Here is a 922,746-nt window from a genome sequence, read left to right as displayed (position 1 = left end):
GCCGGCCGCGTTCACCGGCACTGTCGGCATCAAGCCGACTTATGGCCGTTGTTCCCGCTGGGGCGTTGTTGCCTTTGCTTCCTCGCTCGACCAGGCCGGCCCGATTGCTCACACCGTTCGGGACAGCGCGATCATGCTGAAATCCATGGCCTCCGTCGACGCCAAGGACACCACCTCGGTCGATCTGCCTGTGCCGGACTATGAAGCGGCCATCGGCAAATCCGTGAAGGGCCTCAAGATCGGCATTCCGGCGGAATACCGCCTGGACGGCATGCCCGCGGATATCGAAGCACTCTGGCAGAAGGGTATCGACTGGCTGAAGGATGCCGGCGCGGAAATCGTCGACATTGCGATGCCGCACACCAAATACGCCCTGCCGGCCTATTACATCGTAGCACCGGCGGAAGCTTCCTCGAACCTCGCCCGTTACGACGGTGTGCGCTACGGCCTGCGCGTTCCGGGCAAGGACATCGTAGAGATGTACGAGAACACCCGTGCAGCAGGCTTCGGGGAAGAGGTCAAGCGCCGTATCCTGATCGGCACCTATGTGCTGTCCGCCGGTTACTACGATGCCTACTACCTGAAAGCCCAGAAGGTTCGCACACTCATCAAGCGCGACTTCGACCTGGCCTGGGAAAACGGCGTCGACGCAATCCTGACCCCGGCTACCCCGTCCGCCGCCTTCGGTGTTGCCGACCAGGACCTTCATTCCGACCCGGTGAAAATGTACCTCAACGACATTTTCACCGTGACCGTCAACATGGCCGGTCTTCCGGGCATTTCCGTCCCTGCCGGCCTCGACAACAATGGCCTGCCGCTCGGTCTTCAGCTGATCGGCAAACCCTTTGAGGAAAGCACCCTGTTCCAGGTCGGTCAGGTCATCGAAGATGCCGCCGGCTCGTTCTCACCGGAAGCCTGGTGGAGCTGATCCCGTTTGTTGATATGCGCCCCGGACCTTTCATCGGCCCGGGGCTGCACACCTGATTTTCTCCGGTCCGTCGCAGCCTGACCATGAAATCGCCGCTGCCTTGTGCCGGCAGTCCCCTCAAGAGCATGTTCCTGGCGTGAACTGGGTTGGAGCAAACATCCCTCCACCGTCATGCCATGGCTCAACCGTGGCATTTGTGCCGTACCCTTTCATCATTATTCGCTGATGCTTGCGGCTTCTCATACGAACGGCACGGATTTCCGGGTCGAGCCCGGCAATAACGGAGCGTGGATTATGGGTTTCAATCCAAGGCAGAGCGCAGTTCGTTGATTTGACTGCCAGGCCCGTGTGTCCGTCCGCAATTCCGGCATCGACGTCTGGAGCAAGCCGTGGCATGACGGGCTGACAAGGAAAAGAACGCGCGACCAGGATTGCCGGCGACACCATGCATGACATTGAAACCCTCGTTATCGGTGCCGGTGCCGTTGGACTTGCGATTGCACGTGAGCTGGCGCTGACCGGTCGCGAGGTCATGGTGCTGGAACAGCATGACCTGATCGGATCGGAAACCAGCGCCCGCAATTCGGAAGTCATCCACGCGGGCATCTACTATCCCACGGGCAGCCTGAAGGCTCGTTTTTGTGTGGAGGGCAAAGAACGGCTTTACCGGTTTTGTGCCGAGAATGGCGTCGGTTTCGAGCAGATTGGCAAACTGATCGTTGCGTCCAATAACGATCAGTTGGAGCAACTGCAGTCAATCCGTCGCAAAGCGGCGGAAAACGGCGTTTCTGATCTCGTATTCCTGGACCAGGACAGCCTGAACGAAGCCGAACCGGAGCTTGCCTGCACCGGCGCACTGCATTCCCCCTCCACAGGCATCGTCGACAGTCACGGTTTCATGCTGGCTCTCCAGGGAGAGCTCGAGGCAAACGGCGGTCAGGTTGTGCTGAACACGAGAGTTGCGCGCCTCGAGCGCCTGGCTGATGGCGGTTACCGGGTGCATGCGGAAACGGAGGGAACGGAAACCTATGCCCTCACCTGCAAGGAGTTGATCCTTTCCGCAGGCCACGGCGCACCTGCCCTGGCTGCCGGGCTTGAGGGTGCCAACCCACCGGCCGCCTACCTCGCAAAAGGCAGTTATTTCAAGTTTCAGGGCAAGGCCCCTTTTTCCAAGCTCATCTACCCCGTGCCAGAACCCGGCGGGCTCGGTGTTCACCTGACACTCGACCTGCAGCACCAGGCACGCTTCGGTCCGGATGTCGAATGGGTGGAGGTTGCCGACTACAGGGTGGATCCCGCCCGGGGCGACAGGTTCTATGCCGCCATCCGCAGCTACTGGCCCGGCCTGCCGGACGATGCACTCCTGCCCGACTACTCCGGCATCCGGCCCAAGATCGCCGGTCCGGGTGACCCCGCGGCCGATTTCCGAATTGACGGGCCGTCAGATCATGGCCTTGCGGGTCTGGTCACGCTCTACGGAATCGAATCCCCCGGCCTCACATCGGCAATGGCAATCGGAAGTTACGTCGCCCAGCTGGTTACAATCGGTCTCTGAGCGGAACTTTTTTCAAAAAAATATGAAACCAACCGGCTGTTTGGACGTTTGAAAGTCGAACGAACAAGCGTACGATGTTGCATTGCACAGGAATGCCATTTTTTGGACCGGTTTTCTCCATAAAATTGCTGCAGTGCGCGTGCTCATTCAAAAGTGAACCAAAAAGAACACTTTAATTTCAACAAGGTGGCCAATCGTCGTGATCAATCGGCGCACGTTTTTATCGGCAACGGCCCTGGCGGCCGGTGCCTTGGCAGGCGCGGACCTCCGCACTGCACTCGCAGCAGAGAATACCGCACCTGCACAAGCAGGCGGAGCCTTTGCGGCAGGCGAAGAGTTTAACTTTTCCGCGCTCGTCGAGCGCATGAAGGAAAAGGCCGGGAACGCATTTGCGCCCGATGTACCGGCTCTTCCCGAAATCCTCGCCAATCTCGATTATGACCAGCATCGTGCAATCCGGTTCAATCCCGACAAGTCCGTCTGGAAGGACACCGGCAGCAACTATCAACTGCAGGCGTTCCACCCGGGCTGGCTCTACAAGGAGCCGGTGGAACTTTATGAGATCGTCGACGGAAATATCAGCGAACTGCATTTTACCGGCGCGGACTTCGAATATCGCGAGCCGCTGGATCCGGAAAAATTCAAGGACGTGGATCTGCCGGGTATCGCCGGCTTCCGCCTGCACCATCCGCTGAACACTCCGGAGTATTTCGACGAGTTGGTGGTGTTCCTTGGGGCAAGCTATTTTCGTGCGCTCGGCAAGGGCAACGTCTATGGCCTGTCCGCACGCGGACTTGCGATCGATACGGCCATCGCCGGACCGGAAGAGTTTCCGCGTTTCACGAAGTTCTATCTGGAGCGGCCGACGGACGGCGCTGCAGAAATGCGGCTCTATGCCGAACTGGAGAGCGAGCGCGTTGCCGGTGCCTACCAGTTCACGATCAAGCCGGGCATCAACACGGTTGTGGAAGTGGATGCGCACATTTTCCTGCGCGACGATGTCGAACGCCTCGGAATTGCGCCACTGACTTCGATGTATCTGTTCGGCGAGAACGACCGCACCAACTTCGACGACTATCGCCCGGAAGTTCATGACAATGACGGTCTCCTGATCCTGCGCCAGAATGGCCAGCGTCTGTGGCGGCCGGCCCGCAATCCGGAAAAGCTTGCCCTGTCCTTCTTCAACGAGGAGAACCCGGCAGGCTTTGGCCTGCTGCAGCGGGACCGGAATTTCGATCATTACCAGGACACGGAAGCCAAGTATCAGCGCCGCCCGTCGCTGTGGATCGAGCCGATCAACGATTGGGGCAACGGCCAGGTCATGCTGGCGGAAATCCCGGCCGAAAAAGAGATCTACGACAACCTCGTTGCTTGCTGGGTGCCGGAAAACGGCACCAAGGCAGGCTCCGAACATCGCTTTGCCTATCGGATGATCTGGGGCCGGGAACCGGAACCGGGTACCGAGCTGGCACAGGTAATCGCGACCAGCACAGGGCATGGTGGCGCGGCTGCCTCAGATCCAGACCCGAAACTGCGCAAATTCGTCGTGGAATTTGCCGGCGGAAATCTGGGTGACATGGGTGCGGAAGCTCCTCTGACACCGAGACTGACCCTGCAGAACGGCAAGGTGGAGCATCAGTTCGTCCAGCGGCTGGAAAGCGGCAGCTGGCGTGCCGTGCTCGATATCGCACGGGACGACGAGGAAATACCGGTCGAGTTCATTCTCGCCCTGCAACTCGACGGCAACGATGTAACGGAAACCTGGATGTATCAGTGGAGTGGGAACAGATGACATCGCATGTGAGTATCGATCAGACGACCAGTCCGACCCTTTTTGCCGACAGTATGCTGCTTGAAGAAATCCGGACTGTCCTGAAGCGGCCCGACCTTGGCGACGACGTCCTCTTGTCCGTTCTGTCCGGTTCTGCCGCCACTCGCCGTGGCATCGACCATTTTAGCGGCACGCCGCAAGACCGGGCAGCCTTCATCAGGACCTTGCCGGTGCCTGCCCCCCGTCACGGGCTGGAAATGCCCCATCACGACCTCAATCCGCCGCTGGCCGTGCGCTTTGCCCCGCTTGTCGCCCTGTGGCAACGGGCTGTGCAGCCGCTTGCTCCGCAGTTGAAGCGCGTTCCGGTTCCAGCCAAGGACCGCTGACATGAAGAAGGCCAGCTCCGAAGCCTGGTCGACGGCCTTCCGGCGGCTGGCCATGGCAGTGATCGCCCTGTGCCTGACCACGGGTGCTTCGTACATGTTTGCCATTGTTGTCCAGTCGGACGGTTTCGACTGGCTGGACATCGTCCGCATCGCGCTGATGGCGGTAGCAAGCTTCTGGCTGGCCTGGGGCGGATGTATCGCTCTCTTCGGCATCCTGTTTCCGCCTGAGGAAAGGGCAACGGCAGAAGCTCTGCCCGAAGGTCGCACCGCCGTTCTGCTGCCGATCTACAACGAAGCAACCGGTCCGGTGTTCGCCCGCCTGGAAGCCATCATGAAATCGGTTGCCGCCCTGCCCGCGGCGGACCGATTCGATTTCTTTGTCCTGTCCGACACCACCAAGGCGGATGTCGGCGAGGAAGAACAACGTGCCTATGAGCGACTGCTTGTTCGCCAGAACGCCGGTGGCCGCCTGTTCTATCGGCGGCGCGAAAAGAACATCGGCCGCAAGGCAGGCAACATTGCCGACTTCCTGACGACATCAGGCGGTGCCTACGACTACATGCTGGTGCTTGATGCCGACAGTCTCATGGATGGCAAGACCATCCTGGAAATGGTCCGGCGCATGGAGGCCGATCCGCGCCTGGGGCTGCTGCAGTCGCTGCCGCAGATCATCGGGCTCTCGACGCTTTTCGGACGCCTCTTGCAGTTCGCAACCGGTCTCTACGGGCCTTACTTCGCGCGCGGCCTTGCCGCCGTTCAGGGCGAGGAAGGCACATTCTGGGGACACAATGCGCTGATCCGCACCCGCGCGTTTGCAGCTGCCTGCGGCATGGCTCCGCTTACCGGCAAACCGCCCTTTGGTGGTCACATCCTCAGCCATGACACCGTTGAAGCTGCCCTTCTGGCGCGCGACGGCTGGAAGGTACGTCTCGACCCGGACCTGACGGGCTCCTACGAGGAAGCCCCCGCCAACATGGTCGACTACGCCAAGCGTGACCGGCGCTGGTGCCAGGGCAACCTGCAGCACAGCCGCATTCTGGCGGCCCCGCGCTTCCGCTTCTGGAGCCGGATTTCGATCCTGCAAGGCGTCTTTGCCTACCTGGCTTCTCCGATCTGGTGCATCTTCCTGCTGGCAAGCCTTGCCGCCCCGCTGGTTGCTCCGCCCCCGGTCTACTTCGACGGTCATTCGCCATTCCCGGTCTTTCCGCATCCGGAAACGACCACGGCGCTTGCCCTGCTGTTCGGTCTGGTAGCTCTGCTGATCCTGCCCAAGCTGCTGCTCGTTGCCCGGGCGCTCTTTGGCGGCAACTCGGCGGACTTCGGCGGTCCGGTCCGGCTTCTGATCAGCTTTCTCCTTGAAATCCTGCTGACCTCGATCCTTGCACCGATCCACATGATGTTCCACTGCCGCTCGGTGTTTCAGGTGCTGACGGGCGCCGACAGCGGCTGGCCGACAGCCGATCGGGACGACGGTTCGCTGCCGATCACCGCGGCGTTTTCCGCCACCTGGTGGATGAGCATTGCAGGTGCCGGCGCGATCGCCTTCTCGCACACCTATGCGCCGGAGATGTTCTACTGGCTGCTGCCTGTTGCCCTGCCACTGGTTGTCGCTCCGCTCCTGGTCTGGATGACCGCATCGGTGCTGCTGGGCAAGGTCACGAAAAAACTGGGGCTGTTCCAGGTACCGACCGAGGCAGGCCCGGTTGCGGTCGCCGAAGACATGCGTCTGGCGCTTTCGCAAAAAGCGGCTGCCTGACAAGGCGCTGTGTCACCAGCACATGATCAGCCATCCCACGTCATCCTGGCAGCGTTGTGCTCGGCCGGGATGACGAGGGAGAGCTCCTGCACTCATTCCGGAGCATGTCTCAATGCATACGGCCGGTTTCGGCTTCCAGAATGCCGTCCGCATCCAGGCCCGCGATGGGCAGGCGCTTGTCGGTCGGCACATCGCCAGACAGCTGCAAGGCCAGGTACCGGCCGCAGCAAACGCGCAGGAAGCTCGTGAAATTTCCGAGATCATGGCCCGCGTCGATGCTCTCGTGGTGAAGCTTGGTGATCAGTTGCACCACATTCATGCCGTCCCGTCCGGCGATCTCGTCCAGAACCTTCCAGAAGAAGGTTTCCAGCCGCACCGATGTCACCATGCCGTCAATGCGCAGCGACTTTGTCGTGCTTTCCCAAAGCGTGGAATCTGCCTCGATGAAGAGCTTGCACATGATGTTTCCTTCGTGACGGACTGGCGAGCTGAAATCGCGGAGCTGTCTCGGTATATCAACGCCTGTTATTTGAACTCAGCCTAGTCCGCTTCCCGCGTGCGGGAAAGAGGTCAGGTAGCGTGTAAGTGGCGGGCCCGGGACTTGTCTCCCCCCCTTCGGGGCACCACTCTTGCGCTTTCTCGGACCTGGCAAACGGAGTTGATGGTGCGGGCAATTTGTTGGCCCGCACCGTTTGCCTCAGGCAGCCAGGGAACCCTCGGCCGTACCGCTCAGAACCGCATGGAACTGCGACAGCCATGCCGGATGCGCCGGCCATGCAGGGGCGGTAACAAGGTTGCCGTCGGTCACGGCGCCGTCGATTGCGATCTCGGCATAGGTGGCGCCTGCAAGCTCCACTTCCGGACGGCAGGCCGGATAAGCCGAAACGGTGCGGCCCTCGATCACCTTGGCAGCAGTCAGGATCTGCGCGCCGTGACAGATTGCGGCAACGGGCTTGGCCGCGTCCATGAAATGCTTCACGGCATCGATGACAGCTGCATCAAGACGCAGATATTCCGGAGCCCGTCCACCCGGGATTACCAGGGCATCGTAACCGGCAACGTCGACATCGGCGAAGGTCGCGTTCAGCGTGAAGTTATGGCCGCGCTTTTCCGAATAGGTCTGGTCGCCTTCGAAATCGTGGATACAGGTGGCGACCGTCTCACCGGCCTTCTTGCCGGGGCATACCGCATCGACCGTGTAACCCATGGCAAGCAGCGTCTGAAACGGCACCATGGTCTCATAATCTTCGGTGAAATCACCCGTGATCATCAGGATCTTCTTCGCGCTCATGCTCTGTCCTCCAGCTTGGCAAATTGCGATGGAGAAAGGCTAGCAGTCCGCGGGTTTGAACGGGTATTAGGTCGCTACTACAGGTGATATTTCTGCAGTTTTGGCGGTTTATTGCGGGAACATTCGCCCATCCCTCAGTCCGGACAGGTGAGGCGGAGAACGAACGCCGGTCCGAACGCAGACATGTTTTTCGGCAAAGCCGCTCCTGCTCAAGATTGAATGATGATCAATGATCAGGAGCTCTCTGAAGCTCGCGCTGACATCTGATTTCCAGCTCACGCGATGCCGCTATGTGCGTTGCGAAAAAGCCCCGGCTCTGCGCTGCGCTAGTTCGGAGTGACACCAAGAAGGATTGCCATGCTTTGCCCAAATGCATTTCGCCTCCCCGCATTGGAGAGGCGAAGGCAAGTCGGCATCGATGGATCTCAGTCGCGGTAATCCGGCTCGCTCCGGTCAAGATCACGCTTCCAATAGTCGAAATGGGCATAGCCCATGCCGACATAGGGCTCCCATTCGGCAGCCGTCTTGGCGGCCAGGTTGTCCGACATGATGGCCAGCGGCTGACCGGTCCCATAGGCTTTCAAAAGCGTTTCAGCAGCCCGTTCGAAGAAATAGAGATGCTCGAAGGCTTCAGCGACAGTGACGGCGGAAATCGACACCCCGTGATTGCCCATTACAAGAACCGGCTTATCGCCGAGTGTTTCGGCAATCCGCCTGCCCTCCTCCGCCTCGTCAGCCATGCCGCCGAAGCCGAGATCAACCGCAACCTTGCCGAAGAAACGGGCGGTGTTCAGGTCGATCGGTTTCATCGACGGATCCTGCAGCGTCGCCAGCGCGGTCGCATTGGGCGGGTGACAGTGGAACAGCACCCGCGCCTTGGGGTTTTCCCGATGAACCGTGCCGTGAATGCACCAGGCGGATGGGTCCGGGGCATTTTCGCCCGCCATCACGGTGTCATCATTGGCATCGAGCAGCAACAGGTCGCTGGCCCTGATTTCCCCGAAATGTCGCCATTTGGGGTTCATCAGGAATTTAGAACCATCATCGGAAACCGCGGCGCTGAAATGATTGCCGACGGATTCGCTCCAGCCGAATTTTACCGCCAGACGAAAGGCAGCTGCGAGGTCTTCCCGCAAGGCCTGTTCGCTTTGCCGGTTCGGGTCAGCCCCGAAGCGTACATCCGTAACGACACTCATTTGAAACGTCCTTCCCCGGACAGGATCCGGTAAGTGGAGCGCAGCTCGCCCCTGTCGGTATAGCAGCCACGCAGGTGCCGATTGCCGCTGGTTGCCGAATAGGCAGCGCGACCGTGCACAATGCGGTGATTATCGAAGACAATACATTCGCCCGCATTCAGACGGAACCGCATCAGGTATTTGTCGTCCCGCATCATCCGTCCGAAGCGGCAGAAGGCCGGGTAGTAACGGTCGAGTTCATGTTGCGGCATATCGAAGATATCGGCATGGTGCTGGCTGATCGTGACACCCGAAATATTGCCGTGCTCATCCAGCTCGATCACCCGCTGGCGAGACCGCATGTCGAACGTGTCATGCTCGCAGAAATAAGGCACATCCACGGTGATCAGAAGTTCGAAATCTTCCGGATAGGCCTTGCGGAAGTCTTCGGCGACAGCCAGTCCGTCCACAAAGATGCTGTTGCCGCCCTCGACCGAATTGGCCCGGCAATGCAGGAACTGCACGCCCGGCGCAAGATCTTCGTCCGGCAAATCCGTGTGAAGCGGCAGGGCCTTGGCAGTGAAGGCAAGGTTGGTCGGCTTGATGTGGGTTTTTACTTCAAACGTCAGGCCGAAGTAGCTCGGACGCACATAGCCGATCAGGCCGGCCGTGTCGGTGAGCGCTTCATCCGTATCCGGCAAGCCGGTCAAGAGCGCGACACCATCCGTCAGCATCGCCTTGGCCCAGTCGCGCCGACGCGCGGTGTCGTTGGTAACCTCGTCATAGGAAAAACGGGCCATCTTCGGATAGTGGTCAGCGTACCAGGGCACTCTTTGAAGGTTGGCGATATCGGGGCGCTTTTCGCCATTGGAATAGGCATTGAGCAGGGACAGCGGCAGTCGGGAGACGTCGTTTGTGCCCGCCCAGGCGATTTCCAGATCGCCCCCTACGATAGCGGCGGAGGCTGCTTTTGGCGCTTCGTCCAGGGCAAAGATGTCGTTGACGCGTTCGCGGGTTTCCGGGTCGAAGGAACTCGGGCAATTGTCGCGCAGCCAGTAGTAATTGAAATAGGCGGTTTGCCCGTTGCTCAGCGGCACATCGAGGCCTTTTTCCTGCAGCAACACACCTGCATCACCAGTTCCAAGCATCAGTTCCGTCCTTAAGTTTAGCTCATCAGCCTTGCAGACACTTCGCACAAGTCACCGCAAAGCGCTGCGTTCCAGTTACTTTCTGTGAAGTTGCTCTTGCACTGGCGATTTGGAAAGGCGATAAAATCGAAACTTAACTTAAGCATTCACTTAACTTGGACAGACAAATGCTCCGCCTCCCCCCGCTCAGGCTGCTCACCGTCTTCGAGACGGTTCAACGCGCGGGAGGCACCAAGGCGGCGGCGGGCGAATTGAATGTATCCATGTCGGCGATCAGCCAGTCCTTGCGACAGTTGGAAGAACACGTCGGCACCGCCCTGATCGATCGCAGCACAAGGCCGGCCGGCCTCACTGCCGCTGGCGAGATCCTGCTGAAAGCGGTGATCGAAAACCGCGAACGGCTCAGCGAAGCCCTGAACGACATTCAGGCTCTTGCCGATCCCGCCAGCGCCTCTGTCACTGTTGCCTGCACCGTCGGCTTCGCCACCTACTGGCTCATGCCCCGGCTTGAGGCGTTTTATCTGGACCACCCGGAAATCCCGGTGAACGTTCACACCACGCAGCAGGAGGTCCCCCGGCTTGGCCAGGGGACCGATATCGCCATGCGCTATGGGGACGGCCGCTGGGACGACGGCACGGTCGAACAAATGTTCCGCGAGCGGGTTGAGCCCGTGTGCGCCCCTTCCCTTGCCGAGCGTATCCGCGCCGATGGCGGCAGCCTGGGATCAGCCTTTCTGATCCATGTGGACACCAGCGATCGCCGCTGGATTTCCTGGCAGGAGTATCTTGCCCGCACGGGGCAGAAGGCTGCCGGTTCGGCCAAAGGCCTCCGGTTTTCCAACTATGTCCAGGCCACCCAGGCGGCCTTGTCGGGTCACGGGGTCATGCTCGGCTGGCGCTCGATCACCGGTGACCACGTACAAAACGGCCTGCTGGTCCCTGCTGGTCTGCCGCCGCTGCAGCCAAACAACGCCTATCATGCCGTGCTGTCGCACCGCAGCCGGAACCGGGAAACGGCCGCCATTGTCGTTGACTGGTTGAGGGCTGCCGCGCAGCCACAGCTCTAGGGAATGGCTCCTAGCGCTCGTCCCCGAAGTAGCGCACGCGCAGTTGCTCGATCATGTCCGTCTCATGCGCCGTCAGCAATTCCAGCGTCAACGGCCGTGTCCACGGACTGCCGTGCGCAAGGGCAAAGCCGTATTTGTCCGGTTCGAAGATCGGACCGATCACCTCGACATTCGCCCGCGGGTGACTGTGAGCGTAATACTCAAGGACAGGCGCATCGCCCACAACGGCGTCAATCTCATCATTGCGCAGAGCAGCGACAGCTCCTTCGATGTCGTCAAATGACCGGTGCGACCAACCGGATGCTTCTGCAAACTCCTCGGCCACGCTGCCGGCGAAGACGCCGATACTCTTGCCCGGCAAATCGGCAACACTGTTGATCTGGTTGGTGAGTGAAAGGGTTGTCATGACGCTGGTCACCGACGAGGTCACATAGGCCATCACCGCAATGCCGCAGACCAGCCAGAGCGCCTGCCAGATGCGGCCTGGCCAACCAAACAGGTTCTTGCGCGAGGGCGCCTTGCCGGATGTCACCACGGACATGACCGCATAAAAGCTCTCCGACACGCCTTCCGGCCAGCCCCGGGGGAAGTTCTTGTCGAAACGCCGGTCGAACAGCGTCATTAGAGCCGTTGCAAACACGATCACAAGTGCCAACCAGCCATAGGCTCTGAGGTAACCGGATTCCTGCAGGCCCGTTATCACCTCGCTGAAACTCGCTCCCTGACTGTCAGGCACGAGAATGCGCAGGCCCGCATCGAACCAGGGCTGGGTAAAGTCGATCCTGTCGGCGCGCTTGCGGGTGATCGTCAGGTTGGTGACGGCAATACCGATGGATTTGTCCGCCGCTGCATCCACCAGCTCCCGGATGGTCGGGAAGAGCCGATATTCGTAGAGAATTCCGTTTTTCTGCGCCAGTGCTTCCCAAAGGTCCACCGCCATGCCGGTATAGACACCCGGCTCTTCCTCCATGACAAAGGGCGGGCTGATATAGAGGCCGACGCTGACCGGCGAGCCCGGCAGCGGTGGATTGTCGTCCCCCTCCGCCGTCTGCCCCAATGCCGGCAGCGCGAGAAAAATCGACAGGCAGAGCACAAGGGCAGCTGACAGGCATCGACAGAAATTCGAGCAGGCGGTCACGATGGCCTCCGCTTGGCAGAAGGGGAATCACCCAGAAGGTTCCTTAAGGGTAAGCCGCCGCGCCAAAACCATGCAACCTGTGCCCACACAGGCTGTTCATGAATACGGCCGGTGGTAGCAACGGATGAATTGCTCCCTCAACTCACCGCGTGATCACGATCCTCGTGTCGGCACGGCCGACCTTTCGCACAAGATTGAAAAGCTGAGCGGCGTTCCTGGGATGGAGCCGGATGCATCCGTGCGAGGCAGGACGGCCCAGCCGCTTGAGGTCGTTGGTGCCGTGTATGGCGTATCCGCCGAGAAAGAAGACCGAATAGGGCATGGGTGCCCAGTTGTACTTGCGCGAGTGCCAGTTGCGTTCCAGCCGGGTCGGGCGCCAGCTTCCCGTTGGTGTGCGATATCCCTTGCGCGCAGTCGAAACCGGCCATTTGTTTCGCAAACGCCCGTCGACGTACAAATAAAGCCGCTGTTCGGAAAGATCGATCTTTGCGGTTACTCGAGGTGCGGCGCTTGCGCTGGTGGCAGCCAAGACAAGAAAGGCCAGCAACAAAGGTCCGGAAATGAGTTTTTTGATGGTCAACATCTCAAAGACACCCAACAAAAATCAAGACAACAAAATTGAATACGAAAATCTAATCCGCACTTTCTTCGAGACGCAAGCCAAACTTGAAGTAAGCGTAAACGTCTACTCCGATCACGCTTTGAAGCGCACGTTCCAGAGTGCTTGCCCAGATGCGCACGTTCGCCGAACAGGTGCAAAATTACCCTTGACCTGCCCAGCCGCCGGTGCCATAACCTCATCCGAACCGTACCGTACGGTTCCCTACTGACAATCAACGATCCGACCTGAGACATGACAGCGACCGCTTACGATATTGCCACCTCCCGCCCGGATGCAGCGCCCGAATTTTCGCCGCGCCAGCAGGTGGTGTTGCAACATGCGCTGACGCTGCTGGTCGAAGGTGGAGAGAAGGCGCTGACGACGGCAGGCTTAGCCCGCACGGCAAGCTGCTCGAAGGAAAGCCTCTACAAGTGGTTCGGCGATCGTGACGGACTTCTGGCTGCGGTTGTCGCCTTCCAGGCCAGCCAGGTTCAGTTTCCTTCCGAGGCCGGTGCCACTGCCGATGCGGCGACGTTCCGGGCACATGTGACCGCCTTTGTCGAAGCCCTGCTGGGTGTCCTGTTTTCAGAAACCTCGCTGGCGTTGAACCGACTGTCGATCGGCCAGTCCAACACCAATTCGAACCGCCTCGGCCAGCTTCTACTGGTGCGCGGCAAACACATGATTTCCGCCCGCGCGCGCGCCATGCTGGACAGCGGCCGCCGCCACGGCCTTCTGAAATTCGACGAATCCGAAGACGCCTACCAGGTGCTTTACGGCCTTGCCATTCGGGACGTTCATATCCGCCTCCTTCTGGGTGAGACCGCCGGTCCTGCCGAGAAGGACCTGAAATCGCAGGCCGAAGCGGCCGTCGATCGCTTTTACCGTCTGTTCGGGGCCTGATCGCCGCGAACCTTCGGAACCACTGGGAAACACCAGAACCAATCAAGACCGGAAAACCGGCCTTCCAACGACAGAATGCAGACGGGAGAAAGGAACCCATGCGCGTTTATTACGATCGTGATGCTGATCTTAACCTGATCAAGTCCAAAAAAGTCGCCATCATCGGCTACGGCTCGCAGGGCCGCGCCCATGCCATGAACCTCAAGGACAGCGGCTGCACGGAGATCGCCGTTGCCCTGCGCGAGGGCTCCACGACCGCTCTGAAGGCAGAAGCTGACGGCTTCAAGGTCATGAACGTGGCTGACGCTGCTGCCTGGGCCGACCTGATGATGATGGCAACCCCGGACGAACTGCAGGCCGACATCTACAAGGACCACATCGCAGCCAACATCCGTGACGGCGCTGCAATCGCCTTCGCACATGGCCTCAACGTTCACTTCGGCCTGATCGAGGCAAAGTCGACCGTTGACGTTCTGATGGTTGCACCGAAGGGCCCGGGCCACACCGTGCGCGGCGAATACATGAAGGGTGGCGGCGTGCCGTGCCTGATCGCTGTTCACCAGGACGCTTCCGGCAATGCCCATGACCTCGGCCTGTCCTACGCCTGTGGCGTTGGCGGCGGCCGTTCGGGCATCATCGAAACCACCTTCAAGGAAGAGTGCGAAACCGACCTCTTCGGCGAACAGGCTGTTCTGTGCGGCGGTCTCGTCGAACTGATCCGCGCCGGTTTCGAAACCCTGGTTGAAGCCGGTTACGCTCCGGAAATGGCCTACTTCGAGTGCCTGCACGAAGTGAAGCTGATCGTCGACCTGATCTACGAAGGCGGCATCGCCAACATGAACTACTCCATCTCCAACACTGCAGAGTGGGGTGAGTACGTGACTGGTCCGCGCATCGTGACGCCGGAAACCAAGGCGGAAATGAAGCGCGTCCTGACCGACATCCAGACCGGCAAGTTCACGTCCGATTGGATGCAGGAATACCGTGCAGGCGCTGCCAAGTTCAAGGCAACCCGCCGCCTGAACGACGCACACCAGATCGAGGAAGTTGGTGAAAAACTCCGCGGCATGATGCCGTGGATCAAGTCCAACGCGCTCGTCGACAAGACCAAGAACTAACAAGGTTCGCCCCATCGACCCGAAACGAGACCCCGCTGGCAACAGCGGGGTTTCTTTTTGCCGGTTCCTGCAGGTTGTCAAATAGATATCCGGGTGCAGGCGTTATAAATAAGCGGCCCTCGACCACCACCGCCCTGCCGCCCCAAAGATGCCGTATTTCCTCCGCAAATTTCACAGGTATCGTAAACGGGACCAAAGCGTTGAATTCCCTATTTGATAAAAGTTTTTTTATCGCGGCTAACCGGATTGCAAGACCCTATCCCGTAACGTAATCACTATCCTTTGTGAGATTGAGGGACCGGTTCCGGAGACTGCCTTGATGGATCTATCGACACTCTTTTCGGCAAATGTGCTTCTGCTGTCGATTTTTGCCATCTGCTTCCTGGCCATTTCCCTGCAGACCAGTCCGCGTTCTCACTGGTTGAGCTGGGCCGCTGCGAATGCCCTGTTGGCGTCGTCTCTGATCTGCTTTGCGCTCAGCAGCATGCTGCCGCCCCTGGTCGCCTATCTGCTCCCCAACACCCTGTTGCTGCTCGGTTTTGGCTGTCACTGGCACGCGGCACGCCTTCTGGCGGATATGCCGAGCAAGCTCAGCAATGTTGTCGCGCCCGCCTTTGCCTACGGCATCGTCGCAGGCTGCGCGTATTTGCTTTCCAACTACGCCCTTGCGTACATGGCCTCCAACGTGGTGTTCACGCTGCTGTCCGTCGCAACCATTACCGTCTACGCATCAAGGCCGTTCCGGGGTCTGATTTCCAATATCGGCCTCATCCTGGCGTTCTTCTTTCTGGCTGCCGAAGGTGTGCTGCGCACAGTGCACGGACTTGTTTCCGGCGGCCCGCAAGGGCCCGGCATGATCGATGACCTGATTGTCGACATTCACCTGATGTGCGCACTCGTCTTCGTCAGTCTGACCGGCGCTTTCTCCCTTGCGCTGTCGTTCGAGCTCGTGGCGAACCGGAACCGGGAAGCGGCACGGCGCGATCCCCTGACCGGCGCCTTCAACCGCAGGGAGTTTCAGACACGTCTGGAAAGCCTCCTGCAGGAAACGCAGAAGGACGACTTCGGCCTGGTCCACTTCGACCTCGATCACTTCAAGCAGGTGAACGACAGGTTCGGACACGTTGCAGGCGACGAAGCGCTTGTGAAGGTCTGTTCGGAAGTGAAGGCGCATCTGCGCCAGAACGACTGCTTTGCCCGCCTCGGCGGCGAGGAATTCGCGGTGCTTCTGCCGTCCATCTCGCGCGAGAACGCATTCCGGGTTGCCGATCGCCTGCGCGAGCGCATTTCCGACCTGCGGTTCGAATTCGCACCGCAGGACTTCAACCTGACGGCGTCGGCAGGTGTCTATCACGGCGACGGCAGCCAGCTGCCGTCAGCCGAATTGCTCAAGACAGTCGATGAGAGCCTCTACCTGTCCAAACGGACCGGACGCAATCGGGTCTCGGTTGTCGAGAAGGTTTCCGGAGTAATACCAGCCGAACCTTTGCGGGCCGCTCAGGAATAGGCTTCGATCAGCCGCGTCACTTCCTTGTCCCGCGCAGCCTCGCTCGCCCCACCCATGACGACGACGATCAGTCGCTTGCCGCCACGGTTGGCGGTCGCGACCAGATTGTAGCCGGACATGCGGATATAGCCCGTCTTCAGACCATCCACACCGGCAACCTTGCCGACCAGGTTGTTAGTGGCCCGGAAGGTGCGGCCGTTGTAGTCGAACGACTTGGCCCGGTAATAGCTGCCGTATTGTGGGAACCGCCGCTTCAGGGCAAGGCCAAGCACTGCCATGTCACGCGCCGACGACACCTGCGCGGGATCAGGCAGGCCCGTGGCATTGACGAAACGGGTACGCGACAGGCCAAGAGCCCGCGCCTGGGACGTCATCTGCCGGGCGAAGGCCGCCTCGCTTCCGGCCAGGTTTTCGGCAACGGCAATGGCGACGTCATTGGCCGACTTGACCGCAAGCGCCCTTGCCGCCTGCTCGACCGTGATGGTCGATCCTGCCTTGATGCCGATCTTTGCCGGCGGCTGCGATGCTGCCTTGGCCGAAACGCTCAAAGGGGTGGAAAGTGTGTAACGCCCTTGCGAAACTGCATCAAAGAGCAGGTAGAGCGTCATCATCTTGCTTAGCGAAGCGGGATACCGCGCTGCATCCGCATCGACCGCATAAAGCTCTTCGCCGGTCGACGCGTTCAGCACCAGCGCGGAGAACCCGCGCTCGACCGCCGTTTCCGGCGCATAGGCAACGGCAGGAAGAGGCGCCGTCTGAACGGCAGGCGCTGCACTTGTAACGGGCGTCGGGGCTGGCCCCTGCCCCGTCTGACAGGCGGCCAGAAACCCGGCCAGAACGAAGATCGAAGCCTTCTTCAAAAGGACAGACGCACGCATTCCCGCTCTCTTAAACTCGCGTTTCGGCCGGATACCTCAAGCCTTCAGGCGGTATCCGGTCTTGAAAATCCAATGTATGACGGCCAGTGAACCGCCGAGGAAAATCATCGTTGCCAGCAGCGACAGCCAAAGGCTGACGTCCGCCTGACCATAGAAGCTCCAGCGGAACCCGGAAATCAGGTAGACTACCGGGTTGATCAGCGTGATCTTCTGCCAGATATCCGGCAACATGTTGATGGAATAGAAGCTGCCGCCCAGAAAAGCCAGAGGCGTGACAATCAACAGCGGTACAAACTGCAGTTTTTCGAAATTGTCGGCCCAGATGCCGATGATGAAGCCGAGCAGGGCGAATGTAACGGCCGTCAAGAGGAAGAACGCGGCCATCCAGACCGGGTGCTGGATTTCCAGCGGAACGAAGAAACTCGCCGTGATCAGGATGATCAACCCGACCAGGATCGACTTCGTAGCCGCCGCCCCGACATAGGCAACGGTGATTTCCAGGAAGGACACGGGCGCCGACAGCACCTCGAAGATCGTGCCCGTAAACCGCGGGAAATAGATGCCGAAGGAGGCGTTGGAGAGGCTCTGTGTCATTAGGGACAGCATGATCAGCCCGGGCACGATGAAGGCGCCGTAGCTGACACCGTCGACCTCGGAGATCCGAGAGCCGATGGCTGCCCCGAAGACAACGAAATAAAGCACCGTGGAAATCACCGGCGAGATGATGCTCTGCATGATCGTGCGGCGGGTGCGGGCCATTTCGGCCAGGTAGATGACTTTGATCGCTTCGAAATTCATGTGCCCTGCTGCCCCGAAATCAGAATGAGTTCCATTCGGGGCAACGTGCGCCCCGGGATCGAGCCGGATGGAGACCGGCCAATGGTCTTGAAGCCCATGCGGGCATAGAAAGGTTCTGCAAAAGGATCCGCATCGAGACCGATCCTCACCAGACCAAGGCTCCGCGCTCTTTCGTGAAGCACATCGAACAGCGCCCGGCCGACGCGGCGTCCCTGCCAGGCAGGGTCGACAAAACAGGTCTCCAGTTCCCCTGTTTCGCCGTCGTCTTCCATGGACAGCCGGATACAGCCGACCGGCTCACCGCCTGCGTCCTGCGCCAGCCAGAAATCGTGCTCCTCGATCCAGCTGTCGCGAACCTTGAGTTCTTCGGCGCACATGGCCATGAAAACATCGTCATAGCCGTTCGACTGCTTGGAGCGCATGCACAGATCCGTCAGTGCCGTGCAGTCGTCCAGTGTCGCCTTGCGAATGGTGAAACCGGTGTCCATCGCCGCCTCATCCCTGACTGACCAGACCGACGAAGATGTCCTCGAGTGACGACTGATCCGTCTGCAGATCGTGAAAACGCACGCCGGCCTGGGAGAGATCGGTCAGAAGCGATGTGATGCCAGTCCGGTCAGCCTGGGTATCGTAGGTATAGACCAGGCTGCGGCCGTCATCCTCGAGCTTCAGATCGTAGCGGGCAAGACTGCCCGGGATCTCGACGAGCGGCTCCGTCAAGCTGAGCGACAGCAACTTGCGCCCGAGCTTGCGCATGAGCTCTGCCTTTTCTTCCACGAGAATGATCTCACCCTTGTTGATCACCCCGACACGATCGGCCATCTCCTCGGCCTCCTCGATATAGTGGGTGGTCAGGATGATGGTGACGCCCTTCTGCTTCAGCTCCCCAACGATGCGCCACATGTCGTGCCTGAGTTCCACATCCACGCCGGCTGTCGGCTCGTCCAGGAACAGGATCTTCGGCTCATGCGCCAGCGCCTTGGCGACCAGCAGGCGGCGCTTCATGCCCCCGGACAGGGCCATGATGGGGTTGTTGCGCTTTTCCCAGAGCGTCAGGTCCTTGAGGATGCTCTCGATCCGTGCCGGATCGGGTTTCATGCCGAACAGGCCGCGGCTGAAGGCGACCGTATCACCGACCATTTCGAAGGGAGCCGTGGGCATCTCCTGAGGCACCAGACCGATCATCTGCCGGGCAGCGCGGTACTCGTTCAAGGCGTCATGGCCGCACACGTGAATACTGCCGGAGGTCGGCCGCACCAGGCCGCAAATCGTGCTGATCAATGTCGTCTTGCCGGCGCCATTCGGCCCGAGCAACGCAAACACCTCTCCTTGCTGGATATCCAGAGACACGGATTTGAGAGCCTGGAAGCCACCGTCATAGGTTTTTTCCAGGTCGCGTACGGAAAGTATCGGGGCCATCGTTTCAACCGGTTCGGAATTGGGGATTTGACCAGACGGCCAAACTGGCGTGCACACTTGCATGTGGGCGGACCGTCCGCAAGATGCAACCCTTTGGCCGTAAGCCACCGTCCGGTCGGAGCCTATCCGGATGGCGGGATCACTGTTTCGTCTTTCGAAACACTGCGTCTGCAGAGCCAAGACTAGGTTTTGCCCTGCGAGCCGCTATCTTTCCCTCAAAGTCAATCCGCATCAGGAACCAAGTCATGTCCATCCGCCCCGTAACCCACATCGGCAGCACACAATCAACCATGGAAGGCGCCGGCGTCCGGCTGGAGAGAGCTTTCGGATTTCAGGATCCGGAAATGCTGGATCCGTTCCTGCTGCTGGACGATTTCCGCAACGAGCGACCCGAGGACTATCTGAAGGGCTTTCCCTGGCATCCCCATCGCGGCATCGAAACCATTACCTACGTGCTGGCCGGCACCGTTGAACACGGCGACAGCCTGGGCAACAGCGGCAACCTGGGTGCGGGCGACGTCCAGTGGATGACAGCCGGGCGCGGGATCATGCATCAGGAGATGCCAAAGGGCGACGCCAATGGCCGCATGCACGGGTTCCAGCTCTGGGCGAACCTGCCGTCCTCGCTGAAGATGACCGCTCCGCGCTACCAGGATGTCGCGTCGAAAGAGATCCCGGTTGTGACCGATGACGACGGCACTTCCGCACGGATCATCTGTGGCGAGTTCTGGGGCAAGCGCGGCCCGGTCGACGGCATCGCCGCCGATCCGCAGTATCTCGACATCCATGTGCCGGCTGGTCACAAGAAACGCTTCAAGGTCGACACCTACAAGCAGACCTTTGCCTACATTTTCGAAGGCTCCGGCACGTTCGAAGGAGCATCCGACCCGTTCGGGGTTCTGACGGAAAAGGAATTCGGCGGCGAGGAACTTAAGATCCGTGACGAGACCGGCAACCGTTCTCTGGTGATCTTCGGCTCCGGCGACGAGATCGTCGTTCACGCAGGCGAGGAAGGCATCCGTTTCCTTCTGGTCTCCGGCGCACCGATCAAGGAACCCGTAGCCTGGCACGGCCCCATCGTGATGAACACCCGTCAGGAGCTGATCCAAGCGGTAACCGAACTGCAGAACGGCACATTTATCCGGTAGGGCTGAAAAGAACCTGCTGCCTTGTAACTTTCACAAAGTCTGGCTAGGGCTGTCCGGGATACAATCGATCTGGACAGCCCATGCCATTGAAACTCCGCCCGGCCACAGAGGCCGACGCCCCTGCCCTCACCGATATCCTCCATCGCGCCAAGGCCTCCTGGGGCTATCCGGAGGAAAAAATGGCAGAGTTTCGCGACTACTGGCGAATTTCCGAGGCAACCATCCAGTCCCTGACGCTCACCGTTGCAGAGCGGGACGGTCGGCCCATAGCCTTTTCCGGTCTCTCTCCCCAAAGCGAAGATACCCTGCTTGTCGATTTCCTGTTTGTTGCCCCTGAAGCCCAGCGTCAGGGCATTGGCGACCTTCTGCTGAAGCGCGCGGAGGATCATGCCCACCGACAGGGATTGAGCCGGCTTTATCTGGAAAGCGACGCCAACGCGGGCCCCTTTTACGAAAAACGCGGGTTTCGGACGATGGCGACGCGACCAAGTGAGATGTCGCCCGACAAGGAAATCCCACTGATGGAAAAACCGCTGGCACCTGCGGTCTACCGGGTGGAAGCGTTGAACATCGAGGTTTCGGACGAACCCTGGGCTTTTGAAACGAAGCATGCAAACGCCATCGATGCGTATTTCGAGGAAGCCAGGAAGCGCATTCCCATGCTTTGGAATGGCCGAACCATGAAGTTGACCGGGTTCGAGTTCAAGGATGGCACCTTTAACGGCACCTGCGCGGAATGTTCCTTTGCCGCTTTCCTGGCGTGGCGCGACTGGGGTGCGCCCGATGCAAGCTCGTTCAATCTCTTCGGCTCCGCCATCCTGAGGTCCGCCGAGGGCGCATTGCTTTATGGTGTCATGTCCCGAAAGACCGCCACAGCGGGCATGATCTACCCTCCCGGTGGCAATCTCGACCCGACCGACCTGACCGAAGATGGCAAGGTCGACGTTGTCGGGGCGATCTACCGGGAACTTGAAGAGGAAACAGGCCTCAAACGAGACGACGTCAAGCCTGCCGGGCTGCTGGTGACATTCGACGGCTGGCGAATTTCCATCGGCCAGCTGATGGATGTCCCCCGCCTCGCGGAAGAGTTGCGCACGGAGATCCTGCGTTTTTCAGAGGCGTCGGAAGAACAGGAGCTTGCCGATATGCGTATCATTCGCACGCGCGCGGACCTTGAGGACAGCGCCATCGTGCCTTACGCCCGTTCGCTCGGCAAATATCTGCTGCCATGAAGAGCACTCGGCGAGACGGCCGGGAACGGCAATATTTTGTTCACCAAGAATGCGCACTAAGCACTGGCAGGACTTGCCTGAAAATGCAAAAGTCCGCTCACCTTTGAAGCCGGCACCGTGGTTTGCACGGGCCGACCGATGCGGACAGGTTGGTTGTTTTACAACGTTTGAGCCCCTCGCCTGACTTCGTTTGAAGGTCGGCAGGCGGCGAAAGGGAGAAGAGAAGTATGAGCCGCCGCTACGCGATCCTGGATGTCTTCACGAACACGAGCCTTGCCGGGAACCCCCTGGCGGTGGTTCTGGACTCCGAGGGGCTGAGCGACGAGCAGATGCAGAAGATCGCCGGTGAGTTCAATCTTTCCGAAACGGTCTTCGTCTTCCCGCCGGAAAAGCCCGGGCATTCTGCCACCATGCGGATCTTCACACCCAAGATGGAATTGCCGTTCGCCGGCCACCCGACCGTCGGTACGGCCATCCTTCTGGCAACGGAACGCTTCGGCGATATTTCGGGCGAGCAGGATGCCGTTGTTGTTCTGAAGCAGCAGATCGGCACCGTGCGCTGCGCGGTTATCCTGCGCGAGCACGCAGCCGCCTTTGCCGAGTTCGACGTTCCCAGCCTGCCGGAGCCCGCCGGACCGACCCACAACGTCGAGCTGATCGCAGCCGCGCTCAACCTGGAGCCGAGTGACATCGGGTTCGAGAACCATGGCCCCTCCCGCTTCCGCGTAGGCCCTCCCTTCACCTTCGTGCCGGTGCGCGATCTGGATGCCTTGGCGCGCGCCAAACCGGTGCCGGCCATGTGGAACGCGGGCTTCGGCAAGAACGGCAATACGGACGCTTATGTCTATTGCCGCGAAACCCGCTCCCATGACAGCGCTTTCCACGCCCGTCTTTTTGCGCCCGACATGGGCATTCCCGAAGATCCCGCGACAGGTTCTGCCGCGGCGGCATTCGCAGGTGTAGTCGACTATTATGACGACCTTCCCAACGGCACCCACCATATCCGCATCGAACAGGGTTTCGAGATGGGACGGCCATCCCTGATCGACCTGGAAATCGACATCGAGGGCGGCAAGATGCATGCGGTCAGGATCGGCGGTCAGGCGACGCTTGTCGCTCGGGGCGAACTGTTCCTCTAATCAAATCAGACGCTGCCCGGACGGTCAGAAGGCCGCCTGGGCAGGTTCGTTCGCCTTGTCAGCGCGCGGCGGCAGACCGAAATGCCGGGCGTACTCTCGGCTGAACTGGGTCGCGCTTTCGTAACCCACCTGGAACGCCGCGCGCGAGACGGACAGTTTTTTCCGCCTGCAGCAGCCGGCGCGCCTCCATCAGCCGCAACTGCTTTTGAAACTGCAGCGGACTGGTGCCGGTAATATCCTTGAAGTGCGCATGGAAGGCTGACACGCTCATGCCTGCCTCACCAGCAAGATCGTCCACCCGCAAGGACGCTGTAATGTCCCGGCGAATGCCGGCAATGACCTTGGCGATGCGGGCCGCGTGACTGTCCTGCTCTGAAATCTGACGCAGGATCGCGCCATGTTCGGCCGTCAGCAGCCAGTAGTGGATCTCTCGCAGGATCAACGGCAGCAACACCTTGCCGGCCTCCGGCATCTCCGCAAGCTCGAACAGGCGCCGCATGGCATCGACGATTGCCGCATCTGCCCTGCCGCTTGCAACGGCGCGTGCAGCCATAGATGTTTTACCCGGCCGATCCAGCTCCGGAGCAAGTTCGCGGATCAGTGCCATGTCCAGTGGAATGGCGAGCGCGACATAGGGCTCGGCCTGGCTCGCACGCACGACCCGTGCCTGCGCGGGCAGATCCAGCCCGACAATCAGTGACTGCATGGCACCGAACCGGACGGTGTTCGATCCGAGATATGTCTGCTTCTCCCCTTGGAGAACCAGGCAGAAAATCGGTTGGTAGACGATCGGATAGATCAGGGTTGGCCGGCGCTGACGCACCAGCGTCATGCCACCAGCACCAACAGGAAAAGGATCGCCACCCGCGCCATGATCATCAGCAAATGCAACAACTTTCCGGATAAGCTCGTCTGCCTGCATGGTTCCCTCCGTCAAGAACCCAGCGATACGCCCGCCGGTTGGTGATGGCAAGCATGCAGGTTGCCTGATTTGTAGGATCAGGCAAGTCTTCTGGAGAAACCGGCACACAACACGTCTCGCTACGGACTATCTCATGGTCATCGACATCACGCCCCACAACACTGGAGCCAATAACATGACCACCTCCCCCAAGATCGCCCTCATCACCGGCGGCAGCCGCGGCCTTGGCCGCAACACTGTTCTTCATCTTGCCAAGAACGGTATCGACACGGTCCTGACATACAGGACCAGCAAGGAAGAGGCCGCACAGGTCGTTGCCGAAGTGGAAGCGCTGGGTGCCAGGGCTGTTGCCTTGCAGCTAGATACTGCCGACACATCCGGCTTCCCCGCATTCACGGACGCATTGAAAACCGTGCTACAGCAGACTTGGCAGCGTGACAGTTTCGATTTCCTGGTCAACAACGCCGGCACGGGCATTCACAAGCCCTTCGCCGAGACGACTGAGACCGATTTCGACCAGTTGATGAATGTTCACGTGAAGGGAGTCTTTTTCCTGACGCAGCAGTTGCTGCCGCTGATCGCGGATGGCGGACGCATTCTGAACGTATCGTCCGGCCTTGCCCGGTTCTCCCTGCCCGGCTACGCGGCATATGCGACCATGAAAGGCGCGATTGAAGTTCTGACCCGCTATCTGGCCAAGGAATTGGGACCTCGTCACATCGCCGTCAACACGCTGGCGCCTGGTGCCATCGAAACGGATTTCGGTGGCGGTGCCGTGCGTGACAATCCGGAACTCAACAAGGTGGTCGCCTCCATGACAGCCATGGGCCGTGCCGGCCTTCCGGATGACATCGGCGGAGCCATCACCGCGCTTTTGAGCGGCAATACCGGCTGGATGACCGGCCAGCGCATTGAAGTCTCGGGCGGTCAGAACCTCTGACACCCCAAGTCAGCAGTGTGCCGCGGCGGCCGGGTCCCGGCCGCCGCTTGCATTGGCCTATTCGGCAGCTTCCATCAGGCGTGCAGGTGCCGTCATGGCCCAGCTTGGCACTGCTTCCAGCCGCTGATACCAGGCAATGATGTTGGCATGGCCTTCCAACGGCATACGCGACTGCGGGTTCAACGCCAACGCAGACAAGGCACCGACCGCAAAATCGGTTACGGTGACCCTGTCCCCAAGCATGTAGGCCCGCTCCTCCAGGTGGATATCGAAAAACGCGGACGTACCCGCCATTGCCGGCTGCGCGGTACACGTGGGTGGCTGTTTGCCCAAAGTCAGCGGTTCGACGAAATCCCGTTGAAACGCTGCCCGGATCGTCGCATCGTGAGCGCCATTTCCTCGCTTCCGAATGAGGCCCAAACGCTTAAACGCGCATTGCCTTCGGATAGTAAAAAATCGCAATACTTTACCTGCTTGCAGCGAGCCATCACTGCGTCATTTCCTCGTGCTCGAATTAAATAATTTCATCACAGCGCAACCTTTTAAAGCATTGATTTAAAACGAATAAATGATAAAAATATTTATTTTACCTGATGAAGTTAACCAGATGTTTGCCCATTTAATTTGCATTTGATTAAAGGCTCCCGGTGTACCCAAGTTCCGCAGAGGAACTAACGAGAACAAGTTTACTGTCAAAAATTACAGTAACGCGCAAGTAAACAGGGAAACGCCATGAAAACCTTACTGAGCCTCCTGGCCGGGGCGCTGATGATCAGCTCTGCCGTTCAGGCAGCCAACCTTCCGGCACCAACAGGTGATGTCGTCCTCGTTGTGACGGGAAACATCAAGAACACCAACAAAGGCGACAGCGCCGAATTTGATATGGAGATGCTGGAAGGCCTTACAGAAATCTCCAAGACGCTCGAGACTCCCTGGACCGAAGGCACCACCGCCTTTTCCGGCCCTCAGCTGCGCGCAGTGCTGGAGGAAGTTGGCGCACGCGGTTCCAAACTGATCGTCAAGGCTCTCAACGACTACAGTGCAGAAGTGCCGGTAGAAGATGCCGAGAACTTCGACACCATGCTGGCGACTAAAATGAACGGTGACTACATGTCCGTTCGCGACAAGGGCCCCCTGTTCCTGATCTACCCTTTCGACACGAACCCGGAACTCTTCAACGAGAAATACTTTTCCCGTTCGGTCTGGCAAATCCGTGAAGTTGAAGTAGTCGAGTGAAAAATCAGCTCGAAATAGGCGGCAAGGCCGTTGAACAGGCTGCAAGGGCGACGAAATCCGTTTTCGTCGTCCAGATCTTTCTTGTCTGTACGGTCCTTGCCATCTTTTCAATGCTGGTCAAACGTGAAGGCCAGTTGCATGACGCTATCCGTGAAGACGCAATCTGGGCTGTCTATCAGCTCGACCGCGAAACACGTGCCGTCTACGAGCTGGTACAACACGTCAAATATCGTATCGGCGAGGCAGGTGTCGAAGCGGCGCAGGAAGCCGTAGCACCGCGAGATCTCGTAACGCGTTATGACATCCTCTATTCGCGTCTCTCGGTTCTCGCCAACTCCAAATACAACGTCTTCTTCGAGCAAAGTCCGAACTTCAGATCCAGGATCACGACCATTCAGTCCAAGATCCTGGCCATCGAACCTGTCTTCAACGAAATCGCAGCGAAAAAGAATTACACCGACATCGACTTTGCGCCTGTCGAAGAAACGCTCGAAAAAATTCGTAGCGCCACGAACGAATTTCTTGTCCGCACGAACGCGACGATTTCAGAAGCACGCGCCGAAGCCCGCAACGACGTCTTCCATGTGCAGATGCTGGCCTTCCTCTTCATGTTCGCGATTGTCGTCGCCGCACTCTTTCTCGCGCTGCATATGCTTCTGCAAGTTCGCATCGTGAAACAGACGCGGGAAGGCATGAACAAGGCGGCAGCGGAATTCGAGAAAGCCTATGAGGCAGCAGAAGCCGGCAACAAGGCCAAGTCGGAGTTTCTGGCCACGATCGGACACGAAATCCGCACCCCGCTGAACGGCATTCTCGGCATGGCCGAACTTCTGGCACAAAAGCAGCTTCCGGAAGAAGAAACCGGCTACGTCCGCACCATCACGAGTTCCGGCAATGCACTGCTGGAGATGATCAACGAGATCCTCGACTTTGCGAAGATCGAATACGGATCCGTTGAGACCGAACAGATTGTCTTCCGGCTCGACGAACTGGTGCAAGAGGCGGCAGCTGTCGTGGAAGGCAAGGCGCTCGAGCAGAATGACGAGCTCAAGCTAAATATCGACCCGACACTTGAAAAAGCTTTCATCAAGAGCGACCCCACCCGGCTGAAGCGCGTCCTGCTCAATCTGTTGTCCAATGCCGTGAAATTCACCGAAAACGGTTCAATCCACGTCGATGTGGTTGCCGGAAAAGTTGTCGCCGAGACCCTGGAACTGAAGATCAGTGTCAAGGATTCCGGTATCGGCATTGCCGAAGAGGCACAAAAGCAGCTCTTTACCGCATTCCACCAGGTCGATTCCTCGATCAGCCGACGCTTTGGCGGCACAGGCCTCGGCCTTGCCATCTGCAAACAGATCGTCGAGGCGATGGGTGGATCGATAGGTGTGTTCAGTGTTCCTGGTGAAGGCGCGACCTTCAGCTTCACCTTGCCGGTTCAACTGGCACACGCCCCTGCTGCAAATCTCACCGGTTTGGAGAGTGGTTCGACCCCAACTGCATTGATCCCCCGTCTGCGTGTCCTGCTCGTGGAAGACAACGTCATAAACCAGCGCGTCGCAACGAAGTTGCTGGAGAGACTGGGTCAGGAGGTCATCGTTGCCAGCGACGGCAGGGAGGCAATCAAACGTGTGCAGGACGCCACTTTCGATCTCGTGCTGATGGACGTGCAGATGCCTGATCTCGACGGGATCGCGGCAACACGGCTGATACGGAACATCGGCGCTCCATTCGACAAGCTGCCAATCGTTGCAATGACGGCAAATGCTTCCGACCGGCACCGCCAGGACTGCCTGGACGCGGGCATGAATGCCTTCGAGTCCAAGCCCGTCACCTTCCAGAGGCTTGCGACTATCCTGCGTGAATACGGTCCTTCGGACAATTCAGCAGAAGGCACCACCGACCTGCCGGCATCCCCCGGTTCTCCGGAACCGACGGAACCAATGCATGCGGCTCAATCCGACGCCGCGACACCAAACGCCAATGTGGTTCGCCTTGCCGGAGAAGAGAAAGGGGATGCCCGACGAACTGAACTGCGGGAGGAACTTGGCGAGGAGGTCTTCCATTCTCTGGTGAAGGACTTCTTTGAAAACGCCGACACTCTCGTTGCGCAAATCACCGAGGCAGCAAGCTCGGGTGATGCGGAAAGCTACGACCGGCTGCTGCACGCACTGAAAGGTGCGGCGGACAATCTCGGATTTACGACCCTCTCAAAAACTGCGGACGCACTTCGCACCAGCATCGAAACCTCCAACCAGGTGACACTCCTGACGGTGGAGCTGGAAAAAGCAAAAAACAGATACCGGAAGATTGCGATATGACCGACACACCGCTTGCCGACACCGAATTCCGCATCCTTCTGGTCGAAGACGATCCCACCAACCGCATGATCATGGAACGGCTTGTGGAGCGCATCCCCGGATGCCACGCAGTCAGTTTTGCCCATCCCATTGACCTGATCGCGGCGCTCGACATGGTCGAATTCGATGTGGCGATCGTCGACTATCAATTGCCGGGCCTCAACGGCATCGAGCTCATCAAGGAAATTCATCAGCACCCCGCCCATACTGACAAGCCGATGGTGATCGTCACGGCGGACAAGGACCGGGACACGCGCATCGAGGCCCTGACGTCCGGTGCTGTCGATTTTCTGAACAAGCCGCTGGAGATCGTGGAGTTCAAGGCCCGCGTCCGGAACCTCACCAAACTGGCCGAGGCGCAGCGCAAGCTGTCGATGCGGGCGGAATGGCTGAAAGAGGAAGTCGACAGGGCAACGACCGAACTCAGGAAGCGCGGCGAGGAAATCGTTCACCGGCTGATCCTTGCTTCCGAATACAAGGACCTCGACACGGCCATGCATACCCTTCGCATGGCGAACTTCTGCGAGTTGATTGCCGAAGAACTCGGCATGAGCATGGAGTTCCGGCGAGACCTCAAGATGGCTGCACCGATGCACGACATCGGCAAGGTTGGCATTCCGGACAGGATCATGCTGAAACGCGGCCCCCTCACCCCGGAAGAACGCGAGGAAATCAACCGGCACACGGAAATCGGAGCCGGCATCCTCAAGGGCTCCAGCTGCCGGCTGCTGCAGGTCGCGACCCAGATTGCCGCGACACACCACGAACGCTGGGACGGCAGCGGCTACCCCAATGGCCTGCGCGGAGAAGAAATACCTCTTGTCGGCCGAATAGCGGCCGTTGCCGACGTCTTCGACGCGCTGACGACGGAGCGCCCCTACAAGTCCGCGTGGACCAACGAACGGGCCTTCAGCTTTCTGGAAGAAAAATCAGGCAGCGACTTCGACCCGGAGTGCATTGCCGCCTTTCTGAGCAAGAAGAAGGAAGTGGAGGAGATCCAGGCCAGGTTTGCCGACGAGCCCATTCCTCTGGCCAAAAACGGCTGAGGCGGTCAGTCCGCAAGGCCCCCACCAGAGACACCGGCAATCGCCCTGGCTTCGTCGTGATCAACGCCGCGGGAGAGGGCCGGCTTTGGGCAGAATGCCATTGCCTCGTGCCTTTGCAGCGGCTCAGATCTCGTCTGCGCAAGCTATCGCCGATCCCTGAAATGCCAGGCAAAGGGGTCTCCAAATCTGCAAGCTTCGGAAAAGCTGGTTGCATCATGGTTCATCCTGACTTATGAACAGTCCCCATTAACCGTCAGGTCACGCTTTTGCGCCACGCTTGGCGGACCAGTTGAAAAGACGACCAAAGGCCAAGACAGACCCATGATCGCGGTTCGCGACATTTCTGGATCTTCTCGCAACGCGCTGGCTCAGCGCGGCGGCCTCATTCTACTTGGCGATCTCCTCCTTCTTAGATGCCCCTGAGCGTCGGCTGCTTCGCTTGTCTTTAGGCGGAACGGGCACTTAGGGGAGAGTTTTCAAAAAACCGCATCACGACCATCGGATCGCGCCACGCCTTTCCTTACCCGAGCGACCTAAGGCCCGATCCAAGCCAGGGACGAAACAACATGACTGCCACTTCCGAGAAGGACCAGGTCCGGATCTTCGACACCACATTGCGCGACGGCGAACAATCGCCCGGCGCCTCCATGACGTTGGAAGAAAAGCTGCAGATCGCGGAAATTCTCGACGACATGGGTGTCGACATCATCGAAGCCGGTTTCCCGATTGCCTCGAACGGCGATTTTGAAGCCGTCAGCGAAATTGCCAAGCGCTCGAAAAACTCGGTCATTGCCGGTCTGGCCCGCGCCATCCACGCTGATATCGACCGCTGCGGCGAAGCCGTGAAACACGCCGGCAAGGGCCGCATCCACACCTTCGTTTCCACTTCGCCGATCCATCTGAAATTCCAGATGAACAAGACCGAAGAACAGGTGCTGGAAATCATCACCGACACGGTGACACGGTCGCGCAACCTGATCGACGATGTCGAATGGTCCGCAATGGACGCAACGCGCACGCCGATCGAATACCTGTGCCGCTGCGTGGAAGCCGCAATCAAGTGCGGTGCCACCACCATCAACCTGCCGGATACGGTCGGCTACGCCACCCCGGACGAATACAAGTCCATGTTCGAGCAGATCCGTGAGCGCGTGCCGAATGCCGACCAGGCGATCTTCTCGGTCCACTGCCACAACGACCTGGGCCTGGCCGTTGCCAACTCGCTGGCCGGTGTCGCCGGCGGTGCCCGCCAGATCGAATGCACCATTAACGGCCTGGGCGAACGCGCCGGCAATGCTGCCCTGGAAGAGATCGTCATGGCGATCCGTACCCGCAGCGACGTCCTGCCCTACATGACCCAGATCGACCCGAAATTCATGGTTCGCGCTTCCAAGATGGTGGCGGGCGCCTCCGGGTTCGCGGTTCAGTACAACAAGGCCATCGTCGGCAAGAACGCCTTTGCGCACGAGAGCGGCATCCACCAGGACGGCATGCTGAAAAATGCCGAAACCTATGAAATCATGCGCCCGGAAGACGTTGGCGTGAAAGCCACCTCGCTGGTCATGGGCAAGCATTCCGGCCGCCACGCATTCCGCGACAAGCTGAAAGAACTGGGCTTCGAACTGGGCGACAATGCCCTGCAGGATGCCTTCCGCCGTTTCAAGGACCTCGCCGACCGCAAGAAACACGTCTACGACGAGGATATCGAAGCCCTGGTCGAGGACGAAATCAGCATCCTGGGCGAAAGCACCAAGGTGATTGCGCTGACGGTAATTGCCGGTACGGGTGGCCCGCAGAAGGCGATCCTGACCATGGACGTCAACGGCCAGCACGTCACCAAGGAAGCCACGGGCGACGGTCCTGTCGACGCCACGTTCAACGCCATCAAGGCAATCGTGCCGCATGAAGCCAAGCTGTCGCTGTACCAGGTGCATGCGGTGACCGAAGGCACCGACGCACAGGCCGAAGTGTCCGTGCGCCTGGAAGCCGGCGGCCGCATTGCCACGGGCAAGGGAGCGGACACCGACACACTGGTCGCTTCCGCCCGTGCCTATGTTTCGGCCATGAACAAGCTGGCCCTGCGCCAGCAGACCGGCAACCCGGGCGCGCTTGCTGCCGTCTAACGCCGGAACCACCAAAAGTTCCGGATCAAGGTGACTGTATTGTCGCCCGATTTCGGACCTGACACGAAAAGCCTCCTGCACCACCGATTTTCCGGTAAGGTTCAGGAGGCTTTGTTTTGTCGGGGAGGACAAACGGGTGGAAAGCCTTGGCACAGACGGAGAGATGAAGCGCGTGGTGATCGCCGGACGCCCGGGGGCCGGCAAGTCCCGTGCGGCCCGAACCTTGAGCGACCTGACCGGCCTGCCCGTCATTCATCTGGACAGTCATTACTGGCAACCGGGTTGGCAGCGCCCTTCCCCCGAAGTCTGGAGCGCCACCATGAAAGAGCTGATCGCTCGCCCGCGCTGGATCATGGACGGCAATTACGGCAGCACCCTGGACCTTCGCCTGAAAGCGGCTGATACGCTCATCTATCTCGATTTTAAGACGTTTCTCTGTGCGACGAGAGTGCTGAAGCGCTCCATTCTCGGCCGCGGTGGAACCCGCAGCGGCGAATTGCCGGATGGCTGCCTGGAGCGCTTCGACTGGCCGTTTTTCAAGTTCGTTCTGAACTACAGGCGGACGCGGAGGGAACGTGATCTGGAAAGCATCAGGGTGTTCTCCGGAGTGAGCCATGTCTTCATCCGTCCACGCCAGTTGAAGCGTTTTCTCGGCTCACTAAAGAGCGGACAGGTTTCCTGAATTTTGCCGTAGCCTGCCGGCAAAAAGCCCCTGGATCCGCAAAAAGGGCCGCAGAAGCGGCCCCTTTTTAATCCGTGTTGTGACCTCAACCCTGTGAAATCCGTTCGGAAAGCTGGCTGTTGGTCATGGCTTCGCCGTCCAGGTTCCAGGTCCCGTCCACAGTGTGCACCACGTTTGAATAGATGCGGTCCCGTGGCAAACGACCTTCTGCCGCCGCGGCGATGATGTCTGTTGCTTCCTTGAAGAACCCGACCTGAACGTCCCGCGCAGCCAGGGCAAAACTTGGCGTCTTGCATTCCAGCCACGCCCCTTCCACCGGCTCACCGCCGGACAGCGCCCCGTTCTTCGGCAGTGCCTGTATCTGCATGGTCACGTTCGGGGTCATGACCTTGTTGCCGCCAAGCCCGTGCCATTTCAGGAAGGCTTCGGTGATTTTCCTGCCTGCTTTCAAACCGGCATCTTCGCTCATCACGCCTTGAGTGTAATTGAGTGCAAGTGGCATTTCCGTTCCTCTCGATTAAATATAACGTTCGTTATATTTTCTGACGCACCCTATTTATGTAACGATCGTTATGAAGTCAACATAATATATAACGACCGCTCTTTAATTGAGAGAACCGCATGGCAACACAACAACTTCGCAAGGCAGAAACCCAAAAAGCCTTGCTCAGCGCATCAAGCAGGGCCTTCCGAAGCGAAGGATATTCCGGGGTTGGTGTCGACGCGATCGCAAAGGCGGCGGGCGCTACCTCGGGTGCATTCTACGCGCACCTCGGATCAAAGGACGGGGCCTTTCACGCCGCGCTGGAACAGGGACTGGACGAAGTAATCACCACCATTCCTGACTACCGGGAACGTTTCGGCGACAAATGGGTCGAGGCATTTGCACGGTATTATCTCGGCACGGCACATCGGCAGGACCGCGCCTGCGGCTGTGCGATGACCGCGCTATCGCCCGATGTCGCACGGGCCAAGCCTGAGACCCGCAAACTCTATGATGACAAGATGCAGGAAATAGCGTCACTCGTTGCCGAGGGGCTCAAGGAAGGCACCCCGTCTGAACGGCGGAACCGCGCCTGGGTTTTTCTCAGTCTCCTGATTGGAGGACTGACCACGGCACGGGCCATGTCTGATGAGGCCCTTGCCGAAACCGTGACAGCGGCCGCCCTGCCCGCCGCCTTGCAGGCTGCCGGCGTTTGATGGCGCCCAATTACTCAAGCGATCAACCGCCCGTGCCAGGCTCCAGAGATTGAAGATATTGCTGGCGCGTGATCCGGTAAAACCGGCAATGCAATCCGTGCTTTCGTATTTCCCGCCAGAAACGCAGTCCTGCCTTCTGCATCACCCGCTGCGAAGCCTTATGTTCCGCGACTGCATAGGCGAGCATGTGATCGTTCTGTGTTGTGTCGAAGAACCAACCGACAAGAGCCCGCGCGATCTCGCTCGCATAGCCCTTCCCCCAGGCTGACCGCTTCAGGCTGTAGCCGAGTTCATAACCTTCCGGGTTCCTTTCGAACGAGAACCCCGCCCGGCCGATAAAGGCTCCCTCAACCGTCTCCAGTTTCCATTTGGACATCCCGGTGCCCCGGTGATCATCGACGTAATTCGCGAGCCGCCGGCGCACTTCCTCCGGACCCATGATCGCCGGTCCCGGAGACAGATAGCGATTGACCTCCGGGTCTGAATGAAGGTCCTGCAACAATGGGAAGTCATCTTCGGAAAAAGGCAACAGGCGCAGCCTGCCTGTAGTCAGAATGGGTGTGTTCAAATGGGTTACTCTCAAAAAAAGGGACCGTGGCAGACACGGTCCCGACGCATTTCCCGAGGTCCCGTAAGCCCCGAAAATGCCTAAGCACTCATGAGATAGGATTGCATGGACGGGCTCAGGAGCTGAAACACATCCGCCTGCATGCCTTCGATCACTTTGCTCTCGCGGTGATAGAAACCGTTGCCCTTGACCACTTCTCGCATGGTCCGGTTGTCGGTGCGCACGACAGCGACCAGATGGGAAAAATAGGTGTTTTCGAAGAACCAGTCTGACAAGGCGGCACAAAGGCGCTTGGGCAGATCCGGGTCCTGATCCAGCACGTCGAGACGCAGGCAATAGTTCAGACTGATCTCGGAAGTTTCGCTGACAGGCGTAAACCCGGCCCAGCCGAGAAATGCCCCATCGGAAGACACCGCCTTCCACTTGGCAAACCCGAGGTCGTCCTGGTTCTGCTGAGCAGACCGCACCAGTTCTTCCGCATCAACGACAGTGCAATTGGTGGAATATTCTGTACATCGGTTGCCGTAAGGATCGGAGTGAAGATCTTTGACGAGATGAATATCGGTTGGCTTGAAAGGGACGAGCCGCACTGAACCGCATTCGAGTATGATCGTCTGCACCGTGACCTCCCAGTCTAGGATTTCTTCAGGCCTTACAAGCGGCGGCGAATCCCGCCACCGAACGCATGTTAGCCATGTAACCCTGAATTGTGCCATTGCCATGGCAGACAAAAGTATAAGATCAATTTTGACAAAAATATATTCGCAATACCAAAGAGTTACGCTCGCACCACTGCTGCAGCGCACACATCAGAAGTTGACGCTGAGCCGTCAAACCGTTCGGAGAAAGGCCTCCATCTCAATTAGGTTTGAAGGATCAACCCGTTGCCAATCCGACATCTGGTTGCGAAACCAGGTTTCCTGACGCTTTGCGTATTGACGCGTTGCAACAGTCAGCCTGTGGATGGTTTCTGCATAATCGGCTTTTCCAGCAAGATAGGCGCCAAGTTCCGGCACGCCGATTGCCCTCATCGCTGGCAACTTATCCGATAGGCCTTGTTCAAGCAGCGCCCGCACTTCATTGAAGCCTTCTTCGCAAACCATCAACCTGGCCCGTTGCTCGATACGTTCATGCAGCCAGGGCCGCGGCGGTGCCAGAACGATCCGGTGACACGCCTGCGGCTTGAGAAGAGGCGATGACTGGGCGTGCTGTTGCCATGCCTTCAGAGGGCGGCCGGTTGCCAGCAGAACCTCCAGTGCACGGGCAAGACGTTGCGGATCAACCAGCGCCTCGGCAGACTCAGGATCCCCCTCGGCAATCAGGTGCTGCCTCAAGCCTTCCACACCCTGCGTGTCGGCAACGGATCTCGCCCTGGCACGGATCTCTTCCGGAATGCCAGGCATTTCCGCAAAGCCTTCCGTCAGCCCCTTGAAGTAGAGGCCGGTGCCACCGACGAGGATAGGCATCTGGCCGTTTCTCCAGGCATCTTGCAATTCCCGTTCCGCCAGGCGCAGCCAGTCGCCGGTCGAAAAGGCCGTCGATGCAGGCAACACGCCGTATAGCCTGTGAGGCGCTTCAACTTCCTCCACCGAGCTGGGGCGTGCGCTCACCAGTCGCAAGTCTTCGTAAAGCTGCATGGAATCTGCATTCACGATGACACCATTCAGCCTTTTGGCCAGCGTCAACGCCAAAGCGGACTTGCCGCTGGCTGTCGGCCCGGCTATCAGGATGGCGCGCCTGGCAGTTGCGGGCGTGCCGTCATCGTCGTCCAGGGAACCGTCCATGTCTTTTGTTGCCACTTTGGTGTCCACTCCTGCTGCGCCTGCAGTCGACGAGGATCTGGTTCGGCGGGCATCCGATGCACTCGGCGTTACCGGAACCTCGACCCGTCTTTCTGCAGGTGTGGCAGCGGATATCCGCTTTGAGGGTCTGGATGCAAGTACCGCGGACGGTATCTTGCGCGAAGTGATTGGTCGTGCCCCCGTCGACGTCTTTGTGCAGAAGGAAGCCGGCCGCCGCAAGCACCTGCTGATCGCCGACATGGATTCCACCATGATCCGCCAGGAATGCATCGACGAACTGGCGGCTGAACTTGGCCTCAAGGATCGCATATCGGAAATTACCGAGCGGGCGATGCGCGGCGAGATCGATTTTGAACCGGCCCTGCGCGAACGTGTTGGCCTTCTCGCCGGATTGCCGGTGTCTGCCATTGAAACGGTGCTCAGCAAGCGGATCCAGCTGATGCCGGGCGGCCGTACGCTGGTACAGACGATGAAGGCGAACGGCGCCTACTGCGCCCTTGTTTCCGGTGGTTTCACCCATTTCACATCTGCAGTCGCGACGCTGATCGGGTTTGACGAGAACCAGGCCAACACCCTGCTGGAAGTGGACGGAAAACTGTCAGGCAAGGTCGGAGAGCCAATTCTCGGCCGCGAAGCCAAACGCACCCGCCTGGAATATCTCGTCGCGGAGCGTGGCCTGGAATTCGCAGATACGCTTGCGGTCGGAGATGGCGCGAACGACCTCGCCATGATCGAACGCGCTGGAGCCGGTGTCGCTTACAGGGCCAAACCGGCAGTCGCCGCCGCCGCCGACTTCCGCATCGACCACGGCGACCTCACAGCCCTGCTCTACCTGCAAGGCTACGCGGAAAGCGATTTCGTTCTGAGTTAAGGCGCGGGCCTGCGGCAATCCTGATTTGAGCGGTTTAGAATCCTCGCCTCGCGCGGGCGGTCCTTCTTGTCTTTCAAGGAATGAACCTTTCGACGGAGTATGCAGCCCATCCTTCGAGACAGGCCTCCGGCCTTCCTCAGGATGAGGGAGAGTGTGTGGGGATACCGAACACAAAACTCTTCGAAGTGGTTAGGCCACAAACCGTCAATTCGCCCCACGGCACATCCAGCTCGCCAAGGCCACCAGCATCCTCCAAGCCCCCAACTCCGCCCCACTACCAACCTCATCCTGAGGAAGCGTGGGGGCCTGTCTCGAAGGATGGGCCCCTTGCTCCAAAGCATCCCCCTTCCCGTTCCAGACAGACTTTCAGCCGTCTTCAGGAAGAGCGTGCAGGAGATTGAAAGCAGAAAAAAGGGCGCCATTTGGCGCCCTTCTGCATTCAGCTTCCGAAGTCCGGAAGGATTACTCGTCTTCGATCCGCACCGGAACGAAGCGGACATCACCCGTCGGATTGGCCAGCAGAAGCAGGGCTGAGCGGCGGTTGTCCTTTTTCAGCTTGTCGATCTCGGCCATGACGTCTTCCGGCGTCTCGACCGTTTCCTGAGCGACTTCCTTGATGACGTCGCCGGCCATCACGCGCTTTTCCTCCGCAGAGGTGCCTGGCTTCACTTCCGTGACCACAACACCGCTGACGTCTTCATCGATGGAAAACTGCTTGCGCAAGGCGTCGTCCAGAACGGCAAGCGACATGCCGAGCACTTCGCTCTTTTCGACCGGCTTTTCCGCAGGCTCTTCTTCCTCGGTTGCGCTGGCTTCGGTCACCTCGGTTTCAACAAGCTGCTCGAGGATCACGCTGATGGCGACTTCCTCGCCCTTGCGCAGAACCGTGACTTCGACTTCCTTGCCGATTTCGGTTTCCGCCACCATGCGCGGAAGTTCGCGCATCGTGTCGACATCCTTGCCGTCGAACTTGATGATCACGTCACCCGGTTCGATTTTCGCCTTGGCCGCCGGACCATCGTCGGTCACACCGGCAACCAGCGCGCCCATGGCCTTGTCCATTGCCAGGCTGTCGGCAATCTCGTCCGTGACTTCCTGAATGCGAACACCCAGCCAGCCGCGGCGGGTTTCGCCGAACTTGCGCAGCTGATCGATCACGTTCATGGCGGTGTTGGCCGGGATCGCAAATCCGATGCCGATGGAGCCGCCGGACGGCGAGATGATGGCCGTGTTGATGCCGATCACGTTGCCTTCCATGTCGAACAGCGGTCCGCCCGAGTTCCCCCGGTTGATGGAGGCATCCGTCTGGATGAAGTTGTCGTAGGGACCGGAGTTGATGTCGCGGTTTCGTGCCGACACGATACCGACGGTCACGGTGCCGCCCAGACCAAACGGGTTGCCGATCGCCATCACCCAGTCGCCGACGCGAATGGCGTCGCTATCGCCGAAACTGACCGCCTTCAGCGGCGTGGTCGGCTCCACCTGCAGCACTGCGAGATCGGTTTTCTCGTCGGTGCCGAGGAGCGTCGCCTTCAGCTTGGTGCCGTCGTTGAAGTTGGCGGTGATTTCGTCCGCGCCTTCGATAACGTGATTGTTGGTGATAATGATGCCGGCTTCCCCGTCGATGACGAAGCCCGAACCCAGCGACTGAACCCGCCGCGGCTGGTCGTCGTCCCGGTTCTGCCGGTTGAAGAATTCTTCAAAAAACTCCTGGAAGGGCGAACCTTCCGGAACCTGCGGCATCGGCACCGAACGGCGGCCCTGCACGGTTTGAGCGGTGGAAATATTCACCACTGCATCCGCGAGGCCTTCCGCCAGATCCGCGACGGACACAGGTCCTTGTGCGTATGCTGCCTGGATAGGCTGAAAAGCTGCCATTCCACCGATTACGATGCCCGCCGCGACTGCGGCGATCCTGGTCATCCGACGGCGAATACTTAGTGGAGCCATAGGGCTTTCTCCTCATCCCAGCCGGTTGGACTGCAGTCAGAATGCTGACAGTCGATGGGTTTGTTCCGGTCCTTGGTTCAGAATATAGAACGGGCGGGAAGATTTTGCGCCTCCCGCCCGAAAACTTTTCGTTATCCGCGAATGATCCACACAAGAAATACGCCGATAACCGCCACGATCAGGCCAGTTGCCCGCAAGGTCTGGTCCGGTGTCTCCAGCGCGCTGCGCATGATGGACTTCATGCCACCGGGCACAAGCGCGTAGAGAACACCTTCAAGCACCAGGACCAGGCCGAGCGCCGTTACCAGTTCGCTCATTGTGCAGCGAGCGACGGATTCCGGTCGGATACGCCCTGGCTACCGTTTCCATCAGTACCCGGAGCCGGCAAGATACCGGTCGGGTCCTTGAAGAAGCGGAAGAAGCTTGAATCAGGCGACAGCACCAGGCTGGTATCGCCGGACCGCAATCCCGCCTCATAGGCCTGCATGGACCGGTAGAAGGCGAAGAATTCCGGATCGGCACCGAATGCCTCGGCAAAGATCCTGTTTCTTTCAGCATCACCGGTACCACGCATGATTTCCGAGTCACGGCGTGCTTCAGCAACAAGAACGGTCGCGTCGCGATCCGCACGGGACCGGATCCTGCGCGCAGCTTCTTCACCCTGTGCCCGGATTTCCGTGGCTTCCTGCTGACGCTCGGTCTGCATGCGGGCGTAAATTGCCTGCGAGTTGGCGTCCGGCAGATCCGCACGGCGGATCTTCACGTCGATCACCTCGATGCCGAGCTGTTCGGCATTGGCATCGATATCGCGACGAATGTTTTCCATCACGCCGGTACGGTCGTCGCGAACAAGTGCCACGAAGCTGGTGCGGCCGACTTCGGAACGCAGCGAGGACTGCAGGAACGTCGACAGACGCCGGTTGGCGGTCTGGATATTCTGGACACGCTGATAGAACAGCACCGGATTGGAGATCTGGTACCGCGCGAAAGCATCCACGATCAGACGCTTCTTGTCCGAGGTGATCGGCTCAAGCGGCGGCATGTTCAGGTTCAGGATGCGCTTGTCGAAGTAGACGACGTTCTGAACGAACGGGATCTTGAAGTAGAGACCCGGTTCCTTCTTCGGCTGTTCGACGATCTTACCGAACTGCAGGACAAGCGCCTGCTGGGTCGGATTGACGATGAAGACCGAAAGGTAGGCGACGACCGCTGCGATCAGCAGGACGATTGCAAGAATACCACTACGCATGATCAGTTGCCTCCCGCGCGCTGTGCAGGGGCGGTCTGACGCCCGTTAAGGTCATTCAGCGGCAGGTACGGCAACACGCCGGAGCCTGTCGAGTCGCTGTCGATGATGATCTTGTTGTTCGAGCCCAAAACTTTTTCCAGGGTTTCGAGATACAGACGCTCACGGGTCACGTCCGGTGCTTTTCTGTATTCTTCGTAGATCTTGGTGAAACGCTGGGACTGACCGGTTGCCTCGGCAATGGTCTGGTCCTTGTAGGCGTTTGCCGCTTCCAGAACGCGTGCTGCTTCACCGCGCGCTTCCGGGACCACCCGGTTGGCGTAGGCCTTGGCCTCGTTGCTGATGCGCTCTTCGTCGGCACGTGCGGCCTGCACGTCGCGGAAGGCGTCGATAACCTGCGCAGGCGGGTCAACGCGCTGCATCTGGACTTCGCCGATCTCGATACCCGACTGATAGCTGTCGAGTGTCTTCTGCATCAGGCTGGCAACGTCGTTCTGGATGGAAACACGATTTTCCGTCAGGATGGAGTCGATCTTCGATCCGCCGACTACCTCACGCATCGCGCTTTCGGCCACGGCTTTCACGGTCGCTTCCGGATCCTGGATATTGAACAGGAAGTCGGCAATACCCTCGTTGGTATTCCGGATACGCCACAGGACCTTGAAACCGACGTCGACGATGTTTTCGTCGCCGGTCAGCATCAGGCTTTCTTCCTGAACATCGCGTGCGCGCACAACGCCGGAGCTGCTGACGTTTTCTTCGGTGCCAACAGTGGTTTCGCGCTGCAGTTCGACTTTCGGGGTGTAAACTTCACCGATCGGATAAGGCCAGTTGTAGTTCAGGCCAGGAGGGGTCTGATCCTCGACCTTGCCGAGTACCAACTCGACACCGACCTCGCCTTCATCAACAACATAGAAGCCGAAAGCCAGCCAGACGATAAGCGCCACGCCGACCACGATCCCGCCGCCGATGAAACCCAGGCCGCCGCCGCCACCGCCCGGAAGGACGTTGCGCATGCGGTCTTGGGTACGTTTCAGGAGCTCTTCAAGATCGGGTGGGTTTCCGCCTCCACGGTTGGAGCCTCCACCCCACGGGCCGTTGCCGTTACCGCCGCCGCCACCGCCGCTGCCCCAAGGGCCGCCGTTGTTTCCGCCACCTTTCCAGGGGCCACCGCCACCTGACTGATTGCTCCAAGGCATCAAAACTTCCTTCTTTGTCGTCCGGCACGTTATCCCGGACAGGGATTTTCACCCGTTCTGACTCACCGTTGGTTATAGGGAGGTTACCGTATGCTTTCAACGGAAAGCCCCACGTAAAAACCTCCCAAAACCCGCGTGTTCCCGTGCCGCAGGTGGTGGTAAATGGAGAGACTGTCAAGACCGACGGAACATTTGGCCGCACCCCGCCGGAATTTGCCCCGAAAAGACGGGCTCAGTTCACGTTGGCGGAACGGATCATGTCGACATGCAGAATACCGTCCTCAATGTATTCTTCAGACACCGTCGCAAAGCCCAGGGAACCGTAGAAAGCCTCCAGGTAAGCCTGTGCGGAAACGTGGATCTCGCACCCCGGAACCAGGGCCTCCGCCTTGTCGATGCCGGCCTGCATCATGAGACGCCCGAGCCCGCTCCCCCTGCCTGCCTTGGCAAGGACCACCCTGCCGATGCGGGCACGGCCATGCTGCGGTTCTGTGAACAGGCGGATTGCGCCCAGAAGCGCTCCGGCCTCCTCGTCTTTGATGAGGTAATGCAGCGCCGTCTGGTCCTTGCCGTCGATGTCGGCGTAAAAAGACGCCTGCTCCAGAATGAATATATCCTGGCGCAGTTTGAGCACTTGATAGAGGTCGTTGAGGCTTAGCTCATCGAAAGTGGCCCATCTGGCCGTTAGATTGGCGGGTAAACTCATGACAACGGATCCGATAGGTATTCAAGCCTTGCGGCGGTAGGAGACGAAGGTGAAATCTGCGCTGTCGCGTTCGGTGCGCTGGCCCGGCTCGCGACCGACTTCCTGCCACACCGCCGGATCGATGTCCGGAAAGCGGGTGTCTCCCGCCGGCTGCGCGTCCACTTCGGTGATCTCGAGGCGGTCGGCTTTGCCGATCGCCTGGGCGTAAAGCTGCCCCCCGCCGATGCACAAGACCTGGTCGACACCAAGATCCGCTGCAAGTTCCGCTCCCCGTCGCAGCGCCTCTTCAAGGGACGTCGCAGCTTCCGCACCTTCCGGCGCATATTCCGGATCCCTGGAAACAATCACATGCGGACGTCCCGGCAAGGGCTTGCCGCCGAACGACAGAAACGTCTTGCGCCCCATGATCACTGGCTTTCCAAGCGTCAGCCGCTTGAAATACTTCAGATCCGACGGCAACCGCCAGGGCATGTCGTTATCGGACCCGATAATCCCGTTTCGTGCCACCGCGGCAATCAAGACAAGTTCCGGCAAAGCCATCTCCGAATCCGGTTTTCAATTCCTCAAACGCCTCCTAGCATGGAAACGTGAGCCAGGAAAAATCGCAGACATTTTTCTTGCCAGGCTGTCGGATAAGCGCCCCTTGGCACGTCCTTGAAACTGGACCGCCACGACCAGGAGACTTTCGGAATGTCCGACCTGATGGAAACCGTCTTGATCGAACGCACCCGCGCGTTGATCCCGGATGAAAATGTCGAGCAAAAGCGCATGTTCGGCTCCACCTGTTTCATGATCGACGGCAACATGCTGGTCTGCGCCTCCAAACGCGGGCTGATGGCACGTGTGGGAACCGCACAGCAGGAAGAGGCGGTAGCAAGGCCCTTTGCCTCTGTCTGCAAGATGGGTGGCCGACCCATGCCCGGCTTTATCCGGGTCGAGCCGGACGGGATCGAAAGCGACGAAGACCTGAAGAGCTGGATCGATATGGCCAGATCCTATGTCAGCGCACTGCCGCCCAAGGCTGCCAAGGCCAAAAAGCCGAAGGCCGGAAAGACGGCAAAATGACAGGTGTCGGTTTTCAGCCAGAAACCTTCCGCTTTCTGGAAGAGCTTGCCGCCAACAACACCAGGGACTGGTTTGAAGGGCACAAGGCCGACTACCAGCGCTTCGTCAGGGATCCTGCCGACGCGGTTCGCCGTAGGCTTGCCGAAACGCTCTCGCGGCTTTGCGGCCACAACCTCACCTCGAAGCAGTTTCGCATCAACAGGGACCTGCGCTTTTCCAGGGACAAGACACCCTACAACACCCACGTCCGCATGGCCTTCTGGCCGCAGGACACCGCTTTCCAGGGCAAGGACGCGCAACCGCCCAGCTTCTTCCTGTCCGTGGAAGCCGACCATGTGCGCACCGGCGCAGGGTGCATGCGGTTTTCAAAACCGGTGCTCGGATCGTTTCTCCAGACACTCGAGACGGACAACGGCGAGGACATCGGAGATCTGATCGCCCATATGACGGCTGCCGGGTTTGAAATGTCCGCCCCAGATCTTGCCAAGGTTCCTCGCGGCTTTCCCGCGGACCACCCGCGCAGTGGTCTCGCCCGGCACAAGGGCCTCGCCGTTTGGCGAGACGTCAGCGATATCGGGTCGCTTCAGGGGGCAAACGGCCACGAAGCGATTGCAAGGCTCTTTGAACCTGCACTCCCCTTCTGGCGCTGGCTGATGACACTTCACGCGCACCGGACCTGACACATTGGCTGCGGAGAATGCCCAGAACGCAAGACGAAATCACTTGATCCAAAGCGCTTTGGAAACTATGACCATCGCATTCGCGTTTCCACTCCAGATGAGTTTCCATGGCACTTCCCAAAGACCTTGCGCTCCGTTTTCCCGGCGATTTTCTGTTCGGTGTTGCAACCGCGGCCTATCAGATCGAGGGCGCAACCAGCGAAGATGGCCGCAAACCCAGCATCTGGGATGCCTTTTCGAAGATGCCCGGCCGCGTTTACCAGAGGCATTCCGGAGACATGGCTTGCGACCATTATCATCTTTGGGAAAGCGATCTGGATCTGATCAAGTCACTCGGCGTCGACGCCTACCGATTTTCCATCGCCTGGCCGCGCATTCTTCCCGATGGCCGAGGCCCGGTGAACGAGAAGGGTCTCGACTTCTACGACCGGCTGATCGATGGCGTGGTTGCCCGTGGTCTGAAGGTCTATCCGACGCTGTACCACTGGGATCTGCCGCTGACCCTGGCGGGCGACGGCGGCTGGACCGCCCGCAGCACGGCGGAAGCGTTTGCGGACTATGCAGAGATTGTCGTCAAACGGCTCGGCGACCGGATGGACGCACTGGCGACCATCAACGAGCCCTGGTGCATCTGTCATCTCAGCCATCTCTACGGCATCCATGCTCCCGGTGAAAAAAGCATCGAGGCGTTCGCAGCCAGTGTGCACACGCTGAACCTGGCACATGGCCTGGGCGTTCAGGCTGCCCGGGCCGTAAAGCCGGACCTGCCGATGGGCATCGTCATCAACGCCCATTCCGTCTATCCGGTCAGCGACACACCGCAGGACAGGCAAGCGGTAGACCGGGCCTTCCAGTTCAACAACGGCATTTTCTTCGAACCGATGTTCGAGGGCAGTTATCCGGCGGATGTGCTCAGCGCCTTTGGCGACCACATGGACATTCGCGACGGTGACCTTGAAACCATTCACCAGCCTCTCGACTGGTGGGGGCTGAACTACTACACGCCGCTACGCGTGAAAGCAGACACCAATGCCAGCGCGGTCTATCCAATGGCCGAGACGGTTCCCCCAACTCCAGGGCCGGAGCTGACCGATATCGGCTGGGAAGTCTATGAAAAGGGCCTGTCGGATCTCCTGAAGGATCTCGACACCCGTTACACGCTTCCGGACTGCTACATCACTGAAAACGGTGCCTGTTACAATGACGAGCCGCAGGACGGTGTCGTCAACGACCAGCGCCGGATCGACTATCTGGAAAAACATTTCGGTGCCATTGCCGATGCACGCGAGGCAGGCGTTCCGGTGAAGGGCTATTTCCTCTGGAGCCTGATGGACAATTTCGAGTGGGCCGAAGGCTACAAGATGCGCTTCGGCATTGTTCACGTGGATTATGGCACCCAGGTCCGTACGCTGAAGAACAGTGCCCTGTGGTACCGGGACTTCTTGGAAGCGCATCGGCAGGGGTAAAAACGCTTCGAGCTTTCGCCCTGCATTGCGGATCAGTGCAACCAGCACGCACGCTTAACTTAACCTAGCCTCCTCTCCCCTCATCCTGAGGAGCGAGCCTGCTCGCGTCTCGAAGGATGGGCGGCATATTCAGCGTGTGGAGCCCATCCTTCGAGACAGCGCTGCGCGCTTCCTCAGGATGAGGATGTATTGGTGTCAGGATCAGGCGTTCAATGGCGAGGCTACGCTTCCCGTAAATTCGCCAGAATGATCTCGCTCCAGACCCGGGTCGGCGGGATCCAGGCCGACCAGTCGTTGTAATTGCCGGAATAGATGACGGCCGCAACATCGGCCTTGGGGCACAGCCAGAGCCGCTGGCCACCATTACCGAAGCCGGCAAACCAGCGTGTCGGGCCGCCAAGAGCCGGAACAGGAACCTGGCCGCAAAACCAGAAATAGCCGTATCCCGGTCCTTCGCTGGTTTCGATGATTGGCTGCAGTGAAGCCCGGATCCAGGCTTCGGGAACAATCTCCCGGCCCTGCCAGATACCGTTGTCAAGAACGAGACGTCCGATCTTGAGCAGATCCGGCGCAGCCAACCTCAGCCCGGATGCCGGCGAATAGGCCCCATCCCGGCCGATAGACCAATCGAATTGCGTTATGCCAAGTGGAGAAAACAGACGTTCCCTTGCATAATCGGCCAGCTTCTGCCCCGTTCCCCGTTGCAGGATTTCGCCCACCAGCGCGGTGGCTCCGCCGCTGTAGATCCATCGGGTGCCGGGGTCTCCCACCAGCGGCCGCTCCAGAATGTAGCGGTACCTGTCCGGGGCCATTTCCATGGCGATTTCGCTGTTTTCCGGATCGGTATAGGGGCGGGTCTCGTCCCACTCCATGCCGAGCGACATGGTCAAGGCGTGCTCCACGGTCCGCTCCATGCGTTTCGGATCCGCGGCAAGGTCGGCATATTCGGGAAAAAGCTCCAGGACCGGCGTATCGAGCGTCGGCACCTCGCCCCGCTCCAGTGCAATGCCATAGAGCAAGCTGACGATGGATTTGGTGATAGAACGCAGGTCGTGAAGGGTCTCGGGGCCGAAGGTTACCTCACCGATCGGACGGCCCCAGTTTTCGTCCTCTCCCTTGCCATAACTTTCCAGAACCGTCTCACCGCCGCGTTCTGCAATCACGACATGAAGATGCGGCAACAGACCTGCCTCGGCACCGGCGCAGAGCTTGCGGCCAAGGGACGTATCGAACCCGCGACGCTCGGCAGCCGCCGCGTGGGGTGAGAGCGAAAGACCGTCGGGTGACTTCATGGAGAGCTCCCTTGCGTGAAACCTGAAGGAAGTGTCGGCAGTTTCATCGCCAAATGCGAGCGTTATTTGAAAGGTTTATTCCCGTGCGAGGAGCTTGACCTTCCACCAACTGGAACCACCATAGTGAAGGGGAGAAGCAACTTGCGTCAGGAAGGTGGGAGAGTGGATCGGCGTTCGTTCTTGAAAGCATCTGTGGCAGGAGGTCTTGCCGCCTTGTCACCAGCCTTTGCTCTGGCAAAAACCGAAGAAGGTTTCTTCGACCTTGCGGCGGTCAAGGGACAGGCCCGACTTTATGGCAAGGACGGCGGCCTCTCGGATCTCTGGCTCTACAACGACCGGCTGCCCGGTCCGCAGATACAGGTCAAGCGCGGCGAACGCGTCAGAGTGCGCTTCACCAACAACCTCGACGAACCCACCTCGGTCCATTGGCACGGCATCCGCATCGACAATGCCATGGATGGTGTTGCCGGCCTCACCCAGCCCCCCGTCGCCCCCGGTGAAAGCTTCGACTACGACTTTGTCGTGCCGGACGCAGGCACCTTCTGGTACCACGCCCACAACATGAGCTGGAACCAGGTGCCGCGCGGCCTCGCGGGCGCACTGATTGTCGAGGACGACGAGCAGTCCTTCGACCCGGATTGCGACATCACGCTGATCCTCAACGATTGGCGTCTGGACGAAAACGGTATCCTGGAAACCGCAAGCTTCGGCGCCATGCACGACTTTGCCCATGCCGGACGTCTGGGCAACTGGCTCACCATCAACGGCGCTTCGATGCCCGACATTGCGTTGAAGAAGGACCGCTGGCACCGGCTGCGCCTGATCAACGCCTCCACGGCGCGTATCCTTGATCTGGCTCCGGCGCGGTTTGGTGCGAAGATAATCGGGCTCGATGGGCAGGCCTTTGACACCGCGCGGGAGATCGAGGGCACTGTGCAACTGGCGCCGGCACAGCGCATGGATCTGGTGCTGCGACCTCAGGAAACCGGCAAGCTGCCATTCGAGATGATGACCGGCAAGCCATTCACCTTCGCCAACTTCGTCGTCTCGGAAACCGAAAGCGAAGACCTGCCACTCGTGCTGCCACCGCCGAACCGGTTGCCTGAACCCGATCTGAGCTCTCCCTGGGAACTGCCATTAGTGATGGCGGGTGGAGCCATGGGCGGCATGCAGTCGATGATGAGACACGGCGTCGAGATGGACATGCGCCAGATGATGTCCGAGGGACTCTTCTGGGCTTTCAACGGTGTGGCCGGTATGGAAGATGATCCGATGTTTTCCGCCAAGCGCGGCGACACGATCGTTCTGGAAAGCCGGAACGACACGGCTTTCCCGCATGCGATCCACCTGCATGGCCATCATTTCCGCGTCATCGAGCGCGATGGCACGAAACTGGAGAACCCCGACTGGCGCGACACCTTCACAAGCCAGCCGCGCGAGACCGTCAAGATCGCCTTTGTTGCGGACAATCCCGGGAAATGGCTGATCCATTGCCACATGCTCGGTCATGCGGCATCGGGCATGATGACCTGGTTCGAAGTGAGCTGAAACAGCCGGTGGCTAGACCGCGATCGGTGCGGCAATGTGCGGGAGCGGATCGTAGCCGGTCAGTTCGAAGTCTTCGAACTTGAACGCAAAGAGATCCGTGACATCCGGATTGATCTTCATTTCCGGCAAGGGCCGCGGCGAACGTGTGAGCTGCTCACGGGCCTGGTCGAAGTGGTTGGCATAAAGATGCGCATCACCGAACGTGTGCACAAAGTCGCCGGGCTTCAGGCCGGTCACCTGGGCCACCATCATGGTCAGCAGCGCATAGGAGGCGATGTTGAAAGGCACGCCCAGGAAGACATCCGCCGACCGCTGGTAAAGCTGGCAGGAAAGCTTGCCGTCAGCCACGTAGAACTGGAACAGCGAATGGCACGGCGGCAGCGCCATCTCGTCGACCAGAGCCGGGTTCCACGCCGAGACGATCAGCCGCCGGCTTTCCGGGTTGGTCCGGATCATCTTCAGCAGATTGGCGATCTGGTCGATGGACCTGCCGTCCGGCGCCGGCCATGACCGCCACTGGTAGCCATAGACCGGCCCGAGATTGCCGTTCTCGTCCGCCCAGTCGTCCCAGATCTTCACCCCGTTTTCTTTCAGATACCGAATGTTGGTATCGCCAGCGAGGAACCACAGCAGCTCGTGAATGATCGACTTCAGGTGCAGCTTCTTTGTCGTGACACAGGGAAAGCCTAGCGAGAGATCGAAGCGCATCTGGTGGCCGAAGATAGAGCGCGTGCCCGTTCCGGTCCTGTCGCCCCGATCAACGCCTTCGTCCAGGATTTTCGACAAGAGATCGAGATATTGCTGCACGGCGGAAGCCTTCGCGGTCAGGAGATCTGGAGTTTGTGGTTAACTTGGCAGATTTTTCCGAAAAGACAGCCCCTCCCCCGCACTTTCCCCAACTTGGCACGTGCTGTGGAAGAATGGCCATGAGCCAAGCCGGCAAACGACATGCTTTGCCAGAAGCCTCTTTCATTTCAGGGCCGAAGACCTTATATCAGGGCTGCTGGTTCGCCAGCTATGGCAATAAATGGTCAGTGCAATAAACCTATCGGACCCGGGGGCGGTACCCGGCGCCTCCACCCAAGCCCATGGGGCTAAGCTATGGAAACTCCATGGGTTTCGGCGGGGGCGAAATAGGATCGACGAGGGCGTAAAGACTGTGCTTTTGCTCGGCATTGTACCACCGTTATCGGGCTTTCTTAATAGTTGCAAATGACAACTATGCTATGGACAACGCTGTCGCAGCGTAACGCTGCGCCGGTAGTCCACTAAGTCCTTTGAGGTAGCACTCACGGGCGGGGTTCGGAGGCACCTGGCAACAGAAGCCTCCACTTGATCTTCCCATGTATTTGCAGCGTCCTACATAGGTTGCATGACCAATGAGCGATGATTGCCGGGTTGCACACATTAATCTGGGTTCACTTGGAAAAGAGCCTTTTCTTTTTGATCTCGGCCCGTCAATGTGCTCCTGATAGTGGACTTTTCCAGCGAGATTCGACGAAAACCGATGTCTGAAGACCTTCTGCGATACGATATTCTGATCCAGGACGCGCTGCGTGGAGCGGTGAAGAAAATACTTGCCGAAGTCGGTCGTACCGGGCTGCCCGGAGACCATCACTTCTACATCGCGTTCGACACCAATGCCCCTGGCGTGCGCATTTCCCAGCGGCTCAAGGAGCGCTATCCGCAGGAAATGACCATCGTGCTGCAGCACCAGTTCTGGGATCTTGCCATCGGCGAACATGCGTTCGAGGTTGGTCTGTCCTTTGGCGGCGTGCCGGAAAAGCTGCTGGTGCCTTTTTCTGCCATCAAGGGTTTCTTCGATCCGTCCGTACAGTTCGCGCTGGAGTTCGATCCCGGCAAGACGGCGGAAGAACTGCCGGAAGAGCTGCTGGAAGCCGTGGAAGAACTCGCCAGGGCCGAGCAGGAACATGCCGACAACGAAGCCAGACAGGACGACGGCGCGGGCGACAAGGAAGCTGCAACGGCAGACACCAAGGCGAAACCTGCCGTGCAAGCTGCCGAAAGCAGTGACGGTGGCGGCGAAGTCGTTTCCCTGGATGCATTCCGCAAGAAGACCTGAGATCGGGAGCCTTTCCCATGAGCGCGGAGATCATCAATCTGCGCATGGTGCGCAAGCAGAAGAACCGTCAGGACAAGGAAAAGACGGCCGAGGACAACCGGCGCAAGTATGGCCGGTCCAAAGCCGAACGTGAGGCGGCCCGTCAGCGGCGGGAAACGCTGGATGCCCACGTCGACGGGCATCTTCTGGAAAAACCTGACGGCCCGGATGCCGAACAATCCGATAAAGCAACAACAGACGCAGACAAAATCGAAGCCGATCCTTCTGGCCCGGGCTCTTCCGACGATCGCAGCTGACCGCCAATGGCTCTGTTAAAGCGCTCCCTCTCCCTTCATGGCCACCGCACCAGCCTGGCGCTGGAACCGGAATTCTGGGACGTCGTCGACGCCTACGCCGACGCCGCGAACAAGTCCCTCGCCGGACTGATTGCCGAAATCGACGACAACCGCGACCCGGAAGACCCGTTGTCTTCGGCAGTCAGGGTCTGGGCCTTGAAACGGGTCCAAATGGAAGCTGGTCTGATTTCGGAGGGATGAACGGCTGACAATCTGATTTCCGGTCCCCTGCTTTTCGCCTGCCCACAGCGCTGCTAGAAGTGCCCGAACTGCCTCTGAGCTTCAGCCCTCTTGCCGCCTCTGCAACATACATCTCCCTCATCCTGAGGAGCGCGCTTGCGCGCGTCTCGAAGGATGGGCCACTTGCTCAAGAGTGTGCCGCCCATCCTTCGAGACAGCGCTGCGCACTTCCTCAGGATGAGGAGAGATTGCTGAAACTTTGAGTGAAAAGGACTGGCGGCTTCTTTTCCGATCGCCGTTCAATGGGCTTCAGGCAACACCTGCCCAATATCGACGAGCGAAGGCCCGTCGTACCAGCCTGTCACTGCGCGCCGGGCAGGACCAGCGGCGAGCCGACGTCGCGTGTCAGAAGGTCTTCAATGGAAACCGGCGGGTCCAGGGGTGGCAGGCTGTTCGAAGGATTGGTGACCGGGGCAGTATCTGGCGCTGCGGTCAGGTCTTCCAGATCCGGCGTCTCCAACACGGCCCGAATGCGCGCTGCAAAGGGAGCCGCGGCAACAGCCGGGGCCGGTGCCGGGGCTGGCGCAGGCACTGGCGGCGGCGCGGCGCGGGTTTCCCTGCGCGGCGCATCGTCGGTCTTTTGCGGAAGGGCTGAATTTTCCTGCTTGTCCGGATCAGGCTGAGGCTGAATGTCTTCTCCGGACTGCTCTTGCTCAAGACGAAGCTGCTCTTCTTCGGCCGCCCGGGCTGCCTGACGTTCCCGGCGGGCTTCGCCTTCCCGCTGGTTTTTCAGTTCCCGCACAAGCCGGTCACGTTCCAGAATTTCCGCCTGTAGCTTCTCGACGCGTTCAACCTCCCGCTCAAAGGCACGCAGGGTGAGATAGGCGGTAAACGGCGCGATGTCGATGCGGCGTTCCGGAGCCTCGACCGCCCCTTCGAACAACAGTCCGACCTGTGGTTCAGCACCGGTGACCGCGTCCTCGCCCGGATCGACTTTCAACGAGAAATCCGCATCGAGATCGTAACTGGCGAGATTGACTTCGGCACTGCCGAAGATCTCCGCCTTTTCGGCATCGACAACAACGTTGCGGGCGCTCAGTCGTCCGCCCACCATTGTCAGCGTGCCGTCAACGCGCTTGAACGGAAGACTTCCCGCCGCCATGTGGCTGACGAAAACGTCACGGATCTTGTTCTCCTGAAGATCCAGTCCCGCATCCACCGCGCGTGTCACCAGCGGGAAGGCCTGCGGATTTAGACCGCGGAAGTCGCCGTTTTCCATCGAGAACGTGCCGCCGCCGTTGAGGCCTGACACGATTGCCGAGATCGAGCGTCCCGCCCCTTCGAATTCCAGATAAAGGTCGAGCGTGCCGGAAGCGACCGCCCTGTTGTCCGGCCGCCAGGACACCTGCCTCAGATCGGCATTGTCCAGTTTCACCCGGCCGGAAGCCGCGGCCTCCGCCTCGGTCCGGCGTATCGAGAGGCTGCCGTCAAGCTGACCACCGGCGAAGGCTCCCTGCAGTCCATCGAGGCGGAACAGGCTGGGAGACAGACGAATTTCGGCACTCGGACCGGTAATGGCGGTGTCCTCGTCCAGCAGCATTCTGTCTGCCTTGAACTGCATGGTCAGGTCGAGGCCATCCAGAAGCGGCGACCCGAACGGGGTTGTCGGCCAGATGCTTGAACCGTCCCCCGCCGAAAACCACTGATCGGGACCAAGGACCAGTTCCGTCATTGTGCGCAGATCGGCCTCGGACACCGTTATCTCACCGGAGAAACGTCTGTTACGTTCGCCCGGTGCCGGTTCAAGGTCGCCTTCCAGACGACCTTCGAACGTCGTCGTTCCGAGCGAGCCTTCGGCCCTGCTGACAGCCATCGAGCTGCCAATCCCTTCGACATCGACCGAAAGCGCTGCAGGGATCGTGCCGCTCATGACCGGCAGGACCCGGCCGGCCATCAACGCCAGTGGGCCAAGGTCCGCTGTCTCTGCGGTCACCGAAACAAGGTATTCCGGCGCCTCATCCTTTTTCAGGGTCAAGGTTCCGTTGGCTTCAACGCTGGATCCGCCGATCTCCGTGGAAAGGTCGGTGGCCAGCCCCGTTGCCGGGATGCCGGAAACATTCAGCGCCAGATGGCCTGTTCCGGCAGCTTCCAGAGGAATGACATCAAACCCGAGCTGCTGCAGAAGCCGGCCGCCATCCGGGCCCTTCAGTTCCACACCGACAGCAACTTCGGCATCGTGCCACTGGTCGACCCGGCCCTTGAGCTCGGCATTGATCGCAGCGTCGGCGCCGCCCGCGCTCCCATCCAGGCGCAGTGTCATGTCCGTTGCTTCGCCAACCGCAGCCGCCTTCAACTCGGCATCGAACTTGGCAGGCACCAGACTTGCGGCTGCGCGCTCCAGCCGTTCAACAAAGACGGTTTCGGGAAACAACCCGCCTGCCAGCGCAACAAGACCGGACAGGTCCCGGGCGTCCAGCGTTCCGGACACAGCTCCCTCGGGCGCCGAAAAGAGATTGCGGATATCGCCGGAGACATCGAGCCGGGCGCCTGCAAGGTCATTTGCAAACAGCCTGTCGATCCTGACACCGCCGTCCGAATATTCTGCCTCCAGCGCCAGACCTTCGCCCTCGACACCGCGTGCCACCACCTGTTTGGCACGAAGGCGCAAGGAAACATCGAGCCCCTTTGGATCTGCCGGTTCCCCCGCTTCGACAGCCTGAGGGTGAAGCAGGGCAGCCAGGTTTTCGATCTGGTCCAGATCGAGCCGGTCTGCTTCCAGAGAGAGCGAGAATTCCGAATTGCCGCTGCGTGGAATGCGGTAAGCCAGGCCGCCGCGGGCTTCGGAACCGGCAATGGTCAGACGCAGATTGTCCAGCGCCGCTCCTTCGGGCACCAGGTTCAAGCGCCCTTCCAAGGAAACCGGTTCGATAGTACCGACGCCGGCTTCCTTCTGCCGCCACCAGCTGAGAAGCGACCCCGGCTGGTCCGAGCTGATAGACACCGCACCGCGATAGGTCAAAGACGGCTCGAGGCCGAGGTCGCCCTGGGTGGCAACCGTCGTGCGGCCCGGCAGGCGTCCGGCAAGGCGTGCGACGCGCCAGCCGCCCAGCATGGTTTCAAGATCCAGGCGAACATTCTGGATGATGCCACCACCGGCCACCAGCGCCGGAACATCCATGGATACAGCACCGTCGATGGACGGCAGCGGCACGACACGCAGGGCAGCAATCAGCCGTGTCGCCGCCTCGTTGATGTCGACGGGTGATTGAGGTCCGCCGCCCAGCAACCTGTCCAGATCGACCTGCTTCGACTTCGCACGGATTTCAAAACGCTTTTCACCGGCATAGATCAGATCCGCATTGCCGGTCATGCTCAGGCGCCGGTCTTCGGGACCATAGCGGAACTCGAATTCGGGAACCGCCACCTCGGCGATATCGGCAGTGAACTGCCCTTCCGCTTGCCAGATATTCGGATCGTTTTCTTCCAGCGCAACAGAGGCGATGGTGAAGCGGCCGTCGAATTCGGGCGCGGCGTCGGCCACCTGAAGCTGACCGTCGAAAGCAAAGTTCACCGGCCTGTTGGTGGGCGTGACTTCGCCTTTGACGCGCAGTCCGGCGTTTTCCTGTGCGCGGCCAGTTGCAAGACTGACCGTATAGGGCGCACCATTCAGCGTGAGACTGCCGGCGCCCCGGAACGGGCCTTCCAGCGAGCGTGCGGACACGACCAGATTTCCGTCATCGATCCGGTTGATTTCGCCGGACCGCGCATCGACGATCGTCAATGCGCCGTCACGGATCGTCACCTTTTCGAAGGACAGGTCATCCGGTGCCAGTTTGGCTATGGCGCCGCTCGACGTCATCGCCGTCAGCCAGTCCAGTCGACCAGCCTCATCAAGTGAAAGTGACAGGTGCGGACGATCGAGCTCCATGTCGAGAACCCGAATCTCGCCCTTCAGCAGCGACGGAAGCTCGATGCGCATGTCGAAGCGCGACACCACCAGCAGCGGATCTTCGGCACCACCGACACGCACGTCGGAAAAACTGATGGAGGGCGCAGGCAGAAGCCGCAGGTCCGCCTCCCCCAGCACAGTCACCCTGTGCCCGAGCGCGCGCTCCGCATAGCTTTCGAAAGTCGACCGATAGACGGTCCAGTCGATAAAGAACGGCCCGACCAGCGCTGCCACCAGCACCAGAATGACTGTTACACCCAACGTGATGTAGACGGAGTTCAGGCCTTGTCTCCTTGTTCTCCAAAGTCACCGGATATCGTACCGGATAGATGTAGCCGATCCCTGCTGCAGTGCAAACACAGGATTTCCGGCGCTGGCCGGATCGCCGCCTTGCGGCGTCCGGCGGAGCAAAACGAGCTTATTGAACTGATTCGATACAATATCATGACTGCGGCAGGATCTTGCCGGGATTCATCAAATTGTCAGGATCGAGCGCCTGTTTGACAGCGCGCATCACGTCAAGCGCCTCGCCATGTTCCTTGGCCATGTATTTCTGCTTGCCCTGGCCGACACCATGTTCGCCGGTGCAGGTGCCGCCCATGGCGATCGCCCTGAGCGCAAGCCGTCCGACAAAGTCTTCCGTCCGTTGCTTTTCTTCCGGATCGTCCAGGTTGACCAGGATCTGAACGTGGAAGTTACCGTCACCCACGTGCCCGACGATCGGCGCCAGGAAACCTTCGTTGCGGATATCCTCGGCCGTGGCGGCAACGCAGTCCGCAAGCCGCGAGATCGGCACGCACACGTCCGTCACCATGATGCTGGCTTCAGGCTTCAGCGACTTGCCCGCCCAATAGGCGTCATGCCGGGCTGCCCAAAGTTTCGTCCGGTCTTCGGCCGCTGTCGCCCATTTGAACGGCCCGCCGCCAAACTCCTCGGCAATCGCCGAAAAAGTTTCCGACTGCTCTTGCACCCCGGCTTCAGAGCCGTGGAACTCAAGGAAAAGCGTCGGAGTTTCAGGCAGATCCAGCTTGGAATAGATGTTGCAGCCGCGCACCTGAACTTCATCCAGAAGCTCGATACGCGCTACAGGCAGACCCATCTGGATGGTGGTGATCACAGCATTACAGGCGGACGCCACATCCGGGAACGGGCAGACGCCACCGGAAATCGCTTCCGGCTGACCGTTCAGGCGCAAGGTCAACTCGGTGATGATGCCGAGCGTGCCTTCCGAGCCGACAAAAAGCCGGGTCAGATCATAACCCGCCGAGGACTTCTTCGCCCGACCACCCGTCTTGATGATCCGTCCGTCCGCGGTCACCACGGTGAGGCCGAGGACTGCGTCTTTCATCGTGCCGTATCGAACGGCGTTGGTGCCCGATGCACGGGTCGCCGCCATGCCGCCGATGCTGGCATCCGCCCCCGGGTCGATCGGAAAGAACAGGCCGGTGTCGCGAATAAAGCTGTTGAGCTGCTTGCGTGTTACCCCGGCCTCGACCCGGCAATCCAGATCCTGCGCGTTGACCTCCAGAATGTTGTTCATGCGGGACAGGTCTATGGAAACGCCGCCGAACGGTGCATTCACATGCCCTTCAAGCGAAGACCCCGTGCCGAATGCGATCACGGGAACCTTGTGAGCCGCGCAAATCTTGACGGCTTCGGCGACTTCCTCGGTCGTCTCCGCAAAGACAACGGCATCGGGCGGCTGATTCTTCAACCAGGTGGTGGTGTGGCCATGCTGTTCCCGCAGAGCCATGGACGTGGAGCAACGGTCCTTGAACAGGCCCGTCAGCATTTCGATGGCAGCGCCGATCGCGCCATTCTTTTCAAGGACTTGCGCTCCGTCGGACGCGGTTGCCAATTCCGGCATTCTCTTTCCTCCTGGGGCCGCGCTTTTGTCTGCGCGGTAAAAAACCGAATATGTTAGTCCCGGCCCGAAAGGTCAAAGCCTAATGGGCATTTCCCGCAAGGTTGGACACAATGGCGCAAGGAGGATTGTGAAGGTGACTTGGGACGCAAAGCCGGTGGAAAGCGAAATCATGACGGTCAGGGACGACTGGATCGATTACAACGGCCATCTGAACATGGCCTATTACAACGTCCTGTTCGATACGGCTGTCGATGAGGTCTTTCACCGTCTCGGCATGGGTCCCGACTATGTGAAGACCCGTGGCGGCTCGTTCTTCACCGCAGAGGTACATGTGTGCTACCTGCGCGAACTCAGCGCCGGCATGAAGGTGATCGCGACGCTTCAGCTTGTCGATTTCGACGCCAAGCGTGCGCATTTCTATCAGGAACTGCGCCACGCCGAGGAAGGCTGGCTGTCGGCGACATCAGAACAACTGAGCCTTCATGTCGACATGAACGCCCGCAAGGTCGCTCCCTGGCCGGAGGACATTGCGGCCAACCTGACGGCCCTGTCGCAAGCTCATGCCAGTCTGCCGCGCCCGGAACGGGCGGGACGCCATATCGAGATCCGCAAGAAGCCCTGAGCAACTGATCGACGCGAAAACAAAAGCCCGTGGAGCAGCAAACCACTCCACGGGCTGACATCCGAACCGATGGCCTCAGCCGTAGTGGTTGGAGACGACGACGCCGGCGATTTCCTTGGAATCGACCACCCCGACCACATCATCCGGACGCGGAATACGGCCATCGCCCGACACGATGATCGCGCAACTGCGGTTGCGGTTGTTCATGCGCGTGATCACCGAATTCATGATGTTGGTTGCCGGTGCAATCACGAAATCGCTTGAGAGGATCGCGCGCAGCGTTTGCCCGGCGAAGCGGTCGGCCTGGTAAGGAATGGTGCCGAGGCGCACAAAACCGGCAATCCGGGGCCCGTCGGACGCGATGATGTGGGATCCGCCATCGGCACTCACGGCGGAAATCGCTTCCTGGACAGGTGTATCGAGCGGCAGAATCACGAAGTTCTTTGCCATCACTTCCTTGATCGGCTGCACCAGATACATGTTGGTGTGCCGGTTGAGCGGAATCGGTTTGCCGCGATGGCGCAGCTTGACCGTGTAGATGTTGTCCTTGATCAGCCAGCGCCGGACACCGACCGCAATCGCGACCGCCAGGACCAGCGGCACGATGACGTTATAGTCCCGGGTCATCTCGAAGATCATCACGATGGCAGTCATCGATGCGCCGGTTGCACCGCCCACAAGCGCTCCCATGCCAACAAGGGCGAATTCCACCGCCGTAAATCCGCTGTCCGGGAACAGATAGGAACACAGGACACCGACCATTCCGCCAAGCGTCGCACCAATAAACAGCGACGGCGAGAAGACACCGCCGGAGGCCCCCGCACCAAGGCTGATTGATGTCGCGATGATTTTCGCAATGAAGAGAACAGCCAGCAGTATGAACGTATAAGGGGTCGAGTTCAGGATATCCTGGATCGTGGCATAGCCAACGCCTGCGGTGTGGTAATGCCCGGTGGTGAGCATCAGGACATAGCTGAGCGTGCCGATGATCAGCATGCCGATGATGTTCTGGGTGTAATCATTGCCCGGGAGCTTGGGGAACAGGTCCTCGCACCAGGCGAGCGTGCGAATGAAAGCCCAGGAGGCAATGCCGGCCAGGACGCCGAGCAGTGCATAGGCGCCCAGCTGGATCGGCGCGATGGCTTCGATAGCCTCTTCCGCGGAAATCGGCACGATAAAGGCCGGGTCGAGACCAAAGGCAATCCGGCCAACGTATGTGGCTGTCGCCGTGGCAACGACCACGGGCAGGAATGTCCGGTTGCTGACCTCGGGCAACAGCATCTCGACAGCAAAGAGCACCCCGCCAAGCGGCGTGTTGAAGGTGGCGGCAATCCCCGCCCCGGCCCCTGCAGAAAGCAGCGTGATCTTTTGCCAGCGCGGCAAATGCAGCGCCCGGGCGATCGTTGAACCGAAGGAGGCGCCGATCTGGATGATCGGCCCCTCGCGGCCGACGGATGCACCGGTTCCGATGGAAATCGCCGAGGCAAAGGATTTCACCAGCGCCACCACGCCGCGAACGTCGCCCTTCTTGTGGTAGACCGCGAACATCACCTCCGGCACGCCGTGCCCCTTGGCCTCCGGAGCGAAGGTCTTCACCAGAAACACCACGATCAAACCGCCGACGACGGGTACGAGAATGACCAGAGCGCCAAGAGGACTGGCATCGGCAAACTGGTTGGCGTCGTAAACGGTCGAAAATTTTCCGTAGTAGAAAAGATTATGAACGACCGAGATCAGATATCGGAAGAAAACCGCGCCAATGGCTGCGACGATCCCGATAAAGAACGCCACAAGACACAACATGGGCACAGAAAATACGCGTTCTTCGCGCGCGTCTGGGGGGCCGTCACCGGACAGTGACGGTGTATCGGACGGTTCAACAACGGACATGGCAGGCCAACACTTCTTGGCTGAGAGGGCTACTTCTGGCGATTTGCCGGAGCCCAAAACAGCCGGTCTAGGCGACCGGGATGGCGACATGGCCTGAAGGCTTCGACCCCCCCTCCTTAAACCTGAACACATGAAAATCAAGGGACAAGCCGGATTTTTTCAATTTTGACGGTGAAGTGACGCGGTTCCTCCGTAAAATGGGGCCGTAATCCAGATTGGCTTTTAATCTCAGTTGAGTCACGCCGACCAAATGCCAGACCGATTGAACTTTCTTTACAGGCTCGCCCCTTCCATTCGTTCCGGCATCGCCGGACTTCTCGCTGGCATCGGGTTCAACTTCAGGGAATTTCTGCGTCAGAAAAGCCATATCGTCTGGCTGCTGGCCCTTCTGATCGGCTCTTTCGTCTCCTGGGCGGCCATTATCTTCCGTGAGATCATCAGCCTGGTGCAGCTGCCCTGGCTTGGCACGGCGACGGAACGTGTCGTCAGCGCCGCCGCGACACTTCCGTGGTACATGATCGTTGCCGGGCCCACCATTGGCGGATTGCTGGTTGGCCTGCTGCTTCAGTACATACAACCGATGCAGAGAACGTTCAGCGTGGCGGACGTGATCGAGGCTCGTGTCAAAGGCGGACGCGGGCTGCCGTTCTGGCCAGGCATATCATCAGCTCTTATCACGGCGTTATCGCTCGGTTCCGGCGCCAGTGCCGGGCGTGAAGGCCCCGTCGTGCACCTGGGAGCAACCATCGGTGCATCCGTCGGGCGCCTGTTTCACCTGCCGGATTCCGCGCATCGCATTCTGCTGGCCTGCGGCGTTGCCAGTGCGGTATCCGCCTCTTTCAACGCGCCTATCGCAGGCGTTCTGTTCGCACACGAGGTCATTCTCGGGCACTATGCGATGTCGGCCATTTCGCCCATCGCGATCGCCGCCGTCACGGGAACCGTTTTCTCCCGGCTCTGGTTCGGCGACGTTGCCGCCTTCGTGATCCCGGGACACCAGATCACCTCCTATTGGGAGTTTCCGGCCTTTGCGCTTCTGGGCCTGATTTCCGCCCTCGTGGCAATCCTGTTCCAGTTTGCATTGATCGGAACGGATTGGGTTGCCCGGAACATTTCGATGCCGGTCTGGCTGCGGCCCGTTATCGGCGGTTTCGCGGTCGGGCTCATTGCTCTGGTCTTTCCCGACGTGCTTGGCGTCGGCTACGAGACCACGGACGCCGCCCTCAAGGACCAGTTGCCCCTTGCGATGCTGTTCGCTCTGCTGTTTGCGAAAACGGCCGCGACCGCGATCACGCTGGCGTCCCGTTTTGGTGGCGGCATCTTTTCTCCATCGCTCTATCTGGGGGCAATGACCGGAGGCGCCTTCGGGCTGATTGCCGCCTCCGTCTTTCCCGAACTGGCTTCAAGCGAGGGGCTTTACGCGATCCTGGGAATGGGGGCCGTTGCAGCAGCAGTTCTCGGCGCGCCCTTTTCAACAACCATGATCGTTTTCGAATTGACCGGCGGCTACACGCTCTCGATCGCCCTGCTGCTGACCGTGTCGATTGCAACGGGCCTGACGCAGGCCGTTCATGGCAAATCCTATTTCCACTGGCTTCTTGGCTTGCGCGGCTATTTCGTGAATGACGGCATCCACCGCTTTCTGGGAGAAACGGTCAAGGTGAAGGATTTCATGGACCCTCCCCCGGCCAATGAGGAGGATTGCATTTTCCGACCCGGTCAGGACGGCAGCTACCTTCATGATACAGACTCGCTTGAAAGCGCACTGAAAAGCTTCGATTCCTGCGGAGAAGCATTGCTTCCCGTCGTCAGCACCAAAGATGCAACCAGGATCGTCGGACAGGCGCGCCACGTAAAGGCGCTCAATCACTTCAACTCGGAGCTGATCAAGGCCAACGAGGAAGAGCACCACTAACGGACACCTGCAGGAATTCCGCCTAGAGGATTGTCCGCAAGGTCAGAATTTGGAAGGTTCCGTCACCAGGATCTTGCCCGCATAGCGATGCGATGCCTTGCCCTTCAGGCGGAATTGCAGATCCTTCTGGGCCATGTAGAACCGGGCCTGGCGCCCCCTGATGCCTGGCAGATCGAACGGGTCAAGCCCCGCCCACGGCAGGAATGGATTTCGGCGCAACGAGCCATAAATGCCCACGCGAACCGACGGTCGCTTGCTGGCGGCACGGGCGTGGAAGCCATGGGTATCGGCAACGACCAGCGTGTTGCCGGGAACCGCAAACCTCACCGGCTCGGGATACTTCAGCCGACCCAGTTCTTCCGGAGCAAGGCGGAAGGAACCGCGAGCATGCAGCGTGTTCTTGTCGCCACAGGCCGACAGGCTCTGTTCACGTTCCCATTCCAGCCGTTCCGGCGTCAGCCGGTGCGATCCGGGAATATACGTGAAAGGTCCCTCGGCATCATCGATGTCATAGAGGAAGAACCACGATTTCGCGGTCTGGTGGAAGGTGTCGGAATGGAACGCCGTTTGCGGGTCGGCCTTCCGCTTGGTGTCCGGATTGGTCATGACGATATGCAGGTAGACCAGTGGATCACCATTGGTCGAACCGACATAACGCAGACCGTTCTGGAACGGCTTGCTCCAGACGAAGGCCTTCAGATGCGGCAAATCTGCAAGCACACTGGGCGGCAGGGGAACGAACCGCGTGACGGCATTGCCCTGGCGCATGTCCCAGGCATCGAAGCGCGTTGTTTCGACTTCCTTACGCAGCGCCGCCAGTTCATCTTCCGGCAGAAGATTGCGGGTGGCGATAAATCCGTCTTTTGCATAAGCTGCGCGATCAGCTTCCGGCAGCAGGTGCTCCAACCTGCGGCGGCGCGAATCCGCCATGGATTCCGCCAGCTTGATGCGCTTGGCGTGCAACCCGGCCTCGTTCAGCCGGCGGCTGCCAATCAGCGGGTTGTCCCGAAACGACTTGGCTCCGGTTGCCAGCTCGGCAGCGTAGAGCGGCATCTTGAGAACATCCGCGGCGCGCATTGAAAAACCTCAGCTCGATAAACAAGAATTCAAAATAGGAAGGCCGGTCGAAACCGGCCTCCAGGATCTTTTAGATCGCTTTTGTCGCCTGTTCCAGCCAGATCCGCTCTTTCGCGCCCACAAGGGGGCCGATCTCGGCACGGACCCTCTCATGATACCGGTTCAACCAGTCGCGCTCGGCCACCGTCAACAGAGCAGGCTCAATCAACCGAAGATCCATGGGCACAAGCGTAATCGTTTCGAAGCCGAGCATCGGGCGTTCCCCACCCGGCAAATCACGCGCAGGCGTGACGACTTCCAGGTTTTCGATCCGGATGCCGTAGTCGCCCGCCGGATAGTAGCCCGGCTCATTCGACAGGATCATGCCCGGTTTCAGCGGCACCGTGCCGGTTTTGGCAATGCGCTGTGGTCCTTCGTGAACGCTAAGGTAGGCACCGACGCCGTGACCGGTGCCATGGTCAAAATCAAGACCGGCCTTCCACAGGTCGATCCGGGCAAGCGTATCGAGCTGCGCACCCGTGGTGCCTTCCGGGAACTTTGCCGTCGAGATCGCAATATGTCCCTTCAGCACCAGCGTGTAGTGCTTTTTCATCTCCGTGCCGACTTCCCCGACCGCAAGTGTGCGGGTGATGTCGGTGGTACCGTCTTCGTACTGGGCCCCCGAATCAATCAGGAACGGTTTGCCGACCGGGATCTTGAGATTGCTGGACCGGCTGACCCTGTAATGGCAAATCGCCCCGTTCGGGCCCGCACCGGAAATCGTGTCGAAGGAAATATCTTTTAGAACACCGGTTTCCCGGCGGAACTGTTCAAGCTTTTCCGCAGCGGTGATCTCATCGAGATCGCCCTTGGGGGCAACTTCGTCAAACCAGCACAGAAAATTGACGAAAGCAGCTGCATCGCGGACATGTGCGGTGCGCGCGCCTTTCAGTTCCGTCTCGTTCTTGATCGCCTTCGGCAGCAGGATCGGGTCTTGCGCTTCCAGCAAGGTTCCACCTGCCTTGGTGATGGCGTCGGCGATGCCGACCCCCGCCAGGCCCGGATCAATCATCACCCTGGCACCAGCCTTGCCGAGACCCTCCAGCCCCGGCTTGAAATCAGCCGGTTCACTGAGGTCCGTCAGATCGGCGAGTGCATCGCGAACGGAATTGGACAACTTGCGGCCATCAATGAACAGGGACGGCTTGCCTTCTGCCGGAACCGTGGCAAAGGAGAGCGGCAACGGCGTATGGTTGACGTCAGACCCACGGATGTTGAACAGCCAGGCAATCGAGTCGGGCTGCGTCAGCACGCAGGCATCCGCCTTCTTGTCTGCGAGGGCCGACTGGATTTCGGCAATCTTGTCCTTTGCACCGCGTCCGGCAAGCTCAACCGGATAGAGAAAAACCTGACCAAGCGGCGGCTCCGGACGGTCCTTCCAGACACTGTCAACCGGGTTGTCGTTCAGCTTGACCAAAGTGGCGCCGGCCGACTCACAAATCTCCTCGAGACGGCGAACCTCTCGCACCGTGTGCAGCATGGCATCGATGCCCAGCTTCTGCCCTGGCTGCAGTCGTTCGGCCAGCCAGTCGGTCACGGGCTCATTGACAAGATGGCGCGCCGGAAAGACCGCCATGTCGACCTGGTCACGCACCTGGATGGTGTATCGGCCATCGACGAAAATTGCAGCTTCTTCCCCCAGAACCCCCGCCATGCCGGCAGATCCCGTAAAGCCTGTCAGCCACTGGAGGCGGCAATCATGCGGCGGAACATATTCGCCCTGATGCGCATCGGCACGCGGCACGAGAAAGCCGTCAAGACCACGGCGGGAGAGTTCGGCTCTGAGAAGCGCCGCATGCGGCGCACCACAGGAAGGATCACTGAGATCGTCAAAGGTCTGGAACATGGCCGCAAGATAATTTCGCGACCCCATCCGATCAAGCTGGATAATTATTCCGCTTGAATTGGTTCAGCAGCATAATCTTCCCTATATTTCGCACTGCAGCAAAATCTTTCGCATATGCGAAGAGCGCAAGGCTGGCATGCGTTTCGAGGCCTACCTGAGGTCCCGGCAAAAGCGCATATATAGGTCACACAAGAAAAAGACGTTCTCCCTAGGGAAGCTCTTAACCTTCAAATGGGATTGATCACGATGACCATGAAAACGACCACTTCGACCCGCGCTGGCGGCAGCTTCATGCGCCGCGCATTCGACCGCATGATTGAAGCCCGCTCCATCCAGGCACGCCGCTATGTCAACGGCTACCTGCTGTCACTGGACGACGCGACCCTGGCCTCCCACGGCTATGACCGCGCCCAGCTCGAGCGCGAAGGCACCTCTACCAGCGCGTTCTAAGGGGCTCAGGACGGTTTAAGTAAAGACCACTGTGCACAAGAAAAGACCCGCCGAAAATTTCGGCGGGTCTTTTTGTATCTGCAGTCAAAATTTGCCAGCACCAGAATAATAGAAACGGCTCTCCCCTTCCCTCATCCTGCGGAGCCTGGCGTCGACAAGCGTCTTGCGGGCGAGGACATGATCATTGCTGCTTCCTGGCAGGTGGCGGACGCAGTCAGGCCTGTTTACGTCCCCGCACAAGAGTAAGCGTCAACCAGCCGTCCTTTTCACCGCGCCTGTCCAGAATGAAACCCTGACAGCCGTAGGCGAACAGGATCCGGGGGCCGTCTTCCACCCTAAGGCCGGACAGCACGAGGGTTGCGGTCGGCGTCATGCGTTCACCGATGGACTTCGCCATCTTCATCAGCGGCCGCGCCAGGATGTTGGCGATCACCAGATCGAACGGACCAAAGAGACGAAAGCGGCGGTCTTCAATTCCGTTGGCGGTAAAGCCACGAACAAGATGCCCCGCACCGTTGAGCCGGGCGTTTTCCAGCGCCGTTTTCGTCGCAACAGGGTCGATATCGGTTGCAAGAACCAACTGGCGGGATTGAAGCGCAGCGGCGATTGCCAGCACGCCTGTTCCCGTTCCAAGATCGAGAATGCTGTCATACGCGCGCATGGACAAAAGCCTGTCGATTTCCTCCAGGCAACCCGCGGTCGTGCCATGGTGGCCGGTTCCGAAGGCAAGCGCTGCTTCGATCTCTATGCCGATAGCCCCACCTGGAACCTTGTCCCTATCGTGGCTGCCGTGAACAACGAAACGACCGGCCTTTACCGGCTTCAGCCCTTCCAGGCTCTTCTCGACCCAATTGATATCCGGCAGTTCTTCTGCTTCCAGCGGCGCGGCAAATGCATCGGCGCCGACACGGTCGCGCACCATCGCAGCCGCCTCTTCCGGCTCCATGTCGAACAGAAGAATTTCAGCCGCCCACAGGCGTCCGTCCGGCGTTGCTTCGTAGATGGTCACCGGATTGCCGTCGTCCTCAAACGCCCGTTCAAGGATCTCGGAGATCCGCTTGGCTTCCAGTTCTTCAGCCGTGATCCGCACCCGGATGGTTTTCATCGCCGCTCGCGCCTGTGGTTATTGGGGTCAAGGCGTGCGGTATAGCGGGAAGCGGCCAGCGATGCCAGCTTGAAACGGTCCCGGGACTGGGCAAACCGGGCCTCTGCCCCATTTCTTTGGGAAATGCGAGGAAACACCCATGACTTGCCCCCGTTCGCGCCTAAACTGGCTGCAAGTGACCGGATGTCTGGTTGCTGCCCTTCTTTGCCTCCAGCTTCTCATCCTACCCGCCTGGGCAACGTCCGAGCAGGATCAACTGTTTGAAGCCTTGAAGAACGCTCCGAATGAAGAGGCGGCCAGCAAGATCGAAGATAGCATCTGGCACACCTGGCTGGATGCCGCCCCCACGCCGGAGATCCGGCAGAAGGTGGACGAAGCCATGCGTAAACGAGGATCCTATGACTTTCAGGGTGCGAAGGATCTGCTCGACACGGTCGTGGAAGAAGCACCGGATTACTCGGAAGGCTGGAACCAGCGTGCCTTCATCCTCTTCCTGCAGGGTAATTACGAAGGCAGCCTTAAAGATATCGAACGCGCCCTTGCTCTGGAACCACGGCACTTTGGCGCCTTGTCCGGCAAGGCAATCATCTTCATGACGCTCGGCAGGGTGCAATTGGGCCAGGAAGTGCTGCGTGAGGCCGTCGGTATACATCCCTACCTGAAGGAACGCGACATGCTGATCGAACCGCAAGGTGTCGATCTCTAGAACACCCCCAAGCTTAAAGTGTCTTAGGCTTTGGGGCCACCCCAAGGATACATCAGGTGCGAGACCAAATTCCCGGTTCTATCGGAGCGTAGACGTCAGAAGCAGTGCACCGGACAAGTTCTTGCAACCAGCCGGTCAGTGCCGTTCGACGAAACTGTCGATGACCTTCTTCACCCCTGCCTTTTCAAAGTCGATGGTCAGCTTGTTTCCCTCGATCGACTTGATGGCGCCATAGCCGAACTTGATGTGGAACACGCGCTCGCCCAGAGAGAATTGCGATGGCGTGTCACTGACGGATTTCGCCACCAGCTCTCCTTCGATGGTCAACGGCCCCTGACGCTTTTGCCGCGCGGACTGATACCCACGGCCACCGCCATCGGAAAATCCGCTGGAGGACTGCTTGGCACGCTGCGCACGTTGCCAGCCCGGCGTGGAGTAGCTGCCCTTGTCGAAGGGATCATGACTGTCGAACCGGGACGGTCCGTAACCGCCACCGCCATAGCCGCCATAGCTGGACGAAGCTTCGGCAATCTCGACATGGTCCGGCGGCAGCTCATCCAGAAACCGTGAGGGAACGGTGGACTGCCAGAGGCCGTGAATGCGCCGGTTGGACGCGAAATAGAGCTTTGCGCGTTTCTTCGCCCGGGTGATGCCGACATAGGCCAGCCGGCGCTCTTCTTCCAGACCGGCGCGACCGGATTCATCCAGCGCGCGCTGGTGGGGAAACAACCCCTCTTCCCAGCCGGGCAGGAAAACCGTGTCGAATTCCAGCCCCTTGGCCGAGTGCAGCGTCATGATGGATACGGCGTCGGTCGCATCCGCGCTGTCCCGGTCCATGACGAGGGAAATGTGCTCCAGGAAACCGGCCATGGATTCAAATTCGTCCATCGACCGGATCAGTTCCTTCAGGTTGTCGAGCCGTCCGGGCGCTTCCGCCGAGCGGTCCTGCCGCCACATCTCGGTGTAGCCGCTCTCATCGAGGATGATTTCCGCCAGTTCGGTGTGTTTCATCTGGTCGAGCTGACGCCGCCAGCGCTCGAAGTTGTCGAGCACGGACTTCAGCGCGTTGCGTGGCTTTGGCTTCAGTTCTTCGGTATCGATAAGCTGGCTTGCCGCCTGCATCAGTGGAATACGCTCTGCCCGGGCAACGCCATGGACCAGTTTCAGCGTCGCATCGCCAAGACCGCGCTTCGGCGTGTTGACAATGCGCTCAAACGCCAGATCGTCCGCGGGTTGCGCGACACAGCGGAAATAGGCCATGGCATCGCGAATTTCCATGCGCTCATAAAAGCGCGGACCGCCGATGACCCTGTAGTTAAGCCCCAGCGTGACAAACCGGTCTTCGAACTCACGCATCTGGAAGGATGCCCGCACCAGAACCGCCATTTCATTGAGCGAATGACCTCGCGACTGAAGCGTCTCAATCTCGTCGCCGATGGTGCGCGCTTCTTCTTCGCTGTCCCAGACAGAGGCCACCGACACCAGGTCGTGGTCGGGTTCCTCGAAATCGGTGAACAGCGTCTTGCCGAGCCGGCCTTCGTTAAAGGCAATCAGGTGGGAAGCGGCAGCCAGGATATGGCTGGTCGAGCGGTAATTGCGCTCCAGGCGAATGACGGTGGCGCCCTTGAAGTCATGTTCGAAGCGCAGGATGTTATCGACTTCCGCGCCGCGCCAGCCGTAGATCGACTGGTCATCATCACCGACACAGCAGACATTCGGGTTGCCCTGGGCCAGCAGGCGCAGCCACAGGTATTGCGCGATGTTGGTGTCCTGATATTCGTCCACCAGCATGTAGCGGAAGCGGCGCTGATATTCCTTGAGGACATCCGGCTGCGTCTTAAACAGCGTGATGACATGCAAAAGCAGATCACCGAAATCGGCCGCGTTCAGGATCGACAGACGCTCCTGATATTCCTCGTAGAGCTTTCGGCCCTTGCCGTTGGCAAACGCCCGCGCCTCGCCTTCCGGGATATCCTTTGGTCCCAGAGCCCGGTTTTTCCAACCATCCAGCATCCCGGCAAAGGCCTTGGCCGTCCAGCGCTTGTCGTCCAGCCCCTCGGCCTGGATGATCTGCTTGATAAGGCGGATCTGATCATCGGTGTCGAGGATCGAGAAGGACGATTTCAAGCCGACAAGTTCGGCATGCTTGCGCAGGATCTTCACACAGATGGAGTGGAACGTGCCGAGCCACGCCATGCCTTCCACATTGCCGCCGACAAAACCGGCAATGCGTTCCTTCATCTCGCGCGAAGCCTTGTTAGTGAACGTGACAGCCAGAATTTCGGACGGCCGCGCCAAGCCGGTTGCCAGGATATGGGCGATGCGTGTTGTCAGCACGCGGGTCTTGCCCGTACCGGCACCAGCCAGCACCAGAACCGGCCCTTCGGTCGTTTCCACCGCCAGCCGCTGCTCCGGGTTCAGCCCCGTCAGATAGTCCGGTGCCCGCCGTGCCGCCATCGCCCTGGCCGCGATCCCTCCTTGCGGCCGCACGGGTGCAGGCGCGGACTCCGCCCGCGTGCCGATAGGCTGGAATGGATCGTCAAAGGAATCGTCGTACCCGTCCGGGTCGGTCATGGTTTACTGGTCCGGTTTCAAGCGCTTGTTTTGAGAACAATATAGCAACATACCTGCGCTGGCGAGGCAGGAATGACCGATTTGGTGGGGACAAGAAGCGGGCTTTTCTTATTTGAACCGGCAACTGCGTGAGGCCGCCTCCTTTGACAAAGCCGCGACAGATTTCAGGAACCCCAGAGGTTTGCGGTTCCAGCGAGCACAGGGGTTGCTGGATCCCGGTCTTGCCGCTGCGCGTCAAACCGGGATGACAACGGGCAAAGGCATGTCTTGAAGCCTCTCTTGTCATCCCCGCGAAGGCGGGGATCCAGTAAACAAGGGAGCCTGTTGCTTGACCAAGCGGCGGGAGAACTGGCAATGCCCAGAAAACGATCGAAGCAACGCAAAAGTATCAAACCAGTTTAGCAAACAGGTCGTCCCAGTTTGGATTCCGTTCTTCGATCAAACGGATCTTCCAGGCACGATTCCAGCGTTTGAGCTGTTTTTCCCGCTTGATCGCCCACTCGATTTCCTCGTGAACTTCGTAATACACCAACCAATGCACGCCATACTTCGCGGTAAACTGGCTTCCGATGCTTTCACGGTGCTGCGAAACCCTGCCCAACAGGTCATTCGTCACCCCGACATAGAGCGTGCCGCCCAGTCCGCTTGCAAGAATGTAGACATAGTATTGCTGATCGAGGTGCAACGTGGAACCTTTGTTGAAATTCTTCCCGGATAAACGTTAGTCCTGCTGATTTGGCAATGCCGATAGCGGTTTCAGGAACCCCAGAGGTTTGTGGTTCCAGCGAGCACAGGGGGTACTGGATCCCGGTCTTGCTGCCACGCGTCAAACCGGGATGACAAGAAGCAAAGCCATGTCCTGAAGCCTCTCTCTTGTCATCCCCGCGCAGGCGGGGATCCAGTAAACGCAGGCACCGGTGGAGCAAAATGCCTCTGCCTCGGTCCTAACCCGGATGACAAAACACGAAGGGAATACCCGCTCAGGCCCCCACCAGATCGAACCAGTCATCCTCGGAGATGACTTCGATCTCCAGCTCCTGTGCCTTTTTCAGCTTTGAACCAGCACCAGGACCGGCCACCACCAGGTCGGTCTTTTTCGACACGGAACCTGCCGTCTTGGCACCAAAGCGTTCGGCCATGGCCTTGGCTTCGTCGCGGGTCATTCGTTCCAGCGAGCCGGTGAAAACCACTGTCTTGCCGGCGACCGGCGAGCCGGAGGCGTTGATCTTTTCAGCGTCCTTGGGTGATACCTCGACCAGAAGTGCGTCGAGTTGGTCGAGATTGTGTTGCTCGGCAAAGAACTCCGCCAGCGCCTCGGCAACGATATGGCCGATGCCGTCGATGTCATTGAGCTCTGTCCAGGCTTCGCCCGCCGTGTCATGCGCCGCCTTCATGGCTGCATAGAACACCGCCCAGGAGCCATAGGCACGTGCCAGAAGCTTGGCGTTGCCCTCGCCCACGTGACGGATGCCAAGGGCGAAGATGAAACGATGAAGGTCAATCTCTCGCCGCGCGTTGATTGCCTCGAAAAGGTTCTTCGCCGAAACGGCCCCCCAGCCTTCCCGGTTGCGCAACTTGGTGAGAGAGCGCTTGTCCCGCTCCTCCAGCGTGAAGATGTCCGCCGGGGCCATCACAAGGCCTTCCTTGTAGAAGGCGTCGACCTGCTTGTCGCCGAAGCCTTCGATGTCGAAGGCATTGCGCGAGACGAAATGCTTGAGCTTTTCCGTTGCCTGGGCCGGGCAAATCAGACCGCCGGTGCAGCGGCGCACGGCATCGCGGCGGCCGGTCTTTTCCTTTTCCTCGCGCACCGCGTGGCTGCCACAGGCGGGGCAGATCGTTGGAAACTCGAAGGCTTCCGCCCCATCGGGTCGTTTGTCCAGATCGATATCGACAATCTGCGGAATGACGTCGCCGGCACGCTGGATCTTCACCGTGTCACCGATGCGAAGATCCTTGCCGCCGCGGATCGACTCTCCGTCCTGGCCAATTCCCTTGATATGGTCTTCGTTGTGAAGGGTCGCGTTTGAAACGACGACACCGCCCACCGTGATCGGCTCCAGCTTGGCAACCGGCGTCAGGGCACCTGTTCGGCCAACCTGGATCTCGATGTCGTTGAGAATGGTGTAGGCCTGTTCGGCCGGGAACTTGTGAGCAATCGCCCACCGGGGAGACCGCGAGACAAAGCCGAGGCGCTCCTGCAGGTCCAGCCGGTCGACCTTGTAGACCACACCATCGATATCATAATCGAGCTGGGCACGGCTTTCCTCGATGCCGTGATAGACTCCGAGAAGCTCTTCCACGGTTTCACAGCGTTTCATCAGCGGATTGACCTGAAAGCCCCAGGCTTCCAGCTGCTTGACCATGCCGAACTGGGTGTCTTCCGGCAGCTCGCTCATCTCGCCCCAGGCATAAGCGAAGAACCGCAGTGGGCGGGAGGCCGTGATTTCGGATTTCAGCTGGCGCAACGAGCCCGCCGCCGCGTTGCGCGGGTTGGCGAAAACCTTGCCGCCATTGGCTGCCATGCGCTCGTTCAGCGCCTGAAAATCCTTGTGCGCCATATAGACTTCGCCGCGCACTTCAACGACGCCCGGCACCGTGCCGGACAGCTTTACCGGAATATCCTTGATTGTCTTCGCGTTCTCGGTGACGTTTTCACCTGTGGTGCCGTCACCTCGCGTTGCGGCGTAAACCAGAGTGCCGTTTTCATACCGAAGAGACAGCGACAGACCGTCGATCTTCGGCTCCGCGGTAACTGCCAGAGCCCCCATCAGCGGATCGAATTTCAGAAACCGGCGCACGCGGCCGACGAAATCCCGGACGTCGTCATCGTTGAAGGCATTGTCCAGCGACAGCATCGGCACCCGGTGAGTAATCTTGCCGAAACCGGACGCCGGGGCCGCCCCTACCTGGGCAGAGGGACCGTCTTCAAGAATGAGGTTGGGAAACCGGGCCTCGATGGCCGCGTTCCGCCGGCGCAGGGCGTCATAGTCCGCATCCGAGATCACCGGGGCATCTTCCTGGTGATAGCGGCGGTCGTGCTCGGCGATTTCCGCCGCCAGCCGTTTCAGCTCGACCTGTGCTTCCTCCTGCGTCAGGGCGTCGATGTCGGTTTGGGCGAAGGAAGTGTCAGTCATGATGTCTTCACGAAATGTGTCAGCGGGACAGGCCGAGTTGATGACCGGATTAAATCGGATACCGGAACCGAATGGCGGGCTCAAGCGTTGATAGCACATCGAACCGGCAAAACTCGATGCTGGTCAATGTTGGAATGAGGAGACACGAATGGCTTATCAGGACCGTGAAACGCATTATGTCGAGAAGACGAACGGCAACAGCGCTGGCTGGTTTATGGCCGGAGCGCTTGTCGTCGCGCTGATCGCAGGCGGCCTGCTCTATGCCAATGGCTTTTTCACGAACGACGAAGAGCTGAGCATCGAGCTGAATGTCCCCAATCTGGGAGAAGGTGAACTGAAGCTGCCTGACATGAAGGAAGCACCGCTCGTCAAGGAGCCGTAAGACCATTTCTCATTTGAAAACTGCACCACAGGGCGGGAGCTTCGGCTAACCCGCCCTCTTTTTGTCCACTGCGACGGATCCTATTTCCTATTCCGCAGCCGTCAGCAGCCTGCGCGCTGCGGCACGGGCTTCTTCCGTGATAACGCTGCCGGCAAGCATCCGGGCGATTTCCTCGCTGCGGTGGTCTTCATCAATACGCTGAACGCGTGTTGCCACCCGGTCCTTCTTGGTCGCTTCCTTGGCGATCAGGAAATGCCCTGCAGCGCGAGCTGCCACCTGCGGGGCGTGGGTAACCGTCAGAACCTGAACGCTGCCGGCAAGTCGTGCCAGACGCAGGCCGATGGCCTCGGCCACGGCACCGCCCACACCTGTGTCGATCTCGTCAAAAACCAGCGTCGGGGCAGAGCCCTTGTCGGCGAGAGACACCTTCAGTGCCAAGAGGAAACGGGAAAGCTCGCCACCGGACGCAACCTTCATCATCGGTCCCGGCTTCGTGCCTGGGTTCGTCTGGACATGGAACTCCAGCAGATCGATCCCCGAACGGCTGCGGCTTTCCGGATTGCTTTCCACTTCGACGATGAATTTTGCCCGCTCCAACTTGAGGTCGGGCAACTCCATTTCAACAGCCTTTTCCAGTGCCTTGGCTGTCTTTCGCCGCTTGTCCGAGAGGCTGGCTGCCTTCTTGTCGTATTCGGCCCGGGCCTTTCCAGCAGCACTCACTAGCGCCGCCAACTTGTCTTCCCCCGCATCGAGATCGGCCAGATCGCCGCTCATGCGGGCACACAGGGCGGACAGTTCGTCAACCGGCACCGAGAACTTGCGGGAGGCAGCACGAAGCGCAAACAGCCGCTCTTCGACAGCTTCCAGTTCGCGTGGATCATATTCGGTCTCGCGCAGCGCGCTTTCCAGTCCGCCGCGGGTTTCTTCCAGAAGATCCATCGCCTCGGCAAGCGTGCGGACGGGCTGGCCAAGAAGATTGGGCACCTGGTCGGCCTTGCGTTCCAGACGCCGCAGCAGGCTGGCCAGTTCCGGGATTGGCGACGCAGTGCCGTTCAAGGTTTCAAAGGCTTCGTTCAGATCACCGGCGATCTTCTCGACCGCCATCATGTCCGTCCGCCGGGTAGCCAGTTGCTCCTCTTCGCCGGTTTCCGGCTTGAGGGCTGACAGTTCATCGACGGCAGCACGCAGGAAATCAGCCTCGTTGCGCGCGGCTTCTATACGTTTCTCGTGATCGGTCACTGCCTTGTCGGCAGCGCGATAGGTGGCAAAGGCCTGTGTCACGGCCTCGGCTTCGGCCGTCAGCCCTCCGAAAACATCAATGAGGGCCCGGTGGCTTTCCGGGTCAACCAGGGCACGGTCATCGTGCTGTCCGTGGATTTCCACCAGGAGCGCACCCGCCTGGCGCAGCAGTCCTGCACTGACGGGCTGATCGTTGACGAAGGCCCGGGTGCGGCCATCGGAGGTCTGGATACGGCGCAGGATGATGTCGCCATCGTCATCGACATCGTTCTCGCGCAGGAACATGCGAACGGGATGATCCGCCGCCACATCAAAGACAGCCGTCACCTGCCCTTGCGCCTCGCCATGACGCACGAGATCGGCATCACCACGCGCGCCGAGTGCCAGCGACAAGGAGTCAAGAAGGATGGATTTGCCCGCACCGGTTTCGCCGGTGAGAACCGACATGCCGGCGGCAAATTCGAGGTCAAGACGGTCGATCAGAACGATGTCACGGATAGACAGCGCGACCAGCATGAAGGGATGCTCCTTAAAGTTCGGCCCACCATATAGGAGGACCGAAGCGTCTTGAAAGAGCCTGTTTGGGCCTTTTCAACCTCATTTGCGAGGCTGAAGCCATTTCGGGATTAAACCAGGCGTCAGATGCTCTTGAAGGCGCGACTGATCCAGCTGCCGCTGTCTTCGGAAGGCTCGTACCCACCCTTGTTGAGCAGCGAATAGGCGTCCTTGTACCACTGGCTGTCCGGGTAGTTGTGCCCGAGCACGGCTGCGGCCGTCTGCGCTTCGTTGACGACACCGAGCGCGTAGTAGGCTTCGGTCAGGCGGAACAGGGCTTCTTCCACGTGCCGCGTGGTCTGGTAATCGACGACAACCGTCTTGAAGCGGTTGATCCCCGCGATGTAGTTGCGCTTCTTCAGGTAGAAGCGACCGACCTGCATTTCCTTGCCACCAAGCTGGTCATGAACGATGCGCAGCTTGCTTTCGGCATCCGGCACATATTCCGATTCCGGGAAGCGCTGGATCAGCTCGTTGAACGCACCAGCTGCCTTCCGGGTCACGGCCTGGTCGCGGGTAATGTCCGGCATCTGGCGGAAATAGGCCTGACCGGCGAGATACAGCATGTAGGCTGAATCCTCGTCCCCCGGATAGAGCGTCACGAACCGCTTCGCCGCAGTTACGGTTTCCGTGTACTTGCCGCGCGAGTAGTTTAGGAACGCCAGGTTCACGAGCGACTTCTTGGAGTATTCAGAATAGGGATAGAGCTTGTCGAGCTCTTCGAATTTCTGGGTCGAATCGCGCAGTTTGCCTTGCGCGCGCAGGGACAGGCCTTCGTTGAACAGAACTTCCGGCGGCGTATCGTTGAGTGCCAGCTCATCGAGATCGTCCTTGCCACCGCATGCGGCAAGCGCAAGCGGTACAGCCAGAACGGCCAATCTCAGGAAGGTTTTCATGTGTTTGGCTCTGTTCACTTCAGAACCAGTATCCATTCCGTTCACGCCTATACTCCCGGACCTTTCCGGCCCCTAAGGCCCATGTCATGCGGCCTTGCAAATTTATCGACAGGAGTGTTTAGCGGAAATCACCGGTCCCCGTCACGTCCTCATCGGCCATCTGACGGTTTTTTTGAGCAATTTTATGGCAACCGGTCCAAATAGGTTCCGAATTCCGCCGAAAAGAAAACGGCCGCTTCATCAAAGCGGCCGATCAAAATTATATCAGGAGACGTCAGGCCCGAAAGCAGCAGCGGCTGCGATACCGCCCTTGTCGACCTGGCCGACCTTGCGGAACGCAGGCGACTCGACGATTTCGAACGCGCTCGGATCTTCAAACAGCTTGACCAGGATCGCGTGGTTCATCTTGTGCCCGCCCTTGTAGGAGCGGTAGAGACCCAGGATCGGCAGACCGGCAAGAGCCAGGTCGCCAACCGCGTCCAGCGCCTTGTGACGTGCGAACTCGTCCGGCCAGCGGGTGCCTTCCGGATTGAGAACCTTGTCCTCGGCAATCGCCACGGAATTTTCCAGCGACGATCCCAAGGCAAAGCCCATCTTCCAAAGCTGCTCGACATCCTTCACGTAGCCGAAGGTGCGCGCACGGGAAAGCTCGTCACGGAACACGTCCGGGGTGATGTCGGAAGAGAACTGCTGGCGACCGATCAGCGGCGTGTCGAAGTCGATGGTGATATCGAACTTGGTGCCGTTGTAGGGGTGCAGCTCGCACCATGCCGTGCCGTTGTCGACGCGAACGGTCTTCTTCACCTTCAGGTACCGGCGTCCCCGGTCCAGGCGTTTCAGGCCGATCTGCTCGATTGCTTCGACAAACGCAACGCTGCTGCCGTCCATGACCGGCATTTCCGGACCGTCGATTTCCACGATCAGGTTGTCGACACCCATGCCGAAAAGAGCAGCCATGAGATGTTCAACGGTCGCGACACCTTCACTGGAAGGATCGCCGAGAACGGTGCAAAGTGCTGTTGCGGATACCTTGTTCCAGAGTGCCGGAACTTCGGTGGAGTTTTCCTGGTCGGTGCGGGTGAACACAATCCCCACACCAGCTTCGGCCGGTACGAGAGTGATCGACGCGGGTTTGCCCGAATGAACGCCAATCCCGGTCAGGGTCACCTGATCGGCTAGCGTCGTCTGTCGGTCAACATATGCGGTCATAAAACCCTGCCCTTCCGGTTTGCGGCGGAAACAAGCCCTCTATTTGCCCTTAAAGGGTTACGGACTTTTAACGATCCCGCGTTGGCTGGGAACATAGTCCCGAACCCCAATTGGGCGAAATAAAGCTTTATTACGATTTGTAACGATTCACAGGCTTTCAAATCACTGAATTAAAACGGGAATTTGTTCCGTTACGGAAACAGCCCGGAGCGTGAACTCCGGGCTGTAACGATCAGGGAAGATGATCGGGTCTCGAATCAGTTGGCCTGGCGGCGAAGAAACGCCGGAATTTCCAATTGTTCGTCTTCTGTTGCAGTTACCGGCTTCGGCGTTGCCCGCCCGGTGTTGTCCAGCTGGCCTGCAGCGCCATGAGCTGCGGGACGTTGCTGGGGCGCACGCGGGGCGGCCTGCTGGGCCGGCTGCATCTGCGGAGCAGGACGGGCAACCGGTGCGGCAGCCATGTCATGTTCCTGATCTTCTTCGTGATGACGGCCAAGGCCGCTTGCAAGGCGACGCAGCAGCCCCATCGGGCGGCGGTCGTCTTCGACGTGCTCTTCATAGCTCGGTGCCGGAGCAGGCTGCTGAGGACGCTGCTGGGCAACGGCCTGCTGAGGCTGGGCTACATTTGCAGTCTGCTGCTTTGCCTGAATTTCACGCTGAGCGATCGGCGGGAAATCCTCCACCCGCGGCATGCGCGGTGCAGGGTTATGCTCGGCGGCAACCGGCGGAATGTAAGGCTGGCTGACCGGCATGTCTTCTGCGACAGGTGCCCGGGCTTCGTCTTCGATGTCGAGCATCTGCGGCTTGGCTGCAAGCGAACCTGCTGCCGGCTGCACCTTCTTGATCTCGACAGCCGGATCGCTTGCGACGGCGACCGGCTGCGGATCCGGAATGGCAAGTTCCCGTTCCAGATTGGCAACGGCCTTGGCAGCGGCATTTTCGGCGTGAGCCTTTTCAGCCAGAGCGGCCGGGCGCTGAGTGTTGATTTCCGGTGTCCGGCTTACCGCCGGAGCTTCGGCCTTTACAGGCTGAGATGCTGTTCCGGGAAACGTGTTGGCCGCAAGGCCTTCCTCCCTGTCAATGCCGGTTGCAACGACGGACACGCGGATGAGACCATCCAGCGTCTCGTCGAAGGTCGCGCCCAGAATGATGTTGGCGTCGGCGTCAACTTCCTCGCGGATGCGGGTAGCCGCTTCATCCACTTCGAACAGCGTCAGGTCGTTGCCGCCCGTAATGGAGATGAGCAGGCCTCTTGCGCCCTTCATCGAGGATTCGTCGAGCAGCGGGTTGGCAATGGCCGCTTCCGCCGCCTGCTGTGCACGCTTTTCGCCACTAGCTTCGCCGGTGCCCATCATGGCCTTGCCCATGCCGCGCATCACGGAGCGAACGTCGGCGAAGTCGAGGTTGATGAGACCTTCCTTCACCATCAGGTCGGTGATGCAGGCAACACCAGAGTAGAGCACCTGGTCGGCCATCGCGAATGCGTCGGCGAAGGTGGTCTGGGCATTGGCAATCCGGAACAGGTTCTGGTTCGGAATGACGATCAGTGTGTCGACACTCCGCTGCAGTTCCTCGATACCGGAATCGGCGATCCGCATACGGCGAGCGCCTTCGAACTGGAACGGTTTGGTCACCACACCTACCGTCAGTATACCCTGCTCGCGTGCCGCCCGTGCGATAACGGGTGCGGCACCGGTGCCGGTTCCACCGCCCATGCCGGCGGTGATGAACACCATGTGCGATCCGGACAGGTGATCGTTGATTTCGTCGATCACTTCCTCGGCAGCTGCGCAGCCGACTTCCGGCTGGGAGCCTGCGCCAAGACCTTCAGTCACGGCCACGCCCATCTGGACGAGCCTGTCTGAATGGTTCATGGCCAGTGCCTGGGCATCCGTGTTGGCAACGACGAAGTCGCAGCCCTGGAGACCTGCAGTGATCATGTTATTGACGGCGTTTCCGCCCGCGCCGCCGACGCCGAAGACCGTAATGCGTGGCTTCAGCTCCTGAATGTCGGGCATCTTCAGGTTGATGGTCATATTATCCTCGCGACCCACTGGCGCCCCCGGTACGGGAGTAGCCTCTTCTTCCCTAATCTCCTCTGCCATTTCTGGCAGCTCAACTTCCTGGATGTCGTCTTCTTGGCTCATGTCGTCAGAAGCTTTCCCTGATCCATTGGCCCACGCGGGCCAGGTAACCAGATTGCCCGCCCCACCCTGATCTCCGGTTCTTGTGTTCGAACTGTTCGATCTGAGCGACCTGCGGATAAATCAAGAGACCGACAGCGGCGGCAAAAGCCGGACCTTTGGCAGCCTCGGGAAGACCGGCGACGCCTAGAGGCCGGCCAAGACGGACGTTGCGCCCCAGGATGTGACGCGCAACTTCTCCAAGACCCGTGAGCTGACTTGCGCCCCCGGTCAGAACGATCTGCTTACCGACACGCCCGGCAAAGCCGGACGCCGTAAGCCGATCCCTCACGAGTTCAAGGATTTCTTCCACGCGCGGCCGGATAACCCGGGTCAACGCCGAGCGTGGGATCTGGTTCGGCAGGTCGCTGTCACTTTCCAGCGGCGGCACCGTGAGCATGTCACGATCGTCCGAGCTGGACGCCAGCGGCGAGCCGTAAAGGGTTTTCAAACGCTCCGCATCCTGCAGACGGGTTGCAAAAGCGCGGGCGATATCGGTGGTGACGTGATTGCCACCAACGGCAATCGCATCCAGGTGCACCATGTGGCCATCGACAAAGACCGACAATGTCGTCGTGCCGCCGCCCATGTCGATGCAGGCGACGCCAAGCTCGGCTTCGTCATCCACGATGGTGGACAGGCCACTGGCAAACGGCGTCGCCACCATGGTTTCCACATGAAGGTGACCGCGGTTGATGCACAGTTCCAGATTGCGCACAGGCGGAACTTCCGCCGTCACGACCTGCATGTCGACGCCCAGCTTGTGGCCCATCATGCCACGCGGATCGCGGATGCCGCGGCTGCCGTCCAGCGAATAGGAGATCGGCAAGGCGTGTGTGACGGCCCGGCCGTCGGTCACCGAGTGGCTGGAGCCGGCGGAAAGCACCCGCTGGATATCGGCTTCAGACACGCTGTCGCCTGCCAGCGGAACGTTGGCGCTGTAGATCTCGCTCTGCAGGCGTCCGCAGCTGATGTTTGCGATCAGCGACTCGACCGTCACGCCGGCCATGCGCTCGGCACTGTCGACTGCCAGACGGATGGCCTGTTCGGCAGCATCCATGTCGACAACGACGCCGGACTTGATCCCGCGCGAGCGCTGATAACCGTACCCCAGCACTTCCACTTTGTGGGAGCGGCTGGAAAGAATTGCCTTTTCTTCCTGCGGCACCAGTTTGGCGATCAGGCAGCAGACCTTCGTGGAGCCCACGTCCAGAACCGACATGATGACGGCACGACGGCTCGGCAGCGGCCGCATCTTCGGCAGGTAGAGGTTGTTGTCGGAGCGGCTCACGTGTCACGCTCCTTTTTGCCTGAGCGGCCCTTGCCGCCCGTCATGACCTTGCGCTGTTCGGCAGCCTCGTCGGAGAGGCGCACGGTCACGCGGTCTGCCAGACGCATGTCGATGGCAACGATATCCCGGGACAGAAGCCCGCTTTCTTCATCCATTTTCACCAGATCTGCCAAGGCGGCGTCGATGTTGTCTTGGGGCAAGCGGATCGAAATCCCGTTCTCAAGCTGCAGGTCCCAGCGGCGATCGCTGATCAGGAACGCCGCGCGCACGCGCGGACGCAGGCCCGGGACCTTCTCCAGCGAGGTGTTGATCTCGGATGCCCGGCGCTGAGCACCGTGGTTCACGACAAGCAGCAGATTGGCATAACGCCCGTCCACCTCGTCGGTGATCACGTCACCTGATTCGTTTACGATCGAGACCATGTCGCCGCGCTGCCACAGCGCATAGGGCACGCGTTCCTCGATGTTGATCTGCAGCGTGCTCGGATAGAGCTTCATCACCGAAGCGCTCTTCACCCAGGCCATCTCGTTAAGACGCTCGCGAGCGCTATTGGCGTCAAACAGGGCGAGCGAGGAACCCTCGTGAATTTCCAGCGCTTCCAGGATCTGGAACTCGTTGATTTCACGCTGGCCGGACAGCTTGACGGCCTCGATGCCGAAACCAGCAGCGGACAGGAGACTGTCGGCAACAAGCCGGCCGTGCCCCCCTATGACTATTCCATAACCAATTGTTAAGGTTAAGAAAGTCAGCGCAGCAGCAGATCCCGACCAGCGTGGCAGATCTGCCAGGCGCCCGGCCGAACGCCACACCGGCTGGCGGTGCAAACGCGGCACACCGCGCCCGCGCGGAGCCAGTTCAGCCTCCAGCGGGGTCATAGCGTCCCGGTAATGTTTGCGCCTTATCGACAGCAACTCGCGTCCTCAACCATCCAGCTGACCAGGTCCTTGAAACTCATCCCCTTGTGGGCCGCCATTTCGGGTACAAGAGAAGTCGGCGTCATGCCTGGCTGCGTGTTCACTTCTAGGCAAATCAGCTCTCCGGATCCGTCTTCCTTTTCATCGAATCGGAAGTCGGCGCGGGAAACACCGCGGCAACCCAGAGCCTGATGCGCCTTAACTGCTAGTGTCTCTATGGTTTGGTAAACAATCGGTGAAATTTTTGCAGGAAGAATGTGTTTTGAACCGCCTTGTGCATATTTTGCGTCGTAATCGTAGAAGCCGTGACCTAACGGCACTATGTCGATGACGCCCAGGGCCGTATCATCCATGACGGCACAGGTCAGCTCCCGCCCGCTGATGAACTTTTCGCACATCAGAACGTCAGGGTAAGGCCAGTCCTCCCGCCCCAGTTCCTGTGGCGGAAACTCTTGATCTTCCTTGACAATCAGCACTCCGAAGCTCGATCCCTCGTTGATGGGTTTCAGCACATATGGCGGCTTCATCGGATGCTCGCGGGTGATCTCCCGGCGGTTGACAACAAGGTGTTCCGTGACCGGAATTCCGGCTGCATTCATCACCGCTTTTGCCTTCACCTTGTTCATTGCAAGGCTTGAGGCGAGCACACCGGAATGTGTGTACGGGATGTTAAGAACTTCTAATATTCCCTGAACGCAGCCATCCTCGCCGAAGGGACCGTGAAGAGCGTTAAAGACCACATCGGGCTTCAAATCTTTGAGAACAGCGGAAATATTGCGGTCAACATCGACCTTGGTGACCCGGTAGCCGGCTTCTTCCAGCGCATCGGCGCAGCCCTTGCCGCTGGCGAGGCTTACAGGACGCTCGTTAACCCAGCCCCCCATCAGAACAGCGACATGTTTGCTTGCCATCAGGCAGCCTCCCCTTCCTTGCCCAGAAATGGCTCGATAGCCCCCTCTGAACCGAATTCACCCAGGCGCTTGATCTCCCACTCCAGGCGGATGCCGCTGTGCGCCAACACGCGCGAGCGCACGGTTTCCCCCAGCAGTTCGAGATCATGTCCGGTGGCCGTTCCGGTATTGATCATGAAGTTGCAATGCATTTCGGACATTTGCGCTCCACCGACGGTCAGGCCACGGCATCCGGCCGCGTCGACCTCTTTCCATGCCGATGTACCGGGCGGGTTCTTGAAGGTGGATCCGCCGGTCTTTTCACGGATCGGCTGCGCCCGTTCGCGGTGGGCGACAACGTCGGCCATTTCCTGTCGGATCGAGGCTTCGTCCTGCGGCACGCCTTCAAAGACGGCGGAGGTAAAGATCAGGTCTTTCGAAGCTTCCGAGTGGCGATAGGCATAGCCCATGTCCTCATTCGTCAGAACGTGGCGGTTGCCGTCCCGGTCGACAGCGGTCAGCTCCACCATGCGCTCGCGGGTTTCCGTGCCGTGAGCGCCCGCATTCATGCGCAGCGCACCGCCCAGACCACCAGGAATACCTGTGTAAAACGCAAAACCGCCGAGACCGGCCTTGGCCGCAGCTTCCGCCAGACGCTTGTCCGGCACGGCCGCCCCTGCCTTCAACCTGTTACCGCCGACTTCCTCAATGGAACCGAAGCCCTTTGCACTCAGGCGAATGACAACGCCCTTCAGGCCGCCGTCACGGATCAGCAGGTTGGAACCCAGCCCTACCGGCAGCACCGGAACATCTTTCGGAAGCTTTTTCAGGAAGGCAGCAAGGTCGTCTTCATCCGCCGGCTGGAACATCAACTGCGCGGGACCACCAGTGCGGAACCACGTGACCGCAGACAGTGGCTGGTTGGCCGTCAGCTTGCCGCCGATACCTTCGGCAAGCTCCGGATACTGCTCCAGCAGATCGGGAAACGCCATGTGACGTCCTCCTTAAAGCTCTTCCAGCTGTTTCGGCAGCGCGTACGCCCACTGGGTGATGTTGCCGGCCCCGAGGCAAACCACGAAGTCGCCCGGCTCGGTCAGTTCCTTGACAAGCGCCGGCAGCTCTTCCGGGCCCTCGATCGCCCGAACGTTTCTGTGACCGCGGGTCTTCATGCCCGAGACGAGATCGGTATGTGCCGCTCCCTCGATCGGCTGCTCCCCCGCGGCGTAGACAGGAGCGATAATCACCGCATCCGCATCGTTGAAGCAGTTCGAGAAATCATCGAACAGGCTGTGCAGGCGCGAATAGCGATGCGGCTGCATCACCGCGATTACCTTGCCTTTTGTCGACTCGCGCGCCGCATGGAGCACGGCCTTGATTTCAACAGGGTGGTGGCCGTAATCGTCGAATATCTGAACGCCGCCCACCGTACCGGTGTGCGTGAAGCGCCGCTTGACCCCGCCGAAGGCGGCAATGCCTTTTCTGAGATCGTCCGCCTCGACACCCAGCTGCGAGGCAACCGCGATAGCCGCGGTGGCATTCGAAACGTTGTGAAGGCCCGGCATCGGCAGCGTCAGGTCGTTCAGTTCGATCACCTGCCCGCTGCGGCGGTCACGAAGGGTCACGGAGAAGATCGACTTGCCACCATCCATCGACACATCGGTGTAGCGAACGTCGGCCTGCGGATTGGCGCCATAGGTGACGACACGCCGGTCCTCGATGGTCCCGATCATCGTCTGGACTTCGGGATGGTCGAGACACATGACGGCAAAGCCGTAGAAGGGCACATTTTCAACGAACTGCCGGAAGGCAGCGCGCACGCCGGCGAAGTCGCCGTAGTGATCCAGATGCTCCGGATCGATGTTTGTGACGATGGCGACATCAGCCGGCAGCTTGACGAAGGTGCCGTCGCTCTCGTCTGCCTCGACTACCATCCAGTCACCCTCGCCCATGCGGGCATTGGTGCCATAGGCATTGATGATACCGCCATTGATCACCGTCGGATCCAGACCGCCAGCATCGAGAAGAGCGGCCACCATCGATGTGGTCGTGGTCTTGCCATGTGTCCCGCCAACGGCGATCGCCTGCTTGAAGCGCATCAACTCGGCCAGCATTTCCGCCCGTCGCACCACAGGGATCAGCTTTTCACGGGCCGCGACCAGTTCCGGGTTGTCCTTCTTTATGGCGGAAGACACGACCAGCACCTCGGCATCGCCCAGGTTTTCTGCGGCATGGCCAATGGAAACCTTGATGCCGTTGTCACGCAGGCGCTGAACATTGGCGTTTTCCGCCATGTCCGAGCCTTGCACCGTGTAGCCGAGGGTCTTCAGCACTTCGGCAATCCCGCTCATGCCGATACCGCCGATGCCGACAAAATGAACCGGTCCGATGTCCTGCGGCATCTTCATGGCCGTTCTCCTTGTTTTGCTGCGACCTTCTCGACGAGGTCGGCAAGTCTTTTCACCGCGTCAGGCCTGGCGACGCTGCGCGCCTTTAGCGCTGCTTCGCCCAGCATTTCGGGTGCATTCATGAATCGGGTGATTTCCTGGGCCAGCCGCTCCGGATAGAGGTCGACCTGACGGATCGGCCAGGCCCCACCTGCCTTTTCAAGCACCTTGGCATTGGCAGCCTGGTCCTGATCAATGGCTCCGGGCAACGGTACCAGGATGGAGGGACGGCCAAGAACGCTGAGCTCGCTGACCGACGACGCACCGGACCGGCAGATCACCAGATGCGCCTGGGCAATCCGCTGTGGCATGTCCTGGAAGAATGGCGCGCATTCGGCCTGAACGCCCAGACTGTCGTAAACCGCCTGTACCCGCTCCATGTCCTCCGGACGGCACTGCTGCACGATCCGCAAACGGGCGCGGATGTCGGCAGGCAGTTTTTCAAGCGCCAGCGGCAACAGGTCGGAAAAGAAGCGCGCGCCCTGGGATCCGCCGAAGACCAGCAGGTTGAACGTTCCCCCAGTGAGCGGTGCCGAGTAGGGCAACTCCGCAGCCGCTAGGACGGCGTCCCGAACAGGGTTGCCCGTTTCAGTCAGCTTGGCCTTGAAATCCGCCGGCAGATCTTCGATCGGAACGCTTGTGGCAATGGCGGTCACGCCCTTCGCCAACAGGCGGTTGGCCCGCCCCATGACGCCGTTTGCTTCGTGCAGGATGGAGGGCGTGCCCGTGAGCCGGGCAGCATACATTGGCGGAAACGTCGGATAACCACCAAACCCGGCCACGACATCCGGTTTCAAGGCCTTGATCACCTTGCGTGCCTGCAGCGTTCCAAGAAACAGTTTCACTGCGGTCTTCGCCAGCAGGAAGGGATTGCGCCCCCGGATGGTCTCCGAAGCGATGATGTGAACCTTGCGAGCGGGAAAGGCGCTGCCGTATTTGTCGGCCCGTTCGTCGGTTGCTAGTTCCACGGTCCAGCCGCGCCGGATCAACTCGCTGGCCAGCGCCTGTGCGGGGAAGAGGTGGCCGCCCGTTCCGCCGGCCGTCAGTAAAACAGTTTTGCTCATGAGTGCGGCATGGGGCCTTACATCAGGGAAGAGGGTGAAAGCCGGCTCACCGTGACGACATCACCGCGCGACGGCTGCGGCCGCCTGCGCGTGAGCGCCAGAATGGCACCAGCGGTCATGGCGGACGACAAGAGCGACGACCCGCCGTAGGAAACGAAAGGCAGGGTCATGCCCTTGGACGGAATGAGGTGAAGGTTCACCGCGAGATTGATCGTGGCCTGCAGACCGAACAGCACGGTCAGGCCTGCTGTGGCAAGACGACTGAAGGCATCCTGATCACGGCTGGCGTGACGCAGGCCTCTCAAGACGATGAATGCAAAGACGGAGACAAGCAGCAGACAGGCGATTACGCCGAACTCCTCGCCAACAACGGCGAAGATGAAGTCTGTGTGGCTGTCCGGCAGGATCCGCTTGACGGTGCCCTCCCCCGGACCACGGCCCAGCCACCCACCTGCAAGAAATGAATCCTTGGCCGTATCGATCTGGAAGGTGTCGCCGGAGCTCGGGTCGAGGAACCGGTCCACGCGGTTGGTCACGTGCGGCAGGAAGGCATAGGCGGCAAACAGGCCAACGATCCCGATGACGCCAAGCGCCATGATGATGAGCCAGGAAATCCCGTTCAGAAAGAACAGCCCTGCCCAGACCAGGCCGAGCAGCATGGTCTGACCGAAGTCCGGCTGGGCGATCAGGAGAGCCGCGCAAACCGCAAAGAGTACAAAGGCGAAGAGCACTCCAGGCACCTCGCGCCGGCGGCCGCTTTCCGACAGAAGGAAAGCGATCAGGATCACGAAGGCAGGCTTCAGGAATTCGGACGGCTGTATCGACAAGCCGGCGATATAGATCCAGCGCCGCGCACCCTTGGCCTCAAACCCCAGGAACAGCGTCGCGACCATCATCAGTAGTGACACGATGAACAGGATGAGTGCCGCTCGCCGGACCATGCGCGGCGTCATCAGCGAGCCGGCGAGCATGATCGTCAGGGCCGGGATCAGGAACATGGCCTGTCGCTTGACGAAATAGAAGGTTTCAACGCCGATGCGTTCGGCAACCGGCGGACTGGCTGCAAACGAAAGCACCACACCGCCAACCATCAGCAGGCTGAAGGCGGCAAGCAGATAGTGGTCCACTGTCCAGAGCCATTCCGCAAAGCGGCTGCGATCGGCGCGCGAAACCATATCAGGCGACCTCCTGGGTATTGCCGGAATTGGGCAAGGCACGCACCGCATCTACAAAAGCAGCGCCCCGCAGTTCAAAATTCGGGAATTGGTCGAAGCTCGCACAGGCGGGCGACAAAAGTATGGCGATTTCCGCCGCACCGTCCTCTGCCGCCTCGGCAGCGGCGTCCTGCACTGCCTGGGTCAGCGTTCCGCTGATCTTGAAGGGCACGCGGCCATCCAGCGTCTTGGCGAAATCCTGAGCCGCCTCTCCGATCAGAAAGGTCTTGGCGATCTTCGGGAAATATTCGTCCAGCGAGGAGATACCGCCCGCCTTGGCCCGGCCGCCCGCGATCCAGTAGATCCGATCGAAACTTGCCAATGCTCTGGCCGCAGCGTCAGCGTTGGTAGCCTTGGAATCGTTGATATAGAGAACCCGGCCCTTCTTCTCCACCACTTCCATGCGGTGATGAAGTCCCGGGAAGGTCTTGAGGGCTTCTGCGATCTGCCCTGCCGGAATTTCCAGCGCACGCAGAGCCGCGAAGGCAGCCGCCGCATTCTGGCCGTTGTGGTCACCCCGGAGGCTGTCGATCCCGCCTAACAGCGCAACTTCGATCTGGCTACCGTCATGCGCCTCGATCAGTCGCCCGTGGCGAGCGTAGATACCGTTGGTAAGTTCCTTTTCACCAGCGATCCGGCACACGGGCTTGCGTGCAAGTTCAAGCCTGTCGGCAATTGCTGAGGACAACCGGTCGTCAACTCCCACAACCGCGACCTTGGCACCGGCAACAAGCCGCTCCTTGATAGCGGCGTAGTTTTCCATGGACCCGTGACGATCGAGATGATCCGGTGACAGGTTCATGTGAATGCCGACCGTTGCATCCAGGGTCGGCGCCAGATCGATCTGGTAGGAAGAGCACTCCACCACATAGTGCCGACCGGGTTGCGGAGGATCCAGTTCGAGGACCGGCGTCCCGATGTTACCGCCGAGTTGCACGTCCCGGCCGAGGGCCTTCAGGAGATGCGCGATCAGGGCGGTGGTCGTCGACTTGCCATTGGTACCGGTAATCGCAATCAGCGGCGCGGACGGGCATTGTTTGCGCCGCTCACGGCAGAAAAGCTCGACATCCCCGACAATCTCGACGCCAGCATCACGCGCCAGCTCCACCGACCAGTGCGGCACCGGATGGGTCAGCGGCACACCGGGTGCAAGAACCAGTGCGGCAACGTCCGACCAGTCAAGGTTTCGAAGGTCTTGCGTTGCAAGCCCCTCGCCGGCAGCTTGTGCGACCCGAGCTTCGTTGTCGTCGAAACAGACCACATCCGCACCGCCCGCCTTCAGCGCGCGCGCCGTTGCAAGCCCGGACCCGCCGAGCCCGAACAGGGCAACCTTTCTGCCGTCGAATGTGGTGACCGGGATCATGCGTCTACCTCAGCTTCAAGGTTGCGAGGCCGAGCAGGGCAAGCACGACGGAAATGATCCAGAAGCGGATCACCACCTGGCTTTCGGTCCAGCCCATGATCTCGAAATGATGGTGGATCGGCGCCATTCGGAAGACCCGCTTGCCGGTCAGTTTGAAGGAAAACACCTGCACGATGACCGACACGGCTTCGAGCACGAAGAGGCCTCCAATGATGGCCAGAACAATCTCGTGCTTGGTGGCAACCGCGATCGCGCCGATCATGCCGCCGAGAGCAAGTGATCCGGTGTCACCCATGAAGATGGCGGCCGGAGGAGCGTTGAACCACAGGAAGCCTAGACCCGCGCCGATCACGGCACCACAGATGACGGCAAGTTCACCGGTGCCGGCAACGTGGTGGATCTGGAGATAGCTGGCAAAAACCGCATTACCGGAAAGATAGGCAATCAGGCCGAAGGAAGCGCAGGCGATCATCACCGGTACGATTGCCAGACCATCGAGACCGTCGGTCAGGTTGACCGCGTTCCCCGCGCCAACCATCACGAAGGCCGCGAAGGGAATGAAGAAAAGACCGAGATTGAGCGTCAGATCCTTGATGAAGGGAAAAGTGATCGCTTCCGAGTATTCGGACACATCCAGAAGGGTAACCGCGAAGGCCGCGCCGCCCGCGATCAGGAACTCCAGGCCCAACCGGGCCTTGCCGCCAAATCCCTTGTGCGAGGACTTGGTGACCTTCAGGTAGTCATCATAAAAACCGATGCCGCCGAACCCGAGGGTGACGCCGATGACCACCCAGACGTAAGGGTTGGAAAGATCCGACCAAAGCAATGCCGCGACCAGGGCCCCTGACAGGATCATCAACCCGCCCATGGTGGGCGTGCCTTTCTTGGTCAGGAGATGACTTTCAGGTCCGTCGGCGCGGATCGGCTGCCCATGCCCTTGCCGGATCCGAAGACTGGCGATGATTTTCGGTCCGAACAGGAAAACGAAAAACAGCGCGGTCATGATCGCGCCACCGGTTCGGAAAGTGATGTAACGGAACACGTTCAGCGCTGAAATCTGATCCGCGAATTGCCCCAAGAAATAAAACATCCAATGCCCCTTACGCCGCTGCGGTGTCGTCCGCAGGCGGATATTCTTTTTTCAAGGCCTCGACAAGCGGGCCCATCCGGGTTCCGAGCGATCCCTTGATCATAACAACATCACCGGAACGGACGTCGCCCAAAAGCACGTCTTCCAGATCTTTTGCTTCTTCGCAGTAGTGTCCGCGCAGGTCATGCGGCAGCAGCTTCCAGAGCGCATGCATGTGCGGGCCCGCGCAATAGACCGCGTCGATATCGGCGTCGGTAATCGGCTGGAGCAACTCCGCGTGCAAACGGTCGGCATCGGTCCCCAGTTCGCGCATATCTCCAATGACGGCAATACGGCGACCCGGCCTTGTGACAGGCGCCTCGCCCAGCACGGCAAGTGCTGCCTTCATAGAGGCGGGATTGGCGTTGTAGCTCTCGTCGATCAGGTTGAACTCGCCCTTCTGCATGGGCAGACGGGTCACCTCGCCGCGACCCTTGGGTGCGCGCATGGAATCGAGTGCCAGTCCTGCTTTTGCAAGATCCGCCCCCAGATCCACGACCGCGGTCAAGACTGCCAGGCTATTCTTGACGTGGTGTTTGCCCGACGCCCCGATCTTGTACGTGATTTCCTGGCCCAGAATGCTGGCGTCGACACTCGATCCGGCCGGATAGGAGACTGCCTTCTGGAGATGGCTGTCTGCCGAAGGGTCTTCGCCAAATGTTTGGATTTTGGAAACACCGGCAGCAGCAGCCAGAAACTTCAGCAGGTCGAATTGCAGATTGTCCTTGTTCAGGATCGCAATTCCACCAGGCTCCAGTCCGTCGAAAATTTCGGCCTTTGCCTTGGCTATCTGCTCGACGCTGTCGAAAAATTCCAGGTGTACCGGCTGAACGGTGGTGATGATCACCACGTGCGGGCGCACCATCTTTACCAGCGGCGAGATTTCGCCCGCATGGTTCATGCCGATCTCGAAGACACCGAAATCCGTGTCGGCGGGCATGCGTGCCAATGTCAGCGGTACGCCCCAATGGTTGTTGAAAGAGGCAACCGAGGCATGAACCTTGCCGGATTCTGTCAGTGTCAGGCGCAGCGCTTCCTTCGTGCCGGTCTTTCCGACAGAACCGGTAACCGCGACAATGCGGGCACTACTGCGGGCCCGCGCTGCAACACCGAGATTGCGCATGGCTTCAAGCGGATCGTCCACCACCACGTAGCGGCCATCTTCGGGCAGATTGGACAAACGATCCTCGCCAACCAGCGCCACCGATGCGCCGGCTTCCAGTGCGGCGGCAACATAATCATGCCCGTCCAGACGGTCGCCGGTGATCGCGACGAATGCATCACCCGGCTCCAGCGTCCGGCTGTCTATGGATATACCGGTAATTTCAGCGCCAGCATCACCCTGAAGGCGGCCACCGGCGGCTTCAACAAAGGCATCAAGGGTCCAAAGCGGGTCGCTCATGTGTTTCCTTCAAGACTGATGGCGCGCTTTACGGCTTCGTGATCGGAAAAGGGAATCACTGTGTCGCCAACAATCTGGCCCGTTTCGTGACCTTTTCCGGCCACACACAGGATATCGCCATCCTTTAGGCGGCGAACTCCCTCTGCGATCGCTTCATACCGGTCGCCAATCTCCATTGCATCGGGTGCGCCACCCAACACCGCCTTGCGAATGGTCGCCGGGTCTTCCGAGCGCGGGTTGTCGTCGGTGACGATAACCAGATCGGCCCTGCGAGCCGCGACTTCCCCCATCAGCTCGCGTTTTCCGGGGTCCCTGTCGCCACCGGCGCCGATAATCACGGACAGCTTGCCACGGGCAAATGGCTTCAAGGCCGCAAGGGCGTTATCAAGCGCGTCCGGCTTGTGGGCGTAATCGACAAAAACCAGCCCGCCTGCTGGCGTCTTGCCGGCAAGTTCAAGACGGCCCGGAGCCCCCTTCAGGTTTTCAAGGGCCCGCAAGGCAGTTCCCGTGTCGATGCCAGCGGCAATCGCGAGACCGGCAGCAATGAGTGCGTTGGAAACCTGGAAGCGACCGATCAGGGGCAGCGTCACCTTGTATTCGCCGCGCGCACTCTGGATCGTCAGTTCCTGCCCTGCCCCCATCGGTTTCAGGCCGGTAAGGGTGAGGTTCCGGCCGGTTTCTCCGACCGTGAAGAGCGGCAGTCCTCGCTCCTGCGCGACCGCCATGACCCGGTCAGCATATTTCTCACCCGGATCGCAGACCACTGTGCCGCCTGACGGAAGCAACTCTTTGAACAGGCGAAGCTTTGCATTCAGGTAATGCTCGATCGTCGGATGATAGTCCATGTGATCGCGGCCAAGATTGGTGAAGGCGGCCGCCGTCAGCCGAACACCGTCCAGCCGGTACTGATCGAGACCGTGCGAAGAGGCCTCAAGCGCCGCGTGATTGACACCTTCTTCTTCCAGCTCTGCCAACTGCTTGTGCAAGGCAACCGGGTCCGGCGTTGTCAGGCCGCCGTAGCTTTCTCCATCCGGCTTGATAACGCCCAGTGTACCAAGACTTGCGGCAGGATGGCCTGCAGACTGGAAAATCTGACGGGCGAAATGAGCAACGGATGTCTTGCCTGCAGTTCCGGTGACGGCAACTATTGTGTCGGGTTGAGCTCCGTAGAAACGGGCCGCCATTCTCGCAAAAACCTGACGAGGCTCTGCGGCACTGACAACGGCAACCGTGTTCGGCACCTGTGCACGCACTGCATCTGCGGCCTCTTCAGCACACAGAATGGCAATTGCCCCGGCCGCTGCTGCGTCCGGGGCGAATTTTGTCCCGTCGACGGAAGCCCCCTTGAAGGCGGCAAACAAGAAGCCCGGCTGAACTTTGCGGCTATCAGCCGTCAGCCCCGTAATTTTCCGAGCTTCTGCCGCTTCGGGCAAGGTCAGCCCGGCAGCTAAATACTCAAGATCCATCTCACCCGATCATCCGGTTTGTGCGTCGTCATTAATGAGCTTTTTCGGAAAACCGGATTTCGGCTGCGACCCCGCCGGTTTTCAAAGCTCAGCTCGTCTCCTTAATAGGAAATCTCGATTGGTTCATCCCCTTTGCTGAACCGTGGCATCACACCAAGCATGGGAGCCGAGCGGCGAACGATTGCGCCAACCATTGGCGCGGCGTTCAGACCAGCCGTCGCGCCAATGCCGTCGCGTTCCGGTTTCGGCTCGTCGATAACGACCAGAACCACGTAGCGCGGGTCGTCCATCGGGAAGGCCGACAGGAACGAGTTGCGGCGCTTGTTGTTGACATATCGACCGTTCTCGATCTTCTCCGCAGTGCCAGTCTTGCCACCGACCGTGTAGCCCGGGACATCGGCCCGGCGGCCCGAACCGGAGAGCACGTTCAGCCTGAAGAGATAACGCATCATGCGGCTCGTTTCCGGAGAAACGACTTGTTTGCCAAGCTTTTGCACGTCTTCGGGGCTTCTCGGCAGGAAGGTTGGCGGAAGCAGGACGCCACCATTCACCAGCGCCGCGGCGGCAACGGCGGTCTGCATCGGCGTTACCGAGATACCGTGCCCGAACGAGATGGTCATCGCCGCCAGTTCGTTCCATTTCGGCGGCAGCAGCGGCGCTGCATTTTCCGGCAACTCGGTCTGCAGACGATCAGTCAGGTGCAGGCGCTTCAGGAAGTCCTGCTGGCGCGCAATACCGGTCGCCAGCATCATTTTTGCGGTGCCGATGTTGGATGAATAGATAAAGATTTCAGGCACCGACAGGATGCGGTGTTTCCCGTGGAAATCCGAAATCGTGCGCCCGCCTGCCCTGATCGGACGGGTCGCATCGAAGCTGTCATTGATCGAAACAGCCCCCGAATCCAGTGCCATCGCGGTGGTGAAGGTCTTGAAGACCGATCCCATTTCAAAGACACCACCGGTTGCCCGGTTCAGGCGGTCTTTTTCCAGGGCCTGCGCCCGGTCGTTCGGGTCGTAGTCCGGCAGGGAGGACATGGCGACCACTTCGCCGGTCTTCACATCCAGAACGATACCGGCCGCGGCGATCGCCTTGTAGCGTTCCATCGCCTTCACGAGCTCATCGCGCACGACATGCTGGACGCGCAGATCGACGGACAGCTTCACCGGCTCCATCGTACGGTCCGACGTAAAGCCAAGCGACTGAAGGTCCCTCAACCAGGAGTCATCGATGTATTTTTCGATCCCGGCGAGGCCCTGATTGTCGACGTTGACGGAACCAACGATATGGCCCGCGGTCGGCCCACCCGGATAGAAACGCTGGTTTTCCGAAAGGAAGCCGATACCCGGCAGGCCGAGATTGTGTACTCTTTCGGCCTGCTGCGGGGTCATTTCACGTTTCAGCCAGACGAAGCCGGCGCCACTTTCCAGACGGCGACGCACCAGACCCTCGTTCAGATCCGGCACGATACGGATCAACCCCTCGACCGCCTCGTCCACATCCATGATACGGCGCGGTTCAGCGTAAAGCGAAGCCGTCTTGATGTCGGTAGCAAGGATCTCGCCGTTCCTGTCGATCAGGTCCGGACGGGAGGCGGCAACGGAATCCTGCGCCGAAATCCAGGCATGGGACGGCGCCTCTTCCATTTGCGCCAGCATTACCAGCCGGCCCGCGATCGCAACATAGACGCAGGCAAAGGCAAGCATGGCCACATAGACACGGGATTTGACCGCACTGGCGGAGACGGAGTCCCTTGTCGCCCGCGGATGAGCCCGTCTTACCTGAAGGAAGCTGGCCGGTTCACTAACCATCGTCATGACCGCGCCCTCACTGGATCACAGCAGACGAGCCGGCATAGCCGCCCATCTGACTGCCACCGATTGGCTCCAGCATAACAGGACGCGCCGGAAGATCTTCCGTTGTCACGATCTGCTTCACATCAAGCGGTTCAAGAAGAAGATAATCGTTATAGCGCTCGACAAGGGACTGCAGCCGGTCCGGCTTGTTGAGAAGGCTCCACTCCGCCTTCAGATGACGGATGGAGTCGCGCTCCTCGTCGATCTGCCGCTTCAGATCGGCAACCTTTTCCGCAGACTTCGTCGCTGCGAGCTTCATGTCATAGACCGTCGCCGCGCCGATCACGACCGCCAGTATGAACACGATGTTCAGCGTTCGAACCATATTAGCCCCCTAGCCCATGGAAGGCTGCGAGACGTGGGACACCCGCCTGATGGATGTCCAGCTCTCGCGCCTCAGCTTCGGTCCGCCGCCCGGCCCGAAGCTTCGCGGATCTTGCCCGCGGATTGATGTCCGTTTCAGCGTCGGCAGCTTCCACCGCCTTGCGCGTCAACAATTCGAATGTCGCCGGAGGCACGTCTTCCTCCGGCATATGTCGGGATCCGCCACCGCGGGTCCGGGTCCGATCCTGGAAGAACCGCTTGACGATACGGTCTTCGAGGGAATGGAAACTCACCAGCACAAGGCGTCCGCCCGGCTTCAGAATCCGCTCGGCCGCGCCCAGCGCTTCAGCCGCCTGATGCAACTCGCCGTTCACGTAGATCCGCAGCGCCTGGAAGGTTCGCGTTGCCGGATGGATCTGTGCCTTCTTGGGCGACCGGCCAAGCACCTTTTCGATCAGGTTCGCCAGCTCCAGGGTCCGGGTGAATGGCTTTTCCTTGCGGGCCCTGTCGATGGCGTGCGCAACTGTCGTCGCCCGCTTTTCCTCGCCCAACAGACCGATGACGCGGATCAGACCCTTCACTGGCAGCTCATTGACGACATCCGCAGCCGATGGCCCGGCCTGCTCCATACGCATGTCCAACGGCCCATCGCGCAGGAATGAAAAGCCGCGATCAGCCTCATCAAGCTGCATGGAAGATACGCCGAGATCGAGAACCACACCGTCGACACCATCGAAACCGCAACCGCGGGCATGCGTTTCAAGACCCGCAAATTGACCCGGCACGAGCATCAGCCGGCCTTCGGAAGCTTTCACAAGCTCCTGCCCGCCGGCAATCGCGTCCGGATCCCGGTCGATACCGATCACATGGGCACCACGTTCCAGAATTGCGCGGGAATAACCTCCGGCACCGAAAGTACCGTCGACAATCACCTCGCCGGGCTGCGGTGCAAGCCACTCCAGAACCTCTTTCAGGAGAACCGGCACATGGCGCTCGGGTCCGCCAGCGTCAGGAGCAACGTCTCTGTCGCCGAGCGCCATCATACCGGCTCTCCCTGAGAGGATGCGGAGCTTTGCCCCGACAGCATCGCGAGCGCACGCCGTTGGGCCTCTGCGCGGTACTCGCGAAACTTTTCAGGTTCCCAGATCTGGAACTTGTAATTCATGCCGACGAAGGTGACCTGGTCGGTAATTCCGGTGTGTTCGCGGATCATGTCGGAAATGGTCATGCGGCCATCCCCATCGATCCTCGGGTTTTCGCTGGCGCCGAACAGGGCGATCGCCAGTGCATCATGATCGGGAGAGAGCTTTGCGAAGGCTTCCGAGCGCTTGTTGATTTCAGCAAGCAGATCGTTTCCGCCCGCGTCGACAGCCGCGCAGTGTGAAGAAGCAATGCAATAAAGGCCTTCAAATCCATCTCTCGCCAATACCGTACGGAAGGGCGCCGGGATCGACACGCGACCCTTGGCATCCAGCCGGTTGGTAAAGTGAGAAACAAAGCCGGCCATTCATCCCCTCGAAACGGGTCCCCACCCGTTCAAATCCCAAGTTCACCCGTAAATGAGAGGAAGGCCGGCAACTTGCCCGGACACGCAATTTGCAAAAACGGCACTTTCAGAACCGTTAAATCGATGTCCATGACCCTACTGAGATGGGCCCGCGCTCCCCATTCTGGGTATTTATGGGATACCATGGGAAATCATGGGCGGTCAATGGAATCTCATGGATTCCGGCTCGATTTGATCGCACACGACCCCGTCGAGAGACCTTAAGGCAAACATGCTTAATGAAGCCTTGACACAATTGGAGAATCGGATTCGCAGGAATACGGAGGTTTTCCGCATCGAGGCCCGGAAAACCGGCAATTTCTGCCTATCTGGAAAGACTTGTGGAGAAAGAAAACCGCCTTCGTGGCGAGTGTCTCAACCGAACCTGAGCGCCCGCCCCGTGGCCCCTGGTGTCTCGCCGAACCGCTCCCGGTAGGCAACCGAGAACCGACCCAGGTGCCGGTGGCCGGACCGGTAGGCCACCTCTGCCACGGGCAGATTGTGCCCCTCCGACAACAACAGGTGCCGTGCGTAACTCAACCGGACGTCGTGAAGGTACTGAAGTGGAGTACAGCCGTATTCCTGCCGGAACTGCAATTGAAGGTTCCGGGGCGAGGTTCCTGCGTGGGTACTGATATCCAGAAGACTGATGTCGTCGGCAAAACGCTCGCCGATCAGGCTGACCGCACGCTTCAGGATGGCCGGTGACCTGCCGGTCTCCCGCCGTTCCAGCAGCGGCGACGCGGTGTTCGGCTGAAATTCCAGCAGCGCTCCGACAAGGGCTTCTTCCAGGTGACGTTGTTCCGGACTCCCTTCCCCCTGAAAAACCCGCCCTTCCTCGACTGCGCCCAGAACACCGCGCAAGCGACGGCGCCAGGCAGCACCAGCGCGAGACAGAAGATTGAATGCGGGTTCGAAGCGAACCTGACCAACACTCACACCGGCCATTCTGCTTGCAACTTCCTGCAGGAAACCGGTCTCGATCTGAAGAAGGATCTGCTGGCAGCCGGCATGCCAGCGCATGGCTGTGTGCCGGTCCGGATTGAGAATGGAGGCAACCCTCGGCGTGGACACCATGGAACGACAACCATTGCGGACCTCAGCCGTGCCGGCAATTGGAAGCTGGATCAGGTAGAACTCGGCAAGTTCTCCTGGCTCGATCGCCACATCAGCGCCATACCGCAGGTAGTTGAGAGAAAGATGCTGTCCACGCGCCCGGTTCTGGCAGGCATCAAACCTGTCGGATGCCGAAAAACGTCCCAGGCGATGATTGCAGAAGTGACGGGCAACGATTTCCCTGGCTTCGTCCACATCCGCGGTTTCGAAGCATTTGAAGCGATCGAGCGGCGTTTTGCTTTCTGCCTGAGACAACATTGTGGAAGCATGCCGCTGCTGCGAGGCCCTTTCAAGCGCCACCTTGTGTGCCATGCGTCATTTTACTGCATCCGGCCAAGTAATTTCGCTTTCTGGATAAAGAAATCCATCGAGCCGCGCTTAGCCTTTCACCTGTCGAAAGACCAAAGCGCACCAAATGAGCGATGAGGGGAACAATCATGCAAGATGGCGCAGGCATTACCGCAGCTAACGCGGGACTGGACAATATCAGCTGGAATGTGGTCGGGCACACCTATACGCCGAAACTCCTGAGCGGCAATGCCTTCATCTGGCATGCGCTCATTCCGGCGGAGACCTTTGTCCCACCTCACATACATCCGACCCAGGACGAATGGATCGTGATGCTGGAAGGGGAGCTGGAAGTCGAAATGGGTGGTCAGACCCACAAGGCAAAGGCGGGCGACACGATCCGCATGCCGATGGGTGAAGCCCACGGCATCTTCAACAGGTCCGGCAAGACGGCCACCTGTGTCTTCGGTGTTGCGCCGTCCCGTAAACTCTTCGAACTCTTCGGCGCGCTCGACGGCGTGACAGATCCGGCTGAACTGGTCCGGCTTTCCGCCTTGCACGAGGTCGACTTTCTGCCGCCTCCCGATCAGGCCTGAGCAAACACGGCCAGATCCAGCTTTTGAAGTGACGGGGTGGATTGCCGGCAGATACCACACTGCCGGCGCCCCCTGAGGCGAGAGGACATCGAGAATGACGAAACGCAAGACTGTCGCCGTAATCGGCGGCGGCGTGAGCGGGCTTGCGGCTGCAAAAGCCTTCGACGAACGCGGGCACCGGGTGATGGGCTTCGAGCGAAGCCACGATTTCGGTGGTGTCTGGGAACTGTCGCGGTCCTATCCGGACGTGCAGACCCAGTCGCCCAAGGACCTTTACCGCTTCACCGACCTGCCCATGCCGGACGACTATCCTGAATGGCCCAAGGGGCCTCAGGTACATGCCTATTTGCATGCCTATGCGACAAAACACAAACTCGGCCGCCTGTTCCGGCTGAACACCAATGTCCTTTCCATGGATCGCCGCAAGGATGGCAATCCGGGCTGGACACTGACACTTGAGGCGGCCGGCAGAACCTGGTGCGAAGACTTCGACTTCGTCGCCATCTGCACCGGCCAGTTTTCGGACAAGAACGTCATTTCCCACCCTGGGCAAGAAGCCTTCGAGGCCGCCGGCGGCCAGGTGCTGCACAGCTCGGACTATACCGACAGCAGCATGGCGCGGGGCAAACATGTGATCGTCCTCGGCGGCTCCAAATCCGCGACCGACCTGGTGGTCAACGCCGCCAGAAACGGTGCGAAATCGGTTACGCTGGTTTACAGGGAACCGGTCTGGCGCGTGCCTTATTTTGTAGGTGGCATCAATTTCAAACGCCTGCTCTACATGCGCGCCCAGGAACAGCAGTTCAACGGCTGGGGCCGGACCGGCCTTGCAAAAGCGGTCTCTGTTGCCTTCAAGCCATTGATCTGGGCAAATTTCAGAGGGCTGGAAACCCTGCTCAAGTTTCAGCTCAAGTTGAAGAAATGGGACATGGTTCCGGATATCCCGATCGAAAAGGACGCCTCCTGTTCGTTGCCGATCGTGACACCGGGACTTTTCGAAGGTTTTGAAGCGGGCAGCATCCGCCCGGTGCGGGGAACCTTCGCGCGCTATGAGAATGGCCAGGTCATCCTGTCCACGGGAGAAGCACTGCCCTGTGATCTGGCTGTGCTGGCCGTCGGCTGGAAACTCGGCATTCCATATCTGGCGAAGGAATACCGGGACAAACTGATTGAGCCCGACGGGCAATACAGGGTCTACCGTCTGTCGGTGAACCCGGACCTGCCCGACTTGGGCTTTGTCGGCTTCAACTCCAGTTTTTGCACCGTGCTGTCGGCGGAAATGATTGCCAACTGGCTGGTTCGCTATGCCGACGGGCAACTGGCCCATCAGCCGACGGATAGGGAAATGCGAACCAACATCGACCAGATGCTCCACTGGCGGCGGCAGGAACGGCCGGCTGCCCAGGTCTATGGCGGTCTTTGCTCTGCCCCCTTCCACTTCCGGCACTTCGACGAACTGCTGGCGGATATGGGGGCTGCCAAGCGAAAACGCACGAACCCGTTGGCGGAGCAGTTCTCCTACCCGAACGCAGAAGCTTACGGGACATTTCTTGGCAGCACGCCGCAATATGCAGCGGGCTGAACAGGGAAAGTAAGAGCCAGCCGGCCTGTAAGCCGGGTTCTGTATGGCCCGGCCAGATACGAGACCTGACGCGGACGTGACAGCCATTCATCTGTGACGTCTGTTGCCAGACGCCTATCGCAACCAACCCGGACAACTGGCCTGGAAACCGGCCTGAACCGGATCGCTCCGGTTCGCGCTGTCCCTATTCGGTTTTGCTCCCGGTGGGGTTTACCATGCCGCCGCTGTTGCCAGTTGCGCGGTGGGCTCTTACCCCACCCTTTCACCCTTACCCCGGGAAAATCTCTCGATCTGTCCGGGGCGGTTTGCTTTCTGTGGCACTTTCCCTAAGGTCGCCCTCGCCGGGCGTTACCCGGCACCGTGTTTCCATGGAGCCCGGACTTTCCTCCCCCGCGGCCTTTCGGCACTTGCGGCAGCGGCTGTCCGACCGACTGGCGCATGGGACTTAGGAGGCTTTGCGGGCGAGGTCAAGCGACAGTCGATGCCGTGCTGCGCGAATTCCCGGGATAGCGTCCCGGTCCTGTGTCATTCCGCCAACCTGCCGTCCACTGGCGGTTGCGACTTCGCGCCTCGCCTCACCCGTTCGCACGCTTCACAATCCTCACGCAAGCTAGCTCTTGCAGGGCTATAGGCTGGCAAAACTGTCAAGGTGCCATCGGGCCAGGCACCCAAGAGCCTGCGGCAAAACCCGCCAACCCCGGAACGGAAAAAGAGGAAAGTAATTCTAATTACTGTAAAAAATATCAATATAAGTTTTTACAAGCCTCTCGAAAGATAAAAACTTTTTCCCACCGTTGCCCAAATATTAAGCAATAAGAAACCCATGTGACGGAAGGTAATGGGAACAAACATGGAGCTAAAAATGCGTCAACTGTGCGTCTTCCTGCCAGCGATCATGCTGGCAACTGCAGCCCAGGCTGCGGAAACACCGCCCGATGCGAAAGCGTTGATCCAGCCGGAGATCGTGGAAGCCGTTGCCGAATGGCTTTCCAACCCGATCGTGGCCTTGTCGATCAACGCACAAAACAATTTGCGCGGGTCACTTTCACAGGCAGACATCGACGCACTGGACACCCAATGGCGACAGGAACGCGAAGCAGCGGACAAGCCTCTGATTTCCGCGACCTTGTCCGCCCCCTTGTCGATCTATCTCCTGCGCGTTCAGGCAGGGTCCCTCGGCCTCTATCCAGAAATCTTCGTCATGGACGCGAACGGTCTGAACGTCGGGCAAAGTGCGATTACCAGCGACTACTGGCAGGGAGACGAGGCCAAGTTCCAGAAGACCTTCCCGAACGGCCCTGAAACCGTTTTCATCGACGAACCGGAATGGGACGACGGCAGCAAGATCTGGCGTGCCCAGCTCAACATGACGATCACCGACCCCGAAACCAAGAAAGCCATCGGGGCCGCCACAGTCGAATTCAACCTGACCGAACTGATGCGTCGTCAGGGTACGGGATCTTAAGCGGGAAATACCATGTTCAAAAATCTATCCGTCAGCAAAAAGATCGCCGCAGGGTTCCTGACACTCGCATTGGTCGGCGCAGTGGCCGGTGGCATGAGTGCCTATCAGACGCATTCGGCTCTGGATGAAGTCAAGACAGCAAACAACCTGTCGGATCTCAACGTGGAAACGGCCGAACTCACGGAAAAGATCGCAGCGCAGGCTTTGTCGGTGAAATCCTTCCTGCTAACTGGCAACCGTGATCTTCTCACCCGGTCCCAGGCTCTGAACGATGAAATTCAGACAGGTTTTTCGGAAGTCGGCTCACTTGTCGACGCGAGCCTGCCTGAGTTTCAAAGCCATCTCTCCGAACTGAAATCAAGCTGGGAAACCTGGTACAGCCAGATTGCCGCGCGCCAGATCGAACTGATGCGCACACCGGAGACGGTCGACATGGCGCGTGCGATTGACCTGACACCGGAAAGCTCGGGTCTTTTGACAGCTGTACAGCAGCAAAGCCGACAGCTTGCCCACGCAGTTGATGCGGAACGGCAGAAATCGGTTATTGCCCAGAACACGTCACTGAACACGGTTCAGATCGTCTCGCTTTCCAGCACACTGATCCTCACCGTGCTTGCGATGATCCTCGGCTTCCTCAATCACATCGCGATTTCAGCGCCGCTATCGAGACTGTCCGTCATAACCGACAAGCTGTCGGCCGGAGACACGTCTCAGACGGTTGATATCAGCGACCGTAAGGACGAAATCGGTCTTCTCGGCCGCGCGCTCGGTGTCTTCCGCGAAAACCTGATCCGCACACGCGAACTTGAGCAACAGGCTGAAGCGGAACGCATCAACGCCGAACGCATCAAGCGCGAGGAAATGGAGAAGGTTGCCAGCGACTTCGAAGCAACAGTCCTAAACATCTGCGACGGGATGATTACACGACTGGATGCGCTGACCAGTTCCGCCGGATCACTGTCAACGATTGCCAACAACACCACGGACCAGGCCCTGGCCGTTTCGGCAGCCGCCGAACAGGCAACCACCAACGTGAATACCGTTGCCAGTGCGACAGAGGAACTTTCAGCTTCCATCCGTGCAATCACGGAACAGGTGCGATCATCTTCGGAAATCGCACAGGAAGCGGAACATGAAGTCGGGCGATCCAACGAAGCCGTGGCAACGGTACAGCAGGTGGTTTCGCGCATCGGCGACGTTACGAAGCTGATCACCGATATTGCCGAACAGACCAACCTGCTCGCCCTCAACGCGACCATTGAAGCTGCCCGTGCCGGCGAGGCCGGAAAGGGCTTTGCCGTTGTTGCATCCGAGGTCAAGGCACTCGCGGAACAGACATCCAAGGCGACGGAGGAAATCGACCGGCAGATCACGGAAATGCGCCAGGCCGCGGATGCTTCGACAGAAGCAACCGAGTCTGTTGCCGGTCTCGTCCAGAAGATTTCGGAAAACACGCACGCCATGTCCGGTGCAGCGGAAGAACAGAACCTGGCAACGACCGAAATCGCCAGCAGCGTCTCCGAAGCCGCACAGGGTACCGAAAGCGTTTCGAGATCCATTTCCGAGGTCAGTGGCGCTGCCAGCGAAACGGCAAACCTGAGCTCGGACATGAATGCGGCTGTCGGCGAATTGCATGAACAGTCCAATACACTGCGCCACGCCATGCAGGACTTCCTGGGCAAGGTGCGGGCAGCGTAACCAGCCTTGATCGAGCCCTGTAATGGGTTTCACGGTCTCGGTAAAAATACTGCGTCGCACAAACTTCATTTCTCTTGTGCGACGCCAGCGGCTAACGTCCCCTTAGGATTTCATTCCGGGGGACGTTTTCGTGAAACACGCGATCAAGACGCAGGAAGCTGCGGACCTCATTCCAGACGGAGCCACCCTGCTGGTGGGAGGTTTCATGGGGGTGGGTTCGCCCCACCGGTTGATTGACGCCATCGTGGCGAAAGGCACCAGAAACCTGACGATTGTCGCCAATGACACGGCCATGCCGGGTCGTGGCATCGGCAAGCTCGTCAGCGCAGGTTCGGTTTCAAGGGTGATCGCTTCTCACATCGGCCTCAACCCGGAAACCCAGCAGAAGATGATATCCGGCGAGATTGATGTCGAACTGGTTCCCCAGGGGACCCTGGTCGAACGCATCCGGGCGGCCGGCGTCGGTCTGGGTGGCATCCTGACCCCGACCGGCATCGGCACGCTCGTCGAGGAAGGCAAGCAGAAGATCACCGTCGACGGCAAGGACTATCTTCTGGAAACGCCCATCCATGGCGATTTTGCCCTTCTGGCCGCCTACCGGGCGGACTACGTCGGCAATCTGGAGTATTCCCTCACCGCCCACAATTTCAACCCGATCATGGCACTGGCGGGCAAGACCGTTATCGCGGAACCGCACACGATCGTACCCGTGGGTGTGATTTCGCCAGACAGCGTGAAAACACCCGGCATTCTCGTCGATCATCTTCTGGAAAGGGCCGCCTGATGGACGACAAGGAAATCATCGCCCGCCGCGTGGCACAGGAAATCAAAGCCGGTACGCTGGTCAATCTCGGCATCGGCCTGCCATCACTGGTGGCCAACTACCTGCCGAAGGAAGTGCATGTCTTCTTTCAGGCCGAAAACGGTGTGATCGGCCTGGGTGCCCGCCCGCCCGAAGGGATGGAAGACCCCGACCTCACCGATGCCGGCGGCGGTTTCGTGACCGCCGTTCCGGGAGCTGCCTCCATCGACAGCGCCATGAGCTTCGGCCTGATCCGCGGCGGCCATCTGGACATGACCGTTCTCGGCGGCTTGCAGGTGGACGAACGTGGCTATCTCGCGAACTGGATGATCCCGGGCAAGATGGTTCCGGGCATGGGCGGTGCAATGGATCTTGTGGCCGGCGCCAAACAGGTGATCGTCGCAATGGTTCACACGGCCAAGGGCCACCCCAAGATCCTGAAGGAATGCACACTTCCCCTGACAGCTCGCCGTCGTGTCAGCCTGATCGTGACGGAAATGGCCGTGATCGAACCGACGGACGACGGCCTCGTCCTGCGAGAAACCGGCCCCGGCCTGAGTGTCGATGATGTCATCTCCGCAACAGAAGCCTCGCTGATCGTTCACGGGGACGTCCCGACCATGCGGCTTTGAAGGAAGACTGGTCAATACGCGTGTCCAGTACCAAGCAAACCGGCAAGGGTGTCCACGCCCTCCTCGATCTGCCGTGCATTTGCACCGGCAAAGCCGACAATAAGTCCTGGCCGCCCTCCTTCGCCTAGATAACAATTGCTGAGCGGTGAAACGGCAAAGCCACGGTCCTGCATGGCGACTGCAAGGGCAATATCGTTGACGGGCTCCCGGAACATGACCGTCAACTGCACATTGCCTGTAAGAGGCGCAACTTCGACACGATTGCCCAGCCTCTGCCGTAACGCGCCGGCGAGCATCGTCCCCCGCTCCAGATAGACTGGCCGGATCTGTTTCAGGTGCTTCTGATAGGCCCCGCAATCCATGAAGTATGCGAGTGCAGCCTGGGCCTGAACATTGGCAGAACAGCCGATATTGCGCATGGTTTGGGTGAGCGGGGCCACAAGAACGTCAGGCACGACGCAATAGGCAATCCGGAGCCCGGGGAGCAGGCTCTTCGCGAACGTGCCCATGTAGACCACCTGTCCCTCATCCGCCAGACCGTGCAGCGCAGCCACAGGCCGGCCCTCGAACAGGAACTCGCTGTCATAGTCGTCTTCCAGGATCACCGCGCCGCAGGTGCGCGCAACATCAAGAAGCATCAGACGCCTCGCCAAGGGCATACGTGCCCCAAGGGGATAGTGGTGGGACGGTGTGACATAGATGAGCTTCGGCGGCTGATCCAGATGAGCCATCTTCGACGCGTCCGCACCCTCGCCGTCGGTCGGCAGCGGCCGGATCGTCAGACCTGCCCCGGAAAAGGCCGTCCGCGCACCGAGGTAGCCTGGTTCTTCCAGCCAGACGTCGTCGCCCGGATCAGTGAGCACCTGGCTGAGCATCGTCAGGCTGGCCTGTGTTGAGCTGGTGACAAGAATCCGATGAGGGTCAGCCCGAACCCCGCGTTCGGCCGCAAGGTGCCGGGCGATCTGCCGCTTGAGCACCTCAAGACCGGCAAAATTCTGATAGTGGAGATCCGCGCTGCGCTCGAGCCGGGCAGCCCTGCGCAGTGATCTCGCCCATTCCTCGTAGGGAAACAGATCAAGCGCTGGCGCGCCCGGTTGCAAGCCTCCCTGGCGATAGGCCCACCCCTCGCCGCGCAAGTTGGCACTCAATGTCCTGCCCCGTTGCGACAGCTTCAGCCCGAATGCTTCCACCTTGCGCTGCGCCTGCACACCTTCCAGCACCAGCCCTTCGGTAATGCGGGGAGCAGCGCCGGTGCGCACGGTGATGACGCCTTCGGCTTGCAGAAGGTCATAAGCCGTGTTGACGGTGTTGCGTCCAACGTTGAGCGACGCTGCCAACCGCCGCGTGGATGGCAACTTCGTTCCCGAGCGCAGCAAGCCTGTGCGCACGGCGTCACGAAAGCCGCGATAGATCTGTTCCGCCAATGGCACGTCTGCCGACCGCTCAAGAGACAGGATGCCTTCAGGAAAAACTGGTTCTGTCATTTTCCAAAAACCGGACCTTCTTTGGAGCCAATTTATCGGACAAACAGCACAACACAAGACAAACAGTCAATTGGAGACGAGACCATGTCCACTCTGGAAAAACGCCAGGCAGCGGATCTGCCCCGTTATGCCAAGATCCGCCAGATGAACCGCGGCGGGTACGACAGGACCGTTGCCTACGACATCCTGGATGCGGGCCTTGTCGCCCATTGCGGCTTCATTCACGAAGACCGACCGATGGTGATCCCGATGGCATATGCCCGGATCGACGACCGCATCTATATTCATGGAGCGAGCACCACCCGCATCATCAAGTCAAACGCGGAAGGCGTACCGGCGAGCCTTACCGTGACACTTGTGGATGGTCTGGTGGTCGCGCGCTCGGCTTTTCATCATTCCATGAACTATCGCTGCGCGATCGTGCATGGCACGGCGAGGCTTGTCGAAAGCGAACAGGAACAGATCGAGGCTCTGGCCGCTATCACCGACCATCTTCTGCCTGGCCGCTGGGATGAATGCCGCGAAATGATGCCGAAGGAACACAAGGCAACCGGTGTGCTTGTCATGGATATCGACCATGTCAGCACGAAGGTCCGCACGGGCGGACCTGTGGACGACAAGGAAGATCTTGGGACGGATATATGGGCTGGTGTGGTGCCTGTGGTGACCGCACTCGGCCACCCCCTATCGGCACCTGATGTGCCTGCCGAAACGCCTGTTCCCGCCTCGGTTCCAGCCGCTCGCAGGAAGTTCGCATAAGCTGACAGCCTTCAGCGCACAAAAAGAAAACCCCGCCGGAAATCCCGGCGGGGTTTTCAGTTTGCCCACGGCTGACCGCCCTGCTGCTTTTAGCTGGAGGCCAGGATCTGCTTGACCTTGGAACAGTAGCGCTTGCTGACCGGGTTCATCCGCTTAGCGAAATGGCCGGCATTGTAGCGCAAGATGGTGCCACAAACGTCGCCGCCAGCCTTCTTGTGCGCGCCGGCAAGGTATTTCATGCCCCATTCCAGATTGGTTTCGGGGTCATAGAGCGCCTTGGTCGACCCGCGGTAGCCGATGCCACGTGCGGTTGCCGGCTTGATCTGCATCAGACCGACTTCACCGGCGCTGCCGCGTGCACGCGGATTGAAGTTGCTCTCCACCTGGACCACTGCCTTGGCGATCTTGACCGGCACACCATGTTTGGCGGCGGCCTTACGGATGAGCTTGGCGTATTTGTCGTTGCTGACAACAGCCGTCCGCTTCGGGGACACCTTGCGCGTCAGGCTTGCAGTTCTTGTCTTCTTGGCAGGTTTTTCCTGCGTTTCCTGCTTGCTCGATTCAATGATGTGCAGGATCGGTTTGGAACCAGAGCCGACCGACGGCTTGGCTTCGGCAGGTTCGCTCTTCTTGTCCGGGTCGATGATATGGAGGATCGGCTCCGACCCGGAACCCGTACCTTTAGCCATTGCAGCCGGTGCTGCAAGAGTGGTTGCATAGGCGAAAAGGCACAGCGCCCCAGTAAGTGTCTTGAATGACCGTAACATTCAGTCCAGCCCTTTTGGTTTTCGTTGCGTTGAAATCAGGCGGGAGAAATGCCGGAGCTATTGGACGAAAATGGGCGCTAATACATCACGAATTATTTCAAATTATTACATAAAATTACAGGAATTTAATGCTGTTCTTAGTCATTTTCTGTAGTTTGTGGCCAAAATTAGCAAGCAATTCGGCAATGGATGGGCCATCAGAAGAAATTCTGTGACCACTCGTGGCGCAGAGCCGTCTAAAAATGCTGCGTTGCGGGAACTAATTTTGTTGACTGCGCGTTTATTTCGTTGGCCCGAACTCGTAACCGCACAAAAAAACCAAACCGACCGTTCCTTCAGGCTGACAGGGAAGGCAGCTTGCGCAGCAACGCATGCAACGTTTCGATTGTCGATTGATCGACGACACCGTCAACCTTCTCTGGTCGGAAATGGCGTTGAAACGCGGCAACCACCTGGCGTGTCTTCAAGTCGAAGTCCCCGGTGATGTCCAACTCGTAGCCATAGAGTGCGAGCATTGACTGCACCGCTTCAACAGGCTGGCCGCTATCGCCTTCCTGCATCAGCAGACCCGCCCCGAGTGGAAACGGTTTTACATATAAACCGATGCCGGCTTCTGACAGGCGATCCCATGGGAACAGTTCACCCGGGTCTTCCTTCCGGGCAGGAGCAATATCCGAATGCGCCAGGACCATCCACGGATGGATCCCGTGACGGGCACAGATATCGCCAACAAGCGCGACAACGGCTTCGATCTGTGGCTCCGGAAACGGTTGATAGCCGTGCTCATGCCCCGGATTGACGATCTCGACGCCGATCGATCGGGAATTGATATCGGTCTCGCCTTTCCAGAAGCTACGCCCCGCATGCCAGGCCCTGCGGGATTCCGGCACGCATTGCAGGATGCTGCCATCCTCGTTGACGACATAGTGGGCGGAGACTTCCGAGCGAGGATCACACAGGCGCTGCAAGGCTTCTTCGCCGGTCGGCATGCCGGTGTAATGGAGCACGACCATATCCACAGGGGCTCCCTGCGCCCGCTGTCCGTGGTTGGGAGACGGATGGACCCTGGCCTTCACACCGGTATCAGTCGCAACGCTCATATGCCTCTTTCCGCGCAGATCTTCGCCCAGGCTTCGTTCAGCGCCGCAAGACGATCATTCGCAATCCTGACGAACTCCTCCGGAACGCCTCTTGCGATCAGCCGGTCGGGATGCGTTTCCTGGACCTCGCGGCGGTAATGGGACTTGAGTTCCCCGTCACTTGCCTCCGGCCCCAAACCCAGCACCTCGTAGGGGTTGCCATCATTGCGCACATGTCTGGCGAGTATCCTGGAAAACTCCCGGTCATCGATCCCGAAGACCTCCGCCACTCTGGAAAGGTAGCCTATTTCGCTTTCGTGGACGACGCCGTCAGCTTTCGCAATGTGAAAAAGCCCATCCAGAATGTCGAGCAGCGTCTTGCGGTCGTAAGGGAACAGATCCGCCAGTTTCTTGGCATAGACCTCGAAGCCGGCAATGTCTTCCTGCGCCAGATTGAACAGGCGGGCGACATTGCGTTCTTCGTTGGGCGGTACATCGAAAAGTTCGCGGAAAGCGATAATTTCATCGGTGGTCACCACACCATCGGCCTTGGCCATCTTGGCCGACAGCGCAATCATCGCAACGGTGAAGCCGACACTGTTGGTCCCCTCCGGCCGCGCAAGCACGAGCTGGACCAGGCGGTCGACGATCTGCGCCCCTCCTGTTCCGATCGAACTTACAATAGCGCCGAGGCTACTCCAGACACTCACACTTCAGCTCCCGCTGGGCCGGTGGGAAAAGGCAGGCAGGAAAGCTTGCCGTGAACCGCATGAATCGATGCGTTGCAGACTCTTATCGGCATGGGCCGGATTTGACCAGATCAACGCTCGCCTGTCCCCATTGGTGCTTCAGCTGGTCGCGCCCCTGGACGAGCGAAAACCGAGTTCCCGAGCGCTAATGTTTTGGACCTTCGAATGGACCACTGCAACGCAGCTCCGCAGATTGCGGACAGCCAGGCCTACCCCGCCATTTTCCGCGGGTTTACCATGGGTTTGAGCAACCTTGCGATTCATGATGGTTAAAGGAATTACGCTTAGCCTTTCGCGACTCGTGTTCGCAAGATGGTTCCTCGCCGGATGGCAGTCCCCCTGGGAAGAAGCAACATTGTCATTTTTTTCATTTCCATGTCGCTGGTGCTGACGCTGGCGCTGGGTGTCTACGCGAGCAATCGTCTTCTAACGCACTGGCTGGTCGTCCGGGGTCTTGAGCAAGCTTTCCTGCCGCAGGAAAAGACTTTCAACTCGATCCTGCAGGCATTGGCGAGCCGGATCGAAACCGAACCGGCAGCCGACATGTCCGCATTGCGGCTGACCGAAGAGGCTTCTGCCGACAGCCGGGAGCCGAACGACCTGGTTGGCGAATTGCAACGCAATGCCGGCCAGGCTCCGGACACATCCAAGGTACTGGACGCGGTCGCGATCTTCCCTGCGCCAACCGGATCCAGCCTCCAGCGCCCCTCACCGGTGCAAATTCACTGGCATAGTGAAGGGCGGCTTCGTACCAGCAATACGATCTCACAGGCCAAGGCCGCTCTGAACGGCAACAGCCCGCTCGTTGCCATTCCAGACATGTCGTGGCACGGAACGTTTGGGGCGAATGCACTGATTGCCTACCGTCCCGCAGGAGCCTCCCCGGACTTTCCGGGGCTCTTGCTGTTGGTGACCCAGTCGGGAATCCTGAACGGCCTCACGCCGCTGATCTGGTTGATCAGTGCCGCGATTGGCGGTCTTTGCCTGGCCTCTTTCATGTTTGCTGGCATTCTCCTCTGGTTGCGCTTCTATGACCAGCTCCAGACCAGCAGAGACATTCAGTATCTGGCGCATCACGACACGCTGACAGGTTTGCCGAACCGCGCCGTCTTCAACGCGCGCCTGACCGAAGCGCTGCGCCTTGCACAGGCCAAGGCCTCCAATATCGGTGTCATGCTTATCGACGTCGACAAGTTCAAGGAAATCAACGACACCTATGGTCATGGCATCGGCGACGTTTTTCTTCAGATCGTGGGGGAGCGACTGAAGGCGGTTTTCGGAAACCACCTGGTCGCCCGCCTTTCAGGCGATGAATTTGCTGTCATGCTGACATCCTTGTCCGACCCCGCCCGCATGACCCGACTTGCAACGGACATGATTGCCGCCACTGAAGCTCCCTGCACGATCGACGGCAAGGACATCAGGATTTCGCTGTCCATTGGTCTGGCAAGGGCAACCGACGGCTCCTGGCGCTCCTCTCGTTTGCTTCATTGCGCGGACCTTGCTCTATATCGGGCCAAACACAGTGGGCGTTCCACCTTCTCGTGGTACACACAAAGCCTTGATGCAGAGGCGCAGAAACGCAAGGAAGTGGAAGAAGGACTCGCCAAAGCGCTCAAGTTCAACCAGTTCAAGTTGCTCTATCAGCCGCAATATGCGCTGAAGGACGGAACACTGAAAGGCTATGAGGCCCTGATCCGCTGGGACCATCCCACCAAGGGTATCATCCGGCCGGACGATTTCATCCCGATTGCAGAAGACACGGGCCTCATCGAGGAAATCGGAACATGGGTCCTCAACCACGCCTGCCGCGAAGCAGCGTTATGGCAGGACCGCTCGCGTAAGGTCGCAGTCAATGTTTCTCCCGCTCAGTTCATTGCCGGCGAAACCCAGAAACGCGTTGCCCAGGCGCTTCAGAATTCCCGTCTAGACCCCAAGCGGCTTGAAATTGAAATCACCGAGAGCCTGCTGATTTCGAACACGGACGCCGTCATCGAGACACTTCAGCAGATACGCGACATGGGTGTTTCTATCGCCATGGACGATTTCGGAACCGGCTATTCATCTCTGAGCTACCTGAGCCTGTTTCCCTTCGACAAGATCAAGATCGACAAGGCCTTTATCCAGAACCTCGGCAAGGATGCCAGTACCGACGCCATCGTGACGTCGATCGTGGGCCTCGGCCGCTCGCTGGATGTTACGATTACCGCGGAAGGTGTCGAAACCGAGGAACAGGCCATTCTGCTGAGCGCGGCCGGATGCGATCTCGTCCAGGGTTTCCTGTTTGGCAAGCCTGATACAGTTGCAAAACATGAGGCCGCGTATCCGGTGTTTCCACTCAGCCCAGCCGGTAGACGCTGGTTCCCCCGAATGCAGCAACAAACGACGTCGGCCCAGGTGCCGCCGCGCATTCGCCTTGCCCCCAAACTTGCCAAGAGCGTGAGGCCCGCTGCCCCGCCACCGGCAACTGGTGGGAACAGCGAAGACCCGACGCCGCAGATTGAGCAGGTCCCCTTGCAGACTGCAGGCTGAAAACCGCGATTGCAGGTTTTCAGAGGTTGACCCCGGCCGCGGCATCCTGAGCGGCCGACTGCCGTTCGCGGTCTGCCTTGCGTTCGGAGTAACGATCGACGAGATAGTCCGATCGGCCACGAACCAGCAGCGTGAACTTGACGAGTTCTTCCATGACATCGACCACCCGGTCGTAAAGGGCCGATGGTTTCATCCGGCCATCGTCGTCAAATTCCTGGTAGGCCTTGGGCACCGACGACTGATTGGGGATGGTAACCATCCGCATCCAGCGGCCGAGGACACGCATCTGGTTGACCGCATTGAAAGACTGCGAACCTCCCGAAACCTGCATCAAGGCCAGTGTCTTGCCCTGTGTCGGCCGGATTGCGCCAAAACTCAGCGGGATCCAGTCAATCTGCGACTTGAGTACACCAGTCATTGCGCCATGGCGTTCGGGAGAGCACCAGACCTGTCCTTCGGACCAGGCACATAGATTTCTCAGTTCGGTGACTTTGGGATGATCGGCACCGCTGTCATCGGGAAGCGGCAGACCTGATGGATCGTAGATCCGGGTCTCCGCACCATAAGCCTGCAGCAGTCTTTGTGCTTCGTGCACGAGGAAGCGGCTGTAGGACCGCTCGCGCAGGGAACCATAGAGCAGCAATATCCGCGGTGGATGCGACGGCCCCGTTGGAACCTGCAACTTCTCCCGGTCGATTTCCTGAAAGTCTGCCGCCGTCACGTTCTTCAAGTCTGCATGCGAACTTTTCGGCTCAGGCATCTGGCGCTCCGGACGAAACCACTTCGCCGTCTTCCTTGGTGAAAGACCCGATATCCTTTGGCAACAGGTCCAGCACCTTCTCGGACGGACGGCACAGGTGGACGCCTTTTTCCGACACCACGATCGGCCTGTTGATCAGGATCGGATGTTCCATCATGAAATCGATCAGTTGGTCGTCCGTCCACCTGTCCTCACCGAGACCCAATTCATCATAGGGCGTTCCCTTCTGGCGAAGGATGTCCCGCACCGGAAGACCGGTGCGCTTGATGAGGTCAACGAGTTCTTCGCGGCTCGGCGGTGTTTTCAGATATTCGATAACCTGCGGCTCAACGCCGGATTCACGGATCATTTCCAGCGTGTTGCGGGACGTGCCGCATTTCGGGTTGTGATAAATCGTCATGCTCATGTGAGGTATCGTCCTGTCAAAGTCCCGAAGGTTTCTTAAAATCTGCTGCCGGAAAACAGCAGACAGCGGGATCGTTGCCGCAGCAGTCTTCCATCAGAAAACCCAGAAGGTTCCGCATGCGGTCATAGTCGACCGCATAAAGAATATGCCTGCCCTCCCGGCGGGTCGTCAGCAGCCCGGCCCGTTCCAACGTGGTCAGATGAAACGACATCCTGGTTGGCTGTATGTCCAGTCGCTCGGCAACCGAGCCGGACGGCAACCCATCTGGCCCGACCGTCATCAGCAACCGGAACGCCGCCAGCCGGTCTTCCTGTGCCAGGGCACCCAATGCAGAGACTGCTTCCTGATCTTCCATAATTCGATACTACAAGAAATTTTGGAATATTCAACAAATGAACGCGAACATTCCCCTGTGTGCATATCACATGGCTGCAGCGGCGCGAGCGGCCTGATCGTAGTTGCCGGACACCAGTCGCAATGTAGCGGCAAGTTTGGAGAGTTCGTTTTCGTCGAGGCCCAGCGCCTTCATTGGCTTGACCAGGAGAGCCTCGCGCAGACGCCGGTACTCAAGGCAGGCAGTTTCGCCTGATTTCGTGATTTCGGCGGTCTTTTCCTTGCCCCGACGGCCAGATGAAATGAGGCCAGCCTTTTCAAGCTTCTTCAGCGCATAGGTAACCGTGTGAGTGTCTTCGATGTTCAGCACAAGACAGATGTCTGACAGTGTCTTTGCTCGGCCGCGGTGATTGACCGAATGAAGCACAAGCACATCAAGGGGACCAAGCCCCTGCGACCCGCTGGCCGCCATGCAGCGTACCATCCATCGGTGATAGGCATTGACCATCATGGTCACCGCGAATTCGATCTCCGAAAGCGCAGGCATTGCACCGGAGGCAAGATGCGCTGCAGAGACAACAGGCCCGATGGGGGCATCGCTTCTGGAGTCGGGATTATCCGTCACATCTGATCTCCGGCACAGTTTGGTTTTTCAGCGGGCCTCCGACCGGAACCGGTCGAAGGCCCTTTTCTGATCGTTTCAAAGGTGTGCGTACATCCGCCCCTGTTCGTTCACGGGAAGGAATGCACTAGTTGCTCAACATCGTCTGCGGCAACCAAAGAGCCAAGCCCGGAAAGGCCACAATCAAGACGATTGCCAGGATCATCAACAGGAAGAACGGCAAGGCCATGCGGGCAACCTTGAAGATGTTGTACCCGGTCATGCCTTGCAGCACGAACAGATTGAATCCGACAGGTGGCGTGATCTGGCTCATTTCGACCACCAGCACCAGGTAAATACCGAACCAGATGAGATCGAGGCCGGCCTGCTCCACCATAGGAAGGATAACGGAGGTCGTCAGAACCACCACCGAAATGCCATCCAGAAAACACCCGAGCACCACGAAGAACAGCGTCAGGGCAATCAGGAGCGCGTAGGGTGACAGGTTCAGCGAGCCGATCCAGGCAGCCAACTCACGCGGGATGCCGGTGTACCCCATGGCAACGGTCAGGAATGCTGCGCCGGCCAGAATGAACGCGATCATGCAGGATGTCCGCGTTGCGCCCATCAACGCTTCAGCGAAGCTCTTGCGGTTCAACGTTCCGCTTACCCAGGACAGAAGCAAGGCCAGCATGACACCGATGGCCGCCGCCTCTGTGGGCGAAGCAAGACCCGCATAGATCGAGCCGATCACACCCACGATCAGACCGATCACCGGAAACAGCCTGCGCGTTGCAAGAAGTCGCTCGATGAAGGGAATGACTTCCTCCTTCGCAGGCATCTTGTCCTTGTTCAGCAGTGCCCAGATCGCGACATAGCCCATGAACAGGAGGCAAAGCATTGCGCCTGGCAGAACGCCTGCCATGAACAACCGGGCAATCGACTGCTCGGTCGCAGCGCCATAAACAATCAGGATGATCGATGGCGGAATGAGCAGGCCCAGCGTACCCGATCCTGCCAGTGTGCCGATCGCCATGCGTTCGTCATACCCGCGCTGCTTCAATTCAGGCAGAGACATACGACCGATGGTGGCGGTGGTAGCGGCTGAAGAACCCGACACGGCGGCAAAGATACCGCACCCGAGAATGTTCACATGCAGCAGCCGGCCCGGCAGATTGCGCATCCAGGGCGAAAGACCGGCGAACATGTCCTCCGACAGACGAGATCGGAACAGGATTTCACCCATCCATATGAACATGGGCAGCGCCGTCAGATCCCAGGAGTTCGATGCCCCCCAAACCGTCGTTGCCAGAACGGGACCGGCAGGCGCAGATACAAGAATCATCATTGCAGCAAGCGCGACGGCAAACAGCGCAACGGCTACCCAGATACCGGTTGCAAGCGCCGCCAGCATCCCAATGCCGAGCAGGAGGGCGACAAGGGAGAGATCCATTATTCTTTCCCCTCTATCGGATCGGCCTTCACGACCGATTCAAAACTCGGCGCCTTGCCAGTGAGCGCCATGATCAGGTCGTCCAGCAAAGCGATTGAGAACACCAGCAGTCCGAAAGTCATCACCGACTGCGGAAAGACGAGCGGGATCGGAATGACGCCGTAGGAGGTTTCGTTGAATTTGAAGCTGTCGAGCGCAAGCTGTCCGGCGTTCCATGTAAAGAATGCCGCCAGCGCAAGAGCGACCGCAACCGCCCAAACATTCAGGATACGCGCCCCAGCTTTGGGCACGGACTGCAGCAGGATCGCGACCCTGATGTGATCACCGTTGCGCAGCGTCCCGGATAGGGCAAGAAAGGATGCCCCTACCAGCAGAAAACCTGCAATTTCAGCAAGTGAAGGAACCTGCAGCCCAAGTGGCTCAAGACCAAAGACCGTTCGAGACCAGTCGAATATGCGTCCAAACACCTGAAGAACAACGAGACTGGCAATGACAACGAGACAACACGCAGCCATAGCCGTTGACGCTTGATAAAGCGTATTCAAAGCCTTTCGCATCGGCTTCCCCTACCGGATGTGCAGCTGATATTAAAAAAACGCCGGACTTGTTAGGTCCGGCGCTTATTTAGCTGTTTAGTTTTTATAGGCTTCGAGAACGGCTTGGCCGGTTTCACCGGCTTCCTCTTGCCATTCGGCAGCCATCGTCTCGCCAATTGCTGCGAGATCCTGGATCAGCTCGCTGCTCGGCTGAACGACAGTGATGCCGTTGTCGACCAGAACCTGGGTCTGCGTCTTGGTTTCTACCTTGGAAGCTTCCCAGCCGCGCTTCTCAGCAACATCGGCGGCTTCAAGGACAGCTGCCTTTTCGTCGTCGCTCAGGGCGTCGAAAGCACCCTTGTTGACGAACACCATGTTCTTCGGCAACCAGGCCTGGGTGTCATGATAGTGGCTCAGGAAGTCCCAGGCCTTGGAATTCGCACCGGTGGACGGTGACGTGATCATGGCTTCGACACGACCGGTGGAAAAGGCGGTCGGAATATCGGGCACTTCAACCTGCGTCGGCACGGCGCCAGCCAACTGGGCCAGGCGTTCAGTCGCTGTGTTGTAGGCACGGAATTTCAGACCCTTGAGATCATCACCCTTGGTGATTTCCTTCTTAGCGTAGATACCCTGTGGCGGCCACGGCACGGCATAAAGCAGCTGCAGTCCCTGCTCGCCGAGCTTTTCTTCCAGTGCAGGCTTCGACGCCTGGTAAAGCTTCCAGGCCTGATCATAGGACGGAGCCAGGAAAGGTACGGAATCCACTCCGAAGACCGCGTCTTCGTTGGAAAGGCGGGACACCAGAATTTCGCCGATCGGGGCAAGCCCCTTGCGGACCGAGTTCTTGATTTCCGGATGCTTGAACAGCGATCCCGCAGAGTGGATCTGAATGACCAGCGAGCCGTCAGTCTTTTCCTTCACTTCTTCAGCGAAGGCGGCAATGTTCTGTGTGTGAAAGTTGCTGTCACCATAAGGTGTCGGCATGTCCCACTTGGTTTCAGCGGAAGCAGCGGTGAAACCCGCAAGGCCAAATGCGGCGGCAGCAGCCAGATGGATTCCGGCACGTGTCAGGGAACGAGATTGCAGCATGATTTTCTCCTCTAGGAAGCGGGGATTACCCGTCGGGATGCTGCTCGAGGTGCATTCTTCGAACACCTTGTGGAGCACATCTTCACAAACACTAGACTCAAAAACCGTCAACATCAACAATTTATCGATAAATTGTGATTGTCATCTTCAAAACCAAAGCGTCCTTCCCTCCGCGAAAAGGATTGGCTAGCGTTCCGGCCAGACAACCTGGAAACCTGAATTCGTGCCAAACACCAACCACCCCCTATTGAATGGCAACAGCGCCAACCGCCTGATTTTGGCGCTCATTTTGGTAGTGGCGGCCTTGCTACGCTTTCAGAACCTGGACAGGACGAGCCTTTGGTACGATGAAGCCGTCAGCTGGAGCCAGTCCAAGGGAACCATCGCCGAGCTGTTGACCGCCGTTGCAGCTGACAATTATCCGCCGCTGCATAATATTTTGCTCTGGCTGACGATGCCCTTGGCAGGTGACAGTGAAACAGCATTGCGCTTGCCATCCGTGCTGTTGGGTGTTCTTGCCGTCTGGCTAATCTATCTGACTGGCAAGACGCTGGCCGGAAACACCACTGGCCTGCTTGCTGCCGCTCTCCTGACCGTCTCTCCGTTCCACATCTGGTATTCGACAGAAGCCCGCATGTATGCCCTGCTGGCAACATGCGGGCTCGCCTTTCTGCTCCTGGTTCTGAAAAACCTTGAAAGGCCATCGGCCTGGCGGCTGGTGGCGCTTGGAGTGGCTGGAGCCCTGTTCCTCTACAGTCACATCTACGCCCTTCTGGGCTTCGCATCCGTTGGTGTGGTCTGCGGCATCCTGGCATTGACCGGCATTTTGAAATCCGGCCGCATCAGTCTCACCAATGCGGTTCTTGTCTGCCTTGCAATGGCAGCGAGCGCGCTTGCCTTTTTACCTTGGTTGATCATCCTGGCGATGCGAGCAAGGTCGGTGGCCGAAGAAGGCTTCTGGATTGCTTATCCTGATCCGACGTTTCTCATCAACATCGCTTTCAGCATAGCCGGGTCGCTGCCATTGTTCTGGGTGCTGGCAGGTTTGGCTGTCGCCAGTCTCCTGACCGTCGTTCACATGCCAGGCAGGTACTTCGGCAAACCGCAAAGTGCGGACGCAATCCTCGTTTGCTTTGCCTACACCGTTGGGCCACCGCTTTTGGCCTATCTCTATTCCATAAGCGTGCAACCGATCCTTTTTGATCGATACCTGATCGCGGCATGGCCAGGGCTTGTCCTGCTCGCCTCGGTAACAGCCCAGCGCCTGGCGCCGCAGGTTGCACCGATCGCATTGTTTGCTGCCGCGATATGGTTGAGTTTCCCCGAATTGAAATTCACGCTGCTGGAGAGAATACGCCCCGAATGGCGCTTGATCGCACGGGACTATCTGGAACAGAAAGCCGATGGCGATCATCTCTTGCTGTTCAAGGGATTTGCCGCACCGGCCCTGTCTTATTACCTGCGCGACCCCAACACCTTCACGCCAGTTGATACAATTGCCGAAATAAACAAGGGCACCGCTGATGCCCGATGGCTATTGATCGTCCACACAAGCAGTGAGGAACTAAGCAAAGCGCAAGAAGCCTTTGCCCCCCGGGAAGGCACTCCGGCAGCCAGGCGCTTTGGCTGGGGAGCCAGTGGCCTGACACTTTTGGAGCGAAGCCCTGTCGAATAATCTCACTCGCCTGGATGCAAGTCGCAAAACAACCAGAAACAGACAGCAACAGTCGCAAGTACCCCTGCACCAATTGCAACTTCCAGCAAAAGCCCAAGCAGGGAAACGCCGAGAAGCAGGGCGACAAGCAGGAAGACGCCAACGAACCAGAGGTCTGCTGTCAGTATACTGATTGTGAAGTCGACAGCCTCCGCCAGACGCAGCAGAAACGGATCCCGTTCTTCTGATTTATCGTTTTCCGACATCGCCAGCTTTTAGTTTTCCCTTTTACCACAAGGTCATATGGGGGTACCGCAGGCGATAAAAAGATCAAATAACAACCCATTCAGATTTTTTCATCGACATTTTATCGATAAAATGTCAGCATAAATTCACTTGCTATCAAAACGCTAATTATCGGCATGGAATCGCGTGTTCCTTAAAGCCGGCAGCATCAGAGGGAAGATCATGACAGCCAAGTGGGATTTCTGGATCGACCGTGGCGGCACCTTTACCGACATCGTCGGCAGGTCACCGGACGGCACGCTGCATCCGCACAAGGTACTCTCCGAAAATCCGGAAGCCTATCGCGATGCCGCCATTCAAGGCATCCGGGAATTGCTTGGTGTGGAAAAAGGCGCGACTATTCCCTCGGACAAGATCGCGACCGTAAAGATGGGCACGACCGTTGCCACCAATGCACTTCTGGAGCGCAAGGGTGAGCGAACAGCTCTGTTCATCACGAAAGGCTTTCGGGATGCGCTCGAGATCGGCTACCAGGCGCGACCGCATATTTTTGCCAAGGAAATCATAAAGCCTGAGCTGCTCTATGAGAGCGTCCACGAGATCGTCGAACGTGTCCGCGCCGATGGCGAACTGGAACTCGCTCTGGACGAAGGACAGGCCTGTAGTGCAATGCAGGCCGCATGGGATGACGGCATTCGCTCCATCGCAATCGTGCTGATGCACGCTTACGCCTATCCGGCCCATGAACAACTTCTGAAAAAGATTGCTGAAGACATAGGCTTCCCGCAGATCTCTGTGTCCCATGAAGTGTCACCGCTGATGAAGCTGGTGGGACGCGGCGACACCACTGTGGTCGACGCCTATCTGTCACCCATCCTGCGCCGCTATGTGAACCAGGTACAGGAAGAACTAGGCGAAGGTCCGCGGCTGATGTTCATGCAGTCTTCCGGAGGTCTCACCGCTGCAGACCTCTTCCAGGGCAAGGACGCAATCCTGTCCGGCCCGGCCGGAGGTGTTGTCGGAGCAGTCGAAACCTCACGCATGGCCGGTTTCGAAAAGATCATCGGTTTTGACATGGGCGGCACGTCTACAGACGTCTGTCACTACGACGGCGACTACGAACGCGCATTCGAAACGGAAGTCGCCGGTGTGCGCATGCGCGCTCCGATGATGATGATCCATACGGTTGCAGCTGGCGGCGGTTCGATCCTTCATTATGCCGACGGCCGCTTTCAGGTGGGCCCCGATTCAGCCGGGGCAAATCCGGGTCCGGCCTGTTACCGACGCGGCGGGCCTCTCACCGTTACAGACGCCAACCTGATGACAGGCAAACTGGCACCGGAATTCTTTCCGAAGATCTTTGGCCCGGACCAGGATCAGCCGCTTGACGGCGATGTAGTTCGCAAACGTTTCACGGATCTGGCTGTGCGCATTGGCGATGGACGCACCCCGGAAGATGTTGCAGACGGCTTTTTGAAAATCGCCGTCGAGAACATGGCCAATGCCATCAAGAAGATTTCGGTCCAACGCGGCTACGACGTGACCGAATACGCGTTGACCTGCTTCGGTGGCGCAGGTGGCCAGACCGGCTGCCGCGTTGCCGACAGTCTCGGCATGAAGACCGTCATTCTGCACCCGTTCTCGGGCATCCTGTCGGCATACGGCATGGGACTGGCCGATATCCGCGCAGACCGGCAACAGGCCGTCGTCAAGACACTTACGGACGATTTGATCCCTGAACTGCAGGCTCTTCGTGATCAGCTTGCCAGCCAGACGGAAGCGGAACTCGACAGGCAATCGATCGCTGCCGCCGCGCGCCGCACAACCGCAACCGCACACTTGCGTTACGACGGCACGGACACGCCGCTACCGGTCCCCCTCGGGTCCGTCTCTGAAATGCGGGCAGCCTTTGAGGATGCACACAAGAAACAGTTCGGCTTTGCCTATGAGAAAAAGCCGGTCGTCGTGGAAGCACTGGAAGTCGAAACGGCCGGTGGCGGCGCCGGTCTCACCGAGCCGGATCTGACATTGGCCACAGGGGCGCCCTCCCCGGCAACCTCCACAAGCATTTACTCCGAAGGCACCTGGCACAAGGCCGGTATTTTCAAACGCGAAGTGCTGAAACCGGGCATGAAGGTGACCGGACCTGCGGTGATCATCGAACCGCATGCCACGATCGCGGTTGAAGACGGCTGGCAGGCAGAGATCAATTCAAAGGATCACGTGATCCTGAAGCGTATCGTGCCGTTGAAACGCGCAGAAGCGATTGGAACGCACGCCGACCCCGTCATGCTCGAAGTGTTCAACAACCTGTTCATGTCTATCGCGGAACAGATGGGGGTCACCCTTCAGAACACCGCATACTCGGTCAACATCAAGGAACGTCTTGATTTCTCTTGTGCCGTCTTCGACGCAGACGGTGCTCTGGTTGCCAACGCACCACACATGCCGGTTCATCTGGGATCCATGGACCGTTCGGTGGAAACGGTCATCAAGCTCAACAAGGGCAAGATCAAGCCGGGCGACGTGTTTGCATTGAACGCCCCGTACAACGGTGGCACGCACTTACCGGATATCACAGTTGTGTCGCCGGTCTTCGATGACGAAGGCAAGGAGATCCTTTTCTGGTCGGCGTCCCGTGGCCACCATGCTGATGTCGGCGGCTCTGCCCCAGGCTCCATGACGCCGCGCGCGACCAACGTGGACGAGGAAGGTGTTCTGTTCGACAACTTCAAGATCGTCGACGAAGGACGTTTCTGCGAACAGGAACTGGTTGAGCTTCTGACCAACCATCCCTACCCCGCCCGCAACCCGCATCAGAACGTCGCCGATTTGTCTGCACAGATCGCCGCAAACGAAAAGGGTATCCAGGAACTTCGGAAGATGGTCACCCACTTCGGACTGGACGTGGTCCAGGCCTATATGGGGCACGTCCAGGACAACGCGGAAGAAAGCGTTCGCCGCGTGATCGAAGCGCTGAAGGACTCCGAATACGAGTATCCGACTGACCAGGGCTCCGTGATCAAGGTCAAGATTACCGTCGACAAATCAAAGCGCGAGGCAACGGTCGACTTTACCGGGACCTCCGGCGTCAAGCCGAACAACTTCAATGCGCCGGAACCTGTGACCCGTGCGGCAATCCTTTATTGCTTCCGGGTGATGGTAGACGGCGACATTCCGATGAACGCCGGCTGTCTCAAACCGATCAACATCATCATTCCGGATGACTGCATGTTGCGGCCTTCCTATCCGGCTGCGGTCGTGGCGGGTAACGTGGAAACGTCCCAGCATGTCACCAATGCCGTCTTCGCAGCTCTTGGTGCCATGGCCAATGCTCAGGGAACGATGAACAACCTGACATTTGGCAACAACACGTATCAGTACTATGAAACCATCTGTTCCGGCTCGCCGGCAGGGCCTGGCTTCAATGGTACGGATGGTGTCCATACCCACATGACCAACTCCCGGCTAACCGACCCAGAAGTATTGGAGTTCCGTTTCCCGGTTCTCCTGGAGGATTTCCATATCCGCAAGGGGTCCGGTGGCAAAGGCAAGTGGTCAGCGGGTGACGGCACCAGGCGAACCTTGCGTTTCCTTGAGAAAATGGACTGTGCGATCCTGGCGTCACACCGTACTGTTCCGCCGAAAGGATTGGACGGTGGCAGCGACGGCGAACTCGGCCGCACCGAAGTTCGGCGGCTGAATGGCGAGATCCAACAACTGGAGGGCTGTGATCAGACGGTTCTCGAGGCAGGAGAAGCGGTCACCGTTATCACGCCCACAGCGGGCGGTTGGGGCCACGCCTGATCCAAATTCCAATAGATCGAAGAAAAAGAACGGCCACCTGATTGGGTGGCCGTTTTTTTTGTTATCTCGCTGCAGATATGCACATCGTCAATTCTACCTATACGAGAATTATTCTTTCTCTCAGGGATAAAGTTTACCGTTTTTTCAATCTGAGTCCGCCTAAACTGACACAACCTCAACTCTGGCGCTGCCTATGGCGCTGAGAAACTCGGGCTTTTGAGAAATGTTTGCATCAAATCCCATTGCAACTTCAGTTGCCGCAAAAATTCTAGCATTGGTTGCCTTCCTCAGTCTTGGCCTGCTTGTTGTGGCCGCAGTTGCCATCATTCAGATGGGAATGATCGGGAAGGAACTTCAGAACATTGCGGAAAAGGATATTCCACTCACGCAAGCAATCAGTCAGGTTGCCAATCATCAACTACAGCAGGCAGCGGTGATTGAACGGATCATGCGCGTATCCGGCCTGACCTCCGGCGAAGATGCTGAATCAACCGCTGCATTGAAATCCACTTTGGCCGCTCTGAACGAGCAGGTTTCCGATGAAATTCTGAAAGCGGAAGCACTCGCCCTTTCGGCACTGGAAAAGTCGGCATCCGATACGCAAAGGGACGAGTTTTCCCAAACGCTCGAACAGCTCAAACGCATCGAGAACGAGTACCAAACCTATTCTGCAGAAATAGCTGGTATCTTGGCGAAGATCGAACAGAACAACCTCTCCGATGCGAGCACCCTTCTCGTTGAGTTGGAAAAGGAACAGACTCGCCTCGACCATGAACTGGTGTCGCTACTCACCGAGATCGAGCGGTTTACGCAAACAGCGGCGTCATCTGCAGAAGAACACGAGAAACAGGCCTTTCAGCAAATCGCGATCACCGCGGCGCTGACTTTAATTTTGTGCCTTGTCGGCTCAGTCCTTTTCGCCAGATATCTGATTTCCCGTCCCTTGCACCAGGTCACCGCAGGCCTTCTGGAACTCGCTAGAGGCAACACGGATGTGGAAGTCAATGTACGCACGAATGACGAAATCGGTCAGGTGGCAAGCGCATTCGAAACCTTCCGTGAAAACACGATCGAGATGAAGCGCCTGCAGGAACAGGCTCGCGAAGAAGAAATGCAGGCAGAAGCGGATCGTCGCGATACAAGATTGCGGTTGGCCGACGAGCTTGAAAGGCTCCTGATGACCAGCTGCGACACAGCGGTTTCTGCATTGAGTGAACTTGCGTCCGGTGCCGACGAATTGGCGCGCAACAGTCATGAGACCATTGAAAGGTCCAACACGGTTGCCGCTGCAGCCGAACAGGCCACAGCATCGGTCCAATCTGTTGCATCCGCGTCTGAGGAACTGGCGAGTTCAATTCACGAAATCAGCCGCCAGATTACACTCGCGAATTCCTCCACCTCTCGTACATCTGAACAGGCCGAAGTTTCCGGAGAGACAGTTGGAAAACTGTCTACATCGGCAGAGGAGATCACGGATGTCCTGAAACTGATCAGCGACATTGCTGCCCAGACCAATCTGCTGGCCTTGAACGCAACTATCGAAGCAGCGAGAGCTGGTGAAGCAGGCAAGGGATTTGCCGTCGTGGCTTCTGAAGTAAAGGCGCTTGCCACGCAAACCGGACAGGCAACCGATCAGATTGGTTCACAGCTGAGCGGTGTCCAGTCCGGGGCGGCAACCTGTTCTGATGCAATTACCACGGTTGTCAAAGCCATGATGGAAATTCGCGAACAGATTTCCGGAATTGCCTCTGCGATTGAAGAGCAAAACGCAGTTACGTCAGAAATAGCCAAAAACGCGCATCAGGTCGCGCAAGGCAGTGCCGACATTACCTTCAATATCTCCGAAGTGAACCAGGCAGCGCAGGTATCCGGCGACAGGGTGCAGGAAGTCGTGGGAGGCATTCAGAACATTTCCTCCCAGATAACGACAATTCGCGACGGGTTAGGCGATTTTCTCGGTCACCTGCGCGCAGCTTGACAACTGCTTGCCACGCTCTCCGAAACACTAGCCAAAACGACTGACCGCTGCCCCGTGTCCGCAACGCGGACACGGGGATCTGGAGCCATCCGGTTTCTAACTCTCGCTCTTGCGGTTAATCCGTGCAGACCAGATTATTCCAAAAGACCGATCTGTCGCTTGCCGGACCAAGGTAAAGCTCGATACAGATCTTGTCGGGAACCTGTCTCTTCAAGATCTTCACATTGTTCATGGGAAATCTCAGCGACCCTTGCTCCACCAGAAGCAGAACGCGGTTGCGCGAGAGACCAAGCCCTTTTGCAAGGACCTTATCCAGACGAACCTGGACGTGATCCGAATTCAGGATTGTCAGCGCCACTTTGCAGGCATCTGCACTATCGCCGGCAACCATTCGTCGTTTCAGGCTGAAATCAGTGCCCCCTTTGCCTCCGCCTCTCCCTTTGGTGTTGCAGGCGAAGGTGCTCGCCACTCCCTCATCGTTCCGTTGCAAGGCTTCGATGAGTTCTGCCGAAAGGCTGCTCACGGCTCGACGTTCAAAAATGGCCCTGTTCCATCTGCTTCCACAGACATCGCAACGATAGATCAGCCAGGCGTCAAGCTGGCTTCCATTTGCGTTCAACCGGAATTTGCCCGTCGAACCAAAAGGTTTCACAAATCCGCATCGTTGGCAGGGACGCTTTATTCTAGGTGTCTGAGAACGGACAACGGACCATTCCATGTTCAAAATAGACGACATTCCGTGGGTCTTCCTCGCACGGGAAGTCCGTCACAGGCAGTCGGGACGGCCGGACAGCGTCAGCTATCGGCACTCAGTCTGGCTGGAAGCTTTTTCGAAATGTATGCAGTGAACCGAAACAGGATCAGATGCGCATGGCCAAGCCACACCGGCCCCGATCCGCCGCCAGGACGAACAAAGTTCTTGACGCATTCGAGCGAATGCATGGCGGGATCGATGACCGGTCAGAGTGTTGGCAAAACAAACGTCCAAATTGAAATAGATGAGCCTCGATAGCGCTTACGAAAATCACAAGCAAGCTCAACTTGGAGTTTCGACGAGACGTCGTTTGAATTGTGTTCAGGTGTTGCGCGCCTGCAAAGCCAGAGCGACCAATGCAGGCCTCAGTTCAGACGGATCTTCCAATGGATCTGCAAACCAGAGACGTTCAACCTTATCTCCAGCCACAAGATCAACGCCTTCGGGATCCAGACAGGCAAGCCGCCAATTGGCCTCTCCGGCCTTCAGCAAATTCTGCGCATAAAGTTTCACCGCATCCCTATGGTCTGCGTTCATATGCGCAACCGCTCCGGCTTCCATTGAAGACCAGTCACCAGGCGAACTAACTTTTGCCAACAAGTCCTCTGTCTCCAATTCAAAAGCCTTGCCAAAGCCTCCATTCAGGCTTGCCCTGGAGAGCTCCAACCTGAAAAAGGAAAAGTCTCCGAAATCGACATAAAGTTCGGCTTTGGGATGACGAGCAAGGTAACGGTTGCGCAACCGCTCATGATCCGAACTTCCTCTCGATATCTTCACTGCCTTGCAGAAAAGAGAAATTCTCGGATGAGCGAGCGGATCACCTTTTCCAGGTTCGCCCAACAACAGCGAACATGAAGGGTTCTCCAGAATCGCCGCCGTGTGACCGGACAATGTACTTGTGAGGATGACAGGTGCACCATCCAAATCGGTCGCCACCGCAACCCGACTGGCAAGTGGATGCCGCGTTTCGGCTTCGAGCACCGCCAAAGCACCAAACCTCGCGGTTCTGATCAACTCCTTGGCCAATCTTCTGGCTTGATCATCGGTCGGCCGGATTACTGATTTCGGTTCTTTTTCCAGGCTCACGGCCCCTCCAAGTTCTGTTTTCTGTCGGCGCAGACAAGTTGCATTCCACGGTTTTCGCCTTCACCCGAATTCTGAACGTCAGATGAACAGACATCTCAGAACCGGTTCAGGGCGCCTATGCGATTGTCTCACCATCAGATACGGCGCCAATCGAGAACAGCGCCTGCCTTTGGAGAAAACCAATGAAGACCATGAGCAAACGTCTTGTTGCCGCCGCCCTCACGGGCGCCCTTCTTTTGCCGACCTTCGCGGCTGCTGAAGCCGGCTCGCGCAACGGTTGGCGTGACCACCGTGGCGGCCACCACCATAACCAGAGACACAATAATCGAAATCATAACCGACACAAAAACAATGATAATCTTGGCGCGGCTGTCGCGGCAGGTGTCATCGGCCTCGCTGCAGGAGCAATTCTGCTGGGTGCGACCCGCCAGCCGAGCTACGCAGGCCCGCCGCCGGTAAATCACTACCCGCCGGCTCCCTATCCCGGCCGCGTCAACACGGCCATCGGTTATCAGCCGTGGAGCCCAGCCTGGTACCAGTACTGCTCTTCGAAATACCGGTCGTTCAACCCGTCGACCGGTACCTATACCACCTACCAGGGTGAACAGCGTTTCTGCCAATAAGCTTGCGCCCGCCTGGTGGTACTGAAGAACTCGTGGCAACAAACGACCGACCGGCCGAACCGGTCACCCGTTTGTTGTCATTATTTTCAGAAGACTCGTGTTCCAAGGGAACTGAACAGCCTCGGTAGGCAAGTGCAACCAGGTTGTTTCGTTCAATCAGCCTGTTTGCATCAATCCGCCATGGTTTCTATTGAAGCGAAACCTTCCGGCGCAGCACCGAAATCGAACGGCGTGTCGACTTCAATGACCTTGTCGGGATAAAAACCATTGAACCTTGTTCGAAGCGACAAGCTGTAGGCACCTATATGGCCAATCTCGATCCAGTCTCCCGTGTCGACTGTCTCCGGCAGCCAGAAAGGCCTGGAAAGAATATCAACGCTGTCGCAGGTTGCGCCGCAGACCTTGAAGGGAACAATCTTGTCGGGCTGACCAGCCCGTGTTTTGCGAGCCGGGTCCGGAATGAAACGAGCCGGCAGCGTGATCTTTCCGGTCCAACTGTCGGAAAGAGACGCCCAGATGCCATCATTGATGTAAAGGCGCCGCCCCTTCTTCAACAGCACTCTGACAATGAGAGAGATCGATCGGGCCACGATCACTCTGCCTGGCTCGGCGACAAGAGGCAGATCATCAAATTGCCAATCAGCGATATCGGCTTTCAACTGCCCCATCAATTCCACGAGCGAGGGCATCTCAGGTGCTTTGCGGCGCGGATCGTGACCATAAACGGCGGGAAACCCTCCCCCGACATCAAGCTCCACAACCGGAACGCCAGCACGTGACCTGATCCAATCGGCTGAAGCCAGCGCTCGCTCATAGGTTTCCGGTTCTTCGATCTGGCTTCCAACGTGAAAACACAATCCGCATTTGAACCCGATACGGTCGATCCGTTGCAGCAACTCAACGGCGTGACCTGGAGCCGCGCCAAACTTCTTCGACAACTCGTAAGCAGCATGCCCCTTGGTGGCGATACGAACGAAGAGCGTGATCGTTCCAGGATCTATATCAAGAGCCCTAACCACTCGCAGGATCTTTGCGACCTCGTCTTCGTGGTCGAGCGAAAGGGTTCGAATACCGTAGGTTTCCAACGCCAACCGTATGTCCGACTGTGCCTTGATAGGATGCATGTAAAGCATCTCAGCCTTCGGCGCTGCCTCTTTCACCGCGGCGAACTCTGCAGGCGATGCGACATCGAAACAACTGATCCCGGCCTTTGCCAGTGCCTCAAGGACAAATGGCTCACCATTCGTCTTGACCGCGTAAGCCGTCTTGCCGGGGAAGAGCGACTGGAATTGCTGTGCGTCATGCCTGAGCACGTCCGGCCGGAAACAATACACAGGCTGATCGGGACGAAGATCCAAGGCGGCGTCAATAGCTGTTTTATAACGTTCCATCAGTCCTTCCGGCGTTAGAAGTCATCGAATAGAAAGGAACAAGCTTGAGACTGATTTGCAAGCCGGGATTGGGTTATTGGCAGATAATGTAATTACAGCTCTTGCCGTGGCATCCGACATCGAGATGGAAATGAGACTTATGATTTGGGTCTGCATCGGGGCCGAGAACGGTGGTGAACCTTTTACAGGCAGCCTTGTGTATGGCGGACAGGAAGTTTCCGCTCTGCGTGTTGCGCGCCCAATCCTTTTCAACTGAAATCTCAGTACCGTCACTTAATCGGAAGGCCACAATATCAATGGCTTTGCCAAGCGCATGTTCGGAGAGCTTTCCATCTGGAAGATTGTTTCGTCGGCGACACTGATAACCAGGGCCTGTGAGAAACTCGGACACTGGTTTCCCGAACTGTGCTTGTGCAATGGGCAAGACATCTTCAATCACCCACGCTGTAAGTGACGTCGCAAAACCGCATGATAGCGTGGCTTTCATCGGGAAGGTAACTTCGGCATCCTCGCCACGTAACCCAGAAAGGTTGACAGGTACGGTGATCCCGCAGTCCTCATCAGCTTGATCCCCTTGCATGGGAGCAAGTTGTTCAAATGTAGCCCCCGGAATATCGCAAGTTGCCGGTGTGGAGGATTCGCCCGCAGAAGCTTTTCTGCCACCGTCGTCAGGTCCTGCCAAAAGCTCTTCCGGAAGAGTAGCTGGTTTGATCGCCGGCACATCAACCCCCTCGATGAATCGCGAACTACCGAGGCCTGGAAGCGGCTTTTCCTGTGGCAATGGAGGATTTGCGTAAACATCTAAAGGCAGCAGGCAACACAACGCGAGAGCAGTACAAATCGACACGACGTTTAAGTGCATTCCCAACTCCGCACATTGTACTTGGCAGCGCCCCTCATGATTGATCAACACTTGTCCTGCGTCTATGGTTGCATGACCCAAAAAGTGGATGGCTCCCCATGACTTTAGAACTCTTTTTCGCCTATGTGATTGCCACACTGATCGTCCTCGCCATCCCAGGTCCGACGATCATGCTTGTTGTCAGCTATGCTTTGACCCAGGGACGCAAGTCTGCGGTTGCCAGCGTATTGGGTGTTGGCTTGGGGGACGCGACAGCAGCAGCTGCGTCGCTGATGGGTCTCGGTGCCATTCTAGCGACGTCTGCAACAGCATTCACCGTGCTCAAATGGGTAGGGGCGATCTACCTGGTCTGGCTTGGTCTGAAAATGTGGAGAAGCCGGCCAACTGCACTTGGGCCGCATCAGGTTGCCGATGTTCCCCCCAGAAAAATATTCTGGCATGCATATGTGGTCACAGCGCTCAATCCAAAAGGCATTGTTTTCTTTATGGCTTTCCTGCCACACTTCATCGCACCTCACGCCCCAGTTGTCCCGCAGCTCGCACTTCTGGGAACGACCTTCGTCGCATTGGGTGTTTTGAATGCAGCTGTTTACGCCTATGCAGCAGCAGCCCTCGGTCAAAAACTGAGAAGTCCTTCCCTGCTTAGACTGGTAAACAAGGTGGGCGGCGCATTCCTGATCTCCGCTGCGGCGATGACAGCAACATTGCAGAGATCTGCGAACTGAAAAAATCAGCGACTTGATGCGAAGGGAATGTTCTTTTTTGACCGTACGGCTTCCGCTTCGGTTTTTTCCTCTTCGGTTTTCAAACCGAAATTAGCACCGGATTGCTTCAAGGTTTCAAGTGATCTGCGGGCACCATCTTCACTAAGCGCTGCATAACGCTGGATGGCAGCATTCAGCTCCAATCCGCCAATGCGCAACCGCCTGGCCCTCATCGTGAGGATATCCTTGTAGGCTTCGGCCGTAACGCCGTTCGCCTTGCAAAGAATTATCAATGGCTTGTCGCTTGCGCTGAACAAGAGCTGGGATACCGCACTGGGCGGCAGATTGCTTACCTTAGCAAGCAACATCCCCAGCTCCGCTGTTCGATCCGAACGGGCGAACAAGATCACGGCATCATCGATTTTGGTCTTCTTGCTCACCACGTCACGGATCAATGCGTTGGATTGTTCACGAGCCTCTTCAAGCTTGTGCGCACGAGCGGCCACTTCGGTAGCGGCACGTTCAGCCAGGAGCTGAACAAGCGTGCTGTCGGCACCGAGTGCACTGACCCTTTCTTTCAACTCTTCTGTCAAGAAAGGCAGCAAGGCATGAGCAGCTGCGTCCGGCAAGTCGGTGCGGTTGATCAAGGCAGCCTGGATTGCTTCACTCGATCGGGCTTTTTCCACCAATTTCAGGAAGGATGCATCAGCAAACTCTGCACCCTGGTTTTCAGCGACTTTACTTAAAACCGCCGTATCCCCCCGATCCACCAATACAGTGGTAACTGCCTTGTCGACGGTTTCACGCCCGGCAATTGCCCCCAGATGCTCCATCGACGCAGAACATGCGATCTCAACCAGGTCTTCTGAGGTGAGCGCAGGTGAGTTTTCCAGAACCGGGCCGGCAACCGGAAATTCATCCTGTGCCAGCTTCACCATCAGTTCACGAGGAGCATCTTTCTCCTTGCAAACTCGTTTGGACAGAATGATCCTGGTTTCTTCCTCCAGCTGCCCGAGAACTTTGAGAACAATGTCGCCAAATAGCAGGCTGATCTGCTCGTCACGGTCGTCACCGGAGTTCACGAACAGGTCCGTCAGCATGCTGACCAGGCTTTTGCGCCCTCCAGCACTTGTGTCCCTCGCCAGATCAGCAAGTTTTGCAAGATTGATCATCGACACTCCGGCGCGACAGTCGCGTAAGCCTCGACATTATCAGCAGGCCCTTAACATTAAGCTACCGTTGATTGCCGCATAACCTGGAGAAACGGCCAGCAGCAGGAAAGCCTCCCCACAAATAATTCGACGCGCCAAATAATTAAATGCAACCCTCGATCGCACCACCAGGACAAATTAGTTCTGTTCTTTCGCAAAAGGCAGTGAACGTTTCCAATCAAGGCTTTACTTAATGCTTCCTCAACAAACACAACCCTGGAATGCAATTCTCCGCTGCGCTGCAGCATCTTTTTTGCTTCGCTTCGGCATTATGCTGACTTAGTATCACCCCGTCAGAAAGAGGTAATCGGGAGCGGACATATGACCCTTGTACGGAACCTGAACATGATTGCCTTCCTAGCAGCCTTTGCGTTTTTGGCTGCAATTGTAGTTGGTGCAATCTGAACCAAACGGCAAGAAATCAAAGAAAACGAGCTGCGCCGAGCAGACAGCAGGACAATTCAACAAACAATTTTAGATTCCCGGCGTAGTCGGCTGCACCAGAAGGTGCAGCCGCCGAAGACACTGTGCTGATTCCAGAATTGATCGCTCGTACGGGTGTCGAGGGTGAGAAATAGCACCCGAACGTACTGGAGACTGGGCAATTGCCGCAGCTGCCCAGACACAACCAAAAATTTCACTTCACAGGAAGCCTGTTGCATTCCGCAATTTCAAACACTGGTATATCAGGTCTGAACACAGGTTCCGCTCATGCGGCCAACTCTATCGTTTGAGCCAGTGCTGCGTCACGGTTTTCCGGTTCGATCATCAATTGATCTGCCGCGATCATTGTCACATCGGAGATGCCGATAAAGCCAAGAATATGCTTCAGGTAATTTCCGGCAAAGTCGATCTCTGATCCTATTTTGGTTCCACCAGAGGCAATGATGACGTACGCCTTTTTACCCTGAAGCAGACCGACAGGTCCGTTCTCAGTGTACTGAAACGTCTCTCTTGCTCGCGCGATCATATCAACCCAGGCTTTTAGCGTAGCCGGAATAGAAAAGTTGTAAACAGGCGTCCCAATTACGATGGTGTCTGCCTCCTTCAATTCTCCAACAAGCGTGTCGGACAGAGCAAGCACCATTTTTTGTTCTGCACTCCGTGCAGCAGGATCTGTAAAAGTCGCGCCAATCCACTCTTCGCTCAGGAACGGTACCCCTTGGGAAACATCGCGAGTAAGGACTTTTGCATCTGGTGATTTTGCCAGCAAACGTGTCACGAAGGTCTGCCCGAGGTCACGCGTCACTGAACCGGCGGTACGTGCTGAGGCATTGACATGCAGAATTGATTTCAACGGTGAGGACATCTTGATCTCCAAAGTTTCAAAACCGGCATCGGCGTTTGTTCGTTAATTGGAGATAGTTTTGATATTTTCGAATAACTAGCATTAAAATGGTGAACAGTATGTCAAGTTAACGAACAATGCCTTTTTGAGAATTCAAGCCCCCCATCTAATTCCCGACAGAAGCTTGTAGAGGCCAGCCAGCGCCAACGCCCCCACAACGGTATTGATCACCTTGCCTTTGACGCTGGACGTTCCTTTTCGCAGATCACGCAGAAAGTGCATGTCCTTCTGCGCTTCGATTGTGTTCTCGATGTCAACACCGAGCGCCTTGAGCACTTCTTGAGCAGCCTCCCGGCCGCCTTCTTTGCCACCTTCGCGGGCAATTTCCCGCATCTGATCTTCGTTCACTGCACGCCCCCTGCGTAACCCTGTTTGATTTCGTCGTACCACCGGCTGCACCGCATCACGCGGGCATTGGCACGGCCAAGCGCCTGGTCTGTCCGGATCAGGGCAACGTCCAGCGGCTCCCCGATCCGAACGCCGGACGCTTCTTTCCGTCTGCAGTCCTCCGGATAGCCCGGCAACTCTTTCGAGGCTTCCACCTGCGCCGAGAGTGCGGCGGCCCGTCGCAACCGCTCGTCATTGGTTGCGCAAGCGCTCAAAAAGATCAGGCTGCAAAGTGCAGCCATCCCCAACGGTCGAAACATAGTGTTCCAACTCCTGTGTTGCGGCTTCCGCTTCCGCGTTGGCCTGATCGATAAGGGAGAGGAAACGCCGGTTTGCCCGTTCCGTGACAACCTTCCGGCGTTTCAGCTCATCAAGCTGCACCCGGGCTGCGGTCAATTCCGCGTCGGCCACATACTCGACAACGGCCCGGCGAACCGCGCTCGACTTGTCGACCTTGTGCCAAACAAAAAAGCCGCCCAGAACGGCGGCAATGGCAAGGGCAGCACATGCGGTGCGGCTTTAGAGTATCCAGGCGATCACCGGCATTACCTCAGCCCTTCCAGGCAAAGCGCATGCTCGGCGGCGCGGCGGGTCACAAGTCCCCGGATCGTCCGGCCGCCTGCCTTGTTGAACCACTTGGCTGCATTGCAAGCCCCACGCACGTCCCCAGCATCAAGACGCTTGCGCGCTGTCGACCGGCAAAAGCCCCCGACCCCAATGTTGTAGGTGAGGCTGACAAACGCGACATAGGACTTTGCGGGAATGGCATCCGGCCGCTTGAGGCACTTTCTCATTCCGGCTTCATGCCGCTGCAACGAGGCCAACAGCATTGCGTCACACTCGGCCTTTGTGTGCTTGTCCCCAAGCTTCACCCCGAGCGTTTCGCCGTAACAGACGGTTGGAACGCCGACAACATCCCGGTATGCCGTCAGGCGCAGACCTTCCCAGGCACCGACCAGCGAAATCGCAGCCGCGCCAATGCCGCCGACAAGGCGGATTTTACGTCCCATCGTTCATGTCCCTTTGTGCGAGAAGCCGAGCCACGAACGCGGCCGACACCGTGAGCGCCGACAGGGCAGAGAGTAAGCCCGGCGCAATGAAGTCACCCAGAAAGGGCAACGCCACTTCCGCACCAGAGAGCAGCGCAGCAAGCAGCATAAGGCGCACGCTCCAAGCCCTTTGCAGGACCGCGCGCCAATCTGAAACCAATTTCATTGGACTGCCTTTCAGGCATAAAAAAACCGCCTCAAAGGCGGTGCGAGTTTCGGTCGGTTTGGTCGAGTTTATTCAGACGCAGGCGGAACCCATTCTGGAATGATACCTCCGGCATTTCGCCAAGCCTGAGCAGCCTGGATTACTTTGATGTTCCACCCGAAGTTCTCGCCTGGCCGCAAGCCGGTTTCAAGTGTTTCCGTATTCCCATTTGCGTGTTGCACATCATAGGAGCACGCACCGAAAATCTTGGACATGTCGCTGACTGTGTGGTCAGTTTCGTAGCTTGGAAAGAAGCCATGGAAATTGGTGATGATAGTTGTCTTGACGTTGATTTCGGTCATGCTTTTTCCTTACGCAACACGCTGATAGATGGCGACGGCACCAGCCTGGCCTCTGCATCGCCACGTGCCCGACAGGCCCGAAGATCTGTTACCGTCCGAACTGTCAGCGTAGCCCGTGGATGCTGTGTGCAAGTAGCAGGCTCGTGAAGCGTTTCTGTTGATCCCGGCGGGAGCAGATGCCCAAATGATGTGCCCAATTGGAAAGTTCGTTTCGTTTACACTTGAGCCATCATAGACCAATCCAACCTTGTGAATGCCGCCGTCATTCTCTTCAGCAACAAGTGCGTTCGCACTGTCGTCCCATCCCAAAAGACGATCCGCTCCACCGCTGTTCGCATCTTTGAAAACGATCCAGGCGTCGCCGCTATTGTCCGTGTTCACGTAAACGTAGCCGGTGGCGTAGACGTGACCGTTGACTGTCAGACTACCGCTGATCGTGCCTCCGATATCGGACCGCAACAACTGGCCCGACGTCAGACCGCCGACGGTCCCGGCGTCGTAGCTGGTTGAACCTTGCGGCCCTTCTGGCCCCGTTGCACCAATCGGCCCGACGTCACCCTTTGCCGCCAGCAGGCCCCAATCATCCGGCGATACACTCGGGTTCTGACCGATATTCACCCGCGACGAGATATACGAAGATCCATTGTAGGTGACCGTTTCGTCAGAATTGTAAGTGTCGCCCGAAGTCCAGACCCCACGATAGCTCAACCCGGGGTCGCCCTGCGGGCCTTGAGGACCTTCCGCGCCCGTCGGCCCCTGCGCGCCGGTATCGCCTTTCGAGCCCTGGATGCCTTCCGGGCCTTGCACACCCTGCGGCCCTTCCGGACCCTGAATGCCCTGCAAGCCCTGCAGGCCGCGTTCTCCTTTGGCGGTGACAATGTCCCACTCGGCCGCAGCATCTTCCGGGGTAATGCCGGTATGAGCCGCCACGCAGATGAAGTAAGACCCGTCATGGCTGACCGTATCCCGCTCAACGTAAGCGGTTGCCACGTTCCGCGGTGGTTCAGCCCGACAGGACCGGCAGGGCCTTGAATGCCCTGTGGCCCTTGCAAGCCCTGCGGTCCGCGCCCGAAGTTCACGCCCGTCGACCAGGCACCGACCGCGTTGGAGAGCTTCCAATAAACAATCCCGGCCTCCGTATCGAGAAAGGACGTGTCTTTGGGTTCAGCGTCATAGGCCGCACGGTCGGCCGTCAGGCCGGTGTAATCCGGGTCAAATGACTTGCCAATCGGCCCTTCTGGGCCCTGCGGGCCTTGCGGTCCAATCGGACCTTGTGAGCCAGTCGGACCGGATGGCCCTTCGGGACCGCGCGGGCCTTCCGGACCTTGATAGCCGGTTGGGCCTCGCGGACCTTCATAGCCGAGCGGGCCGCGTTCCCCCTGTGGTCCCTGCGGACCGGCAGGGCCTTGCGGACCAGCCGGACCCGTGGGGCCTTGGTTGCCGACCGGGCCTTTCGGCCCTTGCGCGCCTGGAAGAGACGCGATTTCAAGAACCTGCTGCAGCGTCGGCAAGTCCTGATTGTCGGCCGCATCAAGCGCGTTGATCATCCGCCGGCCTTTCAGGTCAAAGCCGCCGTTGACCTCGATCAGCGCCCGGGTGGCGACCGACTGCATGTTGATCGCCGTCCGGTCCATGGCGCGTTCCATGACCGCCGGGTCAATCTCTCCGCCTGCCAGGCTGTAAGGCTGATCGTATTTGCTCACCAGCAGAACCGTCAGCGTTTCCCCTGCCTGCAAGGCGCTGGCGTCAAAGAGCACGGTACCGGTGCCGAAGTTGCCGCCGGTAAAGTGCCAGTTGCCCGGGCTTTGCTGATACTGCCAAACGGTAATCACGCCGGTTGCAGTCCGGTGCGATACCTGCAGGTTGTTTTGGTCGACAAACTGGAATGGCAAGTCGACACGATCCGTCACGCCGTCGCCCGTGATCTGGGCGCGGCCTTCCGTCAAGGCTGCTACTGTCATGGAGTTCCCTGGTAAAATTTGAGATCAGAAATTGAGCCACGGTCACATTGGCGGCTCGAAAAGGCTCTCGCCGGATTGAACCTGTTGCGTTTATCCGCCAGATCCTTCTGGAATTCTTGTAACTGCAGGTGTCAGCAACTCTCTCAAGGTCTGGCTGCCGAGGTCTTTCCTTTCCCAATCAGGAAACTGCCGGTCAAAAGCCGCTTCCAGACTATGCCCTGAACGAGGGTCATTGCCTTTCGCCAGCGTCTCCGCGGCTTCCTCCGGACTCAGCCCATAGCCTTTTGTCAAAAGGGTCCACTTTTCAAACCTGTCGACAAGATTGCGTTCTCTTTTTGCCAACACCGCCGACTGCGGTGCCAACGCCAGTACCTTTGCGAGGTTTTCGTATGCTCGTAAAATGACCTCGGGTTCGTTGCTCCGAGTTCCCTTGCTCAAGGCGGCGGCATAACTCTCCGGAACAACGCCCTTCGTTTCCACAATCTTGAGTGCAAGTGTGTCCCGGTCGATTTCGCCATTTTCCAGAAAGGTGAACGCCCGGTCCGCGTTCTTCTGGCGCTGCGGTCCCCGATCCCCTTCTTCAGAAGACAAGAGCCAGCTCGCAGCTTCAATGTTCGCGATATGCTCCTTTTTTGCGACTTCAAGCTGGCCGATCAGTCGTGTTTTCTGCCTTGGGTCGAGCAAACTGTTTGCTTCGATCTCGGATTTGTCGAACTGGCCAAAACTCGCCTCGATGCGGCGTTCGATCTTGCCGGCTTCCCCAGCAGCAATCGCCGCTCTGCTTTTAACGGCATTTACCTGCATTCGGCCCAGTGTTGCACCAGGCAGCAGTTTCAGCCGCGCTGCCAGAACCTGGCTTTCGTCCGCAACCGCCTCCGGCCCGTCGGGGCCATTGACGGTCTTACCCACCTGTTCGAGGTCATTTCCTAAACCTTCCGGTCCTGCAAACTCTCGCCTTGCAAGTTCGTCGCCGATTGCTGGTAGCAGTTCTTCAAGTGGTCTTGTCTCAGCCCACGCCTCTGCCAGTGTCTCGCTTATTTTCGCATAGGCTGCCTTTTTGCCTTCGGCCGGCAAGGGAGCAGCCGACAGCAACGTTCTTGCCTGTTCGAATGCTTCTTCGAGTCCATCCGGGTTCTCGCGCACCTCTGATGCCAGCCGGATGCCTTCTTCTTCCAAACCCTGCTGGAAATAGCGTTCGTTTTCCCCCGCCTCAATTGCAGCAAAGCCGTTGATATAGCGGTCGCGCTGCGCCTCCACGTGGCGGTTGAACGCATCTCTTGAACCTGCAGGCAGTTCCTTGAGAGCCTGTTCTCTAGACTTTTCAAGATGAGCCATCATGGCCTCGGTGAAGCCGAAGCCGCCTGGTTGCGCTTGCCGCTGTTCCTCCGCAGCCCTTTCCTTCAACCTGGCGTCAAATTCCCGTTGAGCCACTTGAACTTGAAAGTCCTCAATTCGCCTTCGTCTTTGAGCAGCGGTCTCGGCAAGATCACCGAAAGCCCCTGCCGAACGGCGGATTTGTTGTCCCAGTCCTGCCGCAGCTTCTCCAACCTCGGTGTCAGCGACAACTTGCGGACTGCCAACGCCCGGAAGGCTGTCGGCACCATTGAATTTCTGCAATCTCGCCATTGTCAGAACCGTTTTGTCTCTAGAATTTGAAAGCACCGTTGTAGGCGGCATTGCCAAGCGTCGTGAAAGCCTGGGTAACACCACCCAGCATGGCACCGGTGGCGTTGATACGCCCCGCGCGGCGGCTCGAATGTGCCCGCTCCCGGGCCGTTTTCGCCTCGAAGGTCAGATTGTCCCGCTTGCCTTCCGCGCCATACCGAATTGCCTCGATGCTTTGTGCCGCTTCAAAGGCATTGTCGTCCGCGACGTCATTCAGCGAACCGGTTTGCGATAGCCCGCGTTCGGCTCCGGCAGCCCGGTTGAAGCCGAGTGCCCTTTCGTATTTGTCCAGGGTTCGTTTTCGCTCAAAAGAAGCCTGGGTCTGGTTGACCGCCTTCTGGCGGTCGGCCAGTTCTGCACGGCGCTCTTCCGCCTTTGCCTGGGCATCTGCCTGCTGGCGCGCGCCCTGCGCTTGCACGGCGCCGCCGGCCAGCGATCCCGCAACGGAGACCGCAGCCAATATTGCTGGGTGACACATGAATTAAGGCTCCGCGTCTCGGCCGAAATTGACGGCCAGGATGGTGCAGGGTTTGCCGCCGCTGGCTGCCAGCGTAAGCTGCCCCCCGTCTTCCCATCGCGTTTCGATTGGCTGGTCGAGCACGCCAGTGCGCAAGGGCGCCGGCTCTCCGGCGGTGTCACCCGCACGGTAGTAGATCAGCTCGTCCAGAAAGGTTTCGTCTGACCCGGCCTTCAGGGTTCCGGTGTTCAGAACCGCGATGCTGCAATTGTCCACGCGCATCTTGCGGCCCATGGCCGAACCATCCTGCGCATTAACGGGAAACGGCAAGGTCTTCGCCCTCGCCGAAACATTCAGCCCAACCAGGATCTTTTCCGCTGTCTGGCCATTCGGCAGGCTCGCTTCTCCGGCGGTCACAGTTGCCGGATAGTCGGTTCCATCGGCATAAAGGATCACTTCTTCGCCTTCCAGATGCTGAAGTCCCGAGACCGAGTTTGCCGGCAGGCCTTCGTAGCGCGCGCCACAATCGAGATGCCATGCATCCTCGATCAATCCACCTGGAAACGGCCGCTGTATGATTTCGATGTACCGCCTTGTCTGTCCTTCGATGGTCCGTTTCACGATCATCCAGACGGTGTCCGCTCCAGCGCCCGAAAGGTCCGCCATACATTCCACCACACCACCGAAATCGTGGCGCTGCATGCCATAGACCTGCTGCTGGCGTTCATAGGTGAAACCGATCCCACGGCCTTTCTGGTCCCACTGCCAGATGACGCTATCGGGATATTGCTGGTAGCAGGCCCCGGAAATACCGCTTTGAAACAGATGCGACTGCACCTCGCTCACCGCCTGAGACACCCGGCCATCTGAGCCGAAGTCATAAGCCATTTCGCGCATGTCGGTTCCATATGGGCCGTAGTAGATCAGCACCGATCCCACCTTGATCGGGCTGACATCATTGGCTCCGAAATTCGTCTCAGGCTTCTGGTCGACATTCTCCGGCCCGTAAGGGTCCTGATCGGTCGCCTTGCCGACGGCACGCACCGCCCGCGTCGTGCCGACAATCAGGTCGTTATCGTCGACCAGCCACTGGATGCGGTTCACCTGTCCGGAAAGAATGCCCGCGGTCACCGCGTCGGATGCCTTCAGGACATGGGACACGGAAAAATTGGTGAAGTCCTCCGTCTGGCTTTCCCAGATCTTCTGCGGTTCCTCGCTGGTCCCGGCAAAGGCGAGCCTGTTCTTGTGCCAGCCGATCGTTTCCGGCCACCCCGTCGTGCCGGACCACGCCCCCAACCGCCAGATGCTTTGTGCCTTGGTGTCCGGCAGCGCCTGGCCGAAAAGCTGCACCTTGACAGAGGTTGCCGACTGGCGGCTGTGGATCCGGAACCAGCGCCAGAACCCGTCCGACCCGCGAAACCGGATATGCCGCCCCACGTCAGACGCCTGAAAGCCGGCACCGCCATTGATGCCACCTGTCCCTGAAGCCGTCAGCGTGAACGGGCTCTGATCGCCACCTGCCTGGTGAAACACCAGTTGCCCGATTGCGGAATTGTCCGAAGCAGATCCGCCTCCTTGCGTGAAGCTCAGCCGGTAATGGGTAAAGGCGGTTTCGTTGTGAAAATCATATTCCCGCCATTCGTTGGAGGCCCAGGTATCCTGACCGTCCTGCGTATCCAGAATTGTCCAGTCGGAGCCATTGTTCGACGCCTCGATGTTCCACTGCCAGGGCATGTCGTCGTTCTGGCTGTTGTCGTTTGGCGCCTGCAGCATGTAGGCATCGATCACGACGCTGCTGGGAAACTGATATTGCACCCAACCCGTTGCGCCGGATGAAAGCACCGTTTTGCCCTCCGACCGGCTGAACACCTGCCACGCCGAAGCGCTGCCGTTGGAGGCCGACACCACCCCGCTCGGGGCTGTGTTCGATGTCATTTTCGGAACAGCATTGCCCGTGCCGGCCGGTTTCAGGTTCGTCGGCGAGATATTGACATCCAGATAGGGCCCGTCCCTGAACGACATCGGTTCGATCGCCCAGGAAAGTTCCGACAACCGCTTGAGCGCCTGCGGGGCAACGCCGCCACCAGCGATGAACAGCGTGTCGGTCGACTGTACGAATTTCAGCCGTGGCAAAACCTCGGAGGAATAGGGTGTCGCAACCTCCACGGTGCCGACCCGCCCCTCGCTGGTGAATATTCGAAACATGTGGTCGCCGAACTCAAGCATGTAATATTGACCGTTTCCGAACTCGAACGGGATCAACCAGCCTTGCCGACTGCTGTCCTTGAGTTCCGCAATGAATTTGGTGCCGCCGCGCCGGCGCAGGCCGCCGCGTTTCAGTGTCAGAAAATTCCGGCATTCGGCCAGGGAGGACCGGAACAGCTCCAGGTCCGAACGGTAGATCAGCTCCGGGTCGAGTTCGCCCCGGCTGAATGTGGCTTGAAGGTGATAGCTCATCTGTTTGCAATGATATCCAGGTCAATCATGGGCAGCGGCGTGCCCTGCAGGGCGTCGGATGTTCCGGCCTGGTCGAAGGCTTCCCGCGCCGCCTGGCGCAAGGCTTCCGCACGGCTGTTCTTTCCGGTGATCGAATGGGCGCAGCCCGCCGCCAGAAACAGGGCGAACCCGTTCACGAACAGCGGAGCGAATTCGGCCTCCCGCACCACCCGGCGCACATGGCGGAGCGGAAACGGCGGCGGATGATCCGACATGATGCGCTGACCCACCACTTCGAAGGGAATTATCCCACCTCCCGGCGATCCGCCAACACTCTGCTGTGGAATGCGAAGCGTGTCGGCCGGCAGCTTGTACTGGTAGGCCCAGCGAAACGGCGGTTTTTCGGTTTCCGCAGGCAGGTTCACCAGCTCGATGGCAAAGTCCCAGTCGTGCATGGCCAAATAGGCATCCCGGTGCGCTGCATAATGGTTCCTGAACCAGCGCGACGCCACGGAGGAAAAATCGAAGTCGCGGATGGGCGCTTCCTTCAGATGCGCAAGCGCAAGGTTCGCCATCTCAACGGCTGTGTTGACGGTTCCCGACATGAAATAGTTTCCTTGAAAGGGTCAGGCGGCGGCAAGGTCGCCGGCTTTGGCCTCATAGGCAGCAAGCGCCTGAACAGCCTCGTATTTGTTGGCGGCTTTTACGCCGGCATAATCCGCGGCCATGGCCTGCTGGGTCTTCCAGTGCTCCTTGCGCCAGCCTTTGGGCAGCGGCTTTTCGGCCTGTGGCTGCCTTGCTGCCCTTTGCTTGCGGTTCCAGTCCGCGGCCAGCGCATCCGCCAGGTGTTCCTGCCGCTTTTCGGCCTCGGTTTTGGGTGGGGCGCACCGGGCCAGAAAATCGGCTTCGTGTTGTTCTTCCAGGCGCTGGAGATGCCGCAAGCGGCGCATGATGATCTCGTCCATGTCTGGCCTCTTTTTCGAGAAAATGAAAAAGGGCGGCAAACGCCGCCCGAAGAAGTTTGGCAGGCCCTGACCTGGTCAGGCCCATGAGGGGTCGAACCGACCAAACAAAAAGCCCGCAGGAAAGGCTACGGGCAGAAACGTCGATCGGTCCAAAAACGTAGGGGTGGATGTCTGCGGTCGCTCGCCTCCAGACTGCCCGCTGGGTACGCTGTCAGATGTTCACCTTCAGGCAGGCCAGCTTCACGTTCTTGCGGTTGTATTTCCGGTCCCAGTTGGCCGCGTTGCGCAGTTCGGCCAGGCTCGCTCCCTGGGATTTGGCAAGAGAAGACGCCGTGAAATCCATTCCGGCCGGATGGATCAGCTCGAAACGGCGGGTGGTCAGATAGTCGGCACCGCCGCCGTCGCCAATTTCCGGATCACGAGTGATTTCGGTGCCTTCGTTGCCGTAGATCGTCGAGCGGCTCGGCACTTCGTCGATATGCATGAAAGCGCCCGGTGCAAACAGGAAGCAGGAGTATTCGTCCGAATTGGCCCCGGCCGTCACCGGCATCATTTCCGAATGCACCACCATCATCCCGGCATAATAAGGCACCTCGAACGGCGCTTCGGACGGTTTCTTGAACTCGATCTTTTCGTCGTCCAGAAGCGTGCCGTAAACGAAGCTGTGCATGGCGATCACGCGCAGGTCGTCCAGGTTTTCACCCATGGTCAGGCGCGCACGGTTGATCGCCTGATAGCTGATGCGGTTGGCAGCCGTCGGCGAACCGACATCGGAATAGATGGAATAGACCATGTCGCCGCTGTCATTGGCGACATTGTCGGCGATCACGCCTTCAGCCGTCGCAATGATGCGCTCTTCCTTGCGGCGTCCCCAGTAAGCGCTGATCCGCTCCGCCACCCGGTTCATGGCGCTGTCGCCCCGGCCCGTTGCGGCATAGCTTGCCACCGTCTTGGCACCGTATTTCTTGGCCAGGCGGTGCTTGTAGGCCTTCATGTCGCTGGCGGTGATCTTGCTGACACCGATCTTGTTATCACTGTCATCGATCACCGTCGGCTCGGCATCATCGAGGTCTTCCCAGTACGGCACTTCAATCTGGTTGCCACCGGCCTTGAAGCGCTTGCCGATTTCCGGTGCCGGACCGGCCAGAATGCCGGATTTTTCCAGCATGATCAGCTTGGCCGGCTTGTTCTCCGCCATATAGGGGGTGAACACACGCGGGACGACGATGTCTGAAATTTGAGATGTCATTGAATTTCCTTTGATTTTGACAATTTTCCGGCTCTAACGGACTGCTGTCGATGGCGCACGTTTCCTCGCCATGGCCGCAGGCAATTTGCCAAAAAGTCGCCCCTTCCAATTTTGAAGTAGCTGAAGCAACGTTCCGGTTGAAAAAAGAAATACGCAGTTTTGGAGGACTTCCGTTTCCTCGATTAACGGGGCAGAAATCGCTCAAAGCGGGTAAGATCGCTCAGCCGAGGTGGCAATATCGCGATGACAGTCACAGGCCTGCGTTGCTTTGACGGCAAAGCGCACAAAGGACTTCGCAAGTGAGCAAGGATCTGGCGTCTGATGGATCCGATTTGTGAGGTAATGCATCGGACCACGTAAATTTGAGGGGTCGTTCAGTTAAACGACAACACCCTTGAACCCGAACAACTCCGGGTTTCGTCCAGCAGAAAGGATAAGCTGCTTCGCCTTCGTCGGCTGATGGTCCAAAAGGAAGGCCTGCTGTTTGAGGTCGGGTTTTCTCACGTCGAATGGATTTGCATTCTTCAGATTATCAGGCTGGAGCATAGAGCGAGCTCTACTCGGTTTGGCGCTCGGAATGGGACCGTTCTCAAAAGCCTCACCGCTCTTCGGTTCGCTCAAGGATGGCGGCGGAATATCACTTTCGCCACGCAACGCGGGCTGACTATCCCTCGAACGGTTGTCATCCGCTGCCAAATGAGGTCTCGGCATCGGAAACGGAGCAGAAACATGGTTTCGTAATCTGTTGCCATGCGCCGACTGACCATCCAATTCAGGATCTGACTGCGCCGATCCTGCAGGTAAGACATCTTTGTTGCCGATCAGATCTTCGGTAAAGCCTGGGACTGGTTTTTCAAATTGATGCCTTGTTGAATTCAGCAATTCCTGTGGCGAAATCCCGAAAGACTTCAGGACCGTCCCCGCCACGCTGTTGCTATTTTGGTTGTCGATTCTGTAATCAAGGTTTTGAGCATTGATCCGATCAATAGCCCTGCGAGCTCTTATCCTGTATGCCTCGATTTCAGCCGGCGTCCCCGCGATAATTGTTGTCTGGTTGTCGACGAGATGCCCCATCCTTGAAAAATTATCCAAGTGACCTTTGATCGTATCGCTTCCGTCCCAGGGTTTTCCTATTGGAATTATATTATTTTGCCTGTCATGTGAAAGTCCGTTGACTTCCCAGATCTGCTTGCCGGTTTCATCATGAGCTGTGATGACAATATGTGAGGCAACACCAAACAGCTTGTACTCACCGATACGTATCGTTTGCTGTCCGTGATTATCCATTACTTGGCCCTTATCTAAATGTTGTCAGACCAACCGCCCTTTTCGCAATACCATTTCGGTGCGGAAATCAACGAACTTTCCGAGCCCTCCCGACTGAGGCAAAGCTCACCTTTTCGGGATTTTTTTTTGCGTATAAATATACGGGGGAGGCGGTGGAAAACCGAGAAATGCGGCGGTTCTTTTGTCGGCATATTCTTGCTTCACGACATAAGTCATATCTTGAGTTTTGTCGCAAATTCTCACTATTCGAAAATATTCGTTGTATACGCGAGAAATCCTCTCCTGATCCGCGCCAGCAAGACCGGTTTTCATTTCTTTCTCAAGCCGTTCGAAAATCGGTCCGGGATCACAGGCCGAAACCACCGTTTTCCCGTTTGCACCTGATAAATTTCTCTCTTCATCTGACGCGCAGGCAACGAGAAACAGGCCCAACAAAATGCCCGATAGTCTTGATAGTTTCACAATCGAACTCTCCGATTTTGATCTTTTGATACCGGCATATTGTTCATGATATGCTCCAAAAAAAACCTTTAATTGCATCCGGTTAGAGAACCAGGCCTTCGCACCGGAGACTGAAAAGATCGCCAGATTTTTCTGCCGGGGTGTCTGACCTGCTCCACAGACGGATTGCTGGCATCAGTTGGCACGATTGCTCATGGCACAGCACGACTTTGCAGGCAGGTGTCAGCTTGTGCAGGTTTATGGAAATGCGCAGTAAACCGACACCTGCCAGCGAGTTTCATCTCTCTTCGAGCGCTGTGGAAAGTGGTAGGCTCGCAGGCCGCAGGAAGACCAAAGACTGCATCTCCAGGCACTGAAGTTGATCGGTGGAGCCGGGTTCGGCGCCGGAATAAACAACCATGGTGTTTTCCTGTGTGCCGTCGTCAGTTCCTGCAAACTCAAAAACCGATGTGCAAGGCGTCTCTAGAATCTTGTCCCGATAGGAAAACTCGAAATCGTCGAACACTGACATTGGCGGGCCGAACTCAACGAGAGTGCCCCGACCATCCTTGACCCTCATCAAATCAAAAATGGATAACCCGAGCGATTGAAAGAATTCTCCTTGTGGCGCAAGAATTTCAGTCAATTCCGTACTCTTCTCGCCACTGCCACCTTCCGAACCCGGTCTCTTGTCCAGATCGAGATTGAGCACGGTAATCGTATTGGAAAGCTGGTAATCCAACGCATCCACCGGAGTGCTGTAATACTCGTTCCGTCCATAGGGCAGATGCGAGATGCCATGGCCTGGAATATCCGGAAACTGCTCCGCATTCTGTTCGATTTCCTCGGGCGAAAAGCCCAGATAGACCACACGGACATCCTCCGCGACCTGCACCTTGAACATTGCGGGATCGAGGCTTGAATTGACATAGCCCTCTATTTCAGACCGAAGAACTTCAGGTTGCTGTTCCCACGGGATGACAGCACCGTCCGCGGCCAGGCAAACCGACGGCAGAGCAATAACCCCCGACACTTTCAGAATTGCCCCAAAGCCCTTGATAAAGCGAAAGGTGTTCAATTTCATTCCGGATCCCTTTATATATCAGCGCTCTCGAAGAAAGGCATCGAGACGCTGAACAATCAGAATATGTTCATTATTTGTTCCTGATCAACCCTTAATTGAAATTGGCACGAAAACCTCTTCCGAAACCGGCGGACACGATCATCTGGGGTACCCGCAAAGGGTTGTTTTCCAGAAGATTCGATTGTTGCCTGTGGGCCGGATTACCGATCTTGACAGATTTGCCATATGCAGTCTCAAGTGATGCTTGTGTTGCCGCAAGGCGCGCCTGGGGATCAGGCAACCCAAGGTTTTTAGCTGCGATATAGACATTGCGAGTGAATTCGTTGACGAGATTTTTCATTAAGTTTATCGCCTTAAATATACTAGTAGTTCTTCCTGCGAACGAATTAAAAGCGCAGGAAAATTTCTGCACAGAAGAATGGATACCTTACGATTTCACGATGATCGACGACCTACTCTTGATAAAACACGCTTATCACAGCGCGAGATGCCAAAAATTAGAGGGAAAAACCTTTGTCTGCCGCGAGAAATGGCCTGGCTCTGACGATGTCAGTGTTTATCAGGTACACGCAGAAGTACTGGAAACCGGCGACCTAGCCTTCTGGTCTACAGATATTGATCCATCCAGCGAACCGTGGATCATTCCCAGGTGCGAGGAACTCACCAACTAACAGGGTTTCGCTCCCCACTGGCTTTCTTCGCGTGTACCGACATTCGGGTTAAGCACATGATCTGCCAGATCAACAATCGAAAACCGGAACCAAACGCGATTTGCACTCATCCCCGCCGCGGCAACTTGAAAAGACTGCTTGTTACAGCCCGAACAACCGTGGATCCCGCCCCGCCGCGACGATCATCTGCCGTGCCCGCAAGGGGCTGTTTTCCAGAAGATCCGACTGCTGCCTGAGGTCCGGATTGCCGGTCTCGAAGGGATTGCCCCCCTCCCCACCCGCGCCGAAACCGTTCAGGCCGTCTTCCGAAAAGGCGCTGTCGTGGATGAAGGCGAGCAGCTTCACCGCCACGGGGTCTGTCACCTGCTGCAAACCGTCGCTGCCTGCCGTGGTCAAGGCGCCTTTTTCCGCAAACCATCCTGTCAGGTCCACCCCGGCCGTCTTCAGGGTGCTCAGCGCCCGGTCGGCCTTGGCAATGGCGTTCTGATAGCCGTCGCTGTCCGGTTCGCCATATTCCCTGACCAGGGACAGGTGCGCTGCCTCGGCCGCCTGGCCCTGTTTCTGCGCGGCGTCAAAAGCCGCTTCCTCATGGGCGGAAAACTGCTCTGCCATCTTGCCCACCCACCGGTCGTGCAGCTTTTGCGCTGCCTCCGGGTGAAGCCCCGCCTCCTTGAACCAGTCTCCGGCTTCCTGCGCAAAGGCCTGGTCGTAGGGAAAGTTTTCCGGCAGCGCCTCGGGCATCTTGAAGCGATAGCCGTCCTTCGGTGTCCAGCGGCTGGAAACATCGGCATAAAAGGCCGCCTGCTCCTCGCTGCCGGCCTCCTCGCCCGGAACCTGAAGCGCCCCGGACAGTCTGTCTTCCAGCGAGCGATAGCCTTCCAGAATGCCGGCGGTATCGCGCCAGCCATAGCTGGCGGCCATGTCCCGGTCGGCATCGCTCAGGCCGTCGATGAAACCTCCCCCCTCCGAAGGGTGATGCCCCATACCATCGTGTCCAGAACCGTCGTGCCCGCCGGCCTCCGGTCCTGCTGCCGGCTCAATCGCGTCGTACATCGTCAATATTCCTCGTCAGTTTCGAACTCGGGCAGCATTTCCAGCCGGGCGGCTTCCTGCAGCGCGGCGTGCTCTTCCGGCGGAATGCGGATCATCGACAGGATGCGGGCATAAAGTGCCTTGCGTCCGTCCAGATAACCGCCGGCCCTCGGCTCCAGGTTCACCGGCGGCGCCTGGTAGATGCCGCATTCGGCGGCCAGGTCCGCCAGCACGATTTCGCCGTCCGGGCACAAAAAAACGGACCGATAGGCCCGTTCCAGCACTCCAGCCCGCTCCCGGCGCCGCCGGGCGGCTCGTTTGAGGCTACGCCAGACCATCCAGCCCTCCTTCGCCGCCCAGGGCCTGCAGAAGCGGCGCCCCGTCGCGGGCGATCCGCGCCATGCTTTCGCCTGTCGCAAGCTGCTGCTGTTGCTGCTGCTCGGCCGCCCGTTCCTGCCGAAGCGCCTCCACCTCTTCCGGCCGCCGCCTCAGCTTGGCGGGCAGCCCCAACGCGCGGCGGGTCAGGTCGTATTCGGCTTCCCGGTCGTGCAGATCCAGAATGGAAGGATCGGCCCCCGCTGCGATGCCGAGATACTCCTGGAAGCCCATGATCGCCTCGAAATGCCTGGCCTCGCGCATCTGGTCGATGGGCGCCGTCGGCGTCAGGGTCACATCGCCCTCCAGCACGCTTTGCGGCGGGGCAAGGGGCGAACCGGGGGCAAAAGCGCCCCTTCGTCCCAGAATGCCGATCTCCCGTTCGAACAAGGCCTCGTTTCCGGCCATGATGTTGGTGGAGAACGGCCCGATCATGTCGGCCATTTCCTTGCGGCGGATATTGGCTTCCGTTGCCGTGCGGCCATTGCCTTCCAGCAGCGTCTGCCACAGGTCGCCATAAAGCCCCACCCGCAGCTTTTCGCGGATGGTCTCGATCTGCGCATCCGCCGCGCCCGGGTTCACCGTGTCGATCATCGGCCGGAACAGCGGCCGGCCCTGCTCGTCGATCAGCCCGGGGTTGATCCGGCCGGGGTTGAGGTCAAGCTGGCGCTCCTGCGCATGGGTGGCGATCGGCGGGCGCACCGCCTGCGAACTGGCAATCAGCCCGTCGCGCGCCAGGCTCTGCAGGCTCTTGATGTCGCTCATCAGCTTTGCCTGCGGCGGCGAGCCATAGGGCGACAGCCCGTCCCGGTCCCACCGGCTGATCACCAGCGGATATTCGAAGAAGCCGCCCCGCCGGCAGATATGCCCGCTGTCTTCCTCGAAGTGGATGCTCTCGAACCGGGATTTCCTGGTGTCGGTTGCCTGGGCGTGGCCGCCTTCGCGCACAAAGCAGGCATGTACGAAAGTGTAGTCAGTGTTCTTGCGCTTCGCGTCGGCCGCGTCTTCCTTCACCTTGGGCGACACCTTGCCGGCATATTCCTTCACCGCCTGCCACGCCTTCAGCGTGCGCACCCGAAAGAACCCGCAATCGTTGCCCTGGGCATCGATGACCAGGTAAATCTCGTAAAGTGGCACATAGCGGTAGTGAACCGGTGTGCGGATATCGGCCAGGCTGTCCTCGTTTTCGACCGGAAACAGTACACCCGTCCCCAGTTTCACGGTGGACAGCAGGCGCGAGCGGTTGGCCAGCGCAAAGCCGGATCGCCCCGAATACCGCACACGGAACAGGTGATCGCGCACCAGTTCGAAAAACTCCTCGTCCGCCTGGCTGGGCGCTGGCGCAAACGGATCGCCGAAACCGACCCCATGCCAGGGAAAGCCTTCGGGCATGGTCAGCGAGCCGATGCCGGAGGCAAGCCTGTCCAGCAGCCAGACAGCGGTCGGGTCGTACAGCTTGCGCGACCGGTCCCGGGCGGCAGACCCGCGCAGGGCGCTCATGCCATCCCGGGCACTCACGCCGCCGGGCCGGTTGAAGGCCCGCTCCATGTCCGGCGCCGTATAGGTGACATAGTCCTGCCAGTCCGCCTCCACCCATTGGCGTTCCGCCCGGGCCGATTGCAGCTCGGTTTTCAGATCGTCGACAACTCCCATCACGCACGCCCCAAAAGTGTGACACCGGGCCGCGAGGCACTGCCGTAATCGGCAACGCCCAGCGGGCCGGTCAGGTTGGTGGCCCGGGTGTTATAGGCGGCGGCCCGGCGCCGGCGCCCGTTTTCCTGCAGGTTGCGCGCCTGCCGCTGCGGGTCGGGTTCGCGCGGCGGCGGCGGTGTCGGTTCCGGGTCCGGCTGCTTGGAGCCTCCCCCACCAAACATGCACATGGGTGGTCCCTTTCTCTCAATGTCTTGAAAACGTGTAATCAGCGCCGCCTGCCGGCACGGCGGCAGCGCCTCAAGGCCGGTCCGCGCAGGCGGCCGGAAAAAAATCGAACGGACGTATCCGGCAGCGCCAAAGCGTTCCTGCCGGCCAAGCCGCAATTTTCCAAAGTACCGGTATGAGGTCTGTTTTAGCCCTGTTTTGACGAAGCGTCCAGCAAGGCCAGATGTCTGAACCTGTTGTTCAGACACGCATTTCCGGAAAGCTCTTGCCACTCAAAGGCTTTTGAAGCTTCCCGGTTGTGCGCCCGAGGCGGTGTTTTTTCACCGCGCCCCGGTGGAAGCTCCCTCCAGCGGCGCAGCTTTACCGGGCGGTGCGGCAGCCAGCGCCGCCGGAACGTTTCCAGCCGGTGCGGCAGGGGCCTGCCGCGTGGCCCGCCTGCTGTTGTTTGGGATGTGCGCCTGCCACGCCCTATCCCGAACCCGGCCGACATTTGCCTGAAAGTCTTCCGTCAGCAAATGGCGCTGTCCGGTCTCGTCGTCATAGGTCAATGTCATGCGCGGGCCGTAGCCGTCCTCGTCCGCCGGGGCCTGCTGCCTGTCCCGGCCGGTCTTGTCATTTGGCATCAGATGCCATTTCGCGGCGCGCACACCCTGTGCTTTCAGCAGGTCCTCAACGTCCTTGCGCACGTAACCATGGCCGTCTTTTTCAAGATCCGGATAGGCTGTCTCGACCGGATATTTCAATACGGTCCCTTCCGCCTCCGGCGCGAAGGCCGAAAGACCCCACATCTGCTTGAACCGGTAAATCGCATAGTCCCGAGCAGCCTCCTTGTGGCCACCCAGTTCGACATAGCTTTGCCTGAACAGCCTTTCGTAATCCGCAAGCGCTTCCGCCTCTTCCGCGGCAGTTCTGCCGATCTGCCGATATCGGTCATAGGAACTTTTCCGGGCCAGATCAGCAGATGCAGCCAAACCGGCTGAGGCGTCAGCAACATCGGCCGCCGTTGTGGCACTCACGCCGTCCAGCTTGCCGGTGCCCACTTCGGCCCCAACTCCGCCGGCTCCAGACACGCTGCCCTCAGACACGCCGTTTTGGCGCGCCTCCTCAAAACCAGGGGCCAGAATGGCGGCAGAGCCTGGCAGAACCGGCTTCTCGCCCAATGGCACTTGCCCGCCATCCATCAGGATGGTTTCAGAAGAAAGACTGCCGTCCTCCAGCCGCGGTGCCGTAAGCGGCGCATCTGTCGCCGCCACCGGGGTCGCCGCCATCGGGGCCGCCGACAACAGTTGCCTGACCTGTCCCCGGCGCAGCTCTGCGTCTCTCGTCAGGGTGTCAGTCAATTCTTCGCGTGTTGCGCCGCGGTTTGCGGCCTGCTCCACGGCTCCGCCGGCCTCAAGCGCGTTCTGTATCCCCTGCAGCGCCTGCAAGGCCTCGTCCTCATCCTCGCTGCCGGCAAACGCCCAGTCGATTGCGCTGCCAACCGCGCCTGTCAGCGCGTCCCGGCCATAAACGTAGGCCCCAAATGCCTCCGAACCTTCCACGGTTGTCGCAATTTCCGCCATTTTCCGGATCACCAGATTGTCCGGATAGGCTTCGCCATAAAGCTGGGTCAAGGCGATAATGTCGTCCAGATTGCCCAGGACCTCCCAGGCCTTTTTCAACGGCCCGACAGGCGTCAACGAAACGGCCAGGTCGAGGCCCGCCTCCGCCGCCATGGACTTCAGATCGTCCTCTGTAAACTCCAGCCCCAGCTCTCTTGCCGCCTGCGCAAACGGTATGTTCCGCTCGTCCGCACGTGCCTGAACTATTGAAAAGACCGGAACGGTTGCAAGACCATGAACGAAAACCGGCGCGCCTCTACGCGCAAGCTTCATGAACCGCCGACCAATGGTGGCCTCGTCCCACAGCGTGCCGGTGGCCTTGCTGCTGATCCCCGAGTTTTGACCAAGTTGTGCTCCGGACAAGTCATCAACCGGCATTCCGGAAGAAAGCATCGGAACTGGCCTTGCAGCCTCGTCCGGTAGCACGCTCATGCGGCCACCAAGCTGTCCCGTTACTTCGGGCAGCGGTGCCCCTTTGGGCTTTGCGCGCATCGCACGTTGCCGCAACACCTCTTCATAGGTCTCTGGGAAAAAAAATTGCCCCTGGTCGCGGCCCTTCACCTCGCCAAACCTCGTGTCTTTAAACCTGTAAATGTTCTCGTATTGTTCTCTCGACAAATTCAAAGACGGATCCACAACCAATTCTGAAGCCAATTTTTTGGTGGATGTATAACGGAACGGGACATCCACAATCTTCGCATGTTTTTTGGTGACTGGATCGTAGATATTCTTGTTCTTGTTTTCGAAAAAGTCCTTTTCTCTGGAAATGATCTCATAGTCGAAATCAGGATGTTTCTTCATCCGCTTGCGGATCGACATATCCCAGGTTTCAAATCCTCCCTTTTTGGTCAACCTTTTCCGGTTGGGGTCATAATCGTTTTTTTCCTCATCTAATACGTCGTCAATTTCAACGATTCTGACGTCAGGAGTGTAACCCGGAGGCGGGTTCCTCTGGTCTCGAATCCAATCTCGGAAAAGCGTGCCGTTCTTTGTTTCAAAAAACCCTGCGCGCCTCAACTCCAGCTCAAAATCATTGCTGTAAAAAAAAAGATCGCCCCGTTTTGCGGTGGCGATCAATCCTTCCAGCCCGAAGTTTTTCATGATCGGGCTGATTTCATTGGCATCTATTGCAACAATCTTCTCCATCACGCCTCCTCCCCCGGAAAGGAGATATAGCGCACATAGTTTTCCTTGATGAAGTCTCGAGCCTGTTCAGTTCTGAGTGATGTCAGCCTGCCCTCCTCCAAATCGATGGCCAGCCATGTCGCAACGATCATGTCCCTTTTGTCAAAGCGAACCGGAGCTTTCATCAGGTACCACCGTTCAAATGCGATAAAGGTGTCATGAGCCTCGAGCGGGTTCAGCTCTACAAACTCATCATCGTGAACTTCCAGATCATGCTTTTCGGCATAGGCCGCAAACCAGATTTTCTTCCGTAAAGCCTCGTGCAGCTCTTCATCCCCGCGGATCAGTTCAACCATCTGCACGACGTTCTCATATGGAACTTTGATGCCACCGTAGCGCTTGTTGCCGGCAAAGAAGGCCCTGCCTTCTTCCGTTTTCTCAAATGCGGCCAGCTCTTCCCGCCAGCCGGTAATGTCGTCAAAATCAGCCATGGGTCCTGTTTCCAAACTCGTCTCAAATGTTCACTAATTGTTCCGGAGCTCTTTCAACCCCGTTTTGCGGTGGCGATCAATCCTTCCAGCCCGAAGTTTTTCATGATCGGGCTGATTTCACTGGCATCTATCGCAACAATCTTCTCCATCAAGCCTCCTCTCCCGGAAAGGAGACATAAAGCGTATAATTTTCCTTGATGAAGTTTCGAGCCTGCTCAGTTCTGAGTGATGTCAGCCTGCCTTCCTCAAGGTCGATGGCCAGCCTTGTTGCAACAAAAATGCGGTTATTGTCTACTTGAATCCGGGATTTCATCAGGTACCAACGTCCGAAGAAAATAATGGTATCGTAAGCATCGATAGGATGGAGTTCCTGGTATTCCTCGTCATAGGCCTCAAGGTCATGTTCCTCGACGTATTGAGCAAACCAGAGTGTCTTCTTCAATGCCGCATGAAGTTCCTCGTCGGCATGGATGAGCTCCACTACCTGAACCAGGTTTTCATAAGGAACTTTGCGGCAGCGGTAGCGCTTGTTGCCGGCAAAGAAGGCCTTGCCTTCTTCCGTTTTCTCAAATGCGGCCAGCTCTTCCCGCCAGCCGGTAATGTCGTCAAAATCCGCCATGGGTCCTGTGTCCAAACTCATCTCAAATGTTCACTAATTGTTCCAAAGCTCTTTCAGCCCCGTTTTGCGGTGGCGATCAATCCTTCCAGCCCGAAGTTTTTCATGATCGGGCTGATTTCATTGGCATCTATCGCAACAATCTTCTCCATCAAACCTCCTCGCCCGGAAAGGAGATATAGCGCGTATAATTTTCCTTGATGAAGTCTCGGGCCTGTTCAGTTCTGAGTGATGTCAGCCTGCCCTCCTCCAAATCGATGGCCAGCCATGTCGCAACGATCATGTCCCTTTTGTCAAAGCGAACCGGAGCTTTCATCAGGTACCATTTCCTGAAATCGATAATGGTGTCATGAGCCTCGAGCGGGTTCAGCTCTACAAACTCATCATCGTGAACCTCCAGATCATGCTTTTCGGCATAGGCCGCAAACCAGATTTTCTTCCGTAAAGCCTCGTGCAGCTCTTCATCACCACGGATCAGTTCAACCATCTGCACGACATTCTCATATGGAACTTTGCGGCCGCGGTAGCGCTTGTTGCCGGCAAAGAAGGCCCTGCCTTCTTCCGTTTTCTCAAATGCGGCCAGCTCTTCCCGCCAGCCGGTAATGTCGTTAAAATCCGCCATGGGTCCTGTTTCCAAACTCGTCTCAAATGTTCATCAATTGTTCCCAAGCTCTTTCAGCCCCGTTTTGCGGTGGCGATCAATCCTTCCAGCCCGAAGTTTTTCATGATCGGGCTGATTTCATTGGCATCTATCGCAACAATCTTCTCCATCAAGCCTCCTCTCCCGGAAAGGAGACATAAAGCGCATAATTTTCCTTGATGAAGTCTCGGGCCTGTTCCGTTCTGAGTGATGTCAGCCTGCCCTCCTCCAAATCGATGGCCAGCCATGTCACAGCTAACATATGGCTTTTATCAAAGCGAACCGGAGCTTTCATCAGGTACCACCGTTCAAATGCGATAATGATGTCATGAGCCTCGAGCGGGTTCAGCTCTACAAACTCATCATCGTGAACTTCAAGATCATGCTTTTCGGCATAGGCCGCAAACCAGATTTTCTTCCGTAAAGCCTCGTGCAGCTCTTCATCCCCGCGGATCAGTTCAACCATCTGCACGACGTTCTCATATGGAACTTTGCGGCCGCGGTAGCGCTTGTTGCCGGCAAAGAAGGCCCTGCCTTCTTCCGTTTTCTCAAATGCGGCCAGCTCTTCCCGCCAGCCAGTAATGTCGTCAAAATCCGCCATGGGTCCTATGTCCAAATCCATACCAAATGTTCATCAATTGTTCCGAAACACTCTTGCACACGACAGAAGCACTGCGTCTGCTTACGTCCGGAAAAATAACCTTCTCTTTCATTTCGCCCCCTTGTCTGCAAAGGCGATATCCGTCGAATGCTCTCTTTCAGCGTAAGCCCGGGTCTCCGGAGCCGCCAGGGATGGAAGCTCTCCGGTCGCAACCCTGTAGGCTAAGCGCCGGCCGGGATCGAGGTTACCGTCATAGGGGATCTGCGTTTTCATCGCATACCAGCGTTCGAAGTCGTACACGGTTTCGTTGTCCGCCCACGGGCAAAGCTCATCGAACCCCTCATCATCCCGTCCGAAATCCGGATTGGCAGTCAGATAATCGCGCCAAGCACCTGATTTCTTCAGCGCCTCAAGAACTTCCGGATGCCTGAGGAATAACTCTGCGAAATGGAGGATTGTTTCATATGGCAATTTGGGTGCCCGGGGTCTTGTTGGGCTCCACGAACTGTATCTGTCGAAAAAGGCCCGGCCCTCTTCCGTCGCTTCATAGGCCGCCAGCTCTTCCCGCCAGCCGGTAATGTCTTCAAAATCAGCCATGGGTCTCGCTTCCAAATCCCTCTCAAACGTTCACTAATTGTTCCAAAGCTGTTTCAGCCCGTTTTGCGGTGGCGATCAATCCTTCCAGCCCGAAGTTTTTCATGATCGGGCTGATTTCACTGGCATCTATCGCAACAACCTTCTCCATCACGTCTCCTCCCCCGGAAAGGAGACGAACGGAGAATATTTTTTCTTCGTGAAATCCATCGCTTCCTCTGTTCGGAGATCGGTCACATTCCCGGCCTCGACGTCATCCGCCAAATTTGCAGCAATCAGTAGGTTGCTTTTGTCTGCGTGAATCCGGGATTTCATCAGGTACCAACGTCCGAAGAAAATAATGGTATCGTAAGCGTCAATAGGATGAAGCTCCTGATACTGCTCGTCATAGGCCTCAAGGTCATGTTCCTCGACGTATTGAGCAAACCAGAGTGTCTTCTTCAAAGCCTCGTGCAGCTCTTCATCACCACGGATCAGTTCAACCATCTGCACGACGTTCTCATATGGAACTTTGCGGCCACCGTAGCGCTTGTTGCCGGCAAAGAAGGCCCTGCCTTCTTCCGTCTTCTCAAATGCGGCCAGCTCTTCCCGCCAGCCGGTAATATCTTCAAAATCCGCCATGGGTCCTGCGTCCAAATCCCCTAAAAAATGTTCATTCTTTGTTCCTGAGAGGATTGTGGTTGATCCAGTGAATTTTTGCAACCTGCCGCTGGAGCTTTCCTGAAGGCTTCCCTTGCCGCGGCCCTGGCTATCGTTTCTCTTCGACCGATGCTGCTGGTAATTCCCCCGCCTGACCGGCCAAAGCAGGCAGGGTCAGGCAGGCAGGGGCTCTTGCTGCGGCTCAGCTCATGAATTACCGGTTGCCAGCTCAAAACCTTCGTCGATCCAGCCGGTAACGCCACCTGCCATGATCTTCACCGGGCGGCCCAGTTCCGCAAGCCGCAACGCCCCCCGTGCGGCACCGTTGCAATGCGGGCCGGCGCAATAGGTCACGAACAGCGTCTCCTCCGGCCACCTGGCCATCTTGGAACGGATGATCTTGCCGTGGGGAAGGTTGATCGCGCCGGGCACATGGCCTTTTTCGAACAGCGCCGGACTGCGCACATCCAGCAACACAAAGCCAGGCTCGCCCTGAAGGGCGTCGTGCACATCCCAGCAATCGGCCTCGAAGGTAAATTCAGCGGCAAAATGTTCCCTGGCGAGATCGCTCGGTGCGGCCGGAACAGCGGTGACATTGTTGGTCATGAAGGTCTCCTTTCCCGCTGTTTGTCGCCGTATGAACGCCGATTGGCAATTGGCGCGATTGACTATATACGTAAATATCATGACAAAAGATCCAGTCCCTCAAACCGCGGCCCCCTCAGCTCTGGAAGGGCCGCTTGTTGTCGCCCTGCTGTACGATGGGCTCTGCACGTTCGAGTTCGGTATCGTCGCCGAGATATTCGGTCTGGCCCGCCCCGAATTCGGCACCGACTGGTACCGCTTCGCCAGTTGCCCGGTCGAGGAAGGCCCCTTACGCGCCCATGGCGGTTTGACACTCGTGCCAGACCAAGGCCCGGAACGCATAGCCGAGGCGGACATCATCGTCGTACCCGGTTGGAAAGGGGCGGATTGCCCGGTTCCCCAAGCGCTTGCCGACCGGCTTTGCGAGGCCCACAGCCGGGGCGCGCGGCTCGTGTCCATCTGTTCCGGTGCGTTCGTACTAGCAGCCACCGGTCTGCTCGACGGTCGCTCCGCCACCACCCATTGGCGCTACGCGGAAAAGCTGCGCGAGCGGCACCCCGCCGTCACCGTCGACGAGGCCTCGCTCTATCGTCAGGAAAACCGGATCTACACGTCTGCGGGCAGCGCCGCCGGCATCGATCTGATGATCGAAATCATTCGCCAGGATTACGGAGCCGACAAGGCCAACTCCGTTGCGCGCCGCCTCGTCGTTCCCGCACACCGCACCGGTGACCAGGCTCAGTTCCTGGAGCGCCCGGTTGCTCATCGCGAGGGCAGCGAAATCGCACCGGTTCTGGAGCGGGTCAGGCAGGCGCTGCAGACAGCCTGGACCATTGAATCCATGGCGGCCCACTGCCGCCTCAGCCCGCGCACCTTCCAGCGCCGCTTCACCGAAGCAACGGGTCTGACACCGGGCGAGTGGCTGGTTCAGGAACGGCTGGAGGCCGCCAAGGAGATCCTCAGCCGGGGCGACGACGACATGGAAACAATCGCGGCCCGCGTCGGCTTCGGCAGCGCCCACGCGCTCCGCCACCACTTCCGCAAGAAACTCGGCCTGCGTCCGACCGACTACCGCATCCGCTTCGCTGCCCGCACTGTCTAAATGTGGTATGAAATCTAGACTGTCTGCAGATACTTCTGCAGCTTCTCGCGCTGCGGATAATCGGCCAGAAAGTTGTCCGAGTTCACCTGAAACATGCCGTCCACGGTCACTACCGTGCCGCCCGGTTTGAAATGCGCCGCGCAGAAAAACGGCAAGCCGGGCTTCTTCAGGTCCCACTGCAGAAAACCGCCGCCCATCGGATATTGATCGCGCGGGGCCATATGCTCGTCATGCCGGATCGTGGGCATGACCTTCACCAGACGCTTCGGCCCGGTCACGGTTGCAAGGCTCAGGGCGCGGGTCTGCAGATCGCGGTATCCCGCAGCGCCGCGGTCCGCCAGAATGCCGTCATGCACGGTTGCGCGCCGCCTGTCCGCCTCCTGCGTTTCCTCCGGCAGGCCATACCGCCCGCCTGATCGCAAGGTCGTGCCCTGAAACTCGAACACTTCCGGCAGCGGCAAGTGCTTGAGGACCAGCAGCTTGAACCCCTGGTCCAGGCGGCCCTTGTGATAACCGATGTTTTCCTCGGTCCTGCGATAGTCGGACAGAACGATGGCATTCAGTTGAGAGATATTGCCCGCAAAATGTTTCGTCATCTGCCCGACAGGCAGATCGTCCTTGGATGAAGACAAGGCTGAGCCTCCAGATAAAAACGTCAAAATAGCAATGGCCGGACGCTACCAGCCTTCCCGGTTTCGAACAACGCTCATGGCCGCTTGTCCCCCCTTACCCAGGCGTAGACAAAAAAGTCCTCGCCGTCCCGGCCATAGGCTCTCAGCCGCCCTTCGCGCGTTGCGCCCAGCGCCTCGATCCAGCCATGGGCAATGTCATGATTTTCCAGCGTAATCACCTGCAGCCGCCGGCAATCCCGTTCCACAATCTGCCGGATATCCAGCAAGTGCCGTGTGATTGCCGGCACACATCGGCGGAATCGATCCGTGCCGAAGGCCCAGGCCTGCCAGTGGTCCGGATCGAAGGCGGACGCCCGGCTGAAGCCATAGGCCGCCGCCGGCTGGCCGTCGTACCAGAGCGACCACACCATGCCCGGCACGGCCGTCTGCAACGCGCAGGCCGCCAGCGCGCGCGTGTCCCATTCCTTCCACAGACAGGCGATCTCGCGCAGGTCCTGATCGCGCATGTTGGCCGCGATGAAGCTGGCGTCCCGCAGGCAAAGGTCGCGGATCAAAAACCGTCCAGCGGGTCGCCCAGTGGCGCCATCCGGCTTTCGGCCCCGGGTTTCAGAACCTTCTTCAGCTCCGCTTTCTGCTTCCATCCCAATGCCTCGACAATCGCATCCGCCTCGTCCGGGGAAGAGCCCAGCCGTTCCTTGATCTCTTCCTTGCTCTCAATCAGGATTTTTCCGTTTCGCATCTTCCAGCGATGCGCGGTCAACTGCGCCTTCACCGTCGCCGACCGCCGGATTGCCAGCCCAAGTCCACTCTTGGGGTGCAAGGCCTCGCGCAATCGCCAGTAAAGTTCGGCGCGTAAATTGTAGAACGGGATCCTGCTGTCCTTCGCACTCTCGCCCGACTGGGCGGAGAAGACGCATTTTTCCGCCGGAATGTTGTTTTCCCGCTTCAGGAATCCAAGCGTGTCCCCGCCCCAGCCGCCCGTGCAGTCCACCACGATCATCGCATTGTCGCGCCGCTCGCGGATGATCAGCGAACCGACATCGGCGCCGTCTTTCGTGTCGGTGCCCTTGCGCACGATGTTGGTTTCAAAGCGCCGGCCATGCAGCGGCTGCAGCACCGTCCGGTCCTTGCCGCCCTGGGCAACATCCACCGCCAGCACTGTCATCGGTTCGTCCCGATCGATGCCCTGGTCGTATCGCTCGAAGGCAAGGTCCACCCAGTCGGACGGGATCACCTGCCACTCGTGGTCCTGCCGGGCCGCCAGAAAGTCTCCGGTCTTCAGCGCCGTGCGCATCGGCTCGGGCATCTGGTCGAGCTGGGCATCGTAGTCCGTTCCCAGAAAGCGGTTGTCCTGCCGCCGTGCGGGAATGAAGGTCCGGCTCTTTGGGGTGCGGACTTCGCCTTCGATCTCCACCGGCTCCGGCCCGTCCACCCACACCGTGCGAATGGCATCGCCGTCGTCAATGAACACCGCCCACAGGATCTCGCCCGGCTGCACCTTGCCGTAAAGCGGATGCAGCGGATCGAGCCAGGGCGCGAACCAGTCGCTCAGGTAGTCCCCCTGCCCGCCCAGCGGCGGATTGGTGGCGATCAAACCGCGGCAACGCTGGCCCTTCCGTGTCGTGCGCAGCCAGCCGAGCACGAAGATGATCTTGCGCGGGTCCATCTGCGCGCCCTCGTCGAAGGCCTTCAGGTCATGGTCGCGCCCCTGCCAGTCCTCTTCCGCCCCCGGCAGCCCCAGGTGGCCAAATTCGATCAGCCGCTCGTCGGGCCCGGTCCACCTTGGCGGATTGCCGGAAATCTTGCCCATGCCCGCCTGGCGCATCAGCGTGTTCATGCGTTCGCTCAAGCCCTTCAGGGACTTGAGCGACTGGCGGAAGATCGCCGCCTTGTGGTGGGCAAACAGCGCCAGCCCGGCAATCAGGTCCGTCTTGCCGCCGCCCGCCGCGCCGCCGTAAAGCGTCAGATCGGCTTTTGAGAAATAGCCTTCCGTCTGCGGTCCGGCCTGAGGCCGCCAGACGGAAAACTGGTCCAGCACCCCCGCCTCATCCAGTTGTTTCTGCAAGGCAACCCGCTCGTCCGCAGGCATCCGGTCGATGTGGTCAATCAGCGTTTCGAGGGCCGTCGCCATCCTTCGGCATATCCTTTCCGGTCAGCAATGCCATCACGCCCAGAGCGATTTCCTCCGAGCTGCGCGGTTTCAATGTCTCGAGTGTCTGGCTGTCTTCCGGCCCGGCCCAGGTCGGCCAGGCATCTGGCTCCGTCCGCTCCCGCCAGCCGGAGCGGTTCTTCATGGCAAAGGTCCAGGCACTGGCGTTGAATTTCGCCAGTTCTCCCCTGGCGCCGTCCTTGCCGATCCGCTCCCATTCCAGAAGGCCGCGCCGCGCTGCCTCTTCCAGCTTTGCGGGCGGAAAGTCCTCGGGAAATTGTTCAGCGTAATAGCGGATCGTCCTTCGGTCGGCGTCCGGGAAACTGTCGATCGAATATCCGGCGGCAATATGCGCGCAAAACTCCGCGCACACCTTCCGGCGCGCTCTGGCTGTCGGCCACTTCAGCGCGCTGCCGCCCCCTTCTGGCAAAGTCATGGGTCGCACTTTCCTGCAAGTCGTCTGGAGGTCAGTTCAAGACACGGTCCGCAGCTTCCCCATCGCCGGTCCTTGGCCCCGGCGCTCGAAGCACCAGATGCAAAAGCCTGCGCCTTGCTGAAATTGTCTTTGGTTTTGGGAAGAAGCGTAAAACCGGTACCAGGCCTCTTGGGCACACTGATCCACGGTAAAATAAGGAAGCCCCTTTTTGCCCGGTTTTGTCGAAGCTGTCCACGTCGTCCTAATGTCTGAAGCCACTGTTTAGACCGCATTTTTCAAAAGCACCCTTGCAAACAGGAACTTGGTGACTGCCTCCGTTGTGCGCATCGGATCATTTTTTTCGGCTCTTGCCGCCCCACCCGCAACTGCCTTCACTCGCTTGTCTTTTCGATTGCTCAGACATCGTTTTTCTCTCGCCGCCCCCCTCAACCTGCTTTCAATCTCTCCCGATTTTTCAATGCACCGCTTGACTCGTGTCTCAAAATCTAATTAGTTCGGTGACAGAACGAACTAATGGAGCGTAGCCTTGGCAGACCCCTCGAACATCTCCAGACGCATGTCCTTGAGTGCCATCGTCCAGGCGATTGCCAGCTACAGCCCGATCTCCCGGGCGAGCGTCTCCAAGATCACCGGCCTGTCGAAACAGACGGTTTCGGAAATCGTCGGCAATCTGGAAGAAGAAGGCTGGGTGCGCACGGTTGGACAGACCGAAGGCCATATCGGCCGCCGTGCCGTGGTTTATGAAATCGTGCCGGATGCGGCATCCGTTGCCAGCGTCGATCTCGGCGGCACCAAGATCCGTGTTGCCATCTGCAACCTGACCGGGGCCGTCGTCTCGGAGCTGGTGGAGCCGACCGACAGGCAGGGCGGCATTGCCGTCGTCAATCAGGTCGCGGACCTCATCCGCCGGGCAGCGACCGAAGCCAGCCCCTCGCTCAAGCTGCCTCGTGTCGCCGTCATTGGCGTACCAGGCGCTCCAGACCCGGCTACCGGCCACATCCGCATGGCCCCGAACATCCCCGGCATCGGCGACATCGACGCCCCTGGTCTTTGGCGCGAGATCCTCGGCATCGAGGTCTTTATCGAAAACGACGTCAACCTTGCTGCCCTGGGAGAACACTGGCTCACCAAACGCGGCGACAAGGACGACCTGATCTACGTCTCCATCGGAACCGGTATCGGTGCGGGCATCGTCATCGGCGGCCAGCTCCACCGGGGCATGAACGGCGCCGCCGGCGAAATCGGCTACCTGCCTTTCGGTGCCGATCCGTTCGAGCCGGAAAGCCTGGAAGTCGGCGCGCTGGAACGCGTCGCCGCCACCCACGCCATCACCGATCTCTATCAAAGCAAGACCGGCCGGACGCTCGATGTGCCGGACATTTTCGACGCAGCCAACACCGGCGACACTGCCGCCACTGAAACACTGGAAGAAATCGCACGCCAGGTCGCCCGCGTCATGGCGGCGCTGGCAGCGGTCATGGACCCGTCCTGCATCGTCATCGGCGGCTCCATTGGCACGCGGGACGAGCTCTTCGGCAATGTCCGCAAATTCATTTCCAGATGCTTCCCCCGCCCGGTGCTCATCGAGAAGTCGACCCTCGGCAATCACGCAGCCCTTGCCGGCGGTGCCTCCGTCGCCCTCTCCCGCCTGCACCTGTCGCTTTTCACCGAAGGCCTCAAGGGCGTTGAAATCGCCGTTCCGCCGCCGTCCATCGAAACCTTCAAGAAGGGAGCGGCCTGATGGTTTCCTCAAACCTGCATGAAAAGCTGCTGGCCACGCAGGACCGGGACGCCGACATCGACCTGCTTCGCGGCGCCCTGTCGATTGACAGCGTCACCGGCAACGAAACCGGCTTTGCCACCTTCCTGAAATCGCAAATGGAAACGCTCGGTCTTGAAACCGGCTCCGGCGAATTCCTGCCCGGCCGCCTCAACGTCTGGGGTCAGCACCAGCCGGTCACCGGTGACGATGCCCCCCGCCTCCTCTTCGTCGGCCACACCGACACCGTGCATGTGCGCGGCTGGCAGGAAGCCTGGCAGGGCAAGCCGCAGGAAAGTCCCTTCGGCGGCGCCTTGATAGACGGTGAGATCTGGGGCCGCGGCGCCTGCGATCTCAAGGGCGGCATCTGCGCCGCACTTGGCGGCCTCAGGCTCTTGCGGAAGGCAGGCTACCGTCCCGCCGGCGGCCTCTCCTTCGCTTTCATCGGCGATGAGGAAAGCGGCGAACCGGGCACCGGCGTCAGCGCCGGCGCTCACGATCTCGTCAAAAGGGTCGAGGACGGCACCATCGCAAAGCCGGATTTCGCGGTCTATGTCGAACCGACCAGGCTGGATGTCTATACGGCCCAGATCGGTTTCTTCATTGCCGACATCACCATAACCGGCAAATCCGCCTATTTCGGCACGCCGGAGCTCGGCGTAGATGCCCTGAAGGCAACCCACGCAATTCTGGGCAACCTCTGGCAACATGAGGCGGAACTGGCAGCAGGACCGAAGCACGATCTGGTCGGCGCTTCCTCCATCCTCGTCACGCATATCAATGGCGGCGGCTATATTGCCGTTCCGGGCGAGTGCAAGCTCTCCCTGATCCGCAAGCTCCGCCCCGGCGAGAACCTGGATGAAGCGGTCGCCGCCTTTGAAGCGGTCGTCCGTTCGGCGCCGGTCGCGGACGGCATCGGCATCGGGATTGCGTACCCCGCCGGCCGTGATCACCGCTTCGGCGGCTCACCTGTCGAGATTTCCCGCGAAACCCCCGCCGCCCTGCAGCTGTCCCGCTGCGTCGAGGTTGCCACGAATGGCCAGAACCTTTCCGGCGGCGCCATCGGCGGTGCGCCTTACTGGTCGGAATCTCCCTTTCTTGTCAACGAGATCGGTTGTCCCGCGGTCTACTGCGCACCTGGGGACATCAGCGTCGCACACACATTCGAAGAGCGCATCGAGGTGGAAAGCTATCTGGCAGCCGTCAGGGCTTTCGCGCTGTTCGTGGCCGACTATTGCGGCCTGGAAGAAGAAGCAGACTGAACCAAACATAACAGAGGGTTAGAAATGAAACTGCTAGTCAAACATCTGGCGACATCCGCCCTTCTCGGGCTGATGTCCGTCTCCGCCATGGCCCAGACAGTCGGTCCCAAGGGCGAAGCGGCAACGCTTTCCGCCGAAGTGACGGTTCCCGACGATGCCGTCGCCGCCATCAAGGACGCAAAATACAAGGCCGCCCTGCTCTGGCACGACCAGTCCGATTTCGTGAACGCGGTCTCAGCCGGTGCAACGGACGAGTTCAAGCGCCTGGGCATTGAGGTTGTCGCAACCACCAGCGCCGGCTTTGACGCCGCCAAGCAGCGCAGCGACGTTGAAACAGCCATGGCCAAGGAACCCAACATCATCCTGTCGCTACCGCTCGACCCGGTCACATCCGCCGCCGCCTTCAAGGAAGCCCGCGATGCCGGTGTTTCCCTGGTGTTCCTGTCCAACCTGCCCGCCGATTATGAGCACCCGCGCGATTATGCGGCCATCGTGACCGACGATCTCTACCAGATGGGCAAACAGGCTGCCGACGCGCTCGCCGGCGCCATGGGCGGCAAGGGCACTGTCGGCTGGATTTTCCACGACGCCGACTATTACGTGACCAACCAGCGTGACAACGCCTTCAAGTCAACCATCGAAAACGACTATCCGGACATCAAGATCGTTGCGGAACAAGGCATCAGCGACCCGGCTCGCGCCGAGGAAATCGCCAACGCCATGCTGCTCAAGAACCCGGATCTCGGCGGCATCTATGTGACCTGGGCCGGCCCGGCCGAAGGTGTGCTCGCAGCCCTGCGTGCCAACGGCAACAAGGACACCAAGATCGTCACGCTCGATCTGTCCGAGCCGGTAGCTCTCGACATGGTCCGCGGCGGCAACGTCGCAGCCATTGTTGCGGACGAAGCCTATGAACTCGGCCGCGCCATGGCAGCTGCCGCAGCCCTGCGCCTCGTCGACAAGGACGTTCCGCCCTTCATCGCGGCACCGGCCATCACCGTGACTGCAGACAACGTTGCCGAGGGCTGGAAGAAGTCCCTCAACATCGCCCCGCCGGCAAGCGTTACCTCCGCGAATTGACCCGGCATCCCGGCAGGCTGCCCCATCACAGCCTGCCGGCCAACAGGTCCTCACAACAATTCTAAAAACCCGCACGGACCTCCGAGAAGCAACACCGTCTTTCCGACGGTTAATACCGAACCTTACGGAGAAGTCGCATGTTCAAGTTACAGACACTCCTGGCGTCGACACTGCTGGTCGGCATGACCGCCTTGGCCTCGGCTGCTGACCGCCCGCAAACGGTTGGCCCGAAGGGCGAAGCCCCGACCCCGGTCGCAACGCTCGAACTGACCGATGCCGAAGTCGCGAAAGTGGCCGAAGGCAACTACACGGCCGCCTTTGCCTGGCACGAGCTCTACGACTGGTCCAACGCGGTCGCGCGCGGCGCCAAGGACGAGTTCGAACGGCTCGGCATCAAGGTCGTTGCCGAGACCGACGCCGGCTTTGACTCTGCCCGCCAGAAGTCCGACGTCGAGACGATCATGGCCAACCAGCCGTCGATCATCGTATCCCTGCCAATCGACCCGACTACAGCACAGACCGTCTATGGCATTGCCCGCGATGCCGGCGTGAAGCTTGTCTTCGTCGACAACGCCGTCGACGGCTTCACCCATGGCAAGGACTATGTCACCGTCGTCTCCGCCGACCTGGTGCAGATCGGCGAAAAGGCCGCCCGGGCACTCGCTGCGTCCATGGGCGAGACGGGTACGGTCGGCTACATGTTCCACGATGCGGATTTCCCGGTCACCAACCAGCGTGACCAGGCGTTCAAATGGACCATCGAAAACGAGTTTCCGAACATGGAAATCGCCATCGAGTCCGGCATGACCGATCCCGCAAACGCCGAAGACATCGCCCGGGCGATGTTGTCACGGAACCCGGATCTCGGCGGCATCTATACGCCGTGGGCAGAACCAGCCCTTGGTGTCCTCTCGGTTCTGCGCCAGCAGGGCAACGACGCCACCAGGGTGGTCACCATCGACCTCAACGAGCCGGTTGCCCTCGACATGCTGAAGGGTGGCAACACCGCGGCGATCATCGCGGACGAAGCCTACAGCATCGGCGTCTACGCCGCCCGGTCCGCTGCGGCCAGCCTTCTCGGCAAGTCCGTCGATCCGTTTCTGGTGGTCGACGCCATCACGGTTGGCACGGATAATGTCACCGAAGGCTGGAACAAGTCCATGAAGATGGATCCGCCCGAAAGCGTTGCCGAAGCAGCCAAGTAAATCCCTTTCCGTGCAGGCCGCGCCTTGCGGCCTGCCGTCACCTACCTCTTCGAACTTGAGGCAATCCATGACCCAGGCGGTTTCGAGACTAAGACAACTCGATTACAAGCAAGGCGTGATCTATTTCGGGTTTCTCGGAATCTTTCTTTTCTTTGCTCTCACCCTTCACGACGTCGGCTTCCTGTCGCCCCGCAACCTGACCAACATCGTTCTGCAGACCGCACCGGCAACGATCATGGCCATCGGTCTGGTCTTCGCGCTGTCCGCCGGGGAAATCGACCTCAGCTTCGGCTCAGTCGTTGCTGTCTCGGCTCTCGCCGCAGCGCTTGCCCTGCAAAGCTATCCGATGGTCGTCGGCATCATCGCCGGCATCGGCGCCGGTGCCTTGATCGGCGCCATGAACGGCGTCCTTGTCGCCTATCTGCGCCTGCCGTCCTTCCTGGTGACGCTGGCCACCATGGGCCTCTTCGCCGGTATCGCCCGCTCCATGACGGACCTGCGCTCGATCCCGGTCCTCAACGACACCTTCGCAGGCATCTTCGGCTCCGGCAGCCTGTTCTCCCTCCCCTCGCTGGTCATCTGGACCATCGCAGCCGTCGTCATCGGCCACATCGTCTATCGCAACACCCGCTTTGGCGCCCATGTGGTGGCAACGGGCGACAATCCCCGGGCCGCCCAGGTTTCCGGCATCAAGGTTCCGCGCATCCGCCTCAGCGTGCTGACGCTGTGCGGCGCCATGGCCGGGCTTGCCGGCCTGCTCTACGCCGGCCGCCTTCAGGCTGCCAAATACACGCTCGGCGAAAGCGACCTGATGACGGTGATCGCAGCCGTCATCGTCGGGGGCACCGCCCTCAACGGCGGCAAGGGCTCCGTCATTGGCGCCCTGCTCGGCTCTCTGCTCATGGGCATGCTCAACAACGGACTGATCCTGATGGGGCTCGATGTCTCCGACCAGATGATCGTCCGCGGTCTCATCATTCTCGTCGCTGTCGCCGTCTCCCTGCGCGACACCAGCCGGTAACCTGGAGGACCACGATGTTTCTCGACGTTCTCATGCGCCGCAATCCGGCCTTCATCGAAGCGGCCATGGCGCTGCATCAGGCCGGCAAGATCCCTGCCAATGCCTATGTTCTCGATCTGGACGCGGTCGAACGAAACGCTCGCCTTTTCAAGGGCGAGGCCGACAAGCACGGCCTGAAAACCTTCGCCATGACCAAACAGGTCGGACGCCATTCCGGTTTCTGCCAGGCGGTCATGCGCGGCGGCATCGAAAGATCCGTTGCTGTCGACATGGCCTGCGCTCTCGCCTGCGACCGTGCCGGCCTCAAGACCGGGCATCTCGGCCACCTGGTCCAGGTTCCGAGGCAGGAAGCAGCTTTTGCCGCTGCGAAACTGCAACCGGATTACTGGACGGTCTTCTCGTCCGAGAAAGCACAGGAAGCTGCCGCTGCCGCCGAGGCCGCCGGCAGGACACAGAACCTGCTCGCCCGGATCCAGACCGAAGGCGACACGTTCTATCGCGGTCACGAAGGCGGCTTCGACGCGGAAGACATCGTCTCCGTAGCAGCCGAACTCGATGCCCTGGAAGGTGGAGCCTTTGCCGGCATCACGACCTTCCCCGCGCTGCTTTTCGATCTGGAAACGCGCAAGGTCAAGCCGACGCCGAACCTGTCGACCCTCGCCCGCGCCGCCGAAGCACTGGCAGCTGCAGGTCGCGGCCGTATCGAGATCAACGCTCCTGGCACCACGTCCTCCGCAGTGCTCGGCGCCCTTGCCGAAGCCGGTGCCACCCAGTGCGAACCGGGCAACGGTCTCCACGGCACGACACCTCTTCATGCTGTGGAAGACCTGCCGGAAGATCCTGCCGTGCTCTATCTCTCGGAAGTCTCTCACCACCACGGTGGCAAGGCCTACTGCTTCGGTGGTGGCCTGTACATCGATCCGGTCTTCCCGAAGTACCCGGTCAAGGCCCTCGTCTCCTCGGAGCCGACTTCCCGCCAGTCTGATCTGCTTGAGGTCGAAATACCCGACTATTCCGCCATCGACTATTACGCGATGATCGACGCCACCTCGCCCAAACCCGTGCGCGCCGGTGACACGGTGGTCTTCGGCTTCCGCGGTCAGGCCTTCGTCACACGGGCGCTTGTCGTCGGCATTTCCGGCGTCAGCACAGGCACGCCTGCCGTCACCACAATCGAAAATGGCTTCGGAGATGCCGTCTCCTGGCCGGGAGCGTTCCAGCAATGACCGCCGACAATCCCGTTCTGTCCCTGAAGAACATCCACAAGGCGTTCGGTGGCGTGGTCGCCATCGAGAACTTCTCACTCGACCTTCACGCGGGAGAGATCGTTGCTCTTGTCGGCGACAACGGCGCCGGCAAGTCGACTCTGGTCAAGATCATCTCCGGCGTCCATAAGCCAACCTCGGGTGACATCCTGCTGGACGGCACGCCGGCATCTTTCTCAGACGCCAGCTCGGCCCGCAGTCTCGGCATCGAGGTCGTCTACCAGGACCTCGCCCTTGCCGACCAGCAGCCGGTCTACATGAACATGTTCCTCGGCCGCGAACTGACCAAGCCGCCCTTCGGGCTGCTCGACAAGAAGCGCATGCGCCGGGAATGCCAGGAGCTGGTCGACGAACTCGATGTCCGCATCCCCTCCGCCGGCTCTGTCATTCGAGACCTCAGTGGCGGCCAGCGGCAGGGCATTGCCATCGCGCGAGCCACCCACTGGGCCAGCAAGCTGGTTCTGCTGGACGAACCGACGGCCGCCCTCGGCGTCGCGGAAACGGCCAAGGTCGAACAGCTGGTCGCATCGCTGAAGGAAAAGAACCTCGCCATCCTGATCATCAGCCACAGTCTGGATCAGGTCTTCCGCCTCTCCGACCGCATCTGCGTCCTGCGCCGTGGTCAGCAGATCGGCGTTCGCAAGACCAGCGAGACAGACAAGAACGAAATCGTCTCCATGATCACCGGCGTTTCCGGCCAGGCAGCCTGAACCTTCAACCAGAACAGACCAGCCTCCGGCAACTGCCGGAGGCTGGTCTGTTCTCATCAGAACGGAATGGTGACGTTAAGCGTTGCACCATACGAGCGGAAGTCGGACGTCCCGATCCCGTCGTAAAAGCCCTCCCCGGAAATCTGGATGTTACGGCCAGGCACCAGCAGACCCGCGCCAGCTTCCACACGTGCCCGCAGATCTTCATCGGAAGAGGCAAGCGTCGCATCCGTCGGGGTATCGTCCTGCAACTTGTTGAAGTCGTAGATCCCGGAGAGCGACAGGAACGGCGAGAACAGCAGCTCGTTCAACTGCAGGTCCCAGGAGACCTTTGGTCCGAACTCGAGCCGCCCCAGATCGAAATCCTGCGACGGGATCAGCCGCCCCAATGTGTCCGTGTAGCTTTCCTGTTCTTCGTAGTAATAGGTGATGCGGGCAAATGGACTGACCCTGGTCGTTTCACTGAGCTTGAAGTCGCCAGTCAAACCGCCCTGCAACAGAAACCGCTGGGTTCTGAAATCATCTTCGAAAAGTCCAAGCGCGTTCACGGTGTTGTAGGACTGGCCATACGTCGCCAGACCATCCAGGTAGAAATTCTGATGAACCCGGAGAACAGCATAAGGGCCAGCCATCCAGCCGACGCCGTCGGCGGAGGTATCGGCGGCACCGTTTCTTTCCTCGGTCAGGTCGAGCTGCCCCAACAAGCCCAGGACGGCCCGGTCCTTGTAGCGATAGTCGACCCCGGCAAAAAACAGCCCGGTCTTGCTGTTGCTGCTGTTGTTGTCGGTAATTGCATACGTTCCCTGGGCCCAGAAGTCCCATCCCGACTGCCACTCGGCACTGCCCTCGCCGCCTGAAGATGCATCTCCGTTGGTGCCGCTCAGGATCGCGAGGGTATCATCCTGCATCACCTGCGGACCAACGGCCGTGTAACTCATCGTGCCGGAGGAGGTGAAATTGTCAAAGACCGCGTACCGTTCCGGCTCGGCATTCGCCGCGCGAACGCCGCTCCCGGCTCCTGCCATTGCCGCATTGTTTCCAGTGCCACCACCTTGTTGAAGAGAATTGGCAAAGGCGCGCAGGGAGAACTGGAAGTTTCCGGACTGCGAGGTGGGCGTAACGTCGAAATTGAACCCGTTGCGGCCACGCTGCCGCCCAAAGGGGCCGCTGGTCAGGCGCGAGACGATATCAGGCTGTCCGGACACGATCGCATTGGCCCGGCTTGTCACGAAGGAGGCAATCACTTCCTTCGTTTTCTGGATATCGGCCGATGCATCCCGGTCATTGGTGAGAGAGAAGCTGACGCTGCTCAGCCCCGTGGCACTCGCCGTCACCGAATATGGCGTGAGAGCACCACCGCCGTTATAGGACGAGGCAACCGCGTTTGCGGTCATGACGGAACTGGTCGCCGTTCCGTCCGCAGCCGTGGTCACCGTTTCCGTGTTGGTTCCCGTGCTCGCAAATGTCAGTGACGCGCCACCGGCCGGTGCAGTGAATGTTACACTGACACCTGCAGCAGCGTTGTTGTTGACATCTGTCGCTCTCGCGACGAGAACTGCCTCGAACCGGGTTCCGACTTCGGAACTTTGCCCGGATCCCGACACGACCGACAGCGCCGCCGCCGCCCCGCTTGCCGTCCCGCTCACCGATACGTTGAAGGGGTTTTCGTCCGCATCGTCATTGGCGAAGTTGAAGTCGAACCCAAACGCTCCAGGCGCTGTTGGCGTATAGGCCACAGCCAGCGTCGCCGTTCCACCACCGCTGCTTACGGTGTTGGAACTCAATGTGAAGCTGTTGACTGTGACGTTGCTTGTGCCGGTAACATTCGCACCAACCGTTGGAGTTGTGAGGTTGAGCACGGCCGACCCGGTGTTCGTGATCGTGTAAGTGATGGTCGATGTTGTTCCCGGCATGACAATTCCGGGAACGGTGTCTGTCCCCCCGTCCGATACAGCATTGCCTGTCGACGATGAAACCTCGATTTCCGGACTGCCAATCGCAGTACCGCTCACCAGGATGTCATACGTGGGTTCGTCGGCGTCATCGCTGAGAATATCGAGTTCGAACGAAAAATTGCCAATTGCAGTAGGCGTGTAGAGAACAGTGAAGGTGGTCGATGCACCACCCGCGAGCGTTGTGAGCCCCGGCGCGGAGATTGAATCGACCGAAACATTGCCTGCCGAGGCACTGGTTGGCGTTCCGGTCAGGGTGAGCGTCGCGGTACCCGTGTTTTCGATCGTGTAGACCAGTGTTTGCTGGTCTCCCACGTTTACTGTTCCCTGAGCATCCGTTCCGTTATCCGCAATAGAGTTTCCTGCGGGACGCTGCACGTCGATTTCAGGAGTAGCAACCGTCAGAGTGCTTGAAGACGTTCCGGAGTTTCCAAGGCTGGAGGTCAGATCTCCAGTTGTGTTCGCGAAGGAACCATCTGTGGAGCCGGTAACGTCCGCGCTCAAGGAACAGCTGCCCCCGGGCGCAACGGTGCCTCCCGTGTAGGAAATCACACCAGAACCTGTCGTCGCCGTTATCGTTCCCCCGGTACAGGTCGTTGAGGCGTTTGCAGGCGAGGCAACCGTCAATCCTGCGGGGAGATTGTCGGTGAAATCCAGCGAGGTCGCGGCGACCGCGTTGGCGGAGTTGTTGATGACGAAGGAAACCGTCGAGGTTCCACCTGACAGAATGGTCGCTGGAGCAAAGGACTGCGTGAAACTCGGCGTGGACGTTCCCGTGCCCTGTACCCTGAATGTGTAGGTTCCCTCGTCGGCATCGTTGGAGTCAATCGTGATCGTCGACGTTTGGGTTCCAAGCGCATTGGGATCAAAAGTGACCGTGAAGGTCACCGACCCCATGGCGGCGATCGAACCGCTCGTCGTGCCGGACACCGCAAATTGCGTATTGTCCGAGGATGTCACGCTCGTCAGCGTCAGCGTGTCCGTACCCGTGTTCTGGATCGTGAAGACATTCGCATTGGTTCCGCTGGACACTGAAACACTACCGAAGTCGGTGTCGTCCGCAGCCGACGGCGTCGTATCACCACTGGCGATAGTAGTGCCGTTCCCCTGGACGTTGATCTCCGGTGCCACACCCGTGCCTTGAACAGTAAAGGTGTATGTTCCTTCGTCGGGATCGTTAGATTCAATCGTGATTGTCGACGTCTGCGTTCCCAAGGCATTGGGATCAAAAGTGACCGTGAACGTTGCAGACCCCAAGGCGGCGATCGAGCCGCTGGTCGTGCCGGATAATGCGAATTGCGTGTTGTCGGAAGATGTCACGCTCGTCAGCGTCAGTGCATCTGTTCCGGTGTTCTGGATCGTGAACGTATTTGCGTTGGATCCGCTCGCAACCGAAACGTTGCCGAAGTCGGTATCATCCGCTGCGGACGGCGTCGTATCGCCACTGACGATACTTGTCCCGTTTCCCTGAACGTTGATCTCTGGTGCGATACCAGTCCCCTGTACCGTGAACGTGTAAGTCCCTTCATCGATGTCATCGGAAACGATGGTGATCGTCGCAGTCTGGTTGCCACCGGCGTTGGGATCAAAAGTGACGGTAAAGGTCGAAGACCCCAAAGATGCGATCGAACCGCTTGTCGTACCGGAAATGGCGAACTGCGAGTTGTCCGACGACGTTACACTTGTAAGCGTCAGCGTGTCGGTTCCTGTGTTCTCGATGGTGAACGTATTCGCCACAGATCCGCTCGAAACCGCAACACTCCCGAAGTCGGTATCATCCGCCGCACTCGGAGACGTATCCCCGTTGGCAATACTGACACCGTTTCCCTGGACGTCGATCTCGGGTGCAATGCCTGTTCCTTGAACCCTAAATGTATAGGGACTCTCGTCCGCGTCGCTCGAAACGATCGTAATCGTTGACGTTTGCAAGCCCGTCGCGGACGGATCGAAGGTGACCGTGAAGGTTACAGATCCCAAAGACGGTATCGAACCGGCCGTTGTCCCCGACACAGCGAATTGTGCATTATCAGAGGACGTCACACTGGTCAGTGAGAGCGTTCCATTACCCGTGTTCTGGATTGTGAAGGTATTCGGATTTGTACCGCTCGAAACAGAGACGCTGCCGAATTCGGTATCATCTGCCGCCGAAGGGGTCGTGTCCCCACTGGCAATGCTTACCCCGTTGCCCTGAACGTTGATCTCAGGAGAGGCAACCGTCAGCGTGGCAGATGACGTCCCGGAATTTCCCAGCGATGATGTCAGATCACCTGTGGTGTTGACGTAACTTCCGTCACTTGCAGACGTCACATCGGCACTGACGGTACAAGTCGCACCCGCCGCAGCGGTTCCGCCAGTGTAACTGATTACACCCGATCCGCTGGTCGCCGTAAGTGTGCCACCGGTACACGTCGTGGCAGCGTTCGACGGAGAGGCGACGGTCACTCCCGAAGGCAAGTTGTCGCTGAAATCGAGAGATGTCGCGTCCACACCGTTCGCAGAGTTGTTGATGGTGAATGTGACGGTTGAGGTGCCGTTTGCCACGATCGTACTGGGGGCGAATGACTGGGTGAATGTTGGAGGCGTCGTCGGTGGAGTAACTTCGCCGCTGGAACCGGCATCAAGATAGGTGAAATTAATGCCTGTAGCACCGTAGGATCCGGTGATTGTGCATGTCGTGGTACAATCGATCGTCTGAATACCAGGCGACGTTACGTTGATGATATCCGTTCCATTGGTAACGGAATACGAGAGTATATTCCCCGGGTCGTTTGGACCGTTGTTGATATCGAAATTGGTGAGACTGCTTCCAGAACCCTGATCCTGGATCAATATCCAGTCGTCATTCAGTGTTGTTGGACCGATACCACTCTCCAGCGTGCATTCATCCAGCGTTAGGTTCAGCACGAGAGGATCAAACGGGTCGGAATTGCTTGGACAGTCTGTGTAGGCCGCGTTCGCGTCGTCAGGCACGGCTCCCAGAAAAAGCATCAGAAACGCCAGCTGCACAAAGCGCAACAAGACGCCTGCGCGCGCGGCTTTGCTGAGCCTGGCTCCCCATACGTCACAAATCATCAAATCACCACAGAGCGAACCACGGTCGCTGCACCCCAAAAAGAAAGAGCCAAGGCTCGAAGGCCCGGTTTTTGTTAGCTGTCAAACACAACTATAACGTGATTTTTATCAAAACAATCTTTGGTTTAAATTCTACTACGCTCAAACTTAAATAGAATTCAAGCGCAAATCCGATCACATTTTTGACTGACCACATCTGCGTCAGGAAAAAGGATTCAATTCTGACAAATTCTAACTATGGTTGAAAGATTTGGTCTGAATTGGTTTTCATCCTCTTTAAGGCGAATAATTCCCTTAAAAATTGCAGAATTTGGCAATCTTCAACACTATTTCCAGTAATGAACACTCAACAAATCAGGAACTGATTTCGGAATTTTCTAATTGCATTTTGAAATATATGTATGTGAAGGTTGCAATGTAATTTGAGTCCAATTTCTCTTTCATACAACCTGTGATTCGCAAGAGCAGGAAATCCAGACAACATCTGCAAGACCGAAACTTCCTTCGGAAGCAACGGGAGGAAACATGTCAGAACCATTTCTCGCCGAAATACGGATTGTCGGCTTCAATTTCGCGCCACGCGGCTGGGCTTTTACCGACGGACAGATTTTGCCGATCAATCAGAACCAGTCGCTCTATTCGCTGCTGGGCACGACCTATGGCGGAGATGGGCGGACGACATTCGCCCTGCCCGACCTGCGCAGCCGGACGCCGATCCACGAGGGCGCCGGATATCAGCTCGGCCAGAAGGGGGGAGCGGAAACCGTCACACTTACGGCAGCTGAAATCCCGGAACATTCCCACCCGGTGAAAGCGGTCTCCACCGCAGGAAACAGCAGAACGCCCAACATGGCCCTGTTTGGATCCGAAATCGCACCGGACAAGGCCTATCGGCCTTACGAAGTCGGCACGATGACGCAGATGAGATCAGGGACCGTGACCAACGCAGGTGGCGGGCAGGCGCACAACAACATGCAGCCCTACCTGACGCTCAATTTCTGCATCGCCCTTCAAGGCCTGTTTCCGTCCCGCAACTAATCTCCGAAAGGACATAGAATGTCTGAACCTTTCGTCGGTGAAATCCGCATGTTTGCGGGTAATTTCGCACCGCGCGGCTGGGCCTACTGCGACGGTCAGCTGCTGGCAGTTTCCCAAAACGATGCCCTGTTTTCACTCCTTGGAACCATCTACGGCGGAGATGGCCGAACCACATTCGGTCTGCCGGACATGCGCGGACGAATTCCGCTGCACGCGGGCACCGGCCCCGGCCTCAGCCCGCGGCGGCTCGGCTCCAAAAGCGGGTCGGAAAACGAAACGCTCACGGTTAACCAACTTGCCAGTCACTCGCACGGCTTCAATGCCAACACCGGCCTGGCCGACCAGACGTCGCCGGCGATGCATGTTCCGGCAGCCGGTGCAGGCGTGAGCTTCTACGCCGATGCCAGTCAGGACATTTCCATGGCGCAAGACATGATTTCAAACTCTGGCGGCTCCCGGTCGCACACCAACCTGATGCCGACAATATGCGTGCATTTCATCATCGCGCTCTACGGCGTTTACCCCAGCAGGCATTAGGAGGCGAACCATGTCGGAACCCTTTATCGCTGAAATCCGAATTTTCGCAGGCAATTTCGCCCCTCGAAGCTGGGCTTTTTGTGACGGCCAGCTCCTTCCCATCTCCCAGAACACGGCGTTGTTCTCGCTTATTGGAACGACCTACGGCGGGGATGGACGCAACACCATGGGTCTGCCGGATCTGCAGGGCCGTGCCCCGATGCATCCAGGCAGAGGCCCTGGCCTCACATCCCGCAGACTGGGGGAAAAGGTTGGTGTTACGACCGTCACCCTGACGGAAGCGCAGATCCCCTCACATTCTCATACGGCACGAGCAACCAGTGGCAGCGGCGGCGTTCCCGGCCCCTCGTCATCGACGTCCTTTTCCAGCTCCGGCCTGGATTCGCTTTACCACACGGACACTCAGACGAACCAGGTCGACATGGCCATGGAAACGCTGTCCGCCACCGGCGGTAGCCAGTCACACGACAATGTTCAGCCGTATCTGACGCTGAACTTCATTATTGCGCTCCAGGGGCTTTACCCCTCCCGCGGCTAACCAATGCAGGACGTTGCCGGACAGGCCAGGCCGCCGGCTTCAGATCAGCAAGAGGAAACGCATCATGTCAGTCGAAGAAGCAGTTCCCGAGGAATTTGAAGGGAACGTGACGGCCGATCCGGTCTATTTCCGGATTTTCTTTGCCGCAGTCACACCGAACGGAGCACTTGAGTACAAGGATCAGACGTCCGAGAACGGCGCTTTCAGTGCCTCCTTTACCCAACTTACCAATGCAAGCTTTGCCACGGAACGGCTCAACGCATCCGTGACCCAGGAAGGCTACGTTGCCCTGCTTGCGCAAGACAGCGGGTCCGGAAACCTGGCCTATATCCGGGAAAACCGGGACGAAAACGCACCACAGCGTTTTGCTGACCCGCTTGATCTCGGCAAACCGGCCGGCGTTCCAGGTTTCAATGATACGTTGCTGATCAACGGCGTCACCGGTCGGCAGAACATTTTCGTCACAAGTTCGGCGCCGGACAACGCCATCTGGTGGCGCTTCCAGAACAACAACACCGTACAGATGGAAACCATCACGGTAGTGCCACCGGGCACGACGACACCAATTGAAGTTACGGTGCCGGTCGAAATTCCACCGAGCCAGCCCTGGGCGGACTGGCAACAAATGGCCGGGGCACTGCGGAGCCTCGCTGCAACCCAGAATGCCGATGGCCGCATCATTCTCACCGGCATCAATTCGGACAGCGTGCCTTATCTGAACTTCCAGTCCACCGACAGGCCGCTTCTGCCGGAGGGCTGGGAAGGTTGGCAAGATATCAGTGGCGGCCTGACCGGCTTCGAACAGCTTGTCCTTTGCATCGACGGCAATGCGCTCGTTCACATCTTTGCCCGCATCGGAAACAAGATTTACATGAAAGCTCAGGACGAAGTCAGTTCACTCGACTTCTCCGACTGGGCACTGTTTGCAACGTTTGATGCGCCTGTCGGCAGCATGGCCGCTTCCAACTCCTCCAACGGAGGAATTTATCTGGTTGCGCTGACTGTCTCAGGATCCGACAGTCCGGTCTACGCAAGCTACCAGACCAGTTCCGTGGAAACCTCCTGGACGGCTCCACGGGTCATTGCCCATGCGGATGGCGGCAGCACGCTCAAACTTCAGCCGAACGCCAATACGCTCCTGAGCCTTTTCGCCCTCGATCCGGCGTCAAACACGGCTTCCTACCTGCCTCAGATATCGCTTGATCACTGGTCGGCAACCTGGACTTCCCTGGGCGGACCGCTTTCCGTAAGCGCGCTGACCCGGGACGTCACGCCGAACACCGAATGACGACCGCGCTTGCGATCGATCTGCCGATGCCGCAGACAGACATGTCCCTGGCCCCGCGCGCACGCGCGGCGGCCCGGGGCATCACCTACCGGGCCTTGCATTCGGGCGATCTTCCGTTCCTGGCAAGCCTATACCGTTCGACGCGCGAGGCAGAGCTTGCGCGCACTCCATGGACGGAAGCCGATAAGCAGGCCTTTATCGCGATGCAATTCGAGGCCCAGCACAGACATTATCAGGAGCATTATCCTGATGCCCTCTGGCTGGTGATAGAACGAGACGCCAGACCTGTTGGCAGGCTTTATCTGGAACGCTGGACCCGCGAACACCGGATTATCGACATCGCCTTGATACCCGAAGTACAAGGACAAGGCCTTGGCAGCGCCGTTTTGCAGGACCTGATGGAAGAGGCGCGAGACGCTGGAAAAGCGCTTTCCATTCATGTCGAAAAGGAAAATCCTGCCATGCGACTCTATCACCGCCTCGGCTTCGAAAAGCGGGAAAACAAGGGCGTCTATGACCTCATGGAACACCCCTGCCGAACCTGAAGCAGCGAGCCCGGCCACCAGACTGCGGCGGCCACCAGCCTGTCAGACAGTATGCGATCAGGTGAACACGGCTTCATACTGAATGCCGGCTTCCTTCTGCGCAACCGGAACCAGAAACACGTCCTGCTCGCCGAAATCCGGCCGATAGAGCCTGTAGATGGATTGCTCCAGCAATGGCTCCTGCGGACCTTGCCACAACGTGGAAAAAGCCCCTCCCTGCCGCTCGCCGGAGCCCATCAATTTGACCTCCACGAGGGACAACTGGATATCAGCCGGAACCGACCTGACCTCGAACACCTGATCCAGCAGCTTTTCAAAGTCGTGAAGGGTCAGTGTTTTCAAGTCGGTCATCAATTTCTCCAAACCATCTATCCAAATGTCCCGGCGTCGACGCGGGGACGAGCAATTAAAAAGTTGTAGTTCAAACTTCCAACAACCGTAAAGGGGCGATTGCAAAACCTGTTGCATACCTTTTGAGAACAAGGGCGAAGCCCGTCATTCAAGCCGTGCATTCCTCCTGCATTGGCGCAACGCAGGAGGAATGACTTCTTCTTTCAAAAGCCAATTCCCGGATCAGCAAGGCACCAGCCCGCCTCCGGTCCGACGTCGTAGCGTTCAGTGATCGACGGGGCTTTCCTCACCAAGCCTTTTCGCCAGCCGGCGCAGAACAGCCTTGTTCCGACTGGTAACCGTTGAGCGTTTCCAGCCGTATTTTTCGCAGATCCGGGAAAACTTGCCGCCGCCCGCCTTGCACATCACTTCGAACTGCAGGGCGCGGCGCGCATCCGGGTCCTCGATCAGGGAGAACCAGGTGATCGCCTCTTCAGCCCGGCTGATCGCCCGGGGCGGGTAGGTGCGACGACGCCGGGCGATCTTGCCCTGGCATTCGGGCCAGCTTGCCAGAACCGCCCGCGGTCCGTCACCCTTTCCGGTTACCGCAATCACTTCGACAGCCTCCGTCAACCGGGCCAGGATCTGGTCAGGTACGCTTGTTTCCATATCGTCTCTCTTGAAACTGTAGTGGGCACAGAACCGCGCGGCCGCTCAAACGGCCCCGCGGCAGCAAAGATGCAGGCCTGAGGCGGTTATTTGCCCTGGCCCTCACGCTCTTTCTGGTAGCCCTCTTCCCACAAACCGAAATAATCGGCCTTCGGCGGATAAGGATTGTCCTCACGGGACTTGCCTTCCCGGCACGCGGTCGCTCCGCGTTCGAAGGCAAAAATCTGTGCCTTCGTCAGGTAACCGTTCATGTTCAAAACCCCCTCTCTCAAAATACCGGTGAAAGATCCGTCCGGCGCCGCCTCCCCCCGAGCGCGGCAAGCCAAGCGTGCAACCCCTGAGCGACTCAATACAGCCGAAGATTGACGGCCGCAGTGTAATCAACCGACACCAACTGACAATAGTGCTCATGCAGCGATCCCCTCCCGACCCGTTTCCAGGAGTTTGTCAAGTTCGTAGGAGAGCAGAACGGCGAGCGTAAGGGTCGGAGCGGACGGGTTTATATGCCTTGCACTGCCAAGCAACGCCTCCAGATCGATCCTGTCGAACTGGTCCAGAAAACCTCGCCGTTCCACCCAGTCCGGCTTGTTCAAGACAAGCCAGGAAACCGCAGTAAAGCATGGCGCTGACCAGTTCCCCCGGTTCTCCGCGGTGTTGATCAGACCGAAGACGAGGCGCAGATGTTCCGCCCCGTGTTTCGTCAGCAGGGTCTGGCAAGTTCTGCGGGCCTTCGACTGGTGCCGCCCATGCACCCGTCTGGTGTGGCTGATGAAATGAACGCCATACTCGGCAGCGATCCTGTCGACCAGTCCTCCCGAAGCCATCAGACCCGACCTTTCTTTTCCGCCGCGATACCTTGCACCGCTGCAAAAGCCGCCTCTGCCTTTTCCCTGGCCGCACGCGGCAAATGTTCGCTATTTGTTCTTTTTGCGAAGGACGCTTGCCTCATGTGCTGTCTGCTCCCGACAACACCCGGATTGCCCTTCGGGCTGGAACTGCCGCGCACTTCCCTGCCTTGCTTCAGGTTCCGCAACTCCAGAGTCAGCAACCTGTTGCGCGCCTTTTCCAGCGCGAACTCGTCTTCCAGCCGGGCACTCGGTCGTTCAGCCCTGATCCTCAGATGCGCAACCTTTGCCTGCGCTTCCTCAATTTCGTCCTTCAGGTCCCTCATCGGCCGGTCTCCTCTGCCATTTGTCGAAGGATTGTCTGAGCTTCCATCGTCACTCCCACGCATTCACTTGATGACTCAAATTTCGTACGCTTATTGCGTACGCATGTCAACTGGACTCCGTACGTTTTTACTGCTAACACGTATGCATCTTACGTGACCTGGTGACCGAATTATGGATATGGACGAACAATCTGCAGTCTCCCGCCAGCTTGTGGATCTGAAGGACCGCAGCGGCCTGTCGATCCGCGCCATCGCACGGGCCATGGGCTATCAGAATGCCTCTTCCATCCAGCGCTACTTCAGCGCCGACTACCTGAAACCTGCACTGCCGTCGGATTTCGTGGCGAAGCTTCTTCCTGTCCTCCTGGGCAAGGGCGAGCAACCGATCACCCGGGAAGACATTCTTGCGCTCGCCCCCGACTCCATCACCGATCTGGATGCCTCCAGCGCACCTTCAAGAGCGGCCACACCTCTGGAGATCAAGGGCCAGGTGGCTGCCGGCCTCTGGATGGAGTCCGGATTGTTCGAGACGGATGCCACCAAGAAAACCAGTTTCGCGGGAGACCTTCGCTTTCCGAGCGAAAGCCAATATCTGTTGCAAATCAACGGTGAAAGCCTCAACCGTATTGCCTGGAATGGCGATTTGATCCTGTGCGTCGACTATCTGGAAGCCGGCATCGAGATCAAGTCGGGAGACCTTGCCGTCGTGGAGCGGACCAGAGACGGCGGCCATACCATCGAACGCACCGCCAAGCGGATCATTCGCCGGAACGGCCAGATAGAACTGCAACCGGAATCCAATGATCCGCGCTTTCAGGAGCCGGTCATCTTCAACGAGCACGATGAAGAGGCAACTGAAGTCCGCATCATAGCCAAGGTATTGAGCGTCATCCGGCAGGTCGTCTAGCGCCGCCACCCCCGCCTCCACTTCTTCTCAGGCCGAAACTCGGCCCGCCTTCGCGCATTTCGCGCAACCGGTCTACTGCGACCGATCACGTCTTGACGCGGCACCAACGCTTCAGGGCGGTCATACGCTTTTGTCATATAGCCGATTAACGAAGATTTGACATGTACGCAATTTGCGTATACGCTTTCAACGTATTTTAGATGGAGGCTTTTTTGGCTTTGAATCTCGACATGTCGTTCTATTCAGTGATTTGCGAACTCGGAAACTGCTTCTATACGCCGGAAACCGATCTGGCAGACATGAGCCTGCACAGGATCATCGAGGATCTTCAGGCCGGGCAACTCGAGAAGGTTCGGGCGGTTCTGGAATTCAATCCCGCAGAAGGCTGGTGCAACGACATCACCAGCACGGTCCTGTCCGCCGCCTTCCCCGAGATCGGGGAAGACGATGAGGAAACCGCGGAAAACTGGTCAGACTATCTAACCGAACGTCTGACCGCCCGGCTTGCCGGTGTCACCGCCAGGGTCGCGGCCTGACGCAGAAAGACAAGGCGAAGCGCCTGCCGGTGGTCAGACGGCAGCAAGCAGGTGCCGCGCCCTGGAGAGCCGGCTTTTCACCGTTCCGACGGCCACACCCGTCTGCTTGGCAATTTGCCCGGTGGACAGGCCCGAAAACACCCGCAATTCGAGAGCATCCCTGTCTTCCGGCCGAAGTCCGGCGATGCCCCTGGCAACGTCTTCCAGCTCCAGATGCTTTTCCTGAGCGGGCGCTGCCTGGGTTTCCTGAAGCCAGTCCTCGATGGGCAGGTGGTCACCGCGCCGGGCAAGCCATTTGCGTTCGTCGCGATAGGCATTGCGGGCAATCGTGAACAGCCAGCGGCGCAGTTGCGTACCGCAGTGGAAGCTGGCGTGATGCCGCAGCGCCTTTTCCAGCGACGTCTGCATCAGATCATCACCGGCTTCAGGGTTTCGCGTAAGTGAGCGGGCGTATCTGCGCAAATGCGGGATTTCGCTCTGAAGGTCTCTGGTGAAGTCGTCCTTGGTGCAGGCCATCGTGACATTCCTGTTCTGCTGTTTCTGGACGAGATGTAAGACGTGACGGTGTTGGCAGAAGCGGGCTCAAGACCTTGTCATCGCGGTTTGAAAAACAGATGCAAAACGGCCTCTCCAGCTCCCGCGCCTTTCACGGGTCGGTGACCCGGGCACCGCTTGCCGAATGACCATTATGAACGCGTGCGTGGTGTGAAAACACGCGCAACACAAGGCCTGGTCTCTCTCACAGGGCCTCATGTTTTTGTGTTGATGTTATTACCGCCACCGCCGCAACCGATCAGCATTCGCGTCGTTGTTCCCGGCATGAACAGCCTGCGGGGCAAACAGCACTCTGCAGTCATTCATGAGTTTAAACAGGCACAAGGAGCAAGATCATGCGTACCTCTAACAAAATTCTGTCGACCCTGCTGACCGCAGCCTTTGTATCCGGCGCGCTGGCCGGCAACGCCTTCGCCATCGACCCGGACGACACCCGCGGCGATCTCAATGGCGACAAGCCTGTTTCCGTCCGCATCCAGCAGGCCGTCAACGCAAAGGCTCTGGCTGAAGCGCGCAGTGGCAATCTGCTGATCCTGCCGGTTGTCGGCAGTTACAATGGCGAAGAACGGCTGACGATTGCCCAGCAGCAGGTCGCCGATGCAAGGGCACATGGTGCCAGGGCGAAGAAGCCGCTGCATATCCTGCCTTTCCAGGGCGACTGGAACGGTACCGCAAAAGCCGGTTTCCCGCACAAGTAAGGTCTTTTCAAACCTTCCAAGAAAGGGCCGCGCGTTTAGCGCGGCCTTTCTCGTTTATCAGCCGGGACTATCTGCTTCGCCGGTGCTCGCGTGGCGACCGGCCGAATTCCTGCCGGTAGGCTCGGGTCATTGCACTCGCGTTGCGATAGCCGCAACGCTCTGCAATTTCCGCAATCCCCAGCATGGTCAATTCCACAAGCCGGCGCGCCTCGCGCAGGCGGATCGCCTTGTAGACCCCCAGTGGCGTCATCGACATTTCCCGCTGGAACCGGTGCTCAAGGGTACGCTGGTCCACCTTCAGCTGCCGGGCAAGATCTTCAATCGGCATCGGTGCCTCGATGGTTCGCCGCATCAGCGCAGTCGCGCTGCGCACCAGGGCATCCGCCGACAAACGCTTGTACGGATCGTGCATGTCCAGCTTGTCGCCATACATGAACAGGGCTGCCACCTCGAGCGCGAACATCGGGCTGTGATGCCGCTTGATCAGCTCCAGTGCCAGTTCGAAAGTTGTCGACGCCCCGCCGCAGGTACAGATGTTGCCATCAAGCACAAAACGGTCCTCCACTGCATCGACATCCGGAAATCTTTCGGCAAATCTCGTCAGTTCATCCCAGTGGATCGTTGCCTTGCGTCCCTCCAGCAATCCGGCGGCCGCCAACAGCCATGCGCCGGTATCCATGCCGACCAACGTGCCGAACCGTTGCCTTGCGGCCTTCAAGGCGCGCACGGTTGACTGCCCTGCAAAGGCCTCGAAACCGTAACTCGGCATGATGAAAAGATAATCGCCACCAGGCTTTGCCTCCGACCAGGCAGACGTCGCCACCGGCAGACCGCTGGATGACGTGACGGTCCCTCCGGCAAGGCTCACGTGCTGCCAGGAATAGAGCTGCTTTCGGGCAATCGTGTTTGCTGCCCGGAACGGCTCGATCGCATTCGCCAGGCAGTGGTTCGAAAAGCTTTCGAACAACAGCACGCAGATTTTTCGAACCGAATTCGATTTTTGTGAAATCGGCATGATTTCAAACCAAAATTGCACAATGGAGCAAGCCCGTTTGTCTCACTCTCGTCGGCCTGAGGCAAGAGGAGATTCCGATGCATTTTGGGCTGAGCGAAGAACAGGAGATGATCGTCTCCACGGTCCGGTCCTTCGTTGAAAACGAGATTTACCCGCATGAAGAACTGGTCGAGAAGACGGGCCAGGTGCCCGCCGAACTCGGCGAGGAGATCAAGCGCAAATGTATCGATCTCGGCTTCTACGCCTGTAACTTCCCGGAAGAAGTGGGCGGCGCGGGCCTCAGCCATCTTGATTTCACCCTGGTGGAACGGGAACTGGGGCGCGGATCGATGGCGCTGAACCACTTTTTCGGCCGTCCCCAGAACATCCTGATGGCCTGCAAGGGCGAGCAGATCGAGCGCTACCTTCTGCCGGCCGTGCGCGGCGAGAAGATGGATGCGCTGGCCATGACCGAACCCGACGCCGGCTCGGATGTGCGTGGCATGAAATGCCAGGCAGTGCGCGACGGCGGCGACTGGGTGGTCTCCGGCTCCAAGCATTTCATCTCCGGCGCCGAACACGCGGATTTCTTCATCGTGTTTGTTGCGACTGGCGTGGACGAAACACCAAAAGGCCCCAAGAAGCGCATCACCTGTTTTCTGGTCGACCGGGGCACACCCGGCTTCGAGGTGCGTGACGGCTATCGCTCCGTCAGCCACCGGGGCTACAAGAACTGTATTCTTTACTTCGACAATTGCCGCCTGCCGGACAGCCAGGTGCTCGGCGAAGTCGACGGTGGTTTCGAGGTGATGAACGAATGGCTTTATGCCACCCGTCTGACGGTTGCCACCATGAGCGTTGGCCGCGCCCGCCGCTGTTTCGACTATGCGGTGAACTATGCCGCCGAGCGCAAGCAGTTCGGCCAGGCGATCGCCAAGTTCCAGGGCGTCAGCTTCCAGGTCGCCGACATGATCACCGAGATCGATGCTGCCGACTGGCTGACGCTTGCCGGAGCCTGGCGTCTCGACCAGGGTTTGCCCGCCAACCGCGAGATTGCGAGTGCCAAGGTTTACGCGACCGAAATGCTGGCGCGCGTCACCGACACGACGCTGCAGATCTTCGGCGGCATGGGTCTGATGGACGACTTCCCCATCGAACGTTTCTGGCGCGACGCCCGCGTGGAACGGATCTGGGATGGCACCAGCGAGATTCAGCGCCACATCATCAGCCGCGACATCTTCCGCCCGCTCGGAGCCTGATCCATGCGCTCACTCGAACGCCTGCTCCGGCCACGCACGGTCGCTGTTATCGGTGGCGGTTCCTGGTGCCGGAACGTGCTCCGGGAATGCCGCAAGGCCGGTTTTGAGGGCGATCTCTGGCCGATCCACCCGAGCCGTGAAGAGATCGACGGCTGCAGGGCCTATGCCACCGTGGAAGATCTTCCCGCCGCCCCCGACGCGGTCTTTATCGGCGTCAACCGGCACGTGACGGTCGAGATTGTCCGCTCGCTTTCACGCCTCGGTGCCGGTGGTGCCATCTGCTTTGCCTCCGGTTTCAGCGAAGCAATCCGGGAGCTTGCCGACGGCGCGGATCTTCAGGCCGCCCTGATCGAGGCGGCAGGCGAGATGCCGATCCTCGGTCCCAACTGCTATGGCTTTCTCAATGCGCTCGACGGCGCGGCCCTGTGGCCGGATCAGCATGGCCTGACCCCGGTCGACCGCGGAGTTGCGATCATCGCGCAATCGTCCAACATCGCGCTGAACCTGACCATGCAGACACGCGGCCTGCCGATTGCCTATCTGATGACCGCCGGCAACCAGGCCCAGACGGGCCTGTCCGCCATTGGCAGCGCCCTCCTGGACGATGACCGAGTCACCGCCATCGGTCTGCACATCGAAGGGCTTGACGATCTTGCTGCCTTTGAGGCTTTCGCACGCAAGGCGCACGCACTCGGCAAACCGGTTGTGGCCGTCAAGGTCGGCAGATCCGAGGCCGCCCAGGCCGCAACAGTCTCCCATACGGCCGCCCTTGCCGGTAGCACGGCTGGTTCCGACGCGCTCTTCAACCGGCTTGGCATTGCCCGGGTCGGCAGCCTGACAGCCCTTCTGGAAACCCTGAAGCTGGTCCACGTCGCAGGTCCTTTGCCGAGCACCAACATCGTGTCCATGTCCTGCTCGGGCGGTGAAGCCAGCCTGATTGCCGACACCGCCGTCGGCCGTCAGATCACTTTCCCGCCGCTCGTTCCCGCGCAAAGAACCGCGCTGTCAGAGGCCCTCGGCCCCAAGGTCGCTCTCGCCAATCCACTCGACTACCACACCTACATCTGGGGTGACGGCGAGGCCATGACGCGGTGCTACACTGCCATGATGCAGGCGGACATCGCCCTCGGCATCGTCATTCTCGATATTCCGAGAATGGATCGCTGTGACCCGGAAGACTGGTTGAAGGTAATCGAGCCGGTGGAAGCGGCGATGAAAGCTTCCGGCAAACCGATGGCGATCCTGAGTTCGCTCCCCGAAACCATGCCGGAAACCTTTGCAGCCGATCTGATGAAGCGTGGTCTCCTGCCTCTCTGCGGGCTGGACGATGCACTGACGGCCATTGAGGCGGCTGCCTTTCTGGCAAGACCACTTTCGCCGGAACCGATCCGGGTTCCTCAACCTGTCGCTGATCCCCGCCTTCTTTCCGAGCACGAGGCAAAAGCCTTGCTGCAAAAGCATGGCCTCAAGGTTCCCGCGAGCGCTTTTGCAGAAGGTCCGGAAGCGGCAGCCCGGGCTGCCGAAGATATCGGATACCCGGTGGTGCTGAAGGGCACCGGCATTGCCCACAAGACCGAAGCCGGAGCAGTCGCCCTCAATCTGCAATCGGCTTGCGAGGTCCACTCCGCCGCAAGCGGGATGCCGGCCTCGTCGTTTCTGGTGGAAGAGATGATCACCGCCAGCCTTGGCGAACTGCTGGTCGGCATTGTGCGGGATCCGGCGCACGGCTACGTCCTGACGCTCGCAGCAGGCGGCATCCTGACCGAACTTCTGGAAGACAGCACCTCGCTGATCGTTCCAGCAGGCGGGGACGAGATCACGAAGGCCCTTGAAAATCTGAAGATCGGCCGTGTCCTGACCGGATATCGCGGCAAGCCGCCTTGCGATCTGGGAGCGATTGTTGAAGCTGTGCATGCAGTGCAGGCCTTTGTTCTGTCGGCACCGGTCGAAGAAGTAGAAATCAACCCGTTGCTCTGCGGTGCGGACTTTGCCGTCGCCGCCGATGCACTGGTAAGAATGGGAGGGAACTGATGGAAAACCCCATCAAGACCGAAAGACGCGGCCACATACTGGCTGTCACGCTCGACCGGCCAAAGGCCAATGCCATTGACCTGATGACCAGCCGGATCATGGGAGACGTCTTCACCGACTTCCGGGACGATCCGGACCTGCGCGTTGCCATCGTGACCGGTGCCGGGGAAAAATTCTTCTGCCCCGGCTGGGACCTGAAGGCGGCCGCCGGAGGCGATGCCGTCGACGGAGATTACGGCAAGGGTGGCTTCGGCGGCCTGCAGGAACTGCGCGGCCTGAACAAACCGGTCATAGCTGCCGTCAACGGCATCTGCTGTGGCGGCGGGCTCGAGCTTGCCCTGTCTGCCGATATTATCCTGGCGGCGGAGCACGCCTCCTTCGCCCTGCCGGAAATTCGCTCAGGCACCGTGGCCGATGCCGCCAGCATCAAGCTGCCGAAGCGCATTCCCTATCACATCGCCATGGAAATGCTGCTGACCGGCCGCTGGATCGAAGCAGAGGAAGCCGCTCGCTGGGGCCTGATCAACCACATCTATCCTGGAAAGGACCTGATGGCGGAAGCCTGGAAACTGGCCGAGCTGCTCGCTTCCGGTCCCCCGCTTGTCTATGCGGCGCTGAAGGAAATCGTGCGCGAGGCAGAAGACATGAAATTCCAGGACGCGCTCAACCGCATCACCGGAAGCCAGTTCGAAACGGTCGAAAAGCTCTATCGCTCTGAAGACCAGAAGGAAGGCGCCCGCGCCTTTGCCGAAAAACGAGACCCGGTCTGGAAGGGCCGCTAGATCATCCTGCTTCGGCATGAACGCCAACAAGATGACCTGACACGCTAAAAACAATCAGTTTCCGGCAGTTCAATCATTCGGTTGAACTGTCGCTGATCCAGGAGAACCAAATGCCATTGACCATGAACCGCGAAGTCTTCATCACCTGCGCCGTCACCGGGTCGGGCGGTACCCAGGACAAGTCTCCACATGTGCCGCGCAGCCCGAAGCAGATCGCCGACAGCGCCATCGACGCCGCCAAGGCGGGGGCCGCCGTCGTCCATTGCCATGTGCGCGATCCGGAAACCGGCACCCCATCCCGCCGGCTTGACCTCTACCGGGAAGTCACGGATCTCATCCGCGCCGCCGATGTGGATGTGGTCCTGAACCTCACCGCTGGCATGGGCGGCGACATCGTGTTCGGGTCTACAGAAAGCCCGTTGCCGCTGGTTGAAAAGGGAACCGACATGGTCGGCGCAACGGAGCGCATGGCCCATATTCGCGAGTGCCTTCCGGAAATCTGCACACTCGACTGCGGCACCATGAATTTCGCCGAAGCCGACTATGTCATGACCAACACCCCCGGCATGCTGCGTGCCATGGGGGCCATGATGACCGAACTTGGCGTGAAGCCGGAAATCGAAGCCTTCGACACCGGCCACCTCTGGTTTGCCAAGCAGCTTGTCAAGGAAGGCACGCTTGCCTCTCCGGCATTGGTGCAGCTCTGCATGGGTGTGCCCTGGGGCGCGCCGAACGACCTCAACACCTTCATGGCCATGGTCAACGCCATTCCGGATGACTGGGCCTGGTCGGCCTTCAGTCTCGGCCGCGATCAGATGCCCTATGTGGCGGCCTCCATCCTGGCCGGTGGCAACGTTCGTGTTGGCCTCGAGGACAACATCTTCCTCGAAAAAGGCGTGCTTGCCACCAATGCACAGCTGGTCGAGAAGGCCGTTGGTGTTGTCGAAGGCATGGGCGCCAAGATCATCGGCCCGCAGGCCGTTCGTGAAAAGCTTGGCCTGACCAAACGTGCGCCGGTGAGCGCCTGACATGAGCCGCAGGATCCTCGTCACGGCCGGTGCGTCCGGGATCGGCCGCGCCATTGCGGAACGCTTCCTGGCAGACGGAGACGAAGTCGCGATCTGTGATGCGGATCCTGTAGCCGTTTCCGCATTCTCGGAAGCAAATGGCAACGCAATCGCTGCTGTTGCCGATGTCACCAGCGAAGCGGAAATGTCCGCGTTCCTGAACGACCTAGAACACCGCTGGAAAGGCATCGACGTGGTTTGCGCCAATGCCGGCACCGGCGGTCCCGCAGGGGCGATCGAGACGCTGGACTACGCGGAATGGCAACGCTGCGTCGCGACCAATCTCCACGGAGCCTTCCTGACCTGCCGCTGGGCGGCCAGAGTGCTGAAAGCTCAGGGGCACGGTCTGATCACGCTCACCTCGTCGACCGCCGGACTTTACGGCTACCCGTTCCGCTCGCCCTACGCCTCCGCCAAATGGGCGGTTGTCGGCCTCACCAAGACGCTCGCAATGGAGCTCGGCCCCCACGGCATTCGCGTCAACGCGGTTTGCCCGGGCGCGGTGGAAGGGGAGCGGATGGATCGGGTCGTCGCGATGGAAGCCAGGGCGCGCGGCGAGACCGAAGAGGCCATTCGAGAGAGCTACGTCAAGGGTGTTTCACTCAAGACCTGGGTCACTGCCCAGGATGTAGCAAACACCATTCACTTTCTGGCGTCCGAAGCAGGCGCCCGCATTTCAGGACAGATCCTGGCCATCGACGGCCACACGGAGACACTTGCACCATGACCCAAAAAGCATGCATCGTCGGCGGCGGCGTGATCGGTGGCGGCTGGGCCGCCCGTTTCCTTTTGAACGGTTGGGACGTTGCCGTCTTCGACCCCGACCCGGAAGCCGAACGCAAGATCGGCGAAGTCATCGACAATGCGCGCCGCAGCCTGCCCGCGCTCTATGACAAGCGCCTGCCGGACGAAGGCAAACTGTCGTTCCATTCAGATCTTGCCGAGGCAGCCGCTGGTGCTGACTGGGTGCAGGAAAGCGTTCCCGAACGCCTCGACCTCAAGCACAAGGTCCTGGGCAGCCTGACGGAGCTCGCGCCCAAGACCGCCGTCATCGGCTCGTCGACATCCGGCTTCAAGCCGTCCGAACTGACCAGCGAAGGCGCGCGCGCCGTCGTCGCCCACCCGTTCAACCCGGTCTATCTGCTTCCGCTGGTGGAACTTGTCGGTGATGCGGCCGAAACCGCTCGCGCAGCCGAGGTCCTGCGCAGCATCGGCATGTTCCCGCTTCATGTCCGCAAGGAGATCGACGCCCACATTGCCGACCGGTTCCTGGAAGCTGTCTGGCGCGAGGCGCTCTGGCTGGTGAAGGACGGCATTGCCACGACCGAAGAAATTGACGAGGCAATCCGCATGGGCTTCGGTCTGCGCTGGGCACAGATGGGCCTTTTTGAGACCTATCGTATCGCCGGCGGGGAAGCCGGCATGAAGCACTTCATGGCCCAGTTCGGTCCATGCCTCTCCTGGCCCTGGACCAAATTGATGGACGTGCCGGAGTTCACCGACGAGCTGGTCGACCTGATCGCCGGTCAGTCCGATGCCCAGTCCGGCCATCGCTCCATTCGCGAGCTGGAACGCCTGCGCGACGACAATCTCGTCGGCATGATGCGAGCGCTAAAGAAAAGCGGCAGCGGTGCAGGCGGCGTTCTCAACACCCATGAACGGGCTTTGGCGGCACCGGCGGAGGCTGAACTGCCGATCACGGGAGACCGCCAGATCCCGCAGAGCTGGACCGACTACAACGGCCACATGAACGAGGCGCACTACCTGGAAGCAGGTGCTGCCGCAACCGACCGGTTCATGGAGCTAATCGGTGCGGATGCCGACTATATCGCATCCGGCAAGAGCTACTTCACCGTTGAAAATCACCTGCGCTACCTGGACGAGCTTCTGGCGGGCGAACGCCTGACGGTCACGACCCAGGTGCTCCAGGGGGAAGGCAAGAAGATGCAGCTGTTCCACTTCCTGAAAAACGCTGATGGCAAACTTGCCGCGACCATGGAGACCCTTCTGCTCCATGTCGATCTCAACACCCGTGCCAGTTCCCTGCCGGGAGCGGAAGTCGGCGAGAAGCTCAAGGCCTTCGCCGATGCCCACAAGGCCCTGCCTTTTCCGGAAGGTGCCGGCCGCTTCGTCGGACAGAAGGCAGTCTGATCAGACACCGTCCGCGGTCAACTGAACCGCGGACGGGCCTGTTTTGTTGGTCGGTCCTACTGGGCGGTCTTATTGGGCCGGCTGAACCATGAACCCGGCCACGATACCTTCGGCGTCGGAATAGACACCCGGCCGCGCGAACAGATCGCATCTTCCAGACCCGGCAGACCAGTTGAACCCGAGGCAGGTGCGTTCCGTGCAGAGCGTCTCGCACTGGCCGGCCGATCCCGCCTGCAGGCTTTCATCCGGCTGTCCGGGAAAGCCCTTGTTCTGTTTGGTGAACGTCTGGACAGGCACGCTCAGATTGGGTTTGAGAGACCCGGCGGCAGCCCGCTGCACATAGGTGTCGGCCTTGGAAAGAAGATAGAGCCTGCCATTGCTGTCACCGACGGACTTTTGAATGCAGATCCGGTTCCATCGGTCATGGGTCACGGCATCGCAGCCGCTTCTGGCGCTACAGGACGAGATACAGTCCTCCGCGCTCATGTTGCGGAGCACGCCATCCGGCAGATCTCCGCCGTAAAGATCATAGCCGCTCAGGCGAACGAAACCGCCCTCGCCTGACGCAGCAGGCGCAGACGCGGGTGCACTTGCATTCTGTCCGGCAACGTTTCTTTCTGCCTGCTGGTCAAGCTTCAGGGAAGCCGGCAGCAGATACCAGTAAGGCGCGGAAAATTCCTCGGCCTCCCCGTCACCGAAATCGTCACCAACGGAATACTGCTCGAAACGGACGCTGAGCGGGCTGTAATCGGTATCCCAGAACCGTTTCCAGTCGTCGGATATCCGGACCGAACAGCCAAGCGCCGAAAATTTGCTCGGAGTATCATAATTGAAGACCTTGCCGACCAGGTCCTCTCCTTGCCTTGTCAGCACCACATTCCGGTCTCCATCCGGATCGCCGATCAGGATTTCGTCGTAGTATTGTGAACTGGTCGTATATCCCGGCCGACCATCCATCAGATTGGCCGCATAGGCGTTGTCGCAGATATTTGCGATTTCACGTTCCGTAATCGAGGCTGGCGGTGTCAGTCCGGTGACGGTGATATTGGCCAGCACCGCATCGCCGATGCTCTCTATGTGGAACATGTTTTCGGGGCGCGTGCCGAGGATCCGCTGATAGAGGAAATCCGTCATGGCCTCGACGTCGTGCTCTTCGCTCAGCTTGATATCGAAAAAGGACTCGGCGGCCTTCAGTGCAATCGCAAAGGCAGTCTGGACTTCGCTGGCAGGGTAACTGTTCTCGTTGGGCAGGTTGAGGCTGGGCGAATGGAAACCGAGCTTGCCCCCTGGACGCAGAGAGCGCATCTGAAAACGGATCACGGCTGTCCCGATCCGCATGCTGCCACCAAGGAAAGCCAGCGAGCAGGCGGATTCGCACCGTTCTCCCGAACGCACCATGGTTGCGATATCCTGGTCCCAGATCGTGTCGAACAGCCGCTTTCCTTCGGCAAAGCTGCCCCCGGGGCTATCGAGGCACAGCGTGATGCCTTGCGAGTTGATCGGCAGAACCTTGAGCTTTTCCGCATCCCCCGAGACGATCTGACCCCGCAAATGATAGTCGCAACCTTCCGCGTTCGACGGAAACACGTCGGCCGCTTTCGCCACCGTTGCGGCAAGACAGAACAGGATAAACACCAGGCATCTCGAAATCATGGGCACTCCTTCTCCAGGCAGTCCGTTTTAATAGTTTTGGCAGGGCTGATCGGGCACCCGAAAAAACCGGGGCCTCAGGTCGACCGGTACGGCCGGTCCGGGAATGAAATCGTCATCTCGAAATCGTTTTTCAAAACAGGCGACGAAGCAGCAATAGACCAAATATCGAAGCGTGTCTTCAACCCGCCGGTTGCGGTGACCGGCCCGCTTTCAGGTGCCTCACCAGAAGTGCGATTGGGGTATCGACCCCATACTGACACCCCGCTCGTTCTGGCACCTTTCTCTCATCGAAAGATCGATACCCCCTCCGAAAGGAGATTATTCAAGAGAAAGGAATTGACCAATGAAAGCCCTCGCCAAAACCGCAACAGCCGCCACCGTTCTTGCCATTGCAGGCGTTGCCTCCCTCGGTGCCGTGACCCCGGCCGCCGCCCTGTTCGACATCTGCAAGAAGGTCAACATCACGGTGAAGAACAACACCGGCCAGCCGATCCAGCTTTACGATCTCGATTACCGTGACCTCGGTTCCAACCGCTGGCGCTCGGAAAACATTTCCAACCGCGTCATCGCCCACGGTGGCACCTACAAGGTCACCCGGAACCTGGAAGGCGTGAACAACGCCAGCACCTTTGTCCGGGTCCAGTTCCGCAAGCTGAAGTCCAACGGCCGCTGGAACCTGCTGAAAACCTGGTACGCGGACTCCAGCACCTCGGTCTGCCGCAAGGGCGCAAGCTACCGCATCGTGTTCCGGTAACACCCGGCAAACACACCAAGGCCGCGCCGCAAGGGCGCGGCTCTTGCCCGGCACATTACCCAACCTTTCCCCATCACCCCGACACCCGGACCTTTCCTCCGGGCGACGAAAAGGATTTGTCTCATGTTTGGCAAACACATGCCCAGAACCTTGCTGATCAGCTCCGCTTCGCTGATGACAATCGCCTTCGCCGGCATCGCCTCGCAAACCATCGATTGGCAGGAGCTCGGGAAAAAGCTCACAAGCCCGGCGGAAGAAGCCAGCCGGATGAACATTGCAGGTGAGCGAGACGATGATGCCTCGGTTTCGACAACCCAGCGCAGGAAACAGGAGGAAAGCCACTCCGTCATCGCGGACATCTCCCGTCCGGCCGTAGCCCCCCAGCCCGCCCCGGCCCCGGCCCCGGCTTTTCAGGACAGACTAATGATTGGCTCGGAGGCAGCCACTGGCGGCCTGATGTCGCTTTCCTCCGGCAGTGGCGGCTCTGCCCCGAGAAAGGTGGCTCAGTCCGAACCACCGGCAATGCCAGCCGTTCAGCCTGCAGACCGGGAGCGATTTGCATCCGCAAAAGTCAATCCGCTGAAACGCACGAGGGCGGAACCGGTATCGACCTTCTCCGTCGATGTCGACACCGCTTCTTATTCCTATGTCCGCAGCACGCTGTCCGGCGGCCGATTGCCGAACCCGGATGCCGTGCGCGTGGAAGAAATGGTCAACTACTTCGATTACAGTTACCCCGTGCCCGAAAAGGGCGGTCACCCCTTCTCCACCAATGTTTCCGTGGTCGACACCCCGTGGAACGAACACACAAGGCTGATGCAGGTCGGCATCCAGGGCTACAAGGTGCCGCTCGATGACCTTCCCCCGCAGAACCTCGTGTTCCTGATCGACACGTCCGGCTCCATGGCAGACGCCAACAAGTTGCCGCTGTTGCAGCAATCCTTCCGCCTGCTGTTGTCCACGCTGCGCGACGAGGACGAAGTGGCGATCGTCACATACGCCGGCAGCTCCGGTGTTCTGCTCGAGCCGACCAAGGTTACCGACAAGAGCCGGATCCTGGAAAAGATCAACGCGTTGACCTCCGGTGGCTCAACAGCAGGTCATGAAGGTCTGAAAGGAGCCTACGCCCTGGCCGAAACAATGACCGGCGACGGCGAGCAGACCAGGATCATCCTGGCCACCGACGGCGACTTCAACGTCGGCCTGTCCGATCCGGACAGCCTGAAACGCTATGTCACTGAACAGCGGGAAAACGGCACGGCGCTTTCCGTGCTCGGCTTCGGCCGCGGCAACTACAACGATGAACTGATGCAGACCCTTGCGCAGAACGGACAGGGCGTTGCCGCCTACATCGACACGCTGTCCGAAGCCCGCAAGGTACTGGTGGATCAGGTGGTCAGCTCCATCTCAATGATCGCCCAGGACGTCAAGATCCAGGTCGAGTTCAACCCGGAGACTGTCGCCGAATACCGCCTGATCGGTTATGAGACCCGGGCGCTCAGAACAGAAGATTTCAGGAACGACAAGGTAGATGCCGGCGACATCGGCGCGGGCCACAACGTCACGGCCCTTTATGAAATCACCCCTGTCGGCTCGCCGGCGGAAAAGATCTCGGACCTGCGCTACGGCCCCAAGGAGAAGATCGAGCCCGTTCGCGCTTCCTATTCGGGTGAACTCGCCTTCGTGAAGCTGCGCTACAAGCTGCCCGGAGACAAGGAAAGTACCCTGATCGAGACACCGGTCATGGCAGATACAAGCGGTATTCCGATGTCGGAAACCCTCTTTGCCGCGTCAGTTGCCGCCTTCGGGCAGAAGCTGAAAGGCACCGATCACCTGGGAGATTGGGATTTCAAGGCGATTGAAAAACTCGCCAGTGAAAACAAGGGCGCTGATCGCTTCGGCTACCGGTCTGAATTCCTGACCCTCGTCCGTCTCGCGGACGTCGCCGAGCGCTAGGCTCCCCCACCACCCGCACAGAAACCGGCAGGCCCGCCTGCCGGTTTCTATTTTGAATTCTCCGCTCAATTGCCCATCGCATCATGCGCCGTCACTTCATGCACCATCCCTCCATTCGTCATCCCTCCCATGATCACCCCTCCATTCGTCATCCCGGACGCAGCGCAGCGAAGATCCGGGACCGGGGAGCCGAGGGCCAGCGAAATAGGCACCCGAAAAACAAAAGAAGCCTGTGCCTCCCCGGTCCCGGGTCTCGCGCTGCTCGCCCGGGATGACGAATGGAGAAGTTCCCCGAATATCACCCGGGCGAGTAACACAAGACCCGGGATACACTCATTCCCAGAGCCCTGCGGACGACTGACAAATTCGAGAATAAATCCGGTGGCTGCGCGTTTGCTCTGTCGGGCCGGTTATCGGTCCCGCAACCAGTCCAGGGACACTTGCGTCCCATCTGCCTCGACCAGATCAAGACGGCTGGAGAGGATCAGCGACAGGGCGCCCAGGTCGTTGGTCTTCCAGAGATAGATCGTATGGCGCGTCGGCTCGAAGCGGGCACAGGCCGTCGCGCCGACATCGGCAACATAGCGCGGCGGACCATCTCGCCGGATATCAAAGCCCTTGGCACCACTGGCGTCGTCCGGATTGGTCAGGCAGACCGTCACCAGCCGCGCGGAAATCGCATCATCGGCATCTGCGGCTTCCTCCAGTGGCGCAGGTTCCTGCGCACGCCTTGCGGCGGACTTTTTTATGGCAGAGTTCAAGCCTTGAGTGTCCGCACCAGTGGCTTCCCGTTTTTGCGAATTTTGTTTCGGCGCTGCAGCCGGCGCAACCCGTTCCCTCTGGGGGGCAGTCCGGTCGATGGCCCGATCTAACTCCGGACTCATGCGGTCCGTCCAGGATGCGGCATCGGAGGGTGCAGGTGCATGCGCCGGCGGTCGTGGCCGTGGCTGCGCTGGCGGTGGAGGGGCAATCTCGGCGGCAGCCCCCTCGCTGTCCATCAGCCGGTGCTCGGGCGCATGCATCTCGGCAGGTTCTACCGGTTCCGGAGCAGCTGAAGGGGCGGCCTCCAGCGTAACCGGCGGTGCAGGCACCTCACCTTTCTGAAACCGGATCAGGTCGTTGCTGCCGCTTTCCAGGAATGTCGGCTCCGGCAAGCTGCTGGCCAGAACCGCGACAGTTGCGCAAGACATCAGCAAGCCTCCGATGAAAAGGCTTTTGGCAGATCTGCGCTGATGCTGATTTCTGACCGGCATGGGGCTCGTCGATATGTCTTTCAATTGGCGGGCTCAAGGTAACGGGTATTCACCCATCCGGACACCGCGCCCGAACGGATTTCACACCAGCTTCCCTCACAGCTTTCGGAAAGTTCCACATTACAGGTTCCCGCCGCAAGAGCGCCGGTAACGGCATGCCGTGTTCCGGGGCCCTGCCGTACATTCAGAACATCGTCCTGCGCAATGCTGACGCACATCAACCGGCCGTCAGCGGCACCGGAAGACCGGAACATGGCAGGTGGTGCTGCGGATGCGGTGCATGTCCCGCCGATATTCACACCACGCGCGCACAAGGGTTTGACCTTCATCTCCAGAAGCTCCCATTCGCCCGTCGCCGTGTGAATAACAGTGCCCCTGTAATGCTCACCGGAAAGGCTGTCATCAAGATATCCCGTCATGACGATATCGACACTGTAGCCGTTGTCGGCCTTGCGCACCTTCAGGTCGAGCGCTGCATTGCCTTCGTCACTCTCCGGATGGCCTTGCAAAAACGGCATCAGCACATCCATGAAATTGGCGGCGACCGCTGTGCCGGGAGCAACACGGATCTCGCGAAAACCATCATCCTGCGCCTGGACCGAGCCCGTGATTAGCATGCTGGCAACGGGTATCGCGGCAAGCGAGGTGGCTGAAAGTCTGAAACAGGGGCGCATGGCACAATCCTTTTACGGGTCACTTGCAGCAGTAACGCATGGCGGCTGACTGCCGGCCATGGGGCCGATCCCCCATTCCGGCCAGAACATGCATTCTCCGGTCAAAGTTCCCGCGATGGATCAATCATGCCTTCCTTCAGCGCCTTGGCCATCAGCTGCGGCACCGAATGCACGTTCAGCTTCTGCATCAGGCTGGTGCGGTGCTTGTCGACGGTCTTGACGCTGATGCCAAGTCCTTCGGCAATTTCCTTATTGGACCGCCCGGCGAGGATCAGGTTCAGCGTCTGCCGCTCCCGGTCAGTCAGAACCGGCGGCGCAGGTGTCTCTTCCAGGATCTTCAGAAACACGTCCGAAATATGCCGCTGTCCGCGCAGGATACCCGGCAGTTTCTGGTAGAACTCGGCATTGTCCGACGCCTTCGAGAACAGGCCATCGACCCCGGCCTCGATGAGATCCGATATCAGCCCGACAGCGGAAATGCCTGTCAGCACGACCACCCTCGTTTCCTTCGACCAGCGCCTTGCCTCGATCAGCACTTCCACGCCGCCTGCCATCGGCATGGAGACATCCAGCAACAGGAGGTCTGGCCGCTGCTTGCGCACTTCGGCTATCGCGCTGAGGCCGTCGCCGGCTTCCGCCAGCACGTTGATCCCCTCCGGTTCGATCAGGCCCGGTTTTTCCAGAGCGTCGCGCAAGCCCGAGCGAACGATTGCGTGATCGTCAGCAATGATGGCACTATATCTTTGATCTTCCACGGCTCTCGATCCAGCAGCTGCAGTCCTTCTATCTGACATGCCTTTGGGGAAATGACCAGAATTCTGCACCTGTGGGCCCTTCTGTTTTTCAGCCTTCTCGTGACCGGCATCGCCCGGGCAGAAACTGTGCGCCTCGAGCCCGGCCAGGGGATTGGCGACCTGAAGCCGCATCTGGTCTATGAGAGCGATCCGTCAGCGTCTCTTGCCGACATTCTGAACCGGTTCCGCTCCGGCAAATTCTCCCCTACCCTCAAGGCCTCTCTTCTGGAAACCAACTATGCGCCGGAAGCCTGGGCCGCTGTCGAGATCGTCAACGCAACACTGAACGATGGCCGTGCGCCGGATCCTTTCGTGCTGACAATCGACCTGCCGCTGGTCAGCGAACTGGATGCCTATGTCATCCGCGAAAGCGGCTTTACCGAAAGCCTGATCAGCTATTCGATTTTCGAACCCTTCGCACCGGAAGACCATTCGGTCACGAGGTTGCGCACGCCCGTCTTCGACATCGCGCCGCAAGAGCGGGTCACCCTCCTGGTCAATTTCAAGTTCGGGCCTTTCCAGTCCTTCAAGATGGCGCTGGAAACACCGGTGGAGCTTGAAGCCTCAGCCTTTGCGTCCGGCATCACCCATACGGCGTTCTACGCCTTCACGATCTCCTGCCTGATTTTCTTCTTCGGCTTTCATCTGGCCATGAAAAACTGGATCGGCATGCTCTACGCCGTCCAGTTCGGGCTCGGGCTTGCTTTCATCGCTTATATTGACGGCCTCTGGTTCCGGTTCTTCTTTCCCGACAGACCTGAACTCCAGTCTCCGACAGGCTTCTTCCTGCTGTTCTCCCTATCCGGCCTCGGCTTCGTGATTTCCGGCCGCTCTGTCGCCACCGCGGGCCGCGAGACAAGACTTTCCATCGGCCTGACAGCCCTTTCCGCTCTATCGATCGCCGGTTTCGGGTTGTCTTTCTTTTCGCCCGGCACCTATGTCGCGTTTTTCGGCTATCTGCTGCTGGCGCTGATGTTCATTTCCGTTTTCATGGCAGGCCGCAGCTGGCGACGCAGCGAAGGCGCGGCACATGTCAGCTCGGAACTGGTTTCAGCCTTTGGCACCGTGCTGGTCGTTGGGCTGATTGCCTTGATGGTCGTTGGCCTCGAGACTGAAATCCTGCCAGTTGCGAGCACGGTCAAGGGTATTTTCTCCTGCCTGCTGATTGCCACCATGACCGGTTTGACCGCCCATATCGTTGCCTTGCGCCACAAACACGCAAATGCCGTTCAGGCCGAAATCGCTGCCCTTGAAGCGGAAGCAAAGCGCAGTCGGGAGCTGCTCGTGGCCGAGCGCAATTACACGCGTGCCCGCGATCTGGCCAGCCTGCGTCAGCGGCAATTGGCGACTGCTTCCCATGATCTGAAACAGCCGATCACTTCACTGAGGCTCAGCTTCGACCATCTTGCCGACCATATGGAACCGCCGGTTCGCCAACGTCTTGCAGAGGCATTCGACTACATGGAGGCCCTGTCGAATTCCTACCTGGCGGAAACGGCACCGCGGAACGATGGCACAGAGACAGCCGAAAACTCAGATCCAACCGGCGAAGAAGACCACGCCCAGAACGACATCACCATCACCCTCGCAGAACCGGTGGAAATCGAGAGCTACGAACTTTCGCTTGTTCTCGACACGGTCCAGCAGATGTTTGGCGAGGAAGCGATCTCAAAAGGCCTGAAGCTGCGACGGGTTACATCAACCCGCAAGACAGCTGTACCGCCCATGGTCCTGATGCGCATCGCCAGCAATCTGGTCTCCAACGCGGTCAAATACACCGAAAAAGGCAAGGTCCTGATTGGCGTCCGTAACCGTGGACAGGCCCTGGAGCTTTGTGTGCTCGATACGGGACCAGGCCTGACCGAGACCGAACAGCGAACCTTCCTGAAAGCTTACGAAAAAGGCAGCACGTCCAGCGGACATGGTCTCGGTCTTTCGGTCTGTCACGACCTTGCGCATGAACACGGCCTTGCGTTCACCTGCCAGTCTGCAAAAGGCAGGGGAACGCAATTCAGGCTGTCCTTGCCGGCCTCAAGCTGAGCAAAGCCAGCAGGGTCTCACGTCAGGCGGTCGCCCCGCGCGTGCCTGTTTCGTGGATTTCGATCAGGCTTGGTCCGGACAGGTCTGAAAACCGCTGAAGAGCGGCCCCGAGCTCCGACACGTCATCAAGACGCACGGACGGCAAACCATAGGCTTCGGCGATCTTGCCAAAATCGGGTGCTGATGGCGTGACGCCTTCCGGCTCAATCCCGCAATCCAGCATGTAGGTGCGGATTTCGCCATAACCGTCGTTATTCCAGACCAGGAAAATCACCCTGGCTCCGCAATCCCTGGCAGAGCCGATTTCGGCAAGCGAGAACTGCAGCCCGCCATCACCCACAAGGCAGATCACAGGCGTTTCAGGCTCGCCGATGCTGGCACCTATCGCGGCCGGAGGGCCATATCCAAGTGCGCCGAAACCTGTTGCCGCGTTGAACCAGCCGTGCGGCCGGCCTGCTTCAAAGGACAAGTTGCCGGAATAGATGGCCTGCGTGCTGTCGCCGACGATGATGCAGCCGGGCAACGTCTCGCGGATCGTCTCCAGAACGCCGATTTCCGCCTGCATCTTGGGGCTCAACCAGGTTGAAACCGCCTCTCGGCAAGTCTTGGCCCGTGCAGCACCGTCTGCCTCCGTACTGGGACCTTCAAGCAGCGGCAGAAGGTCGTCCAGCAACTGGTCGACACTGGAGAGGACCGGCAGCGCAGCCTCGGGACCCCGGGCAAGCTGGTCTGCATCGATGTCCACCCGCACCAGATCGGCAAGCTCCGGAAAGCCGCCATCGGCATACATGTCGTAATCCGTCTGTCCCATCTGCGTGCCGAGCGCAATCACCAGATCGGAGGCTGCAAGCAGGTCGCGGACGGCGGCAAGGCTCGGGCTGGCAGGAACGGAGAGTGGATGTCCCGCAAACATGCCCCGCGCGTTGACCGTCGTGATCAGCGGCGCATCAATTCGCTCCGCCAGCAAACGGATCTTGTCTGCGGCAGCAACGGAACCGCCGCCGCACAGGATCGCCGGGCGCTGGGCCTTGCGGCATTTCTCGGCAAGCTCCAGCACCTGTGCCTGAGCCGCCCGCGGGCCGCGGGCCTTTGAGGGGCGCAGGTCGCCAACGGCAATCTTTTCAACCATCACATCGGTTGGAATTTCGATATGGACCGGCCCCGGACGCCGCGACTGCAGGATCGCGAAGGCACGGTCCATGACAGCCGGAAGGTCCGAGGGCTCCAGCAACGTGTGTGTCATCAGCGCAAGCGGTGCCATCATGGCGCGCTGGTCCGGCAGCTCGTGCAGCTTGCCCCTGCCATGGCCAAGGCTTGCACGTGCATTGACCCCCGAGATCACCAGCATCGGCACGGAATCCTGATAGGCCTGCGCCATCGCGGTGATCGTATTGGTCAGGCCCGGGCCGGTGATCACCAGTGCGACACCGGGTTTCCCGGTTACGCGGGCGTATCCGTCCGCCATGAACCCGGCACCCTGCTCGTGGCGCGGGGTGATGTGGCGTATTTCGGACGCAGCCAGCCCCCGATAAAGCTCGACCGTGTGCACGCCGGGAATGCCGAAGACGGCTTCCACGCCATTGGCCTCAAGAATATCGATCAGGGCCTCACCGACCGTTTTGGTCACTACGCCCATTTACGGTTCTCCTCGTCCTTGCCGAGACTGTCCGCAAAGGCCGCGATGCGGTCTGTTGCTTCGGAAAGCGTTTCATCGGCCACCGTCAACGACAACCGGATGAAATTTGTCGCCTGATCGCCGAAGGAGGCCCCAGGCATGACCGCGACCTGCTTTTCCTCCAGCAGCCTTTCGGCAAAGGTGGCACCATCCAGTCCCGTTGCACTGACATCCACCAGCAGGAACATGCCGGCTTCCGGCATCATGGGCTTCAGGGCACCGTGTCCGGACAGATGCCCGATGATGAGCTTCGCCCGACGCAGATAACTCTCCCGCATGCGCTCGGCGGTGTCGAAATCCCCGGCAATCGCCATGGCTGTCATGTCCGCGATAAACGGCTGTCCGCCGAAAAGCATGGTTTCGGACACCGCCAGCAACCGCGTGCAGAATTCTTCCGGACCGATTGCCCAGCCGGACCGGAAGCCGGGGGCAGCGTGAGACTTGGAGATAGAGGACACCACGATGGTCCGGTCCGCCAGCGCCGGCTGGTCGAAGGGGGAAGCGAAACTTCCCTCAAAGATCAGCTTTTCATACACCTCGTCGCAGACGATCCAGAGGTCGTGCTTGATGCAGACCTCACCGATGGCGGCAATTTCCTCAGCCGTCAGCGTTGCCCCGGTCGGATTGTGCGGCGTATTGAGCAGGAGCACCCGGCTGTCCGGAGTGACTGCCTTTTCAAGATCTTCCGCCTGAAGGTGGAAACCTTTTTCAGGGCGGAGCGGCACCGGCACCATGTGCGCACCGGTCGCGGCAATAACGCCTTCGTAGGTGGCATAGAGCGGATCACCTGCCAGAACGGCGTCGCCGGCCTCCACAAGGCCCAGCATCACCGCAAAAAGGGCAGTCTGTGTACCCGGGAAACACAGGACGTTCTGCTCGTTCACGTCAGGCCGGCGCTTGCGATATTTTTCCGTCAATGCAGCAACGATACCCGGCTCGCCCCGGCCGTTGGAATAACGGATACGGCCGGCCCTCATCGCCCGGTTGGCTTCCTCGAACAAGGCTTCGTCGGGCAGTATGTCCGGCTCGCCGATCGTCAGCTCGATAACGGGAACGCCCGCAGCCGCCATTTCGCGCGCCTTGATGTGGACAGTCCATTTTCCCGAACCCAGGTGGGCAAGGCGGTCGGTGATCGACGCATAACGCATAGTCGGTCTCTCAGTTTGAGTGTGGTTTGGCGGCAAGGCTTATTCCGCCAAGCAATGCCTCGACGGACCGGATGGCAACGCCCGGAAGGGGCGTTTCGGAAAAGAGGTGACCCACCAGCGTGCCTTCGATCCACAGACCGTCGATCACGCCGTTGATCGCAATTGCCAGCTCCCGGCACCGCTTTGCATCGGGTGGCTCACCCGATTCGGCCAGCACCTCGGCGACAAGGGTTTCCAGCACGGACCGAAACGCGAGATAGCTCTCAAGGTGGATTTCGGCAAAGGCCGGATCGACGCGCACATGACTGATGAAAGCAGCCCAGAGCGACAACGTCCGTGGGTTGGCAACCGGCGGCGTCAGGTTGGCCACGATGAAATCGTGCAGGCGTGCCCTGGGGCTCTGCTGATCACCATCGGCAGCTGCCGCCACAGTGGATGTCATTCCGGTCATGACTTCCCGATAGGCATCCTGCAGCATCTGGTCCTTGCTGGAAAAATAATGGCGGATCAGGCCGGGCGTGACACCGGCGCGTGCCGCGATTTCACGAACGGTTGCACCGCGCAGACCAAATTCGGAAATGCAATCCAGCGTCGCCCGGATAAGATCCTGACGCCGCTCGGCCTCACTTGCGCGATGGAACGGACGACGGCTCATGACAGGCTCCGGACCGGCAGAAACCCGCGCACCGCCGGGTTCGCAGGCGAAGTCAGGCACCATGCTGCAGCCATCGCTTTCGCCTCCCGCGCCATTCTTGTGTCCTCCGCCATGATCTCCGGTCGCCTGACGCACCGGCATCGATTTTTTCGTTATTATACGGTTGAATAATTACGAGACAAGTGCAAAGCTGACAACACTTACCGGGCGGAGAGCTGACGCCGCACCGGCAAAAAAGACGAGGTCAGCGGGGAACAGAAACAACAGTGCACCGGCTCAGGCCGGGCAATGGCGGTAGGATGGAACCAGCGGCGCCAGCCATCGAGGTATGCGACCTCTTTAAACGTTTCGGAGCTCTTGAGGTGCTAAAGGGTGTCTCGCTCACGGCCCGGCAGGGCGACGTGATTGCGATCATAGGCGGATCGGGCTCCGGCAAATCAACCTTTCTGCGCTGCATCAACATGCTTGAGATGCCCAGCGCCGGGTCGGTCACCATCCATGGTGAGACAATCGACCTGAAAAACGACGGCCACCATGGCCTGCGCCCTGCCAACCGCAGGCAGATCGAGCGCATTCGCAGCCAGCTTGCGATGGTTTTCCAGAGCTTCAATCTGTGGCAGCACATGACAGTGCTTCAAAATGTGATTGAAGTGCCTATCCACGTTCTGGGCATGAAACGCGACGAGGCCGTCGGCATCGCCGAAACCTTGCTGCGCCGTGTCGGACTGCACGAGAAGCAGGATGCCTATCCGGCCTTCCTGTCCGGTGGTCAGCAGCAGCGTGCAGCCATCGCCCGCGCCCTTGCCGTCCAGCCGCTCGCCATGTTGTTCGACGAGCCGACATCCGCTCTCGATCCGGAACTGGTCGGAGAGGTCCTGAGCGTCATCGGCGATCTGGCCCGTGAACAGCGGACAATGATCCTGGTTACCCACGAGATGAAATTCGCACGGGAAGTCGCCAGTCACGTCATCTTTCTGCACAACGGCATCATTGAGGAACAGGGCCCGCCGGACCAGGTGTTCGGTGACCCGAAATCGGAGCGGCTGAAGAAATTCATCAGCTCGATCAACTAGACCCTCCCGCAGACGTTTCGCGGGGAGGTCCTGCCGGAAGGTCCGGCATGAGAAGTCTAAAAAACAGGGGAACAGCATGAAACATATTCTGAAGACAGCATTCGCAGCCGCCGCACTGGCCACCACCGCGTTCACCGGTGCCATGGCTGAGGAAGTAAAGGTCGGCGTCGCAGCCGAGCCCTACCCGCCGTTCACCTCTCCCGATTCCAGCGGCAAGTGGATCGGTTGGGAAATCGAATTCATGGACGCGATCTGCGCGGAAGCCAAACTCGACTGCGTCGTCACGCCAGTTGCCTGGGACGGCATCATCCCGGCCCTGACATCCGGCAAGATCGACATGATCATCGGCTCCATGTCCATCACCGAAGAGCGCCTGAAGACCATCGATTTCTCCGACAAGTACTACAACACTCCGACCGGCATCATCGGTGCCAAGGGTGACGATTTCGACGCGACTCCGGAAGGCCTGTCCGGCAAGATCATCGGCGTTCAGGTTTCGACCATTCATGCCGACTATGCCGAAAAGTATTTCGGCGAAGGCGCTGCCGAGATCAAGCAATACCAGACCCAGGATGAAGCCAACCAGGATCTCGCCGCAGGCCGCCTCGACGCCGTCCAGGCGGACGCCATCGCGCTCGACGCCTTCCTGAAGTCCGATGCGGGCGCCTGCTGCGAACTGAAGGGCAACGTCCAGGACGATCCGGCGATCCTCGGTGCCGGCGTTGGCGTCGGCCTGCGCAAGGGCGACACGGAACTGAAGGACAAGGTCAACGCCGCGATCAAGGCGATCCGCGAGAACGGGACCTATGAAACGTTCTCCAAGAACTGGTTCGACTTCGACATCTACGGCGGCTAAGCGGCCGGATCACCCTTAGGAAACCGTCCCGCGCCCTCGGGCGCGGGCGGACACTTTCAAAGCAAGGTTGACCGCTGCCGATGGCTGCCCCTTCCGGATTTCTCAATCTCGATCTGCTCGCCCTGTCGCCACCGGGCTGGGGCGGAGTTCTACTCGCCGGCTTCGCAGCCTCGCTGCAGCTCGCCGTCGGCGGTTTTGGCCTGGGTCTGCTGATCGGTATCGGCGGCGCCTTCGGAAAGCTTTACGGCGGCCCGATCCTGCGCGACCTGCTTGAGGTCTACACCACCGTCATCCGAGCCGTTCCCGAGCTTGTCCTCATCCTGTTGCTTTATTACGCCGGAACAGACGCGGTGAATTCGCTGCTGATGCTGGTCGGTCTGCCAAGGGTCGACATCAGCGGCCTAGCCGCCGGCATCTTCGTCATCGGCGTCGTCCAGGGCGCTTACTCGACCGAAGTCCTGCGTGGTGCCATCAAGGCAGTACCGCCCGGACAGATAGAGGCAGCCCGTGCCTACGGCATGTCGCCCTTCAAGACACTGCGCCGCATCACATTGCCGGCCATGCTGCCCTATGCCATTCCGGGTCTTTCAAATCTCTGGCTCATCGCCACCAAGGATACTGCCCTTCTGGCCGTGGTCGGCTTCTCGGAACTGACGCTTGTGACCCGCCAGGCAGCCGGCAGCACCAAGGCCTACATGCTGTTCTATTGCGCCGCAGGCGTGATGTATCTCACGCTGACGCTGGTCTCGAACCGCGTCATCGCCCATATCGAAAAACGCGCAAGGCGCGGCATTGCGGGGCCTGTGTGAGATGAGCGAAACCAAGATCACAATGCCCGCCTATGTTCCGCCGCCGCCACGCCGACTGCTGGAACCGCACAGGATCTTCCTGCTTGCCGTCTTCGCAGGCATCGTCTTCTGCGCGATCTGGTTCCTGCGGTGGGACTGGTTGCCGAAATACCAATGGAAGCTGCTCCACGGCATCTGGGAAACACTGTTTCTGCTGTTTTCGACGGCTGCCGTCGGCTTTCTCCTTGCCATAGGCCTGGGCCTTGTCCAGGTCACCGGACCAAGACCGCTCGCCTGGCTGGCCCGTGGTTTCTGCACATTGATCCGCGGCACACCGCTGCTTCTGCAACTCTGGTTGCTCTACTATGGCCTCGGCTCGGTGTTCGCGCAGTATCCGGAAATCCGGCAGTCGATGTTCTGGCCCTATCTGCGCCAGGCCTGGCCGTATGGCTTCACGGCCTTGATGCTGTCATTTGCCGCCTATGAGGGGGAAGTGATGCGCGGAGCGTTTGCGGGTGTGCCAAGGGGCGAACTGGAAGCCGCGCGTGCCTTTGGCATGGGCCGCTTCACCATGTTCCGCCGCATCTGGCTACCGCGCGCCATCTACCGTGCCTTGCCAACTTTGAGCGGCGAAACCGTGCTGCAGCTGAAATCGACACCGCTTGTCGCGACCATTACGGTGGTCGATGTCTATGCGATCATTTCAAGAGTTCGGCAGGATACATATCTCACATATGAGCCTCTGCTGCTGCTTGCACTGATCTATATGTGTCTCACCGGGATTCTGGTATTGCTGTTCCGCTTCCTGGAAAACCGTATCCCCAGCCGTGGTGCGTAAATGACCGTTCAGTCGTCCAACTTCCTTCCCGAAATCGTCGCCACAAGGCGCCATCTGCATACGATCCCCGAGATCGGCCTGTCGGAATTCAAGACCTCGGACTACGTCGCCAGTGAACTGGCTGCTATGGGCTACGAGGTTACGCGTGGCCTGGCAAAAACCGGCATTGTCGCAACCCTGCGCAATGGCACGTCTTCGAAAAGCATCGGCATTCGTGCGGATTTCGACGCCCTGCCGATCCTGGAGGAAACCGGGGCGGACTATGCCAGCACCCATCCCGGTGTCATGCACGCCTGCGGCCATGACGGCCACACGGCCATGCTGCTCGGCGCCGCGAAAATCCTCTCGGAACGCAAGCAGTTCGACGGAACGGTGCACCTGATCTTCCAGCCAGCGGAAGAAAACTTCGGCGGCGCAAGGCTGATGATGGACGACGGGCTGTTCGAGCGGTTCCCGTGCGATGCCGTATTCGGCCTTCACAATGACCCGAGCATGCCCTTCGGACAATTTGCCTTCCGGGACGGCCCGATGATGGCAGCTGCCGACGAGTGCAAGATTACCGTTGTCGGCCACGGAGGCCATGGCGCAGAACCGCAGGCAGCATCCGACCCGATCGTATGCGGCGCCAGCATCATCATGGCGCTACAGACTATCGCCGCGCGCAACATCCACCCGCTGCAGTCCGCCGTGATCACGGTCGGTGCCTTCAACAGCGGTATCGCCAGCAACGTGATCCCCGAGCGGGCGGAAATGAGCCTGACGGTTCGAGCTTTGGAACCGGATGTGCGCGACGAGCTGGAACGGCGTATCCGCATGATCGCCGAAGGACAGGCAGCCAGCTACGGCATGCGGGCCGAGGTCGATTATGAGCGCGGTTATCCGCCGATGATCAACCACACGGCCGAGACCGGCTACCTGCGTGACCTTGCCAGGCGCTTTGCCGGCGAGGAAAAAGTCACAGACCTCACCCGTCCCTTCATGGGCAGCGAGGACTTTGCCTATTTCCTGGAAGAACGGCCTGGCTGTTACTTCATGCTCGGCACTGCCAGAACCGATCGCGACCCGCCCCTGCATCACCCCAAGTACGACTTCAATGACGACATCCTGCCTATCGGCACGAGTTTTTGGGTGGAGCTGGCGGAAGATTTCCTGTCGAGCAAGTAACGCACGGGAACTCACCACAATTTGAACCAGCCTGCAAACGGAGCGTCTGGTGAAATTTCACCGGCCATACGCCTTCATATTGCAACTGGACGACGTTTCCCGAAATAGTGGGCAGGCCACCTGGCCTGCCCTATCCTGTTGTTTTGCGGCAGGAAACCCCTTCTCGGCCGGAGCATTTCGCTTCACCCGCGAAATTCAATCGCACACACGTCGGGTCACCACCGCTTCAAAGCTCTCACAGCAGACCATTGGAAGGGAAGCCCGATCGCCGGGCAGGCGGTGGCGCGAATTTTTGCTTCACTAAACCTCTGCACTTGATAGGATGTAGTGTGGCGCCGACAATGCAAATTTTATCAATTATCTGATGAAAGTGTCATAGAACGCTAAGTCAGTTTTAAAAATTCGGTGAAGTATGGCAGAGATTACCAAGCGTAAAATGCTCGGTTTCCTATCATTTATTGCGTCAATTTTGGTGGCCTGGCTAACAGGCGCGACAAGTTCGGCCAAGGCCAGCACCCAGGTCCTGAACGATCCTGTCAAGAATACGTCCTGGCAGCTTTCGAACGCACAGCAGATTTTTTCAAGGAGCACGATGCTGCCCTTTGATGAGTCATTTGACCCGTCAGCCGCAGGCAGCAAGCTGGAAAATCCAAACGGCAAGCCGATCACCATCGCCGCTTACGAAAGCGAATCCCCAAGCGTCAAGGCAGGCTCCGGCAAGGAAGCGGTCAGACCGTTTTTCTTCATTCCGAAAGGCGATGGAGAACCGACAACCGTGGCCCGGGAACGAGCCATTCTCGAGCGGTTCCTGAACAACCGTGTTCGGGTCAACAACGCCTGTGAACGCTGCAAGCAGAAGGTATTGCGCGGTATCGAACCCGTTCGATGCATTACCGAAGTCCTGCAGGATCTGGAAAATCGGCTGGCGCGCGAAGCGGAAAACGGAAGCGCCGTTGCACAGTCTGCCCTGCCGATTGTTCGCGAAATGGTCGTCAAAGTCGAGCAGGCCGAAAGTGGCGAAGCAGCTCTTGAAGCGGTTCGCGAAGGCATCAGCAAGGTTCAGCGCATTCAGATCGTCCGGTCCCAGGACACTGTCATCACGAACCTGCAGCAGCAACAGCGAGCTGTCCTGACCGAGACCATCGCGGCGGTCGAAGTCAATCTGGCGTCCATGATTTCAATTTGAGCGGAATGCGGTTCCAAACCATGAAATTGCATTTGGTCCGGCAACTTCTCGAGAAGGTCCTGCTTCTGTCAGGTCTGATACTCGTTGTCTCGGTTTCCTTACCTGAAACCTCACGAGCCCAGCAGCTTGTACCCGACACGCGTATGGCGCTGATCGTCGGCAATTCCAACTACAATGGCGAGAAACTCCCCAATGCACGCAATGATGCGGAGAGTATCGCTGCAACCCTGCAGACCCTTCGCTTCGACGTCACCTTGATCCTGGATGCAACGCAGGAGGACTTCTTGAAGAAGGCCGAAGAGTTCTCCCAGGCAACCATTCGGCGCAACGCGAACGTCGTGCTGGTCTATTACGCCGGGCATGGCGTGCAACTGGCGGGCAAGAACTATCTCATTCCGGTTGATTCACGGATCAGTGACATCGATACGCTTGTCAGCGACAGCATCCATTTCGATGAGCTTCTCAAGCTTGTCGGGCGCAGCAGCGCCTTCAAGATGGTCTTCCTGGACGCCTGCCAGAACAACCCGTTTCAGGATCGCATCAAGAGCCTGGAAGTGGGCCTGGCACCACCGCCGGATGTCAGCGGATTTCTGATCGGCTACGCCACACAACCGGGCAAGGTTGCCTATGATGGCGCGGGTGACAACAGTCCCTACGCGACGGCGCTCCTGTCCTACATGCACTCCTCCGGCCGGGAGGTCCTGTCCGTGCTGGCGGACGTGAACCAGAACGTACGCAAGGAAACCGGTGGCGCCCAGGTGCCTTACGTGCAGTTCTCGGTCAAACCCGATTTCTATTTCAAGCCAGGCCCGGAGTCGGACGGCGACCTTGAAGCGGGCCTGTGGAAGCTGTCGGTGCAGCAGGAAGATCCAAGGCTGATCCAGCTGTACCTGCAGCGCTATCCGGAAGGCAGGTTTGTTGATGAAGCGCAAACGATCCTCGAAAGAGCGCTGAAGGACACGAACGGCGTCCTGCCGACGCCATCGGTCGGCCTCGCAAGTCTGGAAGAGGAAATCTGGTCCAACGCCCTTGCCTCCCGTAACCGGGCCCTGCTGCAATATTACATCGAGCGATTTCCGGACGGGCAGTATCTGGAGCAGGCCAAAACGCTTGTTACCCAGATGATGCCCGACAATCCGAACAATCTGACGCAATCCGAACTGTGCAGGCGGTTCGCCACACACCCGAACGATTCAACCGTCATCTACCGGGGCGTCTCTCTCAACCTTCTGGCAAAGAACTCCGGGGCGGCCATTCATTCCTGCGAGCAGGCCGTCAAGGACTATCAGGATGTGCCGCACTACAAGGCCCTGCTTGCGCGGGCGCGGGCAGCCGCCGGCGATACCAAGATTGCCGTCGATCTCTATCAGCAGGCAGCAGCTGCAGGCGACACAAGGGCGCTCGTCAGCCTTGGCCTCCTCTACGAACTCGGCCAGGGGCTGCCCAAGGACCTGTTGAAAGCCCGCGAATTGTTCGAACGCGCCTATGCCAACGGCAGCGCCGACGGGGCCATCAATCTTGCAGTTTCCCTCTATAACGGCACAGGTGGCGCGCGCGACGTTCCGCGTGCAATTACCCTTCTGGAATATGCCTCATCGGAAGGCGCCGCCAGAGCGACCTACAATCTGGGCGTCTTTGCCAAGGAAGGCATTTACAAGACCCCCGAAGACGCAGTGGCCTATTTCGAACTGGCCGCGCAGCAGGGATACGCGGAAGGCGCCCTTGCCGCCGCGGCGATTTACGACGAAGGATTCCACACCGACAAATCACCACAAAAGGCATCGGAACTGTTGTTGTCCGCATTGACGGTGGACAGCGGCGAAACACTTGCGAAGATTTCCTCCGACGCCCGCAGCTGGTCGCGCGATACCATCCTTGAGATCCAGACCAGATTGCAGTCTGCCGGATACTACGAGGGCACGCTGGATGGTGTTCCGGGCCCTCTGTTCAACCGCGGACTGGAGTCCTGGCGGCTCTATGGTGGCTCCCCATCGTGATTTCCGGCAAGATCGATTGATGGATTTCCTGGGGGGCCGACCGGCACATGGAATTTGACGTCCTTTACCTGGCCGACCTGCGCTTTCCCGGCGGGACGTCCACATCGCTCAAATATGATCTTCGCGCCTGCAAGCAAGCCGGGCTGAGAGCCGGTATCATACCGCTGTGTTCCCCCTTTTTTTCCCGAAACCGGACCTTGAACGCATCCGTGCTCGCCGAGATCAGGGCTACCGGCACCGTCATTGTTCCGCAGAACGAAAGACCGCGGTCCAGGGTCGCGCTTTTGTATCACCCGACCTTGCTGGACAAACGGGTGCAATGCCGCACCCGTTTCGATGCGGATGCCTGCTACCTTGTCGTGCACCAGACGATACGAAACCGGGACGGACAACGTGCCTTTCCGGCAGATCACTGGTCGACGCTCATCTCCGACTGGTATGGCCACTCGCTCAAACTCCTGCCGGTGAGCGAGATCGTGCGCGAAGACCTTGTGATGAACGGCCTGTCCCATGCCGTTGACCAGGGCAACTGGGCCAATCTGATCGATCTGGCCGACTATCCGGAGAAACAATCCCGGGAACCGAAATCCCCTCTGGTCATCGGCCGCCACAGTCGCCCCAGCGCCGACAAATGGCCGTCTCTATCGGTTGCCACGACCTGCTATCCGCAATCCACAGACTTTGCCTTCCGCATGATGGGCGTGCCGCAGAGCTTCGTGGACCAGTTCGAGGACCTGCCGTCCAACTGGCAGGTTCTGCCGTTCTCGAAGGGACCGATTTCCGGATTTCTTCAAGGGCTCGACATCTACAGCTATTTCCATTCCAAAGCGCTGATCGAGGCGTTCGGATATTGTGTGCTCGAAGCCCTTGCCACCGGACTGCCCTGCGTCGTTCCGCGCTATATGGAAACCAGTTTTTCCGATGCCTGCCTTTATGCCGAGCCGGACGAAGCACCACTGGTCTATGAGCAGCTTCGAACGGATCCTAAGCTCTATGAAACAACCTCCCGAAAGGCACGCACATTTGTGGAGGAGCGGTTTGGCCTGGACCAGTTCACCGCGAAATTCAAAAAAATTGCCGACCCCTCCGTCGCCACCCTGCCCGCCCCGAAAACACGCAGACCTGCCCCTGCCCCGTTCGTGCTCACGATCACTTCCAACGGCGTCGGCCTCGGGCATCTCTCCCGGCAGCTTGCCATCGCCAGGGCGATCGGCCCGCGTGCGAATGTCGTTTTCTTCTCGCTTTCAGAAGCAATCGAATTTGCAAGATCCATGGGATACCTCGCCGAATTCCGGCCTTTCCGGCAGAGACTGGACTTGGATTTCAAAGCCTGGAACAGCTATTTCTTTCAGGAAATGCGCGAGGCGCTCAGCCACTACCAGCCTTGCCTCACACTGTTTGACGGCAACTTGCCGTACGCAGGTTTCGTGGACGCGGTTGAAAGCTACGGCCGCGCCACCAGCGTCTGGATCCGGCGCGGACTCTGGCGCACGCCCCAGCCCAACAGCATCTCCCGGGAAGGCTTTTTCGACGCGATCATCGAACCCGGGGAACTCTGCGCGCCTCTGGACGAAGGCTATTCACGCCCCAACCCCAACAGCGTCACCCTGGTCGACCCGGTGTTGATGACGCCAAGAGATCAGCTCTTTGACAGAACCACCGCAAGACGGGCGCTGAACCTGCCGGACGACGCGATCCTTTGTCTCGTGCAACTTGGCTCGGAAGCAAATTTCGACATGTCCCTTCCCCGGGCACGTCTGCTGGAGTTTCTGGACAGGCATCCGCAGGTGATCGCGGTCGACGTCAGGTCCCCGCTTCATTTCGAGGAGCACGCGGATTTCCATGAGCGCCTAGTGATGCGGAAGGTCTATCCGCTCGGGCAGTATCTGAAAGCCTTCGACTTTGCCGTCTGCGCGGCCGGATACAATACCTTTCACGAAAACATTGCCGCCGCGCTGCCGTCGATCTTCATTCCGAACAGCAACCCGATCATGGATGTGCAAGAAGCCCGCGCGGAATATGGCGCGCGCGCAGGGTGGAACCTCACCTCACCTGCCGAGGATCCATACGCAATCGGAGACCATCTTGTGCAGATGCTCGATCCCGATTTCCGCCAATCGCTGGCTCGGTCGTGCCTCAGAAAGTCCGGCTGGTGGAACGGTGCGCAGCAGACTGCACATCTGTTGCAGGCGGTCGCTCAGCTTCCCGCAAATCCCCTGGAGGAGCGTTGAACCGTGTCTTTCAAACGCAGCCTTCGCAAGATCGGACTACGGGTTGCCCTCGGCAGCATCCGGAAACTTGAAACCAACACCAAGCACAGCGCAGCCCTTTTGTCGGAACACCGCAGACAAGGAACAGTCGCGCTTGTCTGGGCGCTCGATGAGGCAGGCGATCACCTGTCCAGCGCGCTGAAAGACCAGTTGGAGAAGCTCGCGGAGTTCGAAACGATCGTCGTCGTGTGCCCGCCCAGGTACTTCTCCGCACTCAGAAGCAGAGGCCTCTTTTTCGAAACCCTGCCGATGTCTTCGGATCTTCCCCGATGTGGTGCCTCGGCCAACTGTGACCTCTATCTCGAACGCCGGATAGCCCGCATCCGGGAGAGCTGGTCGCCGGATTTCGAGTTCACCATCGGTACGTCGCCGGAAGGCTATGTTCAATCGCTGCCGAGCGGGGATCAGACATAACCATCCGCTGAAAAGACGGCGGGCTCGGCAAAGGCATAATCGAGCAAGGAAGCTTGATGAAGAGCGTCCCGCATATGCTCGCCGTTGCCAATCGACCGGAAAGGATCGGCCTCCCGTTCCTGCTTGAAATCCGGGATCAGGCTGAAATCGAAGGCGGACAGCTCGCAGATGCCTTCATACTTCCGCTGCAGGCTGTAAAAGGCGGTCCGGGCCAGTTGGTTGAGATCAGCGCCATAGGAAAGATGGCGAACGTCCAGCCCCGCAGTCAGCGCCCTTTCCGACAGGAACTGAAACCAGTCGTCAGTGGAACGGGCGTCTTCCAGGAACCCTTCCATCGTTATTTCCGGTTTCAGGGACGTGGTATCGACCCACTTCCAGGCCCCGAGCCGCCGCGCCTTTACGAGAGAGACATATCTGGCAAACCTCTGCCTTGTGAGAAAGGTGCAGGAGCAGTCAAACCGGAACAAAATGTCTTCGATCGGCCTGCCGGCCAATTGCTTCGGCAGGATCGAATAGCACAGATAGTCATGCCCAAGGCGGTCGCAAACCCTGGCGAGGGCACTCAGCATGAAGACCGGATCGTCCCTGAAAAAGTTGGCCAGCGCTCTCGCCTTGTCCAGGTCGACTTCAATGCCGCTTTCTTCTTCCAGCATTGCGATGAAGTCCGGCGTCTGGGCTTCAAGACCAAACGGGAACGACGGGTTGAACAGCTCGCCAAGAACGACAGCCTTTTCAAGTCCGTTCCGCATCATGGTCTGGTGCAGATGCGTGCCGCTTCTTCCCGATGAAAGCAGGATGATATGATGCACCATGGACTTCAGCCTTGCCGAACCTGATCAGGCGTTGCGCCTGAGAACGCCGGCCCGGAAACGTCCCTGTTCCGTGGGGCAAATTCCAGATCAGCCAATTCGACGTCCTGCGCGTTCAGAACCGGGTCTTCGAGGATCAACTGCAACGCTTCATGATCAGAATGGCGAGGGTCCGCAACGTCGACCGCAGGACCTCCACCTTCCTCCCGAACCTGTTGATCGCGAACCCGTTGGAACAAAACACCTGTTGCCCCGACCCCGCGCGCAAGACGGACAAAGTCCGGCATCTCTGTGTAGTTTTCCTGCCGGACGACAAACTCCATTTGGAAGATGTCTAGCGCTTTCAGCCTGCGCAAATGGCCGAGAAATGACAGATTGGGCATGAGCTGAAGCAACTGCCTGCCTGGCCGCAGTTCATTATAGGTTTCCGGTGTCGCAGCATCGACGGACACATGAACGCCGCCGACATGCCCCCAAAGATCGAGCCGGTTCCAGACAGCTTCCGTCAGCAGCAGGCCATTGGTGTGGAGGTCCAGCGCCTTTCTCGGCTCTATCTCCGCGCAATAGGTCTTCAGAAAGTTCAGGAAATGCCTGCTTGCAAAAGGTTCGCCTTCACGGCCGATGGTTATTCGGTCGGCTTTGGACAGAAAGCGCGCGTACGGTTCGTTGAAAATCCAGTCGAGCCGGTCGGCATCGTATTTTTTCAGTTGAACCGGTTTTGTCCCTCGCGAAGGACAGGCCGTGTTGCTGCTCAAGTCGTGACCGAGGCCGGCGCACGCTGGAGGCTTGTCCAGCCGGGTCCTGCCAGTCTTGATGATCTCCCGATAGTAAGCCACCGCAGGAGACGGGTCTTTTTCCGACAGGATCTCCTCGCGCGCCGGAAGATCGCGCCCTGTGATACGCGGGCATTTCAAATGGCAGCAATGCGAGAAGTCACCCGCAAGGATCGACCGTCGTATGTCCTGGGCCTTGGGCGAGTTCCAGGCGGTTTCAGGATCGTCAGACAGACTGCCGATTGCAGCCGGTTGCCAGGTTGCGGGACAGAAGTGAATGTCCTGGTTCGGCTGGGTTTCGATCCGCTCGAACGGATTGGAACAGAAGCGCTGGCTCAGCCAGGTGTCGTCAGGCCTATCCATGCAGTTTGCCCGGAAAGGTCTTGAACGCGCTCCCGCGTGCGAACGGTGCTTTCATTGACAATTCAGACAGCATCCGCCTTCTCAACCTCCTTGAAGGCGACGGCAACCCGGTCCTTGTCTATCCCCTTGAACGCAAGATACCTGTCCGAAAGCTGAAGCTTCTCCACCTTCTGCAACCGCTGCCGGTCGTCTCCGGCATAGTCGTGACGCATCACTGCGCCGGGCTGATACAGGAACTGCTTCGCATCCGTCTCGCCCAGCATCCGGCAACAAAGATCCATGCCTTCGTGCCCTGCCAGAAGCGGATCAAATCCGCCGTATTTTTCGAAGGCTGACGCCTGCCAGGCGGAAAACCCCTCCGTTGTCGGCGGTGCCGGTTTCAGACTGTCACCGAGATTGTAGTGGTTGCCCGTCAATCCGGCACCGGACTTCGGCGCAATGCGTCCGCGCACAGCCATGGCCCCGCGCTCGATACAGGTGCCGGCAAGCAGATCAAGATCTGCCGCGTCCGTCGATGCATCATCGTCCAGAAACAGAAGGCAGCACCCCCGCGCGACATAGGCACCGACGTTTCGCGCCGCCGAACAGCCGATATTTTCCGGCAAGCCGAATATCCGCGCCTTGTCCGCATACGGGCTTGATGCCCCCTCGGCGGCTCCTGGCCCATTGCCGACGAAAATCAATTCAACGTCCGGACGGCGGATGAACTCTTCGATACCTCGGCCAATCTCGCAGGCCTCAAGGCCGCTCCGATGGGAAACGACAATCACCGAAACCTTCGTGCCATATATGTTTTGAAGGTTTTCCGTCAGGACGAAGCGATGAATATTCGCGTAAGTCTCCTGCAGGCAGGCGGAAACGGCTTGCTGCGCCTTTGCAAATTCGCCGTTCTCGAAATGCCCCGTTGCCTGCGTGTAGGAAGCCAAACTCACGTTCCCGTTCATGCCCGATCATGAAGCCCGTCGAGTGTGTACACATCCGTTCATCGTTGCAGCACGTGGCTGACTTGATCGACGATGTGGCCCACGTGGGGCTCCCTCAGGCCGTCCGAATAAAGCTAAGCGCCTAACATGGCCTCGTCCAGCATCGCGGGGCATCTTTCGTTCCCGTCAGCCATTTCTGACGGGATCGACAAGACCGCATAAACCCATGCCTGCCTCCTTGGAACCTTGCCCTGAGTTTCGCAGCAAAAGTGTGGTCCTGCAGGCGCTCACCGAAGGAGCCGGTGTAGTCGGCAGTGATTTTGAGGTTGTCAGTCACGCTGAAATTCAGCCCCGCATCGACAAGCGCCACATCCTGGTCCAGCGCCGCGCCGGTGATCGTGAACGGCGAGCTGCCGGTCCTCCCCAATGTCGCAACAGCGCCAGGCAGACGCCGGCGATTGAGCAATTCCGGCACTGCACGTCAACAGAAGAAGACCAGCTTTCTTTGGCCCGCAAATCGAATAAGAGAAAAGAAAAATGGTGGGCCCGGAGGGCCTAGCCAAACTGAAGAAAATCAATAGCTTAGCAGAAGGTGGGACAAAACACCTACCTGAAGGATTTCAATGGCTTACAATGGCCGTTGTCCCACCTTTTTGCTGCTTTGCCTCACTCGAAATTGCTTTCCAGGCAGGTCTCTGGAGGCACGCATGAGCGAGCGCCGTCCATTCCGGGAAGTGAAGCTTCAGTGGCTGAGACTGCTGAGCTGTGATGCCAATATCAACGACAATGCCAAGTGCGTCGCACTATATATCGTGACCGCACATGTGAACGGCCACACCGAGAAGGCGTGGCCGTCCTACAAGACCATTGCCGAAGCAACCGGCAAGAGTATCAAGTCCATCCAACGCGCCATCCGAGATCTGGAAATCGGTGAATGGCTTTGCGTTCAACGCGGGAATGGCGTCGGGCACAATACGGAGTATTGCCCTACCGACGCCTCGATCTTAAAGGCCTGCGAGCTTCGAGAAAAGACGGACAAATCTGTCCCCCTTACATCTTCCGAAGGCAGACAAATCTGTCCCGGAAGGCGGTCAGATGTGTCTGGCGAAGGTGGTCAAATCTGTCCACCAAACTTAGAGAAAGAAAAAAATAAAAAACCTAACGCGCGCGAGCCGCACGCGAAGGCCGTCATACGCCGCTCCATTCCCGTCGTCGTCCTGCCAACGGCTCAGACCCGGCAGGTCGATGAGTGGAACGCCTGGCTCGCCGAAAAGACCCTGCCGGACCTGGCGCGGTTCAAACTCGCAACCAGCGTCAACGGATCATCCGGATATCAACTTCCAGGCAGATGGCCACCGGAAGATGGCTCAGACAAGGAGCAGGATTGCCTTTCCTATTTTCTGAACAGACTGCCGGCAATCGCGCACCAATCGGTTTCACACTCAGCGTACCTCGACGCGGCATGACTTTGGCAGATCCAACAAGCGCAAGGCGCCATTTCGTTGGGGCACAAAACCTCGCAAGGGTCGCAAGTTTCTGCAACTTGGCGCAGGCAGGCGGGAACTCGAATTGCTCAGCCATCTTCTTTTTGGTGAATTGTTGAAAAATGCACTTAAAAGTAGCAGTTCGTTTTCATAAGTCCGGAATACTCATGTTAAAAATCATCACAAGGATTGCAGCTATTGAACTAGTCCGTTCCGTCGCTCTGATCGCCGCAGCAGCCTCGGCATTCTGCCTGGTTATGCTCTCTTTCAACATACTGTCGTTGCCGTACTCGATCTTAGTTGGCGACATCCCTCTTCAGGACTGGCAGGTTTTTGTCCTGGCGCTTGGACTAGCGCTTCTGCCGGCAGTCTTTGTTGCCAAAGTACCGTCAGTCGGTGCAGGCGCTTTCGATATCACCTTCGCTACAAGGCGCCCTTCTCAAAGGGAAATGGACCTGATCAGCAAAGTTGAGGCAGTCCTGCAGGAAAGATCGTCTGTCTCCGAGATCAAATTTCCCAGGATCGTTTGGCGAGTACAGGATTGCGGTGAACTCAATGCCTTTGCCTACGCCCATAATCGGATCTGCTTTACGAAGGGGCTGCTGCTGAAATACGGAGACACACCATCTGGCATCGAGCGCCTTGCCGGAATAGCCGCTCACGAAATTGGACACCTGTGTAATTGGGATACCCGGATCCTGATGTTCCTCCATTATCTCAATCTGCCGGTCAACCTTGGTATTGGTTTGGCAAACGGCACGCTCAACCGAATTCCTTTCATCGGGTTCCTCTTCACCGCCATCACGGCGATTTTGCGCATTCCGGCCAACGCTGCCCAAATGCTCAACAGCTCGGTATCCAGGCTAACCGAATACGAAGCCGACCGCTTTGCGGCCCGGCTTATGGATGGCGTTGGGATTTCTGAGATCCTGGATGACTTCTCGGAATTGGGCGAAAGAAAGAACGACACATTCAGTACGTGGCTAATGCGTTCCCACCCTCCGGCGGAACTTCGCCATGAAGAGGTCTCAAAACGGGTGTCCTGAAGATGCGCAACCAGTCAGCTCTCACGTGACGCGGCTACAGCCCGAAGGACCAAAGCCCCATCAGGCTCATGTCTGGATGAGCATGGTGGAGAGCGATGGAAAGCGGCTGAGTAGGATCAAAACCACCGCGACCGCCAGCAGGAATGGCCAGAGTGCGCGCAGGATACGACCCGGTGAGGTGCCACTCATCGTCGATGCAATATATAGGCCCACACCAACAGGAGGCGTCAGCAGCCCGAGGACGAGGTTCAGGCAGATCACGACACCGAACTGGTAAGGGCTGATCTCATAGTTGTTCATCGCAATGGGCAGCAGGATCGGGGTAATCAGAATAACCGCGGCGATGCCGTCGATCACCATGCCAACGCCTAGCAGGACCACGTTGACGATCAATAGGAACACAAACGGATCGGCAGTGAGCGAAGTAATAAGGCTGGCAAGTTTCTGCGGCAGTGCTTCGTAGATAATCACCCAACCGAACACGTTGGCGGCGGCGATCATGAAAATGATCATCGAGGCACTGACCGCGGTACGCCTGAACATTGCAAAGAGAGTGGACGGCTTCAATTCGCGGTAGACGAGCCAGCCGACCAAAAACGCAATGAGTGAGGCAATGGCCGCGGATTCCGTAGGTGTCGCAATGCCGAAAAGAATGCCGCCAATAATCGCAAGCGGAATGAAGGCTGCCGGCAGACAAAAGAGCAGAGCGGATACGGCCTCGCGGCCCGTGTACCAGGCTCCTCTTGGAAAGCCACGCAGGAAACCGACTGCCGCGATAACCAACGCGAAGGAAACCGCCAGCATCAGTCCCGGCACGACACCTGCCAGAAACATGTCGCCGATGGGGATCTGTGCCAGAACGCCGAAGATTACGAACATCATCGACGGCGGAATGACGGGGGCAAGCAGACCGCCTGCCGCCGTGGTGGCTGCGGCAAAACCCTTGTCGTAGCCCTCTTTTTCCATTTCCGGCGTCATGGCGCGCGCCATCACCGCGATCTGTGCAGTGGCCGAACCGATGATCGCTGCCATGAACATGTTGGCCAGCAGGTTGATATAGGCAAGCCCACCGCGAAAACCGCCGACAAAGATCCGGGCTGCATTGATCAGGCGCCGCGTCATACCGCCTTCGTTCATCATTTCGCCGGTTAGCATGAAAAGCGGGATGGCGAGAAGCCCGTAGTTCTCAATTCCTGAGAACATCTTCTGAGCGAAGCTGTCGTAAAGAATGGTGTTACCGGATTCCCAGATGTACCAGATCGCCGTCAGCGCAAGGACCAGGGCGACCGGAACCGCGAGTAGCAGATTGACGATGAAGATGAGCGGCGTCATTGCGCAGGTTCCGTTACAGCTCCAGGGCGGGAGAACAAATTGGCCAGGCCGTGGAGTGTCGCGCCGAAGGCAAACAGCCACATCACGCTCCAGACCCACACCTTGCCAATACCAAGGGTGGTCGTCGGTTCTGCATAGATGAAATTGAAGGTTTTTGCCTGAAAGGCCAGCACATCAAACCCTTGCTGCCCCAGCATATAAAGGCCGAACCAGCGCCAGCAGAACCAGAGCATGAAAAGCGCGAACACCAGAACGATGACATCGACAAGGATTGCCACGACCCGCCTGGCTCCGGCCGGTAAAGCGTCGGTCAGAACGGTGATGGCAACGGAATGGCCGAAATGGATCGCAGCCGAAGCGCCCAGGAAGGTCATCCATGCCATCGCGTAGATCGCCAGCTCATCGACCCAGTACAGGGCCGAGCCGAGGCTGCGGGTAACAACATTGAGAAGGATGAGCAGCGTCACGGAAACGGCCAGACATGCAGCAAGGGCAATTTCAATCCGCGCCCAGACCGACGAGATACGCATCAACATGAAGCCCTCCAATAAGAAACCGCGGCACGGGATCTCGCGCGCCACGGTTTCCTGTTCGAACAGGTCAGTTCGCCGTTTCCGCAGAAACGGTACGCAGGTCATTCAGTGCAGAGGATTTTTCGACCCAGATTGCATTCCACTGGTCCACCGCATCGCCGAAAAACTCCGGACCAACCTTGGTGTAGGTCTTGCCGGTACCAGCGATCTGGTCCAGCCACCCTTGTTCCTTGCCGATGTAACTGTCGATGGTGCTGTCCACGTGCTGCGACATGAGCTGCCCGATCAGCGCCCGGTCATCTTCCGGCAGACCTGCCCAGACCTTGGCCGAAACAAGACCGACCATCGGGAACATCATGTGATCCGATTGCACGATTGTGTCGGCATTCTCGTAGTATTTCAGGACCCAGATCAGTTCCGCGTCCATATCGATCGCGTCCACCTGACCATTGGCGAGCGCATCATAGACCGAAGGCAGCGGCATGGGCGTCGGCGCCGAGCCCAAGGCATTGTAGAAATCGAGTATCGGTTCGAACGGTGTGATCCGGAGTTTTAGCCCAGCAAGATCGGCCGCGGAGGTCACTTTGCCCCGACTGACAATCTGGCGCAGACCGGCCATGCCGTAACCGGTCCCGACCACGCCAACGGTGGCGGGAAGCTGGTCAAGCAGACTCCTTGCCGTATCCGATCGCAGGATGCGCCCGGCATGAGCCACGTCGTTTGCCAGATAAGGCGCATAGAATGCCCCTAGGTCCGGCGCGCGATTGGAGACTTCGGCCACGGTCATAAAGGCCATGTCGAGAGCACCGGTCTGCAACTGCTGCAGCATCTCCGCCTCGTTTCCAAGCTGACGGGCTGGAAAGACCGTCAGACTGTGGGTTCCGCCGCTTTTCTCCGCCAGTTCCGCGCCGAAGGCTTCAGCGGCCTTGGTCCAGATATGCGGCGGCGGTGTTATCAGGCCGATGCGGAAGTCTTTTGCAGTGGCGGGCATAACAAAGGCCGACGCAATCGCGGCACCTGCAAGCATCTTGGCGATAAGTTTCATGTTTTCCTCCCTTTACACTGAGAACGCTCAGAGCTGCACCCAGCCCTCGGGCGGTTCCTTACCCGGATGCACCGTTCCGCAGTTCGGGCACGTGCGTGCTTCCTCGGACGCATAAAAACTCTCGTAAACCGGAGGCAGGTCTCTCACGATCGATTCCAGCTGCATCTCTGCGCGATGCACGCGCGTTCCGCAGTCGAAGCAATACCATTCGATGGCGTCGAGCTCTCCGGTTTGGCGTTTGGGCTCGACCACGAGGCCAATCGAGCCTTCCTGTGGCCTTTGCGGTGAATGGCGAACGTGCGGTGGCAACAGGAAGATCTCGCCTTCGCGGATCGGCACATCGTAGAATTCCTTGCCATCGTAGATCTTCAGCACCATGTCGCCTTCGAGCTGATAGAAGAACTCTTCCACTGGATCGTCGTGATAGTCAGTGCGCTTGTTGGGTCCGCCGACGACGGTCACCATCAGGTCTGCATTTTCCCAGATCTGCTGGTTTCCAACTGGCGGTTTCAGCAGATGGCGATGCTCGTCGATCCATTGCTTGAAGTTGAATGCACTCAATCTGGACATAGCCACCTCTTGAATAAACCTCACCTCGGCATGGCTCAGCCTAGGTGACATTGAAGCAAAGAAACATTTGTTTCCGGGAAATTGGATATCCGGATTCGTGATACCCGGACGCCCTGAACCTGACCGACTTTCCGGCCGCTGGCCGCATCACAGATGCAGGCCACAATCCTCAAACGCGGCGCAGACCGAGGCCTTCTCTGTCTCCGTCAGTTCCAGCATGGGATGGCGGACCCGGCCGCCGACCTGGCCGAGAAGCTCTTGCCAGTATTTGCCGTGCGCAGTTGGTTTGCCACCTGGCTTCGTCTTGCGGATTGCCTCGCGCACCGGCGCCAGGCTGTCGCGCACCCGCCGGGCCGCGTCGAATTTTCCGGCAAAGGCTAGTTCGGTGTATTCGTGCATCCGGCGATCGTTCCGGGTCTGGATCTGGTAGGGGGGAGACGAGCAGAGGTAAAGTTGCCATCCCAGCTCCTCGATATTGTCGAGCCAGTCTTCTTCAGCGGATGTCGAAACCAGTATCCTGTCGCCGACCATCCGGGTCAGTCGTGCATACATCTCACGCGGGACGGAATATTTAATTGCCATGATATTGGGCAGTTCGGCGATCCGCGCGCAGGTTTCCGGCTCCATCAGGTAGCCGCTGTCAGGGTGGCTCCACATGGCGATGCCGATATCGAGCCTGTCGCACAGATACTTGTAGTAATTGTACAGAACCTCGTCCCGGTCGTGGCAGAAGCTGAGCATCGGCGCGTGAACCACAACGTAATCGGCACCGCAAGCTTCGGCATGACGTCCAAGCTCCAGCACAGTGCCGACGTTCTGGTCGGAGATCGACATGATTGTTCCGGCCTTGCCGGCACATTCGTCCACCGCAACGCACATGTTGTGCTTGCGCTCTTCCAGCGACATCGACCAGAACTCGCCTTGCTTGCCGGCGATGAAAAGGCCCCTGATGCCCAGGTCGTCGATCCAGTGGCGGATGTTGCGGCGCAGCCCGGCCTCATCGAATGCCAGGTCTTTGTCGAAAGGATTCAAAGCAGCCGCCCAGATGCCGCGCATCGTCTCGCGGGCATGTGCCTTTGCTTCGTGTTTTGCATAGTCCACTGGGTGTGCTCCCGTTAATCTTCGGCCGTATAAAGGCCCGGGACAAAACGGAAGCGCCAACAGATTGCACGGATATGGCTATCAAAAAATTGTATATCAAACCTCCCTGAAATTCGGATAACTAAGCCCGCATGAAGGGAACCATGAAAATCGGGATCATTGGCGAAGGCGCTATCGCGCGCTACGTCTGCACCAGTCTGAATGCGACCCATGCGGTACTTGTCAGGTCCGAACTGCCTGTCGGCAAGGACAACGACGGCCTCTTGCGTGTCCTGCACGTGAACGAATTGCCCGGTGATGTCGATGTGATGATCGATTGCGCGGGTCACGCGGCCCTGGCAGAACACGGACCGGCCATTCTCGAGCGGGGCATCGACCTCGTCACGGTTTCCCTTGGAGCGCTGGCCGACACCGATCTTTACAGCCGATTGAATTCGGCGGCCGAGCGGGGCGGTGCCCGGCTTCGTCTGGCAAGTGGATCGATAGGAGCTCTCGACTGCCTGCGGGCTGCGCAGGTTGGCGGGCTGTCAGAGGTTACCTATACAGGCCGAAAACCTCCACAGAGTTGGAAGGGTTCGCCGGCAGAAGACCGGCTGGACCTGGACACGCTCGACCAGGCAGCTACACATTTCGAGGGCAGCGCACGGCAGGCAGCAACCCTTTACCCGAAGAACGCCAATGTCGCCGCCGCCGTGGCGCTGGCCGGGGCAGGTTTTGAAGCGACGAAAGTTCGGCTGATCGCCGATCCCGGCATAGCGGCAAACATCCACGAGGTTAAGGCCTCTGGTGCATTCGGCAGTTTCACGTTCCACATTGAGGGACGTGCGCTCCCGGACAATCCGCGCAGCTCCGCCCTTGCTGCAATGAGCGTCGTTGCCGCCATCGAGCGCCAACAATCCGCTATCGTGATATGAGGTATCGCATTTGGTTACCCGGCATACCCGCATCGTCGACCGTGCGCTGACCCGCCTGAAACTGCGTCAGCTCAGGCTTCTGATCGCTGTCGGCCAGCAGGGTAGCATCCAGAATGCCGCGCAGGATCTCGGCATTTCGCAACCTGCCGCCACAAAGATGATCCAGGATCTGGAACTCGACTTCGAGGTCAAGCTGTTCGAACGCACCAATCGCGGTGTGGTGCCTACGGTCTTCGGCGCGACTCTGATCCGCCACGGCAAGCTGATCTTTGCGCAGGTGTCGAACGCCGCGCAGGAACTGGACGACCTGAACGAGGGCAACAGCGGCCGGGTTGTTGTGGGCACGTTGCTTGCCGCGTCCCCGGCCCTGCTGCCTGCGGCGATCGAGACACTTCTGAAAGACCGTCCGAAGGTTGCGATCAAGATCGTGGAAGGCACCAACGAGGTCCTGATGCCGGCTCTTTTGTCCGGCGAGATCGATATGGTTGTCGGGCGTCTTCCCAGCCGGCGGCACCGTGCAAAAATCGTCCAGGAGAAGTTTTTCGATGAACGCGTTCTGGCAATTGTTGGCCCCCAACACCCGCTGACGAAGGCACGGTCGGTGACATTCGAACAGCTCACGCCTTTCGGCTGGATCCTGCCGCCGGTCGAAACAACGCTTCGCCGCCAGACCGACCAGTATTTCGTCAAGCAGGACCAATTTGTGCCGTCGGTCGCCATCGAGTCCGTTTCCTATCTGGCCAATCGCTCGCTACTGCGCAGCCATGACTTCGTCGGGCTGATGCCTGCGCATGTCGCCTCGCTCGATATTGAACGCGGGCTCCTCGCGCAGGTCGACTGGACCGTACCCTTCGGGGCGGGACCCGTGGGTGTGTCGCACCGCGGCGAGCAGAGCCTGTCACCCGCTGGGGCCGCATTCCTGACCGCGCTGCGGCAAGCCGCAGCGCAGATGAGATATGGTCAGACCCTAATCTGATATCAGGCAAACGGATATCAGTATCAGTTCAATTCACTTGAGAGCCGGAGCTGGCGCGTGACACGTTGACCGCAACACACTGATTGCGAGGACAACATGAGCATCTACCCGGACCTGCGCCTTTATATCGGCGGAGAGTGGCGGAAAACGCGTGACGATCTGGCGGTTGTAAACCCGGCGACCGAAGAGGAAATCGGTCGTCTTCCGCATGCGCGCATTTCCGATCTCGACGATGCGCTTGAAGCGGCGGAAACCGGGTTCCGAGTCTGGTGCCGCACGGCCCCGCGTGAGCGTGCCGACATCATTTTGAAAGCTTCGGCCCTGTTGCGCGAACGACAGGAAGAGATCGCCCGGGCCATCACCGCCGAACACGGCAAACCGCTGGCTCAGGCGCGTCTGGAGGTCATTCGGGGCTGTGAGTTCTTCGAATGGGACGCCGGAGAAGCCGTCCGTAGCTACGGCCGTGTCATCCCTTCGGCGCCCGGCGTGCGTTACCTGGTGCATCACCAGCCGATCGGCGTGACGCTCGGGCTGGCTCCCTGGAACTTTCCCATGAGCCAACCAGCGCGCAAGGTGGCCGGCGCGCTCGCTGCCGGCTGTTCGATCATCCTAAAGGCAGCCGAGGAAACCCCGGCCGGCGCCCTCCATATTGCCCGCGCCTTTCACGACGCAGGACTGCCCAAGGGCGTGCTGAACCTGGTCTTCGGGACACCTGCCGAGATTTCCGGTCACCTCATCCGGCAAGAAGTGGTGCGGCTTGTTGCCTTTACCGGTTCCACTACCGTTGGGCGGCATCTGTCCGGGTTGGCCGCACAAAACGACACGCGCGCGTTAATGGAATTGGGCGGTCATGCACCGGTCATCGTCTGCGAGGATACGGATGTTGAAAGAGCCGCAATCAGTGGCGCGATCCGCAAGTACCGCAACGCCGGGCAGGTCTGCACCTCCCCAACGCGGTTCTTTGTGCATGAAAGCATTTTCGCGCCCTTCCTGGAAACCTTCAGTGGGCGCGCTGCGGCGACCAAGGTCGGCAACGGCATGGCTCCGGACAATGAAATGGGACCCCTGGCCAACGAACGCCGGGTACCCGCGCTCATGGACCTGATCGAAGACGCCTGCGCCAAGGGCGCCGAACTTTGCGTGGGCGGCTCGCCTATTAAAGGTGCCGGCTACTTCCTGAAGCCGACGGTGCTTGCCAATGTGCCCGACGATGCCCGGGTCATGCAGGAAGAGCCCTTTGGTCCCCTGGCGGTGATCAACCCTGTCGGCTCTCTCGACGAAGCGATCGCCCGGGCAAACTCGGTACCTTACGGTCTTGCCGCTTACGGCTTCACCAACCGGGCCGACTATATCGATCGGATGACGGATGAGGTGGAAGCTGGCAACCTGTCGATCAACACACTGGAGGCCTCCCTTCCGGAAACCCCTTTCGGCGGCGTGAAGTCCAGCGGAAGCGGCCGCGAAGGCGGCACCGAGGGACTGGAGAACTACATGATCGTCAAAACCGTGTCTCACAGCATGTCGATCGTTTGACGGTAAGTTCTACCGGCACCGAATGTTGCCTCTTTTTGGCTTCGAATATTGATGCCATGTCTTTGAAGAACTGGCCCGATGCTGCGTAGACTCGATCTAACGCAGCATCGGGCCAGCAGTGATTTAGCTTTCAGGTCCTTTGAATCGCCAGTTCTCGTCTCCGGTCTCGACGACTTCACAGTGATGGGTGAGCCAGTCGGGAAGAGCAGTCGTCATCTTTGCAGCCCCTTTTTTAGACATTCGCAGGATTTCGGACTGGTTTGCAAAGTGCCGTTAGATAGGGGACGAGCGTAGGTCTATTGAGGGCGGGGAGCGGTAGTTCTCTGCGGGGTGAACGAAGCCGTGATGTAGATTACAAAAGCTGACATCCGATAGATGTGGCAATACTCGACATTTTGAGGGGTATGAAGTTCCAGAATGTCCACTATTCCAGCACAACTCCATCGCGCTGGTTTTTGCGACGGCCCAACGAAATCAGTTGCTGAATTGCAGCGGATACCTCAGCGACCCTGCAGCCGAGCTTCTCTGCAACCTCGTAATGAACACCTGTCTGCCAAGGTTGATGCGGCAAGAGCATATCCACTTGATCCAAAAACTCGCTCGACAACGAGACCGCGAGCTTTTGCTTTCCTTGCGTGTTAGATGGACTGCGACGTCCGATAACTTCGGGGTTTGAGATGGCTTGAAGCGTCGCAAACTCGTCACAGATGTCACGCATATGCGTGCTACTGGGTTTGCTAGGCCCGCTAGACTTACTTTCACAGAAGTTCCAACAATACAGGAGTTCTTCCCGAAACCTTTCATCGAGCGTGATATTCGCGAGCTGTGCTGCAGAGAACGCGAACGTTCCAAATCGTTTCGCAACTGCTAAAAGCGATATCAGGCCGCGCCACGTTCGTAAGAAACGCTCACCCCTAGGAGACGAGGATTTTCTTGCCTCATTCAGTACCGCCTCGGCCTCCTTGTGTATCGAAACTAGAACTGGCCAGACCTCTATCGGAAAAGCGCTGGAGAACACGGCACTGTAATTGTTGTCGGAACGCATGAACCTTGAACGGAGGCGTGAAGCTGAAAATGGGTTCTTCATGATGAGCGCAGTGACCGCTCCTGCCACGTACATTGGATTGACGATCCGTTCCGCAGCCCTTCCAACGTTCAGGTAGTAGTTCTTGCGTCTTTCGTAGTACCAGCCCGCACGCTCTAGAACGTCTTCGATGTCTCGCTGAATTTTGTCAGTAGCTCGAAGCGCACTTTGTTCAACAGTGCTCTGATTGTTGGATGCTACAATAATTTGATCCCTTAGCTCGGTATCCTCAGAAACTACCACCTTAATAAAAATGCTCTTGTCCGCTGAGACTTCCGACCCGCTCGAGAAGTGATTAAAAATTGTTTCTGAGGTTTGAAGGCCGTTGATAATTTGAATGTCCTGCATCACCATCGACTTTCCCGTGATCGTGGCCTTGGTAGCAAGAATAGTAACTCCGTTGTTGAGCCACCAGAAGTCGGGTCCTTGGTTGTTGGTAAGCGTGTTTGTTATGTCGAGGTTGACTTTGTTTTCACCTAAATAATCGCGGACATTTGAATCCAGCAAATACCTGCGTAGATTTCCGTTTTCATCAGTAATGAAGTTGAAGTAGTCTTTTAGCTTGCAGAGAATTATGTGGCCATCGACATCGCCTGACACCTGACCTGAGAAAGGGATTTCGAGAGTGAATGTTTTGGTCTGGCGAAAGAGCTCAACCAGCTCCGGCGCTCCCATAAAATCAAAATCGCATTTTGCTTCGCTAAACAGTTCAAGAAGTATCCGCTCAATCTGATCTGCTCTGGCACTTACACTTTCTCCAAGTTGATCAGTGTTTCCGCGTGATGCGTATACTACTCTGAACGAAAGCACCGGCCTTTGAATGGCCAACTTCCGATAGGATTTCGAAAACAGCCTTCTAAACTCGAGGATTTTTTTGTTGTAGCTGCCAGCAAGCTGTTCTTCCGAAAGGCTTAAGTCAAATAATTCTTGTAGAGTGGCGACAATAGTATTGAGAGTAGCTTCCTTGAAAGTATTGTGGTGCTTACAATTGATCAAGAACACTTCCATCCGAGCGCCAGATTTAGGTAGAGAACCTTCGTCACCGCCGCACAAGTGGCCATTGATGAAAAGATAGCATCCGTCGATCCCGCCGTCGTCTCTACCATCAGTGTGACCGCTCTTTAGCTCGTCTCCGCTAAGGTCGTAACTCTTTAAGATTTGTTCTAGACAGAACAATTCAAATCGCTCGCCAATATCCAAATTAACAGAGCCTTCAATCGGATACTGTTCAATTATCCCATTCAAAAGGTATTCGTCGTTACGCGGCACCGCTTTGCCCCTATGTTATCGAGACTTGTTTCACTAATTGCGCTGATCGAGCCTGCATGTCGACAAGTGTGCCCAGGTAAGCTCGGTTCTTGCGGTGTTCTCTTTGGATACACAAGCGTCGGCCACTCTTCATTACACCACCCAAGTTCCTTCAATCTGGTTATGCGCGCAAGTCGCCTAGCCTGAGCGCCGTGACTGAAGGGGCATGAGCTGTCGCAAATAACCAGCGAATGACTGCAAAGTGGGCTGCAACCGCAGCATCGAAACAGATTGTCGAAAGTCCGCAAAGGGCCGAAAGTTACCACAGAAATTGTCCTAACGAATTTCGGACTAAGGACGCAAAATTCCAAAACCCGACCGTCGGCTCTCGGCTCCAAACCAGTCTTGTCGCCATACGAAAAATGGTACAGCAGAGTGCGGGAAAGTTAGCGAGCGCCCCCTTAAAAATCCTCATTTCTCCGACGTCTTCAAAATGGTGTACTCTTATATTTTTTGATAAATCTCGAATAATATTGACCTGAATGTTTCGTTTTTACTGATTGGCGCAAAATTAAACGCTTCTCCTGAAACCTCTTTGCACAACCAGAAAATTAGAAAATTCTCGATATCTCTTGTCAAAACTCATTCAATTCAATGACTTGTTTGGATGAGTGACTACAAGTTCGTACAATACCCAACGTATTTTGATATGTGGCGACAACTTCGGATATTCTTTAGGACAACTACTGAGCTGCTCGTGATCCGTCGAGTAGCAGAAACCTGGGAGGAATTGCACGAGGGTTTTGCGCTCTACGGCGTTGAACTTCGCCGGCGTGGGGCTGGGTTCGTGTTCCGCGACATCGGCACCGGCACCATGGAAAAAGCCAGCGCCGTTGATCGGCTGTTTTCGAAAAAGAACCTTGAAGACAAGTACGGCCCTTATCGCAAACAGGACCGGCTCGTTGATCCGACAAAATCCAGATCCAAATACCGCCGCCGTCCGCTCGATCCGCGCCTCGAACGACATCCCGCCTGGAAACGCATGACCGGAGGTCACACCGGCAAGCGGGTGTCCTGGCGCCGGTTTCTGGAGCAACAGGCCGGTGTCGATGCCGAGGCCCGCGAAGCGCTCGAGCTACAGAAATCATACTTCCAGATCATCAGCGGAAAGACCCCGCAAAAGATCCGCACACGTCAGATTAGGCCCCGGAAATCGAAAGGGATGTCCCGATAAACTTATGGCGCTTCAATTTGAGCTGAACTTCCGATTGATCGAAGCAGTTTTCCTAGCCGGGTGCAGTCACATAGAAATTTTATCACCGGAGCTGCAGCAGTTACGCGCCTTGATTTCGCTGTTCAAAGTCTGAAACAAAAATAGCGGTTCACTCCACGTTGTATGTGGTTCTCAACCAATCCGCCGGTTAAGCTTACCTGCATCCGCGCAGATCTGCGGATACTCATTTGGCGGAACGGGAGCCTAGTGACTATGAAGTGTCTTCTCGCGGTTCTGACAAGTCTTCTTCTGTCCTTCATGGCGTTACCGTCTGCCGAGGCTGCACAGAAGGTGGCACTGATCATCGGCAACTCGCACTACTTAAATGTTAGTCCTCTCGACAATCCGGTCCGCGATGCTGATTTGGCGGGCCGAACGTTCTCAGCCCTCGGTTTCGAGAGTCAGGTAGTTCTGGATGCCGACACGGAGAGTCTGCGACATGCCCTTCGAAATTTCCAAACAGCTTCGAAAGGGGCGGAAGTCGCGGCCATCTTCTTTGCGGGCCACGGGGTACAGGCGGGCAACGTAAACTACCTGCTGGCAACAGACACGGGCGCCGAAAACAAGGCAACTTTCGAGAACACTGCCGTACGAATGGAAGAATTTTTGGCCGCTTATGCGCAGAGCGCAAAGGTCAAGCTGCTCATTGTCGATGCTTGTCGCGACAACCCGTTTGCTTCCACTCGTTCGCTCGAAAAGATCTTTGATCCCAGCGCGAAGGGGTTGTCCCGGGTCAACCATCAGCTTCAGGATCTGATGGTGATCTACTCTGCTCAGCCGAACCACCGGGCATATGACGGCGAGGGCAATAACAGCCCGTTTATGGAAGCTTTCTCTTCTGTTTTGACAGCCAAAGAAAACGTGCAGTTGAGCGATGCACTTATCGACATTACCAATTTTGTGCGCACCAAAACGGCGAACAAGCAGCTGCCCTATACCGAAGGCACGCTGTCCGTTCACGTGCAACTTACCCTGGAGCAACCTCTGGAAAGGGCCTCGGAAGAGGATGTGTGCCCGGCAACAGGAAAGGTGATCGCTCTAGAACTTGTCGATGACTATCTGGAGTTCGACACTGGGCCAGAAAGCCTGATCATCAACGATGCGGGTAAGCCGGTATTGGAAGTCTGCCTTCGCGAAGGGGCAATCCTGGTTCACGGAAGTTACAACGAGATCTTCCCTGCCGCGGACCTCCGCAACTCGGAAAACGAGGGCTCCGGCTATTACTTCAAGACACAGGACGGCAAAGACGCCCACCTGTGGTTTTACGCCGATCCGGACGACCCAAATGCCGCGGCTCAGGTCGGGGTGTATGTAGGTGACCAGGAGGTCACCTGGATCACTACCGGCTGGGTGTTCTGATCAGTTACTCGCAATAGATGGCGACGCGGGGACGTACGCCCTAGCTCATATCGACCTGGTCGGATATCGAAAGACACCCGGCCAGGTCATTTTGTTGCAATGAATGCACGGAACCATCGACCGCTATTAATGTCTTAGCAATATGTAAATATTAACAACTAACCCTACGGAAATGAACTGACTGACAGTTGAGATATCCAAGTGCTCACGCGCTCCTTGAATTATCAATAAGCCATTATTAAAAATAACAAATCTGACATTTCTATCATTTTGAGATTTTAATCCTGGAATTGCAACGCGTTTAATATTCAAAAATGATTTAGATAAAATGTTTTACATATTATATTAATAATAAATAGAAATATAAATATTTCGACCATCATTCACATTTAGAAATAAAATTTGTAATTTTGACAAATTTATACTTTCGAAAAGTTACGGTAATATTTCTGAGCACCTTTGATAAGGTGCACTAGAACTGCAGCGTGCTCTTAAGATATTCGCCTGACAATCGAGCACGTTGCTTTTTCATTCTGAAACAGTTTCTGAACAATACCCCACAAAAAATAGTTTGTGGGGTACCAAAGATGGTACACTTACCCCACAGAAAAAATTATGTGGGGTAAATATGTCCGTGAGCTATCATAGCGCAATCGGTATTGCAGCTTGGACTGACCTGCGACGATCTTTGATTGACCGTGCTGTTTCGGACCTCCGAGGAGTGCCTCGATGCAAAACGGTCGGCACAAAAACCTATTGGTATGATCACTACCGACTTGGGAACAAAACGGTCGATCGTTACATCGGAGAAGACACCTCCGAGCTGCGCAACCGATTGAATCGGCAAACTGAAATCGCAGATGCCGCCAAGCAGGCAGATCTCGAGCGAGCCAGGTTGATGCGTGTGCTGCGGGCCGAAGGGTATCTGTTCGCGGATGTAGGCTCCGGTCAGGTTGTCTCGGCAATGGCGAAAGCCGGTGTCTTTCGGCTGGGAGGTACGATCGTCGGCACGCATGCCTTTCGCTGTTATGAAGGAGAGCTTGGCGTCCGGATTGGTTTCGATCAATCGGCAACAACAGACGATATCGACATCGCGAGTTTTGAGCGCTTGTCCCTGGCTCTCGCTGATACAGTCGAACCGCCATTGCAAGAGGTCTTTTCCGAACTCCACTTCGATCCGTTGCCAACGCTTGAGAGCGGCAAGACCTGGCGTTGGCGGCAGTCAAATCGCCAGACGTTGGTGGAATTTCTGACGCCTTCATTTGAAGAAGACGAAGGCATCCGCGATCTTCCAGCCCTTGGGGTCAACGCTCAAAGTCTGCATTTTCTCAATTACCTGATTGCCGACCCAATTCGAGTACCCTTTCTGTATAGATCCGGAGTGTTGGTGCAAATTCCGAAGCCAGAACGCTTTGCAGTTCACAAGCTGATTGTCGCTGACCGAAGACAAGGCGGACCGGACGCACTCAAAGCACACAAGGACCGCGCACAGGCGGCATTCCTGATTGAAGCCTTGAGCGAAAACAGACCCTACGATCTGGTAGAAGCGTACCAGCTGGCGATTGAGTCCGGTTCAGCGTGGCGAACGAGGATCTTAGCGAGTTTGCAACGAATGCCGACCACAGCCAAATTGCTTCAGTCAATTCAATGAGTCGTACACTTGCAGGTTCGATCCCGGAACGCCGGTAATCACGTGGCCGAAGGCAGTTGTGCCAACGAACGAATTGCCGACGTTTCTTTGACGGATTTGGCACGGCACCTCCTTGTGCAGGTAGGATCAGAAGACCCGAGCATCAGATCGATGGCGTATGGTGGAGCTTCAGTTGTTTGCCGGATCCGTTTCGGCCTCGAACGCCAGAATACCAACCCGTGCACAGGCCCAGGCTGTCGGTATCAAGATCAACGCATTGAGGATGGCAAAAGGGACCAACGAAAGCCTGAAATACCCAGCCAACGCCCATAGAATTAGGAACGCGAAGGTGAGGAGTAGCGTGTCTACCAGAACGACTGCAGACACAAAGCCAAACATAGTGCCAAAGGTGATCAACCGTTTCGGTTGCTCACCTTCATTGTCTTCAATTTGAGAGGACATGATTACCATCCAGGAGATATCTGAAATCTAGCGAGAAGGATTTCCTACTTCGCTAAAGTTCAGCATTCGAACAGTCACTGACCGTCTGAGCTTTCAGATAATTCGCTCCAGGCCACGCTTCCATTAGACTAAAAAAATAGTTTCAGCATCATCTGCGGTCAAACATTTGACTTTATTTGGGAGAGCAAGTTTTTCTCTGTTTATTTGTTTTTTACGAAAGTAGATTAGCGCCCAGTGCAGAGGTTTTTCTCAATTAGCCACTTGCAAAGCCGTATTATCCGTCCCACGTCCTTTCAGCGCGATTTGAGCGCACCCTGCACGACTATCCAGCCCTTTTCCGTGCTCGGTGTCAGTTATTGGCGCTGGTGGAACTAAAATCATGAACCTGTTGCTGACGGAAGTGATGGGTGAACCGATATGGATGTGGGGAACATTCCTTGCACTCATGCTTGGGCTGCTCGTTTTCGATTTGGGCGTTCTACACCGCCGTCCACATGAGATTGGTCTTAGAGAAAGCCTGCTTCTTTCCGCGTTGTACATCAGCTTGGGACTGCTGTTCAGCCTTTGGATCTGGCAGATGCTCGGCGCTCACGCCGCGATGCTCTACCTGACAGGCTATGTCGTCGAAAAGAGCCTGTCATTGGACAATGTGTTCGTCATTGCCCTTATCTTCAGCTACTTCTCGATACCAAGAGCTTATCAGCACAAGGTCCTGATCTGGGGGATTGTGGGGGTAATTGTCTTGCGCGGTGTGATGATTGGCGCAGGTACGGTAATCGTCTCCCACTTCGAGTGGGTTTTGTACGTCTTCGCAGTGTTTCTCATATTCACTGGCGTCAAGATGCTCTTGAATGGCGATCATCAATTTGAAGTCGCCGACAACCCAGTTCTCCGGTTGTTACGTAGATGGTTGCCACTTTCGTCCGATCTCCACGGACACCGGTTTTTCATCCGCTCCGGATCGAGACTTCTTGCAACACCATTGCTGTTGACGCTCTTCATGGTCGAAACCGCCGACCTCATTTTCGCAATTGACTCTATTCCGGCGATTTTCTCGATTACGACTGATCCTTACATTGTCTACACGTCCAACATTTTCGCAGTCCTTGGGCTTCGAGCGCTGTATTTCGTACTTGTGGTTCTCATCGCTCGGTTCACCTATCTAAAATATGCGCTATCGCTGGTTCTGGTGTTCATCGGCAGCAAGATTTTCCTCGCTGATTTATTCCCTCTGGAGAAATTTCCACCAGCTTTGTCGCTGGTGATCACGGTGCTGCTAATCACCGGTGGGATTTTGCTTTCGTTGTTTTCACAGCGACCACCGGAATGTTCTCCAATGAGCGCTACAAATCCGCGCCCCACGAGACCGAGCAAGTAAGCCCCAAAGGTATCCGCCTGGCTGCGCCAGTCATTGACTTTTTTGAAGGGGCTCCGCCCCCGACCGGTCAAGGATGAACCGCAAAGCGGCCGGAAAAGCGGCTTCCCCATGCTCCGCGGCTGCGCCTTGTGCGCACGGGGATACCCCTCCTCTTTCCGGTCCCTGACCGTCCTCCCCCGTTTCCGGCGACGCGGAAAATGAAACGAGCCATATCGGCGAAGTTTCGGGAAACAGGAGCAGACCCAATGACCAAGACCAAAGCCACCACCAACGAAATCAAAGTCGCTTTCAAAAAGCTCGCGCTCGACCCGAAGAACGTCCGTAAGAAAGCAGATCAGAACGGCATTCAATCACTTGCAGCCAACATTGCGGTCAATGGCGTGTTGCAGAACCTGATTGTCCGCCCGGATGTGAAACGGGGCCACTATTTGGTGACCGGTGGGGGCCGCCGCTTTCGAGCCGTGGAATATCTGATCAAGGAAGGTGTACTGACGATTGACTATGAACTCTCCTGCCAGGTCAGAACCGAGGAGGAAGCAACCGAACTCAGCCTTGCCGAGAATGTCATGCGCGAAGCCATGGACCCGGCAGACCAGTTCCGCGCCTTCAAAGTTTTTGCCGATGAGGGAACGGCGGTGGAAGAAATCGCAAAGCGCTTTGGCACTACCGCGTTGATCGTCACCAAGCGCCTGAAACTCGCCCGTGTCTCTCCGGTTCTGTTTGAGCTTTTCGAGAAAGGTGAAATGGAACTGTCCCAGCTTCAAGCGTTCACCGTCAGTGACGATCACGAGGCACAGGAACAGGTCTGGAACTCACTGCCACGGCATTACCGCAACGGTTATGACATTCGCCGGGCTTTGACCGATGGCAAGATCCCCGCATCCGATAAGAGGATCCAATTCATCGGTGGTCTGGACGCTGTGCGCAACGCAGGTGGCATCGTGATCTGCGATCTCTTTTCGAAGCGTGACGGCGGTTATGTCGAAGACGTTGCTGTGGTCGAAAAACTGGTGAGCGAAAAGATCGAATTGGTGACTCAGGAAATCGCTGCCGAGGGCTGGAAATGGGTTCGGTACCATGCTGAGCTTGATTACACTGCTATGCAGGCATTTGGGCGGGAGTATCCGAAGCAGCCGCAGTTTTCCGACGAAGATCAGACAGAGCTTGGGCGCTTGCAGGCAGAAAGTGACGACGCGGCCACTCGCTACAACGAAACAGGCAACGAGGAAGACCGGGTGGCCTTCGAGGTTGCTGACGAGGCAATTGAGAACCTGCAGGCAAAATACGTGGCTGAGTTTTCCGGTGACCAAAAAGCGACTTGCGGCACCATCATTTCAATTGGCTATCATGGCGACCTGCGCGTTGAGCGCGGGCTGATCGACCCGGCAGATGCAAAGGCTAAGCCGGCCGCCAGCGACGAGGCTGAAGAGAAAGAATTGGATACCGCGTCCCATTCCAAGGCATTGATTGCCGAATTGACAGCCCGCAAGACCTCCGTGCTGCGCATGGAGTTGGCAAAGAACCCTGATGTTGCACTCGCCGTTGCAGTTCATTCCATGGCGATCAAGACGCTCTATAACCACAGCGCGGCCCGGGACAACGGCACGATTGAAATCAGCCTCGACAGCGCGTGCCTGGAAAGCCAGATCAAGGACGCCGGACGGTGCAAGGTTCTGGATGCGATTGAGCGCCAGCGTGAAAGCTGGAAATCGGTTCTGCCTCTTGATCCGGCTGAACTCTGGAACTGGTGTCTGAACGTCTCGCAAATGACCCTGCTGGAGTTGCAGGCCTTCTGTGTCGCCCAGACCATCAATGCAATTGAGTATGGCGAGGGTTACAACAAAACTGGCGTCGATCACGGCAACCAGATCGGATTGGCCCTTGGCACAGATGTCACCGAGCACTTCCATCCAACTGCCGAAAACTACTTCTCCCGAGTGAAGCTCGAAATCATTCACCAAAGCCTTGTTGAGGCTTGCGGAGAGGAAACAGCGGCTCCTGTTCGCAAGATGAAGAAGAAGGAAGCCGCAGCCTATGCCTACGACAAGGTAGCAGGGACCGGCTGGGTGCCAAGTCTGATGACATTCTCTTACGGCACTCCTGTGCCTGAGGAAATTATCGAAGCGGCAGCGTAACGCTGCCCGGTGCGGCCAGCCCTGTGATAATCCCCGTGTGGCTGGCCGCTTCCATCAGGAAACAGTCCCGCAAATTTCATTCTTGTTTTCTGGGAGAATGGACCGGCCCTGACGGGCCGGGCAGATTATCAGCTGAGGGGCGTTGCCCCGGTGGGGAGCGGTCCAGGTCTTCCAAAAAACAGGATCGTGCCGGTAAACCGTCCCGATCGCGTTCCTCTCCCGAACCTGACCCGCTCCCCTATCGAATAATGTCCGGCTATCCACCGGTCACATCTCTTTTAAGGGGCTCCGCCCCCGGCCGATCAAGGATGAACCGCTAGGCGGCCTTGAGCCGGGTTTCCCCACGCTCCGCGGCTTCGCCTTGTGCGCGCGGGTGATGCCCCTCCCCGCTTCCGGTCCTTGACCCGCCCCCCCCGTTTCCGGCGACGCGGAAAATGAAACGAGCCAAACGGCCAAGTTCAAGGAAACGGAGCAACCTCATGAGCCAAGACAACTACACCGCAACCTATAGCCCGGAAGACAACAAGCTACGTCTTTACGCAGATCGCAGGCTAGACGCCGAAACATACGCAAACGTCAAAGAGATGGGGTTCAAGTGGGCACCGAAACAGGAGTTGTTTGTTGCTCCCAAATGGACCCCGGCACGCGAAGACTTCCTAATAGAACTGGCTGATGACATCGAACCGGAGATGACCACGCTGGCGGAGCGGGCCGAGGCAAAGGCCGAACGCCTCGACGCCCTTGCTGATAAACGGGACCGTGAATCAAACGCCTTCATGCGGGCCGCCGACGATCTTTCCCAGGCATTCTACATGGGCCAACCAATTCTTGTCGGGCATCACTCCGAACGCAAGGCACGGAAAACCCAGGAACGCATGCACAATGCCATGGACAAGTCGGTTAGGGCTGCAAAATCGGTTCAGTACTGGCAATGGAAAGCTGCGGGCGTTGAACGTTTCGCCAACATGAAAAACAACCTACGTGTCCGTGCCAACCGCATCAAAACCCTGCTGGCCGAATTGCGCGACCATCAGCGCGCGCTTAATCACGCCGCCCTTTGCGTGAAGGTTTGGGAGAAAGCCACAAGCGACGAAACAATCGCCAAACTCTCCGGCATGCGTCTCAAAACTGGTGATCTCTGTTACTGGGACCATCAACGCGCCTTCCGTGATGGCTCCATGACTGCTCAGGACCTGCGGGAAACGTCGATGCGCAATGCTCAAAAGATCCTGGATAGCGAGACTCGTCGCCGCTGGATCGATCACATCTTGAACCGGCTGGCATACGAACGTGATTTGCTGGGACCGGTTGAGCGATACGAAGGAGAGATAACGTCCGTAATTCTGCAAGGTTTTGCCCGCGAGCACGGCGCGCACAAGCCGAATGCCGAGGTCAACGAGACCGGCTTCAAACTAACGAGCTCGGCACCCTTGCCGCTGCATATTGCCAATGCGGAATCGCTCGACCTTAGCGCGGACGATTGGCGCGACCTGATGCAAGCAGTCGGTTATGTCGTTCCGAATAAGAAACCGACACTTCCGCCTATCCTCAATTTCAGGGCCGGGAACCGGGAAATCGTCGCGGCGACAGGCAATATCTACGGTCGGAAGGACGCCTTCCGCCAGATCGAACTCACCAAAGACCAATATTCCAAGATCTGGCAGGACCTGCGAGGCACCCGAACCAGCGCGTGCGGTTTGTTCCGGTTCAAGATCTGTAAGGATCCGACCAGCACAGAAGCCTATTACATGCGCCCTTGGGTGGCAGTGTTCCTGACAGACTCAAAGGAACATCCGGCACCGGATGGCTTCAAGGATCGATCCGACAGCGTTTGACAAAAGGACTGCCGAGGGGGCCTACCCCCTCGGCTTTGACCAGACGCCAATTCTCCAACAGGCTTGCAATGAAAAAATCCGTCTATTCGCGACCGAACAAACCCTTCTTTGTCTCCGTTCAGCACCGATCCAGCCGCGATATTCCCAAGGCTCTGGACCACAAAAAACCTCTTGTCATCGACAAAGCGAGCGAGTGCCACGTGACACCCTGCAGCGTTGCCCACCGCATGGTCGAATACCTGGGACCGCCAGGGGATTTCTGTACCCTGGAACCGAGTGCAGGCACTGGCGCGCTGGTATGGACACTGCTGGCAAACGGATACCCTTCTGAGAAAATTTGCGCTATCGAGCGCCACCACAAGCTTGCCGCCCACGTGGAAACGCTTGGTGTCCCGGTCATTCAAACCTGTTTTCTGACCTATGCCGAGGAGGTCAAAGGCAGGGCTGAGTTTCAGAGAATTGTCATGAACCCGCCATTTTCGAAGGTTCTTAGACATATCGAGGCCGCCATGTCGCTCCTCGGGCAGAACGGCGACAGCTTGCCAGCTACGCTTGTCGCCTTGGTTCCGGTCACATTCGATCATGATGAAGCTGAAACGCTTGAAACTTTACCGGAAGATACGTTCTCGACGTGTCGGGTGCGGACCAAAGTTATCCGTTTCATTCAAGATGTTGACGAAGGCAACAGACGTGAACGCAACAGGTGATGTATTTTGGCAGCCATAGTGCCAATCTGCAGCACTGAACTTTCAACTGTAACGCGATGCTTAAAAAGTTGAAACGGGGCCAGGAACGGATTGTCGGCTTACGTGGCGCGTACGGGGTCTAACTGACATTCGTTGATCCAGCCTTCGTTGGCAATTTCGGCCCACTGCTGCCGTTCGTCAGTTAAGCAGAAGTTGCACTGCGGCTTCGCATAGCAGCCATTCGCTGCGGCTGCGTTGTCTGCCTCGCTGCCAAGGCCCACTAAGCGGACAAAGTTGCCATTGGCCGAAGGTCAGCTATGAACTGCTTTATCCAACGGGCCTACAGCCTTAAACACACACTTCATCAACTGTCCATAGTCCATCAAGTTCAAAATATATGAATTAGATGATTGCAATGCATTTGCTCCAGAAGTGAAGGTAGATGTAGTCACCAAGGTAGCGCCATTGCACAAATCCTTGGTCACGGTTCCAAGCAAACTTCTCACAATTTCCACTCCAACTGGTCTATCAGGACCAAACCTTTTGCACTCGAAAATCTGAGCCTGTGTCCCTAACACTCCCTTCGCTCGTACAAATACATCAAAGCCACCATCTGATGAAGACGCCGTAAGTTCGCAGTCACAGCCAAGTTCTGAGAAGACAGAATAGACAAGTTTCTCGAAGTTTCTTGAAGACATTTTGAACAGAGACGTCGGATCTAAAGCAGCGCTTTCCAATATTTTTTTCTGAGCCGACCTGCATAATTCTGCTGACTTCTCGTCATTTACAAGTGCTGCAATCGAGTACTGGTCAACACAAGCATCCAGCGTCTCGTATGCGTCAGAAACATCAGTATTTGATAGGCTTTCCAAAGTCTCATTATTAACTTCACCGAAGTTACCGACAAGCTCACTGGGGTCAAAATCGTCGGGTAAGTTCTGTGCGCAAATTTCGCTTAGGGCTTCGTGTCTCAATTGAGACGTGGTCTTATCGGTCGCTTCAAAAAAATCTCCACGTGCCGTCAAATGCACCTCGTTCTCTATGTTGAAAAATGCAGCCAAGAATTTCATAAACGCCTGCGGAAAAGTAAACGAATTCTCGTTGAGAAGAACCTCCGCAGGCAGGCGAGATAGCAAACGCTGAAGCCGCGAATTATTCAGCCCGGTTTCTTCCATGAGTTTCGCCAAGAGGTCGTGATTAACTACGTCCTTGCGTAAGAATCTCACGGAAAAATTGCGGAAGCTCGGATGAACCACCAAAGGTTTATTATCAATCACTCGTCGAAAAGCGTCGGGAACCGGAAGGGTATTTTTCTCTCCGAGTTTCTCCAGATGATTACCCTGAAATCTACGGGTCATGCCCACCACCCACTCGCTACCTTAACCGGACTTTAGCCGCACTTGATCTAACTAGCAAAATGGGCTCCATGCAGCCGTTGTCCGCTTCACCAGGAATGGACATATCATAGCTTGCTCGAATGTCGCGAGTGTTGCGTTGGGTAGGAGTGGTTCGGAGGAACCGCTATGTCTACTTTCAACCTGCCGATGGTGGTGCCCGCCAAGAAGGCATGGAACCACGGTCGCATTATCGGTCAGAAAAGGCCACTGCTCCCAAAACATGTCTGGGCGATCCGCGTTCGCCTCGAACTGGCCGGCGCCGTCCGTGATCTGGCGCTTTTCAATATGGCAGTCGATAGCAAACTGCGCGGCTGCGATCTGGTCCGACTGAAAATCGCGGACGTCTTCTCGGCTGGCGCAGTCAAGGAACGAACCTCGATTTTGCAGAGCAAGACAAAATCGCCGGTGCGGTTCGAAATCACCGATGGCACCCGAAAGGCCCTCATGGAGTGGATCAGCAATCCGGTGATGACCGGTCACGAGTACCTCTGGCCTGGCCGTTTCCATGACCGCCCGCATATATCGACGCGGCAATACGCTCGTCTCTTGAAGGACTGGGTGCGCTCGATCGGCTTGGAACCGAGCGCGTATGGCACGCATTCCCTGAGACGGACGAAGGTCGCCCAAATCTATAAAAAGACCGGCAACCTGCGAGCGGTTCAGCTTCTTCTCGGCCACACGAAGATGGACAGCACCGTCCGATACCTCGGCGTAGAACTCGAAGACTCGCTAACGATCTCTGAAGGCGTAGAGATCTGACGAAAGGGCCGGTGGTAGCACCGGCCCGTTGCGGTCATTCAACACCAATTGGTCCAAGGGCAGCTTCGGCCCCCATTCGGGTTTACAATGACTCGCGCTCAGATTCGAAAACCGGATTTTCGTTGCGTGGAGAACAAAAGAGCGAAATGCGCCGCCAATTCAGCCATCGCACGCGTTCGCCCGCTACGTCGAAGCGGCCGACTGTTGAATGGATCCAGATCCATATTTTCTCTCGGCTGAGGTCTGCGACCGCCCAGATGGTCTGACATAGGTCGGATAATCACCCAGGCGACTGAACTTGACGCAGGCGTCAGCCGGCCGTCGTGGACAAGGTGCTTCCGTTTGCGCACACGGCGGACGCCCTGGCCTGTGTCGAGACCGGACTAGCTGAGGACTAGGTTGCGGTCATTCTCAATAGGCAGCAGCACGACCATGCGTCATGACAACTTCAGGCCTGACGTGCCTTTCGATTTGCGTAGCGCCGGTCACGTTCAGCTTTACGAGCTGCGTCGTCCTGCAGGACCCGCTCGATACGGGTTTTGTCAGCCAGCTCGCGCGCATCGATTTCAGCTCTGGCTGCGGCAGCAACGGCGGCATCTCTTGCTGCTGCTTCAGCGGCAACGCGATTTTGTTCTTCAAGTTTCGCCTGCTCGCGCTCGGCTCGGCGCTGTTCACGAGCTTCGGCGATCATACGCCGCTCCGCCTGTTTGGCTTCGCGGGTCGGTTCGGCAGCCTCCTTGGCGGCACGAAAGGCCTCAACAAGGGCTGCCTTGGCGTCCTTCGCAGCGCCGCGGCGGTCGGTGTGTTCGCTATTTGTAATTCTTTTCAAATCTCAATTCCATTTGACGGGATACGTATAGCGGCTTCAGGACTTTCGTGCCCGTTTCGAAGCCGGCTTGGTTCCTGAGGCCAGACTGTCTCGCAATTCCTTGGCGAGCCGGGCCTCCCGCAATCTCTGAGTCTTTTCGTTGCGGGCAATTACGATCGAGTTCAGGTCTTCAATCGCACGTTGGCGTTCGAAGAGTTGCGACTGGGCTTTACCAAAAGCGGATTCGGCGTGCTGGCGAAGTTTGCTGTAGTTCTCGGACATGGCTTTCCTCGTAGAGGCCGCTCACCAGTGAGCAGTTACGAAAAAGGCCAGGCAACTTGCCTGGCCTTGCTTGGTCTCATGCTTTCGACAGTGCCAGTACATCCGTGGTCAAGGGAAAGCAGATTCCGGATCTATCAGGCGGCCTGCAGATTGCAGGCAGACATCTTGCCCGACTTGGTGTCGCGCTCCATGTCGTAGCCGATTTTCTGGCCTTCAACGATTTCGTGCATGCCAGCACGCTCGACAGCGGTGATATGGACGAATGCGTCCGGGCCGCCGTTGTCAGGCTGGATAAAGCCGAAGCCTTTGGTAGAATTGAACCATTTTACTGTGCCAGTGGTCATGATGAACCCTTTCATAGCATAGAGAGAGGAACCGGCAAGCAAAGGGCTCGCAGGTGGTGATAACGATGCTTTAAAGGGAGGGTTCGTTAAGAACGCGGTGCCAATCGCGTTGTAACCAAAGCTCGGCAAGAAAATATCGATGCCGCATTTCTATGGGTTTTAAATGAGAATGTCAACTACTGGTTTTGGTCTTCTAACGCTGAAAATATGGACTGTTTCACTACGAAAAGCAAAAGTGAGCCATACGGCGCAATAAAACCACATGATAATTGTCGCGTTATTTTATCATGTTTTTTTGAAAATAAAGAGGGAAAGAGATTTATTGAATTTATGCTTGCGGACACTTTGCCCCTGAGTGGCACCGTGTTGCACGGATTCAACAATATCAGCATCAAGCAATGTCCAGTTGTACTCGCGAAAATTCACGAGCGACCGCTGCCCTCCTCAGAGCTGTCTGCTAACAACGCGGAGTGGATCGGCTGCCTGCGATTGAACTCGCTCCAGTCGCGCGATCCGATGAAAGGCTGGCGCCCGCGCACGCTCTTCAACCTGTACCCGTGCGACCACACTAGTGTGGCGATTGGCGCAGCTTTCGAGGAAATGGACGAGGGCGAACCAGACATCACTACCACGCGCAAAGTGGAGCTGGCCGAGTCTTTCCGGTTCATGGTCCCATTTTACCCCTGAGAAGACGCACATCCGAACTGACATGCGTCGGTGTGCAGGCGAAGCGGACGCGGGAATTCTAACTCTGTTCGCCATCCCGTCTCTGTAAGCAAAGAGCTTCAGCTTGCTCAAGCACGAAAAATTTAGCGGTATTTTGCAGGCCAGCATCTTTCCTCGATCACGCCAAAGTCACTTTTTCTTGTTACCTGCGACAGTTGCCGAAACACCCCTGGTCAGGGCTGGTGTCGCTGGTTGTGGCGTTTCTGTTTTCGTTTGCACCTTCTTAGGTTTCCTTATTTCGCGATTTCCGCGTTTTTGCCCTTTGGCCATATAATCTTCTCCTGTTGAGTGAGCCGAGTTTGTTCGAACCATTCGATGGGTATGGCTCTTTCCCACTGAAATTGGCGGAATGTTGTAGTGCGAGATTTCCGGTTGCGTCTGACGACCTGTGCCGGATCCCGGGCAAAGGGACGCCTACTTGATATCGGCTTTCGTGAGCACGACCGTGGCCCTGCGTCTGCGCGAATAAGTCTTGCTGGTATGCCGCTCGATTGCAGCTCGCAGGCCATCGAATGCTGCCAGATAGTGTATCTCTTCGGAAAGCCGCTCTTTTGTCATCGCCTGGAGAATAGCGACCTCAACAAAAACCGAGATTTCGAATACACCATCGTATCCTGTGAAGCGTATGGATTGCTTCCCTGGATCGTAACTTCGGCTATGATTGGGAAATGTCAATGCCATTGGTGCAGCTCCTCCGATGACTGTGGCGTGTGAACTATCCAGGTCGCAAATGCTCCGTGTTTTGTGGGCAAGGTGTGGGTCTTCACGATGAATGGAGACGTCATGGCGCGCAGCAATGCACTGTAGTTGAGCCTGAAGGTTATCTCGGAACCCACGGTCGCCCCATGCTTTCCGGTGTCCAGTATCAGATGGTCGCCGCTTGCCCCAAGAACCTTAATTTCCGGCGCAGCAGTCAAACCACAAGAGTCGATGTCCTGACGACCCAAGGCCAGTATAGTCCGCAACGCTTTTCCGTCACGTTCATCGGCCGGCGGTGTGCCGAATGCCGACTGAACGATCTCTCCACAGAGCGTGAATTGCTTTGTCTTAGCCTCGATGACTTCCGCAACCAGAGAAATGGCATTTGTATAGAGGCCTTCGATCGGCTTTCGATTGAGAGGGGCCAAGCCAAGCAGGATTGATTCTCCGAGGCGACCCGAAAGCCCTGTTGGTGGGATTGAATGAAATCCAGCCTGCTCCTGGCACGAAAATCTCAACCCACCCATAGGCCCGAACCGGGAGTGCCGTTGTTTTCCAGTGCCATGGCAATTCTTTCCTGAGAATTGCATACGCGCCAGCTGACCGGGACGAAATGCTCTCGTTCTGTAAGGTGGATTATCAGAAGTTCGTATCGCCCGCCTGACCCCGAGAAACGCTTTCTCCCTAGTTATTTGATCAATTTCAGCCAAGATAAGCCGCAGGGCTTCGTTGTTATTCCGGTTCGTCCAACATGATCTGCATGCCTTCATTTTCCGCTGCCTGGATCGCAAAAGTCTCCCTTCGGCTATTTCGCGATTTGTGACGAAAAAAGTCCCTGAGTGTCGGGCCTTCCTTCACATAGAAAGCAACGGTATCCACTGCGGCATGATTGTGAAGTTGGAGATCCTCTGCGGACGCCGAACCAGGTTTGTTTTCTGACATGATGTGCTCTCCCGATCATGACTTGTCGAGTTCGAGTGCATCCAGGCAGGCTTTCGCCAAATCTCGGTCTGAGCTGTCCGAACCAGGAACTATCGCCCACCCAGTTTCCATGAGTGCATTCCAGCGCTGGTACGCAGCGGTTTCACGGATCTTTTCCAGCTTTGCTACACGTTCTGCGTCGGTGTGGGATAGGTCGATGCAAACCGGTACCAGCGCTGCAATCACTTCGTCTCGTGACTGCGTGTTCGCCATTTTTGTTGCATTTCCACCCGTTACCCAACCACCCCAGGAAAATCCTACCGCGCTCACTGCGACGGCTCCGATCAATACGCCAAGCGTTACAGGTTTCAGCCATTCGGGAGTATTCATTTCAGGTCCTCCTGCGGAGAAACGTCCGCTTCGCTTCGTTAATTGTCTTGAAATGCAAGTTGATCCAGACTGAGTACGGCTGCCAAATCTTCGCCGGAGATTTCACGCATCTCGGTCTTGCCCCGTCTCATGACGATCAGATAAGTTGCCGTCTTTCTGTAGGCCAGAAAGCTCACTCCTTGCAGTTCCTCCTCCTCGACCAGCACCTCGTAGGCGCCGGCTGGTAGAATTTCTGAACGGCCCTTTAGTGTGAAAGGATGGCAGAAAGTCACCGTCGACCTTGTCGATCGCATGTTCATCTTGGTTGCTGCCGATCTGTTTGATAACTGCATTGCAAAATCGAAATCGTAGTCTTTTCAGGGGGGATGTACCCTTAGACCCGATCTTGCTGATAACTTTACACGGCGCTTCGATGACGCGCGCTGATCCAAGTTAGCCTGAAACCTTTTATGCCTTCGTGTCCGCTAGCTGTTAGCGCTGCTTTTTTCGGCAATTTTTGCTTGCCGGTCTGTTATGCGCGTGAACCAACTGTTTGCAGTCAGGTTCCCGTCGGTTTGGCAGATCTCGATTTTCAGCCGAAAGCTGGGCTAAAGGGGAGATTTAGCAAAATCACAAGCAACGCGCGACAGATTGGAAGAGATCAAGTAGCTGCCGGTTTTGTTTTATCTCGTAGCTATTTTAACAATGGACCTTCGTGGTCGAGATATGCCTCGTCGAACTCTGCTATTTCGACGAGACGAAGCCGATTATCGAACGTCACGTGACCGTTTCTAAATGTGAGCAATCTATCTTCGCGCAATTGTCGTAGGACACGATTGACATGGATTGCGCTTAGTCCCAGTGCGTCGGCAAGATGATACTGCGTCAAAGGTCAGTCGAAACCTGCCCTGCTCCCCATGCCGACCAGAGCCAATCTGGCGCCGAGTTCAAGCAGAAAATGCGCAAGGCGTGCGCCTGCGTCGCGACGACCGATATTCACCAGATGCTCAACCACCATTGCCTCGTCTCGCGACGCAGCCCACAGGATAGCGTTTGCCAGGCGAGGCGTTTGCGAGAATGCTTGAAACAAATCGCCTGCCAGAACCTCGACAGCCTGGATGTTGGTTACCGGTTCAAAGCTATGGTCGGAAGTGCGCAAGAGCACACTGCGCAAGCCTAGAAAATCACCTGGGATCTGGAAGTCTATGATCTGGCGCGTCCCATCCTGCTGAATCTTATAGGAGCAGACCCAACCCTCTGAAAGAATGTAGGCTGCCTGTTCCGATTGCCCTTGCTGCACGAGGTCTCGCCCCGCTGCAAAAGACCGGCGGCGTTTATGCAATTGTTCCAAAACCTCGAGCTCAACCGGTGACAACGTGACGTATCCGGCCAACTTGCGGGTAAAGGGACTATCTTGGATGTCGTTCAAGTGGCACCTACCGGACCGGTAGTGATTTCTTGCAATGGTCTGTGCTGAGACTGCTTTCGATCAGTCCAGCTTAGGGCACTTCCTGCGACAATGGTAATTTCATGAGGCCTCAAGCCTATTTTGGAATTCAATTCCGACAAAGGAAAACTGCAATGTCTGACCACGCAGACTATTCGGGAATGGCCGCTCTTTCGATCTGCGAAGCACTTCTGCTTGCCTTGAGCGATCATAAACTTCTCCCCGAACACGAGATTGTAGGCGTCCTGCATGATGCCGCAGCCGCTCACGAGAATGCCCTGGGTACAGAAGCCGAAAGAAAAGCGCACCAGGCGGTTGTGAGCTTGATAAGGCGTATCATCGCCGGAGGAAACTCGGTTCGGAGCGTCTAGCAGAGGGCAAACTTTGTGGGACCTTCCATGCTTGTCGTCAACGAATGTCACCCTCTATGTAGCACTTTTTGAATTTAGAGAATGCAATTGCATTGTTATGCATTGAGCTTGAATTACCAAAATTTAGAAGGTTTTATATGAAATAAAAATCAACATCGTTATGTTATGTCAGTATTTTTCTTAAAAAATGCAATACTTAATATTGAAAATCCATAATGTAATTCAATTTCATTCAAAATAAAATTAGCAAATACAAAAAATATTCCTATATAATACAGCAGCGGCAGCAATTTTTAGGGCATTGCCGACCGAAGCCATCATACTTCGCCCCAACATCGAGGGCAGAATGACGTTCAACAGATCTACTTTCCAAAAACGCTTGGGACCCGACGTCGCCACGACGTGTTTGGCATTTTTGAGCTTTGCGATGATCATTTACGTGTCGGTGGAGGGTTATTTTTAATGAACCATGATTGCCCTGGGTGCTGGCTTTGCGGTCAGAAGACTATTCGTCGGCAACTTTCAGCTTGTGCTTCCTATATATTTGCAGGTCTTGTGATGTAGATTAGGCGATGCCGAGGAGAGGAACAGGCTGTCTCACTAAGCGTAAGATCTGCTTTTCTTGATCAGCTGTGTCCTAGTCGGAATTCCTTGGATCATAGGGCTCGATACTCGTCTTGACCTCAACATCCATTCCATAAAAGACCGCTCCGGGACGCGGGTCGTATGTTCCGCTGATAGGGATTGCCTGTCGAGGTGTCCGGGTAACGGCAACCCGGATGAGGTTTGGGCTGCCGATGATGCGATTGGTGGGATCGAACTCGACCCAGCCTTCGCTAGGCAGATATACCTCCGCCCATGCATGGGTTGCCCCGCCGCCAGAGTGCACGTGTCCGTCATCCAGGACATCGTTTAGATAACCCGTGACAAAGCGGGCTGCGAAGCCAGAACGGCGCGCCGCTTCCATAAATAGGAAAGCAAAATCGCGGCAACTGCCGGTTCCTTTCTTCAGAGTTGTTCCTGCACTCTGCGTGCCGCTACGTTCCCGTCGAACATAAGTCACATTGTGGTTGACCGTTTCTGACAACAAACGCAAAAAGTCGAGGACCTCATCCGGACCGGAACCGATTTCAGCCGCCAGCCACGCATCTAGTACCGGACACTCTTCCGGGTTCTCAAGCGATATGAACGGCGCGAGGTCTATAAGATCTTCCGTTGGGTACGTGAATGGATAGGCGCTTCTACTTCGCCCCGGAGAGGCAACGAAATCATCGTGGGAAAACCGCCGGATCAGCAATTCACTGCGGAATTCAAGTCTGCTAGAGGCCTCGGAAAACTCCGCGGTAGCGACCGAATTGCCAAACGTGTCGAAGTGCCAACTCAGCTTGGGTGCGGGAGAAATTGCAATTGCAGACGAGAGCAGTCGCAAATCATGGCCGTCTCTGGGGCGCAGCAAAAGCCTGTGAACACCAAACTTTACCGGCCGGCTATAGCGATATCGTGTAGTGTGAAGGATGCGAATAGCGGTTGTCATCTAAACCTTGTCGCCACCGCATGCCGTTGTTGGTTGTTCCTGGCTCGGAAAGCGCTGCAGCCTGGACCTTATTTCACTCGCGCACAAGGAAGAACGACATGCTCATCCGAATAGGGTTTGAGATTACCGTCACGTGCCCGGCGCCTGTACCAATGCTTTTGGCCTTGAGTGTTCATAGCGATTTTGCCAGCAGAATGATCGGCTCCGATCGCGTACGGAACATCGACATTCCCGATATCCGGGAATACACCGACGGCTATGGCAATCGCATTACCCGCCTGACCGCGCCTGCAGGAATCTCCACATTCTGGTCCGACTGCATCGTCGAAGTGGACGGTCAGCCGGATGAAGTTCAACTTGCCGCATCGCAAATCGCCCTGCAGGACCTGCCCAACGAAACATTGACCTACCTTTTCGCAAGCCGTTACTGCGACTCAGACCTGATGGGGGATTTTGCCTGGAAGAAATTCGGGCGGACGAAGGAGGGATGGTCGAGGGTTCAGGCGATCTGTGATTTCGTTCACAGCCATGTTTCCTTTGGCTACGAATATGGCCGGCCGGATAAAACAGCCGCGAACGTATTGAAAGAAAAAACCGGCGTTTGCCGGGATTTTGCCCAACTGGCGATAAGCCTGTGCCGGGCAATGGGAATTCCGGCTCGCTATGTCAGTGGTTATCTGGGGGACATAGGCGTCGCCGACACGGGCTTCGATGATTTCTGCGCGTGGTTCGAAGTTTATCTGGACGGCAAATGGTACACATTCGATGCTCGCTACAATGTGCCAAGAGCCGGACGAGTTCTGATGGTCAGGGGGCACGATGCGGCAGACGTCGCAATGATAACGTCTTTCGGTGCCTATGAGCTTACCGGCTTTCGTGTCTGGAGCCTGGAGCTGGCCGACAATGAGGACGAGGCCGCTTTGCTGCAATCCCTTGAAACCAGGCCTCATCCCCGGCAACGTGGATTGGGAAGTCAGCCGGGATTGACCGCATGGCAGATCGACACCTGACTTCTTCGGTAATCAGCGTGTCAACATTGACGACCAAAACAGGTGGGCGTTCCTGTCAAAACGGAATCTGTGGCGGACGCACTCGACAGACGTCTCCCCTGGATGGAACCTTCTGGAGGCTCGATCAAGGACCATGTTGCTCCACGCCGATGCGTACAGGACAGTTTTCAAGACTGGCTGGTGGGCGTGATTCCGCAATAAGGTCGACACAAGAAGAATATGGCAAGTGGTCGTTGCATCGGATAAATCGTCGGTCATTTTCATTGCAGACGCAGCATTCGAGCAGTGCAAATTTTTGTTGGGTATACGAATATAGAGAATCCGATCAACCATATTGGCGCCACCCAAAGACGGGTACATTTCGCCTGACGGTAATAAATAAATGTCTGGGCTCTTTCTGAAGTGGCTAAGACATTTCAAGCTCAAACCATCGCTGGTTTTGAAAATAAAACCCTAGAGCCTGCAGACGATCCCATTGGCTCACCATGCTCGCATATCTTCCGGACGGCCAATATTGGCCTAAGGAGTATGGAATGCTGGTCGAATGGTTGGAGTCAAGAAGCCTCTCAGGCAACGCCAGATCTGGGCGATCCGCTTTTTCCTCGATCGGGAAGGACGGACGCGCAACCGGGTGCTGTTCGATCTTACAATCGACAGCAAACTGCGAGGTTTCGATCTAGTAACGTTGAAGATCGGAACGGCGGTCGGTGGAGCTGCGATCCGTATAAGCACAGTGGTGGTTCGAAAGAAGACGGGCCGCCCCAGTTCGAGATATCTGCTGACGTCAGAGCAAGCCTGTTAGCATGGCTCGATCAGTCTGCGGCGGGAGGACTATGGCACCCATTCGCTGAGCAGGACAAAGGCAGCACTGCCGCCACCCAGAAATGCGCCTCCATCCCAATCTTTCGAGGACAGGCGCTATGAATCTGGAAGCCGCAGTTAATCAGATACCGTGCGAACCGCAGCTATCCCACTATTTTGGCCTCTTAACCGACAGTCTCCTGTCGGCCCGGAACTACCGTTCAACACCTATTGGTTCAATGGCTGCTTGGCGTCCCATTCCAGTCGTTCGGACTGAAATGTCGCGGCCTGGAAGCCGACAAAATCCGCAAACTTTGGATCGACGTGGGTGCGCCCCAAAAACGACCCTTAGATCAATTTCGCGATATTCTTAAAGTCGCCGTTAGGTCATGCGCCTTGTGAGCTGTCGACATTGGCCGAACTCAGCGATGCATTGGTTAACTACTCAGGACGCCCGACCGTGCTAGAATATCCTGCCGGAAGTATTCAGGGCAACAATCGAGCCGCTGCAGTTGGCCAGCCGTAAACCGGGGTGGTTTTCGTCGATCTCTACTTAAACGCGCGGTCAAAAGTTTGCATCACCACCGCCGATACGGTTCAGAGACCCTCAACCGAATATCTGGCTGCGGATTAGCCGTAAATGTGACGACACGCTAACCTACATCAGCATGCATCGCCACCACTGCTGCTATGTTGTCACACAGCTTCAATGATGGGCGACGCCGTTAAACCCGGCACCAAACAGCTGCTGACAAGTCACTTTTGCCTGTCTGGCAATCCTGATCGGGCCTACCGCCTGTCGCGCACTCCAGCCACACCCAGGAGGTCCCATGGACCATTCATCACATAAGCCCCTTCAGGCCGGCGAGATCATTGCCGCTAATGTCAAGGGCGCCGATATCTTCGGACCCGATGACAAAGTGATCGGTAATGTCTCCGAAATGCTCGGCACCGGACAGTACGCAAGGGCAGTCATTGAAGTTGGCGGCTTTTTCGGGATCGGAGTCAAGCAAGTTGCCCTTGATGTGTCACGCATCGCCTTCATGCGCGATGGAAACGGAAAAATCCTTGCTTACACCAAGATGACCAAGGTCGAATTGAAAAACTTGCCGGAGCATCGAGGCGGAGCTGTCAAAGGCCAAAGCAACTGATCGGAACACTATCCGGAGCGCGGATACACGCCGGAAAATGGCCTTCCGACGCGAGAACAGGAGAAAGAAATGGCAAAGGGCAAAAGCCGCCGCGGTAGAGAAGACAGAAAACCAAAGCAGAAAAAGACCAAGCCTGTCCCGTCACCCTCGTTCAGCAAGGGTTTGAGCATCGAGACATCGCCGAAGGCCAAAAAAGCCTGAACCGGATTTGTGGCAGGGCGATTGCCGATCCAAGCGGAAATTAAACACTGCTCCCAATACTGCCCGCGTGAATTGGCGATAGGTTGTGAACCGGCTCTGATGGTGCCCGCAGATATCCTGTGGCGTCGCCTCACATTCAGCACCTGCATACCGCCGCTTGATATTCGGCCGAATTTGGCATCGGAGGTTCCTGATGATCGTCGGGTGTCGCGGTTGGTTGCCACTTCGACGGGCAAACAAAGTACCTTGGAACGATATCAATCCTGTACGTGCGGAGTTGTTGTTTGGGGTCTAACGTCTGGAGCAGCATGCGACCAGTCTGGCAGCACAACAATACGTCACCCGTAAGCCACCGCGTGTGTTGCCATTGCAGCGCCGACCGGAAGAAAATGCAATTGCCTTCCCGGTCACGCGCGAGGCCTGCAATCTTGATTTCCAGCCGGTCACACGATCGTACCTGCTGCTCGGTGGTTTCTCGTTAGCTATCATCAGGTCGTGGCGCAAATTGGCGAAAGCGGAACCGATCTGCCGGCCAGTTACTAACGAACGCTGCCAAAGCTCGCAGATGGCGCGTTTCGGGGTACGCCCATGGGGCTTCGGTCTGGTTTTGGCCTTTATTGCAATACAGACAACCGCCTGGATGCACCGGGCGGCGATTGAGTGGATCCTCGGCATTACCCGTGAGGGCAATCGCCTGCGCGTGGCACCCAATATCCCAGAGGACTGGTCAGGCTTTTCGGCACGTCTGAAAGTAGCGGATACATTGTGCGAATTTGTGTGGCCCATACTGAAGATGCTATGGCGCGGCTTGACGGGCAGGCGATCGCCACCGCCGGGCCGGAGGCCTTCATGCCGCTCGATGGTGTACCGCACGATCTGGTGCTTGGCCTCAGTCATGTCGAGCCAAAGACGCCTGCCGTGTGACAGAGCCGGGTTATAAGGCGGCTGCGGAAAGAGAACGCCCCCTCCTCTCTGGCTCACGTCGTGTCGACATCAGTTTGCCGGCTGAGCACTGTGAGCGTGCGCCCTTCTTGCTTCAAAAATATCAGAGAGCCCCTGATGACAACGCTGAGCACATATCACGCAACGGTATACCGTTATCTGCAACCGGTCTTACTTGGACCTCACCGGATGATGTTGCGGCCGCGTGAAGCGCGCGACCTGCGGCTCATTTCGCATGAATTGATGGTGTCGCCAGAGGCAGAAATCACCTGGGCCCATGATGTCGCGGGCAATGCTGTCGCGACTGCCCGGTTCAGCGCGCCGACGGATCAATTGCTCGTCGAAAGTCGCGCAACTGTTGAACTCACCGCGTCGGCCTGGCCGGTATTCACAATTGCTACCGAGGCCATCAATTACCCATTTTTCTATTCCGATGACGACGTGATCGACCTAGGAGCGCTTTCAACACCTCAATATCCTGACCTTGACGGCCAACTATCCAGATGGGCCGAGGGTTTCGTCCTTGGACGTCCGACCGATACATTGTCACTCCTGAGGGACATCGCGGCCGGCGTCTCGACCAGCATTGCCTATCTAAGCCGCGAGATGGAGGGAACGCAGACGCCTCTGGACACACTATCGCGCGGATCAGGGGCATGTCGCGACATCGCAGTCCTGTTCGCGGAGGCTGTGCGAAGCCTTGGTTTCGGAGCGCGCGTCGTCTCCGGCTATCTGTTTGATCCTAATAAGCGCCTTGTGGGGCATGAAGGTAAGGGTTCCACCCATGCCTGAACGGAAGTCTTTCTACCAGGTGCAGGATGGGTCGCTTTCGATCCCACGAACCAAAGCGTTGGATCCAAAAATCTTGTCCCCGTTGCCGTCGCTCGCGGAATTCATCAGGTCGTCCCGGTTGCTGGCAGTTTTACGGGACCCGCGAACGCTCTTGGAGAAATGTCAGTCGAAGTGCATCACACAGTGATTGATGATTGAAGTTGGAATACCGACCGGGAATTCAATGGACGCCACGGTATAGGGAAACGTCTAACGGAGCACGGCACATATCGCGACAAGGGCCGGCTCAACCCATGACACGCCAAATCCGCTCCGGTCCCTAGCTGTTCCTGTTGATGCTTGTGCGTGGCTCGTCCGGGTTCAGCGTCCGGTCGAACACGGCGCTGGCACTTGCCAACGTCAGTCTTGCGGTCACGCCGCTCTCACTTGATGAATAATCGATCGAGCTACCGATTTGAGCAGACAACGCCTTTACCAGTCGTGTTCCCAATCCTACGTCGGTCTTGCCGGTGCCGGCACTCCCAAGACCTGGTCCGTTGTCGCTGACCGTAATCAGGATCGATCCGCTGAAATCTTTTCGACAGGCAATCCCGATCCGCCTGACAGAACCGGCGCGATGACCATACTTGAGAGCATTGGTGACGATCTCGGTAAAGATCTGCGCAACGGGGAGCACATGGTCGAATTGCAAGGCACAGTCAGGCGCGTAGGTTTCGGTGAAATTGACGTCGTCCGCAATGCCCGACCAGAGGGTTGTGCAAATCTGGCCCAGAAGATCCCCCAACTGAACTTCGTCTTCGGAACCGCTGCCGGCAAGTATCCGGTGCAGGTCCGACACGGCCTGGATATGTGCACTGATCGCGTTCAACAACAACGCAACTTCCATGGCATCCAATGGACCTTCCTGTCTCGTGAGACCGATCCCCTTGAGGCGTACGTAACTGGACAGCAAGGCCAGGTGATTGGCGATCCGGTGGTCGGCCTCGAGGGAGCCGGTGGAGCGGGCTTTGTTTCTGAAATTTCGCATTTTGGGACTCGTTGGTTCCTTTCTTTCACAGGACCGGGCGCAATTGCAGAACCCTTGCCGGGACGCGTCCACCGAACCCTGCGCACTGCTCTTCAACCAGTGAATGTGCGTCTTTCACCGACCTTACGCTCTCAGGTATTCAAACGGCACTGATACAGATCAGGCCAGTGGGCTCAAAGACACGCAGGGAGCCCGCACAGCTATTGATGAATCGCTTCCGATGCGCGACTTCACTGAACCCAATCCTGTTGTCTGCCACTCGCCAGCGGCTGCGTGGATACCAGTCATTCATTGAACGGTCAGGATGACGGCATGTGGTTTCCATCAACGTCGCAATGCAGAGTGCTGTCACTGTAGCTTCAGTCAGCGTAGACAGCAGTTCTGCTGCAAGTGGTTATCACGCGACGCTATTCCGTCAGATACCGCACCGTTGGCTTTCTTGAGAAATAACCGAATTCCCTGAGCTGCATAGTCAACCGTATGCGCGACCGTGCCGACTATTCAGACTTCCCCGGTTGTTCCGCTTCGGCGGAGGTCAGGCCGCGTCACCAGCCACAAGAGCGCAAGCAAACCAATTACTGCTGAGACTGCGGATCCCATAAGAATTCCGAGCTTTGCGGCTCCTAGTAGATCCGGATCAAAAGCCAGGTTCGCGATAAACAGCGACATGGTGAAGCCGATGCCCGCAAGAAAGGCTCCGGCTGTCAAGAATGGCCATGACAAATGAGGGGGCCTGGTTGCCAGGCCCAGACGGACGGCTCCCCAGCTGAACGCGAGAACACCGAGTGGCTTGCCAAACACAAGTCCGGCAACAATGGCGATGGAAACCTTCTGACTGACGTCGCTCAATTCGATCGTTACGCCCGCATTCGCGAAAGCGAAAAGCGGCATCACGACAAACCCCACCCAAGGATGCAGCGTCAATCCGAGCCGCTCGACCGGGGAAAGAGACTCTGAAACCGCCCGCCCGGCCTCGCGAAGATCACGGCGGTCCGGGGTGTCACCGCTCCAGTGCTCTCCTCCCGGATAGGCAAGCACCCGTCCGAGGATTGCACGCAGACGTGTATCGCTCACCCAGACTTGTGTCGGTGTCATCAAACCGAGAACAACCCCGGCAATCGTCGCATGGATACCCGATGCGTCGAAGCACAACCAGATGGCGCCGCCAATCAAAAAATATACCGGAACGCTCCTTACTCCGAGCCGTGCAAATCCCGCGACCAACCCAAGGCCGAGAATTGCAAGCCCAGTGACGGCCCAGTTCAACGGCACACCGTAAAAGACAGCCACCACCAATATTGCGCCCACATCGTCGAAAATCGCCAGCGACAACAAGAACAACCGAAGTATGGTGGGAATTCGCTGTCCGAAGAGCGCAAGACACCCGATCGCCAACGCCGTGTCTGTCGCCATGACTGTTCCCCAACCATGCGTCCCGGACTGTCCTGCGATTAAAACCAAATAGATTGCGACTGGAACGACCATCCCGCCGAGAGCTGCTGCTAGGGGCAGAGCCGCTTGTCTCGGTTTCCTCAATTCGCCCAGGACAAGTTCCCGCTTGAGTTCGAGAGATATCACGAAGAAAAAGAATGTCATCAACCCGTCGTTGATCCAGTGCCGCAACGAGCGGGTGAAGTCCAACGGCCCGAAATTCAGACCAACCGGTGTCTCCCAGAATGCAAGGAAGGTCGATGCCCAGTTTGAATTGGCCAGCAAAAGAGCCACCAACACAGCCACGAGCAACAGTCCGCCAGCCGCGGACTCGATCTTGAGAAACCTCGCGACGGGTATAGTGAACCTGTCGGCAATTTCGTGTGGCAGATTTGTATTGTTCTGGACAGTCATGGCAAATGTGGCACCGATTTACTGCGGAGTGGATTGAACCCTGATTGAGGGAATAGAACCAAAATTGCTTTCCACAAGGATCAATCGGACTGTGGCCGCCGAACCGAGTTTCCTCCCGCAATGATCCGTTTGATCAGGTCCGCGACCCCCCGGTGCATTTCCATGTCGGTTTGGGGACCGATTGCATTTTCGTGTGTTGTGGCGGCGTCGCGCAATACCCCCACGATCTCGTGCTCGGGAAGAATTTTATGGTCGTTCAATGCGAGCAAAAGCGCTTCGCAGATCGAGAGCGCCGCCAGTCCGGAATATTCGTTCTGATCAGGCATCTTGGCTACCCCTTTCAAGAATTAGAGCCCAAAGTCGGGTGCCAGTCCGATAAACTTCACCATACTGACAGAAAATCAGTATGCTGGACTGATCGAAAGCAGTGTTGGCCCAGACATTTCGGATAATGGATTGTTGCTTGGGAGAAACGCCTTTGAAACCTATCGAGAAAAGTCCGCTTGCCCGCAAGCTTTCAAGCTTCGTGGCCTTGTCCACGAACGAACTTGAAGTATTGCATCATCTGCACCGGCGCCGCCGCTCATTCGTTGCAGGGCGTGATCTCGTTCAACAGGGACAGTCGGAACAGGCCGCCTATATTCTTTCCGAAGGTTGGGTTTGCTCCTACAAGCTCCAGCCGGACGGTTCACGGCAGATCATCGATTTCCAAATCCCGGGGGATTTCCTGGGATTGCGAAGTGTTTTATTGCGCACCTCGGACCACAGCTTCGAACCTGTCACCGATATTCAAGCAGCTGAAGTTCCGTCCGATGATCTGCTTGCAGCCTTCGCACAAACTACCCGCCTGGCGACTGCCATTCTGTGGGCCGCGTCCCGGGACGAGGCGATGGTCGTCGAACATCTCGTAAACCTGGGCCGCCGCGATGCCGACGTCCGTATGGCCCATTTTCTGCTCGAACTTGGTTCCAGGCTGGCGCTGGTCGGCATGGGTAGCCAAACCGGCTATGACTGTCCGCTGACACAGTATCACCTCGCCGATGCACTTGGATTGAGCGCCGTGCACGTCAACCGCGTTTTGCGGCAACTGCGTGAAAATGGGTTAGTCACGTTTCGAAACGGCAAGGTGATATTCGACGATCGTGACCGCCTGGTCAAAATTGCAGAGTTCGATCCCGAATATCTCGACCAGACCGGGCCATTGCTGACATAGGCCCCACGCTCGCGCCTACGCGATTTTCAGACAACTTCGTTTCTTCGAAATGCGACCGGAAAGAATAAGAAGTTACAAGCGCCGGCGCGCTTGTCCACATTCTACTTATGCTTGAGGGTCGCAAGATAGAAGCTGTTCGCGAGACAGTATGTTCGTAGGTCATGATCTTGACTGCAACGGAACGAAATAACACCGAGGACTAACCTCGATCAGGATGCGCACCCAGGGCAGCATGTAAGATCAGCAGAACGGTCGGAGTCTCGATCAATTCCTGGGTAGTCGTTTCAAAGCTTCGACAAAGACAGAAAATAGCGAAGCAGCGTTTCCCTTGCACAAGGGGACCTGCGATGGCCGGCTCTTCAAGAGAAAACATCTCGGGACAGTCTTTCTAGTGAACCCGGCTTTGAAAATGCCGGCTACCGGTATCCGTCTGCATGCCAAAGCGTGTGATCGCGGGCTTTGAACGATCCATGCGCATTTTGCGAGGGAGTAATTTGGCTATGGAAACACAATCAAAGAGAGATTGCCCCAAGCCAGATTCCACAGATCTGGAGAGGAGGGTTCTAGCGCATGAGAGAATTCTGCAATCTCTCATCGCATACATGTCCCATTCGGAGCCGCGGTTTGTCGAGCATCTCAAGACACGCTTTGTCGACACCATGTTGATGGCACGCCGGGAACAGGACTACAGAGACGTTGACGACTATACTGAAGAATTCATACGGGCGGTAATGAACCTTGAGGAATCATGCGCAGTTACAACATCGAACGTTTCAAAATCTAAAACGGTTGCCAAGCGACCGGTGATAAAACGGGTGCTTGCTACCATGGACATGCTTCCGCCGGAGGGGAAACCGGACCGCGTCCAGGTCAGAGAAAAAAATGGAATATGGGAGGTAACGGTAGATGGCGCCTTCTTAGGCAACTATCATCAATTTGAACACGCCAAGACAGCCGCGGCGCTGGCCAGGTATTCACTCAAATGAAACAGGGCCGTCCATCGCTTGTCCGTTTGGGGCATTTAGATCGGAAAAGAAAAGCAGATCTCCGGATCAGTCTGGGATGCCGTCTTGAGTTCGAGTTTCCGAAATCCACTCCGCTAATTGCAATGCTTAATGTCGATAGCGCACGATATCGTGACCTCGAGCGACTGGATTATTTGACGACGTCTCCGTGCGTACCGATCGAGAGCTATCGGGATTCCTTCGGGAATTGGTGTTCCAGGATGACGACATCTCCGGGCACCTTCACATTGGCGACGCATGGCATCTTCCTGGACAGCGGCAATAAGGATCCGGTTTTTTCTGATGCCTATCAGCATGCCGTGGAAGACCTCCCGTCCGATACGTTTGTGTTTCTTTTAGGAAGCCGGTATTGCGACACGGATCTCTTGTCGGAAGAAGCTTGGCGGCTGTTTGGAAATTCAAAGACTGGCTGGGCCAGGGTACAGGCCATTTGTGACTACGTGCACCAACATGTGGTCTTCAGCTATGAGCATGCGAGAGCGACCCGCACAGCGACCCAGACACTAGCTGAAGGACGAGGTGTCTGCCGTGACTTCGCCCACCTTGCGATCAGTTTCTGCCGCTGTGTGAACATCCCGGCCCGCTATTGCACGGGATATCTGAGTGATATCGGCGAGCCGGAACCGCATCCTCCAGGTGACTTCGCAGCCTGGATGGAAGTCTTCCTGGCCAATCGATGGTGGGTCTTCGATCCGCGCAACAATCAACGCCGCATCGCACGATTTCTGATTGGTCGCGGGCGGGATGCAGCCGATGTTCCCCTGACACAGACCTTTGGCGAAAATATTTTAAGAAAATTCGAAGTTTGGACTAAGATTTCTGATTGAGACTAACTTCGATCAGTACACGATCGTTAGGGTTTATCTATAGTTGTTTAAACATTCTAGCTTCAAAGAAAATTCTTGACCGAAGATAACTTCGGAGACTTGCTTGCAAGACAACCAACAGACGCGGCGGACATAACCATGAACACCCGCTCTACCAGGTCGACAGTGAAGTTCTTCCATCCGTTCACTTTGAAAGGGCAATCGGAAGTACTGCCTGCCGGAGATTATGAAATTCTTGTCGAAGAAGAACTTCTTCGGGACATGAATTTCCTCGGATACCGAAAGACGGCAACGTATCTGATCGTTGCCGACAAGGGCAAGACTGTGATGCGGGAAATCTCCGGAAAGGACTTGGAAGCGGTGCTCAACCGAGACCGGGCCGCCAACGATGACGGACTAAACAACGAGGCGGCGCTTTGTCCGCCGGAGAACTTGTAATGAATACACCCGAATGGCTAAAACCTGTCGCGCTCGGCGTTGTGATCGGCGCGGCTGCCGCTAGCACGCTCGGGTTTTCGTGGGGCGGCTGGGTGACTGGCGGAAGTGCGGCGAAGATGGCGAATGCGCTTTCACATGACAAAGTGATTGCGGCGCTTGTCCCGGTTTGCGTCGACTTGTCACGCACCGACACGGAGCGCGCGGCAAAGCTGGCGAAATTCGCGAAACTTCAGCATACCAGCGCAGAAACGCCCTGATGGGAACTGGATGGGCGACGATACCTGGATCCGACACCGCGGATCGGGATTTGGCCCAAGCCTGCCTTGCGGCACTTGAGCCTGACTTATCTTGACGAAAACTCGTTCAAATGCCTGCAACCGGGGTAGTAATCATGCCTGATGAGACACTTCCTTATCTCGAGTCAGAATTAGCGGACACTGTTGCGTACTACGTGAAACAAGACTTGAGACATCAGGGCTTCTTCCGCCGAAAGATGCGAAATCGATGGGAGAGTACATTCTCTATCCATACGGCGGAAAACCAAGGCATGCCGGTTGGTACGCACAAGACCAGTTGAAAGCAGCCCCTCGTGAGGTATCTCTGCGGACGGCCTGTATTCACAACCGGACCATTTTGCAATCTGGCCTGATAACCAGATGCGGAATATCCCTCAAACTCAAGCTGGGAAGGCCTCCGCCCAAGCTCATGGCTCTTCCGGAGAGGAATAGCTATGAACTCTGATAACACTGGTCCTCCCAACTCAGGGCCGTGGGGAACAGGTCCAGAAGACCGATCAGCGGACATAGATGCCTTTCTGCGACAGGGGCGGCGGCAATTTGGCGGAATGTTACCGCAAGGCCCACCATCGTTGCGCGGACTGCTCATCGCTGGCGCGATTGCCGTCACCGCATTAGGGATCTGGTCTTCCTACTACACTGTGCCCAGTGATTCCGTCGCGGTGATTCAGCGTTTCGGCAAGTTTGTTGCTGAAGTGCCACCTGGACTGCATTTCAAGTTACCGATGGGCATCGACACCGCCACGATCGTACCGGTAAAGCGCCAACTGAAACAGGAATTCGGTTTCACCACACCAGGTGGCAACGATCCCTACCAGAGCCCGACCGACGGACGCCGTGAAACCGAAATGGTGACCGGTGATCTGAACGCCGCCCTTGTCGAATGGGTCGTTCAGTACCGTATCTCCGATCCGGTCAAATTTCTGTTCGAGGTGCGCGAACCGGCCGCCACGCTTCGCTACGTCTCGGAATCCGTAATGCGTGAGGTCGTCGGTGACCGCACTGTCGACGAGGTCATCACGATTGGCCGGCAGGAAATCGAAAGTGAAGCGCTGCTAAAGATGCAAGCCCTGGCCACAAAATACGCCATGGGTATCAGCATCGATCAGGTGCAGCTCAAGAATATCAACCCACCTGAACCCGTTCAGGCCTCGTTCAACGAGGTCAATCAGGCCCAACAGGAAAAGGAGCGCCTGATCAACGAAGCCCGCCGGGAATACAACAAGATCATCCCGCTAGCCGAAGGCGAAAAGGACCAGCGTATCCGCGAAGCCGACGGCTATCGGCTGAAACGGATCAACGAGGCCGAAGGTGACACCGCCCGCTTCACCGCGCTCCTGACGGAATATCTGAAAGCACCGGATGTGACCCGGCGGCGGATCTACATCGAAACCCTTCAGGATGTGATGCCCGGTATAGGGTCGAAAATCATCGTTGACGGATCAACCGGCAGCATCCTGCCGCTACTCAATCTCGATCGCCAAAGGGAAATCAAGCCATGAAAGTCGTATGGGGCATTCTTTCGGGGATTGCCGCAGTTGCGGTTGTGTCCGCTTCCACCGCCGTCTACACGATCAGCGAAGTCGAACAGGCGATCATCACCCAGTTCGGTAAGCCCGTTGGCGCGCCGGTCACGACATCGGGTCTCAAATTGAAACTGCCATTCATCCAGGAGGTCAACAGGATCGACCGTCGGGTTCTGGAGTGGGACGGCAATCCCTCGGATATGCCGACAAAAGACAAGCTGTATATTTCCGTCGACCTGTTTGCCCGTTGGAAGATCACGGATCCCTTGCAGTACTTTCTTCGTCTGCGTGACGAGCGAAGCGCTCAATCGCGGCTCGACGACATCCTTGGCAGCGAAACACGTAACGCGGTTGCCAAGCACGAGCTGATCGAGATCATCCGGACGACAAGAGGGCGCACCCCCTTAAGGGATTCTCTCCTCACAGATGAGGAACTGGCACAGGACATCGGATCCCTAGTCCCCATTCAAAAGGGCCGGGCACTTGTGGAGCAGGAAATTTTCCAAGCTGCCGCCGAGAAGGTCCGCGTTTTCGGCATTGCACTGCTCGACATCCGGTTCAAGCGCATCAACTACAACGAAAGCGTCCGCCCTAAGATCTACGACCGGATGGTCTCGGAGCGGCGGCAAATCGCCGAACGCTTCCTGTCCGAAGGCAATGGCGAGGCCGCACGTATTCGTGGCAATCGTGTGCGAGATCTGAACAAGATTCAGTCCGAGGCCTATCGTGAGGTGGAGGAAATCCGCGGAGTGGCCGATGCCGCCGCTGCCGAAATTTACGCCCGGGCTTACAACACCACCGCGCAAGCCGTGGAATTCTACGAGTTCACGCGCACCATGCAGGCCTACAAGGACATGATCTCCACTGGAACGACCCTTGTCTTGTCGACAGACAGCGATCTCTTCAAGTTCCTTGAAGGGATGCACTCCAGTGCATCAAACTCGGGCGACCATCCGCCAGACCTCAACGTCGAATTCTTGAATCAGGCGACCACACGCATTCGATGAACCGATCGCAACTGAATACTAGCTGCTGCACTAGACCCAACGATACGCAAAATCCTGACCAACGGGAACTGCAATTCGCTGCTGAAAACAGATACTGAACATTCGCACGCCAGCTCATCTATCAGTCACCGTTAAACCGCAATCACAGTGTTATATGCATCTGCAGAGGCTGCCCCAAACCAAAGACTTTAGCCGCTGGCATAAACCCGGTTTCAGCCTACCATCCAAATCCTACGTGTTTGAATTTATAAAGCGGACAGTGCCAGTTTCACCAGTCGTGTGCACGGCTGCCGCGTGCTTGTTTGTGAACGGATACGATCCCTCCTGAGGGTGGCGCCATTTGAGAGAACGATTAAATGCGGAACGAAATCAGAAACCGGCGCACCCGTTCACAAAGGCGAGACTCCCATCCTGTTCCCCGTAAATTCGTTCTGCGGAGATATCAAAAAGCCTCTCAGGACGAAGAAACGCTCATCACAGTGCCTGGTGTCGCACCATATGGCAGTTGCTGGCCGGTACCTGACGGTGCACCTCCCGCAGCAAGCCCGAAACTGGTGCGAACCCGTTTGCCGGATCCCTTTGATTTCATGGTTCGGGCGCATGCAGTCTGGGACGATGAGGGCGGTGCCCCCAGACAAGACTCAATGCATAGTGAGTATGGAAAACGGATCGAAGCAGATGGCTCTTGGACGATCTATCATGTCTTTAGTGGCGTTCCTGCAACGATCGGTGGAGACTTGATGCGGGGAATGAATTCGAATGACGCTCTGGATCAAATGACAAAAACGAACTTAGACAATTCCAGGCGGCGGGCGGTTCCCACAGGCACATTGAAAGGTCGGTTCCTGGCTGCCTGGTGGGTCAGATTATGCAAACACTTCTAATTTGCCGTATTTATTTGCAAGTGAGATCAAGCCCTTTTTCACCACTCCGTCATGGCAGAGACCGCAAATTTCGTGAATTGATTATAGTTGCGTTTCGAGTTGAAACTTGATTGTGACTTCTAATTCTTCCGCAAGCGCGAGCGAAGACTGAAGAACTTTCGTTTCGTTCAAGGCATTAGATCCTTGTTCAGTGATGGCAATAGGCAATTCAACCTTTCCCAACGCCGTGTTTACTCGGACATAATACAGAAGTTGGCCGCCGGGCCTTACTTCAACTTTTGTCAACTTGATTTCCGACATTGTCAGTCTCCTGTGTAGACATTCACGCACCGCTAAAACTGGCTGGGCCCTGGGCTTTCTGCCTTGCAGTGCGCAAACCCTTATCTAAGGTCAGACGTTTTCGTGATTAGTAGCGCGTTGTCCTGGGTTGTTTCGGAAATTCCCACGGGTTCGAGCTCGTCCCGGATGACCATACATTCGTGCAACTCCAGATCATTGCGGGTCCGGTATTGCGGTATGTCACCGGTGCGGGGCATCAACGCGGTAATGTGGAAGGATCCGCCTCGACTCGTGGAAACCATTGGCGGGTCGTTCCTCATTCTGACAAATTGTCCGACCGCGAAACGATGTTCTGAAAAAGTTGGTGGCTTTCGGGTGCGCCAAGTTTGAAGGTGAAATTCGTTGATCATGACCCTTCTCCTTCTCTGGCTCGATCTTCTTCATCTCGGAAAAGCTATCATTCGACACTTGTCCATGTTGTTAAGCGGTCAGGGCCACAGAACCATGAGCAGCGAGAGACACTGGGCCAAGCATTCGATGAAAGCTTGAGATTGTTGCATGAATCGCGTCGATCGAAACTGATGCATGTTGGTCAGCGCGGAAAAAGCTGAAATCTCTTTGTTACGGTCCCCTGAGCTAGCGTGAAAGGGTAAGCGTGACCATCGGCGAGAAGGACTGGGTCGGGGTATCAAAATGTGTATTCGCTACTGCGTTGACGATTAACAGTTCCGAAACTCCGTAGTACGGGCTGTCAGCGACAAATGTTCATGTTTCGTTTGAGTTTCGCGTATCGACGGAAACAGCTCTTGCTCTACCCCCGCCTGATCGGCGCTAGGCGAATGGCAAGTTTCGTCAATCGACAGCCAAAACCAGACTGCCTCCTCTCGGCCAGGAGTTGCCGATCAACACCTATTGGTTTAATGGCGGCTTCGCGGCCCCATATCGGACACCCGGATCCCTCAAACAAACTGCCAGAACCGGACGCTAGTTATTTGCGAGCCTGTGCCTTTGCTTGCCATCTCACAACAAATCGATAGAGCCCCTTCGCTTGGTGAGTTCACCCATGTCGCCTGTAACGTCCTTAGGGAAGCACAACTGCCATGGCAGCGCTGATCGTGACGAAGGAGAGAACCGTCATTGCGAACATCGCCAGGGCGGCTTCCCGTTCCTCGCCGAAACGCTGTGCGAGGATCGGGTAGATGCCCATAGCCGGCATTGATGCCATCAGGATGGCGGCGGCTGCCAGACCTTCATTGCCGGCGCCAAGCCCGAGAGTGGACAGCGCCACCAGACTTGCCCCGACAGCTATCGGGTGCAGAAGGAGTTTCCCTGCAACGACGGGGATGACCGATCCATCTAGACTGGTCAGGGGCAGCGATGCGAGTGTGCCGCCGATCACGACAAGCGACAAGGCAGCGCTCGCATTTGCGACAACGTCAATAGGTAGCGCGATGAGTTGTGGCACGGGTAGGGCAAAGAGGGAAACACACATGCCGAGCGCCAAAGCGATCAAAATGGGATTGCGCGCCAGTTTCCAAGCTATTCCGGTAATCATTCGGCGACCATCGGCGGAGCTTTCGACGGAGCGTTCGGCCATGATCAGTACGAGTGGTATCATGACCAGGTTCTCGACGATCATGTTCATTGCCAAGGCCGTCGACGCAAACTCGGGCAATGCCATCAACAAGACCGGATAACCGACGAACCCACTGTTGGAGCAGCTCATTCCCATCGCCCGGAAAGTACTTGCCGTCGCCCCGGAACCGGAAACTTGCCGCGACCAGATATATCCAAGGACGAAAACGGCAAGCGAGCCAATGAGCACTGCCGCTAGGTAGCCGAAGTTTGCGATCTCCGCGACAGGCCTGGAGGAAACGGCCCTGAAGATCAGGGCAGGCAAAGCGAATGTGACGACAAATCTTCCAAAAGGTGCCATCTCGGCTGATGAAAACACGCCGTACCGGACGGATAGAAATCCCAGGCCGATAAGTACAAAAATAACTCCCGTGATTGAAAAAATGTCCAGCATGCTGACCTTCTTGGGGGGGCGGTGACCGTGTGGTTCAACTTCGGCCCCTCCGTCGGGGCTGTTGGAGATAGCCTGTCGGGATCAGTTCCGGGTTTCGCTCGCGACTGCAAGCAGGCTCTGCGTTGCTGCCATGATGCTCCGAAGCTTCTGGACAGGGTCCTGGATCGGCACATCGTCAGACATCGGCACCTCTAGTGCCAGCGGAATGTCTTCAGGCAAGGCCTTCAGAAAGCGGACGAGATCGATGTCGCCGAGCCCGGGCGGCAGCCTTTTTTCTCTGGCAGTGACCAACAATTCTTCGGTCGAATAGGAGGGCTTTACGGGTGCATCGCAAAGATGGGCAAAGGTAAGGCGCTCAGTGGGCAGGCTTTCCAAGAGTGTGTAATCCGCTCCGGATCTGTCGAAATGAAGACTGTCGACCAGTATGCCTACCTGTGTAGAGGCCATTTGCGCCACCTTCCAGCAGGTCGCCAGGTCGGGAACACAGGTCCAGGGAAAAAACTCAAGCACGGTGCCAAGTCCGCGTTCGCCTGCAGCCTCAGAAAACGCATCCAGTGTTTCGGCCAGCCGGTTCAGGTCCTGATCGTAGGGAGCGGTAATCACATGGCCTGCACCAAGTTCAGCCCCCACATCGAGAAAGCGGAGCAGGGCCTCGATGCGGGTATCGGGCGTGATCTTGACGAACTCGATGTCAGAGACTTTCAGACCGGTGTCCCTCAGGATGGTCCTGGTCTCGCGCAAGTCCTGCGGCTGGTCCATGAGGGGATAGCCGGGCGTGTCGTCGGTTACGCGGATGAGGCGCAAGCCAACCCCTTCGAAACCGCTTTTCGCGGCTGCGTCGACAAAGGCGGGGGGAGCCAGATCGATTGCTGTGAGGTGGGCAACGGTGAGCTTATGAGGCATGCAAGGCCTCGTATTTCGCTGCAACGTGCCGCCCGGCAACAAATCCAAACGTCAGCGCCGGTCCGAGATTGATCCCACCAGCAGGGTAAAACCCGCCAAAGACGCTCACGCTATCGGTGCCGACCGCGTAAAGGCCGTCAATCACGCTTCGGTCCTCTCGCAATACACGAGCATGTTCGTCCGTCGCCAAACCTGCGAAAGTTCCGAAACTGCCAGGCACCACTTTGACGGCATAAAAGGGTGCTTTCGCGATCGGCGCCACGCAAGGGTTCGGACGCTGTTCCGGATCTCCCTGCAGGCGCATGTAGGGTGTCGTTCCGCGGTGAAACTGCGGGTCCATTCCCCTTCCCGCGCCTGCGTTCCATGCCTTCACCGTGTCGGCAAGCCCCTCAGCGTTGATCCCGCAAGCACGCGCGAGTTCTTCGATGTTTTGTCCGGTCTTCAGGTATCCCCGCCTGATCCAGTGCCGGTAAGGCACCGGCGCGGGGCGGACGACACCAAGCCCGAAACGCCGCAAGAAGCGATGATCGCAGATCAGCCATGAAACAGCTGCTGCCTCGCCCGGAATCGAACGCAGCAAGGCTTCGACATAATCATGGTAGCCAAGCCCCTCGTTGCAAAAGCGTCGGCCATCTGCAAGAACGCCGATCAGTCCTGGCTTGCCCCGATCGATGATATGCGGAAACTGACCTTCATCGCCATCGGACCAGGGGACGGCCGAAACGGGACAGAAGGCAGCCGGGCGCGCGGTCGTTGTATCGACGCGCGCTCCGATATCCTCCGCGAGCCGCAGTCCGTCTCCCGTTGCACTGGGAACTGCCAGCGTTTTGTGGTCCCGATCCCGGGGAAATGTTTCTTGGCGGCGAGCAGCATCATGAGGGTATCCACCACAGGCCAAAACGACACCCGAACGCGCGTGCAGGACTTTCCCATCCGATAACTGTACACCCGTGACCCGATTGTTTTCGACAATCAAAGAAGCAACGTTGACCTTCGTTTGAACATCGACAGAAAGATCCAGGGCGGATCGCAGAAGGCGTGCGGCGAGCGCATTCCCGTTTCGAAGGTTCATGCCACATCCGTGAACGGCAAGATCCAAGAAATGACGAAGTGTTCGCCGGCCTACATGGACAAATGATCTTACGGATCTCGTCACAGTCATGAACGCCCGCAAATCCGGTCCTGACTGGATTGTCATGCCGAAGAAGGTGGTCTCTTTCGGCGGCCTTCGCAGAAGTGAAATCTTCTTGCCGAGTTTCCGCCCGTCAAACGGTTTCGCAATGACCGAACGACCACCGGTTCCTGCGCCGGGCAGATGACCGTAAGTGTCCGGAATGGCCAATCCCGGCTCAAATTGCAGTGCTGTTCTCTTCTCGAAAAAAGCGACCATCTCCGGAGCAGCCATAAGGAACGATTTCACCCGCTTCTCATCGAAATGATTGCCCATGAGTGACTTCAGATAGGCAAACGGAGCATCTTCCGGTTCGATCTTGCCTGCCCGAATAACAACCGGATTGCGCGGCGCCCAGATCCACCCCCCGGACCAGGCTGTTGTCCCCCCGATCACATCGGCTTTTTCAAGAAGAGCGACGCGCAAACCATAAGAAGCTGCGGTGACGGCACAAGCCATTCCTGCAGCCCCTGAACCGATCACGATCAAGTCAGGGTCGGAGCTTTCCCGAGGAATACCTGCGTGGGTCATATTTCTTCTCGCCTGCGATGAGACGAAGAAAAAATCAAATAACTCCTGTTAACGTCAATTACCGATATTACTCCGTAGATAACATCATGTTAGATTTGGCCTCGAGAGGGGAGATGTGACATGAGGGAAATTACTCTCAGGCAGATCGAAGTCATCCGGGCGGTCATGCTGCGTGGAACGATAAATGGCGCCGCGGAGCACCTTGGCGTGTCTGCGCCCGGCATAAGCCGTCTAATCAAGCACACGGAAGAGTCTCTGGGGATCCGGTTGTTCGAGCGCCAGGCTGGTCTGTTCGTCCCTTCTCTCGAGGCTGGTGCCGTCTTTGATCAAATCGGCCAGGTCTACAGGGGGGTGGAAAATCTCCAGTCCGCGCTGGAGTCGCTCCAGAAAGGCGTCGACGTGCGGCTGTCCTTCGCCTCAGCCCCCTCGGTAGCGCAATTCATCGCTGCCCGAGCCATACGCACCATGCGCAAGCGATATCCGGATCTATTCATCGACCTCAACATCCTCAAGATCGAGGAAACACTCGACTACCTTCTGCTTGACCGCGGTGAATTCGTCATCATGAGCTCACCTGCACGCAATCCGGGCGTCGAAAGCGAAGAGATCGCACGTGGGCGGATCGTAGCTATCCTGCCTGAGGGGCATCCTCTTTCCGACAGGGACCGGATATCGGTCCACGATATCAAGGACGAACCGCTCATTGGCGTGGATCCGAGCGACCCCTACGGTGCAATTGTTGCCAAACCCTTTGTCGATGCGGGTATTCAGCTCAAACACAGTATGCGTGGACGTTTTGCGCAGACCGTAGTGAGCCTGGTTCGGCATGGGCTTGGCGTTGCGCTGATTGACGAGTTTTCCGTCGCCGAGGTCTACATGCCTGGACTGATCCGCAAGCCGCTCGTCGAAGACATCAGCGTCACCATCTACGTCGTTCGAAAGAAGGGTCGAGTGCTGTCCAATTTCGCCGAATTCGGGATAAAGCAGTTTCGCAAGGAGTTGGCGGAGGCGCATCTGCACTGGAATGACCGCACCGTTCAAAAATAACATTATGTTATTCTATTCGAGAATTTGATATTTGACGTTAGTCTATATCTCCCGCAAGGTAAGTTCAGCAAACGGCAATTGAAACCGAACCGTTTGAAAGTCTCACCTTGGGAGGAGCCTAATGAGAAAGCTTGTTATCAGCGCGGTTTCTGCGCTTGTTTTTGCGACGACATCCACCTTTGCTGCCGATTTTCCGTCGAAGGAAATCCAAGGGGTTATCCAGTGGGGCGCCGGCGGATCGACGGACACCGTCATGCGCTCTGTTACGCCGCACGCCGAGGAGGCGCTCGGCGGTACCGTTGTCATGCAGAACATGACCGGTGGCGTCGGTGCCATTGCCCTGAACTACGTCGCAGGTCAGGCGGCTGATGGCTACACCCTGCTCATGGGTGCCGAAAACCCGCTGCTCTACAAAGTGATGGGTCTCGGTGACAAGGACTATTCGGATTTCGTTCCGATCAACTTGCTGGCGCGCGGAACACCAATTCTTGTTGCCAACAAGGACGCGCCCTTCGACGATTATGCCGGGATGATGGCCTACATCAAGGAAAACCCGGGCGAATTGCGAGTTGGGGCGACCGGTCCCGGCGGTCTGCCATCCGTTGTGACGGCCATGATGAATACGGTCGAGGGCAAGCTGGACGTGATTTCCGTCCCCTATGACGGTGACGGACCGGCACTGACAGCCCTTCAGGGTGGTGCGATCGACGTTATGCCCGCGGTGCTTGGCGCCGCCATTGAAGGCATTCGCGCCGGCAACATGAAGCCGCTTGCGATCTTCGATGTCGCCCAGAATGAAAAATTGCCGGAAGTGCCGATCGTGACTTCCTTTAACGCAGGCTACGAAACCTACCTGCCCTGGGGACCGTTCTTCGGCGTTTTCGTTGCTAACGGTACGCCGGACGATGTGGTTGCAAAGCTTTCCGCGGCATATGCAGAGGGCGCAAAGAACCCGGAATTCGTTGAGCTGATGGATAATCGCGGCTTCAAGATGATGGGGATCTCCGGCGCGGAAGCCGAGGAGTTTCTCGCAAAGTGGCAGCAGGGTACGACCTGGCTTCTTCAGGATGCAGGTCTGACCAAGGCTTCCCCGGAAGAGTTTGGCATCAAGCGCCCCGGTCAATAAGGCCTGACGGCGGTTGAACTGACCGTCCCAAGACAGTCGGCGCCGCACTTCAGATGAGAAGCGCGGCGCCTTTTCTTTTCCGCAGGGCTCTAGGGAGGATGCCATGCAACATATCGACCCGGAACATCACGATGGTACATCCGACGCGACACCAGGCGGCTATGAGGTCTGCCGTCGACCCGGCGAACTGGCGTTCGGCGCAGTGATGTTGCTTGCCAGTCTCACCTTGTTGTGGAGCGCCTACGGAATATCTGGTTTCGAGGCCTTGTCCTCTCCCGGCACTGTTCCCATGGCAACAACTTTCGTCATGGTCGTCGCCGCATTGATTGTGGTTCTCAAGACAGCAAGACTGCCCGTCGAGCCTCACGAAAGCCTCTCCAAAGACATCTTGCCGGGTGTTGTGGTGATTTTCGCCGGGTTGCTCGTTGCCTACGGCCTGCTCTTGAAGCCTCTGGGCTTCATCCCAACGTCAGCCCTCTTCCTTATCGCAGCGATAAAGATCCTTTCGAGGAGAAGCTGGGGTTGGACGCTTCTGGTTTCCATCGGAAGCCTCGTCATGATCTGGCTGGTCTTCCGGATTGTCTTTACCGTTCTGATGCCGGCCGGGATCGTCCCGGAAGCCGAGTTCATCCAGATCTTTCGAAATCTTTTCAATGGTGGAGGTGCGTGATGCAAGCTCTGATGGACTTTCTGACCGTCTTCACGCAGCCCGAACTGTTGCTTCTTGTCGGCCTCGGCACCTTCGCGGGTGTCTATGTCGGCGCAATTCCGGGCCTGTCCGTTACTATGGCGGTCTCCATCCTGATTTCGTTCACCTTCTCCTGGGATGTCTATCCGGCGATATCTTTGATGATCGGCATCTATATGGGTGGAGTTTACGGGGGATCGCGCACGGCAATCCTTCTGAACATTCCGGGAGCACCGTCAGCAATCGCAACGGCACTGGACGGTTATCCCATGGCCCAACGTGGAGAAGCCGGGACAGCAATCGGCGTTACAACGGTCATGTCGTTTATCGGCGGTTTCGTCGGCATCGCGGTTCTCGCGCTCGGAGCTCCCCTGGTTTCCGACTTTGCGCTCAAATTCCAGCCGCGGGATTACATGCTTCTGGCTGTCCTCGGAATCCTGCTGGTCGGTTCCTTGTCTCAAGGAAGTCTCGTCAAGGGCATTTTCGCAGGCGCTCTTGGCATCGCAATTGGTGCCGTCGGACGTGATCCGCTGACCTTCACGGAGCGCTTCACCTTCGATTTTGGTCTGCTGGAAGGCGGCATATCCTTCATCGCGGTGATGATCGGCATGTTTGGTGTCTCCGAAGCCCTGCTGCAACTGCACCACGTTGACAAGGATTCCGTGCGTCAGAAAATTAGCCGGATCGTTCCTTCCCTCAGTACCGTCAAAAAACATCTGCCGCTGTCGCTACAGACTTCCGCAATCGGGGTTGTCATCGGCGCCCTGCCTGGAACAGGTGGTGATATCGCTGCGCTTATGGCCTACGACCATGCCAAGCGGGTTACCAAGAATCCCGATCATCCGTTTGGTGAAGGCGCCATGGAAGGTCTTGTTGCACCAGAGACTGCGAACAATGCCGCCGTCGGCGGAGCCTTCATCCCCATGATGACGCTTGGTATCCCCGGGGATGCAGTGACCGCGATCATGATCGGCGCGTTGTTCATCCACGGCCTCAACCCGGGTCCCATGCTGATGATCGATAAGCCAGACATGTTCTGGTTCATCGTCGGAGCACTCGTGACGGCAAACTTCTTCATGCTGCTTTTCGGGCTAACCGGCATCAGGCTTTTCACGAAGATCGTGGAAATGCCCCGTTCGGTGCTGATCCCGCTAATCATGCTCTTGTCGATCGTAGGCGCCTATGCAGTCAACAACTCGATCACGGACGTCTACTGGATGCTCGGCTTCGGTCTGTTCGGCTATTTCATGCGCCATTACGGTTACCCGCTCGGTCCGGTCATCCTCGGTGTGATCCTGTCGCGACTGCTGGATGACAACTGGCGCCGGGCCATCATCTCGGAACGCGAAGACCTCTGGCGCTTCTTTGAAGGCGTGCTGACAAGCCCGCTCTCGCTCGTCCTCTTCGTCTCCGTGATCCTCATTTTCGTTTCGCAGACGCCACTGTGGGCGAGAGGGAAGGCTCTTCTCTTCGCTCCGAAAGCAAAGGATGCCCGGCAATGACAAGCAAACCGGATACACCTGATCGGCTGAAGCTCGGTTTGATCGGAGACAACATTGTCCGCTCCAAATCTCCGTTGCTTCATCGTCTTGCCGGCGAACAGAACGGTGTCGAAGTAACCTATGACCGGCTTGTGCCAATCGATCTCGGCCTTGAGTTCGAAGAGGTGTTCGACCGATGCACACACGAAAATTATCGCGGTATCAACGTCACCTATCCTTACAAGGAGCGTGCCGCATCACTCGTAAGGATCGATAATCCGCTTGTCAGGGCCATTGGCGCGGTCAACACGGTGATCTTTGAAGGAGAAATGCCCCACGGCCACAATACGGACTATTCCGGCTTCATGGAGGCCTACGGGCAGATGCGCGGACCAAAGGCGACCGGTTCAGTCCTGATGATAGGAACCGGTGGAGTCGGGCGGGCGGTCGCCTTCGCTCTGGTGGCGCTTGGGGCGCTGGAATTGCGGCTGGTCGATCGCGACCCTGCGAAGGCCGAAGCCCTAGCGGAGGCGTTGGAAGCCGTCGCACCCGATATGAACGTTTCGATCTGGGTCGATCCAAGCAAAGCCGCCGCAGGTGCCAAAGGCCTCATCAACTGCACGCCTGTCGGAATGGTCGGTCACGATGGAACGCCCCTGCAGCGAGAGTTCATGCAAGGCGCCGAGTGGGCTTTCGATGCGGTTTATACGCCAACGGAAACGCAATTCCTGACTGATGCGGCAACTGCGGGATTGTCGATCATTTCCGGCTGGGAGCTGTTCTTCTACCAGGGCGTTCATGCGTGGAAGCACTTCTCAAATCTTCCGGTGGATGAAGCCGCGCTCCGGCGCGGCTTGCTTGACATCGGAGAGGCCGCATGAAAACCGCGATTGCCACCGTTTCCATTTCCGGAGACCTCAAAGAGAAACTCGCAGCCATCGCCGCCGCCGGCTTCGACGGTGTCGAGATCTTCGAGAATGATTTCCTGGCCTATGATGCCAGTCCGCGCGAAGTCGGCCGGATGGTGCGCGATCACGGACTGGAAATCTCCCTGTTTCAGCCGTTCCGCGATTTCGAGGGAATGCCGGAACCGCAGCGCAAGCGGGCCTTCGACCGTGCAGAACGCAAATTCGACCTTATGCAGGAACTGGGAACAGACCTGGTCCTCATTTGTTCGAACGTATCGCCGATTTCGCTTGGTGGCATAGATCGGGCTGCGGATGATTTCCGGGTGCTAGGAGAACGGGCCGCTAGGCGGGGCATTCGCATCGGCTATGAGGCTCTTGCCTGGGGCAGGCATGTCAGCGACCACCGGGATGCCTGGGAGATTGTTCGCCGCGCCGATCATCCGAATGTCGGCCTGATCCTGGACAGTTTTCATACGCTCGCAAGAAAGGTCGATCCGGAGACAATACGAAGGATCCCGGGAGACAAGATTTTCTTCGTCCAGCTGGCGGATGCGCCGCGTTTCGATATGGACCTGCTCTACTGGAGCCGGCACTTCAGGAATATGCCGGGCGAAGGAGAGCTTGACGTCACCGGTTTCATGCGAGCCGTTTCGGCGACAGGTTATGATGGGGTCCTGTCGCTCGAGATCTTCAACGACCAGTTCAGAAGCGGTTCGGCGAGATCGATCTCGGTAGACGGGCACAGGTCCCTTGTCTTCCTGATGGATCAGGTAAAAAGGATCGAACCTGAAGTCAGGATTGAAGTTCCTGAAATGCCCGACCGTATCGCCGTGGACGGGATCGAGTTCATCGAATTCGCGGCCAATGCAACAGAGGCGAAAGCTCTTGGCAGCGTGTTGCATACGCTCGGGTTCAGACGCGCCGGGCGCCATATTTCGAAGAAGGTCGAGTTATGGCGCCAGGGCGCCATCAATATCGTCATCAACACCGAGCAGGAGGGGTTCGCACATTCCTCATATCTCATGCATGGCACGAATGTCTGCGACATCGGCCTAAAGGTTGAAGACGCCCAGGCCACCGTCGAGCGTGCCCGGGCCCTGGGAGCGGAGCCGTTCGAACAACCTGTCGGGCCGGGAGAACTGAACATCCCCGCAATCCGGGGCCTCGGCGGCGGCGTCATGCATTTCATTGACCGCAAGAGCGAACTCGCCAAGGTCTGGGAGATTGAGTTTCGCGCGGATGTAGACGAACTCAGCCCTGAAGATGCAGGCCTGACGCGGATCGACCATGTCGCCGAAACCATGGCGTATGACGAGATGCTGACCTGGTTGCTCTTCTACACGTCGATCTTCAAGACCGGCAAAACGCCAATGGTCGATGTGATAGATCCCGCGGGTCTGGTGCGCAGTCAGGCGGTAGAAAACCAGGAAGGAACCTTCCGCATCACGCTCAACGGTGCTGAAAACTACAAGACCCTGGCTGGCCACTTCCTGATGGAGAATTTCGGATCTGCAGTTCAGCATCTTGCTTTCGAGAGCAGCGACATTTTCGCTTCAGCGGCAACGCTCTTCAGAAACGGCTTCAAACCTCTGACCATTTCACCGAATTATTACGACGATCTCGATGCCAGGTTCGGATTGGAGGAAGACTTTCTCGAGGCTCTGATAACCTACGGCATTCTTTACGATCGGGATGACAGGGGCGGAGAATATTTCCAGCTCTACAGCCCGTTTTTTGGTGAAGGCTTTTTCTTCGAGATCGTCGAAAGGCGTGGAGACTACAGGGGTTACGGCGCCGCCAATGCCCAGTTCCGCATCGCCGCCCAGAAACGTCACATCCGGGCAAAGGGAATGCCGAAGCGATAAGCTCCCGTTGAAGGGAAACCGGTCGCCGCTTAGCGTTCTGGCTTGTCATTAGGAAACCTCGGTTTCTTCTCCGGATTCAAACGACTATTTAATGTCGTGACTCGCAGTATCGATCACTGGAAGCAGACCGTCCGCAACCGGCCCCATTTTGATCGTTCGTTTCGGCCGCAGCGAACGACCGCTTCCCGCCCATACGGACTTTTATGAGTCACACAATGAACGGCAGATCTAAAGATCATGCCGAAGGTTTGTGATTGCGCGCATGTTGCCGGTCGCAAGATCAAACAATGCACGATCTCTCAGGCATCCCTCCCGATCGAGAAAGAAGCGGATTGCCCAGATCTGGCGTTGTTTCAACGGCTTGTGACGCCGTCCTTTCGACCGGCATTCCAAGCTGAGCGCCCCATTGCATGCGGATCAAATTGTGCAGTACCCATCTCCATTCTCCCTTAACCACCGTTGGTCATCTGGAGAACACTTGAGTTCAACGTGGGGACCGATAGCGAAATCCCTGCGATCGCGCCCGGTGCAGTGAAGCCTGTCTTTCTGCATCTTCAAACTTAACCGATGCTCAACATTATTTTTCTTTCACACCAGTGATTTAGCCTTGCAGGCAGGAAACACGCGACCGTCAAAGAGCTTTCTCGCGGTTCGCATGACGCCGGCTCCGGTGACGCCACCGGAGGCATTCTGTTCGATCAGCACTTCCGCGGCACCGCTCGGATGCTCAACCTTGAAAACGCCGTCGTTCGGCAGCCTGGCACAGTCTGCGGCCGGGCCGGTTGCAAGCGTGCAGGCAGTGGCTGCCGTCACGGCACCAAAAACGCCGATGGAGGCATGGCATCGATGCGGAATGAGGCTGCGGGTCGAGATCGTCCCTCCCCCCATCGGAGGTGAGACCAAAGTCATTTTCGGCACGGATTTATCGGTGACATCGTCGAGGTTCATCAAGGGTCCGGCCTTCAGGCGGATTGCCTCGATGCGGGCCTTCAGCGCCTCGTTGCCGTCGATATCCTCACGGCTTTCAGTTCCCGTCAGGCCGAAATCGGAGGCGCGGAGGATTACGCAAGGCATGCCGTTGTCGATCAGCGTGACTTCGACCCCATCGATAGTGTCGGTCTCGTTTCCTGTCGGCAGCAGAGCGCCGCACAGGGCGCCGGCAATGTTCTGGAAAAACATTGGTACCGGCGCGTGATGGCCGGGGACACCGGCAATCGACGTTGACCCTGCATAGCTGACGCGGCCGCCAGGCGTTGTCACTCGGGCAACCGCCGTCTCGCCAGAATTCACCATATGGATACGGACCGGCGTTTCACCGTCTTCCGCCTTTACCAAGCCGCGTTCGATCGCGAAGGGGGCAACGGCTGCCAGGATGTTACCGCACGCTTGCGCATCGGTGACGACTGCCCGGTCCACGAAAACCTGTAGAAACAGATAGTCGATATCCGCATCATCGCGTGTCGGCGCACTGACAATGGCCGCCTTCGAGGTCAGCGGATCGGCACCGCCTATGCCGTCGATCTGGACCGGGTCGGGCGAGCCCATGATACGAAGCAGAAGTGCATCGCGTTCCTGAGGGTCGGAGGGCAGGTCGGACGCCAGAAAAAAGGCCCCCTTCGAAGTGCCACCACGCATCCAGAGACAGGGAATGCCGTCGATTTCGAAAGCTTCAGACATATTTCAGGCCCTTCTCCGCAAGCCGGGGACGCATGTCATAGATATCTAGCCCAAGTTCCCCTGCCGCAAGCCGCTTTCGCTTGGCTTCTTCGGCTGCAAGACGCTTTTCGGCGGCGGCGAGAACGATTTCCGAGTCCTCTCGGCGCACAACACAGACGCCGTCCTCATCGGCGACGATGACATCGCCGGCATCGATCGCCTGTCCGGCACAAACGATGGGCACGTTCACTGAACCTAGAGTTTCCTTGACCGTTCCTTGCGCCGAGATCGACTTCGACCAGACGGGAAAGCCCATCTCCGCCAGATCGGCTACATCGCGTACGCCGGCATCGATCACCAGCCCTCGGCAGCCCCGTGCCATGGCCGAGGTTGCCAGGAGATCACCGAAATAGCCGTTATCGCAAGGACTGGTTGGAGCCAGCACCAGGATGTCACCCTCGCTCAGCTGTTCGATGGCGACGTGCAGCATCCAGTTGTCGCCCGGAGGCGCGGAAATGGTAACGGCAGAGCCTGCAATTCGGGCACCCCGGTAAATGGGGCGCATGTAACTGGCAAGACACCCGATGCGTCCCTGGGCCTCGTGCACGGTCGCAACGCCTGCCGCACCGAGAGCCTTGATCACCGCGCCATCGGCACGTTGGATATTGGTTCGGACGATACCCATGACGAAATCCTATTTCCTGGTCGGCGGTGTGCCGTGGGTGTGGAAGGTTTCGATGGTCTTCAGACCCCAAGCCTGTCCTTTTTTACGGTCCGCCTCTGTCCAGCAGACCGGTTCCCAGTCGGGTGCGAGGATCAGCCGAGCGCCAGCATTGGCAAGCTCGACCCGATTGCCGGCCGGTTCCCAGACATAGAGGAAGAAGGTGCCCTGGATCGCATGTTTGTGCGGCCCGGTTTCGATATGAACGCCGTTCTGAAGGAAGATATCGGCGGCCCGCAGAATGTCTTCACGCTGGTCGGTCGCATATGTAACGTGATGCAGCCGCCCGGCACCGCCGCCATGTTCTTCCGTGCAAGCAAGGTCGTAAGTCTTGTTGTTGACCGTGAACCAGCAGCCGCCGATCCGGCCATTGTCGAGCTGGATATATTCCGTCACCCGGCTGCCAAGGCAGGTTTCCATGAACTGGCGGAACTCGCTGACGTCTTCGGACAGCAGGTTGAGGTGATCAAGTCGTCGCGGCGCTGCGCCGGTAAAGGCGGAGGCAGTGTTCTTGAGTGCCGCCTTCTCTGTATCCTGTTGTGGCTTGAACCATTTGGTTTCGTAGTAGATTTCGAACACGTGGCCAAACGGGTCCTCGAAGCGGAAAGCGCGGCCATGGCCAAGATCACCGGGCACCCAGCCGTGCACCTTGTAGCCAGAGCCCTCGATAGCACGGACACGCCGGTTGAGCGCCTCCGGTGAGGCAGCACGATAAGCCACGTGACCGATGCCCGTGGTCGTGTGACGCGTCAGCTTCAGCGAATGGAATTCGTAGTCGTCCCAGGCCCTCAAGTAAGCGGATGTCTCGTCCTCACCGGAAAGCGTCAGGCCGTAGACATCGGTGAAGAAGGCTAGGCTTTCCTCATAGCGGTCGGTGTACATCTCGAGATGGCCCAGATGGGCGACATCATTGCAATGATCCGGCATTGGAGACCTCAGAGTTCGTCTACGGTGCGCGGAAAGATCGACTGAAAGCCTTCCGCATATTTGCAGTCCCGGCCACCTGACTGGCCGCCGGAATTGCGTTTGAAATGGTTGGCTCGGTTGATCGCGACGCGGGTGTAATAGTCCCAGAGATGTTCCTGGCCAGCCATGCTTTCGATGGCCGCACGCTTCTTTTCCCAGACGGATGTGATGTCCAGGAACGTGTCCGGCTTCCAGCCCATCTGCTCCGTCTGGTGCGGTTCAAAGAGGTAAAGCTGCGGCGCACCGAGCACTTTTTCACCCGGGTTGTGGCCCCAGGCCTGTGCGATCATCCGGCATTCAAGTGCGACCTGGGTCGCGTACATGTGATCGGTGTTGTAGGGGTCATATTGCGAGTGGCTCAGCATGAAGCTCGGTTGAACCTTGCGGATAACATCGACAACGCAGGCCTTGTCTTCCCGTGTCAGTTCGAGCGGGTAGTCACCTAGATCAAGGCAAACGAGATCATGCACGCCGAGTTTTTCGGCTGCGGTTTCCGCCTCCTTGCGGCGCACGTCCTTGACGCGGTCGAGTGTCATTCCTTCCTGCTTCCAGAGCTTTGCGCTTTCCCCGCGCTCACCGAATGACAGGCAGAGCACGGTGACGTCGTAGCCGAGCTCGCCATGCAGCGCGATGGCGCCGCCACAACGCCAGACGAAGTCAGCTGCATGGGCGCTGATGACAAGTGCAGTCTTGGAAGCTGGCATATCCGGTTTCCCTGTAATTGTTACTTGGCCGGATATTCCCGTCTCTTCCCGCAGAAGGCCAATTCAAAGGGACGCAACGCCTCATAAGTTTTGGCTATAAGGTCTTCCGTCAAAGCTTCTCTGCTGGCAGTCTATGAGGCAGGATCGTTGCGCTTGCACAGTGCGTAACAAAGATACCCGCGAGACACCGACAGGAGAAAACGTTGGAATTCAATCTCCGTCATCTGCGCGTTTTTCTGTCCGCATCGCGCAACTCATCCATCACGAAGGCCGCGGAGGAATGCCGCCTGTCACAACCGGCGGTAACTCAGGCCATCAACAAGCTGGAGGACTTGCTGGAAACGGCACTCTTCCAGCGATCGGCTCATGGCGTGTTCGTCTCCCAGGTCGGCAAGGTGTTCGGACGCCGGGTTGAACGAGCGCTTGGCCTCATCGACGCCAGTTTTCTGGCGACTGCTCCCCGTTTGCAGGTAACTGCCACCGCAGCCCAGCTCCGGGCCTTCGTCGCCGTTTGCGATTGCGCCAACTTTACCCTTGCCGCGCGGCGGCTTGGCATTGCCCAGCCGACTGTGCACCGGGCTGTAAGTCAGCTTGAGAAGGAGGCTCTGAAACCGCTTCTGGAGCGCACATCGAGCGGAATCGTGCCGAGCCGTTCAGGACAGAGCCTCGCCCGCGCGGCCGATCTGATGTTCGCTGAGCTCGCCCAGGCCGCGATGGAAATGTCGGAACTGAAGGGTCGGGAAAGCGGGCGTATAGTCATCGGCGCCATGCCCTTGTCACGTGCTTATATCCTGCCATCGGTGGTAGCCGCCTTCCGAAAGGACTGGCCGCGGATCGAGCTGCAAGTCCTGGACGGGCCCTATGATGAGCTGATCCGGGAATTGCGGCGCGGTGCTGTCGATTTTCTCGTCGGCGCCCTGCGCAATCCGCTGCCGATCGAAGACGTCGAACAAAGCGCGCTCTTCAATGACAGTCTGACGGTGATGGCTCGCAAGGATCATCCGCTGGCCGGCAGAAGGGGCCTTATCGTTGACGACCTAAGGTCCTGGCCCTGGGTCGTTGCCGCCCGAGGCACGCCGACCCGCGGCCACTTCGATCGCCTGTTCAAGGAGAATGGCGGCCAGTTGCCGGAAAGTGTCGTGGAAAGTGGCTCGATGATCTTTGCCAGGGAGTTGCTGGCGTTGAGCGATCATCTTGCCTGTGTCTCCAGCCTCCAGGCAGGCCGGGAAATCGCGGCGGGCCGCATCGTCGCCTTGCCGTTCCAGCTGCCGGACACTTCCCGTCCCATCGGCATCACCACTCGCACAGGCTGGGAGCCGACGGCCAGCCAGAAAGCGCTCCTGGCGCTCCTGCATCGCTACGACCACTGAAAACAAAAGTGAAATTCTATCGATGCTAGCTGCATAATCTTTCGACTATAGCAAAAACTGATGGCGGCGGGACTGCTTTCAAATGGTGCACAGACCTCTCCGGTGAGAAGGAAAGAGCGATCAGGAACCCCTTGCGGTTCCGGAAACGCTCAACGGGAGGATCCGTCCATGAAAATATCCAAGGCACTTACCGGGGCTGCGCTGGCACTCGGCCTTTTTGCAAACGCCTCCCAGGCGAACGAGCTGAAATTCGCCAATTTCATGCCGCCGGCCAACCCCTACCAGGCAGGCGCCTTCGAGCCCTTTGCCGAGAAGCTGGCTGCCGCCACCAACAACGAGATCACCGTTCACATCTATGCTGGTGGTGAACTCGGTCCGGGTCCGGTTGAGCAATTCTCCCGCGCCGTGGACGGTGTAGCGGATTTTGCGGTCGGCCTGCCTGGCTATACCGCCTCCCAGTTCCCGGTGACGCTGCTGACCGAACTTCCCGGCGTCATCGACGAAGAGACCGGCACGGAAGTCATCTGGAAGAACATCGCTCTCTTCAAGCCCGAATTCAAACGCGCCGTTCTCGTCAGCCTCTGGTCCAATGCCGACAACGTGCTCTACACCCGCGAAAAGCCGGTGCGCACACCAGACGATGTCAAGGGTCTGAAGATCCGTGTGCCTTCACGCAACGCGGGTCTGCTGGTCGAGGCCTGGGGTGCAACGCCTGTCTCGATGCCGGTTCCGGAGATCTACAATGCGCTGCAGACGGGGGTTATCGATGGAGCACTCATTGACGGGACCGGCACCAAGGCCTTCAAGCTTGGGGAAGTCTCCAAGTATCTCACTGTTGGCTTCGATACGACCATTTCCCCCTTCTTCATCGTCATGAACCGCGACAGTTTCGCCTCCCTGAACGATGAACAGAAGGCGGCTGTCGAGGAGATCGGCAAGGAGATTTCCGTGACCGCGAACGCGGTACAGCTGGCCGCGGCTCACAAGGGCATCGACGCCTTTGCCGAGATGGATGGCAAGCAGGTCATTCGCCTGTCCGACGAAGAGGCTGCTGCCTTCAACGCGCTCGCCGACGAGGCTCGTGCCAAGGCTATCGAAGAAGCCACCGCCAGCGGTATTGCCGCCGGTGATGTCGTCTCCGCACTGCAGGCGCAGTAACGGCAATGTCTCCCATTTCCAAAAAGGCCTGGCCGGCACTTGTCGACCGGGCCACTCTGGCCCTCGCTGCGCTCGCCGGTCTGTTCCTGCTCTTCCTGGTCGGTCTTGTCTTCGTGGCAGTATTGCTGCGCTACGTGGCTCAGAGCCCGATCCTCGGCATCAACGAGATCGTGCAACTGGTTGCAGTCGCCATCGTCATGCTGGCGCTACCCTGGTGCACGGATCGCAACGGGCATGTGCGTGCGGATGTCTTCGACAGTGCCATCGGACGTGCAGGCCGTTTCTCCGGCGACCTCTTCTCAAGATGTGTCAGCACCTTCGTGCTCTCCGTACTGGTCTACCGCTCCTGGCTGAAACTGCTTGATGCGCGCGAGTTCGAGGATGTCACCAACATGCTCTCCCTGCCGATCTGGCCCTTCTACGGGATGATGGTCGCAGGCATGGGCCTCTGTGTTTTCGTGATGGTTCTCCAGATCGTCGTCATTCTGATGACGGGTGAGGAAATGAAATGACGGATCTGACGCTTGGTGTCCTGGCCTTCGTCGCCCTTTTCGGCCTGATGATCTTCCGCACGCCGGTTGCGTTTGCCATGCTGATTGTCGGCTATTTCGGGATGGCCCTTCAGGGAGGGTTTCGCACCGCCGGTGCCGTTCTGGTCACAGAGACCTACTCCTCGGTCACCAACTATTCGCTGATAGTTGTGCCGATGTTCGTCCTCCTCGGCAATGTCGCTTCCGCGGCTGGCTTCAGTCGCGGGCTTTACGATGCCGCCTATGCCTGGGTCGGACGGTTCCGTGGCGGGCTCGCGTCTGCCTCCGTGCTCGGCTGCGCAGCCTTTTCCGCAGTTAGCGGCTCGTCGGTGGCGACCGCCGTCACGATCGGTAAAGTCGCCCTGCCGGAAATGCGCCGCCTTGGCTATGCAGACGGTCTCTCCACCGGTTCGATTGCTGCCGGTGGCACGCTCGGTTTCCTCATACCGCCCTCTACAGGCTTCGTGCTCTATGCCATCCTGACGGAGGAATCGATCGGCCGCCTCTTCATGGCTGGCATTCTGCCGGGCCTCCTGATGACCGCTCTATTCATGGCGGCCGTCTGGCTGACTGTGCTGAGAAAGCCGGAGGCAGGCCGCCCAGGCGATCCGATGGCCTTTTCCGACCGCTTGCGCATTCTCAGTGCCGCGCTGCCGCTCATCGCTGTCATGGTGCTCTCCATTGGTGGAATCTATGCCGGGGTTTTCACCCCCGTAGAAGCCTCAGCCATCGGCGCCGGGCTCGTAATCCTGATCGCCCTTGCCACAGGGGCGCTCACGCTCAAGACATTCACAGGCGCAGTCCTGGAAACCGTACAGACCTCGGCGATGCTCTACATGATCGTCATCGGCGCCAATGTGCTCAATCCACTGCTCGCCGTCACCAAATTGCCGGTCGCCTTCTCCGATCTCCTGACCGTGCTCGGCTTTGGTCCCTATGGAACGCTGTTTCTGATCCTGATGTGCTACGTGGTGCTCGGCATGTTCCTGGACGGCCTTGCCATGCTGGTGATCACGCTGCCGATCTTCTTTCCCATCGTGCTGCAGCAGGGCTTCGATCCGATCTGGTTCGGCGTTGTCGCAGTGATCGTCATAGAGATGGGCATGATCACGCCGCCAGTGGGCCTCAACGTCTTCGTCATCCGCAGTGTTGCCCGGGATGTGCCCATGGCAACGATCTTCAAGGGCGTTGCTCCCTTTCTGCTGGCGATGATCCTCTGCCTGTTGCTGATCGTTTGCTTTCCGCAGATTGCATTGCTTTTGCCAAACAGCATGTTCGGATAACCGACCCGCACATCGGCAGGGAAAACAGCAAGTTAACTCGGAGCATAACGGGAAAAGACTTCTACTTCTTGCAAGAAGCAACCGAGCATCAACTTGAAGGCGCCCGCAACCAGATGGCATTTTGCTGCATGCGAACGACCAAAGAGGGAAGGCAAAGGCGACATTTGGCGACGGCAGGTCATCGCGAAACAAGAATTGCCCGGAAGTCGTTGACGTTCGTCAGGGTTGGGCCTGAAATAACCTGGTCGCCTAGCGCTGCAAAGAAGGAATGGCTGTCATTCTGGTCGAGTGCTGCGTGCATTGACACTCCCAGTGTCCGGGCACGGGCTGGCGTTGTTTCGTCGATCATCGCACCGGCGACCTCCGCTGCACCGTCGACACCGTCCGTATCGCAGGCAATGGCCGAGATGCCCTTCGCGCCTTCCAACGCGCAGGCGAGTGCGAGGCAGAATTCGGCGTTCGGTCCTCCGGTTCCTCGGCCGCGCCTAGAGACCGTGCATTCGCCTCCCGAAAGCAGCAAGGACGTCTCGCCCGGCGCAAGGACGGCAAGTTCTTCGAGTGCCGTCTTCGCGTGATCGGCTGCGACATCACGCGCCTCGCCTTCGATCGCATCTCCGAGCACCCTGACCCGAATGCCCAGCCGGGCCGCATGTTGCCTTGCGGCGTCGAGCGACATGGCAGGTGCGGCGATCATGACATTTTCCACCCGCGACAATTCGGGCACAGCCCAAGGCCACGTGCCCGCAGGACTGGCAAGAACGGCATGCATCGACGCGGTGAGCCCGATCGACCAGTGCGCGGCAATCTTCCTTGCGTCTTCCGGTGACGTTTCATCGGCAACCGTCGGGCCGGAGGCGACCATTGCTGGATCGTCTCCCGGAACATCGGAGATGATCAGCGACAGCATGCGGGCAGGCCAGGCTGCAGCAGCAAGACGACCTCCCTTGGCACGGGAAAGGTGCTTGCGCAGGGTATTCATCTGCGAGATCGGCGCACCCGAAGCGAGCAACGAACGGGTCAGCTCCTGCTCTTCTTCGAGGGTAATATCGCCAGCCGGACACGTCAGAAGGGCGGAGCCTCCGCCCGAGATCAGAGCCAGGACGAAATCATCCTCTTCGCAAGTATCGAGAAGCTGAAGCAGACGCCGCGTTCCGGCTCGCCCGCGACGGTCCGGGACCGGGTGCGAGGCGCAAACGACTTCAATCCCCTCCAGCTCCCGGGTGTATCCGTCGCGGGTCAGGATCAGGCCTTCACAAGCCCCCCAGACCGCCTCGACAGCCTCGCCCATCCTGGCGGAAGCCTTGCCGGCACCAATGACGACGACGCGCCCTTTCGGGCGCGGCGGCAACACGGAAGGTACGACGCGCATCGGGTCCGCAGCGGCGACAGCAACATCGAATAGTTCCTTCAGGACGGCGCGGTGCCGGCGGCCTTGGGAACGTGTAGCCACCCCCCTGTCAGGAAAGTGCATCGGCGACCGCCTTGCCGCAGGTTATCGTATCCGCCGTCCCGCCCAGATCGCGGGTTCTGAGCACTTGTTCGGCCAAAACCCGTTCGATTGCAGCAACAATGTCAGACGCGGCTTCGCTATGGCCCAGGTGGTCCAGCATCATGGCACCGGCCCAGATCTGCCCGATCGGGTTTGCAATTCCCTTGCCCGCGATATCGGGAGCCGAGCCGTGGACAGGCTCGAACAGCGAGGGGAATGTCCGCTCCGGATTGATGTTCCCGGACGGAGCGATGCCGATGGTTCCGGTACATGCCGGGCCAAGATCGGAGAGGATGTCGCCGAACAGGTTGGAGGCAACCACCACGTCGAACCTGTCAGGGTTCAGCACGAAATGCGCCGTTAGGATATCGATGTGATACTTGTCGACACCGACATCCGGAAAGGCCTTGGCCATCTCCACAACCCGCTCGTCCCAATAGGGCATGGTGATCGAGATGCCGTTTGACTTGGTGGCCGAGGTCAGACTCTTGCGCGGACGCTTCGCGGCCAGTTCAAAAGCGTATTTCAGGACCCGATCCACACCGATCCGGCTCATGACAGTCTCCTGCAGGACCACCTCGCGCGGGGTATCGGCAAACATCTTGCCACCGATCGAGGAATATTCGCCTTCGGTATTCTCGCGCACGATCCACATGTCAATGTCGCCGGGCGCACGCCCCGCCAACGGGCAAGGCACTCCGGGCATAAGGCGGGCGGGACGCAGGCTGATATATTGGTCGAACTGGCGGCGGAACTGGATCAGTGATCCCCAAAGCGATACGTGGTCTGGAACGGTTTCGGGCCACCCCACCGCACCGAAAAACAAGGCGTCGTGGGTTTCGATCCTGGATTTCCAGTCGTCGGGCATCATCTGCCCATGCTTCGCGTAATAGTCACAGGACGCGAAGTCGAATTCGTCGAAATCAATGCCGATGCCGTGCCGTTTGGCGGCGGCTTCGAGAACGCGGAGCCCCTCCGGAACGACCTCCTTTCCGATGCCATCCCCAGGAATAACTGCGATTTTCAAATGATTGTTCATGGCGCTTCCTAGTCGTTGCGGCCGCGGATTGCAGCGATGACTGCGTCGGTGACCATGCGCGTGGTGGCCTTACCGCCAAGATCGGGCGTGTGCAGCGATGGATCGGCGGTGACGTTTTCAACCGCTTGCATCAGCCGTTCGGCTGCCGGCTTTTCGTTGAGGTGCTCCAGCATCATCGCGGCCGTCCAGAAAGTCGCCACCGGGTTGGCGACGCCTTTGCCGGTGATGTCGAAGGCACTGCCGTGGATCGGCTCGAACATCGATGGCGTGTCCCGTTCGGGGTTCAGATTCGCTGTGGGCGCGACTCCGATCGAACCGGAAAGAGCGGCGGCAAGATCGGAAAGAATATCTGCGTGCAAGTTGGTCGCGACGATCGTATCCAGCGAGGACGGGTTCATCACCATGCGTACGGTCATGGCGTCCACCAGCATCTTGTCCCAGGTTACGTCGGGAAATTCTCGTGCGATTTCGGCGGCGATCTCGTCCCAGAGCACCATGCCATGCCGTTGCGCGTTGGATTTCGTCACTACGGTCAGCAGCTTGCGTGGGCGGCTTTGCGCCAGTCGGAAGGCAAAGCGCATGATACGCTCAATACCGGCGCGGGTGAAAATCGAGACATCCGTTGCCACTTCCAGCGGCAGGCCCGGGTGGGACCGACCACCCTGTCCTGCATACTCCCCTTCCGAGTTCTCACGAACAATAACCCAGTCGAGCTCTCCGCCGTTCACATGACGAAGGGGCGACCGAATGCCGGGCAGGACCCGGGTTGGGCGGACATTTGCGTACTGATCGAGCGGCTGGCAGATCGACAGGCGCAGTCCCCAGAGGGTCAGGTGATCGGACACATCGGGTGCGCCGACCGCACCGAAGAGGATCGCATCGAAGGCCCGCAACCGATTGGCGCCGTCCTTGGGCATGAATTCGCCCGTGCGTTTGTAGCGATCTGTCGACCAGTCAAAGCTCTCGACCTCGAATTCGAAGCTGCCGTCTCGGCCGGCCAGCGCATCCAGCACCTCCAGGCAAGCATCGACGACTTCCACACCTATCCCGTCGCCGCCGATGGCGGCGATCTTGTGCGTTCTCTTGCTCATGATTTACTCCAGTTCAGAAAAGCAGTCCGGCGGGCATGCGCAAAAGCAACACATTCGCCATAAGCCACCAGAAGCCCGTACAGATCGCTATGCCGGCGACAGACCAGATCAGCCAGACACGAACCGCCGGACGGTCGTAATCCGCGATCGCCATGATCAGTCCGAAAGCAACGAGGCTGGTGGCAAGGAAGCCGATCTCAGGCATAGCAATGACCCACGCCATCATTACCGCGCCGAGTGCCGTCCTGCGGCGGGTGCCGCTGTCAAAGGCCGGGTTTGTACTTGCTGGGCCTGCCGGACGGCGGATGTGCTGGACGATCAGCATTGCGGAAAAGACCATCAGGGCGACGGATATGGTTTTCGGAAACACCGAGCCCAATGGCGACATGCTACCGGCCGCGGTGTAGGTCCACACGCCGAGCGCGATGAGGAGGGCGGCGATGACCATTGATGGCAGGTTGCGGGTCTTTCCTTCGGGCTCGATCCCAGCGCCGGCGTCCTCCACCACCGCACCGGCTACCTCGAGCTGGCGACGGCGTTTCGCCTTCCATTCCGACCAGATCGGGAAAAGGAGCGTCAGAAGCGCGACGCAGATGATACCGATGCTGATCGGACGCCCGAAGAACATTTCGGGAATACGGCCGGATGCATTGCCGATGAGCCAAGTCTGCACGAAGCCCTGTTCAGCGATCGAGCCGAGTACCAGACCGAGCACGATCGGCGAAGGCTGAAAGCCATAGCGGTTCAGGATCCAGGCGAGGATCCCGAGCGCGACCATGAGCTGAGAGTCCTCCACGTTGGAATGGATCGCAAAGGAGCCGATGATCGTCAGGAGAGCGACGGTCGGAGCAAGGACGGACTTGGGCACCTTGATGATGGAATTGTAGGCGTAGCGTCCGATCAGAAGCCCCACCGGCAGCATCAGCACCGTGGCTATCAGCAGTCCCCAGATGAAGGTGTAGACCACTGGTGCGTCGGTGGTGAACAGTGTCGGGCCTATCTTGATCCCCTGGACCAGGAGAGCGCCCAGGATGATCGCATCCGGCGGTGTTCCCGGTATCCCGAGGACCAGTGTCGGGATAAAGCCACCTCCGACGGTCGCGTTGTTGGCGGCCTCCGTCGCGATGACACCTTCGGGGTTACCCTTGCCGAAGCTTTCAGGCTCGCCCGACGAACGGCGGGCTTCGGAATAGGATACAAGACCTGCAATGGAACCGCCTGCACCCGGCAGAATGCCAATGACGGTACCGATGATGGAGGATCGCAGGATATTGAACTTACTCGCGATCGCCTTGCGCGTGCCTTCCATTAGCCTGAGGCCGCCGGTGGCAGAGGGTTTCAGGTGCGGGTCCGCGGTCGCGACGAGATCGAGGATCACCGGCACGCAATAAAGGCCGATGATTGCAGAAGTCAGATCGATCCCCGACAAGAAGCGCTGCATCCCCATGGTGTAGCGAACGTCTCCGCCGACAACGGCAACGCCGACCATCGACAGGAACAGGCCGATACAGGCGCCGATCAGTCCCTTTATCGTATTGCCGACAGACAGGGCCGCAATGAGGGTCAGTCCGAAGACTGCCAGCCAGAAATATTCCGTGGGGCCGAAGGCAAGCGCGACTTTGGCGAGCGGCGGTGCCAGCATCAGGAGTGCAAGCGCTCCGATGATGCCGCCGGAAACCGATGCGATGGTTGCCAGCGAAATTGCAAGCCCGCCATCGCCACGCTTGGCCATGGGGAAGCCATCGAACGTCGTCGCGATCGCCGAAGGTGTTCCGGGCGTATTCACAAGGATTGCGGCAAAGGCGCCGCCGTAAATGGCGCCCGTGTAGATCGCGCCGAGGGCAATCAGGCCCGCGGCGGGATCCATGGTGAATGTGAAGGGGACAAGCACGGCCACCGCCATGGTCGCCGAGAGTCCGGGCAGTGCGCCAATCACCGTTCCGAGGACCACGCCGACAAGCGCGAGCATCAGGTTGAACGGCGTCAGGGCGTCCAGAAGGTAGCCGAGAATGTCCATCTTCGCATGCCGTTACTGAATGATACCCAGCGCTTTCGCGCCCTCGGTATATTCCTCGACCCGTTTGGCGACGAAGTCATCCATCTTGTCATAGCCAATGTCGGTCAGAACGAAGCCGCCGTCTTCCATCTTCTTGACGAAATCCGGCTGCGAATTGATCTTCGACACGATGTCGGAAATGCTCTGGCGCAGATCCTCGGGGGTCGAGGCCGGAACCGCAACGCCGCGGTAGGCACCGCCGACGATGTCATAGCCAAGTTCCTTGAAAGTTGGCACGTCTGGGAAGGCGGGCAAACGTTCTTCCGCCGCGACCGCAAGCATCCTGAGCGCATCCCCCTGGCTGATGCCGGAAGTCGCATAGTTGAAACCTGCCATCGTCGAGCCGCCAAGGACCGCGGTGATTGAAGGGCCTGTTCCGGAGAAAGGAACATATGTCGTCACCACGTCAGCCTGACTGTTGAAGCGGATCGCAGCGAGATTGTTCGACGAATTAGAACCCGATCCTGCGAAGGTGACGAGGCCCGGATTGGCCTTGGCGTATTCGATCAGTTCGCCAAGCGTGTTGAATTGGCTTTCCGCGCGCACGAAGATTGCGTCCGGCGTATAGTGGAAATAGTGCACTGGCGTCAGGTCCTCAGTGGCATATCCCACCGAACCGGCAAGCGGCTGAAGCACGGTATGCGGCATGTTGATGCCCATGATTGTGTAGCCGTCGCCCGGTAGCGAATTCAGCTGGGACCAGGCCTGCGCACCGCCCGCGCCGGGCTGATACTGGATGACGACCTGCTGACCGGTTACGTTCTCCCATTCGGACTGCTGGAACCGGGCAGAAATGTCGGATTCCCCACCTGCATTGAACGGAATAATGTAGGTCATCGGCTTGTTCGGGAAATCTGCCGGCGACTGAGCGGCAGCGGAGCCCGCGGCCCCCAGCAACGCTACAAGAATGGTTGCGACTGTTTTCTTCATGGTTTCCTCCTCTTGGAATGCCGCGCGCGGCACACCGAAAATTGAAGCAGCACGCCGCATAGGCCATGGCCTGCGGACACGATCTGCTTACTACCCTGCGGAAAGGTTAGTTACGCCCAGGGTCCGGTCACTCCTCACAGACCGGCAAAAAGAGCCTAGACTGCTGCTCTGGAATAATTAAATTCAGATTTTGCACTTCATTATTGCGCAGAGGTAATCAATGAATGAGGGCGATCTGGGATTTTTCGTGCTTCTCGCAAGGCATGAAAGCTTCGTTGAGACAGCGCGGGAAATCGGGGTGACGGCATCAGCTGTTAGCCGGAGGCTTGCCCGACTTGAGGAGAGACTGGGTGTTCGCCTCATGAACCGCACGACACGCAGGGTCAGTCTTACAGGCGAAGGTGAAGCGTATTTCAGGAAGGCGGTTCGCCTGCTGGGCGAGATAGAGGAACTGGAAAACAGCCTCCGCGTGGGACGGGAGCGTCCCAGTGGTCTGCTGCGCATCAACGCCACCTTCGGGTTCAGCCGGGCCTACATAGCGCCGACCGTCGCGGAATTCTCGGACCGGTATCCCGACGTCGACGTGCAGCTGGTGGTGACCGATGCGCCGATGAATATCATCGAGCAGGGCTTCGATCTGAACATCCGCTTCGGCAATCCGCCGACAAGCAACCTGATCCAGCGTCTTCTGCAGAGGAACCGGCGTTTCATGTGTGCCTCCACCTCATACCTGCAAACCCATGGGGAACCGAAGGTATTGAAGGACCTGAAGGATCATGAATGCATCGTGCTGAGGCAGGAGCACGACATTTACGACATCTGGAGGTTCGACGACCTGGGTGGAGAAACCGTTTCGGCGCGCGTCAACGGTAGACTGAGTTCGAACGACGGCGAGATTGCGCGCGAGTGGATGTTGGCAGGCCATGGCATCATGCTCCGGTCCGAGTGGGATATTGCAAGCCATGTGCGGGAGGGACGCCTTCGGGTCGTCCTGCCGGACTATTTCCAGACAGCGAATATCTCGGCCATCTATCCGGAGCGCCACAACCTTACCGCAAAGGTCCGTCTCTTCGTTGACGCTCTTGCCGAGCGGATACAGAAAGCAAATGCAGCCGAACCGTTCCAGATCTCCGGTCACCATCTTAATCGCGGGCGATAGGCATCGCGTTGAATGCGGCAACCTGCTACTAATGCAGAAGTCGCATGGATCACAAGGACGGTCAGCCTATGGACCTGGCGCTGCTTGAGGACTTTCTCGAACTGGCGCGCGAAATGAATTTTTCACGCGCGGCCGAAAATCGGAACCTCACCCAACCTGCATTCAGCCGCCGCATCCGCACACTGGAGAGCGCCATCCAGACCCCCCTTGTTGTTCGCACCACGCGGCAGGTTGCCCTGACGCCGGCAGGCAAGGCGTTCCAGTCCCGGGCGGAAGTCATCGTCAGACTGCTTTCCGACGCTCGGCTGGAAGCTCTCGAAGCGGCGGGACAGGCGAAACGTTTCCTCAATCTCGCTGCCACCCATGCCCTGTCCTACACATTCGTACCCCGCTGGCTGATGCAGGTGGCGGGACCTGGCGAAGTCGGCACGCTCAACATGGTTTCGGACACGCATCGCCAATGCACCCGGCTGATGGAAAGCGGCGATGTCAATTTCTTCATCTGTCACAGAGGCCCTGTCGGCCCTTCAGTTCTGCCGGAAAGGCAATTCACCTACCATACGATCGGAAGAGACAGTCTCGTCCCGCTTTGTGCTCCAGATTCCGGAGGACACCCAATCTGGAACCTCGAAGCCGGTCTGCCGGACATCCCGTTCATATCCTATGCTGCCGCCTCAGGGCTGCACACCATCCTGGAATCCTACTGGGCAGTTTACGGACGCCCGCCCTTTCATGTTGCCATGAGCTCCGTTCTGGCCTCGGCCAATCTTGAAATGGCAAAAGAAGGTCAGGGCGTCGCCTTCCTTCCGCTTTCGCTGGCAGAGCCTGAACTCTCCCGTGGAAGTCTGGTGCGGTGCGCAAGGAAAGACAGTGACATCCTGGTTGAGGTCGTTATCTACCGCCCTCGTTCGCGCCTGTCTGCGCACAGCGAAGTATTCTGGCAGAAAACGGTGAGTGCCGGCGTTATGTGATTTATGCAATTTTTGCATAATTATACCCGGAAACGGCATTGGCCGGTTGAACCGGTCTTCGTCTAATTTTCCAGTCGACACCAACGCATGCAGCAAAACAGGAAAACACCAATGCGGATCGTCGACATCTGTGAGGTCACGAAACCGATCTCCTCACCAATTCGGAACGCCTATATAGATTTCAGCAAAATGACAGCAAGTCTTGTGGCCGTTGTGACCGATGTCGTCCGGGACGGACACCGGGTCGTGGGCTACGGCTTCAACTCCAACGGCCGTTACGGACAAGGTGGTCTCATCCGTGAGCGTTTTCGCGGCCGCGTGCTTGAAGCCGAACCAGCGTCGCTTTTGAACGATGAAGGAACGAACCTGGACGCCCACCGGATCTGGGCTGCGATGATGCAGAACGAAAAGCCTGGTGGACACGGAGAGCGCTCGGTCGCCGTCGGCACGATCGACATGGCTGTTTGGGACGCGATCGCGAAGATCGAAAGCAAGCCGCTGTTCCGCCTGCTCGCCGAGCGAAAGGGTGTAGAGGCCGATCCGCGCGTATTCGTCTATGCCGCCGGCGGATATTACTACCCCGGCAAGGATGACAGTGCCCTGCGCAAGGAGATGCGCGGTTATCTCGACCGCGGCTACAACGTGGTCAAAATGAAGATCGGCGGGGCTACGCTGGCGGAAGACCAGCGCCGGATCGAAGCGGTGCTCGCTGAAATTGACGGCGAGGCCCAGCTCGCCGTGGACGCAAACGGGCGGTTTGACCTTGAAACCGCCATCGCCTACGCAAAGATGCTGAGGCAATATCCGTTGTTCTGGTACGAGGAAATCGGCGACCCTCTCGACTATCAGCTACAGGCCGCGATGGCGGAATTCTATCCTGGCCCCATGGCAACGGGAGAAAATCTGTTCTCGCACCAGGATGCCCGCAATCTGATCCGCTATGGCGGGATGCGGCCGGATCGGGACTGGCTTCAGTTCGACTGCGCCCTTTCCTACGGTCTTGTGGAGTATCTGCGCACCCTTGATGTACTTGATGAGCTTGGCTGGTCACCGTCGCGCTGTATTCCCCACGGCGGACACCAGATGTCGCTCAACATCGCGGCGGGGCTGGGGCTTGGAGGCAATGAAAGTTACCCGGATCTGTTCCAGCCCTATGGAGGCTTTCCGGATGGCGTTGCGGTTTCAGATGGCCATATCGTGATCCCCGAACTCCCAGGTATCGGATTTGAAGGCAAATCGGACCTGATAAAGGTGATGCACGACCTGGCACGTTAAATTTTCTCAACTGCACACTGGCGCGGTCTTCAGACTTGGTTTGACATTGCCACAATCTCTAAGCATGGCAATCGGTTACTACCGCGCATTGTTAACAACGCATACCTTGGGGAGAGTCATGAAAAATGTCCGCTCTGTATACTAAGAGCAACAGACCATAATGTCCGGAATGGGGGCGCTGATCTGATTTGCAGCTCTTCACACTTACAGTCGGAATTGCAGACTCTCCAACTATTCAAGAGCTCAACGAAATTTCCAGGTTGGTTGGTTGAAATCGTTCCACCTGGGCGCAGCTACGAAGTCGCGTGAACTTTTGAAGGTGCTCAATTTAAAATAGTATGGCAACCTAAGTGCGTTGAATGTGACGGTTCCGTCAGGAGGCCAGAAATGTTGAACCAATTCGTTCGCCAAACCATGCAAGGTGGTATTGTTGCGCTGAGTGTGAGCGCATCGAGCGTGGCATTTGCCCAAGACATGCCCCGTGATGGATCTGTTCTTCCGTTGCCACCTGCGCCATTCGAAGGGACGATCACGGAGACGTTCGAAGGTTCGACGCAGGATTATCCGCAACCCGTCACACCTCCTGAAGGTGCTCCCAACGTTCTAGTGGTTCTCATCGATGATCTCGGTTTCGGACAACCAGGCACGTTCGGTGGCCCGATCCCAACCCCTGCAATGGATGCTTTGGCAGATGAGGGACTCCGCTACACACGGTTTCATACTACTGCCATCTGCTCCCCCACACGCGCGGCGCTGCTGACTGGACGCAATCATCACCAGAGTGGCTTCGGTACGATCACGGAGCTGTCCACCGGATATCCGGGATACAACAGCATATGGCCACGCTCATCCGGTACGATTGCGGAGATCCTCAAGGATCAAGGCTACTCCACTGCAGCCTTCGGTAAATGGCACAACACACCAGATTGGGAGACTTCCCCAATAGGGCCGTTTGATCGCTGGCCCACTGGTCTGGGTTTCGAATACTGGTACGGTTTTCAAGGTGGAGAAACTAGCCAGTGGGAGCCTCAACTTTTTCGCAACACCACGCCCGTCGAGCCCGCAACGCGCCCCGAAGACGGTTACAATCTCAACGTCGATTTGGTCGACGATGCGATCGCCTGGCTGGACCGCCAAAATTCGATCGCACCAGACAAGCCCTTCTTTCTTTATTTCGCGCCAGGAGCCGTCCACGCCCCCCTGCATGTCAGCAAAGACTGGATCGAAAAGTTTTCGGGTAAGTTCGATCAGGGATGGGACGCGGTACGCGAACAGACCCTGTCTAAACAAAAAGACATGGGACTCGTCCCCGCGAACACGGAGCTGACACCGAGACCGGATGAAATCGCTGCATGGGACTCGCTTGACGCGGATGCCCAAACTATTTTCAGCAGGCACCAGGAAGTGTTCGCCGGCTTTCTTGCCCAAACGGACCATGAGATAGGCAGGTTGATCGAGAAAGTTCGATCAACACCTGAGGGCGACAACACGCTGATCATCCTCGTGGCAGGCGACAACGGGCCGAGCGCAGAAGGCAGTGTCACTGGTACTCTCAACAATATGATGACCCAGAATGGCATACCGGACACGGTAGATGCGCAGTTGCCGGAGATCGACGAAATCGGCGGCCCGCTGCACGAAAACCATTACCCCGTTGGCTGGGCGTGGGCAGGGTCTTCCCCGTTTCAGTGGATGAAGCGCGTGCCCTCCCATTTCGGTGGAACCCGGAACGGCATGATCGTTAGCTGGCCCAGTCGAATTTCAGACAGTGGAGGAATCCGGACGCAGTTTCATCATGTCGTAGACATCGCCCCGACCATCTTGGAGGCCGTCGGCGTTCCGGAGCCCAAGGTCGTGAACGGAACAGAGCAGACACCCATGGCGGGTGTCAGTATGGATTACAGCTTCGCCGATGCTGCGGCACCCGGCACCCGACAGACCCAGTATTTCGAAACCGGCGGCCATAGAGCGCTCTATCATGACGGCTGGGTCGCCGCCTCGTTCCATGGCGCTCCATGGGTACTCACAGGCTCGGTGGGGTTCGAAGACAGCGTCTGGGAACTCTACAACATCGAGGAAGACTTTTCGCAAGCGCATGATCTAGCCGCCGAGAACCCTGAAAAGCTGGCCGAACTTCAGGCACTCTTCGACGAGGAGGCGCAAAAATTCGATGTCTACCCTCTGGACGACCGCTTTGCCGAGCGTGCGACAAACCCTGAGCGGCCTTCTGTCACGAAGGGCCGAACAGTGTTCACATACACCTCCGGCACAGTCCGCGTGCCTGAGGGTAGCGCTGCTCCAGCCTACCAGCGTTCTCATACGATCACTGCAGACATCGAAGTGTCTCAAGAAGGCGCTAGTGGCGTGCTAATTGCCAACGGCGGCTCCTCTGCGGGCTATACGCTCTACCTCGACGGTGGCGTTCCGGTCTACGAGTTCAACTTTTTCGGCAAAGAACGATACCGTGTCGCCGGAGAAACGCCACTCGAACCTGGCACTCACAGCGTGAAGATGGTCTACGAACAGGCACCGTTTAACCCGGGGCAGGAAGTCACAGGCGGGACCGCAACCCTACTTGTTGATGGAAATGAGGCCGCGACTGGAGAGGTAACGATGGTAGTTCCCGCGCGATACTCGGCAACGGAAACCTTGGACATAGGCATGGATCTTGGATCAACGGTTTCTCGTGCCTACGAAAAAGAAGCCCCTTTCCCGTTCAGCGGCACCATCAATAAGGTGACCGTAGAACTTCAATAACTTGATGGTGGTCGGTGATCGCATGCGCTTCAACATAGCGAGTGACGAACCTTAGCAAATGTGGGTGATTTCACTTTAGAGCGACTTTCCTACATCCCGTCTACCTGTCTTTAGTGTGAAAAATAAAGTTCGCTACGCCTGCATTGCAGAAGCAGACAAGCTCTCCAGAAGTCCTGTCGCGAACTTGACATCAAATACAAGCGGCCATTTTCCCTATAGCTTCAACTGTCTCAAAAAATTTCTCAATGAAAAGACTCTGTCATTTTGCCTGCGTATTTTTCGCATGTGTGTGTGTCTGGAGCTTCGAATGGCTCTAGATTTGACAACCCGTCGGTTGCAGTTAACCCAAGTTCGCTCCGAGGACTGGGAAGAGTATTATCCGATCATATCTGCTCCAGAGACATCGGCACACTCCGACTTACCTCGCGCGCCAACCGAAAAACGTGCAAGAGGATTTGTGGACTGGATGGTTCGCTTATCTCAGCAAAGCAAGGGTTTCGCCTGGATGGTACGTGACGTCGAGACCCGAGAACTCCTTGGCTGCATTCGCTTGAACTCAATCGACAAACGGGCGTCAGTAGCAGTCATCGGCTACGAGTTCGGCAAGCCTTTTTGGGGGAATGGATACGCTACAGAAACGCTGATCGTAGTCACCAAACATTGCCACCAGGTAATGAACCTCTACCGGCTGGAAGCTTGGACGTTGGCTGGAAATTTAGCCTCAGGCCGCGTTCTAACCAATGCAGGATTTAGATACGAGGGAACTCAAAGGCGGAAAATGATCATAGGGCGCCAGCGCTTCGACATGCGGCTATTCGGGCGATTGGCAGATGATTGACGCAACAATTTCTCTGACACAGGCATTTTGCGTAGAAACGAACGTGTAGCCCGAGTTTGAGCGACCCAAGCCGTCAGTCACCCTCGACGACAATCTCTCTGTGCAACTTGGCAGACCCCAACAGACTATCAGTTGGTGCAGCTGAGCGGTCTAGCGCCTCGAAAAATGTTGAGTGATCGTCCGGAGCCAGTACTGTCCTTTCATGAGCTGCAATGACATCTTGCGCGCGCAAGAATGCCGCAGTGGTCACGAAGGTGCTGAGACCCATTCCCGAAAGTTCTGCCGCCTTCATAATAGTCACCTTTATGAATGGTTTTGTGCGGATATACAGCCTGGCATCGCTCTTCTCTTGCAGAGAAGTTGCAAGATCCGTTGCTTCCGTCATCTCCGTCTCCTTTTCGCGCATCGAGTGAATGGGATTTTCCAGAAAACCGCATGTCAAACGGCTGGACACTTCAAGATCTGGATTGCAGTTCGCAAAAGCACTGGATCAACAAGTTGCAAAGTTAGTTTGACGATCCGTCCGCTGTGTCCAACGGAGTGTTGGCCCTAAAGGTCAGTTCTGAGGCATCGACAAACTTCCATGCCCTTTCTCCAGATTTTCGCGATTTCCTGAACGAGGCGGCTCTCCAGGTTCCGAGCAGCCTTTCGAGACCATCAATCAGAACCAGCTGACAGAACGCATAAATCGTCAAACCACCGAGACCAATCCAACAAACCACAGTCGGCTCCAAAACCCCGTGGAACAAAAGAAAAGCTGCAAAAAGAGGCAGGACGAGCGCGCATAAGGATATGACCTTGCTTCTGACCACATTCCGTTTCCAGAATTGAAGAATTTCTTCTTCGCTTAGGATCCTTCGCTTCTTTCTGTAGAAAGCGAGCCCACCAAACAAACCGTCGCTGCTATCGTTTTCGGAATTCTCAGAGAACTTCTGATTGAGTTTTGTTAGAAGTGCTTCAGAAATCACTTCTGCCTTTTCATTTTTCATAGAGATCTCACAAGACCGTATTAAATATTCGCCTCAGCTCTTTATCGCCGAAGTCTCTTCCTGAAATTACCTCTTCATATACAAATCGAATTAATTTGGCTTTCCTCTCTAGTGGCGGCTCCAAATCATTCATTTGCGCAAATTTTTCCACAGCAAGAACAGCGGCTTCGACAAGCTCACCATTCATCTCACTTTTTATCTGTCCCTCACCCAGCAAGAGCCATGCTGGCGACACATCGTATTCCTCGCAAATCCTGCAGACCAAGCCGACGGGAACCGGCGAAGCCCCGCGTTCGTAGTTCTTGTAGGAGCTCTGGGAAACACCGAGTTTTTCCGCGAACGGGATTTGCGAATATCCGGCACTTTCTCGAACAACCGCTAATCGTTTGCCAATTTCAGACACTTCAGGGTTGACCTCGGTACAGATTTTTGTACTAAGTAGGAAATGATAGCTTCCTACGTTGCTAAAGCTAAGTTTTTCATACCAGTGGAGAAAATTCGATACAATGGCTCTGGGATTGGAATCAATTAAAGAACTGGCAAACCGGACAGGTTGGCCAATAAGCCGTATTCGCAAGCTCGTTGAAAATCGCGAACTGCGACACGTAAGGATTGGTGGTGGAATTTTCATTCCAGATGGCGCAATCGAGGAATTCATCAAGAATAATACGATACCGCCAATCGGCGAAACGGCGGCCCACACTTCTTCTAGAGCTTGAGGGCATTGGTGGCTGCAATGACCCTTTCGCAGAAACACACAAGGTCTATAAAGCTGGCTGTCAGCAGATCTACCGCCGCCGACATGCTGGACATTTCACCAACAACTTTCGACACGTGGGTCGGTCGCGGCTGGATGCCAAGAGGGTATAAGATTGGTGGACTAAGAAGGTGGTTTGTCGATGACCTCCGATCGAGCCTTCATGACCTGACCGAAGCGACGGCAACTGCAGAAGATGAAGACGCCGAAAACCCGTTCGACTATGCCGTCGGCTAGTCGAAAAAAGATACCCTTTAAATATTGTTCAGCAGATGTGGATCGGCACGGCAACGTCCGGTTTTATCTGCGTCGGCCAGGCTTGCCCAAATACCGTATGCAGTCCGCATTCCTCGACGCGAAGGGCAATATCACAGAGGTATTCGTCGCCGAGTATCATCGGGTTATGGCAGGCAACGTCAACCAACCAGCAGCCAAGAAGGCTGATGACTGGGATCCAGGTTCAATTGGCTGGCTATTTGCCCAGTATCAGCGATCCAAGGCGTTTCAACAGCAGGATCAGACCACTCAACGAGATAAGTACAGCGTCTTGGGGCGCTATTGCGCGGCAGTCGGCCACCTGCCGTTCCAGAAGCTAAGAAAGTCCGATGTGGAAGCCAGCCAAATGAAACGCCGTGAAACACCCGCGGCAGCGGACAAACTCGTAAAATATCTGAAAGCTCTATTTAATTGGGCGATGAATGACGTTGATCTCATGGCGCGGTTTCCGTTGCCACGAAATCCAGCTGAAGGAATTTCGAAGATCAACCGCTCAGACGGATTTCATACCTGGTCCGCAAGCGAAATAGCGACGTTCCGGGAACATTACCCTATCGGCACCACAGCCCGTTTGGCGTTCGAGCTACTCTATAACCTGGGAATTCGCAGGTCAGATTTGGTTCAGCTCGGTCCGGACAACCTTGATGGCGACACAATCAAGCTGGTACCGCAGAAAGGAAGCAAGAATGAATTGCTTGTCTTGCCAATCACAAGGGCCCTCATGGACGCGCTCCGCGACGTCCCAGAAGGCCATGATACCTTTCTGACGACAGAGTACGGCAAACCGTTCAGCTCGAACGGCTTTGGCAACAAGATGCGGGACTGGTGCAACGCGGCGGGGCTTAAACAGTGTTCTTCTCATGGTCTACGAAAGTCGGCTGCGACCGTGCTGGCAGAAGCTGGCGCTACGGAATACCAGCTAATGGCCGTCTTCGGCTGGACCGATTCAAAGACTGCTCGGATCTACACCAAAAAGGCTGAACAAGTACGTCTCGCCAAGTCAGCGTTCGAGCACCTTGAAATATCAACGAAACCGAAAAATGTCCCACTTTCCTCCACCATCAAATCCAGTGGGACAAAAAGAGGAAAAAATGCAGGAAAATCAACACCCCGAAAGTGGAGTGGTGGGCCCGGAGGGACTCGAACCCCCAACCAATCCGTTATGAGCGGACGGCTCTAACCAATTGAGCTACAGGCCCACGGCAGGGCGAAGCCTTTGCAAGTCCCTGCGTCTGGTTCCCTATACCATGGCCAATCTCCGGGGCAAGTGCTTTGCAACGGCAGGGTGAAAAAGGTTGGGAAACTGGCGCGGTGGAAGCGTTTCTCAAGAGGTCTGGATCGCCTTGATGGAAAAAGCGGTTCCGTTCGCCTGCGCCATCGGGTCTAAATGAGACAGCCGGGCCTTTGACGAGTCGCCCGGGGAACAGACCTGCCAAACTCGCCCGCCGGAGCCACCATGCGATCACCGCTTCTCACCGCCACGCTGAGTGTCCTGCTTGTGTGCATGATCGGCTGGCTGCTGGTGGTCGGGCGGTCCCTCATCCTGCCGTTCGTGATCGCCCTGATCGTCTGGTACATGATCAACTCGCTGGCACATGTCTTTGCGCATATTCCGCTTGGCCGCTGGCGCCTGCCCCGTTTGGTGTCGTTTTCACTGGCGTTGCTGACGATCTTCTTTGCCAGCACCGTGGTGCTCGACATCGTGACCGTCAATCTCACCCAGCTTGCACTGGACGCACCAACCTATCAGCGGCGGCTGGAAGAACTCTTCACCCAGGCATCCACCCAACTGCACCTTAATGACCCGATCGAGTTGAAGGACCTTCTGCCCGATTCCATCGTGCCGCGCATGGTGACCGCGGGGGCGAGCCTGGTGACGACGCTGGCCGGGTCGGCCAGTCTTGTGTTCATCTATGTCCTGTTCCTGGTGCTCGAGCAGTCGACATTCGACCGCAAGTTCGAACGCCTGTTTCCTTCGCCCGAGCGGGCGGAAGCCGCGTTTGCCATGCGGGCCGAGATCAACCGCTCGATCATGCATTATTTCTCGATCAAGACCGCCGTCTCCGTTGCCACGGGCGTTTTGACCAGCCTTGTTCTGATCGCCATCGGCCTGCCTTACGCGGCCTTGTTCGGCTTCATCGCCTTTCTGCTCAACTACATTCCAACCATCGGTTCGCTGATCGGCGTGATCTTTCCCAGCCTCCTGGCGGTGGTCTATTACGACACGTTGGGTCCCTTCATCGCGATTGCGACGGGCCTCGGCCTCATCCAGTTCACCATCGGCAATCTGGTCGAACCGCGCCTGATGGGATCCAACCTCAATCTGTCAGGCCTCGTCATCATGTTGTCGCTGGCCTTCTGGGGGGCGATCTGGGGTGTTGTCGGCATGGTTCTGTGCGTCCCGCTGACGGTGATGATCGTGATCGTCTGCGCCCGTTTCGAAGGTTCCAGGCCGATTGCGATTCTGTTGTCGCAGACCGGTGAGGTCGGCGGCCTGTCGGGCAAGACCGGCACCACGGGTTAGGCCTCCGGGGAAGAATTTCAAACGACCTTCGAGGACATCTGCCGGGTTTTGCCGATGAACGGCAGATGAACACAACCGTCATTACGCCGCCGCAATCACAAGCGAGTGTCCGGCCATCGAACAAACTGTTTCCATCAAGGATAAGTTCATATGAATGCCCCTCTTTTCCCCTCCGTCTCCCTGCTGCGCAAGGCTGTTCTGGCCGCTGGCCTCAGTGCCGCGCTCGTGAGTGCCGCACCGGCTGTCGCGCAGGATTCCCCGGCACCGGCCGGCACGATCACCATGCAGGGCCGCGGTGCAGTTTCCGTTGCCCCCGACATGGCCGTCATTTCCGCAAGCGTCGTCACCACCGGCAAATCCACTGCCGATGTTCTGGCTGAAAACAGCGCCGCAATCGCCAAGGTCATTGAAGCGGTGAAAGCAAACGGCATCGAAGCCAAGGACATCCAGACCAAGGGGTTCGGCATCTACCCGCGCTACGATCACTCCAAGAACTCCAGCAGCCAGCCGGATATTGCCGGTTATGAGGTTCGCAACGGCGTTGAGGTCAAGATCCGCGATCTGGCCAAGCTTGGCGGGCTGTTGACGCTTGTCGTCGAAAGCGGTGCAAACTCGGTCGATTCCATCCGCTTTGAAGTCAGCAATGCCGACGAGATACTGGATGAAGCCCGCAAGAAGGCCGTCGAGGACGCTCGGCACAAGGCAGGCATCTTTGCTGCCGCTGCCGGTGTCGATCTCGGCGCCATTGCCGACATCACGGAAACCGGCACCGAAATGCCGCGCCCGTACATGATGCGCGCCGAGGGCATGATGATGGCCAAGTCCACCGATGTGCCGATCGAGGCGGGCGAGGAAACCATCAGCGCGAATGTCACCATCCGCTGGACGCTGAAGTAAACACGCACCGGAAACAAGAAAACCGGGGCCTGGTTTCCAGGCCCCGGTTTTCTTTTGTCCAAAACTTCGTTCACCGGTCAGCGGGCTGCCGGGTTCCCTCAAAGGTTCCGGTGCCAAACCTGCATCGGCTTGTCGGTTTCTTCGTTCTCGCCGACATCGCGCCAGGGAAACGTCACGACGACACCCTCCAGCTTTTCGTAACCGCGCTTGCACCAGAACGGATCGAGCGGGGCGTAGTCTACCGGCTTCAGCGGGTGCGTGTCTGGGCGGATCACCGCACAGAAGGCTGCTTCACCGAAACCGAGCCGCCTGGCGTGTGCTTCGCGCTCGTCAAAAAAGCGATGGCCGATGCCCTGGCCGCGGTAGGCAGGATCCAGAACGGATTCGGCCATGTAGAAGACGTTTTCCGGATCCAGTCCCTGCTTGAGGAAAGGGGTCTTGAAAGCCTCCAGTTCGGCACCGAGCGGCTCACCTGTCGCCGCGCCAACCAGCCGGCTGCCGTCATATGCACCGACAATCACCGCGCCCTCCGTCCGGGCATAGCGTTGCAGGTATCCGGCCTCATACTCCAGAGACCCCTCATAGAGATATGGCCAGCTGCGGAAGACGGATATCCTCAGGCGCGCAAGATCGTTCAGCACAGCGGTCAACTCCTCGCCCGTCAGCGTTCTGATCTCAGCTGGCATGATGCCTCCCGTCCTTCAAAAACCGCCTGACCACTGGGCACAGGTCCGTTTGTTCCAATTGTCGCAAAACCGCCTGGACCTGTTACCAAATAGTACAAATCCTCGATACCTCTGCCTGCACTGGCATGGCACTAATATTTGGCATTTCTTTTCTTTGCGAGGAGCCAAAGCGCGCCATGTCCACGACACAGCCAGCGTCCTACAGTCCGATCCATATCATTCTGCACTGGGCGATCGCCGCCCTGATCCTGTTTCAGCTGATCTTCGGCGAAAGCATGGGCGATCTCAAACACGTGCTGCGCGACGGCGGCGTGCCGGATGCGGCAACCGCCTTTCTGGCCAATGCCCACATCTGGGTTGGCATTGCCGTTCTGGCCTTGACTGTCATTCGTCTTCTGGTGCGGGCAAAATTCGGCGTCCCTGCCCCGCTCCCCACTTCAAGAGTCCAGGAACTGGCCGCCAGGGGTGTCCACGGCCTGCTCTATCTGCTCATGTTGCTGGCACCGATCACCGGACTTCTGGCCTGGTACGGCGGCATCCACACTGCGGAAGAAATCCACGAATTGAGCAAGCCGTTCTTCATCGTGCTGATCGCACTGCATGTGCTGGGAGCGCTCTACCATCATATCGCCCTGAAGGATGGCATCATGATGCGGATGGTATCTTCCCGGCACTAGCCGAAACAGAAAAGGCTCCGGCAATCTCGCAAGCCGGAGCCTTCTTTTTTACGCCAGATGACTTAATCGCGTGCTTCCAGCCACACGCGCGCAGCGTCCATGTCGTTGCCGGTAAAGCCTTCCGCCAGTTTCTGCCCCACGACGGCACCAAACTTGTAGCCATGTCCGGAACAGGCCGAGACGACAGTGGTTTTGCCTTCGCTCATTGCGAAGAAATGCTCGTCTGAGGTGAAGGTGTAGGCACAGGTGACGACGTCATCGACGCGGTATTCCTTGATCCGGCCGAACGGCGGAGAGAAATAGTCGCGCAGGGTCTCGCCTTCGCCTGCAACCGGTATCCGATCCTGGTTCGGCGGAGCCTTGTACTTGTGAATACCCGCCCCGAACTTGAGGCCGGTTCCGGCGACCGGAGGCAGGATGTAACCGTCGATCGGCCCGCCCGGATCCAGAATCGCCGGCGATCGTTCCCAGGCCTCGCGCAGATCTTCAGGCGGCGTCAGATAGACGACCGCGGTCCGGTAAGTCGTCAGGCTGATGTCCAGCTTCGGGAAGAGCCCCAGCGTCCAGGCACCGGCCGTCACGATCACATGCTCTCCGGAGACCGTGCTGCCATCGGCAAGGCTCACCGTGCCCGCGGATGTGTCGACGGCAGTCACCTGTGCGTTTTCGCGCACCTCAGCTCCCTTGGCGATCAGCCAGTCGCGCACCCCGGCTGCAATTTTCTGGCACAGCAGAACGCCGCCCTCGTCGCTGACTGCGCCATAACGGATCGTCGACGGATCAACGAAGGGAAACCGTTTCGCCGTTTCTTCCGGTGTCAGGTCCTCGAACGGATAACCGCCCTCGACCAGACCGTCCCGATAGACCTCGCCGCCATCGCCCGGTTCCTGCGACAACAGCATGAATCCCGTTTCGGCGAGGTGCTTCTCACCCAGGTCGTCCCACATCTCGTCCCATGCCGCGTAGGCATCGCCGATGCGGCGCTGATAGCCGCCCTGGCCGCCATAGGCCCGGCGGATGATACGGTGCTGGTCACCGGATGCCGAAAGCGGGTTGGGGATTGGTCCCTGTTCAAGAAGCGTGACGGGCACACCTCGTTTTGTCAGGGCCCAAGCGGTGGAAAGTCCGGAAATACCGGCTCCAACAATCACAACTGTCATGAATTCTGTCCTGCGGAATGGAGGGCCAGATTATCTGCCTGTCCGGCGAGCGCAAGAGACGTTCTGACGCAAACCGCGCATGACGGTTATGTATTTTCGGTTGCCGTAAAGAGAGAAGCCGCTACGCTCCGTTCCGATAGGCTCAGGCCGATCGTGATCAGGGTGCGGGAGGACAAGCCGTGCTGGAAAATAACATGTCGGAAGAACAGCCTCTGGCCAGCCGCCGCCTCGCCGAGTTCCCGGATTGGGGCTATCTTTTGCGGGAATTCTACGAGGCCTACCGGTTCCTCTCGTCCGGTGGCAGCGACAAGATCCGGGCACATCAGCGCGCGGTGCGCGAGGCAATCGGGCGGGTGCTGAAATCCGATCCGGAAATGCGCTTCGATGCCCCGGCCCACAAACCCGTGACGGCACATCTCCGGCGTGCCCTTGACGAGGGCAAGCAGGAGCGAACCGCTCCGCTGGTGCGTGCCATCGAAAGTGTCCGGGACCATCTCATCTGGCAGTATGGCTACGAGAAAGTGCCGCGCGGCCTCGACAAGACGTATGCCTACGCGGAAATCTGCGGACCGAACGGACCGGTTCTGACGACGGACGTCATTCTGGGCCTGGTCCTGTTCGCACCGGGCTGTACATATCCGGCCCACGCGCACAGCGGCATATCGGAAAGCTACATCTGCGTTTCAGGAGCGGTTTCGGAAAATCACCAGGGGGTCTATGCCCCCGGTTCGATGATCTTCAACCCGCCGGAGCATATGCACCGGATCACCGTGTCCAAACTGGAGCCGGCACTTCTGGCCTGGGCCTGGATAGGCCCGCCGGAACGCCTCGCCAACCAGAAGATGGTCTTCAGCCGCAAGAAGGGGTGAGAGACCTCCTCCCCTGGCGACGTCAGACGATATCCCGTCGGATCGTGATCTCCGCCTTTTCCAGCCCGTCCGGCGAAAGCCAGACGGGCTCTGCAATCAGTTTTTCGCAGAAGATCCCCAGTTCGGGAAATGTCAGCCCCATGGAATGGGCCAGCGCGACCCGGTCACCCGGCTTCGGGTTGAGCCCGCAGCAGATCTCCCGTGTGCCCATCTTCAGGTGATGGGCAATGTCCCACTCCAGCACCATACCCTGATGCCGTGTCACCACCCAGCAGTGCATGTCGTCGCAGCAGCCGTTCTTTTCTTGCGGGAAAAAGTATCCGGTCACGTAACCGGCTTCGAAGCCGGCGGCACGCAGGCTGGCGATCAGGTAGGTGTTGATGTCGACGCAGGACCCTTCCGTCAGCCCGCACGACAGATAGGGCACTTCTTCACACCCCTCGTTGAAACGAACCTGAGGATGGGCATACCGGAACTTTTCGGCCGCCGCGTTGACGAGCGCCTGAATGGCAGCGTGACCGTCGGGCTGACTGTCGGCAACGTTGATCGCATCATAGACGAGATCTTGAGCCGCCCGGGTAAAACGGTTGCGCAGTGGCGCAAACACTGCATCAGGATAGCCCGGCCCGTCGTCGCGGTATTCGTAATTCACCACAACGTCTGCCCCGGGTTCCACCGACACCACGGCCACCATCTGGCCGGTGGTGATTTCTCCGGCCAGGCCCAGCTTTCCGCCCCTGATCTCGAAACTGACCGGCATCTGGTGTGGCGTCGGCAAGCCGACAGGCACCAGCAGCTTGTGGCGAACCTCATTCGCTCTGACCGTGACAGAAACGTTCGTGCGCATTGTCACTCCCTCAAAAAATCAGCTGAAAAACAAGACCGGACAGCACCGCACCCGCAAATCCCAGACCGATGTAAGCGGCAAAGACCTGCGGCCTGACCAGTGACCAGACGGCAGCCATTGCCGGGATCGAGCTGACAGCGCCCGCAATCATGAACGCCATCGCGGCCCCCGCGCTCATGCCCTGGTCCATCAGACCTGCCAGAAGTGGCGGTGCCACGTAGCTGTTGAGATAGGCAGGCATGCCGATCAATGCGGACAGAAGAATTGCCCCCAGTCCGTCGCCGCCAACAGCCCGCGCAATCAGGTCTGCGGGGACATAGGTGACGAGAGCTGCTTCGAGTACATACGCCAGTGCCAACCACTTGATCAGAAACAGTGCATTGGCTTTCAGTTCGATCCGGAACTTGTCGGTGCGCTCAGTCTCTTTCCAGATTTGCCAGACAGGCCGCCCTGTCTTCGCAGAAGCGCCACAGCCGCAGCCACCGGTCGCCGCCCCGATTTTCACCGGATTGGCCAGAAAGCCGCTACGCAGCGCAAGTGCGACGGAAAAACCGCCGAAAAGACCCAGCGCCACCGCAAAGACCGCCTTGCCGACGGCAAAGGGCCATCCCAGTGCACCGGCAGTGATCAGCAGTGTTGGCGGGTCAATCAATGGAGAGGACAGCCAGAACGCCATGATGGCTGACAACGGCGCACCAACCGCCAGAAGACCGGCAATGAACGGGATGACTTCGCAGGAACAGAAAGGTGCGAGACCACCAAACAGGGCTGCGAGAAAGATCGCCTGTGTCTCGCGTCCCTCGAACGCACGTCCGACAAACGCCTCTGCGCCGGCCGCCTTGAGCCAGGCGATCAAAACAACGGCAAAAGCAATATACGGCAATGTTCCCGCAAAGGCGGAGAGCGCGAAGGTTACAAAAGCGACGAAGTGCGGCTGGTCCAGCAACAGCACCAGCAACGGACCGCCGACGACAATCGTCCAGGTCGACAGAAGGTATTTCGAAATGGCGAGAGACTTCAGGGACCATTTCGAAGCAGGCGTGCTGCAGCAGGCGGTCTTCGGAGCGCAACAGCTTGCGCCGCTGCCGCTTGGCTGAAGGTTGTTCATCGCATCAGACATCGACGGTCTCCTTTTGCGGGGTTGGGCACTCACAACCCTTTTCGTCCACGCAGCACTCTTTCAGGATGTAACCGGCAAGGTTTTCCAGATGGCCATAGGCTGCCCGGTTGATGACCGAGCGGCCGTCCTTTTCCTGGGACACCAGGCCTGCCGAGGCGAGAAACTTCAGATGATGCGCAAGCGTTGACGCAGGCATGCCCGTGCGGGTCTGAATATCGCCGACCGTCAAACCACCCTGCCCGGCTTTCACCAGGGTCAACACCACCTGCAGCCGGGCTTCCGAGCCCAGTGCCGCAAACCCTTGCGCTGCAATTTCCAGATCCATCTGCGCCTCATTTAATATAACTATATTTCTAGTTATATAGTTTCTTTTGCGCTGTCAATTGCCGCCACAGGCTGTGCGGCCTCCGGATCAGGGCACGAAACTAGAAGGTGGGTACGGAAGGGCCTTGCTGGCGCTCGCGCATCAGGCAGCGACGAAACGCATTACCGTTTCGCAGACATCGCCCTTGAGGGAAACCTGACCGGATGCCGACTGCAATTCCGGACCGAACAGCATGGAGAAGGTCGTTGCGTTGGAGACGTTGAAAAAGCTCATGGCCGAGATCAGCCAATGGATCCTCAAGGGCGTCAGGCCATCGCGGAAGACGCCTTCGGCTACCCCTTTTGCATAAATGCCGGCAATCTGGGATATCGCCGCTTCGTTCAGGCTTTTGATCTCGTCCGACTGCTCGAGATAGCGGCCATGATGAATGTTTTCGATCATGACCAGACGGATGAACGCCGGGCTTTCGCGATGATGATCGAAAGTGAAAGCCACAAGCCTCGACAGTGCATCCCTTGGCGGCAAATGGTTCAGCTCCAGCTGTTCTTCGCCTTTGCGCACCTTCTTGTAGGCCGCTTCCAGAGCCTTGAGGTAGAGGCTCTCCTTGTCGCCGAAATAATAATAGATCATGCGCTTGGACGAGCGCGTCTTGGCCGCGATTTCATCCATGCGCGCACCGGAAAGACCGTTCGCGGAGAACTCCTCCAGGGCGACGGCCAGGATATTCGCGCGCACTCCCTCCGGGTCCTGCTTCCAGCGACCCCGCGAAGAATTTTTTTCCGGCAGCTCAGACTCATTGATCGACATGCCTTTTTCTAAACCAGCCCGGAACGGGTTACCAGCCCAAATTAACTGGGCGGTACATTTCGCTTGACTGAATTAACTGGTTAGTACATTTTGAACCTCAGGAGACGCGGTCTCCAGGCACACAGACCCCGAAAACGGGGCTGCCAAATGAGGTTTCTGGGAGGAACCTGGGTGGAAGCAGCAAGCAACATCGTACTGGCCGGACTGATCGGAAGGGGTATTGCCCGTTCCAGGACGCCGGAAATGCACATGGCCGAAGCAGCAGCCCAGAGCCTGCGCGGCGTCTATCGCATTATCGATGTCGATACGCTTCCCGAGGACGAACAGAACCTGAAAGCTATTGTGCACGCGGCCGAAGTGACCGGTTTCAACGGTCTCAACGTGACCTACCCGTTCAAGATGGAAGTGATCCCGCTGCTGGACCAGCTATCGCCCAACGCGGCGGCTGTCGGCTCGGTCAACACCATCGTGTTCCGGGATGGAAAGCGCATTGGCCACAACACCGACCTATGGGGATTTGCCGAGAGTTTTCGCCAGAACATGATCGGCGTGTCCCTGAAGACGGTGCTTCTCATCGGCGCTGGTGGAGCCGGCGTTGCAGTTGCCCACGCGCTGGCGGATTGCGGTGTCCAGCACCTGAAGATCTTCGACGTCGACACCGTGCGCGTGGAGCAACTTGCCCGGCAGGTTCGCTCAAATCGTCAGGGACTGACCGTGGAACCGGTCACGACCCTTGATGCTGCAAGCTGCGCCAACCTGTCCGGCATCGTCAACGCAAGCCCGGTCGGCATGGCCAAGACACCTGGAACACCGTTCCCGCTCGCACGGCTCAAGCCCGACATGTGGGTTGCGGACATCGTCTATTTCCCGCTCGAAACCGAACTTCTGGCTGGCGCGAGACGGCTCGGCTGCAGGGTGCTGCCCGGGTCAGGCATGGCGGTGTTCCAGGCTGTACGGGCCTTTGAACTCTTTACCGGTCGGCGTGCCGATCCGGTCCGGATGAAGGCGGCGTTCGACGCCTTCGATGAAATGCCGCGGGAGACCGCGGACGCTTAACCCCTTCCGGTTTCACATCATCACGAAAGCGGAAATGGTCATTTTGAAAATGTTACGCAAACGGGAGGAAGTCATGCGTTTCAAATTCTCATCCCTGGCAGCTACTGCCCTTCTCACAGTTGGCCTCGCCGCGGCGGCCCAGGCTCAGACAATCCGTCTGGCCCATGTCGACCCGGACGAATGGACCGCCTCCAAGAAAGGTGCTGCCGCTCATATCTTCAAGAACATCGTTGAAGGTGAAACCGATCTGACGGTGGAACTGTTTCCGGCCGGTGCGCTGGGCAACGAAGACGAGCTGGTCGCCCAGGCCCAGGACAACCTGACCCAGGTCGTGCTGGTGTCCGGTGCCATGTCCAAGGCTTGCCCGGCCGCGTCCGTTCTGGACATCCCCTACACCTTCTCTTCCGCAACCATTGCCTGGGACGTGCTCGATGGTGACTTCGGTGATGCGCTTGCCGAACACTGCCTTGCACAGACCGGCCTGCGCACACTGGCTTATGGCGAAACCGGCTTCCGGAACTTCACCAACGGCACTCGCGAGATCCGGACGCCTGCGGACATGGAAGGCCTGAAGTTCCGTGTGCAGCCGATCCCGCTTTACGTCGAAATGGTGAAAGGTCTCGGCGGCGAGCCGACCCCGATCGCCTGGACCGAACTGCCCAACGCGCTTTCCACCGGTGTCGTTGACGGCCAGGAAAACCCGGTCGGCGTGATCTACAACAACGGTCTGCACAAGCTGCAGAAATACATGACCCTTGACGGCCACGTCTATGCCGCCGACTTCATCCTGATCTCCGACGAATTCTACCAGTCGCTCACTCCGGCCCAGCAGGCCGTGGTTGCCCGTGCGGCGCGCATTGCCGGCAACATGGGCCGTTCCATCCAGCAGTGGAGCACGGCTGAAGGCGTCAACAAGGTTCAGGCAGAAGGCATGCAGGTCTATTCTCCGACCGCTGACGAAATCGCAGCCTTTGCCGAAAAGGCACAGCCGGCGGTTGTCGAATATCTGCGCGGCGAACTGGGTGAGGATGCGGTCTGGATCGACCGCCTGCAGGAATCCGTTGCTGCTGCGAGCCAGTAATCCGGTCAAGACCCCGGGCGGTTTGCCGCCCGGGGTTCTGGAATGTTGGAAAAGATCAGCTTTTGGTTGTTCAATCAAAGTCAGTTGAATAGCCAAAAGCTGAACAAGCAGGACCTGGAACATGAAAACGGTCAACGAATTTGCCCGGCGCCTCTTTGCGCTCGGAGCCGGCCTGTCGATGGCCCTCGTCTTTGCCATCATCTTCGTCAATTCGCTCCGCCGCTACACGGTCGGCCAGTCGGTATCCTGGGGCGAGGAACTGCCGATCTATCTGACTATCTACGGTGTCATGTTCGGTCTCGCGCTTGCCTATCTGCAGGACAGACATATCCGCTTCACGGTGCTGACCGATTTTCTCTCCGTCTCCGTTCGTGAAAAACTCTTCGCGGCCGTCGACCTGGTCAGTTTCGCAACCGGTGTTGCCCTCGCCTTCTCCGGACATGCCTTCGCCGTTCGCCGAGGCAACCTTGACGCTTCGGGCCTGAAATCAGCCGGCAACTGGCTTGCGGAAACCACAGGCATCGACTCGCTGGTCTGGGTCGCCAAGGTCGGCACCTGGCAGTATGCGATCGCCATCGGCGGCGCATTGCTGGCCGTGGCCGCCGCTCTCAAGTTCTTTGAACGCATCTCGGCCATCAAGGCGGTGCAGGCATGATCTACGCAATCCTTCTCATCGGGCTCGCGACCGGCGTTCCAATCGCTCTTGCCATCATTGCAGCCTTGCTGGTGTTCATGGGCTATGGCGAAGCGCCCTATTCCCTGCGCGTGGTCGCAACGGAAATGTTCAAAGGCATGAACTCCTTCCCCCTGCTTGCCATTCCGCTGTTCGTGCTGGCAGGCGAAGTCATGAACGAAAGCGGCATCACCAGCCGCATCATTGCCTTCGCCAATGTGCTGGTCGGCCGGCTGCGCGCCGGACTGGCGCTCGTCAACATCTGGGCATCGGTGATCTTCGCCGGTCTTTCCGGGTCCGCGGTTGCCGACACATCCGCCATCGGCCGGGTCTTCATTCCCGAGATGGAAAAACACGGCTATTCCCGCCCCTTTGCGGCAGCGTTGACGGCTGCCTCCTCCGTGATAGGGCCCATCATCCCGCCATCCATCCCGGTGATCATCTACGCGCTGATCGTCTCCGGCGTTTCGGTGCCGGCTCTGTTCCTTGCCGGCATCATTCCCGGCATTCTGCTGGCGATTTTCCTCTCCGTCTTCGTAATGCTGACCGTGAAGGTCGATCACGGCGATCAGGCAATAGGGCTGACCGCGGAACCGGCCAGCAAGGCCATTCTCGGCGGGATACTGCCATTGCTGATGCCGGTGTTCGTGGTCGGCTCCATCCTGCTTGGCGTCGTCACACCGACAGAGGCGGCAAGTTTCGCCGTCGCCTATGCGCTTTTCCTCGGCATCTTCGTCTATCGAAACATCAAGCTGTCTTCCCTGCCACGACTTTTCTCCGAAGCCATGCGCGACAGCGCGGTCATCCTGATCATCATTGCCGCGGTCTCTGCCGCCAACTGGTTGCTGACCTACAACCGCGTTCCGAACATGCTGACCGACTGGGTGCTGTTGAATGTCGACAGCAAGACCACGTTCCTGATTGCCACCATTCTCCTGTTCCTGTTCGTCGGACTGTTTCTGGAAGGCATCGCCGCCATGCTGGTGCTGGTGCCCATCTTGCATCCGATTGCGGTCGGCATGGGCGTGGACCCGGTCCACTTCGGCATCCTTGTCATCTTCAACCTGATGATCGGCCTGATCACCCCGCCACTCGGCCTATGTCTGTTCGTCGCCGAAGGCATCGCCCAGGTCGGCATGGCCCGGCTGACCATGGCCATACTGCCGTTCTTCTTCGTTGAAGTGCTGGTGCTGCTCCTCCTCACATTTGTACCGGAAACGGTCATCTGGCTGCCCCGCATTATGGGCTACTGAACCCACGGAAGGTCCCCATGAAAACCGCCATCGCCACAGTCTCTATCGCAGGCGACCTAGCCGAAAAGCTCAGCGCAATCGCGGCTGCAGGCTTCGATGGCGTCGAGATCTTCGAAAACGACTTCCTGGCGTTTGACCGCAGTCCGAAGGACGTCGGCCAGATGGTCCGCGACCATGGCCTGGAGATCTCGCTGTTTCAGCCCTTCCGCGACTTTGAAGGCATGCCCGAGCCACAGCGCAGCCGAACCTTCGCTCGCGCCGAACGCAAATTCGACCTCATGCAGGAAATGGGCGCGGATCTTGTGCTGATCTGCTCCAACGTCTCTCCCATCGCGCTTGGTGGCATCGATCGTGCCGCCGATGATCTTGCAGAGCTGGGTGACCTTGCCGCCAGGAGCGGTATCCGCATCGGCTACGAGGCCCTCGCCTGGGGCCGTTTCGTCAACGATCACCGCGATGCCTGGGAAATCGTGCGCAGAGCCGACCACCCCAACGTGGGCCTCATCCTGGATTCCTTCCACACCCTGTCGCGCAAGATCGACCCAGATTCGATCCGGGCCATTCCCGGCGACAAGATCTTCTTCGTCCAGCTGGCCGACGCGCCGAACTTCAACATGGACCTGCTCTACTGGAGCCGCCATTTCCGCAACATGCCCGGCGAAGGCGATCTGGACGTGACCGGCTTCATGCGGGCCGTTGCGGCAACAGGTTATGACGGCGTGCTGTCGCTGGAGATCTTCAACGATCAGTTCCGTGGCGGTTCGCCGAAATCCATCGCCGTCGATGGCTACCGCTCCCTGCTCTACCTGATGGACCAGGTCCGGCGAACCGAACCCGGCATCCGGATCCCCGTTCCCGAAATGCCCGACAGGGTACCGGTTGCAGGTATCGAGTTCGTTGAATTTGCGGCCGACCGCAAGGAAGCAACCGACCTGTCGGCCATGCTGACGACGCTCGGCTTCCACAAGGCCGGCAAGCACGTCTCCAAGGAGGTCGAACTCTGGCGGCAAGGCGGCATCAACATCGTCATCAACACCGACCCGCGCGGCTTCGCCCATGCGTCCTACATCTCGCATGGCACCAATGTCTGTGACATCGGCCTTAAGGTTGCAGACGCTTCGGCAACCGTTGTCCGTGCAGAGACCCTGGGAGCCAAAACCTTCGAACAGCCGGTCGGGCCTGGCGAATTGAAGATCCCTGCGATCCGCGCTCTTGGCGGCAGCGTCATTCATTTCGTCGACGACAGCAAGGATCTGTCACGGGTGTGGGAAATCGAGTTCGAACAGGTTGATCAGGACGGGGCGACAGGTGATGCCGGCCTGATCCGCATCGACCACCTGGCCGAGACGATGAACTATGACGAGATGCTCACCTGGCTTCTGTTTTACCGGTCGATCTTCGACACGGAGAAGACTGCCATGGTGGATGTCATCGACCCGGCGGGCCTCGTCCGCAGCCAGGCCATCGAAAACGATGACGGCAGCCTGCGGATCACGCTGAACGGGGCGGAGAACCGAAGGACCCTAGCCGGGCATTTCATCTCGGAAGGTTTCGGATCGGGTGTGCAGCATATTGCCTTCGAAACCGCCGACATCTTCAAGACGGTGAAGGCACTGCAAGCCAACGGTTTCACCCCGCTGGTGATATCGCCGAACTACTACGACGATCTGGATGCCCGTTTCGGGCTGGAAGAAGACTTCCTCAACGACCTGAAAAACTCGGGCATTCTCTATGACCGGGACGAGAACGGCGAATATTTCCAGCTGTACAGCCCGACCTACGGCGAAGGCTTCTTCTTCGAGATCGTCGAACGCCGCGGCGGCTACAAGGGCTATGGCGCCGCCAACGCCCAGTTCCGCATCGCCGCCCAGAAACGCCATTTCCGCGCTAAGGGCATGCCGGCAAGGTAGGCTGGCCCGCAAAGAACGCGGGGCCGATTGGGGTTATGTTCAATCGAACTCCGCAGCCCCACACATGCAACCTCATCCTGAGGAAGCGCTTCAGCGCTGTCTCGAAGGATGGGCTGCTCGCTCGGAATGTGCCGCCCATCCTTCGAGACGCCGCATTGCGGCTCCTCAGGATGAGGTTTTGGGTTGGTTAGAGCATACGCCCCCCCTACCGCCCGGTTTTCCGTCGCCAGGCTTCGTACTTCTGCACGTTCTCTTCCTTGGTCGGCGGATAGAGACCGATGATCGGCGTTCCGGCCTTCACTTCTTCCAGCACGAAATCCTCAAAGCTCTCCATGCCGGTGCATTCGTCGGCAAGCTCGTCGGCCAGATGTGCAGGGATCACCATGACGCCATCCTTGTCGCCGACCAGAACGTCCCCGGGGAAGACCGGAGCATCGCCGCAGGATATCGGGACGTTGATGTCCAGCGCCTCATGCAGGGTCAGGTTGGTCGGAGCTGACGGCTTGGCGTAATAGGCGGGCATGTCGAGTGCGCCGATACCTTCCGCGTCCCGGAAACCACCGTCGGAGACAACACCGGCAGCACCGCGTAGCGCCAGCCGGGTGATCAGGATGGAACCGGCCGTTGCCGCGCGCGCATCCTTGCGCGCATCCATCACCAGAACGTGGCCTGGCGGGCAGGTTTCCATCGCAACCCGCTGCGGATGGTCCGGATTGCGAAAAACCGTGATCGGATTGCGGTCTTCCCGAGCCGGGATGTAGCGCAGCGTGAAAGCCTGACCGACCATGTTTTCGTCTTTCGGAGCTACCGGCACCACACCCTGAATGAACTGGTTGCGCAGGCCGCGCTTGTAGAGCGCCGTCGCGACGGAAGCCGTCGAGACCTTTTTCAGTTTCGCGCGAGTGTCGTCGGAAAGTGTGTAGTCGCTCATGATGTCCTCAGTAGATATCGGGTTCGCCGGCGGTGCGGCCGAAGTCGGATTGCAGGAAGTCGAAGTCGCAGCCCTTGTCGGCCTGGGTGACGTGTCGCTGGAAGAGATAACCGTAGCCGCGCTCAAACCGTGGCACGGGGGCCTGCCAGGCGGCCCTGCGGGCCTCCAGTTCCGCCTCCCCCACCAGCATGTCGAGGCGGCGGTTGGCGAGATCCAGCCGGACGATGTCACCGGTCTTCAGCAGCGCCAGCGGTCCGCCGACGTAGCTTTCCGGCGCGACATGCAGCACGCAGGCACCATAGGAGGTGCCGGACATGCGCGCATCGGAGATCCGCAGCATGTCGCGATGGCCCTGCTTGATCAGCGCCTTGGGGATCGGCAGCATGCCCCATTCGGGAAATCCCGGCCCGCCCTGGGGCCCGGCATTGCGGAGCACCAGGACGTGGTCCGGCGTGACCTCCAGGGTCTCGTCATCGATGGCCGCCTTCATTTCAGGGTAGCTGTCGAAGACCAGGGCCGGCCCTTCGTGGAAATGGAACTTCGGATCGCAGGCCGCCGGCTTTATCACGGCACCGTCAGGGCAGAGGTTCCCGCGCAGAACGGCGAGCGAACCTTCCTGATACACCGGGTTGGAGAGAGGTCGGATGACATCGTCGTTATAGACGACCGCGCCTTCCAGATTGTCACCGAGCGTCTTGCCGGTGATGGTCAGCGCAGTGAGATCCAGCCGGTCCTCGATCTGTTTCATCAGCGCGCGCAGGCCGCCCGCATAGAAGAAATCCTCCATCAGGTAGTCCCTGCCGGAAGGTCGCACATTGGCGATCAGCGGTGTCACCCGGCCAAGGGCGTCCAGATCGTCGAGCGACAGCTCCACACCGGCCCGGCGCGCCATTGCGATAAGGTGGACGACCGCATTGGTGGAACAGCCGGTGGCCATCGCCACGACTGCGGCGTTCCGGCAGGCGGCATCCGTGATGATCCGATCCGGTGTCAGGTCTTCCCAGATCATCTCAACGATGCGCCGGCCGCAATCGGCTCCCATGCGTTGATGGCCCGCATCAACCGCCGGAATGGAAGATGCGCCCGGAAGGGTCAGCCCCATTGCATCGGCAATGGCCGTCATGGTCGAAGCCGTCCCCATGGTCATGCAGGTGCCGGCCGAGCGGGCGATACCACCCTGGATCCCGAGCCATTCATCGTCGGAAATGTTGCCGGCCCGGCGCTCGTCCCAGTATTTCCAGGCATCGGACCCCGACCCCAGGATCTTGCCGGCGTAGTTGCCACGCAACATCGGGCCTGCCGGCAGATAGACCATCGGAACACCTGCCGAGATCGCCCCCATGACAAGACCGGGTGTGGTCTTGTCACAGCCCCCCATCAGCACCACGCCGTCCAGCGGGTGAGAACGGATCATCTCCTCCGTTTCCATGGCCAGCATGTTGCGGTAGAGCATCGAGGTCGGCTTGGTGAAGCTTTCGTCGACCGAGAGCGACGGCATCTCGACGGGAAAGCCTCCCGCCTGGAAGACGCCGCGCTTCACGTCCTGCACCCGCTCCTTGAAGTGGGAATGACAGGTGTTCAGCTCCGACCAGGTGTTGAGCACGCCAATGACCGGCTTGTCACGGAAGTCCTCTTCCGAGTAGCCGAGCTGCATCATCCGCGAGCGATGACCGAAGCTGCGCAGATCGTCAGGAGCGAACCAGCGCGCGGATCGTAAGTCTTTTGGGGCTTTGTGCGTCATGATTTTATCCGGTGAAGGCAAAGGTCAGCCAGATGACGATGAGGGTGAAGACGAGGCCGGCAACTTCCGGCCAGTTGCCGAAGCGGTCGTCGCGGCGTTCTTCGTCCGCGAATTCTCCCGGTGCGATATCCTCATCCTGGCGGGTGAGATCCTTGTCGGTGATTTTCATCTCATCCTCCTCAGTCCAGCAGGTTCGGCAGCCACAGGGCCAGATCGGGGAAGAACAGCACCAGGAACAGGCCGACAGCTTGCAGGGCGATGAACGGCAGCACGGCGGCGAAGATTTCCTGCAGCTGGATATCTTTTGGCGCCACGGATTTCAGGAAGAAACAGGCTGGCCCGAAAGGTGGCGACAGGTAGTAGATCTGTATGTTCATGGCAAAGAGCACCCCGAACCAGACCGGATCAAAGCCGAGATCCACCACCACCGGTGCAAAGATCGGTACGGTGATGAAGATGATCGCGATCCATTCCAGGAACGTGCCGAGCACCATGACGATCAGCATCATGACGACGATGACCAGGATCGGTGCGATATCAAGGGATGTCAGCAGGCCGCGCAGGAATTCGCCGCCGCCGATCCGGTTGTAGATGCCGATCAGCGAGACGGCCCCCAGCACCAGCCAGATGATGGACCCAACCGTCAGAACCGTCTGGCGCATGGCATCACGTGCCATCTTCCACGAAAGCTCATTGCGGACGGCGGCAACCACGAGAGCACCCACGGCTCCGACAGCCGCGGCCTCCGTGACGGTGGCGATACCGGAATAAATGACCCCGAGCACGGCACCGATCAGAAGCCCTGGCAGAACAACCCCTTTCAGGAACTTGACGCGCTGGAACAGCGGCAAACCGGTTTCGGGAATGTCGTAGATCGGTGCCAGTGCCGGATTGAAGCGCACCCGGATCAGGATGTAGATGATGAACAGGCTGGCGAGGATCAGCCCCGGCACGGCGGAGGCGGCGAAGAGCTTGGTGATCGAAACCTGAGCCGCAAGACCGTAGACGATCAGAACGACCGAGGGCGGGATCAGCGTTGCCAAGGCGCCGGCAGCGCAGATGATGCCGATGGACAGCTTGCGGTCATACCCGAGCCGCAGCATCTGCGGCAGCGCGATCAGGCCGAGCATGACGATCTCGCCGCCCATGATGCCGGACATTGCCGCCAGCACCACCGCGACGACACAGGTCTGCACCGCGACCGAACCGCGGAAGCGCCCGCCCAGGATCGCCATGCTGTCGAACAGTGACTGTGCGATCCCCGATCGCTCGAGGACGTTGGCCATGAAGACAAAGAAGGGAACGGCGATCAGCTCGTACTTGTGCAGGACCTCGCCGACATTAGCAGCAACGATGAAGAAACCGGCACGTTCGCCGAAATAGAGGATCGCCGTTGCCAAGGACACCGTCAGTGTGGTGATGCCGAGCGGAACGCCCAGCGCCATCAGCGCCAGCAGCGCGACGACGATCAGAAGGGTAATGAGTTCAATGCCCACCGGCGATCTCCCCTTCGGTGCGCTGGCACCAGCGAATGATGTTGGCGGCAAGCTGGAGGATGTAGAGAACGCAACCAGCAACAAGCAGGATCTTGAGATAGGTCGGCTGGATCGAGTTCAGCGCGGTTCCCGAGTGCTCGGTGCGCTTCAGAACTTTCAGCATCGGATCCCACAGGGCCATGGTCAGGACAATTACCGCGCCAGCCGCGATCACCATCTGCAACAGGCGCATAGCGCGCCAGACCCGGGGACTGACCAGCGTTTCGATCATGGTGATGGAAATATGGCGGTGCCGCTGGGTGACATAACCAACGGCAAGCACCCAGGCCGAAGCACAGAGCGTCATGGCAAGTTCCGTCGACCAGACAGTCGGGCTGTCGAACCCGTACCGCATCACCACCTCGAGCGCGGAAACCGCGATACAGGCGAAAAACAGCACGGAACAGCCATGACCGATGAACACACTGACACTGTCCATGACATCGGCATAACGCGCGAATAGGCGTTTCATCATCTCTCCCTGAATGCAGACCTGAAGCGGACAGGTGAATCCGGCCGGGCACAAGGCCAGGTCATCGAGACTGTGCGCGCACAGGAGCTTTGGCAAGAAAGCTGCGTGCCCTCACCTTGCAAGGTGGAAAGCAAGGGCACGCGTCACTGGCCGGGTCCTAGTTCTTGAAGAGACCGATTTCGGTCATGTAGGAGAGGTTCGCGTCAAGCGCTTCCTTGGCAAGGTCCGACTTCTGGGCGTAGTTCTCCCATTCCTTCCGGGCGATCTCGCGCAGTTGGTCGCGATCTTCCTGGGCCCAGTTGATCACTTCGATCTTCTCGCCAGCCCCATCCCGTGCGGCCAGTTCCTGGTCCTTCTTGTCGACTTCAGCTGCCATTGCGAACATGGCTTCGTACCACCAGTCGCGCAGGGCTTTCTGGTCTTCCGGGCTCAAAGCATCCCACTTCGCCTTGTTGATGGTGAACTGCATCGACGGCATGGAGTGAATGCCGGGATAAAGCGGGTAAGGGGCAACGTCATGCAGACCGGTCGCGTCGTTGTTGACGTAGGCCGAGGCGTCTGCTGCATCGACAATGCCCTTTTCCAGAGCACCATAGACTTCAGAGAAAGGAATGGATACCGGCGACGCGCCGGCAGCCTGGAAGACCGCGGCGGCAAGCCCTTCCGGAGAGCGGATCTTCTTGCCTTCCAGATCTTCGAACGTGCGGATCGGTACGCGGGCCGGTAATGCTTCGCGAGAATAAGGCCCGCAGGCAACGACCTGCACTTCTCCCCCGGTCACGGCATCAGCTGCTTTCTGCATCACGGCTTCGCCGCCGCCATCCTTGCAGAAACCGATCATCTGCTGCGGCGTGTCGTAGCCGGAGATGAGGTCGCCCATGATGGCGTAGGCCGGCTCGCGGCCTGCAAAGTAGTTCACGGAGGTGAAGTCGCCATCCAAAACGCCGGCTGCGACAGCATCAGGCGTTTCTCTTGCCGGCACCACGGATCCGTTCGGCGTCAGCTGGATCTCGACCCGGCCATCGGTCATTTCCTTGATTTTCGGAAGCCAGGTTTCCGTCAGATACTGGGTCGAAAAGTCCCCTGCATTGAAAGAGGTCTGAATGCTGAAGGTCTCTGCCTGCGCCATTGTTGCGATGACGGAGACCGAAGCTGCCAGGGCAGCGGCGGTGAATTTCATGGTGTCCTCCACTCGATTGCGCGGGGAGCTCCTCCTCCCGCTATCTGATGCATTAATATATTAGTGCATTTCTTGCAAGTCTGTTCTATCTTCTCCCGAGAAGAATCGTGCGTTTGAATGAGAGGATCAGCGATGACGGTTGAACTGGCTCGGTTGCTGGATGACCCGAACAAGGCGGCAGACGCCGGCAGCGGTGAAAGGATCCGGCGGATCTCCGTCAGCCAGCAGATACAGGAATCGCTGCGCGCGCGGATCATCTCGCTGGACCTCAAGCCCGGGCTCAGCCTGTCGCGGACGGATCTGGCTACCCATTACGGCGTCAGCCAGACCCCTGTGCGCGATGCGATGATGAAGCTGGAAGAAGAAGGGTTGCTGACCATCTACCCGCAATCCAAGACCGAAGTCTCCAAGATCGACGTCGACCATGCCCGCGAAACCCAGTTCCTGCGCCTGTCGCTGGAACTGGAGGTGACACGCACCCTGGCCAGACAGGAAGACAAATCCTCCATCGCCCCTGCCCGTCAGATCCTCAAGCTTCAGGAAACGGCACATGCCGAGGGCGATCTTGGCCTCTTTGCCACCTTCGACAAACGCTTTCACCTGTCGCTGTTCAAGGCGGTCGGGCTTGCCAGCCTGTGTCAGCTCGTAGCGTCGCGCTCCGGCCATATCGACCGGCTGCGCAATCTCAACCTACCTGACCCCGGTAAACCCGCCAGCATCCTGCGATATCACGGGCTCATCCTGGCTGGTATCGAGGCAAGTGATGAAACGGCTACGGAAACCGCTGTCCGCGAACATCTGTCAGGCACGTTGCAGCAGGTCGATCAGATCGTCGCCCGCAATCCTGCGTTCTTCTAGGCCGTAGCCCAGCAAGGCAAGAGATCGAGTGAAAGCCCAGTGCCCCAGCAAGACTGGAGGAGCCAGGCTTTCATGGGGACGGGGCTGATCGTCAGGTAGTCCGATCAAGCATCGCCGATGCAACCAGTGCCCGCGCCGCCTCTCCTGCAGCTTCCGCATAAGCAGGATCGCGGTGAACCAGGATGGTCGAAAACGCACCATCCAGGAGCAGCACGATATGGCGGGCCAGGTGCGGAGCTCCGCCGACACCAGCAGCCTCAAATTCTTCCGCCATCCATGCCTCGAATTTCTTCTTGTGACCGGCACCAACCTTCATCGCCGGATGCCCGGGCATATTGGCAAGTTCCGCCGCTGTTCGCAGGAAACCGCAGCCTTTCCATTTCGGGTGCCTTGCAGCAACCGCTATCTGGCGGAAGATTGCCTCCACCTTGTCCGGCAGATCACCTTCGGCTTCCCCAAACCACTTCCGGAACTGATTGAGGTTGGGCTGATCTCGAGACGCCAGATAAGCTTCGATCAGGTCGTCCTTGCTCTTGAAATGGTAATAAACCGTCTTCTTGGTGATACCTGCCTTCTCCGCGATCGTGTCGAGACTGACGGCACGGATTCCCTCCGCATAGAAGAGCTTGTTGGCAGCGGTCAGGATCCGCTCTCTGGCTGTTTCGGCAGGTTTGATCATCGATGAAGTATACTCACCAGTGAATATACTTCAATGCGCGCCGTCGCTAGCGTCTTCCTATCGACTTTCAACCAAGGACAAAGCCCATGACTGCCCCTGTTCTTCTGGACCGCCACGGCCCCATTGCGCTGCTTACCCTCAACAGGCCCGAGAAGCTGAACGCGCTCAACTACGCTACCAACGACCTCATCCTGGCTCATCTGAACGAACTGGAAGCGGACGACGGCACTCGTGCTGTCGTCATCACCGGCTCAGGCAGGCGCGCCTTTTCGGCAGGTGGAGACATTCACGAGTTTTCGCGCACCATCGCGGAGGGCATCGACGCCGCGGTACGCGAATTTTGCCAGCGGGGCCAGCGCATGACTGCGCGCCTGGAAAACTTTCCCAAGCCGGTCATCGCCGCTGTCAATGGTCTGGCCTACGGCGGCGGTTGCGAGATCACCGAAGCGGTTCATCTCGCCGTCGCCTGCGAAAGCGCACTCTTTGCAAAACCGGAAATCAATATCGGCATCCCGCCGACCTTCGGCGGCACGCAGCGTCTGCCGCGCCTTGCAGGCCGGAAACGAGCCCTGGAACTGCTTCTCACCGGTGACAGCTTTTCCGCGCACAGAGCTCATGAGCTTGGACTCGTCAACCAGGTTGTCACTGACGGCAGCGAACTGGAGGCGGCCTTTGCCCTCGCAGAGCGCATCCTGCGTCACTCGCCGCTGGCTGCTTCCAGGATCCTGACTGCCGTCACGCGCGGGCTCAACAGTACCATTTCCGAAGGCCTGCGGATCGAACAGGAGCAGTTTGCACGCATGGCAGCCACACGGGACGTTCACGAGGGCCTCACCGGATGGATCGAGCGGCGCATGCCGGACTATCAGGGCGCATGAAGGCAGCCAGAAAACAGGGGCAGCACGCCTGGAGTGTGCTGCCAACGAATGTGTCAGAAAAGTTTTACAAAAAAAGATTTATTTAATTACAAAGGCTTAACCAGAACTTTTCGGTTCATTCCCGATTTTTCCGAGACCGGCTGTTGTAATGAAACCGGTGTTTGTTAAGGTCCCGGCACCCAATGAGTGAAAGGCGCACACCGCTTCACCAGCGGATGTACAGGGCTTCCAACAGCCTACCTTCCGCACCTGCAGCACCCATTCGCTGCCTTGTGCGCCTTCCTGAAAAGTCCGGCACTCGACCCTTCGCGCAAAGGGTCGGCTAAATTCCGCCCAGTGCACCTATGCACCTCCCGCCGGGCTTGCAACAGAACCATTCCGACGCTCGCTGCCCGACCTCCGGGCGGTGCATGAGCGCGTGCACGCTGCGGCCTGTTCCGTGCGGCATCGCGCGCCTTAAAAAGGAGACGCTATCCATGCAGGCTCAACAGCTGTCCGCCAATGCCGAATTGCAACTGGACGAGCAGGCTTATGGCCGGGATCCGATCGCAGACCGGGAAACGGATCTCTACCGCGGCGAATACATCATGTCGTTCGTGGAAAAGTGGGACGAGTTGATCGACTGGGACGCGCGCGCCGACAGCGAGGGACAGTTCTTCATGGACGTGCTGCGCGCCCGCGGCAAGGAAACCGTGCTCGATGTCGCAACCGGAACCGGCTTCCACTCCGTGCGGCTGACCCGCGCAGGCTTTAACGTGACTTCGGCCGACGGCTCCGCTGCCATGCTGGCAAAGGCGTTCCAGAACGGCCAGAAACGCGGCATGATCCTGAAGACGGTGCAGGCTGACTGGCGTTGGCTGAACCGGGACATTCAGGGCAAATACGACGCCATCATCTGCCTCGGCAATTCCTTCACCCACTTGCACGACGAACTGGACCGCCGCCGGGCGCTTGCCGAATTCTATGCCGCGCTCAAACACGACGGCATCCTGATCATCGATCAGCGCAACTACGATGCGATGCTAGATCAGGGCTATTCCAACAAGCACAAATACTATTATGCCGGAAAGAAGGTGAAGGCCGAACCGGTGCATATGGACGAAGGCCTCGCCCGCTTCAAATACAGCTTTCCCGATGGGGCCGAGTACACGCTCAACATGTGCCCCATCCGCAAGAACTACATGCGCCGTCTCCTGTCGGAGGCAGGCTTCGAGCGGGTCCGCACCTATGGTGACTTCCAGGAGACCTTTGCGGAAAACGATCCGGATTTCTTCATTCACATTGCCGAAAAATCCAGCCTGCACCTGGTTCGCTGGGGTGGCGCGCGCCCTGAAGACGGCAAAACGGATATCCGCGAAGTTGCCGAAAGCTACTACGACAGTGACGACGCCGACACGTTCTACAGCCTTGTCTGGGGCGGCCAGGACCTTCACATCGGCCTTTACGACGACACCAGCAACATTCGCGAAGCGTCGGACCTCACCATCGACGAGATGGCCGGCATGCTGCCCAATCTGGGTGCGGACGCCAAGGTTCTCGACATCGGCTCCGGTTATGGCGGCGCGATGCGCAAGCTGGTCAAGGCCAGTGGCTGCAGCGCGGTCTGCCTGAACATTTCCGATGTCCAGAACGACACCAACCGGCACCGCAACATCCAGCAGGGTTTCAAGGACAGGATCCGCGTCGAGCACGGCGTCTTCGAGGATATTCCGGAACAGCCGGAAAGCTTCGACATTGTCTGGAGCCAGGATGCGATCCTGCACTCCGATCAGCGCCACAAGGTGCTGCAGGAAGTCCACCGGGTGCTGAAGCCGGGCGGCTATTTCATCTTCACCGATCCGATGCAGGCCGATGATGCCGACCCGAAAGCTCTCCAGCCGGTTTATGACCGCCTGCAGCTCAACAGCCTCGGGTCGATGCGCTTCTACCGCGAGACGGCAGAAGCACTGGGCTTTGAAACCGTCGCACAGCGGGACATGACGCAGCAGCTGCGCAATCACTATTTCCGGGTACGCGAGGAGCTTCTCGCCAACTACGACAAGCTGCGCAACGAAGGCGCTTCCGCCGACTATCTCGACAAGATGGCGCTTGGGCTCATGAACTGGGTTGATGCCGCGGACGCCGGCCAGCTGGCCTGGGGCATCCAGCTGTTCCGCAAGCCTGTCTGATCCCCTTCCTTCCCGATCTCCCTGCCCGGGCGCCATACACCGCCCCGGGCAGGACTATCCTTTCCAAAACGACAAGGAGCGCGCAATGACGCAAAGATCCTGGCTATTCACCAGTGAATCCGTTTCCGAGGGACACCCGGACAAGGTCTGCGACCGGATATCCGACACCATTCTGGACGCTTTCCTGGAACAGGACCCTGACGCCCGCGTTGCCTGTGAAACGCTGACCACCACCAATCACGTCACCATCGCGGGAGAAGTTCGTGGCCCCGACCAGGTCCTCGATACGGTCGAGAGCCTGGTGCGTGAAGCCGTCCGCGACATCGGCTATGAACAGGAAGGTTTCCACTGGCAGACGCTGGAAGTGGTCAACCGCCTGCACCGTCAGTCGGCCGACATCGCCATGGGCGTCGATGAAGGCGACAAGGGCGAGGAAGGGGCCGGCGACCAGGGCATCATGTTCGGCTATGCCTGCAACGAGACCGAGGAGCTGATGCCCGCACCGATCCTGTTGTCGCACAAGATCCTACGCACCATGGCCGAAGCCCGGAAATCCGGGCGCGAACCACGCCTTGGCCCGGACTCCAAGAGCCAGGTGACGCTCCGCTATGAAAACGGCCGTCCGACCGGCATCGATGCCGTGGTCGTTTCCACTCAGCACGGCGAAAATGTCAGCCAGGAAGAAGTGCGCGAAGCGGTGTTGCCGTTCATCCTGCATGCCTTGCCCGTCGGCTGGACTGTTCCCGACAACCGGATCTACATCAACCCGACTGGCCGCTTCGTGATTGGCGGACCTGATGGGGATGCCGGCCTCACGGGTCGCAAGATCATCGTCGACACCTACGGCGGTGCAGCTCCCCATGGTGGCGGCGCCTTCTCCGGCAAGGACCCGACCAAGGTCGACCGGTCGGCTGCCTATGCCTCACGCTATCTCGCCAAGAACGTGGTCGCCGCCGGCCTTGCCGACAAATGCCTGATCCAGCTCGCCTATGCCATCGGCATGCCGGAGCCGGTCGCCGTTTATGTCGACACGCAGGGAACCGGCAAGGTGGATGAAGTGGCTCTCGGCAAGACCTTGCGCGAAATGGTGCGTCTGACACCGAGGGGAATTCGCGAGCGTCTCGGACTTTCGAAGCCGATCTACGCGCGCACTGCTGCTTACGGCCACTTCGGCCGCGCACCGGAAGAAGACGGCGGTTTCGGCTGGGAGAGAACCGATCTCGCCGACGAACTTGCACGGCACTTCGGCGCTCGTGCGGATGCGGCAGAGTAAGAAAACAGCGAAGCCCCGGCACGGCATCCGCCGCGCCGGGGCTTTCGGTTTACCGGATCAGAACTTTTCGACACTCGGCCGCAGTTCCAACTCGGATGTCCAGGCGCTTTTGTCCTGACGCGAGATCTCCAGATACGTCCGTGCGATTGCATCCGGATGAAGGGTCTTGTCCGGGTCGTCATAAGGCGCACCACGATCCGGATTGTAGATCACCCCGTCGATGACGAAATGAACCACGTGGATGTTTTGCGGCGACAATTCCCGGGCAAGTGACTGGCACAAGCCACGCAAGGCGAACTTGCCCATGGCAAAGGGCGCTGATTGCGGGAAGCCCTTGATGCCGGCGGAAGCACCGGTGAACAGCATCACGCCCTTCCCCTTTGGCACCATCCGCTTTGCCGCTTCATGTGCGACGGCCAGCGCACCGTAGGCGGTCACATCCAGTGCGGCATGCACATCCTCAAGATCGAGTTCGGCAACCGGTCCGCGGACGCGGCCACTGGCGTTGTAGACGACAAGGTCCGGCGTTGCCCCCGCCTCGTCCAGGTCCTGGAACAGGCGCGCCACACTGGCCGCGTCGGCAGCATTGCAGGCATGGGCTTTTGCTCCGGTTTCAGCGCAAAGCCCTTCCAGCTTTCCAGGAGATCTGGCAGCCAGTGACACCCTGTAGCCTTCCTTGGCAAACGTCCGTGCCAGAGACGCGCTGAGGCCCGGCCCGGCACCGACGATCAGGGCATTGCCGCTCACGATGCGGCTCCCAGATAGACCGGCTTCAATCCGCTCACCAGTTGCGCCTGGATCGGGGCGGTTGCCTCGTTGATGGCGGTGACACCCATATCCTGCCCGACCTGGGTGCGGATCGGCCGCGATCCATCCATTGCGATCAGCTCAAGGATCTTGGTTGCGACGTTGCCCGCATCGGTGATGGCTTCACCCTGATCGAACATACCCTGGAACATACCAAGCAACCTGTCGCGCCCCTTGGAATAATCGCCATATTGCCCAACCCGCACCGCATCACCCGGAGCCGGGGCGGAGGTCACCAGGTCAGTGCCATGGCCACTCGGCTCAACCAGCACGGACTCGACCCCGAACGGCTCCAGCTCGTAATGCAGCGACTCGCAGTAAGCTTCCATCGCCCACTTGCTGGCGCAGTAAAGGCCGAAGAATGGCATGCCGAACCGGCCTGCAACCGAACTGAGACTGATCACGAGACCGGACTTCCGCGCCCGCATCGCGGGAAGCACCGCCCGCGTCAGATGCATGACACCATAAACATTGACGTCGAACAGATCCTTTGCCTGCTCCATGGTGAAGCCTTCCGTCAGACCAACAGGCATGACGCCTGCGTTATTGACCAGAACGTCGATCGGCTGCTCTGCCTCGATTGCCGCGACGGTCCGTTCGACACCTTTCTCGTCAGCAACATCCAGGTCGACCGGAACAAGCTTGCCCGGAAGACCTTCCGCAAAAAGCTTGAGCGCCTTGGCCGCTTCCGCGTTTCTGCCATCCAGATCCCGCATGCCCGCATAAACGATATGGCCTTCCTGTACGAGTTTCTGGGCGGTCAGAAACCCGATACCCCGGCTTGCACCGGTAATCAGGATTGTCTTTTGAGTGGTCATTTTCATTTCCCTTCTTTCTTGAAGATTGTGCGCATGAACAGCGCCAGGGGTTCGTCGCTGCGGCTTGCCTTCATTCTTGTCAGCGCACCGCTCCACGAATTCATCAACCAGTCGGCAGCCTGTGCCGGGGAGAGATGAGACAGTCCGATCCGGGAGAGATCCGTCTCCCGCAGGCAGATTTCCAGTTCACCGGTCAGCGCCTGCCAATGACGGTCCAGTTCCGCCTGAAAGACCGGTTTCTGGTCGGCCAGCTCCGTCGACAGGTTGCACATCAGGCATCCCTGGGCGTAGCCACGGTCCTTCATCCCTTCCCGGGCACCGGAGAAAAATGCTTCCAGCCGTTCCACCGGCGAGCGTTTGCGGTCCGAAAGGCAGGCCTTTGCAAAAGCGAGCTGATCCCGGTGGTAGTGACGCGCCACTTCGAGACCGAAGTCTTCCTTGGTGTCGAAGTAGTGGTAGAAGGACCCCTTCGGCACACCACTTTCCCGTAACACGTCATTGATCCCGATCCCGTCGAAGCTGTTTTCCCGGATAAGCGTCATACCGACATCCAGAAGACGGGTCTTCGCGGTCTCGTAGGCAGCTTCGTTGCGTATTCTGGCCAAGGGGTTTCCTTTCGTCAGGGACTTCTGACACCACTAATCCGGCTGATGCAGCGCCTCGTCAGCGGTGTTCGTTGAATTAGAAATAGACCGGTCTAATTATTATCGTCAATAAAACGAACTTCACGGTTGCGTGTGCGCAACAATCAACGAGGAGATCGCCATTCTCAGAAACAAAAAAGCTCCCCGCGGATGAGCACGGAGAGCTGATTGATCAAATGAATTTTGCCTGTCCGGCTCTGCTCGCGCACAAGCAGGGTTTTGGCTCAGGCCTCTTCCGGCACTTTTTCACCCGCACCTTCCGTCACCTGGTCGATCCAGTCCTGAAGGTTGTAATAGGTGGTGATGCGGGCGATTTGGCCATTGCGGATCTCGAAAAAGCTGCCCGCCGGCAGCTTGTAGGTCTGGCCGTTCGCGGGCGGCAATCCGCTATCGGTGCCGATATAGCTGCCATGGACGATGAACTCGGCAGCAGCCCGTGTCCCGTCTTCACTGACGAACAGCACGATGTCGCTGAGGCGTTCCTTGTAGCAGCGCGTCATGTGAACGTTGAAGGACCAGAACTTGTCCTTGCCGACACGGCGCTCACCCTGGTTGACGTCATGGATCAGGTCGTCGGCAACCAGGCTTTCCATTTTCTTGGTATCGCCTGCATTGAAGGCGGCAAAATAGGTGTCGATCAGAAACCGGGACTGTTTGTTGGCCATAGGTCCTCGCAGGGGCGGAAACACAATCTGGCCGGGAGTTTGCCTTCGCCGTCTTCCCGGCGCAAGAGGTCGAGGAGATTGCGGTTTACGGTTCTTCACCGAAACCGCTTCAAACCAACCAAAGTCCCCGCCTAGGGCGACAGCCGTCACTCTGGGCAAAAGTGATAAAAATGCAACATACTGTATCACATTAGCAACAAACATCGCTTCTCTTGAAATTGCCGGTTGCATTGGCGCCCGCTCTCGAAGTATTAACTCGTCACCGGTCACCATACTGGCACAGACATCAACGGTTCGGCCATTTTTCGCCACCCGCATGATCAGGCCCTGCCCACTCATGTACGGATGCTGTTCTGGAGGATCGGACAATCGCGCATGAAGTTTAACGGTTGAACGCCGGGAGTGTACCCCGGAAGCAACAGGTTCGACTCCTGTGATGTGCTCCATGGATAGCTCAGTGGTAGAGCATCGGACCTTTAATCCGACTGTCGCGAGTTCAACTCTCGCTCCAAAAACACGGCCTCCAACGCCGAACTGGCTTGTCACGCCAGCAGCTATGCAAGCTGTTCCATTGGGGACCCGGAGAGGTCTTGCGAACGCGGACTGGCCCTTTTGCCTTCGGGTGAAAGTGCCCTGACCGCCGACGCCAGGTCGCTTCGCCCGGCCTTTGGCAAAGGCTCTGCCGCCGCTTTGCCGGAACCGCCTGTTTTCGAACGGGTTGGAACCCGCATTGCCGCTGCTACGCCCTCTGGCCAAGGGCCCGCCGGGAGACCTCGTGCTCTCTTCGGGTCTCATCGTTTCACCCCGGACGCCTCATGACGAGCGACCGGTTTCCTCAACCTCCAACCATCTTCAACACCGGAAAGGACAACCACGTGCCTTAGTGCATTGGAAGGATTATCGAAATGACGACTTTTCTCGACAAGATCCGCGGGCGGACCCGCGTAGTGATTTCTGAAACGGAACGGGCTCTCCACATCTGCAAGGGAGAGCTCAAGGGCATTCTCGGACCCGGTGAACACAGCCTCGAAAATGGCCGTGGCACCCTGGTGATCGAGCGCCAGTCGATGGCAATGCCTCAGTTCCGGTCGGCCTACGAGAAGGCGCTCTTCGATAAGCTTCCGCAAGTTGCCGAAGAGCACTTGACCGTTATCCGGACCGGACCGGGTGAAGTGGCGATTGTGGAACGGGACAACCGTATCCACACTGTGCTTGGCCCGGATGAGCGGCTTGTCCTGTGGACGGATGCCGGCCCGTGGACCTTCGAGGTCATCGACACGGCTGCCGACCCGGCCCTCACGCAGAAGCTCATGCGCCGGCTCGGGGATGCCCGTCAGACGCAGCAGTTCGTGATCGTGCCGGTGACCGACGGTAGCGTCGCCCTCCTCTTCATGGATGGCGTGCTCACCAAGGTGCTTGAAGCCGGGGTGCATGCCTTCTGGAAGGCAGGCCGAACCGTGACGCAGAAGGTCATCGACCTCAAGCGTCAGGCTCTCGACGTCACCGGTCAGGAAGTCTTGACCCTCGACCGCGTTACCATCCGGATCAACCTCTCCGCGGATTACCGTGTGGTTGACCCGGTGAAGGCCGCAACCGAGGTGAAGGACTTCACCGACACGCTCTACCGGGCTTTGCAGCTTGTGTTCCGCAAGCAGCTCGGCGCGCTCAAGCTCGACCAGATCCTTGAAAAGAAGGGGGAGGTCAACGCGGAAGCAGCCGCCAAGATCAAGGCCGACATGGCTGAAATCGGTGTCGAGGTCTCCGACATCGTCCTCAAGGACGTGATCCTTCCGGGCGAAATGCGCGAGATCCTCAACAAGGTGGTGGCAGCCGAAAAGGAAGCCGAAGCCAACGTGATCCGGCGCCGTGAAGAAACGAACGCAACCCGTTCGCTTCTCAACACGGCCAAGGTCATGGCCGAAAACCCGGTCATGCTTCGACTCAAGGAGCTCGAAGCGCTTGAAGCCATCGCCGGCAAGGTCGACCGGCTCACGGTCCACAACGGAACCGGAGGCCTCATGAACGACCTCGTCCGGCTTCGGGACGACAACGCAGCATGAGCCAGAACGGCGCGAGGCAACCTGCGCCGTTTCTGTTTCAGCAAGGCCCTTGCAGACCATGGCTGCCCAGGTCCTGTCACCTGGCCACCTCAATTGAGGGTGCGCTCGCCCGCTTTCGCAGGGGCCGCAGAATTTGAAAACAGTATACATTTAAAGAAAAAGACAATGAAAACAGACACAAAGATCTCAAAACGCCTGTCTTTCTGGCTAAGACACAAACCGGAAGACGCCGGTTTGATGCTGTCAGACAGCGGTTGGGCTGACGTAGCTGATGTCCTTGGTACCTTCAGAGCCCTCGGCCTTGATTGCAAAAGGGATCAGCTGGAAAGAATCGTCGCGACCAACGACAAGAAACGCTTCGAGTTCTCCGAAGACGGCAAACACATTCGCGCACATCAGGGTCATTCGATTGACATTGAACTGGGCCTCACAGCTTTACAGCCTCCGGAGTTCCTGTTCCACGGAACGGCAACACGCTTTCTGCCGCCTATTCTGGCCGAAGGCCTGAAACCTATGGCGCGGCACCATGTGCATCTGTCACCGGATCGCGACACCGCGCACAAGGTCGGAAGCCGTCACGGCAAACCTGCAATTCTTCAGGTCGCGGCCAGCGCAATGCAGGCCGTGGGGCACACGTTTTACAGAACGGAGAACGGCGTTTGGCTGACGGATGCCGTTCCCGCACATTTCCTGTCACTGACAGAAACCCATCCATAATAGGTCTCTTCGCGAATTCGGCATCCCTGGTTACATCGTCCGGGCCGGCATGAACCAAGGGCCTTCGAGGGCTAAACCCTCACGCATACCGGCGCTAAAATAAAAAAATAAATTTCTTTCTTTATTTCCGAAGCTCAATATATAAAGAAAATACTTTCTTTATCGAGGTTGTCATGTCCATCAGCTCGCCAGCGCTCCCGCCCGTCAGCCCGTCACTCTTTTCACCGGAACGCGCGGCCGGCACACTGGCGCTGGTACTCGGGGTCGGATCTCACGCCATAAACGGCTTTGTTACCACCGCTGTCCTGCCGGACATCATCCGCGATCTTGGCGGACAGGACCGTGCGTTCTGGGTATTTTCCTCCTTTGAAATGATGGCAATCCTGGCGGGCTGCCTCACTGGCGCAGCAAAGGTCCGTTTCGGTGCCCGCAGTCCCTTCCTGCTGGCGTCGCTCCTGCTTGCGGGCGGATCGGTGCTCGCGGGTCTCTCGACATCTCTGGAAGGGCTGATTGCCGGACGCGCCCTGCAGGGTTTCGGCGAAGGCATGATCATCGCGCTGTGCTATTCGCTGATCCCGGATCTCTTCCCCAGTAACATCGCCCCGCGTGTCTTTGCCTTGCTGGCAGGGGTCTGGGCCGTTGCAGCGGGTATCGGGCCGGTTTCGGCCGGCTTGCTGTCCGAACTCTGGTCGTGGCGCGCCGCCTTTCTGATCAACATACCCTTCGTGCTGCTGCTGTTCGTCCTAATGAACACGGCCTTGCCTGCGCACGCAGTGCGTCCGGCCACGGCAAGCGACCCCACGGCCAGAAGATTGCCGGTCCGTTTGCTGGTTCGCCTTGCCCTGCTGGCAGCAAGCATCTTTCTCCTGACCGTGATAGGCGAGCTGCATGCGCCCCTGCCGCTTGCCCTGACGATTGCAGCCGGTCTGGCAACCGCAGCGCTGCTGCTGACCTTTGACGCCGCAAGCCCGCATCGCCTTTTCCCGCGCGATGCCTTCCGGGCGCAGACCCTGATCGGCCTCGGCACCTGGATCGTGTTCCTCATTTCCGCTGCCGCTGCGGTGCGGGCGGTTTTCGTGACGACGGTCGGCCAGGTCTACTGGGGTCTCAGCGTGACGCAGGCAAGTTATGTTGCCGCCGGGCTCGCCTTCTCCTGGTCGATCTTCGCCGTCATCTCTTCCCGTGCACCGTCGCGGCAGCGCGAGCTGACCTATCTGACGACCGGTCCGTTCCTGATCGCCGGCGGCTTGACCCTCACTGCTCTTGCCATCACGACCGCGTCGCTGCCTTTGTTTGCGCTCGCTGCCGTGGTTGCCGGTGCCGGCCACGGGCTGTGCAACCAGATCCTGATGCGTTCGCTGATGTACACCGCCGAGGGAGAAGACCAGAACCTGGTCTCCAGCATCCTGCCGACCATTTCCTCTGCCGGTATTGCCATCGGCGGCGGCCTTACCGGACTGATCGCAATTGTCACCGGTCTTGTTGCACCGGGATCGGAAGAACTGCTCACCCGGGAGGCCGTCGCGCGGTCCGGCGCCTCCGTCTTCTACGTCAATGCGGGCCTGACATTGGTTCCAGCCCTGGCGATGCTGGTGCTACGTCACAGATTGACTGCACGGGAAAGCGCCATCGCAAACGAATAGCCGCCCTCCTCACCCAAGGCCGGCACCGCGCGTCTCGATCCGGTAGACCCACGTCACCACCGCCCCCAGCAGCGAGGTAACCACGAGGCCAGCCAGCAGCACGTCCGTTCCCAGGTCCTTGAGCAGAATCGGAAACAGGAAGGCAGTCAGAACGGCGCCGATCTTGGCGAAGGACGCCGCAAGGCCCGCCCCCGTGCCGCGATAGGCGACAGGAAACACCTCGCCGGCAATCAGGTAGGTCTGCGCATTCGGTCCCATGTTGGTCATGAAGTTGAACAGCATGAAGCCTGCAAAGATCAGGGGGACGTCCCATCCAGACCCTGCATGGTTGCCTGAAGCCGCAATCGCCAGACCAACGGCGCAGCCGATGAAACCGATCACCTGAAGGCGGACACGGCCGATCCGGTCAGTGAACATCACGGCAAAGACAATGCCGACAATCAGCAGGACGTCGATCAGGGCGGCGCCTTTCGCCGCAAGCAGATCATTGTAGACCAGATCAGAGAGCGACTGTGCGTGCTCGCGCTTGTTGCCAATTGAACTGGCCAGGATGACCGGCGTGAAAATGCCGATGCCATATGTCCCGAGATCCTGCAGGAACCAGGGAACCGACGCAAAGATCGTCGCCTTGCGCAGTTTCCGGTCTGTCAGGAACCGGCTCCACTTGACTTTGTGCGCATGCGGCGAAGCGGCTGTTTCGGCCTTCAGCGAAATCTCGCTTGGATATCTCGGGCGCCGGTTCAGCAATCTCAGCAGTGCGGTTTCCGCTTCTGCTACCCGTCCCCTCACGATCAACCAGTTGGAGCTTTCCGGAACAAAGAAGCGGCCGGCCAGGATCAGAAGAGCAGGCGGAACGGCCGTCAGATACATCCAGCGCCAGGCTTCGGGGTCCGGAAACCAGGTGAGCGTCAGAAAGGCAAGCCCTGTACCCGACAATGCGCCGACCGCCTGAAAACTGAAGGCTCCCAGAACCATCCTTCCACGTGCCCGCGCCGGAATGTTCTCCGAGATCACCATATGTGCCGTCGGATAGTCACAGCCGAGCGCCAGGCCGACACCGAAGAGCGCTATAAGGGTAATCGCAAGGTTCGGCGCTATCGAAAGCACCAGCAGAAAGGCGATGAAGAGCGCCATCTCGACGATGAACATCGCCCGTCGTCCGAACCGGTCCGCAAGCCCGCCCAGTGCTGTCGCCCCGATCAGAATGCCGAACAGGATCGCCGAACTGACAAGTCCGTGCTCCACCGCTGTCAATTTGAATTCCCGCCCGATCAGCGGGAGGGCGATGCCGGTCATGAAGACAACCATGCCTTCAAAGAACTTGCCGGCGCAGGCCAGCCACCAGATACGCCACTGCATGCCGGTCAGGATGGAACTGTCGACATCCGTACCATCGCGCCAGATCGGTGTCTCCTCGATATAGGCCTGCGGACTATCGAGGCTTGCAACTGATGCGGTGGAGAAGGTCTGCCGGACGTCGCTCATGAAATCCCTCCGTTTGCCAATCGGGAAAGCAGGAGAAGGATAGACTGACGGTTATGAAATTCTGGTGATTGTCGTTACGTAAACTTTCATTCCAAGAAAACTGCCGCCTCAACTCGGGTGACCTTTGCCTGTTCTGCAGCAACGAAGGTCTTCTTCATGCCCGATCCGTCTCCTGGTCGCGATAAGCAGTATTGACAGTGTGAAACAACTTTCCGATGATCCGGCAGTTTTTATTAAGACCGGTTCATTTATGGGTTTTCCTGCCGCTCGTCTCACCGACCTGCATACCTGCCCCATGTGCATGGGGGTTCCCGCGCCAATCGTATGGAAAGGCGCCTATACCGTGCTTACCGGCAAGCTGCCGCAGGCACGTGTTGGCGACATGTGCGTTTGCGTCGGCCCGCCGCCTCCAGCTGGTGGTGACCCCATCATTACGGGTGCGTGGACGGTTCTGGTCGAAGGCAGCCCTGCTGCGCGAATGACCGATCTGACCGCAAAGGCCGGAACAATCATAACCGGCCTGCCAACGGTTCTGATCGGAACGCAAGGCGGTGGTGGTGGAGGCGGTGGCGGAGGAGCAGGCGGCGCAGCGCCTCCGGCAAAAAGTCCGCACAAGTTCTCCGCCAGCGCGGAGAAAGGGGGCGAGAAGCCGTACAAGGAAAGATACAAGAAAAAATACAACTCGAAAGGCGTTGAGAATCCGGACAAAGAACAGCGTTCGCTGAAGGATCAGCTTAAGGACGACGCCGAGATCAGCGCCGAATACGAGTATGAGCTGTTCAGCAAGGAAAAGACCTTCTGGGAATCGGAAGGCGGTCATTTCAAGACCGAGGCGAGCGCGGAGGCAAAGCTCGGCATATCCGGCGATATCAACGGGGATTTTGCCGCTGGAGCTTATGCAAATGCGAAGGTCGCCGCCATCACCGGAAAGGCCGAAGGCAAGACGCTTAACGGGCTTGTCGGTGGCAAGGTGGAAGGCGAAGCCTTGTCCGCTTCAGCCGAAGGGGGTGTCGGCTTCCGAAAATCCGAAGATTTTGCGGGAGTGGAAGGCAAAATCGGAGGTGAACTCGTTCTGGTACAGGCCAGCGCCGAAGGCACCATTAACATCAGTCCCAAAACGCTGTACGACAACACCCTTGGCCCGTTTTTGAGCTGGGTGAGCGGAGATCCGGCGAAACGAACGCTCGACAGTGCCTATGACCACGGCCTTCGAATCGGAGGTCGCGGAGAAGCCGGTGTCGGGGCTGCAGCCGGGGCCAGCGCGCAGGCAGGAAAAATCGGTGGCGCCTATGGCGTGACTGCGGAAGCCAAGGCAGGGGCTGGTCCGATGGCGGGCTTCAAGGTCTTTGTCGGAGTTTATTAGACAGGTGGTTTTGCACTCGAGACCGCCGGCAAGAACACCCAAGGGTGATGATCGGAATGACCACTGAGGACTATGTCGCCGCCGAACTGACCGCAATCAGCCCGGCCCCGTTTGCGTTCCAACTTCTGCTTCCCGGAAGCTGGGAGGTGAAGCAGGTCAACGAGCAGCCCCTAACGGTGGACAGCCCCACCATCATTGCGGTTTTCGAACCTCCCCAGGCGACGAATATCTCCGTTCAGGTGATCGGCATTCTCCTCAACAACGAGATCTCGGCCGCACACTGGCTCGAATACTACTGCTCCCTGTCGTCCTGGCATGTCGACACCCTGCAACCGATCGATGCTCGCCGCGCACGCGCAAGCTGCTTCGTCAGGGCCGAAGGCCACGAACTGCGCGGCCTCGTCACCGTCACGGTGAATGGCAATACGCTGATCCTGATCCAGGCCTTTGTTCCTTCCAGCGAGTTTGCTGCCCTTTCGGACGTCGTCAACATGGCCGTCAGGTCCTTCCGCACCGAGCAGGTCAGGCAGCCGAACGTGATCGAGGACTGGAGCAACTTTTCCCCGTTCCAGGACATCGGTTTCTTCTTCCCGGCGTCCTGGCATGTCAACCAGCCGCAATCCGGTCTGGCCGATCGCATGGCCATCGACTTTGCCCGCACGGGCTCCAACGGCGAGATCCTCGGGTTCGCCAGACTGAAGGCGATCAGCGCACAGCAGCCGGTAGACCTAGTTCAGGAACTGAGCAAGACCAGACGGGAGTTCGAAGGTTCCGACATCATTTTCGACGCGGGTGCGACGTCGAAAGCGGTGACGCTCGACCCGCCATTTATCGAAGCCACCGAAGTGACTGTCGGTGCCCGCACGAGTGAAAGCGATGAGCCGCTGGAATTCACCGCGCTGGCGATGAAGACCCCGTCGCACGTGATCATCAGTTCCATACTCGGCCTCTCTCGCAAGACCTCGTTCTACAATTGGGCGGTGAACATGCGTGCGCACGAAATCGCCAACGCGTCGCTGCAATTCAAGAGTCAGTCCTGAGGTCAGTCAAACTGGCGGGATCAGAACCCCGTCAGTCCCCGTTCCAGCCACTGACTTTGCGGGATCTCCTTGCCGATCTTGAAGGAGAACCGCTCCACACGCGTCACGCCGCTGTCCGTCTCGCAGCGGAAAGCCACGTCGAACCAGCGGCCAAGACTGCGGAAAGCGGCGATACGCGGCTGCAGAACGTTGCCGCCACGAGGCCGGAAAGACGGCAGCAGTTCCGGCGGCAAGGAACTGACGGAAGCAATCTGCTCTCTCAACTCGGTCATGCACAAAAGGTTCAGCCGCTGGCCCTCGGTCATGCCGCGCATGGCCGTGCGTGCCTGCGGATCATCCAGAATATCGCGGGAATAAAGTTCCCGAGCTGCAATCATTCCGGCTGGAGGTCCTTCCGAGCCGCCTGATGCCCTCCCTCCTCCTGCCTGGTCGCGTTGAGGCGAAGCCACCGGTTTCGGTGGTTTGGGAGCGGGCGTCTTGTTTGTTGCGATCGGTCCGACAATTCCGAAGTCTTCGGCGGGCTGCTCTCCGGTTTCAGCCGTGTCCGTTTCCGCGCCGGTTCCAACGGTCTCCTCTGGCAGGGCCTCCGGCTGTTCGGGTGTTTCGGCAACGTCTGAGGCCTCCTCAAGAGCTGCGCTATCATCAGCGGCGTCTTCAGCGGCGGTATCCTGCGCTTCTTCCGAAGCATCCTCCTGCGGCGCTTCGGTTTCGGCAGCCTCGGTCTCCTGACCTTCGCCCTCACCTTCGCCTTCGCCGGCGTCCGTTTCGCCCGCCTGGGCCTCATCCGTCTGCGCGTCGGTTTCCGCCTGCTGCTCACTCTCCGAGGACGCGCTTTCCGCGGATGCCGGCGGCGTTTCCTCTTCCCCTTGCAGCCCCGTGTCTTCTTCGCCGAACTCGGTCACTTCCTGCAGAACGGACGGCTCTGGCGGTTGTTCGGGCGTCTCGGCAAGGTCTTCGCGAGCGGACGCTGGCGGTGGTGGAGGTGGCGGCGGGGCTTCCTCGGCCTGCTCCTGTTCCGGCGGCTCGGGTTGTTCGGGTGTTTCCACCTCTTCCTGCTCCGGCTGCTCCGGTTCAGGTTGCTCAAGTTCCACAGGTGGCGTCTCTTCCTCCTGCGGCGGCGGGGGCAATAGCTCGACTTCAACCACGTCCTGCAAGGGCTGGGTCGTATAGCCGGATACGCCTTCCAGCAGCATCAAGGCCACAAGCGCGTGCAGCACGGCGGAGACCACAAGCCCCCACAGGAAAAGCCGCCGGTCCGCAGGCTCGATCCCGACCATGTTCCGGTCCATGTCGGCGGTGATGGCCAATAGAGCGCCCTTAAAGCAAAGTTGCCGGTTGATTTCAGGTTCGAAGTTTCAAAAAAACCCGGCGTCTCCGCCGGGTTCTTTGATGTTTCAAGCTCTTCCCGGCAGCTTAGCTGTCCAGGAACGAACGCAGCTTGCGAGACCGGCTCGGGTGCTTCAGCTTGCGCAGCGCCTTCGCTTCGATCTGGCGGATACGTTCACGGGTAACCGAGAACTGCTGCCCGACTTCTTCCAGAGTGTGGTCGGTGTTCATGCCGATACCGAAACGCATGCGCAGCACGCGTTCCTCACGCGGAGTGAGCGAGGCGAGCACGCGGGTCGTCGTTTCGCGCAGGTTCGACTGGATGGCCGCATCAATGGGCAGAACCGCGTTCTTGTCCTCGATGAAGTCGCCCAGATGCGAATCTTCCTCATCACCAATCGGTGTTTCGAGCGAGATCGGTTCCTTGGCGATCTTCAGAACCTTGCGAACCTTCTCCAGCGGCATCTGCAGCTTTTCAGCCAGCTCTTCCGGGGTCGGCTCGCGTCCGATTTCATGCAGCATCTGGCGCGACGTACGCACGATCTTGTTGATCGTTTCGATCATGTGCACCGGAATACGGATGGTACGGGCCTGGTCGGCGATCGAACGGGTGATCGCCTGCCGGATCCACCATGTCGCATAGGTGGAGAACTTGTAGCCGCGCCGGTATTCGAACTTGTCCACCGCCTTCATCAGGCCGATGTTGCCTTCCTGGATCAGATCCAGGAACTGCAGGCCGCGGTTGGTGTATTTCTTCGCGATGGAGATCACGAGACGCAGGTTCGCCTCGACCATTTCCTTCTTCGCGATACGTGCCTCGCGCTCGCCCTTCTGCACCATTGCAACGATGCGGCGGAATTCGGTGATTTCGAGCCCGGTTTCGGTGGCCAGCGTCTGGATGTCCTGACGCAGCTCGCGAACGGTTTCCTTTTCCTTCGCGATGAAGTTTTTCCAGCCACGTGTGGAAAGATTGGCAACCTTGCGCAGCCAGTTCGGGTCGAGCTCGGCACCCTGATACTGCTTCAGGAAGTCCGTGCGGTCGACATTGTAGCTGTCGGCCAGACGCAGCAGACGGCCTTCATAGCCCATCAGGCGCTTGTTGATGTCATAGAGCTGGGCAACCAGGGCGTCGATACGGTTCTGGTTGAGCGAAAGGCTCTTCACATCAACGATGATGTCTTCTTTCAGCTTCTTGTAGCGGCGCTCCTGGCTTGGCGACAGGGTCTTGTTGGCCAGCTTGTTTTCCACCAGCTGATCCTGCAGGCGGCGAAGCTTCTTGTAGTTGTCGGCGATGTTGTCGAAGGTTTCCAGGACGCCCGGCTTCAGCTCGGCTTCCATCGCGGACAGGGAAACGTTGGATTCGAACTCGTCGTCGTCATCCTCGCCGTCACCGTCTTCGCTTTCGTTTTCGGTGTCTTCAGACGCACCGCCGGAGTTTTCCGAATTGCCTTCGCCCGGCGCCACATCGTCATTGGCAACGGCCGGGCCGGCCTTGGCATCAGGGCCGGCATAGGTTGCTTCCAGATCGATAATGTCACGCAGAAGAACCTGGGCTTCGTTCAACTCGTCACGCCAGATGATGATGGCCTGGAAGGTCAGCGGGCTTTCGCAAAGACCCGCAATCATCGCCTCGCGGCCAGCCTCGATGCGCTTGGCAATCGCGATTTCGCCTTCACGCGACAGGAGCTCGACCGAGCCCATCTCGCGCAGATACATGCGCACGGGATCGTCGGTGCGGTCGGCGGGCTCTTTCGTGGTGCTCTTGGCAAGTGCCGTCGTGCTTGCGGCAACCAGATCGCCGCCATCGACTTCTTCCGGGCCTTCTTCGGCTTCGTCGGAATCGATCACGTTGATGCCCATGTCGGAAAGCATGGACATGGTGTCTTCGATCTTTTCCGAAGACACCTGCTCCGAGGGCAGAACCTCGTTCAGTTCATCATAGGTGACATAGCCGCGTTTCTTGGCGGCTTTGATCATCTTTTTGACAGCGGCATCCGACAGGTCCAGCAGAGGGCCGTCAGGGCCGTCCGTGCTCTGCTCCTGTGTGTCGTCTGCTTGTGTCGCTTTGGCTACCATATCGTGCTCCAGTTCGCGGCCGGTCCGGCCACGCCGCGCCCTTTGTTTGGCTTCAACCCAATTCACCCCCAGCGCGCCAGCATGTGGTGCGGCGGCGTCTGAAAGAATCACTGCGGTTAGGTTTGTAAGCCGTGTCCCTTAAGTCCCAATTAACCGTACACTTTTCGACATTGGCATATTTCAGCATCGACGCAGCACACGGCCTTTTCTGTCGGCATCCGGAAACGGATGCGTAAAAGGTGTTCGTTCGGGTTGCAGCTATATTAAGACTTTTGCCGCGAGCAGGCTTGAAAGCTCCGGCGCTTGAGGGCTGCAAAGGTTCTATTTAGCTCGGCTCACGCGATTCGCAAGTGTGATTCGTCACCGGTCAATTGGAAAATGCCATTTTTGTGCTCCTGCGCACACCAAAGAGGGCATTTTCAGGCCCAATGCCGGTTCGTCGCCAGAAAACGGGTCGCAGCTCCAAAAGTTCCCTTTTCCGCAACTGAAGGTCCACACATCCTCGTTTAAGCTACCGGCAAGCCATTCCGTCAATGAGCTGCCACGGCCACAGGAGGTGCCGTGCGGATCTTTTTGGCACGCTCGGCAAGGTCGGCTTCATCGCGCGCACATTCCTCTCGCCTCCGGCTGAGGTCCTGCGTCAAGGCCTGGATGCGCATCCAGGAATTCTCATCAAGCTGCTCGTCCGCGGTAGCAAGCTCGGAGGAGAGTTCGTCTTCCAGCGCATTGAGTTCCAGGACATCGAGAAAGTGCAGATAGGCCGCTTCGATGAAATCCTCCGGCGGGTTGGATTTCAGAAGCGGGAAGCGATGGATCAGCGCGGAAAACTCCGCGCCACGTTGCTGCTGCATGCCGATGGTTTCGAGCATCATTTCACCCATGATATCCCGAAGCGGTTCCTCGAATGCGCTGGTCAGGTCGGAAATGGGCGTCGCTTCCAGGTCGTCGACGATCCGGCACAGAATGTCCCGCAATTGCCTGTGGAGGTCATTAGCAAAAGGCAACCTGGAAAACCGCTCGAAGTTCCTGTCGAGCAGATGCGGGAAGCGCATGCTCAAACCGAGCACCAGTCGTTCGGTGCCGAAATCGTGGCTGGCAGCAACCCGTTCGCGTGCCGTGCCGAGCGGAGACGCCGCGTCGGCGGAGCCACCGCCCTTGCCGCCCTTGCCTCCCTGCCGGGACTGGCGTGCCTGCTCGAAGAACAGGTTCGACAGCTTGAACTTGAGATCGAGCTGATACCGTCGACGCACCCGCTCGTCGCGAATGGTGGCAATCAGATCATCGAACCGCTTTTCCAGTGCCGCCTTGCGTTCAGGCGTATCGAGTCGTGAAACGGAAATCTCCCGCTCCCAGACCACATCGAACAGGGACTGTGCCCGCTCGACTTCGTCATGAAAGCCTGCCACCCCGCGCTGCTTGATGAGGTCATCGGGGTCCATGCCGTCAGGCAGGAAGCAGAACTGGAACGAATAGCCGCTCTTAAGCACCGGAAAGATCCGGTCGATGGCGCGATGTGCTGCCGAAACACCTGCCGCGTCGCCGTCAAAGCAGATCACCGGTTCGGGAGCGAATTTCCAGAGCCGCACCACCTGGTCTTCGGTAAAGGCCGTGCCTAAGGACGCGACCACATGGTGGATGCCCGCCTGCCAGAGGGCGATCGCATCGAGATAGCCCTCCACCACCACTGCCTCGCCGCTTTTGAAGGCGGGTTCGCGTGCGCGATGGGCGTTGAATAGCATGACACCCTTGTGAAAAAGAGGTGTTTCCGGCGAGTTCAGATATTTCGGCTGTCCGTCCGGAGACAGGGTTCGCCCGCCAAAGGCGACCACCCGGCCGCGGTCGTCCTGGATCGGGATCATCAAACGTCCGCGGAACCGGTCGTAGGACGGGCGCCCGTCTTCCGGCTTGATGATGAGCCCTGCCTCGATGATTGCAGCTTCCGGGATCTCGCGCGCTGCTAGATATCCCTTCAGCGCATCGCGGCTTTCAGGCGCAAACCCGAACCGGAATTCGCGCAGCGTATCGGGCGTCAGGCCGCGTTTTTGCGTATAGGCACGGGCGGTGTCGCCACGTGGGCCCGCGAACTCGGCCTGAAAGAACTGCGCCGCCATTTCGCAGATATCAGCAAGCCCGGCCCGCTTCTTCTCGCGCCGGGCCGCCTGGGGATCGGGCGCAGGCAGACCGACGCCGGACTGTTCGGCAAGGCGTTCGACAGCCTCCGGAAAGCTCAGCCCTTCGGTTTCACACAGGAACGTAAAATGATCACCGGACGCACCACAGCCAAAACATTTGTAGCGGTTACGGCGATCGTCGACGTGAAAACTTGGGCTCTTTTCCTGATGAAACGGGCAGCACGCCCAATAGTCGCCCTTGCCCGGCTGCGTCTTGCGCCTGTCCCAGGTCACACGCCGCCCAACGACATCCGACAAGGTCAGACGGGCACGAATTTCATCGAGTAGGCGCGGTTCGAAACGCATGGAACAGTGTACGGGTCCGGATTACAGAAAACGGCATCCTGCCATCGGCACATTCGGGCGCCGCCGGTCAGTCCGCCAAAATAGAATGTCTTGAAGGTCGTTTCCAGTGGTGCCGGGCCTCATGCCCGGCTTCTGGAAGATTTTTGCATCAGCCTCACCGGCTGCAACAGCGGCTCAGTCCTGCTTACCAGTCCCGGTGCTGCCCTGTTCACCACCGTCAGCGCGCAACATGTCCTTCACCAGGCAGGACGCCTGCACGAAGTCCATTTTCCCGGGATAACGGCTCTTCAGTTCGTTCATGCAGCGGCCGATGTCACGCAGACCATGCGCGTCGATATCCTTGACCGTCTCTTCGCAGATCTTCTGCATTTCCTCGTCACTGAGCTGAACGGGCAGAAATTCACGGATGATTTCCTGCTCTTCGCGCTCCTGCTCGGCCAGGTCGAGCTGTCCGCTGCTTTCGAACTCTTCCGCGGAAGTTTCCCGCTGACGGATCATTTTTTGAAGGATCTCAATCACTTCGGTTTCGTTGACGCCGTCCTTGCCGTTTTCACGGGCAGCAGCCTCACGGTCCTTCACAGCGGTCTGCACCAGACGCAACGTGGCGCACCTGCGCTTGTCGCCTTCGTCCTGTGCCGCTTTCAGGGCAGCGTTGATTCTTTCGCGCATCACATCGCGCATGGTTCACCCCACCCCTGCCGCGCTGAGGCCCGGCGCTCAGGGGCGCCATTCCATTTTCTCAGCCAAGCCATTGAATTTTAAAGATCTTTTTTCAGAGGATCAATATTGACGATCCAAGCCGCTTCCCATAGAGTCCCGCGCTTAATGCAGGCGGCCTTTTGCGGGCTTTCCAGCCCGCCGCAGACGCCCTTCCTGCAGCGCATGATGTCACCAACAAGATCTGGAAACAAGACATGACGACTGCAGACGCATGGTCCGAGACCCCGGCGACCGCCTTGCTTGTGCTCTCCGACGGCAGTGTAATCGAGGGACAGGGCCTCGGCGCAACCGGCCAAGCCGTTGGTGAGATTTGCTTTAATACGGCAATGACCGGTTACCAGGAGATCCTGACCGACCCATCCTATTCCGGTCAGATCATCACCTTCACATTTCCGCATATTGGCAATGTCGGCACCAACGATGAAGACATCGAGACGGTCAACATGGCCGCAGACAGCGGCATCCGCGGCGTTGTGCTGGCAGCCGCCATCACCGATCCGGCCAACTACAGGGCGGCAAAACATCTCGATGCGTGGCTGAAGAGCCGCAACCTGATCGGCATCAGCGGCATCGACACCCGCGCGCTGACCGCGCTGATCCGTGAAAAAGGCGTGCCCAACGGCGTGATCGCGCATTTGCCGGACGGCAAATTCGATGTCGATGCCTTGAAAACGGCTGCCAGAAACTGGCCCGGCCTGGTGGGTATGGACCTTGCCAAGGACGCTTCCACCACCCAGTCGCACCAGTGGCACCAGACGACCTGGAAATGGGACGAGGGCTACGGCGAGGCAAAGGCCGGCAAGTTCAAGGTCGTTGCCATCGACTACGGCATCAAGCGCAACATCCTGCGCCTTCTGGCTGACGCCGGCTGCGAGGTCACGGTTCTCCCCGCGACCGCGACGGCGGATGACGTCCTGGCGCAAGCGCCCGATGGGGTGTTCCTGTCAAACGGGCCCGGTGATCCGGCCGCAACGGGCGACTACGCGGTGCCGATGATCAGAAAGATTGTCGATGCTGGCGTTCCCACGTTCGGTATCTGCCTTGGCCACCAGATGCTCGCTCTGGCGCTTGGCGGCAAGACCCTCAAGATGCACCAGGGACACCATGGCGCCAATCATCCGGTATTCGACCATACCACCGGCAAGGTTGAAATCACGTCGATGAACCATGGTTTCGCGGTGGATGCGGACAGTCTGCCGGACAACGTTCAGCAGACCCATGTGTCCCTGTTCGACGGATCCAACTGTGGGTTGGCGATGAAGGACAAACCCGTGTTTTCCGTCCAGTATCACCCGGAAGCATCCCCCGGCCCGCGTGATAGCCACTACCTGTTCAAGCGGTTCACCGACCTGATGGAAAGCGCGAAATCGGCAGCCTGACCTACTCAGGCCCCGGGAAATGTAGACAAGCGTTCGGCCGACGAACCAGCCGGCCAACGCCACTCCGCCACCGGAATGCAGCATTGTCTCAAATAAAAAACCCCGGCGTGCAGTGCACGCCGGGGTTTTTTGATAACTGATGCCGGAAGCTTTATCCGATCAGTTCGTCAAATGCCGTCAGGATCTGACCGACTTCTGCGATCTGCTCGTCAAGCATCTGCTTCTGCTCCACCAAGATTTCCTGTTGCGCAAGGCAGATTTCCTGAAGTTCCTTGAACTGGTCTTCCCGTTTGCCGTTGCCTTCCACCAGCTTGATCACCCGGCGGATTTCGGCAAGCGTGAGGCCGATCTTCTTGGCCTGCAGGATTACCCGCATCCGCGAAACGTCACGAGGACCGTAGAAACGGCGTGCGCCCTTGCGAACCGGATTGAGAAGACCCTTTTCTTCGTAGAAACGAAGCGTCCTGAGGGTTACGTCGAACCGCTCGGACATTTCCGAGATCGCGAGAGCGCGATCGTCAAGCATCACTTCTTGTCCTGGCCCGGCAATATCCGGCACCACGACCATCTTGGTTGCTACATTGTTCATACTTTTAAGCCCGATCTTGTCTTTTTTGTTCCAAGTCTGGCTGGGTCTTGCTGCGCTCCCGACTCGCCGGTCCCACCTCCGGTTCATCAGGTCCCACTAGCACCGCAATTACAGCCCCCGCAGCTTGAAGCGCAATGCTCTTCGCTTCAGAAGCTCCCAACGCCAAACTCATAGGAGACTAAGCAGTAGTCTAATACACCGGATCGACAGTTAAAATCTACGCCAAATTTAGGAATATTGCCCAGTTTTTACGGAAGTTTCAGTTATGCGAAAACTAAAACTAAAAACCTACGAGAAAGGACACGCAACTACGAATGTTTATTCAGGGGCACTTTAGCCAAAACACGAACAAATATTAATTATCGATAATCTGAATATAAGAACTAGACTTTTCTTGAATATATAAATCCACAATAAATTTTCTTTACCTCACGGCAACGACCAAGGGAAAATTACTTAGTTCGCTTACTCCTAACCCTGAGGATTATTACAATTAGTGAATTTCCCTTAGATACTATGTAGGCAAAAAAGTTCACGAATCGTGATCCGCGAGACGAAAAAGAACGCTACATACGCAACAATACCCGCTATGCGCGAATATCAATTCAGCCTTACTCCTCATGAAAAGATAAGGAAAAATCTAAGCTTATCACTTATTTGACCAACCGTTACGGCACCGAACAAGTATATCAATTTTTTGTCCACACGGTCAATTTTACCATCAAATTCAACCACCTCCATCGACGCAAAAGAGCACATTGTGCACTTCTCGATTGACAAGCGATGAGCAAGGTTATTTTTTGTCAGAAGTACCGGACGAGCGAACCCGCAAGGGGATGCCCGCAACCAAGGTATTCTGGAATAAGACGAAATGGCCGATTCAAAATCCAAAGACACCATGCCCGGCATGACCCCGCAGCAGTTCCGCCATTGGCGGCGAGCACTCGGGCTCAAGCAGAAGGATGCGGCAGACCGTCTGGGCCTGAAGAAGCGCATGATCCAGTATTACGAAAAGGGAAATCGCGACGGGCGACCCGTTGAAATTCCCAAATCCATCCGCCTTGCCTGCTATGCATTGTCGGAAGGGATCGGCGACTTTGACGGCCAGACAACGATCCCGTTACCCGCCGAAATTGCCAAGCCGGAATAAAGTCGTGATTTTAGCTCGCAAAAGGTCGACTTTCACGCCCTGGCGGGGTTCCCTCCTGCGCAGCTTTTCCCTATAAGACGCGCTCAGCCAACATAGTCATACCCTCATGTCCGAGCCAGACCGAATAGCGAGCCCGCTGTCCGGAAAGGCCGCTGCGAGCTGCGAGCCGAGATGCCAAAACGCACAGATATCTCTTCCATCCTGATTATTGGTGCCGGTCCGATTGTCATCGGTCAGGCATGTGAATTCGATTATTCGGGCACCCAGGCCTGCAAGGCGCTGCGCGAGGAAGGGTATCGCATCATCCTGGTCAACTCGAACCCGGCGACGATCATGACCGACCCGGACCTGGCTGACGCGACCTACATCGAGCCGATCACTCCCGAGCTGGTGGCCAAGATCATCGAGAAGGAACGCCCGGACGCGCTTCTGCCGACGATGGGTGGCCAGACCGCGCTGAACTGCGCACTCGATCTGGAACAGATGGGTGTTCTGGAAAAATACGGCGTGGAAATGATCGGCGCCCGCGCCGATGTCATCGAAAAGGCTGAAGACCGCGAAAAGTTCCGGGCTGCGATGGACGTCATCGGTCTGGAAAACCCGCGCGCGGCCATTGCCTCCTCCCCGGCAATTCACGACGAGAACGGCCGGATCGTCGGTTACGACCGCAATGCCGGCTATCTTGAAGCCATGCGCGCCATCGACGAGATCGGCCTGCCGGCGATCATCCGTCCCGCCTTCACCCTGGGTGGCACCGGCGGCGGCGTTGCCTATAACCGGGAAGAATTCGAAACCATCGTCCGCTCCGGCATCGACGCGTCTCCGGTCGGTCAGGTCCTGATCGACGAGAGCCTGCTCGGCTGGAAGGAATATGAAATGGAAGTTGTCCGCGACACGGCGGACAACTGCATCATCATCTGCTCCATCGAGAACGTCGATCCGATGGGCGTGCATACCGGTGATTCCATCACTGTCGCGCCGGCCCTGACGCTGACCGACAAGGAATACCAGATCATGCGCGACGCCTCGATTGCGGTGCTGCGCGAGATCGGCGTCGAAACCGGTGGATCGAACGTGCAGTTCGCGGTCAATCCGGACAATGGCCGCCTGGTCGTCATCGAAATGAACCCGCGCGTGTCGCGGTCTTCCGCCCTGGCCTCCAAGGCAACCGGCTTCCCGATCGCCAAGATCGCGGCCAAGCTTGCTGTCGGCTACACGCTGGACGAACTGGAGAACGACATCACCGGCGGCGCGACCCCGGCATCGTTCGAACCGACCATCGATTACGTGGTCACCAAGATCCCGCGTTTCGCCTTCGAAAAATTTCCGGGCTCCGAAGCAACCCTGACCACTGCCATGAAGTCGGTCGGCGAAGTGATGGCCATTGGCCGGACCTTCAACGAAAGCCTGCAGAAGGCGTTGCGTGGTCTGGAAACGGGCCTGAACGGCTTTGATGAAACCGAAATCCCGGGCCTTGATCAGGGCGACGACCGCAACGCCCTGCGCGCTGCCGTCTCGACACCGACACCGACCCGGCTTCTCAACGTCGCCCAGGCCATGCGCCTTGGCATGACGGTCGAGGAAATCTACGAGGCCAGCGGCATCAACCCCTGGTTCCTGGAACAGATCGAAGCCATCCTGGAAATGGAAGCGAAGGTCCGCAAGCTCGGCCTGCCGAAAGATGCAGCGAACTTGCGCAAACTGAAGGCCATGGGCTTTTCCGACGCGCGCCTAGCAAGCCTTGCCGATCTCGATGCGTCGGACGTTGCCAAGCTCCGCAAGCAGCTGGACGTGCACCCGGTCTACAAGCGCATCGATACCTGCGCTGCCGAGTTCGCATCCCCGACAGCCTATATGTATTCCACCTACGAGGCTCCCTTCATGGGGCAGCCCGCGTGCGAGGCGAACCCGTCCGACCGAAAGAAGGTGGTCATTCTGGGTGGCGGCCCGAACCGGATCGGTCAGGGTATCGAGTTCGACTATTGCTGCTGTCATGCCGCCTTCGCGCTGGAAGACGCGGGCTACGAGACCATCATGGTCAACTGCAACCCGGAAACCGTCTCTACCGATTACGACACGTCCGACCGCCTCTACTTCGAGCCGCTGACCGCTGAAGACGTGCTGGAGATCATGCGCAAGGAGCAGGAGAACGGCACGCTGCACGGCGTCATCGTCCAGTTCGGTGGCCAGACCCCGCTCAAGCTGGCGCAGGCGCTGGTGAAGGCGGACGTGCCGATCCTCGGCACGTCACCGGACATGATCGATCTTGCCGAAGACCGTGACCGGTTCCAGAAGCTTCTGATCAAGCTCGACATGAAGCAGCCGGAAAACGGCATCGCCTATTCCGTCGAACAGGGTCGCCTCATCGCCGGTCAGCTCGGCCTGCCTCTGGTGGTTCGCCCGTCCTATGTCCTGGGTGGCCGTGCCATGCAGATCATTCGCGACGAGGAAGCCCTCAACTCCTATCTGCTCGGCACCCTGCCGGAGCTGGTCCCGGCGGAAGTGCGGGCAAAGTACCCGAACGACAAGACTGGCCAGATCAACACTGTGCTGGGCACCAACCCGCTGCTGTTCGACCGCTATCTCGACGGCGCGATCGAGGTGGATGTCGATGCCCTTTGCGACGGCAAGGACGTGTTCGTCTGCGGCATCATGGAGCACATCGAGGAAGCCGGCATCCATTCCGGCGACAGCGCCTGCTCCCTGCCGCCGTTCTCGCTCGGCGAAGAGATGCTTGAAGAACTCAAGCGCCAGACCACGGCATTGGCTCTGGCACTGGAAGTCGGCGGCCTGATGAACGTGCAATACGCCATCAAGAACGGCGAGATCTTCGTTCTGGAAGTCAACCCGCGCGCATCGCGCACCGTGCCCTTCGTCGCCAAGACGATCGGTGCGCCGGTCGCCAAGATCGCCAGCCGCATCATGGCGGGAGAAAGCCTGGCTTCCTTCGGCCTCAGCGAGAAGAAACTCGACCATATCGCGGTCAAGGAAGCTGTCTTCCCGTTCGCCCGCTTCCCCGGCGTCGACACGATCCTCGGACCGGAAATGCGCTCGACTGGCGAAGTCATGGGCCTCGACACTGCCTTCGGCAAGGCCTTTGCCAAGTCCCAGATCGGCTGCGGCACAGGGGTTCCGGACAAGGGCACCGTCTTCGTTTCCATGCGCGACGAAGACAAGGCCGGCGTGCTTGACGCCGTCCGCAGCCTGGAAGCCGGCGGCTTCACGATCATCGCCACCGGCGGCACCCAGAAGTTCCTCGAGGACAAGGGGATTGCGGTGAAGAAGATCAACAAGGTTCTTGAAGGCCGCCCTCATATCGTTGATGCTATCAAGAACGGTGAGGTCCAGCTCGTCTTCAACACGACCGAAGGCGCACAGGCCATCTCCGACAGCCGGTCGATGCGCCGGGCGGCTCTTCTGAACAAGGTACCGTATTACACGACCCTTGCAGGATCAGTGGCTGCTGCGAAAGGCATTGCCGCCCATAAAGCTGGGAGCCTTGAAGTAAGACCTTTACAATCCTACTTCGGCTAAGGCTATTATACTCGTGACCGGCCGGGAAAGCGCGCCTTTCCCGGCTTGGTTTGTTTTTGTCAAAGCGCGGTCCTCGAGATTAGGGGGACCCAATAAGCTGAAGGTCTGAGACCAATGGAAAAAGTTCCGATGACCTCCGCCGGGTACAAGATGCTCCAGGATGAGCTGAAGGAACGTACCGCGGTAGAGCGCCCGCGCATCGTCGAGGCGATTGCTGAAGCACGCGCGCATGGCGACCTGTCGGAAAATGCGGAATACCATGCGGCTAAAGAAGCCCAGAGCCTGAACGAAGGCCGTATTTCGGAACTGGAAGACAAGCTGTCCCGCGCTGAAATCATTGATGTGTCCAAGCTGTCCGGCGACATTGTCAAATTCGGCGCGACCGTCACCCTCATCGACGAGGACACCGAAGAAGAAAAGAAATACATGATCGTTGGCGACGTCGAATCCGACGTGAAGCAGAACAAGGTCTCTATTTCTTCTCCGATCGCCCGCGCCCTGATTGGCAAGTCCATCGGCGACAGTGTCGAAGTTGCTGCCCCTGGCGGTGCCCGGTCTTACGAGATCGTGGACGTACGCTTCGTCTGACCCCAGCCTTTCAGTGTTGAGCCTTCCCGGTCTGGCCTCTCTTTGCAGGGACCGTCCCCGGTCTTAGCAGGCCTGAAAATTGCCCCTGGCCGTTTCAATGTCCGGGTTCCCTTTGAACCCGGACCTGCCTGGCACAGCTCCCCGGCAACGTACGCGCGTTCTGCGACTGTCCTTAAGTCGCAGCAAAAGCAGAGCTTTCCCTTTGACGTCCACGACACAGCCGTTAAGCTGACAACCGGAAAGTGTCGGAGGATTTGCAATGGTCTTTAACGCGATTGCTGTATGGTTGTTGATCGCGTCGGTGCCGTTATGGATATACCGCTGGTTTCTGTTTTCCAGGCTCACGGCACGCGAACGCCTGATGTTCAAGCGCCTCGTCGCGCAACGCCACGAAAGCTCCTTCGTGTTCGCCGTGCGGATGGCTGGTTACCTGATCGCTCTGGCTGTTGCCGTCTTCTTCGTCGTCTTCGGTCTGCAATATCTGAAGTATGGCAACTTTGGCATAACGACCTACAGCGACACGATACGCAGCAGGTTCTATTCCGGCATTGAGCCTGTCGACCAGGCGCTCGACAGCTACCACTATGACCAGATGCTGCCCGTTGCGGCACTGACGACCATCCTGCTGGTGACCGTCGCCTTTACACTGGTCACCGCCGCTCTCAGGGACATCTCCCTGATCCGGCGTCTCCAGAAAAAAGTGAAAAAACTGGCTTCGTGAGTTTGTTGGCGCCCTTGCCTGCCGGATCGGCAGGCAGCGCCTCACGCGTGCTGCAAGATATTCACCAGGCGGCCAAAAGGGTCGCGCACATAAAAGCGCCTGACGCCCCAGGGCTCATCTGCCGGGCCGTATTCGATGCCGAGGCCTTTTGCCTGCACTTTTTCCAGCACTTCTTCAAGGTTATCGACTTCGACCGAAAAATCGGGCACGGGCGTTCCCGCACCGCCTTCCGCCGCAATGCTGACCTGGGCCATCGCCCCCCGTTCGCCTGCAAAGGTGACGATCCAGCCGTGATCCATCGCCAGGTCCATGCCCAGCACGTCGCCGTAGAAGCTTTGCGCCTTGCCGGTATCCGGCGATGCGATGTTGGCAACGACACGTTTCACAGCCATGGCGTCTTGTTCCTTCTTGCAGCCGGTTCGGACTTCAATCGATTGGAACGACAGGCTCATCCTTTGTGCGGCGGATTGTCAACGCCGTACGAACGCTGTCGACGTTGGGCGCAGCGGTCAATTCGCGAATGATGAAATTCTGGAAGGTCTGCAGATCCGGCGAAACGCATTTCAGCAGGAAGTCGACCTCACCCGAAAGCATGTAGCTTTCGCGCACCAGCGGCCAGTTCTGAACCGTCTGTTCGAAGGCAATCAGATCCGCCTCGGTCTGGCTGTGCAGCCCGACCATTGCAAACGCTGTCACGTCGTAACCGAGCTGCTTTTCATCAAGCAGGGTCCGGTAGCCCAGAATGAGCCCGGCTTCCTCCAGCGCGCGCACCCGGCGCAGGCAGGGAGGAGCGGATATGCCGACCCGACGGGCCAATTCCACATTGGTCATCCGTCCGTCATCCTGCAATTCCTTCAGGATCTGCCAATCAATGGCATCGAGCCGCGCTTTCAAACCTGTCTCCTTCGCGCTTCGCATGACGCGCCATGCTGTGGGCATTCGGGTCTTTCGCAAGACTGTCGCCTTGCCCGATACCGGAATCCCAAGCTAACCTCTATTTGTGTGCCGAGTTATGATTTTTTGCGCGTTTGTGCAAGACTATAACAAAATTGCGCACGATTTCGAAAGATTACGATAGGGGAACTTCTCCAAAACATGCCTTTTTCGCCGGAGAAAGCCCCTTCTTCCCTCTGGATCCTCACCGATGGAAAGGCGGGCGACGTTGCCCAGTGCCGCGGTGTTGCCGAAGCCCTCGGCGCACCTGTTGAAGAACGCCACATAGCGCCGCGTGCACCCTTTACCTGGTTGATGCCCTTCGGTCCGATCGATCTGCGCGAGCGGGAGACCCGCCCCGGCAGCCCGATTGCCCCGCCCTACCCTGATATCGCCATCGCGTCCGGCCGCCGGGCGGTCCCGTATCTGCGCCGGGTCAAGCGCCTCTCGGGAGGCAAGACCTTTACCGTGTTCCTGAAAGACCCGCGCATAGGATCAGACGCAGCGGATCTCATCTGGGTACCCGAGCATGACAAGCTGCGCGGACGGAACGTCCTTGTAACACCGACGTCCCCACACAAGTTCTCCGCCGCAACACTGGCCGAACTCCGCAGCCGGCAGGTTGCCGAGATAGATGGTCTTCCACGGCCCCGTGTTGCGGTTCTTGTCGGCGGGGACAGCCGGCACCACAGGTTTTCCGAAGACGACCAGAACCGCCTTTTGAGCGGCCTGCGAGAGCTTGCACATGAGGCACATGTCCATTTCATGATCACAGCCTCCCGCCGCACGCCGGCCGGATTGGCCTATGGTCTTGCAGGATTGGCCAAATCGGGAAATCACCTCTACTGGACAGGCGACGACCCCAACCCTTACGGCCTCTATCTCGCCAAGGCAGACGCCATCATCGCCACTGCCGATTCCACGAACATGATCGGTGAGGCCACAGCCACCGGCAAGCCGGTCCATGTATTCGAGCCGAGCGGCGGTCACGACAAGATCACCCGGTTTTTGGGGACTTTGCGACGCATGGGTGTCATTCACCCCTTTCCAGGTCCGCTGAAAACCACTACCTACGAGCCGATAGATGCCACGCCGGTGATCGCTCAACGCATCTTGAGCGATTTTTCGGCCGCACGGCAAACCCGGAACAACGCCCCGATGGGCCAACCTGGCAACGCAAACGCCGGGACATGAAAACAGGATAAAGGTGCGCCCATGAGCACGGAACACAGCAAACTTCTGATCATCGGCTCCGGCCCGGCCGGCTACACGGCTGCCATATATGCTGCCCGCGCCATGATCGAGCCGACGCTGGTGGCCGGTATTCAGCCGGGCGGCCAGCTGACCATTACCACCGATGTCGAGAACTACCCCGGCTTCGCGGATCCCATCATGGGGCCGTGGCTGATGGAACAGATGCAGAAGCAGGCCGAAAACGTCGGCACCAAGATCCTTTACGACACTATCGTGAAGGCTGACCTGTCCCAGCGCCCGTTCCGCCTGGAAGCCGACAGCGGCACGGTGTTCACGGCGGACGCCCTGGTGATCGCCACCGGCGCGCAGGCCCGCTGGCTTGGCCTGTCTTCGGAGCAGGATTACATGGGCGCCGGCGTTTCCGCCTGTGCGACCTGTGACGGCTTCTTCTACCGCAACAAGGAAGTTGTGGTTGTCGGCGGCGGCAACACCGCCGTGGAAGAAGCGCTGTATCTCGCCAATCTCGCCTCCAAGGTGACGCTGGTTCATCGCCGTGACAGCCTGCGGGCGGAAAAGATCCTGCAGGACCGCCTGTTCCAGCACCCGAAGATCGACGTCATCTGGGACCACCAGGTCGACGAGATCCTCGGCGGCGGCATGCCGAAAGCAGTTACCGGCGTACGGTTGAAAAACACCGCGACCGGCGAATTCCAGGAAATTTCCACGGACGGTGTCTTCATCGCCATCGGCCACGCACCGTCGGTCGAACTCTTCAAGGATCAGCTCTCGCTGAAGTCCAACGGCTACCTGGAAACTGCCCCGGATTCGACCAGGACATCCATCCCGGGCGTCTTTGCGGCCGGTGATGTCACCGACGACATTTATCGGCAGGCAGTAACCGCTGCCGGCATGGGCTGCATGGCAGCCCTTGAAGCCGAGAAGTTTCTGGCCGAACATGAAGTGACGTCGACAAAGCAGGCCGCCGAATAGGCTGCCTGACTGTCCTGCGGAGGGGCACGCATGGATTGGGACAAATTGCGCATTTTTCATGCGGCCGCACAGGCTGGCAGTTTCACGCATGCAGGTGACACCCTGCATATGAGCCAGTCGGCTGTCAGCCGGCAGGTCAGTGCGCTAGAGCACGATCTGGGCGTTCCGCTGTTTCACCGGCACGCCCGCGGCCTCTTGCTGACCGAACAGGGCGAACTGCTCTACCGGACTGCCAACGACGTTCTGATGAAGCTGGAAGCGGTTCAGTCGAGCCTGACGGACAGCAAGGAAAAGCCATCCGGAGCCCTGCGTGTGACAACCACGGTGGGCCTTGGTTCCACCTGGCTCACCTCACGGATCAGAAGCTTCATCGATCTCTATCCTGATGTCGACCTGCACCTGATCTTCGACGACGACGAACTGGACCTTGGCATGCGCGAAGCGGATGTGGCCATCCGCTTGCGCCAGCCAACCCAGCCGGACCTGATCCAGCGCAAACTGTTTACAGTGCATTTCCATGTCTATGCGGCACCGGAATACCTCCAACGGTTCGGAACACCTGTGTCGATCGACGACCTCGACAAGCACCGGCTGATCACCTTTGGCGAACAGGCTCCGGCCTACCTCCGCTCGATGAACTGGCTGGAAACAGCCGGGCGCGTCGCGACAAGCCCGCGCAGGTCCGTCCTGAAGGCCAACAACATCGTGGCCATCAAGCGTGCCGTTCAATCCGGCGTGGGCATTGCCATTCTGCCGGACTACATCATCGACAAGTCGTCGAACCTGGCGCCTGTCATGACCGATCAGGACGACAAGGTACCCTCCTTCGACACCTATTTTGTCTACCCTTCGGAACTGAAGAACACCGCGCGTGTTACCGCGTTCCGCGAGTTCCTGCTGGCAAATGCAGAAGGCTGGGTTTTCTAACCCCGCCCTCCTGTCGTCTATCTGCCCGAATGCGATTGGCTCAACCAGCCCCGGCTTGACCGGGACGCAACCCTGCTTGCCTGCACGGGCGGCCATACAGAGGCTTTTGCAAATACTCTCCCCCTAAAAACGTCTCGGAACTCGGCCTGCGCCGCGGCAACCGAGCGGCCCGATTGTCCCCATTCCCCTGGGAAAGCATAGGACTGGACAGACTCAGGTTTCATTCGCCAAATCAGCTCAACATTTAGGCATCAAAATTACTGCACACGGGGAGAGCATTTGCATTTATTTCGGTGAAACAATCGATTTTTTCACTCGAAATTAAAAATTTTTTTGAAGCCACCGGCAAAAACCGACTAATTCAATCTGTTGTAATTAAAGGGGTTTTGGTCAAATTTTTGACCATTCAGTCAAGCCCTGCGTAAAATGCATAGCAGATCTGCGCCCCTGCCTCTTGTTTACGCAGCTTGTGCACTGCATATAAGCATCACTGTTGGTCAGACGGACATCACGTCCTCCTCCCAGTGATGTTCCGACCAGCTGTTCCCCTCTGGAAGGTGATTCCACTGTTTTCAGTGAATCAAAATAAACTGCCGGGTCTTTTAAGACCCGGCTCTTTTTTTGCCCAGACCATGCTGCGACGCAGCATGACGTAATGTCACTTCACCTCACATGAACAGGCGTTCGTTGCCCAGGTCCTTGTAGAGGCCGGCCACCTGCTCCTCATAGCCGTTGTAGAGAAGCGTGTTGCGGCGCTCGTCCGTTCCAAGCAGCCGCTCGGAAGACTGCGGCCAGCGGCGATGCGGCACGGACGGGTTCACGTTCGCCCAGAAGCCATATTCAGAAGACTGGATCTCCTCCCAGAAGCTGACCGGACGCTCGTCGGTGAAGGAGATCTTCACGATCGACTTGATCGACTTGAAGCCGTATTTCCACGGGACAACCAGCCGGATCGGTGCACCATATTGCTTGGCAAGCGGCTTGCCGTAAACGCCGGTAGCGATGAAGGCGAGTTCATTGGTCGCTTCTTCCAGCGTCAGGCCCTCGACATAGGGCCAAGGATACCAGCTCTGCTTCTGCCCGCTGGCAACCGACGGATCGAGGAAGGTTTCAAATCGCAGGTATTTTGCGCCGGACTGCGGCCCGGCCAGCTTCACCAGCTCGGCAAGCGCGAATCCCGACCAGGGCACGGCCATCGACCACGCTTCGACGCATCGATGCCGGTAGAGCCGCTCTTCCAAAGGCATCTTGGCCAGAAGGTCATCGATGCCGATCTCTTGCGGATTGTCGATCATGCCATCCAGCACGACGGTCCAGGGGCGGATCTTGAGTTCCTGTGCCGCCGGCCAGATCTGCTTGTGCGTGCCGAACTCGTAAAAATTGTTGTATTTCGCCGTGAACTCTTCCGGGGTCACGTCCCTGTCGAGCGTAAAGGTCTCATTGCGCTTGACCGGATAAAGGCCCGCGCTCGGGTCTTCTTCCGCAAAGGCCGGGCGAATTCCAAGGCCCGTACCCAACAGCGCACCAGCCCCGGCAAGGCCGGCAAGGATCTGCCGGCGGTTCATGAAAACGGCCTCCGGTGTTGCTTCCCGTTCCGGAAGCTCCCAGCTGCGTTTCTTCAGTATATTCATTGTCAGTCTCCCGTTTGTTCCGAAGGAAACCGGAATCGGCTTTCAATGGCAAATAACGCCCTGGTGACTGAGCGCAACAACAAGGTGATCAACAGTACAGCGCTTTAATAAGGCGAACACAACAGAGGGGCCAACCGGCCCCTCTGTCATCGCTTTCAGTGCTCAACCGTTCACGCGGCCTGTCTGCCGGACCTCTGCAGGGCAATATCCGCCGCCTTGCCGGAAAGTTCCGCCATATGGTCGAACTCGGCGGTGTAGCTTGCAACCCCGGCGGTCGCCGAACGCAGTTCGATGATCAGGTCACCGATTTCCGCCTCCGGCATCAACGCCTGCACCTCATCCCAGCCATTCCACTCGGGACGGGCGTCGAAGCCAAGCAATTGTCCGCGTCGTGCCGAGACGATCGCATTCACCCGCGCGGTCGCATCACTCGGGCAGGCAATCACCACCTTGTGGATCGGCTCCAGAAGCACCGGCTTGCACTCAGGCAGACCTTCCCGGATTGCAAGTATGCCGGCCATCTTGAAGGCCTGGTCGGAACTGTCCACAGAGTGATAGGAGCCGTCCGTCAGACAGACGGACACATCCACCACCGGGAAACCGAGCGGGCCTTGCCCCAACGCATCCAACACGCCGTCACGCACGGACGGGATATATTGTTTCGGCACGACACCCCCGGTAATCGTGTCTGAAAACTGGACGCCCTCGCCGCGCGGCAGCGGAGATATCTCGACCACCACATCGCCGAACTGACCATGCCCGCCGGACTGTTTCTTGTGACGGCCACGAACCTTGGTGCCTGACCGGATCGTCTCGGCATAAGGCACGTGCGGTGTATTGGCGGCGATATCCAGACCGTATTTTCCGGCAAGCCGTTCCTGGGCAACACGCAAATGCATTTCGCCCTGCCCTGCAAGCAACGTTTCGGCCGTTGTCTGGTTTTGCGAGACGATCAGCGAGCGGTCCTCTTCAACCAGTTTCGCCAGTGCCGCGGAAAGACGGACCTCGTCCTTGCGCTGTTTGGCGGAAATCGCCGTCGCCAGAACAGGATTGCGCCGTTCAAGCACCTGAAGGCTTTCGATCTTTCCGTTTTCGAAACTCAGGAGGTCGCCCGTCTGGACATCATCGAGCCTCCCGAGCCCAACCAGATCGCCCTTGCCGGCCGTTGCGATCTTGTTCGCCTGCTGGCCGAAGACAGAAAACAGTCCGGACACCTTGATTTCGGTGTCGCCATTGAGGAACAGGGTATCGCCGTCGGAGACCACGCCTTCCAGAACGCGGGCGATCGACTGCTTGCCGCCGTGCTGGGTGTGCAGCGTCTTGACGACCTGCAGCATCGCGCGCGACGTCGTGCCAAGCACCCGGCGCGACAGCAGGTCTACACCAGGAACCTCGTGGCGCAAGGCCTTGAGCAGCCGGCTGACACCGTTGCCGTGTTCTGCGGAGCCGAAGAAAACCGGGCAGATGAGACCGTCCTGCATTTCGTTCACCAGATCGGCGAACACCTGATCGCGATTGGGGGCGATATCCTCGAGCAACGCCTCCATCAGGTCGTCGTCGTGATCGGCCAGGTGTTCCAGCATGGTGAAACGGGCTTCGTGCTCACGTGCGAGGTCCGCATCGGACATGTCGATCTGCGTGCTTTCCTCCTTCTCGTGATAGACATGCGCCCGCTCCAGCGCGAGATCGATGAACCCCGTCGCCAGGCCGTCTTCCCAGATCGGGATCTGTCGCAGCACCAGCGGCACCGCAGATGCCGGTTGCAGCAGGCTCAGGACATCGCGCACCCGCCGCGTGCTCTTGTCGATCTTGTTTAAAAACAAAACCCGCGGAATGGCGCGGGCTTCAAGGGCTTTCAGGATCAGCTGCAGGGCTGGAACCTTGCGCTCGTCGTCCTCCGCCACCACAACAGCCAGATCCACCCCGGAAAGCGCCCCGTCCATTTCGCTCAGGAACTCCACGGATCCAGGGCAGTCGACGAACACGAAGCGATCTCCCAGGAATTCCGCGTCCGCAATGTTCAGTTCCACACTCATGCCGTGGGCACGCGCTTCCGGCGAAGCGTCGCCCACCGTATTTCCGTTCGCGACGGATCCTTGCCGGGCCACCTTGTCCGTTCGCGCCAGCAAGGCTTCCAGAAGACTGGTCTTGCCGCTGCCGAACGGACCCACTAGGGCGATACAGCGCGGAGCGCTGCCCGCAGCAGATCCTTTTCCGTTTGAAGTGATTGCCATGCTGAGCCTCCCGTTAGTTCGAGGATACCTCGTAACAACGCGGCAGGGCCGGCTGGGGGACGCGGCCTGCCGCGTCTCGCCCGGATGGGATCGAAGGCCTTTTGCCCGGTACTCAACAGCACCAAGCCCCAAACTGCGGCCGATCGACCAGGGGCGGTCAGCCATCGTCGCGCCGATATCGGCGGCAACGCAAGGGAATCTTACGCGGCAGCGCAGCAATTTGCCCTGGTCTCGGCTCAGTCTCCAGGCCGATGACAGCTCGCCAAAAGTGCACAAAAATCCAAAACACCGCCGATCCCAGAGGCTTATAAAGGCTCTCCCGACCGAGATCTCCAGACCGGCAAGCGGTGGAGAAAATTTGAGCTGAAGACTGAAAAAAGTCCCGCCTTCAGACCTTCCCAACCATGTGCCATTGCCCTGCCGGAATTGGCAGATAGTGAAATTGACGCGCGGAGGCCTATGTAACCAACTTGAACCGGCCTCGGGCAAAAGGAGCACGCGTGACCAAAACCCTGATACTCTGTTCAGCCCTGTTTGCTGCCACGTCGGCAATACCCGCGCATGCGCAATCGACCCAGCTGCGCAGTCCTCCCATGATGACCTCGCCGCGGCTGCCTTCTGCCGGTCAGCAGCTGAACCAGAACCTCAACCGCCAACAGTCCGGTTTCTCCACCCGGCAGCAGATTGACGGTGCGGAGCGTTTGAACCGCACCGAGCAGATCAACCGGCAGAACACCCGGCCGGACAAGGAAGAAACTCCTTGTGCCGGCGCGAACGAAAGCTGCCGCGACTAAAGCGGAGAAACAGGACAGTGACAGCCGCTGAGGCTTAGTTGATCAGTTCCAGCGTCATCTTGCTGACACCCAGTGTCAGGTTCGTGCCTGTCTGGCTTTCCAGGCTGAAAGGGTTGAGCGCGATGGATCGGTCGAAACCACCCAACAGCGCGTTCGCCTTGATGCCCGCACCAACACTTGCCCCGGCGGTCAGCCCGCCGTAGGTGCCTGCCAAAAGGCCCGGCTTCCGGTTTGCGGAAGGTGCCAGCACGCCCCAGACCAGCGTGGCCTGTTTGGTCTTGCCGATATCCAGCCCGTAGTCGCGGACGGTCCCCTTGTAGTTTTCCACCGCTCCGCCGTCGACCGGTGAAAAGCTGCATCCGAGTGTTGCTGAAGAGCCAACAATGAAACTGTGCTCGCCTTCCACCAGGCAGCTCAGTTTGCCGATTTCAACCTTTGGGCTGTCTTCGGAGGCAAGGGCCGGCATGGCAAACACAATGGCCATGGCGGCAAGAACCGGTTTCAAAATACGCATGTAGAGAACTCCCGTTCGGCTGCGAATATCCGCTTTTAGCAAAGGCGCGGATCACGCCCCTGATATGACGCGCCAAGACGTCAAAATCGCGGCAATGGCAAAAGGTTCAGGTGTAACCGTCGGTAGTGTCGGCACTGCCCGCCAGAGCAGGGGCAAGCACACCACCGTTCGACGACCTGTCCGACACACGGGCAAGCAGAAACCGGCGACCGGCAATCAGAAGGGTCAAGGTGACGATCACCGGAAGAAGGCTGTTTTCCGGCGCCTGGAACGCCCAGACCGTTCCAGCCAGTGATACGGCAAGCATCAGAAACGATAGTCGGTACTGCGTCGATCTGGGCAAGTTTGGGACACCGGCAAATCCACCGCGTGAGAACAGGGTCAAGACCCCGCCGGTAAGCGTCACGGTCAACAAAACGGCACTGTACGAATAGCCTGTCAGGAATGATGCCAGAGTGCCGTCGCCAAACCGATACAGGCCGACCAGAAGCGGTGTCACCAGCAGGATATGCAGATTTATACCGAGCAATACGGGGTGCATGGGCGCCTTGACCAGCACAAAGCCGGCAAGAACGAAAACCGCAAGACCGCAACCACTCCAGCCTGCAAGCTCCAGATCACCCGTCTGTCGCCAGAGCACAATGAAGACAATCGACGGCAGGCTTTCGAACAGATCAAGAAGCAGTTGTTTCTGATGTGAATTTGCCATCGCTCGACCTCCACCTGACGGGGAAAGGCTAGAGCGTTCGAACTGTGCTGTAAACCGCGCATTCCTCAACCAGAAAACGCAACCTACAACAGGAAAGGGCGGCCGTCGGCCGCCCTTTCGCAAATCTTTCGATGTCCGAAAAGCTTATTTCAGGTTCCCGCAGAAACGCTGGATGCGCGTGCAGGCTTCTTCCAGAGCTTCGGTCGAGGTCGCATAGGAAATGCGGAAGTTCGGACCAAGCCCGAAAGCCGAACCGTGAACGACGGCGACACCTTCAGCTTCCAGAAGCTCGGAGACGAAGTCCTCGTCGCTCTCGATCACCTTGCCGGACGGGGCCGTCTTGCCGATTGTGCCGGCGCAGGACGGGAACACGTAGAACGCGCCTTCCGGCACCGGGCACGAAATGCCGTTGGCCTGGTTCAGCATGGAGACAACCAGGTCCCGGCGTCCCTTGAAGACTTCGTTGTTCTTCGGGATGAAGTCCTGGGTGCCGTTCAGCGCCTCGACCGCCGCCCACTGGGCGATGGAGCAAGGGTTGGAGGTCGACTGCGACTGCACCTTGGCCATGGCCTTGATCAGGTCTGCCGGGCCGCCGGCATAACCGATACGCCAGCCGGTCATTGCATAGGCTTTCGACACGCCGTTGACGGTCAGCGTGCGCTCGTAAAGAGCAGGCTCCACCTGAGCGGGCGTGGTGAACTTGAAGTCGTCATAGACGAGATGCTCATACATGTCGTCGGTCATGACCCAGACATGGGGGTGCTTCATCAGCACATCGCAGAGCGCTTTCAGTTCAGCTTCCGTGTAGGCCGCACCGGACGGGTTGGACGGAGAGTTGAAGATCAGCCACTTGGTGCGCGATGTGATCGCCGCATCGAGTGCTTCCGGGGTAATCTTGAAGGTCGACTTGTCCGCTTCCACGATCACCGGTTCACCGCCTGCGAGCAGCACCATGTCCGGATAGCTTACCCAGTAAGGGGTCGGAATGATGACTTCATCACCCGGGTTCAGCGTTGCAATCAGCGCGTTGTAAAGCACCTGCTTGCCGCCGGTACCTACGGTGATCTGGCTGGTTTCGTAAGTAAGCCCGTTTTCCCGCTTGAACTTTTCGACGATGGCCGCCTTCAGCTCCGGAATACCATCGACAGCGGTGTACTTGGTCTTGCCGTCGGTGATGGCCTTGATGGCGGCTGTCTTGATGTTTTCCGGGGTATCGAAATCCGGCTCGCCAGCTCCGAGACCGATTACATCGCGGCCTGCGGCTTTAAGCTCGCGTGCCTTGTTGGTGACGGCGATGGTCGCAGAAGGTTTAACACGCGCCAATGCGTCAGCAAGAAAGCCCATAATGTCCTCCAGGGGGAAACGGGATTAACAGCGCGCGGACCCTAGATCCGTGCGCTGCGGAAAACAAGACCAAATCCGGAGAAGAACGGGAGTTTTCAGGCCGTTTGCGCCAGTTTGCCGGCGTATCTTTCAATCACCCCGGCATCGAGCGGTCCGCCATGGCCGAGATAGAAGCGTTTTGCCCCCTTGGACAGCAGAAATTTCAGCGAACGGGCGACCTGAAGCGGGTCTTCTTCAAAGGGCGGCGGCTTGGGCCGCCCCTTCAGCGCGATTCCCCCCAGAAGAATGCCGGACGCCGCCAGATCCCCCGCGAGGACGGCACCATCGTCAAGCAGTACCGACAGCGATCCGGGCGTGTGGCCTGGCGTCGACATGATGACACCTTGCACGCCATAGGCTGTCAGATCCAGTGTCTGGTCCCCTGACAGAAGAATGTCCGGCTCCACCTTCGCAAACGGCCGTTCGATCGCGCCTGAAAGCTTGAACAGCCGACCGAAGAGCCCCGAAGGCTTCAGGAGGGGAGCCTGGCCCCGGCAATAGGGTAAATCACCTTCATGCAGCACGATTGGCGCGCCCGACAGTTTCTGAAGACGCTTGGCGCTGCCCGCATGGTCGATATGGCCGTGGGTCACCACGATCAGCTTCAGATCGGCAAGGCAAAGCCCGACCTTCGCCAGCCCCTTCTCGATCTTGGTCTCGCTGCCCGGCAGCCCGGTGTCCACAAGCACGGCACCACCGGCAAAGGTCAGCAGAAACGCGTTGACCATGCCGAATGGCAGGATCGGGATAGTGTGGATCTGGATCTCGGACATGTTTGCCGCCGTTCTCCTCCTGGTGATAGGTTGGCTCTTCACCTAGGCGGACGCGGAAATACGTTCAATTAGGCACCTTTTGGTAACCCGGACGGGCCATTGGCCCCGGCGAACCGGTGGAGACGGACATGAGCGAACCGATCGCATCCCTCTGGCGCCTGCCTGGCACGCAGGACTGTCCTGTTGCCGACACGCTGAAAAGCATTGGCGGCAAACACACCCCAAAGGTTCTGCATTGCCTGACCGCTAGGGATCATCATTTTCTGGAACTACAGCGGACACTGAAACCGATCAGCCGCAAGGTGCTGACCCAGGAACTGCGCCACCTGGAAGAGATTGGACTGGTCGCTCGTACCGAACTGGACGACGCCCACCGCCGCGTCCGCTATGCCCTCACACCGAAAGGCCGGAGCCTGACCGAAATCCTGGGACAGGTCTACCTTTGGGCCGTGGAACACCACGGCAGTGACGCGGCATCAGCGGCGTAAAAGTACCGTTTCAGTCGCTCTCAGTGGCGGGCGCGATTAGCTTCTCGTTTCAAGGATCAGCTTCGGATCGTCCTTGTCCTCATCGATGATCGTGCACTTGAAGCGCTTTTTCTTGGTCTGGCCATTGAGCACCGTCACCGGCACCGACAGGGGAACTTCCGAGGCGTCTTTGGCAGAGGTCAACAGGGACGCATAATTGCTCGGGTGAAGCAGCATCTCGGTGATCGGGCGGCTGTCGAGGACGTCCGATGTCAGATGGTAGGTCTTCATCGCTGCGTTGTTCGCCGCAATGATGATCTTTGACTTGATGTTGACCACCAGGATCGGCGCGCTGCACGCTTCGAAGACCCTGGCAAAGTCGACGTCACCGCCGGCATGGCCGGCCGAAAACAGCACCCCGCCCACCGTGCCGCCGACACGGAAATACATGGCGTCGTATTTCAGTTCGACGCTGTCGTTGGACGCCAGCAGAAACTTGCCACGCCCGGTCGCACTGGCCCGGCGCGTCAATGCCGCAAGCGTCAAGGAGACGATCGTTCGCCCGACGCGGTTCTGGATATGGGCAATGTTGCGCCCCAGGATCAGGCGAGCATCCTCGATCTGGAAGCTCTTGAGGAAACCGTCGCTGGCAAAGCGCACGTAGCCGAAATTGTCGACCAGCAGCACAACGCGGGTGGAGGACGCGACGAAATGCTGGAGGATCGGTGCCAGTCCCAGTATGACCCGGCCCGGATTATTGTCATTCTCACCGATGGAGGGGAAGCAGATCGCAAGGATCTTGCCGTCCGGCAACTCGTAACGATAGGCAACGATCGGAATGCCCGGGATACGGTGGTCCGGCCCGCCGCCGACGTCGAACGGCCCGGCCTGGCCTTCCCGGATCGCACCCTGGACCAGCCGGAGAATGGTCTTCCGATCCTCTGGCGACAGGTGGCGCAGTGCCTCGTTGGAGGGCGCCTCCTGCAGATCCCGCACTTCGCTATTGAAACTCTGGGAACCGACCTCGTGCCAGAGAATGGTTTTCTTGCTGATATCGGCAATGAAAAACTGGATACCCGCCAGCGACAAGGCCGGCGGCTCCCCGGCCTTCTGGACCGATGGTTCTGTCGACGTTACTGGGTCTGTCGGCTTGCCCACCGTGGCGCTCTGCGCAGCGTTTATCGTCATTCCATGCCTGGTCTGTTTGTATCGGATGTCCCGGCGAGCAAGCATGCTTCCGAAATGCAAACAAACACTAAAATCGCATCGTAAAATATCTGGGTTATGTCAGTTTTTACAGTAATTAAACAATGCAATACGTTTTTATGAGAAGTTGTATTGTCAATTTTACGAAAGCTTAATTGGCCAGATCCAGACCCCGGAACCACAACCTTCCACCTTCGCACATCAAGACTGCCGGAATGGAAAACAGAACCGTCGCCCCCCTGAATGCAGCGCCATTCGGAACACGGACACTACCTATTGTGCCGCCTTGCCAAGGCGGCAGCAAATAGATCGAATTTGCCGCAAAATAGTCACGAAAACACACGGCGCATGTCTAAATCGCGTCCGCGTGCCGGCGCAATTTCAAACGAGATTGAACTCATCCCAGCGGATGGAGGAGCCAATGGCCCACGCAACGACCGTACAGGCGACCATCAAGTCGCAGAACGTAAGCTTCCCACCGGTTTTGCTGTTCATAGTGGCAGCAGGCCTGTTGATGTTGATGTCCGCACTGGAGCCGTCACTGGTGCTGCCGATGGTCGCTTTCCTGACCATGGCTGCCGTTACCCGTCTGCTGGCCCGCCGACTGTTTCAGGACCTGACCGGCGTTCAAGCGCAGGCAGACTGACAGAAACCGAAGTACAACCGCTCGAACCTGACTGATCTTCACCATGGCACGCGTAGATAACCAGAAAACCAGAAAGTCCGTCCCCTCCAAAAGCGACCTGCATGAAGCCCGGCCGCTGTTGCAGGCAATCTTTCTGGGCATGCTGCTGGCAACCGCTTTGGTCGCAGCAGCGGCGATGGCAAACCCGGCCAACACGAACGGTGTCCCGAAGACCGAGCCCGTCGCGCACTCAGCAACCGGCCAGGCACCGGCAAACGCCGGTCGGCCGGCAAGCGCCATGTTCTGACAGCTTGACATACAAGGAGCCGCCGCGGCGGCTCCGTCTGTTTCAGGAAGTCAAGATCAGCGCCTGGAGCCCGACCTTTCAAAAGCCGAGACCCGGCCTCATGCTTGGCACATGAGTGCCGGGCCTCAGTGCCCGGTCCGCCCCCGGATAACGATTCCTGCCCAACGATGGTTCCCTTTGAACCTTCATCCGAGACAGCCCCGCAGTGCGTACGTGTACGTGCACGCGCCCGCAGCCTCACCGTCCTCAGGTGACCCGCTGGTTGCGTCCGCTGTTGATCACGGTCAAGGACAGGAATTTGTTCGTTCGCCAAGTAAAGCAAGATCACATGTCATCTGCAAGACCGCACGCGGTTCAAGGCTGGCATCGATCGGAAATTAACCAGAGTCACATGGCGCGACCTTGAATACCGGGGATAACCGCAGTCCAGGTCTTTGCGAGTGCGTTCGGAAACTTCCGGCAAGCCATGTGGAACAAATTCCGCTACGGGGCATTTGCCCTCAAGTGGTAGTATTACGCCGACGCAACCGGCGCCAGTGAGGGATTTCACATCATGACCATTGCCAACGGCGAAAAGTGGATCGATAAAGAAACGAAGGGTTTGTCGGAGGCAGCAATGGACATCGACCTCACACTTTCAGCAGACACGATCCGCCTGCTCGCCCAGAAGGCGCGGGCAGTTGCATCGTCTCTTCAGGATACGTTCGAGGACGGCCATGAAGGCGACGTCGAATTCGACGCCGATGCCCTGGAGCAAAGTCACGGTCACGATGGCCTTGCGGAGGAGGAAAACGATGACCTCTCCGACGAGGAACTGCGGGAGCTGATCGAGGATCTCAACGTGGATGAAGCTGCCGAACTGGTGGCCATCTCCTGGATTGGCCGCGGTGACTTCGAGGCTGAAGACTTCCAGCAAGCGGTCGACGAGGCACGCGAGCGCGCCGTCGGTTCGACAGCAACCTATCTTCTCGGCATGCCGCTCCTGGCCGACCACCTGGAAGCCGGTCTCGACGCGCTTGACCTCTGACGACCGACACAGCGCTGTTTTAGCCCGGGCTTCAAGACGTTCGGCGGGTCAAGCCGACTAGGTCATTTTTGCCGGGTCTTCCACATCAGGTCGTTTTCCTTGGGAAAACCGGTTAGCAATTGATTTACTATCTTTTCGCTGCCGGACATTTGGCCCACTCTTGCCCCACTTCGTGGTGGGACAAGGGAGTTGAGGGCATGCTGCAAGACCCGGCGAACCAAGACGTGTTTACCGTCCATCGTCCGTCTCCATGGCCATATGTCGGCGCAATGCTCGCTGCGTCGGCCCTGATCACGACACTGGTCGTGGCGTTCAGCAGCTAATCCATACCGGCACTACCGCTCGAAACCGGTACCGGTCATCGTTCAGAGAGTTCCTTAATGCGTTCAACGCGTCTGGCCGTGCTTGATCTTGCCCGCGGCCTCGCTGTTGTCGCCATGGCGATCTACCATTTCTCCTGGGACCTTTCCTGGTTTGCCTATGTCGACTGGCCCGTTGCCCAGGGCACAGGTTGGCGCATGTTCGCCGCCTCGATCGCCGGCAGTTTCCTGCTTCTGGCCGGCGTCAGTCTGGATTTCGCCCACCACCTGGGCATCCGTTGGCATGCCTTCTGGCGGCGCTTTGCCGTGATCGTCGCAGCCGCAGCTGCCGTGTCGCTGGTCACCTATTTCACTTTCGGCGATACTTTTGTCCGCTTCGGCATTCTCCATTCCATTGCCTTGTCCAGCGTGATCGCCCTTCCCTTCACGCGCCTTCCGTTCGTCTTTGCCGGGCTTGCTGCGGCGTTCGTTTTCACTTTGCCCATCTGGGCAGCTTCGTCCGCCCTCGACGGCCAGCTCTGGCTGTGGACAGGGCTCGGCACACCGGATTTTGCCAGTGTGGATTATGTGCCGCTGGTGCCCTGGGCCGGAGTGACGTTGGCGGGCGTCGCCATCTCGAAGATTTTCCGAAAGATCAATCTGTGGCAGACGCTGTCCAGGTTGACATTCGCCAACCGTCCCGGCCGGCTGACGCGGTTCTTCGGCCGCCATTCCCTGCCAGTCTATCTGCTGCATCAGCCCTTGCTGTTCGGCCTTGTGTGGACGGCAACTCAGATCGGCCCGGAGATGGACCGCTCCGCCAATGCCTTCGTGCGCAATTGCACGGTTTCCTGCCAGGGTACGACCGCCACGACAGAAATCTGCGAAGCCGCTTGCGGCTGTACGCTTGAATATCTGAAATCGGACGGCATCTGGGACCAGCTTCTGGCCGAGCCCGAAAACCAGTCTCTGCGCAACCGGATGTCGAACAGATACAGTCAGTGCCTGGCTGATCCAAAGTGGCCGGATCCGCTCAACTGATCCCGACTTTCAAGCCTTCGGTGCTGTTTCCGGGCGCTCAGGAAAGACGGGCCAGTTGCCGGAGCGCCCGCCCCCGCCGCTGCCGTGCAAAGGGAAGGAACACATCCTCGTCTCGCCCCGCCGCCACCTGCTCCAGCGCCCAGAGGGCCGACACGGCGTCGCATTTGGCTTTCATAACGCCGAGACAATCGGCCTCGGGCACCGCAGCGCCCGTTGCTGCATAGGCTTTCAGGAACACCTTTTCCTCATCCGCACTCATCTCGTGCTCCAGAACGGCGTAGGCAAGATCCCAGGCGGGATCCGACATGCCTGAGAATTCCCAGTCAATCAGCCAGAGCTGGTCGGATGACATGAGGCAGTTGCCGGGGGATGGATCGCCATGGCTCGGAACAAGCATCCGGCCAGCACCACCAGCGGTGCCGGCACGGATCGGCTGCAACACTATTTCCAGCCCGGTCATTTCCTCCCGGCACCGAACTGCGTCCCGAAGACCTTGCCACTGCGCCTGAAGCACGCTGTCCGGATCGAGCAGCCCTTCGAAGGTCACACCGGACCCATGCAATTGCCCCAATGCCTCGCCGAGTGCACGGGCCAGGCTGTACGACGACTGCTCCGAAAGATCGGCAGGGCTGCCGGTGACCTCGACGGCGCGGGTCACCAGAATGCCGGCCTCCGCATCACAAAATACCGGTGGCACGGCAATTCCAGTCGCAGCGGCGAGCATCAGGTTTCTTGCCTCTGCCTTCCTGTCGATGTTGCCTGCCGATTCCAGACGGGGAAGCCGCAGGAAGAACGTGCCCTTCTCAGCCTCCAGCCTGAACACGCGGTTTGTCAGCCCAGGCTGGGGCCGGGCTGACAGGGGAGAGCCACAAACACGATGCAGGTCCTGATGCCGTTCAAAGGCCTCCAGGATGTACGGCAAAATGGTGTCTGGCGCGTCAGAGGAAAGCTGTGGCACAAGCAGGAACAATCGAGCGAAACAGAGGAGCTGGCCGGACGCCATGACGAACGTCCAATCGCCCCATATCATCATCACCTACTGCCGCCAATGCAATTGGCTGTTGCGCTCCGCATGGATGGCGCAGGAAATCCTGTCCACCTTCTCGGAAGAAGCCGGCGCTGTCACTCTTGTTCCGGGCACCGGAGGCATTTTCACAATCGTCTGCGACGGTCAACTTGTCTGGGACCGCAAGACAGATGGAGGCTTTCCGGAGGCCAAGGTGCTGAAACAGCGGCTTCGTGACCTGCTTTGGCCGGAGAAGGACCTCGGCCACAGCGACCGCCAGGACAGGAAAGACTAGGCCGGACGCGCTCAAGTGAATTGACTTCTTGAAGTCGCGAATATGTATACTGTGGCATCCGAAGCGCCGCTTTCGGCAAGCAATTTCGAGACAGGACGCATGAACCGGAGCCTTCATGCACATCAGGTTATCACTGTTATTTTTGGCACTACTATCGCTTGCCGGAGCAAGCACCAGTTCTGCAGTGGAAACCAGCGAACCTGAAATCGTCATCTATACCGAGGACTACAAACCACTCTATTTCCCTGGTGAAGACGGGAAAGTCTCGGGAACTGTCACCCAACTTGTACAAGATCTCGCCGATGACGCCGGCATAACGGTCGAGATGCACATGCGGCCGTTCAAACGCGGGCTGAATGCGGTGGAGAGCAACGCCAACCATTGTTTCATGGCCCTGTGGCGCACTCAGGAACGCGAACCGAACTTCACCTGGGTCGGACCTTTGGAAATCGACGGATACGGCCTTTTTGCCTTGAAGGGCAGTTCCATAGAACTTTCGACAGTCGAAGACAGTTTCGGCTATTCGACAGGAGCCGTCGGCGGCTGGACCAGCACCAATGAACTTCAGGACGCCGGCCATCCCCATCTTGTGCTGGTGGACGAAGATGGGCTCAATGCGAACATGCTGCGGTCAGGTCACACCAAGCTCTGGCTGGGTGGCCTGATTTCGGCTCCCTATGTCGCGGAACAGGAAGGGGTGGAGATCGAGAAACTGCTGACCCTGCAGACCGTCGAACTTGCCCTGGCCTGCAACTCACATATCGACCAGTCCGTTACCGACCGCCTGCAGTCTGCCTTGAACGCGCGTCTTCAGAAAACGCCACAAAACAACCCCAAGCGATTGACGCAATAGACAATTTATCTCTGCTGCAGAGCAACCACCTCGAAAAGTTGCATAACTTCAGAAAACTACTTTCCAAAGTCTTACCTGCACAACAAGCACACAAAAGACCGCCCATAATTAATGCAAGTCTCTTTTGGGTCTTCTTAAAACTTTCAATTCAAAATGCTTTCGGCAAGACAACGTCCGGAGCTCAAGAATGAAGTTCGTGAACCTTCCTTTCAGGAAGACTGCAGCCGAGCCCTCAGCAACAAGGCATGAGCGGGCCGGACAACCGGCACGGCAGCGCCCCTTTTTCGACTGGCCGATCAAGACCCAGCTGCAGATCGGCTTCGGCGCCATGCTATTGTGCGCCATCGGGGTCGGTGCGGGGGGCTTGTTCGCAAGCTCGGAGGTCAAGAACTCGGTAACGGTGGCGAAGACCGCCAACGAACTACTGGGAAGCGTCCCCCGGTTGCTGTCCCACGCCCAGACATTCAGTCGCGATGGCAGCAGCCAGACGGCGGAAGCGGTTGCTGCAGACATTGGCTTGATTTCGCAGGAAAGTCTCGCCCTGTCTGAAAGCCAACCCCAGGCGGCAACGCAGTTCGCGAGCATCGTCGGCGATCTGGAGACCGGCTTTGCGACGCTGCGCGACACACGGCAAAGCCGTGACACAGCGGCTGCGAACCTCGACACCCTCACCTCCGAACTGGTTGCAACCACCAACAAGGCCTTCGAGGAATACAAGGCCCTTGCCGCTTACAGATCCGCCCTTGCCATCACCAACGAAGGCAAGATGACCAACCTGTCCAACGTCAGCCCCCGGCTCAGCAACATGCGCATCACCACTGTGGTGCTGGCGCAGGAAGCCGAAACCTTTGCGGCAACACCAGACAAGACCCTGGCAAAGAAACTGGCGGACCGGGTGGATGCCCTCGACAAGGACGCGAAGGCGGTTCGCCGCACGGTGAAGACAGACACGATCAAGGACAGCGTCAAGGACCTCACCAAAAGCTCCAAGTCCTTTGAAAAGCTTCTGAAAGCGCACCTGAAGTCCCCGGAAGAGGGCGCCTGGAAAAACAAACTGGAACCGGCCATCCTTGAACTGATCACCCTTGCCGACACGATCATCAAGGCCGCCGAAGCACCGATTGACGACCTGACGAAGGAACTGCGGGACTTCGACAAGGCGAGCGCCGATATCGCGCTTCTGTCGAACTACACTCAGAGTGTGGCGCGTAGCGTGCTCGGCATCCGCAGCGCCTATTCAGACTATCTGAACACATCCTCGCAAAACGCCGCTGATACATTCCAGCTCTATCTGGGCGATGCCCGGACGGAACTTGGCAATCTGGACACGGTGCGAACCTCAGCCGGTAAGAACACGTCTGACAAGGCTCTGAATGATCTTCTCAATGGTCCACTCAAGGCGCTTGTTACCGCCGGTGGCGATGCCTTGCCGAAACTGGAAGCCACCTTTGCCGAAGTCGTCACTTCGACAGCGGCACTGCGCGCAAGCGAACAATCCTTTGCCGCCGCCGCCTCCTCCCTGACGGAACAAGCAGAAATCATCAGCGCCAATTCCGGTGCGACCGCGCTGGCAAGCGCCGTCGGCGCTCAAACGCAGATCACCATTACGCTTGCCCTTGCACTGCTTCTGGGCATCGCTTTCGTCGTATTGCTCTCCACTGCCATCATCCGCCCGATCCGGGGCCTGACCGATGCGATGCTCAAACTGAGGGACGGCGACACGGCTCTCGATCTTCCGGCTGCAAACCGCAAGGATGAAATCGGTCACATGGCTCAGGCCGTCGCAACCTTCCGTGACCGGGAAATCGAACGGATGCGGCTGGAAGAAGAAACCCTTGCAAGCCAGGAAGGTGTCCGCCAGCGCCAGGCCACCGTCGATGCGCTTGTGGCCTCGTTCCGTCAGGATATCGAGCAGGCACTCGCCACGGTGACCGGCAACATGCATCAGCTCGACAACACGGCCGAGCAGCTTTCCGAGATTGCCCGCACGACGACGGGCAAGTCCGAAGACGTCAGCACCGCCTCCAGCCAGGCCAGCCAGAACGTCCAGACCATCGCTGCCGCCACGGAGGAACTCAGCGCTTCCGTTCAGGAGGTCGGCCGGCAGGTCAACGACACCCTCGTGCGCGTTGAGGAAGTTGCAGGGGCAACCCGCACTTCCAACGACCAGATCAAGGGCCTGTCGGCGGCTGCCGAACGCATCGGTGCCGTTGTCCAGCTCATCCAGGAAATTGCCGAGCAGACCAACTTGCTCGCGCTCAATGCGACCATCGAAGCCGCACGCGCCGGCGAAGCCGGGCGGGGGTTTGCCGTGGTTGCCTCGGAAGTCAAGTCACTGGCCGGTCAGACGGCCAAGGCAACAGAGGAAATCTCCAGCCAGGTGTCCGAAATCCAGCAGGCCACCAACGGCGCCGTCGACGCGATCAGCGCGATCATGGAAATGATGGAGTCCGTCAACGAGACCGCAGCCGCCATGGCAAGCTCCGTCGAACAGCAGGCCGGGGCCACCGCGGAAATCTCCACCGGCGTCTCCCAGGCTGCAGGCCAGACCGCAAGCGTATCGGAAAATATCGGCGATCTCTCCCGAGGCTCCAGCGAAACCAGTCTGTCGGCCCGTGAAGTGGAAGAAATCACCGGTGCAGCCACCCGGCAACTTGCCGAAGTCACCACACGGATCGACCGGTTCCTGCAGGATGTCGCCGCAGCCTGAGTTGGGGGCTCAGCAGAAGTTGGATACCGGCGTCACCTGCATCCAATCGCCTTGCACCTGACTGTCTTTAGTCATCCCGGACGCAGCGCAGCGAAGATCCGGGATGACCACGGCGGGTTTTATCTTGGCGGCAACGCTGTGTGCCTAGATCCCCTTACGCTGCATCCTGCGCCTCAAACACCTCCCGGGCCGCGTTGAGGCCGTTGATTGCTGCCGGCAGGCCGCCATAGACGGCCATCTGCCAGATCGCCTCAACGACTTCCTTCCGGTCCGCACCGGCGGCAAGCGTGTGTTCAATGTTGATCTTGAGTTGCGGAGCCGTCTGCCCGCCAAGCACGGTCAGGGCCGCGATCGTGCACAACTGGCGAGTTTTCAGGTCGAGGCCCTCCCGGGCATAGTGCCGACCGTAAGCCCATTCGATCAGGCTTTCGGAAAATCCGGGCAGAAGATCGTCGTAACGATCGCTGAGAATGGCTTCCAGGTCGGGGTTAAGTTTCTGCGTCAGCGCGCGGCCGCGCTCCAGGGCGGTGCTCATGTTTCGGAGCTTCCTTGCTTGGCGGCGCGCCGTGTTCGGTCCGGGCGCAGCTTTCGAAGGCCGGATCAACGGTCTCACCCGCTTCCATCCTTCTGTAGAGATCAATCTTATCGTCCAGGACGTCCAGCATCTCGGTGAGCCGGGCAATATCGCCGACAACCTTTCCCCTGTGCGCTTCCAGCAGCTTCCGGCGCTCCGTCAACGAAGCTTCGCCCTTTGTACGCAGGTCCGCGTAACGCAGCCGGTCCTTGATGCCCATACCGGTCGATTTCAGCCGGTCCAGGAAGTCGATCCACCTGAGGATCGTTGCATCGTAGACCCGCCGCCCACCACCGTCCCGCAAGGGACGCGGCAGGAGGCCGATCTTTTCGTAGTAGCGCAGGGTGTCGGTCGAAAGTCCCGATTTCTCGGCCAGGTCGCCAATCCGCATGTCAGTCTCCGAACGGAACGATTTCTCTCAGGTACCGGTTGGAGTGCACTCCAGGTCAAGCGTCTTTTTCAACTAAATCAAATCTGGCGACACGGAGCTGCATATCTGACAAGGGTTAATCTCCTTCCGGTTCGGCCGTTTTCGAGGCATCCAGACCTGAAGACGGCAAGACCCACCTCGCGACGTCGTGAACTTGGGGTGAGCGTCAATCAATTGACTGATCGGTCAGTTGGAAATATCAATCCCGCATGACCACGACACGCGACATTCTCATCGACACCGCCACCGAGCTCTTTCTGGGACGCAACTTCGGTGCCGTCGGCACCACGGAACTCTGCAAGAGCGCCGGGGTGAACAAGGGAACGCTGTACCACTACTTCCCTTCGAAGTCGGATCTTCTGGCTGCAGCGATCGAGCGATATGCAACGTCTTTCGGACAAGCTTTCCGCGACATTGCCGACAGTGACGCAGCACCGGAAGAAAAGCTCCGCCAGCTCTTCGACGTTCCCGCCAGGGCAAACCGGGACTGGAAAGTCCGGCACGGCTTTGCACAAGGATGCCTTGTCGGAAACATGAGCCTGGAACTCGGGGCCGTGGATATCCCTGTACGCGAGGCCATCAAACACGCACTGACGACGTGGAAAGCCCCGGTGCGCGATATCCTGCACCAGCTCATCGAGACCGGTTCACTCGCCAGGATCGATTGCGACAAGGGAGCAGATGTCGTCATCGGCCTCATTCAGGGTGGGCTTCTGCTGGCCAAGGCACAGAACGACCCATCGCACATCACCCTTCTTGCCCCCGGCGCCCTCTCTCATCTGAACAGCCTTAAACCCTAACCGCCGCCAGTTGCGGCAAACACCGGACGTCCGAGCACGCTTAAACACCACTTGACTGGTCGGTCAGTTGATACACGAAAGGAAACGACAAATGCCAAACATGCTTCAAATCGAACCCAGCCAGGCAACAGGAACCACAAAGGAGGCTTTTGATGAGGCCAAGCGGCAATTCGGCGGCGTCATCAACCTCTTCAAGGTCACGGGCAATGCCCCCAATGTGCTGAAGGGCTTCCTTGCGCTCAATGCCGGCGTCAACGACGGTATAGAACTGACGGGCAAGGAGATCGAACAGGTAGCCATGCTCGTTTCCGCACTCAATCGCTGCGACTATTGTGTCAACGTTCACATGAAAGTGGGCCAGATGCACGGCGGCAGCGAAACCGAGATGCTGGCCGCAATGGAAGGCCGCGCGGAGGATGCGCGGACGCAGGCCCTGCTCGACTACGTAAATGAAGTCGTCCGCAACCGCGGTCAGGTGACCGCTCCAACGCTTGATGCAGTCCGGCAGGCCGGTTTTTCCGACAAGGCCCTTCTGGAAACCATCGGGATCATCGGGATCTACACCCTGATCCAGTATGTGCGGCACGTGGCAGACCCGGAGCATGATTTCCCGCAGGTTACCCAATACGACGCTCAGCAGATGGGCGCCTGAACAAACGGCCCGGTCGCGTCAGCCCGATGACGCGACCAAACCCGACCAATGAACAGCCGCCACTTCACGATTGCCCAAACTTGAACGGGAGGAAGACGATGATCGACGTTCACCGAAAAAAAAGCCCTGCCGGTCCATCCAGACCTGGTCCGACAGCTTGCAGGTGGTTTTGACCAGATCGGTGCATGGCATCCGGCCGTTGCGGACTGCAAGACGAGCGAAACACCTTCCGGAACGGTGCGCCACCTGACACTGCCGGACGGCGCGATACTCCAGGAAGCTCGGACCGACGACGGAACGGTTCCCGGAACCTACAGCTACCGCATCTTCTCTGGCCCCCTTCCCGTGCGCGACTACACTTCGACTTTCCGGATCCTTGCGACCGGCAACGGCTGCGAAGTGGAATGGTCGGGAAGGTTCGATGCTGAAGGCGCTTCAGAAGAGGAGGCACGTTCCGCGGTTGCCGGCATTTATGAAACGGGACTTCAGGCACTGGCGGCGATGGTTGCCAAACAGTCCGGCAAGACCCTGCCACGCCGCAAGCCCTCCCCCTTGCCACAAGTGACCACGGTTCCGGAGATCCGTGCCGACGAAGCGCTGCGCGCTGTCTACGAAGACACCAAGGCCGTGCTGCAAGTGCCATGGATGGGCGTGGTGACGATGGCCTTTGCACAATATCCGAACTTCTACGCCGCCTTGTGGGGCGGACTGCGAGACCTTGCCGGAAGCAGGGAATTCGTTGCAGCCTGCGCGGAGCTGAGATCATGTGCAGAGCAGGAAGTTGCCGCCTTTTCGGTTCCGGAAATTACAAGGGATTTGCGCAAACGCGGGTATGCGGATCAGGAACTCGAGCGGATACGAGCGGATAAGAGACGAGATCGAGGTCTTCTCCCACGGCAACATGCCCTATCTCCTGATCGCGACAGCTGCCCGGCTTCTGATCGAGAACCATGACCTTCGCGAAAGCAGCACCATTTCACCCTACGACAGCGAACACGGGCCGCGGCGACTGGGGGCACCGGTGCTCATGGAAATGCACCACGTCGACAGCCAGACACGAGATGTCTACGACGACATCATGCGCACGCTCGGCCTGCCGTTCGTGAACACCGACTATCGTGCCCTTGCCCGCTGGCCGAGCTACTTTCGCCTCGCGTGGAATGCACTGCGTCCTCAGATCGAAACCACCGACTATGGCAAGGCCTGCGAACGCGTTCACGACTGCGCGGTCAACCTTGCCCGGACGCTGCCCAACCCTGGCGGACTGACACCGAAAATCCTGCAAGCGGCGATTGCCCGGGACACCAACGCGCAGCCGGTTGGCGATGTGGTGCGGCTGTTTCAATGGTTGCTGCCGGGCCTGATCGTCAACGTCGAGGCCTTTCGCCAACAATTGATTTCGGAAAAGTCCAATTGAAAAAAAGCGGCCGGCGGGACTTGCCCGGCCGGCCGTTGGAAAGGCCCCAAACAGGAGCGCTTTGAAGGTCGATCCGGCGAGGCGGTTTCCACCGCCTTCGCCTTAACGGCTGCAGGTGCCGTCTTGGTTCTGTTAAGCGAACCACCAGCGTTCGACGGCGCGGAAACCGTCCAGGGTCCAGTTGGCGGCAACCTTTTCCGGATGCTGGACCTTTTCGTTGTGCGCCATGACATAGCTGGCGAACATCGGAATAATCACACCACCGTCGGTGCGCACCAGGTTCTGCATTTCGCGGTACATATCGGCACGCTTGGTTTCATCAAGCTCGGAACGTGCCGTCTTCAGCAACTGGTTGAAGCGCTCGTTCTCCCAGTAGGTATCGTTCCAGGGAGCGCCTGACGCATAGGCTACGGAGAACATCCAGTCTTCCGTCGGACGTCCGCCCCAGTAGACCGCGCAGAAGGGCTTTTTCATCCACACATCGGACCAGTAACCGTCATTCGGCTCGCGCGTCGGCTTGATGTTGATGCCGGCCTTGCTCGCGCTGTTTGAATAAAGCACGGCCGCATCGACGGCACCACCGAAGGCCGCATCAGCCGCTGAAAGGCTGACGTCAAGGGAATCGAGACCGGCCTGTTTCAGGTAGTATTTCGACTTGTCGGGATCGTAGGTAGTCTGTTCCAGGTCGCCCGCGAAGAAGCGGTTTGACGGGCTGATCGGATGATCGTTCCCAACAGCCCCGTAGCCGAACAGGATCTTGTCGACCAGTTCCTGGCGATCGACAGCATATTTCAGCGCCATACGTACATTGTTGTCGCTAAAGGGCGCCGTGCGCGTGTCCATCGCAAACGTGTAGTGCTGCGTGCCTGTGGTCGACAGGATCGTGACGTTCGGCGAGCGCTTGAACAGGCCGACAGTCTTCAGGTCCACCTGATCGATGACATCGACATTGCCGGTCAGGAGTGCTGACTGACGCGCTGCAGGGTCAACGATGGTCAGCAGCTTGACATCGTCGAAATGCGCCCGGTCGGTCTTCCAGTAGTTCTCGTTCCTGGTCAGCTCGGCAATGACACCCGGCTGATAGTTGGTCACCTTGTAGGGACCGCAACCGTCGCTGCTGGTCGGATCGATCTTGCCGTCGGAGGATTTCATGATCGGCAAGTGATAGTCGCTGACCACGAACGGGAAGTCGGCATTGCCCGCTTCCAGCGTGAACACGACACTGTCGCCGTCGACGCTGATGTCCTTGATGGGGTCGACGAAAGGCTTCGCCGCCGAGGTGCTGTTTTCGCCGCGGTGATAGTTGATCGAGGCCACCACGTCTTCCGGCTTGACCGTGCCGCCGCTGTGATACTCGATTCCCGGGCGGATCTTGAAGGTCCAGACCGTGGCATCGGGAGACGGCTCCCAGCTTTCCGCCACTTCGCCCACCAGGGTACCATCTGCGGTGATCTCGATGAGGTAGCCATGACGGGATGTGGCGAACACCTGCACGAAGACATTGTCCCAGGTGCCGGGGTCATAGTTTTCACTGGTGTTGCCTGCGGCGATGCCAACCCTGAACGTGCCGCCCTTCTTGGGTTGCGCGGCTGCCGGACCGATCGCGAACTGACCGGCAACAGCCGCTCCGCCGATCGCTGCCGTACCTTGCAGGATGCTGCGCCGGGAGACCCCGGACTGCAGGATGTGCTTGTTAAGATTTCCCATTTTCATGTCCCCTCTTTTTGATGTCCTCATTATGGAAATGACGCCGCGTGAACGTGTCCGCGCGAAAGAAATCTGCCCTGAACGTCCTTGATCCGGACAGAATTGCCAGCCACCAAGACGCCTGTTTTTCATACTATGCCGTTTTTGATTGATCGCTCAATTAAAAAAAAGCTAACACTTGCGGCAAGGTCCTCACTCGCGGCGGAGAAGCAGCATGGGAAAGCGCAAGAACATCCTGATCCTGATGGTCGACCAGTTGAACGGAACCTTGTTTCCGGACGGCCCGGCGGAGTTTCTGCACGCACCGAACCTGAAGAAACTTGCCGCCCGTTCGATTCGCTACGAGAACACCTACACTGCTTCGCCGCTGTGTGCGCCCGCACGCGCAAGCTTCATGTCCGGCCAGCTGCCACGCCGTACGGGCGTCTACGACAATGCCGCCGAATTCGCCTCCGACATCCCGACCTATGCCCATCATCTGCGCCGCGCCGGTTACACCACCTGCCTGTCCGGCAAGATGCATTTCGTCGGTCCGGATCAGATGCACGGCTTTGAGGAACGGCTGACCACCGACATCTATCCGGCCGATTTCGGCTGGACGCCGGACTACCGCAAGCCGGGCGAGCGTATCGACTGGTGGTACCACAACATGGGGTCAGTCACGGGCGCCGGCATTGCCGAGATTTCCAACCAGATGGAATATGACGATGATGTCGCCTTCCAGGCCGTGCGCAAGATCCACGACTACGGCCGCGGCAAATACGACCGCCCGTTCTGCCTGACGGTCAGCTTCACCCACCCGCACGACCCTTATGTCGCCCGCCAGAAGTACTGGGATCTCTACGAGGACTGCGAGCACCTGCTGCCGCAGGTTCCGGCGATGGACTACGACGACCACGACCCGCATGCAAAGCGCATCTTCGATGCCAACGACTGGCGCAACTTCAACATCACCGAAGAAGACATCCGCCGCTCGCGACAGGCCTATTTCGCCAACATCACCTATCTGGACGACAAGATCGGCGAAATCCTGCACGCGCTCGACGCGATGGACCTGACCGAGGACACCACCATCCTCTTCGTTTCAGATCATGGCGACATGCTGGGCGAGCGCGGCCTGTGGTTCAAGATGAACTTCTTCGAAGGCTCGGCCCGCGTGCCCCTGATGGTTGCCGATGCGGATCTCGCGCCGAAGCACATTTCCGATCCGGTCAGCACGCTCGACGTTCTGCCGACCGTCTGCGACCTAGCCGGCATCGACATGAGCGAGATCATGCCCTGGACGGACGGCACCAGCCTTGTGCCTCTGGCGAAAGGCGAGCCCCGTACCGCACCGGTGCTGATGGAATATGCTGCAGAGGCTTCCTACGCTCCGCTGGTCGGCATCCGCGAGGGCGACTGGAAATACATCCACTGCGAACTCGACCCGCCGCTGCTCTTCAACGTGACGGACGACCCGTACGAACTGACCAACCTCGCCGCCGACCCGGCACATGCCGCAACCGCCGTGCGTTTTGCTGAAATTGCCGGAAAGCAATGGGACATGGCCGCTTTCGACGCCGAAGTGCGCCAGTCCCAGGCCCGCCGCTGGATCGTCTACGAAGCCCTGCGCAACGGCGCCTATTTCCCCTGGGACTACCAGCCCCTGCAAAAAGCCTCCGAACGCTACATGCGCAACCACATGGACCTGAACATCGTGGAAGAAAGCCAGAGGTATCCGCGGGGAGAGTAAGGGCTGGCCGCGTTTTCAATGATCTGTGAAAAGTCACCCTCCACTGAGAACAAAGCATGAAAATTTTATTTACCCGCGGGACACACAATGACAGGATGTCAAAATGATTCCCAGAGCATGAGCCCGCCATGACTGAATTTGCTGAACTCGTCGCGAAAACCGGACTGACACTTTCGGAGATAGCCCACGAACTTGGGGTATGCGAACGAACGGTTCGAAGGTACGTAGAAGGTGAGACCAGACCGAAAGCACGCGATCTTCAGGTTGTAAAAGGCCTCTCGCTTGCTTCGGACTCAATTGCGACAAACTCACATGAGCCAGCTTTTCGTTTCATCGACCTTTTCGCCGGAATTGGCGGGCTTAGATTGGGTTTCGAAGCAATTGGTGGAAAGTGCGTTTTCACTAGCGAATGGGACAAATACAGTCAAAAGACATATCGCGCCAATTTCCCCGAAGATGATCATGAGATTTCCGGCGACATAACCAAAATTGCAGCTTCAGACGTTCCGGCTCATGATGTGTTGTTGGCTGGCTTCCCTTGCCAGCCATTCTCCATTGCAGGTGTATCGAAGAAAAATGCGCTCGGAAGAGCGCACGGATTCAACTGCGATACTCAGGGCACCCTGTTTTTTGACGTGCAACGAATAATTGCACACCATAGACCAAAAGCATTTCTTCTCGAAAATGTGAAAAACTTGATTAGCCACGACAAGGGGCGCACATTCGAGGTAATACGAACCGTCTTGGAGGAAGAACTTTGCTATCAAGTTGACTGGAGAGTTATTGATGCAAAGCCATGGCTGCCTCAGCACAGAGAACGCATCTTCATCGCCGGTTTCAGGGAAGACTGCGGCTTTTCATTCAAGAATTTTGAAATACCAAGCACAGACAAGAAACCAGTTTTGGGCGACATCTTACACCCAGAAAACGGCGAAGAAGGTCCTGACAAACATTACACAGATGGTAACATTGGCAGTGTATCTCAAAAGTATACTTTAACTGATAAACTTTGGGAGTATTTACAAAATTACGCTGAAAAACACAAAGCAAAAGGAAATGGTTTCGGTTTCGGCTTAGTAGACAAACGAGATATTGCCAGAACACTTTCCGCAAGATACTATAAAGATGGCTCGGAAATATTGATCAAAAGAGAAAGTGGCAATCCAAGACGGCTAACTCCGCGCGAGTGCGCACGTTTAATGGGATTTGAAGGACCGCGAAGTCAGGACTTCAAAATTCCAGTTTCGGATACTCAGGCTTACCGACAGTTTGGAAACTCGGTTTGTGTACCAGTCGTAAAGGCGGTTGCTGAATACATGGCCCCTTTTGTTACCAATGCTGGAAATGAAAAATCTGATAAGGCGGCTTAATGTGGCCGACATTGTCGACAAGGCAACACGCTCCCGGATGATGTCGGGAATCAAAGGCAAGAATACTAAACCGGAATTGACCATTCGCCATTTTCTTCACAAGGCAGGCTACAGATATCGGTTACATGTGAAAGAATTACCCGGCAAACCGGATTTAGTCTTTCCAAAACATAAAGCTGTTTTGTTCATAAACGGCTGTTTTTGGCACGGGCACAACTGTCACCTCTTCAAAATACCAAGCACAAGAAAAGACTTCTGGCAGGAAAAAATTTTGCGCAACGCTTCTCGAGATAGGGAAGTATTTCAAAAATTGAAAGATTTAGACTGGCGTGTCGGCGTAATCTGGGAATGCTCGCTGAAAGGTCGAGATCGCCTCAAGCTGGCAGATATTCTAACCAAGATATCTCTTTGGCTTAATTCCGATGATTATTTCTTAGAAGTTCGAGGCCAATGTTAGCATCCCCTATTGAATACTTGACAGATATTTTAAAGAATACGAATGAGCCTCTCTTTTGCAAGGTCTTGTCTCGTAATGACCATGTGTGGGCGGACCGAAAAAGCAACGAAAAGGGAAAAGGAAAACAAGGCGGTTTCTATGTGCCTTCAGAGATTCGCACTTCCGGCTTCTTTCCAGACCAATCAGCTCAACTCTCTCGACCGCACATTTTTGACACCGGAGTGTGGACAGTTTGGCCGCAAGCTGCCGATCCGACACCCAAAGAATCAAACTTTGTTCATTATTCAAACAAAGGCCCTGAAGCTCACTTCACAAGACTCCCAAAAGAAGTTTTTTCCGCACTTGGACCATCTTCTCTTTTGGTTGTTTCACAACCTAAAAACCGTAGAGCTACAAAAGCCTGCTGGACGGCTATCGTAATTCCTTCAGGAACATCTGATTACGATGATGCATTTGAATTACTTGGCCTCCAACCTGGCTTCCTCTATGGGCTCGTTAGCCCTCCCAAAACTCAACCAGACGAGGAACTTGCGGAATTAATCCTCAAAGCGCTTATCGACCAGCAACTCCCGCAATTCATTCAATCTTCATTGCTCACTTCAGGCAAAGATTTCGCGTTAGAAACACAATCGGCGTATCTTAAAGAGAGAGGTTTAGATTCCTTTGATGTCTACGGCTCTCTGAGCAACCCAGGAGACGAGATTCTGGGTCTCTGCGACGCTCAGTACGAGAAATACAAGCACTTTGAACTCCGCCTTAGATCCGCTCAACTTGTTCAAATACTAGATCAAGCTCGACCAACCCTTAGAAACCAAAGAGATACGGTACATGCAATCGTTTCAAGTTTTCCTGAAATTCTCGAATTATTTAAAAGTTTAAGAGGGGCCCGAGCCTCACGTATGGGAAGAGCATTCGAATTGCACATTGAACGTGTGTTTCAAGATTCAAGAATCCCTTACGCCGCTCAAGCAAAAATTGGCAACCGAAAGCCTGATTTCCTTTTTCCATCTCTTGAGGCTTACAAAAAGGATCCTAGATCTACGTTTATACTAACAGCAAAATCAACGCTCCGAGAAAGATGGCAACAGATCTTAAATGAAGGCACTGGCCTTCCGATTTTTCTAGCTACTTTGGATCGAAGTATTACCGATCAGACTATTAGCGATATGGAAGTTTCCGGGATAACAATTGTCGCCCCGGAACAGTTTATGAGGCGCGGATCCAAGGGCACCCCGTCTGGGGTATACAAAGGAAAATCTGCCGTTATTTCGTTTCGCAAGTTCTTTGACGAAATTATTCCTTCAGCCCAAAAAGTTTGATTTGGACTAAGACCGAGACGACCGTAGCTCATCACCAATCCATCACGTGCCTAAAGTGCACAGGTCTTAAATTCAATGAAGAATGCCACAGATTTGTAGCGGAGTAGTGAGGGCCTCAGCTTGCTCCCTAAATATAAAAGCTGTTCTTCTCTTCCCTGTAAGGGGGAAACCTGAGCAAGACTACCTTTCAAGAGATGTTCCCGGTCGACAGGGACAGATTCGTGCAGGAAACTGCTTTGAATTGCCTGTTTACGGAGGTCCCGATGCGATTGCCGGCCTGTCTTGCTGTGTTCTTGTGCGTGCTTTTCGCCCTTCCCGCCACCGCCCTTGCCCAGACCTACAACGTCGAAGCCGGGCCGATCTGGAACAATGGTGACGCGCAGGCGAAATGTCCGCGTGTCTGCGGCGGGCTGGCAGCGCGCTGGAATGGGCAGTGGCATACGACGGTACAGGGGCAGATGTCGGTCTGTGCGTGTGAGAAGGCCAGCCCGGGACGTGAAATCCAGGCCGGGCCGATCTGGAACAACGCCGATGCGCAGGGCAAATGCCCCGGCATCTGCTTTGGCAACGGTCTCAGCTGGAGCGGCCAGTGGCGTACCACCGTGCAGGGACGCATGTCCGTTTGCGACTGCCGCTAGCCCGCCCGTGGGGTGGGCGGACGCGACCGGGTGTCACTTCGTGCAGCCGTTGACATCGGCTGCGCAGTAGAACCCATCCGATGAATTGCCGCAGCAATAAAGGAAACCGGGCGAGTCGCAGTAATACTCCGATGAACCGCAACGGCCGGCAACCTGCATCAACGGGCCCTTGTCAGACGATGACCCCGGCAGTTCCACGGCGCCGGAAAGGCGCGGCGACATGTTGGGCATCGGCGGCACTTCAAGCCCGCCATCCAGACTTGCAAGAACAACTTTCGCTGCTGTCAGATCCGGCTGATGGGTCAGGTCCAGCGGATCGGCTCCTGCCGGGGTAACCGCGTAAAACATGCCGGTCAGCAGCGTGATTTCAACAATAGTTCTCAGTCTCATCTTTCGCCTCCTCCGCGCAAGATGCAGCTTGTCTGCTTGTGATCTGATGGAGCCGATTATAGCACGAGACCGAAACCCCGAATATTCAGCAAACTACGCAGCACGCAAAAGATTTACAAAGAGAAACAACAGCCTCACGTGGGCACATCACCCTTTGAAGGTGTATTTTCCGGCGCGTGTGCCTGGGCTTCCAACGCGCCCAAACGTGGCGAAAATCCTGCCGAAAAGGCGCTCAAAGCCCTGCCGGAAACCTGGCCAGACAATATTTTTTGCACCCCTGATTTCGAACAAATTTCCGCCGCAATCCAAGCGCTGAATCCACGTCAGCAGGGTCAAGCGCGTCCCGCGTAAGCCACTCACCAGGCAGTGCTTTTGGACTTCCCAAGGCATGAGATGGATAGAGAACCCAAGCCGTCATGACATTGGCAACAAGCCGTCATGGCCGCGAAACCACTGCACCTTCAAACATCTCTGTCCTTGAAAGGATATCTGCAATGGCCATTCGCGGCTTTGTCCTTGGTGCTGCCTTCCTTGCTGCCGGCCTGGCGCCCGCAGCTGCCGACAGCGTGACCGCTTCCGTAGAGACCTGGAACCCGGCAACTCGTACGCTTGTTCTGAGCGACAAGACACAGTTCCAGACAATTTCCAGCTCCGTCGCTGTGCCGGACACCCTGGCTGCGGGAAAGACTGTCACCATTCACTACAATGGCTCGGAAAACGGCGTCGACTCGATCCTCTCCATAGAGGTTCAGCCCTAAGCCAGCGTCATGCCACTGCGCCACGAAACTGCCTCGGCCTGACGGAGGCTGACGGTGCGCCGCCTTCATTTTCCAGGATCCGCGAAGCCCCCGAGACCGGATCCTGACGCCCCTTTTGCACAAGGAGACGTGAATGCCAAAATGGCTCATCGCGATTGCGACGGCGCCGTTGTTGCTGACTTTGCCCCCGCACGGCCTTCGGTCCGCGCTCGCAGATGAAATCGCAGGTACGATCCTGTCCATCGATCCCTTCGAAGGCCTGTTTTCCCTAGAAGACGGGTCCAGGTTTCTTCTGACCGATACGCTCAGTTCGCAAGATCTGATGATCGGATCGGAAGTCCTGATCACCTTCACGACAACAGTGTCCGGCGACCGCCTGGTGACCGCACTCCAGGTCGTGAACTGAACTGCCCGGCATCTCGCCCTGTCATTCTCACTATCCGGACAGGGCGAACGCCAGCCCGATACTGGCCAAGGCCCCATCAAACGGCCAATGTCCAACTTTTCCATCGGCCCGCACCACCTGCCCTTCGCGGGCCGATTTTTTTCTGATCATCATCCACCGACCACTGCCTGTCGGCGGACTTCCTGACACCCTTATGTCAGGAGACTGACAGGAAGTGGCAAAAAGCGGAACAAACCCGCAACCACCCCCTTTCCTCACGCGCGCAACCGGACCATATTGCGGCCATGAGCAAGCGCCCGACCAAATCCTCCTCCGACGACACGACCTCTGCTGACGGCTTCGGCGAAGCGCCCCAGAAGTCACTTTCGGGAACGCCCCTGTCCGGATCGATCAGTGATTGGGCAGCGGAAATATCGCAGGAAGCAGACAAGCCGGAGCCCAGGAAGGCAGCCCCCCGGAGCGCTGGTGAGGGAAAAGAGGATCGGACCGACGGTGCAGCGTCACGGAAGTCAGGCCGCAAGGCCGGTGCCACCGTGAGTGCGAAAAGGGAAAAGCCAACCAAGTCGTCACGCGGCACCTCCATCGGCAAGGCAGACAGCGCCCGCGAACGCGCGGCAGGCGGCCTCAACCCGGTGGCCGGTCTCGACATGTCGCTGGAAGAGGCCGAAAACCTCGAAAAGCAGCTCAAGCAGCACCAGAAAGACAACAAGAAGAAGAACAAGGAAAGCAAGTACGGTGAGCTGACCGGCAACCAGGGTGCCACGGCGACCGTCGAAGCGCTGTCCGCGTTGATCGAAAGCGGTAACCCCCTGCACAAGAACGGCGAGCTCTGGGTGCCGCATCGGCCGGAGCGCCCGGAAAAGTCCGAAGGCGGCGTGCCGATCGTTCTGAAATCCGCCTATGAGCCCAAGGGCGACCAGCCGACCGCCATTGCCGACCTGGTGGAAGGCATGGAAAACGGCGACCAGACGCAGGTTCTGCTCGGTGTCACCGGCTCGGGCAAGACCTACACCATGGCGCAGGTGATTTCCCGTACCCAGCGTCCGGCGTTGATCCTGGCACCCAACAAGACGCTGGCGGCCCAGCTCTACGGCGAATTCAAGTCGTTCTTCCCGGACAACGCGGTCGAGTATTTCGTTTCCTACTACGACTACTACCAGCCGGAAGCCTATGTGCCGCGCACGGACACCTATATCGAGAAGGAAAGCTCGATCAACGAGCAGATCGACCGGATGCGCCACTCCGCAACCCGCTCGCTGCTGGAGCGCGACGACGTCATCATCGTCGCCTCGGTGTCCTGTATCTACGGTATCGGCTCGGTCGAAACCTACACCGCCATGACCTTTGCCATCGAGGTTGGCGAGCGTATGGACCAGCGCCAGCTGATCGCCGATCTTGTGGCTCTTCAATACAAGCGCAACGATGCCGCTTTCCAGCGCGGCACCTTCCGGGTGCGCGGCGACACCATCGAGCTGTTCCCGGCCCACTACGAGGACACGGCGTGGCGCATTTCCATGTTCGGTGACGAGATCGAGTCGATCACCGAGTTCGATCCGCTCACGGGACAGAAGTCGGGCGAGCTGAAAAGCGTCAAGATCTACGCCAACTCGCACTATGTCACGCCCAAGCCGACGCTCAACCAGGCAATCAAGTCGATCAAGGACGAACTCAAGCACCGGCTTGAGGAGCTGAACCAGCACGGCCGCCTGCTGGAGGCTCAGCGGCTGGAACAGCGCACCATGTTCGATCTGGAAATGCTGGAAGCCACCGGCTCCTGCGCCGGCATCGAGAATTATTCCCGCTATCTCACCGGCCGCAAGCCGGGCGAGCCCCCCCCCACCCTGTTCGAATATCTGCCGGACAACGCCATCGTCTTCGCCGACGAGAGCCACGTCACGATCCCGCAGATCGGTGCCATGTACCGGGGCGACTTCCGCCGCAAGGCGACGCTCGCCGAATACGGCTTCCGCCTGCCGTCGTGCATGGACAACCGTCCGCTGCGCTTCGAGGAGTGGAACGCCATGCGGCCGCAGTCCATCGCGGTGTCGGCAACTCCCGGTTCCTGGGAGATGGACCAGTCCGGCGGTGTCTTTGCCGAGCAGGTCATCCGCCCGACTGGGCTGATCGATCCACCGGTGGAAATCCGCCCGGCTACCAGCCAGGTGGATGACCTTCTGGGCGAAGTGCGCGAAGTGGCCCAGAAAGGCTACCGCACGCTGGTGACCACGCTTACCAAGCGCATGGCCGAGGATCTGACGGAATATCTGCATGAAAACGGCGTACGCGTGCGTTACATGCACTCCGACATCGACACGCTGGAACGCATCGAGATCCTGCGCGACCTGCGCCTCGGCGCCTTCGACGTGCTGGTCGGCATCAACCTGCTGCGCGAAGGCCTCGACATTCCCGAATGCGCGCTGGTCGCGATCCTGGATGCGGACAAGGAAGGTTTCCTGCGCTCCGAAACATCGCTGATCCAGACCATCGGCCGCGCGGCGCGTAACGTCGACGGCAAGGTCATCCTCTACGCCGACAACATGACCGGTTCCATGGAACGGGCGATCGCCGAAACCAACCGGCGCCGCGAAAAGCAGCTCGCCTACAACGAGGAAAACGGCATCACCCCGGAAAGCGTCCGCCGCTCCATCGGCGACATTCTGGAAAGCGTCTACGAGCAGGACCACGTCACCATCGATGCCGGCTTCGCAGAGGAAGGCAACCTCGTCGGCCACAACCTCAAGGCCCATATCGAGGATCTGGAAAAGCAGATGCGCGATGCCGCCGCCGATCTCGACTTCGAGACGGCAGCCCGCCTGCGCGACGAGATCAAGCGCCTGCAGGCAACCGAACTCGCCGTCGCCGACGACGCCATGGCCCGCCAGTCCGACGTCGACGGCAAGACCGGCGGCTACAAGGGCGACCGCAAGTTCGGCGCCGGCGGCACCAAGGAAGGCGCGAGCGGCAAAAAGAAACAGACCGCCCGCGACAAGGCCCAGGCCGCCAAGGACCGAAACGCCTTGCCCGCCCCCAGCGCCAAGGTGCGCAAGAACACCCTCGACGAAATGACCGTCGGCCGCACGGAAGTCCCCCTCGGCTCGTCAGACCCGGTCAAACCGCTGGTGCGGGCAAAGATCGGCGCGGGATCCTACGAAGACCCCGCAGAGGAGAAGCGCAACCGCGGACGACCGAAGAAGAGTGGGCGTCCGGGACGGTAAAGAGATCCCCCCGCTGGAGGGTATTCAAAGGCTCGACGGACCGGGATGACGAGGCTTGGATTGATCGCATCGACCTGCTTTGTCGTCATCCCACTCCCTGACGGAGCCCAACACAGAAGCTTCGATTGTCGAACAGACACGGCATAGATTGCAGGGTCGAGCCCTGCAATGACGGTGGAAGCCTGAAGCTGCGAGGCGACCAAAGCCTTTCGTCAACTCCGTCATTCCGGACAAGCGCAGAGAAGCTGCGCGACGTTCCGGAACCCAGCGCATCAGCGCGAGCGGAGCTCGCACCTTAGTCCCCTCTCCATGGGAAATGAGCGCGCCTGTGGCGCAGATTATGTCTGGATCCCGGATCTGCGTTCGGCGTTGCCTCACTTGTCCGGGAGGACGGGTGGGTGGAGCTAGGGACAGGTGTCTTTGACGATAAGCTCGGCGGCGAGACCAGTCCTACGACGCTAACGCCTCCTGTTCGTGATGCCTTGGCGAACTGGCAAACCTCTCCTCCCCAACGTCATTCCGGACAAGTGCAGCGAAGCTGCGCGCCGATCCGGAACCCAGCGCATCAGCGCGAGCGCAGCTCGCTCCTTAGTCACCTTCTCCATGGGAAATGAGTGCGCCTCTGGCGCAGATTATGTCTGGATCCCGGATCTGCGTTCGGCGTTGCCGCACTTGTCCGGGATGACCGGTGGGTGGGGCTGAGTCTGCGGGTATCCAGGAAATCCAAGGGGGCTGCGTGGCGCTTTACAAAAGCGCCGACGACGATAGGTCCAGCTCGTCAGACCTTACGAAACCAGCAGATCTCTCCTCCCCACAGTCATTCCGGACAAGCGCAGCGAAGCTGCGCGACGATCCGGAACCCAGCGCATCAGCGCGAGCGAAGCTCGCACCTCAGTCACCTTATCCATAGGAAATCAGCACGCCTGCGGCGCAGATTATGTCTGGGTCCCGGATCTGCGTTCGGCGTTGCCGAACTTGTCCGGGAGGACGGGTGGGTGGGGTTGAGGCTGCGGGTATCCAGGAAAACCGAGCGGTCTGCGTAGCGCTTTACAAGAGCGCCGACGACGATAGGTCCAGCCATTCCGGATTACTGCGTTCGATGAGGTCAATCTTCCAGCTGCGCCGCCATTTCTTCAGCTGTTTTTCCCGAAGGATTGCCTCATCCATCCGTTCAAACCGTTCTGCATGAACGAGCCTGGTAACCCCGTAGGTCTTGGAGAAGCCGTCGATCAGGCCGTTCTGGTGCTCGTAGAGGCGGCGCGGGAGGTTGGAAGTCACGCCGATATAGAGCGTGCCGTTGCGGTTCGAGGCGAGAATGTAGACGGCAGCGGGCATGGTGCGACTATTCCGTGCATCGGCTGGCCTTGCAAGAAACAAGTTCATGCCTTTGGCATGAAATATGTCTGGGTTCCGGATCGGCGCGTAGCTGCGCTACGCTTGTCCGGAATGACGGGTGGGGATGAGAGCCCCCCCTGTTTCCTTAGGCCTCTGGAGCCCTAAGGCTGAGGCGGTCGGCGGGCTGGCTTTACCAACGGATCTATCGTCAGGGTTACCATTCCCAGGCCACACGCACCGTCATTCCGGACAAGTGCAGCAAGGCTGCACGCTGATCCGGAAACCAGCGCGTCAGCGCGAGCATAGCTCGCTCATCTTCTTACGAGATCTGAGCCGTTCAGATGCCCTTGAACAGCACGCCGGCGGCCAGCACGGCCCAGGAACCGATCAGCAGGTGGACGGTGGAAACGCCGACGCTGGGGATGGCGACGCCCAGCATGGGGAGTACCGCGACAACGAAAAGGGCCAGAGAAATCAGGAAAACGATAATGGAAGGGGGTGTCAGTCGCATGAAGACCTTCGAAAATGGTTCTGTCGTTCGGGCCGCTCGCCTATGGAGGATCGGCCAGGAGGATCGTATCAATCCCGGACCACCCGGAGAATGCCGGCGCGGACCGATCTGTGCGGCCACATGAGCCGGGTCGTCAGAAATTGTCAATGTCAGTTATGGCAAGGATGATGCCTTCCCACATCTGACGAGGTCTTCCTGTCCCGGGCCCGGTTCGTGGCAGGAAACGCGGCGCCAATAAACTTGGCGCCGCGCCGCTATCCTGTTACCTGCGCGCGCTCAAAAGCGGCGTGATGTTGCGGATCGTCACGCGGCGGTTGCGCTCTTCAGCGCCTTGCGTATCGACCTTCAGATAGTCCTCGCCATAGCCCTGAACGACCATGTTCTCCGGCGACACGCCATAAATGTCCGCCAGAATACGGGCGACGGTTTCAGCACGGCGGTCTGAAAGGGCAAGGTTGGAAACAGCGGAGCCGACAGCATCCGTGTGACCTTCGATCAACAGCACCGTCGTCGGGTCCTGATCGATCAGGGCCTGGGATGCGCGGGCGATGTCCTCAAGTTGCGGAACCTGGCTCTGGCGCACCACGGCGCTGCCGGTGTCGAAGGTGATCGTGTCGAGATCCACCCGGCGCACCTTGTCGCGCAGGCGTTCGTTTTCACGAATGTCGCGCAGGGAATAGGCCTGTTCCACCTGTTCCACCGGCGGCGCAGTGAAGGTCTGGTAGATCTCGTCATAGTTCGCCCGGCCCGCCGGAACGATGTAACGATCGCGCGGGATGCCAACTTCCAGCGGCGGCAGTTCGCGGTCGTAGTTACGGCGACGGTGGTTGTATTCGCGATTGTCGATCAGCACATATTCGCGGCCATCCGGCAGAAGGCGTGAGCGGTAAAGCACATAGCCGCCCTCGTCGCGGATGGTGATGATCTTCACGCCGTTGGTGCGGGTGACGGTTTCGCGCGTGCGGCCGCCACGCAGGCGTTCGGCGTGGAATTCGTCATCACCATAGCGCAACAGGCTGCTTTCGTCCTTGCGCACGAAATATTCGCCGTCCCGCTCGACGATGATACGGTCACCCTGATCCTCGACCACCTTGCCGCCAAGGGCCGGGATCAGCATACCGACGCCGACACCAACAGCCGCGGCACCAAGCAGTTCCAGCCTGCGGTCGCGGGCTTCATCACGGCGGCGTTCTTCCTTCGCCTTGATCTCGGCGCGCTGCGCTTCCGTGACGTCGTCCGAGACGACGGCCGCCGGTTCCTCCGCCGGTGCGGCCGCCTGAGCCGCGATCGGCTCACCCGGCTCTTCGGTCACGGTTTCATCTGCCGCGGTGGCTTCGACCGGGGCGACAGCAGGTGCGATCTCTTCAGAAGCCTGCGGCTGTTCCGCTGTTTTCTGATCGGCACCAGCTTCATCGGTAGCGGTTTCTTCCACTGCCTGCTCTGCTGGGGCGGTTTCCTCGGCACTCTTCTCGGTGCTCTCCTGCGCAGTGGGTTCCTCGGCCGCAGGCGCTTCAGTCGAAACGGCATCCGCCGGCTGTTCTTCCGCCTGCGGTTCAGCGCTTTCCACGGCATCAGCCGGTTGCTCTTCCACCGGTTGTTCGGATGCCGGCTCGGCCGCGGTCTCTTCCGCGGGCGCAGCTTCTTCGGCAGGCGCTTCCGGTTTGGCCTCCGGCGCGGTCGTTTCTTCTGTGGTCAGGGGTTTTTCCACCGGTGCGGTTTCTTCAACCGGAGCGGCGGGTTTCTCGGCGGGAGCTGCCTCTTCCACGGGGGCTGTCGGTTTCGCCTCAGGCTGCGCATCTTCCGTCGCGACGGGCTCAGTAGCGGCAGGCGCCGGCTCTTCCGCCTGGGTTTCCTGAGCAGCTTCGGGGGCAGTTTCTTCCACCGCACCTTCTTCAGGTGCCGGCTCGGCAGGGGCTTCTTCAGCCGGAGCTTCCGCGGCAGGAGCTTCCGTAGCAGGTGCTTCTGCGGCGGGGGCTTCTTCGGCAGGCGCGTCAGTGGCTGGCGCTTCTTCCGCAGGTGCGGCTTCCTGGTTCTTGCAGGCTTCCTGATCCGGATTGGCCGCACAATCGACGGTCGTCTCCTGAGCACGTGGCAGGCCCGGCTGCAGTGGCAGGCCGATCGCCAGGACAAGCGCCATGGCCGTTGAATTTCGAAGCAATCTCGACGTCATTCTTTTCATCCTCTCGCCCCCCCAACGAACTTTCCCGAACCGATCACGGCCTGGAACACTCGAAGGAAAACAAGTGACCGGAGCTTTTGTTCCAACGTCATTTTCGCGGATGCGGTTGTGCCCTCGCGTCACCTCGACTTTCCGTACATCCGTCTTTCGCCCGATTGACTTGCGGTCGCACAGGGTCATGGTGGGGTGGGGCCGGCGACCAGCCGGCATTGTCAGAGGGGGCTGACATGACAAAACAAATACTTGCATTTTCATCGCTCGCGCTGGTCCTTGCCGGGCCGGCGGCAGCCGAATTCGCGAGAACCGAATTCGGCGACTGGTCGCTACGTTGCAACGAGAAGACCTACTGCATTGCCGAAACCGAAGGCACCGGTTCCAATGACGAAGCGTTCAGGCTTAAGGTGGAACGCAGCGCCAAGGCAGACGCGCAGGTCTTTGTAACCCTAAGGCCGAAAACGCCACTCGAAACCGGCATGCGCGCCCGGATCGAAATCGAAGGCGACGAGGACAATGTCGGTTTCTTCGGCAAGGCTGCAAAGGTCTACACCGGCAATGAGATGACCTTCGGCGGTGACGCCGACCGGGACCTGATCGAAAACCTGCGCCTCGGCCAGGACGCTTCGATCCAGATCGAATTTGGCGGTAGCGCGGGCACGATCACCTACGAAGTCTCCCTCGTCGGCATCACCCATGCACTCCTGAAAATGGATGAAGTGCAGGGCCGCATCGGCCGGCAGGACGCCATTGTGGCCTGGGGAGGTTTGCCTTCTGCCAAAGCCACCGGCATTGCCGCAGCCGCCGCTTCATCCCCGTCACCGGCACAGCCTGCTCCCGCCCCGTCTCCGGCACCAGCCGAAACGGTTGCCGAGGCACCCGTCGACGATCTGCCGCCACCGATCATGCCATCTCAGGAGACCAGCAACAGCGGCGTCAACCGCGGCGGGATTGGTCAGGTCTATACGGTCAGCGAGCTTCCGGACGAGATCCAGATGATGGGCTACCGCACGCTGGGTTGTCAGCTTGCGGAAACGGTGCCCGCCTTCGGCGCGCAATACTACGCGGAAGGCGACGTGGAGACCTGGGTCGTTCCCTGTCAGATGGCCGACCTTAACGTGCCTTACTACATGGCGATGCATGTTCCCTTCGATCCGTCGCTGGACGAGTGGAAGGAGTTCGAGACACCCCCCGGCTTCAACCAGCCCAACCATGCCTTGGTCAACAATCTGTTCTACGACCCGGGCAGCGGCCAGGTGACGGGCACCACCTACCATTCGCCCAACTACGACTGCGGCACCTTCGAGCGCCACGAGATCGAAGCGGAAAGCGGCAACTACACCCTGATGGAATATCTCGAAAAGACCGACTGCGACGGCATCACCGGCCCGCCCGAGGGCTGGCCCCTGAGCTGGACGATCGACGAGATGGGGGATTAGAGCTTTCGCGGGAGGGGCTGAATGGAACCTTCACCCCGGAGCACCACCATTATTCCAGACAAGCGAGGTGCAAGCCGAGAGCCGATCTGGAATGGCGGTCGATTGATGCTTTGGGCGGACCTATTGCTTCTCCGGAAACAGCCCATGAAAGACTGCACACTGGACCATCAGGACGCCGTTCATGGTCTGGGCATTCATGTCGACGACGATTTCCGCATAGGCCGAGTGCGATCCCATGATGGTTTCAAGCTGGAGCTTGCATTCTTCAATGTCGCCGTCTGTCTCGATCGCCAGATCGGTTGTTTCCCCACTGCCGATGTCGAGCTTCAGGGACAGGACAAGCGGGTCTTCATCGACATGGTTTCCTTCAGCAACAGCCAGAATATCGCTGCCTGCAATCCTGTAGGTGTGAAAGACCTGATAGGCAGTGGCAGGGAGGTACGAAAAGAAAAAGAGAGCAAGACCCAACAGGAATGTCTTTTGGAAAATACGCATATCTGTCTCCGCGGAAACTTTCAGAAATCCCTGGCATTTCGGCGGATACGGCTAGTGACGTCAACTGCAATCAGTGAAGATTGAGACAACCCGGCCCGGATTTAACGGGGGACCGCCGGCAGAACGAAAAGCAGGACAATGGCAATCGCGAAAGCCGCCAGCGCCAGAAAATAGAGCCGCGCGATGCGTCGGCGTCCGGGTTCAGCTTCGTCACCAAACCCGCCAGACGTGAACATCCGTTTCCACATGCCAACGCCCTTCAGCGGCGAAAACGCAGCCTCCTCCAGAAGGTTGAGACGCTTGATGAACAGAAGAGCGCTCACATAGCCGGCAATCATCAGGAGAAATGCCAGCGTCATGAAGGTCATGAAGATCAGATAAGCGGGTGTCATGCCCTCTCTCCTTCCCACTTCGAAACGGCCCGCAAACAGTCTTTGCGGCATGTGCGGCCCGTTGCAACCCGCCACACTTGTTAACCATAGGTGCAAATCCGTTAAAATGCCGGGGATATCTGTCTTTTGAGGGTAACACTTCACACTGTATTCTGCGGTCAGCTTGCCCTGAGTCGTTGAAACCGCCAGCGCTTATGGGTTAATAAAGAGTTAAAGTTTTGCGTATCTTTCGCCGGGCGGCGCCGGCGGGAAAGTCAGGAGACAGGAATGGGCATTTTCTCGAAATCCTCGCGCCCCGGCGGTGACCAGGAGCAGCGGGTCGAGACCGTGAAAGAGGCAAGCGAAATTCAGGAAACCGCGCAGGCTCCTGAAAAGAGCAATATCGAGCATCTTTCCCCGTTCGCCCTGAAAATGCAGGAAAAGATGAACCATCTGGACGGGCTCAAGTCCCGCATCGGCGGTCTGAACCAGACCTTCGAACAGATGGCTGCGTTTGCTGCGGAAAGCCAGACGTCGATCCGCCTGATGGCCGAATACCTTGAAGGCTCCCGGACAACTGTGGAAACCGAGGTCCGGCTGAAATCCGAAAACGCCAAGATCTCCACCGACCTGCTTGACGCCGAACACAAGGTCCGGACGCTCACAACCCAGCTGGAAGATGCCCAGGCCGAAGTCCATTCCCTGCGCAAGCGTGCAACCGAGACCCGCACGGCGCTGGAAACCGCCCGTAACGACATCGTCTCCATTCGCGACAACAACAAGAAGGTCAACGAGGAATACCGGCTGCAGAGCGCCAAGCTCGTGGAAGCCAATTCCCAGGTGTCTGATCTCTCCGGCAAGCTCAACGACCTCAAGGCCAAGTTCGAGACGCTGGAAAAACATGCCGAGAGCCTCGGTTCCGATCTGGAAGCGGTTCGTCACCGCGAAAAGGAACTGCAGCAGAACTTGTCCGAAAGCGCCAAGCTGCTGGAAGATGAAATCCGCAAGAACAACCAGGTCACTAGCGAGCTGGAAGCGGTCAAGCGCGAAGTCGGTGAATTCCGCAACGACAACATCGACCTCAAGTCTCATCTGGATGTTGCAAATCAGGAACTGGCCTACGCGAAAAGCCGGCTTGAGGAAGAACAGCGCAAGCACGACAACGAGGTCTATGCGCTGAACGCGGAAATCGAAAACCTCTCGTCCCAGCGCCGTATCGGCGCCCAGTCTCTGCAGGAGATGGCGCGCGAGAACTCCACGCTGAAGGAACGCAGCCGCGATCTTCTCAAGCGCATGCAGGAAATCGAACATCTGCTCGACAGTGCGCAGAAGAACCACGAAAAAGACCGCAACGAGCTGATGGCGACCACCGCCAAGCTGCGTGAACTGAACCTGCGCTACAACTCGGCCCTGACGGACCTGAACCACCAGCGCAACCAGAACCAGAAATACGCCGACAATCTGGAAGACCTGATCGAAGAGAACAAGCGTCTGCAGCGTTACAAGATCCAGGTCGACACTGCTAACGAGCAGATCGTCCAGCTGAAGTCGGTCATCGTGAACTATCAGATGGCAATGGAAGGCCGCGGTCCGGCCGAAGAACTCGGACTGACCGAAGGCTACGATCCGGCTGCCGAGCTTGGCATTACCGAGCCGCTTTCGAACGAATTCGAGCCGATCGACATTGACGGCGACGGATCCGACGACGACGGTCCGGACGACAACACCCCGAACGGCGGCGACGACAAGATCGTCAAGCTGCGCGACTGACGCAGCCCTCTGTCCGGCATTTGTCATCCGGCCACAGATACCACGAGCAGATCAGGCCCCGGCTATCCAAGTCCGGGGCCTCGTTTTTCAAAGACCGTTTTCCTGCCGCGTTTCCGGCAGAATGTCCGGGCGCACCGGGCGTATTTCAGCGACATCCCTGTACAATGACGATTTGATGAGCAAGGTATTCGCCGCCGTTTTGTTGATCCTGCTGTCGCCGGTTCTGGCCGGCATCGCCCTTCTCGTCTGGCTTGGTGATCGGAAGGCGCCGTTTTTCATCGCCCGGCGAACCGGTCTGGGCGGTGGTACCTTTGCGATGGTGAAATTCCGGACCATGCGCCCCGGCACGAGCGACGCAAGCGCGATAACCGAGGTGCGGGACGACCGTATCACCCCCATCGGCAGTTTCCTGCGGAACACCAAGCTCGACGAACTGCCGCAGCTGTTCAACATCCTATCGGGGGAGATGGCCTTCTTCGGGCCGAGACCGGAAGACCCTGGCATTGTCGCCCGCTACTATGACGATGAGATGCGAAGATCGCTGTTGTTCCTGCCCGGCCTGATCAGCCCGGGCACCCTGTGGGCCCTGACCAATTTGAACCGGATCGAAGGCGCGAACGACGCCGAAGATGTCTATGCACGCGAAATCCTGCCCGAACGGCTCGCGCGCGATACCGCTTATTTCGAACAGGCCGGTTTCATGTCCCATACGCAGCTTGCAATGAAGACCCTGGCCACTCTGCTGCACCGGGCGGTCTCGGCTGAAAATCGGGAGTAACTGATCGCTTCAGCCAAGTTCAACTTTGAGGAACTCGCAGATCCGGGCTGCATCACCCGTGCTCAGGTCCATGTGCACCGGTAGACGCACCAGCCGGCCCCACGTGTGTTCCGCTCCAAGGCAGCTTCCCGCCAGAGTCCGCCCGGCAAAGCTGGAAAGATGCAGCGGCTTGTAGTGGGACTGCAAACCAAGCCCCATTCGGGCAGCCCCCTGCAATATCCGGTATGTCGTTTCCCGGTCCTTTGCGAGAAAGGCAAAGGAATAGCCATTTGCCTTTGTACCCTTGCCTGGCCGCAGGATCTCGATCGGCAGTTCCCGCAGGGACTTTTCGTAGTACGCCCAGATCGCGCGGCTTTTCAGGAGGATCTCTCTTGAATGCACCAGCTGGCTGTAAAGCAAGGCAGCATTCAGGTCCGGCATTTCGAAGCTCGAAGAAACCGAGGTCCATTCATAGTGGTTGACTTCGCCCCTTGCGAAGGCGGGAAAGTTCGTGCCCCGCGCCAACAGCTCTTCAACACGCTCGCGCAGGTGGGAATTGTCGCTGTTCAATACCAGCGCGCCGCCGTGCCCGGCGCTGATGATCTTGGTTTCATGGAAGGAATAGGCGGCAAACAGACCGCACGTCCCAACGGCCCGGCCATCCTGCTTGGCGCCGAAGGCCTGGGCCGCATCTTCCAGAATGACGACCCCGTGCCGATCGCACAGATCCTTGATTGCCGCCATTGGAGCTGCCGCGCCGCCATAATGCACAACGACGACAGCTCTGGTCCGGCTTGTCAGCCGTGCCTCCAGTGTTTCCGGCGTTACCATCATCGTTGCCGGATCAATGTCGGCCAGCACGATCCGCGCTCCCTTGCGGGCAAAGGCCGTCGCTGTTGCGCAGAAGGTGTACGAAGGAACGATGACCTCGTCTTCCGGCCCCAGATCCAGCGCAAGGGCCGAAATTTCAAGTGCGGACGTGCAGGAATTGGTCAGGAACACACGGTCATGGCCAACATGCTGGCTCACCAGCGCCTTCGCCTTCCGGCTATAACTCCCGCCGGAGCGCAGATGTTTGCTGCTGAGCGCCGATGCCACCGCATCGTAAGTTGCGGGTGGAATATGCGGCGCATGAAAGCGGATCGGCGGAAGCGCAGCTTCTGTCGGCAGGCTCAGCATCAGAACCTTTCTTCGTCGGCAAAGCGACGGACACGGGCCCGCATTTCGCGGTAAATCGCGCGCAGCTCCTGATCGACTGAGCTCTTCTGTCGGTACCCGAGAGACCGCAGGCGGCTGTCGTCGATCCGGTAAGCCGCATCGTTGGTTACACGATCCCGAATGAAATGAAGACCGGTGGAAACGCCGGTTATTTCGCAAACCCGCCGCGCCACCTCAAGCACAGACAAGTCCTCTTCCCCGGAAACGTTGAAGATCTCGAGCGCCTGTTCGTCCTGTGTGTTGAGCACCAGACCGATAGCGGCGGCGAGATCGCTGACGGGCAGAAAACTGCGTTCCTGGGCCCCTGTGCCTTCAATCGTCAGCTTCTGGCCCTTCAGTGCCTGCATGACGAAACGCGGAAACAGCTTTTCCGGGTTCTGTCCGGTGCCAACAGCATTGGTCGGTCTCAGGATCGTTGACCTGAGGCCATTTTGCGCAGCCATCATGACGGCTTCCTCAGCCATGGCCTTGGATGTCGCGTAGGGTGTCGTCGGCCGCATCGGAGCGGTTTCGCGAGCCTCCTCCATTGCAGGACCGTAGACTTCGTCCGTGCTGACATGAATGAAATGCTTCACGCCGGCGTCCTGTGCGCCTTTCAGAAGGGCTTCAGTGCCGGTCACATTGACGTCAAAGAAGAGTTCCGGGTCGGCGAACGACCGCGGCACATGGGTTTCTGCCGCCAGATGGATCACGGCGTCGCATTCATACAGCGCAGCAGCCACATCGATCGGCGAGCGGATGTCTCCGCGAATGACGGGAAGATCTCCCGCTTCACCGATGGGTGCCAGGCGGCGAAAATCAGCCGCGTAGGAGACCCGGTCCAGGATCACCGTCTCGGCGACATTCGCCATCCTTGCAACACGTCTGAAAACCTTGGACCCGATAAAACCCAGGCCACCGGTTACAACGATCTTGCGAAAGGAAATGTTCTGTTTCGGAGCAACTGTCTTTGCACAATGTTCCATATTGGCACAAATCCTGATATATGCAGCGTTTGATTGCATATTCAGCAGATTTCGTGCCAGTCACCTCCGGCATGAGGGTGTGCAAGGGTGAAACGCAGTCTGAGCAGCACAGCGTCCCGGGCCGGCATTTGGCGAGAACAAGTTACGACCCGGCAGTCTCCCCAAGACAAATAGCTCTTTTTTGTCAATTACCTGACACAAGAAGATCGTTTCTGCCGGCAGAGCGCGCGGCTAAGCCTGCATGGACGATGACAATTGACGAAGGAATTTAGCCGACCGTAGTTTCACTCAGGCTCAACGGTGAACTGCAGCGGATAGCCAAGCTGAACCGCAGCATCGATAGCGCGCGTAGCCTTGGTTTCGGCGACGTCTCGCGGATAGACGGAGACAACACAGATCCCCTTCTGGTGCGCTGTCATCATCACGACCTCAGCCTGGGACTCATCCAGACGGAACTCCGCCTTCAGGATCAGGACGACAAATTCCCGCGGCGTATAGTCGTCGTTCAGCAGCATCACCTTGTAGAGCTTTGGCCGCTGCACCTTCGTCTTTTGCTTCAGTTTCGGTTTGAAATCGATCTCACTCATGACAATCGTCCAAGCTGACGCCTAAGGTTCCGCACGATGCGGTCTCACCTGAGAAATGGAAATTGTGCCGGAGAATTTCACCGGCTGCATGCTGCCAGACCCGATCCGCTCCCGATGCCGTCATCTTGAGTGACGCAGCGTCCGCAGCAGGCCCATGCTTTCCCTTACTATACTGCATCGCGAAATCGAAGAAAACATGACAGCTGGAAATCTTGCCACTGTTTCGAGAAAAAACAGCAGGCGAGACATGATGAGACCGTATCGCACATAGAGCCGTGGTTTTGACGCCAGACAGCCGCGAGATGAAAAGCAGGCCGTTTCCTCTGTGGCGGTTTTCCGAAAGAAGGTTGCTTTCACTAATCCGGCAACGCGGTTCCCCCGTAGATCCTTTCAGGCTGGGTACACGACAAGATCTGCGGAGGGTTGTTCGATGTTTCCTGATTTGAAGACACAAGGGTTCCGGTGGCGCAGGTTCGCTTTCGCGCTCGCCCTGGCATTCGCTGTTGCAGCACCTGCCGGCGCGGCCTTCGCCGACCTGGGTTCAGCGGCCAGGCTGCTTCCGTCTGCCGAACTGGTTGGCAAGGGCCGGATGACCTTCCTCGGCTTCAAGGTGTTTGACGCGGAACTCTATGCCCCGCAAGGCACCTATAGCCCGTCCGCCCCTTTTGCCTTGAAGCTCACCTATCTGCGCACCTTCAAGGGCAAGCAGATCGCTGAAAGCTCGGTCAAGGAAATCCGCCGGCAGGGCGGCGTCTCGGATGCTCAGCTTGCCAAGTGGCAAACCCAGATGGAAGCCCTGTTTCCAAATGTCTCCCCCGGACAATCGATTACGGGTGTACGCACCAGCAGCGGCAAGGCCGAGTTCTATCTCGGCAACCAGAAGCTCGGCACGATCTCCGACTCGGCATTCACGAAGAAGTTCTTCGCTATCTGGCTGGGCAACAACACGCGTGATCCTCAGTTGCGTGCGCAACTGGTCGGGTCCGGTTCGTGACGACACGATTGTCGGACGACGCTGCGGCTCTGCCAAAAAAATCCGGTGATACAGGAAGCGTGACGCTTTCCGGCCTTGCGACCTATGGGGTCATGGCGTTTCCCCTGGCATTTGCCGGTTTGCCGATCTACCTGCACGCTCCGGATTTTTATGCCGTTACATTGCAGCAACCCGTGGCGACGCTCGGCGCCATTCTTCTTGCCCTGCGCCTGTTCGACGCCATCCAGGATCCTTTCATTGGCAGCCTCAGCGACCGGTTTCACCAGTGGCGCGGGACTGTTCTGGCACTTGGCGCAATCCTGCTTGGCGTGGGCTTCTGGATGCTGTTTCATCCCTGGAAGGAGGCACCGCTTGTCTGGTTTGCTGCCTCCGTGCTCATCTGCACCACAGGATATTCGGTCGTCACCATCAACTACCAGACACTGGGCGGTCTCTGGAAAACCAGTGCCTCCGACAGGACTCCGGTAACGGCGGCACGGGAAGGGTTCGGTCTTGCCGGTCTCCTCATTGCGTCGGTCCTGCCCGCCGCACTGGCAACACGGACCGGCATCGAAACGGCATTTCTCTATGTGACGCTTGGCTATCTGCCACTTTTGGCGATCTCCTTGTGGCTGCTGTTACGATGGATGCGGTCGGCACCCCTTGAAAACCCGCAAACAGCTGGTCCGGTAATGGGCTGGTGGACCCTGTTGCGGAGCCGCTGGAGGCGTCTGTTTTTCGGACTGCTGTTTGTCAATATTTTAGCAAGCGCGATCCCCGCCGTCCTGGTGCTGTTCTTCATCCGCGACAGACTGGGGGCCGAGAGCTACACAGGGCTGTTTCTGCTGGTCTACTTCCTGTCAGGCGTCATCTCGATGCCACTCTGGACCCGGCTTGCCCGACATTTCGGCAAGGTGCGGGCGTGGCAAATGTCACTGGCCGGCGCCATCTTCACGTTCTGCTGGGCCGCTCTTCTGGGAGAGGGAGATCTGACAGCCTATGCGTTTGTCTGTGCCCTGTCCGGCCTTGCGCTAGGCGCCGACCTTGCCTTGCCACCCGCCATATTGGCCGACCATATCGACACGGACCGGCGCCAGGGGGAGGCTTCGCGCCTTTTTGCGATTATGGCGTTCTTGTCCAAGTCCGGACTCGCCCTTGCCACCGGCCTCACGCTGCCTTTGTTGGGCCTGTTCGGGTATCAGCCGGGAACTGCCCTCACAGCACAACTCGGCTTTCTGCTCAGCCTCACTTATGCGGGCGTTCCCTGCCTCATCAAACTGTGCGCGCTCTTGTGCCTGATCGCGTTTGAAAAGGACCTGACACAGGAAAAACCTGCTGGGTAACCCGTCCCGGCATCTCGATACGCCGCTTGCAACCCTGATGACAAGACCGCTGCCCTGCCTCAACTGCGTGCGGCAAGATGCGAACGCAGGGAAGCCGAGCCATCGTCTTTATCGTCGACAGGCTCACACTTCGAAGCTGCCGTCTTGCGTGATGGTTGAGACTGTTTGCGCGCCTCGTTTTGCACGGGGCCGCCGTGCTGGATCAGGCGATCGACCTGCGATGGACGCCCCAGCAGAAAGCCCTGGCCTTCGTCGCAGCCTTCCTGTTGCAGGATCTCCATCTGCTCTTCAGTCTCAATGCCCTCAGCCAGCACCGGAATGTCCAGGCTCTTTCCGAGAGCCAGAACGGCGCGCACGATCGCCTTGGACTGGCGGTCCTGTTCCATTTCGCCAACAAACGCCCTGTCGAGCTTGATCTTGTCGAAGGGAAAGGTCCGCAGGGTTTCAAGCGAAGAATAGCCTGTGCCGAAGTCATCCAGCGCAAGACCGACGCCCAGATCCTTGATCTGGCGCATGATGTGCAGCGAACGGGCCTTGTCTTTCACAAGGGCGGTTTCCGTAAGCTCCAGTTCCAGGCGGTGCGGTGAAAGTCCGGTCGTCACCAGGGCTTCATGCACCAGCCGTGGCAGGTTGGTGTCCATGAACTGTACGGCGGAAACGTTCACGGCAACCCGGTAAGCCGGTTCCCATCGCGATGCGTCCTCGCAGGCCTTGTTGAGTACCCACGCTCCTAGGGAAGCGATCAACCCGTTTTCCTCGGCAACGGGAATGAACTCGGACGGTGAAATCGGGCCGATTACCGGATGGGTCCAGCGAAGCAGGGCCTCATACCCGCGGATGCCCTGGCTGGAATTCAGCGACATCTGCACCTGATAATGGATCTCGAGCTCGCCCCGCTCCAGCGCGCGTCTCAAATCTTCTGCCAGTTGCCGCCTGTTTCGAACCGTTGCACCGATGTTGGCATCGTAAAAACAGATCGTTTCGAGAAACCCATGCTTGGCGTGATACATGGCAAGGTCGGCATTGTTGACCAGTTCGTCCGGCGTCTGGGCATCGTCAGGCCAGATCGCGGCCCCGAGGCTCGCGCCAACGATGCCGTCCATGGCACCTATTTCGATCGGACGGCTGAAAACGCTCTCTATCCGTTTCGCAAAAGACAGGATTTCATCCCTGTCGCTGAAAGGCTTGATGGCTGCGAATTCGTCGCCTCCGAGGCGGGCGATGAATTCATCATCGCGCAGGATCTGCTCCATGCGCCGGGCCAGGATGCGCAGAACCTCGTCACCGGCAGCGTGGCCAAAGGTGTCGTTGATTTCCTTGAAGCGGTTCAGATCGATCCCGATCACCGCCAGTTTCTTGCCGGGGTTCAAATAGCCATCGAGATTTCCGGCAAGCTGTCTCTGGAAGCTCGTGCGGTTCGGCAAGCCCGTGAGTGCGTCATGCGCGGCAACATGGTGCAGTTGCCGCCTGGATATCGCTCGCACGTTGTTGTCGATCAGGAAGCTCGTCAGCCCGGTGCCGACAACCAGCAGGGCAACAACGGCAATCGCCAACGCAAGGGCAAGGGCAGCACCGCTATCGACCTCCGTGAAATTCTGCGACATCGGGATGATCCGCAACGCGGTCATGCCGGTGAAATGCAGGCTTACGATCCCGGTCACCATCAGGGCAACGGCAACCCAATACCGACGAGAGCCCAGGTAGGTGCGCCAGATCAAGGTGATCGCGGCAGCGGACAGGACAACAGACAAAAGGACGGACGCGACGATGTAGCCGAAGTCCCACTCGACGAGTCCTGTGATCCGGTAGGCGAACATCCCGGTGTAATGCATCGCCGCAAACGAAATTCCGACGAGAGCCCCACCCATGCCGGTCAGGATCTTTCCGCTACCGAGGCCGCTGACCACGAAACTGACAAACAGCCCGACAATCGCGATCACCAGCGAAATGAGTGTCAGAGCCGGATCAAACGAGACCGGAGCGGTCGGCTCGTACGCCAGCATTGCAACGAAGTGCGTGGTCCATACACCGCCACCACCGGCAACGGCGGCCAGAAATTGCCACCCGAGACGCTGCGTGCCTTGCGCACGCACACAACGCCGCAACAGCCGCAGGGTGACGGCCGATCCAAACAGACAAACGAGAGCTGCGAGCCCCACAAGCGCGATGTTGTGCTGATAGAAGATGCAGCCAAGCACATTGAACATGGTCGGGAATGATCCGTATAAATGCGTAGGTAATCGGGTAGGTAGCACCTAAAAGTTACGGTTGAATTGACTAATTCCCGAGAAACAGATCGACCTTCCGGCCCCTCCCGAGGCCGAGCCTCACCGCGATGCAGTCGACGTCAGCTCTTGCGGAAAAAGGCTTGCCTTGAAAGGAGCCGTCGTGTGACCCTGCGTGAGATTGCCGCAACAGTTTCCGACGTCATGACCGTACGCCCACCTCAACTGACCAGACCTGCCGACAAGGATCCGCTCTCGGCAGCGCTCGAGAACGAGATTCTCAACGAGAAGGCATCCACGCTTTCGCGGCTTACCAAAAAGCTGGAGACGGCCCTGGCCGATCTGAAATCGGCGGAAGACGGTTCCGAAACAGATAGCGAAACCCTGCAAAACCAGCTTGCCGAAGCCGGTGAAGCGCTCTGGCATGTCACCATCCAGCGCGAGTTATGCGGCTTGCGTCAGCACCGGGCCTTCTACGACTTCCTGGACGTTCCAAAGGCTGTCCGCCTGCGCATGGGGCCTGCCGCGGCCTTTCGTTCGGCACCCGGCTCCTGACAATCCACCGGGCTGTGACCGGCATCACTTCTTTGTTGATGTCCCTGCCCTAGAGACAGGAACCGGTTGCATCTTCGCGGCTGCGGTGGTTTTTTCTGGGGGCTTTTTGCAAGATGAGTTATTTACAGTCGCATCCAGCGAGCTATGTGAACCAACTGGAGCTCGCCGGCACGACCGCATTTGGTCGGCGAGAAACACAAGATAAAGCCAGGCGCAGAAAAATTATGGTGTGCAGGAAGACCCGTCATCTCGGCCGAATTTCCAGACTGGTGACTGGATGTCTGGTTTTTGGCCTGCTCCTGACTCCTTTGGCGCTGCCTCTCGCGACAAGTACGACCGTGCAAGCCCAATCCGTGCGGGTGGTGCCGGAAGGCAACCGGTTCAAGAGCCAGCCGAAGATCCCCTTCGCCTCTTCGCGCCGTACCGCCGCCTCCAAATCATCCTATGATGCCAAGTTCGACAAGGTTCTGGCCGTATTGAAGCGTGACCGCCGCCTGATGGGGTCCATCAAGCGCGTCTCCGCCCGCTACGGCATCGACCCGATCCACATCATCGGCGCCATCGTCGGCGAACACACCTACAACTACGACACGCTCGACAGCGCCCAGTCCTACTACGTCAAGGCTCTCGCCTATGCCGGCATCCGCTTCGACTTCGAGCTGAACGGAGTGCACGTCGACAAGTTCGTCGAACGCCCGGAGTTCGAACGCTGCCGCAAGGACCATGTTCAGAAAAGCTCGGACCGCCGTTGGTCCTGTTACGAGAACGTCTGGAACGGCAAGTTTCGCGGCCGTTCGGTTGACGGCGTCCGTTACCCGAAAAAGAACTTCAACGAAGCGTTCTTCCAGCCGCTCTATTCCGGCCAGAGCTTCGGCCTTGGCCAGCTGAGCCCGCTCACGGTCCTCAAGATGACCGACCGGGTTGCCAAGCAAAGCAACTTCCGCAAGCTGACGGCAGCCGATTCAGAGGCGGTCTACAAGGCCACCATGGACCCGAACATCTCGCTGCACTACATGGCCGCGATCATCCAGGACTCCATTGCCGCCTATAAGTCCGTCGGCAAGGTGGATATTTCGAAAAACCCTGGCCTGACCGCGACGCTCTACAATCTCGGCGATCCCTGGGGCCGGGCTGCGAAATACCGCCGCAGCGGCCAAAGCTGGCCGCAGGAAAACTACTACGGCTGGCTGGTCAATGATCGCATCGACGATCTGAGAGCCCTGCTCTGACAGGTAAAGTCATTAGCCGTCGCCCTACCGGCGCAGCAGGACCTCAGGCAGTAGCAGATTTCTAGTCTTCCGGTCCGCCGAGGGCAGCCCTCAGCGGATCAAGGCATCACCGCACCTCAGGTCAGGAACGGATTGGTCTCACGCTCATGGCCAATCGTCGAGGCCTGGCCATGACCAGGAAGAAAGGCGACATCGTCACCAAGCGGCAGCAGCTTTTCGCGGATCGACTTGATCAGGGTCGCATGATCGCCGCCCGGCAGATCCGTGCGACCGATGGAGCCGGCAAACAGAACATCGCCGGAAATCGCGAAACGCAGTTCCTTGTCGAAGAACACCAGGTGGCCGGGTGAATGGCCCGGGCAATGCAGAACATCGAACATCCGCCCGGCGATTTCCACCTGGTCGCCTTCAACCATCCAGCGATCCGGCATCACGGGCTTGACGCCTTCCACGCCGAATTGCACCGCCTGGTCGGCCACCCTGTCGATCAGCATCTGATCGGCTTCGTGTGGCCCCTCTACCGGCACCTTCAGCGCTTCGGCCAGGTCGGCCGCACCGCCAACGTGATCGATATGACCGTGCGTGAGAACGATCTTTTCGACATTCACGCCCTGCTTGTTCACCGCTGCCAGGATCTTGTCGACATCACCGCCCGGATCAACCACCGTTCCGCGCATGGATGAAGGGTCCCAGATGAGCGAACAGTTCTGCTGAAACGGCGTAACGGCAATCACCATCACCTGGATTGGCGGCATGCCGTCTTCCGGATTTTCATCCCCACCGGAGTTCGTCGTGTCCTGCGCCATGGTAGCCTCCTTCAACAGCGGCCTCGCACGGCCCATTGTAACAAATACGGGACAACACCATCCGGTGTCGTGTTTCTGGTCAATCGCGGCTTCACCTGGCCGCGTGCATTTCGTACAAGATGTATGGACCTGTTGGAAGACGCCAAGCACATTCGGATAGCCGGAGCTGATGACGCCACGACTGTTGACATTGCTGATGACTGTTGCCGCAGCGCTTTTGGGCGCTTCGAGCACAATGGCGCAGCCTGGCCGGACGACGCCCAGCTTCGAAAGCTGGACGGTCGATTGCGGCAATACCGGCGTGTGCTTTGCCTCCTCGTTCACCCGCAGCCAGTCGGTCTGGGTCGATGTGCGCATCGTCCGCGACTGGCAGGCGGAGGCCCAGCCTCTTGTCCGTGTAACCACCAACACCGAGCTGCCCAAGGACGGCACCTTGAAGTTCGAGGTCGACGGTGCTCCGATCGAGGCGCTGCCGATCGAACAGCTGCGCGAGATGCAGCCGGCTGTCAATCCGCCAGCCGGTTTCCGTCCGCTCGGTGGAGAAGGCTTCTGGTATCCGACAGGCCCGGCAACAACGACGCTGCTTGACGCCATGCGCAAGGGCAAGGAACTCACCATCAGCGTACCTGCGACCACCGGAACCGACCCGGTCGCGGTGCCCGTCCCCCTCCTCGGCCTCAAATCCAGTCTTTTGTGGCTCGACAATCGCCAGGACCGCACCGGCACCGTTGCAGCCATCGTCTCTCCCGGCACCGATCCTGCCAGGGACGCCCCGCACGCCATTCCGCTGATGAGCGCCGACCAGCTCCCGCCGGAAGTGGCTGCCGTCTGGTCTGCCAACCGCCTGTGCTCTGAAATCGACCCGACCATCTTCGCCAGCCTGAATGCCGTTCGCGTGCCGCTTGCCGACAGCGCCGCGCTCTACATCATCCCCTGCGGGGCTCCGACGGCCTACAACAGCCCTTATGTAGCTGTCCTTTCCGGCAAGGACGGCGCGGCCCGTCAGGTGCATGTCGCCCGCATGTCGGAAAAGGGTCCGGTCGCAACGGATCTCATCTACAACGCAAGATGGATTCCGGCCGATCAACAGCTCGTAAGTTACTTCAAGGGTTCAGGAGTTGGCGAATGCGGCCTGTGGAACCGATGGGTGTGGAACGGCACCGGCCTGGTGCTGCTGGAAGAAGCGGCCAGGAAAACATGTGACGGTACGGAACCTGACTTGTCCAATTGGTCAAGTACCTGGCCTCCGAAAAACGCTTCCAATTAGCGCCTGCACCAAGGATTTTCTTGCGATTTTCCCTGTCCCGCCCTTATGATGATAACGCAGCGGCTGGAGAGGGATGTGGCAAGATTGTTTCAACCCGATCCCAGAATGTTGATCAGACGCACGGAGTGCGCCTGAGTGTGGTGACTCGACTGTGAAGGCGGGTGAGGTTGGTCGTTATGTGCCGAAAGGGCGCAACAATTAAGGTGATTCGGTAATGCACGATGGTGATTCGGACCGGCGGTCGCGTGGTCGGCGCGGCGGCAAGCGCGAGTTTGGCGGTCCGCAAGACTTCGGCAGTGATTTTGGCGGAAGCGAGTTCGGTGGAGACTTCTATGGCGGCGGCCGGGATGGCGGCTACCGCGGCGGACGCGACAATGATTTTGGTGGCGGCTACGGCCGCGACGACAATAAAGAAGGCGGCTATGGCGGCGGCCGGGGCGGTTACGGTGGCGGTGGTGGCCGTGGTGGCTACGGCGGCGGCGGCGACCGCGAAGGCGGCGGCGGTTACGGCGGCGGCGGTGGCCGTGGTGGCTACGGCGGCGGCGGACGTGAAGGCGGCGGTTATGGCGGCGGCGGACGCGAAGGCGGCGGTTATGGCGGCGGTGGTCGCGATGGCGGCGGTTATGGCGGCGGCGGTGGCCGTGGCGGATACGGTGGCGGCGGTGGCCGTGAAGGCGGTTACGGCGGTGGCGGACGCGGCGGATATGGCGGCGGCCCGCGCGAAGGCGGCGAAGGCGACGGCTTCCGTCAGCAGCGCCCGCGGCGTGACATGCCCCCGGTCGAGCGTGGCCCGCGTCAGTCTGGCACCGTAAAGTTCTTCAAGAACGACAAGGGTTTTGGCTTCATCACTCCGGACGAAGGCGATGCGGATGTGTTCGTGCACATTTCCGCGGTCGAGCGGTCCGGTTTTGCCGGCCTGGACAGCGGACAGCGGGTGTCCTTCGAGACCGAACCGGATCGTCGTGGCAAGGGCCCCAAAGCGGTCAACCTGCAGGCGCTTGAAGAAGGCGACGCACCGCAGGAAGACGATGGCGGACCTGCCGAAGAATAAGCTCCCCTAGCCCCTGCCACACAGAGGCTTGAGAGCATGAAGCAAGTGGGCGCAGCCTTGCTGCGCCCACATTCTTTTTACCAACAATGCCGGCACCGCCTCCCCCGACCTGACTTGGAGCCGTGCCGGTTTCCCTTGATCCCCTGCAGTAGCTGCAATCAACGGATCCAGCGGACATCTTTCCACTTCCTGCCGAAGCCCCTATAAGGCGGGTCCGAAATCCACCGTGGTGCCCCATGCTTGCCGTTTCATCCGATACCCTGACCATCCGACCGTTCCTGCCGGGCGACCTCGGCGCGTTGCTGCCGCTGAACAATGCTGCTGTTCCGGCCGTCAACGAACTGACAGCCGAAGAATTGCTCGATTTGGTCAATTCCGCCCTTGTCTGTCTTGTTGCAGTCGTGGACGACACGCCTGCCGGTTTCCTGCTGTGCCTGGGCGACGGCGCCGGCTATGACAGCCGCAATTATCAATGGCTGAGCCAACGCGTTTCAAATTTTGCCTACACCGACCGGATCTGCGTCGACGAAAGCCTTCGGGGCAAGAGGATCGGCGACGCCCTTTACGGCGCGCTGTTTGAACGTTTTGCCGGCAGTGGTCGTGTTTTCGTCTGCGAAGTCAACGAACGCCCCGCCAACCCGGGCTCGATACGGTTCCACAGCCGTCTCGGTTTCTCGGAAATCGGCAAGGCAGACCATGGCGACAAGGCAGTCATCTTCTTCAAGCGCGATGCTGAACCTGCCACCGGGAACCAGTCCGAATGAACTACCGCCATGCCTATCATGCGGGAAACATCGGCGACGTCCTGAAGCACGTCGTACTGGCCCGCCTGATCGCCTATTTCCAGCGCAAGGACAAAGCCTTCCGCATCCTCGACACCCACGCGGGCATCGGTCTTTACGATCTCAATTCGCAGGAGATGCAGAAGACAGGTGAATGGCAACTGGGCATCGGCAAGGTGCTTGAGGCCGATATTCCGCCTCAGATAGCCGAATTGCTTGCTCCCTGGCTGACGGCAGTGCGCGCGCTCAACGACGGCGACGCGCTGAAGGTTTATCCGGGCTCGCCCATGGTCGCACGGCAGTTGATGCGCAAGCAGGACCGCCTGACGCTGACGGAACTGCACCCGGCGGATTTCAAGACGCTCGCGGAGCGGTTCGCGGGAGACCATCAGGTCAAGACCATCCACCTGGACGGCTGGCTTGCCATGGGAAGCTTTCTGCCCCCCAAGGAGAAACGCGGTCTTGTGCTGATCGACCCCGCCTTCGAGGTGACGGACGAATTCTCCCGCATGACCGACGCCGTGGTGAAGGCCTACAGGAAATGGCCAGGCGGCACCTATGCACTCTGGTATCCGATGAAGGATGTCAGAGCGATCCGGCGCATGCATGGCGACTTCGACGAAGCTGGCCTGCGCGACGTACTGAGCCTCGACCTCAACGTCGGCAAGAGCGGCCCGGACACCAGAATGCTCGGTTCGGGCATGACACTGATCAACGCCCCTTTCACGCTTGCGGAGGAAATGCGCCTGGTTCTGCCCTGGTTGTGCGACGTCCTGCACCAGGGACCCGGCACCAGCTGGAACGTAACGCAGCTGATCGGCGAATAAAGCCCCTACAGTGACACTTTTACCGGGATCGAACCTTGACCTTCCGACCCGGCTCCCCCATCGTCTCCTACACAGTTTGATTTCCGGAGTTTATGCCGTGAGTATTGCCCGATCCGTCTGCTTGACCCTGTCAGCCTTGGCCTTTTGCGCAAGCTTGGCTGCACCGGCTGCCGCGAATGACGACCGTGTCTACTTCTCGTTTGGCAGTGACAAGCGCTTGCCGGATTGCACGGCCGCATCCGTTCAAAGTGCCGTCGCAGGCACCGTCGCCCGGGCTCGCAAGGACTATTACGGCGGCCGCACGATCCTGAGCATCGACGGCATCAGTGAAGTCAACAACAGCGGCAATGACGTCAGCCCGATCGAGCGCCGCTACTGCAAGGGCACGGCCAGCCTGTCGGACGGCACCATTCAGTCCGTCCACTACATGGTGGAAGAGCACGCCGGTTTCGTCGGGCTCAGCTGGAATGTGGAGGCCTGCCTCGCTCCTCTGGACAAGTGGCGGGTCTACGGCGACCATTGCAGCACGGCGCGCCCGCACTAAGGCCACGGCTTCCCCAAGAAGGTTGATCCATGGCGCTGCTCGGCCATATCGGAAGACTGTCCGTCTGCCTTCTGGCGGGACTTCTGAGCCTGCCAGCCTCTGCTGATCAGTCCGGAAAATTCGATTTCTATGTCCTCGCCCTGTCCTGGTCGCCGACCTACTGCAAGCAACAGGGCGCGGATGCCAATCCACATCAATGTGATGTCTCCAAGCCCTTTCGCTTCGTCGTGCATGGCCTGTGGCCCCAATACGAGCGTGGCTTCCCGGAAAGCTGCCCCGGCGCGCCGAAGCGCATCGACCGGCAAATCGCCGTTTCGATGGAAGACATCATGCCGAGCCACAATCTCGTCTTCCACGAATGGCGCAAGCACGGCACATGCTCCGGCCTGACGCCGGAAGACTACTTCGACCTCACCCGCGAGGCTTTCGACAAGATCACGATCCCCGGGGCCTTCCGCACACTCGACAAGCGCGGCAAGGCCGCACCCGATACCGTTGAGAAAGCCTTCCGGCTTGCCAATCCGGGCCTCAAGGAGGACGGGCTTGCCGTCACCTGCGACCGGGGCGAACTTGAGGAAGTCCGCATCTGCCTCACGCGGGATCTGGAATTCCGTGCCTGCCGCGAGGTCGACAGATCCGGCTGCCGCGCCGGCAGCCTGTCCGTGCCGCCACCCGGCGCACGCTAACCGTCTTAGACACCCCAACCGCCTTCTTCTTTCAGGAGTTCGGACCCATGATGAAACTTCGCTCGTCTCCCCCTTCGCCTTTCGGCCGCAAGGTGAAGCTCGCCCTGTCCATTCTCGGCCTCAAGGGCAAGGTCGAGATCGAAGACGCCAATACCGCCGACCCCTCTGACAGCCTCCGCAGCCAGAACCCGCTTGGCAAGATCCCGGCGCTGGTCCTGGAAAACGGCGACGTTCTCTACGACAGCTCCGTCATTCTGGAATACCTCGACTTCCTGGCAGGCGGCGGCAAGCTGTTTCCGGAGGGCGAAGCCCGGTTTCCGGTCCTGCGGGACCAGACACTGGCGGACGGCATCATGGATGCGGCCATCCTTCGGGTCTACGAGAAGCGCTTCAAGGAACCGAAGTACCGTGATCCGGCGTGGGACGCCTATCAGGCAGCCAAGATGGACCGTGGCCTGAAGCACTTTGAAGACAACACGCCACCTGTCCCGGCAACCGCTGCAGACGTCAATGCCGGCTCCCTGACGCTCGCCTGCGCCCTCGGCTACCTGGATATCCGTTTTGCCGGCGAATGGCGGCAGACCCATCCGAAACTTGTGGCCTGGCTGGACGCCTTTGAAGCAGCCGTCCCCGCCTTCACCGACACCAAGGTGCCGCCTGCGCCCGTTCCGGACAACGCCCCGGCCCTGCTGCAGTAATCGCCTGCCTGCAGCAACATGCAATCAGCCGGCCCTGGTGACGCAGGGCTGGCTTTTTTGTTCGGCGGGAGGTTCTGTGCCCCCCGCCTCGCAAGCACGCCAATTAACGGACCAGCGACTTGATGGTACAGTTCTGAAACCAGCGGGAAGAACATAAAGGCATGTGTCTTGGTCGACATGATCTACATACCGATTTCACCGGCTGAACTCCTCGACAAGATCACCATCCTTGAAATCAAGGCCGACCGCATATCCGCTCCGGAGAAACTGGAACACGTCCGCTTCGAATTGGCTTCGCTCAGCGAGATTTACGACCGGCACATGCCTGATACGGGCCAGGTCCACACCTGGAAGGCCCGGCTGAAAAGCCTCAATGAAAGTCTGTGGAGTTTCGAAGACGACATCCGCAACTGCGACCGATCGCAGGATTGCAAGGACCGCTTCGTGGATCTGGCACGACGCATATACCAGACGAATGACAAACGCGCGGCACTGAAGCAGGAGATCAATACGGAACTCGGGTCTCGTATTGTCGAGATAAAATCATACGCCGCTGTCAGCAGTCTGCAGAAACTCCCCTTGTCCGTTCAAGACGAACACGAAGTTTGAAAACTGGTAGAAATTCGCCAATGGATCTCTCGGCTCCCGCCGCGTCCAACCGTTCGGCAGCAACTGATAGACGTCGTATTCTGGAAGCATTTCCGCGAAGTCGTTCAGCGTCCTGCTGCGAAACATCTGGTGCCAGTTGAACTCCATCTGGATGAACCGCGGCCTGATTTCGGAAAACACCCTGGCAGCCCCTTCGAACACTTCGGTCTCAAAGCCTTCCGTGTCGATCTTGATAAGATCTACCGCTGTAATTCCGGCTACCCTGCAATAGGTATCAAGCGACGTCACCCGCGCCTTCACCGTTTGCTCGTTTGTGACATAACTCACCTTCTTCACCTCCTGCGAGAAGGAGGCAAGAACAGGGTTCGTTGCATCGAAATGCAGTATCCCCTCGCCGTCGAAGTTACCAACCCCGACGTTTTCGCAAACGATCCTGTCGCCGTACGCCTGCGTGTTTCGCACCAGCTCTCCATGCGTTGAGATCAGCGGTTCAAAGGCAATGACGTCGGCGGACGTGTAGTTCAACAGATCAAGACGGTATCGGCCGACATTCGCACCGATGTCGAAACAGAGCCTCGGTGCAGTGGCGGCCAGGATCTCTTTCACGAAGAAGGTCTCGCCGCTCTCCAGATTGTTGTAGCCCCGCGCCGACAAGGCGGCATTCAGCAGATAGTCATTCAGCTGGGCCAGATCCGGACTGTGCCGGTTGGCGATGTACCACTCCAGGAATGCCTCGGTCAGGCTGGATGCGGATGTCTGGTCTTTCATTCGCGCCGTCACCTTTCGCCCTCTCCAGTGCGTGCTCCTTGCGCCCCCTTACAGCGGGATCATCAAAGACTTTGAATTTGGGCAGCACCCTGAACTAACCTAAGGTAACTTTCGCATGGACTTGAACCATTCAATTCAAAGCAATTTCAAATCAGCCAGGACCTCACTGCCTCATGACCATGCCGGAATTCTACAGCGAGTATTCCCCGCAAGCCCTGACAGACCTTCGGGAAACGCTTGTCGGTCAGCTGAAACATGTTTTCGGACCGAGCCGGGGCGGCTTGCGGCACGAGATCTGGGCCGTGGAAAAGGCCCTGGGCATGCACCAGCAGTATTTCAGCCAATCCGGCCAGGACAAGTTCCTGAACGACGAGATTCTGAAACACCGTACAGGCGGCGTTTTCCTGGAACTTGGCGGATATGACGGGCTCACTGGTTCAAACAGCCTTTTCTTCGAAAAGGAACTTGGCTGGACCGGGCTTTTGATTGAGCCGTCGCCGGCAAACTTCGCAAAGGCGACGTCCGTTCGCGGCTGCAGCTGCCTCAACGCTGCGGTCGGCTCGCCGACACCTTTCGCGGAATTCCTGGAAATCCGAGCCGGCTACACCCAAAGCGGCGGTCTGCTTGCAAACATCGCTCCGGACCTTCTGGAGAGGATCCGGCAGCATCCCGAGCACGACGAGCGCATTGCAAAGATACCGGTCCGCTCGATCAGGGAGATACTGGCAGACGCGGGAATTGAGCATATCGATTATGTGTCTCTCGACGTTGAAGGCGGCGAGATGGCTGTCCTGGAAGAGTTTCCCTTCGAGACCATCCCGGTCGAAGTGTGGACCATCGAGAACATTACCGACAGTCCCGAGATCCCTACCTTCATGGCTGGAAAGGGATACGAGGTGATCGAGTTTATCGGCATAGACGAAGTCTACAGAGCAACGTGAACGGGACAGCGCAGCAGACCAAATGACCAGAGACCCCGGCCCCCTGAAGGCAGATGACTTGTACGAAATGGCGCTGCGAAGCTTCGGCCGGGAGCAATGTGCCACGGCAATTGCCTATGCCGATGCCTGCCTGAAGCTCGCTCCGGGTCATGTGGACGCCTGGCTGTTGCAGGCGGAGGTTCATCTTCTGGAGGAGCGGGATACGGCTGCACTTGCCTGTCTTACCCGGGCTGCTGCCATCACGCCGCCAAGCATCGTCGCCCTGCACCGCCTTGCTGCGCACTATCTGCGCCTCGGACGCCCGGAAAATGCCTTGGCCGTGGCAGAACAGTTGAAAAACCTGCAGCCGGACGATCCTGAGATAGACTATGTCCTGGCTGTCGCCCGCTCCAGATCAGGCAGGCATGGCGAGGCATTCAACATCTTTCAGAGGCTCTTGCACGACGATCCGGACGACGCCGGTTCAGCTATCGAAGCCTCCTGGCTGGCTCTGGGGCAAAGGGACTATCGGCGTGGCTGGCCGCTTTGGGAGCATCGTTTCGGCGCCGGCATCACTCCGGCCGCCGTTCACCACCTGCCCTTCTGGGACGGATCTCCGCCAGCGGAGAGGAAAATCCTGGTTCTGCCCGAGGGTGGGCACGGCGACATCATCTGGGCGGCGCGGTTTCTGCCAGGCTTGAAGGCTGCCGGCGCAAGCGTCCATTTTCTGTGTCCCCCCGCCCTGTCGCACCTCCTGCAGAACCTTCAAGGTGTCGACATCTGGGTCGAGAATGCTGAAGAGCTCCCTGGGTATGGCTGCGAGTTTCAGATCTCGCTTCTGTCACTGCCTTATCTGCTTGGTGTCGATGATCCGTCCCGTTACCCACCTCCGCGCCTGAAGTGCGATCCGGCGTTTGCAGAAAGGCGGGACGCCTTGCTTGCAAGGGCGAGAGCACCGCTTCGTGTCGGTATCCTCTGGTCGGGAAACGTGGACTACGGTGGCAACGCGGACCGGGCAGCGCAGCTCTCGGATTTTCTGCCGCTTGCCGAACTACCCTTCGTTCAACTCTACAGCCTGCAGAAAGGGCCGCCCCATCGCCAGCTTATCGAAGGCGGGTTGGGTGACCTTGTCATCGATTGCGACGATTTCGATTTTGCCGAAACCGCCGCCATGATCCAGTCGCTGGACGTCATCGTGATGACCGATAGTGCGGTGGGACATATTGCCGGGGCGATCGGCACACCGGTCTGGCTGCTGCTCGACACTTTTCCCCACTGGTATCACTGCTTTGAGGGAGACCGTTCGGACTGGTATCCGGACATGCGTTTTTTCCGGCAACAGCATCCGCGAGACTGGAGCAATGTCGTCAGGAACGTAGGCGAAGCTCTGAAAGGAGTTGCGGAAAGCAGAGGCATTTTGTAACTTTGTGTCAGTTTAGCACTTAAATCTTTTATAGTATTTGGTTCTTGAGGGATAAGCTTTGGTTGACCGAAAGAAACCGGGGATCGATCAAGATCTCGTAAAACTGGGCGCAGGCAGAAGACCCTCAGCCGACAGCTCCATGGGCAGTCGGCCCGGACAGATGCATTCCGAAACCCTAACCGCCGGTCCGGCTGGATACGCTCCCTTCTCCAAACGGCCGGCGATGAACACGATCTATGCAGGACATCCGGGCGCGCGGCGACCGGTGATGGACACCATCTATGCAGGTCATCCAGGCTATCGCCGACCGGTGATGGATACCATCTACGCTGGACATCCCGGCCATCGCCGACCTGCGATGGATACCATCTATGCCGGCCATCCCGGTTTCCGGCGGGCAGCTATGGAGACCGTCTATAGCGGTGGCGCAGGCTACCGCCGACCGGGAATGAACACCATCCACCCGGGGCATCCCGGCTCACGGCGCGCAGTAATGAACACCGTCTACGGGGGGCGCGCGGGGTCACGGGTTCCAAACGCAAATACCGTCTTCTCACCGGGCTACGGCGTGTCTCAGATTCAGACGCGGCAAGTCACGGATCCCTTTACCCGCCAGCCCGTGACCGTTTCCTACAATACCGTCACCGGCCTTTATCTCGACAAGAGCCTCAATCGCTGGCTCCCAGCTCCGCCCTGGATCAGTGCACAATTCCGGCGATAACAAGGGTGGTGCTCCCGTGCTGAGTTTCAACGTTACCGTCGATGCAAGCGGCGGAAACACTGAAGGCAGCAGGCCGGCAACGGTCGGCTGGCTGCTGGCGGGCGACGAATCCCAACTGGTCTACAAGCCACCGCAAAGGCTGAAACAGCCCTCAGCCCCGCGCCAGCGAACCCATGCCAAATCCGTGACAGCCTGCCCTGCGGTCCTGGGGCTCGAAAGCCGGCTTTTCGAAGTACTTTGCCCCTGCGACCTTTCCCTTCAGATGGCCGAAACCGACTTCGGTGAACCCGTGGTCGTGAACGCCGACGGGCCAATGTCCTCGGTTCGAGACGATGTCTTCGCTCACCTGATCATCCTTCATCCGCGCGAAGAATGGCGCTCGCCCGACCGCCCCATCCTGCAGATGCGCCTGCCGTATATCTTCGTTGCGGACGAGCCCACCTACATGTCGCAGCTGCCACCGTTTCAGCATGTCGGGAAATCTTCGCTTCCCGGCCTGATGATACCGGGAAGGTTCCCGATCAACGTCTGGCCGAGAACGCTGACATGGGCGTTCGAATGGCACGATATCTCCGCTCCCCTCATCCTGCGCCGCGGAGACCCGCTGTTTTATGTTCTTTTTGAAGTCTACCCCCAGTCCCGCGCCATCCAGCTGGTGGAAGCGGAACACACTCCGGAGCTGCAAGCCTATTTGCAGCAGATCAATGGCGTCGTCGGCTACGTGAACCAGACCTTTTCACTGTTCAAGGAAGCAGAAGAGCTGCGACCGGCGCAACTCGTAACTCCAAAGAAAGCACCATAGGAAACCGGTGAAACTCTGCCGAGGTCCTGACGCCTGACCCGAGACACCCGGCATCCATGCCCCGGCATCACCTTCAGAGAGGCAACAGGAAATGGCGAATGAGGCCGACGGAGCAACACCGCTCATCATCATGATTGCCATGCCGACCCGCGGCCAGGTCGAACTGCCGACGGTTCGCTCTCTCATCGCGTTGACGCAGGAGTTTCAGCACCACGGACTGCCGTTTGCGTTCGAAACCTATGGTGCTGCAAACCTCGTCATCAACCGCAATCACCTTATGAGCAAATTCCTCGCCCACAAGCAGTTCAGCCACATGCTGATGCTCGACTCCGACATGGAGTTCACGCCTGAGGCCGTGTGGCGTCTGGTCGCCTTCGGCGGCGATTTCGTCAGCGCGTCCTACCCGCAGAAATATTACAACTGGGATCTGCTCCGGCAGCTGATTGAAACGGAAACCGCCTTGCCGGAAGCCGAGCGAAGCCCGATGGAACAGCTCGTTTCCCGCAGCATGACCTACAATCACCAGCTTCGCGACTATGACAACACCGACTGGCACCCCGAGCACCGGGATGGTTTCATCTCCATTCCCGCTGGCGGTCAGGGCCTGACGCTGCTGAGCCGGAAGGTGCCGGAAACGATGGTGGAACGCGGTGTCGTCACCAACTACCCCGACATGTCGCTGATCCCCGCCCATGCCGACATGGAGTATTACGACTTCTTCGGCCACCTTCCGACGCCAAGCGGTCGGTTGTTCCTGCATGAGGACCAGAGCTTCAGCCTGCGTTGGGTACGCGGTTGCGGCGGCACCATCTGGCTGGACTACCAGACCGAAATCCGCCATGCGGGGCTTCATACGTTCGACGGCAGGTATTCCGACAAGCTGCAGGACGATTTTCCCTCGCTTGAGGTTTGACGGCAGGTGATGCGTTCAGCATGGAAGCAAGGGTCTCATTGCGCATGAGCGCCTGATGGCATCTTCCGTTCAAAACGCAAAAGGCCGCGCCACAAGGCACGGCCCTTCTTGCAACAGATTTTTTGCAGCGTCAGGCGACTTTCTTGCCCGACATGGCATGAACGTCCGCTGCGCCCAGGCGCTGACCGCCAATGGCCCAGTCACCCTGCTCGACTTCCATGATGCGGACCCAGGTGACCGGGCGCATGGCTTCGCCTTCCACGGCGACCATGGCTTCGGTCACCTTTTCGATCAGCTGGTGCTTCTGTTCGGGGGTGAAAACGTTCTTGATGACATCGATCGTAACCAGCGGCATTTCATATCTCCTAGTTCAAGTAACAGTGTTTCCAAGCAACATCGGACGTTCCCGATGAACAAGAGATACGCCTTACCCAGCGGCAATGCTTGACGGGGACATGAATATAACTGACCTTTTCATGAAGACTTTCGGGGAAAGGGGAACGTGTGCCGCAAGCCGACGCCCTGGTGTTCACCTTTGACGGATTTGAACTGGACGGCGCGCGTTTCGAATTGCGCCGTGATGGCGAACGCGTGGCGATCGAGCCGCAGGTCCTCTCCCTTCTCTTGCTGCTGGTCGAAAACCGCGACCGGATGGTCAGCAAGGACGAATTGATAGAGCATGTCTGGGATGGACGGATCGTCTCTGAAACGGCAGTGGCAGCGCGGATCAAGGCTGCACGCAAGGCTGTGGGGGACAACGGCAGCACACAGAAAGTCATCCGGACGATCCATGGCAAGGGGTTCCGGTTTGTCGCGGAAACCGAAGTTTCCAGTGTCCAGGCAAAGGCACCCCCGGCACGTTCGGGCCTGATCACCGAGGAACAGGCCGCCCCGGCAATTGAGGAAGCGCTGAAGACCGCGCGCGACGGGCGGCCCTCCATCGCCGTCCTGCCCTTCCAGTATTTTGGCGAACCGGGCCAGCACGAAATCGTGGCCGATGCGCTGCCTGCCGACATCATTGCGGATCTGTCGCGCCTGCACTGGCTGTTCGTTATCGCACGTGGATCGAGCTTCCGCTTTCGCGGACCCGATGTGGACCCGTTGTCCGCCGGTCGCCAACTCGGCGTTCGCTATGGGCTCACCGGCACGGTCGAACTTGCGGGTGAAAGCGTCACGATCGGCGTTTCGCTGATCGACATAACCAGCAGCGGCACGATCTGGGCGGAACACTATCGTGGCAGCCTGTCCGAATTGCAGCAGCTCAGACCGGAAATCGAAAGCCATGTCGTTGCCAGTCTGGCGGTTCAGATCCCGCAAAACGAAGTGCGCATCGCACGCAGACGCGCTCCGGGAGAACTGGATGCATGGGCCTGTTTTCACCTGGGGCTGGATCACATGTACCGGTTCAACCGGCAGGACAACGCCCGTGCGTCAGAACTGTTCACACGATCCCTGAAACGCGATCCCTATTTCTCCGGCGCCATGGGCGGGCTGTCCTTCACGCATTTTCAATCAGCCTTCATGCGCTTTGCGGAAGATCCCGAAGCCGAGGTCGAAAAGGCTCGCGCGCTGGCGCAGCAGGCGGTGGAGACCGACAGGCTCGATCCTTTTGCACACTTCAATGCCGGGCGGTGTTCCTGGCTCGATGGCCAGCTGGAAGATTCAATCGCCTGGTTTGACCGGGCAACCAGCCTCAGCCCCAGTTTCGCGCAGGGCGTCTATACACGCGGGCTGGTGAGCGTGATGGCAGGTCAGGCAGCGCAGGCCGATGCAGATCTTGCTCTGGCGCTGGACCTCAGCCCGCTCGACCCGCTTGCCTATGGCATGGTGTCGGCACGTGCGCTGGTGCAATTGCAACTGGGCGACAGGCACAGGGCGGCAGAGCTTGCCGTGAAAGCAGCCCAGATGCCTGGTGCGCACAAGCATATCTCGCTGATCGCGGCGTTGACATCACACCTGGTCGGCAAGAACGCAGAAGCCCGGCAATGGCTGGCCCGGGCGAGACAGGCAGATCCGGAAATCAGTTCGGAAGTCTTCTTCGCGTCCTTCCCGTTTGCCGAAAACGGCGCTCGCGAAACGATAGAGAAAGGCCTGCGTGAACTCGGGGTGTGAAAAGGCTTCGCGACCCCATGACTTCCGGAAGCCGATACGTCATCAACACAGGACTTGCCTGCCCCCCGATGTCTGCTTGAATCCGCAGTCCGAATTCAACAGCAAATGCCGTCGACGAGCGTGAATTACCAGATTTTGCTCTGCACTTCTGCGTTCAAACTAAGTCTCTGCGAGTTGATTATCTGCACTTGCAAGGTTCCAGATGTAACGCTTCCAGCGGCCTGGACGCGACCAAAAGCACCCTCCCCAAATTTCAATCGATTAGTCTTCAAACTGCTTATGGACATTACGTTTCCACAAGAGCTAAAGACCGTGCGCAGGACAAAGACTTGCCACTCAGCGCGCTGGAAAGACCATAAGGGAGTTTTGTGTATGGCGGCCATGGATAACCACTTCGACAACTGGAAGGAACAACAGTCCGCTGCCGAGCAGATGATCCCGCTGGTTGGGCATCTCTACCGTGACTACGGCATCAACATCCGGATTTTCGGCCGGCGTCTTCTGAACAACTCCGCCATCGAGATCCTCAAGGCACACCGCTATGCCCTGCAGATCACCGGGCAGGAACTGGACGTTACCAAGAGCCTCGAAATCGTCAAGGCAATGCTGGAGATGGACCTGGCCGCCTCGCGCGTCGACCTCGGCAAGCTGTGCCACGGCTACATGGAAGAAGGCGGTGACGTTAAGAGCTTCCTCGAGAAACAGCTGGCCAGCATCAACACCGGCAAGACATCCATCCTGCAGGAACCGCAGGATGTCGTTCTCTATGGCTTCGGGCGTATTGGACGCCTTCTTGCCCGCATGCTGATCGAACGCGTCGGTGCTGGCAACAAGATGCGCCTGCGCGCGATTGTCGTGCGCGGCGGCAAGGCCGGCGACCTGAAGAAACGCTCCAGCCTGCTGCGACGGGACTCCGTCCACGGCGCTTTCAGCGGATCCATCACCGTTGACGAAGAGCAGAATGCGATCATCGCCAACGGCAACTACATCCAGGTGATCTACGCCAACTCTCCTGCCGAGGTCGATTACACCAAATACGGCATCCGCAATGCGCTGGTGGTCGACAACACCGGCATCTGGCGCGACGAGGATGGTCTTGGCCAGCACCTGAAATGCCCGGGCGCAGCGAAGGTGATCCTGACCGCGCCGGGCAAGGGCAGCATCAAGAACATCGTCTATGGCGTGAACCATGGCGACATCTCGGCGGACGACAGGATCCTGAGCGCGGCCTCCTGCACCACCAACGCCATCACGCCGGTGCTGAAGGTGATCAACGACGAGTTCGGGATCGAGAACGGCCACGTGGAAACCATCCACGCCTTCACCAACGACCAGAACCTGATCGACAACTACCACAGCGGGGATCGTCGTGGCCGGTCCGCGCCCCTGAACATGGTGTTGACGAGCACGGGCGCTGCCAGCGCGGTCGCAAAGTGCCTGCCGGAAATGAAGGGCAAGCTGACCGGCAACGCGGTGCGGGTGCCGATCCCCAACGTCTCGATGGCCATCCTCAACCTGAACCTCAAGCGCGAGACGACGGCCGAGGAAATGAACAATTACCTGCGCGGGATTTCGGTGCAGTCGCCGATGCAGGACCAGATCGACTACACGGCCTCGACCGAACTGGTTTCCTCCGATCTCGTCGGCTCCACCCATGCCGGTGTGGTCGACAGCCAGGCAACCATCGTCGACGGCGACCGGCTGGTCCTTTACGTCTGGTATGACAACGAGGCGGGCTACAGCACACAGGTGATCCGCCTGATGCAGGAAGTCGCGGGCATGAAGTACCCGTCCGTCCCCGCATAACCCTGCCGTTACCGAACAGGAGGGGCCCAAGCCATGTCTTGGCCCCTTCCATGGGCTTTTGCTGTGAAGCTGCGCGAAGCGCTTTTACCCCATCAATGCTCAGGAAGAGGTGCCATTTCCTGGTTTGATGATCACTGCCGGCTGTTGCAGAGCGCCGGACCGAAAACCGAACAAGTCAGCCAACGGCGTGCCTTGAAATCGGTTGCTCAACAGTTTGGGCTAGGTGGTAAAAGCAGACACTCAAAAAAGGCGTAGAAATTTCAAAACGCCTGGAGAAGAGAGCTTGCCTGAAGGGGCCAACCGGCCGTTTCAGATGCCGTCTTCTTGAAAACCTGTCTGCGGGCAATTCAACGGCTTGATGGGTATACCCTGGCAAGCAAGCCAAAACACATCAATGCCAGTCGAATTGCACCGCAGGAGAGGTGACCCTTATGGCGTCTTGTTCACGCCGAGGGTTTCTGGTTGTCAGTTCCGGTCGAGGTTAGGCCTCAACGAGATTTCTGGCGGGAAGATTTCTTGATCTTCACTGTCTGCGTATCGGAATTGCTTTCGTGACCGATCTTGCCAAGTTCGTCGACAAGATTGTCGATGCAATCCTGAAGCGCCTGACCTTCAAGTCCCCAGCAGCTCTGGCCAGCGGAAGCAGGCGTTGCCTGGATCAGGAACGTGGACATGACAGCAGCCAGTGCGAAAGAAGTGGTTTTCATCATGGTAGTTCTCCATTTGGTTTTGGCGTCGGCGACCTTGCCGACACACCAAAGATGGGAACCTTTCTTTTCAGCCTCGTTTCACCGGGTGTTTCAATTGTATCCGGGCGCTCGCCCCACAGAAATATCCGACACATTGTTTCAAATGCGAGGTCTGAACGGGCATTGAGCTGGGCGACAAAACTCCAGACAAGCCCTGTGTAAACGACTGAAGAAAAACATCTTTTGAAAAAACTTGGAAAGCCGGATCACGCGCCGGAGAAAGCGTTTTCCCATGTCCGCCCGGTATCAAAAAGCCCGCCCCTGCACACACCAAAGGTACAATTGTTACCGTTCTCGAAGAGACAGCGCGGATCTGGGGCTGGATTGATGCGCCAAAAAGCCGGGATGCTGACCAACAGGACGCAAATTCCGGCTTCGACGAACTGGAATTTGCGTCAGGTATCGCAGCTGACGAGGTCTCCCGGGTTGCCGGGAGGAGCACTTAATCGAAGACGTAGCCCAACCCTCGGACCGTTCTGATGGTCTCGGGTTTTGTGGGATTGAGTTCTATCTTGCGGCGCAGCCTTGAAATACGCAGATCGATCGAACGATCGAAAGGTTCCCAGCCCTTGTCGTGTGCCTGTTCCAGCAACTGGTCGCGGTTGAGAACGCGTCCACGGTTCTCGACGAACACCCTGAGCAGCTGATACTCCATGGACGTAATCGCAATTTCCTGACCGTCGCCACCGATCAGCCTCGCCCCGTCCAGATCCAGACGGCAGGTACCAAAGGGAACTGTCCCCGCTTGCCGATCCTTCTGCTGCGCACTTGTCTCGTCAAAACTTCTGCGCCTCAGTGCGGCTTTGATCCGGGCCTCCAGTTCGCGCAGGTCGACAGGTTTGCCGACATAATCGTCGGCTCCCATTTCCAGCCCCACGACGCGGTCGATCACATCACTTGCTGCGGTCAGCATGATCACCGGCACGGTCGAGGTGGTTCGAAGGTCACGCAACGCGGTCAGACCATCCGTACCAGGCATGTTCACGTCCAGAATGATCAGCGCCGGTTCCAGGCTCTCCAGAAGCCTTTTCATGTCGTTGGCGTTCGGCGCTTCAACAACGTCATAGCCGCGCTCGGCGAGATACTCGGCAACCATTTCGCGAAGATGAGGTTCGTCGTCACAGACCAAAATTTGCTTCGCACCCGGAGCCCCGCTCATGATGTGTTTTTCCTGCTGTCCAGTTGATTTAACAAACAAGCCAGATCCTTCTTGGAAATGGGCTTTTCAATGTAGGGGCGCTCGCTTTCCATCAGAAATGTCTGAACGGACTTCCCCATGGCATCGCCCGTCATGAAGGCGATACGATCCTTGTAACCGGGCGATAACCCGATCAGGCTGTTGTAAAATGCGGCACCGTCCATGCCCGGCATCTTGTAGTCGCTGATAATCAGATCGACGGATGTGTGTGACAGGCGCGCAAGAGCCTTGCGTGCGCTGGTTTCCTGTATTGCCTGGCATCCGAGATCTGCCAGCAGGTCACAAACGAGCTCGCTGACAGCGACATCGTCATCAACGACCAACACCCGTTTGCGATGATGCGTTCCGCCTGGCTGGGCCTGCGAGGTGTCAGTTGAAGCCTCAGTTTCCATTGCGGGCAGCCGCACGAAGAAACTCGTCCCCTTGCCAACGGATGAACTGACTTCGAGAGTGCCTTCATGGGTGTCGACAACCCGGTGACAGAATGCCAGGCCGACGCCCGTCCCCTCACCTACGTCTTTTGTCGTGAAAAACGGCTCGAAGATGCGGTCCCTGATTTCCTTCGTCATCCCCGGACCATTGTCCCGGACTTCGAGGACTGCCTGGCCGTCTCTTCCGTCGTGGAACGTCCGCAACACAAGCACCGCTTCCTCACCAAGCGGCGAAAGGGCGTGTTCCGCATTGATAATGAGGTTCGTAACGACCTGGACCAGCTGGTCCGTATCGCCGAGGATTGACGGAAGATCCTCATCAAACTCCGTCTCAATCCTGGCTCCGTTGGAGCGCAGCCCGTAGCCGGCAAGATCAAGGGCAACCGAGGCGATTTCGTTCAGCGTACACGGTTCCAGATTTGCCGGTCGCTGGCGCGCCATGGACAGGAAAGCCCTGACGATCCGCGCGCTTCTGTCGGCAGCCTCCGCGATGCGGTCGATGCGCTTTTCCAGAACCGGGTCCTTGAGCTTTCCCTGAAGCATCTGGGCGTAACCGGTAACGATGGAAAGGGGATTGTTGAGTTCGTGCGCGACACCGGCAAGCAGCTCACCCAGGGCGGACAGTTTTTCGTTCTGGTGGGCAATGTCACGCTGTTTCTGCAATTCCTCCTGCATGGCCAGAAGGTCCGAAATGTCCCTTGTGGAGGACACGATGACATTCTCGCCCTTGTAGTCGGTCACGCGGGCGGCGGTGATGCCTTCCATGATTGAGCCGTCGGCCCTGCGGAACTGAACCCGGTAATCATCAAGTGTTCCCGTCGGCAAGAGCGCTTCCAGATACCGCTCCCGATCCTCCGGCTTCAAGAAGAAATTGAGGGTCGTGTCGATATCGCCGAACCGCTCTCGTGAAGCAGGCGGGCAGTAGATGATTTTTCCATCTTCGATGCGGGAGACGAGAAAGTTTGCTGGGCAGGCCTCGACGATCTTGTGCAGAAGCAGATCCGCCTCGCGCTGCTCTTCCTCGGCACGTCGCTGCTCGGTCACGTCGATAAAGGAGACGAGATACCCGTCCAGTTCGGTTCTGTGGGCTGACGCCAGCAGAATACGTCCACCGGCAAGATGGATGGCCTGCTTCTTCTGGTAGGATTTCACCAGAAGCGTCAGCTCGCACATATAGGACGTCTTGTCTTCGCCCTCGGGAACAAGAACGACGCCGTTGTCGATCAACCGGCCCAGGATGGTGAGAATGTTCTCCCCGGCAACGGGCGGTGCCAGTTCACTGAAGTACATTTCGTACCAGAGCCGGTTTCCGAGCACGAAATTGAGGCTCTTGTCGAAGAGCACCAACCCCTCATCAAGAGATTGAATGGCATCATTCAGGGTGGCCAGGCTTCTGGCCTCGGTTTCTTTCAAGGCGGTGATGTCGGTGACCACGACAACGCGGCTGTTGTGTTCGGAGATGGCTCGCTCGACACGGTAGTGCCGGCCATCCCAGAAGCGAACCTCCATGGGTTCCAGCGTCTCGCGCTGCTGCTTCACCGCAGCGGTGAATAGCTCAGCCGCGCGGTCGCCTACTTCCTGACCGGCAACCATCGATATCTGTGGTGCCAGCAAGTCGATCCGCTCAATATCCGACAGCTTTAGAATTTCGGCCGCGGTCAGGTGAAAGGGCGCTGCAAACGCATCATTGCAATGCGTGAACTGCCCGTCCGGCCCTTCAAAGGCGATACCCACCGGCAACCGTTCAACCGCGGTCGTAAAGCGCCGCTCCGCCCTGACGCGATCCGTGACGTCTTCAATCGTGAGCAGCCGTCCTTTCAGATTTGTCTCGTAGGCGCTGCCGACCAGTTCCCTGTTCTGATTGTTGGGTATCGGATACCCCTTGATGGCAAGGCGTATAAGCCGATCCAGCTCATCGAGCATTTCGGCGGGGTTCATGCCCCCCGGAAGCGGGATCAGGCCGCATGCTATGGCCTCGGCGTGAATGTCGCGCATCGCACGGCCGGGGACGAAAAGCCTGCCGTCCGGGTCGCCTATCTCCCGAAACTTCTTGTTGGCAAACACCAGCCGGTCATCATCATCGACGAGCGCGATACCAACGTCGACGGCATCAACCGCGCCATAAAGGATCTCTCTTGCACGCGCCTCTGCAGTCCGCTGTTCCGTGATGTCGCGAACCTTCACGACAATGCTGCCGTCTTTCAGATGCTTGAGATAGATCTTGTGCTGGCTGCCGTCGGCAACCTTGATCTCGATCTTCAGTTTTCCCCTGGCTGCCAGGGTTTCCAGGACACCAGACAAACCGCCTTCAGGGCTGCGAACGAATGAAATGTGCCCACTGCGGACAGCACTGCCGACGATGTCGTCGAGCCGCGCGCCGGGAACAAGCAGATCCTTGTGCGGACCAAGCATCTCCGCATAGCGTTTGTTTGCGAAAACAAGCCTTCTGTCACTGTCGTAGAGCACGAAGCCATCGCTCAACGCCTCGACAGCTTCTTCCATGAGCAGCTGGATCCGGTTTCTATCGGCTTCACTTTCAGAAGCACTCGCTCCGTCTTGAAGCAACATTGGATCTCACTTTGTATCAACGCCTCGGCAAGGGCGGCAGGCCGGACCTCATTTCTACGTAAGCTTCTTTTCAGTTTGGCCTTGCCGTTTGTATCAATTGTATCATGTCGCAAGCGTCAAAGGCCCGCAAACCGGGATGGAACATTGCCCGTTGTCCGGCCTGGCTGACCCATTTGGAACTTTCAGCCCCCTTCCTTGAGGCCTGAAGGCGGCTGGAGCCGGCAACCTGAAACCATGGGCTTTCGATATCAAGGCTGTCGATATCTGGTCGGGAGAAACGCAGGCTGGGGATGAATGGGGCGAAGCGGCAACGTGATGCGGGTGCCGATTACCCATGTCGCCATGGCTGATCCCTCCACCACGGCTGAACAAAGACGACATTGATCAGACGCTTCAGTTTGCCGAACCAGGCGCGAGTGCAGAAAATCTGTACCGCGTTGTGCAATCTGATCCTGTCTATCGAGCGGTTTTCGCTTCTCAAGCCATTACGTCTATGGCCGCTTGGCGGAAGGCCGCTACCTGCTCTTCAGTTGCTGCCCTGTTTGTCACAAGCCTGCTGATCTCTCCGGTCTCCAAGGCCTGAACCCTGCTGGTTTTTCCAAGCTTGCTCTGGTCGGCCAGAATAACCGTCTGCTGCGCCTGTGCCGCCATGGCTTTGGAGATTTCGGCTTCCTGCAGGTCGTAGAAGAACGCACCTTTGACCGGATGCACCCCAACCGGAGCCGAAAAGCACAGGTCGACACGGAAACGGCGGATTTCAGACAGGGTGAGTTCGCCGACCGTCGAAGGGACGTCGGCCGCCATCCGCCCACCGAGCAGCAGCACATCCTTGCCAGCCCCTTGCAGCGTGGTGGCAATATCAATCGAGTTGGTGATCACCGACAGATCCGACAGCTTGGCCAGTTCACGGGCAAACAGGGCTGTAGTGGTGCCCGCGTCCACAAGGATCGTCTGTCCGGGCTGGATCAGTCCGGCAGCCTTGCGGGCAATCTCCGACTTTGCCCGGATCTGCGTCGTCATCCGTTGGCGGAAGGGCTCCTCGGAACGCGGCTCGGGCAAGACCGCGCCGCCATGGACGCGGCTAACCTGTCCAGACTCTTCCAGGTCCAGCAAATCGCGGCGCACCGTCTCGCGAGAGACGTTCAGCATCTGCGCAAGATCGTTGGCGCTCACCTGCTGGCTCGCACTCAGCATGGACAGAATGAGCCGGTGACGTTCTTTCGCCCACATCAGGTCCGCACCTTGCTCCGGTTGCCTCGTCCCATCAGCACCAGTGTTCCCTTCATGCTCAAAAGCGCAATACACACGACTGCCATCACACAGGTGGAAAAGGCTGCCGCCTGCGAAGTCAGACCGGCATCGTCCAGCCGCATGATGGTGACAGCCGCCACGCTCAGGTCAGGCGTGGTGAGGAAGACGACTGCCGACAGGGTTACCATGGACCGCATGAACAGGAAAAAGAACACCGAAACGAGCATTGGGGCAATGAACGGCGCGATGATATCGACGGCCGTCCTTGCGATTCCAGCTCCAAGACTGTCTGCAGCTTCCTCGAGCGCCCGGGGCAACTGGCGAAAACCGGTCATCACCGTCAGAAAACCCTGCGTGTGGTAGTGATAGAAGTTGATGATCGCGATGAGGGCCGCCGTCCCATAGAGAAGGTAGAGCGGCGTCGCGGTTGAATTGAAAGTCAGGATATAGGCAAGCCCCAGGACCATCCCGGGCACTGCGGCCGGCATTGCGGCCAGCATCTGGATGGGCTGGGCCACGCTGCGCGGAAGGCGGCGCAGCCCAAGGCACAGGAGGAAGACGGCAAGCGTGCCTCCCGACGCCGCCATGAGCGATATCACGATGGTCATCCAGAGCGAGGAATACCCCCCGGCCAATGTGATGTCGTAGTGCTTGAACGACAGCGCCATGTTGTAAGGCCACAGGGTGACAAAGCTTGCGTAGACGACAATACCGATAACCGCGACGATGCCGGTGCAGACCAGAAGCGACAGGAACGCCATGACCGGGTCGCGCACGGGTGCGAAGGAGGGCCGATACGGCACCTGGCCAGCCATCTGTCCGACCTGTTGCCGCTTCATTGCCTGACGCTCGATCGCATAGGAAACCACCGTCGGCAACAACAGCATGATGCCGACGACAGCTCCCATGTTGAAATTCCGCTGGCCAACCACTTGGGAGTAGATTTCGGTCGCCAGAACCGAGTAGTCCCCGCCGATCACCGCCGCGTTGCCGAAATCGGTGATCGTGATTGTGAAGCAGACGAAAGCCGCGTTGAGGATCCCGAAGCGCGCCGCGGGCAAGGTCAGGTCACGAAACTGGCGTGATGGCGAAGCGCCCATGACTTCCGCAGCTTCGTAAACGCGTGCGTCCAGCAGGACCAGCGCCGCACCGATAATCATCACCGCCTGCGGCAAGGCATAAAGAGTGTTGGCGATCAACAGCCCCCAGAAGCCGTAGATTTCAATCTCGATACCCAGGGCACGGCTGATGACGCCGTTGCGTCCCAGAAGGAAGATCAGCCCGAGCGCCTGCACGAGCGAGGGGGCGAGCAGCGGCAGGACGATCACGCCGCGGATCAGCCACTTGCCCCGGAAAGCGCAGCGATAGAGCGCATGCGCGATGATGAAACCAAGGAAGACGCTGAGAACTGTGGTGGCAGCCCCCATGATCAGGGAATGTTCGGTCGCGCGCCAGAACCCCGTCGAACCCAGAACCCTCGTGTAGTTGGCAAACCCGTAACCATCGTCAACCGTCAGGGAACGCAGGAACACGATCACCATCGGGTAGAGAAAGAAGAGGACGAGCCCAATCAGCGGCAGCCCAACGCAAACAAGTGTCAGCAGCCGGTCCGCATCCAGTTGTCTGCGCGCTGGCGTGGTCATCGTTTCCACACCGCTCATGCGGCGGTCTCGGCAGGCTGCTGGGCCAAGTCGTCAGCCACCCAGGTGCAGGCTTCCGGTGGAATGCTCAGGTTCACGCGTTCGCCCTCGTGACAGGAATTATACCCGTGGGTCTCGACGACCAGCGGGCCGATTGCGCTGTCGACCTCAAGCCGTCTGAGATTGCCAAGGAAACTGATGCTGCGCACCGTGGCGTTGCCGTCCCGCGCCGGGGTCAGACTGATCTGTTCAGGGCGAATGCAGGCAACATGCTCCGTCCCCGCTCCCCCCGGCCACTTTGCCATCAGATCCGGGTATTCACGCCGGATCGGGGCGGCAGAAACGAGATTGCTGATCCCCATGAAGTCCGCCACAAAGCGCGTCGCCGGTCGATGGTAGAGGTCTTCCGGCGTGCCGGCCTGCACCACGACACCATGGTTCATGCAGATGATCTTGTCCGCCAGCGCCAGCGCCTCTTCCTGGTCATGTGTCACCATCAAGGTTGGAATGCCGAGCGAACGCTGAACATGGCGGATTTCGTCTCGCAGTTCGGCCCGGACCTTCGCGTCGAGCGCCGAAAGCGGTTCGTCCAGCAGCAAGACGCGCGGGTCGACGGCGATTGCCCGTGCCAACGCGATCCTCTGCTGCTGTCCGCCGGACAGCTGACCGGGAAACTTGCCGGCGACTTGCGGCAGTTTCACCAGCTCCAGAAGTTCCGCCACACGCCGTGAAATCTCCGACCGCGGGGTGCCACGGATCTTCTGCCCGTAACCGATGTTTTCGGCCACTGTCATGTTGGGAAAGAGCGAGTAGGACTGGAAGACGATCCCGAAGCCCCGCTTGCGTGCGGGAAGGTTCGAAAGCGCAGTCCCCTCCAGAAGGATTTCGCCGCTGTTCAGCTCCGTCAGGCCGGCGATCAGCCGAAGGAGTGTCGTCTTGCCACAGCCGGAGGGACCCAGCAGGCAAACGAATTCCCGTCGATCGATCTCGATCGAGACATTGTCGAGCGCTTTGAAGGCCCCGAAGGTCTTGGTGGCGTTACGGACGGTCAAGTACACGGCGGATCGGTCTCCTGTCAAAGGTGCGCGGGCCTCCAGTGAAGCCCCGCGCGCTTCTGGCGGCAGCCGGAGCTGCCGCGGGCACGATCAGCGGCCCAGCTTTTCTTTCCAGGTTTCCTTCACGGCCGTCTGGTTCTTGGCCGCGGTGACGAAATCGATTTTCGCCAGGACGGTCGAAATATCAGCCGGCAGGCCCGCTTTTTCAGCTGCTTGCGAAGCATCGACACCCGGAACCGTGATCAGCGCCTTGTACTGCTGGTAGAGACCGATTGCCTCGTCAGACATCGTCCAGTCGAGGAAGGCTTTTGCCGCATCCTTGTTGTCGGAGCTTTCCATCAGGCCGGATGCTTCCAGTTCATATCCAACGCCTTCCTCTGGGAAGACCATTGCCAGCGGATAACCTTCCTCGATGGACTGCATCGCGGTGAAAGCCAGTGAAATGCCGACAGTGTATTCGCCGACGCGTGCGGACTTGCAGGGTTTGGAACCGGATGAAGTATATTGTGCCATGTTCGGATCGACGGCTTCGAGCTGTGCCCAGCCGGCCTCGTCACCCATGGTTTGCAGAACCGCATTGACGTGCAGGTATCCGGTCCCGGAAGAATTCGGGTCCGGCATCAGGATCTCGCCCTTGAAGTCCGGGTTCTCCAGATCCTTCCAGCTCTTGGGCATCGGCAGGCCCTTTTCCTCAAGCCGTGCCGTGTTCACGCAAAACGCGCCCATGTAGCCGATCGGAGCAAACCATTTGCCGTCTTCACCACGGAAGGAGGCAGGCAGAACATCGACGCCCTTGGCTGCGTAGGGTTCCAGCATCTCCAGGATCTGGGGATCCATCATGGCGCTGACGGCCCAGCCCCAGATCACGTCGGCCTGCGGGTTGCCCGCTTCTGCCAGAAGACGCGCGCCCAGCTTGCCCGTGGACAGGCGCAGCACATTGATCTCGGTATCGGGCATCGCCTTCTGGGCGGCCTCGATATAGGCCGCGATCTCTTCTTCCTCAAGCGCAGTGTAGACGGTGATTTCGTCGGCAGAGGCTGTTGCCGTCATGCCGACGGCAAACAGCGAAGCCAAGGTGAATTTCGTCCAGGTCTTCATTGTCGTCTCTCCTTGTTGATCCACGTGTTCGTGTGCCAGTGCCTGCCCCGGATCGGATCCTCCCGAGACCCTTTGTTATTGCCGCGTCCTCTGTTCGCGGTTCTGGGGATATTTGTGTAGTCTTGCATTTTTGTGGATTTTGTCTAGAGTTAATTTGCCGGCTGACCATCGTTGCCAGCTTCCCCGCAGACAAGGAAAACCCATGCAAAGCTCCACGACGCCGCCCGAAACGGAGATGCTGGCGCGTTTTGCCGACGGGCTCGCCAACGTGGCCGACGCCATGGCGATGACCTACTTCCGCAAGCCATTGGACGTGGAACAAAAGGCCGACCTTTCCCCGGTCACGCAGGCTGACCGCGCCATCGAGGCCGCGATGCGTGAAAGCATCCTCAAAGAGTTCCCGGCCCATGGCATTCTTGGCGAAGAGCACGAGGACGCACGTCTGGATGCCCAATACCTCTGGGTGCTCGACCCGATTGACGGGACGAAGAGTTTTGTTTCCGGGATGCCGACCTTCGGCACGCTCATTGCCTGCCTTTTCAACGGGACACCTGAACTCGGCATCATCTCGATACCGCCGACCGGCGAACGCTGGACGGGGCGGCGTGGTGAACCGTCAACATTCAATGGTGAACCTTGCCGCACCAGTGGCCGGCACCGACTGGCCGACGCGATCCTTTACACGACCACACCCGACACGTTCGACACCGAGGGACGCGCGCAGTTCGAGGCACTCTCAAGCAAGGTCGCCATGCGCCGCTTCGGGGGCGACTGCTACGGATACGGACTGCTGGCTTCAGGCCACATTGATCTGGTGTTCGAAATGAATCTGCATCCCTACGATTACATGGCCCTCATTCCGGTTATCGAGGGTGCGGGAGGCGTGATCACCGACTGGAAAGGTGAAAGGCTGGGCCTGCACTCCGAAGGTCAGGTTCTCGCCGCGGCCAACGCCACACTGCACGCAGAAGCCCTGGCGGCCTTGTCCTGACCCGCCTTCGACAGTGCCCTGGGCTGTCGCCCCCGCGCCGTCCCAATTCAGATCCTGTGCCCGTGCCGGCGTCGTCAGCCCGGGAGACATGACGAGGCTGCCTGTCAACGCAGTTGCCAGAAACAGGGCATTCCGACGCTGGAGGGATGGTGCACGGCCACGTGCAAAGTTCGGCAACCAGGGCGCGGAAAACGACTGCATTGTGGCATCAAGCATCCACTCGGCAAGGCGGGGTCAGGGAAGGGCCATCAGTGGGTCGGCCATGATCGTGCCGGCGGCAAGCGCCGCGCCTTCAGCATTCAGATGCGCATCCGGCGCGTAAAGGCCCAGCGGCGAGGGATAGTCGCGAAAGGTCGGGGTCAGGTCGATCATGCCCAGGCCTGCGCTCTCGGCTGCGCGCGCCACGTTCTCGCGTAGCGGAGCGCTGAGAAAGCCATGCGGAAACACCCCACCGAACTGGTCGAGAGCGGGGATATAGACCACCACCACCCGCCCCTGCCAGCCATCTGCGATCTGCTTCATGCGATGCAGGATCTGCTCGAAAACCGGGTTGTCGCTGGCCGCCTTGGGGTAGTGCAGCCCCAGGATGCTGGCGGTTTCCTGAAGGGCAAGGAAATTGCGCAAATAGGCCCGGCGGCTCAGATATTCCTCCAAAGTGGCAGCAGTGCCCTGCCACCAGCCGGCAATGATCCGGGACGCGTCCGCGCGCCGCGCCGCGTCCAACTCGATCGGGCCGAAATCGGCCTCCGGCGCCAGGGCCTCGTGCAGCCACGGCTGTTCTGTTTCAACGGACAGGTTTTCCCAGTCGTTCCCCTCGAAAAAGGCCAGAACGGTGATGCGGGGGCGAAAATGCGGGCCATAGCGGCCAAGGACTGCCAGTTCATACAAGGGGCCTGCACCCCGACTGGCAGTGTTCAGGATCGAAGCCCCGCCCGCACGCATCTGGTCGACGAAATGCTGCCCATCGTCGAGGCAAATCCCCTCGGCAAAGGAATCGCCGAGGATCATCAGATCGACCGGCGCGGCGGTTTCCGGTAGCGGATTGCGAAACCCGTAGCTGTCGATCCGTGTCGTGACCGGCACGCCCATACGGCTGCACAGCAGCATCTCGGCTCCGGGCGTCCCGGCCAGCACCGCCTCGGCCAGAGTTTCGGTCCCCAACTTGGCATTCAGAGCCTTGATCGTATAGGCCGGAGGCATGGCGCCGCCATAGCGCTCCAGATCGGTTCCGCCATCGACGATCCCGGCCAGCCCCATCCGCTGCGGCAGGTTATGCCAGCGCATGTACCCCTCGAACATGAACATCCCGGCCAGGATCGAGCAGGCTGTAATCCCCATCGTCAGCGCGTTGTCAGGCGACAGAAGCCAGGCGCAGCCAACCAGCAGCGCGGCAATCGCCAGCGGCCCCAGTACATAACGCAGCAGCCTGGGCAGGTCTGAGGCGAAATCGTCAAAATGCACCAGCGCAAAGATCGCGGTCAGCAGGAAGTAACCCGCCGGGATCAGGCACAAGATGGTAGCGATCCGGCGATGGCGGCCGAAGATGTGCAAGGGCTCCTCCGGTCAGTCCAGTTCGTACATGTTTTCGTAATTCTCGTGCAGTGAGGCGTCCTGCGCCTCTTTCTCCAGCAGGCAGTTGCCGGCGACCAGCATCTCGATCCCGGTGCCCATGAAGCAGCGGAAGGCGTCGGTCGGAGTGCAGACGATCGGTTCTCCGCGCACGTTGAACGAGGTATTGACCAGCAGCGGGCAGCCGGTCAGGTCGTGAAAGGCAGAGATCAGCGCGTGATACTTCGGGTTGGTGTCGCGATGCACGGTCTGCACGCGGGCCGAATAATCGACATGGGTCACGGCGGGGATGTCCGAGCGGCGGATGTTCAGCTTGTCGATGCCGAAAAGAGCCTGCTCCTCGGACGTCATCTGGCGCCGAATACGTTCGGCAACATCGGCGACCAGCAGCATATAAGGGCTGTCCCCGTCCAGATCGAACCACTCGCTGACATGCTCGCGCAGGACAGAAGGCGCGAAGGGCCGGAAGCTCTCGCGGTATTTCACCTTGAGATTCAGCAACTTCTGCATGGAGCCCGAGCGCGGGTCGCCAAGGATAGACCGGTTGCCAAGGGCGCGCGGCCCGAATTCCATCCGTCCCTGAAACCAGCCTACGGCCTTGCCATCCGCCAGCGCCTGTGCGCTGCGGGCCAGGATCTCACCCTCGTCCAGCCGGGTAAAGCTGGCCCCCGCCGCTGTCAGATCCGCCGCGATCCGGTCGTCGTCGAAGGCTGGACCCAGATAGGCACCCCGCATGGCATCGCCGGGCTGCGCCTGTCGGGGCTGGCCCAGTTCCATATGCCAAGCGGCCTGCGCTGCCCCGAGCGCGCCCCCGGCATCGCCCGCCGCCGGCTGCACCCAGATGTCGCGAAAAGCGCCGTCACGCAGGATCTTGCCATTGGCCACGCAGTTCAGCGCCACCCCGCCGGCAAGGCACAGCGAGGGAATACCGTATTCCTGCGCCAGCGCGCGGGTCATGCGCAGCAGGATCTCCTCGGTCACGGCCTGGACCGAGGCAGCGATATCCATGTGGAACTGTGTCAGCGGTTCCGTCTCGGGCTGGCGCACGGGGTGGCCGAACAGGTCCTCCATGGCCTTGCTGGTCATGGTCAGACCCGCCGCATAGTTGAAATAACGCTGATCCAGCCGGAACGAGCCGTCCGGCTTTACGTCGACGATCCGATCCAGCATCAGGTCGCGAAATCGCGGCTGCCCATAGGGGGCCAGCCCCATCACCTTGTATTCGCCGGAATTCACCTTGAAGCCGGTGTAATAGGTGAAGGCGGAATAGAGCAGTCCCAGCGAATGCGGGAAATGCAGTTCGCGCTGAATTTCCAGATCCTTGCCGCGTCCGATCGCGACCGTGGTCGTCGCCCATTCCCCCACCCCGTCGATGGTCAGCACCACCGCCTCTTCGAAGGGGGACGAGTAGAAGGCACTGGCGGCATGGCTGATGTGATGTTCGGCGAACAGCAGCTTGTCCACGGAGAAGCCCGGGTCGAAAAGGCTCAGTTCTCGCTTCAGCAGGTCCTTCAGGAACAGCTTCTCGCGCAGCCAGACCGGCATCGCCATCCGAAACGAATTGAAACCGCGCGGCGCATAGGCCAGATAGGACTCAAGCAAGCGCTCGAACTTCAGGAAGGGCTTGTCGTAGAACGCGACGTGATCGACGCTGGCAAGGTCCAGCCCGCCCTCGTCCAGCACATAGGCGATGGCATGGGCGGGAAAGCCCGCATCGTGCTTGCGCCGGGTAAAGCGCTCCTCCTGCGCGGCGGCCACGATCCGGCCATCGACCAGCAGTGCAGCGGCGCTGTCGTGATACAGCGCCGAGATCCCCAGGATCGCGGTCACTGGTCTAGAACAGCGCATAGATGAAGGGGGCGACCGCCGAGCCCTGGCTGAGCACGATCAGCGCTCCGAAAATCGCCAGTACAATGAAAACTGGCAAAAGCCAGAATTTCCGCCTATCACGCAGAAAACCCCACAATTCGGCGATCATCGACATAGAGGCAATTCCTTGCTTTGTCTGGGAACCGTGCCGGTATTTTTGTCCTAATATTGCAGTTTCATGGACTTCGGCTGGTCGGTTCTGGGAATCCAATAAGATTTTTCATTCGGATCCACTTTCCTTGAAAGCGGATCCTTCCCGCTGGCTCGCATCGCAAGACCGATGGGAATGAAGATTAAAAGAAAGACAACCGCCATCGCCACCGGCGCCATCACGGCACCAAGCAGCAGACCCAGTTTGAACCACAACCTGTTGGGTAGGCGCAGGCTCTGCGGCGCAAACATGGCAAGGGCAATAAAAACAGCCGCAAGGGATAGCAAAATCCATCGCGGCGCGGCGCCACCAGTGACCGGCCACAGCCCGATCAGCAAAAAAACCACGGCGAAGACCAGCCCGAAATTCCGTTCGGAGCCCATCCTGACCGAGGTATTGAACTGATGATCACTCATTTGGAACCACACAGGTAAACAACCTGTACTATATATATCAAAATCGACGGGGTTAGTCCCCAGTTAATATTCGCGTAAAAATTAAGCACATGATGCGGTTTTGCACAAATCGAAAGAGGGATCCACTGCGTAAACCCGGATTGATAACCTGGGAGGCATGAGCCATAGGGCGCAAACGAAGTACAAAGCCGCGAACCGGGCTGCTTGCAAGGAGGCGTTGAAGCAACGTAGGCCGGGGGCTTTGTGGGTTGGTCCCCAGACGCTGTGGATGTTGCCGCCGACCAGTTTCCTGTTCTGATTGTCGGGCATCAGATACCCCTTGATTGCAAGGTGTATGGACCGATCCAGCTTATCGAGCACTTCGGCAGGTTTCATGCCCTTGGCAACGGGATCAGGCCGTATGTCATGGCCTCGGCATGCTCCCGCAAACCGGCATGTGACATTGGCCGCACTCTGACCCTTCTGATCCAGTTAGGACGTTCCCTCCCCCGCCGTTTGGGCATGGGATCGAACGATGATCAGACCGGTTGCGGATTGCGTTCCGGGAATGCGCGTTGGTGCCAATACGGATAGGGAACGGGAGTGGTGCTGGCTTCGTCAAGCAGACGCATATGTTCGGCATCCAGCTCCCAGCCGGTGGCCTCCATGTTGTTGCGCAACTGAGCTTCGCTGCTAACGCCGATGATGAGGCTTGCCACGGTCGGCCGCTGCAGAAGCCAGTTCAGTGCGACCTGGGCTTCGCTTTTGCCCGTGTCACGAGCCACCTCCCCCAACGCTGCAAGTACGCGCTCCAGAAGGGTCTCGTCGCAAAGAGGCGGTGCATAGTCCGGGGTTGCGTCCTTGTGCCGGCCTGCTGAAGCGTGCTTCCCGCCACCCTTCAGGCGCCCCCACCCAAGCGGGCTCCACACCAGTGCTGAAACGCCCTGGTCCAGGCCCAGTGGCATCAATTCGAATTCGTAATCGCGGCCGATGAGCGAATAATACACCTGGTGCGCCACCAGCGGCTGCCAACCGTTGTATCGTGCCGCAGCCTGAGACTTCATCAACTGCCAGCCGGCATAGTTCGAGACACCCAGGTGCCGAACCTTCCCTGCTTTCACCAGGTCATCTAGCACCTCCATGGTCTCTTCGACCGGTGTCATTGCGTCAAACGCATGGAGCTGGAACAGGTCAATATAGTCGGTGCGCAGACGGCTCAGCATTCCCTCGACAGCACTCAGCAGGTGGCCGCGTGAACTGCCCACGTCATGTTCGCCCGCCCCGGTCCGCAGACCCGCCTTCGTGGAGATGATCACCTTGTCCCGGCGCCCGTTGATTGCCTGCCCGAGCACCATCTCTGCATTTCCGCCGGCATAGACGTCCGCGGTATCGAACATGTTCAGCCCCTCGTCGAGACAGATGTCGACAAGACGCCGGGCTGCACCCGCATCATTGCCAGACCATGGCCCGGACGTGAAACTCGCCGTCCCCAAGCTGAGAACGGGCACAGACAGGGCACGATCGCCCAGCCAACGACGGTCCAATGCGTGTCTCCTTCCACGATTGATTGAACTGACCTTGATCAGATACTTTTCTGGTAAGACGTCGGGATTGGATCAGGTGTTCCGATCCGGTTTCAGGCTTTGCTCCAGTCCATCACTGCCCCCTCCCCCTGCGGTCACGCCTGTCCACCCGAAAGCGGTGCCCTGCCCCGAAGCTTGAGCAGGCGCCTGCCGCTGGTGATCGCCTGACCGAAATCCTTCTGCACCGCCAGCAGAGCCGGCACCAGAAGGATGACAAGGAACAGCCCGACGCCCAGCCCGTAGGCCAGCGTGATGACTGTCGGCAGCAGAAACTGGGCCTGGCGACTGGTCTCGAACAGCAGCGGCGCCAGGCCGAACACTGTCGTTGCAGTCGTCAGCACGACCGCCCTCAACCGGTCGCAAACACCGTTGACCACTGCCTGCCGGAAGGGGTGATCCTTGGCGTATTCGTCGATAGTGGTCACCAGCACGATGCTGTCGTTGATGATGATGCCCGCCATGCCGATGAAACCGACCACGGAGAACATCGACAGCGGAATGCCGTGCAGGTAGTGGCCCCAGATCATGCCGACGCAGCCGAAGGGAATGATGATCATGATCATCAGCGGCCGGGTCCAGGATTCGAAGATCCAGCACAGCACCAGGTAGATGCCGGCCAGACACATGGCAAAGCCGATCAGTGCATCGGAGAGGAACGAGCGTTCCTGCTCCGCCAGCCCGCTCATCTCGCTTTCGACGTCATAGTCGGCGGCAAGCTGTGGCAGAAGCTCGTTCTGCAGCATGTCGGTCACTCGGGCAGCGGCTGCCGGATTGTCCTCCGATACATCCCCGAAGACCCGCAGCGTGCGCAGCCCGTCGCTGCGGCGGACCGAGGCAAAGCCGTAAGTGCTTTCGATGCTCACAATCTCGCTCAGGGAAACATAGGTGCCTGCATTGGTGCGCACCCGCGTTGAATAGAGAAACGCGGCATCCGTTTCCTCATCCGGCAACAGCACTTTCACCGTCGCCGTTCGCCTGCCGATCGGAAACTCGGCAACCTCGATGCCCTCCAGCCTGTTGCGCAGAATGCGGGCGATTTCCTCCGTGGTGAAGCCAAGGGCTTTGCCGCGTGGTGTCAGCGTCAGGTTCAGCTCCGGCTTGTCATAGGCCAGCGTATCCTCCAGCGCGCTGACGCCTTCCATAGGCGCCAGAGTCTGCTTCAGGCTTTCGGCAGCGGCTTTCAGGTTTTCCGTGGAGTTGCCGTAGAGCTTGATGTCGATCGCGTCGCCCCCCGGGCCTGAGCGCTCGCCGCGCAGGGCCAGCGTTTCCAGAAGCGGCGGATTTATGATCTCCTCGCGCCAGTCGCCGATGAACTGAAAGGCCGAATAGGGCCGAAGGTCGGGGTCGAGCAGTTCTATGGAAATCCCGCCAAGCTGGTCGGCGTCCTTGGTATCTGCCCCCATGAGGCCGCGCCCTGCCGTCGCGCCGACGGTGGAGAGCGCGAAGACCACTGGTTCGGCACCATATTGCTCGCCGTACCGCTGGTTGACCACGTCAAGCGCGCGTTCCATCTCCGCAATCATCGCCTTGGTGTCATCGCGTTTTGCCCCGGGCATCATGGCAATGCTGGCGGAAACCACCGCCTGTTCCGGCGCATTGAAGAACCGCCAGCGAACCGACTTGTCGAAAACCAAGGTGAGCGACAGCGCCAGGACCATCAGCGCAAAGCCGATGGCCGGATACCGCACGGCGAGAACCCAGCCGACGAACCGGCGAAACAGCTTTTCCCGGAACCAGACGAAGCCCCGGTTGAACAGGCGGTTGGGCAGGTCGAACCAGTGTTTCTTCTTGCTGGCCTTCAGCGCGTGGTTCATGTGGGCCGGCAGGATGAGAAAGGATTCCACCAGGCTGGCAATCAGCACCACCGACACCGTGAAGGGAATATCGGCCACAAGACTGCCGAAGCGCCCACCGATGGCAACCAGCCCGACAAAGGCAATCAACGTGGTTATGGAGGCGCAGAAGACCGGTGCCGTCATGCGCCTTGCCGCAAGGCTGGCGGCTTCCGCTGGCGAATAGCCGCGCCTGTGCAGGAAGTCGGCATGCTCGCCGACCACGATGGCGTCATCCACGACGATGCCGAGACAGATGATCAGCGCGAACACGGAGATCATGTTCAGCGTGATCCCGAAGACATACATCAGGCCGACCGTGGCGGCCATCGCCACCGGAATTCCGGCGGCCACCCAGAAGGCCGTTCTGGCTGAAAGAAACAGGAACAGGAACAACAGCACCAGGGCCAGCCCGAAGACGCCGTTTTCAACCAGGATGTCCAGCCGGTCGATGATCGCCTGCGAGCGGGTGTTGGTCAGCTGAACGACAACACCCTCTGGAAGGGTGTGCTGGAAGTCCGCCGTGATCCGCTCCACTGCCCGCTGGATCTCGATGGTGTCTCCCTGGGCGCTGCGGCTGACCCGCAGAACCACCGCCGGCATGCCCTTGTGATAATAGGCCCGGCCGCTTTCCACCCCTTCTGTGACAATGTCGGCAACGGACCGCAGCTCAAGCTTTTCCCCTTGGGAGGGCGCTTTCAGAACGATCTCTCCCAGCTCCTGCTCGCTGCGCCGCGTCTGGCCGGTACGCAGCCGGGCGGAACTGCCGGCGACATCGCCCGCGGGCGTCGTTTCCATCTCCGCCGAAACCACGTCAGCGATTTCGGCAAGCGTCAGACCATGCCGCACCAGCATGTTCTCGCCGACATTTACCCGGATGATCGGGTCTTCCAGCCCTCGAATGGTGACCCGCGTGACGCCCTGGCGGAAAAAGACGGTCTGGAGATCTTCGGCAAAGCGGGCAAGCTGGTCGATATCGACCGGCCCATACATGACGACATCGGTCACCCGGTCGGAATAGACGCTGCGGGTGACCACCGGTTCGTCGATGCCTTCGGGAAGACTGGAGCGGGCCTGATCGACGGCGGCCTTCACCTCGTCGGTTGCCTGGCCCATGTCCCAGCCGTCCTCGAACTCCAGTTCGATGCTGGCCCGGCCCTCGCGCGCAACGGATGTGGCTTCGTCGACACCGTTGATGGCAAGCAGTTGCGGTCCCAGGATTTCGACAACGGCCCGGTCGAGATCCTCAGGCCCGGCGCCAGACCAATTGACGACGACGTCCACTTCCTCGCGGACAAAATCGGGAAAGAACTGCGTCCGGATCTGCGTCGAGGCCGCGAACCCACTGATCAGCATCATGGCCAGTAGCAGGTTCGCCGCTGTACGGTGCCGGACCATGTAGTCCAGCAGCGAGGCAAATTGCGATCCGCCAGGAGAACGCATGTGGGGACACTCCAATCAGAATATCAGGTCGGATGTGACGGGGTTTACAGCGGTGTTCAGCCGCTGTTGCCGCCGCCATGCTCCAGCCGTTCGATCAGCTCTTTCGGCACCATCGGCTTGTTCAGAAGGGCAAGCAGCCTGGCCTTGCGGTTTTCCGGCATGTCGGACCTGTTCAACTGATCGATCAGTGCCGCCCGTCGTTCAGGTTCCAGCGCCACCAGATCGCCGGAGAGACGCGCTTCGCCCACCTCCAGCGCCTGCGCCGTCGCTGGTTCGTCAGGTTGCGGGTCATCCTGCCCCCCGGTGTTGCGCCGGGGAGTAACCTTCAGACCGGTGCCAAGCTGCGGCAAGCGCTCACGTACGTAATCAGCGCCAAAGGGGACATTGGCCACGATGACTTCATTGCCCATCCGGCGCAGGATCGTCGCCTTGATTTCCTCGATCCGATCCCCTTCGCCAACGATCAGCATGCGGCCGTCTTCCGTGAGCGCCGCCGAAGGCACCTTCGCGACACGGGTCAGCTCCGGTTCAAACACATTCACCTTCACGAAGTCGCCCGGCCGCAGCACCGTCCCCGGCTCCAGATCCAGCGTCGCAAACAGCGTCCGCCCCGCTTCGCCTTCAGAGACAACGGCCGCGGCCCTGTCAATGGTACCTGGAACCTCGATCGACCGGCCTCCCAGCTGCAGGACAGCAGTGACGGGTGCCTTCACCAGACTTCCGCTGGTATCCAGCAGCCGGGAAAATTCGTCGGTCGACAGCGAGAAACGGACTTCCAGCGCCGCCGGATCGATCAACAGGGCCAGCGTCTCCGAAGAGCTGACGCGGCGCCCCAGCGTGGCGTTGACCTCAGAAAGGTAGCCGGTGAAGGGGGCCGTCAGAGTGACTTCCTCCAGGGTACGCCTGGCATCGTCCAGAGCGAGCCGGGCTCGCTTGACCGTCAGATCCATCCGCTCGATGCGCTTGCGTGCAGTGATGACCGATTGCAGGCGATTGCTGAGCGATTGTTCAAGGGAGGCGACGGCCAGTTCTTCGGTCTCGACCTGTACGGCCGTGGAATACCCCTTGTCCCTCAGCTGCTGCTGGCGCTCCAGCGCCTGCTTGCGCAAGTCCAGCTGGCGCCGGGCTGCTTCCAGTTCCTGCTCGGCACCGACAATGGCTTCCGCGGCTTCCGCCTTCTGAGCCTCGGCATCGGCAAGGGCCGCTTCCGCGTCCAGCACCTGGAATTCCGCATTGGCCGGATCGATCCTCAGCAGCAGTTCGCCTTTCGCGACGGCGGCACCGTCGCGAAACTTGGAGGCAACCTCGACAAGCCTGCCTTCCGAGCTGGCCCTGAGTTCCAGCGTCCGCCAGCTTTCCACCTGGCCGTAGGCAGTCGTGACAGGCGCGACGGTTTGCGATGTCAGCTCGGCGACATTGACCGAATAGCTGCGTTCGCGAGCAGGACGTCGCTGCGCGGTCTCTTCTGCCGTCATGGCAGTATACAGACGGTAGCCGCCAAAACCGGCAAACCCGATCATGATCGCCATCAATGCCAGACCGACAAGTCCGCGCATCAGAAACCGCATTCGCCTCTCCACCTGAAGGGCCGGACTAGCGGGGTGTAAGGAAGCCACCCGGGCACCGGCACTTAACGTCAGGTCCCTTAAGTAACACGGTACTGGGGCGAAATTCTGAAAAGCTTGTAACGACTTGTATCGTCTTGTATACGCCGGCCGCCTGTTCGCCCGTCAGCCGCTTCTCTTTGCCGCGGCCGGCCGAAGACACCCGGAAAGCAGACATGAAAAAACCCGGCACCTTGCGGTACCGGGTTTTCCGTATCGGCCGGGAGGCTGGCTTAGAACTTGTAGCCAATACCCATGCGAACCTGCGAATTGTTGAAATCCGAGCTCACGCCGGTTCCGTTCAGGTTGAAATCCTGTTCGCCGAAATCCTGGTAGACGTATTCCAGCTTGGCGCTGATGTTGTTGGTGATGGCTGCTTCGCCACCTGCGCCAAGGGTCCAGCCCAGGGCGGTCTTGCTGTCCGTGTCGCCGTTGCCGGAAACTTCCAGGTCGGCAATCGCCAGACCGCCGGCACCATAGACCATGTAACGGTCGAAGGCGTAACCGACACGGCCACGGAAGTTGGAGTTCCAGTCAGACTTGGACCGGAGGGTCAGGCCACCGTTGGACTTGGACTTTTCCAGGTCGGTCAGGCTGAAGTCGGCTTCCGCGCCGACCACGATGTTCGGCGTCACCTGGAAATTGTAACCGGTGTAAAGACCGCCGGCGATGCCGTTCGCATCCACTCCAAGCCCGGTGTTGTTGCCGGCCTTGTTGTCGAACTGGCCGAAAGCCCATCCGAGATTGCCACCGACATAAAGGCCGGTCCAGTCGATGCTCTGTTGCGGAGCCGGAACCGCCTCATAGGCCGGTGCCGGCGATTGCGGCAAATCCGCAGCCAGTACAGGCGCCGATGCGACCGTCGCGGCTGTCAGGGCCATGCCAGCAAGTGCAAGACGTTTCATTTGAGTACTCCAGATCCACTTTATCCATTAGTGCGTTGGCCGGAAATTGCCGGCCAGTTGCGAGTTGGACGGGTATAAAGCCGCGTCCTCACTCTCCCCCAATGACAAGATATGGAGATCGTTTGTGGCGGATCAGGATTGAGAATGGGGAGTTTTGATGACAAATGGAGGCAACATTCTGACAGGATGAAAGACCCGTAAAGACAATTGCAATTTGCATTCAGGAACCCCATTTGGCCGGTAGAAAGATCCTTGTCCGCGGCTTTCCCCTCACCGATCTATTGCGTATAAGGCGCCAAGTTGAACATTGGCGCTGCCACATTGAAGCCGCCTTCGAAGATTGAAACTGACCCGAACCGGAAATTCGTAAATGCTCTTTGACTACATCAGCCTTGCAGGCGGACTTGTTGTTCTGATTATCGCAGGCGATGTCTTGGTCAGGGGTTCGGTCGGTATTGCTCAGCGTCTGGGCATTCCCAATCTGGTCATCGGTCTGACCATCGTCGCCTTCGGCACCTCCGCTCCCGAACTGGTCATTTCCCTGAAAGCCGCGCTGGAAGGCGCCGGCGGCATCGCCATCGGCAATGTGGTCGGTTCCAACATCGCCAACGTGCTTCTGGTCCTGGGCATGCCCGCGCTGATTGCGGCGACCCCGTGTGGTGAAACCGGCGCGACGCGCAACGCGCTGTTCATGGTCGCAGTCACCATTGTTTTCATGGCGCTCTGTTTCTTCACGCCCATCGGCCTGACCGCCGGCCTCGTTCTCCTGGCACTGCTCGGTGTCTTCCTTGCAGCCTCCACCATGATGGCGCAGAAGCACAGGAAAGAGCAGAAAGCCATCGCTGCGGCATCCGCGGGCGCCGCCGCTGCCGATATCCCGATGGAAGACGATGATGGCCTGGACGAGGTTGAGGATGTTCCCGATTCCGTCTGGATCGCGCTTGCCTATATTCTTCTCGGCCTGGTCGGCCTGCCGCTCGGTGCGCATTTCACCATCAGCGGAGCAACGTCGATCGCAACCTCCTGGGGCGTCAGCGAAGCCGTCATCGGCCTGACGGTCATCGCCCTCGGCACCTCCTTGCCGGAACTTGCCACCACGGTCATGGCCGCCATCCGCCAGCATGGTGCCGTCGCCATTGGCAACGTCATCGGCTCCAACGTCTTCAATCTGCTCGCCATCATCGGCATCACCGCCGTCATCGTGCCCATCGACGTGCCGCAGGAAGTCCTGAAGCTGGATATCTGGGTAATGCTGGCCTGCGCGATCCTGCTGACAATCCTGGCTGGAATGCGCATCTGTCTCGGCCGTATATCCGGCGCAGTCATGACGGCGGCCTATTGTGCCTATATCGCCACCGTCTATGTGCTGGGTCACACCTCCTGAAGACTCTTTTGGCCGCCGGTTGGCAGCAGAGCACCGCTTCGCCGCACCCGCCTCTTTCCCTATTGCCTTGCGCGGCTTAAATGTCTGGCATGCAGGACGATACTGATTCTGAAAAAAGCGCCGTATCCGCGCCGGAGACCGGCAATGCCCCCGCACGCAAGGGCGTCGAGGTCATTGCCGACGAGGTCAAGCGCCTGCCCAACGGGCCGGGCGTCTACCGGATGCTGGACGAAAACGGCGAGGTTCTCTACGTCGGCAAGGCCCGCAGTCTCAAGAAACGGGTCACCAGCTACACGCGCCTGCAGGGCCAGTCCAACCGGATCATGCGCATGATCCTGGCGACGGCGTCGATGGAATTCGTCGTCACCCAGACAGAGCCGGAAGCCCTGCTGCTGGAAGCCAACCTGATCAAGCGTCTTCGGCCACGGTTCAACGTGCTGCTGCGCGACGACAAGTCCTTTCCCTATATCCTGGTGACCGGTGACCATGAATCCCCCGCGATCGTCAAGCATCGCGGTGCCCGCAAGCGCAAGGGCGAGTACTTCGGACCCTTTGCCTCGGCAGGCGCGGTCGACCGCACCATCAATGCGCTTCAGAAAGCCTTTCTGATCCGGACCTGCTCGGACAGCTATTACGAAAACCGCTCCCGGCCCTGCCTGCAGTATCAGATCAAGCGTTGTGCAGGCCCCTGCACCGGGGAAATCGATCCGGCGGATTATGCCGGCCTGGTGTCGGAGGCCAAGGCCTTCCTCTCCGGCCGCAGCCAGTTGATCAAGACCCAGCTTGCAAAGCAGATGGAAGCCGCATCCGCCGATCTGGAGTTCGAGCGCGCCGCCATCTACCGCGACCGCCTGTCGGCATTGTCGCACATTCAGGCGCATCAGGGCATCAATCCGCAGTCGGTCGAGGAAGCCGACGTTTTCGCCATCCACCAGGAAGGCGGCCAGACCTGCGTGCAGGTGTTCTTTTTCCGCACTGGACAGAACTGGGGCAACCGAGCCTACTTCCCCAAGGCCGACAAGTCCTTCGAGGAAGCCGATATTCTGGAAAGCTTCCTGGCGCAGTTCTATGACGACAAGCCCGCTCCACGTCAGATCCTGCTCTCCCACGAATTGAGCGAACAGGACCTTCTCGCGCAGGCGCTCTCAGAACGCACAGGCCGAAAGGTCGACGTCGCCTGCCCCAAACGCGGGGAAAAGAAGGAGCTGGTCGACCACGCACTGACCAATGCACGCGAGGCGCTCGGCCGCAGACTTGCGGAAACCTCCAGCCAGGCCTGTTTGCTGAAAGGCGTTGCGGAAGCTTTCGACCTGCCCCAACCGCCGCGCCGGATCGAGGTCTACGACAACTCCCACATCATGGGCACCAATGCGGTGGGCGGCATGATCGTTGCCGGCCTGGAAGGCTTCGCCAAGGGCCAGTACCGCAAGTTCAACATCAAGTCGGAAGATCTCGTCCCCGGCGATGACTACGGCATGATGCGCGAAGTGCTGACGCGGCGCTTCTCCCGTTTGTTGAAGGAACACGCCCGCGAAGACAGCAAACCGGAGGTGGTCGACCCAGCCCTCCAGGATACCGATGAGGGCGAACTGGAAACGGCGCCTGCCGATACCGGCGTACCGGCCTGGCCGGAACTGGTGCTCATCGACGGCGGCCAGGGCCAGCTGACCGCGGCCCGCGAGACGCTGGAAAGCCTCGGCATCACCGATGTCCCGCTCGTCGGCATCGCCAAGGGACCCGACCGGGATGCCGGACGGGAGAAATTCTTCATCCCCGGCCGGCAGTCCTTCATGCTGCCCGAGCGCGACCCCGTCCTCTATTTCGTCCAGCGCCTGCGCGACGAAGCGCACCGCTTCGCCATCGGCAGCCACCGGGCCCGCCGCAAGAAGGACATCACCAGGAACCCGCTGGATGAGATCGCGGGTGTTGGCCCGACGCGGAAGAAGGCCCTGCTGCGCCACTTCGGCACGGCCAAGGCCGTCTCCAAGGCAGGGGTCGACGATCTGGCCGCCGTGCCCGGCATTTCCGAGGCGATTGCCAAACTGGTCTATGACCATTTTCATGAATAGGACGTCCGGCCGGCGGGTCCTCCCGGCCAATGATTTTGCCAAAGCCAAGGAATTCTGAGAGTGTCAAACCCGTTGGAAGCCGCGCTTCGGTGCATCGACGCAAAGGATTACGGCATGGCGCTGGAGATCCTGACCGATCTCAATGCAGCCAATCCGCGCGATCCGCAGGTCAATCACTGGCTTGGTGTCATCTATCTGACCCACGGTCACGCATCCCGGGCAATCGAACATCTACAAGCTGCCGCGAAGGTCGCGAAGAAGGAAGCCGTCATCTTCGCTACACTTGCGGATGCCCTCACCCTCGACAACCGTTTCGAGGAGGCCCTGCCTTATGCGCGCAAGGCAGTCGCCCTTGACGCCAAGTCCGAATTCGCCCACCGCACCCTGGGCGAGATCTACGCAAGGCTGCGGCGGCCCGTCATGGCCGAACATGCCTTTCAAAACGCGCTTGCCATCAACGAGGCTTCGGCGATCGCGCATCTGGCGCTCTCGCGGCTGAAAGTCTCGCTCGGCAAGATGGACGAGGCCGAAACCCATTTCCGGCGCGCACTGGAACTGGCTCCCGAGGAACCCTCGGTTCTCATCAGTGCAAGGGACCTCTCCGACCTTTCACTGAAGAAAGAGGCGCTGGAAAAGATCGAGACCCTGCTGAACGATGTGGACCGGCCGATGGCGAAGGTCGAGCGGGCAAGGCTTGCCTTCACAGCCGGCAAGATCTGCGACGACACCGGCGACACACCCAAGGCCTTTCACTATCTCGGGCAGCATCGAAACGACCTTTACGGCCACTATGATGCCGACCGGCAGGAACGCCATTTCGAAACCTGCCGGGAAGTCTTCTCGAAACAGTTTTTCGAAGACCGCAAGGATTTTGCCCTCACCAGCGACAGACCCGTCTTTGTCTTCGGCATGCCGCGATCAGGCACCTCGCTGGTCGAGGCCATCCTGTCCGCTCATCCCAAGGCGACCGCCGCAGGTGAATTGAGTTTCTTTGACGAACAGGTTGATGGCCTGACGGAAGGCCACACCGGTGACAACGCCTTCTTCGACGCCGCCCTGGCCCTCGACCGCAAGAGCGCCCAGCGCATCGGCCGCAAGTACCTGACCCTGCTCGACGGTTTCAGCAAGAAAAGTGCCCGCGTGATCGACAAGATGCCGCAGAATTTCGAGCACCTCTGGCTGATTACCCTCCTGTTCCCAAATGCACATTTCTGCCATGTCAGCCGCAACCCGGCCGACACCTGCGTCTCCATCTACATGACGCCCCTGCCCGGCAAGCACGGTTACTGTGAAAGCCAGCAATCGCTCGCCCATTATTATGGCCAGTACAGAAAGCTGATGGCGCACTGGAGCACGGTGTTGCCGGTTGAGATCCGCAATCAGTCCTACGAGACCCTTGTCAGCGATCCGGATACGGAGCGCCCCGCACTGATTAGTCACGCCGGGTTGGCATGGGACGAGGCTTGCCGCCATCACGAAAGCAATGAGGCGCAGGTCTTCACCTTCTCCATGGCCCAGGTCAGGCAACCCATACATACTGGGGCCGTGAACCGTTTCGAAAAGTACCGGGATCACATTGGCCCGCTGCTCGAAGGACTTGCAGAGATCGAAACCTGACACCGGAGGGTTGCATCTTCAGGCTGGTTTATCACAAGCTGTAGCGACAAACCGGCACCCGGCGCGTCTTTCGCGCCTCTTTTGGAAACGGGTGTGTTCGCGAGACCAGCCGCTTGTGCGGTGCAGACCACCGGACAAAGATGCACCCAGATCCGACCGAACAAGCTTTTGCTCTTCTTCAAGCTGGACAATTCGACCGCGCTCAGGCGCTTCTGGAGGCAGTGCTCCAGAACGATCAGCGCAATGCCCGCGCACGGTATGGCCTGGGCATCGCCTGCCTTTCCTTCGGCCGGACCGCGCAGGCGATCCCGCATCTGGAAGAGGCCGCAAAAGGCGCGAAAAAGGAAGCAGTGGTTCACACCACACTCGCAAGTGCGCTCAACATCGAGAGGCGCAGTGAAGACGCACTGCCTCATGCGCGCAAGGGGGCGTCGCTCGCACCGGGGTCTGAATACGCGCAACGCGTCCTTGGTGAAGTCTACGCCGATCTCCGGCGCTCCGGACTTGCCCGGCAGGCCTTCGAGCAGGCTCTGAAGGCCGATCCGCAGTCGCCACGTGCTCATCTGGGCCTCTTCGAACTGGAAATGACACTCGGCAATCGGGAGATTGCTGAAAACCATATTCGCATCGCTTTCACAGAGGCCCCTTCCGACCCCGCAATCCTGACCGCGGCTGCCAAGGTTCAGGACGAAACTCTCAAGGCGAGTGTCCTTGACGGAATTGAACGGCATCTTGCGAACCTGCCACAAGGCGCCGCAACCGCCGAAGTCACCCGTCTTGCGTTTGCCGCAGGCAAGATCTGCGACGCCGCAGGCGACACCGGCAAGGCATTTTCCTTTTTCGACGGATACCGGACGGGCCTTTACCCCGCCCACGATCCGGGCGTGCAGAAAGCCTTCGCGGAAACCTGCAAGGCCATCTTTAACCGGGAGTTTTTCGAACAACGGAAGGACTGGGCGCTTTCAAGTGACAGGCCGGTTTTCGTTTTCGGCATGCCTCGCTCCGGCACGACCCTGGTCGAGCGGATCATCGGCCGGCACCCCGCTGCACGGGCCGCAGGGGAGCTTCAGTTCATCCCCGATCGGATTCATGATCTGGCGTCCGGCCGGATACACGACCCGCGCCTCTTTGAGGCAGCCCGTCAGATGACACGGCAGGAGGCTCAGCGCATCGGCCGCCGCTATCTCTCCCATCTGGAGGATATCGACAAGAGAGCACACCGTGTAATCGACAAGATGCCTCACAATTTCGAAAACCTCTGGCTTCTCGCCCTTCTTTTTCCCAACGCCAGTTTCGTGCATGTGACGCGGACCGCGGAAGACACCTGTCTTTCGATCTACATGACGCCGCTACCGCCGCATCATTCCTACAATGAGAGCCAGGCTTCACTCGGTCGCTATTTCAATCTCTACCGTGATCTGATGGCCCACTGGTCAGAAGTTCTGCCGGTTGCCTTGAGGCATCAGTCCTATGAAAGCCTTGTCAGCGACAATGAGACGGAAAGTCAGGCCCTGCTCGCCCATACCGGCCTGGACTGGGACGACGATTGTCTGAAGCCCCCTGATGAGACCACCCAGATCTTCACCTTCAGCCGAGAGCAGGCACGCCGACCTGTCTATGGCTCGTCCGTCGGGCGCTGGAAGGCTTATCAAGCGCATATTCAGCCGCTGCTGGCAGCGCTCGAGGCAAAGGCGAACTGACTTTGCGGCAAAACAGGTCGCACCTTCCGCACAGTCCGTGCTAAGCACAGCCGCCTTCTCATGAAATCGGACCCAGGCTGCCATGTTTCGAAAGCCCCAGGCTAAACCGCGTTCCCTGATCCATAGCGTATTATCCCTGATCGGCTGGTGCGGCAGCCTTGGTGCCATTGCAGTCAGTGTGCTCGGCCTGCTTGCCTTTCTGGCACCGGACGTCTGGCTTGCGGACAACATGAGCTTCTTCCTGCGACAGTTTCTGGCCGCAGGCCTGGCTGGGTGTCTTGGCGGCGCGGCCGGTTTCCTCGTTCGCCACCGGCTTCGTCTGCTGTACCGGTTGACCTGGTTCGTGGCCGTGATCGCCTTTCTCAGCCTGGCCGGGTTCACCGGAGCTCGCACGCTTGCCAACACCAAGCCCCTTGGTCCCGCCGCGCCGGGAGACCGTCCGCTCAAGATCGTCTCCATCAACCTTGAACACCTGTTTCTGGGGGACAAGGTCTTGCAGGCCTTTTTGGAAAAGGAACAGCCTGATGTCGTGGTGTTTCAGGAAGTGCTGTGGTGGCTTCAGGAACGCCGCTGGCAACGTTTAGGGCTGCCGGCCGGCGGTGCCGGCAAGAACGGATTTCCCGAATACCTGAAGGTCGGAGACCTGGGCGGCCTGGCGGTCTATTCCCGCTTTCCGCTGACGTCGGAAGAAACCCGTGTCATCTCTGGCGATGTCCCTCCCGGGGCCAATGTCTATTACGATGGCGACAGGGAACTGCTGTCGCTCTCCGTCGACACCGGCTCGGCTCCGCTGCATCTCCTGGTCATTCATCCGGACAGCCCACGTTCGAAGATCCGCTGGGAGAACAAGCGCCGCTATTTCGACGAGGCCGATAACGTCATCGATACCTTGAAGGCCGACAACGGCAGCAACATTGTGGCGATCGGCGACTGGAACAGTTCACCCTGGTCTGCCCGGTTCCAGCAGACACTGACACGAAACGGGCTGAAGACGGCCTATCCGGACGGATGGCCACAGACGACGCGCTTCTTCTTCGACTACAGCCTGCACTGGATCCTCGGTGCGCCTGTCGACCAGTTCGCTGTCTCCGGGGACATCCAGATCGTCAACGTTTCGCTTGGCCCCGATATCGGTTCCGATCATTTGCCGCTGATCGTGGAGATCGCCCAGACGCCGACCAACTGACTTCGGCGACCTGCGCCCGGCACCTGAAAATTGCGACATTGCCTGTGACTTCAACCGGAAAGTGTTTGAGGCTCCGGGTGGTTTCCTGAAAACTGCCCGCAACTTCAAGACCGATTCCCAAAGTTCCGCATGGCCAAGCTCTATTTCAACTACTCCTCGATGAACGCCGGCAAGTCGACCGTGCTGTTGCAGGCCGCCTATAACTACGAGGAGCGCGGGATGAACACGCTGCTCCTGATCGCCGCGTTCGACGACCGGGGCGGAAAGGGCCGGATCGCATCGCGTATCGGGTTGGGAGCGGATGCCGATGTCTTCAACTCGGCTGACAACGTCTTTGATCACATACTGCGCGCCGACGAAGCGAAGAAGGTCGACGCGGTCTTCGTCGATGAAGCCCAGTTTCTGACGGAAGACCAGGTCTGGCAGCTCGCCCGGGTGGCCGACACGCTGCGCATTCCGGTGATGTGCTTCGGCCTCAGAACGGATTTCCAGGGAAAGCTCTTCCCCGGCAGCGCCGCCTTGCTGGCGCTTGCGGATAATCTGAAGGAAATCAAGACCATCTGCTGGTGCGGACGCAAGGCAACCATGGTTGCCCGGTTGGATGCGGACGGCAAGATCGTCGAGGAAGGCGACCAGGTCGTTATTGGTGGCAATGACAAGTATGTCTCGCTCTGCCGCCGTCACTGGAGCGAGCGGAAGCTGGGCTGATCGCCACTTTCCGTTCGGAACCTTTCAGCACCGCACCTCGGACTGGTCGCAGTGCCCTCACTTTGTGATGGACAAAGCCCCCCAGAGCAGGATTATCGGTTTTTCTGACGAGAAGCCCCGCCGCAGCCCAATTCGTTGAAGGTGCTACCGCGCGCACTCTGGTCAGCGATCCGAAGACTTTTGGGGTATGCATATGATCAAGGAATTTCGCGACTTTATCGCCAAGGGCAACGTCATGGACCTTGCCGTCGGCATCATCATCGGCGCAGCATTCACCGCCATCGTCACCAGCCTGGTCAATGACCTGATCAACCCGATTATCGGGCTCATCATCGGCGGCATCGACTTCACCTCCATGTATGTCGTTCTGTCCGGGGAGGTTCCTGCCGGCACCGGTCTTGCCGCCGCTCGTGAGAGCGGGGCCGCCGTTTTCGCCTATGGCGCCTTTCTGACGTCCTGCATAAACTTCATGATCATCGCGTTTGTCGTCTTCATGCTTGTGAAGTCGGTCAACCGGATCAAGTCCATGGCTGAAAAGCCGGACGACGTCGAGCCTGAGGTCAAGACTGGCCCGTCGGAAATCGACGTCCTGATCGAAATCCGCGACGAGCTTAAGTCAGCCAAGGCCTCTTCCTGATTTAACCCTCGCGGGACACTTTACCGCGATTACTCTTCCTCGCCCCGGTACTGCCGGGGCGAACGGCCAAAAGCCTTGCGAAACAGTGTCGAGAAATGCTGCAGATTGTTGTACCCGCAGCGCATCGCGATTTCACTGATCGACATCGCTGCAAATCTCGGGTCATGCAGCGCCGCTGCAACGACCTCCAGCCGTTTCTGCCGGATTTCGCCTGCGATCGAAGACCCTTCGCACTGGAAGATCGCGTTGAGACGCCGTACCGACAGTCCGGCGGCCGACGCCACCTGGTTCCGGTCCAGCTCCGGATCGTGAATGCGGCGCGCAATGCAGCGGCGTGCCCTGAGCAGGATCTGACGATCGAACGACGAAAGCGCCAGCTCGCTCTTGCGGCTGCCCGCCAGTCCGGTCGCCACAAGGTCCAGAAGTGTTTCCTGAAGCGTTGAGGCAAACACTGGAGAGCCGCTGTTCAGGTGGGCTGAAAACGCCAGGATGCTCTCCCGCACAAGACGGCCGATGTCGCTTTGCCCGTCGATCCAGGTTCCGCCGAGCGTCTCGGCAAATGGCAATCGGGAGAGCAGACTTGCCTTCGAGAACTGCAGGACCGTTTGCGAGAAGGGTTCCGTCAGATCCAGACAATAGGGCTGGGTGCTGTCATAGACCACCATGTCGCCGGGACGCAGCACCGATGTCTTTCCGAATTGGGTCAGACGCGAGGAGTTTGCGGTCTGCAGGCTGACGAGGAAATCGGCTTCCGACGCCGACCGAATGTCGCTCGGACGCCGCACCACCCTGTGGGCTGTCCCGGACACTCTGGAAACGGACAGGGCCGAATGGCGCTCGATATCCAGACTGCCGACGAAACCGGGGCCCTCGCCTGCTTCACAGCCCAGCTGGACATAAGAGTCACAAACCGCTTCCCGCCAATAGGCGAAGCGATCGCGCGGGGCGATGTCCACTGTGCTGTATGAGGCCTGGCCGCTCATATCCGTTTCCGTGTTCGACGGGTCGATTTTCGGCAGTCTGCCCAAAAACGCAAGTTTTTTGGCTCAGGGGCAAAAGTAATCTCTTCGTCACTCCGGCAGGCTGGGAGGCCTAGGAGGACATCACATGACCAAGCAATTCAAAGTCGCAGCCGTCCAGGCTGCCCCCTGTTTTCTCGATCTTGATGCCGGCATCGACAAGGCCGTGCGCCTGATCGAGGAAGCTGCGTCAGCCGGTGCCAGACTGGTCGCCTTCAGCGAAACCTGGCTGCCCGGTTATCCAAACTACATCTGGCTCGGCCCCGTCGCCTGGCAGATGCAGTTTGCCGGACGCTATTTCGAAAATTCCATCGTCGCCGGTTCGGACCATGAAAAGCGCCTGGCCGACGCCTGCCGGAAAAACAACATCCAGCTTTCCATGGGCTGCTCGGAACGTGACGGCGGCTCGCTTTACATAGCCCAATGGCATTTCGACGAGACCGGCACGGTCGTGAACCGCCGGCGCAAGCTGAAACCCACCCACGTGGAACGCACGGTCTATGGCGAAGGCGACGGCTCTGATCTTGCCGTGGTCGAAACCTCCCTCGGCCGCATTGGCCAGTTGGCCTGCTGGGAACACCTGCAACCGCTGTCGAAATACGCCATGTATGCCCAGAACGAGCAGATCCATTGTGCCGCCTGGCCCAATCTCCACCTCTACAAGGGCACGGCCTACGCCCTTGGCCACGAAGTCAATAACGCGGCGTCGATGATCTACGCGGTTGAAGGCGGTTGTTTCGTGCTTGCACCCTGCTCGCTGGTCACCAGGGACATCCAGGACGAGCTCTGCCAGGGCGATCCGGAAAAGGAAGCGCTATGCCCGCTCGGCGGCGGCTATACCCGCATCTACGCCCCGGACGGACAGGAAATCGGCACTCAGATCGCTCAGGACGAAGAAGGCCTCGTCTTTGCGGACATCGACCTCGGCATGATTGCCTTCGCCAAGGCAGCTGCCGATCCGGCGGGTCATTATGCCAAGCGGGACGCCACCAGACTGTTGCTCAACCGGAAGAAACAGCGCCCCGTTGTCGCCTTCGACGATGCTCCCGGCTGGGAAGATGCAAGCGAGCTTGCCACAGTGCGGCAGAGCCCAATGGAAGAGGCTGCCGAATAGACCAAACGAGCCGGTGCGCGGTACCTGCGCACCGGTCCGGGATTCCCCTGGTCTACCGTACGCTGAGCCAATCCGTCGGCGACGACCTCGCCGGCACACTTGGACAAACCCGCGGAACCGAAATTTGCGCCTTGTCCAGGCGTGGCCGGCAAGGTCAATATCGGCGCATGAGAGACGAAGACAGCAGTCCCCGGTTCCGCATCCGCCTCGTGTTCGGCCCGGACGAAATGATGGGCCCCGGCAAGGCCGAGTTGCTGGAACGCATTCAGCGCACCGGATCGATAGCGGCCGCGGGCCGTGAGATGGGCATGAGCTACAAGCGGGCCTGGCAACTAGTGGAAACACTCAATGCCATGTTCCGCTCCCCCCTCGTGGAACGCAGCCGCGGCGGTGCAAAAGGCGGTGGGGCGCAGATTACCGAGACCGGCCTCGCCGTTCTCGAGGAGTATCGCGCGATTGAACTGAAGGCGCGTGCCGCCGGAGACCCGCACATCGAAAAACTGAAAACCCTGCTGAGCGATATTCCCGACGGAATATAACGCTTGCCTTTTGGCAGCTTCGCCTGCGATATTCCCAAAGAAACATATCGCAATTTTGAGGAACCAGCTGCATGTCCAATTCCAGTCTCTTCGCCTGCTTGCGCTCTCTGGCTGGTGCGGCCTTTCTTGCAGGCCTTGCGGCTCAGACAACCACTGCGGCAGCAGGGGAAGTCACTGTTTTTGCCGCAGCAAGCCTGGCGGACGCCCTGGAAGAGATCGAACAGCGTTTCGAAGCAGCCACCGGACACGATCTGGTGATATCACTTGCGGGCTCTTCGGCGCTGGCGCGGCAGATCCAGCAGGGAGCACCGGCGGACATCTTCATCTCGGCGAATCCGGACTGGATGAATGTTCTGGAAAAGGACGGGCTGCTGGAGGCCGGCACCCGGTTCGACCTGTTGAACAATTCCCTCGTCCTGATTGCACATGGCCGTGAAGCAAAGCCACTCGATATTTCGGCCGATCTGAACCTCCCCGAAATTCTGGGCGACAACCGTCTTGCCATGGCTTTGGTCGATGCGGTGCCTGCAGGCATCTACGGCAAGGCAGCCCTGCAAAGCCTCGGGCTGTGGGACGATGCGGAACCAAAGGTAGCGCAGTCGGACAATGTCCGTTCCGCGCTTGCGCTGGTGGCAACGGGCGAAGCGCCCTACGGCATTGTCTATGCCACGGACGCCGTAGCAGAGGACAATGTGACTGTCGTTGGAACCTTTCCGGCAGAAAGCCATCCGCCAATTGTGTATCCGGTGGCGGATCTGGCAAATCGGGCCTCACCCGCGGAAGAAGAGTTTCTAGCTTATCTCCAGGGCCCCGACGCGCGCGAAGCCTTCGAACGTCAGGGTTTCGTCGTACTCGATCGCTAGGTCTTCAAGCCGGTCAACGCAGGAACGTCACGCCGCCGAACACGTAAGCAGGCCGGACGAGATGCCTCTGCGCCATCACCTTGCGCTGAAGAATGCAAATTCCCGCAAGCTTCTCCGGCCTCTCCCCTTGAAGCCCTTCCCCGCCCCTCGTAAAAGGGGGCAAATGAAACGGATTGAGGCCTCAGATGCTCGGCAAGATGTTCAAATCCCTTTTCGGCTCTTCCGGAGACGGCAACAAAGGCGCCTCTAAGGCAACGACGGTGGACTATGACGGTTACCTGATCGTCGCTCAGCCCCAGCTGTCGAACGGCCAATGGCAGGTCAGCGGCCGGATTGAAAAGCAGGTTGGCGAGACAACCAAGGTGCATACCTTCATTCGTGCAGACACGCTGCCGGACGAGGAAGCTGCGGCCAACGAGATGATCCGCAAGGCCAAATTGATGATTGACCAGGTCGGCGATAGCATATTCGATTGAGCAAGGACCGGATCTTCACCGGAAATGAATAGTCAGGGCGCTGCCGGGAACCCGTATCCCGGGCCGAGAGCGCCGGGTTCAGCCCGAAATCCGAAAGCCGACATGAAACGAAATATTGTCCTGAGCCTGCCCAATCTCCTCACCTATGGGCGCATATTGGCGGTTCCTGCGGTTGCGGTCTGTTTTTTATTTCGAAGGCAACACAGCTCGCTGGGTTGCGCTTGCGCTGTTCGTTCTGGCAGCGATCACCGATTTCTTCGATGGCTACCTGGCGCGGGCCTGGCAACAGCAGTCCGCGCTCGGGCGCATGCTCGACCCGATTGCCGACAAGCTGCTGGTGTCCGTCAGCCTGCTGATGCTGGCCGGTGACGGAACCATCTACGGCTGGACCATGATCGCGGCAATCATCATCCTGTGCCGGGAAATCCTGGTCTCGGGACTGCGCGAATTTCTGGCCGAACTGCAGGTCAGCGTTCCCGTTACCAAGCTTGCCAAGTGGAAGACCACCGTCCAGTTGATCGCTGTCGCCTTTCTGCTTGCTGGCCCGGCGGGCGACACCGTGTTCGCCTATACGACGCAAACAGGCCTCGTGGCACTTTGGCTCGCCGCCCTGCTTACCCTATATACGGGGTACGATTATTTCCGGGCCGGCATCGGCCATCTGATAACGGAATAGGTGCCTTCATTCCGGCCCTGACCGCACACCACCTGGAGGTTTCATGAACATCCGCTATTTCGCCTGGGTCCGTGAACGGGTCGGCGTCGAAGAGGAAACCATCGAGGTTCCGGCATCGGTTGCGACAGTTGCTGATCTGATCTCCCATCTGAAGACACTCGACGACAATCACGCCGCCGCGTTCGAGGAAGAAGACGCCATTCGCGTCGCACTTGACCAGATGCATGTGGAAACCGACGCTGTGCTTGGCGATGCCCGGGAAGTTGCTTTCTTTCCGCCCATGACAGGCGGCTGAACGATGTCCGCGACCCCGCTTGTCCGCGTCCAGGCAGAAGACTTCGACCTGCAGGCCGAAAGCCTTCGTCTTACAGAAGGACGCAAGGACGTAGGTGCGCTGGTTACCTTCACAGGTCTGTGCCGGGATGAAGCCGGAACCCTGGCGGCACTGGAACTGGAACACTACCCCGGCATGGCCGAAGCCGAATTGACCCGGATTGCCGGCGAAGCGGCAGAGCGCTGGCCGCTGACGGGCCTTACCGTGATCCACCGCTTCGGCAAGATCGCACCAGGACATAACATCGTTCTGGTGATCGCTGCCTCTTCCCACCGCCGGGCCGCGTTCGAGGCTGCCGACTTCCTGATGGACTACCTGAAAACCCGCGCCCCCTTCTGGAAGAAGGAACACCCTGCGGAAGGCGGCACCGGAGCCTGGGTGGAAGCGAAAACCGAAGACGACACGGACGCCGCACGCTGGACCTGAGCTGCACAAGCGAATAGTCTGCTATTGATTCAAGGCCGCTCTGCCGCTTCTTTCCCATTCTCAAGCTTTGCGGCTGCCCCGGCAGCCCACACATTTGAATTGGTCCGACCCCGTGAAACACGACAGTGAACCCTCCGGCACAGCCGCCGCAACGCCGGCGGCAGAAAAGGGTGCTTCAGGCTCTTCTTCCGAAGTTCTGCGCGAGCCAGGCATTCCCTTTGCCGAGTTTGTTGCCATCATCGCCATGATCATGGCGCTGAATGCCATGGCCATCGACGTCATGCTGCCGGCCCTGCCCGCGATTGGCGATGCACTCAACATCATTGAGGAGAACAACCGCCAGCTTGTGCTCCTGTCCTATCTGGTGGGTTTTGGCGGGGCGCAGCTCTTCTTCGGCCCGGTAACAGATGCGCTGGGGCGGCGCGGCATCCTGGTCGGCGGCCTCGCGCTTTACAGCCTTGCCAGTATCGGCGCCATCTTCGCGATGGATCTCGACACGCTTTTGATCGCGCGCGTCCTTCAGGGCATCGGCTGTGCGGCTGCCCGCGTCACGGCGCTTTCCGTCGTGCGCGATTGCTACACCGGCAGGCGCATGGGCAAGGTCATGTCACTGGTGATGATGGTCTTCATGGCCGTTCCCGTGGTCGCGCCCTCCATCGGCCAGGCAGTTCTCCTGATTGCCGGCTGGCACTGGATCTTCGCGCTTCTGCTCATTTACGGCGTCGCGATGATGATCTGGTCCGCCCTCAGGATGCCGGAAACCCTGGCGGTCGAAAACCGCCGCCCGATGGAAGTCTCCACCATCGTCAGCGCCTATATGACGGCTCTGACCACCCGCGTGAGCCTTGGCTACACCGTCGGCACCGCATTCATTTTCGGCGGCCTGTTCTCGTTCCTGGCCATGTCGCAGCAGATCTTTGTCGACATTTTCGGCCTTGGGACGCTGTTCCCGATCGTCTTCGCTGCCATTGCCATCACCATGGCCGGTGCGTCCTTCACCAACGCGCAGCTGGTGGAAGCCATCGGCATGCGGCGGCTCTCCCATGGGGCCGCGGTCGTCTACACCGCGCTCGGATTTATCGTGTGGATTCTGGCGTTTCTAGGTTTGGAGAACTTCTGGGCGTTCATGATACTGGCAACGCTGATCATGACCAGCTTCGGCTTCCTGGGTGCTAATTTCAATGCCATGGCCATGGAACCGCTCGGCGCCATCGCCGGAACCGCTTCCTCCGTCATCGGCACCATTTCGACGCTTGGCGGCGCGATCCTGGGGTACATCATGGGGCAGCTTTTCGATGGCACGACCCAGCCCCTTGGCCTCGCCTACACAGTCTATGGACTTTGTGCCATCGGCTGCATTCTCTACGCCGAGCGTGGCCGCATGTTCCACGCCATGCACGACAAGCAGTCCCAGGGCTGAGAATGAGATGTTGATGTCGGCGCCTCACGCGCCGACATCAATCGCGATTTTTCCGATGAAGGCTTTTTCCAGGAACTTTTCCTGCGCGGCACGCAGCTCGCGCAAGGGATAGGTTTCAGCGACCACCGGCCGGATCTCGCCCGCTTCGATGTAGGTCACCAGATCCTGAAACACGTTGTCCGGCTGATAGGTGCTTCCAAGAAGCGTAAGGTCACGCAGGTAAAGCGTCCGAAGATCCAGTTCCACAATCGGCCCGGCTATCGCACCCGATGTGACGTAGCGCCCTCTGTTGCAAAGCGCATCGATCAGCTTGCCCCAGGAAGCGCCGCCAACAAGATCCAGCACGACGTCAAAGGACTGTTGGAGCGGAACCGCGTCCCGATCCAGTGTTTCGTCGGCTCCAAGAAGCCGCAAGTCGGCTGCTTTTTCCCCGCTGGTAACCGCCGTGACATGCGCTCCCCGGCGCTTGGCAAGCTGGATCGCCGCAGAGCCGACCCCGCCGGACGCTCCTGTGATCAGCACACGCTCAGCCTTGACGCCAGCACGTTGCATCATTCCTTCAGCCGTGGAAAAGGCGCAGGGAAACGAAGCCAGTTCGACGTCACTCAGACGGGAGTTTATCGCAAGCGCATCGTGAGATCTTGCCGTTGCGTATTGTGCAAATCCACCGTTTGTCTCTGACCCGAAGGTCCAGATTGCAGGTTCCTGGCCATCTGCTTTGACAGTTTGGAGCGCCCGCACCAGAACCCGTTCGCCGATCCGGCTCGCCGGGACGCCTTCGCCAACCGCAACGATTTCACCACAACAATCGGCACCCTGAATATGCGGGAAGGACAAAGGCTTGCCGGACCAACTGCCATCCGCTCCGGTGTCGGCCAAATATCCGTCAGCCGCGCCGGAGGCGGTGTCGCCACGCACGGCCTTGGAATACCACCCCGTTCGGGTGTTCACATCGGTATTGTTGACCGAAGACGCACCGACACGGATCAGAACCTCGTTCTTCCCGGCCACGGGAACCGGCAGGTCCGTCCGCCAGACCAACTTCTCAAGTCCGCCGTGCCCCATCAGCACGACACCGCTCATCTTTTCGGGGATCGCCATACGCTTTCCTTTGGTAGAATGATCGTTCTACTTGTCACATGTAGAACGATCATTCTACATAGTCAAGCATGACCGACACCATGACCAGGATCGCTTCGGGACTTGAGCGGGCATTTGCCGAAAACGGCTTTGCCTCACCAAGCGTGGGAGATTTGAGAGATGCGGCGGGCGTAAGCCTTCGCACGCTGTACAAATACGTGCCGTCGCGGGAAGACATGGTCTACGCGGCCCTGGAGCATCGGCACCGGCGCTACCTGAAACTGGTGTTTGGCGACTTGCCGGCCGATCCGGAACAAGCTCTTGGAGAAATCCTCGACCGGGTCGCCAGCTGGATGGAAACCGAAACCACTAGGGGCTGCCTGTTCCATGCCGCTGTGGCATCTGCTCCCCATGACGAGAAGCTGTTTGATCTCCTGAAGGAACACAAGACACAGGTGGCCGGCCTCGCCGCCAGCGCAACAGGACTTGCGGGCTGTGAAATCGAACTCTCGCTTCTTCTGGAAGGTCTGACGCAGACCTGGCCGCTTCATGGCGACCGGTCGGTGGAACGCGCCAAGTTACTCGGCAAGCTCCTTTTGACTGCGCATTCCGACATCACCGCAAAATAAAAGGCGGGCCAATGCCCGCCTCTCTGGGTCCTCGCCGTGCGGCTGTTCTGTCAGCCTGCTGCGGCCTGCAGGGCCGGAGTTTGCGGACGCACAGCAGCATCATAGTCCTGCATCAGGGTCTTGATGATATCGCCGACCTGATAGGTATTTCCGGCAATCTCGGAAACCGGCGTCACTTCAGCGGCCGTTCCGGTAACGAAGCACTGTTCGAATTCCGGCAGCTCTTCCGGCATGATCACACGCTCGACAACCTCGATACCGCGGTCGCGTGCCAGTCCGATCACCGTCTGGCGGGTAATGCCGTTCAGGAAGCAGTCGGGCGTCGGCGTATGGATCTTGCCGTCCTTGACGAAGAACACGTTGGCGCCGGTCGCCTCGGCCACCTGACCGCGCCAGTCCAGCATCAGCGCATCGGTGTAGCCCTTGGCTTCCGCGGCATGCTTGGAGATGGTGCAGATCATGTAGAGACCGGCGGCCTTCGCCTTGAACGGTGCCGTTGCAGGCGCCGGACGGCGATATTCGGCCATATCCAGGCGAATGCCCTTCAGGCGCTCTTCCGGCTTGAAATAGCTCGGCCATTCCCAGGTGGCGATCGCCAGGTGAATGGTGTTGTGCTGAGCCGAAATACCCATCATCTCGCTGCCGCGCCAGGCGACGGGACGGATATAGGCATCGGTCAGGTTCATGCGCGCCAGGGTTTCTTCCTTGGCAGCGTTGATCTGTTCAGCAGTGTACGGGATCTCGAAACCGAGCATGCGCGCCGATGCAAGCAGGCGCTCCGTATGCTCTTCGGACTTGAAGATCCGGCCGCCATAAGCACGCTCACCTTCGAACACGCTGCTGCCGTAGTGAAGCCCGTGGCTGAGAACATGCAGTTTGGCTTCCGACCAAGGCACGAAAGTGCCGTCGTACCAGATATCACCACTGAGCTGATCAAAAGGCGTTCCAGCCATTTTTCATCTCCCGCTCGCTCTATGAGCGTTGTTTTGTTTTCTCTTTAACAGAGGCAAATGACGCCAAAGACTTGCGCCTTTTTTACCGCTGTATTTTTTGCACAGCACGCCAACTATCGGTATCCTGATGGCCGCGGCGACGATGATAGGATTCGTTTATCATCTGATGCGTGAAAATGCATCAAAAAGACCGATCATTTCGTTCGCGACCGGATAGAAGTAACAATCGACCAGAATTAAGTCAATATGACTGACGTAAATTTCAAACCGGACCAACCGCCCCTCAGACGGGATACGGACGAGGTTCGGCCCAGACAGCCCGAAGGGAACGATACGGATGGCGCCAACGCGCTGTCCTACGACCTTATCGAGCTTCTTTTTTTCGCATATCGCGACTTCACCGGTGACCCGGATGACGTACTGGCCAAGTACGAGTTCGGCCGCGCACACCACCGTGTTCTGCATTTTGTGGATCGCAATCCGGGGATCATGGTCACTGACCTTCTCGGCATTCTCCGGATCACGAAGCAGAGCCTTGGCCGGGTGCTCAAGCAACTGGTGGACGCGGGCATCATCGAGCAGCGCGAAGGCCATCACGACAGGCGGCAGAGACTGCTCTATACCACCGAACGCGGACACGCCCTTGCTGTGGACCTTACCAGCCTGCAGCAAAAGCGCCTTGAACGCGCCCTAATTGGATTGCCAGATGGCAGCGACGAAATTATCCGCAGGTTTCTGCTCCGAATGATCGACCCCGAAGCGCGGCCTCAGATCCTGCAGCTGATACGCAGTCTCTACGATCTGAAGGATTGACCGGCAGAGGTCACAAAAGGACGACAAAGCCGACATGAATGCCCAGGTGCCTGACGACAACGCCAACCACATTCTCCTGGTCGACGACGACAAGCGCATCAGGGACCTTCTGTCCAGGTTGCTCAAGGAGAACGGCTATCGTGTGACCGCCGCCGCCCATGCGGCCGAAGCCCGCACGTGCCTGTCCGGGCTGGAGTTCGACCTGATCATCCTCGATGTCATGATGCCGGGTGAGACCGGTCTGGAACTTGCTGTTTCCCTGCGCCAGGACTCTTCCGTCCCGATCCTGATGCTCACCGCGCGCTCCGAGGCCCCGGACCGGATCGCCGGACTGGAAGCCGGTGTTGATGATTACCTTTCCAAGCCGTTCGAACCGCGGGAACTGATGCTGCGCATTGCCGCGATCCTGCGCCGTGGCAACCAGCAGCCGGTTATTGTCAGCGAAGAGATCCGCTTCGGCCCGTTTTCGTTCAATTCTTCCCGGGGTGAACTCAAGAATGGCGAGGCCATGGTGCGCCTGACCGACAGGGAAAAGCAGATCCTGTCAATTTTCGCCGAGCAACCGGGCGCGACCGTTCCTCGCCACAAGATCGTCGGTGATGATAGCGGCCTGGGCGAACGGACGGTCGACGTCCAGATCAACCGGCTGCGCCGCAAGATCGAAACGGATCCGGGAAACCCGATCTACCTGCAGACGGTGCGCGGCATCGGATACAGGCTCGCGTGCGACTGAGCCGGAAACAAATGGCGAGACTCGACAGCTTCTTCCGGCTCGTTCCCCTGACGGTTCCCCTGAAACCGCTGATGGCGGTCTATCGTCAGGTCGCCAGGCTCATGTACCGGGTCATGCCGAAGGGCCTGTTCACCCGAACCTTCCTGATTATTGTCGCCCCCATCGTGATCCTGCAGTCGGTGCTCGTCTTCGTGTTCATGGAGCGGCACTACCAGCTTGTTTCGCGCAGGATGTCGGAAGCCGTGGTGCGCGAAATTGCGGCCGTGGTCTATGTTCTGGAGAACTATCCGCAGGATCCGGACTACGCCAACATCGAGGAACTCGCCTCGCGGGCACTCGGCATGTCCATGACGGTGACACCGCTTGAGCCCTTGCCCCCTCCGACGCCCAAACCTTTCTTCGACGTCATCGACCAGGAACTGAGCCAGGCGATCGGGCAGCGCATCGGCAAACCGTTTTGGATCGATACGGTCGGCCGGTCCCGCTTCGTCGAAATCCGCATCCAGTTGAAGGATTCCATCCTGCGTGTCTTCACAAGGCGCAGCCAGACCTACGCCTCCAATTCGCACATCTTCCTGGTCTGGATGTTCTCCACGTCGCTGGTTCTGGTGATCATCGCCCTGTTGTTCCTGCGCAATCAGATCCGCCCGATCGTGCGCCTTGCCAATGCGGCAGAGGCCTTCGGCAGGGGGCGGCCGGTGGAGAACTTTCGGGCCAGCGGCGCACGCGAAGTTCGCCAGGCGAGCCTTGCCTTCATCGACATGCGACGACGTATTGAGCGGCAGATCGAGCAGCGCACCACCATGCTTGCAGGTGTCAGCCACGATCTCAGGACCATTCTGACGCGTCTCAGGCTGCAGCTCGCGTTCCTCGGCGGCTCGCCGGAAAGCGAGGCGATGCGCAAGGATGTCGACGAGATGAGCCACATGCTCGAGGATTATCTGGCCTTTGCCAGCGGCGATGGCGACGAGGACATCCAGAAGACCGACCTGTCGCTGCTTCTGGAGGAACTGGAAGAAGAAGCGGAGATCTCGGGCCACGATGTAAGGACCCGGTTCGAAGGCGACCCGGAAGTCGAGATCCGGCGCCTGTCGATGAAGCGCTGCCTCTCCAACCTGGTCACCAACGGCTGCAAGTACGGCAACCGGGTGGAAGTACTCGGCCGGGTCGACAGAGGCTGGATCACCATCACCGTCGACGACGACGGCCCGGGCATTCCCGAAGACCAGCGCGAGATTGCCTTCAGGGCCTTCCACCGGTTGGATCTTGCTCGTAACATGGATGAAACCGGCAGCGGTCTCGGCCTTGCCATCGCCCGTGACATTGCCCGTGCCCATGGCGGCGATCTCTATCTCGAAGACAGTCCAATGGGCGGCTTGCGGGCACGGCTGCGTATCCCGGCATAGGAAAACTTTACTTTCCAGGCAGGAATTCGCCGCCATACTGGCCGTGAGACTTGCCTTTTCAGCCACCAGTTTGTTTCATTTGAAAGTCTTTCAAGGTGATTGAACACAATCGCCACCCAATTTCCGGTTGACTGGGCAAACATCAATTTTCTACCAAATGGCTTGCTGGTTCTTGCCCCCGTTTTCCACCAGCCGAGCGCATTCCGATGAGACGGGGATTTGAGGAATGCACCATGCCTGAAATTCTCCTGAAAAATGCTGATACCGTCCTCACGATGTATGACGACCGCCGGGAACTGTCGGCCGTCGACATTCGTCTGCGTGATGGCGTGATTGCGGAAATCGGCAAAGATCTGGAGACCTCCGGCGAAACGCTGTCCGCTCGTGGCTGCGTCGTGACACCCGGCCTTGTGAACACGCACCATCATCTCTACCAGAGCTTGACCAGAGCCGTTCCCGGTGGCCAGGACGCCCTGCTTTTCGGCTGGCTGCAGACCCTTTACCCGATCTGGTCCCGCTTCGGCCCGGAGGAAATGTTCGTTTCCGCGCAGACCGGACTTGCCGAACTGGCACTCTCCGGATGCACGCTCAGCTCCGATCATCTCTACCTCTATCCCAACGGGTCGCGGCTTGATGACACCATCGCCGCCGCAAGAGAGATCGGCCTTCGCTTTCACCCGACCCGCGGCGCCATGAGTATTGGCGAAAGCGACGGCGGCCTTCCGCCCGACAGTCTTGTTGAACGGGAAGCCAGCATTCTGGAAGATTCCATTCGCGTCGTAGACGCCTTTCACGACCCGTCAGAAGGCGCGATGGTTCGTGTCGGCCTTGCGCCTTGCTCACCCTTCTCGGTCAGCCGGGACCTGATGCGCGATGCGGCTCTGTTGGCTCGCGACAAGAAGGTTATGCTTCATACCCATCTTGCGGAAAACGATGAGGACATTTCCTACTCGCAGGAAAAATTCGGCTGCCGACCGGGTCAATACGCCGAGGATCTCGGCTGGACCGGGCCGGATGTCTGGCACGCCCATTGCGTCAAGCTGGATGATCGGGAAATCCGGTTGTTCGCCGGCAGCGGCACAGGCGTTGCCCATTGCCCCTGCTCCAACTGCCGGCTTGGCAGCGGCATTGCCCCTGTTCGCGCAATGCGCGACAACCGGGTGAAGGTTGGCCTTGGTGTTGACGGTTCGGCCAGCAACGATGCCGGCAACCTGGTCCTGGAAGCGCGCCAGTCGATGCTGCTGCAACGGGTGGCCAACGGTGCGGATGCCATGTCTGCTCGCGAAGCCCTGGAAATCGCGACGCGTGGCGGAGCCGATGTGCTCAACCGACCGGACTGCGGCCGGCTCGCCCTCGGCAAACGTGCAGATATCGCACTGTGGGATGTTTCCGGCATAGAAAGCGCGGGCAGCTGGGATCCGGCGGCCCTGCTGCTCGCCGGCCCGACACGCGTCAAACACCTGTTCGTGGAGGGCCGTCAGGTCGTCAACGACGGTCAGATCACCACGATCGACCTGCCGAGGGTGATCGAACGCCAGAACCGGCTTGCGCGAAATCTGCAACTCTGAAACGAGCTTGCCCCTGGAGACGGGGGTCAGGTGCGCAGGATCAGTAAAGCCGACCGCCGATCGGAACGTCCTTGGTCGGCGACAAAAGCACCACTTCGCCATCAGCATCCGGAACGCCGAGCGTCAGCACTTCGGACATGACGGGGCCAATCTGGCGCGGCGGGAAGTTGACCACCGCCATCACCAGCTTTCCGACCAGGGTTTCCGGCGTGTAGTGTTTGGTGATCTGTGCAGAGGTTTTCTTGATGCCGATTTCCGGACCGAAATCGATCTGCATCTTGTAGGCAGGCTTGCGTGCTTCGGGAAATTCCTCGGCCTTGATAACGCGGCCGACACGCACATCCACTTTCAGGAAATCGTCAAAACTGATCTGATCGCTCACGAAAACATTCCTTTTGTTCCGCGAGCGACCATGGACGGTCAGATGACTGTTCGCAAGGCCCGGGCAGCGCTCAGGCGCCTGCCGGGGCCTCTCCGCCGAGGTCTGTGTCTTCCCGGCCACTTTCCGCCCTGTCACCGCGGCGGCCAGAGCGTTCAGATGCCTTGCGGAAGAACGACCGGATGCCTTTTGCGACGCCGTCCAGCTTGTTCAGCCGCTTCATGAAGGACGTGCCCTTGTCCAGTTCCTTGTCGAGGCGCGCCATGGTGCGCGGCATGCCTTCGTCTTCCTCGTCCAGCCAAACGCCGATGACACGGGCAAAGGCAACGGAGAGACCCTGGGCAACGACGGTTGCCTTGACCCCGGAAACATCGATCCCGGCAGCGATCAGCATCCATTTCTGCGAGCGCACTTCAAGGGCGTTGAAGTCAAGCGCAAGGGCGGGATCCTTTCGCGCCGCCTTGTGGAGCGCACGCACGGCTTCCTTGTGTTCGGCCATGGCGTCTATGCGGCTCATCAGGATGTCGAACAGGCGATCGCGCGGGGGTTGGTCGCCCATATCCTCGTCGCGTTCGTCCAGAACAGCGGTGTCGATCTGTTCCAGGAAGGCGGCAACCAGCTTCAGCTTGGAGGCATAGGCGCTGCGCATTTCGGAAAGCTTGACCTTGGCCGTCTCGGCGATCAACGGCAGCGAGACGTCTTCATAAGGATGTTCCGACAACAGATCGAGAAAGGTCTTCAGGATCTTCTGCTTGGTCTTCGCGGTCGCCATTGCTGGCCCTCCTGTGTGTTTTCTGCCCTCAACATAGGATCGCAGATGCTTTCAGAAAAGGGCGGCCCGCTGCCGCAGGCTGTCGGAACGCCCCTCCAGGAACGCGGTTCTCAGGCAAATGCAGGCACCGAACAGGAACCAAACCGACTGGCACGGCGTTTCCTGAACTGACGGGCCTGAGACCGTTTACGGAGCGTCCGGAAGGACTCCCGGTCACCTTTCTCATGGCCTGTTCCGCCCGAGCGATCGGTTCCCCCACGCGAAGCCCCGTTGAAACGGAGCATCGCGCCGATCGTCTCCGGGTGGCTTTGACAGACCTTTGCCGAGCCCCGCCCCGGGCCAAGCGCATCTTGTGAAAGGACGCCCCATGAAAACGCTTGCCGATGCTTTCGAGCATACGCTTCAGGACATCTACTACGCCGAAAAAACCATGACCAAGACCATGCCGAAACTGCAGGAAGCTGCAAACGGAAAGAAACTGAAGGATGCGATCGGTGAGCATCTGGAAGAAACGAAATCCCAGGTCAAGGTTCTGGAACAGGTCTTCAAGTCGCTCGGAAAGAAGCCGGAAGGCGAGAAGTGCGATGCCATTGAAGGCCTTATCAAGGAAACCGACGGCATCATCAGCGAGGCGAGCGGCGCGGCCAAGAACGCAGCATTGCTGGCCGCCTGCCAGGCGGTCGAGCATTATGAGATCGCCCGCTACGGGACACTGCGCGAATGGGCCAAGGTCCTCGGCCACGAGGAGGCCCACGACTTGCTGACCGGCATTCTCGACCAGGAAAAGGCGGCAAACAGCAAGCTGACCAATCTTGCCGTTTCGACCATCAACGCGCAGTAACCGCGCCATGCGGCTCAAAGGCCCTTCGGCTTTCGGGCCAGGTAACCAAAAGGCCGCCGGAGTTCCGGCGGCCTTTTGTCTGATTAAACCCGTGTTGCCGGGATGACCTCAGCCGGCCAGCTCCCGCGCGCGTTTGACGGCGGCGGCAACCGCCTCGCTCATAACCGGCTGCAATCCTTCGGCGTGCATCAGCACGTCAAGCGCAGCAGCCGTCGTGCCGTTCGGGCTGGTAACGTTCTGGCGCAGGATGGAGGGATGTTCACCGGACTGGTGCATCAGCTCCCCTGCCCCGCACACCGTGGCAACGGCCAGCTCATGAGCTATCTCTTCGGGAAGCCCGGCCTGCTTGCCCGCTTCGCTCAAGGCTTCTGCAAGGAAGAAAACATAGGCTGGGCCCGAACCACTGACACCGGTCACCAGATCGATCTGGTCTTCGCTGTCGAGCCAGACCACCTTTCCGACCGCCGACAGAAGCTTGGTGACATCTTCGCGGGAAGAAGCGGAAACTGCCTCAGTCGGATACACCGCCGTGATGCCGCGTTTGACCATGGCCGGTGTGTTCGGCATGCAGCGGCAGATCGGCACCTTGCCGAAGTATTCCTCGAATTTGGCAACCGGAGTACCAGCCGCAATCGACAGCACGAGCGTGTCTGCAGCAACGGCAGACTTCAGCCCGGGCAGGACCTGGTCCATGAGCTGTGGCTTGATCGCCACCAGCACGATGCCAGCCGTAAGGTCATCCGGGACCGAAGTCACATGGCGGATGCCGTGTTTCTTGAGGAGGGCGTCCATCTCTTCGGAAAGACGCGGGTCGCTGACCACGATGGCGGCGGGATCGATCCCTTCCGCCATCCAGCCTGATAACATTGCCCCGCCCATCTTGCCGGCTCCGACAAGAAGGAAAGGCCGTTCCTTTGAAAAGCTCATGCTTCTCCTGCGGTTTCAAACAAGGCCGTATTCAACGCCTCGGCTGCCGAATGACCGGCCCAGACGACGAATTGAAAGGCTTGATAGAAACGTTCGCAGTTTTCAAGGGCATTTGTCAGCATTCCCTCGATCTGTGCCGAGGAGGCCTCCGCACCGCCCGCAAGAAGCAGCGACTGCCGGAACATCACCACGTTCTCCTTGTTCCAGAGATCGAAGTGGCCCATCCAGAGCTGTTCATTGACCAGTGCGAGCAGACGGACAACTTCCGTCTTGCGCAATTCGGTGACCTTGAGGTCAAAAGCGCAGGCAAGATGAAGGGCTTCGACTTCCTCCATCCACGAGAAGGAGACGTGGTAATCACACCAGCTCCCCTCCAGGGATATGGTGATCTCGTCTTCGTCCGACCTTTCGAACGTCCAGTCGTTCAAGGCGGCGAACGTCTCGATGGTGTCAACGGGATTACCAGGTCGCTCGAGTTCAAGCTCGATGAGGCTCATGTGCCTACTCCCCTTCTGAGCCGGGGGCCTTGAACCCGATCACGATAACCGGGCGGGCCGCCGGGAAAAGTCCCATGCCGGAGGAGCAAAACGCGTCCTGTTACGGCCCTTTTAGAAGGGAACCGGTTCCGTCTTGCTCCGACGAATCCCTGTTATCTTTCAGTATAGGAGCAGGATTGACTTAAGCGATACATACCAATTGAGCGAAAAAAGCCGAAACTTGTGGACGACTCAGCGGTATTTTTCATCACACTGCCCAAAATCAACGCAAACCCGCCATGTTCACGCGTCGTAATTCTGTCATCAACTATTAACAGAAAACGCTCACATCGACGTCAACAAATCGGGTTAAGCGTCTCCAGCAGCGCCGGATTCCGGATTTTCGAGTTTGGCGATCCGCGATTCGAGCTCGTCGATCCGGTCCAGAGCGCGCACTGCCATCTCTTTGACCGCTTCGTGCTCTTCGCGCGAAACCACGTCCATGTCGGACAGGAAACGCTCGGCCTGCGCACGGAAGGCGGTCTCCACCTCGCGGCGGGCACCCTGGGCAACACCGGCGGCGTCGGTCATCAGCTTGGCAAAATCATCGAGAAGACGGTTCGGGCCTTGGGTCATCGGACCCTCCTTGATCGGAAAAACATGCGATGGGAGAGAGGTATGAGGGAATGGCGGGAACTTCAAGGACCAATTCCGCCGCAGCCGAATTCACTATCAACAGGAGCAATCTCCCGAACCCTCTTGCGGGCAGCGCCCCACCGGCCTGACAAACCCGTGTCGGCTTGACGAGGCGGACAAGATCGCGCAAGCGTTCAGCCCGAAACCCGCCCGCGCACCATCGGAAGGTTCTGCCGTGCCGCCTGTTCTGGTTATGCCCTTTCCCGCAATCGATCCTGTACTCGTCGAATTCGGGCCCTTTGCCCTGCGCTGGTACGCGCTTGCCTATATCGTCGGCATTCTGCTGGCCTGGCGCTACATGCGTCTGCTGGTGGCCAACGACCGGCTGTGGGGTGGCATTGCCCGTCCCACACAGCTCGAGATCGACGACTTCGTGCTGTGGGGAACGCTCGGTATCATCATCGGCGGCCGCCTCGGCTACGTGCTGTTCTACAATCCGGGCTATTATATCGCCCACCCGGCTGAAGCGCTCGAGATCTGGACCGGTGGCATGTCCTTCCACGGCGGCTTTGCCGGCACCGTCATCGCGATGATCCTGTTTGCCTGGAAACGCGGCCTGTCGATCTGGACCCTGTTCGACCTTGCCGGTTGTGCGGCTCCCATCGGCCTGTTCTTCGGCCGTATCGCCAATTTCATCAATTCCGAGCTCTGGGGCAGGCCGACGGATGTACCCTGGGCCGTGGTTTTTCCGAACGGCGGACCGGATCCCCGTCATCCAAGCCAGCTCTATGAAGCCGCGCTCGAAGGCATCGTGCTGTTTCTGGTTCTGATGGTGCTCAGCCGGCGCTTCAAGCTTTTGCAAAAGCCCGGCTTTCTTGCCGGTGCCTTTGCCTTCGGCTACGGCATCGCCCGGTCGATAGCAGAACTCTACAGGGTTCCGGATGCCCATATCGGCTATCTGAGCGGCTTTCTCACCATGGGCATACTGCTGTCCGTACCGATGATCCTGGCGGGTCTCGCAACCATGATCTGGGCCGCCCGGTGCCGGACCGGAGCAACCGCGGCGTGACGGGACTGAAAGACAGGATCAAGGCACGGATCGAAACCGAGGGCCCGCTTTCGGTCGCACAATACATGTCCGTTTGCCTCGGGGACCCGGACGCCGGCTACTACATGACGCGCGAACCGTTCGGCACCGCGGGCGATTTCGTCACAGCACCCGAAGTCAGCCAGATGTTCGGCGAACTCGTCGGGGCAGCCTGCCTGTCCGCCTGGCAGGCACTTGGAGAGCCCGCGGAATTTCAGCTGGTCGAACTTGGGCCTGGTCGCGGCACACTGATGTCCGACCTCTTGCGGATGGCAGCCCTGCGTCCTGCCTTTGTGAAGGCGGCTCGTCTGAACCTGGTTGAGACCAGCCAGCGACTGAGGGACATGCAGTCAGCGACGCTGGCGCGCGGTCCGTTGAAACCGCAGTTTCGCGACCGGTTCCAGGACGTTCCGGACGGCCCGCTGATCCTGGTTGCCAACGAGTTTTTCGACGCCCTGCCGATCCATCAGTTCGTCAAGACCGAACACGGCTGGCAGGAACGCCAGATCGGGCTTTCGCAGCACGGAGAGCTGATCTTCGGTGTTGGCACCGCCCGTCTGCCCGATGACGCTGTGCCCGCTGGCCTTTCCACTGCACCGGACGGCACGATCTTCGAAACCCAGCCCGCAGCCAATGCGATCGCCGAAGAAATCGGCCGGCGGATTGCAGATAGCGGCGGTGCAGCACTCGTCATTGACTACGGGTATCTGAAGACTGCTGCCGGCGACACGCTGCAAGCACTTTACAGGCACGCCTATGACGACGTCCTGGCTCAGCCGGGAGAAGCGGATCTGACCGCCCACGTGAATTTCGAGGCATTGGCGGCGGCCGCAGTGCGGGCAGGTGCCCGCGCTCTTGCGCCGCTGACCCAGGGCGAATTCCTGCTTCGCACTGGTCTTCTGGAACGGGCCGGTGCCCTTGGTGCAGGTAAAACCCACAGCGAACAGGAGGCGATCCGCGACGCCGTCGAACGGCTGGCCGCGCCTGACCAGATGGGGGATCTTTTCAAGGTGCTCGCTGTGACGAATTCCGGAAATTCGTTTCCCCCGTTTGACAGCCCGTCCTGAACACCCCAAGGATCAGTCGCTGGCGTGGCGAATCCCCTCCCCCTCAGGAGCCCTGAATGAAAATTGAAGCAGACGTATTGAAGCTGGATGGCATCCGGCACGGCTTCTTCACCCGCCAGGGCGGCGTTTCCGGCGGCATCTACACCAGCCTCAATATCGGTCTCGGTTCGGACGATGAGCGCAGCAGCGTTCTTGAAAACCGCGACCGGGTTGCCGGCCAGCTCGGCATTGGTGCCGATCGCCTGGTGTCCCCCTATCAGATCCACTCCGCCGACGTGATCACTGTCAGCGCACCGTTCGCACAGGATGCTGACCGCAAGGCCGATGCCCTGGTCACCGCCACACCGGGCCTTGCCATCGGCATCGCGACGGCCGATTGCGGCCCGCTTCTGTTTGCGGATACCAAGGCGGGTGTCATCGGCGCTGCCCATTCAGGCTGGAAAGGCGCCGTTACCGGCATCTTGCAGAATACGGTTGCCGCCATGGAAGCTCTCGGCGCGACCAGAACCAACATCACGGCGGTGCTGGGTCCGACGATTTCGCAGGGCGCCTATGAGGTCGGCCCCGAATTCAAGGAACGTTTCCTTCAGGAGCACCCGGACAACACCCGCTACTTCAAGCCTTCTGAACGGGCAGAGCACTTCATGTTCGACCTGCCCGCCTTCATTACGGACAAGCTTCAGGCTCTTGGACTGGGGGCTGTTGCCGACCTGGCACTGTGCACCTATGCCGATGAAGACCGCTTCTTCTCCTACCGCCGGACGACCCATCGCAAGGAACCGGACTACGGCCGCCAGATCAGCGCGATTGCACTTTTGTGAGGACCACCCATGGCACTTCATTTTTCCGATGCCGAGTTTGAAAGCCGCTTTGACAAGCTGAAAGCCGCCATGGAGGCGCAGAAGCTGGATGCCATGCTGCTCTTCGCCCAGGAGAGCATGTACTGGCTGACCGGCTACGACACCTTCGGTTTCTGCTTCTTCCAGTGCCTCGTGGTGACAAAGGAAGGACGCCGGGTGCTTCTCACCCGATCTGCCGACGAACGCCAGGCCAAGCACACCTCGAACATCGAGGACATCCGCATCTGGATCGACCGCGGCTCCGCCAGCCCGGTGCTGCAGCTGAAGGAACTGCTGTTCGACATGGACCTGCTCGGCTGCAAGCTGGGCGTTGAATACGACACACAGGGCATGACCGGCAAAATAGCGCTGAAGCTGAACGAGGAACTTACAAGTTTCGCCGATGTCAGCGATGCCTCGCCCCTGATCCCCGAACTTCGTGCGGTGAAAAGCGCCGAGGAAATCGTTTATGTGCGCAAGGCCGCGGAGCTGGCGGACAAAGCCTTTTATGCAGCAATGGATGAAATCCACCCCGGAGCCGACGAGGGCCGCATACTGGCTGCGATGCAGGGAGCCATTTTTGAAGGTGGCGGCGATTACCCCGGCAACGAGTTCATCATCGGCTCCGACCGCGACGCTCTCCTGTGCCGTTACAAGGCAGGTCGCCGGAACCTGTCCGAACAGGACCAGCTGACACTGGAATGGGCAGGCGCCTACCGCCACTACCATGCCGCACTGATGCGCACGGTGGTGATCGGCACGCCGACGGACCGGCATCTGGAGATGTACACCGCCGCACGTGAAGCACTGGCCGCCGTTGAAACACAGCTCGTTCCCGGCAAGACATTCGGCGATGTTTTCGACGCTCATGCGGAACGGGTGGACGCTCATGGCCTGATGCCACACCGGCTGAACGCCTGCGGTTATTCGCTTGGTGCCAGGTTCACGCCAAGCTGGATGGACATGCCGATGGCGTACCGGGCCAATCCGGCCGAGGTAAAGCCCGACATGGTCATCTTCATGCATATGATCCTGATGGATTCCAACTCCGGAACCGCCATGACGCTCGGCCAGACCTATCTGACCACGACCGGAACGCCAGAGTGCTTGTCCAAGCTGCCTCTCGACCTGCCGGTCAAGTCAGGCTAAACCAGTTTCAACCTTGCGGCCCGGTTCGCGTTTCGCGTTTCCGGCAGGGCCGCTGCCACGACGATATCGACCGCGAGAGCCAAGCGTCTCCATGACAGACAAGACCACCCAACAATCCATTTCTTCCCGGCGCCTGTTGGCGGTTCTACTGCTTGGAGCAGGGCTTGCAGCCTGTCAGGCTGCTCCACAGCCCCCTACTCCGATCTCGACCACTGTCACCGCGCCGACGATCGCCGGTCAGGTCGACCCGGAAGAAGGCATCACCTTCGCGTTCGAACCGTTTACCGGTGCACCGGGCAACATTGCCGACGAGCTGTCCGAAATGATCGGCTCCGAAGCCCGCAAACAGGGCATCACGCTGGTACGCCGCATCGGCGCGGCCGCCACCTACCGGGTCAATGGCTATCTGTCGGCCACCGGGCAGCCTTCCAACGGCACGGTCTTCTACGTTTTCGACATCGTCGACAGCTCTGGTCGCCGCGTGAAGCGAATCTCCGGAACGGAAGATACCGGCGGAGCCTCGGGCGACCCATGGCAGGCTGTCAGCTCCGGCACGCTGTCGCGCATTGCCAATCGCTCGATGGTGGAAATCAAGGCCTGGCTCAACCGATAATTAATTGCTTTGCCGGGTAATTCCGGCGTGGCGTCACAAAAAATAAAAAAAAGCAGGCGTCAGGCACGAACGCCTGTTGTGGTCCGGTTGCTTGGTTGTTACAACGCCGCCGCCTGCCGAGGGTTTCCGAGCGAGGCTCCCGGCACCCGGCACATGACTTAAGACCTAGGCCTTTCCGCGTGTTTGCAAGGCACAACCTGTCTGCAAAACCGCCGTCGCACCAGAAGGACTTGCGGCTCATGAAGATCGTCGCGGGCAATTCCAACCGAGCCCTGGCTGAGGAAATATCCAAATACCTGGATGCCCCTCTCGCCAAATGCCAGGTCCGGCGGTTTGCCGACCAGGAAATCTTCGTAGAAATCCAGGAAAACGTACGCGGCGAAGATGTATTCGTCGTCCAGCCGACCAGCTACCCGGCAAACGACCACCTTATGGAGCTGCTCATCATCATCGATGCGCTCCGCCGGTCCTCTGCCCGCCGCATCACCGCGGTCATTCCGTATTTCGGCTACGCCCGGCAGGATCGCCGCGCCTCCGGCCGAACTCCGATCTCGGCAAAGCTGGTGGCCAATCTCATTACCGAAGCCGGTGCCGACCGCATTCTAACCCTGGATCTCCACGCCGGTCAGATCCAGGGTTTTTTCGATATCCCGACAGACAACCTGTTCGCAGCTCCCGTCATGACACGCGACATCAAGGAACGCTACGCGACCGACAATGTCATGGTCGTGTCTCCGGATGTCGGCGGCGTGGTGCGCGCCCGCGCACTTGCCAAGCGCATCGAAGCTCCGCTCTCCATCGTCGACAAGCGTCGCGACAAGCCTGGGGAATCGGAAGTCATGAACATCATCGGTGACGTCAAGGGCTATGACTGCATCCTGGTCGACGACATCGTCGACAGTGGCGGCACGCTCTGCAACGCTGCCGAAGCCCTGTTGTCCAAGGGCGCACAGTCGGTAACGGCCTATATCACTCACGGCGTTCTGTCCGGTGGTGCCGTTGCCCGCGTGACCTCTTCCAAGCTGAAGGAGCTGGTTATCACCAACTCCATCGAACCGACTGCCGCCATCACGGCTGCAGCCAACATCCGTGCAATCTCGATTGCCCCGCTGATCGGCGAAGCAATCAACCGCACGGCACTGGAAAAGTCGGTGTCCAGCCTCTTCAGCTGATCGCCGAAACGTCGACTGCTCAAGACGCCCGGCCCGTGCCGGGCGTTTTTGCGTTCAGGCCATATCTTTTTGCGAAAGTTGCCTTTTCCAAGATTGCCGTATTGCCCGCTGCCGTAAAATTGGGCCCAGGCCCGACCCGGCGGGAGGGAATCGGAGCTGGAAGCCGGCCCCCACAGGGTTTGCAGCCGGGCCCCCGTATTCGCCCCTTCAGGCCACATTCACGCCAACACCGGACGGGTAGTTTCCACCCCTCACAACCAGTCCGCGCCAAGCCTCACAAATTTTCCCAATTGTTCAAAAAATTTGCCGCCGAAGCTCCTGCCCAGCTTGTGAGCACGCATATTTTGTGGTCATCTAAGTTTGCACAAGGTCTTTTCCAGGGGATTTCAGATGCTCACTTCCAAACCATTTTCCAGGGCCCGCAGGGCCATGTTGACAGCCGCTCTGGCTGTCACAGTATCGGCAGGACTGTCCATTCCTTCCGCCAATGCCGCCGACCCGGTCAAGGTCGCAGCGATCTACACCGTTCCGGTCGAACAGCAGTGGGTCAGCCGCATCGACAAGGCGCTGAAAGCCGCCCAGGAACGCGGCGAAATCACCTACACCTTCTCCGAAAACGTTGCCAACACCGACTATGAGCGCGTCATGCGCGAATACGCCGAACAGGGCATGGATCTGGTGGTTGGCGAAGCATTCGCCGTCGAGCGCGCCGCTCGCAAGGTGGCTGCGGAATATCCGGACACGGCTTTCCTGATGGGGTCGTCCTTCGGACCGGCTCAGCCGAACTTTGCCGTCTTCGACAACTGGATCCACGAGCCGAGCTATCTCTCCGGCATGATCGCCGGCGCCACCACCAAGTCGAATGTCATCGGCATGGTCGGCGGCTACGCCATTCCCGAAGTGAACCGCCTGATGAACGCCTTCATGGAAGGCGCAACCTCCGTGAACCCGGACGTGAAGTTCCTCGTGACCTTCATCAACTCCTGGTACGACCCGCCCAAGGCCAAGGAAGCTGCCTTCGCGATGATCGACAAGGGTGCGGACATTCTCTACGCAGAGCGCTTCGGCGTTTCCGATGCGGCCAAGGACAAGGGCATTCTGGCGATCGGCAACGTGATCGACACGGCAAGCGACTATCCGGGCACCATCCTGTCCTCCGCGCTGTGGCACATGGAACCGACCATCGACAAGGCGATCGGCCTTGTTGCCAGCGACACCTTTGAACCTGCCGATTTCGGCCCCTACAGCTTCATGTCCTACGGCGGCGGCAGCTTCGTTGTGGACGAAAGCCTTGCTCCTGCCGACGCAGTTTCCGCGGCAAAGGCCAAGGAGCAGGAAATCCTCGACGGCCTGTTCCGCGTCAATGTGAACGACAGCGAACCGAAATCCACCATGTAGGCTTTCGCCTGCCACGTCCGGCGGTCACAATGACCGCCGGCGATTCCCGGCCGCGGGGTTCAAGCGCGGCATTCATTCTTTTCCCGGGGGGATCATATGGCAGGTCCGGCACAGGACGCTGGTGTCGTGCTGCGATTGGACGGCATCACCAAGCGCTTCGGCGCTCTGACGGCCAATGGCGACGTATCGCTCGATTTGAAACAGGGCGAGATCCTTGCCCTTCTCGGCGAGAACGGCGCTGGCAAGACCACCTTGATGAACATCCTTTTCGGGCACTACGTGGCCGACGAAGGCCGGGTCATGGTTTCGCCGGACGGCTCCGGCTTGAGCGAACTGGAACCAGGCTCGCCGCATGCCGCTCTCCAGGCAGGCATAGGCATGGTGCACCAGCACTTCACCCTTGCCGAAAACCTGAGCGCGCTCGACAACATCCTTCTGGGCACGGAACGGCTTGCCGCGCTTTCGTCTTCCCGGGCGCCTGCCCGCCGCAAACTGGAAGAGCTGATGGCTCGCTCCGGCCTGACGGTTTCCCTCGACGCCCGTATTTCCCAGCTTTCCGTCGGCGAAAAACAGCGGGTGGAAATCCTGAAGGCGCTCTACCGCGATGCCCGCGTGCTGGTTCTGGACGAACCGACCGCTGTGCTGACGCCCCAGGAATCCGACACTCTGTTCGCGATCTTGAAAAAGCTGGCCGACGACGGGCTCGGCATCATCTTCATCTCGCACAAGCTGGCGGAAGTCCTTGCCTCTTCGCACCGGGTCGCCGTGCTGCGCGGTGGCCGCAAGGTGGCCGACCTGCCGACAGCCGAATGCGACCGGCGCAAGCTGGCCGAGTTGATGGTCGGCCATGCCATTGTCGAGACAATGCGGTCCCCTGGCACACCGGGCGCACCGCTTTTCGTCTTGAACAAGGCCTCCGCCGGACATGGCCGCGATGCCTTGCACGCGGTCGACCTCACACTGAAATCCGGTGAAATCCTTGGCATTGCAGGGGTTTCGGGCAACGGCCAGACGACGCTTGCACGGGTCATTTCCGGTCTGGAACTGCTCACCCATGGATCCATGACGCTGGAAGGCACGGTGATCGGCCACGCAAGTGCCCGAACCATGATCGACAACGGCCTTGCCCGCATTCCCGAAGACCGTCACCACGACGGCATTGTCGGAGCGATGAGCGTTTCGGAAAACCTTGCCATCGAAGCCATCCGCAAACCGGAAAACCAGCGCCTCGGTCTGCTGCGGTTTTCCGCCATGCGGGAGCGGGCGCGCAACCTGATCAAGGCTTACGATATCCGCTGCCAGAGCGAGGACAGCCCGGCGCGGCTGCTGTCGGGTGGCAATATCCAGAAGATCGTACTGGCCAGAACCCTCGAAACTGTTCCAAAGGTGGTGCTGGCCGCCCAACCCTCGCGCGGGCTGGATGTCGGCGCCACGTCCGATGTTCACAAGCGCCTGCTGGCGGCTCGCGACCGCGGGGCCGGTGTCATCCTGATCTCGGAGGATCTCGACGAACTCATGCGCCTTTCCGACAGGATCGCCGTGATCCACCGCGGACATCTGTCCGAAGCCGAACCCAGCGAGACGCTGGACCGCGGCTCTCTCGGCCTCAGGATGGCCGGACACAATGCGGAGGACGCAGCATGATCCGCTTCGAACCGCGTGGCCCCTCCTCCGTTTCCCGTATGCTGGGTGTATCGATTGCCGCGGCTGTTGCCGCCCTGGTGCTTGCCGCCATCCCCATGGCCTTTGCCGGCTTGTCGGTGTTCGAGGCCTACAGCCTCATGGCCAAGGGCGCCTTCGGCTCACTCTTTGCCTTCACCGAAATGCTGACAAGGGCGACACCGCTGATCCTCACCGGCCTGGCGGCAGCCGTCGCCTTCCGGGCCAAGCTCTGGAACATCGGCGCCGAAGGCCAGCTTTATGCCGGCGCCCTTGCGGCGGTTGCCGTCGGCACCGGCGTCATTTCCGCACCACCCTACCTTCTCATTCCCATGGTGATCGTTGCCGGCGCGCTCGCCGGCGGGCTGGTCATGCTTGGTCCAACCCTTTTGAAAACACGACTTGGCGTCGATGAAGTCGTCACCACCTTGCTGCTGAACTTCATCATCCTGCTTTTCGTGCAGATGATGCTGGAAGGCCCGATGAAGGACCCCATGGGCATGGGCTGGCCACAGTCGGAACCCATTCTCGATGAAGCGGCCCTACCCAAGCTGATGGATCGGATGCGCATTCACTGGGGTCTTGTCATCGCCCTCGTTTCATCGCTCGGCGTCTATTTCCTCTTGAAACGCACCGTCTGGGGTTTCGAAATCCGCGCGGTCGGCGAGAATGCGGCCGCCGCCCGCCACGCCGGCATTCCGGTCACCGCAACCTTCATCCGCGTCGGTCTTCTGTCCGGCGCGCTGGCAGGGCTCGCCGGCGTTGGGGAAGTTGCCGGTCTGAAAGGCTATCTGACCGCTGACCTTTCGCCCGGTTTCGGCTATTCCGGTATCGTTGTCGCCATGCTTGCCGGGCTTTCCCCGGCCGGTGTCGTTCTGGCGGCTCTTTTCATCGCCAGCATCTTTGTAGGGGCCGATTCCATGTCCCGTGCCACTGGTGTCTCCAACTATCTGGCAGACCTGATCGTCGCCATGGCGCTGTTGTGCGTCCTCGTCTCCGGTCTGTTCCTGCGCTTCAAGATCCGCTTTGTCGGCAGCCAGGCAAACCCGGAGGCGGCAGAATGACCGAGATCCTCGACATTCTCATCTCCGCCAACTTCTGGGCGGCCGCGCTCCGCATCGCGACCCCGCTGATCTTCGGCGTCATCGGAGCGCTTGTTTGCGAACGTGCCGGCGTCCTCAACCTCGGCATCGAAGGCATTTTCACCGCCGGTGCCATGGCCGGCTGGATGGCGGTCTGGCTCGGCGCAGGCCTGTGGGGCGGCGTTCTGGTCGCGGCGATGGCCGGTGCCTTCTTCGGACTGATCCACGCCATTCTGACCGTGCCTCTCGGGCTCTCTCAGCACGTCTCGGGCATTGGCGTGACGCTGTTTGCCACTTCGCTCAGTTATTTCATCTACCGGACGGCCCTGCCGGATGTCTCGTCACCGCCCCGGATCGAGGCTTTCAAGCCGCTCGACATTCCGGGCCTGAGTGACCTGCCGTTCCTCGGGCCAGCCCTGTTCCAGCAGACGCCCCTGACCTTCCTCGCCCTGCTGTTGGTCGCGGTCACGGCCTATGTGCTCTACCGAACCCCGCTCGGCCTGGCCATTCAGGCGGTCGGCGACAATCCGGCTGCCGTGGAATCGCAAGGCCTCTCGGTCTATGCGATCCGCATCGGTACGGTGGTTGCGGGCTCCGCGATCATGGCGCTTGGCGGCGCGTTCCTGACCATGTCGGCCTTCGACGCGTTTTTCTTCGGCATGGTCAACGGCCGTGGCTGGATCTGCATCGCCCTGACGGTGTTCGCCTCCTGGCGACCCGGCAAGGCCCTGATCGGCGCTCTGCTCTTCGGGGCTTTTGATGCCTTCCAGGTGCGTCTTCAGACCGAGGTCGGCAGTTTCATTCCCGGCCAGGTGTTCCTGATGATGCCGTATCTGCTTTCCATCGCCGCGCTGATTGTCGTTGCCCGCCGGGCAGACTATCCAAGGGCCCTTCTTGTGCCCTACTTCCGTGGTCAACGCTGAGACAGTCCCATGAGTTTCGATCTCCTCGTCAAGAACGCCAACCTGCCCGACGGCCGCCACGGCATCGACATTGCCTGCCGGAACGGCCGTATCGAGGCTGTGGAAGCCGGGATCACGGCGGACGCCGGCCAGGTGATCGATGCTGGCGAACACCTCGTGTCGCCACCGTTTGTTGACAGCCACTTCCACATGGATGCGACGCTGTCGCTCGGCCTGCCGCGCATGAACCGCAGCGGCACGCTGCTGGAAGGCATCGCGCTTTGGGGAGAACTGAAGGAGATCCTGACCGTCGATGCCGTTGTCGAGCGCGCCCTGAGATATTGCGATCTGGCCGTCTCGCAGGGGCTGCTGGCGATCCGCACCCATGTGGATGTGTGCGACGACAGGCTGACGGGCGTCAAAGGCCTGCTGGAAGTGCGAGAGAAGGTGAAGGACTACATCGACCTGCAACTGGTCGCCTTCCCCCAGGACGGGCTCTACCGCTCTGCCACCGCCGAGAAGAACCTTCTGACGGCACTCGACATGGGCGTCGACATCGTCGGCGGCATTCCGCATTTCGAGCGCACCATGGACGACGGTGCCCGGTCGGTCGCGCGGCTGTGCGAAATCGCGGCCGAACGCGGGCTGATGGTCGACATGCACTGCGACGAGACCGACGATCCGATGTCGCGCCATATCGAGACGCTCGCCTATCAGACCCAGCGCCTCGGGCTGCAGGGCCGCGTTGCCGGATCGCATCTGACGTCCATGCATTCCATGGACAATTACTACGTCTCCAAGCTGTTGCCGCTGATCGCCGAAGCGGAAGTGCATGCCATTGCGAACCCGCTGATCAACATCACGTTGCAGGGTCGCCACGACACGTATCCCAAGCGCCGCGGCCAGACCCGTGTTCCGGAGATGCGGTCCTACGGCATCAATGTCGCCTTCGGCCACGACTGCGTGATGGACCCCTGGTACTCGATGGGCTCCGGCGACATGCTGGAGGTCGCCTCCATGGGACTACACGTTGCCCAGATGACCAGCCGCGACGCCATCCGCTACTGCTACGACTGCGTCACCGCGCATCCGGCCAAGGCGATGAACCTGGACGGGTACGGTCTGGACAAAGGCTGCAAGGCGGACTTCGTGCTGCTGCAGGCCCGCGACACGATCGAGGCCATTCGCCTGAAGGCAACGCGTCTTGCGGTCGTCAAGTCCGGCAAGGTGATCGCAACAACCCCGGCCCGGCAGGCTCAGCTTACCCTCCCCGGACGTCCGGCCCAGGTCGACCCGGCCTCCTACGCTCCGCACGAGGGCTGACCGTTTTTCCAAGTTCGACCCCTGCCCCTCAGAGCCCCCTCCCCCCGTCATGCTATGGCTCGACCATGGCATCCATGCCGTTTCCTTGCCCCAGTCACGGCCTAGGGACCCGGCCCGGTCGCGGCATGGATTGCCGGGGCAAGCCCGGCAATGACGCGGTGAGTGGTTTGTGCTGATGCGGCTCAGTTCCCGGTCAATTTTCCCGGCAGGCTGAGATCGCCGGAGGCAACGTCGAAGACGTCGACGACGCACAGCAGTGGGGCGTGGACGTTCTGGTTCACCCGCAGGGCCGACGTGACGCCGTCATACGACAGGGTCTCAACAGTGCTTTCATCGGCAAAGGCCACGTTGAGGGTAATTTCCTCTGCCTCCATCACGGGTGAAAATCCAGGGCTGTCGATGTAGATCGGCAGGCCCGGCCAGGTGGCCGGCATCTTCGGGTTGGTACCATCGGGAATATCCTGCACGGAGAGTGCGCCGGCACCGCAGGCCTCGTTCGGTGTCAGCACCACCCAGTGCGAGTGCCATTTCGCACCGTCGTTCAGAAGGTCGCCGTCGCCGTCTTCATCAAAAAGCGGTGTGTCGTCGAAATCCGGATGGCTGGTGGCCACCAGCGCAAGGATGCCGTTTCCCCCTTCAAACCCGACCGTTTCCGGTTTCAGTGACGTTGGCCAGACATAGGACTGCACCGGCGCCCCTGCGAGCGCACCGTTTGCCTCCGGCACGCTCGCACCGGCCGTTCCCTTCAGTGTCATGTGGAAGGTTACGACACGCCCCTTGCGGTGCACATGGGCGGCAAGGATGTCGTAATTCGGGTCGATCTCCGGGTTTTCCGGCGACAGGATTGCTCCCGTCTGGTGGAGCGCATGACTGCCGCCTGCAAATGCCACAGTCGGCAGGGCAATTGCCGACACTCCGGCAATCAGAACGGCTAGGGAAATGGATTTGTACATCGGCTTTCTCCTTGATTGAGGACGCAGCCTTATTAGCAGCGAGTCGAAACTATTGCAAGTTTAATTTCGACTCGCTACATAGAGAGCATGTTTGCTCCAACCGACACACAGACCATTCGCGACCTGATCGACCGGTTGACGCGTCTTGCCGCTGCCGAGGAGTGGAACGGGCCTTTGAACCCGTCACAATTTGCTGCGCTCAACTATCTTGCCCGGGCAAACCGCTTTTCACGCGCGCCCTCGCACGTCGCCGATTTTCTGGCAACGACACGCGGCACGGCTTCGCAAACCCTCAAGGCACTTTCCCGCAAGGAGCTGATCGCCGAAACGCGTTCGGACGAAGACAAGCGCAGCATTCGTTATGACGTCACCCGGGCAGGCCGGGACCTGTTGCAGGACCCTTCGTCTCTGGAGAATGTCATCGACGCCTTGCCGCCGAACGTCGCCGCGTCTCTGGCCTCGTCCCTGAAAGCACTTGTCCTGACGATGCTGCATCAGCGCGGTGGCCGCTCGTTCGGTCTCTGCAGCACCTGCCGCCATCACGAGGCAAGGGAAACGGGGGGCTATTGCAAGCTGCTCAACGTGCCGCTCTCGCCTGTCGATGCCGCACAGCTCTGTCACGAACACACACCAGCCGAAAGCCATCAGCCATGACCGCCAATGCCCGCATCGTCTCCCTCTTCACCGGAGAACCAGAACACCGTTGGGAGGGCAAGGAGCCGTCAGCCATCCGCAAGACCCGCGCAGATGGTATCCTCCAGGTCAGCTCCACCGGCATCACCACCGACCGTCAGGCGGATCTTTCCGTACATGGCGGACCGGAAAAGGCACTGCATATCTATCCTTCGGAGCATTATGCCCACTGGCGGGACGCCTTTCCGGAAATGGCGGAAATCTATCAGCCCGGCGGTTTCGGCGAGAACATCGCTTCAGAAGGCTTTACCGAGGAAGACCTGTGCATTGGCGACATCCTGTCGGCGGGCACGGTCCGCATGCAGATTTCCCAGGGCCGGCAGCCCTGCTGGAAGCTGAACATGCATACAGACAACCCCACGCAGGCAGCCCATTTCCAGAAGACAGGTCGAACCGGCTGGTATTTCCGGGTGCTGCAGGAAGGGTCGTTTCAGGCAGGCGACGAGTTGACCGTCGTTGAACGCCCCTGCCCGGACTGGAACCTGCGCGAGGTCATCCACGCCCGGTTCAACCCTCGGCTGGATCCGGCGGTGGCAAAGGCCCTGTCAGAACTTGAAGAGCTGGCTGAACCCTGGCGTGTCTCCTTCGCCAAAAAAGCCGATCCGGCCTTTCAGGAAGACACATCGAAAAGGCTCAACGGATAGGTCAGGCACCTTTGGGCGGCAGTGTCAAAGCATTGGCGATGGCAAGATCCAGCCAATTTTGGAGAACTTCGTCGGTGCAATCGTCTTCACCGACGAAGAACATGCCACTCAACATGCGCCCGCCCTGAACGATCGGTTCAGCACCCGGCAGTGCCAGCCCGGCAGCATGGCTGGACTTGCCCAGACGGAAGATGAAACGCCGTTCGCCCTCCCTGGTGCGGTCGGCACCCGCGATCATGTGGCCGTGCAGCAGAAAGCACATCGCGCCCATCATCCTTTTTTCGCTGATGCCTGCCCTGTTTCCAAGCGCCTCGCGCAAGCGGTCGTTGAGGTCTTCATCGATGGCCATGGGGTCGATTCTTTCAGACAGGGAAGGTCAGGAAAACGGTTTCGGACAGCGGGAGACATACCCGCACAGAGGATCGCAGCCTCTTTCGGACGAGCAATTCGGTCAACCGGAAGGTTCAGCAAATCTGTGTTACAGACCGGTTTGCAGGTGACCAGCTTGAAATTTCCGCAGTTCCCTGCGACAAACGAGCGACTGCGGACTTGCACTTTCCTTGCGCTTTGGGTATATCCGCGCTCGCGCCTGCACCCCTGGAGGAGGCGCTTCTGGACCGATCCCGGACAACATGAGTCTTCTGACACGGTGGTTCGCCGGTCCGTTACCTATACACTCGAAGGAGTTTTGCCATGGCTGCCAGCTATGAGCTGAAGGCGTCGGCACGGGACCGGGTGGGCAAGGGGGCCGCACGGGCACTGCGTCGCGAAGGCCTTCTCCCTGCCGTGATCTACGGCGACAAGAAACAGGCACTGCCGATCACCATTCCGGTGAAAGAAACCACCATTACCCTGCACAAGGGTGGTTTCCTTACACACATCGGTATCATCGATGTGGACGGCGAAAAGCATCAGGTTATTGCCAAGGATTTCCAGCTGCACCCGGTACGCGACGACGTCATGCACGTCGACTTCCTGCGCGTTGCCAAGGGCTCCACGCTGACGGTTGAAGTTCCGGTTCACTTCCTGAACGAAGAAACCTGCCCGGGCATCAAGAAGGGCGGCGTCCTGAACATTGTTCGCCACACCGTCGAAATGAACGTTCCGGCCGACAACATTCCAGAAGCTCTCGAAATCGACTTGGCCAAGGCACAGCCGGGCGACAGCCTGCACATTTCCGCAGTGAAGCTGCCGGAAGGCTGCCAGCCGACCATCACCGATCGCGATTTCACCATCGCCACGATCGCTGCTCCGGCCGGTATGAAAGAGACCGACGACGAAGCTGAAGCAGAAGAAGGTGAAGGCGAAGCTGAATAAGCTGCAGCCTTGCTTTAAAAATTGGGAGGCGGTCTCCGCCTCCCTTCCCCTTGCGGGAAAACTTGCAGAGCAGCCGCCATCGGCTGCTTTTTTGTTTCAGGATTAGCCAGCCGGTCTGCATTGCGCTAAATGCAGCACGCTCTACCTTGAAAGGCACACCATGAAATTGATCGTCGGCCTGGGCAATCCGGGCGCCAAATACGAAGGCAATCGGCACAATATCGGTTTCATGGCCGTCGATGAGATCCATCGCCGCCACTCCGGCTTCCAGCCCTGGAAAGCCCGTTTTCAAGGTCAGGTTTCCGAAGGCCGCCTCGGCTCGGAAAAGGTCCTGCTGCTGAAACCCAGCACCTACATGAACGAATCCGGCCGCTCTGTCGGCGAAGCCATGCGGTTCTACAAGATCGAGCCGGCAGACATTGTCGTCATCTACGACGAACTCGACCTGCCGCCCGCGAAATTCCGCATGAAGATCGGCGGCGGCCACGGAGGCCACAACGGTCTGAGATCAATCACGGCGCATATCGGCGAAAGCTACCGCCGGCTGCGCCTCGGCATCGGTCATCCGGGCGACAAGAAGCTGGTGTCCAACTACGTGCTGGGTGATTTCGCAAAGGCCGATCGGGACTGGCTCGAGCCGCTCCTGATGGAAGTCGCCGATCAGGCTGCATTGCTGGCCGAAGGCAAGGACAGCCAGTTTGCCAACAAGTTGACCCTGACCCTGGAGCCGGAAAAGGCACAGCGCAAGGGCAAGAGCCAGGAGGGCAAGGCAAAGGACGGCACAACCGGAGCCGCCAAGGCCATTGCTCCCGGACAGGGCACCCCCGCACCAGCCAAACCCAAGGGCCAGAGCCATATCCGCCAGGCCCGGCAAGGCAAGTCAGTCAACTTACCCAAGTCAGGGCCCATGGCTGACATGCTGAAGAAGCTGCTCGGCGGCGGCGACTGAGGCCGGTCCCTCCATGAACACCAGCGCAACCAGGCTGCCTGCCATTGGCGGTCAGGACAGCGGCTGAACGTTGATGATCTCCACACGCCTGTTGCGGCCGCTGGCCGGATCGCCCGGATCGACAGGACGGCTTTCGCCGTACCCCACCGGTACGAGCCGTTCACGGGGGATCGTATAGAACGCAGCCAGAAACTCCGCGACCATGAAGGCCCTTCGTTTCGACAGGTCCAGATTATAGGCCGACGTGCCGCGCAGGTCCGTGTGCCCGGCGATCTGGAAACGCATGTTCCTGAGCCGTGGATCCTGCAAAGCCTGTCCGAGTGCCTGCAACGTCAGAATGCCGTCGTTGGTCAGTGAGGCGGAATCAAACTCGAAATTGACCGTCAGATTGATGCGCGGCAGCTCCACTTCCGGCGGCAACTGACCTTCGATGCTGATCCCGCGAAACGGATGCGGTTCCTGCTTTCGCATGGACCGGGATTTCGGCGCGCCGGCGTCAGGCAACAACGCGTTGATGATCTGATCCGGCGTGACCGACTGGGCGGAAACGCCGGCTGGCAGCATCAAGGGGACCAGCAGCGCCAGAACGGGTGCCAATGCCAGGCGGGCGGTCGCAAATTCGATAAGAAAGCGCATGTCGAAACCTTTGAGTGTCACTCTTCCCGGATCGTCAAATGAAGGACGGCAGCAGAAATCTCACGTGGCAGGCTCATTTCGTCCGGCCGGTCCGCCATCCCTGCCCGCAATGCCGTCAGGAAATATCTGTCGTCCGCGGTACCGGCGCCGCCCTCAGCGCTCACAGGCATGGAGAATTGCCCGGATCCGCCGTTTTCCAGTTCTTCCAGTTGGATGACGGGGCTATGAGCTGCAATCACGATAATGGCTTCCGATCCGGCAGGTGGCTGCACGGTGAACTTCTGACGCCCCTGCCGGCCATCGCCATAGACGAAACGGTCGCCGAATTGCACCTGTTGGCGCACCGGACCGCGACGCGGCAAGAGGTTCACCACAGTGCCGTCGGCCTGCAGATAGACGATGTAGAGAAACGAGGCGAAATCCGGCGCAGTCACCTCGAAGGCCAGCGAATCTCCGTAGCGTAGATCCGCGCTGCCTCCCAGGAGCCGAATGCGCGGGCGCGAAGGTTCCGCCAGTGGCCGGGCTAGGGTCTTCAGGGCTTCACACACGGGCCAAGGCCTGACATCGATTTTCTGAAGCTGTTCGGGTGGAAACTCCGCTTCCAGTTTCCGGAGCGCTTCCTGAGTGCTCACGAAACCTGCGAGTAGCGGCATGCCGTCCGGCGTATCTTCGCTCACGTAAAGGCTGCTGCAGCTATCCCCTGCAAAGGCCACCTCATTGTCCCGGTCGGTTCTGGTCAGCCCAGGCACCGGCCGCGGCGGCACGATGGACGTGCGCATGATCGATGCGTTGTGCATGTCGGCCTTCGTTGCCTCGTAGCTGATCCAGCCATACCCGTCTCCGGACCAGTATGGCCCCCAGGAGTTCTGGACGAGGAATGCCTGACGCCTTTCATCGTACCCGACGAACACCATCTGGTGGCCTCCGGCGGCCCCGCTGTGACGCCCGAGCGATCCCTGGTAGATCTCTCCCGATTTCAGATATTGCAGCGTCACCCCATCCGGCGTCTGGGAGGACGGCACCACGCCGACCATCAGGAACCCGGTGGCCACGGGGTTCCCCGCCGCCAGCTGCTGCTTGATCGCATCGAGATCCCGGTCCGTCGCGTTGCGGCGCTGGCGACCCTTGTCGAACACGAACAGGAAGTCTCGAATGCGGAACCTGTCGGGGGCCATCGTTGCGGTTTCCACCCGTTCCGAACACATGGCGGCGTCCGGAATGTCGTCCTGGTTGGGAGAGCCGTTGCCCTTGAAATAGGCCATCGCCAGAAGCGCATGACTTCCGGCGGTTTCACAGGCCTCCTGCCGGTTGCGGATCTGCGAATGGAGAAACGCCGGACTTGGCGTGAAGGTGCGGTTGCCGGGTTCCACGTTGTTTTCAAGCGCAGCGTAATAGCCGCGCATGGCATACCCGATGGCATAGGAAACACAGCTGCCGTATGTCTGCAGCAGGGGTGGTGGCATCATTGGCGACAGGTCGATCGCGTCAGGGATATAGGCCCGTGTGACATTTACCTGTCCGACGCCTTCCAGCAGCGCAGGATCGATCGGCGCATCGCCCAGAAGGCCAGTCAGATCACGCGGATTGAAGCTTTGAGCCGATGCCGGACTTGCCGAGAAGACAGTGGCACAAGTGGTGACGGCAGCCAGGGTGGCAAACAGACTGCCGGAAAATGCACACAGAAACCCGTGTTTCTTGCGACTGAAAATCATCGCGTCCCAATTCCCAAAACAATCGCCCAAAACACCCACACGACTATAACCGATAAACAACCGGAGGGAAGCTTTCAGCCGGATCACATTGCCGAACGCCTTTCCTTTTGCCGCTTCATCCTGACATGCTCTTGACAAACACCCGCCCGCAGTCCGCCAAAGCCTTGACCTCTTGACCCGGCTCGGGCATTTAGCGCTGCAAAGTCTCAAGACCAACCGAAAGCGAACTCCCATGGGTTTCCAGTGCGGCATTGTCGGACTGCCGAATGTCGGCAAGTCCACGCTCTTCAACGCGCTCACCAAGACGGCAGCTGCACAGGCTGCCAACTATCCGTTCTGCACCATCGAGCCGAATACGGGCGAAGTTGCCGTTCCGGATCCGCGCCTCTACGCGATCCGTCAAGTTGCAGGGTCCAAGGAAGTCATTCCGACACGCATCACCTTTGTCGACATCGCCGGCCTCGTGCGCGGCGCTTCCAAGGGCGAAGGCCTCGGCAACCAGTTCCTGGCCAACATTCGCGAAGTCGACGCCATCGCACACGTGCTGCGCTGTTTTGAAGACGACGACATCACCCATGTGGAAGGCACCGTCGACCCGATCGCCGATGCCGAAACGGTCGAGACCGAACTCATGGTCGCCGACATGGAAAGCCTTGAGCGCCGCATTGCGCCGCTGAAGAAAAAGGCCTCCGGCGGCGACAAGGAAGCCAAGGCTGTGCTGCCCGTCATGGAAGCCGCCCTGGCCCTGCTGCAGGACGGCAAGCCGGCACGCGTTCTGGAAGTCTCCGGTCCGGATGAAGAGAAGATCCTGAAGGGTCTGAACCTCCTGACTGCAAAGCCGGTTCTCTACGTCTGCAACGTCGACGAGGCATCCGCAGGCGAAGGCAATGCCCTCTCCGCCAAGGTCGCCGAAAAGGCGAAGGCGGAAGGCGCTGCCGCCGTCGTGATTTCCGCTGCCATCGAGGCGGAAATCTCCCAGCTCGACAAGGAAGAACAGGAAGAGTTCCTGGAGACCATCGGGCTTGAAGAGCCGGGCCTCGACCGGCTGATCCGCGCGGGCTACGGCCTGCTGGGCCTGATCACCTATTTCACGGCAGGCCCGAAGGAAACCCGCGCTTGGACCATCACCGAAGGTACCAAGGCCCCGGGCGCAGCGGGCGTCATCCATACGGATTTCGAACGCGGCTTCATCCGCGCGCAGACCATTGCCTACGACGATTACGTCGGCCTCGGCGGCGAAACCGCAGCCAAGGAAGCGGGCAAGGCACGCGACGAAGGCAAGGAATATGTCGTCAAGGACGGCGACGTCCTGCTCTTCAAATTCAACACCTGACGAAATCCCGCGCAGGCAGCCAGGCGCCGCCTGCGCGTTTCCCGTCCACTTCCACCTCCCGGTCAGCCGCCTTCCTCAGAACGCACGGAAACGGAAGATAAAGACATCCCCTCTAGGGTTACCCGGACAAACGGGAATTCGACCTGCAGGAGGGGCCAATATGGCGGGACGAAGCGACACCAGGATCCGCAAGATCATTGCGGGAACTGTGGGGAACACGCTGGAATGGTACGATTTCGCCGTCTACGGCTATCTTGCCCCCATCCTTGCGCAACAGTTTTTCCCGAGTGACGATCCGACCGTCAGCCTGATCAGCACCTTCGGTGTCTTTGCGGCAGGCTTCCTCATGCGTCCCATCGGCAGTCTGCTGCTCGGCCATATTGCCGACAAGACCGGTCGCAGCCGGGCCCTTCTGTTGTCCGTCGCCCTGATGGCCATTCCGACGACGCTGATCGCCTTCTTGCCGACCTACGATCAGATTGGCATTGCCGCACCCGTGCTGCTGACGCTGCTGCGGTTGCTGCAGGGACTTTCCGTCGGCGGCGAATACACCGGCTCGACCGTCTATCTTTACGAGATCGCCCCGCCCAAGCGTCGGTGTTTCACGGTTTCCTGGGCCCTGGTCGGGGCAACATTCGGCATTCTGCTCGGTTCCGGCGTGGCGGCACTGGCAACCGGCCTCCTGCCGGCGGACGATCTGGGAAGTTGGGGATGGCGCATTCCCTTCGCCTTCGGTCTGCTGGTCGGCCTGACCGGTTTCATGATCCGAAGCGGCACCAAGGCAGAAGAAAGGGATCAACCGCCCTCCTCGCACGATCCTGTCAGTGCTCCGGTTGGCGAGGTCCTGCGCAACCACCGGCCCGCCCTGCTGCGGACGATAGCGTGCAACATCCTCAACGGCGTCGGCTTCTATCTGACGTTCGTCTATCTCACGTCCTACCTGGTCGACTACGTCAAGTTCACGGAAAGTCGGGCCCTGACGATCAACACCAGCGTGATGGTCGTCTTCATGCTGCTGTTGCCTATTGTCGGCTATCTCGCCGACAGGATCGACCGAAGAACCATACTGCTGTTCGGATCGGGCGGTGTTGCCCTCTTCGCCCTGCCGATGTTCTGGCTGGTGCATCATCCGGATCCGGTCATGGTCATTCTGGGCCAGCTCGGCATGGCCGTTATTCTCACCGCCTTCTTTGCCCCGCTCATGGCCGCCATGGTCGGCCAGTTCCCTGTGTCCGTGCGCGTGACCGGCTATTCCATCGGCTACAACATCCCGCTGGCGCTCTTTGGCGGCACGGCACCGCTGTTTGCCACCTATCTGATCGACAAGACCCACCTGCAGCTCGCGCCGGCGTTCTACATGATCGCTGCCGGCCTGCTGGCCTTCGTGGTCATCTGGTTCATGCCTTCGGAAGACGGCAGTATCAGCCAGGACGAAGAAGCGGAGCCGGCTCCAACCTAGTCCAGGGCAATAGGACCACCTGCATTCCGGCCTGAACGCCTCTGGTGTGCCCAACAAATCGCACGGCAAAGGCTGGCTCCACCGGGGCGAACATAACTCCCGCTCGACAGGATGCTGCCGAACCCGGTACAAGCAGGCTTTCGTCAATTCTCGAAAGTGTCTGCGATGTCGACCGTCATTCCGGCTCCCTTCCCCACGATCCTGCCCGTCAGCGAAAGCCAGAAGGGTTTTCCAGTCCGGCGGGTCTATTGCGTCGGTCGAAACTATGCCGCTCATGCCGTGGAGATGGGCCACGATCCGAACAGGGAAGCGCCGTTCTTCTTCCAGAAGAACCCGGACAACCTCGATCCTTCCGGCGAGTTTCCCTATCCGCCCCTGTCCAGCGACGTGCATCACGAGGTTGAACTCGCGGTCGTTCTGAAGTCCGGCAAGCGCAGCATCCCGGCAGCCAGTGCACTTGAACATGTTTACGGCTACGCCGTTGCCCTCGACATGACCCGCCGCGACCTGCAGGCGGAGGCCAAGAAGGCGGGGCGCCCGTGGGAAGCCGCCAAGGCTTTTGAACGCTCTGCCCCTATCGGCCGGATCATGCCGGCGGCAGACAGCGGCTTCCTCGACCAGGGCCGGATTGCTCTCAGCGTGAACGGAGAGCTTCGCCAGGAAGGCGACCTCAACCAGTTGATCTGGAAAATACCGGAAATCATCGCCAAGCTGTCCGAGCTGTTCCAGCTTGGTGCGGGCGACGTCATCCTGACCGGAACCCCCGCTGGTGTCGGTTCCGTCCAGTGCGGCGATCTCATGCTGGCGACCATCGACGGCTTGCCGGAGCTGACCGTCAGGGTCATTTGACAGGCCCGGGTGGGCGTGAGCGCGCTCGCGTTGAGATCCCCGGTATTGCCGCATTGCAAGGGCCCGGAAAGCAGCCGCTTTCCGGGCCTGGTCTTATTGGCCTTCTCTCGCCCTTGAAAGCTGCGGAACCTTTTGGTGGCAATCCGTGTTTAGAAGTCGTGGTCCCGGTTTCTCCGACAACGGTGCTGTCCAGCTCCGTTCCGCCGGAAATGCAAAGGAAGACGGACCAAGTCCTTTAAGTGGTCTTGAGATTGCGGGTCGGCCATGTTCAGGTCGAACCCGGATTTTGAAGTCTTTGCCGGAGCCTGTTCGTGACCTTTGACCAGATTGCCCTGTTCGTCCTCTTCGGCACTGTCTTCGCACTGCTGGTCTGGGGCCGTATCCGCTTCGATCTCATTGCCTTTGGCGCGTTGATCCTGGGTGCGTTCCTGGGTCTCGTCCCTTCCGAGGAAATCTTCTCCGGCTTCGGCCATTCCGCCGTCATGATCATTGCCCTCGTGCTGATCGTCTCGCGCGGGCTGATGAACTCAGGTGCCGTGGAACTGATTGCGGGCGTGGTGATTTCCGCTTCCAGAGGCCTGTCGCGGCATATCGGTCTGATGGCCATCGTCGGCGCCAGCCTGTCGGCAATCATCAATAACGTCGCTGCGCTGGCATTGCTCATGCCGCTCGATATGGAGGCGGCCAAGAAGGCGGAACGTTCGCCCGGCCTCTCCCTGATGCCCCTGTCTTTCGCAACCATCCTCGGCGGCATGATCACCCTGATCGGAACACCGCCAAACATCGTCATCGCGCAGTATCGTTCGGATGCCTTTGGCGCGCCCTTTTCCATGTTCGATTTTGCCCCTGTCGGCCTCGTGGTCGCAGTGACAGGCATTGCCTTTGTTGCCCTGTTCGGCTGGCGCCTGCTGCCCCGCCATTTCCGGGACAAGCCGAAACAGGAGGGCTTTGCCGAAAGCCTTTATGCGGCCGAACTGAAGGTCGGGGAAATCTCGGAAGAAAAGCCGCTTACCGTCGGCGATCTTTACCCGGTTGCCGACGAGAAGGATGTCGCCATCATCGGCCTCATCCGCAATGGCCGGCGGGTACGCGGGTTTGCCCGCCGCGAGGCGATCAAGTCCGGAGATTACCTGTTCGTGGAAGGCGACCCCAAGGCTATCGAGGCCTTCATGGGCGCGGCCAAGCTGGAATTCGCCGGCTCAGAACAACACAAGGGCGGCCTGAACAACGACGCCCTGTCACTGATCGAGGCAATCGCGCCGGACAATGCCAGGATCATCGGCCGGTCGAGTTTCGACATGCGCCTCCTTTACGGCCACAGCGTTACCTTGCTCGGCATTTCCAGGCAGGGTCGCCGCGTTCAGAAACGCGTTCGCCACGAAGAGATACGCCCGGGTGATGTGCTTCTTCTGCTGGGCACCCCGGAGCGGCTGGAAAGCGCCTGTGCCTGGCTTGGTGTCCTGCCTCTGGAAGGACGCAAGACGGGCGTCATGCAGCGCAACAAGGCCTGGCTGGCCATCGCAGGCTTTACCGTTGCGATTGCAGCAGCCGTTGCCGGCCTTGCCTATCTCCCGGTGGCCCTGGCTGCCTGTGTGATTTTTTATGCCGCCGCCGGCCTGATCAGCGGATCAGAGGTTTATCAGTCCGTGGAGTGGAAGGTGATCGTGCTGCTCGGCTCGTTGATCCCCCTTGGACAAGCATTTGAGGAAGCAGGCAACGCACAGCTGATCGCCGACGGTATTCTCGCCCTCACCTCGACGGCTCCGGCCTGGGTCACCCTCGCCATCCTGATGGTGGTGACGATGACCCTTTCCGACTTCCTGAACAACGTTGCCACCTGCCTGATCGCAGCGCCTATCTCGGTCCAGATCGCCAATTCCCTGCAGGTGAACTCCGACCCGTTCCTGATGGCGGTGGCGGTTGCTTCGTCCTGTGCGTTCCTGACGCCGATCGGCCACAAGAACAACACCATCATCATGGGCCCGGGCGGCTACCGCTTTGGCGACTACTGGCGTATGGGCCTGCCGCTCGAGATCCTCGTCCTGGTCGTCAGCATCCCGGCCATCCTGCTGTTCTGGCCGCTCTGAAACAGAGCTCAGGCAGCAGGCTTCAGAGGCAGGCAGATGTCGGTCAGAAGGTCCGCCGGCGCCGTGTCGCGCGGGTTGTTGAGATAGACTTCCAGACAGGGCGCATCGTCCGGTTCACGGCCAGACTGCGTCAGCCACTCGCCGTAAAGCCACTCGTAGGCCCATTTCATGTCGGCGTAGGGTCCCTTGTAACGCAGCACCGCGTAGTCACCGGCACGCGTTTCCCGCTTTTCGAGCGGAGCATCGACCGGGAAGCTATCGTTTATGACCGCTCCGGCAGCCGACTGCAGATCATCTTCGGCAACATGGGTCGGGTCGGAATAATAGAGCGCCTTCATCGCACCGATCCGGCCGACCAGCTGACGGCTCACCAGAATGCCGAAAAGTGTCTCAAACGCCTTGCCGATTTCCATGTACGCGCCTCGGTGAGGCAGCACGGCCAGGGTTTCGGACGGAAGGGTTTTGACGGAAACGTCATGCATTGGAGCTGGTCCTTTCTGTTTGGGAAGTGGTGCACCGCCGTTGGCCGGCTGAACCCGGCGCGAGGAAACGGAGGAGCGGTAGGCGGTGGGGGTCTGGCCGTAAGCCTGTTTGAAGCTGCGTGAAAAAGCTTCCAGGCTGCCGTAACCGGCCCGTTTTGCGACGACGGGCAAGGCCAGGTCCGTATAGGCAAGGTCTCCCGCGGCACGATGAAGGCGCAGACGCTTGACCGTCGCGAAGATGGATTCGCCATAGGTCGACTGCCAGACCCTGTGCCAGTGTGAGGGAGAAAGGGCCGCCACCTCGGCAAGCGTCGCCAGATCAGGATCCTCGTCGAGGTTGGCGTAGATATATTCGATCACCCTTGTGAAACGGCGGACATAGCCGTTGTCTCGCGGTGAGAGTGTGAGCTTTTCGTGATTGGTCATGGACTTGGCCCCGTTCGATTGATGGGACCCTAGCACCATGCTTTTTGATAAATCTTGCTGACTTCCACCCTCTCACGCCGGCACATTCCGGAAGAACAAGGTCTTTCTTCCAGAAAGACAAAACAGGCACTGGCTTCCGGCGTCGGAATGGCCATGATGTACGCAACTCAAAAACAGGGGAGTTGAACCATGACCACCCAGAAACGCATTCTGTTCACCGGCGGTTCCGGCAAGGCCGGACGGCACGTCGTTCCCTATCTGCTGGCGCAGGGACATCGCGTCGTCAACGTCGACCTGAAACCGCTTGATCATCCAGGTGTCGACAACCTCATCGCCGACATCACCTCATCGGGTGAAATGTTCAACGTCATGACCAGCTACGCCAATTTCGATGAACTGGAACCGGGCAACGGGGTGCCAACTTTCGATGCGGTGGTCCATTTTGCCGCTGTGCCGCGCATTCTCATTCATCCGGACAACAGAACCTTCGAAGTCAATACGATCGGCACATACAACGTCATTGAAGCCGCCGTGAAGCTCGGCATCCGCAAGATCGTGCTCGCCTCTTCGGAAACCACCTACGGCGTCTGTTTCGCCGATGGCGTGGTCGACCCGAAGGTGCTGCCCGTCGAAGAAGATTATGACGTCGACCCGATGGACAGTTACGGGCTTTCCAAGGTGGTCAACGAACAGACCGCCCGCGCCTTCCAGCGCCGGTCCGGCTTCGATATCTATGCGCTGCGGATCGGCAATGTCATCGAGCCGCACGAATACGACCGGTTCCCGGATTTCTTTGCCAATCCTGCGCAACGCCGCAGAAACATCTTCTGCTATATCGATGCGCGCGACCTCGGTCAGATCGTCGACCGCTGCCTCGAAAAGGACGGGCTCGGCTACCAGGTCTTCAACGCCGGCAACGACACGAATTCCGTCGATATTCCGAATGCGGAAATCCTCAAGCGCTTCTTCCCCGACGTGCCGCTGAGCCGGGAACTCGGCGAGCACGAGGCCCTGTTTTCGAACCGCAAGATCCGCGAGGTTCTGGGCTTCCAAGAAGAGCACAACTGGCGCAAATACGTGACCGTATAACCGGCGATCCAGGCAAGAACGAAGGCTGGCGGATTTAGTTTTACTTCCGATACGGCTGGGACTAGCTTCTGAACGCAACACTGTCGGGCAGCAAGGCTGCCCACCTGGGAAACGTGCCATGAAGCTACTGAAATCTGCCACTCTCGGCCTTGCCCTCCTGGCGTCTGCGACTGCAGCCGTCGCACAGGGAACCGGCTCGCAAGGGTACTTCCAGATCTACAACAACACCGAAGACAACGTCGTCGTCGGCTTCTACACCAATGACGGCGACGGCTGGTCGGACAACTGGCTGTCCGGACCGCTTTCGCCGGGTGAAAGCGCGAAAGCCGAGTTCGCCGCCGACACCGGCAATTGCGCGCAGACCTTCCAGGTCGGCTGGCTGGCCGACGACGATACCGAAGTTCTCGACGATCCGATCGACATCGATATCTGCGAAGCCAGCAACGTCTACATGGATGATAACGAGATCTATTACGACTGATCTTTTCTTCCAATCTCAAGGCGGGAACGCGGACCATCGCGTTTCCGCGGACTGCCAACACCACCGGAATTCATGACCGATCTCCTTTATTTTGAAGACTTCGAACCTGGTCAGGTCTTCGAGCTGGGCTCCCTCACCGTCAGCAGGGACGAAATCATCGATTTCGCTGCCGAGTTCGATCCGCAGCCTTTCCACCTCGACGAAGAGGCCGGCAAGGCATCCATCCTCGGCGGGCTTGCCGCCTCCGGCTGGCATACAGGTTCGATGGTGATGCGCCTGCTTGCCGAAAATTTCCTGACCAGGACAAGCGGCCGTGGTTCGCCGGGTATCACCAAGCTGCAGTGGAAGCGTCCCGTTCATCCAGGTGACTGCCTAACGGCCCGGGTCGAAATACTCGACACGAGAGACTTGCGGTCGAAACCGGACCTTGGCCTCGTCAACATTCGCGTGACGGCCAAGAACCAGAAGGGCATCGAAGTGCTCGTCTGGGAAAACCCGAACCTGTTCGCAAGACGGGAGGTCGCCCGGTGAGTGCCTTTTTCGAAGATATTGAAGTGGGTGACACGCTTGACCTTGGCGAACACACCTTCACCCGGGAAGACATCGTGCGTTTTGCGGAAAAATACGATCCGCAGGCTTTTCACCTCAGCGAGGAGGCCGCCGCGCAGACCCATTTCGGTCGCCTGTGCGCTTCCGGTTGGCACACGGCAGCGGTATTCATGAAGCTCTGGGTCGCCAGGCACAAGGCTCTTCAGGAAGAAGCGCTGGCGGCAGGGCAAACACCAGCCAATATCGGCCCCTCGCCCGGGTTCGAGGATCTCAAGTGGATCAGGCCGGTCTTTGTTGGTGACACGCTGCGCTACCGGCGTGTGGTCACCGGCAAGACCGAAAGCCGGACCCGCCCGGACTGGGGTCTCGTTCATTCCGACATGCAGGCCTTCAATCAGGACGGCACGTTGGTGTTCTCCTTCAAGGGCACGGTGTTCGTCGAACGCCGCAAGGTCTAACCGGACAATCAGTCGGCCCTGTTAAAACGCAAAAGCGTGCTGCGTCCTCAAGACGGCAGCACGCTTTGCGGTTGGAAATCCTGACTTGCCATGCCTCGCATGCGAGCTGTGCCTCAGCGGCAGACGTCCAGGATCCACAAGAAGGCCATCGGCACCATGGTCAGCGCCGGCAGGATGATCGCCGGGTATCCGAAGGCACAGATCGACACCGCCCAGATCATCGCGAGATTGGCGATGAACCAGTATTTGGCATCTTCCGCGCCATAAAGCGCTTCCTTGAGAAACAGGTTCAAGATGGGCACGGCCAGAAGCAGCCGTAGCACCAGGACTTCCTTGGGGGCAGATGAAGCAGACATCTCTTCTCCGGATCTTAGGGAAAACACGTAGAGTTTGTCCCTAATCCGTTTGCCTGTTCCAGGCACTGCGGCAAACGGACATCATGCCCATTTGCCGCAGTTTGCCGCGTAATGCTATTCCGGCTTGCGGCCGTGCACCAGCATCGTCATGCCCGGGATCATCACTTCAACTGCGATATCGGTGAAGCCGGCGGCTTCCATCAGGCTGGCAACGTAGGAACTCGTGATCGAACGGGCTTCCGGGTTGAAGGCGGTGTGCTGAAGCTGCCAGAGCGCCGCCAGCTTCGGCCCGTCGCGGTTTTCGTCGACCATGAAGTCATGCACCATGAAGTCACCGCCCGGTGTCAGAACCTCGAAGGCCTTGCGCACAAGCCCGGGAATGGCCGTGCCCGGGACGCCGGAAAAGAGATAGGACATCAGCACTGCGTCCGCGCTGTCCGGCCATGTGTCCTTCAGGGCATTGCCCGGCGCATATCGGATGCGGTCCTGCAGGCCTTCTTCGGCAATGAACTCTTCGCCTACCTTGGCGACATTCGGAAAATCCAGAACGGTTGATCGCAGTCCCGGATACGCCTTGCAAAGCGAAATCGAGAAGGCCCCGGTGCCACCGCCAACGTCCAGCAACTGCTTGGCAGCGGACAGATCCACAAGCTTGGCAAGTCCCCGCCCGGGCCCAAGCGAGCCTGCATGCTGGGACCGGGAATAAAGCCGTGCTTCTTCCGGGTCGCTGAACCACGTCTCGTAGGAAGCAACCTGGTCGTCCTCCAGACTGTCCGTCAGGGCGTCGTTAAGCTGCGTCATGAAGGGGTACATCTGCTTGTCGATCTGAAACCGCAGATAGTCGCCGAAATCATACTTCCGTCCTTTCACCAGAAACGCCTCCGCTGCGGGCGAATTGGTGAAGCCTGCTCCCTCCCGGCGCACCAGCCCGAGGCTCGTAAGCGCGGTCAACAGTGTTGTGGCGCGATCAAGATCAAGCTCGCTTTCTTCAGCAACTTGCTGTGGCGTCAAGGTCTTTTCGGAAAGCAGTGAAAACAAATCTACATGAAGTGCAGAAAAAAGAGCCTTGGAGCCCATAAATCCGAAAGCAATATCTGAAATTTCCTCAGCCGTTTCCAAGGACCTGGCGACGGGCATAAATTATCCTCCTCAGGAATTCTGAGCACAAATGTGCGGAATTTTTCCGTTCAGGAAAAATGAACTTGGGAATGAGCAAGTATAACTATTGTGCGCCGCAATGCAAATTCCGCTCCCCATCCGGCAAGAGCTGACGCGGGAGCCGGTTTTTGTCCTTGAACTTTGGCAGACCCCGGTCTTCGATTAAGCTGAGGCTGATGCTGTCAGGCATCGAAAGCGTTCTCAAACGCCCGGTAATTTGCCTTTCTGCAGATTACCGCCCGCAAGAAACCGAACAGGACCGACCGAGTGCCTTTTCTCGACTTTCCCGCACAGCTTCCGGAAAACCGGACACCACGTGCTGTGATCTTCAGTGCCGGACATGGCAGCACTTACCCGGGAAAGGTCAGCAGCGGGTACACCGGAGCTGCCGATGCCATTCGCGCAGCCAGTCAGGAAGATGCCGGTCTCGTCGGCCATTGGGACTTCGATCTCGGTGGACCGCTATTCGAGGATCAGCCGGTGTGCTGCACCGACATCGGCAATATCGACACCCGGCTGCACGACAACGCAGGCAACCGGGCACGGATCGAGGCACAAACCCGCTCGATCCTGGCACTGCCAGCCGTTCCGATCCTGCTTGGCGGTGATGATTCCCTACCGATCCCCTTCCTCGCCGCCTTCGCTGATCAGGGACCCCTGTGGGTGCTGCAGATAGATGCCCATATCGACTGGCGCGATGAGGTCGACGGCGAGCGCTACGGCTATTCCAGCCCGATGCGCCGCATCAGCGAGATGCCGCATGTTGCGGGCCTCGTTCAGGTTGGCCTGCGTGCCGTTGGCAGCGCCGGCAAAACCGAAATCGAGGCTGCACAAACCTATGGCAGCCGCTTTGTCACAGCGCGCGAGGTCCACGCAGAAGGTATCTCGGCCGCGTTGAAGCATATTCCGCAAGGCGCGCGCTGCGTCGTCACGCTGGACTGTGACGGCCTCGACCCGGCCATCATGCCCGGCGTTGCCGCGCGCACGCCCGGCGGGCTCACCTACACGCAGGTGATCGATCTGATTGCGGGGCTAGGCAGACGCGCAAGGATCGTTGGGTTTGACCTGGTCGAATTCTACCCGCCAAACGATATCGACGGCCTCAGTGCGCTGACCGCCTCAAGACTTTTGGTCAACGCCGTCGGTGCGATCGTCCGGCAATAACAGGATGCTCGGACACGTGTTCGGGCTGGCAAGACCGATGCAGAAAAGGTGGGAAAGAAAGGGGATGTCGCCAGCACCTCAAAGGCTGCGGGCAAACAGGACTTCGTCGCGGATTTCGATACCGTAGTCGCCACGCAGCGGGATTTCCGGCTTCTTCTCGCGCTCGGCGTCGATGACACCTTGCGCGATCCGCTCCAGACGGAAACCGCGCCGTTGATAGAAGCGGAAGGCGTCGAGGTTGTCGTTGGACGTACGGACGGTCAGCCGGTTGATGCCGGACGCCTTTGCTTCATCGACCACCGCGTTCAGCAGCAGTGTTCCGGTGCCACCCCAGCGGCTGAGCGAGTCCAGCGTGAGGATTTCCCATTCGCTTTCCCGCTTGATCAGCGTGACGAGCCCCACAAGATCGTCACCTGCATAGGCAACATAACCCGGCAGGCTCGACGCATCGACGATCTCGCCGTCCAATAGCATTTCGGGGCCTGCCCATCGGTCTGCCAGAAGCTGGAACACAGCTTCCTTGTCTTCCTCGTTGATCCGTCGGATGATCACGCTCATGGTCTGCCCTGCCTCCAGATCAGCGGCCCTTCAATCGTCGCCAATTGAACAAGCATTTGCCGATCGCTTCCATAATTTGCGAGCATCCTTTCTGCGGTCGTCTGGCCGCAGGATGCCCTATCGGTGAATGACGCGGGATGCCAGAGGCGTGCGCGCCTGCCAACGCGCTCGCTCCAGCTCCGGGTCGATATGCTCTTCTTCCGGATAACCGACGCATAGATAAGCCACGAGGCGCCAACCGGCGTCAACCTGCAGCGCCTCTGTCACCGCGTCCGGATCAAGGATCGACACCCAGCCAACCCCGACACCTTCGGCACGAGCCGCCAGCCAGAATGTGTGGATCATGCTGACCGTGGAATAGGCCAGCGTTTCCGGCATGGTCAGCCGGCCTAGTCCGTGGCCCTGTTCCGGGTCGTCGTCGCAGAAAATCGCCAGATGCACGGGGGCTTCCTTCAGCCCCGCCAGCTTGAGCTGGCGATAGGCGAGCGCCTTGTCGTCACTGTAGGTCCTGGCGGCTTCTTCATTTTCCGCTTCGAAGCTCGCGATGATCCGACCACGCGCCTCGGCGCTGTCGACAACAACAATTCGCCAGGGTTGACTGTTGCCAACAGAGGGGGCGAGGTCTGCCAGTTGCAGAAGATGGTCGAGAGCGCCTGCCGGCAAGGGTTCCTGCTTGAAACGGCGCACGTCCCGTCGCCATTTCAGAAGGGTCTCGAAATCCTTCTGAAATTTCGCTGAAAAGTCCGGTATCACGTCTCTGCCCTCGGCTCCTCCCGCCATGACAGACCTAGTGACCCGGAAATTCCACGAGGGTGCGCACTGGAACGTTCATCGCTTCCAGTTTCTTGCGCCCGCCGAGATCTGGCAGATCGACGATAAAGCACGCCGACTCGATGTTGGCGCCCATGGACCGCAACAATTTGCAGGCAGCCTCTGCCGTTCCACCGGTAGCAATCAGGTCGTCAACCAGGATGACACGGTCACCCGGCTTGATCGCATCCTTGTGCATTTCCATCTCATCCAGACCATATTCCAGGGAATAGGCGATCCGGACGGTTTCGTGCGGGAGCTTGCCCTTCTTCCTGATCGGCACGAAGCCGGCGGACAGCTGGTGCGCGACCGCGCCCCCGAGAATGAAACCGCGCGCCTCGATGCCCGCAATCTGATCGACCTTGGAGCCGGCCCAGGGCTGTACCAGGGCATCGACCGCCCGGCGGAAGGCACGGGCATCGCCGAGCAGCGTCGTGATATCCCGGAACAGGATGCCCTCTTTCGGATAGTCCTTGATCGTGCGGATTGCACTGACAAGCTCATCCTGAATGGTCTGTGCGGTCATCGGGATATCTCTCTGTTAAAATAGTTCCAGGCATCTGCCCCGGCCGGTGGTTATAACAAGTTTGACCTGCCGGTCGAAGCAATTTCGCTTTGTCTCAAGGGGTTATGCCGGCCACACTTTCGGCCGGCAATCCGGTCAGGTCCGGTTCAGGATTCGTCCTGCGACAGCGTCGAGCTTCGCCACCAGCGCCGGGTCGCGTTTGTCCGGCGCGGTCATCATGGCAAACTCCAGCGCAGTATCGGACCCGGCCGGGCAGGACTGATGTTCGCGCGGCAGATCCCTAGCGACACGGCCAACAAGCCTCTGGGCGTTTTCCGCATTCTCGTGAAGAACCTTGATGATGGCCTGAATATCGACTTCGCCGTGGTCCGGGTGCCAGCTGTCATAGTCGGTGACCATCGCGATGGTGGCGTAGGAAATCTCCGCCTCGCGGGCAAGCTTTGCTTCCGGCATGTTGGTCATGCCAATGACGTCGCAGCCCCAGGACCGGTAGAGCTGGCTTTCCGCTAGAGAAGAGAACTGCGGACCTTCCATGGCCAGATAGGTGCCGCCCTTGGCATAGGCGAGGCCTTCCGCTTTCGCGGCTGCCGCCACTGCATCGACCAGCTTCGGGCTGACCGGTGTCGCCATGGACACATGCGCGACACAGCCGGTACCGAAGAAACTCTTCTCCCGCGCAAACGTCCTGTCGATGAACTGGTCCACCAGCACGAAGGTGCCCGGAGCATGTTCTTCCTTGAGCGATCCGCAGGCAGAGACAGACAGAAGATCGGTGACACCGCAGCGCTTCATCACGTCGATGTTGGCGCGGTAGTTTATGGTTGTCGGCGAATAGACGTGTCCGCGCCCATGGCGAGGCAGGAAAACCACCTTGAGACCATCAATGGTGCCGATACGCACTTCATCGGACGGGGTGCCCCACGGGCTGTTGACGGCGATCCATTCGGAGTTTTCCAGACCCGGAAGGTCGTAGATTCCAGACCCGCCGATAATGCCCAATACTGCGTCTGCCATAACCACTCCAAACAGATTCAAAATCAATTCCTGCGGGACACAGGCCCGCATCAGCGATGGTTTATTTCAATTGATCCGCGATGGCGTCAAGCCCGGCCTTCGCGCATTTCGCCTCATTCTCGCCGCCACCGCCTCCGGCAACGCCAATCGCTCCGAGAAGCATTCCGGTCGCCGAGACGATGGGCAGCCCCCCAGCCAGAGGCAACGCCCCTGGAATAGCTGCAAGACTGGCCTCTCCACCCGGTCCGGCGAGCGAACCAAGATCCGAACTGGGAAGGTTGAATGAAGCAGCGGTCCAGGCCTTGCGACGGGCGGTTTCGGCAACATGCGCACCGCCCATGTTGCTGCGCAGTGTCACTTGCTCGACGCCGAAACGGTCCACCACGGAAGCTCCAGCCTGAAAACCTGCCTCGTTGCAGACCTCGACGGCTCGCAGCGCAGCGCGCATGGCAAGATGCATGTCCAGGACCTCGACCATGTGGGTTGCGGCCGATTGCGAATTTGCGGGGACAGGAAGCAGGAGAATTGCCAGAAACATCAATGCGCGGTGCATTGCATTACCCCTCAAAGAAAAAGCCGCCGGAAGGTCCGGCGGCTTTCATCATGCACTTAGGCGTCAATCAATCAATGCTCAACGTTGCGCCACAGTTTCTTCTTCGTGAAGTAGAGCATACCAGCGAAGACGATCAGGAAGATCATGACCCGGAAGCCGATCTTCTTGCGCTCTTCCAGATGCGGCTCGGCGGCCCACATCATGAATGCAGCGACGTCATGCGCATACTGGTCGACCGTCATCGGTGTGCCGTCGGTGTATTCGACCAGCTCGTCGGACAACGGTGAGGCCATGCCGATCGGACCACCTGTCAGATGCTCGTGCGCACAAGCTTCAGCGGTAACGGAACCACCCAGGAATGCCGGGTTGTAGTTGCCGGTGAAGTCCTCACCCAGACATGCCGGGTTTTCTTCCGGATAGCTGGTGAGAAGCGCGTAGATGTAATCCGGGCCCTGCTCCTGATACTGGGTGAAGGCGTCGAAGACGAACCACGGGAAACCGCGGTGCGCCGCACGGGCCTTTGCCAGCAGCGAGAAGTCCGGCGGGTAAGCGCCGCCGTTGGAAGCGCGGGCAGCCTGCTCGTTCGGGAACGGAGACGGGAACTTGTCCGCCAGGATACCCGGACGCTCATACATGTCGCCGTCGTCGTTCGGACCGTCGATGACGGTGTACTCGGACGCGATCTGCTTGGCCTGATCTTCGGTGAAGCTCGGGCCACCGTCTTCAGCAAGGTTACGGAAAGAAACCTGCTTCAGGCCGTGGCACGAAGCACAGACTTCCCGGTAGACCTTGAAGCCACGCTGCAGCTGGCCACGGTCGTAGAAACCGAACGGACCCGAGAAGGACCACTGCTCCCGCTCGATGTGCGGGGCGTTGCCTGCTGCGAAGACCGGGGTCGCGATGGCGACAGCCGCCACCGCAGCGAAGGAACGAACCATTTTGATCATGGTGCTCATTGTCTCAATTAACTCCTGATCCGGGCCGCGTTACTTCGTTTCCGGTGCTGAAGTCGCACCAGCCGGTTTGCCGGCTCCGCCCTTCAGAACCGCTTCGGAAATCGAGGCCGGCAAGGGCCGCGGTTTTTCCAGGAACCCGAGCATCGGCAGGATGATCAGGAAGTGGGCGAAGTAATAGGCGGTGCAGACCCGGGCGAGCAGAACGTAGGTGCCTTCGGCCGGCATGGCGCCGAGATAGCCAAGCGCAACGGCGTTGGCAGCGAAGATCCAGAAGAACTGCTTGAACAGCGGGCGGTAGGTGCCGGAGCGAACCTTGGACGTGTCCAGCCAGGGCAGAACGAACAGAACTGCAATGGCACCGAACATGGCGACAACACCGCCGAGCTTGTCCGGAATGGCGCGCAGGATCGCGTAGAACGGCAGAAAGTACCATTCCGGAACGATGTGCGCCGGGGTCACGAGCGGGTTTGCTTCGATGTAGTTGTCCGGGTGACCCATGTAGTTGGGCACGTAGAAGACGAACCATGCGAACAGGATCATGAACACGATGATCGCGAACAGATCCTTGATCGTGTAGTACGGGTGGAACGGAACCGTGTCCTGCTTGGTCTTCGGCTGAACGCCTGTCGGGTTGTTGTTACCCGTGGTGTGGAACGCCCACACGTGCAGGATAACGACACCGAAGATCATGAACGGCAGCAGATAGTGCAGCGAGAAGAAGCGGTTCAGGGTCGGGTTGTCGACCGCAAAACCACCCCAAAGCCAGGTGCGGATTTCTTCGCCGACCAGCGGAATGGCCGAGAACAGGTTGGTGATAACCGTTGCGCCCCAGAAGGACATCTGGCCCCACGGCAGCACGTAACCCATGAAGGCGGTGCCCATCATGATCAGGAAGATGATCACGCCGAGGATCCAGGAGATCTCGCGCGGCGCCTTGTAGGAACCGTAATAAAGACCACGGAAGATGTGGATGTACACGGCGATGAAGAACATCGACGCGCCGTTTGCATGCAGGTAACGCAGCATCCAGCCGAAGTTCACGTCGCGCATGATGTGCTCGACGCTGTTGAAGGCTGCATCGGTGCTTGGCGTGTAGTGCATCACCAGCACGATGCCGGTGATGATCTGCGCGATCAGCACGAAGAACAGGATGCCACCGAAGGTCCACCAGTAGTTCAGGTTCTTCGGCGTCGGGAAATCAACAAAAGAGCCGCGAACGAGCGAGATGACCGGCAGGCGGCTTTCCAGCCACTTTGCCGGAGCGCTCTGCGGTACATAGTTTGAATGTCCAGCCATGGCTGTCTCCTAAAAATCTATGCCGTTAGCCGATCTTGATCGTCGAGTCGCTGACGAACTCGAGCGGCGGAATCAGCAAATTCTCGGGAGCCGGGCCCTTACGGATACGGCCGGCGGTGTCGTAGTGAGACCCATGGCACGGGCAGAACCAGCCGCCGAAGTCGCCGGAGCTGCCGATCGGCACGCAGCCGAGGTGGGTACAGATACCGACCTGGACGAGCCATTTCTCGTTGCCTTCGACGCCACGGTTGGCGTCAGACGCTTCCGCGTCCGCCGGCAGGTTAGAATTTCGTGCAAGCGGGTCGGGAAGATCAGCCAGGGGAACAGCCTTGGCTTCTTCCACTTCCGTTTCGGTACGGTTGCGGATGAATACCGGCTTACCGCGCCATTTGACTGTAATCGACTGCCCCTCTTCCACGGCAGAGATATCCACCTCGATGGAAGCCAGAGCCAATGCGGAGGCATCCGGGTTCATCTGATCGATGAACGGCCATGCCAGCGCGCCAGCGCCAACGACGCCCATGGCGCCGGTCGCAATATAGAGGAAATCGCGGCGGGTCGGTTCCGCCTGATCCGTATGTGCCAAGGTCGCGTCCTCTCGAAACCTGTTCAACCTGTACCGAAAGCCCGCATCACGTCCGGGACCCCTTCTTTGCCCAAGAAGGGAACGGAACCATGCCGGGCTCATCGGGGGCCGGATACGGGCTATTCCGCACCGGCCAAGCGGCTTGTCTTTTTGCACCCTTCGAAACGCTTGTCCAGTTCAACAAACGCCTCGAAACGCATATGTCGCAGGCAAAACAACCGCCGCGCCGCTTTTCTGCCCTTTTTTGGGGAATGAGTGCAAGAGCGGAATCCGATTGAATCCCGCTCTTGCCATTGGTCTTTGGATTTAGGCGGCCTGAACCGAGGACAGAAAGCCCCCCGACTGGTGCTCCCAGAGCTGTGCGTAAAGTCCGCCCCGCTCCAGAAGCTCCTGATGGGACCCCTCCTCGATGATTCGACCCTTGTCCATCACGATCAGCCGATCCATGGCCGCGATCGTGGACAGACGGTGGGCAATCGCAATCACCGTCTTGCCCTGCATCAGATCGAACAGGCTCTCCTGAATGGCCAGCTCCACTTCACTGTCGAGAGCGGATGTCGCCTCGTCGAGAGCCAGGATCGGCGCATCCTTCAGCAGGGTTCGGGCAATGGCCACCCGCTGGCGCTGGCCACCGGACAGCTTGACGCCCCGCTCGCCGACATGGGCATCGAGACCCTTGCGGCCCTCCATGTCCTCCAGCTCGTCGACGAAGGACAGTGCATGTGCTTTTTCAAGCGCTGCCAGCACCTCTTCCCGCGTCGCATCCGGACGGCCATAGGCCACGTTGTCGAAGATCGACCGATGCAGCAGCGATGTATCCTGCGTCACCACGCCAACCTCGGCTCGGATGTCGTCCTGACGGACATTGGCGATGTCCTGGCCATCGATCAGGATTCGGCCGCCCTCCAGGTCGTAGAAGCGCAGGATCAGGTTGACCAGCGTCGACTTGCCTGCACCGGACCGACCGATCAGACCGATCTTCTCACCCGGATGGATCGTCAGGCTGAGGTCCTCGATCACGCCGGCTTCCTTGCCATAATGGAACCGGATGCGATCGAAACGGATCTCGCCCTGCCCGACCTCGAGCGCCTTGGCGTTCTTGACGTCCATCACCTCGCGTTCCCGCGAAATGGTGGAGATGCCATCCTGCACGGTGCCGATGTTCTCGAACAATCCTGCAAGCTCCCAAAGAATCCAGTGGGACATCCCCTGAAGACGCAGCACGAAGGCAACCGCAATGGTGACTTCGCCGATGGTCACAGTGCCGGCCTGCCACAGAATGATCGAAAGACCACCGATGGAGGTCAGCAGTAGCATATTGATGAACACCAGGACGATATTCAGTCCTGTCACCAGCCGCATCTGCAGAAAGACCGTCTTCAGGAAGCCAAGCATGGACGTGCGCGCATAGGCTTCTTCGCGCTCCGCATGGGAGAACAGCTTCACCGTGGTGATGTTGGTATAGGCATCAACCACGTGACCGGTCATCAGGGAGCGTGCATCAGCCTGCTCCTTCGACACGTCCCGCAACTTCGGAATGAAGAAGCGGATCGTGAGCAGATAAGCAGAGATCCACACCAGAAACGGCAGACTGAGCCAGATATTGGCTCCCGCGACCACGATCACGGCCGCGGTGAAGTAGACTGCGACATAGACCATGATATCGGCCATGCGCGAGACGACCTCACGCACGCCAAGCGCTGTCTGCATCAGTTTCGTCGCGATCCGGCCCGCGAAATCGTTCTGATAGAACGACACGCTCTGGCGCAGCAGGTATCGATGCACCCGCCAGCGGATGGACATGGGATAGTTGCCCATCAGTCCCTGGTGAAACAGCAGCTGCCAGATAACCTCCAGCAGCGGACGCAGCACCAGCAGGATCACCAGCATGAAGAGGAGCGTGCGCCAGTTCTGACTGACGAATGTATCCGGATCGGATTTTTCCAGCCAGGTGACCAGGTCACCCAGGAACGTGAAGATATAGACTTCCACGATCGCGACCAGCGTGCCGAGAAGCGACACACCGGCCAGGATCGGCCAGACAGGTTTGGTGTAGTACCAACAGAAGGCCCAGAAGCCCTTCGGGGGCACTTCGAGAACAGTCTTCTCGAAGGGGTCCACGAGTTTTTCGAAACGCTCGAACATGATTACCTCTCGGCCCCGCTCAACCGTAACACATTGAGATGCACCAGGGCATCGTCAGTGCGCACAGGTTTTCTATGCGGGCGAATTATGCGGCCAGTCGCGAACAGCAGCAGACTGGCGATGAAACTTGTAAAGGCGAGAGCCACGATGAAGGTGCCCCAGAAAAGCGCGCCGAGTTCATCGGCAAACTGCGTCACCGGAATATGACGGCCGGCGATTTCCAGAGCCTCGATCCGGCTCAGATTGAAGACGATGACCGGAATGAAGAACACGACGGCGATCGCAAAAGTGGTTCCCAGAAAAACGCCGGCGGCGACAGCGGCACGCATCGCACGGCGAGGAAAAGCCTGTCGTGGCTCTTCTGGTAAAGACACTTCAATATCCGGACGGCCTGTCGCTGGGGACAGGTCCGGCGTGAAATGGAATGACATCGGATCATCTCCGAAATGGGATCGTAAACGTGGTGACGGCAGACATGCGCGGCAACGCATGCAGCTCAATGGGAACGGCTTCAGCCGGTCACCGCAAAAGTCAGGAATTTGAAGAAGGTCTGTGGCTTCCTAGCGGAAGCGGACAGTGATACCTGGGCAAGCCTGGAGAGCGGCATATGGGTGGATCATGCAACGATCTGTCATTTAGTGCCCTCCTGGTTGCGCAGCCGGGCGGCTGCTGGGGAAACAAAGCCAACCACCATGAGTTGACTGGGGATGTTGGTACCTGCTTTCGGAGAACTTGAAAAGCAAAAATGCGTCAATTTGCAGCACGAAATATCGATCTGTTGCCCATCGGCCACAGACCCGCAAACCTCTCCCAACGGCAAAGTGGTTAGGACTGATACTCCAGCAGCTCGAACTCGCGCATGTGAATTTCCGCTTCATGCGGCGATAGCGGATCCGCAATGACCTTGCCCTGCACCGTCGTGCAGCCGAATTGCTTGAGCAGATCGACCTGCTTTGTCGTATCGACCCCCGCCGCAGAAATCTTCAGCCCCAGATTGCCGGCAAGCCGGGTGACCGACTGAACCAGCTGCCGTTTTTCCTTGCTGTCCTCAAGCCCTGCAATAAGCATCGGACACAGCTTCAATTGATCTGCGTTCAGATAGATAAGCTGACCGGCACCGCCATGTCCTCCGCCGAACTTGTCCAGGGCAACCCTGCAGCCGATTTCCCTCAGAAGGTCGACGGATCCGGCGAGGCCGTCCGGTTCGTCGAAACGGATGATTTTTTCGTCCAGCTCGACCACGATGTCGTCGGTCTTGAAACCAGCCTCACAGGCAGCCTGACGAAGTTGTTCAACGAAGCCTTTTTCCTTCAGACTGGCTCCACTCAGGTTCACCGACAGGAAGAACGCCGTATTCGAGAGCTCTCGAAGTCGCCGGACCTGGGAAAGCCCCTCCAGCAGCGCGAAACGCTCGATCTGGGCGATTCTCTTGACGTCTTCGTGCGTCGACAGAAGGCTGACCGGGTCCACGAGCCCTTCGGAAGGATGCAGCCAGCAGGCCGTAACTTCGTATCCGATGATCCGTCGGCTCTCCAGGTCGTACTGCGGTATCATCATCAAAGACAGACCGCCGTTTTCAAGATCCTCGTCCAGCTGTGCATGGATCATGCGCCGGTGGCGATGCGCCGCTCCGAGCGCATCCGTGTACCAGGAGATCTGGCTACGGCCCGAGCGCTTGGCGGCATAAAGAGCAATATCGGCGCAATTAATCAGCTCCGACGCACTCGCAGTCGCCGTTTCCGCCAACACTAGCCCGACACTGCCGGCAACCCGCAACTCGTGACGGTCCACTCTCACAGGCTTGGCCAGTCCCTCAAGGATCCGGTTGCCCAGATCTTCCATTTCGCCTGGGCCGGACGGGTTGGCGACCACCGCGACGAATTCATCCCCGCCGATACGTGCAACCAACCCCTTGTTGCCCAGCACACGGCTCATCACCATGGCCACATGGCGCAACACGGTATCGCCTGCTCCGTGTCCATGGCTGTCGTTGATGTCCTTGAAGTGGTCCAGATCAAAATGGATGATTCCGATCTGCTCATTGCCGGCCGTACCCTCTGCAACGCGCTCCTTCAGGTAGGCATTCAGCTTGGCCCGGTTGGCAACGCCGGTCAGGTCGTCATGCTCCGCCTGATGTTTCAAACGGATGCGCGCATTCTCCAGCTCCTTCACATGCTCGACCTGGCTGGTTACATCCCGGCAAATCAGAATGATCTTGGTTTCTTCCAGCGTCTTTCCCTCGACCACAGCAAAGGTCAGCTGGTTCCAGAACAATTCGCCGTTCTTGCGCCGGTTGAGGATCAGCTCTTCGGTTCCCGACCGGAACTTCGTCAGGTCGTAGCGGAAGTTTTCGATCTCGTCCGGGGGGAGCTGGTTTTCCGGCGGCAAGATGAATTCCTGAGGCCGCCGGCCGCGAATTTCCTCAGCGCTGAAACCGGTGATGCGGGAATAGGCCGGGTTCGTCCATTCGATGTGCCCGTCGATGTCCTGCATGACCAGTCCTTCATGGGCATGCTCCACGACAAGCTGAAGGATTGCGGCATCGTTGCCAAATCTGGAAACGTTGGAAGGAGCCGAGCCGTCCCGCTGCTTTCGGCCGCATAAATAGCATACGGCCATGAGAACCAGAGCGGTTCCCAATGCGAGCAGGAGATGTTGACCCGGCACATTCGCTAAGAATTCTGCCATATTCCGTCTTCAGCCAAGATATTAGTTACGCTTACTCTACGGGAGCAAAACTGAACCAATCTCTAAACTGCAAGTGATTTTATTGGGTTACTGTCATTTATACCAATACACAAGACGTTCCGCGGATGCCTCTCAGGCAGCCCGCACGCTTTGCAGAAATTGCCGAACCTGTTCTTGCAGGCTGTTTGACAATTGCCCGAGTTCGGCAGCAGCACCGTTCATTTCATCGGTAGCCGTCCGGCTGGTCTCCATAACGTCGCTCAAGGTATCGACGTTTTCGGCCACTTGATCGGAACTGGTCCGCGCCGTCAGTGCATTGCTGCTGATCTCATGGGTGGCCGTTGTCTGTTCCTCGACCGCTTCGCGGATTTTTCCGGAAATCTCGCTGACGCGGCCAATGGTTTCCGCGATCGAACGGATGGCGGTTTCGGAAAGCTCCGCGACTTCCTGCACCGCTGTCACCTGCGCGGAGATGTCTTCGGTCGCCCTGGTCGTCTGCTCGGCAAGGGCCTTGACCTCATTCGCAACGACGGCAAATCCCCGCCCGGCTTCGCCAGCCCTTGCGGCCTCGATGGTCGCATTCAGCGCGAGCAGGTTGGTCTGGCTTGCGATCTGGCTTATCAACTCGACGATTTCGCCGATGGCACGGCCGGTTTCCGCAAGCCGACCGACAATCTCGTCGGTTTTCCGGGCTTCCGCCACCGCGGTGCTGGCAATGTCCGTTGCCTGATCGACGTCCTCACGCACACGGCTCAGCGAACCGGACAGCCGGTCTGCCGAACTCGTCACGAAAGCGACGGAACTGCTGGCTTCCGATGTTGCCTGATGTACTTCCTGAACCGCCTGCATGGACGAGTTCACCGCCCTGTTCAGATCCGCCGAATTGCCTTCAACGCTTTTGGCAGCCGTCGACAAGGCAGAAACCACACCGATGACGGACTTCTCGAAATCATCGGCAACATCCTGCATCAGCGCCTTGCGCTCTTCGCTGAGGGCTTCCTGGTGGGCAAGTTCCTGTCTTGCCTGTTCCTTCGCACGTTCGGCAAGATTAGCGCGGAAAGCCGTCACGGACCGGGCGATGGCGCCGATCTCGTCGCTTCGCTGGGCGCCGTCGATCTGGATGTCGAGATTGCCTTCGGACAGCATATCGAGGCCAGTCTGCAACCGGTTCATCGGCCGGGCGAGCCCCACGGCCAGAATGACGGCAAATGCCAGAAAGGCCAGACCGACCGGCAGCACGACCAGACCGATGGTGATCATCTGATCCAGGATAAGCCCGTCGATCTTGCCGGCAACATTGCCTGTCAGAAAGTCCTGCGCACCGGCGGGGGTGCCGATCTTTTCCATGAAGGCCTGGCGGAAGGTATAGAAAGCAAATGCGGTACCGGCCATCATGATGGCGGCAGCCGTCAGAACCATGGCGACGAACCGGCCCTTGATTGAAAGCGTCACGTGGAAACCCCGACAGTAATTTTTCAGCCCCGCTTACGGCCGCTGTTGATCAGCGCCGTTATCGCAAGATGAAACACTACCGCTCTGCACGTAAAAATTCAGTAACGGCCAGTCCTCGGAGAACTACGTAGTCTTGATATTTTTGACGAGACTGTTGTGCCCTGCGTTTCGCGTCTAGCGGATCAGGACATCAGCCGGGTGATCGTGAAGCCCGCACCGGCCGAAACCGCGGACAGGACCGTCCCCCAGGCAACGTCGACGAGAACAACGGAAACCGGCCACTCCCTGAGCGTTGCGTAGTTGGTGACGTCGTATGTGCCGTAGGTGAAAAACCCGAACAGCGCTCCGAAAACAATGGCGGTCACAAGGCTGTCTGCCTTGAGCGCGGGCGCAACCGCGAAGATCACTATGCCGACGACATACACCAGATAGAAAACACTCGCGGCGGCGATGTTGGGCTTTTCCATCATCAGATGGCCGATACGGTCAAGGTAGAACCGGGTGGATACCTGCGTTAGCCAGACGTAGTCCACGGCAAGAAAAACGAGCACTGTTGCGATGTATGCCGTGACGTATTTCAAGATCGGCCCCCTGGTTTTGCACTGCCTTGTTTCGTCGGTTCTACGCCTCGGAAAGAGCACTGGATCAGCAGGAATTGAGCTGAGCTTCTGCGACGAACTTCAACTCAGGCGAATTCGCTTTCCGGTTCCAGAAATCCGCCGGATTGGCGGTGCCAGAGCTGCGCGTAAAGGCCGTCTGCATCTTCCAGGAGTGTCTCGTGTGTCCCCTGCTGAACGATCCGGCCCCTGTTCATGACAATCAGTCGGTCCATGGCGGCGATGGTCGACAGGCGGTGCGCGATCGCGATCACGGTCTTGCCTGTCATCAATCCTTGCAGGTTCTCCTGGATGGCGGCCTCGACTTCCGAATCGAGTGCCGAGGTCGCTTCGTCCAGAACGAGGATCGGGGCGTCTTTCAGGAGCACGCGCGCGATTGCAATGCGCTGACGCTGCCCGCCGGACAGTTTGACACCACGCTCGCCGACAAAGGCGTCGAACCCCTTGCGGCCGCGCCTGTCTTCCAGCCTCTGGATGAAACCGGACGCGTGGGCCTTGCGCGTCGCCTCCAGCAACTCTTCTTCACTGGCCGACGTACGGCCATAGAGGATGTTCTCGCGGATCGAACGATGCAGCAAGGACGGATCCTGGGTCACCATGCCAATCGACCGGCGCAGCGATTCCTGTTTCACATCGCGCACGTCCTGTCCGTCGATGAGAACACGCCCCGCCTCCACGTCGAAGAACCGAAGCAGCAGGCTTGTCAGCGTGGTTTTGCCCGCCCCCGACGGGCCGACGATACCGACGCGCTCACCCGGCTGGATCGTCAGGTCGAGATGATCGATGACACCGCCCGCCTTGCCGTAGTGGAACCGAATTTTATCGAACCGCACTTCCCCCTCAGTCACTTTCAGCTCCGGCGCCGCCGGTTTGTCTGTCAGGGTCACTGGCTTGACGATGGTCTCCATGCTGTCCTGCAGCGATCCGAAGTGGCGGAACAGGCCGTTGAGCTGGTTGAACAGCCGGTTCAAAAGGATATTCAGCCGCAGGATCAGGCTGAGCGTGAAGGCCACATGACCGGCGCTGATGCCGCCGTCCTGCCAGATGGACAGTGCCAGGCCCGCAATCGAAACGATCATCACTCCGTTGACCAGCGTCATGATCATGCGAATTGTGGTCAAAAGCCTGGTGAAGACGCGTATCTTGGCAATCATCGTCTCAACCGAGGCCCGCGCTCCCCGGCTTTCTTCCTCCGATGATCCGAACAGCTTGACCGACTGGATATTGGTGTAGGTATCCACCAGACGTCCGGTCACGCCCGAATAGGCATTTGCCGAATCCTTTGCCGCAGCACGAACCCGTGGCACGAAGATAATGGCGGTTGCGGTGAAACAAAGCAGCCAGATGGCCACGAGTGCGCCCAGCCACAGGTCCAGATCCGCGACCAGCACGAGCGTCGTGATGGCATAAACGACAATGAACCAGACCACCTGCAAAAGGTTGGTCATGAAATCGCCCGCCGACATGCCCGACTGCATCACCTTCTGCGACAGGCGCCCGGCGAGATCGTCCTGAAAATAGGAAAGGCTCTGCTTCATCACCCGCTGATGGCACTGCCAGCGCACCAGATTGAAGAACCCGGGCACGATCGCCTGTTCTTCCACCAGCGCCATCAGCGAATTGGTGAGCGTGCGTACGACCAGCACCACGAAGGCCATGGTCATGAGTGTCCAGAAATGATCGGAGAAGAATGTCGCCCGATTGCCTTCTTCCAGAAGATCCACGATGCGGCCAAGAAAATTGAAGATCGCCACTTCAACAAAGGCGGTCGCACCGCCGATGGCGAGCATGGCGATGAACGGCCAGCGCACCTGCGTGACGAAATACATCAGGAAGGCAAACCCGCCATGGGGCATGTCGGATTTGGACGGCTCCCGGAAAGGATCTATCCAGGATTCAAAAGCGCGAAAGAGCGGGGACACGTGGCGTCTCCATGGAGGCTGGAGCGATTCTTCACGTCATCCTACGCGCCAGGCGCGAAATTGGCCCAATGAAAATATGTAACGATTTGCCCCAAACCCGCAGCTCCCGGCCTTTTACCGGGCATTGAAACCAGTCTTCCTGTGACAAATGTTATGCCTGCTGCTATTGAGCCGGTCTCCCGAAACCAATGCGGATACCCATGCCAGACATTGCCCTTTACCAACCGGACATCCCGCAAAATACCGGCACGATCCTGCGTCTTGCCGCCTGCATGGGCGTCACTGTGCACTTGATCGAACCTGCGGGATTTCCGATCTCCGACAGCGCACTCAAGCGGGCCGGCATGGATTACCTGGAAAGGGCCGCGATGGTCCGCCACATCTCGTTTACCGCATTCGATGACTGGCGACGTTCGAACAAGCGCAGGCTGATCCTGCTGACGACAAAATCGGAAGTGTCCTACGCGGATTTCGCGTTTCAGCCAGACGATATATTGATGATGGGCCGGGAAAGTTCGGGCGTGCCGGAGGACGTCCACACGCTTGCCGATGCCCGGCTGACGATCCCCATGGCCGACGGCATGCGCTCGCTCAACGTCGCCGTCTCAACAGGCATGGTGCTGGGTGAAGCCTTGCGGCAATCAGGCACATTTCCTAAAAGCCCAGGGTACACTCAAAGATAGCAATCACATGCATGCCCGCCGGCCCGGCAGGCCTCAACCAGTCCAGGCAGTCACATGAACGCACCCACACCTGAAAACCGCGGCGGTCCCATCCCGGACGGCATCGAGGACAAGAAGGCAACCGCACCGGCTTGGTTCAAGGAGTTGCGAGACCGTATCTGCAAGGCTTTTGAAGACCTGGAGGACGAGATCGGCGATCTCGCCGGTCCGCTGGCCGACCAGCCCGCCGGGCGCTTCGAACGCACGCCCTGGGAGCGCACCGACAGCACCGGGGCAAAGGGCGGCGGCGGCGTCATGTCCATGATGCATGGCCGCGTTTTCGAGAAGGTCGGCGTCCATATTTCCACCGTACACGGTGAATTCTCGCCCGAATTTCGCGGTCAGATCCCCGGCGCCAACGAGGATCCGCGCTTCTGGGCCTCCGGCATCAGCCTGATCGCTCACCCGCAGAACCCGCATGTCCCCGCCGTTCACATGAACACCCGCATGGTGGTCACCACCCGTCAGTGGTTCGGTGGCGGCGCAGATCTGACGCCGGTGCTGGACGCACGGCGAACGCAGGAAGACCCCGATACCGTTGCCTTTCACGAAGCCATGCGCGCTGCCTGCAACGCACACGATGTTGCCGACTATGATGCCTACAAGGCCTGGTGTGACGACTATTTCTTCCTGAAGCATCGCAACGAAGCGCGCGGCATCGGCGGCATCTTCTACGATTACCTCAACAGCGGAACCTGGGAAGACGATTTTGCCTTCACCAGGGATGTCGGCCTGGCCTTCTTGAACATCTATCCGGAACTCGTCCGCCGCAATTTCCAGAAGCCGTGGAGCGACATGGAGCGCGAGGAACAGCTGGTCCGCAGGGGCCGCTACGTGGAATACAATCTGCTTTACGACCGCGGGACGATTTTCGGACTGAAGACCGGCGGCAACGTTGCCTCGATCCTCTCGTCCATGCCCCCCGTTGTAAAATGGCCCTAGCTCAGATGGCCGAGGTGCCTTTCACCTTCTGAGGCTGCCGGCTGACTTCACCGAAATCCCGATCGAGGACCATCTGGGCGAATTGCTTCAGCATGATCTGGTCGAGTTTCTTGCCCATCTCCAGCATGACGCCAATGGCAGCGCGAACCGGCATGCCGTCCTTGTAGGACCGGGTCTCGGTAAGCGCTGTGAATATGTCGCAAATGGTCATCAGGCGGACTTTTGGCGAGATCCTGTCTCCCTTCAGCCCATCGGGATAACCTGATCCATCCAGAAACTCGTGATGCTGGATGGCCATCTTCTTGATGTCGACCGACACTTCGAGCCGCGGTTTCAGAATCTCGCGACCGAACATCGGATGTTTGTCGATAATGGCGCGCTCGGCGTCCGTCAGCTTGTTGGCCTTGTCCAGGATGGTCAGCGGGATGCGCATCTTGCCGATGTCATGCAGCAGACCGCCGGCTATCACTTCCTGGCAATCCGCCTTGCTCCAGCCGAGATGCGTCGCAAAAGCCCCGGCGAGACCGGCCACCATCAGGGAATGACAATAGGTTCCGCTGTGGTGAGATTGCACGGCTTCCAGCCAGGGTGAAAGTCCGTCAAGTGACAGCGACGACAGGATCTCTGCCGCCCCCTCGTTCATCAGGCTGATCTGGATGTTGGATCCTTCCGTTGCAGACAGCGCGATGCTTTCCAGGAAGGAGTTGCCTTTCCTGTAGGCCTCAAGTGTCTTCGCCGGAAGTCCCTTTGGAACGTTGGCAAGCGGGTCGTCGGGAATGATTGCCTTGAGTTTGCGCACCAGAATTGCCAGTGGCGTGTCACGCTCCATGATGTCGGTCTTGCCGAGCGCTGCCGCCTGGATCACTTCACGCCGGTTCTTCTTGGACACCAGGCAGATCACCGGGATTTCCGCAATGCTGGCCCAGGATTTCTTGAGCGCGGTCAGCCCCGCATCAGTCGCGTCCAGCAACTCCACAACAGCGACACGGCCATCGCCGACCGTCTTCGCAGACACCTTGGACATGTCGATCAGGCGCGCGGGAAAGAAGAACGGAAGTTTTCTGACCGGAGAATCGAGTGGAAGCGGGCCGTCTGAGATCAGGACAATTTCCATTCATCGCCTCATTGTATTCCGCACACGCCTTCTCACGACAAGTTAACCGGAAAACCCGCCCAACAGGAAATCACCATCACGATGTGACGCAATCTCAATAAGATTTCATTAAGTCGCAGCGCCTGCCCGCGTCAGCAAATCCTGTTTGGAGAGCGAGAAACCGCTGTCGCGCCATTCGGCCTCCAGAGCCTTGAGGCTATCTCCCAACGCGCGCCCGGGTGAGTGCCCGGCTGCAATCAGATCTGCGCCTTTGACCGGGAATTCAGGCACGGCAACCTCCCGCAACCGCTCCAGCAGCCCGCCAAAGATCTCCGTTGGATCTGATCCTTGCGCACGCAACCCCGCCCAGCGCCCCAAAAGGCCGTCGACCGCGCCCTGACGGCCGAACTGATACACCAAGTGCTCGGCTTCGGGCAGACCATCAGCCTGGCGAAGACATTTCATCGCCGCCCAGGCGGTCCGCATCCGGTCCCTTTCGGCATTCGACAGCCGAAGCCGGTCGCAAACGCGCTCCACGTCCTCGCGCACGAAACCGGCAAGCACCACCAGCCCGAGCTCCGGATCGGTCACATCACTTGCGGTGGCTTCCAGGCTGCGCAGTGCCAGGTAATCGTCGATGCGGGCAAGGCCGCCCGTCGCGATTTCCCAAAGGCCGCAATCGTTCATCATTGTCAGTGCGGATCCTGCCAGAGGCGCACGCAGCAGCCGCCGCATCTCGTGGCCGATACGTTCTGCGGACAGATGCCGCAAGCCGTCCCGCTGGCGCAGGCACGCCCCGAGCCCGTCCGCATCCATCTCTCCGGCCCCGTAGGCCGCGTAGATCCGGAAGAAACGGAGGATGCGCAGATAGTCTTCCTGTATGCGCTTGTCCGGCTCACCGATGAAACGCACACGCCGGTTCAGACAATCGTCCAGTCCACCAAGCGGATCGTGCAATCGGCCATCGCAGTCGACATAGAGCGCGTTGAGGGTGAAGTCGCGACGTTCCGCGTCGCGCGTCCAGTTCTTGCCGAAAACGACACGGGCCTGACGGCCGAAGGTTTCCACGTCCTCCCGCAGCGTCGTGACCTCGTAAGGATAACCGTTGCTGACCACCGTCACCGTACCGTGGTCAATGCCCGTTCCAACCGGCTTCAAGCCCGCGGCCAGCGTGCGTTCCATCACCGTTTGGGGCGAGGCAGTCGTCGCGATATCGACGTCTGGAACAGGGTGACCGAGTAACGTGTTGCGAACGGCTCCACCGACAACGCGGGCTTCGTCGCCGTCTTGCTCGATCGCCGCAAACACCGCCTGAATACCCGGTGTTTTCAGCCAGTCCGCCTGTTGCAGGATCTGATCGGCAGTCGTTGTCATCGCTTTATTCGTACCGGCCCGGAACAAATACCCCATCGCGCATTTCCGATGGCCGCCAATTGGCCCCATCCGGTGCGTGATCGAAGGATGCCATGCCGACCAGGCCGGTAATGACCAGAACGAGGCCCACCAGCGTGAGCCACGCCATCGGCTTGGCAGACCAGCGGCCAGGCTCGGTGTTGCGCTTGCTCAGCCACAGCCAGAGTCCGTAGGTGATGAAAGGAAGAAGGAAAAGTAACAGATGCAGTATGAACACACGAACCATCAGCGGTAGACCGTTTCGTACAAGGAGCGGATAATGCCCGCGGTGACGCCCCAGATATAACGTTCTCCGAAGGGCATTGCGTAGAAGTAGCGGCGTTTTCCCTGCCACTCGCGGCTGAGTTTCTGATGGTTCGCGGGATCCATCAAAAAGCCCAATGGCACTTCGAAGACGCTCTCGACTTCGCCGGGATTGGGCCGGAAGGCAGCGCCGTCTTGAATGGTGCCAACCACCGGGATAACCCGGTATCCCGAACCGGTGAGATAGGGCGCAAGATTGCCGATCAACTCGACGCGCTCCGGAGCAAGGCCGATTTCCTCGTCCGCCTCCCGTAGCGCTGCTTCAACAGGTCCATTGTCAGTCGGATCGATCTTGCCTCCGGGAAGGGCAACCTGTCCGGCATGGGATTTCAGGTGACCGGTTCGCTGCGTCAACACCACATTTGGCCCGTCGCTACGTTCCACGATACCGATGAGAACTGCCGCATCGCGCGGTGGACCGTCCCACTTTGCATAGGGACCAAGGTCCGGATTGAGAATGTGGTCACCGGTCTCGCGTTCGATATCGCGAAGCGCCGCATCATCCAGCCGCGTCCTGAACAGGGAAGTCCAGTGCGCGGAATCCGCAGGTGGTTTTGTCAGGAATGCAGTCATGCAATCGGGGTTTCCGGTCGTACGAAACAGTTCATTCGGTCAGTCCTGAACGCTCAGGAAGGCGGGATCTACCGAAAAGAACCGGCCACCGCTCCAGACCCCCATCCGGGTGCCGTCATCTGTTTCCTGCTCTTCCATAAGATCCGCCAGTTGATACATCAGCGCTCTGGTGAACAAGGCCTCCAGGCGCCCTCTGACGTGAACATAGGGTTTCAAACCGTCGCTGTCCGGTTCTTTTTCAAATCGAAGAGGATGGTCCGCACCAACGGCGACCAGATCACCGAGATTTGTCCGCAGCGTGAGCTGCTGCTCTTCCGCCTCGCCTTCCACCGCCATCTCGACGGCCAAAAGCGGGGCATCCTCCACAGTGATCCCGATCTTCTCGACTGGCGTGACCAGATAATGCCGGCCGTCCTCGTCCTTGCGCAGCACAGAGGCAAACAGCTTCACCAGAGGCATGCGGCCAATCGGCGAACCGAGATAATACCACGTGCCATCACGGGCAATGCGGATGTCCAGATCCCCGCAAAACGGCGGATTCCACTTCTCGACCGGAGGTGGTCCCTTGCCGCCCGTGTCCGCCCGGCTCATCAGTGCCTTTAAACCTTCGGGCAGTGCCCCGTCCGTTTTTGCGGTTGCCTCCGCCATGGATGTTTCGCCCTTGTCGTCTTCATCAAGGTACCGGAATTTTTGACAATTCCGCTACCGCCCGGATCTTCTTCGCCTGCTCCCGGCTTCCCGCAGGCCCGACCTTTTCCCCAAAGTGAGGAAAGATTCTTGGACCTTTCCACTGTATGGCGCACAATTGCGCCTTATCTACTGATTTATATGGTGTCAGACTGCTTGAGTCGCAGCAACAAAGGTCAGGGGTGTTGTTAGCCCCAGGGCCGGACAGGCAGTCGAAACGCAGATTGCGGGAAAGGTGATCCATGAGCGTTATTTCTCCCTCCAGCCCAAGCGAAGAAGATCTCGCCGCCGTCGCCGAACAAGCCGAACGCGCCGTCAACCGGATCAGCGATGCCAAGGTCGATATCGCCCGGATCATCTTCGGTCAGGAAAATGTGGTGGAGCAGTCGCTCGTCACCATATTGGCTGGCGGCCACGGCCTTCTTGTGGGTGTGCCCGGCCTTGCCAAGACCAAGCTGGTGGAAACGCTCGGCACCGTTCTGGGCCTCGACGCCCGGCGCATCCAGTTCACGCCAGACCTGATGCCGTCCGACATTCTCGGTGCCGAAGTAATGGAACAGGGTGCCGACGGCAGCCGCTCGTTCCGCTTTATTCCCGGTCCAGTTTTCTCTCAGTTGCTGATGGCTGACGAAATCAACCGTGCCAGCCCCCGCACCCAGTCGGCGCTTCTGCAGGCCATGCAGGAGTATCATGTGACCGTCGCCGGGCACCCGCACGACCTGCCGCGCCCCTTCCACGTGCTTGCCACGCAGAACCCGCTCGAACAGGAAGGCACCTACCCGCTGCCGGAAGCCCAGCTCGACCGGTTCCTGATGCAGATCGACGTGCATTACCCGGATCTTGAAGCCGAACGCCGGATCTTGCTGGAAACCACCGGTGCCGATCAGGCCAAGGCCCAGGTAGCCATGCGCGCGGAAGAACTGATGGAATACCAGCAGCTCGTTCGTCGCATGCCGGTAGGCGAATCCGTTGTTGAAGCAATCCTGAAGCTTGTGCGCTCCGCACGCCCGGACAACAGCTCCGCACCTTCCGATCTCACCAACCTGATCGCCTGGGGTCCGGGACCGCGTGCCAGCCAGGCACTGATGCTGACTGTCAGGGCCCGCGCGCTTGTCGACGGGCGTCTCGCACCTTCCGTCGATGACGTCTTGGCTCTTGCCGAACCGGTTCTTCAGCATCGCATGGCGCTGACGTTTGCGGCCAGAGCCGACGGTCACACCGTTCGCGACGTCATTCGACGGGTCAAGGAACTGATCGCCTGATCCCCTCCCCTTAACCAGCCAGGAAGCCGACCGCATGGATTCGAGCAGTACGCAGGGCAGCAACCAGACAGGCATTGATGCCGATACCTGGCCGAACGTCATCGGCGAGGCCCGGTCGGTCGCCGATGCCCTGCCGGATCTGCTGGTCGAGGCAAGCCATGTTGCCAGTTCCATCATCGCCGGCTGGCATGGCCGTCGGCGTGCGGGCCCGGGGGAAAGCTTCTGGCAGTTCCGCCCGTTTAACATGGGTGAACCGGCAAAGCGCATCGACTGGCGCCGTTCCGCACGCGATGATCATCTTTATGTTCGCGAACGCGAATGGGAGGCCGCGCACACGGTCTGGCTCTGGGCAGATCTTTCGCCCTCCATGGTCTTCCGCTCCCGCCTTGCAGGTGTCGCCAAGCGCGACCGCGCCATTGTGCTGATGCTTGCACTTGCCGACATGCTGGCTGAAACAGGCGAACGGATCGGACTGCCTGGCCTGACCAGAGCCTTTTCCGACCGGCGCGCCGCTGAACGCCTCGCCGATGCACTCACCCATCTTTCCAAGCCGATCGCCTATCCGGACACCACTGCCGTGCAACGGTTTGCCGATGTGGTTCTGGTGTCCGATTTTCTGGACCCGATCGAGGACGTCGCGGCATGGGTTGCCCGTGTTGCCAGCACTGGTGCGCGTGGTCACCTGGTTCAGGTCCTCGATCCGATCGAGGAAACCTTCCCGTTTGACGGCAGGGTCGAATTCACCGATCCGGAAAAGGGGTTTCGGCTGACCGCCGGACGCGCGGAAAAATGGCGCGAGGATTACCGCAACCGCCTGGAAGCCCACCGTGCGGAAATTCGTGACATCGCAAGGCGTGCCGGCTGGACATATGTCCTGCACCACACCGATCGTCCGGCATCCGAACCTTTGCTTGTGCTTCACAGTGCCCTGTCCGGTGCGCTGGACGTACTGCCAAAAGGAGGCATCTGACCCGTGTTCGCAGGATTGCCTCTGACATTCACCGCCCCCTGGATCCTGACCGCGCTGGCATTGCTGCCGGTTATCTGGTGGCTGTTGCGCCTGACACCGCCGCGCCCACGCGAAATCCGGTTTCCGCCGACCCGGCTGCTGATCGGCATCGATCAGCATGAGGAAACACCGCAGCGCAGCCCCTGGTGGCTGACACTACTCCGCCTGCTGATGGCAGCCATCCTCATCATCGCCCTGGCCGGACCGATCTGGCGCTCCAGCGAACCGCTCGAAACCGGCGAAGGTGTCCTTTGGGTCCTGGTTGACAACGGCTGGACGTCCGCAAAGGGATGGACCGCGCAGGTCAATGCCGCCGAGCAGATCCTGAGCGAAGCAGAACAGAGCGGTCAGCCAATCCTGTTTGCAGCCTCCGCCGAAGGCCCCGGCCAGAGTTTCACACCGGAGGCAGCAACAACGGCCCTGGAAAAACTGCGCGCACTTGAACCGCGTCCCTATCCGCCGCAGCGCGCCGAACTCAGCATCGGCCTGCGCAAGGCAGCCCAGGAGACACCGCCCGGTGCCGTGATCTGGCTGTCGGACAACACCAGCACCAAAGGTTCGTTTCTAACCGATCTCGCACAGATTTCCGGCACGGCTCCGATAACGGTCCTGACAGGTCTGGACACGCCCATGGGATTGAAGGACCTCAACAACGACGCCGACGCCCTGTCGTTGACCGTTGTGCGCCACCCGGACCAGAGACTGGGGTCCGCAACACTTCAGGCTCTAGATCTGAAGGGCCTTGTCCTTGGCGAAGTGCGAGCAAATTTTGACGCTGGCGCGACCGAAACACAGGCGCGCTTCGAACTGCCAAGCGAATTGCGCAACGACATTGCTCGGGTCGAAGTCACCGGTGAGGCCGCCGCGGGTGCCGTCCAACTGGTGGATGACAGCTGGCGCCGACGCACGGTTGGACTGATTTCAGGCCAGTCGGGCGATCTGGATCAGCCGCTGCTGTCGCCCCTTTATTATCTGGAGCGCGCCCTTGCGCCCTTCTCGGACATACGTCGCCCGCGCGATGCGGATATTGCCGACGCTGTACCTTCGCTGATCGAGCAGGGCATTTCCGTGCTGGTTCTCGCCGACGTTGGCCGGTTGCCTGAATCGACGACCGAGACGCTTCGCGACTGGATTGAAAACGGCGGCACGCTTGTCCGCTTCGCCGGCCCTCGGACCGCGGGTGGCAGTGACGATCTCATTCCCGTGCGTTTGCGCGCAGGTGACCGGTCCCTTGGTGGTTCACTCAGCTGGAAACAGCCACAACATCTGGCAGACTTTCCGGAAGGATCGCCCTTCGCGGGCTTGCGGGTCCCGCAGGAAGTTACTGTGACCCGGCAGGTACTGGCCGAGCCGACATCGGATCTGCCTGAACGCACCTGGGCCATGCTCGAAGACGGCACTCCCCTTGTGACGGCGGCTCCCATCGGCGCGGGGTCGATGGTGCTGTTCCACGTCACGGCGGATTCCTCCTGGTCGAACCTGCCGCTGTCTGGCGTCTTCCTGAACATGCTGCGGCGGATCCTGTCGGTCTCGAACGTGGCCGCCGCCTCTGAAACCGCCGAAGATGGCACGCCGGCAACGAGCGTGTTGCCGCCCTTGCGCCTGCTGGACGGTTATGGCCGTTTCGGCCCGCCGCCGGTAGAAGTCACGCCTGTGAACGCGTCCGTTTTCCGGGATGCGGAAGCTAGCCGCAGAACACCTCCCGGTCTTTACGGCACGGAAGACGGCTTCCGTGCGCTCAATCTGATGCAGCGGGACGATGAGCTCCTGCCGCTCGACCTCTCGGCGCTGGGCGACCGAACCGTGCAAACTGCCTACCCGACCTCCGATCCCTTTGATCTGAGAGCCCTGTTCTTCACGCTGGCTTTCCTGCTGATGATCCTCGATACGATTGCCGTCTTCCTGCTGGCCGGTGGCCTGAGCCGCCTCGGCTTGCGCAGCCGCACCGCCGCCACGGCTCTTGTTCTGGCTTTCGGCGCAGGCCTCCTGGCCCCTGCCGGTATTGATCAAGCCAGGGCGCAATCAAGCACGGATGATCTTCTGGCCTTGGAATCGACCCTGGAAACCCGCCTGGCCTACGTGCTGACGGGCAATCCGGAGATCGACGATGCCAGCTCTGCAGGCCTTTCGGGACTGACTCAATTCCTGTCGGAACGCACTGCGCTTGAACCTGGGGCACCGATTGCCATCGACATCGAACGCGACGAACTTGCGTTCTATTCCCTGCTCTACTGGCCAATCGATGCGGCTGCCGACAAACCGAACGATCAGACAATTGCCCGCATAGACACTTTCATGCGCAACGGCGGAACGATCCTGTTCGACACGCGCGATCACATCAATGCCTCGGCCAACGGTTTCGCCTCGACGCCGGCAACGCTGAAGCTGCGTGAAATCCTGGAAGACTTGGACGTTCCTCCGCTTGAGCCGGTGCCGCCCGATCACGTTTTGACGAAGGCTTTCTACCTGCTGGATTCGTTCCCGGGACGGTATGCGACCAGCCCGCTCTGGGTGGAAAGCCTTGAGGAAGTTGCCGCCAGGGGCGACCGGCCGGTGCGGGCGGGTGACGGCGTGTCACCGATCCTCATTACCGGCAACGATTTTGCCGCTGCCTGGGCAATCACCGAGGCAGGTGAGTTCATGTATCCGACGGTGCCCAACAATCCCATGCAGCGGGACTACGCGTTCCGTTCCGGGGTCAACATCGTCATGTACAGCCTGACCGGCAACTACAAGGCCGATCAGGTGCACATTCCCGCTCTGCTTGAGCGTTTGGGACAATAGGAGACTAGATGGTCTGGTCACTCGCCTTCGATCCCCTCGTTCCGCTCTGGGCCCTTGTGGCAGGCGGCGTTATCGCTGTTCTTCTCACCGCCTTTTCCGGCTTTCTGAATTTGCGTGGCTGGTTGCTGCGCACCCTGACAATGGCCTTGCTGTTGCTGGCGCTGGCCAACCCTGCTGTTGAGCGGGAAGACAGGGAACCGCTCTCAAGCGTCGTTGCACTTGTCGTCGACAAGAGCCAGAGCCAACGCCTCTCCGATCGCCAGTCGACAACCGATGAGGCCGTTGAAGAACTGACCCGCCGCATCGGTGCCCTTGATGGCTTTGACCTGCGCGTTCTGGAAGCGCGAAACTCCGGTTCGGGCGATGGCACCGAGGCCTTCCAGACCCTGGCAAACGGCCTTGCAGACGTTCCGCCGGATCGGGTTGGTGGTGCGATCATCGTGACCGACGGCCAGATCCACGACATCCCCGGCAACGCAGGCGCCCTGGGGTTCGACGCCCCGGTTCATGGCCTTATCACCGGCACGGTTGATGAACGGGACCGACGCATCGTACTCGACAAGGCCCCACGGTTCGGCCTGGTTGATTCAGAGCAGATGGTCAGCCTGACTGTCGTTGACCAGGGCCGAGGCACGGGACCTGGCGACCAGGTGCGCCTGACCGTCAAACGCGATGGCGATGTCGTCACCGAACGCACGGCCCGGACAGGCGAGAAGATCGACATTCCGGTTGAGATCGCCCATGGCGGCAACAATATCTTCGAATTCGACGCCGAGCCGCTGACCGACGAACTCACGACGCTCAACAACAGGGCCGTTGTGACCATCGACGGCATCCGCGAGAATCTGCGTGTGTTGCTTGTTTCCGGGTCACCGCATGCCGGTGAACGCACCTGGCGCAACCTTCTGAAGTCCGATGCCTCGGTGGATCTGGTTCACTTCACCATCTTGCGCCCGCCGGAAAAACAGGACGGAACGCCGATCAACCAGCTGTCGCTGATCGCTTTCCCGACCCGGGAACTCTTCTCGGTGAAGATTGACGAATTCGACCTGATCATCTTCGACCGCTACGTGCGCCGCGGCGTTCTGCCGATGCTGTATTTCGACAATATCGCCCGCTATGTGCGCGATGGCGGTGCAATGCTGCTGGCCGGCGGTCCTGATTACGCCGAAGGTGGCAGCCTTTACCGCACGCCACTGGCGCCGATTCTTCCGGCCCGTCCGACCGGCACTATTCTCGAACAACCCTACCACGCCACCCTCGCCGACCTCGGCAAGCGCCACCCGGTCACCCGTGGGCTGCCCGGATCCGAACAGGACCCGCCCGCATGGAGCCGCTGGTTCCGCGTGGTCGACACTGAACTCGACGCCGGCCAGACGCTGATGTCCGGACCGAGCGACACGCCGCTGCTGGTTCTCAACCGCGAAGGCGAAGGCCGAGTGGCCATGCTGCTGTCCGATCACGTCTGGCTCTGGGCACGTGGTTATGAAGGCGGTGGTCCGCATGTTCCGCTGCTGCGCCGTCTGGCCCACTGGCTGATGAAGGAACCGGATCTGGAAGAAGAAGCGCTGAATGTATCCATGCGCGGACCGGAACTGGTCATCGAACGCCAGACCCTGGGCGAGACCGTCGGGGAAGTCACGGTCGTCTCGCCGACAGGCGACCGGTCGCAGATCGTTCTGACCGAACAGGAACCGGGCCTGTGGCGTGGCGGCATGCCTGCCGGTGAAACCGGGTTGTTCTCGGTCACCGAAGGCGACATGAGCGCGCTGATCCACGTTGGGCCCCAGAACCCGCGTGAATATACCGACGTTCTGTCCACCACCGAGCCATTGGCCCCGCTCAGCGAAGCGACGGGTGGAGCGTCTGAGCGCTTGCGGGATGTCGGCGGAGACCTGACCGTCCCACGCATTGTTTCAATGCGTCCGTCAGCGAGCTACGCCGGCAATGGCTGGCTGGGGCTGAAGGCCACTGAGGCGAGCGTCCTCAACGGCATCGACCGCTATCCGCTGATGATCGGACTGCTTGGTCTTGCCCTCTTGCTGGGTGCCCTGTCCCTGACCTGGTATCGCGAAGGACGGTAGCTTTCGTGCGACCGCCCTTGTGGCGGTCGGCAATCCGCTTGAGCTAAGTACGAACCGATCTGTTGTGTTTGGGGCCCATCCTTCGAGACGGCCTGAAGGCCTCCTCAGGATGAGGAAGAGAATATTGATAGGCCGGTAGCTTCCCCTCAACCTCATCCTGAGGAAGGCCGAAGGCCTGTCTCGAAGGATGGGCCACACCCACAGTTAACCCGCCCCGCGTCACGCAGAAACAACCTCAGGAAGCGACCGCAGCAGAGGCTCCGCCGTGCACCATTCCGCTCGGAATGTCGCCGTCATTCAACAGCGCGACGAGGAGCCGCGCCGGGTCGACGGGCCCGGGCAGCGTAATGCGTCCGAACGGAACCTGCTGAAAGCCGAAGGGGCTGTAGTAAGGCGCATCACCAACCAGCAGCACGACCTTGTCTCCGGCCGCAGCCGCCGCTTCCATCGCCGTACGCATAAGCGCCTTGCCGAGACCCCGGTTCTTGAAGTCGGGAGATACGGTCAACGGACCGAGCAGCAGGGCATCGGTGTCGCCAATCCTGATCGGTGTCAGTCTGATTGACCCCGCCACCTGCTCACCCGCAAGGCCGACGAAAGAGACATCCGGACGGTGCGGCACGCCTTCGCGGATCCGGAAAGCGGTTCGCGCGAACCGGCCTGGGCCGAAAGCTTCGGCCTGCAGATCGTCAATTGCGGAGGTGTCGGTCGCGTCTTCGGGCCGGATGACCCATGTGGTCTGTTTCATTTGGCTGGTTCCAGCAAGCATGCAGTCTTTGGAGAAATGCGCGCCTGCCAGTGCCTGGATAAAACGTAAGGAAGATCCAGGATCAGGTCAGCCGCGACGGTGCGGACGAGAGTTATCTCGTCGGCTGGTTCGTCGTCGAAGCGTAAGACCTGCGGTCATCTATCCCAGTCTCGTTGCGATATCAGCGTGTTCGAAAGCCGATATTTCCAGAAAGAGGAGAAGCGGTTACCACGCAATGGCTGCTTCGGTCCAGCCTTTTTTGTCCGTTCTCACCAGTCCGCTGATTGTTCACCGAGCCGGAACAGAGCATTCAATTGATTGATTTTCCGCCTGTGTGCACAACCTAACCAGACGAAGCACAACAAGGGAGCGCATCATGGGACTGCTGGTCGACGGCGTCTGGAAAGACAAATGGTACGACACGAAATCCACCGGTGGACGCTTCGTCCGCAAGGACGCGGCATTTCGGAACTGGATCACGGCGGACGGGTCTGCCGGCCCCACGGGCAACGGCGGCTTCAAGGCTGAAGCGGATCGCTATCATCTGTTCGTTTCCTATGCCTGCCCCTGGGCGCATCGCACGCTGGTATTCCGAAAGCTCAAGAAACTGGAAGACCTGATTTCCGTCTCCGCCGTACAACCGCTCATGCTGGAGAACGGCTGGGAGTTTCCGGAGATCGATCCGCTGACCGGCGCGAAATATGCCTGGCACGTCTACACCAAGGCCGACCCGCACTACAGCGGCCGTGCGACCGTGCCGATCCTCTGGGACAAGCACCAGAACACGATCGTGAGCAACGAGTCCTCCGAGATCATCCGGATGTTCAATTCGGCGTTCAACGACCTGACCGGCTCACACCTTGATTTCTATCCGACTGCCTTGCGCACCGAAATCGACAGTATCAACGAGCGCGTCTATCACGCAGTCAACAACGGTGTTTACAAGTCCGGTTTCGCAACCACACAGGAAGCCTATGAAGAAGCCGTCACGGAACTGTTCAAGGCACTGGACGAGCTGGAAGATCGCCTGTCCCGTCAGCGCTATCTGGTCGGAGACCAGCTGACGGAAGCTGACTGGCGACTGTTCACGACGCTGGTACGCTTTGACGCGGTCTATGTCGGGCATTTCAAATGCAATATCCGCAGGATCGACGACTATCCGAACCTGTCGAACTACCTGCGGGAGCTTTATCAGGTCCCGGGTGTTGCAGACACTGTCGAAATGACAACGATCAAGCAGCACTACTACGGCTCACATGAGAGTGTGAATCCAACCAGGATCGTCCCAGTCGGGCCAGCGCTGGATTTCACTCGCCCTCACGACCGCGAGCGATTCAAGGCTGCTGCCTGATCATGTAGGAAACTTCCAGGTGAGCCGGTTACGGCTTACCTCGGAAGACGCCATGACCGACCTGGGGGTGGCAAGCCTCACCACTTGCCGCTTTCCGGTTCGCGGCCGGAGCGAAACTCGTCAAGCCGCCGGGCTGTGGACCGCGTAAGCCCCTCCGGCAAAGCCTCCAACTCAAAGAATGCCGCTTCCTCGATTTCCGCATTGGGCTGAAGAAAGGTGTCGGCCTGTCTCCACTCGGGCATGTGATACAGGCCGACATGATCCCGGCCTGTCGCTTCTTGGTTCAGGAAGATATTGAGAAGCTGCGGGCGGCTGACCGAGACGACACCTGCTTCTTCCAGAACCTCCCGGCAGGCAGCCTCTTCCATCGTCTCGCCCTTGTCCACGCCCCCACCCGGCAGGTACCAGCCCGTGACATAACTGTGCCGCACCAGAAGGACCCGGCTGTGCCGGTCTTCAACGATCACGCGCACCCCAAGCGTGAACGGGTTTCGGACAAGTCCAATTCCCTGGATCAGGCGTGTGGTCACCGACTTCGGCAAGACTGATAATATCTTCAACATTTTCAGGACGTTACCGGATCCAGAGGGGAAATAAAACTTTTTTAACCCATGCAATCCCCGCAGGGCTGACCCGTGAGAATAACGCTCCTCCTTTGTGCACCGCATGCATATATATCGGGCAAGTTGATGAATTCGAGGGCAGCCCTTCTGACCGCCCGAACCTGAAGGAAAAATAAAATGTTGAACGCTCTGTTTGGAAAACGCCGCCGCAACCGCAACAATTACCAGTGGAAGCCGGCTATCGACCTGACCAACCCGCGCATCGTCGCAACCCTGACCACTTTCCCGACCAACTAAGGTCGGTCGAAGGAACCTGTACGGAGAAGACCCATGTTCGGATTCGTGAATGTTGTTGGCGCGACGCTGCGCGAAACCACGCGCTCCGCAGACAATAACACCGAGAAAGCGCCGAAAGCCGCAAAGGCAGTCAAACCGGTCAAGTAACCGGTTTCCCGGCAGTTCCTGAACTCACTTGAAAGCGCCGCGTCATTTCCCCTTGACGCGGCGCTTTTCGTTTTGAAGATGCGCGACCATGTCCACATTCACGCTCGCCCATCTTTCCGACCCTCATCTCGGCCCACTTCCGGACCCCAAGCTGCTGCAGCTCTTTTCCAAGCGGATCCTTGGTTACCTCAACTGGCGCCGCAACCGGTCGAGGATCATGGGCGGCAGTTATCTCGAACAACTCGTCGATGACATGCAGGCGCAGGCGCCCGACCATATTGCCGTCACCGGCGACCTGGTGAATATCGCCCTGCCCCTGGAAATTTCCGGTGCGCGAACCTGGCTTGAAGATATCGGCCCGCCGGAGGATGTCTCCGTCGTTCCGGGCAATCACGACGCCTATGTGCCTGGAGCCGTGCGCAGGGCTCGTGCGGCATGGTGGCCGTACATGCGCGGCGATGGCGCAGGCAATGTGCCGTCAAACGGCACCAACTCGGAAGCAACCTTTCCCTATGTTCGCAAGCGGGACGGCATCGCCCTTGTCGGCGTGACGACCGGTCGTGCCAGCGGCCCCTGGTTCGCAACGGGCCGTGTCGGCAGCAAGCAGAGCAAGCGTCTGCGGGCAATTCTCGACGACCTTGGCCGGGACGGTTTCTTCCGCGTGGTGATGCTGCATCACCCGCCGTTCCCCCATGCCACCCGTTGGCACAAGCGCCTGTCGGACGCCTCCAGGGTGCGCGCCGTCGTCAAGAGAGCCGGTGCCGAGCTGATCCTGCACGGCCACACCCATGTCGACAGTTTCGAGCATATCGAGGGACCGGACGGGCTCGTCCCGGTGGTTGGTGTGCCATCTGCCACAAGCGCGCCTGGCGGCAAGAAACCGGCGGCGCGCTACAACCTGTTCCGGATCGAAAAGACAAACGAGGGCTGGTCCTGCCAAATGGAAGAGCATGGCTTTGCCGCGCCAGACGAGCCGGTGAAACTGCTCGCGGAACGAGAAGTCGCCATTCCGGGTGGCAGGCCCTGAGGCCCTTCCTGCAGGCCTGACGAGTTGCCCAGAAAGGCACTCACAGGTTTGCGGTAAGCAGGACCGACACTGGAGAGTGCTGGACGTCTTTCACAAAAGCCGCCTTAGAGCGGATTGGCGAACCAGGCAAAGACGATGAGGCCGATGACGCCCGCCGCAAGACCGATCCCGAAGGCACCTGCGACCGCCATCCAGGGTGTACGGCTTTCCTTGACGCGCACGACCTTGCTGTCGAGCGCGACCTGCCGCAGCCGGTTGTTGAGCCAGTCGCCTTCCAGCGCCTTTTCCCGCTCCAGCACGCGTTCGGCAATATATTCGGTCAGGCAGTCAGCCATGTCGTCGATGTTGGCCGTTTCCAGAATGACCACCCGGCCGAGGCGCGTGTCCTTCAGGAACCGATAGGTGCGCCTGTCGCCGCCAACGGCCACATGGCTGGTCGCATCGATCCAGAGCCGTGGCGTGGAACCGGAGATGATCTGAAGGGAAAACTGGTCGTCGTCTTCCGGGATCTCCCTGAAAACGTCCTTGAGTTCGTCTGCAAGCATGTCCAGCCGGGCACGCTCGGTCTCCTGGAGTTCAACAACCACGTCCGATCGTTCGACTTCGCCAAGCTGAACCTTCCGGATCGCATCGCGCAAGGACCGCATGCGCGTATGTGGGACAACGTTATCCTGCATTTCAGACATGGGGTACACGTGACTCCGTTGTACTGCCGTTGGTGAATCAAGTCTTAACTGACTCTATCCCGAGTGAAACAGCCGCATGGCCTCCACCTGCGAGCTATCCACTGGCAATGATCCAAACATGGTTAACGGAGATTAAGGTATTTTTGACAGTCACGCCAGTAACGCGCGACTGGCCTGAAGCCTGTTCATGGGTTATGCAAAAAACATATTGCGATTGCGGAGTTTCGCTCATGAACGTGGACGGCAAGAAATATCGCACGATCTGGCTGGCGGAAGATGGCGGCTCGGTCGAGATCATCGATCAGACAAGATTTCCGCACACGTTCGAGACCATCCGACTGCATACAATGGAAGACGCTGCCCATGCGATCCGGTTCATGCAGGTGCGCGGCGCGCCTCTGATTGGAGCAACAGCCGCCTACGGCGTCGCGCTGGCCATGCGGACTGACGCTTCAGACGACAATCTCCATGCTGCCTGCTCGTCCCTGCTGGAAACCCGGCCGACAGCGGTCAACTTGCAATGGGCCCTCGACAAGGCGCGTCGGACACTGGTCCGGCTGGCACCTGAAATCCGCGAGGAAGCAGCGTTCAAGCTGGCCAATGACATCTGCGACGAGGACATTGCCATCAACATGGCCATCGGCATGCACGGGATGGAGCTGATTGCCGCGATCTCGCGGCTGAAACGCGCCGGTGAGCCGGTCAACATCCTCACCCATTGCAATGCCGGCTGGCTGGCCACCGTCGACTGGGGCACCGCGACAGCACCAATCTACATGTCCCATGACGGCGGCATTCCCGTTCATGTCTGGGTCGACGAAACCCGACCGCGCAATCAGGGGGCTTTTCTGACCGCCTGGGAGCTCGGTCAGCATGGTGTGCCGCACACGGTGATTGTCGACAATGCCGGCGGACACCTGATGCAGCATGGCGAGGTCGATATCGTCATCACCGGAACAGACCGCACCACGGCCACTGGTGATGTCTGCAACAAGATCGGCACCTATCTGAAGGCACTGGCTGCAAAGGACAACAGCGTGCCCTTCTATGTCGCGCTGCCGTCACCAACCATCGACTTTTCCCTGTCGGACGGCATCCGGCAGATCCCGATCGAGGAACGCGGCGGCGAAGAGGTCAGCCGCATCACCGGCCGCACCAGCGCCGGCGAGATCGAGACTGTAGACATCGTGGCAGACGGATCTCCTGTCGGGAATCCGGCCTTCGACGTTACCCCTGCCCGTCTCGTGACCGGCCTCATCACCGAGCGCGGCGTTCTGGAAGCAAACCGCAAGGCCATCGCAGATGCCTTTCCGGAGCGGGTTCGGGCAACTGCCTAGACGGGTGTGCTTGCGAGCAGGCAGCCCCATTGCTTCGAGACCCCGCTGAGGCGCGTCCTCACTCGATGACAGGCACATGCGGGGCGCGCTTGCGGCCGAGAAGTCCTTGCAGACGCGGGTCTTCGGCAACTTCGATAGCGCGCTTGTAGGGTTTGAAACCGCAGGCCTGGTAAAAGATCAGCGCTTGCGGGCTGTCGCCGGTGCAGGTGTGCACCCAGAGCCGTTTCGTTTCCGGGCGTGACCAGACGATGTCCAGCGCCTGGGCCATCAGCCAGCGGCCAAGTCCGCCACCGATCGCGCCGGGGACCAGACCGAAATAGGAAAGTTCAGGCTCTTCCGGGTTGGCAAAATCCAGCTCCAGCGTACCGACCGGCTTGCCATCGATGATCGGCAGGTAGTTCTCGCGGGCAGGCTCGGCGAGCAACTGCTCCAGCGTCTTGTCGTCATGAACCAGCCGGCCGAACCAGATCCAGTCTTCACCGACCTCCCGGAAAAGCTTGCGATAGCTGTCGAGATCCGGCGTCTGCCACCGCTGCAATGTCACGTCGCTGCGTGATGGCGCAAGAGGCTGTTCAGGTGCCTGAAGCATTTCCAGGAACGTGACCACGAAGGCAACCTTGCCCTCCGGAATATCCGTGTAGCCATCGAGGTTAAGCGCTTGCGTCGACATGAAAACTCCAGAATCTCGCGTGTTTTTCCGGGCTTAACAGCTGGAACGTTTGTCGCCAAGCCGCCCTGTGCACATTGCGCTGATTTAAGGGCTTGTTAACCATCTTCTCACACAGTCTGTTCAGATCTCCAGGAAGGAGCTGCCATGGCAAAGGTCGGAAACTACGTCCAGCGGGACTACCACAAAACTTTCAGCACGAAGCGGCAGTCAACTTGGTCTGACTACAACAAGGCCTGGAACGGGCGCCGTCAGGCGTCGTCGCAGAAAATGCAGCAGCTTCGGAACCTGGCATCCACCTTCGCGACCATCAATACGCAGGCAGCTCAGACAAACACGCTGTTTGTCATGCAGAACCAAGGCCGGCTGGGTGGTTATGCGAACCAGACCGCCGCGATGGCCCGCATCAACGTGCTCGTCTAGATTTTCCCGGATAAACCACTGAGCAAAGGCCCGGGAAAATGATATTTTCTCGAAAAAAGTTACGTAGCGTTTTGTGCAGAAATGCGCGTTAAGAGCTTGTTCATTCCTTCGGGAGCTATGCTGTTTCAGTCTTTTGAAAAGGCAATCGCATGGCTAAGGTCGGCAACTACTTCCAACGAGATTATTCCAAACGTTTCAGCTCCAGTCGCAAGGTGTCCCTGGCCGACTACAACAAGGCCTGGACAAAGCGGCGCCAGACAGCCGCAAAGCGTATCGACCAGCTGAACAACCTCGCTTACGTGATGCAATCGATCAACACGCAGGCCTCTCAGGCCAATTCGCTGTTTGTCCTGCAGAACCAGGGCCGGCTGGGCACATACGCCAGTCAGACCGCTGCCATGGCCAGGATTAACGTGGTCGTCTAGCACACCGGGCATGACATCAGCGGGCGTTCAACAGAGTCTTGTTGAACGCACTGATGATTGCCCCGCCTCAGATCGAACCGATTGTCTTGAGCTTGATCCGCGGGTGAACTTCCGCCTGGCTCATGATCGTCGTATGGGCACGGAAACGCTCGACGATGGAGCGAACGAACGGCCTGGTCTGCGGCGATGTCAGTAACACGGGGACCTCGCCCTGCTGCGCAGCCTGCTCAAACGCATCGCGGACCCTGCCGACGAATTCCTGCAGCTTGCTGGGTTGCATTGCTAGCTGGCGATCGTCCCCCTCGCCGATGATGGACTCCAGGAAAGCCTGCTCCCATTGCGGCGACAGCGCGATCAGCGGCAGATAGCCGCCGGGCGCCAGATTGGCGGCGCAGATCTGCCTGCCAAGACGGGTGCGCACGTGCTCGGCAATGGTGTCCGTGTTGCGGGTCATGCCGGTTGCTTCGGACACGCCTTCCAGAATGGTTCCGAGGTCGCGAACCGAAATCCGCTCGCCCAGGAGGGTTTGCAGCACACGCTGGACACCGGACACGGTGATCTGCGACGGGATCAGGTCCTCGACCAGCTTGGCCTGCTCGCCCTTCAGCTCCTTGAGCAGCTTCTGCACGTCGCCATAGGTCAGGAGTTCGCTGATGTTGGCCTTGATCGTCTCGGTCAGATGTGTGGACAGAACGGTTGCCGGATCCACCACGGTGTAGCCACGCAGGGAAGCATCCTCGCGGTACTGGGCCTCCACCCAGGTTGCCGGCAAGCCGAACGTCGGTTCCGTGGTGTGCGTGCCCGGCAGCTTGACCTGCCCACCGGCCGGATCCATGACCATGAAGTGGTTCGGGTAAAGCACGCCGCGGCCGGCTTCGACTTCCTTCACCTTGATGACGTAATCGTTCGCGCCAAGCTGAATGTTGTCGAGGATGCGCACCGGCGGCATGATCACGCCCATGTCGCCCGCGATCTGGCGGCGCAATGCCTTGATCTGCTCGGTCAGAACATCGTTGTCGCCCGTTGCCTTGCCATTGATCAGCGGCAACAGGGCATAGCCGAGCTCGATCCGCAGTTCGTCCATCTTCAGGGCGTCGGTAATCGGCGGCTCTGGCGGCGGCTTCGGCGCAGCTTCCACGGCCTTGACCATCTCGGCCTTTGCCGCGGCCTTCTTCTTCTTCGACCCGACGGAAAAGGCCAGGTAACCGGCAAGACCTGCAAGACCGAAGAACGGGACCATGGGCATCCCCGGAAGCAGCGCCAGGATCACCATAACCGCGGCCGACATGCCGAGTGCCTTCGGATAGCCGGTGAACTGGCTGGTCAGCGCCTTGTCGGCAGCGCCATGCACACCTGCCTTGGAAACAAGAAGGCCGGCCGCCGTGGAAACGATCAGCGCCGGGATCTGGGAGACAAGGCCATCGCCGATGGTCAGCAGCGTGTAGTTGTTGGCGGCCTCGGTAAAGGTCAGCTCCATCTGTGCAACACCGATGAAGATGCCGCCGAGAATGTTGATGAAGGTGATCAGAAGGCCGGCAATGGCGTCGCCGCGCACGAATTTGGACGCACCGTCCATGGCCCCGAAGAAGGCGCTTTCGTCCTCGAGCGCCTTGCGGCGAGACTTGGCTTCGGCTTCGTCGATGAGGCCTGCGGACAGATCCGCATCGATCGCCATCTGCTTGCCCGGCATGGCATCCAGGGTAAAGCGTGCCGCGACTTCCGCGATACGGCCGGAACCCTTGGTGATGACGACGAAGTTCACGATCACCAGGATCGCGAAGACGATGATCCCGATGACGAAGTTCCCGCCCATGACGAGATTGCCGAAGGACTGAATGACGTTGCCCGCCGCCGCAGTGCCTTCATGCCCGTTTGCCAGGATAAGCCGGGTGGAGGAAATATTGAGCCCCAGCCGCAGCATGGTCGCAATCAGCAGCACTGTCGGGAAGGACGAGAATTCCAGCGGCCGCTGGATGAACAGGCCCGTCATGAGGATCATGACGGAAAAGATGATGGAGACCGCCAGGAACGTGTCCAGCATCACCGGTGGCATCGGCAGGATCAGGAGCGTCAGGATGACGAGAATGCCGGTCGCCAGACCGACGTCACCCCGGCGAAGGGTGTCAAACACCTCCTGAAGGAAGGGGAAAGCGGCTAGGCCGGTAGCCGCGGCGGGCGCAGCCGTCTGCTGCTCCGCTGAGGGGCCTTCCGGTCTGCGCTGTTCGCCTGCCGCCGTGTCCGACATTTGTGGTCTGGTTTCCTGTAACCGCCGCCCGGGTCAATCAACGGACGGGGCCTTTGTTATGGTTCCTGCCGGTGCGCTCAGGCCCGGGCTTCGCCCGGTCCCGGAACGCTTATTCCTTCATCGGTATATTGATTCAGCTTGTTGCGCAGCGTCCGGATTGAAATACCCAGAATTTTTGCAGCATGTGTCCGGTTGCCCAGGCAATGATCCAGCGTGTCGAGAATGAGATCACGCTCGACATCGGCAACCGTGCGTCCGACGAAGGATCGCGTCACGGCTTCGGCCGTCTGCGCCGCACGCTCCGCAGCGCCCTTGGAGACGCTCAGCGGCGAGCCGTCCGGCATGCGGATCGCCTCGACGCCGATTTCACCACCCGAAGCCAGCAGCACCGCGCGGTGCATGGTGTTTTCCAGTTCGCGCACGTTACCCGGCCACGGATTGGACATCAGCGCCTGACGGGCCTCGACGGACAGTGGCCGAACCGGCACACCATTGGCTTCCGAGTAGTGCTTAATGAAGAACAGGGCGAGTTCCATGATGTCCGCCGGCCGCTCGCGAAGAGCCGGCAGCTTCAGGTTCACCACATTGAGGCGGAACAGAAGATCTTCGCGGAAATGGCCCTGACGCACGCTTTCGGCAAGATCCCGGTTGGACGTTGCCAGGATGCGGATATTGACAGGAACCGGGCGCGTGCCGCCGACGCGGTCGATCACACGCTCCTGGATGGCGCGCAGGAGCTTGGCCTGCAGGCGAACGTCCATTTCCGAAATTTCATCAAGCAGCAGCGTGCCGCCATCGGCTTCCTCGAACTTGCCGATCCGACGGGCGACCGCGCCGGTGAAGGCGCCCTTCTCGTGGCCGAAGAGTTCGGATTCCAGAAGATGTTCGGGAATGGCCGCGCAGTTGATCGAGATAAACGGCTTCGAGGCCCGGTTCGAGCATTTGTGCACATGGCGGGCAATGACTTCCTTACCCGTGCCGGATTCACCGGTGATCAGCACCGAGGCATCAGATGGCGCGACCTGTTCGGCAAGCTTGACCACCGATGCCATGGCATCGTCCCGGTAGATCAGGTCGCCGCGTTCCTGGGCAACAGCCGCCAGAACGGCTGCGATCAGCTCCGGATCGGGCGGCAGCGGGATATATTCCTTCGCGCCTGCCCGAATGGCAGACACCGCCGCCTGTGCATCCGTTTCCACGCCGCAGGCCACCACCGGCACATGCACGCGTTCGTTCTGGAGTTTCTGGATCAGCCCGGCAATGTCGAGATGAACCTCGACCATCAGGAGGTCCGCTCCGCGCCCGGACCGAAGCACCCTAAGGGCACCTTCGATATCGTCCGCATGGGTGACCTGGGCCCCGCCCTGCATCGCGATCTTGGAAGCCGTCGTCAGCTGACCGCCGAGCGTTCCGACAATTAACAGCCGCATCCGTTACTTTCCCTATCGATCCGTCTTGATGATTTCAGTCATGGTCACGCCGAGCTTGTCTTCCACCAGGACGACTTCGCCGCGGGCGACCAGCCGGTCGTTCACATAGATATCGATGGCTTCCCCCACCTTCCGGTCGAGTTCCAGAACCGTTCCGGATGCCAGTTTCAACAGGTCCGAGACATGCATTCTGGAGTGCCCCAGAACGGCGGAAATGCGCACGGGAACATCGAACACGGCCTCAAGGTCAGCCGCGGACTGCGGTACATGCATTTCGCCATCGTCGAGCCGGCGCTGCGGCGCCTCGAGCTCGTCGAGCGGGATATTGTGATCTTGCTCGTCGCTCATGCGTCAGTTTCCTTTTCCGCCGACGTGTCGGAGGTTTTGCCTCGTCTTTCCGCACTGCGCCCTCGCAGGTAGGAACGAATGCTGGCATCGATTTCGGCTTCGATCGCCTTGCGGTCGCGTCTGATACCGCCGTCGGCCCACTCGATATGGCAGTCGCCGCGGCCGATTTCCGGCTCGCCGAGGATGACCAGCCGCCCTTCGAAGCCCTTTTCGTGAATGATCGGATCCACCTGGGCCTTCAGCGCCTCGACATCCTTCTCGGCGATACGGATGACGAGATGCGGCGCCTTGCGCAGCGGTCCCAGGCATTCTGACACCAAAGCCACCGTCTCGGCCAGCGGCTGGCGTGCGATCAGATGGGCACACAGACGCCTGGCCACAAGAAAAGCGAGACTGATGGCATCTTTCTCGCGTTCCGCCACCTGCCCGTCCAGGGTCTCCAGCACCCGCGAAACCGCCCCGGCCAGATGATTGACTTCCGCCGTCAGCAAGGTCTCCTGCTTGGTCTGCAGGTCCTGAAGCGCCTTCACCCGGCCTTCCTCGAAAGCCTGGGCCCTTGCCTTCTTCAGCAATTCCTCATGCTGGGCGACCGGAATCATCGGTATCTCCGGCTCGACGGGAGCGACCTCTTCCGGCTCTTCAGGCTCGGAAAAGTCGACGTTGAACAGAAATTTCGATGGGTTGGTCATGCGTCCCATTCTGCTGTAAGTGCCTGCCGTTTGCCGCATCAGTAGATAATTTCATCCTCGCCCTTGGACTTGGAGATCATGATCTCGCCCTTGGCTGCCAGGTCCTTGGCCTTGTTCACCATGCCGGTCTGCGCTTCGTCCACGTCACGCAACCGCACGGGTCCGAGCGCATCCATGTCGTCCTGCAGAAGCTTTGCGGCGCGCGACGACATGTTGCCGAAGAAGAATTCCCTTGCCGTATCCGTGGACCCCTTGAGTGCAATGGCCAGGGCGTCCTTTTCGACGTGCCTGAGCAGTGTCTGTGCACTGGCTGCGTCCAGCTTCAACAGATCGTCGAAGGTGAACATCAGGGTCTTGATGCGGTCGGCAGCTTCGCGGTTGTCCTCTTCCAGGGCTGCCAGGAAGCGGGCTTCGGTCTGCCGATCGAAATTGTTGAAGATCTCCGCCATCATCTCGTGGCTGTCGCGCCGCGAGGTGTTGGTGAGGTTCGACATGAATTCCACGCGCAGCGTCTGCTCCACCTTCTCCAGAACTTCCTTCTGGACGGCATCCATGCGCAGCATGCGGCTGACCACTTCCAGCGCCAGTTCCTCCGGCAGAATGCCCAGCACCCGTGCCGCGTGGTCGGAATTGATCTTCGACAGCACCACAGCGACCGTCTGCGGATATTCGTTCTTCAGATAGTTGGCGAGAACGTTCTCCTGCACATTGGAGAGCTTCTCCCACATGTTACGCCCGGCCGGACCGCGGATTTCCTCCATGATGATGGAGACCTTCTCGCCCGGCAGAAAGCTGGCCAGCAGCCGCTCGGTCGCATCGACGTTCCCTGTCAGTGATCCCTTGGAACTGACGCGGCGCACGAAATCCTTGAACAGGTTCTCCAGCATGTTCGGCGTGACCGGACCGAGGTTGGCCATCGCGGCCGAAACCTGGCGCACCTCGATCTCGTCAAGCTTTGCCCAGATCGGCGCGCCATGGGACTCGCCAAGCGCGAGAAGCAGAACGGCTGCCCGTTCCGCTCCCTTCAGCTCGCGCTCTTCTTCGTCCGCGCTGACCTGCAGCTGTTTCTGGAGTTGATCGCTCACCGTCAGGCCGCCTGTTCATCCAGCCAACCGCGAACGATGGTCACCGCTTCGGTCGGATGGTCCTTGATCATGTCGCCTACCTTGGCAATCGAGCTTGCCTGCATGGCCCCTTCCTGCTTGGCCTGTTCCAGCCATTCGATCACGAATTCGTCTTCAGCCGATTCTTCCTGTGGCACTTCCGTCTCCACCACCAGTGTCCCATCCGGACCGATCATCAGCTCCTGCGGTTGCTTTTCTTCCGGTGTCACGATGCGGCGTAGCAGCGGGCGAACCACGAAGAGCAGCAGCATCACGGCAATCAGGAACAGAACACCCAGCTCGGCAAAACGAATGATGTCGTTGCGGGTGAAATCGAACAGGCTGTCACTTTCAGCCAGCAGGTCGTCCTGCGGCGGCAGGGCGAACTGCAGGTTCACGACTTCCACAACGTCGCCCCGCTCGGCATCGAAACCGACTGCGGAGCGTACCAGAACAGCGATCCGGTCCAGGGTTTCCTGGGCGCGCGGTGTATAGGTGCTGCCGCCATTGCCATCCGGCTGGTAGGTGCCGTCAACCAGCACCGCAACGGACAGACGCTTGATCTTACCAGCTTCGACAACTTCGGTCCGGGTCGAGTGGGAAATCTCGTAGTTGACGATTTCCTCGGTAATGGACGACGTGTCGCGCTCTGCCTGCCCCTGACCAGCATCGGCGTTCGGAAGCTGGTTGGCAACAGTAACCTGCCCGTTCCGGGACACGGCGGAAGAAGCTTCTTCCTTGGACTGGGTCGAACGCACCACCTGCCCGTCCGGATCGAAGGTCTCGGTGGTTTCCGTCAGGCGATTATAGTCGACTTCCGCGTTGACGCGAACCCGTGCCCGTCCAGGGCCGACGACGGAGTTCAGAATTTCCTCGATCTGGTTGCGCAGCCGGCCTTCGACCTCGACAGTCCGCTCCTGCAGCGAATTCGTCATCAGGCCGTCTTCGTCGTTGCCCGCGCCGGAAGCCAGCAGACGGCCGCTTTCGTCGACAATCGAGACGCGGTCGGGCTCAAGTCCGTCAACCGCGGTGGCAACCAGATGCTGGACCGCGCGGATTTCGCCCGGGCCGAGAGCACCACGAACGTTCAGCACGATGGACGCGGACGGCGGACGGCGGTCTCTCTGGAACAGCTGACGCTCCGGGATAACCAGGTGAACGCGGGCGGCGCGGATGCGGTCGAGGGAGCCGATCGTGCGTGACAGCTCGCCTTCCATGGCGCGCAGGTGATTGATGTTCTGAACGAAGCTGGTGGCGCCGAGAGTGTCTGAACGGTCGAAGATCTCGTAGCCGATAGAGCCGCCGGTCGGCAGGCCCTCAGCGGCAAGCTGCATGCGCAGGCGGGCGACCTGCTCGTTCGGAACAAGAATCGAGGCACCCTGACGGGCGATCTCGAATTGCACGCCCTGGCTTTCCAGCTGGGAAACGATCGATGCGGAATCCTCAAGGGTCAACTCATTGTAGAGTGTCGTCATCTGGGGTGCCGTCACCCGAAAGATGATGAAGGCGAAGACGCCGACGAGGATGGCGGCAACTGCCCCCATTGCAGCAATGCGTGCCGCCCCCAAGGTTCTGATGAATTCTACAAGTCCGTTCACGAATGCCCGCCCGCATTTGAAACATGCCCCTGCCGTTATTATTGGAGTCGGCTGGGCACGCCACACCTTCGATGGGCAAAATTTGCCGCCCAGGTGGTTAACAAGTGGTTAACAAAACCTTTCCAATAGGGGCGGATCGGCGGGTTTCCGCCATTTCGATCAATGCAAACTGCAACTGAGGTGGGGAAAAACTGCCTACCTCATTAATTTTTGGATAAGTTCCGTACGGACAGCAAGACAAATAAAAAAGGCCGGCAGTGCCGACCTTTTGATTGCGCCCCACCGGCGCATTGCAGAAACCGTGTTCCGGGTCAATTTCGATATTGCTGGACCCGGGTCGCTCGAAGCCCGGCAAGACCGTGCTTTTCAATCGAGCTTTGCCAGGAGAGAAACTCCTCAACTGTCAGAGTGTATCTCTGGCACGCTTCTTCAAGGGACAACAAGCCACCGCGAACTGCGGCGACCACCTCTGCCTTGCGGCGGATGACCCACCGCTTTGTCGAAGTCGGAGGCAGGTCCGCAATGGTAAGCGGGCTCCCGTCCGGTCCGATGACATATTTTACACGCGAACGAATGTGTTCGGTCATTGTACTCTCACACTAACCATGACCAAGGCTGATTTGAGACTACAAGATGACGCTTAACAAACGCCTAAAGCAAAATTGTGTTTTTATTAACTATAAAATCTAAATTTAGTGAATGATATTTAGGATTTCGCAAAGATAAAGGGTCCAATTCTAAATAGTATTATATGAAATCGTTAACCATATTTACCTGACCGTGCAATTTGCAAGGCAATTCGATTAACCTGAAAATTGCACCCCTCCTCCGGCCACACTTCATTCTTGTTTTTTGTGCCGGCAAATGTCCCGCGGATTACCCTCAGCCCGTTGAAACATCTAGAAAACGCGAAAAACCGCCCCGGAGGCATCCGGAGCGGTTTTCAAAAAATTTGTTTGTGTGGCTGATCAGGACGGCCGGGCGACCGATACCACGGAACTGACCGGAAACTCCTGGCTGCCAACCTTCAGCACCGCTTCGCCGCTCGACCAGTCCACGCTGTCGACGATGCCCGATACGGTCGTCTTGACGGTTTCCGGCCGGCTGGAGGCGTCCTTCACATTAAAGGAGATGGTGTAGAGCCCGTTCACGGCCTGCTGGCCGGAATCAGTCTGCCCGTTCCAGTAGAAGGTGCCGTCGCCTGCTGCCAGCTCGATGTCACCGCTATAGACGATGGACCCGCTGGTGTTGCGGATCTCGAAGGTGCCAGTCGCATCTTCCGCCACATTATAGCTCCAGCTGGCCTGACTGCCCGACAGGGTCGTCGTGGAAGCATCAGCAGTCACTTCATTGCCGATATAGCTGACGTAACTCATGCTCTGGTTGCTCGTCAGCGAGGCAATGATTTCTTCAAGGTTCTGGTTCTGCTTGATGGCCTGCTCGACGCTCGAATACTGAACCAGCTGATTGGTGTATTCGGCCGAGTCCAGCGGATCCAGCGGATCCTGGTTCTGGATCTGCGTCGTCAGGATGCTCAGGAACAGTTCGTAATCGGCGATGAGGCCGGCCTGGCTGGTTGCCGAGCCGGTCTGCGACGATGCAGAGGAAGTTGGAGAAACGGTTGTCATTTTTTCACTCCTGAGGCAGCAACTCGCCCCGTTACACTTTCATGTCCAGGCCGCCGCGCTGTTCCGCGATGGTCATTCTGACAATGTCTTCAAGCATCGGATCGGCTTCCGCGGAAACCGTGCCTCCGCCACCATTCGAGGCCGGCTGCTGTCCATCCCCTCCCTGTTCGGAGCCGAACTGCTGGCCGCCGTCCTGTCTCAGGGAGAATTGCAGGTTGTCTGAATCCGGGTTGAGCCCTGCCGCTTCCAGCGCGCGCTCCAGGCCGCGCTGATCACGCAGGAACATGTCCAGCGTCTCCGGCCGGTCGACACGCAGATGGGCCTGGACCTTGCCGTCGTGAGAAACCTTCATCTCAACCTCGACCCGGCCGAGCTCCGGCGGGTCGAAACGCATCTGGAAACGGGTCTGACCATCCTTCAGATTGCGCGCAATCTCTGCGGCCACCTGGGTAGCCACCTGGCCGGACTGGCTCTGGCTGGGCGCCTGCAGGCTCTCGGTCCGCATAGCCCCTGCCAGATCGCCGCCGCGTACCGTTGCCGCACCGAACTCGCCGGAAATGCTGGTGTGCTGCAACTCAGCAGGCATATCGGCTTCGTCAGCCGCAATATTCGACAGCGCCGCAGCAGCGACAGGACCAGCCAGGGCCGCTCCGCGCGGCTCAGGTCCCGTTTGCTCCGCGCCCTTGGCAGCAGGTCCGGCAGCAGCATCTTGCGTATTGCCTGCCCCCTGCGGACCGGTAGCCTCACCCGTGACCGGCTTGACGAGACCCGTACCTTCCTCGGCAACAGGCTCACCAGCCAGCAACTGTTCGGACGACACCGGCTGCGGCGTTGCCTGAACCGGCTGCTGAACAGGAACGGCACCCGCATTCACGGCGGCAGCAACCTGCGTGGTGGCCGCACTCATCGCGGTTCCTGCCTGTGCGCTCGCCTCACCCGTTTGCGTGTTCGCCGTTACCGGCTGGGCTGACGTCTCGCCATCCACCACGAGTGCGGCAGGCACTGCAGGAACCTGCGTGCTTTCAGATGCCGCTGCAGCCTTGGCGACAGCCGAGACAGACGCAGCAACAGTTCCGGCAGGCGTTGCCGCGGCAACCTGGAGACCAGGCGCTTCACCAGCCCCTTGCCCCGGCGCCTGACCGCCAACCACCGCGCCGGCCGGCACACTTGCCTGGACAGGCAACGTCACGGCCGGCTGCTGGCCGGCTGGCTGAGCAGCGGGCGTTACCGACGCCCGGAATTCTTTCGGCAGCTCACTCTGCCAGCGGCGCTCTGTCGTGACAGGCGCTGGCCGGGTAACTGCCACCTGCGCCTCCGCCGCTTTAGCAGGTACTGTCTGTCCGGCTGCTTCAGGCTGCGCGGCACCTGCCTCAACACCGTTCAACGCGCCGGCAAAGTTCGGTGCCGTAGCCGGCGCAGAACCTCCGGAACCGGCACCGGCTCCGGCATCTGCCGCGGGAACAGGCGCCGCCCCGTTCGCGGCACCAGCTGAAGGCACCGCTGGAACGTTGCCTGCAAGACCTGCGCTTCCCGAAAGAGCTGCACCGGACACGCCCGCATCGGCAGTGGCAGGCGTGGCAGCCGCGCCTTCGCCAGCAGGAGCCGGAACAACAGGTGCAACAGAAGCGACCGGCGCAAATTCCGCAGCCAGGGCAACGTCGGCGGTTTGCGCTGCCTCATCACCTTCAGAGGGCAGCAGACCCTGATCCGTATCACCGGGTTGCCCCGCGTTGAGCGGCGGAGTGCCGGCCACGATATCGCCGGAAAGAAGAGGATCGGTAACCGGGACCGTCGGATCCACCGCAATGGTGGGCGCAAGTTCGCCTGTCACCACGGAGGTCTGGATCTGCGCGGCAACCACCCCCGGCTTCACCGGCTCGGCCGCCCGGCCGACCTTGGCGGAAACCACGGCACTGACCTGACCCTTGTCTGGCCCTGCGCCCTTCGCGGCGCCCTGCCCCGAGATCGAGCTCAGCTCGTCGGCAAATCCGTTTGCCTTGCCCCCAACAGAGGAAGCAGCCGCACCTGCAGAAGCCTGCCCGCCAGCAAGTGCGCTGCCCGCACCCGCTGCCAGCGCCCCGGCAGAAACATCCGTTGTCAGTCCAAATGGCAGCACGCTTGCCCCCAGATCCCGGCCCGCACCGGCGGGCATATTTCGTCACCGGAATAGAAAGCAAACATCGGGCCAAACGTTAAACCCTGTAAAACCTCTTGATTTTACTCATTTTTTTCAAAGACGACGCGAAACTCCCTCGGGTTTTGGGCGGCAAGCTTTGCCGGTCCGGCAAAGCGTGCCTGCCATGCGGGGGAAGCAATTGGCAGCCGCTCTCCTTATCTGTATAGTGCCGCCAACTTTGAATAGGGCCCTTGATCGCCGCCCGCCCGGCAGGGCGTGGAAGGCTCGGGACGGACAACCGCCCCGCCTGCGCGATCGGCCAAAAACTTCTGGAAGTACACTGGATGCGAAACAGTCTGGATCTGCCCGGCCGCCCGGAAGACACTCGTGTTGTCGTCGCCATGTCCGGCGGGGTCGACAGCTCGGTCGTGGCCGCCCTGATGAAGGCCGAAGGCTACGACGTCATCGGCGTCACCCTGCAGCTTTATGATCACGGCGCCGCCGTCAGCAAGGCAAAGTCCTGCTGCGCGGGCGTCGACATTCATGATGCCCGCCGTGCGGCCGAAACCATCGGCATTCCCCATTACGTGCTGGATTATGAAAGCCGGTTCAAGGAACAGGTCATGGACCGTTTCGCCGACAGCTACATCGCCGGCGAAACCCCGATCCCCTGCGTCTCCTGCAACCAGACGGTCAAGTTCACCGATCTCCTGAAGACCGCGAAGGATCTTGGCGCCGATGCACTGGCAACCGGCCACTATGTCCGCTCCGCCCAGCAGGGCAACAAGCGCGCGCTTTTCCGCCCGGCCGATCTTGACCGCGACCAGAGCTATTTCCTGTTCGCCACCACGCAGGACCAGCTCGATTTCATCCGCTTTCCGCTTGGCGGCATGCCCAAGTCGAAAGTGCGTGAGCTTGCAGCCGAATTCGGCCTGACCGTCGCCAACAAGCCGGACAGCCAGGACATCTGCTTCGTGCCCAACGGCGATTATGCCGAGGTCATCCGCAAGCTGCGCCCCAATGCGGCCGAACCGGGCCAGATCGTCCATATGGACGGCCGTGTGCTGGGTGAGCATGACGGCATCATCCACTACACCATCGGCCAGCGCCGCGGCCTTGGCGTTGCCACGGGCGATCCGCTCTATGTGGTGCGCCTCGACCCGGACGAGCGCCGTGTCGTCGTCGGCCCGCGTGAGGCACTGGCGACCCGCACCATCCTGCTGCGCGAAATGAACTGGATCGGCGATCAGCCGCTGGACGAAGGCGACGAGATCGAGCTCTTCGCCAAGGTCCGCTCCACCCGCCCGCCGGCACCGGCAACCTTGCGCATCCTGAACGGCAAGGCGTTCGTGGATCTTGCCAACGGCGAAACCGGCGTTGCCCCGGGCCAGGCCTGCGTCTTCTTTGATACGGATGACGAAACAGCCCGTGTTCTGGGCGGTGGCTGGATCCACAAGACCGAACGCACGGGCGACTGGGCGATCGATTTTCCACAGGTCAAAGCCCCGGTTTCCGCGGCCTGAGGCCAGACAAAAAACTTTGCGGCCGGACGCCAATTCAACGCTTGACGCCCGCCCGCCGCCTCACTATAAGCACCCACGTCGCGCGGGCCACCCAGGCCCGGATCGCACGGGATGGCGGAGTAGCTCAGCCGGTTAGAGCAGCGGAATCATAATCCGCGTGTCGGGGGTTCGAGTCCCTCCTCCGCTACCAACATCTTGCAACGAGATCTCCGTACCGTAGTCGCAACATGATCGCAGGCTAACTCTGCTTGCGGCCAGCAAGAGCACAAAAGCAATTTCTCACCTACTTGTAGCCAAAGCTCGCAGCCAATGGCTTGGTTTCAACGCCCGCCAAATTGATCACACCCCATTTTTTCACCAGGGGCCACAAACGTCTTAGGTGGGACTGTCAGGAAACAGGCTGCTCGTGACGGATGATCCGAGCGAAACAGTCATTCATCTGTCTCGGCGGCGCAGGCGATTTCGGCCCATAGCGGTCATTGCCATGCTCATCGACAATCGTCCGTTTATTGTCTTTCGAACTTGCCAGATGAAATTCGCTCTTGGTTAAAAGCCCGACGACGAAGAATGAAACATATGCAATTATCAGGAAGATGATTTTGACGCCGTAAGGCTGCTTCATCGTCAATCTGGAAGACTGCAAAATGGCAGGCAATCTATACCTCTACCCTCAGCAACCATGTACGTTTTTCCGTCGATTTCCACCCCAAGGAAAGATGCTGCATTCCACCAATAACCGGCACCACCACCTTCTCTGGCGGCATCGCATTGTTTTCCCAGATACAGAACTGTACCGTCCGTAAGCGTAACCGATGCTCCGTGCTCATTGCATTTAACGATTTCCTCGGCTTGCGCCGAGGTTGCGACGACAAGGGCTGCCAACAAAATGATTTTTCGCATATCAAGTTTCCAAATGAATAATCTCGAACACCCATAGGTATCTTGACCATCTGTGTTCAACAACGGTGACATTAAAGCCAATCATGTGATGCAGGCTACATAAAGTAAGCTCATCCGCAAGCTAAGATTTTTTAAAGTGCTGATGCAAGCCTTAAGAGGAACAGATATTATTGCTTCCGCTGCCGGAACATTCGGCAACATCGACTTTAGTTTTCAGAAAATGACTTTCTTGGAGAAGACATGAAAATTTCAAAAACTCTGATCTCATTTTTATTGTTTTTTGTTGGTTTTCAGTTTCCGGCTGTTTCGCAGACGGTAAGTCCCATTGCTCCCGTTCCGGGTGATCCGCTGATCGATTATCAGATAGACAACTGTGAAGGCACAAGAGGCTTTGGCTGGCTCAGATATGAGCCCGCCGGATTACTGCGCCTTAGCGATCTCTGTTTGAATGAAGAAACCGGAACAGCCATTGCTGCCGAGACCTTGTATGACCTCGAGTTGACGGCGAAGAGCAGAAACGGCCGTAAGTTTGAAGACCTCGCCTCTGGTGCAAATGAGTATCAAAGGGATCGTATTGAGATCACTGGAGATCAAAATGCGCCGAATTGCACTCAAGACAACGTTGAAAGTTTCCAGTTCTGGGCAAACGGCTCTTCGGTGAAACTGGTGCCGGGCCAACGAACTGCCTGGATTAATGGGTACACCATTCCTGTAACAAGTCCGGCCCCGATGAAGCCGAAGGCTCAACTCTTGCTCGGGATCCGGAACATAACCCAAGCGGACACCGGTTCGAACACTTTCCCCAATGGGCTCATCACAAACGGTTTTGGAGACATTTACGGTGACGCGTCTTTCACCGGCGCCGATGGCTCAGTATCCCTAATCGAAGGCGCTGGATACAACTACGGAGAAGCTCGGGGCGAACTGTCTGTCAAGTTTTCAGGCAATGGTGAGTTCACGATTAGCGGTTCCTTCACTGCCAAGAACCAGCGACTTAAGGGCCATGAAGCCAACGAAATGATCCAAATCTACGGCGATATTGTTCATTTTCGCGGACATGTTCTGGGATCCGGCGGCGAGCAACTTCTTGGGCACGGCATCGTACGAGGTGAGCTTCTGGATGCCAGCGGAAGAACTCATAGCTACCGGTCAACCGCTTACATTATCAGCTGCATGTCTTTTGAGTGATTTCACAGGAGAAGTTTAATGCGAATATTTCTGTTTATTTTTTTTCTGGTTCTTCCAGCATCCGTCCAGGCCGACGGGTTGGGCTTCATGACACCCTCGAAAAATATTTACTGTAACGGAGGAGTAACTGGCGGCGGTCATTTGTACTGCACGATTATCAATCGCAGCGGCCCCACACCTCTTCCGAAGCCCGCTTCATGCAATGGATACTGGGGACACGAGTTCTACATAGAGGCATTCGGCCAAGTGAAATTGCTTTGTAGCCAACGACCTGAAACCGTGGACTACACAGACATCGCTCACTACGGAGTGGCAGGGGAATTCGGAAGCGTGAACTGCCGCTCGGAAAAAACCGGGTTTACATGCACCAATGCTGACGGCCACGGGTTCTTTTTGTCCCGCCGGAAACAACTCGTATTTTGATTGAAAGATATTTTGGGGGAGGATTTGAATGTGATGAAAACCTTGTACGCTCTCTCTCTGTTGTATGTAGCGTCTGTTCCCGTTAGCAGCGCCCAAGCCGGGCAAGTTGAATCCGCATGGGAAGTGTTCACTCAAAAATGTCAGCAGTTTCTCGATAATCCCAATGGGTTTTTAGATCGGTCGGACAGAAATATTCCAAATTGGAAATGGATTATCCGCAAGGAACCAAACACCGGTTTCTTTGAGTATTTCTCAGTTCCTCCCGGAGAGAAAATGCAATTTTCAGCGATAAGGCATGCAGGCGTAGAGAATGATTTTCTGCACTGCTCACTCTCGGTAGTTTCAGAAAGGCCGGGGTTAGCCGAAACGATCTCCAGACATCTTTCAACTCTTCCTGATGTTCAGCAAGTTGGCGGCGTTATCGACTTTCCGAATGAATTAGGAATGTCAAACGATCTAAAACGATATTATTCAACATCGATCCGAACTTCCCTCGTCGGTGTTTTTGATAGTCAGAATGTCTCCACCCAGGTTCGTGTCGATGATCTCGGCGGTTACTATTTTGAGGTTTATGCAGTTCGCCCCTCCGAATGAGGCAGAAGGAGTTGTTGATTTGAAGTGTTTGGTAACTCCAGGCTTCTCGCTCTGCTCCTCATGGACCACTTAATGAAAGCCTAGATCTAGATCATCTTTTTTGCAGTGCACGACTGCGTCATCACCGATGCTACCATTTGTTCATCGCGCAGCGAACACCAGCTCCCCGCCCACAATAGACCTACGCTCGTCGGCACCTGACAGCAGCTCAGCAATTCAGGCTGAAACACTGCCTCTATGGAGACCGCCCCACTCATCCAATTGGACTCTGAAAATTGTCAAATTGGATATGTTGGCCAGACCAATTCCTTTCTAGCGTTCACGCAACAGCCGACTGTTCTCCTGATGCTTCTGGATCCTTCAGGCAGCGCCCCCTTTTTAATGGACCGAACATGCAAGTGCTTGACCGCGTTGAACTCTACCTTGTGAAAACACCCCTGCCCGCGCCGCATGCGCCCTCGTGGATCCCTGGAACGATCCGGACCCATGTCTCCATGTGCATCGTCCGGTTCATCACCGATGACGGTGTTGAAGGATGGAGCGGGTTTCCGGCTGCGGGGCGTGAGCGCGCCGGGTTGGGCGACCTCTTGGCGGGTCTCTTTCTCGGCCAGGATGCAGGCGATATTGATAAGCTTTCCGAGCGCATCCAGATCATGGCGGCGGGCGGCAATTTCAACTGGTGGCTTGAGCCTGCCTTCTGGGACATCAAGGCCAGGAGTGCGGGCCTGCCGCTCTACAAGCTGCTTGGCGGAACGGATGACCGCATCAGGCTTTATGCCTCTTCCGGCGAGCTTCGGGACACGGGCGCGCGGCGCGAGGAAGCCGAAGCCCGGCTTGCCGAAGGGTTCGACACGATGAAAATTCGTGTCCATGACTTCGATGAGGCCGTAGATATCGACCATATTTCCGATATCGCCCGCCACATGCAGGGACGGATGAGGATCTCGGTCGACTGCAATCAGGCCTTCCGCCTGACGCAGAACGGCGATGCACCGCTCTGGTCGCTGGACAGGGCCAAACGCTTTGTCGATGCCGCTGCGGATGTCGGCCTTGCCTGGGTGGAAGAACCGCTGTTTGGCGAATGGCACGAGGAAATCGCCAGACTGACCACCTATTCGCGCGTACCTGTCGCCGGTGGCGAACTTCATGTCATGGGCTACAGGGAACTCGCCCGGATGATGAAGATGGGCTGCTACAATATCTTCCAGCCCGATGCCATGTGGGCCGGCGGGATTACACAGTGCCTCAAGGTTGCCGCGCTCTGCAGGCAAGAAGGCATCAGGTTCACGCCGCATTGCTGGTCGAACGGCTTCGGCTTCATCGCAAATGCGCATGTCTTTGCCGCCAGCGGCTTTGCCGGTGAGGAGCTGTTTGAATATCCGATCTCACCACCGGGCTGGACACCGGAAGGCCGCGACCAGATCTTCACACAGCCGTTCCTGCACGAAAACGGCTGGTTTGCCATGCCGCAGACACCTGGCCTCGGCTTCGAGATCAATCAGGAAACCCTCGAGAAATACGGGCAGTGTTTCTTCAAGGCCAGCCGCAACTCCACGCACTGGATGCCTGAAGCGCTGCCTGCTCCTTAAAGGTCTCACCCACGTCTGGCGCGCGCCGTTCACGCGATCTTCGCCCCAATTGCACAGGACAGGTTTCAGCCACCTCGGTGAGGGAAACCTCCTGCGCGGAAGCATCAATCCGAACCGTACGTCTTTGCATGTCATGTCCTGAGGCGCACAGGAAAAGAAGCACCGCGCGGCAGGTGCCGGAGCGCGCCTGTCAATCTGCACAATGGACCGGCGTGCAGGCATGAAGTAACAATTCTGGGTAGAGTTTGCCGATAACCCCGGTCCTTGCCTCAGTCACCAACGTCGATCCTTGACGCCAGGCGAGAACGGGGCCCTTGGCAACCTGTGTCTGTCATGCGGGGAACGATGCGAAGCTGGGCCTGCCTTCTCTGTCTTGCAACGCTGCTTCTGGCAGCCTGTTCGACGTTGAACACGGACTATCCGCGCGTCGAGACGAGTGCCTTTACGGCCTATCGCAGCACCTCTCTGGGCCGCCTGTTCCGGGCCGCGGAAAAAAGCCATCCGGGCAAATCAGGTGTCTCGCTCGTCACGACAGGGCGCAACGCCTTTGCCATCCGCGTGGCCATGACGGAGCTCGCCGAGCACAGCCTCGACCTGCAATACTACATCTGGGACGCGGACCACAGCGGGCGCATCCTCGCGCAGGCCCTTTTGCGCAGCGCGGATCGCGGCGTGCGCGTGCGTCTCCTCATCGACGATATCAACGTCAACGGACGCGATGAAATCCTCGCCAGTCTGGACGCCCATCCAAATATCGAGATCCGGTTGTTCAACCCCTTCGCGAGCCGGTCCTCGCGGGTCTTCAACCTGATCGGTGACTTCGATCGCCTGAACCACCGCATGCACAACAAGCTGATGATCGCCGACAATGCAGTTGCGCTTCTCGGCGGGCGCAATATCGGCGACCACTATTTCGACGTCTCCGAGGAATCCAACTATCGCGACCTGGACATTGCAGCGGTCGGCCCGGTGGTGCGGGATGCCTCGAGCGTCTTCGATTATTTCTGGAACAGGGACTGGTCGGTGCCTGTCGCCGCCAGCGTCAACCGAACCTTTGGCGAAACCGACCTGGAAATGGCCCGGGTGAAACTGGAAGAGACCATCGATACCGAAGGATATCCCTATCCTTTCCGCCAGAGGGTCACTGCCGTCCGCCAGTCGATGTCGTCGCTCACAAGGCAACTGGTCTGGGCACCGGCCTTTGTCGTCTGGGACGATCCGGCCGATTTCATCGCGGGAAAAAGCGGCGGCAAGATCCTCAAGGCACTTGTCGGCAAGGTGGACAGGCTCAAACGCGAACTCCTGATGGAAAACGCCTATTTCGTTCCGACGCAGGCGGGCGCAGACAAGCTGAAGCAGCTCACGGCGCGCGGCGTGAAGGTCCGCGTTCTCACCAACTCGCTCGGTTCAAACGATGTGGTTGCGGTTCACGCCGGCTATTCGAAATACCGCGCGGAACTTCTGGAAGCCGGCATAGAGCTGCATGAGGTCAGGGCCGATTCCGCCAGGGTTCAGCAAACGCTCTTTTCGACAGACTCCAAGGCCGGGCTGCACACCAAGGCCGCAGTCTTCGACGGAGCCTCGATTTTCGTCGGCAGTTTCAATCTGGATCCACGATCAGCCAACCTCAATACGGAGATCGGCCTCTACGTGGAAAGCCCCGAACTTGCCCGCAGGCTGACAGTGTTCCTGAATGAAGGCGTTTCGCTGAAAAACAGCTACCGGCTCGAACTGGACGACAACGGCAGGATCCTCTGGAAGAGCGAAGAAGATGGCAAGATCGTCACCTTCACCTCGGACCCGGGATCGACACTGGGCCAGCGCTTCACCTCCGGCATCATCGCAACGCTTCCCGTCGAAGGTCAGTTGTAGGTGGGTGGAAAGGGGTAGCAGGCTCCTCTCTGCCAACCGCCCCCGCCCCCACCGTTCCGATACACTCTGGAAACGGCGCAGGCGCTTCGCACTTCAAGCGATCTCGAACCCGGCACACAGCGCGGTGTTGGCGACATGGCTGCGCATTGCGGTTCGGGCGGCTTCCGCGTCGCCCTTGCGCAGTTCGGCAACGATGACCCGGTGCTCAGCCAGCGAGGCCCGCATGCGCAGCGGATCCGTGATCGGGATCGGCTGGCGCTGGGTCTCCGTCAGAAGTTTCCGGACCTGATCGTAAAGACCCGCAATCATGCGGTTCCTGCACCGCCGGGCAATCAGGTCGTGAAACTCCAGATCGGCATCCACGTTGCTGAGAAAGTCGCGATTGGACCAGGCCTGCTCCATCAGGTCGGTCAGTTGCGAGAGCCGGTCGAGATCGTCCTCCGACAATCGCCCCGCTGCATGAGCCGCAATCTCGCCTTCAAGAACAAGCCGGGTCTCGAACACTTCCTGCAGGGAATGTTCCTCGGCGAACTTCCAGTCCGACATGGTCTTGCCCGAACCGGTGCCGACGACAAATGTCCCCCTGCCCGCTTCCGTCTTGATCAGGCCGATGGTTTCCAGGGTCAGCAGGGCTTCGCGCAATGAGGCCCTGCTGACACCGAACTCTTCCGACATTTCCCGCTGCGAAGGGATCTTCTCCCCGCTCTTGAGCGCTCCGCTGAGGATCATCTCCTGAAGCTTGCGGGCGATGCTCTGCGGAACCGGCGTACGTGTAATCATTGTGTCTTTCATGGTTCGTACGGCGCGTGTGCCGTTCTGCCTTCTTTTAGCCCGCCGAAACGCGATCAGCATCATTTTAACGCTTGCATCCCGTTTGATCGATCTGTTTACTGGTCTAACTGGTCAGACCAGTCATACCAGTTAGACCAAGAATAATCACCAGGGGAATAAAATGTCTCTTCACTCCTTCATCAAAACGGCTGCGACCGTAGGCTTGCTCACGTTTTCCTCCATGACCACCGCCATGGCCGCAGACCTGACAGTCGGCGCCAACATCGGCAACGTTCCGTGGGAATTCCAGGATGAGTCGGGCAAGACCGTCGGTTTTGAAATCGATCTTGCAACCGAGGTCGCAAACAGGCTCGGCAAATCGATCGAGTTTGAAAACATCCCGTTCAACGGGCTGTTTTCCGCGGTCCAGTCGGGCCGGATCGACATGGCGGTTTCCTCGATCACCATCACCAAGAAACGTCTGGAATCGGTCACATTCGCCCAGCCTTACTATGACAGCGACCAGTCCCTCACCGTTGCCGCCGACAGTGGCCTGAAATCGGTTGCCGACATGAAAGGCAAGGTCATCGGCGTCGACACGGGCTCTACCGGCGACATCTGGGCCACCGAAAATCAGGAGAAATACGGCTTTGGTGAAATCCGCCGCTACGAAGGCCTGGCCCCGGCCATGCTCGACCTGACGGCGGGCCGCATCGACGGCTACATTAGCGACATCCCGGCGCTGCTTTATTACACCAAGAACAAGCCGAACCTTGCGGTCGTCGAACGCATCACTACCGGCGAACAGTACTCCATGATGTTTGCCAAGGACGCGGAACTGGCAAGCCAGGTGAACGACGTCCTGTCCGAACTGAAGAAGGAAGGCGTCGTGGCTGACCTGCACGAGAAATGGTTCGGCTCTCGCGCCGAAGAAACCACCTCGACAGTCACCATCCTCGACATGCCCAAGCTGTAAGCAAAGCACGCGCGGGCCGCCTTCGGGAGGGCCCGCGCCTTCCCTGATTCCAGCCATTCTTCCGGACTTTTCATGGACCTCTTCGAAACGTTCTTCAACGTTCCGGTCTTCATCCGAACGTTTCCGCTCCTCATGAGCGGCCTTGTCGTAACCTTGCAAATCGGGGCAACCAGTATCGTTGCCGGCCTCGTTCTCGGGCTTTGCCTTTCCCTTGTGCGCATGTACGGCTCACCCTGGATACGTGTACCGGCCGCCATCTATATCGACATCTTCCGGTCAATCCCGCTGCTCGTACTCCTGATCGTCGTCTACTACGCCCTTCCATTCGTCGGCATCAGACTGTCACCATTCCTGTCCGCCACGCTCGCGCTGACGCTCGTGTCCGGCGCCTATACCGCAGAAATCTTTCGGGCGGGCATTCAGGCGATTCCCGTCGGACAGTTTGAAGCCTCGCGCGCACTTGGCCTGTCCTACAAGGACATGATGGTCGACGTCGTGCTGCCGCAGGCCATCAAGATCGTTATCCCGCCACTGACGAACAACTGCATCAACGTGATGAAGGACACCGCATTGGCCTCCGTCGTTGCCATGCCGGACCTTCTCAAGCAGGCGACCCAGGCCCAGGCCCTTGCCGCCAACCCCACGCCCCTGATCGGCGCCGCCATCATCTATCTCGCGTTCCTGTGGCCTTTGGTTGCCCTGGTCTCGCGCTTTGAAAACCGGCTCGGGCGGAGGAGTGCGTGATGCGAAACATCATCGAAATCGAGAACGTTACCAAGCACTACGGCGCCTTTGCCGCGCTCAGCGACATAGACCTGGCGATCGGCGAAGGCGAGGTTGTCTGTGTCATCGGCCCGTCCGGGTCCGGCAAATCCACGCTGATCCGGTGCATCAACCTTCTGGAGAGCTATTCCGACAAGGGCAGCATTCGGGTCGACGGCATTCCGGTGCAGCCCGGACCGACACTGGGCCAGGTCCGCGCCGAGGTTGGCATGGTGTTCCAGTCGTTCAATCTTTTCCCGCACATGACTGTCCTGAAGAACGTGATGCTGGCCCCGATGCGCGTGCGCAGGACACCGGCTGCGGAGGCTGCCACGAAGGCCCGCGAACTGTTGGCCCGCGTCGGCATTGCCGAACAGGCAGACAAGTTTCCCGGCCAACTGTCCGGCGGTCAGCAGCAACGTGTTGCCATTGCCCGCGCACTGGCAATGGAACCCAAGGTGCTCCTGTTCGATGAACCGACCTCGGCGCTCGATCCGGAAATGGTGGGCGAAGTTCTCGACGTCATGCGCCAGCTTGCCGGAACCGGCGTGACCATGGTCGTGGTCACCCATGAAATGGGCTTTGCCCGCCAGGTGGCCGACAGGGTGATCTTCATGGATGGCGGCCGGATCGTGGAAACCGGAACGCCGGCGCAGATTTTCGACACCCCGAAAGAACAAAGAACCCGCAATTTTCTAAGCGCGGTCCTCAACCACTGAAATTTACTGCCTTTGCTGGAGCCAACCATGCCAAACAATGCACAACTGGACATCGCCTGGGTCCGGGATCAATTTCCGGGACTGAAATCGGACTGGGTCTTTTTCGACAATGCCGGCGGATCGCAGATCCTCAACCAGGCAGTCGAGCGGATCAAACAATTCCTGCTCGAAAAAAACGTTCAGATCGGCGGTAGCTACGAAGTTTCGAAGGCCGCCGCGGCAGCCCTCCTGGAAGCGCGCAAGGCCGGTCAGCTTCTGGTCAACGCCTCCCGTCCCGAAGAGATCGTCTTCGGCCATTCCACCACCGTGCTGATGCAGAACCTTGTCGAATCCATGCGCCGCCAGTTGGCCCCGGGGGACGAGGTGATCGTGACCAACGCTGACCATGAATCCAATATCGGCCCCTGGCTGCGGCTCGAGGAATTCGGCATCAAGGTGATCTTCTGGCAGCTCGACAAGGACAGCCTGACCCTGCACCTGGATGATCTCGGCAAACTGATGAACGAACGCACCAGGCTCGTTGCGGTCCACCACGTTTCCAACATCCTGGGTGAAGTTAATCCCGTTCGCGAAATCGCCGATTATGTGCATCACAGAGGTGCCAGACTGTGCGTCGACGCGGTCGCCTATGCGCCGCACCGGGCGATCGACGTGCAGGAACTGAACGTCGATTACTACATCTTCAGCCTGTACAAGACCTTCGGTCCGCACATCGCGATGATGTACGGCAAATACGACCACCTTCTGGAGCTGGACACGCTCTACCACTATTTTTACGGCAAGGACAAAGTCCCGGGAAAACTGGAAGCAGGCAATCCGAATTATGAACTTGCCTATTCGCTGACAGCCATCACAGCCTATCTGCAGGAACTCGGGAAACGATGCGGAGCCCCTGCCTCGTCAGAGCCGCGCGCCCTGATCGAGACCGCCTTTTCTGCCATCGCGGCGCAAGAGATTGCCTTGACCCAGCGCTTTCTCGACTGGGCCAAGCAACACCCGGACATCACGATTGTCGGGCGTGATACGGTTGGAAACGGCAACAGGATCGCAACCATCAGCTTCACGGCAAAAGGCTGGGCTCCGGAGGCACTGTGCCGGAAGATCGACGAATACCATGTTGCGATCCGCCATGGTGATTTCCATTCCCGGCGCCTGATCGAAGGCCTCGGGCTGGCCCAAGCCGGAGGCGTCGTGCGCCTGTCCATGGTCCATTACAACACGCTAGAAGAAGTCGATCGCCTGACCAACGCCCTGGATGAAACCCTCGGTCAAAAAGCGTCCGGAACAGCACCTGTAAAAGCATCGGCATGACGGCGCCCTCCTTCGACACAGTGGTGCGCGGTGGCACCATCGTCACCGCTGCCGATGTCTATCAGGCAGACATCGGCATTACGGATGGCAAGATCGTGGCAATCGGGCGTGATCTGCAGGAAGCAGCCACGACCATCGACGCGACCGGCTTGCTCGTGATGCCGGGCGGCATTGACAGTCACGTCCATATCGCGCAGCCGTCAGGTGAAGGCATTGTCATGGCGGACGATTTCGAAAGCGGAACAAGGTCGGCGCTTCTTGGCGGGAACACGACGGTAATGCCTTTCTGCCTTCAGCAGAAAGGCGACACCCTGCGCGAGGCGTTGAAGGGATATCATGCCCTCGCAGAGGGCAACTGTTTCACCGACATCAGTTTTCACATGATCGTCTCCGACCCGACGCCCCATGTGCTTGGCCAGGAAATGCCGGCACTTGCGGAAGAAGGCTATACGTCGATCAAGGTGTTCATGACCTACGAAGGCCTGCGCCTGCGCGACGACGAGATCCTGGCAACGCTGGACGCGGCCAAACGCTCCAGACAGGTCGTGCTGGTTCATTGCGAAAACGAAGATGCCATCCGCTATCTGATCGGACGGCGTGAAGCAGATGGCGACACCGCCCCGTACCACCACGCCACGTCTCGTCCGATCGCGGCAGAGCGAGAGGCAACACATCGTGCCCTGTCGCTGGCCGAAATCGTCGATACCCCGATCGTCATCGTCCATGTTTCGAACCGCGAAGCGATGGAGGAAATCTCGCGTGCAAGGCTGAGAGGCCAGAAGATCGCCGGTGAAACCTGCCCGCAATACCTCGTTCTGACGGCAGACGATCTGGATCTTGAGGATTTCGAGGGTGCGAAGTTCGTCTGCTCGCCTCCTCCCAGAGACAAGGAAAGCCAGGACGCCTGCTGGTCCGGTCTGGAAAACGGCGTGTTCGACCTTTACTCTTCCGACCACTGCCCGTTCCGGTTTGACGACCCCGGCGGCAAGAAGACCGAGAAGGGAATGCAGTCCTTCAGATGGATCCCGAACGGCATTCCGGGCGTTGCGACCAGACTGCCGATATTGTTCTCCGAAGGCGTCAAGACCGGCCGGATCGACCTCAACCGCTTCGTTGCGCTGACGTCCACCAATCACGCCAAGCTGTATGGTCTCTATCCGCAGAAAGGCACCATCGCGGTCGGTTCGGATGCCGATCTGACCCTGTGGGATCCGGAACTCAGGAAAACCATCACCAACGACGACCTCGGCCATGGCGCCGACTACACGCCTTACGAAGGCATGGAGGTGACCGGATGGCCCGTGAAGGTTCTTCTGCGCGGCGACCTGGTGATGGAAAAAGGTGTGCCCGTTCTTGGCAAGGGCCGGGGCAGATATCTTCCCCGTAAACGGAGCAATCTGATCAACGGCGAAACCAGCCTGTAAGTCCTGCCCGGCATCATCCGGCGTGTCGCTGTTGGCGGCTGATGATGCCGGGCCAAAACCCGGAAAAAGAAACGCAGACCATTTCAACCGGGAAGGGATCTGGATTGACACCGACGGTCAGGTCGGCGAGGATTTTCAGATGATCCGAATGTCTGCTTTAGCCTCCCGGCTAAAAAGGCGGCTCCTGCCTGTCGACAGGCCGCCTGATCAGTTAGTGGGTGATCCGGACGCCCCGTATATTTTCCGCTGGCGCTTGTGGCCGAAGAACCCGCTCATCAACGCTTATTTACACAATGTCGTACGAGCTGACGACGAGGCAGCCCTGCACGACCACCCCTGGCCGAGCGTGTCGATCATGCTGGCCGGCACGATCGATGAGACTTTCGCTGCCCGTAAAGGCGAGAAGGTGCGCAAACTGCGTGCCGGAGATGTCGTACTCCGTAAATCCCGCTTCGCGCACCGTTTGTCTCCCGTTCTCACCGAACCGGCCTGGACCCTCTTCATCACGGGGCCGCGCGTGAGGGAATGGGGCTTTCATTGTGCCCAGGGCTGGCGTGACTGGAAGACATTCGTCGAGGCCAGAAAAGGTGGCAAATACAACGGCTGCGACGATCCATAGGATTATTCGGAAGGCGTCTCGTCCAGAATGACATCGCTTCCGGCGCAACCGGCTGCCCGCTGCAGGATCAGCTCATGAATGCATTGGGCAACATGTGCGGGCGGAAGCCCGGCGCCCCCGGGCTGAAGCTGCAATTGTCCCGGTATGACAGTGTGCAGGGCAATACCCAGCCCCTCCACCTCTGGCCGCAGGGCCTGGCCGAACGCGATCATTCCCGCCTTGGCTGCGCTGTAGACAACGGCTTCACTAACGGGCCGAAGACCGGCGGTAGACGCGATCTGCACGACGACGGCGTTGTTTGAAAGCTTCAACGCCGGAATGGCGGCGTGGGTAAGAAGGATGGCGGACTGAAGACTGGTTTCCAGCACGCGCAGCAGCAGCTCCGGTGAAGACGGAGCGAAGGGCTGGAACCCATATGCCGCCGCACCATGGATCAGGACGTCGAGCCCGCCCATTGCAGTTGCCGCCTGCCGGACAACAGTTTCGGTTGTGGTTTTTGAAGAGAGATTTGCTTCAATGATGTGGGCGGATCCGCCCCTGGCGTGTATCTCATCCGACAATTGCCGAAGAGACTCCGCACTGCGCCCGACCAGGGCAAACTCGAATTCCGGGCTGGCAAGGCGTTCGATCAACGCTCGCCCAACCCGACCACTTGCGCCTGTCAGCAAAATTCGTGACATGCGTTTATCGGTACTGATTCAACCGGGAAGCCAAAACGGCAGACCCGGTATCAGCGACCTGTGGTTTTATCCTCGTCGCAGCCAAATCCGACCACACGACCTGCTTCTTGCCCCGTCAACTGGCGCGGCGTGGAGCCGGCAAGTGCAACGGTTTCCGACGGATCGACAAACTCGATGTCGGCTTCAACTTCGGTATTGCGCTCGATATTTGCTTTCGCTTCAGACATATCTAGTGCTCCTTGTTTGCAATTTGCAGTTTCAATCCTGCACTCATACCTACTAGATTGTCCAGAGCGATCTCGCGATGTGGTGAATTTTCTAAAAGCGACTTCAGCTACCGGACGGCGATAGTCTGATAAATTGCAACCGGAAACGATCAACAGGAAGACTGCGTGTCGAAGGCAACTGACGGGCTCGAATTTCAACGGAAGCGGCACGTTTTGGCGTGGATGCCGATATCGCGGGTCTCTGCATGACATCGAGACCGGTGCAATTGGCCGTGATCAGCATAGCCGGCTACGGGTTGGCTCTCCTGACGAACCTGCTTCTGTCCAACATGCTCGGGACCGAGCTCTTCGGAGACTATCAGGTTGCATTCGCCCTCTTGTCCCTGCTGGCCTCCCTGTCACTGTCCGGAACGGATATGGTGGCTTCGCGCTACCTGCCCACCATGCGCAAAACGGTGAACCTCGAGGGTATTCGGGCTTACTGTGCCTGGAACCGCAGCCGGATACGCTTCGGCTTTTCAATCATCCTAGCAGTCTATGCAGTGTTTCTGGCAATCGCACTTGCCACACACCTGGCCGATTACAAGCGCTTCGAAGAGTACCATCTGGCTTTTCACAGTATCTGGATTGCCCCGATTGCCGCACTTTCGCTTCTGACCGACCGATATCTCGTCGCCAGCGGGTACCCGCGAACCGGGAGCATCCTGGGCTCGCTGGCCCTTCATCTCGTGCTGCTTTTCTGTGTCGCCGCGGCAGTGTACGGGCTGCGGCTGTCGGTCTCGAGCAGCAGCGTCATGATCGGTATCCTCGTGGTATCGTTTGTGTTCCTGGGACTCCTGCATGCCGTCATCTTTCGGACCGTTGAGCCCGAGATATACGGTGCATGGTGGACACCGGCGCGGGGTGCATCCCCCGAACACCACAGGGCCTGGTCACGGACCAGCAATCGAATGCTGATCATGCGGGTCAATTCACTGATGTTGTGGCACCTCGACCTGTTCATCGTCGAAATCGCCTCGCCGAACGAAGCCGCCACGAGTTTATATGCGGCAGTCCTGCTGGTGGTGCGCATCATGCAGCTTATCCCGACCACCATATCCTTCATGATCCGCCCGTTGTGCGGTGCTGCCGCGGACGACCGGTCGCAATGTCCCAAATTGCAAAAGGCAATCAACGAGTCGAATGCCGTCGTCCTGGGGATCTGCTCACTGCTCCTGGTCGGGATGCTAATCGGCGGACATTTCATACTGAATGCCTTTGGCCCGGGGTTCTCCGAAGCAACGACTGCACTCGCGATGGTTGCTGCTGGAGCCTTCATTGAAGCCTTGACGCGGCAGTCCCTCGTGATCCTGCAGACCATGGGTCACGAACAGGTCGCGACCCGCATCTCGACGGTCAGTCTCGTTATCGTGCTCGGGGGCGGGTTCATCGCCACCTATCTCTTTTCATACAACGGCATGGCCGCCGTGACCGGTTTGGTCTTGGCGGGCAAGGGTTTGATATCCTATGCTTTTGCTCGAAGGCGGCTTCCGGAGATCCGTCCCCTGAGCGTCATTTGAAACAACGCGGAGGTGTGATGATGAAGACAGACAATCCATATCAACACTTGATCGAGGCCCTTACCCCACCTTCTGGCGAAATAGATTCATTCATCGAATTGGGCAGCATTCTGCGGTCACTCGATCCGCAACGCATAAACGGCCTGTTGCTGGATCTGCTGCACGTTGTGCGCGAACGCGGCAGCTTGCCGGCACAGCGGGAAGGCAACGTCTACCTGTGCCGGACCGATCAGTTCAGCCTGATGCTGCGCTTCAGTGGACAAGGTGGCCGGCAACCGGTCTACACCGCCAATGAATTTGATGCCTTCGTGTTGAACCTGTCACCAAATGACGTGCACATACCGCGGCTGGAGTGCGGGCTGGATCGCAACAACCTTCATCAACGCCCGCCCAGCCTCAAGCGCCGGGACAGCGACCTCGTGCTGAAGGCGCATGACGTCTATGACGCCCCGGCGTTCGGCGACATCATCGACATTGCCGCCGCCACGCCGATTGCGCCGTTGTTGATCGTGCATTCCCCACCCCGGGCCCACAGCACCTGGACTTTCGACCGCGACACACTGGAGCCACTGCAGCAGGTCAGTACCGATCTGCATGCCTCACGCATGCAGATGGTTCTCCAACTGCTTCAGGCCATGCAACAGATCGACGGACTTGAAGAACCACTGGCCAAAATGGTGCATTCGAACATGGCGGGTTTTGCACGCTGGGATGCCTTGAAGCTGCTTCATCGCTGTGCGCCACAGCAGGCTCTTACCGCTTTGCACCAAATGGCGCACAGCGACCGCGATGCGTCGCTTCGCGAAGCGGCGCGAGCAACCCTTGCAAGAACAATGGACGGGGATGCGGCATGACCGAGACATATTTTCCCGAAGGGAAAGAAATCCTGACACTTGATCAGTTCGTTGAAAGGCTTGAGGCATCGGGCATTGTTCCGGATCTTCGCGCCTCCCGCTACACTCCGGAAGCAATGTCGCGCGTTGCCGAATGGATGGCTGCATTGGCACGCGATCCCGATGTGCTGCGCGGTCTGCTTGTCGATGGTCTGGCGGATTTTCTGAACTACCAGGTCGACAACGATTTCAAACCGTCAACCTTGATGCTGCACAAGGGCGACGGGTATTCCCTGCGTGCCGTCCTGTGGATGCCGCCAAGCCCTCAACATCCCCCCGAAATCTTTTCCTATTACGAAACCCATGATCACAGCTTCGATTTCTTCACGGTCGGCGCTTTCGGTCCCGGGTACCGCACCCAGTTGTACGACTACGAATACGAGAACGTGCGCGGCGTCCCGGGGGAACTTGTTCCCTTGAGGTTTCAGGAGGAAACTGGGCTGCCGCCAGGCAAGGTGATGTACTATTACGGCAGCCGCGATATTCACACGCAGCTTCCGGCGCCCTCGATCTCCGCGTCGATCAACCTGCTCCTGCCCAAGACCTATCCGGCACACCGCCGGCAATACGAGATGACCCTGGAAGAAACGCCGGAAGGTGTCTTCGGCAAACTCATTGCCGGGAATGTCGATCGCCAGGCGCAGGAGCGCGCGTTGTTCGAAACAGCAGCGGCTATGGGCGATACCGATCTTCATGAGGCCTTGCGCGACATTGCAAGACATCATGACACGCCGCAGGTGCGGGCACTGGCCTGGCAATCCCTGTTGCCCAACAGCAAGCATCTCGCCGAGGATGTAGGCCTGGTTCGCGACGATGGAGATCCCCATGTTCGCGCCGCCCTTTCGCAGTGGGTGTAGAGCGCTGAGATTTACCAGCCTGGCAAAGTGGTGCCTGCGCCGCTTTGCCAGCGATCATCCGAAGGCGTGAAGATTGGAAAGGATCAACTCCCTTTGGATCAGGTCGGAAAGTGTGGTAATCGCCAGCTAAACAATATCGGGAATGCACCATTGAGCGAACTGACCGTAGCGGAAGCAACGAACCGCGTTTATGAATCCCTGCAGGCCGACAACGAAGATATCGACCTGCATATCGCTGCTCTCAAGGAAGCGTTGAAACGCGAGGGCCAGAAGGAAGCCGTTTTTGATCCGGCAAAGCTCGTCCAGAACAACCGGTCCGGACGCAAGCTTTTGCAGGCCTACTTTCGCCAGCGCGGTGTGAAGGTCACCTTCGCGGCTTCCTGACACGAAGCTGCCATTGGCCTTCCTGCCTCACTGAACCCTGTATCGATGCTCCGGACGTCCGACCGGGTAATCTCCACTGGAGCTGCCGCCTTGGTTTTCACCTGAAGGCGGCGGCGCCCTGCGAAGTCTCCAGACAGGTTTCCACTTCACTCGAAAACAGTACTGCTCTGTTCCTGCTTTCTCAGGTGGGCTTTTTCTGCATGTCGAGCACCGCTCGTAAACATGTACCGTTTCGCAACCAGGGAAATTGCGAACACAAAGATCAGCAGCGGCACCACAATGACCATGAGGGAGCCTAGCCCATTCGCAAGTTCGCCTTGCGAAAGAAGAAACCATACGAACACCCCGGTAATAGCTACCGAAATGGCCAGTTCAACAAGCGTCATCTGAAAAGCGGCCCGCCAGGCGAAACCGCTGTCGGGGATGATTTCGTACTTTTTGTAAAAGTGTCGCCCTGCGTCGCTTGAAGCGCCCAACACGGCACCGATCTGGTTCACCGAACCGCTCACGCTGATGCCGGTTAGCGTTTCCAGAATGACACTGAAAATAGCCAGGGCGATCAACAGCCCTGTGTACACCAACGCAAATCTTACCAATCCAACAGTTTTCTGCACAATAGCCCCCAGGACTTGAAAACACTTTTTTTGATAGCACCGGGACAGGCAAAACATGCCCCATGCGGCCCCGCCCCGGCATTCCATAGTGGAGAATTCCAGCGACGGCCGTCCGGCTTATAGAAGCTAAATCTTAAGTTGCAATTTCCAGAACCACTTGCATTGACGACAAAATCGCCAGGTAACACTTCAAAACGCCACGAAAATATGTTCATTTTGCCTCGATCTTGAAGCCTTATTTCAGCCCAACAAATACTGATGAATGCATGACATCGAACAACAATAATCGTTTGATATTCTGGGCTGAATTTCCTTTCCATTTTCTCCGTCGAAGCCAAAAGAGGTTTGGATGACTGTACTCATTACCGGCGGTGCCGGTTATATCGGCTCGCATTGCTGCGTGGCTTTTCTTCAGGCCGGGCACGACATCGTTGTGGTGGACAACATGTCCAACGCGAGCCAGGTCAGTCTCGAGCGGGTAGCAGCCATCACCGGTGCGAAGGTATCTCTGGAAACAGCCGATATCCGGGATCAGTCGCGGATGGAGGAAATCCTCAAGCAGTACCGCTGTACGGCGGTGGTGCATTTTGCCGGCCTGAAAGCGGTTGGTGAATCCACCAAGATCCCCCTCGCCTATTACGACAACAACGTCGTGGGAACTCATCGCCTGCTGTCGGCGATGGCCAATTGCGGCGTGAAGCAAATGATCTTCTCGTCCTCGGCGACCGTTTACGGCGACCCGCAATTCCTGCCCCTGACCGAAGATCACCCGACGAGCGCGGTCAATCCTTACGGCCGCACCAAGCTGATGATCGAGGAAATGCTGCGCGATGTCGCTGCGAGCGACCCCTCCTGGCGCTTCGGCATCCTGCGCTATTTCAACCCGGTCGGCGCGCATGAAAGCGGGCTGGTGGGCGAAGATCCGCAAGGCATCCCGAACAATCTCATGCCGTTCATCACCCAGGTCGCGGACGGCCGCCGGGAGGAGCTTTCAGTATTCGGCAACGACTACGACACGCCGGACGGAACCGGCATCCGCGACTACATCCATGTCATCGATCTGGTCGAAGGCCATCTGAGGGCACATGAAGTGCTCGGATCAGGCTCCGCCCCGTCCAATTGTTTTGCGGTCAACCTTGGCACCGGCATCGGCTACAGTGTGCTGGAGATGGTCAAGGCATTCGAGCGGGCCTCCAACAGACAGATCCGCTACTCCATCGCTCCCCGCCGGGAAGGCGATGTGGCGCAGTGTTTCGCGAACACGGAATTTGCGGAAAAACTGCTCAACTGGAAGGCCGAGCGCGGCCTTGAAGACATGTGCCGCGACACCTGGAACTGGGTCTGCAAGAACCCGCGCGGCTACGAAACCGTCGCCTGACCAGGTCTGACGCCTGACATGTTTGAGCCGGCAAGCGGTCTTGCCGGCTCAATTCATTGGCAGATGCCACTCGTTTCTAGGCTGAAGTGTTCTGAAACACTCTCACGGTGCGGATACTGGTTGCAGCACCGGCAACGTCGCCATCGTTCTTGCCGGCAAAGGGCGCGACCGCATTGCTGAGAAGTAACAGCGCTGGCGTGTGAGCAAAATCGTTGGGTGCGTCAAAGACCTCCATGTCGTCGACGTAGAAACGAAATCCCTGCCGGGTCCAGAGCATCCCATAGCGGTGAAAGGTGTCGTCCAGCCGAATATGCGCCCGGTAACTTGCGGCAAGCACCTTCTTTTCCGGGCGCCACCGGCGGGCTGAGACCTGAACGATATTCGGATATTTGACTTCGGCCACATCCAGTTCGAAATGTGTGTCGCCCTCCGTCTCGCGATCGGATTTCAGCCAGAAGGCATTGTTGACACCGGCCTCGCGCGCGATGCGCATCTCGCACTCGAAATAGCCGTAAGTCTGGCGGAAGGTCCGGGTCCGAACGTAGCCTCCCGTGAAAGGCCGTTTCGGATCGGCCTGATGGCCGAGCTTGAGGTCGAGTTCGCCTTCCCGCATCACTACGTTTTTCGGGTAGCGCATGGTCGGATGACCGTCCCCTCCGATGCGCATGCGGTCCCAGGTTTGCTGAAACCGGTGGAAGTCGTCGAAATCATCCTGGAAGGTCAGCTGCCAGTCGCCGTCCATCCGCTGCAGAGGGGCAGGCAGGTCGTTCGAGGTCAGAGCCAGCAAGCTGCGGGGCGACGCAAGAAGCGCCGCACCCGCCATGCCACCGGCTGCCGCGGCGGTCAGAAACCGGCGACGGCTCAACACAGGTCCGGGTCGTGTCATGATCCCGCGAACCGGTCAGCTCGCCAGTTTCGCGCCGGCGTCCGGCGATGTCTTCTCGCGAAGCTTCAGCTCCAGGTTCCACGCGCGGCTGCGCAAGGTCTCGATCTCACCGGTCATGAAATCGACCTCGCCCCGGAACCAGTCGGTTACTTCCTCGGTCGTCTGGTCGATCTTCACAAGGTTCGGCTTGACCAGAGGCTGCTCAGGCGGCGAGGCCACCGGTTTTGCGAGCACATGGTTGAGGCCGTTCTCGGTGAGGAAGCGATGGTACTCGGCATAATTCAGCCGGTAGACATGCTGAACCTTTGAGAAGTCGGCGCTCTCGAAGATCTTTTCCAGGTTGATCGGCATGTAGTCTTCGATCTCGACGGAAGGGATCGCGAACAGCGTCGACAATTCGCGAATGCGGGAATCGTAGGTGAAGAACACGGCGGGAATGCCCTGGTGCAGGCCGATGACGTTGCCGTGGAGGCGGAAGCCGACCAGAACATCGACATTGTCCCGCGCATCTGCCGCCCATTCATCAACGTCGAAGAATGCCTGCATCCGCTCGCTCATCAGCGCCTCGACATCCTTGTCGCCCTCCAGATTGTACTTTCCGAGGATCGAACGGATGTGCTTCTGCTTGGCTTCGCCGGTCTCGAAAATTGCCAGCGTTTCCTCGCGCTCACCCTGGGAATAGAGACGATTGGCCGGCCGCTTGGCCACAGCCTCGATGAGCGCCCGTTGCATGCGGTTGGTCTTGGTGGCGTTGGACGCATAGTCGGCGGAAAGATACTTGTTCAGCGTCAGGCCGACACGAGCGTTGGCCGGATCCAGCGGCTTGATCTCGATGGACGGCCTCAGATTGCGGTAGAAGCTCGGGCAGCCGATGATCCGGATGTTCTTGATGCCGATGTCGTTGAAGACCTCGGCGCTGTAGACACCGCGTACGCCGATCGTTTCGCATTTGTCGGCGATGATCTTCCAGGCCTCGATGCTGCCTTTCGGCATTTCCAGCTTCTTGTATTTCGCCGCCTGGGCGCCGACACCCACCGGGACGATCGGTCCCTTGAGCTTCTTCAGGAGCGGAATGACATTGCCGATATCGACCGTCTCCGTGAGGTAGTTGGATCCGCGAATGACGGTTGCGTCATAATCGTCGGTCGGCCAGAGTTTCTCGTCGGCCGCATGGGCGAACTGCACGTTGGTGATCTGGTCGTACGCAAGTGCCTTCAACATCGCGTCATAGACGAGAACGTCACCCGTGTTGATCCCGCCGCGTGCAAAGGTCGACAGGGGATCATCGATTTTCAGGAATGCCGACTTGTTGCCCGGCTTGACGGCAGCGCCGCCGTTGAGAACGAAGAGCTTCTTCATGTGAACTGCACCTTTCAAAAATGTGGGCTCGGGCCCTTCGATTACCGGACGGACGTCTGACGTCCGCGTTGCTGCCAGAGCGTTGCTCCGTCAGCGGCACTCCCCCGGACGGTCGTTTCGGATGAACTGGAAATCTGCGCCACCGGCGCCTTGGTTCGGCGGATGCTTTGCAGGCGATCCGGGAACCAGTTGTGCAATTGCCGCAGGAACGGCTGCAGGCTCTTTTCCCAACTGCGCTCTGCACTGCGCTGCGACGCGTTGGTCGAAAGGGTTCGAAGCAGCCTTTCCGACTTTGCCAGTGTTTCGAGCGCGGTGATCAGATCATGGGTCACCACGCCATCGTCAGAAGAGCGCAGCAACAGGCCATCAACCTTGTTCTCGATCAGCTCGCTTACGGCCCCCACATCGGTGGCGACAGGCACACAGCCAAGGCGTTGTGCCTCGATAATCGTGAGCGGCGCACCTTCCCATCTGGACGGCAACACGAAGGCATCGGCCCAGGCCAGCAATCGGCTGAGCCTGCGACTGTCATAGATCGGCGGATCGACCCGGATACCGAGTTCGGCAAACCGCTCCTTCCAGGAACCGCCTGCCCCGGCGTCCATGACGTCGGAACCGACGATGCGCCAGTCGATGTCGACACCCTTGCGCTTCAGGGCACGAGCCGCAGCAAAGATCCGCTCGATGCCTTTCTGCCTGTCCAGCCTGCCCAGGAACACGGCCCGCAGGCGGCCATCGCGGTCTTGCTGACGGTTGTCCGACAGCCGTTTGGCCTCTTCCGGTGCCATCGGGTAACCGGCGGCATTCGGAATATGAAGCAGCTTGGCAACAGGCACGCCCATGCCGTGCAGCCACTCGGCCATGTCCCGCGAACAGGTCAGCACACTGTCGTAGATGTGCTCATAGGCAAGCGTCAGGTAGGGATGGCCTGCCGGACGGCCGAGTTCGGAACTGTCCAGCACATGCACGTAGTTGACGACCTTGACCCCGCGCCGGCGAAGTTCGCCGAAAATGGCATTGGCCGGGGCAAGCTGGTTGTTGATCACCACATCAAGGCCGGACAGGAACCCGAGAACCTGTTCGGCCCGCGCGTTTTCGTCATGCCCCATCAGCAACTCGTGGCCGGAGAACATGTTGGGACCACCCCACAGAGGATAGTCGTCGGCCAGAAAGTTGATGGTGTCGAACACCCCGTCGTTGTCGGAAATATGGTTGTAGACCGGCTTTCCGAACACATAGAGGTGGACTTCGCACCCGGCTTTTTTCAGAACCCGGGCAGCCGCGTAGGCAACCTTCTCGACACCGCCGAACGTGGCGATCGGCAACAACAGACCGACCCTGAGGGGCGCGCCCTCACGGCCAAGACGCGGCATGATCGGGGCTGCTCCCGCACTGTGCCGCAGCAGCTCGAAATACTTGCTGCGGTTCGGGAAGTAGGCGGAACGCCAGATCCAGCGTTCACCGGGCCCGTGGCGATAGCCGGACTCGCGCAGGGCCCCCAGCGTGGCCAGAAGGCTGTTGGTGGCAGACAGGGCGGTGCCCTGAATGTCTTCCGCCGAGAACGGTCCACGCACAACGACTTCGGCTATCTTCGGTGCCGGATTGGCACCTCTCAATGTCCGGATCCAGTCGTCGGACTTGTCCTCAACACATTGCTTCATGATGTCGAGCGAGCACATCCAGCCAAGCGGCTTCTTGGCAAGTTCCTTGCCTTCGCCCAGCTCGTTCACCTCGATCGCCAGCCGGTCCTTGTCGCTTTCGAACCGAAGCGCGACAAAATGATGGGACGCCGACAGGCGCTCGGTCAGCCACAAGACGTTGTGCAGCAGACCGCAGCTTTTCAGCGCGTCCCTGTGTGCCGGCGACATCCACAGCCAGAACGGAGGCACACCGTAGGTTTCCGGTTCGGCCTGCGCTGCCCAGAAGGTCTTCACGAATTCCTCGATGCTGCGCTTCTTGTGCGCAACGACAGGATCGGTGAAGAGATCGACCAGGTAGGTATCTGCTCCGAATGCGACAAACCGTGGTGCTTCCTCATGCTCCCACCCAAGCAGCGTCTCGGTGGAGAACAGCTTCTTGTGCTTGTCCTTGATGTATCCAAGGATGCTGTCACGGGTTCGGTTGGAATCGCGCAACATGCTTTCGGCACGCTGGCGGTACTCGAAGCCGAAGAAGGGATAGTTCGCTCCCTTGAAGCCGTGAGAAATCGCCTGCAGCCAGAAATCCCAATCCTCGAAGCCGGACTTCATGCTCTCGTCGAAACGAACCCCGGCGTCGAGGAGGGATCTGGAGACCAGGCTGCCGGCCTCGCAGATATTGTCGAAGGTCACATGCAGAAGGCGCGAATATTCCGCCGTATAGTTGCCGTTCCACTCGATCCCGAACTTGTCGATATTGGGATAGACCCAATCCACACCGTCACTGGATTTCATGAAGTCGAGAAGAACGCGGATCGCCGAGGGCGTGATCCGGTTGTCGGCATCCAGGAAATAGACCGCTTCCAGATCGGAGAAGCTGCGCAGGGCAAAGTCGATGCCGTAGTTGCGTGCAGAACTCAGACCGCCGTTGGCCTTCCGCAGGTAATAGACATTGTCGTAGGCGAGCGCATAGGCCCGGCCCGTTTGCCCCGTTTCGGGAAAGGGACAACCATCGTCAACGATCACGACCGCGATGTTGAACGGCGCCTGCTGGGCCAATGCCGCGTCGATGGCCTCGGTCAGAAGGACCGAGTGCTTGTAGACCGGAATGACGATGGCGACCGTGGCCGAGGCCGTGCCGGAACCGCCGAACTGTGCGTAACGCACATTCGGCAAGCCCGGTCTTGATCCAGTGTGCTGGAGCATGCCGGCCTACCCGCTCACGACAGCGCGGAAGTTGGCGAATTTCGCCCAGGCAAAATCGTTACCGGTCGTTTCGTTCATCCGGGTGGCAAAATAGACATTCTGCCAGACCCCGATCCGTTCACCTGCAAAGGCGCTCAGATGTGCCGTCTCGCCGTAGCTGACGGTTTTCCAGCCGGAAAAGGCCTCGCCGACCGACTGTTCACGCTCTCCCTTGAAGAGCGCCTTGGCCGCGCCAAGGTCCTTGGCAACCACAATGGCGAAATCGATATCGGCGGCGCGGCTGTTGTCGATGAACGCCTTTGCAGACATGCGGATCACCTGCGGCGGACAAGCTGCCGGAAGTTGCCCGATGGTCATGCCTTCCGCAGGCGGGTGACAGCCGATGGCGCGTTCCGTCGGCAACGGCATGATCGCTTCGAAATCGAAGGACACCTCATCGGAGTTGGCAAGGCTTGCGTGCTCCAGGATGCCCGGGGCGATCGGCATGTCACGGAAGCCTTCGTCCAGGTTCACCTGTTGCGACTGCGCCGGAATGTAGTTGGCGTGCGGCGGCATGGAAACGCCCGGAATGCCACCCCACACCTGAAGGGCGAGACTGTTCTTGAGGACCGACAAGCCGTTGGCGGCATCGCGCACATGGAACATTTCGACCGGCTGCAGACCACCGACGGACAGAAGCGGTACCTCGTCCTCGGTCTCTTCAACCTGCATGCGGAACTCCAGCGTTCTGCGCAGGCCCGCAGTCGAGCGCGACAGGCCGAAGATGTTCCAGCCCGTGGACAGATCGCCACTGGAGAAATGCCAGGTATCGACGATCCTCTGGTCCTCCAGCGTCATCAACTGGGCACGCAGCTTGATGTCGGGACGGCTGCCGGTCTGTTCGACATGCACCGCCACTCCGCTGACACCGGAGCTGGGCACCGGCAGGATCTGGCTGACACCATCGACGGAGGCACTTGCCAGCACATTCGGATTGAGCGGGTTTTCGGCCGGTTCGTTGCTGAACAGGAGATCCAGCGGCTGCAGACCATGCCGGTTGAGGAACGCTTCAAGTGCGGCAAACCGGTTCTGCAGGTCGTCGTTCAGGCTGCGAAGTGTCTTCAGCTCCTTGCTGGACAGAACCAGGCGCCGTGCACCCGATTTCACATGATCGGCAACCAGCCCGACCATCGAGGAGACAGCCTCCACTTCACCGCCACGACCCCAACCGATAACCGGTGGCAACTGAACCACACCGCGTTGCTGCATCCATTTGTGCAGTTCGTCCTTTGCATCCATTGCAGCCGGATCCACGATCACGGCCAGTGGCAGAAGCGGCGCTTCCGACACCTGGTACCGGCCGGCACTCTCGTCGGAAAACAGGGCGTAGTCGTCCTCGACACCCTCAAACCAGACCGTCTTGACCGCCTCGAGCAACGGCCCGGGAATGTCCTGCCTTGATACGCCCACGACGATCAAGGTCAGCTCCTTCAGCAGCAGCATCTCACGCGTAGCGTTGTGAACGGGAAACGTGTCTTGTGTAGCCACGACTGTCATGCAAGCCCCCATCTGAACTGTGAAGCGTCCCCCTGCCGGAGATCCGCTTGCTCAACTAATATACATGCACAAGATTTATGTTTGTTTGTGACAATAATGCGGCGCAACATAGAATTATGTAAATATATTTATCTACTTATTGCTTTTCACAAAATATAGATGAATTTCTATCGCAATATTACTCAAATAATACGAATAAAATACTTCAAAATTCGAAATGATATTCTTTTCAAGCTACATGAGAGCCACCACCTTCCGCTGCTGCGCCGGCGCGCGCTCCCGCATGACATGCGGCACATTGTTTTCGCTCAGGAAGTCACCCATGGCGTAATAGGTGGCCTCATAGGCCCGGTTGAACCGGTCAAAGAGGCCCTGATCCCAATAGTCGCTCAGGCGGAACACCTTCTCGCTGAAGACGTCGAAGCTCGGGATTCGGAACGTCTCCGCAAATTCGCGCGTGCGGCTGTCGTAGGTGAAATAAAGCGCCGGGACGCCATTGGCCAAAGCCATCAGGTTGCCATGGAGGCGATACCCGAGCACCAGGTCGCAGGCTTTGACGCAGGCATCATAGTCCGCGACAACGTCGGAATAGAACATGGAGTTGCGGTAGAGGCACTCGATGTCGTCGTCCAGATACCACTCGCCAACCCAGGCATTCTCCCGAAGCGAGGAAATCGCCTGGTCCTTTTGCGCAGGCGTTCCAAGTACCAGCTTCTTTTCCTCCAGCTCGCCTTGCGCCATCAGAACGGTATCGAAGCGGGCCGCAACCGACTTGATCAGGTCGCGATGGAACGTGAGATACTGCCGGATATCCCTGGCGTATGCCGGCGACACTTCGCGCCGCACGGTCAGGCCGACTTTCCGGATGCGGTCGATCTCGGGCAGCGTGATCCTCAGACCGGGGTCGTTGTGGCGAAATGCCGTCGGGCAACCGATGATCCGCGTGTTGGAAATTCCGATGTCTTCCAGCACCTCGGCGGTGTAGGCACCGCGAACGCCGACAGATGTCGTCGAACCTGCGATCAGGCGCAGGACATTCTTCGTGGCATCCGACAGCACAAGCTTGCCGTCGACCGGCGCCTGGGCACCAATCCCGAAAGCCAGAACCGGAAGCCCGAGCCGGCGCAGCACCTGCTCCGCCATTTCCCAGTCCATCTCGCCGTGAATGTAGTTGGACCCGCGCAACACGACATAGTCGAATTCATCCCGCAACCGGTCAACTTCCGCCGGGTTGAATTCGCGGATCGTCAGGGTTTCGAGCCTGTCGTACTTCAGCAGTTTCAGCGAGGAATCGAAAACGAAGGCATCGCCGATATTGTGATAGTGGTTCAGGTTGCGCTGAATGTCCTGATGGCTGTACCAGCGGACATTGTTGTGATCGTAGACTTCGCCGGACGGTATCATCACCAGAACGCGTGTCATTCCATATTCCTTTGTCTTCTCAGGCGCTTTGCTTGAGGGCACCGGGACGAGACGCGAGGCCGCCATCTAGAACCTCGCGATAAAGGGTCACGTGCTCGCCGGCACTTTCGAGATGCGTTTTGGGTGGTCTGATGCCCGTCCGCAGACGCTGCCACAGACCCGGATCGCGCAAGGCCTCGGCCATGCGGTCCGCCAGGTCTTCCGGGCTTGCCGGCCGGGCATGCAGTCCATCGACCTTGTCGCGAACCTTTTCGGCCATGCCACCGATGCCGCTGCAGATAACCGGACGCCCATGGAAGAACGCTTCCTGAATGATCACAGGTGAGTTCTCCCACCATACGGACGGCATCATCACCCAGTCCGTTTGCCGGATCAGCGACGGCATATCCTTGTTCTGGTAGCTGCCGGCGAAGCGCACGCGTGATCCTGCCGCTTCCAGAAGCTCTGAAATTCGACTGCGAAACGCTTCGGGCTGACGTTCAAGATTGCCGCCATGAATGGTCAGCGTGGCATCTTCCCCCCAGATGCTTTCGGGAACTCGCTGGACTGCATCCAGAAGTACATCCACCCCCTTGTAGGGCGTCATCTGGCCGAAGAACGCGAAACGGTTCCGCCGGCCACCGGCTGCCACGGAACGCTGCGCCGCCTGTTCGCTCACGTTCAGGCCGTTTTCGATAACGGACATCTTGTCCGCCGGCAGCCCCCAGGCGACATAGCGGTCCGCCAGGAAACGGCTGGGCGAGATGTAGCCATCGGCTAGCCCGAGCATGGACTTGATGAACTGCCGCCGGCGCAGGAAACTGGCTGGCGAAATCTCCGGAAAGCAACCGTTGCAGGCAATCGGCGTGGCCGCCTCGCAGAGTTTATGGCCACCTGCTTTGACCATTTGCCCATGATGATGGCAGATGGACAGGAACTCGTGGAAAGTCACCAGAATGGTGGCGTCCGGCAAGGCGTCGCGCACCGTGTAGAGTGTCTCTAGCCCGAAGCCGATGAAATGATGGAAATGCACCACGTCCGGACGCAGGGTGCGCACAAACCGCCGCAGGTCCCTGTGCAGGTCTCCGGTGTTGCGGTTGGATACCAGGAACGGGTCGTAGTCGTCAGCGTGAAAAAGCAGCTCGTCATCGGCGTCATCGACCCCCATCAGCGCGGACTGGCCGTGCCGCGGATAGCCGTCACCAACCCGCGCCAGGAAGAACGATTGTGTTCCCGGCAGGGCCTTCAGGCCCTGGTGCAGATTGTAGGAAGCCACTTCCGCGCCGCCGAGTGACAGTGTCGGATGGCCGTGAGAAATGACGAGCACGCGCAGAGCCGCGGCCTTGGAAGGTGTTCTTTCCTCGTGAGCAGCCGTCATCGGATATCCTCTGCCAGGTCAGCAAGAAACGGAGACCAGGTTCGCTCGAAACTGCGGCGATCGAGTTCGGAAACCAGTTTTTTCCAGGACCGCTCTCCCGGGCGACCGTCCTCGGCGTGGATCATCTCCACCCGAGGTACCCAGAGCGAACCGATGCCTGACAGTTTCAGCCGCAGGGCGGCATCGAGCCCTTTCTCGTCCGTGCCTAGATATTTCCTTGAAAAGCCCCCCGCTTCCGCCAGGGCCGATCTCGGCAGCACACAGCAATCGAACGGTGCCGCGGCAACAGGGCTGACATCCGCGCCATGAAGTGTCCGGCGCGGGTAACCGAGATAATGTTGCTTCAACAGATAGCGGCCATCTTCCGGCTCGATCCAGGCACCGCCCCATCTGATGGTTTCGTCTTCATAGAGCAGCGTGGGCGCCGCAATACAGGTAGCATCCTGTGCCTGAAACGCCGCAAGCAGCGGCTCCAGCCAGCCCGGGCCGCGCGGCAACACGCCGGAAGACAGACAAACAATCGTCTCCGCAGGTGAGGCCTCGACGCCCGCCTGAAGCGCATCGAGCGCGTCCTCGACGTGGTCCGCCAGCACCAGGCGGACGGCGAGACCGTAGAAACCGGCAAGTTGCCTGAAGTCTTCAACCTGCTCCAGCGCGTCACCCTGCGAGGCAACCAGGACCACCGGCGCGCTCCGCAGCAGCGGATCAAGCGCACACAGCGACAGCAGGACACGTGATTTCTCGAAATTTCCGTCGAGACCGATCACAACGGCGAAAGCGGCGTTTTCATCCACTGCCCCGAAGTCGATCGTCTCCACGACGGCTGGTTCGGGCGCATCATTGGCCTGCAAAACCGGCAGAAGATGGCGCTCCAGAAAGTCAGGACGAAATGCCGTTGCCGGATCCAGCCCGGAAAGAAGTCGCCTTAGCGCGGAACGCGGCGAAGCCCTGCCAAGCGCCAGCGGAGCAAAGGCGGACCTGCCATCTTTCAGCACGATCTCCAGATACGTACCCTCGGTGCCGGACATTTCCTCGGCAGGTACATGAACAAGGAACCCGTGCCGTTGCAGTGCATCCGGCCCGTTCAGAAAGGGTGACAATGTTTCGAAAGCGCTCGTCACGTCGGGCCGCAGCTGTGTCGTCCAGCGCGTATCGAGGCGACAACTCATGCAGCCCGAACGCAGGAAGACCGTTTCGACACGGTCTTCCGGATCAAGCAGCCAGCCCGACAACAGGACGCCGGCTCGATCCAGTGAAGCGCTGAAATCGATACCGACACGAACCGGGACGTCGAGCTCGCTAACCGTTTCCCGGCCATCGAACCGCCGGCCCGCCAGCTCCAGCCGGGCCCTGCCGTCACCCGCGGGGGAGAGCTTCGGCAGAAGGGCCCGTATGTGGGAGGGAAGAGCCCGGGCCGGCGGCATCGTCCTGTGTTCATGAACCTCGACCACGCTCCATCCGGCGCGGCCACGGAAGAAAACCTTGCGAAGTTGCGCGGTATCAAGACCGCCCTCAACCTCGAGCAAACCGGCAAAACCATGTGCCTTGCCACCGGTGTCCTTGCGCTCGAAAAGACTTCCGGCCAGCTGACCGAGTTTCAATGCGCCGTCGAAAACAAACACCCGGCTGGTTCCCACCGGCATGCCCTTGGCCCACCCCTGGAGGTAGATATCTCCGGCGTCGAAGACACCCAGAACCTCGATGAAACCGTCGCGTCCCGCGACAGCATCGACAAGTCTGGCGGCCGTTTGCATTGCCTGAGGTGTGGTTCCCGCGCCAAGCAATGCCTGGACCAGGCCGTCAACGATGTCCGGCACCGATTGAGGTGACAGCTCACCGACACTGTTGAGGAAGCTCTTGAGATCTTCTGCCTGATGCCTGACGCCATAGGGGTAGGCATGCCCCTGGCTGCGGATCGTCACCCGCTCAGGCAGGGTGGCAGAACCTGGCACCGGAGACAGGATAGCGATGAACGGACGCTTTTTTCCCGAAAGGCCGTTTCCGGCTGGCAGGACCGTCACCGTGCAGGGTACGACCATCTTCGGGTCTTCGTTGAGGATAGCCGGCACCCCGCCGGCAAAGGCTTCCCCCACCCCGGCGATCAACAGCGTTTCGCGGTCGAGGTTGACGTAAAGAACCGAATGACCGTCGAGTGGAACCTGCGCCCCTGCGCTCCCCTGCGCCTTCAGCGCGGGTGCCTGCCGCTCCGCTCTCGCGGGCAGCTTCTTCACGCCTTCCAGGGTGAGGACAGGCTCCATCGTTACTTACCTCCAGAGACCGCCTGCGGCGGCAAACAGCATGCCCCCGACAAACCCGAGAAGGATCGCCAGCAGCAGGATATGAACCTTGAGGTTGTTGCGGCTCTTTTCTCCAAGAACCTTCAACCGGTCATCGAACCCCTTCAGCGTCGTATCGAAACGCAGCAGGAAGACTTCCAGTTCCTTGACCTTCTGGGAGAGGTCGCCCTGGCCGTTTTTCAGAAGGGACATGGCTTCGCCAAGTTCGCCCTCATTCGATGCCAGCGCATCGATCCGCTGCACCGTCTCGCGCAAGACCGCCGTTGCATCACGCTGGCCAACAGCGCTTTGGCGCTGCGCCACGATCAGCCGGTCGACTTTCTCCATCACCACTGCCAGAGGCATGGCGACGGCAGCTTCCGCGGCGCGTTCTTCTGCGCTCGGGCGCGGCAACTTCAGTTGCGCTTCCCCCTTGGGGGTTTCCGCCACAACAGTCAGACCGCCAGGTGCTGCGGCAACGGCCTGGGGCAACTCGATGTCGAACGCATAATGGCCGTCGCCGATGCCGTTGCGCTTCAAGTCGATGCGCTGGGTTTCGGCAACCTTGCTGAGAACTCGCTCACCGTCGTGGAAGACGTGGATGGTCATGCGGTCGCTCGGGCTCGACGCATCCCAGGCCCAGCCAAGCAGCCGGCCGTTTTCGAATGCATCGACACGCCCCTGAAGCCGTGCGGAAACGGCTTGTTCCTTGGCCTCCGCAACAGCTTGCGGCGGCTTGGCGTCCGATCCGGGTTTTACCTGTTCAAGAGGGGTTACACTCATTCCGTTTTCCTCAGGCAGCAGGTTCACGCGCCGCGGTTTGCCGGTCGGCAAACAGGCGCAGATATTGTTCGGCAACAGCGCTGACGGACGGCGGCTTGCGGATGTTGGCTGCAAGTTTCCGGTACTGCGCGGCATCTCCGGCAGCTGTCGCCATCGCGATTGCCAGGCCGACCGGATCGTTCTTGCGCACATGCAGGCCATCGACGCCGTCCCTGACGGCCTCGGCCATGCCGCCGACACCGCTGGTGATCACCGGCCGTCCTTGCTGCTGTGCTTCTGCAATGACCAGCGGCGCATTTTCCCACCACAGCGAAGGCACCACGACCCAGTCCACGGGCTCCATGAGACCGGCCACATCATCAGGTTTGTAAGCCCCCAGGCGCTGCACTCTGGGTGCGGTTTCCTCGAACAGCTTTTCGATGCGTTTGACGAATTCCTGGTTCTGGAAGGGAGCGCCGCCATGGACCCGCAGCTCGAATTCCATGTCCTTTTCCACCAACAGCTTTGCCGCCTGCAGCAGAACCTCGACACCCTTCCAGGGGGTCAGGTTTCCGAAATAGCCGAATACGGTTTTGGGCGTGTCGTCAGCCGACCGGCTCTTGGCTGGTGCCGCGTCCGGCCTGCCATTTCGAATGATCCTGATTTTCTCCGGCGGCAGGCCCCAGCGCACATAAACGTCACGCAGAAACGCGCTTGGAGATACGAACTCGTCGACGGCCTCCAGATGCGTCTTGATGAACCGCTCGCGCAGACGCATGTCGTTCGGCTTTGCTTCGGGCAGGCACTTGCACAGTCCTCCCGACCCAAGCGCGGCACAGGCTTCGTCCGGGCTTTTCATCAGGACGCCATCGTTGGCGCAGATCGCGTAATAGTCGTGCAGCGTCATAACGATGCGCACGTCGGGCAGCACCCGGCGGATAAGAACCGGCAGTTCGACACCGAACAGCAGCAGATGGTGGATATGGACCACATCCGGCCGGAAGCTTTCCAGCAATGTCCGCATGTCCGGTACAAAGGCTTGCAGATCGATCTGGCTCATGTTGAAACGGTCGAAATGACCGGCCCACATCAGCAACTCGTCACCGCTGTCGCTGATCGCCTGAAAGCTGGTACCCGGATGCGGCTCGCGGTGCAGGTGGTTCGTCGCACCGACAAACAGCGACTGGTGCCCGGCCTTGCGATAGGCCCTTGCCAGGTCAAGCGCGACGGTTTCCGTCCCGCCGGGGTGAAGATCCGGATGATTATGCGCGAAGACAAGGATCCGCATCAGGACACCCCCCGCGACGTTTTCACGGCAACGAAAAAGTCCTGGTAATGCGGAGCCCCGTTGCCGCCGCGCCAGTGCCCGAACCGCTTCAGGGCGATTTCGAATCCCGCCGTCTCCAATGCCCTGTCGAGGAAACCATCATCGAAGGCAACCGCTGCGAGCGGCGCTTGCGGGTTGCCGTACCAGGCAGGCCCTTCGCCGTCGCGTCGGAACACGACACGTGGGATCAAGCCTTCGCCGCGGTCCGGCGCAATCACGAATGCCGACAGAAACAACCTGCCTCCCAGCTCCATGAGGCGCGAGATTTCGCGGAAATAAGGCAGGATCTCTTCCGACGGCAGATGGGTGACCACCGATGTCATGATGGCAAAATCGAACGAGCCGTTGGCGAACGGCAGGGCAATCTCCGTGCCGCGGATATAGCCGTCGGGATTGTAGAGAGCGTTGGCGATATCCAGATGCATGAACCGGAAATTGGGATAGACCGACCCGATGTTGCGCGTGCACCATTGAATGCCTGCCGATGCCGGATCGATACCCACATACCGGGCGGTGTCAGGATCCAGATACTGGGTCAGGGGCACTGCCATCCGGCCAATGCCGCAACCGACATCAAGCACCCGCTCATGCGCACGCAAGCCCCCAAGGTCGATAAAGTGACCCAGAAACTCCGTGCCGATGGCAAGATAATCACCATCTCCGACGAAGTTGTCCTCGCTCGGGGGAACCGGCAGGAACCTGTTACGGCCGATGTAACCTTGCAGGTCTGCAATCCGCTCACTGCCGAGTGGGGATGTGACCAGACTGGTGGCATCCTTGATGAGAACCGGCGAATTCATGCACTCAGCCCTTTTTCACGCCGCTCCGCAGCTTCCATCAGGGCAACAATGTCGTCCTGCCAGCGGGACTGGTGGAGCCAGCGATTGTATTGAGAGGCGACACCGCGCGTGTAGTCTTCGTTCTTGCGAATGGAAACACGCTCGAAGTGGTAGAGTTCGACGTCGCCCAGATAGTAGATCTTGCGGTTCAACTTGCGGAGTTTCAGGCACAGGTCGCTGTCTTCGTAGTCACCGACGATGAAGTCCGTCGTGAACCCTCCCACCGTCTCGAAATCGGCTTTCGACAGAACGAGGCAAGCACCGGTTACCCCCGGCACCTCGCGGGAGGTGCTGGCTTCCGGAAACTGACGCGGGAAACCCTTGTAGTAGTGATGGTTGAACCATCGGCCCTTGTCGTCCTGGATAAACTTCAACCCGGCATGCTGAATGGCGTTGTCTGCATAGAGCAGCTTGCCGCCTACAGCCGCGACTTGCTCGTCCATCATCAGGCTGGCACACAGCTGTTCGAGCCAGCCGGCCTCGACCGGCACGACATCGGAATTGATCATCGCCAGATAGCGACCGCGCGCCGCTTCCGCACCTGCATTGCAGGCAAGTGCATAGCCGCCGTTGCGTTCCATCACGACGAGCCGAACGGGAAGGCCATAAAGAAGATGGAACCCGGCAAGCAAGTCCTCCACATGGGTTACCTGCTCGGGGGAGTCGAGCACGAAAATCACCTCGGCGTTCTCCGCCAGCCAGCTGTCGGCGGAAAACGCTGCAAGCTGCGCCTTGATGAACTCGAACACCTTGTAAAGCGGGATCACGATCGACACGGTCGGATCGGCAAGCGGTTTGCCGAACAGAACTTCGGACGGTTCACCGACTGATTGCCGGAAACGCGACTGGATATCGGACAAGACATTCGACAGACAGGTCGCCAGAACCTCGTCGCTCGCATGGCGAGGTGTCACGACGGAAAGCGCCTTCGCCCTCGTGTCGGGGATGTCACCTGACTGCGGTGGCGGCACCAGCAGTTCCCGCTCACCCGATGCCAAACGGACTTCGAACCGGGGCTGCAGATTGTGTTGAAGCGCCCTGCCGACCGGCGCAAACGCGACAAAGCGCTTTATCGCGTAACCGCCCTGGGTTTCCGGCAGAACGCCATCGAACGTGTGTAGCTCAAGCGCAACCGGACCGGCGCCTCCGGCAAGAATATCGAGCCCCTGATAGACGCGGGCGGGATCGCGCAGCCAGCCACCGACCAGGACACCGGCTTCGCAGGCGACAGCGGTTTCCACCGCACAGAAGGAGCCGGTCTCTGACAGCGAGCCATGCCGGCGCGCCGGCAAGGGATCGCCCACCTGCAGGTCCCGTATGGCTGCACGCGCCTCATCGGATTTGGCGCCGACGTCCGACACCAGGTAGTCCCGCACTTCCGGCAGCTTACGCGAATTGGTGGCCCACCACGCACCGACAGTGCGCTTCACGTTGTCGGTAGCCAGTTTCCGGATCGCCAGACCCCAGCTTCCGGACAGCACCAGAAAGCCGTTGGCAGGCGGCTGCGGCATGTCGACCGCACCGAGGAACAATCTGCTCTTGCCGCCATTGTACGGCGTGTTGCACGTTCCGCTGTCCAGCCGCAGAACACCCGTATCACCGATCACGACCGCTGTTTTGATGTCGGTGCTGTCGCTGTTGATGAGGGTTTCCAGCAACCGGACGGACCCGATGCTCGCGACGGCATCCACAACCGGCGGCGCATCGTTGACGGAGCGCAGCAGCTCTCTTGCAAAATTGACGAAACTGCGGGAACGCCCCAGCCGGAACATGCCGGACCAGGCGCTCAGGAAAGTCGTGACGAAAACGGCGAAGGCGGCCTGACTGAGGCCGTTGGTAATGGCAAAGGCATCGGCGGCAGGACCAGGCTTTGCGGCGTCGACAGCAAGCGTCGCCTCGGACCCGACCGCGCCGGCGCTCAACTTCAGACTGAGCCTGGTTTTTTCCTTCAGCGAAACAGCCCATACGACACGCGACCGGCCATCAAGCCGGTTCAGCCGGACACTCGCAATGGAGCCGAAGGACTGACCGCCCTGCTCCACAAGCCGGGGCGCAGCATTTACCTGATGCGCCGGATCCCAGACAAGAAGAAGAACCTCCGGCGTAAGTTGGAAGTAATGCGGGGACTCAAAGTCCGCCTCGGCGTATTTGCCCAGGGTCTCGAGCATCTTTGTCCATCACTGTTCTAAGGCCTGAGTTGCGGACGGCCACAGGCCAAAGGCCGGTACCCGGGCACACGGACGACCGCGTGCCCGGGTGCGGGATCATCAGGAAACGACGATGTAGCCGTCAGGATTGTCCTGAAGATCGTCGGCATCGACGTTGTTGAGCGTGACGGTATCGCCGTTGCCGAGATCGATGACCGTGTTGTTGCCGACCTGGGTCGCCCGTGCGGCGACATCGGCAGCAGAGGAAACGCCGGTATCGTTGATGTTGCTCGAGATCTGCACCAGATCCCCGACCTGGAAGTCCATGACGATGTCGTTGCCGCCACCGCCGGAGAACACGAAGACATCGTGGTCGCCACCACCGAACATCAGATCGTTGCCGGCACCGCCGTCAATGATGTCGGTTCCTTCGCCACCGAAAATGATGTCGCCGCCGGCACCGCCTTCGATGTAGTCGGAGCCCGCTCCGCCGAAGATGGTATCGCTGCCTTCACCACCAAGAATGACGTCTTCGCCACCTTGCCCGAAAATCTTGTCGGCACCCTCTCCGCCGACGATCAGATCTCCACCTCGGCCACCGAAGAGGAAGTCGTCCCCTTCATTGCCGAGCAGAACATCCGATGAGCCCAATCCGAATATGAAATCCTGAGCATTTGTACCTTGCAGGAAATCCTGAAAAGCACTGCCTTCAATCGTGGCCATGTAGCTAACTCCTGAAGTTCGCCTCGTTACATTTGACGCCCCGCGAACCGCGGCACACCGCACTGCACAAACCCCGTATTTTTGCAGCGCGAGAAGTACAATACACAATTACTAATCTCTTCAAAGGGACGAATAGTGAAAAAAATAAGGCAATATTTTGAAGGAGATAAACTAATTCTACTTTTCATTTAATAGTAGTTCGAAAATACAATTCCTTTACGTTTATTTTATTTCGAAATTCAAAATAAAATCAATGAAACCACATGATCCCCCATAGATTGAAATCCAATTTCTGCGATTTTTCAGATGCTTGAAACCGCCCGCACTTCATGCCGAAACAGCACTCAACCGCCTCGCCGGGAAAATGAACGACATGGTAGTTTTGCAACGCACTAATCGCGTTAAAGGTGCAATTTTCGCACTGCACCAGGAAAATGCCCCCCACGCTCGGACTGGACCGGGGCTTCGAAAAAGCAACGGGCGGTCAACGCCGCCCGTCGTTAAAAAAATTTGTTGGAGCACAAAAAAAAGCGCCTCAGTCTTCCCGGAAAGCTCGATCAAGGCTTTGCGTGATCGGCTCGAGCAGATAGTCCATTGCCTTGCGAGCACGCCGGATAATCAGGACTTCCGCCGGCATGCCCGGGTAAAGCGTCAAGGCAGGCTTGCCGTCCAGCTCTTCGGAACGAACCTGTGCGCGCACGATGTAGAAGGCCGCTTGTGTCTGGGGATCGACGGTCTGGTCGGCAGCGACATAGGTCACCTCCCCTCCTAGCGGGCTGGTGTTCTGCCGGTCATAGGCGGTCAGCCGGATACGCGCCTCCGAGCCGACACGAACGGTATCGATGTCGTTCAGGTTCATTCGAACCTCGACAAGCATCTTCTCGTCTCGCGGAACGATATCCATGATCGCCTTGCCAGGCTCGACCACCCCTCCCGGTGTCCGCATCTCGATACTGGAGACAATACCGGCCTGAGGGGAATGGACCACCAGCCGGTCGAGGACATCCTGCGACGAGATGATCTGTTCGTTGGTGAGGTTCAGTTCAAGCTGAGCCTCGAGGATCTTTCCGGCAATGTCGCTTTGCCATTCCTGTTCGGCCTGCAACAGGGCAACTTCCGCACCCTGGCGCGCCTTTTCCGCACGCGCCTTCTGGGCCTCCAGCTCACCGCCGTCGCCAATCATCTCGCTCAGTTCCAGCTGAACTTCGCTAAGCATGGCTTTTGACGTGAACCCTTTCTTCTCCAGACCACTGAGGGCGTCGACACGCTCTTCAAGCAGCTTTCGCCGGTGCCCGGTGGCTTCGATCTGGGCCTGATTGGCCTCGATCTGCGCCACATACTGCTCCATCTCCTTCTGCTGAAAGGCGATCTTGCCCTCGTAGACCTGACGGCGTTTTTCGAACACCCCCTGTTCGGCCGCCACCACTTCGGCGATCAGGGGCTCGCTGCTGTTCTTGAGCTCTTCCGGAAATACGATTTCTTCCGACAGGTCCCGCTCGGCCCTGAGACGGGCCAGTCTCGCCAGCAAACTGGTCCGTTTGCCATGGAGCTGCGCCAGCTCGGCACGTGCCCGCGTGTCGTCCAGCTCCACCAACGGCTGGCCGGCATCCACGAAATCCCCTTCCTGCACGAGCAACCGGCGCAGGATTCCACCTTCCAGATGACTGATGGTCTTGCGCTTGCTGTCGACAATCACCTTGCCGGTGGCAACCGCCGCACTATCGAGATCGGCGGTAAATCCCCAAAGCAGAAATCCGCCAAAGCCGATCGATACGGCCAGAGCTGCCGCCAAAAGCGGTTTGCGCAAGCTTGGCGGGCGCGCATCATCCGCCTTGAGGGCGGCCATCCAATAAGCCTGGCCCGTTCCGGTCGCCGCCTCGGACGAAGGTGTGGCAACCGGCGGCTTTGCCTGCTCGGGACGCTCGCTCATGCCACTTCTCCACTCGTCGGCAGGGCACGGCGTGCGGCAGGTGCCGGCAGGCGCCTGGAAATACTGCTGACGACATCCGTCCGGTCACCGAACTGGCCGATCCGGCCATCTTCCAGCACCAGGATCTTGTCGGCCGCCTCCATGATCGCCGGTCTGTGCGCGATGACGATGACGATGGCGTTGTCTTCCTTTGCCTGCGAAATAGCACGCAGAAGGGCAACCTCCCCTTCCGTATCCAGGTTGGCATTGGGTTCGTCGAGCACGAGCAGGCGCGGCCGTCCGAACAGCGCACGCGCCAGGGCGACACGCTGCTTTTGTCCGCCAGACAGGGTGTAACGGTTGTCACCCACGGGCGTGTCGTAGCCAAGTGGCATCCGGCCGATCATCTCGTGAACGCCGGCGGCACGTGCCGCATCGATCACCATCTGAGGATCGGCATCATACATGCGCGAGATGTTGTCCCGAACCGTTCCATCCAGAAGAGACACCGACTGCGGCAGATACCCGACCATCGCGCCAAAGGACGCCCGCTCCCAGAGATAGGCGTTGTGTCCATCAAGAAAGACGCCGCCCGTCGTGGGCTGAAGAACACCTACAAGCAGACGGGCCAGGGTCGACTTTCCGGCTGCCGACGGGCCGACAATGCCAAGAACGTCACCGGGTTCGAGCGTGAACGAAATGCCCTTGATAACAGGCACAGGTGCGTTGGGCGGCGCATAGACCAGCTTGTCGATCTTGAGCGATCCCTGGCTGGGCGGGGTCGGCACGGTCTGGCGAAGCGAAGAGTGGTTCTCCAGAACCTCGCGCACCCGGCCCCAGGCGGTTGAAGCGAACACCCACTGGCGCCAGTTTTCCGTGAGATTGTCGAAAGGGGTCAGCAGGCGCCCCATCAGGATACTTGCGGCGATCATCGTGCCGGCAGTCACCTCTCCCTTGATGACAAGATCCGCGCCAAGCGCCAGAACCGCGATCTGCATGCCAAACCGGAGGCTTCGCGTCAGCGCGTGGATTGCCTTGCCGCGCCGGCTTCCCATTGCCATCAGTTCCGTGGCATGGAGCTGCCCCTTGCGCCAACGGCGCGTCAGGGCAGGCATCAACCCCATTGCCTCGATCGTCTCTGCGTGGCGAAGCGTGGAGGCGATCGTCGCGACATTCTGCAAGTTGGCGGTGTTCGCTTCCTTCAACAGCGAGCGTGTCGTCATATCGGAGAGAAGGTTGAGCCCGATCAGCGTAATCGCTGAAACAACAGCCAGTAGCCCGTAAAGCGGATGCAGGGCAAACAGCACAATCAGGAACAGCGGCACCCACATGGCTTCCAGCGGTGCGCTGATGGCGTTGCTGGTTATGAAGGTGCGAAGATCGTTCAGGTCCCGCAGCACTTCGGAGGCCATACCGCCCCCCTTCTCCAGCGAGGATTTCACCCCCGCCTCGATTGCCGTCAGGTTGAGACGCCGAACCAGTTCGCTCCCCATCACCTGGAAAATCTGGCTGCGGATAAATTCGAGAATCGCAAAAAGCATCAGCCCGCCACAGGCGATGATCAGCAACATTGTCAGGGTATCGAGGCTCTGACTGTTCAAAACCCGGTCATGAACCTGCAGCATGAACAGCGGCACGATCATCTGCAGCAGCGTGATGAACCCGCTCAGAAGCGCCGCTGCGGCGAGACCGGTTGCAAAGGTGACACGAGCCTCTCTTATGAGACGGAACGGATCGATTGCGTCCGGTGTTGTCTTTTCAACCATTCAAGATTCTCCGAAGCCTCAACCGATAGGTGTGTTCGCACGTGCGAAAAAAAGAGCGATTGCCCAGAAAACGACACATCTTTTCCATAGGAATGACGAAAGCATATAGACTAACTTGGGGTATCTAGTGCCTTTAATTATGGCAATCGATTGGCAAAGAGAAGAAATGCAAAAACAAAACTAATAAATGCATCAATGTGCATAGACAGGGAGCAGAATAGCGATGAAATTATTTCGAATTTAGTTCGAATGTAGGTGGGAGTTTGGGGCAAATGCACAAAGTCTTAGAAGACGCAACAAGGGACATGAATGGGCGCGTTTCGCGGACTGAACCTATGGTTGAAGAATCCGTCAATCATTCAGCATACGGGGAAAGAGAAAGGATCGCGGCTCCAGCGTCGCAAGCGAACCATTTCGAACTCGTAAGAGTCATCGAACGAATGTATCGGCGCTACCTTGACCGCCTCCGCGTCGATCTGATCCGAATAGGCGCGGACGACATCTCTCCCGCCCATGCCATGTTGCTTTTCACCATCGGTGACGACGACCTGTCCGTGCGGGATCTGATGGACCGCGGTCACTATCTCGGATCGAATGCGTCCTACAGCCTCAAGCAACTTGTCCAATCCGGCTACGTCGACCGAACGGCTTCGGCACGGGACCGGCGCTCAGCCCGTATCCGTCTGACCGACAAGGGAAAGATGCTTTGCAGAGCCGTGAAGGCAGCCGACGAGGTCAATCAGGACCAGATCGTGCGATCCGAACAGGACCTGAAGGCTCTCGAAGAAACATTCGCACTGCTGCGCAAGCTTGAAGTCCTTTGGGCAACGGACCTTCAACAATCCCCCTTGCGTCTGGACGGCACCCGTTTCTGATCGAAGGTTTGGCACATGCATATCGTGTTCGTGCACCGGCATGGGCCCGGGCAGTTCGTTCATCTTGCCCGGCGTCTGATCGCCGATGGCTGGACTGCCACGCTCATATGCGAATCCCTGGACCGGCCGGTGCCGGGCCTGCGTGTGCTGCGCTATGCCGGTGACACCCGGCAGGCGGCCAGCGCAGGTGGACGGCCTTCCGTGCCTTACATCGAGGCGGGCCGCAAGGTTGCCGATATCCTGCACAAGCTGGACCTGAACGGCCACAAGCCCGACATTGTTATGGGACATATCGGTTGGGGCGGCATGATGTTCGTCAAGGATGCCCTGCCGGATGTACCTGCCATCGGTTTCTGCGAATATTACTTCCAGCCGCAGGGCGGAGACGTCGGGTTTGCACCTTCCGACGAGATGTCGCTGCAGCAGCGCCAGACCATGAGGCTCCGCAACGCCATCCAGCTGTCCACTCTGGATCAGCTCGATGCCGGCATCAGCCCGACGGCCTGGCAGAAGAGCCGCTATCCCGCAGAATACCGGTCAAAGATCCTCGTGCAGCATGAAGGCATCGACACGACCCGGGCTCGCCCCGACGCGATGGCCGGATTTCGCCTGCCGGACGGCAGACACCTGACCGCGGGCGATCCGGTGGTCACCTTCGCGGCACGTGACCTGGAACCCTACCGCGGGTTTCCCCAATTCATGCAGGCGGCAGCACTGGTCGCCCGCGAAAATCCGGAAGCCAGGTTCGTTGTTGCCGGTGGCGACGGCGTCAGCTACGGACGCGCACCCTCTCGCGGCGACACATGGCGCAACCGGCTTCTTCAGGAAACCGGCCTTCCACCTGACCGGATCCACTTTCTGGGCCAGATCCCGCACAAGGATCTCCTGAGCCTGTTTCAGGTCTCTGCAGCCCATGTCTACCTGACTTACCCGTTCGTCCTGTCCTGGTCATTTCTCGAAGCCATGGCCTGCGAGGCACCTGTCATCGCGTCCAAAACCGCTCCGGTTCAGGAAGTCGTTCGAGACGGGGTCAACGGCAGGCTCGTCGATTTCTGGGATACGAAGGCAATCGCTGCCGAAGTTTGTTCGGCGTTGCAGTCTCCGGCAGACCGGCAGGTCATGCGCCGGGCAGCGCGCCGGACCGTTGTCGCCAGATACGAATTGTCAGCCTGCGTCCTGCGCCTGCAGGCGCTCTTGAGCAAGCTGCCGAACCGTTCGGCGCAACGGCAGCCCCGCCTTGGACCAGTCGCCGGAAGGCGCAACGTGGTGACGGAGTGGAACCGGGTATGAAGGGAATTGTTCTTGCCGGCGGCGCCGGGTCCCGCCTGTTTCCCATGACGCTGGCAAGCTCGAAGCAGCTTTTGCCCGTCTACGACAAACCAATGATCTACTACCCGCTGACCACGCTGATGCTCGCCGGCATTCGAGACATTCTGATCATCTGCACACCGCGGGACTTGAGCGCGTTCCAGCGCGTCCTCGGCAAGGGAAACCGCTGGGGCCTTAACCTGTCCTACGCTGTCCAGAAACACCCTGCAGGCATCGCCCAGGCATTCCTGATCGCGGAAGACTTTCTGGGCGGGGAACCGTCGGCCCTCATTCTGGGTGACAACATTTTCCACGGCACCGGCCTGTCGGAAAAAATGCTGGCGGCCCGGCGAAACGAGACCGGCGCAACCATATTCGCCTATCAGGTTCATGATCCCGAACGATACGGCGTTGTCGGCTTCGACAGCGCAGGCAGGGCTGCCTCAATCGTTGAAAAACCGGTTGCTCCGCAATCAGACTGGGCGGTGACCGGCCTCTATTTCTACGATGCCAGGGTTGTCGACATCGCCCGGACCCTCACCCCATCCGCACGCGGCGAACTTGAAATCACCGACATCAACAGGGCCTATCTGGAAAGCGGTGACCTCAGCGTCCAGATGCTGGGCCGGGGCTATGCCTGGCTGGATGCGGGAACGCCGGAATCGCTGCTGGAAGCGGCTTGTTTCATCCAGACTCTGGAATCCCGCCAACGCCTGAAGATTGCCTGTCCTGAAGAGGTCGCATTCTACCAGGGCTGGATCTCAAGAGGTGATCTCGAAGCGCTGGCGAGCGAGATTTCAGGCACGACCTACGGCCGTTACCTGAACTGGGTCGCCAGGGAAGCCGCAAAAGCGCAATTTGAACCGGCAAGCGCCCTGGCCTCCTGAGAAGCGTCAGAATCGCGCCGTGATCGAGGCCTGCAGATTGAGATCCCCGGCTTCCGTTTCTCCTGCGTCCTGCAGGGCAACGCCCGTGATCAGGTTTGCCGTCAGATTGTCTCCAAGAGCATAGTCGAAGCCAGCGCCAACACCGGACAGCGTCGCATTGTCGTCTGTGGCGTGATCGATCCCGAACCCGATATCGGCAAACAGATAGGCCGACAGACTGTCGTTTGTCAGTGATTGTGGCCAGCTTTCAGGCAGATTGCCGGCAAGCGGCGAGAAGGACGGCAGACGCAATTCGTTCCGCCAGATGACACCGCTGTCGACGCTGGCATCATCGTAGTTATACCCGCGCACCGCATATCGCCCACCAAGCGAGATCCGCTCCGTATCCGGCAGCACCTGCCCGGCGAGCGTACCCGAGACGGCGCTCACCCAGAAGAACCTGTTCGGAAGAGACGTTGTCCGGCTGATGTCTGCGGCAAGATACGCATAGTCGACCGACTGGACACGCCCATTGGTAAAGGTCTGCCAGGTGGTTGCCGCATTTCCCTGGAGAACACCTCCCGGATTGGCTTTCACCCTGACATCCAGCGCCGTGCGGCCAAACCGGTCATCGAACGAATTGCTCCAGCCAAGCACCATCTGGAACAGATCCGCGGCACCGTCGGCAACCGCGACGCCATTGAAGAAGGTTGTCCGCTCCAGACGTTTCAGCTCAACGCCCGTGTAGATATCCCCCCAATAGCGCCCCGGCAGGAGATTCGAGACAGCAGACCTGTAGATGATCGGCAATTCATAGGTGGTGTTTTCAAAGTCGAAAAAACGGTTCGGCGTCTCGCGTGACGCAACCATTGCCGGGGCGATTTCAAGACTTTGCCGGGCCCAAGTCGGAATGGTGAGCCTGCCTGCGTGGGACACATAGGAGGGGTAGTCGCCTTCACGCGGAATGACAATTCCCGGATCGCTCCAGATGTCGTCGCTGGCCGTCATCTGGTAGGAAAGCCAGGGGCTGCCCGGAAAGGGAAGACGCGCATTGCCACCCAGAAAATACCGGTCACGTCCTGTGTCCTGCGATCCGGAATTGGACCACCCCGCAAACACCTGCCAGGGCCTGCCTTCATCGATCGTGACTTCGAGGTCGCTGAGCGCAGCATCCTCGCCCGGGCGAAAGACCCCACCCGCCCGCCTGTAGGGGGAGCGGTTCAACCAGCCGAAATCCTCTTCCAGTGCGCGCGCATCTATGCGCCCACCGGGGTTGATCCGCAGCCTTGCGCGGATCTCTTCGGCGTCGCGCTCGTCGAGCCCCTGCACCGTCACGTTGCCCGACTTGAACTCGATTACCCTGACCTGCAGCACCCCGCCGGTTATTTCCTGCGGTGGCAGGGTCACGGATACGAACGGATAGCCGGCATCCTTGTAAACGCGGGCTATGGCAGCCTGAATCTCCCCAGCAAGGGCGAGGGAAAGCGGCTTGCCGAGATACTCCGACAGCACGGCATCCAGTGCGGCCTGATCGAAAGCAGCTGCCGGACCGCCGATACCTTTCGGAGCTCGGCCTGCCACATCGTCGGACTGACCGATCAGATAAACGCCGGCCAGGTCAACCCCGAGCGGTGACCTGTCGGTGGCGCCGAAGTCCTGGGGGGCGACGTCCAGCGAGACCGGCTCTCCGGGTTCAGCAGCCGGAAGGTTTCTCTCAAGAGCCTGCTGGGCGAATGAACCTTCGGAAACGAGCGCAAGACCGGCCACCAGGGCTGCAGTTATCGTATGTCTTGTCATGCCGGACTACTCTGCCGCCGCACTGAGCCAGCGTCCGAACGAGCGGTTGCAGGGGTGAACGGCACCTTCGCCGCCGACCACTCCCGGCTCGCAGGCAGAGGGGTTGTCTTCAAGTGCCTCGTCGGTATCCGGGGTCTGCAGCCGGTTGCGCTCCAGCACCTGCTGGCGGGGATCGGTGGAAGACTGCCCATTGCCGGAAGAACCGGACGTTTCGGAGGGGCTCGTGATCGTCAACGTGCCATCGACGCTCACAATGTCGTAGCCGAACTGATGCGAATAGAAACTGTTGCCTATGGCATAACTTCCGGCCGCGGTTGCCGTGACGGCGGCACCGCCATCGAAACTTCCGAGGAGGCTCGCTCCGGCCGAGGACAAGGCATAGGTGAACCCGCCGGAATAGACCGTACCGTCATATGCTTTCGACTTGTCGTCACCCGTTACCGTGATCGCGGTCAGGAACCCTCGCAGGAGTGGGGTCGTCTGCCCCTCGTAGATGCGCCAGGTGTTCGCCGTGCCGCCCTGGTCGTCAATTCCAAAACCTGCCGCTACAAACGTGTCGAGCTGCTGCATGGCACTGCTGGTCACACCGGTGACATTGGTCACCGAACCGCCAAGCTGATCGCCGACTGCATTGTTCAGTCCGGTAGTCTGTGTGTCCCAGACGCTGTTGGTGAGCGTGATCGTACCAGCGTCCATAGTGCCGACCAGGCGGCCGCCGTTCACGCTTGCGGAGACGGCACCGGTTGCATACGAACGGGTCACGGACGACCCGTCAAGCATCCGCCCGACAAGGCCGCCGATCTCGTTGCTGCCAGAGACGTCCCCGGTGGCGTAGCTGTCGGAAATGCTGCTGGCCGTTACGCCGACGAGCCCGCCGGCCATGCTGCCGGTGTGGATCACGTCGCCAGTCGCAAAGGACCGTGTGATTGGCGCTCCGACGGAGTAGGCAACCAGCCCACCGAGACGCGTCGCGACGTTGTCGGAACTTTGCACGGTCCCGGTCGCATAAGAGAGATCGACCGAGCCCGAATCAATGGAGCCGATGAGACCGCCTGCGCCATATGGTGTGGTGGTACCACCCGTGTTATCGGCAAGGAGCGTGACAGTTCCGCTGGCATGAGATCTGGAAACGTCGACATTTGACACCCGGCCCATCAGTCCACCGATGTCATAACGGCCACTGACGTTGCCGGAAGCGGACGAACGGGTAACCTGCGATGCATCAGAAGTCTGGCCGTCACCGATAAGGCCACCGGCAGCATAGGCCGTGGTGGTGACATCCGCCGAGGAATGTGTGTCGGTAACGGAATACTCCGACGCCATTCGTCCGGCAACGCCGCCGACATTACCTGCACCTGTCACCGTGCCGCCAACCGAAACATCCGATACCGAGACCTTGCCACCAACGGCGTTGCCGATCAGCCCGCCAACACCGACCCCTCCCGCGATGTTGACGTTCGTCAGCTTGAGATCATGAATGGAGACATCCTGACCATCGGCTCTAACGACGCCAAACAACCCGATCGAACTGAAGTTACTTGTCGAGGTCAGGCCGTCGATCGTATAGCCGCCACCGTCGAAATTGCCGCGTAGGCTTGTCGACGCAAAGCCGGAACCACCGTTCCAGGCCGCTGTTCCCGAAGCGTCGATATTCCGGGTCAGCACATAGTTTACCGGCGTGGTGCCGGAACCTGACTGTATGCCCTGAAGACTGTAGACATCGAAGATCTGGTACGGGTTGGCTTGCGATCCATCACCACCAAGCGCACGTACAAAATGACCGCCCTGGATATCGAAATCCCGGGCATAAAAATCCGGCAAACTGCTGCCGACCTGCAGCCAGGCGGTATCGGACTGGAAATCGTCGACATGGATATCACCCGTCGCCGTTGAAGTGACATTCGTTGCGCTGCTCGTCTGGTCCACACGCAGCTTGCCGTTCGGCGCGGTGACGGAGCCGTTGATCTTGATGGAGGCGTTGCTGGCGTCGGCGTAGAGAGAAAGCTGGTTGCTGTTAGACCACGCGACATCGCCGTTCACTGTCAGGTCACCGTCATGGGCCCACAGGATGGCGTTGCTGTCGCCGACCGAAAATGTGCCATTCGTTGCAACAGTCAGGTTGCCACCGGCGTAAAGATTGTTGTCGAGATTGAAGTTGGACGTCGCATTCAAATTGAAGTCGAGACTGTTGCCATTCTGGTCGGTTCGCACAACCGCCGACGTGTTGAACAGGAAGTCGAGATCGGTGTCGCTGAACGCGCCGATGGTCGTGTCCAGAGCGGTGACCACGTCCGTCGTGGCCGCTGCACCGGTATTGACGTTGAAGGCCTTGCTCCAGATATCGGCTCCGGAGACGCCGGTCGACGTAACTGTGTCGGCGAAAGTCGCCGCTTTGGTGCTTTCACCGTCCAGATAAGACAGGACCCCTGCGGAATTGAGCGATCCGGCCGTAGTCAGGATGTAATAGTACCCGTTTGCCCCGCTCACAGCGCTGCCGACAAGATTGCCGCCGGAAAGTGCGCTGACATTTGCTCCGGTTTGGGCCGTCGTGCCCGCATCACTGTAGACGATACCTGAGACCGCCTCGGGTGTGGCGGCATACTCCCACTTGAAATAAGGGAAAAGTCCGCTGCCAGTGCCCCAGATGCTGCTGTCCAGGGTAAAGCCACCCAGGGTCAGCGATCCCTGCATCTGGGAAGTGGTCAGACCGCTCGTGTTGGTCACGGTGGGGGTATAGGAATTCGTGTAACCGATCACCTCGGTTTGTCCGGTGGTTTCAGTATCCCAGGCTGTGTCGGTTATTGAAACGCTTGAGTCGGAGACTTCAGCGACCAATGCGGCTGCATATCCTTCAGCCTCTACAAGACCCGTAACAAAGGAGTTTTCAATGACCGTGTTCCTGTCGGCCGTACCGATGAGCCCTCCAGCCGCGGCGCCGTTTGTACCGAGCACCTGACCGGCAAAATACGAATTCGAGATCGTAAGATCTTCCGCGTACCCAACCAGTCCACCAGCCTCCCGAAAGCTCCCTGACGAGGTGACTGTCGCCGTCGAATAGGAATTTTCGATCCTGTTGTCGTTGTCGTCTGTGGTGCCGACAAGACCACCGACCTGCCCTCCGGTTATCGATCCTGTCGAGCTGGAATTCGAGATTATCAGCCCTTCACCCATAATCGCGACGAGGCCGCCGGTAGCGCTGCCCCCATCCGTCGTCGTGACGGAAACATCGGCATGAACATTGGTCATGGTCGACTGGTCGATGTTGCCGAAATACCTGGCCACGACGCCTGCGCCCCAGGAATTCGCCTGAACGGTTCCACTGACAGTCACATTCGACATGTTGTGACCGTGATAGTTCCCACCGCCTGTGTCGCCGACCAGAATTGCCGTCTGGTTGTCACCGGTAACAGACGCGTTCGTGAGTGTAAGGTCCTTTATCTCCAGGTCACGTCCGGAAGTGAAATAGTTGTCTTGCCAATAGCTTATGAGTGCGACATTACCTTCGGAAGGCCGGTTGATATAGAGGCCGTCTATCGTATGTCCCTTGCCATCCAGGCTTCCGGAAAAGGAAACAGGGTCAAAGCCAGCACCGTTATTCCACGATGATGTCATCGACGCGTCGATATCGTTCGCAAGCTCATAGTAAAGGCTGATATCGCCGGACCCGCCACCACGCCTGTCACTGGTCGTGATCCCTTGCAGGCCATAAACGTCAAATAGCGCATAAGGGTTGGAAAAAGTGCCATCGCCACCCTGCGCCCGGATGAAAGTCCCGAAGCCAACACTCAGTGCGTTCGTGGCAAAGTCTGGCAGGCCCGCGCCGACCTGATCCCAGACACCCCTGGTGAGAGCGAAATTGTCGACATCGACCGCGCCGGCTGCTCCCGTCGAGATTGTGCCGACGGCAGCCGTGCCACTGTTGCCGTAAGCCAGCAGGGTCAGCCCACCGTTCTGACCGTCGATGGCCGCATTGATCGCGATGTCGTTATAGGCGTTGAGCGTCAGCGTATTTGTGCTCGTCCAGGTGATGCCGGAATTGATGGTGATGTTGCCGTCGCCGGCACTCTGGTTGCCCGGACCACTTGCAGACGAGTTGGTGGTCTGCAGACTCACGTTGTTGCTGGCGAGGTTGGAAGAGATCGTTGCAGCCGCCGCCGCATCGACTGTCAGGTCAACCGGGTCGATCAGCCAGAGACCGGTCTGACCGCCTTCAGACGAGGTATCGACCGTGATGCCGGCAAAATCGATCGTGTTTCGGGCAGACGTTTCGACAAAACCGCCTTCACCGCCCACGCCCCCCCTGGCGCTCAACGTTCCGGAAACACTTGCCGTGTCCTCGGCAAACACCACGATTTCACCACCCTTGACGCCGCTTTCTTCCGCCGAGGCGTCGAGCGTACCGGTGATCGCGATTTCTCCGCCCGTCACCGTGATGGCGCCACCCTCGGTCGCCGGCTTTGCACCCGGCACCGGAACGTTCTCCGCCAGTCTGCGCGACTTGAGCTTGCCACTGACCTGGACCTTGCCCGTATTGCCCGCCGTCAGGAATATCCGGCCACCGGAAGTGCTGACACCGGTTGCCTTGACGACACCATCCATGTTTCCAGCCAGCGCAAAGACATTGCCGCCATTCGCGCGGATTTCCGCATTGGCCGCCGCGATGGTTCCGGAATTGAGCGCTTCGGTATCGGCTCCACCAAGCTTGACCGACAACAGGCCGTCTGCATCGGCGACGTCTTTCATCAGGACTTCGTAGCCAGCGGCAAGGGCTGCGGTGCCGTTGGGCGCTTCAATCGTGCCACTGTTTTCAACGCGGCGCGCAATCAGTGCAATGTCACCCTGCGCTGACCGGATAGTGCCCGCATTTACGACTTCGGCACCGCTCGTGCCGGAAAAGGTCAGGCCGCCGCCATTCAGAAAATCGCTGTCGGTAACGTCCTGCGTCGAAGCGACAAAGGAACCACCTGTCGACACAAGCCCGCCACTGCCAACGGCAACTCCGGCAGGATTGACGAGAAACACGCTGCCCGTCGCGCTGAGGCTGCCGTCGATACGGCTCGGCACATTGCCCGTGACCCGATTGAGCGTGGCACCGGCGCCGTTGTCGAAATGAACCTGATTGCCGGACCCGATGGAAAAGCTGCCCCAGTTCACGATACCGGCATCGCTTGATTGCTTCACATCAACCCGTGAATCACCTTGCGTAATGGTTCCGTTGCCATGCGTGAAATTGCCCCCTTGCGGCAGGGTATCGCCTGAAAAGGCTGCGGTGGGGACAAGGGCTGTCGTCAGCAGTAGAAATGCGGCAAGGGAGGCTGTCCGGTTTGAGCCGGATGGAATGGCAGGCTCAACCGTTGCGCTTGAAACGCCGGTGCTTCGGGTCCTGGACGCCATTTGTATCATTACTCCCGCTGTTGCGTCGTCTTGTGCCCACGACGGTCAACATTGGTGTAAATACAGATGGCGAGAGATCGAATTCCACCTACCAATACTAATCAATTCTGACAGATTCTGACGAGACTTGCTTCCTTTGGGTGACACCTGCCTGAAATCGAAGCTGCCGCAATCAAGGCCTCGAAACTGTTACTTGAACAGGCAGGCCGCTTCCGTCATCACAAGCGCATGCTCGATCTCAAGACCATGTTGCTGCTGGAATTCGCGACAACCGCTTTCATGTCCGTTGCCTGGCTTCTCGTCTGGTTCGTCTGGCGTCAGATCTATGAGCTGAAGGTCATTGCGGCCGGTTTCTTCGCCATTGCGATTGGATTGTTTCTCTATTTGCAGCGCGGTCCGGACCCATCGCTCATTCGCGTCGTGACGGACAACATGGTGCTCAAATTTGGCCTGGTCCTGTGGGCCGACGGCCTGGCGCGCTTCCTCGGACAACCCCGGTTTGTCGGTACCAGCGCGTTCTGTCTCGCGGCACAGCTCCTGTTCTGGATCTTCGCCGTTGTCTATGACCCGACAGACCTCGGCCTGCGCATTCATGCCTCCACTGCCTTCACAGTGGTGATGATGGCACTGATGATCCGGACGCTTTACCGCGACCGCTCCCAACCTCCTTTCCTGCGCTGGATCATGATCTTCCTGCTTGGGGAATATTCCGCCGCAAGTCTGCTGCAGAGCGCACTTGTCTATATTCAGCCATCGACGGTTGCCAATCCGGTGATGACCAACATCAACACATGGTACTTCTTCCAGGGACACATCTTCATTGTCGGCTTTTTCTTCTGTCTGATCTTCATGGTGGGCATGCGCCTGTCCATGGATTTGCGCGACCGAAACGCTGCGCTTGCGCGCGAAGTAACGTTGAGACGGCGTCTGGAGGGAGAACTGTCCGCCAGTCTGGAAGGGGAGAAGGCCGCCCGTCAGGACCAGCGCCAGTTGATGCGCATGGTCAGCCATGAGTTTCGCACCCCCCTGGCAGCAATCCGCTACGCTAGCGACATGCTCACCCTGATGCTGGAACGACCGCAGCAGGCTGTCGCCCAACGTCTGAAAAGCATCGACGAGGCCGTTTCCCGCATGACGATGCTGATCGATCGTTTTCTTGCAAGCGAGCGGCAGGATGAAGGTGTGCTCAAGATCGAGCAGGTGGATTTCTCGGCCCTTTATGAGGACGTTCAGCGGCACTTCGACCATGCCGGCCTTGGCGAACGCCTCAGACTTCATCCCGTTGCGCCGATGCCGGCATACCGGGGAGATACCGAGATGCTCCGCACGGTGGTCGTCAATCTGGTCGACAATGCGCTCAAATACTCACCAAAGGACGCCGAGGTCGAGATCACGATAGGGGCCCAGAACGGTGATATCGTTCTCGAAGTGAAGGACCGCGGGATCGGCATTCCGGATCGGGACCTGGCGCAGATAGGCAACCGCTTCTACAGGGCCTCGAACACTGGCGGAACCGGAGGCAGCGGGCTCGGCCTTCATTCCTGCCGGCAGCTCGTCGGCTATCACCAGGGACATCTGGATTTGAGTGCAAGACAAGGCGGCGGCACGCTCGCCAGGGTTTTCCTGCCGCTTCCCGGATTTGCGCGAGCGGACTCTGAGACCATGCAGGAGGAGGAACCGGCATGAACAGGATTTTGATCGTGGAGGACGAAAGTGCTCTTCGCGCCGACCTGTTGGATTATATGCGTCTCAACGGCTTTCAGGTCAGCGGCGCGGGCGGCGCGGCCGAAATGTGGACCGCGCTGGATGACGCCGAACGACCGGATGTCGTGATCCTGGATGTCTCGCTGCCGGACGGAAACGGCTTCGACCTTGCAGGCGACCTGAGGGCGAAAATCAATTGCGGCATCATCATGCTGACCGCACACGGCGACAGCGAAAGCCGGGTCCGAGGGTTCGACAGCGGCGCGGACATCTATCTCGTCAAGCACACCAGCCTCAGGGAAATACTGGCTGCGGTGCAGAGCCTCATACGCAGACTGTCCGGTGCCTCATCAGAAGGCAACAGCACGGCAGAATGGGTGCTGGACAATGTCTCCTGGAAGCTTCTGCCGCCGGACGGCGACGCAATAAAGTTGACCGCAACCGAAAGGATCTTTCTGGAAGCCCTGGTCTCCAATTCCGGCGCTCCTTGCGCCCGGGACGATCTCTCCCGGCTTCTTTCCAATCGCCAGACCCAATTCGACAACCGGCATCTGGATGCCGTCGTCAGTCGCCTCAGGCGCAAGATCCAGGATCAGACCGGAGTGGAATCACCCATCAAGTCTGTCTATGGCGTCGGATATTCCTTCAGTGCCGCCTGCAAGATGGACAGCTAGCCCGGTTTGTCTCGCTCAGGCTGCCGAATACGCGGCGGAACCCGAAGGGTCTGGCACCATCGCCGTGCATATTTCCGTCGACGTTCGGAATTCTGATATAAGGTGCCTCCAAATGAGGCAATCCGGGATGTCAGGCGCAATCAGTTTTCAGAAAATATCCGTCGTTCTGGCCGTCATTGCGATGTCCTGCCTGGCGACACTCCTGCTGTTGACTGCCGCAAACGCGCGAGATCTTCGTGTCCTGACGTCCTTTCCGGACTATTTCACGAAGCCCTTCGTCGATGCGTTTTCGAAGAAGTATCCGGCGATCAACGTTACTGTCCTGAACAAGAACACGGTCGCCTCGGTCGAGGAAATCCTGCTGGATAATCCGCGCGGCTTCGACCTGTTCTGGTCGTCGTCACCCGAGGCCTTTTCCCTTCTTGAGAAATTCGGCCGCCTGCGGGAACGCTCACAGGACAGCAGCCAGACCTTTGTCGATTTCGCCTATTCCGGTGTCGGCTGGTGCTGGATGGAAGACTTTGAAGGCAGGCCGCCCACAAGCTGGAACGATCTGCTGGACGCACGCTTTCAGGACAGGCTGGCCATGTCCCACCCTGCCCGGTCAGGGTCCACGCACATGCTGCTGGAAGTCATCCTTCAGGACCGCGGCTGGGATCGGGGCTGGCAGTATATCTTCGGCCTGTCCCAGAACCTCAAGACCATCACCGCCCGCAGTTTCAGTGTCATAGAGGGGCTCAAGCGCGGCCGCTTCGATGTCGGCTTGTCGATCGATTTTCTGGCGCTGACGGAAGCCGACGACGGCGTCCGCTTTCAATATGGTCAACCGGTCATGATGGCCCCTGCCCGGATTTCCATTCTCAACCATGGCTCCGCCCCTGAGGAGGCGGGTCTGTTCATCGATTTCATGTTGAGCAAACCCGCGCAGGAACTGCTGACACAGCCCGACATCCGCAGGATCCCGGTGGACACCACTGTTCGCGAACAATCCTTGAACCAGTTCCCCAGGGAAGTGCAGGCTGCGCTGAAATTCAGCTGGTCCACCTATGACCCCAATCTTGCCGAAACACGGTATCAGGCCGTCAACGACCTGTTCGACATCTTCATCACCAGAAATCTGGTTCAACGCAGAAACCTGTTGAGGCGCCTGGAAACGTTGAGCCGTCAGGCGCCTCCCGAACTCGTTCCTTCGCTGATCAAGATTAAGAAGAAGCTCAACCAGCTTCCCGTGTCCGAGCTCGATGCCGTGCGCTCGGAACGCTACCGGGACGCACAGGAGGAAGGCGCGAACTCGCTTGTCGGAACAGGCGAGGAATGGAGCCTTGCCACCTGGCGCGTTGCCGCCAGGGAGCAACTGGCGGAAGTCGATGCCATGCTGACCGGGCTCGAGGCAAGCATCCGGAATGGTCTGGCTGTCAATGACTGAGACGGCAAACCGCGGGCGCGGCACGATATGGTTTCGATTGCTGCTGTCCATCCTCACGATCGCCGCGATCACCTGGATCATCCTGGCCATCGGCGTGGTCTTCTTCACTCAGGCACGCAGCGATTTTGGCGAGATCACCGAAAAGAGCATTCCGGAAATCGCCCTGGCCTCCGAGCTTTCCGAATATGCGACACGCCTTGCCGTCATCGCGACCGAGATTGCCGCGCAGACCCGGGAACGCGAACCGGAAGCCATGCGCGAGGATGTGGAAGCCGCAAGCCAGGGCATTTCGGGCCTTCTGGAAACAAACATCCTGAGCGACACGAAAAACACCGCGAAGATAATCGAGGCGAAGGAAACCTTGAGCGACAAGCTCGGGTCCTTCCTGCAGGTCTCCCGGGATCTGCAGGCAATCAACAGATCGCTGGAACACTACCAGGTGGAACTGCGCTGGCTGCAGATCGATATCCAGACCGAAGTCGCTGCCCGCATTCAGGACCTGTCCTTCAACATCGACAGCCTGTCGTCAGAAATGGTCCGCTCGCAGTCGCGCACCGACCGGGTCGCGGCTGCCGCGATCATCCGGCAGGAAACCCTTCTTCGCGAACAGATGCAGACAATCGGGTCAAGCACGGCGACGGCGATTACCTTCCTGCTGCAGGCGCTTTATGTCGACACGGCGGAAAAACTCGCACAGCTCGAAGATCTGAATTTCGACGCGCTTGAAAACCTCCAGGGCATGCTGGCGGAGGTCCCGCAAAAGGCCGACACCGAGACGCTGGTGTCCTCGCTGGAGCGGCTGCAGGCCTTCGCCTATGACGAAACGGGGGTCTTTGCAGGATCGCGTGACCGGATCGAGCTGCAGCAACAGGCACTTGGCGACCTCAGCACCGCACAGGCCGCCGTCGCAGATCTTCAGGCAGCCCTGGTCGAGTTGGGCAGGGAACGCCGTCTTGCCGCCCTCACCTTCACCAATCAGGCAGCCGAACGGCTGCGCATTGCCTCTCTGCTGCTGGCCGTCGCAACTGTCATCTGCGGCGTCATCTGCGCCGGCATTCTGCTGTTTTATGTCCGCAACCAGATCGTTGCCCGATTGCACCGGCTGGCAGAAGCCCTGATCGAGATCGCTCAGGGCAATCTCTCCACGCCGATCCCCACACGCGGCAACGACGAAATTGCCCGCATGGGGGCAGCGACGGAGATCTTCAGATCCTCCGTAGTCGAACTGAACAGAACCCACGAAAACCTGCAAAAGGAAATCGTGGAGCGCAAACGCGCCTTCGACCAGTTGAAGCAGACCCAGCGCGAACTAGTTCAGGCCGGCAAGCTAGCGGCTCTCGGCCAGATGTCTGCGGGCATCAGTCACGAACTGAACCAGCCGCTCGCGGCCATGAAACATCACCTGCATAACCTTCGACTACTGCTTGCCAAGGGCAAGAGCGAAGCGGTCGAAGCCAAGGTCGACGTCGTTGAAAACCTTGCCGAGCGGATGTCGCGCGTCATCAAGCACCTGAACGGCATAGCCCGCCGTTCGGACTACGCGGTCAAGGACCTGATGCTGGAACAGGCCCTGGAACCTGTCGTTTCGCTGTTCGAGCGGCGCCTGGAGGAAAGCAACGTCGCGCTCAATGTCTCCGACTCTGCCGGCAAGCTAACCCTCCGCGCGGATCCCGTGTTGCTGGAACAGGTCCTGATCAACGTCATCGGCAACTCGGTCGACGCCATCGACATGAAAGCGGCAGGCGGTGGTGAAATCCGCATCGAGGCAGAACAAACTGCCGGTGACGCGACCATCCTGATCGCCGACAACGGCATCGGCCTTCAGGGGCAATCGGCAACGCAACTGACCGACCCGTTCGTGACCACCAAGGAAGTCGGCAAGGGTCTCGGTCTTGGATTGACCATCTCCTTCAACATCATGCAGGACATGGACGGGCATCTGGAACTTGCGGAAAACGACCGGGGTGGCGTAACCGTTCAGCTGAGGCTGCCATGCGCGGCACAGAACAAGGTGGGGCAGCTTGAGCACTCGGTTTGAAACGGGCGAAATCGTTCTGGTCGACGATGATGCGGATCTGCTGGAAGCAATGCAGGAAACGCTCGAGCTCGCCGGGTTCAGCGTGCGTTGCTACGCCAACGCCAATGTGATTGCCGAACAGATCCAGCCAAACTGGAACGGCATCGTCATCAGCGATATTCGCATGCCCGGCAGAACCGGCATGGAGTTTCTGCGCCTGATCCAGGAAAATGCCCCCCAGGTCCCCTTCATCGTAATTACGGCACACGGCGACGTGAAGACCGCGATCCAGGCGATGAAGCACAACGCCTATGACTTCATCGAGAAATCCACCGAACCGCAACACCTGATCGACACGGCCCGCCGGGCACTTGAAAAGCGCAGGCTGCAACTCGAAAACCTGGCGCTGCGGCGCAAGGTTCAGCGCATCCGCGATCCTCAGGGTGAGTTAATCGGCAGTTCGCAGGTCATGGCTGACCTGCGGTCGACGATTTCGCGCATCGGCCCGCTGAATGTCGATGTGCTTCTGCACGGGGAAACCGGCACCGGCAAGGACCTGACCGCACGCTGTCTGCATCAACTGTCCCCGCGCGCGCCGGGGCCGCTTGTGACGATCAACTGCGGTGCCGTCACGGAGATGGACATTGACCGCGAACTGTTCGGCTTCGAAACCGAAAACGGCTCCTTCCCGGGGCGGATCGAACGGGCGCAGGGCGGAACACTCTATCTGGATGAACTTGATTCCATGCCCAATGCGCTGCAGACGCGGTTTCTGCGTGTACTGGAAGAGCGCAAGATCACAAGGCTGGGCGGCAGCGATGCCGTCCCGGTCGACATCCGCGTCATCGCCGGCGTGAAGACCAACCCAGCTGCCCTCGTAAACGATGGCCGCCTCCGGGGCGATCTCTATCACCGGATGAATGTGGCGACCCTGTCCCTCCCGCCGGTGCGTGAACGCGGCGGGGATGTCATCGAACTGATGGAACACCTTCTGGATCAGGCCTCGGAAAATCACGGCCTGCCGCTTCCGAAACTGTCGCAGCGCCAGAAAAAGCAGTTCCTCACCTACGACTGGCCCGGCAATGTTCGCGAAATTCGCAACATCGCTGCACGGCTTGTCATCGGCCTGGAGGCTGACCTGCAGATAAGCAGCGGCCAGCCCATTGAGGTCTCCAATGGCTATGAGGCGGCCATGACCGCCTTCGAAACCGAGCTCTTGCAGAACGCTCTGCTTCAGACCGGTGGCCGCAAGGCAGAAGCCGCCGAACTGCTCGGCATCCCGCGCAAAAGACTTTACCTGCGCCTGAAAAGCTGCGGCCTTGCGGAGGAAGACGGGTCATGATCGACACGTTGAACGTGTCAGTTTTGACCCAAAAATATCAATAATTTCAATAATTTGACTCGAAAATTTCGCCAGTGATAGCGTTTCCTCGCTGAACGAACAAGGGGCTGGATCACCCCCTTGCGTCAGAATGGAGGAGACATAATCCAATGAGGAAATTACTGGGCCTGACGGCACTGGGACTGCTGGTGTCTGCCGGCGTGGCGAATGCTGCCGACAAGGTGGTCGTCGTGACATCCTTTCCGAAGGAACTGACTGATGCATTCGAAGCCGCCTTTGCTGCATCCAACCTGGACTACGAGCTGGAGATCCTGAGCAAGGGAACATCCGCAGCCGTCAAATACATTCAGGAAACCGCCGGAAACAACACGTCCGACCTGATGTGGGCGTCCGCCCCGGATGCGTTCGAAGTGCTGAAGGGCAACGACCTGCTTGCCAAGGTCGAAATCAACGCCGAAGGCATTCCGGAAAAGATCGGCACGTACCCGATCAATGATCCCGACGGCTTCTATTACGGTTTTGCCGCATCCGGTTACGGCATCATGTGGAACACCCGCTACCTGCAGGCCAACGAGCTGGCACCGGCAAAGGAATGGGAAGACCTGGCCAAGCCGGAATATTTCGGTCATGTCGGCATGTCCGCACCGTCCCGCTCCGGCACCACGCACCTGACGGTCGAAACGCTTCTGCAGGGCGCTGGCTGGGAAAAGGGCTGGGCCGACTGGAAGTGGATTTCCGGTAACATGAACACGGTCACCGAGCGCAGCTTCGGTGTGCCGGATGGCGTCAACTCGGGCAACTTCGGCCTCGGCGTCGTTATCGACTTCTTCGGCTTTTCGTCCCGCGCGTCCGGCTTCCCGGTCGACTTCGCCTATCCGTCGGTCACTGCCGTTGTACCTGCCAACATCGGTGTCGTGAAAAACGCTCCGAACCCGGAAGGTGCAAAGGCGTTCATCGAGTTCGTGCTGTCGCCGGAAGGCCAGCAGGTCCTGTTCGATCCGGCCATCATGCGTCTGCCGGTCAACCCGGCCGCTTACGCGACCGCACCGGACGGCATTCCGAACCCGTTCGAAGGCGATGATGTGAAGGCATCGGTCAACTTCGACGCCGACCGCTCGGAAAAGCGCTACAACGTCGTCAATTCCCTGTTCGACGTCATGGTCACCTACCGTCTGACCGAGCTGCGTGAAGCCGTCAGGGCCGTGCAGCTTGCCGAGATTGCGCTTGCCGACAAGGACAATGCGGAAGCCAAGGCACTGATCGCCGAAGCACGCGCACTCATCGACGCTACCCCCATCACCGAGGAAGAAAGTCTCGACCCCTCCTTCGCCGCCGTCTTCCAGCAGAAACGCAAGAAGGAAAGCGACGTCATCGAGGGCCGCCAGGCGGAAGTCGAGCAGCAGTGGGATGCCTTCGTGGTCGAGAACTACGCAAAGGCCAAGGCTCTGGCGGAAAAAGCCGCCAGCCTCTGACGGAAAACCAAAAACAACATCACGTCGAACTTGCCGCACCACCCGGAACAGGGAAGGTGCGGCCTCTTCCCCGGAGTTCATAGGCGATGACTACGAGCAATGCAGCGACTGCGCCTGCAAGGCAGTGGCGCATATTTCCCGAGCTGTCCGGCACCGCAATTGCGGGCGTCGCGATCGCCATCTTCCTGCTGGCGTTTCTCATCCTTCCCGTCTTGAAGGTGACCTATGTCGCTTTTCAGGATCCCCACACAGGAGCCCTGACGCTCCAGAATTTCGGCGACTTCTTCCGCTCGTCGCTGTTCCGCAGTTCCTTCGTGAACTCCTTCTACGTCTCGGCGATGTCCGTGGTCGTGGCAACGGTTATCGCCCTGCCGCTGGCCTATATCACCACCCGTTTCAACTTCGGCGGAAGCGCGCTGATCCAGAGCATCGGCGTCATCCCGCTGATCATGCCGCCCTTCGTCGGCGCCATCGCGATGCAGCTCCTGTTCGGCCGCAACGGCACGGTCAACCTTCTGCTGTCGCAATACCTTGGCTTCAAGATCCCGTTCATGGAAGGTCTGAACGGCGTCATCTTCGTCCAGTCCCTGCACTATTTCCCGTTCATCCTGATCAACCTGTCGGCGTCGCTCCGCAACATCGACAAGGCAATGGAAGAATCGGCGCAGAACCTCGGCTGCACGGGCCTTCGCCTGTTCCGCCGGATCGTGTTCCCGCTCGCCATGCCCGGTTACATTGCCGGCGCCGCGCTGGTGTTCATCAAGGTCTTTGACGATCTCGGCACCCCGTTGCTGCTCAACGTCAACAACATGCTGGCCCCCCAGGCCTATCTGCGCATTTCCTCTGTCGGCATCAGCGATCCGATGGGCTACGTCATTTCCTTCATCCTGGTGGCCTTCTCGGTCTTTTCGCTGTGGGCGTCCTTCCTGTTCATGCGGGGCAAGGATTATGCCACGGTTCAAAAGGGTGGTGGCGGCCTTGCGCGGCGCGACCTGTCGCGCGGCGAGAAGATCGTTGCCTATGGCGTCGTCGTCTTCATCCTGCTTCTGGTCCTGTCGCCGCATTTCGGCCTGACTCTGCTTGCGTTCGGCACGATCTGGTCGTTCAGCCCACTGCCGGACGGCTACACGCTGGCCAACTTCGCCACCGTGTTCGAACAGTCCCTGCAATATGTGGTCAACACACTGATCTACGCAGGCCTTGCCGCCGGCTTCGACATCATCCTGGGAACGGCAATCGCCTACATCGTGCTGCGAACCGGCATCAAGGGCCGCAAGATGCTCGACTACATGGCGACCGCCGCGCTTGCCGTACCCGGCGTCGTGCTCGGCATCGGCTACCTGCGCCTGTTCCACAGCTTCGAGGTGCCGGTCATCGGCAAGCCGCTGGCGTCCTGGTGGGTCATCATCGTGATCGCCCTGACCGTGCGCCGCCTGCCCTATGCGCTCAGGGCCTGCATGGCCGCGCTTCAGCAGGTCAGCCTCTCGCTTGAGGAAGCAGCGGAAAACCTCGGCGCCTCCAAGGGCCGCTCCATCCGCAGGATCGTCGTTCCGCTGATGGCCGGGGGGATCCTCGCCGGCTTCGTCACCAGCTTTGCCACTGCCGCAGTCGAATTGTCGGCAACCATCATGCTGGTCTCCACCAGCGACGACGCTCCGCTCTCCTACGGGATCTACCTCTACATGCAAAGTCCGTCCGGCCGGGGTGCCGGCGCGGCACTCGGCATCCTCGCCGTCGTGATCGTCGGCCTGGGGACGTACCTGTCGAACCGCATGATCGAGAAGGACCGGGCCCGCAAGGCCGAAGTCCGCGCATCCCACTGAGCGTTCAATTTCGAGGAAACACTTCCAATGACCAGAAAAGCAGTCGAAATACGGATCGAGGACCTGCATCTCTCCTTCGGCACCACCGAAGTCCTGCGCGGCGTCAACATGACAATCGAACCGGGTGAATTCTACGCCTTCCTTGGCCCGTCGGGCTCCGGCAAGTCCACCCTCCTGCGTGCCATTGCAGGCTTCGGCCCGACGCCCAGAGGACGCATTCTCATCGGAGGCCGCGACATTGCCAAGCTTCCACCCTGGAAACGCAATGTCGGCATGGTGTTCCAGTCCTATGCCCTTTGGCCTCACATGTCGGTTCGTGCCAACGTCGCCTTCGGCCTTGAGGAGCGGAAAGTCGCGCGCAAGGACATCGGCACCCGTGTGGAATCGGCGCTGGAACTCGTCGGGCTCCTGCATCTCGCCGACCGCATGCCTTCCCAGCTTTCCGGCGGCCAGCAGCAGCGCGTGGCTCTTGCCCGCACCGTCGTCGTCGAGCCGGATGTCCTGTTGCTCGACGAGCCGCTGTCGAACCTTGACGCCAGCCTGCGCATCCAGATGCGCCGGGAACTTTTGTCCCTTCAGAGGAAGCTGGGCCTGACGACCATCTTCGTCACCCACGACCAGGAAGAGGCCAACACCACCGCCGACCGGATGGCCGTGCTCGACGGCGGTGTCATCCAGCAGATGGGCACGCCGCAGGAACTCTACGACACGCCGGCAAATCTGTTTGTGGCAAAATTCCTGGGAACCGCAAACATCATCGACGGCACACTTCAGCGTGGCGACGGCGGAAATACCTTCAAGATTGCCTCCGGCGAAGTGCTTCATCTCGGTGCAGGCAGCCCCGACGGTTCTTCGCTCGTGCTGCGGCCGCAGAACATCGAAATCGTCACCGACCAGAACCACCCGGACCTGATTACGGGCAAGGTCAAGCACCGGGAATTTCTCGGCAGCCAGACGCGCTACCTGGTGGAAGCAGCAGGCAGTGAGCTGATCATCGATCAGAAACATGTGGGCGGTGTCGACTGGTACGAACCCGGCATGGAAGTGAAGATGAGCGTCAACACCCGGAACGCCGTGTTGCTCTGACGTTTTTCGGCATCAGGCCAGCACGGGATCGTGCCGGCCTCCTGCCTGGTGCTGGTGTCTTCACGCCTTTCAGATCCGGTGCCCGGTCCAACCTCCTCTCACCCTTCTCCCTGCTGGCGGCCGCCACTGCCGGCTGGGAGGAGCTGAAAGCCCAAGGTTCGGGCGTCGGGGCCCGTGAGCGTCAGTTCACGGGCCATCTTTCGCAGAAACACTTGCCAAAATGACGCTAGGTCAAGTTTTTGACATCGAAGTCGCGATACAGATCCCGCACCGCGAAGAAAATCGGAACGCCTTTCAAGCAATTCAGCAGATCAAGGCAAGCTCCGATGCTCGGTGATATTAGTCAACTTTGGCTAGGCACTTGCCTCACCGATAAAACTGACCTGGTCATAAATAGTTTGGTAACAACTACCACCTAGCTTTCCCGGATTACTCCTGTGGCGGCATGGAGTTCAGTGAACCACTGAAACTCGATTCATGGGGGAAACATGAGAGCCGCCGGCAATCTTCCGATATCGATGAAACTCGCCATCTGCATGGCTGTTTCCGTTCTGCTTACAATGTCCGTTTCCGTTGTCGGCTATGTCGCGACGCGCCAGATGGGCGGGGCAATACAAACCTCCCAGACAACGGGCTCTGCCCTGATGTCCATGGCCCGGCTGAACCGCCTGAAAGCGCGTTACGTCGAATCCGGCGATCCGGATGACGTCTCCGTGGTGAAGGACAGCATGACCGACATCTCCGCGACGCTGTCCGTTCTGCAAGCCGGTGGAGAAGACGTTGCCTCGGCGACCGGCAACATTGCGGCATTCTCGACTGCTTTCGACACCCTGGTTGCCTCCGAGGAAGAAATCGAACGCAAACGCCAGCAGATGACGACGTCCCTGGAAAACCTGATGGCGATCGGCCACAGCGTTGCCCAGGCGGCAGCGAAACGCGAACAGAAACTGGTCGATGAGCTGCAATCGTTGAGAACAAGCGGGGAAGCAGCCAGCGAACTCGCGCAGGCAGCAACACTTGCCAGCGCCCATTCCATGCAACTCAATCTGGATCTGGAGACCCTGTTTCGACAACCGGACGCGGCTCACATGAAGGCCGTCAGCAAGTCCTTCGGCAAGTACTATCTCCTGATCCGAAAGCTGACGTCCTCCGCAACCGTGGCGGAAAACCTGCAGCCCGCACGTGACCTTGCCGAAGGCGCCAACACCATGCGCACCCTGCTCTCCGCCGTCCAGAAGGATCCCTCCCAGGCGCTGTCCAGGAGAGACGCCCTGACCAAGGGCTTTGACAGCCTTGCCGGACTGACCGATGCCGTGCGCAATGACCTTGGCCGCGCCTTCAAGACGGCCCACGGCGACATGCTGGCGATCGAGGGACTTGCCCGATCCGCTGTTGCCGAAGCCAAGGCCGGCGACGACTTTGCTGCCGAAGCCCGGGTGTTGTCAGATGCGTTCTGGCAGTTCCAGGTGAACCGGTCGGATCTTACCCGCAAGGCGGTGCTCGACAGTATCGCGGTCCTGCAGATGCAACAGGAACAGGTGTTGTCCACCATGCTGACGGGAGCCGATGCGGTTGCAGCGCGCACCGCAATCGAAACCCTGGGCAGCGCCTTTGCGAAACTGTCTTCGGCCATGGCAGATTTCCGGGTTGCGCTTGCTGCTGCCGACACTGCCGAGACAAAGTTTGCCGAAGGCATTTCCGCGCTCAACGCAAGGCTGGAAACCAGTGCCGCCAGTACGGAAGCAAGGTCGACACTCATCCTGTTGGCGGTGTCCGCGATCGGGCTGGTGTTCGGCATTGCGGCGGCAGTTGCACTCTGGTTCACCGTAGCCCGCCCGGTGTCCGTTCTGACAGCTGCGACCCGTCGTCTGGCTGACGGCGAAGTCGATGTCACGATCGACGGTGCGGTCACGCGCGACGAGGTTGGTCAGCTCCGTCAGGCACTCCTGATTTTCCGTGACAGCCTGCTGGAAAACCGCCGCCTCGGCGAAGAACGGATGCAAAGCCAGTTGGCCAGTGAGGAGCGCCAACAGCATATAGACAGGCTGGTGGCCGGGTTCCGCAATGACATTCAGGACGTCCTGAAGAGCCTGTCCGAAAATGCCGGACAAATGCAGGACACTGCCCAGTCCATGACGGTGATTGCCGAAACGGCATCTTCCCTCACCGGCAACGCCACCGGTTCCTCGAACGAAGCCTCCGGCAACGTTCAGGCCGTCGCGGCTGCCACCGACGAGATGGCTGCCTCGATTGCCGAGATCGCCCGGCAGGTGGAAACGTCAAGCCAGATCGTCAGCAACGCCGCGGACAACGCCAACCGGACCAGCAGCAAGATCACCGGTCTGGCGGAAACCGCACAAAGCATCGAAGGCGTTGTTTCCCTGATCTCCGAGATCGCCGAACAAACCAACTTGCTGGCGCTCAACGCCACCATCGAGGCGGCTCGTGCCGGGGAAGCCGGCAAGGGCTTTGCCGTTGTGGCGGCAGAGGTCAAGTCGCTGGCAACCCAGACCGCAAGAGCGACAAACGAAATCGCCTCGCAGATTGCGGCCATGCAGGCGTCCGCATCGGAAACGGTTACGGCCATCGGCGAGATCGTCGCGATCATGCAGGACGTCTCGGAGTGCACCAGCGCGATTGCTGCTCCCGTTGAGCAGCAGGGCTACGCAACAAACGAAATCGCGCGGAATGCCGCCCTCGCCTCCAATCGAACCATGGCGGTCGTCGAAGACATGTCCAGCGTTTCGGATGCGATCGGCGACACCCGGAAATCCGCAAGCGATGTTCTGAATGCCTCCGACAACCTGAACCAGCAGACAGCACGCATTCGGTCGACCGTGACGACATTCCTCAACGAAGTGGCGGCAGCCTGAGATCAAACGCCTGCCGGGCGGGAGAACCGACTGCTGCCCGCCCAGTTCCCCCCCCGTAAAACCCGTTCGACCCGAACGGACCGCCAACATGACACTTAAAAAGACAATCCGATGACCCATCCGAAAATCATCTTCATGCGCCACGGCGAAACAGAATGGAACCTGATCGGCCGTGCGCAAGGCCGGCTGGATTCTCCCCTGACCGCAAAGGGACGCGAGCAGGCGACCCTCTTGGGAAAGATCCTCGCCCGCGAACTGGTATCAGCCGAAGGTTACGACCAGATGGTCAGCCCCTTGGGCCGAACCCTGGAAACCTCGCAGCACCTGCAGCAGAACTTCGACTTTTCGCCGGTTGAAACCGACCTGCTCGTCGAAATCGATGTCGGCGGTCTGAGCGGCCTGACAAGGCCCGAGATGTTCGAGAAGTATCCCGAGCACATGAACGGCAAGCCCGGCAACACCTGGTATTTTGGTGCGCCGGGTGGCGAGACACTGCAGCAGATGCGTGAGCGCGCCGGAGCCTGGCTTGCAGGCCTGACGGGACCGACAATCGCAGTGGCCCATGGCCAGATCGGCAAGGTTATTCGAGGTATCGTTCTTGGCCTCGATGACACCGGGATTCTCAGCCTCAAGGAACCGCAGGGCGTGGTTCATGTGCTTGAAAACGGACAGGAAACGATCTGGAGCTGAAGACTGCGGGCGTGCCCCCGTTCTGCACGCCCAGCACCTTCCCCTGCCACAAATACAAGACCAAAACCGGAAGACCGGACGAACCCGTCACTTTGGCAATGGTCTTCCTCCATTGACGCTGTGGACAGGAAACCGGTGCTGCAGCTATACAAAGGAGAGTATTCAGCAAGAACTCCTTTATTTCATTCACTTAGCGGGGGCTACAAGTGAACTATTTGCTGCCAGCACATATTATTCGTTTGGGCGTCATTTTAACGGCCATCGTATTTCTTCAAATAATTTCCAGTACAGGATCCGCCTTTGCGGGTAAGCGTGTCGCACTCATCATCGGCAATTCGAATTACGAACATATTCAATCTCTGAAAAACCCTGAAAACGACGCCCTTCTCATGGCAAAAACCTTGGGCGATGCCGGTTTTGAAGTGAGGCAACTCATCGACGGCAACTACAGGGATATGAAGCGGGAACTTCTCGAGTTTGGTCGCACCTTGCGGGATTCGTCGATCGAAGCAGGCCTGATCTACTACGCCGGGCACGGTGTGCAGGTACGCGGGGAGAATTATCTCATCCCGGTGAACGCCCTTCTGGCGGATGAGGACGAGGTCGATCTTGAGGGCATCAACGTCAACGACTTCCTCAAGGTGATGAACTCGTCCAGCAGTCCGGTGAACATCGTCGTACTGGATGCCTGTCGTAACAATCCCTTCAAAGGCTCTTTCCGCTCGGCCACCCGTGGCCTTGCCCCCATCGATGCACCCATGGGCACCCTGATCGCCTATGCGACGTCACCCGGGCAGGTCGCGATGGACGGTTCCGCCGGAAATTCCCCCTACACGGCCGCCCTCAGCCGCGCCATCGAAACCAGTCCCGGCGAGCCGATTGAATCCGTCTTCAAGCAGGCCCGGCGCGATGTTCTGGCCGAAACCGCCGACCGGCAAGTGCCTTGGGAAGTCAGCTCGATCACCGGTGATTTCTACTTTTATGAAGACGGTCCGCTGCCAGACGATACCGCCGGAGAAGCCGGCAGCCAGGGCAGCCTCGACGTCGCCTACTGGACCGCCATTCGCGACAATCCTTCCGTCTCCGAACTGCGCGCCTATCTCGCCCAGTTTCCAAATGGCCTTTTCGCAGGTGTCGCCGCCAACCGTCTGAAGGACCTCGAAGACAAGCCACAGGTCCAGGCAAGTCTTGCACCGAGCGAAGCCGAGCAACCGATAAACGAAGCTCCAGTTCCGTCCGATCCGAAGGAACTGACGAGGGCCGTCCAGGTGGAACTCAACAGGCTTGGCTGCGACGCAGGTTCGCCAGACGGTGTCTGGGGCCCGAAGAGTGGCCGCGCTCTCGACACGTTGAGGAACGAAGCCAAGCTTCAGCTTGCGTCCTTGTCTCCCAACGCGGCTGTCCTGAAGAAACTCCGGCAGCTCGACGGCAGGATATGTCCGCTGACCTGTTCCGCCCGCTACGTATTGAAGAACAACGAGTGTGTTCTGAAAACCTGCCCGGCCGGACAACTGCTCTCTTCAGCAGGGCAATGTTACACGAAGTCGAAACCCAGTCCCCAGTCCTCCTCATCCGGAGGCAACTGCTTCACGTTCAACGGCCAGCAATATTGTGACTGACCTGGCAGAGCGGCACACGTGCTCGAGTTTCAGATGATCGGGGCAAGATGGGGTTGATAAAAACTCTGGCAGCCAGCCTGCTTCTTGCGGCCGGCTTTGCAGGAAACGCAGGCGCGGACGACATGTCCGGCAAGACCATAACGATCGACATCACCATGCCGATCTGCGGTTTTGCCGACGGCACACAGTCCTGCGTCTGGGAACACAGTGCGTGGTTCTATCTCGCCGCCATCTTCTTCGCCGGGAACGATGACCTGTTCTATTCCTTTTCGTTTCACTCGAACTTCGAAACGGAAGGTGTCCGGATACCAACCGGCACGGGATCAGGTGAGAGGGTCAATAAAACCAAATCCGGCGACCCGATCGTCCATTTCGTGGAAGTTGAGCGGCTCTCGGCAAACCGTCTTCATGCTATCCACACCATGGAAATGGTTGAAGACGGATACATCCGGAAAAACGCATTCACGCTGGAAATGAACGGCAAGGAGTGCCGGATCCTGAAGTTCAGGCAGGAGCACTTCTCCAACACCCAGCTCAAGTACGCCTATGGAAAGCCGACCTCGCTGATTTGCAAGGTTCAGGACGGTCCGCAAACCGATGTCTATGGAAAGTGACGGCATGGACAGCGCACCGGCAAACCCGCAACCACAGCTCGAGACAAATCGATCAACATCGAATTTCAAGATCCTCCGGACGGAGGACATTTTCCCGGAAGGAGACTTATTGTGAAGAAGATTTTGTTCCTGGCATTGACGACCTCAATGCTGGGTATGGCCGGTTGCCAGTCGACGGCGCCGGAAGGCGCGTCCCCGGCCCAGAGCTCCAAATCAGCTCCCGCGACCTTCGATCTCGGCAGCAAGAAGATTTTCCTGAGCTCGAATATCAAGATCGAGCAGAAGGACTATTATTCCAACACCAACAAGGGTTCGTTCACCGAAACCAACAACCGCACAGGCACCACGGCCGTTCTGATCCGCCAGAACGGCGACAATCTGCTGGTCGCCGATCCGGACAACCAGGCGGGAACCGTGTTTGTGAACGGTAAAAGCGTCAAAACCTCCGGCAGCATCTCCGGCAAGGGCAGGACCAACTGCGTCAAGCTGGAAATCGAGGAAGGCTACAAGCGGAATATCTGTTCGCGCTACACCTACAGCAACGGCACCGTCGAAATTTCCGAAGAGGAAAAGGACCCAGCCGAGGACCGCACCACAAAGCGGACCTACAAATTCGCCTATGACGGCAACAGCTGCCGCTTCATCAGTTTCTCGGAGTTCTCGAACGCCAAGAACGGCTATTGTGACGGCCCCTGCCTTGGCTACTACGGCGGCAAGACCAAGTGGCGCTACACGCTCAACAGCACATCGACTTCAGGCAACTGCAGCATTCGCTGATTGGACCTGACGCGTTGCCCCGGGCCGCCGCTTTCCGGCTTGCGTTTCCCGGGGCACTCATCCTCACCTGACGGATATTATGGCCGGAGCGCAACGCAGCCAATGCCTATCATTTGCCGCCACTCCCTTCCGGCGTGGCGCGCTTGCCGGATACTTCACCACGCACCCGAAACCCTGACATTTCCCTGATATTTCGCGACAGTTATCGTGCCGTGCCGCGTTATCGAAACACGACCAGCCTGTCGCAATCACAAGCCAGCTTTTCCTGACGATTTGAACCACCGTGTCGTGGCGCTTATGCCGCCATGACGCAATTACGCTATTTTGCCTGTCGATCAGTCGCGATACTGCCGCCACGAAACGGAAATCCGGTGCAGTCGCACGGACCGGACGCAGGCGGACTGCGCTCCGGTCGATGAAAAAGGAATGAGACATGTCAGCATTTCCTGACAAGGCACAGATCGTCATCGTCGGTCTCGGCGGTATCGTCGGCGCGTCGATCGCACATCACCTCATCGAACGCGGCTGGACAGACATTGTCGGCATCGACAAGTCCGGCATTCCGACCGACATCGGTTCGACGGCCCATGCGTCCGACTTCTGCTACACCACCAGCCACGACTACCTGTCCGTCTGGACCACCCAGTACTCCATCGACTTCTTCGACAAGATGGGTCACTACGCCCGCGTCGGCGGTCTGGAAGTCGCGCGCACCGGCGACGACACCTGGATGGAGGAAATCAAGCGTAAGGTGACCTCGGGCAAGGCCTTCGGCACCAATGTGCGCCTCGTGACCCCGGCCGAGATCAAGGAAAAGTTTCCGCTGATCGAAGAGGACATGGTCCAGGGCGGCATGTGGGACCCGGATGCAGGTCTCGTCATCCCGCGCTCGCAGACGGTAGCAGGCAAGCTCGTTGATGAAGGCGAGAAGACCGGCAAGCTGAAAGCCTTTGCCAATACCCCGGCCCAGTCCCTTATCGTCGAGGACGGCCACATCAAGGGCGTCAAGACCCACCGCGGCACGATAATGGCTGACCATGTCATCGTCTGCGCCGGTCTGTGGGGCCGCCTGATTGCCGAGATGGTTGGCGAAGACCTGCCGGTAATGCCGGTCGACCATCCGCTGACTTTCTTCGGCCCGTACAACGAATTCGAAGGCACCGGCAAGGACATCGGCTATCCGCTGCTGCGCGACCAGGGCAACTCCGCCTACATGCGCGACACGGGCGATCCCAAGACGGCCGAAGGCGGCCAGATCGAATGGGGATATTACGAGCCGACCCATCCGCGCATGTGCCACCCGCGCGATCTCCTTGAGAAGGATCAGGCCCGCCTGTCCCCCTCCCAGCGCGATCTGGAAATGGAACAGGTCATGGAGCCGCTCGAGCGCGCCATGGAGCTGACCCCGATCCTGGGTGAGATCGGCTACAACGAAGGCCATTCCTTCAACGGCCTCTTGCAGGTTTCCGCGGCCGGTGGCCCCTCCTGCGGTGAAAGCCAGAAGGTCCGCGGCCTGTGGTACTGCGTTGCGATCTGGGTCAAGGACGGGCCTGGCTACGGCAAGCTGCTGGCTGACTGGATCACCGATGGCCGGACTGAAATCGACCATGCGTCCATCGACTATTCGCGCTTCTATTCCCACCAGCTGACCGAGAAATACATCGAGGACCGCTGCTACGAAGCTGCGCAAAAGATCTATTTCCCGGCGATCCACCCGCGTGAGCCTTACCTGACGAGCCGCAGCGTCAAGCGGTCCCCGTTCTACGACCGCGAGGTTGAACTCGGCGGCCACTTCATGGAACTGGGCGGCTGGGAACGCGCGCATGGGTATGCCGCCAACGAGCATCTGCTGGAAAAATACGGCGACCGGGTTCCGGTTCGTGAAAACGAATGGGACAACCGCCATTTCTGGCGCGTCTCCAACGCCGAGCAGCTCGAACTCAGCGAGAACTGCGGCATCATCAATCTGTCGCACTTCTACATGTTCGACGTCGAAGGCCCGGACCACGTGGAACTGCTGGAGTGGCTGTGTGCCGCGAAGATCGGCGGCGATGCCAACATCGGCAAGGGTATCTACACCCACTTCCTCGATGACGAAGGCAACGTGCGTGCCGACCTCACGGTCTTCCGCATGGCAGACCGCTGCCGCATCGTCGACGGTGCAGACGCCGGCCCGCGCGACTATCACTATGTGAAGCGCATCGCCGAGGACAAAGGCTTCGACGTCACGGTGACCGACGTCAGCGAGCAGTACACCACCATCGGAATCTGGGGCCCGAACGCCCGTGAGAACCTGAAGAAAGTGGTTGCCGATCCGGCAGCACTCGATCCGGAAAACTTCCCGTTTGCGGGCATCCGCCAGATCGAAATCGCCGGCAAGTCCGTCATGGCCCTGCGCCTGTCCTATGTCGGTGAACAGGGCTGGGAACTGCACATGAAGTACGAAGACGGCCTGGCCGTCTGGGACGCTCTGCGGTCCACGGGTGTCATCGCGGTCGGCGTCGAAACCTACGCCAACTCGCGCCGCATGGAAAAATCCCTGCGCCTGCAGAACGCCGATCTTCTGACCCAGTACAACCTCCTGGAGGCTGATCTGGCCCGTCCGAAGGTCAAGGAAGCGGATTTCCGCGGCAAGGCAAAACACGTCGAGTACCGGGAGCGCGACAAGCAGCCGGCCATGCTCTGCACGCTGGTGATGCTTGAAAACACAGATGCAAGCGGTGTCAAACGTTACCCGGTCGGCGCAATGCCGGTGCAGGATCCGGACACGGGCAAGACGCTGGTCGACAGCCTGGGCCGTATTTCCTACACGACCTCGGTCGCCTATGGCCCGACCATCGGCAAGAACATCGCTCTTGCATACTTGCCGCAGGAGTATTGCCAGGTCGGCCGCAAGCTGAATGTCGAGTATTTCTCGGAAACCTACCCGGTCGAGGTCGCCGGTGTCGGCTACCAGCCGCTCTACGATCCGGAAAACCAGAAACCACGGTCCTGATGACCAAGGCCCGTGACAGGCAACGACGTGCCACGGGCTGACCTCAGATCACAAGAACAAGCTAAAGCCCCATCTCACGACCCCAAAAAGCGCCGCTTGCCGGCGCTTTTTCCTTTCTTCGCACCCACGGCGGCCTTAACCGCCCCGCATGACAATCCCTTCTTCGACCCATCTGTCGAAAACGCCAAGCGCAGCATCCGCAAACGCCTTGTCGTTGATATGCGCCGAAACCTCGGTCGTCTCGATACGGCCCGGGAAGACTGTCCTGACTTCGTCGATGAAGGCCGCCAGCCCCTCCGGATCGTGGGCTTCCTCGCCCTCCTTGTCCCAGGCCTCGATACCGCCAAGCGGCAACAGGAAATGGGTCGGCCCCTTGGCCACCTCCAGCCGGTCGGCGAGTGCATTCGCCCACTGACGGCGCTCCTGCGGGTTGAAGACGGAGCTCTTGATCAGACGATTGTGCTCGTGAAACGGCCTGTCGGCATATTGCGCCGGGATTTCCTGCCAGCCGGCAAAATCCACCAGATCAAGCGCGCCCGGCGCCACGATCTGCGGCGTGCCCAGCCTGCCTGCATTCTGCAGCCGGTCCGGCCCGCTGCTGACCAGCGACCCTGCCAGGAGATTGCCGAATTCCTGCAGGCAGAAATCCATGACGCAGCAGAAGGCCCCCTCCCGTGCCAGGCTTTCGAAGGCCATGCCGCCCATGCCGGTGGAATGGAAGACAGCGACTTCGTACCCCCGGTCTTCGAGTGCCGGTTTCAGAAGCTTCATATAGGACAGGCAACTGGAGCCAAGCGATGTCATGCCGACCAGCGGCTTTGAGCGATCCGGCATCTGCGCGGCCCTGGCGGCACCCAGCACGGCGCCCGCGGCCTGCGCCAGCGACGACTTGCAGATTTCGTTGAGGCCATAAAGGCCACCGGCCCACAGGATCATCTGGATATCGGGCGCCAGCCGTTCCGGCGGGATCAGAGTCGAGAAGCTGACCGTGGACACGATGAATTTCGGTACGCCCATCGGCAGCGCCTGGGCACAATCGAGTGCCAGGTCCGTCCCCATGGTTCCGCCAAGCGCGATCATGCCGTCGATACGGCCTTGCGCATAAAGGTCGGCGACAAGCTTTGCCGCACCCTGCGCCATCACCTGAAAAGCCTTGTTCTCGTCGCCTTGCGCAATCACGTCCTCAATGGACATGCCGCCTGCCTTGGCGACCTCATGCTTGGAAATGCCGGTCGGCATCGCAGGATCACCCAGCACGCTGACATCCATCGTCAGCACCTCGCCGCCCTGATCGCGTATGGTCTGCTCTATGAATTCCAGTTCGGCATTCTTGGTGTCGTAGGTCCCGATGGACAGGATTGTCTTGGTCATGGATATCCTCAGAGCTGGATCCAGGCTGTCTTCAGGTCGACATACTTGTCGAGCGCGTGCAGCGACTTGTCGTGGCCGTTGCCGGACTGCTTCATCCCCCCGAGCGGGACGGTCATGTCCGAGCCGCCATAGGTGTTCACATGGATGACACCGGAGCGGACGCCGGAAATCATCCGGTGCGCCCGGCCGAGATCGGACGTCCAGATACCGGCGGCGAGACCATATTCGGTGCCGTTGGCGATCCGGATGGCCTCTTCCTCGTCCTTGAAGGCGGTTACGGCCAGTACGGGCCCGAACACTTCCTTCCGGGCAATCGTATCGCCCGGCTTGACCCCGCTCATGACGGTCGGAGCCATGTAGTAGCCGCCGGTCTCGGTCAGGATCCGCTCACCCCCGGTGCGGCGCTCGGCACCTTCGGCTTCCGCGGTCTCCACGAATTTCAGGTCGGCTTCCAGCTGGGTCAGCGAGTGAACCGCGCCGATCTGGCTGGAAAGATCCAGCGGATCACCCACCTTGAAAGCTTCCGCTTCCCGGCAGATCGCGGCAACGAAATCGTCGTGAATGTCCTCCTGCACCAGGAGGCGCGAACCGGCGACACAGACCTGGCCGGAATTGCGGAAGATCCCCGCCGCCGACACCTTGGCAGCTTTCGCCAGATCAGCCGCATCATTGAAGACGATGTTGGGGGATTTGCCGCCCAGCTCCAGATAACAGCGCTTCAGGTTGGATCTGGCGGAATATTCAAGAAGCCGCCGCCCTGTCGCACCGGAACCGGTGAAGACCAGGATGTCGACGTCCATGGACAGGGCCAGGGCTTCGCCGACCACGGCGCCGGGGCCGGTCACGACGTTGAAGACACCGTCCGGAACTCCTGCCTCCGACGCCAGTTCGGCGATCCTGAGCAGGCTGAGCGAGGCTGATTCCGCCGGTTTCAGCACGATGGAGTTCCCCATGGCGAGCGCCGGAGCAATCTTCCAGGCGCCGATCATCAGCGGGAAGTTCCAGGGAACGATGGCCCCCACGACACCGACCGGCGCCCGGTGGACAAGCCCCAGCACATTGTCTGCCGTCGGCGCGATCTCGCCATAGATCTTGTCGAGTGCTTCGGCGTAGTACCGGAAGGTCCCGGCCGCCGACAAAGCCTCGGCCTTGAAGGCCATGTTGATCTCGGTGCCGTTGTCGCGCACGCCGAGAACCGCAAGCTCAAGCGCTTTCGCCTCGATCAGATCCGCCAGCTTCAACAATACCTTCTTGCGGTGGGCCGGGGCGGCTTTCGACCAGCGGCCATCCTCGAACGCCCTGCGCGCGCCTTCAACCGCAACTCCCACATCGGCAGCCGTTCCGCTTGCGATCCTTGTCAGCGGTTTTCCGTCGATGGGGGAAAGCACCTCCAGCGTCGCCCCCTCTCGGGACGCGGCAAAGGCGCCGTTTACAAAATGCCCCTGCTCGGCAACGGGCTGGTTGCGCAAAACGTCGATTGCGGCCTGGTCAAGCATCTTGGTTCCTACCCTTGCTGGGTTGAGGTTTCGGAAGTTTCCTCTTCCCGATCCCGTCGCGCCTTTTGCTCGCGAATGACCGTACGTACGTGCAGGACGAGAATGAGAATGATCGCTGTGAAGAGGATTGCGGCGATCGGCCTGTCGATGAAATCGAGCGGGGAATTCACCCGCGCCATGGCGCTGCGAAGCTTCACCTCCATGATCCCGCCAAGCACCATGCCGAGGATGATCGGCACAATGGGCAGGTTGAGACGCTTCAGCACCAGGCCGAAGACGCCGAAGCCGGCGGCAATCGCGCAGTCGGTCACCGAGTTGCGCAGCGAGAACACGCCGACAAAGGAGAGCGTCATGATCATCACGCCCAGGAAACGCGTCGGGATCTGAATGATCTTGAGCAGCAGCCCCGTGGAGGACAGGAGGAAGATCAGGACGATGATATTCAGGAGGATCAGCGCCAGATAGAGCGCGACCACAAAGTCGAGTTGCCCCTGGAACAGCTGAGGCCCCGGGATGACGTTATGAACATAGAATACCGACAGCATCATTGCCGTCAGCGCTTCTCCCGGAATGCCGAGAGCAAGCAAAGGGATCATCGCCGCACCGGGAACCGCATTGTTGGCAGCTTCCGAAGCGATCAGCCCTTCCGGTGATCCCTTGCCGAAAAGGTCCGGGTCCTTCGAGGATTTCTGCGCATAGGTGTAGGACAGGAACTGGGCAGTGAATTCACCCACGCCGGGGATCATGCCCATGAGAACACCGAAGCCGGAAGAAACGGTCGCCACCCGTTTGAACGCGAACAGCTCCTTGAGCCCGGCAAAGAGGTTGCCCTCGACCTTGGCCGATCCGGGTTGATGTTCCTTGTCGACCAGCAGCAGCAACGCTTGCGAGATCGCAAAGAGACCGAGCACCACCACGATAAGATCGACACCGGAGGTGAGCCAGCTCTGGTCGAAGGTGAAGCGCTTGGTGTATTTGGCAGGCTCCAGGCCGATGGTGCTCAGGAAGATGCCGAAACAGGCCAGCATGCCGGCGGCAAAAACCTGTCCGCGGTGCGCAACCACAACCAGGATGATGCCCATCAACGCGGCAAGGAAGATCTCGCGGCTGCCGAAATGCGGTGCGATCATCGCCAGAACCGGCGAGAGGACGATCAGGCACAGGATCGAGAACATGCCGCCGAAGAAAGAAGCCGAATAGGCAAGCGACAGCGCCCGATGCCCTTGCCCCTTCTTGGTCATGGGGTAGCCGTCATAGGTGGTCAGCGCATTGACCGCCGTACCCGGTGTGTTGATCAGCACCGCCGGAATGGCGCCGCCATACATGGATGAGCCATAGACGCCGAGCAGCAGCGTCAAGCCGACGATAGGCTCGAAGGAAAAGGTTGCCGGCAGCAGGATTGCGATGGCGACGGCAGCTCCGACACCAGGAATTGCGCCGATGATGACACCACCGATGGAGCCGATCACCAGGGCCGCAAGAACGTCCCATTGGGCAAGCATGGACAGGCTGGAGAGGATCAGTTCCATTCTCGCCTCACAGATAGGTCAGGGCAAAGGCGCGGATGCCGTCAGGCAGCGCCTCGTAGATGTGGCCGGCGGGAACCTTGACCTGCAAAAACGCGCGGAAGATCACCACCACAGAAATGCTGAAGGCAACCGCGGCACCCAGGTTGAGAGGCGTTGCCTCGCCAATCCGGACACACAGAAACAAGGTGAAGGCGAGTGTCGCCGGCAGGTAGCCGATTTGCGGCACCAGGAGCACGTAGATCAGGAAATAGGCCACGAACTCGAACGACTTCAGCCAGAAGCCGACCTCGCGCCATCGACCCGGAATGCGCTTGGAGCAAAGCGAGCCTATGAAATGCAGGCTGGCGAACAGCACCATGCCGCCGATAGCGACTGTGGGCCAGAACCTTGGCTGTGCAAACCACTTGGTCCGCTTGGCCCAGACCGTCTCACCCGGGATCTGCGACAGAAGAAATAGGGAAAATGCCAGGAACAGGATTGCAAACACGATGTCGCCGGGCCGGCGATAGCGTTTGAACAGTTCCTGCAGCGTCTTGATGCGCGCCAAGCCGAACCCTCCTTGGAACCCGAAAGCAACCGGCCGGCGCGAGATGCGCCGGCCGAAATAGTCGCCTTATTGTTCGATCAGCTCGGAGATCTTCTGAAGCGCCGCCGCATCAGCCTCGATCTGCTGTTCGGACTGAACCGGGTCCTGCCAGTAGATCAGGACGCCGGTCTGGCCGATCAGCTCGAGCGCCTGCGGCGACTTGAGCGCAGCTTGCGCAGCTTCGGAAATCTTGATCCGCGCATCTTCGGGAACGTCCTTGTGAACGAACAGCCCGTTCCACAGCGCAACCGACAGATCCGGGTTGATTTCCTGCATGGTCTGCACGTTCGGCGTCAGGGACGTCCGTTCCTTGCCGATGCTGGCCAGGATCTTGACCTCGCCGAGGCATGGCTGGATCTGCTGCAGTGTCGTGTTGATGACGTCGACATCGCCGGAGGCCAGCGTGTTGCAGTTCAACTCGTCAAAAGCCGCTTCGCTGGCAAAGTCGAAGCCGGAGGTCTTGGCGGCAGCGAAGGTGATCTGGGTGGGCGGCAGGAACGAACCGAAATGGCCGAGAGCGATCTCGTTTTCCTTGGCGTAGTCAGCCAGCTCCGCCCACGTGGCGTAGGGCGCGTCTGCACCTGCGGCAATCACGAACGGATAGGTCATGAAAATGCCGATCGGCTCGAACGGGTTCGGCGAAAGTTCGGGAATTCCGATCTGCGGACCACCAATCGGCACGTCGGTAACGAAAGAGCCGACCGTATAACCGTCGGCAGGCGCCGTTGCGACTTCCACTGCACCAGGGAACGGACCACCGCCGCCACCCGGCTTGTTCACGACCGCTGCCGGCACGCCGTACATTTCCTGGAACTTGTCCGCGATCAGCCGGGTCAGCACGTCTTCCAGGTCTCCCGGAGGCCACGGAACGATGAACGATACAGGCTTTTCCGGATATTCAGCCAGAGCGGCCGTTGCCGACATCAATGTCGCGGCCGTCAGGGCGATCACTTGCTTCTTCATTTCAACAGTCCCTTTTCTGGTCAGGTGACAGCCGGACTTTGCGCCGGTCTTGGTCATTTTTTATTTGCTTTGTTAATTATTGTGATCTTAAATAACAAGATGTCAACCTTCAATCGAAGCGCTGACGCTTTTGTTTACCTCGCAAAACGGTTCAAATAACAAACCATCGGTTTAAAAATATATTGTTTCAAATGAAACTACATGTCAACATCGTCCCGTCGAATGCCGGAGCTTCAATCCGGCGCCTGCGGGAAAGGAACTGCTGAAGCATGGGCACGATCACAAAAGCGCTGAGCCTGCTGAACCACTTTTCCGCCAGCCGTTCGGAAATCGGTCTGACCGAGTTCCGCAACCTGTCGGGCCAGGACAAGGCAACGGTTCACCGGCATCTGACCGAACTGACAGCCAACGGTTTTCTGGAGCAGAACCCGGGCACCAAGGGCTATCGCCTGGGCCCCGCCATCCTGCGCCTTGCGGCAGTCCGCGAACGCCTGTTCCCGGCAAGAAGGCTTGTCGCTCCACTGGTGGAACAGTTGGCTGGAGAACTCGGGGAACTGGTTCATGTCTCCTTGCGGGAAGGCAATCACCTGTCACCGCTCTATCATCATGACGCACTCGTTCACGGCACGCGGGTCTATTTCGACGAAGCTGAACTGCTGCCACTGCACGCAACCGCCTCCGGTCTCGCCATGCTGGCCTATGGCCCGATTGACCTGCTGCCAAAGCTTCTGAAGACGAAGCTCAAACCCTCCACCGGCTACACGATCACCGATACCGAGCTTTTGAAACAGACAGTCGAACAGGTTCGAAACGACGGCATTGCCTTTATCGACCAGGGCTTTGAAGAGCACGTCTCTTCCTTTGCCTCGCCGATCTTCGGCGACTTGCCAGAAGCAGTCGGCACCATAGCCGTTGCCGCCCCCACCGTTCGCATGACCGATGAGCTGAAAGCAAAAATCCGAATTTCCCTGCCGATCGCGGCGACGGAAGTCACTGAAAAACTCGGCGGCGTTGTCCCGGTCGATTTGAGAAGGATCTGGCGCGATGCCGCATGACACGAAGGCTCTGGTGCTCGATTTCGGCGGAGTTGTCACTCGCACGATGTTCGAGACCCACGACCTGACCGAACAGGCTCTCGGGCTCGCCCCCGGCACCCTGACCTGGCGCGGCCCGTTTGATCCGGCAACCGACAGTCTTTGGCAGGCAATGCAGCGGGACGAGATTTCCGAACGCGACTACTGGCACCGGCGCACGCAGGAAATTGCCGAATTGACCGGCAACGACTGGACGGAAATGGCCCAGTTCGTGAAGGCTGCGCGCGGCGCTGATCCCGATGCCGTCATGCGGCCGGAAGCCCTGGCCGCAATCGACATTGCCCGGCAGGCAGGCTGCAAGCTTGCGGTCCTGTCCAACGAGCTGGACCTATTCTATGGTGCGGACTTCAGGAAAAAGCTCGCTTTTCTGGATGATTTCGACGTCATCGTCGATGCCACCTACACCAGGATCCTGAAGCCGGATCCGCGTGCATATCAGCTGTGCCTGGACGAACTCGGCCTGCCCGCATCCGCCTGCGTCTTTGTCGACGATCAGCTGCGCAACATTCGCGGCGCGGAGACGGCCGGTCTGCAGACGGTTCACTTCGACGTTCTTTCCCCCCGATCTTCCTATGACCAGGCACTTTCGTTGCTCGGCCTGCCAAGTTTACTCCAAGGAGACATGACATGAAGGATTCCAACTTCCTGAAGGAAAACAACGCCCGCCATGTCTGGCATCCGATGGCTCATCCGGCCGACAGCCAGACCAATCTGCCGACGATCCTGACAGGTGGCCGCGATGTTTTCATCACCGACGTCGACGGGCACGAAGTTCTTGATGCCGTCGGCGGGCTGTGGAACGTCAACCTCGGCTACTCCTGCGAGCCGGTGAAACAGGCAATCTCCGACCAGCTGAACGCCCTGCCCTACTACTCGATCTTTCGCGGCACATCGAACGACAAGGTGATCGAGCTTTCCTACGAACTGGCCGATTTCTTCGCCCCGGACGGGCTGACGCGGGCCTTCTTCACCTCCGGCGGCTCGGATTCGGTCGAAGTCGCCCTCAAGCTCGCCCGCCAGTATCACCGCATTCGCGGCGAAGCCGGCCGCACCAAGTTTCTCAGCCTGAAGAAAGGCTATCATGGCACCCATTTCGGCGGCGCCAGCGTCAACGGCAACGGCAAGTTCCGCAACGCTTACGAGCCTCTGCTGCCGGGCTGCTTCCACATTCCGGCTCCCTACACCTACCGCAACCCGTTCAACGAGAGCGATCCGGCGAAACTTGCCCAGCTCTGCGCAGCCGCCTTCGAAGACGAGATCGCCTTCCAGGGAGCCGGCACCATTGCCGCCTTCATCATGGAGCCCGTCCTCGGCGCCGGTGGTGTCATGCCTCCCCATCCGAGCTTCATGCCGATGGTGCGCGAAATCTGTAACCGCAACGGCATTCTCCTGATCTCCGACGAGGTCATCACCGCCTTCGGTCGCACCGGCAGCGAGAGCGGCGCACGTCACTGGGGCGTACAGCCGGACTTCATGTGCACGGCAAAAGCCATCACAAACGGCTATTTCCCGTTCGGCGCGGTGATGATCGCCGGGCATGTGGCCGAAGTCTTTGAAAAGGACACCAGCGGCATCGCGTCCATCGATACCGGCTACACCTATTCCGGTCACCCTGTCGGCGCCGCAGCCGCTCTGGCTGCCCTCGCAGAGATCCGACGTTTGAAGGTCCATGAAAACGCCGCCGCACGCGGCAAGGAACTTCTTGGTGGCCTGAAAGGGCTCCAGGAACGTTTCGAGGTGATCGGCGACGTGCGCGGCGAAGGACTGATGTGCGCCATCGAACTCGTCTCCGATCGCGCCAGCAAAAAACCTTCGGCAAAGGATGTCCCGCTGAAGCTGCAGCAGGCCGCCTATGAGGACGGCGTCATGATCCGGGTTTCCGGAAACAATGCCATCTTCTCGCCGCCGCTGATCGTGACATCGGACAACGTGACGAAAATCCTGTCGGCGGTCGAGACCGGACTGAAAGCCGTTTCCGGCTAATCCCTCGGAAGCATCTCCGTAACGCGCAAGCCTCAACGGCCGGCACCACCACGTTGCCCTGAAGCCCTCTCAAGACCTCGAGGGCTTCGGATCCTCTACAGGCCACTTGCTATCAGAAAACCAGCTCTCGGCGCGCAAACAGCCAACGGGATTTGCGCGCCCAGGCTCTTCTGTTCGCCGCACCAGCAAGCCGCCGCCCCTATTTCAGGTCGAATTTCTCTAATACTTTCAACCACTGCGCGACATATCTGGTCGCCGCGTATCAAGTTTCGAAAAATTCGATCACAAATCCGGGAAGGCAAAACGCCCAATTCCTGAGCCTGAACTCAAATTAGCCAAGTCCGCCTAATTTGTCGGCAATCTGAATAGTTAAATCAAACAAGACAAAATTTTATCTCAAACAGATTTCACCGGGCATTTCGCGAAATCGCCTCGGGACATTTCGTCGCAAACAGTAGAAATCGAAAAAACACGATAAATGCTGCAGCGCAGCAATACACGCGTGCACACCACCTCCACTTGCATTTATCAAATTCAACGAAAACCATCTCGTGATTACAACTCGATGATCTTAATGTATTCATCGATATATCTCATTTAATACTGAAGCATATTCTACAATTTTCTTAGAGTTATAAATTAACCAAGACTACAGTTGCTTTAAAATTGATGCAATTGCACTAGAGCAACGGCATGAAGTTTCCGGTATAAAAGGTTTAATAATTTATTAACCTCCTAAGAAACCAATCGATCGATTTAGATAAATCCAATTTTTGAAAATGAACCGAGCCAGAACTTAGATCATCGCCACGAATAAAATCCATTTCTACCTGGGAGCAAAAAATGTATTTTGCAGGAAGGGACTTTAACGAAAGTGTTTTATACGGTGGCCAGACAAAAGAACGCCGCAACCGAAGCAATTTAGACTTTCCGTATGCACTGGCCAAACGCTTTGAATTTCTTCTTTTCAGCATCTTTGTTCTGGATGCAAGAAGGAAGAAGATCGAGATTTGCTATACAATTGATGACAATCGTCAAGCCTGGGAAGCTGAACATCTTCTTGGGAACGAAATAGACACGTTCTCCCAAGTAAAAGCCAACTCCTGCACCCCCGTTACACACGACACCGAGATCCTGCATTGCACCGCAACAACACCCGATGGTTTGTCGCGCGATACAACCCTTGAAACCAACCGTGCGGCTGTTCTCATGGTCGAATTGGGAATGGGTTTGCAGCTCTATCTTGCCGCCCACGTTCCAGTCGGCTTTTCAGACAGTCTTTTCCAAGGTGTTGTTGCTTATGCGGATGACATCTTCGGCGGCTTCGAGGCCTATGCCGAGGATCTCGTTTACGGGCGAAACCGCACCGAACTGACAAGCGCGCAATACTGGATCAAACACATCAAGTCGCCAGCGCTTGTGTTCTTCGGCAACGGCTCAGTCCTTGTCAAAAACCCGGCGATGGAAAAGGTCCTGCAGAAAGGCGGCGAGCTTCGCCTCATCGACGGCAGGATCCAGGCACCGTTGAGCCTGGCACCGTTCTTTGCCCGCCACTCTCGCGACTTGCCCGTCGATGCCCCGGCAAACACCGGATCAACTCGGCAGGACCAGGCACGGGTCATGAGCATTGCCGGTGGCCCCCGCTACTTCGTGGAGGCCATCCCGTCCCAGGTGTCCGACGAGGAAACCCGGGATCCCGTCAGATCCTATTTCCGCAAGAAGGTCCTGATCACCGCGGACACCGCCTCCAACGAGGTAAGCGCCGAGACGATCAAAGCCGCCACCGGGGTCACGCATCAGCAGGCGCGCATCATCAAGAAAATAATAGACGGCAAAACCGTAAGACAAGCCGCCGAGGAAATCGGGATCAGCTACAACACCGCAAGAAATCACCTTGCGATGGCACAGCAAAGAACCGCAACAAGCTCACAAATAGAGCTCGTCAACTCGGTGACGAAAGCAATTCAAATAGCACCAGACCAATAACGTACAAAGTACAGGAACTTAGGCTATGCTGAACTTACTTTTATACGTATTCGCGACGATAGCGACCATCGCTACATTTTTCATCGTCACGCTGCCGCTTTCGGTTGAAGTTCAACTCTTTCTCGGCCTCTTCGTTCTGGTTGCCATGCAATTCACGAAGGTCTTGCCGGGCACTCTGGGACGCGTCACGTTTCTGACGCTCGGAGGGTTGCTGGTCGGTCGTTACGTTTACTGGCGCGTGACACAGACGGTTCCGCCGATCGAGAACTTTTACGATTTCGTTCCCGGCGTCCTGCTGCTTGTTGCAGAGCTCTTCTGCATCTTGATGTTCTTCCTGTCGGCGCTCATCGTCTCCGACCGCTATGAGCGTCCCCGCAAGGTGCAGAACTCCGACGCCGATGCTCCGACCGTCGACGTGTTCATTCCCAGCTACAACGAGGATCCGGGCCTCGTCGCCTGCACCATCGCCGCCGCCAAGAACATGGACTATCCGAAGGACAAGTTCCGTGTGTTCCTTCTGGACGATGGCGCAACGCTTCAGAAGCTGAATTCCACGGACCAGAAGGCCGCCCTTGCCGCCTATGAGCGCAGCCAGGAATTCAAGCGGATCTGCGAAGATCTCGGTGCGACCTATCTTGCTCGTGAGCGAAACGAGCATGCCAAGGCCGGAAACCTCAACTACGGCCTGTCGCGGTCGGAAGGTGATCTCGTGGTGGTCTTCGACGCCGATCACGCACCGTCACGGGAGTTCCTGCGCGAAACCGTCGCCTACTTCAAGGACCCCGAACTGTTCCTGGTTCAGACACCGCACTTCTTCCTCAATCCGGATCCGATCGAGCGCAATCTGCGCACCTACAACATCATGCCCTCGGAGAACGACATGTTCTACGGCATGATCCAGAAGGGTCTCGACAAATGGGACGCCACCTTCTTCTGCGGCTCCGGTGCTGTCCTGCGGCGTGCTGCCCTCAATGAAGTCGGCGGTTTCTCGGGCGTCTCGATCACGGAAGACTGTGAAACCGCTCTCGAGCTGCATTCGCGCGGCTGGAAGAGCGCCTATGTCGACCGCCCGATGATCGCCGGCCTGCAGCCTGACACCCTCGCCTCGTTCATCGGCCAGCGGTCCCGCTGGTGCCGGGGCATGCTGCAGATCCTGATGCTCAAGAACCCGATGTTCAAGCCTGGCCTGAGCTTCATGCAGCGCGTCGCCTACATGTCCAGCGCCATGTTCTGGCTGTTCCCGTTCCCGCGGCTGGTGTTCCTGCTGGCGCCGCTGATGTTCATCCTCTTCAACATGAAGATCTACATCGCCTCGCCGCAGGAATTCCTGGCCTACACGATGACCTACATCCTTGCGGTGGTGACGATCCAGTCCGGCCTCTATGGCAAGCTCAGGTGGCCCTGGATCTCCGAACTCTACGAGTACATCCAGTCAATCTACCTGTTCCCGGCGATCTTCTCCGTGCTGATGAACCCCCGTGCGCCGAAGTTCAACGTCACGACCAAGGGTGAAACACTCGAAGAAGAACAGCTGTCGGTCATCGCATGGCCCTACATCATCGTCTTCGCGGTCATGCTCCTCACGACCGGCGTGCTGGCCTGGCGCCTGCAGAACGACACCGGCCAGACTGCCCTGCTTGGTGTTGTCGGCATCTGGCATGTCTTCAACCTGATCATTGCCGGTGCAGCCCTTGGCGCCATCCTGGAACGGAAGGAAGTCAGAACCGCACCGCGTATCCGGGTCCATCGCAAGGCGACGCTCCGTCTTCGCGACGAAACCATCCCCGTCAATCTGGTGGAATCCAATACCAACGGTCTGCTCATTCAGCTTGAAAGAGCACCAGCATGGGGGAACGTGCTCGGCGACAAAGGCCACCTGACATTCCATCCCCGTCAATCTCTGGACCGGTCAGCCGATGCAACGCCGGAACCTGACGCTGCGCTTGCCGAAACAGGCATCAACATTCGTGTCGCCTCCCAGCGGGCCGGCTCGAAGGGAATTCTGATCGGCGCCGCCTATCTCGATACCGTCGCAACGCGAGCGATCGTTTCCAGCGACGTGATGTTTGCCGACCTGACAATACCGAGAGCCCTGCACAACAGGAAGCTGACGGGATCCTCGGTGATCGCGGGCATGATGCGCCTGACCAGATGGGCGCTTTACTACGGCATTCGCGTCCCGATCCTCGGCCTCATGACAGCCCTGCGGTCCGGCCTGAAACGCAAGCCGGCACCTGTCGAGCAGGACCTGCCTGAATCCGTCCTCGCACCTGCAGAATGAGGATTGAAGCAATGAAAACTCTGTATCACCTCAAAGCCGCAACCTGCCTCAAGGCAGCGCTTGTCGCCTCAACCTTGATTGCTCTGCCTGTTTCGGCAGTTGCCCAGCAGCTCGACGTATCGGTGCTCGACACCAAGACCGAAGAACGCAGCACAATCCGCCGCCTGACGGCAACCGCCGACCAGCTCCGGATGGAAGGCGAACAGGCCGAAATCCGGCTGGCCGTCTACGCTCCCCGGGACGAGGTCCTTCTCTATCGCAAGCTGCAGGTGGACTACCTGACCGCGGTCTCGACCGCCCCGGAACATTCCAGCATGAGCATCATGGTCAACGGTCAGCCCGTTGGCGACATTGAACTCAACGCAGGCGCTCAAAGCTCGATGCGCAGCTTCGATCTCCCTCCCGGACTGATGGTCGAGGGGTTCAACGAAATCCGGTTCATCGCGAAACACAAGCACCGCGTGGACTGCACGATCCCCGCCACATATGAACTGTGGACGGTGCTGAACCCGGCAAACACGGGTATCGTGTTCGATCCGGGCCCGGACAACTCACCGAAGGTGTCGGCCAGCCTTGAACTGCTGCGCGCGGTCCCGAACGACAAGAGCGGCGCCACCAACATGCGCCTGCTGCAACTGGGTACGGCGAGCGCCGGAAATCTGGACCGGGCCCTGGCAGTTGCACAGACTGTCGCCGCTTTCGGAAAATATCATTACCCGGACATCCAGATCAGGAACGAGCCTGGCAACGATGCCGGCCTGGATATCATTGTCGGCACTCGGGCCGAGCTTTCGCACGCAGGCTTTGCCGTTGGCGACACCGGCTCGGAAATCCCTGGCCTTGCTATCGTCCACCGGCCGGATACGGGCCGGGTTTCCTTGTTTCTCGCGGCAGAGAACCGCCCGGCTTTGGACAAGTCCATCGAGGCCTTCAAACAGGCCCTGCAGGCCAAGCCGATGCTGGGAAGCCGCCGGGGTATTGCCGCATTCGAAAACAAGTTCGGTTACGAGATCGAACCCGGCGAAACGGTTTCCCTGGCAAAGATCGGCGTCAGCAGCAAACGCTTTGACGGCCGGCTTCTCCGGCAGGACTTCTCGATCCGCCTGCCGGACGACTACTTCGTCGGAGACTATGGCAAGGCCAAACTCAGCCTGAACATCGATGCGCTGGCAAACCTGTCCAATGCCAACCGGCTGCAGGTCTTCGCCAATGGTGCCGCACTTGCGTCTGCGGAACTGACGCGTGACGGCATTTCTTCCCGCAATCCACTCGATATCCCGCTTGGCGGCTTCTCGCCCGGCTTCAACGACCTGCGCATCGAAGTGTCTTCCCTGACAGAAGATGATGCCACCTGCGATGTCGCGACCGGCCTCAATGGCGACCGGCTGTCGCTTGATGCGGACACATCGACGATCGAGTTCGATGCACTTGCCAGAATGCGCGTGACACCGAGCCTGTCTCCTTCCGACCTTCTGCCGAAAAATCCTGCAGAAAACCGGCCAACCACCATTCAGGTGCTTGCCGACGACCCGAAAAGCCTGGAGGCCGCTGCACAGCTTGCCGTGGCAACGGCAGCAATCACACAGCAGGTCCGGCCGATCGCCATCACGACGGCCTCCGCCTCGGTCGGCAATCAGCCAGGCCTGATTGTTGCCCCGGTCAATCGCCTGTCGGGCATGGCCAAGGAAGCCTATCTGGACACGCTCGACCCGGAAAGAACGCAAGGCTCGCGCAGTCAGGTGGGCCGCTTTTTCGGGCTGAAGTCTGTTGACGAAAACGACACCAGCCTGATGGCAAGCATCCAGCGATACGCCGGATCCGCCTGGCGCAGCGTCGGCTTCAAGCTCAATTCCGAAGTTCCGTCCGACCGCAGCTTCGCGCTGCAGGGCAACAGCATCCTGATCGCACAGCGCACCAAGACGCTGACATCCAAGGAAAGCTGGGTTGCCTTCATGGGAGCCCCGGTCAAGCAGGACACCTGGACCGTCGTGACCGGACTGACGAGTGACGACATCAAGGCCAGCACGGAAACGATGCTGCGCGAAGGCAGGCTTGCCTGGCTCACCGGCGACACATCGCTCTATAACGCGACCACCAACCGGTTTGCGTCCGAACGCCTGTCCGATCCGAACTACTTTGCCTCGCTGGCAAACCCGTCCGAGTTCAGGAACAGCCGGCTCGTCGTGGCAGGATTGGTCTCGCACAACATGCTCGACTTCGTCGTGTTCATGCTGGCGTTCTGCCTGATCCTCGGCTTCAGCTACTACGTCTCCCTCAAACGGTCCGGACGCTGACATGCTGAGGCTTTGCATGACAACCGGCATGGCACTTTTCCTGTCGCTTGCTCCCGCTCACGCCGAACCGGTGTTCGGCGCCAGCGCGCGCAGCAAGGAAGCCGTGTCGCTCTGGCTGGGGTCGGCGTGGCGGGACTATACGAGCCGCCACATGACCCCGGAAGGAGCCGTCATCGACGATGCCAATGAAGGCATCAGTCACAGCGAAGGCCAGGGTTACGGCATGGTTCTGGCCGTCGCGGTGGATGACCGCGAGACCTTCAAGCTGATCCGCGACTACACCTATGAGAACCTGCAGGTGCGCAAGGATCACCTGTTTGCCTGGAAGGTGCTGCACACGCCGGAAGGTCCCAATGTCGCCGACACCAACAACGCGACGGACGGGGACCTGCTGATCGCCTGGGCGTTGATCGAGGCCTACAAGAACTGGGGAGACCCTGAAGACCTTGCCTCGGCAAAGGTCGTTCTGGCGGATATCGCCGCAACGCTCCTTCAGCAAACCGCCCTCGGACCGGTTCTTGTTCCCGGCAGTGACGGGTTCGTCTCCGGCGATCATCAAACCGTCACGGTCAACCCCTCCTACTGGGTCTATCCGGCCCTCGAAACCATCGCAGAGTTCGATACGTCCGCGAACTGGGGCGAAGTTGCGGTTGTCGGAGAGGACGTCCTGGACCTTTCCCAGAGGGCTCCAAGCTACCTGCCACCGGATTGGGTCGATATCGGCGGCCTCAAGCTGGTTCCTTCCGATAAGTTCACACCTGAATTCGGCTACAATGCCATCCGGGTTCCGCTCTATCTCGCGCTGTCCAGAAATGCCCTGCGCGTGAAAAAGGCGGCGGATTTTTCAACGCTACGCGGCTTTGCCGATCCCCGCGGCCCATCGGTTACGCAGATCGTCACGGGCGAGCCGAAGAGTGTCATGGGTGGCATCGGTTTTCGCGCAATTGCCGCCCTGACCAGATGCATGGACAAGGCCGAGCCATTCCCGTCCGAACTGCTGCAGATCGGCACCGACGACTATTACTCCACAACACTTCAGATCTTCACGATTCTCGCAATTGCAGAGAGGTATCCGCAATGTCTTTCACCAGAATGGTAATTGCCTCCTTCGCGCTGGCGTTTGCGACCAACGGTTCCCTGGCGCAGTCCGCTCCGTGGGAAGCCGCGCCGCAACAACAACTGCCCGGCGGCTCTCCGTTTGTCCTGCAGGCACCTGAAACCGGTGTTTTGCCGGTCCAGCAGGCCAATGTTTCGCCTTTCGCGCTTTCGGTCACCCAGCCAGGGGCCGCACAGTCCGCGGCCCCGGCGGCCCCCGCGGCTGCCAAGGTCGATGAAACGGCCCTGCGCTACTACGCACAAAACGGTGAGATCGGCCGTGTGTCTGCCGAAATCAAGCGGCTGAAGTCTCTTCATCCGGACTGGCAACCGCCGGAAAACATCTACGACCGCAACCGGATCGAGGTGAACGAACAGCCGCTCTGGGATCTCTTCGCCACCGGCCGGACCCAGGAGCTCTACGCCAAGATCCGGGAATACATAAATCTCTACCCGGGCTATGAGCCTTCAGCCGAATTGCGCCGACAGATCATCAATGCCGAAGCGCGAAAGACCCTCATCCAGGCGTCCGAACTGGGCAACGCCCAGGAGGTCATCAAGATCGCGGTGAAGAACTCCGATCTTCTGACCTGCCAGGAAATCGACATTATCTGGCGGACAGCCAGGGCTCTCAACGAGACCGGTCAGGACGTCAAGGCGCTCGAAGCCTACAAGTACATCCTTGCCAACTGCGCCAATGAGGAAGAACGCAAGGCCACCGTGCAAAAGGCTGCCGAAGTGCTGCCGCGCAACGCGGTGGAGCAGCTTGTCGCCTACGGCAGAACCGGATTGGACGGCCGCTCGGAATTCAACGAAATCTACCTGGACCTGTTGCGTGGTGAAGTTGGCGAGGGCGCCACCGATCCCGCCATGCTGGTCGACAAATCGGATCTGGACGCACTCGCCAATTCGGCTGCAAAACTCCAGAACCCGAACGATGCCGAACTTCTTGGCTGGTATTACTATTCCCGCGAAGAGTTCAAGACCGCCACCAAATGGTTCCAGACAGCCTACAAGCTTCGCCCCTCGCCAAAGGCCATCGAAGGCATGGTCGTCTCCATGAAGGAAGATGGCGAATACGAGGAAGCCGAGGAACTTGCCTACAAGAACCGGCGCAAGGATCCGCTCATCCTCAAGGCATATCTTGAAGTCGTTTCGATCCAGCTTCTGGAAGGCTACGGCACCGAGATGGATTTCAAGCGCCTGTCGAGATTTGCGAACGTCGTCCAGGATGCGCAATCGCCGATTGCCGCCCAGGTGTTCGGCTGGCACTTCTACAACATGCTTGAACTCGATGAAGCTGAAATCTGGTTTGCCAAGTCGATGGAGTTCCAGCCGAACGAATCCGCGGCCGTCGGCCAGATCGTGGTTGCTCAGCGCAAAAAGCAGAAAGCCCGCGAACGACAGTTGATCGCGCAATGGTCAACCAAATTCCCGGCGATCAAGACCCTCGGCGGCGCACAGCTTGCGTCCGCTTCCGAAGAACGCAGCCGCTCCTCTGGCGGATCGCGCTCCTCCGGGTCTTCCTACCTGCGCTCTGCCGAACAGGAGATCAGCACCGGAGATTATGCAGGCGCTCTGCCGTACCTTGAAAGAAACGCAATGAGCGGGCGCGAAAGCCGCAAGGCAAAACTGCTTCGGGCCTGGGCGCTGTATCACACGGGCCGGTCGAAAGAGGCGCACAAGCTCTTCGCGGAAGCCGACAAGGCGGGATCCACGACCGAAACCCGCCAGGGCAAGTGGTTCTCTGAAAAGAAGATGTACCGCTACAACTAAAACAACTGGTCTCTTCCCGCACGAGACCAGAAGCCCGGGCTCTTTTCCAGCTACGCAAGCTGAAGGGAGCCCGGGCCGTTTCCGGCCCATAGCCAGCATCCGGTGCCAAGCCTTCAGCGCGAAAACCGGCCGCTATCCGAAATCCGGCCCAGCCCCAGGCTCAGTCCCAAGCCTCTTACAGCTTCTGGAAATCCTCCAGAATGTCGAGCAGCTGTGTCAGTTTCTCCTTGCCGATGACCTCTTCTATGCGCGCCGCGATTGCCTTGGCGTCATCGAGCTTATCCTCAATGATTGCCTGTCCGGCCGGCGTAATCGCCACCGTTTGCTTGCGCCGGTCCTTCTCGTCCGCCTGACGGGTTACCAACCCCTTTTCCAGAAGTGTCTGAACGATCCGGGTCTGACTGGGCAACAGAAGGCAGGCGCGGTCGGCCAGGGTCGAGGCATCCTGTGGACCGAATTCTTCCAGCACCCGCAGGATGCGCCACTGCTGTTCGGTGATGCCGCAGTCGGAGAGCATCTCGCGGATCGGGCCCATGACCTTCTCGCGCGCCCGGATCAGCGCAATCGGGATGGAGCGTCTTGTGGACGGCAGCGCCGGGCCGTCAGCGGGTTCAGTGTCGTCGATCATGCAAGGTCCATAGCGAATTGGCAGATTATTAGACACAAAAAGTTTGACAGTTTCGATCTCATATATTTAACATAGCAAATATTGCACTGTTAAGGAAATCCCATGCCGCACATATCGCTGGAATATTCCGCCAACCTGGAACAGCGGGCCGACATAAAGGCCCTGTGCGAGCATCTGCGTGCGCAAGCCGCGACCATCGATGCCCTTCCCATGCCCGGTCTGCGGGTGCGGGCCATACGATGCGACCACTATGCAATCGCCGACGGCAACCCGAAACATGCCTTCATCGACATTTCCGTACGCCTTCGCGCCGGACGGCCGGACGACGTCAAGCGCGACGCAGCGGAGCGTCTGTTCAAGGCCGCAAAGGCTTTCCTGGAACCGGTCCTGGCCACCAGTTCGCTCGCGTTATCGCTTGAGATGCGCGACATCGACCCGGACCTTTCGCCCAAGACGGGCACCATTCGCGACCATTTGGGGACTGTCTGACCCATGTCTGACCTTCAGAACAACATCGAAAAACTTGAGACCTACCTCGCAAGGTTCCGGGAGACCGGCGTGCTGAACCAGATCGGCGGCAAGGCCTGCCCCGCAGCCTCCGGCGCGACATTCGAAACCACCTCCCCGGTGGACGACAGCCTGATCTGCAAGGTTGCCAGGGGGGATGCTGCCGATATCGACGCTGCAGCCAGGGCCGCCAAGGAGGCCTTTCCGGCATGGCGCGATTTGGCCGCGACGGAGCGCAAGAAAATCCTTCACAAGATTGCCGACGGCATTGTCGCCCGCGCCGAAGAAATCGCCTTTTGCGAATGCTGGGATACCGGTCAGGCCCTGCGTTTCATGTCGAAGGCCGCCCTGCGCGGCGCCGAGAACTTCCGCTTCTTCGCTGACAAGACGCCAGGTGCCCGCGACGGTCAGGCCCTGCCATCACCGACCCTCATGAACGTCACGACCCGTCTTCCGATCGGACCGGTCGGCGTGATCACGCCCTGGAACACGCCTTTCATGCTGTCGACCTGGAAGATCGCGCCGGCGCTCGCTGCAGGCTGCACCGTGGTCCACAAGCCGGCGGAATTTTCTCCAGTCACTGCACGCATCCTGATGGAAATTGCAGAAGAAGCCGGCCTGCCGAAAGGTGTCTGGAACCTTGTCAACGGCCTCGGCGAAGAAGCCGGCAAGGCCCTGACAGAACATCCTGACATCAAGGCCATCGCCTTCGTCGGCGAGAGCCGCACCGGGTCCATGATCATGCGACAGGGGGCGGAAACCCTGAAACGGGTGCATTTCGAGCTCGGCGGCAAGAACCCCGTGATCGTTTTCGACGATGCCGATCTCGACCGGGCGCTGGATGCGGCAATCTTTATGATCTATTCGCTCAACGGAGAGCGCTGCACCTCGTCCTCGCGCCTTCTGGTGCAGGACACGATTGCCGAGGAATTCGAGGCAAGGCTCATCGATCGGGTGAACAACATCAAGGTCGGTCATCCCCTCGACCCAAAGACCGAAATCGGCCCGCTGATCCACAAGACCCATTTCGACAAGGTGACCGGCTACTTCGAAATCGCCCGCCAGGACGGTGCAACGATTGCCGCTGGCGGCAGCCGCGTCGGGACGGAAGGCTGCTTCGTGCGCCCAACCCTCTTCACCGGCGCGAATAACGCCATGAAGATCGCCCAGGAAGAAATCTTCGGCCCGGTCCTGACCTCCATCCGCTTCGGGTCGGAAGAAGAAGCACTTCGGATCGCCAATGACATTCCCTACGGCCTGACCGGCTACGTCTGGACCAACGACCTGACGCGGGCGCTGAGGTTCACCAACGCTCTGGAAGCGGGCATGATCTGGGTGAACTCGGAAAACGTCCGCCACCTGCCCACCCCCTTCGGCGGCGTCAAGGCCAGCGGCATCGGCCGCGACGGCGGCGACTGGTCGTTCGAATTCTACATGGAACAGAAACACATCGGCTTTGCGACCGGCCAGCACGCCATCCCGCGCCTTGGTGCGTGAGGAATGTGAACGACATAAGATCGCAGTAACGGGAGGAGACTATGGGAGAAATCGTTCTCGCGGCCAAGGTCACGCATGTGCCGACCATGCTGATGTCGGAACAGCCCGGACCTGTGGAGGGCAAGCGTCAGCCGGCTATCAACGGTCATTACGAAATCGCGCGCCGGGCAAAAGCGCTCGGCGCGACGACGGCGATCGTCTGCGACACGCATTGGGTGATCAACGCAGGCTTTCACATCAATGCCAACAAGCGGTTCGAAGGCCTGTTCACCTCGAACGAATTTCCGCATTTCATCCAGAACCTGCCTTACGCCTACGAGGGCAACCCGGAGATGGGCGACGCCATCGCAAGAGAGGCAACCGAGCGCGGCGCTTTCACGCTCGCCCATCATCTCGATAGCCTGGAACTTGAATACGGCACGCTGGTGCCGATGCGGTTCATGAGCCGGGAACACGACATGAAGGTCGTCTCGGTCGCCGCCTGGTGCACGGTGCACGGCCATGACGAGAGCCGTATCGTCGGCGAAGCGATCCGGGCGGCAGTCGAAGCCAGTGACGAGAAGGTGCTGCTGCTTGCCTCGGGCTCCCTGTCTCACAAGATCTGGGCCAACAAGGACTACGCCGCCAACAACGGCACTTTCACCATCTCGTCCGAGTTCAACCGGCAGGTCGATCTGCATGTCCTCGACATGTGGCAAAGGGGCGATCATGCCACCTTCCTGAAGATGCTGCCGGAATATGCCGACCATTGCTGCGGCGAAGGCTCCATGCACGACACCGCCATGCTCTACGGCGCGCTCGGCTGGGACAGCTACACCGCCGAATGCGAGGTCGTGACCGACTATTTCCCCAGTTCCGGTACCGGACAGACCAACGTCATCTTCCCGGTCCAATAGGTTTATCGCAGGAGCCTTCCATGCCCATTCCGGCCCCCAATCTCTATCCGCCCTTCAACATCATCCGGCTCAGCCATGTGGAACTGGGCGTCACGGATCTGGCCAAGAGCCGGGCCTTCTATGTCGACACGCTCGGGCTTCAGGTCACGGACGAAGCCGAAGAGGCGATCTATCTGCGCGCCATGGAAGAACGCGGCCACCATTGCCTTGTCCTGCGCAAATCGGCAGATGCCGCTGCCCGTGATCTCGGCTTCAAGGTGTTCGACGAGGAAAACCTCGACAAGGCCGCGCACTTCTTCAAGGGCAAGGGGTTGCCGGTCGACTGGGTCGAGCGGCCCTATCAGTCGCGCACATTCCGGACCCGCGATCCGCACGGCATTCCGCTGGAGTTCTACGCCAAGATGGACCGCCTGCCGCCGATCCATCAGAAATACGCACTCTACAAGGGCGTAAAGCCGCTCCGCATCGACCACTTCAACTGCTTCTCGCCGGACGTCGATGCTTCCGTTGCCTTCTACAACGAGCTTGGCTTCCGGGTGACCGAATACACGGAAGACGAGGCAACCGGCCGTCTGTGGGCCGCCTGGACCCACCGCAAGGGCGGCGTCCACGACATTGCCTTCACCAACGGCAAGGGCCCGCGCCTCCACCACACCGCGTTCTGGGTGCCGACACCGCTCAATATCATCGACCTGCTCGACCTGATGGCAACCACTGGCTGGGTATCCAATATCGAGCGCGGCCCGGGCCGACACGGCATTTCCAACGCCTTCTTTCTCTACATTCGAGACCCGGACGGCCACCGGATCGAGATCTACTGTTCGGATTACCAGACGGTCGATCCGGATCTGGAACCGATCAGGTGGGACCTGAAGGATCCGCAGCGGCAGACCCTTTGGGGCGCGCCGGCTCCGAAGAGCTGGTTCGAGGAAGGATCCCTGTTCGAAGGAACCGAAGTTCAGGCTCCCAGCCTTGCCGCACAACCGATTGTTGCGCCATAGGTGAAACAGACAATGGTTGGAAGAATGCGATGAACTGGACTGACTTTGCCGGCTGGGGCCGGAGAGTGGCCGACTGGGCCGCAGACTATCACCAGACCCTGCGGCAGCGGCCTGTCCGCGCCCAGGTGAAGCCGGGTGAAATCCTCAACGCCCTCCCCGAGGCACCTCCCGAACTTGCCGAGGAGATGGAGAAGATCTTCGCGGACTTCGAGAAGATCGTTCTGCCGGGCATGACCCATTGGCAGCACCCGCGCTTCTTTGCCTATTTCCCCGCCAATGCGTCTCCACCGTCAATGCTGGCGGAATATCTCGTTACCGCCATGGCGGCGCAGTGCATGCTATGGCAGACCTCTCCGGCGGCAACCGAGATGGAAACCAGGATGATGGACTGGCTGCGCCAGGCCGTCGGTCTGCCCGGGTCCTTTACCGGAGTGATCCAGGACAGCGCCTCCACCGCAACTCTGGCCGCCGTCCTGACCATGCGCGAGCGCGCCCTTTCGTGGGATGGCAACAAGGCCGGCCTCAGCGGGCAACCGCGCCTGCGGGTCTATTCCTCCAATGAGGTCCACACCTCCATCGACAGGGCAATCTGGATCTCCGGCATCGGCCAGGACAATCTGGTGCGTATCCCTGTTCTGGGCCCACGCCGCTCCATGGATCCGGACGCGCTGCGCGCCGCCATCGAAGCCGATCTTGCGGCCGGTTTCCGGCCAGCCGGCATCATCGCCTGCACCGGTGGCACCGGCGTTGGCGCGTCGGATGATGTTGGAGCGGTCGTCACGGTCGCGAAAGACTTCGGCCTCTATGTGCATCTTGATGCGGCCTGGGCAGGCGCGGCGATGATCGTCCCCGAGTACCGCGAGCTCTGGGAAGGCGTCGACGGCGTCGATTCCATGGTCTTCAACCCGCACAAATGGCTTGGAGCCCAGTTCGATTGTTCCGCCCATTTCGTTCGCGACCCGGAAGACCTTGTGCGTACTTTGGCGATCCGGCCGGAATATCTGAAGACCCACGGCCACGACGGGATCGTCAACTATTCCGAATGGTCCGTTCCGCTTGGCCGCCGTTTCCGGGCCTTGAAACTCTGGTTCCTGATGCGCTCCTACGGTTTGGAAGGCCTGCGAGGGCGCCTGCGCAACCATGTCGACTGGTCAACCGCTCTTGCCGAGCATTTGCGCGCAGAACCGGATTTTGAAATCACCTCCGAGCCCGTCCTTTCCCTGTTCAGCTTTCGCTTTGCCCCTGAAGGTGCAAGGGACCTCGACACGCTCAACCAGCGCCTCGTCGATACCATCAACGACGATGGCCGGATCTACCTGACCCAGACCCTGCTGGATGGTGCCAAGGTGGTCCGCTTCCAGGTCGGGCAGTTCGACTGCACACAGGAAGACGTCGCCTTTGCCTTCGACGTCATTATCGAAATTGCCAGAAACATGGAGACCGCATGACCCGGCTCGCAACCTACAGCGCCGACGGACAGGAATTTTACGGAGCCGTCACTGATACCGGCATGATTGCCCTGTCGCCGGACTTTCCGCAGTGGCCGACGCTTTACGACGCCATTCGCGCCGGCGGTCTGCAGGACCTTGTCACTGCCGCAAAGGAGAAACCGGTTACGCATTCCGAGTTCACTTATGAAATGGTGCTGCCGAACGCGCCGCGGATCCTGTGTGTTGGCGTCAACTTTCCCGACCGCAATGCGGAGTACAAGGACGGCAGCACCCAACCGAAATACATGTCCTTGTTCCCCCGCTTTGCCAGCGGGTTCACCGGCCACGACCGTCCGCTGATCCGGCCGCCCGAAAACCACACACTCGATTACGAGGGCGAAGTGGCCATCGTCATCGGCAAGACCGGCCGACGCATCAAGGCGGAAGATGCCTATGACCATATCTGCGCCCTGACCCTGTGCAACGAAGGCACCATCCGCGACTGGGTTCGGCACGCGAAATTCAACGTCACCCAGGGCAAGAACTGGGACCACTCCGGTTCTATCGGCCCCTGGCTCGTGCCTTTCGAAAAGGCGGAGCAACTGGATGAGGCCCGCATTCAGACCCGCGTCAACGGAGAGCTGCGCCAGGACGATTACCTGAAACGCATGACATTCCCGATCCGTGAGGAAATCGCCTACATCTCGACTTTCATGACACTTCAGCCCGGCGACATCATCGTCACCGGCACGCCGACAGGTGCCGGCGCCCGGTTCGACCCTCCCCGCTATCTGAAACCCGGTGACGTGGTCGAGATCGAGGTCGATGGCATCGGCATCTTGCGGAACGGGGTGGAGGATGAAAAATGAGCCTGAGCGAAGCAGACATCTCCAAAGCCGCAAATGATCTCCTGAACGCGGAAAAGACGCTCGAGCAGATCGGTCTTCTCACCCTGCGCCATCCGAACCTCGACATGGACGGGGCCTATGCAATCCAGAAAGAACTTGCCAGGGCGAAGCTTGCCGAAGGCCGCAAGATCATCGGCTGGAAGATCGGTCTGACGTCGAAAGCCATGCAGGACGCGCTCAAGATCGACATTCCGGACAGCGGTGTCCTCTTCGACGACATGCTGTTTGAAATCGGAGCCACGGTCCCCAGGGGCCGGTTCATCCAGCCGCGCATCGAAGCGGAAATTGCCTTTGTCATGAAGGCCTCTCTCGGTGGCGCCAACGTCACGCGCCAGGATGTACTTGCGGCGACGGATCACGTGTGTCCGAGCCTGGAGATTCTCGATACGCGCATCCGGCGCGTTGATCCGGAGACGGGACAGGCTCGCAAGATCTTCGACACCATTGCCGATAACGCCGCCAATGCCGGCCTGGTTCTGGGCAACGAAAAGCATGATCCCGGAGCAATCGACCTCCGTTGGGCCGGCGCCATCGTCACCAGAAACGGTGAAGTGGAGGAGACCGGTCTTGGTGCGGGCGTCCTCAACGATCCGGTCGAGAGCGTCGTTTGGCTGGCGCGGCGCATGGCCGATTACGGACAGACAATCGAAGCCGGACAGATTATTCTGTCCGGATCCTTCATCCGGCCGGTCGAATGCCCGTCCGGTTCGAAGGTCCACGCCGACTTCGGCCCGTTCGGGTCTGTTTCCTGCTCCTTCGCCTAATAGGGAAAACCATGCCAGCGCCTCAAAACGCCTTCAAAGCCGCCTTGAATTCCGGTCAGCCGCAGATGGGCTGCTGGGTCGGGCTTGCCGATGCCTACTCGGCGGAGATTACCGCGAGTGCCGGCTTCGACTGGCTGCTGATCGATTGCGAACACGCGCCCAACGACCTCAGATCCATGACGGCGCAGCTGAAAGTGGTCGAGGCCTCCACCAGCAAGCCGGTCGTGCGGGTACCCATCGGCGAGACCTGGATGATCAAGCAGTTCCTGGATGCCGGTGCGCAATCGCTGCTGGTCCCGATGGTGGAAAGCAAGGCGCAGGCAGAAGAGCTCGTCAGTGCAGTACGTTATCCGCCGGTCGGTGTGCGCGGCGTTGGATCCGCGCTTGCCCGCGCGTCCGGCTTTTCCGCCATTCCCGACTATCTGACGACTGCCTACGGTGAGATCTGCCTGCTGGTTCAGGTGGAAAACCGCGCCGGCCTGGCAGACCTCGACGGCATCCTGTCGGTCGACGGCGTTGATGGCGTCTTCATCGGGCCATCGGATCTGGCCGCCGATATGGGCCACCTCGGTGACCCGATGCATCCTGAAGTCGTTGCCGCGATCCTCGACGCCATGAAACGCATCAAGGCTGCCGGCAAGGCACCGGGTATCCTGACCACCAATCTGGATTTCGCCCGCACCTGTCTGGAGCTCGGCGCAACCTTCGTCGCCACCTCGATCGACGTCACCCTCTATGCCGCGGCCATCCGCGGTGCAGCCCGGCAGGCAAAAGAGCTTCTTGGATCGGTCGAAGGGTGACACTTGCGGGCACTGCCTCCCCGTCGGGTCCCGTCCATATGCAAAGCGAGGCGGGGCCGGAAAACTGGTAACTCCGGAACAAGGTGCCCATCCTTCGAGACGGGCCAGTTGGCCCTCCTCAGGATGAGGCTAGGGCTGTGGATCGAAATGTCCTTGGTCGGCTGGATAACAGACAGTCTGCCTGCCCAGTATCCAGATCACCACGCCAGACAGATCACGCTATCGGACTGACCAACCCGGAAAGCTGCTTTACCCAAACGGCCCCACCCACCCCCCTCATCCTGAGGAAGCGCGAAGCGCTGTCTCGAAGGATGGGCCGCGTGAACGAAAAAGAGCCGCCAGTCCATCTGAGGGGACCTGGCGGCTCTTCAAACATGAGGCCGTAGTGGATGGTGCCGAAAACCTAGCCCAGCACAACCACCTTGGCGCCGACATTGACGCGGTTGTAGAGATCGATGATGTCCTGATGCCACATGCGGATACAGCCGCTGGAAGCATTGGTTCCGATGCTGGAGGGCTGGTTGGTGCTGTGGATGCGGTAGAGCGTATCCTTGTTGCCCTGCCACAGATAAAGCCCGCGCGCGCCGATCGGATTGCTCGGACCGCCGTCCTGCCCGTCGCGATATTTTTCCAGTTTCGGATCCCGTTCGATCATCTCGTCCGGCGGAAACCATTTCGGCCACTCGCGCTTGAAGCGGATTTCCGCCTCACCGTTCCAGGCGAAGCCGGCGCGACCGACACCGATGCCATAGCGGATGGCACGACCACCGGGCTGGATCAGGTAGAGATACTTGCTGCCGGGATCGACAACGATTGTGCCGGAGGGATATTTGCTCGGATAGAACACCACCTGGCGCAGATATTTCGGGTCGAACTTCTGATACTGGATCGCCGGTATCGAAAACCCGCCATCGGTTCTGGCGGCATAGGCCGTCGCGTAATCCGGTGTCCCGTCGGCCAGCGGGGTCAATCCCGCCTGCACGGTTGAACTCTGCTGGCTCTGGCAGGCTGCCAGCAGCAGGGGTATTGCAGCAACAAATGTGCGTCGGCTCATCGTGGAAGCCATATTCGCGTCCTTTCAGCGGCGTGCTCGAACCGTCAAACTTGCAATAATACGGTTCTGACCGGATCAGAAAATTCTAAAGACACATCACGCGATCCAGGAGTGAAAGCAACATATTTATGGTAAACAGTTGATTAAAATTGGGGCTTTTCTGCCGTTAGGTTACACAAACAATCAGGCGCTCAACCTGTTGCGGCAGGCAATCAGGTCCATTCTTGTGACAGGCACCAGCGCTCCACGGCTGCCGATCACGTGCGCGGCAAGGGCACAGCCCGCACGAACAGCCTCACGCGTTCTTGCCCGTTCCATGTATTCGACCAGGAACGCCGCATTGAAACTGTCGCCTGCTGCCGTCGTGTCGACGACCGTGCTTGCCGGTTCCGGCTGATACTGAAAACTGTCACCATCGGCCCCGCGCACAAGGATCGGCCCCGCCCCGTTCTTGACCACGGCCAGCCTCGCCCCATTGGCGAGATAGCGCGCCGCGGTCGCCGCTTCGTCGGTATCCTTGAAATGGCTGGCTTCATCTTCAAACGACGGCAGCACGATGCCGGCGACACTGGCCACCTTCATCGTCCAGCGGCACATTTCGTCACTGGCCGGCCACAGGCGCGGCCGCAGGTTCGGGTCGAAGACGATTTCCGCGCCACGCCCGGCAGCTGCCTGCAGGGCGGCTAGCAGCCGGTCCCGGGCTGCTTCGGCAAGAATGGCCACTGTGATACCGGAAAAATAGAGCAGGTCCCCTTCCCCGGCTGTCTCCAGTGCTGTGAGATCGTCGGCAAGATGCCGGGCCGCGGACTGCGAGCGCCAGTACTGAAAGCTTCGTTCGCCTTCGCTGAGGAAGATCATGTACATGCCCGGCGCAGCACCTGGCACCCTGGCCATCAAGGGCCTGATTCCTGCAGCTTCGATGAAATCCGTCAGTTGTCCGGAAAGTGCGTCATCGCCGACAGCACTCAGGTACCCGACATCCAGCTTTTCGGTGTCCGTCAGCTGGCGCGCGTACCAGGCCGTGTTGAACGTATCGCCGGCAAAGCCGACGGCGTAGGTTCCTGACGGTGTCGGTGAAAACTCGACCATGCATTCGCCGATGGCGAGAAACCGCATCGGCATACTCATTCCTCGAAATGGTCCAGGTTCTCGGCGCGGATACGGCCGAGAATGGTGGCAATCCGGCCCAGGTGTTCGGTCAGCATGGATTCGGCCAGTTTGCCGTCCCGCCTGCGAATGGCCGACATGATACGGAAATGGTCGTCCAGTGCGACTTGCGCCCCGGACGCCAGCGACAGGAACCGCACCCGGTCCATATGCGCTTTCTGCTCGCGGATCAGCGCCCAGACATAGTCGTGGCCCGAGATTTCACAGATCCTCCGGTGAAACGTGTCGTCAAGCGTGTGAAACAACTGGCGTTCATTCGCATCCACCGCCGCCTGTTGCTGTGCAAGCAGCTCGTCCAGATCGTCGATCTGTGCGTCCGTGATCACTTCGATGGCGGCCCGCATGCAGGCAACTTCCAGCGCCGTCCGCACGAACTTGGCCTTCAGCACCGCTACTTCCGAGATCTTGGAGATAACCGTTGCCCGTTGAGGCCGGATCAAAAGGAACCCGAGCTGCGACAGCCGGTAGAAGGCATCGCGCACGGGTTGGCGAGACACGCCGAAGGCCTTGGCCACTTCCGCTTCCGACATGCGCGTGCCCGGCGCCAGATCCAGTGACAGGATCTGCTGGTGCAATTCCTCGAACACCGTATCTGCCACGGTCGGGATCTTGATCGGCTCGAGCACCTTCAGGGCGCTACTTTCTGACATCAGCGTTGTCTCCGTTGACTCGTCTACTCAACTAGCATATCAGTTTACTAGTAGCAACATCAGCCTGCCCAAAGGCGCCACGGGAGAAACGAATGTCACTGGAAAGAGCGGATGCACCGGATATTTCGGAACAGGGCCTTGACCCGCACCGCCTGTTTCCCGCCGATGCGACCTCGCGCAAGATCGCGACGGAGCTTTATGCCACCGTCAAGGATCTGCCGATCGTCAGCCCGCACGGGCACACGGATCCGCGCTGGTATGCCGAAAACGAAGCTTTCCCCGATCCGGCGCAACTGTTCATCGTTCCCGATCACTACGTCTTCCGCATGCTGTTCTCGCAAGGGATCGACCTCAGCCAACTGGGTGTACCGCGCATCGACGGCGGCTTGAGCGAGACCGACAGCCGCAAGATCTGGCGAACCTTTGCCGAGAACTTCCATCTTTTCCGGGCCACACCTTCACGCATGTGGCTGGAGCATTCCTTCCAGGAAGTCTTCGGCTGGACCAAACGGATCTCCGCCAAAACCGCGGATGAAGCTTACGACCACATTGCCGATTGCCTGAGCCGCCCGGAATTCCGGCCGCGTGCGCTGTTCGAGCGCTTCAACATCGAGGTGATCGCAACCACGGAATCACCGCTGGACGACCTGAAATGGCACCGACAGATCCGGGACAGCGGCTGGAAAGGGCGGGTCGTCACGGCTTATCGCCCCGATGCGGTTGTCGACCCGGAGTTCGAGGGATTTGGCGCCAACGTCGAAAAATTCGGCGAGCTCGCCGGTGAAGACACCACAAGCTGGCAGGGTTACCTCAATGCCCACCGGGTGCGCCGGGCCTATTTCAAGTCCTTCGGCGCAACGTCGTCCGATCATGGTCACGCCACCGCACGCACCGAGAACCTGCCGGCTGCGGATGCTGAAGCCCTGTTCCAGAAGGCCCTGAAGGGCAATTGCTCACCAGCGGAAGCCGACGCATTCCGCGGCCATATGCTGACGGAAATGGCACGAATGAGCCTCGAGGACGGGCTGGTTCTGCAGATTCATCCGGGCAGCTTCCGCAATCATTCGTCCGGCATCATGGCAGCTCATGGCCGGGACAAGGGTTTCGATATCCCAACCCAGACCAGCTACGTCAAGGCGCTCAAGCCGCTGCTGGACGCGGTCGGTCTGGAAAAGGACCTTTCGATCATTCTCTTCACGCTGGACGAAACGGCCTATTCTCGTGAATTGGCCCCGCTTGCCGGCGTCTATCCGACGCTCAAGCTCGGTCCGGCCTGGTGGTTCTACGACAGCCCGGAAGGCATGCGCCGCTACCGGGAACTGACCACGGAAACCGCGGGTTTCTACAACACAGTCGGTTTCAACGACGACACCCGCGCCTTCTGCTCGATTCCGGCCCGCCACGATGTGGCCCGCCGTGTCGATTGCGCTTACCTCGCATCGCTCGTGACATCCGGGAGGCTGGACGAGGACGAGGCATATGAGGTCGCTCACGACCTCACTTACAGGCTTGCCAAGCAGGCCTATCGGCTCTGATGAGCCAATTTCGGGAGGAGACTATGAAAGTATTGAAGACCCTTGCGGCATCGCTTCTGGCCACCGCCGCGCTCACATCCGTATCGCTTGCATGCGAAGTGACACTGAAATCGTCCGACACCCATCCGGACGGCTATCCGACGGTGGAGGCCGTCAAGCAGATGGGCAAGCTGCTGGAAGAGCGCACTGACGGCCGCATCTGTGTCGAAGTGTTCCATTCCGCGCAGCTTGGCGAGGAAAAGGACACCATCGAACAGACCAAGTTCGGCGTCATCGACCTGAACCGCGTCTCCATGGGCCCGTTCAACAACCTGGTCGAGGAAACCAAGGTTGTCTCGCTGCCTTACATCTTCAAGGGCGTCGATCACATGCACACAGTGATGGACGGTCCGATTGGTGACGAGATCCTGGCGGCGTTCGAACCGCACGGCTATGTCGGCCTTGCCTTTTACGACGGCGGCTCGCGCAGCTTCTACAACAAGGTCAAACCGATCAAATCGATTGAAGATCTTGAAGGCATGAAGGTTCGCGTCATGCAGTCCGACATCTTCGTCGACATGATGTCGGCGCTCGGTGCCAACGCGACGCCGATGCCCTATGGCGAAGTCTATTCGTCCATCCAGACCGGCGTTATCGACGGTGCGGAAAACAACTGGCCGTCCTACGAATCTTCCGGTCACTTCGAAGTTGCCGGCTACTACACTCTGGACGAACACCTGATCGTGCCGGAAGTGCTGGTGATGTCGAAGAAGTCCTGGGACAATCTGTCTCCGGAAGACCAGGCAGCCGTCCGCCAGGCTGCAAAGGACTCGGTCCCCTTCATGCGCGAACAGTGGCAGGCCCGCGAAAAGGCGTCTGAAGAAAAAGTCCGCGCTGCCGGTGTCGAAGTCGTCACGGAAATCGACAAGGAGCCGTTCATGGCAGCCATGGACAGCGTCTACGAAAAGCACGTGACCTCCGAAAATCTGAAGGATCTCGTCGCCCGCATCCGCGCGACCGACTGATCTTCGCAAGCCCGCAGCCGGCAAAGCTGTTTCGCGGTCCATCGACCGCGGAACGGCCCGGCTGGCTGCTGGCCGTTTTTCAGGATCCGCCTTGACCCGGTTCCCTGCTTCAGGATCTCGACGTGCAGCCTCATCTCAAGTTCACCGCGCAGATGTTGCGCCATGTCTCCACGGCAGCGCTCTGGCTTGCCGGAGGCGGCCTCATACTCATGACCGTGTTCATCACGGCGCAGGTCTTCATGCGCTACGTCATGAACGACAGCCTCGTCTGGTCGGAACCTGCTTCCGTCATCCTGATGGGCTGGTTCATCTTCCTGGGCGCCGCCGTCGGCATCCGTGAAGGTTACCATCTCAGTTTTGACGTCCTGCTCTACTTTCTGCCGCAGGGAGCCAAACTGGTGCTTTACAGCATCTCCGATGCCGTGGTCGCCGCCTTTGGCGCGGGCATGGCCTGGTACGGCGCGGAACTGGCGCTGTCGGCCTGGGACGTAAAACTGCCGTCGCTCGGCGTTTCAGGCGCGGTTGATTTCCTGCCGCTCGTTGGCGGAGGTTGCCTGGTTTTTCTCTTTTCCATCGAACGCCTGATGCGTCGCGCAGCCGGTCTGCCGACCGCACGCTTCGGCGAAGATCCCATCGAAGAGGCTGCTTGATATGGAACCCGTTATCCTCTTCGGCACATTCACGGTTCTGCTCCTGATCGGCACACCCGTTGCCTTCTGCCTGGGCGCAGCGTCGCTCGCCACCGTGCTCTACATGGGTCTGCCGCCCGTCGTCGTCTTCCAGCGTCTGAACTCGGGTGTCTCCGTTTTCGCGCTGATGGCGATCCCCTTTTTCATTTTTGCCGGCGAACTGATGGTGCGCGGCGACATTGCCCGAAGGCTGGTGGCGCTCGCCGGGGCCGTGGTCGGGCATATGCGCGGCGGTCTCGGTCAGGTAAACATTACCGCCTCCGTACTCTTCGGCGGCATCTCTGGCTCCGCCGCGGCGGATGCAACCGCCATCGGCGGCCTGATGATCCCGCAGATGAAGGAAAAGGGCTATTCGGTCGAATACGGTGTCAATGTCACCGTGGTCTCCTCGATCATTGCGCTGATGCTGCCGCCCTCGCACAACATGATCATCTATTCGATCTCGGCTGGCGGACGTCTTTCCATCGCCGACCTGTTCACCGCGGGCATCCTGCCGGGCCTCTTGCTGGCAGTTTCCCTGATGGTCACTGCCTGGTTCGTTGCCCGCCGCGCCGGTTATCCGACGGAACGTTTTCCCGGCCTGTCGGCTCTTGGTGCGATGTTCATCAACGCCATTCCAGGCCTGCTGTTGATCGGCATCATCTTCGGCGGCGTGCGCTCCGGTGTGTTCACCGCTTCCGAAAGCTCCTGCATCGCGGCCGTCTACGCGCTGCTGGTGACCACGCTTGCCTACCGCACCATGCACTGGCCGGAATTCGTCGCCGCGACGAAAGCCGCGGTGCGCACCACCGCCATGGTTCTGCTGGTTATCGGCTGTGCGGCTTCCTTCGGCTGGCTGCTGGCCTTCCTGCGCATCCCCGCGGAACTGGTGGCATTCATGAAGGGCATTTCCGAGAACCCGCTGATCATCCTGCTGATGATCAACATCGTGCTGCTCTTCCTCGGCACCTTCATGGACATGTCGCCGCTGATCGTCATCACCACGCCGATCTTCCTGCCGGTTGCCACCGCTTTCGGGGTCGACCCGGTCCATTTCGGTGTCATCCTGGTGCTCAACCTCGGGATCGGCCTATGCACGCCGCCGGTCGGCACAGTGCTCTTTGTCGGCTGCGCCGTTGGCCGGATATCGGTCTGGGATGCGATCAGGACGATCTGGCCCTTCTATGGTGCCGCCATCTTCACATTGCTCCTGGTGACCTACATCCCGTCCCTGTCGCTGTGGCTGCCATCCCTGTTCCATTGAGGCAAAACCAATGTTCGTGAAAACCTTTCCCGAAGTGACCGCCGACCCGGGCATCCGCCGGCAGGTGCTGTCCGACAGTCCCGACCTGATGGTCGTCGCCTTCCGCTTCCAGCAGGAAGGCGCGGAAGGCAAGCTGCACAATCATCCACACGTACAGTCGACCTATGTCGAAAGCGGCCGTTTCCGCTTCACCATCGACGGCGAGACCTTCGACGTCAGTCCCGGCGACAGCTTCGTCATCCCCTCCAACGCCCTGCACGGGTGCGTGTGCCTGGAACCGGGGACACTGGTCGATACCTTCACGCCGCGCCGCGACGACTTTCTTTGAACACCGCCTGCACCCAAGGACTTTGCCATGCTGACCGTTGAAACCCGCTACGCCATCGACCCGGACACCGCCAAGACCCTCGACACCACGGGTCTTCGCAAACATTTCCACGCCGCCGGCCTTTTCCAGGATGGCAAGATCAACCTGATCTACACCCATTACGACCGGCTGATCCTGGGCGGCGCTGTCCCCGGAACTGGCGAACTCGTTCTGGATGAAGTGAAGGAAGCCGGCACCCCGTCCCTTCTCGATCGCCGCGAACTCGGCATTCTCAATATCGGGGAGGCCGGCACTGTAAAGGCGGGTGGCGAGACCTATCAGGTCGGCAAGGGAGATGTGCTCTACATCGGCATGGGCTCCGGACCCGTCACCTTCTCCGGCCCGGGCCGCTTCTACATCCTGTCAGCGCCCGCGCACCGGGCCTGCCCAAGCAGGCTGATCACCGTCAAGGACGCGCGCCGGGTGGAACTCGGCTCTGCGGAAACCTCCAACGAGCGCGTCATCCTGCAATTTCTGCATCCGGAAGTCGCCGAAAGCTGCCAGTTGCTTATGGGCTACACCCAGTTTGCGCCCGGCTCGGTCTGGAACACCATGCCGGCCCATGTCCATGACCGGCGCATGGAAGCCTATCTCTATTTCGAACTTGGCCCGGACCAGCGTGTGTTCCACTTCATGGGCAAGCCGGACGAGACCCGGCACCTGGTGATGGCCAACGAGGACGCCGTGGTCTCTCCGCCCTGGTCTATCCATTGCGGCGCCGGCACGGGGGCCTACACGTTCTGCTGGGCCATGGCCGGCGATAATGTCGACTTCACCGACATGGACATGGTCGCGATGGGAGACCTGCGATGAGCCCGTTTTCCCTGGAAGGCAAACGCGCCCTGGTGACAGGCGCCAACACCGGCATCGGCCAGGCCATTGCCATCGCCATGAGCAAGGCAGGCGCCGAAGTTCTGTGCGCGGCCCGGCGCGACTGCGACGAAACGCTGGCCCAGATAACCAGGGGTCGCCATGTGCACCTCGATCTGTCCGACCCGATGGCTGCGATGCCACTGTTCGAGGCGGAACAGATCGACATCCTGGTCAACAATGCGGGCATCATCCGCCGCGGCACGGCGGACAGCTTCAGCGAAGCCGACTGGGACGACGTGATGGACGTCAACCTGAAGTCCGTCTTCTTCACCTGCCAGGCTTTCGGCAACGCTGCCTTCAACGCCGGCCGGACCGGGGCAATCGTCAACATTGCCTCGCTGCTGTCCTTCCAGGGCGGTATCAAGGTCGCGTCCTACACCGCGGCCAAACACGGTGTTGCCGGCATCACCAAGCTGCTGGCGAACGAATGGGCGGCGCGGGGCATCAATGTCAACGCCATTGCACCGGGTTACATCGCCACCAACAACACCGAAGCCCTGCGTGACGACCCGGAGCGCAGCCGGCAGATCCTGGAACGCATTCCGGCCGGCCGCTGGGGTGAAGCCAGCGACATTGGAGAAGCCGCGGTCTTTCTCGCTTCACCGGCTGCAAAATACATTCACGGTGCTGTCCTCAATGTGGATGGAGGCTGGCTTGCACGCTGACTTGCCGCGCCTTTCCAGAACAACACCGGCGGCAAAAGCCGGCATCGTTCATCTGGGGCTCGGAGCATTTTTCCGGGCCTTTGGAGCGATCTACATAGAAGAAGCCACGAAGGCTGCAGGCGGCACCGGACAGAACAACTGGGGCATCATCGGCGTCAGCCTGCAAAGCCCACGCATGCATGACCAGCTGGCTCCGCAGGACTTTGTCTACACAGCGCAGGAACTTGGCCCGGAAGGCGAAACCCTTCGCCAGGTAGAGATCATCCGGGATGTGCTGGTCGCACGGGAAAACCCGGAAGCCGTGCTGGCCGCGATGGCGGATCCCGACGTCAGGATTGTCACCCTGACCGTGACGGAAAAGGGTTATTGCCACGATCCGGCAACCGGCAGACTGAATGCCGATCACCCGGACATCACACACGACCTGAAAGCCGCGCTGCCTGTCTCCGCTCCGGGTTACCTTGTGCGGGCGCTTGCAAGACGGAAGGCCGCCGGCTTGCCGCCCTTTACCGTGCTCACCTGTGACAACCTGCCGGACAATGGCCGCCTGGTCCGCCGGATTGTCCTGGATCTTGCCGGGAGGCTCGATCCGGAACTGGCCGCGTGGATCGAAACCGAAGGCCGTTTCCCGTCAACCATGGTCGACCGGATCGTGCCTGCCACAAAACCAGAGGATATCGACGCCCTGGCCCGCAAGACCGGCCGCTACGATGCAGCCCCTGTGCTGCATGAGCCGTTCCGCCAGTGGGTGGTGGAAGATGATTTCGTCCCGGCTTACGGCGCGGATGCGAGGCCGGACCTCGGTGCCGTAGGTGTCGAGCTTGTTGAGAGCGTCACCGCGTTCGAGCACATGAAGTTGCGTATGCTCAACGGCACGCATTCCTCGCTGGCTTACCTCGGCTATCTCGCGGGGCACGAGACGATCGCCGAAACCGTTGCAGATCCGCTGTTTGCCGGGTTCGTGAAAAACCTGTGGCGCCAGGAAATCATTCCGTCCTTCGAGGCTCCGCCGGGTGTTGATCTGGAAGCCTACGCGGATGCGCTTTTCGAACGCTATGCAAATCCCGGCATCCGGCACCGCACCTGGCAGATCGCCATGGACGGCAGCCAGAAACTGCCTCAGCGCATTCTCGGCACCGTGCGCGACAACCTGACGAACGGTCGAAACTGCCCTGGCCTTTGCCTCGCGATTGCCGCCTGGATGATCTATGTCGGCGGCACCGATCTTGAAGGCAAGCCGATTGACGTGCGCGATCCGCTGAGCGATCGCCTCAAGTCTCTTGTCGGAGAAAGCGATGGCGACGCCGGCAAGGTGGCAGCGCTTCTGGGTGTCACCGAAGTCTTCGAACCCGACCTCGCCGCTGCCATTCTGGCGCCCGTCACCGCCGCCTATGCTGCCTTGAAGGCTGACGGTGTCGGCAAATCAATCGGAACCCTGTCATGATCGAAGGTTGGCGCTGGTATGGCGGCTATGACCGCATCTCGCTTTCTGAAATCGCCCAGACCGGTGCTGTCAGCATCGTCACGGCACTGCACGAAATTCCCTACGGCCAGATCTGGCCTCGCGAAACAATCGCGAACACCAGGACCCGGCTCCACGCTGCCGGTTTCGACTGGACCGTGGTGGAAAGCCTGCCGGTTCACGAAGCCATCAAGCGCGGGGAAGGCGATCTTTCGGAACTCTTCGCCAACTACCGGCAATCGATGGCAAACCTGGCCGCTGAAGGCATAAAGGTCATCTGCTACAACTTCATGCCGTTGCTCGACTGGACCCGGACGGACCTGGCCGCGCCCGTGGCACGTGGCGGTACCTGCCTGCGGTTTTCCGCTGCCAGGATGGCGGCCTTCGAAATCTACATGGTCAAGCGACCCAAGGCGGAAGACGATTATTGCGAACAGGTTCTGGTCGAGGCAAAACGCTGGTTTGATGCCGCAAAACAGCCGGACCTCGACCGCTTGACCCAGGCCATCATGGCGGGTCTGCCCGGGGCCTATGATCGTTACGACCCGAACGGCCTGCGTGAGGCACTGGTGCCCTATCAGGGACTCGACCGGGCGGCTCTCAGACAAAACCACAAGCGCTTCCTGGAGGAAGTGGTCCCGGCGGCCGAAGAGCTTGGCCTGAAACTGGCGGTACATCCGGATGACCCGCCCCGGGATCTGCTCGGTCTTCCGCGGATCGTCTCGGATGCGGACGACATCGACTGGATCCTGTCGGCGGTGGACAGCCCGTCCAATGGCCTGACGCTGTGCTCGGGCTCACTTGGCGCCAACCCGAAGAACGATGTCCCTGCAATCGCGGAACGCTTTGCCGGCAAGATCCATTTCGCCCATCTGCGCAATGTCGCGAAAGATCCGGATGGTTCGTTCGAGGAAGCAGCGCATCTTGGCGGCGACACCGACATGCCTGCATTGCTCGGCGTTCTTCTTGGCGAAGAAGCCGGACGGCGACACGAGGGCCGTAAAGATGACGAAATCGTCTTCCGGCCAGATCATGGCCACGAGCTGCTGAGCGACGCCGACCGCGGTGCGCATCCGGGCTATCCCCTGATCGGGCGAATGCGCGGACTGGCGGAACTGCGCGGCGTTATCGCAGGTTTGACGGCTCGCCGCGCTGTCCAGGCCTAGCCGTTACACAGGACATGCCCTCGGACTTCGTCTTCGGGCACGCCCAGCTCCTTCAGAAGAGACGGATCGATAACGGTTTCGGAGCGGTTCAGCAGATCCTTGTTGGCCCGCCCGATGGCCTTGCGCGTGTTCGGGCCGAGCGACCCGTCCGGAGTACCCACGTCGATGCCGCTGTTGTTGAGACCGGCCTGCACCAGCCGCACAAGACCGGCATCATATTCATCGACCTGACCGCAGAACTCCCGGGGCACCTCGGCAAAGGCGAGGCTTGCCGGGATGCGTTTGAAGGATGTCTCGAACGTTCCCATGTTTTCGGCGAACAGCTCGACAAAATAGAGCAGCGCAACCCGGTGATTGTACTCCTTCAGCGCCAGACCAACCTCGGTATTGTCGATCCCTGCGGCAATGTTCATCAAGGCCGACGCATCCCGGTCTCGAAACCCCGAAAGCTTGCCGTTGGCTTCCAGTTCGAACAGCGCCACTTGCCCGAAGTCACCGAGCAGACATTTCGAACTGCCATCGCAGACGTAGGACCGCCAGCTGTCGCCATCCGGGCCCTTCACCCCCAGGCAGACAAAATTCTGCCCGGTGACATAGGTCAGGAAAGTGCGTTCGTTCGATTGCAGATTGGCCAGCAGGTCCTGCGACACGGTGTTGAAGCGTCCTTGATACAGGCTGGAACAATAGGACAGCATCTGGCTGCGGCTGAGATTTGACAGATCCTGCGGACGTCCAACGACGAAGATCCCTTCAGCAGCCATTTCCGCCAGCGACAAGTGATACATGGACCCGGGCTTCGTGCCGTACATGTTGCGCATGAAGCCGATGCCGATACCTGTGCTGAGGAAATAGTCCGTAACCTCGTTGACGCCCCGATTGATCAGCTGAACGACCTGCCCGACCTGCTCCGCGCTGTAGTTGCCCTCAGGAAGCTGGATATAAGGCTGATGAATGCCGAGACGGGCGGTTTCATGAGCAAAACGGCGAGGAAAGAAGAACCCCTCGTATCGCGTGTAGCCCGCCAGAAAGACCAGGGAACAGGCGGACTCGCAGACGGCATTTTCCGGCAGCAGCGTGATGAAGTTCTGCTCCGCGATGTATTTGCCGATTTCCAGCGCCTCGCGCAGGTTGCCGCCCGGGCTGTTGAGGGAAATCACGTTGTTATAGGGGCAGTAGCCGGGTCTCAGGCAGTCCGAAAAGCCGGTGCGTTCCACAAGAGCCTTCAGGTGATCGAGGTCCCCCTTCTGGATCTGTCCCTCGATGGAAATGACCTTGCCCGTCTTTAGCCCACCCCAGGCCGGCACGATATGCAGTGTCTCATAGGTATGTGCGCCATCGCCCGCGATGCCGTTTTCGAAATAAGGCAATGATCCGTCCTTGACGGCGCTCTTCGATGTGAAGCCGTCTTCAACGCCCTTGGCGTGACCGACGGCTTCTGCGCTCACCGTCCCAAGGTCCAGAAGCTGGTAACCGGCAGCTGCTGCAGGATTGCTGTCGAGAAGACGCATTTCCGCAGCATGGGCCGCCGAAAAGGCAGGAAAACATACAACCACCGACGCAAGCGTCTGTATTACGCTTCGGGCAAAGCCTTTTCCCGCCACCGCCGCTACAGCGTTTCGCAACATGATCAGCCCCTCATTCAATCCAGTTGTCTGCAATTTGATTTTGTAAGGCCGCAAATGTGGCAGGGATGATGGGACAGCGTCAAATACCCAACTGACGCAGTGGCCACTTTCATTTTTTGCCAACCGTATGGTAGAAGCGGATCAATCCGAGAAACGACCACGTAACGGTTCGGGATATTGCCATGAAGCCTTTTGCATTTCTTTTGATTTTTATTTCCCTGGCTCTGCCTGCCGCGGCGCAAAGCACTATCACGCTTGAGGATTTCGATCTTGGCGGCGACACCAAACCCGCAACTTCCGCCTCGCGTGACGCCAGTGCCCCGGCGGAGACCGACATGGAAAAATGCCTGCTTGATCAGGCCGCCTGCAGCAACTCGGAATTCAAGTCAAACACCGCCCTCTCGATGGACGATGTAGTGAATCTCAAGCTTGTCGATCGAGAAGGTGCTGCCTCCACCCCGCCACCAGTCGGCGGCTCTTCGGAAACCGCGTCATCGGCACCACTGCCGACGATCGACATGGAAATCCTGTTCGACTACAACTCGGCGTCGCTGCGTCCGGACCAGGCCGCGAAGATTACCGAACTCTCGCGCATTCTGAGCCAGGACAAGTTCAAGAACTATCGCTTCCTGCTGCTTGGCCACACGGATGCAAAGGGCAGCGCACAGTACAATCTTGCCCTCTCGCAACAGCGCGCCCAGACGGTCGCAGGTTTCGTTGCAGCCTGGGGCGGGCTTTCAGAGCAGCGTGTTCTGGCAAGCGGAATGGGCGCCTCCAGACTGAAGGACCAGAGCGATCCCTACGGCGAACAGAACCGCCGCGTCCAGCTGGTCCTGCTGCCGGTCAACTGATCCTCACAAGAGGACCTGCCTACACAGTCGCCTCCCCGACGTCCTCCCGGCCAATCGAAGCGCGGGCTGGACTCGGGGATGCACAGGCCTTTCGGTCTCAGAGCGCGGGCGCATCTTCGTTGAAAGCGACCCGCCTCTTCTCCTGCGTCAGTTGATCTTGAACTCGGCAAAATGATAGGCAACCCGTTCCGGGTCGGACCCGATGGTCCCGGACATCTCGTTTTGCGCGAGCTGTCCGTTGATCCGCCTGAGCACTTCCTTCTTCTGCTGATCGGAAAGAGCGGGTCCCATTGAGCAGAAGAAGCCGATACGGTTCGCCCCCTTCTCGTCCGCTTCTTCCACGACAAGGCCATAGCGCGAGCCGGGCGAGATTTCGTACCGGATCTTGCCGCCGCCGAGTTCAACCGTCTTGAAGTACGAAGTCGGGATCGGCGTCACCCGGTTTGACGGCGTTATATTAAAGAAATCCGGTGCGCACTGCTGCGGCACATCCGCCAGAACCGAGACTTCCTCGCCGGCACTGACCGAACCGGGATAGACCGCCAGCAAGGTCTGCTGATCATCTGTCTCCGGAGCGGCTGCGTTGGTGCGCTTGAAATAGAATTCCGTCTGCATCTGAGACAGCTGCTGCGGCCGCTGCTCGCCGTCGGTTTCGGCCATCACGTCACGCGTCACCCGCTTCATCAAGACGGAGACTTCCGCATCCGGTGTGGCGACATGGCGGGCTAGCGCCTTGGCGAAAGGCGAGTTCTGTCCGGCACCATCCTTTGCAACGGAATTCGGCAGGGTGGCGAAAGTGACCAGCATGTCGCCAACCGTGCGGATAGGGGCAAGCCCGCGGGTGATCCCGGCGGACCGCCCGTCGGAGGAGGACTGCGACAACAGATGTTCGGCAAAGGGGTTGTTGCGGCAGGCATCAAGGAACAGGAGACTGATCGGCACCTCTTCCATCACCTCCATGAACGAACGCAGACTGACCGTTTCCCGTTCGATCGAGGTCGCAGATTTCAGTTGCGCATCCACGGGGATCAGAAAATTCTCACCATCCTTCTGAATGCCATGGCCGGCGAAATAGAGCACCGCCACATCCAGGTCCGGAGCACGATCGGCAAGATCGTCCAGGACCTTGCCAAGACCGTCCTCATCAAGGTCGAAATGAACCGAAACTTCGAATCCGACCGCTTCCAGCGACTTGGCGACAAGATCCGCATCCCGTCCCGGGTTTCCGAGCCGGCCGATCTTCTCGTAGGACGAATTACCGATAACAAGCGCAAAGCGGTTTTCCTCTGCCTGCGCCAGACCTGCGGCCATCAGAAAAAGACAGCAGAACCCCGTCAGAAGCCTGACACATCTCGACATTTGACCGCCCGGCACGACTGCAACCTCATCCTTAGAAATCATCAATTTGAAATACCTCATGACGCTCTGACAATTGACTCAAGCGACCCTGCGTGATGTTGTCTTGCGAACAGATTGAAACGCAATAAGGAACGGAGAAGCAACCGGGATTTTACACCGGTGCGTCAGTTGCAACGTCTGCGAGCCTGGAAACAACCGCCCCTCAACCTTTCGCTGCAAACACCCGCCAGACCGACCTATTTTATAATTTATCATGCAAGAGTTGGAGAGACTTTCCAGCATGCCGCTTATCCGAACTGTTTTACCTGCCCGCCTTATGCATCTGGCGGGCCTTGCCGTCTCCGCCGTCATCGCCCTGCCCCTCCTGAACACTGACGCTTCAGCACAACTCGTTTCATGCGAGAGCATTCAGAAGGACTGGCTTGCGATGCCGCTGAGCGCCGGTCACGAAGACCGCGTCAGGATCTACGACCAGGCCTTCAATGACAGCGATTGCGACGGCATGGTGGTGGAAGGCTTCGGCAAGGAAATCATCGATGCCCGGCTCGACGTCATCGCGCCGTTTCAGGATCTTGAAGGCTATACCGGCAACCTTGAAACCCTGAAACAGGACCTGGCCGACCTTCAGGAATTCGGCAGCCACTGGCGTATTTCCTATCTGCTCGGAGAAATTCTGCGCAAGCAGCAGCAAACCCTGCCCGCGTTCCGCGCCTATCAGGAAGCCCTTGGCCTGGTGGATGACACCGAGCTGACCCCTGCAGAACCGGCACATGCCATGATCGCCCGGCTGCGCGACCGCCTGGATGAGCTGGCGGTGGTCGTTGCCCAGATTTCAGAGGAACCGGGAGACATCAAGATCCCGGTCACCCGCAGCGGACAGTCGATCTCGCAATACAGCTTTTCCACGCGCGGCTACAAACGCAAGAAGACCCTGGTTCCGATCCAGTTCGTCTACGATCAGGATGTCATGACCAAAGCCGGCCGGACCAGCTTTGAAGACGTGCAGGAGGCCCTGGAAAAGCAGGGGTCCCCGGACATCCAGGTCGTCGGCCATACCGATCCGGTCGGCTCTGATGCCTACAACATGCAACTGTCCATGAAGCGTGCCGAGGCCGTACGTAGCGCCTTGCTGGCAGCGGGATACTCCGGCTCCATCGAGGTGCTTGGCATGGGTGAAAGCCAGCCGTTCCAGTTCGACGATCCATCCCTCTACACCGAGGACGTGCGCAACCAGGCGCACCGGCGCGTTGAATTCGTCCAGAAATAGGCGGCCCGCATGACCAGATCCATTCTGCCGGCTTCCGCGGCTTTCCTGAAAAAGCGGGTGCCGGGATTTGCCCCTGCCCTCATGCTTGCAGCAGGCCTTGCCGCGCCGCTTCCCGCATTTGCCGGCAATCTCTACGGCCTCGTCATCGGCATTGACGACTATCAGCACATCACCGACCTCAAGGGCGCTGTCAATGACGCGAGAGATGTTGCCGGAACACTGGAAAAGCTGGAGGCCAGCAAGGTCATCCTGCTGACCGATGCCGACGCCACACGGGACAACGTCTTTGCCTCGTGGCGGGAGCTGACGGAACTTGCCGGCCCGGGGGATACGCTGGTGTTTCATTATGCCGGTCACGGTGCCCGGCAGGAAGCGATCCTTCCCGGGCACGAAGAACTCGACAACATGTTCCTGCTGGCGGGCTTCGACGAAATCGGCCCGGGTGTCAACGAGCGCATCATCGACAACGAGGTCGGCCATCTGCTGGCCGAAGAAGAGGAAGCAACCGTCGTCTTCGTCGCCGACAGCTGTTTTGCAGGCGATATGGCCCGGGCAGCCGATTTCCGCGCCGAAGTAAATGTGCGCGTTGCCGATGTTCGGGTCGACAAATCCTCGGACCGGATCGCCGACCGGGTCAGGCAACTTGGCGAAGTTGAGGAAGATGCACTTCAAAATGTCATCTGGCTTTATGCCCAGGACCGCAACAAGGTCACCCAGGAAGTGCGGATCGGCGAAGAGCTGCGCGGTGCGCTCTCCTATGCCTTTTCCCGCGCTCTTGAGGGTGAAGCGGACGGTGACAGCAACAGCGTTTTGAACACGGCCGAGCTGAAGCGTTACGTCAACAGCTCGGTCAAGCGCCATACCGAACGGCGGCAACGGCCGGAGGTCAATGCCGGATCCAGAGACCTGGAAATCCTGCTGCATGATGCTGCCGGTACGCCTGCCCCGAGCGCCGGACTACCGGAACTGACGCTCTACACCACCCCCGGCGAGACAATTCCCGCCCTGTCAGGCATCCGCAAGGTCGACAGCAAGGCAGAGGCCGATCTGATTTACGACGGTGACGGCTCTTCACTGGTCTACAAGACCGGCGACGTGATCGCCTCGTTTCCCGCCCCGCCTTCCGCCGAGGCCCTGCAGGCAACCGTCGACAAATGGCGTTTCCTTGCCTTCCTGATCGGCTTTGCCGAAACTGAAGGTCCGGAACTGGATCTCTCCGACGGCAGCCGGACCTATGTCGAAGGTGAGCAGGTGACATTCTCGATCCGCTCGTCCGGCAACGAAAATGTGGTCCTGTTCAACCTCGCTTCAAACGGGGCAGTTCAACTGGTCGGCCCCGTTCGCAGAGGCAAGCGCGGTCTGGCTGCAGGCAAGCTCCGGCCTGGCCGTACTGACAGCTTCCGATCCGCGGTGATCCCGCCTTTCGGCGCCGACCATCTCATCGCCATCACCACACCGTCCCCCATGCCCGATCTCGTGGATGCGGTTCAGGACGCTCAACAAAACAATGATCTCGCCGCCCTGGCGAAGGAAATCGGCCACACGCTCGACGGCCAGTCCTTCGGCCTGGACTGGGTCGGGCTTTATACGCGCGCAAAGGGAGACCTTCAGTGAAAACCGGATACCTCAAGGCCTTCGCGGCAACCATGTGCCTGTGCCTGTCCGCCGGCACGGTTCATGCCGCGCAAAAGGCATTGCTGATCGGCGCCGGCGTCTACCCCTATCTGGAACCGGACGCGCAGCTTTCAGGCCCTGCGAACGACGTGCGCCAGATGGCGGATTTCCTCAAGGGCGACTGGGGCTTTGCATCCTCCGATGTCCGCATCCTGGTGGAAGAAGGCGCAGCCAAGAACAACATTCTGGGCTCCATCACCGGTTGGCTCGCCAGTGAAACGCGGCCGGGTGACCGCGTCATCATTTATTATTCCGGTCACGGCTCCCAGGTTCCCGATCGCAATGGCGACGAAGAGGACGGCCTCGATGAAACCTTCGTCCCGACCGATTACGGCCGCAGGGGTGCAAGGGCCGAGGATATGCTCACCGACGACGAGATCGCTTCGGCGCTGTCCACGCTGAAGGGCCGCGAAGTGATCCTGATCGCCGATTCCTGTCATTCAGGTACGGTCAACCGCGATGTCGTGCCGGATCTTGTTTCCAAGGGTCTTGATGCGAAAGCGCGTTACCTGCCGTTCTCGGGCGTTTCCAGGTCCCTGCCGGTGGTGCGTGACGAAGAGCCTCTGGCACGCGAAACCAACGTGCATCTGACCCTGTCCGCTGCCTTGCCTCACCAGCTCGCCTGGGAAACCAACGGCTCGGGCATCTTTACCCTGAACCTGATCCGGGGCCTGCGCACGCGCGAGGCCGACCTCAACGGCAATGGCCGTGTCACCACCGCGGAACTTCTGAACTATCTGCGTCCGCGGACCGAGCAATGGTGCCAGCGCGTGGAGGATTGCCGTGATCTTCAGTTCACGCCGAACATGTCACCGCGCAACGAAGCCTTCATTCTGCAACCGGCATCGGCCGAAGGCCCTGTCCAGACGGTAACCGGAAATACCGCCGACGATGTTTCCGACGTGCTTCCGGAGCAATCCTCGCAGGAAATCAAGGTCTCCATCCTGCCCGGCTCCGTACACCAGATCGGTGACGAGGTGCAATTCCAGCTCACCAGCGGGGTCGATGGCTACCTGACCCTTTTCGACCTGACCGTCGAAGACGATCTGGTGCTGCTGTTCCCGACCGATGAGGATCGCTCCGCCGGCAAGACCGGTCGCATCCGTGCCAACTCCGCGCTCACGGTTCCCGACCCGTCCTACGGCTTCAGCTTCGAGGCAGAGGCACCGGCGGGCAAGGGCAAGCTGCTGGCGATCGTGACCGAGGATCCGGTTGATCTGGAAAACCTTCTTGCAGCCAACGGTGAATTCGAGCCGATCGGTGACAAGATCGATTTCATGAAGGAACTTTCCGGCCGCCTCAACAAGGTCTGGACCGCGGACAACGCCAATCGCAGCGCCCGTTGGGCGGCCGGTTATCAGGATTATGAAATCCGGCAGTAATCCCTTGCAGGCTGGCTCAAGCAGGCCTCCAAGTTCACTTTCACGCGTCGCAAACGGGCACTTTCCCGGACCTCGTTTGGCAAAAATCATCGAGGCGGCCGGCGCCCGCTTCACTCAGCAGTCGACGGTACCCATGTTGCTCAAATCCATCGTTTTCTGTCTTTCGCTGGTTTTCTCGGTTTCGCAGCTTTCTGCCGCCGAGATTACACAGCGGCCCGATCTCGCACCGCGATTGGCACAATTGAAGCCGTTGTATCCGGGCAAAGGGTCTGCCGGCAGCGTGGTCAATGAACTGCAGGGAACGATATTCCTGATTTCCGGCGTCATCGAAAAAGGCGATCTGGAAAAGCTGAAGGCTGCTCTCGACGGCACCTGGGGCAAATTCATCGTCTTCGACAGCCCCGGCGGCAGCTTTCTGGAAGGCATCCGCATCGGCCAGTATCTGCAATACAACGTCGGCTCACAGGACCCGGATCTCAACGGTGTCTTCGTTCTCAACGGTAACGAGTGCCTGTCCGCCTGCGCACTCGCCTTCACCCTGGCAGCGACCCCGCGCAACGCTGTTTATGGCGGCGATATCCGCTTTCTGGAAGCTGGCGCGGCACTCGGGTACCACATGGCGTTCCTGCCGGAGGAGAAGGCCAACCAGCTTGTTGCGGTCAAGGAAGCCATGAACCTGGCCTATGAAGTGACGCAGACCTACGTCAAGCTGATCAAGGGCGGCATTGCCCCGTCCATTCTGCTGCAAGAGGCCCTGTCCCACCGTACTGCCGACAGCTTCTTTTATCTGGCTGGCGGCATTCGGTCCTATGCGATGGGCCTGACGCCGGTTTCTGCCGGCACGATTGCCGACCCGATCAACAAGAGTGCCCTTTACATGGACACGGTTGGCGCCATGTGCACCCAGCTTTTCCAGGCCGACAATTCAATCAGGAAATCTGAAGTCGAATATGAATTCGGCGCAATTGACGGATCTGGTCCGAACCCGCAGGAAACCAAGCTGGAAGATCTGATCCAGCAGCTGGGGTCACGCCGTATCGCCGCAAGCCACAATGGCGTTGCTTATTGCACGGTCGAACTTTCCGAAGACGGCACCGTCGGCATGCGCATCACCTCCGGTTCGCTACCCTGTGCGAAGGGCGGGTATGACGCCCCCACATGGTGCGCAATGCCGAGGCCTTTCGACGATATCCTGCCGAAAGTGACCAACGCGCTGCTTGCCGACGCAGCCAGTTGCCACGGCGGCAGGCTGACGACCGAATACGCCTACTGGACGAGCGATGTCATCGACTACGACATCGGCGAGGAAACACCGACCGCTCTGACGGACTGGAATTCGTGGGAGCGCACCATCGCGCGGGACGTCAACGTTCGCCAGAACCCTTCTCTCGACGCGGAAGCCGTTGGCCGGGTGCAGATCGGCGACAAGGTCAAGATTTCCGATTGCCGTATCGTCTCGGGGCCGCAAGGTGTCTGGTATCAACTGTCCACCGGCGGCTGGATCAGTGCCCGCTTCGTTTCCGAATTCGACCAGTTCACCCGTCCGGCAACAGAAGAAACCATGATAGGCCGATAAGGGCCTTGAACCCGTCAGCTCCCGGCTGGCAAGGCCTCTTCCTGTTGTGTCTTCAGGCCGCGGTTTTCACCTGTTCTGCTGCAGAAGACCCACCGACCGTCTGCTGCCGGGCGTCATAGTTTGTCAGCAGGCGATCAGCAACACCGGCAGACAGCCAGATGGCGGTCAGGGTGATCCACGCCGTCAGCGCGAAGATGGAAGCTCCCGTGATACCGGCCCCGACGGCACAGCCGCCGGCAAGCATGCCGCCGAACCCCATGAGCGTTGCTCCGGTGAGGTAGCGCGCCATCGACTTGCCGCCTTCGAACCCCTGCAAGGCGAGTTCCCGCGTCACGAAAGCTGCCAGGAACGACCCCAGAAAGACGCCAGGCACCAAGCCGACATCGAAGTCAAGCAGATCGCCCGGTGGTGACAGAACCAGCATCAGGGCATCGGCGGACGGTCCGGTGAAGGTTACGCCTTCCACCTGAACGGGATCGAAAGCCTGCCGGGCCATGGCGGATGTGAACCACCAGGCCAGGGGAATTGCCAGCCCCGCGCCCGCTGCCGCCACCAGCTGCCAGACCTTCACCCTCGACCGCCACGCAAAGACAAGCCCCGCCACCAGCCAGAGCGCCGTGAAACCAAGCGTCACGGATGTGCTCAGTCCCAGCATCTCGGTCAGATTGTTGCCGCCGATATCCCCTGTCGTCCAAAGACCTGCAAACCATTCGCGCACCGATTTCAACAGGCCGCGCAAGCTCGCCTGGGCGACGACGGCAAAGACAAGCCCGGACAATAACGCCCGCAGATTGCCGGTGGCCGAAAGCACCAGCAGACGGCTTGCGCATCCGCGCGCCAGCACCATGCCGGTGCCGAACATCAACCCGCCCAGCAAAGCTCCGGAGAGGCTTTGCGGCGACGCCAGCTGGCGGGCTTCGTTTGCCTGAACCTCGCCCAGGTGGATCAACACTTGCGTGCACAGCACCGCTGCGGAAAAGGTCAGGAGCCAGACCGGCAACCGGTCCTTCGGCGCACCGCGAGAGAATTCCAGGCTGGCAGCGCGCAGGCAAAAGCGGCTTTGCTGGGCAAAGGCGCCAAAAAGGACGCCGACAACCAGCCCGCCGATTGCCAGCAACCAGGGCTCGGAAATTTCGTCCAGAAGAAATGTCAGATCCATGGGCCCCTCCCGGGCACACTGCGTCCTCGATTGCCACCAGCTTGGTGCCCTTTCGCTTCAACGGGCATTGACCTCTCTCAATGAAACATAGATAAATTCAAAAGTTTGAATATGTGGAGGATGCCATGTCCGGGCAATTTCGGAAAGATCTGACGAGACGCAACGTTCTTGCCGGAGGCCTCGCGCTTGCGACCGCGGGTTTTGCCAGCCGGATAACGCCTGCCTTCGCAACCGCGAACCTGACCCTCGGCACACACGACATCACCGTCTTTTCCGACGGTCATCTGACCCTGCCGATGAACTTCATTTTGCCAGAGCAAAGCGAAGAAGAGATCGCGGCGCTGCTGAAACCCCATGGCCTTGCCACGGACGCTCTGACGCCGGATTGCAACATCACATTGCTCCGCACCGGCGACCGCACAGTCCTCTTCGACGTCGGATCAGGCGCCAATTTCCAGTCGACGGCAGGTGAGTTGCCGGGCCACCTGGCGGAAGCCGGTATCGATCCGTCGGACATCACCGACATTGTCTTCACCCACGCCCACCCGGACCATCTTTGGGGCATCCTGGACGATTTCGACGATCCGCTTTACCCGGAAGCCCAGGTTTGGGTCCCTCAGGCCGAATGGGACTACTGGCGCGCCGACGATACGCTGGCCAAGACGCCGGAGGAGCGCAAGAGTTTCGTGGTCGGGGCACAGGCGCGTTTCGACGTGATCGAAGACCGGGTGAACATGATCAAGCCGGGCCAGGAAGTGCTTCCAGGCGTTGAGGCGGTCGACACGGCGGGCCACACTCCGGGGCACATGTCCTACATGCTGCACGGCGGATCCGAGAGCCTGCTGGTGGTGGGCGACGCGATTTCCAACACGGTGATTTCGTTCGAAAAACCCGGCTGGGCTTCCGGCTCCGATCAGGACCGCGATATGGGCATTGCCACCCGCAAGGCACTGCTCGACCGCCTGGCGCAAGATGGCTCCCGCGTCATCGGGTACCACTTCCCCCACCCCGGTGGAGGGCACGTGGAACGCACCGGCGATGCCTACAGTTTCGTCGCAGCCTGAACTGCCGGATGAAAAGTGCCGGGGTTCACTCCGCCGCCGAGTGATGGGCACTACCCTGGTTGCGCTGGAAGGCGGCAAGGACGTTGCCTTCCACAAGCCAGGCAAGCCCGACCCGCGCACCGAGTGCCATGGATACCATCACGATGGGCGCAGAAATCGCCAGCGTGGAAAAGCCGGTAATGCCCTGCCCCACCGTGCAGCCCATGGAAAACACGCCGCCGACACCCATCAGGGTGCCACCCAGAAGATGGCGGCCGAGTTCGCGTGCATCGTCGCACGCTTCCCAGCGGATATCCCGTTTCCACATGGCCGCGACCACGGCGCCGACCAGCGTGCCGGCAATCAGACCTACGCCATAGTCCGGCAGGGTCCCCGTGTAGGTGATCAGCTGCATGATGGTGTCACCGACCGGTACCACGAAGGATCCGGCCTCGATCTGGATCGGATCGAAGGAGCGCCCCGCGAGAAAGGTCGTCGCCCACCAGCCGAAGGCGATCACGCTGCCGATGACAACACCGGTTCCGATCTTGCTCCATTGCCGGCGATAGGACGCCGATTTGAAGATCCAGAACAGACCGGCCGAAGCGAGCACGATGGCAACCACACCCTGCAGCTTCATGCCCACCAGGGTCGAGACAATGTCGCCCATGGACTGGCTGCCGCTTGCGGTGAAGGAAACGGCAAGATCATCGACGATCGGCACCCGCACGATGCCGACGATGCCCCTTTGGGCTGCCAGTGCCGACAGGCCGATGACCGTCAGCACCACGAGCGCCCGGAGGCTGCCGCCACCCAGACGCAGAACCGCGCCGAAACCGCAGGTGCCGACAAGCGCCATGCCGATGCCGAACATGAAGCCGCCGAGAATAGCGCCCGTCCAGGCAAATTCCGGTGACAGGTAAAAGGAGGCAGCCGTGTCGGCCATGCCGAAGGCGACGAGCAGCTGTGTGCCGATCAGTGCGGATACGGAAGCAAGCACCCATGTCCTGAGCGCGCTGCTGTCGCCCGCATACCAGTGCCGTTCCAGGGCCGACAGCGTACAGAAATGGTTTGACCTGGCAACGAACCCCAGCACGCACCCCGCGAGCACACCGAGAAGCGGTGTCAGCACCGCCGGATCGAAATTGACCATGCGCGTCCTACCCTCCGCCGGTTATTCCGGCCGCGTTTCCCGTACTCGCTCTTTCGGCGATTTTTCAAACCGTAGCAGGCAGCGAAATTTGCAGCAATCGAACTCGTTGCTGCATCGCACGCCCGTATGTTGCGCTACCTGCGTTTATTTTTCAGGTGCACGCACGTCCTTGCAGAACAGCTCATAAAGGCTCGAAATGATCGAACTTACCTCATCGTTCATGAGGCTGTAGTAGATCATGCGCCCGTCGCGACGCGACTGCACAAGGCCTTCCAGGCGAAGCCGTGCAAGCTGCTGGGAAACCGCGGCCTGCGGCATTGTCAGGATCTCTTCCAGCTCGGAAACCGACTTTTCGCCTTCAGACAGCAGACACAGAATGACAAGGCGCACTTCGTGCGAAAGGGCCTTGAGCAGATCGCTCGCCTTCCGCGCCTGCTCCATCAGCAGGTCGAGGTCCTTCGCATCCAGGTTCTTGTCAAAGGCCGGCAGTATCATCCGGAACCCACACCCTTTTCAGCATTGCCATTGCAGCGCACAAAACCGCTTTTCAGATTCATGCCTCAACTTCAGTACCGGATCAACAGCATCACTTGCTCGTGTCCGGAAGCTTTCCCAACATATCGGTCAGTAGCGGCCAGAAGAAGTGCTCTCCCGGATAGCCGCGCAGACGGTCGATTTCAACGCCGTCGGCCACCAGAATGAAGGTTGGAGTCATCCGCTCTTTCGGTATGCCGGCCAGGTCCTGCGGCCAGGCGTCGGTAATATCGACGCGGCGCAACGGTGCTTGCCGGCCTTCCGACGTCTTCGGATAGGCGATGCCGATTTCCTCGTTCCAGCGCTTGCACCAGACACACCCCGGCTGTTCCAGCATGACCAGCTCGGCACTCCAGGCAGGCAACGCCTGAAACAGGCCGGAAACCAACACTCCGGCAAGGATCATCGCACGTGTCGCGACGGACATTTTGCAGTCTCCACATTTCTTCCATTGCAATATATAGGAACTTTTGAATATTTTAAAGCAACCGAAGATCGAGTTTCTCTGGGAGGAAATGAATGCTCGATGTTTCTCTGGGCGCTGCCTTTCTGGCAGGTCTGCTTTCATTCATTTCGCCTTGTGTCTTGCCGATTGTGCCGCCCTACCTGTGTTACCTGGCCGGTGTCAGCGTCGATGAACTGAAGGGCGATACGGCCACGGCCGAAACGGGTCGCCGGGTGATTCTGGCGGCGATCGCCTTCGTGCTCGGCTTTTCGATCGTCTTTGTCGCTCTCGGTGCAACGGCCAGCGTCATCGGCCAGTCGATCGCCCGCTACTACGATATCCTGTCTTATGTTGCAGGCGCGATCATCATCGTCATGGGCCTGCATTTTCTTGGTGTCTTTCGCGTCGGGCTCCTGTTCCGCGAAGCCCGCATTCATGTCGAACGCAAGCCCGCGGGTCTGGTTGGAGCCTTCGTCATGGGCCTGGCTTTCGCGTTCGGCTGGACACCGTGCGTCGGCCCGGTTCTGGCGGCAATCCTGTTCGTTGCCGGATCGTCGGACACCACCTGGCACGGCGCCGGACTGCTTGCGGTCTATGCACTTGGCATCGGTCTGCCTTTCATCCTGGCGGCAGCATTTGCCAGCCGGTTCCTGAAGGTGGCCGGACGTTTCCGCAAACACATGGGCACGGTGGAAAAGATCATGGGCGGCCTCCTGGTGCTCACCGGCCTGTTGTTCATCACCGGGCAAATGTCGGCAATCGCCTTCTGGCTGCTCGAAACATTCCCGGTTTTCTCACAAATCGGCTGACCGGCCATTTCCGGTCCAGGGAGGACAATGACATGCGTATCTGGAAACAATTGGTGCTGGCAGTCGAGCTCTTGGCGGCCCTGACCACAACGGCGCTCGCCGCAACGCTCGGTGATGATGGCCTGCACAAGCAGCCCTGGTTCACCGTAACCTTCCGCGACATCGGCGAAGACATTGAAACCGCGGCAGGAGAAGGCAAGCGCCTGGCAATCATCTTTGAACAACGCGGCTGCATATATTGCCGCCAGATGCACGAAAAGATCCTCTCCGACCCGGAAGTGACCGACTACATCAAAGAGAACTTCATGGTCGTGCAATACAACATGTTTGGCGACGAGGAAGTGATCGACCTGGACGGCGAAGAACTGACCGAAAAGACCGCCGCGCGCAAATGGGGTTATGTCTTCACACCCACAATCGTGTTCCTGCCGGACGAGGTTCCGAGCGAGGGAACCGTGTCGGAAGTGGCCGTTGCAACGATGCCGGGCGCCTTCGGCAAGTGGACTTTCCTGAACATGTTTCGCTGGGTTCAGGAAAAAGGCTACGAAGGCGACGAGCATTTTCAGAAGTATCATGCCCGCATAATCAACGAATTGCGCGAAAAAGGCCGCCTCGACGCGGAATAGGAAGAGCGGATAAAACAGGTTTATGCCGGATACGGCAAAAGGCCTATTGCATAACATATGCAAAAAATCATATCTTTTAATATGAGGAGGACAGGCAGGCTGGGGAATCGGACCTGCCGAAGGAACGCAAACGGCACGACAGCCGGCCGTTCCGCACTGAGGAGGAAAGCCGACACAATGTTCAAGGGCGCGACACATTTCAGCCTGCCGGCGGCCTTTGCCGGCCTAGCCGTCCTGGCCGCTTCCGCAGCGGCCGCCGGAACGGTTGCTCCGGACAGCGTTCCCATCGTCGATATGGAACTGTCCGAATCCCTGACGGGCGTTCAGGGAGACCAGCAGGCCGGACGCGAAGCCTTCGCCGATCGCAAGAAGGGCAACTGCCTGGCTTGCCATGCCAATGCCGATCTCAACGACCAGCTGTTCCACGGTGAAGTCGGCCCCGTCCTCGACGGTGCCGCCGACCGCTGGAGCGAGGCGCAACTGCGCGCCATCGTGGTCAACAGCAAGGACGTCTTCGGTGAACAGACCATCATGCCCGGTTTCTACACCCTGAAGGTGGGCATCAACGTCGACGAGGAATTCGCCGGCAAAACCATCCTGTCAGCGCAAGAGGTAGAGGACGTCGTCGCCTATCTCATGACGCTGAAAGAGAATTGATCTCGGGTTTCAAGGAGCAAGAGATGAGCTTTACAAGACGCCAGGTGTTTGGTCTCACGATCGGAGCCGCTGCATTCGTGGCCGCCGGATCGCGGGTTTCCTTCGCCGCAACCGACCAGACCGAAGAGGCCATCAAGGCCTTCACCGGCGGAGCAGATCCCAAGGAGGGAACAGTTTCCCTTGACACGCCGGAAATTGCCGAGAACGGCAACACGGTGCCGGTCGGCGTATCCGTCGACAGCCCGATGACGGCAGACAGCTTCGTTGAATCTGTCCTGATCCTGGCCGACGGCAACCCCAACCCGGCTGTTGCCACGTTCCACTTCACTGCCATGAGCGGTGTTGCCGAAGCCAAGACCCGCATCCGGCTCGCCAAGACGCAGAACGTCATCGCGGTCGCCAAGATGAACGACGGCTCCACCTTCATCGACCGCAAGGAAGTGAAAGTCACCATCGGCGGCTGCGGCGGCTAATCCGCAACAGCGCAAGCGGCTTGTCCGCAGGACCGGCACCGGCCTTTAGCCGAAACGCCGCCCGGCAAGCAGATCAGGGATACGAAGGAACCAAATCATGGCAGATCCGAAACCGCGCGTGAAAGTGCCCAAGAAGGCAGCTGCGGGCGAAGTCATCACCATCAAGACGCTTATCAGCCACCCGATGGAATCCGGTCAGCGCAAGGACAAGGAGGGCAACCTCGTTCCGCGCCAGATCATCAACAAGTTCACCTGCGAGTTCAACGGACAGGTGGTGTTTTCCTGTGACATGGACCCGGCCGTCTCGGCGAACCCCTACATGGAGTTCAGCGCCAAGGTGAATGAAACCGGCACGTTCAAGTTCACCTGGGTCGATGACGACGGCAGCGTCTACGAATCCGAGAACAAGATCACTGTTGAATAGGCGGCGGCCCTGCATCTGCGGCTGTGACGTCCGCACGGACTGAAAAGCCCAGGACAGGGTGCATCGAGAGTGTCGGGACATCGTATCTGCAGTCGGTTGAAGGCAGGATGTTCCAGGGATCGCTCAAATCGGGAGGAGACGATTTGGCCAATAGAACGAAACGCATAGCCACCATGTTCGCAGTAACGATGGTTGGCACAAGCGCAAGCCTGGCCGGGGGGCCGGTTGACGAAAAGCTCGTTATCGACGGGGAAGTGGAGATCATGACCCGCGTACCGGCGCCGGAAGGGCACCCGTTCGACGAACTGATCTCGGGCTGGCACTACCGCACGGAAGAAACGCGTGATCTGGAGGCCGACAGCTTCCAGAACCCGGGTATGCTCTATGTGGAGCGCGGCGAGGAAATCTGGAACACCGTGGACGGTGCTGCTGGCAAGTCCTGCGCCTCCTGCCACGAGGATTCCGAGGAGTTCCTCAAGGGTCTCGGCGCCAGCTATCCCAAGTGGAATGAGGACGCCGGCAAGCCGTTCAACATCGAGCTTCAGATCAACCAGTGCCGTGAACAGAACATGCAGGCAGAGCCTTACAAGTTCGACGCGGCCGATCAGAAGGCTCTGACGACCTACATCAAGCACCAGTCGCTTGGCATGCCAATGAAAGTCGATCTGAGCGAAGGCGAAATGCAGACCTGGTGGGACAAGGGCAAGGAGCTCTACTACACCCGCACGGGTCAGCTGAACCTGTCCTGTGCCACCTGCCACGAGAACTACAACGGCAACTACATCCGGGCTGACCACCTCAGCCAGGGCAGCGTCAACGGGTTCCCGACCTATCGCCTGAAGCAGGCGGACCTTGTCTCCCTGCACAACCGCTTCCGCGGATGTATCCGCGATACGCGGGCAGCCTTCCCGGCCGCCTTCTCCGATGAGCTGATGGCTCTGGAGGTCTATGTGACCTGGCGTGGCTCGGGGCTCGGCATCGAAACCCCGGCGGTTCGCCAGTAGGCTGACCGTTTAAACTCCGGCGCGGTCGCAGCCACCGCGCCGGTTTCTTTCCTGTCGCCGGCGAATTCCCGCCCGGCCACCAGGCGGAAACAGAGGGCTGAAAACATCAATGTCCCGAACGTGGGATAACCGGGGTGCACGGCGTCGTCGTGCCTCAACGGGAAAACTGTGCAACCGGCCGGGCATCGGCCGTTGGTTTGGAGTAACTGAGGATGTTCTCAAGACGTGAGTTCCTGATGGCGGCAACCGCGACAAGTGCCTTGCTCGGATCGGGCATGGCAGGATCGTGGTCGCGGCTGATGGCCCAGCAAGCCCTGACGGAAGACCAGCTCCTGGGGATGGACCCGAAAGGCAAGCTCACGCTGGTGCATATCACAGACATCCACGCCCAGCTGAAGCCGATCTACTTTCGCGAACCGTCCATCAACCTGGGCATCGGCGACGTCAACGGCAAACCTCCACATGTGACCGGTGCCGATTTCCTGAAGCTCTACAACATCGAGGCCGGGTCGCCGGATGCCTATGCGCTGACCTCGGAAGACTTCGTCTCCCTTGCCAGGAGCTACGGCAAGATGGGCGGCATGGACCGGGTCGCGACCGTAATCAAGCGCATTCGTGCCGAACGCGGTGCCGACAACGTTCTCCTGCTGGATGGCGGCGACACCTGGCAGGGCAGCTACACATCCAACGTCACCCAGGGCGAAGACATGATCACGATCATGAACTCGCTCGAGCCCGACGCCATGACCGGGCACTGGGAATTCACCTACGGCACCGACCGGGTTCAGGAAGTCATCGACAGTCTGCCCTTCGCCTTCCTCGGCTCCAACATCTACGACAACGAATGGGACGAGCCCGCCTTCGAAGCCTGGAAGATGTTCGAACGTGGCGGGTCCAAGGTCGCCGTCATCGGTCAGGCTTTCCCGTATACGCCGATTGCCAACCCGCGCTGGATGATCCCCGGCTGGTCCTTCGGCATCCGCGAGGAAGACATTGCCAAACATGTGACCGAAGCTCGCGACGAGGGCGCTGAAATTGTTGTGCTGCTGTCGCACAACGGCTTTGACGTCGACAGGAAGCTCGCCTCGCGCGTTGACGGTATCGACGTCATCCTGACGGGCCACACGCACGACGCCCTGCCGGAACCGGTCATCGTCAACAACACGCTGGTGATCGCCTCCGGCTCCAACGGCAAGTTTGTCTCCCGGGTCGATCTTGACGTTCAGGACGGCAAGCTGGCCGGGTATGCCTATCGCCTGATCCCGATCTTCTCGGACGTCATCACGCCAGATGCGGACATGGCTGCGCTCATCGATGAGGTTCGCGCGCCTTACGAAGCCGACCTCGCCCGCGTTCTCGGCAAGACCGAGAACCTTCTCTACCGGCGCGGCAACTTCAACGGCACCTTCGACGATCTGATCTGCCAGGCACTTCTGACCGAACGCGACGCCGAAATTGCCCTCTCACCCGGCTTCCGCTGGGGGACATCGCTTCTGCCGGGCCAGGACATCACCTTCGAGGATGTCCATAACGCCTGCGCCATGACCTATCCGGCCGCTTACCGTTCATCGATGACGGGCCAGATGCTGAAGGACATTCTGGAGGATGTCGGCGACAACCTCTTCAACAAGGACCCCTACTACCAGCAGGGTGGTGACATGGTCCGCGTTGGCGGCATGGGCTACACCATCGACCCCGGCAAGGAAATCGGCGAGCGCATCTCGGGCATGACCCTGCTCGCCACCGGAGAAGCCATCGACCCCGCCAGGGAATATGTCGTTGCCGGCTGGGCCTCGGTCAACGAGGGCACGGAAGGCCCGCCCATCTCCGAAGTCGTTGAAGCCTATCTCACAAGCAATCCCGTGGTCAGCCTGCCGGACAACCAGTCCGTCAAGCTGGCAGGATGACGCCTTTTCTTCAGAGATCCTGAGGACACGATCATGACTGACAAAACCAACTCCAAGACGCCGAGTCTTTCCAGGCGTTCCCTCTTGAAAGCAGGCTTCGCCGCAGGCGCCGTTGCAGGCACGGCAGGTGCCGCGCGCGCGGCCGGCGATCCATTGATCACCGAGATACAGGACTGGAACCGATACCTCGGTGACGGTGTGCAGGCGCGCCCTTATGGCACGCCGTCGGAATACGAGGCCCATGTGGTCCGCCGCGACGTGGAGTGGCTAACGGCCTCCACCGAGAGTTCGGTGAACTTCACACCGCTGCACGAGCTGGACGGCATCATCACGCCCAATGGCCTGTGTTTCGAGCGCCACCACGGCGGCATTGCCGACATCAATCCTGCAGATCATCGGTTGATGATCAACGGTCTGGTCGACAGCCCCCTCGTCTTCACCATGGAAGACCTGAAGCGCTTCCCGCGTGAGAACCGGGTCTACTTCCTGGAATGTGCCGCCAACTCCGGCATGGAGTGGCGTGGCTCCCAGCTCAACGGCTGTCAGTACACCCACGGCATGGTTCACTGCGTGATGTACACCGGCGTGCCGCTGAAACTGATCCTGGAAGAGGCAGGCCTGAAGACCAATGCCAAATGGGTGATGCCGGAAGGCGCCGATGCCTCGGCCATGACCCGGTCCATCCCGATGGAAAAGGCCCTCGACGACTGCCTGGTCGCCTTCAAGATGAACGGTGAGGCTCTGCGTCCCGAACAGGGTTATCCGCTGCGCCTGGTCGTGCCCGGCTGGGAAGGCAACATGTGGGTGAAATGGCTGCGCCGGATCGAAGTCGGCGACGAACCCTGGCACCAGCGCGAGGAAACGTCCAAATACACGGACCTTCTGGAGAACGGCAAGGCCCGCCGCTTCACCTGGGTGATGGATCCCAAGTCTGTCATCACGTCACCGAGCCCGCAGGCCCCGATCACCCACGGCAAGGGACCGATGGTCATCTCCGGTGTCGCCTGGTCCGGCAACGGACGGATCAAGCAGGTGGATGTGTCGCTTGATGGCGGCCGGAACTGGAAAACCGCCCGCCTCGACGGCCCGAGCCTGTCGAAAGCCATGCACCGCTTCTACCTGGACATCGACTGGGACGGCTCGGACATGCTGATCCAGTCCCGCGCGATGGACGAGCACGGCTTCTTCCAGCCGACCAAGAACGAGCTGCGTGCCGCCCGCGGCGAAAACTCGATCTACCACAACAACGGCATCCAGACCTGGTATGTCAAAGCAGACGGAATGGTGGAAAATGTCGAAGTTTCTTAAAGCCCTCAGCCTTGGAACCCTGGTCGCCACCCTGCCCCTGCTTGCCGCGACAGCCCATGCGGGGGATGCCGAAAAAGGTGAGAAGGTCTTCAAGAAATGCGCTGCCTGCCACGCGGTCGGGGAAGGCGCAAAGAACAAGGTCGGTCCGGAACTGAACGAGATTTTCGGCCGTACCGCAGGATCGCTTGAGGACTACAAGTATTCCAAGGCGATGATCGAGGCCGGTGGTGGCGGGCTCGTCTGGGACGAGGCAACACTGACGACCTATCTGACCAAGCCCAAGGACATGGTCAAAGGCACCAAGATGGCCTTTGCCGGTCTGAAGAAGCAGGAAGACCTGGACAACGTGATTGCCTATCTGGCCACCTTCTCCAGTGCTGCTGCTCCCGCCGACCAGCAGGGCGCCGCAGAACCTGCGGCCACTGAAACGGAAACGGCCAGCGCCGACACGGCAGCGGAGGCTCCAGCCATACCAGTGTCCGAAGTCCGTGAAGGCGGCATCTTCGGTCTTGGCCGCGTGGCGACGGACGACGAGGTCGCCGCCTGGGACATCGACGTACGCCCCGACGGCAGCGGCTTGCCGGAAGGCTCCGGTACGGTGGCCGATGGGGAAGTGCTGTTCACGGACAACTGCGCCGTCTGTCACGGCGATTTTGGCGAAGGCGTCGGCCGCTGGCCGGTTCTGGCCGGTGGCCAGGACACCCTGACCGAGGAACGCCCGGAAAAGACCATCGGCTCCTACTGGCCGTATCTGTCCACGGTCTACGACTATGTCCGCCGCGCCATGCCCTACGGCAACGCCCGTTCCCTGTCGGATGACGACGTTTACGCGCTGACGGCCTATCTCCTTTACCTGAACGACATCGTCGAGGACGAGGACTTCGAATTGTCGAAAGACAACTTCCTGGAGATCCGTCTTCCCAACGAGAAAAACTTCATCGCTGACGATCGCGCCGAAGAGCCGCATTATGCAGCCAAGGCCGAACCCTGCATGAGCGACTGCAAGGACAGCGCGGTCGAGATCACCATGCGCGCCCGTATTCTCGACGTGACCCCGGGATCTGTCGACGACGACGAGGCCTCCGGCATGGGAGGCGTCGACTGACATCGTTTTGCGGCAACGGCCCGTGAAAGAAAGGCCGCCCGCGCAAGGCCGCCGCAGGATATCCTGCGGCGTTAGGAGGAGGAAACGATGGGAATGTTTTCACGACTGGCAGTGGCAACTTCGGCCCTGCTGATGCTTGGCTCTGCCGTATTGGCAGGCGACGGCATTCACAAACTTGCCCTGCAGATCAGCGACAATGATCCGCAGAAGATGAACACCGTCTTGAACGTCGCGTCCAATGTGGCGCGCCACTACTCTGAAATCGGCGAGGAGGCCGATATCAAGATTGTTGCCTTCAATGCGGGCCTGCACATGTTCCGGGCGGATACGTCTCCCGTTTCGGACCGCATGAAATCCTTCGTGGAAAGCATGCCGAATGTCGCCTTCGAGGCCTGCGACAACACCCGCCAGGCCATGGCCAGGAAGGAAGGCAAGGACATCGAGTTTCTGGAAGGTGTCGAAGTCGTTCCCGCTGGTGCCGTCACTCTGATGGAGCTGGACGAAGACGGCTACACCATCCTGCGGCCCTAGACAGTCACAAGACCCGCCGTGCGGACAGTTGCAAGGTCCGTACGGCTTCATCCCTTTCGGCATGTAGCCCGCCGGAACGCCCGGCTTTTGCGTTTCCGCAATCAATTGTCAGCCGTTGTAGGTCTTTCTTTTGCACGAAGCATTCGCGTCCGGCATCGGACGGACTTGCTTTCCCCTGTCCTTCTGCCTCAAATGGGAACCAGCAGCAGTTCTAGGCGTTTTGATGGATTGCCAATGGAGATGCCATTTGAATGACCGAAACAGTCCCGTTTCAAACAAATTGCCAAACCTGCCCCCTGAGACGGAAATCCGTTTTCCGCTCGCTGGAAGACAAGGAACTGGACTTCATTTCGGATTTCAAGACCGGTGAACTGACGGTCGAAGCCGGAGCAACCATTGTTCAGGAAGAAAACAAGAGCCCGCATCTTTACACCATTCTGGATGGCTGGGCCTTTCGGCACAAGGCCCTGGCGGACGGCCGAAGGCAGGTATTGAACTTTGCCCTTCCGGGCGATCTTGTCGGCCTTCAGCTTGCCGTCCTGAACGAGATGCAGCACACGGTTACCGCCCTTACCGACACTACCTTGTGCGTCTTTCAGCGCGACAGGGTCTGGTCGATCTTCAAGGACTACCCGAGCCTGGCCTTTTCAATGACCTGGATCGCAGCGCGTGAGGAACAGATCCTGGACGGGCACATAATCAGCCTCGGTCAACGTTCTGCCTTGGAACGGCTCGCCTATCTCATCCTGCATCTTTACGACCGCGCAGAGACCATCGGCTATGCGAGCAATCAGGCGCTGGATGCACCGTTTTCCCAAAGTCACCTGTCAGATGCGCTTGGCATCACACCGGTTCACACCAGCCGTACGCTCCGCAAGCTTCAGGAAAAGAGGCTGATCAGCTGGGCGAAGGATCGGATCCGGATCCTGGACAGGGATGCTCTGGAAAAACTCGCCTCATACGAGAGCATGGCCGATGAGTGCCGCCCGCTCATCTGAGCGGCGGCCGACATCTTCACGTTTGCTTGAAAGGCATCTTCCAGCGAAAACGAGCGCGTCAGATCAGGGCGCCGATCTGGGCTTTTGTGTAGGGCTTGCTCAGGACCACCTGCCCCTCGAACGCCGTGGGCAGCGGGTCGAGATCGCTGTAACCGCTGGCGAAGATGAACTTCGTCCCCTTTTCCAGCAGCTGGCTGGCGAAAGCCAGGCTGGTATCGTCGCCGATCTTCACATCCAGAATGGCAAAGCTGAACAGCTGAGCTGCCAGTGTTTCCGCCGCTTCCGCAAGATTTGCGAGCGTCTGTACCGGCGAGAACCCGAGCTCTTCCAGCATCATCTGCGTATCGAGAGCGATGATCGGGTTGTCTTCGACAACCAAGGCAGGGCCGCGCGGCACTGGCGCGGTGATGTGGGTTTCCGTTGTCACGAGGGTTCTCATCGTCAGACTGTTGACCATCTGCACGATGACACGAAATCAAATGCCCCGCATTAACATAAGTTATCGGGTCGATTGATTTTCCACTTTGATGTCAGCCTCTTCTGTTGTCGCAAACAAACGTGAAACCTTTTCTTAACTCGGGAGTTTACTAGGCGGAGGTAGACACCATGTTCACGCATCGCAAACGAATTCCGACCAACGCCCCTACGGCAATCGCCATTGCCGCCCTTCTGGCTTCCAGCCTGATTGTGGCAGAACCCCTTTTCACCAATGAAGCGGGTGCGGAAACCGCTCACAACAGCAACACGCCCGCACCGGTAGAAGTTGAACAGAAGGCCGCTCCCAAAGGCGACCTGAAGGTTGAGCTTGCCGACGTGCATGGCCGCCCGATGCGCTGCGTCTCCGGCACGCGCGTAACCACCTGTACCGGCTGGCCGATCTCCCACGGCATGCTGGCATTCAATTCCGAGTAAAGAGTTCATGACGCACAATCGTTGAAAAGCCGCCTTTCCCAGGCGGCTTTTATTTTGCCTTGATCCGTGGCGAACGACACACGACCCCGCTGGAAGGGCCCCACCCGGCAAGCATTTTGGCAACTGACAAATTGTCCGTATCACCTGATGGAACCTGGAACAGGTGCCACCCTCACCCACGGCGTCGGACAATTGCAGCCTGGGTGCCACCTTCCATCCGCTCCTGAAAGAAGAAACTCGCGACAACGTTGAACCCGCGGGCATTGGAACGCCGGCACGGGTGGCCTTTGTCATGTCCGCGGGTTCGCAGGATTGCAATTGTCAGTGAGATGCGCCGGCCTCGGGCTCAGGTTCGGAACGCCCGGGCTCTTCGGACTGAGCTGTGTTGTTGATGATCTCCAGCACACTGACGACAACCAGCAGCAACGGCACGGCTATGAATCCGCCGATCGGTCCCCACAGCCAGATCCAGAAGGCAATTGCCAGGAAAACCGCAAAGGGGTTCAGCGTCATCGTCCGGCCGAGAACGGTTGGTGTGACGAACTGCGCTTCGATCAGGTTGAGAACCAGATAGGCCAGCGGCGGCGTCAGGATCTCCACAGGAGTGTACCCCGTCGCAAGTCCGATACCGCTCATCACCAGGACCATGATCGCCGGCCCCAGATAGACGACGTAGTTCAAGACGCCGGCCAGCATTCCCCACAACAGCGGCGAGGGAACATCGAGCAGCCACATGGTCAGCGCCACGGCCACGCCGAGCCCCGCGTTGATGACGCTGATGGAGATGAGATAGGTGGAAAGGCGCGCTTCGATCGTCCGAAACGCGGTCACGATGCAGCGCCTGCCTTCACTGTCGGGAGACAACTGGAGCGCAGCCCTGCGCAGATGCGGGCGTGTCAGCAGAAAGAAATAGAGACTTGCCAGGAACAGGACCACCTGGGCCATGAAGGCCGGTGCGAAATAGAAAACGCTTTCTACCGCGGAATTGTCGTCGACACTCACCTGCATGCCGCCCTTCTGGCCCATGGCACTGCGAAGGTCTTCCTGCAGGCTCGCGACAGACGAAAAGAACCCCTGCCAACTGACCAGCTGCGCCTGCAGCCGTGACCAGATGAGCGGAAGCCTGTCGAGCCAGTCCGACAGCGGTACGACGAAAGCCGCCCCGGCGGTCAGGATCAGCGCGATAAAGACGAGCACCATCCCCCCTGCCGAGAGCCAGCTCGGCACGCCCAGGCGAGACAATCTTTCCATGGGAAGTCCGAAGATCGTGCCGACAACCACCGACAGGAAAACCGGTGCGAAAAACACTTGGGCAAGATCTAGGGAAGCAATCACCACGATGCCACACAGGATGGCTGCCGAGTAGCGGACAACCGGGTCCGATCTGACAGCCTCGCCCACTGTTACGGGGGGAACAAGTCCTGTTACTGCGGGTCGGTCTGGCTGCGCTGTCATCACTGTTTGCTCCGGTGGCCGGCAAGAAGGCGCGGCAATGGGTTAGCCGCGCTCTTCGTCACCTCGTGCCTGCGCTGCCAGAAAGGCCAGACCGCCCAAAGCGGCGGTGATCATCAGGCCTTTTGATTTTGTGAGCTGTGGCAGAACGGAAATGGCAGCGGCCAGGCCCAGTCGCTGCGCGGCCTGACTATGCGCCTTGCGTCTTCGGTCCTTGTGCTTCAAGAAGCTGAGCACCGCCACGAAGACCAGTCCCGTCACGGCCATGAAGACGGCAATCAGCAAAGCCGCCATCGCAGGGCCGAACACCGGCGCCAGAAAGGCGCCGGCTGCCACCACGCCGGCCACATAGGCTGTCGCGAAACAGACTGCCGCAATGCCGCCCAACACGGCATTGCGCTTGGCACGATGAACCATGCCATTGAAGTCTCGCGAAACAGCCCCGAAGGCCAGCGGTAGGGCGCGCAGGAGCATCAGCGGCGCACCAGCGCTGCGATCAGGAAGCCGACACCGGCGGCTATGCCGATCGACTGCAGCGGGCGACGGCGCACTTCAGCAACGAAGGCGCGTTCGTAATTCTGCAGTTCAGCAGACAGATCGCTCAGGGCGTCCTGGGACAATTTGGTCAGATCCTGCCCTGCTTCGGCGGCCTTGGTCTTGTATTCATCCGTCTTGCCCGCGCCGTACTTCTTCAAGGAGCCGGCGAGAGAGGCAATATCGCCGCGAATGCGTTCGATGTTTTCCTCGATCTCACGAGCGCTAACGGTGTCATTGGCAGGATTGGCGGTCGATGCCGTGGCAGTCTTCGCAGTTGCCATCTTGTCGCTCCTGTTTTCAATCGCGTGAGGCCCTGATGACGGGCGACACGCATCGCGTGAATGGGATCAAGCCCGGAATTCGGACACTTCGACACCGCGCTGAACCAAATTGCGCGGTCTGGCTTGTAAACGGCCTTGCGCTCATTTGGTTCCAGACAACAAAGCATGAATTGTTGCAGCGGCGTCTTCACGGCTGCCCGTCAGCCGCGCAAGGCCTCGATCAGATCGGATTTGTTCATTGAGGACCTGCCGCTGATGTCGAGCTCCTGTGCCCGTTCATAAAGCGCATCCCTGGTCCAGGTTTCATAAGGTGCGGCCTTGCCACCCTTGCGCGACGGCGCTTGGTGGTCGCTTGCCTGCGCATTGGCAATTCTCGCCGACTTTTCCTTGCCGTAGCCCTTGTCGCGCAGGGCGTCGTAGGTGTCTTCCTTCTTGATGCTGGAGCTGGTTTTGGAAGCCATGCCGTGTCCTTTCATTTGCTGTTCCGCTGTTTTCGAAAACAACCTCAAATGAAAAACGCCGTCTCGCGCAGGATCGTTCCAATATCTTTTCGATGAAAGGACTGGATAGAGAACTTTATAACGACGTGATAAAAATGAACTATGCCGCCCGGAAGTTCAGACCTATAAAAATTACAAATGCTATTCTTGAAATAATTTCAGATCACATTTTCCATACTGTCAAAAATCGAAATATTTTCAAAAACATGGAACTGAGGACGAGCTGAAGACTTTTCCTATCGAACGTCCGGGCCACGCTCTTGTCAGCAGAACACCCGGACACATCGATCGCCAATCGAAAGCACGAAAGGAAGAACTATGTCGACGTCTCAGGTTCTGAACATCGAAACTCCGAAGGTCGACCCGATCAAGACGGGTGTTTCTGCCGAGGTGCGCGAACAACTGGCGAAGCATCTCTCGGTCATTCTGGCCGAAACCTACATGCTCACGGTGAAATCGCACCTTTATCACTGGAACGTCGTTGGACCGCTGTTCAAGTCGATCCATGACCTCACCGAAGAGCACTATGAAAATCTCTTTGCCGCGACAGACGACCTTGCCGAGCGCATTCGTGCCCTTGGACACCGGGCGCCGGTGAATGTCGACGAAGGCAAATTGAACCTGACCGTCAGCCTGCCGGCCGGCGGCATGCCCAATGCCTTCGAAATGATCGAGGATCTGGTTCGCAGTCATGAAATGATCGCTGCCGAAATGCGCGACATGGCAGCCTACGCCGGCGACAATAGCGACCCGGTGACGGAGGATCTTCTGACCCAGCGCATCACGTTCCACGACAAGGCAGCCTGGATGCTGAGGGCCGTCATTACCGAATGACCGTTCCTCACCCGCATCCCGGGTAACTTGCAAGACGACAAAGGTCCGTCTGCCGCAAGACGGCAGGCGGCCTTTGGCGTATGCACCAACTCAGTTTCAACCGTGTGATACCATGATCAGCGTATCGAAACGATTTGCCGGGTTCCGGACGCCTGCAAGCGTCCTGGAAGACCGGCACCTGTCGAATGAGCAAAAGCGGACAGCCTTGCTGGCCTGGCGGGCCAGCCTGCGCAAGGCACCTCGGGCAATCTCTCGGGACGGCCGGTCTCCAGCCGAACTGATCGAAGAAATCGACGAGGCCCTGAAGGCGCTTCGCCGCGAAAAGACTTCGCTCGGCAAAGGGTGATAAAGCTTCGTCGTCGCAGGACATAAAGCACCTCTCCCGGCCCTGCCTGCAGTAAACGGCATGGGCGCCTAAGAAGTTGTCTTCCTGACAGGAAACTCGATGACGCAACTCACGCCTTCGGGAGCGAAGTCGATGTTGACGTCGCCGTCGAGCGCCGGCCCCACCAAACGTTCCAGCAGCATTCGCCCGAAACCGTTGCGCCTTGGCGGCACAACTTCCGGACCGCCACGTTCCTTCCAGACCAGCCTGATCCTTCCGTCTACGGTCGTCCACGACACCGACAGTTTCCCCCCGAGCACTGACAAGGCGCCATATTTGGCGGCATTGGTCGTCAGCTCATGCAGTGCAAGACCAAGGTTCTGGGCGGCATCCGCCGTAATCGAATGCGGATCGCCCTCAATCTCGATCTGGGGACTCCCCGGGTCGATCGATTGCGCCAGATGCGCCAGCACGAGTTCTTTCAGGTCAGCGCCGTACCAGGACTGCGACACCAGAAGATCATGACTGGCCGCCATCGCCTGGAGCCGTGCGGCAAAACTTTCGACAAAATCCTCGGTGTTGTCCGAACGCGCCGCTGTCTGGCGTGCCATGGCCTGAATGACTGCAAGCAGGTTCTTGGAGCGATGCGTCAGTTCCCGCATGACGAGATGCATCTGGCGTTCGTTTTCCCGCTTGTGGGTCAGGTCGATGGAGATGCCGATCAGGCCGGTGGTCCGACCTTCCTTGTCGCGCGAAGGCTCCATGCGCATGTTGTAGCTGCGATTGACCCCGTTCATGTCCATGTCGAATTCGATGACGGCGCTTTCGCCTGTCTCGAGGACCTTCTTCTTAACCGGAATGAGTTTCAGCTGATCTTCTTCCGGAAACAGCTCATCATCGCTTTTGCCGATGAAGAAATCCGGTTTGAAACCGGGCGACGGATTGACGACATGAATATATTTCAGGTCCAGGTCCTGTTCGAACACAGTTGTAAGCGAGCCGTCGAGCGCCTTTTCGAAACGCCGGTTCGCCTCCGCGAGCTGACTTGCCAGCGAGGCGAGACGGATCTCATAGAGGTTCTTCTCGGTCATATCGATGGCCGTACACAGCACACCGTCTATGTTGCCGCTGCTGTCACGTGTCGGATGGACGATCAGGTCCAGCGAAATAGTTCCCGTTTCTTCACTGTCGAGCGCGAAGAAGGTAGATGCCGTCTCGCCGGTTTCCAGCACCTGGCGCTTGACCGGCTCCAGTTCCGCCGCGGTCTCTTCCGGCAGCAGATCCTGATCTGTACACCCGATGACGTCATCGGCTTCCTTGCCGAACCGCGGATTGTGGATCCACGTGTAGCGCAGATCTTTGTCCTGGGTGAAAACGGAGATGTTGGATCCGGTCAACGCGGTCTCGAACCGCTCGTTGATCCGCCTTATCTCCCGCCGCGATCTGCCGACCTTGTCGGAAAGCTGGAGATTTTCAGCCTTCAGAACATCATTGGCCCGCTCCAGATCCTTGAGCGAGGGAATGGCCAGCAGCATCGGCCGGACCCGCCAGACAACCACTGCAGTTGCCACAGAGACAAGGGCTGTTACCAGCTTGATCAGACCCTGTGCACCGTAGATCGGCCACCAAAGCGTTACCAGGGCTGTCAGATGGGTCAGCGCACACGCCAGAATGAAGGCGATGAACAGGTAACCGATCTTGCGGGAATTACCTTGAATGTCCGGACGCTTGCGCAGAAACGCGAAGATCATCACGGGAATGGCAATATAGGCCAGCGCAATCAGGGCATCGGAGATCGCATGAATCACCACGAGATCCGGACGCCAGAGCAGGCAGTATCCATGCGGCATGAAGGAGGCCGCACCAAACAGATAGGACACGATTTCAGACATTTCGAATTTGCTCCGTCATCCGGGCATGTAAACTTTCGCGGCCGTCCCGCATCGGAAAAGCCGCTCCCGCGCCGGTGCGCCAGCAAACATTCGAAACTGGAAGCAACCGCAATTCATTCGGAACCTTTGACCTCAGGAACCGTTTTCCAGATGTCAGAAAGACAAGGAGAAAACGACCGATGAATTGGGACCGGATTGAAGGAAACTGGAAAGAATTCAAAGGCAAGGCCATCACCCAGTGGGGCAGGCTGACCGACGATGATGTGGATCGTGTTGCCGGCAAACGGACCGAACTTGCAGGTCTGATCCAGCAGAAATACGGCAAGACCCGTGAAGAAGCCGAGCGGGAAATCGATACCTGGATCTCGCGGCACTGATGGAAGAAGGCGGGCAGTGCCCGCCTCTTCCTCCCGCTACGGGATCTGTCGTTATCGCGCACTGAAGGGCAGACGCCGAAAACGGCATCTTGCTTCGCTCTCGAAGAACGAAAGCAGTGGAACACGCCCCCCGTGCTCATCGCGCAGCGCTGCCCTCAGGCAGCGGCCACCTCTTCCGCCCCTTTGAAGAACAGCGCCTGGCTGATCCCCGCCTTCACCGTATTCGGATTGAACGGCTTGGTGATAAGGAACGTCGGCTCCGGCCGTTCGCCTGTCAGAAGACGCTCGGGGAACGACGTAATGAAGATAACCGGAACGGACATTTCAGCAAGGATATCCTTGACCGCATCGATGCCGGACGATCCGTCGGCAAGCTGGATATCGGCAAGCACAAGACCCGGGGCCTGCGCCTTGGCCGCTGCGATGGCATCGCTCGCTGTCCGGGCAACGCTGGTAACGCCATGGCCGAGAGACTCCACGATCTGGATGAGATCCATGGAAATAAGCGGTTCGTCCTCGATGATCAGCACATCCGTCTTGGTCTGCCTGTCAATTTCCGCGATCGCATCCTGGACGAGCTGGGTCACTTCATTTTCGCTACGCTCGATGATGAGGGCGGTTTCGGGAAGCGAAAACCCTTCCAGTGTGGACAGCAACAGGGTTTGCCGGCTTTCGGCCGCCATGGTCGCCAGCCGCTGCTGAGCAGTCTGCTCGAAGATGGAAACCGTCCCGTCATTCGCGATGGGCGGAACGACGCTCGCGTTCCAAAGGACATGGAAAAGCCGGTACAGACCGATTTTCACGCCATGAGATGTATCGATAATGGTCTGATCTGCCACCAGCGCCTGCAGGCAGGCCCTGACATAGGCATCGCCACTTTTCTGACTTCCCGCCAGTGCTCTTGCATATCTACGCAGATACGGCAGGAGCGGCGCGATTTCTTCCGAAAGGCTCACGGACATAAATTAGTTCCTCAATAGTTGCCGTCTGAAAGCGGTCGACGGGCCCGCATCAAGCGCACCCATAAGTCGGAAATGCATTCGGCAAAAAAAAGTTCCATACTCGAGGAACTTTTTTTTTGGCGCCGCGTTTACGTCGCAAATCAGCCTATCTTCGAAGACGCAAATATCGGGAATCTGCCATGGCAAGCAAGCTTAACCCAAGTCGGCCCAACGCCGGATTTGGTGTAATAACACCGGCCGCCGGAGCCAAGTCCAAAGAAGACTGGATCGGCAACCAGCTCAAGAAGGTTTACGACGAGGCCCTATCGGAAGACATACCGGATGACATGATGGACCTGCTGTCCGCCTTGGACGACAGAGGCTCTGACGAGGAGGCCGCCGAATGAACGTCGCAAAGTTCAAGCAGGATCTGGTCGACGCCATACCGCGATTGCGCGCCTTTGCCAGATCGATCAGTGGTGACCGCGACCGTGCGGACGATCTGGTCCAGGAAACTCTGGCAAAGGCGATCGCCAACAAAGACAAGTTCACCGAAGGTACCAACCTCACCGCCTGGCTGATTACCATTCTCCGTAACCAGTATTATTCCGTTGGCCGGAAGATGCAGCGCGAGGTCGCCGACCCTGACGGTGAACACGCAGCCAGCCTGGAAAGCAAACCGCAACAGGCAGGCCATCTGGAACTGAAGGATTTCCTGAGCGCCCTTCAGGTTCTTCCGGACGACCAGCGTGAAGCCCTTATCCTGATCGGTGCCAGCGGCTTTTCCTATGAAGAAGCAGCCGACATCCTCGGCGTGAAGGTCGGCACGGTCAAAAGCCGCGTCTCCCGTGCACGCCTTCGTCTGGATGACCTCATGAACGGGACCGAGAAATTTGAACGGTCCGAAATCGCCGCCGCCGAATCCGCCTCCCTGATCAGGGACGCTCTGTCCGTCTGATCATTCTCATCTACACCGGAACCTTTCCGCTTCTGCGTCAGTTACAGGCCGGCGCACTGCATCCGGTGTGATCGGGCAAGTCGGTTGGTGCACGACAGCTAACAATGACCGGCAGGGTTCCATCGACGATGGAACCCTGCCGGTTTGAGGGGGAACGGGAATGGATCTGGCCTATCGGGAAAACGCCCGCGAACAAGCCCTCGTCCGTCTGGCCAAGGGCTTTCTGTTCATCCCCGTCTGCATAACACTTCTGGGGGCTGTCCTCGCATTCGCAGCCTTCCTGATCGATGATCTGCAACTCCTGACCGGTGTCTTCGACTTTTTCGGCTACAGCTCCATCAGCATCGATGGTGCCCGCTCGGTCCTGTCGACCATTGCCGGCGCGATGATGTCGGTCATCAGCCTTGTGTATTCGCTGACGCTGGTCGTATTCACACTCGCCGCAGGCAATATTTCGGCCCGCCTGCTGGAAACCTTCGCCAGCAACAGAACCACCCAGATTACCATCGGCCTTCTGGGCGCGACCTTCCTTTATTCCATGCTTGTCCTTTTCGGTGTCGATGACACCAAGGATCTCCGGTTTTCCGTCATCCTCTCGATAATCCTCGCCTCCAGCAGCTTTTTCTGGCTGGTCTATTTCGTCAACGACGTTGCCGGCCGTATCCGGGTCGACGCCGAAATCGGCCGCATTCATGCAGCGTTGCGATCCTCGATCGACGAGCTTCTGGCGCACGAACCGCGTGAAAAGCCGAATGACCGCGAGGAGATACCCGACCTGCCGGTCTGCACCTTCAAAGCCGCGCGCAGCGGCTACATCACCTTCATCGACAGCGAACGGCTGATAGACATCGCGAAGTCTCTCGACGGTTTCATCGAAGTGTCCGTCATTCCCGGAACCTACGTCATCGAAGGCATGCCGATCGCAAAGGTGCGCACGGAGGCCCAAGACCCTGATCTGAAACCCTTGAACGGTACCTTCAAGATCGAAAAGGCCCGAGCTCCAGAAGGGGATATCCAGTTTTCGGTGCACCTGATGGTGGAGATCGCGCTGCGTGCGCTCTCGCCTGGGGTCAACGACAGCTACACCGCGATCAGCGCGATCGATCACCTGTCGGCCTCCGCCGCGCGGATCCTGCAGCGCGGCGCTCCCAGCTCGCTCATTACCGATGACGACGAGACCCCTCGCCTGTGGTTGACGATCCTGGAAGTGCACGATCTCCTGGACACGGCGATCAGTCCGCTCAGGCAGGCGTCAAGAGGCAACATCCTGGTACTCGACCACCTCATTTGCGCTTTGGAAAAGGCGTCCCTGGTCTGCCGCAAGGAGCACCTGCACCTTGTCTCGAGGCAGCTGTTCAATATAGCCCAGGATGCCGTTTTCTCGATCGAGAGCAGACCGGACAGACACCAAATCGCCCGCCGGCTCTGGACTGCCCGCAATACGCTGCGCATTCAGGCCGAAGCCCGCTAGCCACCGGATACCGGCAAGGCGACTGAATCACCTATGTCATTGAACGAGGAAAGCGTTGTCTTGTCAGGCGTTTGACGTCGCCTGAATGCCTGTTGGGGAAGGCACAAAAAAGGGCGCCGAAGCGCCCGTTTTGTTCTCGTGTCAGACCCTGCGGCCTCTGATGGCATGTGCGACTGCCGAAATCAGGAACAGCGCAATGGCGACAAAGAAGATCAGTTTGGCAATAGAAACCGCAGTACCGGCAATACCGCCAAAACCAAGTACGGCTGCAACAATAGCAACCACCAAGAACAACAATGCCCAGGAAAGCATAGCAACCTCCGATATTTGAGATACGGAGATGAAACGCCTCGTTTTCGAAATCGTTCCAAATATTTTTGAAAATTATCTCGGAAACTTCAAGACCACCGCAGGGAACCTTCTTCGCGCCCGGCCGTTTCCGTCACAGTCACCAGCATCGGAGATCTGTCATGGAATATGGAATTGTCGGCCTGTTGATCCTCATCCTGGACGTCTACGCGATCATTCAGGTCCTCGGAAGCGGCTCCTCCACCGGGGCAAAGTTGCTTTGGGTTCTCGGGATCCTGATTTTCCCGGTCGTCGGCTTCATTGTCTGGCTGCTGGCCGGTCCGAAAAGCGCAGGCAAACTCGCCTGATTTTTCGCGTCACGGCTCAACGCCCCCCAGGCGCAGCCGTGACGCCTTCTCCCGGAACTTCCCGAAAGTTCAACCATTTACCTACTGCACTTTCAACTTTTCAGAACACGAAAGGGAGATGCTGAAATGCTTCGCCATCTACTCGCCACCACCGCAATCGTAGCTGCCATTTCAACGGCGGCTGTTGCCGGTGAGACCTCTGCGATGAAAGACGGCGGTCAGGCCGGTGCAAGTGATGACACCGGCGTATACGAATTCGAACTCCACACCCTTGCACCGGATACGACCACCGGCATTCTCGCCACCAACATGGTCGGCAAGCCTGTGGTGACCAGCAGAAATGCCGAAGGGGAAGAAATCGGCGACATCAACGACGTGGTCTTCGGCCGCGATGGCTCCGTGCATGCGGTGATTGTCGGTGTCGGCGGTTTCCTCGGCATCGGCGAAAAGGAAGTCGCCCTCGATTTCGCCCGCCTCAACTTCGTGGCCGGTGAGGACAAGCGACTCATCGTCGTCAGTGACGTCTCGCGCCAGGAACTGGAAGCGGCAACCGCCTATGAGCGCCCGGATTACATCCCCTACTGGATGACGACGGAAGGTGCGCGTGAGCAAATGGACAAGGTCACCGAAAACGCCAGGTCCACCTATGAGACCGTGCGCAAGGAGGCCATCGACCCCGCAAGGCAGCAGCTGGATGAAGCCATGTCCACCGGCTGGACTGAAGAAAAGACCGAGGTCGATGCAGCCAGCGTATCCACGGACGAGCTGATCGATTCAACGGTCTACACCAACCAGGACACAAACATCGGTGAAGTCGCCGAGGTCCTGATCGGCAAGGACGGCAAGGCCCAGGCAGTTGTCATCGATGTCGGCGGTTTCCTTGGCTTCAACGCAAAGCCGGTTGCCGTTGCCTTCAACAGCCTGAAGATGTTCGAAACGGAAAACGGCGACCTTCTGGTCACCGCCCCTTTCACCAAGGAACAGCTTGAAAATGCGCAGACCTATGAGCCTGCCACCTACAAGGCCAATCCGGATGCGGTTCTGCTGAAAGGCTGAACGGCTGTCTGAAAGACACCAAGGAAACGGGTCGCTTCGGCGGCCCGTTTTTTTGCGTAACCAGAGGTCGTGGCTCTCCCTGCGAGGAGGAGCTGGCTTCATGGCGCATGGGTTGTCTTCAAGGCAGAAAGACACGGGAAAACTGGCTCGCATTGGCGCTGTTTTCGTTCCGTGAACGGATCATCGGCCCGCCCTGATCCGCGCTCCCCCCGTTGTCCGTCACGAGGAGGCCTCCCGGTTTCGGGGCGAACTCATGGACAAGGTCGTCACGAGAAGCTCTCAGGCAAGCCAGTAAACGACAATGGCGACCGCTGCCAAGGCCACCATCAGCCCCACCAGCGTCACGACGCCATCGCGCACCAGCAACCCGAGGCTCAGGAGAAGTATTGCCGAGCCGGGCAAGGCGACAGCAAAGGGCAGCAGGGTGGCGGGATAGACAAGAAGAGACAGAAAGATGCAAAACGCCGCGACGATCCGGCTCGCGGTTTCGCCGGCGAACATGGCCAGGCGTTGCCCGAGGTAACGGTCGGCGCGTTCGGCATAGGGGGTGAGCTTGTCGATGATCGACTTCACCTTCTGCTTGGGAAAACCGCGATTGCGCACGAAAGACGGTAACCAGATCGAGGTTCTGCCAAGCACAAGCTGTCCCGCCACCAGAAGCGTCAATGTTGTGAGAACAATCGGCACACCTGGTATGGCCCCGATGGGAGATATCATCACAAGGGCCGGCAGAAACAGAAGGGGGCCCGCCGCACGGCTGCCAGAAGCATTCAACAGCGAGCCGACATCGGCGCGGCCTTCCTTTTCAATTTCGTCTTCCCAGTTTGTAAGAACTTCCTTGATTGTCTCCGACTGACCTGTCGCCATCCAGGTATCCCTCCAGTTCTCATTGTCGTCGGACGTGCCGCACTCTTTTCAGCCAAATCTGCGTCCGGAAATGCAAAAAGGGCCGGCAAAGCCGACCCTTCTTGACGTTATGTCACTGTGTTCACTTGATCGCTTCCAGTGACATCCGACTGACACCAACCGTGATGTTCGTGCCCGTCTGGCTTTCCACACTGAGCGGATTCAGCGCAATCGACTTGTCGAAGCCGCCAATAAGGGCATTGGCCTTGATACCCGCACCAAGGCTCGCACCTGCGGTCACGCCGGCATATTCACCTTCAAGAGCGCCCACCTCCAGGTCGGCAGTCGGTGCAACGACGCCCCATATCAGCGTGGCCGAGTCGGTGGTCCCGATATCAAGCCCGTACTCGCTTACGGTCGCCGTGTAGTAGCTGGCAGGGCCGCCACCCACCCGGTCGAAGGTGCAGTTCATGACGGCCTTGGAACCGACGATGAAATTGGTTTCCTGCTCGACAACGCATGTCAGTTTGCCAACTTCAACGCCAGCAGGCTTGTCCTGGGCCATCACAGGGGTCGCAAGAAGCGTGGCTCCCGTCAGGGTCAGGGCGAGTTTGGTAAACCGTGTCATCAATGTCTCCTTCGTGTATGTGGCCTCCGGATTGCTCCGGTCCGCCTTCATCACGGTGGAAACGTCTGCCCGGTCTGTCAGTTCCAAAATAATTCTGCTCTTGTCCCCTCAGCGCATGGCCATCGGCAGATAAAGCGCAATCTGCGGCAGGGCGATCAGCGCCGCGACCATGGCCAGCATCGCCAACACATAGGGAATGGCTCCCAGCATCACCTCGGCAATGGATCCGCCGCGCCGCGCACTCTGGACGACGAAGAGATTGAGCCCCACCGGCGGTGTGATCAGCGCCATCTCGATCAGCACGATCATCAGGATGCCGAACCAGACCGGATCATAGCCCAGGCTGATGACGATCGGCACAACGATGGGAATGGTGATGACCATCAGCGACAGGGTCTCGATGAAGAAACCAAGCACGATATACATCGCGACGATCACCAGCAGCGTCTGCAGGGGACCGAAGCCGAGCCCCTCCAGAAAGCCGCGCAATTCCTGCGACAGGCCGGCGGCCGAAAGCGTAAAGTTGAGAAACGACGCCCCGATAACCACCAGCATGATCATCGCCGTGACCCGCACGGTACCGATCAGCGCTTCGCCGATCATGCGTGTGTTGAGCCCACCGAAAAGCGCGGCAATTGCCAGCGCTCCGGCAACCCCGACAGAGGCGGCTTCGGTTGGTGTCGCCCAGCCCTTGTAGATCGAGCCGATGATGGCACTGAACAGAAGAATGATCGGCAGTAGATCCGCGAGCCCGAGTGCCATTTCCCGCAAGGGGAACGTCCGCCGTGCCCCGCCGAGCTTCGGATTGACCAGGCAAACAAGCGCGGTCACTGCCAGAAAGGCCATCGCCAGCAGGATGCCGGGCAGAAGCCCTGCCAGAAAAAGCTGCGGGATCGAGGTCTGTGTCAGAAAACCGTAGACGATCAGGTTGATCGACGGCGGGATCATGATGCCGAGCGTACCCCCGGCGGCGATCGCACCGGAAAAGAGCTTCTGGTCATAGCCCAGCCGATCAGCCTGCGGCATGGCCACCGTCGCCACCGTGGCAGCCGTTGCCACAGACGAACCGGACGTGGCCGAGAACATGGTGGCGGTTGCCACATTGGCATGCACCAGCCCGCCTGGCAGCCAGGAGACCCAGCGGTCGAGCGCCGAGTAGGTGCGTGCGGCAATGCCGGTGCGCACCAGGATCTCGCCCAGCAGCACAAAGAACGGAATGGCGATCAGCGCCGCATTTTCCGACGTCGACCAGACCATCGACCCGAGGCCGCGTGTCAACGGAAAGGCACTGAAGAACTGGTCGATGCCGAACCCCAGCAGGAACAGCACGATGCCGACGGGAATGGAAAGGCTGAGGAGCCCAAAAAGGCCTACGGAAACGAAGGAAAGCATCAGGCTGTCTCCCCTTCCGGAAAGGCACCGATCGCCTGCTCGGATTTTGCAAATTCACCGCGCAGGACCAGCAGCACACCGGCGACAAAGGTCAGCCATGCGGTGACCGCGAACCACACCCACCCGGCAAACCAGGGCAATTGCACCAGCGCGAGCGGAGTTTCCAGGGGTGTGTTCGCCCTTGAGGAATTGCGCAGTGTCGTCTCCACCACCGGCCAGCACTTCAGCGCGACGATCGAGACGGTCGAGGACAGGGCAAAGATCGACAGAAGATCCAGCACCGCCCGCCATTTTGGCAGACCGACCGAACGGCGCAGGAAATCGATCCGGATATGCGAAAGTTCGCTCAATCCGAAAGCCATGCCCCAGGCCGTTCCGATGGCCATCACGTAGCCGGAGATTTCGTCGGTGCCGCCGAAGGAGGCACCGACACGGCGGAGACAGATATCAATCAGAACAAGACCTGCACAGGTGAGGAACACAACGCCGACCGAAATCGCTATCGCCCGGTTGATCCTCGACAGGATTGACAGGAGTTTCTCCGCCACCTCGATGTCTCCCGGGCTTAGTTGGTCTTGATCTGCACACCGACGACGGTGCCGACGCTGTCGTTCCAGCGCGCAGCCCAGTCACCGCCGGCCCGCTCTGCCCATTCCGGCAGAACATCCGTTTCCAGGATCTGGCGTGCGCGCTCGATGTCACCGTCGCTGGCTTCGACAAGAACCATGTCCCGCACGTCGCCCGAGGCGCATTCACCCTTGCCTGTCAGGCAGGCGATGTCATTCGCAAGCGCACCTTCTGCCGATGCCCAGGCGGGGGCTTCGAACTTCTCGGCAATTTCCTTTTCGATCAAAGCCCGGGTCTCGCCGGACAGAGCGTTCCACTTGTCGAGATTGATCGCCGTCACCACCGGGTCCCAGCCGCCAAGGGGAATCGGCAGAAGATGCGTGCTGACTTCCCACCAACCGGCGCTATAGCCCGAGCCTGCCCCGGTCACCGCACAATCGACGACGCCCTTCTGCAGCGCGCCCGGCACCTCTGAAAAGGCAACCGTAATGCCTTCTGCGCCAAGCGCTTCCAGGAACTTGGCCGTCATGCGGCCGGATGCGCGGATCTTCTTGCCCTTCAGGTCGTCCAGCGAACCCACTTCGGCGTTGCAGAACACCACCTGCGGCGGATAGGGCGCAATCGCAAGCACCTTGGAATTGAAGCGTTTTTCGAAGATCTCCTCGACCATCGGCCGGGCAGCATCGACCGCGGCATGAGCCTTGTCGGCAGACATGGCCACCAGCGGCACATCGAGGCCTTCCAGTTCCGGTGCATCGGCAACTGCATAATCTCCCACCGTCATGCCGACGTCGAAAACACCCTGGCCAAGCAGGCGGAACACTTCGCCAACGCCGAGGTTCATCTGGTTGTGAGTGGTGACGGTTGTGTTGATGGTGCCGCCGGATGCCTCAGGCAAGGCGGTCTGCCAGAACGGCGCTTCATAGTCCTGATGCAGCGGCAGGCTGGACCAGCTGCCGACGACAGACAGATCTTCCGCGGCGGCGGCCGAGGACATGGCGGCACTGGCCATGAGGAAAGTCAGAATCTTTTTCATGTGTCCACTCCGTGAAGGTTCGAGCTTACAGCTTCTTTTTTGTTATGATTGGTATTTCAGCGTCATCCGGGATGTCCGTGATCAGCATGTGTCCCGGTTTATGGGTAATCAGCAGCGGCAGGGCAGCGTTCTGGATGATGGCTTGCGGCGTCACTCCGCAAGCCCAGAAGACGGGCGTGAAACCGGCCTCCACCGGCACCGCATCGCCCCAGTCCGGATTGCCGAGATCGGAAATACCGATGGCCGCTGGATCGCCAATATGGACCGGTGATCCGTGCGCCAGCGGAAAGCGCGCCGAAATGGCAACCGCGTCCCGCACCCGCTCATCCGGGATCATCCGCATGGAAACCACCATTGCACCGCGGAACGGCCCGGCCGGTGTCGTTTCCATGTTCGAGCGGTACATCGGCACGGTGACATTGTTTGAAATGTGCCAGAGGTCGATCCCCGCCTCGATCAGCGCATGTTCGAAAGTGAAGGAACAGCCGAGCGCAAAGGCCACGAGATCGTCTGACCACAAGGCGCTTATGTCCGTCACCGAGCCTTCCAGCCGGCCATCGCGATAGATGTTGTAGGCGGGGACGTCGGTACGAATATCGAGGTAGTGTCCCAGGGTGAACAGGAGGGGATTTCCCGTGTCCGAAGCACCGATCAACGGACAGGGTTTCGGATTGCGCTGGCAGAAGCGCATGAAATCCAGCGCAAAGGCTTCCGGAATGATCGCCAGGTTTGCCTGAAGCAGGTTCTTGCCCAGCCCCGCCGTATGCGAGCGATAGCTGCCGGACCTTATCTGCGCCCGAAGCGTCTCGATGTTTTCCTGTCGAAGGGTTTCATAAGATTGCAGCACCGGGGCTCTCCTCCATTGGAGAAAGGCTCCCGCATTGCAGTTATAAACTCAAATTGAATGATTTTAGCAGATCTTATAAATGATTTTTATATCCAGAGTAAGCGACCGCAACCTCCAGCGCCTTCTTCGCAGCAGCCGCGACGATGTGGCTGCGCGGGTCACCGAGATAGCTCGCCGAAAACCTCAGGGCATCCGGTACCCATCCCGGATTGAACTCGACGATGCTTCCTCCCTCGACATAGGGCCGTGCCAGCGCCCTCGGCAGTGCCGCGACCCCGAGCCCTGCTTCCACCAGCCTGAAACAGGCAGACAGAGACGACGACGGGAACATCTGCACGTCCGGTGCAACCCGTTCGAACAACAGCGTTTTCAGCTCGCGGTAAGGCCGCGTATGCCGGGCGTAGGTAATCACGGGTTTTTCCCGCAAAAGCGCCTCGGCATGCGCGCCCTCGGCCGGACTGTCCGCCGCCACGTACCAGCCGAGGTCGAAACCGGGCAGCTCGATATTGTCGACCGAATACTCCGAAATCGGCCCCAGCAACAGGGCCAGATCGATTTCCCGGTCGAGCAGGCCAGCCCGCAGGTTCACAGAAATATCGACATTGATTTCCACGATCAGATTGGGAAAGTCGGCCCGCAGCGCGGCAACCAGATCCGGCAGCCAGCACTGTGCGATGGTTTCGGATGCACCGATGCGCAGATGCCGATCGATGCCCTCACGGGAGACCACCGTCTCCTCGACCTTGTCCGACAGCCGCTCGAACTGCTCGGCAAATGTCTGAAGCAGCTCGCCGCGCTTGGTCAGCTTCAGCCTGCCGGGAGAGCGTTCAAACAGCTCGGTCCCCAGGGCTTCCTCAAGCCTCTTGATCCGCGTTGTCACCGCCGGCTGCGTCAGGTTCAAACTTCCCGCGGCCTTGTTGACGCCGCCATGACGGACAACGGCCAGAAAGGCCCTCAGCTGATCGAGATTGAGCGGATGCATGAAACGTCCCGGCGTGATCGGTTTGGGCTACTTTGCGCGAAGCTGCGGACATTGAAAAGGTTTCGGGAACAGACCGGCGTGCAAAAGCAGAACGAGAGAGAACCTCATCCCCGGCCTTTTTCGCGAGATATTGCTGCCCAAGGGGGTCGTGTCCGTTGCCCCTTGAGGAACAGAATTTCGCTACTGTGCAGGCTCAGGCGCTCCGCGCCAGTTCCGGCCTTTCAAGCACTTTCCCTGCAAGCCGCCTGATCCGCTCAGGGTCCGGATGGAGGTCAGCCTTCTCCGCCATGCGTGCCCACAGGACCTTCAACAGCGTCTTGCTCGTCAGTTGCATGAAATCATGGGCAAGGGCTGTCGGGTCCTCGCTCTGCAACACCCGATCCCTCACCCGGCACCAGTTGGCGACAACCTCGCCCAGTTGCGGGTAAATCTTGTCGTTCCGCAGACATTCGGCCCGCAGGAATTTCTCGAATGCCTCGCTTTCCTTGCCCGGCAACAGACGCGTGACCAGTGCTCTTTCATGAATGGCGTTGGCACCTTCATAAATCGCGGTAATCCGCACATCCCGGTAGCACTGTTCCAGGACGTATTCCTTCAGATAGCCGTACCCGCCGAGCACCTGCATGCCAAGCTCCGTTGCCTGCATGCCGGCTTGCGTGCAGTAAGCCTTGGCGATCGGTGTCAGGAATTCCGCTAGCGCCCCGTTCTCGCCTGTTTCGACCGTGACGAGCGCAAGGTGCGCGATTGCTCGTCCGCCAAGGGCAAGGGCATCGATCTCGTCCAGCATGCGACGTACGTCGGCATGACCATCCAGCGTCACCGGCTTGCCCGCGGCATCCCGGCCCTGCTTGCGTTCCGCCGCATAGGTGCTGGCGATATCCGCAGCGCGGGCGGCATGGGCAACACCCTGCAAGGCCACATCCACGCGGGCATGGTTCATCATCGTGAACATCGCCTTCAGGCCTTCGCCTTCCCGGCCAACCAGTTCGGCGACGGCGCCGTCGAAAGCAAGCTGGCAGGTGGGCGAAGCATGCAGACCCATCTTTTCCTCGATGCGTGTCACGGTCACCGCGTTGCGGCTGCCGTCCGCGCGGGTGCACGGGCACAGAAACAGCGACAGGCCCTTCACGCCATCGTCTGACGTGCGGGCCAGCACCAGATGATGGATCTTCTCGCTCATGTCCTGATCGCCGCCGGAGATGAAGATCTTCTCGCCGCTGATTGACCAGCCATCACCAGCCTGCACCGCCCGGCAACGGATGCGGGAAAGATCGGACCCCGCGTCCGGTTCGGTCAGGCACATGGTGGCAAGGGCCTCGCCGGAGGCAAATTGCGGGATCACGCGCGCCTGCTGATCTTCCGTGCCAAAGGCCAGCAGGGTGCGGGCGGCACCCGCGGCAAGGCTCGTCACCATCTGCAGACTGTGGTTGGCGCCGGTGAAGATTTCCGAGGTGATCGCAAGTACGCCGGCATCAAGCCCCTGTCCGCCAAGCTGTTCCGGGATCGTCAATCCCGGCCAGCCCTGCTCCGCATAAGCGGCATAGGCTTCGCGGAACCCGTCCGGCATGCGCACCCGCCCCTCCACCAGCCGGCAACCCTGGCTGTCGCCCGGTTCGTTCAACGGGGCCAACTGCTCTTCTGCAAAGGCAGCAAAATGACCGCCGATCTCGGCGGCAAGATCCGCATCGAAGTCCGGCAGATCGGCTGCCCCGGCAACATGGGTCAGGCAGAACAGGATATCGTCAAGCGGTGCGGTGAAGGGTTTCATCGGTTACGGGCTTTCAAAGGAACGGCGATACAGCAGTTGCTGCAAATTCCCCCTCATCCTGAGGAGGGCGCCAGCCCGTCTCGAAGGATGGGCGGCAAACTCCAGCGCAAGCGGCCCATCCTTCGAGACGGACCCGAAGGTCCTCCTCAGGATGAGGAGATCGGTTATCGAGGACTTTGTTTCGGAATGTTTCGAGAGCCCGGACATCACAACTTCACTCCTGCCCTCACCACACCCGAAACAAGGACACAAGCACGGCGGAGGCAAGTCGCCGGCCGGTGCCGACGAAGAGAGTATTGTTGACCCAGTCGTAACGCGGGTCTCCGGTCTCCAGCCGCGCCGCCGTGCGGAAGTAATAGAGCGTCGGGTCGATATCCTCGCCGCGGGCAAGTGCTTGCAGGACGTCCGGCGGACCATGGCGAACACCCTTGTTGATGATCTCGATCACCGCGCCGTCGTCTGTCTCGAAGGCGTAGCGGGTGTCGATGTCGGCCGAACCGTCCGCCAGGATCGTCTGCCAGTCAGCGCCCATGTCCAGCACCGTTCCGGACACCTGACCTGTCACCCGGCCACCGACAATCGGGATGATCCGCCGCGCACCCGCCCTGCCCTGGCCTAGTTCCCGGACAGGGCCAAGTTCGACCTCAAGGTCGCAGAAATGGGAGAGCTGCGGAGTGATCATGCCAGCCCCAGCAGCCTTGCCGCATTGCCCTTGATGATGTCCGGCCGCAGCTCGTCCTTGATGGCGATCTTCTCGAAATCCGCCAACCAGCGCTCCGGCGTGATCATCGGCCAGTCGGAGCCGAACAGCACCTTCTTCTTCAGGATCGAATTGCAGTATTTCACCAGGATTTCCGGGAAATACTTCGGCGACCAACCTGAGAGGTCGATATAGACATTCGGCTTGTGCTGGGCGACCGCCAGGGCTTCCTCCTGCCAGGGAAAGGAAGGATGCGCGAGGATGATCTTCATGTCGGGAAAATCGACCGCGACATCGTCCATATACATCGGGTTGGAGTATTTCAGCCGCATGCCGTTGCCACCGCGCATGCCGCTGCCGACGCCCGTCTGGCCGGTGTGGAAGAGCGCGATGGAGCCTTCTTCCGCAATGGCTTCGTAAAGTTCGTAGGCCATGCGGTCGTTGGGGTAAAAACCCTGCATCGTCGGGTGGAACTTGAAACCCTTGATGCCGAAATCCCTCATCAGGCGCCGCGCCTCGCGCGCACCCATCTTGCCCTTGTGCGGATCGATGGAGGCGAAGGGGATCAGCACATCGTCGTTTTCGGCGGCAAGTTCCGCCACTTCCTCATTCTTGTAGCGGCGGTAGCCGGTCTCGCGCTCGGCATCGACCGGAAAGATTACCGCCGCAATGTTCTGTTCCCGGTAATGGGCTGCCGTTTCCGGTACGGTCGGCGGATGGCTCCAGGGCGCGCGGAAGTATTTCGCCATCGTCGCCTGCAAGTCGTCATAGCCATCGTCGGAATGACAGCCGCAAGGCTCTTCGGCGTGAGTGTGGATGTCGATGGCGCGAACCTTGGTGATATCGACCATTTCAAGCGCTCCTCAATCAGAGTGTGACCACAGCAGGGTCATCGTCGGTGTAAAGCCGTTCCAGCAGGGCCTCGCGGCGCGCCAGAACCTTTCGGATGTTCAGATTGCCCTTGGCGGTCATCTCGCCTTCGGGCATGGAAGCGGGCTGAGACAGCACGATGGCGCGGGACACCAGTGTCGAGCTGCCGCTGATCTCGCGGGCGCGCGCCGAAAGCCGGCGGTGGATTTCGCCCTGCAGCAGCTTGCAGCGGAAAGCACCGTCATCATCGTTGAGGTCAAAGCCTTCCCGGGTCAGCTCCGCGACATTCGGGAAGATCATCACCCCGATCTGGTTCCGATCGGCGCCGGTGATGATCAGGTCTGCGGCAAGCGGTGCGAGACGGGACAGCATGTCCAGCTTCAGCTGCGCCGCCCGCACCCAGGTGCCGGACTGCAGCTTGAAGTCTTCCGATATCCGGCCGTCAAAGCGCATGCCCTTGTTTGCGTCCGCCGGATCAAGAAACAGCATCGCATCCCCGGTGATGAAGAACCCTTCTTCATCGAAGGCCGCGGCGGTCTTTTCAGGATCGTTGAGATAGCCGGGCATCACGTTGGGGCCCTTCACGCGGACTTCGCAGCGCATGTCCGCATCGGGTAGAAGCTTGACGGTGACGCCGCTCACCGGAACACCGACAATGCCGGAGTGGGGTGCAGGTTCCTGCTGCATCAGGGCCGAGGGCGCTGTTTCGGTCAGTCCCCAGGAAGACGTCATCAAGGGCACCTCTCCCTTGACCTCCATCGCCATGCGCTCAAATCCGGACCAGACCTCCTGCGGCAGGGAGGCCCCTGCATAGAAGATCAGGTCCAGATCCTCGAAGAAGCGCTGACGCAGATCCGCGTCCGCTTCCAGAGCTTTCAGCAGCATGCCGAAGCCAAGCGGCACGTTGAACACCAGCGTACCGGTCTTCAACGACAGGTTCTCCACCGTCCGTTCGAACAGGCCCTTCACCGGCTTGCCGTCGTCAATGTAGAGACTTCCACCGTTGGCCAGCATCATGTTGAAATTATGCGAGCCGCCGAAGACGTGGTTCCAGGGCAGCCAGTCGACGATCACCGGCGGACGCTTACGCAGGAACGGCATGGAGTCGGCAAGTTGGGCCTGATTCACGCACATCATCCGGTGGGTGGTCAGAACGCCCTTCGGGCTGGAGGTCGAGCCGGAGGTCATCAGGATCTTGCCGACCGTATCCGGCGTGACCGCCGCGAAAGCACTGTCGACGTCGACGCTGCCGTCTCCCTTCAGAAGGTCGGCGAAGGCGGTAACGTTCCGGCTTCCCGGTCGGCTGGCGACAATCTCGACCGACGCAAGATCTTCAAGGTTCAACGCTTCGCCGTATTGGTCGGCATCGACCACATAGGCCATTTTCGGCTTGATGAGGTTGATCGCCTCGCGCAGGCGGCCATGGGCACCGTGAATGAGCGAATACTGCTCGGCCACCGGCACCACCGGCACTCCGACATACTGGGCAGCAAGCGCAAGAATGCCGTGATCGACGCCGTTGCCGGACATGATCAGGATCGGCGTATTTGCCCCCATGCCCCTTGCCAGGAGCGCGGCACCGATCGCCCGAACCTTTTCCAGGATGCCCGCATAGCTTTCCTCGCGCCAGCCGGCACCGCTGCGTTCGGCCAGAAACACCCTGTCCGGAGCTTCCCCCGCCCATTGGTGCAGCCAGTCTCCCGTCCGCTCGACCACTGGGCTCAGCGGATAGGTGGACCGCAGCAGAATACTGCCATCCGGACGGTCTTCCCGCTCGACCGAGTGGCGCAGAAATTCCGTGGTGCGCTTCATGATCGTCTCCTCCCGAAACTTCATGTCAGTCTTCCCGTTGGCGGTTGCTTTCAATCATCTGCATCACCTTGGTGGCGACACTCAACGCGTCCTTGCTGATACCGTTGAGCAGCATCTTCTCGTGCTCCATGACCGCGGCGATTGCCTTTTCACACAGCCGGCGACCGGCCAGTGTCGCCTTCAACGCATAGGCCCTGCGGTCACTCGGCAACCGGTCCCGGACGATCAGGTCACGCCGCTCCAGTTCGTCGACAATCACGACCAGGTTGGGCCGTTCGATATCCATGGCCTCGGCCAGTTGGGACTGTCGCAGGCCCGGGTTGTCGACGATCAGCACAAGGGCGGTATAGGTCAGCATGCGCAGGTCGAACGGCTTCAGGGTGCGGCTCAGGTCCGACTGAATGACGTTGAACGTCCGCTTCATCTGATAGCCGTAGAGCGCGCGCAGAGTCCTGTCGCTGACGTTGACAATTCCGGTCTCGGTCTCCGGTTCCATCGCGGTTTTCCTCATGAGATCACCTGAAGGTCGGATTGCGCTTTTCCAGGAAGGCGGCAAGGCCTTCCAGCGCGTCCGGACTGGTCTGTGTAATCGCGGCGCACAGGCTCTCGGTAAAGAGACCGTCCGTCTTTGACATGTCCGCAATGCGCGCCAGCGCCTGGATCATGATGTAGTTGGACAGCGGCGCGTTGGAAGCGATCCGGCCTGCCAGGTCCTGTGCCTTGGCCAGTGCCTCTCCCTCGCCGACGGTGTAATGAGCAAGGCCCAGAGCCAGGCCTTCATCCGCGTTGTACTTGCGGCCGGTCAGCATCATCTCGGTCATCCGGTCCGCGCCCAGAATGCGGCCCACGCGCACGGAAGCGCCACCACCGACGAAGATGCCCCTGCGGCCTTCCGGCAGCTGGAAGAACGCAGAGGTTTCGGCAACACGCACGTGGGTGGCACTGGCCAGTTCCAGACCGCCGCCGATGACGGCGCCGAACATGGCGGATACCACCGGCAATCCGCCGAACTGGATCCGGTCCATCACCTGGTGCCAGCCGCGCGAATGGCGCATGGTTCCTTCCGCGTCGCGCGCCACATGCTCGGACAGATCAAGGCCGGAGCAGAAATGCCCGGCCGTGCCGGTGATGACCACCGCCTTCACCTCGGCGGGCGGAGACAGGAAAAAGCCGTCAATGGCCCCAAGCAGCTCGTCGCACATGGCATTGCGCTTGTCCGGACGGTTCATGGTCAGGGTCGCGACGCTGTCGGAAATCTCAATTTTCAGGATCGGTTCTGTCATCGGTGTCTCCTCAGCGCGGCGGCAGACGCACGGCGCCATCCAAGCGGATGGTCGTACCGTTCAGGAACGGGTTGGTCACGATGTGCCCGGCAAGCAGGGCGAATTCCTCCGGCTCGCCAAGACGTGGCGGGAACGGAATGTTGGCCGTGATCTTGGCTGAGACCTCTTCCGGCAGGCCTTCCATCATCGGCGTTCTGAACAGGCCAGGCGCAATGGCCATCACGCGGATGCCGTGCTGGGCAAACTCCCGCGCTGCCGGCAGGCACATGGCGGCAATGCCGCCCTTGGATGCCGAATAGGCAGCCTGGCCCAGCTGGCCGTCCTCGAAGGCGACCGATGCCGTATTGACGATCACGCCACGCTCGCCGTTTTCCAGCGGCTCCACGTCCATGAGGCGTCTTGCGGCATGGCTCATGACATTGAACGTGCCGAAGAGATTGACCTTCAGCGTCTTTTCAAACGTATCGAAGGAGAGCTTGCCTTCCCTACCGACGATGCGCGCGGCAAAGCCGAAGCCGGCGCAATTGACGACAACGCGCGGCGTTTCACCGAGCAACCCGATCGCTTCGTCCAGTGCAGTCCCTACGGCTGCCTCGTCGCTGACGTCGGCCTGAACGGCGAAGCCGCCGATTTCTTCCGCCACAGTGCGGGCCCGGTCGATATCAAAATCAAGGATCGCAACTTTCGCGCCCTGGCTCGCAAAATGACGGGCCGTCGCGGCCCCGAGGCCACTGCCGCCACCTGTCACGAAAGCCGCTTGTCCGGATATCAGCATGGCACAGCCTCTGAATTGGTTTTAGTCATCATTGTTATATCTCATACCTATTTTGATACGCCGAAAGGGCGCACTCCTTCCGGCTGGGTTAGCCAGCCAGAAGGAACAGGGTGATTGACGGAAAGAGGACCAACAGGATCACGCGGACTATGTCGGACGTCACGAACCAGAGAACCGCCTTGTAGGTCTCCTTCATCGGCGTCGACCGATCCATCGCGTTGATGATGAAAAGGTTCATGCCGACGGGCGGTGTTATCAGCCCCACCTCGACAACGATCAGCACCAGGATACCGAACCAGATGGCAACGTGTTCCGGGCTCATGCCGAAGTCGAGCACGCTGATCACCGGAAAGAAGATCGGGATGGTCAGAAGGATCATCGACAGGCTGTCCATCAGACAGCCGAAGACCAGGTAGAACAGCAGGATCAGTGTCAGTACGACAAGCGGACTGAAGCCCTGGCCAACGACCCAGCCGGAGAGTTCCTGCGGCAACTGACTGAGTGCCAGGAAGCTGTTGTAGAAGCCGGCACCGAGCACGATGAAGAAAATCATCGCCGTGCTCATGGCCGTCTGGATCATGCTGTCGACAAAGACCTTCCAGGTCAGGTTACCGGAAATGAGCGCGATGATGCCCGTTCCGGCCGCACCGACGGCAGCGCCCTCGGTCGGGGTGAACCAGCCCAGATAGATGCCGCCGACCACGAGACCGAAGACCAGCAGCACAGGCCAGACATCCATCAGCGCACGCATGCGCTCCGCATAAGGCACCGGCTCACGCGTTCCGGCGGAGCCGGGGTTGAGGCGGACATAGATCGAGATGGTGATCATGTAGCCGATGGCCGCCAGGATGCCCGGAATGAAGGCAGCCAGGAACAGCTTGGCGATGTTCTGTTCGGTCAGGATGGCATAGATCACCAGGATGACCGACGGCGGAATGAGAATGCCGAGCGTGCCGCCGGCGGCCAGCGTTGCCGTCGAAAAGCCGCCGGAATAGCCGTAGCGGCGCAGTTCCGGCAGGGCGACACGGCTCATGGTGGCGGCGGTTGCCAGTGACGATCCGCAGATGGCGCCAAAGCCCGCGCAGGCCCCGACCGCAGCCATGGCAACACCGCCCTTGCGGTGGCCGAGCCAGCTTTCGGCGGCCTTGAAGAGAGACGACGACATGCCGGAGTGGGTCGCGAACTGCCCCATCAGCAGGAACATCGGAATGATCGTCAGCGAGTAGCTGGAGAAGGTGGAATAGGTCTCCGACTTCAGCTTGGCGAGAATGATGTTGGAACTGCCGGTCGCAAGATAGAGACCACCCAGACCGCAAATCATCATGGCAAGGCCGATCGGCGCCCGCAGGAAGATAAGCAGCAGAAGAACGGGAAACGACAGATAGCCGAGTTCAAGCAGGCTCAATGGACCCCTCCCTCGGCATCGGGCGTGAAACGCCGGCCGGTGATCAGTTCAAGCACCTTGGCGACGGCGCAGTAGAGCGCGACGACGGAGGCAACAGCGGCGGCGGCAAAGCTGAGCGCGAAGGCCCACCAGATCGGAAACTGCAGCAGGAAGGTGGTTTCGTTGTAGCGGATCTTGTCTTCCATGCCGACAAACAGCCGCCAGGTGATCAGGAAGATCAGCAAGCTGAGGAGAACCTCCCACACGACTTCCAGCCACCGGTTCATCCAGCGCGGAAAACTGCCGGCGAAAACGTCCACGGTGGCGTGCCCCCGCTTAAGCTGACAGATGGGCAGAAAGGCGAAAATGGTGAAGCTGATCCCCGCCTCGACCAGCTCGAAATCGCCGGAAACCGGACCGACACCGGTCGCGATCAGCGCGTTGGCGGCGCTTTCGGACAGCGAGGTCATGAATTCAGAATGACCGAATGTGTTCAGCCCGCGGCCAAGCACGCTGACACAGGTCAGCCCGATCAGCGCTGTCAGAACCAGACCGCCAAGGATCGCCATGAAGCGCGCGAGACGCTCCACCAGAGTGAGCAGCATTTTACGTGTATCCTGTCGAAGGATGCCCTCCGGAACACCTGGTTCCGGAGGGCTGCTTCATGACGGTCAGTTGGCCATCAGCGCTTCGGCACGGGCCTGCAGCGCCTTGCCGTCGATGCCCTTGGCATCCATTTCGGCGTACCACTCGTCGATGGTGCCCTGAGCGGCGGCTTCCCACTCGGCAGCCTGCTCGTCCGTCAGCGTGATGATGTTGTTGCCCATCTCCACGGCTGCGGCCCGCGGGCCGGCATCATCGGCCTGCATCTGCTTGCCGGCGAAGGCAGAGAATTCCTCACCGGAGTTTGCGTCGATGATGGCCTTCAGGTCGTCCGGCAGGCTGTCGTACTTGTCCTTGTTCATCCCGAAGATGAAGGACGTGGTGTAGAGCGCCTTGCCCGGAAACTCGGTATGGTTCTTGACCAGCTCGTTCACCTTCAGCGCGCCGACGACTTCCCACGGAATAACCGTCGCATCGACAACACCCTTGCTGAGAGCTTCCGGAATGGCCGGAACCGGCATGCCGATCGGCGTTGCACCCAGATTGGAGAACAGCTTGTTGGTGACACGGGTCGGTGCACGCAGCTTGACGCCGTTCAGGTCGGACAGCGCGACGATCGGCTTGCTGGAGTGGATGACACCAGGACCATGAACCCAGAGGGCCAGCGGCTTGAAGCGCGCGAAGTCCTCATCCATCATCGTTTCTTCGGCAAGCTTCCAGTAGGCGCGGGACATGGTCTCCGCATCCGTCATCGTGAACGGAAGCTCGAACACTTCTGCGCGCGGGAAGCGGCCCGGGGTATAACCGGCAACGGTCCAGACGATATCAACGACACCATCGACGACCTGATCGATCAGCTCCGGCGGCTTGCCGCCCAGCTGCATGGCCGGATAACGCTCGATCTTGATGCGTCCACCGGATTCCGCTTCGATCTTGTCGGCCCAGGGGTCGAGAACGTTCTTGGGTACATTGGCCTGAGCCGGCAGGAACTGGTGCAGGCGCAGCGTGACTTCCTGCGCAAGTGTGGACGACATGCTCCCGCCAAGTGCGATTGCGGAGACAGTCGCAGCCACAGCCAGTTTGGCAAACTGCTTATGCAAGTTGATCATGGTTTCCTCCCTGTTCGATCAACTTCAAAACCTGACCGGATTCCTCCCTCCGATCAGATGATGATCTATAATAGTTATATTACATAACTTTTTTCAAGCTCTATTTGGCGACCTGGTTCACTCCCTTCGCCCTGAGCTTTGCATGCAGGCGACCAATCGGAAAGTTATACATTCTGGTCAGCCGCAAAAGCATCACAAGATCCCGTAAAATTTGCCGGAGTTTGTGATGGATCAATCCCGAAGGCAAGGGTTTCCGTGAGAAGAATGGACAGAAAACGTCTTTATCATCAACCCTGCCACTTCCTGCAAAGGAAGACCCGCCAGCCGGCATGACGACAGGCACCTTACCTAACGCAAGGGCATCAAGGCGGTAGCATCAAGCCAACGGGAATTTGTGGAAAGCCTGCCGGAGATCGCAATGTCCCGGGACTTGCGGGTTATCCGAACGCCGGAACACCATTGGCGTGGACACGCGACCAGGGGCTGGCTCAATGGAATGGAAAATCAGGGAAAGCACCGGCAGGCCGTGGGCTCGAAGCCCGGCCTGCCGGTCAGGTGCCGGCCTACGCGGACTTGGAGTTAAGGGCCGGTGAGAGGGTCAGTTGCTCGAACAGCCGGGCGACGGCCTCCGCGCCCGGATCGTTGTGACCGGAGAGGTTCGCCTCCGAGACATAGGATGCCCTGCCCGCGCGCGCCCGCGTGATCCGCGACGTGGCGTCCGCGCCCTGACGGGCTTCGGCAGCAGCCGCCTCGACACCGTTTTCCAGAGCGTTGAGCGCCGGCAGCAGAGCATCGATCATGGTGCGGTCACCCGGCTGGGCGCCGCCCACCTGCATGATCCGGTCAAGACCCGCTTTCAGCGCTCCAATGGCCCCACGGCCGCTGGAGGACGCATCGCCGGCAGCGGCAAAGAAGATCGCCAGCAGGACACCGGAAGACCCGCCCATCGTCTGGCTGAGTTCCAGACCGATAGCGCGATAAAGCTGGGTGAGATCCGCCAGCGGCAACCGGTCGAGCGCCTTCACCAGCGCCCGGGCGGCGGTGGCAAGCGTGCTGCCGGTATCGCCGTCGCCCGACTTGGCATCAAGCGCATTGAGATCGTCCTCGGCCGCGATCAGGATGTCGCAGCAGCGTTCGATGAACTTCCGCGTCTCCGGGTTCTTGGACGGCAGCGGCTGGATCGGCGTCAGACCGTCCGGCAGCGGCAGCACCGACACAGCGCCAAGCGCCAGACAACCGGGCCACGCCCAGGGTGCGACCGGCGCCTGCAGCAGGGCTTCTTCCGTCTTGCCGACCGGCAGCAGCGACACGGAGAACCCGTGCATGTCGAGCGAGGTCATCATGGCGGCCGGGCCGATGACCCAGCGGATCTGGCTGCCGATGCGCGAGGCCGTGAGCTCTTCCAGAAGCACCGACATTTCAAGAGGTGTCGTGCTGCCCAGATTGTTCACGATCGCCACATGAGGTCCGGGTGCGAGGTTCGGTGCAAGCCGGTCCACCACCATCGCCATGGCGGCACGGGCATTCGAATAGTCAACCTGCTCGATCCCCGCCTCGCCATGAATGCCAAGCCCGAGTTCCGCCTTGCCATGGGCAATCCGGTCTTCCTTGGGCGAACCAGGCACCGTGCAGGTGTCCAGCGACATGCCGATCGAGATCGCACCGCCGATGGTTTTCTTCGCCGCCTCGGTAATGGTTTCCAGATCCGCGCCCTGATCGGCAAGCGCTCCGGCGATCTTGTGCACGAACAGCGTACCGGCGACACCGCGTGCCTGCGGCAGGTCTGGCAGGGCAACGTCGTCATCGACGATCACCATGTTGACCTTCAGTCCGAAGGAGCGAGCCCGCTCGGCCGCAAGACCGAAGTTCAGCCGGTCGCCGGTGTAGTTCTTGACGATCAGCAGGCAGCCGGCCTTGCCGGTGACGGCCAGAATGCCCGCCAGCACGGCATCCACGGAGGGCGAGGCAAACACCTCGCCGCAGACGGCCGCCGTCAGCATGCCCTGGCCGACGAAACCTGCATGGCTCGGCTCATGCCCAGAGCCGCCGCCGGAGACCAGCGCCACCTTGGATTTGTCCCAGTCGGTGCGCACCACCACCTTGATATGCGGATAGCCGTCGAGACGGGCGAGCCGCCCGCCGGCCGTGCGCAGCATGCCGTCAATCGCTTCGGTGACGAGCGTTTCCTTGGTATTGATGAATTGCTTCATGTCCCGTCTCCTCAGGAAATGCGAGCGCCGCTGGCGTCGAAGAAAAGCGGATTTCTTGGTTGAATGGCGAGAGTGTCGCCCGGTTCCAGGGCGGTGTGGCTGTCTGACAGCGTTACGACGGAATGTCCATCCAGAGATAGATGCAGCCGGGTCTGATCACCCAGATGTTCGACCCGGCGAACTTCCGAGACCTTGCCCTCGCCTTGCGCGATATGCTCCGGGCGCAGGCCGATGGTCTTGGCACCGCTCGGCGCACCGGCAAAAAGATCGGCCGGCAGCACGTTGATGCGTGGCTGGCCGAGACGCCCGGCGACATAGAGATTGACCGGGTTCTCGTAGATCTCGCGCGGCGACCCGAATTGCACCAGGCGGCCATGATCGAGAACTCCGACGTGCGTTGCCATGGTCATGGCCTCGATCTGGTCATGGGTCACGTAAAGCAACGTCGCCCCCAGGCTTTCCTGGATGCGTTTCAACTCGATGCGCAGGTCCGAACGCAGCTTGGCATCGAGCGAGGAAAGCGGTTCATCCATGAGATAGATGGACGGATCGCGCACCAGAGCCCTGCCGATGGACACCCGCTGCATTTCGCCGCCGGAAAGGTTGGTCGCCTTGTTGGCAAGCTTGTGCGAAATGCGCAAGACTTCGGCCACTTCGGCAACCTTGCGGTCGATCTCGTCCGCAGGCGTCTTGAGCAAGGGCGAGCGAAGCGGAAATGCCAGGTTCTCCCGCACGCTCATGTGCGGATAGAGCGAATACTGCTGGAACACCATGGCGACGTTGCGCTGCGCCGGCGTGTCGCCAACCACCGACCGCCCCGCGATGACGACGTCGCCCGCGTCCGGCTGTTCCAGTCCCGCGATCAGACGCAGGATAGTGGTCTTCCCGGCCCCTGTCGGCCCCAGCAGCGTCACGAAGGCGCCATTGGGGATGTTCATGCTCACCTCATCGACAGCGAGCGTATCGCCGAACCGCTTGGTGAGGCCTGACAGCCTGACTTCAGCCATGAGCAAGCACTCCCTCGTTCAGTTCCGACCGCAGCGCCCGCCCCGACTGATTGTCGAACAGCGTCACCGTTGATCCGTTGAATTCGAGGCCGACAAATTCCCCGGCACGAACAGGCTGGTCTGAGGGAATGCGGGCCTTCAGTTCACCGGAGGCGGTCTTCAACGTGACGATCTGCGTGGTGCCGAGATATTCGGCGGCCAGAACCTCACCCCGGTAGGATCCGCTGTCGTTGAGCGTGATGTGCTCCGGACGGATGCCGAAGACCATGTCACCTTCAAAGGGTTCCATCAGCCGCGGCACGTCCAGTTCCTCGTGATGCATCATCACCTTAGATGCGCCCGCATGGACCTCGCCGTGAAAGCGCAGGAAGTTCATCGGCGGCGAGCCGATGAAGTCGGCAACGAACATGGTTGCCGGCTTGTCGTAGATATCCTGCGGCGTGCCGAACTGCTCGATGACGCCATGGTTCATGACCACGATCTTGTCGCCCATCTGCATGGCTTCCAGCTGGTCGTGGGTGACATAGACAGTGGTGGCGCCCATGCGGTCATGCAGGGCCCGCAGCTCCTCGGCCATATGCTCGCGGAACTCCGCATCGAGCGCACCGAGCGGCTCGTCCATCATGAAGGCTTTCGGATCCCGGACGATGGCCCGGCCGAGCGCGACACGCTGTCGATCGCCGCCGGAAAGCCCGCCCACCGGCCGGTCGAGGATCTTCTCGATCCCGAGAATGCGGGCAACTTCCGCCACCTTCTCGGCAACCTGATGTTTCGGCATGCCCTGGCTGACCAACGGATAGGAGATGTTCTTGCGCACATTCATGTGCGGGTAGAGGGCGAACATCTGGAAGACGAAGGCGATATCGCGCTGGCTCGCCGGCCGTTGGCCGACCTCCTCGCCGTCGATATAGATCTCGCCTGACGTCGGCAGCTCCAGCCCGGCAATCATGCGCAAGGTGGTGGTCTTGCCGCAGCCGGACGGACCGAGCAGCATGAAGAACTCACCGTCCTCGATCTTGAAGGAAGACGACTGCACGGCGGTGAAGTCGCCGAATTCCTTCCGAAGGTTTCTGATTACGATCTCTGCCAAGACAGTCACTCCGGAAAGTGGCTGACGATGATGAACATGACTGTTCCGGTCAGCGTGACGATGAAGGAATAGGTGTAGGCCCACAGGAAGACCGGCTGCATCAGCATGATCACACCAATGGCGATCAGAAGGGATGCGAGCATTTCCCAGGACCCGCGGCGCAGGCGGACGAGGCCGCTCATGAAATCGCTGATCATTTGCGGACCGCTCCGAAGGTGATGCCGCGCAGGAGATGTTTGCGAAGCAGGATGGTGAAGACCATGACCGGCACCAGGAACAGGGTTGCCCCTGCCGCGACCGCCGGCCAGTCCTGGCCGCCGACGCCGATGATGGTCGGAATGAAGGGGGGAGCCGTCTGGGCCGTGCCGGAGGTCAGCAGCACCGCGAAGGCATATTCGTTCCACGAGAAGATCAGGCAGAAGATGGCCGTCGAGGCGATGCCCGTTGCCGCCTGCGGCAACACCACCTTGTAGAATGCCTGGAAGCGGGTGTAGCCGTCGATCAGCGCCGCTTCCTCGTATTCTCGCGGGATCTCGTCGATGAAGCCCTTCAGCAGCCAGACCGCAAGCGAGATATTGACCGCCGTATAGAGCAGGATCATGCCCAGGTGCGTATCCGACAGCCCAAGGGTGCGGAACATCAGGAAGATCGGGATCGCGACCGCGATCGGCGGCATCATTCTTGTCGACAGGATGAAGAACAGCAGGTCATCCTTCAGCGGCACCTTGAACCTTGAAAAGGCATAGGCGGCGAGCGTTCCGAGGAACACCGACAGGAAGGTGGAGCCGAAGCCGATGATGACCGAATTCAGGAACCTTTCGCCGTAGCGGGAGGGGCCCGCGATCACCATGTCGCGGTTGCGGACGATTTCCTCGTACCAGGTAGCGGGCGGCGGCAGCGCCTGAAGCTGTTCCGGCGATACGCGGGTGCGGGTGGTGAAGAGGTTGACGTAGCCTTCCAGAGACGGCTCGAAGAGCACCTTCGGAGGATAGGCGATGGCATCGACCGGAGACTTGAACCCTGTCGTCAGGATCCAGACCAGCGGCAGCAGGGTGATGACCGCGTAGGCGATGACCAGCGACCCGGCCACCCACTTCTGCCGCGATGACGGTTCTGTGATGGAATAGCTGCTCATCTTTCCTTCACCTTGTTCAGGGCTTTGACGTAGATCGAGGCGAGGCCGAAGACAGTCACGAACAGGACGATCGCGTAGGCGGAGGCATAGCCGGTACGCCACTTCTCGAAGGCTTCACGCTTCAGGTTGATGGAGGTGAGCTCGGTCACGGAGCCTGGGCCACCGCCGGTGAGCTGCACCACAAGATCGAACATCTTGAAGTTCTCGATGCCGCGGAACAGGACTGCCAGCATGAGGAAGGGCAGCACCATGGGCACAGTGATCGTCCAGAACTGGCGCCACTTGCTGGCCCGATCGATTTCCGCGGCCTCGTAGATATAGTCCGGTATCGATCGCAGGCCTGCCAGACAGATGAGCATCACGAAGGGGGTCCACATCCAGGTATCGACAATCACGATGGCCCAGGGCGCGAGCGCCACGTCGCCGATCATCTGGAAGGATGCCGGATCGACCCCGGTGAAGAAGGACACACCGTAATTGAAGAGACCGATCTGCGGCTGGTAGAGAAAGGTCCAGAAATTGCCGACAACGGCCGGCGACAACATCATCGGCAGCACGATCAGGGTGGTCCACAGATCGTTGCCCTTGAATTTCCGGTTGATCAGCCAGGCCAGTGTAAAACCGATCAGCACCTGCAGGACGATGGTCCAGAACAGGAAATGCGCGGTCGCCTGCATGGTCAGCCAGATGTCGCCATCGGTCAGGATGCGCTCGTAATTGCGCAGGCCGATGTATTCGACATCGCGGTTGGGCCGATTGGCCCGGAAATTCGTGAAACTGAGATTGATCGTCCAGATCAGCGGGAAGATATTGACCGCAAGCAGCAGGAAAATTGTCGGGGCGACAAAAAGCCAGGCAATCGTACGGTCGGAAAGCCCTCGGATTTTCGCGGCAACGGTGGGCGGCGTTGCCTTTGCTACTCGGTCTATCGGGGTGTCGGACATGAGACGCTCTTCTTGAGAAACGGTTCCGGAAAGCACGGGCCGGGACGGCCGGTCTTTCAGGGTGAGACAGCCCGCCAGAAGGCGGGCCGTCCGCAGAGGCAGGATCAGGAGTTGGCCGCCAAAAGACCGGCCATCTGCTGAGACAAGGGCAGGTCAAACCCTGACAAGCGCATTGGCATCGTCAGGGTTCGCCTGGAGCCGTCAGAGCTTGCCTTCGTCCTCGAAGGTTTCGGTCCAGTCGGCGATCAGCTTGTCGAGCGCTTCCTGTGCGGTGCCCTGGTCGGCAACCACATAGTCATGAAGGCGTTTTTGCATCGCCAGCAGCAGTTCGGCGTAAGCCGGCTCCTGCCAGAAATCCATCACGTTATCCATGGCCAGAAGGAAGTCGGACGCAAACGGCGCACTGTCCGGGAAGCTCGGATCGCTGAGGACGCTGACATGGCAGGAATAGCCACCGAGATCCCACCACTTCTTCTGAACGCTCGGCTGTGCGAACCACTTGATGTACTCAAGCGCCGCATCCTGCTTGTCGGAATAGGCCACCACGGAGATGCCCTGCCCGCCGAGCGTCGAGGCTTCCCGGTTCTGGCCGGGATTGACGAAGAAGCCGATCTTGTCGCCGCCCACATCCGGGTCGGCATAGAGGCCTGGGAAGAAGGCGAACCAGTTCATGGCCATGGCCACCTGCCCCGACTTGAAGGCATCGAGGGACTGTTCCATGTAGCTGTCGGTGTAGCCCGGCGGCGTGCCGGTCTTGTAGAGTTCCTTGTAGAACTCCAGTCCCGCCACGGCTTCGGGCGAGTTGACCGCACCTTCCATGTCGTATTTGCCCGGCGTCATCTCGTATTTGAAGCCGAATGGATAGAGCGCACTGGTTGCGCCCATGGTGATGCCTTCCGAGCCGCGCTCGGTGAAGATGGACGCGCCGTACCGGGTCTGACCGTCGATCTCGCGTCCCTGGAAGAACTGTGCGACTTCCAGAAGCTCAGCTTGCGTCTTGGGCGGAGCCAGGTCGCGGCCGTGCTTCTCCTTGAAGGCAGCCTGAATTTCCGGCATTTCGAACCAGTCCTTGCGATAGAACCAGCCGTTGGCATCGCCCATGGCCGGCAGCGCATAGTAGTTCGGCTCGCCCTTGGGCCAGGTGGAATAGGCATAGACGGTCGCCGGAGCGAAATCGTCCATGCTGATGCCTTCCTTCTCGAAGAAGTCGTTCAGCTTGACGTAATGGCCGTTTTCCGCGCCGCCACCGATCCACTGGCTGTCGCCGATCAGCAGATCGCACAGTTTGCCGCCGGAGTTCAGCTCGTTCAGCATGCGGTCGGCGAAGTTCGGCCAGGGCACGAATTCGAAGTTCATGGTGTGGCCGTATTCGGCTTCAAATTCCTTCGACAGCTCGACCAGCGCGTTGGCCGGATCCCAGGCCGCCCAGCACAGCGTCAGCTCATCGGCCTGCGCATTGGAAACAGATAGTCCGCTAACCGCAACAATGGCGGTTGCCGCGAGAAGTTTCGCAGTTTTCATGGGTGAAGTCCTCCCGAATGGTCGCGCGCCGGCGCATGCCGGACCGCAGCACTCCTCCAAGTGCAGGCTCACGCTATCTGACATACGTATGTCACGTCAATCAAAAAACTGACATACGTCTTTCTTTTCGAGGTTAATCAGACCTGAACCATGCCGACAACACAGGGCACGATATTGATATTGCTTATTTTTAAGGGACAGAACTCTTGGCCGGAGCGGCCAGCCTCAATAGAGGTTTTCGCGCATGATGATCTCGATCCGGATCTTTTCCTGCGCCTCATAGATGTCCGTGCCGTCGCATTTGGCCCGCAAGACCCGCAGGGCACTGCGCACGAGATGACCGACATTCTGGGCAATGACGGCATCAAGTTCGCCGTCGGCAAGAGCCTGCCGCGTTACGGGCGTCAGATCGTGAGCGATCACCACAAACCGTCCGGCAACGCCATGCTCACGCAATGCATCCAGCATGGCCGCATTGCCCGACCCCATGGAATAAACCGCCTTCAGCTCCGGATGTGCCTTGAGCGCGTGGTCAAGGGTTTCATGGATCCGATCCGGATCGTCGTAGAATTCGATCGTCGGCAGGGTTTTCAGTTGCGGAAAGTCCCGCGACAGCACTTCGTCCAGACCGAAGCGGCGCTCGATACTGTCACGCGCCACCATGGAATTGGTCACCACCAGGATGCTGCCGGTCTCGTTGCGCAAGAACTTGCCCAACAGCGCCCCTGCGGTCTTGCCGGCGGAGAAATTGTCGACACCTGCAAAATAGTGGCATTTCGAGTTCGGCAGGTCAGACACCAGCGCGACGACATAAACACCTGCACTCTTGATATGCGCGATGGCATCGCGCACCTGCGGTGTTTCCGGAACCATCATGGCAACGCCGTCCAGTTCGGACAGGTCCAGGGTCTTCAGCTTGTCGACAACCGCGTGCGGATCGGCGGCGTCGACCAGCAACACGCTGACGTCTGTCCGGTCTGCCACCTGCGCACCGGACGCTTCTTCGACCGCGGCCACCAGCGTTTCGACGAAATGATTGGGCCCTTCGGGAAGAACGAACACGAATTTGTACTGGCGCTGCCTGGCGAGATTGGCCGCATTGGTATCGCGCACATAGCCGAGCTTGCGAACAGCTTCCTTCACCCGCTCCGCGTTCTTCGGGCGCACATCCGCACGCCCGTTCAAGACCCGGTCGACGGTCGACAGGCTGACCCCGGCCTCGCGGGCGATATCGTGTACGGTTGGCTTGACCATTACGTCTCCCGGACCATCCCGCGTTCTCGTGAACGCAGACAAGATGATCCACCACTTCAACGCCGATCAGCGTCCGGGCGCCCCCGCGGGATCGACCGGACACCCGCTGACCGACAGGGAGACAATGTCGCGCAGCATTCTGACATACGTCAATCAAAAATCCGCTTTACGGCGATTGACGGAAGAAATTTCCCCAAGGATATCAGGCAATTGCAAATCGCGGGCAAGCGTTGCAGTAGCAAGACGGCACCATTGGCCACGCTTTCCTGCAGCTAATCCGATTCATGGCAACAGGGCAAGCCAGGCCGGTCGTTTCAACCGGCACCAGCTCAAGAAACAGCAATCAAACAGCGGACAGACCGGGGTCAGTAGCACCTGCACTGAAGCCACATGCAGGCTCTGCAAGCTGCGCCTTGCCATTTGCATCCGCAAAGGCCCGGACCATATGCGCAAGCCCTTCCTCTATGCTTGTCTTCGTTTGCCAGCCAAGCAATTGCCGGGCGCGTTCCCCCGATCCGACGAAGCCGTTGACGTCGAAGCTGCGCGGCCCGACATGGTGGATTTCGGCGGCCGTTCCGGCAAGCCGTACGCTGGCTTCGGCAAGTTCGGTCAGGCTGGTGCCGACCCCGGAGACGAATTGCACAGGCGGCGGCGCCTTCCGTTCCGCCTCGATGAAAGTGACCATCTTCAGGATACCGTCAACGACATCATCCAGATAATTGAAGTCGAAGACATGATTGCGGCCCTCGACCTGCAATCTCCGCCCTTCGGCGGCGGCTCTTGCGAAGGCAGGTACAACGCGGTCCGCATGATCGGAAATCCGGCCGTAGACGTTCGAGAACCGCAGGATCGCGGCCTTGACACCGGCCTCCTGGGCCGCCTCCACCAGCTTTTCGCCTGCCAGCTTTGACCGTCCATAGACATTCATCGGGCAGCGTGCAGTGTCTTCATCTGCCGGAAACCGCGTGACCGGCCCATAGGCTTCCCGGCTGCTGCCGAAGAGAACCCATGGACGGCTCCCGCTACTTGCAGCAGCTGCAAGAACGTTGCGGGTTCCCCCGACATTCACGTCCCGGCACAGCACGGGATTATGCTCACCCCAAAGCACCCGGGACACTGCTGCCAGGTGAATAACGCCGCTGCAGCCCCGCACCGCGTCTTCAACCGCAGCGCCGTTGCGGCTGTCCTGCCCAGCATCGGCAATATCAAACGTACGGACAGGACGGCCCAGCGCCGTCAGCGTGTCCACAAGGGCGGACCCGATAAGGCCGGCACTTCCGGTGATCAGAATGGGAAGGGACATGTTGTGGTGTGTTCCAGGGTAGCTGCGAAAGCCCGGCCGCCTACCCGCTCGGCCGTTAAATCGCGCCTAGCACGCGCCGTGCCAAAGATGCCCGGCAGCATCACAAAGCTGTTGCGGATCAAAATCTCTCGGCCAATTCCGCCAGACGGCTTCTCAATCAAGCAGCATTTGCTCGGAGACCCCTCAGCCAATGCCGGCCCATGGCATGGCCGCGCCAGGGCATTTCCTGCCGAGCGCACCACCAGCACCGGGCGAATTTTGCCTGGGGACAGCGGCAGATTTTGTCCGACACGACCAACAGCCGGCATCCATTCAACAGGAGAAATCAGCGTTTTTCGCAAAAACAGGCACTGGCACGGAAGTTGCTGAGCAGCCTTCGGCCCGCTATGGGGCTTTCTGGAACCTCCTTAAGTGACGACAATCAACGCCACGCCCAGCGCGGCAACCTTCTACGTCTCACCTGCAAGCTCGTCGGTGTCTCCGGCCACGGAGGAGCCATCTTCCGATACAACTTCCGGACAAACGACGACGGGATCTGGAACCAGCACCCTCACCTCGTCCCAGACGCTCGCCAGTTACGATGCGATCACCTACCAGGAAGTCAGCACCGACGACGCGGACCATATCCGCGCGCTGACCACTACCCAGATCCGGCAACTGACGGCGGAGGACCTTGCCGGTTTTTCCGCGAGCGAGTTGCAGGCACTGACGGCACCCCAGATCGCCGCCCTTTCGGCCACCCAGATCCAGGATCTTTCGGGAACACAGATCGAGGCGTTTTCGCCCGGTCAGGTCAAGAGCTTTGCGACATCCGTCCTCGCCGGGTTTTCCGACAGCCAGTTTTCGCATTTCGGCTCTGACGATATTTCCGCACTGACCAGCCTGCAGGTGAAGGCGCTTTCACCCGCGAGAGTGGCGGGCCTGAGCCTGGAACAGTTTTCCGGCATGGCCAGCACCCAGCTTGGCATGCTGAGCGTGTCGCAATTCCGCAATCTGACCGTGGACCAGGTTGCGGCAATGACGGCGGAACAATCCGGCCAGCTGACGACCACCCATATGGGCAGCCTGACGATGCCGCAGGTGAAGGCGATCAGCGTCGACACGCTGCTGTCGCTCGCCAGCACCCAGTTCCGCGCCCTCAGCAGCCAGAGCATCGCCGCACTGACGACGACCCAGTTCGGCGCCCTGACCGCCACCCATATCGGCACGCTGTCGACCACCCAGGTGAAAGGGCTGACGCTGCCGGAAATATCCGCGCTGACGTCCTCCCAGCTTGCCGGGCTCACGGCCCAGCAGGTCTCCGTGCTGTCGACCAGGCAGGTTCAGTCCTTCTCCGAGGACCAGATCCAGACCTTCAGCCCCGGGCAGATCAGGTTTTTTTCCGGAACCTCCATCGGCGCCATGACGACCACGCAGATCGGTGCGCTGACGGCTCCCCAGATCGCAAATTTCAGCAAGGCCCAGATCCAGGGCCTTACCCAGACCCAGACGCGTTACCTGAACGAGACCCAGCTCGGCGCGCTGAACTTCTCACAGATCGGTCAATTGACCCGGACGGCGGTGGCTGCCCTCGGGGCTCAGCAGGTCGCCTCCCTGACTGCGGACCAATTCGCGTCTTTCTCGGCAACGCAGATCACCTCGCTCAACAACGAGGTCATTTCCGGCCTCAGCGAGACACGCATCGCCAGTCTGACCACGACACAATTCCAGGGACTGACCGCCGGCGACCTGTCGCTGTTTTCCGAAGACCAGTTCAAGGCGCTGACAGAGACCCAACTGACCTCGATCACCGCGACCCAGGGCAAGGCGCTGAAAGAAACCCAGATCGCGCTTCTTACCGGCACACGCCTGAGCGCCCTGTCCAGTTTCGTGATCGCAGGGTTCAACGAGACCCAGTTCGACGCCCTGTCGACCGACCAGATCGGCGCCTTGAGCGTCAACCAGGTGCGCGGCATCGGCACCACGATGATCGCCGCACTGGATGAAACCCAGATCGGCGCTCTCGGTTCGCTGCAGGTTCGCTCGCTGACCGCTCCCCAGATGCGGGCCTTTTCCGCCGGACAGCTCCGAACTTTCAGCACCGAGCAGATCGGCTCGATGGGCTATGCACAGGCGCTAGCCCTGAACGGCACGACAATCCGCCAGCTCAGCAGCGACCAGATCGCCGCCTTCAACAGCACCGCCATCAAGGGCTTTTCCACCACCACGATTGCCGCTCTCGGACCGGAGCAGATGGAAGCGCTGTCGGGCAGCTTCCTGTCGAACCTGTCGACCAGCCAGTTGCGGAGCCTGACCGAAACCGCCTTCGCAAGCCTGAGTGCCGAGCAGTTTACGGCGCTCGGCAACACGCAACTTGCCGATCTCGCCCCGGCGCAGATCCGCGGTTTGAGTGAAAGCCATATCGCGGCCCTGACGCCGGACAGGCTGGAAAGCCTGACCGCCACTGCCCTGTCGGGCCTGACCGGCTCCCAGATCGGGTTCTTCTCGACGAGCCAGCTCAGCCAGCTTGCCCCGACCCAGATTGCCGGTCTCTCGGGCCAGGCAATCGCCGCCCTTGGAACGGACCAGCTTGCAGCGCTGTCGATAACGCAAGTGGCGGCTCTCACCGGCGCACAGGTGAAAAGCCTGACCGCATCGGCGGTTTCATCGCTGTCGTCCGATCAGTTCCAGGCATTGTCCACCACCCAGATTGCAGCCCTTGCCAGCAACACCGCCGGCCTGACGGATGCTCAGGTTTCCGCCCTGCAGGGCGAGCGCCTGAACGCCCTTTCTGCAGCCGGCATTTCGTCCCTCGGCTCCGGCCAGATCGCCGCTCTGACACCGGACCAGATTGCGGCGCTGAGCAACACACAGGTTTCAGCTCTTTCCAGCACCGCCGTCGGCCAGTTGAGCACGGCGCAATTCGACGCCTTCACGACAACGCAGATCACATCCCTTGTCGCCAATCAGGCCAAGGGCCTGACCCGGGACCAGATTGCCTCCCTGTCGACAACACAGGTGGCAAGCCTTGCACCTGCCGCACTAGGCGCCCTCGACGGCACCCAGACCGAAGTGCTGTCTTCGACCCAGGCGGCCGCGCTGTCTGCCAAACAGATCGGCTCGCTGTCGACGTCCGGGCTTGCCGGCCTGAACAGCGACGTTATTGCAGGGCTTGAGAAAACCCAGATTGCCGGACTGACAGCCACCCAGACCGCATCTCTCGGTGCAACCCAGATCGCCGCATTGTCCGCGGACCAGCTGGCCCAGTTCAGCTCCGTGCAATTGCGTGCCCTGACCCAGACGCAGATGGCGGCGGTGACGGCGACCAAACTCGGCTCTCTGTCGAACGCGCAGTTTGGAGAACTGACGGCAGCCGCAATCGGCGGCTTGCGTGAAGAGACCATCGCCACCCTGACGACGACACAACTCGGCTCCCTGACAACGACACAGATGAAAGGCCTGACTGACGATCAGGTCGATGCGCTGTCACCCGAGCAGATCCTGGCACTTAGCGACAAGCAGATCGGCGCATTGTCTGCAACAGGTCTTTCAGGTCTTTCCGCCTCCGACGTGTCGGGCCTGACAACAGCCCAGTTGAACGGCCTGACAGGGGTTCAGTTGAAGGCCTTGAACGCAACCCAGTTCGAAGCCCTGGTGCCGGATCAGATCGCGGCGCTGACTGCAGCCCAGATCGCCAGTTTCAACGCGGCGCAGGTGACCCGCCTGACAACGGAACAGGTGGAAGCACTGACCACCACTCAAACCGCAGCCCTTTCGGCCACCGGGATCAAGGGCCTGACCCGAACCGCAATTGCAACCTTGAGCGATGCCCAGCTGGCCGCCTTGACCGGCACGGCGATGGCGGGCCTCGCCACCACGCAGATCCAGTCTTTCAGCACCGGCCAGATATCCGCCCTGTCGGCAACACAGGTGAAAAGCCTCAGCGCCGGAACGATCGGCGCGCTCAAGGCCACTCAGGCAGCCGCCCTCACCAACGAACAGCTTGCAGCCCTGAGCACCACACAAATTGCGGGCCTGGGTGATGAAGCCCTTGAAGCCTTTTCGAGTGAGCAGATGGCGGCGCTGTCACGGGCGCAGATCAGCAGTCTGAGCACCGCGGCGCTGACCGGGCTAACCACCACACAGACCACCTCCCTCTCCACATCACAGATCAGCGCGCTCACGAGAACGCAGATCGGATCGCTGTCGGCTGATCAGATCGGAGCTTTCACGACCAGCCAGATTTCCGGGCTGACCACCACCCAGGTCAGCGCCATTTCCGGAGACGCTGCTGCAGGCCTGAGCCCGGCGACGACCGCCTCCCTGTCGACAACACAACTGAACGCGCTTTCAGCCGCAGCCTGGAAAGGCCTTGCCCCGGCAGCAGTTTCCGCGCTCTCGACCAGCCAGATATCCAGCCTCGCTGCAATCACCATCGGCCTTCTGAACGGCGATCAGGTCGGTGCGTTATCGACCACGCAGATCGAGAGCCTGTCGAAAACGCAGATGCAGCGGCTTTCCGCCGAAGGTCTCGGCGCCATGAGTGCCGAGCAACTGGGCGTTCTTACCGACAAGCAGATCTCCGGCCTGTCTTCGAAAGCCCTTGCCGGTCTGACCCCGACCCAGGCGGACCAGCTTGGCCCGGGCAAACTGCTGTCGCTGACTTCCGAGCAGATAGCAGGGCTCTCCACGAGCGTCATTTCAAGCCTGGCTCCGGGCACGATCGCCAGCCTCAGCACGCATCAGGTAAAGGCCCTCACGGCAAGGCAGACAGGTGCCCTGTCGACTGACCAGGCCGCCGCCCTCACCGGCAATCAGATCGCTGCAATGTCGACAGCCGGTATCAGCGGACTTTCGTCCTCGGTCCTCTCGAGCCTTTCATCGGAACAGATCTCCCGGCTCGATCCGGATCAGGTAGCCGCGCTTGCTCCCGGAGACCTGGCAGGAAGCGGCACTGCCGTGCTTTCCAGATTGTCCGGGGAGCAGTTTTCCGCATTGACCCCCGGTCAGCTCGCAGCTCTCAAACCAGCGCAGATCGCGTCCCTTGAAAGCGGAACGATAGCCGGACTAGCAACGACACAGATTGCGGGGTTGTCGGCAGCGCAAGTCGGCGCTCTCACCCAGAATCAGATCGGAGCGCTTGGCACACGTCAGGTTGCGGCGCTGACACATTCCGGTCTGTCCGGTCTGGGGGCCGATCAGTTCTCCTGGTTGTCAGCCGGCCAGCTCGCCATGTTCAGCGGAAAGCATGTTGCCGGGCTTTCGACAACCACGATTGCCGCACTCGATGCAACGAGCCTTGCAGCTTTCTCCGGCGGACAATGGGCGAGCATGACCGCCACCCAGGCCGCAGCCTTGACGGCAACGCAGATCGGCACACTGACGCCACTGCGGGTCTCTCAATTGTCGCTGATCGAGATGGGTGGCCTTTCCAGCTCGGCAGCTGGTGCCCTGTCCGCACCTCAACTGGCCGCGCTGACAACAGGACAGGTTTCGGCCCTGTCCCAAAATGCTGTTTCCGGCCTGAGTGCGGCACAAATCAGTGCGCTGTCGGAAGACCAACTCACAGCTCTGACGACCAGCCAGATCGAGGGATTGTCCGGAGCAGCGCTTGCCGGGCTTTCGCCAACGACGCTTGCCACCTTCACAGATCCTCAATTCAGCGCACTGTCGGCCACTGCGATCAGCGGACTGAACACCGGCCAGATCGCCTCCCTTTCCAGCACACGCATTGGCCTTTTGACGCCAGCCGCAGCCGGAGGCCTGACCGGGGCGCAGGTCGCCTCCCTGACCACCGACCAGTTGGCCGCGCTCAAACCCGCGCAGATTACGGCCCTGTCGGCCAGCGGCATCAAGGGACTGACGGCAGCGCAGCTCTCGCAGTTCAGCCCAGAGCAGCTTGGCGCCCTCGGTTCGACCGGACTGGAAGCCCTGACCGCCACCGCCATTGCCGGCCTGACGCTGTCGCAACTGAGCTCGCTCACCACCTCGCAGATGGAATATCTGTCGGCGTCGGCGATCTCCGGTCTGGACGCGGACCAGATCGGCGGTCTGGCGACAACACAGCTTCTCGCTCTTGCCAGAGAGGCGGTCTCCGGCCTGACGGCAACCCAGATTGGCGCCTTGTCTGCAGACCAGTTCACCGCCTTCACCTCGACCATGATCGGTGCCCTTTTGCCGTCGACGATTGCGGGGCTTTCGGAAAACCAGATAGAAGCGCTGACCCTGACCCAGATCAGCGGCCTGAGCGCTGCGCAGGTCGGATCCATTTCCACCAGTGCGCTGGCGGGGCTGTCACCAGATGAAATCGCCGAAATGAGCGCGTCACAACTTGCCGGCCTCGTGCGTGTACAGTTGCGGGCCCTGTCAAACGCGCAATTCACGGCTTTGACCCCATCCCAGATCGCCTCCCTCAGCGCAAACCAGGTTTCCAACCTGACCAGCAGTGAAATCTCGATCCTGTCCTCTACCCAGTTCGGAGCACTGACTTCGCGCCAGGTCGGAGCGCTGACGGTCACGCAGCTGGGTGCCCTGGCACCGGAACGCATCGGAGCCATGTCTTACGCCCAGCTGTCCGGCCTCACCGGAACCCAGATCCGTTCGCTCAGCGCGCAGGCGATCGCTGCTCTTGGCCCGCAGTCGATCGAAGCGCTCGACGCCGACCAGATCGGACACTTCACAGAGACACAGATCGCGACCATGACACCTGAGCAAATCGCCGCCATGGCTGTAGCGGTCTCCTGATCCTTGCGCCATCATTCCGACTCACCAGACACACCCAGGACCGCCACGAATGGCAAATGAAACCAGCCTGTCGATCGTCGAACTCATCGGTGCGGCCGAGGCCCTGAAAGGCAACGGCTCCTTTGGGGCCGCGGAAGTTCTCTATGGCACCTGGGTGGCACAGAACCCGGATGACCCACTGCTGTATGCAGTGCTTTTCAACCAGTCTGTGCTGTTTTCCGAAACCGGCAAGCTGGCGGCTGCGCGCGAGACACTGGAGCGCGCGCTGAACCTCAATCCGGGCTTTCATGCGGCCCATATCAACCTCGGTCGTGTTCTGGAACAGCAGGGGGATATCGGCGCGGCGGTTGGCCAGTGGAACACAGTGCTGGAACAGACCCTAGCGGTGACACCGGCTTCACTCTCCGTTCGGCTGACGGCCCTCAACCAGATTGCCCGCACACTGGAAGCCGCCAACCAGGATGTTCTAGCCGAAAGCATGCTGCGCCAGAGCCTGGAACTCGACCCGCACCAACGGGAAGTCGCGCAGCATTTCATTGCCCTTCGGCAGCGCCAGTGCGAGTGGCCGGTGGTGCAGCCGCTGGAACGGGTAACGCCTTCACAGCAGATGCGGGCCATGTCGCCCCTGTCGGCGGCGGCCTTCAGCGACGACCCGCTGTTTCAGCTTGGCCTTTGCGCCGACTACAGCCGCCAGGACGTCGGAACGCCCTCCGCCCCCATGAAGGCATGGCCAAAGGCCATGGAGCACGACGGCCCGCTGCGGATCGGTTACCTGTCGTCCGATCTTCGCGAACATGCCGTCGGCCACCTGATGGCGGAAGTGTTCGGCCTGCATGAGCGGTCCAAGGTCGAGGTCTTCGCCTATGATTGCGGCCCGGCGGCGGATGATCCGCTCAGCCGGAATTTCCGGGAAACCACCGACAACTGGCGCACCATTTCCGGCATCGACGACGAAGCTGCCGCGCGGTTGATCGCCGAAGACGGTATCCAGATCCTGATCGACGTAAACGGCTATACCCGGGAAGGCCGCACGCGGCTGGTCGCACTGCGTCCGGCTCCGGTCATCGTCAACTGGCTCGGTTTTCCGGGCACGACGGCCAGTCCGTTCCATCACTATATCGTCGCCGACGACATCATCATTCCGCAGGACCACGAGATCTATTATTCCGAAGAGGTTCTGCGCCTGCCCTGCTACCAGCCGAACAACCGCAAGCGCGTCGTGTCCGAGCGCATCTGGCAACGCTCCGATTTCGGACTGCCCGAAGACGGCACGGTGTTCTGCTGCTTCAACGGCAGCCACAAGATCACGCGGTTCTGCCTGGACCGCTGGTTCGCCATCCTGAAGAAGGTACCGGGAAGCGTTCTCTGGCTGCTGACCGGCGGAACGGAAACCGACCAACGTCTCAAGGCTTGTGCCGAAGCGGCAGGCATTGCTCCGGACAGGCTGGTTTTTGCCGGGAAGATGGCCAACCCCGACCATCTGGCACGTTATCCGCTTGCCGACCTCTTCCTCGACACCACCCCCTATGGCGCCCATACCACCGCCTCCGATGCCCTCTGGATGGGCGTGCCGGTCCTCACGATTGCCGGAAAATGTTTCGCCGCGCGGGTCTGTGCGAGCCTGGTCACCGCCGCTGGTCTTCAGGAGCTCGTCTGTCTGACGCCGGAGGATTACGTGAAGCGCGCAGCAGACCTCGGCAAGGACCGCCAAGCACTGCGGGATCTTCGTCAACGCCTGACCGAGAGCCGGGACGACTGCCTCCTCTTCGACACGCCGCTTCTGGTTTCGAAACTGGAAGATCTTTATGCTGAAATGTGGCAGGCATGCCGCAGCAATACGCTTCCAAAACCCGATCTCAGCGATCTGGACGCCTTGCTCGAAGTTGCCACCGGCATCGACCACGAAACGACAGACATGCTGGCCGTGGACGATTATCCCGCCGCCTGGCGCGATCTTCTCATCGCACGTCACGAGGCAAGGCCATTGTTCAGCCGCCGGTTTCTGGACTTTACCGGGGCCTGACCAACATCAGCCTCGGGAACGAGTGGGGTGTTCAGGCTTGCACGAGCGCGCCAAGTCGTTCCACGGTGAGGTTCACCTGTTCATCCGCCAATCCCGGATGTATGGGCAGACACAGGATACTTTTTGCCAGCATGGACGCAGTTTCGAGAAGACCAGACCGGCGGCAATGCTGCAGAACCGGCTGGTCGTGCAGTGGAGCCGGATAATGAACTGCCGTTTCTATGCCTGCCTCGCGCAAACCTCTGGCAAGCGCTTCGCGGTCCTCCAGAACGACGGCATATTGCGAACGGGCACTGCCTGCCAAGTCCGGACTGCGGACATAATCCAAACGACCAGTCTCCCGGAGTGGCTCGAGGAGCCTGTCGTATAGCTCGCCTATACTGCGGCGACGATCCAACGCCTTGCTGAAACGGTCGAGCCGTGCAAGCAGGGCAGCTGCGGCGATCGAACTCATCCTGCCGTTCATCCCCAGCCGCAGGTGATGGTACTTGCCGCCTTGTCCATGGTCACGGATCTCGCGAAGCGCGCCGGCCATCACCTCATCATTGGTGAAGACCGCTCCGCCGTCCCCTGCCCCGCCAAGCACCTTCGTCGGAAAAAAACTGGTGCATCCGAGCCTCGCCAGATTGCCGCTCCGCCTGTTTTCCAGCCCCGCCCCCAGGCTCTGGGCAGCGTCTTCGATCACCGGGATACCGTGCCTTGCGGCAATCGAATTGATGGCTTCGAAGTTGGCAGGCAGTCCAAAAAGCGAGACCGCGACGATGGCCTTGGTGCGGCTGGAAATCGCTGTTTCCAGTTCATCCGGGTCAAGCAGGCCGGACGGGCGCAGGACGTCTACCAGAACCGGCTCCGCACCGAGCACAAGAGCGCTTTCCGCCGGCGCGATGAAGGTAAAGTCCGGAACAATGACTTCATCACCCGGCCCGATGCCGAGAGCCATCATGGCCATTTGCAAGGCCGTCGTTCCCGAAGCACAGGCGACTGCAAATCTTGCCCCAGTTATTCCGGCAAGTTTTTGTTCCAACTCGGCAATTTCCGGACCGCCGACAAAACGCCCATGTGAGAACACCCTGTCGATACCTTCCAGAGCCTTGGCCCGGACAGGTTGCCATTCGCCAACCACATCGGCGAAGGGAACAATCACCTTCACGCCGCACCTTCCGGTAGCTTGGAAGTCTCGAATGCGCATCGTCTGATTGCGTCCGACAGTCGAAGTACAGCGAGCGCCTCTTCAGCTGTCGCCAGTTCAGCCGCGTCACCTGCTCTGCTCATGACAAAAACTTCGGCCTGCCGCGTCAGTGGGTCCGGCCGCCCGTCTGGCGACAATGCAAGAAGGTCGAAACAGCGCGTTTCATCTCTGTCCAGCCTGACGTCAAGGCTGCGCTTCCGTTCGCTGGCTCCATGGACCGCAGCCAGCTCATAGGATCTGTCGCCAAAATCGAGACCGCAGCAGACATAATCCAGGCGGCCTGCCGTCCTTCGACTCTCCAGCACCGTTATCTCGCAGTCACTTGTTCCCTCGAGTTTCACGATCCAGTCCAGATCATGCACCATCAGGTCGGCGATCACGTCCGGGCCGCCGGCAACGCTTTGCATCCGGGACAGCCGTTGCACGCGCACCTTGCCTGAGCGCTTGCGCAAGGCGGCCATCGTGCTTTCGATGGCCGGGTTGAAACGTTCGACCTGCGCGACCGATAGCCTGGCGCCGCCGGTGCGGGCCGCGGCAATCATCGTCTCTATCTCTCTCGGGCACAGCGACAAAGGTTTTTCGACAAGGCAATCGATGCCGCGCGCGAGCAACGGAACGGCAGCCTCGGCATGCCTTTCGACAGGAACCGCAATAACGGCAGCTGCAAAGTCGTTGGCGAGACCATCGATCGATCGCGCGAACGGGATCCCGTTTGCAGCAATCTCTTTGCCCTCGTCTTCATCGACGATACCGACAAGAGAAACGCCGGGCATTTTGGACAGGCATTCCATATGGAGCTGGCCCATCTTGCCAAGGCCAACCAGCAGCACGCGCAATGGTTCCTCGGAGACAATTTCGGCAAGATGCAGGGTCACGATTTCGGCTTCCTGAAGGACGCTATCTGCCGGCGGCACCGTTTGAGAACCTGCTTCTCGAACCCCTGCCAGGCCATCCGGACAGCCAATCCAGGAAATCTGTGTCTTTCCAGTTCCCTCTTCCGACCCTGCAATTCCCTCCTCAGGCCCTGCACTTCTCTTTCCAGTTCAGCGATCCTCGCCTTGTGTCGCGCATCATTGTTGGCAGCGACTGCCGTATCCCGCTCCAACCGAGCTTTCGCCGCCCTGAGGTCTGCATCGGCGAGGTTTTTGCAATGTTCCGCCTTTTCCTTTGCCTTCACCCGCGGTGCAAGCTGACTGACATAGCGCGATGCGGAGGTCAGTCTCTCGCCATCGTGCAGCGTACCGGCAACATCACTCCAGCGTTCGATGGTCCTGTAGTAGATTTCCAGCCATCGATCCACGGCAGCTTCCAGGCCGGCGTTCGCCCTGATCCACTGTGTCACCGCGCGCGCATCTGGTGCGTCGTAACGCTCCAGTTCACGCTCGATCTTGTCCTGATGCAAAAGCTGGTTCTGCAAGGTTCGGATGCCGAAATTCAATCCGCGCATGCTTTGCAAATTGGAGGAACTGACAAGCCCGCCAAGTTGACCGTAATCCATGACGACAACGGCACATCCGGATGCCATTGCCTCGATTGCAGCGCGCGCCTTTGCAAAGACAACGTCATAGTCCGCCAGGATGGTCTCCGGGTGCGCAGCAGCGCGGCCGGAGTTCTGTCCAACGATATCGACGCGCTCGATGCCCATGCGGGTGCAGGCGTCACGTATCGCCTTCGGGACCTGAGCCGCAGAATTGCTGAAGACAAGTGCGGACTTCGGCTTGTCCGGAAGGTCCCGCACCTTTCTGAAGCGGTAGAGATCGACAAAATTATGCAGAACCGAGATCTGGTCAGCCGGTACGCCCGCACTGGTCAGAAGACGTTCCCGGCACAGGTCATCAACCGCGACATAGTGCAGGATGTTCGGGAAGACCGGTGGCCATTCCTGCCAGGGTATCCAGCCGTGACAGGTATAGGTGACCGGCACTTGCGGAAAACGAAGCGCGGCCGTCATCGTTTCCAGATGATGCTGCCCGTGGATCACATCGGGCACCGCGGACAGGTCCCGCAGGTCGTCAACGACAGGAATGGTCGCCGCTCGGAGACGGTCGGCAACCGGGCCAAGGCTCTGGCTGTAAGCAACCGGGAAGTGCCCGCGCCGCATGAGGGACAGCGCCAGATCCCTGAGATAAAGCTCCGACCCGGCTGGTTGATCCAGCGTGTTGTTGGTCATCAGGATCCGGAGCGGACGACGGTCAGCCTGCATGAGGCGTCATCCCAAGCGCTTCGCGAACCTGCGAGGCAGAGGCAAACCGCTTGCCAAGGAGCGTGCAGAGTTCGCTTACCCGGCTAACCAGTTTCTCGTTTGTAGCCGGTTGCGTTCTGTCCGCGTCAAGCCACAGAAAATCCTCCAGACCGGTTCGCACACCGTTTCCGAACAAGAGCCCCAGCGTGTTGGCGGCAAGCTGGCTTTCGCCGATCCCGCCTGCACACCAGACGGATTCTGGAGGCAGATCCTGCGTGATCGCCGCCAGATGCAGGGGCGTTACCTGTGCACTGCTGAGATTTCCGAGCAGCACGTTGAAATAGAAGGGAGGCTTCAATATCCCGCGGTCTGCAAGATACCTGGCGTAATTCACCATGCCCGCATCAAAGACCTCCAGCTCGGGACGAATGCCGCGGTCTTCCATGGTCTTTGCAAGGCGGACAACCATGTCCGGTGCATTGATACTTTCGGTGCGGGCAAAATTCAGCGAGGACAGCGTGAGGCTGGCCATGTCAGGCCTGAGGTCCCCAGTCAACAGCAAGGGGTCTGAACGTTGTTCGAACTCCGGGAAGTTCCGACCGCTGAGGGACACGCAGATGATCACATCCGGGTGCGTTTCCCGGATACCTGCAATGATCCGCCCGTATATGTCTTTCCGGAATGTTGGCCGGCCATCCTCGTCTCTTGCATGAACGTGCAGGATCGTCGCGCCAAGGTCCGCACACAGGCGGCAGTCGGCGATGATCTCGTCCGGCGACAGCGGCACGGCCGACGACATGGCACGGGTCGGCACCATTCCCGTGGGTGCAAGGTTCAGGATCAGGTCCTTCATGGGGATTTCTGAGCTTGCCTGTCCTGTCCGTCAGATCTGACACGAGCCGGATTACCAACCACGAGGGCACCCGGAGGAACGTCTCTGGTCACAACACTGCCGGCACCGACAACTGCATTTGCTCCGACACGAACACCCGGAAGAATGCGGCTGCCACCACCGATCTTCGCTCCGCGCTCGATATAAGGATAGACCATCGGTCCGCCTTTCAGCTTGTCGTTGAGCGTAACGACTTGCGGGCCGATGAAGACGTCATCTTCAACAGTAACCCCACGTGTAATATGGCAGCCGGTCTGAATGGAAACGTTATCGCCAATGACACATTCGCAAATATTGCAATGCGACCCGATAGTAGTTCCAGAACCAATGCTTGCATTCTTGTGAATTATCGTCATGGAACCGACACGTGTACCGGGTCCTATTGTGACGTTTTCCTGCACCTCCGTGAGTGAGGCATTGTAAAAATGCACGTCGGGAAAACGTTCTTCTGGCGTTTCGGATTGGCTCATGTGATTTGACGGGGCTGTTGTTGTTGTTTTTGAAGATCAGGTCTGCTGAACAATGGCATAGCCGTTGACGGCGTGAAAGGTCAAAGGCTTTCAAATACGCCTTTGCCGCAGGTGCTGTTTCGCGGTAGTCCACATGCCCGTTCCCGTCCTGTTACGACAGGACAACCACCACGAACCGCGAGACCTGACACCTTCACACGGAACGTGTTGCGGGCAGACAGACAGGGCAATGAAGACAGCATCGGATCAGGAAAAGACAAACGTCCAGCGCCTTGGCGAGAAGATGGCGCTCGACCACGGATTTCTTGGCGTGCCGACCCAGACCTTCGATGAAGGTGGCAGACGTCAGTTCGCAGAGCTCCTGCGCGAAGGCTTGTCGCCGGAAACGAGCCTGCTGGAAATCGGCTGCGGTTGTCTGCGGACCGCCTACTGGCTGATTCCCTTTCTTGGAGAGCGAAACTACTGTGGTATCGAACCGCACCGCGACAGGGTGCGTTGGGGACTTGATCTGTTGTTTGATGATCAGGTCCTTCGACAAAGACAGCCGCGTTTCGACCACAATGCCGAATTCGACCTGTCCGTGTTCGGTAAAAAGTTCGACATGGTTCTGGCGGGATCCATCTGGACCCATTGCAGCAAGTCTCATATCCGCACGATGCTGGAGGGTTTTCTCCAGAACTCGAACGAGAATGCGGTTTTCCTCGTTTCCTACCTCCCTGCGAAGTCCCCGGAAGAGGACTACAACGGCACAGCATGGGTCGGCACAAGCCATGTTTCCGATGAACCGGGGATCGTTCGCCACAGCAAGTCCTGGATCGACACCGAGTGCACCAGTCTTGGACTTCGTGTGGATTTTCTCGACAGGAAGGCCTTCGACGGACAACTCTGGCTGCGGGTACAACGGGCATCCAGCATCGGCTTTCCCGGCCGTCTTCAAGACTGAGCCGCTTCATGCCGTCCCAGGAACACACCGCAAGCATGTGGAACCATGACGTTTCGGCAAGCGCGTTGTAATTGTATTTCCAAGAAGACTTGCTAAATAAGAATCACTTTGAAAAAATTTTATCCGGAAGGGGCCCATGGCGGATTTCAGCGCTCAGATTGAAAAGTCGAAAAAGGAAGTTGCCGCCGCGAGGCAGAAGATCGACGAGCTGACCTCGAAGATCGAAACAGCGAAGTCCAAGCTGGACACCGGGCAGGATATTTCAATCGACATCGAGAACGCGTCCCTGGACGATGTGCACAAGCACACCGAGCTCATGGGCGCCAATATCGCCGAGCTGATCATGGGTCTCGACGATGTCACCGCAACCTTTTCCAAGGACTTCGATGCCATGCGCACGAAGACCGGTTGGGAAAGCTTCATCGGCATCTTTTCCAAGCAGCGTTCCGACAGCATCCGTCAGGAACGCATGCGCTCCGCCAGCATCGACGACAAGCTGCAGGACCTGATTTCCAAGTCGAATGTCATCGGCCAGTTGCTGCTGGAACAGCTCAGCACACTGAACGAACATTCCAAGCGCGTGGAAGCCAATCTCAGCGAGACGCTGGCCCAGCGCGAACAGACCGTCAGCACCCTGGAAGGCATCAAGGCCAAGCTGGTCGCGATGGATCCAGACGTGATTGCGCTGGAAAACAAGATTTCCATGGAAACCGACGCGGCCACGCGCACCAAGCTGGAAAGCCAGCTTGCCGAGATGAACGCCGAATACAACCGCCTTGCCCAGGAAGAACAGGTCAAGCTTGCCGAAAGCCAGACGCTGGAGCGCTACATCGAAAAGGGCAAGACCTGGGTCGACAGCCTGCAGAACCAGGCAGCCACCCAGATGGTGCTGATCAACAAGCTGCAGACGGACACCAAGCAGCGCGTCGTGCTTTACGATGCGCTTGTGAAGTCGCTCAAGACGGCACAGCAGCAGGACATTGCCCACAAGATCAACGAGATTGGCGTGGCGACCGACAAGGAAGCCCAGTCCGCCATGGCCGCCATCGGCTCGGCAACCAACCAGCGCATGGCCGACATGATGGAAGCCCACGAGGATCACATGGTGTTCGCCCGCAAAGTGCTGGAAGAAAAGGCCAAGTCGGACGAGCGCTTCGCCCGCCGATTCCAGCAGATCGTCGAGAAGCACGACAAGAACACGTACGGGGCCTGAGGGTCTGAACGGTGGATCTGACCCTGGACCACAGAACCCTGGAAGAAGCGCATGAAACACGGCGCTACTTCGCCAAATTTGAGCGGATCATCTCGCATTTGCAGGGCGTCGCGGAAAGCGTCATCAACGAGAACACGGCGCTTCCGACGGAAATTCCGATTCTGAAGGAATACCTGGAAGCGCTGTCAGGCACCTTCACGGCGCTTTCCTACAAATACCTTCTGGCGGGCCGCGTCTCGGACATGCTGCCTTCGCTCCTGAACATCGACCGGCAGGACAGCGGCTTCCCGATCTATCAGGAGCTGCTGCAGATGGCGAATGACGCCATGCAGGCGGACAAGCATTTGCGCTCGCTGCCGACAATGCGCGAGCTGAAGCTGGAAATGGTCAACCATATCCTGCGCGAGCAGTCGTCGCCGACCAACCTGCAATTTGCCGCCTCTCAGCGCCAGTATTACGAGGAACTCGCCAAGGGGGCACTATTCTGGGCGCGGAATGACCCGCGACTGGCCTGGATGGGCAACGTCGCCGACAACCGGCGCCTGTACCGGCTGCACTGGGCGGTTTACGACAGCCAGCAGAACATCCCGCTGATTTATATTCTCGACCTGGAAGACAGCGGCAAGTGGCCCTTGGCCAAGGACGAACGCCGCTGGCCGCGCGTCCAGAGCCACCTGACCGCGCAATCCGCCGCTTCGCTCAAGCTGGTGACGATCGCACGCGGTTTCGACCGCGACTTCGACGACCTGCACCCAAAACGCCTGCGACGGTTCTTTCTGGGGCCGATGTACAGCCACACGTTTACCCAGCAGTCCGGACCGCTGCGCGACGTGCTGGCAGAAGTCGCCGGCAGGCCGGGCGAAGACTGGGCCCTTGCCTGGACGACCGAGACGCTGGTGGCCTCCGGCTCAGAGTTCGAATCCGCGGGCTTTTTCTCGTCCGTCGAGCGGCAGATCTACCAGCTCGATCCACTGTCGGCCCAAAGCCCCGCGTCGCAGGACGTGGCCGGCCATAGCCACCAGCAGCGGTCGCTCATTTTGCCCCAGCGGCCCTATCAGGTCCTGGAAGAGCGCGACCCGCCAGGCTTTGCCAACATCCGCAAATATGCCGTCAGCCCTTCGGGCAAGATCCTCAGTTACAAATAGGTTTTCCGCGTGACCCTTTCCAACGATCTCATGGAACTCAAAGAAGACAAGATCCGCGAGAAATACGTCTTTGCGGAAGCAATGCTGCAAGGGTTCGACCACACGCCCCGTATTGCCAGAAAGTCCGAAGCGCCTGTCGCCCCGGAACGTTCCCCCGGACTTGGTGCCCGCCGGCGCTTCCGCTCCACGACGCCCGGCCTCGTTACACGGTCGACCGCGCGTCCGGAGGGGGTGCAGCTTTCGGCCCGTATCCTGGACTGTGACGACGATGCCCTGACCACGCCGATCCAGGCCAGTCTTCTTCAGTCCCTGCGCCGGGCGCTGGCTGTCGCCCAGGTGACCGCCGACCAGTTTGCCGAACAGAGCGGCCTTGCCGAGCTGAAACGCGCCAATCTTGCCGGAACGCTGGACGCCTCGCAGAAGGTGCGGTTCCAGGACCTCTTGTCGGCAACGGCCATGATCGCGCTTCACGTCTTCGCCAACATGACGGATTTCCTGTTGTCCGGTCTCTCGACCGACGCCGGCGAAATCGACATCCAGAGCGGCGAGGTCGAGGAGATCCTGTTCGACAACGACCAGCTTGCGCTTCATGGCGTCCTTTGGGAACTGGACCAGGAAATTGCCGCCGCAGCGATTGAAACCGACGCCCAGCTCATCGGCCTGGTCACCTCCTTCTGCGAACAGCTGATGGAAAAGGTAACGCTGCGCGCGGAAGGCGTCAGCGTGTTGCAGCCGTTCTCCCAAAGCCGCTACCGGGTGGAAGCGGACAATTTCGAAATCACCGGCTTTACGCCATCTGCCCGCGCACATTCGACGACGCTCGCCATGGCGTTCAAGAAGCCGGAAGAAGTCGTCGGCAACCACATCGCCAAATACCAGGCAATGAAACTTGCCAAGATGCTGATGGCCTATGATTTCGACCGCAAGCTCAACCCGTTTGCGGAACTCGGCGGCTTCATCTTCACTTTCATGGGTGACGGCAAGCCGGGCACCGGCAAGACCACCTTGATCCAGATGATGGCCGGCATGGTCAATGACTATTGCCAGGTCGCCGGTTATCCGTTCCGCTACCAGAACCTCTCCACCGAGAGCATCGACAGCTATCAGGGCAAGTCGGCCCAGAACGCCAAGGCCTTCATCCGCAACGTCACCGACCCGAATGTGATCGGCTTCGGCACCATCGACGACATCGACCAGCTTGCCGGCAAGCGCGGCGACCGCCAGTCCTCCGCCGGGCAGCTGGAAATCACTGCCGTCCTGATGGAGAGCTTTGCCGGAGCCAACACCGTGGTGCGCGGCAACTGCACCTTCGGCATGTTCTCCAACTACCCGGAAAACGTCGACGATGCCCTGCGCCAACGCGCCGGCGCCCGCTTTCTGGTCGACGGCCCGCAGACCCGCGAGGACTACATCGACATCCTGCATCTGCTGATGGGCAAGAACCACTCGATCCCGGTTGGCGACCATGACCTTTTCGAGGCTCAAGCCCTGAAGAAGGCCGTGGCCGCCTCCTACGACCGCCACTCCCGGCCACAGGAAGACGCCTTGATCAAGGTGTTCGATGCAGTGCGGGCGGAAATCGGCGATCTCGACACCATCGCCAAACTCGGCGCTTATCTGAAAGCCATCCAGCAGGCGGACGAACGTTTTACAGGCCGGGCGATCAAGAACATCACCGATGCCGTGAAGGTGCGGGCGATGGACTTCGAATTGCCGGATGCCTGGATGGAAGATCCGGAACTGTTCCTGTTCAAGGACTACGAGACCAAGAAGGCGATGATCGCCGACCTGGCGCAGCCGATCACCGTCGACATGGTCATCCAGGAAATCAACCGCTACGCGGACAGTGAATTCCGCTATGCGGACAAGTCGGACGAGGTTGCCATCGAGAATGCCGTGCGCGAGATGCAGCGCATGGAAGAAGCCAAGCGCCGCTACATGGAAATCACGCGCACATGATGAGGCTCGTCAAACATGGCTTGATGTTCGGCAACCTCTACGAGGTCTCCGCACCGTCCATGGTGGCCCGCTACAACCGCGCGCTGGAACACCTGACCGGCAAGCGAACAACACTCGAGGCCTTTCACGTCGACATCTCCGGATTTTCACCGGAGATCGGCGACGAGCTGGACGACATCCACTACCTCAATCCGCACGGCTGCAACCGGCAGTTCATTCTGCTGTCGATCGAACAGAAGACCGCACCGCTGCTGAACGCGCGGTTCTCCACGTCGCGTTCTATCCTGAAACGCTTTATCGAGGACAATGAGGAACAGCTCTTTGCGCTGTCGATCCGCGATTGCGTCGTCGGTGAACTGGTCAACTCGATCTATTCCATCACCTCGCCGCAGGACCTGTTTTATATCAGGGCGATCGAAGTGGAGGCCGACACCGTCGGCGGGCATTCCGAAGCAGGTGACGAACTGGCCGACAAGATCGAAGCGTTCATGAGCGAGCCCGACGGCTGGTGGGACGATGTGCTGATCGCGGACATGATCGAGCTTTCCAAGCACACCGGCGACATCATCCGCACCCCCTTGGCGATCAGTTCGAAAAGCTATGAGCAGGGAAATTTCCATACCTCCCATTTCGGCGGCCTCTACATCTTTCGCGATGTGAAGGAAACCGCATGCATCGCCTCCAGGCGCATGGACATTGTCGTCGACCTGCCCGTGAAGCACCTCTTCAGCCTGGAAGACCGCTACGAGGTGGCCGATTTCCTCAATCGAAATCAGTTGGTGGAGCCTATCCTCGATGCAGGCGGCAGCGTCGCCAAGAGCCTTTTGAAACAGAAACTGGACTTCATCGTCATCGACACGGCTGCCAGCCAGGGCGAGGATCTGTCGGACGTCTCGCGGCGCGACCTGCGCGCTTTGAGACGCAAGTATCACCAGCAGCTCCCCGCGGAATATCACGCCCTCAACGACATCGTGCACAGGCTGGAGCTGAAAGACGACAAGCTGTGGGTCGAACCGGAAAACGCGGCCTATTTCTACCTGCTTCGCTCGCGCAATCACCGCGACAAGAACCTGGTCAACATGCTGCTGGCCGAATTGACACCGCTTGACTTCCGCCAGCTTTTCATTTGTCACAAGGACGCATTCTACGGTCATTACCGAAGCTGGAGCGAAGCCAAGAAGAACTACGCGGTCCAGTTCCTTGCGGAAGAATATATGGTCGACAAGGTCGGCACGCGGCTGGAGCTATTCGGACCGGAGGCCGCCATGGCGGAAGAAGACCAGGCCGACTACGGCTTCGGCAGGAACATGGGGCCGTGGGGTGCGATCCCCGGGGAACAAGACGGCGAGGACGGGGCACAATGAAGTGGATCAAATGGATAATCGGCATTCCGCTCCTGCTGATCCTTGTCGCCTTCCTCCATTACACGTTGCCGGGACGTGATGTGGTTCGCATCGTCGGCACCGACGTCAAGCGCATGGACATCGGCGCTTCGTCGCTCTTCTGGGCCGCCCCCGATGCAGGTACCAACAAGAACTGGACAAGGGACGTCCGTTTCATCAACACGGTCTGGCCGAACGGCAAGCCAAGGGTCTATCGCAACGAAGACACCGACTGGGGCTGGCCGCCCTATTTCAAGTTCGACAGCAGCAACATCACCGCCCAGGCGCAGGATCTGGCCAAGAAAAGCGATGATGTCTGGATCGCCGTCACCCACTATGGCTGGCGTGTGGAGCTGTTCACGATCTTTCCCAATGCCATCAGCATCGAGGTTGTCTCCGGGCCGGATGTCTTCCTGATCCCCTGGTTCAATATCCTGTTCGTCGTGGTGCTTGTCGCTCTCGCCTATCTGATCATCAAGACCGTCAACGCCTTCAAGAAACGCCGGATCGACCCGGTGGTCGACGGTATCGACGACTTCATGGACGATGTCGGCGACAGCGCCGAGCAGGCCCGCGCCAGCGCTCATCGTCGCGCGAGCGAAGCCACGAGCGGCTTCCGCCGATGGCTGAAGCGCTGGTTCGGTTGACGAGACCGGAACGGCGTGCCTCTCTGTCGGCCGTGCTCTCTGCACCGCCCTCATCCTGAGGAGGACCGCCAGGTCCATCTCGAAGGATGGGCTTCATACTCCTGAGCAAGCGGCCCATCCTTCGAGACGGCGCTTGCGCGCCTCCTCAGGATGAGGTCGCTCGTTTTAACTTTCCAATCGGCAGGAACCCCGAGTTTGAATCAGCCAATCGACCTAGTCATCTTCGACTGCGACGGTGTTCTCATCGACAGCGAAGTCATCAGCGCGCGCATGCTGGTGGCAGAACTCGCGACGCGGAACGTTCACATCACCATGGACTACGTCGCTCACCATTTCCTGGGTCGAAGCTATCCGGTTGTCCTGCAGCAGATCCGCAAGGAATTCGGTGTCGACCTGCCGCCGGAATTCGAAACCGCCTACCGGGCAAGCCTTCTCAGCGCCTTTGAAGCGGAGCTCAGACCGATCGACGGCGTGCGGGAGGTGATCGAGAACCTTGGCGTGGACTATTGCCTTGCGACCAGTTCCAGCCCGCCGCGGCTCGCCAGATCGCTGGAGATAACCGGGCTGACGGATCTCTTTGCCGGCCGGACCACCACGGCTTCCGAAGTCGCTCACGGCAAACCCGCGCCGGACCTGTTCCTCCTTGCGGCAGAAAAACATGGCGTCGCACCGGAGCGCTGCCTGGTGATCGAGGACAGCGAAAACGGCATCAAGGCAGGGCTTGCCGCCGGTATGGAAGTCTACCGTTTCATTGGCGGTTCGCACCTTTCCGGCCTTCTGAATTCGGCCACTGCCACTGCGGGTGCCGCGCAACTGTTTGCATCTTTCGGCGAATTCTTTCAGCTTAGGCCGGATCTGAAGAACAACGGCAACTAAGATGAAACAGAAAATTCCTGCCGAGGCATCCCGTCTCGATGACGCCGCCCGCGCCGGCTGGTTATACTATGTTGCCGGCAACACCCAGGACGAGATCGCCCGCAAGCTCGGCGTATCCCGCCAATCGGCACAGCGGCTGGTTTCGCTTGCAGTCAGTGAACGGCTGATCAAGGTGCGGCTCGACCACCCGATCGCCAACTGCATGGAACTGAGCACCCGCCTGACGGAACGCTTCGGACTGCAGAGCTGCGAAGTGGTTCCCAGCGACCCGGACGCCCCGTCCTCCACGGTCGGCATTGCCCAGGCGGCCGCCACCGAGATGGAACGTCATTTCCGCTCCCAGAAACCCAAGATCATCGCCTACGGCACGGGCCGCACCTTGCGCGCTTCGGTGGATCAATTGCCGATGATGGACTGTCCGCAGCACCGCATCGTCTCGCTTCTGGGCAACATGATGTCGGACGGCTCGGCCTCGGCCTACAACGTCATCATCCGGCTTGCCGACCGCATCAATGCCCGGCACTACCCGATGCCTCTGCCCGTCTTCGCCCGCTCCCGCGAGGAACTGCAATTGCTGCATAACCAGGAAGCGGTGCACAATATCCTCGATCTCATCCGGCAGGCGGACGTTACTTTCGTGGGTATCGGCAACATGGGACCGACTGCACCACTGACGGTCGACGGATTCGTCAGTCACGACGAAATGCGCGCACTGGAGAAAGCCGGTGCCATCGGCGAGATCACGAGCTGGGTCTACGACCGAAAAGGCGCGCTGGTCGAAGGACTTACCAATGACCTGGTAGCCAGTGCCCCCCTGCTGCCGGCCGGAGAGAAACCGGTTTACGGAATTGCGGCGGGCGACGGCAAGGTGCCGGCCATGCTGGGAGCGTTGAACGGCAAATTTGTCAATTGCCTGATCACCAACGAGACGACGGCTGAGCAATTGCTCAAGCTATGAGCGATTTCCCAATATAAATAACTATATGAATTTTAAAGGTTTTTCGCAGTGCAGCGAGAAGCCTTTTTTGTTTTAGGCGATTCACATCTTGACTCGAGGTGCGAATTGGAGCGAATATTTGCCCGCAAGAATGGCAAATGCCCAATCTCGCTTGGGAGGAAAATATGGCATTTCATACCCGTGCGCTCCTCAGCGCATGTGCAATGGCGGCTCTGTGCGCATCCGCATCTGCAGAAACAATCACCATCGCGACCGTGAACAACGGCGACATGATCCGCATGCAGGGTCTGACGAAGGACTTCACCGACAAGAACCCTGACATCGAAGTCAAATGGCTGACCATGGAGGAGAACGTTCTCCGCCAGCGCGTCACCACTGACGTCGCCACCAAGGGCGGTCAGTTCGACGTCATGACCATCGGCACCTATGAAGTTCCGATCTGGGGCAAGCAGGGCTGGCTCGTTTCCCTGAACGACCTGCCGGAAAGCTACGACGCGGACGACATCCTGCCGGCCATCCGTGGCGGCCTGACCGTTGACGGCGAGCTCTTTGCAGCACCGTTCTACGGCGAAAGCTCCATGGTCATGTACCGCAAGGACCTGATGGAAAAAGCCGGCCTGGAAATGCCGGAAGCCCCGACCTGGGACTTTATCGTCGAAGCCGCCAAGGCAATGACGGACAAGGAAAACGAAGTCTACGGCATCTGCCTGCGCGGCAAGGCCGGCTGGGGTGAAAACATGGCGTTCCTGACGGCCATGGCGAACTCTTACGGCGCCCGCTGGTTCGACATGGACTGGAAGCCGCAGTTCGACACACCGCAGTGGAAAGAAGCTCTTACCACCTATCTCGACGTGATGAACGAAGCAGGCCCTCCGGGCGCTTCTTCCAACGGCTTCAACGAGAACCTGGCCCTGTTCCAGACCGGCAAGTGTGGCATGTGGATCGACGCCACCGTGGCGGCCTCCTTCGTGACCAACCCGAAGGACAGCCAGGTTGCTGACAAGGTCGGCTTTGCTCTGGCACCGGACAAGGGTCTCGGCAAACGCGGTAACTGGCTCTGGGCATGGTCGCTGGCCATTCCGGCCGGCACCCAGAAGGAAGCTGCTGCGAAGAAGTTCATCGAGTGGGCGACTTCCAAGGAATACCTGGAGCTGGTTGCAGCCGAAGAAGGCTGGGCGAACGTTCCCCCGGGAACCCGTACGTCTCTCTATGAGAACCCGGAGTACCAGAAAGTTCCGTTCGCAAAGATGACGCTGGACAGCATCAACTCCGCTGATCCGCAGAATCCGACCGTCGATCCGGTTCCGTATGTCGGCGTGCAGTTCGTCGCCATTCCGGAATTCCAGGGCATGGCAACCGTTGTCGGCCAGGCATTCTCGGCAGCTCTTGCCGGCTCGATGGATGCGGACGCTGCACTGGCTGCTGCCCAGGCGACCGCTGAACGCGAAATGAAGAAGGCCGGTTACCTCAAGTAGAAGCCTTCGCGGACCGGCGGGTGCCTGCCCGTCCCGCCGGTCTCCTCCTTTCTGTTCCGCGTGAGCTCTGGCTCTGACCGAGCAAAGGTCGCATCATGGCTACCCAACATTCACGGGCGGCGGCCCGTTTGATGATCTCTCCGGCAGTTCTGCTGCTGCTGGGTTGGATGATCATCCCGCTCTCGATGACCCTCTATTTCTCTTTCCTGCGCTACAACCTGCTCATTCCGGGAATGGAAGAGTGGACCGGCTGGACCAACTACGAGTTCTTCCTCACCGATCCGGCTTTCTTTGCAGCGCTGAAGAACACCCTGCTGCTCGTTGGCGGCGTCCTTCTCATCACCATTGTCGGCGGCGTGCTGCTGGCCCTGCTGCTCGACCAGCCCTTCTGGGGCCAGGGGATCGTGCGCATTCTGGTGATTGCCCCGTTCTTCGTCATGCCCACCGTCTCCGCGCTGGTGTGGAAGAATATGTTCATGAACCCGGTCAACGGCCTGTTCGCATACTTTGCGAAGTTTCTGGGGCTGCAACCGTTCGACTTTCTTTCGCATGCACCGCTGTTTTCGATCATCCTGATCGTCGCCTGGCAGTGGTTGCCCTTTGCGACGCTCATTCTGCTTACCGCCCTGCAATCGCTGGACAGCGAACAGCTGGAAGCGGCCGAAATGGACGGCGCCAATTTCCTGAACCGCTTCGTGTTCATCATGGTGCCGCACCTGGCCCGTTCGATCACCGTCGTGATCCTGATCCAGACGATCTTCCTGCTGTCGGTCTTCGCGGAAATTCTCGTCACCACCAATGGCGGTCCGGGCTATGCCTCGACCAACCTCACCTACCTGATCTACGCCCAGTCGCTGCTGCAGTTCGACGTCGGCGGCGGATCGGCCGGCGGTGTGGTCGCCATTATCCTCGCCAACATCGTTGCGATCTTCCTGATGCGGATGATCGGCAAGAACCTGGAGGCCTGACCCATGGCGCGCGCAGTCTCCAACCGCCGCAAGGCTCTCGTCACCGTATGTGCGTGGGCCGTCGGCATCGCCATCTTCTTCCCGATCCTGTGGACCGTGCTGACCAGCTTCAAGACGGAAGCGGAAGCCATTGCGTCTCCTCCTAGCTTCCTGTTTTTCGACTGGACGCTGGAAAACTATAGCACGGTCCAGGAGCGTTCGGACTATTTCCGGCACTTCTCCAACTCGGTCATCATTTCCTTCGGCTCCACCCTTCTGGGTCTGCTGATCGCGATACCGGCGGCCTGGTCAATGGCCTTCGTGCCGGGCAAGCGCACCAAGGACGTCCTGATGTGGATGCTGTCCACCAAGATGCTTCCGCCGGTGGGCGTGCTGATCCCGATCTATCTCCTGTTCCGGGATACCGGTCTCCTCGACACGCGTGTCGGCCTCGTGATGGTGCTTACCCTCATCAACCTGCCGATCATCGTCTGGATGCTGTTCACCTACTTCCGCGAAATTCCGGGCGAGATCCTGGAAGCCGCGCGGATGGACGGTGCGGAGCTGTGGTCCGAGATCATCTACGTGCTGACACCCATGGCGGTGCCCGGCATTGCCTCGACCCTGCTGCTGAACATCATCCTGTCCTGGAACGAAGCGTTCTGGACCTTGAACCTGACGGCGGTCGACGCCGCCCCCCTCACCGCTTTCATTGCCAGCTATTCCAGCCCGGAAGGCCTGTTCTACGCAAAACTGAGCGCTGCCTCGACGATGGCGATCGCCCCGATCCTCATCATCGGCTGGTTCAGCCAGAAACAGCTCGTGCGCGGCCTGACCTTCGGCGCGGTTAAATAGGAGACCTGAACATGGGTCAGATAACCCTCAAGCAGATTACCAAGAGCTTCGGCGACGTTCAGGTTATCCCGCCGCTGGACCTGCAGATCGACGACGGCGAGTTCGTGGTGTTCGTCGGTCCGTCCGGCTGCGGCAAGTCCACACTCCTGCGTCTCATTGCAGGCCTGGAGGATGTCTCTTCCGGTGACATCACCATCGACGGCAAGAACGCCACCGAAGTGCCGCCCGCAAAACGTGGCCTTGCCATGGTGTTCCAGTCCTACGCGCTCTATCCGCACATGTCGGTGCGCAAGAACATCGCCTTCCCGCTGCGCATGGCCGGCATCGACAAGGCGGCGCAGGACGCCAAGGTGACCGCCGCTGCCAAGGTGCTGAACCTGACGGATTACCTTGACCGTCGCCCGGGTCAGCTTTCCGGCGGTCAGCGCCAGCGTGTTGCCATCGGCCGTGCCATCGTGCGCGAACCGGCCGCCTTCCTGTTCGACGAACCCCTGTCAAACCTGGATGCGGCGCTGCGTGTCAACATGCGGCTCGAGATCTCCGAACTGCACCAGTCCCTCAAGACGACCATGATCTACGTGACCCACGACCAGGTGGAAGCCATGACCATGGCCGACAAGATCGTGGTGCTGCAGGCAGGCAAGATCGAGCAGGTCGGCTCGCCGCTGGAACTTTATCACACGCCGCGCAACAAGTTCGTGGCCGGTTTCATCGGCTCGCCGAAGATGAACTTCCTGATGGGGTCCTTCGCCACCGAATACGATGCCGCCACGATCGGCATCCGCCCGGAGCATCTGACCGTCTCGCAAGGCGACGGCAAATGGGTCGGAAAGGTCGGCGTTTCGGAACATCTCGGCTCCGACACCTTCCTTTATGTCGATATGGAGGGCGTCGACGAACCGATCACCGTGCGCTCGTCCGGTGAGATCGGGTTCCGCCATGGCGACACCGTTCACCTGACCCCGGCTCCTGACAAGATCCACCGCTTCGACAACCAGGGCCTGAGGATTGCATGAGCCGACTTGAAGGAAAATCCGCGCTGATCACGGGTTCGGCCCGGGGCATCGGCAAGGCCTTTGCCGCGCGGTTTGCAGAGGAAGGCGCCCGGGTAGCGATTGCCGATATCAACCTGGCCGGCGCAGAAGCGGCGGCCAGTGAAATCGGCCCGAATGCCTATGCCGTTCAGTTGGACGTCACCGATCAGTCGTCGATCGATGCTGCCATCGCCGCCGTGGAACAGAAGACCGGCGGGCTCGACATCCTGGTCAACAACGCGGCTCTGTTCGATCTGGCACCGATTGTCGAGATCACCCGCGACAGCTACCAGCGCCTGTTCGACATCAACGTTTCCGGAACCCTGTTCATGATGCAGGCCGCGGCAAAGTCGATGATCAGGCGTGGTCAGGGCGGCAAGATCATAAACATGGCCAGCCAGGCAGGCCGACGCGGTGAAGCGCTGGTGGGCATCTATTGCGCCACCAAGGCAGCGGTCATCAGCCTGACCCAGTCGGCAGGTCTCAACCTGATCGAACACGGCATCAACGTGAATGCCATCGCCCCCGGCGTCGTCGACGGCGAGCACTGGGACCATGTGGATTCGATGTTCGCGAAATACGAAGGCCTGCAGCCCGGCGAAAAGAAGGCAGCGGTCGGAGCCGCGGTGCCTTTCGGCCGCATGGGCACCGCCGAAGATCTCACCGGCATGGCTGTTTTCCTGGCGTCGAAAGACGCGGATTACATCGTATCGCAGACTTACAACGTCGATGGCGGCAACTGGATGAGCTGACCAATGACCCAGAACCTAAGTGAAACTGTGCTCTCTTCTCTTCCCGAATCCGTCAAGGCACCGGCGTATCGCCGGTCGGACCTGACCCCCGGCATCCTCCACATCGGCGTCGGCAACTTCCATCGCGCGCATCAGGCCATCTACCTGAGCAAGCTGTTCGATCTCGGCGAAGGTCGTGACTGGGCCATCGTCGGCGCGGGCCTCAAGCCCTACGACAAGACCATGCGTGAACGCCTCCAAGCCCAGGACTGGCTGACGACCGTGGTCGAGCTCGACCCGGAAGGCCTCAGCGCGCAGGTCTGTGGCGCCATGATCGACTTCGTCGACGTGGATCCCAAGGCGCTGATCGCTCGCCTTGGCGAACCCGATATCCGCATTGTCTCGCTGACGATCACCGAAGGCGGCTACTTCGTCGACCCGAACACCGGTGGCTTCGACGTCAATCATCCGGAAATCCAGGCGGATCTCGCCTCACCGGATGCGCCGCAGACGGTGTTCGGCGTGCTTGTCGCCGCCTTGCTGGCCCGCCGCGACAAAGGCCTTGAACCCTTTACCGTGATGTCTTGCGACAACCTGCCCGAAAACGGCCATATGGCGAAACAGGCCGTTGCCGGTTTCGCCAGGGCCTTGTCGCCGGAAGCCGGAAGCTGGATTGCCGACAACGTCGCCTTTCCAAACGGCATGGTGGACTGCATCACCCCTGCGACCGGCGACCGCGAACGCGGCCTGGTTCAGGAACGCTTCGGCCTGACCGATGCGGCCCCTGTCGTCTGTGAACCCTTCCGCCAATGGGTGCTGGAGGATCATTTCCCGGCCGGTCGCCCGGCTCTGGAAAAGGTCGGCGTCGAATTCGTCGAGGACGTCGCTCCATACGAGTTGATGAAATTGCGTATTCTCAACGGCGGTCATGCGACCATCGCCTATCCGGGTGCGCTGCTGGGACATTACTTCGTCCATGACGCCATGGCCGATCCACTGATCTGCGCGTTCCTGAAAAAGCTGGAAGAAGACGAGATCCTGCCGACCGTTCCGGAAATTCCGGGGGTCAGCTTCGAGACCTATCTCACCACCGTGATGGACCGGTTCTCCAATCCGGCAGTGGGCGACACGATCCCCCGGCTCTGCCTTGACGGCTCCAACCGCCAGCCGAAGTTTATCCTGCCTTCTATCCAGGACCGCCTCGACAAGGGGTTGCCGGTGGCCGGCCTTGCCCTCGAAACGGCTCTCTGGTGCCGTTACTGCCTCGGTCACAACGAGGCTGGAGAACCACATGTCATCGAGGACAACAACGCCGACATCCTGAAGGCCTGGGCGCAAGGCGTTTACGCCGACAAGCCGGCGCGCTTCGAAATGCCGGAGCTATTCGGTGGGCTCGCTTCCGACGAAACCTTCCTGAAGGCCTTCAGCTACGCCGCAGGCATGATCGCTGAAGATGGGGTGGCCGCAACGCTGAAAGCCTACCTCGACGGCCGCTTCGACAAAGGCGCCGCCGCCCTCAAGGCGAACGCCCACTAGGAAACGAGGGATCACACTCGCGCCACCGTGTGCGCAATGTGATCCCATTTGCCTTTCAATTTGCCCTGTCCCGCTTACCTTGATGTCACTGACAGACGAGGATTTGACCTTCGCCTGCACGACGGAAAGCGGTAAGGCGGGATTATGGGCATGAGACAACTGAACAGACGGGACCTTCTGGCCGGTAGCGCGGCAATGGCATTGCTGCCGGGATCAGTGTTTGCGGCAGGCAACGACTTCTTCCGACTTGGTCTGGCCGAACCGGCCTTCGAAATCGAACCCAAACTCGACCTTCCCGATCTTGATGGCACCGTCCACACGCTTGCCGACTATTCCGGCAAGATCCTGCTTGTATCGTTCTGGGCGACATGGTGTCCGCCCTGCCGGAAGGAAATGCCGGGTCTGGCGCGTCTCAACCGGGAACTCGGCCCCGAAGGCTTTGCAGTGCTCGCCGTCAACGTAGGTGACCGGCAGGACCGGATCGAAGGTTTTCTGGATGAGATCGACCATGATGGTCTCACCGTCCTGATGGACACGGACAAGGCCATGCCGAGCACCTGGTTCCTCCGCGGTTTGCCGGTGACCTACGTCCTCGATGGCACCGGCAAGGTTACCCTCGCCGCTATTGGCGACCGGGTGTGGGATTCAGTGGAAATGATCTCCGCGCTGCGCAGTTTGAAGACCGCATGACCTGGTCGAACATCACCAGGGTGAAAGACCCTCAGCCGTTGTCCATCGGCACGATCACAGGCCGCCCACCACCCGGACGTTTCAGGATTTCCAGTGGAAAGTCATAAGCTTTCGACAACAACTCCGCCTGCATGACCTCGTCTCGCGTACCGAAGGCAAGACGGCGGCCACCCTGCATGACCAGCACCCGGTCGGCAAAGGCAGCGGTCAGGTTGAGGTCGTGCATCACGGCGACGACGCCGCCACCACGCTTGGCGTAACCGGCTGCAAGCTGCATGATCTGGACCTGGTGCTTGATGTCGAGACTGGAGACCGGTTCGTCCAGGAACAACCAATGCGGCAGGCCTTCTTGCGGAAGCGGGTCCCAGACCTGACACAACACCCGTGCGAGCTGCACCCGTTGCTGCTCGCCGCCGGACAGTTCCTGATAACTTCTCCCTTCGAACCCCGACAGGCCGACTTTCGCAAGGGCTTCGGCAATGCGCCGGGCACGGAAGGTCCGCTCCCGGCGGCTGGAGGTCAGGCCGAGGCCGACCACTTCAGCCACGTTCAGCGGAAAGGAAATCTGACTTGCCTGCGGCAGCACCCCGCGCATGGCGGCAAGCACTTCCGGTGACAGGCCACAGACCTCCAGCCCTGCCAGCGTTAACCCGCCGGAATAAGGCAGTTCACCGGTCATTGCCTTCATCAAGGTCGTCTTGCCGGAACCGCTTGGCCCGATGATCGCCAGCACTTCCCCAGCCTTTGCGTGAAAGGAAAGGTCCTGCACGATCCGGGTCTTGCCTGCCGAAACAGACACCTGCTCGACAACAAGATCGGGTGCCAGCGCCGTGCCATTTTCAATTGTCCTGTGCAACATGACTACACCCTAAAGACCTGTGAGGCCGCGCTTGCGCAGCAGGATCCAGAGGAAGAAGGGCGCACCGGCAAAGGCGGTGATGATACCGATGGGCATTTCCGCCGGTGCCACGATGGTGCGCGCCAGCGTATCGGCGGCTATCAGCAGGCAGGCGCCAAGAAGCGCTGCGGCCGGCAGCATGTAGCGATGGTCGGGACCGATTGTGAGACGAAGCAAATGCGGCACGACGATGCCGACAAAACCGATGCCGCCGCTGACAGCCACGGAGGCGCCGGTTGCCGCCGCCACCAGCAGGATGCTGAGGTTCTTGAGCCGCTGCACCTTGATACCGATGTGCGAGGCGGCGGCTTCGCCAAGCGTCAGACCGTTGAGACCGCGTGCCAGGAACGGCACGCAGACCAGCATCGTGAGGATGATTGGCGCGGCGGAAGCGACCTTCTGCCAGTTGGATCCCGCGAGCGACCCAAGTCCCCAGAACTGCAGGTCGCGCAGCTCCTGATCATCGGCTACATAGACCAACAGCCCTGTCATCGCACCGGTGAGCGCGCCGAGCGCAATGCCCGCCAGCAGCAATGTCGCAACTGACGTGATGCCTCCGCGCGTGCCGATCCTGTAAAGAAGCAGCGTCGTGACGAGGCCGCCGGCAAAGGCTGCCAATGGGACCGCATAGATACCCAGAAGCGCCATCACCGGCGCCAGTACGGTATTTCCAAGAACGATGAACGCGGCAGCGCCCAGGCCTGCCCCCGCCGAAACGCCGACAATGCCCGGATCTGCAAGCGGGTTTCGGAACAGCCCCTGCATCACGGCACCGGACACCGCCAGGGCCGCTCCGATGAGCGCTCCCAGCGTAACCCGGGGCAGGCGGATATCCATGAGAACGATCCAGTCCCTTGCCGAAACGCCCTGTGGCACGCCCTCTCCCGCTCCCGCGAAATAGGACGGCACATGCGGCAGGAGCTCCAGAACCGGAATCGAGATCGGGCCAATGGCAAGGCTTCCCAGAACGACGAGACATGTCAGCACGGCGAGCAGCGCAATGACGGCCCGCGCGAGCGGAGCCCTGTCTCCGCGCTGCAGGTCGGCAAGGCCAAGGAGAGAGGAAATCCGTCCGCTTCTGGCGGGCAAGGCCGTATCGCTCATCAGTGCCATCAGCTTGCCGTATCCGCCAGACGGGTCGACAATTCACGGACCGCTTCTGCGGTGCGCGGACCGAACCCCAGCAGGAGCTGCCCGTTCATGCGGACAAGTCGCCTGTTCTTCCCTGCCGGCGTTTGCGCCACGGCCGGATGATCGAACACCGCATCACCGTTCGCTGCGTCTTCGCCGTCGCCGTGGCGGTCCATCATCAGCACGACGTCCGGTGCCGCACTGACGATCGCCTCGTCGCTGAGGATCTTGTAGCCGGAAAAGCCGGACGTTGCGTTTTCAGCACCCGCAAGCGCAAGTATGCCGTTGGCGGCCGTATCCGATCCGGCGGCAAGGATACGCCCGCCCTTTGTCGACAGGACGAAGAGGACACGAACGCCTGACGTCCGGCTTTCAGCGGCACGTTGCGCCTCGGCCAGATCCTGTTCAAGCTTGCCCGCAAGAGCATCGGCTTTCGCCTCGACGCCAAGCACTTCACCAACGACACGCACCTTTTTGATGATGCCTTCGGCGGTATATGCCTCCGGCACATCCGCCATCGCCACACCGGACTTGCGCAACACGTCCACTGTTTCCTGCGGCCCGCTGCCTTCCAGCATCAGGATCAGCTCCGGATTGACGGAGAGCACACCTTCCGGGGACAGCGCGCGCATGTACCCGACATCCGGAAGGCTTGCCGCTTCCGCCGGGAAGATGCTGGTGCTGTCGCGGGCAATCAGCCTCTTGTCTTCGCCCAGGGCGTAGACGATCTCCGTCACCGAACCGCCGATGGCGACAACAGTGCTGCTGTCCGGACTGCCCGTGCCTTCCGCAAACAGTGGTTTGCCGGGCAGGACCAGGGCTGCGACGGTCAGCGCGACAGCCGCCGGGACGCCGGAAAAACGCGAAAGTGACCCAATCATTCCGCTGCTCCCAGCTTTACCGCCCGATCCAGTTTCGGCAGGTTTTCGGCAAGGCCGCGCCAATCGGACCGTTCCTGGTTGCCCTCACCACGCACACCGAAGAACTGGATGATCTGCTGTCCGTCGCTGTCATAAGCTTCCACCGAGGTGACATGGCCGACATCCGCCGGTTTGCGCACGGCCCAGACCTGGTGGATGTGGTCGGTCCGCAGATGCAGATGGAAGGTCGGGTCCATCACGTTGATCCATGGACCCCGGTCCATCACCGTTGCCACCGTCCCGGAGTGGATCTGAATGCAACCGCGATTGCCGACAAAACACATGATCGGGATGTTTTCCGACGCTGCAAGACGCAACAAGGCCGGCACCGCCCCACGATCGAGCGGCCAGGCCCAGGCATCGCCCGCCAGTTCAAAAGCACTGACCCGGTCGAGGTCCAGATCCTTCAAAAGTCCGTGGAACTGATGCGGATCGGTCATCGCCTGCCAGCGGTCGCGCAGCACCGCTTCAGCTCCTTCGGATGCCTGTTTTCGGCTGAACGGTTTTGCTTCGCTCACTTGCGGCAACACATCCGGCGTCTGATCGTCCAGCACGAGCTTTTCAACCAGAGTGTTCCACGCATCCAGGTCCGTTTCCGCACGAGTGTGGATCTTCATCACCGCATCACCATGGGCATCGAAGAACTGCAGCGACCGGCGGACATCGTTGCCGTCGGCCTTTTCGACCGCAAAGCCATGCACCCAATTGGCCGGAAACATGCGCGTGTCGATCTGCTCGCCCAGCATCAGGGCCGCCCGCTTGCCGTTCACGAATTTCTCGAACGGGCCGATCTTCTCGTGCACCGCGCTCTCGTTGCGCGTCAGTGCCATGACCGTGCCGACGGTCTGCAACCCCGGAAACAGATCGTCGAAACGCGGCGCGATACGGCGCACGCCATGCCCTACGAAGCTGGCGACCAGTTCCGCTTCCGTAATGCCGAGTATCTGTGCCAGATCCCGCTCCCGCATCTTCGGATTGTTCGCGCGTGCCGCCCGGATGTCGGCTGCGCTCTGCCTGGTTTCAGAGGAGATCTGATCGGCATTCATGAGTTCTGTCCCCAATCGCTATGGTCTTCCTGCAGCCCGCTCTCAGTTTCCCGCCTCATCATCCCGTAACGTAAATTACTGAGATTATTAGGAGTTTTTGAATCATTCCAAAGAGACGCTTTTCCTCGGCGACCGCAATCTAATACTTGACTCCTATATTCATATTTCATTAGGAACACAATACCTGAGTCACTGACTCATGTTTAAAACGCTGTGTGAGAGGCAGCGAAAAGGACGCGAACAACGCGCACTCTTGGAGAATTTTTATGGGGCTCAAGAAGACCGGTAACACCCGCTTGATGGGTGGTGTTGCCCTTTGGGTTTTGGCTTTTAATTGCGGGGCAGCTGCACAGGATGCAGTAGCGGATGCAGCACCGGCGACACCCGTTGCCGAGCAGGATCAACCGGTATCGCAGCTACAACAGATCGTGGTCAGCGCCGGCGTGCCCAAAGTCGCGATCGACACTCCTCAGGCCGTCACCGTGCTCGGCCAGGAAGCCATCGACGACCTGCAACCGCGCTCGATCGGAGACGTCTTCCAGGAGATCCCGGGCGTCACGCCGATCGGCAGTAACTCGATCCTCGGCGAAAGCATCAATATCCGCGGTATCGGTGAAGCTCTTTCCGGCGACGAGACCCGGATCATCATGCAGGTAGACGGGGTCAACAAGTTTTTCGAACAGTACCGGATGGGGTCGTTCTTCTCCGATCCGGAACTCTATAAACAGATCGAGGTCCTGCGTGGACCGGCATCATCAACCCTTTATGGCGCCGGTGCGATGGGGGGTGTCATCACCTTCACCACAAAGGATGCCAGCGATTTCCTTGATCCGGGAGACCTGATCGGTGGCCGGCTGAAAACCTCCTGGGATTCGAACGGCAACGGCTGGCTGGGCAGCGCGATCGTCGCGGCGGAACCGGTCAAGAACCTCGAGTTGCTCGGCGCCCTCAACTATCGGCAGTCTCAGGACATTACGGACGGCCAGGGCAACGAGGTCCCGGACACGGATTTCAGCTCCATCAACGGTCTCATCAAGGCCCGTTACACCTTCGGGGAAAATGAAGACCAGTCCGTTTTCGCAAGTTACCAGAACTGGTCGAGTGACGAGGACAACCAGAACTACGACCAGATCGCCTGGGGTCCGGACTTTGGCGATGTCGACCGCACAGTGACGGATCAGACCGCGATCGTCGGTTATGCAAACGGGTTTTCAGGAAACGATCTGCTTGATGTGAAGGCCCAGTTCAGCTGGTCCGACACGCGGGTCGAGCAGAAGAACCAGGATCAGATCTGCGCCCAGTTCGCCCCGGCGCCCGCGCCGCCGACCTGCTATTATCCGTTCGGCTTCAATTCCGAATATTCCTACGAGACCTGGCAGGGCAAGGCCGACAACGTCGCAACGTTCCAGCTGGGCGAAGACTGGATGGCCTATGTCACGACCGGCATCGACGGCCAGTACCAGGAACGCCGCAATCCGCGTGATTTCGGCACCTATGTGCGCAGTGGTTCAGGGTCTCACCCGGAAGGCGAAACGGTCAACGTCGGCGGCTATGCGCAGGCCGAACTGGTGTGGAACGACCGCATCACCCTCATTCCCGGCATGCGGATCGACTACAGCAACGTGTCTGTCGGCAGCTACGTGGACGGCAGCGGCAACACCATCAACCTGAACGAGGAAAAGAGCGCCGTCGGCTACTCGCCAAAGCTTGCCGCCATGATCAAGATGTCCGAGTGGCTCGGCGTCTTCGGCTCCGTCGCACACACCGAGCGTCTGCCGTCCCTCGACGAGGTGTTTTCGAACTACGTCGTCAACGATCTCGACAAGGAACTGTCGAACAACTTCGAGGCCGGTGTCACCTTTTCTTTCGATGACCTGATCATGGGCGGAGACGCTTTCCGCCTGAAGGGAACGGCGTTCCGCAACAACGTCACCAACTACTACGCCAGCTACTGGAACGGTTCGACGGTGGTGACGGAAATCATTCCGAAAGCCCGTTACGAAGGGCTTGAGCTGGAAGCCTCCTACTGGACCGAAAGCATCTACGGATCTCTCGGCGCCTCGCTGATCCGGGGCAACAACGTCAGCACCGGCGGCTACATGAATGCCGTCCCCGCCGACAGCGCCTTCCTCAAGATCGGCTACGTCTACCGTCCATGGAACCTCGACTTCGGCTGGAAGGGCGACTTCTACGCCGCCCAGGACCGTGTGGGCGCCGACGAACAGGAAACCGCAGGCTACGTGCTGCATAACCTTTATGCGGCATGGAAACCGACCGACGGTTTCATGGCGGACAGTGAGGTCCGGTTCAACGTCGACAACGTGTTCGACAAGTCGTACCGGAACCACCTGAGTGAGGACGAAGGTGCAGGCCGCAGCTTCAAGCTGAGCTTCGCCAAGAAGTTCTGACCCTGCCCCATGACCCGCCGCCTTTCCCCGCGGGCGGCGGGTTTCAAGCCTGACTACGGCTGACGACTGCGCATCGAAAAGCGCTCTCTTTCCCTTCTCAAAACGCTTTCATCAAAGTGACATCGACACCCTGTATTCAGTATTGGAAACGTTTCCAAGACTGAAGGAGGCAAGGGTGAGATCGCGTCCGCCGACGATCAAGGATGTTGCCGAGCAGGCCGGTTGCGGCATTGCAACGGTGAGCCGCGTCCTCAACGGCACCGGCTCCGCCAGCGCCGACACCCGCCGGAAGGTTCTTTCGGCAGCAACTGCGCTCGGCTTCGAATTCAGCGCGCTTGGCCGGTCCCTGCAAAGCAGCTCGACAAAGACACTCGGCTGCATCGTCCCTTCTCTCGCCAATCCCGTGTTTGCCGAAGTCGTCCAGGCTGCCCAGCAGGAAGCCCACCGCGAAGGTTATCAGCTCATTCTGGCATGTTCGGAATACGACGAAGTGCTGGAGCTTCAGGCCGCGCGCACCCTGATTGCCAAACAGGTCGACGGCCTTGTCCTGACGGTCAACAATGCGGCCGACAGCGAGGCTCTGGAGCTGATCCGGGATCGGAACCTTCCTTGCTGCCTCGTCTATAACCGCTCTTCTTTCGGCTTGCCCGCGTGGGCCGTCGACAACCGCGCTGCCGCGCGTGAAGTCGCAAGGGCCTTTCACAGCCAGGGACACGTTCAAACCGGTTTTCTGGCCCTGCGGTTCCACCGCTCCGACCGCTCGCGTGAGCGTTACGAAGGCTTTGCCGCCGCATGCCGCGAGTTCGGCATGGCAGACCCGCTTCTTCTGGAAATCGAGGAGCAGGACGGCACCCTTCTGGAATTGCTCGGCACGCTTCTGGCCGAACATCAGGCCCTGACCGGAATTTTCGCATCGAACGACTTTCTCGCCCTTGCCGCCATGAAGGCCGCACGCGCACTCGGCAAGCGTATTCCCGACGATCTGTCGCTGGTCGGCTTTGACGGCATTTCCACCGGACTGCTGGTCGACCCTCATCTGGCGACGGTCGAAACAGATCCGCGCACCATGGGTCAGGGCGCCGTCCATTCAGTGCTGGCAAGGCTGCTGGACCGCCCCACCCCCGACCTGCCGTCCGCAGCCGCCACATTCAGTTTCCGCGCGGGAGGCAGCCTTGGCCCTCCCGTTCCCGGAAAAGCCGATGGCAGAGAAGCTGCCACTTCCCTGCCATCCAATGAGTAACCCCGAGACCTGCTTGAGATCGCTTCAGGAGTCACTGACATGAAACGTACACTTTTCGCATTGGCCATGACAATGGCGGCCGTCGTGCCGGCAAAGGCCGAAGATGCCGTTTGCTACAACTGCCCGCCGCAATGGGCCGACTGGGCATCGATGCTGGAAGCCATCAATGAGAAGCTCGGCATTGCCATGCCGCATGACAACAAGAATTCCGGCCAGACCCTCAGCCAGCTTCTGGCCGAGAAGGCCGCACCCGTTGCCGACGTTGCCTATTACGGCGTGACCACTGGAATCAAGGCCGGCAACGAAGGTGTCGTCACCGCCTATAAGCCCGCCGGTTTCGATGACATCCCCGAAGGCCTGAAGGACCCGGAAGGCAAGTGGTTTGCCGTTCACTACGGCACCCTCGGCATGTTCGTGAATGTCGACGCGCTCGGCGGCGCACCGGTGCCGCAGTGCTTCGCCGATCTGAAAAAGCCGGAATACCGCGGCATGGTCGGCTACCTTGATCCGTCTTCCGCCTTTGTCGGCTATGCAGGTGCGGTTGCCGTCAACCTGGCCTTCGGCGGCGATCTGGAGAACTTCGATCCGGCTATCAGCTACTTCAAGGAACTGGCGGAAAACGACCCGATCGTCCCCAAGCAGACCTCTTTCGCGCGCGTCGTTTCCGGCGAAATCCCGATCCTCTTCGATTATGACTTCAACGCCTATCGCGGCAAATACGAAGAAGACGGCAACTTCGAATTCGTGCTGCCGTGCGAAGGTTCCGTACGCGTTCCCTACGTGATGAGCCTGGTGGCAGGCGCACCGCATGAAGAAGCCGGCAAGAAGGTTCTGGACTTCATCCTGTCCGACGAAGGCCAGGCCATCTGGACCAATGCCTACCTGCAGCCGTCCCGCCCGGTGGAACTGCCGGCTGAAGTCGCCGCGAAGTTCCTGCCTGCAAGCGATTACGAGCGCGCGGTTGCCGTCGATTATGCCCACATGGAACGCGCCCAGGCCGGTTTCGGCGAGCGTTACCTGAACGAAGTCAAATAACATCCTGACCTGGCGGGCCGGAACGCGTTGGCGTTCCGGCCTGTTTTTCCGAAGGCATTCTTCATGTCCGACAGAACATTCGTGACCGCCTGCCTTTTACCGCTGGCGGTATTCGCCCTCGCTTTTCTGGCTCTGCCGCTGGTGCGCCTGGTTCAGGCTTCTTTTGAATCGGAAGCCGGCTGGAACATCTACCTGCAGATCCTGCAAACGCCTCGATATCTTGAAACCCTGGTCAACACGGTGCTGGTGTCGCTGGCGGTCAGCCTTGCCGCGCTCGCTCTGGCAACCACCGCCGGCCTGTTCCTGGCGCGAAACCGGTTCTTCGGACGCGGCCTGCTGCTTTCCGTCCTGACGCTGCCGCTGGCTTTTCCGGGCGTCGTCATCGGCTTCCTGATCATCCTCCTGGGAGGACGTCAGGGGCTGTTCAACCAGCTATTGCCCGGGCACGTCGTGTTCGCCTATTCGCTGACAGGCCTCTTTCTCGGCTATCTCTATTTTTCCATCCCGCGCGTCCTGCTGACGGTGATGGCCGCCGTTGAAAAACTCGACCCCGCACTGGAAGAAGCCGCCCGCACCCTCGGCGCATCGCCGAGGCGCATTGTCATCGACGTGATCCTGCCCGGTCTTGCCCCGTCCCTCGTAGCCGCCGGTGCAATCGCCTTTGCCACCGCCATGGGAGCCTTCGGAACCGCCTTCACGCTGGCCACCAATATCGATGTCCTGCCGATGGTGATCTATACCGAATTCACCCTCTCGGCGAACATCGCCATGGCGTCAGCCCTGTCCGTTCTGCTGGGCCTTGTGACCTGGGCCCTGCTTTACATCGCCCGCAGTTTTGCGGGAACGACAGTTGCGGCGGGAGGCTGACATGAAAAGATCCCTCGCCTGGTGGCTGCAATGTGCGGTCACGCTTGTTATCGCCGCCTTTCTGCTGGTCCCGGCCATCCAGTCGATCCTGGCCGGGGTGACAGCCAACTACTTCCGCGGTCTATCCTCGGGCCTGACCCTGAAATGGATCGGGCGGGTCTGGGAGTTATATTCCGCCAGCATCTTCCTGTCGCTCTGGCTCGCGATAGCCTGCCTTGCCGTCACTCTGATGATCGGCGTTCCGGCGGCCTACGCCCTAGCCAGGAATCCCGGACGCCTGTCGCGCCTGCTGGAAGAGTTCATCTCGTTGCCGCTCGCCATTCCCGGCCTCGCACTGGCGCTCGCGCTCTTGCAGCTTTACGGGACCTTGTCCGGGTTCCGCACGTCCTGGACCTTCATTCTCGTCGGCCATGTTCTCTACACGCTGCCGTTCATGGTGCGATCCGTCTTGGCCGTTCTGATGGCCATGGATTTCCGCAGCCTTGAAGAAAGCGCGGCGACACTTGGCGCGTCTGCCTTCACGCGGTTTCGAACGGTGATCATCCCCAATGCCATGCCGGGCATCCTGGCTGGTGCCCTGACCGTGGTGACGCTCTCCATCGGCGAATTCAACCTCACCTGGATGTTGCACACACCTTATCTGAAAACCCTGCCCGTCGGCCTTGCCGACAGCTATGCCTCCATGCGGCTGGAGGTCGCCTCCGCCTACACGCTCGTCTTCTTCGCGATGATCGTACCGCTGTTGATGGCAATGCAATGGGCCTCCGCCAGAGCGCAAAGGATCGCTCAATGACCCTGACAATCGAAAACGCCGCCAAGACCTTTGCCGATGGTACGCGGGCTCTCTGCCCGACCAATCTGACCGTTGGTCCCGGCGAAATCCTGTCGCTGCTCGGTCCCTCCGGCTGTGGCAAGACGACCCTGCTGCGCATCATTGCCGGACTGGAGCGCCCCGATGCGGGCAGCCGGATCCGGTTCGACGAAACCGACGTGACCGGACTTGCCGTGGAACATCGCAATGTCGGCATGGTGTTCCAGTCCTATGCGCTCTTTCCCAACATGAGCGTGCGCGCGAATGTCGGCTACGGCCTGAAGGTTAGAAAAGTGCCGGCGGAAGAACGCCGGCAACGTGTGGACGAGGTGCTGAGCCTGTGCCGCCTTACCGACTACGCCGATCGCCCGACAAATGCCCTGTCGGGCGGGCAGCGCCAACGGGTGGCCCTGGCCCGTGCCGTCGCACCGCGCCCCAGGATCCTGCTGCTGGACGAACCCCTGTCCGCGCTGGACGCCGCCTTGCGCGACAACCTGCGTGACGAACTGGCCGCCATGCTGCGGCAATTCCGGATCACGGCTGTTTTCGTCACCCACGACCAGAGCGAGGCGATGGCGATCGCGGACCGGATCGCGGTGATGTCGAACGGAACCATGCTTCAGGTCGGCCGGCCAGAAGAGCTGTACCACACTCCGGCCAATGCCTTCGTCGCCCGGTTCATCGGCAACGCCATGCCATTGACCGGACACATGGAAAACGATGTACTGCAGCTGCCCGGCGGACAGTTGAAGCTTCCCGCTGGCGCCGCCGGCAAAACAGCTTACATACGGTCGGAAAACGTCCGCCTAGACCAGACAGGATCCTTGTCGGGAACGGTGGAAACCGTCACGTTCTCCGGCGGTCATTTCCGTCTCGCCGTGGGCGGCGTCCTTCCGGATGCCGGCCTTCTCTATCTTCAGCACCCGGGCAGGACAGCCCCTGAAACCGGCAGCACCGTGCGCCTCACCATTGATCCCTCCGACCTCATCTTCCTTGCAGACCAGACATCGACCCATTCATGACCAAGATCATTCAGATTTCAGACACCCACATTGTTCCTGAAGGAGCACTCGCCTACGGACAGGTCGACACGGCCGCGGCCCTTGCCGAAACGGTCGCCACAATCAACCGCCTGCTGCCGCAGATCGGTCCAGTAGACCTCGTGATCGTTACCGGCGACCTGACCGAACATGGAACGCCGGAAGAATACGACCGCTTCAAGATGCTGATGGCGGACCTCGACCTGCCCTACAGGGTGCTGCCGGGCAACCACGACCGGCGCGAGCCGATGCGGGAGAGCTTCGCAGACACACAGTGGATGCCCCGCACCGGCCCCCTGGACTGGCAGATCGATTTTGAAGACTTTGCCGTTGTCGGGCTCGACAGCCTTACCGAAAACGCAGCGCATGGAACACTTGAACCGGCAACCCTGTCCTTCCTGACGGACGCGCTCTCCGGTCTTGGCGACAAACCCGCGATAGTCGGTTTTCATCACCCTCCCTTTGCCGTGGGGATCAGGGCGATGGACGCGCAGAACCTGCACGACGCAGACAGCCTGGGCACCGCCCTCTCCCTTCATTCCGGGCAGGTTCGGCTGGTCTGCGGCCATCTGCACCGCTCCATCGCCGGCCTCTTTTCCGGCAGCCTGTGTCAGGTCTGCCCCGGCACCTCGCATGCGGTCACGCTGGACCAGCGCACCAACGCCGGCAACAGTCTGACCAAGGAACCCGGCGGGATGCTGCTTCACGAATGGCGTGACAATGGTTTCCTGACGCACCTCATTCCGGTCGGCACCTTTCCGGGGCCTTATCCCTTCCTGGGCGTTTCCTGAGGACCTGAAACGGGCGTCATGCAACGCGCCTGCCGGCGCCTCATGGCCCGGGAAACGTCGACCGCCAGCGGCGCAAAAAGGTTTCCCGGGTCAGGGCATCCAGTGCGACCATGAGCGCAGGGGAAAGACCGATCGGCCGCAGGGCTGTCGAACTCAGGACCTCGCCTTCATTGCCATCCTCCGTTTCCAGAAGCGGGCTGATCAGCAATGCGGTCCGAAGCGCAAGCGTGCCTTCCGAGGACAAGAGAAAATCCAGGAACGCCTCGGCCTCGGCTTCGTTGTTTGCCTGCTTCGGGATCATGAAGGTGCGCGACAGGACCAGTGTGTAGTCGGACGGCAGCACGATGCCGATCCGGTCGTCGTTCAGCTGATAGCCCTGGGCGTAGGAGCCAAGCACGTTGTAGGCGATCAGGTAGCGCCCCTCGGCAACACCCTTGATGATGTCGACCGAGCAACAGGTGGAAATCGCCTGTGAGCGGCCGAAGGATTCCTGAAGCGCGCCGAAGGTGGTTGCTTCCTGCGCGTCGGCAAAAGCAAACAGATACCCAAGCCCCGACTGCTCGATGTCATAGGTCGCGACCCGCCCGGCATAGGGAGTGCCGGAAGGCCGAAGGAGATCGAGCAGGTCGAAGCGGGTCTGCGGAATATCCTCCACGGGCACCAGCTCGCGGTTATAGACGATCACCGCGGGCTCGCGGGTGATGCCCCACAATTCGTCGCGCCAGCGAAGGGCTTCCGGCAACTGTTCGGTCAACCGTGAGCGGTAAGACGCTGCGCAGGCTTCGTTGACCAGCTGCACCATCTGGTGAACACCGGAGCTGATGACAATGTCGGCGCCTGGAACGCCGTCGCGGCAGTCCCGGCGGGTCAGGCGGTAGAGTTCGTTCGATCCCCATTGCTCGTAGCGCACCTGCAACCCGGGCCGGGTGCGCAGGAAGCTTTCGACCACGGGACCGAAGATGGAAATATCCGTCGTGGAGCGCACCACCAGCACACGGTTGGTGGTCTCCGGTCCGAAATTTTCCACCAGCTCCTGGGCCGACACGGCCCTGCCGGTGGCAAGCAGCATCACGACTCCAGCCAGGCACTTCAGCAGATAGGCGGGCCACTTCATGTCCGGCCCTCCGGAACGGCTGCAAACACAAGGGCTGCACGAAAACGCGCCCCACCCGTCTTTTCCAGGCGCAATTCGCCATCGTAGGAAAGGGCGACGGAATGCGCGATCGCAAGACCCAAGCCGGAACTGCTTTGCCGCGACAGCGCGCCCTTGTTGAAACGGGACCCCAGTTCGGCAAGAACCCCATCCACCGGTCCACCGCCCGCATCTTCCACCCAGATACTGGCCCGCCCACCTTGCAGCGAAGCCCCGATCCGTACCGGCGAGCGGCCGTATTTGAGCGCGTTGTTCAGGAGGTTCTTCAGGGCTTCCTTCAGCGATTGCACATCCGCCAGCACTTCGACAGGGTCTTCGCCGATATCCAGGATCACGTCGAATTCCGGATTGAGAACAGCGTGATCGCCTTCCTCGAAAACGTCGAGGGCAATATCGCGCAAGTCCACCTTCTCCCGTCTGGCGCTGTCGCCGCGGTGAATCACCAGTGCCTGGCTCAGAAGCTGGTCGAGCAGACGGCCGAGGCTTGCCGTTCGGGTCTGTATCCTCTCGACGATCTTTTCCTTGCGGGAAAGTTCCGCTTCGTCGGTGAAGAGATCCGCCTGGGCCCTGAGGGCAGCGACAGGCGTCCTGAGCTGATGCGCGGTGTCGGAGATCAGATGCCGCATGGAATTCATCTGCCGGTCGAGACGGGCCATGAAACCGTTGAGGGCATTGATCATCACCGCCGTTTCCCGCGGCACCGAGGTGTCGAGCGGTGTCAGGTCGTGGGGGTCCCGTGCCGAGAGACCGCCGGCGATCCGTTCCAGCGGCTGCAGCACCGAGCGGACGACGACGACCGACAACAGCACCATTGCCAGGCCGGAGGCTGCAAGCACGTAGAGCGCCTTGCGGGTGATGTCATAGGCCATGTCGTTACGCGCCCGCAGGGTCTGGCCGACAACCACCTTGATCGTGCCGTTGAGCGTACGCTCGGCAAATCGGCGCGAGACCACGGCAAAACGGGCCGGCTCTCCAAAGAACGAACCGTCGAAAAACCCTTCCCGGAAATCGCGCCGGCCTGTCGGCAGGGTGATTTCATCATAGCCGGTCAGCGTCGCACCCTCCGGGCCGATAATGCGATAGCCGATCCTGTCGTCGGGGGCGAGCGCCAGCAACTCGAACGCCGAAACCGGCAACTCGATGACGGGCCTGTCGTCCTGAACGGTGATCGACGAGGCAATGCCTGTCGCCGCGCCCAGGAGCAACCGGTCGTAGGCGCTTCTGGCCGCCTCCCGGCCATAGGCGAATGCCGCGATGGAAACGATCACCCCGCCGAAGATCAGCAGAAAGGCAATCCCGAAGGCAACACGTGCGGTGAGCGAGGTCGACGCCAGCCTGCGGATGAGATCAGTCATCGACTTCCAGCTTGTAACCAAGCCCTCTCTGGGTCTCGATCCTGACAGATCCGCCCGAGAGTTTCTTGCGCAGCCGCGCAACATAAAGCTCCAGCGCGTTCATGCTGACGTCGGTGTCCTGGAAACTGAACACCCCTTCGAACAGACGTTCCTTGCTGACGGTCTTGCCGCGATTGCGGACCAGGATCTCCAGCAGCGAGAATTCGCGCCGGGTCAGATTGATCGGGCTGTCGCCCTGACGCACGACCCGCGCGGAAGCATTGAACGTGAGGCTGCCGAGCGTCAGTTCCTCGGCCTTGTCGCCCTGTTCGCGTCGATAGAGTGCGCGGATGCGGGCTTCAAGTTCGCGGTGGTCGAACGGCTTGACCAGGTAATCATCCGCCCCGGAATTGAGCGAGGATACCCTGTCATCGACGGAAAATTCCGCCGTCAGCATCAGCACCGGCGTGCGCTCGCCCCGAGACCTGATCTCTTTCAGCAGCTCGGTGCCCAGGCCATCCGGCAAATTGATATCAAGAACGATCACGTCGTAATGCTGAACGTTGACGCAGGCCCTCGCCTCTTCCAGCGACTTTGCCAGATCGCAGGCAATGCCTGACCGGTCCAGCCGGATCATGATCGCCTCCGCCATGTCAAACGTGTCTTCAACGAGCAAAAGGCGCAAAGATTCGTTCCTCCCGCCTCCAGTCTTGCCCCGCAATTTCGCTGCTTGCAAGCAATGTGCCCCCTGGTGACAGGTTGATGACAGGGTTTGGCGCTAGGCTCTCCTCACGTCCGTTGGGAGGACCCGCTTTAACGCGGCACAACGGATACCAGGGGCTCACCAAAAGCCTTGCACATGTGGAGGAAACACAACATGGCATTCAAAACGACCCGCCTTCTGCTGGCGGCCGCATTCCTTGGCGCATCCGCTTTCGGCGCAACAGCTGCCGATTTCACGCCGGAAAACCCGGAGTGCATCGCACCGGCCAACCCGGGTGGTGGCTGGGACTTCACCTGCCGCCAGGTCGGCAAGACCCTTCAGGACCTGAAGCTTCTCGACAAGACCATGCAGGTTGTGAACCTGGCTGGCGGCGGCGGCGGTGTGGCCTATGCTGAAGTCGTCAACAAGCGCGGCGACGACAACGACCTGATCGTTGCAGCTTCCTCGGCAACCGCAACCCGCCTTGCCCAGGGTGCCTTCCCGGGCAACACCATGGACCAGGTTCGCTGGGTGGCTTCCGTTGGCGCTGACTACGGCGTGATCGCCGTTGCGGCCGACAGCCCGATCAATACCCTGCCGGAACTTCTCGACCAGATGAAATCCGACCCGACGTCCGTGTCCGTTGCCGGCGGTTCCGCTGTTGGTGGCTGGGATCACCTGAAGGTTCTGATCGCTGCAAACGCTTACGGCATCGAAGACGTCCGCACCGTGAAATACATCGCTTTCGACGGTGGTGGTGAAGCCGTGACCCAGCTTCTGGCCGGTTCCGTCCAGGCTTTCACCGGTGACATTTCCGAAGCCAAGGGCTTTGTCGACAGTGGCGACATCAAGGTGATCGCTGTTCTGGCACCTGAGCGTCTGTCCGGCGAATTCGCCGACTTCCCGACGGCAAAGGAACAGGGTGTCGACGCGATCGGCGCAAACTGGCGCGGTTTCTACGCACCGGGCAACATGTCCGACGACGCCTATAACGCATGGGTGTCCAAGATCTCCGATCTGTACGCAAGTGAAGAATGGAAAGGCATCATGGCTGCAAACGGTCTGGCTCCGCTCGACCTGCAGGGTGCCGAGTTCCAGGAATTCGTTGCCAACTCGGTTCAGCAGATCCAGAACATCTCCAAAGAAATCGGCATCATCAAATAAGAATGCCGTCAGTCCGACTGGAGGGGGCGCAGTCCATGTGCCCCCTTCTTTTTCAGGACGCGTCCGAACGCGGGCAATATCCGGTTTACCGCACGCAGCTTTGAGACTGACAGCGTAACGCCGGAAGTATGTCTGCCTGATCATTGTCCGCCCGATTGGGCAAAGTGGATTGTCGGCGGACACAGTGGCACACTTCGGGTGCCAACAAACAACAGAACACATAAGGGGCGGCCGCCGGACTTGGGGAGGAGCCGCTATTAGGAAGGTATCCATGAGCGACCGCATCTTTGGCGCGGTCGGGCTACTTCTCGCGCTGGGATATGCCTGGGCCGCTCTTGTCATCGAAGAAAGCTTTCTGTCCGACGCCGTCGGCCCGAAGGCGTTCCCCCTGATCATCGCATCCGTGTTGGGTCTGTCGTCGCTGGCGATTTTCCTGAAACCCGACGTCGCGCCGGAATGGCCGTCGCTGCCGCGTCTGCTTGAAGTCGCCATGGCAGTGCTGGCGATGATCCTCTACGCGATACTTCTGCCGGAAGCCGGCTTCATCATCGCGACAGCCGTTGCCGCTGCCTATCTGACCTGGCGCCTCGGCTCTTCACCGATCGGCTCGCTTATCACCGGCTGCCTGACTTCGCTCGGCATCTATGCGGTCTTCCACCTCGTTCTTGGCCTCTCCCTGGCCAAGGGCCCGTTCGGCTTTTAACGGAGCATCGCCATGGAAACTCTCTCTTCACTGGCCGACGGCTTCGTCATCGCGCTGACCTGGCAGAACCTGCTGCTGGCCCTGCTCGGCTGCTTTCTCGGCACCATCATGGGCGCCCTGCCGGGCCTTGGCCCGTCCAATGGCGTCGCCATCCTCATCCCGCTTGCGTTCACGCTCGGTCTCGGCGCCACGCCGTCATTGATCCTGCTGACGTCGGTCTATTACGGCGCCATGTACGGCGGGCGTATCTCGTCGATCCTCTTGAACATTCCCGGTGACGAACCGGCGATGATGACCTGTCTCGACGGTTACCCGATGGCCCAGCAAGGCCGCGCAGGCGAGGCCCTCTCGCTGTCGGGTGTTGCCTCCTTCGTCGGTGCCTTCCTGGCCACCTGGGGCCTGATCCTGCTGGCACCGCAGCTGGTCAAGATCGCGCTTCTGTTCGGTCCGGCGGAATATTTCGCCCTGTTCACCCTGGCCTTCGCCACCCTGGGCGGCGTTGCCTCGACCAACCAGGCCAAGACCGCCTTCGCAGCCGCGCTCGGCATTGGCCTTGCCACCGTCGGCGTCGACACCCAGACCGGCGTGCCGCGCTTCACCTTCGGCGAAGTGCACCTCTACGACGGGATCGACTTTCTGGTTGCCATCGTCGGCCTGTTTGCTCTGTCCGAGGTCTTCCTGTTCCTGGAACACCGCCACGGCAATGCCGACGCCAACTCCAGCAAGGTTTCCGTAGGCCGGCTGATGCCCAGCTTCTCGCTGCTGAAGTCCTGCACCCCGACCATGCTGCGCACCAGTCTGCTCGGCTTCATTGCCGGCGTTCTGCCTGGTGCCGGCGCGTCGCTCGGCTCGTTCATCTCCTATACGTTCGAGAAGAAACTGGTCGACAAGGAAGGCACCTTCGGCAAGGGCGACCCGCGCGGTGTCGCCGCGCCTGAAGCCGGCAACAACGCCGCCGCGGGCGGTGCGCTGGTGCCGATGCTCGCCCTCGGCGTTCCCGGTTCCGGGACCACGGCCGTGCTGCTGGCGGTTTTGCTGGCGCTCAACATCACCCCGGGCCCGCTGCTGTTCACCCAGCAGCCGGATGTGGTCTGGGGTCTGATCGCGGCCCTGTTCATTGCCAACTTCATGCTGCTGGCCATGAACATTCCGATGATCGGTCTCTTCACCCGCGTCCTGTTGATCCCGCCGCGCATCCTCATGCCCATCGTGGCCATGGTCAGCTTCGTCGGCATCTACGGCATCTCCGGCTCCTCCTTCGACCTTCTGGTCATGGTCGGCTTCGGTGTGCTGGGCTGGGTGCTGCGCAAGCTGGACGTGCCGCTGGTCCCGATCATCCTCGGAACGCTTCTCGGCAACGCCATGGAAAACAACCTGCGCCGCGCGATCACCATCAGCAACGGCGACTGGTTCACCCTGATCGACAGCCCGCTGTCGCTGACCCTGTGGAGCATGGCCATCATCGGCTTCGTCCTGCCGATCATCTTCGGAAAGGTCCTGAAGGCCCGCATGCGTCACATGAAGAAGGACGAAGAAGGCTCGGTCATCGACTGATCGCTGCCAACACCGCAAGAAACGAAAACGCCCTCTCCTTCCGGATGAGGGCGTTTTTTGTTTGCGGACGTCTCACCTCCGTCATTCCCGATGGTCCGAAGCGACGCTGCCCCCCAGCGGGAAACCAACGTGCAAGGCGACAGTCAAAAATGCTTCAGATATGAGAAGACGAAGTCAGCTAAACCACCAGCGCTCCGTAGCGCGCAGACCGTCGAGCGGCCAGTTTGCGGCGACTTTTTCCGGATGATTGACCTTGTCGCTGAGTGCCATCACGTAGCTTGCGAACATGGGGATGATGGTGCCGCCATCGGTCCTGACGATGTTCTGCATCTCGCGATACATATCCGCGCGCTTTGCTTCGTCGAGTTCGGACCGCGCTTCGCTCAGAAGCCGGTTGAAGCGCTCGTTGTCCCAATAGGTATCGTTCCACGGCGCCCCGGCAGCGTAAGCGAGCGTGAAGGTCGCGTCCTCAGTCGGGCGTCCGGTCCAGTAGACCGCGCAGAACGGCTTCTTCATCCAGACATCGGACCAATAACCGTCATTGGGCTCGCGCACCGGCTGAATGTTGATACCGGCCGCCTCAGCCTTGCTTGAATAGAGCACTGCTGCATCGACAGCGCCGCCAAAAGCAGCGTCGGAGGCGGAGAGTTGCAGATCCAGTGAGCTGAGGCCCGCCTGTTTCAGATAATATTTCGCCTTGTCCGGATCATAACTGGTCTGCTCAAGATCGGCTGCGTAAAAGCGGTTGACCGGGCTGATCGGGTGGTCGTTGCCAACCGAGCCATAGCCAAAGAGGATCTTGTCGACAAGTTCCTGCCGGTCGATGGCGTATTTCAAGGCCATGCGGACATTGTTGTCGTTGAAGGGCGCTGCCCGTGTGTCCATGGCGAAGGTATAGTGCTGGCCACCAGTCGCCGATACGATCTGGACGCCCGGTGCGCGCTGGAACAGATGCACCGTCTTCAGATCCACCTGGTCAACGACGTCGACATTTCCGGTCATCAACGCTGCCTGCCGCGCTGCCGGATCAACAATGGCCATCAGGACAACCGCATCGAAATGGGCACGGTCCGATTTCCAGTAATTCGGATTGCGCGTGAGCTCGGCGATGTAGCCGGGTTTGAAGTTGGTGACTTTGTAAGGACCGCACCCGTCACCGCTGGTGGGATCGATCTTGCCATCCGAAGACTTCAGGATCGGCATGTGGTAGTCGCTTACCACATAAGGGAAATCGGCGTTGCCTGCGTCCAGCGTGAAAACGACGGTATCGCCGTCGCTGGCAATGTCGGTAACCGGTGCAAGGAAGGGCTTGGCAGCCGAACTGCTGTCCGCGCCGCGGTGATAGTTGATCGAGGCGACGACATCATCAGATGTCACGGTACCGCCGCTGTGGAACTCGACACCGCTGCGGATCTTGAACGTCCAGACCTTTGCATCGGGAGATGACGTCCAGCTTTCCGCCACTTCCCCGACGAGGGATCCGTCCGAGGCGATCTCCACCAGGTAGCCGTTGCGGGCAAAGGCGAAGACCTGCGAATAGGTGTTGTCCCAAACTGCCGGATCGTACGTGTCGTTGGTATTGCCCGAGGCAATCCCGAAGCGGATCGTTCCGCCTTTTTTGGGCTGGGCAACAGCCGGCCCGATACCAAGAGACGATACAAGAGCCGTGGCGCCGAGCGCAACAGTTCCCCCGAGAACGCTTCGCCGCGAGACTGCCAGTCGGTTTTGCGGCGTAAAGGCCTCTCCCATTCCATGGTTCTCCTTGATGAGCGTGATAGGTTTCAGTTCAACTTGTTTGCCGGTGCGGACGGCCAGTCGCGATAACCGGAATTTTGGCAAATTCCGTCCACCCGGCCCGGCGGTGTCACCATCGGGCCTTGCATGATTTTGTTTCGAGTGTCCGCTGCCTTGCGTCCGCAGCCTGGGCCGTGCCGGTGCCTAGCTGGCGTAGTTCGAGCCTTCGTCGTCCAGAATGGCTTTCAATTCGGCGAAGTGGTCGTGACCAAGGCCCGGATAATTTTCAATTTCCTGCGCGGTCTTCTCGGCAATCTCAGGGCTTAGAACGCGCAGTGGTTTTCCGGTCTGCAGTGCCCGAATGTAGGTCTCTGCAGCACGTTCGAAATGATAAAGGCGGTCAAAGGCTTCCGCGACAGTACTGGCGACGACCAGAACGCCGTGGTTGCCCATGATCAGCACCTTGATCTTCGGGTCGCGAAGCAACGTCGCGCAGCGTTCGCCTTCTTCCTCGAAAGCAAGTCCGCCATAGTTCTCGTCAATTGCGAAGCGGCCATAAAAAGTCGCGGTGTTCTGGTCGATCGGCGGCAGAGTGCTGTCGGCAAGACAGGCCAGAACCGTGGCATGGACCGAATGCACATGCATGACGCAGCGTGCATGTGGGCGTTGCCGGTGGATGGCGCCATGCAATCCCCAGGCAGTCGGGTCCGGAGCGTTTGGATGTTCCAGCGTTTGCGGGTCATTTGCATCCAGCAAAATCAGGTCGGATGCCCTGATCCGGCTGAAATGCCGCTGACGGGGGTTTACCAGAAAAGCCGTGCCTTCGTCATTGACGGCGAGGCTGAAATGATTTGCGACAGCTTCGTGCATTCCAAGACGCTCGGTCCAGCGGAATGCTGCCGCCAGGTCGATCCGCTCCGCCCAGTGGGTGATGTTCGAATGTTCTGCAACACGCAGCATGCACTGTCTCCCTCGCTTTCTCTTCGACGCTAGGGAGCGCTTCCAACATTGACAAACAATATTTTCGATGGCGTTGCATTAATAAAATTAATACGCATTATGTCAGTTGATGAATGAGTGAGGTGCACGCATGAAGACGGTTGGACTGCCTCCGCTGGCCTGGTTGCGGGCATTCGAGGCAACCGCGCGCCATCTCAGCTTCACCCGTGCCTCACAGGAATTGAACCTGACCCAGTCCGCGGTCAGCCAGCATGTACGCAGCCTCGAGACCCTGCTCGGCTGCAGTCTTTTTGTGCGCAAGACGCGTGCCCTGGAACTGACGCTCGAAGGGGAAACCTATCTGCCGAGCCTGCGTGAAGCCTTCGACCTGATCACAAGGAGCACGCAGCTTGTCACCGGCAGTGACCTGGGGCGAAACCTGACGCTTCAGTGCAATCTGGCCTTTTCCGTTTATTGGCTGGCCCCGCGCCTTCGCCGACTTTACGAAGAATTTCCCTGGCTGACGCTCAATATCGTGACATCGATCTGGGACACCGAGAAGCGCGCGGCCGATGCCTCTCTGGAAATCCGCTTCGCCCGTCCGGAGGACATGCCGACCGCCGCCATTCGGCTTGCCGAGGAAAAATGCTATCCGGTCTGCTCACCCGGCCTGCCGGAAGAAGAGCGCTCACTGGAGAGCGGCAGGCTGTTCGACTGCGCGGGCATCACCGGCTCCTGGTCCGGTTGGATGAACTCGCAAGGCAGGTCCTTTGCAAGGGAAGCCGAAGTCAATCTGGCGTCGACCTATGTGATCGCGATTTCGGCAGCCTTGAACAGTGCGGGCCTCGTCCTCGCACATGACACGCTCGTCGGTGACCTCCTCCGAAGCGGTGACCTTGTTCGTCCCTTTGAACATCAGGCGCCCCTGAGTGAAGCCTACTTCGTCCGGACCCCGCCACCTTACGCGGAAACGCCTGCCTCCAAGGTGTTTTTGGACTGGATCCAGAAAGAGCGGGCTTCTGCGCGCTGATCAGCAATCCAGCACTGCCAGCGCAAGCAAAGGCGCTTTCACAAGAGCGCAATAGTCAGAGTTTTTGAATACGGCAAAGCGCCCAAGGCAAGCGGATATCCAGGGCCCGGATCTTACCGCGCAGCCACGCCGTGACCCACCCGGAATACCGGTGGAGGGGGCATCATACCCTCCCCCTGAGTCCTCAAAAACGGCCAAAACCTTCCCCCAAAACTCAAAACCGCCGCCTTCAAGTCAAGTGACATGCCGCACAAGTGCGACCTGCAGGACGCGTGATATCCAGCCTCTCAACGAGAACTCAAGTGATACCGAAATAGAGGTGTAAATCTGATGCACGTTCAAATCAGAAAACCAAAGAACCCCATCCCCAGGAACTACTTTCCCCACAACCGTGTGGAACAAAAGCGCGACGGCGTCTGGGTGAGGTGCGGAGTCGTTATGCCTGTCGGCGCCGGCGACAGCTGGGAGACGATCGGCAAGTTCTGCGACGGCATCCCTGCCGAAGAAGTGGCTTATGCCAACTTCGAGACCTATGACCCCGCCGAGATCAACTGGTACCTGAGAGAATATGTCGGCTGCCACAAGCCCGGCCCTCGTGGGTTCAACTTCATGTTCGATGGCGCCAAGCCTGGTCTTATCCTGGCTCCGTTCCGGGATGCGCTGATCGGCGATGTGGTGGAACGCGCGCACAGGCAGGAGGAGCGCCGTCAGCGCCGCACCATCCTCGACCGACGATGGGACAACCGCAATATCGACATTCCGGAGGGTGAAAAACTCGTCGTCCAGGCACGCGAAATGATTTACCGCCGCGTCCAGAACCACGTCCCGAACTCGCAGGATTTCGATCTGCAAAAGGAATTGACGGGATTTCTCGTGGGCGAGGCGATTGACGGTGGCGGTGGTCTCCTAACGCCGCACAAGGCGCTCTTGAAGACCTTGCTCAAGCCCCTCAAGGAACTCCATCCGGAAAACGAGCGGGTTCGTAAGCTGCGCAAGAAGTATTATGAAGGGTTCGCAAACGGCGTGGCGGCGGCGCTCTTTCCAGGGCACGACTACGCGCTTCACGACAAGGTCCCGGGAGAGAGGTTCTTCTACAATGCCGGTCTCGAGCATGGTCGCCAGATGAGCGGTCTGCAACGTTACCAGTTCGTGATGGGCCTGATGGAACGCGCACGCCGTTATGGTCTGCGCGGAGGCAACCCGATCTATCAGCAGAAAGCCAACTTCTCGAAGGGTTTTGGCGGACGCGCCGTTGCGTTCTATCTCGCACGGGAATTGTCTTCCAGCCGTTTGCTGGAACGCAATATCCACGAGACACCGCTCAAGGAAGACATTGTGGATGCAGTAAAGGACACCCTCACGGACAAAGCCAAGGAAGCTGTCGGTATCCCGTCCTTCTGAGACGGGCTACTGCTGGTCTAGGCGACTGCTCAGGATGTGCAGAAGGCGACGCTGGTCAAAAAGCGAGCACAGAAATATTCATTTCGTGCGTGTTGAGGGGTGCGCAGAGCCGCCTCCCTCACTCCTTAAGGAGACCCTGCCGGTTACTCCTGCGCCGCCAGGCTTTCCCAAACCTGCCACGCTTCGTCGAACGCCGGTGTTCCGCCTTCCGACTGGATATAGGCGCGGACATAGGCCTGACGGTCTGCAATTTGTTTGGGAATGGTGAGGGTATATTCCGGGCCGCCCATGCCACCTTCGACTGTCGTCAAGGTGTGCGGGGCGGGATCGGTCCCTTCGGTGTCGACCCCGCCGGCGACCGGTTGCGGCGCGGTGGTCCAAATGGCGATTTCATCGACTTCGCGCAGAGCCTGTTCCGGCAAAAGCAGAATGTGATCGGCACCTGTTTCGACCTTGCGTCCTTCGGGTACGCCAAACTGCAGGCCGTCGACAACTTCAGTCTTCATCTCAATCACTCTTTGCTGCTCGGCATTGCAGGACGCCAGAATAAACGGAACCAGTAAGGGAAATATTTTCAGCCACTTCACCATGATATCTTGGCGCCTGACATGTCGGAATGAGCTTCACCGACAAAGCTTCCCCAACCGGTCACCCTGTCGTCCCACGGCCGTGAGGTGTATTCGGACCCAAGCGCCGCAACGTTGTCCGCAGGCCAGTTCCTGGCATGCTGCGCATAGGCGGCAAAATTGATACCGGGAAACGCAGCGGCGGTTCTTGGCAAGTCCGTTTTTGTCTTTTTGCCGACGAGATTGGCAACATACCTGATGTATTTCGCGACAGCGAAGATGTTGAACTCGTCGCACGTCAGAAGCGTCGCGATCTGCGCGCCGTCGAGACCTTGCCTCCGTTTGTGTTCAAGCAACCCGGAGAACAGATCCGTACGCGCGACAGTGTCGTCGCGCACCTGACCAAGGCCTACAGAGGTTGTGCGCCTTGAGACCGAATGCGTCGCCGCGGTGTAGTCCAGCATGTCTTCGTTTTGAGATTGATCACGCTGTTCCGCCAAGACGATCGCTCCAATGACTTCCGGCGTCAGATTATAGGTTTTTGCAGCAGCGTTCATCACGGCTCCCCGGGACGGGCGACCGTTCAGGTAAATCGGCTCAAACAATGTGGAGATCGGCAAACTCGTAATGCGCGCGGCCTGCCGAAGACGTTCACTGGCGGAACTGGGAACAGTCAGACCATTCCAGAGCGGATTGGAGTAGCTGCGCGACACGGGACCGGATGCGCCAGGATCACCTTGCGGATTTGTCTTCTGCTCATAGAGGATGCGTGCCTGGTCAAACGCAGAAACGCGGTGATTGAAGATGTCGCGTCCCGTTGCACCGCTGCCTGAGAAAGACGCGGATGCACTTGAGGGAATAGTCGCACTGGTGATGGGTTTCTTGGTGCTGATCGAAAGCAAGCCGTACTTGCGCATGCTGTCGGCAAGATCGTTTGCAAGCCCGAACACCTTTGCCGGATTGCCAAATTGCGCGTTGAGGATTGCTGCATCCCGGTCGAAAAAGAAGAAACCAGCCAGGTTGTTTTCGATACTGGAAACTGAGACAGGCCCGGCTTTCGCTGCCATCAGCATTACGGCGTCGTAAAGCGAAGGAGCACTTTGCTGATTGAAGTACCTTGTAAAAAAATCTCTCAGAACTTTGCCGGATTGCAATTGCGTGATTGTTGCGTCGAACCTCGTGTCACGTTCAAGAAGTTCCAGAGCTTTTGCCCGCTCCCCGTCGGTAACCCATCGGAAGACATCTCCCAGTTCCAGGAGTTTGATGACCTCATCGCCTACAACGGTCATGATTTTCTTCAACCCCTCTATTGCTCGGGCTGGTCAGGACAGAAATTGTTTTCCAATCCGAAAATTAAAATAAATCAACTAGTTAACAAACTTTCAGAATCCAACCCTAATTGATTGCCGCCCCAGTTACAACTCTAAGGGGCGCAATCGCAATGAGCGGGGCCATGCCCGGCCGGTATTTGAACAACCTTGCTGGAGAGGTCGGAAAACGCCCCTCCCCGCTCAGATCTCCGTCCGCATCCGGTAGCCCGGGGCGAAGATCAGGCGGACATGGGTGATCGGCAGGGGGCCGGTCCAGGTGATGCGTTCCATCGCAAAGAGGGCTGCGCCCGTGGAGGCATCCAGTTTGCGCGACAGGGTCTTGTCGGCATTGACGGCGAAGAAGGAAATGTCGCCGTGGCTGTAGGGCGCGTTGTGCACCAGCCACTCGTTGGCGCTGACGTCCTCGAACGTCATGTCACGCGCCGCCGGAGCCGCTTCCAGGTTGATGTAGCGTTCCTCGAAGGCATAGGGCCGGTCGTCGGCAAAGTGAAGCGTTTTTAGAAACAGGACATCCGCGCCGAGCGTCACCTGAAACGCGCCGTGCAGCATGGGCGGCAGGGGCCGGAGATCCTTTTCCAGAAGGCTGTGCCGGTAGGTGCGGCCAAGCGCTTCGACTTCTTCACGCAGGATCGGAATGGTGAGCGTCGCGCGCTGAGGCGGGTTGAGCGCAACACGCGTTCCCGCCCGGCGCTTGCGCACCACAAGCCCGCTTTCTGCAAGGTCCCGGAGAGCACGGTTGACTGTGGTGCGGGCGCAGCCGAACTCTTCCGCAAGATCGGCCTCATGGGGGATCTGCTCCCCCGGCTGCCAGATCCGGTCATGGATCCGCCGAAGGAGTTCTTCGCGAATGCCCGTCCAGGAATTTGTGTCCGCAAGCGCCAAGTCGTCTACCCGTTCAAGTCGTTCTTCAAAGTCTGGCGCGCAACGAGGCCATGGTGGCCCGGTATTTCGCGCGGATGGCGTTGCCTTTTACATGGTTTCCGCCGGAAACAACATGCCGGCCGGCGGACCAGACCTCCGCAACCATCCGGTCGTCACCGGCAAAGATCCAGGCATCCAGAATTTCGTCGCCTTCCCGGCCTTCCAGGTCGATGGCGGTGCCATCCAGTGCGACGAGATCGGCAAGCGACCCTTCCGATATCCTGCCCGCCGCACGCCCCGCCGCCTGCGCACCACCGGCCACGACGCCGTCGAACAGGACCCGGCCGGTGGACTTTTCCTTCGTTGCAACAGAAGCCCGGCAGGTATCCCGCAGGCGCTGGGAATATTCCAGCGTGCGCAGCTCTTCGGAGAGCGCGATGCGGATGTTGGAATCCGAGCCAACGCCGAAGCGGCCGCCCGCGGCCAGGTAGTCGACGCCATCGAAGATCCCGTCGCCGAGGCTGGATTCCGTTATCGGACAAAGCCCCGCAACGGCCCCGGTCGCAGCAAGACCGGCGGTCTCCTGCGGGGTCATCTGCGTGCAGTGGATCAGGCACCAGTTTTCTGAAACCGCGTGGTTGGCAAGCAGCCATTCCACCGGGCGCTGCCCCGTGGCCGCCAGAACCTCGTCCACTTCCGGGATCTGCTCGGCAAGATGCATGTGCAGCGGGTTGCCGCCGGCAAGGGCAACGGCCTTCTTCAGACTGTCGGCATCAACCGCCCTCAGTGAATGCGGGGCAACGCCGATGACCGCATCATCTGGCAGCGACTTGAGCGCCTCAGACGCAAGCTCGTGCAGTTTCTGGAAACGGTCGAAGTCGTTGCCAAAGCGAATCTGTCCGGCAGCCAATGGGCGCCCGTCACAGCCGCCGAACTGGTAATGAACCGGCAGATGCGTGAGGCCGATGCCTGTATCGGAAGCAGCCGCCATGATGCGGTCCGACATTTCCGCCAGGTTGGCGTAGGGCGCACCGCCCGGCTGGTGATGCAGATAGTGGAACTCGCCAACGGCGGCATAACCCGCCTCCAGCATTTCCATCTGCACGAAGGCGGCAATCGCCTCCACGTCTTCCGGCGTCAGGGCGTCCAGAAAGCGGAACATGATCTGGCGCCAGGTCCAGAAACTGTCGCGGCTTTCGCTACCGCGCCGCTCGCTCATGCCCGCCATGGCCCGCTGGAAGGCGTGGCTGTGCAGGTTGACCGGGGCCGGCAGAAGAATGCCGACGCGTTCGCCGATTGGCTGCGCATCTCTTTCAACCGAGGCGATCCGGCCGTCCGGCCCGATCGAGACAGCGACATTTTCCGCCCAGCCGTCGGCCAGAAGCGCCTTTTCCGCAAAAACCGTCGCGCCAGAAACTGTCGACATGCCGTCTTTTCCTCCGTTGACACGTTAATATGTGCATGCATATTATCTTATATCGCAATCTAATCAAGCCGGAGATGGACGTGCTGAAACACCTCCTCACAAACGCCAAGCTGGCAACGCTCACCGCAAACGGAGAGCCGTACGGCCTGATTGAGGACGGTGCTCTGGTGATCGAAGGTGGCCGGATCGCCTGGATCGGCAACGCCGCAGACCTGCCGTCTCATTATGCGTCGCTCAGCGCGGATGATATCGGCGGACGGCTGGTGACCCCGGGGCTGATCGACTGTCATACCCATGTTGTTTTCGGCGGCGACCGTGCACGTGAATTCGAAATGCGCCTTCAAGGCGCAACGTACGAAGAAGTGGCCCGGGCCGGTGGCGGCATCGTTTCCACGGTCAAGGCAACGCGCGCAGCCAGCGAAAAGCAGCTGCTGGAAGCTGCCCTGCCACGCGTCGATGCCCTGATCGCCGAGGGCGTCACCGCCATCGAGATCAAGTCCGGCTATGGCCTCGACCGGGAAACAGAGCTGCGCATGCTGCGCACCGCCCGCAAGATCGGCAAGCTGCGACCGATCACCGTCAAGACCAGCTTCCTGGGCGCCCATGCCATTCCGGCCGAATACAAGGACAAGGCCGACCTCTATCTGGAAAAGGTCTGCCTGCCGACGCTGGAAGCGGCTCATGCCGAGGGACTGGTGGATGCCGTGGACGGTTTTTGCGAAGGCATCGCCTTTTCGCCGGAACAGATCGGCAAGGTATTCGACAAGGCCAAGCAGGTCGGCCTGCCGGTGAAGCTGCATGCAGAGCAACTGTCCAACCTGAAGGGCGCGGCCCTTGCCGCTTCCTATGGCGCCCTTTCCGCCGACCATCTGGAATACCTGGATGAAGCCGGCGTCAAGGCGATGGCCGAAAGCGGGTCTGTCGCTGTGCTTTTGCCGGGCGCTTTCTACACCTTGCGCGAAACGCAGTTCCCGCCGCTTGATGTTTTGCGCAAGCACAATGTGCCCGTCGCGCTGGCAACGGACTGCAATCCGGGTTCATCCCCCCTCGCCTCGTTGCTCCTGACCATGAACATGGGCTGCACCTTGTTCCGCATGACACCGGAAGAAGCGCTGGCCGGCGTCACCCGCGAAGCGGCGAAGGCGCTTGGTCTGGACGATCAGGGCACGCTGGCACCCGGCAAACGGGCGGATCTGGCTGTCTGGAACGTCAGCCACCCGGCCGAGCTTTCCTACCGGATCGGCTTCAATTCCCTCTTCAAACGCATTTTCGGAGGCTCTGAATGAGCGCCCTTACCCTGACACCGGGCTCCGTGACCCTGGCGGATCTGGAACGCATCTACCGGGAAGAGCTGCCAGTGCGCATCGACCGCACGGCGGAAGCTGCGATCAACCTTGCGTCCGAACGAGTTGCCAAGGCGGCCCGTGGCAGCGAGGCCGTTTACGGCGTCAACACCGGCTTCGGCAAGCTGGCCAGCGTCAAGATCGCCCCCGAGGACACTGCAACCCTGCAGCGGAACCTGATCCTTTCCCATTGTTGCGGCGTCGGCGAACCGCTCGACAAGACCACCACCCGCCTGATGATGGTGCTGAAGCTGCTCTCGCTTGGCCGAGGTGCCTCCGGTGTCCGCTTCGAAGTGATGAAGCTGATCGAGGATTGCCTTGAAAGAAACGTCACGCCGATGGTTCCCTCGCAAGGGTCTGTCGGTGCATCCGGCGATCTTGCGCCGCTGGCCCATATGACGGCTGTCCTGATCGGTGAAGGTGAAGCTGATTTTGGCGGCACGCGCATGCCCGGTGGTGAAGCCCTTGCCAAGGCGGGCCTGTCCCCGGTCGTGCTTGGCCCCAAGGAAGGCCTTGGGCTGATCAATGGCACGCAGTTTTCGACCGCCTGTGCGCTCACCGGCCTGTTCGACGCCTGGCGTCTGGCCGAAGCGACCCTGATGACTGCCAGCCTTTCCACCGACGCCATCATGGGCTCGACCGCACCGCTCCTGCCGGAAATCCATGAACTGCGCGGCCATCGCGGCCAGATCGAAGTGGCAAGGGCCATGCGCGCAATCATGGACGGCTCGGAAATCCGCGAAAGCCACCGCGAGGGCGACACCCGCGTGCAGGACCCTTACTGCATCCGCTGCCAGCCCCAGGTTGCCGGTGCCTGTGTCGATCTGCTCCGCATGGCGGCCCGCACGCTCGAGATCGAAGCCAATGCGGCAACCGACAATCCGCTGGTACTGATCGATGCCGACCGGATCGTTTCCGGTGGCAATTTCCATGCCGAACCGGTTGCCTTTGCTGCCGACCAGATTGCACTCGCCATTGCCGAACTCGGTGCGATTTCCCAGCGCCGTGTCGCGCTCATGGTCGACCCGACGCTTTCCTTCGACCTGCCGCCGTTCCTCGCCAAGGATCCGGGCCTGAACTCGGGCATGATGATCGCGGAAGTGACGACCGCCGCCCTGATGAGCGAGAACAAGCATCTCGCCAATCCGTGCTCGACGGATTCCACGCCGACCAGTGCCAACCAGGAAGACCATGTTTCCATGGCCGCCCACGGAGCTCGCCGTCTTGCCCGCATGAACGCCAACCTCAGCCAGATCTTGGGTGTGGAACTTCTGTGTGCCGCCGAAGGCATCGAGCACCGCGCCCCGCTGAAGACCAGCGCTTCGCTGCAAACGGTGATGGGCACTCTTCGCGGTGTCGTTCCCTCCCTGGAAAAGGACCGCTACATGGCACCGGACCTTGAAACGGCAGCCGGCCTGATCCGCAGCCGCAAGCTGGTCTCGGCGATTTCCGCCGGCCACATGATCACGCTGGGAGATGCCCATGCAGCCGGTTGACGTCTTCCGCGGTGATGGCCCGGTCGTTCTTGGCGTGCCTCATGCAGGCACATTCGTTCCGGACGACATCAAGGCAAGGTTCAACGACACCGGCCTGAAGCTGGCCGACACCGACTGGCATGTGGACCGGCTTTATTCCGATCTGCTGCCCGGTGCGACCATGGTGAAGGCGAACTTCCATCGTTACGTGATCGACGCCAATCGCGATCCGGAAGGCGTCAGCCTTTATCCGGGCCAGAACACCACAACGCTCTGCCCGACCACCGATTTCGATGGACGCCCCATCTACCAATCCGGCATGGAACCGGAGACCGGTGAAATCGAGGCCCGGCGTCTTGCCTGGCATGCTCCCTATCACGCTGCCCTTCAGGCGGAAATGGAACGGGTCCGCGCCAAACACGGCGTCGCCATTCTCTACGATTGCCACTCGATCCGCTCCGTAGTGCCGTTCCTGTTCGAAGGCACGCTGCCCGATTTCAATACGGGCACCAACAACGGCACGACCTGCGCCAGCGCTATCGAGGCTGCCGTCGTCGCCTGCACCCAAGCAGCTGAAGGTTACACGTCGATCCTCAACGGCCGCTTCAAGGGTGGCTGGACGACACGGCATTACGGCCGACCGGCCGAAGGCTTTCACGCCATTCAGATGGAGCTCGCCCAGAAGACCCATCTTGCCACCGAAGACACGCCCTTTGCCTATGACGAGGCCAAGGCCGACCGGCTTCGGACCCATCTGAAAGACATCCTGAGCGCGCTGGAAAACCTCGCGCCATCCTTATTCCAGAACAACACCCAGGGAGCGAACAATGACTGATCGCCGCCACAACGCCCGCGACGTATTCCCGCCCACCGGCACCGAGCTCAACACCAAGTCCTGGCTGACCGAAGCCCCGCTGCGCATGCTGATGAACAACCTTCATCCGGATGTGGCGGAAAACCCGCATGAGCTGGTCGTCTATGGCGGCATCGGCCGCGCGGCACGCACCTGGGACGATTTCGACCGTATCGTCGCAAGCCTCAAGATCCTTGAGGAAGACGAGACGCTGCTGGTGCAGTCCGGCAAGCCGGTCGGTGTCTTCAAGACCCACAAGGATGCCCCGCGCGTTCTGATCGCCAATTCCAACCTGGTGCCGAACTGGGCCAATTGGGACCATTTCCACGAGCTGGATAAGAAGGGCCTGGCCATGTATGGCCAGATGACCGCCGGTTCCTGGATCTACATCGGTACGCAGGGCATCGTGCAGGGCACCTATGAAACCTTCATGGAAGCCGGACGCCAGCACTACGAAGGCAATCTGAAGGGCCGCTGGATCCTGACCGGTGGTCTCGGCGGCATGGGCGGTGCCCAGCCGCTTGCAGCCGTCATGGCCGGGGCCTGCTGCCTTGCGGTGGAGTGCGACGAGAAGAGCGCCGACTTCCGCCTGCGCACCCGCTACGTCGACGAAAAGACCCACTCCCTCGACGAGGCGCTGGCACTGATCGACCGCTGGACCAAGGCAGGCGAAGCCAAGTCCGTGGCACTGATCGGCAACGCCGCCGATGTCTTCTCCGAACTGGTGAAGCGCGGCGTGAAGCCGGACATCGTCACCGACCAGACCTCCGCCCATGACCCGGTCAACGGTTACCTGCCGCAGGGCTGGACCGTCGCCGAATGGCGCGCCAAGGCCGAGACCGATCCGAAGGCGGTGGAAAAAGCCGCGCGCGCGTCCATGAAGGTGCATGTCGCCGCCATGGTCGACTTCTGGAACATGGGTGTGCCGACACTCGATTACGGCAACAACATCCGCCAGGTTGCCATGGAAGAAGGCCTGGAAAACGCCTTTACCTTCCCGGGTTTCGTGCCGGCCTATATTCGTCCGCTGTTCTGCCGCGGCATCGGCCCGTTCCGCTGGTGCGCGCTTTCCGGCGATCCGGAAGACATCTACAAGACCGACGCCAAGGTGAAGGAACTGATCCCGCACGACCAGCACCTGCACAACTGGCTGGACATGGCGCGCGAGCGCATTTCCTTCCAGGGCCTGCCGGCACGCATCTGCTGGGTTGGCCTTGGGCAGCGTCACCGCCTCGGCCTTGCCTTCAACGAAATGGTCCGCAACGGCGAACTGAAAGCGCCGATCGTGATCGGCCGCGACCACCTCGACAGTGGTTCGGTTGCATCGCCCAACCGCGAGACCGAAGCCATGAAGGACGGCTCCGATGCCGTGTCTGACTGGCCGCTTCTGAATGCCCTGCTCAACACCGCTTCCGGCGCGACCTGGGTGTCGCTCCACCATGGCGGCGGCGTCGGCATGGGCTTTTCCCAGCACTCGGGTATGGTCATCTGCTGCGACGGCACGGAAGATGCCGATCGGCGAATCGGTCGGGTGCTCTGGAACGATCCGGCAACGGGCGTGATGCGACACGCGGATGCCGGCTACGAGATCGCGCTGGACTGCGCGAAAGAACAGGGGCTTAACCTGCCGGCGATTCTGGGTCGTCCCGCGTCCTGATGGACGCAGAAAGATGACCCAGCAACTATAATGCAATCAACTTTCTGCTTTCATGGTCCAACATGAAAGCAGGTTGATATCGGGGAAACAATCAAGCACGGCGGGACACTCCGATCCATTCCTTTGACTGAGGGGTAATACCATGAAAAGACGTGATTTTCTGAAAGCCGGCGCTACCGGCACAGCCGCAGTTGCGGCCTCCACCCTGGCCGCACCTGCCATTGCGCAGGATGTGCACCAGTGGCGCATGGTCACCGCATGGCCGAAGAACCTGCCAGGACCGGGCGTCGCTGCCCAGATGCTGGCGGACCGCATCACCGCATTGTCCGGTGGTCGCATCGAGGTGAAGCTCTTTGCCGCCGGCGAAATCGTCCCGGGCAACGGTGTGTTCGATGCCGTCGGCCAGGGCACTGCCGAGCTGTACCATGCTGTACCCGCCTATTGGGGTTCCAAGTCCAAGGGCATCCTGCTGTTCGGTTCGCAGCCTTTCGGCCTGACAGCTCCCGAACAAGCCGGCTGGATGATCCACGGCGGCGGACAGGCTCTCTATGACGAGATCTATGCCCGCTTCAACCTGAAGCCGTTCCTGTGTGGCAACTCCGGACCGCAGTGGGCTGGCTGGTTCCGCAACGAGATCAACAGCGCCGACGACCTGAAAGGCCTGAAGTTCCGGTCCACCGGTCTTGCCTCCGAAATGTGTTCCAAGCTCGGCATGGCGGTTCAGGCCATGAGCGGACCGGCCATGTTCCAGGCGCTTCAGTCCGGCGCACTTGATGCGGGCGAGTTCATCGGTCCGTGGACCGACAGCGCGCTCGGCTACTACCAGATCGCCAAGAACTACTACTGGCCGGGTGTCGGCGAGCCGTCTTCCGCTGAAGAATGTGCCGTCAACCTGGAAGCCTACAACGCCCTGCCAGACGACCTGAAGGAAGCCGTGCAGCGTGCCTGCGCCAGCCTCTACAACGACGTTCTGACGGAATACAACACCAAGCACGCCCAGGCACTGACCCAGCTGGTCAATGATCACGGTGTGATGGTGAAGAAGCTTCCGGACGACGTCATCGTCGCAATGGGCAATGCCGCCGGTGAGGTGATCGCCGAACTGCGTGCGGACGAAGACGAGCTGGTGAAACGCATCACCGAAAGCTTCCTCGCCTACCGCAAGCTGATGCGCGAGTACATGCCCTATGCCGACAACGGCCAGATGAACGCGCGTATGCTCGACTACAACTACGACTGATCGGGTTGACGTCTCACATCGGGGAAATCTGTTTTCCCCGATGTGATGGCGTTTTATCGCCCTGTCGTTCGCCTGAGGGGAACCAGTGGCCTTTCTGGACAGATCGTCACCTTGTTCCAGCACGTGTGACCGATCCTTCAAGACAGCGCTTCGTGCTTCCTCAGGATGAGGGTGTGGGTGGGGATGGGTTTTCCTCGTGACTTGGCAAATGGACAAATCATATTGCTCCTCCTTTCGTCATCCCATGGCTCGACCATGGGATCCATCCCGTTTCCTCTCCACCCCTGAGGTCGTTTCGAGGTTACGGCATGGCTTGCAGGGTCGAGCCCTGCAATGACGAATATCTGAGAGGTTTGAGACTGCGGAGAGACCGGGAGGTTCGAAGGTGCCGTTCAAGGGCACCCCTCCACTTGTCATCCCGGACGGAGCGAAGCGCAGATCCGGGATCCAGTACGCCGCAGCCTTTCAAACCAAAGCAAGTGAGCCGGGTTACTGGATCCCCGCCTGCGCGGGGATGACAAATGATGGGACGTCTGCCACTGATCCAGAAGGCAGAACAGTCAGCAAACAGGAACCACAGATGGAAAAACTGGCGGGCGCGCTGGAGCGTGTCAATTCGGTAATAGGCAACACGCTGTGCTGGGCGGCGCTTCTGATGTTGCTGCTGCAATTCACGATCGTGCTGCTTCGCTATGTCTTTGGCTACAGCTTCATCTTTCTCGATGAAGGCGTGCTGTATTTCCACGCGGCGATCTTCATGCTCGGCGCCGGGTACACTTTCCTCGTCAATGCCCATGTGCGTGTCGACATCTTCTATGCCAGAAACAGCGAGCGCGCGCAGGCGTGGATCGATATCTTCGGCCATCTGTTCCTGCTGACACCGGCTCTCGTCGTGCTGATCTGGTTTTCCTGGCCGTCCGTGCGCGGCAGCTGGGCCATTCTGGAAGGGCCGATTTCCGTTGGCGGCATCCCTGCCTCCTTCCTCCTGAAATCCCTCATTCCCGCCTATTGCGTGCTGCTGCTGATCCAGGGTGTGGCCGCGTTCATCCGCGATGTTCAGAAGCTGAAAGGCGTCAGCGCATGAGCCTGCCTCTCGATCTCATCATGTTCGGCGCGCTGATCGCCTTCATTCTGCTCGGCTATCCCGTTGCCTTCACCATTGCGGGCGTCGCCACGGGCTTTGCCCTGCTCGGCTGGATGATGGGTGACTTCAACATTCAGCTCATGGGCGCCATGGGCCAGCGTTTCTTCGGCGTGCTCACCAATCCGGTCCTGACCGCGATCCCTCTGTTCGTCCTGATGGGCGTCATTCTGGAAAAGAGCCGCATCGCAGAGGATCTGCTGGAAACAATGGGCCGGCTCTTCGGCCGCATGAGAGGTGGTCTCGGTGTTTCGGTGATGCTGGTCGGTGCCCTGCTCGCCGCGTCCACAGGCATTGTCGGGGCAACGGTGGTTGCCATGGGCCTCATCGCCCTGCCCACAATGCTGCGCAATGGCTATGACCCCAAACTTGCCTCCGGCATGGTCTGTACTGCCGGAACGCTCGGCCAGATCATCCCGCCGTCGACGCTGCTGATCATCCTGGCCGACGTCATGTCCAATGCCTTCCAGCAGGCGCAATACGCGCAGGGCAAGTTCACCATCGAGACGATCTCGGTCGGCCAGACCTTTGCAGCCGCCATGATCCCGGGTCTGCTGCTCGTCGCCGTCTACTGCGCCTACATTGTCGGCCGGGCTTACCTGTTCCCGAACGACGCGCCAGCGATGTCGGAACATGTCGACCAGCCGTCAGGCCGAGAGATCGCTGCCGCCATCGTGCCGCCGATCCTGTTGATCGTTGCTGTGCTCGGTTCCATCCTCGGCGGTATCGCCTCGCCCAACGAGGCAGCTTCCGTCGGTGCCGTGGGCGCGATCCTGCTGGCAGGCCGCCGTCTCGGGGTGTCCTCAAAGCTCATCGTGCTGGCGACAGCTGCGCTCCTGACGCTTGCAATTGCCGCATCGATCCTGCCGATACGCCTGCAACGCTCCGATGTCACCGCCGGTGGCTACGTTATCGCCGCTGTCTATGCGGGGCTGGCGCTGTTTTCCCTGGGCGTCGTTTTGCACATCCTGAGGAAGGCTTTCGCGGACGGGCTCCTGAAAGCTTCCATGCTGTCCACACTGACCGTCACCTCGATGATCTTCGCAACCATCCTGATGGCCAGCTTCTTCTCGCTGGTCTTCGTCGGCCTTGGGGGGGAAGACCGGGTCCACGACATCCTTCAGGAAATGCCGGGCGGTCCGACAGGCGCACTGATCTTCGCGATGCTGTTCGTCTTCGTTCTGGGCTTCTTCCTCGATTTCGTCGAGATCTCGGTGATCCTGCTGCCGGTTCTGATCCCGCCCCTGATCCTGATGGGCATCGACCCAATCTGGCTGACGGTCCTGATCGCGATCAACCTGCAGACCTCGTTCCTGACCCCTCCCTTCGGCTTCTCGCTGTTCTATCTGAGAGGCGCAGCGCCGAAGGAAATCACAACGGGCCAGATCTACCGCGGCGTTGTTCCCTTTATCATCCTGCAGATCGTCGCCGTCGCCATCCTCTGGACCTTCCCGATGTTCGCCACCTGGCTGCCCCGCTGGCTGTATTGAGGAGTTTCTCGGCAAGCCGATAAAATTCACGATCTACTTAAAAAAGCCACAGCACCTTCCGCTGTGGCTTTTTTGTGCGTGTCCATGTCGTACATGAGTTTCATTCTTTGGCATTTTACGTTATTTTTTCCCGTAGAGAGGGAGAAATGACAGGAATGGACAGTTTCTGGGGGGCATTTGCTGGAGCCCTTGGCCTGGTCGTCGCGCTGGATCCGGATCTGATGGAAATCATCGGCCTGTCCATGCGGGTCACGCTTACGGCTGTCGTTCTTGCCTGCGTCATCGGCCTGCCCCTCGGCGCAGCGGTCGGCACTTTCAATTTTCCCGGAAGAACGCTCGTCGCCGTCATCTTGAACGCGCTGATGGGCCTGCCACCTGTCGTGGTTGGCCTGCTTGTCTATCTCGTCCTGTCGGCATCCGGACCGCTCGGGCCGTTGCGTCTGCTCTACACGCCGACTGCCATGATTATCGCGCAGATGGTGCTGGTGACGCCCATTGTCGCCGCGCTGACACGCCAGGTAATCGAAGACCTCAACAGGGAATATTCCGAGCAATTCGCATCGATCGGCGTCGGCCGTTTTGATCGTCTGACAGCCATGCTCTGGGATGCCCGCTACAGCCTTCTGACGGTCGCGCTGGCCGGTTTCGGCCGTGCGGTTGCCGAAGTCGGAGCGGTTATCATTGTCGGTGGCAACATCAACCATGTTACCCGCGTGATGACCACGACCATCGCCTTGGAAACATCCAAGGGCAATCTCCAGCTTGCCTTGGCGCTCGGCGTGATCCTGCTGATGATCGCCTTTGCTGTGAACGCCGGTGTCATGGCCCTTCGTGCCTCAGCTGCGAGGGCCGCCTATGCGTGACGCAGCTTTCGACACACCAGGGACTGCCTCCACGATGTCGCGCCGTAGCCCGGCAATGCACGACCCGTTGCTGGATGTCAGAAGTCTCGGCTTTTCGGCGGGCGGCGAAAAACTTCTGCACGACGTCGATGTTGCCATTCGGCGCGGTTCACGCACGCTCATCATGGGCCCGAACGGAGCCGGCAAGAGCCTCTTGCTGCGATTGATGCACGGTCTGCTTCAGCCGCAGGAAGGCGCTATCCTGTGGGAAGGCGGCCGGATGGACGCCACCGCCCGACGCGCGCAGGCTATGGTCTTCCAGCGTCCCGTGTTGTTGCGCCGCTCGGTTATCGCCAATCTCAAGTTCGCACTGAGCGTTCGCGGCCTGCGGGGCAGCGAACGCGCCGACAAGGTCAAGGCCGCGCTGGAAACGGCGGGCCTCAGCCATCTGGCCCGCCGCCCGGCGCGCGTCTTGTCCGGCGGAGAGCAGCAGCGCCTGTCCCTGGTGCGCGCTCTTGCCTGCGATCCCGAACTCCTGTTTCTCGACGAACCTACTGCCAATCTCGACCCGGCTTCCACTGCCGCGATCGAGTCCCTGGTTCTGGAAGCCAACGCCCGCGGTGTCACCGTTGTTCTGGTGACCCATGATGCAGGCCAGGCAAAACGCCTCGGTGAAGACCTCGTGTTTCTGCAGAACGGCACCGTGGTCGAGACAGGACCTGTCGAAAAAGTGCTTGCCAACCCCAGAAGCGAACCCGTTCGCGCCTGGCGGGAAGGCAGGCTTTACCTTGGACCCAACACCCAATCCCTGAATAATTACCCCGGGAGGAAAAATTGATCAGAAGAGCATTTCTGGCGCTTGCCGCCGCCGTCCTGACGACCGTATTTGCCGGTCAGCCGAGTTTTGCGGAAGACAAGTTCATTGTCGTCCAGTCGACCACCTCAACCCAGAATTCGGGCCTGTTCGACTATCTCCTGCCCATCTTCCAGGAAAAGACCGGCATTGAGGTCCGCGTGGTTGCCGTTGGCACAGGCCAGGCCATCAAGAACGCCGCCAACGGCGATGGCGATGTCCTGTTCGTTCACTCCAAACCGTCTGAAGAAAAATTCGTCGCAGACGGTCTCGGCGTTTCCCGTTCCGACGTCATGTACAACGACTTTGTCATCGTCGGCCCGGCAAATGACCCTGCAGGCGTCGCCGGCTCGAAAGATGTCGTTGAGTCCCTGAAGAAAATCGCCGATGCCAAGGCTCCCTTTGCCTCTCGCGGCGATGACAGCGGCACCCACAAGGCGGAGCTGCGCCTGTGGAAGGCCGCCGGCATCGACCCGAGCGAAGGGTCGGGCGACTGGTACCGTGAAACCGGCTCCGGCATGGGCGCTACCCTCAACACCGGCACCGGCATGGGCGCTTACGTCATGACCGACCGCGCCACCTGGATCTCCTTCGGCAACAAGGGCGACTACAAGGTTGCCGTTGAAGGCGACCCGATCCTGTTCAACCAGTACGGCATCATTCTGGTGAACCCGGAAGTTCATGCCCATGTGAAGGCCGATCTTGGCCAGCAGTTCGTTGACTGGGTGCTGTCCAAGGAAGGCCAGCAGGCTATCGCCGACTACAAGGTCGACGGCCAGCAGCTGTTCTTCCCGAATTCGGACAAGGGCTCAAGCTGAGCCCGTCTGACCGCCTTCTCGCTTTCCGAGTGAGTGGAGCCAGATAGCAATCTGTGTCGCATGCTCCGCTCAAACCTTCCCCCTTCTCACGCGAGGAGGGGGATTTTTTTGACCTGATCAAAGCCAAATGGACTTGCGTGGAGCTTCAAGGTCACCCCGGCGCGAAAGGCAAGTACGCCGCACAAGGTACCCCTCATGAGCTATCAAAAGCCCATGTGCAAAAGAATTAGCGGCAGGCGCCGCCTGTTTCGGTCGAATTGCGGGTAATCGTTATTCCCCCAAGCGCACGGACGGGCTGGACGTGAAGTCGGCGCTGGAAAACCGCAGGTGCTCCAGAACCTGGTTGGCGCCGATGGCAATCACGATAATGGCGGCAAACGCGATGAGCATTGTTTTCATTGTGTATCTCCTTCGGATGGCGCCGTCGCCGATTTCAGATAGTCGATCAGGTCGTCACGGTCTTGCTGTTCCACAATCCGCTGCATCGGCATCTTCGATCCGGGAATATAGTGATCCGGACCGTCCAGGAACAGTTGATCGATCGTCGCTTCCGACCAGACAATATCAGATCCTGACAGGGTCGCCGAATAGGGATAGTCCGGAATAGTGCCCGCACGCCGGCCGAAGATGTTGTGAAGCGTCGGCCCGGCCTTGCGCGCGGTATCGCCGGTCAGGGCGTGGCAGATCGAGCATTTGCGCGCGAACTGCCGTTCGCCGTTGGACATTTCTTCCGGTTTCTTGAGGAATTGCGGTGTCTCGGTTGCCATCGGATCGAATGTTGCAAGATCAGCAAGGGGCCATGAATAGACGATGTTCTCGATGCCGCCCGCATGCAACACATCGCCGTCCTTCGAAAAGGCAAGAGCCCAGATTGGACCTTTCAGTGCTGCCCGGAAGTCCGTTTCGAGCGCCCAGGACGTCGTGTCGAACACGGTGATGTATCCATGACCGTCACCGGTCGCCAGACGTGAGCCATCCGGACTGACCGCCATGGCCAGTATCGGCCGGCGCTCGAAAGTAAAGTCATGCAGCCGTTCGCCGGTTTCGATATCGACGATCCGCGTCACTCCGTCCTGGGAGCCGTAGGCAATCCAGCTCTCCCGGTCACCCTCACCGCCAATGGCAATGACATTGATGCCGAAGCCATTGCGATCAACGACCCGCTTTTCACTTTGCGTTGCCAGATCCCAGAGCTTGATCGACCCGTCGACCGACGCGGAGTAGAGCTGGCGCCCGTCCCTTGAAAACGCGACCGCATTCACCCCGGCTGAATGTCCGGCAAGATAAGCCGGCTCGCCGCCGGCAACCGGCCACAACCCCACACGTGCATCCCAGCTTGCGCTGGCAATCGTCGTCTTGTCGGGGGAAACCGCAAGCCCCATGATCTTGGCCGTGTGCCCTTCCAGAACCCGGTTCGAGTTATCGCGGGTGTTCCAGAGAATAAGCTCGTTGTCGTCTCCGCCGGACACCAGATGACTGCCGTCCAGAAACTGAACCACCTTGACCGCCGCCGCATGACCCTCAAGCCATTGCGGCGCCCGGTCTTTCCAGATGCCGACCGAATTGTCGAAGCTGGCAGTGGCCACCTGCCCGGTCTCAAGGGAAACGTCGATATCCATGACCGGGCCGCCGTGGCCCTTCAGGGTCTGGAAATCGGCGCTACCGGCTGCGGAGACCAGCGTCAGAAGGAAGCCGGCAGCGGGCCCGAAGACCCGTGCAAGCAACCATACGGGATCCGGTTGAAACGGCATGTCACGCCGGGCCTATTCGGCGGGAACCGCGCTGTCGCCGCCTGAATGTTTGGCGGCTTCGCGCTTTTCAGCTTCTTCGACTTCCTTCACCCAGAGACCGTGGTGCTCCTTCGCCCACTGCAGTTCAACCTCGCCGGAGCCCATGGCGTCATAGGCGCCTTCCATGCCAATGGAACCGATGTAGATATGCGCCAGGATCAGCGCCATCATCACGAAGGCCACAATGGCGTGCCACAGCTGCGCAAACTGCATTTCCTCATGCGGTGCAAGCGCGGTAGGCAATGTACCGAGACCCACCAGCTGCGGCAGGCCGAGTGCGTTGAGCTTTTCGAAGGTGACCGCAAACATCGGCATTTCGAACGGGAACAGCAGCGACAGACCGGAAACGGAGATCGACGCGCCCAGGACGATCACCCCCCAGAACACCAGCTTCTGACCGAAGTTGAATTTCTTGGCCGGCGGGTGCACGCCCTTCTTGAAGAGCCCGCCACCGACGGCGATCCATTTCACGTCCGTCTTGTTCGGGATGTTGTGTGCGACCCACATCACGAACACCATGATCAGGCCAAGCATGAAGGCCCAGGCGACGTTGTTGTGGATCCACTTCGAGAAATGCGCGACGGGCGCGAAGGCGTCCTTGCCGATCATGGGGATGATCACGAAGCGCCCGAAAAGCGTCAGCAGGCCGGTAATGCCAAGCAGGACGAAGGATCCAGCAAGCAGCCAGTGCCCGAAGCGCTCGATCGCCTTGAAGCGGGTGATGGTGCGGCCGGTCTTCTCGCCGTCGATGCGAATACGGCCGCGAATGAGATAGAAAAGGGCCAGCAGCATGATAGTCCCGCCGAGCAGCCAGGCGCCATAAGTGGCAAGTGGTCCCTTGCGCCATTCGAGCCAGCGCATGCCACCATCCTGCATCAGAACGGTTGCTGCAAATCCACCGGAAGAGACTGTCACGTCCGCGGAGCCATACCGCAGTGCCCGCCAGAGCTCCGGATCGGAGACACCGCCAAGTGTCCCGAGCTGTGAGGAAATCGACGCCGCGTCGTCCGGATCACCGGTATTGTTGCGGCGGAAGTCGTAGTCGACCTTCTCACCACGCTGGCGCTTCATGATGTCTTCAAGCGTCTGCGCACCACCGGTCGCCGACCGGTCGGCGGACGTATCCTGTGCAAACCCTGTCCCCAGACCCGCACCAAGAAAGGCCAGAAGAACAAGCAAAGCCATAGTCACGCGTTTCATGACCGCAAACCTCATTGTCGATTACAACCGGAGACGAGCGGGGCGGCTGTAAAGCCGCCCCGCCTACGTTTCTTTCAGGCATCTACCCAAGCGTGACGGGCAGTCCGGCGTGCCGGTCTGCCCTCACCCCGCAAGGGATCAGCCGCCTTTCTGGCCGTAAGCGGTACCCCAGCCCCAGGCACCCGAGCCGAAGCCGCGGGCAACCACACGTTCGCGATAGATGGCCGACACGACGTCGCCATCACCCGCGAGCAGGGCCTTGGTGGAGCACATTTCCGCGCAGAGCGGCAACTTGCCTTCCGCGATACGGTTGCGACCGTATTTCGCGAACTCTGCAGTGGAGTTGTTTTCTTCCGGACCACCTGCACAGAAGGTGCATTTGTCCATCTTGCCGCGCGATCCGAAATTGCCCGCTTGCGGGAATTGCGGTGCGCCGAACGGACAGGCGTAGAAGCAGTAGCCGCAGCCAATGCACAGGTCCTTCGAGTGAAGCACCACGCCTTCTTCGGTCTGGTAGAAACAGTCCACCGGGCACACCGCAATGCAGGGTGCGTCCGAGCAGTGCATGCAGGCCACGGAGATCGACCGTTCGCCCGGTTTGCCATCATTGATGGTCACAACACGGCGGCGGTTGATGCCCCACGGCACCTCGTGCTCGTTCTTGCAGGCCGTGACGCAGGCATTGCACTCAATGCAGCGTTCGGCGTCGCAAAGGAACTTTGATCTTGCCATTTGTCGTCCTCCTTACGCTGCCGAGATCTTGCAGAGTGTAGCCTTGGTCTCTTGCATCTGGGTCACCGAGTCATACCCGTAGGTCTGAGCGGTGTTACAGCTTTCCCCAAGCACATAGGGGTCTGCACCCTTCGGATACTTCGACCTCAGGTCCTCGCCCTGGTAATGACCGCCGAAGTGGAACGGCATGAAGGCAACGCCTTCGCCGACACGTTCGGTAACCATCGCCATGACCTTGACCTTGCCGCCCTCCGGGCCTTCGACCCAGACCTGTGCGCCGTCACGCACTCCGAGATTGTTGGCATCCCGCGGATTGATTTCGACGAACATGTTCTGCTGGAGTTCCGCCAGCCAGGGGTTCGACCGGGTTTCGTCCCCGCCGCCCTCGTATTCGACCAGACGGCCGGATGTGAGGATGATCGGGAAGTCCTTGGAGAAGTCGTTCTTCTGGATCGACGCATAGAGTGTCGGAACACGCCAGAACGACTTGTCGGCATAGGTCGGATAGTCCGCGACCAGATCCCGCCGGTTGGTGTAGAGCGGCTCGCGGTGCAGCGGCACCGGATCCGGGAAGGTCCACACAACGGCACGCGCCTTGGCGTTGCCGAACGGGGCACAGCCATGGGCGATCGCCACGCGCTGGATACCGCCCGAAAGGTCGGTTTTCCAGTTCACGGTGCCGATCTTGTCCGCAGCGCCGGCAACAGTCTCGATCGACTGACGCTCTTCGGCCGTCAGGTCACCATCCCAGCCGAGATCGATCAGCATCTGCATGGTGAACTCGGGATAGCCGTCCTGAATGTCCGCACCGGGGTTGGAGACGCCTTCCGCCAGAAGGTTCTGGCCATCACGCTCCACGCCGTAACGGGCACGGAAGCACAGACCGCCTTCAGCGACCGGCATGGACATGTCGTAGAGATTTGCCGTTCCCGGGTGTTTCATCTCTGCAGTGCCCCAGCACGGCCACGGCATTCCGTAGAACTCGCCGTCGTTCGGACCACCGACTGCACGCAGCGTGGTGCGGTCGAAGGTGTGCTGGTTCTCCATGTGCGACTTGATACGCTCAGGCGACTGGCCGGTGTAGCCCACCGTCCACATGCCGCGGTTGAACTCGCGTGTCAGGTCCTCGATGTTTGGCTCGTCCCCGTCCATGCCGATGTTGCGGAAGAGACGGTCGTCGAAACCGAACTTCTTGGCGAACATAGCGATGATCGTGTGGTCGGGCTTGGATTCAAACAGCGGTGCAATCACCTGTTCGCGCCACTGCAGCGACCGGTTGGAAGCGGTCACCGAACCACGGGTCTCGAACTGGGTCGAGGCCGGCAGCAGGTAACAGCCGTCGGTGCGGTCGTGCAGGATTGCCGAAACAGTCGGATAGGGATCAACCACGACCAGAAGGTCGAGCTTTTCCATAGCCTGTTTCATTTCCGGCAAACGGGTCTGGGAGTTAGGAGCATGGCCCCACAGCACCATCGCACGGGTGTTGTCCGGCTGTTCCAGGTTTTCCTTGGCTTCAAGGACACCATCGATCCAGCGGCTGACCGGGATACCGGTCAGGTTCATCATGGCCTTGTCCTTGCCGTCCGCACCCTTGATGGTGCCGAAGCGGCCTTTCAGCCAATCCAGATCTTCTTCCCACACACGAGCCCAGTGAGCCCAAGAGCCGGCGGTCAGGCCGTAATAGCCCGGCAGCGTGTCGGCGAGAACGCCGAGGTCGGTCGCTCCCTGCACGTTGTCGTGGCCACGGAAGATGTTGGTGCCGCCACCGGCGGTGCCCATGTTACCAAGCGCCAGCTGCAGGATGCAGTAGGCACGGGTGTTGTTGTTGCCGTTGGTGTGCTGGGTGCCGCCCATGCACCAGATCACGGTGCCCGGACGATTGTTGGCAAGCGTCCGCGCCACGCGCTTCAGCTGGCTTTCCGGCGTACCGGTGACACGCTCGACTTCATCGGGCGTCCATTTGGCGACTTCTTCGCGGATCTGGTCCATGCCCCACACGCGGGTGCGGATGAACTCCTTGTCTTCCCAGCCGTTTTCGAAGATGTGCCACAGAATGCCCCAGATGAGGGCAACGTCCGAACCCGGACGGAAGCGCACATATTCGTCGGCATGGGCCGCGGTGCGGGTGAACCGCGGATCGCAGACGATCAGCGGTGCGTTGTTCTGTTCCTTGGCGCGCAGCACGTGCAGCAGGGAGACGGGGTGAGCCTCCGCCGGATTGCCGCCGATGATGAAGATCGCCTTGGAATTGTGGATGTCGTTGTAGCTGTTGGTCATGGCGCCGTAGCCCCATGTGTTCGCTACGCCGGCAACCGTCGTGGAGTGGCAGATGCGGGCCTGGTGGTCGACGTTGTTCGTTCCCCAGTAGCCTGCAAACTTGCGGAAGAGATAAGCCTGCTCGTTACTGTGCTTGGCCGAGCCGAGCCAGTAGACGCTGTCCGGACCGCTTTCTTCGCGGATCTGCAGCATCTTGTCGCCGATCTCGTTGATCGCCTCGTCCCAGCTGATCCGCTTCCACTCTCCGCCTTCCTTTTTCATCGGATATTTCAGGCGGCGCTCGCCATGAGCGTGTTCGCGGACGGAAGCTCCCTTGGCGCAATGGGCACCCAGGTTGAACGGGCTGTCCCAACCGGGCTCCTGCCCGATCCAGACTCCGCTGGAAACTTCGGCGATAACGGTACAGCCAACGGAACAGTGCGTGCAGATCGACTTGACGGTCTTCACGGCATCGCCGGTGGATTGTGCCTTGGCTTTGGTGACCGTTCCTCCGGTCACGGTAATGGCGGCCAGGCCGCCTGCGGCAAGACCGGATCCCTTAAGGAACGTACGGCGGTCTACCGACTTGTGTGCAGCGTCTTTCAGGATACTTGCACCTTGGGGGCGTCGCGCAACCCCATTGGTCTTTTTCCTAAGCATATTGCCCTACCTTGCTTGTATCAGAACCTGATACGGCTGGGTTATTTGTGAACCGGCGTCCGGGCGTCACGCAACCATGGCCGGGGAAGTCTCACAGGGTCCAGTTAGAACCGGGCGCTGTCGTAGTAGGCACGGGTATGAACCGTGTCCTGCATCTTGTCGGAAGCCAGGTCCGGTTCAGCCGCTTCAGCGGTGGTTCCGGCGGTTACCGTGGTCACGGCAACCGGGGCAGAAATCGCCGCCAGCTTCAGGAAGTCCCGGCGGCCTGTACCCTCTTCAGGGCTTGCCGTTTCGGGTCGTTTCATTGTCGCATTCCTCCTCTCGCAGATGGATGGCCAAGCCACCCCATTTCAGATGCAACCGTCAGTTCGAGATCATGTCGAAGCCCTGTGCCTCGATTTCCATGAACTGGCGCCCCAACGATCCGACAGCACCGTAGAACACCGATGTTCCGGCCGCTTCCAGATCAGTGAAGAAATGTATCGCCCAAGGTTCCACATGGGCGTTGAAGAAACTCTTCTGTTCGCTGAGAGACGTCACCTTGCCGAAACGGCCGAGGATCATCCCCGCCATCATCTCCATCAGCGATGCGATGTTGTCTTCCGGCTCGTGCTTGTCTTCAGCGCGCTCGATCCCGCGCTCCGCCATGTCCTGGCGCAGCTTTGCGAGTGGCTTTTCGTTGAGGAACCCTGTCAGATAATAGCTGGCGTATGGCAGCAGCTCACCGCGCCCGAGACCGACGAAAAGGGCATTGAATTCACGCTCGGCCGTCTCCGGCGTCGTCACTGCCGCAATTCTGGCAAGCACATTCAGAGCATTGCCCAGGGGCGTATCACCACCCTGCAGGCCTGCAATCTGCTCGAGCAGCTCGGCTCCGGCCGGGCGCGCAAGCACCAGTGCCAGAAAGTCGTATAATTCGGACCGGGCCTGATCTTCCGGTTCGATAATGAATTCCCTCGCCACAACGGCCATTCGAGCCTTTTCCTCCCACACACGCGGTGCTTTTCTGGCGCAAAAACTTCTTAGACTTTAGTATTAATCAAAGTCGAAACGCATTCGGCGCCGTTTCGGCAGGCGCTCTTCTTCGGCTTCGACCAGTGCTGTTTCATCAGACACAATAGTTCCAATTTCACTAATTTGCACCTTCTCGTCTCTTTGCGTCAATCGAATAGATGTTTTTCCATTTTCGACATAAGTATGCTGCGCTGCAGCAAGTTGTTCCGATTGCGGCGCAGCAGAATCACTTTGCCCGGAAAGTACTTCACCTTCTCCGGCCTGCGTAGCGTCCGAGTTTTCGTCCGGCTCCGTTTCAGAGATTTTTTTCAAGAATCCACGACCAACTTCATAGGCGGTCTTCACCACCTGACCGGCGGTCGATGCATCGGTAAAATCATCGTCATAATCGTTCAGGCCATCGAGATTGGCGAGAACGGGGTTGGACAGCCACAAACGGCGCAATGCCCTCCGGCGCAGACGCTCCGGCACGGTCTTGGCCAGGAACTGCGTGAAATCATCGTCCTTCTGCAGGCTGTCGGGATCAGGCAGTCCAAGTTCTTCCAGGATTTCCGCGTCGGTCTTTTCTTCCAGCTCGACCCGTTTCGCGGTTTCAAGCTCAGCGTCCCGGCGCTCGACCTCCGCGGCTTCGGCCTCGCGAACCGCAGCCTTGCGCCTTGACCAGAAATCCATTGGCTTGTCGTCGCCGGAGTTCACTGCAGTGTGTCCTTCTTTCGGGTGCCGGGCGCCCGGTAAACGTCGGCAAGCTGCCGGATGCGTGGATCACCGATGCCTTCTTCCTCCAGGTCGATCCGGTGCTTGTCACGCTGACGCTTGTAGAAGATTTCCTCTTCGTGGTGCATGTCAATGAATTCCCGGACCCAGGCAATCAGCCCTGGCGGCATTGGCACCTTCTCGACAAAGACCTCGGCGGAATCCGCGTAATCCAGGCCTTCATGGGCAGACGCTGTCATGTGCAGCACCTCAATGGGGATCGCCGGAGCCAGCTCCGGGGCAGCCCGCATCACAACGTAGACGGAGGGAACCTTGTCGGACAGGGCAATCAGATAGGCTTCGGTCTGGGTGTGATGCAGCTCCAGGCTCAAGGTCGTCGCATGGTATTCGATCGCATCGCCTTCGGCCCGCAGCATTTTCCAGTCCGCAGGCGCGGCTCCCGGCAGCAGGGACACCGGCAACCAGGTCCACTTCTGCCAGCGCGTTACGCCAGGCAGCCTGCGCACCACAACCCCCACCGGCATGACGCGCGTTCTTTCCCTAGTCACGAACCACCTACCTCCCCGTCCGCCGGTTCAATCCGACTCTGTTTTGATGTTACGTAAAATGCTGTAGCAAGCGACATAAATTTCAAGCCCCGCAGAAGTCGAACTTGACGCGCGCCTTTCAGCGCCCTTGTTATGGGGTTCGGCATTGTCTGACAAATCACAAGAGAATCGGTTTCGGACGATCCGGGGGAGAGGACGCGCACACAATGACGCAACCAAGGCTTCTGCTTTGCGATTGCCTGAATACACAGGCTATTGACGCCGGGCTTATCGAACAGGCAACGGGACTGACCTGTTCGAAAATCCACACGCAACTTTGCCGCGGCGAAGCAGCGCAGGCTGCCGAAGCGCTTCAGGCGGGCAATGTCATCATTGCGTGTCAGCAGGAACGCCAGGCATTCGAGGATCTGGCCGCAGACCTTGAAGCGGACGAACCTCTTTTTGTCGATCTGCGCGACCGAGCCGGTTGGACCGCCGACACCCGCAGCACGTCTCCCAAGATGGCCGCGCTGCTCGCCGAATCGATCTTGCCGACACCCGGTGCAAAGGTCGTGGACGTTACCTCGGAGGGCACCTGCCTCATCCTTGGCGACAGCGAAGCTGCGCTTACCGCGGCAGACCATCTTTGCGAGCTCCTGAGCGTTACAGTCATTCTCGACCCTGCCGACGAATTGCCTCTTGCCGACGACCGGCGGTTCGACATCGTGCGCGGCCGGGTAACAACAGCAACCGGTGCGCTTGGCCACTTCAAGGTCGGTTTCGATGCCCTGCAGGAGCGCATTCCCGGCGGGCGGGGCGCGTTCAACTGGACAGATCCCAAGAGCGGTGGGCGCACGGAATGCGACATCGTGCTGGACCTCCGCCGGGGGCAGCCGCTCTTTCCCGCACCGGAAAAACGGGAAGGCTACCTGCGGGCAGACCCGGGCAATGCGGGCGCGTTCACCAAGGCGCTCCTGGATGCCTCACAACTTGTCGGCACCTTCGAAAAGCCGCTCTACGTTCGTCTGGACGAGCAGCTCTGCGCTCACTCCAGGGCCCGCAAAACAGGCTGCACGCGCTGTCTGGATCTTTGCCCAACCGGTGCCATCAGCCCCGGCGGCGACAGTGTTGCGGTCGATACCATGGTCTGCGCCGGCTGTGGAAGCTGTTCGGCAGTCTGTCCGTCCGGTGCCATCAGCTACGATGCTCCCCCCGTCAGCCACACCTTCCAGCGCCTGCAAACGCTGGCGGCAACCTGGCGCAAGCTCAGCTCCGACGCACCGCGCCTGCTCGTTCACGACAGCAGCCACGGTGCAGAGCTGATCCGCCTGGGCGCTCGCTACGGCAAGGGCTTGCCGGCGGACGTCATTCCGCTGGAGATGGAAGCCATCGCCAGTTTCGGCCATACGGAAAGCCTGGCAGCACTTGCCTGCGGCTTCGCCGACGTGACCGTGTTGCTATCACCAGCCACGGAAAAGGAAGGCATGCCCTTCCAGGCTGAACTTTCCAATGCGATCGCCGGCGAAGACCGCGTCTGCCTCATCACCCCGTCCGATCCGGACGAGCTGGAAGAAATCCTTTACCGCGAACAGTCTCCGGTGACCGCGAAGCAGCCGATCCTGCCCCTTGGCTCCCGCCGGCAAATCACGCGTCTTGCCGCCAAAACGCTCAACGAGCCGGGCAAGGTCATCCCGCTTCCGGAAGGAGCCCCCTATGGCTCGGTTGTCCTTGACCAGGACGCCTGCACGCTGTGCCTGTCCTGCGTGTCGCTCTGCCCGTCCGGCGCCCTGAAGGAAAATCCCGATGCGCCGCAGCTGCGCTTTCAGGAAGATGCCTGCCTGCAGTGCGGCATCTGCACGACAATCTGCCCGGAAAAGGCCCTGACACTGGATCCGAGGCTTGATCTTTCGGACGACGCATTGCGCGCCAGGGTGCTGAAGGAAGAAGAGCCGTTCAACTGTGTTGAATGCGGCAAGCCATTCGGTGTCCGGTCAACAGTGATGAGACTGACGGAAAAGCTCGCCGGCAAACACGCCATGTTCCAGGACAACAAGGCCATACAGCTCATACAGATGTGCGACGACTGCCGGGTGAACGCCGTCTACCATTCGGAAAACAACCCGTTCGCCTCCGCCGAGCGCCCACGTGTTCGCACGACGGACGACTACATCAGCAAGCGGCGCGATCATTGAACCGGATGAGACAAGATCACTGGTACTGTATGGGGGCTCCGAGGTCGGCCGGCGGAATGCGGGAAACGAACGCAAGGATCGCTTCGAGTTCTTCAAGCGTCATCTGCACCGGCACGATCGGCGATGGCCTGCTTATGTCGAAAGGTTCGGTAACGCCGTCGATCACCGTGAAAGCGGGATGCGGATTGAGGGCAAAAAACGCCTCGAACCGCATTTGCCAGTCGGAGAAACTGCGCATCACCGCGAAGGAAGGCGATGAACCGATGGTCGTAAGGCGCGTCGCCTCGTTGACCATATGGCACCGTCCGCAATGGAGAACGGCCAGTTCCTCACCCCGGATCGCATCACCGGACAGGACGACCGGGCCATCGTCCTCCACCTGTTCGAGCGCTGCGGTGAACACCTGCTTGCCGTCTTCCTCGAAAGCATCAACCGTGCGCCTGCCGATGTCCCCGGTCAGCCAGTCCCGAAAGCGGATCGCGTGTTCGTTGGTTTCCTTATGGGTCATGAGGAACCAGGTCTTGCCAAGTCCGGAGAACACGGCAACCCCGGAAGCGCCTTCCGAAAGACTGAGTTCGGAGGATTCCGTGTCACCCACGACTTCGATGCGGATCCCGGTCTTGAGCGAAAAGCGCGGCAGCAGATACTGGAGGAAGCCGGTTTCCGCAATCGCGTTCGGCACGCCCATCCGGAAAGACCGCGATTGCGCGATCCCCGGTTTATGGAACAGGATGCCGGCCGACAGGGCAACGGCAAGAAATATCAAGGCACGGCAGCCCACGCGCTCCTCCCTCACGTTGCTGGCCAGATCCGCTAGGGTAGGTTTCAATCGGGCGAGCCGTCAATGTGCGCCGCATTCAACAGGAGAATAAGATGAGCGAAGATTTCAACATGTCCATGCGCAAGTTCCTGAAGCAGGTCGGTGTGACCTCGCAGCAGGCCATCGAAAATGCGGTGCGCGAAGCAGGCCCGAATGCGGGAAAATCCTTCAAGGTGAAAGCTGTCGTGACGATCGAGGAACTCGGTCTCGAGCACGTGGTCACCGGCGAAATCGAGGGGCAGGACTAACGTGTCACTGACGCGCGAAACCGCCCTGTCGGTTCTGAAGACGATCAAGGATCCGGCCTCCGGCGAGGACATTGCCGCCTCGGGAATGATGCGGGCACTGCAGGTCAATGGCGGTACGGTCCGCTTCGTTCTGGAGATCGACCCGCGGCGCATGGCCGAGATGGAAGTTCTGAAACGCGAAGCGGAAACGAAGCTCGAAGCGCTGGAAGGCTGCGAAAGCGTTCAGGTGATCCTGACGTCCCATGCGGACCAGCCGGCCGCACAGGCCGCCAAACCCGCAGCGCCCAAACCGTCCGAACCGCAGCCGATCCGGGCGAAACCGGCAGCACCGGGCGCAACCGGGCCGCAGAAGGTGCCTGGCATCGACCGGGTGATCGCGGTTGCCTCGGGCAAGGGCGGCGTCGGCAAGTCGACCGTGGCTGCCAATCTTGCCTGTGCGCTGGCCGCCGAAGGCCGCAAGGTGGGTCTGCTGGATGCCGATGTCTATGGTCCGTCGCAGCCCAAGATGCTTGGCATCTCCGGCCGGCCGACCTCGCCGGATGGCCAGATGATCCTGCCGCTGCGCAACCACGGCGTCACCATGATGTCCATCGGCCTGATGACATCTGGCGACGAGGCAGTTGCCTGGCGCGGGCCGATGCTGATGGGTGCTCTGCAGCAGATGATGACCCAGGTGCAATGGGGCGCGCTCGATGCGCTGATCGTCGATCTGCCGCCCGGCACCGGCGATGTCCAGATGACACTTTGCCAGAAGTTCGCCGTCGACGGCGCCATCATCGTTTCGACACCGCAGGACGTTGCCCTGATCGATGCCCGCAAGGGCATCAGCATGTTCAACCAGATGCAGGTTCCGCTTATCGGCATGATCGAGAACATGTCGACCCACATCTGCTCCAACTGCGGCCATGAGGAACACGTCTTTGGCCATGGCGGCGTTGCTGCGGAAGCGGAAAAGCTCGGTGTTCCCCTGTTGGCCGAAGTGCCGCTGCATCTCAACATCCGTCTTGCCGGCGATGGCGGCACACCGATTTCGATCAAGACACCTGAAGCGCCGGAAGCTTCCGTGTTCCGTCAGCTCGCCCGAACTTTGATCGCGGAGGGCAACGCATGAGCGAAGTGCAGTTTCCGCCGCTTTTTCAGGGCGAGGCACTAACCGGACAGGCAGATCCCTTCGAACGTGCATTGGCGCTTGCCATCACCGGCACGGACCCCGGAACAGTCATCTATAACCTTGGCGGGGAACGCCTGCGGGCGGCTCTGATCTTTGCACCGGAAGTCCCGCTGGAGGAGGCCATGGCCATCCTGCCCGTGTGCGGCCTCGGTTTTCAGGCAGCGCTCGGCACGCTCGCCCCGCCGGAGGTGGCAGTCCACCTGGAATGGGATGGCCGGATTCGCGTCAACGGCGCGGTCTGCGGGCGCATGCGCGTCAAGGCGTCTACGCAGGATCCCGAGGCAACCCCGGACTGGCTGATCCTCGGCCTGGAACTCAGCATGACAAGCCGGAAATCAAACCCCGGCAAGGATCCTGACCGAACCTGGTTGTCCGAAGAAGGCTGCGGCGAGATTACCCCCGACCAGCTTCTGGAGTGCTGGGTGCGCCATAGCCTTTACTGGCTCAATCGCTGGCTGGACGACGGCCCGCGCCCCGTCCATTCCGACTGGCGCGGTCTTGTTCCGACGCTGGGTGAAACGGTGGAGGTTGACGGAACCTCCGGCACTTTCGTCGGTGTCGATGAAAATTTTGGTATGTTGCTGAGAACGGGTGAGGACACGACCTTGATCCCGCTTTCCAGCCGTCTTGAGGGATAACCGGATGAAACTCGCTCGTGCCATTCACCTGGATGACAGCGACCGCAACGTCTTCTTTTCCCCGGCTCGTACCGGCGAATGGTGCCTGTCCGGCGGCTTCGAGTTTTCCGACTGGACCGAAGCCGACCTGACCGGCAAGGCACGTCAGGCCTTTGCCAACGGCTGGCTGGGGCTGGAAACCTTCGGTAGAGCAACCTTCGTTGCCGTCACCCCGATCGAAGAGGCCGAGCTTGCCACCCTCGCCGAGCGGCTTGCTCAGCATTTTGTCGACATTTACGGCGCACCTTCCGTAGAGGCGGCGCTTGGTGTTGCCCGTCAGGAGCTGGCCTATATGGCAGAGCTTTGCGAGGAGCATCCGGAAAACACGCTGATCGCCGTTCAGCGCGACCTGACCGAAGACGGTGTGCGCGAAGCCTTCAGAACCATTGCCGCCCCGGAAGCGAAACTGGATATGGTCGCCGTCCACGGCGACATCGAATAGCACCCGACCTGCCGGCCGGATGCCGTTCTGGTGCCGGCCATTTGCTTGTCTGCTCAAGACACGGTTGCTTAACCAAGAAGTTTCAACAAACCCGCATTACACGTCGTTAAGTTGATCTCTCAGGTGCGTTTCGCGCATCATGCATATGCTTGTTTTGATTTCAGTATCTCCCCAAGGAATTTGCATATGCCCCGGCACACACTCTCCCGCCGTCTGTTTCTCGGCACTGCGACCGCTGCACTGACTGCACTGCCGCTGCGTGGGTTTGCGCAGGAGCTTTCTCCTGCCCAGACACCAGGTATTGAAGCCTCGCCCGAGCAGATTGCAAAGGCAGTTGCCGAGCTTGACGCAATCGTGGCCGACGTGATGACGCGCAGCAAAATCCCGGGACTGGCCGTTGCCGCCGTTCATCGGGGCGAAACCGTCTATTCCAAGGGCTTCGGTGTGCGCCGCCTTGGCGGACCGGAAACCATCACACCGGACACCGTGTTTCAGCTTGCGTCCCTCTCCAAACCGGTGGGCGCGACCGTCGTTGCGAGCCAGGTCAGCAAGGGCGTCGTCGGCTGGGACAGCCGGATGCGCGAACTGTTGCCCTGGTTCGAATTGTCCGATCCCGACCGCACCGAAAAGCTGACCATAGGTGACCTCTACAGCCATCGCTCCGGTCTGCCGGACCACGCAGGCGACGATCTGGAAGACCTGGGTTACGACCGAAAGGAAATCCTGCAGAGATTGAAGCTTCTGCCGCTGGCACCTTTCCGGATTTCCTATGCCTATACCAACTTCGGCCTGACCGCCGCCGCTGAGGCCGTTGCCGAGGCTGCCGGCACCGACTGGAGCAGCCTTTCGGAAGAAGCGCTTTACAGGCCACTCGGCATGACGTCGACCAGCTCACGCTTTGCCGACTACATGGCAGCAAGCAACCGCGCCATCCCACACAGCCGAGACGGCGACGGCTTTGCTCCGCTGTACCAGCGCAAGCCCGATGCCCAGTCGCCGGCAGGTGGCGTCAGTTCGACCGCCAACGATCTGGCCATCTGGCTGAAGATGCTGCTTGCAGACGGCGCCCACGCGGGAACTCCGCTTATCGCACCCGAGGCGCTTCTGCCGGCCATCAGCCCGCAAAGCTTTTCGGATCGCCCCCACAGCCCCGATGCCAGGTCCGGCTTTTACGGTTACGGCTTCAATGTCGGCACTGATCCGTCCGGCCGTGTCCGGATCGGCCATTCCGGCGCGTTCCTGCTGGGCGCGGGCACCTGCTTTGCGATGATCCCCTCGCTTGACCTGGGCATAGTCGTCCTCACCAATGCAGCCCCTGTCGGGGCAGCCGAAGCCATCACGGCCTCCTTCACCGACCTGGCGCAGCTCGGCCACATCACCCGGGACTGGTACGGCGGATATTCAAGCAGGTTCGAAGGTTTCTACACCAAACGTGGCAGCACTGTCGGTCAGGACCGCCCGGCAGATGCCGGCCCGACGCCTCCGCAAGACCTTCTCACCGGCACCTATTCCAACCCGTATTTCGGCAAGGTCGAAATCAAGGCAGACGGCGACAAGCTGGTGCTGATGGCAGGACCGAAACAGATCCCCTTCCCGCTGAAGCCCTGGAGCGGACCGGTAATGGTGTTCGATTTCGTCACCGAGAACGCGCCCGACGGATCCCGTTCGACGCTGGTCTTTGGCGATGTATCATCCGGTCCGGCCAAGTCGCTCGAGATCGAACTCTTCAGCGAGACGGGACCAGCGCTGTTCGAACGGGTCTGACGTCACACCAGCGCGGCGAGTTTCACAGGTGAAACTCGCCCGTCAGCCGCAAGGCCGCATACCCACCGACAGAAACACCGGTGACTTCGCCGCCAGCCGTGTTCAGAACGGTTCTGACGATGCTTGGACGGCCCATTTCGAAGCCCTGCTCCGCGACCAGGACCGCCTGTCCGCCATTGCCAGGCAGAAGTTTTTGCGCCCGGAACAATTGGCAGGCCAGCGCACCGTTGGTGGTACCGCTCGCCGCCTCTTCCGGATCGCCGACACCGTGGCAGAGATCCCGCAGGCGAACCTTAGCCTTGCCCAGACCACGCCCTGTCCGGCACCAGATGCCCATCGTGTCGATCGACCGTTCCTGGCTGAAACGGCGCAGCCCGTCATCATCCGGACGAAGGGCTGCCAGAGCATCGGTATCTGCCACTTCGATGAAAACATGCCGAAGGGCTGTCGAGGACGCCGCAACGCTGAGAACACCAGCCGGTTCCATGCCGAGCAGCGGAGCTATCTCGTCCGCGGTTGCCTCGTTCAATCCGAACTTCGGCAAAGGCTGGTGCATGGTGATGGCACCGTCCGAGGCGACATCAACACCGATTTCCCCCGCGGGTGTTTCCTGAACATAGCTTCCAGGCCCAATCCGCCCGTCGGCCAGCAACGCCGCAAAAATCGCAACGGTAACATGGCCGCACATATCCATTTCCGCCCGGGTCGAGTGAAAGCGGACCTCGATCCTCTTGTCGGACTTCTGGCGGACAAAACCCGTCGTCGGGGCACCGATATCCGCCGCGATCCGCTGACGCGCGTCCGGCCACAGCGGCGTATCCTCAAAAACAACGCCGCCGATGTTGCCGCCTCGCTCATCGGCAGCAAAAGCGGCATAGAGGCGGACGGGCAACTTATCCATTTCGGCATTCTCACATTGTCGGCGTTGCAAAGAGGGCGCATCCGATCATGCAAGAGGAGGTGTAGCAACAGCGCCCGCGCGTTATCCAAAGATTGGAAACAGCCGCTGCGAGGCGTCAATTTTTCATCACGAATTCGTCACGCAGGACCCTCGCCATTTTATTTCCATGTGATCGCATTCAGAGCCAAGTATCTGCCAGCAGAAGAGACAATCTCAGGAAAGTGATCCCGTCATGAATACAACTTCCAGCCAGGCCCAGACTGCCGGCACCCTGCCCGCCCTGAGTTTTCATACGCTCGGCCTGATGTTCATCTCGGGCTTCTTTGCGACCAACGCGTTCGACCTCTGGGGCCAGATCATCAGTCCGGCTTTGGGTTTCGCGACCCTTTCACCGCACGGCCTCGCCAAAAGCCTGCTTGGCAGCCTGGGTCTTCCGAACGGTGACTTCGGCGGATATTTCGTCCATTTCTACGCCGTCGGACTGATCGGCTACCCTGTCGGCTGGATGTTCATCTTCGCGCCGTTGTGGCAGCGCGTGGTCGGCAACACCCACTGGCTCCTGCCGTCGGCAATTTACGGTTTCGGTCTCTGGGTCTTCGCCATCGGCGGCATCACATCGGTCGCCGGCCTGCCGTTCTTCCTGAACTTCAGTGGCATCGTCTGGGTCGCCCTCGTTGGCCATGTTCTCTACGGCATCGTGCTTGTGGCAGTGCTGAAGCTGATCGAACGCAGCCAGGGCGCTTCATCCTGACACCTTGAGACGACCGGCAGCCTCCCACCCTCGAAAGCACGGGAGGCTGCAGTCCACATGAGCAAAAAGCTCGATCGAGTCCCCGGCCAGGCCGTCAGTTTGCCGCCTTCAAATCTGCCCGGAAAGCCTCGACAATCATCTTGGCCATCTGATCGTGCAGCTCGGCACGAGACCTGCCGCCACCATCGGTGCACAGGCTGTCCGTCTCGCCGATGGATTTCATGAAGGCAATCGCGTCTTCCTTGCACACGGGCAGGAAGCTGAAATGAACGGCATCCTCGATGTGATCCAGATCGGCGTCTGGCGCAGCAGCGGCCAGATGCGCAGAACGCACACCGACATCGATCTGCCCTGCCACGCCAAGATTGAGGAAATGCAGCGGCACACCGACACCCGCGAAGCTTTGCTCCTGAAAAGCAGCCGCCAGCGCCGGATCGACAGCAATAACAGACTTGATCCGGGCATCATGGCTCTTTTGTTCGAAAAGAGCCTTGTCGACCGTCCGCAGATCAAGCGGCTCGACCTTGATTTCCTCCCTGTCGACAAAGGCTCTGCCGCCCATGAACCATTGGCAGTCCGGCATCTGCGGATTGGTGTCGCAATAGTCGACATAAGCCTCCAGCCTTGCCGTTGCACCCACGCTTTCCAGAACGGCAGCGCCGCCAAGGGAAAAACCGAGCGCCCCGATATTTCCTCGATCGATTGACGCCGACCAGTCCGGATCGGCAAGCAACTCATCGATCACCGTGGCGAGATCGTCCGTTCTTTGCCAGAGCTTCGGCGTATCTTCCGGCGTGGAATCGCCGCTGGTGGTGCCGGGGTGATTTGCACCGGCGACAATAAAACCTTCGCCGGCAAGTTCGCTCGCGATCCAGGCCATCTTTTCGACTGACGCTCCCGACCCGTGCGAGAGCACGATCAGCGGATACATCCCTTCCGCCCTTGCGGCATCGGCCAATGCTGGCGTGCCTTCGAAGATCCTGTCATCGCCGATCAGCACTGCTTCCCCGCCCGACTTGGCCGGGTACCAGACCAGAACAGTGAGATCCTCGCCTCTGGCTTTCGAACTTACCGAGATCTCGCGAACACCCACCGGTTCCTGGGCCTTGGCTGGTGTGGTGACGGCCAGCGTGAGAACCAGCGGCAAGAAAAGAGATTGTATTTTCATGAGGGGTCTTTCAGTCAGTGGAGCAATGACCGAATTCTTGCTAAGGCCGTGATGGAAAGCGTCCTCTTTCACGATTCAGTCATGCCGGATCGCGATAAAGGTCCCCGCCATCGCCCCATCGAGGTGCCTTGCCCGTGCTGTTTGTTCCCCTGCCCTTCGTCAACGCGTTGCTTCTGGCGCTTGTCTTTGTGTTTCTGAAGAAAAGCAGCGGAGCAACAGCCACACGCACCTTCCTGATGCTGATTGCCCTGTGCTGCCTGCAATCCATCGTCCTGGGCCTGCGCTGGGGATATAACGTCGACGCTTTGCGCTTCGTGCAGCCGCTGCTGGCTGCTCTGCTGCCCCCTCTTGCCTATGAGAGCTTTCGCGGTCTCGTCGATCAGGCCGCGCCCGGACGGTTTCGCCTGGCAGCGGCACCACTGGCCGCACTCGTCATTCTGGGTCTGATGCTTGCGGCGCCTATCTTGCTGGATAGTGCCCTGGTGCTGCTGTTCCTGGCCTATGCCGTGGCCCTGGCACGGATCGCCTGGCGCGGACCGGACGGCCTCGGACTTGCCCGTCTGGACGAAGCTGCCGCTGCCCACCGGGCCCTGTGGCTGGCCGCCTTCTGCCTGTGCCTGTCCGCCCTGTTCGATCTGGTGATCCTTTTCGATTTCGAACGCTCGGGCGGCAGCCATGCAGCCATTCTGGTCAGTAACGCAAATATAGTCAGCCTGCTGCTGATCGGTCTTGCCGCCCGCACGGCAGGCCATGCCCAGACGGAGACAAACACCGAGCCGGAACCCGCGGCCCAGACCGCCACCTCCGAAGACGCGGAAATCGTCGCGCGAGTCGACGCCCTGATGATGGCACAGCACCTTCATCGCGACGACACGCTCAACCTCTCAAGGCTGGCTCGCCGGGCCGGTCTGCCCGCCCGTCAGCTCTCGCAGGCCATCAACCGGGTGCGCGACATGAATGTCTCACGCTATGTGAACGATTTCAGGATCAAGGACGTCTGCGCGCTGCTGCGCCAGGACGGCATCACGGTGACCGAGGCCATGTACCGGGCAGGGTTTTCGACCAAGTCGAACTTCAACCGCGAATTCCTGCGGGTGACCGGCATGACGCCGGATAAGTGGCGGAAGGCGGAGAGCAGCGATCTCGAACAGAAAGACCGAATGGCGCGCTGAGCGCCAGCAATGCACGCACCACCAACCTCATCCTGGGAACGATCAGAGCGACCTGAAGTGCAAAGGCTATGAGTGCGTGATCCGCGACGCAGCGAAGCGAAGACCCGGGATCGGAGAGCGTCAAAGCTGTCCGCGAACAATTCTGGGCCATCTGCAGGCCCCGCGGCACACCGGCCCGGCTTGGCTACGCTTGGCCGTGATTGCGAAAGATGGCCTGAAAAACAAAAAAAGGCGCACCGGTATCCGGTGCGCCTTCGAGGTCAAGGGGTCTTGCTTCAGACGATACCCTGCTGAGCCTTGTCGAAGATGTCCAACGCGCCTTCCTTTGTCAGCGGAACCGGGTTACCGCCTGCGGTCGGGTCGACAATCGCCATTTCGGCAATCAGGTCGCGCTTGCTGTCATCGACATTGAGACCGGCCAGCGTGTGCGGTACGCCGAGGTCTTCACGCAGTTTCAGGATCGCATCGAGCACACCCTGATAACCGCCGGCGATGCCAAGGAAACCGGCAAGCCGCTCGAATTTCTGTTCGATGGCGGGTTTGTTGAACTGCAGCACGTACGGCATGAAGACCGCGTTGGTCATGCCGTGGTGAGTGTCATAAAGCGCACCGACCGGATGAGACAGCGAGTGGATCGCTCCGAGGCCCTTCTGGAAGGCAACAGCACCCATGGCGGCGGCGCTCATCAGGTGACCACGTGCTTCAAGATCGGACGCATCCGCAGCAACTTTCGGCAGGTTTTCAAACACCAGCCGCATGCCTTCAAGCGCGATGCCTTCGGACATCGGGTGATACATCGGTGCGGAATAGGCTTCCAGGCAATGTGCCAGAGCGTCCATACCGGTGCCGACGGTGATGAAGCGCGGCATGCCGACGGTCAGTTCCGGATCGCAGATCACGATGGCCGGCAGCATTTTCGGGTGGAAGATAACCTTCTTGGTGTGCGTCGCTTCGTTGGTGACAACACCCGCGCGGCCAACTTCCGAGCCGGTTCCGGCAGTGGTCGGCACCGCGACGATCGGCGCAATACCGGCCGGATCTGCACGGGTCCACCAGTCGCCGATATCTTCAAAGTCCCAAATTGGCCGGGTCTGGCCGGACATGAAGGCGATCAGCTTGCCTGCATCGAGGCCCGAACCGCCACCAAAAGCGATGACACCATCATGTCCACCGGCCTTGTAGGCGGCGACACCGGCAGCAATGTTGCTGTCGACCGGGTTCGGCTTGACGTCGGAAAAGACCGCAGCCTTAAGGCCGGCAGCTTCCAGGCTTGCAATCGCCTCTGCGACCATCGGCAGGCCGGCAAGGCCCGGGTCGGTGACCAGCAGCGGATTGGCCATGCCGGTGGCCTTGACCGCATCGGGAAGTTCCTTGATGCGGCCGGCACCGAAGCGAACGGAGGTCGGATAGGACCAATTGACGGAAGGAAGAGAGCTCATGGGTGTCTCGTTGTCTTGAAACTCAGGGTTCTGGTCGCTGCCACACCGACAAGGGAGGCAGTTACAAGTCTCGGCATTGCCTCTTGCACCCCTCTCCCCCCTTGCGGGGGAGATGTCAGCGAAGCTGACAGAGGGGGGTGACTGGGCTCTGCGTATATTCCGGTGCCTAGTTTGCCGAGGGGGTGGCACCCCCCCCTCTGTCTCCTTGCGGAGACATCTCCCCCTCAAGGGGGGAGAGGGGAGCAAGCTCAATCACCCTGCCCGATTTGGGACTAGGAAACTGGGCTCGCTCGGTCGTTTGTCAGACCGGCCTCAATGCTCCAGACGGAAGTGGAACGACTTCGGCCGGGTCAGGTTGTGGAAGCCGATTTCGGAAAGAGCCGCGCCCTTGCCGGTGTCCTTGACGCCGGTCCAGACCAGGGCCGGGTCGAGATAGTCGCAGCGGTTCATGAACACGGTGCCGGTCTCGATCTTGTCGCCGATCTCTGCAGCGGCCTGAACGTCTTCGGTCCAGATCGATGCGGTGAGGCCATAGGGGCTGTCGTTCATGAACTGCAGCGCTTCCTCGTCGTCCTTCACCTTCATGATGCCGACGACCGGGCCGAAGCTTTCTTCGCGCATCACGGACATCTGGTGATTGACTTCCGTCAGCACCTGCGGCGCCAGGTAGGGCGTGCCTTCCTTGTCGGCTTCGAACTTGGAGGTATCGATGTGCGCCTTCGCGCCCTTGCGCAGAGCTTCTTGCGTCTGCTCGCGGATCCAGGCGGCAAAACGCGCCTGGGCCATCGGGCCCAGAGTGGTCGCTTCATCCAGCGGATTGCCCAGCTTGTACTGGCTGGTCAGATCGACAAAGCCTTCGACGAAGCGGTCGTAGAGGCTTTCATGCACATAGACGCGCTCGATGCCGCAGCAGCACTGGCCGGCGTTGTAGAATGCACCATCGACCAGATTCTCAACCGCATAGTTCAGGTCTGCGTCAGCCCGCACATATGCCGGGTCCTTGCCGCCCAGTTCCAGGCCAAGCGTCGCGAAGGTACCGGCCAGCGCCTTTTCGATGGCACGTCCGCCGCCGACGGAACCTGTGAAGTTGACATGGTCGATCAGACCGGAACCGAGCAGTTTTTCCGTGCCCTGGTGGGTCAGGACGATGTTCTGGAAAACGCCCTTCGGCAGACCGGCAATCTCGAAGGCCTTGGCGAGGCGCTCACCGACCAGAAGGGTCTGCGCGGCATGCTTCAGCACGACCACATTGCCTGCCATCAGCGCCGGCATGATGGTATTGATCGCCGTCATGAACGGATAGTTCCACGGCGCGATCACCATGACGATGCCGAGCGGCACGCGGCGCAGGTAGCGCTTGAAGCCCGCCTTGTCGGTGCGCTCCACATCGGCTAGCGCTTCAGCAGCGATCTTCGCGCAATATTCGGTGCGCTCGATGGTGCCGCCGAGTTCGCCACCGAAACGGATCGGCCGGCCCATCTGCCAGGCCAGTTCGGGCACGACTTCTTCGTTCATCGCCTTCAGCGCTTCCAGTGCCTTGAGGCAATAGGCAACGCGTTCTGCAACCGGCACGGCAGCCCAGCTTGCCTGTGCGGTCCGTGCGGTGGAAACCACCCGGTCGACCGCGGCGTCGTCCAGCGCCGTGCGTTCGGCATAGACCGAACCGTCGATGGGGGAAATCAGCTTGATGACATCTGACATTTTGAACCTCTCAGAACCGCCTCTACGGACGGTTTGTTGAAAGTGGTTGGCTCCGATTTCTTGTTTTTCAGCACCCGCCTCCCTCATCCTGAGGAAGCGCGTGAGCGCTGTCTCGAAGGATGGGCCGCTTGTCCGGTGTGCCGCCCTTCCTTCGAGACGGACCTAGCGGTCCTCCTCAGGATGAGGGGCAACCAAGCAGCTTGCCTTCTAGTGCTTCATCGCCTCTTACGCCCGCTCGAAGCCGCGGGCAATCTCGTAATCGGTGACCACACGGTCGAACTCCTCCAGCTCCCATTCGGCGGCGCGGGAATAGTGGTCGATCACCTGGTCGGAGAACGCTTCACGCAGGAATTTCGACTTGCGCAGGGTCTCGCGGGCCTCGCGCAGAGTGTGCGGAATTTCCCTCGCCTTCTTGGCGTCGTAGACGTCGCCGGTGGTCGGAGCGTCGAGTTCCAGCTTCTCTTCCATGCCCTTGATGCCGGCAGCGATCTGAACCGCCAGTGCCAGATAGGGATTGAGGTCGGAACCGCCGATGCGGCACTCGACGCGAAGGCCCTTGGTGCCTTCGCCGCAGAGCCGGAAGCCGGCGGTGCGGTTGTCGACCGACCACACGGTCTTGGTCGGCGCGAAGGTGCCCTTCTGGAACCGTTTGTAGCTGTTGATGTAGGGCGCCAGGAAATAGGTATAGTCCGGCGCATACTTGATGAGCCCGGCCATGTAGTGGCGCATGGTCTCGGACATGCCGTATTCGCCCTTGGCATCCACGAAAACGTTGTTGCCGTCCTTGTCGAACAGCGACTGGTGCACATGGGACGAAGACCCGACGCGGGAATGATGCCACTTGGCAAGGAACGACGCGGAACGCCCTTTTGCCCAGGCAATTTCCTTCACCGCATGCTTGGCGATGGTGTGATATTCGGCCGTGTCGAGTGCCGGTGCATACTTGATGTTGAGCTCTTCCTGCCCGGCTTCGGCTTCACCCTTGGTGTTCTCTACCGGGATGCCGGCGGCATAGAGGTGATTGCGCACCGGGCGCATCACATCCTCTTCCTTGGTGGTCTGCAGGATGTGGTAATCTTCGTTGTAACCGGAAATCGGCTCCAGATCGCGGTAACCGCCCTTGCGCATGTCCTCAAAGCTTTTCTCGAACAGGAAAAACTCCAGTTCGGTCGCCATGATTGGCGTCAGCCCAAGTTCCTCCAGACGCGCGACTTGCGATTTCAGCATCGCGCGCGGGGAATGCGGCACTTCCTTGTGGGTGTGGTGATCGAGGATATCGCACATCACCATGGCCGTGCCTTCCAGCCACGGCACCCGCCGCAGGGAGGAAAGATCCGGTTTCATGACATAGTCGCCGTACCCGCCGGACCAGCTCGTCGCCGCATAGCCTTCGACCGTGTACATCTCCAGGTCGGTTGCCAGCAGATAGTTGCAGCAATGGGTCTCGTGATAGGCACTGTCGACGAAATGCTGGGCGTGGAAACGCTTGCCCATCAGCCGTCCCTGCATGTCGACGATACAGGTCAGCACCGTGTCGATCTCGCCGGATGAGACGAGAGACTTCAGTGCATCAAAGGTCAGGTTGCCAGGCATTTTACGGTTGTTCCAGGTTGAGCGGTCGAGAATTTAATTCCGGAAAATCCCGGTCCGGAGGGGTCGCTCCGGACCGGCAGATCTGACCGTGCCTGCCGATGGCCGGCACGGTCCGGGTTTCTATCAGGAATAGCGGTAAGGCCGGCCGGCCTTCTTCATGTCCTGATTGTACTTCTTGAAGATCTCCACGACCTTTGCCTTGGTCGGGGATTCAGCTGCGATTTCGTCCCAGAAGGCCATCGCGGCTTCTTCGACCGTTGCCCATTCGGCGTCCGGAATGGAGGTCAGCTCCATCTTGGTGCCGTTCACGCGCAGGTTGGCTTCACCGCCCCAGTACCACCACTGGCGATAGTAGTGCGACGCATCCATGGCAAGCTGCAGCATGGTCTTCAGGTGATCGGGAAGCTCGTTCCAGCGCTCCTGGTTGGCGAAGAACGAACCAGCCCACGCACCCGAGATGTTGTTGGTCAGGAAGTAGTTGGTCACATCCGCCCAGCCGACGGTGTAATCCTCTGTGATGCCCGACCAGGCAATGCCGTCGAGTTCGCCGGTCTGAACGGCAACCTCGATGTCTTCCCACGGCAGGGTGACCGGCACGACGCCGAACTGGCTCATGAAACGGCCGGCTGTCGGGAAGGTGAAGACGCGCTTGCCTTCAAGATCCTTCAGAGAACGGATCGGGTCCTTGGTGGCAAAGTGGCACGGATCCCAGGAACCTGCGGAAATGTGCTTCACGCCAACCTTGGCATATTCCTCTTCCCAGATTTCCTTCAGGCCGTACTGGTTGAACAGCACCGGCACGTCGAGGGAATAACGGGAAGCGAACGGGAAGTAGCCGCCGAAGACGGTGACTTCGGTCGGGGACGCCATGCTGTCGTCGTCCGACTGAACGGCATCGATCGTGCCCTGCTGCATGGCGCGGAACAGTTCGCCCGTCGGCACCAGCTGGTCGGCGGTGTAGAGCTCGATCACCATCTCGCCGTTGGCGGCCTTGTTGAAGGCATCAATATGCGGCTTGATCACGTGCTCGGCGAGCGCCGGACCGGCATAGGTCTGGAGGCGCCATTTGATCTGCGACTGGCCATGCACGGCCGGAGCCGCAAGGGTGGTCGCTCCAGCGGCGGCGGCAGTGCCGATACCGGCTTTTTTCAGAAACTCACGTCTGTTGGTCATCTCAAGTTCCCCTAAGTTTCACATTCAGCTAAAGCGGTGCGGCCGTTTTCCGGCTCTCGTAAGTCCGCGGTCCAACTCCGTTTTTCCTCCGGACGTTGTCTTCTTGTCCCGTTCCTCGCTACCTGCCGTAAACCAGATCCGGCAACCACAGGGCAATTTGCGGGAAAACCATGACGAGGACGAGCGCCAGGACCATCACCGCGACAAACGGCGTAATCGAACCGTAGATGTCGCGCATGCTGATTTCCTTGGGCGCCATCGCCCGCATCAAGAATAGATTGTAGCCAAAGGGCGGTGTCATGTAGGCGATCTGCGTGGTGATCGTGTAGAGCACCCCGTACCAGATCAGAACTTCGCCCGCCGGCATGCCCAGATCAAGGCTTGCGACCAGAGGCACGTAAAGCGGTGCCACGATGACCAGCATCGCCGTATCGTCCAGGAAGGTGCCCATCACCAGGAAGGACAGCTGCATCAGGATCAGGATCATCCACGGCGACAGGCCGAGCTGTTCGGTGAAGAGGCTCTCGATGGCCTTGACCGCGCCCAGACCGTCAAACACCGCGCCGAACCCGAGGGCGGCAAGGATGATCCACATGAACATGCACGAAATGCCGAGCGTGTTCTTCAGGCAAAGCTTCAGGATATCCCAGGTCATCCGGCGACGGATGATGGCAGCCACCAGGGCGGCCAGAGCACCAATGGCCGAGCTTTCTACCAGGCTGGTGTAGCCCTTGACGAAGGGCACCATCATCACCGCAAAGATGATGATCGGCAGGATGCCTGCCAGAAGCAGATGGTATTTCTCGTCCTTGGAGGCGTCGCGCTCTTCTTTCGTCAGCGCAGGGCCGAGTTCAGGTTGGATCTTGCAGCGGATCGCGATGTAGACGACGAACATGGCTGCCATCATCAGACCAGGAACGACCCCCGCCAGCCAGAGCTGGCCGACAGGAGCGCGCGCGATCATCGCATAAAGCACCAGCACCACGGACGGCGGCACCAGAATGCCAAGCGACGACCCGGCCTGGATTACCCCCGTGACCATCCGTTTGTCGTATTTTCGTTTGAGAAGTTCCGGCAACGCGATGGTCGCACCGATGGCCATGCCGGCAACCGACAGACCGTTCATGGCGGAAATCAGGACCATCAGCAGGATCGTGCCAATAGCCAGACCGCCATTGAGCGGGCCCATCCACACGTGGAACATCTTGTAGAGGTCGTCGGCGATCTTGGTTTCCGACAGCACATAGCCCATGAAGATGAACATCGGCAGCGTCAGCAGCGGATACCACTTCATCAGCTTCATGGCCGCGGAGAAAGGAATGTCGCCACCGCCAGTGCCCCAAAGGGCCAGAGCGGCGATTGCGGCAATGCCACCGATGGCGCCGAAAACGCGCTGCCCCGTGAGGAGCATCAGCATCATCGACGAGAACATCAGGAGAGCGATCATCTCGTATGACATCAGAGCGTCTCTCCCTTGATCAGGGCGATATCCTTGATGAATTCCGAGACGGCCTGCAGCAGCATCAAAACAAATCCAATGATCATTATGAGTTTGACCGGCCAGAGATAGGGCCGCCAGGCCGTCGGGCTACGCTCGATATAGCCGAGCTTTTCAGCCGCCGCGTCAGGACCACCGGTGACGAAGGAAACGAACAGGTCCCACCAGAAGCTGAGCGAGTCCTTGCCGAAATAGCCAAGCGAGTACGCCGTGGAATTCAGCGCGCCATAGAGCAGCACACCGAGATAGAACATCAGCAGCAGCACCGTGAAGGCATCGAACCAGGCCTTCTTCTTGGCGCTCCACTCGGCATAGAACAGATCCATGCGCACATTGGAGCCGAGCTGTATGGAATAGGGCCCGCCCAGAATGTAATAGGCAACCATCGCGAACTGGGCGACTTCCAGTGTCCAGAGCGATGGATTGAAGAAGGTCTTGGAGATCGACGACCACAGAAGGATCGCCGCCATGACGAAGACCCCCCACATGATTATCTTGCCGAGGCCCCGATTGAAGCCGTCGACAATGCAGATATAGACGCGGGCCGCCTTAAGCATGGGCTTCTCCCTGCGTCTGCCCGCCAACGGCTTGCGCGGCGTGCTCCAGCAGGGGCGCCAGAAGATCGCTCCACTGCGCTTCTTCTGCCGAGGTCTTCACTTCGTCGTTGCGGATTTCAATCATCAGGCAAGGCAGCTCGCGATCCTCGCCGTGCCGACGGATTGTATAATAGACACCATCGGACGGAGCGTACGGCTCGTTGTCTCCAACGGTCAGGCCACCCTTGGCCTTCAAGCCCTCCAGGACCGGATCGGCAAGACGCCGGTCCCTGTCGTAGATGAGGCCGATTTCCCAGGGACGGGACTGTCCCTTGTAAACCGGTGTGAACGAATGGATCGAGACCACTGCTGTCGGCAGCCCGCGGTCGAGCCGCTGGCTGATCACCTTGTCGATGGCGTCGTGAAATGGCCGGTGCGCAAGGTCCAGACGGAAGGTCTTCTCATCGGCCGACAGGTCCTGGTTGCCCGCAATCTTGGTGGTTTCGCTAAGGCACGGGATCAGGTCAGGCCGGTTTTCCTCGCGATTGCAGTCGATGATCAGGCGCGAGACAGTGGTGTGCACCAGCGGCGCATCAAGGCTCTTGGCCAGCCCCCTGGCAACGCCGAGCGCTCCCGGGTCCCACGCGATATGCGCAATCTTGTCCGCATCGGTAATCCCGAGCGATGTATCGTAGGGGGGCGGAAAGAAGTTGGAAGCGTGATCGCAGACAAAAACGAAAGGCCCCGCTCCCTCCGCATTTTCAACGGCGACAGCCCGAGTCATTCCTCCGGTCTGGGGATTCGAACCCATTCCCTACTCCCTGAAAGATCGGCCCTGCATTTTGTAATGTTTATTACAGGATTGCCGACTTAACTAACTTCTGTAATATTTGATACGCAGATTGCAGCGGCTGTCAAATGAAATTCAGTGCCGCGGACCGTCATAAAGGCCGACGCCCATGGAACGTCCACTTCTGGAAGATATTCGCGACCGTCTGGACGAATTTACCGCCACGGAAAAGAAGGCGGCGCATGCGTTGTTGGCCAATTACCCGATGCAGGGACTGGGCACCGTCGCCCAGTTTGCAGAGGCCGCGGGGGTCAGTTCACCCACCATCTTGCGCTTCGTCGGCCGCCTGGGCTTTCCCGGCTTCGCCGAGTTTCAGCGCAAGCTGCGCGGCGAACTGGAAAGCCAGCTGAATTCGCCACTCGCCCGCAGTGCCAACATGGAAGACGACCCGGTCGGCGACCCCCATGTCAGCCAGCTTCTGGAAAATGTGCGCGAGACCTTTGCCCATCTGCCGAAAGGTGAACTGACCGGCCTCGTCAAGCTGCTGTCGGACGAACGCAAGCATGTGCACCTGATCGGGGGCCGCTTTACCGATGGCCTTGCCCGCTATATGGCGGCACATCTGCGGATCGTGCGGGCCAACGTCAATCACGTCGCCGGCCAGCAGGGCAACTGGCTGGACCAGCTCATCGGCATCGGTCCGAAGGACGTTGTCGTCGTTTTCGATATCCGGCGCTATCAGGCTGAAATCATCCAGTTTGCCGAAGCCGCCGCCCGTCAGGGTGCCACAGTGGCCCTTGTCACCGATAGCTGGATGTCACCGGTCGGCCGCATCGCCACCTTCGTTCTGCCTGCCCGCGTTGCGGTCCCTTCCCCATGGGACTCCTCGCTGGCACTCATGGCGATTGCCGAAGTGCTCATCACCGGCGTCACCCGTGAGAACCAGAAGCGTGCCCAGGAGCGCATGCGCGCATTGGAGAAATTGCGCAACGACATCGACCCCTCGACAGAAGGTCGCGCCATGGGGCCGGATATCTGAGCGGGCCGGATATCTGAGCAGGCTGGAACCACTCGAAACCGTGAACAGTCGAAGATCGGTTCGCTCGCGGTGAGCGACTCACCTATACTCGCCCCATCACGGCCCTGCTGAAAGCCGAAGCGGGCCCCTGACAGAAGCTGCGCCAGCCGGTCTGGCAGGTCCCGAACCGGCAGGCCTGAACAGGGAGCGAGATCCATCGCAAGTGACGCGCCCCTAAAAGGTGCCGTGTTTCGGCCCGTCATCCGCTCAACACCAAGAGCCTTTATCCGCCGGGGTGACCGGCTGCTGGTGCAAGACAAGCGACACCCCGTCAAAGGCCGGTACTTCACTCTGCCCGGCGGCAAGCAGGACCCGGGCGAAACGCTTGAAGCCTGCCTGAAGCGCGAATGCGTGGAAGAAATCGGTGCCGCAATCACCGTGTCGCACCTGATGCATGTGGCGGAAGTTCATCGACGCAAGCAGGCCGCGAGAGAATATCAGCACCAGCTCGATTTCATTTTCGCTTGCAGCGTTGCCGAAGACTACCAACCGGTATTGGGACCACGCCCGGACCCCCATCAGGTCGGGACACGCTGGATAGGTTTCGACGAAGCTCAACAGCTACGTCCGCTTTATGTCACAAAACTGTTTTCACTTGGCTGTACGCGGGAGCCCGAAGTCTATCTCGGACCCCATAATGATTGATGCCCCAAAGACCATTCGGGAAAATCTCCGTTTTCTGTGCGCGGAAATCGATGGTCAGCTCATACAGCTTGAAGCCTTCTTCAAGGAACCGACGGCAGCGACGGCACGCCGGATCATGGACCGTGCCGGATACGCCCATAACCTGAAGAGCCGGATCCTTGCGGCCTGTGTCCAGCAGATGGCCGGAGCCAGAAAGAACGATCGCAAACATCTTACCCTGCGCAGCCTGGAGTTTGTCGCCACCGATCTTCAGCGCATCGCCAACCTGGTGCGCCAATCCTTGCGCCATGCAGAGCGCATCGAGACCTTTGCCACGCTCGAACCTGAACGTTATCCCGCGATTGTCAGTCGTGTCCGTCAAGGCATCGCCCGCATCGAGGACGCCCTTCTCAGCAGGGACAGTGAAAAGGCCATAGAGATCGGCCAGCTCCAGAACAAGATCGAGGCTGACTACCGCAAGCTCTTCAAGGCCTACACACGCGACATGCGCAACCCGGACCGGTTGCCGGCCGACATCGCCAACAGCCTGCTGGTCGCCAGCGAATTTCAGCGCATGGGCGAATCCCTGCGGGCCATAAGTGAAGCGCTGATTTCCGCCAACATCGGACAGGCAGTCAATTTCGAACGCTATTTCGCCCTGCAAAGCCTGATGTCGGACCTGGACACGGCCAGCGACGATGTCACCATCGAAACGATTGCCGAAACCAGGTCGGGAAGCTCCATCTCCGCCATCAAGGACAAGAAGACCGAAACAGTTACGGCCGTCTTCAAGGATGGCGACAAGAGCAAGGTCAAGGAAGAGCGCCAGGGGGTGAAAAGCTGGCATTCCATCTATCCAGGCCTTGCCCCGAAAATCCTGTCCTACCGCAAACGCGATCAGTCGGCAGCGCTCCTGATCGAACATTTGCCCGGACTGACCTTCGAGCACATCGTCCTGAACGAAGGCGACGCCCTGCGCAACCAGGCACTTGCCAGTCTTTCCCGCACGCTGAAAGACGTCTGGAAGCAGACGCGGACCGCAGAACCGGCGGATCTCGGCAGCATGCAGCAACTTTGCAAACGCCTTGGAGACGTCCGCAGGGTTCACCCGGAATTCAAGGAAACCGGCATCCATTTCGCGGGAGAAACCCTTCCCTCTCTCGACGCTCTGATCACCGAGGCAGCCGACCGCGAGGCAAGGGTCACCGCTCCCTTTTCCGTCTATATCCACGGCGACTTCAACGTCGACAACATCATCTATGACCCCGGCGAGAACCGGATCCACTTCGTCGACCTGCATCGCTCCCGCTACATGGACTACGTCCAGGACGTTTCCGTGTTCATGGTCTCGAATTACCGGCTTCAGGTGCTCGACAGGGAAACACGCCGGCGGATCAGCGATGTCTCTCTCGCATTCTACAAATCCGTAAGAGCCTTCGCCCGCAAGCAGGGTGACGATACCTTCGAATATCGGCTTGCCCTTGGCCTTGCCCGGTCCTTTGCCACGTCGACGCGGTTCATTCTGGATAAGTCGCATGCCCGGCGCATGTGGCTGCGTGCCCGCTACCTGATCGAACAGGCCTTGGCCTGCCCGCCTGGCGCCGAGGCCCGGTTCCGCCTGCAAATGAAGGAGATCTTCGTTGACTGACCTCAGGATCGGCGTTGTCGGCATACCCGGCAAATGGTCGACGGAAGTTCTGGCGGACGCCCTGGAAGCACAAACAGGTTTTCGCTGCGTGGTCGACATGGCCGACGTCGTTCTGGATCTGGAAGCCAGGGCGCTGATGGCCGGGCAGATCGATCTTTGCAGCCTCGACGGCATCGTGGTCAAGAAGATCAGCCAGACCTACAGCCCCGCAACGCTGGACCGGCTGGAGATGTTGCGCCTTGCCGAGGCCAGCGGCACCAGGGTCTTTTCCAGCACAAGGTCCATTCTCGGCCTGGTCAACAGGCTGAGCTGCACCGTGACCCTGGCCAATGCAGGCATTCCCATGCCAGCCACCTGCGTGAGCGAAAGCGAAGACGAAGCCCTGGCCGCCGTCCTGCGGTTCGGCAGTGCGGTGTTCAAGCCCCTGTTTTCGACAAAGGCTCGCGGCATGACGCTGATGGATGCCGCCGAAGGCGAAACAGCCCTCCGGCACAAGATTGCCGCGTTCAAGGCCGACAATCCGGTGATGTACCTGCAGAAGAAGGTCAATCTTTCCGGCAGGGACCTCGGCATGGTTTTCCTCGGCGGGTCCTATCTCGGCACCTATGCCCGCGTTGCCCAGACAAACAGCTGGAACACGACCATTCTTCACGGCGGCAAATACGAACCGTTCGAACCGGATGCCAACCTGATCGAACTGGCGCGCCGCGCGCAGGAACCGTTCGATCTCGACTTCACCACCGTGGATGTCGGCCTGACGGATAGCGGACCGGTCGTGTTCGAGGTCTCGGCCTTCGGTGGTTTCAAGGGAGCTCTGGAAGGCGCCGGCATCGACGCTGCCAAGCTTTACGCCAACCATGTAATTGAAAAGGTGCGCGGATGACCGGCATAACCGTCCAGGACGTTGTCGACGCTCTTTCCCCGGCTCGGGAAACGCGAAACTGCGATCCGGTGTGCCTCACGGTCGGCGGCCATGTGGTCGAGGTAAGATGCACCTCTTCGGCGCTTCTGGCCGAATTGCTGCGCTATTTCCAGCATGTGATTTCCGCACCGAGCGAACCGGACAGGATCGTCCATGTGCTTGGAACGTCGGAACTGCCCTTTGACCCGGAGTACATCGACTGGGAGCGGGAAACGGGAAAGTCCGGCCGCAAGGATGCGGTCTGCGACCTTGAAAACGGGCGCCTGATCCTGAAGGTCCGCACGGGTCTGCAGTTCCTGCAATCCCCCGACTGGGCGATCGCCTTTGGCCCTACGGACGATCACCCCAACCAGGTGATCAACTTCATCAACACCCAGTTTCTCAATCACTTCCAGCGGCAGGGGTGGGTCGCCTGTCATGCAGCGGCTGTCCGCACCCCCAACAGGGGGCTTGCGATATCGGGCCTTTCCGGCGGCGGCAAGTCCACCTCGATGTTGCGCCTGATGGAGCTCAGCGGCACGCAGTATGTCACCAACGACCGCCTTCTCGTGCGCAATGCCGGCAACAGCACCGATGCGCTCGGCATTCCGAAACTGCCGCGCATCAACCCGGGCACCATCGTCACCAACGCACGGCTGACCGGTCTTATCGACGAGGAACGCGAAGAGGAACTGCGCAACCTGGAACCGGACGAACTCTGGCACCTGGAAGAAAAATACGACCTCTTCATCGATGACATCTATGGCCCCGGGCGCATTTCCCACGATGCGCGCCTGACAGATTTCTGGGTGTTGAACTGGTCCCGCGACAGCGCCGACGCGACCGAAGTAAGCAAGACGGATCTGAAGGACCGGCCGGATCTTCTGTCGGCGATCATGAAGAACCCCGGCCCGTTCTACCAGACACCGCAAGGCCCGTTCTGGCCAATGAAAACACCGCTCGACACAGAGGCCTACCTGGGAGCGCTCGAAGGTGTTCAGGTGTGGGAAGTGAAGGGACTGATCGATTTCGACGCCCTTTTTGAAGCCGGTGCGGAGCTGCTGGGACAAACGCCATGACAGACCGCTTCGCCATCCTGGTGCGTCATGGCGCTTACTGTCAAAAACCGGACACGCCGAGTGCCCTGCAGCCCTATGGCCTGACCGATGCAGGCAAGATGCAGGCACAAGAACTTGGCGCCGAGATAGCAGACATCGCGCGGCAGGAAGGCATCCGGCTGGCACCGGAGATCTTGTGTTCACGCCAGCTCAGAGCCTGGCAGACGGCAGCGCTTCTTGGCCAGTCGCTTGGTGAAGTCCTCGGATCGGACTTCACGATCACCGAGGACGAAGCTCTTGCCGAACGCAGTGTCGGTGCCCTTGCCAACCTGACCTTGCGGGAAATCGAGCAGGTGATAGCAGACGATCCACGCACCGCCCCGCTGCCGGGAGACTGGAAGTCGAACAGCCACCACAGACTGCCGGTTCAGGGCGCTGAGAGCCTGATGGAAGCCGGACAGCGGGTGGCTGCGTTCCTGAATCAGAAGATGACAGATCTGGATGACGAGGCAGGACCCGGTGCCCGGATCTTCGTCGGCCACGGTGCTTCCATACGACATGCCGCCCATTGCCTGGGTGTGCTGACGTTTGACCAGATCTGCCAGCTCAGCATGCACCACGCGCGCGCCGTCGTCCTGAAACTTGAGAGGGACGGCACCTGGGTGCACCACCGGGGTGACTGGAAACTTCGACAGCCACTTGAAACCGCAACGGATTGAACCGGATTGCTGCCATGATGACCCATCTGCCACTGACCCCGCTTCTGCCGCCGATGGACCAGGCGGAAGCCATTGATCTCGGCCTGCCCGAAAGCTGTGTCCCCTGGCCACTGGCGCCCATCGGGAATCTGCCCCTCGGCCAGTTCACCACCGAAAGCAACCTTCCCGGTGTTGTCGGCAGCCTTGCCCGGGCAAATGCTCTTGGTCCCTGGGACTGGCCGGAAAAGCCGGTAATCTTCATTTCCGACCTGCATGCGGATGCGGAAAGCCTGTTGAGATCCCTGACGGCGGCACGTGCAATCCAGCGCAATGGAGATGGTCTGAGCGACTTTCACCTGACGCCCTTCGGCCGAAGCTGCCAGTTCATCATCGGCGGCGATTGCCTGGACAAGGGCCCCAGCAATCTGGACCTTCTCGACAGCCTCAGCGCGCTGCTGAAAACCGGCGCCGATGTCGTCATCCTCGCCGGCAACCACGACCTGCGGCTTTACCTCGGTCTCGAAGCCCTGACGGTCAAGCGCAGCTCGCTCAACGCCCATATGTTCGTTCGCATGGGCAAGAAGGTGATGCCGCTCTTGAAGGAAGTGCACGAGCGGTATGTCGGCAGCTCGGCCGACCTCGCCATGCTGCCCGACGAGGAAACCTGCCTGTCGCTGATGGTTCCGGGAAAGAAGTGGACCAGACAATTTCCGAAGGCAGCCTCACGCTATCTGAGTGACGCGGCCATCCGCAAGGAAATGCAGCGGCTTAAGAAGAAGGCGGACAAGTTCGCGGAACACGCCGCCGAAGTCGGCCTTACCATTCGTCAGCTGTATGCTGCCGCGCTCAAATGCCGGGAACTCTTCGTTGAACCCGGCGGACGCTACGCCTGGTTCTTTCAAAGCCTCAAGGCGGTGCATCAGAGCGGATCGCTGCTGTTCGTGCATGCCGGTATCGATGATCACATGGCGTCCCAGATTTCGGCAAAAGGTGTGGCCCACGTCAATCGCCGCTTTCGGAAGGAAAGCCGGAAGGATCCCTTCGTGTTCTACTCCGGCACCATCGCCAATCTGATGCGCACGAAATACCGGGATGTGGACCATCCCCTGACCGAAACCGGCGTAGACGATCTCCATTTTGCCGGCATCAGGATGCTGGTACAGGGGCACGTCAACAGGCACAGCGGACAGGAGCTGACGTCCAAGCACGGCCTCTTGCATCTGGAAGCGGACATCACGCTCGACCGGCATTCCAGAAGCTCCGAAGGTCTTGAAGGCATTGGCACCGGCGCCACGATCATCTGCCCGGATGGCAACATCGTCGGCATCAGCCGGGATTATCCCCACGCCAAGCTGTTCAATCCGGCGCACATTCTCCAGCAACACGGATTGTCGTCATGATGGAACGCAAGGGCCGTTTCCGGCACCAGTCCCTGCAGGACAGGAAATCGATCCAGAAACTGCTCGACGCCGTCAAGCGTGGCATCGCCAAGGGCGAGCTGCAATTCGGTGACGACACTGGCGAGATTACCCTGCACCCGAAAGGTCTGATGGCCATCAGGGTGACAGCCACCACGGAAGACGACCAGTCCCGCCTGGACCTGCGCATCACATGGGCCAACGACGGCCAGGACAAGAAGGACAATGGCAAGCTGAAGGTAAAGGGCGGATAGGCCAAGCCCCGAGAACCGCTTGCCCCTTCACCGTCATTCCGGACAAGGAAGGCGCAGCCGCCCGCAGATCCGGAACCCGGTCATGAGCCGCGCTGCGAACGCGTCCTCTCAAGTCCCTGGCTGAGATAACAAAGCAGCCTCTCCTGGAGGAACACAAAGGCCGGTGTGTACCGGATCTCGTCCTGGCTGCGCCAAACCGGGATGCCAAGCATCGGATTGGGAAAGAGCCTTGGGGCCAATGCGGCCCTCAGCAGATGCGCGGCAGCTGCTCACCCGAGAGCCAGTCGACAACACGGGAGCCGCCGAAGCCGGTCTTCATGACCACCATGCAATCGGCGTCCTCCACGATTTCGCCGATCTTCGCAGCATTCTGCCCCAGCGGGTGTGCCTTCATGATCTCCAGCAACCGGTCTGCATCAGACGCCTCGCAAATGCAGATCAGCTTGCCTTCATTGGCAACGTAAAGCGGGTCGAGACCGAGCAGCTCGCAGGCCCCTTCCACGTCCGGGCGAACGGGGATCTCACCCTCATCGAGCATCACGCCAACCTTCGAAGCATGAGCGATTTCGTTCAGCGCAGTTGCCAGTCCACCCCTGGTCGGATCCCGCAGAACCGAAATGCCCGGCACCGCGTCGACCATCGAACCGACGAGGCCATGCAGCGCTGCACTGTCGGACTGGATTTCGGTTTCGAAGGTCAGGTTTTCCCGTTTCGACAGGATGGCAACACCATGATCGCCAATGGTACCGGACAGGAGAACCGCCTGACCTGGCTTGGCCGCAGCGGGAGAAATCGAAACGCCTTCCGGCAGAACGCCAACACCGGTCGTCGTGATGAAGACCCCGTCGCCCTTCCCCTTTTCAACCACCTTGGTATCGCCGGAAACCACCGGCACTCCGGCTTCACGGGCAGCGCGCGCCATGGATATGACAATGCGTTCCAGATCAGCCAGCGGGAACCCTTCTTCCAGTATGAAGCTCGCGGTGAGCGACACTGGCCTTGCACCAGCCATGGCCACGTCGTTCAAGGTCCCATGGACCGACAGAGATCCGATATCACCACCTGGAAAGAACAGCGGCGAGATCACATGGGCGTCGGTCGACATGACAAGGCGCCCTGGCGGCACTTCGAGCACCGCCGCGTCATGGCCCTGGTCCAGGATTGTATTTTTCAGATGCCGGTGAAACAGGTCCTCGATCAGGACGGACATGGCCCGGCCGCCGCCCCCATGGGTCATATCGACAGCACCGGTACGGAATTTTGCCTGCGGATCGATGCTGGTCACGCCGCGGCTCCCTTGGCGGCGGCCATCGCCTCGCGCTTGCGGCCATAGGTCCAGTATGCGGCGCATGCACCTTCAGAGGAAACCATGCAGGCCCCCATCGGATTGTCCGGCGTGCAAACCGTGCCGAACAGCTTGCATTCCGTCGGTTTCTTCACGCCGCGCAGGATCGCGGGACATTCGCAGGATTTGACTTCGCGCGACTCCTTCGGGCTGAGCGCAAAGCGCTCTTCGGCATCGAAGTCGACATAGGCTTCTCGGATTTTCAGGGCACTGTCAGGAACATAGCCGAGCCCGCGCCATTCAAAGGTCAGGCGCAACTCCAAAACGTCGTCAACCAGCCTTTGGGCCTTGCGATTGCCTTCCTTCGTGACGACCCGGGTGTACTGGTTTTCCACTTCATGCCGGCCTTCGTTGATCTGGCGGATCAGCATCAGGGTCGACTGCATCACGTCGAGCGGCTCAAAGCCGGCAATGACGACCGGTTTCCTGAAGTCCCGCGCCGCCGGTTGGTACGGCGCCCAGCCGATGACCGAGCTGACATGAGAAGGCCCAAGGAAACCATCAATCTTAACCGGCGGCTCCCCTGGCTCTGCCGGAGCGTTGACGATATGGGCGATGGCAGGCGGTGTCAGAACGTGATTGCAGAAGACGGAGAAATTCTTCAGGCCTTCCGCCTTTGCCTGCAGGATCGCGACCGCCGTTGGCGGCGTCGTCGTCTCAAAGCCGATGGCGAAAAAGACCACCTGCCGTTGCGGATTTTCGCGCGCAATCCGTAGCGCATCCTGGGTCGAATAGACCATCCGGATATCGGCGCCTTCGGCCTTGGCCCGGATCAGGCTCTTCTGCTTGGTGCCCGGCACCCGCATCATGTCGCCATAGGTGGTCAAGATCACATTCGACTTCAGTGCCAGCTCGATCGCATCATCAAGACGCCGTACCGGCAAGACACAGACCGGGCAGCCCGGCCCATGCACATACTCGACATTTTGCGGAACCAGATCCTGCACTCCGTAACGGAAAATGGCGTGAGTGTGCCCACCGCAAAATTCCATCAGATGGTAGCGTCGGTCCGGATCAGCTTCCTGCCGGATTGCAAGGGCAAGCTTTTGCGCCAGTTTGCCGTCCCGAAATTCCTTGATGTATTTCATGCGCCCGTCCCCACCACCGGCTTGCCCGCCATCTCCTCCAGCTCCTCGGCAAGAACACCGGCTTCCGCCATAAGCTGAAGGGTCCGTTCGGCTTCCTCCTCGCTGAGCTTGTGCAGGGCATAGCCGACATGGACGAGCACATAGTCGCCAACGGCAACCTCCTCCAGGAGAGCTGTCGAGACCGGTTTCCGGATCCCTTCCAGAGCGACGGTTGCCATGTCGTCGCTATCGACGGAAACCACCCTTGCGGGAATGGCGAGACACATGACGGAGAACTCCTATTCCGCAGCAAGGCCGCGTGCGTGCGCTGCCTGCATCTTCAGGGCACCGTCCAGCCAGACTAGCCAGCTGTCCAGGCCACCGCCAGTGCGCGCGGACACTTGCAGGACCTGGATCTTGTGATTGACCCGTCGTGCATTCCGGATCGCCGCGCCGACGCAGAAATCCACATGCGGCAGAAGGTCGGTCTTGTTGAGGATCATCAGGTCGGCGTTGGCGAAGATATCGGGGTATTTCAGCGGCTTGTCCTCGCCTTCCGTCACCGAAAGGATCACCACCTTGAAGGCTTCGCCGAGATCGAATGCCGCCGGGCAGACCAGGTTGCCGACATTCTCGATGAAAAGCACGCTGCCTTCGTCCAGCGGCAACTTCTCCAAGGCATGACCGACCATATGTGCATCCAGATGGCACCCCTTGCCGGTGTTGATCTGAATGGCAGGCACTCCCGTTTCCCGGATCCGCTCGGCATCGTTTGACGTCTGCTGATCGCCCTCGATGACCGCAGCCGGGGTCCTGCCCGCCATCCGCTTCAAGGTTTCGACAAGCAGCGTTGTCTTGCCGGAGCCGGGGCTTGAGACAAGATTGAGTGCCAGAACGCCTTTTGCGGCCAGCAAGGCACGATTGTTGTCCGCATAGGAATTGTTCTTGCCAAGAATATCGGTTTCGATCTGGATCAGTCGCGCCTGGCTCATGCCCGGAACGGAAACGCCGGCATCCCCTTCGCCAAAATGGACATGACCTGCGTCATGTGAATTGGCGTGTCCATGGTGATGGTGATGCTCATGGTCATGTTCGTGAGACCCGCTGCAACCGCATACCGTACACATCACACCACCTCCAGTTCCCGGATCTTCAGCTCTTCCCCACTGACAACCTGCAGGGCTTCCGAACCACATTCCGGGCAGCAATCGAACCGTGCGTTCACCTGCACGGTCTTGAAACAGGAAAGACACAGAGCCTCGGCTGAAGGCCTGGATATTTCCAGAATGGCGCCTTCGGCGAGTGAGCCCCGCATGACGACGTCGAATCCAAATTTCAGCGCCTCTGGTTCGACGCAAGACAGCGGTCCGATGTCGACCGCGACCCGCTTCACCCGGGTAAAGCTATCCTTCGCCGCCTGATCCTTCAAAATGTCGAGTATGCTCTCGCAAAGTGACATTTCATGCATGGGCTGCCTCCCTCTGCTGATCTGCCTTTTGCAGCCACTCCAGCAAGAAAGCCTCGGCTGCAGCCAGATTGGCAGTTGCCTTGTCGGACAGCCCTTCCTTTACCTCACCAAATTCATAGCCGGAGATACCAAGCACGAAGGCTTTCGGTCGGGCGCCATAAAGGGTATCGCAAAGCGCCAGAACAGTCTGCGGAACCAGGCTGTGGCTGCCGAGCACTTCCGGTGCACCCGGCGCGATTTCCCGGAACGAATAAGGTCCCGCGGCACCGATCTCCGCGTCAACGAAGATCACCACATCGTGCTCTGAGACCGCCAGCGCATGTTCGGCGACGAGCTGATAATCGGTATCGACCTCCAACCCCGGCAATCCGCGCGCGGCGATTGCCTCGGACAAGGCCGGCCCAAGCCCGTCATCGCCCCGCCCGGGATTGCCATATCCGATCAGAAGCATGAAGACGTCCTCTCTTCAGAGTTCCTACAAAAACCCTTTCCAGCGTCATCCCGGCCAAGCGCAGCGCGAGCCGGGATCGGGGAGGCACAGATTTCTCGGCAATTCATTTCCCGAAAGAGAGTATCGAACTCGCCGATCCCGGATCTCCGCTTTGCTGCGTCCGGGTGGACGATCTGAGAGGCTGTCATATCGTCGAACCTCCCACGCTCACACACACTGCGTCCGGCTGTCGACCAACGCGCCATCCGCATTGAACAGCTCTACCTGCAGCGGCATCTGACCGAGAGCGTGGGTGGCACACGAAAGGCATGGATCATAGGCGCGGATCGCGACTTCGACATGGTTGAGCATGCCCTCGGTAATCTGCTCCTTGCCGGAAAGATGCTTGACCGCGACATCCTTCACCGCGCGGTTCATGCCCTCGTTGTTATGGGTCGTGGAGACGATCAGGTTGCAATAGGTCACCTGGTCATGTTCATCGACCTTGTAATGGTGGATGAGGTTGCCACGCGGAGCCTCGATCACCCCGATACCTTCCTCGCGCCGGTCCCCCTTGGCAATCAGGTCCGTCCCTTGCAGATCCGGGTCGTTCAGAAGCTCCCGGATCTTCTCCACACAATGCAGAACCTCGATCATCCGCGCCCAGTGATTGGCCAGCGTGGAATTGTTCGGCGTACCGCACGTCACGGCCTTGAGGTCTTTCAGAGCGGCATCGGCAAGAGGCGTGTCGATGAAGGCAGCCGTGTTCATGCGCGCCAGCGGCCCGACCCGATACCAGCCGACATCCGGACCAAGCGTCGTGATGAAAGGGAATTTCATGTACGACCAGGAGCGCACGTCCTCGACAATCAGCTCGTGATATTTCGTGTAAGGCACCTGATCGAAGATCATGTCTCCGGTGGAGCTGAGAGCCCGCAGGTTGCCGTGATAGAGATCAAGCGCCCCGTCGCTCTCGCGCACCAGTGACATGTAGTTGGAGGGGAACGAACCGAACTCGGCGACCAGGTCTTCATGCTCCAGTGTGTAGTTCCTGGCGAGTTTCACCGCATCCAGGGACCATTCGATCATCTGGTCCACCGAGGCAAGAAAATGATCCCGCCGTTCAATGGGCAGGTTTCGGTTGATACCACCGGGAATGGCGCCGGTGCCGTGCACCTTCTTGCCTGCCGTCGCCTCGATGATCTCCTGCCCGTATTTGCGCATCAGGACGGCGCGCTTGCCGAGTTCCGGATTCTCCTTGATCACCTCGAAGATGTTGCGCTTTTCCGCAGGCGCACCGAAACCGAACAGGAGATCGGGCGCTGCCAGGTGGAAGAAGTGCAGCACGTGGGACTGCATCACCTGGCCGTAATGCATCAGCCGGCGCATCTTTTCCGCCGTCGGCGTCAACTGGTCGACACCGGCGATCATGTCCATGGCTTTCGCTGCCGCCAGATGGTGGCTGACAGGGCAGATGCCGCAAAGCCGCTGCACGATCACCGGCACTTCCCACATCAGCCGGCCTCGAATGAACCGCTCGAAGCCGCGGAATTCGACAATGTGCAGCCGGGCTTCATCCACCTCGTTTTCCGCATTGAGGTGGATCGTCACCTTGCCGTGGCCTTCCACGCGGGTGACGGGAGAGATTTCAATCAGTCTGGGTTCAGTCATCGCCATCACCCTCAGTCGAACTTGATCATTTCACGCTCAAAGCCCCGGAACTTGCCGGTCAGCAGCTTGGAAAGCGTGTCGAAGATGATGTCCCCACTGGGTGCACAGCCGGGGATCTGGTAGTCGATCTCCACCACCTGGGAACACGGATAAACCTCGTCCAGAAGCAGCGGCAGAGCCGGGTCGTTGGGCACGTTGTGGGTCGTGTTGCGGATGTATTTGCCGGTGATATACGCCTCGTCCAGGCATTCGCGCAGCGGCGCGTCGGAATGCATGATCGCGTTGCGCATAGCCGGCAGCCCACCCATGATCGCGCATTGGCCGAGCGCAATCAGCACATCGCAGTTGCGCCGGAAGTCATGCAGCACATGCACGTTTTCCTCGTTGCAGCAGCCGCCTTCGATGATGCCGATGTCGCACCGCTGGGTGAAGCGCTTCTTGTCGGTAAGCGGCGAGCGGTCGACATCGACAAGCTGCATCAGCTCGATCAGGCGCTCGTCGATATCCAGGATCGCCATGTGACAGCCGAAACAGCCGGCAAGAGAAGCGGTCGCGATCCGGGCCTTGGGCAGCTCGCTCATTTGCGCTTCTCCTCGATGTCGTGACCGATCAGGCCATGATCGAATTCCCGCTCGCCGATGGGAACGGCGAAGCCGACGCGCTTGCGGATGATGCAGCCAACCGGGCAGACTTCCGCCGAAATCGCGTGATCGGTCACCTCGGCATCGGTATCCGCAAGGTTCTCGCCGTTGACCGCGACCCGACGATGAATGCCGCGGCCGACATAACCGAAGATGCCCTTGCCATCGACGTCCTGGGAGGCGCGAATGCAGCGCCCGCAGGAAATGCAGCGGTTGGTGTCGAGCGCGATGTCGGGATGGGAGGCATCCAGCGCCCGGCACGGTTCCAGATAGGGAAACCTGGTGGCTTCCGTCATGTCGAGCCGGTAGGCCATGGCCTGAAGCTCGCAATTGCCGCTGGCTTCGCAAATGGGGCAAAGGTGATTGCCCTCATGGAACAGCATTTCCACGAGATCACGGCGCATCTTGGTCAGGCGCGGTGTCTCGTTTTCCACCGCCTGCCCCGGCGCCGCCGGCTGGGTGCAGGCGGCAACGCTGCGCCCGCCCGCCTTCACCGTGCAGACCCGGCAACTGCCCTGATGGCGCAGGCCTTCGTGGTCGCACAGGCGCGGGATATAGACCCCGGCCTCGTCAGCCGCTTCCATGATGGTCTGGCCCGCGTAGGCGGTGATCTCCACCCCGTCGATGGTGAAGGTGAAGCCGGTCTCTCTCTTCGTGCCGCTCATTGGGTGAAATCCTTGTCGAAGATATAGGAGCGGCGCTTGGCGATCTTGCGTGCCCCGTCGATGGCCGACTGGATGTCGAACGTATCGCGGATGCCGTCCTTGCTCGGCTTGATCACCGCCGAATAGACCAGCGGGAAGTTCTTCAAGGTGGTGAGAACCGGGTTGGGAGACGTCATCCCGAGACCGCAACGGCTGGTCTCGATGATCGTACCGGAGAGGTCCTTGAGGTAGTCGATGTCCTCCGGGTTCGCGAGGCCCTTGCGGAACTTCTGGATCGCCTTCTGCAGGAAGACATTGCCGACCCGGCAGGGCGTGCAATAGCCGCAGCTCTCATGCACGAAGAAGGACATGTAGTATTCGACGATTTCCAGAACGTTGCGTTCGCCGTTGAAGACGATGATCGCCCCGCCGGTCGCAAGGTCGTCGAACGTCAGTTTGCGGTGAAAGCTGTCGCGGGCAATCATCGTGCCGCTCGGTCCGCCAACCTGAACCGCGGCGGCATCCTCGCCGCCGACCATCGCCAGCAGTTCCCGGACCGTGTGTCCGTAAGGCAGTTCATAGATACCCGGGTTCAGGCAATCGCCACAGACGGAGAAGAGCTTGGTGCCGTGCGAGCCTTCCATGCCCATGGCATTGAACCATGCCGCCCCCTTGTCGAGAATGCGCGCGGCATGACAGAAGGTCTCCACGTTGTTGACCAACGTCGGATAGCCGAGATAGCCGCGGTTCACCGGGAACGGCGGCCGCGTCTTGGGTTCGCCCGGCAGGCCCTCGCAAGAGCTGATAAGCGCACCTTCCTCACCACAGATGTAGGCGCCCGCGCCAAGCTGCAGGCGGATATCGAAATCAAAGCCCTTAACGCCCAGAATGTCCTTGCCGAGAAGACCGCGCCGGCGTCGTTCTTCCAGCACCTGAAGCAGAAGCTCGCGCAGATAGACATATTCACCGCGCAGATAAAGGATGCCCTCGCGCGCACCGACAGCCCTTGCCGCTATAGTCATGCCTTCGATCAGGAGATGCGGCCGTTCGGTCAGGAGAACGCGGTCCTTGAAGGTACCCGGTTCACCTTCATCGGCATTGCAGATGACGAAGTGCTTCTCGGCACGTTCACTGGCCGCGAACCGCCACTTGCGGCCGGTGGTAAAGCCTGCGCCGCCACAGCCGCGCAACCCGCTTTCCTCGATCGCGGAGATGATCTGCGTCGGTGTTATCGTGGCCGCCTTGGCAAGGCCGGCATCTTCTGGAACAGGCCCCAGCAGCACTTCACCCGCATGGCGGATGTTGTTGTCGACCATATGCAAGGCGCGTTCGGATGGTGTCAGCGCCTCGAACCGCTCGCTGATCAACTGCTCCGGGCTGCGGCCTACCTTCAGCGCCTGCGCGGCGCTGCGCGCGGTCTCCGGCGTCAGTTTCGTCAGGACGATGTCGTTGACCATCGCGGCCGGTGCCTGATCGCACATGCCGATGCAAGGAGTGTATTCCAGCGAAAACGCACCGTCGTTGCTGGTTTCGCCGATTTTGAGCCCAAGCTCCTCTTCAAAAACACAGGCAACCTCTGACACCCCGGAGAACCGGTCGACGATATCGTCACACAGCCGAATGGTGACCCTGCCTTTCGGCGCCAGGGAGAGGAAGGAATAGAAGCTGGCAACGCCCTCCACCTCGATCCGGGTGAGACCGGTAGAGGCGGCAACATGGTCCATGGTGGCCGGGGCGATGCAGCGGTAGCGGTCCTGCACCTCGCGCAGGATGTCGAGCATTCGGTGCTTTTCGTTGCCGAATTGCGCGCAGATCGCTTCGATCTCTTCGGCAGGAACAGGCGCGGTTCCGCAGATGGCCGTGGAGACCCCGTTCCCGGTCTTGTGCCCGTTGTCCATGGCCCCTCCCTCCTGATACCCAAAGCAGTTTGCACCTGCGTAGGCGATGACCGTTCCGTCCAGCGCGATTGTCTGGTGTTGCGCCCTGCCGCTAAATCGATTTGAGATCAAACCGGACTGCAGCACATGATGGCAACGACCCGCAATACACTTGTGAAATTTCCGAGTGGTTCCATGCTTCCAGACTTGCAGGAAAACGTCTTTGAGGAAGATCAACCTGCTTAAAATCGGGGCAGATGGTACCTGATGACCTATCAGTCGATCCTGCTGACCGAGGCGCGTTCAAGGACCTTCAGTCAGGGCAAAAAATCAGTCATCGAAGGTTCAGGGCGCCTGCAAATTTGCCGCGATCACCGCCTGACCGAGCGCAAGGCCGCCATCGTTGGCGGGCACACTTTTGTGGTTGAGAACGGTGTAGCCATCGGCTTCCAGCTTCTCGGTCAGGCCGTCGCGCAGGAAGGCATTCTGGAAAACGCCACCGGAAAGAACGACCTTGCCGGATGGTCTTGCGCCTGCAGCCGACAGGCCGCGCGCAAGGCCGTCGATCAGGCCTTGGTGAAAGCGCGCGGAGATAGTCTCATGCTTCACTCCCGATTTGAGATCGCCAAGAAGCGCTGGCCAGACCTTGTCGAACGACAGCTTTACGGTCTCCGACGTCGTCACCTCCACCGGATATCCTTCCTTGCCAGCCACGCAGGCTCGCGCCAGCACCTCCAGCTGCATTGCAGCCTCACCTTCGAAGCCTTGCTTGTCCGGACAAATATCAAGCGTGGCAGCCACCGCATCAAACAGTCGCCCGGCAGAGGACGTCATCGGTGCGTTGACACCTTTCTGCATCATCTGATCAAGCAGCTTTGCCTGATGGCCGGCAAACCTGGTTTCCAGACCGGTTCCCACCAGGTTGGCGCGGTAGTTCACTCCAAAGGCAGTAAACAATTGCGCAGCCAGATTGCGCCACGGCTCCCGGTTTGCAGCCTCTCCTCCCGGCAACGGCACTTGCCGCAAATGGCCGCGCCGCACAAAGCCGCCGTAGCTTCCCTGCAGGATTTCACCGCCCCAGACCGTCCCGTCCGCACCCCAGCCGAGCCCGTCTAGAACAACGGCATGAACGGTCCCGGGCATCGCCTGGTCTTGCCCCTGGTCAGCCAGACAGGCCGCGAGATGCGCATGGTGATGCTGCACCCGAACCAGCGGCAGGCCACGCTCCCGGGCAAAGTCTTCGCCGGTCCGCGTCGACAGATATTGCGGATGTGCATCGACGGCGACAATGTCTGGCTCGAACTGGTAGAGGTCCAGATAGAGCCTCAGCATCTTCTTGTAGTCCGCAAGGGTCGGCGCGTTTTCAAGATCGCCGATATGCTGCGACAGGACTGCATTGCGGCCGTCGAGAAGGCAGAGGGTCGCCTTCAGCTCTCCCCCAAGAGCAAGAACCTTCGGCGCCCCCTCGAAAGAAGTGGGCAGACGGATCGGCGACGGAGCGTATCCTCGCGCGCGGCGCAGGATGGAAACGCCGGATCGATCCTGACGAACGACGCTGTCATCCAACCGGTTGACCACGTCGCGGTTGTGCATCAGGAACCCGTCGACAATGCCTGCAAGGTTGTGCCGGGCACATTCGTTTTGTGTTTCCTGCGGGTTCTCGGAAAGATTTCCGGAGGTCAGCACAATCGGCCCCTTCAGCTCGGCCATCAGCAGATGGTGCAAGGGGGTGTTCGGCAGCATGACACCAAGGCGGTCGAACGGACCGGCGATACCCGGCGCCAGTGGTGCGCCCGCTTTCTTAAGCAGAACGATCGGTGCCGCCGGGCTTTCCAGCAGCGCCACCTCTTTTGCATCAGCCAAGGCGAAGTCCCGGATCTGGTCCAGATCCCACGCCATAAGGGCAAGTGGCTTCACCGGACGGTGCTTGCGCAACCTCAGCTTTTCAATGGCGCTCTGATTGCCTGCATCGACCGCTATCTGAAACCCGCCAAGACCCTTGATCGCCAGAATGGCACCGCGCCCGAGCCGCTCGGCGGCAAGGACGACAGGATCGCCATCAACGGCACATCCGTCTTTGTCTTCAAACCAGAGTTTCGGCCCGCACTGCGGACAGGCAATCGGTTGGGCATGAAAGCGCCGGTCAGCCGGGTCTTCATATTCATTGCGGCACGTCCGGCACATTTCGAAGGCTGCCATGGCTGTCGAGGCCCGGTCATAAGGAATGTGCCGCAGGATGGACAGGCGTGGTCCGCAATGGGTGCAATTGGTAAAGGCATGGCGGTAACGCCTGTCGGCCTGGTTGCGGATGTCGGCCAGGCAGGCTGGACACGTTGCGGCGTCCGGTACCACGCCAGTGGCGACCTTGCCTTCTTCACTCGGCAGAATTCTGAAATCTCTGGCAGCGGGCGCATCTGCCAGATCGGACACAACAATCTGGTCGATACGTGCCAGCAGTGGCGCGTCCGATTGCAGACGGCTCAGAAAAAGGTCAAGCGACCGCTCGTCACCACTTGCTTCGATCAGCACACCTTCGCCGTCGTTCAGAACATGACCGGCAAGACCCAGGCCCCTTGCAACCTGCCAGACAAACGGCCGAAACCCGACGCCCTGGACAAGACCCCTGATCCGTATGGATTTGGCTGACCTGGATGGACCTGTTTCTTGCACGCGCTCAAGATCTCTGGATTGCCCGACACCGCCGCCGACGATGAACTTCATTTCTCGCCAGCCACGAGGCACCGCCCCTGTGCAGGCACGGTTCAGTAATCACCTGAATGGCGAATGATTTCCAGATGGATATTTTTGAATGACCCGCAATCGAGGCACGCGCAGCACGAACGGGAGCTTGAGGTCGCTCGCCGGAGCAAAGCCTCAAGGTTTGCGGAACAGAGGGGGAATGCCCCTGCTCCGGACGACTTTCCGCCCGGAGCAGTGTTGGATCACTCAGCGCAGCGGGCGCTGCGCAAAGGTATTATAGGCCTGCTGCCCGTTCGAACCGTTTCTGGTTTCCAGGCGTTCCAGATTGATGATGGCCGACAGCATCAGCCGGTCCTGGCTCCAGTCCGCCGGTTTCTGGATCGATAGTGCCGACAGGAAAACCACCGCCACCATGGGCAACACGGCAAGGCAGGTAACACCCCAATGAGGACGAACCCGATTGGTTTCCAGCAAGGCCTCCACCCGGCGGCGCAGTTTCGCGGCCGGGGAACGGCGAAGCAGCTTGTCCTGCACCTCCAAAAGGGCAACGGCTGCGATCCCGACGGAACGTTTGCGCGCTTCCTTGTCCTGACGCTTGCGGATCCCCGCCTGGGCCGCCCGGAGCAGACACATGCAATAGGACCTCAGATCCACATGGGCGTTTTCGGCGACCTTCTGATCGCAGGCCAGTTCACGCAGACGTTCCACTTCCGACTTCCACATGTAGAAGAACGGGTTCCAGAAGAACAGCGGGCGCAGCAGTTCAAGCCCGATTTCCCAGGTGACATCGCCCTGGCGCAGATGCTGGAACTCGTGCTTGAGAACCAGCTTCAGGTCTTCCGGCTCGGCCAGCAGGTCCGACGGAATGACCACGTAGTGGCGCCTCAGCCCACGTGCGGAAAACGGCACCATTGCGCGATCCGACAGCAGCAACAGCACACGGCCATTGCTCCGCCATTCATGGCAGGTTGCCAGCACCCGGTACAATCGGACGAAGCTGACGACAAGCTTCAGCGCGAAATAGCTGAACCCGGCCACGAAAGCCAAAGCAATCCCGGCACCCAGACCGGTAGACAGGGTCAGGATCGTTTCGCTGATCTGTGTGCGCAGTCCAAGCAGCGACTGAAAGTCTTCCGCCGAAATGGCGATGCCGCCACGCAGGTACTGCGACACGGCGTAATCGGCCAGGTTAACGGACATGGTCCGGGGGACCACCTCCGCCGACAGCATGTGCTGGTAGCCCATGACGGCGAAGGGTGTTAGCAGGATCAGGGCGAACAAGCCGTTCAGCAGCCCAAGCTGTACGGAAAAGTCGACCTTCTTGCCGGAGCGGGCCAGCAGAAGTTTGGCGCTCAGCCACACCATTGCGGTAATGGCCAGTGTGATGTTCAGATCGATATAGATATCGAAAATCTGGTTAAGTAGCGTCATCTGTCCTCCTCCTGTCCAGCAACGCTCTGATTTCCTCCAGATCGTCTCCCGATAGTTCGTATTCATCGACAAGTCGGGCCACGAGGGACGCCGGCGTGCCGTCGAACAGTTTTTCTGAAAGGTTTCGGAGAGATCGGGACTGGTAGGTATCCCTGGTCAGCCGAGGGGAATAGATGAATGTCTTGCCTTCTTTGCGGCTGTCCACGAAGCCTTTTTCATCCAGGATCCGCATGATGGTGGCGCAGGACGTATAGGCGAGTTTTCTCTCCGGCGGCAGACATGCAAGGATGTCCCGCACGGAACCTTCGCCGAGTTTCCAGAGTTCGGTCATGAACTCCAGTTCGACTTCGGTCAAAAACTCGTTGCTCTTACGCTTTCTCATTACAGTCCTGCACCGATTGCGGAATGGATGTGGCTTACGCATCTATTCATGCACCAGAATATCGGAAATTACTATGTCTTTAGTCGACGAAGGTGTTCGGGTTTCTCCCCTGATCGAGACCATCTGATGGACGAAGCGCGCGGGAAACCCGCGCGCCTTTACTCACGTCAGACTTTCCAGAAGCAGAAGACGCCCCAACCGATGCTCAGAGCGAGCGGCCACCAGAGCGGGTTGCCCACCAGGCCAAGCCAGGCCAGAAAGATATAGGCCGTTCCGAGCAAGGTGATGAAGAGGCGGTCGCCGCGGGTCGTTTCAAGTCCCAGGACACCGCGCCGGGCAGCGCCACCGGGAAATTTCACTTCCAGAGCAGTCAGCACCCCGATTGCGGAGAATATACCGACGAACAGTAGAGCCGTCGGCAGGGTCCAAGCCATCCAACCGAGCATCATACCCTCCCCAGGGCAAAGCCCTTGGCAATGTAGTTACGGACAAAATAGATGACGATGGCGCCGGGAATGATGGTCAGGGTCCCGGCGGCCGCCAGCAGACCCAGTTCGTAACCGGCGGAGGAAGCGGTTCGGGTCATCACGGCGGCAATGGGTTTCGCCTCGACGGCGGTAAGTGTCTTGGACAGCAGCATTTCCACCCAGGAGAACATGAAGCAGAAGAAGGCGGCCACCCCGACGCCGGACTTGATGGCCGGCAGGAAGATCGTCATGAAGAAGCGCGGGAAGGAATAGCCGTCCACATAGGCGGTTTCGTCCAGTTCCTTCGGCACCCCGCTCATGAAACCCTCCAGGATCCAGACCGCCAGCGGCACGTTGAACAGGCAGTGTGCCAGTGCAACGGCAAGATGGGTGTCGAACAGGCCGACGGCGGAATAGAGCTGGAAGAAGGGCAGCGCGAAGACGGCAGCCGGTGCCATACGGTTTGTCAGCAGCCAGAAGAACAGGTGCTTGTCGCCCACGAAGGAATAGCGGGAGAAAGCATAGGCTGCCGGCAGCGCGACGGTGATCGAAATGACCGTGTTGATGGTCACGTAGATGATCGAGTTGATGTAGCCCCAGTACCAGGTCGGATCGGTGAAGATCTCGATGTAGTTGGCGAAGGTCCAGGTCTGCGGGAACAGGGTGAACCCTGACAGGATCTCGTTGGTGGTCTTGAAGCTCATCGCGACGAGCCAGTAGATCGGCAACATCAGGAAGAGAATGTACAGGATGGGAACCAGGCTTTTCAGGCGCATGACGGTTCTCCTCAGGACTTGTTATCGTTCATCGTCATCAGCGTGTAGAACAGCCAGGAGGCGAACAACGTGATGGCGAAGTAGATGAGGGACATGGCGGCTGCCGGTCCAAGGTCGAACTGACCCAGCGCGATCTTCACAAGATCGATCGAGAGCAGCGTCGTGGAGTTGCCCGGACCACCGCCCGTCAGCACGAAAGGCTCCGTATAGATGTTGAAGCTGTCCATGAAGCGCAGCAGCACGGCAATGGTCAGCACCGTTTTCATCTTCGGCAACTGGATGAAGCGGAACACCGCCCACCGGGAGGCTCCATCGATTTCCGCCGCCTGATAATAGGCGTTCGGGATCGAAACCAGACCGGCGTAGGCCAGGAGCACCACCAGCGATGTCCAGTGCCAGACATCCATGACGATGATCGTCACCCAGGCAGCGATCGGGTTCTGGGTCATGTCATAGGAGATGCCCAGGGTGTGGTTCAGGAAGTAACCGAGCAGACCGATATCCGGCAGGGTGAAGATGTTCCACATCGCACCGACCACGTTCCACGGGATCAGCATCGGCAAGGCCATGGTGACAAGGCAGAACGGCACCCAGAACCCCTTCTTGGGCATGGACAGCGCAATCGCGACACCAAGCGGCACCTCGATAATCAGGATCAGGAAAGTGAACAGGAACTGCCGTCCGAGCGCATTGTGAAAGCGCTCCGAGCGAAGCACCTGCTCGAACCAGTCCAGACCCTGCCAGAAGAACAGGTTGTCGCCGAAGGTTTCCTGAACGGAGTAGTTCACCACGGTCATCATCGGGATGAGCGCGTTGAAGGCGACAAGAATGAGCACCGGGGTTACGAAGAACCAGGCGCGTTGATTTTGCGTTTTCATCGGGCCCCTCCTTCAGGCTGGCTCGCCAGCCAGCCGTCCTTGTAGAGACGCGTCTGGGATTGTTTGAAGTCGAGCATCACGTCGTCTCCGGCATTGGGCGCTTCGCCCTCCAGAATGGCGTTGATACGCATGTCATGAGCGATCGCCTCAACCACCTTGTGGCGGCCGATATCGGCAACCTTGCGGACCTTCGCCGCAATGCCTGCACCGTCGGCAGACACCTTGACGAATTCCGGACGGACCCCGATCTCCGCCGTACCGTCGCCGGCGGCAGTCACCGGGCCTTCCAGCGCGACCTTTTCACCGCGGAAGAACGCGGCCCCGTTCTGGACGTCGCAGGGCAGGACGTTCATTCCCGGAGAGCCGATGAAGTGACCGACGAAAGTGTGGGCCGGACGTTCGAACAACTCCACTGGCGTCCCGATCTGCACGACTTCACCGTCCTGCATCACCACCACCTGGTCGGCAAAGGTCAGCGCTTCGGTCTGGTCGTGCGTCACGTAGATCATGGTCGCCTTGACCCGCTGATGAAGCTCTTTCAGCTTGGATCGCAGCTTCCATTTCAGATGTGGGTCGATCACCGTCAGAGGCTCGTCGAACATGACGACGTTGACGTCCTCGCGGATGAGGCCGCGGCCCATGGAGATCTTCTGCTTGTTGTCCGGCGAAAGATTTGCCGCCCGGACCTTCAGCATGTCGCTGACTTCCAGCATTTCGGCGATCGCGGCGACGCGGCGCTTGACCGTGTCCTCGTCCCGCCCGCGGTTTCTGAGCGGAAAGGCCAGATTGTCGTAGACGGTCATCGTGTCGTAGATGACCGGAAACTGGAACACCTGCGCGATATTGCGCTTTGCCGGCGGCAGCGAGGTGACGTCCTGATCGTTGAACAGGATCTTGCCTTCAGAAGGAACCAGCAGGCCGGAAATGATGTTCAACAGCGTGGACTTGCCGCAGCCCGACGGACCAAGCAGGGCATAAGCGCCGCCGTCATCCCACGTCAGGTCGATCTTCTTCAGGGCGTAATCCGCATCGCTCGCCGGATTGGGCTGGTAGCTGTGACGCAGATTGGAGAGTTTGATTTGTGCCATGATATCCTCTCCTCAGGCGACCAGCTGGCCGTCAGGCGCAAAGAAGAAACAATGGCTCGGATCCAGGTAGAAAGTGTGGACCTCGCCGACGGAATAGGGATGAACACCGGGTGACAGAGAGACCCAGGCGTTGCCGTCCATGTCGAAATGGGCACTGCTTTCCGAACCGCTGAGCTCCGTCACCAGAACGTGTCCGTCAAGCTTCACGGTATGATGCGCGCTTGCCACCGGCATCACGTGATTGGGCCGGATCGCAAGGGTGTAGGCGCCATCCCGAAGTCCCGACGCAGCACCTGTGGCCTGCCAGCTCGTGACCTCGTTCAGGATCACCAGGTCACCGCGCTTGGTCACCGGAGCGACATTGATCGGCGGGTTGGAGAACACCTTGGCTGCGTCAAGATCCTTCGGCTTGCGATAGATGTCGGCGGTCGGGCCGAACTGCACCACGTTGCCGTCGGTCATGAGGGCCGTGTGCCCTCCCAGAAGAAGGGCCTCTTCAGGCTCGGACGTTGCGTAGACGACGACTGCGCCGCGGCCTGCAAAAAGTTCCGGAAGCTGGTCGCGCAGTTCCTCGCGAAGCTTGTAGTCGAGGTTGGCAAGCGGTTCGTCGAGGAAGACCGCATCGCTTTCCTTGACGATGGCCCGCGCCAGCGCGGTGCGCTGCTGCTGGCCACCCGACAGTTCATGCGGCTTGCGGTTGAGATACGGGTTCAGCTTCATCAGCTTGGCCGCTTCTTCCACCCGGCCTTCGATCTCCGACCTGGCAACACCTGCGACCTTCAGCGGCGAGGCGATGTTGTCGAAGACAGACATATGCGGGTAGTTGACGAAAAACTGGTGCACCAGGCTGATGTTGCGCTTTTGCGCGGAAAGGCGGGACACGTCCTTGCCATTGAGCACGATCTGCCCTGTCGCCAGGCTGTCGAGACCAGCCATCAGCTTGATCAGCGAGGTCTTGCCCGAGCCGGTTTCTCCAAGCAGAACATTGAAGTGACCGGGATGCAGCGTCAGGCTCGTTTCCTTGACATGGGTGATGCCTGCAACGCGCTTGCTGACGTTCTTAAGTTCTAGAGACATTTATTTTTCGCCCGCGTCCGGACAGGTGCAAGTGGCGAAACATCGATTTCGCGCCCTGTCGCTTCGGATCGGTGGTGGACCGGGGAGACGCCCCGGTCCGGTTTGTTGGGTGATGGGTGCCCGGGCACCATGTTCTGCATGGCAGACACGATGCCCTTGCACGTCGCGCTCAGGTTTACTTTTCAGCCCAGCGTGCGACCAGCTCGTCGTAGTTCACGGTCTGGCCCTGCGGCTTCTCGTTTTCGAGCTTTGCCTTCGGTGCGCCCGGCTTGTTCAGCCATTCTTGCGGATCCGACTCTTCGTTCAGACGCGGACCGCAGCCACCGTAGACGTTGGCGCGCTCGTCAGCCTGCTGCATGCGGGCCATGACGATGTCCATTTCCTGTGCCAGACGATCCATGGCTTCCTGCGGCGTGAACGCGCCGGAGTTCACGTCACCGATCTGCTGCCACCAGATCTGGGCCAGCTTCGGATAGTCCGGAACGTTGATGCCGGTCGGGGACCACGCAACACGGTCCGGCGAGCGATAGAACTCGACCAGGCCGCCGAGCTTCGGAGAACGCTCGGTGAAGGACTCGTGACGCACGGTACTGTCGCGAATGAAGGTGAGACCGACATGGCTCTTCTTCACGTCAACCGTCTTGGAAACCACGAACTGGGCATAGAGCCAGGCTGCTTTCGCACGATCCACCGGAGTGGAGTTCAGGATGGTCCAGGAACCCACGTCCTGGTAGCCGACCTTCTGACCTTCTTCCCAGTAAGGACCATGGGGGCTCGGAGCCATGCGCCACAGCGGCGTGCCTTCGTCGTCAACCGTGTTGTTGCCTTCGGACTTCGGCTTCACCATGTCCGCGGTGAACGCGGTGTACCAGAAGATCTGCTGGGCAACGTTGCCCTGGCTGAGAGCCGGCAGGGACTGATAGAAGTCGAAGCTGGCAGCACCCGGAGGCGCGTAGTTGCGCAGCCATTCGTCCCACTTGCGGATCGCGTAGACGGCCGCCGGGCCGTTTGCAGCACCACCGCGGGAAACCGAAGCGCCAACCGGGTTACAGGTGCCGGCTTCCATGCGGATGCCCCACTCGTCAACCGGTACGCCGTTCGGCTCGCCCTTGTCGCCTGCACCCGCCATGGACAGCCAGGCATCGGTCATGCGCCAGCCGAGGTCCGGTGCGCGCTTGCCGTAGTCCATGTGACCATAGATCTGGACGCCGTCGACTTCCTTGACGTCCTTGGTGAAGAATTCGGCGATGTCCTCATATGCGGACCAGTTGACCGGCACGCCGAGTTCATAACCGTATTTTTCCTTGAAGGCTGCCTTCAGGTCTTCACGGTCGAACCAGTCCTTGCGGAACCAGTAGAGGTTCGCGAACTGCTGGTCGGGCAACTGATAGAGGTCGCCGTCCGGGCCGGTCGTGAACTGGGTGCCCATGAAGTCTTCCAGGTCGAGACCCGGGTTGGTGACATCCTTGGCGTCGCCGTTCATCCAGTCGGTCAGGTTGTAGGCGAGCTGCAGACGGGAATGAGTGCCGATCAGGTCGGAGTCGTTGACATAGGCGTCATAGAGGTTCCGGCCGGTCTGCATCTGGGTCTGCACGGCCTGCACCACTTCCCCTTCGCCGAGGATCTGGTGATTGACCTTGATACCGGTGATTTCTTCGAAGGCCTTGGTCAGAACTTCCGACTCATAGGAGTGCGTCGGAATGCCTTCGGACAAGACGTTGATTTCCATGCCCTTGAACGGTTCGGCCGCATTGATGAACCACTGCATTTCTGCAAGCTGCTCATCTTTTGACAGAACGGATGGCTGGAATTCCTGGTCGATCCACTTTTGCGCCGCTGCTTCATCGGCAAAAGCGGACCCTGCCCCCGCAAGCACAGCACCAGCTGCGACTGCGGTGAGTAGATACTTACGCATCTGCATCTCCTCCCGTGAGATATTAAACGCCGTCATTAACCGGCTACGAATAGATGGTCACAGCATCGCCATGTTGTCAAACTAAATTTTTAGTAGATAATCAAGCCTACTCAACCGAGTGGCAAAATATTGTTTTCAAAGGCTTTTCAAGAACAGGAACGCCCCCTGCACTCGACCCGAAAACCCGGTCACCTGTCGACCAGCACCGTCAGTGTGGCACAATTTTGACATCAGATGTAGCACGAAATCGGGTTTCGAGTCTTTCATATTTTTCTACATCATACTTCTATTGAGGTTCGTTTTGCATCGCAAAACGAAATCCGAATACTGACTTTGCACTGCAGCGTGGCCTGCTCGCCCATGTCCCGAGCCTGTCCGCACCCCGGATACGATGCCCGCCAGGCAGGTCATCACGATCGTCTGTCGCCCATTGGCTGCTGGTCGGGCATCTATGGCCAAAACAATTCCTGTATTGACGCACACCATCCAGCGGCTATCTCACTGCTTGGACAAGCTGCCGAGGCAAGAGCGGCCTTCAAAGGAAGGATGACCAGATCCGATGACCTCTTTTTCCACCGATGCACCGGTCTTGGTAACGGGGGCCACGGGCTATGTTGCCGGCTGGCTGGTGAAGGAATTGCTTGATGCCGGAATTACGGTGCACGCTGCTGTCCGTGACCCAGACCGCAATGACAAGGTCGCACACCTTCAGGAGATTGCGGCCGGATCTCCGGGCACCTTGCGTTTTTTCAGGGCCGACCTGCTGGAGGAAGGTTCCTACGCCGAGGCGATGGCAGGCTGTGCCATCGTCTTCCACACAGCCTCCCCTTTCACCACATCGGTCAAGGACCCGCAGAGGGAACTGATCGAGCCAGCGGTGAAAGGCACCCGGAGCGTTTTGGAAACCGCCGCGCGGACTGCAAGTGTCAAACGCGTGGTCGTCACCAGCTCCTGCGCGGCCATCTACACGGATGCAGTCGACTGCTTAAAAGCCCCGGGTGGCAAACTGACGGAGGAGGTCTGGAACACCACCGCCTCTCTCGAATACCAGCCCTACAGCTATTCCAAGACGCTTGCGGAACAGGAAGCCTGGAAGATCGCCAGGGCTCAGGATCGCTTCGAGCTGGTCACCGTCAATCCGTCGCTGGTGATCGGTCCAGCCCTTAACGCCAGGCCGACATCCGAAAGTTTCAACATCGTCCGCCAGATGGGCGACGGCACCATGAAACGGGGCGCTCCGAAACTTGGCCTTGGCGTCGTGGATGTGCGTGACCTTGCCAGGGCACACATGGAGGCGGGCTTCCGGGAAGAGGCCGAGGGCCGGCATATCATCTCCGGCCACGACACCAACATTCTGGAACTCGGCAAGGCCTTGATCGAGAAATACGGCGAACGTTATCCGGTGCCTCGCCAGTCGCTACCCAAATGGATCGTCTGGCTGGTCGGGCCGATCGTCGGCGGTATTTCACGGAAATTCGTCACCAACAACGTCGACGTGAAATGGCGCGCCGACAATTCCAAAAGCAAACGCGCCCTCGGCGTAACCTACAGACCGATGAAAACCTCCATGGAAGAGATGTTCCAGCAGATGATCGATACAGGTGTGTTCGGGAAGTAGCTCGCTTCAGACCACACCATCTGCGTTCGCTGAGATCACGGCATGGATTGCAGGGTCAAGCCCTGCAATGACGGACGCCGGGCAAAGTATCGCCGTGTCCATGCCCTCTATTCTCCCATTCACTCCCCGTCATCCCATGGCTTGACCATGGGATCCATGCCGTTGCCCTTGGGCCAAAACGCAGCCCCGGCTGGCATGGTCAAGGTGCGGATTACTGGAGCAAGCCCTGGAAAGACCGAAGTCGGGTGAGGTGTAATTTCGCCAGCAAAGGAAATTGAACCCAACCCCATACTTCCAGCGAAACGCGAGCCGGGACCCGGCAGCCCCACGATTTCAAAAAACAAAAAGGCGCAGCCCGGAGACTGCGCCTTTCGCATTGTGTAGAGAAACCCGCCGGGTCTTACATCTTGCACTCGGCTGAATAGGCATCACCATGATCGGTCAGGGCCGTTCCGACGATCTTGTTGGTGTAGACATCACCTTCCTTGATCACCTCGCGAACATAGATGTCCTGGATCGGATGATGGTTCGGGCCGAAGCTGAACTTGCCGCGCACGGACGGGAAGTCAGCTGCTTCAAGCGCTGCGCGGAAACCGTCAGCGTCCGTCACATCCGCTTTCGCCATGGCCGACAGCAGCAGATTGGCCGTGTCGAAACCCTGGGCCGCATAAAGCGACGGCAGGCGACCGTATTCGGCCTGGAAGCTTTCAACGAATGCCTTGTTGGCATCGTTGTCGATATCCTTGCTCCACTGGCTCGTGTTCTTCACGCCCAGCGCAGCATCCCCGACGGCCTGCAGGATACCCTGATCAAAGGAAAAGGCCGGACCAACGACCGGAAGGCCAACGCCGCTGTCGGCATATTGCTTCAGGAAGGAAATACCCATGCCGCCAGGCAGGAAGAAGAACACGCTATCGGCGCCCGATGCGCGGATCTGGGCAATCTCGGCCGCATAGTCGGTCTGGCCCAGCTTGGTGTAGATTTCACCCGCCAGTTCACCGTCGTAGTAGCGCTTGTATCCGGTCAGCGAATCCTTGCCGGCCGGATAGTTCGGCGCGAGGATGAAACTCTTCTTGAAACCGGCTTCCTTGGCGTAGGCACCTGCGGCCTCATGCAGGTTGTCGTTCTGATAGGCAACACTGAAATAGTTCGGATGGCAGCCCTTGCCGGCCAGAGCGGACGGACCGGCGTTCGGTGACAGATAGAACTTGCCCTGGGCAGTGACAGACGGCACGACGGCCATGGCCAGGTTCGACCAGATAATGCCGGTCAAGACGTCGACCTTGTCCGACTGGATCATCTTGTCGGCAAGCTGAACCGCGACGTCCGGCTTGCGCTGGTCGTCTTCGATGATCACTTCCAGGTCCTTGTTGCCGGCCTGTTTGACCGCCAGCATGAAGCCGTCACGTGCATCGATGCCAAGACCTGCACCACCGCCGGACAGGGTCGTGATCATGCCGACCTTGACGGGTTCGGCCTGTGCCGCTCCCGCCAGAATGGCCACCAGGCTGGCGGCCGCAGCAAATTGTTTCAACATAGGAAATCCCCTCTTCAGTCCCTTGAGCCCGCTTGCGGGGCTCTTGAAACGACACTCTATCGGCACAAACGCCGATGGCAAACATGCAATTCGTCCAAGAATGACGAGACGCCGACTGTTTCAGAGCGCAGTGCGCACATGCCAGAGCTCGGGGAAGAGTTCGACTTCCAGCATGCGCTTCAGGTAACTGACGCCGCCGGTTCCGCCGGTTCCACGTTTGAAGCCAATCACCCGTTCCACGGTGGTGACATGATTGAAGCGCCACCGGCGGAAGTAGTCTTCCAGATCAACCAGTTTCTCACCGACCTCGTAAAGGGCCCAATGGGCGGACGGATCCCGGTAAACCTTCTGCCAGAGCGTCATGATCTCGGGAACTTCGAGATGTGGAGCGGAAGCAGGTACCGCAATGGCATCATCCGGCACATCGAGACCCTGGCGGCGGGCGAAGGCCAGCACGACCTGGTAAAGGCTGGGGCGGGCCAGCTCCGCATTCAGCAAAGCAACGCTTTGCGCATCGTGCTCGTGCGGTCGGATCATTGCCGTGTTCCGGTTGCCCAGCGCATATTCGATCAGCCGGTATTGCAGCGACTGGAAGCCCGAGGACATGCCGAGGGCATCCCGGAACTGAGTGTAGTCGCTCGGCGTCATTGTCCGCAGCACATCCCAGGCAGAATTCAGTTGCTCCATGATCCGGCTGACCCGGGCAAGAAGCTTCATCGCCTGCGGCATGTGATCATCGGCAATCGCATCGCGAGCGGCGTTCAGCTCATGCAGCATGAGCTTCATCCACAATTCCGACGTCTGGTGCTGAATGATGAAAAGCAGTTCGTCGGAAGCGTCCGACAAGGGTGCCTGTGCATTCAGAATCTGCGTCAGCCCCAGATAGTCGCCATAGGACATCTTGTCCGCAAAGCGCATCTCGGCGCCTTCCGTTTCCGGATTATAGGCTTTGCCTGGTTCGGCTTCGTCGCTCATGACTCTCTCCCGCTGGGCTCTTCAAGTGGCCCTTCCACGGCATCTATACCGTCCGGACAGCAGACTTGGATAGGAGAGAATTCAAAGTGTTACGAGAAAAGAAACAACAGCCGTCCACTCCCAACCGGCACGCCGGTCAACTGCCGGCAGCTTCCAGAATGGCGTCAGCTGAAAAATCGTAGTGGCTATGATTGGAAGACGATTTGCAGAAACGGGCAAAGTCGATCTTGTCCCAATTCCCGTCACCAAGCCTGCTGAGATATAGCTCGACGTTCTGGGCGGTGATCGGCGACATCTTGAACACGACATCGACGAAAACTTCCCCCTGAACACTTCTGAAGAAATGATCCCTCAGCATCACGATCGCCCAGGCGCCTGCAAAGAAATGCCCGCCATGTGTCATGGTCAGTTCGTTGGACCGTACCGCGTTCATGCCGCGGTTCGACCAGTTCAACCCGGCGAACAATATATCCTTGCCGATGGTCAGCCCTGCGTCGGTTGCAGCACGCTGTGCACCGAAAGCAATGTCATCGTTCGCACCCCAGACGACGTCAATTCGCGTGCGGTTCAAAACGCTTTTCGTCCGCGCGAAAGCAAGTTCCTCGCTCCAGTCGACCGGAATGGCATGGACCAGTTTGACGTCGCTGTTGTCTGCGACAGCCCGCAACATGCCGAGTTCCCGCTGCAATCCGGCAGGCGTGGTTGAATCGCCTGTCAGGGACAGCAACCGGATTTCCCCTGCCTCCGGGTTGAGCCGCCGCGCTTCGGCAAACAACGACTGTGCCATCTCGTAACCGGCCGTTTCATTGTCCGGAACGACCGAGGCGATAATACCATGAAGATCGATGTTCCTGCGTTCCAGGTCGGCCCGTTGCTTCGGCGTCAGCTTGTTGAGCAGGAAAAGAACTTTGCTCTCCCGGCCCTCCATAAGCTGCATCAGACGGGCAGCCGCCTGGTTCTCGTTGACCAGAATGAAATAGTCCGGCAGCTCCCCTTGTTCCAGCCGGAGGCTGAGAAGCTCTTCCATGCCGTAGGGACGCCGATCGGCGTGCAGGATTTCCAGGTCGACGTTCAGATCGGCAGCAGCCGCCATCATAGTTCTGGACACATCCCCCCAGAAACCGGTCTCACCACCCGGATTGATGAAGGTCACGCGGAAGTCCGCCGCCTGGACCACGCCGGCTGCCACCCAGAACCACACCATGCACAGCAGTCTGACGAACATCATTATCCTTCGCTCTTCATCCTTGCCCGTCCCGTCTTGCAGCTCTGCTCGCAACAACGGCCCCGGTTCAGATCACGAACATTCACCGCGGCACCGGTTGAATGTTCGAAAGCCGAACGGAACCTTGACATGGGGCCGGACGATCGCACCGAAACAGTGCCTGGTCATACCCCCGGCGTCATATTAGCTACCACAAATATGTTCTGCAGAAGTGGCAACCACTTACGCACATTTTATTGGCGCATATCCAAAGATTGCCAGAAACGGGTTTCCGAGACAGTCCTGACTGAAACCCGGCCGCAACAGACCTGCCGCCTGCTGGCCATTCGCTGGCAGCCGGCACCTTGATCCGATTGTGTTAATCAATCCGAAATTAGCACAGGAAAAGCGCTCGTCAGAGCCGGCTTCGCCGGAAGGATTGCATCGTGTTTAACGAACCCTGACCGGCGACACCGGATTTCACCTGGTTTCCGGCCTTCTCCTTTCACAAGATGCTTGCAGCCCATTCGTGAGGCGAAACTGCCTACAGAAAGACGTGGTTATGCGTTTGATTTTGTGAAAACCTGACACTCGCGCTTTGAAACGGACAAATACCGGGACCCTGTAAATGTCAATTCGTGCAAGCATTTATCACCTGACCCATTACCGATACGACCGTCCGGTTACCTTAAGCCCGCAGATTATCCGCTTGCGGCCGGCCCCTCACAGCCGCACCCGGGTCCTGTCTCACTCGTTGAAGGTTTCGCCCGAAGGACACTTCGTCAATCACCAGCAGGACCCCTACGGCAACTGGCTGTCCCGCTTCGTGTTTCCCGAGCCTGTACGCGAATTCAAGATCGAAGTGGATCTGGTCGCCGACATGGCCGTCTACAATCCCTTCGATTTCTTCATCGAGGAGAGCGCGGAGGAATGGCCCTTCGACTATCCGCCGGAATTTCGCGAAGATCTTCAGATTTACCGTCGCCTCGACCCGACCGGCCCGCACATGACCGCTTTCCTGGAAACGGTCCCGAAGGATCGCCAGAGAACCGTCGACTTCATCGTCGGGCTGAACGCCAAGGTCTCCCAGACCGTCAACTATGTCATTCGCATGGAGCCTGGCGTACAGACACCGGAAGAAACCTTCGAGAAAGGAACCGGGTCCTGCCGCGATTCCACCTGGCTGCTGGTGCAGGCCCTGCGCCATCTCGGTTTTGCCGCAAGGTTTGTCTCCGGTTATCTCATCCAGTTGAAGCCGGATCTGGAAGCACTGGACGGCCCCTCCGGCACCGATCACGATTTCACCGATCTGCATGCCTGGGCCGAAGTCTTCCTGCCGGGTGCAGGCTGGATCGGGCTCGATCCGACCTCCGGCCTTCTGGCAGGCGAAAGCCACATTCCGCTGGCCGCGACGCCGCATTACGTCAACGCCGCCCCGATTGTCGGCATGGCAAGCAAGGCAGAGGTCGACTTTGCCTTCGACATGAAGGTGGCCCGCGTCGCCGAACATCCGCGCATCACCAAGCCGTTTTCAGACGATGCCTGGTCGGCACTCAATCAGCTCGGCACCAAGGTCGACCGGATCCTGTCGCAGGAGGACGTCCGCCTGACCATGGGCGGTGAACCCACCTTCGTCTCGATCGATGATTTCGAAGCCGCTGAATGGAACACCGACGCGGTCGGCCCGACCAAACGCCAGAAGGCGGACATTCTGATCCGCCGGCTGCGTGAACGCTTTGCCCCTGGAGGGTTCCTGCATTACGGCCAGGGGAAATGGTACCCGGGTGAAACCCTGCCCCGCTGGACTTTCTCGCTTTACTGGCGCCGCGACGAAAAACCGATCTGGCATGATCCGGATTTGATCGCGGAAGAAGGCGACGATACCAAGGCCAGCGCAGATCAGGCCGCAGCGCTGCTGCAGGAGATCGCAACGAAGCTGGAAATCGACCCGGACCACGTGGTGGCCGCCTATGAAGACCCGGCGGTGTGGCTGGTGAAGGAAGCCAACCTGCCGGAAAATGTCACACCGAAAAATTCCAAGCTGGAGGATGCCGAGGCCCGGCATCGTATTGCCCGCGTCTTCGACCGGGGGCTGACCGAACCTGCCGGACATGTGCTGCCGATCCAGCGCTGGCAATCGAAGGCCGGCGGACACCGCTGGCGATCCGAACGCTGGAAGCTGCGCCGTGACGCGCTGTTCCTCGTTCCCGGAGACAGCCCGGTCGGCTACCGCCTGCCGTTGGAATCCCTGCCCTATGTCCCACCGGCACAATATCCCTACACCAATATCGCCGATCCGACCGTCCCGCGCGATCCGTTGCCGGAGTTTCCTGCGGGCCCGCGCGCTGACCGCAGGCAGGATGTTGCCCATTTCACCGCCAGCGAAGGCCAGCAGGACCGGCGGGAACAAACCCTGACGGACGACGAATTTGGCGGGGCATCGGTCAGAACAGCGCTGTCGGTGGAAGCTCGCGACGGACGTCTTTGCGTTTTCATGCCGCCGGTGGAACGGATCGAGGACTATCTGGAACTCATCTCGGTGGCGGAATCTGCCGCGGCTGACTTGAAGCTGCCGGTTCATATCGAAGGATATCCACCCCCGCCCGACCCGCGCATGAATGTCATCCGCGTTGCACCGGATCCGGGCGTCATCGAGGTCAACATCCATCCGGCATCCAGCTGGCAGGAATGTGTCGCGATCACCGAAGGCGTCTACGAGGAAGCCCGGCAGTCGCGGCTCGGTGCCGACAAGTTCATGATTGACGGCAAGCACACCGGTACCGGCGGCGGCAACCACGTGGTAGTTGGCGGTGCGACGCCTCTCGACAGTCCGTTCCTGCGCCGGCCTGATCTCCTGCGCAGCCTGATCCTGCACTGGCAGCGCCATCCAAGCCTGTCCTACCTTTTCTCCGGCCTCTTCATCGGCCCGACCTCTCAGGCTCCGCGCGTCGATGAGGCCCGTCATGACGGCCTTTACGAGTTGGAAGTCGCGCTGTCACAGATCCACCGCCCTCATGAAGGGGCAACGCCGTTCCCCTGGCTGGTTGACCGGTTGCTGCGCAACCTTCTGGTGGATGTCACCGGCAACACCCACCGGGCGGAAATCTGCATCGACAAGCTCTATTCCCCCGACGGCCCGACAGGACGGCTGGGCCTCGTCGAGTTTCGCGGCTTCGAAATGCCGCCGGACCCGCGCATGAGCCTTGCCCAGCAGCTGTTGCTCAGGGCGCTCGTTGCGCGCCTGTGGCAGCAGCCACTGTCCGGCAACCTGACCCGTTGGGGCACGGCCCTGCACGACCGGTTCATGCTGCCGCATTATGTCTGGACCGATTTTCTCGACGTCCTGGGTGATCTGGAGCATCACGGTTTTCAGATGCGTCCGGACTGGTTCGAAGCCCAGGCCGAATTCCGCTTCCCCTTCTGCGGAGAACTCGAGGTCGATGGTGTTCACCTTGAACTTCGACAGGCGCTGGAACCCTGGCACGTACTGGGCGAGACCGGCGCCATCGGCGGCACCGTGCGCTATACGGACAGCTCCACCGAACGTCTGCAGGTCAAGGTCACCACTAGCGATCCGGACCGCTACGCCGTCACCTGTAACCGGCGGACCTTGCCGCTCAGGAAAACCGAGACCAACGGCGTTTCGGTTGCCGGTGTCCGTTACAAGGCCTGGCAACCGGCCATGGCGCTGCACCCCGTGCATCCCGTCGACGCCCCGCTGACCTTCGATATCTTCGATCGCTGGAGCGGCCGGGCCCTTGGTGGCTGCGTCTATCATGTTGCTCATCCGGGCGGACGGAACTATGACACGTTTCCTGTCAACGGGAACGAGGCAGAAGCCCGCCGCCTTGCAAGGTTCGAGCCGCACGGCCATACGCCGGGGCTCTATCTTCCGGGGCTTGAACGGCCGCATCCGGAGTTTCCGTTGACGTTGGACCTGCGCAGACCGCAGAATGTCTGACGAACCGGCAGCCCCGCCGACTGGAAACGATGCATGAGCTTGGACGAAAACGCAGAACCCGGAGCGCTTCGCTACGGCCTCTTGAAGGCCTATCGTCCCTTTCCGGATGTTTCGGACGAGCTGCTCTTCCCTGATGGCCGGGTAAGACCGGTCTGGCGGCCGTTTCTGGAGCATCTGAGCGCTCTGACGCCGGAGGAAATCACCGAGCGTTTCGCGCGCGGCAATCAGTATCTGAACGATGCCGGGGTCTATTTCCGTCAATACGGGCAGGACGGGGCGAATGAGCGGGAATGGCCGTTGAGCCATATTCCGGTGATCATCAGCCAGGACGACTGGCAGGTGATTGCAGACGGTCTGACCCAGCGCGCCGAACTTCTGGAACAGGTTGTCGCCGATCTTTATGGCGACAACAGGCTGGTGACCAACGGTTATCTGCCGGCAAGCCTGATTGCGCAAAGCCCGGAGTGGCAGCGTCCGCTGGTGGGCATCAAGCCGAAATCCGGACATTTTCTGCATTTCCTGTCGTTTGAGATCGGCCGCGGGCCGGACGGAACCTGGTGGGTTCTGTCCGACAGGGCACAGGCGCCTTCCGGTGCCGGCTTCGCACTGGAAAACCGGGTCGCAACCGGACGCGTCTTCAACGAGTTCTTCGCCCGTGCCAATGTCCATCGGCTGGCCGGGTTTTTCCGGCGGTTCCGCGACCACCTGGTCGAGCTGCGTGGAGAAAGCGAAAGCCGCGTTTCGATCCTGACGCCAGGCCCGCTGAACGACACCTATTTCGAGCATGCCTACATCGCCCGCTATCTCGGCTTCATGCTGCTGGAAGGTGAGGACCTGACCGTTGAAAACGGCAAGCTGATGGTACGCACGGTCGCCGGACTGAGGCCTGTCAGCGTTCTCTGGCGGCGCCTTGATGCCGCCTGGGCCGATCCGGTGGAATTGAACGAAACCTCTCACATCGGCACACCGGGTCTTGTTCAGGCGGTCCGCAGCGGCGCAGTCACCATGATCAACGCGCTCGGCACCGGCATTCTGGAGACGCGCGCGCTCCTTGCCTTTCTGCCGCGCATCAGCGAACACCTGCTCGGCGAGCCGCTGAAGTTGCCGAACGTCGCGACCTGGTGGTGCGGTGAAGAGGGAACCAAAGCCTACGTGAAGGAAAATGCGGAAGGCATGATGTTCAGCCCCGCGCTGTCGACCGCGCTGCCTTTCACGTCCTCCCATACCGATTTTATCGGCAAGGATTTCGACAAGTTCCACAAGGGCATTCTGGAAACCTGGATCGACAGCAAGAGCGACAGGCTGGTCGGGCAGGAAGCCGTGACCCTGTCGACGACGCCTGCTTATGACAGCGGGCTTCTGGTCCCCCGGCCCATGAGCCTGCGCGTCTTCCTGGCCCGAACGACCAACGGCTGGGAAGTCATGGCTGGCGGCTTTGCCCGGATCGGACAAACGGAAGATGCAAGTGCGATCGCCATGCAGGCGGGTGGATCGGCGGCCGATGTGTGGATCGTCGGCGGTCAGAAGCCGCACAAGGAAACCTTGCTCCACCAGACGGAATCGCCGTTCTTCAAATCACAGACCGGTTCCCTGCCATCGCGCGCAGCCGACAATCTGTTCTGGCTCGGCCGCTACGTGGAGCGTGCGGAAGGCGCGGTGCGGCTGCTGCGTGCCTATCATGCCCGGTTGATGGAAACGGCGGACCCGGAAGCCCCGCTTGTGGCATTGACAGCGGAATATCTGGACAAGATCGGCATGGCGCCCGTCGAGCCGGTTCCCGATGGCCTGTGCGACATGCTGCAATCGGCCGTCGCCAGCGCTGCAAAGGTACGCGACCGGTTTTCCGTCGATGGCTGGCTGGCGCTGAACGACCTTGCCCAGGCCGCGAACGGTGCCAAGCGCACGATGCGCGACAATGCCGACGTTACCAGAGCCATGGGCCTGCTGCTGCGCAAGATCACAGGCTTTTCGGGTCTTGTGCATGAAAACATGTACAGGTTTATCGGCTGGCGCTTCCTGTCCATCGGCCGTGCACTGGAACGCGCCCACCGGATGGCTGATCTCCTGTCGGTCTTTACCGACGAAGACGCCCCGGAAGGCTCTCTTGAACTGCTGCTTGAGGTTGGCGACAGCGCCATGTCCATGAGCCGGCGGTATGCGGTCTCTCTGAGCCATGCCACCGTGCTGGACCTTTTGGCGATGGACACCAAGAACCCGCGCGCGGTGCTCTACCAGCTGACCGACATGAAAGACCATATCGGCGTGCTGCCCAACGCGACGGAAAACGGACATCTGTCGGAGCTGGCCCGCTCCGTCCTGCAGGTTCACACACTTCTGGCAATCGCCACCCCGGAGACACTGACACCGGCTTCTCTTGCCGATCTTCGCGATCAGATCTCCTATCTCTCCGTGGAGCTGACCGATGCCTATATCCGGTAACGGACGGTCGCTTTCACCCGACACGCCCGACGCGAGGCGCCCGTGCATTACGATGTAACGCTTGAAATCACTTACGACTATGCCAGCCCGGCCAACTACGGACATCATGCGCTCCGGCTGATGCCGGCGACCATTCCCGGCGAGCAGAAGCTGATGGCAGGGCAGATCCATATCGTGCCTGGCCCTTCTGAGCGTCACGACCGAACGGACTTCTTCGGCAATGCTGTCACCGACGTTGCCTACCGGCGCAGCCACAGCGAACTCAGTTTCAAGCTGAAGGCCCGTATCGACAGAACAGCGGTACCGGAAGAACTCGACATTTCACCGCCGTTGCACGCCCTGGCAAGGGAGCTCTCCGGCGTTCAGTCGCTTGCCCCCAGGGCGCCGGTCCATTTTCTTTCAGCCTCGCCGCGCCTGCCCCTCGACCCCGCATTTGCAGTCTATGCGCAGGACCATGTCGTCCCGGGCATGAGCACGATTTCCGCCGTCGAAGCCATCGGCAAGGCCTTGAACACGGACATGCGTTTCGATGCCGAGGCCACAACAGTCGACACTCCGGCCATCGAGGCGTTCGAGAGACGTCATGGCGTCTGCCAGGATTTTTCGCACATCATGATCGCATGCCTCAGAAGCATCGGCATTCCGGCAGGCTACGTCAGCGGCTTTCTCCGGACCATTCCGCCGGAAGGCCAGGAACGGCTGGAAGGTGCGGATGCCATGCACGCCTGGGTCAGGGCCTGGTGCGGCATCGAGATAGGCTGGATCGAATATGACCCCACCAATGCTCTCAGGGTCGGACAGGATCACATCGTTGTCGCGCATGGCCGCGACTACGGAGACGCGGCACCGGTGAAAGGCGTGTTGCGCACGTCAGGGTCTCAAACCACCGATCACAAGGTCGATGTTGTTCCGCTTTGAAACATGGTTTTTCAGGCCGCTCCATCTGAACACCGCCTCCGGAGTTTTATCGCGAGATATCCCCGGCTGAGCAGCGCGAGCCTGTTTCCATCATCGCCGTTTTGCTAAAATGTGGAACGCGACCAAGGGGAGCTGGTTATGCGTTCGTTTCTTCATGCCATCGTGTTTTTGCTGGTATCAGCCGGCACCGTGCAGGCAGGTTACGATCAGTCCAAGGACTGGTTCCATGCCAGGGACTGGCGAGAACGGGTCCGGATCCAGTTCCTGCTGGTCTTTACGGGAGACTACGCCTCACAGGTGGACGGAACCTTCGGCAGGCTCACCTATAACGCCCTCACAACTTTCCAGAAGCACCGGGACTTCACCCCGAACGGTGTGCTCGACGACGAGCAGATGCAGATCCTCCAGCGCGATGGCCTAGACCTTGTCGAACGGGTCGGTTTTGAAACCTACAAGGACCCCGTTTCCGGATTGCAGCTCGGCGTTCCGGGCAAGCTCTTCGAACCGTCCACCCAGACTCCGCGCGGACACCTCTGGCGGGCCTACGACAACAGCATCGAACTGGAAACCCTGCAGGTTTCGGCGGAAGAAACCGACTACGCGGCCCTCTACAAGCGTCTGACCGATACCAGCGACGGGCGGACCGTGGAGCACAAGCAATTCCGGAATGACTACTTCGTCGTCTCCGGTCGGCAGGATGGGCGTGATTTCTACCTGCGCATGATGAAGACCTCTTCGGACAGCCGCGGCTTTTCGCTTGCCTGGCAGGCACGCCATGCCGTCTTCATGGACCGCGTGGCAGTTGCCATGTCGAACAGCATGACGTTTTACGACGGAACGGATGAGGAGAAACTGGACGCGGTCACATCAGCTCCCGGCCTGCAGGTTCTGGAAGAGGACAACAGCAGCAATCCGCTTCCCAAGGGAGCCCGCAAGGATATTATCGGCCGCAAGACCTCCTCCTCCGGCAGCGGCTATTTCCTGACGAGCGAAGGCCACATCGGCACCAATGCGCATGTGGTCGGCAACTGCCGCTCGCTGGATATTCCAGGCCACGGTACCGCGAGGCTGGTGAAGGCGGACACGGAAAACGACCTCGCGATCCTGCAGCTCGACAGCGGCAAGTCGGATCATGTTGCGCAGTTCCGCTCAAAACAGCCGATCGTTCGCGGAGAGGAGATTTTCGTGATCGGCTATCCCTTTGCCCAGATCCTGGACAACAACCTGAATTTCACTCCCGGCATGATCTCGTCGCTGGCAGGCGTCAAGGGCGACAGCCGCCATTTCATGCTGACAGCACCGGTACAGCCAGGCAATTCAGGTGGCCCGGTTCTGGACAGGACGGGGGCTGTTGTCGGCACTGTTGTGTCTCGTCTGGACAAGTTCAAGACGCTCAAACTGGCCGGTGACCTGCCGGAAAACGTGAATTTCGCGGTCAGGGGCAAGCTGATGGCGGAGTTCATGGAAGATCTCGGCCTGGCGCCTTCCTACAACACCATAACCAACATCAAGAGCCCGACCCGGATCGACGAGGAGGCTTCTCAATACACCGTGCTGGTGCTCTGCCGGAACTGAACCCGCCGAAAAGGCCGGGTTCATTCCGACAGACAGTCTTAGCGGATGGCCTTGTCTTCACCGTCGAAGAAATGCAGGCGACTCTCGTCGAAGGTCAGACCAACACGAGTGCCCTCCTCCACGTCTTCGGCACCGCTGATGCGCACCAGGATCGTTTCAAGCCCGTCGAGCGCCACGTAAAGGAAGGTGTCTGCACCCAGATATTCGGCCACTTCCACCGTTCCGGTGCAATGCCCCTCGCCCGGTGTTGCAAGGCTGATGTGCTCCGGACGGATGCCGAGTTTCACCGGTGTTTGCCCGCTGCCGGCATACGGATAAGGACCGCCGCCATGCCCGCGCAGCGAAAACCGTCCTTCTTCGAGTGAACAGGGCAACACGTTCATCTTCGGCGAACCGATGAACTGGGCCACGAACAGATTGTCCGGCCGTTCATAAAGTTCGCGCGGCGATCCGACCTGTTCGATCCTGCCGGCCTGCAACACCACGATCTTGTCGGCCAGCGTCATGGCTTCCACCTGATCGTGTGTCACGTAGATCATCGTGGTGCCGAGGCTCTTGTGGAGCCGGGCGACCTCAAAACGCATTTCAACGCGAAGCGCTGCGTCCAGGTTCGACAACGGTTCATCGAACAGGAAGGCACTTGGCTCGCGAACGATGGCGCGGCCGATGGCTACCCGCTGGCGCTGTCCCCCCGAAAGCGCCTTGGGGCGCCGGTCGAGATATTCGTCCAGCTTCAGCACTTCGGCAGCCGCATTCACCTTGCGGTCGATCTCCGCCTTGGGAAACCCTGCGGTCTTCAGACCGAAACCGACGTTCTCGCGCACCGACATATGCGGGTAAAGCGCGTAGGATTGGAAGACCATCGACAGTCCCCGCCCCGATGGCGGCAGTGCAGTGACGTCCTTGCCATCGATCTCGATAGCACCACGGCTGGTTTCCTCAAGCCCTGAGATCAGACGCAACAGTGTCGACTTCCCGCAGCCGGACGGTCCGACAAAGATGACGAATTCGCCATCCTTGATGTCGAGGTCGATGCCCTTGATGACCTGCAGGTTGCCGAACCACTTTTCAACCTTGTTGAGCTGGATCGCTCCCATCGCGTCCCCCTTAAGCTGCCTGCTCGGCGTGTGAAGGCGAAGCCCAGGTCAGCCAGATGGCCGACGTCCAGGAGAACGATCCGCCACCTGCTCCTGCGCCCGTTTCGGGGCTGAAATATTCCGCAAAGCCCCCGGTTTCGATCAGCCGCGCGGTGTCGGCGCGCAGTCGTTCCGCCCGGACGGCATCGCCTGCTTCGGCAAAGCCTTTCGCGATCATGTAATTGATCATCGCCCACACCGGTCCGCGCCAATACCGCAAGGGCTCGTAACTGCGGTGATCGGGATCATAGGACGGCATCAGGTATTCGACCCGCTCCGCGATCCTGTCGAAATGTCCCTGAAGCGCACCAAGGGTCTGCGGATCATGGAGCCCGGCATAGAGCGCCAGGAAGGAAGCACTGGAGATGCCATCTGTCTGCTTGCCGCGACGCTCGTCAAAAGCGACATGTGCCTTGACCTCATCATTCCAAAGCGTCCGGCTGCCTTTTTCCATCGCCGCGATCCACCCTCGGATCTCGTCGGCTTCCGCACTCATGCCGAGTTTTTCGGCCAGCGCGAGAAGATCCCGGTTGGCGCGCAGGAAGATGAAGGTAACGCCCGGGTCGGCAACGAAGAACGGGCAGGTTTCGGCAACTTTTTTCGGATCCCAGCCTACCTTACGGCAAGCAGCGACAATGCTGAGATAGCGGTCGTAGTCCTCCTTGTGCGGCCGCATGGCCGGATCGACATGAGAGGTGTCCTTCCGCTCATAGGGACCAATGTCCTTGACCTCGACCGCCCGAAGTGCCTCGTCCCAGTCCGGCAGGTTGTCCCGGCCGGATTCCCAGGGGTGAATAACTGCAATGACGCCAAGGTTTTTCGGGTCGCGATAGGCAAGATACCAGCGATGCCAGGCCATCAGTTTCGGCAACAAGGCCTTCGCCCGCTCCAGTGCCTTGCCGGTCCGGTCAGCCTCCACCAGGCTATGGACGACGGACGCGGCCACCGGCGGCTGGGAATGACCGGAACTCGGGATCGGACCGCCGTCGGTTCCCCACACGCCCGGTCCGGGAAAATAGCTCGGATCGTCCTTGCGAAACAGGATGTGCGGCACCATTCCGTCGCGCCACTGACCCTGGAACAGCATCTCGATTTCCTGCCAGGCCCGGTCCTGGTCGAATTCCGCAAACCCCAGGGCGACAAAGACGGAATCCCAGTTCCACTGGTACGGATAAAGACCCTTCGTCGGGATCGTGTACCCGCCCTGGTCGTTTTCGGTCAGGATGGCCTTTGCCGCCTGGTCTAGATCTGCGTGTGCCACAGCGTACTCCCTCGGGCTCTTCAGAGCCCCTTCTCTTGATCGTTCAACCCTTGACGCTGCCGGCCGTCAGGCCCTGGACAAGGAAACGTTCGAACCACAGGAAAATGAAAAGGACGGGCACGGTCGCAATTACCGCGCCCGCCATGAGATGCTGACGTGGCACCTCGGAGGAATTGAGGGACACCACTCCGCGCGACAGCGTGAAGATGTCCGGATCATCCAGGAACATGAACGCGAACAGGAACTCGTTCCAGGCGATCATGAAGACGTAAAGCGAAACGGAGGCCAGCGCCGGCAGGGACAGCGGCAGGGTGATCTTGAGGATCACGCCGATGCGCGACAGCCCGTCCATCAGCCCGGCTTCTTCCAGTTCGGACGGCAGACCGCGAAAGTACCCCTGCAACATGTAGAGCGCGACCGGGATGGTCGTTGCCGGATAGACGATCAACAGACCGGTGAGCGTGTTGCGCAGGCCAAGCTGCGAGAACACCGCATAGAGCGGGATCACCAGCACGATCGCCGGCACCATGTAGATGAGCAGCACGGAGCGGGCCAGGAATGCCTGCCCCGGAAACCGCAGCCGCGACACGGCATAGGCGCCCGGCACCGAGAACAGCAATGTCAGCACGACGGTTGCCACCGACACGAAGGCGGACACCATCAGGTAACGACCGAAGTTGAACTGGGTGAAAAGCTCGACATAGGACCGGAACAGCCCGCTGATGCCCTGACTGACGTCGATCGACAGGTCCAGCGGATTGGCCAGCAGCGCCTGTTGGCTTTTGAGCGAGGTCATGATCATGACGTAGAACGGCAAGGCGACAATGATCGAGAAGACGACGAAGCCGACGCCCTTCGCGATGCGAATATAGACGACCTCACGCTCGTAGCGCGACATGGCACCAAGCCGGGCCCCACCGAGGCAGATCGCATTGGCACCGGTAACGCCGGCGACAAACATCACCAGACCAAGTCCCTGCCACAAGGAGTGCTGACCAAGCGACAGACCGAAGGGCGCCGCGAAGGAAGCCACCATCAGGACGACGAACAGGACGGCAGCACAAAGCCCCCTGTCCGCCATGGCTCCAGCGCTCCCGGTCGACTGCCTCCAGACCAGAACCAGAGCACTGACAAGCCCCGCAAGACCCGCCGCCGTTGCCTGCGGCTGCGCCACATCGCCGGTCACCAGTGTCAGTGTGACACCGATGACCACCATGGCAGTGACGCCCCAGATCAGGCCGGTCAGCGCCGCGAGAACGATACTGCCGGGTCTCATAGCCCTTCCTCCTTCGGCGAAAAGCGGATGAACAAAGTGGCGAAGGTGACAAGGACGACAAAGACGACCACGGCAACGGCCGCACCGGCGCCGAGATTGGACAGGGCAAATCCCTGCTCATAGACATCGACAGTCAGCGTACGCGTGCCCGCGTTGCCGCCGGTCAGAAGGAAGATGTCGTCGAACTTGTTGAAGGTCCAGATGAAGCGCAGCAGGAACAGGACCGAGAGGATCCCCATCAGTTGCGGCAGCGACAGGTACCAGAACTGTTGCAGCGGCGTCGCCCCGTCCATTTCGGCAGCTTCATACATGTCCGTGTTGATCGACTGCATGCGCGCCAGGATGAACAGGAAAGACAGCGGAAAGTAACGCCAGGCCTCGAAGGCTATCACCGTCGTCAGCGCCAGCGGAAACTCCATCGGAATGCCGAAAACGGAAAACTCGATCGCCCTCTGGCCGAAGAAATTGATCGGATCGGCGACAACGCCCATTTTGGTCAGCAGCGCGTTGAGCGTGCCGGAAAACGGGTCGAACAGCACGACCCAGGTAAAGGCAACCGCGATCACCGGCGAGACGTAGGGAAACAGGAACAGGCCCCGCAGGACACCGCGACCGGGGAAGGTCGTGTTCAGGAGCTGCGCCGCAAAGAGACCCAGCACCAACGCGCCACCCGTCCCGAAGATGGTGTAGTAGAACGTAATGCGCAGCACTGACCAGAACTCGTCCGCGCTGAAGATCCGGCTGAAGTTCTCGAACGTGAATTCGAAGTTGGTCAGCACATTGTTGGCTTCGCCCGAAATAACCGGCTCGCTCGCACGTTCGGGACGGTTTGCATCCAGAAACCCCTGCGACACTGTTCCGACCAGTTCGACGTCTCCGCGCCAGCCAGGCGCTACGGTTCCAAGATCGCACGTCAGCGCGGCGCCATTGAGCGAACAGTTTTCGGAATGCGAAGTCACCGTGAAGCCATCGGGTACTACATCGCTCAGCGTCACGTTGCGGACTTCCTCGTCCTGTGAGGAATTGCGCAGCCGGTATTCCAGCCGGGCCTCGTCGCCTGGTGCTTTTGGCCGGCCACGAACCCGTTCGTTGACGAGCACGGTCGGCGGCCGCAGGTCGGCAAGCTGAACCGGCTTCACACTGATCCAGAAATTGGCAAGCAGCGGTCCGGCAACAATCATCAGGATGATGGCAAATGTCGGCGCCAGCATCAGATACGCCAGCCACATTTCACGCCGCTGCATCGGACCGATGCCTTTCGGCGGCCCTGAGGAAGCGTCAGCTTCGGTTTTGGTGTTCATGTTTCCGCCCGGGGTCTAGATCCCGTTCTGCCGTTGGCGACCGACAAGTCCCAACCGGCAACTGTCTGGAGCCCATCTCGGCTGCCGGCAATTCAGCGGCAGGAGATTGGGAAGGACCGGGCATCCGATAGACGCCCGGTCCGGGCTGTTATGTGCGGGCTTTCCCACCCCCTCGTGGGGTCTTGAGGGGTGGAAAGGCGTTACTGGATCTTGGCCAGTTCCTCGTTGAGCTTGGCAACGGTTGCCGCAGCATCGCGTTCGTCGTCGATGTATTCACGCACCAGACGGTTCATCACCTGGCTGTTGATCATCTTGGAGGCAAGCGAGAGCTGGCCTTCCTTGACGCCCCAGCGGCTGGCGGTGTCGAGACCGGAGACGATGGTCTTGATGGTGTCGGCATCGTAGAGATCGGTCAGCGGCGCCTTGCGGTCGACGCCCACCGGGAGCTTTGCCCAGCCATCGACGAATTCGGTCGCGTTGTCGGCTGAACCACGACGGATCGGAAACTTGCCTTCCGGCGCGATCGACAGGGTCGACAGGTAGCCGTCATCCATGGAGAACTCGACGAACTGCATCGCCGCTTCCGTGTCCGCGTCATTGGTGATGCCGAAGTAGCGGATGTCGGCCCAGGCTGCCCCATCTGGATTGGACGGGCCGCTCAGCGTGGTGACTACACCGGTCTTGGAAGCAAGTTCCGTGGAGGTCGGATCGTCTGTGATGGTCGGCGGAGCGCTGTCCCGCAGGCCGGCAAGCTCATCCAGGATGAACGGCGACCAGATGATCATGGCTGCTTTGCCGGCAAAATAAAGCTCGCGCGACTGCTTCCAGAAGAGGTCACCGGGAGGCGATGCCTTGGCGATTGCCTTGTAGAACTCCAGCGCTTCGACAGTCTTCTTCTCGTCCAGCGGCTTGAAACCGTCATCACCGACAGGGCTGACACCATTGGCCAGAAGGACGTGCTCCAGCACCTGGCTCATGAAGTTCTCGTCAACCTTGGTCGCGGCGACGAAACCGAACATTTCTGGCGGGTTATGCAGTTTTTCGACGGCCGCCAGAATGTCTTCATAGCTGTCCGGAGCGGCAAGGCCGTTTTCCTCAAAGAGGTCCTTGCGGTAGATCACCATCTGGGTCCAGCCGTCCACAGGCACGGAGGCGACGCCGTCCTCAACGGCAGCCATGGCAACCGCACCCGGCGCGAATGTGCCGGCACCCAGTTTTTCAAACACTTCGGTCGCAGCTTCCGTATCCAGGATGCCTGCTTCCGCCCAGGGCAGCGCGTATTGCAGTGTGTGATAGATGACATCCGGCAGATCGCCGGCGGCAAAGGCTGCCGTGGCACGCGTGCCGAGATCGGATTCCGTCACCGGAATGACGTCCACCTCGATGCCTGTCTTTTCCTTGAACGCGGCGGCCATTTCTTCCTGCTTGGCCAGGCGCTCCGGTTGTTCCTCAGTCGTCCAGAACCGCAACGTCTCGGCCTGTGCGGCCGTCAGACCGAGCGTCAGAACGCCCGCGATGGTCGAGGCCAGGAATGTTGTCCTCCCAAACATATTACTCTCCCTTCCTGCCGGAATGTGGCTGTTGGTTCAGCCGGTCGCGGAGCGCGCTTGCAAGCGCCTCCGATGAATTTGCCGGAGCGCCATCCGAGGCGCGCCGGATCAGGTTTGCCTTGGCAAGGGCCTGCAGATCCGTGGGGTTCTTGCCGTCCAGAACATCGATAAGCATGCGGGCAACCCTGCCGCCTGCTTCCTGGGCGCTTTGCGAAAAGGTCGTCAGCGGCGGGTCCAGGTATTCGCCCACCGGCAGGCCGTCATAGCCGACGACGGTAACGTCGGAGCCGACCTTCAGACCAAACTTGCGGCAGTACTGCACCGCTCCGATGGCAAGGGCGTCGGTCACGCACAAAAGTGCGGTCGGTGGCGCCTCCAGCGACAACAGCGCCTCGGCGCCTGCAAAGCCGCCTTTTTCGCTGAGCGGCTGAAGATTTTCCAATGCCGGATCATGCACAAGGCCTAGGGCCTCCAGACCCTGCCTGTACCCGTTGCGGCGCTGAAGCGCGAAGTTGAGTTCCATCGGACCGCCGATGAACCCGATCCGCTCGTGTCCGAGGCTGTAGAGGTGGCGAACGCCGTCAGCAAAGGCCGCCTCGTTATCGATATCGAACCAGGCATAGCCTGCCGGATCGCGCGTGCGGCCGTGGGCGACGAATGGAAAATTCTGTTCCCGCAGATAGGCGATGCGCGGATCGTCCACTTCCGTTCGGGTGACGATGAAACCGTCCACCTTGCGCCTGGCGATCAGCCGCTTCACGGTCTCGATCATGTGTTCGCGTGAATGGGCAGTTGTCACCAGAAGGTCCAGCCCCAGTTCGTCGAGAGCTCTTGCGATGCCGTCGATGAATTCGGACAGGAACGGATCCGCTCCACTGCCGTGACCCACGGGGATGACGATGCCGAGCGTGTCCTGACGTCCGCGCTTCAGATTGCGTGCGGTGGCCGACGGCTGATAGCCCAGATCCTGAACAGCCTTGAGGATACGTTTGCGGGTGGCTTCGGAAATATCGGTGTAATTGTTGAGGACCCGCGACACGGTTCCTTTCGCAACGCCCACATGGCGCGCCACGTCATCAATGGTGACGGAATCGCGAAGTCGCGACATCGATCCTCCCTGCGAGCCCGAAGGGCTCAATTCCCGGCCTGCAGCCTCAAAAGGCAACAGATTGTTTTATTGAGGAAAATTTTTACAAAACCGATTTTGTAAGTCAACAAAATCGGTTTTGGAGATCAAATTTTTATTTTTTGCAGAGCGGGAAGCGACTGACGTTGCAACGAAACATGCCGTCGCAACGTTTCGGAAAACAAAAATGGGAGGAGCACTTCCGCTCCTCCCTCGCATCGGTCAGTTCTCATCGATGGCTGTCGAGACAGGCCTTGCAGACACCGTCTGCGGCGATTGTCAGAACGGTACGCCGGAGACGAGAATCAGATTTGCATAAGGCGTGCATTCACCGGTGCGAATGACCGCACGTGCCTTCGAACAACGCTCCTTGAAGTCCTCGTGAGACATGCGGACATGCTCGATCGGCTTGCCGGTGTCAGCCGCCCAATGGGCCAACCGTACCTCGATCTGCGTGACGAGATCTTCCGATGCCTCGTCCGCAAAGACCGCCTGCTCGACGATCATTTCATCGGCAAGCGCTTCCAGAACATCGAAGAAGGCCGGAATACCGGGGCTGACTGCCAGGTCGATCACACCAACATTGGCAGGAACCGGAAGGCCTGCATCGGCAAGGACGATCTCGTCCATATGGCCGAGCGAGGCTACCAGTTTGCTGAGATGCCGGTTTAGAAGCTTCGTACGTTTCATGGCCTTGTCCTGAATGTTCGGTGGTGCTTACGTCAGCGAAACCAGAGTTTCGCAAAGCGGCACAGGGGCATAATAGGGTGCGGACGCCTTGCTGACGAGATCGAGCCGAAGCACGGAAAGCCCAAGCGCCTGCAGCCCTTCCGTTTCCTTCTCCGGAACCGCTTGGTCGACGATCACGAAGTTTAGCAGGCGGTCGACCGGGCAATCGCTGCCCGCGTCCCGCCGCAAGTAGGCAAGCAGGGTCTGCACCTTGTCGGCAACACTCATCGTGCCGGTTTCCGGATCCTGCCCCGTTCCGGGCACATAGACCTTCGGAACGGTGCGTGCGGCAATGGCTTTTCCGACGCCTTTCGGCAGAAGATTTGCGATCAGGCTGGTATAGAAACTGCCCGGCGCATAACAGATGAGGTCAGCAGACTGGATGAGGCTCCGGTTGCGGTCCGGAAACACTGCTTCCGCAGGGTCCTTGCCGGTCAGCCCCCGATTGAGGAACAGGTTCCTGATCGGCGAGACCAGTGGTGGATGCTCCTTGCCGGTCAGAAGATGCTGGCCGATGACAACCTCGCCATCCTCAAGGTCTGCCCCCAGGTGCAGGTTGTCGTCGGCAACGGCCCGGACGGTGCCCTGTACACCCACCAGCTTGGCCACCAGAAAGATGATCGGTTCAAGTTGCTGGTTCTGGTTGAGGTAACCACCGGCCAGGATCAGGTTGCCGATGCTGGCGCCGCGCAGGTCGAAATCTATCGGGCGTGCGGCGTGAAACATGCCCAGCTGATTCTGGATGAGCGTGCGCATCGGCTGCTCAATCGCCTCCACCAGCGGATGCGTTCCGGCGATCATGCTTTCCAGCTCGGCGGCCAGATCCACTTGCGAGGCTGTTTTCGAAAACCGATGTGTGAACAGGCGAAAAACGTCCGGATGACCGAGCACCGTTTCGTCGGCGAGTGCCATCAACCGGCTTCTGAGATCACCGATGGCCGGCATGTTGAAGGCAATCCTGAGCCCTTGCGAGCTGCCGCCGGAATCGAACGGTGTCACCAGGTGGATGGAATTATGCGTGTAGCGCTTCAGGCACTGGGCGACACCGTTGAGTGCCGATCCACCGCTGAAGAACAACGTCCTCGGGCCAAGCTTGGGATTGGACAGAAACCGTTCGATCCGAAACGGATCCGGCAGGCGCGCCACTCGGGTGATGGTGATTTCAGTCAAGTCCGGTCCCTTGGGAATTCCGGCGCCATTTGCCGGGTAAAGGATTTGCGGGCGTTCGTCCCGGCCAATGCGCTATCCGATCCATATGGCACGGAAATCATTGACATTCGTCAGTGTCGGCCCGGTGACAACCTGATCTCCGATCGTGTCGAAAAAGCGGTGAGCGTCATTGGTAAGAAGTGCCTCTTCCACATCGGCACCCGCCTTGTCCGCCCTCGCCAGTGTATCCGGGCCAATGACAGCACCCGCTACCTCTGCTGCCCCGTCGACACCGTCCGTGTCGCAAGCAATCGCGTGGATACCTGGAGCCCCGCGCAAGGCAAAGGCAAGAGCCAGGGCGTATTCGGCGTTCGGTCCGCCAACGCCCTCGCCGCGTCGGGTCACCGTCAGCTCACCGCCGGACAGGAGCAGCAAGGGCCGGCTGCCGTCGGGGCGCTCGCTCTGGCGGCTGAGGGCAAGCTCTGCATGGGCACGCGCAACTTCCCGCGCTTCGCCTTCCAGGGCGTCACCCAGGATCTCGACATCACAGCCTTCTGCTTCGGCTAGGGTCCGGGCAGCTTCCAGCGACTGGGAGGGAGCTGCGAAGATGACATTCGAAACACGGCCGAGCTTTTCGTCATCGGGCTTCAACACACCGCTTCCGGCAGCGAGAACCTGTTGCACCGAAGCCGGCACTTCGATCTTCCACTGCTCCAGGATCGCCTTGGCATCGGCCGTCGTGCTGGTATCACCAACCGTCGGACCGGACCCGATTTCAGCAGGATTGTCACCGGGAACATCGGAGATGAGCAGAGCCAGCATCTTTGCAGGATAGGCAGCGGCTGCCAATTGCCCGCCCTTCACCCGGCTCAGATGTTTCCGCACGACATTCATCTGGCCGATTGGCGCACCGGAGGCCAGAAGCGCCTGGTTGACCGCCTGCTTTTCGGCCAGTGAGATTTCTCCGGCAGGCGCAATCAGCAAGGCCGAGGCACCACCGGACATGAGCGCCAGCACGTAGTCGTTCTCACCCAGGCCGGAAACAAGCTCGATCATGCGTTTGGTCGCGACAAAACCCATTTCGTCCGGAACCGGATGCGCGGCCTCCACGATCTCGATCCCTTCGCACGGCCTCGCGTAGCCATAGCGTGTGATCACCAGGCCCTCGCACGGCCCCCAGACCTTCTCGACCGCTTCCGCCATTCGGGCGGAGGCCTTGCCTGCGCCGATCACCACGACGCGGCCCGCTGGTTTCTCCGGCAGAAACGCACCAAGGCTCTGCATCGGGTCCGCCACTTCGACGGCCCGCAGGAACAGCCGTTTCAAAAAATCCTGAACGCTCTCGGCCATGGCACCACTTCTTCCTAAATTCATGTTCTCCTGTTTGAGCGCAGAACTGCAGGAATTATCAAGGCCGAAACGATGACCTTCAACCTGCGAACGCCCAAAACCCAGCGAAACCGTGTGCCCTGCAGCATAGAATTGTTTTGCGTTTCACCGTCACCATCCACACATGAGGGCCAATTCCACGGAGGACCTCATGACTGCGCAGACAATGCCCGCCTTCGATACGGCGATCCGCAACCCGGAAAGCCCCGACCACCTGATGGTGATTAAGGACGTGCCCCGGCGAATTCGCATCTATCAGGGCGCGGCCCTGCTGGCGGACAGCATCAATGCGGTTCGCGTTCTTGAAATCGGCAAGTCTTTTTATGACCCCGTGATCTACGTGCCGGAAGCCGATCTAAAGACCCGGTTCGGGTATGTCGACAAGTCTACCCATTGCCCCATCAAGGGCGACGCCAGCTACATTTCCCATGATGGCGAGGAGATCGGCTGGGTCTACAGATCGCCGGTGCCGATGGCGGAGAAACTTGCCGGGCACTACGCCTTCTGGCCATCCAAGGTCCGGATCATCGAGGGCGAATAGAAGGCCCTCGAATGCGCACCCGGTCAGCCTAACGCCGCGCGGCAGCCGAAAATCTGCAACAACGGCTCAGTCCTTGCCGACATCCTCGACATAGACAAGCGCCCGGCCCTGACAGATGCGGGTGCCGTCCTCGGCTTCACAGACCGTTTCCAGATCGACCAGGTGTTTTTCCGGTCGCAGGCGCGTGATGGTCACTGAGGCCGTCAGCGTCTCCCCAACCGGGGCAGGCGCCAGAAACTCCAGGCTCTGCTTCAGGTAGTTGGTTCCTCTCCCCGGCAGCTCGACGCCCAGCAGATAGGAAAAGAGCCCGCCGATCAGTGGCCCCGGAACAGATACCGGTACTTCCGTGCCGTTTCCGGCAAGCTGCGCGAAACCACGCATGTCGTCTTCTGTGTAGCTGCGTTTGACTTCCGCGCGCGCTCCGACTTTCAGGCTCATGTCCGCACCCTCAGTTTGCAGGAACCGGACAAGGTCACGGCCCCGTCCGCCGCACGGGCAACCTCGATCAGGATCAGGTCTGCATCGTCCTCGCTCGGCGTGAACGAAAACGCCAGTTCCTCATCCGCATAGGCCGGATTGGGAAACATCAAAGTCTGCACGGCATGGCTTCGCCCCGGATGGAGGGCCTTCAGATGCGCAAAGACCCGCGTATAAAGCAGCATTCCGTGGGAGACGGTCCTGCCGAACCGTGTGCGAGCCGAAAATTCGGGATCGACGTGGATCGGGTTGTCATCACCGGACAGATCGGCAAAGGCATCGAAATCCTCCTGACGGGGGATCCAGCTAAACGTTGCGCTGTGCTGCGCGTCAGCGGTCAGGCTCATCGGTTATGCTTTCTCCAGGGAATTGTCGGCAAGGAAGTCGTCTTTCAGAATGTTCTTGCGCACCTTGCCCGCCGCGGTGCGCGGCAGGTCGTCAACGACGGTAAAGCTTTTCGGCACCTTGTAGGGCGCCAGCTGCTTGCGGCACCAGTCGGCCAACGTCGTCGTGTCGAGGTCTTCACCGGGACGCACAATCAGGAAGGCTGCACCGACCTCGCCCCACTTAGCATCAGGCACGCCAATCACCACGGCCTCCAGAACGGCCGGATGACCAACCAGAACCTTCTCGACTTCGGCCGGATAGACGTTCTCACCACCGGAGATGTACATGTCCTTGATCCGGTCGACGATGTAGTAGTAGCCGTCCTCGTCGCGGCGCCCGATGTCACCGGATTTCAGCCAGCCGTCGACCGTGAAGGTGGCAACCGTCGCTTTCTTGTTGTCCATGTAGCCCGGCGTGATGTTCGGCCCACGAAACTGGACTTCTCCTTCCCCCGGCCCTTCGACGATACCGCCATCGCCGTCGACCAGGCGAACATCCGTCAGGATCTGCGGTTTTCCGACTGAACCGATCTTGGCGGGCGCATGGCCCTTGTCCATCAGGAACACGGTTGGCCCGGTCTCGGTCATACCCATGCCGTTGCAGATGGTGACGCCCCGCTCCTGAAACTCCGACAACAGGTGTTTCGGCACCGGCGCACCGCCACAGCCGAGCGACCGGACCTTCGAAAAATTCGTTTTGCCGATCCTGGGTGACAGCGCCAGCGCCTGATAGATCGCCGGAACACCGAAGAAGCAGGTGACGTTTCCGGCGGAAACGAGATCAAGCACGGTCTCCGGGTCGAATTTGCGCAAGACAGTCGACATGCCGCCGTTCAGGAAGATCGGCAGCGTCGGCAGGTTGATCCCCGCCGTATGGAAGAGCGGCAGGAAATTGACGCCCTTTTCGCCGATTGAAAGACCCGTTGCCTGGCAGTAGTTGATCATGTTGGCATAGGCCATGCCCGCTGTCTGGATGACCGCCTTGGGCAGGCCCGTCGTTCCGGAAGTGTAAAGCAGATACCAGGGGGCCGAGGCCTTGACCTTGCCGCATCCGATCGCTGCAGGACTTGCCCCCGTCAGAAGACGATCAAGAGCGCTGCCACCCCGACCCTCGGCGCCCAGAGGCAGAAGCGACAGGCCGGTTTCGGCGGCAAGTTCTTCGGCAATCTCGACAAACGCAAGATCATGAAACAGCAGCTTCGCACCGGAGGTCGCCAATATGGGCTGCAGCTCGGCAACCGGCTGTCGCCAGTTGAGAGGCACAAGCAAAATGCCGGTTTTCTGAGCCGCAAACAGCAGCACGAAGAAATCCGGGTGGTTATGGCAGAGCACCGCCATGCGGTCGCCCTTGGCAAGACCGCGACCGAGCAGAAGGTTGCCCAATCGGGTGGCGCGCTCGTTGATCTCGCAGAAACTGAAAGATCTGCCGCTTTCATGATCGACAAAGGCTGTCGCCCCGGGCGTGAGCTCCGCCCGTTTTGCGGCCATGTCGGTTAAATATTCCATGCGTCCTCCCAACACCTGGCGGGGCCTCGAGCCAGCACCCTGCAAGTCGAGATGATCCGGCTTGCAGTCGCCATCCGGGTCCTTCGGACGGGCTTCTCCTCAGGCCCGCTTCCTGGTGAATTCCTTCATGCCGTCGAGCGTGCTTTGACGGCTCACCAGATCCAGGAATCTGGCCTTTTCCTGGTCGAGACGGTCTCGTACCATCGCGCATCTGCGCGCATCCCAAACACTCTGCCGTGTTGTGCGGTGGGTCTTCGCGAAGCCTTTGCCGAGATCCACGACCCAGCCGTCAACTGTTGCGACAAGCTCAGCCCCCGGCACCTGACAGACGGCAAGTCCCAGTTCCACGGCCTCCGAAGCACTGATGCGCGTGTTGCGATACTGGATCGCAAGTGCCTTCGAAGTGCCGATGCGGTCCGGCAGCAAGGCTGTCCAGCCGCCATCCGGCCCGAAACCCACCTGGTTGTAGTAGGGCTGGACAAAGGCCGTCCCGGACATGGCGACCATGTCTGCCGCCAGCATCAAGCCAACAGAACCACCCGTCACCGGCCCATTGACCGCCGCCAGCACCGGCGCCGGAAAGGACAGCAGGTCGAGGATCGTTTCGTGCAGGCTGCCGACAAGCTCGTCCGAGTAGGCTCTGAGTGTAGCTTGCGATCCGGCATGGTCCAAAAACCCGCCAATATCGCCACCGGTCGAAAAGCTGGATCCGCGGCCCGACAGAACCAGCGCCAACGGTTCGGCCATCGCCGCTTCGGCAATGGCGCTCCGCAGTTCGGAAACGAGGGCGGGAACCAGGGCATTGTGCCGGTCCGGCCGGTTCAACCATATCCAGATCGCGCCGCCGCGTGTTTCTGTCTCTACGAGGCCCATGACATGCGCCTCAGGGTTTGATGCCGTTGGCAATCAGGTCGTAGGCACTGGCAACCAGTTCGGAAATGGGTTTTTCCGACTTGAACACGACCAGCTGCTCGCCAAGGGCTCGGGCAATGCCCATGAGGGCCCAGGCACGGGTTTCCGTGTCCCCCTTGGAGATCTGGCCGGCGGCCTCGGCGGCAACCAGTCCAGACCGGTAACCGGCGGCGAATGTCTTGTAATATTCCTCATAGGCGGCAGGATCGACGAACAGTGCTTCCTGAACGATCCGGTAGAGGTCCGGATGGGCCTGGACGAATTCCAGGAAGGCCCGCAGGCCGGCCTCTTCCGCTTCCAGCCGGTTGCCGATGCCCTGCGTTGCCTCGGCGATCGTGTGCCGGACCAGCCGCCCCATTTCCAGGACGAGCTCCGAGAACACCTGCTCCTTGGTGGTGAAGTAGATATAGAAAGTGCCTTGGGCGACACCTGCCTCACTGGTAATGTGGCCGATGGAGGCGTCGTTGTAGCCCTTCTCGCCGATCACCCTTTCGGCAGCGGTCAGGATTGCCTTTCGGGTGGCTTCACCGCGCGCCGTTTTGGGCTGGTTGCCTGCAGCCTTTTGCGGCGCGTCTGCTTCTACGGCTGGTTTGCGCACCTGCTGTTTCCTCCCAATTCATGAAACATGAATCAGTATTCATGTTTGAGGGTTGAAAGCAAGAAACTTCTTCAAACCGGACCGAAGAATGCGGCAATTTGGCCCCATGCACATTCCGATGCCGTACCCATGTTTGCCGTAACCGCGAAAACTTTCCGGCAATCACCTTGGGATATCCTTCTGTTTCACCGGGTATTGCGCTCTTTTTCCGACAAGGGAACAAGGCCGGTTTTCCTTGGCAAACCACGGCAACGGACACTATGGCGATTGGACGCAGCCGGGGTTTTTGACCTTGATCAAGGCCAAAACTTTGATAAGCAGTTTTGAATGGCTATAAGTTAGCTGCTAGTCTGGAATCGGACGGAAAGGTTCCAGGCAGCAAATTGGCCGCGCGGGACGCGAGTTGCGCGGGCAGGAGAGAGGCGCTGGCAAAGGTGCCCGCGATGAGAGGATCCTGAGAATGGACGTGAACGCGTATCTGGAAGAACGCCTGGGCAAACTGCATGACAACGGCAATTACCGTGTGTTTGCAGATCTGGAACGCCAGGCAGGTGCTTTTCCGCGCGCAACCCGTTACCGCGAAGATGGTTCCGTTCAGGACGTGACCGTCTGGTGCTCCAACGACTATCTCGGCATGGGCCAGAACGAAAAGGTCGTGTCCGCGATGCAGGACGTGATCTCCAAATGCGGCGCAGGCGCTGGCGGAACGCGCAACATTTCCGGCACCAACCACTACCATGTTCTTCTGGAGAACGAGCTGGCCGACCTTCACGGCAAGGAAGCTGCTCTGATCTTCACGTCCGGTTATGTTTCCAACTGGGCAGCGCTGGGTACGCTCGCCTCCCAGGTTCCGGGCATGATCGTATATTCGGACTCGCTCAATCACGCTTCTATGATTGAAGGCATCCGCCACGCCCGCTGCGAAAAGCGCATCTTCAAGCACAACGACTATGAAGACCTGGAACGCCAGATGGCGGCGGACGATCCGAACGCGCCGAAACTGGTCGCATTCGAAAGCGTCTATTCCATGGATGGCGACATCGCGCCGATCAAGGAAATCTGCGACGTTGCCGACAAGTTCGGTGCACTGACCTACCTCGACGAAGTGCATGCCGTCGGCATGTACGGCCCGCGCGGTGGCGGCGTTGCCGAACGCGAAGGCCTGATGGATCGTCTAACCATTATCGAAGGCACGCTCGGCAAGGCCTTCGGCGTGATGGGCGGTTACATCACCGGTTCGAAGACGGTTGTCGACTTTATCCGCTCCTTCGCCTCCGGCTTCATCTTCACCACCGCCCTGCCGCCGGCACTGGCAGCGGGCGCAGCCGTCTCCATCCGTCACCTGAAGGACAGCCCGTTCGAGCGCAAGGCGCACAAGGACCGGGTCGCCCAGGTACGCGCCGCTCTCGACAAGCGCGGCATCCCGCACATGGAAAACCCGAGCCACATCGTTCCGGTGATGGTGGGTGATGCCAAGAAGTGCAAATGGATCTCCGACATCCTTCTGGATACCTACGGCATCTACGTTCAGCCGATCAACTATCCTACGGTTCCGGTCGGCACGGAGCGCCTGCGCTTCACTCCGACACCGCTGCACACGGCCGAAGACATCGAACACCTCGCCAACGCGATCAACGACCTGTGGTCGCAATGCGCACTGGCCCGCGCTGTCGCGTAAGGTCAGAACTAAAACAGATCAGACAAAACCCGCTTTCCGATGGAAGGCGGGTTTTTTTGTTTCTTTATTTCCAACCGTCGTCATCCCATGGCTTGACCATGGGATCCAAGCCGTTGCACCTCCCTCCAAAGTGAGTGAACGAGGAAACGAATTGGCCTGGATTGCAGGGGCAAGCGCATCAGAGCAAAGCGCGTTTCAAGTTTATTCCGGTCAAGCGGGACACGCCCTGGTGTTCGTTTCAGGCTTTGAAGACCTGGCGTTCTCTTTCAAGACATTCAGAAACCGAGCTTGAAACACATCCGAACCTCCATGATTTGTCGTCCCGGTTTGTTGCGTCAGCAGCAAGACCGGGATCCAGTACGCCGTGTCGTATGAGACGAAAAATGCAAACTCTGTGGGTTACTGGATCCCTGCCTGCGCAGGGATGACAAGTTGCCAGTGCTTGAGTGCAAATATTCTGTGGCGAGCGCTTCCCCGGATACGAGTGGGGCAAGCCGCATAATGACATGTGCAAACAACGACAAGCTTCGCGACACGACCATCATCCACCCTGCCATTTTCCCGACCCCGCCCTAGCTACTCTCAGATGCCTTTGCCATGGGGAGACGGTTGTGATGCGGATAATCCTTGCTGTTGTTGTCTGGTGCCTTTTTCTGATCCCCCCAGCCGTTTCCGAAGAACTCGACCTGGAACTGGTGCTCCTGGCCGATGCGACCGGGTCCATCGATGACGAGGAAATCCGCTTCCAACGCAAGGGCTATGCCGACGCGATCACGGATCCGTCAGTGCTGAATGCCATCGCCAGCAACATCTACGGCAAGATCGTCGTCACCTATGTCGAATGGGCGGACATCCACTCCCAGGATGTTGTCGTGGACTGGACAGTCATCGACGGACCGGAGAGCGCCCAGCATTTTGCAACGGAACTGATGGCAGCCCCGCGCCGCGCCTATGGTCGCAACGCCATTGGCGCAGCGCTTCTGAAAGGCAAGGAGCTGATCGACGACAATGCCTTTGCGGGCTTGCGCAGGGTGATCGACCTGTCTGCCGACAGCGCCAACAACTGGAACGGCCCGACCATACCCGAAGCCCGGAATATCGTGGTTTCCTCCGGTATTGTCATCAACGGCCTGGCGGTTCTGTGCCGGCATTGTTCCGGCCGGCCGATTGCCTACGATCTGGAAAAGCGGTTCTACGAGAGTATCATCGGCGGTCCGGCCGCCTTTGTGGTGACTGCCGACAGTCCAGCGACATTTGCCGAAGCAGTGCGCAAGAAACTGATCCTTGAAATCGCCGCCAAACCCGCCGATGCGCAGCGCATCCTGAAGCAATTGGCGGCCTTGCAGTAATCCTCACACGGGCCTTTGACCCGCCCTTTCCAAACGCATTTTCGCCATTGGCAAATCACGGCTGTCGCACAACCGCGTCATCGCATTATGATTTGAGACGGCAGCTCGCGCTGTCCTAACGTCACAGCGTTCGAGGGGGATACCGTTTCATGACAACCGGCCTGTTGCTTCTGGCGCTGTTTACGGTCTGCTACACGCTGCTGGCCAGGACATTGTCGAAGGGCGTCCTGACAGCGCCGATCCTCTTCATCGGCTTCGGTTACCTGATGGCCCAGACCGGGCTGATGCCCGGAACCGATGCTGAACGCCTTCTGCATATCGTTGCCGAAATGGCTCTCATCGTCCTTTTGTTCCTGGACGCTGCCCAGATCAATCTTCAGGCCCTGCGCCAGCGCCACCAATGGCCCCTGCGCATGCTCGCCCTTGGCCTGCCACTTGCCATCATTATCGGAACCATGGCGGCCATACCGTTTTTGAGCGGCGAACCGCTCATCGTCGCCGCTCTTGCTGCCGCGCTGCTCGCGCCGACCGATGCTGCTCTCGGCCAGGCTGTCGTCACCAACAAGGCGGTGCCGGAGCGGGTGCGCCGGGCGCTGACGCTGGAAAGCGGCCTCAACGACGGACTGGCCCTGCCAGCCATCTTGCTGTTCGCGAGCCTTGCCGGGGAAATGATGCAGCCGGGCGCGACAGACTGGCTGATGTTCGGCGCCAAGCAACTGATCCTTGGTCCCCTGGCGGGCGCGGCTATCGGTGCTGCGGGCGGGGTGCTGTTTCTGGCTGCGAAACGCCGGGGCATGACCACCGATACCATCGAAGGCATCGGCGCCATTGCCATGGCTTGCGGCGCTTATCTGGCCGCCGGCGAAATCGGCGGCAACGGCTTCATATCAGCGTTTGTCGCAGGGCTCTTCTTCGGCAACGTCATCAAGGGGCAATGCGCCTTCATCTACGAATTCACCGAAAGCGAAGGCCAGATGCTTTCCTGGGGTGCCTTTTTCCTGATCGGTCTTGCCCTGTTGCCCGATGCCATCGCTCACCTTGATGCCGCCAGCCTTGCGCTCATTCTGGTGAGCCTGTTCGTGGTGCGGCCACTGGCGGTCTGGCTGTCGCTTGCCGGCACGGATGCCGCCCCGCTGACCAAGCTCTTTTTCGGCTGGTTCGGCCCGCGCGGACTGGCAACAGCCCTCTTCGCGCTGCTCGTCGTTGACCAGATTGATCACGCAATCGGCGAACAGCTCCTGAATCTGGCCGTTAACGCGGTCTGGATCAGCGCTGTCCTGCATGGTGTCACAGCCGTGCCTTTTGCCAAATGGTACGCTGCTCACATGTCCGGCAAGGACGGGGCAGCGGAACTCAAGGCCATGCCGCCCATGCGGCCGGAAGTGCCTGCCGACTGAATTTCGACCAACCCAATAGCCAGGGCGCATATCGCCAGTAGCCGGGGGAAGACATGACAAAACAGGTTGTTGCCAAACTCAGCGAATTGCCGGACAGAAAACCGACCTATGCCCTCGTCGCCGATGTTGACCTTGTGGTTGTTCGCTTCGACGACGACATCTCCGTCTTCTACGGTCGCTGCCTGCATCGCGGCGCGCTCATGTCCGATGGCTATGTTAGCGGCAACAACCTCATCTGCGGTGTTCATTACTGGGATTACCGGCTCGACAGCGGCGTCTCCGAATACAACAACTCCGAGGCCTTGCCGAAATTCAAGAGTTGGGTGGAAGGCGACGATATCCTGGTCGGCGAGGACGAGGTCGCCGCCTGGGCTCGGGAGCATCCGCAGCCGTTCAACCGCAACAGCTACCTCGGCCTTTATGCCGACACCAGCCACGGCACAGAGGAAGAACCTTACAACGGCCTGATCCAGCAATACGCCCGCGACGGTCTTAAAAAGACAGGTCATCATGGCCGCGTCGACGCCATGGGCGTGCCGCGCAACCAGTTGCCCGACTGGGACGATATCCAGATCCTGACGGCCCAACTGCAGAAATTCCCGCTTCTGGAGGACGAACCAGTCGGCACCGACGTTGTTGTCGGGCCGAACGCGCAGAAACCGCTGAAACTGAAGATCCCGTTGCTGGTCTCCGACATGAGCTTTGGCGCCCTGTCGGAGCCGGCGAAGATTGCCCTTGCCAGAGGCGCAGACCTTGCCGGAACCGGCATCTGCTCCGGCGAAGGCGGCATGCTGCCGGAAGAACAACAGGCCAATTCAAGGTATTTCTATGAACTCGCCTCGGCCCGTTTCGGTTTTGCGTGGGACAAGCTCGACAAGGTTCAGGCGTTTCACTTCAAGGGCGGTCAGGGGGCCAAGACCGGCACGGGTGGGCACCTGCCGGGAGCCAAGGTCAAGGGCAAGATTGCCGAGGTCCGCGGCTTGAAGGAAGGCGAAGACGCGATCTCGCCGCCCCGCTTTCCGGACTGGACAGATCGATCCCAGATAAAGGATTTCGCCGACGAGGTCCGTACCCGCACCGGCGGCATCCCGATCGGTTACAAGCTGTCGGCCCAGCACGTCGAAAAGGATATCGACGCGGCGTTGGAGCTGGGTGTCGACTACATTATCCTTGATGGCCGTGGCGGCGGCACCGGGGCAGCACCGATCATCTTCCGCGACAACATCTCCGTTCCGACCATTCCCGCGCTTGCCCGCGCCCGGAGGCACCTCGACACGTCGGAACGGCCGGACATCACGTTGATCATCACAGGCGGCCTGCGCAAACCGGCAGATTTCATCAAGGCTCTGGCCCTTGGCGCCGATGCCGTGGCGCTTTCCAATTCGGCCATGCAGGCCATCGGCTGCATCGCCATGCGGGCCTGCCACACCAACAATTGCCCGGTCGGGATCGCCACCCAGAAACCGCATCTGGTCAATCGGCTGGAAATCGAGAAATCCGCCCGCCAGCTGACCAACTTCTTCGAAGCATCGGTTGAACTGATGCAGGTGATGGCAAGGGCCTGCGGTCATTCGCACCTGAACCAGTTCACCTTGGAAGACCTGACGACCTGGAAACGGGAAATGGCCGAGCTATCCGGCGTTGCCTATGGCGGCATCGCGTAATCGATCGCGACGTTTAAGGGAGGAAGACCAATGGACGCTCAGGATCTCGACTGGATCAAGGTTGGGCACGTCAACGACCTGCCCGAAGGCCGGGTGAAAACGGTCACGGCGCGCACAACCTCGATCTGCCTGTCGCACTTCGAAGGCCAGTGGGCGGCGATGGACAATCATTGCCCGCATCAGCGCGGCCCACTCGGGGAAGGCTCCATCGAAAAGGGATCGGACGGAAAATGCTGGATTCGCTGCCCCTGGCACGGCTGGGACTTCGATCCGCTGACGGGCACTCCTCCCGGTGGTCACGAGGACAGTGGCCAGAAGCTCTATCCCCTCAGAATCAACGGCGACGAGATCTTCATCGGCCTGGAACCGGAGCCGCCCCATGAACGCACCGTGACCGACGTCATGGCCGAAACCATGGTCAACTGGGGCGTCAAGCGTGTCTTCGGCATGGTCGGCCACTCCAACCTCGGCCTTGCCGATGCGATACGCCGTCAGGTCGACAAGGGCACCTTGGGTTATATTGGCATACGCCACGAGGGTGCCGCCGCCTTCGCCGCATCCGCCTATGGCAAGCTGACAGGCAAACCGGCAGCCTGCCTCACCATTGCCGGCCCCGGCGCAACCAACCTTCTGACCGGCCTCTGGGACGCCAAGGTCGACCGGTCACCGGTTCTGGCCCTCACCGGCCAGGTTCAGACCCAGGTGTTCGGCCCAGGGGCCTTTCAGGACATTGATCTCAAATCCGCGTTCGAAGCCGTCTCGAAGTTTTCCCAGCCGGTGCTCAGCACCTCCAACCATGCCGAGCTGATGTCGCTGGCCTTGAAAACCGCGCTGGTGGAACGGGATGTCGCCAATCTCATTTTCCCCGACGACGTCCAGACCAACCCGAGCAGCAGGGAGGCAGGCAAACCCGAAGGCCGCCTCGGTGGAACCGGCATCACGCCCTCCGGCGAGGACCTCGCAAAGGCCGTTGAGATGATCAACGCAGCGAAACGCCCGGTCATTGTGCTTGGCTACGGCGCCAAGGATGTTCGCGACAAGGTCGTCGCGCTTGCCGAAAAGCTCGGCGCACCGGTCCTGACCACTTTCAAGGGCAAGGGCCTGATCCCGGACACCCACCCGCTGGCGGCCGGTGTTCTTGGCCGCTCCGGGACCCCGATTGCGAGCTGGTTCATGAACGAGGCGGATCTGATCGTCTCGCTCGGGTCTTCCTTTGCCAACCACACAGGCATCGCCCCCTACAAGACCATCATCCAGGTGGATTTCGAACGCATGCAGCTCGGCAAGTTCCATCCCGTGACCCTGCCTGTCTGGGGCGAGATCGGCACCTTCTGCGAAGCCATTGTCGATCAGGTGCTGAAACCGGCAGATGCCCCCGACCAGGCGGGAGAACTGGTGGAACGCTGGACAATCTGGCGTGCGGAAAAGGACCTTCGTCTCTCCGAGGACGGCGGCAGGGGCATTCACTCGGCGGCCGTTTTCAAGGCTTTGAGCGATCTGTGCCCACCAGACGCGATCATCCCGGTCGACGTCGGCAACAACACCTATTCCTTCGGTCGGTATTTTGAGCCTTGCGGACAGCGCATCCTGATGTCCGGCTATCTCGGCTCCATCGGCTTCAGCCTGCCGGCAGCCCTCGGCGCCTGGAGCGCGACCCAGGACTTCGAGGAATTCCGGGGCCGCAAGGTGATCTCGATTTCGGGTGACGGAGGTTTTGGTCAATACGCCATGGAGTTCACCACGGCCGTCAAATACGGAATGGATATAACCCATATCCTTTTGAACAATTCCGAGCTCGGCAAGATCTCCAAGGAGCAGCGCTCGGGCGAATGGCCGGTCTGGGAAACGAACCTAACCAACCCTTCCTTCGCCGCTTTCGCGCGCCTGTGCGGTGGTCACGGCCACCGGGTGACCGACCCCGCCGAGCTGAAAGACGCCATCGCCGATGCCATCGCCCATAACGGTCCATCACTGGTGGAGATCATTACCGATGCGGATCTGGTTTGATGGAAACCGTGACAAGGTCTCAATCGCTCCTTTTACGCTGCAAGGCCACTCGAGCATCACCTCCTCCTCCGTCATTGCAGGGTCGAGCCCTGCAATGACGGGATGAGAAGAGAAGAGAGGCCAACTCGGACCGGAAGAATTGAAGAGCCCGTTGGCAATGCTTCGTAATGAGCTAAGCTGACACCAATCACATCCAGACCTGGCGGGGGTCCACTTGCAAACAGCAGCCATTCTGATCGACATCGGAAAATACTATCTCATGGCCGGCGGGCTGGTCGCGGCACTCTTTCTTGTCATCGGCATCGACCGCGTGGAACCATCCGCACGCGGGTCTCACGTCTTCCGGCCCTTGCTCATTCCCGGCATCTGCCTGATCTGGCCGCTGGTGCTCTATCGCTGGTACGTGCTTGAAAAGCATGGGGAGGCTGGCCGGTGAAACGTGCACACCGCAAAGCCCATGCCCGTATCTGGACTGTCCTCGGCCTGCTCCTGCCGCTGGTCTTCTTCACCATCCTGGCGATGCGCCAGTCGCCCCCCGCAGACAGACCGGCTGTGCTGATTGAAGCCCCGGTGGAAAGCTCCGGGGAGGCAAGCCAATGAGCGTGCAATACACACCGGTGATCTGGAACCGCAACAAGATGGTCTATGATGCCATCCTGCTGATTGCCGTTGCGCTTTATATTTACATCTTCATTCGTGTCGGGCCGTTCCATGAGGATGTCACCCGGCCAATTGACGGTGCCATCCTGAGGATGCGTGCCTTCGGCAGTTGTGCCTTCCTGATGCTGACGGTGATCCTGTGCATCGGGCCGCTGGCACGGCTCGACCGGCGCTTTTTGCCATTGCTATACAATCGCCGCCATTTCGGTGTGATGACCGCCGGTATTGCCGCTGTCCACGCCAACTATGTGCTTGGCTGGTATTTCAACTTCTCACCGACAGACAGCTATGTCGCGTTACTGTCGTCCAACACAAGCTACGGGCAGGTGATCGGCTTTCCCTTCGAGGCTTTCGGTATCGCCGCTCTCCTGATCCTGTTCGTACTGGCTGCCACCAGTCATGATTTCTGGCTCAGCTTTCTGGGAGCGCCGATCTGGAAGGCGCTGCACATGTTCATCTATGCCGCCTACGCCTTCGTGGTGTTGCATGTCGCGCTCGGCGCGCTGCAAGGCCCGTCCGATCCCATCTTCACCGGCATGGTTGCGGCAAGCGTTGTCATGGTCTGCGGTCTTCACTTTGCAAGCGGGCGCCTGGAGGCCAATCGGGAAAAGGGCGATGCCACGGCAAAGGCTTCCCTAGAGGAAGCCGGCTGGGTCGTCGCCGGTGAGGTGGACGAAATCGACGACAAATGCGCCAAGGTCGTGACCCTGAGCGAAGAGGAGCGTGTCGCAATCTTCAAGTATGACGGCAAGCTGTCGGCTGTCACCAATGTCTGCGCCCACCAGAACGGCCCGCTTGGCGAAGGCAAGGTGCTGTGGGGCTGCATCACCTGCCCCTGGCACGGGTATCAGTACAATCTGGCCGACGGCCGAGCACCCGCGCCCTTCACCGAGAAGATCGCCACCTACAAGCTGAAGCTGGTCGGCTCCACCGTTCTTCTCGATCCCAAAGCCCTGCCACCCGGCACCTATGTCGAGCCGGTGGTGATCGGAGGTGCGCCATGAGCTGGAAACAAACCAAGGCGGCTCCGTTTTTCGTCGGCTATCTCAACAAGGTGCCGAAGCCACTGGTGGCCTTTCTCGGGGTCTTCTCCCTGTGTTTTGTCGCGGGACTGGGCCTTGCAGCCTTCGCCCTGTCCACCACCCAGAACGATCCGGGCAGCGGCACGTTTCAGTGGGGCAACAGGTTCGAGCAAACAGGCCTGCTCGAACTCCGGCCCTATCCGGTGTTCCGCATTCCGGCTGATGGCGACACCCCTGCCCGCACCTACATGCTTGCAGGCCAGGGCAAACGCGGTGTCTTTGAACAGGCCGAAGCCAATCGCGAGATGCCGGTGACCTTGCGTGGAGTGCCGGTCAACCGCGGCGATTTGACAATGATCCAGGTGGGACAGGTAGAACCTGCAACGGAGGATACACCCGGCTTCACCCCATCCGAACCCGTCTCGCTCGGCCGCTGGAAACTGACCGGTGAAATCTGCGACGGCAAGTGCTATGCGGGCGCCATGCGCCCGGGCCGGGGCCTTGCGCACAAGGCCTGCGCGGACCTCTGCCTCACCGGCGGCATTCCCCCGGTCTTCGTCTCGTCCGGACCGGTCGAGGGGCGCAATTTCTTTCTCCTGGCAGGCAAGGACGGCCAGCTTCTTGGCGAGGCCATCGATCCGCTGCTGGCGCTTTACATCGAGGTCGAAGGCGAGGTCGAACAGCTGGACGACCTGATGGTGTTCAAAGCAGACCTTCTGACCGCCAGGGTGCTGAAATGAGCGACCAGCCGCAAAAGCCGCTCTGGCAGACCATCGTGATCTCGCTGGTGATGACGGCACTCCTCGCCGGGATCGCCTGGGCTGTGTGGACCTACGCCAACAGCAGCGTCCAGAATTTTGCCCCCGGCACGTTGCTGCGCGACCTCCGTTTCTTCGTCGGCCTGCTCGCCGTGTTCCTGGTTTTGAGCATCCTGGACCGGATCATTGAATTCGTGAAGGCGAAGCTGGGCGGCGGACACTAAGGAAACGGTCAGGATGGCCGTCCCAAAAAGCCAAGTTTGCGCCTCAGCCCTTCACCAGGTTCCGCAGCAGGCTGTTGAACTTGTCCGGCTCTTCCATGTGCGGCGCGTGGCCTGATGCTTCAAAACCATGGAAATGGAAATCCGGAACATTGTCCGCGTGCCAGCGATGGACACCCGGGCCGTAAAGCTGGCTGCGCAGACCCGCTACCAGATGAAACGGCACGGGAAAGGCTTTCAAAAGCGGGCGGAAATCCTGCGCGGTCAGTGAGGACCACATCGGCTTCAATAGACCGGGATCGGCTGCGGCAATCTCTTTTCGGGCTAGCTCCGCAACGCACTCCGGCACGGGCAGGCCTTCGGCGAACAATCGTCTCGCGATCCGGGCCGGCAGTTTGGCCCAATCCGCCACAATGGCATTCAGGAAATGGCCGTTGAGTTCAGCATTGAGGCCGTTCAGCGTTCCGTTCTGCCAGTCGGGGTCGTTCAGAACCTTCGGCGTCATGTCAATGGCAACGAACTGCGAGATCCTGTCGGCGCCGTGCCGCTCGATCATTGCATAGGAAACCAGCGCACCCATCGACCAACCGCAGAGGATTACTTCAGTTAGTTCGCGCTCGGCCAACGCCGCGTGAACCGCATCGGCTGCTGCCTCTATGGTCAATGGCAACCGGCCCGCTGTTTTGCCGTGGCCCGGCAGATCCGGAACAATGCAACGGGCGTCAGTTTTCAGAGCCCCGATCTGGCCTTCGAAGAACCGGCCCGGACAGGACCAGCCGTGGATCAGCACCAGCGGTCTGCCCGTTCCCTCGTCGCGGATATGCAACATATTCCCGCTCACGCACGCCCCGCCCGTAGCCGTCCGACAATGCCCGTCGGGAAAAAATAGACCGACAGAATGAAGAGAACACCCAGCCACAACAGCCAGCGTTCCGGCGCCACCAGCGTCGAGAACACCGGCACCGCGCTGGTTGCTTCTGCAGCTACGCCCATCAGGTTCTGCAGATAGGTCTGCGCCAGAATGAACAGGGTTGCCCCGAGCACGGCCCCGTAAAGCGTGCCCATGCCCCCTATCACGACCATCAGCAGAATGTCGATCATGATCTCCATGGAGAGCGTTGTTGCCGGGCCGGTGTAGCGGAGCCAGATGGCCAGAAGAGAGCCTGCAAGCGCTGCCATGACTGCCGACAGAACGGTGGCCGTGGTGCGATACCAGACCACGCGGTAACCGATCGCCTCCGCCCGGAACGCATTGTCGCGAACCGCCTTCAGCGTGCGGCCGAACGGCGAATTGACGATGCGCAGCATGACCAGGAACAGGATCGCGGCGGCGAAGAACACCAGGTAGTAGGCCAGAACCTTGCCATTGATGCTGACGTCGAAGATCTTCGCCTTGATAAGCTTGAAGGCGGGCGTCAGTTCGCGCGGGATCTTGTAGTTGAGCCCGTCCTCACCGCCTGTCAGCCAGGACATCTGCGACACCAGCACGGCAAAGGCGCTTGCGACCGCCAGCGTCACCATGGCGAAGAAGATCGCCTTCACCCGAAGCGAGAACAGCCCGATGGCCAGCGCGAACAGGGCCGCAACCCCGGCACCCGCCGCCGTGCCCCAGATCAGCGAACCGTAGTTCGGCCCGGTGGTCGACAGGGCAAGCGCGGTCCCATAAGCGCCGATACCGAAGAACATGGTGTGGGCGAAGGAAACGATACCCGCATAGCCCAGCAGCAGGTCGTAACTTGCCACCAGCACGATGAAGATGCAGATCCGCGCGGCCGTCTCCAGCGACTTGGTGCCCGGAAAGAGAAACGGTGCAAAAGCGAGCGAGATCAGCACGATCAGCAATAGCGCCGTCAGAAGGCCGCTGCGCGGCGTGTCGCCGGAAAGAAGTCTGGTCAGCATGATCTTGTTCCGTCCCTACTTCGCCTTGACCACCGGATAAAGGCCCTGCGGCCGCCACATCAGCACCACGACCATCAGCGCGATAGTCGAGATCAGCGCCACCTTCGGCGCCAGAAAAGCCGTGTAGTTGGCAAGCAGTCCCACCAGCATGGCGCCGATGAAACAGCCCTCGACCGAGCCGAGCCCCCCGATGATCACCACGATGAACACCAGCACCATGATCTCCGAGCCCATGTGTGCGGTAATCGTTTCCTGATAGAGGCCCCACATGACGCCCCCGAGCCCGGCCAGCGCCGACCCGGTCATGAACACGATCAGAAACAGCCGGCGGATGCGGTAGCCGAGCGCTTCCACCATCTCGCCGTTCTCCACCCCTGCGCGCACCAGCAGACCGATCTTGGTATTCTTCAGGATATGGCGCATGCCGATGAACAGCGCGAGGCCGATGCCGACCGCCACCAGGCGGTATTTCTCGATGGCTGCTTCGCCGATCACAAGCGATCCCTGCAAGGCTTCCGGGCGGGACATATGCAGTTCGTCCGGCCCCCAGACCACGTAGATCATCTGCTGGGCAACGATCAGCCCGCCCATGGTGACAAGGATCTGCTTCAGATGTTCGCCGTAGACCGGCATCACGATCACCCGCTCGAAGGCAAGACCGAGAAGGCCGGTGACGAGCATGGCCGCAAGGATGGCAATCAGCACGGCGGAGAGATTCATGAAGACGCTTGGCGAAGCCGTCCAGCCGGCCAGCCAGGCCAGAACCGTGAAGCCGACGAAGGCGCCGACGGCAACAAAGGCGCCATGGCCGAAGTTGATCACGTCCATCAGCCCGAAGACCACGGTCAATCCCGACGCCATGATGAAGATCATCATGCCCATGGCCAGCCCGGCCACCGTCAGTGTCAGCCAGCTCGCCGGATTGCCGATGGCAATGAGCCCGACGGCAGCCAGCACCGGCACCAGCAGCACCGGCAGTTTCTGGGCAAGCTGTTCCTTCAGCGGGATTTTCTCGATCCGCGGTTTGATCGCCGTCTCGCTCATTGATGCGCCTCCAGGCTCAGCCCCATGAGTTTTTCCTGCAAGGCGACATCCGCCACCAGTTCGTCCATGCGGCCTGAATGAATGATGTGACCATCATCCATCACCGCGACCGTGTCGCCGATGCCAGATGCCATGGCGAAATTCTGCTCCACCAGCAGGATGGTGGTGTCGGTTTCCTTCAGTTCCTTCAGCGCATCGGTCATCGCCTTGATGATCGCCGGTGCGAGGCCTTTCGTCGGCTCGTCGATCAGGATCAGCCGGCGCGGCTCGATGATCGCCCGCGCCACGGACAGCATCTGCTTCTGACCACCGGACAGCGTTCCTGCGGAGGAATTCCAGAAGCTGCCGATCGGCGGAAACAGCTCCTTGATCCAGGCAAGGCGCTTTTGGTCCATCGGCCCGTTGGCAGCGGCCAGGATCATGTTTTCGGCAACTGTCAGATCGGTGAAGATGCCCATGTCTTCCGGCACGAAGGCAATTCCCCTGCGGGAAATCTCGGGCGTCGACAATCTGGTGATCACATGATCGCCAAACCGGATATCGCCCTGGCTGGCCGTCCAAAGCCCCATGATGGTGCGTAACGTTGTGGTCTTGCCCGCACCATTGCGGCCGAGCAGAACGGTCACCCCACCTTCAGGCACTGCGAGGTCCACACCCTGCAGGATGTGGTAAGGGCCGATATGGGTGTGCACTCCGGAAAGGGTGAGCAGATTTTCCGCCATCACGCAGCCTCCCCGGAGGTAGCCGGTGCCTTGCCGAGATAAGCCTCCTGCACGATCGGCAGGGCAATCACTTCCGAGGGTTCTCCATCGGCCACCAGCGCCCCGTTGTGCAGAACGATGATACGGTCGGCCAGGGTGCGAATGACATCCATCTTGTGCTCCACCAGCAGGATCGTCCGGTCCATGTCGCTCTTCAATTTCTGGATCAGCTCCAGGATCACCGGCACTTCGTCGACGCTCATTCCGGCGGTCGGCTCGTCGAACATGAGCACCTGGGGCCCAAGCGCGATCAGCAGCGCCACCTCAAGCTTGCGCTGGTCACCATGGGGCAGAGCGGAAACGGTCTGGTCGGCCTGATCGATCAGCCGGACCTCCGCCAGCACGTGGTCTGCCCGCTCCAGAAGTTCCACATGGCTTTCTGCAACGGTGAAGAGATCGAACCCCTTGCGTGCCTTCGCCTGAGCTACAAGCCGCACGTTTTCGCGCACGCTCAGGGTCGGAAAGAGATTGGTCAGCTGGAACGCCCGGCCGATACCCCTGTCGGTGCGTTCAGGCACCGACAGTCGGGTGATGGTCTCGCCGTTGAGCAGCACAGCCCCGGAGGTCGCTGCCAGCTGACCGGAGATCAGGTTGAAATAGGTGGTCTTGCCCGCGCCGTTCGGCCCAACGATCGCCGTCAGGGTGCCTCGCTCGAAGGCGCAGGAAACGTGATCGACCGCCACATGACCGCCGAAGCGAATGGTCAGGTCCCTCGTTTCCAGAATCGGGTGTTCCTTGGCCACGATGCGCGTTCCCAGGCTTGAATTGTCGCGAAAACAGTATTGGATGAGTGCCCGGCCGGACGGGTTTCACACCAGCCGGGCAAACTTAAGGGTCTTGGGGCCACGCGGGCGAAGCTGAAAGCTCCGCCGCGTCTTCATTCGGCTTACTGGTTGCGCACCGGGATGTTCATGTCCTCGATTGTCAACTCGCGCACCAGCTCCGGGATGCCCCATTCCACATCCGGATCGACCTTGATCTTGAAGTGATACATCGACTGCAGAGCCTGGTGATCTTCCGCCCGGAACATCATCTTGCCCTTTGGCGTTTCGAACTCCATGCCTTCCATGGCAGTGATCAGGTCTTCGGTCTCCGTGGACCCGGCCTTGCGGATCGCCTCGACAATCGCAATGCCGGAAGACATGCCACCCGCGGTGAAGAAGTCCGGCGGCGCATTGAAGCGCTTCTGGTGTTCGGCCACCAGCCAGTCGTTCACCGGATTCTTCGGGATTTCGTAATAGTAGTAGGTCGCGCCTTCCATGCCCGGCAGTTCCTTGTAGGCCGCCATGGCCGCCAGGATGTTGCCGCCCGTGGCGATCTCGACACCAAAGCGCTCCGGCTCCATTGCCTTGATCTTGCTGATCGGATTGCCGCCACCGGCCCAGATCACGAACAGGAACTTGCGGCCCGGCTCATCCTTCAGGGCATCAAAGACGCGCTGCGCGTTGGCTGTGAAATCCTTGGTATCGGTTGGCGCATATTCCTCGAACACCAATTTGGCACCCGTGCCTTCAAGCGCTTCCTTGAAGGCGGCGACGCCGTCACGGCCGAAGGCATAGTCCTGTGCAAGCGTTGCGATGGAGACGCCTTCCTGCCCCAGTGCGACAGCGTTGGCGATCGCGTCCTGAGACGAGTTGCGCGCCGTGCGGAAAATGTAGCGGTTCCAGTTCTCGCCGGTGATGCTGTCGGCAACCGCCGGCTCCACCAGAAGCACCTTCTCGTATTCTTCGGCGACCGGCAGCATGGCCAGCGCAACGCCGGAGGAGACGGGGCCGACGGCGATATCGACTTCATCGTCACCATAGGCTTCCGCCAGCGCGGCCTTGCCGATATCCGGCTTCAGCTGGGTGTCCTTCTCGATGACCACGATCTTGCGGCCGTCGATTTCCATGGTGCCGTCGGTGGCATATTCGAGGCCCATCATCAGGCCGGTATGCGACTGTTTCGCATAGGCCTCCAGTGCACCGGTCTTGCCGTAGACATGGGCGATCTTGATATCGTCGGCCTGGGCACCGGCAATCCCGGCCGCCGCCACGCTGATGCCAGCCAAAAGCGGCACGGCCCAGCGGAAAACGCGTTTCGTCATGAATTCTCCTCCCGTTGCGCGAAAGGCCGGCAAACCTGCCCGGCCGCTCCCACGGCCTCCACAGGGTAACATCATCGCCTGACGCTGGAATATATGACACATGAATCAGTATTCATGTCAAGGCAAGATACGTGTTCGAAGCGGCCGCCTTTCCGGGCGGGTCGTCAGTTAGCGTAACACGAGCTCATGACAGATGAATGCAACCCGGTCCTGCAAAGACACAGCACCAAGAGCGGCAACGCAATGCCAGACAGTCATGTGATAAAGACTGTCTGAAGGATTATGATGACAGAGGGAAAAAATCGGCCCTGACAGGAGAGCCGCCAAAATCGTCAAAAAACAGACTCGCCACCAGACGAATGCAATGCAAGCGACCCGCAGACCAGATGCCCTGCGTCCGGGCATAAGTGGAAAGGTGTTCTCAGCTCCCTGCGCAATCCGGTTGCCAGCCCCTCGGGAACGTCACCATCTACGGCTGTCCACCGTCATTCCGGACAAGCGCAGCATAAGCTGCGTGCAGATCCGGAATCCAGCGCATCTGCGTGAGTGTAGCGAACTCTTTTTCGTACGAGGAGACGCGCCAATGGCGCGGCTGATATCCGGTTGCCGGTTCGGCATTGCCTCACTTGTCAAAAATCACGTGCGGAAGGTGGGCCGCCTGGACAAGTCGCCTCGGCGAGACTACCTCAGCCGCTGTTCCGTCTTCGCATCGAAGAACAGCGCCGAAGCCGGGTCGAAGTCGATGGCGACAGTTCCATCAGAAACAGGCGCATCCTCACCCTTGGTTTCCACGATCACACGCTCGCCCGTCGGGCAGATGAGATAGGAATAGGCGACGCCGCCGAGTTGCTCACACAGGTCGACCTTCGCTCCCTCCTGCGCAGGCGAGACTTTCAGATGCTGTGGGCGCAGACCGACCAGCACCTTTTCGCCCTTGGCCGGCAGCGCGACCGATGTCGGCACGGCAACACCGCCGAACGCAGCAACACTGACCTCGCCCTCCCCGGCAATACCTTCCACGAAATTCATGCTGGGCGAGCCGATGAAGCCGGCAACGAACCTGTTGTCCGGATCGGAATAGAGCTGCATCGGCGAGCCGACCTGCTCGATATTGCCACCGCGCAGAACCACGATCTTGTCTGCCAGCGTCATCGCCTCGACCTGGTCGTGCGTCACGTAGATCATCGTTGCGCCGATATCCTTGTGCAGGCGGGCGATTTCAACGCGCATGTCGACACGCAGCTCGGCATCCAGGTTGGAGAGCGGTTCGTCGAACAGGAACACTTCCGGTCCGCGCACAATGGCCCGGCCGATGGCGACGCGCTGGCGCTGCCCGCCGGAAAGCGCCTTCGGCTTGCGCTTCAGATAAGGGTCCAGCTTCAGGATGCGGCTGGCTTCGGCAACCTTGGACTGGATCTCGGCCTTCGGATGACCGTTCATCTTCAGCCCGAAGCCCATGTTCTCCTCGACCGTCATATGCGGGTAAAGCGCATAGGTCTGGAACACCATGGCAACGCCCCGTTCCGCCGGGTCTGTCTTGGTCACATCACGGCCACCGATCTCGATCCTGCCGTCGGTCGTTTCCTCCAGCCCGGCGATCATGCGCAGAAGGGTGGACTTGCCACAGCCGGACGGACCGACAAAAACGCAGAATTCACCATGCTCGATCTGAAGGTCCACTCCGTGGATGACTTCCAGGTCGCCATATTTCTTGACGGCTTTTGTCAGTGTGACGCCAGACATGTAATTCTCTCTCCCTTGGGATTCTTGTTAGGCAGGGAACTGCCAGTCCTCGACCGCCGCCGCGATCTTCGAGGCCGTATCCAGCAGTGCAGGCCGTGCCTCCAGAAGCTGTTCGAGGCTCTTGCGCTGCGTGGACGTGGTAACGGAAAGCGCCCCGACCGGCCGCCCCTTGGACGACAGGATCGGCGCTGCAATGCAGATGATGCCGGGCTCGTGTTCCTCGCGGTCGTAGGACAGCCCCTCTTCGCGGATCTTTTCCAGGTCCGCACGCAGTTCAGCTTCGCTGGCCAGCGTTGCCGGGGTGTAGCGATAGAACGACTGCTTCTTCAAAACGTGATCGAGGTCCGCAGGCTCCAGAAAGGCCATCAGGGCCTTGCCGACCCCGGTGCAATAGGCCGGACCAACCTTGCCGGCCTGCGAAAACATGTCGATGGCATTGGTCGGATTGCGCTTGTCGACATAGAGCACCTGCCCGCTGTCGAGCTGTGCCAGGTGCACCGTTTCGCCGACAGCTTCCGACAAGGCGTTGATGAAGGGCCGCGCAATCGGCGCGATGGAGCTTTGCCGCCAGGCCGCATGTGCCAGCCGCACCAGGCGGATACCCAGCGAATAGGTCTGCTGGCGCTCGTCGTAGGCCAGCATGCCCTGGCTCACCAGCGTCTGCAGCAGCCGGTACAGCGTCGCCTTGGGATGAGTGCTTTCAGAAAGCAGTTCGGAAAAGCGCACGGGCCGGCCCACAGCCGCAACCTTGTCCAGCACTTCCAGCGCCTTGCCGACCGTGCCGTCACCTGTCGATGACCCCGCCTGTTTGTTCATCAGCTCCTCCTTCGGCCCGTTTCTTGTCGTCGAGCCTGTTGACAACTTATCGCCATCGCATCAAAGTATCAATATACAAAACTAAGTTTCACATAATGGAACCAAAAGGGAGGACACCATGCGTTCCATGCTGAAAACGTCCGTAGCGGCATTTGCCATGTTGGCAGCCGCGATGGGCGCAGCTTCTGCTGACGGCCTGACAGGCAATCTGAAAATCTTTCTCGACACATCGAACCCGGCGCCGCGTGCGACCATGGAAGAGATGATCGCTCAGTTCCAGGAGAAGAACCCGGAGCTGAACATCGAGACGACGGTGATTGACCGGGAGGCCTACAAGACCCAGATCCGCAACTTCCTGACGGCAAATGCGCCGGACGTTGCCACTTGGTACGCGGCCAACCGCATGCGGCCATACGTGGAGGCCGGCCTCTTCGAGGACGTGTCCGACCTTTGGGCGGATCCGGCAATTGCCGACAACCTCGCCTCTACCAAGGGTGCGATGACCATCGACGGCAAGCAGTGGGGCGTGCCCTACACCTACTATCAGTGGGGTGTTTACTACCGCAAAGACATCTTCGACGAGCTTGGCCTGTCCGAACCCACTACCTGGGAAGAAGAAAAGGCGAACTGCCAGAAGATCATCGATGCCGGCAAGAAGTGCTACACGATCGGCACCAAGTTCCTCTGGACCGCAGGTGGCTGGTTCGACTACCTGAACATGCGCACCAACGGCTTCGACTTCCACATGGACCTGCTCACGGGCAAGGCGTCCTGGAAGTCCGACGAAGTCCGCAAGACCTTCGCCAACTGGCGCGAGCTCATCGACATGGGCGCCTTCATCGACAACCACCAGACCTACTCCTGGCAGGAAGCCCTGCCGTTCATGGTCAAGGGCGATGCAGCCGCTTACCTGATGGGCAACTTCGCCGTGGCACCGCTGCGCGAAGCCGGTCTTTCCGATGACCAGATCGATTTCTACCAGTTCGTGGAAATCACGCCGGGCATCGCCAAGGCGGAAGACGCGCCGACCGATACCTTCCACATTCCGGCCAATGCCGAGAACAAGGAAAACGCGCGCGAATTCCTGAAGTTCGCGGTCTCGCCGGACGTCCAGACCTGGATCAACGACGGCAAGCACCTCGGCCAGCTCCCGGTGAACGCCAAGTCGTCCGTGGACCAGGACAAGTTCCTGGAACAGGGCTTTGAGATGCTGTCCACGAACTCCCCGGGCGGCGTTGCCCAGTTCTTCGACCGCGATGCCCCGGCTGAAATGGCAAAGGTTGCCATGGAAGGCCTGCAGGAATTCATGGTCAAGCCGGACAACCTGGACAAGATCCTGGACCGTTTGGACCGCGCCCAACAGCGTATCTACAAATAAGGTCTGCCTTCGCATGACCGGACAGGGGGCAACCGCTCCCTGTCCTCTTTTCCGGTATACGCCGACGACTCACGAAGAGTTCCGAAAATGGCCCAAGCATCCGTCGCCGAGACCCGCCAGAGTTCCTGGTGGCATCGCAACCAGCAGCAGTTGACACCCTGGCTGTTCCTGGCTCCCGGGATCCTGTTCTTCCTGTTCTATGTGATCTTTCCGATTTTCCAGTCGTTCAACCTGTCGCTCTACGAGTGGGACGGTTTGGGCCAGGCGGAATATGTCGGGCTCTACAATTACGAGGAACTCTACTGGGATGACGCGTTCTACACCTCGCTGAAGAACAACGTCATCTGGCTGCTGCTCTATCTGCTTGCCATTCCGGCCGGTCTGTTCATCGCGCTGTTCCTGAACCAGACCGTCACCGGCATCCGGCTCTACAAATCCCTGTTTTTCTTTCCCTTCGTGATCTCCCAGGTCGTCGTCGGCCTGGTGTTCACCTGGTTCTACGACCCGACATTCGGCATCCTCAACGTTCTGCTCGGCGCGGTCGGCCTGCCGCCGCTCAACGTGCTGGGGGACGAGAACTGGGTCACCGTGGGCATCATCGTCGCGGGCCTCTGGCCCCAGACAGCCTATTGCATGATCCTCTATCTCACCGGCCTCAACGCGGTTGATCCGGAGCAGATCGAGGCCGGACGCCTCGACGGCGCCAAGGGCTGGCGCATGCTCTGGTACATCATCGTGCCGCAGCTTCGCCCGGCCACCTTCATCGCCTTCGTCGTCACCATCATCGGCGCTTTGCGCTCTTTCGACCTGATTTCGGTCATGACCAACGGCGGGCCCTTCGGCGCCAGCCGGGTGCTCAGCTTCTACATGTTCGAGGTCGCACTCTCCGAATACGGCTTCCGCATGGGCTACGGCGCGGCCATTGCCGTGGTGCTGTTCCTGATCATGCTGGCCTTCATCGCCTACTTCCTCTGGTCGATGTACAAAGAAGAAAAGGCGCGCTGACATGTTCCCGACACCGATCGAACGCACGTCCCGCCCCTGGCAGATCACCTATCAGACGCTGCTTCCGCTGGCGCTGATCCTGTGGCTGCTGCCGCTGATCGCGGTCGCCATCTTTTCGGTCAAGCCGGATTCGGATTTCGCCAACGCCAACTACTGGGGCTGGCCGTCATCCTTCGAAGGCTTCACCAACTACGCGCTGGTCTTCACCGGCTCGGACATGCCGCAGTATTTGCTGAACTCGTTCAAGATCACCATTCCAACGGTGATCGGCGCGGTTGGCCTCTCGTGCATGACCGGCTTCGCCCTCGGCATCTACAAGTTCAAGGCCAATATCTGGCTCTTCTTCATGTTCGTGGCGGGCAACTTCGTGCCATTCCAGATCCTGATGGTGCCGGTGCGCGACCTGACCCTGCAGATGGGCCTCTACAACACCATCACCGGCCTGGTTCTGTTCCACATCGCCTTCCAGACCGGCTTCTGCACACTCTTCATGCGCAACTTCATCCGTGCCCTGCCGTTTGAGCTGATAGAGGCCGCGCGGGTTGAGGGCGTCTCCGAATGGCGGATCTTCTGGTACGTGGTGCTACCGCTGATGAAGCCGGCCATCGCCGCGCTGTCGGTGCTGATCTTCACCTTCATCTGGAACGACTACTTCTGGGCCGTGGTGCTGACGCAGGGCGTTGAAAGCCAGCCTGTCACCGCCGGCATCACGTCCTTCAACGCGCAATATCGCGCTGCCTACCACCTGATGAGCGCCGGTTCCATCGTGGCCGCCCTGCCGCCTGTCGCCATGTTCTTCCTGATGCAGCGCCACTTTATTGCAGGCCTCACACTCGGAGCCGTGAAATGATCCGCAGCTGGCATCTTGGAGATGACAGACAGAGCCTGGTCCTGGCCAGCTTCGACGACCGATTGCCGGAAGCCGTCTACTGGGGGCCCGCCCTTCCCACTGGCGAAAACCTGGAGACGCTTTCGGCAGCCGCACTTGCCGACGTCACCGGCGGCATGGTCGACCGCAATGCCGGTCTGAGCCTGTGTCCGGAAGCCTCCGAAAGCTTCCCCGGACAAACCGGCCTGACTGCAAGAAACGCATCCGGCGCGCCGCTCATGCCGAGTTTCCGGTTCGAAAGCGAAGCCGCTTCGGAGCATGGCCTGACGCTTGTCTTTGCCGACAACAGCCTTGATCTCAGCCTCGTCTTCGATCTCGTCCTGACACCGGAAACATCCCTGTTAATGCTTCAGACACGGCTGGAAAGCGCCGATGAGATCACGGTCGACTGGCTGGCGGCTCCGGTTCTGCCGGTTCCGGCTCACACCGGCGAGATGATCGAGTTTTCCGGCCGCTGGTGCGCGGAATTCCTGACCCGCCGCCTGCCGTTTGCTCCCGGTGCCCGTGTCCGCGACAACCGCACCGGCCGCACGGACCACGCCCATTTTCCAGGGCTTGTCGTCTGTAATGCGGGAACATCCAACACGGCCGGTGAAGCTTTCGCGTTTCACTATGGCTGGTCCGGGGGCCACAAGATGGTGGCCGAGGAACTTGCCGATGGCCGTCGCCAGGTCCAGTTCGGCCACGCCACTGCCAGCCTTTCCACCGGACGCCACTTCGTCAGCGCACCGCTCTACGCAACCTATTCCGCCACCGGCTTCAACGGTGCCGCCGTGCGGTTCCAGCGCCATGTTCGCGACCATGTGGTTCAGGGAGCCCGCACTCCCCGCCCGGTCCACTACAATTGCTGGGAAGCGGTCTATTTCAAACACGACCTCGACGAACTCAAAGCCATCGCCTCCCAAGCGGCGGGCCTGGGCGCCGAGCGCTTTGTGCTGGACGACGGCTGGTTTGGCCGCCGGGATGACGACACCTCGTCTCTGGGAGACTGGGTGATCGACAAACGCAAGTACCCGGACGGACTCACCCCGCTGATCGACCATATCAAGGCGCTCGGCATGGAGTTCGGCATCTGGTTCGAACCGGAAATGGTCAACGAGGACAGTGACCTCTGCCGCGCCCATCCCGACTGGGTACTCGGCCACGCCGACCAAATCCGCGGACGCCAGCAACTGGTGCTGGACATGTCCAACCAGGAGGTTCGCGACTATCTTTATGCCCACATCGCCGACGTCCTGAAAAACAACGACATCGGCTACATCAAGTGGGACCACAACCGCATCCTGCCCGTGGTCGATGCCAAACAGGCCGAAGGCTTTTACGAGCTGGTCGACCGTCTGCGGTCCGATTTTCCGGCAGTGGAGATCGAGAGCTGCTCGTCCGGCGGCGGGCGGATCGACTTCGGCGTCCTGGAACGCACGCACCGGGTCTGGCTTTCGGACAGTAACGATGCGCTGGAACGCCAGCGTATTCAGCACGATGCCGCCCTGTTCCTGCCCGCCTCGGTAACCGGCTCTCACGTCGGGCCGCGTCACTGCCATACATCCGGCCGCACTATGGACATTCGTCTGCGCGCCTGGACCGCGGCTCAACGCCACATGGGCTTCGAGATGGACCCGCGTGAACTGACAGAAGCCGAAGCCGAAACGCTGCGCAATGTCACGAGCTGGTGGAAAGCCAATCGGAGCTGGATGATGCAAGCCGATATCCTGCGGCTCGACAGCGCCGATCCGGCCGTGATCGCAGAACAGCAGCTTGCCGGCGACGGCAGCCGGTTCGTTGCGTTTGCCGCGCTGACGCGACCAAGTGACCAGATCCTGCCGCGTCCGTTACGCTTGACCGGTCTGGACCCGCAAGGCAGATACAGGCTATCTCTCGTCAATCGGGACGAAGCGCCCCGGCTGTCCCGCGGTGCGCCTCTCCTGAAACATCAAGACCTTGAAGCCAGTGGACAATATCTGATGTCCCACGGGCTCACGCTCCCCTGGCGGTTCCCAGAAACCGTCTGGGTTGTGGAAGGCGAACGTCTTTGAGTAACGTTACTCAAAACGAACCGATTTCGGCTTAGGCCGCCAAAACAATTGAGGAAGTGCCATGTACGCAACATACCCGGATCTCGACAACGCATCGGTATTCATCACCGGTGGCGGCTCCGGCATTGGCGCGGCGCTGACGGAGGGCTTTCTGCGGCAGGGGGCGAAGGTCGCCTTTGTGCAGCGTTCCGACGCAGCGCCCTTCTGCGACGAGATGGAACAGAAATACGGTCGCCGTCCGCTGTACCTGCCTTGTGACATCACAGACATGGCTGCCCTCAAGGCGGCCATGGATCAGGCAGCAGAAGCCCATGGCCCGATCACGGTTCTGGTCAACAATGCCGCCAACGACAAACGCCACAAGACCGAAGAGGTTGACGAGGCGTTCTGGGACTGGTCCGTGGCGATCAACCTGAAAGCCTATTTCTTTGCCTGCCAGCATGTGGTTGCCGGCATGCGAGCGGCCGGCGGTGGCTCCATCGTCAACTTCTCGTCCATCTCCTACATGATGGGCAATGCGGGCTACCCGGTCTACACGACCGCGAATTCCGGCATCAACGGCATGACCCGCAGCCTCGCACGGGAATTCGGCCCGGAGAACATCCGCGTCAACGCAATTGCGCCCGGCTGGGTCCTGACCCAGAAGCAGAAGGACATGTGGGTAACGCCGGAAGGTCTGGCAGCGCACATCGACCGGCAGTGTCTCAAGGTTGAACTGCAGCCGGACGACATGGTTGACCCGGTGCTCTTCCTTGCCTCCAGAACCAGCAAGGCGATGACAGGACAGGCGCTGGTCGTGGATGGCGGCGTGGTGGTGACGGGATGAACACACATCCAAAAGCGTCCTGGATCGCAGCGGATTGGGGCACCACCAATCTGCGCATCTGGGCGCTTGACGAAGCCGGCGGCATCCTTGCCCATCGCAGCTCCGAAAAGGGCATGGGGCGACTGGAGAAACAGGATTTCGAACCCGCTCTGATCGAACTGATCGCTGACCTCCTGAAGGACGGTGAGGTCACACCTGTGATCGTCTGCGGCATGGCCGGGTCCCGGCAGGGTTGGGCCGAAGCTCCCTACATGACCGTACCCTGCGCGCCGCCGTCGATCCGGAACGCTACCCGGGTGGACGCAGCCGACCCGCGCCTCGACGTGCGCATCTTGCCGGGCATCAAGCAGCTCACCCCACCTGATGTCATGCGTGGCGAGGAAACGCAGATCGCCGGATTCCTTGCGGAAAATCAGACCTATTCCGGCACCTTGTGCCTGCCTGGAACGCACACCAAGTGGGTCGCCCTCCAGGACGGACGAATTGAGCGGTTCCGCACCTTCATGACAGGGGAGACCTTCGCGCTTCTGTCCAAACACTCCGTCCTGCGGCACGGCCTTTCCGCCGATGACCTCGACAGCACAGCCTTTGCCGAAGCGGCCGAACACAGTTTCAATGCCCCCGAAGCGCTGACTGCCGATCTCTTCGGCGTGCGCGCTGCCGGCCTTGTCGCGGACCTTGGCCCGGCACAGGCAAGCGGCAGATTATCGGGGCTTCTGATCGGAGCCGAACTGGCCGCTGTCAGCCGTGATTTCGACCTTGGTAACACGGCCCTGCTGGGCAGCGACAAGATCGCCGGTGCCTATCGCAGCGCCTTGACACATCTCGGCCATGCCTCAAGGCAGCTCGATGCGGAAACCATCACCTTGAAGGGCCTGACCCTTGCCTATTCCTTCTACGAACCGGAGCATTCATGAGCCGTAACCTGATAGCCATCCTGCGCGGCCTGACCCCGGACGAGGCTCTGCCCGTTACCGAATGCCTGATTGCCGCCGGCATCACTCGTATCGAGGTTCCGCTCAACTCGCCGGACCCGCTTGTCAGCATTGCCGCCATGGCAAAGGCCTTTTCCTCGAATGCCGAGATCGGCGCAGGCACCGTGCTGGCGCCCGAACAGGTGCGCGACGTCAAGAACGCCGGCGGCACGCTGATCGTGTCACCCGACTGCAATCCGGATGTCATCAAGACGACGAAAGCCGAAGGCATGTCTTCCTTTCCCGGTGTGATGACACCAAGCGAGTGCTTCACGGCGCTGCGTAGCGGGGCAGATGGCCTCAAATTCTTTCCAGCCTCGCTCATCGGCCCGGACGGACTGAAGGCGATGCTGGCGGTATTGCCGAAGGGCTCTGCGACCTATGCCGTGGGCGGTGCCGGCCCGGACAATTTCGGGGACTGGATCAAGGCCGGGGCTGCCGGCTTCGGCATCGGAACGGCTCTGTTCAAACCCGGTTTCAGCGTTGCCGAAGTCAGCGACCGGGCCGAAAAAATCGTCGCCGCCTACGACGCGGCCGTTGCAGCATGCAGGTGATGTCATGAGCACAGTTTTCGACGAGCGCCAGTGCACCCTTGGCGAAGGCCCGTTGTGGCATCCCGAACGCCAGCAGCTGTTCTGGTTCGACATTCTCAACAAGCGCCTGCTCAGCCGTGACAACGGCACGGAAAAGACCTGGCAGTTCGATGAATATGTTTCTGCCGCAGGCTGGGTCAGTCGGACCGAACTCCTGATCGCCAGCTCTTCGAAGCTGTTCCTGTTCAATCTGGAAACGGATGCCTCCGCAAAGATCTGCGATCTGGAGGCCGACAACGCAATCACCCGGTCCAACGACGGCAGGGCAGATCACAAGGGAGGTTTCTGGATCGGCACCATGGGCCTTGGCGCCGAAAAGAACGCCGGATCGATCTACCGATATTACAAGGGAGAGCTGCGCAAGCTGTTCTCCGACATCACCATTTCCAACGCGATCTGTTTTTCGCCGGACGGCAAGACAGCCTATTTTGCCGACACCGACACCCTGACCATTCAGAAGGTCGCCCTGGACGCCGAGGGCTGGCCAGCAGGTGCGCCGTCCCTGTTCGTCGATCTGTCCGCCGACGGGTTCAATCCGGATGGCGCCGTGGTCGATAGCGAGGGGTTCCTGTGGAACGCCCATTGGGGGGCGAACCACGTAGCGCGCTATACGTCGGACGGGAAATTTGCCGAGGCTGTTTCCATGCCTGCAAAACAGATTTCCTGCCCGGCATTCGGCGGGGCGGATTTGCAGACGCTCTTTGCCACATCCGCCGCCGAAGGTCTTACCGGCGAGCACGAAGGCAAGACCTATTTCGCGCAAGTGAAGGTTCGTGGACAGAGCGAGCACAGGGTCTTGCTCTAACAGGTCCGCCGTCCATCTCCCGGGCAAAGTTTTGGGAGCACCGGGACAAAATGCAAGTTCAGTGGACCTTTGAAGGGTCCTCAGGCCCCGCCTTCGCGGGGATGACACGGAATATGTGGCAACGCTTCACCATCCGGATGAGCGTTGCCGAACCATCAAGCAGTGAGCATCCATCATGAAACGCACTCTCGGCACCTGCTATTATCCGGAACACTGGCCGGAAGAAATCTGGGAAGCTGATGCCCGCCGGATGGCCGAGACCGGGCTGACATGGATCCGCATCGGTGAATTCGCCTGGTCGCGCCTCGAGCCTCGCCCCGGTGACTTGCACTTCGAGTGGCTGGACAGGGCCATCGAGACCCTGGGCCGTGCCGGGTTGAAGGTCGTGCTCGGCACACCGACCGCAACGCCGCCGCGCTGGGTTGTCGACAAGCATCCGGACATGGTCGCCATCGATGCCGACGGCAATCCCCGCAAGTTCGGTTCCCGCCGCCACTACTGCTTTTCGCACGAGGGCTTTCGCCAAGAAAGCGACCGGATCGTCAAGCTTGTCGCCGAGCGCTACGGCAACAATCCGCATGTCGCCGCCTGGCAGACCGACAACGAATATGGCTGCCACGATACGATTCTCTCCTATTCGGATGCTGCCCGAAAGGCGTTCCGGGTCTGGCTGAAGGGCCGCTACGGCTCCATCGAGGCGCTCAACCGCGCCTGGGGCAACGTGTTCTGGTCTATGGAGTATCTCTCCTTTGACGAGATCGACCTGCCGAACCTGACCGTAACCGAACCAAACCCCTCGCACACACTTGCCTTCCGGCGGTTCTCCTCCGATCAGGTGGTTACCTTCAACAAGCGCCAGGTCGATATCATCCGGGCGCATTCCAGCGCACCGATCAGCCACAACTACATGGGCCGGGTAACGGATTTCGACCACTTCAAGGTCGGCGACGATCTCGAGATCGCGACATGGGACAGCTACCCGCTCGGTTTTCTGGAAGACCGTGTCGGCGCGGATGACGCCCATCAGCGGGCCTTCATGCGGCAGGGCGATCCGGACTTCCAGGCCTTCCACCACGATCTCTACCGTGCCATTGGCAAGGGCCGCTGGTGGGTGATGGAACAACAGCCGGGACCAGTGAACTGGGCCCCCCACAATCCTGCTCCTCTGCCGGGCATGATGCGGCTTTGGGCCTGGGAGGCTTATGCCCATGGGGCCGAGGCCGTGTGCTATTTCCGTTGGCGACAGGCGCCTTTCGCGCAGGAACAGATGCATGCCGGCATGCTGCGCCCGGACAATGCCGATGCGCCGGCGCTGCTCGAAGCCCGCAAGGTCGCCGACGAATTGCGCGATGCGCCTGACGTCTCGGCCCCACAGGCACCTGTTGCACTGATCTTCGACTATGACGCGGATTTCGCCTGGACCACCCAGCCGCACGGCAAGGAGCTTTCCTATTTCCAGCTTGTTTTCGACACCTACAAGGCGCTGCGAAAGCTTGGGCTTTCGGTTGATATCCTGCGCGGCGAAACCCGCGACTTTTCCGGCTACAAGATCATTGCCCTGCCTGGCCTGATCTACGTGCCGCAGCACCTGAAACAGGCGCTTGCCGAAACCGAAGCACTGGTGGTGATGGGCCCGCGCACAGCCGCCCGCAACGCCGACATGGTCATTCCCGTGCCATTGCCACCAGACATGCCCGGGCTCGATCTTGCGGTCTCGCGGGTCGAAAGCCTGCGCCCGGATATGCCGATGCCGCTTAAGGGCGGCGGCGCCTTCACCGGCTACCGCGAGGAACTGGAAGGCGCTGGCGAAGTCATCCTGGAACTGGAAGACGGCCAACCCGCCGCCTACCGCCAGGAACATCTCGTCTATGTCGGTGGCTGGGGTGACGAAACCGTGCTGAAGCGCCTCTACACCATGCTATGCGAAGAAGCCGGGATCGACACGCTCGACATTGCCGGCGGTGTCCGCTGCCGCGTGACCGATGGTCTGAGGATTTGGACAAATTACGGCGCCGAGCCTGCCGACACACCTGCCGGTCGGATCGAAGCTGCAGGGGTGTTGTTCGAAAAGCTGTGAGGCAAAGTTGGTTCTAACCTGAGAGTGGTTAGATAACCGAACTCTTCCTCCTCCCTGTCATTGCAGGACTTGATCCGGCAATCCATGCCGAGACAGTGCCTCAAACTGAGGCCTGTGGAGAGGGAACGGAACGGCTCGGATGCCATGGTAGCCATGGCATCGCGAAGAAATTGGACGACATACAGGTTATCTTTACGGCTGTGCCTTCAGGCCGCCTTGCCCTTCGTCAGCTCGGTGATGATGGCTGCGAAATTGTCGACGCCCTGTGCGCCTGATACCAGGTGCTGACGCTCGAAGATGACAGCCGGAACGCCGTGAATGCCGTTGCCGGTCCAGAAGGCTTCTTCCGCACGAACGGTTTCGGCAAAGCGGCCGTCTTCCAGAACGGCAAGGGCTTCGGCCCGGTTGAGACCAATGCTTTCGGCCACATCCGCCAGAACCTGATTGTCATTGAGGTCCTTCCGGTCGCCGAAATAGGCCTGGAACAGCGCCATCTTCAACTGGTGTTCCTTGCGGCTCTCACCGGCCCAATGGATCAGCTGGTGCGCCTTGAAGGTGTTCACCATGCGCATATCGTCGGTGAAGTTGAACTCGAAACCAAGGCTCGCGCCAAGGTCCGTCAGCCGGTCCCGCGCCGCCTGGGACTGCTCCGCGCTGGAGCCGTATTTGCGCATGATGTGTTCGCGCAGGTTCTCTCCCTCCGCAGCCATATCCTGATTGAGTTCGAAGGGATGCCATTTGATGGCGGCCGTAACGCCGGTCCGTGCGATCGCCTGTTCGAGCTGCTTGAAGCCGACGATGCACCACGGACAGACGACATCGGAAACAATGTCGATCTGCAACACATCATCGAGGCCGGTTGTGTCGGTGTCTTGCGAAGTCATGATTGGTTCCTGTTCCCGCGCTGTCAGCCATATGTCTGGCCGGCGCCATTGTCTGTCTTGCCCCGCATATAGGAGCCGCTGCCAGCCGGGAAAAGGCAGTGGTTACCACCGGGAAACCTCATTCTTTTGTCGGAACGCTGCTTTCCGCCTCCCGTCAGAGCGTCGCATCGCCCTTTGGGGGCGGCGTCCAGCCACGCTCCGATCCTTCAGGGCGATCACCACCCCTGTCGACTTGCATGATTTCGAACAGGGTTTCGGAATGCGCCCGCATCGCGTCGATATAGGAAGTGTCGACGCCACCGTCGTTGAAATTCTCGCGAAGGTCATCGAGCATCGCAATGTCGTGATGACGGAATTCCCTCGCCTTGGTGCGCGCCCGGAACGGATGGTACCCCAGCTCGGTCAAGGCCTGGCGCCCAAGCGCCAGGGCCCCTTCGAAGACCTCCCGCTCGGCACAATGAGCACCGGCATTTTCCAGTTCATAGACGTGATGCCGGTCGCGGGCACGGGCGAGGACCCGGACATCCGGATAGGTCTTGGCAACGTGTTCCACCAGTTCGGTCTGCTTGTCGCGATCATCTAGCGCGGCAACGAAGAGGTCCGCATCGTCCAGCCCGGCACCGTGCAGAAGGTCTGGCCGGGTCGCATCCCCATAGAAGGTTCGAATGCCTATCCTGCGAAGATTTTCGATCGTCTGCGGGTCATGATCGAGAATGATCACGTCATAGCCACTGGTCAGCAGCAGTCGCGAGACGATCTGGCCGAACCGGCCCATGCCCGCGACAACGACCCGGCCGCGCCTGTCGATGACATCCGGTTCCCGATCCGCTTTCGCCAAAGCCCGTGGAGCGACAATTTTTTCGTAGAAGATGAACAACGCAGGTGTCAGCAGCATGGAAATCGCCACCACCAGGGTCATGGTCTTGATCAGCGATGGTTCCAGCACCCCGCTGCCAGAGGCAAATCCGAACAGCACGAAGGCGAACTCCCCTGCCTGTGCCAGCCCGAGCGCGAACAGCCACCGATCTGGCCCGGTGAGGCGAAAGAGGGCTGCAAGCAGGAACAGCACCATAAACTTGACTGCCATCAATCCGAGCGCGAGTCCAAGGATCGATAAAGGGGCACCGAACAGAAGATCGAAATCGATCCCCGCACCGACCGTCAGGAAGAACAGGCCAAGCAACAGGCCCTTGAAGGGTTCGATATCGCTTTCCAGCTCATGACGATAGTCGCTGTCGGACAGGACAACCCCGGCAAGGAAGGTTCCAAGTGCCGGCGACAGACCGACAAAATCCATGACCAGGGCAATGCCGATTACCAGCAGCAGCGCAGTTGCCGTGAAGATTTCCCGCAGGCGCGCTTCGGCTATGAACCGGAAGACTGGCCGCAGCAGATGACGCCCTGCCAGAATGATGGCGGCAATAACAGCCAGAATGACAAGAGCCTGTGCCCAGCCTGGCAAGGCCGCCAGAGCTTCACCACCATGACCGGCACTCTCGCCATGCCCATCCGCGGCTCCTTCCCCGCCATGGCCACTGATGGCAAGCAACGGAAGAAGCGCCAGCATTGGAATGACCGCGATATCCTGGGTCAGCAATACCGAGAAGGAACTCTGCCCACCTTGCGTCTTCAGCCAGCCCTTCTCGTTGAGGGTCTGCAAGACGATGGCCGTGGAGGAGAGCGACAGGATCATGCCGAGCGCCAAAGCGCTCTGCCAGTGAAGACCGAACGCCAGACCGGCCGCGGCAAAGACGAGCGCTGTCCCGACAACCTGCAGTCCGCCAAGCCCGACAAGCTGTTGACGCATTTTCCAGAGCATGGCGGGCTGAAGTTCCAGCCCGACCAGGAAAAGCATCATCACCACACCGAATTCGGCAAAATGCTGCACGTCGGCCGCTTCCGATCCGACGATGCCGATGACCGGTCCGATCACCACACCGGCGATCAGATAACCGAGCACGGAGCCAAGGCCGAGTCGGTTGGCAATCGGCACCGCGATGACGGCCGCGCACAGATAGACGAAGGCTTCGCTGAGCAGCGCCATCAGACCGTCTCCCCTGCCAGCAGGAACGCATCCAGGTCATCCGGCAGCACCGGCGCTGCGGCCGCCTTTGCAAGATCCAGCTGATCGCGGACCAAAGCATTCAGAAGCTTTCCATAGGCATGGCGGTGGTCCTCAAAGCGGTTTTCCTCCAGTGCCCGCCCGGCCCCGAACAGCGCAAAGGACGCAAGGTAGCGCATGCCGCACAGATCCGCCGTCTTTTCGAACGGGCCCAGCAAGCTGCGCAACTCGGCATGGTTCATGCCCGTTTGCGAATAGGCATCCGGCTTGGCACCGGTCGTGACCGCGTTCAGGAACACCTTGCCATGCAATGCCTTGCCGGCATGACCATAGGCAAAGCCATGTTCCAGAACGAGATCCTGCCACTCCTTCATGATGGCGGGTGCCGAATACCAGTAAAGCGGATGCTGGAAGACAATCACGTCGTGAGCCCGCAGGCGGTCCTGTTCCCGGTCGATATCGATACTGAAATCCGGATAGTCCGCATAAAGATCGACGGTTGTGATCTCCTTGATCGACCGCGCGGTTTCAAACAGCGGCAGGTTCACCTCCGACCTGTGCGGTCGAGGGTGGGCAAAGAAAACGATTACCTTGGCCAAGAGGATCTCCCGGATCTGAGTAAGCCCGCAGAGCCGGCAAGGCATGCCGGGCACGGCGGACCAACGGTCTGTATTCTCAAGAGTTTATAGGGATCATCCGCAACAGATAAAGGGCGCGAACAGGAACCGGCCTGTTCGCGCCCATTGAACAATAAAGTGAGCGATAGACAGTGGGATGCTGTCGGCGTCAGTCCGCCCTGGAGACCCGTACCCGGGAGCCCGTCTCTCCGGCTTCGGCAATCGCATGGATCACCGCCTCGAAATGAAGCGCCTCCCGGAACGACGGCACGGCATCGCGCCCTTCTGAAATCGCCTTCAGGAACTCATGAACCTCTATCACCTTCAGATCGTTGAACCCGAGCTGATGGCCGGCGGCCGGAACGAATTGCCCGTACGGCGGATGAGCTGGTCCGCTGAGCAACGTCTTGAAACCCTGTTCGGCAAGCTCACCCCGGTTCTGGTAGAGACGGAGTTCGTTCATGCGCTCCTGATCGAAGGTGATCATGCCTTCCGTTCCATGCACCTCGAAGCCGATGTAGCTCTTGCGGCCCCAGGCACTGCGCGAGGTCGAGACAACACCATGGACACCGTTTTCGAAGGTCAGCAGCGCAGAAGCGATGTCTTCGTTTTCAACCGGACGCCGCTCGCTTGAGCCATTGCCCATGGGCCGTGTTTCATGAACCGTCCTTGTCTCCGCGACCAGGCTTTCGACCGGTCCGACGAGCGCGGTTGCGAGCGAAATCAGATGGCAGCCAAGATCGCCTAGAGTGCCGAGGCCGGCATCGGCCTTGGTTGCCCGCCAGGTCCAGGCGAGGTTTGGATCAGCCTGGTAGTCTTCATCGACCATTCCGCGAAAATGCACGATCCGGCCGATGGCGCCATCCGCGATGAGTTTGCGGGCATGCGAAATCGCCGGATTATGCAGGTAGTTGTAGCCGACGATGGTCTTCGCACCTGTTCTTTCGGCAACAGCCAGCATCTGTCTGGCGTCCTCCAGGCTAAGCGCCATCGGTTTTTCCAGATGCACATGCTTGCCGGCCTCGAGCGCGGCAAGCGCCATTTCCTTGTGCACCTTGTTGGGTGTGGTGATGCAGACGATATCGACCTTCGGATCCGCAATCAGATCTTTCCAGTCGCTCGTTGCCCTTGCAAAGCCGAACTGGTCGGCAAAGGCTTCTGCCTTTTCTGCAGGAACATCGCACAGCACTTCCAGGCGGGTCGCCGGCACATCGCCGAACACCGCTTTCACCGAACCATAGGCAAGCGCGTGGCACTTGCCCATGAAACCGGTGCCGATCAATCCGATACCGAGACTTGTCATGTAATCCGATCCTCCCGGAGGTGACGAAGCGGACCGCTCCGCCCTTTAACCTCATCCTGAGGAAGCGCCTTGGCGCTGTCTCGAAGGATGGGCTGCTTGCTCGTGAGTGTGCCGCCCATCCTTCGAGACGGACCAGACGGTCCTCCTCAGGATGAGGTCATAGTGGTTCTGACGCTCAGACTTCGTCCATGCCGACGGCGCGGCGTTCGGCGATGGACTTGAGGGCAGCTTCCGCCAGGGCGAGCGCCTTCAACCCGTCCTCGCCACTCGGTGACGGTGCAGTACCGGTTTCGATAGCCTCGACGAAAGCGGTGATTTCAGCCGCATAGGCTTCCGTGTAGCGGGTCATGAAGAAATCATGCAACGGCGGACGGGTGTACCCGGCTTCGGTTGCCACTTCGATGGATACCGGACGCTGGTTTTCCGCACTCACCACACCCTTGGAGCCATGCACTTCGATGCGCTGGTCGTAGCCATAGGTTGCCCGGCGGGAATTGGAGATGGAGCATTGCTTGCCGGACGCCGTCGTCAGCACCACCATGGCGCTGTCGTAATCGCCGAGCTTGCCGATTTCCGGATCGACCAGAACCGACGCCGTCGCGTAGACGGTCGTGACTTCATCGCCGAGCAGGAACCGGGCCATGTCGAAATCATGGATGGTCATGTCACGGAAGATGCCGCCGGACGACGTGATGTAGGATGGCGGCGGTGCACCCGGATCGCGCGAGGTGATCTGCACCATTTCCACGTCGCCGATTCGCCCTTCGTCAATGGCTGCGCGCACGGCGCGGAAATGCGGATCGAAACGGCGGTTGAACCCCAACATCAAGGTTGCGCCAAGGTCTTCTACCGTCTTCAGGCAGGCTTTCACCCGGTCCAGCGACAGATCGACCGGCTTTTCGCAGAAGATCGCCTTGCCTGCGCGTGCGAACTTCTCGATCAGATCGGCATGGGTGTCGGTCGGCGTGCAGATGATCACCGCGTCGACATCGCCGGCGGCAGCGATCTCGTCGATCGTGCTGACACGGGCGCCATAGGCGGCTGCAAGCGTTTCGGCGGCTTCCGGGAAGGCGTCCGCAACAGCGACGAGCGTCGCACCGGCGGCCGCGCCAACTGCCTTTGCGTGCACTTTACCGATACGTCCAGCCCCAAGCAGGGCGACATTGACGGCCATGATACTTCCTCCCGGATGACATGTGGCAGAGCGGTTTGAACCAGCGCTTGCCAATTTAGAATAAAAATTCCAAAATCATTTTCGACGGAATGTGTCAAGCCGGAAAAGAAGAAGACAATGAATGACGCCTCGCCCGATCCAGAAAATGAACCCAATCTCGCCACCGCCGAAATCCTTGCGCCGCCGCAGTCGATCGATGCGTTTTTTGCCCGGCTCGGCAGCACCGCAGAAAGACTGCCCAAGCGCCTGAAACAATTCGCGAACTACATCGCCGCCAATCCGGACAAGGTGGCAGTTTCCACGGTTGCCGAACTTGCCGAAGGCGCCGACGTTCAGCCGTCCGCCGTGATGCGTTTCTGCCAGGAAATGGGCTTTTCCGGTTTTTCGCAAATGCAGAAACTGTTCCGCTCGGACTATTCCCAGAAATGGCCGGACTACGCCACCCGCCTCGCCAAACTGCGCGAGCACGGCACCGAGTCCCCTTCTGCGCTCCTGGCCGAATTCGTCGAGGTTGGCCGTTCTTCGCTGGAAAACCTGCTGACAACCGTCGACCCGACCGCGCTTCAACAGGCAGTCGATGTGCTGGCCCGTGCCGAAACGATTCACATGATCGGCTTCCGCAGGGCCTTCCCGGTCACGTCGTATCTTGCCTATGCCTTCGAAAAGATGGACGTGCCGGCGGTTCTCCATTCAGGCATCGCCAACATCAACATGGAACACCTGATCCGGCCGAACGACGCGGTCATCGCGGTGACCTTCGCCCCGTACACGGAAATGACCATCGACATGGCCACCAAGGCCCGTGCCAGCGGCGCTGACATTGTCGCGATTACGGATGTCGTGACCAGCCCGCTCGCACGCCTGAAAGCAATCCAGCTACTGGTCTCGGAACTGGACGTAGGCGCGTTCCGGGCGCTGTCCGCAAGTCTCTCCCTGGCCATTGCCCTGGCCGTTTCCGTGGGGGCTCAACGGAACAGGCTGTGATCTTTCTGGAAAAAATCTGTTGCGCTTCGATAAAAATGGAATTTATATTCCAAATGCGGCAACGGCGATCCCGAGCCGCCACAGACTTCTGATGACGCGGGTGGGATTGTTCGAGGCCCGCGGTCCACGTTCTGGGAGGAACACCATGAAGAAGACACTTATCGCAATGGCGGCTGCCGCCGTTGCCTTTACCGGCCTTGCCGCTCCGGCCTCCGCTGATGGCGAACGTTTCGTTCTGGTCAGCCATGCACCGGACAGCGACAGCTGGTGGAACACGATCAAGAACGCCATCACCGTTGCCGGTGGCCAGATGGGCGTTGAAGTGGAA

General features: G+C 59.4%; 840 protein-coding genes, 4 tRNA genes, 2 other RNA genes and 6 pseudogenes (2 of these 852 cut by a window edge). 421 read left to right on the top strand and 431 right to left on the bottom strand.

Annotated elements, in window-relative coordinates; translation table 11 throughout:
- The 5 genes from gatA to mdoH all read left to right on the top strand — a co-directional run.
- On the top strand, window positions 1-928 hold the 3' portion of the coding sequence (gene gatA / locus ACP90_RS09650) for an Asp-tRNA(Asn)/Glu-tRNA(Gln) amidotransferase subunit GatA (RefSeq protein WP_062488190.1). It extends 557 nt beyond the left edge of the window; only the last 928 of its 1,485 coding nucleotides appear in the window; its start codon lies beyond the left edge, outside the window; the stop codon is at window positions 926-928.
- Between the two features lie 445 nt (window positions 929-1,373).
- Window positions 1,374-2,483, top strand: coding sequence for an NAD(P)/FAD-dependent oxidoreductase (locus tag ACP90_RS09645; RefSeq protein WP_062488189.1), 1,110 nt, complete (start codon window positions 1,374-1,376; stop codon window positions 2,481-2,483).
- A 199-nt stretch (window positions 2,484-2,682) separates the two neighbouring features.
- Window positions 2,683-4,275: a glucan biosynthesis protein gene (locus ACP90_RS09640; protein WP_286145752.1), complete on the top strand. Its 1,593-nt coding sequence runs from the start codon at window positions 2,683-2,685 to the stop codon at window positions 4,273-4,275.
- Window positions 4,272-4,640 (top strand): hypothetical protein, encoded by a 369-nt coding sequence (locus tag ACP90_RS09635; RefSeq protein ID WP_062488188.1) that lies wholly within the window; start codon window positions 4,272-4,274, stop codon window positions 4,638-4,640. Before ACP90_RS09640 ends, ACP90_RS09635 begins: the two co-directional genes overlap by 4 nt.
- Before the next feature lies 1 nt (window position 4,641).
- Window positions 4,642-6,396 carry a glucans biosynthesis glucosyltransferase MdoH gene (gene mdoH, locus ACP90_RS09630; RefSeq protein ID WP_062488187.1) on the top strand — a complete coding sequence of 585 codons (1,755 nt, stop codon included), beginning with the start codon at window positions 4,642-4,644 and terminating at the stop codon, window positions 6,394-6,396.
- A gap of 109 nt (window positions 6,397-6,505) precedes the next feature.
- Here mdoH and ACP90_RS09625 read toward each other — a convergent pair whose 3' ends face one another.
- The 4 genes from ACP90_RS09625 to ACP90_RS09610 all read right to left on the bottom strand — a co-directional run bounded on the left by ACP90_RS09625 (window position 6,506) and on the right by ACP90_RS09610 (window position 10,010).
- On the bottom strand, window positions 6,506-6,856 hold the full coding sequence (locus ACP90_RS09625) for a ribbon-helix-helix domain-containing protein (RefSeq protein ID WP_006932881.1): 351 nt from the start codon (window positions 6,854-6,856) through the stop codon (window positions 6,506-6,508).
- A 237-nt stretch (window positions 6,857-7,093) separates the two neighbouring features.
- Window positions 7,094-7,687, bottom strand: a complete 594-nt coding sequence (locus ACP90_RS09620) for a DJ-1/PfpI family protein (protein ID WP_062488186.1) — start codon at window positions 7,685-7,687, stop codon at window positions 7,094-7,096.
- 425 nt (window positions 7,688-8,112) lie between these two features.
- A complete protein-coding gene (locus ACP90_RS09615; protein ID WP_062488185.1) occupies window positions 8,113-8,883 on the bottom strand; it encodes a class II aldolase/adducin family protein in 771 nt (256 codons plus the stop codon).
- Window positions 8,880-10,010, bottom strand: coding sequence for a TauD/TfdA family dioxygenase (locus tag ACP90_RS09610; protein ID WP_023000560.1), 1,131 nt, complete (start codon window positions 10,008-10,010; stop codon window positions 8,880-8,882). The genes ACP90_RS09615 and ACP90_RS09610 overlap by 4 nt, the downstream gene beginning before the upstream one ends.
- Window positions 10,011-10,177: 167 nt before the next feature.
- Here ACP90_RS09610 and ACP90_RS09605 point away from each other — a divergent pair, with 167 nt between their 5' ends.
- Complete coding sequence (locus ACP90_RS09605) at window positions 10,178-11,077, top strand: LysR substrate-binding domain-containing protein (RefSeq protein WP_062488184.1); 900 nt, start codon at window positions 10,178-10,180, stop codon at window positions 11,075-11,077.
- A 10-nt stretch (window positions 11,078-11,087) separates the two neighbouring features.
- Here ACP90_RS09605 and ACP90_RS09600 read toward each other — a convergent pair whose 3' ends face one another.
- Together ACP90_RS09600 and ACP90_RS09595 are read right to left on the bottom strand one after the other, a co-directional pair.
- Window positions 11,088-12,215 carry a transporter substrate-binding domain-containing protein gene (locus ACP90_RS09600; RefSeq protein WP_208993492.1) on the bottom strand — a complete coding sequence of 376 codons (1,128 nt, stop codon included), beginning with the start codon at window positions 12,213-12,215 and terminating at the stop codon, window positions 11,088-11,090.
- A 142-nt stretch (window positions 12,216-12,357) separates the two neighbouring features.
- Window positions 12,358-12,798, bottom strand: a complete 441-nt coding sequence (locus tag ACP90_RS09595; RefSeq protein ID WP_062488183.1) for a L,D-transpeptidase — start codon at window positions 12,796-12,798, stop codon at window positions 12,358-12,360.
- A 270-nt stretch (window positions 12,799-13,068) separates the two neighbouring features.
- Here ACP90_RS09595 and ACP90_RS09590 point away from each other — a divergent pair, with 270 nt between their 5' ends.
- The 3 genes from ACP90_RS09590 (at window position 13,069) to ACP90_RS09580 (ending at window position 16,344) form a co-directional block, all read left to right on the top strand.
- A complete protein-coding gene (locus ACP90_RS09590) occupies window positions 13,069-13,719 on the top strand; it encodes a TetR/AcrR family transcriptional regulator (RefSeq protein ID WP_023000556.1) in 651 nt (216 codons plus the stop codon).
- Window positions 13,720-13,817: 98 nt separating this feature from the next.
- The gene (gene ilvC, locus ACP90_RS09585; protein WP_006935853.1) at window positions 13,818-14,837 is read left to right on the top strand and encodes a ketol-acid reductoisomerase; all 1,020 of its coding nucleotides are present in this window, start codon (window positions 13,818-13,820) and stop codon (window positions 14,835-14,837) included.
- Window positions 14,838-15,156: 319 nt separating this feature from the next.
- Window positions 15,157-16,344, top strand: coding sequence for a GGDEF domain-containing protein (locus ACP90_RS09580; RefSeq protein WP_062488182.1), 1,188 nt, complete (start codon window positions 15,157-15,159; stop codon window positions 16,342-16,344).
- Here the strand turns inward: ACP90_RS09580 and ACP90_RS09575 are convergent.
- From ACP90_RS09575 to ACP90_RS09560, 4 genes are read right to left on the bottom strand one after another with little or no spacing between them, the layout of a single operon-like run.
- Window positions 16,335-17,222: a D-alanyl-D-alanine carboxypeptidase family protein gene (locus ACP90_RS09575; protein WP_055655402.1), complete on the bottom strand. Its 888-nt coding sequence runs from the start codon at window positions 17,220-17,222 to the stop codon at window positions 16,335-16,337. The genes ACP90_RS09580 and ACP90_RS09575 overlap by 10 nt on opposite strands.
- Window positions 17,223-17,258: 36 nt before the next feature.
- The gene (locus ACP90_RS09570) at window positions 17,259-18,020 is read right to left on the bottom strand and encodes an ABC transporter permease (protein WP_023000553.1); all 762 of its coding nucleotides are present in this window, start codon (window positions 18,018-18,020) and stop codon (window positions 17,259-17,261) included.
- A complete protein-coding gene (locus ACP90_RS09565; protein ID WP_062488181.1) occupies window positions 18,017-18,508 on the bottom strand; it encodes a GNAT family N-acetyltransferase in 492 nt (163 codons plus the stop codon). The genes ACP90_RS09570 and ACP90_RS09565 overlap by 4 nt, the downstream gene beginning before the upstream one ends.
- Window positions 18,509-18,515: 7 nt before the next feature.
- Window positions 18,516-19,439 carry an ABC transporter ATP-binding protein gene (locus ACP90_RS09560; RefSeq protein ID WP_062488180.1) on the bottom strand — a complete coding sequence of 308 codons (924 nt, stop codon included), beginning with the start codon at window positions 19,437-19,439 and terminating at the stop codon, window positions 18,516-18,518.
- Between the two features lie 245 nt (window positions 19,440-19,684).
- Here ACP90_RS09560 and ACP90_RS09555 point away from each other — a divergent pair, with 245 nt between their 5' ends.
- From ACP90_RS09555 to ACP90_RS09545, 3 genes are all read left to right on the top strand, one after another.
- The gene (locus ACP90_RS09555; RefSeq protein WP_023000550.1) at window positions 19,685-20,587 is read left to right on the top strand and encodes a pirin family protein; all 903 of its coding nucleotides are present in this window, start codon (window positions 19,685-19,687) and stop codon (window positions 20,585-20,587) included.
- Window positions 20,588-20,667: 80 nt separating this feature from the next.
- Entirely contained in the window at window positions 20,668-21,819 is a 1,152-nt protein-coding gene (locus ACP90_RS09550; protein WP_062488179.1) for a GNAT family N-acetyltransferase, read from the top strand.
- 227 nt (window positions 21,820-22,046) lie between these two features.
- Entirely contained in the window at window positions 22,047-22,958 is a 912-nt protein-coding gene (locus ACP90_RS09545) for a PhzF family phenazine biosynthesis protein (protein ID WP_023000548.1), read from the top strand.
- 24 nt (window positions 22,959-22,982) lie between these two features.
- Here ACP90_RS09545 and ACP90_RS28900 read toward each other — a convergent pair whose 3' ends face one another.
- Both ACP90_RS28900 and ACP90_RS09540 read right to left on the bottom strand, forming a co-directional pair.
- Window positions 22,983-23,087 carry a hypothetical protein gene (locus tag ACP90_RS28900; protein ID WP_353612764.1) on the bottom strand — a complete coding sequence of 35 codons (105 nt, stop codon included), beginning with the start codon at window positions 23,085-23,087 and terminating at the stop codon, window positions 22,983-22,985.
- Window positions 23,088-23,139: 52 nt separating this feature from the next.
- Window positions 23,140-23,790: pseudogene (locus ACP90_RS09540) on the bottom strand (AraC family transcriptional regulator); the annotation flags it as partial.
- A gap of 265 nt (window positions 23,791-24,055) precedes the next feature.
- Between ACP90_RS09540 and ACP90_RS09535 the strand changes: the two are divergent.
- Window positions 24,056-24,820: an SDR family oxidoreductase gene (locus ACP90_RS09535; RefSeq protein ID WP_062491491.1), complete on the top strand. Its 765-nt coding sequence runs from the start codon at window positions 24,056-24,058 to the stop codon at window positions 24,818-24,820.
- A 57-nt stretch (window positions 24,821-24,877) separates the two neighbouring features.
- Here the strand turns inward: ACP90_RS09535 and ACP90_RS09530 are convergent, their stop codons facing one another.
- Window positions 24,878-25,114, bottom strand: a complete 237-nt coding sequence (locus tag ACP90_RS09530; protein ID WP_145915747.1) for a hypothetical protein — start codon at window positions 25,112-25,114, stop codon at window positions 24,878-24,880.
- Window positions 25,115-25,552: 438 nt separating this feature from the next.
- Here ACP90_RS09530 and ACP90_RS09525 point away from each other — a divergent pair, with 438 nt between their 5' ends.
- The 5 genes from ACP90_RS09525 (at window position 25,553) to ACP90_RS09505 (ending at window position 32,264) form a co-directional block, all read left to right on the top strand.
- On the top strand, window positions 25,553-26,056 hold the full coding sequence (locus ACP90_RS09525) for a molybdopterin-dependent oxidoreductase (protein ID WP_062488176.1): 504 nt from the start codon (window positions 25,553-25,555) through the stop codon (window positions 26,054-26,056).
- The gene (locus tag ACP90_RS09520) at window positions 26,053-28,374 is read left to right on the top strand and encodes an ATP-binding protein (protein ID WP_062488175.1); all 2,322 of its coding nucleotides are present in this window, start codon (window positions 26,053-26,055) and stop codon (window positions 28,372-28,374) included. Before ACP90_RS09525 ends, ACP90_RS09520 begins: the two co-directional genes overlap by 4 nt.
- Window positions 28,371-29,459, top strand: coding sequence for an HD domain-containing phosphohydrolase (locus tag ACP90_RS09515; RefSeq protein ID WP_062488174.1), 1,089 nt, complete (start codon window positions 28,371-28,373; stop codon window positions 29,457-29,459). Before ACP90_RS09520 ends, ACP90_RS09515 begins: the two co-directional genes overlap by 4 nt.
- A 566-nt stretch (window positions 29,460-30,025) precedes the next feature.
- Window positions 30,026-31,582, top strand: a complete 1,557-nt coding sequence (locus tag ACP90_RS09510; RefSeq protein WP_023000539.1) for a 2-isopropylmalate synthase — start codon at window positions 30,026-30,028, stop codon at window positions 31,580-31,582.
- A gap of 136 nt (window positions 31,583-31,718) precedes the next feature.
- The gene (locus ACP90_RS09505; RefSeq protein ID WP_208993491.1) at window positions 31,719-32,264 is read left to right on the top strand and encodes an adenylate kinase; all 546 of its coding nucleotides are present in this window, start codon (window positions 31,719-31,721) and stop codon (window positions 32,262-32,264) included.
- Window positions 32,265-32,349: 85 nt separating this feature from the next.
- Here ACP90_RS09505 and ACP90_RS09500 read toward each other — a convergent pair whose 3' ends face one another.
- Complete coding sequence (locus ACP90_RS09500) at window positions 32,350-32,766, bottom strand: hypothetical protein (RefSeq protein WP_023000537.1); 417 nt, start codon at window positions 32,764-32,766, stop codon at window positions 32,350-32,352.
- 119 nt (window positions 32,767-32,885) lie between these two features.
- On the opposite strand from ACP90_RS09500, the gene ACP90_RS09495 reads away from it, so the two are divergent.
- Window positions 32,886-33,464 (top strand): TetR/AcrR family transcriptional regulator, encoded by a 579-nt coding sequence (locus tag ACP90_RS09495; protein ID WP_062488173.1) that lies wholly within the window; start codon window positions 32,886-32,888, stop codon window positions 33,462-33,464.
- A gap of 22 nt (window positions 33,465-33,486) precedes the next feature.
- Here ACP90_RS09495 and ACP90_RS09490 read toward each other — a convergent pair whose 3' ends face one another.
- The 3 genes from ACP90_RS09490 to miaA all read right to left on the bottom strand — a co-directional run bounded on the left by ACP90_RS09490 (window position 33,487) and on the right by miaA (window position 35,816).
- Entirely contained in the window at window positions 33,487-34,032 is a 546-nt protein-coding gene (locus ACP90_RS09490; RefSeq protein WP_062488172.1) for a GNAT family N-acetyltransferase, read from the bottom strand.
- An 80-nt stretch (window positions 34,033-34,112) separates the two neighbouring features.
- Window positions 34,113-34,652 (bottom strand): GNAT family N-acetyltransferase, encoded by a 540-nt coding sequence (locus tag ACP90_RS09485; protein ID WP_023000534.1) that lies wholly within the window; start codon window positions 34,650-34,652, stop codon window positions 34,113-34,115.
- Between the two features lie 210 nt (window positions 34,653-34,862).
- Window positions 34,863-35,816 carry a tRNA (adenosine(37)-N6)-dimethylallyltransferase MiaA gene (miaA, locus tag ACP90_RS09480; protein ID WP_062488171.1) on the bottom strand — a complete coding sequence of 318 codons (954 nt, stop codon included), beginning with the start codon at window positions 35,814-35,816 and terminating at the stop codon, window positions 34,863-34,865.
- Here miaA and serB point away from each other — a divergent pair.
- Window positions 35,815-36,705 (top strand): phosphoserine phosphatase SerB, encoded by an 891-nt coding sequence (gene serB / locus ACP90_RS09475; protein WP_062488170.1) that lies wholly within the window; start codon window positions 35,815-35,817, stop codon window positions 36,703-36,705. The genes miaA and serB overlap by 2 nt on opposite strands.
- 462 nt (window positions 36,706-37,167) lie before the next feature.
- On the opposite strand, the gene ACP90_RS09470 is transcribed toward serB, so the two are convergent.
- The 6 genes from ACP90_RS09470 to ACP90_RS09445 form a co-directional block, all read right to left on the bottom strand.
- Window positions 37,168-38,655 (bottom strand): DegQ family serine endoprotease, encoded by a 1,488-nt coding sequence (locus ACP90_RS09470; RefSeq protein ID WP_031269138.1) that lies wholly within the window; start codon window positions 38,653-38,655, stop codon window positions 37,168-37,170.
- Window positions 38,656-38,786: 131 nt separating this feature from the next.
- Window positions 38,787-38,972 (bottom strand): DUF2065 domain-containing protein, encoded by a 186-nt coding sequence (locus tag ACP90_RS09465; RefSeq protein ID WP_023000530.1) that lies wholly within the window; start codon window positions 38,970-38,972, stop codon window positions 38,787-38,789.
- Window positions 38,969-39,904: a protease modulator HflC gene (locus ACP90_RS09460; protein ID WP_062488168.1), complete on the bottom strand. Its 936-nt coding sequence runs from the start codon at window positions 39,902-39,904 to the stop codon at window positions 38,969-38,971. The genes ACP90_RS09465 and ACP90_RS09460 overlap by 4 nt, the downstream gene beginning before the upstream one ends.
- A 2-nt stretch (window positions 39,905-39,906) precedes the next feature.
- Window positions 39,907-41,100, bottom strand: a complete 1,194-nt coding sequence (hflK, locus tag ACP90_RS09455; protein ID WP_023000528.1) for an FtsH protease activity modulator HflK — start codon at window positions 41,098-41,100, stop codon at window positions 39,907-39,909.
- A gap of 232 nt (window positions 41,101-41,332) precedes the next feature.
- Window positions 41,333-41,806 (bottom strand): GNAT family N-acetyltransferase, encoded by a 474-nt coding sequence (locus ACP90_RS09450; RefSeq protein WP_062488166.1) that lies wholly within the window; start codon window positions 41,804-41,806, stop codon window positions 41,333-41,335.
- 21 nt (window positions 41,807-41,827) lie between these two features.
- Window positions 41,828-42,346 carry a dihydrofolate reductase gene (locus ACP90_RS09445; RefSeq protein WP_062488164.1) on the bottom strand — a complete coding sequence of 173 codons (519 nt, stop codon included), beginning with the start codon at window positions 42,344-42,346 and terminating at the stop codon, window positions 41,828-41,830.
- A gap of 150 nt (window positions 42,347-42,496) precedes the next feature.
- On the opposite strand from ACP90_RS09445, the gene ACP90_RS09440 reads away from it, so the two are divergent.
- From ACP90_RS09440 to ACP90_RS09430, 3 genes are all read left to right on the top strand, one after another.
- On the top strand, window positions 42,497-42,871 hold the full coding sequence (locus ACP90_RS09440; protein WP_145915746.1) for a TfoX/Sxy family protein: 375 nt from the start codon (window positions 42,497-42,499) through the stop codon (window positions 42,869-42,871).
- Window positions 42,868-43,551 carry a DUF2461 domain-containing protein gene (locus ACP90_RS09435; RefSeq protein ID WP_062488160.1) on the top strand — a complete coding sequence of 228 codons (684 nt, stop codon included), beginning with the start codon at window positions 42,868-42,870 and terminating at the stop codon, window positions 43,549-43,551. Before ACP90_RS09440 ends, ACP90_RS09435 begins: the two co-directional genes overlap by 4 nt.
- A 107-nt stretch (window positions 43,552-43,658) precedes the next feature.
- Complete coding sequence (locus tag ACP90_RS09430) at window positions 43,659-45,017, top strand: GH1 family beta-glucosidase (RefSeq protein WP_062488158.1); 1,359 nt, start codon at window positions 43,659-43,661, stop codon at window positions 45,015-45,017.
- A 221-nt stretch (window positions 45,018-45,238) separates the two neighbouring features.
- On the opposite strand, the gene ACP90_RS09425 is transcribed toward ACP90_RS09430, so the two are convergent.
- Window positions 45,239-46,309 (bottom strand): serine hydrolase, encoded by a 1,071-nt coding sequence (locus tag ACP90_RS09425; protein WP_082809713.1) that lies wholly within the window; start codon window positions 46,307-46,309, stop codon window positions 45,239-45,241.
- Window positions 46,310-46,489: 180 nt separating this feature from the next.
- On the opposite strand from ACP90_RS09425, the gene ACP90_RS09420 reads away from it, so the two are divergent.
- Window positions 46,490-47,857, top strand: coding sequence for a multicopper oxidase family protein (locus ACP90_RS09420; protein WP_158514172.1), 1,368 nt, complete (start codon window positions 46,490-46,492; stop codon window positions 47,855-47,857).
- Between the two features lie 12 nt (window positions 47,858-47,869).
- Here the strand turns inward: ACP90_RS09420 and ACP90_RS09415 are convergent, their stop codons facing one another.
- The gene (locus ACP90_RS09415; protein ID WP_062488153.1) at window positions 47,870-48,664 is read right to left on the bottom strand and encodes a thymidylate synthase; all 795 of its coding nucleotides are present in this window, start codon (window positions 48,662-48,664) and stop codon (window positions 47,870-47,872) included.
- 156 nt (window positions 48,665-48,820) lie between these two features.
- On the opposite strand from ACP90_RS09415, the gene ssrA reads away from it, so the two are divergent.
- The 4 genes from ssrA (at window position 48,821) to ACP90_RS09395 (ending at window position 50,476) form a co-directional block, all read left to right on the top strand.
- Window positions 48,821-49,190, top strand: a transfer-messenger RNA (tmRNA) gene (gene ssrA / locus ACP90_RS09410).
- Between the two features lie 174 nt (window positions 49,191-49,364).
- Window positions 49,365-49,940, top strand: a complete 576-nt coding sequence (locus ACP90_RS09405) for an SspB family protein (protein ID WP_023000519.1) — start codon at window positions 49,365-49,367, stop codon at window positions 49,938-49,940.
- Between the two features lie 17 nt (window positions 49,941-49,957).
- Entirely contained in the window at window positions 49,958-50,236 is a 279-nt protein-coding gene (locus tag ACP90_RS27950) for a DUF4169 family protein (protein WP_082809712.1), read from the top strand.
- Between the two features lie 6 nt (window positions 50,237-50,242).
- Complete coding sequence (locus ACP90_RS09395; RefSeq protein WP_023000517.1) at window positions 50,243-50,476, top strand: ribbon-helix-helix domain-containing protein; 234 nt, start codon at window positions 50,243-50,245, stop codon at window positions 50,474-50,476.
- Between the two features lie 340 nt (window positions 50,477-50,816).
- On the opposite strand, the gene ACP90_RS09390 is transcribed toward ACP90_RS09395, so the two are convergent.
- Both ACP90_RS09390 and ACP90_RS09385 read right to left on the bottom strand, forming a co-directional pair.
- Window positions 50,817-54,665 (bottom strand): AsmA-like C-terminal region-containing protein, encoded by a 3,849-nt coding sequence (locus tag ACP90_RS09390; RefSeq protein WP_062488151.1) that lies wholly within the window; start codon window positions 54,663-54,665, stop codon window positions 50,817-50,819.
- A 181-nt stretch (window positions 54,666-54,846) separates the two neighbouring features.
- Window positions 54,847-56,271, bottom strand: a complete 1,425-nt coding sequence (locus ACP90_RS09385) for an FAD-linked oxidase C-terminal domain-containing protein (protein WP_062488149.1) — start codon at window positions 56,269-56,271, stop codon at window positions 54,847-54,849.
- 169 nt (window positions 56,272-56,440) lie between these two features.
- Between ACP90_RS09385 and ACP90_RS09380 the strand changes: the two genes are divergently transcribed.
- Window positions 56,441-56,893: a thioesterase family protein gene (locus tag ACP90_RS09380; RefSeq protein ID WP_197923246.1), complete on the top strand. Its 453-nt coding sequence runs from the start codon at window positions 56,441-56,443 to the stop codon at window positions 56,891-56,893.
- A 75-nt stretch (window positions 56,894-56,968) separates the two neighbouring features.
- Here the strand turns inward: ACP90_RS09380 and ACP90_RS09375 are convergent, their stop codons facing one another.
- Window positions 56,969-58,783 carry a chloride channel protein gene (locus tag ACP90_RS09375; protein ID WP_023014552.1) on the bottom strand — a complete coding sequence of 605 codons (1,815 nt, stop codon included), beginning with the start codon at window positions 58,781-58,783 and terminating at the stop codon, window positions 56,969-56,971.
- Between the two features lie 250 nt (window positions 58,784-59,033).
- On the opposite strand from ACP90_RS09375, the gene ACP90_RS09370 reads away from it, so the two are divergent.
- On the top strand, window positions 59,034-60,698 hold the full coding sequence (locus ACP90_RS09370; RefSeq protein ID WP_062488147.1) for a chloride channel protein: 1,665 nt from the start codon (window positions 59,034-59,036) through the stop codon (window positions 60,696-60,698).
- A gap of 42 nt (window positions 60,699-60,740) precedes the next feature.
- Here the strand turns inward: ACP90_RS09370 and ACP90_RS09365 are convergent, their stop codons facing one another.
- Both ACP90_RS09365 and ACP90_RS09360 read right to left on the bottom strand, forming a co-directional pair.
- Entirely contained in the window at window positions 60,741-61,775 is a 1,035-nt protein-coding gene (locus ACP90_RS09365) for a phytanoyl-CoA dioxygenase family protein (RefSeq protein WP_062488145.1), read from the bottom strand.
- Window positions 61,776-61,845: 70 nt separating this feature from the next.
- Window positions 61,846-63,660 carry an aminopeptidase P family protein gene (locus ACP90_RS09360; protein WP_062491485.1) on the bottom strand — a complete coding sequence of 605 codons (1,815 nt, stop codon included), beginning with the start codon at window positions 63,658-63,660 and terminating at the stop codon, window positions 61,846-61,848.
- 246 nt (window positions 63,661-63,906) lie between these two features.
- Here ACP90_RS09360 and ACP90_RS09355 point away from each other — a divergent pair, with 246 nt between their 5' ends.
- Window positions 63,907-64,110: a hypothetical protein gene (locus ACP90_RS09355; protein WP_051990144.1), complete on the top strand. Its 204-nt coding sequence runs from the start codon at window positions 63,907-63,909 to the stop codon at window positions 64,108-64,110.
- 214 nt (window positions 64,111-64,324) lie between these two features.
- On the opposite strand, the gene ACP90_RS09350 is transcribed toward ACP90_RS09355, so the two are convergent.
- Window positions 64,325-65,215, bottom strand: a complete 891-nt coding sequence (locus ACP90_RS09350; RefSeq protein WP_062488143.1) for a 50S ribosomal protein L11 methyltransferase — start codon at window positions 65,213-65,215, stop codon at window positions 64,325-64,327.
- Between the two features lie 139 nt (window positions 65,216-65,354).
- Here ACP90_RS09350 and ACP90_RS09345 point away from each other — a divergent pair, with 139 nt between their 5' ends.
- Window positions 65,355-65,921 carry a tetratricopeptide repeat protein gene (locus ACP90_RS09345; RefSeq protein ID WP_082809711.1) on the top strand — a complete coding sequence of 189 codons (567 nt, stop codon included), beginning with the start codon at window positions 65,355-65,357 and terminating at the stop codon, window positions 65,919-65,921.
- Window positions 65,922-66,056: 135 nt separating this feature from the next.
- Here ACP90_RS09345 and ACP90_RS09340 read toward each other — a convergent pair whose 3' ends face one another.
- The 3 genes from ACP90_RS09340 to ligA form a co-directional block, all read right to left on the bottom strand.
- The gene (locus ACP90_RS09340; protein ID WP_055655459.1) at window positions 66,057-68,495 is read right to left on the bottom strand and encodes a UvrD-helicase domain-containing protein; all 2,439 of its coding nucleotides are present in this window, start codon (window positions 68,493-68,495) and stop codon (window positions 66,057-66,059) included.
- A gap of 388 nt (window positions 68,496-68,883) precedes the next feature.
- Window positions 68,884-69,180 (bottom strand): GIY-YIG nuclease family protein, encoded by a 297-nt coding sequence (locus ACP90_RS09335; RefSeq protein ID WP_062488140.1) that lies wholly within the window; start codon window positions 69,178-69,180, stop codon window positions 68,884-68,886.
- A gap of 295 nt (window positions 69,181-69,475) precedes the next feature.
- On the bottom strand, window positions 69,476-71,629 hold the full coding sequence (ligA, locus tag ACP90_RS09330) for an NAD-dependent DNA ligase LigA (RefSeq protein WP_062488138.1): 2,154 nt from the start codon (window positions 71,627-71,629) through the stop codon (window positions 69,476-69,478).
- 148 nt (window positions 71,630-71,777) lie between these two features.
- On the opposite strand from ligA, the gene ACP90_RS09325 reads away from it, so the two are divergent.
- Window positions 71,778-72,011: a hypothetical protein gene (locus tag ACP90_RS09325; protein WP_023000503.1), complete on the top strand. Its 234-nt coding sequence runs from the start codon at window positions 71,778-71,780 to the stop codon at window positions 72,009-72,011.
- Window positions 72,012-72,098: 87 nt separating this feature from the next.
- Here the strand turns inward: ACP90_RS09325 and recN are convergent, their stop codons facing one another.
- From recN to ACP90_RS09225, 20 genes are all read right to left on the bottom strand, one after another.
- Window positions 72,099-73,766 carry a DNA repair protein RecN gene (gene recN, locus ACP90_RS09320; protein ID WP_062488135.1) on the bottom strand — a complete coding sequence of 556 codons (1,668 nt, stop codon included), beginning with the start codon at window positions 73,764-73,766 and terminating at the stop codon, window positions 72,099-72,101.
- Between the two features lie 122 nt (window positions 73,767-73,888).
- On the bottom strand, window positions 73,889-74,737 hold the full coding sequence (locus tag ACP90_RS09315; protein ID WP_051990129.1) for an outer membrane protein assembly factor BamD: 849 nt from the start codon (window positions 74,735-74,737) through the stop codon (window positions 73,889-73,891).
- A 228-nt stretch (window positions 74,738-74,965) separates the two neighbouring features.
- A complete protein-coding gene (lpxC, locus tag ACP90_RS09310) occupies window positions 74,966-75,910 on the bottom strand; it encodes a UDP-3-O-acyl-N-acetylglucosamine deacetylase (protein ID WP_023000500.1) in 945 nt (314 codons plus the stop codon).
- 257 nt (window positions 75,911-76,167) lie between these two features.
- Window positions 76,168-77,946, bottom strand: coding sequence for a cell division protein FtsZ (gene ftsZ / locus ACP90_RS09305; protein ID WP_062491483.1), 1,779 nt, complete (start codon window positions 77,944-77,946; stop codon window positions 76,168-76,170).
- A 115-nt stretch (window positions 77,947-78,061) separates the two neighbouring features.
- Window positions 78,062-79,348, bottom strand: coding sequence for a cell division protein FtsA (gene ftsA, locus ACP90_RS09300; RefSeq protein WP_031269119.1), 1,287 nt, complete (start codon window positions 79,346-79,348; stop codon window positions 78,062-78,064).
- Window positions 79,349-79,380: 32 nt separating this feature from the next.
- Window positions 79,381-80,259, bottom strand: coding sequence for a cell division protein FtsQ/DivIB (locus ACP90_RS09295; RefSeq protein ID WP_208993490.1), 879 nt, complete (start codon window positions 80,257-80,259; stop codon window positions 79,381-79,383).
- A 23-nt stretch (window positions 80,260-80,282) separates the two neighbouring features.
- On the bottom strand, window positions 80,283-81,209 hold the full coding sequence (locus ACP90_RS09290; protein ID WP_062488133.1) for a D-alanine--D-alanine ligase: 927 nt from the start codon (window positions 81,207-81,209) through the stop codon (window positions 80,283-80,285).
- Complete coding sequence (murB, locus tag ACP90_RS09285; RefSeq protein ID WP_062488131.1) at window positions 81,209-82,180, bottom strand: UDP-N-acetylmuramate dehydrogenase; 972 nt, start codon at window positions 82,178-82,180, stop codon at window positions 81,209-81,211. Before murB ends, ACP90_RS09290 begins: the two co-directional genes overlap by 1 nt.
- 12 nt (window positions 82,181-82,192) lie before the next feature.
- Window positions 82,193-83,593, bottom strand: coding sequence for a UDP-N-acetylmuramate--L-alanine ligase (gene murC / locus ACP90_RS09280; RefSeq protein WP_062488129.1), 1,401 nt, complete (start codon window positions 83,591-83,593; stop codon window positions 82,193-82,195).
- Window positions 83,590-84,696 carry an undecaprenyldiphospho-muramoylpentapeptide beta-N-acetylglucosaminyltransferase gene (gene murG / locus ACP90_RS09275; protein ID WP_062488127.1) on the bottom strand — a complete coding sequence of 369 codons (1,107 nt, stop codon included), beginning with the start codon at window positions 84,694-84,696 and terminating at the stop codon, window positions 83,590-83,592. The genes murC and murG overlap by 4 nt, the downstream gene beginning before the upstream one ends.
- A 17-nt stretch (window positions 84,697-84,713) precedes the next feature.
- The gene (gene ftsW / locus ACP90_RS09270) at window positions 84,714-85,871 is read right to left on the bottom strand and encodes a putative lipid II flippase FtsW (RefSeq protein ID WP_023000492.1); all 1,158 of its coding nucleotides are present in this window, start codon (window positions 85,869-85,871) and stop codon (window positions 84,714-84,716) included.
- A 1-nt stretch (window position 85,872) separates the two neighbouring features.
- Window positions 85,873-87,273: a UDP-N-acetylmuramoyl-L-alanine--D-glutamate ligase gene (gene murD, locus ACP90_RS09265; protein ID WP_062488126.1), complete on the bottom strand. Its 1,401-nt coding sequence runs from the start codon at window positions 87,271-87,273 to the stop codon at window positions 85,873-85,875.
- Window positions 87,274-87,277: 4 nt separating this feature from the next.
- Window positions 87,278-88,363, bottom strand: coding sequence for a phospho-N-acetylmuramoyl-pentapeptide-transferase (gene mraY / locus ACP90_RS09260; protein ID WP_023000490.1), 1,086 nt, complete (start codon window positions 88,361-88,363; stop codon window positions 87,278-87,280).
- A gap of 10 nt (window positions 88,364-88,373) precedes the next feature.
- Window positions 88,374-89,804: a UDP-N-acetylmuramoylalanyl-D-glutamyl-2,6-diaminopimelate--D-alanyl-D-alanine ligase gene (locus ACP90_RS09255; RefSeq protein WP_062488125.1), complete on the bottom strand. Its 1,431-nt coding sequence runs from the start codon at window positions 89,802-89,804 to the stop codon at window positions 88,374-88,376.
- Window positions 89,801-91,270, bottom strand: coding sequence for a UDP-N-acetylmuramoyl-L-alanyl-D-glutamate--2,6-diaminopimelate ligase (locus ACP90_RS09250; protein ID WP_062488123.1), 1,470 nt, complete (start codon window positions 91,268-91,270; stop codon window positions 89,801-89,803). Before ACP90_RS09250 ends, ACP90_RS09255 begins: the two co-directional genes overlap by 4 nt.
- Window positions 91,271-91,371: 101 nt before the next feature.
- The gene (locus ACP90_RS09245) at window positions 91,372-93,084 is read right to left on the bottom strand and encodes a penicillin-binding protein 2 (protein WP_023014553.1); all 1,713 of its coding nucleotides are present in this window, start codon (window positions 93,082-93,084) and stop codon (window positions 91,372-91,374) included.
- A gap of 10 nt (window positions 93,085-93,094) precedes the next feature.
- On the bottom strand, window positions 93,095-93,448 hold the full coding sequence (locus tag ACP90_RS09240) for a hypothetical protein (RefSeq protein ID WP_023000486.1): 354 nt from the start codon (window positions 93,446-93,448) through the stop codon (window positions 93,095-93,097).
- Window position 93,449: 1 nt separating this feature from the next.
- The gene (gene rsmH / locus ACP90_RS09235; RefSeq protein ID WP_062488121.1) at window positions 93,450-94,490 is read right to left on the bottom strand and encodes a 16S rRNA (cytosine(1402)-N(4))-methyltransferase RsmH; all 1,041 of its coding nucleotides are present in this window, start codon (window positions 94,488-94,490) and stop codon (window positions 93,450-93,452) included.
- Window positions 94,487-94,954: a cell division protein MraZ gene (locus ACP90_RS09230; RefSeq protein WP_023000484.1), complete on the bottom strand. Its 468-nt coding sequence runs from the start codon at window positions 94,952-94,954 to the stop codon at window positions 94,487-94,489. Before ACP90_RS09230 ends, rsmH begins: the two co-directional genes overlap by 4 nt.
- 414 nt (window positions 94,955-95,368) lie before the next feature.
- Window positions 95,369-96,421: an AraC family transcriptional regulator gene (locus ACP90_RS09225; protein WP_208993489.1), complete on the bottom strand. Its 1,053-nt coding sequence runs from the start codon at window positions 96,419-96,421 to the stop codon at window positions 95,369-95,371.
- A 125-nt stretch (window positions 96,422-96,546) separates the two neighbouring features.
- On the opposite strand from ACP90_RS09225, the gene ACP90_RS09220 reads away from it, so the two are divergent.
- Window positions 96,547-96,993, top strand: a complete 447-nt coding sequence (locus tag ACP90_RS09220) for a cupin domain-containing protein (RefSeq protein ID WP_031269111.1) — start codon at window positions 96,547-96,549, stop codon at window positions 96,991-96,993.
- A 94-nt stretch (window positions 96,994-97,087) separates the two neighbouring features.
- Window positions 97,088-98,575 (top strand): NAD(P)/FAD-dependent oxidoreductase, encoded by a 1,488-nt coding sequence (locus ACP90_RS09215; RefSeq protein WP_062488120.1) that lies wholly within the window; start codon window positions 97,088-97,090, stop codon window positions 98,573-98,575.
- Window positions 98,576-98,587: 12 nt separating this feature from the next.
- Here ACP90_RS09215 and rnpB read toward each other — a convergent pair.
- Window positions 98,588-99,010: RNase P RNA component class A (gene rnpB / locus ACP90_RS09210), an RNA gene on the bottom strand.
- A 427-nt stretch (window positions 99,011-99,437) separates the two neighbouring features.
- On the opposite strand from rnpB, the gene ACP90_RS09205 reads away from it, so the two are divergent.
- The 4 genes from ACP90_RS09205 (at window position 99,438) to ACP90_RS09190 (ending at window position 103,172) form a co-directional block, all read left to right on the top strand.
- Window positions 99,438-100,040, top strand: a complete 603-nt coding sequence (locus ACP90_RS09205; RefSeq protein ID WP_208993488.1) for a hypothetical protein — start codon at window positions 99,438-99,440, stop codon at window positions 100,038-100,040.
- A gap of 12 nt (window positions 100,041-100,052) precedes the next feature.
- Window positions 100,053-101,738 (top strand): methyl-accepting chemotaxis protein, encoded by a 1,686-nt coding sequence (locus tag ACP90_RS09200; protein ID WP_062488118.1) that lies wholly within the window; start codon window positions 100,053-100,055, stop codon window positions 101,736-101,738.
- 130 nt (window positions 101,739-101,868) lie between these two features.
- On the top strand, window positions 101,869-102,522 hold the full coding sequence (locus tag ACP90_RS09195) for a 3-oxoacid CoA-transferase subunit A (RefSeq protein ID WP_062488116.1): 654 nt from the start codon (window positions 101,869-101,871) through the stop codon (window positions 102,520-102,522).
- Window positions 102,522-103,172 (top strand): 3-oxoacid CoA-transferase subunit B, encoded by a 651-nt coding sequence (locus ACP90_RS09190; protein WP_023000476.1) that lies wholly within the window; start codon window positions 102,522-102,524, stop codon window positions 103,170-103,172. Before ACP90_RS09195 ends, ACP90_RS09190 begins: the two co-directional genes overlap by 1 nt.
- Before the next feature lie 11 nt (window positions 103,173-103,183).
- Here ACP90_RS09190 and ACP90_RS09185 read toward each other — a convergent pair whose 3' ends face one another.
- Window positions 103,184-104,656: a PLP-dependent aminotransferase family protein gene (locus ACP90_RS09185; RefSeq protein ID WP_062488114.1), complete on the bottom strand. Its 1,473-nt coding sequence runs from the start codon at window positions 104,654-104,656 to the stop codon at window positions 103,184-103,186.
- A gap of 84 nt (window positions 104,657-104,740) precedes the next feature.
- Here ACP90_RS09185 and ACP90_RS09180 point away from each other — a divergent pair, with 84 nt between their 5' ends.
- Window positions 104,741-105,415 carry a pyridoxamine 5'-phosphate oxidase family protein gene (locus tag ACP90_RS09180; protein ID WP_062488112.1) on the top strand — a complete coding sequence of 225 codons (675 nt, stop codon included), beginning with the start codon at window positions 104,741-104,743 and terminating at the stop codon, window positions 105,413-105,415.
- An 89-nt stretch (window positions 105,416-105,504) separates the two neighbouring features.
- Here ACP90_RS09180 and ACP90_RS09175 read toward each other — a convergent pair whose 3' ends face one another.
- The 3 genes from ACP90_RS09175 to ACP90_RS09165 form a co-directional block, all read right to left on the bottom strand.
- Window positions 105,505-106,104, bottom strand: a complete 600-nt coding sequence (locus tag ACP90_RS09175; RefSeq protein WP_023000473.1) for a lytic transglycosylase domain-containing protein — start codon at window positions 106,102-106,104, stop codon at window positions 105,505-105,507.
- 413 nt (window positions 106,105-106,517) lie between these two features.
- Window positions 106,518-107,282: an N-acetylmuramoyl-L-alanine amidase gene (locus ACP90_RS09170; RefSeq protein ID WP_023000472.1), complete on the bottom strand. Its 765-nt coding sequence runs from the start codon at window positions 107,280-107,282 to the stop codon at window positions 106,518-106,520.
- The gene (locus tag ACP90_RS09165; RefSeq protein ID WP_023000471.1) at window positions 107,279-107,971 is read right to left on the bottom strand and encodes a DnaJ family molecular chaperone; all 693 of its coding nucleotides are present in this window, start codon (window positions 107,969-107,971) and stop codon (window positions 107,279-107,281) included. Before ACP90_RS09165 ends, ACP90_RS09170 begins: the two co-directional genes overlap by 4 nt.
- A gap of 366 nt (window positions 107,972-108,337) precedes the next feature.
- Between ACP90_RS09165 and ACP90_RS09160 the strand changes: the two genes are divergently transcribed.
- Window positions 108,338-110,542, top strand: coding sequence for a bifunctional diguanylate cyclase/phosphodiesterase (locus ACP90_RS09160; protein ID WP_062488110.1), 2,205 nt, complete (start codon window positions 108,338-108,340; stop codon window positions 110,540-110,542).
- Window positions 110,543-110,561: 19 nt separating this feature from the next.
- On the opposite strand, the gene arsH is transcribed toward ACP90_RS09160, so the two are convergent.
- The 7 genes from arsH to ACP90_RS09125 form a co-directional block, all read right to left on the bottom strand.
- Entirely contained in the window at window positions 110,562-111,302 is a 741-nt protein-coding gene (gene arsH / locus ACP90_RS09155; protein ID WP_173017334.1) for an arsenical resistance protein ArsH, read from the bottom strand.
- Window positions 111,295-111,708, bottom strand: a complete 414-nt coding sequence (arsC, locus tag ACP90_RS09150) for an arsenate reductase (glutaredoxin) (protein WP_062488109.1) — start codon at window positions 111,706-111,708, stop codon at window positions 111,295-111,297. The genes arsH and arsC overlap by 8 nt, the downstream gene beginning before the upstream one ends.
- A gap of 16 nt (window positions 111,709-111,724) precedes the next feature.
- Window positions 111,725-112,063, bottom strand: a complete 339-nt coding sequence (locus tag ACP90_RS09145; RefSeq protein WP_023000467.1) for a metalloregulator ArsR/SmtB family transcription factor — start codon at window positions 112,061-112,063, stop codon at window positions 111,725-111,727.
- A gap of 66 nt (window positions 112,064-112,129) precedes the next feature.
- Window positions 112,130-112,666 carry a winged helix DNA-binding protein gene (locus ACP90_RS09140; protein WP_075282679.1) on the bottom strand — a complete coding sequence of 179 codons (537 nt, stop codon included), beginning with the start codon at window positions 112,664-112,666 and terminating at the stop codon, window positions 112,130-112,132.
- Between the two features lie 124 nt (window positions 112,667-112,790).
- Window positions 112,791-114,095: a TRAP transporter large permease subunit gene (locus tag ACP90_RS09135; protein WP_023000465.1), complete on the bottom strand. Its 1,305-nt coding sequence runs from the start codon at window positions 114,093-114,095 to the stop codon at window positions 112,791-112,793.
- Window positions 114,095-114,652, bottom strand: coding sequence for a TRAP transporter small permease (locus ACP90_RS09130; RefSeq protein ID WP_031269105.1), 558 nt, complete (start codon window positions 114,650-114,652; stop codon window positions 114,095-114,097). The genes ACP90_RS09135 and ACP90_RS09130 overlap by 1 nt, the downstream gene beginning before the upstream one ends.
- A 75-nt stretch (window positions 114,653-114,727) precedes the next feature.
- Window positions 114,728-115,723, bottom strand: coding sequence for a TRAP transporter substrate-binding protein (locus ACP90_RS09125; protein WP_055656716.1), 996 nt, complete (start codon window positions 115,721-115,723; stop codon window positions 114,728-114,730).
- Window positions 115,724-115,946: 223 nt separating this feature from the next.
- Here ACP90_RS09125 and ACP90_RS09120 point away from each other — a divergent pair, with 223 nt between their 5' ends.
- On the top strand, window positions 115,947-117,398 hold the full coding sequence (locus ACP90_RS09120; protein ID WP_145915744.1) for a glycosyltransferase family 39 protein: 1,452 nt from the start codon (window positions 115,947-115,949) through the stop codon (window positions 117,396-117,398).
- 2 nt (window positions 117,399-117,400) lie between these two features.
- Here the strand turns inward: ACP90_RS09120 and ACP90_RS09115 are convergent, their stop codons facing one another.
- Window positions 117,401-117,643 (bottom strand): hypothetical protein, encoded by a 243-nt coding sequence (locus tag ACP90_RS09115; RefSeq protein ID WP_062488105.1) that lies wholly within the window; start codon window positions 117,641-117,643, stop codon window positions 117,401-117,403.
- 202 nt (window positions 117,644-117,845) lie between these two features.
- Here ACP90_RS09115 and ACP90_RS09110 point away from each other — a divergent pair, with 202 nt between their 5' ends.
- The gene (locus ACP90_RS09110; protein WP_062491472.1) at window positions 117,846-121,430 is read left to right on the top strand and encodes a hydantoinase B/oxoprolinase family protein; all 3,585 of its coding nucleotides are present in this window, start codon (window positions 117,846-117,848) and stop codon (window positions 121,428-121,430) included.
- Window positions 121,431-121,653: 223 nt separating this feature from the next.
- Window positions 121,654-123,408: a methyl-accepting chemotaxis protein gene (locus ACP90_RS09105; RefSeq protein WP_062488103.1), complete on the top strand. Its 1,755-nt coding sequence runs from the start codon at window positions 121,654-121,656 to the stop codon at window positions 123,406-123,408.
- A gap of 115 nt (window positions 123,409-123,523) precedes the next feature.
- Here the strand turns inward: ACP90_RS09105 and ACP90_RS09100 are convergent, their stop codons facing one another.
- On the bottom strand, window positions 123,524-124,144 hold the full coding sequence (locus tag ACP90_RS09100) for a DUF1062 domain-containing protein (protein ID WP_082809708.1): 621 nt from the start codon (window positions 124,142-124,144) through the stop codon (window positions 123,524-123,526).
- A gap of 339 nt (window positions 124,145-124,483) precedes the next feature.
- The gene (locus ACP90_RS09095) at window positions 124,484-125,248 is read right to left on the bottom strand and encodes a DUF2470 domain-containing protein (RefSeq protein WP_062488099.1); all 765 of its coding nucleotides are present in this window, start codon (window positions 125,246-125,248) and stop codon (window positions 124,484-124,486) included.
- 182 nt (window positions 125,249-125,430) lie between these two features.
- Here ACP90_RS09095 and ACP90_RS09090 point away from each other — a divergent pair, with 182 nt between their 5' ends.
- Window positions 125,431-125,871 carry a BA14K family protein gene (locus ACP90_RS09090; RefSeq protein ID WP_062488097.1) on the top strand — a complete coding sequence of 147 codons (441 nt, stop codon included), beginning with the start codon at window positions 125,431-125,433 and terminating at the stop codon, window positions 125,869-125,871.
- A 170-nt stretch (window positions 125,872-126,041) separates the two neighbouring features.
- Here ACP90_RS09090 and ACP90_RS09085 read toward each other — a convergent pair whose 3' ends face one another.
- Both ACP90_RS09085 and ACP90_RS27945 read right to left on the bottom strand, forming a co-directional pair.
- A complete protein-coding gene (locus ACP90_RS09085) occupies window positions 126,042-127,262 on the bottom strand; it encodes an alanine racemase (RefSeq protein ID WP_055655505.1) in 1,221 nt (406 codons plus the stop codon).
- Window positions 127,263-127,335: 73 nt separating this feature from the next.
- A complete protein-coding gene (locus ACP90_RS27945; protein ID WP_088665193.1) occupies window positions 127,336-128,124 on the bottom strand; it encodes an extensin family protein in 789 nt (262 codons plus the stop codon).
- 98 nt (window positions 128,125-128,222) lie between these two features.
- On the opposite strand from ACP90_RS27945, the gene ACP90_RS09075 reads away from it, so the two are divergent.
- A complete protein-coding gene (locus tag ACP90_RS09075; RefSeq protein ID WP_023000451.1) occupies window positions 128,223-128,849 on the top strand; it encodes a LysE family translocator in 627 nt (208 codons plus the stop codon).
- 5 nt (window positions 128,850-128,854) lie between these two features.
- Here ACP90_RS09075 and ACP90_RS09070 read toward each other — a convergent pair whose 3' ends face one another.
- The 31 genes from ACP90_RS09070 to ACP90_RS08905 form a co-directional block, all read right to left on the bottom strand.
- Window positions 128,855-130,000, bottom strand: a complete 1,146-nt coding sequence (locus tag ACP90_RS09070) for a DUF2336 domain-containing protein (RefSeq protein WP_062488094.1) — start codon at window positions 129,998-130,000, stop codon at window positions 128,855-128,857.
- Between the two features lie 748 nt (window positions 130,001-130,748).
- Complete coding sequence (locus tag ACP90_RS09065; protein WP_031269103.1) at window positions 130,749-131,348, bottom strand: NAD(P)H-dependent oxidoreductase; 600 nt, start codon at window positions 131,346-131,348, stop codon at window positions 130,749-130,751.
- Between the two features lie 132 nt (window positions 131,349-131,480).
- Window positions 131,481-131,735, bottom strand: coding sequence for a hypothetical protein (locus ACP90_RS09060; RefSeq protein WP_023000448.1), 255 nt, complete (start codon window positions 131,733-131,735; stop codon window positions 131,481-131,483).
- A complete protein-coding gene (locus tag ACP90_RS09055; protein WP_201030458.1) occupies window positions 131,732-132,016 on the bottom strand; it encodes a hypothetical protein in 285 nt (94 codons plus the stop codon). Before ACP90_RS09055 ends, ACP90_RS09060 begins: the two co-directional genes overlap by 4 nt.
- A gap of 303 nt (window positions 132,017-132,319) precedes the next feature.
- Window positions 132,320-132,784 carry a lysozyme gene (locus ACP90_RS09045; RefSeq protein ID WP_062488088.1) on the bottom strand — a complete coding sequence of 155 codons (465 nt, stop codon included), beginning with the start codon at window positions 132,782-132,784 and terminating at the stop codon, window positions 132,320-132,322.
- A 273-nt stretch (window positions 132,785-133,057) separates the two neighbouring features.
- Entirely contained in the window at window positions 133,058-133,330 is a 273-nt protein-coding gene (locus ACP90_RS09035; RefSeq protein ID WP_062488085.1) for a hypothetical protein, read from the bottom strand.
- 9 nt (window positions 133,331-133,339) lie between these two features.
- Entirely contained in the window at window positions 133,340-134,038 is a 699-nt protein-coding gene (locus tag ACP90_RS28735; protein WP_145915743.1) for a hypothetical protein, read from the bottom strand.
- Entirely contained in the window at window positions 134,035-135,291 is a 1,257-nt protein-coding gene (locus tag ACP90_RS28730; protein WP_062488081.1) for a hypothetical protein, read from the bottom strand. Before ACP90_RS28730 ends, ACP90_RS28735 begins: the two co-directional genes overlap by 4 nt.
- A 90-nt stretch (window positions 135,292-135,381) precedes the next feature.
- A complete protein-coding gene (locus ACP90_RS09020; protein WP_062488079.1) occupies window positions 135,382-136,695 on the bottom strand; it encodes a hypothetical protein in 1,314 nt (437 codons plus the stop codon).
- Between the two features lie 241 nt (window positions 136,696-136,936).
- A complete protein-coding gene (locus ACP90_RS09010) occupies window positions 136,937-137,434 on the bottom strand; it encodes a hypothetical protein (protein ID WP_145915742.1) in 498 nt (165 codons plus the stop codon).
- A gap of 3 nt (window positions 137,435-137,437) precedes the next feature.
- A complete protein-coding gene (locus ACP90_RS09005) occupies window positions 137,438-139,870 on the bottom strand; it encodes a hypothetical protein (RefSeq protein WP_062488073.1) in 2,433 nt (810 codons plus the stop codon).
- The gene (locus ACP90_RS09000) at window positions 139,867-140,454 is read right to left on the bottom strand and encodes a hypothetical protein (RefSeq protein WP_062488071.1); all 588 of its coding nucleotides are present in this window, start codon (window positions 140,452-140,454) and stop codon (window positions 139,867-139,869) included. The genes ACP90_RS09005 and ACP90_RS09000 overlap by 4 nt, the downstream gene beginning before the upstream one ends.
- A gap of 21 nt (window positions 140,455-140,475) precedes the next feature.
- Window positions 140,476-140,814: a hypothetical protein gene (locus tag ACP90_RS08995; RefSeq protein ID WP_062488068.1), complete on the bottom strand. Its 339-nt coding sequence runs from the start codon at window positions 140,812-140,814 to the stop codon at window positions 140,476-140,478.
- 211 nt (window positions 140,815-141,025) lie between these two features.
- Window positions 141,026-142,063, bottom strand: a complete 1,038-nt coding sequence (locus ACP90_RS08990) for a hypothetical protein (protein ID WP_145915741.1) — start codon at window positions 142,061-142,063, stop codon at window positions 141,026-141,028.
- A 378-nt stretch (window positions 142,064-142,441) separates the two neighbouring features.
- On the bottom strand, window positions 142,442-143,350 hold the full coding sequence (locus ACP90_RS08985; protein WP_062488065.1) for a hypothetical protein: 909 nt from the start codon (window positions 143,348-143,350) through the stop codon (window positions 142,442-142,444).
- A gap of 105 nt (window positions 143,351-143,455) precedes the next feature.
- The gene (locus ACP90_RS08980; RefSeq protein WP_145915740.1) at window positions 143,456-143,812 is read right to left on the bottom strand and encodes a hypothetical protein; all 357 of its coding nucleotides are present in this window, start codon (window positions 143,810-143,812) and stop codon (window positions 143,456-143,458) included.
- Between the two features lie 277 nt (window positions 143,813-144,089).
- Window positions 144,090-144,875, bottom strand: coding sequence for a hypothetical protein (locus tag ACP90_RS08975; RefSeq protein WP_062488063.1), 786 nt, complete (start codon window positions 144,873-144,875; stop codon window positions 144,090-144,092).
- Window positions 144,876-144,966: 91 nt separating this feature from the next.
- Window positions 144,967-145,215: a hypothetical protein gene (locus ACP90_RS08970; RefSeq protein WP_062488062.1), complete on the bottom strand. Its 249-nt coding sequence runs from the start codon at window positions 145,213-145,215 to the stop codon at window positions 144,967-144,969.
- Between the two features lie 472 nt (window positions 145,216-145,687).
- Entirely contained in the window at window positions 145,688-146,599 is a 912-nt protein-coding gene (locus ACP90_RS08960) for a hypothetical protein (RefSeq protein ID WP_062488060.1), read from the bottom strand.
- Between the two features lie 2 nt (window positions 146,600-146,601).
- Window positions 146,602-146,916: a hypothetical protein gene (locus tag ACP90_RS08955; protein ID WP_006936039.1), complete on the bottom strand. Its 315-nt coding sequence runs from the start codon at window positions 146,914-146,916 to the stop codon at window positions 146,602-146,604.
- Window positions 146,903-148,606 carry a portal protein gene (locus ACP90_RS08950; protein WP_062488058.1) on the bottom strand — a complete coding sequence of 568 codons (1,704 nt, stop codon included), beginning with the start codon at window positions 148,604-148,606 and terminating at the stop codon, window positions 146,903-146,905. The genes ACP90_RS08955 and ACP90_RS08950 overlap by 14 nt, the downstream gene beginning before the upstream one ends.
- Window positions 148,606-148,827, bottom strand: a complete 222-nt coding sequence (locus ACP90_RS28195; RefSeq protein WP_006936041.1) for a hypothetical protein — start codon at window positions 148,825-148,827, stop codon at window positions 148,606-148,608. The genes ACP90_RS08950 and ACP90_RS28195 overlap by 1 nt, the downstream gene beginning before the upstream one ends.
- Window positions 148,828-149,151: 324 nt before the next feature.
- Complete coding sequence (locus ACP90_RS08940) at window positions 149,152-150,924, bottom strand: hypothetical protein (protein ID WP_145915739.1); 1,773 nt, start codon at window positions 150,922-150,924, stop codon at window positions 149,152-149,154.
- 653 nt (window positions 150,925-151,577) lie between these two features.
- Entirely contained in the window at window positions 151,578-152,048 is a 471-nt protein-coding gene (locus tag ACP90_RS08935) for a hypothetical protein (protein ID WP_062488052.1), read from the bottom strand.
- Window positions 152,049-152,196: 148 nt separating this feature from the next.
- Window positions 152,197-152,667, bottom strand: coding sequence for a hypothetical protein (locus tag ACP90_RS08930; protein ID WP_062488050.1), 471 nt, complete (start codon window positions 152,665-152,667; stop codon window positions 152,197-152,199).
- 148 nt (window positions 152,668-152,815) lie between these two features.
- Window positions 152,816-153,286 (bottom strand): hypothetical protein, encoded by a 471-nt coding sequence (locus tag ACP90_RS08925; RefSeq protein WP_062488048.1) that lies wholly within the window; start codon window positions 153,284-153,286, stop codon window positions 152,816-152,818.
- A gap of 148 nt (window positions 153,287-153,434) precedes the next feature.
- Complete coding sequence (locus tag ACP90_RS08920; RefSeq protein ID WP_062488045.1) at window positions 153,435-153,905, bottom strand: hypothetical protein; 471 nt, start codon at window positions 153,903-153,905, stop codon at window positions 153,435-153,437.
- A gap of 108 nt (window positions 153,906-154,013) precedes the next feature.
- Complete coding sequence (locus ACP90_RS08915) at window positions 154,014-154,502, bottom strand: hypothetical protein (protein WP_062488043.1); 489 nt, start codon at window positions 154,500-154,502, stop codon at window positions 154,014-154,016.
- Between the two features lie 22 nt (window positions 154,503-154,524).
- A complete protein-coding gene (locus tag ACP90_RS28725) occupies window positions 154,525-154,650 on the bottom strand; it encodes a hypothetical protein (protein ID WP_286145751.1) in 126 nt (41 codons plus the stop codon).
- Window positions 154,650-155,120 (bottom strand): hypothetical protein, encoded by a 471-nt coding sequence (locus ACP90_RS08910; RefSeq protein WP_062488041.1) that lies wholly within the window; start codon window positions 155,118-155,120, stop codon window positions 154,650-154,652. Before ACP90_RS08910 ends, ACP90_RS28725 begins: the two co-directional genes overlap by 1 nt.
- A 225-nt stretch (window positions 155,121-155,345) precedes the next feature.
- The gene (locus ACP90_RS08905) at window positions 155,346-155,744 is read right to left on the bottom strand and encodes a rhodanese-like domain-containing protein (RefSeq protein ID WP_023000422.1); all 399 of its coding nucleotides are present in this window, start codon (window positions 155,742-155,744) and stop codon (window positions 155,346-155,348) included.
- 79 nt (window positions 155,745-155,823) lie between these two features.
- On the opposite strand from ACP90_RS08905, the gene ftrA reads away from it, so the two are divergent.
- The gene (gene ftrA / locus ACP90_RS08900; RefSeq protein WP_062488039.1) at window positions 155,824-156,825 is read left to right on the top strand and encodes a transcriptional regulator FtrA; all 1,002 of its coding nucleotides are present in this window, start codon (window positions 155,824-155,826) and stop codon (window positions 156,823-156,825) included.
- Window positions 156,826-156,839: 14 nt separating this feature from the next.
- Here ftrA and ACP90_RS08895 read toward each other — a convergent pair whose 3' ends face one another.
- The 4 genes from ACP90_RS08895 to ACP90_RS08880 form a co-directional block, all read right to left on the bottom strand.
- Window positions 156,840-157,457 carry a hypothetical protein gene (locus ACP90_RS08895; protein WP_062488037.1) on the bottom strand — a complete coding sequence of 206 codons (618 nt, stop codon included), beginning with the start codon at window positions 157,455-157,457 and terminating at the stop codon, window positions 156,840-156,842.
- 74 nt (window positions 157,458-157,531) lie between these two features.
- Window positions 157,532-158,011 carry a hypothetical protein gene (locus ACP90_RS08890; protein ID WP_062488035.1) on the bottom strand — a complete coding sequence of 160 codons (480 nt, stop codon included), beginning with the start codon at window positions 158,009-158,011 and terminating at the stop codon, window positions 157,532-157,534.
- Window positions 158,008-159,588, bottom strand: a complete 1,581-nt coding sequence (locus ACP90_RS08885; RefSeq protein WP_088665259.1) for a terminase — start codon at window positions 159,586-159,588, stop codon at window positions 158,008-158,010. Before ACP90_RS08885 ends, ACP90_RS08890 begins: the two co-directional genes overlap by 4 nt.
- Complete coding sequence (locus ACP90_RS08880; RefSeq protein WP_062488031.1) at window positions 159,560-160,042, bottom strand: hypothetical protein; 483 nt, start codon at window positions 160,040-160,042, stop codon at window positions 159,560-159,562. Before ACP90_RS08880 ends, ACP90_RS08885 begins: the two co-directional genes overlap by 29 nt.
- A 526-nt stretch (window positions 160,043-160,568) precedes the next feature.
- On the opposite strand from ACP90_RS08880, the gene ACP90_RS08875 reads away from it, so the two are divergent.
- From ACP90_RS08875 to ACP90_RS08845, 7 genes are all read left to right on the top strand, one after another.
- A complete protein-coding gene (locus tag ACP90_RS08875; protein WP_082809706.1) occupies window positions 160,569-161,783 on the top strand; it encodes an ROK family transcriptional regulator in 1,215 nt (404 codons plus the stop codon).
- The gene (locus ACP90_RS08870; protein WP_062488027.1) at window positions 161,783-163,063 is read left to right on the top strand and encodes a M20/M25/M40 family metallo-hydrolase; all 1,281 of its coding nucleotides are present in this window, start codon (window positions 161,783-161,785) and stop codon (window positions 163,061-163,063) included. Before ACP90_RS08875 ends, ACP90_RS08870 begins: the two co-directional genes overlap by 1 nt.
- A gap of 24 nt (window positions 163,064-163,087) precedes the next feature.
- A complete protein-coding gene (locus ACP90_RS08865) occupies window positions 163,088-164,143 on the top strand; it encodes a substrate-binding domain-containing protein (RefSeq protein ID WP_062488026.1) in 1,056 nt (351 codons plus the stop codon).
- Between the two features lie 137 nt (window positions 164,144-164,280).
- Complete coding sequence (locus tag ACP90_RS08860) at window positions 164,281-165,348, top strand: substrate-binding domain-containing protein (protein ID WP_062488024.1); 1,068 nt, start codon at window positions 164,281-164,283, stop codon at window positions 165,346-165,348.
- Window positions 165,349-165,415: 67 nt separating this feature from the next.
- The gene (locus tag ACP90_RS08855; RefSeq protein ID WP_062488023.1) at window positions 165,416-166,369 is read left to right on the top strand and encodes an ABC transporter permease; all 954 of its coding nucleotides are present in this window, start codon (window positions 165,416-165,418) and stop codon (window positions 166,367-166,369) included.
- Window positions 166,370-166,383: 14 nt separating this feature from the next.
- Window positions 166,384-167,595: an alanine racemase gene (locus ACP90_RS08850; protein ID WP_062488022.1), complete on the top strand. Its 1,212-nt coding sequence runs from the start codon at window positions 166,384-166,386 to the stop codon at window positions 167,593-167,595.
- Window positions 167,592-168,344, top strand: coding sequence for an ATP-binding cassette domain-containing protein (locus tag ACP90_RS08845; RefSeq protein ID WP_023000409.1), 753 nt, complete (start codon window positions 167,592-167,594; stop codon window positions 168,342-168,344). Before ACP90_RS08850 ends, ACP90_RS08845 begins: the two co-directional genes overlap by 4 nt.
- A gap of 56 nt (window positions 168,345-168,400) precedes the next feature.
- Here ACP90_RS08845 and ACP90_RS08840 read toward each other — a convergent pair whose 3' ends face one another.
- Entirely contained in the window at window positions 168,401-173,284 is a 4,884-nt protein-coding gene (locus ACP90_RS08840; protein WP_158514170.1) for a choice-of-anchor D domain-containing protein, read from the bottom strand.
- 609 nt (window positions 173,285-173,893) lie between these two features.
- Between ACP90_RS08840 and ACP90_RS08835 the strand changes: the two genes are divergently transcribed.
- The 5 genes from ACP90_RS08835 to ACP90_RS08815 all read left to right on the top strand — a co-directional run bounded on the left by ACP90_RS08835 (window position 173,894) and on the right by ACP90_RS08815 (window position 177,314).
- Window positions 173,894-174,406: a tail fiber protein gene (locus ACP90_RS08835; protein ID WP_023000407.1), complete on the top strand. Its 513-nt coding sequence runs from the start codon at window positions 173,894-173,896 to the stop codon at window positions 174,404-174,406.
- Window positions 174,407-174,424: 18 nt separating this feature from the next.
- Entirely contained in the window at window positions 174,425-174,943 is a 519-nt protein-coding gene (locus ACP90_RS08830; protein WP_023000406.1) for a tail fiber protein, read from the top strand.
- Between the two features lie 10 nt (window positions 174,944-174,953).
- Entirely contained in the window at window positions 174,954-175,481 is a 528-nt protein-coding gene (locus ACP90_RS08825; protein ID WP_062488018.1) for a tail fiber protein, read from the top strand.
- Window positions 175,482-175,545: 64 nt separating this feature from the next.
- Complete coding sequence (locus ACP90_RS08820; protein ID WP_062491470.1) at window positions 175,546-176,769, top strand: hypothetical protein; 1,224 nt, start codon at window positions 175,546-175,548, stop codon at window positions 176,767-176,769.
- Window positions 176,766-177,314 carry a GNAT family N-acetyltransferase gene (locus tag ACP90_RS08815; protein WP_062488016.1) on the top strand — a complete coding sequence of 183 codons (549 nt, stop codon included), beginning with the start codon at window positions 176,766-176,768 and terminating at the stop codon, window positions 177,312-177,314. The genes ACP90_RS08820 and ACP90_RS08815 overlap by 4 nt, the downstream gene beginning before the upstream one ends.
- Window positions 177,315-177,371: 57 nt before the next feature.
- Here the strand turns inward: ACP90_RS08815 and ACP90_RS08810 are convergent, their stop codons facing one another.
- The 5 genes from ACP90_RS08810 to ACP90_RS08795 all read right to left on the bottom strand — a co-directional run bounded on the left by ACP90_RS08810 (window position 177,372) and on the right by ACP90_RS08795 (window position 179,484).
- On the bottom strand, window positions 177,372-177,665 hold the full coding sequence (locus ACP90_RS08810) for a hypothetical protein (protein WP_031269092.1): 294 nt from the start codon (window positions 177,663-177,665) through the stop codon (window positions 177,372-177,374).
- A gap of 264 nt (window positions 177,666-177,929) precedes the next feature.
- Window positions 177,930-178,313, bottom strand: a complete 384-nt coding sequence (locus ACP90_RS08805) for a DUF6362 family protein (protein WP_023000401.1) — start codon at window positions 178,311-178,313, stop codon at window positions 177,930-177,932.
- Between the two features lie 86 nt (window positions 178,314-178,399).
- Complete coding sequence (locus ACP90_RS28410) at window positions 178,400-178,564, bottom strand: hypothetical protein (protein ID WP_023000400.1); 165 nt, start codon at window positions 178,562-178,564, stop codon at window positions 178,400-178,402.
- A gap of 156 nt (window positions 178,565-178,720) precedes the next feature.
- Entirely contained in the window at window positions 178,721-179,137 is a 417-nt protein-coding gene (locus tag ACP90_RS08800; protein ID WP_055655596.1) for a hypothetical protein, read from the bottom strand.
- On the bottom strand, window positions 179,137-179,484 hold the full coding sequence (locus tag ACP90_RS08795) for a hypothetical protein (protein ID WP_062488014.1): 348 nt from the start codon (window positions 179,482-179,484) through the stop codon (window positions 179,137-179,139). The genes ACP90_RS08800 and ACP90_RS08795 overlap by 1 nt, the downstream gene beginning before the upstream one ends.
- A 178-nt stretch (window positions 179,485-179,662) precedes the next feature.
- On the opposite strand from ACP90_RS08795, the gene ACP90_RS08790 reads away from it, so the two are divergent.
- Together ACP90_RS08790 and ACP90_RS08785 are read left to right on the top strand one after the other, a co-directional pair.
- Window positions 179,663-180,391, top strand: a complete 729-nt coding sequence (locus tag ACP90_RS08790; protein WP_158514169.1) for a S24 family peptidase — start codon at window positions 179,663-179,665, stop codon at window positions 180,389-180,391.
- Between the two features lie 212 nt (window positions 180,392-180,603).
- Window positions 180,604-180,927, top strand: coding sequence for a hypothetical protein (locus ACP90_RS08785; protein WP_145915738.1), 324 nt, complete (start codon window positions 180,604-180,606; stop codon window positions 180,925-180,927).
- Window positions 180,928-180,960: 33 nt separating this feature from the next.
- Here the strand turns inward: ACP90_RS08785 and ACP90_RS08780 are convergent, their stop codons facing one another.
- Entirely contained in the window at window positions 180,961-181,443 is a 483-nt protein-coding gene (locus tag ACP90_RS08780) for a sigma-70 family RNA polymerase sigma factor (protein WP_023000395.1), read from the bottom strand.
- Between the two features lie 374 nt (window positions 181,444-181,817).
- On the opposite strand from ACP90_RS08780, the gene ACP90_RS08775 reads away from it, so the two are divergent.
- The gene (locus ACP90_RS08775) at window positions 181,818-182,180 is read left to right on the top strand and encodes a hypothetical protein (RefSeq protein WP_062488006.1); all 363 of its coding nucleotides are present in this window, start codon (window positions 181,818-181,820) and stop codon (window positions 182,178-182,180) included.
- A 67-nt stretch (window positions 182,181-182,247) separates the two neighbouring features.
- On the opposite strand, the gene ACP90_RS08770 is transcribed toward ACP90_RS08775, so the two are convergent.
- The gene (locus ACP90_RS08770; protein ID WP_062488004.1) at window positions 182,248-183,195 is read right to left on the bottom strand and encodes a helix-turn-helix domain-containing protein; all 948 of its coding nucleotides are present in this window, start codon (window positions 183,193-183,195) and stop codon (window positions 182,248-182,250) included.
- Between the two features lie 77 nt (window positions 183,196-183,272).
- Between ACP90_RS08770 and ACP90_RS08765 the strand changes: the two genes are divergently transcribed.
- The 6 genes from ACP90_RS08765 to ACP90_RS08740 all read left to right on the top strand — a co-directional run bounded on the left by ACP90_RS08765 (window position 183,273) and on the right by ACP90_RS08740 (window position 190,464).
- On the top strand, window positions 183,273-184,433 hold the full coding sequence (locus ACP90_RS08765) for an acyl-CoA dehydrogenase family protein (protein WP_023000392.1): 1,161 nt from the start codon (window positions 183,273-183,275) through the stop codon (window positions 184,431-184,433).
- Between the two features lie 3 nt (window positions 184,434-184,436).
- Window positions 184,437-186,464 carry an acetate--CoA ligase family protein gene (locus tag ACP90_RS08760; RefSeq protein WP_062488002.1) on the top strand — a complete coding sequence of 676 codons (2,028 nt, stop codon included), beginning with the start codon at window positions 184,437-184,439 and terminating at the stop codon, window positions 186,462-186,464.
- Window positions 186,464-187,246, top strand: coding sequence for a carnitinyl-CoA dehydratase (locus ACP90_RS08755; protein ID WP_023000390.1), 783 nt, complete (start codon window positions 186,464-186,466; stop codon window positions 187,244-187,246). The genes ACP90_RS08760 and ACP90_RS08755 overlap by 1 nt, the downstream gene beginning before the upstream one ends.
- Before the next feature lie 110 nt (window positions 187,247-187,356).
- Window positions 187,357-188,274 carry a 3-keto-5-aminohexanoate cleavage protein gene (locus tag ACP90_RS08750; RefSeq protein WP_031269089.1) on the top strand — a complete coding sequence of 306 codons (918 nt, stop codon included), beginning with the start codon at window positions 187,357-187,359 and terminating at the stop codon, window positions 188,272-188,274.
- A 1-nt stretch (window position 188,275) separates the two neighbouring features.
- Window positions 188,276-189,040: an SDR family oxidoreductase gene (locus ACP90_RS08745; RefSeq protein ID WP_062488000.1), complete on the top strand. Its 765-nt coding sequence runs from the start codon at window positions 188,276-188,278 to the stop codon at window positions 189,038-189,040.
- Complete coding sequence (locus tag ACP90_RS08740; protein ID WP_023000387.1) at window positions 189,037-190,464, top strand: carnitine 3-dehydrogenase; 1,428 nt, start codon at window positions 189,037-189,039, stop codon at window positions 190,462-190,464. Before ACP90_RS08745 ends, ACP90_RS08740 begins: the two co-directional genes overlap by 4 nt.
- A 69-nt stretch (window positions 190,465-190,533) precedes the next feature.
- Here the strand turns inward: ACP90_RS08740 and ACP90_RS08735 are convergent, their stop codons facing one another.
- The gene (locus tag ACP90_RS08735; protein WP_145915737.1) at window positions 190,534-192,117 is read right to left on the bottom strand and encodes a PAN domain-containing protein; all 1,584 of its coding nucleotides are present in this window, start codon (window positions 192,115-192,117) and stop codon (window positions 190,534-190,536) included.
- Between the two features lie 343 nt (window positions 192,118-192,460).
- On the opposite strand from ACP90_RS08735, the gene ACP90_RS08730 reads away from it, so the two are divergent.
- The gene (locus tag ACP90_RS08730) at window positions 192,461-192,871 is read left to right on the top strand and encodes a hypothetical protein (protein ID WP_023000385.1); all 411 of its coding nucleotides are present in this window, start codon (window positions 192,461-192,463) and stop codon (window positions 192,869-192,871) included.
- A gap of 123 nt (window positions 192,872-192,994) precedes the next feature.
- Window positions 192,995-194,827 carry a VWA domain-containing protein gene (locus ACP90_RS08725; RefSeq protein WP_062487996.1) on the top strand — a complete coding sequence of 611 codons (1,833 nt, stop codon included), beginning with the start codon at window positions 192,995-192,997 and terminating at the stop codon, window positions 194,825-194,827.
- Between the two features lie 410 nt (window positions 194,828-195,237).
- Here the strand turns inward: ACP90_RS08725 and ACP90_RS08720 are convergent, their stop codons facing one another.
- From ACP90_RS08720 to ACP90_RS08710, 3 genes are all read right to left on the bottom strand, one after another.
- A complete protein-coding gene (locus ACP90_RS08720) occupies window positions 195,238-196,017 on the bottom strand; it encodes a hypothetical protein (RefSeq protein WP_145915736.1) in 780 nt (259 codons plus the stop codon).
- Between the two features lie 83 nt (window positions 196,018-196,100).
- On the bottom strand, window positions 196,101-196,754 hold the full coding sequence (locus ACP90_RS08715; protein WP_082809705.1) for an SH3 domain-containing protein: 654 nt from the start codon (window positions 196,752-196,754) through the stop codon (window positions 196,101-196,103).
- 101 nt (window positions 196,755-196,855) lie between these two features.
- A complete protein-coding gene (locus ACP90_RS08710) occupies window positions 196,856-197,509 on the bottom strand; it encodes a response regulator transcription factor (protein WP_062487990.1) in 654 nt (217 codons plus the stop codon).
- Between the two features lie 51 nt (window positions 197,510-197,560).
- Here ACP90_RS08710 and ACP90_RS08705 point away from each other — a divergent pair, with 51 nt between their 5' ends.
- A complete protein-coding gene (locus ACP90_RS08705) occupies window positions 197,561-199,588 on the top strand; it encodes a sensor histidine kinase (RefSeq protein WP_062487988.1) in 2,028 nt (675 codons plus the stop codon).
- 22 nt (window positions 199,589-199,610) lie between these two features.
- On the opposite strand, the gene ACP90_RS08700 is transcribed toward ACP90_RS08705, so the two are convergent.
- From ACP90_RS08700 to ACP90_RS08690, 3 genes are read right to left on the bottom strand one after another with little or no spacing between them, the layout of a single operon-like run.
- Window positions 199,611-201,224, bottom strand: coding sequence for a 5-guanidino-2-oxopentanoate decarboxylase (locus ACP90_RS08700; protein WP_062487986.1), 1,614 nt, complete (start codon window positions 201,222-201,224; stop codon window positions 199,611-199,613).
- Window positions 201,215-202,411, bottom strand: a complete 1,197-nt coding sequence (locus ACP90_RS08695) for a pyridoxal phosphate-dependent aminotransferase (protein ID WP_062487984.1) — start codon at window positions 202,409-202,411, stop codon at window positions 201,215-201,217. The genes ACP90_RS08700 and ACP90_RS08695 overlap by 10 nt, the downstream gene beginning before the upstream one ends.
- Before the next feature lie 10 nt (window positions 202,412-202,421).
- Window positions 202,422-203,066 (bottom strand): TetR family transcriptional regulator C-terminal domain-containing protein, encoded by a 645-nt coding sequence (locus ACP90_RS08690; RefSeq protein ID WP_062491469.1) that lies wholly within the window; start codon window positions 203,064-203,066, stop codon window positions 202,422-202,424.
- A 299-nt stretch (window positions 203,067-203,365) separates the two neighbouring features.
- Here ACP90_RS08690 and ACP90_RS08685 point away from each other — a divergent pair, with 299 nt between their 5' ends.
- The 9 genes from ACP90_RS08685 (at window position 203,366) to ACP90_RS08645 (ending at window position 213,652) form a co-directional block, all read left to right on the top strand.
- Window positions 203,366-204,139: an ABC transporter ATP-binding protein gene (locus ACP90_RS08685; protein ID WP_062487982.1), complete on the top strand. Its 774-nt coding sequence runs from the start codon at window positions 203,366-203,368 to the stop codon at window positions 204,137-204,139.
- A 76-nt stretch (window positions 204,140-204,215) separates the two neighbouring features.
- Window positions 204,216-204,995, top strand: coding sequence for a transporter substrate-binding domain-containing protein (locus tag ACP90_RS08680; RefSeq protein ID WP_023000375.1), 780 nt, complete (start codon window positions 204,216-204,218; stop codon window positions 204,993-204,995).
- Window positions 204,996-205,075: 80 nt separating this feature from the next.
- A complete protein-coding gene (locus ACP90_RS08675; RefSeq protein ID WP_023000374.1) occupies window positions 205,076-205,804 on the top strand; it encodes an ABC transporter permease in 729 nt (242 codons plus the stop codon).
- 1 nt (window position 205,805) lies between these two features.
- Window positions 205,806-206,621 carry an ABC transporter permease gene (locus ACP90_RS08670; protein WP_062487980.1) on the top strand — a complete coding sequence of 272 codons (816 nt, stop codon included), beginning with the start codon at window positions 205,806-205,808 and terminating at the stop codon, window positions 206,619-206,621.
- Entirely contained in the window at window positions 206,622-207,785 is a 1,164-nt protein-coding gene (locus ACP90_RS08665; protein WP_062487978.1) for a M20 aminoacylase family protein, read from the top strand.
- Window positions 207,786-208,377: 592 nt separating this feature from the next.
- Window positions 208,378-208,971: a hypothetical protein gene (locus ACP90_RS08660; RefSeq protein WP_139314270.1), complete on the top strand. Its 594-nt coding sequence runs from the start codon at window positions 208,378-208,380 to the stop codon at window positions 208,969-208,971.
- A gap of 20 nt (window positions 208,972-208,991) precedes the next feature.
- The gene (locus tag ACP90_RS08655) at window positions 208,992-210,968 is read left to right on the top strand and encodes a caspase family protein (protein ID WP_158514168.1); all 1,977 of its coding nucleotides are present in this window, start codon (window positions 208,992-208,994) and stop codon (window positions 210,966-210,968) included.
- A gap of 47 nt (window positions 210,969-211,015) precedes the next feature.
- Window positions 211,016-213,199, top strand: a complete 2,184-nt coding sequence (locus ACP90_RS08650; RefSeq protein WP_062487972.1) for a glycosyltransferase — start codon at window positions 211,016-211,018, stop codon at window positions 213,197-213,199.
- Between the two features lie 3 nt (window positions 213,200-213,202).
- A complete protein-coding gene (locus ACP90_RS08645) occupies window positions 213,203-213,652 on the top strand; it encodes a hypothetical protein (RefSeq protein WP_062487971.1) in 450 nt (149 codons plus the stop codon).
- On the opposite strand, the gene ACP90_RS08640 is transcribed toward ACP90_RS08645, so the two are convergent.
- The 3 genes from ACP90_RS08640 to ACP90_RS08630 form a co-directional block, all read right to left on the bottom strand.
- Window positions 213,643-214,464: a hypothetical protein gene (locus ACP90_RS08640; protein ID WP_062487969.1), complete on the bottom strand. Its 822-nt coding sequence runs from the start codon at window positions 214,462-214,464 to the stop codon at window positions 213,643-213,645. The two genes, ACP90_RS08645 and ACP90_RS08640, sit on opposite strands and share 10 nt — an antisense overlap.
- 5 nt (window positions 214,465-214,469) lie before the next feature.
- Window positions 214,470-215,597: a hypothetical protein gene (locus ACP90_RS08635; RefSeq protein ID WP_062487967.1), complete on the bottom strand. Its 1,128-nt coding sequence runs from the start codon at window positions 215,595-215,597 to the stop codon at window positions 214,470-214,472.
- 62 nt (window positions 215,598-215,659) lie between these two features.
- On the bottom strand, window positions 215,660-216,523 hold the full coding sequence (locus ACP90_RS08630) for a glycosyltransferase (RefSeq protein WP_158514167.1): 864 nt from the start codon (window positions 216,521-216,523) through the stop codon (window positions 215,660-215,662).
- Between the two features lie 704 nt (window positions 216,524-217,227).
- Between ACP90_RS08630 and ACP90_RS08620 the strand changes: the two genes are divergently transcribed.
- Window positions 217,228-217,986, top strand: a complete 759-nt coding sequence (locus tag ACP90_RS08620; protein ID WP_062487961.1) for a helix-turn-helix domain-containing protein — start codon at window positions 217,228-217,230, stop codon at window positions 217,984-217,986.
- Window positions 217,987-218,171: 185 nt separating this feature from the next.
- The gene (locus tag ACP90_RS08615; protein ID WP_062487959.1) at window positions 218,172-219,050 is read left to right on the top strand and encodes a M48 family metalloprotease; all 879 of its coding nucleotides are present in this window, start codon (window positions 218,172-218,174) and stop codon (window positions 219,048-219,050) included.
- A 66-nt stretch (window positions 219,051-219,116) separates the two neighbouring features.
- Here the strand turns inward: ACP90_RS08615 and ACP90_RS08610 are convergent, their stop codons facing one another.
- The 5 genes from ACP90_RS08610 to ACP90_RS08590 all read right to left on the bottom strand — a co-directional run bounded on the left by ACP90_RS08610 (window position 219,117) and on the right by ACP90_RS08590 (window position 223,631).
- Window positions 219,117-220,382, bottom strand: coding sequence for a TRAP transporter large permease (locus tag ACP90_RS08610; protein ID WP_062487957.1), 1,266 nt, complete (start codon window positions 220,380-220,382; stop codon window positions 219,117-219,119).
- Window positions 220,379-220,918 (bottom strand): TRAP transporter small permease, encoded by a 540-nt coding sequence (locus ACP90_RS08605; RefSeq protein WP_062487955.1) that lies wholly within the window; start codon window positions 220,916-220,918, stop codon window positions 220,379-220,381. Before ACP90_RS08605 ends, ACP90_RS08610 begins: the two co-directional genes overlap by 4 nt.
- A gap of 64 nt (window positions 220,919-220,982) precedes the next feature.
- A complete protein-coding gene (locus ACP90_RS08600) occupies window positions 220,983-221,960 on the bottom strand; it encodes a TRAP transporter substrate-binding protein (protein ID WP_062487953.1) in 978 nt (325 codons plus the stop codon).
- A gap of 27 nt (window positions 221,961-221,987) precedes the next feature.
- Complete coding sequence (locus ACP90_RS08595) at window positions 221,988-222,530, bottom strand: 3-hydroxyanthranilate 3,4-dioxygenase (protein WP_062487951.1); 543 nt, start codon at window positions 222,528-222,530, stop codon at window positions 221,988-221,990.
- Window positions 222,531-222,677: 147 nt separating this feature from the next.
- The gene (locus ACP90_RS08590) at window positions 222,678-223,631 is read right to left on the bottom strand and encodes a dihydrodipicolinate synthase family protein (protein ID WP_062487949.1); all 954 of its coding nucleotides are present in this window, start codon (window positions 223,629-223,631) and stop codon (window positions 222,678-222,680) included.
- 143 nt (window positions 223,632-223,774) lie between these two features.
- On the opposite strand from ACP90_RS08590, the gene ACP90_RS08585 reads away from it, so the two are divergent.
- From ACP90_RS08585 to ACP90_RS08575, 3 genes are all read left to right on the top strand, one after another.
- Window positions 223,775-224,545, top strand: coding sequence for an aspartate dehydrogenase (locus ACP90_RS08585; protein ID WP_062491467.1), 771 nt, complete (start codon window positions 223,775-223,777; stop codon window positions 224,543-224,545).
- Window positions 224,546-224,555: 10 nt separating this feature from the next.
- Window positions 224,556-225,521 (top strand): LysR substrate-binding domain-containing protein, encoded by a 966-nt coding sequence (locus tag ACP90_RS08580; protein WP_062487947.1) that lies wholly within the window; start codon window positions 224,556-224,558, stop codon window positions 225,519-225,521.
- A 96-nt stretch (window positions 225,522-225,617) separates the two neighbouring features.
- Entirely contained in the window at window positions 225,618-227,054 is a 1,437-nt protein-coding gene (locus tag ACP90_RS08575; protein ID WP_062487945.1) for an NAD-dependent succinate-semialdehyde dehydrogenase, read from the top strand.
- A gap of 424 nt (window positions 227,055-227,478) precedes the next feature.
- Here ACP90_RS08575 and ACP90_RS08570 read toward each other — a convergent pair whose 3' ends face one another.
- The gene (locus ACP90_RS08570) at window positions 227,479-229,407 is read right to left on the bottom strand and encodes an AIPR family protein (protein WP_082809704.1); all 1,929 of its coding nucleotides are present in this window, start codon (window positions 229,405-229,407) and stop codon (window positions 227,479-227,481) included.
- 646 nt (window positions 229,408-230,053) lie between these two features.
- On the opposite strand from ACP90_RS08570, the gene ACP90_RS08565 reads away from it, so the two are divergent.
- The 3 genes from ACP90_RS08565 (at window position 230,054) to ACP90_RS08555 (ending at window position 233,669) form a co-directional block, all read left to right on the top strand.
- Complete coding sequence (locus tag ACP90_RS08565) at window positions 230,054-230,620, top strand: hypothetical protein (protein ID WP_145915733.1); 567 nt, start codon at window positions 230,054-230,056, stop codon at window positions 230,618-230,620.
- 252 nt (window positions 230,621-230,872) lie between these two features.
- Entirely contained in the window at window positions 230,873-232,018 is a 1,146-nt protein-coding gene (locus tag ACP90_RS08560; protein WP_062487941.1) for a caspase family protein, read from the top strand.
- Window positions 232,019-232,646: 628 nt separating this feature from the next.
- Window positions 232,647-233,669, top strand: a complete 1,023-nt coding sequence (locus tag ACP90_RS08555) for a GSU2403 family nucleotidyltransferase fold protein (RefSeq protein ID WP_062487939.1) — start codon at window positions 232,647-232,649, stop codon at window positions 233,667-233,669.
- A gap of 168 nt (window positions 233,670-233,837) precedes the next feature.
- Here ACP90_RS08555 and ACP90_RS08550 read toward each other — a convergent pair whose 3' ends face one another.
- Window positions 233,838-234,110, bottom strand: coding sequence for a hypothetical protein (locus ACP90_RS08550; RefSeq protein WP_145915732.1), 273 nt, complete (start codon window positions 234,108-234,110; stop codon window positions 233,838-233,840).
- A gap of 379 nt (window positions 234,111-234,489) precedes the next feature.
- On the opposite strand from ACP90_RS08550, the gene ACP90_RS08545 reads away from it, so the two are divergent.
- From ACP90_RS08545 to ACP90_RS08530, 4 genes are all read left to right on the top strand, one after another.
- Window positions 234,490-235,488 carry a TerC family protein gene (locus ACP90_RS08545; RefSeq protein WP_062487935.1) on the top strand — a complete coding sequence of 333 codons (999 nt, stop codon included), beginning with the start codon at window positions 234,490-234,492 and terminating at the stop codon, window positions 235,486-235,488.
- A gap of 245 nt (window positions 235,489-235,733) precedes the next feature.
- Window positions 235,734-237,623: a ParB/RepB/Spo0J family partition protein gene (locus ACP90_RS08540; RefSeq protein ID WP_062487933.1), complete on the top strand. Its 1,890-nt coding sequence runs from the start codon at window positions 235,734-235,736 to the stop codon at window positions 237,621-237,623.
- A 479-nt stretch (window positions 237,624-238,102) separates the two neighbouring features.
- Window positions 238,103-239,458 (top strand): DUF3560 domain-containing protein, encoded by a 1,356-nt coding sequence (locus tag ACP90_RS28610; RefSeq protein WP_062487931.1) that lies wholly within the window; start codon window positions 238,103-238,105, stop codon window positions 239,456-239,458.
- Window positions 239,459-239,526: 68 nt separating this feature from the next.
- Window positions 239,527-240,165, top strand: coding sequence for a hypothetical protein (locus ACP90_RS08530; RefSeq protein WP_062487929.1), 639 nt, complete (start codon window positions 239,527-239,529; stop codon window positions 240,163-240,165).
- 290 nt (window positions 240,166-240,455) lie between these two features.
- Here ACP90_RS08530 and ACP90_RS08525 read toward each other — a convergent pair whose 3' ends face one another.
- Entirely contained in the window at window positions 240,456-241,502 is a 1,047-nt protein-coding gene (locus tag ACP90_RS08525; RefSeq protein ID WP_088665266.1) for a restriction endonuclease, read from the bottom strand.
- Between the two features lie 165 nt (window positions 241,503-241,667).
- Here ACP90_RS08525 and ACP90_RS08520 point away from each other — a divergent pair, with 165 nt between their 5' ends.
- Window positions 241,668-242,300, top strand: coding sequence for a tyrosine-type recombinase/integrase (locus tag ACP90_RS08520; RefSeq protein ID WP_062487926.1), 633 nt, complete (start codon window positions 241,668-241,670; stop codon window positions 242,298-242,300).
- A gap of 448 nt (window positions 242,301-242,748) precedes the next feature.
- Here ACP90_RS08520 and ACP90_RS08515 read toward each other — a convergent pair whose 3' ends face one another.
- The 3 genes from ACP90_RS08515 to ACP90_RS08505 all read right to left on the bottom strand — a co-directional run bounded on the left by ACP90_RS08515 (window position 242,749) and on the right by ACP90_RS08505 (window position 243,734).
- A complete protein-coding gene (locus ACP90_RS08515; protein WP_062487924.1) occupies window positions 242,749-243,129 on the bottom strand; it encodes a DUF6481 family protein in 381 nt (126 codons plus the stop codon).
- Window positions 243,130-243,165: 36 nt separating this feature from the next.
- Entirely contained in the window at window positions 243,166-243,390 is a 225-nt protein-coding gene (locus ACP90_RS08510) for a hypothetical protein (protein ID WP_062487923.1), read from the bottom strand.
- Between the two features lie 134 nt (window positions 243,391-243,524).
- Window positions 243,525-243,734 carry a cold-shock protein gene (locus ACP90_RS08505; RefSeq protein ID WP_062491466.1) on the bottom strand — a complete coding sequence of 70 codons (210 nt, stop codon included), beginning with the start codon at window positions 243,732-243,734 and terminating at the stop codon, window positions 243,525-243,527.
- Window positions 243,735-244,064: 330 nt separating this feature from the next.
- Between ACP90_RS08505 and ACP90_RS28605 the strand changes: the two genes are divergently transcribed.
- Entirely contained in the window at window positions 244,065-244,421 is a 357-nt protein-coding gene (locus tag ACP90_RS28605; RefSeq protein ID WP_062487921.1) for a hypothetical protein, read from the top strand.
- 453 nt (window positions 244,422-244,874) lie between these two features.
- Here the strand turns inward: ACP90_RS28605 and ACP90_RS27940 are convergent, their stop codons facing one another.
- The 6 genes from ACP90_RS27940 to ACP90_RS28595 form a co-directional block, all read right to left on the bottom strand.
- On the bottom strand, window positions 244,875-245,141 hold the full coding sequence (locus tag ACP90_RS27940) for a DUF1488 family protein (RefSeq protein ID WP_077292262.1): 267 nt from the start codon (window positions 245,139-245,141) through the stop codon (window positions 244,875-244,877).
- Entirely contained in the window at window positions 245,132-245,587 is a 456-nt protein-coding gene (locus tag ACP90_RS08495) for a hypothetical protein (protein WP_062487919.1), read from the bottom strand. Before ACP90_RS08495 ends, ACP90_RS27940 begins: the two co-directional genes overlap by 10 nt.
- A 529-nt stretch (window positions 245,588-246,116) precedes the next feature.
- Window positions 246,117-246,470, bottom strand: a complete 354-nt coding sequence (locus tag ACP90_RS08485; protein ID WP_062487916.1) for a hypothetical protein — start codon at window positions 246,468-246,470, stop codon at window positions 246,117-246,119.
- Between the two features lie 38 nt (window positions 246,471-246,508).
- Entirely contained in the window at window positions 246,509-246,769 is a 261-nt protein-coding gene (locus tag ACP90_RS08480) for a hypothetical protein (protein WP_077292258.1), read from the bottom strand.
- Between the two features lie 374 nt (window positions 246,770-247,143).
- A complete protein-coding gene (locus ACP90_RS28720; protein ID WP_286145750.1) occupies window positions 247,144-247,338 on the bottom strand; it encodes a helix-turn-helix domain-containing protein in 195 nt (64 codons plus the stop codon).
- A 3-nt stretch (window positions 247,339-247,341) separates the two neighbouring features.
- On the bottom strand, window positions 247,342-247,878 hold the full coding sequence (locus ACP90_RS28595) for a Crp/Fnr family transcriptional regulator (RefSeq protein WP_286145749.1): 537 nt from the start codon (window positions 247,876-247,878) through the stop codon (window positions 247,342-247,344).
- A gap of 152 nt (window positions 247,879-248,030) precedes the next feature.
- Here ACP90_RS28595 and ACP90_RS08470 point away from each other — a divergent pair, with 152 nt between their 5' ends.
- Window positions 248,031-248,267, top strand: a complete 237-nt coding sequence (locus tag ACP90_RS08470) for a hypothetical protein (RefSeq protein WP_062487915.1) — start codon at window positions 248,031-248,033, stop codon at window positions 248,265-248,267.
- Between the two features lie 637 nt (window positions 248,268-248,904).
- On the opposite strand, the gene ACP90_RS08465 is transcribed toward ACP90_RS08470, so the two are convergent.
- The gene (locus tag ACP90_RS08465) at window positions 248,905-249,801 is read right to left on the bottom strand and encodes a transglutaminase family protein (RefSeq protein ID WP_062487913.1); all 897 of its coding nucleotides are present in this window, start codon (window positions 249,799-249,801) and stop codon (window positions 248,905-248,907) included.
- 194 nt (window positions 249,802-249,995) lie between these two features.
- Between ACP90_RS08465 and ACP90_RS08460 the strand changes: the two genes are divergently transcribed.
- From ACP90_RS08460 to ACP90_RS08445, 5 genes and pseudogenes are all read left to right on the top strand, one after another.
- Window positions 249,996-250,811, top strand: a complete 816-nt coding sequence (locus tag ACP90_RS08460; protein ID WP_324252000.1) for a transglutaminase family protein — start codon at window positions 249,996-249,998, stop codon at window positions 250,809-250,811.
- Window positions 250,812-251,355: 544 nt separating this feature from the next.
- Window positions 251,356-251,613 carry a hypothetical protein gene (locus ACP90_RS27935; RefSeq protein WP_062487910.1) on the top strand — a complete coding sequence of 86 codons (258 nt, stop codon included), beginning with the start codon at window positions 251,356-251,358 and terminating at the stop codon, window positions 251,611-251,613.
- 829 nt (window positions 251,614-252,442) lie between these two features.
- Window positions 252,443-252,763: a PRC-barrel domain-containing protein gene (locus ACP90_RS08450; protein ID WP_062487908.1), complete on the top strand. Its 321-nt coding sequence runs from the start codon at window positions 252,443-252,445 to the stop codon at window positions 252,761-252,763.
- A 999-nt stretch (window positions 252,764-253,762) separates the two neighbouring features.
- On the top strand, window positions 253,763-253,888 hold the full coding sequence (locus ACP90_RS28715; protein ID WP_265733500.1) for a hypothetical protein: 126 nt from the start codon (window positions 253,763-253,765) through the stop codon (window positions 253,886-253,888).
- 135 nt (window positions 253,889-254,023) lie between these two features.
- A pseudogene (locus ACP90_RS08445) lies at window positions 254,024-254,896 on the top strand (transglutaminase family protein).
- A gap of 121 nt (window positions 254,897-255,017) precedes the next feature.
- Here the strand turns inward: ACP90_RS08445 and ACP90_RS08440 are convergent.
- The 3 genes from ACP90_RS08440 to ACP90_RS08430 all read right to left on the bottom strand — a co-directional run bounded on the left by ACP90_RS08440 (window position 255,018) and on the right by ACP90_RS08430 (window position 257,896).
- The gene (locus tag ACP90_RS08440) at window positions 255,018-255,725 is read right to left on the bottom strand and encodes a sensor histidine kinase (RefSeq protein WP_062487907.1); all 708 of its coding nucleotides are present in this window, start codon (window positions 255,723-255,725) and stop codon (window positions 255,018-255,020) included.
- A 501-nt stretch (window positions 255,726-256,226) separates the two neighbouring features.
- Entirely contained in the window at window positions 256,227-257,570 is a 1,344-nt protein-coding gene (gene nhaA, locus ACP90_RS08435) for a Na+/H+ antiporter NhaA (RefSeq protein WP_062487905.1), read from the bottom strand.
- 80 nt (window positions 257,571-257,650) lie between these two features.
- The gene (locus ACP90_RS08430) at window positions 257,651-257,896 is read right to left on the bottom strand and encodes a hypothetical protein (RefSeq protein ID WP_062487904.1); all 246 of its coding nucleotides are present in this window, start codon (window positions 257,894-257,896) and stop codon (window positions 257,651-257,653) included.
- Window positions 257,897-258,048: 152 nt separating this feature from the next.
- Here ACP90_RS08430 and ACP90_RS08425 point away from each other — a divergent pair, with 152 nt between their 5' ends.
- The 7 genes from ACP90_RS08425 to hflC all read left to right on the top strand — a co-directional run bounded on the left by ACP90_RS08425 (window position 258,049) and on the right by hflC (window position 263,902).
- The gene (locus ACP90_RS08425) at window positions 258,049-258,783 is read left to right on the top strand and encodes a Crp/Fnr family transcriptional regulator (RefSeq protein ID WP_228148031.1); all 735 of its coding nucleotides are present in this window, start codon (window positions 258,049-258,051) and stop codon (window positions 258,781-258,783) included.
- A 500-nt stretch (window positions 258,784-259,283) separates the two neighbouring features.
- Window positions 259,284-259,769, top strand: coding sequence for a hypothetical protein (locus ACP90_RS08420; protein WP_062487900.1), 486 nt, complete (start codon window positions 259,284-259,286; stop codon window positions 259,767-259,769).
- Window positions 259,770-259,891: 122 nt separating this feature from the next.
- On the top strand, window positions 259,892-260,635 hold the full coding sequence (locus ACP90_RS08415; protein ID WP_286145762.1) for a transglutaminase family protein: 744 nt from the start codon (window positions 259,892-259,894) through the stop codon (window positions 260,633-260,635).
- A 138-nt stretch (window positions 260,636-260,773) separates the two neighbouring features.
- A complete protein-coding gene (locus tag ACP90_RS08410) occupies window positions 260,774-261,073 on the top strand; it encodes a hypothetical protein (protein ID WP_062487898.1) in 300 nt (99 codons plus the stop codon).
- On the top strand, window positions 261,073-261,330 hold the full coding sequence (locus tag ACP90_RS08405) for a hypothetical protein (protein ID WP_208993486.1): 258 nt from the start codon (window positions 261,073-261,075) through the stop codon (window positions 261,328-261,330). Before ACP90_RS08410 ends, ACP90_RS08405 begins: the two co-directional genes overlap by 1 nt.
- Before the next feature lie 611 nt (window positions 261,331-261,941).
- The gene (gene hflK / locus ACP90_RS08400) at window positions 261,942-262,871 is read left to right on the top strand and encodes an FtsH protease activity modulator HflK (RefSeq protein ID WP_208993485.1); all 930 of its coding nucleotides are present in this window, start codon (window positions 261,942-261,944) and stop codon (window positions 262,869-262,871) included.
- Window positions 262,868-263,902, top strand: a complete 1,035-nt coding sequence (gene hflC / locus ACP90_RS08395; protein WP_062487895.1) for a protease modulator HflC — start codon at window positions 262,868-262,870, stop codon at window positions 263,900-263,902. The genes hflK (ACP90_RS08400) and hflC overlap by 4 nt, the downstream gene beginning before the upstream one ends.
- Window positions 263,903-264,867: 965 nt before the next feature.
- Here hflC and ACP90_RS08390 read toward each other — a convergent pair.
- The 4 genes from ACP90_RS08390 to ACP90_RS08370 all read right to left on the bottom strand — a co-directional run bounded on the left by ACP90_RS08390 (window position 264,868) and on the right by ACP90_RS08370 (window position 269,699).
- Window positions 264,868-265,086 carry a hypothetical protein gene (locus tag ACP90_RS08390; RefSeq protein WP_062487893.1) on the bottom strand — a complete coding sequence of 73 codons (219 nt, stop codon included), beginning with the start codon at window positions 265,084-265,086 and terminating at the stop codon, window positions 264,868-264,870.
- A 1,060-nt stretch (window positions 265,087-266,146) separates the two neighbouring features.
- Window positions 266,147-267,094: an AEC family transporter gene (locus ACP90_RS08380; RefSeq protein ID WP_082809699.1), complete on the bottom strand. Its 948-nt coding sequence runs from the start codon at window positions 267,092-267,094 to the stop codon at window positions 266,147-266,149.
- 81 nt (window positions 267,095-267,175) lie between these two features.
- A complete protein-coding gene (locus ACP90_RS08375) occupies window positions 267,176-267,997 on the bottom strand; it encodes a sugar phosphate isomerase/epimerase (RefSeq protein ID WP_062487887.1) in 822 nt (273 codons plus the stop codon).
- Entirely contained in the window at window positions 267,987-269,699 is a 1,713-nt protein-coding gene (locus ACP90_RS08370) for an FAD-dependent oxidoreductase (protein ID WP_062487885.1), read from the bottom strand. The genes ACP90_RS08375 and ACP90_RS08370 overlap by 11 nt, the downstream gene beginning before the upstream one ends.
- A 120-nt stretch (window positions 269,700-269,819) precedes the next feature.
- Between ACP90_RS08370 and ACP90_RS08365 the strand changes: the two genes are divergently transcribed.
- The 6 genes from ACP90_RS08365 to ACP90_RS08340 all read left to right on the top strand — a co-directional run bounded on the left by ACP90_RS08365 (window position 269,820) and on the right by ACP90_RS08340 (window position 276,814).
- Window positions 269,820-270,746 (top strand): LysR family transcriptional regulator, encoded by a 927-nt coding sequence (locus ACP90_RS08365; protein ID WP_062487884.1) that lies wholly within the window; start codon window positions 269,820-269,822, stop codon window positions 270,744-270,746.
- Window positions 270,747-270,867: 121 nt separating this feature from the next.
- Window positions 270,868-271,872 (top strand): tripartite tricarboxylate transporter substrate binding protein, encoded by a 1,005-nt coding sequence (locus ACP90_RS08360; protein WP_062487882.1) that lies wholly within the window; start codon window positions 270,868-270,870, stop codon window positions 271,870-271,872.
- 103 nt (window positions 271,873-271,975) lie between these two features.
- Window positions 271,976-272,542 carry a tripartite tricarboxylate transporter TctB family protein gene (locus ACP90_RS08355; RefSeq protein WP_062487880.1) on the top strand — a complete coding sequence of 189 codons (567 nt, stop codon included), beginning with the start codon at window positions 271,976-271,978 and terminating at the stop codon, window positions 272,540-272,542.
- Window positions 272,542-274,062, top strand: a complete 1,521-nt coding sequence (locus tag ACP90_RS08350; protein WP_062487878.1) for a tripartite tricarboxylate transporter permease — start codon at window positions 272,542-272,544, stop codon at window positions 274,060-274,062. The genes ACP90_RS08355 and ACP90_RS08350 overlap by 1 nt, the downstream gene beginning before the upstream one ends.
- Window positions 274,059-274,922 (top strand): shikimate dehydrogenase, encoded by an 864-nt coding sequence (locus ACP90_RS08345; protein ID WP_062487876.1) that lies wholly within the window; start codon window positions 274,059-274,061, stop codon window positions 274,920-274,922. Before ACP90_RS08350 ends, ACP90_RS08345 begins: the two co-directional genes overlap by 4 nt.
- Window positions 274,919-276,814 (top strand): sugar phosphate isomerase/epimerase and 4-hydroxyphenylpyruvate domain-containing protein, encoded by a 1,896-nt coding sequence (locus ACP90_RS08340; protein ID WP_062487874.1) that lies wholly within the window; start codon window positions 274,919-274,921, stop codon window positions 276,812-276,814. The genes ACP90_RS08345 and ACP90_RS08340 overlap by 4 nt, the downstream gene beginning before the upstream one ends.
- 273 nt (window positions 276,815-277,087) lie before the next feature.
- Here ACP90_RS08340 and ACP90_RS28895 read toward each other — a convergent pair.
- The 5 genes and pseudogenes from ACP90_RS28895 to ACP90_RS08320 all read right to left on the bottom strand — a co-directional run.
- A pseudogene (locus tag ACP90_RS28895) lies at window positions 277,088-277,251 on the bottom strand (integrase); the annotation flags it as partial.
- A gap of 151 nt (window positions 277,252-277,402) precedes the next feature.
- Window positions 277,403-278,491 (bottom strand): 4-oxalomesaconate tautomerase, encoded by a 1,089-nt coding sequence (locus tag ACP90_RS08335; RefSeq protein ID WP_062487872.1) that lies wholly within the window; start codon window positions 278,489-278,491, stop codon window positions 277,403-277,405.
- Window positions 278,484-279,155 carry a 4-carboxy-4-hydroxy-2-oxoadipate aldolase/oxaloacetate decarboxylase gene (locus ACP90_RS08330; protein WP_062487870.1) on the bottom strand — a complete coding sequence of 224 codons (672 nt, stop codon included), beginning with the start codon at window positions 279,153-279,155 and terminating at the stop codon, window positions 278,484-278,486. The genes ACP90_RS08335 and ACP90_RS08330 overlap by 8 nt, the downstream gene beginning before the upstream one ends.
- 9 nt (window positions 279,156-279,164) lie before the next feature.
- Window positions 279,165-280,118, bottom strand: coding sequence for a VOC family protein (locus ACP90_RS08325; RefSeq protein WP_062487868.1), 954 nt, complete (start codon window positions 280,116-280,118; stop codon window positions 279,165-279,167).
- Between the two features lie 8 nt (window positions 280,119-280,126).
- A complete protein-coding gene (locus ACP90_RS08320) occupies window positions 280,127-280,861 on the bottom strand; it encodes a PIG-L deacetylase family protein (RefSeq protein ID WP_062487866.1) in 735 nt (244 codons plus the stop codon).
- 203 nt (window positions 280,862-281,064) lie between these two features.
- On the opposite strand from ACP90_RS08320, the gene ACP90_RS08315 reads away from it, so the two are divergent.
- From ACP90_RS08315 to ACP90_RS08300, 4 genes are all read left to right on the top strand, one after another.
- A complete protein-coding gene (locus ACP90_RS08315) occupies window positions 281,065-282,231 on the top strand; it encodes a LysR family transcriptional regulator (protein ID WP_062487865.1) in 1,167 nt (388 codons plus the stop codon).
- Window positions 282,232-282,399: 168 nt separating this feature from the next.
- Entirely contained in the window at window positions 282,400-283,389 is a 990-nt protein-coding gene (locus ACP90_RS08310; protein WP_062487863.1) for a TRAP transporter substrate-binding protein, read from the top strand.
- Between the two features lie 5 nt (window positions 283,390-283,394).
- Complete coding sequence (locus ACP90_RS08305; RefSeq protein ID WP_062487862.1) at window positions 283,395-283,901, top strand: TRAP transporter small permease; 507 nt, start codon at window positions 283,395-283,397, stop codon at window positions 283,899-283,901.
- Window positions 283,898-285,202, top strand: coding sequence for a TRAP transporter large permease (locus ACP90_RS08300; RefSeq protein ID WP_062487860.1), 1,305 nt, complete (start codon window positions 283,898-283,900; stop codon window positions 285,200-285,202). The genes ACP90_RS08305 and ACP90_RS08300 overlap by 4 nt, the downstream gene beginning before the upstream one ends.
- Window positions 285,203-285,380: 178 nt before the next feature.
- Here ACP90_RS08300 and ACP90_RS08295 read toward each other — a convergent pair whose 3' ends face one another.
- The 5 genes from ACP90_RS08295 to ACP90_RS08275 are packed head-to-tail and all read right to left on the bottom strand — an operon-like array spanning window position 285,381 to window position 291,807.
- A complete protein-coding gene (locus ACP90_RS08295; protein ID WP_286145747.1) occupies window positions 285,381-286,652 on the bottom strand; it encodes a glycerate kinase in 1,272 nt (423 codons plus the stop codon).
- Between the two features lie 7 nt (window positions 286,653-286,659).
- On the bottom strand, window positions 286,660-287,730 hold the full coding sequence (locus tag ACP90_RS08290) for a tartrate dehydrogenase (RefSeq protein WP_062487856.1): 1,071 nt from the start codon (window positions 287,728-287,730) through the stop codon (window positions 286,660-286,662).
- 8 nt (window positions 287,731-287,738) lie between these two features.
- Entirely contained in the window at window positions 287,739-288,821 is a 1,083-nt protein-coding gene (locus ACP90_RS08285; RefSeq protein WP_062487854.1) for a tartrate dehydrogenase, read from the bottom strand.
- A gap of 13 nt (window positions 288,822-288,834) precedes the next feature.
- Window positions 288,835-290,838, bottom strand: a complete 2,004-nt coding sequence (locus tag ACP90_RS08280) for a tripartite tricarboxylate transporter permease (protein ID WP_062487852.1) — start codon at window positions 290,836-290,838, stop codon at window positions 288,835-288,837.
- Between the two features lie 12 nt (window positions 290,839-290,850).
- Entirely contained in the window at window positions 290,851-291,807 is a 957-nt protein-coding gene (locus ACP90_RS08275; protein ID WP_062491461.1) for a tripartite tricarboxylate transporter substrate binding protein, read from the bottom strand.
- Between the two features lie 220 nt (window positions 291,808-292,027).
- On the opposite strand from ACP90_RS08275, the gene ACP90_RS08270 reads away from it, so the two are divergent.
- The 5 genes from ACP90_RS08270 to ACP90_RS08250 all read left to right on the top strand — a co-directional run bounded on the left by ACP90_RS08270 (window position 292,028) and on the right by ACP90_RS08250 (window position 298,807).
- A complete protein-coding gene (locus ACP90_RS08270; RefSeq protein WP_062487850.1) occupies window positions 292,028-292,966 on the top strand; it encodes a LysR substrate-binding domain-containing protein in 939 nt (312 codons plus the stop codon).
- Between the two features lie 44 nt (window positions 292,967-293,010).
- The gene (locus ACP90_RS08265) at window positions 293,011-293,937 is read left to right on the top strand and encodes a LysR family transcriptional regulator (protein ID WP_062487848.1); all 927 of its coding nucleotides are present in this window, start codon (window positions 293,011-293,013) and stop codon (window positions 293,935-293,937) included.
- 111 nt (window positions 293,938-294,048) lie between these two features.
- A complete protein-coding gene (locus ACP90_RS08260; protein WP_062491459.1) occupies window positions 294,049-295,212 on the top strand; it encodes a mandelate racemase/muconate lactonizing enzyme family protein in 1,164 nt (387 codons plus the stop codon).
- Between the two features lie 387 nt (window positions 295,213-295,599).
- The gene (locus ACP90_RS08255; protein WP_062487846.1) at window positions 295,600-297,969 is read left to right on the top strand and encodes an arylsulfatase; all 2,370 of its coding nucleotides are present in this window, start codon (window positions 295,600-295,602) and stop codon (window positions 297,967-297,969) included.
- 307 nt (window positions 297,970-298,276) lie between these two features.
- Entirely contained in the window at window positions 298,277-298,807 is a 531-nt protein-coding gene (locus tag ACP90_RS08250; protein ID WP_158514166.1) for a GNAT family protein, read from the top strand.
- 73 nt (window positions 298,808-298,880) lie between these two features.
- Here ACP90_RS08250 and ACP90_RS08245 read toward each other — a convergent pair whose 3' ends face one another.
- From ACP90_RS08245 to ACP90_RS28405, 3 genes are all read right to left on the bottom strand, one after another.
- Window positions 298,881-299,192, bottom strand: a complete 312-nt coding sequence (locus tag ACP90_RS08245) for a DUF1778 domain-containing protein (RefSeq protein WP_088665268.1) — start codon at window positions 299,190-299,192, stop codon at window positions 298,881-298,883.
- Between the two features lie 121 nt (window positions 299,193-299,313).
- Entirely contained in the window at window positions 299,314-299,796 is a 483-nt protein-coding gene (locus ACP90_RS08240; RefSeq protein ID WP_062487840.1) for a hypothetical protein, read from the bottom strand.
- A 7-nt stretch (window positions 299,797-299,803) separates the two neighbouring features.
- A complete protein-coding gene (locus ACP90_RS28405; protein WP_158514165.1) occupies window positions 299,804-300,199 on the bottom strand; it encodes a helix-turn-helix transcriptional regulator in 396 nt (131 codons plus the stop codon).
- Between the two features lie 103 nt (window positions 300,200-300,302).
- Between ACP90_RS28405 and ACP90_RS28180 the strand changes: the two genes are divergently transcribed.
- The 3 genes and pseudogenes from ACP90_RS28180 to ACP90_RS28890 all read left to right on the top strand — a co-directional run.
- Window positions 300,303-300,515 (top strand): excisionase family DNA-binding protein, encoded by a 213-nt coding sequence (locus ACP90_RS28180; RefSeq protein WP_197923224.1) that lies wholly within the window; start codon window positions 300,303-300,305, stop codon window positions 300,513-300,515.
- A 17-nt stretch (window positions 300,516-300,532) separates the two neighbouring features.
- The gene (locus ACP90_RS08230) at window positions 300,533-300,790 is read left to right on the top strand and encodes a hypothetical protein (RefSeq protein ID WP_062487836.1); all 258 of its coding nucleotides are present in this window, start codon (window positions 300,533-300,535) and stop codon (window positions 300,788-300,790) included.
- Window positions 300,750-301,799, top strand: a pseudogene (locus tag ACP90_RS28890) (tyrosine-type recombinase/integrase); the annotation flags it as partial. The gene ACP90_RS08230 and the pseudogene ACP90_RS28890, both read left to right, overlap by 41 nt.
- Before the next feature lie 152 nt (window positions 301,800-301,951).
- On the opposite strand, the gene ACP90_RS08225 reads toward ACP90_RS28890, so the two are convergent.
- Window positions 301,952-302,028 (bottom strand) — tRNA-Ile (locus ACP90_RS08225).
- A 257-nt stretch (window positions 302,029-302,285) separates the two neighbouring features.
- On the opposite strand from ACP90_RS08225, the gene ACP90_RS08220 reads away from it, so the two are divergent.
- Complete coding sequence (locus ACP90_RS08220; RefSeq protein WP_023014617.1) at window positions 302,286-303,353, top strand: AI-2E family transporter; 1,068 nt, start codon at window positions 302,286-302,288, stop codon at window positions 303,351-303,353.
- 150 nt (window positions 303,354-303,503) lie between these two features.
- A complete protein-coding gene (locus tag ACP90_RS08215) occupies window positions 303,504-304,250 on the top strand; it encodes an SIMPL domain-containing protein (protein WP_062487834.1) in 747 nt (248 codons plus the stop codon).
- A gap of 98 nt (window positions 304,251-304,348) precedes the next feature.
- Here ACP90_RS08215 and ACP90_RS08210 read toward each other — a convergent pair whose 3' ends face one another.
- Window positions 304,349-304,936, bottom strand: coding sequence for a GNAT family N-acetyltransferase (locus ACP90_RS08210; protein ID WP_062487832.1), 588 nt, complete (start codon window positions 304,934-304,936; stop codon window positions 304,349-304,351).
- A gap of 176 nt (window positions 304,937-305,112) precedes the next feature.
- Here ACP90_RS08210 and ACP90_RS08205 point away from each other — a divergent pair, with 176 nt between their 5' ends.
- The gene (locus tag ACP90_RS08205) at window positions 305,113-305,613 is read left to right on the top strand and encodes a cytochrome b/b6 domain-containing protein (protein ID WP_062487830.1); all 501 of its coding nucleotides are present in this window, start codon (window positions 305,113-305,115) and stop codon (window positions 305,611-305,613) included.
- A 62-nt stretch (window positions 305,614-305,675) separates the two neighbouring features.
- Here the strand turns inward: ACP90_RS08205 and ACP90_RS08200 are convergent, their stop codons facing one another.
- On the bottom strand, window positions 305,676-306,773 hold the full coding sequence (locus ACP90_RS08200) for an FAD-dependent oxidoreductase (RefSeq protein WP_062487829.1): 1,098 nt from the start codon (window positions 306,771-306,773) through the stop codon (window positions 305,676-305,678).
- 194 nt (window positions 306,774-306,967) lie between these two features.
- Between ACP90_RS08200 and ACP90_RS08195 the strand changes: the two genes are divergently transcribed.
- Entirely contained in the window at window positions 306,968-307,642 is a 675-nt protein-coding gene (locus ACP90_RS08195) for a dimethylsulfonioproprionate lyase family protein (RefSeq protein ID WP_031268172.1), read from the top strand.
- Between the two features lie 22 nt (window positions 307,643-307,664).
- On the opposite strand, the gene ACP90_RS08190 is transcribed toward ACP90_RS08195, so the two are convergent.
- From ACP90_RS08190 to ACP90_RS08175, 4 genes are all read right to left on the bottom strand, one after another.
- Window positions 307,665-308,489: a transglutaminase-like domain-containing protein gene (locus tag ACP90_RS08190; RefSeq protein WP_062487827.1), complete on the bottom strand. Its 825-nt coding sequence runs from the start codon at window positions 308,487-308,489 to the stop codon at window positions 307,665-307,667.
- Window positions 308,490-308,499: 10 nt separating this feature from the next.
- A complete protein-coding gene (locus tag ACP90_RS08185) occupies window positions 308,500-309,609 on the bottom strand; it encodes a permease (RefSeq protein WP_201030457.1) in 1,110 nt (369 codons plus the stop codon).
- Window positions 309,602-309,934 (bottom strand): metalloregulator ArsR/SmtB family transcription factor, encoded by a 333-nt coding sequence (locus ACP90_RS08180; RefSeq protein ID WP_055655668.1) that lies wholly within the window; start codon window positions 309,932-309,934, stop codon window positions 309,602-309,604. The genes ACP90_RS08185 and ACP90_RS08180 overlap by 8 nt, the downstream gene beginning before the upstream one ends.
- 141 nt (window positions 309,935-310,075) lie before the next feature.
- Window positions 310,076-310,741 (bottom strand): TetR/AcrR family transcriptional regulator, encoded by a 666-nt coding sequence (locus ACP90_RS08175; RefSeq protein WP_022997922.1) that lies wholly within the window; start codon window positions 310,739-310,741, stop codon window positions 310,076-310,078.
- Window positions 310,742-310,888: 147 nt separating this feature from the next.
- Between ACP90_RS08175 and ACP90_RS08170 the strand changes: the two genes are divergently transcribed.
- The 5 genes from ACP90_RS08170 (at window position 310,889) to ACP90_RS08150 (ending at window position 316,714) form a co-directional block, all read left to right on the top strand.
- Window positions 310,889-311,797 (top strand): shikimate dehydrogenase, encoded by a 909-nt coding sequence (locus tag ACP90_RS08170; protein WP_062487825.1) that lies wholly within the window; start codon window positions 310,889-310,891, stop codon window positions 311,795-311,797.
- A gap of 73 nt (window positions 311,798-311,870) precedes the next feature.
- Window positions 311,871-312,878 (top strand): TRAP transporter substrate-binding protein DctP, encoded by a 1,008-nt coding sequence (gene dctP / locus ACP90_RS08165; protein ID WP_031268177.1) that lies wholly within the window; start codon window positions 311,871-311,873, stop codon window positions 312,876-312,878.
- Window positions 312,879-312,999: 121 nt separating this feature from the next.
- Window positions 313,000-313,533 (top strand): TRAP transporter small permease subunit, encoded by a 534-nt coding sequence (locus ACP90_RS08160; RefSeq protein WP_022997926.1) that lies wholly within the window; start codon window positions 313,000-313,002, stop codon window positions 313,531-313,533.
- The gene (locus ACP90_RS08155) at window positions 313,530-314,804 is read left to right on the top strand and encodes a TRAP transporter large permease (protein ID WP_062487823.1); all 1,275 of its coding nucleotides are present in this window, start codon (window positions 313,530-313,532) and stop codon (window positions 314,802-314,804) included. Before ACP90_RS08160 ends, ACP90_RS08155 begins: the two co-directional genes overlap by 4 nt.
- A gap of 17 nt (window positions 314,805-314,821) precedes the next feature.
- Window positions 314,822-316,714 carry a bifunctional sugar phosphate isomerase/epimerase/4-hydroxyphenylpyruvate dioxygenase family protein gene (locus tag ACP90_RS08150; RefSeq protein ID WP_062487821.1) on the top strand — a complete coding sequence of 631 codons (1,893 nt, stop codon included), beginning with the start codon at window positions 314,822-314,824 and terminating at the stop codon, window positions 316,712-316,714.
- 205 nt (window positions 316,715-316,919) lie between these two features.
- Here the strand turns inward: ACP90_RS08150 and ACP90_RS08145 are convergent, their stop codons facing one another.
- The 6 genes from ACP90_RS08145 to dctP (ACP90_RS08125) form a co-directional block, all read right to left on the bottom strand.
- Window positions 316,920-317,645 carry a ribonuclease activity regulator RraA gene (locus ACP90_RS08145; RefSeq protein ID WP_062487819.1) on the bottom strand — a complete coding sequence of 242 codons (726 nt, stop codon included), beginning with the start codon at window positions 317,643-317,645 and terminating at the stop codon, window positions 316,920-316,922.
- A gap of 7 nt (window positions 317,646-317,652) precedes the next feature.
- Complete coding sequence (gene araD, locus ACP90_RS08140; RefSeq protein ID WP_062487818.1) at window positions 317,653-319,386, bottom strand: L-arabinonate dehydratase; 1,734 nt, start codon at window positions 319,384-319,386, stop codon at window positions 317,653-317,655.
- A gap of 4 nt (window positions 319,387-319,390) precedes the next feature.
- On the bottom strand, window positions 319,391-319,555 hold the full coding sequence (locus ACP90_RS28515) for a hypothetical protein (RefSeq protein ID WP_168684698.1): 165 nt from the start codon (window positions 319,553-319,555) through the stop codon (window positions 319,391-319,393).
- Between the two features lie 10 nt (window positions 319,556-319,565).
- On the bottom strand, window positions 319,566-320,882 hold the full coding sequence (locus ACP90_RS08135; RefSeq protein WP_022997933.1) for a TRAP transporter large permease subunit: 1,317 nt from the start codon (window positions 320,880-320,882) through the stop codon (window positions 319,566-319,568).
- The gene (locus tag ACP90_RS08130; RefSeq protein ID WP_062491455.1) at window positions 320,872-321,393 is read right to left on the bottom strand and encodes a TRAP transporter small permease; all 522 of its coding nucleotides are present in this window, start codon (window positions 321,391-321,393) and stop codon (window positions 320,872-320,874) included. Before ACP90_RS08130 ends, ACP90_RS08135 begins: the two co-directional genes overlap by 11 nt.
- A 157-nt stretch (window positions 321,394-321,550) precedes the next feature.
- Window positions 321,551-322,573, bottom strand: coding sequence for a TRAP transporter substrate-binding protein DctP (dctP, locus tag ACP90_RS08125; protein ID WP_022997935.1), 1,023 nt, complete (start codon window positions 322,571-322,573; stop codon window positions 321,551-321,553).
- A gap of 132 nt (window positions 322,574-322,705) precedes the next feature.
- Here dctP (ACP90_RS08125) and ACP90_RS08120 point away from each other — a divergent pair, with 132 nt between their 5' ends.
- Window positions 322,706-323,431 carry a GntR family transcriptional regulator gene (locus tag ACP90_RS08120; protein WP_022997936.1) on the top strand — a complete coding sequence of 242 codons (726 nt, stop codon included), beginning with the start codon at window positions 322,706-322,708 and terminating at the stop codon, window positions 323,429-323,431.
- Window positions 323,432-323,522: 91 nt separating this feature from the next.
- Here the strand turns inward: ACP90_RS08120 and ACP90_RS08115 are convergent, their stop codons facing one another.
- Entirely contained in the window at window positions 323,523-324,110 is a 588-nt protein-coding gene (locus ACP90_RS08115) for a TetR/AcrR family transcriptional regulator (protein ID WP_062487816.1), read from the bottom strand.
- An 86-nt stretch (window positions 324,111-324,196) separates the two neighbouring features.
- On the opposite strand from ACP90_RS08115, the gene ACP90_RS08110 reads away from it, so the two are divergent.
- The 3 genes from ACP90_RS08110 to metK all read left to right on the top strand — a co-directional run bounded on the left by ACP90_RS08110 (window position 324,197) and on the right by metK (window position 328,429).
- A complete protein-coding gene (locus tag ACP90_RS08110; RefSeq protein ID WP_062487814.1) occupies window positions 324,197-324,988 on the top strand; it encodes a crotonase/enoyl-CoA hydratase family protein in 792 nt (263 codons plus the stop codon).
- A gap of 476 nt (window positions 324,989-325,464) precedes the next feature.
- Window positions 325,465-327,156, top strand: coding sequence for a methyltransferase domain-containing protein (locus ACP90_RS08105; RefSeq protein ID WP_062487812.1), 1,692 nt, complete (start codon window positions 325,465-325,467; stop codon window positions 327,154-327,156).
- An 85-nt stretch (window positions 327,157-327,241) separates the two neighbouring features.
- The gene (gene metK, locus ACP90_RS08100) at window positions 327,242-328,429 is read left to right on the top strand and encodes a methionine adenosyltransferase (RefSeq protein ID WP_062487810.1); all 1,188 of its coding nucleotides are present in this window, start codon (window positions 327,242-327,244) and stop codon (window positions 328,427-328,429) included.
- 57 nt (window positions 328,430-328,486) lie between these two features.
- Here metK and ACP90_RS08095 read toward each other — a convergent pair whose 3' ends face one another.
- The 4 genes from ACP90_RS08095 to ACP90_RS08080 all read right to left on the bottom strand — a co-directional run bounded on the left by ACP90_RS08095 (window position 328,487) and on the right by ACP90_RS08080 (window position 331,363).
- Entirely contained in the window at window positions 328,487-329,176 is a 690-nt protein-coding gene (locus ACP90_RS08095; protein WP_082809696.1) for an SDR family NAD(P)-dependent oxidoreductase, read from the bottom strand.
- Entirely contained in the window at window positions 329,173-330,054 is an 882-nt protein-coding gene (locus ACP90_RS08090; protein ID WP_055656727.1) for an SDR family oxidoreductase, read from the bottom strand. Before ACP90_RS08090 ends, ACP90_RS08095 begins: the two co-directional genes overlap by 4 nt.
- Before the next feature lie 2 nt (window positions 330,055-330,056).
- Entirely contained in the window at window positions 330,057-330,659 is a 603-nt protein-coding gene (locus ACP90_RS08085) for a TetR/AcrR family transcriptional regulator (protein ID WP_055655691.1), read from the bottom strand.
- Between the two features lie 263 nt (window positions 330,660-330,922).
- Complete coding sequence (locus ACP90_RS08080; RefSeq protein WP_022997944.1) at window positions 330,923-331,363, bottom strand: ketosteroid isomerase-related protein; 441 nt, start codon at window positions 331,361-331,363, stop codon at window positions 330,923-330,925.
- Window positions 331,364-331,734: 371 nt separating this feature from the next.
- On the opposite strand from ACP90_RS08080, the gene ACP90_RS08075 reads away from it, so the two are divergent.
- The 5 genes from ACP90_RS08075 (at window position 331,735) to ACP90_RS08055 (ending at window position 335,783) form a co-directional block, all read left to right on the top strand.
- A tRNA-Thr gene (locus ACP90_RS08075) sits at window positions 331,735-331,809 on the top strand.
- A gap of 1 nt (window position 331,810) precedes the next feature.
- Window positions 331,811-331,874, top strand: a tRNA-Lys gene (locus tag ACP90_RS08070).
- Between the two features lie 394 nt (window positions 331,875-332,268).
- Window positions 332,269-333,423: a slipin family protein gene (locus ACP90_RS08065; RefSeq protein WP_062487806.1), complete on the top strand. Its 1,155-nt coding sequence runs from the start codon at window positions 332,269-332,271 to the stop codon at window positions 333,421-333,423.
- A gap of 165 nt (window positions 333,424-333,588) precedes the next feature.
- Window positions 333,589-334,140, top strand: coding sequence for an RNA 2'-phosphotransferase (locus ACP90_RS08060; protein WP_062487805.1), 552 nt, complete (start codon window positions 333,589-333,591; stop codon window positions 334,138-334,140).
- 173 nt (window positions 334,141-334,313) lie between these two features.
- Window positions 334,314-335,783: an MFS transporter gene (locus tag ACP90_RS08055; protein WP_062487803.1), complete on the top strand. Its 1,470-nt coding sequence runs from the start codon at window positions 334,314-334,316 to the stop codon at window positions 335,781-335,783.
- Window positions 335,784-335,792: 9 nt separating this feature from the next.
- On the opposite strand, the gene ACP90_RS08050 is transcribed toward ACP90_RS08055, so the two are convergent.
- Complete coding sequence (locus ACP90_RS08050; RefSeq protein ID WP_062487801.1) at window positions 335,793-337,268, bottom strand: MFS transporter; 1,476 nt, start codon at window positions 337,266-337,268, stop codon at window positions 335,793-335,795.
- Between the two features lie 250 nt (window positions 337,269-337,518).
- On the opposite strand from ACP90_RS08050, the gene ACP90_RS27910 reads away from it, so the two are divergent.
- Both ACP90_RS27910 and ACP90_RS08040 read left to right on the top strand, forming a co-directional pair.
- The gene (locus tag ACP90_RS27910; RefSeq protein WP_082809695.1) at window positions 337,519-338,631 is read left to right on the top strand and encodes a PAAR domain-containing protein; all 1,113 of its coding nucleotides are present in this window, start codon (window positions 337,519-337,521) and stop codon (window positions 338,629-338,631) included.
- 56 nt (window positions 338,632-338,687) lie between these two features.
- A complete protein-coding gene (locus tag ACP90_RS08040) occupies window positions 338,688-339,671 on the top strand; it encodes a hypothetical protein (RefSeq protein WP_145915729.1) in 984 nt (327 codons plus the stop codon).
- Window positions 339,672-339,691: 20 nt separating this feature from the next.
- On the opposite strand, the gene ACP90_RS08035 is transcribed toward ACP90_RS08040, so the two are convergent.
- The 4 genes from ACP90_RS08035 to ACP90_RS08020 form a co-directional block, all read right to left on the bottom strand.
- On the bottom strand, window positions 339,692-340,978 hold the full coding sequence (locus ACP90_RS08035; protein WP_062487798.1) for a DUF930 domain-containing protein: 1,287 nt from the start codon (window positions 340,976-340,978) through the stop codon (window positions 339,692-339,694).
- 106 nt (window positions 340,979-341,084) lie between these two features.
- Window positions 341,085-343,073, bottom strand: coding sequence for an RNA polymerase sigma factor RpoD (gene rpoD / locus ACP90_RS08030; RefSeq protein ID WP_031268185.1), 1,989 nt, complete (start codon window positions 343,071-343,073; stop codon window positions 341,085-341,087).
- A 530-nt stretch (window positions 343,074-343,603) separates the two neighbouring features.
- Window positions 343,604-345,550, bottom strand: a complete 1,947-nt coding sequence (gene dnaG / locus ACP90_RS08025) for a DNA primase (RefSeq protein ID WP_062487796.1) — start codon at window positions 345,548-345,550, stop codon at window positions 343,604-343,606.
- 174 nt (window positions 345,551-345,724) lie between these two features.
- Window positions 345,725-346,219: a GatB/YqeY domain-containing protein gene (locus ACP90_RS08020; protein ID WP_051990208.1), complete on the bottom strand. Its 495-nt coding sequence runs from the start codon at window positions 346,217-346,219 to the stop codon at window positions 345,725-345,727.
- A gap of 245 nt (window positions 346,220-346,464) precedes the next feature.
- Between ACP90_RS08020 and carA the strand changes: the two genes are divergently transcribed.
- The gene (gene carA, locus ACP90_RS08015) at window positions 346,465-347,649 is read left to right on the top strand and encodes a glutamine-hydrolyzing carbamoyl-phosphate synthase small subunit (protein WP_062491453.1); all 1,185 of its coding nucleotides are present in this window, start codon (window positions 346,465-346,467) and stop codon (window positions 347,647-347,649) included.
- 151 nt (window positions 347,650-347,800) lie between these two features.
- Here carA and ACP90_RS08010 read toward each other — a convergent pair whose 3' ends face one another.
- The gene (locus ACP90_RS08010) at window positions 347,801-348,238 is read right to left on the bottom strand and encodes a MerR family transcriptional regulator (protein WP_022997956.1); all 438 of its coding nucleotides are present in this window, start codon (window positions 348,236-348,238) and stop codon (window positions 347,801-347,803) included.
- A gap of 871 nt (window positions 348,239-349,109) precedes the next feature.
- On the opposite strand from ACP90_RS08010, the gene ACP90_RS08005 reads away from it, so the two are divergent.
- From ACP90_RS08005 to ACP90_RS07990, 4 genes are all read left to right on the top strand, one after another.
- The gene (locus ACP90_RS08005) at window positions 349,110-349,388 is read left to right on the top strand and encodes a helix-turn-helix transcriptional regulator (RefSeq protein ID WP_022997958.1); all 279 of its coding nucleotides are present in this window, start codon (window positions 349,110-349,112) and stop codon (window positions 349,386-349,388) included.
- A 171-nt stretch (window positions 349,389-349,559) separates the two neighbouring features.
- Window positions 349,560-352,922: a carbamoyl-phosphate synthase large subunit gene (gene carB / locus ACP90_RS08000; RefSeq protein ID WP_062487795.1), complete on the top strand. Its 3,363-nt coding sequence runs from the start codon at window positions 349,560-349,562 to the stop codon at window positions 352,920-352,922.
- A 114-nt stretch (window positions 352,923-353,036) separates the two neighbouring features.
- Window positions 353,037-353,510 carry a transcription elongation factor GreA gene (gene greA / locus ACP90_RS07995; protein WP_062487793.1) on the top strand — a complete coding sequence of 158 codons (474 nt, stop codon included), beginning with the start codon at window positions 353,037-353,039 and terminating at the stop codon, window positions 353,508-353,510.
- A gap of 259 nt (window positions 353,511-353,769) precedes the next feature.
- Window positions 353,770-354,231: a hypothetical protein gene (locus ACP90_RS07990; protein ID WP_022997961.1), complete on the top strand. Its 462-nt coding sequence runs from the start codon at window positions 353,770-353,772 to the stop codon at window positions 354,229-354,231.
- A 41-nt stretch (window positions 354,232-354,272) separates the two neighbouring features.
- Here ACP90_RS07990 and ACP90_RS07985 read toward each other — a convergent pair whose 3' ends face one another.
- Complete coding sequence (locus tag ACP90_RS07985) at window positions 354,273-354,623, bottom strand: VOC family protein (RefSeq protein ID WP_022997962.1); 351 nt, start codon at window positions 354,621-354,623, stop codon at window positions 354,273-354,275.
- A 34-nt stretch (window positions 354,624-354,657) separates the two neighbouring features.
- A complete protein-coding gene (locus ACP90_RS07980; protein WP_031268195.1) occupies window positions 354,658-355,125 on the bottom strand; it encodes an Lrp/AsnC family transcriptional regulator in 468 nt (155 codons plus the stop codon).
- 201 nt (window positions 355,126-355,326) lie between these two features.
- Between ACP90_RS07980 and ACP90_RS07975 the strand changes: the two genes are divergently transcribed.
- From ACP90_RS07975 to ACP90_RS07965, 3 genes are read left to right on the top strand one after another with little or no spacing between them, the layout of a single operon-like run.
- Window positions 355,327-356,358: a mitochondrial fission ELM1 family protein gene (locus tag ACP90_RS07975; RefSeq protein ID WP_062487791.1), complete on the top strand. Its 1,032-nt coding sequence runs from the start codon at window positions 355,327-355,329 to the stop codon at window positions 356,356-356,358.
- A 21-nt stretch (window positions 356,359-356,379) separates the two neighbouring features.
- Complete coding sequence (gene trxB, locus ACP90_RS07970; RefSeq protein WP_062487790.1) at window positions 356,380-357,348, top strand: thioredoxin-disulfide reductase; 969 nt, start codon at window positions 356,380-356,382, stop codon at window positions 357,346-357,348.
- A gap of 30 nt (window positions 357,349-357,378) precedes the next feature.
- Window positions 357,379-358,275: a LysR family transcriptional regulator gene (locus ACP90_RS07965; RefSeq protein ID WP_022997966.1), complete on the top strand. Its 897-nt coding sequence runs from the start codon at window positions 357,379-357,381 to the stop codon at window positions 358,273-358,275.
- 668 nt (window positions 358,276-358,943) lie between these two features.
- Here ACP90_RS07965 and msrP read toward each other — a convergent pair.
- Both msrP and ACP90_RS07955 read right to left on the bottom strand, forming a co-directional pair.
- On the bottom strand, window positions 358,944-359,906 hold the full coding sequence (msrP, locus tag ACP90_RS07960; protein ID WP_062487788.1) for a protein-methionine-sulfoxide reductase catalytic subunit MsrP: 963 nt from the start codon (window positions 359,904-359,906) through the stop codon (window positions 358,944-358,946).
- A 170-nt stretch (window positions 359,907-360,076) separates the two neighbouring features.
- Window positions 360,077-362,140: an elongation factor G gene (locus ACP90_RS07955; protein ID WP_062487786.1), complete on the bottom strand. Its 2,064-nt coding sequence runs from the start codon at window positions 362,138-362,140 to the stop codon at window positions 360,077-360,079.
- A 500-nt stretch (window positions 362,141-362,640) separates the two neighbouring features.
- Between ACP90_RS07955 and ACP90_RS07950 the strand changes: the two genes are divergently transcribed.
- Window positions 362,641-362,934: a hypothetical protein gene (locus ACP90_RS07950; protein ID WP_077292192.1), complete on the top strand. Its 294-nt coding sequence runs from the start codon at window positions 362,641-362,643 to the stop codon at window positions 362,932-362,934.
- Window positions 362,935-362,968: 34 nt separating this feature from the next.
- Here ACP90_RS07950 and ACP90_RS07945 read toward each other — a convergent pair whose 3' ends face one another.
- The 4 genes from ACP90_RS07945 to ACP90_RS07930 form a co-directional block, all read right to left on the bottom strand.
- Window positions 362,969-363,448 (bottom strand): DUF992 domain-containing protein, encoded by a 480-nt coding sequence (locus tag ACP90_RS07945; RefSeq protein WP_062487785.1) that lies wholly within the window; start codon window positions 363,446-363,448, stop codon window positions 362,969-362,971.
- A 106-nt stretch (window positions 363,449-363,554) separates the two neighbouring features.
- Complete coding sequence (locus tag ACP90_RS07940) at window positions 363,555-364,157, bottom strand: hypothetical protein (protein ID WP_062487783.1); 603 nt, start codon at window positions 364,155-364,157, stop codon at window positions 363,555-363,557.
- Window positions 364,158-364,301: 144 nt separating this feature from the next.
- Complete coding sequence (locus tag ACP90_RS07935; protein ID WP_022997972.1) at window positions 364,302-365,501, bottom strand: pyridoxal phosphate-dependent aminotransferase; 1,200 nt, start codon at window positions 365,499-365,501, stop codon at window positions 364,302-364,304.
- Between the two features lie 95 nt (window positions 365,502-365,596).
- Window positions 365,597-366,313, bottom strand: a complete 717-nt coding sequence (locus tag ACP90_RS07930) for an MBL fold metallo-hydrolase (protein ID WP_062487781.1) — start codon at window positions 366,311-366,313, stop codon at window positions 365,597-365,599.
- Between the two features lie 128 nt (window positions 366,314-366,441).
- Between ACP90_RS07930 and ACP90_RS07925 the strand changes: the two genes are divergently transcribed.
- Entirely contained in the window at window positions 366,442-366,801 is a 360-nt protein-coding gene (locus ACP90_RS07925; protein ID WP_145915728.1) for a helix-turn-helix domain-containing protein, read from the top strand.
- A gap of 36 nt (window positions 366,802-366,837) precedes the next feature.
- Here ACP90_RS07925 and ACP90_RS07920 read toward each other — a convergent pair whose 3' ends face one another.
- Complete coding sequence (locus ACP90_RS07920; RefSeq protein ID WP_208993484.1) at window positions 366,838-367,968, bottom strand: hypothetical protein; 1,131 nt, start codon at window positions 367,966-367,968, stop codon at window positions 366,838-366,840.
- Between the two features lie 439 nt (window positions 367,969-368,407).
- Between ACP90_RS07920 and ACP90_RS07915 the strand changes: the two genes are divergently transcribed.
- The 4 genes from ACP90_RS07915 to ACP90_RS07895 all read left to right on the top strand — a co-directional run bounded on the left by ACP90_RS07915 (window position 368,408) and on the right by ACP90_RS07895 (window position 371,285).
- Window positions 368,408-368,632 carry a hypothetical protein gene (locus tag ACP90_RS07915; protein ID WP_145915727.1) on the top strand — a complete coding sequence of 75 codons (225 nt, stop codon included), beginning with the start codon at window positions 368,408-368,410 and terminating at the stop codon, window positions 368,630-368,632.
- A 43-nt stretch (window positions 368,633-368,675) separates the two neighbouring features.
- Complete coding sequence (locus ACP90_RS07910; protein ID WP_022997977.1) at window positions 368,676-368,918, top strand: hypothetical protein; 243 nt, start codon at window positions 368,676-368,678, stop codon at window positions 368,916-368,918.
- 553 nt (window positions 368,919-369,471) lie between these two features.
- On the top strand, window positions 369,472-369,945 hold the full coding sequence (locus ACP90_RS07905; protein WP_022997978.1) for a DUF3775 domain-containing protein: 474 nt from the start codon (window positions 369,472-369,474) through the stop codon (window positions 369,943-369,945).
- A gap of 380 nt (window positions 369,946-370,325) precedes the next feature.
- The gene (locus ACP90_RS07895; RefSeq protein WP_062487773.1) at window positions 370,326-371,285 is read left to right on the top strand and encodes a heparan-alpha-glucosaminide N-acetyltransferase; all 960 of its coding nucleotides are present in this window, start codon (window positions 370,326-370,328) and stop codon (window positions 371,283-371,285) included.
- A 37-nt stretch (window positions 371,286-371,322) separates the two neighbouring features.
- Here ACP90_RS07895 and ACP90_RS07890 read toward each other — a convergent pair whose 3' ends face one another.
- Window positions 371,323-372,288, bottom strand: a complete 966-nt coding sequence (locus ACP90_RS07890; RefSeq protein ID WP_062487771.1) for a choline/ethanolamine kinase family protein — start codon at window positions 372,286-372,288, stop codon at window positions 371,323-371,325.
- Here ACP90_RS07890 and ACP90_RS07885 point away from each other — a divergent pair.
- The 3 genes from ACP90_RS07885 (at window position 372,287) to ACP90_RS07875 (ending at window position 376,149) form a co-directional block, all read left to right on the top strand.
- Window positions 372,287-372,586, top strand: coding sequence for a SelT/SelW/SelH family protein (locus tag ACP90_RS07885; protein WP_062487769.1), 300 nt, complete (start codon window positions 372,287-372,289; stop codon window positions 372,584-372,586). The genes ACP90_RS07890 and ACP90_RS07885 overlap by 2 nt on opposite strands.
- Window positions 372,587-372,701: 115 nt before the next feature.
- Window positions 372,702-373,439, top strand: a complete 738-nt coding sequence (locus ACP90_RS07880; protein ID WP_082809693.1) for a transporter substrate-binding domain-containing protein — start codon at window positions 372,702-372,704, stop codon at window positions 373,437-373,439.
- Between the two features lie 187 nt (window positions 373,440-373,626).
- Window positions 373,627-376,149: a HAMP domain-containing methyl-accepting chemotaxis protein gene (locus ACP90_RS07875; protein ID WP_062487766.1), complete on the top strand. Its 2,523-nt coding sequence runs from the start codon at window positions 373,627-373,629 to the stop codon at window positions 376,147-376,149.
- Window positions 376,150-376,303: 154 nt separating this feature from the next.
- On the opposite strand, the gene ACP90_RS07870 is transcribed toward ACP90_RS07875, so the two are convergent.
- A complete protein-coding gene (locus ACP90_RS07870; RefSeq protein ID WP_062487764.1) occupies window positions 376,304-376,684 on the bottom strand; it encodes a carboxymuconolactone decarboxylase family protein in 381 nt (126 codons plus the stop codon).
- Window positions 376,638-377,114: a MerR family transcriptional regulator gene (locus ACP90_RS07865; RefSeq protein ID WP_062487762.1), complete on the bottom strand. Its 477-nt coding sequence runs from the start codon at window positions 377,112-377,114 to the stop codon at window positions 376,638-376,640. Before ACP90_RS07865 ends, ACP90_RS07870 begins: the two co-directional genes overlap by 47 nt.
- Before the next feature lie 248 nt (window positions 377,115-377,362).
- On the opposite strand from ACP90_RS07865, the gene ACP90_RS07860 reads away from it, so the two are divergent.
- The 4 genes and pseudogenes from ACP90_RS07860 to ACP90_RS07845 all read left to right on the top strand — a co-directional run bounded on the left by ACP90_RS07860 (window position 377,363) and on the right by ACP90_RS07845 (window position 380,022).
- Window positions 377,363-377,953 (top strand): TetR/AcrR family transcriptional regulator, encoded by a 591-nt coding sequence (locus tag ACP90_RS07860; protein ID WP_022997987.1) that lies wholly within the window; start codon window positions 377,363-377,365, stop codon window positions 377,951-377,953.
- Between the two features lie 91 nt (window positions 377,954-378,044).
- Window positions 378,045-378,605 carry a carboxymuconolactone decarboxylase family protein gene (locus tag ACP90_RS07855; protein WP_062487760.1) on the top strand — a complete coding sequence of 187 codons (561 nt, stop codon included), beginning with the start codon at window positions 378,045-378,047 and terminating at the stop codon, window positions 378,603-378,605.
- Window positions 378,606-378,725: 120 nt separating this feature from the next.
- Window positions 378,726-379,559: pseudogene (locus ACP90_RS07850) on the top strand (SRPBCC family protein); the annotation flags it as partial.
- A complete protein-coding gene (locus tag ACP90_RS07845; protein ID WP_062487757.1) occupies window positions 379,507-380,022 on the top strand; it encodes a halocarboxylic acid dehydrogenase DehI family protein in 516 nt (171 codons plus the stop codon). The pseudogene ACP90_RS07850 and the gene ACP90_RS07845, both read left to right, overlap by 53 nt.
- A 132-nt stretch (window positions 380,023-380,154) precedes the next feature.
- Here ACP90_RS07845 and ACP90_RS07840 read toward each other — a convergent pair whose 3' ends face one another.
- A complete protein-coding gene (locus ACP90_RS07840) occupies window positions 380,155-381,729 on the bottom strand; it encodes an ABC transporter substrate-binding protein (protein ID WP_062491451.1) in 1,575 nt (524 codons plus the stop codon).
- Window positions 381,730-381,943: 214 nt separating this feature from the next.
- On the opposite strand from ACP90_RS07840, the gene betC reads away from it, so the two are divergent.
- The 5 genes from betC to ACP90_RS07820 all read left to right on the top strand — a co-directional run bounded on the left by betC (window position 381,944) and on the right by ACP90_RS07820 (window position 387,245).
- Window positions 381,944-383,461, top strand: a complete 1,518-nt coding sequence (gene betC / locus ACP90_RS07835) for a choline-sulfatase (protein WP_062487755.1) — start codon at window positions 381,944-381,946, stop codon at window positions 383,459-383,461.
- Between the two features lie 128 nt (window positions 383,462-383,589).
- Window positions 383,590-384,831 carry a DNA (cytosine-5-)-methyltransferase gene (gene dcm, locus ACP90_RS07830; RefSeq protein ID WP_062487753.1) on the top strand — a complete coding sequence of 414 codons (1,242 nt, stop codon included), beginning with the start codon at window positions 383,590-383,592 and terminating at the stop codon, window positions 384,829-384,831.
- 1 nt (window position 384,832) lies between these two features.
- Window positions 384,833-385,288: a very short patch repair endonuclease gene (locus ACP90_RS27905; RefSeq protein WP_082809902.1), complete on the top strand. Its 456-nt coding sequence runs from the start codon at window positions 384,833-384,835 to the stop codon at window positions 385,286-385,288.
- Window positions 385,282-386,607 carry a type II restriction endonuclease gene (locus ACP90_RS27900; RefSeq protein ID WP_082809690.1) on the top strand — a complete coding sequence of 442 codons (1,326 nt, stop codon included), beginning with the start codon at window positions 385,282-385,284 and terminating at the stop codon, window positions 386,605-386,607. The genes ACP90_RS27905 and ACP90_RS27900 overlap by 7 nt, the downstream gene beginning before the upstream one ends.
- A 263-nt stretch (window positions 386,608-386,870) precedes the next feature.
- On the top strand, window positions 386,871-387,245 hold the full coding sequence (locus ACP90_RS07820) for a mannan-binding lectin (protein WP_201030456.1): 375 nt from the start codon (window positions 386,871-386,873) through the stop codon (window positions 387,243-387,245).
- A 33-nt stretch (window positions 387,246-387,278) separates the two neighbouring features.
- On the opposite strand, the gene ACP90_RS07815 is transcribed toward ACP90_RS07820, so the two are convergent.
- A complete protein-coding gene (locus tag ACP90_RS07815) occupies window positions 387,279-387,635 on the bottom strand; it encodes a hypothetical protein (protein ID WP_062487748.1) in 357 nt (118 codons plus the stop codon).
- 494 nt (window positions 387,636-388,129) lie between these two features.
- On the opposite strand from ACP90_RS07815, the gene ACP90_RS07805 reads away from it, so the two are divergent.
- From ACP90_RS07805 to uvrB, 3 genes are all read left to right on the top strand, one after another.
- Window positions 388,130-388,393, top strand: coding sequence for a hypothetical protein (locus ACP90_RS07805; protein ID WP_062487746.1), 264 nt, complete (start codon window positions 388,130-388,132; stop codon window positions 388,391-388,393).
- Window positions 388,394-388,526: 133 nt separating this feature from the next.
- A complete protein-coding gene (locus ACP90_RS07800; protein ID WP_022997996.1) occupies window positions 388,527-388,799 on the top strand; it encodes a DUF1344 domain-containing protein in 273 nt (90 codons plus the stop codon).
- Between the two features lie 284 nt (window positions 388,800-389,083).
- Window positions 389,084-392,014: an excinuclease ABC subunit UvrB gene (gene uvrB / locus ACP90_RS07795; protein ID WP_062487744.1), complete on the top strand. Its 2,931-nt coding sequence runs from the start codon at window positions 389,084-389,086 to the stop codon at window positions 392,012-392,014.
- A gap of 1,047 nt (window positions 392,015-393,061) precedes the next feature.
- On the opposite strand, the gene ACP90_RS07790 is transcribed toward uvrB, so the two are convergent.
- The 3 genes from ACP90_RS07790 to ACP90_RS07785 form a co-directional block, all read right to left on the bottom strand.
- Window positions 393,062-393,349 (bottom strand): GIY-YIG nuclease family protein, encoded by a 288-nt coding sequence (locus ACP90_RS07790; RefSeq protein WP_055655763.1) that lies wholly within the window; start codon window positions 393,347-393,349, stop codon window positions 393,062-393,064.
- A 337-nt stretch (window positions 393,350-393,686) separates the two neighbouring features.
- A complete protein-coding gene (locus ACP90_RS28400) occupies window positions 393,687-393,860 on the bottom strand; it encodes a hypothetical protein (RefSeq protein ID WP_158514164.1) in 174 nt (57 codons plus the stop codon).
- A 262-nt stretch (window positions 393,861-394,122) separates the two neighbouring features.
- Window positions 394,123-396,030 (bottom strand): OmpA family protein, encoded by a 1,908-nt coding sequence (locus ACP90_RS07785; RefSeq protein ID WP_145915726.1) that lies wholly within the window; start codon window positions 396,028-396,030, stop codon window positions 394,123-394,125.
- Between the two features lie 236 nt (window positions 396,031-396,266).
- Here ACP90_RS07785 and ACP90_RS07780 point away from each other — a divergent pair, with 236 nt between their 5' ends.
- A complete protein-coding gene (locus tag ACP90_RS07780; protein WP_062487740.1) occupies window positions 396,267-397,472 on the top strand; it encodes a DUF1176 domain-containing protein in 1,206 nt (401 codons plus the stop codon).
- Between the two features lie 120 nt (window positions 397,473-397,592).
- Here the strand turns inward: ACP90_RS07780 and ACP90_RS07775 are convergent, their stop codons facing one another.
- Both ACP90_RS07775 and ACP90_RS07770 read right to left on the bottom strand, forming a co-directional pair.
- Window positions 397,593-397,967, bottom strand: a complete 375-nt coding sequence (locus ACP90_RS07775; RefSeq protein ID WP_062487738.1) for a hypothetical protein — start codon at window positions 397,965-397,967, stop codon at window positions 397,593-397,595.
- Between the two features lie 101 nt (window positions 397,968-398,068).
- Window positions 398,069-398,359: a hypothetical protein gene (locus ACP90_RS07770; RefSeq protein ID WP_062487737.1), complete on the bottom strand. Its 291-nt coding sequence runs from the start codon at window positions 398,357-398,359 to the stop codon at window positions 398,069-398,071.
- Window positions 398,360-398,626: 267 nt separating this feature from the next.
- Between ACP90_RS07770 and ACP90_RS07765 the strand changes: the two genes are divergently transcribed.
- Entirely contained in the window at window positions 398,627-400,108 is a 1,482-nt protein-coding gene (locus ACP90_RS07765) for a hypothetical protein (protein WP_022998005.1), read from the top strand.
- Between the two features lie 175 nt (window positions 400,109-400,283).
- Complete coding sequence (locus tag ACP90_RS07760) at window positions 400,284-400,886, top strand: sugar transferase (protein WP_158514163.1); 603 nt, start codon at window positions 400,284-400,286, stop codon at window positions 400,884-400,886.
- Window positions 400,887-400,895: 9 nt separating this feature from the next.
- On the opposite strand, the gene ACP90_RS07755 is transcribed toward ACP90_RS07760, so the two are convergent.
- The 3 genes from ACP90_RS07755 to clpS all read right to left on the bottom strand — a co-directional run bounded on the left by ACP90_RS07755 (window position 400,896) and on the right by clpS (window position 403,635).
- Window positions 400,896-402,044, bottom strand: coding sequence for an aminotransferase class V-fold PLP-dependent enzyme (locus ACP90_RS07755; RefSeq protein WP_062487734.1), 1,149 nt, complete (start codon window positions 402,042-402,044; stop codon window positions 400,896-400,898).
- Window positions 402,044-403,048: an NAD-dependent epimerase/dehydratase family protein gene (locus ACP90_RS07750; protein ID WP_062487733.1), complete on the bottom strand. Its 1,005-nt coding sequence runs from the start codon at window positions 403,046-403,048 to the stop codon at window positions 402,044-402,046. Before ACP90_RS07750 ends, ACP90_RS07755 begins: the two co-directional genes overlap by 1 nt.
- Window positions 403,049-403,332: 284 nt before the next feature.
- Window positions 403,333-403,635, bottom strand: a complete 303-nt coding sequence (gene clpS, locus ACP90_RS07745; protein ID WP_022998009.1) for an ATP-dependent Clp protease adapter ClpS — start codon at window positions 403,633-403,635, stop codon at window positions 403,333-403,335.
- Between the two features lie 430 nt (window positions 403,636-404,065).
- Here clpS and ACP90_RS07740 point away from each other — a divergent pair, with 430 nt between their 5' ends.
- Both ACP90_RS07740 and ACP90_RS07735 read left to right on the top strand, forming a co-directional pair.
- Window positions 404,066-404,629, top strand: coding sequence for a chalcone isomerase family protein (locus ACP90_RS07740; RefSeq protein ID WP_062487731.1), 564 nt, complete (start codon window positions 404,066-404,068; stop codon window positions 404,627-404,629).
- Window positions 404,626-405,951: an MFS transporter gene (locus tag ACP90_RS07735; protein ID WP_208993483.1), complete on the top strand. Its 1,326-nt coding sequence runs from the start codon at window positions 404,626-404,628 to the stop codon at window positions 405,949-405,951. Before ACP90_RS07740 ends, ACP90_RS07735 begins: the two co-directional genes overlap by 4 nt.
- Window positions 405,952-406,010: 59 nt before the next feature.
- Here the strand turns inward: ACP90_RS07735 and ACP90_RS07730 are convergent, their stop codons facing one another.
- Window positions 406,011-408,158 (bottom strand): bifunctional diguanylate cyclase/phosphodiesterase, encoded by a 2,148-nt coding sequence (locus tag ACP90_RS07730; protein ID WP_082809688.1) that lies wholly within the window; start codon window positions 408,156-408,158, stop codon window positions 406,011-406,013.
- A gap of 183 nt (window positions 408,159-408,341) precedes the next feature.
- Between ACP90_RS07730 and ACP90_RS07725 the strand changes: the two genes are divergently transcribed.
- Complete coding sequence (locus ACP90_RS07725) at window positions 408,342-408,731, top strand: DUF6665 family protein (protein ID WP_208993482.1); 390 nt, start codon at window positions 408,342-408,344, stop codon at window positions 408,729-408,731.
- A 224-nt stretch (window positions 408,732-408,955) separates the two neighbouring features.
- Complete coding sequence (locus tag ACP90_RS07720; RefSeq protein ID WP_062491445.1) at window positions 408,956-409,960, top strand: DUF1402 family protein; 1,005 nt, start codon at window positions 408,956-408,958, stop codon at window positions 409,958-409,960.
- A gap of 116 nt (window positions 409,961-410,076) precedes the next feature.
- On the opposite strand, the gene ACP90_RS07715 is transcribed toward ACP90_RS07720, so the two are convergent.
- The gene (locus ACP90_RS07715; RefSeq protein ID WP_031268222.1) at window positions 410,077-410,766 is read right to left on the bottom strand and encodes an MBL fold metallo-hydrolase; all 690 of its coding nucleotides are present in this window, start codon (window positions 410,764-410,766) and stop codon (window positions 410,077-410,079) included.
- A 169-nt stretch (window positions 410,767-410,935) separates the two neighbouring features.
- Here ACP90_RS07715 and ACP90_RS07710 point away from each other — a divergent pair, with 169 nt between their 5' ends.
- The 8 genes from ACP90_RS07710 to ACP90_RS07675 all read left to right on the top strand — a co-directional run bounded on the left by ACP90_RS07710 (window position 410,936) and on the right by ACP90_RS07675 (window position 417,230).
- Complete coding sequence (locus ACP90_RS07710; protein ID WP_022998016.1) at window positions 410,936-412,033, top strand: DUF1176 domain-containing protein; 1,098 nt, start codon at window positions 410,936-410,938, stop codon at window positions 412,031-412,033.
- A gap of 214 nt (window positions 412,034-412,247) precedes the next feature.
- Window positions 412,248-413,084 (top strand): cold-shock protein, encoded by an 837-nt coding sequence (locus tag ACP90_RS28705; protein ID WP_062487729.1) that lies wholly within the window; start codon window positions 412,248-412,250, stop codon window positions 413,082-413,084.
- A gap of 236 nt (window positions 413,085-413,320) precedes the next feature.
- Complete coding sequence (locus ACP90_RS07700) at window positions 413,321-413,848, top strand: GNAT family N-acetyltransferase (RefSeq protein ID WP_062487727.1); 528 nt, start codon at window positions 413,321-413,323, stop codon at window positions 413,846-413,848.
- The gene (gene rlmJ, locus ACP90_RS07695; RefSeq protein ID WP_062487725.1) at window positions 413,845-414,693 is read left to right on the top strand and encodes a 23S rRNA (adenine(2030)-N(6))-methyltransferase RlmJ; all 849 of its coding nucleotides are present in this window, start codon (window positions 413,845-413,847) and stop codon (window positions 414,691-414,693) included. Before ACP90_RS07700 ends, rlmJ begins: the two co-directional genes overlap by 4 nt.
- A 97-nt stretch (window positions 414,694-414,790) precedes the next feature.
- Window positions 414,791-415,237: a hypothetical protein gene (locus ACP90_RS07690; RefSeq protein WP_208984223.1), complete on the top strand. Its 447-nt coding sequence runs from the start codon at window positions 414,791-414,793 to the stop codon at window positions 415,235-415,237.
- Between the two features lie 29 nt (window positions 415,238-415,266).
- The gene (locus tag ACP90_RS07685) at window positions 415,267-415,923 is read left to right on the top strand and encodes a ribonuclease T (protein WP_062487723.1); all 657 of its coding nucleotides are present in this window, start codon (window positions 415,267-415,269) and stop codon (window positions 415,921-415,923) included.
- 47 nt (window positions 415,924-415,970) lie between these two features.
- Window positions 415,971-416,621 carry a glutathione S-transferase family protein gene (locus ACP90_RS07680; protein WP_022998022.1) on the top strand — a complete coding sequence of 217 codons (651 nt, stop codon included), beginning with the start codon at window positions 415,971-415,973 and terminating at the stop codon, window positions 416,619-416,621.
- Window positions 416,622-416,798: 177 nt separating this feature from the next.
- On the top strand, window positions 416,799-417,230 hold the full coding sequence (locus ACP90_RS07675) for a DUF6165 family protein (RefSeq protein ID WP_208993555.1): 432 nt from the start codon (window positions 416,799-416,801) through the stop codon (window positions 417,228-417,230).
- Here ACP90_RS07675 and ACP90_RS07670 read toward each other — a convergent pair.
- Window positions 417,165-417,998 (bottom strand): FkbM family methyltransferase, encoded by an 834-nt coding sequence (locus ACP90_RS07670; protein WP_062487719.1) that lies wholly within the window; start codon window positions 417,996-417,998, stop codon window positions 417,165-417,167. The genes ACP90_RS07675 and ACP90_RS07670 overlap by 66 nt on opposite strands.
- Window positions 417,999-418,171: 173 nt before the next feature.
- Between ACP90_RS07670 and ACP90_RS07665 the strand changes: the two genes are divergently transcribed.
- The 5 genes from ACP90_RS07665 to ACP90_RS07645 all read left to right on the top strand — a co-directional run bounded on the left by ACP90_RS07665 (window position 418,172) and on the right by ACP90_RS07645 (window position 422,777).
- Window positions 418,172-418,939: an FkbM family methyltransferase gene (locus ACP90_RS07665; RefSeq protein WP_062487718.1), complete on the top strand. Its 768-nt coding sequence runs from the start codon at window positions 418,172-418,174 to the stop codon at window positions 418,937-418,939.
- A 22-nt stretch (window positions 418,940-418,961) separates the two neighbouring features.
- Window positions 418,962-420,341, top strand: coding sequence for a tetratricopeptide repeat protein (locus ACP90_RS07660; RefSeq protein WP_082809687.1), 1,380 nt, complete (start codon window positions 418,962-418,964; stop codon window positions 420,339-420,341).
- Between the two features lie 160 nt (window positions 420,342-420,501).
- Window positions 420,502-421,062 carry a hypothetical protein gene (locus ACP90_RS07655; RefSeq protein WP_145915725.1) on the top strand — a complete coding sequence of 187 codons (561 nt, stop codon included), beginning with the start codon at window positions 420,502-420,504 and terminating at the stop codon, window positions 421,060-421,062.
- Window positions 421,063-421,078: 16 nt separating this feature from the next.
- Window positions 421,079-421,864 (top strand): hypothetical protein, encoded by a 786-nt coding sequence (locus ACP90_RS07650; protein WP_062487712.1) that lies wholly within the window; start codon window positions 421,079-421,081, stop codon window positions 421,862-421,864.
- Between the two features lie 91 nt (window positions 421,865-421,955).
- The gene (locus ACP90_RS07645) at window positions 421,956-422,777 is read left to right on the top strand and encodes a hypothetical protein (RefSeq protein ID WP_062487711.1); all 822 of its coding nucleotides are present in this window, start codon (window positions 421,956-421,958) and stop codon (window positions 422,775-422,777) included.
- A 130-nt stretch (window positions 422,778-422,907) separates the two neighbouring features.
- Here the strand turns inward: ACP90_RS07645 and ACP90_RS07640 are convergent, their stop codons facing one another.
- The gene (locus ACP90_RS07640) at window positions 422,908-423,132 is read right to left on the bottom strand and encodes a tautomerase family protein (RefSeq protein WP_022998030.1); all 225 of its coding nucleotides are present in this window, start codon (window positions 423,130-423,132) and stop codon (window positions 422,908-422,910) included.
- Window positions 423,133-423,281: 149 nt separating this feature from the next.
- Here ACP90_RS07640 and ACP90_RS07635 point away from each other — a divergent pair, with 149 nt between their 5' ends.
- Both ACP90_RS07635 and ACP90_RS07630 read left to right on the top strand, forming a co-directional pair.
- Entirely contained in the window at window positions 423,282-424,889 is a 1,608-nt protein-coding gene (locus ACP90_RS07635) for a winged helix-turn-helix domain-containing protein (protein ID WP_062487709.1), read from the top strand.
- A 372-nt stretch (window positions 424,890-425,261) separates the two neighbouring features.
- Entirely contained in the window at window positions 425,262-426,695 is a 1,434-nt protein-coding gene (locus tag ACP90_RS07630; RefSeq protein ID WP_055655809.1) for a glyceraldehyde-3-phosphate dehydrogenase, read from the top strand.
- A gap of 488 nt (window positions 426,696-427,183) precedes the next feature.
- Here ACP90_RS07630 and ACP90_RS07625 read toward each other — a convergent pair whose 3' ends face one another.
- From ACP90_RS07625 to ACP90_RS07595, 7 genes are all read right to left on the bottom strand, one after another.
- Window positions 427,184-427,405 carry a hypothetical protein gene (locus ACP90_RS07625; RefSeq protein WP_062487708.1) on the bottom strand — a complete coding sequence of 74 codons (222 nt, stop codon included), beginning with the start codon at window positions 427,403-427,405 and terminating at the stop codon, window positions 427,184-427,186.
- Window positions 427,406-427,886: 481 nt separating this feature from the next.
- A complete protein-coding gene (locus tag ACP90_RS07620) occupies window positions 427,887-428,603 on the bottom strand; it encodes a response regulator (protein ID WP_062487705.1) in 717 nt (238 codons plus the stop codon).
- A complete protein-coding gene (locus tag ACP90_RS07615) occupies window positions 428,600-431,641 on the bottom strand; it encodes a PAS-domain containing protein (RefSeq protein ID WP_062487703.1) in 3,042 nt (1,013 codons plus the stop codon). The genes ACP90_RS07620 and ACP90_RS07615 overlap by 4 nt, the downstream gene beginning before the upstream one ends.
- A gap of 477 nt (window positions 431,642-432,118) precedes the next feature.
- Window positions 432,119-432,871, bottom strand: a complete 753-nt coding sequence (locus ACP90_RS07610; RefSeq protein WP_062487700.1) for a DeoR/GlpR family DNA-binding transcription regulator — start codon at window positions 432,869-432,871, stop codon at window positions 432,119-432,121.
- Window positions 432,871-434,553 carry an ABC transporter permease subunit gene (locus ACP90_RS07605; RefSeq protein WP_062487698.1) on the bottom strand — a complete coding sequence of 561 codons (1,683 nt, stop codon included), beginning with the start codon at window positions 434,551-434,553 and terminating at the stop codon, window positions 432,871-432,873. The genes ACP90_RS07610 and ACP90_RS07605 overlap by 1 nt, the downstream gene beginning before the upstream one ends.
- Window positions 434,550-435,590, bottom strand: coding sequence for an ABC transporter ATP-binding protein (locus ACP90_RS07600; RefSeq protein ID WP_062487696.1), 1,041 nt, complete (start codon window positions 435,588-435,590; stop codon window positions 434,550-434,552). The genes ACP90_RS07605 and ACP90_RS07600 overlap by 4 nt, the downstream gene beginning before the upstream one ends.
- An 87-nt stretch (window positions 435,591-435,677) precedes the next feature.
- Entirely contained in the window at window positions 435,678-436,685 is a 1,008-nt protein-coding gene (locus tag ACP90_RS07595; RefSeq protein WP_022998042.1) for an ABC transporter substrate-binding protein, read from the bottom strand.
- A 202-nt stretch (window positions 436,686-436,887) separates the two neighbouring features.
- Here ACP90_RS07595 and hisN point away from each other — a divergent pair, with 202 nt between their 5' ends.
- Complete coding sequence (hisN, locus tag ACP90_RS07590; protein WP_062487694.1) at window positions 436,888-437,676, top strand: histidinol-phosphatase; 789 nt, start codon at window positions 436,888-436,890, stop codon at window positions 437,674-437,676.
- Between the two features lie 234 nt (window positions 437,677-437,910).
- Here the strand turns inward: hisN and ACP90_RS07585 are convergent, their stop codons facing one another.
- From ACP90_RS07585 to ACP90_RS07550, 8 genes are all read right to left on the bottom strand, one after another.
- Window positions 437,911-439,227, bottom strand: a complete 1,317-nt coding sequence (locus ACP90_RS07585; protein WP_062487692.1) for a hypothetical protein — start codon at window positions 439,225-439,227, stop codon at window positions 437,911-437,913.
- A 12-nt stretch (window positions 439,228-439,239) separates the two neighbouring features.
- Window positions 439,240-441,075 (bottom strand): carbamoyltransferase, encoded by a 1,836-nt coding sequence (locus ACP90_RS07580; protein WP_286145743.1) that lies wholly within the window; start codon window positions 441,073-441,075, stop codon window positions 439,240-439,242.
- A 4-nt stretch (window positions 441,076-441,079) separates the two neighbouring features.
- Window positions 441,080-441,229: a DUF5989 family protein gene (locus ACP90_RS28510; protein ID WP_022998046.1), complete on the bottom strand. Its 150-nt coding sequence runs from the start codon at window positions 441,227-441,229 to the stop codon at window positions 441,080-441,082.
- Between the two features lie 47 nt (window positions 441,230-441,276).
- On the bottom strand, window positions 441,277-441,681 hold the full coding sequence (locus tag ACP90_RS07575; protein ID WP_031268239.1) for an SxtJ family membrane protein: 405 nt from the start codon (window positions 441,679-441,681) through the stop codon (window positions 441,277-441,279).
- 518 nt (window positions 441,682-442,199) lie between these two features.
- On the bottom strand, window positions 442,200-443,204 hold the full coding sequence (locus tag ACP90_RS07565) for an aldo/keto reductase (protein ID WP_062487687.1): 1,005 nt from the start codon (window positions 443,202-443,204) through the stop codon (window positions 442,200-442,202).
- A 134-nt stretch (window positions 443,205-443,338) separates the two neighbouring features.
- Entirely contained in the window at window positions 443,339-446,518 is a 3,180-nt protein-coding gene (locus tag ACP90_RS07560; protein ID WP_062487685.1) for an efflux RND transporter permease subunit, read from the bottom strand.
- Between the two features lie 56 nt (window positions 446,519-446,574).
- Window positions 446,575-448,086 carry an HlyD family efflux transporter periplasmic adaptor subunit gene (locus ACP90_RS07555; RefSeq protein WP_062487683.1) on the bottom strand — a complete coding sequence of 504 codons (1,512 nt, stop codon included), beginning with the start codon at window positions 448,084-448,086 and terminating at the stop codon, window positions 446,575-446,577.
- Window positions 448,087-448,355: 269 nt separating this feature from the next.
- Window positions 448,356-449,027, bottom strand: a complete 672-nt coding sequence (locus ACP90_RS07550; RefSeq protein WP_055655843.1) for an outer membrane protein — start codon at window positions 449,025-449,027, stop codon at window positions 448,356-448,358.
- Window positions 449,028-449,397: 370 nt separating this feature from the next.
- On the opposite strand from ACP90_RS07550, the gene ACP90_RS07545 reads away from it, so the two are divergent.
- The 7 genes from ACP90_RS07545 (at window position 449,398) to mscL (ending at window position 458,328) form a co-directional block, all read left to right on the top strand.
- A complete protein-coding gene (locus ACP90_RS07545) occupies window positions 449,398-450,411 on the top strand; it encodes a calcium/sodium antiporter (RefSeq protein WP_062487682.1) in 1,014 nt (337 codons plus the stop codon).
- Between the two features lie 89 nt (window positions 450,412-450,500).
- Complete coding sequence (gene uvrC / locus ACP90_RS07540; RefSeq protein WP_062491443.1) at window positions 450,501-452,480, top strand: excinuclease ABC subunit UvrC; 1,980 nt, start codon at window positions 450,501-450,503, stop codon at window positions 452,478-452,480.
- Between the two features lie 60 nt (window positions 452,481-452,540).
- Window positions 452,541-454,097, top strand: coding sequence for a tetratricopeptide repeat-containing sulfotransferase family protein (locus ACP90_RS07535; protein ID WP_145915724.1), 1,557 nt, complete (start codon window positions 452,541-452,543; stop codon window positions 454,095-454,097).
- Between the two features lie 140 nt (window positions 454,098-454,237).
- Window positions 454,238-455,797 carry a tetratricopeptide repeat-containing sulfotransferase family protein gene (locus ACP90_RS07530; RefSeq protein WP_062487677.1) on the top strand — a complete coding sequence of 520 codons (1,560 nt, stop codon included), beginning with the start codon at window positions 454,238-454,240 and terminating at the stop codon, window positions 455,795-455,797.
- 82 nt (window positions 455,798-455,879) lie between these two features.
- Window positions 455,880-456,983, top strand: a complete 1,104-nt coding sequence (locus ACP90_RS07525) for an endonuclease/exonuclease/phosphatase family protein (protein ID WP_062487675.1) — start codon at window positions 455,880-455,882, stop codon at window positions 456,981-456,983.
- Between the two features lie 129 nt (window positions 456,984-457,112).
- Complete coding sequence (locus ACP90_RS07520; protein ID WP_022998058.1) at window positions 457,113-457,691, top strand: thymidine kinase; 579 nt, start codon at window positions 457,113-457,115, stop codon at window positions 457,689-457,691.
- Window positions 457,692-457,884: 193 nt separating this feature from the next.
- Window positions 457,885-458,328, top strand: a complete 444-nt coding sequence (mscL, locus tag ACP90_RS07515; protein WP_055656740.1) for a large conductance mechanosensitive channel protein MscL — start codon at window positions 457,885-457,887, stop codon at window positions 458,326-458,328.
- Window positions 458,329-458,357: 29 nt separating this feature from the next.
- Here mscL and ACP90_RS07510 read toward each other — a convergent pair whose 3' ends face one another.
- On the bottom strand, window positions 458,358-459,311 hold the full coding sequence (locus ACP90_RS07510; protein ID WP_145915723.1) for a helix-turn-helix domain-containing protein: 954 nt from the start codon (window positions 459,309-459,311) through the stop codon (window positions 458,358-458,360).
- Between the two features lie 124 nt (window positions 459,312-459,435).
- On the opposite strand from ACP90_RS07510, the gene ACP90_RS07505 reads away from it, so the two are divergent.
- The 8 genes and pseudogenes from ACP90_RS07505 (at window position 459,436) to ACP90_RS07470 (ending at window position 465,195) form a co-directional block, all read left to right on the top strand.
- On the top strand, window positions 459,436-460,461 hold the full coding sequence (locus ACP90_RS07505; protein ID WP_055655853.1) for a carbon-nitrogen hydrolase family protein: 1,026 nt from the start codon (window positions 459,436-459,438) through the stop codon (window positions 460,459-460,461).
- A 167-nt stretch (window positions 460,462-460,628) separates the two neighbouring features.
- Window positions 460,629-461,000 (top strand): winged helix-turn-helix domain-containing protein, encoded by a 372-nt coding sequence (locus ACP90_RS07500; RefSeq protein WP_022998062.1) that lies wholly within the window; start codon window positions 460,629-460,631, stop codon window positions 460,998-461,000.
- Between the two features lie 71 nt (window positions 461,001-461,071).
- Window positions 461,072-461,863, top strand: a complete 792-nt coding sequence (gene modA / locus ACP90_RS07495) for a molybdate ABC transporter substrate-binding protein (protein ID WP_062487671.1) — start codon at window positions 461,072-461,074, stop codon at window positions 461,861-461,863.
- A gap of 185 nt (window positions 461,864-462,048) precedes the next feature.
- A complete protein-coding gene (locus ACP90_RS07490) occupies window positions 462,049-462,339 on the top strand; it encodes an HlyU family transcriptional regulator (protein WP_022998064.1) in 291 nt (96 codons plus the stop codon).
- Between the two features lie 102 nt (window positions 462,340-462,441).
- Window positions 462,442-463,015: pseudogene (pgsA, locus tag ACP90_RS07485) on the top strand (CDP-diacylglycerol--glycerol-3-phosphate 3-phosphatidyltransferase).
- A gap of 43 nt (window positions 463,016-463,058) precedes the next feature.
- Complete coding sequence (gene moaD, locus ACP90_RS07480) at window positions 463,059-463,310, top strand: molybdopterin converting factor subunit 1 (RefSeq protein WP_062487668.1); 252 nt, start codon at window positions 463,059-463,061, stop codon at window positions 463,308-463,310.
- Window positions 463,311-463,313: 3 nt separating this feature from the next.
- Entirely contained in the window at window positions 463,314-463,775 is a 462-nt protein-coding gene (locus tag ACP90_RS07475) for a molybdenum cofactor biosynthesis protein MoaE (protein ID WP_055655859.1), read from the top strand.
- A gap of 196 nt (window positions 463,776-463,971) precedes the next feature.
- A complete protein-coding gene (locus tag ACP90_RS07470) occupies window positions 463,972-465,195 on the top strand; it encodes a multidrug effflux MFS transporter (RefSeq protein WP_286145761.1) in 1,224 nt (407 codons plus the stop codon).
- 24 nt (window positions 465,196-465,219) lie between these two features.
- Here the strand turns inward: ACP90_RS07470 and ACP90_RS07465 are convergent, their stop codons facing one another.
- Complete coding sequence (locus tag ACP90_RS07465; protein WP_062487664.1) at window positions 465,220-466,296, bottom strand: alcohol dehydrogenase family protein; 1,077 nt, start codon at window positions 466,294-466,296, stop codon at window positions 465,220-465,222.
- A gap of 80 nt (window positions 466,297-466,376) precedes the next feature.
- Here ACP90_RS07465 and ACP90_RS07460 point away from each other — a divergent pair, with 80 nt between their 5' ends.
- A complete protein-coding gene (locus ACP90_RS07460) occupies window positions 466,377-466,904 on the top strand; it encodes a TetR/AcrR family transcriptional regulator (protein WP_235814890.1) in 528 nt (175 codons plus the stop codon).
- Window positions 466,905-466,954: 50 nt separating this feature from the next.
- Here ACP90_RS07460 and ACP90_RS07455 read toward each other — a convergent pair whose 3' ends face one another.
- On the bottom strand, window positions 466,955-467,857 hold the full coding sequence (locus ACP90_RS07455; RefSeq protein ID WP_022998071.1) for a branched-chain amino acid aminotransferase: 903 nt from the start codon (window positions 467,855-467,857) through the stop codon (window positions 466,955-466,957).
- A gap of 246 nt (window positions 467,858-468,103) precedes the next feature.
- On the opposite strand from ACP90_RS07455, the gene ACP90_RS07450 reads away from it, so the two are divergent.
- The 4 genes from ACP90_RS07450 to ACP90_RS07435 all read left to right on the top strand — a co-directional run bounded on the left by ACP90_RS07450 (window position 468,104) and on the right by ACP90_RS07435 (window position 472,377).
- Window positions 468,104-468,670, top strand: coding sequence for a MarR family winged helix-turn-helix transcriptional regulator (locus ACP90_RS07450; RefSeq protein ID WP_201030455.1), 567 nt, complete (start codon window positions 468,104-468,106; stop codon window positions 468,668-468,670).
- A 34-nt stretch (window positions 468,671-468,704) separates the two neighbouring features.
- Window positions 468,705-469,403, top strand: a complete 699-nt coding sequence (locus ACP90_RS07445) for a response regulator transcription factor (protein WP_022998074.1) — start codon at window positions 468,705-468,707, stop codon at window positions 469,401-469,403.
- A 71-nt stretch (window positions 469,404-469,474) separates the two neighbouring features.
- Window positions 469,475-470,809: an ATP-binding protein gene (locus ACP90_RS07440; RefSeq protein WP_208984330.1), complete on the top strand. Its 1,335-nt coding sequence runs from the start codon at window positions 469,475-469,477 to the stop codon at window positions 470,807-470,809.
- A gap of 233 nt (window positions 470,810-471,042) precedes the next feature.
- Complete coding sequence (locus ACP90_RS07435; RefSeq protein ID WP_062487660.1) at window positions 471,043-472,377, top strand: 8-oxoguanine deaminase; 1,335 nt, start codon at window positions 471,043-471,045, stop codon at window positions 472,375-472,377.
- A 40-nt stretch (window positions 472,378-472,417) separates the two neighbouring features.
- Here the strand turns inward: ACP90_RS07435 and ACP90_RS07430 are convergent, their stop codons facing one another.
- Together ACP90_RS07430 and ACP90_RS07425 are read right to left on the bottom strand one after the other, a co-directional pair.
- Window positions 472,418-472,759 (bottom strand): tRNA-binding protein, encoded by a 342-nt coding sequence (locus ACP90_RS07430; RefSeq protein WP_022998077.1) that lies wholly within the window; start codon window positions 472,757-472,759, stop codon window positions 472,418-472,420.
- Window positions 472,760-472,829: 70 nt separating this feature from the next.
- Window positions 472,830-473,528: a TetR/AcrR family transcriptional regulator gene (locus tag ACP90_RS07425; RefSeq protein WP_055655868.1), complete on the bottom strand. Its 699-nt coding sequence runs from the start codon at window positions 473,526-473,528 to the stop codon at window positions 472,830-472,832.
- Window positions 473,529-473,895: 367 nt separating this feature from the next.
- Here ACP90_RS07425 and ACP90_RS07420 point away from each other — a divergent pair, with 367 nt between their 5' ends.
- Complete coding sequence (locus tag ACP90_RS07420) at window positions 473,896-474,369, top strand: ferritin-like domain-containing protein (protein WP_062487658.1); 474 nt, start codon at window positions 473,896-473,898, stop codon at window positions 474,367-474,369.
- 108 nt (window positions 474,370-474,477) lie between these two features.
- On the opposite strand, the gene proC is transcribed toward ACP90_RS07420, so the two are convergent.
- The 3 genes from proC to ACP90_RS07405 form a co-directional block, all read right to left on the bottom strand.
- On the bottom strand, window positions 474,478-475,296 hold the full coding sequence (gene proC, locus ACP90_RS07415) for a pyrroline-5-carboxylate reductase (RefSeq protein ID WP_022998081.1): 819 nt from the start codon (window positions 475,294-475,296) through the stop codon (window positions 474,478-474,480).
- The gene (locus ACP90_RS07410) at window positions 475,293-475,793 is read right to left on the bottom strand and encodes a YbjN domain-containing protein (RefSeq protein ID WP_022998082.1); all 501 of its coding nucleotides are present in this window, start codon (window positions 475,791-475,793) and stop codon (window positions 475,293-475,295) included. The genes proC and ACP90_RS07410 overlap by 4 nt, the downstream gene beginning before the upstream one ends.
- A gap of 348 nt (window positions 475,794-476,141) precedes the next feature.
- Window positions 476,142-476,408 (bottom strand): accessory factor UbiK family protein, encoded by a 267-nt coding sequence (locus tag ACP90_RS07405; protein WP_022998083.1) that lies wholly within the window; start codon window positions 476,406-476,408, stop codon window positions 476,142-476,144.
- Window positions 476,409-476,661: 253 nt separating this feature from the next.
- Here ACP90_RS07405 and lgt point away from each other — a divergent pair, with 253 nt between their 5' ends.
- From lgt to ACP90_RS07350, 11 genes are all read left to right on the top strand, one after another.
- On the top strand, window positions 476,662-477,477 hold the full coding sequence (lgt, locus tag ACP90_RS07400; protein ID WP_062487655.1) for a prolipoprotein diacylglyceryl transferase: 816 nt from the start codon (window positions 476,662-476,664) through the stop codon (window positions 477,475-477,477).
- Window positions 477,474-478,562, top strand: a complete 1,089-nt coding sequence (locus tag ACP90_RS07395; RefSeq protein ID WP_062491441.1) for a class I SAM-dependent methyltransferase — start codon at window positions 477,474-477,476, stop codon at window positions 478,560-478,562. The genes lgt and ACP90_RS07395 overlap by 4 nt, the downstream gene beginning before the upstream one ends.
- A 56-nt stretch (window positions 478,563-478,618) precedes the next feature.
- On the top strand, window positions 478,619-479,383 hold the full coding sequence (gene pgeF, locus ACP90_RS07390; RefSeq protein ID WP_022998086.1) for a peptidoglycan editing factor PgeF: 765 nt from the start codon (window positions 478,619-478,621) through the stop codon (window positions 479,381-479,383).
- A 9-nt stretch (window positions 479,384-479,392) separates the two neighbouring features.
- Window positions 479,393-480,550 carry a Xaa-Pro peptidase family protein gene (locus ACP90_RS07385; RefSeq protein ID WP_022998087.1) on the top strand — a complete coding sequence of 386 codons (1,158 nt, stop codon included), beginning with the start codon at window positions 479,393-479,395 and terminating at the stop codon, window positions 480,548-480,550.
- A gap of 91 nt (window positions 480,551-480,641) precedes the next feature.
- A complete protein-coding gene (locus ACP90_RS07380) occupies window positions 480,642-481,163 on the top strand; it encodes a hypothetical protein (protein ID WP_022998088.1) in 522 nt (173 codons plus the stop codon).
- A 239-nt stretch (window positions 481,164-481,402) separates the two neighbouring features.
- A complete protein-coding gene (locus ACP90_RS07375) occupies window positions 481,403-482,335 on the top strand; it encodes a ribose-phosphate pyrophosphokinase (RefSeq protein ID WP_031268253.1) in 933 nt (310 codons plus the stop codon).
- A gap of 390 nt (window positions 482,336-482,725) precedes the next feature.
- Window positions 482,726-483,733: a BMP family protein gene (locus ACP90_RS07370; protein ID WP_062487653.1), complete on the top strand. Its 1,008-nt coding sequence runs from the start codon at window positions 482,726-482,728 to the stop codon at window positions 483,731-483,733.
- 96 nt (window positions 483,734-483,829) lie between these two features.
- A complete protein-coding gene (locus ACP90_RS07365) occupies window positions 483,830-485,377 on the top strand; it encodes an ABC transporter ATP-binding protein (RefSeq protein WP_062487651.1) in 1,548 nt (515 codons plus the stop codon).
- On the top strand, window positions 485,374-486,456 hold the full coding sequence (locus tag ACP90_RS07360; RefSeq protein WP_062487649.1) for an ABC transporter permease: 1,083 nt from the start codon (window positions 485,374-485,376) through the stop codon (window positions 486,454-486,456). The genes ACP90_RS07365 and ACP90_RS07360 overlap by 4 nt, the downstream gene beginning before the upstream one ends.
- Entirely contained in the window at window positions 486,453-487,397 is a 945-nt protein-coding gene (locus ACP90_RS07355) for an ABC transporter permease (RefSeq protein ID WP_022998093.1), read from the top strand. The genes ACP90_RS07360 and ACP90_RS07355 overlap by 4 nt, the downstream gene beginning before the upstream one ends.
- Window positions 487,398-487,406: 9 nt before the next feature.
- Window positions 487,407-488,699 (top strand): amidohydrolase family protein, encoded by a 1,293-nt coding sequence (locus ACP90_RS07350; protein WP_062487647.1) that lies wholly within the window; start codon window positions 487,407-487,409, stop codon window positions 488,697-488,699.
- Window positions 488,700-488,881: 182 nt separating this feature from the next.
- Here the strand turns inward: ACP90_RS07350 and ACP90_RS07345 are convergent, their stop codons facing one another.
- Complete coding sequence (locus tag ACP90_RS07345) at window positions 488,882-489,652, bottom strand: hypothetical protein (RefSeq protein ID WP_062487645.1); 771 nt, start codon at window positions 489,650-489,652, stop codon at window positions 488,882-488,884.
- Window positions 489,653-489,739: 87 nt separating this feature from the next.
- Between ACP90_RS07345 and ACP90_RS07340 the strand changes: the two genes are divergently transcribed.
- Together ACP90_RS07340 and ACP90_RS07335 are read left to right on the top strand one after the other, a co-directional pair.
- A complete protein-coding gene (locus tag ACP90_RS07340) occupies window positions 489,740-490,306 on the top strand; it encodes a MarR family transcriptional regulator (RefSeq protein WP_062487643.1) in 567 nt (188 codons plus the stop codon).
- On the top strand, window positions 490,303-490,989 hold the full coding sequence (locus tag ACP90_RS07335; protein ID WP_062487641.1) for an MOSC domain-containing protein: 687 nt from the start codon (window positions 490,303-490,305) through the stop codon (window positions 490,987-490,989). The genes ACP90_RS07340 and ACP90_RS07335 overlap by 4 nt, the downstream gene beginning before the upstream one ends.
- 1 nt (window position 490,990) lies before the next feature.
- On the opposite strand, the gene ACP90_RS07330 is transcribed toward ACP90_RS07335, so the two are convergent.
- Window positions 490,991-491,338, bottom strand: a complete 348-nt coding sequence (locus ACP90_RS07330) for a hypothetical protein (RefSeq protein ID WP_062487639.1) — start codon at window positions 491,336-491,338, stop codon at window positions 490,991-490,993.
- A gap of 344 nt (window positions 491,339-491,682) precedes the next feature.
- Here ACP90_RS07330 and ACP90_RS07325 point away from each other — a divergent pair, with 344 nt between their 5' ends.
- Window positions 491,683-492,306: a 50S ribosomal protein L25/general stress protein Ctc gene (locus tag ACP90_RS07325; protein WP_062487637.1), complete on the top strand. Its 624-nt coding sequence runs from the start codon at window positions 491,683-491,685 to the stop codon at window positions 492,304-492,306.
- A gap of 160 nt (window positions 492,307-492,466) precedes the next feature.
- Window positions 492,467-493,255 (top strand): aminoacyl-tRNA hydrolase, encoded by a 789-nt coding sequence (pth, locus tag ACP90_RS07320; RefSeq protein ID WP_062487635.1) that lies wholly within the window; start codon window positions 492,467-492,469, stop codon window positions 493,253-493,255.
- A gap of 51 nt (window positions 493,256-493,306) precedes the next feature.
- Here pth and ACP90_RS07315 read toward each other — a convergent pair whose 3' ends face one another.
- Both ACP90_RS07315 and ACP90_RS07310 read right to left on the bottom strand, forming a co-directional pair.
- Window positions 493,307-493,912 (bottom strand): OmpA family protein, encoded by a 606-nt coding sequence (locus ACP90_RS07315; protein ID WP_055655899.1) that lies wholly within the window; start codon window positions 493,910-493,912, stop codon window positions 493,307-493,309.
- Window positions 493,909-495,603, bottom strand: a complete 1,695-nt coding sequence (locus tag ACP90_RS07310) for a DUF4384 domain-containing protein (protein WP_062487633.1) — start codon at window positions 495,601-495,603, stop codon at window positions 493,909-493,911. Before ACP90_RS07310 ends, ACP90_RS07315 begins: the two co-directional genes overlap by 4 nt.
- 232 nt (window positions 495,604-495,835) lie before the next feature.
- Between ACP90_RS07310 and ychF the strand changes: the two genes are divergently transcribed.
- The 4 genes from ychF (at window position 495,836) to ACP90_RS07290 (ending at window position 501,331) form a co-directional block, all read left to right on the top strand.
- A complete protein-coding gene (gene ychF, locus ACP90_RS07305; RefSeq protein WP_022998103.1) occupies window positions 495,836-496,936 on the top strand; it encodes a redox-regulated ATPase YchF in 1,101 nt (366 codons plus the stop codon).
- A gap of 160 nt (window positions 496,937-497,096) precedes the next feature.
- Complete coding sequence (locus ACP90_RS07300; protein ID WP_022998104.1) at window positions 497,097-498,395, top strand: MFS transporter; 1,299 nt, start codon at window positions 497,097-497,099, stop codon at window positions 498,393-498,395.
- 165 nt (window positions 498,396-498,560) lie between these two features.
- Window positions 498,561-499,244, top strand: coding sequence for a fumarylacetoacetate hydrolase family protein (locus ACP90_RS07295; RefSeq protein WP_062487631.1), 684 nt, complete (start codon window positions 498,561-498,563; stop codon window positions 499,242-499,244).
- Between the two features lie 311 nt (window positions 499,245-499,555).
- Complete coding sequence (locus tag ACP90_RS07290; RefSeq protein ID WP_062487629.1) at window positions 499,556-501,331, top strand: SLC13 family permease; 1,776 nt, start codon at window positions 499,556-499,558, stop codon at window positions 501,329-501,331.
- An 8-nt stretch (window positions 501,332-501,339) separates the two neighbouring features.
- On the opposite strand, the gene ACP90_RS07285 is transcribed toward ACP90_RS07290, so the two are convergent.
- Window positions 501,340-502,239: an AraC family transcriptional regulator gene (locus tag ACP90_RS07285; RefSeq protein ID WP_062491438.1), complete on the bottom strand. Its 900-nt coding sequence runs from the start codon at window positions 502,237-502,239 to the stop codon at window positions 501,340-501,342.
- 189 nt (window positions 502,240-502,428) lie between these two features.
- Here ACP90_RS07285 and ACP90_RS07280 point away from each other — a divergent pair, with 189 nt between their 5' ends.
- From ACP90_RS07280 to ACP90_RS28695, 4 genes are all read left to right on the top strand, one after another.
- Window positions 502,429-503,328, top strand: coding sequence for an NAD(P)-dependent oxidoreductase (locus ACP90_RS07280; RefSeq protein WP_062487627.1), 900 nt, complete (start codon window positions 502,429-502,431; stop codon window positions 503,326-503,328).
- A 118-nt stretch (window positions 503,329-503,446) separates the two neighbouring features.
- On the top strand, window positions 503,447-503,809 hold the full coding sequence (locus tag ACP90_RS07275) for a hypothetical protein (protein ID WP_022998109.1): 363 nt from the start codon (window positions 503,447-503,449) through the stop codon (window positions 503,807-503,809).
- A gap of 72 nt (window positions 503,810-503,881) precedes the next feature.
- The gene (locus ACP90_RS28700) at window positions 503,882-504,340 is read left to right on the top strand and encodes a MaoC family dehydratase (protein WP_022998110.1); all 459 of its coding nucleotides are present in this window, start codon (window positions 503,882-503,884) and stop codon (window positions 504,338-504,340) included.
- Window positions 504,337-504,816 (top strand): MaoC family dehydratase, encoded by a 480-nt coding sequence (locus ACP90_RS28695; protein ID WP_062487625.1) that lies wholly within the window; start codon window positions 504,337-504,339, stop codon window positions 504,814-504,816. Before ACP90_RS28700 ends, ACP90_RS28695 begins: the two co-directional genes overlap by 4 nt.
- Before the next feature lie 113 nt (window positions 504,817-504,929).
- On the opposite strand, the gene ACP90_RS07260 is transcribed toward ACP90_RS28695, so the two are convergent.
- Both ACP90_RS07260 and ACP90_RS07255 read right to left on the bottom strand, forming a co-directional pair.
- Complete coding sequence (locus ACP90_RS07260; protein ID WP_062487623.1) at window positions 504,930-505,172, bottom strand: hypothetical protein; 243 nt, start codon at window positions 505,170-505,172, stop codon at window positions 504,930-504,932.
- A gap of 114 nt (window positions 505,173-505,286) precedes the next feature.
- Complete coding sequence (locus ACP90_RS07255) at window positions 505,287-506,309, bottom strand: methyltransferase (protein ID WP_062487621.1); 1,023 nt, start codon at window positions 506,307-506,309, stop codon at window positions 505,287-505,289.
- 288 nt (window positions 506,310-506,597) lie between these two features.
- On the opposite strand from ACP90_RS07255, the gene ACP90_RS07250 reads away from it, so the two are divergent.
- Window positions 506,598-507,494 (top strand): agmatinase, encoded by an 897-nt coding sequence (locus tag ACP90_RS07250; protein ID WP_062487619.1) that lies wholly within the window; start codon window positions 506,598-506,600, stop codon window positions 507,492-507,494.
- A 78-nt stretch (window positions 507,495-507,572) separates the two neighbouring features.
- On the opposite strand, the gene ACP90_RS07245 is transcribed toward ACP90_RS07250, so the two are convergent.
- The 14 genes from ACP90_RS07245 to ACP90_RS07180 all read right to left on the bottom strand — a co-directional run bounded on the left by ACP90_RS07245 (window position 507,573) and on the right by ACP90_RS07180 (window position 522,617).
- Entirely contained in the window at window positions 507,573-508,052 is a 480-nt protein-coding gene (locus tag ACP90_RS07245; RefSeq protein WP_022998115.1) for a GNAT family N-acetyltransferase, read from the bottom strand.
- 117 nt (window positions 508,053-508,169) lie between these two features.
- A complete protein-coding gene (gene bluB / locus ACP90_RS07240) occupies window positions 508,170-508,832 on the bottom strand; it encodes a 5,6-dimethylbenzimidazole synthase (RefSeq protein WP_022998116.1) in 663 nt (220 codons plus the stop codon).
- A gap of 7 nt (window positions 508,833-508,839) precedes the next feature.
- On the bottom strand, window positions 508,840-509,388 hold the full coding sequence (locus tag ACP90_RS07235; protein ID WP_022998117.1) for an adenine phosphoribosyltransferase: 549 nt from the start codon (window positions 509,386-509,388) through the stop codon (window positions 508,840-508,842).
- Between the two features lie 135 nt (window positions 509,389-509,523).
- Entirely contained in the window at window positions 509,524-510,402 is an 879-nt protein-coding gene (locus tag ACP90_RS07230) for an S-methyl-5'-thioadenosine phosphorylase (protein ID WP_062487617.1), read from the bottom strand.
- Between the two features lie 61 nt (window positions 510,403-510,463).
- Window positions 510,464-510,955: a heme-binding protein gene (locus ACP90_RS07225; protein WP_062487615.1), complete on the bottom strand. Its 492-nt coding sequence runs from the start codon at window positions 510,953-510,955 to the stop codon at window positions 510,464-510,466.
- 71 nt (window positions 510,956-511,026) lie between these two features.
- Window positions 511,027-511,911: a cytochrome c1 gene (locus ACP90_RS07220; protein ID WP_062487613.1), complete on the bottom strand. Its 885-nt coding sequence runs from the start codon at window positions 511,909-511,911 to the stop codon at window positions 511,027-511,029.
- A 30-nt stretch (window positions 511,912-511,941) separates the two neighbouring features.
- Window positions 511,942-513,207: a cytochrome b/b6 gene (locus ACP90_RS07215; protein WP_022998121.1), complete on the bottom strand. Its 1,266-nt coding sequence runs from the start codon at window positions 513,205-513,207 to the stop codon at window positions 511,942-511,944.
- 25 nt (window positions 513,208-513,232) lie between these two features.
- Window positions 513,233-513,793, bottom strand: coding sequence for a ubiquinol-cytochrome c reductase iron-sulfur subunit (petA, locus tag ACP90_RS07210; RefSeq protein ID WP_022998122.1), 561 nt, complete (start codon window positions 513,791-513,793; stop codon window positions 513,233-513,235).
- A 306-nt stretch (window positions 513,794-514,099) separates the two neighbouring features.
- Window positions 514,100-515,938 (bottom strand): ABC transporter ATP-binding protein, encoded by a 1,839-nt coding sequence (locus ACP90_RS07205; protein WP_062487611.1) that lies wholly within the window; start codon window positions 515,936-515,938, stop codon window positions 514,100-514,102.
- 2 nt (window positions 515,939-515,940) lie between these two features.
- Window positions 515,941-516,369, bottom strand: a complete 429-nt coding sequence (locus ACP90_RS07200) for a hypothetical protein (RefSeq protein WP_145903536.1) — start codon at window positions 516,367-516,369, stop codon at window positions 515,941-515,943.
- A gap of 394 nt (window positions 516,370-516,763) precedes the next feature.
- Window positions 516,764-518,626: an EAL domain-containing protein gene (locus ACP90_RS07195; protein WP_062487609.1), complete on the bottom strand. Its 1,863-nt coding sequence runs from the start codon at window positions 518,624-518,626 to the stop codon at window positions 516,764-516,766.
- Window positions 518,627-518,758: 132 nt separating this feature from the next.
- The gene (locus ACP90_RS07190) at window positions 518,759-520,078 is read right to left on the bottom strand and encodes a methyl-accepting chemotaxis protein (protein ID WP_062487607.1); all 1,320 of its coding nucleotides are present in this window, start codon (window positions 520,076-520,078) and stop codon (window positions 518,759-518,761) included.
- A 182-nt stretch (window positions 520,079-520,260) separates the two neighbouring features.
- Window positions 520,261-520,659 (bottom strand): DUF2177 family protein, encoded by a 399-nt coding sequence (locus ACP90_RS07185; RefSeq protein WP_082444575.1) that lies wholly within the window; start codon window positions 520,657-520,659, stop codon window positions 520,261-520,263.
- A gap of 104 nt (window positions 520,660-520,763) precedes the next feature.
- Window positions 520,764-522,617 carry an ABC transporter ATP-binding protein gene (locus ACP90_RS07180; RefSeq protein WP_062487604.1) on the bottom strand — a complete coding sequence of 618 codons (1,854 nt, stop codon included), beginning with the start codon at window positions 522,615-522,617 and terminating at the stop codon, window positions 520,764-520,766.
- A 200-nt stretch (window positions 522,618-522,817) separates the two neighbouring features.
- Here ACP90_RS07180 and ACP90_RS07175 point away from each other — a divergent pair, with 200 nt between their 5' ends.
- Together ACP90_RS07175 and hemF are read left to right on the top strand one after the other, a co-directional pair.
- Window positions 522,818-523,300 carry a tRNA (cytidine(34)-2'-O)-methyltransferase gene (locus tag ACP90_RS07175; protein WP_062487602.1) on the top strand — a complete coding sequence of 161 codons (483 nt, stop codon included), beginning with the start codon at window positions 522,818-522,820 and terminating at the stop codon, window positions 523,298-523,300.
- Window positions 523,301-523,354: 54 nt separating this feature from the next.
- Window positions 523,355-524,281: an oxygen-dependent coproporphyrinogen oxidase gene (hemF, locus tag ACP90_RS07170; RefSeq protein ID WP_062487601.1), complete on the top strand. Its 927-nt coding sequence runs from the start codon at window positions 523,355-523,357 to the stop codon at window positions 524,279-524,281.
- A gap of 1 nt (window position 524,282) precedes the next feature.
- Here the strand turns inward: hemF and ACP90_RS07165 are convergent, their stop codons facing one another.
- The 5 genes from ACP90_RS07165 to ACP90_RS07145 form a co-directional block, all read right to left on the bottom strand.
- Window positions 524,283-525,395: an HD domain-containing phosphohydrolase gene (locus tag ACP90_RS07165; protein WP_062487599.1), complete on the bottom strand. Its 1,113-nt coding sequence runs from the start codon at window positions 525,393-525,395 to the stop codon at window positions 524,283-524,285.
- Window positions 525,396-525,503: 108 nt separating this feature from the next.
- On the bottom strand, window positions 525,504-526,748 hold the full coding sequence (locus ACP90_RS07160; RefSeq protein ID WP_062487597.1) for a CCA tRNA nucleotidyltransferase: 1,245 nt from the start codon (window positions 526,746-526,748) through the stop codon (window positions 525,504-525,506).
- 4 nt (window positions 526,749-526,752) lie between these two features.
- On the bottom strand, window positions 526,753-527,013 hold the full coding sequence (locus tag ACP90_RS07155) for a DUF6111 family protein (protein ID WP_055655939.1): 261 nt from the start codon (window positions 527,011-527,013) through the stop codon (window positions 526,753-526,755).
- Window positions 527,013-527,663 (bottom strand): CoA pyrophosphatase, encoded by a 651-nt coding sequence (locus tag ACP90_RS07150; protein ID WP_022998134.1) that lies wholly within the window; start codon window positions 527,661-527,663, stop codon window positions 527,013-527,015. The genes ACP90_RS07155 and ACP90_RS07150 overlap by 1 nt, the downstream gene beginning before the upstream one ends.
- A gap of 39 nt (window positions 527,664-527,702) precedes the next feature.
- Window positions 527,703-528,311, bottom strand: a complete 609-nt coding sequence (locus tag ACP90_RS07145; RefSeq protein ID WP_062487595.1) for a DUF1285 domain-containing protein — start codon at window positions 528,309-528,311, stop codon at window positions 527,703-527,705.
- Window positions 528,312-528,592: 281 nt separating this feature from the next.
- On the opposite strand from ACP90_RS07145, the gene ACP90_RS07140 reads away from it, so the two are divergent.
- Genes ACP90_RS07140 through ACP90_RS07125 form a run of 4 tightly spaced genes read left to right on the top strand, consistent with a single transcriptional unit; the run spans window position 528,593 to window position 535,489 of the window.
- Window positions 528,593-529,612, top strand: coding sequence for a MoxR family ATPase (locus ACP90_RS07140; protein WP_022998136.1), 1,020 nt, complete (start codon window positions 528,593-528,595; stop codon window positions 529,610-529,612).
- A gap of 34 nt (window positions 529,613-529,646) precedes the next feature.
- On the top strand, window positions 529,647-530,582 hold the full coding sequence (locus ACP90_RS07135) for a DUF58 domain-containing protein (protein ID WP_055655945.1): 936 nt from the start codon (window positions 529,647-529,649) through the stop codon (window positions 530,580-530,582).
- Between the two features lie 3 nt (window positions 530,583-530,585).
- Window positions 530,586-533,405: a DUF4159 domain-containing protein gene (locus ACP90_RS07130; protein WP_062487594.1), complete on the top strand. Its 2,820-nt coding sequence runs from the start codon at window positions 530,586-530,588 to the stop codon at window positions 533,403-533,405.
- An 8-nt stretch (window positions 533,406-533,413) separates the two neighbouring features.
- Complete coding sequence (locus tag ACP90_RS07125; RefSeq protein ID WP_062487592.1) at window positions 533,414-535,489, top strand: hypothetical protein; 2,076 nt, start codon at window positions 533,414-533,416, stop codon at window positions 535,487-535,489.
- A 235-nt stretch (window positions 535,490-535,724) separates the two neighbouring features.
- On the opposite strand, the gene ACP90_RS07120 is transcribed toward ACP90_RS07125, so the two are convergent.
- Window positions 535,725-536,237: an N-acetyltransferase gene (locus ACP90_RS07120; protein WP_062487590.1), complete on the bottom strand. Its 513-nt coding sequence runs from the start codon at window positions 536,235-536,237 to the stop codon at window positions 535,725-535,727.
- Window positions 536,238-536,613: 376 nt separating this feature from the next.
- On the opposite strand from ACP90_RS07120, the gene ACP90_RS07115 reads away from it, so the two are divergent.
- Window positions 536,614-537,588: a glutathione S-transferase family protein gene (locus ACP90_RS07115; protein WP_062487588.1), complete on the top strand. Its 975-nt coding sequence runs from the start codon at window positions 536,614-536,616 to the stop codon at window positions 537,586-537,588.
- 77 nt (window positions 537,589-537,665) lie between these two features.
- On the opposite strand, the gene ACP90_RS07110 is transcribed toward ACP90_RS07115, so the two are convergent.
- Entirely contained in the window at window positions 537,666-538,151 is a 486-nt protein-coding gene (locus tag ACP90_RS07110; protein ID WP_062487586.1) for an NUDIX domain-containing protein, read from the bottom strand.
- Between the two features lie 532 nt (window positions 538,152-538,683).
- Between ACP90_RS07110 and ACP90_RS07105 the strand changes: the two genes are divergently transcribed.
- Complete coding sequence (locus tag ACP90_RS07105) at window positions 538,684-539,622, top strand: metallophosphoesterase (protein WP_055655953.1); 939 nt, start codon at window positions 538,684-538,686, stop codon at window positions 539,620-539,622.
- A gap of 104 nt (window positions 539,623-539,726) precedes the next feature.
- Here the strand turns inward: ACP90_RS07105 and ACP90_RS07100 are convergent, their stop codons facing one another.
- Window positions 539,727-540,308, bottom strand: coding sequence for a hypothetical protein (locus tag ACP90_RS07100; RefSeq protein WP_023014621.1), 582 nt, complete (start codon window positions 540,306-540,308; stop codon window positions 539,727-539,729).
- Between the two features lie 230 nt (window positions 540,309-540,538).
- Here ACP90_RS07100 and mtnA point away from each other — a divergent pair, with 230 nt between their 5' ends.
- Window positions 540,539-541,645 (top strand): S-methyl-5-thioribose-1-phosphate isomerase, encoded by a 1,107-nt coding sequence (mtnA, locus tag ACP90_RS07095; RefSeq protein ID WP_062487584.1) that lies wholly within the window; start codon window positions 540,539-540,541, stop codon window positions 541,643-541,645.
- Between the two features lie 58 nt (window positions 541,646-541,703).
- On the opposite strand, the gene ACP90_RS07090 is transcribed toward mtnA, so the two are convergent.
- Window positions 541,704-542,315, bottom strand: coding sequence for a GNAT family N-acetyltransferase (locus ACP90_RS07090; RefSeq protein ID WP_062487583.1), 612 nt, complete (start codon window positions 542,313-542,315; stop codon window positions 541,704-541,706).
- A 144-nt stretch (window positions 542,316-542,459) separates the two neighbouring features.
- Between ACP90_RS07090 and ACP90_RS07085 the strand changes: the two genes are divergently transcribed.
- Both ACP90_RS07085 and ACP90_RS07080 read left to right on the top strand, forming a co-directional pair.
- Entirely contained in the window at window positions 542,460-542,735 is a 276-nt protein-coding gene (locus ACP90_RS07085) for a hypothetical protein (RefSeq protein WP_062487580.1), read from the top strand.
- A 149-nt stretch (window positions 542,736-542,884) separates the two neighbouring features.
- Window positions 542,885-543,160: a hypothetical protein gene (locus ACP90_RS07080; RefSeq protein ID WP_022998150.1), complete on the top strand. Its 276-nt coding sequence runs from the start codon at window positions 542,885-542,887 to the stop codon at window positions 543,158-543,160.
- Between the two features lie 67 nt (window positions 543,161-543,227).
- On the opposite strand, the gene flhA is transcribed toward ACP90_RS07080, so the two are convergent.
- From flhA to ACP90_RS07035, 9 genes are all read right to left on the bottom strand, one after another.
- Window positions 543,228-545,405 carry a flagellar biosynthesis protein FlhA gene (flhA, locus tag ACP90_RS07075; protein WP_062487578.1) on the bottom strand — a complete coding sequence of 726 codons (2,178 nt, stop codon included), beginning with the start codon at window positions 545,403-545,405 and terminating at the stop codon, window positions 543,228-543,230.
- 77 nt (window positions 545,406-545,482) lie between these two features.
- Window positions 545,483-546,835, bottom strand: a complete 1,353-nt coding sequence (locus tag ACP90_RS07070) for a sigma-54 dependent transcriptional regulator (protein WP_062487576.1) — start codon at window positions 546,833-546,835, stop codon at window positions 545,483-545,485.
- A 12-nt stretch (window positions 546,836-546,847) separates the two neighbouring features.
- Window positions 546,848-547,183 carry a flagellar motor switch protein FliN gene (gene fliN, locus ACP90_RS07065; RefSeq protein WP_022998153.1) on the bottom strand — a complete coding sequence of 112 codons (336 nt, stop codon included), beginning with the start codon at window positions 547,181-547,183 and terminating at the stop codon, window positions 546,848-546,850.
- The gene (locus ACP90_RS07060) at window positions 547,180-547,872 is read right to left on the bottom strand and encodes a FliH/SctL family protein (protein WP_208984228.1); all 693 of its coding nucleotides are present in this window, start codon (window positions 547,870-547,872) and stop codon (window positions 547,180-547,182) included. The genes fliN and ACP90_RS07060 overlap by 4 nt, the downstream gene beginning before the upstream one ends.
- 38 nt (window positions 547,873-547,910) lie before the next feature.
- Window positions 547,911-548,957: a flagellar motor switch protein FliG gene (fliG, locus tag ACP90_RS07055; protein ID WP_022998155.1), complete on the bottom strand. Its 1,047-nt coding sequence runs from the start codon at window positions 548,955-548,957 to the stop codon at window positions 547,911-547,913.
- A gap of 2 nt (window positions 548,958-548,959) precedes the next feature.
- Window positions 548,960-550,573, bottom strand: coding sequence for a flagellar basal-body MS-ring/collar protein FliF (fliF, locus tag ACP90_RS07050; RefSeq protein WP_031268276.1), 1,614 nt, complete (start codon window positions 550,571-550,573; stop codon window positions 548,960-548,962).
- Window positions 550,574-550,884: 311 nt separating this feature from the next.
- Window positions 550,885-551,160 carry a DUF1153 domain-containing protein gene (locus ACP90_RS07045; RefSeq protein ID WP_022998157.1) on the bottom strand — a complete coding sequence of 92 codons (276 nt, stop codon included), beginning with the start codon at window positions 551,158-551,160 and terminating at the stop codon, window positions 550,885-550,887.
- 381 nt (window positions 551,161-551,541) lie between these two features.
- Entirely contained in the window at window positions 551,542-552,201 is a 660-nt protein-coding gene (locus tag ACP90_RS07040; protein ID WP_022998158.1) for a flagellar hook capping FlgD N-terminal domain-containing protein, read from the bottom strand.
- 31 nt (window positions 552,202-552,232) lie between these two features.
- Entirely contained in the window at window positions 552,233-554,353 is a 2,121-nt protein-coding gene (locus tag ACP90_RS07035; RefSeq protein ID WP_062487574.1) for a flagellar hook-length control protein FliK, read from the bottom strand.
- A 308-nt stretch (window positions 554,354-554,661) separates the two neighbouring features.
- Here ACP90_RS07035 and mnmA point away from each other — a divergent pair, with 308 nt between their 5' ends.
- Together mnmA and ACP90_RS07025 are read left to right on the top strand one after the other, a co-directional pair.
- Window positions 554,662-555,840, top strand: a complete 1,179-nt coding sequence (gene mnmA / locus ACP90_RS07030; RefSeq protein WP_035909942.1) for a tRNA 2-thiouridine(34) synthase MnmA — start codon at window positions 554,662-554,664, stop codon at window positions 555,838-555,840.
- Between the two features lie 113 nt (window positions 555,841-555,953).
- Window positions 555,954-556,030, top strand: a tRNA-Met gene (locus ACP90_RS07025).
- Between the two features lie 198 nt (window positions 556,031-556,228).
- On the opposite strand, the gene ACP90_RS07020 is transcribed toward ACP90_RS07025, so the two are convergent.
- Complete coding sequence (locus ACP90_RS07020; RefSeq protein ID WP_062487572.1) at window positions 556,229-556,462, bottom strand: hypothetical protein; 234 nt, start codon at window positions 556,460-556,462, stop codon at window positions 556,229-556,231.
- 2 nt (window positions 556,463-556,464) lie between these two features.
- Window positions 556,465-556,740 carry a hypothetical protein gene (locus tag ACP90_RS07015; RefSeq protein ID WP_062487570.1) on the bottom strand — a complete coding sequence of 92 codons (276 nt, stop codon included), beginning with the start codon at window positions 556,738-556,740 and terminating at the stop codon, window positions 556,465-556,467.
- Window positions 556,741-556,980: 240 nt separating this feature from the next.
- Here ACP90_RS07015 and ACP90_RS07010 point away from each other — a divergent pair, with 240 nt between their 5' ends.
- The 5 genes from ACP90_RS07010 (at window position 556,981) to ACP90_RS06990 (ending at window position 562,406) form a co-directional block, all read left to right on the top strand.
- Window positions 556,981-557,928, top strand: a complete 948-nt coding sequence (locus ACP90_RS07010; protein WP_062487568.1) for a hypothetical protein — start codon at window positions 556,981-556,983, stop codon at window positions 557,926-557,928.
- An 18-nt stretch (window positions 557,929-557,946) separates the two neighbouring features.
- Complete coding sequence (locus ACP90_RS28885) at window positions 557,947-558,351, top strand: DUF6636 domain-containing protein (protein WP_062487566.1); 405 nt, start codon at window positions 557,947-557,949, stop codon at window positions 558,349-558,351.
- 33 nt (window positions 558,352-558,384) lie between these two features.
- Complete coding sequence (locus ACP90_RS07000) at window positions 558,385-558,945, top strand: hypothetical protein (protein ID WP_145915722.1); 561 nt, start codon at window positions 558,385-558,387, stop codon at window positions 558,943-558,945.
- A 392-nt stretch (window positions 558,946-559,337) separates the two neighbouring features.
- Entirely contained in the window at window positions 559,338-560,534 is a 1,197-nt protein-coding gene (locus tag ACP90_RS06995; protein WP_062487562.1) for a mandelate racemase/muconate lactonizing enzyme family protein, read from the top strand.
- 345 nt (window positions 560,535-560,879) lie between these two features.
- Window positions 560,880-562,406: a phospholipase D family protein gene (locus ACP90_RS06990; RefSeq protein WP_062487560.1), complete on the top strand. Its 1,527-nt coding sequence runs from the start codon at window positions 560,880-560,882 to the stop codon at window positions 562,404-562,406.
- Between the two features lie 93 nt (window positions 562,407-562,499).
- On the opposite strand, the gene ACP90_RS06985 is transcribed toward ACP90_RS06990, so the two are convergent.
- Window positions 562,500-563,186, bottom strand: coding sequence for a FadR/GntR family transcriptional regulator (locus ACP90_RS06985; protein ID WP_062491436.1), 687 nt, complete (start codon window positions 563,184-563,186; stop codon window positions 562,500-562,502).
- 172 nt (window positions 563,187-563,358) lie between these two features.
- On the opposite strand from ACP90_RS06985, the gene ACP90_RS06980 reads away from it, so the two are divergent.
- The 6 genes from ACP90_RS06980 to ACP90_RS06955 all read left to right on the top strand — a co-directional run bounded on the left by ACP90_RS06980 (window position 563,359) and on the right by ACP90_RS06955 (window position 568,988).
- Window positions 563,359-564,153 (top strand): ABC transporter substrate-binding protein, encoded by a 795-nt coding sequence (locus ACP90_RS06980; RefSeq protein WP_062487557.1) that lies wholly within the window; start codon window positions 563,359-563,361, stop codon window positions 564,151-564,153.
- A 72-nt stretch (window positions 564,154-564,225) separates the two neighbouring features.
- Window positions 564,226-564,897: an amino acid ABC transporter permease gene (locus ACP90_RS06975; protein WP_023003351.1), complete on the top strand. Its 672-nt coding sequence runs from the start codon at window positions 564,226-564,228 to the stop codon at window positions 564,895-564,897.
- Window positions 564,897-565,634: an amino acid ABC transporter ATP-binding protein gene (locus tag ACP90_RS06970; protein WP_062487556.1), complete on the top strand. Its 738-nt coding sequence runs from the start codon at window positions 564,897-564,899 to the stop codon at window positions 565,632-565,634. Before ACP90_RS06975 ends, ACP90_RS06970 begins: the two co-directional genes overlap by 1 nt.
- Before the next feature lie 27 nt (window positions 565,635-565,661).
- Window positions 565,662-566,945 (top strand): cysteine desulfurase-like protein, encoded by a 1,284-nt coding sequence (locus tag ACP90_RS06965; protein WP_062487554.1) that lies wholly within the window; start codon window positions 565,662-565,664, stop codon window positions 566,943-566,945.
- Window positions 566,942-568,369, top strand: a complete 1,428-nt coding sequence (gene hydA / locus ACP90_RS06960; RefSeq protein WP_062487553.1) for a dihydropyrimidinase — start codon at window positions 566,942-566,944, stop codon at window positions 568,367-568,369. Before ACP90_RS06965 ends, hydA begins: the two co-directional genes overlap by 4 nt.
- A 31-nt stretch (window positions 568,370-568,400) precedes the next feature.
- Entirely contained in the window at window positions 568,401-568,988 is a 588-nt protein-coding gene (locus ACP90_RS06955; protein ID WP_145915721.1) for a hypothetical protein, read from the top strand.
- A 2-nt stretch (window positions 568,989-568,990) separates the two neighbouring features.
- On the opposite strand, the gene ACP90_RS06950 is transcribed toward ACP90_RS06955, so the two are convergent.
- Entirely contained in the window at window positions 568,991-569,668 is a 678-nt protein-coding gene (locus ACP90_RS06950) for an SDR family oxidoreductase (protein WP_082809685.1), read from the bottom strand.
- Window positions 569,669-569,718: 50 nt separating this feature from the next.
- Complete coding sequence (locus ACP90_RS28505; RefSeq protein ID WP_023003345.1) at window positions 569,719-569,895, bottom strand: hypothetical protein; 177 nt, start codon at window positions 569,893-569,895, stop codon at window positions 569,719-569,721.
- A gap of 245 nt (window positions 569,896-570,140) precedes the next feature.
- On the opposite strand from ACP90_RS28505, the gene ACP90_RS06945 reads away from it, so the two are divergent.
- The 4 genes from ACP90_RS06945 (at window position 570,141) to ACP90_RS06930 (ending at window position 573,588) form a co-directional block, all read left to right on the top strand.
- Window positions 570,141-571,454 (top strand): oligosaccharide flippase family protein, encoded by a 1,314-nt coding sequence (locus tag ACP90_RS06945; RefSeq protein WP_145915720.1) that lies wholly within the window; start codon window positions 570,141-570,143, stop codon window positions 571,452-571,454.
- A 17-nt stretch (window positions 571,455-571,471) separates the two neighbouring features.
- Entirely contained in the window at window positions 571,472-572,308 is an 837-nt protein-coding gene (locus tag ACP90_RS06940; protein ID WP_062487547.1) for a hypothetical protein, read from the top strand.
- On the top strand, window positions 572,305-573,204 hold the full coding sequence (locus ACP90_RS06935) for a hypothetical protein (RefSeq protein ID WP_062487545.1): 900 nt from the start codon (window positions 572,305-572,307) through the stop codon (window positions 573,202-573,204). The genes ACP90_RS06940 and ACP90_RS06935 overlap by 4 nt, the downstream gene beginning before the upstream one ends.
- 150 nt (window positions 573,205-573,354) lie before the next feature.
- The gene (locus tag ACP90_RS06930) at window positions 573,355-573,588 is read left to right on the top strand and encodes a hypothetical protein (RefSeq protein ID WP_062487543.1); all 234 of its coding nucleotides are present in this window, start codon (window positions 573,355-573,357) and stop codon (window positions 573,586-573,588) included.
- Between the two features lie 146 nt (window positions 573,589-573,734).
- Here the strand turns inward: ACP90_RS06930 and ACP90_RS06925 are convergent, their stop codons facing one another.
- Window positions 573,735-574,202 (bottom strand): ABZJ_00895 family protein, encoded by a 468-nt coding sequence (locus ACP90_RS06925; RefSeq protein ID WP_145915719.1) that lies wholly within the window; start codon window positions 574,200-574,202, stop codon window positions 573,735-573,737.
- Between the two features lie 349 nt (window positions 574,203-574,551).
- Here ACP90_RS06925 and galE point away from each other — a divergent pair, with 349 nt between their 5' ends.
- Window positions 574,552-575,580, top strand: coding sequence for a UDP-glucose 4-epimerase GalE (gene galE, locus ACP90_RS06920; RefSeq protein WP_062487539.1), 1,029 nt, complete (start codon window positions 574,552-574,554; stop codon window positions 575,578-575,580).
- A 76-nt stretch (window positions 575,581-575,656) separates the two neighbouring features.
- Here the strand turns inward: galE and ACP90_RS06915 are convergent, their stop codons facing one another.
- From ACP90_RS06915 to ACP90_RS06845, 14 genes are all read right to left on the bottom strand, one after another.
- Window positions 575,657-576,466 (bottom strand): glycoside hydrolase family 16 protein, encoded by an 810-nt coding sequence (locus tag ACP90_RS06915; RefSeq protein ID WP_062487537.1) that lies wholly within the window; start codon window positions 576,464-576,466, stop codon window positions 575,657-575,659.
- Window positions 576,467-576,481: 15 nt separating this feature from the next.
- Window positions 576,482-577,825 carry a polysaccharide pyruvyl transferase family protein gene (locus tag ACP90_RS06910; RefSeq protein ID WP_062487535.1) on the bottom strand — a complete coding sequence of 448 codons (1,344 nt, stop codon included), beginning with the start codon at window positions 577,823-577,825 and terminating at the stop codon, window positions 576,482-576,484.
- A 41-nt stretch (window positions 577,826-577,866) separates the two neighbouring features.
- The gene (locus ACP90_RS06905; RefSeq protein WP_023003333.1) at window positions 577,867-580,668 is read right to left on the bottom strand and encodes a glycosyltransferase; all 2,802 of its coding nucleotides are present in this window, start codon (window positions 580,666-580,668) and stop codon (window positions 577,867-577,869) included.
- 6 nt (window positions 580,669-580,674) lie between these two features.
- Window positions 580,675-582,204, bottom strand: a complete 1,530-nt coding sequence (locus ACP90_RS06900; RefSeq protein WP_062487533.1) for a DUF6212 domain-containing protein — start codon at window positions 582,202-582,204, stop codon at window positions 580,675-580,677.
- Window positions 582,205-582,438: 234 nt separating this feature from the next.
- On the bottom strand, window positions 582,439-583,626 hold the full coding sequence (locus tag ACP90_RS06895; RefSeq protein ID WP_031270444.1) for a polysaccharide pyruvyl transferase family protein: 1,188 nt from the start codon (window positions 583,624-583,626) through the stop codon (window positions 582,439-582,441).
- A 19-nt stretch (window positions 583,627-583,645) separates the two neighbouring features.
- The gene (locus ACP90_RS06890) at window positions 583,646-584,983 is read right to left on the bottom strand and encodes a glycosyltransferase family 4 protein (RefSeq protein ID WP_062487530.1); all 1,338 of its coding nucleotides are present in this window, start codon (window positions 584,981-584,983) and stop codon (window positions 583,646-583,648) included.
- A complete protein-coding gene (locus ACP90_RS06885) occupies window positions 584,980-587,241 on the bottom strand; it encodes a hypothetical protein (protein WP_062487528.1) in 2,262 nt (753 codons plus the stop codon). The genes ACP90_RS06890 and ACP90_RS06885 overlap by 4 nt, the downstream gene beginning before the upstream one ends.
- A 6-nt stretch (window positions 587,242-587,247) precedes the next feature.
- Window positions 587,248-588,042, bottom strand: coding sequence for a hypothetical protein (locus ACP90_RS06880; RefSeq protein ID WP_077291991.1), 795 nt, complete (start codon window positions 588,040-588,042; stop codon window positions 587,248-587,250).
- A gap of 10 nt (window positions 588,043-588,052) precedes the next feature.
- Window positions 588,053-589,309 (bottom strand): glycosyltransferase family 4 protein, encoded by a 1,257-nt coding sequence (locus tag ACP90_RS06875; RefSeq protein WP_062487524.1) that lies wholly within the window; start codon window positions 589,307-589,309, stop codon window positions 588,053-588,055.
- Window positions 589,309-590,148 carry a class I SAM-dependent methyltransferase gene (locus ACP90_RS06870; RefSeq protein ID WP_023003326.1) on the bottom strand — a complete coding sequence of 280 codons (840 nt, stop codon included), beginning with the start codon at window positions 590,146-590,148 and terminating at the stop codon, window positions 589,309-589,311. Before ACP90_RS06870 ends, ACP90_RS06875 begins: the two co-directional genes overlap by 1 nt.
- Window positions 590,145-592,355: a glycosyltransferase family 2 protein gene (locus ACP90_RS06865; protein WP_062487522.1), complete on the bottom strand. Its 2,211-nt coding sequence runs from the start codon at window positions 592,353-592,355 to the stop codon at window positions 590,145-590,147. Before ACP90_RS06865 ends, ACP90_RS06870 begins: the two co-directional genes overlap by 4 nt.
- 99 nt (window positions 592,356-592,454) lie before the next feature.
- The gene (locus ACP90_RS06860) at window positions 592,455-593,057 is read right to left on the bottom strand and encodes a calcium-binding protein (RefSeq protein WP_023003324.1); all 603 of its coding nucleotides are present in this window, start codon (window positions 593,055-593,057) and stop codon (window positions 592,455-592,457) included.
- A 535-nt stretch (window positions 593,058-593,592) separates the two neighbouring features.
- Window positions 593,593-594,987 (bottom strand): HlyD family type I secretion periplasmic adaptor subunit, encoded by a 1,395-nt coding sequence (locus ACP90_RS06850; RefSeq protein ID WP_208993480.1) that lies wholly within the window; start codon window positions 594,985-594,987, stop codon window positions 593,593-593,595.
- Window positions 594,984-596,732 (bottom strand): type I secretion system permease/ATPase, encoded by a 1,749-nt coding sequence (locus ACP90_RS06845; RefSeq protein ID WP_062487518.1) that lies wholly within the window; start codon window positions 596,730-596,732, stop codon window positions 594,984-594,986. Before ACP90_RS06845 ends, ACP90_RS06850 begins: the two co-directional genes overlap by 4 nt.
- Before the next feature lie 440 nt (window positions 596,733-597,172).
- Here ACP90_RS06845 and ACP90_RS06840 point away from each other — a divergent pair, with 440 nt between their 5' ends.
- From ACP90_RS06840 to rfbA, 3 genes are read left to right on the top strand one after another with little or no spacing between them, the layout of a single operon-like run.
- On the top strand, window positions 597,173-597,607 hold the full coding sequence (locus ACP90_RS06840; protein WP_228148025.1) for a MarR family transcriptional regulator: 435 nt from the start codon (window positions 597,173-597,175) through the stop codon (window positions 597,605-597,607).
- A 15-nt stretch (window positions 597,608-597,622) separates the two neighbouring features.
- Window positions 597,623-598,897 (top strand): glycosyltransferase, encoded by a 1,275-nt coding sequence (locus ACP90_RS06835; RefSeq protein ID WP_062487514.1) that lies wholly within the window; start codon window positions 597,623-597,625, stop codon window positions 598,895-598,897.
- Window positions 598,894-599,802: a glucose-1-phosphate thymidylyltransferase RfbA gene (rfbA, locus tag ACP90_RS06830; RefSeq protein WP_062491433.1), complete on the top strand. Its 909-nt coding sequence runs from the start codon at window positions 598,894-598,896 to the stop codon at window positions 599,800-599,802. The genes ACP90_RS06835 and rfbA overlap by 4 nt, the downstream gene beginning before the upstream one ends.
- Window positions 599,803-599,808: 6 nt before the next feature.
- Here rfbA and ACP90_RS06825 read toward each other — a convergent pair whose 3' ends face one another.
- Together ACP90_RS06825 and ACP90_RS06820 are read right to left on the bottom strand one after the other, a co-directional pair.
- Complete coding sequence (locus ACP90_RS06825; protein ID WP_062487512.1) at window positions 599,809-601,578, bottom strand: ShlB/FhaC/HecB family hemolysin secretion/activation protein; 1,770 nt, start codon at window positions 601,576-601,578, stop codon at window positions 599,809-599,811.
- Window positions 601,579-601,584: 6 nt separating this feature from the next.
- Window positions 601,585-606,972 carry a filamentous hemagglutinin N-terminal domain-containing protein gene (locus ACP90_RS06820; RefSeq protein WP_062487510.1) on the bottom strand — a complete coding sequence of 1,796 codons (5,388 nt, stop codon included), beginning with the start codon at window positions 606,970-606,972 and terminating at the stop codon, window positions 601,585-601,587.
- Window positions 606,973-607,200: 228 nt separating this feature from the next.
- Here ACP90_RS06820 and ACP90_RS06815 point away from each other — a divergent pair, with 228 nt between their 5' ends.
- From ACP90_RS06815 to ACP90_RS06750, 14 genes are all read left to right on the top strand, one after another.
- Window positions 607,201-608,658 carry a HAMP domain-containing sensor histidine kinase gene (locus ACP90_RS06815; RefSeq protein WP_062487508.1) on the top strand — a complete coding sequence of 486 codons (1,458 nt, stop codon included), beginning with the start codon at window positions 607,201-607,203 and terminating at the stop codon, window positions 608,656-608,658.
- Window positions 608,655-609,350 carry a response regulator transcription factor gene (locus ACP90_RS06810; RefSeq protein ID WP_062487506.1) on the top strand — a complete coding sequence of 232 codons (696 nt, stop codon included), beginning with the start codon at window positions 608,655-608,657 and terminating at the stop codon, window positions 609,348-609,350. Before ACP90_RS06815 ends, ACP90_RS06810 begins: the two co-directional genes overlap by 4 nt.
- 127 nt (window positions 609,351-609,477) lie before the next feature.
- Window positions 609,478-610,776, top strand: a complete 1,299-nt coding sequence (locus ACP90_RS06805; RefSeq protein WP_062487504.1) for an ABC transporter substrate-binding protein — start codon at window positions 609,478-609,480, stop codon at window positions 610,774-610,776.
- Window positions 610,769-612,814, top strand: a complete 2,046-nt coding sequence (locus ACP90_RS06800; RefSeq protein ID WP_158514162.1) for an ATP-binding protein — start codon at window positions 610,769-610,771, stop codon at window positions 612,812-612,814. The genes ACP90_RS06805 and ACP90_RS06800 overlap by 8 nt, the downstream gene beginning before the upstream one ends.
- On the top strand, window positions 612,798-614,135 hold the full coding sequence (locus tag ACP90_RS06795; RefSeq protein ID WP_208993479.1) for a sigma-54 dependent transcriptional regulator: 1,338 nt from the start codon (window positions 612,798-612,800) through the stop codon (window positions 614,133-614,135). Before ACP90_RS06800 ends, ACP90_RS06795 begins: the two co-directional genes overlap by 17 nt.
- A 149-nt stretch (window positions 614,136-614,284) precedes the next feature.
- Window positions 614,285-615,607, top strand: coding sequence for an extracellular solute-binding protein (locus ACP90_RS06790; RefSeq protein ID WP_055656022.1), 1,323 nt, complete (start codon window positions 614,285-614,287; stop codon window positions 615,605-615,607).
- Between the two features lie 86 nt (window positions 615,608-615,693).
- Complete coding sequence (locus ACP90_RS06785; RefSeq protein WP_062487500.1) at window positions 615,694-617,430, top strand: iron ABC transporter permease; 1,737 nt, start codon at window positions 615,694-615,696, stop codon at window positions 617,428-617,430.
- A 27-nt stretch (window positions 617,431-617,457) separates the two neighbouring features.
- On the top strand, window positions 617,458-618,516 hold the full coding sequence (locus ACP90_RS06780; protein WP_023003308.1) for an ABC transporter ATP-binding protein: 1,059 nt from the start codon (window positions 617,458-617,460) through the stop codon (window positions 618,514-618,516).
- Window positions 618,517-619,004: 488 nt separating this feature from the next.
- Window positions 619,005-621,389: a methyl-accepting chemotaxis protein gene (locus ACP90_RS06775; RefSeq protein WP_062487498.1), complete on the top strand. Its 2,385-nt coding sequence runs from the start codon at window positions 619,005-619,007 to the stop codon at window positions 621,387-621,389.
- 111 nt (window positions 621,390-621,500) lie between these two features.
- Window positions 621,501-622,079, top strand: coding sequence for a histidine phosphatase family protein (locus ACP90_RS06770; protein WP_062487496.1), 579 nt, complete (start codon window positions 621,501-621,503; stop codon window positions 622,077-622,079).
- A 206-nt stretch (window positions 622,080-622,285) separates the two neighbouring features.
- Window positions 622,286-623,698 carry a caspase domain-containing protein gene (locus ACP90_RS06765; protein WP_082809681.1) on the top strand — a complete coding sequence of 471 codons (1,413 nt, stop codon included), beginning with the start codon at window positions 622,286-622,288 and terminating at the stop codon, window positions 623,696-623,698.
- A 47-nt stretch (window positions 623,699-623,745) separates the two neighbouring features.
- Window positions 623,746-624,312 (top strand): hypothetical protein, encoded by a 567-nt coding sequence (locus ACP90_RS06760; RefSeq protein WP_062487491.1) that lies wholly within the window; start codon window positions 623,746-623,748, stop codon window positions 624,310-624,312.
- Window positions 624,313-624,423: 111 nt separating this feature from the next.
- Window positions 624,424-625,089, top strand: coding sequence for a hypothetical protein (locus ACP90_RS06755; protein WP_062487489.1), 666 nt, complete (start codon window positions 624,424-624,426; stop codon window positions 625,087-625,089).
- 433 nt (window positions 625,090-625,522) lie between these two features.
- Entirely contained in the window at window positions 625,523-628,084 is a 2,562-nt protein-coding gene (locus ACP90_RS06750; protein WP_023003292.1) for an FAD-dependent oxidoreductase, read from the top strand.
- 135 nt (window positions 628,085-628,219) lie between these two features.
- Here the strand turns inward: ACP90_RS06750 and ACP90_RS06745 are convergent, their stop codons facing one another.
- The 5 genes from ACP90_RS06745 to ACP90_RS06725 form a co-directional block, all read right to left on the bottom strand.
- Window positions 628,220-629,455, bottom strand: coding sequence for a Tm-1-like ATP-binding domain-containing protein (locus ACP90_RS06745; protein ID WP_062487488.1), 1,236 nt, complete (start codon window positions 629,453-629,455; stop codon window positions 628,220-628,222).
- A gap of 8 nt (window positions 629,456-629,463) precedes the next feature.
- A complete protein-coding gene (locus ACP90_RS06740) occupies window positions 629,464-630,951 on the bottom strand; it encodes an aldehyde dehydrogenase (protein WP_062487486.1) in 1,488 nt (495 codons plus the stop codon).
- Window positions 630,952-630,959: 8 nt separating this feature from the next.
- A complete protein-coding gene (locus tag ACP90_RS06735; protein WP_023003287.1) occupies window positions 630,960-632,480 on the bottom strand; it encodes a tripartite tricarboxylate transporter permease in 1,521 nt (506 codons plus the stop codon).
- Window positions 632,481-632,487: 7 nt separating this feature from the next.
- Window positions 632,488-633,027 (bottom strand): tripartite tricarboxylate transporter TctB family protein, encoded by a 540-nt coding sequence (locus tag ACP90_RS06730; protein WP_055656045.1) that lies wholly within the window; start codon window positions 633,025-633,027, stop codon window positions 632,488-632,490.
- A gap of 66 nt (window positions 633,028-633,093) precedes the next feature.
- On the bottom strand, window positions 633,094-634,086 hold the full coding sequence (locus tag ACP90_RS06725; protein ID WP_023003283.1) for a tripartite tricarboxylate transporter substrate binding protein: 993 nt from the start codon (window positions 634,084-634,086) through the stop codon (window positions 633,094-633,096).
- A gap of 212 nt (window positions 634,087-634,298) precedes the next feature.
- Here ACP90_RS06725 and ACP90_RS06720 point away from each other — a divergent pair, with 212 nt between their 5' ends.
- From ACP90_RS06720 to ACP90_RS06685, 8 genes are all read left to right on the top strand, one after another.
- The gene (locus tag ACP90_RS06720) at window positions 634,299-635,084 is read left to right on the top strand and encodes an IclR family transcriptional regulator (protein WP_062487484.1); all 786 of its coding nucleotides are present in this window, start codon (window positions 634,299-634,301) and stop codon (window positions 635,082-635,084) included.
- Entirely contained in the window at window positions 635,074-635,754 is a 681-nt protein-coding gene (locus tag ACP90_RS06715) for an HAD-IA family hydrolase (protein WP_062487482.1), read from the top strand. The genes ACP90_RS06720 and ACP90_RS06715 overlap by 11 nt, the downstream gene beginning before the upstream one ends.
- Window positions 635,751-637,106 carry an aminotransferase class III-fold pyridoxal phosphate-dependent enzyme gene (locus tag ACP90_RS06710; protein WP_062487480.1) on the top strand — a complete coding sequence of 452 codons (1,356 nt, stop codon included), beginning with the start codon at window positions 635,751-635,753 and terminating at the stop codon, window positions 637,104-637,106. Before ACP90_RS06715 ends, ACP90_RS06710 begins: the two co-directional genes overlap by 4 nt.
- 843 nt (window positions 637,107-637,949) lie before the next feature.
- On the top strand, window positions 637,950-639,092 hold the full coding sequence (locus ACP90_RS06705; protein WP_062487478.1) for a LuxR C-terminal-related transcriptional regulator: 1,143 nt from the start codon (window positions 637,950-637,952) through the stop codon (window positions 639,090-639,092).
- 25 nt (window positions 639,093-639,117) lie between these two features.
- Window positions 639,118-641,373: a UDP-forming cellulose synthase catalytic subunit gene (gene bcsA / locus ACP90_RS06700; protein WP_062487476.1), complete on the top strand. Its 2,256-nt coding sequence runs from the start codon at window positions 639,118-639,120 to the stop codon at window positions 641,371-641,373.
- Window positions 641,374-641,384: 11 nt separating this feature from the next.
- Entirely contained in the window at window positions 641,385-643,667 is a 2,283-nt protein-coding gene (locus tag ACP90_RS06695) for a cellulose biosynthesis cyclic di-GMP-binding regulatory protein BcsB (protein WP_158514161.1), read from the top strand.
- 1 nt (window position 643,668) lies between these two features.
- Entirely contained in the window at window positions 643,669-644,766 is a 1,098-nt protein-coding gene (locus ACP90_RS06690; RefSeq protein WP_082809680.1) for a glycosyl hydrolase family 8, read from the top strand.
- Window positions 644,745-646,538 (top strand): hypothetical protein, encoded by a 1,794-nt coding sequence (locus ACP90_RS06685; RefSeq protein ID WP_145915718.1) that lies wholly within the window; start codon window positions 644,745-644,747, stop codon window positions 646,536-646,538. Before ACP90_RS06690 ends, ACP90_RS06685 begins: the two co-directional genes overlap by 22 nt.
- A 175-nt stretch (window positions 646,539-646,713) precedes the next feature.
- On the opposite strand, the gene hpaR is transcribed toward ACP90_RS06685, so the two are convergent.
- Entirely contained in the window at window positions 646,714-647,166 is a 453-nt protein-coding gene (gene hpaR / locus ACP90_RS06680) for a homoprotocatechuate degradation operon regulator HpaR (RefSeq protein ID WP_055656061.1), read from the bottom strand.
- 102 nt (window positions 647,167-647,268) lie between these two features.
- Between hpaR and ACP90_RS06675 the strand changes: the two genes are divergently transcribed.
- Genes ACP90_RS06675 through hpaI form a run of 8 tightly spaced genes read left to right on the top strand, consistent with a single transcriptional unit; the run spans window position 647,269 to window position 654,969 of the window.
- Complete coding sequence (locus ACP90_RS06675) at window positions 647,269-647,655, top strand: 5-carboxymethyl-2-hydroxymuconate Delta-isomerase (protein WP_062487467.1); 387 nt, start codon at window positions 647,269-647,271, stop codon at window positions 647,653-647,655.
- Window positions 647,656-647,658: 3 nt separating this feature from the next.
- On the top strand, window positions 647,659-649,170 hold the full coding sequence (gene hpaE, locus ACP90_RS06670) for a 5-carboxymethyl-2-hydroxymuconate semialdehyde dehydrogenase (RefSeq protein ID WP_062487465.1): 1,512 nt from the start codon (window positions 647,659-647,661) through the stop codon (window positions 649,168-649,170).
- Between the two features lie 41 nt (window positions 649,171-649,211).
- Entirely contained in the window at window positions 649,212-650,066 is an 855-nt protein-coding gene (gene hpaD / locus ACP90_RS06665) for a 3,4-dihydroxyphenylacetate 2,3-dioxygenase (protein WP_023003264.1), read from the top strand.
- A gap of 20 nt (window positions 650,067-650,086) precedes the next feature.
- Entirely contained in the window at window positions 650,087-651,067 is a 981-nt protein-coding gene (hpaD, locus tag ACP90_RS06660) for a 3,4-dihydroxyphenylacetate 2,3-dioxygenase (RefSeq protein WP_062487463.1), read from the top strand.
- A 29-nt stretch (window positions 651,068-651,096) separates the two neighbouring features.
- A complete protein-coding gene (locus ACP90_RS06655) occupies window positions 651,097-652,515 on the top strand; it encodes a pyridoxal-dependent decarboxylase (RefSeq protein ID WP_062487462.1) in 1,419 nt (472 codons plus the stop codon).
- Window positions 652,512-653,366 carry a fumarylacetoacetate hydrolase family protein gene (locus ACP90_RS06650; protein WP_062487460.1) on the top strand — a complete coding sequence of 285 codons (855 nt, stop codon included), beginning with the start codon at window positions 652,512-652,514 and terminating at the stop codon, window positions 653,364-653,366. Before ACP90_RS06655 ends, ACP90_RS06650 begins: the two co-directional genes overlap by 4 nt.
- A complete protein-coding gene (gene hpaH, locus ACP90_RS06645) occupies window positions 653,363-654,169 on the top strand; it encodes a 2-oxo-hept-4-ene-1,7-dioate hydratase (RefSeq protein ID WP_208993478.1) in 807 nt (268 codons plus the stop codon). Before ACP90_RS06650 ends, hpaH begins: the two co-directional genes overlap by 4 nt.
- Before the next feature lie 11 nt (window positions 654,170-654,180).
- Window positions 654,181-654,969 (top strand): 4-hydroxy-2-oxoheptanedioate aldolase, encoded by a 789-nt coding sequence (gene hpaI, locus ACP90_RS06640; protein ID WP_062487458.1) that lies wholly within the window; start codon window positions 654,181-654,183, stop codon window positions 654,967-654,969.
- A gap of 403 nt (window positions 654,970-655,372) precedes the next feature.
- Here the strand turns inward: hpaI and ACP90_RS06635 are convergent, their stop codons facing one another.
- The 3 genes from ACP90_RS06635 to ACP90_RS06625 all read right to left on the bottom strand — a co-directional run bounded on the left by ACP90_RS06635 (window position 655,373) and on the right by ACP90_RS06625 (window position 657,840).
- A complete protein-coding gene (locus ACP90_RS06635; RefSeq protein ID WP_023003258.1) occupies window positions 655,373-656,035 on the bottom strand; it encodes a L,D-transpeptidase in 663 nt (220 codons plus the stop codon).
- A gap of 171 nt (window positions 656,036-656,206) precedes the next feature.
- Complete coding sequence (locus ACP90_RS06630; protein WP_082809679.1) at window positions 656,207-657,151, bottom strand: sugar kinase; 945 nt, start codon at window positions 657,149-657,151, stop codon at window positions 656,207-656,209.
- A complete protein-coding gene (locus tag ACP90_RS06625) occupies window positions 657,148-657,840 on the bottom strand; it encodes a GntR family transcriptional regulator (protein ID WP_055656081.1) in 693 nt (230 codons plus the stop codon). The genes ACP90_RS06630 and ACP90_RS06625 overlap by 4 nt, the downstream gene beginning before the upstream one ends.
- 92 nt (window positions 657,841-657,932) lie before the next feature.
- Between ACP90_RS06625 and uxaC the strand changes: the two genes are divergently transcribed.
- The 9 genes from uxaC (at window position 657,933) to uxuA (ending at window position 666,844) form a co-directional block, all read left to right on the top strand.
- Window positions 657,933-659,375, top strand: coding sequence for a glucuronate isomerase (gene uxaC, locus ACP90_RS06620; protein WP_062487454.1), 1,443 nt, complete (start codon window positions 657,933-657,935; stop codon window positions 659,373-659,375).
- A gap of 23 nt (window positions 659,376-659,398) precedes the next feature.
- Window positions 659,399-660,379 (top strand): TRAP transporter substrate-binding protein, encoded by a 981-nt coding sequence (locus ACP90_RS06615; protein WP_062487452.1) that lies wholly within the window; start codon window positions 659,399-659,401, stop codon window positions 660,377-660,379.
- Window positions 660,380-660,531: 152 nt separating this feature from the next.
- Window positions 660,532-661,029 (top strand): TRAP transporter small permease, encoded by a 498-nt coding sequence (locus ACP90_RS06610; protein ID WP_088665314.1) that lies wholly within the window; start codon window positions 660,532-660,534, stop codon window positions 661,027-661,029.
- A 1-nt stretch (window position 661,030) separates the two neighbouring features.
- Complete coding sequence (locus ACP90_RS06605) at window positions 661,031-662,311, top strand: TRAP transporter large permease (protein ID WP_055656087.1); 1,281 nt, start codon at window positions 661,031-661,033, stop codon at window positions 662,309-662,311.
- A gap of 10 nt (window positions 662,312-662,321) precedes the next feature.
- On the top strand, window positions 662,322-662,639 hold the full coding sequence (locus tag ACP90_RS06600; RefSeq protein ID WP_062487450.1) for a cupin domain-containing protein: 318 nt from the start codon (window positions 662,322-662,324) through the stop codon (window positions 662,637-662,639).
- Window positions 662,640-662,666: 27 nt separating this feature from the next.
- Window positions 662,667-663,491, top strand: a complete 825-nt coding sequence (gene kduI, locus ACP90_RS06595) for a 5-dehydro-4-deoxy-D-glucuronate isomerase (RefSeq protein ID WP_055656091.1) — start codon at window positions 662,667-662,669, stop codon at window positions 663,489-663,491.
- Window positions 663,488-664,216 carry a 2-dehydro-3-deoxy-D-gluconate 5-dehydrogenase KduD gene (gene kduD / locus ACP90_RS06590; protein WP_055656093.1) on the top strand — a complete coding sequence of 243 codons (729 nt, stop codon included), beginning with the start codon at window positions 663,488-663,490 and terminating at the stop codon, window positions 664,214-664,216. The genes kduI and kduD overlap by 4 nt, the downstream gene beginning before the upstream one ends.
- Complete coding sequence (locus ACP90_RS06585) at window positions 664,206-665,660, top strand: mannitol dehydrogenase family protein (RefSeq protein ID WP_286145742.1); 1,455 nt, start codon at window positions 664,206-664,208, stop codon at window positions 665,658-665,660. Before kduD ends, ACP90_RS06585 begins: the two co-directional genes overlap by 11 nt.
- Entirely contained in the window at window positions 665,657-666,844 is a 1,188-nt protein-coding gene (uxuA, locus tag ACP90_RS06580; protein WP_062487449.1) for a mannonate dehydratase, read from the top strand. The genes ACP90_RS06585 and uxuA overlap by 4 nt, the downstream gene beginning before the upstream one ends.
- Here uxuA and ACP90_RS06575 read toward each other — a convergent pair.
- On the bottom strand, window positions 666,841-668,469 hold the full coding sequence (locus ACP90_RS06575; RefSeq protein WP_145915717.1) for a hypothetical protein: 1,629 nt from the start codon (window positions 668,467-668,469) through the stop codon (window positions 666,841-666,843). The genes uxuA and ACP90_RS06575 overlap by 4 nt on opposite strands.
- A gap of 182 nt (window positions 668,470-668,651) precedes the next feature.
- Between ACP90_RS06575 and ACP90_RS06570 the strand changes: the two genes are divergently transcribed.
- Window positions 668,652-669,320, top strand: coding sequence for an OmpA family protein (locus ACP90_RS06570; RefSeq protein ID WP_055656098.1), 669 nt, complete (start codon window positions 668,652-668,654; stop codon window positions 669,318-669,320).
- A 147-nt stretch (window positions 669,321-669,467) separates the two neighbouring features.
- Here ACP90_RS06570 and ACP90_RS06565 read toward each other — a convergent pair whose 3' ends face one another.
- A complete protein-coding gene (locus tag ACP90_RS06565; protein WP_055656100.1) occupies window positions 669,468-670,679 on the bottom strand; it encodes a caspase family protein in 1,212 nt (403 codons plus the stop codon).
- A gap of 280 nt (window positions 670,680-670,959) precedes the next feature.
- On the opposite strand from ACP90_RS06565, the gene ACP90_RS06560 reads away from it, so the two are divergent.
- The 4 genes from ACP90_RS06560 (at window position 670,960) to ACP90_RS06545 (ending at window position 676,578) form a co-directional block, all read left to right on the top strand.
- Window positions 670,960-671,946, top strand: coding sequence for an OmpA family protein (locus ACP90_RS06560; RefSeq protein ID WP_158514160.1), 987 nt, complete (start codon window positions 670,960-670,962; stop codon window positions 671,944-671,946).
- Between the two features lie 9 nt (window positions 671,947-671,955).
- Window positions 671,956-673,560 carry a caspase family protein gene (locus tag ACP90_RS06555; RefSeq protein ID WP_062487446.1) on the top strand — a complete coding sequence of 535 codons (1,605 nt, stop codon included), beginning with the start codon at window positions 671,956-671,958 and terminating at the stop codon, window positions 673,558-673,560.
- A complete protein-coding gene (locus ACP90_RS06550; protein WP_062487445.1) occupies window positions 673,557-675,002 on the top strand; it encodes a caspase family protein in 1,446 nt (481 codons plus the stop codon). The genes ACP90_RS06555 and ACP90_RS06550 overlap by 4 nt, the downstream gene beginning before the upstream one ends.
- A 76-nt stretch (window positions 675,003-675,078) precedes the next feature.
- Window positions 675,079-676,578: an SH3 domain-containing protein gene (locus ACP90_RS06545; RefSeq protein ID WP_062487444.1), complete on the top strand. Its 1,500-nt coding sequence runs from the start codon at window positions 675,079-675,081 to the stop codon at window positions 676,576-676,578.
- Window positions 676,579-676,630: 52 nt separating this feature from the next.
- On the opposite strand, the gene ACP90_RS06540 is transcribed toward ACP90_RS06545, so the two are convergent.
- Window positions 676,631-677,737: a YeeE/YedE family protein gene (locus ACP90_RS06540; protein WP_062487443.1), complete on the bottom strand. Its 1,107-nt coding sequence runs from the start codon at window positions 677,735-677,737 to the stop codon at window positions 676,631-676,633.
- 125 nt (window positions 677,738-677,862) lie between these two features.
- Between ACP90_RS06540 and ACP90_RS06535 the strand changes: the two genes are divergently transcribed.
- Window positions 677,863-678,801: an MBL fold metallo-hydrolase gene (locus ACP90_RS06535; RefSeq protein WP_062491425.1), complete on the top strand. Its 939-nt coding sequence runs from the start codon at window positions 677,863-677,865 to the stop codon at window positions 678,799-678,801.
- A 25-nt stretch (window positions 678,802-678,826) separates the two neighbouring features.
- On the opposite strand, the gene ACP90_RS06530 is transcribed toward ACP90_RS06535, so the two are convergent.
- The 3 genes from ACP90_RS06530 to ACP90_RS06520 all read right to left on the bottom strand — a co-directional run bounded on the left by ACP90_RS06530 (window position 678,827) and on the right by ACP90_RS06520 (window position 680,894).
- Window positions 678,827-679,933, bottom strand: a complete 1,107-nt coding sequence (locus ACP90_RS06530) for a YeeE/YedE family protein (protein ID WP_062487441.1) — start codon at window positions 679,931-679,933, stop codon at window positions 678,827-678,829.
- A gap of 144 nt (window positions 679,934-680,077) precedes the next feature.
- Window positions 680,078-680,428, bottom strand: a complete 351-nt coding sequence (locus tag ACP90_RS06525; protein WP_023003236.1) for a metalloregulator ArsR/SmtB family transcription factor — start codon at window positions 680,426-680,428, stop codon at window positions 680,078-680,080.
- Between the two features lie 91 nt (window positions 680,429-680,519).
- Window positions 680,520-680,894, bottom strand: a complete 375-nt coding sequence (locus ACP90_RS06520; RefSeq protein ID WP_023003235.1) for a regulatory protein SoxS — start codon at window positions 680,892-680,894, stop codon at window positions 680,520-680,522.
- A 92-nt stretch (window positions 680,895-680,986) separates the two neighbouring features.
- Here ACP90_RS06520 and ACP90_RS06515 point away from each other — a divergent pair, with 92 nt between their 5' ends.
- The 11 genes from ACP90_RS06515 to ACP90_RS06465 all read left to right on the top strand — a co-directional run bounded on the left by ACP90_RS06515 (window position 680,987) and on the right by ACP90_RS06465 (window position 690,754).
- Window positions 680,987-681,721: a cytochrome c biogenesis protein CcdA gene (locus ACP90_RS06515; RefSeq protein ID WP_062487438.1), complete on the top strand. Its 735-nt coding sequence runs from the start codon at window positions 680,987-680,989 to the stop codon at window positions 681,719-681,721.
- Window positions 681,722-681,753: 32 nt separating this feature from the next.
- The gene (locus ACP90_RS06510) at window positions 681,754-682,347 is read left to right on the top strand and encodes a thioredoxin family protein (RefSeq protein WP_062487437.1); all 594 of its coding nucleotides are present in this window, start codon (window positions 681,754-681,756) and stop codon (window positions 682,345-682,347) included.
- Between the two features lie 177 nt (window positions 682,348-682,524).
- Window positions 682,525-683,004 (top strand): sulfur oxidation c-type cytochrome SoxX, encoded by a 480-nt coding sequence (soxX, locus tag ACP90_RS06505; RefSeq protein ID WP_062487434.1) that lies wholly within the window; start codon window positions 682,525-682,527, stop codon window positions 683,002-683,004.
- Between the two features lie 23 nt (window positions 683,005-683,027).
- The gene (gene soxY, locus ACP90_RS06500; protein ID WP_023014500.1) at window positions 683,028-683,477 is read left to right on the top strand and encodes a thiosulfate oxidation carrier protein SoxY; all 450 of its coding nucleotides are present in this window, start codon (window positions 683,028-683,030) and stop codon (window positions 683,475-683,477) included.
- Between the two features lie 97 nt (window positions 683,478-683,574).
- The gene (gene soxZ / locus ACP90_RS06495) at window positions 683,575-683,901 is read left to right on the top strand and encodes a thiosulfate oxidation carrier complex protein SoxZ (RefSeq protein WP_023003230.1); all 327 of its coding nucleotides are present in this window, start codon (window positions 683,575-683,577) and stop codon (window positions 683,899-683,901) included.
- A gap of 173 nt (window positions 683,902-684,074) precedes the next feature.
- Window positions 684,075-684,905: a sulfur oxidation c-type cytochrome SoxA gene (gene soxA, locus ACP90_RS06490; RefSeq protein WP_082809675.1), complete on the top strand. Its 831-nt coding sequence runs from the start codon at window positions 684,075-684,077 to the stop codon at window positions 684,903-684,905.
- Window positions 684,906-685,117: 212 nt separating this feature from the next.
- Window positions 685,118-686,812 (top strand): thiosulfohydrolase SoxB, encoded by a 1,695-nt coding sequence (gene soxB, locus ACP90_RS06485; protein ID WP_062487430.1) that lies wholly within the window; start codon window positions 685,118-685,120, stop codon window positions 686,810-686,812.
- 33 nt (window positions 686,813-686,845) lie between these two features.
- A complete protein-coding gene (gene soxC / locus ACP90_RS06480) occupies window positions 686,846-688,120 on the top strand; it encodes a sulfite dehydrogenase (protein WP_062487428.1) in 1,275 nt (424 codons plus the stop codon).
- Window positions 688,104-689,225 carry a c-type cytochrome gene (locus tag ACP90_RS06475; RefSeq protein WP_062487426.1) on the top strand — a complete coding sequence of 374 codons (1,122 nt, stop codon included), beginning with the start codon at window positions 688,104-688,106 and terminating at the stop codon, window positions 689,223-689,225. The genes soxC and ACP90_RS06475 overlap by 17 nt, the downstream gene beginning before the upstream one ends.
- Window positions 689,226-689,312: 87 nt before the next feature.
- On the top strand, window positions 689,313-689,756 hold the full coding sequence (locus tag ACP90_RS06470) for a DsrE family protein (protein ID WP_286145741.1): 444 nt from the start codon (window positions 689,313-689,315) through the stop codon (window positions 689,754-689,756).
- Window positions 689,757-690,007: 251 nt separating this feature from the next.
- Window positions 690,008-690,754, top strand: coding sequence for a Crp/Fnr family transcriptional regulator (locus ACP90_RS06465; protein WP_062487424.1), 747 nt, complete (start codon window positions 690,008-690,010; stop codon window positions 690,752-690,754).
- Between the two features lie 58 nt (window positions 690,755-690,812).
- On the opposite strand, the gene ACP90_RS06460 is transcribed toward ACP90_RS06465, so the two are convergent.
- Window positions 690,813-691,181 carry a response regulator gene (locus tag ACP90_RS06460; RefSeq protein ID WP_208993476.1) on the bottom strand — a complete coding sequence of 123 codons (369 nt, stop codon included), beginning with the start codon at window positions 691,179-691,181 and terminating at the stop codon, window positions 690,813-690,815.
- A gap of 179 nt (window positions 691,182-691,360) precedes the next feature.
- Here ACP90_RS06460 and ACP90_RS06455 point away from each other — a divergent pair, with 179 nt between their 5' ends.
- Window positions 691,361-691,666: a hypothetical protein gene (locus ACP90_RS06455; RefSeq protein ID WP_062487423.1), complete on the top strand. Its 306-nt coding sequence runs from the start codon at window positions 691,361-691,363 to the stop codon at window positions 691,664-691,666.
- Window positions 691,667-691,987: 321 nt separating this feature from the next.
- On the opposite strand, the gene ACP90_RS06450 is transcribed toward ACP90_RS06455, so the two are convergent.
- From ACP90_RS06450 to ACP90_RS06435, 4 genes are all read right to left on the bottom strand, one after another.
- Window positions 691,988-693,121 (bottom strand): AI-2E family transporter, encoded by a 1,134-nt coding sequence (locus tag ACP90_RS06450; RefSeq protein WP_062487421.1) that lies wholly within the window; start codon window positions 693,119-693,121, stop codon window positions 691,988-691,990.
- A gap of 42 nt (window positions 693,122-693,163) precedes the next feature.
- On the bottom strand, window positions 693,164-693,592 hold the full coding sequence (locus ACP90_RS06445) for a hypothetical protein (RefSeq protein WP_023003219.1): 429 nt from the start codon (window positions 693,590-693,592) through the stop codon (window positions 693,164-693,166).
- Window positions 693,592-693,936 (bottom strand): DUF883 family protein, encoded by a 345-nt coding sequence (locus ACP90_RS06440; RefSeq protein ID WP_023003218.1) that lies wholly within the window; start codon window positions 693,934-693,936, stop codon window positions 693,592-693,594. The genes ACP90_RS06445 and ACP90_RS06440 overlap by 1 nt, the downstream gene beginning before the upstream one ends.
- Window positions 693,937-694,136: 200 nt before the next feature.
- Window positions 694,137-694,397 carry a Rho termination factor N-terminal domain-containing protein gene (locus tag ACP90_RS06435; protein ID WP_062491420.1) on the bottom strand — a complete coding sequence of 87 codons (261 nt, stop codon included), beginning with the start codon at window positions 694,395-694,397 and terminating at the stop codon, window positions 694,137-694,139.
- Window positions 694,398-694,754: 357 nt separating this feature from the next.
- On the opposite strand from ACP90_RS06435, the gene ACP90_RS06430 reads away from it, so the two are divergent.
- Window positions 694,755-695,270, top strand: a complete 516-nt coding sequence (locus ACP90_RS06430) for a DNA starvation/stationary phase protection protein (protein WP_055656126.1) — start codon at window positions 694,755-694,757, stop codon at window positions 695,268-695,270.
- Window positions 695,271-695,382: 112 nt separating this feature from the next.
- Window positions 695,383-695,616 carry a hypothetical protein gene (locus ACP90_RS06425; protein ID WP_062487420.1) on the top strand — a complete coding sequence of 78 codons (234 nt, stop codon included), beginning with the start codon at window positions 695,383-695,385 and terminating at the stop codon, window positions 695,614-695,616.
- A 68-nt stretch (window positions 695,617-695,684) separates the two neighbouring features.
- Here the strand turns inward: ACP90_RS06425 and ACP90_RS06420 are convergent, their stop codons facing one another.
- Window positions 695,685-697,487: a PAS domain-containing protein gene (locus ACP90_RS06420; RefSeq protein WP_062487417.1), complete on the bottom strand. Its 1,803-nt coding sequence runs from the start codon at window positions 697,485-697,487 to the stop codon at window positions 695,685-695,687.
- Between the two features lie 179 nt (window positions 697,488-697,666).
- Between ACP90_RS06420 and ACP90_RS06415 the strand changes: the two genes are divergently transcribed.
- The gene (locus ACP90_RS06415) at window positions 697,667-697,864 is read left to right on the top strand and encodes a CsbD family protein (protein WP_023003212.1); all 198 of its coding nucleotides are present in this window, start codon (window positions 697,667-697,669) and stop codon (window positions 697,862-697,864) included.
- Window positions 697,865-698,019: 155 nt separating this feature from the next.
- Here ACP90_RS06415 and ACP90_RS06410 read toward each other — a convergent pair whose 3' ends face one another.
- Window positions 698,020-698,820 carry a response regulator gene (locus tag ACP90_RS06410; RefSeq protein ID WP_035908044.1) on the bottom strand — a complete coding sequence of 267 codons (801 nt, stop codon included), beginning with the start codon at window positions 698,818-698,820 and terminating at the stop codon, window positions 698,020-698,022.
- Window positions 698,821-699,005: 185 nt separating this feature from the next.
- Between ACP90_RS06410 and ACP90_RS06405 the strand changes: the two genes are divergently transcribed.
- The 3 genes from ACP90_RS06405 to ACP90_RS06395 all read left to right on the top strand — a co-directional run bounded on the left by ACP90_RS06405 (window position 699,006) and on the right by ACP90_RS06395 (window position 701,234).
- Entirely contained in the window at window positions 699,006-699,212 is a 207-nt protein-coding gene (locus tag ACP90_RS06405; protein ID WP_023003210.1) for a NepR family anti-sigma factor, read from the top strand.
- Window positions 699,209-699,763 carry a sigma-70 family RNA polymerase sigma factor gene (locus tag ACP90_RS06400; RefSeq protein WP_023003209.1) on the top strand — a complete coding sequence of 185 codons (555 nt, stop codon included), beginning with the start codon at window positions 699,209-699,211 and terminating at the stop codon, window positions 699,761-699,763. The genes ACP90_RS06405 and ACP90_RS06400 overlap by 4 nt, the downstream gene beginning before the upstream one ends.
- 160 nt (window positions 699,764-699,923) lie before the next feature.
- The gene (locus tag ACP90_RS06395; RefSeq protein WP_062487415.1) at window positions 699,924-701,234 is read left to right on the top strand and encodes a DUF2254 domain-containing protein; all 1,311 of its coding nucleotides are present in this window, start codon (window positions 699,924-699,926) and stop codon (window positions 701,232-701,234) included.
- Window positions 701,235-701,375: 141 nt separating this feature from the next.
- On the opposite strand, the gene ACP90_RS27895 is transcribed toward ACP90_RS06395, so the two are convergent.
- Window positions 701,376-701,546, bottom strand: a complete 171-nt coding sequence (locus ACP90_RS27895; RefSeq protein ID WP_023003207.1) for a DUF1328 domain-containing protein — start codon at window positions 701,544-701,546, stop codon at window positions 701,376-701,378.
- A 158-nt stretch (window positions 701,547-701,704) separates the two neighbouring features.
- Here ACP90_RS27895 and ACP90_RS06390 point away from each other — a divergent pair, with 158 nt between their 5' ends.
- Together ACP90_RS06390 and ACP90_RS06385 are read left to right on the top strand one after the other, a co-directional pair.
- The gene (locus tag ACP90_RS06390) at window positions 701,705-701,890 is read left to right on the top strand and encodes a PLD nuclease N-terminal domain-containing protein (RefSeq protein ID WP_023003206.1); all 186 of its coding nucleotides are present in this window, start codon (window positions 701,705-701,707) and stop codon (window positions 701,888-701,890) included.
- A 126-nt stretch (window positions 701,891-702,016) separates the two neighbouring features.
- A complete protein-coding gene (locus ACP90_RS06385) occupies window positions 702,017-702,946 on the top strand; it encodes a PRC-barrel domain-containing protein (RefSeq protein WP_062487413.1) in 930 nt (309 codons plus the stop codon).
- A gap of 279 nt (window positions 702,947-703,225) precedes the next feature.
- On the opposite strand, the gene ACP90_RS06380 is transcribed toward ACP90_RS06385, so the two are convergent.
- The 26 genes from ACP90_RS06380 to ACP90_RS06250 all read right to left on the bottom strand — a co-directional run bounded on the left by ACP90_RS06380 (window position 703,226) and on the right by ACP90_RS06250 (window position 730,012).
- Window positions 703,226-703,813 (bottom strand): exopolysaccharide biosynthesis protein, encoded by a 588-nt coding sequence (locus ACP90_RS06380; RefSeq protein WP_062487411.1) that lies wholly within the window; start codon window positions 703,811-703,813, stop codon window positions 703,226-703,228.
- A gap of 121 nt (window positions 703,814-703,934) precedes the next feature.
- Window positions 703,935-704,420: a DUF992 domain-containing protein gene (locus tag ACP90_RS06375; protein ID WP_208993475.1), complete on the bottom strand. Its 486-nt coding sequence runs from the start codon at window positions 704,418-704,420 to the stop codon at window positions 703,935-703,937.
- Between the two features lie 108 nt (window positions 704,421-704,528).
- Window positions 704,529-705,812 (bottom strand): TRAP transporter large permease, encoded by a 1,284-nt coding sequence (locus tag ACP90_RS06370; RefSeq protein WP_062487408.1) that lies wholly within the window; start codon window positions 705,810-705,812, stop codon window positions 704,529-704,531.
- Window positions 705,812-706,360: a TRAP transporter small permease subunit gene (locus tag ACP90_RS06365; protein ID WP_062487406.1), complete on the bottom strand. Its 549-nt coding sequence runs from the start codon at window positions 706,358-706,360 to the stop codon at window positions 705,812-705,814. The genes ACP90_RS06370 and ACP90_RS06365 overlap by 1 nt, the downstream gene beginning before the upstream one ends.
- A gap of 17 nt (window positions 706,361-706,377) precedes the next feature.
- The gene (locus tag ACP90_RS06360) at window positions 706,378-707,415 is read right to left on the bottom strand and encodes a TRAP transporter substrate-binding protein (RefSeq protein ID WP_062487403.1); all 1,038 of its coding nucleotides are present in this window, start codon (window positions 707,413-707,415) and stop codon (window positions 706,378-706,380) included.
- 25 nt (window positions 707,416-707,440) lie between these two features.
- Window positions 707,441-708,262 (bottom strand): putative hydro-lyase, encoded by an 822-nt coding sequence (locus ACP90_RS06355; protein WP_062487402.1) that lies wholly within the window; start codon window positions 708,260-708,262, stop codon window positions 707,441-707,443.
- 73 nt (window positions 708,263-708,335) lie between these two features.
- Window positions 708,336-709,244, bottom strand: coding sequence for a LysR family transcriptional regulator (locus ACP90_RS06350; RefSeq protein WP_062487400.1), 909 nt, complete (start codon window positions 709,242-709,244; stop codon window positions 708,336-708,338).
- A gap of 193 nt (window positions 709,245-709,437) precedes the next feature.
- Window positions 709,438-711,012, bottom strand: a complete 1,575-nt coding sequence (locus ACP90_RS06345; protein WP_062487399.1) for an acyl-CoA dehydrogenase family protein — start codon at window positions 711,010-711,012, stop codon at window positions 709,438-709,440.
- 226 nt (window positions 711,013-711,238) lie between these two features.
- Window positions 711,239-711,694 carry a DUF3237 domain-containing protein gene (locus ACP90_RS06335; RefSeq protein WP_062487395.1) on the bottom strand — a complete coding sequence of 152 codons (456 nt, stop codon included), beginning with the start codon at window positions 711,692-711,694 and terminating at the stop codon, window positions 711,239-711,241.
- Window positions 711,691-712,563: an amidohydrolase family protein gene (locus ACP90_RS06330; RefSeq protein WP_023003195.1), complete on the bottom strand. Its 873-nt coding sequence runs from the start codon at window positions 712,561-712,563 to the stop codon at window positions 711,691-711,693. The genes ACP90_RS06335 and ACP90_RS06330 overlap by 4 nt, the downstream gene beginning before the upstream one ends.
- A 16-nt stretch (window positions 712,564-712,579) precedes the next feature.
- The gene (locus ACP90_RS06325) at window positions 712,580-714,394 is read right to left on the bottom strand and encodes a feruloyl-CoA synthase (RefSeq protein ID WP_031270373.1); all 1,815 of its coding nucleotides are present in this window, start codon (window positions 714,392-714,394) and stop codon (window positions 712,580-712,582) included.
- Between the two features lie 25 nt (window positions 714,395-714,419).
- A complete protein-coding gene (locus tag ACP90_RS06320; protein ID WP_208993474.1) occupies window positions 714,420-714,890 on the bottom strand; it encodes a MarR family transcriptional regulator in 471 nt (156 codons plus the stop codon).
- A gap of 19 nt (window positions 714,891-714,909) precedes the next feature.
- Window positions 714,910-715,677 carry a crotonase/enoyl-CoA hydratase family protein gene (locus tag ACP90_RS06315; protein ID WP_055656770.1) on the bottom strand — a complete coding sequence of 256 codons (768 nt, stop codon included), beginning with the start codon at window positions 715,675-715,677 and terminating at the stop codon, window positions 714,910-714,912.
- Window positions 715,678-715,687: 10 nt separating this feature from the next.
- Window positions 715,688-716,452, bottom strand: a complete 765-nt coding sequence (locus tag ACP90_RS06310; protein WP_062487391.1) for an SDR family NAD(P)-dependent oxidoreductase — start codon at window positions 716,450-716,452, stop codon at window positions 715,688-715,690.
- Window positions 716,453-716,540: 88 nt separating this feature from the next.
- On the bottom strand, window positions 716,541-717,857 hold the full coding sequence (locus ACP90_RS06305) for a TRAP transporter large permease (protein ID WP_023003190.1): 1,317 nt from the start codon (window positions 717,855-717,857) through the stop codon (window positions 716,541-716,543).
- Window positions 717,854-718,441: a TRAP transporter small permease gene (locus ACP90_RS06300; RefSeq protein ID WP_062487389.1), complete on the bottom strand. Its 588-nt coding sequence runs from the start codon at window positions 718,439-718,441 to the stop codon at window positions 717,854-717,856. The genes ACP90_RS06305 and ACP90_RS06300 overlap by 4 nt, the downstream gene beginning before the upstream one ends.
- Window positions 718,442-718,507: 66 nt before the next feature.
- A complete protein-coding gene (locus ACP90_RS06295) occupies window positions 718,508-719,548 on the bottom strand; it encodes a TRAP transporter substrate-binding protein (protein ID WP_023003188.1) in 1,041 nt (346 codons plus the stop codon).
- A 563-nt stretch (window positions 719,549-720,111) separates the two neighbouring features.
- On the bottom strand, window positions 720,112-721,758 hold the full coding sequence (locus tag ACP90_RS06290) for a dihydroxyacetone kinase subunit DhaK (protein ID WP_062487387.1): 1,647 nt from the start codon (window positions 721,756-721,758) through the stop codon (window positions 720,112-720,114).
- A gap of 11 nt (window positions 721,759-721,769) precedes the next feature.
- Window positions 721,770-722,765 (bottom strand): ABC transporter ATP-binding protein, encoded by a 996-nt coding sequence (locus ACP90_RS06285; protein WP_023003185.1) that lies wholly within the window; start codon window positions 722,763-722,765, stop codon window positions 721,770-721,772.
- Window positions 722,758-723,855: an ABC transporter ATP-binding protein gene (locus ACP90_RS06280; RefSeq protein WP_055656157.1), complete on the bottom strand. Its 1,098-nt coding sequence runs from the start codon at window positions 723,853-723,855 to the stop codon at window positions 722,758-722,760. The genes ACP90_RS06285 and ACP90_RS06280 overlap by 8 nt, the downstream gene beginning before the upstream one ends.
- A gap of 5 nt (window positions 723,856-723,860) precedes the next feature.
- Window positions 723,861-724,049 carry a hypothetical protein gene (locus tag ACP90_RS06275; RefSeq protein ID WP_035908047.1) on the bottom strand — a complete coding sequence of 63 codons (189 nt, stop codon included), beginning with the start codon at window positions 724,047-724,049 and terminating at the stop codon, window positions 723,861-723,863.
- Window positions 724,049-724,990, bottom strand: a complete 942-nt coding sequence (locus tag ACP90_RS06270; RefSeq protein ID WP_023003182.1) for a carbohydrate ABC transporter permease — start codon at window positions 724,988-724,990, stop codon at window positions 724,049-724,051. Before ACP90_RS06270 ends, ACP90_RS06275 begins: the two co-directional genes overlap by 1 nt.
- On the bottom strand, window positions 724,987-725,934 hold the full coding sequence (locus tag ACP90_RS06265) for a sugar ABC transporter permease (RefSeq protein WP_031270370.1): 948 nt from the start codon (window positions 725,932-725,934) through the stop codon (window positions 724,987-724,989). Before ACP90_RS06265 ends, ACP90_RS06270 begins: the two co-directional genes overlap by 4 nt.
- A 201-nt stretch (window positions 725,935-726,135) precedes the next feature.
- Window positions 726,136-727,455, bottom strand: coding sequence for an extracellular solute-binding protein (locus ACP90_RS06260; protein WP_062487385.1), 1,320 nt, complete (start codon window positions 727,453-727,455; stop codon window positions 726,136-726,138).
- Between the two features lie 225 nt (window positions 727,456-727,680).
- Window positions 727,681-728,709 carry a LacI family DNA-binding transcriptional regulator gene (locus ACP90_RS06255; RefSeq protein WP_023003179.1) on the bottom strand — a complete coding sequence of 343 codons (1,029 nt, stop codon included), beginning with the start codon at window positions 728,707-728,709 and terminating at the stop codon, window positions 727,681-727,683.
- Window positions 728,710-729,052: 343 nt separating this feature from the next.
- Complete coding sequence (locus ACP90_RS06250; RefSeq protein WP_062487383.1) at window positions 729,053-730,012, bottom strand: NAD-dependent epimerase/dehydratase family protein; 960 nt, start codon at window positions 730,010-730,012, stop codon at window positions 729,053-729,055.
- Window positions 730,013-730,423: 411 nt separating this feature from the next.
- Between ACP90_RS06250 and ACP90_RS06240 the strand changes: the two genes are divergently transcribed.
- Both ACP90_RS06240 and ACP90_RS06235 read left to right on the top strand, forming a co-directional pair.
- Window positions 730,424-736,735 (top strand): hypothetical protein, encoded by a 6,312-nt coding sequence (locus tag ACP90_RS06240; RefSeq protein WP_062487379.1) that lies wholly within the window; start codon window positions 730,424-730,426, stop codon window positions 736,733-736,735.
- 49 nt (window positions 736,736-736,784) lie between these two features.
- A complete protein-coding gene (locus tag ACP90_RS06235) occupies window positions 736,785-738,758 on the top strand; it encodes a tetratricopeptide repeat protein (RefSeq protein ID WP_062487377.1) in 1,974 nt (657 codons plus the stop codon).
- Window positions 738,759-738,789: 31 nt separating this feature from the next.
- Here ACP90_RS06235 and ACP90_RS06230 read toward each other — a convergent pair whose 3' ends face one another.
- From ACP90_RS06230 to ACP90_RS06210, 5 genes are read right to left on the bottom strand one after another with little or no spacing between them, the layout of a single operon-like run.
- Window positions 738,790-739,908: a DegT/DnrJ/EryC1/StrS family aminotransferase gene (locus tag ACP90_RS06230; protein WP_062487376.1), complete on the bottom strand. Its 1,119-nt coding sequence runs from the start codon at window positions 739,906-739,908 to the stop codon at window positions 738,790-738,792.
- Complete coding sequence (locus ACP90_RS06225; protein WP_145915716.1) at window positions 739,905-740,822, bottom strand: Gfo/Idh/MocA family oxidoreductase; 918 nt, start codon at window positions 740,820-740,822, stop codon at window positions 739,905-739,907. The genes ACP90_RS06230 and ACP90_RS06225 overlap by 4 nt, the downstream gene beginning before the upstream one ends.
- Window positions 740,819-742,150, bottom strand: coding sequence for a glycosyltransferase (locus tag ACP90_RS06220; RefSeq protein WP_062487372.1), 1,332 nt, complete (start codon window positions 742,148-742,150; stop codon window positions 740,819-740,821). Before ACP90_RS06220 ends, ACP90_RS06225 begins: the two co-directional genes overlap by 4 nt.
- Entirely contained in the window at window positions 742,140-742,982 is an 843-nt protein-coding gene (locus ACP90_RS06215) for a 3-keto-5-aminohexanoate cleavage protein (RefSeq protein WP_062487371.1), read from the bottom strand. The genes ACP90_RS06220 and ACP90_RS06215 overlap by 11 nt, the downstream gene beginning before the upstream one ends.
- Entirely contained in the window at window positions 742,979-743,491 is a 513-nt protein-coding gene (locus tag ACP90_RS06210; protein ID WP_062487369.1) for an acyltransferase, read from the bottom strand. The genes ACP90_RS06215 and ACP90_RS06210 overlap by 4 nt, the downstream gene beginning before the upstream one ends.
- Before the next feature lie 229 nt (window positions 743,492-743,720).
- Here ACP90_RS06210 and ACP90_RS06205 point away from each other — a divergent pair, with 229 nt between their 5' ends.
- From ACP90_RS06205 to ACP90_RS06135, 15 genes are all read left to right on the top strand, one after another.
- Window positions 743,721-744,434, top strand: coding sequence for a class I SAM-dependent methyltransferase (locus ACP90_RS06205; RefSeq protein WP_062487367.1), 714 nt, complete (start codon window positions 743,721-743,723; stop codon window positions 744,432-744,434).
- A 136-nt stretch (window positions 744,435-744,570) separates the two neighbouring features.
- Window positions 744,571-745,647 carry a hypothetical protein gene (locus ACP90_RS06200; RefSeq protein WP_062487364.1) on the top strand — a complete coding sequence of 359 codons (1,077 nt, stop codon included), beginning with the start codon at window positions 744,571-744,573 and terminating at the stop codon, window positions 745,645-745,647.
- Window positions 745,648-745,658: 11 nt separating this feature from the next.
- Window positions 745,659-746,792, top strand: a complete 1,134-nt coding sequence (locus ACP90_RS06195) for a hypothetical protein (RefSeq protein ID WP_062487362.1) — start codon at window positions 745,659-745,661, stop codon at window positions 746,790-746,792.
- 9 nt (window positions 746,793-746,801) lie between these two features.
- Window positions 746,802-748,751, top strand: a complete 1,950-nt coding sequence (locus tag ACP90_RS06190; RefSeq protein WP_062487360.1) for an ATP-binding protein — start codon at window positions 746,802-746,804, stop codon at window positions 748,749-748,751.
- On the top strand, window positions 748,748-750,115 hold the full coding sequence (locus tag ACP90_RS06185) for a DUF6638 family protein (protein ID WP_062487358.1): 1,368 nt from the start codon (window positions 748,748-748,750) through the stop codon (window positions 750,113-750,115). The genes ACP90_RS06190 and ACP90_RS06185 overlap by 4 nt, the downstream gene beginning before the upstream one ends.
- On the top strand, window positions 750,112-750,780 hold the full coding sequence (locus ACP90_RS06180; RefSeq protein ID WP_023003164.1) for a DUF1523 family protein: 669 nt from the start codon (window positions 750,112-750,114) through the stop codon (window positions 750,778-750,780). Before ACP90_RS06185 ends, ACP90_RS06180 begins: the two co-directional genes overlap by 4 nt.
- Window positions 750,781-750,975: 195 nt before the next feature.
- Complete coding sequence (locus tag ACP90_RS06175) at window positions 750,976-751,656, top strand: HAD family hydrolase (protein WP_208993473.1); 681 nt, start codon at window positions 750,976-750,978, stop codon at window positions 751,654-751,656.
- Window position 751,657: 1 nt separating this feature from the next.
- Window positions 751,658-752,614, top strand: coding sequence for a sugar-binding transcriptional regulator (locus ACP90_RS06170; protein WP_023003162.1), 957 nt, complete (start codon window positions 751,658-751,660; stop codon window positions 752,612-752,614).
- A gap of 203 nt (window positions 752,615-752,817) precedes the next feature.
- Window positions 752,818-754,089, top strand: a complete 1,272-nt coding sequence (locus tag ACP90_RS06165; RefSeq protein WP_023003161.1) for a sugar ABC transporter substrate-binding protein — start codon at window positions 752,818-752,820, stop codon at window positions 754,087-754,089.
- Between the two features lie 95 nt (window positions 754,090-754,184).
- Window positions 754,185-755,057 (top strand): sugar ABC transporter permease, encoded by an 873-nt coding sequence (locus tag ACP90_RS06160; protein WP_031270353.1) that lies wholly within the window; start codon window positions 754,185-754,187, stop codon window positions 755,055-755,057.
- Between the two features lie 3 nt (window positions 755,058-755,060).
- The gene (locus tag ACP90_RS06155; RefSeq protein ID WP_023003159.1) at window positions 755,061-755,891 is read left to right on the top strand and encodes a carbohydrate ABC transporter permease; all 831 of its coding nucleotides are present in this window, start codon (window positions 755,061-755,063) and stop codon (window positions 755,889-755,891) included.
- A gap of 11 nt (window positions 755,892-755,902) precedes the next feature.
- Window positions 755,903-756,907 carry an ABC transporter ATP-binding protein gene (locus ACP90_RS06150; protein ID WP_055656185.1) on the top strand — a complete coding sequence of 335 codons (1,005 nt, stop codon included), beginning with the start codon at window positions 755,903-755,905 and terminating at the stop codon, window positions 756,905-756,907.
- A complete protein-coding gene (locus ACP90_RS06145) occupies window positions 756,904-757,677 on the top strand; it encodes an L-iditol 2-dehydrogenase (RefSeq protein WP_062487354.1) in 774 nt (257 codons plus the stop codon). The genes ACP90_RS06150 and ACP90_RS06145 overlap by 4 nt, the downstream gene beginning before the upstream one ends.
- A gap of 3 nt (window positions 757,678-757,680) precedes the next feature.
- Window positions 757,681-759,192 carry a mannitol dehydrogenase family protein gene (locus tag ACP90_RS06140; protein ID WP_062487353.1) on the top strand — a complete coding sequence of 504 codons (1,512 nt, stop codon included), beginning with the start codon at window positions 757,681-757,683 and terminating at the stop codon, window positions 759,190-759,192.
- A 150-nt stretch (window positions 759,193-759,342) separates the two neighbouring features.
- Window positions 759,343-759,882, top strand: a complete 540-nt coding sequence (locus tag ACP90_RS06135; protein ID WP_082809900.1) for a TlpA disulfide reductase family protein — start codon at window positions 759,343-759,345, stop codon at window positions 759,880-759,882.
- A 31-nt stretch (window positions 759,883-759,913) separates the two neighbouring features.
- Here ACP90_RS06135 and ACP90_RS06130 read toward each other — a convergent pair whose 3' ends face one another.
- The 4 genes from ACP90_RS06130 to ACP90_RS06115 are packed head-to-tail and all read right to left on the bottom strand — an operon-like array spanning window position 759,914 to window position 763,877.
- On the bottom strand, window positions 759,914-760,741 hold the full coding sequence (locus ACP90_RS06130) for a heme ABC transporter ATP-binding protein (RefSeq protein WP_062487348.1): 828 nt from the start codon (window positions 760,739-760,741) through the stop codon (window positions 759,914-759,916).
- A gap of 9 nt (window positions 760,742-760,750) precedes the next feature.
- Complete coding sequence (locus ACP90_RS06125) at window positions 760,751-761,884, bottom strand: iron ABC transporter permease (protein WP_082809899.1); 1,134 nt, start codon at window positions 761,882-761,884, stop codon at window positions 760,751-760,753.
- An 8-nt stretch (window positions 761,885-761,892) separates the two neighbouring features.
- The gene (locus ACP90_RS06120; protein WP_062487344.1) at window positions 761,893-762,792 is read right to left on the bottom strand and encodes an ABC transporter substrate-binding protein; all 900 of its coding nucleotides are present in this window, start codon (window positions 762,790-762,792) and stop codon (window positions 761,893-761,895) included.
- Window positions 762,789-763,877, bottom strand: a complete 1,089-nt coding sequence (locus ACP90_RS06115) for a hemin-degrading factor (protein WP_062487342.1) — start codon at window positions 763,875-763,877, stop codon at window positions 762,789-762,791. Before ACP90_RS06115 ends, ACP90_RS06120 begins: the two co-directional genes overlap by 4 nt.
- 266 nt (window positions 763,878-764,143) lie before the next feature.
- On the opposite strand from ACP90_RS06115, the gene ACP90_RS06110 reads away from it, so the two are divergent.
- The 7 genes from ACP90_RS06110 (at window position 764,144) to ACP90_RS06080 (ending at window position 772,069) form a co-directional block, all read left to right on the top strand.
- Window positions 764,144-766,285: a TonB-dependent receptor gene (locus tag ACP90_RS06110; RefSeq protein WP_062487339.1), complete on the top strand. Its 2,142-nt coding sequence runs from the start codon at window positions 764,144-764,146 to the stop codon at window positions 766,283-766,285.
- A gap of 175 nt (window positions 766,286-766,460) precedes the next feature.
- Window positions 766,461-767,525, top strand: a complete 1,065-nt coding sequence (locus ACP90_RS06105; RefSeq protein WP_062491418.1) for a LacI family DNA-binding transcriptional regulator — start codon at window positions 766,461-766,463, stop codon at window positions 767,523-767,525.
- Window positions 767,526-767,564: 39 nt separating this feature from the next.
- A complete protein-coding gene (locus tag ACP90_RS06100; protein WP_031270345.1) occupies window positions 767,565-768,560 on the top strand; it encodes an ABC transporter substrate-binding protein in 996 nt (331 codons plus the stop codon).
- Window positions 768,561-768,623: 63 nt separating this feature from the next.
- A complete protein-coding gene (locus tag ACP90_RS06095) occupies window positions 768,624-769,427 on the top strand; it encodes an ABC transporter permease subunit (protein WP_062487338.1) in 804 nt (267 codons plus the stop codon).
- 1 nt (window position 769,428) lies between these two features.
- Complete coding sequence (locus tag ACP90_RS06090) at window positions 769,429-770,220, top strand: ABC transporter permease subunit (RefSeq protein WP_062487336.1); 792 nt, start codon at window positions 769,429-769,431, stop codon at window positions 770,218-770,220.
- Window positions 770,217-771,260, top strand: a complete 1,044-nt coding sequence (locus tag ACP90_RS06085) for an ABC transporter ATP-binding protein (RefSeq protein WP_062491416.1) — start codon at window positions 770,217-770,219, stop codon at window positions 771,258-771,260. Before ACP90_RS06090 ends, ACP90_RS06085 begins: the two co-directional genes overlap by 4 nt.
- Entirely contained in the window at window positions 771,257-772,069 is an 813-nt protein-coding gene (locus ACP90_RS06080; RefSeq protein ID WP_062487334.1) for a phosphodiesterase, read from the top strand. The genes ACP90_RS06085 and ACP90_RS06080 overlap by 4 nt, the downstream gene beginning before the upstream one ends.
- 40 nt (window positions 772,070-772,109) lie before the next feature.
- Here the strand turns inward: ACP90_RS06080 and ACP90_RS06075 are convergent, their stop codons facing one another.
- From ACP90_RS06075 to ACP90_RS06065, 3 genes are read right to left on the bottom strand one after another with little or no spacing between them, the layout of a single operon-like run.
- Window positions 772,110-773,183 (bottom strand): extracellular solute-binding protein, encoded by a 1,074-nt coding sequence (locus tag ACP90_RS06075; RefSeq protein ID WP_082809673.1) that lies wholly within the window; start codon window positions 773,181-773,183, stop codon window positions 772,110-772,112.
- On the bottom strand, window positions 773,180-774,577 hold the full coding sequence (locus ACP90_RS06070; RefSeq protein ID WP_062487332.1) for a sensor histidine kinase: 1,398 nt from the start codon (window positions 774,575-774,577) through the stop codon (window positions 773,180-773,182). Before ACP90_RS06070 ends, ACP90_RS06075 begins: the two co-directional genes overlap by 4 nt.
- Complete coding sequence (locus tag ACP90_RS06065; RefSeq protein WP_023003141.1) at window positions 774,570-775,241, bottom strand: response regulator transcription factor; 672 nt, start codon at window positions 775,239-775,241, stop codon at window positions 774,570-774,572. Before ACP90_RS06065 ends, ACP90_RS06070 begins: the two co-directional genes overlap by 8 nt.
- 192 nt (window positions 775,242-775,433) lie before the next feature.
- Here ACP90_RS06065 and ACP90_RS06060 point away from each other — a divergent pair, with 192 nt between their 5' ends.
- The 3 genes from ACP90_RS06060 (at window position 775,434) to ACP90_RS06050 (ending at window position 778,680) form a co-directional block, all read left to right on the top strand.
- Window positions 775,434-776,423, top strand: a complete 990-nt coding sequence (locus tag ACP90_RS06060; RefSeq protein WP_023003140.1) for a tripartite tricarboxylate transporter substrate-binding protein — start codon at window positions 775,434-775,436, stop codon at window positions 776,421-776,423.
- Between the two features lie 271 nt (window positions 776,424-776,694).
- Complete coding sequence (locus ACP90_RS06055) at window positions 776,695-777,126, top strand: tripartite tricarboxylate transporter TctB family protein (protein ID WP_055656205.1); 432 nt, start codon at window positions 776,695-776,697, stop codon at window positions 777,124-777,126.
- 12 nt (window positions 777,127-777,138) lie between these two features.
- Window positions 777,139-778,680 carry a tripartite tricarboxylate transporter permease gene (locus ACP90_RS06050; RefSeq protein ID WP_062487330.1) on the top strand — a complete coding sequence of 514 codons (1,542 nt, stop codon included), beginning with the start codon at window positions 777,139-777,141 and terminating at the stop codon, window positions 778,678-778,680.
- A 174-nt stretch (window positions 778,681-778,854) separates the two neighbouring features.
- Here ACP90_RS06050 and ACP90_RS06045 read toward each other — a convergent pair whose 3' ends face one another.
- Window positions 778,855-780,429 (bottom strand): ABC transporter substrate-binding protein, encoded by a 1,575-nt coding sequence (locus tag ACP90_RS06045; RefSeq protein WP_062487328.1) that lies wholly within the window; start codon window positions 780,427-780,429, stop codon window positions 778,855-778,857.
- A 189-nt stretch (window positions 780,430-780,618) separates the two neighbouring features.
- A complete protein-coding gene (locus ACP90_RS06040; RefSeq protein ID WP_062487326.1) occupies window positions 780,619-781,374 on the bottom strand; it encodes a class II aldolase and adducin N-terminal domain-containing protein in 756 nt (251 codons plus the stop codon).
- Between the two features lie 130 nt (window positions 781,375-781,504).
- Here ACP90_RS06040 and ACP90_RS06035 point away from each other — a divergent pair, with 130 nt between their 5' ends.
- Entirely contained in the window at window positions 781,505-782,383 is an 879-nt protein-coding gene (locus tag ACP90_RS06035) for a LysR family transcriptional regulator (RefSeq protein WP_062487324.1), read from the top strand.
- 438 nt (window positions 782,384-782,821) lie between these two features.
- Window positions 782,822-783,784 (top strand): hypothetical protein, encoded by a 963-nt coding sequence (locus ACP90_RS06030; protein WP_055656214.1) that lies wholly within the window; start codon window positions 782,822-782,824, stop codon window positions 783,782-783,784.
- Window positions 783,785-783,927: 143 nt separating this feature from the next.
- On the opposite strand, the gene ACP90_RS06025 is transcribed toward ACP90_RS06030, so the two are convergent.
- From ACP90_RS06025 to ACP90_RS06010, 4 genes are all read right to left on the bottom strand, one after another.
- On the bottom strand, window positions 783,928-784,290 hold the full coding sequence (locus ACP90_RS06025; RefSeq protein WP_145915715.1) for a Tsi3 family protein: 363 nt from the start codon (window positions 784,288-784,290) through the stop codon (window positions 783,928-783,930).
- Window positions 784,291-784,367: 77 nt separating this feature from the next.
- Window positions 784,368-785,639, bottom strand: a complete 1,272-nt coding sequence (locus ACP90_RS06020; protein WP_077291904.1) for a hypothetical protein — start codon at window positions 785,637-785,639, stop codon at window positions 784,368-784,370.
- A gap of 222 nt (window positions 785,640-785,861) precedes the next feature.
- Window positions 785,862-786,563: a UTRA domain-containing protein gene (locus tag ACP90_RS06015; RefSeq protein ID WP_023003131.1), complete on the bottom strand. Its 702-nt coding sequence runs from the start codon at window positions 786,561-786,563 to the stop codon at window positions 785,862-785,864.
- Window positions 786,564-786,588: 25 nt separating this feature from the next.
- Entirely contained in the window at window positions 786,589-787,968 is a 1,380-nt protein-coding gene (locus ACP90_RS06010) for a formimidoylglutamate deiminase (protein ID WP_062487318.1), read from the bottom strand.
- 74 nt (window positions 787,969-788,042) lie between these two features.
- On the opposite strand from ACP90_RS06010, the gene hutI reads away from it, so the two are divergent.
- The 10 genes from hutI (at window position 788,043) to ACP90_RS05960 (ending at window position 799,680) form a co-directional block, all read left to right on the top strand.
- Window positions 788,043-789,254, top strand: coding sequence for an imidazolonepropionase (gene hutI, locus ACP90_RS06005; RefSeq protein WP_062491412.1), 1,212 nt, complete (start codon window positions 788,043-788,045; stop codon window positions 789,252-789,254).
- On the top strand, window positions 789,251-790,807 hold the full coding sequence (gene hutH, locus ACP90_RS06000; protein WP_062487316.1) for a histidine ammonia-lyase: 1,557 nt from the start codon (window positions 789,251-789,253) through the stop codon (window positions 790,805-790,807). Before hutI ends, hutH begins: the two co-directional genes overlap by 4 nt.
- Window positions 790,794-791,621 (top strand): N-formylglutamate deformylase, encoded by an 828-nt coding sequence (gene hutG, locus ACP90_RS05995; RefSeq protein ID WP_062487314.1) that lies wholly within the window; start codon window positions 790,794-790,796, stop codon window positions 791,619-791,621. The genes hutH and hutG overlap by 14 nt, the downstream gene beginning before the upstream one ends.
- Window positions 791,614-793,296 carry a urocanate hydratase gene (gene hutU / locus ACP90_RS05990; RefSeq protein WP_062487312.1) on the top strand — a complete coding sequence of 561 codons (1,683 nt, stop codon included), beginning with the start codon at window positions 791,614-791,616 and terminating at the stop codon, window positions 793,294-793,296. The genes hutG and hutU overlap by 8 nt, the downstream gene beginning before the upstream one ends.
- Window positions 793,297-793,438: 142 nt before the next feature.
- The gene (locus ACP90_RS05985) at window positions 793,439-794,536 is read left to right on the top strand and encodes a TRAP transporter substrate-binding protein (RefSeq protein ID WP_023003125.1); all 1,098 of its coding nucleotides are present in this window, start codon (window positions 793,439-793,441) and stop codon (window positions 794,534-794,536) included.
- 580 nt (window positions 794,537-795,116) lie between these two features.
- Window positions 795,117-795,620, top strand: coding sequence for a TRAP transporter small permease subunit (locus tag ACP90_RS05980; protein ID WP_062491410.1), 504 nt, complete (start codon window positions 795,117-795,119; stop codon window positions 795,618-795,620).
- Complete coding sequence (locus ACP90_RS05975) at window positions 795,617-797,167, top strand: TRAP transporter large permease subunit (protein WP_062487310.1); 1,551 nt, start codon at window positions 795,617-795,619, stop codon at window positions 797,165-797,167. The genes ACP90_RS05980 and ACP90_RS05975 overlap by 4 nt, the downstream gene beginning before the upstream one ends.
- Window positions 797,168-797,322: 155 nt before the next feature.
- Window positions 797,323-798,030 carry an ABC transporter permease gene (locus ACP90_RS05970; protein ID WP_062487308.1) on the top strand — a complete coding sequence of 236 codons (708 nt, stop codon included), beginning with the start codon at window positions 797,323-797,325 and terminating at the stop codon, window positions 798,028-798,030.
- Entirely contained in the window at window positions 798,023-798,847 is an 825-nt protein-coding gene (locus tag ACP90_RS05965; protein ID WP_208993471.1) for an ATP-binding cassette domain-containing protein, read from the top strand. Before ACP90_RS05970 ends, ACP90_RS05965 begins: the two co-directional genes overlap by 8 nt.
- On the top strand, window positions 798,844-799,680 hold the full coding sequence (locus tag ACP90_RS05960; protein ID WP_023003120.1) for a substrate-binding domain-containing protein: 837 nt from the start codon (window positions 798,844-798,846) through the stop codon (window positions 799,678-799,680). The genes ACP90_RS05965 and ACP90_RS05960 overlap by 4 nt, the downstream gene beginning before the upstream one ends.
- 270 nt (window positions 799,681-799,950) lie before the next feature.
- Here the strand turns inward: ACP90_RS05960 and ACP90_RS28690 are convergent, their stop codons facing one another.
- From ACP90_RS28690 to ACP90_RS05920, 9 genes are all read right to left on the bottom strand, one after another.
- A complete protein-coding gene (locus tag ACP90_RS28690; protein WP_023003119.1) occupies window positions 799,951-800,079 on the bottom strand; it encodes a hypothetical protein in 129 nt (42 codons plus the stop codon).
- On the bottom strand, window positions 800,076-801,431 hold the full coding sequence (locus ACP90_RS05955) for a c-type cytochrome (protein ID WP_208993470.1): 1,356 nt from the start codon (window positions 801,429-801,431) through the stop codon (window positions 800,076-800,078). The genes ACP90_RS28690 and ACP90_RS05955 overlap by 4 nt, the downstream gene beginning before the upstream one ends.
- A gap of 12 nt (window positions 801,432-801,443) precedes the next feature.
- Window positions 801,444-802,670: a formate dehydrogenase subunit gamma gene (locus tag ACP90_RS05950; RefSeq protein WP_062491404.1), complete on the bottom strand. Its 1,227-nt coding sequence runs from the start codon at window positions 802,668-802,670 to the stop codon at window positions 801,444-801,446.
- Window positions 802,671-802,808: 138 nt separating this feature from the next.
- The gene (gene fdh3B / locus ACP90_RS05945) at window positions 802,809-803,402 is read right to left on the bottom strand and encodes a formate dehydrogenase FDH3 subunit beta (RefSeq protein ID WP_062487306.1); all 594 of its coding nucleotides are present in this window, start codon (window positions 803,400-803,402) and stop codon (window positions 802,809-802,811) included.
- A 12-nt stretch (window positions 803,403-803,414) separates the two neighbouring features.
- Window positions 803,415-806,318, bottom strand: a complete 2,904-nt coding sequence (locus ACP90_RS05940) for a formate dehydrogenase subunit alpha (RefSeq protein ID WP_023003116.1) — start codon at window positions 806,316-806,318, stop codon at window positions 803,415-803,417.
- A gap of 104 nt (window positions 806,319-806,422) precedes the next feature.
- On the bottom strand, window positions 806,423-806,623 hold the full coding sequence (locus tag ACP90_RS05935; RefSeq protein ID WP_023003115.1) for a hypothetical protein: 201 nt from the start codon (window positions 806,621-806,623) through the stop codon (window positions 806,423-806,425).
- A 58-nt stretch (window positions 806,624-806,681) separates the two neighbouring features.
- Complete coding sequence (locus tag ACP90_RS05930) at window positions 806,682-807,290, bottom strand: molecular chaperone TorD family protein (RefSeq protein WP_055656785.1); 609 nt, start codon at window positions 807,288-807,290, stop codon at window positions 806,682-806,684.
- A gap of 63 nt (window positions 807,291-807,353) precedes the next feature.
- Window positions 807,354-808,028: a DUF3306 domain-containing protein gene (locus ACP90_RS05925; protein ID WP_062487304.1), complete on the bottom strand. Its 675-nt coding sequence runs from the start codon at window positions 808,026-808,028 to the stop codon at window positions 807,354-807,356.
- On the bottom strand, window positions 808,025-808,594 hold the full coding sequence (locus ACP90_RS05920) for a DUF3305 domain-containing protein (protein WP_208984238.1): 570 nt from the start codon (window positions 808,592-808,594) through the stop codon (window positions 808,025-808,027). Before ACP90_RS05920 ends, ACP90_RS05925 begins: the two co-directional genes overlap by 4 nt.
- A gap of 206 nt (window positions 808,595-808,800) precedes the next feature.
- Here ACP90_RS05920 and ACP90_RS05915 point away from each other — a divergent pair, with 206 nt between their 5' ends.
- A complete protein-coding gene (locus ACP90_RS05915) occupies window positions 808,801-810,765 on the top strand; it encodes a 4Fe-4S binding protein (protein ID WP_062487302.1) in 1,965 nt (654 codons plus the stop codon).
- 16 nt (window positions 810,766-810,781) lie between these two features.
- On the opposite strand, the gene ACP90_RS05910 is transcribed toward ACP90_RS05915, so the two are convergent.
- Window positions 810,782-811,546: a hypothetical protein gene (locus tag ACP90_RS05910; protein WP_208993469.1), complete on the bottom strand. Its 765-nt coding sequence runs from the start codon at window positions 811,544-811,546 to the stop codon at window positions 810,782-810,784.
- Between the two features lie 92 nt (window positions 811,547-811,638).
- Here ACP90_RS05910 and ACP90_RS05905 point away from each other — a divergent pair, with 92 nt between their 5' ends.
- The 5 genes from ACP90_RS05905 (at window position 811,639) to ACP90_RS05885 (ending at window position 815,887) form a co-directional block, all read left to right on the top strand.
- Entirely contained in the window at window positions 811,639-811,833 is a 195-nt protein-coding gene (locus tag ACP90_RS05905; protein WP_023003109.1) for a DUF6494 family protein, read from the top strand.
- Window position 811,834: 1 nt separating this feature from the next.
- On the top strand, window positions 811,835-812,944 hold the full coding sequence (locus ACP90_RS05900) for an Mrp/NBP35 family ATP-binding protein (RefSeq protein WP_062487299.1): 1,110 nt from the start codon (window positions 811,835-811,837) through the stop codon (window positions 812,942-812,944).
- On the top strand, window positions 812,941-813,642 hold the full coding sequence (locus ACP90_RS05895) for a biotin/lipoate--protein ligase family protein (RefSeq protein ID WP_055656245.1): 702 nt from the start codon (window positions 812,941-812,943) through the stop codon (window positions 813,640-813,642). Before ACP90_RS05900 ends, ACP90_RS05895 begins: the two co-directional genes overlap by 4 nt.
- A 4-nt stretch (window positions 813,643-813,646) precedes the next feature.
- Complete coding sequence (locus ACP90_RS05890; protein WP_062487297.1) at window positions 813,647-814,123, top strand: DUF6505 family protein; 477 nt, start codon at window positions 813,647-813,649, stop codon at window positions 814,121-814,123.
- Window positions 814,124-814,309: 186 nt separating this feature from the next.
- A complete protein-coding gene (locus tag ACP90_RS05885) occupies window positions 814,310-815,887 on the top strand; it encodes a serine hydrolase (protein WP_062487295.1) in 1,578 nt (525 codons plus the stop codon).
- Between the two features lie 22 nt (window positions 815,888-815,909).
- Here ACP90_RS05885 and ACP90_RS05880 read toward each other — a convergent pair whose 3' ends face one another.
- Complete coding sequence (locus ACP90_RS05880) at window positions 815,910-816,788, bottom strand: PhzF family phenazine biosynthesis protein (RefSeq protein WP_062487293.1); 879 nt, start codon at window positions 816,786-816,788, stop codon at window positions 815,910-815,912.
- Window positions 816,789-817,020: 232 nt separating this feature from the next.
- Here ACP90_RS05880 and ACP90_RS05875 point away from each other — a divergent pair, with 232 nt between their 5' ends.
- Window positions 817,021-817,539: a hypothetical protein gene (locus tag ACP90_RS05875; RefSeq protein WP_023003103.1), complete on the top strand. Its 519-nt coding sequence runs from the start codon at window positions 817,021-817,023 to the stop codon at window positions 817,537-817,539.
- Between the two features lie 94 nt (window positions 817,540-817,633).
- On the opposite strand, the gene ACP90_RS05870 is transcribed toward ACP90_RS05875, so the two are convergent.
- Entirely contained in the window at window positions 817,634-818,707 is a 1,074-nt protein-coding gene (locus tag ACP90_RS05870) for a dienelactone hydrolase (protein ID WP_062487291.1), read from the bottom strand.
- Between the two features lie 134 nt (window positions 818,708-818,841).
- Here ACP90_RS05870 and ACP90_RS05865 point away from each other — a divergent pair, with 134 nt between their 5' ends.
- Entirely contained in the window at window positions 818,842-819,879 is a 1,038-nt protein-coding gene (locus tag ACP90_RS05865) for an AraC family transcriptional regulator (protein ID WP_208993468.1), read from the top strand.
- A 275-nt stretch (window positions 819,880-820,154) separates the two neighbouring features.
- On the opposite strand, the gene ACP90_RS05860 is transcribed toward ACP90_RS05865, so the two are convergent.
- From ACP90_RS05860 to ACP90_RS05830, 7 genes are all read right to left on the bottom strand, one after another.
- The gene (locus tag ACP90_RS05860; protein ID WP_062487287.1) at window positions 820,155-821,318 is read right to left on the bottom strand and encodes an iron-containing alcohol dehydrogenase; all 1,164 of its coding nucleotides are present in this window, start codon (window positions 821,316-821,318) and stop codon (window positions 820,155-820,157) included.
- A 312-nt stretch (window positions 821,319-821,630) separates the two neighbouring features.
- Window positions 821,631-823,019 carry an aldehyde dehydrogenase family protein gene (locus ACP90_RS05855; RefSeq protein ID WP_062487285.1) on the bottom strand — a complete coding sequence of 463 codons (1,389 nt, stop codon included), beginning with the start codon at window positions 823,017-823,019 and terminating at the stop codon, window positions 821,631-821,633.
- Between the two features lie 225 nt (window positions 823,020-823,244).
- Entirely contained in the window at window positions 823,245-824,612 is a 1,368-nt protein-coding gene (locus tag ACP90_RS05850) for a glutamine synthetase family protein (protein WP_062487283.1), read from the bottom strand.
- Between the two features lie 123 nt (window positions 824,613-824,735).
- Window positions 824,736-825,785, bottom strand: coding sequence for a TRAP transporter substrate-binding protein (locus ACP90_RS05845; protein WP_023003097.1), 1,050 nt, complete (start codon window positions 825,783-825,785; stop codon window positions 824,736-824,738).
- A 118-nt stretch (window positions 825,786-825,903) separates the two neighbouring features.
- Window positions 825,904-827,244, bottom strand: a complete 1,341-nt coding sequence (locus tag ACP90_RS05840) for a TRAP transporter large permease subunit (protein WP_023003096.1) — start codon at window positions 827,242-827,244, stop codon at window positions 825,904-825,906.
- Complete coding sequence (locus tag ACP90_RS05835; protein ID WP_062487281.1) at window positions 827,244-827,840, bottom strand: TRAP transporter small permease subunit; 597 nt, start codon at window positions 827,838-827,840, stop codon at window positions 827,244-827,246. The genes ACP90_RS05840 and ACP90_RS05835 overlap by 1 nt, the downstream gene beginning before the upstream one ends.
- Window positions 827,833-828,603 carry an N-formylglutamate amidohydrolase gene (locus ACP90_RS05830; protein ID WP_062491399.1) on the bottom strand — a complete coding sequence of 257 codons (771 nt, stop codon included), beginning with the start codon at window positions 828,601-828,603 and terminating at the stop codon, window positions 827,833-827,835. The genes ACP90_RS05835 and ACP90_RS05830 overlap by 8 nt, the downstream gene beginning before the upstream one ends.
- A 175-nt stretch (window positions 828,604-828,778) precedes the next feature.
- Here ACP90_RS05830 and ACP90_RS05825 point away from each other — a divergent pair, with 175 nt between their 5' ends.
- The 8 genes from ACP90_RS05825 (at window position 828,779) to ACP90_RS05790 (ending at window position 836,288) form a co-directional block, all read left to right on the top strand.
- On the top strand, window positions 828,779-829,648 hold the full coding sequence (locus tag ACP90_RS05825; RefSeq protein WP_023003093.1) for a MurR/RpiR family transcriptional regulator: 870 nt from the start codon (window positions 828,779-828,781) through the stop codon (window positions 829,646-829,648).
- A gap of 225 nt (window positions 829,649-829,873) precedes the next feature.
- Window positions 829,874-830,332 carry an NUDIX domain-containing protein gene (locus ACP90_RS28880; protein ID WP_075281942.1) on the top strand — a complete coding sequence of 153 codons (459 nt, stop codon included), beginning with the start codon at window positions 829,874-829,876 and terminating at the stop codon, window positions 830,330-830,332.
- Entirely contained in the window at window positions 830,325-831,959 is a 1,635-nt protein-coding gene (locus ACP90_RS05815) for a phosphotransferase (protein WP_062487277.1), read from the top strand. The genes ACP90_RS28880 and ACP90_RS05815 overlap by 8 nt, the downstream gene beginning before the upstream one ends.
- The gene (locus tag ACP90_RS05810) at window positions 831,952-832,842 is read left to right on the top strand and encodes a GAK system ATP-grasp enzyme (protein ID WP_062487275.1); all 891 of its coding nucleotides are present in this window, start codon (window positions 831,952-831,954) and stop codon (window positions 832,840-832,842) included. Before ACP90_RS05815 ends, ACP90_RS05810 begins: the two co-directional genes overlap by 8 nt.
- On the top strand, window positions 832,839-833,939 hold the full coding sequence (locus ACP90_RS05805) for an HprK-related kinase B (RefSeq protein ID WP_062487273.1): 1,101 nt from the start codon (window positions 832,839-832,841) through the stop codon (window positions 833,937-833,939). The genes ACP90_RS05810 and ACP90_RS05805 overlap by 4 nt, the downstream gene beginning before the upstream one ends.
- Window positions 833,936-834,637, top strand: coding sequence for a histidine phosphatase family protein (locus ACP90_RS05800; protein WP_062487271.1), 702 nt, complete (start codon window positions 833,936-833,938; stop codon window positions 834,635-834,637). The genes ACP90_RS05805 and ACP90_RS05800 overlap by 4 nt, the downstream gene beginning before the upstream one ends.
- 14 nt (window positions 834,638-834,651) lie before the next feature.
- Window positions 834,652-836,016 (top strand): metallophosphoesterase family protein, encoded by a 1,365-nt coding sequence (locus ACP90_RS05795; RefSeq protein WP_208993466.1) that lies wholly within the window; start codon window positions 834,652-834,654, stop codon window positions 836,014-836,016.
- Window positions 836,013-836,288 carry an amphi-Trp domain-containing protein gene (locus ACP90_RS05790; protein ID WP_023003086.1) on the top strand — a complete coding sequence of 92 codons (276 nt, stop codon included), beginning with the start codon at window positions 836,013-836,015 and terminating at the stop codon, window positions 836,286-836,288. The genes ACP90_RS05795 and ACP90_RS05790 overlap by 4 nt, the downstream gene beginning before the upstream one ends.
- Before the next feature lie 247 nt (window positions 836,289-836,535).
- Here ACP90_RS05790 and hypE read toward each other — a convergent pair whose 3' ends face one another.
- From hypE to ACP90_RS05695, 19 genes are all read right to left on the bottom strand, one after another.
- On the bottom strand, window positions 836,536-837,525 hold the full coding sequence (gene hypE / locus ACP90_RS05785; protein ID WP_062491397.1) for a hydrogenase expression/formation protein HypE: 990 nt from the start codon (window positions 837,523-837,525) through the stop codon (window positions 836,536-836,538).
- A 44-nt stretch (window positions 837,526-837,569) separates the two neighbouring features.
- Window positions 837,570-838,721, bottom strand: a complete 1,152-nt coding sequence (gene hypD / locus ACP90_RS05780; RefSeq protein ID WP_062487266.1) for a hydrogenase formation protein HypD — start codon at window positions 838,719-838,721, stop codon at window positions 837,570-837,572.
- On the bottom strand, window positions 838,718-838,987 hold the full coding sequence (locus tag ACP90_RS05775) for a HypC/HybG/HupF family hydrogenase formation chaperone (protein ID WP_062487264.1): 270 nt from the start codon (window positions 838,985-838,987) through the stop codon (window positions 838,718-838,720). The genes hypD and ACP90_RS05775 overlap by 4 nt, the downstream gene beginning before the upstream one ends.
- Before the next feature lie 12 nt (window positions 838,988-838,999).
- Window positions 839,000-839,827, bottom strand: a complete 828-nt coding sequence (hypB, locus tag ACP90_RS05770) for a hydrogenase nickel incorporation protein HypB (RefSeq protein ID WP_062487262.1) — start codon at window positions 839,825-839,827, stop codon at window positions 839,000-839,002.
- Entirely contained in the window at window positions 839,827-840,168 is a 342-nt protein-coding gene (hypA, locus tag ACP90_RS05765; RefSeq protein WP_055656282.1) for a hydrogenase maturation nickel metallochaperone HypA, read from the bottom strand. Before hypA ends, hypB begins: the two co-directional genes overlap by 1 nt.
- Window positions 840,161-840,619: a hydrogenase maturation protease gene (locus ACP90_RS05760; RefSeq protein ID WP_062487260.1), complete on the bottom strand. Its 459-nt coding sequence runs from the start codon at window positions 840,617-840,619 to the stop codon at window positions 840,161-840,163. Before ACP90_RS05760 ends, hypA begins: the two co-directional genes overlap by 8 nt.
- 207 nt (window positions 840,620-840,826) lie before the next feature.
- Window positions 840,827-842,269, bottom strand: coding sequence for a Ni/Fe hydrogenase subunit alpha (locus ACP90_RS05755; protein WP_082809895.1), 1,443 nt, complete (start codon window positions 842,267-842,269; stop codon window positions 840,827-840,829).
- Between the two features lie 11 nt (window positions 842,270-842,280).
- Window positions 842,281-842,850 carry an NADP oxidoreductase gene (locus ACP90_RS05750; protein ID WP_055656289.1) on the bottom strand — a complete coding sequence of 190 codons (570 nt, stop codon included), beginning with the start codon at window positions 842,848-842,850 and terminating at the stop codon, window positions 842,281-842,283.
- On the bottom strand, window positions 842,847-843,575 hold the full coding sequence (locus ACP90_RS05745; protein WP_062487256.1) for a 2Fe-2S iron-sulfur cluster-binding protein: 729 nt from the start codon (window positions 843,573-843,575) through the stop codon (window positions 842,847-842,849). The genes ACP90_RS05750 and ACP90_RS05745 overlap by 4 nt, the downstream gene beginning before the upstream one ends.
- A complete protein-coding gene (locus tag ACP90_RS05740; protein ID WP_062491395.1) occupies window positions 843,572-845,452 on the bottom strand; it encodes an NAD(P)H-dependent oxidoreductase subunit E in 1,881 nt (626 codons plus the stop codon). Before ACP90_RS05740 ends, ACP90_RS05745 begins: the two co-directional genes overlap by 4 nt.
- Before the next feature lie 324 nt (window positions 845,453-845,776).
- Window positions 845,777-848,152: a carbamoyltransferase HypF gene (gene hypF / locus ACP90_RS05735; protein WP_082809669.1), complete on the bottom strand. Its 2,376-nt coding sequence runs from the start codon at window positions 848,150-848,152 to the stop codon at window positions 845,777-845,779.
- A 225-nt stretch (window positions 848,153-848,377) separates the two neighbouring features.
- Window positions 848,378-849,562: a M56 family metallopeptidase gene (locus ACP90_RS05730; protein WP_023003072.1), complete on the bottom strand. Its 1,185-nt coding sequence runs from the start codon at window positions 849,560-849,562 to the stop codon at window positions 848,378-848,380.
- Window positions 849,549-849,944 (bottom strand): BlaI/MecI/CopY family transcriptional regulator, encoded by a 396-nt coding sequence (locus ACP90_RS05725; RefSeq protein WP_023003071.1) that lies wholly within the window; start codon window positions 849,942-849,944, stop codon window positions 849,549-849,551. Before ACP90_RS05725 ends, ACP90_RS05730 begins: the two co-directional genes overlap by 14 nt.
- 167 nt (window positions 849,945-850,111) lie before the next feature.
- A complete protein-coding gene (locus tag ACP90_RS05720) occupies window positions 850,112-850,393 on the bottom strand; it encodes a DUF2160 domain-containing protein (RefSeq protein WP_023003070.1) in 282 nt (93 codons plus the stop codon).
- Complete coding sequence (locus ACP90_RS05715; RefSeq protein WP_023003069.1) at window positions 850,390-851,187, bottom strand: carbohydrate ABC transporter permease; 798 nt, start codon at window positions 851,185-851,187, stop codon at window positions 850,390-850,392. Before ACP90_RS05715 ends, ACP90_RS05720 begins: the two co-directional genes overlap by 4 nt.
- 11 nt (window positions 851,188-851,198) lie before the next feature.
- On the bottom strand, window positions 851,199-852,065 hold the full coding sequence (locus tag ACP90_RS05710; protein WP_023003068.1) for a sugar ABC transporter permease: 867 nt from the start codon (window positions 852,063-852,065) through the stop codon (window positions 851,199-851,201).
- Window positions 852,062-853,153 (bottom strand): ABC transporter ATP-binding protein, encoded by a 1,092-nt coding sequence (locus ACP90_RS05705; protein ID WP_062487254.1) that lies wholly within the window; start codon window positions 853,151-853,153, stop codon window positions 852,062-852,064. Before ACP90_RS05705 ends, ACP90_RS05710 begins: the two co-directional genes overlap by 4 nt.
- A gap of 12 nt (window positions 853,154-853,165) precedes the next feature.
- Complete coding sequence (locus tag ACP90_RS05700) at window positions 853,166-854,230, bottom strand: ABC transporter ATP-binding protein (RefSeq protein WP_062487252.1); 1,065 nt, start codon at window positions 854,228-854,230, stop codon at window positions 853,166-853,168.
- A 175-nt stretch (window positions 854,231-854,405) separates the two neighbouring features.
- Entirely contained in the window at window positions 854,406-856,145 is a 1,740-nt protein-coding gene (locus tag ACP90_RS05695; RefSeq protein WP_031270305.1) for an ABC transporter substrate-binding protein, read from the bottom strand.
- A gap of 559 nt (window positions 856,146-856,704) precedes the next feature.
- On the opposite strand from ACP90_RS05695, the gene ACP90_RS05690 reads away from it, so the two are divergent.
- On the top strand, window positions 856,705-857,763 hold the full coding sequence (locus ACP90_RS05690) for an NAD-dependent epimerase/dehydratase family protein (RefSeq protein ID WP_062487250.1): 1,059 nt from the start codon (window positions 856,705-856,707) through the stop codon (window positions 857,761-857,763).
- A 400-nt stretch (window positions 857,764-858,163) separates the two neighbouring features.
- Here ACP90_RS05690 and ACP90_RS05680 read toward each other — a convergent pair whose 3' ends face one another.
- From ACP90_RS05680 to ACP90_RS05670, 3 genes are all read right to left on the bottom strand, one after another.
- On the bottom strand, window positions 858,164-859,300 hold the full coding sequence (locus ACP90_RS05680) for an ABC transporter substrate-binding protein (RefSeq protein ID WP_055656303.1): 1,137 nt from the start codon (window positions 859,298-859,300) through the stop codon (window positions 858,164-858,166).
- A 120-nt stretch (window positions 859,301-859,420) separates the two neighbouring features.
- Entirely contained in the window at window positions 859,421-860,275 is an 855-nt protein-coding gene (gene kynA, locus ACP90_RS05675) for a tryptophan 2,3-dioxygenase (RefSeq protein WP_055656305.1), read from the bottom strand.
- 136 nt (window positions 860,276-860,411) lie between these two features.
- Entirely contained in the window at window positions 860,412-861,503 is a 1,092-nt protein-coding gene (locus ACP90_RS05670; protein WP_208993465.1) for an ABC transporter substrate-binding protein, read from the bottom strand.
- A gap of 604 nt (window positions 861,504-862,107) precedes the next feature.
- Here ACP90_RS05670 and ACP90_RS05665 point away from each other — a divergent pair.
- The 4 genes from ACP90_RS05665 (at window position 862,108) to ACP90_RS05650 (ending at window position 870,372) form a co-directional block, all read left to right on the top strand.
- Window positions 862,108-865,440: a transglutaminase family protein gene (locus tag ACP90_RS05665; RefSeq protein WP_062487246.1), complete on the top strand. Its 3,333-nt coding sequence runs from the start codon at window positions 862,108-862,110 to the stop codon at window positions 865,438-865,440.
- A 33-nt stretch (window positions 865,441-865,473) separates the two neighbouring features.
- Entirely contained in the window at window positions 865,474-867,879 is a 2,406-nt protein-coding gene (locus ACP90_RS05660; RefSeq protein WP_062487244.1) for a circularly permuted type 2 ATP-grasp protein, read from the top strand.
- Between the two features lie 42 nt (window positions 867,880-867,921).
- Entirely contained in the window at window positions 867,922-868,797 is an 876-nt protein-coding gene (locus tag ACP90_RS05655; RefSeq protein ID WP_023003057.1) for a transglutaminase family protein, read from the top strand.
- Window positions 868,798-868,935: 138 nt separating this feature from the next.
- Window positions 868,936-870,372 (top strand): serine protease, encoded by a 1,437-nt coding sequence (locus ACP90_RS05650; RefSeq protein ID WP_062487242.1) that lies wholly within the window; start codon window positions 868,936-868,938, stop codon window positions 870,370-870,372.
- Between the two features lie 38 nt (window positions 870,373-870,410).
- On the opposite strand, the gene ACP90_RS05645 is transcribed toward ACP90_RS05650, so the two are convergent.
- The 9 genes from ACP90_RS05645 to ACP90_RS05605 all read right to left on the bottom strand — a co-directional run bounded on the left by ACP90_RS05645 (window position 870,411) and on the right by ACP90_RS05605 (window position 881,250).
- Window positions 870,411-871,469, bottom strand: a complete 1,059-nt coding sequence (locus tag ACP90_RS05645; protein ID WP_023003055.1) for an ABC transporter ATP-binding protein — start codon at window positions 871,467-871,469, stop codon at window positions 870,411-870,413.
- 10 nt (window positions 871,470-871,479) lie between these two features.
- Window positions 871,480-872,769, bottom strand: a complete 1,290-nt coding sequence (locus tag ACP90_RS05640; protein ID WP_062487240.1) for a trehalase family glycosidase — start codon at window positions 872,767-872,769, stop codon at window positions 871,480-871,482.
- A 43-nt stretch (window positions 872,770-872,812) separates the two neighbouring features.
- On the bottom strand, window positions 872,813-874,045 hold the full coding sequence (locus tag ACP90_RS05635) for a carbohydrate ABC transporter permease (RefSeq protein WP_062487238.1): 1,233 nt from the start codon (window positions 874,043-874,045) through the stop codon (window positions 872,813-872,815).
- Entirely contained in the window at window positions 874,042-875,346 is a 1,305-nt protein-coding gene (locus ACP90_RS05630; RefSeq protein WP_062487236.1) for a sugar ABC transporter permease, read from the bottom strand. Before ACP90_RS05630 ends, ACP90_RS05635 begins: the two co-directional genes overlap by 4 nt.
- Window positions 875,347-875,546: 200 nt before the next feature.
- The gene (locus ACP90_RS05625) at window positions 875,547-876,896 is read right to left on the bottom strand and encodes an extracellular solute-binding protein (RefSeq protein ID WP_055656322.1); all 1,350 of its coding nucleotides are present in this window, start codon (window positions 876,894-876,896) and stop codon (window positions 875,547-875,549) included.
- 1 nt (window position 876,897) lies between these two features.
- Complete coding sequence (locus tag ACP90_RS05620) at window positions 876,898-878,004, bottom strand: substrate-binding domain-containing protein (protein ID WP_062487234.1); 1,107 nt, start codon at window positions 878,002-878,004, stop codon at window positions 876,898-876,900.
- A gap of 297 nt (window positions 878,005-878,301) precedes the next feature.
- Window positions 878,302-878,712 (bottom strand): D-ribose pyranase, encoded by a 411-nt coding sequence (gene rbsD / locus ACP90_RS05615; protein ID WP_062487232.1) that lies wholly within the window; start codon window positions 878,710-878,712, stop codon window positions 878,302-878,304.
- Window positions 878,713-878,739: 27 nt separating this feature from the next.
- A complete protein-coding gene (locus ACP90_RS05610; RefSeq protein ID WP_062487230.1) occupies window positions 878,740-879,921 on the bottom strand; it encodes a GAK system CofD-like protein in 1,182 nt (393 codons plus the stop codon).
- Window positions 879,922-879,993: 72 nt separating this feature from the next.
- Window positions 879,994-881,250 (bottom strand): glycerate kinase, encoded by a 1,257-nt coding sequence (locus ACP90_RS05605; RefSeq protein ID WP_062487228.1) that lies wholly within the window; start codon window positions 881,248-881,250, stop codon window positions 879,994-879,996.
- 190 nt (window positions 881,251-881,440) lie between these two features.
- Between ACP90_RS05605 and ACP90_RS05600 the strand changes: the two genes are divergently transcribed.
- A complete protein-coding gene (locus tag ACP90_RS05600; protein ID WP_208993464.1) occupies window positions 881,441-881,830 on the top strand; it encodes a DUF427 domain-containing protein in 390 nt (129 codons plus the stop codon).
- A gap of 66 nt (window positions 881,831-881,896) precedes the next feature.
- On the opposite strand, the gene ACP90_RS05595 is transcribed toward ACP90_RS05600, so the two are convergent.
- The 5 genes from ACP90_RS05595 to ACP90_RS05575 form a co-directional block, all read right to left on the bottom strand.
- Window positions 881,897-882,268 carry a hypothetical protein gene (locus ACP90_RS05595; RefSeq protein ID WP_062487224.1) on the bottom strand — a complete coding sequence of 124 codons (372 nt, stop codon included), beginning with the start codon at window positions 882,266-882,268 and terminating at the stop codon, window positions 881,897-881,899.
- On the bottom strand, window positions 882,265-882,654 hold the full coding sequence (locus ACP90_RS05590; RefSeq protein ID WP_062487222.1) for a MaoC/PaaZ C-terminal domain-containing protein: 390 nt from the start codon (window positions 882,652-882,654) through the stop codon (window positions 882,265-882,267). The genes ACP90_RS05595 and ACP90_RS05590 overlap by 4 nt, the downstream gene beginning before the upstream one ends.
- Window positions 882,655-882,657: 3 nt before the next feature.
- On the bottom strand, window positions 882,658-884,199 hold the full coding sequence (locus ACP90_RS05585) for an AMP-binding protein (protein ID WP_062487221.1): 1,542 nt from the start codon (window positions 884,197-884,199) through the stop codon (window positions 882,658-882,660).
- Window positions 884,200-884,298: 99 nt separating this feature from the next.
- Entirely contained in the window at window positions 884,299-885,072 is a 774-nt protein-coding gene (locus tag ACP90_RS05580; RefSeq protein WP_062487219.1) for an enoyl-CoA hydratase/isomerase family protein, read from the bottom strand.
- A 10-nt stretch (window positions 885,073-885,082) separates the two neighbouring features.
- Window positions 885,083-885,709 carry a TetR/AcrR family transcriptional regulator gene (locus ACP90_RS05575; RefSeq protein ID WP_062487217.1) on the bottom strand — a complete coding sequence of 209 codons (627 nt, stop codon included), beginning with the start codon at window positions 885,707-885,709 and terminating at the stop codon, window positions 885,083-885,085.
- 460 nt (window positions 885,710-886,169) lie between these two features.
- On the opposite strand from ACP90_RS05575, the gene hemA reads away from it, so the two are divergent.
- From hemA to ACP90_RS05530, 10 genes are all read left to right on the top strand, one after another.
- Complete coding sequence (gene hemA / locus ACP90_RS05570) at window positions 886,170-887,387, top strand: 5-aminolevulinate synthase (protein WP_062487215.1); 1,218 nt, start codon at window positions 886,170-886,172, stop codon at window positions 887,385-887,387.
- Window positions 887,388-888,001: 614 nt separating this feature from the next.
- Window positions 888,002-888,736, top strand: a complete 735-nt coding sequence (locus ACP90_RS05565) for a DUF1194 domain-containing protein (protein ID WP_062487213.1) — start codon at window positions 888,002-888,004, stop codon at window positions 888,734-888,736.
- Window positions 888,737-888,885: 149 nt separating this feature from the next.
- Window positions 888,886-890,133, top strand: coding sequence for a cation:proton antiporter (locus ACP90_RS05560; RefSeq protein WP_062487211.1), 1,248 nt, complete (start codon window positions 888,886-888,888; stop codon window positions 890,131-890,133).
- 53 nt (window positions 890,134-890,186) lie between these two features.
- A complete protein-coding gene (locus ACP90_RS05555; RefSeq protein ID WP_062487209.1) occupies window positions 890,187-891,797 on the top strand; it encodes a glutamate synthase-related protein in 1,611 nt (536 codons plus the stop codon).
- Between the two features lie 30 nt (window positions 891,798-891,827).
- Window positions 891,828-893,804, top strand: coding sequence for a thiamine pyrophosphate-binding protein (locus ACP90_RS05550; protein ID WP_062487208.1), 1,977 nt, complete (start codon window positions 891,828-891,830; stop codon window positions 893,802-893,804).
- Window positions 893,805-894,018: 214 nt separating this feature from the next.
- Window positions 894,019-894,240: a hypothetical protein gene (locus ACP90_RS05545; protein ID WP_062487206.1), complete on the top strand. Its 222-nt coding sequence runs from the start codon at window positions 894,019-894,021 to the stop codon at window positions 894,238-894,240.
- A complete protein-coding gene (locus ACP90_RS28500) occupies window positions 894,237-894,404 on the top strand; it encodes a hypothetical protein (protein ID WP_167579551.1) in 168 nt (55 codons plus the stop codon). Before ACP90_RS05545 ends, ACP90_RS28500 begins: the two co-directional genes overlap by 4 nt.
- Window positions 894,401-895,468 (top strand): Rieske 2Fe-2S domain-containing protein, encoded by a 1,068-nt coding sequence (locus tag ACP90_RS05540; protein WP_062487204.1) that lies wholly within the window; start codon window positions 894,401-894,403, stop codon window positions 895,466-895,468. Before ACP90_RS28500 ends, ACP90_RS05540 begins: the two co-directional genes overlap by 4 nt.
- Window positions 895,465-896,226: a hypothetical protein gene (locus ACP90_RS05535; protein ID WP_062487202.1), complete on the top strand. Its 762-nt coding sequence runs from the start codon at window positions 895,465-895,467 to the stop codon at window positions 896,224-896,226. Before ACP90_RS05540 ends, ACP90_RS05535 begins: the two co-directional genes overlap by 4 nt.
- Complete coding sequence (locus ACP90_RS05530) at window positions 896,223-896,468, top strand: hypothetical protein (RefSeq protein ID WP_062487200.1); 246 nt, start codon at window positions 896,223-896,225, stop codon at window positions 896,466-896,468. The genes ACP90_RS05535 and ACP90_RS05530 overlap by 4 nt, the downstream gene beginning before the upstream one ends.
- Before the next feature lie 43 nt (window positions 896,469-896,511).
- Here the strand turns inward: ACP90_RS05530 and ACP90_RS05525 are convergent, their stop codons facing one another.
- From ACP90_RS05525 to ACP90_RS05490, 8 genes are all read right to left on the bottom strand, one after another.
- Window positions 896,512-897,294, bottom strand: a complete 783-nt coding sequence (locus ACP90_RS05525) for an alpha/beta hydrolase (protein ID WP_062491389.1) — start codon at window positions 897,292-897,294, stop codon at window positions 896,512-896,514.
- Between the two features lie 8 nt (window positions 897,295-897,302).
- Complete coding sequence (locus tag ACP90_RS05520; RefSeq protein ID WP_062487199.1) at window positions 897,303-898,364, bottom strand: branched-chain amino acid ABC transporter permease; 1,062 nt, start codon at window positions 898,362-898,364, stop codon at window positions 897,303-897,305.
- Window positions 898,365-898,379: 15 nt separating this feature from the next.
- Entirely contained in the window at window positions 898,380-899,408 is a 1,029-nt protein-coding gene (locus ACP90_RS05515; protein ID WP_023003027.1) for a branched-chain amino acid ABC transporter permease, read from the bottom strand.
- The gene (locus ACP90_RS05510) at window positions 899,405-900,130 is read right to left on the bottom strand and encodes an ABC transporter ATP-binding protein (protein ID WP_062487197.1); all 726 of its coding nucleotides are present in this window, start codon (window positions 900,128-900,130) and stop codon (window positions 899,405-899,407) included. Before ACP90_RS05510 ends, ACP90_RS05515 begins: the two co-directional genes overlap by 4 nt.
- On the bottom strand, window positions 900,130-900,915 hold the full coding sequence (locus tag ACP90_RS05505) for an ABC transporter ATP-binding protein (RefSeq protein WP_062487195.1): 786 nt from the start codon (window positions 900,913-900,915) through the stop codon (window positions 900,130-900,132). Before ACP90_RS05505 ends, ACP90_RS05510 begins: the two co-directional genes overlap by 1 nt.
- A gap of 140 nt (window positions 900,916-901,055) precedes the next feature.
- A complete protein-coding gene (locus tag ACP90_RS05500; protein ID WP_023003024.1) occupies window positions 901,056-902,255 on the bottom strand; it encodes a substrate-binding domain-containing protein in 1,200 nt (399 codons plus the stop codon).
- Between the two features lie 681 nt (window positions 902,256-902,936).
- Window positions 902,937-903,998, bottom strand: coding sequence for a sn-glycerol-3-phosphate ABC transporter ATP-binding protein UgpC (gene ugpC / locus ACP90_RS05495; protein ID WP_062487193.1), 1,062 nt, complete (start codon window positions 903,996-903,998; stop codon window positions 902,937-902,939).
- Between the two features lie 27 nt (window positions 903,999-904,025).
- The gene (locus tag ACP90_RS05490; RefSeq protein ID WP_055656799.1) at window positions 904,026-904,814 is read right to left on the bottom strand and encodes an IclR family transcriptional regulator; all 789 of its coding nucleotides are present in this window, start codon (window positions 904,812-904,814) and stop codon (window positions 904,026-904,028) included.
- Between the two features lie 118 nt (window positions 904,815-904,932).
- On the opposite strand from ACP90_RS05490, the gene ACP90_RS05485 reads away from it, so the two are divergent.
- From ACP90_RS05485 to ACP90_RS05445, 9 genes are all read left to right on the top strand, one after another.
- Window positions 904,933-906,192, top strand: coding sequence for an extracellular solute-binding protein (locus ACP90_RS05485; protein WP_023003021.1), 1,260 nt, complete (start codon window positions 904,933-904,935; stop codon window positions 906,190-906,192).
- Window positions 906,193-906,279: 87 nt separating this feature from the next.
- A complete protein-coding gene (locus ACP90_RS05480; protein WP_023003020.1) occupies window positions 906,280-907,197 on the top strand; it encodes a sugar ABC transporter permease in 918 nt (305 codons plus the stop codon).
- A gap of 1 nt (window position 907,198) precedes the next feature.
- Window positions 907,199-908,047: a carbohydrate ABC transporter permease gene (locus tag ACP90_RS05475; protein WP_023003019.1), complete on the top strand. Its 849-nt coding sequence runs from the start codon at window positions 907,199-907,201 to the stop codon at window positions 908,045-908,047.
- Window positions 908,044-910,119, top strand: coding sequence for an alpha-galactosidase (locus ACP90_RS05470; protein ID WP_062487191.1), 2,076 nt, complete (start codon window positions 908,044-908,046; stop codon window positions 910,117-910,119). Before ACP90_RS05475 ends, ACP90_RS05470 begins: the two co-directional genes overlap by 4 nt.
- Before the next feature lie 61 nt (window positions 910,120-910,180).
- A complete protein-coding gene (locus ACP90_RS05465; protein ID WP_023003017.1) occupies window positions 910,181-910,945 on the top strand; it encodes an SDR family oxidoreductase in 765 nt (254 codons plus the stop codon).
- Entirely contained in the window at window positions 910,942-911,862 is a 921-nt protein-coding gene (locus ACP90_RS05460) for a 2-dehydro-3-deoxygalactonokinase (protein WP_062487189.1), read from the top strand. Before ACP90_RS05465 ends, ACP90_RS05460 begins: the two co-directional genes overlap by 4 nt.
- The gene (locus ACP90_RS05455; RefSeq protein ID WP_062487186.1) at window positions 911,859-912,473 is read left to right on the top strand and encodes a 2-dehydro-3-deoxy-6-phosphogalactonate aldolase; all 615 of its coding nucleotides are present in this window, start codon (window positions 911,859-911,861) and stop codon (window positions 912,471-912,473) included. The genes ACP90_RS05460 and ACP90_RS05455 overlap by 4 nt, the downstream gene beginning before the upstream one ends.
- A 4-nt stretch (window positions 912,474-912,477) precedes the next feature.
- A complete protein-coding gene (locus ACP90_RS05450; protein WP_062487184.1) occupies window positions 912,478-913,317 on the top strand; it encodes an SMP-30/gluconolactonase/LRE family protein in 840 nt (279 codons plus the stop codon).
- A gap of 175 nt (window positions 913,318-913,492) precedes the next feature.
- A complete protein-coding gene (locus tag ACP90_RS05445) occupies window positions 913,493-915,394 on the top strand; it encodes a beta-galactosidase (RefSeq protein ID WP_062487182.1) in 1,902 nt (633 codons plus the stop codon).
- Between the two features lie 206 nt (window positions 915,395-915,600).
- Here the strand turns inward: ACP90_RS05445 and ACP90_RS05440 are convergent, their stop codons facing one another.
- From ACP90_RS05440 to iolG, 5 genes are all read right to left on the bottom strand, one after another.
- Entirely contained in the window at window positions 915,601-916,278 is a 678-nt protein-coding gene (locus ACP90_RS05440; RefSeq protein WP_062487180.1) for a DsbA family oxidoreductase, read from the bottom strand.
- A 154-nt stretch (window positions 916,279-916,432) separates the two neighbouring features.
- On the bottom strand, window positions 916,433-918,322 hold the full coding sequence (locus ACP90_RS05435; protein ID WP_062487178.1) for a monovalent cation:proton antiporter-2 (CPA2) family protein: 1,890 nt from the start codon (window positions 918,320-918,322) through the stop codon (window positions 916,433-916,435).
- Window positions 918,322-918,939: an NAD(P)H-dependent oxidoreductase gene (locus ACP90_RS05430; RefSeq protein ID WP_201030454.1), complete on the bottom strand. Its 618-nt coding sequence runs from the start codon at window positions 918,937-918,939 to the stop codon at window positions 918,322-918,324. Before ACP90_RS05430 ends, ACP90_RS05435 begins: the two co-directional genes overlap by 1 nt.
- Before the next feature lie 187 nt (window positions 918,940-919,126).
- The gene (locus ACP90_RS05425) at window positions 919,127-920,260 is read right to left on the bottom strand and encodes a Gfo/Idh/MocA family oxidoreductase (protein WP_062487174.1); all 1,134 of its coding nucleotides are present in this window, start codon (window positions 920,258-920,260) and stop codon (window positions 919,127-919,129) included.
- A 175-nt stretch (window positions 920,261-920,435) separates the two neighbouring features.
- The gene (iolG, locus tag ACP90_RS05420; RefSeq protein ID WP_023003008.1) at window positions 920,436-921,434 is read right to left on the bottom strand and encodes an inositol 2-dehydrogenase; all 999 of its coding nucleotides are present in this window, start codon (window positions 921,432-921,434) and stop codon (window positions 920,436-920,438) included.
- Window positions 921,435-921,551: 117 nt separating this feature from the next.
- On the opposite strand from iolG, the gene ACP90_RS05415 reads away from it, so the two are divergent.
- Together ACP90_RS05415 and ACP90_RS05410 are read left to right on the top strand one after the other, a co-directional pair.
- Complete coding sequence (locus ACP90_RS05415; protein ID WP_077291829.1) at window positions 921,552-922,418, top strand: MurR/RpiR family transcriptional regulator; 867 nt, start codon at window positions 921,552-921,554, stop codon at window positions 922,416-922,418.
- A gap of 145 nt (window positions 922,419-922,563) precedes the next feature.
- Window positions 922,564-922,746, top strand: partial view of a sugar ABC transporter substrate-binding protein gene (locus ACP90_RS05410; protein ID WP_023003006.1) — the beginning only. It continues 759 nt past the right edge of the window; 183 of the gene's 942 nt are visible here — the first part of the coding sequence; it begins with the start codon at window positions 922,564-922,566; the stop codon falls past the right edge of the window.

Origin of the sequence: Labrenzia sp. CP4, assembly GCF_001579905.1 — a bacterium.
In the GTDB taxonomy this organism is placed as follows: Bacteria; Pseudomonadota; Alphaproteobacteria; order Rhizobiales; family Stappiaceae; genus Roseibium; species Roseibium algicola.
Note: the sequence above shows the minus strand (reverse complement) of the source record. Positions and strands in the feature narration are given on the sequence as shown.

Excerpts from the sequence above, each read along its gene's own strand:
- ACP90_RS08990 (WP_145915741.1), bottom strand. The coding sequence starts at position 142,063 with ATGACATCTCAAATTTCAGACATCGTCGTCCCGCGTGTGTTCACCCCC.
- modA (WP_062487671.1), top strand. The coding sequence starts at position 461,072 with ATGTCCAATTCCAGTCTCTTCGCCTGCTTGCGCTCTCTGGCTGGTGCG.
- ACP90_RS07765 (WP_022998005.1), top strand. The coding sequence starts at position 398,627 with ATGGGCATTTTCTCGAAATCCTCGCGCCCCGGCGGTGACCAGGAGCAG.
- ACP90_RS09605 (WP_062488184.1), top strand. The coding sequence starts at position 10,178 with ATGCTCCGCCTCCCCCCGCTCAGGCTGCTCACCGTCTTCGAGACGGTT.
- soxB (WP_062487430.1), top strand. The coding sequence starts at position 685,118 with ATGTTCTCAAGACGTGAGTTCCTGATGGCGGCAACCGCGACAAGTGCC.
- ACP90_RS08240 (WP_062487840.1), bottom strand. The coding sequence starts at position 299,796 with ATGAAAAATGAAAAGGCAGAAGTGATTTCTGAAGCACTTCTAACAAAA.
- ACP90_RS05870 (WP_062487291.1), bottom strand. The coding sequence starts at position 818,707 with ATGAAAATACAATCTCTTTTCTTGCCGCTGGTTCTCACGCTGGCCGTC.
- ACP90_RS08950 (WP_062488058.1), bottom strand. The coding sequence starts at position 148,606 with ATGGGAGTTGTCGACGATCTGAAAACCGAGCTGCAATCGGCCCGGGCG.
- ACP90_RS08380 (WP_082809699.1), bottom strand. The coding sequence starts at position 267,094 with ATGCTGGACATTTTTTCAATCACGGGAGTTATTTTTGTACTTATCGGC.
- ACP90_RS07785 (WP_145915726.1), bottom strand. The coding sequence starts at position 396,030 with ATGACGTCGAGATTGCTTCGAAATTCAACGGCCATGGCGCTTGTCCTG.
- ACP90_RS06885 (WP_062487528.1), bottom strand. The coding sequence starts at position 587,241 with ATGGAGCCTGTCCTCACCCTGGAAGGCGTGAAGAAGCTGCCCGCGAGA.
- hydA (WP_062487553.1), top strand. The coding sequence starts at position 566,942 with ATGACGGCGCCCTCCTTCGACACAGTGGTGCGCGGTGGCACCATCGTC.
- ACP90_RS06320 (WP_208993474.1), bottom strand. The coding sequence starts at position 714,890 with ATGGAACCGGAGACCGAGACCGGAATTGTCAACGTCAGCGACAGGACT.
- greA (WP_062487793.1), top strand. The coding sequence starts at position 353,037 with ATGGAAAAAGTTCCGATGACCTCCGCCGGGTACAAGATGCTCCAGGAT.
- ACP90_RS09160 (WP_062488110.1), top strand. The coding sequence starts at position 108,338 with ATGGCAGTCCCCCTGGGAAGAAGCAACATTGTCATTTTTTTCATTTCC.
- ilvC (WP_006935853.1), top strand. The coding sequence starts at position 13,818 with ATGCGCGTTTATTACGATCGTGATGCTGATCTTAACCTGATCAAGTCC.
- ACP90_RS06785 (WP_062487500.1), top strand. The coding sequence starts at position 615,694 with ATGACTACGAGCAATGCAGCGACTGCGCCTGCAAGGCAGTGGCGCATA.
- ACP90_RS08010 (WP_022997956.1), bottom strand. The coding sequence starts at position 348,238 with ATGAACAATGTAGCAACCAAGATGGTCGTGGTGCCGGATATTGCCGGG.
- ACP90_RS07620 (WP_062487705.1), bottom strand. The coding sequence starts at position 428,603 with ATGAGCGGGGCTCCGGGTGCGAAGCAAATTTTGGTCTGTGACGACGAA.
- ACP90_RS08750 (WP_031269089.1), top strand. The coding sequence starts at position 187,357 with ATGCCATTGACCATGAACCGCGAAGTCTTCATCACCTGCGCCGTCACC.
- ACP90_RS08185 (WP_201030457.1), bottom strand. The coding sequence starts at position 309,609 with ATGTCTGATGCGATGAACAACCTTCAGCCAAGCGGCAGCGGCGCAAGC.
- ACP90_RS27945 (WP_088665193.1), bottom strand. The coding sequence starts at position 128,124 with ATGCACTTAAACGTCGTGTCGATTTGTACTGCTCTCGCGTTGTGTTGC.
- ACP90_RS06570 (WP_055656098.1), top strand. The coding sequence starts at position 668,652 with ATGAAGCCTTTTGCATTTCTTTTGATTTTTATTTCCCTGGCTCTGCCT.
- ACP90_RS06315 (WP_055656770.1), bottom strand. The coding sequence starts at position 715,677 with ATGACAGAACCGATCCTGAAAATTGAGATTTCCGACAGCGTCGCGACC.
- fdh3B (WP_062487306.1), bottom strand. The coding sequence starts at position 803,402 with ATGGCAAGATCAAAGTTCCTTTGCGACGCCGAACGCTGCATTGAGTGC.
- ACP90_RS07425 (WP_055655868.1), bottom strand. The coding sequence starts at position 473,528 with ATGGCGACCGCGAAGACCAAGCAGAAGATCCTGAAGACCTTTCTCGAT.
- ACP90_RS08835 (WP_023000407.1), top strand. The coding sequence starts at position 173,894 with ATGTCAGAACCATTTCTCGCCGAAATACGGATTGTCGGCTTCAATTTC.
- ACP90_RS09500 (WP_023000537.1), bottom strand. The coding sequence starts at position 32,766 with ATGCCACTTGCACTCAATTACACTCAAGGCGTGATGAGCGAAGATGCC.
- ACP90_RS08540 (WP_062487933.1), top strand. The coding sequence starts at position 235,734 with ATGACCAAGACCAAAGCCACCACCAACGAAATCAAAGTCGCTTTCAAA.
- ACP90_RS06425 (WP_062487420.1), top strand. The coding sequence starts at position 695,383 with ATGATCAGCGTATCGAAACGATTTGCCGGGTTCCGGACGCCTGCAAGC.
- ACP90_RS08360 (WP_062487882.1), top strand. The coding sequence starts at position 270,868 with ATGAGAAAGCTTGTTATCAGCGCGGTTTCTGCGCTTGTTTTTGCGACG.
- ACP90_RS07235 (WP_022998117.1), bottom strand. The coding sequence starts at position 509,388 with ATGACCGCACAGACCATTCAGGATGAGCTTGTCAGTGCAATCCGCACG.
- ACP90_RS06360 (WP_062487403.1), bottom strand. The coding sequence starts at position 707,415 with ATGAAAAAGATTCTGACTTTCCTCATGGCCAGTGCCGCCATGTCCTCG.
- ACP90_RS06975 (WP_023003351.1), top strand. The coding sequence starts at position 564,226 with ATGGACCTCTTCGAAACGTTCTTCAACGTTCCGGTCTTCATCCGAACG.
- ACP90_RS06350 (WP_062487400.1), bottom strand. The coding sequence starts at position 709,244 with ATGCATCCGCTCAATCTCGATCAGCTGAGGGCCTTTCTGGCCGTTGTC.
- ACP90_RS06220 (WP_062487372.1), bottom strand. The coding sequence starts at position 742,150 with ATGCAGGCTGACCGTCGTCCGCTCCGGATCCTGATGACCAACAACACG.
- ACP90_RS07895 (WP_062487773.1), top strand. The coding sequence starts at position 370,326 with ATGCGTTCAACGCGTCTGGCCGTGCTTGATCTTGCCCGCGGCCTCGCT.
- recN (WP_062488135.1), bottom strand. The coding sequence starts at position 73,766 with ATGCTGGTCGCGCTGTCTATCCGTGACATCGTTCTGATCGACCGTCTT.
- ACP90_RS08870 (WP_062488027.1), top strand. The coding sequence starts at position 161,783 with ATGGTTTCCTCAAACCTGCATGAAAAGCTGCTGGCCACGCAGGACCGG.
- ACP90_RS08915 (WP_062488043.1), bottom strand. The coding sequence starts at position 154,502 with ATGGCTGATTTTGAAGACATTACCGGCTGGCGGGAAGAGCTGGCGGCC.
- hutG (WP_062487314.1), top strand. The coding sequence starts at position 790,794 with ATGCAGCCGGTTGACGTCTTCCGCGGTGATGGCCCGGTCGTTCTTGGC.
- ACP90_RS05460 (WP_062487189.1), top strand. The coding sequence starts at position 910,942 with ATGAACACACATCCAAAAGCGTCCTGGATCGCAGCGGATTGGGGCACC.
- ACP90_RS06200 (WP_062487364.1), top strand. The coding sequence starts at position 744,571 with ATGGCGGATTTCAGCGCTCAGATTGAAAAGTCGAAAAAGGAAGTTGCC.
- ACP90_RS09535 (WP_062491491.1), top strand. The coding sequence starts at position 24,056 with ATGACCACCTCCCCCAAGATCGCCCTCATCACCGGCGGCAGCCGCGGC.
- ACP90_RS08755 (WP_023000390.1), top strand. The coding sequence starts at position 186,464 with ATGGAAAACCCCATCAAGACCGAAAGACGCGGCCACATACTGGCTGTC.
- ACP90_RS08040 (WP_145915729.1), top strand. The coding sequence starts at position 338,688 with ATGACCACTGAGGACTATGTCGCCGCCGAACTGACCGCAATCAGCCCG.
- ACP90_RS09360 (WP_062491485.1), bottom strand. The coding sequence starts at position 63,660 with ATGTTCCAGACCTTTGACGATCTCAGTGATCCTTCCTGTGGTGCGCCG.
- ACP90_RS07800 (WP_022997996.1), top strand. The coding sequence starts at position 388,527 with ATGCCAAAATGGCTCATCGCGATTGCGACGGCGCCGTTGTTGCTGACT.
- ACP90_RS09115 (WP_062488105.1), bottom strand. The coding sequence starts at position 117,643 with ATGTCGGAAAACGATAAATCAGAAGAACGGGATCCGTTTCTGCTGCGT.
- ACP90_RS07890 (WP_062487771.1), bottom strand. The coding sequence starts at position 372,288 with ATGGCGTCCGGCCAGCTCCTCTGTTTCGCTCGATTGTTCCTGCTTGTG.
- ACP90_RS08330 (WP_062487870.1), bottom strand. The coding sequence starts at position 279,155 with ATGGGTATCGTCCGAACCAATATCCAACGTGCCGATGGCGCGGTGATC.
- ACP90_RS07855 (WP_062487760.1), top strand. The coding sequence starts at position 378,045 with ATGCCAAACATGCTTCAAATCGAACCCAGCCAGGCAACAGGAACCACA.
- ACP90_RS28700 (WP_022998110.1), top strand. The coding sequence starts at position 503,882 with ATGACCGATCTCCTTTATTTTGAAGACTTCGAACCTGGTCAGGTCTTC.
- ACP90_RS09055 (WP_201030458.1), bottom strand. The coding sequence starts at position 132,016 with ATGGCTGCACTTTGCAGCCTGATCTTTTTGAGCGCTTGCGCAACCAAT.
- ACP90_RS08060 (WP_062487805.1), top strand. The coding sequence starts at position 333,589 with ATGAAAACAGACACAAAGATCTCAAAACGCCTGTCTTTCTGGCTAAGA.
- ACP90_RS07310 (WP_062487633.1), bottom strand. The coding sequence starts at position 495,603 with ATGATTTTCAGTCGCAAGAAACACGGGTTTCTGTGTGCATTTTCCGGC.
- ACP90_RS05740 (WP_062491395.1), bottom strand. The coding sequence starts at position 845,452 with ATGGACAACGGGCACAAGACCGGGAACGGGGTCTCCACGGCCATCTGC.
- rbsD (WP_062487232.1), bottom strand. The coding sequence starts at position 878,712 with ATGAAACGTACGAAGCTTCTAAACCGGCATCTCAGCAAACTGGTAGCC.
- ACP90_RS09105 (WP_062488103.1), top strand. The coding sequence starts at position 121,654 with ATGTTTGCATCAAATCCCATTGCAACTTCAGTTGCCGCAAAAATTCTA.
- ACP90_RS08405 (WP_208993486.1), top strand. The coding sequence starts at position 261,073 with ATGAATACACCCGAATGGCTAAAACCTGTCGCGCTCGGCGTTGTGATC.
- ACP90_RS06860 (WP_023003324.1), bottom strand. The coding sequence starts at position 593,057 with ATGGCCACGATTGAAGGCAGTGCTTTTCAGGATTTCCTGCAAGGTACA.
- ACP90_RS08255 (WP_062487846.1), top strand. The coding sequence starts at position 295,600 with ATGTTGAACCAATTCGTTCGCCAAACCATGCAAGGTGGTATTGTTGCG.
- ACP90_RS09570 (WP_023000553.1), bottom strand. The coding sequence starts at position 18,020 with ATGAATTTCGAAGCGATCAAAGTCATCTACCTGGCCGAAATGGCCCGC.
- ACP90_RS27910 (WP_082809695.1), top strand. The coding sequence starts at position 337,519 with ATGGGTTTTCCTGCCGCTCGTCTCACCGACCTGCATACCTGCCCCATG.
- ACP90_RS08610 (WP_062487957.1), bottom strand. The coding sequence starts at position 220,382 with ATGACGCCGCTCATCTTCATCGTCAATCTGCTACTCGCGGTTCCGGTC.
- ACP90_RS08800 (WP_055655596.1), bottom strand. The coding sequence starts at position 179,137 with ATGGCTTCGGGAGGACTGGTCGACAGGATCGCTGCCGAGTATGGCGTT.
- ACP90_RS06235 (WP_062487377.1), top strand. The coding sequence starts at position 736,785 with ATGGCAAATGAAACCAGCCTGTCGATCGTCGAACTCATCGGTGCGGCC.
- ACP90_RS09545 (WP_023000548.1), top strand. The coding sequence starts at position 22,047 with ATGAGCCGCCGCTACGCGATCCTGGATGTCTTCACGAACACGAGCCTT.
- kduD (WP_055656093.1), top strand. The coding sequence starts at position 663,488 with ATGAGCCCGTTTTCCCTGGAAGGCAAACGCGCCCTGGTGACAGGCGCC.
- ACP90_RS05855 (WP_062487285.1), bottom strand. The coding sequence starts at position 823,019 with ATGTCAGATGTCATCAAGCTGATTTCCCCCATCGACGGTTCGGTCTAT.
- hemA (WP_062487215.1), top strand. The coding sequence starts at position 886,170 with ATGGACGTGAACGCGTATCTGGAAGAACGCCTGGGCAAACTGCATGAC.
- ACP90_RS07355 (WP_022998093.1), top strand. The coding sequence starts at position 486,453 with ATGACCGAGATCCTCGACATTCTCATCTCCGCCAACTTCTGGGCGGCC.
- ACP90_RS05700 (WP_062487252.1), bottom strand. The coding sequence starts at position 854,230 with ATGTCTCTAGAACTTAAGAACGTCAGCAAGCGCGTTGCAGGCATCACC.
- mscL (WP_055656740.1), top strand. The coding sequence starts at position 457,885 with ATGATCAAGGAATTTCGCGACTTTATCGCCAAGGGCAACGTCATGGAC.
- ACP90_RS06020 (WP_077291904.1), bottom strand. The coding sequence starts at position 785,639 with ATGACCGTTGTAGGCGATGAGGTCATCAAACTCCTGGAACTGGGAGAT.
- ACP90_RS09245 (WP_023014553.1), bottom strand. The coding sequence starts at position 93,084 with ATGACGATGGTTAGTGAACCGGCCAGCTTCCTTCAGGTAAGACGGGCT.
- ACP90_RS07945 (WP_062487785.1), bottom strand. The coding sequence starts at position 363,448 with ATGCGTATTTTGAAACCGGTTCTTGCCGCCATGGCCATTGTGTTTGCC.
- ACP90_RS28605 (WP_062487921.1), top strand. The coding sequence starts at position 244,065 with ATGCTTGCGGACACTTTGCCCCTGAGTGGCACCGTGTTGCACGGATTC.
- ACP90_RS09090 (WP_062488097.1), top strand. The coding sequence starts at position 125,431 with ATGAAGACCATGAGCAAACGTCTTGTTGCCGCCGCCCTCACGGGCGCC.
- ACP90_RS07615 (WP_062487703.1), bottom strand. The coding sequence starts at position 431,641 with ATGTTGCTTCAAGACGGAGCGAGTGCTTCTGAAAGTGAAGCCGATAGA.
- ACP90_RS08245 (WP_088665268.1), bottom strand. The coding sequence starts at position 299,192 with ATGACGGAAGCAACGGATCTTGCAACTTCTCTGCAAGAGAAGAGCGAT.
- ACP90_RS09380 (WP_197923246.1), top strand. The coding sequence starts at position 56,441 with ATGACGGTCAGGGACGACTGGATCGATTACAACGGCCATCTGAACATG.
- ACP90_RS08670 (WP_062487980.1), top strand. The coding sequence starts at position 205,806 with ATGAGCGAAACCAAGATCACAATGCCCGCCTATGTTCCGCCGCCGCCA.
- ACP90_RS05605 (WP_062487228.1), bottom strand. The coding sequence starts at position 881,250 with ATGGCCGAGAGCGTTCAGGATTTTTTGAAACGGCTGTTCCTGCGGGCC.
- ACP90_RS06805 (WP_062487504.1), top strand. The coding sequence starts at position 609,478 with ATGTCAGGCGCAATCAGTTTTCAGAAAATATCCGTCGTTCTGGCCGTC.
- hypF (WP_082809669.1), bottom strand. The coding sequence starts at position 848,152 with ATGAAGTTCATCGTCGGCGGCGGTGTCGGGCAATCCAGAGATCTTGAG.
- ACP90_RS09530 (WP_145915747.1), bottom strand. The coding sequence starts at position 25,114 with ATGGCGGGTACGTCCGCGTTTTTCGATATCCACCTGGAGGAGCGGGCC.
- kynA (WP_055656305.1), bottom strand. The coding sequence starts at position 860,275 with ATGAGCGACGAAGCCGAACCAGGCAAAGCCTATAATCCGGAAACGGAA.
- ACP90_RS07045 (WP_022998157.1), bottom strand. The coding sequence starts at position 551,160 with ATGACCGAACACATTCGTTCGCGTGTAAAATATGTCATCGGACCGGAC.
- ACP90_RS06265 (WP_031270370.1), bottom strand. The coding sequence starts at position 725,934 with ATGTCCGACACCCCGATAGACCGAGTAGCAAAGGCAACGCCGCCCACC.
- ACP90_RS06745 (WP_062487488.1), bottom strand. The coding sequence starts at position 629,455 with ATGACCAAGACAATCCTGTCCATCGGGACCTACGACACCAAGAATGCC.
- ACP90_RS09515 (WP_062488174.1), top strand. The coding sequence starts at position 28,371 with ATGACCGACACACCGCTTGCCGACACCGAATTCCGCATCCTTCTGGTC.
- ACP90_RS09565 (WP_062488181.1), bottom strand. The coding sequence starts at position 18,508 with ATGGACACCGGTTTCACCATTCGCAAGGCGACACTGGACGACTGCACG.
- ACP90_RS07755 (WP_062487734.1), bottom strand. The coding sequence starts at position 402,044 with ATGCTGAGCCTGCCGACAGAAGCTGCGCTTCCGCCGATCCGCTTTCAT.
- ACP90_RS05645 (WP_023003055.1), bottom strand. The coding sequence starts at position 871,469 with ATGGGAGCGATCCAGCTCAACAAGGTTGAAAAGTGGTTCGGCAACCTG.
- ACP90_RS05435 (WP_062487178.1), bottom strand. The coding sequence starts at position 918,322 with ATGGCGCTGCTCAGCGAAGCCTTCGTCTATCTGTGCGCGGCCGTCATC.
- ACP90_RS06775 (WP_062487498.1), top strand. The coding sequence starts at position 619,005 with ATGAGAGCCGCCGGCAATCTTCCGATATCGATGAAACTCGCCATCTGC.
- ACP90_RS09635 (WP_062488188.1), top strand. The coding sequence starts at position 4,272 with ATGACATCGCATGTGAGTATCGATCAGACGACCAGTCCGACCCTTTTT.
- ACP90_RS07510 (WP_145915723.1), bottom strand. The coding sequence starts at position 459,311 with ATGAGCGGCCAGGCCTCATACAGCACAGTGGACATCGCCCCGCGCGAT.
- ACP90_RS08635 (WP_062487967.1), bottom strand. The coding sequence starts at position 215,597 with ATGGATAGGCCTGACGACACCTGGCTGAGCCAGCGCTTCTGTTCCAAT.
- ACP90_RS06035 (WP_062487324.1), top strand. The coding sequence starts at position 781,505 with ATGAAGACGGTTGGACTGCCTCCGCTGGCCTGGTTGCGGGCATTCGAG.
- ACP90_RS08880 (WP_062488031.1), bottom strand. The coding sequence starts at position 160,042 with ATGACTTTGCCAGAAGGGGGCGGCAGCGCGCTGAAGTGGCCGACAGCC.
- ACP90_RS08735 (WP_145915737.1), bottom strand. The coding sequence starts at position 192,117 with ATGATTTCGAGATGCCTGGTGTTTATCCTGTTCTGTCTTGCCGCAACG.
- ACP90_RS07440 (WP_208984330.1), top strand. The coding sequence starts at position 469,475 with ATGGCGGTCTATCGTCAGGTCGCCAGGCTCATGTACCGGGTCATGCCG.
- ACP90_RS06735 (WP_023003287.1), bottom strand. The coding sequence starts at position 632,480 with ATGGAACTGATCCTCTCCAGCCTGTCCATGCTTGCCCAATGGGACGTT.
- ACP90_RS07100 (WP_023014621.1), bottom strand. The coding sequence starts at position 540,308 with ATGTCTGAAATGCAGGATAACGTTGTCCCACATACGCGCATGCGGTCC.
- ACP90_RS07445 (WP_022998074.1), top strand. The coding sequence starts at position 468,705 with ATGAATGCCCAGGTGCCTGACGACAACGCCAACCACATTCTCCTGGTC.
- iolG (WP_023003008.1), bottom strand. The coding sequence starts at position 921,434 with ATGGCCGTCAATGTCGCCCTGCTTGGGGCTGGACGTATCGGTAAAGTG.
- ACP90_RS05450 (WP_062487184.1), top strand. The coding sequence starts at position 912,478 with ATGAGCACAGTTTTCGACGAGCGCCAGTGCACCCTTGGCGAAGGCCCG.
- ACP90_RS07080 (WP_022998150.1), top strand. The coding sequence starts at position 542,885 with ATGGCTAAGGTCGGCAACTACTTCCAACGAGATTATTCCAAACGTTTC.
- ACP90_RS06185 (WP_062487358.1), top strand. The coding sequence starts at position 748,748 with ATGATGAGGCTCGTCAAACATGGCTTGATGTTCGGCAACCTCTACGAG.
- ACP90_RS07205 (WP_062487611.1), bottom strand. The coding sequence starts at position 515,938 with ATGTTCGAGCGTTTCGAAAAACTCGTGGACCCCTTCGAGAAGACTGTT.
- ACP90_RS07135 (WP_055655945.1), top strand. The coding sequence starts at position 529,647 with ATGGATTCGAGCAGTACGCAGGGCAGCAACCAGACAGGCATTGATGCC.
- ACP90_RS08655 (WP_158514168.1), top strand. The coding sequence starts at position 208,992 with ATGAAATTGCATTTGGTCCGGCAACTTCTCGAGAAGGTCCTGCTTCTG.
- ACP90_RS05650 (WP_062487242.1), top strand. The coding sequence starts at position 868,936 with ATGCGTTCGTTTCTTCATGCCATCGTGTTTTTGCTGGTATCAGCCGGC.
- uvrC (WP_062491443.1), top strand. The coding sequence starts at position 450,501 with ATGCAGGACGATACTGATTCTGAAAAAAGCGCCGTATCCGCGCCGGAG.
- ACP90_RS05555 (WP_062487209.1), top strand. The coding sequence starts at position 890,187 with ATGACAAAACAGGTTGTTGCCAAACTCAGCGAATTGCCGGACAGAAAA.
- ACP90_RS07670 (WP_062487719.1), bottom strand. The coding sequence starts at position 417,998 with ATGAAAGACCAGACATCCGCATCCAGCCTGACCGAGGCATTCCTGGAG.
- murC (WP_062488129.1), bottom strand. The coding sequence starts at position 83,593 with ATGAAGATGCCGCAGGACATCGGACCGGTTCATTTTGTCGGCATCGGC.
- ACP90_RS05475 (WP_023003019.1), top strand. The coding sequence starts at position 907,199 with ATGTTCCCGACACCGATCGAACGCACGTCCCGCCCCTGGCAGATCACC.
- ACP90_RS06935 (WP_062487545.1), top strand. The coding sequence starts at position 572,305 with ATGACCGAGACATATTTTCCCGAAGGGAAAGAAATCCTGACACTTGAT.
- ACP90_RS08830 (WP_023000406.1), top strand. The coding sequence starts at position 174,425 with ATGTCTGAACCTTTCGTCGGTGAAATCCGCATGTTTGCGGGTAATTTC.
- ACP90_RS05585 (WP_062487221.1), bottom strand. The coding sequence starts at position 884,199 with ATGGAATATTTAACCGACATGGCCGCAAAACGGGCGGAGCTCACGCCC.
- ACP90_RS09645 (WP_062488189.1), top strand. The coding sequence starts at position 1,374 with ATGCATGACATTGAAACCCTCGTTATCGGTGCCGGTGCCGTTGGACTT.
- ACP90_RS06085 (WP_062491416.1), top strand. The coding sequence starts at position 770,217 with ATGACCCTGACAATCGAAAACGCCGCCAAGACCTTTGCCGATGGTACG.
- ACP90_RS08715 (WP_082809705.1), bottom strand. The coding sequence starts at position 196,754 with ATGCGCCCCTGTTTCAGACTTTCAGCCACCTCGCTTGCCGCGATACCC.
- ACP90_RS09085 (WP_055655505.1), bottom strand. The coding sequence starts at position 127,262 with ATGGAACGTTATAAAACAGCTATTGACGCCGCCTTGGATCTTCGTCCC.
- ACP90_RS08925 (WP_062488048.1), bottom strand. The coding sequence starts at position 153,286 with ATGGCGGATTTTAACGACATTACCGGCTGGCGGGAAGAGCTGGCCGCA.
- carA (WP_062491453.1), top strand. The coding sequence starts at position 346,465 with ATGACGACTGCAGACGCATGGTCCGAGACCCCGGCGACCGCCTTGCTT.
- ACP90_RS07630 (WP_055655809.1), top strand. The coding sequence starts at position 425,262 with ATGGCGGCCATGGATAACCACTTCGACAACTGGAAGGAACAACAGTCC.
- ACP90_RS05755 (WP_082809895.1), bottom strand. The coding sequence starts at position 842,269 with ATGACTGAACCCAGACTGATTGAAATCTCTCCCGTCACCCGCGTGGAA.
- hpaR (WP_055656061.1), bottom strand. The coding sequence starts at position 647,166 with ATGATCGACGACACTGAACCCGCTGACGGCCCGGCGCTGCCGTCCACA.
- ACP90_RS05725 (WP_023003071.1), bottom strand. The coding sequence starts at position 849,944 with ATGAGAAAGCGTAAGAGCAACGAGTTTTTGACCGAAGTCGAACTGGAG.
- ACP90_RS09010 (WP_145915742.1), bottom strand. The coding sequence starts at position 137,434 with ATGTGTCACCCAGCAATATTGGCTGCGGTCTCCGTTGCGGGATCGCTG.
- mraY (WP_023000490.1), bottom strand. The coding sequence starts at position 88,363 with ATGTTTTATTTCTTGGGGCAATTCGCGGATCAGATTTCAGCGCTGAAC.
- ACP90_RS06720 (WP_062487484.1), top strand. The coding sequence starts at position 634,299 with ATGGGCACGATCACAAAAGCGCTGAGCCTGCTGAACCACTTTTCCGCC.
- ACP90_RS08485 (WP_062487916.1), bottom strand. The coding sequence starts at position 246,470 with ATGAATACTCCCGAATGGCTGAAACCTGTAACGCTTGGCGTATTGATC.
- ACP90_RS06395 (WP_062487415.1), top strand. The coding sequence starts at position 699,924 with ATGGATCTGGCCTATCGGGAAAACGCCCGCGAACAAGCCCTCGTCCGT.
- ACP90_RS09075 (WP_023000451.1), top strand. The coding sequence starts at position 128,223 with ATGACTTTAGAACTCTTTTTCGCCTATGTGATTGCCACACTGATCGTC.
- ACP90_RS08320 (WP_062487866.1), bottom strand. The coding sequence starts at position 280,861 with ATGCCAGCTTCCAAGACTGCACTTGTCATCAGCGCCCATGCAGCTGAC.
- ACP90_RS05560 (WP_062487211.1), top strand. The coding sequence starts at position 888,886 with ATGACAACCGGCCTGTTGCTTCTGGCGCTGTTTACGGTCTGCTACACG.
- soxZ (WP_023003230.1), top strand. The coding sequence starts at position 683,575 with ATGGCAGATCCGAAACCGCGCGTGAAAGTGCCCAAGAAGGCAGCTGCG.
- ACP90_RS06725 (WP_023003283.1), bottom strand. The coding sequence starts at position 634,086 with ATGACCAAGACCGGCGCAAAGTCCGGCTGTCACCTGACCAGAAAAGGG.
- ACP90_RS06940 (WP_062487547.1), top strand. The coding sequence starts at position 571,472 with ATGATGAAGACAGACAATCCATATCAACACTTGATCGAGGCCCTTACC.
- ACP90_RS06250 (WP_062487383.1), bottom strand. The coding sequence starts at position 730,012 with ATGTCCCTTCCCATTCTGATCACCGGAAGTGCCGGCCTTATCGGGTCC.
- ACP90_RS05445 (WP_062487182.1), top strand. The coding sequence starts at position 913,493 with ATGAAACGCACTCTCGGCACCTGCTATTATCCGGAACACTGGCCGGAA.
- ACP90_RS06695 (WP_158514161.1), top strand. The coding sequence starts at position 641,385 with ATGAAAACTCTGTATCACCTCAAAGCCGCAACCTGCCTCAAGGCAGCG.
- ACP90_RS06710 (WP_062487480.1), top strand. The coding sequence starts at position 635,751 with ATGAAGGATTCCAACTTCCTGAAGGAAAACAACGCCCGCCATGTCTGG.
- ACP90_RS08840 (WP_158514170.1), bottom strand. The coding sequence starts at position 173,284 with ATGCTTTTTCTGGGAGCCGTGCCTGACGACGCGAACGCGGCCTACACA.
- ACP90_RS05465 (WP_023003017.1), top strand. The coding sequence starts at position 910,181 with ATGTACGCAACATACCCGGATCTCGACAACGCATCGGTATTCATCACC.
- ACP90_RS06405 (WP_023003210.1), top strand. The coding sequence starts at position 699,006 with ATGGCAAGCAAGCTTAACCCAAGTCGGCCCAACGCCGGATTTGGTGTA.
- ACP90_RS05860 (WP_062487287.1), bottom strand. The coding sequence starts at position 821,318 with ATGAGCTCTCTTCCTTCCGTCAATTGGTCCTATCCGACCTCCGTTCGC.
- ACP90_RS05745 (WP_062487256.1), bottom strand. The coding sequence starts at position 843,575 with ATGAGCGGCACGAAGAGAGAGACCGGCTTCACCTTCACCATCGACGGG.
- ACP90_RS08805 (WP_023000401.1), bottom strand. The coding sequence starts at position 178,313 with ATGGAAACAAGCGTACCTGACCAGATCCTGGCCCGGTTGACGGAGGCT.
- betC (WP_062487755.1), top strand. The coding sequence starts at position 381,944 with ATGGGAAAGCGCAAGAACATCCTGATCCTGATGGTCGACCAGTTGAAC.
- ACP90_RS07110 (WP_062487586.1), bottom strand. The coding sequence starts at position 538,151 with ATGTTGAAGATATTATCAGTCTTGCCGAAGTCGGTGACCACACGCCTG.
- ACP90_RS05980 (WP_062491410.1), top strand. The coding sequence starts at position 795,117 with ATGGAAAAACTGGCGGGCGCGCTGGAGCGTGTCAATTCGGTAATAGGC.
- ACP90_RS07465 (WP_062487664.1), bottom strand. The coding sequence starts at position 466,296 with ATGGCGATCCCCGAAAAGATGAGCGGTGTCGTGCTGATGGGGCACGGC.
- dcm (WP_062487753.1), top strand. The coding sequence starts at position 383,590 with ATGACTGAATTTGCTGAACTCGTCGCGAAAACCGGACTGACACTTTCG.
- rlmJ (WP_062487725.1), top strand. The coding sequence starts at position 413,845 with ATGAACTACCGCCATGCCTATCATGCGGGAAACATCGGCGACGTCCTG.
- ACP90_RS07815 (WP_062487748.1), bottom strand. The coding sequence starts at position 387,635 with ATGAGACTGAGAACTATTGTTGAAATCACGCTGCTGACCGGCATGTTT.
- soxY (WP_023014500.1), top strand. The coding sequence starts at position 683,028 with ATGAGCTTTACAAGACGCCAGGTGTTTGGTCTCACGATCGGAGCCGCT.
- ACP90_RS07870 (WP_062487764.1), bottom strand. The coding sequence starts at position 376,684 with ATGAGCACCGCCCTGGAGCGCGGCCGCGCGCTGACGCAGAAACTTAAC.
- soxC (WP_062487428.1), top strand. The coding sequence starts at position 686,846 with ATGACTGACAAAACCAACTCCAAGACGCCGAGTCTTTCCAGGCGTTCC.
- ACP90_RS09555 (WP_023000550.1), top strand. The coding sequence starts at position 19,685 with ATGTCCATCCGCCCCGTAACCCACATCGGCAGCACACAATCAACCATG.
- lgt (WP_062487655.1), top strand. The coding sequence starts at position 476,662 with ATGCCCTTTCCCGCAATCGATCCTGTACTCGTCGAATTCGGGCCCTTT.
- araD (WP_062487818.1), bottom strand. The coding sequence starts at position 319,386 with ATGACGCACAAAGCCCCAAAAGACTTACGATCCGCGCGCTGGTTCGCT.
- ACP90_RS07645 (WP_062487711.1), top strand. The coding sequence starts at position 421,956 with ATGGCGAATGAGGCCGACGGAGCAACACCGCTCATCATCATGATTGCC.
- ACP90_RS06970 (WP_062487556.1), top strand. The coding sequence starts at position 564,897 with ATGCGAAACATCATCGAAATCGAGAACGTTACCAAGCACTACGGCGCC.
- ACP90_RS08055 (WP_062487803.1), top strand. The coding sequence starts at position 334,314 with ATGTCCATCAGCTCGCCAGCGCTCCCGCCCGTCAGCCCGTCACTCTTT.
- ACP90_RS06170 (WP_023003162.1), top strand. The coding sequence starts at position 751,658 with ATGAAACAGAAAATTCCTGCCGAGGCATCCCGTCTCGATGACGCCGCC.
- ACP90_RS08200 (WP_062487829.1), bottom strand. The coding sequence starts at position 306,773 with ATGACAGTTGTGATTGTTGGAGCCGGTATTTCCGGACTTTCCACCGCT.
- ACP90_RS08195 (WP_031268172.1), top strand. The coding sequence starts at position 306,968 with ATGTCGGAAGAACAGCCTCTGGCCAGCCGCCGCCTCGCCGAGTTCCCG.
- ACP90_RS07640 (WP_022998030.1), bottom strand. The coding sequence starts at position 423,132 with ATGCCGCTGGTTACGATCGATGTCATCAAGAACGTTTTCACCCCCGAA.
- ACP90_RS28690 (WP_023003119.1), bottom strand. The coding sequence starts at position 800,079 with ATGAAAACAATGCTCATCGCGTTTGCCGCCATTATCGTGATTGCCATC.
- hpaI (WP_062487458.1), top strand. The coding sequence starts at position 654,181 with ATGCCAGCGCCTCAAAACGCCTTCAAAGCCGCCTTGAATTCCGGTCAG.
- ACP90_RS07550 (WP_055655843.1), bottom strand. The coding sequence starts at position 449,027 with ATGAAACGTCTTGCACTTGCTGGCATGGCCCTGACAGCCGCGACGGTC.
- ACP90_RS07105 (WP_055655953.1), top strand. The coding sequence starts at position 538,684 with ATGTCCACATTCACGCTCGCCCATCTTTCCGACCCTCATCTCGGCCCA.
- ACP90_RS09460 (WP_062488168.1), bottom strand. The coding sequence starts at position 39,904 with ATGCGTAGTGGTATTCTTGCAATCGTCCTGCTGATCGCAGCGGTCGTC.
- ACP90_RS08175 (WP_022997922.1), bottom strand. The coding sequence starts at position 310,741 with ATGTCGATCAATGAGTCTGAGCTGCCGGAAAAAAATTCTTCGCGGGGT.
- ACP90_RS08210 (WP_062487832.1), bottom strand. The coding sequence starts at position 304,936 with ATGCCAGCTGAGATCAGAACGCTGACGGGCGAGGAGTTGACCGCTGTG.
- ACP90_RS06865 (WP_062487522.1), bottom strand. The coding sequence starts at position 592,355 with ATGCTCGAGACCCTGGGCAAATACGCCGAGGCGGACTTTGAGTCCCCG.
- dnaG (WP_062487796.1), bottom strand. The coding sequence starts at position 345,550 with ATGCGTTTCGAACCGCGCCTACTCGATGAAATTCGTGCCCGTCTGACC.
- ACP90_RS08375 (WP_062487887.1), bottom strand. The coding sequence starts at position 267,997 with ATGCCTCATAAGCTCACCGTTGCCCACCTCACAGCAATCGATCTGGCT.
- dctP (WP_031268177.1), top strand. The coding sequence starts at position 311,871 with ATGCGTTTCAAATTCTCATCCCTGGCAGCTACTGCCCTTCTCACAGTT.
- ACP90_RS06520 (WP_023003235.1), bottom strand. The coding sequence starts at position 680,894 with ATGTCCGTCGCGACACGTGCGATGATCCTTGCCGGAGTGTTGGTTTCC.
- ACP90_RS08920 (WP_062488045.1), bottom strand. The coding sequence starts at position 153,905 with ATGGCGGATTTTGACGACATTACTGGCTGGCGGGAAGAGCTGGCCGCA.
- ACP90_RS07040 (WP_022998158.1), bottom strand. The coding sequence starts at position 552,201 with ATGACAACCGTTTCTCCAACTTCCTCTGCATCGTCGCAGACCGGCTCG.
- ACP90_RS07410 (WP_022998082.1), bottom strand. The coding sequence starts at position 475,793 with ATGAGCCTCATCGAGCTTGAACTCGAGCGACCTGGTAATCCCGTTGAC.
- hpaD (WP_023003264.1), top strand. The coding sequence starts at position 649,212 with ATGGGAGAAATCGTTCTCGCGGCCAAGGTCACGCATGTGCCGACCATG.
- ACP90_RS05595 (WP_062487224.1), bottom strand. The coding sequence starts at position 882,268 with ATGAGCCTGAAAGTCGGAGCGCGCGCGGAAGTCAAACGCAGCTACACA.
- ACP90_RS09370 (WP_062488147.1), top strand. The coding sequence starts at position 59,034 with ATGCCAGACCGATTGAACTTTCTTTACAGGCTCGCCCCTTCCATTCGT.
- ACP90_RS08440 (WP_062487907.1), bottom strand. The coding sequence starts at position 255,725 with ATGCGAAATTTCAGAAACAAAGCCCGCTCCACCGGCTCCCTCGAGGCC.
- ACP90_RS08265 (WP_062487848.1), top strand. The coding sequence starts at position 293,011 with ATGGATCACAAGGACGGTCAGCCTATGGACCTGGCGCTGCTTGAGGAC.
- ACP90_RS07665 (WP_062487718.1), top strand. The coding sequence starts at position 418,172 with ATGACCATGCCGGAATTCTACAGCGAGTATTCCCCGCAAGCCCTGACA.
- ACP90_RS07545 (WP_062487682.1), top strand. The coding sequence starts at position 449,398 with ATGCTCTTTGACTACATCAGCCTTGCAGGCGGACTTGTTGTTCTGATT.
- hypE (WP_062491397.1), bottom strand. The coding sequence starts at position 837,525 with ATGACCCATGGGGGCGGCGGCCGGGCCATGTCCGTCCTGATCGAGGAC.
- ACP90_RS05425 (WP_062487174.1), bottom strand. The coding sequence starts at position 920,260 with ATGACAAGTCTCGGTATCGGATTGATCGGCACCGGTTTCATGGGCAAG.
- ACP90_RS09035 (WP_062488085.1), bottom strand. The coding sequence starts at position 133,330 with ATGACCGAAATCAACGTCAAGACAACTATCATCACCAATTTCCATGGC.
- ACP90_RS08660 (WP_139314270.1), top strand. The coding sequence starts at position 208,378 with ATGCTGCCCTTTGATGAGTCATTTGACCCGTCAGCCGCAGGCAGCAAG.
- ACP90_RS08615 (WP_062487959.1), top strand. The coding sequence starts at position 218,172 with ATGTTAAAAATCATCACAAGGATTGCAGCTATTGAACTAGTCCGTTCC.
- ACP90_RS09590 (WP_023000556.1), top strand. The coding sequence starts at position 13,069 with ATGACAGCGACCGCTTACGATATTGCCACCTCCCGCCCGGATGCAGCG.
- ACP90_RS06380 (WP_062487411.1), bottom strand. The coding sequence starts at position 703,813 with ATGGCGACAGGTCAGTCGGAGACAATCAAGGAAGTTCTTACAAACTGG.
- ACP90_RS07490 (WP_022998064.1), top strand. The coding sequence starts at position 462,049 with ATGCTCGGCAAGATGTTCAAATCCCTTTTCGGCTCTTCCGGAGACGGC.
- ACP90_RS09465 (WP_023000530.1), bottom strand. The coding sequence starts at position 38,972 with ATGAGCGAACTGGTAACGGCGCTCGGCCTGGTCCTGGTGCTTGAAGGT.
- ACP90_RS08275 (WP_062491461.1), bottom strand. The coding sequence starts at position 291,807 with ATGAAGAAAACAGTCGCAACCATTCTTGTAGCGTTGCTGGGGGCCGCG.
- ACP90_RS07500 (WP_022998062.1), top strand. The coding sequence starts at position 460,629 with ATGAGAGACGAAGACAGCAGTCCCCGGTTCCGCATCCGCCTCGTGTTC.
- ACP90_RS06420 (WP_062487417.1), bottom strand. The coding sequence starts at position 697,487 with ATGTCTGAAATCGTGTCCTATCTGTTTGGTGCGGCCTCCTTCATGCCG.
- ACP90_RS08695 (WP_062487984.1), bottom strand. The coding sequence starts at position 202,411 with ATGCGTTATGCGTCGATCACCGACCGCCTTGCCCACCTGGGTTCGGGA.
- ACP90_RS05930 (WP_055656785.1), bottom strand. The coding sequence starts at position 807,290 with ATGGCCGTTGTGGCGAGGGAATTCATTATCGAACCGGAAGATCAGGCC.
- ACP90_RS06535 (WP_062491425.1), top strand. The coding sequence starts at position 677,863 with ATGTCCGGGCAATTTCGGAAAGATCTGACGAGACGCAACGTTCTTGCC.
- ACP90_RS08665 (WP_062487978.1), top strand. The coding sequence starts at position 206,622 with ATGACCGTTCAGTCGTCCAACTTCCTTCCCGAAATCGTCGCCACAAGG.
- ugpC (WP_062487193.1), bottom strand. The coding sequence starts at position 903,998 with ATGTCTGGCGTCACACTGACAAAAGCCGTCAAGAAATATGGCGACCTG.
- ACP90_RS05440 (WP_062487180.1), bottom strand. The coding sequence starts at position 916,278 with ATGACTTCGCAAGACACCGACACAACCGGCCTCGATGATGTGTTGCAG.
- ACP90_RS09125 (WP_055656716.1), bottom strand. The coding sequence starts at position 115,723 with ATGCTGCAATCTCGTTCCCTGACACGTGCCGGAATCCATCTGGCTGCT.
- ACP90_RS05490 (WP_055656799.1), bottom strand. The coding sequence starts at position 904,814 with ATGAACAAACAGGCGGGGTCATCGACAGGTGACGGCACGGTCGGCAAG.
- ACP90_RS08545 (WP_062487935.1), top strand. The coding sequence starts at position 234,490 with ATGAACCTGTTGCTGACGGAAGTGATGGGTGAACCGATATGGATGTGG.
- ACP90_RS08525 (WP_088665266.1), bottom strand. The coding sequence starts at position 241,502 with ATGACCCGTAGATTTCAGGGTAATCATCTGGAGAAACTCGGAGAGAAA.
- ACP90_RS05955 (WP_208993470.1), bottom strand. The coding sequence starts at position 801,431 with ATGCCGTTTCAACCGGATCCCGTATGGTTGCTTGCACGGGTCTTCGGG.
- ligA (WP_062488138.1), bottom strand. The coding sequence starts at position 71,629 with ATGACTGACACTTCCTTCGCCCAAACCGACATCGACGCCCTGACGCAG.
- ACP90_RS06160 (WP_031270353.1), top strand. The coding sequence starts at position 754,185 with ATGGCTACCCAACATTCACGGGCGGCGGCCCGTTTGATGATCTCTCCG.
- ACP90_RS06950 (WP_082809685.1), bottom strand. The coding sequence starts at position 569,668 with ATGTCACGAATTTTGCTGACAGGCGCAAGTGGTCGGGTTGGGCGAGCG.
- ACP90_RS07760 (WP_158514163.1), top strand. The coding sequence starts at position 400,284 with ATGAGCAAGGTATTCGCCGCCGTTTTGTTGATCCTGCTGTCGCCGGTT.
- ACP90_RS07625 (WP_062487708.1), bottom strand. The coding sequence starts at position 427,405 with ATGATGAAAACCACTTCTTTCGCACTGGCTGCTGTCATGTCCACGTTC.
- soxA (WP_082809675.1), top strand. The coding sequence starts at position 684,075 with ATGTTCGCAGTAACGATGGTTGGCACAAGCGCAAGCCTGGCCGGGGGG.
- ACP90_RS08250 (WP_158514166.1), top strand. The coding sequence starts at position 298,277 with ATGGCTCTAGATTTGACAACCCGTCGGTTGCAGTTAACCCAAGTTCGC.
- ACP90_RS06445 (WP_023003219.1), bottom strand. The coding sequence starts at position 693,592 with ATGCTCCTGCGCGCCCTACCGCTGGCCTTCGGGGCTGTTTCGCGAGAC.
- ACP90_RS07165 (WP_062487599.1), bottom strand. The coding sequence starts at position 525,395 with ATGGAAATTGTCCTGATCTCAGACGGCCCGCTTCCACTCGATTCTCCG.
- hflC (WP_062487895.1), top strand. The coding sequence starts at position 262,868 with ATGAAAGTCGTATGGGGCATTCTTTCGGGGATTGCCGCAGTTGCGGTT.
- ACP90_RS07070 (WP_062487576.1), bottom strand. The coding sequence starts at position 546,835 with ATGCGGCTGTTAATTGTCGGAACGCTCGGCGGTCAGCTGACGACGGCT.
- ACP90_RS05970 (WP_062487308.1), top strand. The coding sequence starts at position 797,323 with ATGGACAGTTTCTGGGGGGCATTTGCTGGAGCCCTTGGCCTGGTCGTC.
- ACP90_RS07200 (WP_145903536.1), bottom strand. The coding sequence starts at position 516,369 with ATGTCATTCCATTTCACGCCGGACCTGTCCCCAGCGACAGGCCGTCCG.
- ACP90_RS09550 (WP_062488179.1), top strand. The coding sequence starts at position 20,668 with ATGCCATTGAAACTCCGCCCGGCCACAGAGGCCGACGCCCCTGCCCTC.
- ACP90_RS09340 (WP_055655459.1), bottom strand. The coding sequence starts at position 68,495 with ATGACCGACCCGGACGGGTACGACGATTCCTTTGACGATCCATTCCAG.
- ACP90_RS09425 (WP_082809713.1), bottom strand. The coding sequence starts at position 46,309 with ATGAAGTCACCCGACGGTCTTTCGCTCTCACCCCACGCGGCGGCTGCC.
- ACP90_RS09435 (WP_062488160.1), top strand. The coding sequence starts at position 42,868 with ATGACAGGTGTCGGTTTTCAGCCAGAAACCTTCCGCTTTCTGGAAGAG.
- ACP90_RS08935 (WP_062488052.1), bottom strand. The coding sequence starts at position 152,048 with ATGGCTGATTTTGACGACATTACCGGCTGGCGGGAAGAGCTGGCCGCA.
- ACP90_RS06345 (WP_062487399.1), bottom strand. The coding sequence starts at position 711,012 with ATGAAACCCTTCACCGCACCGCTTGACGATATCCTGTTCTGCCTGACC.
- ACP90_RS08930 (WP_062488050.1), bottom strand. The coding sequence starts at position 152,667 with ATGGCGGATTTTGACGACATTACCGGCTGGCGGGAAGAGCTGGCCGCA.
- ACP90_RS06440 (WP_023003218.1), bottom strand. The coding sequence starts at position 693,936 with ATGGCAACTGCGAAGACTGCCACGGCATCGACCGCCAATCCTGCCAAT.
- ACP90_RS07120 (WP_062487590.1), bottom strand. The coding sequence starts at position 536,237 with ATGAAACAGACCACATGGGTCATCCGGCCCGAAGACGCGACCGACACC.
- ACP90_RS06375 (WP_208993475.1), bottom strand. The coding sequence starts at position 704,420 with ATGACACGGTTTACCAAACTCGCCCTGACCCTGACGGGAGCCACGCTT.
- ACP90_RS07880 (WP_082809693.1), top strand. The coding sequence starts at position 372,702 with ATGCACATCAGGTTATCACTGTTATTTTTGGCACTACTATCGCTTGCC.
- ACP90_RS05885 (WP_062487295.1), top strand. The coding sequence starts at position 814,310 with ATGCCCCGGCACACACTCTCCCGCCGTCTGTTTCTCGGCACTGCGACC.
- ACP90_RS09355 (WP_051990144.1), top strand. The coding sequence starts at position 63,907 with ATGACCATGAAAACGACCACTTCGACCCGCGCTGGCGGCAGCTTCATG.
- ACP90_RS06205 (WP_062487367.1), top strand. The coding sequence starts at position 743,721 with ATGAAGACAGCATCGGATCAGGAAAAGACAAACGTCCAGCGCCTTGGC.
- ACP90_RS27935 (WP_062487910.1), top strand. The coding sequence starts at position 251,356 with ATGGTTGGAGTCAAGAAGCCTCTCAGGCAACGCCAGATCTGGGCGATC.
- ACP90_RS05470 (WP_062487191.1), top strand. The coding sequence starts at position 908,044 with ATGATCCGCAGCTGGCATCTTGGAGATGACAGACAGAGCCTGGTCCTG.
- ACP90_RS06050 (WP_062487330.1), top strand. The coding sequence starts at position 777,139 with ATGGAAACTCTCTCTTCACTGGCCGACGGCTTCGTCATCGCGCTGACC.
- ACP90_RS07520 (WP_022998058.1), top strand. The coding sequence starts at position 457,113 with ATGGCCAAGCTCTATTTCAACTACTCCTCGATGAACGCCGGCAAGTCG.
- ACP90_RS07710 (WP_022998016.1), top strand. The coding sequence starts at position 410,936 with ATGACGCCACGACTGTTGACATTGCTGATGACTGTTGCCGCAGCGCTT.
- ACP90_RS07125 (WP_062487592.1), top strand. The coding sequence starts at position 533,414 with ATGGTCTGGTCACTCGCCTTCGATCCCCTCGTTCCGCTCTGGGCCCTT.
- ACP90_RS28510 (WP_022998046.1), bottom strand. The coding sequence starts at position 441,229 with ATGTCGATGATCGCCGAATTGTGGGGTTTTCTGCGTGATAGGCGGAAA.
- ACP90_RS05805 (WP_062487273.1), top strand. The coding sequence starts at position 832,839 with ATGACCGGCATAACCGTCCAGGACGTTGTCGACGCTCTTTCCCCGGCT.
- ACP90_RS07840 (WP_062491451.1), bottom strand. The coding sequence starts at position 381,729 with ATGGGAAATCTTAACAAGCACATCCTGCAGTCCGGGGTCTCCCGGCGC.
- kduI (WP_055656091.1), top strand. The coding sequence starts at position 662,667 with ATGCTGACCGTTGAAACCCGCTACGCCATCGACCCGGACACCGCCAAG.
- serB (WP_062488170.1), top strand. The coding sequence starts at position 35,815 with ATGTCTTTTGTTGCCACTTTGGTGTCCACTCCTGCTGCGCCTGCAGTC.
- flhA (WP_062487578.1), bottom strand. The coding sequence starts at position 545,405 with ATGTCGGACACGGCGGCAGGCGAACAGCGCAGACCGGAAGGCCCCTCA.
- ACP90_RS08560 (WP_062487941.1), top strand. The coding sequence starts at position 230,873 with ATGAAGTGTCTTCTCGCGGTTCTGACAAGTCTTCTTCTGTCCTTCATG.
- ACP90_RS05840 (WP_023003096.1), bottom strand. The coding sequence starts at position 827,244 with ATGTCATACGAGATGATCGCTCTCCTGATGTTCTCGTCGATGATGCTG.
- ACP90_RS05620 (WP_062487234.1), bottom strand. The coding sequence starts at position 878,004 with ATGTCGCGACTTCGCGATTCCGTCACCATTGATGACGTGGCGCGCCAT.
- ACP90_RS06400 (WP_023003209.1), top strand. The coding sequence starts at position 699,209 with ATGAACGTCGCAAAGTTCAAGCAGGATCTGGTCGACGCCATACCGCGA.
- ACP90_RS09070 (WP_062488094.1), bottom strand. The coding sequence starts at position 130,000 with ATGATCAATCTTGCAAAACTTGCTGATCTGGCGAGGGACACAAGTGCT.
- ACP90_RS05775 (WP_062487264.1), bottom strand. The coding sequence starts at position 838,987 with ATGTGTCTCGCCATTCCCGCAAGGGTGGTTTCCGTCGATAGCGACGAC.
- ACP90_RS09100 (WP_082809708.1), bottom strand. The coding sequence starts at position 124,144 with ATGTCGTCTATTTTGAACATGGAATGGTCCGTTGTCCGTTCTCAGACA.
- ACP90_RS06835 (WP_062487514.1), top strand. The coding sequence starts at position 597,623 with ATGCATATCGTGTTCGTGCACCGGCATGGGCCCGGGCAGTTCGTTCAT.
- ACP90_RS08180 (WP_055655668.1), bottom strand. The coding sequence starts at position 309,934 with ATGGATCTGGAAATTGCAGCGCAAGGGTTTGCGGCACTGGGCTCGGAA.
- ACP90_RS09200 (WP_062488118.1), top strand. The coding sequence starts at position 100,053 with ATGTTCAAAAATCTATCCGTCAGCAAAAAGATCGCCGCAGGGTTCCTG.
- ACP90_RS06470 (WP_286145741.1), top strand. The coding sequence starts at position 689,313 with ATGGGAATGTTTTCACGACTGGCAGTGGCAACTTCGGCCCTGCTGATG.
- hpaD (WP_062487463.1), top strand. The coding sequence starts at position 650,087 with ATGCCCATTCCGGCCCCCAATCTCTATCCGCCCTTCAACATCATCCGG.
- ACP90_RS08820 (WP_062491470.1), top strand. The coding sequence starts at position 175,546 with ATGTCAGTCGAAGAAGCAGTTCCCGAGGAATTTGAAGGGAACGTGACG.
- ACP90_RS05905 (WP_023003109.1), top strand. The coding sequence starts at position 811,639 with ATGAGCGAAGATTTCAACATGTCCATGCGCAAGTTCCTGAAGCAGGTC.
- ACP90_RS06825 (WP_062487512.1), bottom strand. The coding sequence starts at position 601,578 with ATGACAAGACATACGATAACTGCAGCCCTGGTGGCCGGTCTTGCGCTC.
- ACP90_RS07280 (WP_062487627.1), top strand. The coding sequence starts at position 502,429 with ATGACCACCCAGAAACGCATTCTGTTCACCGGCGGTTCCGGCAAGGCC.
- ACP90_RS08745 (WP_062488000.1), top strand. The coding sequence starts at position 188,276 with ATGAGCCGCAGGATCCTCGTCACGGCCGGTGCGTCCGGGATCGGCCGC.
- ACP90_RS07285 (WP_062491438.1), bottom strand. The coding sequence starts at position 502,239 with ATGACCAATCACGAAAAGCTCACACTCTCACCGCGAGACAACGGCTAT.
- ACP90_RS09525 (WP_062488176.1), top strand. The coding sequence starts at position 25,553 with ATGAAAACCTTACTGAGCCTCCTGGCCGGGGCGCTGATGATCAGCTCT.
- ACP90_RS05875 (WP_023003103.1), top strand. The coding sequence starts at position 817,021 with ATGAATACAACTTCCAGCCAGGCCCAGACTGCCGGCACCCTGCCCGCC.
- ftsA (WP_031269119.1), bottom strand. The coding sequence starts at position 79,348 with ATGCGGCCGCTGCCGAGCCGTCGTGCCGTCATCATGTCGGTTCTGGAC.
- ACP90_RS05695 (WP_031270305.1), bottom strand. The coding sequence starts at position 856,145 with ATGCGTAAGTATCTACTCACCGCAGTCGCAGCTGGTGCTGTGCTTGCG.
- ACP90_RS06905 (WP_023003333.1), bottom strand. The coding sequence starts at position 580,668 with ATGCTCCAGCACACTGGATCAAGACCGGGCTTGCCGAATGTGCGTTAC.
- ACP90_RS06145 (WP_062487354.1), top strand. The coding sequence starts at position 756,904 with ATGAGCCGACTTGAAGGAAAATCCGCGCTGATCACGGGTTCGGCCCGG.
- ACP90_RS07150 (WP_022998134.1), bottom strand. The coding sequence starts at position 527,663 with ATGACTGCATTCCTGACAAAACCACCTGCGGATTCCGCGCACTGGACT.
- ACP90_RS28885 (WP_062487566.1), top strand. The coding sequence starts at position 557,947 with ATGCGAATATTTCTGTTTATTTTTTTTCTGGTTCTTCCAGCATCCGTC.
- ACP90_RS07935 (WP_022997972.1), bottom strand. The coding sequence starts at position 365,501 with ATGGGCTTTCTTGCTGACGCATTGGCGCGTGTTAAACCTTCTGCGACC.
- ACP90_RS05985 (WP_023003125.1), top strand. The coding sequence starts at position 793,439 with ATGAAAAGACGTGATTTTCTGAAAGCCGGCGCTACCGGCACAGCCGCA.
- ACP90_RS08020 (WP_051990208.1), bottom strand. The coding sequence starts at position 346,219 with ATGCGCGAAAGAATCAACGCTGCCCTGAAAGCGGCACAGGACGAAGGC.
- ACP90_RS07255 (WP_062487621.1), bottom strand. The coding sequence starts at position 506,309 with ATGCCCGTCGCCAGGTCCTTGGAAACGGCTGAGGAAATTTCAGATATT.
- ACP90_RS07260 (WP_062487623.1), bottom strand. The coding sequence starts at position 505,172 with ATGTCTGCTTCATCTGCCCCCAAGGAAGTCCTGGTGCTACGGCTGCTT.
- metK (WP_062487810.1), top strand. The coding sequence starts at position 327,242 with ATGACGCAAAGATCCTGGCTATTCACCAGTGAATCCGTTTCCGAGGGA.
- ACP90_RS08865 (WP_062488026.1), top strand. The coding sequence starts at position 163,088 with ATGAAACTGCTAGTCAAACATCTGGCGACATCCGCCCTTCTCGGGCTG.
- ACP90_RS09005 (WP_062488073.1), bottom strand. The coding sequence starts at position 139,870 with ATGAGCTATCACCTTCAAGCCACATTCAGCCGGGGCGAACTCGACCCG.
- ACP90_RS06210 (WP_062487369.1), bottom strand. The coding sequence starts at position 743,491 with ATGAGCCAATCCGAAACGCCAGAAGAACGTTTTCCCGACGTGCATTTT.
- ACP90_RS05590 (WP_062487222.1), bottom strand. The coding sequence starts at position 882,654 with ATGAGCCTGACCGCTGACGCGCAGCACAGCGCAACGTTTAGCTGGATC.
- ACP90_RS06870 (WP_023003326.1), bottom strand. The coding sequence starts at position 590,148 with ATGAATTCGCCGGTTCTCATCAAGGATGCCACCAGTCTGGTCACATCC.
- ACP90_RS05825 (WP_023003093.1), top strand. The coding sequence starts at position 828,779 with ATGGAACGTCCACTTCTGGAAGATATTCGCGACCGTCTGGACGAATTT.
- ACP90_RS07920 (WP_208993484.1), bottom strand. The coding sequence starts at position 367,968 with ATGACGATAAACGCTGCGCAGAGCGCCACGGTGGGCAAGCCGACAGAC.
- ACP90_RS08350 (WP_062487878.1), top strand. The coding sequence starts at position 272,542 with ATGCAAGCTCTGATGGACTTTCTGACCGTCTTCACGCAGCCCGAACTG.
- ACP90_RS08940 (WP_145915739.1), bottom strand. The coding sequence starts at position 150,924 with ATGCGCGCAAAGCCCAAAGGGGCACCGCTGCCCGAAGTAACGGGACAG.
- ACP90_RS06525 (WP_023003236.1), bottom strand. The coding sequence starts at position 680,428 with ATGATACTGCCGGCCTTTGACAAGAACCTGGATGCGAAGGACCTCGAC.
- galE (WP_062487539.1), top strand. The coding sequence starts at position 574,552 with ATGACTGTACTCATTACCGGCGGTGCCGGTTATATCGGCTCGCATTGC.
- ACP90_RS07715 (WP_031268222.1), bottom strand. The coding sequence starts at position 410,766 with ATGGCGCAGGACACGACGAACTCCGGTGGGGATGAAAATCCGGAAGAC.
- ACP90_RS09045 (WP_062488088.1), bottom strand. The coding sequence starts at position 132,784 with ATGGGACGTAAAATCCGCCTTGTCGGCGGCATTGGCGCGGCTGCGATT.
- ACP90_RS06045 (WP_062487328.1), bottom strand. The coding sequence starts at position 780,429 with ATGGGAGAGGCCTTTACGCCGCAAAACCGACTGGCAGTCTCGCGGCGA.
- ACP90_RS05565 (WP_062487213.1), top strand. The coding sequence starts at position 888,002 with ATGCGGATAATCCTTGCTGTTGTTGTCTGGTGCCTTTTTCTGATCCCC.
- hutH (WP_062487316.1), top strand. The coding sequence starts at position 789,251 with ATGAGCGCCCTTACCCTGACACCGGGCTCCGTGACCCTGGCGGATCTG.
- ACP90_RS06130 (WP_062487348.1), bottom strand. The coding sequence starts at position 760,741 with ATGTTGCACAGGACAATTGAAAATGGCACGGCGCTGGCACCCGATCTT.
- mnmA (WP_035909942.1), top strand. The coding sequence starts at position 554,662 with ATGCGAAACAGTCTGGATCTGCCCGGCCGCCCGGAAGACACTCGTGTT.
- ACP90_RS06965 (WP_062487554.1), top strand. The coding sequence starts at position 565,662 with ATGCCAAACAATGCACAACTGGACATCGCCTGGGTCCGGGATCAATTT.
- ACP90_RS07905 (WP_022997978.1), top strand. The coding sequence starts at position 369,472 with ATGACCATTGCCAACGGCGAAAAGTGGATCGATAAAGAAACGAAGGGT.
- ACP90_RS07730 (WP_082809688.1), bottom strand. The coding sequence starts at position 408,158 with ATGTTCAATGTGCTTGGCTGCATCTTCTATCAGCACAACATCGCGCTT.
- ACP90_RS06430 (WP_055656126.1), top strand. The coding sequence starts at position 694,755 with ATGTCGACGTCTCAGGTTCTGAACATCGAAACTCCGAAGGTCGACCCG.
- ACP90_RS06215 (WP_062487371.1), bottom strand. The coding sequence starts at position 742,982 with ATGAAGGACCTGATCCTGAACCTTGCACCCACGGGAATGGTGCCGACC.
- ACP90_RS08335 (WP_062487872.1), bottom strand. The coding sequence starts at position 278,491 with ATGTCTGAAGCTTTCGAAATCGACGGCATTCCCTGTCTCTGGATGCGT.
- ACP90_RS08705 (WP_062487988.1), top strand. The coding sequence starts at position 197,561 with ATGACCAGAATTCTGCACCTGTGGGCCCTTCTGTTTTTCAGCCTTCTC.
- ACP90_RS06010 (WP_062487318.1), bottom strand. The coding sequence starts at position 787,968 with ATGTCGACAGTTTCTGGCGCGACGGTTTTTGCGGAAAAGGCGCTTCTG.
- ACP90_RS06415 (WP_023003212.1), top strand. The coding sequence starts at position 697,667 with ATGAATTGGGACCGGATTGAAGGAAACTGGAAAGAATTCAAAGGCAAG.
- ACP90_RS07000 (WP_145915722.1), top strand. The coding sequence starts at position 558,385 with ATGAAAACCTTGTACGCTCTCTCTCTGTTGTATGTAGCGTCTGTTCCC.
- ACP90_RS06800 (WP_158514162.1), top strand. The coding sequence starts at position 610,769 with ATGACTGAGACGGCAAACCGCGGGCGCGGCACGATATGGTTTCGATTG.
- ACP90_RS07915 (WP_145915727.1), top strand. The coding sequence starts at position 368,408 with ATGGCCCACGCAACGACCGTACAGGCGACCATCAAGTCGCAGAACGTA.
- ACP90_RS07885 (WP_062487769.1), top strand. The coding sequence starts at position 372,287 with ATGACGAACGTCCAATCGCCCCATATCATCATCACCTACTGCCGCCAA.
- ACP90_RS09180 (WP_062488112.1), top strand. The coding sequence starts at position 104,741 with ATGTCCACTCTGGAAAAACGCCAGGCAGCGGATCTGCCCCGTTATGCC.
- ACP90_RS07155 (WP_055655939.1), bottom strand. The coding sequence starts at position 527,013 with ATGGTTCGTGTGTTCATACTGCATCTGTTACTTTTCCTTCTTCCTTTC.
- ACP90_RS06090 (WP_062487336.1), top strand. The coding sequence starts at position 769,429 with ATGAAAAGATCCCTCGCCTGGTGGCTGCAATGTGCGGTCACGCTTGTT.
- ACP90_RS08465 (WP_062487913.1), bottom strand. The coding sequence starts at position 249,801 with ATGACAACCGCTATTCGCATCCTTCACACTACACGATATCGCTATAGC.
- ACP90_RS08105 (WP_062487812.1), top strand. The coding sequence starts at position 325,465 with ATGCAGGCTCAACAGCTGTCCGCCAATGCCGAATTGCAACTGGACGAG.
- ACP90_RS08595 (WP_062487951.1), bottom strand. The coding sequence starts at position 222,530 with ATGTCCAGATTGAGTGCATTCAACTTCAAGCAATGGATCGACGAGCAT.
- ACP90_RS05520 (WP_062487199.1), bottom strand. The coding sequence starts at position 898,364 with ATGCTGACCAGACTTCTTTCCGGCGACACGCCGCGCAGCGGCCTTCTG.
- ACP90_RS08970 (WP_062488062.1), bottom strand. The coding sequence starts at position 145,215 with ATGAAAAATCTCGTCAACGAATTCACTCGCAATGTCTATATCGCAGCT.
- ACP90_RS05800 (WP_062487271.1), top strand. The coding sequence starts at position 833,936 with ATGACAGACCGCTTCGCCATCCTGGTGCGTCATGGCGCTTACTGTCAA.
- ACP90_RS08190 (WP_062487827.1), bottom strand. The coding sequence starts at position 308,489 with ATGCGCACGAACGTTTCTGTCACGGTCAGAGCGAATGAGGTTCGCCAC.
- ACP90_RS07300 (WP_022998104.1), top strand. The coding sequence starts at position 497,097 with ATGGCGGGACGAAGCGACACCAGGATCCGCAAGATCATTGCGGGAACT.
- ACP90_RS06630 (WP_082809679.1), bottom strand. The coding sequence starts at position 657,151 with ATGAGTATGCCGATGCGGTTTCTCGCCATCGGCGAATGCATGGTCGAG.
- ACP90_RS06875 (WP_062487524.1), bottom strand. The coding sequence starts at position 589,309 with ATGCGGATCCTTGTCTTCGCGCATAATCATCCGGATCTTCACCCCGGC.
- ACP90_RS08450 (WP_062487908.1), top strand. The coding sequence starts at position 252,443 with ATGGACCATTCATCACATAAGCCCCTTCAGGCCGGCGAGATCATTGCC.
- hisN (WP_062487694.1), top strand. The coding sequence starts at position 436,888 with ATGCAAAGCTCCACGACGCCGCCCGAAACGGAGATGCTGGCGCGTTTT.
- ACP90_RS07115 (WP_062487588.1), top strand. The coding sequence starts at position 536,614 with ATGGGACTGCTGGTCGACGGCGTCTGGAAAGACAAATGGTACGACACG.
- ACP90_RS07010 (WP_062487568.1), top strand. The coding sequence starts at position 556,981 with ATGAAAATTTCAAAAACTCTGATCTCATTTTTATTGTTTTTTGTTGGT.
- ACP90_RS06385 (WP_062487413.1), top strand. The coding sequence starts at position 702,017 with ATGCTTCGCCATCTACTCGCCACCACCGCAATCGTAGCTGCCATTTCA.
- ACP90_RS06165 (WP_023003161.1), top strand. The coding sequence starts at position 752,818 with ATGGCGGCTCTGTGCGCATCCGCATCTGCAGAAACAATCACCATCGCG.
- ACP90_RS06310 (WP_062487391.1), bottom strand. The coding sequence starts at position 716,452 with ATGCTGATATCCGGACAAGCGGCTTTCGTGACAGGTGGCGGCAGTGGC.
- ACP90_RS06815 (WP_062487508.1), top strand. The coding sequence starts at position 607,201 with ATGCTCGATCTCAAGACCATGTTGCTGCTGGAATTCGCGACAACCGCT.
- hutI (WP_062491412.1), top strand. The coding sequence starts at position 788,043 with ATGGACGTGCTGAAACACCTCCTCACAAACGCCAAGCTGGCAACGCTC.
- ACP90_RS07925 (WP_145915728.1), top strand. The coding sequence starts at position 366,442 with ATGAGCGAACCGATCGCATCCCTCTGGCGCCTGCCTGGCACGCAGGAC.
- ACP90_RS06790 (WP_055656022.1), top strand. The coding sequence starts at position 614,285 with ATGAGGAAATTACTGGGCCTGACGGCACTGGGACTGCTGGTGTCTGCC.
- ACP90_RS05635 (WP_062487238.1), bottom strand. The coding sequence starts at position 874,045 with ATGAGACCCGGCAGTATCGTTCTCGCGGCGCTGACCGGCCTGATCTGG.
- mdoH (WP_062488187.1), top strand. The coding sequence starts at position 4,642 with ATGAAGAAGGCCAGCTCCGAAGCCTGGTCGACGGCCTTCCGGCGGCTG.
- ACP90_RS28515 (WP_168684698.1), bottom strand. The coding sequence starts at position 319,555 with ATGAAAATCACCGACAAGGATCTCACCCGCCAGGATGAGGATATCGCA.
- ACP90_RS06635 (WP_023003258.1), bottom strand. The coding sequence starts at position 656,035 with ATGGCTTCCACGATGAGCCGACGCACATTTGTTGCTGCAATACCCCTG.
- ACP90_RS06945 (WP_145915720.1), top strand. The coding sequence starts at position 570,141 with ATGACATCGAGACCGGTGCAATTGGCCGTGATCAGCATAGCCGGCTAC.
- ACP90_RS08285 (WP_062487854.1), bottom strand. The coding sequence starts at position 288,821 with ATGAGCAAGAGAACGCACAAGATCGCCGCCATCGGCGGCGACGGGATA.
- ACP90_RS28715 (WP_265733500.1), top strand. The coding sequence starts at position 253,763 with ATGGCGCGGCTTGACGGGCAGGCGATCGCCACCGCCGGGCCGGAGGCC.
- ACP90_RS09185 (WP_062488114.1), bottom strand. The coding sequence starts at position 104,656 with ATGACAGAACCAGTTTTTCCTGAAGGCATCCTGTCTCTTGAGCGGTCG.
- ACP90_RS07405 (WP_022998083.1), bottom strand. The coding sequence starts at position 476,408 with ATGACCCAAGGCCCGAACCGTCTTCTCGATGATTTTGCCAAGCTGATG.
- ACP90_RS08575 (WP_062487945.1), top strand. The coding sequence starts at position 225,618 with ATGAGCATCTACCCGGACCTGCGCCTTTATATCGGCGGAGAGTGGCGG.
- ACP90_RS07910 (WP_022997977.1), top strand. The coding sequence starts at position 368,676 with ATGGCACGCGTAGATAACCAGAAAACCAGAAAGTCCGTCCCCTCCAAA.
- ACP90_RS06555 (WP_062487446.1), top strand. The coding sequence starts at position 671,956 with ATGACCAGATCCATTCTGCCGGCTTCCGCGGCTTTCCTGAAAAAGCGG.
- ACP90_RS08110 (WP_062487814.1), top strand. The coding sequence starts at position 324,197 with ATGACTGCCCCTGTTCTTCTGGACCGCCACGGCCCCATTGCGCTGCTT.
- bcsA (WP_062487476.1), top strand. The coding sequence starts at position 639,118 with ATGCTGAACTTACTTTTATACGTATTCGCGACGATAGCGACCATCGCT.
- ACP90_RS08050 (WP_062487801.1), bottom strand. The coding sequence starts at position 337,268 with ATGAGCGACGTCCGGCAGACCTTCTCCACCGCATCAGTTGCAAGCCTC.
- ACP90_RS06330 (WP_023003195.1), bottom strand. The coding sequence starts at position 712,563 with ATGGTCGATATCACCAAGGTTCGCGCCATCGACATCCACACTCACGCC.
- ACP90_RS09170 (WP_023000472.1), bottom strand. The coding sequence starts at position 107,282 with ATGAGCGTTGCGACTGATACCGGTGTGAAGGCCAGGGTCCATCCGTCT.
- ACP90_RS08065 (WP_062487806.1), top strand. The coding sequence starts at position 332,269 with ATGACGACTTTTCTCGACAAGATCCGCGGGCGGACCCGCGTAGTGATT.
- ACP90_RS08685 (WP_062487982.1), top strand. The coding sequence starts at position 203,366 with ATGGAACCAGCGGCGCCAGCCATCGAGGTATGCGACCTCTTTAAACGT.
- ACP90_RS06075 (WP_082809673.1), bottom strand. The coding sequence starts at position 773,183 with ATGAAGTGGCCCGCCTATCTGCTGAAGTGCCTGGCTGGAGTCGTGATG.
- ACP90_RS08115 (WP_062487816.1), bottom strand. The coding sequence starts at position 324,110 with ATGATCAAACCTGCCGAAACAGCCAGAGAGCGGATCCTGACCGCTGCC.
- ACP90_RS06560 (WP_158514160.1), top strand. The coding sequence starts at position 670,960 with ATGCCGCTTATCCGAACTGTTTTACCTGCCCGCCTTATGCATCTGGCG.
- ACP90_RS06150 (WP_055656185.1), top strand. The coding sequence starts at position 755,903 with ATGGGTCAGATAACCCTCAAGCAGATTACCAAGAGCTTCGGCGACGTT.
- ACP90_RS06060 (WP_023003140.1), top strand. The coding sequence starts at position 775,434 with ATGGCATTCAAAACGACCCGCCTTCTGCTGGCGGCCGCATTCCTTGGC.
- trxB (WP_062487790.1), top strand. The coding sequence starts at position 356,380 with ATGAGCACGGAACACAGCAAACTTCTGATCATCGGCTCCGGCCCGGCC.
- ACP90_RS05665 (WP_062487246.1), top strand. The coding sequence starts at position 862,108 with ATGTCAATTCGTGCAAGCATTTATCACCTGACCCATTACCGATACGAC.
- ACP90_RS07245 (WP_022998115.1), bottom strand. The coding sequence starts at position 508,052 with ATGAGCGTGATCATCCGACGGATCAACGAGGAAGACAAGGAAGCTGTG.
- ACP90_RS09230 (WP_023000484.1), bottom strand. The coding sequence starts at position 94,954 with ATGGCCGGCTTTGTTTCTCACTTTACCAACCGGCTGGATGCCAAGGGT.
- ACP90_RS08565 (WP_145915733.1), top strand. The coding sequence starts at position 230,054 with ATGAGTGACTACAAGTTCGTACAATACCCAACGTATTTTGATATGTGG.
- ACP90_RS08725 (WP_062487996.1), top strand. The coding sequence starts at position 192,995 with ATGTTTGGCAAACACATGCCCAGAACCTTGCTGATCAGCTCCGCTTCG.
- ACP90_RS08650 (WP_062487972.1), top strand. The coding sequence starts at position 211,016 with ATGGAATTTGACGTCCTTTACCTGGCCGACCTGCGCTTTCCCGGCGGG.
- ACP90_RS09445 (WP_062488164.1), bottom strand. The coding sequence starts at position 42,346 with ATGGCTTTGCCGGAACTTGTCTTGATTGCCGCGGTGGCACGAAACGGG.
- ACP90_RS07780 (WP_062487740.1), top strand. The coding sequence starts at position 396,267 with ATGACAAAACAAATACTTGCATTTTCATCGCTCGCGCTGGTCCTTGCC.
- fliN (WP_022998153.1), bottom strand. The coding sequence starts at position 547,183 with ATGAGCGACGAGCAAGATCACAATATCCCGCTCGACGAGCTCGAGGCG.
- ACP90_RS08530 (WP_062487929.1), top strand. The coding sequence starts at position 239,527 with ATGAAAAAATCCGTCTATTCGCGACCGAACAAACCCTTCTTTGTCTCC.
- ACP90_RS05815 (WP_062487277.1), top strand. The coding sequence starts at position 830,325 with ATGATTGATGCCCCAAAGACCATTCGGGAAAATCTCCGTTTTCTGTGC.
- ACP90_RS07230 (WP_062487617.1), bottom strand. The coding sequence starts at position 510,402 with ATGGCAGACGCAGTATTGGGCATTATCGGCGGGTCTGGAATCTACGAC.
- ACP90_RS09240 (WP_023000486.1), bottom strand. The coding sequence starts at position 93,448 with ATGGTTCGAACGCTGAACATCGTGTTCATACTGGCGGTCGTGATCGGC.
- ACP90_RS05480 (WP_023003020.1), top strand. The coding sequence starts at position 906,280 with ATGGCCCAAGCATCCGTCGCCGAGACCCGCCAGAGTTCCTGGTGGCAT.
- ACP90_RS07215 (WP_022998121.1), bottom strand. The coding sequence starts at position 513,207 with ATGGCTGGACATTCAAACTATGTACCGCAGAGCGCTCCGGCAAAGTGG.
- ACP90_RS07955 (WP_062487786.1), bottom strand. The coding sequence starts at position 362,140 with ATGGCAATCACTTCAAACGGAAAAGGATCTGCTGCGGGCAGCGCTCCG.
- ACP90_RS06575 (WP_145915717.1), bottom strand. The coding sequence starts at position 668,469 with ATGTTGCGAAACGCTGTAGCGGCGGTGGCGGGAAAAGGCTTTGCCCGA.
- ACP90_RS08205 (WP_062487830.1), top strand. The coding sequence starts at position 305,113 with ATGTCCACGACACAGCCAGCGTCCTACAGTCCGATCCATATCATTCTG.
- ACP90_RS06300 (WP_062487389.1), bottom strand. The coding sequence starts at position 718,441 with ATGCTGCTCACTCTGGTGGAGCGTCTCGCGCGCTTCATGGCGATCCTT.
- ACP90_RS06625 (WP_055656081.1), bottom strand. The coding sequence starts at position 657,840 with ATGTCAGAAAGTAGCGCCCTGAAGGTGCTCGAGCCGATCAAGATCCCG.
- ACP90_RS08470 (WP_062487915.1), top strand. The coding sequence starts at position 248,031 with ATGTCTGACCACGCAGACTATTCGGGAATGGCCGCTCTTTCGATCTGC.
- ACP90_RS07860 (WP_022997987.1), top strand. The coding sequence starts at position 377,363 with ATGACCACGACACGCGACATTCTCATCGACACCGCCACCGAGCTCTTT.
- ACP90_RS08290 (WP_062487856.1), bottom strand. The coding sequence starts at position 287,730 with ATGAACAATCATTTGAAAATCGCAGTTATTCCTGGGGATGGCATCGGA.
- ACP90_RS08155 (WP_062487823.1), top strand. The coding sequence starts at position 313,530 with ATGATCTACGCAATCCTTCTCATCGGGCTCGCGACCGGCGTTCCAATC.
- ACP90_RS09315 (WP_051990129.1), bottom strand. The coding sequence starts at position 74,737 with ATGGATACTGGTTCTGAAGTGAACAGAGCCAAACACATGAAAACCTTC.
- ACP90_RS08505 (WP_062491466.1), bottom strand. The coding sequence starts at position 243,734 with ATGACCACTGGCACAGTAAAATGGTTCAATTCTACCAAAGGCTTCGGC.
- ACP90_RS05415 (WP_077291829.1), top strand. The coding sequence starts at position 921,552 with ATGAATGACGCCTCGCCCGATCCAGAAAATGAACCCAATCTCGCCACC.
- ACP90_RS07680 (WP_022998022.1), top strand. The coding sequence starts at position 415,971 with ATGATGAAACTTCGCTCGTCTCCCCCTTCGCCTTTCGGCCGCAAGGTG.
- murD (WP_062488126.1), bottom strand. The coding sequence starts at position 87,273 with ATGATCCCGGTCACCACATTCGACGGCAGAAAGGTTGCCCTGTTCGGG.
- ACP90_RS07720 (WP_062491445.1), top strand. The coding sequence starts at position 408,956 with ATGGTGTGCAGGAAGACCCGTCATCTCGGCCGAATTTCCAGACTGGTG.
- ACP90_RS07990 (WP_022997961.1), top strand. The coding sequence starts at position 353,770 with ATGGTCTTTAACGCGATTGCTGTATGGTTGTTGATCGCGTCGGTGCCG.
- ACP90_RS09350 (WP_062488143.1), bottom strand. The coding sequence starts at position 65,215 with ATGAAAACCATCCGGGTGCGGATCACGGCTGAAGAACTGGAAGCCAAG.
- ACP90_RS08170 (WP_062487825.1), top strand. The coding sequence starts at position 310,889 with ATGAGGTTTCTGGGAGGAACCTGGGTGGAAGCAGCAAGCAACATCGTA.
- ACP90_RS05580 (WP_062487219.1), bottom strand. The coding sequence starts at position 885,072 with ATGGGCCTCGTAGAGACAGAAACACGCGGCGGCGCGATCTGGATATGG.
- ACP90_RS05935 (WP_023003115.1), bottom strand. The coding sequence starts at position 806,623 with ATGAAACGACCCGAAACGGCAAGCCCTGAAGAGGGTACAGGCCGCCGG.
- ACP90_RS08600 (WP_062487953.1), bottom strand. The coding sequence starts at position 221,960 with ATGAAACTTATCGCCAAGATGCTTGCAGGTGCCGCGATTGCGTCGGCC.
- ACP90_RS05510 (WP_062487197.1), bottom strand. The coding sequence starts at position 900,130 with ATGGCGGAAAATCTGCTCACCCTTTCCGGAGTGCACACCCATATCGGC.
- ACP90_RS05600 (WP_208993464.1), top strand. The coding sequence starts at position 881,441 with ATGACTGCGCAGACAATGCCCGCCTTCGATACGGCGATCCGCAACCCG.
- ACP90_RS08795 (WP_062488014.1), bottom strand. The coding sequence starts at position 179,484 with ATGAGGGACCTGAAGGACGAAATTGAGGAAGCGCAGGCAAAGGTTGCG.
- ACP90_RS08080 (WP_022997944.1), bottom strand. The coding sequence starts at position 331,363 with ATGGCCAACAAACAGTCCCGGTTTCTGATCGACACCTATTTTGCCGCC.
- ACP90_RS07560 (WP_062487685.1), bottom strand. The coding sequence starts at position 446,518 with ATGCGTTCTCCTGGCGGATCGCAATTTGCCTCGCTGCTGGACTACATG.
- ACP90_RS07525 (WP_062487675.1), top strand. The coding sequence starts at position 455,880 with ATGTTTCGAAAGCCCCAGGCTAAACCGCGTTCCCTGATCCATAGCGTA.
- mtnA (WP_062487584.1), top strand. The coding sequence starts at position 540,539 with ATGAACGTGGACGGCAAGAAATATCGCACGATCTGGCTGGCGGAAGAT.
- hpaE (WP_062487465.1), top strand. The coding sequence starts at position 647,659 with ATGTCTGACCTTCAGAACAACATCGAAAAACTTGAGACCTACCTCGCA.
- ACP90_RS06600 (WP_062487450.1), top strand. The coding sequence starts at position 662,322 with ATGTTCGTGAAAACCTTTCCCGAAGTGACCGCCGACCCGGGCATCCGC.
- ACP90_RS08430 (WP_062487904.1), bottom strand. The coding sequence starts at position 257,896 with ATGCCTGATCAGAACGAATATTCCGGACTGGCGGCGCTCTCGATCTGC.
- ACP90_RS06115 (WP_062487342.1), bottom strand. The coding sequence starts at position 763,877 with ATGAATGCCGATCAGATCTCCTCTGAAACCAGGCAGAGCGCAGCCGAC.
- ACP90_RS07750 (WP_062487733.1), bottom strand. The coding sequence starts at position 403,048 with ATGGAACATTGTGCAAAGACAGTTGCTCCGAAACAGAACATTTCCTTT.
- ACP90_RS09215 (WP_062488120.1), top strand. The coding sequence starts at position 97,088 with ATGACGAAACGCAAGACTGTCGCCGTAATCGGCGGCGGCGTGAGCGGG.
- ACP90_RS08765 (WP_023000392.1), top strand. The coding sequence starts at position 183,273 with ATGCATTTTGGGCTGAGCGAAGAACAGGAGATGATCGTCTCCACGGTC.
- ACP90_RS06750 (WP_023003292.1), top strand. The coding sequence starts at position 625,523 with ATGTCAGCATTTCCTGACAAGGCACAGATCGTCATCGTCGGTCTCGGC.
- ACP90_RS06290 (WP_062487387.1), bottom strand. The coding sequence starts at position 721,758 with ATGAAGCAATTCATCAATACCAAGGAAACGCTCGTCACCGAAGCGATT.
- ACP90_RS06605 (WP_055656087.1), top strand. The coding sequence starts at position 661,031 with ATGGAACCCGTTATCCTCTTCGGCACATTCACGGTTCTGCTCCTGATC.
- ACP90_RS08150 (WP_062487821.1), top strand. The coding sequence starts at position 314,822 with ATGAAAACCGCCATCGCCACAGTCTCTATCGCAGGCGACCTAGCCGAA.
- ACP90_RS05940 (WP_023003116.1), bottom strand. The coding sequence starts at position 806,318 with ATGCTTAGGAAAAAGACCAATGGGGTTGCGCGACGCCCCCAAGGTGCA.
- ACP90_RS06655 (WP_062487462.1), top strand. The coding sequence starts at position 651,097 with ATGAACTGGACTGACTTTGCCGGCTGGGGCCGGAGAGTGGCCGACTGG.
- ACP90_RS06335 (WP_062487395.1), bottom strand. The coding sequence starts at position 711,694 with ATGATCACTCCGCAGCTCTCCCATTTCTGCGACCTTGAGGTCGAACTT.
- ACP90_RS08220 (WP_023014617.1), top strand. The coding sequence starts at position 302,286 with ATGCGATCACCGCTTCTCACCGCCACGCTGAGTGTCCTGCTTGTGTGC.
- ACP90_RS05895 (WP_055656245.1), top strand. The coding sequence starts at position 812,941 with ATGAGCGAAGTGCAGTTTCCGCCGCTTTTTCAGGGCGAGGCACTAACC.
- nhaA (WP_062487905.1), bottom strand. The coding sequence starts at position 257,570 with ATGACTGTCCAGAACAATACAAATCTGCCACACGAAATTGCCGACAGG.
- ACP90_RS09395 (WP_023000517.1), top strand. The coding sequence starts at position 50,243 with ATGGCTCTGTTAAAGCGCTCCCTCTCCCTTCATGGCCACCGCACCAGC.
- ACP90_RS08585 (WP_062491467.1), top strand. The coding sequence starts at position 223,775 with ATGAAAATCGGGATCATTGGCGAAGGCGCTATCGCGCGCTACGTCTGC.
- ACP90_RS05630 (WP_062487236.1), bottom strand. The coding sequence starts at position 875,346 with ATGAACACCAAAACCGAAGCTGACGCTTCCTCAGGGCCGCCGAAAGGC.
- ACP90_RS06610 (WP_088665314.1), top strand. The coding sequence starts at position 660,532 with ATGTTGCGCCATGTCTCCACGGCAGCGCTCTGGCTTGCCGGAGGCGGC.
- ftsW (WP_023000492.1), bottom strand. The coding sequence starts at position 85,871 with ATGGTTTCGCGCGCCGATCGCAGCCGCTTTGCGGAATGGCTCTGGACA.
- ACP90_RS08995 (WP_062488068.1), bottom strand. The coding sequence starts at position 140,814 with ATGGACGAGATCATCATGCGCCGCTTGCGGCATCTCCAGCGCCTGGAA.
- lpxC (WP_023000500.1), bottom strand. The coding sequence starts at position 75,910 with ATGACCGCATATGTTGACCGACAGACGACGCTAGCCGATCAGGTGACC.
- ACP90_RS07475 (WP_055655859.1), top strand. The coding sequence starts at position 463,314 with ATGTCCGCGACCCCGCTTGTCCGCGTCCAGGCAGAAGACTTCGACCTG.
- ACP90_RS07015 (WP_062487570.1), bottom strand. The coding sequence starts at position 556,740 with ATGCGAAAAATCATTTTGTTGGCAGCCCTTGTCGTCGCAACCTCGGCG.
- ACP90_RS08420 (WP_062487900.1), top strand. The coding sequence starts at position 259,284 with ATGGAAACACAATCAAAGAGAGATTGCCCCAAGCCAGATTCCACAGAT.
- ACP90_RS07225 (WP_062487615.1), bottom strand. The coding sequence starts at position 510,955 with ATGCACCGCGCATTGATGTTTCTGGCAATTCTCCTGCTTCCTGTCCCC.
- ACP90_RS05680 (WP_055656303.1), bottom strand. The coding sequence starts at position 859,300 with ATGTTGAAACAATTTGCTGCGGCCGCCAGCCTGGTGGCCATTCTGGCG.
- carB (WP_062487795.1), top strand. The coding sequence starts at position 349,560 with ATGCCAAAACGCACAGATATCTCTTCCATCCTGATTATTGGTGCCGGT.
- ACP90_RS05965 (WP_208993471.1), top strand. The coding sequence starts at position 798,023 with ATGCGTGACGCAGCTTTCGACACACCAGGGACTGCCTCCACGATGTCG.
- ACP90_RS06890 (WP_062487530.1), bottom strand. The coding sequence starts at position 584,983 with ATGACGGCTGCTCACGAGGAAAGAACACCTTCCAAGGCCGCGGCTCTG.
- ACP90_RS05625 (WP_055656322.1), bottom strand. The coding sequence starts at position 876,896 with ATGTTTGGGAGGACAACATTCCTGGCCTCGACCATCGCGGGCGTTCTG.
- ACP90_RS07820 (WP_201030456.1), top strand. The coding sequence starts at position 386,871 with ATGCGATTGCCGGCCTGTCTTGCTGTGTTCTTGTGCGTGCTTTTCGCC.
- ACP90_RS05485 (WP_023003021.1), top strand. The coding sequence starts at position 904,933 with ATGCGTTCCATGCTGAAAACGTCCGTAGCGGCATTTGCCATGTTGGCA.
- ACP90_RS07965 (WP_022997966.1), top strand. The coding sequence starts at position 357,379 with ATGGATTGGGACAAATTGCGCATTTTTCATGCGGCCGCACAGGCTGGC.
- ACP90_RS08605 (WP_062487955.1), bottom strand. The coding sequence starts at position 220,918 with ATGTTGATGCGTATCTCGTCGGTCTGGGCGCGGATTGAAATTGCCCTT.
- ACP90_RS09190 (WP_023000476.1), top strand. The coding sequence starts at position 102,522 with ATGGACGACAAGGAAATCATCGCCCGCCGCGTGGCACAGGAAATCAAA.
- ACP90_RS28610 (WP_062487931.1), top strand. The coding sequence starts at position 238,103 with ATGAGCCAAGACAACTACACCGCAACCTATAGCCCGGAAGACAACAAG.
- ACP90_RS06760 (WP_062487491.1), top strand. The coding sequence starts at position 623,746 with ATGGGGTTGATAAAAACTCTGGCAGCCAGCCTGCTTCTTGCGGCCGGC.
- ACP90_RS06615 (WP_062487452.1), top strand. The coding sequence starts at position 659,399 with ATGAAAGTATTGAAGACCCTTGCGGCATCGCTTCTGGCCACCGCCGCG.
- ACP90_RS09405 (WP_023000519.1), top strand. The coding sequence starts at position 49,365 with ATGTCTGAAGACCTTCTGCGATACGATATTCTGATCCAGGACGCGCTG.
- ACP90_RS08480 (WP_077292258.1), bottom strand. The coding sequence starts at position 246,769 with ATGAACATGCGATCGACAAGGTCGACGGTGACTTTCTGCCATCCTTTC.
- ACP90_RS06455 (WP_062487423.1), top strand. The coding sequence starts at position 691,361 with ATGTTCACGCATCGCAAACGAATTCCGACCAACGCCCCTACGGCAATC.
- ACP90_RS08905 (WP_023000422.1), bottom strand. The coding sequence starts at position 155,744 with ATGACCAACAATGTCACCGCTGTTCCGGCCGCACCGAGCGATCTCGCC.
- ACP90_RS08325 (WP_062487868.1), bottom strand. The coding sequence starts at position 280,118 with ATGCCGGATCATTGCAATGATGTCGCCCATCTGGGCCATCTCGAGATG.
- ACP90_RS05975 (WP_062487310.1), top strand. The coding sequence starts at position 795,617 with ATGAGCCTGCCTCTCGATCTCATCATGTTCGGCGCGCTGATCGCCTTC.
- ACP90_RS06675 (WP_062487467.1), top strand. The coding sequence starts at position 647,269 with ATGCCGCACATATCGCTGGAATATTCCGCCAACCTGGAACAGCGGGCC.
- ACP90_RS05500 (WP_023003024.1), bottom strand. The coding sequence starts at position 902,255 with ATGACGAAACGCGTTTTCCGCTGGGCCGTGCCGCTTTTGGCTGGCATC.
- ACP90_RS08365 (WP_062487884.1), top strand. The coding sequence starts at position 269,820 with ATGAGGGAAATTACTCTCAGGCAGATCGAAGTCATCCGGGCGGTCATG.
- ACP90_RS06025 (WP_145915715.1), bottom strand. The coding sequence starts at position 784,290 with ATGAAGACTGAAGTTGTCGACGGCCTGCAGTTTGGCGTACCCGAAGGA.
- ACP90_RS06285 (WP_023003185.1), bottom strand. The coding sequence starts at position 722,765 with ATGGCTGAAGTCAGGCTGTCAGGCCTCACCAAGCGGTTCGGCGATACG.
- hypA (WP_055656282.1), bottom strand. The coding sequence starts at position 840,168 with ATGCATGAAATGTCACTTTGCGAGAGCATACTCGACATTTTGAAGGAT.
- ACP90_RS07700 (WP_062487727.1), top strand. The coding sequence starts at position 413,321 with ATGCTTGCCGTTTCATCCGATACCCTGACCATCCGACCGTTCCTGCCG.
- ACP90_RS08985 (WP_062488065.1), bottom strand. The coding sequence starts at position 143,350 with ATGGATAATCACGGACAGCAAACGATACGTATCGGTGAGTACAAGCTG.
- ACP90_RS08855 (WP_062488023.1), top strand. The coding sequence starts at position 165,416 with ATGACCCAGGCGGTTTCGAGACTAAGACAACTCGATTACAAGCAAGGC.
- ACP90_RS28730 (WP_062488081.1), bottom strand. The coding sequence starts at position 135,291 with ATGACAGTAGCAGCCTTGACGGAAGGCCGCGCCCAGATCACGGGCGAC.
- ACP90_RS08555 (WP_062487939.1), top strand. The coding sequence starts at position 232,647 with ATGTCCGTGAGCTATCATAGCGCAATCGGTATTGCAGCTTGGACTGAC.
- hflK (WP_023000528.1), bottom strand. The coding sequence starts at position 41,100 with ATGCCTTGGAGCAATCAGTCAGGTGGCGGTGGCCCCTGGAAAGGTGGC.
- ACP90_RS27950 (WP_082809712.1), top strand. The coding sequence starts at position 49,958 with ATGAGCGCGGAGATCATCAATCTGCGCATGGTGCGCAAGCAGAAGAAC.
- ACP90_RS09610 (WP_023000560.1), bottom strand. The coding sequence starts at position 10,010 with ATGCTTGGAACTGGTGATGCAGGTGTGTTGCTGCAGGAAAAAGGCCTC.
- ACP90_RS08510 (WP_062487923.1), bottom strand. The coding sequence starts at position 243,390 with ATGTCCGAGAACTACAGCAAACTTCGCCAGCACGCCGAATCCGCTTTT.
- ACP90_RS07685 (WP_062487723.1), top strand. The coding sequence starts at position 415,267 with ATGGCGCTGCTCGGCCATATCGGAAGACTGTCCGTCTGCCTTCTGGCG.
- hypD (WP_062487266.1), bottom strand. The coding sequence starts at position 838,721 with ATGAAATACATCAAGGAATTTCGGGACGGCAAACTGGCGCAAAAGCTT.
- ACP90_RS06140 (WP_062487353.1), top strand. The coding sequence starts at position 757,681 with ATGACCCAGAACCTAAGTGAAACTGTGCTCTCTTCTCTTCCCGAATCC.
- ACP90_RS08305 (WP_062487862.1), top strand. The coding sequence starts at position 283,395 with ATGTCTCCCATTTCCAAAAAGGCCTGGCCGGCACTTGTCGACCGGGCC.
- ACP90_RS05705 (WP_062487254.1), bottom strand. The coding sequence starts at position 853,153 with ATGGCACAAATCAAACTCTCCAATCTGCGTCACAGCTACCAGCCCAAT.
- murB (WP_062488131.1), bottom strand. The coding sequence starts at position 82,180 with ATGGCGTTTCCCGATCTGCTGGAGCAGTATCCGGAGCTTGCCGAAGGT.
- ACP90_RS08810 (WP_031269092.1), bottom strand. The coding sequence starts at position 177,665 with ATGACCGACTTGAAAACACTGACCCTTCACGACTTTGAAAAGCTGCTG.
- ACP90_RS09580 (WP_062488182.1), top strand. The coding sequence starts at position 15,157 with ATGGATCTATCGACACTCTTTTCGGCAAATGTGCTTCTGCTGTCGATT.
- ACP90_RS08640 (WP_062487969.1), bottom strand. The coding sequence starts at position 214,464 with ATGGTGCATCATATCATCCTGCTTTCATCGGGAAGAAGCGGCACGCAT.
- ACP90_RS07450 (WP_201030455.1), top strand. The coding sequence starts at position 468,104 with ATGACTGACGTAAATTTCAAACCGGACCAACCGCCCCTCAGACGGGAT.
- ACP90_RS06390 (WP_023003206.1), top strand. The coding sequence starts at position 701,705 with ATGGAATATGGAATTGTCGGCCTGTTGATCCTCATCCTGGACGTCTAC.
- ACP90_RS09375 (WP_023014552.1), bottom strand. The coding sequence starts at position 58,783 with ATGTCCGTTGTTGAACCGTCCGATACACCGTCACTGTCCGGTGACGGC.
- ACP90_RS09065 (WP_031269103.1), bottom strand. The coding sequence starts at position 131,348 with ATGTCCTCACCGTTGAAATCAATTCTGCATGTCAATGCCTCAGCACGT.
- ACP90_RS07805 (WP_062487746.1), top strand. The coding sequence starts at position 388,130 with ATGGCCATTCGCGGCTTTGTCCTTGGTGCTGCCTTCCTTGCTGCCGGC.
- ACP90_RS09130 (WP_031269105.1), bottom strand. The coding sequence starts at position 114,652 with ATGCGAAAGGCTTTGAATACGCTTTATCAAGCGTCAACGGCTATGGCT.
- ACP90_RS07875 (WP_062487766.1), top strand. The coding sequence starts at position 373,627 with ATGAAGTTCGTGAACCTTCCTTTCAGGAAGACTGCAGCCGAGCCCTCA.
- ACP90_RS05455 (WP_062487186.1), top strand. The coding sequence starts at position 911,859 with ATGAGCCGTAACCTGATAGCCATCCTGCGCGGCCTGACCCCGGACGAG.
- pth (WP_062487635.1), top strand. The coding sequence starts at position 492,467 with ATGAAATTGATCGTCGGCCTGGGCAATCCGGGCGCCAAATACGAAGGC.
- ACP90_RS07330 (WP_062487639.1), bottom strand. The coding sequence starts at position 491,338 with ATGGCCATCGATGAAGACCTCAACGACCGCTTGCGCGAGGCGCTTGGA.
- ACP90_RS06475 (WP_062487426.1), top strand. The coding sequence starts at position 688,104 with ATGTCGAAGTTTCTTAAAGCCCTCAGCCTTGGAACCCTGGTCGCCACC.
- ACP90_RS06740 (WP_062487486.1), bottom strand. The coding sequence starts at position 630,951 with ATGCTTGACCAGGCCGCAATCGACGTTTTGCGCAACCAGCCCGTTGCC.
- ACP90_RS27895 (WP_023003207.1), bottom strand. The coding sequence starts at position 701,546 with ATGCTTTCCTGGGCATTGTTGTTCTTGGTGGTTGCTATTGTTGCAGCC.
- ACP90_RS05515 (WP_023003027.1), bottom strand. The coding sequence starts at position 899,408 with ATGAGCGAGACGGCGATCAAACCGCGGATCGAGAAAATCCCGCTGAAG.
- ACP90_RS06990 (WP_062487560.1), top strand. The coding sequence starts at position 560,880 with ATGCGAAGCTGGGCCTGCCTTCTCTGTCTTGCAACGCTGCTTCTGGCA.
- ACP90_RS06180 (WP_023003164.1), top strand. The coding sequence starts at position 750,112 with ATGAAGTGGATCAAATGGATAATCGGCATTCCGCTCCTGCTGATCCTT.
- ACP90_RS09560 (WP_062488180.1), bottom strand. The coding sequence starts at position 19,439 with ATGGCCCCGATACTTTCCGTACGCGACCTGGAAAAAACCTATGACGGT.
- ACP90_RS06510 (WP_062487437.1), top strand. The coding sequence starts at position 681,754 with ATGCGTATCTGGAAACAATTGGTGCTGGCAGTCGAGCTCTTGGCGGCC.
- ACP90_RS08230 (WP_062487836.1), top strand. The coding sequence starts at position 300,533 with ATGACCCTTTCGCAGAAACACACAAGGTCTATAAAGCTGGCTGTCAGC.
- ACP90_RS08910 (WP_062488041.1), bottom strand. The coding sequence starts at position 155,120 with ATGGCGGATTTTGAAGATATTACCGGCTGGCGGGAAGAGCTGGCCGCA.
- ACP90_RS05535 (WP_062487202.1), top strand. The coding sequence starts at position 895,465 with ATGAGCTGGAAACAAACCAAGGCGGCTCCGTTTTTCGTCGGCTATCTC.
- uxaC (WP_062487454.1), top strand. The coding sequence starts at position 657,933 with ATGTCACTGGAAAGAGCGGATGCACCGGATATTTCGGAACAGGGCCTT.
- ACP90_RS06910 (WP_062487535.1), bottom strand. The coding sequence starts at position 577,825 with ATGAAGAAGCTCTTCGTTCTCAACGGCGGCGCTGCCGTCAAGCCGGGC.
- ACP90_RS05715 (WP_023003069.1), bottom strand. The coding sequence starts at position 851,187 with ATGCGCCTGAAAAGCCTGGTTCCCATCCTGTACATTCTCTTCCTGATG.
- ACP90_RS28400 (WP_158514164.1), bottom strand. The coding sequence starts at position 393,860 with ATGCGACTGACACCCCCTTCCATTATCGTTTTCCTGATTTCTCTGGCC.
- ACP90_RS06690 (WP_082809680.1), top strand. The coding sequence starts at position 643,669 with ATGCTGAGGCTTTGCATGACAACCGGCATGGCACTTTTCCTGTCGCTT.
- ACP90_RS05880 (WP_062487293.1), bottom strand. The coding sequence starts at position 816,788 with ATGGATAAGTTGCCCGTCCGCCTCTATGCCGCTTTTGCTGCCGATGAG.
- bluB (WP_022998116.1), bottom strand. The coding sequence starts at position 508,832 with ATGGCGGGAGGAGCCGAGGGCAGAGACGTGATACCGGACTTTTCAGCG.
- ACP90_RS06915 (WP_062487537.1), bottom strand. The coding sequence starts at position 576,466 with ATGACACGACCCGGACCTGTGTTGAGCCGTCGCCGGTTTCTGACCGCC.
- ACP90_RS08700 (WP_062487986.1), bottom strand. The coding sequence starts at position 201,224 with ATGGGCGTAGTGACCAAAACGGTCGGTGAGGCCCTGATCGATATTCTT.
- ACP90_RS06135 (WP_082809900.1), top strand. The coding sequence starts at position 759,343 with ATGAGACAACTGAACAGACGGGACCTTCTGGCCGGTAGCGCGGCAATG.
- ACP90_RS05670 (WP_208993465.1), bottom strand. The coding sequence starts at position 861,503 with ATGATGTTCGTCAGACTGCTGTGCATGGTGTGGTTCTGGGTGGCAGCC.
- ACP90_RS07370 (WP_062487653.1), top strand. The coding sequence starts at position 482,726 with ATGCTCACTTCCAAACCATTTTCCAGGGCCCGCAGGGCCATGTTGACA.
- ACP90_RS08860 (WP_062488024.1), top strand. The coding sequence starts at position 164,281 with ATGTTCAAGTTACAGACACTCCTGGCGTCGACACTGCTGGTCGGCATG.
- ACP90_RS05950 (WP_062491404.1), bottom strand. The coding sequence starts at position 802,670 with ATGAAACGCGTGACTATGGCTTTGCTTGTTCTTCTGGCCTTTCTTGGT.
- dctP (WP_022997935.1), bottom strand. The coding sequence starts at position 322,573 with ATGAAATTCACCGCCGCTGCCCTGGCAGCTTCGGTCTCCGTCATCGCA.
- pgeF (WP_022998086.1), top strand. The coding sequence starts at position 478,619 with ATGAAAATTGAAGCAGACGTATTGAAGCTGGATGGCATCCGGCACGGC.
- ACP90_RS07985 (WP_022997962.1), bottom strand. The coding sequence starts at position 354,623 with ATGGCTGTGAAACGTGTCGTTGCCAACATCGCATCGCCGGATACCGGC.
- ACP90_RS09295 (WP_208993490.1), bottom strand. The coding sequence starts at position 80,259 with ATGACCCCGCTGGAGGCTGAACTGGCTCCGCGCGGGCGCGGTGTGCCG.
- ACP90_RS07555 (WP_062487683.1), bottom strand. The coding sequence starts at position 448,086 with ATGCGGTTTCTGATGCGCGGACTTGTCGGTCTGGCATTGATGGCGATC.
- ACP90_RS07655 (WP_145915725.1), top strand. The coding sequence starts at position 420,502 with ATGCATTCCGAAACCCTAACCGCCGGTCCGGCTGGATACGCTCCCTTC.
- ACP90_RS06260 (WP_062487385.1), bottom strand. The coding sequence starts at position 727,455 with ATGAAAACTGCGAAACTTCTCGCGGCAACCGCCATTGTTGCGGTTAGC.
- ACP90_RS06270 (WP_023003182.1), bottom strand. The coding sequence starts at position 724,990 with ATGAGCAGCTATTCCATCACAGAACCGTCATCGCGGCAGAAGTGGGTG.
- ACP90_RS07575 (WP_031268239.1), bottom strand. The coding sequence starts at position 441,681 with ATGAGTGATCATCAGTTCAATACCTCGGTCAGGATGGGCTCCGAACGG.
- ACP90_RS06705 (WP_062487478.1), top strand. The coding sequence starts at position 637,950 with ATGTATTTTGCAGGAAGGGACTTTAACGAAAGTGTTTTATACGGTGGC.
- ACP90_RS28195 (WP_006936041.1), bottom strand. The coding sequence starts at position 148,827 with ATGTTTGGTGGGGGAGGCTCCAAGCAGCCGGACCCGGAACCGACACCG.
- ACP90_RS05750 (WP_055656289.1), bottom strand. The coding sequence starts at position 842,850 with ATGAGCGAGCTGCCCAAGGCCCGGATCGCGACCGCTTCTCTTGCCGGC.
- ACP90_RS06095 (WP_062487338.1), top strand. The coding sequence starts at position 768,624 with ATGTCCGACAGAACATTCGTGACCGCCTGCCTTTTACCGCTGGCGGTA.
- ACP90_RS07775 (WP_062487738.1), bottom strand. The coding sequence starts at position 397,967 with ATGCGTATTTTCCAAAAGACATTCCTGTTGGGTCTTGCTCTCTTTTTC.
- ACP90_RS07460 (WP_235814890.1), top strand. The coding sequence starts at position 466,377 with ATGACCAGGATCGCTTCGGGACTTGAGCGGGCATTTGCCGAAAACGGC.
- ACP90_RS09470 (WP_031269138.1), bottom strand. The coding sequence starts at position 38,655 with ATGGCTCCACTAAGTATTCGCCGTCGGATGACCAGGATCGCCGCAGTC.
- rfbA (WP_062491433.1), top strand. The coding sequence starts at position 598,894 with ATGAAGGGAATTGTTCTTGCCGGCGGCGCCGGGTCCCGCCTGTTTCCC.
- ACP90_RS08825 (WP_062488018.1), top strand. The coding sequence starts at position 174,954 with ATGTCGGAACCCTTTATCGCTGAAATCCGAATTTTCGCAGGCAATTTC.
- ACP90_RS07595 (WP_022998042.1), bottom strand. The coding sequence starts at position 436,685 with ATGAAGACCTGGACGAAATTCACCTTGGCTTCGCTGTTTGCCGTCGGC.
- ACP90_RS06450 (WP_062487421.1), bottom strand. The coding sequence starts at position 693,121 with ATGACAGCGCAGCCAGACCGACCCGCAGTAACAGGACTTGTTCCCCCC.
- ACP90_RS07770 (WP_062487737.1), bottom strand. The coding sequence starts at position 398,359 with ATGACACCCGCTTATCTGATCTTCATGACCTTCATGACGCTGGCATTT.
- ACP90_RS07350 (WP_062487647.1), top strand. The coding sequence starts at position 487,407 with ATGAGTTTCGATCTCCTCGTCAAGAACGCCAACCTGCCCGACGGCCGC.
- ACP90_RS08850 (WP_062488022.1), top strand. The coding sequence starts at position 166,384 with ATGTTTCTCGACGTTCTCATGCGCCGCAATCCGGCCTTCATCGAAGCG.
- ACP90_RS09615 (WP_062488185.1), bottom strand. The coding sequence starts at position 8,883 with ATGAGTGTCGTTACGGATGTACGCTTCGGGGCTGACCCGAACCGGCAA.
- ACP90_RS07035 (WP_062487574.1), bottom strand. The coding sequence starts at position 554,353 with ATGCCCGCCGGTGCGGGCCGGGATCTGGGGGCAAGCGTGCTGCCATTT.
- ACP90_RS05915 (WP_062487302.1), top strand. The coding sequence starts at position 808,801 with ATGACGCAACCAAGGCTTCTGCTTTGCGATTGCCTGAATACACAGGCT.
- ACP90_RS07530 (WP_062487677.1), top strand. The coding sequence starts at position 454,238 with ATGCACCCAGATCCGACCGAACAAGCTTTTGCTCTTCTTCAAGCTGGA.
- ACP90_RS09495 (WP_062488173.1), top strand. The coding sequence starts at position 32,886 with ATGGCAACACAACAACTTCGCAAGGCAGAAACCCAAAAAGCCTTGCTC.
- ftsZ (WP_062491483.1), bottom strand. The coding sequence starts at position 77,946 with ATGACCATCAACCTGAAGATGCCCGACATTCAGGAGCTGAAGCCACGC.
- murG (WP_062488127.1), bottom strand. The coding sequence starts at position 84,696 with ATGAGCAAAACTGTTTTACTGACGGCCGGCGGAACGGGCGGCCACCTC.
- ACP90_RS08955 (WP_006936039.1), bottom strand. The coding sequence starts at position 146,916 with ATGGTCTGGCGTAGCCTCAAACGAGCCGCCCGGCGGCGCCGGGAGCGG.
- ACP90_RS05720 (WP_023003070.1), bottom strand. The coding sequence starts at position 850,393 with ATGATGCTCGGTTGGATGGCTTGGACCCTGCCGACGGCTCTACTGTTC.
- ACP90_RS05760 (WP_062487260.1), bottom strand. The coding sequence starts at position 840,619 with ATGCTTCTGATCGGATATGGCAATCCCGGGCGGGGCGATGACGGGCTT.
- ACP90_RS08790 (WP_158514169.1), top strand. The coding sequence starts at position 179,663 with ATGGACGAACAATCTGCAGTCTCCCGCCAGCTTGTGGATCTGAAGGAC.
- ACP90_RS28705 (WP_062487729.1), top strand. The coding sequence starts at position 412,248 with ATGCACGATGGTGATTCGGACCGGCGGTCGCGTGGTCGGCGCGGCGGC.
- ACP90_RS09345 (WP_082809711.1), top strand. The coding sequence starts at position 65,355 with ATGACTTGCCCCCGTTCGCGCCTAAACTGGCTGCAAGTGACCGGATGT.
- ACP90_RS07790 (WP_055655763.1), bottom strand. The coding sequence starts at position 393,349 with ATGCCCGCTGCCGTCTACATTCTCGCCTCGAACCGCAACGGCACGCTC.
- ACP90_RS06070 (WP_062487332.1), bottom strand. The coding sequence starts at position 774,577 with ATGACTGATCTCATCCGCAGGCTGGCGTCGACCTCGCTCACCGCACGT.
- ACP90_RS27900 (WP_082809690.1), top strand. The coding sequence starts at position 385,282 with ATGTTAGCATCCCCTATTGAATACTTGACAGATATTTTAAAGAATACG.
- ACP90_RS05550 (WP_062487208.1), top strand. The coding sequence starts at position 891,828 with ATGGACGCTCAGGATCTCGACTGGATCAAGGTTGGGCACGTCAACGAC.
- ACP90_RS07675 (WP_208993555.1), top strand. The coding sequence starts at position 416,799 with ATGATCTACATACCGATTTCACCGGCTGAACTCCTCGACAAGATCACC.
- ACP90_RS06840 (WP_228148025.1), top strand. The coding sequence starts at position 597,173 with ATGTATCGGCGCTACCTTGACCGCCTCCGCGTCGATCTGATCCGAATA.
- ACP90_RS28505 (WP_023003345.1), bottom strand. The coding sequence starts at position 569,895 with ATGTCTGAAGCGAAAGCAAATATCGAGCGCAATACCGAAGTTGAAGCC.
- ACP90_RS07140 (WP_022998136.1), top strand. The coding sequence starts at position 528,593 with ATGAGCGTTATTTCTCCCTCCAGCCCAAGCGAAGAAGATCTCGCCGCC.
- ACP90_RS08410 (WP_062487898.1), top strand. The coding sequence starts at position 260,774 with ATGAACACCCGCTCTACCAGGTCGACAGTGAAGTTCTTCCATCCGTTC.
- ACP90_RS07375 (WP_031268253.1), top strand. The coding sequence starts at position 481,403 with ATGAAGATCGTCGCGGGCAATTCCAACCGAGCCCTGGCTGAGGAAATA.
- ACP90_RS05835 (WP_062487281.1), bottom strand. The coding sequence starts at position 827,840 with ATGCTTAAGGCGGCCCGCGTCTATATCTGCATTGTCGACGGCTTCAAT.
- proC (WP_022998081.1), bottom strand. The coding sequence starts at position 475,296 with ATGAGCTTTTCAAAGGAACGGCCTTTCCTTCTTGTCGGAGCCGGCAAG.
- ACP90_RS09625 (WP_006932881.1), bottom strand. The coding sequence starts at position 6,856 with ATGTGCAAGCTCTTCATCGAGGCAGATTCCACGCTTTGGGAAAGCACG.
- ACP90_RS09220 (WP_031269111.1), top strand. The coding sequence starts at position 96,547 with ATGCAAGATGGCGCAGGCATTACCGCAGCTAACGCGGGACTGGACAAT.
- uxuA (WP_062487449.1), top strand. The coding sequence starts at position 665,657 with ATGATCGAAGGTTGGCGCTGGTATGGCGGCTATGACCGCATCTCGCTT.
- ACP90_RS06685 (WP_145915718.1), top strand. The coding sequence starts at position 644,745 with ATGTCTTTCACCAGAATGGTAATTGCCTCCTTCGCGCTGGCGTTTGCG.
- ACP90_RS08300 (WP_062487860.1), top strand. The coding sequence starts at position 283,898 with ATGACGGATCTGACGCTTGGTGTCCTGGCCTTCGTCGCCCTTTTCGGC.
- ACP90_RS07865 (WP_062487762.1), bottom strand. The coding sequence starts at position 377,114 with ATGCGGATTGGCGACCTGGCCGAGAAATCGGGACTTTCGACCGACACC.
- moaD (WP_062487668.1), top strand. The coding sequence starts at position 463,059 with ATGAACATCCGCTATTTCGCCTGGGTCCGTGAACGGGTCGGCGTCGAA.
- ACP90_RS05830 (WP_062491399.1), bottom strand. The coding sequence starts at position 828,603 with ATGACTCGGGCTGTCGCCGTTGAAAATGCGGAGGGAGCGGGGCCTTTC.
- ACP90_RS08270 (WP_062487850.1), top strand. The coding sequence starts at position 292,028 with ATGAATGAGGGCGATCTGGGATTTTTCGTGCTTCTCGCAAGGCATGAA.
- ACP90_RS07380 (WP_022998088.1), top strand. The coding sequence starts at position 480,642 with ATGACAGACAAGACCACCCAACAATCCATTTCTTCCCGGCGCCTGTTG.
- ACP90_RS28180 (WP_197923224.1), top strand. The coding sequence starts at position 300,303 with ATGGCTCTGGGATTGGAATCAATTAAAGAACTGGCAAACCGGACAGGT.
- hemF (WP_062487601.1), top strand. The coding sequence starts at position 523,355 with ATGAACGCACCCACACCTGAAAACCGCGGCGGTCCCATCCCGGACGGC.
- ACP90_RS06565 (WP_055656100.1), bottom strand. The coding sequence starts at position 670,679 with ATGTCGAGATGTGTCAGGCTTCTGACGGGGTTCTGCTGTCTTTTTCTG.
- ACP90_RS05845 (WP_023003097.1), bottom strand. The coding sequence starts at position 825,785 with ATGACCAACAGACGTGAGTTTCTGAAAAAAGCCGGTATCGGCACTGCC.
- ACP90_RS08620 (WP_062487961.1), top strand. The coding sequence starts at position 217,228 with ATGAGCGAGCGCCGTCCATTCCGGGAAGTGAAGCTTCAGTGGCTGAGA.
- ACP90_RS09385 (WP_062488149.1), bottom strand. The coding sequence starts at position 56,271 with ATGCCGGAATTGGCAACCGCGTCCGACGGAGCGCAAGTCCTTGAAAAG.
- ACP90_RS05690 (WP_062487250.1), top strand. The coding sequence starts at position 856,705 with ATGACCTCTTTTTCCACCGATGCACCGGTCTTGGTAACGGGGGCCACG.
- ACP90_RS06900 (WP_062487533.1), bottom strand. The coding sequence starts at position 582,204 with ATGACAGTCGTGGCTACACAAGACACGTTTCCCGTTCACAACGCTACG.
- ACP90_RS08720 (WP_145915736.1), bottom strand. The coding sequence starts at position 196,017 with ATGTCTTGCGCAACTGTCGCGGTTCTGGCCAGCAGCTTGCCGGAGCCG.
- ACP90_RS08340 (WP_062487874.1), top strand. The coding sequence starts at position 274,919 with ATGAAAACCGCGATTGCCACCGTTTCCATTTCCGGAGACCTCAAAGAG.
- arsH (WP_173017334.1), bottom strand. The coding sequence starts at position 111,302 with ATGCCTGAGCCGAAAAGTTCGCATGCAGACTTGAAGAACGTGACGGCG.
- ACP90_RS08005 (WP_022997958.1), top strand. The coding sequence starts at position 349,110 with ATGGCCGATTCAAAATCCAAAGACACCATGCCCGGCATGACCCCGCAG.
- ACP90_RS08090 (WP_055656727.1), bottom strand. The coding sequence starts at position 330,054 with ATGACCACTCAAAAGACAATCCTGATTACCGGTGCAAGCCGGGGTATC.
- ACP90_RS07740 (WP_062487731.1), top strand. The coding sequence starts at position 404,066 with ATGTTTCCTGATTTGAAGACACAAGGGTTCCGGTGGCGCAGGTTCGCT.
- ACP90_RS05890 (WP_062487297.1), top strand. The coding sequence starts at position 813,647 with ATGAAACTCGCTCGTGCCATTCACCTGGATGACAGCGACCGCAACGTC.
- ACP90_RS05850 (WP_062487283.1), bottom strand. The coding sequence starts at position 824,612 with ATGCCTGGCAACCTGACCTTTGATGCACTGAAGTCTCTCGTCTCATCC.
- ACP90_RS07610 (WP_062487700.1), bottom strand. The coding sequence starts at position 432,871 with ATGTGGGCGAAAGAACGTCACCGGCTCATTCTGTCCATGCTGAGTGCG.
- ACP90_RS07175 (WP_062487602.1), top strand. The coding sequence starts at position 522,818 with ATGCCAGACATTGCCCTTTACCAACCGGACATCCCGCAAAATACCGGC.
- ACP90_RS06295 (WP_023003188.1), bottom strand. The coding sequence starts at position 719,548 with ATGATCAACTTGCATAAGCAGTTTGCCAAACTGGCTGTGGCTGCGACT.
- ACP90_RS07930 (WP_062487781.1), bottom strand. The coding sequence starts at position 366,313 with ATGTCCGAGATCCAGATCCACACTATCCCGATCCTGCCATTCGGCATG.
- ACP90_RS07145 (WP_062487595.1), bottom strand. The coding sequence starts at position 528,311 with ATGGCGGAGGCAACCGCAAAAACGGACGGGGCACTGCCCGAAGGTTTA.
- ACP90_RS09175 (WP_023000473.1), bottom strand. The coding sequence starts at position 106,104 with ATGGCTAAAGGTACGGGTTCCGGGTCGGAGCCGATCCTCCATATCATC.
- ACP90_RS07195 (WP_062487609.1), bottom strand. The coding sequence starts at position 518,626 with ATGGCAGAATTCTTAGCGAATGTGCCGGGTCAACATCTCCTGCTCGCA.
- ACP90_RS08690 (WP_062491469.1), bottom strand. The coding sequence starts at position 203,066 with ATGAGCCGTCGTCCGTTCCATCGCGCAAGTGAGGCCGAGCGGCGTCAG.
- ACP90_RS08975 (WP_062488063.1), bottom strand. The coding sequence starts at position 144,875 with ATGAAATTGAACACCTTTCGCTTTATCAAGGGCTTTGGGGCAATTCTG.
- ACP90_RS08460 (WP_324252000.1), top strand. The coding sequence starts at position 249,996 with ATGATCGGCTCCGATCGCGTACGGAACATCGACATTCCCGATATCCGG.
- ACP90_RS07365 (WP_062487651.1), top strand. The coding sequence starts at position 483,830 with ATGGCAGGTCCGGCACAGGACGCTGGTGTCGTGCTGCGATTGGACGGC.
- ACP90_RS08960 (WP_062488060.1), bottom strand. The coding sequence starts at position 146,599 with ATGTACGACGCGATTGAGCCGGCAGCAGGACCGGAGGCCGGCGGGCAC.
- ACP90_RS07420 (WP_062487658.1), top strand. The coding sequence starts at position 473,896 with ATGAAAACGCTTGCCGATGCTTTCGAGCATACGCTTCAGGACATCTAC.
- ACP90_RS06040 (WP_062487326.1), bottom strand. The coding sequence starts at position 781,374 with ATGCTGCGTGTTGCAGAACATTCGAACATCACCCACTGGGCGGAGCGG.
- ACP90_RS09620 (WP_062488186.1), bottom strand. The coding sequence starts at position 7,687 with ATGAGCGCGAAGAAGATCCTGATGATCACGGGTGATTTCACCGAAGAT.
- ACP90_RS06030 (WP_055656214.1), top strand. The coding sequence starts at position 782,822 with ATGCCTGTCGGCGCCGGCGACAGCTGGGAGACGATCGGCAAGTTCTGC.
- ACP90_RS08775 (WP_062488006.1), top strand. The coding sequence starts at position 181,818 with ATGCGTACCTCTAACAAAATTCTGTCGACCCTGCTGACCGCAGCCTTT.
- ACP90_RS05730 (WP_023003072.1), bottom strand. The coding sequence starts at position 849,562 with ATGACGCTACTTAACCAGATTTTCGATATCTATATCGATCTGAACATC.
- ACP90_RS06810 (WP_062487506.1), top strand. The coding sequence starts at position 608,655 with ATGAACAGGATTTTGATCGTGGAGGACGAAAGTGCTCTTCGCGCCGAC.
- ACP90_RS06845 (WP_062487518.1), bottom strand. The coding sequence starts at position 596,732 with ATGGTTGAAAAGACAACACCGGACGCAATCGATCCGTTCCGTCTCATA.
- arsC (WP_062488109.1), bottom strand. The coding sequence starts at position 111,708 with ATGAGCATGACGATTTATCACAACCCGAAATGCGGCACGTCCCGCAAC.
- ACP90_RS08260 (WP_062491459.1), top strand. The coding sequence starts at position 294,049 with ATGCGGATCGTCGACATCTGTGAGGTCACGAAACCGATCTCCTCACCA.
- ACP90_RS08280 (WP_062487852.1), bottom strand. The coding sequence starts at position 290,838 with ATGGACATTCTCGGCTACCTTCTGGACGCCCTGACGCCGTTCAACCTG.
- hpaH (WP_208993478.1), top strand. The coding sequence starts at position 653,363 with ATGAGCCTGAGCGAAGCAGACATCTCCAAAGCCGCAAATGATCTCCTG.
- ACP90_RS09290 (WP_062488133.1), bottom strand. The coding sequence starts at position 81,209 with ATGGCAAGCAAACATGTCGCTGTTCTGATGGGGGGCTGGGTTAACGAG.
- ACP90_RS06985 (WP_062491436.1), bottom strand. The coding sequence starts at position 563,186 with ATGATTACACGTACGCCGGTTCCGCAGAGCATCGCCCGCAAGCTTCAG.
- rpoD (WP_031268185.1), bottom strand. The coding sequence starts at position 343,073 with ATGGTAGCCAAAGCGACACAAGCAGACGACACACAGGAGCAGAGCACG.
- ACP90_RS05530 (WP_062487200.1), top strand. The coding sequence starts at position 896,223 with ATGAGCGACCAGCCGCAAAAGCCGCTCTGGCAGACCATCGTGATCTCG.
- hutU (WP_062487312.1), top strand. The coding sequence starts at position 791,614 with ATGACTGATCGCCGCCACAACGCCCGCGACGTATTCCCGCCCACCGGC.
- ACP90_RS09145 (WP_023000467.1), bottom strand. The coding sequence starts at position 112,063 with ATGGAAGATCAGGAAGCAGTCTCTGCATTGGGTGCCCTGGCACAGGAA.
- ACP90_RS06515 (WP_062487438.1), top strand. The coding sequence starts at position 680,987 with ATGCTCGATGTTTCTCTGGGCGCTGCCTTTCTGGCAGGTCTGCTTTCA.
- uvrB (WP_062487744.1), top strand. The coding sequence starts at position 389,084 with ATGAGCAAGCGCCCGACCAAATCCTCCTCCGACGACACGACCTCTGCT.
- ACP90_RS06120 (WP_062487344.1), bottom strand. The coding sequence starts at position 762,792 with ATGATTGGGTCACTTTCGCGTTTTTCCGGCGTCCCGGCGGCTGTCGCG.
- ACP90_RS08780 (WP_023000395.1), bottom strand. The coding sequence starts at position 181,443 with ATGGCCTGCACCAAGGACGACTTCACCAGAGACCTTCAGAGCGAAATC.
- ACP90_RS08390 (WP_062487893.1), bottom strand. The coding sequence starts at position 265,086 with ATGTCGGAAATCAAGTTGACAAAAGTTGAAGTAAGGCCCGGCGGCCAA.
- ACP90_RS09450 (WP_062488166.1), bottom strand. The coding sequence starts at position 41,806 with ATGAGTTTACCCGCCAATCTAACGGCCAGATGGGCCACTTTCGATGAG.
- ychF (WP_022998103.1), top strand. The coding sequence starts at position 495,836 with ATGGGTTTCCAGTGCGGCATTGTCGGACTGCCGAATGTCGGCAAGTCC.
- ACP90_RS07385 (WP_022998087.1), top strand. The coding sequence starts at position 479,393 with ATGGCACTTCATTTTTCCGATGCCGAGTTTGAAAGCCGCTTTGACAAG.
- ACP90_RS06110 (WP_062487339.1), top strand. The coding sequence starts at position 764,144 with ATGGGGCTCAAGAAGACCGGTAACACCCGCTTGATGGGTGGTGTTGCC.
- ACP90_RS08760 (WP_062488002.1), top strand. The coding sequence starts at position 184,437 with ATGCGCTCACTCGAACGCCTGCTCCGGCCACGCACGGTCGCTGTTATC.
- ACP90_RS09510 (WP_023000539.1), top strand. The coding sequence starts at position 30,026 with ATGACTGCCACTTCCGAGAAGGACCAGGTCCGGATCTTCGACACCACA.
- ACP90_RS08680 (WP_023000375.1), top strand. The coding sequence starts at position 204,216 with ATGAAACATATTCTGAAGACAGCATTCGCAGCCGCCGCACTGGCCACC.
- ACP90_RS06325 (WP_031270373.1), bottom strand. The coding sequence starts at position 714,394 with ATGAAGCGCACCACGGAATTTCTGCGCCACTCGGTCGAGCGGGAAGAC.
- ACP90_RS09325 (WP_023000503.1), top strand. The coding sequence starts at position 71,778 with ATGGCTTATCAGGACCGTGAAACGCATTATGTCGAGAAGACGAACGGC.
- ACP90_RS09440 (WP_145915746.1), top strand. The coding sequence starts at position 42,497 with ATGTCCGACCTGATGGAAACCGTCTTGATCGAACGCACCCGCGCGTTG.
- ACP90_RS06370 (WP_062487408.1), bottom strand. The coding sequence starts at position 705,812 with ATGCTTTCCTTCGTTTCCGTAGGCCTTTTTGGGCTCCTCAGCCTTTCC.
- ACP90_RS07060 (WP_208984228.1), bottom strand. The coding sequence starts at position 547,872 with ATGACCAACCCATCGAAATTTCTGTTCAACGTCGACTTTTCCGAGCCT.
- ACP90_RS09250 (WP_062488123.1), bottom strand. The coding sequence starts at position 91,270 with ATGGATCTTGAGTATTTAGCTGCCGGGCTGACCTTGCCCGAAGCGGCA.
- ACP90_RS27940 (WP_077292262.1), bottom strand. The coding sequence starts at position 245,141 with ATGGCATTGACATTTCCCAATCATAGCCGAAGTTACGATCCAGGGAAG.
- ACP90_RS07455 (WP_022998071.1), bottom strand. The coding sequence starts at position 467,857 with ATGGCTGGAACGCCTTTTGATCAGCTCAGTGGTGATATCTGGTACGAC.
- ACP90_RS09135 (WP_023000465.1), bottom strand. The coding sequence starts at position 114,095 with ATGGATCTCTCCCTTGTCGCCCTCCTGCTCGGCATTGGGATGCTGGCG.
- ACP90_RS08740 (WP_023000387.1), top strand. The coding sequence starts at position 189,037 with ATGACCCAAAAAGCATGCATCGTCGGCGGCGGCGTGATCGGTGGCGGC.
- ACP90_RS06055 (WP_055656205.1), top strand. The coding sequence starts at position 776,695 with ATGAGCGACCGCATCTTTGGCGCGGTCGGGCTACTTCTCGCGCTGGGA.
- ACP90_RS28410 (WP_023000400.1), bottom strand. The coding sequence starts at position 178,564 with ATGAACGGTTACCTGACGAAGGCACAGATTTTTGCCTTCGAACGCGGA.
- ACP90_RS08355 (WP_062487880.1), top strand. The coding sequence starts at position 271,976 with ATGCAACATATCGACCCGGAACATCACGATGGTACATCCGACGCGACA.
- ACP90_RS07295 (WP_062487631.1), top strand. The coding sequence starts at position 498,561 with ATGTCGACCGTCATTCCGGCTCCCTTCCCCACGATCCTGCCCGTCAGC.
- ACP90_RS08345 (WP_062487876.1), top strand. The coding sequence starts at position 274,059 with ATGACAAGCAAACCGGATACACCTGATCGGCTGAAGCTCGGTTTGATC.
- ACP90_RS07325 (WP_062487637.1), top strand. The coding sequence starts at position 491,683 with ATGGCTGCCAGCTATGAGCTGAAGGCGTCGGCACGGGACCGGGTGGGC.
- ftrA (WP_062488039.1), top strand. The coding sequence starts at position 155,824 with ATGACAAAAGATCCAGTCCCTCAAACCGCGGCCCCCTCAGCTCTGGAA.
- ACP90_RS05790 (WP_023003086.1), top strand. The coding sequence starts at position 836,013 with ATGATGGAACGCAAGGGCCGTTTCCGGCACCAGTCCCTGCAGGACAGG.
- ACP90_RS06435 (WP_062491420.1), bottom strand. The coding sequence starts at position 694,397 with ATGGCTTCCAAAACCAGCTCCAGCATCAAGAAGGAAGACACCTACGAC.
- ACP90_RS08520 (WP_062487926.1), top strand. The coding sequence starts at position 241,668 with ATGTCTACTTTCAACCTGCCGATGGTGGTGCCCGCCAAGAAGGCATGG.
- ACP90_RS07360 (WP_062487649.1), top strand. The coding sequence starts at position 485,374 with ATGATCCGCTTCGAACCGCGTGGCCCCTCCTCCGTTTCCCGTATGCTG.
- ACP90_RS08130 (WP_062491455.1), bottom strand. The coding sequence starts at position 321,393 with ATGAAACGCCTATTCGCGCGTTATGCCGATGTCATGGACAGTGTCAGT.
- ACP90_RS08730 (WP_023000385.1), top strand. The coding sequence starts at position 192,461 with ATGAAAGCCCTCGCCAAAACCGCAACAGCCGCCACCGTTCTTGCCATT.
- ACP90_RS28725 (WP_286145751.1), bottom strand. The coding sequence starts at position 154,650 with ATGGAGAAGGTTGTTGCGATAGATGCCAGTGAAATCAGCCCGATCATG.
- msrP (WP_062487788.1), bottom strand. The coding sequence starts at position 359,906 with ATGAATATACTGAAGAAACGCAGCTGGGAGCTTCCGGAACGGGAAGCA.
- rsmH (WP_062488121.1), bottom strand. The coding sequence starts at position 94,490 with ATGATGGCGCTCGGCGACAGAGACGTTGCTCCTGACGCTGGCGGACCC.
- ACP90_RS08815 (WP_062488016.1), top strand. The coding sequence starts at position 176,766 with ATGACGACCGCGCTTGCGATCGATCTGCCGATGCCGCAGACAGACATG.
- ACP90_RS05660 (WP_062487244.1), top strand. The coding sequence starts at position 865,474 with ATGAGCTTGGACGAAAACGCAGAACCCGGAGCGCTTCGCTACGGCCTC.
- clpS (WP_022998009.1), bottom strand. The coding sequence starts at position 403,635 with ATGAGTGAGATCGATTTCAAACCGAAACTGAAGCAAAAGACGAAGGTG.
- ACP90_RS07090 (WP_062487583.1), bottom strand. The coding sequence starts at position 542,315 with ATGTCGACGCAAGCGCTTAACCTCGATGGCTACACGGATATTCCGGAG.
- ACP90_RS08160 (WP_022997926.1), top strand. The coding sequence starts at position 313,000 with ATGAAAACGGTCAACGAATTTGCCCGGCGCCTCTTTGCGCTCGGAGCC.
- miaA (WP_062488171.1), bottom strand. The coding sequence starts at position 35,816 with ATGGACGGTTCCCTGGACGACGATGACGGCACGCCCGCAACTGCCAGG.
- ACP90_RS08310 (WP_062487863.1), top strand. The coding sequence starts at position 282,400 with ATGAAAATATCCAAGGCACTTACCGGGGCTGCGCTGGCACTCGGCCTT.
- ACP90_RS06770 (WP_062487496.1), top strand. The coding sequence starts at position 621,501 with ATGACCCATCCGAAAATCATCTTCATGCGCCACGGCGAAACAGAATGG.
- ACP90_RS07605 (WP_062487698.1), bottom strand. The coding sequence starts at position 434,553 with ATGAGCGGTGTGGAAACGATGACCACGCCAGCGCGCAGACAACTGGAT.
- ACP90_RS07975 (WP_062487791.1), top strand. The coding sequence starts at position 355,327 with ATGCCTTTTTCGCCGGAGAAAGCCCCTTCTTCCCTCTGGATCCTCACC.
- ACP90_RS08415 (WP_286145762.1), top strand. The coding sequence starts at position 259,892 with ATGCTTAATGTCGATAGCGCACGATATCGTGACCTCGAGCGACTGGAT.
- ACP90_RS05525 (WP_062491389.1), bottom strand. The coding sequence starts at position 897,294 with ATGTTGCATATCCGCGACGAGGGAACGGGCAGACCGCTGGTGCTGATC.
- ACP90_RS06850 (WP_208993480.1), bottom strand. The coding sequence starts at position 594,987 with ATGAGCGAGCGTCCCGAGCAGGCAAAGCCGCCGGTTGCCACACCTTCG.
- ACP90_RS08845 (WP_023000409.1), top strand. The coding sequence starts at position 167,592 with ATGACCGCCGACAATCCCGTTCTGTCCCTGAAGAACATCCACAAGGCG.
- ACP90_RS06650 (WP_062487460.1), top strand. The coding sequence starts at position 652,512 with ATGACCCGGCTCGCAACCTACAGCGCCGACGGACAGGAATTTTACGGA.
- ACP90_RS06540 (WP_062487443.1), bottom strand. The coding sequence starts at position 677,737 with ATGGATCTGACATTTCTTCTGGACGAAATTTCCGAGCCCTGGTTGCTG.
- ACP90_RS06255 (WP_023003179.1), bottom strand. The coding sequence starts at position 728,709 with ATGGTCAAGCCAACCGTACACGATATCGCCCGCGAGGCCGGGGTCAGC.
- ACP90_RS06080 (WP_062487334.1), top strand. The coding sequence starts at position 771,257 with ATGACCAAGATCATTCAGATTTCAGACACCCACATTGTTCCTGAAGGA.
- ACP90_RS06820 (WP_062487510.1), bottom strand. The coding sequence starts at position 606,972 with ATGGCGTCCAGGACCCGAAGCACCGGCGTTTCAAGCGCAACGGTTGAG.
- hypB (WP_062487262.1), bottom strand. The coding sequence starts at position 839,827 with ATGTGTACGGTATGCGGTTGCAGCGGGTCTCACGAACATGACCATGAG.
- ACP90_RS07940 (WP_062487783.1), bottom strand. The coding sequence starts at position 364,157 with ATGGCAAATTCACATCAGAAACAACTGCTTCTTGATCTGTTCGAAAGC.
- ACP90_RS06155 (WP_023003159.1), top strand. The coding sequence starts at position 755,061 with ATGGCGCGCGCAGTCTCCAACCGCCGCAAGGCTCTCGTCACCGTATGT.
- ACP90_RS08675 (WP_023000374.1), top strand. The coding sequence starts at position 205,076 with ATGGCTGCCCCTTCCGGATTTCTCAATCTCGATCTGCTCGCCCTGTCG.
- ACP90_RS07340 (WP_062487643.1), top strand. The coding sequence starts at position 489,740 with ATGTTTGCTCCAACCGACACACAGACCATTCGCGACCTGATCGACCGG.
- ACP90_RS05540 (WP_062487204.1), top strand. The coding sequence starts at position 894,401 with ATGAGCGTGCAATACACACCGGTGATCTGGAACCGCAACAAGATGGTC.
- ACP90_RS09595 (WP_062488183.1), bottom strand. The coding sequence starts at position 12,798 with ATGTTGACCATCAAAAAACTCATTTCCGGACCTTTGTTGCTGGCCTTT.
- ACP90_RS06100 (WP_031270345.1), top strand. The coding sequence starts at position 767,565 with ATGAAACGTACACTTTTCGCATTGGCCATGACAATGGCGGCCGTCGTG.
- ACP90_RS07220 (WP_062487613.1), bottom strand. The coding sequence starts at position 511,911 with ATGAGCACCATGATCAAAATGGTTCGTTCCTTCGCTGCGGTGGCGGCT.
- ACP90_RS06780 (WP_023003308.1), top strand. The coding sequence starts at position 617,458 with ATGACCAGAAAAGCAGTCGAAATACGGATCGAGGACCTGCATCTCTCC.
- ACP90_RS08885 (WP_088665259.1), bottom strand. The coding sequence starts at position 159,588 with ATGGCGACGGCCCTCGAAACGCTGATTGACCACATCGACCGGATGCCT.
- ACP90_RS06715 (WP_062487482.1), top strand. The coding sequence starts at position 635,074 with ATGCCGCATGACACGAAGGCTCTGGTGCTCGATTTCGGCGGAGTTGTC.
- ACP90_RS09110 (WP_062491472.1), top strand. The coding sequence starts at position 117,846 with ATGACAGCCAAGTGGGATTTCTGGATCGACCGTGGCGGCACCTTTACC.
- ACP90_RS08120 (WP_022997936.1), top strand. The coding sequence starts at position 322,706 with ATGACGGTTGAACTGGCTCGGTTGCTGGATGACCCGAACAAGGCGGCA.
- ACP90_RS09365 (WP_062488145.1), bottom strand. The coding sequence starts at position 61,775 with ATGCGCGCCGCGGATGTTCTCAAGATGCCGCTCTACGCTGCCGAGCTG.
- ACP90_RS06980 (WP_062487557.1), top strand. The coding sequence starts at position 563,359 with ATGTCTCTTCACTCCTTCATCAAAACGGCTGCGACCGTAGGCTTGCTC.
- ACP90_RS08370 (WP_062487885.1), bottom strand. The coding sequence starts at position 269,699 with ATGACCCACGCAGGTATTCCTCGGGAAAGCTCCGACCCTGACTTGATC.
- ACP90_RS07345 (WP_062487645.1), bottom strand. The coding sequence starts at position 489,652 with ATGTACAAATCCATTTCCCTAGCCGTTCTGATTGCCGGAGTGTCGGCA.
- ACP90_RS08145 (WP_062487819.1), bottom strand. The coding sequence starts at position 317,645 with ATGAGCGACTACACACTTTCCGACGACACTCGCGCGAAACTGAAAAAG.
- ACP90_RS07020 (WP_062487572.1), bottom strand. The coding sequence starts at position 556,462 with ATGAAGCAGCCTTACGGCGTCAAAATCATCTTCCTGATAATTGCATAT.
- ACP90_RS07435 (WP_062487660.1), top strand. The coding sequence starts at position 471,043 with ATGCCTGAAATTCTCCTGAAAAATGCTGATACCGTCCTCACGATGTAT.
- ACP90_RS06125 (WP_082809899.1), bottom strand. The coding sequence starts at position 761,884 with ATGAGCGATACGGCCTTGCCCGCCAGAAGCGGACGGATTTCCTCTCTC.
- ACP90_RS06995 (WP_062487562.1), top strand. The coding sequence starts at position 559,338 with ATGCAAGTGCTTGACCGCGTTGAACTCTACCTTGTGAAAACACCCCTG.
- ACP90_RS06895 (WP_031270444.1), bottom strand. The coding sequence starts at position 583,626 with ATGACACGCGTTCTGGTGATGATACCGTCCGGCGAAGTCTACGATCAC.
- soxX (WP_062487434.1), top strand. The coding sequence starts at position 682,525 with ATGTTCAAGGGCGCGACACATTTCAGCCTGCCGGCGGCCTTTGCCGGC.
- ACP90_RS08215 (WP_062487834.1), top strand. The coding sequence starts at position 303,504 with ATGAATGCCCCTCTTTTCCCCTCCGTCTCCCTGCTGCGCAAGGCTGTT.
- ACP90_RS09205 (WP_208993488.1), top strand. The coding sequence starts at position 99,438 with ATGCGTCAACTGTGCGTCTTCCTGCCAGCGATCATGCTGGCAACTGCA.
- ACP90_RS09575 (WP_055655402.1), bottom strand. The coding sequence starts at position 17,222 with ATGCGTGCGTCTGTCCTTTTGAAGAAGGCTTCGATCTTCGTTCTGGCC.
- ACP90_RS07160 (WP_062487597.1), bottom strand. The coding sequence starts at position 526,748 with ATGACAACGACTGCCGATCAGATCCTGCAACAGGCGGACTGGCTGAAA.
- ACP90_RS09000 (WP_062488071.1), bottom strand. The coding sequence starts at position 140,454 with ATGTCGGGAACCGTCAACACAGCCGTTGAGATGGCGAACCTTGCGCTT.
- ACP90_RS08550 (WP_145915732.1), bottom strand. The coding sequence starts at position 234,110 with ATGTCCTCTCAAATTGAAGACAATGAAGGTGAGCAACCGAAACGGTTG.
- ACP90_RS08770 (WP_062488004.1), bottom strand. The coding sequence starts at position 183,195 with ATGCCGATTTCACAAAAATCGAATTCGGTTCGAAAAATCTGCGTGCTG.
- ACP90_RS06465 (WP_062487424.1), top strand. The coding sequence starts at position 690,008 with ATGACCGAAACAGTCCCGTTTCAAACAAATTGCCAAACCTGCCCCCTG.
- ACP90_RS05710 (WP_023003068.1), bottom strand. The coding sequence starts at position 852,065 with ATGAAAACGCAAAATCAACGCGCCTGGTTCTTCGTAACCCCGGTGCTC.
- ACP90_RS07845 (WP_062487757.1), top strand. The coding sequence starts at position 379,507 with ATGCCCTATCTCCTGATCGCGACAGCTGCCCGGCTTCTGATCGAGAAC.
- ACP90_RS07660 (WP_082809687.1), top strand. The coding sequence starts at position 418,962 with ATGACCAGAGACCCCGGCCCCCTGAAGGCAGATGACTTGTACGAAATG.
- ACP90_RS07275 (WP_022998109.1), top strand. The coding sequence starts at position 503,447 with ATGAAGCTACTGAAATCTGCCACTCTCGGCCTTGCCCTCCTGGCGTCT.
- ACP90_RS07505 (WP_055655853.1), top strand. The coding sequence starts at position 459,436 with ATGACCAAGCAATTCAAAGTCGCAGCCGTCCAGGCTGCCCCCTGTTTT.
- ACP90_RS09255 (WP_062488125.1), bottom strand. The coding sequence starts at position 89,804 with ATGAGCGACCCGCTTTGGACCCTTGATGCCTTTGTTGAAGCCGCCGGT.
- ACP90_RS09225 (WP_208993489.1), bottom strand. The coding sequence starts at position 96,421 with ATGGCACACAAGGTGGCGCTTGAAAGGGCCTCGCAGCAGCGGCATGCT.
- ACP90_RS06880 (WP_077291991.1), bottom strand. The coding sequence starts at position 588,042 with ATGAGTGTAACCCCTCTTGAACAGGTAAAACCCGGATCGGACGCCAAG.
- ACP90_RS09430 (WP_062488158.1), top strand. The coding sequence starts at position 43,659 with ATGGCACTTCCCAAAGACCTTGCGCTCCGTTTTCCCGGCGATTTTCTG.
- ACP90_RS05795 (WP_208993466.1), top strand. The coding sequence starts at position 834,652 with ATGATGACCCATCTGCCACTGACCCCGCTTCTGCCGCCGATGGACCAG.
- ACP90_RS07085 (WP_062487580.1), top strand. The coding sequence starts at position 542,460 with ATGGCAAAGGTCGGAAACTACGTCCAGCGGGACTACCACAAAACTTTC.
- ACP90_RS06530 (WP_062487441.1), bottom strand. The coding sequence starts at position 679,933 with ATGGTCAATTTCGATCCGGCGGTGCTGACACCGCTTCTCGGTGTGCTC.
- ACP90_RS07335 (WP_062487641.1), top strand. The coding sequence starts at position 490,303 with ATGACCGCCAATGCCCGCATCGTCTCCCTCTTCACCGGAGAACCAGAA.